General features: G+C 55.7%; 725 protein-coding genes, 19 tRNA genes, 7 pseudogenes and 3 riboswitches (2 of these 754 running past the window's edge). Of the genes and pseudogenes, 409 read left to right on the forward strand and 342 right to left on the reverse strand.

The features are described from left to right. The 14 genes from NQ495_RS05865 to NQ495_RS05930 all read left to right on the forward strand — a co-directional run. Positions 1-1,171, forward strand: the final stretch of a protein-coding gene (locus tag NQ495_RS05865; protein WP_009133884.1) for a glycosyltransferase family 117 protein. It extends 1,883 nt beyond the left edge of the window; 1,171 of the gene's 3,054 nt are visible here — the last part of the coding sequence; its start codon lies off the left edge, out of view; its stop codon occupies positions 1,169-1,171. Further along, positions 1,164-1,775, forward strand: coding sequence for a ribonuclease HII (locus NQ495_RS05870; RefSeq protein ID WP_009133883.1), 612 nt, complete (start codon positions 1,164-1,166; stop codon positions 1,773-1,775). Before NQ495_RS05865 ends, NQ495_RS05870 begins: the two co-directional genes overlap by 8 nt. Before the next feature lie 433 nt (positions 1,776-2,208). Next, a complete protein-coding gene (locus NQ495_RS05875) occupies positions 2,209-2,346 on the forward strand; it encodes a hypothetical protein (protein WP_157366542.1) in 138 nt (45 codons plus the stop codon). Between the two features lie 46 nt (positions 2,347-2,392). Beyond that, positions 2,393-3,250 carry a hypothetical protein gene (locus NQ495_RS05880; RefSeq protein ID WP_009133881.1) on the forward strand — a complete coding sequence of 286 codons (858 nt, stop codon included), beginning with the start codon at positions 2,393-2,395 and terminating at the stop codon, positions 3,248-3,250. 34 nt (positions 3,251-3,284) lie between these two features. After that, entirely contained in the window at positions 3,285-3,716 is a 432-nt protein-coding gene (locus NQ495_RS05885; RefSeq protein WP_009133880.1) for a hypothetical protein, read from the forward strand. A gap of 41 nt (positions 3,717-3,757) precedes the next feature. Next, positions 3,758-4,765, forward strand: a complete 1,008-nt coding sequence (locus NQ495_RS05890; RefSeq protein WP_009133879.1) for a hypothetical protein — start codon at positions 3,758-3,760, stop codon at positions 4,763-4,765. A gap of 74 nt (positions 4,766-4,839) precedes the next feature. After that, positions 4,840-7,248 carry a hypothetical protein gene (locus NQ495_RS05895; protein WP_009133878.1) on the forward strand — a complete coding sequence of 803 codons (2,409 nt, stop codon included), beginning with the start codon at positions 4,840-4,842 and terminating at the stop codon, positions 7,246-7,248. 4 nt (positions 7,249-7,252) lie between these two features. Next, positions 7,253-7,921, forward strand: a complete 669-nt coding sequence (locus NQ495_RS05900; RefSeq protein WP_009133877.1) for a hypothetical protein — start codon at positions 7,253-7,255, stop codon at positions 7,919-7,921. A gap of 54 nt (positions 7,922-7,975) precedes the next feature. After that, positions 7,976-8,245 (forward strand): hypothetical protein, encoded by a 270-nt coding sequence (locus NQ495_RS05905; RefSeq protein WP_009133876.1) that lies wholly within the window; start codon positions 7,976-7,978, stop codon positions 8,243-8,245. 19 nt (positions 8,246-8,264) lie between these two features. Further along, complete coding sequence (locus NQ495_RS05910; protein WP_009133875.1) at positions 8,265-9,296, forward strand: Clp protease ClpP; 1,032 nt, start codon at positions 8,265-8,267, stop codon at positions 9,294-9,296. Positions 9,297-9,357: 61 nt separating this feature from the next. Next, on the forward strand, positions 9,358-10,365 hold the full coding sequence (locus NQ495_RS05915; protein WP_009133874.1) for a hypothetical protein: 1,008 nt from the start codon (positions 9,358-9,360) through the stop codon (positions 10,363-10,365). A gap of 20 nt (positions 10,366-10,385) precedes the next feature. Next, the gene (locus NQ495_RS05920) at positions 10,386-10,910 is read left to right on the forward strand and encodes a hypothetical protein (RefSeq protein WP_009133873.1); all 525 of its coding nucleotides are present in this window, start codon (positions 10,386-10,388) and stop codon (positions 10,908-10,910) included. Positions 10,911-10,977: 67 nt separating this feature from the next. Further along, a complete protein-coding gene (locus NQ495_RS05925) occupies positions 10,978-12,213 on the forward strand; it encodes a phage portal family protein (protein ID WP_009133872.1) in 1,236 nt (411 codons plus the stop codon). 2 nt (positions 12,214-12,215) lie between these two features. Beyond that, entirely contained in the window at positions 12,216-12,680 is a 465-nt protein-coding gene (locus tag NQ495_RS05930) for a DUF6712 family protein (RefSeq protein ID WP_009133871.1), read from the forward strand. A gap of 345 nt (positions 12,681-13,025) precedes the next feature. Here NQ495_RS05930 and NQ495_RS05935 read toward each other — a convergent pair whose 3' ends face one another. Continuing rightward, a complete protein-coding gene (locus NQ495_RS05935) occupies positions 13,026-15,170 on the reverse strand; it encodes a hypothetical protein (protein WP_009133869.1) in 2,145 nt (714 codons plus the stop codon). A 315-nt stretch (positions 15,171-15,485) separates the two neighbouring features. Here NQ495_RS05935 and NQ495_RS05940 point away from each other — a divergent pair, with 315 nt between their 5' ends. From NQ495_RS05940 to NQ495_RS05955, 4 genes are all read left to right on the forward strand, one after another. Beyond that, positions 15,486-16,661, forward strand: a complete 1,176-nt coding sequence (locus tag NQ495_RS05940; protein WP_009133868.1) for a purple acid phosphatase family protein — start codon at positions 15,486-15,488, stop codon at positions 16,659-16,661. 29 nt (positions 16,662-16,690) lie between these two features. Then, on the forward strand, positions 16,691-18,892 hold the full coding sequence (locus NQ495_RS05945; protein ID WP_009133867.1) for an alpha-L-rhamnosidase-related protein: 2,202 nt from the start codon (positions 16,691-16,693) through the stop codon (positions 18,890-18,892). Between the two features lie 203 nt (positions 18,893-19,095). Further along, entirely contained in the window at positions 19,096-19,938 is an 843-nt protein-coding gene (locus NQ495_RS05950; protein WP_259801983.1) for an alpha/beta hydrolase, read from the forward strand. A 134-nt stretch (positions 19,939-20,072) separates the two neighbouring features. Next, positions 20,073-22,301 carry an alpha-L-rhamnosidase-related protein gene (locus NQ495_RS05955; RefSeq protein ID WP_009133865.1) on the forward strand — a complete coding sequence of 743 codons (2,229 nt, stop codon included), beginning with the start codon at positions 20,073-20,075 and terminating at the stop codon, positions 22,299-22,301. A gap of 242 nt (positions 22,302-22,543) precedes the next feature. Here the strand turns inward: NQ495_RS05955 and NQ495_RS05960 are convergent, their stop codons facing one another. From NQ495_RS05960 to NQ495_RS06020, 13 genes are all read right to left on the reverse strand, one after another. Beyond that, positions 22,544-23,830, reverse strand: a complete 1,287-nt coding sequence (locus tag NQ495_RS05960) for an acetylxylan esterase (RefSeq protein ID WP_040294194.1) — start codon at positions 23,828-23,830, stop codon at positions 22,544-22,546. Positions 23,831-24,153: 323 nt separating this feature from the next. Further along, on the reverse strand, positions 24,154-24,573 hold the full coding sequence (locus tag NQ495_RS05965) for an ExbD/TolR family protein (protein ID WP_009133863.1): 420 nt from the start codon (positions 24,571-24,573) through the stop codon (positions 24,154-24,156). 4 nt (positions 24,574-24,577) lie between these two features. Then, the gene (locus NQ495_RS05970) at positions 24,578-25,288 is read right to left on the reverse strand and encodes a MotA/TolQ/ExbB proton channel family protein (protein ID WP_009133862.1); all 711 of its coding nucleotides are present in this window, start codon (positions 25,286-25,288) and stop codon (positions 24,578-24,580) included. A 118-nt stretch (positions 25,289-25,406) separates the two neighbouring features. Then, the gene (locus tag NQ495_RS05975; protein ID WP_009133861.1) at positions 25,407-26,585 is read right to left on the reverse strand and encodes an AraC family transcriptional regulator; all 1,179 of its coding nucleotides are present in this window, start codon (positions 26,583-26,585) and stop codon (positions 25,407-25,409) included. Between the two features lie 7 nt (positions 26,586-26,592). Then, complete coding sequence (locus NQ495_RS05980; RefSeq protein WP_009133860.1) at positions 26,593-27,879, reverse strand: Gfo/Idh/MocA family protein; 1,287 nt, start codon at positions 27,877-27,879, stop codon at positions 26,593-26,595. Between the two features lie 83 nt (positions 27,880-27,962). After that, on the reverse strand, positions 27,963-28,829 hold the full coding sequence (locus NQ495_RS05985) for an FAD:protein FMN transferase (RefSeq protein ID WP_050807971.1): 867 nt from the start codon (positions 28,827-28,829) through the stop codon (positions 27,963-27,965). A 24-nt stretch (positions 28,830-28,853) separates the two neighbouring features. Then, entirely contained in the window at positions 28,854-29,126 is a 273-nt protein-coding gene (locus NQ495_RS05990) for a hypothetical protein (RefSeq protein WP_009133858.1), read from the reverse strand. Further along, positions 29,123-30,709, reverse strand: a complete 1,587-nt coding sequence (locus NQ495_RS05995; RefSeq protein WP_182654159.1) for a putative oxidoreductase C-terminal domain-containing protein — start codon at positions 30,707-30,709, stop codon at positions 29,123-29,125. The genes NQ495_RS05990 and NQ495_RS05995 overlap by 4 nt, the downstream gene beginning before the upstream one ends. A 123-nt stretch (positions 30,710-30,832) precedes the next feature. Beyond that, positions 30,833-31,837 carry a Gfo/Idh/MocA family protein gene (locus NQ495_RS06000; RefSeq protein WP_009133856.1) on the reverse strand — a complete coding sequence of 335 codons (1,005 nt, stop codon included), beginning with the start codon at positions 31,835-31,837 and terminating at the stop codon, positions 30,833-30,835. 191 nt (positions 31,838-32,028) lie between these two features. After that, positions 32,029-32,790 carry a glucosamine-6-phosphate deaminase gene (locus tag NQ495_RS06005; RefSeq protein WP_198004408.1) on the reverse strand — a complete coding sequence of 254 codons (762 nt, stop codon included), beginning with the start codon at positions 32,788-32,790 and terminating at the stop codon, positions 32,029-32,031. An 8-nt stretch (positions 32,791-32,798) separates the two neighbouring features. Further along, a complete protein-coding gene (nagA, locus tag NQ495_RS06010; protein WP_009133854.1) occupies positions 32,799-33,986 on the reverse strand; it encodes an N-acetylglucosamine-6-phosphate deacetylase in 1,188 nt (395 codons plus the stop codon). Between the two features lie 13 nt (positions 33,987-33,999). Then, positions 34,000-35,337, reverse strand: coding sequence for a sugar MFS transporter (locus NQ495_RS06015; protein ID WP_009133853.1), 1,338 nt, complete (start codon positions 35,335-35,337; stop codon positions 34,000-34,002). A 108-nt stretch (positions 35,338-35,445) separates the two neighbouring features. Continuing rightward, entirely contained in the window at positions 35,446-36,786 is a 1,341-nt protein-coding gene (locus NQ495_RS06020; RefSeq protein ID WP_009133852.1) for a Gfo/Idh/MocA family oxidoreductase, read from the reverse strand. A 211-nt stretch (positions 36,787-36,997) separates the two neighbouring features. Here NQ495_RS06020 and NQ495_RS06025 point away from each other — a divergent pair, with 211 nt between their 5' ends. After that, complete coding sequence (locus NQ495_RS06025) at positions 36,998-37,522, forward strand: hypothetical protein (RefSeq protein ID WP_009133851.1); 525 nt, start codon at positions 36,998-37,000, stop codon at positions 37,520-37,522. A gap of 23 nt (positions 37,523-37,545) precedes the next feature. Beyond that, on the forward strand, positions 37,546-39,039 hold the full coding sequence (locus tag NQ495_RS06030; protein WP_009133850.1) for an energy transducer TonB: 1,494 nt from the start codon (positions 37,546-37,548) through the stop codon (positions 39,037-39,039). Between the two features lie 248 nt (positions 39,040-39,287). Here NQ495_RS06030 and NQ495_RS06035 read toward each other — a convergent pair. Both NQ495_RS06035 and NQ495_RS06040 read right to left on the reverse strand, forming a co-directional pair. Next, positions 39,288-39,369: transfer RNA gene (locus tag NQ495_RS06035), tRNA-Leu, on the reverse strand. Between the two features lie 64 nt (positions 39,370-39,433). Next, positions 39,434-39,520, reverse strand: a tRNA-Leu gene (locus NQ495_RS06040). Positions 39,521-39,950: 430 nt separating this feature from the next. On the opposite strand from NQ495_RS06040, the gene NQ495_RS06045 reads away from it, so the two are divergent. From NQ495_RS06045 to NQ495_RS06110, 14 genes are all read left to right on the forward strand, one after another. Continuing rightward, positions 39,951-40,526, forward strand: coding sequence for a 50S ribosomal protein L25/general stress protein Ctc (locus tag NQ495_RS06045; protein ID WP_009133849.1), 576 nt, complete (start codon positions 39,951-39,953; stop codon positions 40,524-40,526). A 79-nt stretch (positions 40,527-40,605) separates the two neighbouring features. Next, positions 40,606-41,169, forward strand: coding sequence for an aminoacyl-tRNA hydrolase (gene pth, locus NQ495_RS06050; RefSeq protein ID WP_009133848.1), 564 nt, complete (start codon positions 40,606-40,608; stop codon positions 41,167-41,169). Between the two features lie 123 nt (positions 41,170-41,292). Then, positions 41,293-41,694, forward strand: coding sequence for an RNA-binding S4 domain-containing protein (locus tag NQ495_RS06055; RefSeq protein ID WP_009133847.1), 402 nt, complete (start codon positions 41,293-41,295; stop codon positions 41,692-41,694). Between the two features lie 298 nt (positions 41,695-41,992). Beyond that, a complete protein-coding gene (locus tag NQ495_RS06060) occupies positions 41,993-43,084 on the forward strand; it encodes a ComEA family DNA-binding protein (RefSeq protein WP_009133846.1) in 1,092 nt (363 codons plus the stop codon). Between the two features lie 60 nt (positions 43,085-43,144). Beyond that, a complete protein-coding gene (gene rpsU / locus NQ495_RS06065) occupies positions 43,145-43,336 on the forward strand; it encodes a 30S ribosomal protein S21 (protein ID WP_009133845.1) in 192 nt (63 codons plus the stop codon). A 99-nt stretch (positions 43,337-43,435) separates the two neighbouring features. Beyond that, the gene (locus NQ495_RS06070) at positions 43,436-44,392 is read left to right on the forward strand and encodes a tyrosine-type recombinase/integrase (protein ID WP_009133844.1); all 957 of its coding nucleotides are present in this window, start codon (positions 43,436-43,438) and stop codon (positions 44,390-44,392) included. Beyond that, the gene (gene hpf, locus NQ495_RS06075) at positions 44,389-44,682 is read left to right on the forward strand and encodes a ribosome hibernation-promoting factor, HPF/YfiA family (protein ID WP_009133843.1); all 294 of its coding nucleotides are present in this window, start codon (positions 44,389-44,391) and stop codon (positions 44,680-44,682) included. Before NQ495_RS06070 ends, hpf begins: the two co-directional genes overlap by 4 nt. A 105-nt stretch (positions 44,683-44,787) precedes the next feature. After that, positions 44,788-46,365 carry a DUF4832 domain-containing protein gene (locus NQ495_RS06080; protein ID WP_009133842.1) on the forward strand — a complete coding sequence of 526 codons (1,578 nt, stop codon included), beginning with the start codon at positions 44,788-44,790 and terminating at the stop codon, positions 46,363-46,365. A 47-nt stretch (positions 46,366-46,412) separates the two neighbouring features. After that, positions 46,413-48,638, forward strand: coding sequence for a glycosyl hydrolase (locus NQ495_RS06085; protein WP_009133841.1), 2,226 nt, complete (start codon positions 46,413-46,415; stop codon positions 48,636-48,638). A gap of 73 nt (positions 48,639-48,711) precedes the next feature. Continuing rightward, positions 48,712-48,966, forward strand: coding sequence for a hypothetical protein (locus NQ495_RS06090; RefSeq protein WP_259800898.1), 255 nt, complete (start codon positions 48,712-48,714; stop codon positions 48,964-48,966). Between the two features lie 60 nt (positions 48,967-49,026). Further along, the gene (gene metK, locus NQ495_RS06095; protein WP_009133840.1) at positions 49,027-50,319 is read left to right on the forward strand and encodes a methionine adenosyltransferase; all 1,293 of its coding nucleotides are present in this window, start codon (positions 49,027-49,029) and stop codon (positions 50,317-50,319) included. A 301-nt stretch (positions 50,320-50,620) separates the two neighbouring features. Further along, complete coding sequence (locus NQ495_RS06100; protein WP_009133839.1) at positions 50,621-52,114, forward strand: trypsin-like peptidase domain-containing protein; 1,494 nt, start codon at positions 50,621-50,623, stop codon at positions 52,112-52,114. Between the two features lie 80 nt (positions 52,115-52,194). After that, a complete protein-coding gene (locus NQ495_RS06105) occupies positions 52,195-53,055 on the forward strand; it encodes a sigma-70 family RNA polymerase sigma factor (protein WP_040294192.1) in 861 nt (286 codons plus the stop codon). Positions 53,056-53,190: 135 nt separating this feature from the next. Next, positions 53,191-53,640, forward strand: coding sequence for a GNAT family N-acetyltransferase (locus NQ495_RS06110; RefSeq protein ID WP_009133837.1), 450 nt, complete (start codon positions 53,191-53,193; stop codon positions 53,638-53,640). A gap of 113 nt (positions 53,641-53,753) precedes the next feature. Here the strand turns inward: NQ495_RS06110 and NQ495_RS06115 are convergent, their stop codons facing one another. From NQ495_RS06115 to NQ495_RS06125, 3 genes are all read right to left on the reverse strand, one after another. After that, complete coding sequence (locus tag NQ495_RS06115; protein ID WP_009133836.1) at positions 53,754-54,629, reverse strand: 4-hydroxy-3-methylbut-2-enyl diphosphate reductase; 876 nt, start codon at positions 54,627-54,629, stop codon at positions 53,754-53,756. A 108-nt stretch (positions 54,630-54,737) separates the two neighbouring features. Beyond that, the gene (gene cmk / locus NQ495_RS06120; RefSeq protein ID WP_009133835.1) at positions 54,738-55,445 is read right to left on the reverse strand and encodes a (d)CMP kinase; all 708 of its coding nucleotides are present in this window, start codon (positions 55,443-55,445) and stop codon (positions 54,738-54,740) included. Continuing rightward, entirely contained in the window at positions 55,423-56,085 is a 663-nt protein-coding gene (locus tag NQ495_RS06125; RefSeq protein WP_009133834.1) for a LysE family translocator, read from the reverse strand. Before NQ495_RS06125 ends, cmk begins: the two co-directional genes overlap by 23 nt. A gap of 100 nt (positions 56,086-56,185) precedes the next feature. Here NQ495_RS06125 and lnt point away from each other — a divergent pair, with 100 nt between their 5' ends. The 4 genes from lnt (at position 56,186) to asnA (ending at position 61,963) form a co-directional block, all read left to right on the forward strand. Continuing rightward, the gene (lnt, locus tag NQ495_RS06130; protein ID WP_009133833.1) at positions 56,186-57,889 is read left to right on the forward strand and encodes an apolipoprotein N-acyltransferase; all 1,704 of its coding nucleotides are present in this window, start codon (positions 56,186-56,188) and stop codon (positions 57,887-57,889) included. A 113-nt stretch (positions 57,890-58,002) separates the two neighbouring features. Further along, positions 58,003-59,385, forward strand: a complete 1,383-nt coding sequence (locus tag NQ495_RS06135) for a bifunctional folylpolyglutamate synthase/dihydrofolate synthase (RefSeq protein ID WP_009133832.1) — start codon at positions 58,003-58,005, stop codon at positions 59,383-59,385. A gap of 99 nt (positions 59,386-59,484) precedes the next feature. After that, positions 59,485-60,774 carry a tyrosine--tRNA ligase gene (tyrS, locus tag NQ495_RS06140; protein WP_009133831.1) on the forward strand — a complete coding sequence of 430 codons (1,290 nt, stop codon included), beginning with the start codon at positions 59,485-59,487 and terminating at the stop codon, positions 60,772-60,774. Between the two features lie 151 nt (positions 60,775-60,925). Beyond that, on the forward strand, positions 60,926-61,963 hold the full coding sequence (gene asnA / locus NQ495_RS06145; RefSeq protein ID WP_009133830.1) for an aspartate--ammonia ligase: 1,038 nt from the start codon (positions 60,926-60,928) through the stop codon (positions 61,961-61,963). 294 nt (positions 61,964-62,257) lie between these two features. Here the strand turns inward: asnA and NQ495_RS06150 are convergent, their stop codons facing one another. The 3 genes from NQ495_RS06150 to NQ495_RS06160 form a co-directional block, all read right to left on the reverse strand. Beyond that, positions 62,258-62,692: a thioredoxin family protein gene (locus tag NQ495_RS06150; RefSeq protein WP_259800908.1), complete on the reverse strand. Its 435-nt coding sequence runs from the start codon at positions 62,690-62,692 to the stop codon at positions 62,258-62,260. A 52-nt stretch (positions 62,693-62,744) separates the two neighbouring features. Then, positions 62,745-63,788: a 23S rRNA (adenine(2503)-C(2))-methyltransferase RlmN gene (rlmN, locus tag NQ495_RS06155; RefSeq protein ID WP_009133828.1), complete on the reverse strand. Its 1,044-nt coding sequence runs from the start codon at positions 63,786-63,788 to the stop codon at positions 62,745-62,747. Positions 63,789-63,900: 112 nt separating this feature from the next. Continuing rightward, positions 63,901-63,974, reverse strand: a tRNA-Ala gene (locus tag NQ495_RS06160). 170 nt (positions 63,975-64,144) lie between these two features. Here NQ495_RS06160 and hflX point away from each other — a divergent pair. Next, entirely contained in the window at positions 64,145-65,350 is a 1,206-nt protein-coding gene (hflX, locus tag NQ495_RS06165) for a GTPase HflX (RefSeq protein WP_009133827.1), read from the forward strand. Between the two features lie 62 nt (positions 65,351-65,412). Continuing rightward, on the forward strand, positions 65,413-66,066 hold the full coding sequence (gene upp, locus NQ495_RS06170) for a uracil phosphoribosyltransferase (RefSeq protein ID WP_009133826.1): 654 nt from the start codon (positions 65,413-65,415) through the stop codon (positions 66,064-66,066). 179 nt (positions 66,067-66,245) lie between these two features. Here upp and NQ495_RS06175 read toward each other — a convergent pair whose 3' ends face one another. From NQ495_RS06175 to dxs, 3 genes are read right to left on the reverse strand one after another with little or no spacing between them, the layout of a single operon-like run. Continuing rightward, positions 66,246-66,908: a DedA family protein gene (locus NQ495_RS06175; protein ID WP_198004411.1), complete on the reverse strand. Its 663-nt coding sequence runs from the start codon at positions 66,906-66,908 to the stop codon at positions 66,246-66,248. Positions 66,909-66,960: 52 nt separating this feature from the next. Continuing rightward, entirely contained in the window at positions 66,961-69,717 is a 2,757-nt protein-coding gene (gene leuS / locus NQ495_RS06180; RefSeq protein ID WP_009133824.1) for a leucine--tRNA ligase, read from the reverse strand. 4 nt (positions 69,718-69,721) lie between these two features. Continuing rightward, positions 69,722-71,743: a 1-deoxy-D-xylulose-5-phosphate synthase gene (dxs, locus tag NQ495_RS06185; protein WP_040294191.1), complete on the reverse strand. Its 2,022-nt coding sequence runs from the start codon at positions 71,741-71,743 to the stop codon at positions 69,722-69,724. Between the two features lie 104 nt (positions 71,744-71,847). Here dxs and NQ495_RS06190 point away from each other — a divergent pair, with 104 nt between their 5' ends. The 7 genes from NQ495_RS06190 (at position 71,848) to NQ495_RS06220 (ending at position 77,056) form a co-directional block, all read left to right on the forward strand. Beyond that, the gene (locus NQ495_RS06190) at positions 71,848-72,702 is read left to right on the forward strand and encodes an OmpA/MotB family protein (RefSeq protein WP_232208898.1); all 855 of its coding nucleotides are present in this window, start codon (positions 71,848-71,850) and stop codon (positions 72,700-72,702) included. A 156-nt stretch (positions 72,703-72,858) separates the two neighbouring features. Further along, positions 72,859-73,572, forward strand: coding sequence for a UMP kinase (gene pyrH / locus NQ495_RS06195; protein WP_009133821.1), 714 nt, complete (start codon positions 72,859-72,861; stop codon positions 73,570-73,572). A gap of 56 nt (positions 73,573-73,628) precedes the next feature. Next, the gene (locus NQ495_RS06200; protein ID WP_009133820.1) at positions 73,629-74,255 is read left to right on the forward strand and encodes a TlpA family protein disulfide reductase; all 627 of its coding nucleotides are present in this window, start codon (positions 73,629-73,631) and stop codon (positions 74,253-74,255) included. A 19-nt stretch (positions 74,256-74,274) separates the two neighbouring features. After that, complete coding sequence (gene frr, locus NQ495_RS06205) at positions 74,275-74,835, forward strand: ribosome recycling factor (protein ID WP_009133819.1); 561 nt, start codon at positions 74,275-74,277, stop codon at positions 74,833-74,835. A 366-nt stretch (positions 74,836-75,201) separates the two neighbouring features. Further along, a complete protein-coding gene (locus NQ495_RS06210; protein WP_009133818.1) occupies positions 75,202-75,750 on the forward strand; it encodes a nitroreductase family protein in 549 nt (182 codons plus the stop codon). A gap of 33 nt (positions 75,751-75,783) precedes the next feature. After that, on the forward strand, positions 75,784-76,356 hold the full coding sequence (locus NQ495_RS06215; RefSeq protein ID WP_009133817.1) for an NUDIX hydrolase: 573 nt from the start codon (positions 75,784-75,786) through the stop codon (positions 76,354-76,356). A gap of 151 nt (positions 76,357-76,507) precedes the next feature. Then, complete coding sequence (locus NQ495_RS06220; protein ID WP_009133816.1) at positions 76,508-77,056, forward strand: TlpA family protein disulfide reductase; 549 nt, start codon at positions 76,508-76,510, stop codon at positions 77,054-77,056. Between the two features lie 11 nt (positions 77,057-77,067). On the opposite strand, the gene folE is transcribed toward NQ495_RS06220, so the two are convergent. After that, a complete protein-coding gene (gene folE / locus NQ495_RS06225; RefSeq protein WP_040294459.1) occupies positions 77,068-77,664 on the reverse strand; it encodes a GTP cyclohydrolase I FolE in 597 nt (198 codons plus the stop codon). Between the two features lie 332 nt (positions 77,665-77,996). Here folE and NQ495_RS06230 point away from each other — a divergent pair, with 332 nt between their 5' ends. The 7 genes from NQ495_RS06230 (at position 77,997) to NQ495_RS06260 (ending at position 84,610) form a co-directional block, all read left to right on the forward strand. Further along, entirely contained in the window at positions 77,997-78,692 is a 696-nt protein-coding gene (locus NQ495_RS06230) for a 4Fe-4S dicluster domain-containing protein (RefSeq protein ID WP_009133814.1), read from the forward strand. Positions 78,693-78,789: 97 nt separating this feature from the next. Then, positions 78,790-79,848 (forward strand): heterodisulfide reductase-related iron-sulfur binding cluster, encoded by a 1,059-nt coding sequence (locus NQ495_RS06235; RefSeq protein WP_009133813.1) that lies wholly within the window; start codon positions 78,790-78,792, stop codon positions 79,846-79,848. Between the two features lie 26 nt (positions 79,849-79,874). After that, a complete protein-coding gene (locus NQ495_RS06240; RefSeq protein ID WP_009133812.1) occupies positions 79,875-80,888 on the forward strand; it encodes an FAD-dependent oxidoreductase in 1,014 nt (337 codons plus the stop codon). Positions 80,889-80,892: 4 nt separating this feature from the next. After that, a complete protein-coding gene (locus tag NQ495_RS06245; RefSeq protein WP_009133811.1) occupies positions 80,893-81,219 on the forward strand; it encodes a 4Fe-4S dicluster domain-containing protein in 327 nt (108 codons plus the stop codon). 114 nt (positions 81,220-81,333) lie between these two features. Beyond that, complete coding sequence (locus NQ495_RS06250) at positions 81,334-83,196, forward strand: (Fe-S)-binding protein (protein WP_009133810.1); 1,863 nt, start codon at positions 81,334-81,336, stop codon at positions 83,194-83,196. A 172-nt stretch (positions 83,197-83,368) separates the two neighbouring features. Continuing rightward, positions 83,369-84,232, forward strand: coding sequence for an endonuclease/exonuclease/phosphatase family protein (locus NQ495_RS06255; protein WP_009133809.1), 864 nt, complete (start codon positions 83,369-83,371; stop codon positions 84,230-84,232). Positions 84,233-84,537: 305 nt separating this feature from the next. After that, a tRNA-Met gene (locus tag NQ495_RS06260) sits at positions 84,538-84,610 on the forward strand. A gap of 60 nt (positions 84,611-84,670) precedes the next feature. Here NQ495_RS06260 and NQ495_RS06265 read toward each other — a convergent pair. The 3 genes from NQ495_RS06265 to NQ495_RS06275 form a co-directional block, all read right to left on the reverse strand. Next, a complete protein-coding gene (locus NQ495_RS06265) occupies positions 84,671-86,434 on the reverse strand; it encodes an SGNH/GDSL hydrolase family protein (protein ID WP_009133808.1) in 1,764 nt (587 codons plus the stop codon). Between the two features lie 50 nt (positions 86,435-86,484). Further along, the gene (locus NQ495_RS06270; protein ID WP_009133807.1) at positions 86,485-87,213 is read right to left on the reverse strand and encodes a hypothetical protein; all 729 of its coding nucleotides are present in this window, start codon (positions 87,211-87,213) and stop codon (positions 86,485-86,487) included. A gap of 152 nt (positions 87,214-87,365) precedes the next feature. Further along, positions 87,366-87,740 (reverse strand): VOC family protein, encoded by a 375-nt coding sequence (locus tag NQ495_RS06275; RefSeq protein ID WP_009133806.1) that lies wholly within the window; start codon positions 87,738-87,740, stop codon positions 87,366-87,368. A 135-nt stretch (positions 87,741-87,875) separates the two neighbouring features. Between NQ495_RS06275 and NQ495_RS06280 the strand changes: the two genes are divergently transcribed. The 4 genes from NQ495_RS06280 (at position 87,876) to NQ495_RS06295 (ending at position 93,153) form a co-directional block, all read left to right on the forward strand. After that, positions 87,876-88,658 (forward strand): glycerophosphodiester phosphodiesterase, encoded by a 783-nt coding sequence (locus NQ495_RS06280; RefSeq protein ID WP_083818331.1) that lies wholly within the window; start codon positions 87,876-87,878, stop codon positions 88,656-88,658. Positions 88,659-88,676: 18 nt separating this feature from the next. Next, entirely contained in the window at positions 88,677-89,423 is a 747-nt protein-coding gene (locus tag NQ495_RS06285) for an SGNH/GDSL hydrolase family protein (protein WP_009133804.1), read from the forward strand. A gap of 220 nt (positions 89,424-89,643) precedes the next feature. After that, positions 89,644-91,557, forward strand: a complete 1,914-nt coding sequence (locus NQ495_RS06290; RefSeq protein WP_040294457.1) for a glycoside hydrolase family 97 protein — start codon at positions 89,644-89,646, stop codon at positions 91,555-91,557. Positions 91,558-91,617: 60 nt separating this feature from the next. After that, positions 91,618-93,153 (forward strand): ATP-binding cassette domain-containing protein, encoded by a 1,536-nt coding sequence (locus tag NQ495_RS06295; protein ID WP_009133802.1) that lies wholly within the window; start codon positions 91,618-91,620, stop codon positions 93,151-93,153. Positions 93,154-93,321: 168 nt separating this feature from the next. On the opposite strand, the gene NQ495_RS06300 is transcribed toward NQ495_RS06295, so the two are convergent. Continuing rightward, positions 93,322-93,645 (reverse strand): L-rhamnose mutarotase, encoded by a 324-nt coding sequence (locus tag NQ495_RS06300; protein WP_040294190.1) that lies wholly within the window; start codon positions 93,643-93,645, stop codon positions 93,322-93,324. Positions 93,646-94,054: 409 nt separating this feature from the next. Here NQ495_RS06300 and NQ495_RS06305 point away from each other — a divergent pair, with 409 nt between their 5' ends. Then, a complete protein-coding gene (locus tag NQ495_RS06305; protein ID WP_009133800.1) occupies positions 94,055-96,397 on the forward strand; it encodes a glycosyl hydrolase in 2,343 nt (780 codons plus the stop codon). Positions 96,398-96,602: 205 nt separating this feature from the next. On the opposite strand, the gene NQ495_RS06310 is transcribed toward NQ495_RS06305, so the two are convergent. After that, positions 96,603-98,852, reverse strand: coding sequence for a glycoside hydrolase family 95 protein (locus tag NQ495_RS06310; RefSeq protein ID WP_187118321.1), 2,250 nt, complete (start codon positions 98,850-98,852; stop codon positions 96,603-96,605). 319 nt (positions 98,853-99,171) lie between these two features. Between NQ495_RS06310 and NQ495_RS06315 the strand changes: the two genes are divergently transcribed. After that, a complete protein-coding gene (locus NQ495_RS06315; RefSeq protein WP_009133798.1) occupies positions 99,172-99,765 on the forward strand; it encodes a peptidylprolyl isomerase in 594 nt (197 codons plus the stop codon). A gap of 146 nt (positions 99,766-99,911) precedes the next feature. Here NQ495_RS06315 and NQ495_RS06320 read toward each other — a convergent pair whose 3' ends face one another. Continuing rightward, positions 99,912-101,210: an alpha-L-fucosidase gene (locus tag NQ495_RS06320; RefSeq protein ID WP_009133797.1), complete on the reverse strand. Its 1,299-nt coding sequence runs from the start codon at positions 101,208-101,210 to the stop codon at positions 99,912-99,914. A 72-nt stretch (positions 101,211-101,282) separates the two neighbouring features. Next, the gene (locus NQ495_RS06325) at positions 101,283-102,596 is read right to left on the reverse strand and encodes an aspartate kinase (RefSeq protein WP_009133796.1); all 1,314 of its coding nucleotides are present in this window, start codon (positions 102,594-102,596) and stop codon (positions 101,283-101,285) included. Positions 102,597-102,997: 401 nt separating this feature from the next. Here NQ495_RS06325 and NQ495_RS06330 point away from each other — a divergent pair, with 401 nt between their 5' ends. From NQ495_RS06330 to NQ495_RS06340, 3 genes are all read left to right on the forward strand, one after another. Next, positions 102,998-105,337: a GH92 family glycosyl hydrolase gene (locus tag NQ495_RS06330; RefSeq protein WP_009133795.1), complete on the forward strand. Its 2,340-nt coding sequence runs from the start codon at positions 102,998-103,000 to the stop codon at positions 105,335-105,337. Between the two features lie 205 nt (positions 105,338-105,542). Further along, positions 105,543-106,943 (forward strand): Gfo/Idh/MocA family protein, encoded by a 1,401-nt coding sequence (locus tag NQ495_RS06335; protein WP_009133794.1) that lies wholly within the window; start codon positions 105,543-105,545, stop codon positions 106,941-106,943. 73 nt (positions 106,944-107,016) lie between these two features. Next, positions 107,017-108,099 (forward strand): phosphotransferase enzyme family protein, encoded by a 1,083-nt coding sequence (locus tag NQ495_RS06340; RefSeq protein ID WP_009133793.1) that lies wholly within the window; start codon positions 107,017-107,019, stop codon positions 108,097-108,099. A gap of 224 nt (positions 108,100-108,323) precedes the next feature. Here the strand turns inward: NQ495_RS06340 and NQ495_RS06345 are convergent, their stop codons facing one another. Continuing rightward, positions 108,324-110,267 carry a response regulator gene (locus NQ495_RS06345; protein WP_040294189.1) on the reverse strand — a complete coding sequence of 648 codons (1,944 nt, stop codon included), beginning with the start codon at positions 110,265-110,267 and terminating at the stop codon, positions 108,324-108,326. A gap of 344 nt (positions 110,268-110,611) precedes the next feature. Between NQ495_RS06345 and NQ495_RS06350 the strand changes: the two genes are divergently transcribed. Further along, positions 110,612-113,929 (forward strand): TonB-dependent receptor, encoded by a 3,318-nt coding sequence (locus NQ495_RS06350; RefSeq protein ID WP_009133791.1) that lies wholly within the window; start codon positions 110,612-110,614, stop codon positions 113,927-113,929. A gap of 166 nt (positions 113,930-114,095) precedes the next feature. Continuing rightward, positions 114,096-115,049 carry a glycosyltransferase gene (locus NQ495_RS06355; RefSeq protein WP_009133790.1) on the forward strand — a complete coding sequence of 318 codons (954 nt, stop codon included), beginning with the start codon at positions 114,096-114,098 and terminating at the stop codon, positions 115,047-115,049. 6 nt (positions 115,050-115,055) lie between these two features. Here the strand turns inward: NQ495_RS06355 and NQ495_RS06360 are convergent, their stop codons facing one another. The 5 genes from NQ495_RS06360 to trxB all read right to left on the reverse strand — a co-directional run bounded on the left by NQ495_RS06360 (position 115,056) and on the right by trxB (position 120,901). Next, positions 115,056-115,985 (reverse strand): glycosyltransferase family 2 protein, encoded by a 930-nt coding sequence (locus NQ495_RS06360; protein WP_009133789.1) that lies wholly within the window; start codon positions 115,983-115,985, stop codon positions 115,056-115,058. A gap of 155 nt (positions 115,986-116,140) precedes the next feature. Continuing rightward, a complete protein-coding gene (locus NQ495_RS06365; RefSeq protein WP_009133788.1) occupies positions 116,141-117,403 on the reverse strand; it encodes a polysaccharide pyruvyl transferase family protein in 1,263 nt (420 codons plus the stop codon). 160 nt (positions 117,404-117,563) lie between these two features. Continuing rightward, complete coding sequence (locus tag NQ495_RS06370) at positions 117,564-118,778, reverse strand: Coenzyme F420 hydrogenase/dehydrogenase, beta subunit C-terminal domain (RefSeq protein WP_040294187.1); 1,215 nt, start codon at positions 118,776-118,778, stop codon at positions 117,564-117,566. Between the two features lie 92 nt (positions 118,779-118,870). Further along, the gene (locus NQ495_RS06375; RefSeq protein WP_009133786.1) at positions 118,871-119,836 is read right to left on the reverse strand and encodes a long-chain-fatty-acid--protein ligase; all 966 of its coding nucleotides are present in this window, start codon (positions 119,834-119,836) and stop codon (positions 118,871-118,873) included. Positions 119,837-119,959: 123 nt separating this feature from the next. Continuing rightward, positions 119,960-120,901, reverse strand: a complete 942-nt coding sequence (trxB, locus tag NQ495_RS06380) for a thioredoxin-disulfide reductase (RefSeq protein WP_040294453.1) — start codon at positions 120,899-120,901, stop codon at positions 119,960-119,962. 205 nt (positions 120,902-121,106) lie between these two features. Between trxB and NQ495_RS06385 the strand changes: the two genes are divergently transcribed. Together NQ495_RS06385 and NQ495_RS06390 are read left to right on the forward strand one after the other, a co-directional pair. Further along, positions 121,107-122,165, forward strand: a complete 1,059-nt coding sequence (locus tag NQ495_RS06385) for a peptidoglycan DD-metalloendopeptidase family protein (RefSeq protein ID WP_050807966.1) — start codon at positions 121,107-121,109, stop codon at positions 122,163-122,165. A gap of 89 nt (positions 122,166-122,254) precedes the next feature. Then, positions 122,255-122,995: a LysE family translocator gene (locus NQ495_RS06390; RefSeq protein WP_009133783.1), complete on the forward strand. Its 741-nt coding sequence runs from the start codon at positions 122,255-122,257 to the stop codon at positions 122,993-122,995. Between the two features lie 103 nt (positions 122,996-123,098). On the opposite strand, the gene NQ495_RS06395 is transcribed toward NQ495_RS06390, so the two are convergent. Next, entirely contained in the window at positions 123,099-123,584 is a 486-nt protein-coding gene (locus tag NQ495_RS06395; protein WP_009133782.1) for a GtrA family protein, read from the reverse strand. Between the two features lie 50 nt (positions 123,585-123,634). Continuing rightward, positions 123,635-125,677 (reverse strand): excinuclease ABC subunit UvrB, encoded by a 2,043-nt coding sequence (gene uvrB / locus NQ495_RS06400; RefSeq protein ID WP_009133781.1) that lies wholly within the window; start codon positions 125,675-125,677, stop codon positions 123,635-123,637. Positions 125,678-125,768: 91 nt separating this feature from the next. Between uvrB and NQ495_RS06405 the strand changes: the two genes are divergently transcribed. The 3 genes from NQ495_RS06405 (at position 125,769) to NQ495_RS06415 (ending at position 129,179) form a co-directional block, all read left to right on the forward strand. Continuing rightward, entirely contained in the window at positions 125,769-126,356 is a 588-nt protein-coding gene (locus NQ495_RS06405; RefSeq protein ID WP_009133780.1) for a manganese efflux pump MntP, read from the forward strand. 204 nt (positions 126,357-126,560) lie between these two features. Beyond that, on the forward strand, positions 126,561-128,519 hold the full coding sequence (gene dnaG / locus NQ495_RS06410) for a DNA primase (protein ID WP_009133779.1): 1,959 nt from the start codon (positions 126,561-126,563) through the stop codon (positions 128,517-128,519). A 177-nt stretch (positions 128,520-128,696) separates the two neighbouring features. Continuing rightward, entirely contained in the window at positions 128,697-129,179 is a 483-nt protein-coding gene (locus NQ495_RS06415) for a DUF2059 domain-containing protein (protein ID WP_009133778.1), read from the forward strand. Positions 129,180-129,420: 241 nt separating this feature from the next. Here NQ495_RS06415 and galE read toward each other — a convergent pair whose 3' ends face one another. Continuing rightward, a complete protein-coding gene (gene galE, locus NQ495_RS06420) occupies positions 129,421-130,446 on the reverse strand; it encodes a UDP-glucose 4-epimerase GalE (RefSeq protein WP_009133777.1) in 1,026 nt (341 codons plus the stop codon). Between the two features lie 120 nt (positions 130,447-130,566). Between galE and NQ495_RS06425 the strand changes: the two genes are divergently transcribed. Then, complete coding sequence (locus tag NQ495_RS06425; RefSeq protein WP_009133776.1) at positions 130,567-131,535, forward strand: type I phosphomannose isomerase catalytic subunit; 969 nt, start codon at positions 130,567-130,569, stop codon at positions 131,533-131,535. A 149-nt stretch (positions 131,536-131,684) separates the two neighbouring features. Here the strand turns inward: NQ495_RS06425 and NQ495_RS06430 are convergent, their stop codons facing one another. Continuing rightward, entirely contained in the window at positions 131,685-132,263 is a 579-nt protein-coding gene (locus tag NQ495_RS06430) for a hypothetical protein (RefSeq protein ID WP_009133775.1), read from the reverse strand. Between the two features lie 234 nt (positions 132,264-132,497). On the opposite strand from NQ495_RS06430, the gene NQ495_RS06435 reads away from it, so the two are divergent. From NQ495_RS06435 to cysK, 6 genes are all read left to right on the forward strand, one after another. Further along, on the forward strand, positions 132,498-132,932 hold the full coding sequence (locus NQ495_RS06435; RefSeq protein WP_009133774.1) for a deoxycytidylate deaminase: 435 nt from the start codon (positions 132,498-132,500) through the stop codon (positions 132,930-132,932). 8 nt (positions 132,933-132,940) lie between these two features. Next, positions 132,941-133,942 (forward strand): DUF4435 domain-containing protein, encoded by a 1,002-nt coding sequence (locus tag NQ495_RS06440; protein WP_009133773.1) that lies wholly within the window; start codon positions 132,941-132,943, stop codon positions 133,940-133,942. A 26-nt stretch (positions 133,943-133,968) separates the two neighbouring features. After that, the gene (epsC, locus tag NQ495_RS06445) at positions 133,969-134,787 is read left to right on the forward strand and encodes a serine O-acetyltransferase EpsC (RefSeq protein WP_009133772.1); all 819 of its coding nucleotides are present in this window, start codon (positions 133,969-133,971) and stop codon (positions 134,785-134,787) included. 89 nt (positions 134,788-134,876) lie between these two features. Further along, on the forward strand, positions 134,877-136,853 hold the full coding sequence (locus tag NQ495_RS06450; RefSeq protein ID WP_050807965.1) for an LTA synthase family protein: 1,977 nt from the start codon (positions 134,877-134,879) through the stop codon (positions 136,851-136,853). A 101-nt stretch (positions 136,854-136,954) separates the two neighbouring features. Further along, the gene (locus tag NQ495_RS06455) at positions 136,955-138,826 is read left to right on the forward strand and encodes a DNA polymerase III subunit gamma/tau (protein WP_259800928.1); all 1,872 of its coding nucleotides are present in this window, start codon (positions 136,955-136,957) and stop codon (positions 138,824-138,826) included. Between the two features lie 109 nt (positions 138,827-138,935). Beyond that, positions 138,936-139,883 carry a cysteine synthase A gene (gene cysK, locus NQ495_RS06460; protein WP_009133768.1) on the forward strand — a complete coding sequence of 316 codons (948 nt, stop codon included), beginning with the start codon at positions 138,936-138,938 and terminating at the stop codon, positions 139,881-139,883. Between the two features lie 304 nt (positions 139,884-140,187). On the opposite strand, the gene NQ495_RS06465 is transcribed toward cysK, so the two are convergent. From NQ495_RS06465 to NQ495_RS06490, 6 genes are all read right to left on the reverse strand, one after another. Beyond that, entirely contained in the window at positions 140,188-140,892 is a 705-nt protein-coding gene (locus NQ495_RS06465) for a response regulator transcription factor (protein ID WP_009133767.1), read from the reverse strand. Between the two features lie 139 nt (positions 140,893-141,031). After that, positions 141,032-142,333, reverse strand: coding sequence for an O-acetylhomoserine aminocarboxypropyltransferase/cysteine synthase family protein (locus tag NQ495_RS06470; RefSeq protein WP_009133766.1), 1,302 nt, complete (start codon positions 142,331-142,333; stop codon positions 141,032-141,034). A 388-nt stretch (positions 142,334-142,721) separates the two neighbouring features. Further along, positions 142,722-143,198: a GNAT family N-acetyltransferase gene (locus tag NQ495_RS06475; RefSeq protein WP_009133765.1), complete on the reverse strand. Its 477-nt coding sequence runs from the start codon at positions 143,196-143,198 to the stop codon at positions 142,722-142,724. 247 nt (positions 143,199-143,445) lie between these two features. Beyond that, the gene (locus NQ495_RS06480; RefSeq protein ID WP_009133764.1) at positions 143,446-144,189 is read right to left on the reverse strand and encodes a succinate dehydrogenase/fumarate reductase iron-sulfur subunit; all 744 of its coding nucleotides are present in this window, start codon (positions 144,187-144,189) and stop codon (positions 143,446-143,448) included. 37 nt (positions 144,190-144,226) lie between these two features. Next, a complete protein-coding gene (locus tag NQ495_RS06485; protein WP_009133763.1) occupies positions 144,227-146,170 on the reverse strand; it encodes a fumarate reductase/succinate dehydrogenase flavoprotein subunit in 1,944 nt (647 codons plus the stop codon). A gap of 45 nt (positions 146,171-146,215) precedes the next feature. Beyond that, positions 146,216-146,917, reverse strand: coding sequence for a succinate dehydrogenase/fumarate reductase cytochrome b subunit (locus tag NQ495_RS06490; RefSeq protein WP_009133762.1), 702 nt, complete (start codon positions 146,915-146,917; stop codon positions 146,216-146,218). 307 nt (positions 146,918-147,224) lie between these two features. Here NQ495_RS06490 and NQ495_RS06495 point away from each other — a divergent pair, with 307 nt between their 5' ends. From NQ495_RS06495 to yidD, 9 genes are all read left to right on the forward strand, one after another. Further along, entirely contained in the window at positions 147,225-148,124 is a 900-nt protein-coding gene (locus tag NQ495_RS06495) for a carbohydrate kinase family protein (RefSeq protein WP_009133761.1), read from the forward strand. Between the two features lie 63 nt (positions 148,125-148,187). Then, a complete protein-coding gene (locus tag NQ495_RS06500; RefSeq protein WP_009133760.1) occupies positions 148,188-148,964 on the forward strand; it encodes a 5-formyltetrahydrofolate cyclo-ligase in 777 nt (258 codons plus the stop codon). A 45-nt stretch (positions 148,965-149,009) separates the two neighbouring features. Continuing rightward, entirely contained in the window at positions 149,010-149,477 is a 468-nt protein-coding gene (locus NQ495_RS06505) for a hypothetical protein (protein WP_009133759.1), read from the forward strand. A 105-nt stretch (positions 149,478-149,582) separates the two neighbouring features. Further along, on the forward strand, positions 149,583-151,259 hold the full coding sequence (locus tag NQ495_RS06510; RefSeq protein WP_009133758.1) for a S41 family peptidase: 1,677 nt from the start codon (positions 149,583-149,585) through the stop codon (positions 151,257-151,259). Between the two features lie 168 nt (positions 151,260-151,427). Next, a complete protein-coding gene (locus NQ495_RS06515; protein ID WP_009133757.1) occupies positions 151,428-152,591 on the forward strand; it encodes a sensor histidine kinase in 1,164 nt (387 codons plus the stop codon). A 16-nt stretch (positions 152,592-152,607) separates the two neighbouring features. Then, complete coding sequence (locus NQ495_RS06520; RefSeq protein WP_009133756.1) at positions 152,608-153,420, forward strand: DUF4271 domain-containing protein; 813 nt, start codon at positions 152,608-152,610, stop codon at positions 153,418-153,420. 70 nt (positions 153,421-153,490) lie between these two features. Next, a complete protein-coding gene (locus NQ495_RS06525) occupies positions 153,491-154,444 on the forward strand; it encodes a uroporphyrinogen-III synthase (RefSeq protein WP_009133755.1) in 954 nt (317 codons plus the stop codon). Between the two features lie 6 nt (positions 154,445-154,450). After that, a complete protein-coding gene (locus NQ495_RS06530) occupies positions 154,451-154,891 on the forward strand; it encodes a ribonuclease P protein component (protein ID WP_040294186.1) in 441 nt (146 codons plus the stop codon). Then, positions 154,848-155,108: a membrane protein insertion efficiency factor YidD gene (gene yidD / locus NQ495_RS06535; protein ID WP_009133753.1), complete on the forward strand. Its 261-nt coding sequence runs from the start codon at positions 154,848-154,850 to the stop codon at positions 155,106-155,108. Before NQ495_RS06530 ends, yidD begins: the two co-directional genes overlap by 44 nt. A gap of 71 nt (positions 155,109-155,179) precedes the next feature. On the opposite strand, the gene NQ495_RS06540 is transcribed toward yidD, so the two are convergent. The 3 genes from NQ495_RS06540 to dapF form a co-directional block, all read right to left on the reverse strand. Continuing rightward, positions 155,180-155,980: an alpha/beta fold hydrolase gene (locus NQ495_RS06540; protein WP_009133752.1), complete on the reverse strand. Its 801-nt coding sequence runs from the start codon at positions 155,978-155,980 to the stop codon at positions 155,180-155,182. A gap of 71 nt (positions 155,981-156,051) precedes the next feature. Next, the gene (locus tag NQ495_RS06545) at positions 156,052-156,375 is read right to left on the reverse strand and encodes a hypothetical protein (protein ID WP_009133751.1); all 324 of its coding nucleotides are present in this window, start codon (positions 156,373-156,375) and stop codon (positions 156,052-156,054) included. 115 nt (positions 156,376-156,490) lie between these two features. Continuing rightward, positions 156,491-157,294, reverse strand: coding sequence for a diaminopimelate epimerase (dapF, locus tag NQ495_RS06550; protein WP_009133750.1), 804 nt, complete (start codon positions 157,292-157,294; stop codon positions 156,491-156,493). A 236-nt stretch (positions 157,295-157,530) separates the two neighbouring features. Here dapF and NQ495_RS06555 point away from each other — a divergent pair, with 236 nt between their 5' ends. The 15 genes from NQ495_RS06555 to rpoC all read left to right on the forward strand — a co-directional run bounded on the left by NQ495_RS06555 (position 157,531) and on the right by rpoC (position 176,742). Next, positions 157,531-158,277 carry a nitroreductase family protein gene (locus tag NQ495_RS06555; RefSeq protein WP_009133749.1) on the forward strand — a complete coding sequence of 249 codons (747 nt, stop codon included), beginning with the start codon at positions 157,531-157,533 and terminating at the stop codon, positions 158,275-158,277. A gap of 58 nt (positions 158,278-158,335) precedes the next feature. After that, entirely contained in the window at positions 158,336-158,776 is a 441-nt protein-coding gene (locus tag NQ495_RS06560; protein ID WP_009133748.1) for an alanyl-tRNA editing protein, read from the forward strand. Between the two features lie 44 nt (positions 158,777-158,820). Continuing rightward, the gene (gene tamL, locus NQ495_RS06565) at positions 158,821-161,166 is read left to right on the forward strand and encodes a translocation and assembly module lipoprotein TamL (RefSeq protein WP_009133747.1); all 2,346 of its coding nucleotides are present in this window, start codon (positions 158,821-158,823) and stop codon (positions 161,164-161,166) included. A gap of 95 nt (positions 161,167-161,261) precedes the next feature. Further along, positions 161,262-163,475 carry a ribonuclease R gene (gene rnr / locus NQ495_RS06570; RefSeq protein WP_009133746.1) on the forward strand — a complete coding sequence of 738 codons (2,214 nt, stop codon included), beginning with the start codon at positions 161,262-161,264 and terminating at the stop codon, positions 163,473-163,475. 391 nt (positions 163,476-163,866) lie between these two features. Next, positions 163,867-163,948, forward strand: a tRNA-Tyr gene (locus NQ495_RS06575). A gap of 107 nt (positions 163,949-164,055) precedes the next feature. Next, on the forward strand, positions 164,056-165,243 hold the full coding sequence (gene tuf, locus NQ495_RS06580) for an elongation factor Tu (RefSeq protein ID WP_009133745.1): 1,188 nt from the start codon (positions 164,056-164,058) through the stop codon (positions 165,241-165,243). A 43-nt stretch (positions 165,244-165,286) separates the two neighbouring features. Next, positions 165,287-165,357: transfer RNA gene (locus tag NQ495_RS06585), tRNA-Trp, on the forward strand. Between the two features lie 19 nt (positions 165,358-165,376). Beyond that, complete coding sequence (secE, locus tag NQ495_RS06590) at positions 165,377-165,568, forward strand: preprotein translocase subunit SecE (protein WP_009133744.1); 192 nt, start codon at positions 165,377-165,379, stop codon at positions 165,566-165,568. A gap of 26 nt (positions 165,569-165,594) precedes the next feature. Next, complete coding sequence (gene nusG / locus NQ495_RS06595) at positions 165,595-166,152, forward strand: transcription termination/antitermination protein NusG (RefSeq protein ID WP_009133743.1); 558 nt, start codon at positions 165,595-165,597, stop codon at positions 166,150-166,152. Positions 166,153-166,169: 17 nt separating this feature from the next. Continuing rightward, entirely contained in the window at positions 166,170-166,610 is a 441-nt protein-coding gene (gene rplK, locus NQ495_RS06600; RefSeq protein ID WP_009133742.1) for a 50S ribosomal protein L11, read from the forward strand. Between the two features lie 19 nt (positions 166,611-166,629). Then, on the forward strand, positions 166,630-167,328 hold the full coding sequence (gene rplA, locus NQ495_RS06605; RefSeq protein ID WP_009133741.1) for a 50S ribosomal protein L1: 699 nt from the start codon (positions 166,630-166,632) through the stop codon (positions 167,326-167,328). An 11-nt stretch (positions 167,329-167,339) separates the two neighbouring features. Then, positions 167,340-167,861, forward strand: coding sequence for a 50S ribosomal protein L10 (gene rplJ, locus NQ495_RS06610; protein WP_009133740.1), 522 nt, complete (start codon positions 167,340-167,342; stop codon positions 167,859-167,861). Between the two features lie 39 nt (positions 167,862-167,900). Then, positions 167,901-168,278, forward strand: a complete 378-nt coding sequence (gene rplL, locus NQ495_RS06615; RefSeq protein ID WP_009133739.1) for a 50S ribosomal protein L7/L12 — start codon at positions 167,901-167,903, stop codon at positions 168,276-168,278. A 234-nt stretch (positions 168,279-168,512) separates the two neighbouring features. Beyond that, complete coding sequence (gene rpoB, locus NQ495_RS06620) at positions 168,513-172,331, forward strand: DNA-directed RNA polymerase subunit beta (RefSeq protein WP_040294183.1); 3,819 nt, start codon at positions 168,513-168,515, stop codon at positions 172,329-172,331. A 148-nt stretch (positions 172,332-172,479) separates the two neighbouring features. Beyond that, positions 172,480-176,742, forward strand: coding sequence for a DNA-directed RNA polymerase subunit beta' (gene rpoC, locus NQ495_RS06625; protein ID WP_009133737.1), 4,263 nt, complete (start codon positions 172,480-172,482; stop codon positions 176,740-176,742). A gap of 154 nt (positions 176,743-176,896) precedes the next feature. Here the strand turns inward: rpoC and NQ495_RS06630 are convergent, their stop codons facing one another. The 4 genes from NQ495_RS06630 to NQ495_RS06645 all read right to left on the reverse strand — a co-directional run bounded on the left by NQ495_RS06630 (position 176,897) and on the right by NQ495_RS06645 (position 182,993). After that, positions 176,897-179,353: an ABC transporter permease gene (locus NQ495_RS06630; protein ID WP_009133736.1), complete on the reverse strand. Its 2,457-nt coding sequence runs from the start codon at positions 179,351-179,353 to the stop codon at positions 176,897-176,899. 281 nt (positions 179,354-179,634) lie between these two features. Continuing rightward, positions 179,635-180,954 carry an MFS transporter gene (locus NQ495_RS06635; protein ID WP_009133735.1) on the reverse strand — a complete coding sequence of 440 codons (1,320 nt, stop codon included), beginning with the start codon at positions 180,952-180,954 and terminating at the stop codon, positions 179,635-179,637. A 32-nt stretch (positions 180,955-180,986) separates the two neighbouring features. Then, complete coding sequence (locus tag NQ495_RS06640) at positions 180,987-182,042, reverse strand: aldose epimerase family protein (RefSeq protein ID WP_009133734.1); 1,056 nt, start codon at positions 182,040-182,042, stop codon at positions 180,987-180,989. A gap of 36 nt (positions 182,043-182,078) precedes the next feature. Next, positions 182,079-182,993 (reverse strand): nucleotidyltransferase family protein, encoded by a 915-nt coding sequence (locus tag NQ495_RS06645; RefSeq protein ID WP_118061193.1) that lies wholly within the window; start codon positions 182,991-182,993, stop codon positions 182,079-182,081. 286 nt (positions 182,994-183,279) lie between these two features. On the opposite strand from NQ495_RS06645, the gene NQ495_RS06650 reads away from it, so the two are divergent. From NQ495_RS06650 to radA, 5 genes are all read left to right on the forward strand, one after another. Beyond that, on the forward strand, positions 183,280-184,161 hold the full coding sequence (locus tag NQ495_RS06650) for a murein hydrolase activator EnvC family protein (protein ID WP_009133732.1): 882 nt from the start codon (positions 183,280-183,282) through the stop codon (positions 184,159-184,161). Positions 184,162-184,164: 3 nt separating this feature from the next. Next, on the forward strand, positions 184,165-185,364 hold the full coding sequence (locus NQ495_RS06655; RefSeq protein ID WP_009133731.1) for a 1-deoxy-D-xylulose-5-phosphate reductoisomerase: 1,200 nt from the start codon (positions 184,165-184,167) through the stop codon (positions 185,362-185,364). Positions 185,365-185,394: 30 nt separating this feature from the next. Further along, positions 185,395-186,726 carry an RIP metalloprotease RseP gene (gene rseP, locus NQ495_RS06660; RefSeq protein WP_009133730.1) on the forward strand — a complete coding sequence of 444 codons (1,332 nt, stop codon included), beginning with the start codon at positions 185,395-185,397 and terminating at the stop codon, positions 186,724-186,726. 72 nt (positions 186,727-186,798) lie between these two features. After that, positions 186,799-187,827: a threonine aldolase family protein gene (locus NQ495_RS06665; protein ID WP_009133729.1), complete on the forward strand. Its 1,029-nt coding sequence runs from the start codon at positions 186,799-186,801 to the stop codon at positions 187,825-187,827. Beyond that, on the forward strand, positions 187,820-189,190 hold the full coding sequence (radA, locus tag NQ495_RS06670) for a DNA repair protein RadA (RefSeq protein ID WP_009133728.1): 1,371 nt from the start codon (positions 187,820-187,822) through the stop codon (positions 189,188-189,190). The genes NQ495_RS06665 and radA overlap by 8 nt, the downstream gene beginning before the upstream one ends. Positions 189,191-189,561: 371 nt before the next feature. Here radA and groL read toward each other — a convergent pair whose 3' ends face one another. Continuing rightward, a complete protein-coding gene (gene groL / locus NQ495_RS06675) occupies positions 189,562-191,196 on the reverse strand; it encodes a chaperonin GroEL (RefSeq protein WP_009133727.1) in 1,635 nt (544 codons plus the stop codon). A gap of 35 nt (positions 191,197-191,231) precedes the next feature. Further along, positions 191,232-191,501 carry a co-chaperone GroES gene (locus NQ495_RS06680; RefSeq protein WP_009133726.1) on the reverse strand — a complete coding sequence of 90 codons (270 nt, stop codon included), beginning with the start codon at positions 191,499-191,501 and terminating at the stop codon, positions 191,232-191,234. 324 nt (positions 191,502-191,825) lie between these two features. Between NQ495_RS06680 and NQ495_RS06685 the strand changes: the two genes are divergently transcribed. Next, positions 191,826-193,931: a M64 family metallopeptidase gene (locus NQ495_RS06685; protein ID WP_009133725.1), complete on the forward strand. Its 2,106-nt coding sequence runs from the start codon at positions 191,826-191,828 to the stop codon at positions 193,929-193,931. A gap of 193 nt (positions 193,932-194,124) precedes the next feature. Here NQ495_RS06685 and NQ495_RS06690 read toward each other — a convergent pair whose 3' ends face one another. The 9 genes from NQ495_RS06690 to NQ495_RS06730 all read right to left on the reverse strand — a co-directional run bounded on the left by NQ495_RS06690 (position 194,125) and on the right by NQ495_RS06730 (position 206,083). Then, a complete protein-coding gene (locus NQ495_RS06690; RefSeq protein ID WP_009133724.1) occupies positions 194,125-196,062 on the reverse strand; it encodes a DEAD/DEAH box helicase in 1,938 nt (645 codons plus the stop codon). A gap of 306 nt (positions 196,063-196,368) precedes the next feature. Beyond that, positions 196,369-196,444, reverse strand: a tRNA-His gene (locus NQ495_RS06695). A gap of 263 nt (positions 196,445-196,707) precedes the next feature. Continuing rightward, positions 196,708-198,231, reverse strand: a complete 1,524-nt coding sequence (locus NQ495_RS06700; RefSeq protein ID WP_009133723.1) for an MFS transporter — start codon at positions 198,229-198,231, stop codon at positions 196,708-196,710. A gap of 354 nt (positions 198,232-198,585) precedes the next feature. After that, on the reverse strand, positions 198,586-199,506 hold the full coding sequence (gene kduI / locus NQ495_RS06705) for a 5-dehydro-4-deoxy-D-glucuronate isomerase (RefSeq protein ID WP_009133722.1): 921 nt from the start codon (positions 199,504-199,506) through the stop codon (positions 198,586-198,588). Between the two features lie 23 nt (positions 199,507-199,529). Further along, entirely contained in the window at positions 199,530-200,957 is a 1,428-nt protein-coding gene (locus NQ495_RS06710; RefSeq protein ID WP_009133721.1) for a PTS galactitol transporter subunit IIC, read from the reverse strand. Positions 200,958-201,052: 95 nt separating this feature from the next. Next, the gene (locus tag NQ495_RS06715) at positions 201,053-201,724 is read right to left on the reverse strand and encodes a bifunctional 4-hydroxy-2-oxoglutarate aldolase/2-dehydro-3-deoxy-phosphogluconate aldolase (RefSeq protein WP_009133720.1); all 672 of its coding nucleotides are present in this window, start codon (positions 201,722-201,724) and stop codon (positions 201,053-201,055) included. Positions 201,725-201,894: 170 nt separating this feature from the next. Beyond that, positions 201,895-202,935, reverse strand: a complete 1,041-nt coding sequence (locus NQ495_RS06720; protein ID WP_009133719.1) for a sugar kinase — start codon at positions 202,933-202,935, stop codon at positions 201,895-201,897. 116 nt (positions 202,936-203,051) lie between these two features. Beyond that, a complete protein-coding gene (gene uxaC / locus NQ495_RS06725) occupies positions 203,052-204,455 on the reverse strand; it encodes a glucuronate isomerase (RefSeq protein ID WP_009133718.1) in 1,404 nt (467 codons plus the stop codon). A gap of 362 nt (positions 204,456-204,817) precedes the next feature. Continuing rightward, positions 204,818-206,083: an ATP-binding protein gene (locus NQ495_RS06730; RefSeq protein WP_009133717.1), complete on the reverse strand. Its 1,266-nt coding sequence runs from the start codon at positions 206,081-206,083 to the stop codon at positions 204,818-204,820. A 182-nt stretch (positions 206,084-206,265) separates the two neighbouring features. Between NQ495_RS06730 and NQ495_RS06735 the strand changes: the two genes are divergently transcribed. After that, on the forward strand, positions 206,266-207,774 hold the full coding sequence (locus tag NQ495_RS06735; protein WP_009133716.1) for a porin: 1,509 nt from the start codon (positions 206,266-206,268) through the stop codon (positions 207,772-207,774). Here NQ495_RS06735 and NQ495_RS06740 read toward each other — a convergent pair. After that, a complete protein-coding gene (locus NQ495_RS06740; protein WP_040294440.1) occupies positions 207,771-208,286 on the reverse strand; it encodes a DNA-deoxyinosine glycosylase in 516 nt (171 codons plus the stop codon). The two genes, NQ495_RS06735 and NQ495_RS06740, sit on opposite strands and share 4 nt — an antisense overlap. A 327-nt stretch (positions 208,287-208,613) precedes the next feature. Between NQ495_RS06740 and NQ495_RS06745 the strand changes: the two genes are divergently transcribed. The 3 genes from NQ495_RS06745 (at position 208,614) to NQ495_RS06755 (ending at position 213,902) form a co-directional block, all read left to right on the forward strand. Beyond that, entirely contained in the window at positions 208,614-211,337 is a 2,724-nt protein-coding gene (locus NQ495_RS06745) for a glycoside hydrolase family 2 (protein WP_009133714.1), read from the forward strand. A 94-nt stretch (positions 211,338-211,431) separates the two neighbouring features. Further along, the gene (locus tag NQ495_RS06750) at positions 211,432-212,808 is read left to right on the forward strand and encodes a Gfo/Idh/MocA family oxidoreductase (protein ID WP_009133713.1); all 1,377 of its coding nucleotides are present in this window, start codon (positions 211,432-211,434) and stop codon (positions 212,806-212,808) included. 56 nt (positions 212,809-212,864) lie between these two features. Next, the gene (locus tag NQ495_RS06755; RefSeq protein WP_009133712.1) at positions 212,865-213,902 is read left to right on the forward strand and encodes a sugar phosphate isomerase/epimerase family protein; all 1,038 of its coding nucleotides are present in this window, start codon (positions 212,865-212,867) and stop codon (positions 213,900-213,902) included. A gap of 84 nt (positions 213,903-213,986) precedes the next feature. Here NQ495_RS06755 and NQ495_RS06760 read toward each other — a convergent pair whose 3' ends face one another. Together NQ495_RS06760 and NQ495_RS06765 are read right to left on the reverse strand one after the other, a co-directional pair. After that, positions 213,987-214,556 (reverse strand): DUF4251 domain-containing protein, encoded by a 570-nt coding sequence (locus tag NQ495_RS06760; RefSeq protein ID WP_009133711.1) that lies wholly within the window; start codon positions 214,554-214,556, stop codon positions 213,987-213,989. A gap of 183 nt (positions 214,557-214,739) precedes the next feature. Further along, a complete protein-coding gene (locus tag NQ495_RS06765; protein WP_009133710.1) occupies positions 214,740-215,942 on the reverse strand; it encodes an MFS transporter in 1,203 nt (400 codons plus the stop codon). A 397-nt stretch (positions 215,943-216,339) separates the two neighbouring features. Between NQ495_RS06765 and NQ495_RS06770 the strand changes: the two genes are divergently transcribed. Continuing rightward, positions 216,340-217,155 (forward strand): PI-PLC domain-containing protein, encoded by an 816-nt coding sequence (locus NQ495_RS06770; protein ID WP_009133709.1) that lies wholly within the window; start codon positions 216,340-216,342, stop codon positions 217,153-217,155. A 294-nt stretch (positions 217,156-217,449) separates the two neighbouring features. On the opposite strand, the gene NQ495_RS06775 is transcribed toward NQ495_RS06770, so the two are convergent. From NQ495_RS06775 to NQ495_RS11815, 3 genes and pseudogenes are all read right to left on the reverse strand, one after another. Further along, entirely contained in the window at positions 217,450-218,529 is a 1,080-nt protein-coding gene (locus NQ495_RS06775; protein WP_009133708.1) for a linear amide C-N hydrolase, read from the reverse strand. Between the two features lie 339 nt (positions 218,530-218,868). Next, complete coding sequence (locus tag NQ495_RS06780; protein WP_009133707.1) at positions 218,869-219,312, reverse strand: hypothetical protein; 444 nt, start codon at positions 219,310-219,312, stop codon at positions 218,869-218,871. 116 nt (positions 219,313-219,428) lie between these two features. Next, positions 219,429-219,524: pseudogene (locus tag NQ495_RS11815) on the reverse strand (DUF6808 domain-containing protein); the annotation flags it as partial. A 301-nt stretch (positions 219,525-219,825) separates the two neighbouring features. On the opposite strand from NQ495_RS11815, the gene NQ495_RS06785 reads away from it, so the two are divergent. Continuing rightward, entirely contained in the window at positions 219,826-220,491 is a 666-nt protein-coding gene (locus tag NQ495_RS06785; protein ID WP_009133706.1) for a thiamine pyrophosphate-dependent enzyme, read from the forward strand. 366 nt (positions 220,492-220,857) lie between these two features. Here the strand turns inward: NQ495_RS06785 and NQ495_RS06790 are convergent, their stop codons facing one another. The 16 genes from NQ495_RS06790 to NQ495_RS06865 form a co-directional block, all read right to left on the reverse strand. Next, a complete protein-coding gene (locus tag NQ495_RS06790) occupies positions 220,858-221,412 on the reverse strand; it encodes a hypothetical protein (RefSeq protein WP_009133705.1) in 555 nt (184 codons plus the stop codon). Positions 221,413-221,528: 116 nt separating this feature from the next. Beyond that, positions 221,529-221,999, reverse strand: a complete 471-nt coding sequence (locus NQ495_RS06795; RefSeq protein WP_009133704.1) for a DUF6808 domain-containing protein — start codon at positions 221,997-221,999, stop codon at positions 221,529-221,531. Next, positions 221,996-222,412, reverse strand: a complete 417-nt coding sequence (locus NQ495_RS06800; RefSeq protein ID WP_009133703.1) for a hypothetical protein — start codon at positions 222,410-222,412, stop codon at positions 221,996-221,998. The genes NQ495_RS06795 and NQ495_RS06800 overlap by 4 nt, the downstream gene beginning before the upstream one ends. Beyond that, positions 222,405-222,866, reverse strand: coding sequence for a phage holin family protein (locus NQ495_RS06805; RefSeq protein WP_009133702.1), 462 nt, complete (start codon positions 222,864-222,866; stop codon positions 222,405-222,407). Before NQ495_RS06805 ends, NQ495_RS06800 begins: the two co-directional genes overlap by 8 nt. Before the next feature lie 63 nt (positions 222,867-222,929). Then, entirely contained in the window at positions 222,930-223,184 is a 255-nt protein-coding gene (locus NQ495_RS06810) for a hypothetical protein (protein WP_009133701.1), read from the reverse strand. Positions 223,185-223,205: 21 nt separating this feature from the next. Then, the gene (locus NQ495_RS06815; RefSeq protein WP_040294180.1) at positions 223,206-226,979 is read right to left on the reverse strand and encodes a BACON domain-containing protein; all 3,774 of its coding nucleotides are present in this window, start codon (positions 226,977-226,979) and stop codon (positions 223,206-223,208) included. Then, a complete protein-coding gene (locus tag NQ495_RS06820) occupies positions 226,979-228,370 on the reverse strand; it encodes a BACON domain-containing protein (RefSeq protein ID WP_009133699.1) in 1,392 nt (463 codons plus the stop codon). The genes NQ495_RS06815 and NQ495_RS06820 overlap by 1 nt, the downstream gene beginning before the upstream one ends. Beyond that, positions 228,360-229,229: a hypothetical protein gene (locus NQ495_RS06825; RefSeq protein WP_009133698.1), complete on the reverse strand. Its 870-nt coding sequence runs from the start codon at positions 229,227-229,229 to the stop codon at positions 228,360-228,362. Before NQ495_RS06825 ends, NQ495_RS06820 begins: the two co-directional genes overlap by 11 nt. A 229-nt stretch (positions 229,230-229,458) precedes the next feature. Further along, the gene (locus tag NQ495_RS06830; protein ID WP_009133697.1) at positions 229,459-229,773 is read right to left on the reverse strand and encodes a hypothetical protein; all 315 of its coding nucleotides are present in this window, start codon (positions 229,771-229,773) and stop codon (positions 229,459-229,461) included. Between the two features lie 147 nt (positions 229,774-229,920). Then, positions 229,921-230,346, reverse strand: a complete 426-nt coding sequence (locus NQ495_RS06835; protein WP_009133696.1) for a hypothetical protein — start codon at positions 230,344-230,346, stop codon at positions 229,921-229,923. A 56-nt stretch (positions 230,347-230,402) separates the two neighbouring features. After that, entirely contained in the window at positions 230,403-232,550 is a 2,148-nt protein-coding gene (locus NQ495_RS06840) for a hypothetical protein (protein WP_009133695.1), read from the reverse strand. Beyond that, positions 232,550-234,265, reverse strand: coding sequence for a hypothetical protein (locus tag NQ495_RS06845; RefSeq protein WP_009133694.1), 1,716 nt, complete (start codon positions 234,263-234,265; stop codon positions 232,550-232,552). The genes NQ495_RS06840 and NQ495_RS06845 overlap by 1 nt, the downstream gene beginning before the upstream one ends. Then, positions 234,246-234,884 (reverse strand): hypothetical protein, encoded by a 639-nt coding sequence (locus NQ495_RS06850; RefSeq protein WP_009133693.1) that lies wholly within the window; start codon positions 234,882-234,884, stop codon positions 234,246-234,248. The genes NQ495_RS06845 and NQ495_RS06850 overlap by 20 nt, the downstream gene beginning before the upstream one ends. A 454-nt stretch (positions 234,885-235,338) precedes the next feature. Beyond that, the gene (locus NQ495_RS06855) at positions 235,339-235,536 is read right to left on the reverse strand and encodes a hypothetical protein (RefSeq protein WP_009133691.1); all 198 of its coding nucleotides are present in this window, start codon (positions 235,534-235,536) and stop codon (positions 235,339-235,341) included. Continuing rightward, entirely contained in the window at positions 235,536-236,420 is an 885-nt protein-coding gene (locus NQ495_RS06860; protein WP_009133690.1) for a hypothetical protein, read from the reverse strand. Before NQ495_RS06860 ends, NQ495_RS06855 begins: the two co-directional genes overlap by 1 nt. A gap of 49 nt (positions 236,421-236,469) precedes the next feature. Beyond that, entirely contained in the window at positions 236,470-237,108 is a 639-nt protein-coding gene (locus NQ495_RS06865) for a hypothetical protein (protein ID WP_009133689.1), read from the reverse strand. 3 nt (positions 237,109-237,111) lie between these two features. On the opposite strand from NQ495_RS06865, the gene NQ495_RS06870 reads away from it, so the two are divergent. After that, the gene (locus NQ495_RS06870; protein WP_147513029.1) at positions 237,112-237,366 is read left to right on the forward strand and encodes a hypothetical protein; all 255 of its coding nucleotides are present in this window, start codon (positions 237,112-237,114) and stop codon (positions 237,364-237,366) included. A 62-nt stretch (positions 237,367-237,428) separates the two neighbouring features. Here NQ495_RS06870 and NQ495_RS06875 read toward each other — a convergent pair whose 3' ends face one another. The 5 genes from NQ495_RS06875 to NQ495_RS06895 form a co-directional block, all read right to left on the reverse strand. After that, on the reverse strand, positions 237,429-237,698 hold the full coding sequence (locus tag NQ495_RS06875) for a helix-turn-helix domain-containing protein (RefSeq protein WP_009133688.1): 270 nt from the start codon (positions 237,696-237,698) through the stop codon (positions 237,429-237,431). Positions 237,699-237,923: 225 nt separating this feature from the next. Further along, positions 237,924-238,223, reverse strand: a complete 300-nt coding sequence (locus tag NQ495_RS06880) for a hypothetical protein (RefSeq protein WP_009133686.1) — start codon at positions 238,221-238,223, stop codon at positions 237,924-237,926. A gap of 456 nt (positions 238,224-238,679) precedes the next feature. Then, positions 238,680-240,449 (reverse strand): toprim domain-containing protein, encoded by a 1,770-nt coding sequence (locus NQ495_RS06885; RefSeq protein ID WP_009133685.1) that lies wholly within the window; start codon positions 240,447-240,449, stop codon positions 238,680-238,682. 2 nt (positions 240,450-240,451) lie between these two features. Then, on the reverse strand, positions 240,452-241,279 hold the full coding sequence (locus tag NQ495_RS06890) for a DUF4373 domain-containing protein (protein ID WP_259800964.1): 828 nt from the start codon (positions 241,277-241,279) through the stop codon (positions 240,452-240,454). Between the two features lie 133 nt (positions 241,280-241,412). Next, on the reverse strand, positions 241,413-241,586 hold the full coding sequence (locus NQ495_RS06895; protein ID WP_009133683.1) for a hypothetical protein: 174 nt from the start codon (positions 241,584-241,586) through the stop codon (positions 241,413-241,415). 109 nt (positions 241,587-241,695) lie between these two features. Between NQ495_RS06895 and NQ495_RS06900 the strand changes: the two genes are divergently transcribed. Then, positions 241,696-242,370, forward strand: a complete 675-nt coding sequence (locus NQ495_RS06900; RefSeq protein WP_009133682.1) for an XRE family transcriptional regulator — start codon at positions 241,696-241,698, stop codon at positions 242,368-242,370. A 268-nt stretch (positions 242,371-242,638) separates the two neighbouring features. Here the strand turns inward: NQ495_RS06900 and NQ495_RS06905 are convergent. The 3 genes from NQ495_RS06905 to NQ495_RS06915 form a co-directional block, all read right to left on the reverse strand. Then, positions 242,639-242,712 (reverse strand) — tRNA-Arg (locus NQ495_RS06905). 293 nt (positions 242,713-243,005) lie between these two features. After that, positions 243,006-244,409 (reverse strand): DUF4468 domain-containing protein, encoded by a 1,404-nt coding sequence (locus tag NQ495_RS06910; protein ID WP_161988871.1) that lies wholly within the window; start codon positions 244,407-244,409, stop codon positions 243,006-243,008. A 149-nt stretch (positions 244,410-244,558) separates the two neighbouring features. Next, positions 244,559-247,120 (reverse strand): hypothetical protein, encoded by a 2,562-nt coding sequence (locus NQ495_RS06915; protein WP_009133680.1) that lies wholly within the window; start codon positions 247,118-247,120, stop codon positions 244,559-244,561. A gap of 172 nt (positions 247,121-247,292) precedes the next feature. On the opposite strand from NQ495_RS06915, the gene lipA reads away from it, so the two are divergent. The 3 genes from lipA to recJ are packed head-to-tail and all read left to right on the forward strand — an operon-like array spanning position 247,293 to position 250,721. Beyond that, positions 247,293-248,249 (forward strand): lipoyl synthase, encoded by a 957-nt coding sequence (gene lipA / locus NQ495_RS06920; protein ID WP_009133679.1) that lies wholly within the window; start codon positions 247,293-247,295, stop codon positions 248,247-248,249. 10 nt (positions 248,250-248,259) lie between these two features. Next, positions 248,260-248,934: a lipoyl(octanoyl) transferase LipB gene (gene lipB, locus NQ495_RS06925; protein ID WP_009133678.1), complete on the forward strand. Its 675-nt coding sequence runs from the start codon at positions 248,260-248,262 to the stop codon at positions 248,932-248,934. A gap of 8 nt (positions 248,935-248,942) precedes the next feature. Further along, positions 248,943-250,721: a single-stranded-DNA-specific exonuclease RecJ gene (gene recJ, locus NQ495_RS06930; RefSeq protein ID WP_009133677.1), complete on the forward strand. Its 1,779-nt coding sequence runs from the start codon at positions 248,943-248,945 to the stop codon at positions 250,719-250,721. A gap of 203 nt (positions 250,722-250,924) precedes the next feature. Here the strand turns inward: recJ and NQ495_RS06935 are convergent, their stop codons facing one another. Both NQ495_RS06935 and NQ495_RS06940 read right to left on the reverse strand, forming a co-directional pair. Beyond that, positions 250,925-251,338 (reverse strand): pyridoxamine 5'-phosphate oxidase family protein, encoded by a 414-nt coding sequence (locus NQ495_RS06935; RefSeq protein ID WP_040294177.1) that lies wholly within the window; start codon positions 251,336-251,338, stop codon positions 250,925-250,927. Between the two features lie 162 nt (positions 251,339-251,500). Next, positions 251,501-252,691, reverse strand: a complete 1,191-nt coding sequence (locus NQ495_RS06940) for a MalY/PatB family protein (protein ID WP_009133675.1) — start codon at positions 252,689-252,691, stop codon at positions 251,501-251,503. Between the two features lie 289 nt (positions 252,692-252,980). On the opposite strand from NQ495_RS06940, the gene NQ495_RS06945 reads away from it, so the two are divergent. Beyond that, entirely contained in the window at positions 252,981-254,387 is a 1,407-nt protein-coding gene (locus NQ495_RS06945; RefSeq protein WP_009133674.1) for a pseudouridine synthase, read from the forward strand. 206 nt (positions 254,388-254,593) lie between these two features. Next, positions 254,594-254,666: transfer RNA gene (locus tag NQ495_RS06950), tRNA-Lys, on the forward strand. 162 nt (positions 254,667-254,828) lie between these two features. Here NQ495_RS06950 and NQ495_RS06955 read toward each other — a convergent pair. Continuing rightward, the gene (locus NQ495_RS06955) at positions 254,829-255,674 is read right to left on the reverse strand and encodes a hypothetical protein (protein WP_009133673.1); all 846 of its coding nucleotides are present in this window, start codon (positions 255,672-255,674) and stop codon (positions 254,829-254,831) included. A 130-nt stretch (positions 255,675-255,804) separates the two neighbouring features. On the opposite strand from NQ495_RS06955, the gene NQ495_RS06960 reads away from it, so the two are divergent. The 3 genes from NQ495_RS06960 (at position 255,805) to NQ495_RS06970 (ending at position 258,321) form a co-directional block, all read left to right on the forward strand. After that, positions 255,805-256,695: a helix-turn-helix transcriptional regulator gene (locus NQ495_RS06960; protein ID WP_009133672.1), complete on the forward strand. Its 891-nt coding sequence runs from the start codon at positions 255,805-255,807 to the stop codon at positions 256,693-256,695. Between the two features lie 141 nt (positions 256,696-256,836). Further along, entirely contained in the window at positions 256,837-257,472 is a 636-nt protein-coding gene (locus NQ495_RS06965) for a DUF975 family protein (protein ID WP_009133671.1), read from the forward strand. Between the two features lie 42 nt (positions 257,473-257,514). After that, the gene (locus NQ495_RS06970; protein ID WP_009133670.1) at positions 257,515-258,321 is read left to right on the forward strand and encodes a M48 family metallopeptidase; all 807 of its coding nucleotides are present in this window, start codon (positions 257,515-257,517) and stop codon (positions 258,319-258,321) included. Positions 258,322-258,513: 192 nt separating this feature from the next. Here NQ495_RS06970 and NQ495_RS06975 read toward each other — a convergent pair whose 3' ends face one another. From NQ495_RS06975 to NQ495_RS06990, 4 genes are all read right to left on the reverse strand, one after another. Continuing rightward, positions 258,514-261,759, reverse strand: a complete 3,246-nt coding sequence (locus NQ495_RS06975) for a glycosyl hydrolase (RefSeq protein ID WP_009133669.1) — start codon at positions 261,757-261,759, stop codon at positions 258,514-258,516. Between the two features lie 98 nt (positions 261,760-261,857). Continuing rightward, positions 261,858-262,883, reverse strand: coding sequence for a glycoside hydrolase family 43 protein (locus tag NQ495_RS06980; protein WP_187118320.1), 1,026 nt, complete (start codon positions 262,881-262,883; stop codon positions 261,858-261,860). Between the two features lie 105 nt (positions 262,884-262,988). Then, positions 262,989-264,923: a menaquinone biosynthesis decarboxylase gene (locus NQ495_RS06985; protein WP_009133667.1), complete on the reverse strand. Its 1,935-nt coding sequence runs from the start codon at positions 264,921-264,923 to the stop codon at positions 262,989-262,991. Positions 264,924-265,119: 196 nt separating this feature from the next. Then, complete coding sequence (locus NQ495_RS06990) at positions 265,120-266,820, reverse strand: beta-N-acetylhexosaminidase (protein ID WP_009133666.1); 1,701 nt, start codon at positions 266,818-266,820, stop codon at positions 265,120-265,122. Positions 266,821-267,092: 272 nt separating this feature from the next. Between NQ495_RS06990 and NQ495_RS06995 the strand changes: the two genes are divergently transcribed. The 9 genes from NQ495_RS06995 to NQ495_RS07035 all read left to right on the forward strand — a co-directional run bounded on the left by NQ495_RS06995 (position 267,093) and on the right by NQ495_RS07035 (position 278,816). Next, entirely contained in the window at positions 267,093-268,982 is a 1,890-nt protein-coding gene (locus NQ495_RS06995) for a methylmalonyl-CoA mutase family protein (protein WP_009133665.1), read from the forward strand. A gap of 14 nt (positions 268,983-268,996) precedes the next feature. Beyond that, the gene (gene scpA / locus NQ495_RS07000) at positions 268,997-271,135 is read left to right on the forward strand and encodes a methylmalonyl-CoA mutase (RefSeq protein WP_009133664.1); all 2,139 of its coding nucleotides are present in this window, start codon (positions 268,997-268,999) and stop codon (positions 271,133-271,135) included. Between the two features lie 246 nt (positions 271,136-271,381). Beyond that, positions 271,382-271,463 (forward strand) — tRNA-Leu (locus NQ495_RS07005). A gap of 525 nt (positions 271,464-271,988) precedes the next feature. Beyond that, complete coding sequence (locus NQ495_RS07010; RefSeq protein WP_040294176.1) at positions 271,989-272,930, forward strand: Gfo/Idh/MocA family protein; 942 nt, start codon at positions 271,989-271,991, stop codon at positions 272,928-272,930. Between the two features lie 22 nt (positions 272,931-272,952). After that, positions 272,953-274,080, forward strand: a complete 1,128-nt coding sequence (locus NQ495_RS07015) for a DegT/DnrJ/EryC1/StrS family aminotransferase (RefSeq protein WP_009133661.1) — start codon at positions 272,953-272,955, stop codon at positions 274,078-274,080. A gap of 5 nt (positions 274,081-274,085) precedes the next feature. Further along, entirely contained in the window at positions 274,086-274,661 is a 576-nt protein-coding gene (locus NQ495_RS07020; RefSeq protein WP_009133660.1) for an acyltransferase, read from the forward strand. Further along, the gene (locus NQ495_RS07025; RefSeq protein ID WP_009133659.1) at positions 274,654-275,931 is read left to right on the forward strand and encodes a nucleotide sugar dehydrogenase; all 1,278 of its coding nucleotides are present in this window, start codon (positions 274,654-274,656) and stop codon (positions 275,929-275,931) included. Before NQ495_RS07020 ends, NQ495_RS07025 begins: the two co-directional genes overlap by 8 nt. A 16-nt stretch (positions 275,932-275,947) precedes the next feature. Then, a complete protein-coding gene (locus NQ495_RS07030; protein WP_009133658.1) occupies positions 275,948-277,456 on the forward strand; it encodes an oligosaccharide flippase family protein in 1,509 nt (502 codons plus the stop codon). A gap of 154 nt (positions 277,457-277,610) precedes the next feature. Next, positions 277,611-278,816, forward strand: a complete 1,206-nt coding sequence (locus NQ495_RS07035; RefSeq protein WP_009133656.1) for a glycosyltransferase — start codon at positions 277,611-277,613, stop codon at positions 278,814-278,816. An 819-nt stretch (positions 278,817-279,635) separates the two neighbouring features. Here NQ495_RS07035 and NQ495_RS07040 read toward each other — a convergent pair. After that, on the reverse strand, positions 279,636-280,361 hold the full coding sequence (locus NQ495_RS07040) for a helix-turn-helix domain-containing protein (RefSeq protein WP_040294173.1): 726 nt from the start codon (positions 280,359-280,361) through the stop codon (positions 279,636-279,638). Positions 280,362-280,714: 353 nt separating this feature from the next. On the opposite strand from NQ495_RS07040, the gene NQ495_RS07045 reads away from it, so the two are divergent. Next, positions 280,715-281,443, forward strand: coding sequence for an ABC transporter permease (locus NQ495_RS07045; RefSeq protein ID WP_009133654.1), 729 nt, complete (start codon positions 280,715-280,717; stop codon positions 281,441-281,443). Positions 281,444-281,518: 75 nt separating this feature from the next. Here NQ495_RS07045 and NQ495_RS07050 read toward each other — a convergent pair whose 3' ends face one another. Further along, positions 281,519-282,529 carry a LacI family DNA-binding transcriptional regulator gene (locus NQ495_RS07050; RefSeq protein ID WP_009133653.1) on the reverse strand — a complete coding sequence of 337 codons (1,011 nt, stop codon included), beginning with the start codon at positions 282,527-282,529 and terminating at the stop codon, positions 281,519-281,521. 178 nt (positions 282,530-282,707) lie between these two features. Between NQ495_RS07050 and rbsK the strand changes: the two genes are divergently transcribed. From rbsK to NQ495_RS07080, 6 genes are all read left to right on the forward strand, one after another. Further along, positions 282,708-283,637, forward strand: coding sequence for a ribokinase (rbsK, locus tag NQ495_RS07055; protein WP_009133652.1), 930 nt, complete (start codon positions 282,708-282,710; stop codon positions 283,635-283,637). Positions 283,638-283,665: 28 nt separating this feature from the next. Continuing rightward, positions 283,666-285,243, forward strand: a complete 1,578-nt coding sequence (locus tag NQ495_RS07060; RefSeq protein WP_009133651.1) for an ADP-ribosylglycohydrolase family protein — start codon at positions 283,666-283,668, stop codon at positions 285,241-285,243. A 133-nt stretch (positions 285,244-285,376) separates the two neighbouring features. Beyond that, entirely contained in the window at positions 285,377-286,279 is a 903-nt protein-coding gene (locus NQ495_RS07065; protein WP_009133650.1) for an alpha/beta hydrolase, read from the forward strand. Positions 286,280-286,417: 138 nt separating this feature from the next. After that, complete coding sequence (locus tag NQ495_RS07070) at positions 286,418-287,941, forward strand: ADP-ribosylglycohydrolase family protein (protein WP_009133649.1); 1,524 nt, start codon at positions 286,418-286,420, stop codon at positions 287,939-287,941. Between the two features lie 93 nt (positions 287,942-288,034). Next, positions 288,035-289,039 (forward strand): GRP family sugar transporter, encoded by a 1,005-nt coding sequence (locus NQ495_RS07075; protein WP_009133648.1) that lies wholly within the window; start codon positions 288,035-288,037, stop codon positions 289,037-289,039. Between the two features lie 57 nt (positions 289,040-289,096). After that, positions 289,097-290,206, forward strand: a complete 1,110-nt coding sequence (locus NQ495_RS07080; protein ID WP_009133647.1) for a metallophosphoesterase family protein — start codon at positions 289,097-289,099, stop codon at positions 290,204-290,206. A 96-nt stretch (positions 290,207-290,302) separates the two neighbouring features. On the opposite strand, the gene NQ495_RS07085 is transcribed toward NQ495_RS07080, so the two are convergent. Then, on the reverse strand, positions 290,303-291,472 hold the full coding sequence (locus NQ495_RS07085; protein WP_040294172.1) for a carboxymuconolactone decarboxylase family protein: 1,170 nt from the start codon (positions 291,470-291,472) through the stop codon (positions 290,303-290,305). A gap of 270 nt (positions 291,473-291,742) precedes the next feature. Further along, a riboswitch (Fluoride riboswitch) is annotated at positions 291,743-291,812 on the forward strand. Positions 291,813-291,852: 40 nt separating this feature from the next. Here NQ495_RS07085 and crcB point away from each other — a divergent pair. The 4 genes from crcB (at position 291,853) to NQ495_RS07105 (ending at position 296,532) form a co-directional block, all read left to right on the forward strand. Continuing rightward, the gene (gene crcB / locus NQ495_RS07090) at positions 291,853-292,230 is read left to right on the forward strand and encodes a fluoride efflux transporter CrcB (protein WP_009133645.1); all 378 of its coding nucleotides are present in this window, start codon (positions 291,853-291,855) and stop codon (positions 292,228-292,230) included. 61 nt (positions 292,231-292,291) lie between these two features. Further along, positions 292,292-292,984 (forward strand): iron-sulfur cluster assembly scaffold protein, encoded by a 693-nt coding sequence (locus NQ495_RS07095; RefSeq protein WP_009133644.1) that lies wholly within the window; start codon positions 292,292-292,294, stop codon positions 292,982-292,984. A gap of 33 nt (positions 292,985-293,017) precedes the next feature. Further along, a complete protein-coding gene (locus NQ495_RS07100) occupies positions 293,018-294,019 on the forward strand; it encodes a GGGtGRT protein (protein WP_009133643.1) in 1,002 nt (333 codons plus the stop codon). Between the two features lie 356 nt (positions 294,020-294,375). Then, the gene (locus NQ495_RS07105; protein WP_009133642.1) at positions 294,376-296,532 is read left to right on the forward strand and encodes an elongation factor G; all 2,157 of its coding nucleotides are present in this window, start codon (positions 294,376-294,378) and stop codon (positions 296,530-296,532) included. Positions 296,533-296,663: 131 nt separating this feature from the next. On the opposite strand, the gene NQ495_RS07110 is transcribed toward NQ495_RS07105, so the two are convergent. The 4 genes from NQ495_RS07110 to NQ495_RS11825 all read right to left on the reverse strand — a co-directional run bounded on the left by NQ495_RS07110 (position 296,664) and on the right by NQ495_RS11825 (position 300,887). Beyond that, complete coding sequence (locus NQ495_RS07110) at positions 296,664-297,977, reverse strand: aspartate kinase (RefSeq protein ID WP_009133641.1); 1,314 nt, start codon at positions 297,975-297,977, stop codon at positions 296,664-296,666. Between the two features lie 149 nt (positions 297,978-298,126). After that, a complete protein-coding gene (gene murA / locus NQ495_RS07115; RefSeq protein ID WP_009133640.1) occupies positions 298,127-299,440 on the reverse strand; it encodes a UDP-N-acetylglucosamine 1-carboxyvinyltransferase in 1,314 nt (437 codons plus the stop codon). A gap of 228 nt (positions 299,441-299,668) precedes the next feature. Continuing rightward, positions 299,669-300,367 carry a sigma-54 interaction domain-containing protein gene (locus NQ495_RS11820; protein WP_009133639.1) on the reverse strand — a complete coding sequence of 233 codons (699 nt, stop codon included), beginning with the start codon at positions 300,365-300,367 and terminating at the stop codon, positions 299,669-299,671. Continuing rightward, on the reverse strand, positions 300,315-300,887 hold the full coding sequence (locus NQ495_RS11825; RefSeq protein ID WP_009133638.1) for a response regulator: 573 nt from the start codon (positions 300,885-300,887) through the stop codon (positions 300,315-300,317). The genes NQ495_RS11820 and NQ495_RS11825 overlap by 53 nt, the downstream gene beginning before the upstream one ends. A 326-nt stretch (positions 300,888-301,213) precedes the next feature. Here NQ495_RS11825 and NQ495_RS07125 point away from each other — a divergent pair, with 326 nt between their 5' ends. The 8 genes from NQ495_RS07125 to NQ495_RS07160 all read left to right on the forward strand — a co-directional run bounded on the left by NQ495_RS07125 (position 301,214) and on the right by NQ495_RS07160 (position 309,462). Continuing rightward, positions 301,214-301,894 (forward strand): DUF4290 domain-containing protein, encoded by a 681-nt coding sequence (locus NQ495_RS07125; RefSeq protein ID WP_009133637.1) that lies wholly within the window; start codon positions 301,214-301,216, stop codon positions 301,892-301,894. 75 nt (positions 301,895-301,969) lie between these two features. Next, positions 301,970-302,425, forward strand: a complete 456-nt coding sequence (smpB, locus tag NQ495_RS07130; RefSeq protein WP_009133636.1) for an SsrA-binding protein — start codon at positions 301,970-301,972, stop codon at positions 302,423-302,425. A gap of 9 nt (positions 302,426-302,434) precedes the next feature. Continuing rightward, entirely contained in the window at positions 302,435-304,561 is a 2,127-nt protein-coding gene (locus NQ495_RS07135) for an Ig-like domain-containing protein (protein ID WP_009133635.1), read from the forward strand. Between the two features lie 5 nt (positions 304,562-304,566). Then, entirely contained in the window at positions 304,567-305,868 is a 1,302-nt protein-coding gene (locus tag NQ495_RS07140; protein WP_187118319.1) for a porin family protein, read from the forward strand. Positions 305,869-305,880: 12 nt separating this feature from the next. Next, positions 305,881-306,231, forward strand: coding sequence for a 30S ribosome-binding factor RbfA (rbfA, locus tag NQ495_RS07145; protein WP_009133633.1), 351 nt, complete (start codon positions 305,881-305,883; stop codon positions 306,229-306,231). Positions 306,232-306,234: 3 nt separating this feature from the next. Then, positions 306,235-307,455: an ABC transporter permease gene (locus NQ495_RS07150; RefSeq protein ID WP_009133632.1), complete on the forward strand. Its 1,221-nt coding sequence runs from the start codon at positions 306,235-306,237 to the stop codon at positions 307,453-307,455. A gap of 2 nt (positions 307,456-307,457) precedes the next feature. Continuing rightward, positions 307,458-308,411, forward strand: a complete 954-nt coding sequence (locus NQ495_RS07155) for a hypothetical protein (protein ID WP_009133631.1) — start codon at positions 307,458-307,460, stop codon at positions 308,409-308,411. Continuing rightward, positions 308,311-309,462: an amidohydrolase family protein gene (locus NQ495_RS07160; RefSeq protein WP_040294170.1), complete on the forward strand. Its 1,152-nt coding sequence runs from the start codon at positions 308,311-308,313 to the stop codon at positions 309,460-309,462. The genes NQ495_RS07155 and NQ495_RS07160 overlap by 101 nt, the downstream gene beginning before the upstream one ends. A 148-nt stretch (positions 309,463-309,610) precedes the next feature. On the opposite strand, the gene NQ495_RS07165 is transcribed toward NQ495_RS07160, so the two are convergent. The 14 genes from NQ495_RS07165 to NQ495_RS07230 form a co-directional block, all read right to left on the reverse strand. Continuing rightward, positions 309,611-310,195: a nucleotidyltransferase domain-containing protein gene (locus NQ495_RS07165; RefSeq protein ID WP_009133629.1), complete on the reverse strand. Its 585-nt coding sequence runs from the start codon at positions 310,193-310,195 to the stop codon at positions 309,611-309,613. A gap of 185 nt (positions 310,196-310,380) precedes the next feature. Continuing rightward, positions 310,381-310,929, reverse strand: coding sequence for a 2-amino-4-hydroxy-6-hydroxymethyldihydropteridine diphosphokinase (gene folK / locus NQ495_RS07170; RefSeq protein WP_009133628.1), 549 nt, complete (start codon positions 310,927-310,929; stop codon positions 310,381-310,383). Next, positions 310,929-312,077, reverse strand: a complete 1,149-nt coding sequence (holB, locus tag NQ495_RS07175; RefSeq protein ID WP_009133627.1) for a DNA polymerase III subunit delta' — start codon at positions 312,075-312,077, stop codon at positions 310,929-310,931. Before holB ends, folK begins: the two co-directional genes overlap by 1 nt. Before the next feature lie 112 nt (positions 312,078-312,189). Next, complete coding sequence (gene dut / locus NQ495_RS07180; protein ID WP_009133626.1) at positions 312,190-312,624, reverse strand: dUTP diphosphatase; 435 nt, start codon at positions 312,622-312,624, stop codon at positions 312,190-312,192. A 2-nt stretch (positions 312,625-312,626) separates the two neighbouring features. Then, entirely contained in the window at positions 312,627-314,108 is a 1,482-nt protein-coding gene (locus NQ495_RS07185; protein ID WP_009133625.1) for a lipopolysaccharide biosynthesis protein, read from the reverse strand. A gap of 106 nt (positions 314,109-314,214) precedes the next feature. Further along, positions 314,215-315,132, reverse strand: coding sequence for a sugar phosphate isomerase/epimerase family protein (locus NQ495_RS07190; RefSeq protein ID WP_009133624.1), 918 nt, complete (start codon positions 315,130-315,132; stop codon positions 314,215-314,217). 208 nt (positions 315,133-315,340) lie between these two features. Beyond that, entirely contained in the window at positions 315,341-315,811 is a 471-nt protein-coding gene (locus tag NQ495_RS07195) for a WbuC family cupin fold metalloprotein (RefSeq protein ID WP_009133623.1), read from the reverse strand. Between the two features lie 201 nt (positions 315,812-316,012). Beyond that, complete coding sequence (locus tag NQ495_RS07200; protein ID WP_009133622.1) at positions 316,013-317,398, reverse strand: Gfo/Idh/MocA family protein; 1,386 nt, start codon at positions 317,396-317,398, stop codon at positions 316,013-316,015. Positions 317,399-317,535: 137 nt separating this feature from the next. Beyond that, on the reverse strand, positions 317,536-319,098 hold the full coding sequence (locus tag NQ495_RS07205; RefSeq protein WP_009133621.1) for an SUMF1/EgtB/PvdO family nonheme iron enzyme: 1,563 nt from the start codon (positions 319,096-319,098) through the stop codon (positions 317,536-317,538). Between the two features lie 296 nt (positions 319,099-319,394). After that, a complete protein-coding gene (locus tag NQ495_RS07210; protein ID WP_050807988.1) occupies positions 319,395-321,713 on the reverse strand; it encodes a GH92 family glycosyl hydrolase in 2,319 nt (772 codons plus the stop codon). Between the two features lie 143 nt (positions 321,714-321,856). Then, positions 321,857-323,278 (reverse strand): cytochrome c peroxidase, encoded by a 1,422-nt coding sequence (locus tag NQ495_RS07215; protein WP_009133619.1) that lies wholly within the window; start codon positions 323,276-323,278, stop codon positions 321,857-321,859. A gap of 173 nt (positions 323,279-323,451) precedes the next feature. Beyond that, complete coding sequence (locus NQ495_RS07220) at positions 323,452-324,435, reverse strand: ROK family protein (RefSeq protein WP_009133618.1); 984 nt, start codon at positions 324,433-324,435, stop codon at positions 323,452-323,454. 129 nt (positions 324,436-324,564) lie between these two features. Continuing rightward, complete coding sequence (locus NQ495_RS07225) at positions 324,565-325,149, reverse strand: SIS domain-containing protein (protein ID WP_232208894.1); 585 nt, start codon at positions 325,147-325,149, stop codon at positions 324,565-324,567. A 60-nt stretch (positions 325,150-325,209) separates the two neighbouring features. Then, on the reverse strand, positions 325,210-326,373 hold the full coding sequence (locus tag NQ495_RS07230) for an MFS transporter (protein ID WP_009133616.1): 1,164 nt from the start codon (positions 326,371-326,373) through the stop codon (positions 325,210-325,212). 230 nt (positions 326,374-326,603) lie between these two features. Then, positions 326,604-326,805: riboswitch (cobalamin riboswitch) on the forward strand. 119 nt (positions 326,806-326,924) lie between these two features. Here NQ495_RS07230 and nrdD point away from each other — a divergent pair. The 4 genes from nrdD to NQ495_RS07250 all read left to right on the forward strand — a co-directional run bounded on the left by nrdD (position 326,925) and on the right by NQ495_RS07250 (position 332,447). Continuing rightward, a complete protein-coding gene (gene nrdD, locus NQ495_RS07235) occupies positions 326,925-329,012 on the forward strand; it encodes an anaerobic ribonucleoside-triphosphate reductase (protein ID WP_009133615.1) in 2,088 nt (695 codons plus the stop codon). Beyond that, positions 329,005-329,475, forward strand: coding sequence for an anaerobic ribonucleoside-triphosphate reductase activating protein (gene nrdG, locus NQ495_RS07240; RefSeq protein ID WP_009133614.1), 471 nt, complete (start codon positions 329,005-329,007; stop codon positions 329,473-329,475). The genes nrdD and nrdG overlap by 8 nt, the downstream gene beginning before the upstream one ends. Positions 329,476-329,668: 193 nt before the next feature. Then, on the forward strand, positions 329,669-331,171 hold the full coding sequence (locus NQ495_RS07245) for an alpha-L-fucosidase (protein ID WP_009133613.1): 1,503 nt from the start codon (positions 329,669-329,671) through the stop codon (positions 331,169-331,171). Between the two features lie 283 nt (positions 331,172-331,454). Next, entirely contained in the window at positions 331,455-332,447 is a 993-nt protein-coding gene (locus NQ495_RS07250; RefSeq protein ID WP_009133612.1) for a DMT family transporter, read from the forward strand. Positions 332,448-332,524: 77 nt separating this feature from the next. Here NQ495_RS07250 and NQ495_RS07255 read toward each other — a convergent pair whose 3' ends face one another. Beyond that, complete coding sequence (locus NQ495_RS07255; RefSeq protein WP_009133611.1) at positions 332,525-333,496, reverse strand: glycosyl transferase family 90; 972 nt, start codon at positions 333,494-333,496, stop codon at positions 332,525-332,527. 199 nt (positions 333,497-333,695) lie between these two features. Between NQ495_RS07255 and NQ495_RS07260 the strand changes: the two genes are divergently transcribed. Continuing rightward, entirely contained in the window at positions 333,696-336,083 is a 2,388-nt protein-coding gene (locus tag NQ495_RS07260) for an outer membrane beta-barrel family protein (protein ID WP_009133610.1), read from the forward strand. Positions 336,084-336,139: 56 nt separating this feature from the next. Here NQ495_RS07260 and NQ495_RS07265 read toward each other — a convergent pair. From NQ495_RS07265 to glf, 3 genes are all read right to left on the reverse strand, one after another. Further along, positions 336,140-336,214 (reverse strand) — tRNA-Pro (locus NQ495_RS07265). Between the two features lie 213 nt (positions 336,215-336,427). Continuing rightward, a complete protein-coding gene (locus NQ495_RS07270; RefSeq protein ID WP_009133609.1) occupies positions 336,428-337,252 on the reverse strand; it encodes a DUF4422 domain-containing protein in 825 nt (274 codons plus the stop codon). A gap of 17 nt (positions 337,253-337,269) precedes the next feature. After that, positions 337,270-338,364, reverse strand: a complete 1,095-nt coding sequence (glf, locus tag NQ495_RS07275; protein ID WP_009133608.1) for a UDP-galactopyranose mutase — start codon at positions 338,362-338,364, stop codon at positions 337,270-337,272. Between the two features lie 213 nt (positions 338,365-338,577). Between glf and NQ495_RS07280 the strand changes: the two genes are divergently transcribed. The 5 genes from NQ495_RS07280 to NQ495_RS07300 all read left to right on the forward strand — a co-directional run bounded on the left by NQ495_RS07280 (position 338,578) and on the right by NQ495_RS07300 (position 345,196). Then, on the forward strand, positions 338,578-339,954 hold the full coding sequence (locus tag NQ495_RS07280) for a DUF4861 family protein (RefSeq protein ID WP_009133607.1): 1,377 nt from the start codon (positions 338,578-338,580) through the stop codon (positions 339,952-339,954). A gap of 237 nt (positions 339,955-340,191) precedes the next feature. Then, a complete protein-coding gene (locus NQ495_RS07285) occupies positions 340,192-342,081 on the forward strand; it encodes a heparinase II/III domain-containing protein (RefSeq protein ID WP_009133606.1) in 1,890 nt (629 codons plus the stop codon). Between the two features lie 28 nt (positions 342,082-342,109). Next, the gene (locus NQ495_RS07290) at positions 342,110-343,345 is read left to right on the forward strand and encodes a glycoside hydrolase family 88 protein (protein ID WP_009133605.1); all 1,236 of its coding nucleotides are present in this window, start codon (positions 342,110-342,112) and stop codon (positions 343,343-343,345) included. Positions 343,346-343,879: 534 nt separating this feature from the next. Next, a complete protein-coding gene (locus tag NQ495_RS07295) occupies positions 343,880-344,497 on the forward strand; it encodes a hypothetical protein (RefSeq protein WP_009133604.1) in 618 nt (205 codons plus the stop codon). Between the two features lie 24 nt (positions 344,498-344,521). Continuing rightward, positions 344,522-345,196, forward strand: coding sequence for a hypothetical protein (locus tag NQ495_RS07300; RefSeq protein WP_009133603.1), 675 nt, complete (start codon positions 344,522-344,524; stop codon positions 345,194-345,196). Between the two features lie 86 nt (positions 345,197-345,282). Here NQ495_RS07300 and tsaE read toward each other — a convergent pair whose 3' ends face one another. Together tsaE and porX are read right to left on the reverse strand one after the other, a co-directional pair. Continuing rightward, on the reverse strand, positions 345,283-345,702 hold the full coding sequence (tsaE, locus tag NQ495_RS07305; RefSeq protein WP_040294412.1) for a tRNA (adenosine(37)-N6)-threonylcarbamoyltransferase complex ATPase subunit type 1 TsaE: 420 nt from the start codon (positions 345,700-345,702) through the stop codon (positions 345,283-345,285). A 162-nt stretch (positions 345,703-345,864) separates the two neighbouring features. Beyond that, entirely contained in the window at positions 345,865-347,421 is a 1,557-nt protein-coding gene (gene porX / locus NQ495_RS07310; protein ID WP_009133601.1) for a T9SS response regulator signal transducer PorX, read from the reverse strand. Positions 347,422-347,657: 236 nt separating this feature from the next. On the opposite strand from porX, the gene NQ495_RS07315 reads away from it, so the two are divergent. Both NQ495_RS07315 and NQ495_RS07320 read left to right on the forward strand, forming a co-directional pair. After that, positions 347,658-350,483: a TonB-dependent receptor gene (locus NQ495_RS07315; protein ID WP_009133600.1), complete on the forward strand. Its 2,826-nt coding sequence runs from the start codon at positions 347,658-347,660 to the stop codon at positions 350,481-350,483. Between the two features lie 96 nt (positions 350,484-350,579). Then, a complete protein-coding gene (locus NQ495_RS07320) occupies positions 350,580-352,196 on the forward strand; it encodes a hypothetical protein (protein ID WP_009133599.1) in 1,617 nt (538 codons plus the stop codon). 215 nt (positions 352,197-352,411) lie between these two features. Here the strand turns inward: NQ495_RS07320 and NQ495_RS07325 are convergent, their stop codons facing one another. Continuing rightward, positions 352,412-353,614, reverse strand: a complete 1,203-nt coding sequence (locus tag NQ495_RS07325) for a pyridoxal phosphate-dependent aminotransferase (RefSeq protein WP_009133598.1) — start codon at positions 353,612-353,614, stop codon at positions 352,412-352,414. Positions 353,615-353,757: 143 nt separating this feature from the next. Between NQ495_RS07325 and NQ495_RS07330 the strand changes: the two genes are divergently transcribed. The 8 genes from NQ495_RS07330 (at position 353,758) to NQ495_RS07365 (ending at position 361,394) form a co-directional block, all read left to right on the forward strand. Then, positions 353,758-354,084: a hypothetical protein gene (locus NQ495_RS07330; RefSeq protein ID WP_009133597.1), complete on the forward strand. Its 327-nt coding sequence runs from the start codon at positions 353,758-353,760 to the stop codon at positions 354,082-354,084. A gap of 136 nt (positions 354,085-354,220) precedes the next feature. Next, positions 354,221-355,255 (forward strand): ABC transporter substrate-binding protein, encoded by a 1,035-nt coding sequence (locus NQ495_RS07335; protein ID WP_050807955.1) that lies wholly within the window; start codon positions 354,221-354,223, stop codon positions 355,253-355,255. Positions 355,256-355,297: 42 nt separating this feature from the next. Beyond that, entirely contained in the window at positions 355,298-356,317 is a 1,020-nt protein-coding gene (locus NQ495_RS07340) for an iron ABC transporter permease (protein ID WP_009133595.1), read from the forward strand. Positions 356,318-356,327: 10 nt separating this feature from the next. Continuing rightward, a complete protein-coding gene (locus NQ495_RS07345) occupies positions 356,328-357,146 on the forward strand; it encodes an ABC transporter ATP-binding protein (protein WP_009133594.1) in 819 nt (272 codons plus the stop codon). A 175-nt stretch (positions 357,147-357,321) separates the two neighbouring features. Beyond that, positions 357,322-357,396 (forward strand) — tRNA-Glu (locus NQ495_RS07350). A gap of 31 nt (positions 357,397-357,427) precedes the next feature. Beyond that, complete coding sequence (gene rpsT / locus NQ495_RS07355) at positions 357,428-357,679, forward strand: 30S ribosomal protein S20 (protein ID WP_009133593.1); 252 nt, start codon at positions 357,428-357,430, stop codon at positions 357,677-357,679. A 335-nt stretch (positions 357,680-358,014) separates the two neighbouring features. After that, a complete protein-coding gene (clpB, locus tag NQ495_RS07360; RefSeq protein WP_009133592.1) occupies positions 358,015-360,606 on the forward strand; it encodes an ATP-dependent chaperone ClpB in 2,592 nt (863 codons plus the stop codon). 335 nt (positions 360,607-360,941) lie between these two features. Beyond that, the gene (locus tag NQ495_RS07365) at positions 360,942-361,394 is read left to right on the forward strand and encodes a YqaA family protein (protein WP_009133591.1); all 453 of its coding nucleotides are present in this window, start codon (positions 360,942-360,944) and stop codon (positions 361,392-361,394) included. A 331-nt stretch (positions 361,395-361,725) separates the two neighbouring features. On the opposite strand, the gene NQ495_RS07370 is transcribed toward NQ495_RS07365, so the two are convergent. The 5 genes from NQ495_RS07370 to uvrC form a co-directional block, all read right to left on the reverse strand. Then, complete coding sequence (locus NQ495_RS07370) at positions 361,726-364,284, reverse strand: adenosylcobalamin-dependent ribonucleoside-diphosphate reductase (protein WP_009133590.1); 2,559 nt, start codon at positions 364,282-364,284, stop codon at positions 361,726-361,728. 16 nt (positions 364,285-364,300) lie between these two features. Beyond that, on the reverse strand, positions 364,301-365,371 hold the full coding sequence (locus NQ495_RS07375) for a glycoside hydrolase family protein (protein ID WP_009133589.1): 1,071 nt from the start codon (positions 365,369-365,371) through the stop codon (positions 364,301-364,303). A 171-nt stretch (positions 365,372-365,542) separates the two neighbouring features. Then, positions 365,543-365,869 carry a dihydroneopterin aldolase gene (folB, locus tag NQ495_RS07380; protein ID WP_009133588.1) on the reverse strand — a complete coding sequence of 109 codons (327 nt, stop codon included), beginning with the start codon at positions 365,867-365,869 and terminating at the stop codon, positions 365,543-365,545. Between the two features lie 243 nt (positions 365,870-366,112). Beyond that, positions 366,113-366,943 carry a 4Fe-4S binding protein gene (locus NQ495_RS07385; protein ID WP_009133587.1) on the reverse strand — a complete coding sequence of 277 codons (831 nt, stop codon included), beginning with the start codon at positions 366,941-366,943 and terminating at the stop codon, positions 366,113-366,115. 82 nt (positions 366,944-367,025) lie between these two features. After that, positions 367,026-368,915 (reverse strand): excinuclease ABC subunit UvrC, encoded by a 1,890-nt coding sequence (uvrC, locus tag NQ495_RS07390; protein WP_009133586.1) that lies wholly within the window; start codon positions 368,913-368,915, stop codon positions 367,026-367,028. Between the two features lie 87 nt (positions 368,916-369,002). On the opposite strand from uvrC, the gene NQ495_RS07395 reads away from it, so the two are divergent. Continuing rightward, positions 369,003-370,874, forward strand: a complete 1,872-nt coding sequence (locus NQ495_RS07395) for a lysophospholipid acyltransferase family protein (RefSeq protein WP_009133585.1) — start codon at positions 369,003-369,005, stop codon at positions 370,872-370,874. 96 nt (positions 370,875-370,970) lie between these two features. Here the strand turns inward: NQ495_RS07395 and NQ495_RS07400 are convergent, their stop codons facing one another. The 4 genes from NQ495_RS07400 to NQ495_RS07415 all read right to left on the reverse strand — a co-directional run bounded on the left by NQ495_RS07400 (position 370,971) and on the right by NQ495_RS07415 (position 375,893). Then, the gene (locus NQ495_RS07400; RefSeq protein WP_009133584.1) at positions 370,971-371,558 is read right to left on the reverse strand and encodes a UbiX family flavin prenyltransferase; all 588 of its coding nucleotides are present in this window, start codon (positions 371,556-371,558) and stop codon (positions 370,971-370,973) included. Positions 371,559-371,708: 150 nt separating this feature from the next. After that, positions 371,709-372,317, reverse strand: coding sequence for a polysaccharide deacetylase family protein (locus NQ495_RS07405; protein WP_009133583.1), 609 nt, complete (start codon positions 372,315-372,317; stop codon positions 371,709-371,711). 6 nt (positions 372,318-372,323) lie between these two features. Next, positions 372,324-373,637 carry a UDP-glucose dehydrogenase family protein gene (locus NQ495_RS07410; RefSeq protein WP_009133582.1) on the reverse strand — a complete coding sequence of 438 codons (1,314 nt, stop codon included), beginning with the start codon at positions 373,635-373,637 and terminating at the stop codon, positions 372,324-372,326. A 111-nt stretch (positions 373,638-373,748) separates the two neighbouring features. Then, positions 373,749-375,893: a Tex family protein gene (locus tag NQ495_RS07415; RefSeq protein WP_009133581.1), complete on the reverse strand. Its 2,145-nt coding sequence runs from the start codon at positions 375,891-375,893 to the stop codon at positions 373,749-373,751. Positions 375,894-376,141: 248 nt separating this feature from the next. On the opposite strand from NQ495_RS07415, the gene NQ495_RS07420 reads away from it, so the two are divergent. After that, a complete protein-coding gene (locus NQ495_RS07420; protein WP_009133580.1) occupies positions 376,142-377,533 on the forward strand; it encodes an aminopeptidase P family protein in 1,392 nt (463 codons plus the stop codon). 809 nt (positions 377,534-378,342) lie between these two features. Here NQ495_RS07420 and NQ495_RS07425 read toward each other — a convergent pair. Then, positions 378,343-378,414: transfer RNA gene (locus NQ495_RS07425), tRNA-Arg, on the reverse strand. A gap of 162 nt (positions 378,415-378,576) precedes the next feature. Between NQ495_RS07425 and NQ495_RS07430 the strand changes: the two genes are divergently transcribed. The 5 genes from NQ495_RS07430 to NQ495_RS07450 all read left to right on the forward strand — a co-directional run bounded on the left by NQ495_RS07430 (position 378,577) and on the right by NQ495_RS07450 (position 383,009). Continuing rightward, positions 378,577-379,224, forward strand: coding sequence for a S24/S26 family peptidase (locus NQ495_RS07430; protein ID WP_009133579.1), 648 nt, complete (start codon positions 378,577-378,579; stop codon positions 379,222-379,224). 126 nt (positions 379,225-379,350) lie between these two features. Further along, positions 379,351-379,947, forward strand: coding sequence for a riboflavin synthase (locus NQ495_RS07435; protein ID WP_009133578.1), 597 nt, complete (start codon positions 379,351-379,353; stop codon positions 379,945-379,947). 15 nt (positions 379,948-379,962) lie between these two features. After that, positions 379,963-381,033, forward strand: coding sequence for a sensor histidine kinase (locus NQ495_RS07440; protein ID WP_009133577.1), 1,071 nt, complete (start codon positions 379,963-379,965; stop codon positions 381,031-381,033). Between the two features lie 109 nt (positions 381,034-381,142). Next, entirely contained in the window at positions 381,143-381,997 is an 855-nt protein-coding gene (gene lgt, locus NQ495_RS07445; RefSeq protein ID WP_009133576.1) for a prolipoprotein diacylglyceryl transferase, read from the forward strand. A 22-nt stretch (positions 381,998-382,019) separates the two neighbouring features. Continuing rightward, positions 382,020-383,009 (forward strand): SPOR domain-containing protein, encoded by a 990-nt coding sequence (locus NQ495_RS07450; RefSeq protein WP_009133575.1) that lies wholly within the window; start codon positions 382,020-382,022, stop codon positions 383,007-383,009. A 198-nt stretch (positions 383,010-383,207) separates the two neighbouring features. Here NQ495_RS07450 and NQ495_RS07455 read toward each other — a convergent pair whose 3' ends face one another. Together NQ495_RS07455 and NQ495_RS07460 are read right to left on the reverse strand one after the other, a co-directional pair. Continuing rightward, positions 383,208-384,218, reverse strand: a complete 1,011-nt coding sequence (locus tag NQ495_RS07455) for an aspartate-semialdehyde dehydrogenase (RefSeq protein WP_009133573.1) — start codon at positions 384,216-384,218, stop codon at positions 383,208-383,210. A 153-nt stretch (positions 384,219-384,371) separates the two neighbouring features. After that, complete coding sequence (locus NQ495_RS07460) at positions 384,372-386,729, reverse strand: transglycosylase domain-containing protein (protein WP_009133572.1); 2,358 nt, start codon at positions 386,727-386,729, stop codon at positions 384,372-384,374. 162 nt (positions 386,730-386,891) lie between these two features. On the opposite strand from NQ495_RS07460, the gene NQ495_RS07465 reads away from it, so the two are divergent. Both NQ495_RS07465 and NQ495_RS07470 read left to right on the forward strand, forming a co-directional pair. Next, complete coding sequence (locus tag NQ495_RS07465; RefSeq protein WP_009133571.1) at positions 386,892-388,253, forward strand: trehalase family glycosidase; 1,362 nt, start codon at positions 386,892-386,894, stop codon at positions 388,251-388,253. A gap of 17 nt (positions 388,254-388,270) precedes the next feature. Beyond that, positions 388,271-389,683 carry a trehalase family glycosidase gene (locus tag NQ495_RS07470; RefSeq protein ID WP_009133570.1) on the forward strand — a complete coding sequence of 471 codons (1,413 nt, stop codon included), beginning with the start codon at positions 388,271-388,273 and terminating at the stop codon, positions 389,681-389,683. Here the strand turns inward: NQ495_RS07470 and NQ495_RS07475 are convergent. The 6 genes from NQ495_RS07475 to sppA form a co-directional block, all read right to left on the reverse strand. Further along, entirely contained in the window at positions 389,661-392,516 is a 2,856-nt protein-coding gene (locus NQ495_RS07475) for a hypothetical protein (protein ID WP_009133569.1), read from the reverse strand. The genes NQ495_RS07470 and NQ495_RS07475 overlap by 23 nt on opposite strands. Before the next feature lie 2 nt (positions 392,517-392,518). Continuing rightward, on the reverse strand, positions 392,519-392,866 hold the full coding sequence (locus NQ495_RS07480; RefSeq protein WP_009133568.1) for a translation initiation factor: 348 nt from the start codon (positions 392,864-392,866) through the stop codon (positions 392,519-392,521). 29 nt (positions 392,867-392,895) lie between these two features. Further along, positions 392,896-393,363: a single-stranded DNA-binding protein gene (locus tag NQ495_RS07485; RefSeq protein WP_009133567.1), complete on the reverse strand. Its 468-nt coding sequence runs from the start codon at positions 393,361-393,363 to the stop codon at positions 392,896-392,898. Between the two features lie 175 nt (positions 393,364-393,538). Then, a complete protein-coding gene (locus tag NQ495_RS07490) occupies positions 393,539-394,342 on the reverse strand; it encodes a purine-nucleoside phosphorylase (protein WP_009133566.1) in 804 nt (267 codons plus the stop codon). Next, a complete protein-coding gene (gene lpxK / locus NQ495_RS07495; protein WP_009133565.1) occupies positions 394,299-395,372 on the reverse strand; it encodes a tetraacyldisaccharide 4'-kinase in 1,074 nt (357 codons plus the stop codon). The genes NQ495_RS07490 and lpxK overlap by 44 nt, the downstream gene beginning before the upstream one ends. Positions 395,373-395,488: 116 nt before the next feature. Then, positions 395,489-397,276, reverse strand: coding sequence for a signal peptide peptidase SppA (gene sppA / locus NQ495_RS07500; protein WP_040294406.1), 1,788 nt, complete (start codon positions 397,274-397,276; stop codon positions 395,489-395,491). 257 nt (positions 397,277-397,533) lie between these two features. Here sppA and NQ495_RS07505 point away from each other — a divergent pair, with 257 nt between their 5' ends. The 5 genes from NQ495_RS07505 (at position 397,534) to NQ495_RS07525 (ending at position 404,889) form a co-directional block, all read left to right on the forward strand. Then, positions 397,534-398,607 carry an Mrp/NBP35 family ATP-binding protein gene (locus tag NQ495_RS07505; protein WP_009133563.1) on the forward strand — a complete coding sequence of 358 codons (1,074 nt, stop codon included), beginning with the start codon at positions 397,534-397,536 and terminating at the stop codon, positions 398,605-398,607. A 494-nt stretch (positions 398,608-399,101) separates the two neighbouring features. Further along, a complete protein-coding gene (nadA, locus tag NQ495_RS07510) occupies positions 399,102-400,055 on the forward strand; it encodes a quinolinate synthase NadA (protein ID WP_009133562.1) in 954 nt (317 codons plus the stop codon). A gap of 74 nt (positions 400,056-400,129) precedes the next feature. Beyond that, the gene (locus NQ495_RS07515; protein WP_009133561.1) at positions 400,130-402,271 is read left to right on the forward strand and encodes a S46 family peptidase; all 2,142 of its coding nucleotides are present in this window, start codon (positions 400,130-400,132) and stop codon (positions 402,269-402,271) included. Positions 402,272-402,433: 162 nt separating this feature from the next. Beyond that, positions 402,434-404,122, forward strand: a complete 1,689-nt coding sequence (locus NQ495_RS07520; protein WP_009133560.1) for a glutamine--tRNA ligase/YqeY domain fusion protein — start codon at positions 402,434-402,436, stop codon at positions 404,120-404,122. A 98-nt stretch (positions 404,123-404,220) separates the two neighbouring features. Further along, on the forward strand, positions 404,221-404,889 hold the full coding sequence (locus NQ495_RS07525) for a hypothetical protein (RefSeq protein ID WP_009133559.1): 669 nt from the start codon (positions 404,221-404,223) through the stop codon (positions 404,887-404,889). Positions 404,890-405,098: 209 nt separating this feature from the next. Here the strand turns inward: NQ495_RS07525 and thiC are convergent, their stop codons facing one another. The 6 genes from thiC to pheS all read right to left on the reverse strand — a co-directional run bounded on the left by thiC (position 405,099) and on the right by pheS (position 413,286). After that, positions 405,099-406,625 carry a phosphomethylpyrimidine synthase ThiC gene (gene thiC / locus NQ495_RS07530; RefSeq protein ID WP_009133558.1) on the reverse strand — a complete coding sequence of 509 codons (1,527 nt, stop codon included), beginning with the start codon at positions 406,623-406,625 and terminating at the stop codon, positions 405,099-405,101. Positions 406,626-406,738: 113 nt separating this feature from the next. Further along, positions 406,739-408,610, reverse strand: a complete 1,872-nt coding sequence (gene mnmG / locus NQ495_RS07535; protein ID WP_009133557.1) for a tRNA uridine-5-carboxymethylaminomethyl(34) synthesis enzyme MnmG — start codon at positions 408,608-408,610, stop codon at positions 406,739-406,741. 151 nt (positions 408,611-408,761) lie between these two features. Beyond that, positions 408,762-409,202, reverse strand: coding sequence for an rRNA maturation RNase YbeY (ybeY, locus tag NQ495_RS07540; RefSeq protein WP_009133556.1), 441 nt, complete (start codon positions 409,200-409,202; stop codon positions 408,762-408,764). Positions 409,203-409,298: 96 nt separating this feature from the next. Beyond that, positions 409,299-410,495 carry a murein hydrolase activator EnvC family protein gene (locus tag NQ495_RS07545; RefSeq protein WP_009133555.1) on the reverse strand — a complete coding sequence of 399 codons (1,197 nt, stop codon included), beginning with the start codon at positions 410,493-410,495 and terminating at the stop codon, positions 409,299-409,301. After that, a complete protein-coding gene (locus NQ495_RS07550; RefSeq protein ID WP_009133554.1) occupies positions 410,492-412,234 on the reverse strand; it encodes a tetratricopeptide repeat protein in 1,743 nt (580 codons plus the stop codon). The genes NQ495_RS07545 and NQ495_RS07550 overlap by 4 nt, the downstream gene beginning before the upstream one ends. A 20-nt stretch (positions 412,235-412,254) precedes the next feature. Further along, positions 412,255-413,286 carry a phenylalanine--tRNA ligase subunit alpha gene (gene pheS, locus NQ495_RS07555; protein WP_009133553.1) on the reverse strand — a complete coding sequence of 344 codons (1,032 nt, stop codon included), beginning with the start codon at positions 413,284-413,286 and terminating at the stop codon, positions 412,255-412,257. 166 nt (positions 413,287-413,452) lie between these two features. Here pheS and NQ495_RS07560 point away from each other — a divergent pair, with 166 nt between their 5' ends. Both NQ495_RS07560 and efp read left to right on the forward strand, forming a co-directional pair. After that, the gene (locus NQ495_RS07560) at positions 413,453-415,750 is read left to right on the forward strand and encodes a patatin-like phospholipase family protein (protein WP_009133552.1); all 2,298 of its coding nucleotides are present in this window, start codon (positions 413,453-413,455) and stop codon (positions 415,748-415,750) included. 210 nt (positions 415,751-415,960) lie between these two features. Then, positions 415,961-416,527: an elongation factor P gene (gene efp, locus NQ495_RS07565; protein ID WP_009133551.1), complete on the forward strand. Its 567-nt coding sequence runs from the start codon at positions 415,961-415,963 to the stop codon at positions 416,525-416,527. Between the two features lie 143 nt (positions 416,528-416,670). Here efp and mtgA read toward each other — a convergent pair whose 3' ends face one another. Further along, on the reverse strand, positions 416,671-417,402 hold the full coding sequence (gene mtgA, locus NQ495_RS07570) for a monofunctional biosynthetic peptidoglycan transglycosylase (RefSeq protein ID WP_040294164.1): 732 nt from the start codon (positions 417,400-417,402) through the stop codon (positions 416,671-416,673). A 225-nt stretch (positions 417,403-417,627) separates the two neighbouring features. Between mtgA and nifJ the strand changes: the two genes are divergently transcribed. Beyond that, positions 417,628-421,197, forward strand: a complete 3,570-nt coding sequence (nifJ, locus tag NQ495_RS07575; protein WP_009133549.1) for a pyruvate:ferredoxin (flavodoxin) oxidoreductase — start codon at positions 417,628-417,630, stop codon at positions 421,195-421,197. A 267-nt stretch (positions 421,198-421,464) separates the two neighbouring features. Here nifJ and NQ495_RS07580 read toward each other — a convergent pair whose 3' ends face one another. Further along, a complete protein-coding gene (locus NQ495_RS07580; protein WP_009133548.1) occupies positions 421,465-421,767 on the reverse strand; it encodes a hypothetical protein in 303 nt (100 codons plus the stop codon). A gap of 196 nt (positions 421,768-421,963) precedes the next feature. On the opposite strand from NQ495_RS07580, the gene trkA reads away from it, so the two are divergent. The 9 genes from trkA to NQ495_RS07625 all read left to right on the forward strand — a co-directional run bounded on the left by trkA (position 421,964) and on the right by NQ495_RS07625 (position 434,170). After that, a complete protein-coding gene (gene trkA, locus NQ495_RS07585; protein WP_009133547.1) occupies positions 421,964-423,304 on the forward strand; it encodes a Trk system potassium transporter TrkA in 1,341 nt (446 codons plus the stop codon). A 78-nt stretch (positions 423,305-423,382) separates the two neighbouring features. Next, the gene (locus tag NQ495_RS07590) at positions 423,383-424,891 is read left to right on the forward strand and encodes a GH3 auxin-responsive promoter family protein (protein WP_009133546.1); all 1,509 of its coding nucleotides are present in this window, start codon (positions 423,383-423,385) and stop codon (positions 424,889-424,891) included. Positions 424,892-425,103: 212 nt separating this feature from the next. Then, positions 425,104-426,066 carry a D-2-hydroxyacid dehydrogenase gene (locus tag NQ495_RS07595; RefSeq protein WP_009133545.1) on the forward strand — a complete coding sequence of 321 codons (963 nt, stop codon included), beginning with the start codon at positions 425,104-425,106 and terminating at the stop codon, positions 426,064-426,066. A gap of 189 nt (positions 426,067-426,255) precedes the next feature. Beyond that, the gene (locus tag NQ495_RS07600) at positions 426,256-427,443 is read left to right on the forward strand and encodes a glycosyltransferase (RefSeq protein WP_009133544.1); all 1,188 of its coding nucleotides are present in this window, start codon (positions 426,256-426,258) and stop codon (positions 427,441-427,443) included. A gap of 123 nt (positions 427,444-427,566) precedes the next feature. Next, entirely contained in the window at positions 427,567-428,178 is a 612-nt protein-coding gene (locus NQ495_RS07605) for a deoxynucleoside kinase (protein WP_009133543.1), read from the forward strand. After that, positions 428,178-429,767 (forward strand): methyltransferase RsmF C-terminal domain-like protein, encoded by a 1,590-nt coding sequence (locus NQ495_RS07610; RefSeq protein WP_009133542.1) that lies wholly within the window; start codon positions 428,178-428,180, stop codon positions 429,765-429,767. Before NQ495_RS07605 ends, NQ495_RS07610 begins: the two co-directional genes overlap by 1 nt. A gap of 51 nt (positions 429,768-429,818) precedes the next feature. Continuing rightward, positions 429,819-430,823 (forward strand): Holliday junction branch migration DNA helicase RuvB, encoded by a 1,005-nt coding sequence (ruvB, locus tag NQ495_RS07615; protein ID WP_009133541.1) that lies wholly within the window; start codon positions 429,819-429,821, stop codon positions 430,821-430,823. A 68-nt stretch (positions 430,824-430,891) separates the two neighbouring features. Beyond that, complete coding sequence (locus tag NQ495_RS07620) at positions 430,892-433,699, forward strand: glycoside hydrolase family 78 protein (protein ID WP_009133540.1); 2,808 nt, start codon at positions 430,892-430,894, stop codon at positions 433,697-433,699. A 147-nt stretch (positions 433,700-433,846) separates the two neighbouring features. Continuing rightward, a complete protein-coding gene (locus tag NQ495_RS07625) occupies positions 433,847-434,170 on the forward strand; it encodes a DUF3467 domain-containing protein (protein WP_009133539.1) in 324 nt (107 codons plus the stop codon). 112 nt (positions 434,171-434,282) lie between these two features. Here NQ495_RS07625 and NQ495_RS07630 read toward each other — a convergent pair whose 3' ends face one another. After that, on the reverse strand, positions 434,283-434,915 hold the full coding sequence (locus tag NQ495_RS07630; protein ID WP_009133538.1) for a peroxiredoxin: 633 nt from the start codon (positions 434,913-434,915) through the stop codon (positions 434,283-434,285). 213 nt (positions 434,916-435,128) lie between these two features. On the opposite strand from NQ495_RS07630, the gene NQ495_RS07635 reads away from it, so the two are divergent. After that, positions 435,129-436,202: a winged helix DNA-binding domain-containing protein gene (locus tag NQ495_RS07635; protein ID WP_009133537.1), complete on the forward strand. Its 1,074-nt coding sequence runs from the start codon at positions 435,129-435,131 to the stop codon at positions 436,200-436,202. Between the two features lie 92 nt (positions 436,203-436,294). On the opposite strand, the gene NQ495_RS07640 is transcribed toward NQ495_RS07635, so the two are convergent. The 4 genes from NQ495_RS07640 to NQ495_RS07655 form a co-directional block, all read right to left on the reverse strand. Next, positions 436,295-436,381: transfer RNA gene (locus NQ495_RS07640), tRNA-Ser, on the reverse strand. 78 nt (positions 436,382-436,459) lie between these two features. After that, positions 436,460-436,732: a hypothetical protein gene (locus tag NQ495_RS07645; RefSeq protein ID WP_009133536.1), complete on the reverse strand. Its 273-nt coding sequence runs from the start codon at positions 436,730-436,732 to the stop codon at positions 436,460-436,462. Positions 436,733-437,015: 283 nt separating this feature from the next. Next, entirely contained in the window at positions 437,016-437,741 is a 726-nt protein-coding gene (locus tag NQ495_RS07650; protein ID WP_040294163.1) for a hypothetical protein, read from the reverse strand. After that, positions 437,734-438,357: a TetR/AcrR family transcriptional regulator gene (locus tag NQ495_RS07655; protein WP_009133534.1), complete on the reverse strand. Its 624-nt coding sequence runs from the start codon at positions 438,355-438,357 to the stop codon at positions 437,734-437,736. The genes NQ495_RS07650 and NQ495_RS07655 overlap by 8 nt, the downstream gene beginning before the upstream one ends. A gap of 202 nt (positions 438,358-438,559) precedes the next feature. Between NQ495_RS07655 and NQ495_RS07660 the strand changes: the two genes are divergently transcribed. The 3 genes from NQ495_RS07660 to NQ495_RS07670 all read left to right on the forward strand — a co-directional run bounded on the left by NQ495_RS07660 (position 438,560) and on the right by NQ495_RS07670 (position 443,060). Beyond that, positions 438,560-439,075, forward strand: coding sequence for a GNAT family N-acetyltransferase (locus NQ495_RS07660; protein WP_009133533.1), 516 nt, complete (start codon positions 438,560-438,562; stop codon positions 439,073-439,075). Between the two features lie 145 nt (positions 439,076-439,220). Further along, positions 439,221-442,448 (forward strand): glycosyl hydrolase, encoded by a 3,228-nt coding sequence (locus NQ495_RS07665; protein WP_009133532.1) that lies wholly within the window; start codon positions 439,221-439,223, stop codon positions 442,446-442,448. Between the two features lie 78 nt (positions 442,449-442,526). Then, positions 442,527-443,060 carry a GNAT family N-acetyltransferase gene (locus NQ495_RS07670; RefSeq protein WP_009133531.1) on the forward strand — a complete coding sequence of 178 codons (534 nt, stop codon included), beginning with the start codon at positions 442,527-442,529 and terminating at the stop codon, positions 443,058-443,060. Positions 443,061-443,319: 259 nt separating this feature from the next. Here the strand turns inward: NQ495_RS07670 and NQ495_RS07675 are convergent, their stop codons facing one another. The 7 genes from NQ495_RS07675 to NQ495_RS07705 are packed head-to-tail and all read right to left on the reverse strand — an operon-like array spanning position 443,320 to position 452,038. After that, positions 443,320-444,702 carry a sensor histidine kinase gene (locus tag NQ495_RS07675; protein WP_009133530.1) on the reverse strand — a complete coding sequence of 461 codons (1,383 nt, stop codon included), beginning with the start codon at positions 444,700-444,702 and terminating at the stop codon, positions 443,320-443,322. Between the two features lie 8 nt (positions 444,703-444,710). Continuing rightward, complete coding sequence (locus tag NQ495_RS07680; protein ID WP_009133529.1) at positions 444,711-446,072, reverse strand: sigma-54-dependent transcriptional regulator; 1,362 nt, start codon at positions 446,070-446,072, stop codon at positions 444,711-444,713. A gap of 57 nt (positions 446,073-446,129) precedes the next feature. Continuing rightward, positions 446,130-447,605 carry a TolC family protein gene (locus NQ495_RS07685; RefSeq protein ID WP_009133528.1) on the reverse strand — a complete coding sequence of 492 codons (1,476 nt, stop codon included), beginning with the start codon at positions 447,603-447,605 and terminating at the stop codon, positions 446,130-446,132. Between the two features lie 3 nt (positions 447,606-447,608). Further along, complete coding sequence (locus NQ495_RS07690) at positions 447,609-448,898, reverse strand: ABC transporter permease (protein ID WP_009133527.1); 1,290 nt, start codon at positions 448,896-448,898, stop codon at positions 447,609-447,611. Continuing rightward, positions 448,895-450,175: an ABC transporter permease gene (locus NQ495_RS07695; RefSeq protein WP_009133526.1), complete on the reverse strand. Its 1,281-nt coding sequence runs from the start codon at positions 450,173-450,175 to the stop codon at positions 448,895-448,897. The genes NQ495_RS07690 and NQ495_RS07695 overlap by 4 nt, the downstream gene beginning before the upstream one ends. An 18-nt stretch (positions 450,176-450,193) precedes the next feature. Beyond that, positions 450,194-450,862, reverse strand: coding sequence for an ABC transporter ATP-binding protein (locus tag NQ495_RS07700; protein WP_009133525.1), 669 nt, complete (start codon positions 450,860-450,862; stop codon positions 450,194-450,196). Between the two features lie 9 nt (positions 450,863-450,871). Further along, positions 450,872-452,038 carry an efflux RND transporter periplasmic adaptor subunit gene (locus tag NQ495_RS07705; protein ID WP_009133524.1) on the reverse strand — a complete coding sequence of 389 codons (1,167 nt, stop codon included), beginning with the start codon at positions 452,036-452,038 and terminating at the stop codon, positions 450,872-450,874. A 503-nt stretch (positions 452,039-452,541) separates the two neighbouring features. On the opposite strand from NQ495_RS07705, the gene NQ495_RS07710 reads away from it, so the two are divergent. The 12 genes and pseudogenes from NQ495_RS07710 (at position 452,542) to NQ495_RS07765 (ending at position 466,093) form a co-directional block, all read left to right on the forward strand. Next, the gene (locus tag NQ495_RS07710; protein ID WP_009133523.1) at positions 452,542-455,211 is read left to right on the forward strand and encodes a sensor histidine kinase; all 2,670 of its coding nucleotides are present in this window, start codon (positions 452,542-452,544) and stop codon (positions 455,209-455,211) included. A 1,176-nt stretch (positions 455,212-456,387) separates the two neighbouring features. After that, entirely contained in the window at positions 456,388-456,693 is a 306-nt protein-coding gene (locus NQ495_RS07715) for a helix-turn-helix domain-containing protein (protein ID WP_009133522.1), read from the forward strand. Positions 456,694-456,725: 32 nt separating this feature from the next. Then, positions 456,726-457,955 carry a type II toxin-antitoxin system HipA family toxin gene (locus tag NQ495_RS07720; RefSeq protein ID WP_147513026.1) on the forward strand — a complete coding sequence of 410 codons (1,230 nt, stop codon included), beginning with the start codon at positions 456,726-456,728 and terminating at the stop codon, positions 457,953-457,955. Between the two features lie 465 nt (positions 457,956-458,420). After that, positions 458,421-458,616, forward strand: a pseudogene (locus tag NQ495_RS07725) (helix-turn-helix transcriptional regulator). Positions 458,617-458,679: 63 nt separating this feature from the next. Next, positions 458,680-459,359: pseudogene (locus NQ495_RS07730) on the forward strand (DUF4007 family protein). A 117-nt stretch (positions 459,360-459,476) separates the two neighbouring features. Beyond that, entirely contained in the window at positions 459,477-459,881 is a 405-nt protein-coding gene (locus NQ495_RS07735) for a hypothetical protein (RefSeq protein WP_147513025.1), read from the forward strand. Positions 459,882-460,107: 226 nt separating this feature from the next. Further along, positions 460,108-461,667, forward strand: coding sequence for a hypothetical protein (locus NQ495_RS07740; RefSeq protein ID WP_147513024.1), 1,560 nt, complete (start codon positions 460,108-460,110; stop codon positions 461,665-461,667). Further along, positions 461,664-462,107, forward strand: a complete 444-nt coding sequence (locus NQ495_RS07745; RefSeq protein ID WP_050807952.1) for a hypothetical protein — start codon at positions 461,664-461,666, stop codon at positions 462,105-462,107. Before NQ495_RS07740 ends, NQ495_RS07745 begins: the two co-directional genes overlap by 4 nt. A gap of 569 nt (positions 462,108-462,676) precedes the next feature. Continuing rightward, complete coding sequence (locus NQ495_RS07750) at positions 462,677-463,783, forward strand: adenine nucleotide alpha hydrolase family protein (RefSeq protein ID WP_009133517.1); 1,107 nt, start codon at positions 462,677-462,679, stop codon at positions 463,781-463,783. Between the two features lie 19 nt (positions 463,784-463,802). After that, complete coding sequence (locus NQ495_RS07755; RefSeq protein WP_009133516.1) at positions 463,803-464,273, forward strand: DUF262 domain-containing protein; 471 nt, start codon at positions 463,803-463,805, stop codon at positions 464,271-464,273. A gap of 228 nt (positions 464,274-464,501) precedes the next feature. Next, on the forward strand, positions 464,502-465,044 hold the full coding sequence (locus tag NQ495_RS07760) for a DUF262 domain-containing protein (protein ID WP_232208891.1): 543 nt from the start codon (positions 464,502-464,504) through the stop codon (positions 465,042-465,044). 374 nt (positions 465,045-465,418) lie between these two features. Next, positions 465,419-466,093, forward strand: a complete 675-nt coding sequence (locus NQ495_RS07765; RefSeq protein WP_009133514.1) for an HNH endonuclease family protein — start codon at positions 465,419-465,421, stop codon at positions 466,091-466,093. Positions 466,094-466,201: 108 nt separating this feature from the next. Here the strand turns inward: NQ495_RS07765 and NQ495_RS07770 are convergent, their stop codons facing one another. The 3 genes from NQ495_RS07770 to NQ495_RS07780 all read right to left on the reverse strand — a co-directional run bounded on the left by NQ495_RS07770 (position 466,202) and on the right by NQ495_RS07780 (position 467,964). Next, positions 466,202-466,738 (reverse strand): site-specific integrase, encoded by a 537-nt coding sequence (locus tag NQ495_RS07770; protein ID WP_147513023.1) that lies wholly within the window; start codon positions 466,736-466,738, stop codon positions 466,202-466,204. Positions 466,739-466,815: 77 nt separating this feature from the next. Further along, positions 466,816-467,361, reverse strand: a complete 546-nt coding sequence (locus NQ495_RS07775; RefSeq protein WP_187118317.1) for a phage integrase SAM-like domain-containing protein — start codon at positions 467,359-467,361, stop codon at positions 466,816-466,818. Positions 467,362-467,879: 518 nt separating this feature from the next. After that, positions 467,880-467,964 (reverse strand) — tRNA-Ser (locus tag NQ495_RS07780). 199 nt (positions 467,965-468,163) lie between these two features. Here NQ495_RS07780 and NQ495_RS07785 point away from each other — a divergent pair. Both NQ495_RS07785 and NQ495_RS07790 read left to right on the forward strand, forming a co-directional pair. Then, positions 468,164-468,436, forward strand: coding sequence for an HU family DNA-binding protein (locus NQ495_RS07785; protein ID WP_009133511.1), 273 nt, complete (start codon positions 468,164-468,166; stop codon positions 468,434-468,436). A 104-nt stretch (positions 468,437-468,540) separates the two neighbouring features. Next, the gene (locus tag NQ495_RS07790; RefSeq protein ID WP_009133510.1) at positions 468,541-469,143 is read left to right on the forward strand and encodes a lipoprotein signal peptidase; all 603 of its coding nucleotides are present in this window, start codon (positions 468,541-468,543) and stop codon (positions 469,141-469,143) included. Positions 469,144-469,222: 79 nt separating this feature from the next. Here NQ495_RS07790 and NQ495_RS07795 read toward each other — a convergent pair whose 3' ends face one another. The 3 genes from NQ495_RS07795 to purN form a co-directional block, all read right to left on the reverse strand. Continuing rightward, positions 469,223-469,615, reverse strand: coding sequence for a YraN family protein (locus tag NQ495_RS07795; RefSeq protein ID WP_009133509.1), 393 nt, complete (start codon positions 469,613-469,615; stop codon positions 469,223-469,225). Then, entirely contained in the window at positions 469,612-470,334 is a 723-nt protein-coding gene (pepE, locus tag NQ495_RS07800; RefSeq protein WP_009133508.1) for a dipeptidase PepE, read from the reverse strand. Before pepE ends, NQ495_RS07795 begins: the two co-directional genes overlap by 4 nt. A 261-nt stretch (positions 470,335-470,595) precedes the next feature. After that, positions 470,596-471,165, reverse strand: a complete 570-nt coding sequence (gene purN, locus NQ495_RS07805; protein ID WP_009133507.1) for a phosphoribosylglycinamide formyltransferase — start codon at positions 471,163-471,165, stop codon at positions 470,596-470,598. 151 nt (positions 471,166-471,316) lie between these two features. On the opposite strand from purN, the gene NQ495_RS07810 reads away from it, so the two are divergent. The 4 genes from NQ495_RS07810 (at position 471,317) to radC (ending at position 474,542) form a co-directional block, all read left to right on the forward strand. Then, the gene (locus tag NQ495_RS07810) at positions 471,317-471,553 is read left to right on the forward strand and encodes an acyl carrier protein (RefSeq protein ID WP_009133506.1); all 237 of its coding nucleotides are present in this window, start codon (positions 471,317-471,319) and stop codon (positions 471,551-471,553) included. Positions 471,554-471,603: 50 nt separating this feature from the next. Beyond that, on the forward strand, positions 471,604-472,851 hold the full coding sequence (gene fabF / locus NQ495_RS07815) for a beta-ketoacyl-ACP synthase II (RefSeq protein ID WP_009133505.1): 1,248 nt from the start codon (positions 471,604-471,606) through the stop codon (positions 472,849-472,851). A 7-nt stretch (positions 472,852-472,858) separates the two neighbouring features. Further along, positions 472,859-473,638 (forward strand): ribonuclease III, encoded by a 780-nt coding sequence (gene rnc, locus NQ495_RS07820; protein WP_009133504.1) that lies wholly within the window; start codon positions 472,859-472,861, stop codon positions 473,636-473,638. Between the two features lie 232 nt (positions 473,639-473,870). Then, on the forward strand, positions 473,871-474,542 hold the full coding sequence (gene radC / locus NQ495_RS07825) for a RadC family protein (RefSeq protein ID WP_009133503.1): 672 nt from the start codon (positions 473,871-473,873) through the stop codon (positions 474,540-474,542). 27 nt (positions 474,543-474,569) lie between these two features. Here radC and NQ495_RS07830 read toward each other — a convergent pair whose 3' ends face one another. Beyond that, a complete protein-coding gene (locus tag NQ495_RS07830; RefSeq protein ID WP_009133502.1) occupies positions 474,570-475,052 on the reverse strand; it encodes a low molecular weight protein-tyrosine-phosphatase in 483 nt (160 codons plus the stop codon). A 112-nt stretch (positions 475,053-475,164) separates the two neighbouring features. Between NQ495_RS07830 and tsaB the strand changes: the two genes are divergently transcribed. Beyond that, the gene (gene tsaB, locus NQ495_RS07835; RefSeq protein ID WP_009133501.1) at positions 475,165-475,878 is read left to right on the forward strand and encodes a tRNA (adenosine(37)-N6)-threonylcarbamoyltransferase complex dimerization subunit type 1 TsaB; all 714 of its coding nucleotides are present in this window, start codon (positions 475,165-475,167) and stop codon (positions 475,876-475,878) included. Between the two features lie 35 nt (positions 475,879-475,913). Then, positions 475,914-475,984: transfer RNA gene (locus NQ495_RS07840), tRNA-Gln, on the forward strand. Positions 475,985-476,095: 111 nt separating this feature from the next. Here NQ495_RS07840 and NQ495_RS07845 read toward each other — a convergent pair. The 18 genes and pseudogenes from NQ495_RS07845 to NQ495_RS07930 all read right to left on the reverse strand — a co-directional run bounded on the left by NQ495_RS07845 (position 476,096) and on the right by NQ495_RS07930 (position 513,522). Then, complete coding sequence (locus NQ495_RS07845; RefSeq protein ID WP_009133500.1) at positions 476,096-477,208, reverse strand: ABC transporter permease; 1,113 nt, start codon at positions 477,206-477,208, stop codon at positions 476,096-476,098. Between the two features lie 2 nt (positions 477,209-477,210). Next, entirely contained in the window at positions 477,211-478,329 is a 1,119-nt protein-coding gene (locus NQ495_RS07850) for an ABC transporter permease (RefSeq protein WP_009133499.1), read from the reverse strand. A 79-nt stretch (positions 478,330-478,408) separates the two neighbouring features. Next, a complete protein-coding gene (locus NQ495_RS07855) occupies positions 478,409-479,197 on the reverse strand; it encodes an ABC transporter ATP-binding protein (protein WP_009133498.1) in 789 nt (262 codons plus the stop codon). 353 nt (positions 479,198-479,550) lie between these two features. Further along, a pseudogene (locus tag NQ495_RS07860) lies at positions 479,551-480,234 on the reverse strand (ABC transporter ATP-binding protein); the annotation flags it as partial. Next, entirely contained in the window at positions 480,234-481,127 is an 894-nt protein-coding gene (locus NQ495_RS07865) for an HlyD family secretion protein (RefSeq protein ID WP_009133496.1), read from the reverse strand. The pseudogene NQ495_RS07860 and the gene NQ495_RS07865, both read right to left, overlap by 1 nt. A 90-nt stretch (positions 481,128-481,217) precedes the next feature. Beyond that, complete coding sequence (locus tag NQ495_RS07870; RefSeq protein ID WP_009133495.1) at positions 481,218-482,603, reverse strand: TolC family protein; 1,386 nt, start codon at positions 482,601-482,603, stop codon at positions 481,218-481,220. 59 nt (positions 482,604-482,662) lie between these two features. Beyond that, positions 482,663-483,283 carry a TetR/AcrR family transcriptional regulator gene (locus NQ495_RS07875; RefSeq protein WP_009133494.1) on the reverse strand — a complete coding sequence of 207 codons (621 nt, stop codon included), beginning with the start codon at positions 483,281-483,283 and terminating at the stop codon, positions 482,663-482,665. Positions 483,284-483,471: 188 nt separating this feature from the next. Then, positions 483,472-486,402, reverse strand: a complete 2,931-nt coding sequence (locus NQ495_RS07880; RefSeq protein ID WP_009133493.1) for a glycosyl hydrolase — start codon at positions 486,400-486,402, stop codon at positions 483,472-483,474. Positions 486,403-486,407: 5 nt separating this feature from the next. Continuing rightward, positions 486,408-489,731 carry a DUF5107 domain-containing protein gene (locus tag NQ495_RS07885; protein WP_009133492.1) on the reverse strand — a complete coding sequence of 1,108 codons (3,324 nt, stop codon included), beginning with the start codon at positions 489,729-489,731 and terminating at the stop codon, positions 486,408-486,410. A gap of 186 nt (positions 489,732-489,917) precedes the next feature. Continuing rightward, on the reverse strand, positions 489,918-492,509 hold the full coding sequence (locus NQ495_RS07890; protein ID WP_009133491.1) for a glycoside hydrolase domain-containing protein: 2,592 nt from the start codon (positions 492,507-492,509) through the stop codon (positions 489,918-489,920). A gap of 167 nt (positions 492,510-492,676) precedes the next feature. Further along, on the reverse strand, positions 492,677-494,797 hold the full coding sequence (locus NQ495_RS07895; RefSeq protein ID WP_259801036.1) for a right-handed parallel beta-helix repeat-containing protein: 2,121 nt from the start codon (positions 494,795-494,797) through the stop codon (positions 492,677-492,679). Positions 494,798-494,919: 122 nt separating this feature from the next. Continuing rightward, positions 494,920-496,596, reverse strand: coding sequence for a glycoside hydrolase family 10 protein (locus NQ495_RS07900; protein ID WP_009133489.1), 1,677 nt, complete (start codon positions 496,594-496,596; stop codon positions 494,920-494,922). 164 nt (positions 496,597-496,760) lie between these two features. Beyond that, complete coding sequence (locus tag NQ495_RS07905) at positions 496,761-498,407, reverse strand: RagB/SusD family nutrient uptake outer membrane protein (protein ID WP_009133488.1); 1,647 nt, start codon at positions 498,405-498,407, stop codon at positions 496,761-496,763. Positions 498,408-498,420: 13 nt separating this feature from the next. After that, positions 498,421-501,855 (reverse strand): SusC/RagA family TonB-linked outer membrane protein, encoded by a 3,435-nt coding sequence (locus tag NQ495_RS07910; protein WP_232208890.1) that lies wholly within the window; start codon positions 501,853-501,855, stop codon positions 498,421-498,423. Positions 501,856-502,483: 628 nt separating this feature from the next. Next, positions 502,484-504,121, reverse strand: a complete 1,638-nt coding sequence (locus NQ495_RS07915) for a RagB/SusD family nutrient uptake outer membrane protein (protein ID WP_009133486.1) — start codon at positions 504,119-504,121, stop codon at positions 502,484-502,486. Between the two features lie 12 nt (positions 504,122-504,133). Continuing rightward, a complete protein-coding gene (locus tag NQ495_RS07920) occupies positions 504,134-507,628 on the reverse strand; it encodes a SusC/RagA family TonB-linked outer membrane protein (protein WP_232208889.1) in 3,495 nt (1,164 codons plus the stop codon). A 721-nt stretch (positions 507,629-508,349) separates the two neighbouring features. Beyond that, positions 508,350-509,987: a RagB/SusD family nutrient uptake outer membrane protein gene (locus NQ495_RS07925; protein ID WP_009133482.1), complete on the reverse strand. Its 1,638-nt coding sequence runs from the start codon at positions 509,985-509,987 to the stop codon at positions 508,350-508,352. A 13-nt stretch (positions 509,988-510,000) separates the two neighbouring features. Beyond that, the gene (locus NQ495_RS07930; protein WP_259801043.1) at positions 510,001-513,522 is read right to left on the reverse strand and encodes a SusC/RagA family TonB-linked outer membrane protein; all 3,522 of its coding nucleotides are present in this window, start codon (positions 513,520-513,522) and stop codon (positions 510,001-510,003) included. A 435-nt stretch (positions 513,523-513,957) separates the two neighbouring features. On the opposite strand from NQ495_RS07930, the gene NQ495_RS07935 reads away from it, so the two are divergent. From NQ495_RS07935 to NQ495_RS07950, 4 genes are all read left to right on the forward strand, one after another. Further along, the gene (locus NQ495_RS07935; protein WP_232208887.1) at positions 513,958-517,491 is read left to right on the forward strand and encodes a SusC/RagA family TonB-linked outer membrane protein; all 3,534 of its coding nucleotides are present in this window, start codon (positions 513,958-513,960) and stop codon (positions 517,489-517,491) included. Positions 517,492-517,503: 12 nt separating this feature from the next. After that, the gene (locus tag NQ495_RS07940; protein ID WP_009133479.1) at positions 517,504-519,099 is read left to right on the forward strand and encodes a RagB/SusD family nutrient uptake outer membrane protein; all 1,596 of its coding nucleotides are present in this window, start codon (positions 517,504-517,506) and stop codon (positions 519,097-519,099) included. A gap of 535 nt (positions 519,100-519,634) precedes the next feature. Next, positions 519,635-523,156: a SusC/RagA family TonB-linked outer membrane protein gene (locus tag NQ495_RS07945; RefSeq protein WP_232208886.1), complete on the forward strand. Its 3,522-nt coding sequence runs from the start codon at positions 519,635-519,637 to the stop codon at positions 523,154-523,156. Between the two features lie 12 nt (positions 523,157-523,168). Further along, entirely contained in the window at positions 523,169-524,812 is a 1,644-nt protein-coding gene (locus tag NQ495_RS07950) for a RagB/SusD family nutrient uptake outer membrane protein (RefSeq protein WP_009133477.1), read from the forward strand. 624 nt (positions 524,813-525,436) lie between these two features. On the opposite strand, the gene NQ495_RS07955 is transcribed toward NQ495_RS07950, so the two are convergent. Both NQ495_RS07955 and NQ495_RS07960 read right to left on the reverse strand, forming a co-directional pair. Further along, on the reverse strand, positions 525,437-527,053 hold the full coding sequence (locus tag NQ495_RS07955; RefSeq protein WP_009133476.1) for a RagB/SusD family nutrient uptake outer membrane protein: 1,617 nt from the start codon (positions 527,051-527,053) through the stop codon (positions 525,437-525,439). Positions 527,054-527,079: 26 nt separating this feature from the next. Beyond that, a complete protein-coding gene (locus NQ495_RS07960) occupies positions 527,080-530,577 on the reverse strand; it encodes a SusC/RagA family TonB-linked outer membrane protein (RefSeq protein WP_187118316.1) in 3,498 nt (1,165 codons plus the stop codon). 904 nt (positions 530,578-531,481) lie between these two features. Here NQ495_RS07960 and NQ495_RS07965 point away from each other — a divergent pair. Together NQ495_RS07965 and NQ495_RS07970 are read left to right on the forward strand one after the other, a co-directional pair. After that, positions 531,482-533,041 (forward strand): right-handed parallel beta-helix repeat-containing protein, encoded by a 1,560-nt coding sequence (locus NQ495_RS07965; protein ID WP_232208885.1) that lies wholly within the window; start codon positions 531,482-531,484, stop codon positions 533,039-533,041. A 138-nt stretch (positions 533,042-533,179) separates the two neighbouring features. Then, positions 533,180-535,318 (forward strand): heparinase II/III domain-containing protein, encoded by a 2,139-nt coding sequence (locus NQ495_RS07970; RefSeq protein ID WP_009133472.1) that lies wholly within the window; start codon positions 533,180-533,182, stop codon positions 535,316-535,318. Between the two features lie 75 nt (positions 535,319-535,393). On the opposite strand, the gene NQ495_RS07975 is transcribed toward NQ495_RS07970, so the two are convergent. The 3 genes from NQ495_RS07975 to NQ495_RS07985 all read right to left on the reverse strand — a co-directional run bounded on the left by NQ495_RS07975 (position 535,394) and on the right by NQ495_RS07985 (position 537,957). Continuing rightward, a complete protein-coding gene (locus NQ495_RS07975; protein ID WP_009133471.1) occupies positions 535,394-535,567 on the reverse strand; it encodes a histone H1 in 174 nt (57 codons plus the stop codon). Positions 535,568-535,811: 244 nt separating this feature from the next. Next, positions 535,812-536,543 carry a ComF family protein gene (locus tag NQ495_RS07980; protein ID WP_009133470.1) on the reverse strand — a complete coding sequence of 244 codons (732 nt, stop codon included), beginning with the start codon at positions 536,541-536,543 and terminating at the stop codon, positions 535,812-535,814. Between the two features lie 520 nt (positions 536,544-537,063). Then, the gene (locus NQ495_RS07985) at positions 537,064-537,957 is read right to left on the reverse strand and encodes a YitT family protein (RefSeq protein WP_009133469.1); all 894 of its coding nucleotides are present in this window, start codon (positions 537,955-537,957) and stop codon (positions 537,064-537,066) included. Between the two features lie 163 nt (positions 537,958-538,120). Here NQ495_RS07985 and priA point away from each other — a divergent pair, with 163 nt between their 5' ends. The 20 genes from priA (at position 538,121) to NQ495_RS08085 (ending at position 565,340) form a co-directional block, all read left to right on the forward strand. Then, on the forward strand, positions 538,121-540,514 hold the full coding sequence (priA, locus tag NQ495_RS07990) for a replication restart helicase PriA (RefSeq protein ID WP_040294389.1): 2,394 nt from the start codon (positions 538,121-538,123) through the stop codon (positions 540,512-540,514). A gap of 186 nt (positions 540,515-540,700) precedes the next feature. Next, positions 540,701-542,740 (forward strand): methionine--tRNA ligase, encoded by a 2,040-nt coding sequence (gene metG / locus NQ495_RS07995; protein ID WP_009133467.1) that lies wholly within the window; start codon positions 540,701-540,703, stop codon positions 542,738-542,740. A 159-nt stretch (positions 542,741-542,899) separates the two neighbouring features. Further along, a complete protein-coding gene (locus NQ495_RS08000; protein ID WP_009133466.1) occupies positions 542,900-543,925 on the forward strand; it encodes a branched-chain amino acid aminotransferase in 1,026 nt (341 codons plus the stop codon). Between the two features lie 268 nt (positions 543,926-544,193). Further along, positions 544,194-544,388: riboswitch (cobalamin riboswitch) on the forward strand. A 352-nt stretch (positions 544,389-544,740) separates the two neighbouring features. Then, positions 544,741-546,564, forward strand: a complete 1,824-nt coding sequence (locus NQ495_RS08005; RefSeq protein ID WP_009133465.1) for a FimB/Mfa2 family fimbrial subunit — start codon at positions 544,741-544,743, stop codon at positions 546,562-546,564. A 106-nt stretch (positions 546,565-546,670) separates the two neighbouring features. Continuing rightward, the gene (locus NQ495_RS08010; RefSeq protein ID WP_009133464.1) at positions 546,671-547,396 is read left to right on the forward strand and encodes a hypothetical protein; all 726 of its coding nucleotides are present in this window, start codon (positions 546,671-546,673) and stop codon (positions 547,394-547,396) included. A 122-nt stretch (positions 547,397-547,518) separates the two neighbouring features. Beyond that, positions 547,519-548,289 carry a hypothetical protein gene (locus NQ495_RS08015; protein WP_009133463.1) on the forward strand — a complete coding sequence of 257 codons (771 nt, stop codon included), beginning with the start codon at positions 547,519-547,521 and terminating at the stop codon, positions 548,287-548,289. Positions 548,290-548,327: 38 nt separating this feature from the next. After that, complete coding sequence (locus NQ495_RS08020; RefSeq protein WP_009133462.1) at positions 548,328-549,173, forward strand: HAD family hydrolase; 846 nt, start codon at positions 548,328-548,330, stop codon at positions 549,171-549,173. After that, the gene (gene rdgB, locus NQ495_RS08025; RefSeq protein WP_009133461.1) at positions 549,170-549,754 is read left to right on the forward strand and encodes an RdgB/HAM1 family non-canonical purine NTP pyrophosphatase; all 585 of its coding nucleotides are present in this window, start codon (positions 549,170-549,172) and stop codon (positions 549,752-549,754) included. Before NQ495_RS08020 ends, rdgB begins: the two co-directional genes overlap by 4 nt. A 3-nt stretch (positions 549,755-549,757) precedes the next feature. Beyond that, positions 549,758-550,489, forward strand: a complete 732-nt coding sequence (recO, locus tag NQ495_RS08030) for a DNA repair protein RecO (protein ID WP_009133460.1) — start codon at positions 549,758-549,760, stop codon at positions 550,487-550,489. 350 nt (positions 550,490-550,839) lie between these two features. After that, positions 550,840-551,124 carry an HU family DNA-binding protein gene (locus NQ495_RS08035; protein WP_009133459.1) on the forward strand — a complete coding sequence of 95 codons (285 nt, stop codon included), beginning with the start codon at positions 550,840-550,842 and terminating at the stop codon, positions 551,122-551,124. A 346-nt stretch (positions 551,125-551,470) separates the two neighbouring features. Beyond that, positions 551,471-553,015: an Rne/Rng family ribonuclease gene (locus NQ495_RS08040; RefSeq protein ID WP_009133457.1), complete on the forward strand. Its 1,545-nt coding sequence runs from the start codon at positions 551,471-551,473 to the stop codon at positions 553,013-553,015. Positions 553,016-553,075: 60 nt separating this feature from the next. Further along, positions 553,076-556,543, forward strand: a complete 3,468-nt coding sequence (mfd, locus tag NQ495_RS08045) for a transcription-repair coupling factor (RefSeq protein WP_009133456.1) — start codon at positions 553,076-553,078, stop codon at positions 556,541-556,543. Beyond that, positions 556,540-557,271 (forward strand): type III pantothenate kinase, encoded by a 732-nt coding sequence (locus NQ495_RS08050; RefSeq protein ID WP_009133455.1) that lies wholly within the window; start codon positions 556,540-556,542, stop codon positions 557,269-557,271. Before mfd ends, NQ495_RS08050 begins: the two co-directional genes overlap by 4 nt. Continuing rightward, positions 557,261-558,616 (forward strand): hypothetical protein, encoded by a 1,356-nt coding sequence (locus tag NQ495_RS08055; RefSeq protein ID WP_009133454.1) that lies wholly within the window; start codon positions 557,261-557,263, stop codon positions 558,614-558,616. Before NQ495_RS08050 ends, NQ495_RS08055 begins: the two co-directional genes overlap by 11 nt. Positions 558,617-558,629: 13 nt before the next feature. Then, positions 558,630-559,289: an LPS export ABC transporter periplasmic protein LptC gene (lptC, locus tag NQ495_RS08060; RefSeq protein WP_009133453.1), complete on the forward strand. Its 660-nt coding sequence runs from the start codon at positions 558,630-558,632 to the stop codon at positions 559,287-559,289. A gap of 70 nt (positions 559,290-559,359) precedes the next feature. Then, entirely contained in the window at positions 559,360-560,652 is a 1,293-nt protein-coding gene (locus tag NQ495_RS08065) for a hemolysin family protein (RefSeq protein ID WP_009133452.1), read from the forward strand. A 120-nt stretch (positions 560,653-560,772) separates the two neighbouring features. Next, entirely contained in the window at positions 560,773-562,839 is a 2,067-nt protein-coding gene (locus NQ495_RS08070; RefSeq protein WP_009133451.1) for a SurA N-terminal domain-containing protein, read from the forward strand. A 261-nt stretch (positions 562,840-563,100) separates the two neighbouring features. Next, positions 563,101-563,766 carry a Crp/Fnr family transcriptional regulator gene (locus NQ495_RS08075; RefSeq protein WP_009133450.1) on the forward strand — a complete coding sequence of 222 codons (666 nt, stop codon included), beginning with the start codon at positions 563,101-563,103 and terminating at the stop codon, positions 563,764-563,766. A 5-nt stretch (positions 563,767-563,771) separates the two neighbouring features. After that, entirely contained in the window at positions 563,772-565,100 is a 1,329-nt protein-coding gene (locus tag NQ495_RS08080) for a 3-deoxy-D-manno-octulosonic acid transferase (protein WP_009133449.1), read from the forward strand. A 169-nt stretch (positions 565,101-565,269) separates the two neighbouring features. Beyond that, positions 565,270-565,340, forward strand: a tRNA-Gln gene (locus NQ495_RS08085). 127 nt (positions 565,341-565,467) lie between these two features. Here the strand turns inward: NQ495_RS08085 and NQ495_RS08090 are convergent. The 6 genes and pseudogenes from NQ495_RS08090 to pyrE form a co-directional block, all read right to left on the reverse strand. Further along, positions 565,468-566,727: a serine hydrolase domain-containing protein gene (locus NQ495_RS08090; RefSeq protein ID WP_009133448.1), complete on the reverse strand. Its 1,260-nt coding sequence runs from the start codon at positions 566,725-566,727 to the stop codon at positions 565,468-565,470. A gap of 183 nt (positions 566,728-566,910) precedes the next feature. Further along, positions 566,911-567,366: a helix-turn-helix domain-containing protein gene (locus NQ495_RS08095; RefSeq protein ID WP_259801062.1), complete on the reverse strand. Its 456-nt coding sequence runs from the start codon at positions 567,364-567,366 to the stop codon at positions 566,911-566,913. A gap of 45 nt (positions 567,367-567,411) precedes the next feature. Further along, positions 567,412-567,783: pseudogene (locus NQ495_RS11830) on the reverse strand (AraC family ligand binding domain-containing protein); the annotation flags it as partial. Positions 567,784-567,890: 107 nt separating this feature from the next. Next, positions 567,891-568,163 (reverse strand): putative quinol monooxygenase, encoded by a 273-nt coding sequence (locus NQ495_RS08100; protein WP_009133446.1) that lies wholly within the window; start codon positions 568,161-568,163, stop codon positions 567,891-567,893. Positions 568,164-568,381: 218 nt separating this feature from the next. Continuing rightward, on the reverse strand, positions 568,382-568,810 hold the full coding sequence (locus NQ495_RS08105; protein WP_009133445.1) for a hypothetical protein: 429 nt from the start codon (positions 568,808-568,810) through the stop codon (positions 568,382-568,384). A 90-nt stretch (positions 568,811-568,900) separates the two neighbouring features. Further along, positions 568,901-569,533, reverse strand: a complete 633-nt coding sequence (gene pyrE / locus NQ495_RS08110) for an orotate phosphoribosyltransferase (RefSeq protein WP_009133444.1) — start codon at positions 569,531-569,533, stop codon at positions 568,901-568,903. Between the two features lie 9 nt (positions 569,534-569,542). Between pyrE and NQ495_RS08115 the strand changes: the two genes are divergently transcribed. Next, positions 569,543-570,148 carry an NUDIX hydrolase gene (locus NQ495_RS08115; protein WP_009133443.1) on the forward strand — a complete coding sequence of 202 codons (606 nt, stop codon included), beginning with the start codon at positions 569,543-569,545 and terminating at the stop codon, positions 570,146-570,148. 182 nt (positions 570,149-570,330) lie between these two features. Continuing rightward, positions 570,331-572,466: a S9 family peptidase gene (locus NQ495_RS08120; RefSeq protein WP_009133442.1), complete on the forward strand. Its 2,136-nt coding sequence runs from the start codon at positions 570,331-570,333 to the stop codon at positions 572,464-572,466. Between the two features lie 241 nt (positions 572,467-572,707). Here NQ495_RS08120 and NQ495_RS08125 read toward each other — a convergent pair whose 3' ends face one another. Next, the gene (locus NQ495_RS08125) at positions 572,708-573,706 is read right to left on the reverse strand and encodes a malate dehydrogenase (RefSeq protein ID WP_009133441.1); all 999 of its coding nucleotides are present in this window, start codon (positions 573,704-573,706) and stop codon (positions 572,708-572,710) included. A 213-nt stretch (positions 573,707-573,919) separates the two neighbouring features. Further along, on the reverse strand, positions 573,920-575,965 hold the full coding sequence (locus NQ495_RS08130; RefSeq protein ID WP_009133440.1) for a dipeptidyl-peptidase 3 family protein: 2,046 nt from the start codon (positions 575,963-575,965) through the stop codon (positions 573,920-573,922). 128 nt (positions 575,966-576,093) lie between these two features. Between NQ495_RS08130 and panC the strand changes: the two genes are divergently transcribed. The 4 genes from panC to NQ495_RS08150 all read left to right on the forward strand — a co-directional run bounded on the left by panC (position 576,094) and on the right by NQ495_RS08150 (position 581,047). Then, the gene (panC, locus tag NQ495_RS08135) at positions 576,094-576,942 is read left to right on the forward strand and encodes a pantoate--beta-alanine ligase (protein ID WP_009133439.1); all 849 of its coding nucleotides are present in this window, start codon (positions 576,094-576,096) and stop codon (positions 576,940-576,942) included. A gap of 16 nt (positions 576,943-576,958) precedes the next feature. Then, a complete protein-coding gene (gene panD, locus NQ495_RS08140) occupies positions 576,959-577,312 on the forward strand; it encodes an aspartate 1-decarboxylase (protein ID WP_009133438.1) in 354 nt (117 codons plus the stop codon). A gap of 271 nt (positions 577,313-577,583) precedes the next feature. After that, on the forward strand, positions 577,584-580,073 hold the full coding sequence (locus NQ495_RS08145) for a cation:proton antiporter (protein WP_009133437.1): 2,490 nt from the start codon (positions 577,584-577,586) through the stop codon (positions 580,071-580,073). A gap of 26 nt (positions 580,074-580,099) precedes the next feature. Beyond that, a complete protein-coding gene (locus tag NQ495_RS08150; protein WP_009133436.1) occupies positions 580,100-581,047 on the forward strand; it encodes a DUF5106 domain-containing protein in 948 nt (315 codons plus the stop codon). Positions 581,048-581,128: 81 nt separating this feature from the next. On the opposite strand, the gene NQ495_RS08155 is transcribed toward NQ495_RS08150, so the two are convergent. Then, the gene (locus NQ495_RS08155) at positions 581,129-581,785 is read right to left on the reverse strand and encodes a hypothetical protein (RefSeq protein WP_009133435.1); all 657 of its coding nucleotides are present in this window, start codon (positions 581,783-581,785) and stop codon (positions 581,129-581,131) included. A gap of 446 nt (positions 581,786-582,231) precedes the next feature. After that, positions 582,232-583,428 (reverse strand): MFS transporter, encoded by a 1,197-nt coding sequence (locus NQ495_RS08160; RefSeq protein ID WP_009133434.1) that lies wholly within the window; start codon positions 583,426-583,428, stop codon positions 582,232-582,234. Between the two features lie 287 nt (positions 583,429-583,715). On the opposite strand from NQ495_RS08160, the gene NQ495_RS08165 reads away from it, so the two are divergent. The 8 genes from NQ495_RS08165 to NQ495_RS08200 all read left to right on the forward strand — a co-directional run bounded on the left by NQ495_RS08165 (position 583,716) and on the right by NQ495_RS08200 (position 591,896). After that, the gene (locus tag NQ495_RS08165) at positions 583,716-584,084 is read left to right on the forward strand and encodes a helix-turn-helix domain-containing protein (protein ID WP_009133433.1); all 369 of its coding nucleotides are present in this window, start codon (positions 583,716-583,718) and stop codon (positions 584,082-584,084) included. 191 nt (positions 584,085-584,275) lie between these two features. Next, the gene (locus NQ495_RS08170) at positions 584,276-584,557 is read left to right on the forward strand and encodes a DUF6132 family protein (RefSeq protein ID WP_009133432.1); all 282 of its coding nucleotides are present in this window, start codon (positions 584,276-584,278) and stop codon (positions 584,555-584,557) included. Further along, complete coding sequence (locus NQ495_RS08175) at positions 584,541-584,771, forward strand: heavy-metal-associated domain-containing protein (protein ID WP_147337815.1); 231 nt, start codon at positions 584,541-584,543, stop codon at positions 584,769-584,771. Before NQ495_RS08170 ends, NQ495_RS08175 begins: the two co-directional genes overlap by 17 nt. Beyond that, on the forward strand, positions 584,768-585,235 hold the full coding sequence (gene trxA / locus NQ495_RS08180) for a thioredoxin (RefSeq protein WP_040294158.1): 468 nt from the start codon (positions 584,768-584,770) through the stop codon (positions 585,233-585,235). Before NQ495_RS08175 ends, trxA begins: the two co-directional genes overlap by 4 nt. A gap of 410 nt (positions 585,236-585,645) precedes the next feature. Beyond that, entirely contained in the window at positions 585,646-585,993 is a 348-nt protein-coding gene (locus tag NQ495_RS08185) for a hypothetical protein (protein WP_009133429.1), read from the forward strand. Between the two features lie 178 nt (positions 585,994-586,171). Then, positions 586,172-587,281 (forward strand): efflux RND transporter periplasmic adaptor subunit, encoded by a 1,110-nt coding sequence (locus tag NQ495_RS08190; protein ID WP_009133428.1) that lies wholly within the window; start codon positions 586,172-586,174, stop codon positions 587,279-587,281. 2 nt (positions 587,282-587,283) lie between these two features. Then, complete coding sequence (locus tag NQ495_RS08195; RefSeq protein WP_009133427.1) at positions 587,284-590,385, forward strand: efflux RND transporter permease subunit; 3,102 nt, start codon at positions 587,284-587,286, stop codon at positions 590,383-590,385. Further along, a complete protein-coding gene (locus tag NQ495_RS08200; protein ID WP_009133426.1) occupies positions 590,382-591,896 on the forward strand; it encodes a TolC family protein in 1,515 nt (504 codons plus the stop codon). Before NQ495_RS08195 ends, NQ495_RS08200 begins: the two co-directional genes overlap by 4 nt. 276 nt (positions 591,897-592,172) lie before the next feature. Here the strand turns inward: NQ495_RS08200 and NQ495_RS08205 are convergent, their stop codons facing one another. After that, positions 592,173-593,243: a uroporphyrinogen decarboxylase family protein gene (locus NQ495_RS08205; protein ID WP_009133425.1), complete on the reverse strand. Its 1,071-nt coding sequence runs from the start codon at positions 593,241-593,243 to the stop codon at positions 592,173-592,175. A gap of 225 nt (positions 593,244-593,468) precedes the next feature. Here NQ495_RS08205 and NQ495_RS08210 point away from each other — a divergent pair, with 225 nt between their 5' ends. Continuing rightward, on the forward strand, positions 593,469-593,903 hold the full coding sequence (locus tag NQ495_RS08210; protein WP_009133424.1) for a PepSY-like domain-containing protein: 435 nt from the start codon (positions 593,469-593,471) through the stop codon (positions 593,901-593,903). A gap of 281 nt (positions 593,904-594,184) precedes the next feature. Here NQ495_RS08210 and NQ495_RS08215 read toward each other — a convergent pair whose 3' ends face one another. From NQ495_RS08215 to NQ495_RS08250, 9 genes are all read right to left on the reverse strand, one after another. Further along, on the reverse strand, positions 594,185-595,849 hold the full coding sequence (locus tag NQ495_RS08215) for an ATP-binding protein (protein WP_009133423.1): 1,665 nt from the start codon (positions 595,847-595,849) through the stop codon (positions 594,185-594,187). A gap of 51 nt (positions 595,850-595,900) precedes the next feature. After that, a complete protein-coding gene (locus tag NQ495_RS08220; protein WP_009133422.1) occupies positions 595,901-597,022 on the reverse strand; it encodes a sensor protein KdpD in 1,122 nt (373 codons plus the stop codon). A gap of 120 nt (positions 597,023-597,142) precedes the next feature. After that, the gene (locus NQ495_RS08225; RefSeq protein WP_009133421.1) at positions 597,143-597,997 is read right to left on the reverse strand and encodes a hypothetical protein; all 855 of its coding nucleotides are present in this window, start codon (positions 597,995-597,997) and stop codon (positions 597,143-597,145) included. A gap of 123 nt (positions 597,998-598,120) precedes the next feature. Then, the gene (locus NQ495_RS08230) at positions 598,121-598,690 is read right to left on the reverse strand and encodes a K(+)-transporting ATPase subunit C (RefSeq protein WP_009133420.1); all 570 of its coding nucleotides are present in this window, start codon (positions 598,688-598,690) and stop codon (positions 598,121-598,123) included. Between the two features lie 117 nt (positions 598,691-598,807). Beyond that, positions 598,808-600,844 (reverse strand): potassium-transporting ATPase subunit KdpB, encoded by a 2,037-nt coding sequence (kdpB, locus tag NQ495_RS08235; protein ID WP_009133419.1) that lies wholly within the window; start codon positions 600,842-600,844, stop codon positions 598,808-598,810. A gap of 64 nt (positions 600,845-600,908) precedes the next feature. Then, positions 600,909-602,600: a potassium-transporting ATPase subunit KdpA gene (kdpA, locus tag NQ495_RS08240; RefSeq protein ID WP_009133418.1), complete on the reverse strand. Its 1,692-nt coding sequence runs from the start codon at positions 602,598-602,600 to the stop codon at positions 600,909-600,911. Positions 602,601-602,688: 88 nt separating this feature from the next. After that, complete coding sequence (gene kdpF, locus NQ495_RS11835) at positions 602,689-602,769, reverse strand: K(+)-transporting ATPase subunit F (protein WP_040294156.1); 81 nt, start codon at positions 602,767-602,769, stop codon at positions 602,689-602,691. 489 nt (positions 602,770-603,258) lie between these two features. Then, on the reverse strand, positions 603,259-603,822 hold the full coding sequence (locus tag NQ495_RS08245) for a cupin domain-containing protein (protein WP_009133416.1): 564 nt from the start codon (positions 603,820-603,822) through the stop codon (positions 603,259-603,261). Positions 603,823-604,040: 218 nt separating this feature from the next. Beyond that, the gene (locus NQ495_RS08250) at positions 604,041-605,378 is read right to left on the reverse strand and encodes a sigma-54-dependent transcriptional regulator (protein ID WP_009133415.1); all 1,338 of its coding nucleotides are present in this window, start codon (positions 605,376-605,378) and stop codon (positions 604,041-604,043) included. 363 nt (positions 605,379-605,741) lie between these two features. Here NQ495_RS08250 and NQ495_RS08255 point away from each other — a divergent pair, with 363 nt between their 5' ends. The 3 genes from NQ495_RS08255 (at position 605,742) to NQ495_RS08265 (ending at position 608,346) form a co-directional block, all read left to right on the forward strand. Further along, positions 605,742-606,320 carry a methylated-DNA--[protein]-cysteine S-methyltransferase gene (locus NQ495_RS08255; protein ID WP_232208884.1) on the forward strand — a complete coding sequence of 193 codons (579 nt, stop codon included), beginning with the start codon at positions 605,742-605,744 and terminating at the stop codon, positions 606,318-606,320. A 107-nt stretch (positions 606,321-606,427) separates the two neighbouring features. Beyond that, a complete protein-coding gene (locus tag NQ495_RS08260; RefSeq protein WP_009133413.1) occupies positions 606,428-607,018 on the forward strand; it encodes a lipocalin-like domain-containing protein in 591 nt (196 codons plus the stop codon). A 221-nt stretch (positions 607,019-607,239) separates the two neighbouring features. After that, positions 607,240-608,346: an endonuclease/exonuclease/phosphatase family protein gene (locus NQ495_RS08265; RefSeq protein ID WP_050807950.1), complete on the forward strand. Its 1,107-nt coding sequence runs from the start codon at positions 607,240-607,242 to the stop codon at positions 608,344-608,346. Positions 608,347-608,461: 115 nt separating this feature from the next. Here the strand turns inward: NQ495_RS08265 and NQ495_RS08270 are convergent, their stop codons facing one another. Both NQ495_RS08270 and NQ495_RS08275 read right to left on the reverse strand, forming a co-directional pair. Further along, on the reverse strand, positions 608,462-609,643 hold the full coding sequence (locus tag NQ495_RS08270) for a hybrid sensor histidine kinase/response regulator (RefSeq protein WP_009133411.1): 1,182 nt from the start codon (positions 609,641-609,643) through the stop codon (positions 608,462-608,464). A gap of 66 nt (positions 609,644-609,709) precedes the next feature. Further along, the gene (locus NQ495_RS08275; RefSeq protein ID WP_009133410.1) at positions 609,710-610,642 is read right to left on the reverse strand and encodes a UDP-glucuronic acid decarboxylase family protein; all 933 of its coding nucleotides are present in this window, start codon (positions 610,640-610,642) and stop codon (positions 609,710-609,712) included. 144 nt (positions 610,643-610,786) lie between these two features. Here NQ495_RS08275 and NQ495_RS08280 point away from each other — a divergent pair, with 144 nt between their 5' ends. Next, positions 610,787-614,020 carry an ATP-binding protein gene (locus NQ495_RS08280; RefSeq protein WP_009133409.1) on the forward strand — a complete coding sequence of 1,078 codons (3,234 nt, stop codon included), beginning with the start codon at positions 610,787-610,789 and terminating at the stop codon, positions 614,018-614,020. Between the two features lie 153 nt (positions 614,021-614,173). Here the strand turns inward: NQ495_RS08280 and NQ495_RS08285 are convergent, their stop codons facing one another. The 6 genes from NQ495_RS08285 to NQ495_RS08310 form a co-directional block, all read right to left on the reverse strand. Further along, complete coding sequence (locus NQ495_RS08285) at positions 614,174-615,358, reverse strand: glycosyltransferase family 2 protein (RefSeq protein ID WP_009133408.1); 1,185 nt, start codon at positions 615,356-615,358, stop codon at positions 614,174-614,176. Positions 615,359-615,492: 134 nt separating this feature from the next. After that, positions 615,493-616,623 (reverse strand): glycosyltransferase family protein, encoded by a 1,131-nt coding sequence (locus NQ495_RS08290; RefSeq protein WP_009133407.1) that lies wholly within the window; start codon positions 616,621-616,623, stop codon positions 615,493-615,495. Between the two features lie 21 nt (positions 616,624-616,644). Beyond that, the gene (locus NQ495_RS08295) at positions 616,645-617,727 is read right to left on the reverse strand and encodes an acyltransferase family protein (RefSeq protein ID WP_009133406.1); all 1,083 of its coding nucleotides are present in this window, start codon (positions 617,725-617,727) and stop codon (positions 616,645-616,647) included. Positions 617,728-617,731: 4 nt separating this feature from the next. After that, positions 617,732-619,264, reverse strand: coding sequence for a lipopolysaccharide biosynthesis protein (locus NQ495_RS08300; RefSeq protein WP_009133405.1), 1,533 nt, complete (start codon positions 619,262-619,264; stop codon positions 617,732-617,734). Next, positions 619,261-620,181, reverse strand: coding sequence for a glycosyltransferase family 2 protein (locus tag NQ495_RS08305; RefSeq protein ID WP_009133404.1), 921 nt, complete (start codon positions 620,179-620,181; stop codon positions 619,261-619,263). The genes NQ495_RS08300 and NQ495_RS08305 overlap by 4 nt, the downstream gene beginning before the upstream one ends. Before the next feature lie 13 nt (positions 620,182-620,194). Next, positions 620,195-620,878: an acyltransferase gene (locus tag NQ495_RS08310; protein ID WP_009133403.1), complete on the reverse strand. Its 684-nt coding sequence runs from the start codon at positions 620,876-620,878 to the stop codon at positions 620,195-620,197. 327 nt (positions 620,879-621,205) lie between these two features. Between NQ495_RS08310 and NQ495_RS08315 the strand changes: the two genes are divergently transcribed. Together NQ495_RS08315 and NQ495_RS08320 are read left to right on the forward strand one after the other, a co-directional pair. Further along, positions 621,206-623,200, forward strand: coding sequence for an LruC domain-containing protein (locus tag NQ495_RS08315; RefSeq protein WP_050807948.1), 1,995 nt, complete (start codon positions 621,206-621,208; stop codon positions 623,198-623,200). Positions 623,201-623,386: 186 nt separating this feature from the next. Continuing rightward, complete coding sequence (locus tag NQ495_RS08320) at positions 623,387-624,682, forward strand: LruC domain-containing protein (protein WP_009133401.1); 1,296 nt, start codon at positions 623,387-623,389, stop codon at positions 624,680-624,682. Positions 624,683-624,927: 245 nt separating this feature from the next. On the opposite strand, the gene NQ495_RS08325 is transcribed toward NQ495_RS08320, so the two are convergent. From NQ495_RS08325 to NQ495_RS08360, 8 genes are all read right to left on the reverse strand, one after another. Next, the gene (locus tag NQ495_RS08325) at positions 624,928-626,049 is read right to left on the reverse strand and encodes a glycosyltransferase family 4 protein (protein ID WP_009133400.1); all 1,122 of its coding nucleotides are present in this window, start codon (positions 626,047-626,049) and stop codon (positions 624,928-624,930) included. A 256-nt stretch (positions 626,050-626,305) separates the two neighbouring features. Next, positions 626,306-627,484, reverse strand: a complete 1,179-nt coding sequence (locus NQ495_RS08330) for a glycosyltransferase (RefSeq protein WP_009133399.1) — start codon at positions 627,482-627,484, stop codon at positions 626,306-626,308. 164 nt (positions 627,485-627,648) lie between these two features. Then, entirely contained in the window at positions 627,649-628,539 is an 891-nt protein-coding gene (locus NQ495_RS08335; protein WP_009133398.1) for a glycosyltransferase family 2 protein, read from the reverse strand. Then, positions 628,529-630,010 (reverse strand): O-antigen ligase family protein, encoded by a 1,482-nt coding sequence (locus NQ495_RS08340; RefSeq protein WP_009133397.1) that lies wholly within the window; start codon positions 630,008-630,010, stop codon positions 628,529-628,531. Before NQ495_RS08340 ends, NQ495_RS08335 begins: the two co-directional genes overlap by 11 nt. 211 nt (positions 630,011-630,221) lie before the next feature. Then, on the reverse strand, positions 630,222-632,447 hold the full coding sequence (locus NQ495_RS08345; protein ID WP_009133396.1) for an exopolysaccharide biosynthesis protein: 2,226 nt from the start codon (positions 632,445-632,447) through the stop codon (positions 630,222-630,224). Between the two features lie 9 nt (positions 632,448-632,456). Further along, on the reverse strand, positions 632,457-633,311 hold the full coding sequence (locus NQ495_RS08350) for a TolC family protein (RefSeq protein WP_009133395.1): 855 nt from the start codon (positions 633,309-633,311) through the stop codon (positions 632,457-632,459). A gap of 16 nt (positions 633,312-633,327) precedes the next feature. Further along, positions 633,328-634,479, reverse strand: a complete 1,152-nt coding sequence (locus tag NQ495_RS08355; RefSeq protein WP_009133394.1) for a sugar transferase — start codon at positions 634,477-634,479, stop codon at positions 633,328-633,330. Further along, on the reverse strand, positions 634,479-634,844 hold the full coding sequence (locus NQ495_RS08360; protein WP_009133393.1) for a response regulator: 366 nt from the start codon (positions 634,842-634,844) through the stop codon (positions 634,479-634,481). Before NQ495_RS08360 ends, NQ495_RS08355 begins: the two co-directional genes overlap by 1 nt. 500 nt (positions 634,845-635,344) lie before the next feature. On the opposite strand from NQ495_RS08360, the gene NQ495_RS08365 reads away from it, so the two are divergent. Both NQ495_RS08365 and NQ495_RS08370 read left to right on the forward strand, forming a co-directional pair. Further along, a complete protein-coding gene (locus tag NQ495_RS08365; RefSeq protein WP_009133392.1) occupies positions 635,345-637,270 on the forward strand; it encodes a sensor histidine kinase in 1,926 nt (641 codons plus the stop codon). Positions 637,271-637,438: 168 nt separating this feature from the next. Continuing rightward, the gene (locus NQ495_RS08370; protein ID WP_009133391.1) at positions 637,439-640,285 is read left to right on the forward strand and encodes a PAS domain-containing protein; all 2,847 of its coding nucleotides are present in this window, start codon (positions 637,439-637,441) and stop codon (positions 640,283-640,285) included. Positions 640,286-640,529: 244 nt separating this feature from the next. Here the strand turns inward: NQ495_RS08370 and NQ495_RS08375 are convergent, their stop codons facing one another. Continuing rightward, on the reverse strand, positions 640,530-643,691 hold the full coding sequence (locus NQ495_RS08375) for a hybrid sensor histidine kinase/response regulator (RefSeq protein WP_009133390.1): 3,162 nt from the start codon (positions 643,689-643,691) through the stop codon (positions 640,530-640,532). A 530-nt stretch (positions 643,692-644,221) separates the two neighbouring features. Here NQ495_RS08375 and NQ495_RS08380 point away from each other — a divergent pair. Then, on the forward strand, positions 644,222-644,605 hold the full coding sequence (locus tag NQ495_RS08380) for a hypothetical protein (RefSeq protein ID WP_009133389.1): 384 nt from the start codon (positions 644,222-644,224) through the stop codon (positions 644,603-644,605). A gap of 168 nt (positions 644,606-644,773) precedes the next feature. On the opposite strand, the gene NQ495_RS08385 is transcribed toward NQ495_RS08380, so the two are convergent. Further along, complete coding sequence (locus tag NQ495_RS08385) at positions 644,774-645,487, reverse strand: Dph6-related ATP pyrophosphatase (protein WP_009133388.1); 714 nt, start codon at positions 645,485-645,487, stop codon at positions 644,774-644,776. Beyond that, entirely contained in the window at positions 645,484-646,092 is a 609-nt protein-coding gene (locus tag NQ495_RS08390; RefSeq protein WP_009133387.1) for a DUF2284 domain-containing protein, read from the reverse strand. The genes NQ495_RS08385 and NQ495_RS08390 overlap by 4 nt, the downstream gene beginning before the upstream one ends. Before the next feature lie 246 nt (positions 646,093-646,338). Between NQ495_RS08390 and NQ495_RS08395 the strand changes: the two genes are divergently transcribed. Further along, entirely contained in the window at positions 646,339-646,866 is a 528-nt protein-coding gene (locus NQ495_RS08395) for a cob(I)yrinic acid a,c-diamide adenosyltransferase (protein ID WP_040294367.1), read from the forward strand. Positions 646,867-646,922: 56 nt separating this feature from the next. Here the strand turns inward: NQ495_RS08395 and NQ495_RS08400 are convergent, their stop codons facing one another. After that, a complete protein-coding gene (locus tag NQ495_RS08400; RefSeq protein WP_040294155.1) occupies positions 646,923-647,255 on the reverse strand; it encodes a hypothetical protein in 333 nt (110 codons plus the stop codon). 224 nt (positions 647,256-647,479) lie between these two features. Continuing rightward, positions 647,480-647,553 (reverse strand) — tRNA-Cys (locus NQ495_RS08405). Between the two features lie 523 nt (positions 647,554-648,076). Between NQ495_RS08405 and dprA the strand changes: the two genes are divergently transcribed. The 6 genes from dprA (at position 648,077) to NQ495_RS08435 (ending at position 653,627) form a co-directional block, all read left to right on the forward strand. Further along, on the forward strand, positions 648,077-649,276 hold the full coding sequence (gene dprA / locus NQ495_RS08410; RefSeq protein WP_009133384.1) for a DNA-processing protein DprA: 1,200 nt from the start codon (positions 648,077-648,079) through the stop codon (positions 649,274-649,276). Positions 649,277-649,351: 75 nt separating this feature from the next. After that, entirely contained in the window at positions 649,352-650,155 is an 804-nt protein-coding gene (locus NQ495_RS08415) for a TatD family hydrolase (RefSeq protein ID WP_009133383.1), read from the forward strand. Between the two features lie 55 nt (positions 650,156-650,210). Beyond that, positions 650,211-651,248 (forward strand): asparaginase, encoded by a 1,038-nt coding sequence (locus NQ495_RS08420; protein ID WP_040294154.1) that lies wholly within the window; start codon positions 650,211-650,213, stop codon positions 651,246-651,248. Between the two features lie 219 nt (positions 651,249-651,467). Then, a tRNA-Ser gene (locus NQ495_RS08425) sits at positions 651,468-651,555 on the forward strand. Between the two features lie 978 nt (positions 651,556-652,533). Continuing rightward, positions 652,534-652,779, forward strand: a complete 246-nt coding sequence (locus tag NQ495_RS08430) for a helix-turn-helix domain-containing protein (protein WP_040294153.1) — start codon at positions 652,534-652,536, stop codon at positions 652,777-652,779. A 29-nt stretch (positions 652,780-652,808) separates the two neighbouring features. Next, positions 652,809-653,627, forward strand: coding sequence for a BRO-N domain-containing protein (locus NQ495_RS08435; RefSeq protein WP_009133381.1), 819 nt, complete (start codon positions 652,809-652,811; stop codon positions 653,625-653,627). Positions 653,628-653,999: 372 nt separating this feature from the next. Here NQ495_RS08435 and NQ495_RS11840 read toward each other — a convergent pair whose 3' ends face one another. Beyond that, complete coding sequence (locus tag NQ495_RS11840; protein WP_390621735.1) at positions 654,000-654,314, reverse strand: hypothetical protein; 315 nt, start codon at positions 654,312-654,314, stop codon at positions 654,000-654,002. 894 nt (positions 654,315-655,208) lie between these two features. Here NQ495_RS11840 and NQ495_RS08440 point away from each other — a divergent pair. From NQ495_RS08440 to NQ495_RS08565, 27 genes and pseudogenes are all read left to right on the forward strand, one after another. After that, positions 655,209-655,712, forward strand: a complete 504-nt coding sequence (locus tag NQ495_RS08440) for a UpxY family transcription antiterminator (RefSeq protein ID WP_232208906.1) — start codon at positions 655,209-655,211, stop codon at positions 655,710-655,712. Positions 655,713-655,736: 24 nt separating this feature from the next. Beyond that, on the forward strand, positions 655,737-656,591 hold the full coding sequence (locus NQ495_RS08445; RefSeq protein WP_009133378.1) for a hypothetical protein: 855 nt from the start codon (positions 655,737-655,739) through the stop codon (positions 656,589-656,591). 77 nt (positions 656,592-656,668) lie between these two features. Then, on the forward strand, positions 656,669-657,562 hold the full coding sequence (rfbA, locus tag NQ495_RS08450) for a glucose-1-phosphate thymidylyltransferase RfbA (RefSeq protein ID WP_009135148.1): 894 nt from the start codon (positions 656,669-656,671) through the stop codon (positions 657,560-657,562). Positions 657,563-657,729: 167 nt separating this feature from the next. Next, positions 657,730-658,308, forward strand: coding sequence for a dTDP-4-dehydrorhamnose 3,5-epimerase (gene rfbC / locus NQ495_RS08455; protein ID WP_009135149.1), 579 nt, complete (start codon positions 657,730-657,732; stop codon positions 658,306-658,308). Between the two features lie 310 nt (positions 658,309-658,618). After that, on the forward strand, positions 658,619-659,536 hold the full coding sequence (gene rfbD, locus NQ495_RS08460) for a dTDP-4-dehydrorhamnose reductase (RefSeq protein ID WP_040294365.1): 918 nt from the start codon (positions 658,619-658,621) through the stop codon (positions 659,534-659,536). Between the two features lie 12 nt (positions 659,537-659,548). Continuing rightward, positions 659,549-660,664: a dTDP-glucose 4,6-dehydratase gene (rfbB, locus tag NQ495_RS08465; protein WP_009133376.1), complete on the forward strand. Its 1,116-nt coding sequence runs from the start codon at positions 659,549-659,551 to the stop codon at positions 660,662-660,664. 13 nt (positions 660,665-660,677) lie between these two features. Continuing rightward, positions 660,678-661,082, forward strand: a complete 405-nt coding sequence (locus tag NQ495_RS08470) for a sugar 3,4-ketoisomerase (protein WP_009133375.1) — start codon at positions 660,678-660,680, stop codon at positions 661,080-661,082. 831 nt (positions 661,083-661,913) lie between these two features. Further along, complete coding sequence (locus NQ495_RS08475; RefSeq protein WP_009133374.1) at positions 661,914-662,336, forward strand: sugar 3,4-ketoisomerase; 423 nt, start codon at positions 661,914-661,916, stop codon at positions 662,334-662,336. Then, positions 662,323-662,781, forward strand: coding sequence for a MaoC family dehydratase (locus tag NQ495_RS08480; RefSeq protein ID WP_009133373.1), 459 nt, complete (start codon positions 662,323-662,325; stop codon positions 662,779-662,781). Before NQ495_RS08475 ends, NQ495_RS08480 begins: the two co-directional genes overlap by 14 nt. Positions 662,782-662,783: 2 nt before the next feature. Further along, positions 662,784-663,674: an HpcH/HpaI aldolase/citrate lyase family protein gene (locus NQ495_RS08485; protein WP_009133372.1), complete on the forward strand. Its 891-nt coding sequence runs from the start codon at positions 662,784-662,786 to the stop codon at positions 663,672-663,674. 80 nt (positions 663,675-663,754) lie between these two features. Continuing rightward, positions 663,755-664,246: pseudogene (locus NQ495_RS11845) on the forward strand (coenzyme F420 hydrogenase/dehydrogenase beta subunit N-terminal domain-containing protein); the annotation flags it as partial. A 128-nt stretch (positions 664,247-664,374) separates the two neighbouring features. Then, positions 664,375-664,554, forward strand: a pseudogene (locus NQ495_RS11850) (hypothetical protein); the annotation flags it as partial. Between the two features lie 6 nt (positions 664,555-664,560). Further along, the gene (locus NQ495_RS08495) at positions 664,561-664,815 is read left to right on the forward strand and encodes a hypothetical protein (protein WP_009132808.1); all 255 of its coding nucleotides are present in this window, start codon (positions 664,561-664,563) and stop codon (positions 664,813-664,815) included. Beyond that, positions 664,812-665,474: an acetyltransferase gene (locus NQ495_RS08500; RefSeq protein ID WP_259801096.1), complete on the forward strand. Its 663-nt coding sequence runs from the start codon at positions 664,812-664,814 to the stop codon at positions 665,472-665,474. Before NQ495_RS08495 ends, NQ495_RS08500 begins: the two co-directional genes overlap by 4 nt. Before the next feature lie 12 nt (positions 665,475-665,486). Further along, entirely contained in the window at positions 665,487-666,584 is a 1,098-nt protein-coding gene (locus NQ495_RS08505; RefSeq protein WP_259801099.1) for a DegT/DnrJ/EryC1/StrS family aminotransferase, read from the forward strand. A 32-nt stretch (positions 666,585-666,616) separates the two neighbouring features. Further along, the gene (locus tag NQ495_RS08510) at positions 666,617-666,721 is read left to right on the forward strand and encodes a hypothetical protein (protein ID WP_009132811.1); all 105 of its coding nucleotides are present in this window, start codon (positions 666,617-666,619) and stop codon (positions 666,719-666,721) included. 9 nt (positions 666,722-666,730) lie between these two features. After that, positions 666,731-667,726 (forward strand): glycosyltransferase family 92 protein, encoded by a 996-nt coding sequence (locus NQ495_RS08515; protein WP_009132812.1) that lies wholly within the window; start codon positions 666,731-666,733, stop codon positions 667,724-667,726. Continuing rightward, complete coding sequence (locus NQ495_RS08520; protein WP_040294076.1) at positions 667,723-669,231, forward strand: oligosaccharide flippase family protein; 1,509 nt, start codon at positions 667,723-667,725, stop codon at positions 669,229-669,231. The genes NQ495_RS08515 and NQ495_RS08520 overlap by 4 nt, the downstream gene beginning before the upstream one ends. Positions 669,232-669,279: 48 nt before the next feature. After that, complete coding sequence (locus tag NQ495_RS08525; protein WP_009132814.1) at positions 669,280-670,785, forward strand: glycosyltransferase; 1,506 nt, start codon at positions 669,280-669,282, stop codon at positions 670,783-670,785. Then, the gene (locus NQ495_RS08530; RefSeq protein WP_009132815.1) at positions 670,782-671,456 is read left to right on the forward strand and encodes an acyltransferase; all 675 of its coding nucleotides are present in this window, start codon (positions 670,782-670,784) and stop codon (positions 671,454-671,456) included. The genes NQ495_RS08525 and NQ495_RS08530 overlap by 4 nt, the downstream gene beginning before the upstream one ends. Before the next feature lie 21 nt (positions 671,457-671,477). Beyond that, entirely contained in the window at positions 671,478-672,542 is a 1,065-nt protein-coding gene (locus NQ495_RS08535; protein WP_009132816.1) for a glycosyltransferase WbsX family protein, read from the forward strand. Then, positions 672,539-673,654: a glycosyltransferase gene (locus NQ495_RS08540; RefSeq protein ID WP_009132817.1), complete on the forward strand. Its 1,116-nt coding sequence runs from the start codon at positions 672,539-672,541 to the stop codon at positions 673,652-673,654. The genes NQ495_RS08535 and NQ495_RS08540 overlap by 4 nt, the downstream gene beginning before the upstream one ends. Next, a complete protein-coding gene (locus NQ495_RS08545; protein ID WP_009132818.1) occupies positions 673,648-674,697 on the forward strand; it encodes an EpsG family protein in 1,050 nt (349 codons plus the stop codon). The genes NQ495_RS08540 and NQ495_RS08545 overlap by 7 nt, the downstream gene beginning before the upstream one ends. Beyond that, complete coding sequence (locus tag NQ495_RS08550; protein ID WP_009132819.1) at positions 674,670-675,779, forward strand: glycosyltransferase family 4 protein; 1,110 nt, start codon at positions 674,670-674,672, stop codon at positions 675,777-675,779. The genes NQ495_RS08545 and NQ495_RS08550 overlap by 28 nt, the downstream gene beginning before the upstream one ends. Positions 675,780-675,976: 197 nt before the next feature. After that, the gene (locus NQ495_RS08555) at positions 675,977-676,795 is read left to right on the forward strand and encodes a glycosyltransferase (RefSeq protein WP_009132820.1); all 819 of its coding nucleotides are present in this window, start codon (positions 675,977-675,979) and stop codon (positions 676,793-676,795) included. A gap of 176 nt (positions 676,796-676,971) precedes the next feature. Then, positions 676,972-678,297, forward strand: coding sequence for a UDP-glucose dehydrogenase family protein (locus NQ495_RS08560; protein ID WP_009132821.1), 1,326 nt, complete (start codon positions 676,972-676,974; stop codon positions 678,295-678,297). Beyond that, positions 678,297-679,238 (forward strand): UDP-glucuronic acid decarboxylase family protein, encoded by a 942-nt coding sequence (locus NQ495_RS08565; protein WP_009132822.1) that lies wholly within the window; start codon positions 678,297-678,299, stop codon positions 679,236-679,238. The genes NQ495_RS08560 and NQ495_RS08565 overlap by 1 nt, the downstream gene beginning before the upstream one ends. Positions 679,239-679,342: 104 nt before the next feature. Here NQ495_RS08565 and NQ495_RS08570 read toward each other — a convergent pair whose 3' ends face one another. The 9 genes from NQ495_RS08570 to NQ495_RS08610 all read right to left on the reverse strand — a co-directional run bounded on the left by NQ495_RS08570 (position 679,343) and on the right by NQ495_RS08610 (position 686,470). Then, positions 679,343-679,492: a hypothetical protein gene (locus tag NQ495_RS08570; RefSeq protein ID WP_009132823.1), complete on the reverse strand. Its 150-nt coding sequence runs from the start codon at positions 679,490-679,492 to the stop codon at positions 679,343-679,345. A gap of 3 nt (positions 679,493-679,495) precedes the next feature. Next, the gene (locus NQ495_RS08575; protein ID WP_407650872.1) at positions 679,496-679,645 is read right to left on the reverse strand and encodes a helix-turn-helix domain-containing protein; all 150 of its coding nucleotides are present in this window, start codon (positions 679,643-679,645) and stop codon (positions 679,496-679,498) included. A gap of 15 nt (positions 679,646-679,660) precedes the next feature. Next, positions 679,661-679,783 (reverse strand): hypothetical protein, encoded by a 123-nt coding sequence (locus NQ495_RS08580; RefSeq protein ID WP_259801105.1) that lies wholly within the window; start codon positions 679,781-679,783, stop codon positions 679,661-679,663. Positions 679,784-680,723: 940 nt separating this feature from the next. Then, the gene (locus tag NQ495_RS08585) at positions 680,724-681,710 is read right to left on the reverse strand and encodes a DUF6371 domain-containing protein (protein ID WP_009132825.1); all 987 of its coding nucleotides are present in this window, start codon (positions 681,708-681,710) and stop codon (positions 680,724-680,726) included. 202 nt (positions 681,711-681,912) lie between these two features. Continuing rightward, positions 681,913-683,415 carry a DNA primase family protein gene (locus NQ495_RS08590; protein WP_009132826.1) on the reverse strand — a complete coding sequence of 501 codons (1,503 nt, stop codon included), beginning with the start codon at positions 683,413-683,415 and terminating at the stop codon, positions 681,913-681,915. Further along, complete coding sequence (locus NQ495_RS08595) at positions 683,408-683,800, reverse strand: hypothetical protein (protein ID WP_147512999.1); 393 nt, start codon at positions 683,798-683,800, stop codon at positions 683,408-683,410. Before NQ495_RS08595 ends, NQ495_RS08590 begins: the two co-directional genes overlap by 8 nt. A gap of 12 nt (positions 683,801-683,812) precedes the next feature. Then, positions 683,813-684,109: a DUF3853 family protein gene (locus NQ495_RS08600; RefSeq protein WP_009132828.1), complete on the reverse strand. Its 297-nt coding sequence runs from the start codon at positions 684,107-684,109 to the stop codon at positions 683,813-683,815. Between the two features lie 209 nt (positions 684,110-684,318). Next, complete coding sequence (locus NQ495_RS08605) at positions 684,319-685,191, reverse strand: hypothetical protein (protein WP_040294081.1); 873 nt, start codon at positions 685,189-685,191, stop codon at positions 684,319-684,321. After that, positions 685,163-686,470, reverse strand: coding sequence for a site-specific integrase (locus NQ495_RS08610; RefSeq protein ID WP_009132830.1), 1,308 nt, complete (start codon positions 686,468-686,470; stop codon positions 685,163-685,165). Before NQ495_RS08610 ends, NQ495_RS08605 begins: the two co-directional genes overlap by 29 nt. Before the next feature lie 785 nt (positions 686,471-687,255). Here NQ495_RS08610 and NQ495_RS08615 point away from each other — a divergent pair. Both NQ495_RS08615 and NQ495_RS08620 read left to right on the forward strand, forming a co-directional pair. Beyond that, positions 687,256-687,963, forward strand: coding sequence for a hypothetical protein (locus NQ495_RS08615; protein WP_009132831.1), 708 nt, complete (start codon positions 687,256-687,258; stop codon positions 687,961-687,963). Between the two features lie 443 nt (positions 687,964-688,406). Beyond that, positions 688,407-688,997 carry a hypothetical protein gene (locus NQ495_RS08620; RefSeq protein WP_040294083.1) on the forward strand — a complete coding sequence of 197 codons (591 nt, stop codon included), beginning with the start codon at positions 688,407-688,409 and terminating at the stop codon, positions 688,995-688,997. Positions 688,998-689,102: 105 nt separating this feature from the next. Here NQ495_RS08620 and NQ495_RS08625 read toward each other — a convergent pair whose 3' ends face one another. The 17 genes from NQ495_RS08625 to NQ495_RS08705 form a co-directional block, all read right to left on the reverse strand. Further along, positions 689,103-690,992 carry a GH39 family glycosyl hydrolase gene (locus NQ495_RS08625; protein WP_009132833.1) on the reverse strand — a complete coding sequence of 630 codons (1,890 nt, stop codon included), beginning with the start codon at positions 690,990-690,992 and terminating at the stop codon, positions 689,103-689,105. A gap of 11 nt (positions 690,993-691,003) precedes the next feature. Beyond that, complete coding sequence (locus NQ495_RS08630; RefSeq protein ID WP_009132834.1) at positions 691,004-691,723, reverse strand: methyltransferase family protein; 720 nt, start codon at positions 691,721-691,723, stop codon at positions 691,004-691,006. Then, positions 691,720-692,349 (reverse strand): phosphatase PAP2 family protein, encoded by a 630-nt coding sequence (locus NQ495_RS08635; RefSeq protein ID WP_009132835.1) that lies wholly within the window; start codon positions 692,347-692,349, stop codon positions 691,720-691,722. The genes NQ495_RS08630 and NQ495_RS08635 overlap by 4 nt, the downstream gene beginning before the upstream one ends. Before the next feature lie 283 nt (positions 692,350-692,632). After that, positions 692,633-693,745, reverse strand: a complete 1,113-nt coding sequence (locus NQ495_RS08640; RefSeq protein WP_050807926.1) for a PHP domain-containing protein — start codon at positions 693,743-693,745, stop codon at positions 692,633-692,635. Positions 693,746-693,927: 182 nt separating this feature from the next. Continuing rightward, positions 693,928-695,427 carry an MBOAT family O-acyltransferase gene (locus NQ495_RS08645; protein ID WP_009132837.1) on the reverse strand — a complete coding sequence of 500 codons (1,500 nt, stop codon included), beginning with the start codon at positions 695,425-695,427 and terminating at the stop codon, positions 693,928-693,930. A gap of 173 nt (positions 695,428-695,600) precedes the next feature. Further along, positions 695,601-696,950, reverse strand: coding sequence for a GDSL-type esterase/lipase family protein (locus NQ495_RS08650; RefSeq protein WP_009132838.1), 1,350 nt, complete (start codon positions 696,948-696,950; stop codon positions 695,601-695,603). Next, the gene (locus NQ495_RS08655) at positions 696,947-698,962 is read right to left on the reverse strand and encodes an SGNH/GDSL hydrolase family protein (RefSeq protein WP_009132839.1); all 2,016 of its coding nucleotides are present in this window, start codon (positions 698,960-698,962) and stop codon (positions 696,947-696,949) included. The genes NQ495_RS08650 and NQ495_RS08655 overlap by 4 nt, the downstream gene beginning before the upstream one ends. A 622-nt stretch (positions 698,963-699,584) precedes the next feature. Beyond that, entirely contained in the window at positions 699,585-700,928 is a 1,344-nt protein-coding gene (locus NQ495_RS08660) for a citrate/2-methylcitrate synthase (protein WP_009132840.1), read from the reverse strand. A gap of 489 nt (positions 700,929-701,417) precedes the next feature. Next, positions 701,418-702,680: an NADP-dependent isocitrate dehydrogenase gene (gene icd / locus NQ495_RS08665; RefSeq protein WP_009132841.1), complete on the reverse strand. Its 1,263-nt coding sequence runs from the start codon at positions 702,678-702,680 to the stop codon at positions 701,418-701,420. Between the two features lie 79 nt (positions 702,681-702,759). Next, positions 702,760-703,272, reverse strand: coding sequence for a hypothetical protein (locus tag NQ495_RS08670; RefSeq protein WP_009132842.1), 513 nt, complete (start codon positions 703,270-703,272; stop codon positions 702,760-702,762). Between the two features lie 51 nt (positions 703,273-703,323). Further along, complete coding sequence (gene deoC, locus NQ495_RS08675) at positions 703,324-704,202, reverse strand: deoxyribose-phosphate aldolase (protein ID WP_009132843.1); 879 nt, start codon at positions 704,200-704,202, stop codon at positions 703,324-703,326. 350 nt (positions 704,203-704,552) lie between these two features. Continuing rightward, positions 704,553-705,518, reverse strand: a complete 966-nt coding sequence (locus tag NQ495_RS08680; protein ID WP_009132844.1) for a porin family protein — start codon at positions 705,516-705,518, stop codon at positions 704,553-704,555. A 229-nt stretch (positions 705,519-705,747) separates the two neighbouring features. After that, a complete protein-coding gene (locus tag NQ495_RS08685) occupies positions 705,748-706,764 on the reverse strand; it encodes a hypothetical protein (RefSeq protein WP_009132845.1) in 1,017 nt (338 codons plus the stop codon). A gap of 11 nt (positions 706,765-706,775) precedes the next feature. After that, positions 706,776-707,261, reverse strand: a complete 486-nt coding sequence (locus tag NQ495_RS08690) for an RNA polymerase sigma factor (RefSeq protein ID WP_009132846.1) — start codon at positions 707,259-707,261, stop codon at positions 706,776-706,778. Positions 707,262-707,606: 345 nt separating this feature from the next. Further along, entirely contained in the window at positions 707,607-708,515 is a 909-nt protein-coding gene (locus tag NQ495_RS08695; RefSeq protein ID WP_009132848.1) for a biotin--[acetyl-CoA-carboxylase] ligase, read from the reverse strand. A gap of 135 nt (positions 708,516-708,650) precedes the next feature. Continuing rightward, positions 708,651-710,345, reverse strand: coding sequence for a Na/Pi cotransporter family protein (locus NQ495_RS08700; RefSeq protein ID WP_147513000.1), 1,695 nt, complete (start codon positions 710,343-710,345; stop codon positions 708,651-708,653). 469 nt (positions 710,346-710,814) lie between these two features. Continuing rightward, a complete protein-coding gene (locus NQ495_RS08705; RefSeq protein ID WP_009132850.1) occupies positions 710,815-711,636 on the reverse strand; it encodes a 2,3,4,5-tetrahydropyridine-2,6-dicarboxylate N-succinyltransferase in 822 nt (273 codons plus the stop codon). Between the two features lie 114 nt (positions 711,637-711,750). Here NQ495_RS08705 and NQ495_RS08710 point away from each other — a divergent pair, with 114 nt between their 5' ends. Further along, positions 711,751-713,925 carry a prolyl oligopeptidase family serine peptidase gene (locus NQ495_RS08710; RefSeq protein WP_040294087.1) on the forward strand — a complete coding sequence of 725 codons (2,175 nt, stop codon included), beginning with the start codon at positions 711,751-711,753 and terminating at the stop codon, positions 713,923-713,925. Positions 713,926-714,286: 361 nt separating this feature from the next. On the opposite strand, the gene NQ495_RS08715 is transcribed toward NQ495_RS08710, so the two are convergent. The 5 genes from NQ495_RS08715 to NQ495_RS08735 form a co-directional block, all read right to left on the reverse strand. Beyond that, positions 714,287-715,363: a LytTR family transcriptional regulator DNA-binding domain-containing protein gene (locus tag NQ495_RS08715; protein WP_009132852.1), complete on the reverse strand. Its 1,077-nt coding sequence runs from the start codon at positions 715,361-715,363 to the stop codon at positions 714,287-714,289. Positions 715,364-715,636: 273 nt separating this feature from the next. Then, on the reverse strand, positions 715,637-716,002 hold the full coding sequence (locus NQ495_RS08720) for a hypothetical protein (RefSeq protein ID WP_009132853.1): 366 nt from the start codon (positions 716,000-716,002) through the stop codon (positions 715,637-715,639). 279 nt (positions 716,003-716,281) lie between these two features. After that, a complete protein-coding gene (locus NQ495_RS08725; protein WP_009132854.1) occupies positions 716,282-717,466 on the reverse strand; it encodes an alpha/beta hydrolase in 1,185 nt (394 codons plus the stop codon). A gap of 18 nt (positions 717,467-717,484) precedes the next feature. Continuing rightward, positions 717,485-717,742 carry a DUF5652 family protein gene (locus tag NQ495_RS08730; RefSeq protein ID WP_147513001.1) on the reverse strand — a complete coding sequence of 86 codons (258 nt, stop codon included), beginning with the start codon at positions 717,740-717,742 and terminating at the stop codon, positions 717,485-717,487. A 73-nt stretch (positions 717,743-717,815) separates the two neighbouring features. Next, positions 717,816-718,712 (reverse strand): alpha/beta hydrolase, encoded by an 897-nt coding sequence (locus NQ495_RS08735; RefSeq protein ID WP_009132856.1) that lies wholly within the window; start codon positions 718,710-718,712, stop codon positions 717,816-717,818. Between the two features lie 384 nt (positions 718,713-719,096). Between NQ495_RS08735 and rpsL the strand changes: the two genes are divergently transcribed. The 38 genes from rpsL to NQ495_RS08925 all read left to right on the forward strand — a co-directional run bounded on the left by rpsL (position 719,097) and on the right by NQ495_RS08925 (position 744,489). Then, a complete protein-coding gene (gene rpsL, locus NQ495_RS08740) occupies positions 719,097-719,495 on the forward strand; it encodes a 30S ribosomal protein S12 (RefSeq protein WP_009132857.1) in 399 nt (132 codons plus the stop codon). Positions 719,496-719,544: 49 nt separating this feature from the next. Then, positions 719,545-720,021: a 30S ribosomal protein S7 gene (gene rpsG / locus NQ495_RS08745; protein ID WP_009132858.1), complete on the forward strand. Its 477-nt coding sequence runs from the start codon at positions 719,545-719,547 to the stop codon at positions 720,019-720,021. A gap of 21 nt (positions 720,022-720,042) precedes the next feature. Further along, complete coding sequence (gene fusA / locus NQ495_RS08750) at positions 720,043-722,160, forward strand: elongation factor G (protein ID WP_009132859.1); 2,118 nt, start codon at positions 720,043-720,045, stop codon at positions 722,158-722,160. An 8-nt stretch (positions 722,161-722,168) separates the two neighbouring features. Then, positions 722,169-722,474 carry a 30S ribosomal protein S10 gene (gene rpsJ, locus NQ495_RS08755; protein ID WP_009132860.1) on the forward strand — a complete coding sequence of 102 codons (306 nt, stop codon included), beginning with the start codon at positions 722,169-722,171 and terminating at the stop codon, positions 722,472-722,474. 237 nt (positions 722,475-722,711) lie between these two features. Next, positions 722,712-723,329, forward strand: a complete 618-nt coding sequence (gene rplC, locus NQ495_RS08760; RefSeq protein ID WP_040294088.1) for a 50S ribosomal protein L3 — start codon at positions 722,712-722,714, stop codon at positions 723,327-723,329. Position 723,330: 1 nt separating this feature from the next. Next, positions 723,331-723,960, forward strand: coding sequence for a 50S ribosomal protein L4 (gene rplD, locus NQ495_RS08765; RefSeq protein WP_009132862.1), 630 nt, complete (start codon positions 723,331-723,333; stop codon positions 723,958-723,960). Positions 723,961-723,973: 13 nt separating this feature from the next. Further along, positions 723,974-724,264 (forward strand): 50S ribosomal protein L23, encoded by a 291-nt coding sequence (rplW, locus tag NQ495_RS08770; RefSeq protein ID WP_040294089.1) that lies wholly within the window; start codon positions 723,974-723,976, stop codon positions 724,262-724,264. A 5-nt stretch (positions 724,265-724,269) separates the two neighbouring features. After that, complete coding sequence (gene rplB / locus NQ495_RS08775) at positions 724,270-725,094, forward strand: 50S ribosomal protein L2 (protein ID WP_040294090.1); 825 nt, start codon at positions 724,270-724,272, stop codon at positions 725,092-725,094. Between the two features lie 18 nt (positions 725,095-725,112). Further along, positions 725,113-725,382, forward strand: a complete 270-nt coding sequence (gene rpsS / locus NQ495_RS08780) for a 30S ribosomal protein S19 (protein ID WP_009132865.1) — start codon at positions 725,113-725,115, stop codon at positions 725,380-725,382. Positions 725,383-725,391: 9 nt separating this feature from the next. Further along, on the forward strand, positions 725,392-725,829 hold the full coding sequence (gene rplV, locus NQ495_RS08785) for a 50S ribosomal protein L22 (protein ID WP_009132866.1): 438 nt from the start codon (positions 725,392-725,394) through the stop codon (positions 725,827-725,829). Next, positions 725,813-726,580 carry a 30S ribosomal protein S3 gene (gene rpsC / locus NQ495_RS08790; RefSeq protein ID WP_009132867.1) on the forward strand — a complete coding sequence of 256 codons (768 nt, stop codon included), beginning with the start codon at positions 725,813-725,815 and terminating at the stop codon, positions 726,578-726,580. Before rplV ends, rpsC begins: the two co-directional genes overlap by 17 nt. Positions 726,581-726,602: 22 nt before the next feature. After that, positions 726,603-727,031: a 50S ribosomal protein L16 gene (rplP, locus tag NQ495_RS08795; RefSeq protein ID WP_040294091.1), complete on the forward strand. Its 429-nt coding sequence runs from the start codon at positions 726,603-726,605 to the stop codon at positions 727,029-727,031. A gap of 7 nt (positions 727,032-727,038) precedes the next feature. Next, positions 727,039-727,236, forward strand: a complete 198-nt coding sequence (gene rpmC / locus NQ495_RS08800; RefSeq protein WP_009132869.1) for a 50S ribosomal protein L29 — start codon at positions 727,039-727,041, stop codon at positions 727,234-727,236. A gap of 6 nt (positions 727,237-727,242) precedes the next feature. After that, the gene (rpsQ, locus tag NQ495_RS08805; RefSeq protein ID WP_009132870.1) at positions 727,243-727,497 is read left to right on the forward strand and encodes a 30S ribosomal protein S17; all 255 of its coding nucleotides are present in this window, start codon (positions 727,243-727,245) and stop codon (positions 727,495-727,497) included. A 3-nt stretch (positions 727,498-727,500) separates the two neighbouring features. Next, a complete protein-coding gene (gene rplN, locus NQ495_RS08810) occupies positions 727,501-727,866 on the forward strand; it encodes a 50S ribosomal protein L14 (RefSeq protein WP_009132871.1) in 366 nt (121 codons plus the stop codon). Between the two features lie 18 nt (positions 727,867-727,884). Next, on the forward strand, positions 727,885-728,208 hold the full coding sequence (gene rplX / locus NQ495_RS08815; RefSeq protein WP_009132872.1) for a 50S ribosomal protein L24: 324 nt from the start codon (positions 727,885-727,887) through the stop codon (positions 728,206-728,208). Then, complete coding sequence (rplE, locus tag NQ495_RS08820) at positions 728,208-728,768, forward strand: 50S ribosomal protein L5 (RefSeq protein WP_009132873.1); 561 nt, start codon at positions 728,208-728,210, stop codon at positions 728,766-728,768. The genes rplX and rplE overlap by 1 nt, the downstream gene beginning before the upstream one ends. A gap of 3 nt (positions 728,769-728,771) precedes the next feature. Beyond that, positions 728,772-729,041 carry a 30S ribosomal protein S14 gene (gene rpsN / locus NQ495_RS08825; RefSeq protein ID WP_040294092.1) on the forward strand — a complete coding sequence of 90 codons (270 nt, stop codon included), beginning with the start codon at positions 728,772-728,774 and terminating at the stop codon, positions 729,039-729,041. A gap of 296 nt (positions 729,042-729,337) precedes the next feature. Further along, the gene (gene rpsH / locus NQ495_RS08830) at positions 729,338-729,736 is read left to right on the forward strand and encodes a 30S ribosomal protein S8 (protein WP_009132875.1); all 399 of its coding nucleotides are present in this window, start codon (positions 729,338-729,340) and stop codon (positions 729,734-729,736) included. A gap of 21 nt (positions 729,737-729,757) precedes the next feature. Then, positions 729,758-730,315: a 50S ribosomal protein L6 gene (gene rplF, locus NQ495_RS08835; RefSeq protein WP_009132876.1), complete on the forward strand. Its 558-nt coding sequence runs from the start codon at positions 729,758-729,760 to the stop codon at positions 730,313-730,315. Positions 730,316-730,330: 15 nt separating this feature from the next. After that, a complete protein-coding gene (rplR, locus tag NQ495_RS08840; protein ID WP_009132877.1) occupies positions 730,331-730,693 on the forward strand; it encodes a 50S ribosomal protein L18 in 363 nt (120 codons plus the stop codon). A 5-nt stretch (positions 730,694-730,698) separates the two neighbouring features. Further along, positions 730,699-731,217 (forward strand): 30S ribosomal protein S5, encoded by a 519-nt coding sequence (gene rpsE / locus NQ495_RS08845; protein WP_009132878.1) that lies wholly within the window; start codon positions 730,699-730,701, stop codon positions 731,215-731,217. Between the two features lie 11 nt (positions 731,218-731,228). After that, complete coding sequence (gene rpmD / locus NQ495_RS08850) at positions 731,229-731,411, forward strand: 50S ribosomal protein L30 (RefSeq protein ID WP_009132879.1); 183 nt, start codon at positions 731,229-731,231, stop codon at positions 731,409-731,411. A gap of 70 nt (positions 731,412-731,481) precedes the next feature. Then, entirely contained in the window at positions 731,482-731,928 is a 447-nt protein-coding gene (gene rplO / locus NQ495_RS08855; protein WP_009132880.1) for a 50S ribosomal protein L15, read from the forward strand. 9 nt (positions 731,929-731,937) lie between these two features. Next, positions 731,938-733,263, forward strand: a complete 1,326-nt coding sequence (gene secY, locus NQ495_RS08860; protein WP_009132881.1) for a preprotein translocase subunit SecY — start codon at positions 731,938-731,940, stop codon at positions 733,261-733,263. Between the two features lie 15 nt (positions 733,264-733,278). Then, a complete protein-coding gene (map, locus tag NQ495_RS08865; RefSeq protein WP_009132882.1) occupies positions 733,279-734,055 on the forward strand; it encodes a type I methionyl aminopeptidase in 777 nt (258 codons plus the stop codon). A gap of 7 nt (positions 734,056-734,062) precedes the next feature. Beyond that, on the forward strand, positions 734,063-734,281 hold the full coding sequence (gene infA, locus NQ495_RS08870; RefSeq protein ID WP_009132883.1) for a translation initiation factor IF-1: 219 nt from the start codon (positions 734,063-734,065) through the stop codon (positions 734,279-734,281). Positions 734,282-734,369: 88 nt separating this feature from the next. Then, positions 734,370-734,486 carry a 50S ribosomal protein L36 gene (gene rpmJ, locus NQ495_RS08875; protein WP_009132884.1) on the forward strand — a complete coding sequence of 39 codons (117 nt, stop codon included), beginning with the start codon at positions 734,370-734,372 and terminating at the stop codon, positions 734,484-734,486. Positions 734,487-734,522: 36 nt separating this feature from the next. Continuing rightward, on the forward strand, positions 734,523-734,903 hold the full coding sequence (gene rpsM / locus NQ495_RS08880; RefSeq protein ID WP_009132885.1) for a 30S ribosomal protein S13: 381 nt from the start codon (positions 734,523-734,525) through the stop codon (positions 734,901-734,903). Positions 734,904-734,915: 12 nt separating this feature from the next. Then, positions 734,916-735,305: a 30S ribosomal protein S11 gene (gene rpsK / locus NQ495_RS08885; protein WP_009132886.1), complete on the forward strand. Its 390-nt coding sequence runs from the start codon at positions 734,916-734,918 to the stop codon at positions 735,303-735,305. Between the two features lie 225 nt (positions 735,306-735,530). Beyond that, complete coding sequence (gene rpsD, locus NQ495_RS08890; RefSeq protein WP_009132887.1) at positions 735,531-736,136, forward strand: 30S ribosomal protein S4; 606 nt, start codon at positions 735,531-735,533, stop codon at positions 736,134-736,136. Between the two features lie 23 nt (positions 736,137-736,159). Continuing rightward, positions 736,160-737,152, forward strand: coding sequence for a DNA-directed RNA polymerase subunit alpha (locus NQ495_RS08895; protein ID WP_040294093.1), 993 nt, complete (start codon positions 736,160-736,162; stop codon positions 737,150-737,152). A gap of 19 nt (positions 737,153-737,171) precedes the next feature. Further along, complete coding sequence (gene rplQ, locus NQ495_RS08900; RefSeq protein ID WP_009132889.1) at positions 737,172-737,771, forward strand: 50S ribosomal protein L17; 600 nt, start codon at positions 737,172-737,174, stop codon at positions 737,769-737,771. Positions 737,772-737,931: 160 nt separating this feature from the next. Next, the gene (locus tag NQ495_RS08905) at positions 737,932-738,210 is read left to right on the forward strand and encodes a hypothetical protein (protein ID WP_147513002.1); all 279 of its coding nucleotides are present in this window, start codon (positions 737,932-737,934) and stop codon (positions 738,208-738,210) included. Between the two features lie 14 nt (positions 738,211-738,224). Beyond that, positions 738,225-739,529 carry a phosphopyruvate hydratase gene (gene eno / locus NQ495_RS08910; protein ID WP_009132890.1) on the forward strand — a complete coding sequence of 435 codons (1,305 nt, stop codon included), beginning with the start codon at positions 738,225-738,227 and terminating at the stop codon, positions 739,527-739,529. A gap of 636 nt (positions 739,530-740,165) precedes the next feature. Next, a complete protein-coding gene (locus NQ495_RS08915; RefSeq protein WP_040294237.1) occupies positions 740,166-740,564 on the forward strand; it encodes a BlaI/MecI/CopY family transcriptional regulator in 399 nt (132 codons plus the stop codon). A gap of 221 nt (positions 740,565-740,785) precedes the next feature. Further along, positions 740,786-743,464: a GIN domain-containing protein gene (locus tag NQ495_RS08920; RefSeq protein WP_009132892.1), complete on the forward strand. Its 2,679-nt coding sequence runs from the start codon at positions 740,786-740,788 to the stop codon at positions 743,462-743,464. Positions 743,465-743,712: 248 nt separating this feature from the next. Beyond that, positions 743,713-744,489 (forward strand): GIN domain-containing protein, encoded by a 777-nt coding sequence (locus tag NQ495_RS08925; protein WP_009132893.1) that lies wholly within the window; start codon positions 743,713-743,715, stop codon positions 744,487-744,489. 70 nt (positions 744,490-744,559) lie between these two features. Here the strand turns inward: NQ495_RS08925 and prfB are convergent, their stop codons facing one another. The 3 genes from prfB to NQ495_RS08940 form a co-directional block, all read right to left on the reverse strand. Further along, positions 744,560-745,642: a peptide chain release factor 2 gene (gene prfB, locus NQ495_RS08930; RefSeq protein ID WP_009132894.1), complete on the reverse strand. Its 1,083-nt coding sequence runs from the start codon at positions 745,640-745,642 to the stop codon at positions 744,560-744,562. Between the two features lie 369 nt (positions 745,643-746,011). Then, complete coding sequence (locus NQ495_RS08935; RefSeq protein ID WP_009132895.1) at positions 746,012-746,833, reverse strand: radical SAM protein; 822 nt, start codon at positions 746,831-746,833, stop codon at positions 746,012-746,014. A 209-nt stretch (positions 746,834-747,042) separates the two neighbouring features. Next, the gene (locus NQ495_RS08940) at positions 747,043-748,872 is read right to left on the reverse strand and encodes an ABC transporter ATP-binding protein (protein ID WP_009132896.1); all 1,830 of its coding nucleotides are present in this window, start codon (positions 748,870-748,872) and stop codon (positions 747,043-747,045) included. 390 nt (positions 748,873-749,262) lie between these two features. Between NQ495_RS08940 and trpS the strand changes: the two genes are divergently transcribed. Together trpS and NQ495_RS08950 are read left to right on the forward strand one after the other, a co-directional pair. Then, positions 749,263-750,252, forward strand: coding sequence for a tryptophan--tRNA ligase (trpS, locus tag NQ495_RS08945; RefSeq protein WP_009132897.1), 990 nt, complete (start codon positions 749,263-749,265; stop codon positions 750,250-750,252). 392 nt (positions 750,253-750,644) lie between these two features. Then, positions 750,645-752,441, forward strand: coding sequence for a chloride channel protein (locus NQ495_RS08950; RefSeq protein ID WP_009132898.1), 1,797 nt, complete (start codon positions 750,645-750,647; stop codon positions 752,439-752,441). A 259-nt stretch (positions 752,442-752,700) separates the two neighbouring features. Here the strand turns inward: NQ495_RS08950 and NQ495_RS08955 are convergent, their stop codons facing one another. Next, on the reverse strand, positions 752,701-753,684 hold the full coding sequence (locus NQ495_RS08955) for a helix-turn-helix transcriptional regulator (RefSeq protein WP_009132899.1): 984 nt from the start codon (positions 753,682-753,684) through the stop codon (positions 752,701-752,703). Between the two features lie 505 nt (positions 753,685-754,189). Between NQ495_RS08955 and bioA the strand changes: the two genes are divergently transcribed. Then, positions 754,190-755,482: an adenosylmethionine--8-amino-7-oxononanoate transaminase gene (bioA, locus tag NQ495_RS08960; RefSeq protein ID WP_009132900.1), complete on the forward strand. Its 1,293-nt coding sequence runs from the start codon at positions 754,190-754,192 to the stop codon at positions 755,480-755,482. 374 nt (positions 755,483-755,856) lie between these two features. Here bioA and mnmA read toward each other — a convergent pair whose 3' ends face one another. Together mnmA and NQ495_RS08970 are read right to left on the reverse strand one after the other, a co-directional pair. Next, the gene (gene mnmA / locus NQ495_RS08965) at positions 755,857-757,092 is read right to left on the reverse strand and encodes a tRNA 2-thiouridine(34) synthase MnmA (protein ID WP_009132901.1); all 1,236 of its coding nucleotides are present in this window, start codon (positions 757,090-757,092) and stop codon (positions 755,857-755,859) included. A gap of 206 nt (positions 757,093-757,298) precedes the next feature. Further along, the gene (locus NQ495_RS08970; protein ID WP_009132902.1) at positions 757,299-758,189 is read right to left on the reverse strand and encodes an ROK family protein; all 891 of its coding nucleotides are present in this window, start codon (positions 758,187-758,189) and stop codon (positions 757,299-757,301) included. Positions 758,190-758,589: 400 nt separating this feature from the next. Here NQ495_RS08970 and NQ495_RS08975 point away from each other — a divergent pair, with 400 nt between their 5' ends. Continuing rightward, entirely contained in the window at positions 758,590-759,657 is a 1,068-nt protein-coding gene (locus tag NQ495_RS08975; protein ID WP_009132903.1) for a hypothetical protein, read from the forward strand. A 408-nt stretch (positions 759,658-760,065) separates the two neighbouring features. Here the strand turns inward: NQ495_RS08975 and lon are convergent, their stop codons facing one another. Further along, complete coding sequence (gene lon, locus NQ495_RS08980) at positions 760,066-762,492, reverse strand: endopeptidase La (protein ID WP_009132904.1); 2,427 nt, start codon at positions 762,490-762,492, stop codon at positions 760,066-760,068. 475 nt (positions 762,493-762,967) lie between these two features. Here lon and NQ495_RS08985 point away from each other — a divergent pair, with 475 nt between their 5' ends. After that, complete coding sequence (locus NQ495_RS08985) at positions 762,968-765,628, forward strand: valine--tRNA ligase (RefSeq protein WP_009132905.1); 2,661 nt, start codon at positions 762,968-762,970, stop codon at positions 765,626-765,628. 266 nt (positions 765,629-765,894) lie between these two features. Here the strand turns inward: NQ495_RS08985 and terL are convergent, their stop codons facing one another. Next, on the reverse strand, positions 765,895-767,274 hold the full coding sequence (gene terL / locus NQ495_RS08990) for a phage terminase large subunit (protein ID WP_232208876.1): 1,380 nt from the start codon (positions 767,272-767,274) through the stop codon (positions 765,895-765,897). 1,380 nt (positions 767,275-768,654) lie between these two features. Next, positions 768,655-768,927 (reverse strand): hypothetical protein, encoded by a 273-nt coding sequence (locus tag NQ495_RS08995; protein ID WP_009132907.1) that lies wholly within the window; start codon positions 768,925-768,927, stop codon positions 768,655-768,657. Between the two features lie 208 nt (positions 768,928-769,135). Between NQ495_RS08995 and NQ495_RS09000 the strand changes: the two genes are divergently transcribed. From NQ495_RS09000 to NQ495_RS09030, 7 genes are all read left to right on the forward strand, one after another. Next, a complete protein-coding gene (locus NQ495_RS09000; RefSeq protein ID WP_009132908.1) occupies positions 769,136-769,807 on the forward strand; it encodes an XRE family transcriptional regulator in 672 nt (223 codons plus the stop codon). 151 nt (positions 769,808-769,958) lie between these two features. Beyond that, positions 769,959-770,621 (forward strand): uracil-DNA glycosylase, encoded by a 663-nt coding sequence (gene ung / locus NQ495_RS09005; RefSeq protein WP_009132909.1) that lies wholly within the window; start codon positions 769,959-769,961, stop codon positions 770,619-770,621. Between the two features lie 443 nt (positions 770,622-771,064). After that, positions 771,065-772,576 carry a hypothetical protein gene (locus NQ495_RS09010; RefSeq protein ID WP_009132910.1) on the forward strand — a complete coding sequence of 504 codons (1,512 nt, stop codon included), beginning with the start codon at positions 771,065-771,067 and terminating at the stop codon, positions 772,574-772,576. Between the two features lie 11 nt (positions 772,577-772,587). Beyond that, positions 772,588-773,202, forward strand: coding sequence for a hypothetical protein (locus NQ495_RS09015; RefSeq protein ID WP_009132911.1), 615 nt, complete (start codon positions 772,588-772,590; stop codon positions 773,200-773,202). Positions 773,203-773,220: 18 nt separating this feature from the next. Next, positions 773,221-773,838 (forward strand): hypothetical protein, encoded by a 618-nt coding sequence (locus NQ495_RS09020; protein ID WP_009132912.1) that lies wholly within the window; start codon positions 773,221-773,223, stop codon positions 773,836-773,838. 19 nt (positions 773,839-773,857) lie between these two features. Next, entirely contained in the window at positions 773,858-774,472 is a 615-nt protein-coding gene (locus NQ495_RS09025; RefSeq protein WP_147513003.1) for a hypothetical protein, read from the forward strand. 18 nt (positions 774,473-774,490) lie between these two features. Then, entirely contained in the window at positions 774,491-775,108 is a 618-nt protein-coding gene (locus tag NQ495_RS09030; RefSeq protein WP_009132914.1) for a hypothetical protein, read from the forward strand. 311 nt (positions 775,109-775,419) lie between these two features. Here the strand turns inward: NQ495_RS09030 and NQ495_RS09035 are convergent, their stop codons facing one another. The 3 genes from NQ495_RS09035 to recG form a co-directional block, all read right to left on the reverse strand. Next, positions 775,420-776,376, reverse strand: a complete 957-nt coding sequence (locus NQ495_RS09035) for a hypothetical protein (RefSeq protein WP_009132915.1) — start codon at positions 776,374-776,376, stop codon at positions 775,420-775,422. 337 nt (positions 776,377-776,713) lie between these two features. Continuing rightward, on the reverse strand, positions 776,714-777,559 hold the full coding sequence (locus NQ495_RS09040) for a DUF3108 domain-containing protein (protein ID WP_040294242.1): 846 nt from the start codon (positions 777,557-777,559) through the stop codon (positions 776,714-776,716). 216 nt (positions 777,560-777,775) lie between these two features. Then, positions 777,776-779,884, reverse strand: coding sequence for an ATP-dependent DNA helicase RecG (gene recG, locus NQ495_RS09045; RefSeq protein WP_009132917.1), 2,109 nt, complete (start codon positions 779,882-779,884; stop codon positions 777,776-777,778). A 313-nt stretch (positions 779,885-780,197) separates the two neighbouring features. Between recG and ispG the strand changes: the two genes are divergently transcribed. Continuing rightward, positions 780,198-781,967, forward strand: a complete 1,770-nt coding sequence (gene ispG / locus NQ495_RS09050) for a (E)-4-hydroxy-3-methylbut-2-enyl-diphosphate synthase (RefSeq protein WP_009132918.1) — start codon at positions 780,198-780,200, stop codon at positions 781,965-781,967. 182 nt (positions 781,968-782,149) lie between these two features. Continuing rightward, positions 782,150-782,341 carry a hypothetical protein gene (locus NQ495_RS09055; RefSeq protein ID WP_009132919.1) on the forward strand — a complete coding sequence of 64 codons (192 nt, stop codon included), beginning with the start codon at positions 782,150-782,152 and terminating at the stop codon, positions 782,339-782,341. 403 nt (positions 782,342-782,744) lie between these two features. Here NQ495_RS09055 and NQ495_RS09060 read toward each other — a convergent pair whose 3' ends face one another. The 9 genes from NQ495_RS09060 to thiS form a co-directional block, all read right to left on the reverse strand. After that, entirely contained in the window at positions 782,745-783,281 is a 537-nt protein-coding gene (locus NQ495_RS09060; protein ID WP_009132920.1) for a hypothetical protein, read from the reverse strand. A 393-nt stretch (positions 783,282-783,674) separates the two neighbouring features. Then, entirely contained in the window at positions 783,675-783,989 is a 315-nt protein-coding gene (locus tag NQ495_RS09065) for a hypothetical protein (RefSeq protein WP_040294098.1), read from the reverse strand. A gap of 558 nt (positions 783,990-784,547) precedes the next feature. Next, positions 784,548-785,759: an aspartate aminotransferase family protein gene (locus NQ495_RS09070; protein WP_009132922.1), complete on the reverse strand. Its 1,212-nt coding sequence runs from the start codon at positions 785,757-785,759 to the stop codon at positions 784,548-784,550. 229 nt (positions 785,760-785,988) lie between these two features. After that, positions 785,989-786,321 carry a hypothetical protein gene (locus NQ495_RS09075; protein WP_118060923.1) on the reverse strand — a complete coding sequence of 111 codons (333 nt, stop codon included), beginning with the start codon at positions 786,319-786,321 and terminating at the stop codon, positions 785,989-785,991. A 124-nt stretch (positions 786,322-786,445) separates the two neighbouring features. After that, the gene (dtd, locus tag NQ495_RS09080; protein WP_009132924.1) at positions 786,446-786,898 is read right to left on the reverse strand and encodes a D-aminoacyl-tRNA deacylase; all 453 of its coding nucleotides are present in this window, start codon (positions 786,896-786,898) and stop codon (positions 786,446-786,448) included. Positions 786,899-786,963: 65 nt separating this feature from the next. Beyond that, positions 786,964-788,118 carry a 2-iminoacetate synthase ThiH gene (gene thiH, locus NQ495_RS09085; RefSeq protein ID WP_009132925.1) on the reverse strand — a complete coding sequence of 385 codons (1,155 nt, stop codon included), beginning with the start codon at positions 788,116-788,118 and terminating at the stop codon, positions 786,964-786,966. 294 nt (positions 788,119-788,412) lie between these two features. Next, positions 788,413-789,198 (reverse strand): thiazole synthase, encoded by a 786-nt coding sequence (locus NQ495_RS09090; RefSeq protein ID WP_009132926.1) that lies wholly within the window; start codon positions 789,196-789,198, stop codon positions 788,413-788,415. Positions 789,199-789,277: 79 nt separating this feature from the next. Then, positions 789,278-790,792 carry a thiamine phosphate synthase gene (locus tag NQ495_RS09095; RefSeq protein WP_009132927.1) on the reverse strand — a complete coding sequence of 505 codons (1,515 nt, stop codon included), beginning with the start codon at positions 790,790-790,792 and terminating at the stop codon, positions 789,278-789,280. 4 nt (positions 790,793-790,796) lie between these two features. Next, positions 790,797-790,994: a sulfur carrier protein ThiS gene (thiS, locus tag NQ495_RS09100; protein ID WP_009132928.1), complete on the reverse strand. Its 198-nt coding sequence runs from the start codon at positions 790,992-790,994 to the stop codon at positions 790,797-790,799. Between the two features lie 534 nt (positions 790,995-791,528). Here thiS and NQ495_RS09105 point away from each other — a divergent pair. Continuing rightward, complete coding sequence (locus tag NQ495_RS09105) at positions 791,529-792,545, forward strand: FAD:protein FMN transferase (protein WP_009132929.1); 1,017 nt, start codon at positions 791,529-791,531, stop codon at positions 792,543-792,545. Positions 792,546-792,629: 84 nt separating this feature from the next. Then, on the forward strand, positions 792,630-793,556 hold the full coding sequence (locus tag NQ495_RS09110) for a YegS/Rv2252/BmrU family lipid kinase (protein ID WP_009132930.1): 927 nt from the start codon (positions 792,630-792,632) through the stop codon (positions 793,554-793,556). A gap of 60 nt (positions 793,557-793,616) precedes the next feature. On the opposite strand, the gene NQ495_RS09115 is transcribed toward NQ495_RS09110, so the two are convergent. The 4 genes from NQ495_RS09115 to NQ495_RS09130 all read right to left on the reverse strand — a co-directional run bounded on the left by NQ495_RS09115 (position 793,617) and on the right by NQ495_RS09130 (position 799,511). Beyond that, on the reverse strand, positions 793,617-794,618 hold the full coding sequence (locus NQ495_RS09115; RefSeq protein WP_009132931.1) for a hypothetical protein: 1,002 nt from the start codon (positions 794,616-794,618) through the stop codon (positions 793,617-793,619). 81 nt (positions 794,619-794,699) lie between these two features. Beyond that, entirely contained in the window at positions 794,700-796,001 is a 1,302-nt protein-coding gene (gene purD / locus NQ495_RS09120; protein WP_009132932.1) for a phosphoribosylamine--glycine ligase, read from the reverse strand. A 171-nt stretch (positions 796,002-796,172) separates the two neighbouring features. Next, the gene (locus tag NQ495_RS09125; protein ID WP_009132933.1) at positions 796,173-797,210 is read right to left on the reverse strand and encodes a homoserine O-acetyltransferase family protein; all 1,038 of its coding nucleotides are present in this window, start codon (positions 797,208-797,210) and stop codon (positions 796,173-796,175) included. 264 nt (positions 797,211-797,474) lie between these two features. After that, on the reverse strand, positions 797,475-799,511 hold the full coding sequence (locus NQ495_RS09130) for a glycoside hydrolase family 2 protein (protein WP_147513040.1): 2,037 nt from the start codon (positions 799,509-799,511) through the stop codon (positions 797,475-797,477). A gap of 365 nt (positions 799,512-799,876) precedes the next feature. Between NQ495_RS09130 and NQ495_RS09135 the strand changes: the two genes are divergently transcribed. The 3 genes from NQ495_RS09135 (at position 799,877) to NQ495_RS09145 (ending at position 802,332) form a co-directional block, all read left to right on the forward strand. After that, positions 799,877-800,362: a CvpA family protein gene (locus NQ495_RS09135; RefSeq protein WP_009132935.1), complete on the forward strand. Its 486-nt coding sequence runs from the start codon at positions 799,877-799,879 to the stop codon at positions 800,360-800,362. A gap of 70 nt (positions 800,363-800,432) precedes the next feature. Beyond that, the gene (gene rsgA, locus NQ495_RS09140) at positions 800,433-801,611 is read left to right on the forward strand and encodes a ribosome small subunit-dependent GTPase A (protein WP_009132936.1); all 1,179 of its coding nucleotides are present in this window, start codon (positions 800,433-800,435) and stop codon (positions 801,609-801,611) included. Beyond that, positions 801,592-802,332 (forward strand): TrmH family RNA methyltransferase, encoded by a 741-nt coding sequence (locus tag NQ495_RS09145; protein WP_009132937.1) that lies wholly within the window; start codon positions 801,592-801,594, stop codon positions 802,330-802,332. Before rsgA ends, NQ495_RS09145 begins: the two co-directional genes overlap by 20 nt. A gap of 735 nt (positions 802,333-803,067) precedes the next feature. Here the strand turns inward: NQ495_RS09145 and NQ495_RS09150 are convergent. Beyond that, positions 803,068-804,669 carry an NfeD family protein gene (locus tag NQ495_RS09150; RefSeq protein ID WP_009132938.1) on the reverse strand — a complete coding sequence of 534 codons (1,602 nt, stop codon included), beginning with the start codon at positions 804,667-804,669 and terminating at the stop codon, positions 803,068-803,070. A 327-nt stretch (positions 804,670-804,996) separates the two neighbouring features. Here NQ495_RS09150 and NQ495_RS09155 point away from each other — a divergent pair, with 327 nt between their 5' ends. From NQ495_RS09155 to NQ495_RS09185, 7 genes are all read left to right on the forward strand, one after another. Then, a complete protein-coding gene (locus tag NQ495_RS09155; protein ID WP_009132939.1) occupies positions 804,997-805,854 on the forward strand; it encodes a menaquinone biosynthesis protein in 858 nt (285 codons plus the stop codon). 162 nt (positions 805,855-806,016) lie between these two features. Continuing rightward, on the forward strand, positions 806,017-806,967 hold the full coding sequence (locus tag NQ495_RS09160) for a magnesium transporter CorA family protein (RefSeq protein WP_009132940.1): 951 nt from the start codon (positions 806,017-806,019) through the stop codon (positions 806,965-806,967). A 323-nt stretch (positions 806,968-807,290) separates the two neighbouring features. After that, positions 807,291-807,563, forward strand: a complete 273-nt coding sequence (gene rpsO / locus NQ495_RS09165; protein ID WP_009132941.1) for a 30S ribosomal protein S15 — start codon at positions 807,291-807,293, stop codon at positions 807,561-807,563. A 271-nt stretch (positions 807,564-807,834) separates the two neighbouring features. After that, positions 807,835-810,039: a polyribonucleotide nucleotidyltransferase gene (locus NQ495_RS09170; protein WP_009132942.1), complete on the forward strand. Its 2,205-nt coding sequence runs from the start codon at positions 807,835-807,837 to the stop codon at positions 810,037-810,039. Positions 810,040-810,203: 164 nt separating this feature from the next. After that, positions 810,204-811,886, forward strand: coding sequence for a tetratricopeptide repeat protein (locus tag NQ495_RS09175; RefSeq protein ID WP_009132943.1), 1,683 nt, complete (start codon positions 810,204-810,206; stop codon positions 811,884-811,886). Positions 811,887-812,170: 284 nt separating this feature from the next. Further along, positions 812,171-812,851, forward strand: coding sequence for a DUF421 domain-containing protein (locus tag NQ495_RS09180; RefSeq protein WP_009132944.1), 681 nt, complete (start codon positions 812,171-812,173; stop codon positions 812,849-812,851). 180 nt (positions 812,852-813,031) lie between these two features. After that, positions 813,032-814,414 (forward strand): mechanosensitive ion channel family protein, encoded by a 1,383-nt coding sequence (locus NQ495_RS09185; protein ID WP_009132945.1) that lies wholly within the window; start codon positions 813,032-813,034, stop codon positions 814,412-814,414. A gap of 115 nt (positions 814,415-814,529) precedes the next feature. On the opposite strand, the gene NQ495_RS09190 is transcribed toward NQ495_RS09185, so the two are convergent. The 7 genes from NQ495_RS09190 to NQ495_RS09220 all read right to left on the reverse strand — a co-directional run bounded on the left by NQ495_RS09190 (position 814,530) and on the right by NQ495_RS09220 (position 823,658). Further along, complete coding sequence (locus tag NQ495_RS09190) at positions 814,530-816,788, reverse strand: aconitate hydratase (RefSeq protein ID WP_009132946.1); 2,259 nt, start codon at positions 816,786-816,788, stop codon at positions 814,530-814,532. Between the two features lie 5 nt (positions 816,789-816,793). Continuing rightward, on the reverse strand, positions 816,794-817,564 hold the full coding sequence (locus tag NQ495_RS09195; RefSeq protein WP_009132947.1) for a PH domain-containing protein: 771 nt from the start codon (positions 817,562-817,564) through the stop codon (positions 816,794-816,796). A gap of 184 nt (positions 817,565-817,748) precedes the next feature. Then, a complete protein-coding gene (locus tag NQ495_RS09200) occupies positions 817,749-818,831 on the reverse strand; it encodes a DHH family phosphoesterase (protein WP_009132948.1) in 1,083 nt (360 codons plus the stop codon). Between the two features lie 81 nt (positions 818,832-818,912). Then, a complete protein-coding gene (gene nth, locus NQ495_RS09205; protein WP_083818299.1) occupies positions 818,913-819,635 on the reverse strand; it encodes an endonuclease III in 723 nt (240 codons plus the stop codon). A gap of 144 nt (positions 819,636-819,779) precedes the next feature. After that, positions 819,780-820,469, reverse strand: coding sequence for an LrgB family protein (locus tag NQ495_RS09210; RefSeq protein ID WP_009132950.1), 690 nt, complete (start codon positions 820,467-820,469; stop codon positions 819,780-819,782). Beyond that, positions 820,462-820,959: a CidA/LrgA family protein gene (locus NQ495_RS09215; protein ID WP_009132951.1), complete on the reverse strand. Its 498-nt coding sequence runs from the start codon at positions 820,957-820,959 to the stop codon at positions 820,462-820,464. The genes NQ495_RS09210 and NQ495_RS09215 overlap by 8 nt, the downstream gene beginning before the upstream one ends. Positions 820,960-821,075: 116 nt before the next feature. Then, positions 821,076-823,658 carry an ATP-dependent helicase gene (locus tag NQ495_RS09220; RefSeq protein ID WP_009132952.1) on the reverse strand — a complete coding sequence of 861 codons (2,583 nt, stop codon included), beginning with the start codon at positions 823,656-823,658 and terminating at the stop codon, positions 821,076-821,078. Positions 823,659-824,090: 432 nt separating this feature from the next. Here NQ495_RS09220 and NQ495_RS09225 point away from each other — a divergent pair, with 432 nt between their 5' ends. The 7 genes from NQ495_RS09225 to NQ495_RS11855 all read left to right on the forward strand — a co-directional run bounded on the left by NQ495_RS09225 (position 824,091) and on the right by NQ495_RS11855 (position 831,073). Next, positions 824,091-825,092 carry an AAA family ATPase gene (locus NQ495_RS09225; RefSeq protein ID WP_009132953.1) on the forward strand — a complete coding sequence of 334 codons (1,002 nt, stop codon included), beginning with the start codon at positions 824,091-824,093 and terminating at the stop codon, positions 825,090-825,092. Between the two features lie 112 nt (positions 825,093-825,204). Then, on the forward strand, positions 825,205-826,092 hold the full coding sequence (locus NQ495_RS09230) for a DUF58 domain-containing protein (protein ID WP_009132954.1): 888 nt from the start codon (positions 825,205-825,207) through the stop codon (positions 826,090-826,092). After that, positions 826,089-827,390 (forward strand): hypothetical protein, encoded by a 1,302-nt coding sequence (locus NQ495_RS09235; RefSeq protein ID WP_009132955.1) that lies wholly within the window; start codon positions 826,089-826,091, stop codon positions 827,388-827,390. The genes NQ495_RS09230 and NQ495_RS09235 overlap by 4 nt, the downstream gene beginning before the upstream one ends. Positions 827,391-827,398: 8 nt before the next feature. Continuing rightward, the gene (locus tag NQ495_RS09240) at positions 827,399-828,193 is read left to right on the forward strand and encodes a tetratricopeptide repeat protein (RefSeq protein ID WP_050807929.1); all 795 of its coding nucleotides are present in this window, start codon (positions 827,399-827,401) and stop codon (positions 828,191-828,193) included. 219 nt (positions 828,194-828,412) lie between these two features. Further along, positions 828,413-829,378: a vWA domain-containing protein gene (locus tag NQ495_RS09245; RefSeq protein ID WP_040294100.1), complete on the forward strand. Its 966-nt coding sequence runs from the start codon at positions 828,413-828,415 to the stop codon at positions 829,376-829,378. Between the two features lie 154 nt (positions 829,379-829,532). Continuing rightward, positions 829,533-830,573: a VWA domain-containing protein gene (locus tag NQ495_RS09250; RefSeq protein ID WP_009132958.1), complete on the forward strand. Its 1,041-nt coding sequence runs from the start codon at positions 829,533-829,535 to the stop codon at positions 830,571-830,573. 362 nt (positions 830,574-830,935) lie between these two features. After that, positions 830,936-831,073 (forward strand): hypothetical protein, encoded by a 138-nt coding sequence (locus tag NQ495_RS11855; protein WP_083818300.1) that lies wholly within the window; start codon positions 830,936-830,938, stop codon positions 831,071-831,073. Positions 831,074-831,319: 246 nt separating this feature from the next. On the opposite strand, the gene NQ495_RS09255 is transcribed toward NQ495_RS11855, so the two are convergent. From NQ495_RS09255 to NQ495_RS09285, 7 genes are read right to left on the reverse strand one after another with little or no spacing between them, the layout of a single operon-like run. Beyond that, on the reverse strand, positions 831,320-832,957 hold the full coding sequence (locus NQ495_RS09255; protein ID WP_009132959.1) for a PCMD domain-containing protein: 1,638 nt from the start codon (positions 832,955-832,957) through the stop codon (positions 831,320-831,322). A 6-nt stretch (positions 832,958-832,963) separates the two neighbouring features. Further along, entirely contained in the window at positions 832,964-834,109 is a 1,146-nt protein-coding gene (locus tag NQ495_RS09260; RefSeq protein ID WP_009132960.1) for a hypothetical protein, read from the reverse strand. Positions 834,110-834,122: 13 nt separating this feature from the next. After that, a complete protein-coding gene (locus tag NQ495_RS09265) occupies positions 834,123-835,178 on the reverse strand; it encodes a hypothetical protein (RefSeq protein ID WP_009132961.1) in 1,056 nt (351 codons plus the stop codon). Positions 835,179-835,184: 6 nt separating this feature from the next. Next, the gene (locus NQ495_RS09270; RefSeq protein WP_187118307.1) at positions 835,185-837,356 is read right to left on the reverse strand and encodes a DUF4493 domain-containing protein; all 2,172 of its coding nucleotides are present in this window, start codon (positions 837,354-837,356) and stop codon (positions 835,185-835,187) included. A 4-nt stretch (positions 837,357-837,360) separates the two neighbouring features. Then, on the reverse strand, positions 837,361-839,232 hold the full coding sequence (locus NQ495_RS09275; protein WP_009132963.1) for a DUF4493 domain-containing protein: 1,872 nt from the start codon (positions 839,230-839,232) through the stop codon (positions 837,361-837,363). A 46-nt stretch (positions 839,233-839,278) separates the two neighbouring features. Beyond that, positions 839,279-840,085: a DUF4493 domain-containing protein gene (locus tag NQ495_RS09280; protein WP_009132964.1), complete on the reverse strand. Its 807-nt coding sequence runs from the start codon at positions 840,083-840,085 to the stop codon at positions 839,279-839,281. A 36-nt stretch (positions 840,086-840,121) separates the two neighbouring features. After that, positions 840,122-841,966 carry a hypothetical protein gene (locus NQ495_RS09285; RefSeq protein ID WP_147513006.1) on the reverse strand — a complete coding sequence of 615 codons (1,845 nt, stop codon included), beginning with the start codon at positions 841,964-841,966 and terminating at the stop codon, positions 840,122-840,124. An 896-nt stretch (positions 841,967-842,862) separates the two neighbouring features. On the opposite strand from NQ495_RS09285, the gene NQ495_RS09290 reads away from it, so the two are divergent. From NQ495_RS09290 to NQ495_RS09310, 5 genes are all read left to right on the forward strand, one after another. Continuing rightward, positions 842,863-844,221, forward strand: a complete 1,359-nt coding sequence (locus NQ495_RS09290; protein WP_009132966.1) for a TrpB-like pyridoxal phosphate-dependent enzyme — start codon at positions 842,863-842,865, stop codon at positions 844,219-844,221. 447 nt (positions 844,222-844,668) lie between these two features. Beyond that, positions 844,669-845,532 carry a sugar phosphate isomerase/epimerase family protein gene (locus NQ495_RS09295; protein WP_009132967.1) on the forward strand — a complete coding sequence of 288 codons (864 nt, stop codon included), beginning with the start codon at positions 844,669-844,671 and terminating at the stop codon, positions 845,530-845,532. Between the two features lie 125 nt (positions 845,533-845,657). Beyond that, complete coding sequence (locus NQ495_RS09300) at positions 845,658-847,139, forward strand: Gfo/Idh/MocA family oxidoreductase (protein ID WP_009132968.1); 1,482 nt, start codon at positions 845,658-845,660, stop codon at positions 847,137-847,139. A 176-nt stretch (positions 847,140-847,315) separates the two neighbouring features. Then, entirely contained in the window at positions 847,316-848,098 is a 783-nt protein-coding gene (locus NQ495_RS09305) for a 3-keto-disaccharide hydrolase (RefSeq protein ID WP_009132969.1), read from the forward strand. A 293-nt stretch (positions 848,099-848,391) separates the two neighbouring features. Continuing rightward, positions 848,392-849,006 carry a porin family protein gene (locus NQ495_RS09310; RefSeq protein WP_009132970.1) on the forward strand — a complete coding sequence of 205 codons (615 nt, stop codon included), beginning with the start codon at positions 848,392-848,394 and terminating at the stop codon, positions 849,004-849,006. Positions 849,007-849,430: 424 nt separating this feature from the next. Here NQ495_RS09310 and NQ495_RS09315 read toward each other — a convergent pair whose 3' ends face one another. Together NQ495_RS09315 and NQ495_RS09320 are read right to left on the reverse strand one after the other, a co-directional pair. Then, positions 849,431-850,777, reverse strand: a complete 1,347-nt coding sequence (locus tag NQ495_RS09315; protein WP_040294102.1) for an MFS transporter — start codon at positions 850,775-850,777, stop codon at positions 849,431-849,433. A 114-nt stretch (positions 850,778-850,891) separates the two neighbouring features. Then, entirely contained in the window at positions 850,892-852,184 is a 1,293-nt protein-coding gene (locus tag NQ495_RS09320; protein ID WP_009132972.1) for a DcaP family trimeric outer membrane transporter, read from the reverse strand. A gap of 660 nt (positions 852,185-852,844) precedes the next feature. Between NQ495_RS09320 and NQ495_RS09325 the strand changes: the two genes are divergently transcribed. The 6 genes from NQ495_RS09325 (at position 852,845) to NQ495_RS09350 (ending at position 861,880) form a co-directional block, all read left to right on the forward strand. Continuing rightward, the gene (locus NQ495_RS09325) at positions 852,845-855,214 is read left to right on the forward strand and encodes a polysaccharide lyase 8 family protein (RefSeq protein WP_009132974.1); all 2,370 of its coding nucleotides are present in this window, start codon (positions 852,845-852,847) and stop codon (positions 855,212-855,214) included. Between the two features lie 139 nt (positions 855,215-855,353). Then, entirely contained in the window at positions 855,354-857,762 is a 2,409-nt protein-coding gene (locus NQ495_RS09330; RefSeq protein ID WP_009132975.1) for a polysaccharide lyase 8 family protein, read from the forward strand. Positions 857,763-858,031: 269 nt separating this feature from the next. Then, on the forward strand, positions 858,032-858,598 hold the full coding sequence (locus NQ495_RS09335; protein WP_009132976.1) for a cupin domain-containing protein: 567 nt from the start codon (positions 858,032-858,034) through the stop codon (positions 858,596-858,598). A 194-nt stretch (positions 858,599-858,792) separates the two neighbouring features. Beyond that, complete coding sequence (gene kduI / locus NQ495_RS09340; RefSeq protein ID WP_009132977.1) at positions 858,793-859,635, forward strand: 5-dehydro-4-deoxy-D-glucuronate isomerase; 843 nt, start codon at positions 858,793-858,795, stop codon at positions 859,633-859,635. Positions 859,636-859,830: 195 nt separating this feature from the next. Further along, positions 859,831-860,619: a gluconate 5-dehydrogenase gene (locus NQ495_RS09345; RefSeq protein ID WP_009132978.1), complete on the forward strand. Its 789-nt coding sequence runs from the start codon at positions 859,831-859,833 to the stop codon at positions 860,617-860,619. A 136-nt stretch (positions 860,620-860,755) separates the two neighbouring features. Beyond that, positions 860,756-861,880, forward strand: a complete 1,125-nt coding sequence (locus NQ495_RS09350; protein ID WP_009132979.1) for a DUF4861 family protein — start codon at positions 860,756-860,758, stop codon at positions 861,878-861,880. A gap of 203 nt (positions 861,881-862,083) precedes the next feature. Here the strand turns inward: NQ495_RS09350 and NQ495_RS09355 are convergent, their stop codons facing one another. The 5 genes from NQ495_RS09355 to ricT form a co-directional block, all read right to left on the reverse strand. Continuing rightward, positions 862,084-863,697, reverse strand: coding sequence for a putative oxidoreductase C-terminal domain-containing protein (locus tag NQ495_RS09355; protein WP_187118308.1), 1,614 nt, complete (start codon positions 863,695-863,697; stop codon positions 862,084-862,086). Positions 863,698-863,791: 94 nt separating this feature from the next. Continuing rightward, on the reverse strand, positions 863,792-864,424 hold the full coding sequence (locus tag NQ495_RS09360; protein ID WP_009132981.1) for a hypothetical protein: 633 nt from the start codon (positions 864,422-864,424) through the stop codon (positions 863,792-863,794). Positions 864,425-864,557: 133 nt separating this feature from the next. Beyond that, the gene (gene trmB / locus NQ495_RS09365; RefSeq protein ID WP_009132982.1) at positions 864,558-865,286 is read right to left on the reverse strand and encodes a tRNA (guanosine(46)-N7)-methyltransferase TrmB; all 729 of its coding nucleotides are present in this window, start codon (positions 865,284-865,286) and stop codon (positions 864,558-864,560) included. Between the two features lie 213 nt (positions 865,287-865,499). Then, a complete protein-coding gene (locus NQ495_RS09370; RefSeq protein WP_161988849.1) occupies positions 865,500-865,919 on the reverse strand; it encodes a gliding motility lipoprotein GldH in 420 nt (139 codons plus the stop codon). Positions 865,920-866,039: 120 nt separating this feature from the next. Then, positions 866,040-867,758 (reverse strand): PSP1 domain-containing protein, encoded by a 1,719-nt coding sequence (gene ricT, locus NQ495_RS09375; RefSeq protein WP_009132984.1) that lies wholly within the window; start codon positions 867,756-867,758, stop codon positions 866,040-866,042. Positions 867,759-868,048: 290 nt separating this feature from the next. On the opposite strand from ricT, the gene gdhA reads away from it, so the two are divergent. From gdhA to NQ495_RS09390, 3 genes are all read left to right on the forward strand, one after another. Beyond that, positions 868,049-869,386: an NADP-specific glutamate dehydrogenase gene (gene gdhA, locus NQ495_RS09380; protein WP_009132985.1), complete on the forward strand. Its 1,338-nt coding sequence runs from the start codon at positions 868,049-868,051 to the stop codon at positions 869,384-869,386. Between the two features lie 141 nt (positions 869,387-869,527). Further along, positions 869,528-870,427, forward strand: a complete 900-nt coding sequence (locus tag NQ495_RS09385) for a dihydrodipicolinate synthase family protein (RefSeq protein ID WP_009132986.1) — start codon at positions 869,528-869,530, stop codon at positions 870,425-870,427. A 254-nt stretch (positions 870,428-870,681) separates the two neighbouring features. After that, positions 870,682-872,226, forward strand: a complete 1,545-nt coding sequence (locus NQ495_RS09390) for a sodium:solute symporter family transporter (RefSeq protein WP_009132987.1) — start codon at positions 870,682-870,684, stop codon at positions 872,224-872,226. Between the two features lie 350 nt (positions 872,227-872,576). On the opposite strand, the gene NQ495_RS09395 is transcribed toward NQ495_RS09390, so the two are convergent. The 8 genes from NQ495_RS09395 to NQ495_RS11785 all read right to left on the reverse strand — a co-directional run bounded on the left by NQ495_RS09395 (position 872,577) and on the right by NQ495_RS11785 (position 879,162). After that, positions 872,577-872,945, reverse strand: a complete 369-nt coding sequence (locus NQ495_RS09395; RefSeq protein ID WP_009132988.1) for a DUF3127 domain-containing protein — start codon at positions 872,943-872,945, stop codon at positions 872,577-872,579. 4 nt (positions 872,946-872,949) lie between these two features. Further along, a complete protein-coding gene (locus NQ495_RS09400; protein WP_009132989.1) occupies positions 872,950-873,390 on the reverse strand; it encodes a peptidylprolyl isomerase in 441 nt (146 codons plus the stop codon). Positions 873,391-873,564: 174 nt separating this feature from the next. Further along, positions 873,565-874,035, reverse strand: coding sequence for a putative signal transducing protein (locus NQ495_RS09405; RefSeq protein WP_009132990.1), 471 nt, complete (start codon positions 874,033-874,035; stop codon positions 873,565-873,567). 188 nt (positions 874,036-874,223) lie between these two features. Then, a complete protein-coding gene (locus tag NQ495_RS09410) occupies positions 874,224-875,567 on the reverse strand; it encodes a sodium-dependent transporter (protein ID WP_009132991.1) in 1,344 nt (447 codons plus the stop codon). Between the two features lie 295 nt (positions 875,568-875,862). Then, a complete protein-coding gene (locus tag NQ495_RS09415) occupies positions 875,863-876,753 on the reverse strand; it encodes an endonuclease/exonuclease/phosphatase family protein (protein WP_009132992.1) in 891 nt (296 codons plus the stop codon). A 7-nt stretch (positions 876,754-876,760) separates the two neighbouring features. Beyond that, entirely contained in the window at positions 876,761-876,931 is a 171-nt protein-coding gene (locus NQ495_RS09420) for a MarR family transcriptional regulator (RefSeq protein ID WP_009132993.1), read from the reverse strand. Between the two features lie 598 nt (positions 876,932-877,529). Then, positions 877,530-878,336 (reverse strand): WbqC family protein, encoded by an 807-nt coding sequence (locus NQ495_RS09425; RefSeq protein WP_009132994.1) that lies wholly within the window; start codon positions 878,334-878,336, stop codon positions 877,530-877,532. Positions 878,337-878,361: 25 nt separating this feature from the next. After that, a complete protein-coding gene (locus tag NQ495_RS11785; protein WP_009132995.1) occupies positions 878,362-879,162 on the reverse strand; it encodes a DUF4924 family protein in 801 nt (266 codons plus the stop codon). Between the two features lie 358 nt (positions 879,163-879,520). Between NQ495_RS11785 and NQ495_RS09435 the strand changes: the two genes are divergently transcribed. The 3 genes from NQ495_RS09435 (at position 879,521) to NQ495_RS09445 (ending at position 884,339) form a co-directional block, all read left to right on the forward strand. Continuing rightward, the gene (locus NQ495_RS09435; RefSeq protein ID WP_147513007.1) at positions 879,521-880,660 is read left to right on the forward strand and encodes a glycosyltransferase family 4 protein; all 1,140 of its coding nucleotides are present in this window, start codon (positions 879,521-879,523) and stop codon (positions 880,658-880,660) included. A 16-nt stretch (positions 880,661-880,676) separates the two neighbouring features. Further along, positions 880,677-883,181: an SLBB domain-containing protein gene (locus NQ495_RS09440; RefSeq protein WP_009132997.1), complete on the forward strand. Its 2,505-nt coding sequence runs from the start codon at positions 880,677-880,679 to the stop codon at positions 883,179-883,181. Positions 883,182-883,334: 153 nt separating this feature from the next. After that, positions 883,335-884,339, forward strand: coding sequence for a class II fructose-bisphosphate aldolase (locus NQ495_RS09445; protein ID WP_009132998.1), 1,005 nt, complete (start codon positions 883,335-883,337; stop codon positions 884,337-884,339). A gap of 234 nt (positions 884,340-884,573) precedes the next feature. On the opposite strand, the gene NQ495_RS09450 is transcribed toward NQ495_RS09445, so the two are convergent. After that, on the reverse strand, positions 884,574-885,833 hold the full coding sequence (locus tag NQ495_RS09450; protein WP_009133000.1) for a phosphoglycerate kinase: 1,260 nt from the start codon (positions 885,831-885,833) through the stop codon (positions 884,574-884,576). A gap of 387 nt (positions 885,834-886,220) precedes the next feature. On the opposite strand from NQ495_RS09450, the gene NQ495_RS09455 reads away from it, so the two are divergent. The 6 genes from NQ495_RS09455 (at position 886,221) to polA (ending at position 893,922) form a co-directional block, all read left to right on the forward strand. Next, complete coding sequence (locus NQ495_RS09455) at positions 886,221-887,339, forward strand: hypothetical protein (RefSeq protein WP_147513008.1); 1,119 nt, start codon at positions 886,221-886,223, stop codon at positions 887,337-887,339. A gap of 111 nt (positions 887,340-887,450) precedes the next feature. Further along, positions 887,451-888,641, forward strand: a complete 1,191-nt coding sequence (kbl, locus tag NQ495_RS09460; RefSeq protein ID WP_009133002.1) for a glycine C-acetyltransferase — start codon at positions 887,451-887,453, stop codon at positions 888,639-888,641. A gap of 69 nt (positions 888,642-888,710) precedes the next feature. After that, positions 888,711-889,184, forward strand: coding sequence for an Lrp/AsnC family transcriptional regulator (locus NQ495_RS09465; protein WP_009133003.1), 474 nt, complete (start codon positions 888,711-888,713; stop codon positions 889,182-889,184). 168 nt (positions 889,185-889,352) lie between these two features. Next, entirely contained in the window at positions 889,353-889,799 is a 447-nt protein-coding gene (locus tag NQ495_RS09470) for a 6-pyruvoyl trahydropterin synthase family protein (protein ID WP_009133004.1), read from the forward strand. Between the two features lie 87 nt (positions 889,800-889,886). Continuing rightward, positions 889,887-890,540: a pentapeptide repeat-containing protein gene (locus NQ495_RS09475; RefSeq protein ID WP_009133005.1), complete on the forward strand. Its 654-nt coding sequence runs from the start codon at positions 889,887-889,889 to the stop codon at positions 890,538-890,540. A 235-nt stretch (positions 890,541-890,775) separates the two neighbouring features. Further along, positions 890,776-893,922, forward strand: coding sequence for a DNA polymerase I (polA, locus tag NQ495_RS09480; protein WP_232208901.1), 3,147 nt, complete (start codon positions 890,776-890,778; stop codon positions 893,920-893,922). 116 nt (positions 893,923-894,038) lie between these two features. Here the strand turns inward: polA and NQ495_RS09485 are convergent, their stop codons facing one another. The 9 genes from NQ495_RS09485 to NQ495_RS09525 form a co-directional block, all read right to left on the reverse strand. After that, complete coding sequence (locus tag NQ495_RS09485) at positions 894,039-894,530, reverse strand: dihydrofolate reductase (protein ID WP_009133007.1); 492 nt, start codon at positions 894,528-894,530, stop codon at positions 894,039-894,041. A gap of 94 nt (positions 894,531-894,624) precedes the next feature. Then, positions 894,625-895,419, reverse strand: a complete 795-nt coding sequence (locus tag NQ495_RS09490) for a thymidylate synthase (RefSeq protein ID WP_009133008.1) — start codon at positions 895,417-895,419, stop codon at positions 894,625-894,627. A gap of 120 nt (positions 895,420-895,539) precedes the next feature. Then, positions 895,540-896,319 carry a UDP-2,3-diacylglucosamine diphosphatase gene (locus NQ495_RS09495; protein WP_009133009.1) on the reverse strand — a complete coding sequence of 260 codons (780 nt, stop codon included), beginning with the start codon at positions 896,317-896,319 and terminating at the stop codon, positions 895,540-895,542. Position 896,320: 1 nt separating this feature from the next. After that, positions 896,321-897,484, reverse strand: a complete 1,164-nt coding sequence (locus NQ495_RS09500) for a TlpA disulfide reductase family protein (RefSeq protein ID WP_009133010.1) — start codon at positions 897,482-897,484, stop codon at positions 896,321-896,323. 570 nt (positions 897,485-898,054) lie between these two features. Next, positions 898,055-899,275, reverse strand: coding sequence for a glycoside hydrolase family 57 protein (locus NQ495_RS09505; RefSeq protein WP_009133011.1), 1,221 nt, complete (start codon positions 899,273-899,275; stop codon positions 898,055-898,057). Between the two features lie 174 nt (positions 899,276-899,449). Continuing rightward, positions 899,450-900,736 (reverse strand): glycosyltransferase family 4 protein, encoded by a 1,287-nt coding sequence (locus NQ495_RS09510; RefSeq protein ID WP_009133012.1) that lies wholly within the window; start codon positions 900,734-900,736, stop codon positions 899,450-899,452. A gap of 120 nt (positions 900,737-900,856) precedes the next feature. After that, positions 900,857-902,812 carry an amylo-alpha-1,6-glucosidase gene (locus NQ495_RS09515; RefSeq protein WP_009133013.1) on the reverse strand — a complete coding sequence of 652 codons (1,956 nt, stop codon included), beginning with the start codon at positions 902,810-902,812 and terminating at the stop codon, positions 900,857-900,859. A gap of 730 nt (positions 902,813-903,542) precedes the next feature. Further along, complete coding sequence (gene glgP, locus NQ495_RS09520) at positions 903,543-907,811, reverse strand: alpha-glucan family phosphorylase (protein ID WP_009133014.1); 4,269 nt, start codon at positions 907,809-907,811, stop codon at positions 903,543-903,545. 188 nt (positions 907,812-907,999) lie between these two features. Then, a complete protein-coding gene (locus NQ495_RS09525; RefSeq protein ID WP_009133015.1) occupies positions 908,000-909,280 on the reverse strand; it encodes a coproporphyrinogen-III oxidase family protein in 1,281 nt (426 codons plus the stop codon). A gap of 335 nt (positions 909,281-909,615) precedes the next feature. On the opposite strand from NQ495_RS09525, the gene NQ495_RS09530 reads away from it, so the two are divergent. The 4 genes from NQ495_RS09530 to NQ495_RS09545 all read left to right on the forward strand — a co-directional run bounded on the left by NQ495_RS09530 (position 909,616) and on the right by NQ495_RS09545 (position 914,478). Further along, positions 909,616-910,002 carry a VanZ family protein gene (locus NQ495_RS09530; RefSeq protein ID WP_009133016.1) on the forward strand — a complete coding sequence of 129 codons (387 nt, stop codon included), beginning with the start codon at positions 909,616-909,618 and terminating at the stop codon, positions 910,000-910,002. Between the two features lie 316 nt (positions 910,003-910,318). After that, positions 910,319-911,923, forward strand: a complete 1,605-nt coding sequence (gene pckA / locus NQ495_RS09535) for a phosphoenolpyruvate carboxykinase (ATP) (RefSeq protein WP_009133017.1) — start codon at positions 910,319-910,321, stop codon at positions 911,921-911,923. 511 nt (positions 911,924-912,434) lie between these two features. Then, complete coding sequence (locus NQ495_RS09540) at positions 912,435-913,745, forward strand: C10 family peptidase (protein WP_187118309.1); 1,311 nt, start codon at positions 912,435-912,437, stop codon at positions 913,743-913,745. A 136-nt stretch (positions 913,746-913,881) separates the two neighbouring features. Next, entirely contained in the window at positions 913,882-914,478 is a 597-nt protein-coding gene (locus NQ495_RS09545; protein WP_040294108.1) for a hypothetical protein, read from the forward strand. A gap of 223 nt (positions 914,479-914,701) precedes the next feature. Here NQ495_RS09545 and NQ495_RS09550 read toward each other — a convergent pair whose 3' ends face one another. Beyond that, on the reverse strand, positions 914,702-915,958 hold the full coding sequence (locus tag NQ495_RS09550; protein WP_009133020.1) for a DUF4493 domain-containing protein: 1,257 nt from the start codon (positions 915,956-915,958) through the stop codon (positions 914,702-914,704). Between the two features lie 107 nt (positions 915,959-916,065). Then, positions 916,066-916,782, reverse strand: coding sequence for an SIMPL domain-containing protein (locus NQ495_RS09555; RefSeq protein WP_009133021.1), 717 nt, complete (start codon positions 916,780-916,782; stop codon positions 916,066-916,068). Positions 916,783-917,047: 265 nt separating this feature from the next. On the opposite strand from NQ495_RS09555, the gene NQ495_RS09560 reads away from it, so the two are divergent. The 3 genes from NQ495_RS09560 (at position 917,048) to NQ495_RS09570 (ending at position 919,377) form a co-directional block, all read left to right on the forward strand. Then, a complete protein-coding gene (locus NQ495_RS09560; RefSeq protein ID WP_009133022.1) occupies positions 917,048-917,638 on the forward strand; it encodes a DUF4251 domain-containing protein in 591 nt (196 codons plus the stop codon). Between the two features lie 226 nt (positions 917,639-917,864). Further along, positions 917,865-918,434, forward strand: a complete 570-nt coding sequence (locus tag NQ495_RS09565; protein ID WP_009133023.1) for a hypothetical protein — start codon at positions 917,865-917,867, stop codon at positions 918,432-918,434. Between the two features lie 313 nt (positions 918,435-918,747). After that, entirely contained in the window at positions 918,748-919,377 is a 630-nt protein-coding gene (locus NQ495_RS09570) for a DUF4251 domain-containing protein (RefSeq protein WP_161988854.1), read from the forward strand. A gap of 150 nt (positions 919,378-919,527) precedes the next feature. Here the strand turns inward: NQ495_RS09570 and fucI are convergent, their stop codons facing one another. Both fucI and NQ495_RS09580 read right to left on the reverse strand, forming a co-directional pair. After that, entirely contained in the window at positions 919,528-921,315 is a 1,788-nt protein-coding gene (gene fucI / locus NQ495_RS09575) for an L-fucose isomerase (RefSeq protein WP_009133025.1), read from the reverse strand. Between the two features lie 285 nt (positions 921,316-921,600). Further along, positions 921,601-922,746 carry the 3' portion of a cytochrome c biogenesis protein gene (locus NQ495_RS09580; RefSeq protein WP_187118310.1) on the reverse strand. It continues 657 nt past the right edge of the window, so the window shows 1,146 of its 1,803 coding nt (coding positions 658-1,803); its start codon lies off the right edge, out of view; its stop codon occupies positions 921,601-921,603.

Raw genomic sequence — 922,746 nt, forward strand, 5'->3', positions numbered from 1 at the left:
ACTCAATTACCTGACCGGACTGCTGCCGAATGCCATCATCATGAACTTCGGCGATAACGACACCTTCCCTTTGTGGTATGCACAAGAGGTGGAAGGTTACCGCAAGGATGTCCGTGTGATGAACATGAGCTACTTGGGCGGCGAATGGTACATCGACCAGATGAAGCTCAAAAGCAACGACTCGGAACCTGTGCCGTTCACACTACCGCGGAACAAGTACACCTACAATAACGAATTCCTGATCGTCAACGATCTGTTGAAGAAACCGGTGCCGATCAAAGAAGCGATTGATTTCGTCAAAAGCGAAGACCCGCGCACAAAAATGTCGATCGGCGGTAAAAACGCCGATTTCCTGCCGGCCAAACAACTCATCGTTCCGGTCAATAAGGAGAATGTGTTGAAAAGCGGAATCGTCAAGCCGGAAGATGCCGACCTGATCGAAGACAGCATCGTCGTCACGATCAAAAAAAGCACGATCGACCGGGGTGAAATGATGCTGCTCGACCTGTTGTCGAATTTCGACTGGAAGCGCCCGCTTTACTTCACCACTCCGAGCGGCATCGACGAATTGGGGCTCAGGGACTACCTGCAATTGGACGGTTTCTCGTACCGCTTGGTTCCGATCAAAACCGTTCCGCAATCGTCTTGGGAATCGGGCCGTATCGATTCCGAATTCCTGTACGATCAATTGATGAACAAATACCAATATGCGAATATCAAGGATCCGAAAGTTTATGCGGATTATTTCGTACAGACCAACTTCGGAGCCGTGCAGTCGCGTAACCTGTTCGCACGTCTGGCCAAGCAACTCGTAGCGGAAGGAGATACGACCAAAGCGATCGAAGTGCTCGACCGCGCGATCGAAGAGATGCCGTTCAACCAGATTCGTCACTCTTACGTACAGACGATCCCGTTGATCGAAGCTTACTACATGGCCGGGGCCGATGAAAAAGGAACCGCTGTGTTGGAAGACTATGCCAAAATACTAGAAGAGTACATCGACTACTACTTCCGGTTCAAAGGCAAACAGGCCGGATTGGTACAGACACAATTGCGGACTAACATTTCGCTTTTGTACGAGCTGTACACTTTGGCCCAGAAATATAACCAGACCGAAGAGGCTGGTAAAATCGAGAAATATTTTGTAGACAAAGGGCTGATGGATGCTTAAAGCGTGTTATCAACACGAATGGATCGAAGCCGGCTGCGACGAAGCGGGACGGGGCCCTTTGGCCGGTCCCGTGACCGCCGCAGCCGTCATTTTACCCCCCGGATGGTTCCATCCGCTGCTCAACGACTCGAAAAAAATGAGCGAGAAAAACCGCAACCTGCTCCGAACAGTCATCGAACAGGAAGCAGTCGCATGGGCAGTAGAAATAGTAATGCCCGAAGAAATCGACCGGATTAATATCCTCAACGCGTCGTTCGCCGCCATGTCACGCGCCGTAACGAAACTCGGAACGAAACCCCAATTGCTGCTGATAGACGGAAACCGGTTCCGCTCTTCCCTGGACATTCCTTATCGGTGCATCGTCAAAGGAGACGCCACCTACGCTCCGATCGCAGCAGCTTCGGTACTTGCCAAAACCTACCGCGACGAATATATGATGCGGATCGCGGCCGAATACCCGGTCTACAAGTGGGAACAAAACAAAGGTTATCCCACCCGCGAACACCGGGAAGCTGTCATGCGCCACGGTCTTTCACCGTACCATCGCCTCTCTTTTAACCATTCGTTTAAACAGCTCGAACTCTTTTCATTAGACGAAAAGTAAGTTAAAATATTTATCTTTTTTACAGTTTTTTTTCGTCCAAACACTTGACAAAGGGGGGGCGGTGTTGTATATTTGTTCCATCAGACGATAAACTGTTCCACGGGAAACTGACTTTCGTACATACTTCTATCCGTCATTATCCGTCTACTTTCTGACACTCGGTCTTTGGCCGGACGGGTTATCCACAACAACTTACCGGGTTATCACCTATCAAAAGATCACATTATCTTTCTTTCTCTCTCACGCATTCCGGGCCGACAAATATCGATCGGTTCCGACGGCATGAAATTTCCTAAACACATTCCTAAACTTCAGCGATATGACCACTTCAGACTGTGTATCCTCACAAAGCCGAACCACTTCCAAATCTGCAAAAAACATTAAATACCAGGAAGTTAAAATCAACAGATTGACCCGGCAATCCCTTATTCTTTTGCAACGAAGCACGGATAAGATTCACGAATTGACTCAGGCGCGCAATGCAGCCAAACTGTCGAGCAGCCGGGTGGCAAGCATCGGCAAAGAGCTCAAGGAACTGACGAAAGTATTGTCGCAATACTGCGAGAATTAACCCGATATACACAACTTATCCGCACAGTTTCCCCGGTTATCGACAGATGCTCCACATTGTTATCAACAAACAGCGCTACCCCCTGCCGGCTTCATGGCAGGAGCTCGACCTGCAACAGGCACGCTGCCTGATCCGATGTTCACAATTATTGAACACATCCCATCCGGATCGTTCCGATAACTGTCCGGAAAAGGATAAAGTTACAATCTCCTTGTTGGTTGAACTTTGCCGCATTCCCCGCCACATCGCCAGCCATACCCAGCCGCAAGAGCGCCTGATTTTCGCACGCAGGATCCTATATAAACTCGGCAATCCGGCAGGCTATACAACTGACCAAAATCAAGCCGATCACACGGACATCCTCTCCGGACAGACGGCGCATCCACCAAGATTCCACTGGCATGGCGAATGGCTGCGCTATCCGGAAACGGACAGGGATATCAACGGGGAGCCGATGCCCATGTATCGGATAACCGCGGGGGAGTTCTGCGAAGCAACGGACCTCTATCTGGCCGGCGCATGGGACTATGCACCCCTGATCACGGCCATCCTTTGCCGGCCCGCGGGAGAACGTTACGACGAGCAACGAGCCCGGCACAGGGCTGAAACGATGCAACGCCTTCCCTTGACCGTTATCCGGCATCTTTTCAGGTTGCTGAACCAAACCCATCGTTATTTGCAGCAAATGTTTCCTTGCTGCTATACGTTATCCAGACTTGCATCCGGAACGAAACAGCCGGGCCGGAAGCTGAAATGCACGCTGCCGACAACCTGGAACGACATGCTGTTCGAAGCGGCCGGATACCTGCCCTCTGAAATCACCACAACCCGCGAAATGCCTCTCTATCCTTTCATGCAACTGCTCCATGCCAAATGCAAGCGGCAGGCACGAGTTTCGCGGTAAACATATTCCACCTGCAACCTTATCCCCTATTCCCATGCTCAGAGAAACACTGACCGCCACGATCGAAAAGGCGGCCATCACCGAAGGCTATGCTTTTCATACCGGTTTTGCCTACCGCATCAACAACGGTATCGCCAAATTTCCGGCAGCATGGCTGCTCCCCGTACGGATCATCGCCGTAGAGGGACGCCGCGACGGATACCTGACCTATCAAATGACACTCTACCTGATGCATTTAGACAAAAAACCGCGACCGGAAAGCCGGGAGCGGCAATGGGCGGAGCTGGAGATCGCAGCCTTACGGATTCTCGACAACATCTACGCAGGCAGACAAATATTCGATATCGCGAAAATCGGTTGCACGCCGGCTGAAAACTCACTGACCAACTACGGCGAGACGGCACTCAAAATCGAATGCGAGGTACGGATGCGTTTCTGCCCCGCGGACAGCCCGCTCGAAGACTGATATGCCGCCTGACCGATTTACGTTCCGCTGAACTTTTTCCTATGCAAATCGTCAAATATCCCCCCATCTATTCCCCCGCTTTCGGAGAGGTCGTTTTCCAGATTTCGGCCGCGGCCGAAGAGCTGTTGGAACTCGATATACTGGCCAACGATCAAACGACCGTGATCGGCAAAAAGCGCTTCCGCGGCTCGACGCTCTACCGCGTCAACGTGGCCGGATACGGACGCAGGCAAATCGAAGTGACTCCCCAACGTCCGGCCGCCTTTTCATTCGCTTTTCCCGACAAACGGATAATCAACCTCACGCTCCGTTCTGGTAATGTCCGGGCGGCAACCGTCATGAGCGCGGGAACCAAGCAACTCGACAGCTACGCGAAACTGTCCGGCTCTCCCGATACGATACCGATCAGTGCGTCACAACAAGACGAGTTTACGATATTGGTAGATGACGGCATCCCGCTGAGCGCCGAAGCCCGGCTCACCGGTCCGGACCACAATACTACGCTAACGGCAATCGCATCCACAACGGCGGCCGGACTGACGAGTATCTGTCTCAACATGCCGCATCTCGATACGAAGTTACGGGCTTTGGGGAAAGGCTCGCTGAACGATTACGAAACCCTGGAGATCGGGGTGATGATCGAGACCGATCAACTGCTCTCGCAAAAATACCGGCTGGTCCCGGATTCCCCTGACCATATCCGGCTCTGCTGGTGGAATTCATTCGGACAGATCGATTATTACACCATGCTCCGCAGTGTATCGGACACCTTTAAGGTCGACAAGACCCGCATCTATACACAGGAAGGATACAAAACGATTCACACCCGGGGGGAAACCGCAATGCGTCTGATATCGGATTTCGTAACCGCGCAGACAATGACCTGGATCAGTGAAATAATCGCCTCGCCCCGGGTGTGGATCGACCACGGCAACCGGATCGAACCGGTGGAGATCGTTACCGACCGGATCATCACCTCTTCCGACAATCTATTACAATTGGAGATCGAACTGGTCAAAAGCGAGCGAACCGTCTATCCACACCTGTAACCGCTTGCAAATCCGCAACACATACATCCGCAATACCCACACTAACGCCAATATCAATACCAACCCAGCTACCGATGATCCGATGCTTTATCGACAATCAGGAAATCGATCTCGTATATGAAAGCCAGATCGCCATTTCGCTTTCGATCGCCTCTGTCACACAAGTGGAAACCGGACGGACAGGTTACAGCAAAACGATCCGCGTCCCGATGACGGTACGCAACAACTCCATCCTGGGCAATGCCGCCGAAATCCATTCGCCGGAAATGTTCAACCAGATGGCACACACGGCACGGATCGAAGCGGACGGATGCACGGTCATAGAGGGAATGCCGATGATTTCGCGCTGTGGACAGGACGCAGACGGCTCGGCATGGTACCTAATCAACATTCTAGGAGCAGGCAAAGAGTGGGTCCGGTTGGCCGCCGAACGTATGTTCAAAGAGATCGACATTCCTTTCGAAACGACTCTCAGCGCCTCCACCGTTTACCAAAGCTGGAGCTGGAATAAGCCGGTTCGTTTTTTCCCGGTACAACGCGACCGCTTCACACTGCCGTCCCCGACGATTCAGGAAGGAGTACGGATGCTGACTTTCCGGGACTACCACCCGTTCCTGCATGTCAGAACGCTGATGGAAAGCATCGCCGCACAAGCGGGTTACTCGATCCGATCCGATTTTATGGAAACCGATTTTGTCGGATCGCTCTACATCAGCGGCCGTTATCCGGAAAAGGAGACGAGCCTGCTGACCGACCGGATGGGGTTTCTCGCCAAACGATTCGCAACGGTTTCTGCCGTTGCCGACCGCTTCGGCCGCGTATACGCAGATCCTCTCACCCCTTTAAATTCGGTAGGCAATCTGATGGACAGCGCCGACCCGGAAGAGGTACAGGACGGACAAACGCTGTCCGGGGTCTATAACCACAACAACGTGTTCCGCAAAACGGACGCGCGCGCAGCATTCTGTCCCCCCGAAAAGGTTACGGCCGGATTCGAATACAACCTCAAATACCGATCGGATTATCTCATCGCAAACCGTACGGAACTCAAATGCTTCAACCGCATCTGCCTGGACGACGATATCGAACGGGTATTCAAGGTGACAAACCGTTATCCGGACCGCCGCAGCGAATACAAAGATAACTGGGGCTACCTGCTGGTTGTTTTCGACCACGTTTCCGGCAGCAGCTACAAATTCACGTACGACCGGATCATCAATCAGAATGCCGAGCCGGACAACTTGCAACCAGCGGACAACGAAACCCAAACGCTCAAAACATTCGACACGCGCACCACCGACATCCAGACACAACTCAACGCCAATATTACAAACCCGCGACTCTGGCTGCTCGGCACCGACGGCTCCTATACTCTTTATCAGGGCGATTGGGCCCTTTATGACGGATACGTCAGTGAAACGGGACAGATCAACATTACCGTCACGGTACAAAGCGGAGCCCGGGAGATCTTACCCTCGCAACCGCATTATTTCGACCTGGTCTATTTCGGCGGGGCCGACCCTGGCATGAAATTAACCCTGTCGAACGATATCAGCCTCAAACCGCTATTCAATCCACACCCGTGCGAAGGAACTACCGTCACGTTCGCCGAAGTCGCCGCACACGAAATCCGGCAAATAGAGTTCGTCAACGCGCTGAAGCAATTGTTCAATCTCCATTTTTATACCGATACGCTGTCGAAAACGATCTACATCGAACCCCGGGAACAATTCTACACGGCTCGCATCATGGACTGGAGCGACAAAATAGATATGAGTCGCCCGGTGACCGTCGCTGAGTTGGGCGCGGACCTGCCGCAACAATTCACACTGCGCTATCAACCCGGAGACGGTAGTATCGCGCGGTGGGATTCGGCCAACAAGGAGATTTTAGGGCGATGGAGCGCACCGATCCTGAACCGGTTCGCCAAAGAAGGGGAAAAGACCTACTACAACCCCCTGTTCACCCCATCGCTGAACCAAACCGGCACCTATCCCGACGCCCCGGACGCCACGCTCCTGCAAGCAGGGGACCGCGACCGCCAGGGAGGATTTCCGGACACGGAAAACCTGAATTTCCCTGCCAAAATTATCCGTTATACAGGTATTAAAACGCTTCCCGAGGGTCAGTACTGGGGATGGCCGCTCTATACGGCGGAATATCCACAGATCGCCTTTCACCATACCGGGACGGATCCTTTCACACTTTGTTTCGAAGATCGGGACGGTTTACCGGGTCTCCACACCTATTACGACAGCACCATCGAACTGTACAACAACGGCAAGAGGATCACGGCCTATCTGGATCTCACCGCTGAGGAAGTTGAACCGTTCATGCTGCCGCACAGCCTGATCCAAGACTTCCGGGCCCTTTTCAGACTCAGGATAAACGGGGAAAACGTCCTTTGCCGACTCGAAGAGATTGTCGATTACCAGCCGCAACACACAGGTCCCACCAAATGTATATTCGTCACAAATATCTGAATGTATGTCATCCCCCCTCTATCACATCCAGCTACCCGAAGAGTGGTTGCAGGAGCAAACCGAATATTCCGCTCCCCCGCCGGATCCGCAGGCACAGCGTGTTGTCCCGGCCGTAGATTTCCCTATTTCGGCCCCAACGGCCGAAACTTCCGGTCCGGATTCAGCAAAAGAACCCGGCAATATCTTGAGACCAGGCTTTGAGTCCGACATCCCTGATACCGGGCCCAACATGGAATCCTCACCATCAGGAATCGATCCTGAGCCGGCTTCCAACTCTCCACGATCAACAATCTCTGCAACTCATACAACTTCAGCCCCACTTAATTTTACATTCTCTCCGATACCTGCTATTCCTTCAATCGCTCCTGCCGATCCCCAAACCGGAATTCAGGTCCGGCTCTCCCAATCGCTATGGAAAATACCTGAGGCCAATGCCAATATGCGCCCCGTTAATCTCGCGTCATCTACAACTCTTGGAAATTCGGCCAATACGGACGATTCGTCCATCTATCCATCCGATGCTCCCGGCATTTCGACCGCCCCCGTCACCCGCAACGAAATCGAAGAACTCTTCGACCGCAAACTTTCTACCCTGAAGGTATATGTATTGGAGTCGGAGATTACCGAAGCACAACAGGCGGTAAAAAGCATCGTCGAACTTTCATCTTTCTAACGGTTCTCCTGCCGGAGCCCGATCTTTTCAGCACTATTTCTAAAACTTCTCCTTATGACAACCTACGAAAAAGAGCTTGCCGACCAATTGGCGCAACGCTATCCGGAACTGCCGCTACCGCAAATGATCGCCAAACTGACGGAGATCGGCGTGATCGATTATTCCCGTTGCAAAACCCTTTCGGTACGCGAATACGTCAACGCTTTGGTCCGTTCAGGATGCAAAAAGATGGATGCCATGTGGAAGGCCTCCGAAAAATTCGCCTGCTCTTACGAATACATCCGCAAGTGCATGTACTATTACAAGGATATCAACCTCTGCTAATCACCCCGTCCATCCACCCATGACAGGAAACATCATTATCGAAAATCATCAAGGCCGAGCCGTCGAGATACACATCGAAGGCATCATCGGCACGCCGGAACGGGATTCGTCACCCCGCACACATTCCAATGCCGCCACCTACGCCCGCTTCCGGCAACAACTCGAAAAGCTGCAGGCCGTACGGACTTCGGAACTGATCGTACACATCCGCTCAACGGGCGGGAATGTGAACGACGCCCTGCTGATCCACGACACATTGCGGAACCTCGATTGTGAAATCACCACGCGCTGTTACGGATACACCGCATCGGCCGCCACGCTGATCGCCCAGGCTGCATCGCCGGGCAAACGGGAAATGTCCGCCAACGGCCTCTATCTGATCCACCGGGCGGCCTGCAACTCCGAAGGAGATGCCGACACGCTCAGGGAAGCTTCCCGGATGCTGCACAAAACCGACGAACGAATCGCACGGATTTATGCCGAACGGTCCGGCATGCCGCAGCAGCATTTCACCGAACTCATGAACCGCAATCACGGCAACGGTCAATGGCTCACGCCCGAAGAGGCGAAAACCTCCGGATTGATCGATACGATTTTCACCGCGGACTCGGTGACAAACCGGACTGAAGTCCCCTCCCTTCATACCGACCTGTCCGAATTACCCCTAACCTTCAACCTAAACGATTCCACCATGACCATCAAACAACACTGGAACGCCATCCTCGATCTGCTCGGTCTCTCACCGGTCGGCAAGACTCACCCCACAACCGCACCTGCTGCGGCCGAGCCGGCCGGAACCGCCGCCCTGACAAGCTCTTTCGCAGAAGATACGATCGATGTAAGCGCTGTCACCGCTTTGCCCTCCCTGGAAAACTGCATACGGGAAATCGCATCGCTTAAAGCCCAGGTCGCATCGCTCGAACAGGAAAATGCCCGTCTGCAAGCGCAACCGACCCGCACGAAACCCCGGGAAGACCCGTCACCTACGGAATCGAGGATTTCCGGAAACGCGCTTTCCTACAACGAAGACATCCGCAGTTTCAAACAATAAAAACCATTCTGCCGAAATCAAATTTTCACTAACCAAACTTTCAAATCATTTTCAATCTGTTATGGCAAAAATCGAAAATCCGAAAAGCTACACGGGACGTGACCTCGAAACGATCTTCTTCCGACCGATGCTAACTGGTCCCGATGCGACATCGCTCGGCATCAAAATCATGTACAACATGCCGGTACCCACTACGTTGCAATTCTGGAAACGCGCGGGCGACATCCTGCAAAAATATACCGCCAGCGGCTGGAACGGCGGCAGTGCGGCCACAAAATACCAGAAATCGATCCAACTCTCGAAAGTGAAAGCTGAAGTTGGCTATTCGGCCGACGATTACTTCAACATGGTCTACGAACTGATCACCAACCGCTCGGACGTGAATCTCGACGACCTGTCAGGCACCGAACTCGAAGCGGCCGAAACCGCACTGTTCAAAGAAGCTATCGCCGAAAGCATCCGCGCAACGATGTGGCTCGGCGACACGTCCCGCAGCGACACACTCAACACCTTCGACGGTTTCCTCAAACGTCTGACCGCCGATATCGGATCGACCGACACCGACATCAAAAACACAACGATTCCCGCCTCTTTTACGGCTAACTCCGATCCCGACGCAGCCGAAAACCTGCTTAAACAGGTCTGGAACAATGCATCCGAATTGCTTAAAGCATTCAAACCGCAAGGCAACTTGGTTTATCTGGTCACCTCGGACATCTATGCCAAATACGAAGAAGAACTCGACAAGGTCGTACTGGAATCGGCCTACCTGGCTAAACAAAACGGCCGCGAAGGCATCTCATACCGGGGTATCCCGGTCGTAGACGTACAGGTTTCCGCCTACCTGAGTACGCTGACCGACTTGCCGCAATCGTTTATCGTGCTGACCGACCGGCGTAATCTGGCACTGGCCGTCAATACGGCCGATTTTCCCGGCACCGAAGTCCGCATGTGGTACAACCCCGACCAGATGGAGAACCGCCAGCGGGCCGTATTCATGGCCGGCTGCGACTACCTGCTCCCCGAGCTGGTATCGATGGCTACTACGACCGTTACTGCAGGCGCATAACCACATAATCGAATTACTTTATGGCACTAATCGGCTATCAGAGAAAATCAGAACGCAAAAACGGCGGTATCCGTACCGTGGGCCTGACGGAGGCAAGCAATATCGCCAGCATCGAATACAGTAAGGATGACCGGGCTTTTTTCGAAATTACGCTGGTCAACGGTCAGAAATTCACCAAATACGAATTCCGGGAAGATGAAGCGGAATACAAAGAAACTATTTCGCTGTCGAACCATTCCCCCATCGTAACACACGAACTGACGTTCATGCTGGACAAGATGGGCTACGAAGCCTCTGCATCGGTAGAGTCCATGCTCAACACGACGCTCGGAGGCCTTGTGGCACTCGTCCGCACCACAAACGACGAAATTTTTCTGGTCGGCTATTCGCTCCCGTTCGAAAAGGAGCGCCCGTTACGGATCGCATCGGTCACAGCCACCACCGGTAAGCAACTGCGGGACGAAACCACCGAAACCATCACACTGCGCAGCATCGACACCAACATGGCACTTCCTTTCGTGGGTGACATCGACGCGCTGTTCTAACCCCCACGATCCGGATGCCATATCGAGGAGCTACCCCTGTACTGCATCCGGATCACAACATTTGCCTATGAAAAAGAAAACAACAGATAAAGACTCGCCCGGCAAACTCTACCTGCCGCACAACCGGATCGATCCCTTTGTCGCACAAGGCAGCACCGAAGCGGGGGCGACGCACTACTGGCGGTGGGGGGACGACAACCTGTTTCCCAATGCCCTGGCCCTGATGGCACGCCGCTCCACGACCCACCGGAGGATTATCAACGACAAAGCAGACTATGTCTCCGGCAAAGGTTTCTCTTTCAATGAAGGGGATCCGGCCCTGGCCCGGTTCATCGGATCGGCCAACGGGACAGGCGAAACGTTGCGGCAGGTTTTCAACAAACTGGCCTTCGACAAAGCGCTTTTCGGCAATGCATTCCTCGAGATCGTCACGACCCCGGAACGTTCATTCCTGTCGTTTTACCACCAGGATGCATCGAAATGCCGGATCGCAAAAGAAAGCGATCATGTGCTACTGCACCATGACTGGCAACATTACACCCCTTCGGACGCCAAACGGTTGCCGCTCTACCCCCGTTTCGAACAAGCGTCCGACGGTACGTTACGCTCCATGTTTCATTACAAGGATTACGAACCGACATTCGAACATTACGGACTGCCGCCCTACATCGCCGGCATGAACGTATCGGCCATCGCTTACAAAACCGACAAATGGAACATCAGCCGGCTCGACAATTCGTTTCAACTCTCGGGTATTATGGTGCTCGACGGAAACGTAGACAACGAACAGGATGCCTATGAGATCATCCGGGCAGCCGAAAAGCGCTTTGCAGGACAACCCGGACAGGTCATGTTTATGGTCAAGAATGCCGAAGAGGCCGACAATTCGAAATTCGTCCCGATCAGCTCTTCCAACGAAGGAGACTGGAAATCGCTTCACGACCAGGCCGTGACCGATATCGTCGTGGCGCATTCGTGGTTCCGTTCGCTCAGCGGACTGGACTACCTGTCCGGATTCGACTCCGAACGCATTCTGCACGAATACGAAATCGCCCTCAATACGTTGATTCTCGGCGAACAGCAGGAACTGTTGGAACCGATCCGGATCGTGATCGGACAGGTTCTCGGGTGCGACACTTCGTCGATGCAAATCGTCAACAGGCCGCCCGCTCGATCCAAACCGCTCTACATGAAAGTCTGGGAGGCGCGCAAGGCCGACGGACTGGATTACGATCCGGACGATCCGACGCAGAATCTCTATGTCGCACAAATTACCAAATACGCTATGCGCAATATTGACTGATTATGGCACTGCTGATTACACCGGCCGAGGTGCTCGAAACCGCTTTCCCAGCCACCGAGCAATTTCGGGACGACCTGATTCGCCCGACGATGATCGAAGTCGCGCAATTGCAATACCTCCAACCCGTTTTCGGAGCTCTGTTCGACGCTTTAGAGGAAGAGCGTTATTCGGACTTTGTCTCTACCTACATCAAACCGCCGCTGGCTTATTACATACGTTGCATGGTAATCGACGAACTGACCGCTTCGGTCGGCACGCTGGGCATCCTGCAGGAGAAATCGGACTACGGTTCACCGGCTTCGATCCGCCTGCAGGAGCGCCTCAGAAGGCAGGCCAGGACAACTGCAGAGCGTTTATTGGATCGTGCTGTCGGAGTCATCGAAGCCAACCCCGAATCGTTCCCCGAATACGACCCGGAACAGAACCTGCGCCATTGTTTGCTTCTCAAGGGAGGTTTTATTCTTTAAAATATTTAATTACACCTGACACTCTCCACTCTTCAAACAATAAAGCGGATGATTCATTAAGAATCATCCGCTTTATTATATATTTTTAAAAACCAATTTTCCGTTTCAAAGGAAGAACAGCAGAACGAGACGCAAGTCTCTGTTCTACCGTTTTTTCCTTCTACTAACCTAAAACTACTAACCTAAATGAACCTAAACTTCACCAGCAAAGATAAGCAGAAAAATTCGAATTATCCAAATTTTTTAAATAATTTTAATAATTCTTTAACATTGCCGATACCGGCGACCAGTAAAAATTACGGAACAACCGTTTGATTATCTAACGGGTTCATTTCGGAAAGTATTTTATTGCATCGGTACAAAATTTTCATATTTGACTACCCAAGTCCCGTCTTTCGGGAAACCCGGAGCCTCGCCTTGCGATCCGTCCCAGCCCTCGGCCATCATCGCGACTGCCGTCAGCAATCCGCCGTTCGAAGGGAAGTAAGGCCACGGACCGCCGGTAGCCAGGCCGTGTTCGTCGAACTGGAATTGTTTCGAAGAATGGAGCAGCATATCGAGCGCCAGCTCTGGATTGCCGCTGCGCGCGGCGCCCATCGCCATCATCGGGAAATCCCAACCCCAAATCTTATCGGACTGCCATTCGCGATTTACTTTGTCGAGCGTACGCCGGAACGTAGTGGTATCGACCCCGTCCCCGGGCAGCATCCCTAACACTCCGGTCAATGCCGGATGCTCGAACGTGTATTTCGTCCACATATCGGGGATTCCTTCGTACGTCACATAGACACTGTCCTGAACCGGCAGCGGGGCAAGCTTACCCAGCACATCGTCCCATTGCTGCTCGCGCGGCAGTCCCAACCGTTCACGCCACTGCTGCGCCGTCCGCAAACCGTAGCGCCAATACCCCAACTCGAAGATCGGATTGACCGTCTTCAATGCATCGGTATTCTCCGAAACGATCACCACCGGAGGCCCCAGCACATAACGGTCGCCCGCCGAATCGTAATGGGCATAATCGGCCATATACTGCGCCGAAGCGAAAACCACGTCTTTCCATTTGTCCAGCGTCTCCTGAGTCGGGTGCAGCCGGTAATCCATCTCTGCGAAATAGATCGGGTGCGGTTGCTGCCAGATCAGGTAAGCGTGCGCACCACAGGGCCACTCGCGGTCGAAATCGGCCGTACACTTGGGCCATTTAGCACCACCGCGTCCCATGCCCTCGGCCCGCTGGATCGATGTAGGCAGGAAATCGGGAAATACGTGCAAGCTCTTATCGAACAGGTTCCAGCGGTTCCACAACCCGTAGTGCACGCCGTGCCACCAGATCATTTCGAAATGGAAACGTCCGTACCAGCCGTTATTGACCAGTCCGCTCTCCTGGGGAGGCAGTACACCTGCTTCGTTCACACGCATCACGTATTGCGAAAGCACGATACGGCGTTCCAACTCTTTCCAGCGGGGATCCGTACTTCCCGACAGGTCGATCGCTGCTCCCGACTTCCAAAAAGCTTCCCAGGCTTTGGTGCTGGCCTTATCGACCTGGTTGGCTGTCGGAAGCTTATCCGCGGCCATTTTTTCCGGTGAGAACGCACAGGTAAACGATAATTTGTCACCGCCGGTCGGCTGTAAAAGGAAACGGTGCGGCGAGCCGGAAGGCGTATCCTGTCCGAAAGTGGCGGGAGTCGTCCAGCGAAGCGCCGTGTAATACTCGGTACTATCCATCGTGCGGACGATCTCGGCGCTCTGTTTGCCTTCGGCTTCGAGAACCGAGCGGTGCTTGTCATAAGCGTGGTAATCGCCCAGATAGGTCTGAAACTGTTTGGTATGCGGATATGGAAAATCGAAAAAGACTCCGATACGCCCCTGCTTCACCAGCGGGGATTTTACGGTCACACCGATAGCATCCTGGTCGGGAGCACAAGCGGTGGTCACTTCGACCTTTTCACCGTCGAGTTTGAAAGAGCTGTAGATAATCCCTTTCCACAGGTCGATCTCCTGATGCGTCTCGGTCAGGTCATCGGCCTTTACGGCAGAACCGTCGGCCTTGGTCATCTGTAGCCCGATACGCCCAAGATTAAAGCGGTGGGGATTTTCAGCCAGCCATTGTGAAATTTCCGGTTTTCCCGGATCGAACAGGTTATAAGGAATCTTTTTGCCGTAAGTATCGACCAGCACACCGGTATAATCTTCCACCTTCACCCCATCGGGCAGCGGGAAGCTGTGCCAGCTCCAGTTCGACATGGTGTTGAACGGCACGAAAGTTTGCAGGCCGGTCACATCGACCCCGAATGCGAAATCACCGTTACCGACCTGTGCAGGACTGACCCGGTTCGTCGAATCGGTCACGACCCGATGGCGCTCGACAACGGCACGCCGGTCGATTTTGCCGGACTCTCCCTTTCCGCAGGAGGCGGCCACCAGCGATACAGCGGCCAGCCACACCAAGTGCTTCCGGCCCGAAAATTTGAAATTAAAACTGCAAAACATAGAAAAAAGTTTACGATTGGGGGATAATAATACTAAAAAAAAGCGGTTCCCCAAAATCGGATACCCTATCGATCTGTGCATAAACGCCATACACTTCCCATATCTTTTTGCGATGAACCGAGATTAAATTTAGTTTAAGCCTATCGGCACCAAACCGGACAAACAGCTAAAAATAAACAGTTTGATCCAGAATAATCTCGCAAAACAAACGTACAAAACGACAAAATCACAAAAATCCGGGAATAAAACAGTATCTTTGGTATCGTTGAAAAAATTCATGCCAATCCAATACTTTACCCATTCATAGAAGAAACCATGATCAGAAAAGCTCTTTTGCTGTTATCCGGCCTTGTCATGTGGTTCGGCGCAGCAGCGCAATCCGACGACTTCAAAATCACCGGGGGTCCATACCTGCAAATGCTGGGGGAGCACGAAGTAACCATCGTCTGGGCCACCAATCGAGATGCCGTTTCGTGGGTCGAGATCGCCCCCGACAACGACGAACATTTCTATGCCACCGAAAGACCCAAATTTTTCCAGACCGATATGGGACGTAAGGTCGTCGGAACCTTGCACCGGGTACATGTAACGGGCCTTGAAAAAGGGACCACTTACCGGTATCGCATCTATTCGAAAGAGGTTACCGCACAGACCGACTATTATGTTCAGTACGGCAAGACGGCCGCCAGCAATGTTTACGATGTCAAACCATTTTACTTCACCACCTTCGATAACGACAAGAAATCGGTATCGTTTACCGTGGTCAACGACATACACGGCAACAACGCGATGCTCGCCGCATTGACCGACAATGTCCGCAAAGACAAAAACGACTTCGTGCTATTCAACGGCGACATGGTGACCACCTTCGCTTCCGGCCAGCAAATTTTCGACGGGTTCCTCACTACCGCCGTCAAAAGTTTTGCCTCGGAAATTCCTTTCTTCTACGCCCGTGGCAACCACGAGACCCGGGGCTTGTTCTTCGCCCACTATCGCGACTATTTTCCTTCTCCCACCGGACAGACCTACTATTCGTTCCAGGCAGGTCCGGTCTTCTTTATCGTACTGGACGGCGGTGAAGACAAGCCCGACAGCGACATAGAATACAACGGTCTGGGCGGTTTCGACACGTACCGGGCCCAAGAGGCCGAGTGGCTCAAAGAGACGCTCAACAGCGACGCCTGCAAAAATGCGGCTTACCGTGTCGTAGTCATCCACATTCCGCCCGGATACTCCGCCTGGTACGGACCGATCGAATCCAAACGGCTGTTCGTCCCGCTGCTCAACGAAGCGAAGATCGACCTGATGCTGTGCGGTCACCTGCACAAACACCTTTATGTTCCCGCCGGGGAGAACGGCTGTAATTTTCCGGTACTGATCAATTCCAACGTCGAAGGAGCCTATATTCATGCAGGCGAAAAGGAGATGGAGGTCACCGTCAAGGACAAAGATCACAAAGTGCTGCACAACTGGAAATATCCGCGCAAATAGACAATTAACCCGAACCTATCGTAAACCTTATGAAAAAACTCTCTTTCTTCCTGCTATTGTTGATCCTGGGCTCCGGATTACGGGCCGAAACCCCTTGGAAAGGCGTCTGGATCAGCCACGAGACGAACCAGAGTAATCCCAACAGCTGGTATATGTACCGCACCACCGCCGACGTGCAAGATGTTCCCCGACAGGCCATCGCCCGCATCGCAGCGGACAGCAAATACTGGCTCTGGATCAACGGCGAACCGGCCGTTTTCGAAGGCTCCCTGAAGCGGGGTCCCGCTCCCGGAGACTCCTATTACGATGAAATAGACATCGCGCCCTTCCTGAAAAAAGGAGAGAACACGATTGCCGCATTGGTATGGTACTTCGGACGGAACGGTTTCAGCCATTCGAGCAGCGGCCATGCGGGTTTCTTATTCGACTGCCAGGCTCCCGGCGTCAAAATCGTAAGCGACAACAGCTGGAAATGCGATACTTACCAGGCTTACAGCGACGATACAGGAGAGCCCCGCCCCAACTACCGGCTTTCCGAAGGCAACATCCGTTTCGACGCCCGCAAAGCGATCGACGGCTGGTATCTGCCCGGAGAAGACAAAGTCCGGACTTCGGCGATGATGGTCGGCGATCCGAACCGGCCGCCGTTCGGCAAACTGGTGAAGCGCCCCATTCCGCAATGGAAAAACCACGGACTGCAAGATTATGTCAAGGTGGAAACCGTCGGCGACACGCTGTACTGCAAACTACCCTACAACGCACAGATCACCCCGTGGCTGGAAGTAGTTTCCGCAACCGGCGGCGACACGATCCGCATCCAAACGGACAACTACTATACCGGCAACGGCAGTGCCCCTTCGGTACGTTCCGAATACATCACACGCCCCGGCAACCAGCAATACGAAAGTCTCGGGTGGATGAGCGGCCATATCGTCAAATATGCGATTCCCCAAGGCGTGGAGGTCAAAGCCGTGAAGTTCCGCGAAACGGGCTACGATACCGAATTTGCCGGAACATTCGCATGTGACGACCCGTTTATGAACGAACTCTGGAAGCGTGCAGCCCGTACGCTGTACGTGAACATGCGCGACAACTACTTCGATTGTCCCGAGCGTGAACGGGCGCAATGGTGGGGCGATGCCGTAAACGAACTGGGACAAGCGTTTTACGCCTTCGATCCCCAGGCCCAAAAACTGGCGCTCAAAGCCATTTACGAACTAATGAACTGGCAGCGCGGCGACGGCGTCATCTTCTCGCCTGTTCCGGCGGGCAACTGGACACGCGAACTCCCGCTGCAAATGCTCGCCTCGGTAGGCTGGTACGGATTCTATACCCAATATTATTACAGCGGGGACAGCAGCTTCGTCGCACCGGTCTACGACAGGCTGCACCGTTACCTGCACGATGTGTGGAAACTCGACGCAGACGGTCTCGTCATTACCCGTGGCAGCGACTGGAACTGGGCCGACTGGGGTCCCAACCAGGATTTCGGGGTCCTGACCAACTGTTGGTACTACCTCGCACTAAAAGCTGAGAAAGAGTTCGCCCTGATGCTCGGAAAAACGGACGATGCCGCACAAATTACAGCGATCATGCAGGGTATCGAGCAGAATTTCGACAAACGCTTCTGGACCGGCACGGCTTACCGCGATCCGGACTACACCAAACCGACGGACGACCGCGCCCAAGCCATGGCCGTACTCGCAGGCCTCGCTTCGCCGGACAAATATCCCGCACTGACTGCGATTTTACAGAAAGAGATGTCCGCCGGACCCTACATGGAAAAATATGTACTCGAAGCCCTGTTTGAAATGGATCGGCCTGAGCTGGCGCTCGAACGCATCCGCACGCGCTATGCGAACATGATGAACCACGATTACACGACACTGTTCGAAGTATGGGACTTCATGGCGACTCCGACCGACGCCAACTCGAATAACCATGCCTGGGCAGGCGGTCCGCTCACACTGCTGAGCCAAAAAGTTTGCGGCATCACCCCTACCTCGCCGGGCTTCAAAACCTTCCGCGTCGCCCCGCAACTGGGAGACCTGACCCGGGCTGAGGCAACCGTCGCGAGTGTCAACGGGGAAATCCGGGCCAGTGTAACCCGGAAAGGCAAAAACCTGACTATCACTGCCACCGTACCCGAAGGCACCACGGCTGAAGCGGTTTTCCCTTCCGGCAAGACGATTCCGTTGGCAGCCGGCACACACACAGTCAAAGGAAAGTAGCCCTCCTTACATCCTGACACAACGCCGCAATTGCAAATTGCGGCGTTGCCGTTTTCAGGCCAAAGTTCCGGACCAAAGCCTTCCGGAATCTCTTTGCAATCCGGGAAAAATTCTCTATTTTGGAGCAAATTTTATCGTTCCTGACCATGTTTTACAAAAATCCACACTTCCCGAAAACAATTTTCCTTATTCTCTGTTTAGTTTTGTGCAACACCGTATCAAAGGCCCAACACGCGCCGTTCGAGGTCACGTTATGGCCTTCCACTCCTCCCGGCAACAGCGGTCTGACCGGTCCGGAGACCATCGACGAGCACGGATTCGTCCACAACGTTACCCTCCCTTCGCTACTTGTCTATCCGGCCGCACAGGAAAAAAACACAGGAATGGCTGTCCTCATCGCACCCGGCGGCGGGTACAGTTTCCTGGCCATCAATCACGAAGGCAAAGAGATCGCACAATGGCTGGCCGGAAACGGCATCACCGGCGTAGTCCTCAAATACAGGATCCCCAACGGGCACCATGCCATTCCGCTCGCCGACGCCCAACAGGGCATGCGCCTGATCCGGGAAAATTCGGCTAAATGGAAAATCGACCCGAATTCGGTCGGAGTCATGGGCTCTTCGGCCGGCGGACACCTCGCATCCACACTGCTCACTCATTTCGATGCAGCAACACGTCCCGACTTCGGGGTTCTTTTCTATCCGGTAATTACCTTTGCCGACAGCCTGACACACCGCGGATCGGTCCGGGGATTGGCCGGCGAAAACCTCACGTCGCAACTCCGGAATTACTATTCCAATGAAAAGCAAGTGACTGCACAAACCCCGCCGGTACTGCTCCTGCAGTCGGACGACGACCGTACCGTCCCGTCCCAAAACAGCATTATGTTCTACGAAGCCCTTAAAAGCTGGCAAATCCCGGCCGCACTGTATACTTTTCCTTCGGGAGGTCACGGCTGGGGATTCCGTCCCTCTTTCCGGTTCCACGACCAGATGAAACAACTGCTGCTCGACTGGCTGCAGAACGACGCCGGGCAATCCCGCTAAAAGACCGCCGACCGCGCTCGGGCAGGATCTTCTCAGCGTAGTCTCCCCCAGGCTTATTCCTGGGTATTGCCCTTATGGATAAAATAGGCTCTTACGTTAAACCCCGACAAACATTCCAAATAAAATTCCATTGTATGAACCGACTAATCCGAACAGGCATCCTCGCAGCTTTAGGTGCCTTGGCCTGCATCCAGTTGTACGCCCAACCCGCATCGTTCCAACGCGCCGTACCGGTTTGGGTAAACGGCCAACAGAACACGCCAAACCTGACCGCCAGTTTCCGCGTCTGCATCCCTTGGAACGGCCAATCACAGACACAGCTGCGCCTGGCCGCGCACAGCGATTACCGGGCCTATGTAAACGGCGTTTTCCTGGGCCACGGCCCCTGCGTAGCCGGCAAAGGTTTTTACCGCATCGACGAATACGACCTGAACCCGTACCTGAAATCCGGCGACAACCTAATCGCCCTCGAGGTAGCGGGCTATAATATCCCGAACTTTTACATCATGAACGCACCGTCGTTCCTGCAGGCCGAGATCACTTCCGACGGGACAGTAGTAGCCGCCACGACATCCGGATCCTGGAGCAAAGAGGGCAAACCGTTCGAAGGGGCCGTGCTGGGACAGCGTTTAGAAGAGGCACCCAAATTCAGCTACCAACGCACTCATCGTGAGCTTTACAAACTCACCCCGGATTACAATTCCTGGCTGACCGATCCCGCATCGCCATTGTTCAAGCCGGCCGCTTTGGAGCAGACCGACCACAAGAACCTGATCGCCCGGCGGGTGAAATACCCTGATTACACGATCCGCCGCTACACGGAAAGCCTTCCGAACAATGTCTACAAATTCGAATGCAACTCCACAGGCTTTATCGGGGCTAAATTCGATGTCCGCACCCCTTCGAAAATCGTTTTCCTGTGGGATGAACTGCTGACCAACGGGGGAATCAAACGGCGCATGTCGTTCGACGGACGGATGGAGTACGAACTGGCACCGGGCACATACGAACTCGAATCGTTCGAACCCTACACGCTCCAATACCTGCAAGTAATCGTCGAAAAAGGCGATTGCAAGGTGAGCGATTTTTACATCCGCCAGTATGTGAATTCGGATGTTGCGCGCGCCTCGTTCTCGTGCGACAACGGAGGAATCAACAAAATTTACAAAGCGGCCGTGGAGACTTACAAGCAAAATGCCTTGGACATTTTCATGGACTGTCCGTCCCGAGAGCGAGCCGGATGGCTGTGCGATAGTTATTTCACGGCGCGAGTCGCTTTCGATCTTTCGGGCAACCACTTGATCGAAACCAATTTCCTCGAGAATTACCTGCTTCCGGAGAAATTCATGAACATCCCGCAGGGAATGCTCCCGATGTGCTATCCTTCGGATCACGTCAACGGCAATTTCATCCCCAACTGGGCCATGTGGTTCGTGATCGAACTGGAAGAGTACCTCGCACGCAGCAACGACCGGCAAATGATCAAAGCACTCGAACCGAAGGTAAACGCACTGCTCGACTATTTCGCCCGATACGAGAACGAGGACGAGCTGCTCGAGAACCTGGAAAAGTGGGTTTTCGTCGAATGGTCGAAAGCGAACGATTTCGTCCAGGATGTCAACTATCCCACCAACATGCTCTATGCAAGAATGCTGGAAGTAGCCGGAAAACTCTACAACCGTCCCGATCTGCAGCAAAAAGCACAGCGAATCCATGAGACGATCCGCAAACAGGCTTTCGACGGCACCTTCTTCATCGACAACGCGGTCCGGGTCGACGGCGATCTGGTCCCGCAGCCGAAAAACCGTACCGAAACCTGCCAATACTATGCATTCTTCCTCGGCACGGCCTCTCCGGAACGTTATCCGAAGCTGTGGAATATCCTTTGCTCCGACTTTGGCCCGCAACGCAAACAAACCGGGGCATATTCCGAAATTTATCCGGCGAATGCTTTCATCGGCACTTATCTACGGATGGAGATACTCTCCCGTTACGGCTTGGTAAAGCAATTGCTCAACGAATCGGTCGACCAATACCTCTACATGGCCGACCAGACCGGTACGCTGTGGGAAAACCTGACGCCCACGGCCAGCTGCAACCACGGTTTTGCAGCGCACATCGCGCATGTATTCTACCGCGACCTGCTGGGTCTGGCCAAAATCGATCCGATCCACAAACGCCTGAATATCGTATTCAATGATTCGGACCTGAAACAATGCAGCGGCACCGTACCCGTCGGCGACGAGGAGATCTCCCTCTCCTGGGAAAAGAAAGGGAAACGGCTCTATTACACGCTCGACACACCGGCCGGATACGAAATATCCATAGAAAACAAAACCGCACTCAAACCCATTGCACAGTGACAGGGAAATAATCCGTCCGAGTTCAGGCTCGGACAGATTGTCCAATGATTATTCCTGCAATCCCTACAAATAGGAGCTAATAACGAAAAACGGGCTGCATCGGATGCATGCAGCCCGTTTTATTATTCCCTGGCCAAAGGTGACCTTCGGCAAAACACCAGGACGACTTTACAGATACGACGTTAGCCGATATTTTTAACCGCAAATTTTATCCCGGATACAAAACGGTCACATTGCGAATATTACCGGATTCCGCAATGTTCCTTCAGCCATTTGTTACTGGCTTTAGCCTGTTCGGGATAGATCCAGTGGCCGGAATCGAGGTAGAGATGCAACTCCTTCGGTGCGGGAATAACATTGTACGCGGCATACATCGAGGTCGGCGGACATACCACGTCGTTATATCCCCACGTAAACCAGCCCGGCACTTTCACGCGCTTTGCAAAATTAACCACGTCATAGTAAGAGAGCGCCTCAACCTCTCCGGGTTTAGGCTGCTTTTCACGGAAATAGTGCGGCCATCCGCCGGCGCGGTGGTTCAGATAACCGGCAAAGTCACACAATGCCGGATGGTTGAGGGCCATAAACCGAATCCGGGGATCGAGCGCAGTCGTTACGATCGACAGTGCCCCTCCCTGGCTGCCTCCGGTTACACCTATGGTCTTACCGTCGAACTCGGGCAGCGAACAGAGAAAATCCACCGCACGGACACATCCGGTATAAACCCGCTTGTAATAGTGTTCATCCCGGTCATTCATGCTATAACGCCAATATCCGCTCAGCGCCGCACTGCCCAGATCGCGGTACACTCCGTCAGGCATATCCACAGGTACGCCGTGAATCCCGATCTGCAAAGTAATGATGCTGTCCCCGAGATTGAAACCCTGGCGTCCGCGGACACCGGCACCCGGCACCCACAGTACGGCAGGATATTTCCCTTCTTTCTTCGGCATCATCAGGATGCCATAGATCCGCGAACCGGGACGTTCGTTCTGAAAACTGACCTGATAAACATTCTGAGTCGGCGTGCAACGCTCCGGCAATAATGTCACAATCGGATCGAGCGGAGTTTTACGGGCCTGAGCGAGTGCATCGGTCCAAAAAGCGTCGAAATCGGCAGGTTCGGGCGATGTCGGACGGATCTGATCTTCGCTGAACGCCACCGTCGCCAAACCCTCGTAGGTATAACCGTCTTTTTTTGCCACCACGCGGCAACGTGCGAATCCCGGCTCGGTCATCTTCGCCTTCAGCGTCATTTTGCCGTCTTTGAGCACGACTCCTTCTTTCTTAACAGTAGGAAAAAATTCAGGCCCCACTTCGTAATCCACCGTTATCCCTTTAACAGGATTGGCCGCTTCAAGCACCTGTACCGTAAAAACGGCTTCATCGCCCACTTTATACTTCCAATCGGGGCGGTCGGGCGATACCACCACGTTAACCAGTTTCTGCGACGGCTGGGCAACTGCGGGAATATTGATTCCCAACGCACACACCAACAGACACAGCGAACACAACAACACTTTTTTCATATTCATTCGTAGGTTTTGATTCGATCTTACGAAGTTACAAAAAAGAGCATGTTATTCGTACACCTGATATCAAAAATCCGATTTTGACCTTTGGCTGGAGGGTTTATAAAATGGAGTGGAGGCAATCAACCAGGCTTTCACCTTATCACAAATCTCCTCCGACCAGCCGATCGAGTAAAAGCTGTGATTCGCGTCAGACACCACAACATATTTAATAAAGTCCCCTCACAGAAATTTTCGTATTCCAAATCCCGGAACTCTCATATTTACAACAATATTTTATTGTATTTATATTGCAATAAATATAAACGAAAGTCCTTCCGTTAAGTTTTATCCACGAAAAGCAGGGTTTTTACATGCAATTTATTACCGATATCGACCAGATCGATCACATCCTGAACATTCAGGGACTTATCGGCCTGCAACAGTACGACATATTCGACGGCCTTGCCGTCCGGGGTCGTGTTGTTTTTAAGAATCGCCGAAAGCCGGGATTCGATCTCTCCGAATCCGACCTTCTGGTCATCGATATAATATTGCCGGTCGCCGGTAACGACCAGCATGATGTTTTTCTTGACAGCTACCTGTTCCGCCGTGCTCGAATGCGGCAGCAGCACCTTCAATGCCATCGGCGTGACCATCGTGGAGATGATCAGGAAAAACAGCAGCAGGAAAAACATGATGTCGTTGAGCGAAGCGGTATACACCTCCGCAATACCCGTTTTGCGCCTCTCGATTTTCATCGCCTTACGAGCTATAACCGTTGAACACCCCCGAACGGCTGACCGACCGGATAGCCTTCAATCCCTCGTTCACCGTCACATCCATCTGCAACACGACCTTGTCGATCCTGCCGTTCAGCAATGAATAGCCGCTGTAGGCAATAATACCTACCAGCAGGCCGGTCCCCGAGCAGATCATCTTCTCATACAATCCGTTCGAAATGGTCGAGATGTCCAACTGGCCGGAAAGCGAAATATCGTAAAAGATACGGATCACCCCGAAAATCGTCCCGAGGAATCCCAGCATCGGTGCTACCGACGCGGTAATCGCCAGGTAATTCAACCCCTTTTCGAGCCGGGCAATCTGCATGCGGGACTCCACCTGCATCGATTCTTCCACATCCTGCATCGACCCGTTATCGTCTTTCAGACCCGCCGCAATCACGTTGAAAGCGGGATTGTTCCTTTCACCGGCAAATTTCACGGCCTTATCCGTATCTCCTTCGTAAATCAGGCGCAACAGATAGGCCAGCGCCCGGTTATCGCTCTTGTCCAGTTTCCGGAGAAAATGCCACTTGTCGGCAATGAGGAATATGGCGAGCCCCGCCAACAAGAAAATCGGGATCAGGATCACGCCGCCTTTGGCCATCAGGCTGAAATAGCTTTCGCCGTGTGCGGCGACAGGATCGGTCCCAACCGCTGGGGCAGCTTGCAACAACATGGAGAACAACCACATAATCAGTAAAATTTCATAAAGTTTTGCAAACAGGCAAATCCGGCACTGCAACTGAATGTCGACAAAGTTAACTGTGCAACGGTCATTTATAATGCCATAACCAAAACTTCACGATAATTTAAAATTGCGTAGTATCCCCCCGGCGGTGCACACCGTACTTTCGCCTGTAGGCGGAAGGGGTCATCTGCTTAAACTTGCAGAAGACCCGCGAAAGGTTCTTGCAGTCGTCGAAACCGCAGGAAAAGGCGATATCCTTCACGGCGCGGCGCGTCGAAATCAACTGCCGTGCGAAATGGTCGATCCGGTAACGCTGGATGAATTGATACAGGGTCAGACCGGTATTTTGCTTGAAACGTTTTTCGAGAATGCGCCGCGAGAGCGGAATCCGCTCCAACAGGTCGTTCACAGACAAACGCGTAGCATAATTCTGTTCGATATAAGCCACTGTTTGCAAGATATAGGGATCCTCGATCACATACTTCTGCGTGGATTGGCGTTCGACCACCTGCAATGCTCCGACCGAAATGTTATAAGGAGCTTCGATCCGCTTGCGGATCAATTGATGGAGCGTATGTCCCGCCATGTAGCCCCCGTTTTCGACATCGAGCATGATCGAAGAGAGTTGCGGGGAAGCGATATTGCACAGCAGTTCGTCGTTATCGACCCCGAGAATCGACACCTCTTCGGGAACCCGGATGCTGAAAATCTGGCAGGTTTCGGAGACCTGCAGCGCAAATTGGTCGTCACAGGCAAACAAACCCACCGGTTTCGGCAACGAAAGCAGCCACTGTCCCAATGACTCGAGATCATAATTCCACGCCTCGCGCATCGGCGAACTTTCGAGGAACTGATAGGCCCTGTAACCGCGCTGCTCCAGTTCGAGCCGGAACCCTTCGCCGCGCTCCCGCGCCCAGACCGTATCCGTAATTCCGTAATAGGCAAAATTATAGTAACCCTTACGCAGAAAGAAATCGGCGGCAATGCGTCCCGTCCCGATATAATCGCCCGTCAGGTTGCAAACGCCGGAGATACGGTCCTGGTAGTTTTGCACGATGATGGGAATCTTCAGGTCCCTCAGCAACTTGATATCCACATCCCCGAGTTGCGCGACGATTGCGTCTGCACCCCATTTTTTCGCCCACTCGACCACGCCTTTGTCGCCATGCAGCATCCGGTAGGAAAGCGGCATGCGGTAAAAAGTCCAACCCCCGACCTGCTGCGAATAGCGGACAATGCCCCGAAGCAGGTTACGGCCATAGCCGCTCGAAAAATCAGTAAGGACCAGGACCCGGATCATCGGCTATCTACAAATAAGGAATGACATACTCTTGGGGGAATTCGACGATCCGGTGCTCCTCCATGGCCTGCAGGCCGAGCAGGGCCAGTACGGCTGCATAATAAGACTCTTCGACAAGGTTCGGCGCCTGCTTGCCGGTAATGACCGAACGGCAGTAGGCCGCGATCATTTCTTCCGACCCGTCCCCCGAAGCGCCGACCATGCTCGCCCCGTTATGCACTGCCGCAGACGAAACGATCGGTTCACCCGGATCATTCGAGCCGAGTTCGGGTGCCCAACTCGTCCCCGCAAAAACGGAATTGTCGAACACTCCCTGCTCGATCTGACCGATCAGTTGGCGGATCCCTGTTTTCGGACGGGGCTCCTCGTGATAGAGGCGGTCGCGGGAGAGTTCGAGCGTTCCTTTCGAGCCGAGCACCTGCTCGTCCATCCCGTAACGTTTGTTCGCAATCACCGAATCGAAACTCATCTTCACCCCGTTGGGATAATGGTAAATGGTCGACACGCTGTCGTATACGTCGCGGCCGTCCTTCCAATAGACGATATCGCCGCTGCCGGTAATGTAATCGGGCAGCGAACGCAGAATCCACGTGCCGTTCTGCAAGTGGTGGCATCCCAACTCGGTCATCAATCCGCACGACGTGTCGCGGTAGAGCCGCCAGTTGATCAGCCGCTCGAACTCAGGAGACGGAACCGGACGCCGCCAGTCGTTATTGCGGAACCAGAAGTTACGCAGCGCGACGATCTGGCCGATCTCGCCCGAATTGATCAACTCCACGGCCCGGATATATTTTTTATCGAACAGGCGCTGCTGGCCGATATAGAGCACCTTACCGGTCTCCTTCCAAACATCGTACATCTGCTTGCATTCGTCGACCGTATAGGCCATCGCCTTTTCGCAGAAAACATGCTTGCCGGCGCGCAGTCCCGCAATCGACAGCGGAGCATGCGACGACAACGGCACCGCGATCACGAGGCCCTGTACATTCGTATCTTTGAGCAGTTCGTCGAAATCGGAATAGCATTTGGCACCGGGGCAGAGCGCCGCGGCTTCAGCCAGGTGGGGCGGATAGATATCGCACAGCGCGACGATCTCGGCTTCCGGCGTGTTCAGCAGGTTCTGTATATGGTATTGGCCGCGCGAACCGGTACCGACAATGGCCAACCGCGCCTTTTCACCCGCCACCTCGCGGCGCGCTTCGTCGCTGCACGACTGCAACCACGGAAACATCGCCAGCAGCACGCCGCTACCGCCGACCAGCCCCAACTCTTTGAGAAACCCTCTTCTGTCCATAAATTTTTCTGACTGAAAATCTGTTACAGGCCGCCTCCCGCGCTGTGCGGTCACGGCCGTCTATACTCCGAACGGTTCGCTTATCATGTAATTTCCGTTACGGTAACCGTACCGTCACGATCGCACCCGATCCGCACGGCACGGTAATCCGTGTAATTCTCCATAATACCGCTCCATTTCGTTTCGGGAGCCGCGAACAGGGCTGTCGAAAGCACCTCGGCCACCAACGGCGAACGCCCCTGCACAGCGACGAAACCATCCCGCGCTACATACCCCCCGCTTCCCGGGTCAATAATGTGCCGCGGATGCTCGGGCGTATGTCCCGATATGGAAAGCGCCCCGTCCCGCAACTTAAAGCCATACGCCTCTTCACCATCCCGGAACGGATTTGCCAACCCGACCGGCCAATGGTCTCCGAACGGATGCACCCCCAGGGCCAGGACCGAACTGTTCCCAAAATTGACCAAAGCCGATCCGACCGTCTCTTTGACCAACAATTGTTTGATCCGTTCCAACGCATACCCTTTCGCAAAACCGCCGAAATCCAACGTCACGCCTGTTCCGGTAAATCGCACAGCATGACGCGAAGGCTGTAACAGATACGCTTCGCCGAAGGGACGTTCCTCCGACTGCACGGCGATATCGAAGCTGCCGCAGGTAGAACGGTTGAACACACGACACATCTCCAAAGCCCCGTAAAGTTCGTCATCGACAGTCGTTTCCCCGCAGGCAGCACTTCGATTCATCCTGCTCACCCCGCTCTGCGGATCGAAACGGTTAAATTTCGACTCCAGCACACCGGCCCGCTCATAAATCCTTCGGATCAGCTCCTCGGCCGCAGGACGTGCGATTCCAGCGATTAAAACTTCACAGAGCGTATGCATGGCCCGGAACGATCCGTACGCCACAGGCATATCGCGATTGGCCGTACTATATTCGAATGTCAGCACCCTGCCGCTTCCCTGTTTACGCTGTTACCTGGTATGACTACCTGTCATTTTAGCCGACCTGCACTTGCGGCAAGCCAACCTCTTCACGCCCCACACGACCAACCGCACTCCGGCGACAACGACATAAAGCAGGACCGATAAAACAACGACATAGCCGATCTGTGTGAACAATTCGACCCAATGGGTCCCGAACCAAAGAATCGCTCCGGCATTGACCAGTATCGCGGCGACAAAGCACACCGCCCATATTTTCAACTCCCGGCGCTTGAAAGCTGCCGTAATAACCGTATCGTTCATCTTTTTTGTTGCGCCATCGCATGCGCTTTGGTAGTGATGTAATATTTTGCCAATATGGCATCCCGTTCCCATTGGGGCATTCCCTGAACCAGATAATCGGTATAACAACGGAATACCGAGGCAAAATGGGCCTCATGTCCCGGATCGCTTCCCGCAGGCACGACAATCCGCATCCGGGCTGCGGAAGGTTGCCCTGCCAGGACCCGGACAGGTCGCAAAGCCGCTTTCCCGGCCGTTTTCGCCTCTTTACTCGACACAGTTGCGGATACAGGTTCGAGTACTGCCGTCAATCCCGGGTATTGCTGCGCGAGCCGCGCCACCGCCGCGGCCAGGTTTCGTTCGAACACGGCAGCATCCACGCCCGGAGCAGGTTCGGCATAAAGCATGGGCTTGTAACCCTGTTCCGTGTCCTGCAGAATCGAAAGCGTCGCCTTGGTTCCCCGGATCACCGAACGGGCAATATCCCCGCTGCCGGGCGGATTCTCGAACTTCCATTGTACATCGATCGCCACATGCACGCCTTTGAGCGTATAGAGAATCGTACCGTTGGCTTCGACATCGAGTATCGAATCATGTACGGCACCCGACAAATAAGCGGGAAACTCCGCACAACCCGTCGAGCGGGCATATTGACTCCGCGTCACCGGTGTGGGATAGTGCGTTGCGGAGAGTACCTCCACATCGTTGCGGTAATCGACCGGCTCCCCGGGAAAACATTTCCATGCCGCCAGGTCGATCAAATGTGTCGTCACATCGGCAATCCCCTCTCCCTGCTGCGTGACATCGTAATACCAGGCCGGACGCGTCAGCGGCTTGCCGGCCACCTCCTTATAGAAAGAGTGTATACTGGTCACCTCGACGGCCGGTTGCTGCGGCGTCCCTTTCACTATGGTTCCGAACAGCGCCGAGTCCCGCATCAGTTCCCGCTGCAGGATATTGAGCAAATCGTACCGTTCGGTCATAATATCGTAAACGAGCACGCCTTTCCCGCCTGCTTCGGAGAACACCCGCTCGAGCCGTGCAAATCCGGCGCTATCGATCACCAGCGGTTTATCTGCGAATACATTCAGTCCGGCCCCGACCGATCGTTCGATATAATCGATCTTGCGGCCGTTGTTACCGGCCAACAGAACGACGTTACCGCGCTGCTCGGCCAGCATCTTTTCAAGGTAATCTGCCCCGATATAGGTCTTCTCCTGCCAGTGAGTCGGATCTTTCTCCCGAGCGTTGAACGTTTCGATCAGATCGAGATAACCCTGCACTTCATCGCCGGCAGGCGCATACACCCAGACCGTGCTGTCGATACGCGGATTCGGATATTTCTGCACCAAAGCGGCATGGAAATGGCCCGGATCGAGACAGATCAGGCGCACCTCGCCGTCGGCTCCCGTGAAAGAGGCGGCCAGATGCGGTGTGCGGCATCCCACGACAGATGCGGCCAAAAGTAACGGTATCAACAGACGGTTTTTCATCACTATAAAATCATCAATCGGTTCGGAATCGTATACCCGGCACTTCACACAAACCCGGATTCCCTGCCGGTTCGCATCGGCTATTCGGCTCAGGTGCTTCCCTGTTTTCAAATATACGACCGTTGTCCTCAACCGATTCCCGGAACATACCGCCCCGGGAATCATACAATCGTGTCAACCCAAGACACATAACGGGCCGGAACCGGCCGGAAGCGAAATCAAGGTACGAAAATTCTAATACTTCTTCAATATCTCCTGTGCTTCGCGGCTGGCTTTCTCGTAAACCTCGCTCATCATCACCGGCACGCCACCGCGTGCCTTACTCACCGAAGCAGCTTCCATAAAGGTGAAGATTTCGATCGTCTCCTGCGGGGTTACCGGCACGACACCCGTATCGAAAAATCCGATAATCCGCTGCAACAACGCTTCATAAGGGATTTCAGAACCCATCTGAAACGCACCTTCCTTGGTAAACACCGTGCCGCCGAAGACATATTTGGCCTTCACGTTCGCCCGGAACGTACCGATCCGGTCGCCTTCCCAGATACCGGTAGCTACTTCGGTTCCCGGAACGGAAGCGCAGCTAACCTCTTTACAACCGGTACCCATCACCGCATAAAGCGCTTCGACCGCATGGATACCGTACCAGGTAAAGTCACCGTGCGAAGGTTCCGAATTATCGGGACCATAGCTGTCGGCACCGATTACTTCGCCGTACTTGCCGTTATGAATCTCCTGCGTAGCGGCCGTATAACGCAACGAAGAGGAACTGAACAGCGGTACGTTGTATTTTTTAGACAGTTCGAAAATCGCGATAGCTTCATTCAGGTGCCCGGCGATCGGTTTGTCGATAAACATCGGCTTGCCGGCTTTCATCACCTGTGCCGCCTGTTCGAGGTGCATGTTGCCGTCGTTGGTCTCGAGCAGCACATAATCCACCTGCTTAAGCAAGTCGTCGATCGAACCGACGATCTCGACGCCGTATTTCTTTACGCTGTCGGTGTAAGCGGGAATCCGTTCATAGCTCGACGGAATCGTGTACGATCCGTGCGGGTAGGCGGCTACGACCCGGTATTCTCCCAGTCCGGCGTGGGGCCCCGACTTATCATTGAACGATTTGACAAAAGCAATGCTGTGCGAGGTATCGAGACCGATCATCCCGATTTTCTTGACCTTTGCGGTCAGGCCGGTAGCTACCACCAGCGCCAACAGCGTCAAAAACAAACTCTTCGTTTTCATATTCTTTCCGGTTTTAACAGTTTTAGTAGATACTATCCAAATCAGGCCGACCGTTCGGGTTAAAAGATCGGCCCATGAGCCGGTCCTTACAAGCCTTTATTTACAAAATCCGTCTCTGCTATCCGTTTCAGCGGTCACAACACACAGCTCGCGGCAAACACGCAGGCCTCCGGAGCACAGAGCCGGTAGAACTACAGCAAAGCCCCGCTGTCGGGATCGAGGTAAAGCTTCGCACCGGTTTTCGTTCGCAGAATCGAAGCCGGACAGGCCGTGGTAATTTCGCCATAGACCGTATCGTGCACGGCGCGCGCCTTCGTCTGCGCCGGAACGATACAATACATACCGGGCGCAGCAGTCAGTGCAGGAATCGTCAGTGTCAACGCGTGCGTAGGCACCTGCCCCAACGAAGCGAAACAACCGTCGTGCACCTGCTGGCGGCGGCACTTGTCGTCCAGGTCGACTACTTTGACGCGCACCGGATCGTCGAACCGGGCCACATGCGGGTCGTTAAAGGCGATATGCCCGTTCTCGCCGATGCCCAGACAGACGATATCGGCCGGATATTCGGCCAACAACGCCGAATATCGTGCACACTCCGCCTGGGGATCAGCCGCCTGTCCGTCGAGGTAGAAAACCTGCCCGAACGGCAAACGGCCAAACAGCCGCCCACGCAGGAAATTGCCGAATCCCTGCGGTGCATCGGCTGCCAACCCGATGTATTCGTCCATATGGAACCCGTTGACACGGCGCCAATCGATGCCCGGCGCAGCGATCAACGCTTCGAGGAACTCATTCTGCGACGGTGCGGCGGCAAAAATGATATTGACCGACTCTTTCTCCCGTTGCAGTCCGGCGATTTTCGCGGCCACCTCTTTTGCTGCCGCCTCGCCCATAGCCTTGCGCGAAGCGTACTGCTCGACGGCAAGTTCATCCTGTTTCAAAAACATATCCATAATCAATCCTAATGAATCGTCAGACATTTACCGCCGATAATAGTGGTTTTGACATTGATTCCCTCGTCGAAAATCACGATATCGGCATCCTTGCCCACGGCGAGCGAACCTTTACAATCGTCGACCTTCATAATCCGTGCGGGCGTCAGCGTCATCATCTTCACCGCATCCGCAAGCTGCACCCCGGCCAGTGAAACGATCGTCCGCACCAAACGGTCGGCCGTCGCCACGCTGCCGGCAAATGCCGACCGGTCGGGGAGCTTGGCCACCCCGTCCTCGATGATTACGCGCTGGCCATCCTTCAGGCTGCCGAGAATGGTCTCGCCTTCGGGCATGCCGGCACCGCGCATCGAATCGGTCACCAAAGCGATCTTATCGGGCCCCTTGAACTTGCATACGTATTTCAGCAGGCTGGCGGGAAGGTGCACTCCGTCGGCAATGATTTCGACGGTCATATCGTCCATCATATAGGCCGCCTCCAACGCTCCCGCATAACGGTAGGCATTGCGGCGCGTAATGGTGGACATACACGAATAGAGATGCGTGACATGCGTATAACCGGCATGCCGATAAGCCTCTTCGACCTGTTCGTAAATCGCATCGGTATGCCCGATCGAAGGCAGGATACCCCGCTCGGCAAGCCTCCGCCCGAACTCCAGCGCACCGTCCAGTTCGGGGGCAACGCTCCAGCGTACGATATCGTCCGATGCCGCAAGGATCGTTTCGTACTCCTCCGGCCGGGGATTGCGCAGATATTTCGGATCCTGCGCACCGCGCTGGTTGTAGGAGAAATAGGGGCCCTCGAGATGGAGCCCCAGAAAGGCGGCCCCGCTGCGGTTCTGCGCTTTGGCCTCTTTGTACGTGGCGAAAGTATTCAACAACTCTTCGTTGGTGCTGGTCAGCGTCGTCGGCAGCAGCGCCGTCGTCCCGTGCCTGGCATGCATCTGCGCAGCCCCCAGGTACGCTTCGACCGTACCGTCCATAAAATCGTGACCGCCGGCTCCGTGGGTATGGATGTCGATAAAGCCCGGCGAAACATAATTGCCCTGCGCATTGATAATCGTACCGGTCGCCTGGCCGTTGTAAGGCCCCTCCTTCACCGCAGTAATCTTTCCGTCGGCAAACTCGACGCAACCGTCGGCAAGCACACCCTCAGGCAGTACGATCCGGCCGTTTATAATGATCGTTTTGTTCATGTTTCAATACTGTTTAGGATTTGCGGCCGCTCCACGAAGTAATCCGGTAGCCGCAGAAAGCATAGAACATCAAATACGCAAAACCGGGCAGCAGTATCCAGAAATAGGCGATGCGCAACGATGCCGTATCGGCGATATATCCGTAGATCAGCGGCACGACGGCATTACCGAAAAGCGCCATGATCAGCATCGACGAACCGGTTTTCGTGAAACGGCCGAGCCCGCGGATCGCCAACGGCCATATCCCACCGTAAACAAGCGAGTTAGCCAACCCTATACCGACCAGAAACCAGATCGAAATATTCGCGTGGTGGCCGAGGAAATCGACCTGGGTGTTGCCCCATACCACGCCCAGCGAGAGCAGGAAGCCCAGCGTACAGCAGATCTGGAATACACGGGTCTGCGAGATAATCTTCGGTATTAACAACACGCCCAGCACATTCCCCAGAATCACCAGTGACAACGTGTAAGAGGGAAAGGTTTTGGCCTCGAGTAGGTCCATTCCCATCGTCTGTGCATAACTGATGATCGTATCGATCGTCACCACCTGCGTACCGATATGCAGGAACATCGCCACGACGCCCAGGATCAGGTAAGGAAACTGGAAAACAGACGTTTTACCCTCGCCGCCCGGCGCCACCTCCTGCTTGTTCTTCTCTTCGAGGTTCAGTTCGGGCAGCATCGAAAAACGGATGAAGACCCCGATCACGATCAGGAAAGCGGCAAAAATGGCATAGGGCACCATCACCCGGTGTACCAAACTGTCGAGCATCGCCGAACGGGCCGCAGGATCGAGCGTAGCCGATTCCAACTGCACGAACAGGTCGCTGTCGGTCACCTTGAGCACCACGGCCGCGAAAATCAGCGGCGCCACCAGGCCGGCGAATTTGTTGCATATGCCCATGATCGCCATGCGCTTCACTGTGGTGTTGATCGGGCCGATCATCGTTACATAAGGATTGGCGGCCGCCTGCAGCATCGCCGAACCGGCGCCGATCACGAACGACCCGGCCAGAAACACCGGATAGGAGCGCCACCACGCTGCAGGGATGAAAATCAGCGCGCCGAGCGCCGTGCAGAAAAAGCCGTACATGATACCGCGCTTGAAACCTACCCGCTTGAGAATTGCCGACGACGGAATCGCCATAATCAGGTAAGCGCTGTAAAGCGCGAAAACAATCAGGTAGGACTGGAAATGGTTCAGTTCGCAGCCGATCTTGAAATAGGGTACGAGAATCGAGTTCACCCACGAGGTAAACCCGAAGATGAAAAACATCAGCCCGAGGATCGCCATCGCGGCGACGGAGGTTTTCCGCGCCGGAGCGGCCGCCGGAAGATTGCCGGTTGACATGATTATCCGTTTAGGTTAGTGAATTCCGGTTTAGTTCCGCCGGAACGGGCCCATGCCGCATTCCGCCGGAACATTTCTCCAAAGAACGAAGTTTTCGCAGGCCGACGATCAGACTTTCATCTCCCAGCCCTTCTCGTACTCGCGGCTCCAAAGCTTCTGGGCCTGCTTGTCGCCCCGGATATGACCGCTGAGCGGATCGATATTCAGCGTACGTCCGACCCGTTGGGCGATGTTGCCCAACTGCACGAGCAGTGTGCTCTTGTGCCCCGACACGATGTCGGCATTGAGCGGCGTACTCTTACGGATTGCATCGCACAGGTTGTCAATGTGATAAACATCGAGTGACTGGGTCGGATTAACCAGATTGTTCTGGTCGAACGTCGTACCGCTCATCTCCTCCTTAACCAAATTGTTTTTCAGGTCGTAAATCGTATAACCATTGCTGCCGGTAATCAGCAGACTGCCTTTTTCGCCGTAGAACATCGCACCCACTTCGGCACCCTCGACCGTACGGCCGTTGCAACTGCGGCCCTCCCAGGTCATCGACTTGCCGTCGGCGAAATTCATACTGATCACCTGCGTGTCGGGAGTCTCCCAGTCGTCCTGGTAACGGAAACGGCCGCCGACGGAGTTCACCGAGACAGGATAGTCCTCTTCCATACCCCAACGCAGGATATCGACCATGTGCGTCCCGTTGTTGAGCGCCTCGCCCGTACCCCAATGCCAGAACCAGTGCCAATTATAATGTACATAATTGTCGTGGAACGGCACCCGCGTAGCCGGACCCTGCCAAATGTCCCAATCGAGCCATTCGGGCACGTCCACCTCCTTGCCGGTACCGATCGGGCCGCGATTGCTGCAATACCACGCCTTGCCGAAATAGACACGGCCGATCGTGCCCTTTTTGACCTCTTCGATACCTTTTATTACATTCGGCCACGAACGGCGCTGGTTTCCCATCTGGAGCAAGCGGCGGTATTTCGCAGCTCCCTGGATCAGCATTTCTCCTTCGTGCGGCGCATAACTGCACGGTTTTTCGAGGTAGACATCCTTCCCCGCCTGCATGGCCATCAGCGCAGCCGGAGCATGCCAATGGTCGGGAGTAGCGATCAGCACGAGGTCCATCTCGGGAGATTCGAGCATTTTGCGTAAATCCCGGTCACGCCGCACCTTGTTATTCTGGATTTTTTCGACCGCATCGGCGCATTTGGCCAGTGCCCGCGAATCGACATCGCAAATATGCACCACTTCGCAGCCGGGCTGCATCGCGAAATTGGTCGCCAGCGCCATACCGCGCGAATTAACACCGATAGCGCCTACGCGGATTTTGTCGTTAGCGCCCAATACGCTTCCATAACTCTTGTTGCTGAGGCCGGGCATCAGGCCGCCCAAAGAGAGGGCCGCTGTACCGGTAAGGGCCTGTTTCAGAAATTCACGTCTCGTACTCATTTCAGGTATGTAGTTTTGGTTTGGTCGAAGTCCTTACGGAATTGTGGTCAAGGTAACCATTTCCCACCTCAAATCATACTCAAATTCCGAAATAAAATCCTCATTTTGCGTTTTCACACCCTAAATACAATCGATCGGCCTTTACAAATACCTTTCTTATATACCTTTGTATTTATAAATAAAACGACATTTACAATACGCAAAACTTTCGATGAAAACACCAAATCACCGCACACTGATCCTGGCCGGCGGCATACTCGCCTTCGCCGGATCGCTCCGGGCCGAAGACCTTCCTGTCAAACAACGGCTCGACAAGATCGAATATCATGCAGAGCTCCGCGGCAGCGGCCCGGACAGTTGCGAGGTGGGAATGGTAATCGACATCCCTTACGGGGCCATAAAACGGAACGAGACGATGGATATCACACTGGAACTGGCCAACGGGCCGCAAAACAGCTCGGTTTCGCTAGGCAGCCTGCTGTTGCAGACAGGCCGGGAAAGCAACCGTGAAACGCGCCGACTGCGCCGTCAGGGGATTGAGCCCAAAGCCCCGGAAGTCTGTTCGAAATACGGTAAAAAGCGCCCCATCCTGCTGAGTTACTCCTGCACCATCCCAAAAGAGAAGTGGATGTCATCCGCAACACATGTCGCCGTGAGTGAAAACCTTTCCAAAAAAGGAAAACCGCTCGGAAACCGCAAGTCGGAAATCCAGGTTTCAGACATCTACAACCTATAAATCCATAGACATTGCACCATATCATGAAAAACCTGCCACTCCTGCTGGGTACGGCGGCCTTGAGCCTCGCCTCGTTCTTTGCAGCCGTAAGCGCGGAACCGTCCGTTTATCGTTACAGTGCCCTGAAAAGAGACAAAACCGACTATGCCGCCATCGCAGCAGGTTGCCCCAACAAAGCGATTCCTTCCGATTACTACACGTACCTGCAAGCGACGACATACCGCGAACAAGATTTGCAACGCTCGGGCGACGCACTACGCCTGTTTCCGTGGGAAAACCCGATAATATTCGACCCGGTTGCCTCCGGCACACACCTCCGGCCGTTCATCGACAGCCTCTACATAAAAGAACCGATACCCGGAGACTCGACCCAATATTTCTCCCTCGAAAGTCATTTCTCGTGCCATACCAAGCCGGGCAGTTCATCGCTGACGATGCAGGGAGTACACCTCACTCCCATCCGCCCCGCCAATCCCAAAATATCGGGCGCCGTCAGTGATCCGATCGAAGGGCTGGGCAATGCACGAGTGCAGATACTTTATGCATTTCAGGATGAAAACGGCAGTGAACTGCTCCTGAATACCGACTCAGGTCTTAGCTACCGGAGCGACCTTACCGGCGGCGAACGGAAAGAAATCCTACAACTCCAACTCGAAACCGCCCCTTTCCGGGCAATCAGATTCGGCTATTTAGAGGTCAACCTGCTCCCTCCCTCCGGTTACGATCACGTTTGCATTACCTCCGATTCGGTTGGGAAAACGGTTTATCTGGGTGCTGTCCCGTTGCAGGTCCTGGCATTCGCTCCGGGGGTACTTCACCTGCAATGTCCTTTTCTTCAGCAAGAGCAAGCAATGAATGCCGAACTGACCTGCATCCGGGGCGGGATGTTACTCCGCAGCACCCATCGTTCCTCGCAGGCGATCGCCCGGAGTAAATACGACTGGTATCGCCGACATCCGGGACTGAAATATCAGAAATTCGAAAAGGCAAAAGCTTCCTGGTCGCTTTCGTCCGAAGGACGGGACCAATCGGTGTTGTTGTTCCAAACCGGTTGCGACGCCGAACAGGTACATCTATCGATCCGCAAACCGACATCGTTCGAAGATATTTTAGCGTCCCGAATATTCGTTTTCCATGCGGAGCCGTCCGGAGATTATTTGTTTTCACTCCTGCGCAAAAGCAGGGACGGCGTACTCCGGCCGCTCAAGGAAGATCCTGCTGAGACCCCACCCAAATATACCGGGGGCAATGAAGCGATGTTCCGCCAGCTCGCAAAAAATACGACCTATCCACAGAAGGCCGCTCAGGAGGGAATTGAAGGAACCGTGCTGGTTTCGGCCCATATCGACACCGACGGCACACTGACAACCGCCGAAGTCTACAAAAGCGTACATCCGCTACTCGACGAAGAGGCTCTACGGGTCGTGCGACTGCTCAAAAAGTGGGAACCGGCTTATGTTTCAGGGGTAGCTACCAAGATGAACCTCCTCATTCCCATTGTCTTCAAATTGCGATAATTCCTTTCAAAATATCAATAAGAACCGGATTCATAAAAAAAGAGGAAACACAAAAAGTCCGCCTGGCCAAAAGACGGGAATACACACTTTGGCAAATGGAGTATGGACAGTTGTCCCGAACAGGCCAACATCAAGAAAGCCGCAATATATTCATTAGATGTCCTTACCCAGGATACATCCAGATCTTATTGAGACGCGAGAACATAAAAGAAAAAGGTCCTTACAATCTTCAACTGTAAGGACCTTAGTGCCCAGGACAGGAATCGAACCTGCACGCCTTGCGGCACACGCACCTGAAACGTGCGCGTCTACCTATTCCGCCACCTGGGCATATCGTTAAATCAATAATTTCAGAACAATGGCAATTGCCGCACGGCGTACCGCCGCATAAACATGGTGCCCAGAACAAGACTCGAACTTGCACACCGTAACCGGCACTACCCCCTCAAAGTAGCGTGTCTACCAATTTCACCATCTGGGCCTGATATCTGTATGCAACAGGGAGTGAAGTCCGCAGGTTAAATTTCAAAGGAAAGACATCAGTCCGGGAACAATGCCCCGAGTCTGGAATGCCTTCCTTCTACTAACCTAAAACTAACTACTAACCTAAATGAACCTAAAACTTCGTTGCAAAGATAAGGCGTTAAAACATATTCTCCAAACAAATTAATAAAATAATTTAAATTCGTCATGGAGTGTAAAGAACCTGCTTTCCATAGCGGAAAGTGGTGCAAAGGTAGCCAAAATTGAGAAACCGCAAAATATTAGGGTGAAATTTTCGGGTATTTTTTCATTTTCCGGTTATTCGTCCTATCTTTGCCCACCGGAAACGGCCCGATGGGGAGGCAGGTTCAATCTCTTGTCCTGTTTCTGAGTAGCGCCGGAATGTAAATTTAAACGACTTTTAAACTATGGAAACAATCAAAATTGCCGGCGTGAAACGCGCTGATTTCGGCAAAAAAGAGAGCAAACACATCCGCAAAGAGGGGATGATTCCCTGCACGATCTACGGCCGTGGCGAAACGGTTCACTTCTCGGTGGACGCCAAAGCGGTAAAACCGCTGATCTATACGCCGCAGTCCTACCTGGTGGAGTTCGACATCGAAGGCCAGAAAGAGGTAGGCGTAATGCGCGAAGTGCAGTACCATCCCGTCAAAGATAACGTACTGCACATCGACTTCTACCACGTAGTTCCCGGCAAACCGATCTCGATCGACGTTCCGGTGCGCCTGACCGGCAACTCGGAAGGTGTAAAGCAGGGCGGTAAACTGATCCTCAGCAAGCGTAAAGTACGCATCAGCGCCACGATGGAGAACCTTCCCGACGAGATCGTCGTTGACGTAACGACCCTCGGCCTGGGCAAGAGCATCTTCGTAGGAGACCTCCAGTATGACAACATCACGTTGCTGACACCAGCCTCTACCGCTGTTTGCGCAGTCAAGATGACCCGTGCCGCAAGGGGTGCCGCCGCTGCCGCCGCCGAATAATCCGCAACAGGTTGTAACCACCCGTGAGCCTTCGGACATACGTCGAAACGTGAAGCGGGAAAATCAATAACCCTATGCAATGAAATATCTGATTGTTGGACTGGGAAATATCGGAGCCGAATACGCTGCGACCCGTCACAATATAGGTTTCAAGGTATTGGACGCTTTAGCAGAAGCGTCCAATACTGTTTTTAGCTCCCAGCGCTACGGCTCGGTAGCGGAACTGAAACACAAAGGACGGACATTCATCCTGCTCAAGCCGTCGACCTACATGAACCTGAGCGGGAAAGCCGTCAGTTACTGGATGCAGGCCGAGAAAATTCCGTTGGAAAACGTTTTCGTCATCGTCGACGACATCGCGCTGCCGTTCGGTACGATCCGCATCCGGGCCAAAGGAAGCGACGGGGGACATAACGGGCTTAAAAATATAGCCGAACTGCTCGGCACGAATGCATATGCCCGGCTGCGGTTCGGCATCGGGGGCGATTTTCCGAAAGGAATGCAGATCGACTACGTACTGGGCGAATGGACAAAAGAGGAGGCCACAGCACTGCCCGAGCGCACCAAAGTGGCTGCCGAGGCGATCAAAGCATTCGGCACGATCGGGCTTGAACGAACTATGAATCAGTTCAATAATAGCTGAGCTTCCCTGCTCCGCTAAATCCTCAAACAACGGCACGTTAATACATCTTAACACATTAACCAATCTCAATTAACAGACTAAACAACAGTTCTGGTTTCTTCCACCCCAAAACTTGATACCGTTATGGACGATTCGGTCAGGATAGACAAATGGCTTTGGGCCGTGCGCATCTTTAAGACGCGCAGCGACGCGGCCGAGGCCTGCCGTACCAACCGCGTGACGCTGAACGGCAGCTACACCAAGCCTTCGCGCGAGATCAAGCCCGGAGACACCGTGACCGTCCGCAAAACACTCGTCACCTACTCGTTTCGCGTCCTTGCCCTCGTATCGAGCCGCCAAGGCGCCAAAAACGTCCCGGAATACATGGAGGACATCACGCCTCCGGAAGAGCTAAATAAACTGAACGTGCCGCGTGAAACCATCTTCGTCCAGCGCGACCGTGGTATGGGGCGTCCCACCAAACGTGAACGGCGGGAGATCGATGCGCTGATGGGCGATCTCTCCTATTCGGACGAAGAGGAGTAATCCCTGCAACCCAACGTACCGTACCGCCCTCCTATAAAAATTCGATCCGCGAAAGGGAATAAGTCGCGGTTTCGCTATTTATTTACTTATATTTGTAATCCACATTCTTTACGACATAAATCCCATATCAAATCTTTCACCGCTTCATTGTGGTGACAAAATTGCCATGTCTTTACCTGAGCAGTGCGTCCCCCAAATGCACTGTTGTAATGACTGCATGATTTGATATGAGTAAAATCGTATTGAATGTGGAACTGGGTCAGATGCACTGTTCTTTATACCATAGAGCTGCAAACCCGTGTTACGCTCACGCATCCAAGACCTGCTTCGTTCCCTGTTCTCGTTTTCGCGCAGGGAACGAAAGCGGGTTTTGTTGTTATTACCCCTGCTCGTGGCACTTTGCCTGTTGTTCGCTCGCCTGGGAAAGCCCCGTTTCGAAAAGAGTTTCACGCTCTACAGCGACCGCGTACTCGATTCGGTGCAGGCAAACATACATACAGGAATTTCAGATAATTTCGCCGAAAAGTTTTTTTCATCCGGCAAATCGCCCCAATCCGGCAAAAGCCGGGAACCCCGGCGCGACTCGCTTTTCACTTTCGATCCCAACACGGCAACCCTGGAACAGCTCATCCGGCTCGGCTTCTCGCCAAAACAGGCCCGGGTAATTCTGAATTACCGCGATGCCGGCGCTGTTTTCCGCCACAAAGAGGATTTCGCGCGCTGCTACACCGTCTCCACCGAGAAATTCGCAGAACTGGCCCCGTACATACGCATCGATCAGACCTACTCTGCCGTCGAGCAGAATCCGCATACGGTTCGCGCCGGCAACAGGCAGGAAAACAAACCGGAAACAGACACCGCACCCGATACGAACCGGTCTTCGCCCCGGCCGGACACCGCTCCCGTACCGATACCGGCAGGCAGTAATCCAGATGCTTCACCAACGCCTCTCCGGGACAAGCGAGACGAACAATCCCGGCACGCAGGCCCGATAGAACTGAACAGCGCCGATTCCGCCGCTCTGGTCTCCATCCGCGGCATCGGTCCACTCACGGCCGGACGCATCATCCGCTACCGAAACGCACTGGGCGGATTCGCCTCGGTCAGCCAGTTACAGGAGGTTACGGGTATGACCGACCGGAACTACCAGATGATTTTGCAACAAATTTTCGTCGATTGTAGCAAAATTCAAAAAATTGATATTAACTTTGCGTCCCCGAAGCGGATGCAGGGTCACCCTTATTTACCGCCCAAGGCATTAAACAGAATCCTGAAGTTCAGGCAATTGAAAGGAGGTTGGAGCGACACCGGAGATTTGATAGAGCAACATATTTTATCAGCGGAAGAGGCCGAACGGCTGGAACCGTATCTCTGCTTCGGGACGCATTAGCCCCGAACGATCCATAGAAAACCGAATTTTAAACTGCCTTAGGCAAAAAATTTACAGACCATGATTATCATGCCGATCAAAGAGGGTGAAAACATCGAAAGAGCCCTCAAAAAATTCAAACGCAAATACGAGAAAACCGGTGTCCTGAAGGAACTGCGCCGCCGCCAGTACTTCACCAAACCCTCTGTCGTAAACCGTGTCAACAAGCTGCACGCGATTTACGTCGAGCAGTTGCAGCGCGAAGAAGAGTAGCCTCCCTTCTGAACTGCAAGGTTCCAAAGCCCCGCTTTGCGGGTCACGACACCGGCCTTAAGAGAGGTTCTCTTTAAAATAAAAGGCTATCTTTGAGTTATGATCGAGGGATTCCTGACATATCTGCGCTCAGAGAAACGATATTCCGAACTGACGGTACGCGCCTATGGCGACGACATCCGTCAGTTCGTTCTTTTTTGCTGTGGGGTTACCGCCCCCCCTACTCCCGAAGAGGAGGCGGACATCCTCCGCTCGTTCGACCCCACGCTCTCCGAGGGCAATGACCTGCGCGGCTGGATCATGCACCTGACCGGGACCAAAAATCTCAGCGCCCGGAGCGTAAACCGCAAAATCTCTTCGGTCAAATCTTTGTACCGCTACCTGCGCAAAAAAGGAATTGTCGCGGGTGACCCTTTCGTCCGGATCAGTGCCCTGAAAACCCCGCAAAGGCTTCCTTCGTTCGTCGAGGAGAGCCGCATGCAAGGCATCCTGCAATCGATCGTCGCCCCGACGGATGATTTTCTCACCGAACGCGATGCTCTGATCGTGCTGCTTTTTTATGCGACTGGCATACGTCTTGCAGAATTGATTAACATAAAGCTGGAAGATTTCTCGGACCGTTATTCGCTGCTGAAAGTGCGGGGCAAAGGGGACAAGGAACGGGTCGTGCCGGTCATCGAAGCTGTTTCGGCCAAAATTGTCCACTATTTGGAACTCTTACGGGCCGAAAACATTTGTGAAAGCGGGATAAATTACCTATTTTTATCTCAACAAGGAAACCCCATAAGCCGCAGCGAAGTGTACCGGATCGTCCACACGCTGCTGCGCGAAGCGGGGGTACAAGGCAAAAGCAGCCCGCACGTCCTGAGGCACACTTTCGCCACGCACCTGCTCAACAGCGGGGCCGACATCCGGACGATCCAGGAACTGCTGGGGCACTCGTCGTTGGGAGCAACGCAAATATACACACACAACAGTATAGAACAACTTAAACAAGTGTATAACAAGGCCCATCCCAGGGCCGGAAACATAAAAAATAAGGAGGACAAACTATGAACGTGAAAATCCAATCCGTAAAGTTCGACGCCGACCAGAAACTTGTCGATTTCATCCAACTCAAACTCTCGAAGATCGGGCGGTTCGCCGACAACATCCTCTCTGCTGACGTGACGCTGAAAATAGATAAGGACGACGAGGTGGGCAACAAGGTGGCTATCGTCAAATTGAACGTAGCCGGCGGCGAGTTGGTAGCCGATCGGCGCAGCAAGAGTTTTGAAGAGTCGGTAGACTTATGCATCGACGCTATCAAAAAGCAAATCGAAAAATTCAAGGAAAAGCGCAAATAGTATCCGTCACACATACTGTTTAATTTAATTGGAAAGCCGCCCCGCAAGGGCGGCTTTTTCCGCAAAAAGTATTACCTTAGCCCTCATCCCTAAACTCTACCCCACATGAAAAAATGTAACCGACGATCTTTCCTCGGTAAATTGGGCTGGATTACCGCAGGGCTCGTTTCAGCTCCATACCTTCGGGCAAATACTTTTGCTTCGCCCCTTTCGGAAACACCTTCAACCGATCCCGCAACCCATTCCGGGAACAGCACGAGTGCCGCTGTCACAGCTTCGGGGGAACGCCTGTACGCCGCGATGAGCGACCATGGACGTGCGCTCTGCAATCCGAATATGGGCTGGACGATGCACTTCTATTCGAACCAACTCGAAAATTACGGCTCCAAACTGGCCCCGTCCGATACGCTCGACGATTTCCCGGGCCTGGGCGGCGCTTACCTGCGCATTCCGTGGGCTTTCGTCGAGCCCGAAGAGGGACATTTCATCTGGGAAACCCTCGACACGCCCGCACAACGATGGATCGACAAGGGAATGCAGGTGTCGTTCCGCATTTCGGCGCTCGAGTCGTGGATGTACAAAGCCACCCCGCAATGGGTGTTCGATGCCGGGGCCAAAGGATACGATGCCGCGGGTTGGGCCTACGAACCCGATTACGACGATCCCGTTTTCCTGGAAAAAGTCGAAAACTTCGTGCGTGCAATGGCCGAGCGTTACAACGGCAATCCGAATGTCGCATTCGTAGACATCGGGCACATGGGGATGTGGGGCGAAGGCCATTCGGTCGCCACGACGCCCAAGCATGGACACTCCTGGAGCATCGAAACGCAGAAAAAGATGATCGATCTCTACTGCCGCCATTTCACGAAAACACAGCTTGCCATCTCCGACGACTATGCCGGGCCGTTCCTGCGCGGCAAACGGTTTCCGATCATGGACTACGCCTTTTCGAAGGGCGTCACGATGCGCGACGACAGTATCCTCGTCTCGAAAGCGCCGGAACAGTGGTACCACGACGAGATGGCACAACTTTTCTGGCCCGCGATGCCGGTCGTGCTCGAACACGAACATTACGGCCTGTCGAAAAAGCGCGGCAACTGGGATTCCGAACTGCTCGTCGAATCGGTCGAAGCCTACCACGCCTCCTACATGTCGATCCACTGGTGGCCGCGCGAAGAGTTGGCCGAATGCCGGGAGGCGATCGACCGGATCAACCGCCGCATCGGCTACCGGCTCCGGATGGACAATGCTTCCTGGCCGCAAAAAGTGGCGCTCGGAGAAGCGTTCACAATAGAATCGGCCTGGAGTAACGCCGGCGTAGCACCGTGTTACAAAGGGGGCTTCCCCTGTTTCACACTGAAAGACGCACGGGGCGGTATCGTTTCAGTGCTGGTCGACGACTCGCTCGATGTCGGCACTCTGCCGGTAGCAGCGCCCGAACAGGCCTCAACGCTGGCACTGGCTTCGACTTTCACGATCGCCCCCCGGTTTACGGAACGAGGCCACTGTTTCTTCCGCGCCTGCGCGCCGGGCACATACGACCTGTATGTATCGGTGGGCCGTCGCGACGGGACCCCGCTTTACGAACTGCCCTACGAAGGCTGCGACGGACACAAGCGCTACAAAATCGGACAAATAACGCTGGCCGGCGATGGCAACAACACTGAATCATTCCCTTATTGACTTAAACAGCTTTAATAAAATCTTTAATCGAACCTTCAACCTCTCCCATGAAACGTCTGTTCCCTTTTTTCGCCCTGATCCTGCTGCTGGGGACCGCAGCGAAACCCACTGACAAAGACGCGGCCGCCTTTCGCCGCCCGGCCAACGAATACCGGCCGATGCCGTTCTGGCACCTGAACGGCACGCTCACGCGCGACACGATCGTCAAGCAAATCAACCGGGCCAAACGCGAAGCCGGATTCGGAGGCATTGCCGTGCTGCCGGTCTCGGGTACACGGCCCGAGTACCTGACCGACGCCTATTTCGAGCGATACGACGATATGATCGAAACGATGCACCGCAACGGCATGGAATTGATCATTTACGACGACATCGATTTCCCGAGCGGTACAGCCGGCGGACGACTGCAGGCCCAATATCCGCGCGACACGCGCAAGCTCCTCGAGAAGGACGAATATGTCATTACCGGCCCCGCGACCTTCACGCAGATCCTGCCCGACAGCACGGAAAAACTGCTGATGGCTACCACGGCGATGAACATCAACACGTACGAGATGATCGATCTCAGGGACCATATCCGTGACGGAAAAGTAACGTGGGAGGTGCCGCCCGGCGCCTGGCGGGTCATGTTTTTCTGCTGCCGGTACAACGTCCGCCCGCAGGTCGACTACATGGACACGACGGCCGTCCGCAAGTTCATCCGGATGAATTACGACGAATACGGCAAACGCTACGGCAAATACATGGGCAATACCGTCAAGCGTGTCTTTTACGACGACATCGGGTTCAACGGCATGGAGAAGACCTGGACACCCGCGATTACCGAAATATTCGAGAAGAGCTATGGCAAGAATGCGGCGCTGTATTACCCCGCGCTCTTTTACGACATCGGCCCGGAAACCGAAGCGGCACGCGTGGCGTTCCATACGATCCGTTCGGAACTGATGGCCGAGGGCTATCCGCGCCTGGTGGCCGATTGGTGCGCCGATCATAATGTAAGCAGCATCGGCCACCCGCCCGGAAATTACACGAAAAACACGACCGAGCTGCACGGCGACATCCTCAAATTCTACCGTCATTCACAAATTCCGCTGGCCGATTACATCTTCTACTACGGTTACGGCCGGGACGGGCACAAGCAGATCAGCTCGGCCGCCGACCTCTACGACCGTCCGATGGTAGGCGCCGAGGTGAACGGTGCGTTCAAGGCCGACATGGATTCGCTGATGCTCTACCGGGTGGCGATGGACATGTTCTCGCGGGGAATCAACTTCCTGATTCCGCACGGCATGTGGTACGACAATCGTCCCGAAAAGGTCTACATTCCACCCGTAATCTCGTCCTACAACCCGGCTCTCGCTGCGACGCTGCCCCAATACAGCGATTTCGTGGCCCGCAGCTGCTACATGCTGCAAGGCGGCCGCCGCGTATCGAAGATCGCACTGCTCTACCCGATCACCTCGTTGCAGGGACACCACAAATTCGACATTGCCGTTTATCGTCCCTGGGGCGAATACGTCCCGGCCGAAGCTGACTTCCAGGCGGTAGGCTCGCTGCTGACGAACCGCCTGCACCGCGATTTCACCTTCATCCATCCCGAATCGCTGGTGGACGGACGGATTACCGGAAACAACGGAAATCTGGTATTGCACAACAGGGTCAACCACCAGGAGTACGACCTGCTGATCATTCCGGGCGGGAAAGTTCTTTCGGCCGAAACGCTGAAAAAGGTCAAAGCCTATTACGACGGAGGCGGAAAGATCCTCGCCACGACGGCGCTCCCCACCAAATCGGCCGAATTTGGCCGTGACGCCGAAATAGATAACCTGATCGCGGAAATTTTCGGACCGAAAAAGCAGCAGGACGACGGACAGCTGCGAACCAATGCGCGCGGCGGGATGGCCCTTTTTGTCCCCGATCCTAATGCGGGCACCCTCGCAAACGCTTTGGACAGGCTGGGTATCGCCCCGGATGTAAACATTGTCGACACGACATCCCATCACAGCGGGAACGGCGTATTCAACTACATCCACAAACAACGCGACGGCAAGGATATCTACTTCTTCTCGAACTCGACCGACGACAACTTAACCACCCCGGTCGAACTGGAGGGATGCCTGACACTCGAAGCCTGGAACCCCTATACCGGAAAGGTAGCGGCTGTTCCCGCAGAAACCGTCTCACGCGACGGCAAGGATTATACCCGGTTCGACCTGACGCTTCCGGCGGTCAAAAGCACTTTCATCGTCGGGCGGAAACCGCAACCGAAATAACTGAAAGTCTAACATACTAAATGAGGCAGGGAGGAAAAGGAGAACCTCCCTGTTTCATTTCCCCGGCAACGGCATGGAGCATGGAGTTTTCCACTCCGGATTTGAATATTTTTCAAAATATGCCGATTTTTTCGTACCTTTGTACAAACGATTTCCCGCAACGGAACGTTTAAGACAGTGTGGAAAGATTTGGCCGCTTGCAACCACTCGAAAAAATGCTAAAATTGTAATTCTAGTATTTGGTTTTCCCCAACAGCTAAGTTTTTCCCGTTTTATTGATTTTGCCGGCATGGCCGCCGGTACCGTATGCTTCCTGCCGAAAATATAGTTTCCGGCACGCCTTGCAGGACGTTAGTCGGCCGGCCGCAGGCAGTAAAAATTTATAAAAATGGGATATTTATTTACTTCTGAAGCGGTGTCCGAAGGACACCCCGACAAGGTGTCGGACCAGATTTCCGACGCCATTCTAGACGAATTCCTGCGCCACGACAACCAATCGAAAGTGGCCTGCGAAACGCTTTGCACGACGGGTTTGGTCGTCGTGGCCGGCGAAGTGCGCTCGGAAGCCTATGTCGATGTACAAGCCGTAGCGCGCCGTGTCATCCAGCGGATCGGCTACACCAAAAGCGACTACATGTTCGACGCGAATTCATGCGGCATCCTCTCGGCGATCCACGAACAGTCGCCCGACATCAACCAGGGCGTTGTGCGCGAGACCGAAGAGGAGCAGGGAGCGGGAGACCAGGGTATCATGTTCGGTTATGCCTGCTCCGAAACCAAAGAGTTCATGCCCGCCTCGCTGATCCTCGCACAGGTCATCCTAAAAGAACTGGCCGTCATCCGGCGCGAAGGCAAAGAGATGACCTATCTGCGTCCCGACTCGAAAAGCCAGGTGACGATCGAGTACGGCGACGACAAACAGCCCAAACGGGTCCACACGATCGTCGTTTCGACGCAGCACGACGAATTCATCCGGCCCGACGGCACCCGCAGCGAGAAAGAGGCGGAACTGGCCATGTGCGCGAAAATCCGAGAAGATGTCCGCACGATCCTGATTCCGCGCACGAAAGCACGTTTGGAACGGGCCGGCGACTGCCTCAGTAAACTGATCGGCGAAGATTATATCCTGCACGTGAACCCTACCGGAAAATTCGTGATCGGCGGTCCCCATGGCGACACGGGCGTAACGGGCCGCAAGATCATCGTCGATTCGTACGGCGGCCGGGGGGCACACGGAGGCGGGGCCTTCTCGGGCAAGGACAGTTCGAAAGTGGACCGCAGCGCCGCCTATGCAGCACGCCACATTGCCAAAAACCTCGTCGCCGCAGGCGTTGCCGACGAGATCCTCGTCCAGCTTTCGTATGCGATCGGCATTGCACAGCCGCTCAGCATCTATGTCGATACCTACGGCACGAACCACCTCGCGATCAGCGAAGGGGAGATCGCCGAACGGATCGGCAAGCTGTTCGACCTGCGCCCGGCCAAAATCGTCGAACGGTTCGGGCTTCGCAATCCGATTTTCGAGGCGACCGCTTCGTACGGTCACTTCGGCGGACGGCCCTACACCGAAGAGGTAACCGTATGGGAAAACGGCAGGGAGACGACCAAAGCCGTCGAATTCTTCAGTTGGGAAAAGCTCGATGCGGTCGATAAGATCCGGGCCGAGTTCGGACTGAAATAACCGAAGCGACCACAAAGTATAAGCAACCGAACATTTCCGGCAAAAGGGAACGAATACCCTTGCGCCCGGAACAAAATTCAATGAAAAGGATTTATCCCCGCCGCATACAATATTGAAATACGGAACTGCGTTTGAACTGAAAGCGTGCGGACCGGCGACAACAAAAGGTCCGGTCCGCACGTTTTTGACACAACCGGACTCCGGTTTTACAATTACGATTCACAGACTAACCAACATACGCGTGAAACAATTTCGACCCTTTTTATTTTATTAATTGCCAATTCTAACACAATTTCTAATTATGAAAAAGGTCACATTATTTGCAACGGTAGTGGCAGCCTCCATGCTGGCCGGAGGCGTGACGGCCTATACGATAGGCCAAGTAGCCAGCAACGATACCCGCACCTATACCCCCGCCGCATTCGGCGAGCAGGCAGGCAATCATTTCACCTCATACGAAGCGGACAAGTATCCCGACCTGACCTATGCGGCCGAGAACGCCGTCAAAGGCGTCGTGAACATCGAAGTAACCAAAGAGGTCAAATCGAGCCGTAACAGCCGTTTCGGCGGAGGAGGCGGATTTGATCCGTTCTTCGAATTCTTCGGCATCCCGCAGGGCAGTTTCGAACAACCCCAGCAACCGCAGCAGCAGCGGGGCGGCGGGTCGGGCGTCATCATCAGTCCCGACGGATACATCGTCACGAACAATCATGTGGTGGAAGACGCCTCCGAAGTAAAGGTAACGCTCAACGACAACCGTACCTTCACGGCCAAAGTGATCGGCACCGACCCGACCACGGACGTCGCGTTGGTGAAAATCGACGCGACCGACCTGCCGAATATTCCGTTCGGGGAATCGGATGCGCTGCGCCTCGGCGAATGGGTGCTTGCCATCGGCAGCCCCTATGGTTTGCAAAGCACCGTAACGGCAGGCATCATCAGCGCAAAAGCACGTAACCTGGATATTATCCCGAGCCAGTTCCGCATCGAATCGTTTATCCAGACCGACGCGGCAGTCAACCCCGGCAACAGCGGCGGCGCACTGGTCAACACCCGCGGAGAGCTGGTCGGTATCAACACCGTGATCAAATCGCCCACCGGCAGTTTTGCAGGCTACTCGTTCGCCGTACCCACCTCGATCGTCAAAAAAGTAGTCGTCGACCTGAAAGAGTACGGCGTCGTACAGCGGGCCATGCTGGGCGTAACGTTCCAGGAGATCAACGATGCGTTCATCGAACAGCGCGGTAAGGAGACCGGTATCAACGAGAAAGGGGGCGTCTACGTGGTGGAGGTCGATCCGGAAGGTGCAGCCCATGCAGCCGGCATCCGTAAAGGCGACGTCATCATCGGTATTCAGGAACTCTCCATCGACAATTCGTCGAAGCTGCTCGAAGAGATCGCCAAGCACCGTCCGAACGACAAAGTCACGGTAAAAATAAAAAGAGGTTCGGATGTGAAACAAATGGAGGTCGTCCTGCGTAATAAATCTGGTAACACAGGAATCGTCAAGAGCGACGTCGTCGCAGCAATCGATGCGCTGGGCGGACAATTCGCCGACATTTCAGACCGCGCACGCAAAGAGCTGAAGATTAACGGAGGCGTACAGGTGGTAGCCATCAGCGGCGACGGCGTGCTGGCACAAGCCCGCATCCGCACCGGCTATATCATCACCGCGATCAACGACCGTCCGGTACGCAGCATAACCGACCTGAACCGGATTACCTCGAAGATCGAATCGATCGACGGAATTTACCCCGACGGCCGTGCGGTCAGCTACTCGATCGTCGGCAAATAACCCGTTTTCCCGCAATGCTCCGGGGAGGCGGCCATCCTCCCCGGAGGCGGAAAACGAAACAGGTTAATCTACAAAATAACATGAGACAACTAAAAATCACCAAGTCGATTACCAACCGCGAAAGCGCTTCGCTGGACAAGTACCTGCAGGAGATCGGTAAAGAGGACTTGATCACCGTCGAGGAAGAGGTCGATTTGGCCCAACGCATCAAAAAAGGGGACAAAGAGGCACTCGAGAAACTGACCCGCGCGAACCTGCGCTTCGTCGTTTCGGTGGCCAAGCAGTACCAGAATCAGGGATTGTCGCTACCCGACCTGATCAACGAGGGAAACCTCGGTCTGATCAAAGCCGCGGAGAAATTCGACGAGACGAGGGGATTCAAATTCATCTCCTACGCCGTATGGTGGATTCGCCAATCGATCCTGCAGGCACTGGCCGAGCAGAGCCGTATCGTGCGGCTCCCGCTGAACCAGGTGGGATCACTCAACAAGATCAACAAAGCGTTCGCCCGCTTCGAACAGGAACACGAGCGCACGCCGTCACCCGAGGAACTGGCCAACGAACTGGATATTCCGAAGGAAAAAGTGACCGATACGCTGCGCGTTTCGGGCCGCCATGTCTCGGTAGACGCACCGTTCGCCGACGGCGAAGACAACTCGCTGCTCGACGTACTGGTCAACAACGACTCTCCGATCGCCGACCGAGGCCTGATCAACGAATCGTTGAGCACCGAGGTGGATCGCGCTTTATCGACGCTGACCGACCGTGAGCGCGACATCATCAAGTACTTCTTCGGTATCGGTTGCTCGGAAATGACCCTCGAGGAGATCGGCGAAAAGTTCGGCCTGACGCGTGAGCGTGTACGCCAGATCAAGGAAAAGGCAATCCGCCGCTTGCGCCACAGCACACGCAGCAAACTGCTGAAATCCTACCTGGGATAAGTTCCTGTACTTAATAAATAAAAAGAGCCGTCTTGGAGGACGGCTCTTTTTATTACCTTGCGCAAGTAACCTCGTACGAAAAGGGATCTTGCCCCACGAAACAATTGCCGACCTTACAAAGAAAAACATGCCCCAATGCCCCACGAGATCAGGATTATCCGCGAACGGAAAAAAGATTTTCTGGAACTGCTACTGCTGGCCGACGAACAGGAGAACATGATCGACCTTTACCTTGACCGGGGCGAACTGTTCGCACTGTACGACGGCGGTCTCAAAAGCGTCTGCGTGGTAACCGAAGAGACATCCGATACCTGCGAATTGAAGAACCTCGCCACACTGCCCGCATACCAGAGACAGGGATACGCACGGGCACTGATACGCCACATCTCGCAATACTACCGAGGACACTACCGGACCATGCTCGTCGGTACGGGCGAAACGCCCGGCACACTCTCCTTTTACGAATCGTGCGGATTCGTCCGCTCGCACCGTATACCGGATTTTTTCACCGACCATTACCACCATTCGATCGTCGAAGAGGGAATCACGCTTAAGGATATGGTCTATCTAAAAAAAGAGCTGTAAGAAGATACCGCCCGGCAAAAACAAAATAACGGGAACGGAGAAAATTCCCGGACTTCATAGTTTTGGTTGCAAACACTGAAAGAGCACTTTGACACACCTTTAAAGCAGACAGGTTATTCAGTAACCGATCCGGTCAGTCGTGCAATGTTTTCGGCGACACGTTGCATCAGCCATTTCGGGGTAGAGGTCGCACCGCAGATGCCGACCGACCGGCAATTGTCGAACCATGCGGGTTGTAATTCGGTCTCATCCTCGACAGTATAGCTGCGCGGATTGTGTGCAAGACAGGTCTGGTAAAGCACTTTTCCGTTCGAACTTTTCCTGCCGCAGACAAAGATGACCACATCGAACCGGCGTACGAACTCCTGAAGGTGAGGATTACGGTTCGACACCTGGCGGCAGATGGTATCGTGCACGGTTATTTTCGCAGGATCGGCCGCACGCCGGAGAATCTCCTCTTTCATCCGGTCGAACAGTTCGAGGCTCTGTGTCGTCTGCGAAAGCAGGTAAACCGGTCGGCTGAAATCGACCGTATCGAGGTCTTCCAACCGTTCGACCACCAGCGTATCGCCGGCCACCTGACCGGTCAAACCCACCACTTCGGCATGGCCCCGTTTGCCGAGGATCACCACCTGGCCGCCACACTCCTGCATCTTGCGGTGTGCCTCGACTACGACTTTCTGCAAATGTGCGACCACGGGACAGGTCGCATCGATCACTTTGAGCCGGTGCCGCTGTGCCAGTTCATAGGTCGAAGGCGGTTCCCCGTGCGCACGGATCAACACGGTCCGGCCGATGAGCTGCAGGAAATCGGCATGCGATACCGTCTCAAGCCCCAGGGATTCGAGGCGTTGCACCTCGACCCGGTTGTGCACGATATCGCCGAGCGAATAAACTTTCTCCCCGCTGGCAAGCGACTCTTCGGCCTTGGTGATCGCTTTCACCACACCGAAGCAAAAACCCGATTTATCGTCGATCTCGATTTTCATTTCATTGATTTGGGAAAATATGCAACACGATTTGCCCACCTGAATCCGGACAAACTTCCGGACAAAAGCAAACTTCCGACAGATGCGGTCTGCACCACCGGAGTAAAATCAGGCAGTCAGCTTACCGATCAGCTCCAGTGCCCATTCGAGCTCTTCTCCGATCGTCATAAAACTGTTGTCCAAGACAATAGCATCATCTGCCTTGCGCAACGGACTGATCGCGCGCGTCTGGTCGGCATGATCGCGTTCGAGCAGGTTCTGCATCACCTCTTCAAGCGTGACCTGCTCACCTTTGCCCGTCAGTTCGGCATAACGGCGCTGGGCACGGATCGCCGGATCGGCTGTCATAAAAATTTTCAGTTCGGCATTCGGAAATACCACTGTCCCGATATCGCGGCCATCCATCACGACACCCTTTTGCTTCCCCATCTGCTGTTGCAGATGCACGAGCTTCTCGCGTACGGCGCCGATGCTGCTGACACGGCTGACGCTATTGCTTACCTCGATGCCGCGAATCCGGCTTTCGACATTCTCACCGTCCAGGTAAATATCGCTGGCGCCCCGCCCCGGATTGAAACGGAACGATATATCGGCTTCGGACAACAAGTCTGTCAATGCTTTTTCATCCACTCCGTCCGGACCGATCGCACCGCGGCGAAGCCCCAACAGAGTGACGGCCCGGTACATCGCACCGGTATCGATAAAGATATAGCCGATACGTGCGGCTACTTCACGGGCAAACGTACTCTTGCCGCACGACGAGAATCCGTCGACCGCGATAATGATTTTCTTTTTATTGGGGGGGAAGGACTCCATGTACGGGAACTTGTATTTGTATAAAAATAGAGAGAATAGCCACCGCACCGAGCACGACGATCACAGCCCCCGTGACGCGGTTGATCCACAACAGGTGACGCGGACGGAATTTCTTGCGCAGCAGGCTGACGCAGAAAGTCAGTGTAAACCACCACAGCGACGCACCGCCCAACACGCCAAGGATCATAATCATGCCGTCAGTGAAACCGATACCGTCGTAACTGATCCCCCATGCGGCAAACAGAGCAACGAAAATCAGGATAAACGCGGGATTGGCCAACGTGATGAAAAACAGGGAAAGGTAATCGCTCCAAAGACTTCCCTTACCGGCCCGGTTACGGCGAATCTGCACAGCGGGGTTTTTCAGGAAAATCGCCATGCCGACGATGATCACCGAGATGCCGCCCAATGCCTTGATAATCGCAATATAATTTTCGATGAAAGACATCACCACAGTCAGCGAAAAGAGCGCTACAGTGGCGAAGAGCGAGTCGGCCGTGGCGGCCCCCAGCCCGGAGATGAACCCCGAACGGTGGCTTTTGCTCAGCGTACGCTGGATACACATCACGCCGATAGGTCCCAGCGGAATCGATGCGACCAGCCCGATGACAATACCCTTCAACAGTGCTATAAACTCCATACCGACAGAAAAAGAGTAACGGGATCGGCTCCCGGCCTCCCGTCATGCAGCACAAAAATAGTAAATATAATCTATCTTTGCCGAAAAGGAAAGCGTAAAAATGACAAAACGGATACTATATGCCCTTTGCAGCGCAGTTCTGCTCGCGCTTCCATGGCTCGGCGCCCCGGCCCTCACACTGCTCGTCGCTTTCGTGCCGCTGCTGATCCTGCAACAGGAGCTTGCCGATGCCGACGCAGGACAAACCGTCCAGGTATCCGGAACCGGACAGGATCCCAAGAAGGAAAAAGGCAAGAAGAAGAGTACAAAAGCCGCTGAAGCTTCCGCCCCGGCTGCCGGCCGCAGAACAAACAGCCGGGTGAAACCCTTAAGCCGAACTCCACGCCTGTGGCCTTACCTCACACTGACCTTCGCCCTGTGGTGGGGAGCGACCACATGGTGGGTAGGTGAAGCCGCCGTTATCGGAGCCGTATTGGCCGTTGTTTTCGGCACGGCACTGAACCTCACGGCATTCATGATCTATCACGCGGTCTGGCGCCGTGCCCCCCGCGCATTGGCCTACACATTACTGGTCGTCGGCTGGATTTCATACGAATACCTCTATATCTGCGGTGAAATCTCCTTCCCGTGGCTGACGCTCGGCAACGGATTCGCACACGACGTAAAGCTGGTGCAATGGTACGAATACACCGGCGTTTTGGGCGGCTCGCTCTGGGTATTGATCTGTAACCTGCTGGTTTTCGAGGCATGGAAACAGCGCCGCCATCTCCAAAGCTGGATCGCACCCGCTGTAGCCGTGCTCTTGCCTGTCATCGTATCGCTGGGAATCTATTACAGCTGCGAAGAACCAGACCAAAAGGTTTCGGTCGAAGTCATCCAACCCAATTTCGATCCTTACAACGTAAAATTCACGCTCGATCAATCCGAGCAGAACGCTGTCATGCTGGAGTTGATGTCGCGAGCTCCCCATAACGTCGATTTTATCGTCGCACCGGAAACAGCGATCGACGACACCCCTTGGGAACAACTCGTATCGCTTGCTCCTTCGGTACGACAGTTCCAAGAACTGATCCGCACATCCTATCCCGGCACTACGATTATCAGCGGCGCCACTACAGCACAACGCTACCCGGACTATGAACACGCATCGGCAACAGCCCGTACCGACGGTAAAATCTGGTATGACTTTTACAACAGCGCGCTGGCTATCGACTCCAGCAGCAACGTCCGGATCCACCACAAGTCGATCCTCGTAGCCGGGGTGGAGAAGATGCCCTATTACAACATCTTCAAACACCTCGACTTCCTGACCGTCGATCTGGGCGGCATCACCGGACAGTTGGGTGTCGATTCGGTACGCAAAGTATTTACCTCTCCGCAGGGCACCCGTTTCGGTGTGGCCATCTGCTACGAATCCATCTACGGCGAGTATTTCACCGAATTCATCCGCAACGGCGCCCAGTTGATGTTCGTCATCACCAACGACGGCTGGTGGGGCGACACGCCGGGCTACCGGCAACACTTCTCATATGCGCGCCTGCGGGCGATCGAAACGCGCCGCAGTATCGCCCGCAGTGCGAACACGGGCATTTCGGGTTTTATCAATGCCCGCGGCGATGTAGGTGAAACGCTCGGGTGGGATGTGCGGGGCGCACTCACTTCGCAGGTAGGCCTTCACGACCGGATGACTTTTTACACCCGCTACGGCGACGTGATCGGCCGCATCTCGTGGTACGTTTTTGCGCTCGGGCTGCTCTATTTCATGGCCTACCGGGTACGCAAACGCAGCCACCTGAACGATTGAAATCTGCCGGACAGAAGCAAGCCTTGCGGAATTAACCGCAATCATCTACCCGATCAATAAACACGACAGCGCTATTCCGCGCAATTGCGTTGCAAACCCGATTTACCCGAACAATGACTTACGCTGAAACACTCCATTTCCTCTACCATTCGCTTCCCGTTTTCCAGCACATCGGCGGCAACGCCTACAAACCCGGGTTCGGCAACATCACCGAACTCGAAAAAGAGCTGGGCGAACCGCACCGCCGTTTCCGGAGCGTCCATGTCGCAGGCACAAACGGCAAAGGCTCCGTCTCGCACATGACTGCCGCCGTCCTGCAAGCCGCCGGATACCGTACGGGATTATTCACGTCGCCGCACCTGAAAGATTTCCGCGAGCGCATTCGCGTCAACGGAGAGATGATCTCCGAAGAAGCGGTGGTGGCATTCGTCAGCAGCCACCGCAAAGCGATCGACCGGATCCGGCCGTCGTTTTTCGAAATTACGACCGCTATCGCATTCGACCACTTCGCCCGGAAAAGGGTAGACATTGCGGTGATCGAAGTGGGTATGGGCGGACGGCTCGACTCGACGAACGTTATCCGCCCGCTGGTCAGCGTCATCACGAATATCAGCTGGGATCATGCGCAATTCCTCGGCGACACGCTCGAAAAAATAGCCGGTGAAAAGGCCGGAATCATCAAGGAGATGACTCCGGTAGTGATCGGTGAGAGCCAGATCGAAAGCCAGCTCACGTTCATCGCCCGCGCCAAGGAGTGCAGTGCACCGATCCTGTTCGCCGATCAAACCTACCATATTGTAAATCAAGCGGACAATGGAGAGATGATGCCCATAACCGGGAGCCCGAAGACACTTGCGACCGGCAAGACGCTCCCGCAGGACTCCTGCGGACAAGTTGCTGCGACACCCCGTGCCCTGCAGCCATTCACCATCGAGAACCTGCTCGACGGTGAAACATTTACGCTCTGCACCGACCTGCTGGGAGACTACCAGCGTAAGAATATCCTCACGGCCCTTACGGTACTCGATGTCCTCAACGGCTCGGGCGGCCTGCAGATTCCGCGCGAAGCCGTGCAGAAAGGGATGGCCTCGGCCGCGGCTTCGACCGGCCTGCTGGGGCGCTGGCAAATCGTCGGCCATGCACCGCTCACCGTATGCGATACCGGCCACAATGAAGGCGGATTGCGTGAAATTGCGGCACAGATCGCCCGGCAACAGTTCCACAAGCTGTATATGGTGTTGGGATTCGTCGCCGATAAAGATCTGTCCAAAGTTCTGCCGTTGCTACCCAAAGAGGCGCACTATATCTTTACCCGGGCCGGAATCGAACGGGCGCTCGATGAGAACATCCTCGCCCGCCGGGCAGCCGAATACGGACTCCAGGGCGAAACAGCACCGACAGTAACCGCCGCAGTCGCCCGCGCCCGCGAATTGGCCCGAGCGGAAGACATGATCTATATCGGCGGCAGCACTTTCGTAGTCGCTGAATTTTTGTAAAATCACCGCCGTTTGGCGGAATTTGACTATTTTTGTGCGAATTGACGTGCGCCGGACCAAAATCGCTCCTGCGCCAACCATAACCAACCGAACCATTCGATGAATTTTGTAGAAGAACTCAAGTGGAGGGGCATGTTGCACGATATGATGCCCGGAACCGAAGAGCAACTCGCCAAAGAGATGACAACCGCCTATGTGGGCATCGACCCGACAGCCGACTCGCTACACATCGGCCATCTGGTCAGCATCATGATCCTGAAGCACTTCCAGCGCTGCGGACACAAACCGATCTTCCTGGTCGGCGGCGCCACGGGTATGATCGGCGATCCGTCGGGCAAATCGCTCGAGCGCAACCTGCTAGACGAAGAAACGCTGCACCGCAACCAGGAAGGAATCAAGAAGCAGCTGAGCCGCCTGGTGGATTTCTCTTCGGAAGCCCCGAATGCCGCGGAGATGGTCAACAACTACGACTGGATGAAAAACTTTACGTTCCTCGAATTCATCCGGGACATCGGCAAATGCATCACCGTCAACTACATGATGGCGAAAGACTCCGTCAAGAAGCGCTTCAACGGCGAAGGCGACGGCATGTCGTTCACCGAGTTCACCTACCAACTCGTGCAAGGCACAGACTTCCTGCACCTCTACCAGCACAAAAACTGCAAGCTGCAAATGGGCGGTTCGGACCAGTGGGGCAACATCACCACCGGTACAGAGTTGATCCGCCGCAAGACCGGCGGCGAAGCGTTCGGCCTTACCTGCCCGTTGATCAAAAAAGCCGACGGCACCAAATTCGGTAAAACCGAATCGGGCAACGTCTGGCTCGATCCGCGCTATACGTCTCCCTACAAATTCTACCAGTTCTGGCTCAATGTCAGCGACGAAGACGCCGAGCGCTACATCAAAATCTTCACGATGCTCGACAAAGAGACGATCGACTCGCTGATCGCCGCACACCGCGAAGCGCCGCACCTGCGCGAATTGCAGAAGCGGCTCGCCAAAGAGATTACCTGCATGATTCACTCCGAGGAGGAGTACGACAAGGCCGTCGAAGCATCGGGCATCCTCTTTGGAAACGCGACCGCCGACGCTTTGCGCAAGATCGACGAGCAGACTTTCCTCCAGGTTTTCGAGGGCGTTCCCCAATTCGAAGTTCCCGCAGCGGCACTCGCCGAAGGTATCGGCTTTATCAACCTCTGCACCGAGCAGGCTGCGATCTTCCCGTCGAAAGGCGAGGCCCGCAAACTGATTCAGGGCGGCGGTGTTTCGCTGAACAAAGAAAAAGTGACCTCCACCGATGCTGTCGTAACGAGCGGTGACCTGCTCTCGGGGAAATACCTGTTGGTACAAAAAGGCAAGAAAAATTACTTCCTGATTACGGTTAAATAACATCCCCGGAGACGACTCTTTCGAGTCGTCTCCGGATTTACCGCACCGCCCTGAGATTCCGAGCCATACTTTTCCTCCGTTTCCCCGGAGGAATCCGCCGGAGAGATATCAGCCGGCAACACCGTTTCCGCATCGCACAAACAACATCGAAATGACACTAATAAAACCCGCCGGATACCGCAACCTGCTCGGCAGCACGGAAAATACCGAAAAAGCGATCAAGCACGTCAAGGACATGTTCCAGGAAAACCTGTCAGCCCAACTGGCGCTGCTGCGCGTGACGGCGCCGATGGTCGTGCTCACCGGGACCGGCATCAACGACGACCTGAACGGTATCGAACGGCCCGTTGCATTCCCGATCAAGGACATGGACGAGCGCCGTGCGGAAGTAGTGCACTCGCTGGCCAAATGGAAACGCCTCAAGCTCGGAGAGATGAATATCAAGCCGGGCCGGGGAATCTACACGGATATGAACGCGCTGCGCCCGGACGAGGAGCTGGACAACATCCACTCGCTCTATGTAGACCAATGGGACTGGGAGAAGGTGATTACCCCGGAAGACCGCAACGTGGAGTTCCTGAAAAAAACCGTGCGCCGCATTTACGAGGCGATCAAGGTAACCGAGAACAAACTCTACGTCGAATTTCCGCAGATCGAACCTTTCCTGCCCGAAGAGATTCATTTCATCCACTCGCAGCAATTACTCGACCTACATCCGGACCTGAGCCCGAAAGAGCGTGAAAATGCCATTGCGAAGGAATACGGTGCGGTATTCGTAATCGGAATCGGCAGCGAACTGTCGAACGGCGAACCGCACGACGGCCGGGCAGCCGACTACGACGACTGGAGCACTCCGAACGAGGAAGGCTATAACGGCCTGAACGGAGACCTGTTACTGTGGAATCCGGTACTCGGCAATGCCTTCGAGATATCGAGTATGGGTATCCGCGTCGATGAAACGGCACTGCGGCGCCAGTTATCACTGCGCGGACAAGAGTACAAAAGCGAACTGTATTTTCACAGCAAACTGCTAGCAGGCGAACTGCCGCTCTCGATCGGCGGCGGTATCGGCCAATCCCGCCTGTGCATGTACCTGCTGCGCAAGGCCCACATCGGTGAAATCCAGAGCAGCATCTGGCCCGAAACGATGCGTACGGAATGCCGTGCCGCCGGCATCGACCTGGTGTAACCCCTGCAAACGGGAGTACAACCTGCATCGGCCGGGGTATTTTGGATTTGCATACCACCTTTCTCGCATGCTGCCGCTTTCTGCACACAAGACCCGCTCATCCCGACCAAAGAAAACATCATTATCAGGAATTATAGCAAATATTATATAGACGGACGACTATACAAATCCGCCATAAATTAAAGGGTTGCCCATGAATGGAGCAACCCTTTGTCAATAATACCGTCAGTTATCGATAAAGCTCGACGGAAACAGAGATACGGTGCTATGACCGCCGCGATAGCGGTATCCCGTTTACTTCCCGATATTTTCGAGTTCCGCTTTGACCCGGGCGATAAAATCTTCCGGTGTCTTGGCCCCGCCAAGAAGGCGTCCGACCTCTTCGCCCTTGCTGTTCAGGATCAGGAAGGTGGGATAAGCGGTCACCCGGTAGGTCTTAGCCACCGTTACACCTTCGCCCTTTTCGGCATCGTACTTCGCATTGACGAATGTTTTGTTGAAATAGTCGCCCGCCGCAGCCTGCGGAAACACCTGTGACGTCATGTATTTACACGGGCCGCACCAAGTCGCATAAACATCTACGAATGCATATTTGTTCGCCTTGCCCGCCTGGGCCAGGACGTCGGACAGCGGCTTATCCTCGATAAACTTCACTCCGTTATTCTGTGCCTTGAGCACTGTCGCCCCCATCAGCGCAAACAGTGCCACCATCAAAAACTTTTTCATCATTTTTCGGTTTTAAAGATATTTATATAACGTTTCAGCCGTACAACTATTATACCTATTCTGCCTGTTTCTCCTGTTCCCGTGTCGACAGCAGGCCGCAAGCCGCCTGGATATCTTCGCCCCGCGACGCGCGGATGGTCGTGATAATCCCTTTACGGGCCAGCGCATCGCGCATACGGATCATCGTCGCCTCGTCGGCACCCTGCATCGGGGCATCGGGAATAGCATGGAAACGAATCAGGTTGATGCGGCACTTCAACCCGGACAGCAACCGCACGAGAGCCGTAACATGCGCCGGGGAGTCGTTGATCCCGGCAAAAACGATATATTCGAAACTAACGCGCCGTTGGTGTGAAAAATCATGCCGTTTGAGCTCGGCCACCACCTGCCCGATCGGATATTTTCCTTCGACCGGCATCATCGCCAACCGTTCGGACGGGATCGGATCATGCAGGCTCACCGCCAGGTGTGCGGCGCTCCGGTTCAGGAATTCGCGCATGGCCGGGATTACACCGATCGTCGAAAGCGTAATCCGCGAAGGGCTCCAACCGTAACCCCACGGAGCGGTCAGTATCTCGATCGAGTTCAGCACGCTTTCCAGATTATCGAGCGGTTCGCCCATCCCCATATAGACGACGTTCGTCAGCTTTCCGCTCTCGGGAATCGTCCGAATCTGGTTCAGTATCTCCCCCGAAGTCAGGTTATGTGCAAATCCCTGCCGGGCCGTCATGCAGAAGCGGCAACCCATACGGCAGCCCGATTGCGACGAAACGCATAACGTCGCGCGGTCCTTATCGGGAATGTACGCCGATTCGATATAGCGTTGCTGCAGGGTCGGAAACAGGTACTTTTTTGTACCGTCGGACGACTGTTGCACATCCGCAACCGGCAACAATCCCACACAATAACGTTCGGAAAGCCGTTCGCGGTTGCGGAGCGAGAGATTGGTCATCGCTGCGATATCGGTCACTCTGCGGGCATATATCCACCCGGCAATCTGCCCGGCCGCAAAGCGGGGCATCCCCAATGCGGCAGCCACCGCCTCGAGCTCCGGAAGCGTTTTGCCGAAAAGCCACTCTTTTACTGCCGAAGAATCCAAAATCAATAAAGTTTGGTGTAAATATAAGAATTTTCCACCTGTACTTTCATCGCACGAAAATTAACGGAAAATAAAACAGGCTGTTCCGTTCCCGAAACAGCCTCAGACGAAGTGGAGAATACCAGGGTCGAACTGGTGACCTCTTGCATGCCATGCAAGCGCTCTAGCCAACTGAGCTAATCCCCCTTGATGCAGGACAAAGATAGGCAAAAAATCCAAAACCCAAAAATTTCGCCTCGTTTTCGCCAAATTTTACTACATTTGTCCTATACAGGAGTGTTCTGCCTCCTGTTCCGCCCGTAACGGGCAGATTTTTTGCAGGGTGCTTGACACAAGCGCCTTTTTTGTGAGCCTTTATGGGAGAGACCAAAACAACGAATACAACCGACGGCAGAGGACAAACTGCCGTACTGGTCGCCGTTATGAACGACCGGCAGGACGAAACGCAGGTGACCGAATACCTCGACGAACTGGAGTTTCTGGCCGAAACAGCCGGTGTGCGAACGCTCAAACGCTTCGTACAGCGGCTGGCCAACCCTAATTCACGAACCTTCGTGGGAGAAGGGAAACTGGCCGAAATCGCTGCCTATGTCGAAGAGAACGAAGTGGATTTCGTGATTTTCGACGATGAGTTGAGCCCTTCGCAGATCCGCAACCTCGATAAGGTTTTTTCCCGCAAGATATACGACCGCACCAGCCTGATCCTCGAAATTTTCGCACAACGGGCTACTACGGCCTATGCCAAAACACAGGTCGAACTGGCGCAATGCCAATACCTGCTGCCACGCCTGACCGGCATGTGGACACACCTCGAACGGCAGCGTGGCGGCACGGGAACCCGCGGCGGGGCCGGCGAGCGAGAAATCGAGACCGACCGCCGTATCGTGCGCGACCGCATCAGCCGCCTGAAAGAGCAGCTCAAGAAGATAGACAAGCAAATGGCCGTGCAGCGCAGCAACCGGGGCCAGTTGGTCCGCGTCGCACTGGTCGGCTACACGAACGTCGGCAAATCGACGATCATGAACCTAATCTCGAAAAGCGAGGTTTTCGCCGAAAACAAACTTTTTGCCACGCTCGATACGACGGTTCGCAAGGTGGTATTGGACAACCTGCCGTTTTTGCTTTCGGATACGGTCGGATTTATCCGCAAGCTGCCCCATCAGCTGGTCGAATCGTTCAAATCGACCCTCGACGAGGTCCGCGAAGCCGACCTGCTATTGCATGTGGTCGACATTTCGCACCCCAACTTCGAGGAACAGATCGCCGTGGTGAAGGAAACGTTGCAGGAGATCGGGGCCGGTGAAAAACCCGTTTTTCTGATTTTCAACAAAATCGACGCCTATTCGTTCATCCAAAAGGACGAAGACGACCTGACCCCGGCCACGAAGGAAAATATGACGCTCGACGAGTTGAAAAACAGCTGGATCGCCAAAGCGAATACGCCCTGCATTTTCATCTCGGCACGCGAACGGATCAATATCGACAAACTGCGCAAGGACCTTTACGGCATGGTGCGCGAGATACATGCGGGACGCTACCCGTTCAACAACTTTTTATACTAATCCCCTGCGGGAACGCGGGCAAGGAGAACGAAAACACAATTTTGGGAACAATGGCAGAACAGATGGTAACGGTACTGGACAGGGAGAACACGATCCTCAACCGCTTTATCGCACAAATGCGCGACGTGACGGTGCAAGGCGACAGCATGCGCTTCCGCCGGAACCTGGAACGGGCAGGCGAGATTATGGCCTACGAGATCAGCAAAACGCTCGAGTATCAACCCCGGTCGGTCGAAACGCCGCTGGGCGAAGCCGAAATCATGATGCCCGACGAGGAGATCGTGGTCGCCACGATCCTGCGGGCGGGACTGCCGTTTCACCAGGGATTCCTGAACTATTTCGACAATGCGCAGAACGCTTTCGTTTCGGCATACCGCAAATACAGCAAGGACAACAGCTTCAACATCAAGGTAGAGTACATCTCTACCTGCGAATTGACCGGCAAAACGCTGATTATCGCCGACCCGATGCTGGCTACCGGTTCGTCGCTCGTAATGACCTACAACGCGCTGGTCGAAAAAGCCGGGATGCCCAAGTTCACGCACGTAGCCACCGTCATCGGCAGTGAAGAGGGCGTGGAATATGCAAAAAAACACCTCTCGGCTAACAACTGTAAAATCTGGTGCGGTTCGCTCGATGCCGAAATGACCGTCAAGTCTTATATCGTGCCCGGAATGGGCGACGCAGGCGACCTGGCCTACGGAGAAAAACTCTGAGAAAGCACGGACATTACCCGTTCGATGCATCCCGGCACTTGCTGATTCTCGCTGGTCATCCGGGGGAAAGCGTTTCGACCGGCGGATCGGCAACTACCACAGCATTAAAAATGCAATAGAACAGAAGCGGCCTTTCCGGACCGCTTCTGTTTTATAAAATACACCGAACACATACCGGTTTATTCTCCCGCCTTCGCACCTGTTTTTTTCGCCTTGCGCTTGTTGCGCCAAATTTCGACCGCCATCGGAACGAGTGAAATAAAGATAATAAGAACGATCAGCAATTTCAGATTGCGCTGCACCACTTCCAATCCGCCGAACAGGTACCCCGCATACGAAAAAAGCGCCACCCACACTACGCCGCCGATGATGTTGTACGACGCGAAATGGCGGTAACTCATATGCCCCATTCCGGCAACGAACGGCGCAAACGTCCGCACGATCGGGACGAAACGGGCGAGAATGATCGTCTTGCCGCCGTGTTTCTCGTAAAAATGGTGCGTTTTCTCGAGGTAGCTTTGTTTGAATATTCTGGAGTTCGGGTTGCGAAACAAACGCTCTCCGAAGAAACGTCCGATCGTATAATTGGCCGCATCCCCCAGTATGGCGGCCGCCATCAGCATCAGGATCATCAGGTGCACGTTCACATGGTTGGTCGGCAACGACGCGAGCGCCCCGGCCACAAACAGCAGCGAATCGCCCGGCAGGAACGGCGTCACGACCAATCCCGTTTCGCAAAAGATAATCACAAACAGGATCGCATAAATCCACATCCCGTACTGCGCGACCAATTCGGCCATATGCACGTCGATGTGCAGTACGAAATCAATTGCATATTGCAGATACTCCATTATCCCGGAAATTACCGTAAAACATTAATCGGTTTTCGATGCGTTAAATCACTACATTGACGATCTTGCCCGGTACTACGATTACCTTCTTCGGCGTTTTGCCGTCGAGGTATTTCTCAGCGGCGGGATCGGCCAGTACGGCTGCTTCCACCTCTTTGGGCGAGAGGCCTGCCGGCAAAGCTTTCTTGTAACGCATCTTGCCGTTAAACGAAACCGGATACTCGATGCTCTCCTCGACCAGGTATTGCTCCTCATAGGCAGGGAAAGCGGCATCGCAAACTGACGTAGTGTGACCGAGACTCTCCCACAACTCTTCGGCAATATGCGGCGCAAACGGTGCAAGCAGCACCACGAGCGGCTCGAGGATCGCCCGTTTGTTGCACGGCCCCAATTCATTGAGGCAGATCATAAAGGCGCTTACCGACGTATTGAACGAAAAATTCTCGATATCCTCGCCCACCTTTTTAATCGTCTTGTGCAGGGTTTTCAGTTCGGCCGGGGTCGGCACTTCGTCGCTCACGATCAGCTTGCCGTCACGATCGAAAAACAACCGCCAGAAGCGGCGTAAAAATTTGTGCACGCCGTCGATACCGTTCGTATCCCACGGTTTGCTCTGCTCGAGCGGTCCGAGGAACATTTCGTACATCCGCAGCGTATCGGCACCGTAATCTTCAACGATATGATCGGGATTCACCACATTGAACATCGACTTCGACATCTTTTCGACCGCCCAGCCGCACAGGTATTTACCGTCCTCGAGAATAAATTCCGCATCGGCGAACTCGGGACGCCAGGCCCGGAACGCCTCCAGATCGAGCAGGTCGTTGCGCACGATGTTCACATCGACATGAATCTCCTGGGTATCGTACTGGTCTTTCAGCCCCAGCGACACGAATTTATTCGTACCGACGACACGGTATACGAAATTCGAGCGCCCCTGGATCATACCCTGATTCACGAGTTTCCTGAACGGTTCGCTTTCGCAAACATACCCCAGATCGTAAAGGAACATGTTCCAGAAACGCGAATACATCAGGTGCCCGGTGGCATGTTCGATCCCGCCGACATAAAGGTCGACACTGCGCCAGTATTCGTCCGCTTCGCGGCTTACGAGCGCATCGCCGTTGTGCGGATCCATATAACGCAGGTAATAAGCTGAAGAACCCGCGAAGCCGGGCATCGTGCTCAACTCATACGGATAGCCTTCCGGTGTCTGCCAGTTCGCAGCATGGGCCAGCGGCGGTTCGCCGTCGGCTGTCGGACCGAAGTTTTCGACCGGGGGAAGTTCCAGCGGCAGACACTCCTCTGACAGCGGGTAGGCGATATTATCTTTGTAATAGATCGGGAACGGCTCGCCCCAGTAGCGTTGACGGCTGAAAATCGCGTCGCGCAGGCGGTAATTGATCCGTTTTTTACCGAAGCCGCGTTTCTCGATTTCAGCGAACATCGCCCCGATCGCCTCTTTCACATCGAGACCGTCGAGGAATTCCGAATTGATCAGTTTCCCCTCTTTGGCGTCATAGGATTCCGTCTCGAGGTCGCCGCCTTCGACCACCGGAATAACCGGCAGTCCGAAATGACGGGCGAAAGCATAGTCGCGGCTGTCGTGCGCCGGAACGGCCATGATCGCACCGGTACCGTAACCGGCCAGCACGTAATCGCTGATATAGATCGGAATCTCCTTGCCGTTGAACGGGTTGACGGCATAGCCGCCTGTAAACTGTCCGCTCACGCGTTTGGTATCGGCCATACGCTCCCGCTCCGAACGTTTTTTTGTTTCGGCCAGGTATTCCTCTACGGCGGTTTTGTATTCGGGAGTCGTCAGTTTCTGCACCAATTCATGCTCGGGAGCCAGCACCATGAACGTGACGCCGAAGATGGTATCGGGACGCGTCGTAAAAACTTCCAACTGAGCGTCCAGTCCTTTCAGGCCGAAAAACACCTGGGCTCCTTCGCTCCGGCCGATCCAGTTGCGCTGTATCTCTTTGAGCGATTCACTCCACTCCAGGCTGTCGAGGCCGTCCAACATCCGCTGTGCATAAGCCGTCACACGCAGCAACCATTGCTTCATCAGCTTTTGTTCGACCGGAAAACCGCCGCGCACCGAAAGCCCGTCTTTCACCTCGTCATTGGCCAATACGGTTCCGAGCCCCGGACACCAGTTGACCAATGTGTCGGCCCGGAACGCCAACCGGTAGTTCTGCAACACGTTCTCCTTTTCGGCCTCGCCCATCGCATTCCATTCGGCAGCGGTGAAGGCGAGCTCCTTCGTGCAGGCAACGTTCAAGCCATCGGTACCGCCCTGTTCGAACGCAGCGACCAGTTCGGCAATGGGGCGCGCCTGCTGTTCGTCGTTGCAATAGTAACTATCGAACATTTTGAGGAATGCCCATTGCGTCCACTTGTAATATTCGGGATCGCAGGTACGCACCTCGCGGTCCCAATCGAAACTGAAGCCGATTTTATCGAGCTGTTCGCGGTAACGGTTGATATTCTTCTCCGTAGTTACGGCCGGATGCTGGCCGGTCTGGATCGCATACTGCTCGGCCGGCAACCCGAACGCATCGTAACCCATCGGATGCAGCACATTGAAACCCCGGAGCCGTTTGTAACGCGAATAGATGTCCGATGCGATGTAACCCAGCGGATGACCGACGTGCAGTCCCGCCCCCGACGGATAAGGGAACATGTCCAGCACATAATATTTCGGCCGGCTCTTATCCACTTCGACCCTGTAGGTTTTCTGCTCGGCCCAACGGCGCTGCCATTTTTGCTCTATAGCCCTGAAATCGTACTCCATATCGTTAATCTTGTTTTGTCTCATTACGTTCTTGTCCCGGTGATTTTATTCCGTTCCGGAACGGATACACAGCACAGTCCGTATCTGGTCCGTCGGCCGTATCCGCCTGTTCGGTCACCCTCCCGTCAATCGGGCTCGTCAGACGTTCTGCCCCTGCTTCCCGGATCGCCCGGAGAATCCCCGGTGCATCGTATCCGCACATCTCCTTAAGCTGGGCGACCGTTCCGTGTGCCACGAACCGGTCCTCCACACCCAACATCGTTATACGGCAAGGGTAGCCGTGACGGTTCATAAATGCCAGGACAGCCGCACCTACTCCACCGTTTACGACTCCGTCCTCTACAGTGATCACCCGGCGGAATTCCCGGCCGATGCGGTGCAGCAATCCTTCATCCAACGGTTTGGCAAAACGAAGATCGGCATGCAGCACCGAAATTCCTTCACCGGCCGCCTGCTCCGCCGCCCACGCCGCATCGTTGCCTGCAGGGCCGATGGTCAGCAATGCCAAGTCTTTACCCTCTCGCAATATACGGCCCCGGCCGAGAGGGAGGGTCTCCATCGGGCGGCGCCAATCCCGCGTCACACCGTTACCGCGCGGATAGCGGATCACAAAGGGACCTTCGCCGGAAGCGGCCGTAAACATCAGGTTACGCAGTTCGACCTCATCCATCGGCGAGGCGATAGTCAACCCCGGTACCGGGAGCATTGCCGCCAGATCGAAAACCCCGTGGTGCGTCGCACCGTCCTCGCCCACCAGTCCGGCCCGGTCCAGACACATCACCACATGCAACCCCTGCAGGGCCACGTCGTGAATCACATTGTCGTACGCGCGCTGCATGAACGACGAATAGATGTTGCAATACGGCACCAAACCCTGCGCCGCCAGTCCGGCCGAAAAGGTAACGGCATGCCCCTCGGCGATTCCCACGTCGAAACAGCGTTCGGGCATCTGCTCCATCATGATGCTGAGCGAACACCCCGTAGGCATCGCAGGGGTAATCCCTACGATCCGTTCATCCCTCCGGGCCAGTTCGAGCAGCGTCTCGCCGAACACATCCTGATAGCGCGGCGGGGCCCCGTTTCTCGTATGTCCGAGCCGTTCGCCCGTTTCGGGATTGAACAGCCCCGGAGCGTGCCAGGTGCGCTGATGCTCTTCGGCCGGCTGATACCCTTTGCCCTTCACCGTCAGTACGTGCAGCAGTTTCGGCCCGGGAATCTCTTTCAGATCCTTCAATACGCGGGTCAGTTGCTCGACGTTATGGCCGTCCACCGGCCCGAAATAGCGAAAATTGAGGCTTTCGAACAAATTGCTCTGTTGCAGGAAACCTCCCTTGAGGGCGTTGCCCATCTTCTGGATCGTTCGCCGCAATTTCGGGAACCGCTCCAAACGGGTCCATGTATGGTGCTTGGCCTGGTTATATCTTTTCGATGTCGTGATGTTGAGCAGGTACTCCTTCAGGGCGCCGACATTCGGATCAATCGACATGCGGTTGTCGTTGAGCACCACCAACAAGTTCGCATTCGACGCCCCCGCATTGTTCAATCCCTCGAAAGCGAGGCCCCCGGTCAGCGCTCCGTCGCCGATCACCGCCACCACTTCGCGCTTCTCCCCTCGACGGGCCGAAGCGATCGCAATACCCAATGCCGCCGAAATCGACGTCGATGAATGGCCTGCCCCGAACGCATCGTACAAACTTTCCCCCATCTTAGGGAAACCGCTCAGGCCGCCCAACTTGCGGTTCGTGCAGAAACGGTCCCGCCTACCCGTAATGATTTTGTGCGCATAGGCCTGATGCCCCACGTCCCATACCAATTTGTCATCCGGCGTATTCAGCACATAGTGCAGCGCCACAGTCAGTTCGACCACGCCCAAACTCGACCCCAGGTGCCCCGGGTTCGATGAAAGCTGCGCAATGATGAAGCGGCGCAATTCGGCACAGTACTGCGTCAGTTCGCCGGCACGCAACCTTTTCAGATCGTCCGGCGAATCCACTTTATCGAGGTATTTGTACTGGGTTTCCTGCATCGCGGTAAAACTAAGCAGCAAAGATAGTAATTTTTAAACGCACATTGGTACATTCTAAATTGTTTTGTATCTTCGTGGCAAATATGGATCTTATACCGATTGCGATGAGAAAAGCCGCATTGCTGTTACTTCTGGCGGGGGTTGCCTGCGCCTGCGTATCCAACAAAAAGTTCAATTCGATGAAGGCCGAGGCGTTGCGCCTGGACGGCGAATTGAATTCCGCAAACACCCGCATCGACGACCTGACGCGGCGCAACGACACGCTCACGGCCAAAAACCTGAGGCTCGTTTCCGATTCGACCCGGCTTTACATGAGTTACACCGCACTGCTGGAACGCTACCAGAAACTCCTGGCCGACGGGTCGGCCGAAACCGCCCGCATGCTCAAAGAACTCGAGACGAGCCAGATGGCCCTCAACGAGCGTTCGCGGCGCGTGAACGAACTCGAAGCTATGCTGCGCAACCGTGAAGAGGCGATCAATGCGATCCGGCGCAAAGTGACCGACGCTTTGACCGGCTTCGACGGCAAAGGCCTTTCCATTTCGATTAAAAACGGGAATGTCTACGTGTCGATGGACGATAAATTGCTGTTCCGCTCGGGCAGTTTCGAAATCGATCCCAACGGAGCCCGGGCCGTGCATGACCTGGCTACCGTACTGGCCCAGAACCCGGATATCAACGTGATGGTAGAGGGGCACACCGACGATGTGCCTTACCGGCCCAACGGCCAACTGCGCGACAACCTCGACCTGAGTGCCAAGCGTGCGACCACCGTAGTGCGCCTGCTGCTTGAAAACAAAGGGATCGCTCCGAGCCGCATCATCGCCGCCGGGCGCGGCGAATCGCTGCCGGTAGCTTCGGGCAAAACATCCGAGGCTCGCGCGAAAAACCGACGCACCGAAATCATCCTCACCCCGAAACTCGACGAACTGATGCAGCTGATGCAGGAGCAGAAATAACCGGTTGATATGGGTTAAATAAACCGGACACGGAAGAGAGGAAACCGGACCGAACGACGTAACATCCCATACGAACCAAAAATTCCGTCGACGGAGAACGACACACTTCCTGTAAACACGACTATTGTATTAGCAATAACTTACCAACTCAACGAAATGCCTGTCTACAAACGGATATTACTCAAACTCAGCGGCGAGTCGCTGATGGGAGCACAGAAATACGGCCTCGATACGGCCGTGCTGAACAGCTACGCCACACAAATCAAAGCGGTCGTCGACAGCGGCGTGCAGGTCGGAATCGTGATCGGCGGCGGAAACATTTTCCGTGGACTGAGCGGAGTAAAGAAAGGATTCGACCGCGTCAAAGGCGACCAGATGGGCATGCTTGCGACGGTAATCAATTCACTGGCTTTACAAACCGCACTGGAAGGCGAAGGAGCCAAAGCCAAAGTACTGACCTCGATCCGCATGGAACCGATAGGAGAGCTCTACTCGAAAGCCAAAGCATTGGAACTGATGGCCGGTGGCTGCGTGGTGATTATCGCCGGCGGTACGGGTAACCCTTATTTCACAACCGATACCGCTTCGGCGCTGCGCGGCGTGGAGATCGAGGCGGAGGTGCTGCTCAAAGGCACGCGCGTCGACGGCGTTTACACTGCCGATCCGGAAAAAGATCCGACCGCGACGAAATTCTCCACGATCACTTTCGACGAAGTATACGACCGTAAGCTCAAAGTGATGGACCTGACCGCCTTCACCATGTGCAAAGAGAACGATCTGCCCATCGTGGTGTTCGACATGGACACGCCGGGGAATTTGTGCAAAATCGTCGACGGGGAACCGATCGGCACCGTGGTGAAAAATGCGTAAAGCCGCAACCCGTTCGTATTGATAAATTTACGCCTAACCATCTACCGACAACCGCGATGAAACTTTCCGTACATATCATTTCCTCTCTTTTCTCTGCCCTGCTGGCGTTTGCGGCAACATCAGCATCCGGACAAACCGGCACGTTGACGGATAGCCCGGCCTTGGCGGCATCCGGCGAAAACGGGACTGGACCTCAGGCACAAACTGTTTCAACGCCCCAGACTCAAGCCGCAGTACCGGAAAGTAAAACGCTGGTAAAGGTCGGCGATCCCGTTCCCGATTTCACTGTAAAGATGTTCGACGGGAGTACGGTCGACATCGCATCGCTGAAAGGCAAGGTCGTACTGATCAACTTTTGGGCGACCTGGTGCCCGCCCTGCCGCGCCGAACTGAAACAGGTACAGAAACAGATCATCGACCGCTTCGCAGGCAGGGATTTCGTTTTCCTGCCGATTTCGCGCGGCGAAACGCGTGAAGCCGTCGAAAAATTCCGGGAGATGCAACGCTACACATTCCCGATGGGACTCGATCCGGAGCGCAAAATCTACTCGCTTTTCGCCACCGCAACGATTCCACGCAACTTCGTCATCGCCAAGGATGGAACCATCCTCGCCTGCGAGACCGGATATAGTCCGGGACAACTCACCGAACTGATCGAAAAGATAGAAAACGCATTGAAATAATCCTAAACGCATCACCACTATGACAGAACCCAAGACCATATTAGACCCCGCACAGGCCAAAATGGACAAAGCCATCGAGTTCCTGGTGGAAGCACTCGCCTCGGTACGCGCAGGCAAAGCGAGCACGAACCTGCTCAACGGCATCACCGTAGACTATTACGGCAATCCCACGCCCGTATCACAGGTGGCCAGCGTCACCGTCCCCGATGCACGTACGGTGCTGATCCAACCGTGGGAGAAGAACCTGATCGGCGCAATCGAAAAAGCCATTCTGGTGGCGAACATCGGACTGACCCCGTCGAACAACGGCGAGCACATCCGCCTGAACATTCCGCCGCTGACCGAAGAGCGCCGCAAAGAGCTGGTCAAGCAGATCAAAAGCGAAGCCGAAACGGCTCGCATCAGCATCCGCAATATACGCCGCGACGCGGTTGAGGCATTCAAGAAAGCCCAAAAAGAGGGCATGCCGGAAGATATGGCCAAAGACGGCGAAGACTCGTCCCAGAAACTCACGGACAAGTACATGAAAAAAGTGGACGAGCTGTTCGCGGCCAAAGAGGCCGAGATCATGACCGTCTGAATCCAGTATCTCGCCGCAGGCGCGAACCGAACACTCCGGAGCGATGCAATAACTCCGGCAATATGCCGTAGCGTTTCCGCAATTGGTTGCAAAGAACACGATACCGGCATCGCGCACTCCGGAAACTTTCATAAAATATTGCGCACAACATGTTCGCAAGACTTGTTCGCCCCTGAAAAATGACCCGTGTCGTACCTTTACTCTCTTCTCATTCGATTGTCGCAAAGAAAGAGGAGAAAAAGAGGACGTGAAACAAGAAGGGGAGAGACGCGCAGAACGACAAGCGCGGAACAACGAATCGCATTCCGCATGACCGGTCGGGTTTTGCGGAATGTTTTTTGCAGCGGACACATCCAAAATTCGCTTATGAAAACCAATCCCGTACTGGACGCGATCCGCAACCGCCGGAGCGTCCGCACTTATGATCCGCGGCCGCTGCCGGCCGATGTGCTGGCCACCATAGTAGAGGCCGGGACGCTTGCCCCCACAGGCATGAACGCGCAAACCTTCCACTTCACCGTCATCCAGGACGCCGAAAAACTCCACGAATTGAACCGGCTGATCCGCACGGCGCTGATCCGCTACGAAGGCCGCCAGCTCAATGAAGATTACTGCTGCTATTACGATGCCCCGGTGCTGGTGATCGCTTCGAACGAACCGACACGCACCGGCGGTATGGACTGCGCCTGCGCTTTGCAAAATATGTTTCTCGCAGCCCACTCGCTCGGAATCGCCTCCTGCTGGATCAATCAGCTCTCCTATACCTGTGACGCCCCCGAAGTACGCGCTTACCTCAAACGGCTCGGCGTGCCGACCGTACACAAAGTTTACGGTTGCGCCGCGCTCGGCTACAACGGCGGCAAAGAGCCCGCAGCGCACCCGCGCAAAGAGGGATTGGTTTCGTATGCCGAATAGGCATTGTCAGATCAAATCATAGCCCTTACTGCAATGCATCCGTTAGTCCTGTTCCGGTACTGTCCCCGCTGCGGTTCATCCCGCTTCGAAGAACACAACGAAAAAGCAAAAAAATGCCGTGACTGCGGCTTCGTCTATTATTTCAACTCCTGTTCCGCGACGGTGGCGCTGATTCTCAATTCCCGGAACGAACTGCTCGTCACACGCCGGGCCAAAGAGCCCGCGAAAGGCACCTTCGACCTTCCGGGCGGCTTTATCGACATGTATGAAACGGGGGAAGAGGGTGTGGCCCGGGAAGTTAAAGAAGAGACGGGATTTACGGTCCGGCAAAGCACCTATCTCTTTTCACTGCCGAATATTTATCCGTTCAGCGGCTTCGAAGTGCACACGCTCGATATGTTTTTCCTGTGCCGTGTAGAGGACACCTCCGCCCCCGAAGCACACGACGATGTGGCCGAAACGTTCTTCATCCCGATCGAAAAGATCGAGCCTCAAAAATTCGGACTGGGTTCGGTGCGTCGTGGTGTAGAACGATTTATCGAGATGAAACGGCAAAAAACGGCGCTTTTTGCAAAAAAGGAAACATCTCCTGGAATATCCGAATAGTTCGCTTTTTTATTATCTTTAGGTAAACTGCTTTTTCTCAGCCGCATGAGCAGCTGTAAAGCGTCCTGGCACAAACCTACGGAAGATTACTACAAACCATCGTCATACAGCCAAAGTAATTCCCGCTACCCGAACTTAAAATTCCCTAAAGATGAGAACCCTACTTGCTCTGTTGCTGTTATCCGCTTCGCCGTTGTTGTCCCTCGGGCAGCCCAAGGAGACGAACACATCAAAAATTGTACGACTGGATTATCCCGATTCCATGCGATCTCTGTTGCAAAACTTTTCCGGGAAAGTTGTCTATCTGGACATTTTTGCTTCCCAGTGCCAACCGTGCCGTGCCGAAATCACCCACTATCCGGCATTACAGGATTTTTTCACGGACAATGACATCGTTTGCCTCTTTGCTTCGGTAGACAGCGACAAAGCCGGCCGTGACCAGTGCGTGGAATTACTGAATGAGGCCGGATTACAGGGATATTTTGTCACTTATTTTGCTCCGGAAGGGCGCACAGCCGGACAATTCGCGAACGAACTGGGCGCATTATTCTGCGATACGGATCAGGCGGGTAAAATAGTCCGAATCTCCGTTCCCCGCTACATCATCTTCGACCGGCAGGGGAAAATCGCGGAGTGCCATGCAAAACGGCCGAGCAACGGTGAGGAGCTGAAAAAAGAGTTGAGCGGGTATCTCCGTTGATATCGTTTTTCCTATTTCCCGATCAGCTGGATAAACTCTTCACGCGTCTGCATCTGCGTCAGGAAAGCCCCGGTAAAGGCCGAGGTGGTAGTGCTGCAATTCTGTTTTTGCACGCCGCGCATCTGCATGCACATATGGCTCGCCTCGATGACCACCGCGACACCGAGCGGGTTGAGCGCCTGTTGGATACAATCCCGGATTTGCACCGTCAACCGTTCCTGCACCTGCAATCGCCGCGCAAACGCCTCGACCACGCGGGCGATCTTCGACAAGCCGGTGATATAGCCGTTCGGAATATAGGCAACATGCGCCTTACCGTAAAACGGAATCATGTGGTGCTCGCACATCGAATAGAGCTCGATATCCTTCACGATCACCATCTGCTTATACTCCTCTTTAAATTTGGCCGAGAGCAAGATCTCTTTCGGGTCCTGCCCGTACCCCTGCGTGAGAAAACTCATCGCTTTGGCGACCCGTTCGGGAGTTTTGAGCAATCCCTCGCGGGAAGCGTCCTCACCCAGCAACTCCAGAATCGCCTTATAATGTCCGGCCAGTGCGGCCACTTTTTCAGGGCTGAAAAGCTCCTCTTTTTCGTAATTGGACTCCATCGGAATGAATTTAACACCAGCGGACACAACCTCGTCCACGCCGGACACACAGACCATGCAACGGCCGAAAAGTGCCGGCAACCGGGTGCGGAATGCGCCGGTCCGGCAAAGATAGGGATAAATCCGCTGAATTGCTATTCGCCCGATTCCTCCGCGGTACCGTATCCGTTCCGACCCGTCAACCGTAACATCCGAAGAGACATCAGCAGTCTGATCGACCGGAGCATACGCATTTATACTTACCCCAAAATAGGTGTTACGCCCTATTTCCATGTTCGCCGGGAGCAGTAACTTTGTTATGCTGAAAATTGTATGTAAACCACACCGATACGATGGGCAAATATTTCGACATGTTGATGGAGGATGTACGCATGAAGGAGGGTCTCACCGCCTGCATGAACTGCGGCATCTGCACCGGCGTCTGTCCCGCCGCCGAGTTCTACGACTACGACCCGCGCCAGATCGTCAATACCGTCCAAACCAAGGACGACGATGCAATCGAGCAACTGCTCAAGAGCGAAACAATCTGGTATTGCGGCGAATGCATGTCTTGCCGTCCGCGTTGCCCGAGGGCCAATACGCCGGGCTATATCATCCAGGCGCTCCGCAGGCTCTCGCAAAAACTGGGATTTTTCACTTACTCGGAAAAAGGACGGCAGCAGTTGGCCATCAAACGCACGATCGGGCACAACATCCTCAAAACCGGTTACTGCATCAAGCCGAACCTGGTCGACCCGGAACTCCACCCCGAACAAGGCCCCGTCTGGAAGTGGATTTACGAACACGACCGCGACGTATTCGAACGCTTCGGCGACAACTACTGCAAAGTGGGCGTCGGCGCAATGCGCAAAATCGACGACAAGAGCATGGAGGAGATCCGTGCGATCTTCGACACGACCGGAGGCACCGATTTCTTCGAAAATATTGAAAAATATTCAGCCGAAAAAGCGACTGAAATGGGTTATGACGGCGCGGACGAACGTTATTTCCGCGACGTATTCACCGCCAACAGCGGGAGCCACCAATAATCCCGGACCGCAAACGCGACACGATACGCTCCCGGCAGGATTACGGAACCCGCGACAAACAATACGATACCAACCACCCTCAGCATATAAACGGACGATGAAAACCACCTGGAAAGATTACCAGAAAGATATTGCCGACGACCGCTATTATTATGCGCGCAGCTGCATCCGCCAGAATTTTTTCCCGGGTTCGGAGGCGGCTTTCCTGAACATCATCGGGAACGACCTGGGCCGGGATATCCGCGAAGACGCGCAGCACACTTCCTGTACCGGTATCGGCTACCACGGCGACATCGTACCGTTGGAAACGATCATGACGGTCGTGGCACGCCAATTCTCGCTGATGACCGAAGCGGGATACGAAAATTTCATCCCTTCGTGCATCACCTCTTTCGGCATCTACTCCGAAACGCTCGAAATGTGGCACGACTTCCCCGAAATGGAAGAGCAGGCGCGCGAATACCTCTACAAGGCGACCGGCCGCGAATTCAAGAAACCCAAAAGCCTCGCGCACACGTCGGATGTCATTTTCCACCACCGCGAAGAGATCGCGGCCAAAGCCAAACACCTGCTCGTCAACGCCGAGACGGGTAAACCGCTCAACGTAGTCGAACACATCGGCTGCCACTACGCGAAAATTTTCCCGAAAGCGGGCATCGGCGGGTCGGAATTTCCCTACGTGCTGGCCGGGATGATCGAATCGTGGGGCGGCAACGTGGTCGACTATCCCGAGCGGCGCCACTGCTGCGGCTTCGGGTTCCGCAACTACCTCGTGCAGGCGAACCGCGGCTACTCGGTAGCCAACTCGAAAAAGAAGCTCGAATCGATGGCCCCATACAAACCCGATTTTATCGTAGCGAACTGTCCGGGTTGCGCGATGTTCCTCGACAAATGGCAATACACGGTCTCCGAAATGAAAGGAACTACCTACGGACAGAACGGACAGGGCATTCCGGTGCTAACCTACGAAGAGATGGCCGGATTGGTGCTGGGCTACGATCCGTGGGACCTCGGCATGCAGATGCATCAGGTAGCCGTCGAACCGTTGCTCGAAAAAATGGGTGTTCCCTACGACCCGTCGACAAAATATCTCGGCAAAAACGGCAAATTCATCGGCCAGCCGGAACCGACGGCAATCGGTTGCTACCAAAAATAAAGATAACGCACAGAATATTGACCTATATGGGTAACAGAGTAATCATCATCGGCGGAGGCGTAGCCGGCATGCAGGCCGCCATCACGCTGGACGAACTGGGACTGCAACCGATCCTCATCGAGAAAGAGGCCGTTCTCGGAGGCAAGCTCAACAAATGGGACCGGCTCTTCCCCACGATGACCCCGGCAGAGGAGGTGCTTACCGAACTGACGAAAAAAGTACAGGCTTCGAACACCGAAGTACACACGTCAACGGCAGTCGGTGGCATCGACGACGCGGGGAAAAGCGTAACGCTCGCCGACGGTACGAAAATCGACGGCGATGCGGTAGTCGTGGCTTCGGGCTATGATATTTTCCCGGCCGAGATCAAGGAAGAGTATGGCTACGGCATCTACGACAACGTTTTTACGACGGTCGATATCGAACGGATGTTCAAGGAAGGAGGCATCCGCACCGCCGACGGCAAAGCCCCGAAATCGGTAGCGTTCCTGCATTGCGTGGGTTCGCGCGACGAAAAAGTGGGGCAGCGCCACTGTTCCCGGGTTTGCTGCATCACCGGGGTCAAGCAGGCCATCGAAGTGCGGCAGGCGCTCCCGGAAACCGAAGTGTACAGTTTCTACATGGACATGCGCATGTTCGGCCCCGGATACGAAGAGTTGTATAAAGAGGCGCAACAGACTTACGGGATCCATTTCGTACGCGGCCGCATCAGCGAGGCAGCCCCGACCATCGACAACCGCATCCAAATCAAAGCCGAAGACACATTGATCGGCCGGCCGCTGAAGATGACGGTCGATATGCTGGTGCTGATCGTCGGCATGAAAGCCGGTGCGAGCAACATGGCACTGAGCCGCAACCGGCACGTCGACCTATATCCGAGCGGTTTCGTCAAACCGGCCAACCAGTTTACCGGCAACGTGGCCTCCGATTGCAGCCGCATTTATTACGCCGGAGCGGTCACGGCACCGAAAAATATCGGTGAATCGATCAACGAAGGAATAGCCGCCGCCTACAAGGTGGCCGGCCAGTTAAAAGCGTAACGCGATGAATTTCGGATATTCGATCAACCAACCCCGTTCGATCAACCTCGACAAGAACGACTTGAGCTACTCGCGGCAACTGCTCCGCGAGCACCCCGAACTGGAGACCTGCATCGCCTGCGGCAACTGCACGGCCACCTGTACGGCCGGAAACCTCACATCGTTCAACCTACGTAAAGTACAGACCCTCGTGCGCCGGGGCGAATACGCCGGCGCTTACGAAGAGTTGTCGAAATGCATGCTCTGCGGCAAATGCAGGCTTGTCTGCCCTCGGGGCATCAACACGCGCGAAATCGTGCTCACGATCAAAAAACACCTCGCAGGCAAGTAGTCCCGGACATTTACCGCACGGGGTTTCCGAGGCATAATAAAAACAGCGGCAACCGCACGGAAAACCCGCCGGAAACATTAAAAAATAGCACAATTGTGCTTAACCACGCCACTCATGGAACATTTCAGACTATTCGTCTTACCGTTCTGGGTAGGAGCCGGCTTCCTGCTGGTCGTCCTGCTCTATAAATACATCTCCTGGTTTATCGGACTGGCACCCGCCGAACGCAAAATGTTCTGGCGGTCTCTGCCCACGCGCGCCACATGGAAATCGGTCTGCGAAATCGGCAGCGAATCGCTGCTTCACCGCAAGATATGGCGCACGAACCCGCTGCTGGGCTACATGCACACCAGTTTCGCACTGGGATGGTTTCTGCTGATCCTGACCGGCTGGATCGAGACACTGGTCTATTTCAAAGGACACAACGTACCGCTCTACGTCGATATCTTTTTCTCCTATTACGTTCATCCGATTTTCGAGCGCAACTTCAATTTTTCATTGATTAAAGACGCCCTGTTGCTGCTCATCCTGATCGGGATCGGCCTGGCCCTTTTCAAACGGATCCGCTCGCGGGCAATGGGCATGCGACGCACGACCAAGCATGTGCTCGGGGACCGCATCGCACTCACCGCCTTGTGGTTCATCTTCCCGGCCCGTTTGCTGGCCGAGAGTTTCACCAGCGGCGTACTGTGGAAATTCGGTGGCATCGGCTGGGCTTTGGGCGACCAGGTGCACATTATCCCGCCGGGAATCGGCGGCGGCAGTTTCCTGACCAACACGACCGGCGAACTGCTTGCCAATACGCTTCCCAACAGCCTGCTGATTCACGGCGAACTTCCGATGTGGTGGTTCTATTCCATTTCGCTCGGCGTCTTTTTCTTCGCGTTGCCGTTCTCGCGTTACATGCACATCTTTACCGAAATTCCGCTGATATTCCTGCGCAATGCAGGTATCCGCAGCGGCGTTCAGGAGAAAAGTTACGACCATTTCCAGATCGAAGCGTGCTCACGGTGCGGGATATGCATCGATCCGTGCCAGCTCCAAAGCGCTGCCGGGATCGACAACGTTCAGTCGGTCTATTTCTTGCGCGACCGCCGCTACGGACACCTGACCGATGCGGTAGCCGACAACTGCCTGCTTTGCGGACGGTGCGTCGTAGCCTGCCCGGTCGGTATCGAGCTCGGCACCCTCCGGCTGAACAGCCGGGCTAAAAACGCCGTCGCATGCGCCCCCGACCGCTACAATTACATCAAAGGCCTCGACCGTTCCGAGGGTGAAGGCAAGGTCGGTTACTTTGCCGGGTGCATGACGCTCCTTTCTCCGAAAATACTCCGCTCGATGGAGCAAATCTTCAAAGCTTCGGGCGAACAGGTATGGTGGGCCGACAAGGACGGCGGCGTCTGTTGCGGCCGTCCGCTGAAACTTTCCGGGGAAATTGAGGCGGCCCGCCGAATGATGGATTACAATACCGAATTGTTCCGCAAACACGGTATCCGCACACTCGTCACCTCGTGCCCGATCTGTCTTAAGGTATTCCGCGAAGATTACCGACTCGACGGCATCGAAGTGCTGCACCATTCGGAATATATCCAACGGCTGATCACCGCCGGCAAGTTAAAGCTGCACCCGGGCACGGAGGTGTTCACCTACCACGACCCCTGCGAATTGGGCCGCGGCAGCGGCATTTACGAAGCGCCGCGGGAAGTGATCGGAGTGATCGGAGAATTGCGCGAAGTAGCCGAAAACCGCGAGCATGCCCTCTGCTGTGGCTCGAGTCTCGGCAACATCGCGATCAGCGACGACGGCCAGCGCCGGATCGGCCAGAGCGTTGCCGACATGTTCGCCGCCACCGGAGCCGGTTCGGTCGTAACGGCCTGCCCGCTTTGTAAAAAAGCCATTGCCCGCAGCGGGACATTGCCCGTATACGACCTCGCGGAGATCGTTGCCCAAGCGCTGCCCGGCCGGCAGGCATCTTAAATCCGCAACACTCCATACACACAAGCCCCGTCTTTTAGACGGGGCTTTTATTTGTTTCTGTTGTTCCATGAATTCTGAAAGATATTTTTCATACTTCCCGTGTTCCAAGAACAGGAACAGATCGTCTCGTGTCTTAAAAAACATTAACTTTATAGATTTAAAAAACTAACCTATGATTCGCAATCTCGTACTCTGTGCAGCGGTAGTATCCGCGTGGTTCTCCCCTGCCTCCGCCCGACCGTCCAACGACGAACTCAAAGTAATGTCTTTCAACATCCGCATCGATACCAAGGCGGACGGTCCGAACCAATGGTCCAACCGGCGTGATTTCGCCGCAAACATGATCCGATTTTACGACATCGACATTTTCGGAGCACAGGAAGTTTTCGCCAACCAGATGACCGACCTGCAAGAACGCCTGCCCGAATACGGATCGATCGGCATCGGTCTGGAAGACGGTAAATCGAAAGGGCAGCACGACCCTATTTTCTGGAAAAAAGAGCGCTTCGAATTGCTGGATCACGGCTTTTTCTGGTTTGCCGAAGACATCAATGCAATCGGACAACGAGCCTGGGATGCAGCCAGTCCGCGCATGGGCTCCTGGGCCATCCTCAAAGACAAAATTTCGAAAAGGAAGCTCTTTTTCATGAATGTGCACATCGATCATATCGGTCAAGTGGCACGCAGGGAAAGCGCCAAACTGATTTTAGACAGACTCGGCGCCCTGGCCGGTGACCTGCCGGTAATCGTCACCGGCGATTTCAACGCCGAACCCGATTCCGAACCGATCCGGATCCTGCTCGATCCGGCCAACCCCGAACACCTGACCCATACGCGTTCCGTCGCACCGGTTCGTTACGGACCCGAATGGTCTTACCACAATTACGGCCGCCTGGCTAACAACATGTGGCTGGACTATATTTTCGTCCGGGGTGGTCTGGAAACCCTGCGGCACGGCTGTCTGGCAGAAAAGCTCGATGACCTGTATATTTCCGACCACTGTCCGGTAATGGCCGGGCTTCGTTTCACAAAATAGCCCCTTGAACCCGGACAAATCAACCGACGTATAATGATGTAAGTGGATCACACATGGAATCCACCGGAACAGTGAAGCTGAGATAGTCCAATAGCCCCACGAACGTCAATTCCATATCCCGAATTCCATATACAGTTGGTATATACTGCCCGGATGGGCAGTGATACTAAAATAAGGGCCGCAACCAACATCATCGTTCCGACTTGTGAACAAAGCACTTACCCTACTCGCTCGTCAAAAAACGAAAAATATTATCGCTCACTGTTTGCATTTGGCCGTTTTTTAGCTATCTTTGCATTCCACATCGCGGGGTGGAGCAGTTGGCAGCTCGTTGGGCTCATAACCCAAAGGTCACAGGTTCGAGTCCTGTCCCCGCTACTAAAGCGGATAACTCAGTCGAGTTATCCGCTTTTTTAATTTCGTATTTCGCCAACCGGATCATTCCATTCCCGCAATGATCGGAGCAATTCGTCCATACCCTTTTTCGTTGGGATGCAGGCCGTCCCGAAACAGAGATTCGTCAATCTTCCCCCCTTTCCCCAACAGGAGCGTGCCCGGATTACGGAACGTAAGATTCATCGAGCGGATTTTTTCTTCCAGCTTCGTGTTAACTCCGCTTACCCTATCTTCCATCCCCCGACGAGGCAACAAACCGATCACTTCCACCCCGGCCGAAGGCTGATGTCGTGCGATCACCGCAACCAGATGGGCAATTCCTCGGATAATCTCATCGTCCGTATTGCATGACAAATTGTTCGTACCGATCATAACAACGACCCGTTCCGCTTCATAGCCGTCCAATTCGCCGTGACAAACCCTCCAAAGCAAATTTTCGATCCGGTCGAATCCGCAACCCATATTACTGAATCCGGCAACAGACATAATCTGCTCCCAACTTTTCGCTCCATTCCTGTAATGACCTTTGTCCGCACCGCCCCAGAAATGCACGATCGAATTTCCCAACAGGACATTTTTCGGCGCTTCGATCCTATTTTTTGTCAAAATCGCCTCGTGCCGGTCGGACCACTCATAATACGGAGCATCCCGCCGTTGGCGCACCGGCCGGGTCGTGGAAAGATTTCCCTGCTCTTCCCCGAAAATTTCCCGGATCTTTCTTTCACAAGCCATCGCCTGCCGCATCATCCCGTAATCGGACGGATGAATGCCGTCCACCAAAGCGTCATCGGGTAATCCGATCTCCCGGCAGGACAAATAATAGAGCTCAGGCACCCCCTCCTCACGCAACTGTTCGTAACAGGCCCTCAACAATGCGTTTTTATGACAGGCAGCGCTATCCTCTCCATCCGCTTCGGCTTCGGCGTGCTCTACCAAAAGAATCGGTGTCCGATGATATTTGCGCAAAAGAGCGACCCCCTGCCGGAAGCGTGCCGTAACCGATGAATCGGCGATGCCCACCAGATTGGGCAGACAATCCACGATATACATCCGCGCATCTATTTTCCCCAGCTCGTCCAATACGACAGAATCCATGGTTCCATTTCCGGAAAATCCGAAATTCAACAACGGATAGTCCAGTTTCCGGGACAGGATGGTACTCCAGGCCATACCGGGGCGGGAAGCGCAAGCGCCCTGCATGATCGACGTACCGTAGGCCACGATCGGTTTTTCAGCACGCACCGGCAGAAACCTGAATTGGGCCGCGCTGTCCACCCCTATTTCCAGCTTAGACACTCCGTTATACAAAGGAAGGTACAGCCGAAACTCATATCCTTGCCGAGCAAAATGGCGATCCGGTTCCGGTTGGAACACGGCATAGACGGTATCCTGCTTCGTCCAGTCGAATTTACCCGGCACATAACGCTCCCATCCGTTCTGGTCAACCGCGTACAAATCGAGCCCCGACACTCCCGTTGCCGGCATATGGGGCATAGCCCGTTCATCGTTATGCGTCACCGCATAACGCACACGGATCGGTGCGGCATTGCTCCGAAACCAAATGGACAACCCGGCCGAATGGCAAGCCAAAGTCCAAACCATGGGTCTCACTTCCGAGCGCATGTTTTCCGGCAGCCTGCAGTAATTCCCGGTCATTTCCTGCGACCAAGCCTGCCCCTGTACCACGGGGAACCCGGCAGTCTGCGGATCAATCCATCGTATCGTTCCCGAACCGACGGGGAGGGACTGTCCCGACAACATCAAAAATTGCAGGCAGCAAACCAAACCGATACACAGTCGTTTCATAATCATTACTTCAAATTATATTAATAACATAAATTCAATACCGATCGTACCTAATCCCACCATTCCCGTTGCGGGATGGACTGGGCTCCGCTAATCACATTTTTCACCCGGACATAATCCGGCAGAATCGGTTCCCCCTTCAAAAACCGCGACCACTCTGCCTCGCCCGTCGCATACTCTTTAAGACTTTCGAGTTGTCCGTCGATAAACTTCCGCCATTTATCGTAAGCCCCTTCTTGCTTTTCGATATATACTTCCCGGGAGTATTGACCGACCAACATATCGCGCATCTTTTTGCAATTGTTCCTAATTGTCTCATACACGACAGCTTGGCTACCGGTAGCTCCGCCCATGCTATCCTGAAAGGACTGCAACTCCTTACGCATAAACCGGGATGTCCACTCATAAATATCGAATACCACCTGTTGCAGCTTCACGGCTAAAGTATCATCATTGATAATAAACGATCTCGTTTTCTCAAAAAGAGGAACGACATAAATATGCTCCTGGCGCTCGCCTCGGCGGATCAGTTTCTTATCCGGGATATCCACCACCGACCATATCCCGACCGAAGCGGATGCTCCAAGATCGAATTTCCGAAACAACTCCATTGCTTCCGGTGCAACTCGAGTACTATCGCCGAGAAAATCCTGTTCAGACAAAGGCCGGTCGGCGCTCCAGACAATATAAGTCGTATTTTCATACGGGCCGGTCTCCTGCCCCACGGCTGAACAAACCGCCAAAAGCTGGACAGCAAACAAGAATCCGAGTTTTTTCATACTGATCAAAACGATAAAATGAATCCGATTCCGGATAATTGAAGAAACGAATATACTCCTTATAGACTCGTACGGTTATTATACTTATCAGCCTTCCACAACACTTTGTCTCAAACTGACGGTTTTCAGCATCAGATCATTTCAGCTCCCTTTTATGATGAAAATTCGATCAATTCGATCGGGACTCCGTTGTGTTCGATCATCGCCACACGGACTCCTTCTGACGGGGGATTGGGTTTTGTCAGAATAGTGAACCCGCGTGTCGCCAACTCGAAATCCAAATCCTCAACGACAAAGGCGATATGCGGAACGGTTTGGATCAGTTCATGCATCCCGCACTCTTCGTCGAATCTCATCCATTCTGCCCCGAAAGGGCTGGAAGCGAAACCGGAAACGGAGAATTTCAGATGGGGCAAATAGGTTTCTCCCGGCCGTACCTGCCGGGTCGGAATGCCTACATGATGGTATCGCCATCCCCACTCCACCATGCATCGGGCCAGTTCATCGTCTTTCCGGTACTCTTCCATATTCCAAACAATTTACCGGCTACTAATTTACGATTATTTGGAAATAATCGTAAATTAGTAGCCGATTAAAATTCAGCTCTCATGTTCCTTTCCAAATCTTTTTATTTTGCACTTTTCACACTATCGGTCCCGGTAATGTCCAATTCACAGAACAATCCGGTCCAATCCGGCTGCACAGCACCAACCACACAAGTTATCGCCCACCGCGGATATTGGGATACACACGGATCGGCCCAAAATTCGCTCGCTTCCCTCGAAAAAGCGGACGAAATCGGCGCTTACGGTTCGGAATGCGACGTTTACCTCTGCCCGGACGGGGAACTGATGGTTTTCCACGATCCGCACGTCAATGTAAACGGCACGATGCGGGAGATCGAGCGAACCCCTTCGACCGTCCTGCGGCAAGCGGTGCTTGCCAACGGTGAAACGATGCCCACTTTCGCCGCCTACCTCGATAAATTCAAGCAATGTAAACAGACCAAACTGATCATCGAGCTGAAAGCCCAGAAAATAGACAAACGGGAAAGCGAAACGCTGGCCGCCAAGATTGTGGAAATGGTAAAGCGAACTGGCGTAGAAGAGCGGGTCGAATACATCACATTCAACCGCGACGCGATGCTGAAGTTGATCGAGCTGGATCCCGAAGCGAAAGTGGCCTACCTTACCGGCGACCTGTCTCCGGCAGAAGCCAAAGCGGTCGGTTGCACGGGAATCGACTACTCGTTGGACAAAATGAAACAGAACGAACATTGGTTCCGGGAAGCCCGGGAAGCAGGACTCGAAATCAACGTCTGGACCGTAAACAAAGCTGACGACATGCGTTATCTGATCGGTCAAGGTGTCGATTACATCACCACCGATGCGCCAGAACTGCTGCAAAGAATCTTGCGAAACTACCCCATGCAACCCAAACACTAACCGTAAAATCCGACCGATATGAACCTGAGAAAATCGCTTGTCGTCTTACTTTCCCTGTTGGTGTGGACCCTTCCGGAAACCCATGCAACCGGAAAAAAAATCCTTTATATCGGAGATTCCGTGACGGACGGCAACTGGGGCAAAGTGAGCGGCGGCCCGAACCGCAGCCTCACCGACATGAACCACATTTTCGGACACGGTTACATGTTCATCTGTGCCGCCCGCTATATGGCAGACTATCCCGAGGAGGACTACCGGTTCTACAACCGGGGCATCAGCGGCAACCGCGTGGCGGACCTGAAGGCCCGCTGGCAGCAGGATGCGCTGGAGATCGATCCCGACATCCTCTCGGTATTGGTAGGCGTTAACGACCTGCTGGACGTTTACAACAAGACGGACGGCCCGCAGGAAGTCGATACCGCCCGGTTCGAAGCAGACTACCGAGACATCCTCGACCGCTCCCGGGCTCAAAATCCCGAGGTACGGATCGTCCTGGCCGAGCCTTTCATCCTTCCCGTTGGTATGTGGCAGGAACATTATACCCATTGGCGCGCGCAGTGCGACCGCCTGGGCGCCGTCGTAAAAAAGCTGGCCAAAGAATACAACGCCGTATTCCTGCCCTATCAGGGATTATTCGACAAACTCGCACACGACGGCCGGACCCCGAAGTTATCGTACTGGATGTGGGACGGTACGCACCCCACGGCGGCAGGTCACGAAAAGATGGCCGAACTATGGATGCAGAGAGTAGGAAGCAAACTGTAACAATTTCTTCCCTCAGATTTTCAACCTGGGAACAATCTTTCCCGGATAAAATTTGCGGAGCGGGCGGAAAAATAAAACGCAGGGTTCCGGTAAAAAACCGTATCTTGGGAAACCCGTTCCATCCATATGGCTGGATCGTACAAACCGAAACGAAACACCGAACTCTCCCGATAAGCCGAATTTCCGATAAGTTAATTTAAGCTATATATCTATCATGACCATGAAATACCGCCTACGTCTCCTCTGTGCAGGACTTCTCTTTTGCAGCATGCAATCCGCCGCCGCGCAGGAAACCGTACAAACCCTCTCGCCGAACGGCAAACTGGCGATCACAGTTTCGTTGCAGGACGGGGCGCCCCGCTACGAGGTTACTTACCAAGGTAAGCCCGTCGTACTGGAATCGGCACTCGGGATCAACGGCAACGGCGACTGGAGCCGGGGCATGCGTATTGCAGGAGTTACGCGGTCGAGCCGCGACACGCTCTGGACTCCGGTTTACGGGGAGCGCAGCGAAATCCCGGACCGCTACAATCAAAGCGTTATCCGCTTCGCGCACGGTAAACGGGAACCGGGCCTCGAATTAGAGGTGCGCGCCTACGACGAGGGCGCGGCGTTCCGTTATCTGTTCCTCGAAGGAGGCGGTTACCTGCATATTACCGGCGAGGCGACAGAATTCACCCTGCCGGAAGGCACGATGGCCTATTTCGCCCCCTTTGCCCAAGCCGTGCACCAGAAATTGCCGCTGCACGACTGGCCCGGGGAAGCCGACCGTCCGCTGACGCTCGAACTGCCGGGCGGACTCTACGGAGCGCTTGCCGAAGCCGAAGTGGTCGATTACGTCCGCACGAAATTCAAACTTGCCGACGGGAAACCCAACACGCTGGCCTGCTCGATGTACGGCGCCGTCGACGAAATCGCGCCGTTCGCCACGCCGTGGCGGGTGGTAATGGTGGCCGAACAGCCGGGACAGCTGATCGAAAACAACTACCTGCTGCTGAACCTCAACCCGCCCTGTGCAATCGAAAATCCGTGGTGGATCAAGCCGGGCAAGGTGATGCGCGAAGTAACGCTCTCGACCAAAGGGGCCCGGGAGTTGGTTGACTTCGCGGTAAAACGCAACCTGCAATACATCGAATTCGACGCGGGATGGTACGGCCATGAATACGAAAAAATTTCGGATGCTTCTCGCGTGAATGTCGATCCGCGACGGAATCCGAATAACGACCTCGACCTGGAAGAAGTCGTACGTTATGCGAACGGCCGGGGAATCGGCGTATGGGTCTATGTGAACCAACGCGCATTGGCCGCACAGCTCGATACGATCTTGCCGCTTTACCACAAATGGGGCATCAAGGGGGTCAAGTTCGGCTTCGTGCAGGTCGGTTCGCAGATGTGGACGAAATGGATGCACGACGCTGTGAAGAAATGCGCCGAAAACCAACTGATGGTCGACATTCACGACGAATACCGCCCCACCGGCTTCTCGCGCACCTATCCGAACCTGCTCACACAGGAAGGCGTACGGGGCAACGAGGAGATGCCCGACGCGACGAACAACCTGATCCTGCCTTTCACCCGCTATGTAGCGGGACCGGCCGACTATACGATCAGTTACTACTTCCGCAATTTCGACGGCTATAACCCGCAAATGATCGATACGCTCGCGCCGAAAGCGCGGGCGATACATGCCACGTCGGGCCAGCAACTGGCTATGGCGGTGGTGTATTACAGCCCGTTGCAGTTCCTGTACTGGTACGACCGTCCCTCGGACAGCCGCGACGAACCGGAACTGGAATTTTTCGACCGCGTACCGACCGTTTGGGACGAGACGAAAGTGCTGCAAGGGAAGATCGGCGAATACATCACCACGGCCCGGCGCAAAGGAGACGAATGGTTCGTCGGCGTGATGAACGGCCTGCAGCCGCGCACGCTCGACATCCCGTTCAACTTTCTGCCCGCAGGGAAGAAGTACGTGGCGCACATCTACCGCGACGGCACGATGAAAACCCCGACCCGCACCAAAGTCGAAGTGGAGACCCGCACGGTCGATGCAAATACGGTACTTCCGGCGAAACTTTACGGATCGGGAGGACTCGCCATCCGGCTGGAACCGGCCGAACCGGGAAAGCGATAGCATACCCAACAAACATAACCGGCCCGATTTGCAACCAGCTGTACCAACTGCCCGGAATCCATGTCCCGACCCATCATTCGACTGAAAAACGCACTCGCGCGGGATCCCGCACGGCAATTGCACAGGCCCGCCGACTTTTCACTCGAACAAGGCGAACACATCGCACTGATCGGACTAAACGGCAGCGGCAAGACCACGCTGATCGAAATGCTGCTCGGCAGACTCTACCTGGGACAAGGGGAGGTGGCATACTGTTTCCAAGAAGAAGGGCGAGAAGGCACCGAAAGTTCAGAGAAAACAGCCCCAACCGATGCATCGCCAAACCCGGGGAGCATCTATGTTTCGGACAACATCCGTTACATCACCTTCCGCGATGCCTACGGGACGGCCGACAGTGGTTACTATTACCAGCAGCGCTGGAATGCTTCAGACCGCGACAGTGCGCCGTTGGCTTCGGAAATGCTGGGAGCGTCCGGCTGTAAGAGTGACGAACGGGACGCCCTGCTCAACCTGCTCGGAATAGGTCCGCTGCTCGACAAGCGGATCATCCTGCTCTCCAGCGGTGAGCTGCGGCGATTCCAGATCGCGAAAATGTTGCTTGCAGCGCCGAAAGTACTGATCATCGAAAGTCCGTTTATCGGACTGGACGCAACCACACGGAAAAAACTCACGGAACTGCTGGCAGACCTGGCCCGGAGCGGACAGGTACAAATTATCCTATCGGTTTCATCCCCGGACGACATTCCCGCGTTTATCACGCACGTATATTCCCTCGAGAAGGGCGTGTGCGGTCCGAAACAAACGCGAGACGAGTTTTTTGCCGCGGAGCCGTTTTCGACGCGGCGCCGGAAACTGGCCGAAAATTACAGGAATCAACCGCCCCGGCTCCCGGATGGCCGTACAGCCCCGATACCCTGCGAAGAGATGGTGCGGCTGCGAAACATCACGATCCGTTACGGCGGGCGGACCATCCTCAGCGGAGTGGACTGGACGATCCGCCGAGGTGAAAAATGGACGCTCACCGGCGCAAACGGATCGGGCAAATCGACGTTACTGAGCCTGATCTGCGCAGACAACCCGCAGGCTTATTCACAAGACATCGCACTGTTCGGACGGCGGCGCGGTTCGGGCGAAAGCATCTGGGACATCAAACGCCACATCGGCTATGTCTCTCCCGAAATGCACCGCGCCTACCTGAAAAACTTGCCGGCGATCGATATAGCCGCATCCGGCCTGTTCGACTCGATAGGCCTCTACCGAACCCCGAGTGATGAACAGCGGACATTATGCGCCGGATGGCTGGACGCATTCGGAATCGGGCATCTGGGAAACAGACCTTTCATCCGCCTCTCGTCCGGCGAACAACGGATGGTACTGCTTGCACGCGCCTTTGTCAAAGACCCGGACCTGTTGATCCTCGACGAACCGCTGCACGGGCTGGATTGCTGCAACAAAGAGTTGGCGCGGGCCGTAATCGAACATTTCTGCGAACGCCCCGGCAAAACGATGATCTATGTGACCCACTCCGAACACGAACTTCCCGCCTGCGTCACACACCGGATGGAACTGTCCCGGCACGACGCACCGGATTTGTAAGGCCGTCCCGCACATTCATTCTCCTACCGACTCCCTAACAACCGAGAAAAATTGAATCCCATCCATGCAGTACCACTGACATATTCCAGGACCTGCTGAGCCGATATACAAGAGATTTCCAAAAAAATCAAGCCGGACACTATAAAGCCGAAACTCGCTGACCGGTGTTCAGTCTTGGTGGAATACCTCTTCCATCGAGGCCCACCACTCGCCTTCGGCGCGAGTGTCGAGCGGTTGCTGGCACGGTTCGCAGACAGCCCACCAACGCTGTGTCTCGGGATCGGCAGCCATTTTTGCCATATCGGCCGCATAGTCGTCGCCGACATATTCGTAATAACTGAACAAAAATCCGTCTTTGTAATAGATACTGTAATTACGCAGGCCGCATTCGGCAATCATCCTGCGGACACCAGGCCACACCTCGGCATGCAGTTTCTTATACTCTTCCAACTTTTCGGGACGTACCCGGATCACACTGCCGTATCGTTTCATATCGCTATAGTTTTGAATCCCCCGCAACCGGATAGATATCATCGTCAAGCCGTTTTTTCAACTCCTTTACATCGGAAACACCCAAATAAGAAAAATAGACCGGGTAACGCCTCCGGGTCGGGAATGCCGAGCCATGACGCCGGACGGTCCGCCCGCCGCCACTCCAACGTAGCATAAAAAACACTCTATATAATTCATTCACATGAGTTTATCACACATATCGAAATCCGGATAACACCCACATTCCCGAATGTGTAAAAATACAATTTTTCCCGGGAATTCACAGTTCCCGCACCCGTATCTTTCCGCACAGGGGGCATTCATTCCTAAAAGATTGGAAGGTGCGGCAAAAAAATGTATCTTTATCGGGTTCACAAACCCGGACATACATACACGACAACGACCCGCCATGAAGATAAATCCGCGCAAAACCACCTTTTATGCAATCATTGCCGCAACGGTAGTCGCACTCGGAATCATCGTTTACGGACGCGACAGTTTCTATCGACGCGACAGCTGGAAAAACGACTTCGTCAATCCCCCTTCGCGCTTCCGGCCGCAACCTTTCTGGCACCTGAACGGGCACCTGACAACCGAAGGTATCCGCAAACAGGTGCAGGACGCTTACCGCAAAGACGGTTTCGGCGGAGTGGCCATTCTGCCCCTCTCGCCCGAAAAGAGCTGGACGAATGGCGAAATGACACCCGGCACAACGCCCGAATACATGACCGAAGGTTATTTCGAGCGATACGAGGACATTCTCGAATGTTCGGCGGAGCAGGGAACCGAAGTGATCCTGTACGACGACATCAATTTTCCGAGCGGCACGGCCTGGAACCGGATCCGCGATGAGTTTCCGCACCTGACCAAAAAGCAGCTCAGTATGCGCGAACGCGACTTCACGGGGCCTGCAACGGTCACCGAAACGATACCGGTACACGGACAGTTCATGGGAGTAGTGGCAATGAACGTCGAAACGGGCGAGCGCATCGACCTGACCGACCTGGTGCAGGACAGCACGTTGAGGTGGAACGTTCCGCAAGGCAAGTGGAAACTGATGGCTTTTACTCTCGAACTTGCCGGCAGCTCGAAAATCGACTACATGGACACGACGGCTGTGCGCACATTCATTTCACTGACTTACGACCGTTACGCCGAACGTTTCAGCGACTTCTTCGGCAATACCATTACCAAAACTTTTTTCGACGATGTGGGCTGTTATCCCAACCGATGCTGGAACATCGGTATGAGCGAGCTGTTCGAAAAGCGTTACGGCAAAAAAGCCGTGCTTTATTATCCGGCCCTCTGGTACGATATCGGACCGGAAACGCAAGCCGCCCGTGTCGCCTTTTTCGGCCTGCGCGCCGAGCTGATGGGTGAAGGCTTCCCCCGCATGGTGGCCCAGTGGTGCAACGCACACGGACTCGCCAGCATGGGACACCCGCCCGGCAATTACGAACCCACGGCCGTCGACATGTACGGCGACCCGTTCAAATTCTACCGCCACACCCAGGTCCCGCTGATGGATGCGATCCACGGCTATCCGTTCGGCCGGTCGGGTTTCAAACTGATCAGTTCGGCCGCCGAAGCATTCGACCGCCCGGTGACGGCGGCAGAGTGCTACGGCAACTACCCGGCCGATATGGATTCGTTGATGCTCTACCGCCTGGCGATGGAGCTGATGGCACGCGGCGTCAACTTTTTCGTCCCGCACGGGATGTGGTACGACACCGAGCAGGTAAAGATTCCGCCGCTGATCTCGCACGACAGCAAACTGCTGGGCCCGGCGCTGCACCGTTACAGCGACTACGTGGGCCGCTCGGTAGCGCTGCTGGACGGCGGGCGGCGCGTGACCGACATTGCACTGCTTTATCCGATCCATTCGCTCGAAGCCTGGCACGGCTTCATGCCGGGCCGTCCGGATACGGGCAAAGACGTCCCGCCAGAGAATAACTACAACACGCTCAGCGACTGGCTGACGGGAGAACTGCGGCAAGATTTCACGTTCGTACATCCGGAGCTGTTGCAGGGCAACCTCTATTCTGTCCACGACGGACGGCTGGTACTGAACACCCGGCAGACCCGGCAGGAGTACCGCCTGCTGATTTTACCCGCAGGCAAAGTCATCTCCGCCGAAACGCTGAAACGTATCAAAGAGTTTTACGACAAAGGGGGCCGAATATTGGCGACCGGCCAACTACCGGTACAATCGGCCGAATTCGGCCGGGACACCGAAATAACCGCATTGATCGGACAAATCTTCGGTATCGACCCGACCCGGCCGATGCCCGCAAAAGAGACGTCCGCCGCAAACAAACAGGGGGGCCGGGCAATATTCGTGCCTGCCGTTACACGTGAGACGTTGCGTACGGCAATCGCAAGATTAGTTCCGTCGCCCGATGTCCGCATTCCGCTTCTGGCCGATATGAAAGCTCCTGCGGACAGTCTCGGTGGGCCATTGGGCGTCCTTCGCGACCATCCGCTCACACCGGAGATGCTCGGCATGTTCTCCTACATCCACAAGCAAAAGGAGGGACGCGACATCTACCTGTTCGCAAACTCTACCAACCGGCCGGTGGATACCTGGGTCGAAGTGCGCGGCAAACACCGCCTCGACCGATGGGATCCTTACACGGGCGAAATCGTCCCGTGGCCGGAAACCGAAACCGTCACGAATGCCGCCGGGGAGAAATACACCCGCCTGCACCTGACGCTCGATCCGGTACGGTCGGTTTTTGCCGTAAGCAGATAAGACTGTGCCTGTTTCCTGAGACCGGAAATCAGCGTCCTCCAACTCGCTTTTGTCGCTACCAGAGTACGCTTTGCCTCTTTGGGTTGGATACTTTTGTCCGGTATCGGCAATATGCCTACGGCATACGGACAAATCCACGAAGCCGGGGACTACAGAAAAACCCTTCAACAAAAGACACCGGTTCCGGTGGCACCGTTTACCATTTCTATTTCGCCGCAACGGTTTTCAGCAGATAGCGCTCTCCTGCACGAGCCGGGAAGGTTGTCAGGTAATATCCATCCGAAACCGGAGTACTGACAGCCAACCCGGGAACAGTCCGGGAACGACCCGACGCAGCACCCTGCACCGACACCGGAAGGTCCGTCCGGATCGTACAGGTCCCGTCATGGGTAGCCAGCACCGTTGCTCCGGTCAATCTCCCGCCACTCCAATCCATATCGACCACATAGCCGCCACGGCCCCTCAGACCCTTGACTTCACCCGTACCCCACACCGAAGGCAGCGCGGGCAGCAGGTGCAACTCGCCGAGCTGGCTTTGCAACAGCATTTCGGCGACACCGGCCGTCGCACCGAAGTTGCCGTCGATCTGGAAAGGCGGATGGGCGTCGAACAGGTTCGCATAGATTCCGCTACCGCTGTTCTGATGCGTCTGGTAAGTCAGTCCGGTATTGTCGGTAAGCGTCATGGCATTTTTCAACAGCAAGTGCGCATGGTCTCCGTCGAGCAGGCGCGCCCAGAATGCGATCTTCCACGCCCGGCTCCAGCCGGTACCGAAATCCCCGCGTGCCGCAAGCGTGCGGCGGGCTGCATTCGCATAAAGCGTATCGAGCGCAGGTGAAATCGCACGGCCGGGATAGAGCCCGATCAGGTGCGACACATGGCGGTGCTGGTTTGCAGGGTCGTCTTCCAGGTGTTTCCACTCACGCAACTGCCCCCACGAACCGACTGTCAAACCGTTATCGAGCCGCTCCAACTTGCTTTCGAGCTGATCGACGAACGCCTGGTCCGTACCCAAAATGCGACCGGCCCGGACAGTGTTGTTGAACAGGTCCCAGATCAATTGTTGCGCATAAGGAATCCCCGACTCCCACGGTCCGTGTTCGGGCGACCATTCGTTCGGGGCCACCAACTTGCCGTCATCGTCGACGATCAGCCGGTCGAGCCAGAACCGGCAGGCCGACTTCATCACCGGATAGGCCTCCTGTTCAAGATAATCGCGTTGCGGATCGAACAGGTATTTATCCCAGACGTGCATGCAATACCACGCATTGGCCGGGCGGTTCCAGTTCCAGTCCGAATAACCGAAAATATTATTCTGCGTCTTGAGCGCCCAGCCCCCGCAGTCGAGCTCGCCTGCCATCTTTTTCCACGAATCGTGCAGCTGTGATTCATTGTAAATGTAGCGGGTAAACGGCTCGTGGCACTCGGCCAAATTAGTAGGTTCTGCAGGCCAGTAATTCATCTGCACGTTGATATTCGAGTGGATGTCGCTCTGCCAGGGCGGCGTGTTGCTGTCGTTCCACAACCCTTGCAGGTTCGACGGCAGGTCGAGTCCCGGCCGGGACGAAGCGATGGTCAGGTAACGTCCGTACTGGAAATAAAGCACATCGGCCGCCGGATCGTACTCCCCTTTGCTGTAACGAACGAAAAGCTCATCGGTCGGAAGTTCCGGAGTCGTATTGCCGACATTCAGGGAGAGCCGGTTATACAGTGCATGATAATCGTCCAAGTGCGCTTTCCGCAACGCGGCGTATCCTTTGGAACCGGCACGGGCCGCAACGGTACTCACCTTTCCTTTCCAGTCCGACCGTGTCAGGTAGTCCGGCGATTGGGGATCATAATCCGTCCCGGCGCTCAACAACAGCGTCGCGGCATCGGCTCCGGTCAGCGTCAGCGTAGAATCTCCGGCCTGTAGGGTCCCCCCTTCGTTGAGCACGGTCAATTGCGCTTTATACGACAACAGCGTCAGTTTACCTGAGATGGTAATGCTGTTGCCCGTAACCGTCCTCTGCCCGCCGGTATGGGCATCGTCCATCCGGACGGTAAAACCGATCTTACCTTTTTTGTTCGCGGTAAAACGCATCGCGATCACATCGTCCGGATAACTCGCCAGGTACTCGCGCGTATAAGTCACGCCATCCGCCTTATAAACGACCTTGGCCAACGCATCGTCAAGATCCAGCTCCCGGCGGTAATCGACAGGACCCCTGGGATTATTCCCTCCGGCAGCCCCGAAATCAATAAAAATATCGCCGAAATTCTGGTATGCGCCGCGTTCGGTGGTACTGCCGGTCCAGAGCGTTTTGTCGTTGAACTGAATCCGTTCGACGGGCAATCCGCCGAAAATCATCGCGCCGATGCGTCCGTTACCGACAGGCAACGCCTCGGTCATCCAGTTTGTCGCCGGACGGGTATACCACAGTACCTGTCTGACCGGCTGCGGTTTGGCGGCCATAACCGGTTCCGTCCATAACATTGCAGAACATAGGACCAGTGAGGCCCATACTGCCTTTTTTGCGATCGATTCCAATTGTCTCATATAATCTTGTCTGATAATAATTGCTTTTTACCAGCTTCACCGGACATCGTCCCGCACCCCTTCCAAAATACCGACAACAAGGATACCCCGGGCAGTCCGACCACATATTCCGGACACATATCCGGCTGTGAGGGGTGAAATTACGAATTTTTCCCGAAACGCCGCGACCGAACGGCTTTTAAATCCTCCGGCTTTGTCGTACCTTCGTAAACCTAAACCTGAAAAATCCCGAACCATGAGAAAAATTCTTTGGAGTTCACTGCTGTTTTTTTGCGGAACGCTGCTGAATGCCTGTCAGCCCGGCAACCGGCTTCCGGTCGTCGTCATCACCACTTCCGCCGGAGAGATCACCGCGACGATCGACACGGTCCGTGCCCCGATCTCGGGAGCGAATTTCATGAAGTTGGTCGATGCAGGAGCCTACGATACAGGCGCGACATTTTACCGGGTCGTGCGTCCCGACAACCAACCGGACAACGATGTCAAGATCGACGTTATCCAGGGCGGCCTGCGTAACGATTCGTCGGTAGGCAACCTCACACCGATCGCACACGAAACGACCGAAGCGACCGGCCTGAAACACCTGGACGGAACGCTGTCGATGGCACGCAGCGAACCGGGAAGCGCTTCGTCGGAGTTTTTCATCTGCATCGGCGACCAACCCGAACTGGATTTCAACGGCAAGCGCAACCCGGACGGACAGGGCTTCGCCGCATTCGGCCGGGTAACCGAAGGAATGGATGTCGTCCGGCGAATCCAACAGCTGCAGGATTCGATACAAATCCTCACCGAACCGGTCAAGATCGTTTCGATCCGGCGGGTACAATAAATCCGGGAGAATCCGATCCTGAAATTTAAGGAAATCCGGTTCTTAAAACAGAGATATCACAAGGGCGGCAGTGAAGCCGCCCTTGTGATATGCGTCTATCTTTTGATTTACTTTTGGGGAACCGGATCATTTAGAACCGGGCCGCCTTACATCTCCAACGTCACGACATAGTCGATATCGGTCGGAACTTCGCCCAGTCGCAACAGCACGCCGTCCTTATCCTGCGTGAACTTCACTGGAGCTCCGTCCACGAAGCGGGTCGCCTTCTTCACCTTTTTATCGGTAATCGGCAGGAAGAGGCCGTCGTCCTGCAGGTTCAGGATATGCACATAAAGTTTGTTGTCTTTTTGCGTGGTAACACCCCATTCGCGCTGCGGAATGATCCCGCCGCGGGTTCCGTAGACCGTTTCGCCGTAGACCTTCATCCAATCGCCGATCTCGCGGAAGCGCTCGAGTGCAAGCGCAGGTATCTCGCCGTTGGGTTGCGGGCCGATGTTCAGCAACAGGTTCGCGTTATTGCCGGCGGCTTTCACGAGATACTGAATCAACTCCTTGCCCGACTTGTAATTCTGGTCGTTGATCTTATAACCCCACATGCCGTTCATTGTCTGGCAGGTTTCGAGCGGCAGCGTACCGATCTCCGAATCGGGGGAATGTCCGGCGGTGTTCTGTCCGGGCAGGTCGCGCTCGAACATCTGGAAATCCTCGCCATCGAACGGTTTCTGGTGGTGATTGTTACCGATCAGGCAACCCGGCTGGATTTTGTGGATCACCGCATATTGCTTATCCAACTGCCAGTCCTTATCGAAAGGCTTGTCCCACCAGCCGTCGAACCAGATCGCTCCGATCGGGCCATAGTTGGTCAGCAGTTCGGAGAGTTGGTTGTTCATAAAATTCCAATAGTCGCTCCACTGGCCATGTTCGGTACGGCCCGTGTTATGGCCGCAGCGTCCCAGCGGATAATAGTCGGGACGAGTCCAATCCATGTGGGAATAGTAGAAATTAAGCGTAATTCCCTGTTTCTTACACTCGTCGGCCAGCTCTTTGATGATGTCGCGGCCGAAAGGCGTCGCTTTCACGATATTGTAATCCGAATACTTCGTATCGAACATCGAGAAACCGTCGTGATGACGCGACGTGATTGTAATGTATTTTGCGCCGGCATTTTTAATGGCCGACACCCAGGCAGCGGCATCGAATTTCGACGGATAGAATCCGGAAGCGAGTTTCGCATACTCTTTAGCGTCGAGTTTGTTCAGTTCGAGCGCCCATTCGCCGTCACCGAGCATACTGTAGATGCCCCAATGGATGAAGACGCCGAATTTGTCGTCCTGGAACTTTTCACGGTTGCGCAGGTTCTCCTCCGTAGGCACATACTTGTCCTGTGCGGAAGCCTGCAACGAGAAGGCCGCCAGTAGCAGCAACGATACAAAGATTTTTTTCATAACAGAATCGGTCAGTAAGTGATTTGCTCCCAAAGATAGCAAAAATCCGCTCACCTCCTATTTTTCCCCCATTTAAACAAAAACATACTCGTTTAGTGCCTGCAACGCCCGGCTCTTATCGCTGCTCCGCATCACGAGCGCAACGTTGCTGCTACTCTCCCCATAGGAGATCATCCGCACCGGAATATCACGGAGCGCACCGATAATCCTGGCTTCGAAACCGACATTGTGCCACTCCAAGTCTCCCACAACACAAACGATCACCATGTCTTTTTCAACCGTAACCTCTGCGTATTTGCCCAATTCCGCGACAATTTCCTGTAAGCGCTGCGGATCGTCGATCGATACCGAGATATTTACTTCGGAAGTGGTCACCAGATCGACCGGTGTTTTACAGCGTGCGAAAACGCCGAATACTTTGCTGATGAATTTGTAGGCCGGCAGCGACCGTGAAGCCCGGATTTTAATATAAGTGATATTGTCTTTGGCCGCTACGGCTTTAATTTTACCCTTTTCAGCACATTCGGTAATCAGCGTGCCGGGTGCCTCCGGCTGCATCGTATTGAGCAATCGGACCGGAATACGGTGTTTCTCGGCGGGCTGGATACAAAGCGGATGCAGGATTTTCGCGCCGAAATAGGCCAGCCGGGATGCCTCGTCGAAACTGAGCAACCGTACCGGAACCGTATTAGACACTATGCGCGGATCATTGTTGTGCAGTCCGTCGATATCGGTCCATATTTGAATTTCTTCCGCCCTTACTGCCGCTCCGATTAACGATGCCGTATAATCGCTGCCCCCGCGTTGCAGGTTATCGATCTCTCCGGCCGCATTGCGGCAAATATAGCCTTGCGTGATGAACAGGGAGCACTTGCGGTGCTGTCGCAAATATTTGCACAAATTGCGGCGGATGAACCGCCCATCGGGTTCGCCGTTACCGCCCAGCCGCATAAATTCCAATGCCGGCAGCACTACGGACTCTATATTCATCTCTTTCAGGCATAGGTGCATCAATAACGTGGAAAGTAACTCTCCCTGTGCCAATATCACTTTTTCATTCTCGGGTGTATAACCGGCCTGAGGCATTTTCCATAGAGTACGGAAACAATCCGTCATCCCATCCACAGCCAACCGGCGGCAACTCTCCGTACCAAACAGGTCATTGACTGTTTCCACATATTTGAACTCAAGTTGCCCGACCAGTTCACCAAACCGGAAACGGTCACCGTCTTTAAGTGTTCCGGCTATTTCCACCAAGGTGTTGGTTGTCCCCGACATAGCCGACAATACAACGATTTTAGGGGATTTATTCCCGATAAGCCCTGCGACTTTCCGAATCTGGACAGCGGATCCTACCGAAGTGCCGCCGAATTTCATCACTCTCATTTTATATTCTGATTTTAGTAAATTATTTTCCCTTATAACCTCACTTCATTCTTTTTACCCTTCCATTTTGGCAAGGATGATTTGTCAAAATGGGAAACCTCACGGTCCGGATGTGATTGCCCAAGCGGCCATTTCAGCGGAATAACCAATCGCAAAAGCAATATCCAACAGATTAATAATAAAATTATTACCATCTCATCATCGTTTTACAAACCCCATTTTCAGGCCCTATTCCATTGACCGGCATTCCCGGACTCGTTGTATATCACGACAAGCCGGATGCCGGGACTGGCGATTAAACTCCGGAGCTTTTTGCGCGAATTCCATACGCCTTTAGACGAAAATCCGGGTGAAATCGTTATCTTTGAAAGCACTTGTTAAATCCATACTGAAAACCAGACATGAATAAAACTCTCTGCTTATCTCTTTGTCTGCTGGCGGGCGCAGCCACCCTGTCGGCCCAGCAGCGCAGCGCGGTAGACCAGGTCAACCCGATCATCGGCACCAACAAAATGGGACACGTTTTCCCCGGTGCCTGCGTACCGCACGGAATCGTTGCGCTGAGTCCCGACACGGACACCATCCCGCACAACATCGACGGAGTCTACCAGCCGCGCGCATACGAATACTGTGCGGGATACCAGCACAAAGATTCGACGATCGTCGGCTTCAGCCACACCCACTTCAGCGGCACCGGCCACTCCGATCTGGGCGACATCCTGATCATGCCGACCACCGGAGCATTGAAGCTCAACCCGGGCACGGCGACCGATCCGGATGCGGGCTACCGTTCGCGGTTCTCGCATGATACCGAAATCGCCACGCCGGGCTATTACGAAGTGATGCTCGACGACTACGGCGTAAAAGCGCAGTTGACCGCTACCGAGCGCACGGGCGTGCATCGCTACACCTATCCGGCTGACGCCGATACGTCTCGCATCATCCTCGACATGAACCATGCGATCTACAACTACGACGGCAAGGTGCTGTGGGCGAGCGTACAGGTCGTGAACGACTCCACGCTGGTGGGTTACCGCATCACAAACGGCTGGGCACGGGCGAACTACACCTATTTTGCGATGAAGTTCTCGAAGCCTTTCAACAACTACGGCTACATCGACCACAAGAAACCCAAATACATGGGTCATCTGGCCAAATTCAAGCCGAACCGTAATTTCCCCGATATTCAGGGACGCCAGATCGTATGCTACTTCGATTTCGATTTGGGCAACGACCCGACGCTCGATATCAAAGTGGGACTGTCGGCCGTCAGCACCGAAGGGGCAATGAAGAACCTCGAAGCCGAAGCCGGCAACAAAACTTTCGAACAGATCGCCGCCGAAGCTCGTGCAAAATGGGCCAAGGAGCTGAACGTCATCGAAGCCGAAGGCAGCGACGACCAACTGGCGATGCTCTATACGTCGCTTTACCACACACTGATCAACCCGTCGGTTTACATGGACGTGGACGGCCAGTACCGCGGCCTCGACCAGAACATCCACAAGGCCGAAGGCTTTACCAATTACACCATCTTCTCGCTGTGGGATACGTACCGCGCCCTGATGCCCCTCTACAACATCATCAACCGCGAACGCAACACCGACATGGTCGAATCGATGCTGAAGCACTACGAGCAGAGCATCCACCACGCACTGCCGGTATGGTCGCACATGGGCAATGAAAACTTCTGCATGATCGGCTACCACGCCGTTCCTGTACTGGCCGACGCGATCACCAAAGGCATCAAGGTAGACAAGCCGCTCGCACTGGAAGCGATGGTCAGCAGTTCGACCATTCCTTACTACGGCAACCTGAAAGAGTATATGGAACTGGGCTACGTTCCGTTCGACAAAAATCCGACAGGAGCGTCGAACACGCTGGAATATGCATTCGACGACTGGACGATCTACAACACGGCCAAAAATATGGGCAAGACAGAGATCGCCGACACTTACAAAAAACGCGCGCTGAACTACCGCAACACTTTCGACAAGAATCTGGGTCTGGCCCGCGCACGTTACAGCGACGGTACGTGGAAAAAGGATTTCCACCCGCTGGGCACGCACGGCGAAGGCTTCCTCGAAGGTAACTCGTGGAACTATTCGTTCTATGTTCCGCAGGATGTGGAAGGATTGAAGGCCTACATGGGCGGAGACAAGAGGTTTATCCAGAAACTCGATTCGCTCTTTACCATGTATCTGCCCGACGAATTCTTCGCAGAGACCGAAGATGTAACCCGCGAGGGTATTCTGGGGAATTATGTGCACGGCAACGAAGTGAGCCAGCACATTCCGTACCTCTACGCCTGGACTTCTGAACCGTGGAAAACGCAATACTGGGTACGTGAGATCATGAATAAGATGTATCAGAACAACATCGACGGACTGTGCGGCAACGACGACTGCGGTCAAATGTCGGCCTGGTATATTTTCACTGCGATGGGCTTCTATCCCGTGGCCCCCGGCACCGACCAGTATGTAATCGGAGCGCCTTACCTGCCTTACATGAAGGTAAACCTCGGCGACGGCAAGAGCCTTACCATCCGCGCCGATAAAGTAAGCGATAAAAACCGTTATGTACAAAGCGTGACGCTGAACGGCGAGCCGATCAAAACGGCCTACCTGACGCACAACCAGATCATGGGTGGCGGGGAACTGAACTTCGTGATGGGTCCCAAACCGAACAAAAAGCGGACTTTCACGCCCGAACAGCGGCCTTACTCGCTGACACAGGGCGAATAAACGATCCGATTCGATCGGATTCCGCATCAGATCTAACTTCCCGAACCGCTGTCTGCCGGTACCCGAAAAGAGTACCGGCAGATACGGTTCCTGAACGGGAAGATTGTTTATGACGGCACCGGCAAACGGCCTTCCCCGCAAAAAGAAGCGCCCGTCGCAAGCAAACCCTCCTACAACCGAATTATTAACCCTAAAACAACACCCGATGAAAAGATTTTACACCTTAATGCTCGCGGTAGTGGCAATCGCCTCGACGGTCATGCTGAACGGTTGCTGTCAGCAAGAGCAAAAAAGCGCAATGATCGAATTTCCCGAGCCGGCGCGCCCGGCCGGTCAACAAGACGTCTTGGAGTTGAGATGCGATCCGATCGACACGGTACGTATCGCCGTGATCGGATTGGGTATGCGTGGTAGCGGAGCCGTTGAACGCCTGACGCATGTGGACGGCGCGAAGATCGTCGCCCTGTGCGACATCGTGCCGGGTAACGTAGCCAAAGCCCAGGCCACGCTGAATAAAGCCGGTTTCCCGAAAGCCGCAGAATTCAGCGGCGACACCTCTGTATGGAAACAAGCCTGCGAACTGAATAACGTCGATCTGGTCTACATCTGCACCGACTGGAAGATGCACACGCCGATCGCCGTTTATGCAATGGAGCAGGGCAAGCATGCCGTTTCGGAAGTGCCGGCGGCATTGACCCTCGACGAATGCTGGCAGTTGGTCAATACCTCGGAAAAAACCCGCAAGCACTTCATGATGCTCGAAAACTGCTGCTACGACTTCTTCGAGCTGGCTACGCTGAACATGGCCCAACAGGGACTTTTCGGCGAGGTCGTACACACCGAGGGAGCCTACAACCACGACCTGCGCGGGCTGTGCATGAACGATTCGACCGGCTACCACGACATGTGGCGCCTCGAATACAACGCCGCCCACGACGGCAATCCCTATCCGACGCACGGCCTCGGCCCGATCGCCCAGATCATGAACATCCACCGCGGCGACAAGATGGATTACCTCGTATCAATGTCTTCCGACCAGTTCGGGCTGACCGATGCCGCTATCACGAACCACGGCCCGGAGAGCAAATTCGCCAAACGCGACTACAAGCTCGGAGACGTCAACACCACCGTAATCCGTACGGCCAAAGGCAAGACGATCATGGTACAGCACGACGTATCGAATCCGCGTCCGTACAGCCGCATCCATCAAGTGGTAGGCACGAGGGGATTCGCCCAGAAATATCCCATCGAGCAGATCGGGCTCGACTCCGTGGAAGCAGAGGGTCTCGATGCAAAAGCCCTGGCCGACCTGCTGACCCGTTATGAGCACCCGATCTCGAAGGAGTACGGGGAAAAAGCCCGCGCGGTGGGCGGACACGGCGGAATGGATTTCATCATGGACTCGCGCCTGATTTACTGCCTTCGCAACGGCCTTCCGCTGGACCAGGACGTATACGATGCGGCCGAGTGGAGTTCGCTTGTCGCGCTGACCGAAGCTTCGGTTCAGAACGGAAGCGCACCGGTCAAAGTTCCCGATTTCACGCGCGGGGCCTGGGACAAAGTCAAAGGTTTCTCGTTCGCCTATGCGCCGGGAGATGCGAAATAGAAAGTAAAGCGGGAATGTCCATTCATTCCCGAAGCACGATGTGACTAACCCTTGTTTTTTGTACAATTCAAGTATGGAACAAAAACTGAAAATCGCCGGACAATTCGATATCGAGGGAACCGTCTCAGGGATCGCCCCGGTGGGCAACGGCCTGATCAACGACACCTACAGCGTAACGACCGCTGAGACGAACACGCCGGACTATATCCTGCAAAGGATCAACCACCACATTTTCAAAGATGTGGAACTACTCCAGCGCAATATCCAACGCGTGACCGACCATATCCGGGCCAAACTCGAAGCCTCGGGCGAAAGCGACATCGACCGCAAGGCGCTGAAGTTGGTACCGGCGAAAGACGGTAAACTCTACCATTTCGACGGCGAAAACTATTGGCGCATGACGGTGATGATTCCGCGTTCCGTGACCCACGAAACGATGACACCCGCTTTGGCCGAGCAGACCGGAATGGCGTTCGGCAACTTCCAGTCACAGCTTTCGGACCTGCCCGAAGGAGCATTGGGCGAAACGATCCCGAATTTCCACAACATCGAATTCCGGGTTGAGGGCTTCAAAGAGTCGATCGCCCGCGATAGTGCGGGGCGCCTGAAAGACGTGCAAAAACTCGTAGAAGAGATACTCGAACGCGCCGAGGTAATGTGCAAAGCACAGCAGCTTTACCGCGCAGGCAGACTTCCCAAACGGGTTACGCACTGCGACACGAAAGTCAATAATCTGCTCTTCGACGAACAGGGAAAGCCGCTGTGCGTGATCGACCTCGACACGACGATGCCAGGTTTCGTGCTCAGCGATTTCGGCGACTTCATCCGCACCGGAGCGAATACCGGGGCCGAAGACGATCCGGACCTTGACAACGTTTCGGTAAATATGGATATTTTCCGCGCCTTTTCGAAAGGTTATATCCGTAGTGCGGGAAGTTTCCTGACCCCGACCGAACGCGAACTGCTTCCTTTCGGGGCAAAGATGCTGACCTACATGCAGACGGTGCGTTTTCTGACCGATTACCTCGACGGGGACACCTATTACAAAATCAAATTTCCCGAGCATAACCTGCAACGCTCCTATGCCCAGTTCAAACTGTTGCAGAGCATCGAAGCCCACGAACAAGAGATGTCCGATTACATCGCATCCCTGTGATAACATCTGCCTATCCCCGACCAAACCTATCCTTATGGTTCGGTTCCTGGCGGGTATACAGTTTCAAAAACACAGAAAAGGTCGCCCAAACGGGCGACCTTTTTCATTTAGGCTTACGTTTACTTTTTTATACTCATTATACACCCCCGGAAGAAAGAATCATCCACCCCTGCCTCGCTGGATGATCACCGAAAGCCTCTCCGCCCGGTCTACGGTACGACGTCTCAGCTCACCGCGCTTTCCGGGACGGGATTAATCCATCTTTCTATAGCCTGCTTCAGGTCCGCGATCGCATAAGGCTTCGAGACGATCGCATTACAGCCCGCGGCCAATGCCTGCTCCTTATCGGTATAATACGCATGCGCCGTCACGGCGATAATCGGAATGTCCGGCGAAATACTGCGGATACGTTCGGTCGCTTCGATGCCGTTCATCTCCGGCATCTTGATATCCATCAGGATCAGGTCGGGCCGCTCGCGCACGAAACTGTGGAGCGCTTCGCGGCCGTTGGTCACCCAACGCAGCGTATACTCTTTTTTCAGCAGGGCCGCCAGCAGGCGGTAATTGGCTTCGACATCTTCCGCCACCAAGATCACCTTCCGCTTCCTGTCGGGATGCTTCTGAACCGACGCGGCAACCGGTTGCTGCAGTTCTGCAACCTCAAGTTCGGCATCGGCGCGATAAGGCAGACAGAACGAGAAAGTACTGCCTACACCCAACTGCGACTGGACATCGATATATCCCCCAAGGCGTTCGGCTATACTCTGGCAGATGGAGAGTCCCAGGCCGGTACCCTGCACAAAATCGTTCAGCTTCTCGAAACGATTGAAAATCAAAGGTATCTTATTCTCAGGCATGCCGCAGCCCGTGTCGCTGACAAACAGGTCGAGCCAACCGTCCCGTTGCACGGCACCCAGCGTAATACATCCATGCTGGGTATTCTTAATGGCATTGGACAAAAAATTGAACAACACCTGAGTCAACCGGTTGCGGTCAGTCAAAATCCAGACCGGCCGTGCAGGCGCAACGATTTTCAGTTCAACCCCGACCGTCATTTTCAAGCTGTGCACCTTGCCCACCTCGTCGAGCAGCCCGGTCACCTCGACCGGTTGGAAATGGTTCTCGGATTTGCCCGACTCGATCCGGGAAAGGTCGAGAATATCGTTGACCAGTTGCAATAACAGATTACTGTTGCTGCGAATGATTTCCTGATACTCCTCCTGTTCTTCCCCGCAATCGCCTGCGGCGATCAACTCCGAAAAACCGACGATCGCATTGAGCGGCGTACGGATCTCATGGCTCATCGTAGCCAAAAAGACAGATTTCATCCGGTCGGACTCCTCGGCGCGGGCCTTCGCTTCGATCAGCTCTTTCGACCACCGGACGCGGTCGCCGATATCATGGATCAGTGCCAGGACTTTGTTCTTCTCATACGGGGCGATACGCGCCTGAAAATAGTGCCGCCCGCTCTCGACATCGAGCGGATATTCGATCTCACGAATCTTCCCGTCCGCGAGACACTCCCGGATATTACGCACGAACAGGTCACTCACCTCGGCCGAATAGATCGTGCGACCGTCGGCACCGATCAACTCTTCCACAGGATGCAGCAACACCGTACCGGAAGCCATCAGTACATCGGTAATGAAAAACCGGTCGTCCATGATGAAGATAAACTCGGGCAGCGCTTCGATCACTTTGCGGTTACGCTCTTCGAGCGCACGGATACGGGCTTCTCCCTCGCACCGGGCCGTTATGTTACCGGTATAAGCGACCAGTTTCTGCGGGCGCCCTTCCTCATCAGACTGATAGGAGAAAAAATTATCTTCGAGCCAAATTACTTGTCCCTTGTTCCCGACACACCGCACCCGGATACAGGCATTTTTCGTATCGGACGCCAACATCCGGCCGAAAGCCTCGCGGTAGTTAGACACATCATCCGGATGTGCGAACCGATAGAAATCATCTATATCGGAAAACTCGACGCCTGCCTCGGTAAGGCCCAATATGCGAAAATAATCCTCATCGAAACTACAGACACCGGTCCGGATATCATATTCCCACAGGGCAACCTTGTGCGCAGCCAGTACGGAAACGATTTTCTGATGCCGGTCATCTATTCCCTGCTTGTTCTCCTGGGAGGGCACCGTGTCTGATTTGCCTTTCATCGATTGTAAATTGGATCGCAGTTTAAAGTAAAAGTACAAATATTCGGATTGCAAGGCACTTTTCCAACAACCATTTTTGTCACTTTTTTTAAAGAAGTGTCAAAAAAACCGTTATTTTCCATCTTTAAGTCTGCTTTACCGAGGTAACATTCCTCATTTTTATCCGCCTCCGCAAAACAGAAATCCTTATTCCGGTTGTATTTCAGCACCATAATACGAACTGTTCTGACAATCCGGCCGGAAAGTAATGTAAATTTATTAATCCCCGATTAACTTAAATCTCCATTTAAAGTCCTACTTTTGCGACATTATATAGAATGTTTAATCAACCAAACCAATCCCGTATGAAGCAATTCGTCTCTTTCATGCTTTGCCTGCTGGCATTCTCTGCCGCCTCGGCACAGGTCACCACCTCGAGCATGAGCGGACATGTGCAAGATGAACAGGGTGCCCCCGTAATCGGCGCACTGGTCCTGGCCACACACACTCCCTCAGGCACCGAGTATTCCGCCATTGTGGACGGTACCGGCAATTACCGCATTATGAACATGCGTTCGGGCGGTCCCTATTCGGTGAAAATTTCGATGCTCGGCTTCCAGACCGTACTCAATGAAGGTATCAATATCGCATTGGGTGACAACTATGTACTCGACGTCACGCTGCCCATCGAATCGACCGACCTGGACGAAGTGGTGGTCACCGGCACACGCAGTTCGATCCTCAATTCCGACCGTGCCGGCGTAGCGACGAACATCAACAACCGCCAGCTTAACGTGCTGCCGACCGTCAGCCGTTCGATTTCGGACTTTACGCGCCTGACGCCGCAGGCCGGAAACAGCGGTTCTTTCGGGGGCCGGGACACCCGTTACAACAACGTTTCGATCGACGGTGCGGCCTTCGCACAGCGCTTCGGCCTGAGTACGTCGAACAACTACCCGGGCGGCGACGCGCAACCGATTTCACTGGATGCTATCCAAGAAATTTCAGTCAACCTGACCCCGTTCGACATTCGCCAGTCGAATTTCACCGGTGCGAACATCAACGCCGTCACCAAATCGGGCGATAACTCATACCATGCAACGGCCTATACGTTCCAGCGCTTCAAATCGATGACCGGCGACCGGGTGCAGGATGCCACCGTCGCCAATGCCAAGACCACCTCACGCCAAACCTACGGTGCCAGCGTCGGCGGCCCGATTATCAAAAACAAGCTCTTCTTCTTCATCAACGGCGAGCTCGAATACAAATCGTTCCTCGGAAACCAATGGCAGCCGAGCACGGACGGTGTCGGAAGCGCCGAAAACAAGATATCACAGACCACCATCGCCGATCTGGAAAAGGTATCTGATTATCTACAAAAAACATACGGTTATAATCCCGGCGCATACCAGAATTTCGGCAACTCAGCTGCGGACAACTACAAAATCATGGCCCGCATCGACTGGAACATCAGCAAGAACCACAAGCTGATGGTGCGCTACAACGATGTCAAATCCCAGGACGACAACCTCGTGAGCGGAGCTTCCACCCCGGGCGGCGTCCGTCTGAACAACGCAGGCCGAAACAGCATCAACTCCATCTCGTTCGCCAATACCGGTTACAAGCAGGAAAACCGCGTGCGTTCGATCACGGCCGAGTTGAACAGCGTTTTCAGCCCGAAGGTCTCGAACAAGCTGCTCGCTTCGTTCACGAACATCAACGACACCCGTAAAACGGACGGAGACCTTTTTCCATTCGTCGACATCATGCGTCTGGGCAGCGACGGTAAAACCTATGAAGGTTACATGTCGTTCGGCACAGAAATCTTCTCGTTCAACAACGGCGTACTGAACAATACCTTCAACATCACCGACAATGTGACCATCGGTTTGGGACAGCACACGCTCACCGCCGGACTGTCTTACGAAAACCAACATTTCAGCAACGGTTACATGCGCGAGGGAACCACTTACTACGCCTACAATTCGGTGGACGACTTCATCAACAACGCGAAACCGGCCGCATTCGCCTACCAGCTCGGATACCCCGGCAATGAGGATGCGCGCACGAAACTCACCTTCGGGCTGGCCAGTGTTTACGTCCAAGACGAATGGAGGGTCAATCCTAAACTGCGCCTGACCGCGGGTCTGCGCCTCGAAGTTCCGATCTTCTACACGAAACTCCAGGGGCCGACTTCCACGTCGATTAACGGTGTACAAACTCCACTGAGCGAAATTCCTTTCGAGAACGGGCAAACCGTCAACCTGAGCCAATGGCCCAAGAGCAAACCGCTTTTCTCGCCGCGTGTAGGCTTCAACTGGGACATTACGGGCGACCGCTCGATCCAGCTGCGCGGAGGAACGGGCATCTTTACCGGGCTGCTGCCGTTCGTCTGGTTCACGAACCAACCGGGAAGCGCCGGATTCGTACAGAGCCCCGAAGTGGTACTCACCGGTGGCGGAGTGCCCAACGATCTGCGTTTCAACCCGAATTACCGCGACCAGGTATTCAACAATCCGGCTATTTTCCCGAATCCGCCCAAGGCGGGAGAAACACCCTCCGGCTCAAACTTCGCCAAAGTGAACGAGAATTTCAAACTCCCGCAATTGTGGCGCACGAGCGTCGCCGCAGATTTCCGCCTGCCATGGGAGATGGTGCTGACTCTCGAAGCGATGTACTCGAAGGATATCAACGCCGTAACGCAGCGAAACATCAACCTGCCCGATCCGGTCGGCAATTTCACCGGCGTAGACGACCGTCCCAGATGGAATTCGGGCAAACTGAACAAGGACGTCAGCTCGATGATGGTGCTGACCAATACGAACAAAGGACACCAGGCTTCGCTGACGGTACAGCTGACCAAGCAATTTTCGAACGGTCTGTCCGGTATGATCGCCTACACCTACAACAATGCGAAAGACCTCACTGCCAATCCGGGCAGTGTCGCCCTGTCGGCCTGGAGATCCAGCGCCTCGGTGGGCAGCCTGAACGATCCGGGAGTCAGCTATTCGGCCTTCTCAATGCCGCACCGTGTAAACGGCTATATCTCCTATTCGGTAGACTGGGCCAAGAACCACCTGCGTTCGACCTTCACGCTTTACTATAGCGGCACGAACCAGGGACGCCTGAGCTACGTTTTCTCGAACGACATGAACGGCGACACCTTCGGTCAGGACCTGATTTTCATTCCGCGTCCCGACCAGACCAACTTCGTCGATGTGAAAAACAAAGAGACCGGGAAAGTGACCTATTCCGCCGCCGAGCAACAGCGCGATTACGAAGCTTTCCTGAACGGCAATTCGTACCTGAAGAAGCGTCAGGGTCAATATGCCGAACGTTACGGAGACGTACAGCCCTGGATCAACCAGTTCGACTTCAAGTTCATGCAGGACATCGCCTCGAATTTCGGCTCGAACAACCGCTATTCGCTGCAGTTCAGCGTCGACATTCTCAACGTGGGCAACCTGCTGAACAAAAACTGGGGCGTTTACTACACCAACGGGATGCAGAGCTACGAAAATTTCCGACTCTTTACTTACACCGGACAAAATGCGGCCGGTGCCGCCCAATACACCCTCAATGCCAGCAACAGCGACAATTTCAAGAAAAACTCGAAATGGGTAGGCCAGAACTCCACAGCCAGCACGTGGGGCATTCTCTTCGGCCTGCGATTGAGCTTCTAACTGCCGCGGGACTTTCTCTCCGGACAAGAAACCCAATACCCTATGCACGAAGATCGTCGTGCTGTGCCATACAGAAAAACGGTTCTTTCGGGGAACCGTTTTTTTTTATACTTTTACACATGCACAAATGCCCGGATTCCAACTTGTCCGGCCAAAAACACGCGCCATGAGTGCCCCAACGATCACTACGCCAGGATCACGCTCCTCGGTCAGACTTTCGCTGATTATCGCCACCTACAACCGGGCCGACTATCTGCCCCGCACACTGAACAGCCTCACCAACCAAAGCCTCGGTTCCGAACTGTTCGAGATCATCGTGGTCAACAACAACTCGACGGACCACACTGCGGAAGTATGCCGCTCCTTTGCAGAAGCTCAGCCGGAACTCAACTTTACGATGGTAACCGAAATCCGCCAGGGACTTTCCCATGCCCGCAACTGCGGAATAAACCACGCGAAAGGGGACTATTTCGCCATCATCGACGACGATGAACTGGTCAACCGGGATTTCCTCAAAAGTTACTACGACTTTTTCGGGATGTATCCGACCGCAGCGGCCTGCGGCGGCGTGGTCACACCGCTGTACGAATTCCCGGTACCGGCATGGCTCAGCCGTTATGCCGAACGGCCGATCGCCGGAACATTCTATTATGGGGAAAAGATCGTTCCCTTTCCGAAACACACCTATCCCGGCGGCGGGAATATGGGTATCCGGCGCACGGCCATCGAACGTTACGGGATGTTCAATCCGGAACTGGGGCGGACAGGCAACTCTCCGATGGGCGGCGAGGAGAAGGACCTGTTCGCTCGGCTGCGGGCCGGAGGGGAAGAGATCTACTATGTGCCGGGTGCAATCATCTATCACATCATCCCGGAACAAAAGCTGACGCCCGAATATTTCGACCGGCTCACCCGCATGATCGGTAAAAGCGAACGGGTCCGCACCCGGAACCTCGGAACTGCCACCTACCTGAAACGGCTTTTCAGCGAAGGGATCAAATGGGGCGGAACATTCGTCCTCGCCCTCGGTTATACGGTGCAGGGCGAACCGATCAAGGGCCGTTACCTGATCAAAATGCGCTGGAATATCTCGCGGGGGCTGTTGGGCCTAATCCGGTAGTAGCGCCTACCCGAGCAACCCTTTTTTCGACACCAGCCAGGTCACCCGTTTGTAGGAATCGAGCAACGGGCGGCGCCACATCACCGGCAAGCGGTTCAGGATACGCAACTTCCACCATCCGAGCCGGTAATGTCGGTTATAACTGTACCTTCGTTCGACCTCAAGCGCAGCATCCGTATAACCGTATACACTGTGGACCAAAGCCTTGCCAATCTCGCAGCGTGCGATATACTCGTTGCAGTCCGGCGTCCCGGGATCGTAAAATTCCCAAAACGAATAAGGAGTCCGCTCCATCTTGTAGTTCTGCGCGGAACGGTTCTGCGCCATCAGGTTGAACTCCGAAAAGCGCTGCGGCGAATAGCAGACCGGATAGGTCCGTGCGATCTTCGTCCATACGTACTGATCCTCCCCCAATTTCATCCCTTCGGGAAAACCGCCGAGCCGTTCAAATACGGCGCGGGGAATCGTCACGCTGGAAGTCTGGGTCAGGTTGACCCGCATCGCCGTGCGGAAATAGTTACCGACTATCCCCTCCTGCATAACTGTCTCGTTCGGAAAAACGCCTTCCGGGCGGTGTACTTCGAAACCCATGCTGTACAATCCGCAGCCGGGATAACGTCCGATCAGCGCCGCTACCCGTTCCAGATATTCCGGCTTCCAGTAGTCGTCGGCATCGAGCAACGCGATGTAATCGCCCTTCGCCTCGGCAATGCCCCGGTTGCGGGCCGCCGATACGCCGCCGTTCGGTTGCCGGATCAGGCGCACGCCGGGCAGGTCCAACCCTTCGACCACCCGGGCGCTATCATCGGTCGAACCGTCATCCACCACGATCACTTCCAGCGGCGTATAGGTTTGCGCCGCAACGCCTCCGAGCGTGCGGGCAATTTCCCGCCCTTTATTATACAAGGGAATAACTACCGAAAATGTAATATCCATAACTGATCGTTTTCTTACGGATCAAGCGCTGAGGAGATCACTTGACCCAATGAATCTCCTCGATTGCCCTGACCGTATGCACTCCTACAACGGCATTCCCGGCATATCCGGGCAACTACGGATAATCCGCATTCGCATTTCTGCCGCCAGGCAAATCACTGTACCGGTTTCCGACCGGCAGGCCTCTCCGACGAAATCTCATCGAGCGTAACGGCCACTTGCCGTTGTAGCTCTTTGACCCGGCTACCGATCCGCTCGCAGCGTTCCCTGTATTCCGCAAGTACCTGATCTACCCGGTCGCATACCAGAGCGACGATCCGGCGACTGTGCCACAGAGCATTGTCGTCGGCTTCGATCACCAGATCGTCCTGTCCGAGACTGCCACCGATCACACCGCGGAATTTCGTACTGTACGAGAGGCAAACCGCCGGACGCCCCATCTGGAACGTAGAGACCGCCGCATGCATGCGTCCCGTCACGGTAAAAAGACCGTTTCCGAGCACGAACCGCGCCCGGGTTTGGAAAATCTTATCCATGACCGGCACCGTCCGCTCTTTCAACGCCCCCGGTAACCGGTCGTATAATTTTCGAACGTACTCCGTCTCATCACCGTAACGGCCGAACGTATGCGCCAACAGGACGATTTTTTTGTCCGCGAGCGCCTCCTTTTGTGCAAGAGAACCGATGATATCCCGATAGCAATCCAGGTAGTCCGCCGCATCTTGACAGTAGTACTTACCCCCGCGCTGTCCCGCCGATACGACCACCGTGAAATAACCGTCGCGTTCTAACCCATACCGCTCCAATACCGCGCTTTCGATCGTACGATCCCCCTGTAAAGGCAGGTCGGCAAAAGCGAGATCGGCACTCAGCGACGCATTCACCCGGAAATTGTCGCGCAGATAATCCACGCTGACCCGGTCGCGGGCATATACCTCAAGGCGCGGCATCAGGTAACGCACCGCCAACTGGTTATAGAGCGTCGAGAAAGGACCGAGTGTCTGTCCGAGCAGGATCACGCGGGTCAGGAACGAAGATTCCCACTTTTTGAACAGGTTGACGCAGGGGTCGATTTTCGAGTAATATTCCGAAATATCGTCCCCTCCCAATACGATCAGCCGGTCGAAGCCTCGCCCCTCCGGCGAAAAGAAAAGATGGAACAGGCGGTGCAAACGCCTTCCCCAGATATTCGTGATCGAAGCCGTATAGTAATCGGCCGGTTCATGGCGGTACAGCCGGACATCGCCCCGTAACTCGCGCCGGACAGCCTCGAGTGTCGCAGCATCGGCAAAATCGCAATGAAATTCCACCTCTGCGGTACCATAACGATCGGCAAGCGCCTGCACGGTCACCAGCCCCATCATACCGGTCCCGTAATTATCGAGACTTTGGAAATGTTCGATCAGAATGCGTTTCATAAAAAGCTGCTATATGTTTGAACACGATCACCGCAATCCGGCCCGGAGTGTGATGATCTGTTTTCATGCAATGCCGTTTCGTTGACGTAGCTCCCGGTACAAGGATTCCCACCTCAACTGTCGTCTACCTCTTCCGCCATCCTCCTCACGGCAGGTAAGTCTACCGCACCAATCCGATGCGACGTAACCCGCCCCGGAGTTTGCGGCGCATACGTTCGCGCAGCGTGCGCCGGGTCAGGCGGGAGATCAAGGCGGGCAGATCTTCCGCATGTTCGAACTCTGCAAAAAAACGGGCCCGGTTCCGGTGCGGCCTGACCGAACGCATCAGGCACGGATTGCCGGGCAATGCCTCTTGAAGCGGCGTTTCGATCGTTTTCAACGACACCGAAAGAGCGGCAAACGCCCTGCGCCCCCGATCGCTCAGCGGAATAACCAGGGACGTGCCCTTGTTGTCATTCATCTCCGGATGATGCTCCTCCACTCCCCAATAGTCGGCAATGGTCAAATCGCTCCCGGCCGCCAACCGGCGCGCCGGACATTCGTGACAAGACGGCCGAAGGTAGAGGTTATGCAAAAAACCGCGCATGAACATCTCATGGGTGAAGGGTACCGCCAATCGCAATTGCTGTGACTCGCCTCCGTTCGTACGGACATATTCCGACACGATGCAATAACGTCCCCAGCCGCGCTCCTCCTTGTTCCGAAATTCCAGGTGCGCAAGCCGGTAGGGTTCGGTCGCAGGTTGTGCTTCCGCATTGACGCGCCGGGTTTGCTGAGCGAAATACTGTGCGTACACTTTCGGCGAGGGAACGCCGTGGCACAGCACATCGACCGCCAGCAAATTCGCATACGGGCGCCCGAGGAACCGCTTCAACCCCGCAATTTGGCATGACGTGCCGACGAACAGCACCTCCCGTCCCGCTTTAAGCAGCGATTCCGCCCGGCGAAAACTGCCTTCGATCCGGCTCTGCGTATATTTCGATCCGCGTAAGGTCCCGAGCCCGGCAATCTCTTCGACACTATCGTGTACCACTGAAAAATCATGGTCGAACCGGGCGCCGAACACGACACCGCCTTTGTCGAGCACCTCCCCGGACAACAGCGAAAACACTCCGCCCGACGAGCTGGCCATCCGCACCGGTTCATCCCTGTTGCAACAGGCATAGGCCCGCACAGAAGCCGGTTCGGGTGCGCCGTAACGGTGCAGCACCGGACATACCTTCTCGCATAAGCCGCACTCGATGCAGAGGCTTGCATCCACTACCGGATAGAGAAACCCTTCGGCATCGGGCTGCATCGAAATACACCGTTTCGGACATTTTTCCGCGCAGGCCGTGCAGCCGCAACACTCCTCGGGTCGTTTGATCTGAATCATTTTACTCGACTGTTCATCATATTATGCCGCACAAACCGGCTGCAGAAACAAAGGCTATCCCGATCGTCTCCCCGGCTGTGCGGTTTACTCGGTCACTCCTGCACCAAAAGGTTACATCCCCGAATTTCGCTACCCGATATGCGCCCCTGAATACGAAAACTACCATCCGTATAAAGTGTCCCCAGATCCTGCGTCTGCACAAAGCTGCAGGAATAGAGGTTTGCCAGGTCGATCAGGTTCACGCCGCCCGTAGACCCGACAGGCAGGCGCCCGAACGGATCGTGCAGGTCCCGCACGATCACCTTCATCCACGGCGGCGTGCGAAAAAGCCCCTCCCCGGACGAATAGGCTTGCGACATCAGTTCTGCCATTCCGTATTCGGAATGCACCGAAGGCACGCTGAACGCATCGCACAGCAGGCGATGGAACTCTTCACGCGGCAACTCCTCCCGGTGTCCCTTCATTCCCCCGGTCTCCATGACAATCGTGCCGTACAACGGTCCCGGCCGTTCTTCGGCCAGATCCCACAACGCATAACTGACACCAAGCAGGATTTTCGGACCGGAATGCGCCGCCATATCCCGTAACAGTTCCTCGTGGTCATGAAGATAGAAACCACCCCCACCTTTGCGGATCAACGCATCGACCATGTAGACCAGCGATGAACCTTCACGCTCCAGATAATTCGGCAGTAACGCGAAGACCGCCGTCTTCTGGACCGGGCCGTAAAACAGTTCGAAGGCGCGGGTAAACGCCTCTTCATAAATAGCGAGGTCGGCGACATAATGCCGTGAAGGAATTTGCCCGGTCGTACTGCTGCTCGTAAACACTTGCTGCGGAGGCAAAGAACCACTGTATACACGATGGCTCTTGAACAGTTCGATCGGCAGGAACGGAATCTGCTCCACAGTTTCCACTCCGGCAGGGTCGATACCCAAAAGTTCGAGATATTCCCGATAGGGTGTACAGGCCTCGGCCTGAAAACGAAACACCTCCAGTGCGGCCTGATCGAAGTCCGCACCGGAGGCGATGGAAAATATCTTACGCGTATCAAACATGGCAATGGGTCAGCAGAGTATCCGGTCAAACAGCAATATTATACAAACAGGCATAAAAATGTGCGGGGCCCTCACTCTTTTTTATGATGCTATTTCACCATCCGTTCTGTTGCGACACAGATTCTATTGCAGGCACTGAATGTCCAGCAGATAACGTTCGCAGTCGAGCGCCGCCATACATCCCGATCCCGCAGCCGTAATGGCCTGGCGATACCGCGGATCCTGCACGTCTCCGGCTGCGAAAACCCCCTTTACGCTGGTCTGGGAACTACCCGGAACCGTCTTGATATATCCCTCTTTGTCCAGTTCCAGCTGGCCTTCGAAGAGCTGCGTATTGGGATGGTGCCCGATACCGAGAAAGAAACCGAATGCATCGATCACCTTCTCTTCACCGCCGGTGTGGCGCACCAACGCGCCGGTCACCCCGTTCTCGTCGCCGAGTACCTCGACGGTCGTATAGCCGAACAACACTTCGATATTGGGAGTCTTCATCACGCGTTCCTGCATCGCCTTCGAAGCACGCAGGTAGTCTTTGCGTACCACCATATACACTTTGTTGCACAGCGTCGCCAGATAGGTCGCCTCTTCACAGGCGGTATCGCCGCCGCCGACTACGATGACATCCTTTTTGCGGTAGAAAAAACCGTCGCAGGTCGCGCAGGCCGAAACACCCATGCCCTTGTAACGCTGTTCCGAAGCGAGACCGAGATACTTAGCCGTCGCACCGGTGGAGATAATCAGCGCATCGGTTTCGATCTCCCGCCTACCGTCGGCAACCACCTTAAACGGCCGTACCGAAAGATCCACGCTCGTGATAATGCCGAAACGCACATCGGCGCCGAAACGCTGGGCCTGCTTCTTCAGGTCTTCCATCATAGCCGTACCGCTGATCCCCTCCGGATAACCGGGAAAGTTCTCGATATCGGTAGTCGAGGTGAGCTGGCCTCCGGGTTCGGTCCCTTCGTATAGGATCGGGTTGAGGTTCGCGCGGGAAGCGTATATGGCGGCCGTATAGCCTGCGGGGCCGCTGCCGATAATCAGGCATCGGGTTTTTTCTGTATCCATAATCGATTGCATATTTAATCCTTACTTATTGAACAAAGATAGTTTTTATTTTCATATCCTCACAGTTCCCTGCACCGTCCGACACCACAAGAAAAGCGGGTGAACGGGCGTCTTTTCGCAAAAAATCGCTACTTTTAGCTGCCGAATCTAAAGTCAAAATACGATGCTGCCGTTGAGAACATTATCCTATACCTTAACAATACTTTTGCTGTCAAGCTGTTCCGTCACAAAATCCCTGTACAAGGACAAAGAGGTCAGCCGGTACAATCCGAACGTTTCTTCGGCCAGCAAGAACTATTCCAAGCCCGCAGGAGAAGACACGTCGGACAAAGAGGCCAAGGCCTCCGGAAAACAACAGCAGCCGGTTAGCGATTCGCTACCCGAGACCGAAACGCCCAAGAAGTTGCCTTATCGCTACCCGCTGCCCCGGATGACTTTCGGCGAAACGGAGAGCGCTAACGTCCGCATCCCGATGAGCCTGAACAATCCGTTCCCACCTTCCGGCGAACTGGAAATTCCGCTCGCAGAACTCGAAAGCGATTTCTGCTATCCCTATCCGGGTAAACAGATTTCCGGATTCGGCTACCGGGGCCGGTCGATGCACACCGGAGTGGACATCAAAGCCGTTCCGAACGATACGATCCGTGCCGCTTTCTCCGGTGTGGTACGAATGTCCAAACCGTACAGCGGGTATGGCAATATCATTGTGATTCGCCACTATAACGGCATGGAAACCGCCTATGCGCACAACTCGCGCAACCTCGTCACGGTCAACGATGTGGTGAAAGCGGGCGATCCGATCGCGCTGGCGGGCCGCACCGGGCGGGCTACCACCGAACACCTGCATTTCGAGTTCCGCGTGGCGAACCAGGCCCTGAACCCGAGCCTGCTGCTCGACACCGAAAACCAACGCCTGCACACGAACACGCTCTACCTCTACAACCGGGGCGGCAACGTCAAAGCGGCGACCCGGCCGTTGAGCACCTCCGATGCTCTTTCGGAAGAGACGGTGGCGGATGACGAATCGGCCCTCGTGGCGAACGGAGGCTCGACCGGCGACGTGTCCGATACCCAGCGCTCCGCTGCGACTTCAGGCTCTTCGTCTAACAACGGTTCAAAAGCGGTTTACCATACGATCAAAAGCGGCGATACGCTCTCGAAGCTGGCACGTACTTATTCCACTTCGGTGTCGAAAATCTGCCAATTGAACCACATCAAGCCAACCACGATCCTGCGGCTCAAACAGCGGCTCCGGGTCAAATAACCGCAACGGAGACCGGACTGCGATCGCACAGAACCGTTGAAACCAATAAAAAGGAAACGTCCGTCCCGAATCGCCCAAATCCTAACCGAATGAAGCTCGTCGAATTTATTATCGCCTCGTCGCTGCTGACGCTGATCCCGGGACCGGATATTTTGTTTGTGCTGACACAAAGCATTTTGCATGGGAAACGTGCCGGTATTTCAGTGGCACTCGGCCTCTGCTCCGGGCTCTTTTTCCACACCGCGGCGGCAGCGCTCGGACTCTCGCTGATTATCGCTTCGTCCCCGGCTCTGTTCGCAGGGATCAAATACGCGGGCATTTGCTATCTGCTGTGGATGGGTTACGCGTCGTTACGCGCCTACCGAAAAACGGCCCGGGGGAAAGTACCTTCACCGGGCAACATAGCTATCGAACAGCCGCAACCCTTTCCAGCAGCTTGTGCCGGGCAAACGGAAACCATTACGACCGACCCGGCGGCATCCGGCATTGCCCCTGCTCCGGACGGCGCTCCCCAGACGCCTGAGAATAATTCTTTTCGCCGGCTTTACCGGATCGGTATCACGATGAACCTGCTGAACCCGAAAGTGATCCTGTTTTTCCTCGCCTTCTTCCCGCAGTTCATCAGCCGGGAGAGTCTGACGCCGAAAACGGATACACTGCTGCTGGGCCTGACATTCGCTGCGGTGGCCGTCGTAATCTTCACCACGGTGGCATTGGTCGCCGACTACCTGGCCGCAAAATTTTCAATCGAACAGATCCCGCCACGCATACTCGCCTGGATCCAGGCAGCGGTCTACTGGCTGATCGCCGTGCTGTTCGTCTGCTCCTGAGGGTAGCACCGTCAACCTTCTATTCCACGACGTACCGGATATAACCTCATTTCGGAAATCGCTCCTCGGCACCTCCGGGCCAAAAGGCAAAACACGCTACGGATCAGCTTTCGCAGCCGCGGAAAGTAAAATATTTCTGCATCAGGTAGCTGTACCCGATAATCAGCAGGGAGGTAACCGCCTGAGACGGTGTCGGATACAGGTGCACCGCCTCGACAAAAAATTTCAGCAGCAGGTAATTCAGCAACACCGACCCCAGTACGCTGATCAGGTAACGGAACAGTTGCGTACGCCCCCGCAGCGGTGAATACTTGAACGCGATATGTTTCTGAAGCCAGAAACCGGTTACGAATGTAATCGGAAAGACGACCAGGAACGCCGCGATATAGGGAGAAATGGCGACAAAACCCAAACGAACGATCTCCTTGTCGAGTATGAAGTTATAGAGTACGGCATACAGCACCCAGTTCAGCCCCAGGTTGACTCCGCCGCAAATCGCGTAACGGAATGTCTGGAGCGGTATTACCGCCCGGACCGGACGGATATAAAAGAAGTCGACAATCTTCGTAAGGCGTTGGGCTGGTGTCATGCGGAAAATTCGTTCGGGTCGGAAATGTCTTCAGAATAGCTACTTGAAACTTATTTTTTCGGGCCGGGCCGTTTATCTGAAGCAGTGCCCTGCATCACTTTCTGCCGTTCCTGCAGCGCGTACATCTGGTCGCGATAACGGGCCGCAGCGGTAAAGTCGAGGTCGCGCGCCGCACTTTCCATCGCTTCGCGGGCCAAGCGGATCGCCACATCGATATCGCGGTCGGTCATATAGGCGGCCACCGGGTCGGCTGCGGCATCCAGACCCTGTACACCGAGAGTGTAATTGGCTCCTAACGATTCGCCCGACATAATTTTCGTACCGCTTTTGATCGCCTGCTTGGGCATCACGGCATGAGTCGCGTTGTAGTACAACTGTTTTTCGCGACGACGGTTCGTATCCTGGATCGACAGGCGCATCGAATCGGTAATCGTATCGGCATACATGATCACGCGACCGCCGACATTCCGGGCGGCACGGCCGGAAGTCTGCGTAAGCGACCGCGCACTCCGGAGGAAACCCTCTTTATCCGCATCCATAATCGCGACCAGCGACACTTCCGGCAGGTCGAGTCCCTCGCGCAGCAGGTTCACACCGATCAGCACGTCGAACAGCCCTGCACGCAGGTCGTCGAGAATTTGCACCCGCTCCAGCGTATCGACATCGGAATGGATGTAGCGGCAACGGATACCCATATGGTCGAAGTATTTATACAGCTCCTCGGCCATCCGTTTGGTCAGCGTCGTCACCAAAATCCGCTCGTCTACACGGGCGCGCTTATCGATCTCCTCGACCAAATCGTCGATCTGGTTGAAAGTCGGGCGAATTTCGACCGACGGATCGACCAAACCCGTCGGGCGTATAAACTGCTCGACCACTGCACCCTCCGATTTGATCAACTCATAATCGGCCGGGGTGGCGCTCACATAAATCACCTCGTTCTCGAGCGATTCGAACTCCTCGAAACGCAGCGGGCGGTTATCCACCGCCGCAGGCAACCGGTAACCGTATTCGACCAGGTTGTGCTTGCGCGAAGCATCGCCGCCGTACATCCCCCGGATTTGAGGTATCGTCACATGGCTCTCGTCGACAATCAGCAAAAAGTCCTTCGGGAAGTAATCGATCAGGCAAAACGGACGGCTGCCGGGCGCACGCCCGTCGAAATAGCGCGAATAGTTTTCGATGCCGGGACAGTACCCCAGCTCCTTGATCATCTCCAGATCGTACTCGACGCGCTGTTTGAGCCGGCGCGCCTCGACAGGACGGCCCACCGACTCGAAAAATTCGCACTGTTTGCCCAGGTCGAGCTGGATTTCGCGGATCGCACGCTCGATGCGTTCGCGCGTAGTGACGAACAGGTTGGCCGGATAGACCACGATCCGTTCCAGCGATTCGAGCCGCTGTCCCGTCATCGGGTCGACCGCATAAATCGCCTCGATCTCATTATCATAAAAAACGACCCGGTAACATTTGTCGCCATAAGCGATATAGATATCGACCGTATCGCCCTTCACACGGAACGTTCCCTGTTTGAACTCCGTTTCGCTGCGCGTGTAGAGCGCATCGACCAATCCGTACAGCAGTTTGTTGCGGCTGATGATATCGCCGACCTTCAGCGTGATCGAGGTGGCATGAAAATCTTCGGGATTACCGATACCGTAAATGCACGACACGCTCGACACGACAACGATGTCGTTACGCCCGCTCAGCAGGGACGAAGTCGTGCTCAGGCGCATCTTCTCGATCCCCTCGTTGATCGACAGGTCCTTTTCGATGTAGGTATCGGTCGTCGGCAAATAGGCTTCCGGTTGGTAATAGTCGTAATAGGAGACGAAATACTCGACGGCATTCTCAGGGAAAAAATTCTTGAATTCGCCGTACAGCTGTGCTGCAAGGGTCTTGTTATGGCTCAAGATCAGCGTCGGTTTGTTGAGCTGCGCAATGACGTTCGCCATCGTGAACGTTTTACCCGAACCGGTTACGCCCAGCAACGTGTTGTGGCGGCTGTGGCCGCGCAACGACGAAACGAGCTGTTCGATCGCTTCGGGCTGGTCGCCGGTAGGTTTATAATCCGATACCAATTTGAAATCCATGGTACAAAATTAGCTATTTTTAGAGAATTCTATGCGCGAAAAAGGGCTTTGTTCGGCGGGAAGTCGTACCTTTGCGGAAATTACCCGTTTTATGAATCTGGCCGCTATCCTGTTGCTCGGTATAGGTCTCAGTCTCGACACGTTCGCAGTCTCGCTGACGCTCGGCTTCGTCAGCGAACGCACTACACGACGCGAAAAAGTGCGTTTTCTGATCGTCATCGGACTGTTCCATTTTTTGATGATCCTTGCGGGTTGGCTGTTCGGCGCGAACGTCAGCCGCCTGATCGCCGATTACGACCATTGGATCGCCTTCTTCCTGCTCGCGTTCCTCGGCGCCAAGATGATTCGCGAAGGACTCTCCGCCGTCCAGGACGACGAGGTGGATTGCGACCTGCTTTCGCTGCGGAACACGCTGATGTTCGGCATCGCGCTGAGCATCGACGCACTGATCACAGGATTCAGCCTCGGCCTCGTGAAAGTACATCTCTATGACGGAAGTCCGTTGGGCAATATCTTGCTCGCCGCCGCGCTCATCGGCACGGCCGCCTTTTCGATTTCGGCCACAGGGATTCTCATCGGTAAACACGTCTCCTCGAAACTCGGCTCGAAAGCCGAAATTTTCGGAGGCGCGATCCTGATCCTGATCGGCTTGAAAGTCCTGTACGACCATTTGTTGTAAAAGTTTCCCGAAGCGCAAAACCCAAACAACAAGCCGGCACCTTCACCCGCCTTCCAATTTGCAATCCAAACCGACATTTCCACGCCGGTTATTCCCGTAATTTACACTCCCGCACCGCACTCTGTTTTTCCCGCTTCCGGTCCCGGCTATTCCCCGGCGGGTGTAACGGAAAAAAACGTATCTTTGGATCCGGAGAGACGCACCATGATCGATAAAGAGACAGTAGACCGCATTTTCGCCTCGGCAAATATCGTCGAGGTAATCAGCGATTTCGTGCAACTCAAAAAGAAAGGGGTCAATTACCAGGCATGCTGTCCGTTCCATAACGAAAAGACGCCTTCGTTTGTTGTCTCGCCGTCGAAAGGCCTTTTCAAATGTTTCGGCTGCGGGAAAGGCGGCAACGCCGTCACCTTCGTGATGGAGCACGAAAACATGACCTACCCCGAAGCGCTCAAATACGTGGCGAAAAAGTACGGCATCGAGGTGGCGGAACGGGAGCTCACCCCCGAGGAAGAGCGCCGCAACGACGACCGCGAAAGCATGATGGTCGTCTCGTCCTATGCCGCCGAATATTTCGCCAAAACACTGCATGAAACACCGGAGGGGCAAAACATCGGCATCGCCTATTTCCGCGAACGCGGCTTTTCCGACGCTACGATCCTTGCCTTCGGACTCGGTTACTGCCCCGGCGGCGGTGACACCTTCACACGGCAGGCGCTCAAAGAGGGCTACAAAGAGGAGTTCCTCGCCGCCACCGGACTGACCATCAAACGCGAAGACGGAACTTATTACGACCGGTTCAGCACACGTGTGATCTTCCCGATCCACGGCATCAGCGGTCGTGTCATCGCATTCGGCGGCCGTACGATGCGCACCGACAAGAAGGTAGCGAAATACCTCAACTCGCCCGAATCGGAAATCTACCACAAAAGCGACGTCCTTTACGGCCTTTATCAGGCCAAACGGGCCATTACGCAGGAGGATTGCTGCATCCTGGTCGAAGGTTACACAGACGTCATCTCGATGCACCAGTCGGGAATCGAGAATGTCGTCGCCTCATCCGGCACTTCGCTGACCGAAGGCCAAATCAGGCTGATCAGCCGGTTTACGAAAAACGTCACGGTGATTTACGACGGCGACAGCGCCGGGATCAAAGCGTCGTTACGGGGTATCGACATGATTCTGCGCGAAGGATTGAACGTACGGGTGGTACTGCTGCCCGACGGTGACGATCCCGACTCGTTCGCACGCAAGCACAACGCCACGGAGCTTCGTGATTTCATCCTGGGCCACGAAGAGGATTTCATCTCGTTCAAAACACGCCTGCTGCTCGACGAAGCGCAGGGCGACCCGCTGAAGAAAGCGGCGCTGATCTCCGACATCGTGCAGAGCATTTCGGTGATTCCCGATGCCATTACGCGCTCGGTCTATACGCGCGAATGCGCGAAACAGATGGAGATCGACGAACAGGTGTTGTTGCGTGAAATTGCACTCAAGCGCGTCGAACGTTCGGCCGGCAGCGAAGCGAAAGAGTTTGTCCGGCGGCAGGAGATCCTGCGCGGACGGGAATCGCCCCCGACCGCTCCGACGTTGCAAAAGCAGGTCATGCCTGGCAGCAGCACCGAAGAATTGGAACGCGAACTGATCAAATACCTCGTCAAATACGGCGACCAGTCGTTTGATTACAAAGAAGGGAAAGAGACCGTACAACTGAATGTGGCGGACGTGATCATCGGCGACCTCGAAAACAACGGCATCCGGCTGACCAATTCCGCCTACCGTACCATTTACGATGAGTACAAACAGCTATGGGAAGCGGGCGAACAAATCGAGATGCACCGTTTCATCAACCATGCCGACCCGACGGTCGCAACTGCGATCGTCGACCTGCTCACTTACGATGACAACTACACGGCCAGCAAGCTGTGGCAGAAACACGACATTATCGTCGAAAGCGAACAGGACCGCCTGCCGGTGGCCGTACCGCGCGTGGTCATCCTGTACAAATCGAAGGTGATCGAGACGATCATCGCCGAACTACAGCACAAGCTGTGCAACGAAGAGCTTTCGGAAGAGGAGCTCGGTACGGTGACACACCAAATTTCGGCACTGAACCAGGAGCGTATCCTGATCGCCAAAAAACTTTCCAGGCTGATTCTTTAGCACAAACGGACCGAAAAAAACAACTCGCTTACAACCAATATATTACCACACAACACCCACCTACCGAGCGGTCTCGGACTGGAAATCGGCCAACTCGAGATCACTCTTTCCTGCCCGTTACAACCGAATACAACAGCACCCCGTTCCGCACTGACTAATACACATAAAACTTTTATCATGAAAAAATTATTCCTGTTTACACTCGGGGCATTCCTCCTGTCCGGTTTTCAAGTCCACGCCCAATCGCCTGAATTCAATGCCAAGCTCAAACAGATGATGGAGATATCAGGCGCTAACGCAGTGCAACGGCAATTACCGGAACAGATGATACAAATGATGCAACAACAGATGCAACAAAATAGCAATCAGCTTTCGGAGAATACGATGCAGCAAATGAAAGTCCTATTCGACAATTCATTTACCCAGCTGATGGATCTGATGGTTCCTATTTACGCCAAGTACTATACGGAAGAGGATCTCGACAACATCATCCGTTTTTACGAAACTCCGTCTGGCCGGAGAATGGCGGATGCGCAACCCAAAATCGCTACCGATGCCATGGGGGTCGCCCAACAATGGGCAATGCAGTTCGCCCAAAAGATGGGGGAAATCTTCAAATCAGCCCAAGCCAGCGAACCGAGTTCTGTCCCCGGTAAATAAACGGCTACAAACCGGCCCCACGTCAAACACCCGATGGAGACCGTAGTACAAAAAAGAAACGGCTGCCCGCTGGGCAGCCGTTTCCCCCTATAAGTTACACCGAGTAAGATTGCTACGGGGCTTCGCTCTTTTAGGCCGTTGTTCTGCTTATATACACTGCCCGTAACACGGGTACTATCGACATTTCCATAAGCCAACCGGCAAATCATACCGATCCGTATTCAGAGCAATTGGGTCGGACTTACTTGATCCCGCGCAGCCGTTTTTCCCAATTCCATGCAGAAAGCAGCGTCTCACCCGTAGAACGCTGCGCCTTCCAACCCAGTTCCCGGTTTGCAAAGGAGGTATCGGCCCAGATTTTCTCGATGTCGCCGGCCCGGCGTCCGACAATCTTGTGGTTCACTTTGACACCGGTAGCCTTTTCGAACTCAGCAATCAGCTCCAGTACCGACAGGCCCTTGCCTGTTCCGACATTGAAGAATTCGTAATTGCCTTTGCTTTTACCGCCGGTCATCCGGTCGACCGCCACTACGTGCGCACGGGCCAGGTCGGTCACATCGATGTAATCGCGGACCGCCGAGCCGTCCGGGGTATCGTAATCGTCGCCGAAAACGCTCAGGCACTCGCGAAGCCCAGCAGCCGTCTGGGTAATGAAGGGCACCAGGTTCATCGGTACCCCCTTGGGCAATTCGCCGATCAAAGCCGACGGATGGGCGCCGATCGGGTTGAAATAACGCAGTGCGATTCCATAAATGGCCGGATAGGCATGTACCGTATCCCGCAGGATATCCTCGCAAATCTGCTTCGTATTGCCATAGGGCGACTGAGCGCTCTGGCGCGGCGTTTGCTCCGTAACCGGCAGCACCTCGGGCTGGCCGTATACCGTGCAGGAGGACGAGAAAACGATATTGCGAACACCTTTGTCACGCATCAGTTCGAGGATGGTGATAAGCGACTGGAGGTTATTCCGGTAGTAAAGCAACGGTTTGTCGACCGATTCACCCACCGCCTTCGACGCCGCGAAATGGATGATCGAATTGAACTTATACTTATCGAAGATACGGGCCATCGCCTCTTTGTCGGTGCAATCCACCTGTTCGAAGGGAACCTCTACGCCGGTAATCTTGCGAACACCCTCGACCGCACCGAATTCGGAGTTCGACAAGTTGTCGACGATCACCACATCGTATCCGGCCCCGATCAACTCGACGGTCGTGTGCGAACCGATATACCCGGCTCCACCTGTAACCAATACTGTCTCTTTCATCTTTTCCAGCTCTGTTAGATTTGTTATTTTCCCGTTATCAATGAGCTCCAAAGGTATGAATTATCGTGATAAAAGTGTACTTTTGCAACTACAAAATCGCACAATCAAAAACGTTAGAATATGCTCTACCCCCTGAAATTCAACCCCCTGTTCGAAGAACGAATCTGGGGTGGCGACCAGCTCCGCCGCAAAATGGACAAAAAGCTGCCCGAAGGCAAACTCATCGGCGAAAGCTGGGAACTTTCCGCCGTGCCGGGGAACGTTTCGGTCGTCGCCAACGGCAAACTAGCCGGAAACAGCCTCGAAGAGTTGATCGAAGTATACATGGGTGAACTGGTAGGCGACAAGATTTACAATAAATTCGGCCTGCTGTTTCCGTTGTTGATCAAGCTGATCGACGCACAGGACGCGCTTTCGATCCAGGTGCATCCGAACGACAAACTTGCACTGGAACGCCATAACTCGTACGGCAAAACCGAAATGTGGTACGTAATCGACAGCGAAAAAGACGCCGAATTGTGCCTCGGGTTCAACCGCCCAGTCACCAAAGAGGAGTACCTGCGCCACGTAGCCGACGGCACACTGGCCGACATCCTCGCACGCATGCCGGTCAAACCCGATAACGCCTATTTTATTCCGGCGGGTGCGATCCATGCAATCGGCAAAGGTATCCTGATCGCCGAAATCCAGCAGACTTCGGACATCACCTACCGCGTATTCGACTGGAACCGGGTGGACAAGAACGGCAAAGGTCGCGAACTGCATACCGACCTGGCTGCCGATGCGATCAACTTCGCTCCCGACCAACACTACGACGTCACGCACAAGCCCGAAATGAACAGGTCGGTCAACCTGGTCGAATGCCCTTATTTCACTACCAATGTGATTGAGGTCAAAGGCCAGCTCGTACGTTCTTACGAAGCGCTGGATTCATTCGTGATCTACATGATCCTCGAAGGAAACCTCACGTTGAAATGGAACGGCGGCAGCGAAACCGCCGTCAAAGGCGAAACCATCCTCATCCCGGCCTGCATCGAGCAGGTCACCCTCGAAGGAGAGGGGAAACTGCTGGAGATTTACATCGACTAGCCGTTACCATCGGGACCTGTCCGCAATCCGGATTTACGGCATATTATGAACGCAGGCGAAGTTTCGGACTTCGCCTGCGTTTTGCACTGTCATACCGTATCGTGCGAAAATATTTTACTGCCGCACATCCTACTCCGACGCTCGACAGACTATGACTTTTTCGTATTGTTGGCAATAGCGGCCAACGCACGGTAGACTTCTGCAACCACACGAGCAACGATCACGATCAGGAACCCGTAAATCGGGAAAAGGACGATTCCCATAAAGCTGAAATCGAGGAAACCGAAGCCGAGCGCACGGTTCATCAGGAACATATCGTCACCCAAAATCAAAGACAACAACAACGACAGCAAACCGCCCACAACGGCGATCCATGTTCCGGCCCACTCGCCGGCCGTCTGGATAAAATCCGAAAAGACGGGTATCGCGATAAAATCATCGCCTTGCTTCGACGATTGCATGATCCGGTTTTTGCGGTTCCACCAGATCTGGAAACTGATCCAGCCACCCAAAGCCAACACAAGAAAAGCAATGATAAAAGCAATAACCACCTTCCCGCCGGCATGGAACACCCCCAAACGGCAGGACTGCGCCAGAACGATCAGCGGAAACAACAGGTTCAGAACAGCCAATACACTATACAACCAACAGAACGGCTGGCGGAAAAAACGGCCCGAATCGATATAATCGAGATAGGGTCGGACGAAAGTAAAAAACTTGCTTTCCATAGGTCTTGAATTTTGGTTAGACAAAATTTCCGGGGGAGGCGAAACGCCCGTAAAGCAGTTAAATATACTAAAATAATATTGGAACATCCAACAACTGCACAACAATTAACCCGCTGATAAACAGCTATACCTGCCGCAAATGCACGAAGGCATTGGATAACGGATGAAAATCCATATATTTGTAAACGGGATTTTCACAGAGAGTCCCTCGATGCTCTTTTCAACACGATATTTATGGGATACAAGGAAGAGAAACAGCGCCAGCTCGATATCCGTTACATGAAAATGGCCCGTATCTGGGCCGAAAATTCATACTGCGTACGGCGTCAGGTCGGCGCGCTGATCGTCCGGGACAAGATGATCATTTCGGACGGCTATAACGGCACTCCGTCAGGCTTCGAGAACATTTGCGAGGACGAAGCGGGAAAAACGAAACCTTATGTCCTGCACGCCGAGGCGAACGCAATCACGAAGGTAGCCAAATCGAACAACAGCAGCGAGGGCGCAACGCTCTACGTCACCTCATCGCCTTGTATCGAATGTGCGAAACTGATCATCCAGAGCGGCATCCGCCGGGTAGTCTATGCCGACTCGTACCACAGTTCGGACGGCATCGAATTGCTGGAGCGCGTAGGAATCGAGGTGGTGTGCGTAGAACTGTCCGAATAAACCGACCGATGAAAAAACAGAAACGCTACTACCGCGAAGAACCACAACCCGCCACGCTTCCCATCGTTTCGCGTTATGCGAACGGAGATTACCGGCTGGTGAAGGTATTTGTCGAAGGATACGACGACGTGGCTTTCTGGCGCGGCATTTTCGACGACTACGAAACCGACCGGCTCAAATTCGAAATCAGCGTTCCTCCGCGGCAGGACCTGGCCAAAGGCAAGCGCGTATTGCTGGATATGATTCCCGAAAGCAGCCCCGACCTGCTGCTGTGCGTGGACAGCGATTTCGACTACCTGTTCGACGGCCACACCGAGCAGTCGCGGTTGGTGAACGAATCGCCCTACCTGTTCCACACCTACGCCTACGCAACGGAAAATTACCTGTGCCATCCTCCTTCGTTACACCGTATCTGTGCGAAAGCGACCAAAAACGATACGCTGATTTTCGACTTCGAAGCTTTCCTCAGGGAGTATTCGCGCATCATCTACCCGCTGTTTTTGTGGTACGCCTATTCGGCACGGCGCAAGAGTGAACGGGCTTTCTCGCTGATCGACTTCCGTACCAGCGTGAGGCTCAACTACCTCGACTTGCGCGACAACGGGCAACCCACGCTGGAATGGCTCCAGCGGCAGGCCGACAAACGGCTGCACGCACTGGAAGTACACAACCGGGACTGGACACACGAAGTGCGCCTCTTCGGCGAACAAATCGCCGAATACGGCGTCACGCCGTACAACGTCTACTACTTCATGCAGGGACACACGCTGTTGGACAACGTTATCATCACGCTGCTGCACGCCGTTTGCGACAAATTGCGCGACATCACCACACAGCGCATCAATATGGGCACGAAACAGGGCGTTGCGCTGAAAAACGAGATCAGCAACTACAACAACGCTCTGCGGAACGTACGCGAGGTACTGCTCGACAACGAGCATTACAAAGACTGCTTCCTTTACCACAAATTGCAAAACGATATCGAGCGCTACGTCGCCTCGCTGAAATAAACCGGAACAGAATTAGCATACCGCATATGGCCGACGCTATCAAAAATTTTCCCGCACGCCTCTACAAAATGACCGAAACTTTCTGCCACGAGGTTCCTTCGCAGGTAGCGGTACGCCGTTTTGTCGACGAACTGACCAATGTGATGTTCCCCGTGCGCGACGACAAGCACATCTCCGAAGTGCAGATCGCCGCCCGCTGGGAAAAACTCCAACAGGATTTTCTAAAAATCATTTGTCCTCTTTGCTCTTGCAAGCAAGTCGACTGCAAAGAACTGACTCAAAAGTTTTTCGGCGAGATACCGTTGGTTTACACCGGATTGGTGCGGGATGCGGAAATGTACAGCACCTGCGATCCCGCCTCTTACTGCATCGAAGAAGTTATCCTGTGCTACCCGGGATTCTACGCCATCATGGTTTACCGCATCGCCCACATCGCCTACCGCCTGCAGATCCCGGTACTGCCCAGGGTGATGACCGAGTACGCGCACAGCCAGACCGGAATCGACATCAACCCCGGCGCGCAGATCGGCCCCCATTTCTACATCGACCACGGCACCGGCATCGTGATCGGCGAAACGACGGTAATCGGCAAGAACGTATGCCTCTATCAAGGCGTTACCCTCGGAGCGACCTACGTGGACAAAGAGCTGCGCGGACAACAGCGCCATCCGACCATCGAGGACAATGTCATCATTTATGCCGGGAGCACGATCCTCGGCGGCAACACGGTAATCGGCCACGACACGGTGATCGGCGGCAACGTCTGGCTCACCGAATCGGTTCCCCCGCACTCGACCGTCTACCATAAACCCGAGATCCGCATCAAATCAAAGAAACAGACATAAGTTCTCCTCATCGACTACTTTAACCTGGTGCAAGCCATCCGTTCGGGGTACCGTTTCTTCGAAATAGCCGTTTTGAGATTTCCCATCCGATGAAAAACAGCACTAAAAACCTTTTACAAAGATTCTTGAAAAACGACGCGACTACGCTCCTGTTGCGATTGGCGCTGCTTTACATTCTGTGGTTTCTTTGCCGGATCGTTTTCTACCTGCAGAACGCCGGATTGGTCGGCCCGTTGGAGTGGAATGAAATACCGGGACTGTTGCGCGGTGCGGGCATGTTCGATACGGCTTCGATCCTGTACGTCAACGCGCTGTTCATCCTGCTGTCGCTGCTACCGTTCCGGTTCCGCGAAACAAGACGGTACCAGCGAATACTGTGCTGGCTCTACACCGTTACCAACGCGCTCGCGCTGATCGTCAACTCCGCCGACGGCATCTATTTCCATTACGCCCGCAAACGGTTCACCTCGGACGAACTCTCCTACCTGCATAATAACGACAACACCGGAACGGTCGTTCTCAAAGGTCTGGCCGAGAACTGGTATATCGTCCTGTGGTGCGCATTGCTGATTGCCGCGATGGTGTGGGTTTACCGCCGTATCAAAGCGATGCCCACGCGGATTGAAAACCGATGGGCCTATTTCGGCATTAACCTCGCCGTGCTGGCCGTTGCGATCGGACTGGTCATGGGCGGCATCCGCGGCGGGTTCAGCCGCCAGACACGGCCGATCACCCTCAGTAACGCGACCCTCTATACGGCCTCCAACCTGAAAGCGAACCTGATCCTGAGCAACCCGTTCTGCCTGATCCGGACGCTCGGCAACAAGGCGATCGTTTATGAGAAATTTTTCGACCAGGCTACGCTCGACTCGCTGTACGCCCCTTACCACCATCCCGACGGCGGGGCTCCCTCGCTGGGCAAGCGCAATATCGTTCTCTTCGTACTCGAAAGTTTCAGCGGTGAACATTCGGCACTGCTCAACCCGGACCTTTACCCGGACGGAAAAGGTTTTACCCCGTTTCTCGACTCGCTGATGCGCGAAGGATACTACTTCACCAATGCCTTCGCCAACGGTCACAAGTCGATCGAAGCACTGCCGTCGATCCTTTCGTCGATCCCGTCGTACGAAACGCCTTTCGTACTGCTGCCACAGGCGGTGGCCCCGATGGACGCACTGCCGAAAATCCTGCACGACGAGGGCTACGGGACCTCGTTCTTCAACGGCTCGGCGCGCGGATCGATGGGGTTCGGCGCTTACGCCTCGCAAGCCGGCATCCAGCACTATTACAGCCGCGAAGACTATGAACAGGCGCAGGGTACCGGCGATTTCGACGGCTACTGGGGTATTTGGGACGAACCGTTTCTGCAGTACATGGCCAGGCAACTGAATACGATGCCTCAACCCTTCTTCGCCTCGGTTTTCACCCTCACTTCACACCACCCGTTCGTCGTACCCGAACAATACCGGAACACGCTGCCGGCCGGCAAAACCAAAGTGCATAAAGGGGTAGCCTATACCGACCTCGCGATCCGCCGTTTCATGGAGACCGCCTCGCAAGAGTCCTGGTACGACCACACGATTTTCGTCTTCGTCGCCGACCATGTCTCGTCGGAAACCTTCGCGCCGAAAACGCTCACGCCCACCGGTAACAGTCACATCATCTGCTTGCTGTACACGCCCGACGGCGCGATCAAAGGTTCCGATGCGCGCGTCACGCAGCAGATAGACCTGATGCCGACGCTATTGGGCCTGACCGGCTATGCAAAGCCGTACTTCGCTTTCGGGCGCGACGTGCTGCGCGAAAACGACCGTGCAGCAATGGCCGTAAACATGACAGGAGAGAATTACCAGGCGATTACCGATTCGCTCGTGCTTTTCTTCGACGGACACAAAACCGTGTCGGCCTATGCCCGCACCGACACGCTGCAACGACACGATATCGCGTCCGAACGCACATCCTATCTGGAACAGGTTGAACGCGACCTGAAAGCGCGCCTGCAACAATATTACCAGCACGTCGAGAAGAGCGACTACCTCGTAAAAGAGGATTCCACGGGGCGGTAAACCGCCATTTTTTACTATCTTTGTTCGACGCCGGGCCGGAATCCGTTCATTACTCCGGGAGTCCTGGCGACACCGTAACGCCGGCAACGCCTTTTGATCCTATGGACAACTTCATTGTATCCGCACGCAAATACCGTCCCGCCGCTTTTGCTTCGGTGGTGGGCCAGTCGCATATCACCTCGACGCTAAAAAACGCGATCAGCCGCGGTCAGCTGGCACACGCCTACCTCTTCTGCGGACCGCGCGGCGTGGGCAAGACCACCTGCGCGCGTATCTTCGCCAAAGCGATCAACTGCCTCAACCCGACCGCAGATGCCGAAGCGTGCAACGAATGCGAATCGTGCAAAGCCTTCAACGAAAACCGCTCGTTCAACATCCACGAGCTCGACGCCGCGTCGAACAACTCGGTGGACGACATCCGCAACCTGATCGATCAGGTGCGCATCCCACCGCAGGTAGGCCGCTACAGCGTCTACATCATCGACGAGGTGCACATGCTCTCCCTGCAGGCGTTCAACGCATTCCTCAAAACGCTCGAAGAACCGCCCGCACACGCGGTATTCATCCTTGCGACGACCGAAAAGCACAAGATTATCCCGACGATCCTCTCGCGATGCCAGATTTACGATTTCAACCGCATCCGGGTCGAGGACGGGGTGGAGTATCTCAAATACATCGCTTCGCAGGAGGGCGTTACCTACGACGACGAATCGCTGCACATCATCGCCCAAAAGGCCGACGGAGGGATGCGCGACGCGCTGTCGATGTTCGACAAGGTGGTTTCGTTCTGCGGATCGAACCTCACGATCAAAGAGGTCGCCGGCACACTGAACGTACTCGATTACGACACTTATTTCACCATCACGCAACAGATTCTCGCGGGTAACTACACAGAAGCGCTGCTGCTGTTCGACGACGTACTGCGCAAAGGCTTCTCGGGCCAGACCTTCGTAGCGGGACTGAACAACCACTTCCGCGACCTGCTGATGTGCAAAAACCCGCAGACGCTGCCGCTGCTGGAGGTGACCGGCAGTGTAGCGGAACGCTACAAAACACAGGCGGCCGAATGCAGTGTCCCGTTACTGTTCGAAGGGATCAATCTCCTGACGGCGATAGACTCGGGATTGCGAACCGCGACAAACCAACGTCTGCACGTCGAACTGGGCCTGATGAAACTCTGCGGGCTCGGTCAAAAAAAAAACAGTGACGCCTTAACACCTTCGTTGCCCGTATTGGAACGGAGGGATACCCCCGGAATGCAACCGGCGGAACGGACTGCCGTACCCGAAACATCCCGGGCCACACCCCAGGTTACAGCTTCGCAACCCGTTACACCCGCCACAGTTCCTGCACCGCCGACTACGACTCCAGTGCCGTCCCCGCCAGTAACAACGGCGGCAACTCCGACATCCGGTGCAACTCCCCGGGCGGCAGCGCAACCTGCGATTCCGGCAACTCCCGTATCGTCCGCAGCTTCCACAAAAGCCAATACCGCAACGGGACTTCCGGGAGGCATATCGCTATCGGGACGCTCGATCAGCTCGATCCTGCAGGCTCCCGTGGCCGTTTCCGAAAACATGGAAGAAGAGGAGGGCGACGAAGAACCGATAGAGATCGACGAAGATACCGAAACGGCTCTGATTGCCGGATGCGCACGATTCTCGCAAGAGCTGATGCAGGAACGGCCGCGCATGGGGGTATTATTCCAGGATGCCCGGGTCAGCGGCAATTGCATCAACCTGACTGTTCCGAACGAATCTTCCTACGACGAACTGATGCACAGCCTCGCCGAAATGAAATACCGGCTCGGCGAACTAAGCGGACTGCGGGTCCCCATCGAGTTCAACGTCACGATCAAAGCCAACCCCAAAGGCCTTAAACCGATCAAGGTGGAGGACCGGTTACGCTACCTCACGGACAAAAATCCATTGCTGACCAAACTGCGCAAGGAGCTCGAACTGGACGTGGAATAACATATCCAGGCCGTATCGGGTAAAAATACCATATTCGTGGGATTGCCTCACCGCACTGCAAGGCATTATCTTTGTACCACAAGAGAAAAGCCAACTAAACATCGAAGCCATGTCAAAAATCGCAAAAAAACTGACCGACCTGATCGGCAATACCCCCCTGCTAGAACTTTCGAACTTCAATAAGAAATACGCGCCGAACGCTGCCATCATCGGCAAGCTGGAATATTTCAATCCGGGCGGCAGCGTCAAAGACCGCATCGCATTGGCAATGATCGAAGACGCTGAAAACAGAGGGTTGCTCAAACCGGGCAGCGAGATCATCGAGCCGACCAGCGGCAACACCGGAGTGGGCCTTGCGCTCGTCGCAGCGGCCAAAGGTTATAAACTGACGTTAACAATGCCTGACACGATGAGTATCGAACGGCGCAATTTGCTGAAAGCGCTCGGAGCGAATATCGTGCTGACGCCGGGTGCGGAAGGGATGAAAGGGGCTATCGCAAAGGCAGAAGCGCTACGCGACGAGCATCCGGGAGCGATCATCCTGCAACAATTCGAAAATCCGGCCAATCCGGCCGTACACAAACGCACGACCGCCGAAGAGATATGGCGCGACACCGACGGGAAAGTCGATATTTTCATAGCCGGCGTCGGTACCGGCGGTACCGTCAGCGGGGTCGGTGCACGGCTCAAAGAGTTAAACCCGAAAATCAGGATCGTTGCCGTCGAACCGGCCGATTCGCCCGTCCTTTCGGGGGGTAAACCGGGTCCGCACAAAATCCAGGGTATCGGCGCAGGATTCATTCCGAAAACATACAATGCGGCGGCGGTAGACCAGATCATCACGGTGTCGAATGACGACGCCATCCGCACTTCCCGCGAACTTGCCTGTACCGAAGGCCTGCTGGTCGGTATCTCGGCCGGCGCCGCGACCTATGCGGCTACGCAACTGGCGGCCGATCCAAAAAATAAAGGCAAAGAGATCGTCGTATTGCTGCCCGATACCGGCGAACGTTACCTGTCCACGGTATTGTACGCATTCGACGAATATCCTTTATAACGGAAGAACGGAAAGCGAGTACAACTGCTGTAAGAGCATCAGGGGATGAGGCAACCTCTGCTACGAGATATGACCGCTCATGCGGTCCTGCTCTTCAATAAAACAGGAACTTAACCTCAAAACCGTTTTTCACCTCAACCCTGCAAATGATAAATCCCTATTTATTCGCCCCGTACAGCATCCTGGCACGTGCTTGAACTACAATCCACTCCCCTGCCGCAGAAGAGTGCTCTCCCGGGTAAATTTACTTGATCACGCAAAAAAAATTTACTGGAAAATAAGCATCTAACAAAAAACATTCGGTTCAGATACAATATTCCGCCACGTCGATAATTCCCGCCCGCATGGCATACTTCGTCGCCTCATGCACGTTATTTACGCCGAGTTTGCGAAAGATATTCTTTCGGTGCGTGATAACGGTGTGGAACGAAACATAACGGTCAGCAGCAATTTCACGCGTCGTGCGCCCCAATGCGATTTCACGCAAAACAGCCTGTTCGGTCGGGGTCAGCGAATGTACGGAAGGCATCGAAACAACCGGATGCAGCATCCCGGACGATACGGTGTCCGCAGACATCCCACCCGTACCGGACTGTTCGGGGTACGCCGGCGTATCACGGATCGACTCACAGACGTACCCCCTGCCCTGCATTACGGCTTCAAACGCGGCCTCTATCTCATCCGAATCGCATCTTTTGAGTACCACGCCGAAAGGCCTCTCCCCACGCAAACTACAATGCAACAGTGAACCGACCAGGGTCTCCGAGAAGAGCATCCAACCGCTGCACGGATACCGATCGCGTAAAATGCAAAGTTCTTCGACCCGGTTGAAATCGAACCACGCGTAATCCAGAATGACGACTGCATCGGGAGCCAGTCGCAAATTCCGGATCAAATCACTCTTACTCCGGGCTTCGCAAACAGCACCCACAGCCGGGTTACGAGCAAACAATGCCCGCAATCCGGCCCGGGTAATATCCTGGTTATCGGCAATAATTAATGTCCTCATTCCTCAAAGCCGCTTTTCACCGGCGGCAGCACGGCAATTTAACGAGAAACGAACAATCCCGCAAACAAAGAGCCCTGTGATATGTCTTCCGGCCTGTTTCCGCACATCGGGAATGCCTTCTTTTGCGGCGCCTTTAACTTCACACACCCGTCAAGGCATCGTCCAGATCGATTTTCAGGTCCTCAATATCTTCGATACCGAGCGACAACCGCAATTGGTTCGGATAGACGCCCGCCCGGACAAGTTCGTCGGCCGGCAACTGCGAATGGGTTGTCGAAGCCGGATGGATAATCAGCGTTTTCGCATCGCCGACATTGGCCAGGTGGCTGATCAGCTCCAACCGGCCGATCACTTCGGCAGCCTGCCCGGCATCGCCTTTCACCCGGAACGACAAAACACCGCCGAAGCCGTGGCGCAGGTATTTCTTCGCCAAAACATGGTGCGGATTTTCTTCCAGCCCCGGATAATTCACACTTTCGATTTTAGGATGCTTCTGTAACCAACGGGCGAGCTCCAATGCGTTGTCCACACTTCTCTGTACCCGTAGCGACAGCGTTTCGAGCCCCTGCAGCAACTGGAATGCGTTGAACGGACTAAGCGTGGGCCCAAAATCGCGCAACCCTTCACCGCGCGTACGGATTGCAAACGCAATATTACCGAACGGACTGCCCGCACCGAATGTTTCCCAGATATTCAGGCCGTGATAACTATCCGACGGTTCACTCAGCGCAGGATAACGTCCGTTGCCCCAATCGAAATTACCCCCGTCGACGACGACTCCACCAAGACTCGTCCCATGGCCGCCGATCCACTTCGTCGCAGAGTGGGTCACCACATTCACTCCCCACTCCAGCGGCCGGCACAGATATCCGCCGGCGCCGAACGTGTTGTCGGTCACGACGGCAATGCCGTGCCTGCGGGCCACCTCCACGATCGGCTCGAAATCGGGAACGTTAAATTCCGGATTGCCGATCGTCTCCAGGTAAATCGCTTTGGTCTTGTCGTCGATCAGTGAAGCGACCGAAGCCGGATCGTCGCCATTTGCAAAACGGACCTCGATGCCCAGACGACGAAAGGCAACTTTGAACTGGTTATGGGTTCCACCGTAGATATAGGAGGTACTGACAATGTTATCGCCCGTTTCCGCCAGGTTACCGATGGCCAGAAATTGCGCAGCCAGTCCAGATGCGGCCGCTACAGCAGCCGTTCCGCCTTCGAGGGCGGCGACCCGCTCTTCGAAAACGGCGGTGGTCGGATTGGTCAGGCGGGTATAGATATTGCCGAACTTGCGCAGCGCAAAGCGGTCGGCACCATCCTGCGCATCGTCGAACACATAGGATGTAGTCTGGTAAATGGGTACGGCACGGGAACCGGTAACAGAATCGGGTACCTGTCCGGCGTGGACCTGCAACGTGTCAAAGCGGTAATTTTTCTTGCTCATGGTTTTATCGATTAAATGTTTTTATAAGATTTAACGGATTCGGTTCGATGTTATCGGGTCATCTCCATGTCGGGCCGGTATCCTGTCCGGGCACTTCTCCGCCGGAACCCCTCTTGCAGTAAACCCGGCTAAAACAAAAAAAGCCCGGCTTAACAGCCGGACTTCTATGGTGTCTACTCAATACGTAAAGGTTCGATCAAGGCAACAGCGGAAGTGTCCGGCATAAGCTGGAAGGCATACACATGGACATCATCATACGGCTGTTGTAATTCATCACTATTCGTATATCGTTCTTTGGCAAATATAGCGATTCCGGGCCAGGTTGAATCTTTTGCCTCCATTTTTTAACATAAAAATAACACGGTAAAAATGGAAACAACCGGACAATTCAGCTCAGCGTTTTGTACATCAAAAAGTTAGTCAACAAAACGCCGCCTCGATCGATTTGCTGTTCCCGATCCACCCGATAACCTTTTCGCTCAAAAAAGGGCCGGGCCGTCAAACTCACTTCGGAAGTGATCCGAACGGCACCCTGCATATGCGCATATGCTTCCGCCTGCTCCAACAATCCCGATCCGATGCCCCGGCTTTGGTATTCCGCATGCACGAACAGCGAATGTAGATACCCCCGATCGACTGCTGTAAAACCGAGTATCGCTCCATCCGTATCCCGTTCGGCAAGAATAAACCGGAGCGCTCCGGAGAAGAGCCCGTCCCACCGCTTCGGCGTTGCGCCTCCCGTCCAGGCTGCAATCTGTTCCGGTGAATAGTCCCGGCTGTTGATACGACAAACCGTCTCCCGAAACAGTTCAGCCAATACACCGATATCCTTTTTTGTTCCATTCCGAAAATGAATGGATTCCATAATCAGCTCCTTTTAATTTTGTGTAACACACTCCGATGAACGGTACCCTACACAGTATTTTCACACGTTTTAACAGCTTTCCCGATCACTCACGACCGGATTGCCGGGAAATTTACACAATGGCTACATCCGGCGACAAGATACAAAAACCGGGGCTTTGAAAATTCAAAGCCCCGGCAACAATCAACTTTATCGTTTAACCGGGCTCCGCCAGACAACAAGTTCAGGCGGGCACCCTGGCAACGGATTAGTCTTTCAGTTTCGCAGACAGGAATTCGCGGTTCAGGCGGGCGATGTGTGCGATCGAAATACCTTTGGGGCATTCGGCTTCACAGGCACCGGTATTCGTACAAGCGCCAAAACCGAGTTCGTCCATCTTGGCTACCATCGCCTTGGCACGGCGGGCACCCTCAACACGACCCTGCGGCAACTTGGCCAGCGACGATACGCGGGCAGCGACGAACAACATAGCCGAACCGTTCTTGCAGGTCGCTACGCACGCTCCGCAACCGATGCAGGCAGCCGCATCCATACTCTCGTCGGCATCCTTCTTCGGAATAGGAATCGCATTGGCATCCGGTACACCGCCCGTGTTGATCGAAATGAAACCGCCGGCCTGCAGAATCTTATCGAATGCACTGCGATCCACGGCCAGGTCCTTGATCACCGGGAAGGCGCTCGAACGCCACGGTTCGATCACGATAGTTTCACCGTCGTGGAACTTACGCATGTGCAGCTGGCACGTGGTAACATCCTCGTCGGGTCCGTGCGCATGGCCGTTGATGTGCAGCGAGCACATACCGCAAATGCCTTCACGGCAGTCGTGGTCGAACACGATCGGCTCTTCGCCTTTGTGGATCAGATCATTGTTCAGAATATCCAGCATTTCGAGGAACGACGTGTCGGGCGAAATATTCTCCACCGCGTACTCCACAAATTCCCCTTTGGCCTGGGCGTTCTTCTGACGCCATATCTTTAATTTCAAGTTCATCTTTTCAAATTTTAAAAATCCTACACCTTACCGGTCACTAGTCTTTGTAGTTACGCTGTGCCAAATGCACCGCTTCGAATACCAGCGGTTCCTTGATCAAAGTCGGTTCCTTATCGGGTCCGTTGTACTCCCAGACAGCCACATACGTGAAATGCTCATCATCCCGCAGCGCCTCTCCTTCCGGAGTCTGGTACTCAGTGCGGAAGTGCCCTCCGCAAGATTCGTTGCGGTTCAGACCGTCCCGGGCCATCAGCTCGCCCAGTTCGAGGAAATCGGCCAAACGGAGCGCCTTTTCGAGCTCCTGGTTGAAATCCTTGTCAGTTCCGACCACGCGTACATTTTTCCAGAAATCCTTACGAAGCGCCTGAATTTCGGCAATGGCTTTCTCAAGGCTCTCCTTGGTACGTGCCATACCGACGTTCTCCCACATGATGTGGCCCAGTTTCTTGTGGATATCATCCACAGACTCTTTCCCGTTGATCGAGAGTAGTTTGGCGATCTTCTCCTTAACACCTTTTTCCGCCTCCGCGAATTCGGGACGGTTCGTGTCGATCTTCGGAGTCTGAATCTCGTGAGACAGGTAATCGCCGATCGTGTAAGGAAGCACGAAGTAACCGTCGGCCAAGCCCTGCATCAGCGCCGAAGCACCGAGGCGGTTCGCACCGTGATCGGAGAAGTTGGCCTCGCCGATCGCGTACAGGCCGGGGATCGTCGTCATCAGGTTGTAATCGACCCAGATACCTCCCATCGTGTAGTGAACGGCCGGATAGATCATCATCGGTTCGTCATAAGGATTCACGTCGGTAATCTTCTCATACATCTGGAAAAGGTTGCCGTAACGGGCTTTGATGACGTCCTTGCCCAGGCGGGCGATCGCCGTCTTGAAATCCAGGAACACGGCCAGTCCGGTCTCGTTCACGCCGAAGCCTGCATCGCAGCGTTCTTTGGCGGCACGCGAAGCCACATCGCGCGGCACGAGGTTACCGAAAGCCGGATAACGGCGCTCCAGGTAGTAGTCGCGATCCTCCTCGGGGATATCCGAAGCTTTCTTCTTTTTCGCACGGATCGCCTCAACATCCTCTTTCTTTTTCGGCACCCAGATCCGGCCGTCGTTACGCAGCGACTCGGACATCAGCGTCAGTTTCGACTGCTGCGTACCGTGCACCGGGATACAGGTCGGGTGGATCTGCGTGAAGCAGGGATTCGCAAAGTCGGCGCCCTTCTTGTAGCACTGCCATGCGGCCGAACCGTTCGAATTCATCGCGTTGGTCGACAGGAAGAAAACGTTGCCGTAACCGCCCGATGCAATCACCACGGCGTGTGCACCGAAGCGCTCGATCTCACCAGTAATCAGGTTGCGGGCGATGATACCGCGCGCCTTGCCGTCGATCATCACGAGGTCCAGCATTTCGTGACGCGGATAACTCTTCACGTTGCCACGGGCAATACCGCGGTTCAGGGCTGCATAAGCGCCGAGCAACAACTGCTGGCCGGTCTGGCCGCGGGCGTAAAACGTACGGGATACCTGCGCGCCGCCGAACGAGCGGTTATCGAGCAGTCCGCCGTAGTCACGGGCGAAAGGCACGCCCTGTGCTACGCACTGGTCGATGATCGAGTTCGAGACTTCGGCCAGACGATACACGTTTGCCTCACGGGCACGGTAGTCGCCGCCCTTGATCGTATCGTAGAAGAGGCGGAACACCGAGTCGTTGTCGTTCTGGTAGTTTTTCGCAGCATTGATACCGCCCTGTGCGGCAATCGAATGCGCACGGCGGGGCGAGTCACTGATGCAGAACACCTTTACATTATATCCCAAATCGCCGAGCGAAGCGGCTGCAGATGCGCCGCCGAGACCGGTACCGATTACGATGATGTCGAGTTTTCTTTTGTTAGCCGGGCTGACCACCTTGATGTCAGCTTTGTGCTTGCTCCATTTCTCCGCCAACGGGCCGGCAGGAATCTTAGAATCTAACTTTGCCATAGTTTTTGTTTTATCTTATTTTTTATTTTTCAGCAGAAAAAGGGATTAGCATACACCGCAGGCACCGCCGCACAGGCTGCGCAGGTAAAAAGCCACAACCACCACGGCGAAACCGAGGAATACGACCGTAGCAAAAATATTCGCGATGCATTTGAGGCGTCCGAGCCAAATCTGGTTGTCCCAGCCGATCGTCTGGAACGCGCTCCAGAAACCGTGCGTAAGGTGGAACCAGATGGCCACGAACCACACCAGGTAGATGATGCAGTAAACCGGATTGCTGAACAAGTCGGCGATGTAAGCCGCGCCGTCCGTCGGGCCGAAAGCGCCGAGGTTGTGGTCGCCGATGATCTCGGCGAACTGCATCTTGTACCAGAAGTTGTACAGGTGCAGGATCAGCCCGAGCACTACGATAGCTCCCAGGATGTACATGTTCCGGGAAGCCCAGCTCACCCCTGCGGGCATTGCCGTCACCGCATAGCGCTTGTCGCCGCGGGCCGCGCGGTTACGCAGCGTCAGGATCGATGCATAGATGATGTGCACCAGGAAACCGGCGGCCAGCACCAGCGTTCCCACCAGTGCGTACCAGTTGGCACCCAGGAATTCACAGATCGCATTGTAAGCCTCGGTCGAGAAAACGGCCGCCAGGTTCATCGACATGTGAAACAACAGGAAAAGAACCAGAAAGAGACCTGAAATACTCATAATCAGTTTTCTTCCGATTGAGGATGTGAACAGACAATTGCCCATAAGAGAAAAAGGTTTGATTATTAATAATGTTGGTTATCAGCTTGAAGATAGCCCGTTAGGTGCTCACAACGGGCACACAAAGTTATTCGATTGTTTTCGAAATAACAATCTTTTGCCGGAGAAACTGCACAGATTGGGACAAAAAACAGAGGCGTTACCGCCGGAGTCAATCCCTCCGTTATGCAAAATAATATGAATCCCCGAACCGACCGGATGTCAAATCCGGACATCCGGCAAGATTTTCGGCCGTTTTCCCGGGGATTTTACCTATCTTTGAATAAAGACTGAACGTGCAAAAGCAAATGACATGAAAGATTATTCCATCGCAGGGATCGGCGAGGTGCTCTGGGACCTCTTTCCCGAATACAAAAGGCTCGGCGGGGGTACGGCGAACTTCGCGTACCACGTCTCGCAGTTCGGATTCGATGCAGCCGTAGCGAGCGCTTTAGGGCACGATCCGCTGGGCGACGAGGTAGTCCGTACGCTCGAAGACAATAAAGTGGGGTATCTTTTGCCGCAGGTAGACTTCCCGACGGGTACCGTACAGGTCGAGGTCAACAGCGACGGAGTTCCGCGCTACGACATCCGCGAACAGGTCGCATGGGACCATATTCCCTATACAGATTCACTCCGGGAGCTGGCCCGCAACTGCTGTGCAGTCTGTTTCGGCTCGCTCGCACAGCGCAGCGAAGTCTCGCGCACAACGATCAACCGTTTCCTCGACGATACTTCCGAGGAGAGCCTGCGTATTTTCGACATCAACCTGCGCCAGAATTTTTATACCAGCGAGACGATCCTCAGTTCGCTGCAAAAATGCAACATCCTGAAGCTAAACGAAGAGGAAGTAACCCTTCTCGCCCAGATGTTCGGGTACGACGAATTGAACCTGCGGGCCGTCTGCCGTTCGGTCGTGAAAGATTACGCACTGCAGGTGCTGATCCTCACCTGCGGTGCAAACGGCAGTTACGTCTTTACACCGGACGAAAGTTCATATTACGATACGCCGAAAGTGGAAGTCGCGGACACCGTCGGGGCAGGCGATTCGTTTACCGGAGCATTTTGCGCCGCATTGCTGCGCGGCAAGTCGATCCGTGTGGCGCACCGGCTGGCAGTCGACGTTTCGGCTTATGTCTGCACGCAGCAGGGCGGCATGCCCCCACTGCCCGAAAGCCTGACGCGCCGCCTCGATCCCGAGGAGGGAATATAATGCGCAGGACAATGTTCCACCGCATTTCCCCGTTAACCCAATAATACTTTCACACCCGAATTTATGTCCGGTTCCATCATTGGCTCCATATCCGACCGGCCGCTCCAAACACAGCAAGCGGCCAAAAGGAGGTTACGGCAAATTGTCCGCGAACGGTATGCCGCCGCGGACCGGGCGGGACTGAAAGTCGCCTCGGACCATGTGATGCAGGCCCTGGAGCAACTGCCCGAATTCATCGCCGCGCGGTGTGTCGCGCTCTACTGGTCCTTGCCCGGAGAGGTGGAGACGCATGCTTTTGCCGAAAAATGGCGCCACGAAAAGCAGGTATTGCTGCCGGTTATGCACGGCGACGGTTTGCTGTTGTATCCTTTTACCGGCAGGGAACACCTGGTACAACGGCGCTTCGGCGTATGGGAACCCGATCCGGAGGCCCCCTTTTCAGCGCTCCCCGGCACGCCGGTTCCGGACACGACTTCCGAACACACGCCCAACCGTAAATCACTCCTGGCTGCGCACACTACGCAGGTTCCCCGTACAAACCCTCCCCAGGCACAACCGACAGAGCCGGCAGAGTTGACCGGTCGGGACCCAGATCCCGACCTGATCGTCGTACCTGCCGTCGGATTCGACCCGCAAGGCAGCCGGCTCGGCCACGGCAAAGGCTTCTACGACAGGTTGCTCCCGGGCACACAGGCATTGAAAGTCGGTATCTGTTTCGATTTTCAGCTTTTCGAGCATATTCCGGCCGAAGAGCACGACGTCCCGATGGACCGGATCATCGCCGGCTCCCGGGACGGAAGCCTGCTCTACTTCTGTGACAAAAACGACGCGTACCGATAAACGAATTTACATTATCTTTGCACCGATTAAACCATCCGTAAACCGATGAAAACATACCTGATCCGCTCCATCAAATACCTGATCTGGCTGGCGCTGCTCTTTACACTGATTTTCGTACTGATGATCCGTACCAACACGGCGCGCGCCGGCGGCGAACAAATGCTCCACGAACTGTTCCACACCCAGCGCGGCTGGATGATGATCGGGATGCTGATGGTCCTTGCATTCCTCTATCCGCGTTTCGGATTCACCTCCCGAAGCCTGAAAGGCAGCGTTGCAACCAATCGGGACGACATTCTCAGGGTGGCGCACCGGGGCGGGTTCAGCCTGGTAAGCGAGACGCCCGGACAACTGGTTTTCCGCGCTTCGAGCCCGGCCAAAAAAGCCCTTTTGCTATGGGAGGACACAATCATCGTCACTCAGCAAGGAGATCAACTCGTGATCGACGGCATCCGCAAAGAGGTCGTTCGGATGGAATTCCGCCTGAAACCGGCACTCGCACAAGAGCAGTAACCTGCAGGATTCCCGACGCATTGCAAACGAATCGCAAAGCAAAAAGTTTTTAGCACCCTCCCCGTATATATTCCGTACATATAAAAGCATTTAGGAAGAATTTACATGAAAGCGAAAACGAAAAAAGGCATCAAATATACGCTGCTCTCCGCACTGGTCGCTTTGGTCGGTACGGTAACGATCGCGGCATCGAACCCGGATTTCGCGCTGGGCCGTAATATCCAGATACTGTTCAACATGTTCCGCGAACTGAACCTGCTCTACGTGGACCAGATCGATCCCGACGAAATGTTGTTGGACGCCGCCGACGGCATGACCTCCAAGCTCGATCCTTACACCGAACTGATTCCCGAAAAGGAGATGGCCGATTTCGAGATCATGACTACCGGCAAGTACGGCGGTATGGGCGCGATGATCCGGCAAAAGGACGACTACGTGATGATCGCCCAGCCGTATAAAAACTCTCCGGCCGACAAGGCCGGACTCGTGGTGGGCGACCTCCTGCTCGAAGTGAACGGAGAAAGCATCAAAGGCTACGAAGTGAGCAAGGTGAGTTCGATGTTGAAAGGCACGCCGGGCACCACGCTACACCTGAAGGTTCGCAAACTGCTGACCGGCCAGGAAGAAGAACTGACCTTCAAGCGGGAACGGATCGTCGTGTCGGGCATTCCTTATTGGAGCGTTATCGACGACAGCATCGGTTACATCGTACACAAAGATTTTTCCGAAGATTGCAGCAACGATATCCGCAACGCTGTCATGTCGATGAAAAAAGCGGGGATCAAAGGACTGATTATCGACCTGCGGGGGAACGGCGGCGGCATCCTGCAGGAGGCGGTCAAAATCCTCTCGATGTTCGTCCCCAAAGGTACCGAGGTAGTGTCGATGCGGGGACGCATGAAGGAGCTGGATGCCACCTTCGTTACCCAAAGCGAACCGATCGACACGCAAATTCCGGTCGCCGTGCTGATCAACAGCTCCTCGGCCTCGGCCGCAGAGATCGTAGCGGGAGCTTTCCAGGACCTCGACCGCGGCGTACTGCTCGGTCAGCGCTCGTTCGGCAAGGGGCTCGTACAGTCGACCCGCCCGGTCGGCTACAACGCCTACCTGAAACTCACCACTGCCAAATACTACACCCCCAGCGGACGCTGCATCCAGGCGATCGACTATTCGCATCGGGCCGAAGACGGCAGCGTAGGGACCGTACCCGATTCGCTGATCAAGGAGTATGCGACCAAAGCGGGCCGCAAAGTGTACGACGGCGGCGGCGTGATGCCCGACATTCGCATGCCCGACAATTATTACAGCCGTTTCACGAATGTCCTTTACGGAAAGGGCTATATCGAAGACTTCGCGAACCTGTATTATAAAAAACACCGGGAAGGTGTCGATGTAGACAACTTCGAGTTGAGCGATGCGGATTACAACGAGTTCGTCCGGTTCATGGCCGATAAACCTGTGGATTTCGAATCGGAAACACAACAAACGCTTTCCCAGTTACGCCAAAAAGCGGAGCGCGACAAATACCTCGACAGGATCGAAGGGGAGCTGAACGCGATCGAACAGAAAATCCGGGATGATAAACAGGCCGACCTGCAGGCATTCAAAAAGGAAATCAAAGAACTGATCGGGGATGAGATCGTGATGCGCTATCACTATATACAGGGCGTGGCACGCCACAACAGCCACTTGGATCCTGAAATCCTCGAAGCGATCAAAGTTTTGCAGGATCCGGCCCGTTACCACCAGATCATCACGTCGCAGGACACCCAACGCAAATAATTCCGAAAAAGTCCAACTACGAAGCAATGTCAATGAGCCGGCACATGCCATACTCCGAGAGCTGATATCCCGCGAGCCGGAGAGAAATGATCTTATCATTGTAGTTCAAACAGGTAATTCATAACGGTAACAGCCCGACCCCATCTTCAACAGCCAGCAGCCAAAGCCGTGAAAAAGAAATTTTCGACAAAAATCTTCTCATTCCGCAACAGGGTGGTCATCATCATCCTGGGTTTCATTATCGGCACTTCGTCGCTGTTGTTCACGAACAACATGGCCCGGCAGCTGCGCGAAAAAGAGCAGAACGAGGTGAAGTTATGGTCGTTCGCGATGAGCAAAATGGGTGAGATGGGGCCTGAGAACCAAGTACTGCGTCAAATTATCAACGCCAATACGAACATTCCGTTCGTCATCACCACCGGAACCCTGGATGTCGTCACGTCGCACCTTATTCCCGAGCGCATCCTCACCAATCCGGCGCTGCTGAGACAAAAATGCGTAGAGATGGCGGCAATCAACCAGTACTGGGAAATCAAAACCTGGTCGAACGACACCTATTACCTATTCTACGGCGAATCGAACCTGCTGCGCACATTGGTCTATTTCCCCTATATCCAATTGGCGATTATCTGCATTTTCGCGATGTTCGGCTACATCACTTTCCGTTCGTCGAAACAGGATGAACAAAACCGGGTCTGGATCGGACTGGCAAAAGAGACCGCCCACCAACTCGGCACGCCGACCTCGTCGCTGTTCGGCTGGATCGAATACCTGCGGACCCAACCCATCGACCAAACGGCCGTCGAAGAGATGAACAAGGATGTCGTCCGGCTGACGAAAGTGGTGGACCGCTTCTCGAAGATCGGGTCGACCACCTCGCTCAGCGAAGGCGTCATCAACGAAATCGTCGGAGGCAGCGTACTCTATTTCCGCACGCGCGTACCGCGCAACGTAACGATCAACTACAACGGACTGGCGATGGCGCAACTCAAGGCACTGGTCAATGAAGCGCTGTTCGAATGGGTAATTGAAAACCTGCTCAAAAACGCCCTCGATGCACTCTCGGGAGTGGGTTCGATCGACGTAAAACTCTCGTCGGACAACGATTGGATTTACATCGATGTCAAGGACACCGGTAAAGGAATGCCCAAAAGTAATTTCAAACGTATCTTCGAACCCGGTTTCACTACCAAAACGCGCGGTTGGGGATTGGGCCTGTCGCTGAGTAAACGAATTATCGAGGGCTATCACAACGGTCGTATTTTCGTGTTGAACTCGGAAATAGACCAAGGTACGACAATCCGCATCATGCTCAAAAAACTCTATTCATAAAAACCGTCCGGCACCGATGAGAGGATTCGTAACCGATTGCGACTGCTACCTGAGTGACATCGTCCCACTACATGTGCACGTTCCTTCCGAAGCGGACATTTTCGGGGTACACAGCAAGCTGGTAACGGGCGAAACGGGCATGCCGCAACCGATCGAGCAGCTCTCCTGGGTGGAAAATTACACCTATGAAGGACTGGTAATCGCCATTTTCATTCTCTTTTGCTACCTGCTGTACAATTTCCGCGGCGATATCCTGCAACTGCTCCGTTTCCTGGCGATGCACACCTCGTCGGAAAAAATTTATGCCGAGCAGAAACTCTTTTTCAAACGGTTCATCAACCTCTCTACCCTACTGGGAATCCTGCTGATCTGTGGCCTGAGCGTCAAATTATGCGACTACTTCGGCCTCGATGGAAGGCTGCCGGCAACCGGGATCCTGAACGTGAACCTGATTCCTGTGATTCTGTTGCTGATTCCGGGGATCATCCTGCTCTACCGGTATCTGGTGACGGGAATCGTAGGCGCAGTCACCCGGAACCAGGCCTTTTTCAAGAGCTACCGGTTCATGAGCCATCTTTCGGGATCGGTTTCATTTTTGATTTTGACTCCGTTTTTCCTGTTATTCGCCCTTGGCGACGGAAACAGCACAACCTTCTTCATTTATTTGACAATCACAATCGTAGCAGCACTGTACCTGCTTTACCTGGGAAAGAGTTACCGATTCTTTATCGAGCGGAATGTTTCAATTTTACAATGGATTTTGTACCTTTGTACCGTCGAATGGTTCCCCGTCAGTCTCTTGCTGTTAGAGGCCATGCGAATGGACTGAAGCAGTAACCGGATGACAGGATCGGAAGAATCCTTCGGAGGTCCGACTCTGAATTTAAAGGCTAAACGTTTTGAAGATTAAAAGCATCCTGGTGTCGCAGCCGGCTCCGGCAGCAATCGAAAAGTCCCCCTACAACGAGATCATTTCGAAACACCACCTCAATGTCAAGTTTCATCCCTTCATCAAGGTCGAGGGGATTTCCCTCAAGGAGTTTCGCAGCCAGCGGATCGAGATCCTCGACCATACGGCCGTGATCTTTACCAGTCGCACCACGATCGACAGTTTTTTCCGCATCTGCGAAGAGGCGCGCATCGCCGTTCCCGAAAGCATGAAATATTTTTGCAACACGGAGGCCGTTGCGCTCTACCTGCAAAAATATATCGTCTACCGCAAGCGTAAAATATTTTTCGCCGACGGCGCATTCGCAAACTTCATGGAATTGCTCAACAAGCACAAAGAAGAGAAGTACCTGCTGACCGTTTCGGAACCGCACAAACCCGAAATGCCGCTGGCCATGGAGAAACTGCGCCTCACATTCGACAAAGTGGTTCTCGCACGCACCGTCAGTGCAGATCTCTCGGGGATCAACGTGAACGACTACGACATGCTCGTATTCTATAGCCCATCCGAAATCGTATCGCTCGTCGGCACCTTCCCGGGCATCAACGGTCACCCGAAAATCGCCACTTTCGGACACGGCACGACCAATACTGCCATTGGAGAGGGACTGACCGTCAGCGTTATGGCGCCTTCGCCCGAAGCGCCTTCGATGACCCGGGCCATCGAACTGTACCTCAAAAAGATCAACGCCGGCGAAACGGTCGCTCCGGTAGTGCTCGACGGACAATCGCCGGACCGGGCTTACATCCTGGCGCAGGAGGCCAAACCCGCTAAACGCCGCCCGGCACCAAAAACCGCAGCGGCAACAACTAAAAACAGCACGACAAAAAACAGCGCATCCGCTTCAAAAGCTAAAACAGGAACTCCCGTCAAGAAGTCCGCTTCATCCACCCCGTCGAAATAGACTGCTTTGGAGACGCCCCGATATACTCTGCCGCCCGAACAGCGGCTGAAATCCCGAACACAGATCGATCTGTTGTTCGGGGAAGGGGAACGGGGCTTTGCGTTCCCGATTCGCTATCTGGTACGGGTCGAGCGGCTGGAACCTCTACCGGCAGCCGGGAGCACGCAGGCAGGTCGTAAAAAAGGACGATCCATTCCGCAGCCCGAAACGGTCGTTATGGTTTCTGTTCCCAAACGACTCCACAAACGGGCAAACGTCCGCAACCTGCTCAAACGGCGTATGCGGGAGGCATACCGACTGAACAAAGAGCCCTTACGTGAAATATGCATCCGTGAGAATATCCGGCTTTCGCTCGGTTTGCTCTATACTTCCGGTGAAATAGCCGATTACAAAACGATCGAGCATGCAGTCCGAAAAATCATCCAAACGGTTGTGGCACGCAGTTAAGTGGTTGTTGATCGCCCCGTTCGTGCTGTTGATCAAGATCTACCAGAACGGCATCTCCCCGTTTCTTCCCCCTTCGTGCCGCTATACCCCCACCTGTTCGCAGTACTGCCTCGAGGCATTACGCAAACACGGCCTGTTCAAAGGGGGTTATCTCGGTATCAAGCGGCTGCTGTCCTGTCATCCGTGGGGCGGCAGCGGCTATGACCCCGTGCCCTAACAAAGAGTATAACTCCGGAATGCGGGATATTCCAACATCCAGCCCGTCGCAAAACCATCCGCAACATTGTTTTACCGGTACCGGTCGATAAACCCGGTCAGGATTGCCAACGCCTGTTCCGGCTCCTCGACAAATCCCATATGGCCCGAATGGTCGAGCCATGCGATTTCGGCCTGGGGCTGTGCGGCGACAATCGCCTCGGCGGCCGCCACGGGAATAAACTCGTCTTCCCGACCGAAGATGAAGAGTTGCGGCACGTTCAGATTTCGCAGCATTTCGTTCTGATCGGCCCGCTGGATCAATCCGTTCAGGACGGCCACCACCCCGTCGCTGTCGCTCATCGAGATCAGTTCGGACAGTTGCTCGATCACTGCACGGAGCCGTTTGCGGTTTTCCGGTGCAAATCCTTTCGGAGCAAACAGCTCGGCGATCAGCTCTTTCTTATCCGCACGCACCAGTTCGATCTCCCGGCGGCGGTTCTCCCGCTTCTCTTCGGTATCGGGATTCGGTGTTGAATGAAACAGCACGAGTCCCTGCAACATCGAAGCGTATTTCGCGGCAAACGCCTCGGCCACATAGCCGCCCATCGAATGCCCCACGACAAAACAACGTTCAACGCCCTGCTTATCGAGCACGCCTTTCAGAACATCGGCCAGAAACTCCATCGTATGCACCTCGCCACGCACCTGGGAAATACCCATTCCCGGAATATCGATCGCAAGGATACGGTAATGCATCGCGAGTTCCTTCATAAAATCGCCCCAAATCTCCAGCGATTCCAGATAACCGTGCAACAATACGACGGTCGTACCGCCTTTCAGCGTGTCGCTGATCCTCAGCGCCGTCCCGGCCGCCATGATAAATTTTTCCATTTCACTTCCGCTTTTTACATCAGAATGGCTGCCTGTGGGCAGCCATTCGCATATAACGTCACCGGAACCTGTCAACGGTCCTCGGGTTCATCATCATCTTCTTCGAGGTCCTCTTCCCATTCTTCTTCCTCCTCGTCATCCTCGTACCCATCGTCGAGTTCTTCGTCATCAAACTCCTCTTCGGCGGATTCGTCATCGTCGAAATAATCGAGCACCGACTCCTTTTTACGCAGAGCTAGTAACTCCGCGTCGTCGTCCTCATCATCCAACTGACTGTAAATGGCGCGTTTCTCCTTACCGCTCTTTTTGATGGGCTCCAATTTGGCCGCCCGCTTCATCGAATCTTCCGAATCAAAAGACTGCTGTTTAATCCGGAAATCTTTGGTCGATTTCATGAGTCGTGAAACAGTGAATTAATTTGAATGGTTTTTAACGGTTTAACTTTCGGTCGTACGACCGTTTCGCGATTACAATGTTATGGATTTTTTCTGAAAAACCAACTTTACGGCCTTAAATTTTCAGGTCGATCTCCCCTTCGAATACCTTTTTCGCCGGCCCTGTCAGGACGACATGGCTAAAAGAGCTTCCGTCGGCCGATTCGAACGCAACGAAAAGGGTGCCCCCTTCGACGTCGACCCGGTACCGGCGTACCGGACTACCGCTGAGCAGCGCGGTCGCCAATGCCGATGCCGTAGCTCCCGTACCGCAGGCGAGCGTCTCGTCCTCGACGCCGCGCTCGAACGTGCGCACCCGGATATGCCCGTCACCGACTCGTTCGACAAAATTCACATTCGTCCCGCCACCGGCGGCGAACGGCTCGCCCCACCGGACAGCAGCGCCGCGACTGCAAACATCCACGCTGCGGACATCCTCGACGAACTCGACATAATGCGGCGACCCGGTGTTAAGGAAGCAATAACCGTCGTGCCGGTCTATTTCAGGCACATCGATCATGCCGAGCGCCACTTCACCCCGGTCGCCCTCCACCTCGAGCATCCGCGCCTCATGCACGCCGTCGATGCCCGTAAAGCGCTTGGTTGCACCGCCGATGCCGAGATGTTCGGCAAACAACGCGATACACCGGCCGCCATTCCCGCACATGGTGGACTCCCCGCCATCCGCATTGAAATAGCGCATCCGGAACTGCTGCTCGGGATCATGCCCGAGAATCATCAGCCCGTCGGCACCGATCCCGCGCCGACGGTCGCACAGGAATGCCACGCGTTCACGCCCAGGGATGAACCCTCCGGTACGTCCATCAATCACGACAAAGTCGTTACCCGCTCCTTCGTATTTATAAAACCGCTGTTTCATCGCATAACATTTGCAGCCCAAGGCCGACTCCGCAAATATGGTAATTTTTCCCGAAACCCTTTCGGCTTTGAAAAAAATAACGGATATTTGCGCATATTGTCTATCATTTACCGTATCGACCGACAACGGGCCTCCGTGCAGCGAGACAGGCAGCGTGACCAATCCTACCCGACTCCCTGTATCGCGTGGCGGAATATTCGTTACCCCAATGATGACCGGTCTAAGTTTTTAACCGTATGATTCCCGAGATTTTTTCACACCGTTCCATCCGCAGTTATCTGCCCGAGCCCGTTCCCGAAGAGGTGCTCCGGCGCATCCTAGAAGCGGGCGTACGCGCCTCTACGACAGGCAATATGCAACTATACAGCCTGGTGGTAACCACGTCGCCCGAAATCAAGGAACGGCTGGCGCCCTGCCATTTCAATCAGCCGATGGTCACACAGGCCCCGGTTGTAATCACCTTTTGCGCCGACATCCGCAGGTTCTCGCTCTGGTGCCGGCAACGGGGAGCCGAGCCGCAATACGACAATTTCGTCTGGTTCGTCAACAGCATGATCGATACGATTCTCGCCTCGCAAAATATCGTATTGCAAGCTGAAAACGAAGGTTTGGGCATTTGTTACCTCGGCACGACGACCTACAACGCGCAGGAGATCGCAGAGGTACTCGGCCTGCCGGAAGGGGTGATTCCGGTTACAACGCTCACGATGGGTTACCCCGACAAAATGCCGCCGCTGACCGACCGGTTACCGCTCGAAGGTGTCGTGCACCGGGAGCGTTACCACGACTATACGCCGGAACAGATCGAACGCATCTGGGCGGAACGCGAAGCTTCGGAAGAGACTGCCGGACTGCTCGAAGTCAACCAACTCTCGAATCTCGCCCGCATTTTTACCGAACGCCGCTACACCGGAAAAGACAACCTGCTTTTTTCGCGTAAATACTTCGACGCACTTAAGAAACAGGGGTTTTTCAACCAATAATATTTACGGAAGCTCCCCGTACCATTTTTAATCCGACACAACCCGCACGAAAGACGACATGGGAGAAAAAGATTACGATCCGGTGATGCACACAGCGGAGCATCTGGTCAACGGCACGATCGCCCGCATGCTGGGCTGCGGCCGCGCCTTCTCGACGCATATCGAAAAGAAAAAATCGAAATGTGATTTTCGTTTCCCCCGCAACCTGACCCCGGAAGAGCTGGAGCGGGTGGAACAAACCGTCAACTCGCAGATCGCCGCAAAACTCGGCGTGCGGGATGAGCTGCTGAGTCCTGACGAAGCCGGAGCCCGATACAGCCTCGAGCGGCTGCCGGAAGGGGCAGAATCGGTCCGTATCGTGCATATCGGCGATTACGACGCATGTCCGTGCATCGGCAGCCATGTAACCAACACGGCCGAAATACCTCCCGTATCCATCATTTCGAGCGACTGCACCGACGGGGTGCTGCGTGTCCGCTTTAAATTCCGTAAAAACTGAACACATCGGCCACATACCGGATCCGAAAAGGCGCCCTGCGGGCCTTGCTGCTGCTGGCCGCAGCGGCACTGGCCGCGTGCAATGCTACCAAACACCTCCCTTCGGGCGCATACCTGCTGACAAAAAACCAGGTGAAAATCGAGAAAGAACCCGAACTACCGAAAGAAGACCAGATTACAAAGCTCGAACTGGACAAATACATCCGACAACAGCCGAACAAGCGTTTTCTCGGGACCAACCTGCCGATCTGGATCTATTCGCAAGCCGATACTGCCAAAAACAACGGCTGGAACCGCTTCAAACGGCGGCTCGGGGCCGCTCCGGTGCTGCTCGACTCAGCCCAAACGGCACTCTCGGCCGGCGGTATGAAAATATACATGGACAGCAAGGGATTCCTCGACTCGGAAGTCATTCCCACAGTCGACACCGCCGACCGCAAAGCGCAGGTCACTTACCATGCCCGTCAGGGAGAGCCGTTCCGCATCGGGACGATCCGTTACGACTTCCGCGACCGGTTTGTCAAGGCGATCATCCTCAGCGACACCGCGAATACGCTGCTGCACACCGGCAACATTTTCGACGCGAACGTGCTGGACAACGAACGGGCGCGGATCACGAATTTCCTGAAAAACCAGGGTTACTACAACTTCTCGATCAACAACATCAGCTATGTCGCGGATTCGACCGTGGGCGGCCGGCGCATCGACCTGACCGTGCTTGTCAAGCAATACATGGCCGGATACGACACGAACGGAGAGGCCGTGCTCGACAACAACCGCATCTACCGCATCCGCGACATCAACGTTTTTCCGGACTACAACCCGACGGTAGCCACAACGGATTCGCTGTATAAAACACGGTTAGACACGGTCCGTTACCGCGGGCTGAACATCATCTACGACACAAAACAGCATGTTCGCTCGGAGATTCTGCGCCGCACGATCAGCCTGTACCCCAATGCACTTTACAGTGCCCAGGATGTCAAGCGCACGTACGACAACATCATGCGGCTGGGCTACTACAAAAGTGCCAGCATTCTCTTCACCGAAGTGGCCGACAGCACGCAAAAGGATAATTTCATCTCATTCGTCGGGACGGACTCTACCGGCTCCGACGAAGCCGACTACACCGCCGAGCATTACCTGTCCTGCGAGGTGCTTTGTACCCCGGCACTGCGGCAAAGTTACTCGGTGAACCTCGAAGGCACCACATCGGCCGACTACTTCGGCGTGATGGCCAAGGTAGGTTACCAGAACCGCAACCTGCTGCGGGGTGTCGAACTGTTCGAGGTCAATGTCCGGGGCGGATACGAATTCATGTACGCAGGCAGCAAGTACAAAAGCGACGCCTACGAATTCGGCGTCAGCACGTCGTTCTCGTTTCCGCGTCTGCTCACCCCCTTCCGCGTCAACCGCTACAACCACGCGCTGAACCCGCGTACCCGGATCGACCTGTCGTACAACACGCAGAAACGGCCGTACTACCACCGCGACCTGGCCAGTGCCGTTTGGGGATATTCGTGGGGCAAGGGGCGGAGTACTTTTGCGCTGCGGCCGATCGACCTCACGTTGGTTAACATGCGCTACGTACAGGATTCGTTCCTAAAAAACCTGGTCAACCCCTACCTGCAGAACAGTTACACGTCGCAGCTGATCGCCGGGCTTTCGGGTTCCTACCTTTATACGAATCAGCAGAAAAACGCCAACCGGGGCTCCATCGCGTTGCGCTTCAACTTCGAGACGAACGGCAACCTGCTCAACGCGCTGTACAGAATTGGTTTCCCCAACAAGGAAAAAGACGAATACTATACCCTGCTGGGTATTCGCTACGCCCAATATTTCCGTACCGACCTGAGTTTTGTCAAAAACTTTTGGCTCGGACAGAAAAGCGCGTTGGTCTACCGTTTCTTCGGAGGCTTCGGCTATGCGTACGGCAACTCTGCCGCACTGCCGTTCGAACGGCTTTTCTATTGCGGCGGCAGCAACAGCATGCGCGGATGGGCGGCCCGGACGCTCGGGCCCGGCATCGACGGACGCATCGCCTCCGATTACCCGAGCCAACTGGGCAACATGCGTCTGGAGATGAACCTGGAAGCCCGTTTCCCAGTATGGGGTTTCCTGCACGGCGCTGTTTTCTGCGACGTGGGCAATATCTGGTTCGCCGGACAAGGTACCACCCCGGAAAACCAGTTTCAACTCCGCAATTTCTACAAACGCGTCGGACTGAACACCGGAATCGGCGCCCGGCTCGACTTCAATTTCTTTATTTTCCGCCTCGACTGGGGTATTCAACTGCACGATCCGAACGTCAATCCCGGAGAACGCTGGGTCATCCGCAATTTCAGCTTAAAACACACGGCGCTCAGTTTCGGTGTGGGCTATCCTTTCTAATCCGCCACTCGCCCCGGCGTAACAATATTTTAACCGCTCCGTCCGTATTATCTCGGGTTATTTCCCTACCTTTGTACCGATTATATAGAAAGAGAATGACGAAAAACAAGAAAAAACCTTCAAAAGGGAAGGTGAAAACAAAAACATCGGGCAGCATCGCATCTTTGATTTCAGAGTTGTTCCGCACCCTGCCGGACAAGCGCTATTCCGTTAAGAACCTGATCACCGCCACCGGCGCAATGACACGCGATGAAAAAGACGAAGTGCGCAGCGTCGTCCGGTCCCTGCTCGATGAAAGGACGATCGAACTGGTCGCGGAAGGCAAATACCGCCTCAGCAACGCAAAACGCGAGACTTTCGAAGGGATCGTAGATATGACCTCTTCCGGGGCTTTCTATGTCAAAGTCGAAGGCTTGGACAAAGATATCTATGTAAACTCGCGGCACGCCGGCCATGTGCTGCACGGCGACCGCGTAAAGGTAGCGATCACCCGCAAGGCAAAAAAAGAGATGAACCCCGAAGGAGAGGTAATCGAGATACTCGAACATTCGGACAAAAAATACGTGGGCGTACTGGAACTGTCGGACAGTTTCGCATTCGTGAAAGTGGACAGCCGCAAGTTCCCTACCGACGTATTCATTCCGCTGCGCGACCTGAAGGGAGCAAAAGACGGTCAAAAAGTGCTGGTACGGGTCACCGAATGGCCCGACACGATGAAAAATCCCGCGGGTGAGATTGTCGACGTACTGGGTACTCCGGGTGACAACAACACCGAAATGCATGCGATCCTGGCCGAATACGACCTTCCCTATACCTATCCCAAAGAGGTGGAGCAGGAAGCCGACAAAATCCCGGCCGAGCTGTCCGCAGACGAAATCGCCGCCCGGCGGGATTTCCGCGGCATTACGACCCTCACGATCGACCCCGCCGACGCCAAGGATTTCGACGATGCGCTTTCGATGCGCCGTCTGCCCAACGGCAATATAGAAGTGGGCGTGCACATCGCCGATGTAACCTATTACGTCCATCCGGGCGACATCATCGATGCCGAGGCCGAAAACCGCGCCACATCGGTATATCTGGTGGACCGGACGATCCCGATGCTCCCCGAGCGCCTCTCGAACGGGCTGTGTTCACTGCGGCCCAACGAAGAGAAATTCTGCTTTTCAGCCGTATTCGAACTCAACGAAGAGGCCGAGGTACAGAACGAATGGTTCGGCCGTACGGTGATCCTTTCCGATCGCCGGTTCACCTACGACGAAGCGCAGCAGGTAATCGAATCCGGCCAGGGCGACCTTTCCGACGAGATTACGGCGCTCAATGCGCTGGCCCGCAAGCTGCGCGCCGCGCGTTTCCGTAACGGCTCAATCAGCTTCGAACGCGAAGAAGCGAAATTCGACCTCGACGAAAACGGCAAGCCGCTGCGCGTCTATTTCAAGGAGATGAAGGAAGCCAACCAGCTGATCGAAGAGTTTATGCTGCTGGCCAACCGCAAAGTAGCCGAGTTCGTGGGACGTAAACGCCAAGGGGTGCAGAACAGCGAACGCACGTTCGTCTACCGCGTGCACGACAAACCCAATTCCGACAAGCTCGCCCAACTACGCAGTTTCGTCATGCGCTTCGGCTACCAGATGAAAAGCGATGCCGTCGGCAAAGCGCTCGCCAAGGACATCAACAAGCTGATGACGAACGTTCACGGCAAACAGGAGGAGAACCTCATTTCGACACTTGCGATCCGGACGATGGCCAAAGCGACTTATACGACTACGAATATCGGACACTACGGGCTGGCCTTCGATTACTACACGCACTTCACCTCGCCGATCCGCCGGTACCCGGACATGATGGTGCACCGCCTGCTGGCGCACTACCTGGCCGGGGGTAAATCCGAAGACAAGGAATACTACGAAAGATTGTGCGAACACTCGTCGGCAATGGAGATCCGCGCCGCCGATGCCGAGCGCGCGTCGATCAAGTACAAAATGGTAGAGTTCATGCTCGACAAGCTCGACCAGGAGTTCGACGGGCACATCTCGGGCGTCACGGAGTGGGGAATCTACATCGAACTGGACGACACGAAGATCGAAGGGATGGTGTCGCTGCGCGACCTGACGGACGACTACTACACTTTCGACGAAGAGAACTACTGTCTCCGGGGCGAACGTACGGGACGTATTTTCACCCTCGGCGACGGCGTCCGCATTCGCGTCATGCGGGCCGACCTGGCACGCAAACAGCTCGATTTCGCGCTGACCGCCACATACGATTTCGATACGAAAAAGGCCACGCCGGTTCAAGAGACGCTGTAAACCGCCCTTTGATCACGCTTTGCCGGAACTGTATTGTAACAGGATGTTGCAAAGAACAGCACTTCGTGATTGTGGATAAATTGTTAGGAATTTATCCTCTCGCTAAGTTTTTGTCGCAAAAAATTTCCTTATTCAAAAAATAGATTGTACCTTTGAGGCCGATTTCGCCCTTTTGCAGACCTTTTCAGCCGGTGGAAGAGGGTAATTTTCTCCCGAAACGGCTGATTTTGGCAGGTAATGTTTGCGTATTTGCAAATAATGCGTAATTTTGTCGTCCTCAAAACCCTGCAAACTGACGGGTATCTCCCTGAAAACCGGAGTTTCAGGACTTTCAGAGGGGACCGAAACAGGAAAGAGGCGCAACACCCGGCGTAGCGATGCGCCGCCGTACGGGCGGATACCAGAGTGGCCAAATGGGGCAGACTGTAAATCTGCTGTCTTCGACTTCGGTGGTTCGAATCCATCTCCGCCCACACCGGACAGGACCGGCCGCAGGATACAGGCGGCGGAACGACGAACGGTTGAGAACACAGAGCAACAAACAATAGTTAGACAATTAATTCCTAAATAGATTTCAAACATGGCAAAAGAAAAATTTGACAGGTCCAAGCCGCACGTGAACGTCGGTACCATCGGACACGTAGACCACGGTAAAACCACTCTTACCGCCGCAATTACCACCGTACTTGCAAAAAAAGGTCTCTCTGAACTCCGTTCTTTCGACTCGATCGACAACGCTCCCGAGGAAAAAGAGCGCGGTATCACCATCAACACCTCTCACGTGGAGTACCAGACTGCCAATCGTCACTATGCCCACGTTGACTGCCCGGGCCACGCCGACTATGTGAAGAACATGGTTACCGGTGCCGCCCAGATGGACGGCGCGATCCTGGTGGTTGCCGCTACCGACGGTCCGATGCCCCAGACCAACGAGCACGTACTGCTCGCCCGTCAGGTGAACGTACCGCGTATCGTCGTGTTCCTGAACAAATGCGATATGGTGGACGATCCCGAGATGCTCGACCTGGTTGAGCTCGAGGTTCGCGACCTGTTGAGCAAATACGAATTCGACGGTGACAACACCCCCATCATCCGCGGTTCTGCCCTCGGCGGTCTGAACGGCGAAGCTCAGTGGGAAGACAAGATCATGGAGCTGATGGAAGCTGTCGATACTTACATTCCGCTGCCTCCGCGTGAGAATGAGAAACCGTTCCTGATGCCTGTCGAGGACGTATTCTCGATCACCGGCCGCGGTACCGTTGTTACGGGCCGTATCGAAACCGGTATTATCCACGTAGGTGACCCCGTAGAGATCACCGGTCTGCAGGAAAAATCGATGACTTCGACTTGTACCGGCGTCGAGATGTTCCGCAAGCTGCTCGATCAGGGCGAGGCCGGCGACAACGTAGGTCTGTTGCTGCGCGGTATCGATAAGAAGGATGTAAAACGCGGTATGGTCGTCGCCAAACCGGGTTCTATCACTCCGCACACCGAATTCGAGGCTGAGGTCTACATCCTGAAGAAGGAAGAGGGTGGCCGTCACACTCCGTTCCACCACAAATACCGTCCGCAGTTCTACCTGCGTACGATGGACATCACCGGCGAGGTCGAACTGCCCGAAGGTGTTGACATGGTGATGCCGGGTGACAACGTGACCATCAAGGTTACCCTGATCTACCCCGTCGCTTTGAACGTCGGTCTGCGTTTCGCTATCCGCGAAGGTGGCCGTACGGTAGGTGCCGGTCAGATTACCAAGATCATCAAATAATTTTTGATAATTCCGCAGTGCGGTCTCGGCCGCACTGCTCCTTACGAGTGTAGTTCAAGGGTAGAATAGCGGTCTCCAAAACCGTTGATGGGAGTTCGAATCTCTCCACTCGTGCGAAAAAAACAGTACAATTATGAAAATTGTAACTTACTTCAAAGAATCCTACACAGAGCTTGTTCAAAAAGTGACGTGGCCCTCTATTAACCAATTATCCCACTCCGCTGTAATCGTCATGGTTGCTTCCCTTTTACTCGCGTTGGTGGTACTGGCTATGGACCTCACCTTTGAGAACATCATGAAAGCTATATATAGCATTCTTTATTAATTTTCTTTACAAGCAGGTTAATAAAGATGAGTGAAAAAGAGCAGAAGCAATGGTACGTCGTGCGTGCCATCGGAGGTAAAGAAAAAAAGGTGAAGGAGTACATCGAAAACGAAGTGCGCCAGTCCCACCTGGAAAACTATATCTCCCAGGTTCTGATTCCTACTGAAAAGATTTACCAGATTCGCAACGGTAAAAAAGTCAGTAAGGAACGTGTGTCTTATCCGGGCTATGTATTAGTCGAAGCTGCCCTGGTAGGAGAAATCCCGTTTATTCTTCGCAACACTCCCAACGTTTTAGGCTTCCTCAACGACACCAAAGGCAACTCCATGGAGGCAACCCCTCTTCGCCCCCAGGAAGTGAGCCGTATCTTAGGCCGTGTCGATGAATTAAGTGAGAGTGAAGAGGAAAACGAAGTTCCTTTCTTCGTCGGAGAGACAGTCAAAGTAATCGACGGCCCGTTCTCAAGCTTCTCGGGCACGATCGAGGCTGTGGACAACGACCGGAAGAAACTTACGGTTTCCGTGAAGATTTTCGGGCGCAAGACTCCTATGGAGTTGAGCTTCATGCAAGTTGAAAAAGAATAATTAACCAAAGGAAAATTATGGCAAAAGAGGTTGCTGCATTTATTAAATTGCAGATCAAAGGTGGTGCCGCAAATCCTTCGCCTCCAGTAGGTCCTGCACTTGGCTCCAAGGGAGTCAACATCATGGACTTCTGCAAGCAGTTCAATGCGAGGACCCAGGACAAGGCGGGGAAAGTACTTCCTGTCATTATCACCGTATATGGCGACAAGTCGTTCGATTTCGTTGTCAAGCAGCCGCCCGTAGCCGTACAGCTCAAGGAGGCAGCAAAGCTTCAGAGTGGATCGGCCGAGCCGAACCGCAAAAAAGTGGGCCAGGTAACCTGGGATCAGGTCAAAGCGATCGCAGAGGATAAAATGCCTGACCTGAACTGCTTCACTCTTGAGTCAGCAATGCGGATGGTTGCCGGTACGGCCCGTAGTATGGGTATCAACGTAGTTGGTGAATTTCCTAGTTTGTAATTGACAAAAATTACTGAAAATGAGTAAGCTGACCAAAAACAGAAAAACGGCTCTTGCTAAGGTTGAAACCGGTAAAGTGTACAAGCTAGGCGAGGCGGCAGCTCTTCTAAAGGAGATCACCTTTACGAAATTCGATGCTTCCGTCGACCTGGACGTGCGCCTCGGGGTTGACCCGCGCAAATCCAACCAGATGGTGAGGGGTGTCGTTACCCTGCCTCATGGTACTGGAAAACAGGTGCGTGTTCTGGTGCTTTGCACTCCCGACAAGGAGAACGAGGCAAAAGAGGCCGGCGCTGATTATGTTGGACTGGACGAATACATCGAAAAGATCAAAGGCGGTTGGACTGATGTGGACGTCATTATCACGACCCCCAACGTAATGGCCAAGGTCGGAGCGCTCGGACGCATTCTGGGTCCGCGCGGTCTGATGCCGAACCCCAAAACAGGCACGGTTACCATGGAAGTGGGCAAAGCTGTAACGGAAGTGAAAGCCGGTAAAATCGACTTCAAAGTCGACAAATTCGGTATCGTTCACTCTTCGATCGGCAAAGTAAGCTTCACGGCCGACCAGATTATCGAGAACGCCAAGGAGTTTATGTCCATGATCAATAAGCTCAAACCCACGGCTGCCAAAGGTACTTACGTACAGAGCATATACTTGTCTTCTACGATGAGCCCCGGCTTAGCGGTAGACCCCAAATCGGTTGACATCAAATAAAACGGAAAACGATGAACAGGGAAGAAAAAACAGTTATCATTAACAGTTTAGCCGATAAGCTTCAACAGTACGCTCACTTCTATCTGACAGACACTTCCGAACTGAATGCAGAACAGACTGCCAAACTGCGCAGGATCTGCTTCGAGAAAGATGTGAAACTGGTAGTAGTCAAGAATACTCTCTTCATTAAGGCTCTGGAACAGGTATCCAAAGCGGATGCCGAGCTGATGCCCGCCCTCAAGGGCGAGACATCGGTCATGTTCTCCGACACGGGCAAAGCCCCTGCCAAGCTGATCAAAGAGTTCCGCAAGGAATCTCCCAAGCCGGTGCTCAAAGCTGCCGTGGTAGAGGGTTGCGTCTATCTGGGCGACGAGTCGATCGACGCTCTGGTGAACATCAAGTCTCGTGAAGAACTTATTGGCGACATCATCGGACTGCTGCAGTCTCCTGCAAAGAATGTTATTTCTGCGCTGCAGGCTTCAGCCGGTCAAAAAATCGCAGGTCTCGTGAAGAGCCTCGAAGAAAGAAATTAATCATTACTAATCGTCTAACATTTTTAAATTTTAAATACAATGGCCGATATCAAAAAATTAGCTGAGGAGTTGGTAAACTTGACAGTTAAGGAAGTAAACGAACTTGCTGGTATTCTGAAAGACGAATACGGAATTGAGCCCGCTGCTGCTGCTGTTGCTGTTGCCGCTGCTCCCGCTGAAGGTGGCGCTGCCGCTGCTGCTGAGAAGACCTCTTTCGACGTGGTTCTCGCCAACGCAGGCCAGGCTAAGCTGCAGGTAGTTAAAGCCGTTAAGGATATCACCGGCCTGGGTCTGAAAGAGGCCAAGGATCTGGTTGATGGCGCTCCCAAAACAGTTAAAGAGGGCGTTTCCAAAGAAGAAGCAGAACAGATCAAATCTCAGCTGGAAGAGGCTGGTGCTGAAGTTGAGCTTAAGTAACAATTACTTAATCGTCAACAACATATCAGGTGTAGAGTCTATGCAGATAGACTCTATACCTTTTCTCATTTAACATTACGGGCCTCTGTGAAGAGTCGCCCGTTTTCGGCCCGGAGAGTTCCCCTTTTTATTTTCATCGTGCCACGGATGGGACCATTCCCGCACGCGCTTCGGACCGCTAAGGGATAAGATGTACAGCAACAGTTCTAGTCTTCAAATTTAATATTGGATCCAATGTCCCAAAAAACAGATAATAAACGTATCAGCTTCTCTTCGGTCAAAAACAGGATGCCCTATCCCGATTTGCTGGAGGTGCAGCTCAAATCCTTTCAAGACTTTTTTCAACTGGACACCACTGCGGAGAACCGGAAGAACGAAGGCCTCTACAAGGTTTTCATGGAGAACTTCCCGATCACCGATACCCGCAACAACTTCGTGCTGGAATTCATCGACTACTACGTCGATCCGCCCCGTTACTCGATCGACGAGTGCCTGGAACGCGGCCTCACGTACAGTGTTCCGTTAAAAGCCAAACTGAAATTATACTGTACAGACCCTGAACACGAAGATTTCGACACGGTAGTCCAGGATGTCTATTTCGGGACGATCCCCTACATGACTCCCCGCGGCACGTTCGTTATCAACGGCGCCGAGCGCGTCATCGTATCCCAGTTGCACCGTTCGCCCGGCGTCTTCTTCGGACAGAGCACCCATACGAACGGGACGAAGCTTTATTCCGCCCGTATCATCCCCTTCAAGGGTTCCTGGATCGAGTTCGCGACAGACATCAACAACGTGATGTACGCTTACATCGACCGTAAAAAGAAACTGCCGGTCACCACCCTGCTCCGCGCCATCGGCTTCGAGAGCGACCGTCAGATTTTAGAGATATTCGACCTGGCCGAAGAGGTCAAGGTCACCAAGGCCAACCTTAAAAAAGTGGTGGGCCAGCGCCTTGCTGCCCGTGTGCTGAAGACATGGGTGGAAGATTTCGTCGACGAAGATACCGGCGAGGTGGTTTCGATCGAACGTAACGAAATCATCATCGACCGCGAAACGGTACTCGAAGAGCGCCACATCGAGGATATCGTCGAATCGGGCGCAAAGAGCATCCTGATCCACAAAGAGGCTCCGGGGAGTATCGACTTCTCGATCGTCTACAACACGCTGCAGAAGGACCCGTGCAACTCAGAAAAAGAGGCCGTGGTGTACATCTACCGCCAGTTGCGCAACTCCGAACCGCCCGATGAGGCGACCGCTCGCGACGTGATCGAGAAACTGTTCTTCTCCGACAAGCGGTACGACCTGGGCGACGTGGGCCGCTTCCGGATCAACAAGAAACTGAGTCTCGACATCTCCCCGGAGGTCAGGGTACTGACCCGCGAGGATATGATCGCGATCATCAAATACCTGATCTCGCTGATCAACTCGAAAACCGACGTGGACGACATCGACCACCTGAGCAACCGCCGTGTCCGCACGGTGGGCGAACAGCTGGCCAACCAGTTCAGCGTGGGTTTCGTGCGCATGGCGCGTACGATTCGCGAACGCATGAACGTCCGCGACAACGAAGTGTTCACCCCCGTAGACCTGATCAATGCGAAGACCCTTTCGTCGGTGATCAATTCGTTCTTCGGCACGAATCAGCTTTCGCAGTTCATGGACCAGACCAATCCGCTGGCCGAAATGACGCACAAACGCCGTCTGTCGGCCCTCGGTCCCGGTGGTCTGTCGCGCGAACGCGCCGGTTTCGAGGTGCGCGACGTACACTATACGCATTACGGCCGTCTCTGCCCGATCGAAACTCCGGAGGGACCGAACATCGGTCTGATTTCGTCGCTGTGCGTCTATGCGAAGATCAGCGACATGGGCTTCATCGAAACCCCCTACCGCAAGGTAGAGGACGGCGTCGTGGATCTCAAGAACAGCGATGTCGTTTACCTGAGCGCCGAAGAGGAGGAGGGTCTGGTCATCGCACAGGCGAATGCCCCGCTCGACGATAAAGGCCATTTCCTGAACGCGGATAAGATCAAGGCGCGTTACGAAGGCGACTTCCCGGTAGTAACCGATAAAGAGGTAAACCTGATGGACGTCGCGCCGAACCAGATCGCATCGATCGCGGCCAGCCTGATCCCGTTCCTCGAGCACGACGACGCGAACCGCGCGCTGATGGGTTCGAACATGATGCGTCAGGCCGTACCGTTGGTAATGCCCGAGGCACCGATCGTCGGTACCGGCCTGGAAGACGACATGATCGGGGACAGCCGCATTCAGATCGTTGCCGAAGGTAACGGCGAGGTTGTTTTCTCAGATGCTACCCAGATTCAGGTCAAATACGAACGTACCGACGAAGAGAAGCTCGTCAGCTTCGATCCCGAGGTAACGACTTATAACCTTCCGCGTTACCGCAAAACCAACCAGAATACGTCGATCACCCTCAAACCGATCGTCCGCAAGGGTGAGCAGGTAACCAAGGGCCAGATCCTGACCGAAGGCTATTCGACGCAGAAAGGCGAGTTGGCACTGGGACGCAACCTGAAAGTGGCTTTCATGCCGTGGAAGGGTTACAATTTCGAGGACGCCATCGTGATCTCCGAACGGATGATGCGCGACGACATCTTCACTTCGGTGCATGTCGACGAGTACATCATGGAGGTGCGCGACACGAAACGCGGCGTCGAGGAACTCACCTCGGATATCCCGAACGTGAGCGAAGACGCCACCAAGGATCTCGACGAAAACGGCATTATCCGCATCGGTGCGAACATCAAACCAGGCGATATCCTGATCGGTAAGATCACGCCGAAAGGCGAAAGCGATCCGTCTCCCGAGGAGAAACTGCTCCGTGCGATCTTCGGCGATAAAGCGGGCGATGTGAAGGATGCCTCGCTGAAAGCACAACCTTCGCTCTTCGGCGTTGTCGTGGACAAAAAACTGTTCAGCCGGGCCAACCGTGACGGCAAAAAGAGCAAAGCCGCAGAAAAGGCACAACTCGAAAAGCTCGACATGGCGTTCAACGAACAGGCCGAAGTCCTGCGCAGCCGCCTTCTCGAAAAACTGGCCGTCCTGCTCAAAGACAAGACGACCGCCGGTATCCGCGACTACTTCGGCGTGGAGATCGTTGCCAAAGGCACCCGTTTTACGCAGAAAATGCTCGGGGAGATCGACTTCCTGAACGTAGCGGCGGACAAATGGACGGGCGACGCCCATTTGGATTCGCTGGTGGAAAAGACGATCAACAACTATATCATCAAATACAAAGAGGCTGATGCCGTGCTCAAACGCGACAAGTACAACCTCACCAACGGTGACGAACTGCCCGCCGGCATCATCCAGCTTGCGAAAGTTTACATCGCGAAAAAGCGTAAACTCCGCGTGGGCGATAAAATGGCCGGCCGCCACGGTAACAAAGGTATCGTGGCCAAGGTGGTGCGCGACGAAGATATGCCGTTCCTCGAAGACGGTTCGATCGTCGACATCGTGCTGAACCCGTTGGGTGTGCCTTCGCGTATGAACCTCGGCCAGATTTACGAAACCGTGCTCGGTTGGGCCGGCCGTGAATTGGGACTGAAGTTCGCCACGCCGATTTTCGACGGGGCATCGCTCGAACAGATCAACGAGTACACCGCACAGGCAGGCGTACCGCGCAGCGGCCGCACCTACCTCTTCGACGGCGGTACGGGCGAACGTTTCGACCAGCCGGCGACAGTGGGCGTGATCTACATGCTCAAACTGGGCCACATGGTCGATGACAAGATGCACGCCCGCTCGATCGGTCCGTACTCGCTCATTACGCAGCAGCCCCTCGGCGGTAAAGCGCAGTTCGGCGGTCAGCGTTTCGGTGAGATGGAGGTGTGGGCGCTCGAGGCATTCGGAGCCGCCAACATCCTGCAGGAGATCCTGACTATCAAGTCCGACGACGTAATGGGCCGTGCCAAAGCTTACGAAGCGATCGTCAAAGGCGACAACCTGCCGCAAGCCGGTATTCCCGAATCGCTCAACGTGCTGCTGCACGAACTGCGGGGTCTGGCCATCAGCGTCAAGCTGGACTAAGGTGCTTAGCCGGAAGGCTGCAGCCGGAAGCAGAAACAAAAGCAAAAGGCACGGGGAGCGTTCATCGTCTCCCGAACCGGTTTCCTGCCCCGGAGTCGCACCGCACACGGCTGACGAAGTTTGATGAATAAATAAAAGGAGTAAAAATATGTCATTCAAGAAAGACAACAAGGCACAAAGCGGATTCTCGAAGATTTCGATTGGTCTGGCATCTCCCGAGGAGATTCTGGAAAATTCGAGCGGAGAGGTCCTCAAGCCTGAGACGATAAACTACCGTACGTACAAGCCGGAACGCGACGGCCTCTTTTGCGAGCGCATTTTCGGTCCGGTCAAAGACTACGAATGCCATTGCGGCAAGTACAAGCGTATCCGCTACAAAGGCATCGTCTGCGACCGTTGCGGCGTGGAAGTGACCGAGAAGAAGGTGCGCCGCGAACGTATGGGGCACATTTCGCTGGTCGTTCCGGTAGCGCATATCTGGTATTTCCGTTCACTGCCCTCGAAAATCGGCTACCTGTTGGGGATCCCGACCAAGAAACTCGAAGCGATCATTTACTACGAACGTTACGTAGTGGTTCAGCCGGGAGCCGCCGCTGTGAACGGCGTGGCCGAACTCGACCTGCTGGCAGAGAAAGAGTACCTCGATATCGTCAATGCTTTGCCCAAAGGCAACCAACAGCTCGACGACTCCGACCCGGACAAGTTCATCGCCATGATGGGCGCCGAAGCGATCTACACGCTGTTGCAGCGCGTGGACCTCGACGAGCTCTCCTATTCGCTGCGCCACAAGGCCAGCACGGAGACCTCGCAGCAGCGCAAGGCCGAAGCACTCAAGCGCCTGCACGTCGTGGAAGCATTCCGCGAATCGCGCGAAGTGAATAAACCCGAGTGGATGATCCTCAAGGTGATCCCCGTGATCCCGCCAGAACTGCGTCCCCTCGTTCCGCTGGACGGCGGCCGTTTCGCCACTTCCGACCTGAACGACCTGTACCGTCGCGTGATTATCCGTAACAACCGTCTGAAACGGTTGATCGAAATCAAAGCACCGGATGTCATCCTGCGCAACGAGAAACGCATGTTGCAGGAGGCCGTGGATTCCCTGTTCGACAACTCGCGCAAAAGCAATGCCGTGAAGACGGAATCGAACCGCCCGCTCAAATCGCTTTCGGATAGTCTGAAGGGTAAACAGGGACGTTTCCGCCAGAACCTGCTCGGTAAACGTGTCGACTATTCGGCCCGTTCGGTAATCGTCGTCGGCCCCGAGCTGAAGATGCACGAGATGGGTATTCCGAAAGACATGGCAGCCGAGCTGTACAAGCCTTTCGTCATCCGCAAGCTGATCGAACGCGGTATTGTCAAGACCGTTAAATCGGCCAAGAAGATTATCGACCGCAAAGACCCGGTGATCTGGGATATCCTCGAGAACGTGATCAAAGGCCACCCGGTACTGATGAACCGTGCACCGACCCTGCACCGGCTCGGTATCCAGGCTTTCCAGCCCAAACTGATCGAGGGCAAGGCCCTGCAATTGCACCCGCTGGCTTGTACCGCCTTCAACGCCGACTTCGACGGCGACCAGATGGCCGTGCACCTGCCGCTGGGCAATGCAGCCATTTTGGAGGCCCAGTTGCTGATGCTCGGTTCGCACAACATCCTGAACCCGGCCAACGGCGCGCCGATCACGGTGCCGTCGCAGGACATGGTACTCGGTCTGTATTATATCACCAAAGAGCGTGCTGGTTCGAAAGGCGAAGGACTCGCTTTCTACGGACCCGAAGAAGCGATCATCGCCTATAACGAAAACCGTGCAGGCCTGCATGCCAAAGTGAAGGTGATGGCCGACACGCTTGACGAGAACGACCAGCCGGTCAAGAAACTGATCGATACCACGATCGGACGTATCCTGTTCAATCAGGTGGTCCCCAAAGAGGTGGGATACCTCAACGAGGTATTGACCAAACGTTCACTGCGCGACATCATCGCACTGGTGATGAAGAAAGCCGGTGCCGACAAGGCTGCCGAGTTCCTCGACGCGATCAAGAACCTCGGTTATCAAATGGCGTTCAAGGGCGGCTTGTCGTTCAACCTCGACGCGGTCATCATCCCCGAAGAGAAAGACAAACTGGTACAGGAGGGCTACGAACGCGTGGACGAGGTGATGGAGAGCTACAACATGGGTCTTATCACCAACAACGAGCGTTACAACCAGATCATCGATATCTGGACCAATATCAACATGAAGCTGACCAAGACGGTGCTCGACCACCTCACCTCGGACATGCAGGGTTTCAATCCGGTCTATATGATGTTGGACTCGGGAGCCCGTGGTTCGAAAGAGCAGATTCGCCAGCTTTCCGGTATGCGCGGCCTGATGGCCAAACCGCAGAAATCGGGAGCAGAAGGCGGTCAGGTCATCGAAAACCCGATCCTTTCGAACTTCAAAGAGGGTTTGTCGGTACTGGAGTACTTCATCTCGACGCACGGTGCCCGTAAAGGTCTGGCCGATACCGCACTGAAGACGGCCGACGCCGGTTACCTGACGCGTCGTCTGGTCGACGTAGCGCAGGACGTGATCATCAGCGAAGAGGACTGCGGCACGCTTCGCGGCCTGACGGCTACGGCCATCAAGCGCAATGAAGACGTGGTGCAAACCCTCTACGAACGCATTATCGGACGTACCACCGTGCACGACGTGCACAACCCGCACACGGGCGAACTGATCGTCGCTGCCGGAGAAGAGATCACCGAAAATATCGCTGCGGCTATCGATGCCGCCGGTATCGAATCGGTCGATATCCGTTCGGTATTGACCTGCGAATCCCGCAAGGGCGTCTGTGCAAAGTGCTACGGCCGCAACCTGGCTACCGCACGCATGGTACAGAAAGGCGAAGTGGTCGGCGTAATCGCCGCGCAGTCCATCGGCGAGCCGGGTACCCAGCTGACGCTGCGTACCTTCCACGTCGGTGGTGTCGCCGGAGGTGTGGCAACCGACAACAGTGTCGTTTCCCGCTACGAAGGCCGCCTCGAGATCGACGATCTGCGCACCGTCAAGAGCAAGAACGAAGCAGGCAAAGAGGTCAATATGGTCATCAGCCGCCTCGCGGAGATGCGCATCGTCGATGTCAACACCGACATCGTACTCTATACGCACAACCTGCAATACGGCTCGACACTCTATATGAACGACGGCGACCTGGTGAAAAAGGGCGACCTGATCTGCGAATGGGATCCGTACAATGCGGTTATCATCTCGGAATACGACGGTAAGATCGCCTTCGAGAACGTCATCGAGAACGTCACCTACCGCGACGAGTTCGACGAACAGACGGGCTTCCGTGAAAAGGTGATCATCGAGTCGAAAGACAAGACGAAGAACCCGGTCATCAAGATTCTCGACAAGAAAGGCGACGAGCAGAAGCAATACAACCTGCCTGTCGGCGCTCACATCGTCGTGAAAGAGGATGCTACGATCAAAGCAGGCGAAATCCTGATCAAGATCCCGCGCGCCATCGGTAAGGCGGGTGATATCACCGGCGGTCTGCCGCGTGTTACCGAGCTCTTCGAGGCCCGTAACCCGTCGAATCCCGCCATCGTATCTGAAATCGACGGTGAGATTTCGTTCGGAAAGATCAAGCGGGGCAACCGCGAAATCGTCGTTACCTCGAAAATGGGCGACGTGAAGCGTTACCTCGTACCGCTGTCTCGTCAGATCCTCGTGCAGGAGAACGACTATGTCCGTGCCGGTACGCCGCTTTCGGACGGAGCGATCACTCCGGGCGATATTCTGGCCATCCAGGGCCCGACTAAGGTCCAGGAGTACATCGTCAACGAGGTACAGGAGGTATACCGCATGCAGGGTGTGAAGATCAACGACAAGCACTTCGAGGTGATCGTGCGCCAGATGATGAACAAGGTACAGATCGACGATCCGGGCGATACCCGTTTCCTGCCCGAGCAGATCGTCGACAAGTGGGAGTTCATGGAGGTCAACGACGAACTGTACGACAAGGTCGTCGTGACCGATCCGGGCGAGTCGCCTACGATGCGCGCCGGGATGATCATCACCGTGCGCAAATTGCGTGACGAGAACTCTGTACTCAAACGCAAAGACCAGAAACTGGTCGAGGTACGCGACGTCATCCCTGCCACCTCGAACCAGATCCTGCAGGGTATTACCCGTGCGGCACTGCAAACCAGCAGCTTCATGTCGGCAGCATCGTTCCAGGAGACGACCAAAGTGCTGAACGAAGCGGCCATACTCGGCAAGAGCGACCCGCTCGAGAAGCTGAAAGAGAACGTAATCTGCGGCCACCTGATTCCGGCCGGTACGGGCGAACCGAAGTACCAAAGCATTCTCGTCGGGTCGATGGACGATTACAATTCAATGGTAGGTACACAGTCGCAGGAATAGATAATTTCCTTGCATACATATTGTTAAGAAGGCGGGACCATGGATGGCCCTGCCTTCTTGCTTTGGATTCGGCCGGTCCTCCGAATCAGCCAAATCTGCTAATCTTCAGCAGACGTTTACCGGTATCGAACAAAACCGATAAGAACAGGATTACTTACCCTTTCAACGATTTCACCGCATTGGTCGTGGCAACCCGGTAGCTTTGGAAAGTCACTGTCAATACGGTCAGGATCAGTACCAGCAACAGCGGGACAACAAAAACCCAAATACGGATCGGTGCCCGGTACGCAAAACTCTCCAGCCATTTATGTATTCCGAACCAAGCCAGCGGAACCGACACGACGAAACAAATGAGAACGATTTTCACGAATCCCGAATTGAACAGCATCAACACTTCCGGAACGGTAGCACCGAACACGCGCCGTACGGCAATCTCCTTGCGTCTGCTTTGCGCTTCGAACATCACGAGGCCGAATACCCCCATAATTGCGAGCAGCACTGCAATCAGGCTGAATAAAATCACGATTGTCCCCTGATTCCGGGTCTTTTGGTACAAGGCGTCCATCGCTGCATCCAAGAAATCGATTTGGGGAGGATAGACCGGATCGAGTTCCTCTAACGTAACCCGGATGTGGTCAATGGCTGCCAGCGGGTTACCAGTGACCTTGACATACGAATAGCCATACGGTTTATCATACCGGTAGTGTCCCGGCGAAGCGACCCACAATCCGAGCGGCTCGATCGGGCGGTATAAAGATTCGAAATTGATATCCTTAAAGACCCCCGCAATGCGGACCGTCGTACGGTAATCCAAGAAAGTATCCCCGGCAATTTTCCGATAATCCGCACTTGTCTTTTCTCCTCGCTTCCCGGCCGAAACCGAAGCCAACTCTTTCGCAGCCGTTTCATTGACAATGCAGACGGCATGGCCCGCTACCGGCATTTCATCTCCAGGCCGGAAATCCCGGCCGGCTACGATAGGAATGCCCATCACGGCGGGGAAGTTATGTGAAACCCCGATCCAATACTGCGTTAACCGCTCGTTTTGATAATAATAGGCAATATGGGCTTTCCCCTCATCCCGGACAAATTCATCTTCGGCAAACGCCACATCGACAATTCCGGCATGTCGGATCAGCTTTTGGCGGAACAATTCACTCTTTGCGCCGGTTCCCGGCGAAAGCCTTACCTGCAGGATATGCTCCTTATCAAAACCGACATCGGTACGGCTCACATAACGGTGCTGGAGCTGTATCACGAAGGCGCAAATAATGAGCACGATAGACACCACGTATTGAAAACCGATCAATGCCTTCCGCAACATTTTGGCACGCCCGGTCGCCGCAAACGAGCCGTTGAGAAGCATGACCGGAGGGTATGCCGTCATATGCCACGCCGGATAGAGTCCGGCTATCGCTCCCACAATCAAAGCCAGCGCGAAAGTCATCCCCACCAACGGCAAATGGTCCGAAAGCGACAGCCCGTTACCAAGCAAACGGTTCAACAACCCGTGCCTGAAGACGACCGACGTGACCAGCAAGGCCAGCAGATAGGCCGTAACGGTCATCATAATCGCTTCCGAAACAATATTCCTGCGAATGGTACCGACGGAACATCCCAACACTTTTTGTGTATTGATGCCCCTGATGCGGGCAGGCGTCAGCGCAACCGAAAAATTGACATAGTTGACAACAGCCACCACCAGGATCAGCACAGCCACCACCAGGAGGATATCGGTCAGCTGTTTGTTCCCGCCGGGAGCGGTATCGCCCTTGGCTTTCTCGGCAAAATAGAGATCGGTCAACGGCCGGAACCGGATTTTATGGATAACTAGTCCGGAAAGCAACTCCCGGTTCTTTTCGGTCAGGGTTTCCGCCAAAGTTCCGGCCCGGGCAGGGTCTTCCAACAAAACATAGGCCCGGTATCCTCCGGTATACCACTCGTGCATCATCTCCTGCGGAGGAATACCCGAATAGATGACGTTCCGGATCCGGGAGTTTTCAGGAAAATTCCGATACACACCACCTACATACAACACCGCGTTTAGCTCCTGATTGGCCGATACTTTTATTTTACCTCCCGCACTCAATGCATCCAGCAAAACGATCGGCTTACCCACGGCGCTCTCTTTACCAAAAAATTTCCGGGCGACGCTCTCCGGAATCAATACCTGATCGGGGTCGGCAATCGCCTTCACATTCCCTTCCAGGATATCGAAATGGATTACATCCGTAAATCCGGGCGTAATGCGATCTACCTTCTCATAATACACCAATTCTCCGGGATGGGCGCCCGGAGACATCGGCACCCCCGGCCCAAATGCGTAATCCATGAAAATACCGTAAGCCCGGATTTGCGGGGATCCGGAAAAGAGGTGTTCGAACAATACCCGTGCATAACCATCCTCCCAGGTATTATTGTCCCGCAAAAACTCGACTTTAAAAATATGTTCCTTGTTCGGGTGGTAGTTATCATAGTTATACTCGTTCCAAGTATGCAGCACAATGACCAGAAAGGCCGTGAAAGCCAGCGCAAGCCCCAGTAAATTGAGGATAGCGGCCGTCTTGAAACGCTGCAATGCCTTCAACGAAATCTTAAAAAAACGGATCATGCGTAAACGTACTGTAGTTTCACTTCAAGTTTGTCGGCATTGATACGGTCAACAAACGAGCCATTCGCATATACATTTAACTTGCAACTCATTATCCAATAACAAGAAAAAACGGAAATGTAAATATTTTAGACACCAACGTAAAAATATCATACAATACGGACGACATGACAACAAAAGCGCCCCGGAGGTCCGGAGCGCTTTATCAAAATCCATTCGGTGAGCCCATCCCGTCCTGACCTGCACAAGAGCAAGCCGACAGGACCCGACTGCATCCGGTCTTAATCCACCGGAATATTCTTGTTGACGTTCTTGCAGCCGATCAATGCGTAGTAAAGCATGTAGATCAGGGCCGCGAAGACGACCCAATAGCTGGCCATATAACCGAACAGGTCGGCTACACCGCCCTGGATCAACGGCAGGATACCGCCGCCGCAAACCATCACCATGAAGATGCCGGATGCCATTGCGGTGTACTTGCCCAGCCCCTCAACCGCCAAGTTGAAGATGCCGCCCCACATGACCGAGGTGCAAAGACCGCACAGGATCAGGAACATGATACCGATGGGCACTTCAGCCAGACCGAACGAAATATCGGATTGGAACACCGGCATGTCGACCTTGATCGTTTCGGGCAGGAAAATAGCCAGTAATACGAACAACAGGCCCAACAGCGACACAAAGGTCAGCATCGCCTTGCTGGAGAATTTAGCGCCGAGGAAACCGCCGAACAGACGGCCGATCAGCATCAGGAACCAGTAAGTTCCGCAGATCGACCCGGCCAGGGCCGCTTCATACCCCAACCCCGGCACGCTGTCCACGGCATCGACAGGCGTCGACAGAAACAGGTTGACGAAGTTCGGAATACCGACTTCGACACCCACGTAAAGGAAAATGGCAACCGCACCCAGAATAAAGTGACGGAACGAAAGTGCGCTGTGCGGATCCTTAACACCTTCCGCAGACTCTTTTTGCGCTTCGATCTCCTGTGCCGGTTCGGGAATCTGCATAAAATAGAGCACGATAAACGCCAGTGCGAAGATGCCGATCGCAATGAAAAGCGCCGGATTCGCCTTGTTGATCGTGGCAGTGGCCACATTACCCATCAGGTAACCGACGAAAACCGGAACGATCGTAGCCGAAATCGAGTTCAGCGAGCCGCCGAACTGGATCAGCTGGTTGCCCCGCTTACCGCCGCCGCCGAGCGTGTTCAACATCGGGTTGACCACGGTGTTGAGCATACACATCGAGAAACCGGCCACAAAAGCCCCCGTCAGGTAGATGGCAAAGGCCATGTTCTCCGGCACGATACCCGAGAAGAACTGCGTGCCTACGCCGACGATACCGACGGCAATCGCAGCCAAAGCGGTCTTTTTGTAACCGATCCGCTTGAGCAGCATACCGGCCGGAATGCCCATGAAAGCATAGGCGATGAAATTGGCGGCATTGCCCAGCTGCGACATCCAGTTGGGTACGCCGAACTGGTTCTTGATGATTACGCCGAGCGGATTGGTCAATCCGGTCACGAACGAAATCATCGCGAACAGCGCGAACATCATCGCGATGGGCAGCGCATAATTCTTGTGTTTTGCAGATTCCATTTGCTAAGTTTTAGGTTAAATATTCCAAAGGGTTACTTGTCCGTTTCGAAACGGAAGACGATTTTCTCGTTGTACAATTCACCAGGACGCAACACGGTCGAAGGGAAATGTTCCCGGTTGGGGCTGTTCGGATAAGCCTGGCATTCGATCGCCACGCCGGCGCGGTTGGCGTACTCTCCGCCACTGATGCTCGTAGGACACCCCTGCAGGAAATTACCCGTATAGACATGTGCCGAAGGCTGCGTCGTCAGGATACGCATACGCCGACCGCTCTCCGGATCGTACAGCACACCCGCTTCGCTCAGCTTGCCCTTCTCGTAACCGTCGATCGCCCAACTCTGGTCATAGCCGTGCCCGATGCGCAACGGCTCGTAATCGGCATCGATATCGCGTGCGAGGGGTTTTGGCTCCGTGAAATCCATCGGAGTCCCCTTCACGTCGACCAACTCGCCGGTAGGGATGCAGTTCCGGTCGTACCAGAGGAATTTCGCCGCATTGAGCTGCAATTCCTGCTCCATCGCACGGCCCGCATGCTCACCCTTGAGGTTGAAATAGGCGTGGTTCGTGAGGTTGATGATCGTCGGGGCGTCGGTTCTGGCATAATAGGTAATCTCCAACTCGCAGGCATCGTTCCAGTCGTAGCACACCTCGGCGGTCACTTCGCCCGGATACTTGTCGTCCCCGTCGGGACTCACCAGCGAGAAGACCACCCGGTCGGTCTCGACCCGGCCGTCCCACACCTTATTGGCAAAACCTTTCAGGCCGCCGTGCAGATGCTGTCCACCGGAATTTTGTGCCAGCCGGTACTCCACTCCGTCGAGCGTAAAACGCCCCTCGCCGATCCGGTTCGCAAAGCGTCCCGGTGTTTTGCCCATATAAGGGCCATCGCCGAAATAACTTTCGAAACTGTTGTACCCGAGCGCCACATCGGCCAGGTTGCCGTTGCGGTCAGGCACATTGACGGCCACGATCCCGGCCCCGATATTGCTCAGTTGCACCGATGCGCCGGTGCCGTTGGTCATCGTATAGAGGATCACGGCTTCGCCGTCGGGCGTAAAGCCCCATATTTGCTGTTCAATACTGTTCATCGTATCCGGTTTTAGGGTTAGGCACGGTCCGGAACTCTATTTCCAGAGCTTTTCGGGATAGTTCCCCGCCGCGATCAATTTACGGATGCGCTCCACCACGGCCGGACGGTCTTCTTTATAGGTCACGCCGAACCATTGTGCAGGACAGTGCAGCACGCGCATCTGCGCCGTACCGTCGTTCACCAGTTTGTTGACCATCGTCGGAATGTAGAATTCCGATTTCGGATTGTCGATATTATCCTTCAGGTAAGAGCTGAAATACTTCTCAGAGTAGTCGAAATAGTCGGGCGTAAACCCGAACATGTTCATCGAAACGGGAGCCTTGCCATCCAACGGACGCATCTCGCCGTTCTCATCCTTGAACACGATCTTGCCATTGATCCGCTCGATGGAGGTCCGCTCGACCATCGAGGTCAGGTTGTTGTTGGCATCCACGCCGCATACTCCGCGCGACACGGCTCCGAAATCAGACAGCGTGTTCTGCACCTCGTAGCCGACCATGCAGTAGTGATTCTTCTGTCCGGCCACCGAACGCAGGTAGCGTCCGATCGTCTGGTAAGCCTCCTGACCGTAAAAATCGTCGGCATTGATTACGGCAAAAGGCTCTTCGCGGATCACACCGGCAGCCATCATCACGGCATGGTTCGTTCCCCAGGGTTTGACCCGCTCGGCAGGCACGGTAAATCCGGCGGGAAGTTTATCCAGCTCCTGAAATACAAAATCCACTTCGATCTGCCCGCCGAAACGCCCGGGAGTGAATATTTCACGGAATTCCTTTTCGAAAAGATGACGAATCACGAAGACGACCTTACCGAAACCGGCCCGGATCGCATCGTAAATCGAGTAGTCGATAATCGCTTCGCCGTTCGGGCCTACGCCGTCCATCTGTTTGAGCGAACCATAACGCGACCCCATCCCGGCCGCCAAAACCAAAAGTGTCGGTTTAACCATTTTTGTAAATATATGTGCTTTTATTTTTTACAAACCCGGGGAGGAAAGAATAATTCCGCTCCGGGACACGTTATTTCTCGTAAAGTCTACGCAAATTTACATTTTATAACTTACTTTCAAAGTTTTTTCGCCGGAAAATAATTCGCCGCCGCCGGGCGGGCATGGAATTAGCCGGAGGATTTTATTACCTTTGTACGAAACTGTTTGAAGTTAAAGTTTTCCGCCGTGTACCGCCTTACTCGACGAATGCGGGCCGGGCGGGCAGCACTGCGCCAAACCAACGACCGTGAAGACCAACTTTAAGAATAGCTACCGCTACTTCATACGCCACCTGCGGGAGAAGCACCGCTTCAGCATCCGTAACCAGCACACCGATACCGAAGTGTGGTATATCTACATCAGCCCGCTGAACGTGCTGGCCGGACTGTTGGCCCTGGTGCTGGTCCTGTTCATCATCGTTACCACGACGGTCGCCTACACGCCGATCCTGGACTTCATCCCCGGATATCCGGGCAACAAGTCCCGCACGATGCTCATCGAGAATATCATGCGCCTCGATTCACTCGAAAAAGAGATCAAGAACATGCAGATCTATAACGAGAACGTCGCGCTGATCATGGCCGGCAAAAATCCGGTCACGCGCAACGACATGCAGACCGCGGATTCGGCCTCCCGCAGCAAGAATCCGACGGTAGGCGCCATCATCGAAGACTCGATCCTGCGCAGCCAGATGGAGAATCCGGGAAGCGCTTACAGCATTAACAATCCCGACGCGGCCCGTAAAACGCTGCGCAGTGCGCTGGAGCTTTTCACCCCGGTCAAAGGAGTCGTCGCATCGAAGTTCGAGCCGAAAGAGGGAGCTTACGGCATCCGGGTAGTCACCACGGCCAACCAGCCGGTCATGGCTATCCTGGACGGGACTGTGATCTCCTCGTCGTGGACGCCTTCCGACGGCTATGTGCTGTTCATCCAGCACAGCAACAACCTGACGTCGGTTTACCGGCACAACAACGAAGTGATCCGCAAGGTCGGCGACCGTGTACGCAGCGGTGAGATCATCGGCTATACGGGCAGTACGCAGCCCGATGCCGCAAAGAAGAATTTGTTTGAAATCGAACTGTGGCACAACGGCACGCCCGTCGACCCGCAAAGTTATATCGTATTCTGACCCATGGAGCGTAAACAGCGACTGGCCGTCTTAGGCTCTACCGGTTCGATCGGCACCCAGACCCTCGACATCGTGCGGAATTACCCCGAACGGTTCGAGATCACCACACTCACCGCGCACAGCAATTGGGAAGCGCTCGCGGCACAGGCCGTCGAATTCGCCCCCGACAACGTCGTCATTGCAAACGAACGTTTTTATACCCCCCTGCGGGAAGCGCTCTCGTCGCAACCGATCAAAGTATACGCCGGCGAGCAGGCGCTCGAGCAGGTGGTACGCTCGGAAGCGGTCGACACGGTAGTCATGGCTTTGGTGGGCTACAGCGGGCTCTTCCCGACCGTCAGCGCCCTGTTGCACGGAAAAAAAGTAGCTCTTGCCAACAAAGAGTGCCTCGTCGTGGCGGGGGAAATCATCACCGCGCTCTCGGCCGAACACCGGGCGCCGATCCTGCCCGTAGATTCGGAACACTCTGCAATTTTCCAGTGTCTCGTGGGGGAGCCGAGTCCGGTCGAAAAGGTAATCCTGACCGCCTCCGGCGGTCCCTTCCTGCATAAAACGGCTGCGGAGCTCGAAAAAGTGTCCGTCGAAGATGCACTGAACCATCCCTGCTGGACAATGGGGGCCAAAGTGACGATCGACTCGGCATCGCTGATGAACAAAGGCTTCGAAGTGATCGAGGCCAAATGGCTGTTCGGACTGCGGCCCGACCAGATCGACGTATTGATCCATCCCCGCAGTGTGATCCATTCGATGGTACAGTTCGCCGACGGGGCAGTCAAAGCACAACTCGGCACACCCGATATGCACCTGCCGATCCAGTATGCGCTCTCGTTTCCGGAACGCATGCCGCTGGACGGTCCGCGCATCGATTTCGCAGAACTGGGATGCCTCGAATTTTTCAAGCCGGACACCGCCCGCTTCCCGAACCTCGGCCTCGCATTCGAATGCCTGCGCCGGGGTGGTAATGCGGGGGGAATCCTCAATGCTGCGAACGAAATTGCGGTAGCCGCTTTTCTGGACGGGCAAATCGGTTTCACCGATATCCCGCGTATCAACACCGAAACCCTCGCACGGGCCACCGCAATCGCACGCCCCACGCTGGACCAGTACCGGCAAACCGACGCCGAAGCCCGGGAGATCGCCCGGAGCCTGTTGCCCGCACAGGCCCGCAGCCGCAACTGCAAAGCACAATCACTCAACTCATAACTTTTCAACCGCTAATACCCTTCCAAACCCATGGATATCGTCATCAAAGTTCTTCAGTTCATTCTCAGTTTCTCGCTGCTGGTCATCATACACGAATTCGGACATTTCTTTTTCGCGCGCCTTTTCGGCACGCGGGTGGAAAAGTTCTACCTCTTCTTCAATCCGTGGTTCTCGCTGTTCAAATTCAAAAAGGGAGAAACCACTTACGGCGTAGGATGGATTCCTTTCGGCGGCTATGTGAAGATTGCCGGCATGATCGACGAGTCAATGGATACCGAGCAGATGAAACAACCCGTCCAACCGTGGGAGTTCCGCGCCAAACCGGCCTGGCAGCGGCTGCTGATCATGGTCGGCGGCGTCGTGATGAACATCGTACTGGCCGTCTGCATCTACATCGGCATCAGCTATACGTGGGGAGACAACTACATCGCCTCGAAGGATGTCAAATACGGTTATGTGTTCAACGATGTAGCCAAAGAGATCGGACTGCGCGACGGCGACAAAATCATCGACGTAGCCGGCGAACCGGTCGAAGATTGCGCCAGGATTCTCCAAACGATGATTTTCGACCAGGCCCCGTACGTCACCGTCGAACGCGACGGTACGGCCATGCGTATCGACATTCCCGAAACGGCTACGGCCAAGATACTGGATACCAAAAACTTCATGGATATCCGCGTACCCTTCGTAATCGCCCAGGCCGCGAAAGGCGGCGGCGCAGCGAAAGCAGGACTGCAGCCGGGCGACACGCTGATCGCTTTCAACGGTGTGGGTATGCGCTATTTCGACGAATACCAGCAAGCCTTCTCCGCACACAAAGGGGAGCAGGTCAACCTCGGGATCGCACGCGACTCGGGGGGAGTGACCAAAATCATCACCGTGCCCGTTGAGATTTCGAACGAAGGGTTGATCGAAGCGAAGCTCGTCCCGATCAACGAGCTGATCCCGATCAGCACCCACCGATACTCTTTCCTCGAGTCGATTCCGCATGGAATCAAGCTCACCGGCACCGAGATCAGCAGCTATGCAAAACAGATCAAACTGCTTTTCTCGCCCAAAACCGAAGCGTACAAGTCGCTCGGCGGGATCATGACGCTCGGCAGCGTATTCCCCACTTATTGGAGTTGGGAAGCGTTCTGGCACATCACCGCATTCTTCTCGATCGTACTGGCGATTATGAATATCCTGCCGATCCCGGGGCTCGACGGCGGCCATGTGCTGTTCCTGCTTGTGGAAGTAATTACGCGGCGCAAACCCAGCGATAAATTCATGGAGCGCGCGACCACGGTCGGCTTTATCCTGATCCTCGCACTACTGATCTTTGCGAACGGCAACGATATTTACAGGTTTTTCATCAAATAACACAAACCCGGCGTATAACGACCGTTCGGAAACTCTCTACGGCGTTAACGCTACACTGTTTACGAGATAGCGATGCGCAGTTTCGGAAGCGACAACCATTCGGGCATTCATCCGCAGATCCTCGCGGCCATCACGGCTGCAAACAGCGACCATGATTTCGCCTACGGCGACGATGCGGTTACGACCCGTGCGACGAAAGCGTTGCAGGCTCTTTTTGGCGGAGAGCCGGATGTTTATTTCGTATTCAACGGTACGGGAGCGAACCTGCTTGCGCTCAAAACGCTCACCCGATCGTTCAACGCCGTTGTCTGTGCGGGGACCGCACACATCTGTGTCGACGAATGCGGAGCACCGGAAGCGCTCGCGGGCTGCAAACTGCTGGCGATCGATACTCCGGACGGAAAACTGACCCCGGAACTGGTTCGTACGCGCCTGCACGGATTCGGGTTCCAACACCACGCCCAGCCCAAAGTGATCTCGATCTCTCAGCCGACCGAATTGGGCACGCTCTATACCGCCGGTGAAATCCGCGCCCTGGCCGATCTGGCACACGAACACGATATGTTCCTGCATGTGGACGGAGCGCGGTTCGCGAATGCCGTAGCCGCACTCGGCATCACGCCCAAAGCGATGATTGCGGATACGGGAGTGGACGTTCTCTCGTTCGGCGGAACGAAAAACGGCATGATGGTCGGCGAAGCGGTGATCTTTTTCCGGCCGGAATGCGCACGAGCAGCCATGTACGAACGCAAACAACTCACACAGCTCGCTTCGAAAATGCGCTTTATCGCCGCGCAATTCGAGGCTTATCTCCAAGATGATCTCTGGTTGCAACTGGCCGCTCATTCAAACGAAATGGCAAATTATATGGCCTCCGGGATCCGCAAACTCGACGGCGTCACCCTCACCTGCCAACCGCAGGCGAACGGCCTTTTCGCCGTCATGCCGCGCGAGGCGATCGAACGGTTGCGCAAGGAATACTTCTTCTACGACTGGGACGAGGAGCGAAACGAAGTACGTTGGATGTGTTCGTTCGACACGACGCGCGAGGATATCGACCGCTTCATCGCGGTCTTAAAACGCATCTTGAGCCATGGCTAAAGTCAAAAAGGCCTTTTTTTGCCGTAACTGCGGGTACGAGTCGGCCAAATGGGTCGGCAAGTGCCCCTCGTGCGGGGAATGGAATACCTTTGTCGAAGAAACGGTACAGAAAGAGCCGGCGCAGCCCTCTTTCACCCCTGCCGGTGAACGGAACCGCCCGCAGCCGGTACGCGAGATCCAACGGCAGGAGTATACCCGCACCGACCTGGGCAACGGCGAGATGAACCGCGTGTTGGGCGGCGGCCTCGTGCAGGGCTCGATGATCCTGCTGGGCGGCGAGCCGGGCATCGGTAAATCGACACTCAGCCTGCAGCTCGCACTGAAAGCGGGCGGGATCAAAACACTTTACGTCTCGGGCGAGGAGTCTCCTCATCAAATAAAAATGCGGGCCGAACGGATCGGGATCGGCAACGACGAATGTTACATTTACAGCGAAACGAACCTCGAGAACATCCTGCGCCAGGTGACCGACTACAAGCCCGACCTGGTCATCATCGACTCGATCCAGACGATCCACTCCGATTCGATCGATTCGTCGCCGGGAAGCGTTTCGCAGATCCGCGAGTGTGCTGCACTGCTGATGAAATACGCAAAGCAGACCAATACATCCGTCATCATCATCGGGCACATCACGAAAGACGGAATCATCGCCGGGCCGAAAATCCTCGAACACATCGTCGACGTGGTATTGCAGTTCGAAGGCGACAACAACAACATCTACCGCATCCTGCGCAGTATTAAAAACCGATTCGGAGCCACTTTCGAGATCGGCGTTTTCGAAATGCGCGGCGAAGGGCTGATCGAAGTGACGAACCCGTCGGAAATCCTGCTGTCGCACTACGATGAACCGCTCAGCGGCATTGCCGTCGGTGCAGCTGTAGACGGTGCGCGCGCCTACCTGATCGAAACGCAGGCGCTCGTCAGTACGGCCGCCTACGGAACACCGCAGCGCTCAGCCACCGGTTTCGACTCGCGACGGCTCAACATGCTGCTGGCCGTGCTCGAAAAACGGGTCGGCCTAAAGATGTATACGAAGGACGTTTTCCTGAATTTCGCAGGGGGATTCAAAATCAGCGATACGGGTCTCGATATGAGTGTCGTGGCCGCAATCCTCTCTTCCTACTTCGACCGTCCGCTGAACAACACCACCTGCTTCGCAGGCGAGATCGGACTTTCGGGAGAAATCCGACCGGCCCCCCGCAGCGAGCAGCGCATCAGCGAAGCGGCACGACTGGGCTTCGGGCGCATCATTGTCTCGGGTTACCTGCGCAAAAGCCTGCCGAAACCACCGAAAGGGATCGAGATCGTCTACATCAACAAAATCGAAGAATTAGCCCGAACACTGTTCGGTTCGGGAGAGTGAGACAGCAGGTCTCCGCAATGCAGCCCTCTCTCAGTTAATTTATTTTTTACCGTACAATATAGGGGGTTCCGGAAGCGAGAATTCCTGAGTCTCCTATCCATCTGTTTCCCTCTCGACATTCGTCGGGGGCGTAGGAAAACGAAGAATTCAATGTTGTCAATCCCGCCCCTTACGGTAGTTTCGCCCCCTATTTTATTCCGTGCAAGCCTGACTGACGGTTCCATGTAGCGATCCAATACGGTAATTATGTTGCTCAGATCAGGAAGATACAGCCCCGGCATAAGCAAACGATCCCGGTATAAAAAAACAGGCGCTTTCCTTTGTGGGAAAGCGCCTGTCTGATTATCGGAAATACCTCCGAAAGGAACGGACTACATCATGCCGCCCATTCCACCCATGCCCTGCGGCATGGCCGGAGCCGGATTCTCCTCTTTTTTGTCGACCAGCACGCACTCGGTGGTCAGGAACATCGCTGCAATTGAAGCGGCATTCTCCAGCGCCACGCGGGCTACCTTGGTCGGGTCGATGATACCGGCTTTGAACATATCCTCGTACTTGTCGGCACGGGCATTGTAACCGTACGCATCCTTACCTGCTTTCACATTGGCAACGACCACCGAACCTTCGCCGCCGGCATTGGCTACGATCTGGCGGAGCGGCTCCTCGATCGCACGTTTCACGATCTGGATACCCGTCGTCTCATCCTCGTTATCGCCTTTAAGCTTCTCAAGGGCTGCCACAGCACGGATGTAAGCTACGCCACCGCCGGGGATAATACCCTCTTCAACGGCAGCACGGGTAGCCGCCAAAGCATCGTCCACACGGTCTTTCTTCTCTTTCATCTCCACCTCGCTGGCGGCACCTACATAGAGTACTGCCACACCGCCGGCCAACTTAGCCAGACGTTCGGCGAGCTTCTCCTTGTCATAATCCGAAGTGGAAACCTCCATCTGTTTGCGGATCTGCGCTACACGGGCTTCGATATTTTTCTTGTCGCCAAGGCCGTTGACGATCGTCGTGTTCTCTTTGTTCACGATCACCTTCTCGGCGCTACCCAGCATTTCGAGGGTAGCCTGGTCGAGACGGATGCCGCGCTCCTCAGAGATTACCGTACCACCGGTCAGGATGGCAATATCTTCGAGCATCTCTTTGCGACGGTCACCGAAGCCCGGAGCCTTCACGGCAGCGATCTTCAGCGCACCGCGCAGTTTGTTGACCACCAAAGCCGCCAATGCCTCGCCGTCGACATCTTCGGCAATCACCAACAGCGAACGACCGTTCTGAGCGGCGGGTTCCAATACGCCCATCAGCTCCTTCATCGTCGATACCTTCTTGTCGGTGATCAGGATCAGCGGTTTCTCCAGCACCGCTTCCATCTTCTCGGCATCGGTCGTGAAGTACGGAGAGATGTAACCGCGGTCGAACTGCATACCTTCCACCACGTCCACATGGGTTTCGGTACCCTTGGCCTCTTCAACGGTGATCACACCTTCCTTGTTAACCTTGCCCATCGCCTCGGCGATCAGCTTACCGATGTTGTTATCGTTGTTGGCCGAAATGGTAGCGACCTGCTCGATCTTGTTGATGTCGCCGCCCACTTCCTGGCTCTGCTTGCGCAGGTTCTCGACTACCGTAGCGACGGCTTTGTCGATACCGCGTTTCAGGTCCATCGGATTGGCACCTGCGGTAACGTTTTTCACACCCACGCCTACAATGGCCTGAGCCAGTACAGTAGCGGTCGTCGTACCGTCGCCGGCATCGTCAGCAGTCTTGGAAGCGACCTCTTTGACCATCTGTGCACCCATGTTGGCAACCGGTTTCTCCAGTTCGATCTCTTTGGCTACGGTCACACCGTCCTTGGTCACCTGCGGTGCACCGAACTTCTTGTCGATTACCACATTGCGGCCTTTCGGACCGAGGGTTACCTTCACTGCATTGGCCAGCGCGTCCACACCTTCCTTGAGCTGTTCGCGGGCATCTACATTGTATAAAATCTCTTTTGCCATGATTTGTCAGACTTAAAAGTTAGGAAATTGAAAGATTAAATGATTGCGAGGATATCGCCCTGTTTCATGATCAGCAAATCCTTGCCGTCGATCGTAATTTCGGTGCCGGCGTATTTGCCGTAGAGCACCTGGTCGCCCACTTTCACTTCCATCTTCACGTCAGATGTTCCGGGGCCCACTGCGATGACTTTACCTGCGAGAGGTTTTTCCTTGGCGGTGTCGGGGATAAAAAGTCCGCCGGCTGTTTTTTCTTCTGCGGGATTCGGTTCGATCAGAACCCGGTCTGCTAACGGTTTTACTTTCATTTTTGTATGCTTTTAAGGTTAATCAATATTTCGCCCTCTTACGAGGTTCAGGGATATCAACATTTCTGCAACCGAATGCGACCTGCTTTCTCACACAATATGTGCCAAACCGGTTTTGGCACATTCTCCCCTTGATTTCCGCAAATTTCATGCGGAAAAAGTGACATAATATGCCGGAGTCGCTGTCAGATCCTGCCACTTTGTCACCCTCACCGGCCCGACCTGTGGAAATACGGACAAAACAGCCGGAATTTTTGGGTCGAAAATAAGAGATTCCCCGAATTTTTATTTAACTTCAAACATCACCCGCTAACCTAATCAATCATGCAAGCAGCCATCCGTTTTTGTTGTCTGGCCGGTCTGATCACACTTTTGGCCGGCTGTTCCAAAGACAACAGCAGCGACCCGGTCCTGACGCTTTCGACCCAGAATATCTCCCTGACCGGAACCATTCTCCGCGAGCAAATGGAAATCACGACCGATGCAGCCTGGTCGATTTCCCACGATGACGCGCCCTGGATCACCGTCGCGCCCGCCGAAGGTCCGGCGGGCCTTAGCGTCGTGGAGATCACGGCAACGGCTCCGGAAGATTACCTCCCGCGCACCGGCAGCCTGAGCGTCCGGTCGGCCAACGGCCTCTCCCGCAAGGTTTCCATCACACAGACAGGGGCCGAAGCCCCCGCAGGCAGCGAGCAGGCCGCCTTGATCGCCCTATACAACAGCCTGGGCGGTCCGAAATGGAGAGAACAGACGAACTGGCTGTCAAACAAACCGGTCGGAGAGTGGAAAGGTGTCCGCACCGACGCTGACGGGCATGTGGTTTCCCTCTATTTTTACGCCAATAACCTGATCGGCTGGTTGCCCGAACAGATCGGCGATTTTCCCTATCTCGAGCAACTCACCTTTTCACACGACCAGATATCAGGCTCTATTCCCGCCTCGATCGGCAAACTGACGCGGTTGCAGACCCTCGATTTCACCGTCAACAAACTCTCCGGAGAGATTCCGAACGATATCACACGCCTTACCGAACTGCGCACCCTCGCGCTGAACGATAACAAGCTGGGCGGTACGCTGCCTGCGGAACTCGGCAAACTCACCCGACTGGAATCCCTGACCCTTCACAACAATTCCATCCGGGGGGAGATCCCGGAAAGTATCACCCGGCTGGAAAATCTCAGGACGCTCAACCTCAGCCACAACGGTTCCCTGAACGGCAATCTGCCGGACGGTTTCGAACGATTGACCCGATTGACCTCGCTGTCGCTGCAGCACAATCAGCTTTCCGGGGGACTGCCGGAGGGTTTCGCCCGGTTGACACAGCTAACCGGTCTCGACGTGACATTCAACCGTTTCAGCGGTACCGTTCCGGAAGCCGTGACGCAACAGCCCAATTATGACAAATGGATTCTTTCGCCCCAAACGAGCGGGTATGGATTCAGCAACCTGGGCGACAACGTCGAAAGCGACGATTATTCGCAAGACGGACAGGTACTTACCTATGCGGGTTCACCGCAAAACAAAGGATTCCACCTGATTTTCATGGGTGACGGATTCACCAGCCAGGATATGGGTGAAAACGGTTTGTACGAACAAAAGATGAAACAGGCCATCGAAGCCCTGTTGCGTTATGAACCCTACGCCACTTACCGTAACTACCTGAATACATACATTGTTAAAGCGGTATCGAAACAGAACGGAGTAACCCAACCCGGGTACGCCCGCAATACGGCTTTATCGGTCGCTTACCGGGATGAATCGGGAAGCGCCATGACCGCCGCAAAAGAGAAGGTTTACGCCTACGCAGCCAAAGTCCCGGGGTACACAGGGATGCAAAACGTCGTTATTGCCATCATTGCGAATGCCAAACGGCATGCCGGTACAACCTACTGGCAATCGGACGGCAATCCGAACTATGCCATCGGCACCCTCGCTTCAACATTCGAAACGACCCTCGTCCATGAGTTGGGCGGCCATGCCATCGGACTGTTGGCTGACGAATATACGGGCGGAGCGACAATTCCGGCCGCACAGGCTACCGCACTGCGCAACGGACAGCAAAAAGGCTATTACCTGAACCTGGACCTGACCAATGACCTGTCTGCGATCCGCTGGCGCGAGTTCATCGGACAGCCCGGATACGACATGGTCGGGGCCTATGAAGGAGGTTATCAGTATGCGTACGGAGTCTGGCGACCCGAGCAGACCAGCATCATGAAACAGAGCAGCGCCCCCGGGGCAGCATTCAATGCACCGAGCCGGGCTCTGATCGTACAGCGGCTCTTGAAAGCCGCGGGAGAATCCTATTCCTTCAACGCCTTTTTGACCAAGGATGTCATCCCGCCGACCACGAAAGGAACCGCATATTTCGGTTCCGGGGAAGAGTCGCACACCCCGCCATTTCTCGACGGCCGCCCGACCGGTTGGTAGAGATACGGATCGCTCGGCCGGACGTACATCCCTGAAAGTCCACACAGGGCATTTAGCCCGGACAGGACGACTTAAACGGAAACAACTGAAGAGTACCCCTAACGGAACACGCCTGAATCAGGAGAACCGCACGGAACCGGTCATTGGGAAGCAGGTTATCGCGATCGGAAAAAAACCGGCTTCGGAAAAACAATTAACGGTTTCCGCGTTTTTTATCCTTGCGGGGAGCGGCTTTTTTGTCGAAGCCGCTCTTGCCGCCCCAACCGCCTTGTTCCTGCCGGGCAAAAAATTCGGTAAAATCGTTCTGCCAGTCCTCTCCCTTTTTCTTTTTGGAAGCGCGCGGAGCGTGTACAACCGCTTGTGCATCCCGCGCTCCCCGGGCGCCCGGCTTCGCCCCGCGAGTCGCCCCCGCTTTCCATCCTTCCCCGCTGTCTTTGCGGCTACCGGCGCCGTAGGAAGAGCCTTTGGCGTAACCGGCGGAATCCCGCTTGCCTTTATAGTCTTTTTTAAACCCTTCTTTTTTGTACGCTCCCCGCGCACCGCGGCCCTGGCCATCCTGTGCGATTTCTGCGATCGGACGGCCGCCGTTACTGATATCGTTCAGCCGGCGGATCGCCTCTTTCGCTTCGGAGAACGGCACGGTAACGAACGAAAAGCTGTCCAGAACCTTCACGTCGTCGATCTGGCTGTCGGTCAGCCCGCACTCGCGCTTAAGCAGCTGGAGCAACTTGCGCACGTCGTAACCGTCCATCTTGCCGATCGAAATGAACAGACGCGCCGTACCGCGGCGGTCGACGTGAATCGAGCGGATTTCGGGATAATTACTCTCCTCCAGCTCGTTCTTGAATGCCAACCGCAACACAGCCGCCATCGCAACCTCGGGCGACTGGTCCTTCAATAAATCGGCCGCCATTTCACCGTATTCGGTGTAATTTTCATTTTCGATGATCTCGGCCAATTCATCCTTAATGCGGTTTTTCTTGATCTCGACCACATTCTGCGCCGTGGGGATCGGCACCTTCTTGATATCGACCTTGATCTCACGCTGCATCATCACGAACTGGCGGTACTCCGAACTCGAAATAAAGGTAATAGCCGTACCCGTATTCCCGGCGCGGCCCGTACGGCCGATCCGGTGCACATACGACTCGGAATCCTGCGGCAGCGAATAGTTGATCACATGCGTCAGGTTGTTGATGTCGATCCCGCGGGCAGCCACGTCGGTAGCCGCAAGAATCGTCACCTGTTTGTTTTTGAACTTCTTGAGTATTTTTTCGCGCTGGGCCTGCGACACGTCGCCGTGCAGCCCCTCTGCGGCATAGCCCCGCTGGGTCAACCGCGTCACCAGTTCATCCACGGCCACCTTCGTGCGGCAGAAAACAATCCCGTAAAATTCGGGCTCGACGTCGATGATCCGGGTCAGCGCATCGAACTTGTCGCTGTCGCGCACCTCGAAATAGATCTGGTCGGTCAGGTCCGTGGTCATCTCCTGGCTCGGAACCCTAAGCACCTCGACATCTTTCATGTAACGCTTCGACAGTTCCACGATACGCGCAGGCATCGTAGCCGAAAAGAGCAGGATCCGGCGATAATCGTTCGACTCGGCCAGAATAGCCTCGACATCGTCGATAAACCCCATGTTCAGCATCTCGTCGGCCTCATCGAGGATCAGGTATTGCAGTTCCTTGAGATTCAAGGTTCCCCGGCGCAGGTGATCGAGGATACGCCCCGGCGTACCGACCACAATATCGACACCCTTGCCCAGACGCCGCAATTGCTCGGACATCGACGCACCGCCATAAATAGCCGTAATGACCAGCTTGCTGTATTTATTGAAAGAGAGCAACTCTTCGGTCACCTGCAACGCGAGCTCGCGAGTCGGCACGAGAATCAATCCCTGCACGGGTCCCTTCTTCGGGGTAAGTCGCTCCAGAACGGGCAGCCCGAATGCGGCCGTCTTGCCTGTTCCGGTCTGCGCCTGTGCGATAATATCGTTATGCTTATCCTCATCCAACAAGACCGGAATGGTCAGTTTCTGGATCGGGGAAGGAGTTTCAAAGCCTTTAGCCTTGATCGCCGGGAGGGTTTTTTCCCCCAGTCCCAGTGCGGTAAATTCATCCAATTGTGTCATAAAGTCTTTTTTCAGCCGCAAAAACGCATATTTCCCCGGAACTGTCCGGTTATGCAGCGTTGCAGCGGGATTGCCGACGTTTATTCTTAGCCGGCCGGTTCAAAATTCATATTCAAGCGGTGCTCTGGCCGGCCGATACGCCGACACTTCCGCTATCTATTTTGCCGGCCTGTCGCTCCGCTATTCCGTTCCGGACAGCGAACAATGGGATCATTCATGCACAACTAAACTGAAGCAATAGACCGCAAAACAATATCACAAAACACAAAAAGAGTCTCCCGCCTGGAGACTCTTTCCGAAAATTGCGGGTGGAAGATGGGTCTCGAACCCACGACCTACGGAACCACAATCCGTCGCTCTAACCTACTGAGCTACATCCACCATATCCGTCTCCTTCATTGGAAACAGCGTGCAAATTTAACACTCTTTTCGATTAATACAAAATTTCGCCCCTTTTTCGCCGCAAAAAAGATCCGGTTCACGGAGCCCACGAACATTTCCAGCCCCCTGAAAGTTTCTTATATTGTTACAATTTCATATCCTTACAGCATAACGTCATAAAACCACCGAAACCGCTATACGAACGCCGACGCAATATATTTATATTTTAAAAAAGGCTGCAGGAATACTCCCGCCACGACCTGCCTACGGCACGATCTGCCGGTAGCGCGGTACGAGCGATTTCATGATGGCCCAGGCCAACAGGTAGGCGATCGCACAATAGATGAAAGCGATCGTATACCCGGCTGGCTTGCCTTCGAACCCGAAGAACACAAGCCGCGTTTCATCGCTGTAAGTAAAGAGCATGCCCGCCCCCTTCTGGATAAAGACCGAGCCGAGTCCTCCGGCCATGCTGCCGATCCCGGTGATCGTCGCCACGGCCCCTTTGGGAAACATATCGCTGACAGTCGAGTAGATGTTGGCCGACCATGCCTGATGCGCCGAAGCCCCCACTGCAATCAGCAAAATGGGAACCCAGTAGCTGATGTACCCCAACGGTTGGGCCAGCAATACCGCCAGCGGGAAAAACGCAATAATCAGCATCGCCCGCATGCGGCCCGCATAGGGGTTCATCCCCCGGTTGATAAAGTAAGTGGGGAACTTGCCGCCGAAGACCGAACCGGCTACCGTGATCGTATAGAGCACGGCGATAGGCCACGCGACCTGTGTGCCGGTCATATCGTACTGCGCCTTGAGGTAGGCCGGAGTCCAGAACAGGAAAAACCACCAAACGCCGTCGGTCAGGAATTTTCCCACCGCAAAAGCCCAGGTCTGCCGGTAGTGCAGGCTTTGCCAAATCGTCATCTTATCTGCAACGGCCTCTTCAGCGGGCACCTCCGCCGTCATACCTGCCCCTTTATCTACCATCGGTACCCCCATTACGCCGACCGATGCACTACCGTTCGCCGTCTTGGCCGCTATCGTGCCCGTCCCGGCTTCCAATACCTGATCCTGTTCGATATAAGCGCGTTCGGCCGCATTCATCCGGGGGTTGTTTTCGGGGCTTTTATAGATGAACTGCCAGAAACCCAACCAAACGAAGCCGATCGCACCGACTACGAGGAATGCGGTCTCCCAACCCCACACCTCGGCCATTACCGGCACGGTCAACGGTGCGAGAATCGCACCTACATTAGCACCCGAATTGAAAATGCCGGTAGCGAAAGCCCGGTCTTTTTTGGGAAAATACTCGGCGGTCGCCTTGATTGCCGCCGGGAAATTACCCGCTTCGCCCAAAGCCAGCACGCAACGGCAAATGACGAAAGCCGTAATACTCACCATCGTGATCTGTGAGACAATGTCGGCCCCCTGTGCCATCCGCAAGGCAGAAGCATCGGGCAATCCGACGTAATGCTCGGTCACAATCCCGCAGAGAGCGTGCAGCGCCGCACCGAACGACCAGATGGCAATCGCCCAGGCATACCCTTTCTTCGTACCGACCCGGTCGACGAACCGACCGGCAAACAACAGAGAAATGGCATAAAACAGCGAAAAGACAGCCGTGATCGTTCCGTAATCGTTATCGGTCCAGTGGAACTGCTCTTCGAGGAGGGGTTGCAGCAATGAAAGCACCTGACGGTCGAGGTAATTGATCGTCGTGGCGAAAAAGAGCATCGAACAAATCACCCACCGGTAACGGGTGGGTTTCTGCGAGGAGACGGAACTCATGCGCGCATATTTTAAGTTATGGGGCCAGTGTTTCCTACAAATATACTTTTTTTACCGCGGATTACCGCGGATTTTTCTCGCCGATCCCCGATCCGGACATCCGGATGGAGATGAATTTGCGGAATAATATCCATATCAGGGAAAACCGGAAGCCTCATCCCGGAAACAAATGAATTCGGGATAGCCCGGAAATTTTCCCGTGGCATTAGCCGTTACCCCGGGATATCCTTTCCAAAACAGACCGGACAGGGTTTCCCGGCAACTCCCCCCCGCAAAAAGAATCCGGACGGCAAGTATGCCGTCCGGATTTTCATTTCCCCGCACGATTGCAGGGAGAAGTTTCACAACACGCCCTTAACGCATTTCGGTATATTTGATCTTGTCCATATCGCCATAGTCGAGGTTCTCGCCCGCCATACCCCAGATGAACATGTAGTTGCTGGTACCGGCAGCAGCGTGAATCGACCATTCGGGAGACATGATCGCCTGTTCGTTGGCCATCCATACCAGGCGCTCCTGCTGCGGCTCACCCATCAGGTGGCAAATCATGTTCCCTTCGGGCAGATTGAAATAGAAGTAAGCCTCGATACGCCGGCCGTGCACATGGGGCGGCATCGTGTTCCAAACACTGCCGGGCTTCAGTTCGGTAAGGCCCATTTGCAACTGGCAGGGTCCCTCTTTGAGCACATTTTTCACGATCAGCTGGTTGATTACGCGGTCGTTGCTCTCTTCCATCTTACCGGCGGGGAACGAGTTGGCCTTCAGCGAACCCTTCACCCCGTCGATGGTCACCAACTGTGTCGGATAGGATTTGTGCGCAGTAGCCGAGTTGATGTAGAATTTTGCAGGTTTCGAAGCATCCTTGCTCTTGAAAGTCACTTTCTGGTTCCCGCTGCCCACATAAAGAGCGTCGCGGAAACGCAGCGTGTACTCCTTGCCGTCCACGGTCACGACACCGTCGCCGCCGACATTGATCACGCCCAGCTCACGCGCAAAAAGGAAGTAAGGCGCTTTGAGCGGATCGATCGTCTCGAGCACCAGCTCCTTCGTCACGGGTACCGCACCGCCGAAAATAAAACGGTCGTACATCGAATAGGTAACGTTGATCTGGTCGGGAACCATCACCTTTTCCATCAGGAAACTGCTGCGCAGCCGTTCCGTGTCGTACGTTTTCACATCCTGCGGATTGCAGGCCGTCTGGATTTTGTAATTCACCTGGGCCGAAGCCGACAATGCAGCCACACCCGCGATCAATACTAAAAATAGCTTTCTCATATCTACTCTACGGTTTTTAATTGTTATTTCTCTTGATTATTCCCGGCTTCAGCCTCTTCGGCCGCTTCCAGTTCTGCCTCGGCCTCAGCCTGACGGTGCTGCCGCAGGATCGCGCGACGATTCACGAGCATCAGAGCAAGCGTGCACACTCCCAGAATGACAGGACCGATAATCTTGATGCTTGCGGTCAGGTGGTAGATCACCCACGTAAACGGACTCGACGCGAAGTCGATAGCGGCAGCCTCACTGAATCCGTCCGGAATCCGCACGGCGGTGTCCTGGGTCATTGCGTAAACGTCCTGGGCTGCCAACGTGAAGACCGGAGCGAGGTTCGTCACAATATAAACGCCCCCGACCAACAGGATCAACCCGATAATAAAAGTTTTGAATACGTTGCCCTTCGTGATCGGAAGAATCAGCGGGAATACATAGAACATCCCGGCCAATGACGCCAACGGAAGGAATTCGTTCCCCGGCAGGATAACCGCCAGCAGGATGATCACCGGAATCAGCAACAACGACACGACCAGCGTGGCCGGGTGGCCGATAACCAGTGCCGGACTCATACCGATATTCAGGCCGGCGCTTTTCTTGAATTTGCGGTCGATCAGCGATTTGGTCGCATTCGAAATGGGCAGCAAACCTTCGATGAAGAGTCCCGTAATGCGCGGGATCAACTCCATCACGGCACCCATCTGCACGCCGAGCATCAGCACCTTCGGCAGCTCATAGCGGGCAAAAGCACCGATCACGCAACCGATTACCACACCGAGGAAAAGCGGCTCGCCCATCAGGCCGAACTTCTGCTTCATCCCCTCCGAATCGATATTGATTTTATTGACACCGGGAACCTTGTCGAGTCCCTTGTTGATTACCCAGGCGAACGGCACGAAACCGGCACAGAAAGGCTGCGGAATCGAAATACCGTCCATATTCTTGTAGAATTTCTGGAATTTCTTTGCAGTGAAATCCGCGATAACCAGCGTAATGATGTAGCAAATTACAGCTGCGAAGAAGCCCCACAGCAAGCTGTGCGTAGCGAAGTAGGCCAACGCGCCGATAAAGGCGAAATGCCAGTAGTTCCACAGGTCGATATTGACCGTTTTGGTCGTCCGCGTCAACAGCATCAGCAAGTTAACGCCCAAACAAATCGGGATAATCAGCGCGCCTACCGAAGTATTGTAGGCTATACTGGCGGCCGCGGGCCATCCCATATCGAAAACCTTGAGCTGCAGATCATAAATATCGACAACGCTGTTCAGAGCAGGGCCGAGGGCGGTGGTCAGCAGAGCGGTCACGATGGAGAGGCCGACGAAACCGACGCCGACCAACAGTCCGCTTTTGAGGGCTTTCCCGAGCTTGATACCGATGCAGACCCCGAGGATCGTAAAAATGATCGGCATCATCACTGGTGCTCCCAATCCGACGATATAACCGAATACTTCTTTCATAGTGCTTTAATGGTTTAACGTTTGAAATAGGGGTTCGGGTATGCGGCGAATCAAAATTTCATCTCCCGCCGTCCCCGAATATCGTTCAGTCCGCGCTATTTGCGGTATTTGGCGATGATGGCGAGCGACTCCCGGCACTTATCGGAGACAGCGCCCCAGTTCTTGGCGGCGATCACATCCGACGGGAAAAGTTTCGAGCCCATGCCCACGCAAGTAACACCGGCCTTGACCCATGCCGAAAGATTCTCTTCGGTAGGTTCCACCGCACCGGTCACCATCAGCATCGACCACGGCATCGGGGCCATCATATTCTTGACAAACGACGGACCGCCGACATTGCCGGCCGGGAAGATTTTGCAAAGATCGCACCCGGCCTCCTGGGCAAAACCCACTTCCGTTACCGAACCGCAACCGGGGGTGTAAGGAATCAGGCGGCGGTTGCACACCTTCGCCACATCGGGATTGAACAGCGGACCTACAACGAAATTAGCTCCCAACTGAATGTAGAGCGATGCAGTGCCTGCGTCGACGACCGAACCGACACCGAGAATCATCTCGGGACACTCTTTGGCGGCGAACTTAATCAGATCGCAAAACACCTCGTGGGCCAGATCGCCGCGGTTCGTAAATTCGAAAGCCCGTACGCCGCCATCGTAGCACGCCTTGAGGACATTTTTCGAAATTTCGATATCCTTGTTATAAAACACGGGGACCATGCCCGTCGAGGCCATCGCCGAGATCACCTCTATTTTTGAAAACTTTGCCATTTTGCTTTTGCTCCGTTAATTTAATTGATTCTTAATTCTTCCTGCACCGTTGCTATATCGTCGGCCAGCGGATATTCCGAAGCCTTGACCGGAAATCGTATGCACAAACTCCGCAAACAGGCCAAGGCGTGTCGCTTACCGGAAACCGGCACGGTACCCTCACGACTTCATTAACGCGACACACGGCCCGAACCGTCGCCCTTCATCAGGTTCTCCACCTCGGCAACGGTAACCATATTGAAATCACCGTAAATCGTGTGCTTGAGGCACGAAGCGGCTACCGCGAAATTAAGCGCCTTCTGGTCGTCGCCCGTATAGGTGAGCAGACCGTAGATCAGGCCGCCCATAAACGAGTCGCCACCGCCCACACGGTCCACGATGTGCGTAATGTCATACGAAGGCGACTGGAAAAGCTGTTTGCCGTCCCAGAGCACACCCGCCCAGGTATTGTGGTTCGCGTTGATCGAACCGCGCAGCGTGATGATCACCTTTTTGGCACGCGGGAAACGCTGCATCAACTGCTTGCAGACCGATTCGAACTCGGCTGCCTGCACTTTACCACCCGTTGCGGTAACGTCGAACCCTTCGGGTTTGATACCGAACACCTTCTCGGCATCCTCTTCGTTGCCCAGAATGACATCGCAGCCTTCGACCAGCGCAGGCATTACCTCGGAGGCTGTTTTACCGTATTTCCACAGGTTCTTGCGGAAATTGAGGTCCGTCGATACGGTAATTCCCATCTTGTTGGCAGCCTTGATCGCCTCGAGGCAGACATCTGCGGCTCCCTGGCTCAATGCGGGCGTAATTCCGGTCCAGTGAAACCAGTCGGCCCCAGCGAGCACCTGTTCCCAGTCGATCATGCCCGGCTTGATTTCGGCAATAGCCGAATAGGCCCGGTCGTACACCACTTTACTCGGACGGGCCACTGCGCCTGTTTCGAGAAAATAGATGCCCAGACGGTCGCCGCCGTAGACCACATGCGAAGTCCCCACACCGTACTTGTGCAACTCCTTGAGGCAGCTCTCCGCAATGTCGTTCTTCGGCACGCGGGTGACGAATTCCGGTTTGAGTCCGTAATTGGCCAGCGATACGGCCACATTCGCCTCACCGCCGCCGAAAGTGGCGGTAAACTCTGTGGCCTGGCAAAAACGCAGGTAGTCCGGGGTTGCCAAACGCAACATGATCTCTCCGAAGGTTACAACTTTCTTCATTGCTCTTTTCTGTGTTTTATTTACTATATCGGTTCGTTATCTTTATTCATCATCCTCAGCGGTCGTTTGCCAAACGATCCGAACCGTTCGCGGTTCGTTTCGGTAAAACCCGTCCGTCAAAACCCGAAATAATTTTTCGCGTTGTGATACGAAATGTCCTCCACCATGCGGCCGATCCACGCCATTTCGCTGCGGGGCAGCCGTCCGCTTTCGACATCCCGCCCCAACAAGTTGCACAGGATACGGCGGAAATATTCGTGCCGCGGATAGGAGAGGAAGCTGCGCGAATCGGTCAGCATTCCTACGAAACGACCCAACAATCCCAACGACGAAAGCGCATTGAGCTGCTTGGTCATTCCGTCCTCCTGGTCGAGGAACCACCAGGCCGCACCGTACTGTACCTTTCCCACCGTGGGCCCTTCATTGAAATTTCCCGCCATCGTGATCAGCACTTCGGTATCTTTCGGGTGAAGGTTATACAAAATGGTTTTGGACAACTTGCCCGCACGCGCCAGGCGATCCAGGAACCTATTGCCGGCTGCCGCGCAAGGTTCTTCGCCGATCGAATCGTAACCGGCATCCGGTCCCAACCGGTCGAACATCCTGGAATTGTTATTGCGGATCGCTCCGACATGGTACTGCTGCGTCCATCCGCTCTCGTCGTCCATCAACGCGAGGTCGAACAACAGGCCGCTTTGGAATTTGGCCGTCTCCCCGGCTGTCAGCGCTGTTCCACCGCGTACTTTGGCAAAAATCTGCATCAGGTCGCTCTCCGTGTAATCGGCCGCTACGAAGCCCCCCAAACCGTGATCGGAGAGCCGGCAGCCCATCCGGTCGAAAAAGTCGTGACGGACATGCAGTGCATCGAGCAGTTCCTCGTAAGTACCGATGCTCATATCGGCAGCGGCTTCGAGCCTGTCCAGATAAGCGTTATAGGCTTCGGGGTCGGAAACCGCCGTTGCCTTGTCGGGCCGCCAGGCAGGCAGGACTTTGGTCCCGAAACTGCTTTCGGCGATACAGCGGTGATACTCGAGCGAATCGACCGGATCGTCGGTCGTACAGACCACCTCGACATTACAGCGCGTCATTAGCCCCTGTGCCCGGAATCCGGGTTCCGCAAGCCGGGCGTTGCACGCTTCGTAAATCTCCCGGGCCGTCCGGGGACTCAACACTTCATCGATGCCGAAAATCCGGGCCAGCTCGAGATGGGTCCAGTGATAAAGCGGATTGCGCATCGCATAAGGAAGCGTTCCGGCCCATTTCTCAAATTTCTCCCAATCGGATTTGTCACCGGTAATATAGGCCTCTTCGACGCCGTTGGCCCGCATTGCACGCCATTTGTAATGGTCGCCGCCGAGCCACGCCTCGGTAATGTTCCCGAAACGGCGATTCTCCGCGATCATTTGCGGCACGAGGTGGCAATGGTAATCGATGATCGGCATCCGGGCAGCATGTTCGTGATACAGCTCCCGCGCCGCATCGTTCTCCAGCATGAAATCCTCTCCGATGAACTTGCTCATGACGCACAAGGTTTAAGACCCCGATAAACCCGTATAAAACAGGCCCGAACTCCACCGAAAACGGACGGAAGGCAGCCTGTGCGGGCATTATCAAAAGTCAAAAATAGCGATTTTTTTGGACTTACCCCTTTTTGCAGAAGAATATCAGCCGATTTTCGTCCGCAGCCCCCTCGGGGAAGCAGCTTTGCCACCCAGACCAACTCGAAAAATAACATTGAAAACAAAAAACAGATCGACAGCAGACCGGCGGCAAACCGAAGCAGCCCCCACAAACCGGCAGGAATCCCGGCGACAGGCAGTGCCGATACTCCATTCCGGCGAACGGCTCCGCATCCTTGTGCGAACCGGGCGCCCAGGAATTTTCACTCACTGAGGAACGTATCCGCATCGATGATTTCGATTTCCCCTTCCTCCACCGGAATCCGTTCCGAACGGCCGAGCGTCACGATCAGCCCGCGGCGCTGCCCTCCCTGGCGCATCGCCTCGGAAAGCCCTTCGATCTTCATTTGCATCAGGTCGGGATCGTCTCCATCGTAACAAGCCTGTATGCAGCCTGCGATAAAGCCCTCTTCGGCCACGACAAAGTCACATCCTCCGCATTCGGGCGTATAAAAAATCGCATCGTATTTCCGGGCGAGGTGATTATGGATCATGGTCGCAAAAAGCCGTTCGCGGGAAAGAGATTCTTCGGGCGACAACGCCGCAGCAAGAGCCGTATCGACCGCATACACTTTGCGGGGATTGACGGCCTGCCGGCCCGGCGTCGTCCCGAGAATGGGGACGAACGCGACCAGACCGGCCCGTTCGAGATGCTCCATATGTTCGGTCACCGTACTGACCGATTTTACTTTCAACTGGTTGCGAACCGCATTGGCCGTTACCCCGCCGCCCGTAGCCGTGAGCAGGAAAAGGGCTATGCGACACAAGGTCACCCGGTCACGCACTCCTTTGGCTATCAGTACATCCCGGTTAACGATCAGGTCATACAGCGACAGCAGCGATGCCGTGCGTCCGGGCCTGCAACATTCCGGGAAGGCCCCCCGTAACAGATACTCTTCGACCGCCTCTTCGCCTCCCCGCCGATGCACGGCCTCCAAAAACTCAAGATAACCGAATAACCCGAGCCTGCGCGGGATAAACAACGAGGCGGATACGACAGCCTCCTGTGCTGCCGCAGAGCCGGCCAGCTGCAGGTCCGTCCCCTCCTGCCGCGCCTGCTGCACGGCCAACAGCGTATCGAGCGACACGGTCGCCACCACTTTGATCCCCTCGGCAAGTTTCGACCCGATAAACCGAGCCCATCCTTGGGCATAATCCACTTTGTCGAGCAGCAAAATACCCTTGCCCGACTCCGCAACCAAGGCGGAAAGTTTATCGAAATCACCACTGTCGAATCCGGCCAGCCGCGCATCCGAAAAATCGGTATACCACGCCTGCGGATAATCGTTTTGCAACATTTGCAGCAGCAACGTACTGCGACCGCTGCCGCGGACACCGCCGATCAGCAACGCCTGATCGGTCAGGTAAGGCATCGACGCAAGTATTGCGCGCGGCATTCCGGCAATTCGATCATCGAGGTTTTTACGCTGCCGGGCTACGATCCGGGCCAAGGTCGTCTTCGGTATCATCACAGAAAAGAATGGTTCTGTTGCAAAAATACAATTTTATAGTTTACAAACAAACATATTTATACTTTTACATCATCAACCCGTTTTAACACTCCCGTAACAGCCGTTTAACATTCCGGTAATATGGATTTAAGAATTTAATCATACATTTGCGCAAAATCTTTTCAAAAACAGATGCCGCAATGAAAAGGAATCTGCTGATCCTGTTGGCAAGCGCAGGGATAAGCGTTGCCGGACTAACCGAAGCGTCAGCCCAGAACGAGAACCCCACGCTCAGTCCCGACACCCTCCGGGGAATCGCCCTTTGGGGGAACAAATCACACCAGAACAATCAAGATTCAGGCTCAAATAAAGAGAACGAAACCTTTTTATCCGGGGCTGAAGGCATAAATTCGAAAAATCTCACCCTTCCTGCCCAAGAAAATTCCCCCGCAGGCAATCGAAACCCGGAGGAAGGTACACATGCGGGCGGAAGTCCGAGTGCGAATCGGGGTCAGGATATTCCGGCAGCAGCCACCGGCATGGAACCGGGCTGGAACCCGGGAACACCGGAAAGCGGCCCGCAAACGCCGACGACCAACGCATCTATTCCAGCGCAGCAGGCCAGCACAAAAAATGAAAGCGAGGTTTCTTATGTCCCTCGTGTAGACGGGGCGGTGAAAGCCAAGCTGGAAGTAAGCCTCAACGACGGCGAGTACCGGTTCAATGTCCGCAACACGCGATTCGGCGTTTCGGGCAATGTGAGCCGGAACATGTTCTACCGCATCCAGGTCGACTTCAACAACGAGGGCAAGCTCAGCATCCTCGACTCCTATGCCGGATACCGTACCGGCGGGCTCGATATCCGCCTCGGGCAGCAGCAGTACCACTTCAGTACAGACCTCGACCGCGGACCGACGGCCAGTCTCTTTGCGAACCGTTCGTTCATCGCCAAATACCTGACGAGCTACTACGGCAGCGAACTGTCCGGAGACAAAATCTCGCATTATGTCAAAACGCTCGGTTCGCGCGATCTCGGCATCATGGGTACCTATACATTCACGAAACAGGTTCCGCTCAAACTCTTTCTGGGCCTGTTCAACGGATCGGGAATCAACAATCCCTCGTGGAACAACAAGATCAACATAATCGGCCGCGTCGAATTCGGTCGCGCGGAAGGGTTCCGGGCCGCTGCGAGCTACTACAACGGCTCGGCCCCCCGGCATGCTTTCGTGGTCGAGCGAGACGGGGTATCCTCGCAGGAGGAACTGAACCAGAAAATGAACATGGTGGGAGCCGAACTTCATTACGTCACGGGGGGCTTCTTCATCGAAGGGGAGTATGCGCGGCGCTACCTCAAAACGAAGGTGGACAACGACGATATTCTGAACACCACCATGACGGCCGCACTCATCCACAGCTACTACCGGTTCGAAATGCCCCGCCGCTTCGTGATGAGCTACATCGCCCCGATGGTGCGCTGGGATCTGGGCAACAACATGGACTACCTCAACACCGCGAACACGGTGCGCGAAACCGTCGATGCGAACAGGATCACAGTCGGGATCAACTTCGGCTTCGGCAAAAAGCTCGTCAACTCGGAAATACGCCTCAATTACGAAAAATATTTCCTCAAGGAGCGGCCCGGCGACTTCAGCAAGAATAAACTGTTGCAGGATAAGTTCACGCTCGAAGTCGTAGCGGCATTTTAGTACCGGAGATACTCTTCCAGCGGCCGCCACCTTTCCAGCTTACGTTCGAAAGGCACGGCATGCGCCGGGCTGGTCGAAGGCAGATGCAGATATGGGTATCCGGGATGCCCTCGTTTGATACACCACGCCTTCAACTCTTTTTCGACGTGGCGTTTGAAAAGGCGGTAAGCGGGCTGGCCATTGAATGCAATCGCACGAATAGCCGGATGATGGGCCAGCAAGCCTACGATCTCATTGGGCTCCTCCCTGCAGATATTGCTGTCGAGACTCCCTTCGCGTTCACAGCACCGGCAGACGTCCCACAATGCGATTCCCGCGCGCAACAGCATCGCCTTGCGCAGCCCGTACTCCTCCGGCAGAGGTTCCCCCGCCAATGCCGCGACCAGACTCCAGAAGGCATTGCGCGGATGGCCGTAATACTGCTGTTTCTGCAGCGACATCACTCCCGGCATCGTTCCCAAAACCAACACCCGGCTACGGCTATCCGCCACCGGATCAAAACTTTGCAACATATCGGTTCCATCGTTAAATTCGACCCTGAATCCGGCAGCCTCCCGCTGACATGCCGAAGGCATACCCACGCCGTTGCAATCCTCTCCATAGCTGTCGGAAACCACCGCCCCAAACCGTGATGCCGGGGACGCTCCGCACAGGACCATAACGGCAACGGCGGAAAGCCTTTCCAAAAATACAAAAAATCCGAGAGCCCGCCCCTGCTCCCGTGGCACAGTTTGCAGTTCTCACCCGAAAACCCTATTTTTACAAATATATTTCGACACGACGCGTACAGAAACCGCGCCTGCAAGCGTTTATTCTACCAAACCCAAACCTGGAAACAGATGAAAAAATTCCGTATTTTCTGCTCTGCTCTGCTTTGCCTCAGCTTCGGCCTGGCAACGGCACAACCGGCCAATTATGCCTTCGACCCGAACCGCATTTACCTCGATTCGAAGGAAGGGCACGGCGGAACAGCTGCATGGGCGATGAAAAAAGCAGGCGACGTATCGCTTCCCGCCGAACAGCTTTCGATGCCCGGCAAAACAACGACGGACTGGATGCCGGCCATTGTCCCCGGAACAGTACTCAATTCACTCGTATTCAATAAAGTTTACCCCGAGCCTTACTACGGTGTAAACAATAAGCTCGACAGCAACCTGATCCCGGACCTGAGCAAAGCGGGCCGGGATTTTTACACCTATTGGTTCCGTACCGAATTTACGCTCCCGGAAAGTTACGCGGACAAACGGGTCTGGATGCAGCTCGACGGAATCAACTACCGCGCCGAGGTGTGGCTCAACGGCAACCTGCTCGCTACGATGGACGGCATGTTCAAGGATGAGCGGATCGACATTACGGATTTCGCGCAGCTGGGCAAGCCCAATGCACTGGCCGTCAAAGTTTACCCGGTAGACATGCCCGGTACGACACGGCAAAAACCCTGGGGAGCCGCAGGCGAGTTCTTTAACGGCGGGGACGGCAACATCGGCCTCAACACGACGATGCTGATGTGCGTGGGATGGGACTTTTCGTTCCTCGACGGTATCCGCGACCGCAACACCGGAATCTGGAAAAGCATCTCGATTTATACCACGGGCAACGTCGACATGCGTCACCCGTTCGTGAAATCGGAACTCAGCAAGCCAGGATACGACACCGCCCGCGAAGAGGTTTCGGTCGAGCTGGTCAATCCGACCCCCAAACCGGTCAAATGCCGTGTCGAAGGTGAAATTACCGGCACCGGAATCACTTTTGCCAAAGAGACCGAGCTTTTCCGGGGCGAGAACCAAAAGGTTACTTTCACCGCCGACGAGTTCCCGCAACTGGTCATCGACAACCCGCGGTTGTGGTGGCCGCGCTTCAAAGGCAATCCAGAACTTTACGAACTGAAAATGCGGGTACTGGTGGACGGCACAGTTTCCGATTCGGCCAAAACCCGCTTCGGCATCCGCGAAGTGACTTACACGAACGATACGCCTGACAGCTCGCGCACTTTTATTGTCAACGGACACAAAATCTTCATCCGCGGTACGAACTGGATTCCCGAAGGGATGCTCCGCACCTCGGACGAGCGCACCTACGCCGAACTGCGCTACACCCGGCAGTCGGGTATCAACCTCGTTCGCTTGTGGGGCGGCGGGATCGCCGAATCGGACTACTTCTACCAGCTTTGTGACGAAATGGGTTTACTGGTATGGCAGGAGTTCTGGATGACGGGCGACACGAAACACCCGCAGGACCAGGACCTCTACCTCGCCAATCTCGCGGCTACGATCAAACGGCTGCGCAACCATCCGTCGGTAGCCTATTATGTCTCTTCGAACGAGAGCACCGAGACTTCGGGCTCCCGCGAACTTATGACCGCCCTCGACGGCACGCGCGGCTACCAGATGCAGTCCGAATGCGACGGTGTGCACGACGGAAGCCCCTACAAGCAGGTCAACCCGATGCAGCACTACGACAATACCGCCTCGCCCCGCGGCAGCCGCATCGACGGATTCAATCCCGAATACGGTGCCCCGACCACCCCGACGATAGAGGTACTGCGCGAAATGATGGACGAAAAAGACCTCTGGCCGATCAATAAACCGGTGTGGGATTATTTGGACGGCGGCGGATTCCACCTCGTCGCATCGCTGTACAAAGACCTCGTGAACCAATACGGCGAAGCGCGCGACATCGAGGATTTCGCCGAGAAGGGACAGTTCGTCGGCGCAATGAACTCCAAGAGCATCTGGGAAAACTGGAACTACAACAAACTCGGCTACGGCGACCGCTACTGCTCGGGATTGCTGTTCTGGTACCACAACTGCCCGGTACGGCAGGTAGCCGCCCGGATGTGGGATTGGTCGCTCGAACCCACCGCATCGCTCTACCACACGCAGAACGCACTGCAACCGCTGCATGTGCAGTTCGACTACCTAAAAAACACCGTCTCGGCTTGCAACGACTACTACCGGGCTTTCCCCGGCTATAAGGTGACCGCCGAAGTATACGACCTGAACAGCAAAAAGGTATGGAGCCGCACGGCTGCGATCGACCTGCCCGAAGACGGCGTGGTGAACGATGTCTTCAAGATTGACTTCCCGGCCAATATCACCCCGGTGCATTTCATCAAACTGCGCCTGTACGACGAACGGGGCAAAGAGGTATCGGACAACTTTTATTGGCGCTCGACGAACCGTTACGAAGGCCCCGAAACACTCACCGGCCCCACGACCGCAGGGTTTGAAGCGATTTCCGACCTGAAACCGGCAAAGGTCAGCGCCCGTTATGCCCAGCGTACCGACGAACAGGGACACCGCTACATCGACGTAACATTGCGCAACGGCGGCCAAGCGCTCGCTTTCTTCACACAGCTGCAGCTGCTCGATGCCGGAGGCAAGCCCGTACGCCCCTCTTTTTACACGGACAACTTCTTTTCGTTGCTGCCGGGCGAAAGCAAAACGGTAACGATCGAAGCGCTGCCGGGTAAACTCCCCGACAACGGAAGTTCGCTCGTAATCAAGGGATGGAACCAGCCCCGCCAGCAGTTCGACCTGAAATGGGACGCAAAAAGACTTTAAATCGGAATGAGGTACATTCCAGGATTTCATCGACACCGGCCCAAGAACCGGTAACAGCAAGAATACAAAACCTAAAGCAGATAACAAACAATCCATGAAAACCAAAAACAGCAAGAACACCCTTTCCCGCCGGGATTTTCTGAAAAGTTCGGCTGTCGGCGCACTCGGCGCAGTTATAGCCCCTTCACTGATCACTACCGGATGCTCCTCTTCCGATGAGAAGAAATATCCGAAAGCCGTCGTTCCCGAATTGTTGCCGCAGGCGCCCGACGGACGGCCGCTGAAAGCGGGCCTGATCGGATGCGGCGGCCGGGGTACCGGTGCCGCCGTCAATTTCCGCGATGCCGGCAACGGCCTGACCGTCACAATGCTGGCTGACATTTTCCCCGACAAACTCGACGCCTGCCGCAAAACGCTCAAAGGGAAGGGGATCGAGGTAACCGACGAAAACTGTTTCCTCGGTTTCGATGCCTATAAAAAGGTGATCGATTCGGATGTGGACGTCGTTTTGCTCTGTACACCGCCTGCCTTCCGTGCCCAGGAGTTCGCCTATGCCGTCGAAAAAGGCAAACATGTTTTCCTCGAAAAGCCCTGTGCGGTCGATCCGGTCGGAGCCCGGTCGATTCTCAAAAGCGCCAAAATCGCAGAACAAAAAGGGCTGTCGGTAATCAGCGGCACGATCCGCCGCTCGCAGCGCGACTGCATCGAGACTTACCGCCGCGTAGCCGAAGGGGCTATCGGAGATATCGTTTCGGCACAGGTGATCCGCAACGGCGGTACGCTGTGGCACAAAAAGCGCCAACCGGAATGGAACGACATGGAGTACCTGATGCGCAACTGGCCGAACTTCTGCTGCGTATCGGGCGACATGCCGACCGAACAATTCATCCACGAGATCGATATGATGTCGTGGTTCCTCGGAGACAAAAAACCCCAGCGGGCAATCGGTTACGGCGGCCGGCAGAGGCGCGTATCGGGCGACGTATACGATTTCTTCAGCATCCAGTACATCTACGACAACGGGATGCGCACAAACTGCGCCTCGCGCCAGATCGACGGCTGCGACAACGAATTGAGCGTCATGGTATACGGCACGAAGGGATCGACCAACTGTTTCGATACGATCTACAATCCCGACGGCACGGTCGCATGGCAGTACCCCAAACCCGCACCGGAAGATCCCGATCAGACCTGGGCGGTCAAAGACCCCTACGTCCAGGAACATATCCGGCTGGTGACGGCCATCCGGAACAACGAGCCCCTGAACGATGCCGAAACGCACGTACAGTCGGTTCTGATGGCCATCATGGGCCGTATGGCCGCTTATACCGGCAAGAGCGTTACATGGGATGAGCTGATCGCTTCGGATCTGAAAATCACGCTCGATCAATACGAATTCGGCCCGATTCCCGGCGGGCTCAACGAGGTGGTTCCCAAGCCCGGGACCGACTCCGGCAACGAGCAGGCTTAAGGCGCAAAGGCTCCGGCAGCGCAAGCTGCCGCATAAACCATTAAAAACGACCGTGTATGAACCGCAGGGATTTTATCAAAAAAGGATTGCTGGCCGCCGGTGCGGCATCGCTCGTCCCGTTGGAAGGACTGGCGGCTTTTACCCCGGAAACGGCACCGGAAGGAGCATTCCACCCGGCAAAAGGCCCGACGAATGCGCCGCAGGATGGACGGATATCACCTCCGGAGGCAGAAGCGACCGTCCCTGCAGAAACTTCTCCGGCCGGAGAAAAAGCAACTCCGGGGAGTGCTGGCCGGAGATTCCTGAAGTCGATGATGTGGGGCATGATCGGGATGAGAGGAAGCAGCGTCCTCGAAAAATGCGAAGCCCTGAAAGCGGCCGGATTCACCGGAGTGGAGCCTTACAGCCATCAGGACCGGCAGGAGATGCTCGAAGCCATGCGCCAAACCGGACTGAAAGCCAGCAGTGTTTGCAACGCAAAACACTGGTCCTATCCGCTTTCGTCGCCTGACAGCGGCATCCGCAGGCAGGGCATCGACGCTCTCCATACCGCGATCGAAGACGCCCGTTTTTACGGTACCGACGCTGTACTGCTCGTGCCCGGGATCGTGAACGGCGAAGTAAGTTACGACCAATGCTGGACAAGGACAACCGAATGCCTGAAAGAGGTGCTCCCGGCCGCGGAGCACGCGGGAGTCCGGATCGGTATCGAAAACGTGTGGAACAATTTTCTGCTCAGTCCGCTCGAAACGGCACGCTACATCGACCAGTTCGACAGCCCCGCGATCGGGGCATATTTCGATGTCGGAAACGTAATGGCATGGGGGTGGCCGGAGCAATGGACCGATATTCTCGCGGGAAGGATCGTCCGCATCCACCTAAAAGATTTCAGCCGCAAACTGGCAGATGAAAAAGGGCGGGGCCGGGGATTCGACGTTCCGCTGGGAGAGGGGGAGGTCGATTGGCCGCGCGTAATGGCGTCCTTGCTCCGGAACTATGACGGCAACTGGCTTACCATAGAACACCAGGGAGGCGATACGCCGGAAGGGCTGGCCGAACTATCCCGCCGTTGGGACCGGATCACCGGAATTTGAAGCGAGCCGGAGAATCCGTCATCGCCCGGTATTTGCTTAACATGTCGAAACACGGACAGAACCAAAAAACGACAATCCGGGCGATCAATAAGGCGCCCCCTCGATGACGGCCGAACCATCATACGGAATCAACTTTCCTTCGAGCGTGACCCGGTTCATGTTGAAGTTGGGAAGTACGGTCACACTAGCGCTGTTGTTGCCGGGGAAAAGCGTAATCTCGACCGCTGCGGAGATACCGATCCCCACTACATTCATATCGAAAAAGACATATCCTTTTTTATCGGTCCGCATGGTGATATCCGAAGCCGTTCCCTGAACGGTAATGCCGCCCAAACCGTTCATTCCGGCCGACGCGGCATTGAAGCCCACCTGTACGGTGGCCGTTTCGCCGTTCAGCGAGACAAAATTCGTGGTAGGATCGACCAGAGCGACCTGTCCGCCCCGCAACATCATGCGGTCGGTTTGCATCATAAAAAAGCGTTTGTCGAGGGCCTGCACCGCTTCGTTGTGATAGAGCCGGTCGAGGGCCTGACGCTCCTGTTGGCGCTGTGCGCGTTCCGCTTTGCGGACCGCCTTGCGGTTATCGGCCGTTTGTGCCGTGACTCCTGTAAAGAACAAGCCCAACAGGCCGACCAGTATCATATTCCGTATCATATCGTCTGTGTTTTAAATTTGCGCATCGCATAGGCTATACACCGGACATCCGTACCAATTATCAGCGTACAGATCCCGTGTACGTATTTCGAACAATCGCCGTGCCGCAAATGCATGGCCAATACGCCTCCGCGACAAATTTCGCGGCGGCTGAGGCATAAATATTCACCACAAAGTCAGGCCCTAACGCGGAACCTTTTTCAGATCGGGCAGGAACCACGTCACCAGACCCAACAGCGGCATGTACGCACAGATATTATAGACCGCTTCGATTCCGTAATGGTCGGCCATGTCGCCGAGCACGGCCGACGCAATACCGGCAATACCGAATGCAAACCCGAAAAAGAGCCCGGAAATCAATCCCAACTTGTTAGGCAGCAACTCTTGGGCATAGAGCAGGATCGCCGGGAAAGCTGACGAGAGCATGAACCCGACACAGAAGCTCAGCACGACCGTCCACGCCAGCGAGACATGCGGCATCAGGATACTGAACGGCGCCGTCCCCAGAATCGACATCCAGATTACATATTTGCGGCCGATACGGTCGCCGATAGGCCCTCCCATCAGTGTGCCGGCCGCCGTAGCCAACAGAAAGACAAACAGAAAAATCTGAGATTGCTGTACACTGACGCCGAACTTGTGCATCAGGTAGAAAGTGTAATAGCTGCTCAGGCTGGCCATATAAATGTATTTCGAAAAGATAAGCGTCAACAGGATGGCGATCGCAAAAAATGTCCGCCCGTGAGGAAGCGGCATGGGGGCATGCCGGACAGCATTGGCAGGGCGCCATTTGACACGCCGCAAATAAGCCTTGTACCAACGGCAAACCGGGATCATCACCAGAATCGCGACAAACGCCACGATTGCAAAGTAGGCGATGTTGTGCCGCCCGTAAGGAGCGACCAGCAGCGCCATCAGTAACGGACCGAACGATCCGCCCAGATTGCCGCCCACCTGAAATACCGATTGGGCGAACCCGCGCCGGCCACCCGAAGCCAACGACGTGATCCGGGAAGCCTCGGGATGCAGTATCGAGGAGCCGACACCGATCAGGAAGACCGACACCAGTACCCAGTGCAGGTTCGATGCAAATGCGAGGTTAAGCAACCCGACCAGCGTAAAACACATCCCGGCAGGCAGCGACCAGACAAAAGGACGTTTATCGAAGAAAAGCCCCGCCAACGGCTGAAAAACCGATGCGGCCATCTGGTAAACCAGTGTAATCAAGCCGATTTGCCCGAAACTGAGGGCCAGATCCTCTTTGAAAAGCGGATACGAGGCTGCAAGCAGCGATTGGAGCAAGTCGTTGAGACAGTGAGACAAACTCAGTGCGATCAGCACAGGCAATGCGATCTCGGAAGAGGTAAATTGTGATCTGCGTATCATGGGTATATTTCCATCTGCGGTTACGATCGGGCCCGGAAAGCGGCACAGCGCAAAACACAAACGCGTTCGGTGCGGACGGAAAGCGCCGCAAAGGTACCCCGATATTTCTGATTTCAATACCGCCGACCCCCGAATTTTCAACTCATCCCGGCAGTCGGGAGCCCGGCAATTCTAACCGGAACGACCGGCCTGGACGAATCGCCGGATCAACCGGAAGCTTTCGGTGCCGAAATTCGGGGTTCAGAACGATGCGGCGTTTAGAATACAGTCTGAAATCAGAGGCCGTATACCGGAAATTTATTACTTTTGTATGTGATGCTTTCATTGTCACGGTTCAACTGTTTCTGAAAAATTTTACAACGCGAACCCGCATACATCCTACTTAAAAACGGCTCAAATGACTCGTATTTCTTTCATTTTCCACTCCTTTTCAGGCAGATTATGCCTGATGCTGCTGACAGCCCTGCTTTGTTCCTCCTATTCGGGAAGCAGAGGCGTCCAAATCCATTCCCACAACGATTACCAGAAAAACATTCCCTTCTACCGGGCTTATTCCCAACAGGTAAATACCATCGAAGCGGATATCTATACGGCTCCCGCTTCCGACGATTTGCTGGTGGCACACGATGTTCAGGAACTCGACACCGCACTTACACTGGACGAGATGTACCTCGACCCGCTGGTCTTCCTATTCAAGCAAAATCAAGGGCGCGCCTGGCGAGGTTCGGAACAGATACTCTCACTGATGATCGACCTGAAAACTCCGCTCCATCCGACTATCGACCGGCTGATCGCCAAACTGGAAAAGCATCCTGAGGTATTCGATCCCGCTGTCAATCCTTATGCCGTCCGAGTCGTGATCACAGGCAGCCGTCCCGATCCCTCTGCTTTCGGAGAGTTCCCGCACTTCATCTCCTTCGACGGTTTTATCGACGTGGAATACACGCCGGAACAACTCGAGAGGGTGGCTCTCATCAGTGAACCGTTCTGCCGATATGCAAAATGGAAAGGAGGCCCCGAGCCACTCCCTGCCCAAGAGAAGCAGGTGATCGAGCAACTGATTGCGAAATCCCACAAAGCGGGTAAACCTATCCGTTTCTGGTGCTCTCCGGATAACGCCGTTGCCTGGGAGACTTTCCGAAAACTGGGAATCGACATCATCAATACCGACCAACCGGAAGCCTGCACGCTCTATTTTCAGCAGAATCCTTAACTTAATATAATCTGCGAGAGTCGGATAGCATTAAGGATCAAGACCACGAACGCCCCTCAAAAGCACAAAAGCCTCTGATTGTTGTCAGAGGCTTTTTTATCGGGTGATCCCGGGGCGGTTCGAACGCCCGCCCACAGCATTAGAAGGTTTACCATAAACAAGCTATAATATACTAATTGGCATATACGTAGATCATTTATCTATTCCGTCAACAGTCCGTCAACTTCTGCGATCACCGTAAACCAACTTGTAATTATCCATCCTGCTTCACGTCACAATCCAGTCACATAAAATCTACCGTATCGTTAATGTCTCAACGGATTGATGTTTCGTTTCATCGAGTGGAACACTGCGGTACTTTACCCGACTAAAATCGATTTGCCGTAAATCGATACAACGGATCGCACTGTTGTACATAGTATTGTAATATATCTTTCTGTTCATCAGATCTGCCGCTGAGGTCCACTGTGTAGCACTAGGAATGTCCGTAGGGGGCTCTCCGGCAGAAAACTCAATACCGATAGGAATCTCGAAACTGCCCAAAATCCGGAAACATTGCAGGACGGTCTGTAAAGCCGAATCCTGTCGTGGGGCTGAACTTTGATAAAATGCTGCGCGGACGAAACGAGACGGAGGTGTAACATCGCCCGGAATACCGAGAAACCCGCTCCCGGCTCCGAAAGGCACAAGTTCGGTATCATGACCCAACCATTGCGCTGTTGTACTACCTGAACGGAGATTGACATAGTTATTCAGGTTCGTCATTTGCCAGTCGAATCCGGGGGAATTGGTCAGTACCCCCAACTTATTCTCGTAAAAACGGGGTTGACCGTTTATAATTTCCAATACAACCTGACGCCCCGATACGTCGGCAAACCGCCAATGAACGGTCGAAGCACGCGGGTCGATGGAAACTACACGTAATTCACGAACTGCAGCTTCCACCTCTTCGACCGTACGACAACGCCCCAATATCCAGGGAACCAGTTGTAGATCGGCAACAGTTGTAGATTTTTGTTGTGGATCATACTCCGGATATTGACCATAGCCGGGAAAATAGAACAATCCGGCCGAAAGTCCAGCCTCATTCATTCCTTCGGCAACGAATATTTCCTGTTCCACCGCAAAACCGACATAACCGTATTGCGCTGTAAACAATGTTCCCTGTTTTCCGCCTGGTAAAAGTATTGGTTGCGTATATCCTCTCGGCACAACCACATAACGGCTATTTAGATTACTTCCGCCCCATTCGATCGTACGGGCGAGAACACGAGCCCCGTCCTTGGAGACCAAAGTAATCCCCGTACAAGCCCCGGCCGGCTGGGACCAGCCAACGCACATTACCAGCAAAACAACAAATAAGCGTCTGATCATTGAGCTATGAGATTTAAAATTAATTGATATTACGTTAATCGTCAATTATATTGCCAAACTTTCACTTTCAAGCTCTGTACAGCTTATCAGAGTATGAAAACCTTTGCAGACTATTCCTTACTTAATCCGCATCCATCACGGCCTTGTTCGTATTTGCAATATTCGATACTTAATTATGCAATTATACATTGCATTTCAACTGATCAGCGGTTGAATCCGATTCGCGCATGTAGATTCCGGTCGCGGTTGTGATCGAAATCTGCCATCTACAGGCAAAAAATTAAGCCACTCTTTGAGTGGCTTAATGACAGAACGTTATAATCTATATAACGATCGTTATTACCGGGAAGCAATACCGCGAATGTTGAAATAGAAAATATAATTGGGATTTGTTGATGTCACCCGAATCATACTCCGGTCGACATAGCTGTCAGAAGTTAATGTACAAGCAGCTGGCTCTGAATAACCATTTCCTCCGTCAATCATTTGGACCCACACTGTAGCATTGTTCTCTGACGGTGTAGTTACATTATGAATGTATACATCGATTTGGTCAATGCCGTACTGCCAGGCATTGGGACAATGGAATTGGACGCAGTTTCCCTCGTAGCGATTTCCGTATTCATCGTAAGACACCCCAACAAAAGAAGAAAAAACGAGATCGAGGGTAACTACTTCCAATTGAGTGTCAGAAGATGCCGTTTTAATTTCCGAAACATCACTTGCGTTAACGAACGTAAAAGACAGAAGAGCACAAACAAATAAAAGAATCAGTTTTTTCATAATCGTTAAGTTTTAGGTTATCTATTGCAAGATAATATAACAAAACTTCAAATACAAGTACCTGAGCCATAGTAATTAAAATAAATATTTTTAAAAAATACAATTTAACATTGTATCTAAAGCACAATAAGGTCATACTGCACCCTTACCCCTATATACGGTTGTATGCCTTTCGATGTTAAAGCCGCCCCGGCACTCACGCCGATCCCCCAACCAACTGCTCAACAATGTTGGCGACCAGAACCGTGAACAATACCGTAGAGTATCGGTATCATGAAATCCATCAGGGCTATGCAAGCAAACCACCAGGCGATATTCTACTTTGGCATACAAAGCATTTGAACAAGATGATTTCATATCGAAGCGGGGAGAGTGCGAAGTGTCGTCATGGCGATGTTTTGCATTGAGTACTGTTCTGGAATAAAAAATGGCATATTCTTTGAAAATCGATCGATAACGGCGGGGCCGCCTGTCCGATAATACCAGAATCTATACTATATAAGGCACGCTATTATGAAACGAACTGATACCGATAAGGGAAATCCCCATGCAATCTCGTCGAATTATATCGCTCGGTGGGTCGACCGTAACGTCGAGCAGAGTTCCGTCATTATGGTCGATCGGAAAATCGTTACGGACTGCAGAATCCAAAGTTCACGAAAAAACGACAGGCGGGATATTATCGTATCCGAAGGGAATACGCTCGCCCAAGCGGTCGACTCGGCATTGGCCTGGCCGGAAAGGAGCATCGTGGTGTTATGCAGCCGTGCCGACACCTCTTCGTTCGGCCGGTATTTTTCCATTATCGTCCGGCACCGCCTTCCGATCAAGATCGTGGTTTTGAATTCCCTCTCCGGGGGATTATGGCGGTTGCTGGCTGAAATGGCCGGACGGGAAAAGTGGGAAGCCGACCTGTACGACACCGATTTCGGAGCTTTCGCCCAGGTAATGGGCATGGAGGGGTTCTCTCTGTCCGATCCGGCGAAAGCGGATGAAATGCTCCGACGCATGTTCGAAATGGAAGGACCGGCTTTGCTTGATATCAAAACCGTTTCCGCAGGTTCGAGTGCCCGAACCGACAGAAAGGAAGCAAACGTTTCCCGATTCACTCCTGCGGCGCTTCCTGCCCGGAAAGTATGGCGGAACCGGCACTTCGACGGAAAAAGAATCGGCCGGTGAGAGTGCTCTTCGCACCTTAGTTCTCCCTCTTCTTTCTTCAATTAATATATTTTCCACCGTTTCCCGGTTTCGGGGAACGGTTTTTTATGCAATTCGTCAGGGGAGTGATCCGCCTGGGGTAAAATACAAAATCGGCATTATTTTTCTCAGGTAACTATACGCAGAATCTTCCAGACCACCCATACCCACCACGGCACAGCCCTTTTCGCTTTTACAATGTCTGATGCCTGATTTTGCAATTCTACATTGCATTTCGCCCGATCGGCGGTCAAATCGATTCGTGTGCGTTAGTTTCACTCTTTACAGTAAAAAGGTCGGCTTTTGTAAGCCGACCTTTATTGTTTAACATCATCTCAGGGCACGGAATCAAAGAATGGTATCACCGGGAATGGGATCAATCGGAGGCTCTATGCCTCCCCCGCCGCCAGGGCCTGTTCCACCCCCGCCGGAACTGGTCCCTGTAGCGACACCTGTGACATTCAGGTTGACCGAAATATTTGAAGGTACCACTTTTACGCTATTCAAATCCAAATAAGTGTATGAAGTGGGGCTAGCCGGAATCGGTTCGCCATATTCCGACAGGTCTAAATCGAAATTCATATAGACAGTTTCGTTCGGATTTCCATTAAAATTAACGTTTTTCAATTCAAATGACAATCCTTTGATGCCATATTGTCGGCATTGTATCGGATTAACTGCCGAATAGATAGTATTGCTCCATCCACCTAACCCTAAACGTCCGCCCCATGACGTAGTTATTTCACGGAGACTTTCAAATACGACATACACATCCACCGTGGCAGAGGCTGTTGCTTTAGTCTGAATTGCGTTTTGCGCAACGGGGGTTTGTGTCTCTGTAACATTTTTTGTGCAGCCTACCAGGGTGAGTAAGCAAACTGCCAATGAAAGCAAATTCTTCATAATCGTCAGGTTTTAGTTCGCCTTACTAAATTAAGACAACTTTTACAATAACACAAGTATCTGACATACAATTATTAAAATAAATATTTTTAAAAAATGCAATTTAATATTTGAATCTAAAACGAAATCAAATTATACTGTACTCCTATCCCAATATAAGGTTGCACGCCTTGCCGCGTTAAAGCTGCCCCGGCGCTCACGCCGATCCCCCAGCGTTTCGGCCTGCCGGGAACCCCGACCCGCTGGATAACGGTTTGTGTAACCGTCCGGGGATAGACTTCGATACTGTTTGCCTGCACATTGTAGCCCTCTACCTCCATACGATAGGTCGAATCGTCGGTAAACAGGTAACGACCGATCGGAATGGGAAGGTGAATAGGTTTCCCGTCTGCAGTATCGTGGATGGTGTCATACCGAACGATATGCACGTATTTCGGTACCGGCACCGTATCTCTGATCGTGTCGAGACGCACGACTGGCGGCAAAGTATCGTACTGTACGATCTTAACCGGGTCGAAATTCTTTGTCCAGCGCCCCAGCAGGAATACGACGACCAGTACTGCAATTACGATCAAAGCATTTTTCATTTCTTGTGCTTTAAGAATCGTTCCCACGCCTGGTTATAGTCTGCGGCAGAAACATCCATCCCCGTCTCAACCCGGAGCATCGCGCGCACGATAGGCTCCATCACCGAACGATCGGTTGTCGTCAGGCGGCTGGTGCGCGGCACCCCGGAAAGGTTCGCCACCGTGGAAATGTAACTCTCCGTATCGTTCCCGTCTTCGGGAGGTGCCCACCGCCGGATCATCTTCTCGATAGTGTCACAACCGTACAGAAGGCGATAATTATTGAGCAGGTGGTAGATTGCACGAATGCCCCAGGCCATCGTCTCGAAGGTCTTGAAACTTTTATCCGGCCCGGCCACCTCTCCCCGCCACACCGATCCGTCTTTGCGGATATTGCCGGGATTGTTGTTGCGAATGCCTCTTGCGTTACTCATCGTTCGTTTCTTTCTCGGGTTTCTCTCTACCCAGTTCCTCCACCAGCTTTTTCAGATCGTCCTTGTTGGCGATGATCTTCCCGGCCAGCAGTGCCGATTCCGCGAACCTGGTCTTGTCCTCCGCCTTCTCGAAGATGCTTTTCAGCTCGATGAAGCAGAGGAACAGCGCCCCGATGATCGTCAGGTAAGGCAGGCACGGCAGAGAGCAAAAGCTGTGCGCTTGGGAGACGATCAGCAGCGCGTCCATAATCGAGACCACCAGCAGCATGTTGTAGTAGCGGGCGATCTTGTCTACCGTGCGTTTGTAGCCGTTACTCATGCGCAGTTCGTGCCGGCGGCGGGCTTTGCGCACCCCGCTCCACAAATCCATTACGATTGCACCGAACACACACAGGTAGATGAACGCGAAAAGGCTCAGGTTATCGGCGAGGGCTTGTAAATTCAAATGTTCCATATTCGTTATTTTACTGGCCGGGAAAGCCCGGAGGAATTTCCGCCGGGTTCTGCCGCCGAATAATTATCCGATCATTACGATGGCCCACATCACCAATGTCCCGGCCATCACGGATACAAAATCCTTCCAGAACTTCGGATCTGTGTAGTTACCGTTCTTGTCCTTGTATTCCTTGCCGGAAGTCTGTTTGATCCCGGCCCACGCAATCGCCACGATCAGCGCAGGAAAGAACGAGAACACGCCCATGTTCAGGGCCACTCCGCAGATTGCGGTCACCACCATCCCGGTGATGATCTGCCAAAGGTTCGGTTTTGTCATTGTCGATTTGCTTTTAGTCTATTACCAATAATAAATTGCATTTCCCGAATCATAAGGAGGAGTCAGGTTCAGATCTATTTCAAAGATTTCACAGTATGGATAACTCGGACCGCCGGCATAGCCTTGCGCCGATGTCGATCCGTTGTTCAGGGTGGTGAAAGTATCTCCGCCCCCTCCCATATCGTCGTGATAGGTTACCCCGATCCGCAAAGTATCCCTGACCGCCTCCGAGGCCGAAATGACAAACGTCCCCGCAGACTGGTTGTAGGATAAACTTAAAGTAATGGATGCTTTCTCCGGACCGGGACCGGGACCCGGATCATGCCCCGCCTCCTGTTGGGTGACAATACAAGTTCCCCTCACCATAGTTTCCCTGTCCGGCAACATGATAGACCTATTTCCAACCGCCGAAGATCGTGCAGTCTCTGTTGTGTTTGCTGAACTGGCCGTAACAGTTATTTCCACATATTCTGTACTTCCATAATTACCGTCCTCCATAATACGGGAAGGTGATATTGTACAGAATTTTGACGATCCTGTTACTATAGATTCATCCATTTTCACGGCGAACGGTAGGGTGAATATTTCCAATTCCCTATAAACAGTTCCGGTACCGTTCCATGTCCATCGTTTATTAGGCATATACAGTTTGAATTTTCCACTCGCACCCGAAGTTTTTGCCAGTGTCAAAGTCTCAGGAATAGCATACATTACAGGCTTCGCATCTTGGTACATCTTTGATCCGGCAGCTTGATTAATCGTGATGTCGCTCGTTTTACCGTCATACGTTGCCCGATAGACGCCCGTGACGATATTGGCCGTCGTATTGTTACCGAATGACACGGTAGAACCGCCAAGCGTACCGCCTCCGGACTGTTTCGAGTAAGTAGGTGTTATGGAAATAGTCTGGGTTTCCTGCTGGGTATCGGTTACTATACCGTTCCATTTTATGCTGACGGTTCGGGTTTGGGAGGCTTTCGTCGAAAGTGAAGATGAACCACCGGCCGCAGCTACATTCGTACTTGAAGCCGTGATTTGAACACTTTGAGTAATCCACGCACCACGTTCGATAGTCTGGGTACCTGCCGCCTGTGCTATCGTAGTATCGTCCGTTTTTCCCCCGTAAGTAGCACGATAAACCCCCGATTTGGCGGCATTCGTTGTGTTGTTGGGGAATGATACCGCTGCTGCACCACTCAAAGAACCGCCCCCGGAAACCTTTGCATAGGAAGCCGTCACTGATACGGTTTGCTTTTCTTGTTGGGTGTTATTTACAATGCCATTCCATTTCGTCGTCTTTGTTCGGTTCTGTGTGGCTTTTGTGGACATTTGGGAAGTGCCTCCGGCCGCGGCGACCGTGGTCGGTGATGCAAACATATCGATAGACGTGGTCGCCCAATCTGTATATTCTATGCTTTGAACTCCCGCCGCCTGGTTATAGGTAATATCTTTGGTCGCGGTCTTACCGTTCAGCGTCAAGGTGATCCGCACGACGAAACCGTTGCGGGCGCTTGTACTGGTGTTGTTGGTCACCGTCACGGTCGACCCAGAAAGACTGAATCCCGTCTTAGCCGTTTGAACGGCATAAGACAGCGAACCGCCCGAAGAGGCGGAAGCCGGAGAGCCCGAAGTGTACGATCCGCCCTGCGAATAAGTTAACCCCGAAGCCACGTTGTTGGTACCTCCCGCGGCTGCAATAGACACCGGCGTAGCCCGTGAAATGACCGGGTCGTTCCATGTCAACACATTTGCATCCTGATATAAAACCAGGTGATTAGAAGTAAGCCCGTCATAGGTCCAATAGATCGTTCCGCGTCTTCTCTCGCCAGCGGTTACCCCACGAGACATTACATGGTACCCGCCATTTCCCCAGGCTTCCATCCATCCACCGCCTTCATAAAGAACCATTCCTGACCTATCCCCATCAGCACCGTTCTTTTCTTCAATGGTTGAACCGGAAGTATATAAATAAGTTGTATATCTTCTAAAATTAATATAGCCTCCTCCGGCAGGGACCGCCCCCCAGTCCGCAGGTTGGACCCAGGTAGCATCAGCAGCATAAGCGGCAATTCTAATCGAACTGAGGTTCCTGGCATTCGCGGCCTGCCCTGTATTCCAGGAAACAGCCTTGCCACCATAAGAAGCTGTAAAATGATTATACCTGTTAGATCCTTCTACGGTACCTCTGGAAGGAATGATTGCCGTATTGCCATTTATGGTGATACCCGCATACTCCCCAAGACTTGTATAGGCCGTAGAACTCCTGACATCTTCCAACGACGTGGCTCCGGATGTATAGGAGTAATTGGCGTTGCAAAAGAAAGTGAATATCCCGCCAGCTGCACCCATCCAATCATGCTGCCGAATGTCCGGCGGCATATTGGAAGAAGATTCACACCCTGCGCTTAATCCGGAAAGGGCTCTGGCATTCGCCTCCTGCGTACAGGCGGCGGTTTTGGATGCGGATGTAGTTTTTGTCCCGGCGGCATTGTACGCCGCAGCCGGGGTCCACACCCCATCGACTTTCCGTGTGACGATTCCCGATGTACGGGCATTACCGATTTCGGTTCCCCGCGCGGTACCCGTCAGGGTGCCTGTAGACGCGTCTACCACCGTAAATCCGTTCTGCACCGATCCGAGCGAATAGGTTACACCGACACTGAAAATACCATAAACGGATGATGGGGCTTCGGAAGATGTGGCACCGCTGCTGAAAGTGAATGTCCATGCACCGTCGGCATTGACGGTCGGCGAAATGGAAGCCGCTCCGGCTCCGAGGGTACCGTAACTGAATGTGGATGCTTTCACGGCAAGCGAACTCACATAGTTCCCGGCCTGGTATACATCCGTGGCTTTGTACGTGTTTTTACTGCCCTCTCCGTAAGCACGCAATGCCAGACTGCCGATTTTCGTTCTGTTTTGAATCGTCGTTCCCAAGGAAGGGGCCGATACCGGATCGTCCCATACATACGTGACTGCACCGGGACGTGTCGCCCCGGAAGTATAACTGATTGTCTGTGTAAAGTCTGTAGCCAAAGTCCCCTCACTGATTGTTCCTCCGGAGGCCGGGATATCCGCAACCGTGATATTCTTTGGCGTTACATTTCCATAAGTAGCGCTGTTCGCCTCCTGGAATACTACGGCCTCTTTCGCTGCGGATTTTCCGTTAAGCGACACCGAAACCGTAGCTGTCGCAACGGTCGTCTGGCCCGACTCCGTCGTACCTTTCGTGGACGCGGACACCGTTCCGGTGGCAGCATCTACCCCGGAACCGGAATAGGCGACCGTGGCCCCGGAAGTAATCGTTCCCCCCGATCCGTTCACGCCGTTCCAAGTCCACGGTTGCGAGTACGCAAGCGTCGGCGATACCGTTCCGCCCCCGGCCGGAAGCACTCCATAGCCGTAAGCCCCGATGGAGATCTCCCCATAGGACTTCGCCCCGGCCGCCTGTGCCAACGCACACGTCGCGGTTAAATCCTCCGAAACGACTGTTAATGCACCGCTACGGGCAACAGTAGTCGTGTTGTTGTCAATCGTGAGCGTCAGTGTTGCGGTGCCTGTCCCGGACTGAGATGAAGCACTCCATCCCACCGGAACGGAGAGTGCCCACATCTGTCCCTCTTCGACCGCAACGGTCAACTCCTGCGATCCTCCTGCGGCGGCGAAGGCCAGGAGATCGGCAGACAGGGCCAACGACGCATTGGGATACACCTGCTGCGAGCCAAGGTAAGACGTGGCTACAGGGGTCGCACCCAGATACATTTTGGCTATCTTGTTATTCCCAAGTGTAATCATTACCAGGTATAGGTTGCATTATCCGTGTTTACAGGCTGAATCTCAGTATTATTTACTTTTTCAATGGTGACGCTACCCGAAGGAGTCAGGCCGCTAACTTCGACCTGCCCGCCCGAGTTTCCGGATTGAATATTGATATACTGAGGTCCCCACATGTTTGTTGAGTCAAGATAGCCCCGCACCTCCACTGTGATGTCGTCGAGACAGGCCTGACTCGCTTCCGCTTTGACGATGGGCGTCCCCAAAGCGGGGAAATCCATGGAGGCAGAGAGTGTGATCGTCGGTTTTTCCGGATCGGGCCCGGGATCGTGCCCTGCCTCTTGAAGATAGCTGCATGAAGCCGTCATCCCGCCACCCGAAACGGTGATCGTTCCCCGCACCGATGCCGGGGCCGGATTCTCCGGAGCCGCTATCGTTACCGTCGCCGGACCCGTTCCGGAAGCAGGAGAGGCGCTCCAACCCGAAGGCAGGCCGGTAACAGACCAATTCAACGAAGCATTACAATTAACTTGTAAAGTTTCGGATTCCCCTTCACCGGCAAAACTCAAGGACGAGGGGGTGACTGTGAGATAGTTCGCCCCGGTCTTGAGTACCACATACAGCGTATTGGCATCCCGGACACTCAACGCCGCGTACTCATCTTCCGTCCCGGTCCAGAGTTTTTTATATCCGCTGCCGTTGCTGTTCTGATCCGTGACCGGAGAATATGAGGCGGGTTTACCGAGCAGGCTCTCGAACGTAGTCCTGTGGGGGTTGCTTCCATCCCTGACCTGCGAATGGTCGTAGGCTGCTTTTCCCCGGTCGCCCCGGTAAGCGGTAGAAGAGGTTTCACCCAAAGCCAAAGATTTGGAGATTTCCACGTACCCCGTTCCGCTCCAGCGGTAAGTCAGGTTGGTGTCTTTCGTCACGTAGATCTTTCCTTCCTCACCTGTGGACGGGAAATCGCCCGGCGACGGATACTCCAGCACGTCGTCCACGTAGGAGGGCAGCTGTGAAGAGGGAACCAACCCGCCTGCGTCCAACGATGCCACTCCTCCGGCAGCACCTACTTTCGTCTTGTCTACCTTGTGGGTGTCTGCGTAATCTTTCGCGGACTGCAACGTTTCTGCATCGGCTGCGGCAAAGTCTGTTCGGATGGCTCCTTCGCGCCCATTTGTATACTCCCTGGCACTGGCCAGCGTTGCAGCGTCGGCCGCCGCAAAATCTTCGCGGATAACCACCTCCCGTTCATCCGTGTAGTCCCTGGCCTCCCCGAGCACCCGTTCGTCCTGGACCCTGGTCATGCCCACCATACTGTCGAGCAGGTCCTGCAGCACGACGGCCGTGATCTCCTGGTTGTAGTTGGTCTTGATCACTTCGGCAATAGCCGCTTTCAGTTCGCTATATGTCATATCGTACGGTATTGTAATCCTGATTGTAATCGAAATTGAAATCCCCGCCGTAACGGCCCTCGTACTGGAAGTGACGGTCCTTCTCCAGTTCGATCTTGTAGAGGTACATCGGGTAGTCGCCGTGGATCGAAGTCATCTCCGGCACGGCGCTCTCGCTGCGGGAATACTTCATCTCGTCGATCAGCACGAACGAGGTCGAGAAAATATAGTTGAGTTTGTCGGCAACCCAGTTGGGAACCCCGAACCCGCCGCCTACGCTGAAAATATCCTTGCGGTAAGGCAATGCCGAAAGCTGCTTGTAGCGGTCGCTCTGGTCGCGGAATCCTTCGCTGTCCACCGCAAACGAACTTTCGGAAGGCAGGAAACATCCCTCCACACGGAAATCGAACATCCGCTCCGGACTGAAAACGGTGTCGAATTCGTCCCGCCGGTGGTTGTAGGTGATGCGTACCGTTCCCTCCTCGCGCACGGGCACTACCCGGAACGAACTGCGGGCCATGAGCCTGTCGGAGGTCAGCGCAATGTAGATTCCGAAGGTGTAGCTGCCGGGCGCCAGTTCATTGAACATCACCTCGTAAACTTTTCCCTGCGTGCCCTGCTCGCTGTTTTCGAACGCCTTGAGTTCGGTCGGGTTCAGCACGGAGGTTTGACCCGTATCGTTATCGGTGATACAGGCTTTGAAGGAATAACGGTCGGTTGCGGCGTACTGGACACGAATCCGGTCCCACCGTACGAACTTCTGTTCGTAATGGCACGGAGTCTGGAAATCGCGCCGCCAATCGTGCTCGAAGTTGAGCGAGCTGAGCGGAGAGATTTGCAGGTCCGGCGCAAAGGGGTAGATGATTTTTCCTTGTTCCATAGATCGTTCTTGCTTTTAGCAAAAATACGATACCACAGACCGCAAACCTCGGCTTTCAGCCTCGGGTTTTAGACAGAAGAAGGATGAGTTTTAGACATAAGAAAGCCCTCGAAAGAGGGCTTAATGTAAATTTATACGAACGAGGAATTTAGCCTTTAATAATTTCCACGAAACCTTACGTTCAAAATATAACATCCAGGGTAACATCTACATGCATAACAACCATGAATTATAGCGATCGTAAAATAAATATCAGAGCTATGCAACCTATAACAATCCATACCAGCCAAATAATGTTTCCTTTCCAAGAGGAAGAATCTTCTTCCTCTTCATCCGTCGTAAATGGCTGGACATACGTTTGCTGCGGAGCAGGAGATACCTCTTTATGCATCGTATTGTCCGTTCTTTTCTGTAGAGCGTCATACAATAGATGATATATACGGTCGATGTTATCGGATGCACTTATAATTTTAACAATAAGTACGATCTGTACAACAAACATAATGATCCCTACAACAAGTAAACCGATCAATAAATCTTCCATGTGCGTTTTTTAGGGTTTGAATTATAAATATATTTTGTATTTCTGAAATTTCAAATTCAAATTTCCCTTCCGTCCCCCGGCGAATACAAACGAACCAGGCCCCCAAGGGGGCCTGTTCCATAAACGATAAAACTGTCCGTTCTGCACTCAATTCCGCTCGTAAGCATAGTCCGGATTTCCCACATACTTGTCTGGGTCGGAATTTTCCTGCCACCACATATACAACAAACCGTTATATTTACAAATGAATTCTTTTAGCCTATTGTCTAAGACCAAAGTATAGACCGTACCTTTGCTGCACTCCGGTCCCTTCTCGAAATGATACGGTTTACCATCATAATCATACATCAATTTATCTCCGCTTCCTAAAAACAAACGATAATTAACAAATTTGAAGTCTGAACGGAAACCGATATAGTCACACCGCGATGATGGGTGATCCACTTCTTGCCAGAGTCCGAGAAACTGGTTGTTGATGCGGGTTTGTTCGGCCATATCGAGCGGTTCGCCTTCGTTCTTGTCGCAGCCTGCGCACAGCAACAGCGCACTCAGCAGGAATATCAGTTTTCTCATAGCAAACAGGTTGGGTTTGAACAGTAAATATAAAGCGATTCCCCCGGAATTCCAAATCACTCAACCATCCACAGCTGCCATTCCGTTTCAGTTTCCAACGAGTAGTTTTTCATAATCTTTCGGATAAAACCCGCCCGCCGGACACCGTCGAACGTAAATTTTACAAGCCCGTTCCAGTTTTCAGGCGACGGCAGGTCCTTAAAGTTGCCCGTCGCGAAGCTGTACGTCACCGGCCTGAACAGTTGGTCCGACGTGGCAATCTCCACATCCCGGTAAATATTCTCGGAGCCGATCGAGGCATTCCGGTTCATGTCCGTACCGGCAAATCTCAGCCGAGTCGTCGTGATCCCCAGCAGACTCCTGTTGGCCTGCACCAGCCAATAGGGATTGAACGGGGCGTTGAACATACTGACTCCGGTATCTTTGTCGGTAATTTGCTGTGTCTTATAAGTGGCATAACTGTTCCCGTCATCGTTCAGCGCGACAAAGAAAATATCGTTATCGGCACTGTCGTCGGTCGATTTCGATTTATTGTCCGCCTCGCGGCACAGCAGCTCGATCCCGATGGAGTCGGCCCGGTAGGGGCTGATCAGCTCCAGGGTCTTCTCTTCGCGCCGCAGGAAACCTGTCGTGTACTCGAACGTCCCGTTCGCCTCGGCCCGGCCGTTGACGCTTTCGTAATCCTGTTTATCGTAGCCGATCTTGACGTTGGTGTAGGCGTAGGCGTCGGAGGCTTCGATTTCCAGCCCTTCCACTTCATCATCGGCCAGCTCCAATGCGGTCGTACCTTTTAGAAAATACTGGTCCCGGGGTTTGAACAAAATGTGATTCCCGGTGATGCCATACTCGTAACCCAACGTACGCATCCAGTCGACGAAATCGCTGAATTTACCGTGCAGGACGGCCTCCTCGAATCCCCGGAGACTTTCGGCGGCACTGATCCTGACCTGTGCCGGATACAATTCTCCCCAGTCGATTTCTCCTGTGTAAGTCCGGTGCGCGCTGTCTTGTTCTGTCATCAAATCAATAAACTTCTGCAATAACTGCTGCGGATCGATTACCCCTATATCCTTGAATTCATTGAGATTTTGTCCAAAAAATGACATCGTGACTTTCGGTTCGGGATCTTCGGCCGCCCAAAACCGCGCACTTGACCGATACCCAGCGATAGGGTGATCTATGTTATTTTTGTTGAGCACTGCAAAAGCCAGACAGTCTCCCGCATTCAGGTAGATGCCCGGAAATGCCGGATGGCCTTGGCCTTCGGCAACCTCATAATCCCCATCCGAGGTCCAGTCGATATTCCATGCACACCTCCACTCGCTGCTAATTACTGAATAAGAGGATTCATCCGGAGTCCACTCTTTAATCACTTTGTATCCGGTCCCGACGGACTTCCACAGCAATACACACCGTAAATGGGCCATATAATCCATGACGGTTGTTTTACAACTGGCGCAAATCTTGGTTTTAATGGTTACGGTGAACGGCCCGTATAATTTGCCCGCCTCGGCGGATTGAAAGAAAAAAGGAGCCAGGTCATTGTACTCGCCCCTGCCGTCGGCATCGCTGTGCTCCTGAGTTTGGAAAATATTCTCATAGCCGCCGGGAGTCATTTCGACTGCGTTGACATTCATAAGCAGGGTCGCAACGTCTCCCTCCAAAACCGTAATCGTATTGGCATCTTCACTTTTAGGATCTTCATCCCACGGAGAAATAGACCACGATCCAGTGTCCAGCAAACGCATCCGTTCGTAATGCCACTTCTTACTGTCGGCGATTTCGCTCACCTTGATGTCGTATTTCGTACTTTTCCGGGAGCTGATATACTCGGCCAGATCGTCGTTGATGCTCTCGATTTCGACCCCGTTCCGATCGGCCTTGTAGGTCGAAAAGTCCAGGCGCATCTCCCTGACCAGCGTATAATCGTCCGAAAAGTCCGCGCGTTTGTAAATCCGGAACAAGGCTTCGGCATAAAACCCGTTGGCCTCGAACAGTTTTTCCAGCAGCTCCTTCGCGGCAAAATGGAAGGTAATCGGGAACGACACCTCGGAGATTACCCCGGTAGTATCTTCCCGGCACTGTTCGATTTCGAGCTCTTTCCAACTGCCGACATCGTTGGTAACGTCGATCTCTGTGGCGCCGTCTACGACTACACCCTGTGTGTCGACCAGCGCAAATTTGGTTGTCGGTTTGGTAATCATCAGTTGAACGTTTTAGTGTGACGGAGGTTGGCCCGCAACGTATAGAACCGGCGGTTGGCGCGGTCGCGGTTCACCCCGAATAGGATCTGATTCAACACCCGCGTATTTTTCTCTTGGGTATTCACGATCCTGTCGACGTCGATATTGATTATCGTCCGGTTATCCGGCCTGCTATCGATTTTCGGCAGCGGGTCGAGCGAATCGATCGCATCGGCAACGGAAGGCACGAACAGGTCGAGGTTCTTCATCGCCTCCTCGACCGAAGGGAATACCACCGACCGGGCGGGCAGGTCGACCAGCGTATCGCTGGCCGGAGTGCGGAACAGTCCGCCCGACGGGGTCATCACCACCTCCGGCCGGCCGCCGTCGCCGACCACGGCCAGTCCGCCGGGGTGGTTCCGGGTACCGGCAGCGTATTCGGGCAGGGGCTGAGCTATTGCGATACCTAATTGCGCAGCTCCGGCGGCAGCAACGATTCCGGCCAAAATAAAATTAGGCAATGCCTCCACCACAGCCGTGGCAGTATTCAGGATAATTTCGAAAATAGTTTTTTTCTTTTGCATCGCCGCTTTCTGTCTAGCCAGTTCTTTTTCCCGTTGCTCTTCTTTCTGGGCGATAGCCGCTTTTCGGGCATCGGCCTGCTCTTTAGAGATCGCACCCGACATCTCCAGTTCATCGACCCGGCTACGCTGCTCATCAGCCGCTTCTTGGTTCGCTTTCGACTCTCGGTCAATCCGTTCAATAGCAGCATTAAACGCTGCATCACTCACCTTTGCCCCCTCTTTGAAAAAACCGATGAGATCTGCTTTTACCTTTGCTCTGATTTTCGCTTTCTCTTCTTCTGTTTTTTCGGTCTGTTTAACCTCTTGCGCTCCCGTTGTCTGCACGAGAGCAAGAACTTCTTTCCCAATCGTCTCTTTAATCTTCAAAGTCTCCTTTCCGGTCAACACATTGGCGGCAATCAACGTATTGGAAGTGCTTTTCATGAGAGCAATGCGTTGCCGATCTATCTTTTTTTCCGTCTCCACCGCAATTTCCCGACGAGCATTTTCGTCCTCAGTCATCGCCAACATGGTTTGACCACCCTCACTTTCTATTTTAAGTTGCTCTGTAATAGACCGTGTCTCAATAGCGGCAATCTCGAACGCCAACTCTTCGGCAATGCGCTGTCTCTCTTTCTGGTTGCCGGCATCCACCTTCTGCTCCTGCGCCCGCTGCTTGATCAGCATATCTATCTGGCTCTGGGCGCTCGCCTGCAAGGTTTGTTCTTCATAAAGCACATAATCGTCGAGAGCCTTTTTCCGCACATCGTACGACTGGGTCGGATCGTTCGCAATCGCTCTGTTTTCCCGGCTCTTTTGCCCGGCCTGTATGGCTGGGTCTTTCCGTAAAGCACTCTGGTCCCCTCTGTCCCGTTCCAGGTTCTGCCGAAGCTGGGTATCGAGCAGTTTTTTGAGCTCCGTCCGTTTCTGTTCGGCCGCAGCCCGGGCATGGAGCGCCTGGGCATACGCCTGTGTGGCGGCGTCTACCTCCTTTTCCGCCTTCGCCAGTTGTTTGAAGCCTGCCGGACCTTTACTCAGTTTGATTTGCAGCTTGTCCAGCGAGGCTAACATCTGGATCAGCTTCCGGTTATCCTTGTCTATTTGGTCGCCCAGCATCGCGAGTCCCTTGGCAACCGCTTTGTAAACCAGCGTATTATTTGCTACGTTTGTCATATCTCAATGTGTTTTTATAATCCTTTAAATAACCGGCATACTCGGCCAGCGAAATATCCGGCGTCAGACGAAATCCCGCATGTTTGCTGAGAGCCACCAACTGATCGTTGAACTCTCCCGGCGTGCAGCTCTCCCGGCCGTTCCCTTCGAGCAATGCTTCGTAACGGCGTTTTTCCTCACGGATTTTGATTTTCAGGGCCCGGATTTTCGCGTCGATCCTTCCGGCGAGCTTTCTCCATCCTGTTTCGTCTCCCGGCAGCACTTGCACCGGAAGACCGTTGCGGTTAAGAAAACGCAACACTGCCTGGGAAAGCGACAGCTCCTGCTCTTCCCTATCTTCCGACCGTCCCTCTCCGTCCGCCGCCGGTGCGTCCAGTTCATTTTCCCACGCCTCACGCCGGGTCAGCTCTGCCGCCAGCAATTGGGCGGCTATCGACAATCCTAGAATCCGCATCCGGCACAATTGCACTTCCCGTATCCGGTTGTTCAGCGAACGGCAAAGCGCATTTCCGGAGAGTTCGTGAAATTCTGCAACGAGCGCCATGCGGACCTCTTGCAGCACCTCTTCGGGCGGATTCCCCCCGATCACCAGCGCCCGCAGGTTATCGTTACACACCATCTCGATATAGGCCCTCAGCGGGCATTTGTTGCAGCTGTCATACAGCGTATATGAACTCCCGGACCCGTCCGGGCTTCCCGGCTTTGGTCCAGCACTCTTTGCGGTCGCAGTAGATTTTTCCATCCTGTTCGTAAATGACATAGTCCGTTTTTTCGAGACCGGCAAGACGTTCCGCCAGCCTCTTTGTTTTTGAATATTCGCTATCCTTGTGTTTGAAGCATCCGCAGGGCATAATCCGAATTTACAATACATCCAAATCCTCAATCCTTATCAATCATCTTCCGGAACGCCCCCGGAAGCAACCGCGTTCCCGACCGGAAACCTGTTTCAGCACTCAGTCGCAACATGCTGTTCGCCCAACCGTCTCACAGGCCTTTCGTCCAGCGGCGACATCGGGGAGCCAATGTGGCAAAGGGTGCGAGGCCCGAAAGCCGCCGCACCCTCCGGCTGTCATTTATGAAGAAGGTTGGATTTTCTTCCTGGGAGGTTTCACCGTCTCGTAAACTTCGGTGATCCGCTGCGTTAGGGTTTTCTCGTCGAGTCCGGTCCAGGCGAGGCTGCGGGCCGTGTCCCTGATGTAAGCCTCCTTTTTCGCCGTGCGAATGGCCTCCTCGTTGAAATCAATCGAGAACGTCCCGATTCTGACCTTCATTATGCGGACGCGCTGACGTCGGCGTACTCCCCGACGCCGTCAAGACCGAGGATGTCACCCGCCTCAAGGACGCTGGCGGATGCCACACGGTATTTGCCCGCAGGGGCGATCGACAGCAGTCCGGCAGCCGAGTCGAACGTCGCGGTGGTCGCCGCCGTGCCCGAATCGTTGATAAACATATTGGCTTTCCACTTGTCGCCGTACTCTGCGGTAATATCCTCGCCGCCGCAGGCGGTCACCACCGAAGCGGTCCCGGTCGCACCGGCCTTCAGCGCTACGCCGATCAGGCCGTCCGGCACGTTGGGCAGGCCCACCTCGAAGGCGTGCATGTTCTTCTCCTCCGACTCGTTGGAAGGCGTGTAATAGGCGTACAGCGAAAGGTTGTAGGCCGTCGAGCCGTCGGTCGGGGTCCGCACCGCGTAGAGCGTAGCCTCGAAACCGGCAAAGTAGTTCTTGCCGTCGCGCACCACTACGGTACCGTACACGAATCCTTCGTCGTCGACCCGCAGCACGCGCATTTTGCGTTTGTTGAACTTCGAAATCTCTTTGTAGAGGCAGTCGCCCGCATCGACCTGGTAGGCGATGTTCTTTGCCGTGAGGTTGGTCGGAACCGGCCCGCCGTAAGTACCCAGGTCCGGCGCATTGACCTCTCCGCCGTTGATGGTCATGCCGACCACGCCTTTGATGGGATACATCTTCAGCGCATCGGCCGTGGTGACATACCCCGACAGGCCCGACACGAAATCCTCCGACTCCATCGGATAGAGGGCGTTTTTGCCCGTAATGAGCAGCGCCGATACTTTGCCCTCTTTCTTGGGGCAGCTGCCGATACCCGTGTAGGGGGTTCCCATCGCGCCGCAGTTGCTTTTGATTGATCCTAACATAATAATTTGGTTTTAAGGAATGAATAAAATATTGATTTGGTGAAAAGGTTCAGACGGACAGGAGATCCGCAATATTCTCCGTCACCCGGTCGTTCTCCGTCGCGATCTGCTCCAGTTGGCGCTGACACAGTGGCTTGAGCACGAGCGAAAGGTTGTGCAGTTCGATCGCATCGACATGCTCGCCGTAGAGGTCTTTGATCTGCGCCGCATTGCCTCCCGTGGTGAACACCTCGTAATAGTCGTGCGGAGGCAGGCCGTAGTCCGTCAGGAAGTAACCCGACAAGGCCGCCTGCCGCATAAATTCGTCGTAGACCGGACGCAGCACCCTCTCGAAAAGTTCGGCCTCGCGCTCCCGGGTCGTCCACGTGCTTTTCACCGAACCCGCAATGGCGAGGTTGTAATTGAGCGTCACCGCATCGCCCTTCCTCTGCTGGCGGATCGACTGGAAATTCAGCACGGCGGGAAACTTCAGCATAGACCCGTTCACGGCCTCTCCCAGTTTAAGCAGTACCGCCGAAATTTCGGCCTGCGTGCCGGGAAAGTGCCAAAAACCGAACTTCCCGTCCACAAGACAGTTCGGGGCGTAGTAGTACCCGGCCAGTGCGTCCAGAAAGGCTGCGTTGCGGTTCAACGCTTCGCGGGTGCGCCAGACGAGCGACCCGATAATCGTATTCGGAGAAACAGTCATAGATTGAATGTATTGATTGGTAAGAACCGTTCCCGGCAGGTAAAGTATATGCTGTCGAGAAACATTATTTCGCTGCTTTGGCCGCGGTTATTTTTAGGCGCCGCCACCCGGTTCCGCCGCAGGAACTTTCAGCGCCGCAAAGCCGGGCGAATAGCCTTCACCGCTCCAGGTGAAAAACTACAGGCCGGCCGGAAAAACCTCGATCTGATCCAATTGGAGAAACCCGTTCGTGCGGTTGTTATCCATCAGCAAAAATAGGTCGCCCATAAGCGAAAAAATCAGAAAACAGCCTTGAGTTTTAGACAGTAGAGGGATGAGTTTTAGACATCGTCCATCCTCTTCTGGTATCCGAGCGCTTTGCGGTCCCCGATTTCAAGCAACCCCTCGGCACGCTGGATACCATGCACAATTACGCTATGCGAACGCCGGTTGAACAGCCGGGTCAGTTCTACACAGGAAGCATGCCGGTCGCGCAGCCTTTTCCAGATCAGTTGTCTCACAATCGACAAATCCGATCTGCGGCTACTTCCAATAATCTCCTCCAGGGAAAATCCACATGCCGCTGCATACCTTTCAACGATTTTTTGCATATTTCTTCTTTTAGGACAATTTATCTCAATTCGCACGTTTTAAAATCCACCGTCAACCGGTAAAATCCCAGCACATCCGATCCGATCAGTCCTCTTACGTGGCATAGACGAAGGGGACACGGTCGGAGACGATCTTGCCCGGCTTGTTCTTGTTGAGCTCACAGGCGGCAAGAATCACGGCTGCGAGTAAGGATAGGTAAAGTAACTTTTTCATGTGCCGGAACATTAAAAATTCACGTCTGTATAGTAGTACCAGTATTTTCGTATAGCTTCAAAAGAACACTTGAAATGCTCTGCGGCTTGCCACATGGTGTCGACTACTCCATTCGGGCGGCAAATTCCTTTCTTTGGCCTGCCGTGTATTAACACGGGATTCTGTTGCTTGATCCACTCCCTGACCGCAAGCGCCCGCATTCGTGTTTCATCCAAAATGCGGAGTTCGGCCAACCTGGCGAATAAATCTTCCGGGGTTTGTACGCTTTCCCGTATTTGTCGGAATAGCTCTTTTTCGTAGGTGGTCTCCATATTTCAGGTTTTTTGTTATTTTTGCATCGCCCTTGATTCCATAGTCGGGGGCAGGGTTAGTAGTAATAGGTTGGAGGGTGAGGCGGACACCCTCCGTTTTATTTTCCGCCTTGCGGCATCCCTGCCGCGCTCTGATGCGGTCTCGCGCCATCCGGGTCAGGCGGCTGAACGGTGTCGCCTTCATTTTCGCAGGCTTGTCTGTCGGGGAGATCGTCCGGTAATCGATCCGCTGCTCTTTGCACCGCGTTTCCCAAATCGACGCATCCCGGTTGACCGATCCGGCCCCCTGCAACTCCTCCCGCCCTGCATTGCCATACCACTTCCGCAACCGGGCATCCTCGATGCGGAGTTTGATTTCGTGCCCCGTCTCCAGGGCGATATTCCGGCAGATCAGCACCCGCTCCATCGCGCGGGTAGTAGTGAGTGGATGGCCTCGACAAGCTCCTTTTTATCGGTTTAAAACGGCAGGCCGCTGCCGGGTGTCCATGTTTCGTCATTGGGAAAATCGGCCTGCTGCTGCTGCTTCGGTTGCAGCCAGTCGGAGTTGTCGAGTAGGTTGATGCCCCCCGGCGGGACCTGATACCGGCCATTGCGCGGGTTGTACTGGAGCAGCACGCCCTCCGACACCGGATGCCCGAAGTTTTTGAAACGCACTTTCGTCGGAATCAGCTTTGTTCGGTGATTCACGAAATCACGGTACACCGTCAATCCGTAGTCGGCCTTGTTGTAAAAATTGGCCGATCCGCTGATATCGTACAGTGTCGGCGGCGGATATATGCCGCTGCTGAGCTTCTCCAGTTTTGTCGGGTGAGCGACCAGATGGACCAATACACCGTACCGTTTTGCAAATCGCGAGAGTTCGTCAAGAAACCGTCCAACATACTCCGATCCCGTTTCATTCCTGTCCCGTTTATGCTCCAGGCTGTTGAACGGGTCGATCACGAGCTGCTTGATTCCCCTGCGCTGTACGAACTGTTTTGCACGGCCCAAAATGTTTTCCAGGGTAGGTTCCTCGTAGGGATCGAGCCAAAAGAAATGATCTCCGATGTAGTCGAATACACGGTCGAACTCCTCGCGGCTCATGTCCGACTGTTTGAACGACTTTCCGATCAGCTTTTCCGCAATTTTCGCATAGTGGCTTTGGATGGGATAATTTTCGGGCGAAAAAAAGAGCGTTTTCCAGTCGTGGCAAACCGCCAGCAAAACTGTCACCATGTCGAGCATTTCGGACTTGCCGTGCGACGGAATGCCTGTCCACACAGCGAGTTGCGACACCTCCCAACGGATCACCTCATCGATCTCGGCAATGCCGGTCCGGTTCCCTTCCGGCAGCCCATGCCGATACATGGCAAAAATATCGTCATAACGCTCGGAAAGATTTATATATCCTTGGATCGGAATCTCCTGCGCCCCCTCAATCACTTCCCGGACCGCAAGCCCACCTTCGGCAATCAGCAGCTCGTTTGCGTCCTTGCGCCCTTTGTAGGTCACGATCAGGCATTTTTCCGAGCCCAGCCGACGCACCAACTCATTGCGCAGCTTCAGCCCCGCTTCGTCGAAGTCGGCGGCAATGTAGAACCGCTCGATGTGACCGAGATTATCGACGTAGTTGTCGAAGTACGTTAAATCTGTCGCCCCGGCACCGTTCGGAACTGAAACCACATTCTTGTACCCGGCCTCGATGAAACTGAGTGCATCCATTTCCCCCTCGCAGACAATCAATTCCTTCGACGCTGCGATACAATCGAAATTGTAAAAAATCAACTCTGCACCCTTAACCATCCGGAACGACTTCTGCGGCCCCCGGTACTTGATGTTGACGAGCCTGTCACCGACGAAATACGGAAAGCAAATCACTTTCGTATCCCTGCCGTACTGCGGCATCCACTCCTTGTCCGAATAGATCCGCATCTCCCGGAGTGTAGCCTGCGAAATCATCCGTCCCTCAAACCATTTCACGGCTCCATCCGTAAGCCCTGTTTTATTCTTCCACACCGGAACGGCGTAATCCTTCGACTGACGGGATGTAAGCTGCGTACGGGACGAAAAAGTGGCGTCACAGTGGCAGCAGTGACCGACCCCCTTGTCAGCATTCCACACGAAACACTTGTCGCGCTTCTTTTTGCGGGTTTCGGAGCACACCGGACAGGTCATATAGTTCTCACCGTGCGACCGTGCCGGGCTAATCTCGTATAGCTTCTGCGTTTTGGTTTCGACGATAATCATAGCTAAAGCGGAATTTTGTAATCCATAGCCGAGTTGTGGTGCGATTGATCCTTTTTACGCCTGTTTTCCCAGGTCCGAACCGCTGCCTGCCAGTCACTCATGCGGTTACGGCCCACCTTCCAGCCGACAGCGCTGTAATGGTCGATGAAAGATTGAGGGTCGATACCGTTTTGGCGTTTTTCGCAATAAACCGCAACCTCTCCAACGCTCGGAGGCATGAATCGATGACGGCGCGCACGCTTCACCACTGACGCACCAGCTTCACTTTGGACTGCATCCTCCGTGCGGTCGTCATGAATAGCACTGCCCGGTTCCTCTGGAAAAATACCCTTCCTACCTCCCCCGCAAGGGGGGACTATAGGGGGAATATTTCTTTTTTTCCTTTCATTTACTTTACTTTGGGGCGTTTCTGTCGACAATAACTCCGACTGTAAGGGGTTTCCGTCGACATCAACTACCAAATAGGGCATTTCCTCTGTTCCGGTGCGCCGTCTGGCAACGGACAGGTAGCGCTTCTGTATCCCCCGACTCGTTAGGACTCCCACCGAATCAAACAGGGCTTTATCAAAAAATTCCCACCTGACCAAGCGGTTTACTATTTTGTCGAGAAGATCCGGACTGACGCCCGGAAGATCGCGCAGGATTTTCAAGCGTAACATGTCACTCCACAAGATGAAATACCCGTTACGGTATATCGCACAAAGCAGCTTAACAGCTACAATTTCCCCTTTCAGTCCAAACTCGCCCGATATGGCCGCTATTTTCTCGTCCTCGAAAAAGTCGACATCAAAAGGGAAATAATCCAATCCTTTCTTTGTAGGTCTTGCCATTGTTATCAGCTATTCGCCTTCAAGTATTCTCTTCGCCCCGTGGCCACGCTGCATTGCATCGCTAAACTCGTCCAGCGCCCGGGTAAGATGCCGGTTCCATTCTGTTTTGCTTGAGGGTGAATAAGTCCATTGCTTAAGCTTTTAAAAAATCTCCGTTCACCCTGAATTTTTTGCCGGTGTCAATGGTTAACCCTCCGGCAGCGGATCGTATTCCGGGAACTTTGTATTCACTTTTAGGTACTACCAATGGCGCCCCACCTAATTCGAGCTTGTCGATTTCACCGCGTACATGGATACTCTTTTCCATTATTTTAGCTACATTTGTTTAGCAACTTATTTGTTATTGCAAATGTAAATACTAAATTTACATTTAGCAAATAAAAAGTGAATTATTTTTTCACAAAAACACGCAAGACATGCATGACGATACGATAGAGAGGTTTACGGCTGCAATAGACTGGCTTAAAAAGAACCGGATTATATTATCTCAGGTTGAATTCGCCGAAAGAGCACATTTTAATCCCAGCCAGATTTCCGAAATGCTTAATGGGAAACGCAAAATAAGTGAACGAACAATTCACAAAATATCCGCGGCTTTCCCTGAGATTAGTAACGCTTGGCTGCTCACCGGCGAAGGCGAAATGCTGAAGCATGAATCCCCTACAGAATTAAAGTCGAATACAAGCATCCCATTTTACGACATCGATGTGACTGCTTCCATTGCCGAAGCATTCCACGATACACCTGAAATACCGCAATACTATATTGACTTTCCTCCTTTGAATGACTGTACAGCAGCGTTTCCCGTATTCGGAGAAAGCATGGAGCCGGATTTTTTTGCAGGAGAAGTGGTGTTGGTGAAAGAGATCACCAATGTCGATTCCATGTTGTGGGGCGAACCTTATCTGGTGATTACCAATGCAAATTGCGATAATTTGCGTACGATCAAAAATGTTTATTTATCCGAGGATCGGCAATATTTCATTTTACGCGCTACAAACCCTCGTTATTCCGGAGATACGATCATATCGCGCAATGATGTACTCAAAATATTCCTCGTAAAAGGAAAAGTGAATAGAAGGCAGTTGTAGGACTAAATAGAAACACCAAATATATACGCCCAAGATAGAATGGTGAGTACCGCTGGTGTTCTATATCCTTACACTGCAATGTCAGCATTATTTTCAATGCTGAATGACGAGCGTTTTACACCCCAACTGCCCCCCCATATCACCCGGACGGCAAAATAATATCTCTACAAGGTTATCTGTTATATTTTCGGACATCGAAGATGAAACCGAAAGCGACAGCAACGAAAAACGCCTGTAGATCAATACCTACAGGCGTTTAATACAATCGTGATCCCGGGGCGGTTCGAACGCCCGACCCACAGCTTAGAAGGCTGTTGCTCTATCCAACTGAGCTACGGGACCCTACAGGCTTCGACTTCGAAGCGCCGCAAAATTAACGGTTTTATTCGGTTTCTCCAAAAGCGGTTCTCCGGTTCCCCGAAAATCAACACGGGAAAGACCCGCAACATCCTCCGCATTGGCAAACAGCGGTCCGCCGATCAGAGCATCGCCCAACGCAAATGCTGCGGTCGTAAGCAGACGGTCTCCTTTTTCAACTTTTGCCCCGAGCCGATTCCATCCGCTGCGGGGCGGCACGGGCCGCACTCCGGACGTCAAACCCCGGAATGCCATTCGGAACGCCTGTGCGCTATCTGTTATTTGATCCAGACATTTATGATTTCCCCGATAAACATCGTATTGAGCGGTTTCGTATTCCAGTTGGCACGTTCCGCCGAATCGACAATCGCACCGGGAGACAACGACTGCTGCATCAGTTTGCGGCATTCTACCACCATCCACGCCTCACCGAAAGCTTTGGCGCCCGACGGAGTCGTGACGGGAGTCAGTCCCGTCGCCCTTACCTTGTCGGTATCGCTGCCCGAAGTCGTCCCGCAAATCTGCAATGCATCCCGGTAGGCTTCGGTATAGAACGACAGCGTATAGGTATCCCCTTTATCGAGTAACTGCCAGGTATAACGCAGCGGCGAAACAAAGCAGAAAGCCACCGGCTTGCCGAACAACACGCCCAAACCGCCCCAGCTGGCCGTCATCATGTTGAACTTCGCGTCATTCCCTGCCGTCACCAACATCCAGTTATCGTTCAGCATCTTGATGATATTGCCGGGAATCTGCTGCGGGGCAATACGCTTATAACCGGGTAATGCCGTCCCTTCACCGGTTTGGGTGTCAGCGAGGCCGGCCGGTTCCGTCTGTGTTTCGGGCAAAGGCAGCGGCGTTTCGGCCACCCAATGCCCCTTTTCCTCGGGAACAGCGGGCGGAACGACTGCCGGAGCGGTTGCGACAGCCCCTTCAACCGGAGCAGGAGCGGGAACCGTTGCCGCAGGAGCGGCAGGAACCTGACCGGACTGTACCGGAGCCGTTTGCGAAGCGGGGAACATGACGCTCGGCGCCCCCGTCATCCCGGCTTGAACCGGAGTTTGTGCAAGCTGTAAAACCATGAACGATCCGGTTAGTCCGGCGAACAGTTCATCCACGCGATCCACCGTCTTAATACGCTGGCGGCGCACTCCGGGATAGACTTTGGTTTTATTTTTATCCAGCGCGTAATCGTCGGAAATCCACCCCTCCGCCATATGCGTCTCATTATCATAGACGTATTTGAGGCGTGAAACCTCCAGAACACATTTCCCCGGAGAGCAGATATAACGTTGCAGGAATGAAAAATCCGCCCGGTCGAGCGAAAGACCCCGATCGACAAAAACCAGATACTCCTGGTTCTGCACGTAGATCTCGCCTTTGGCTTTGTCTTCACGCACGATATTGCGATTCAGAATAATATCCTGATCCTGTTGCTCGGAACGGACGAGCCACTCTTTCACCTTATCGAAAATCTGGTCCTGCGACCACCCCGGCAACTCGAGTTCCCGGCGGAACACCACTTTACCGTTTACTTCCGGAACGGCTCCGGCCAGATAATAGTTCTCCGGCTGTTTTTGCGTGAAGGTCTGGCCCTCTTTTTTGTCATTGGCCCACCCGGCTTCGGAGAGCGCCAGCACACACAATGCCGCGCAACAAACCCATCGTAATACCCGCTTCATAAGCATCTCTTTTGTATTTTATCCTGCCCGCCAAGAACATACCTGCCTCTTGGCCTTATTATCCGAAACGCGGAAACGCCCGCTTTATTTTGGGTCCAGCGCTTCCCCAAAAACATTCTCCGGCTGTTCCGTTTGATTTCGCACCGCCGCTATTTGACCTTCGCCACGAAATCGACCGCTGCGCGGCCCGCCGCGATCCGGAAACCCGAACCATCCCGGAGCGGGACGCCGGCCGAACATTTGACGACCTTCATCCCATCGGGCAACAGGCAATGGACTACGGTTTGTACCGGTGCGCCGTCTGTCGGAAAATCGATCCGTCCGACGATTGCCCCCTTTTTTTTGTCGTAACGCATCCGGTACGAAAGATCCCCGAAACGGGTCGAAGCGCGCTCGATGCCCACTTCCTCCCCGCTGCCGAGCCAGCCCCGTGCAATACCACGCCCCAAATGTAACACATTATCCTGTTCCATCACCAACATATCGCGCATAAACCGCACCACAGCCTCGGGCGTCCACAAATGCTGAAGGTCCCCCGAAATCTGTTTTGCGCCCGGAAACTGCCCGCGCTCTTCGCACCACGAATAAAACGGGGTAGCGTGGTTCAGCACCGCATACAGGTAAGCGTTGGCCTGGTCCGGCTCATCGCGCATCAGGTGTACCTGGCCGAAATCGTTCAGCGTAATGGCTACCCACATGCCGTCGGCCATCCATCCCGTGTGAACCGGCAACCCGCCGGGACTTTCGCGTTTCTTATAGTGATTCATCGTATTCTCCATCAACGGATCGCGGGCCGGCAGCAATCCGGTCGGATAAACCGACGCCAACAGCCCCCAGCAACTTCCCGTTCCGGTCGCTTTGCCCGGTATCGAAGTGAGGTAACGGTTCCCGGCCGAATCCGTAACCGCCCCGAGTTCCATCGCCGTCAACAGGTCTCCGCGCGCTTCATCGTAAATCCGCTTCAGTTCGCGGGCATCGTCGGTTTTGTCCAGAATCAGCGCCGCGCGGTAAGCCAGCGAATCCGCATATACCGGCCAAATGTTGTGCGTATAGTAAATACCGTAGTGACTGCCGTCGTTCCGCAGCCCTCCGTCGCCCATCCCGCGCGGCATCAGGCCCCATGTCAGCGGGCGCGTGCCGTCGGGCTGCAATATCTTGGTCTTTTTGCGCTGTTCATGCTGCCAGCGCGAATTAGCCAGCAATTGCGGATAGCGCCGTTTCAGGAAAGCCGTATCGCGTGTATGGGCGAAATGTTCCATCAGCGACCAGGCCTTGTAACCCGCCCCGGCCCACATCAGGTGTCCCCATCCGCCCGGCTCGGTCCAATCGCCCTCGGGCGTCTGCAAATCCCAGTTCACCCGGTAACCGCTCTCGGCTTCGTCATGCAGTCCGGCCTGATCGAGAGCGATGGTGGCGATCGACGACTCGAACGCATTGGGGCCCGTGCGATAACCGTTCGTCCCGGGCACAATGGCGATATACCCCCGGCCGACCGGCTCGCGCATGATGAAAATATCGGACAATCCGGCATAATAGGCGTTCACGACCCTTTGATCGGGTACGATCACCCGACTCGCACGAGCAAGCAGCTCCTCCCACACGCCGACCGCCTTCTCATATTCGGCCGCCCAGTCGGTAGCACGCAATTTTTCGACATCCCCGTTTCGCACATAGCTGTCGTAAGGACGGATCAGCCAACCCGTGCGAGTCTGGCCGGGTGCGACCGTCCACTCCATGTTCACCTGCGTATTCATCACCGGATCGAGCGGGTAAGCATCGGCACCGAGTCCCAGCACCACCACCTTGTCCGCCGGAGCATCCCACCCCGCCAACAAATGATCGGTCGGCAGCGTCGGATCGATCCAACCGGGATTGTAGCCTTTGAAATTTTTGGGGCAGACGACCGGCAGCCGCACCTGTTGCGGCTGGTCGGTGCTGTTGCAGGCCGTCACTCGGATGATCCCTGCTTTTTCACCGCCCGCAGCCTCGAGCAGCACCGATACGCCATCCCGTTCATAACGGTTTTCCAGCACCGGCAGCCAGCCCATCGCCCGCGTCCAGGTGCTGTGACCGAACGGCCGGCCGTTCAACTGCGGCACGATCTCGATACGCCAGTTCGCTTTGATCTCACGCATCGAATCATAAGGGTAGAAGTCCAGGTTGTCATAGGTCCACGAAACGGTCAGCTTGCCGTCCTCGGCATCGAGCAGCGTTTTGTCGCTGCTGTCGGGCAACGCGACCGTCATGCGGTGCGGAGTCGTGAACGCATAGAAAAAGTTGACCGGCTCGGTCCGCCACACAAAACTGCCCGTTGCGGATTGACCGTCCCGGCCCGTAAATGTATAGTCGACCGTATAATCCCGATCGCCTTGCAGCACCGCATCGGTCGAAAAGATATTCCCGTCGCCCGGTTTCAGTTCAAACGGGACGGAACTCTCGTGGCAGGCTACTCCCTGCGGATCGCGCACGATTACCCGGACGGTTCCCGGGCGAATCGCAGTGCTTTTATTGTCGAAATGGATATTCAGCCGGACACGGCGTGCATCTTCGGGCACCGCCTTGGTCACCGAATAGTTCGCTTCGACAGCAGCTGGTGTACCGATAACTCCCGATTCGGCGGAAGTCTGTGCCGTAAGCGGATTTTGGGGATTTTGCGCCGCAAGCGGCTGGATAGCCAGCCCCAGGCAGGCCAATGTCAACAGTGTTCTCATAAAGTCAGTGGGAGAGGTTAGGGTTAATGCGGTTAAAAATAACGATATTCTGCGGGATAAACAACAGGAAAACCCGCTGTGAACCAATTTCCACACGATTCGGATACGGAGTTAAAATAATATCAAAAAAATCGTTACATTTGTACCAGTTGGAAAGTAAATAAAACCTAAAATGCCCATACAGCATGATGAGGTAACGAAACATAAAAAACCCGATTGGCTCAAGATAAGACTCCACAACAACGAGGGGTACAGCCAGGTAGCTCATATCGTCCGGGAGCATGGACTCCACACGATCTGCAGCAGCGGCAGGTGCCCCAATCAGGCGGAGTGCTGGAGTCGGCGTACGGCCACTTTCATGATTTTGGGAGAAATTTGCACCCGTTCGTGTAAGTTCTGTGCAACAGCCTCCGGGAAACCGTTACCACCCGACAGCGACGAGCCGCGCAAGCTCGCCCGTTCGGTCTCTTTGATGGGACTGAAGCATTGCGTAATTACCTCCGTGGACAGGGATGACCTGCCCGACGGGGGTGCCTCCCATTGGGCCGCTTCCGTGCGTTCCGTACGGGAATCCAACCCCGATACCACCATAGAGGTACTGATCCCCGATTTCGACGGCAAGGAAGAACTGATCGATATCGTTCTCGCCTCTGCGCCCGACATCGTGGGGCACAACATCGAGACGGTCGAACGCCTCACGCCGCAAGTACGTTCGCGCGCCAAATACGGGGTCAGCCTCAACGTACTGAAACACATCGCCGGCCGGGGTGCCACGGCCAAAAGCGGCCTGATGCTGGGCCTCGGCGAAAGCGAAGCGGAAGTCCTCGCGACGATGGACGACCTGCTGGAAAACGGCTGCCGGATTCTCACGATCGGCCAATACCTGCGCCCGACACTCAAACACCTGCCCGTAGCGCAGTACGTCACCCCCGAAAAATTCGCGTGGTATAAGGAAGAAGCGCTCCGGCGCGGTTTCACCTATGTCGAAAGCGGCCCGATGGTACGCTCTTCGTACATGGCCGAACGGGCCATGCAACGCTGCCGGGAAGAGAACAAAGCGGGTGCGGAACATTCATCCGACACGGTCGCGGGCGGCACATGCCGCGCAGCGGTCCGATCCGAACAATAACAAAACACCGATGGAGTACGTTAGCATAAAGAATCTGGGCCGCACGGAGTACTCCGAAGCGTGGGAGATACAGAAGCGGTTCTTCGGACAGCTCCTGCTGCAGAAACAGCAGGGATCGGCCGAAGAGCAATACCTGCTGCTGGTCGAACATCCCCACGTCTACACACTGGGCAAAAGCGGCCACGAGTCGAACCTGCTCGTCAACGGGCAGTTCCTGGCTAAAATCGGCGCTACCTACTTTCGTACCGACCGCGGCGGCGATGTTACCTACCACGGGCTGGGCCAGTTGGTAGGCTATCCGATTCTCGATCTGGAACGGATCGGGGTCAGCCTGCGCGACTACATTTTTTCGCTCGAGGAGAGCGTTATCCGCACCGTAGCCGATTACGGCATCACGGCCGGCCGGCTCGAAGGAGCCACCGGGGTCTGGATCGACCCGCATACGCCCCGTGCACGCAAAATCTGTGCGATCGGTGTAAAAGCATCGCATTTCGTGACGATGCACGGGTTCGCACTGAACGTCACGACCGACCTGAACTACTTTTCCCACATCAACCCCTGCGGTTTTACCGACAAGGGAGTGACCTCCATCGAGCGAGAAACCGGGCTGAAGCCGTCGCTCGAAGAGGTGGGGCAGCGCTTTACTGCGCACTTTGGCGAGATTTTAAAAATCGAATTAAAATAAATAAAGTTATGTCAGCAGAAAAAAGATGGGTTCTCAAGGAGCAGGGGGAACCGGCTAAAGTGGCCCGACTGGCCACCGCGCTGGAGATTCCTCCGGTCCTTGCCAACCTGCTTGTTCAGCGTGGCATCGAAACAGAAGAGGAAGCATGGCAATTCTTTAATCCCAAGCTCGAAAACCTGCACGACCCATTCCTGATGAAAGACATGCGGAAGGCGGTCGAACGGGTGGATCTGGCCCTCAGCCGGGGCGAGAGCATCATGGTTTACGGCGATTACGACGTAGACGGCACCACGGCTGTGGCCCTGGTCTATTCGTTTCTGCGCCGGCTCGGTCACAAAGCGTTGATGTTCTACATCCCCGACCGCTACACCGAAGGGTACGGCGTCTCGTACAAGGCGATCGACCATGCCCAACGCAAAGGCGTCGGGGTGATCATCACCCTCGATTGCGGAATCAAAGCGACCGAAAAAGTGGCTTACGCGAAGGAGCGGGGAATTGACATGATCATCTGCGACCACCACCTGCCGGGAGAAAAGATTCCCGAAGCGGTGGCGGTACTCGATCCCAAACGGGCCGACTGCCCCTATCCATTCAAGGAGTTGTCGGGTTGCGGGGTAGGATTCAAGATGTTGCAGGGATACTGCCTTTACAAAGGGCTGCCTTTCTCGGAAGTGGAATGTCTGTTGGACTTGGTGGTGGTGAGCATCGCCTCGGACATCGTCCCGTTGGTGGGCGAAAACCGGATTTTGGCCTATTACGGCCTCAAACGCCTGAACGAAAAGCCCGGCAAGGGGCTGCAGTCGATCATTAAGATTTGCGGACTGGAGAAGCATGCGATCACGATCGACGACATCGTCTTCAAGATCGGGCCGCGCATCAACGCCGCGGGCCGTATGGAGGTCGATGCGGAAGGTGAAAACGCGGCGCCTTCGGGTGGCCATTCGGCCGTCTATCTGATGGTGGCGCGCGACGAAGAGGTGGCCACCGAATACGGTGCCTTTATCGACCGCAGCAACCAGGATCGAAAAAACATCGACCGCAGCGTCACGCAGGAGGCGCACGATTTTATCGAGCACCATCCGCAAATGAAGGAGCTCAAAAGCACCGTGATCTACAACCCTCAGTGGATGAAAGGGATCGTGGGAATCGTCGCCTCGCGGCTGATCGAAACCTACTACCGCCCCACCGTCGTGCTGACGATGAGCAACGGATTCGTGACGGGTTCGGCCCGCAGCGTCCCGGGATTCGACCTTTACCAGGCCGTGGAATCATGCGCCGACCTGCTCGAAAATTTCGGCGGACACATGTATGCGGCAGGTATGACGATGAAGCCCGAAAACGTCGAGATGTTCACGAAGCGCTTCAACGACTATGTCGAGGAGCACATCGATCCGGAAATGCTTATCCCGCAGGTAGATATCGATTCGGAACTGCTCTTCAGCGATATCACGCCCCATTTCCGCGCGACGCTGGCCCGTTTCCAGCCTTTCGGCCCGGGCAATACCGCGCCGGTATTCGTCACACGGAATGTGAGCAACCGGGGCGATGCGCGGCTGGTCGGTGCCGAACGGGAACACCTCAAGATGGATCTGATTCAGGGACAAAAGCCCAATACGGTGATCCCGGCCATTGCGTTCCAGCAGCCGAAACTCTATGAATATGTCCGGACAGGCAGGAGTATCGACGTCTGCTATTCGGTGGTCGAGAATCACTACCGCGGCGCCGTTTTCGCCCAACTCCGGATCAAAGACATCAAAAAGAGTAATCCGACGGCAGCAAAGGACTGACAGTATACAGTATACGGGCTCACCATAATCCAAGCACCCGTTTACCCGTCCGAATGTGAATGTCCGCACTTTCACGAATAAATACCCCCGGCCGAATGGCCGGGGGTATTTATTGTTCTTGCAAGCCCGTTGCCGTACTATTGAAGTCTCTTGTGCTACGTCATGGTTTGGCCCGGAACATATCTGTTGTAACAAGGATAGGATTACAGGTCGTACGTCACGAATTCGCCGCCGATCCAGAACGTTCCGCACTGGGCCGTAAATTTCAACAGGCAATATTCGGGATCGTCCGCCCCCAGCGGGAAATGCTCCAGCATCCAATCCTGCCAGAAAGCACGTCGTGCAGGATCGGGCACCTCTTCGATAAACCCCGTCAGCACGACACTGTCTTGTCCGGCAAAAAAGCTCACTCCTGCTTTCGGATTGGCCCGGAACTGTGCAGTTTTACGTGAACCGGCCCCGGTTGCAAACCAAATCTGACCGCATCCTTCGGCCGCCAATTTCACCACAGGAACCGGACGCGGATAGCCTTTACCATCCACAGAAGCCACCGTAATCACCTCACACGCATCCAACAGTGTTCCTCCCTTACGGATCATTTCATTTTTTGCATCCATAAATTAATCCCCCTTATCAATTATCAATTGAGTACATGGTAACCGTTGCACCCGACCCTGGCAAGACTCCCGAAACGGCAATTTTCCGCGATCGCTCTTATTTTCTTATAATACTCTTAAGCCAAGCACACCCCCGATCACAGGAATTGTGCCGACAACCCACTACCGGGCTTTCCCTTCCGCCCGAAGTGTTTTCCAGGCTGCATAAAGCTGTTCCATCGCCCGCTCGATCACGCTGCGCTGCGTCGCGACATTCATGCGCATCCAACCCCGGCCCTCTTCACCGAACATCGAACCCTCGTTGACGCCCCAGCCGGCTTTATCGATCAGGAAACGGTACACCTCTTCATGCGTCATGCCCCACTCCCGGAAATCGAGCCACATCAGGTAAGTCCCTTCGGGCGGGGTACACCGTACCGACGGGATGCGTTCGTGCAGGAAATTGCAGACGAAATCGATATTGCCCTTCAAATAGACCCGGAGCTGATCGAGCCAATCGTCACCATACGTGTAAGCCGCCTCGAGTGCAACCGTACCGAAAATATTCCCCTGATCGGCATGGAGCTTATTGAATTCGTCGTGTAACCGCCGATAAAGCGTCGGGTTCGGCGTGATCACGACCGAAGTCGAAAGTCCCGCCAGATTAAAAGTCTTGCTCGGAGCGATAAAGGTCAGCGTACGGGCGGCAAACCGCTCGTCGAGTGCCGCGATACGCAGATGCCGGTGCGGGTCGAATACCAGATCGGAATGGATTTCATCGGATAAAATCAACACGTCGTGCTTCACGCACAACTCGCCGATGTGGATCAACTCCTCGCGCGTAAAAACACGGCCCGTAGGGTTGTGCGGATTCGACATCAGAAAGATTTTCGCACCGGAAAGTTTTCGGTCGAGATCTTCGAAATCGATCTCGAAGCGCCCCTGCACTTCACGCATCGGATTGTTCACCACCACTCGGTCATTGAGGCGTACCTGTCGCGCAAACGGATGGTAAACAGGCGGCTGGATCACGACCCCGTCCCCCGGAGAGGTGAAAGCACGCAATGCAAAAACAATCCCCGACACGACACCGGGTGTAAAGTCGAGCCACTCCCCCTTGATTTTCCATCCGCTGCGACGTTCGACCCAGCCGATGATGGAATTCCAATATTGATCGCTGCGATAGGAATAGCCCAGGATCGGATGTTCGGCCCGTTTACGGATCGCATTCAGGACTGCCGGCGGCGCAGCGAATTCCATATCGGCCACCCACAACGGAATGACATCGCCGCGCCCGTAAAGCCGCTCCCTCGCATCCAACTTCTCGCAATTCGTTCCCTCGCGGGAGATTACCTCGTCAAAATCGTATTTCATCGTACTCGAATTTTAAGTCGTTCGTTTCATACCATGCCGGCCTGCCCCCCCTGTCCGCTGAGACAGAACCGGATGCCGCGCCGACTACGTTCCCCGGCAAATTATACCACGGATAAAACGGAAAGATTATCAAAGGTATGGAATTTGCGAAAAATAGCGATACCTTTGAGCACTTTTACAGGCAAATTCGAACTTTCGGCGGGGCTTTTGCATCTCTTTAATCAATAAGGAGGACTTCCGCCGCTATGATTTCAGATTTCAACCCGTAAAGCCAACTGAGAAAACACCGATGAAAACATTCGATCCGAAAGAGAAAAAGGGACGTTTCTCCGGCGAAAGCCACAGTGAGAAACCCGCCCGCAAAAGCTTCCCCCGTCGCGATGACTCGGGCAGCCGCAACGATTACGACTCGCCTTCCGAGTTTATGAAAGACCAGCGCAAAGAGCGCCGCCCGCGTCTGGGCAACACGCCCCGCGAGGAAAATGAAACTCCGCGCCGTTCGTTCAACCCCAACTTCACACGCGACAACCGCCGCAAAGACGACGGTTCGGCTCGTTACAACGACCGTTTCCGCCGGGACGACGATCGTCCGGGACGAGATGACGACCGCCGTTCCGGCAAACCGTTCCGTAAAAACGACAAGCCTTACAGCAGTTATGGGGATGAAGAGCGGCCCTACCGCAATAACCGCAGCGAAAACGACCGCGGCGGGAACCGTTCCTATCACAAAGATTCCCGCGACGGAGAGCATTCTTTCCGTAAAGACGCTTACCGCAAGGACAACGCCCCGCGCAGAGACAGCCGCGACTCCCGTGACGGGGAACGCCCGTTCCGCAAAGACGACCGCAGGGGCTCCTACAGCGACCGCCGCAGCGGATATGGCGACCGTCGGGAAGGCGGCCAACGCGCATACGGGAATCACAAAGGCTTCAAGAAATACGACTCCACGAACTATCCGCGCTTCGAAGCACCCAAGCAATCCGGAGCCGTCCGTCTCAACCGCTTTATCGCAAACTCGGGCATCTGCTCGCGTCGCGAGGCCGACGACCTGATTACGGCCGGAGTGGTAAGCGTCAACGGCCAGGTCGTATCGGAACTGGGCACCAAGGTCTACCCCAGCGATGAAGTCCGCTTCAACGGCGAAGTGATCCACGGCGAGAAACACGTCTACATCCTGATGAACAAGCCCAAAGGATACGTCACTTCGCTCGAAGACCCCCACGCAGACAAAACCGTTATGGACTTGGTCCGAAACGCCTGCACCGAACGGGTCTACCCAGTAGGACGGCTCGACAAAAACAGCGTGGGCGTACTGTTGATTACCAACGACGGCGATTTGACGCGCCAATTGACCCATCCGAGTTACAAGAAAAGCAAAATCTACCAGGTTTCTCTCGACAAACCGCTTTCGGAAGAGGATATGCAGCGCATCGCCGACGGCATCGAGCTCGAAGACGGGATGATTTATGCCGACGAGGTGAGCTATGTAAGCGACTCCCGCAAAGAGATCGGAATCGAAATCCACTCGGGCCGCAACCGTATCGTGCGCCGCATTTTCGAAGCGCTCGGTTATTCGGTACAGAAGCTCGACCGGGTTTACTTCGCCGGATTGACCAAAAAGGGTTTGAAACGCGGTGCATGGCGTTTCCTCACCCCGCGTGAAGTTTCGATGCTCAAAAGCGGCGAATACGAATAGAGTAGGCGATGCCGCAATAATCGAACGGGACGGATTTTCATCCGTCCCGTTCGCTGTCTATCTGGCGCATTGCCAAAAGAGTGTCCGACCCGTCCGGCACGTAAGGGTGACCGCCAAGGAAGCCGGTGAAAATGAATTTTTCATAAATATTTTTTGCATAAAAAGGATTTTACCCTTATCTTTGCACCCACAATAACCGCAATGCTGGTTCTCTAGCTCAGTTGGTAGAGCACGACACTCTTAATGTTGGGGTCGTGGGTTCGAGCCCCACGGGGACCACAATAAGCCCGGTAATCTAAAATCTAGATTACCGGGCTTATTGCTTTAAATACCTTCCTCTGCCTGACCCTGAAAACACTCCCGGTCAGCATTGCCTATGCCCTGATGCCGAATCCGCTAAAGATAAAACGATTATCTGCCGGAAAATAGCGCCTGAGGATATCAATCGAAACGCAACCGGTCGTAGAAAGTTATCCTGTCCGTGCATTCGGCCGACACGACGAGCCGGACGGATTGCAAACGATCCAGGTATCCGGCTAATTCGGACACTCCCATCTCGAAACGCTGTCCGAAATAAGCCTGACGGTTGCACAACCTGTCCATCCGGCGCAGCAAACGCTTGTTCTCCGGCACCCCGATATCGAGTTCCCGGTTCAGCGCAGCCGAACGATGACGAAGGCAACAGAACAGTGCAGTCAGATTGTCCGCCCCCGGCAAAAACCCCAAATGCACCCAGGCCACAGCCATCAAAAACTGGCGCAACCCGTGAAACAGTCCGAACGCCGCCAACCGCAACTGTTGTGCATCGAGTTGCCGGTGCGCCTCGTTCAGAAATCCGCTGCCCAATCCGAGGCACCGCTCCGCATCGGAAACAGCCCTTTTGAACACGAGTGCAGGTTTGAACCGGACCTGTCGGGGAAACCGGCAAACCCCGTTATCATAAAGCAGCACCCCTTCCTGATACACCTTATAAAAGAAATAGCTGCGGGGCAGCAGGTCCGTAACCAAGCCGATCGCATGGCTTTGCACGGCAAGATACCGCTCGACACGCTGTTCACAGGGGAAAAATTCGCACAGAAAGCGCATCACCCCTTCGGTTGCGGCTGGAGGGTTCTTTGCGGTCAGCAACAACAATTCATAACCGCCCAAAGCGCTGGCCAACGTACCGCCCGCATAACGGCCGTAAAGAACGATCATATCGGGTGAAGCACACTGACGGATCAATCCCGTGATCCGTTTCAATTCCGACAAATTCGCATCGGGCAAATCAAACTGCAGGCTTCTCATTCTCGTTTTTTTACATGACTGACAGGGCCGGGCGACTGAAAATTTTCGTACATTTGTTCAGTCCCGGACACAAATATAATAGAATATTATCTACCTTCAAGCCTGTTTTTAGAATTTTTACTAATTTCGGATGATTTTAGAGCGACTGAAACAATATATCGACGCGAAAGGCATTACCATCGCCGCTTTCGAACGGGAAGCAGGAATGTCGAACGCCGCATTCGGCAAAGCGCTCAAGAACAACGGTGCGATCGGCACCGACAAATTAGAGAATATTCTATCCGCATATCCGGATATCAATCCCGTCTGGCTGCTCACCGGCAACGGCAACATGCTGACAAGCGGCAATCCGGCAGCCACCGCACCCGACGCTGGAAGGTCTGTTTCTCCAACGACCGTTCCGGCCGGCTACGGCAACCTCACCTATCGCGTCATCCGTGTAAATGACAACCGCCTGCTCTACGAAGGCACGCGCGACGGCGCCCTGCCTGACGAACTGCAGGTCGAAACGCTCGAAACTGCGGCAGAGAATTCCGAAAGGTCGGAGGATGCCCCGCGGAAACTACCGCCGATCCTGCGCCTTCCGGCCGGGGTGATCGGAGAGGGGCCGCACAAATGTATCCGGGTACGCGGAGAAGCCATGGCCCCGACACTTCGGGAGGGGGATTTCGTCGTAACGGCACAGGTCGGACGCAACGACTGGCCTGAGATTCGGGAGAGACAGCTCTACCTGGTCATCGATACCGGAGGGAATCCGCACCTGAGCCGAATCAAGAACCGGCTGGGCGACTACCAATTCATCGCCTGCACGTGCGACAATCCCGACAAAGGACAATATCCCGACCGCAATCTAATGGAACATGAAATCGCGGAAATATGGGAAGTCAAGTGCCTGTTGTCCGCAAATATCCCGGAGCGGCACGATGCCGTGAGCCGGGACATCGAACAACTCCGGCAAGAGATCAGCGAAATCCGGAAATTTCTGTCGAAACCGGCCGACAATCCCGGCGAACGCCGTTAACCCGGAATCCTTTATCTTTGCAGCACCATTCAGCACTGCGGACACGCGACACAAACATATTTTACCAATAGCCTCTGACTTTAAACTGCAAACGCCATATAACCTGAACACATATTCGATTCACCCAATACATTAAAGATTATGACCGAAAATTTCAGACCTACCGTTCTCCGGAACCAAGCCTACGAGGCCTTAAGAGGCAAATGGACACCCGCCGTGGTTACATCGCTCGTTTTTTGCATTCTGCTCGGCGTTGCCGTTTCTTTGTCACGGGTCAATGCACTGCTCTATCTGATCGCCTATCTGGGCGGAGCATCCATCGTCGCAATCGGCATGCTATACGCCTGTTGGGACCTCTTTACGAAAGGCACACTTCCCGAGGCAGGAGCACTCTTCGCTCCGTTCAAACAGTACGCACGTACGGTCGGAGCTGTCCTGCTCGTTTTCGTGTATACGCTGCTATGGACCTTGCTGCTGGTCATCCCCGGCATCATCAAGGCCTATTCCTATTCGATGACCTTCTACATCCTGCGCGAAAACCCGGAAATGACCGCCGGCGATGCAATCACCGCCAGCCAGAAAATGATGGACGGTCACAAAATGGACCTGTTCCTGCTGTCACTGAGCTTTATCGGCTGGGCTATTCTCGCCTCGATTACGTTCGGCATCGGTTACCTGTGGCTGATTCCCTATATATATACGGCGTACGCAGCATTCTACGAAACCCTGAAAAAAGAGACGTCCGTAACGCCTGCAACCTCTGTGTCAGCCGAATAAAATAAACACCTTTATTCAAATCCGCTAACCCAATTTCCAGAGATGAAACATATTTTTTTGTTCTCTGCAGCGCTGTTGCTGACGGCCCTGCATACCGATCTTTCCGCACAAATCCGCATCGGCGGCCGTAATATCAATGCCGCCAAAGCCATTCAGGCCGGCAGCGACGTAGTGAAAGCGATCACGCTTTCCGACGCCGATATCGCGCGGCTCAGCAAAGAGGCTGTGGATTGGATGGACGAAAACAATCCGGTTGCCGACGAGACGACCGAATACGGCGCACGGCTGAAAAAACTGACCGAGCACATCCAGGTGGACGGGCTGCCCCTCAACTTCAAAGTATACGATGTCATAGATGTCAACGCTTTTGCCTGCGGGGACGGCAGCATCCGGGTCTTCAGCTCGCTGATGGACCTGATGACCGACGATGAGCTGATGGCGATCATCGGCCACGAAATCGGCCATGTCGTACATACCGACGTGAAAGATGCGATGAAAAACGCTTATCTCGCCTCGGCCGCGCGCAACGCTGCCGGATCGGTAGAAGGAAGCACCGCCGCGAAACTCTCGAATTCCCAATTGGGGGAACTGACCACCGCTTTCACCAGCGCACAGTTCTCGCAAAAACAGGAGAGCCAGGCCGACGATTACGCTTTCGATTTCTGCATTGCGAACAACGTCGATCCCTATGCGATGTCGAATGCGCTGAACAAACTCGTGGAACTTTCCAAATCGGGGGGAGATAAGGCCAATGCGATCCAAAAGATGTTCGCGTCGCATCCCGACAGCGAAAAACGCGCGGTCCGCATGAAAGAAAAAGCCGACGCATACAAACAGCAAAACCAGTAACCGCAATATTCCGCTTCCGAAGATCGCTCCGGAGGCCCGTCATCCGGCAAGGATCTGCAGCGGAGAGTTTTCATCAATACAATCAGAAAAAGAGGAGCTCGTCATAATGAATGAGCTCCTCTTTTTCCATTAACATCCAAGTCAAGCGACCCGGATTACAAAACTATTGCAAACGGTCCGTCCCGTTTAGTTTTATTGCTCGTACGCCACGGCTGTCACCCGCACCGGCCCGAGCAAACCGGAAGTTTGCAGCGGCGAATCGGGACGCCACGGGTTGACCACAGTCCAGGTACGGCGCTGCGAAGCAGGCAGGCGGCTATCGCCGATCAGGCGGTTTACCCACGTGTTGACCACCTCAACACGCAGGTCGTTGCGCCCCTCTTTCACCCACTGCGTAATATCGAGCTCGTACGGGGTCGTCCATACGCCTCCGGCATATTGCCCGTTGACATAGACCTTACCCATCGCGGACAATTTACCCAGATCGAGCAATATCCGTTCGTTCGCCGGAAGTTTGACCAGATCGAACCCGGTGGTATATACCGCCGTCCCCGAATAATACTTAACCGAATCGTTAGGCATTTCGTTCCAAGGCTGCAAACGCGGCATCACGACCGGATTCACCGGGCCCCGCATCTTCTGGTCGAACGATACGTTCCACGGGCCGCTGATCTCGGTCAGCAACGCCGGGGACGGATAATTCGTCACGGATCCCACCTTAGGGGATTTACCCGCTTTGACAGGTTCGGCAAAAACGACGAACACGCTTTCATAACTGTCGAGGTTCAGCGGAACGGTCGTCGTTCCCTCTTGCTGCGTAAAATCGGGAAGCTTGCGCGTCGTACCGGTGGTCGGCAGCCACAGCTCCGGCTGCTTGCCGCCCACACGGAACACGGGTGCCACCTGCAACGGCTTGTCACTCTGGTTCGTAATGAAATAAATATCGATATCACCCGCCTGGCGGTGGCCGTACAGGACCGGAACACCCTCGGGCAACTGACAGTCCGGTGCACACTCGATCAGTCCGAACGCTTCCTGCATCGTCAGGCCATTGAGAATCATCCCCTTGCCGTATTTGGCCGATTTAACCTTCACACCGTCCACATCGCCCCACAGCTCGGCCGCCATCTCCGTTACGGCGGCATCGGCAGCAGGCTGGTTCTGCAAACTCGGCGAGTGGGTCGGCGGGGGACCGAGTACTACACCGCCGTCGGCAACCAGTTGTTTGATCTTTTTCAACAGCTCGGGCCGCATCGTTTCGAGCTTGGGCAATACCAGAATCCGGTATTGCGTGCCGTGCGGCAATGTCAGCAATCCATCCACGACCTTCATATCGCGCTCGATCACTTCGGCATTGATAAAGTCGTACTGATAACCTGCCGGAATCATGGGGTCGAGCACCCCGGCCATTTTCGGCGTATCTTCGCCGATGAAATAGGCCGCATCGGCAATGTTCAATCCCTGCTGCAGCATATAATTGCACCGCTTGAGATAGGTCGTGAAGAGGTCCATCTGCGAGAACCACGTATTCCCTCGGTTAAATTCGATCCCGAACCATGCATTGATACCCGGCAGCGAATCATAAGGCTGCGAAATGCAAACGTGCAGCAGGTTGTTGTTGATCCCTTCGGCGGCAAAACGGTCTCCGCGGTACTTAAACACCGCCGGATGGCGCTCAAACTCGTGCTGGAACGAAGTAAACGATTCGGCCGAAATTTTGTTTTTTCCGTAAATATGTCCGCACGAGATCGCCGCACGGTTCTCGATATTCCCCAGATCGCCCTCGGCCCAGAACTCGCCGCCGATTTCATCGGACTGGCCGCCGTACTGCAAAAACTCGCCGGGAAATCCCCAATGGCCGTAATTCTCGAGCCAGGTGGTCAGACCATACTTATGACTCTTCTCGCGCAGGCCCGCCACATAGTCGTAAGCGACCCGGTCGGCCACCAGACGGCGCACATCCCACAGGAAACGGTCCGATGCTTCGGGCGATTCCACCACATAACCGTAATAAGCCGGCAGGTAAGGCAGCGGATCATAGCCGTACCGCTTCCGGAACGATTCGAGGAAATCATCGGTAAAATTCTGGCCGCCGGTTTCGTAACTATCCTCGACCACCACCTTGAATGCCTTGCGGTCCTTCGCAGGGATACGCTCGAGAATCTGTCCGATAAAATTGTCGAAATGCGCCTCGATATGCGGCCTGCTCATCTTGTCGGTTTCATAGCCGGTCGCTTCGGGCGGCGCAGGGCTGTTCGTCGTTCCGGTAGGCGTCATGCCGGTGCGCAGGATCACCCACTCTCCTTCGGGAACGTTCCAGGTCAGCGTACCGTCCGAAGCCAGATACTGCGAAATATCCACGACCGAAGCGGGAGAAATCAGCAGCGCCGAATCTTCCACGGCCGGCTGGGCCGCCCACTGGTACTCCTGCCAATAGGGCAGCGGCGCGGGGTACATTTTGGCCAGCGTTTTTTCACTGTAACGTTCCACGCGCGGAGCAGCCGAAAGTTCGATTTCGTTCAATGCGCTCTCTTGGCCGGTGTTCTGCACAATCAGCCGGAAATCGGAAGCGGTCGTAGCCGGAATCGAAATCACGACAGGCGCGGCACGGTCGAAACCGACAGTCAGCGATTCGGAAGAACGGCGGTCGATCTTGAAATCGGATACCGTGCGATAGCCGTCACCCTCTTTTACCTGCAGCGAGCAGGCGGCTTCAAGGGGCTTAATCGTCGGACGTACGATCAGGGCGCGGGCGGTAAACGGTTCCGGAGGGGTCAGGTCGATCGTCAGCGTCCCGGCCGCAGGAAGTACGACCGAGGTAGTCGCATCGCCATCGGTCAGGTTTCCTATCCCGGCCACCTGCGGCTGCGACACGATTCGGGCGGCCATCTTTACCCCGGCGTCTTTAGGCGCCGGATAGGCGATCACCTTGACATCCTGAAACAGTTCGTTCGGCTGGGGCAGCTTCGCTACCAGCCGTTGGGGTCCCGTAACGTGGGTTTCGGACGAAGCCAGGTAACGCATCGCCTGTTCGGGTTTGACCCACGGGCCGCCCGACTGGCTCCAGCCGGGAGAATTGAAAATACCGATATCGATACCCAATTCCCCGGCGGTCTTCAACGCCGTGTGCAGGATATCCCACCACTCGTCGGAAAAGACTTTAACCGGCCCGTCGGGAATACGGCCATCCTTGATATTGCCGATGAACGCACGGTTGATTCCCGCTTTTTTCATCGCCTGTAAGTCCTTTACCACTCCTTCCTTGCTGAGGTTATTCGACATCCAGTACCAATAGACGCTGGTCTGGATCGAGTCGGGCGGCGTCACGAACCCTGCCTCGAGGGTTTGGCGCGTCAGCGGCTCTTTGGTCGGGCCGCAGGCGAAAAGTGCGGACCCCAAGAGCAGGCAAAACGCCGTGCGCAATAGCTGTTTCATCATTCAGATATCAGTTTTAGTCAGGTTTGATTCCCTTTTTCCCGGAAAGGACCGTTTTCACTATCGGTCATCCCATTCGCTCGTGCATGGCATATACTTCTTCACTCCGCACCCGAAGGCATCGGTTGCGGAGTCGAGGTAGGTCCCTGCACTTTCAACCGACCCTGCCGGTCGACAAAAATCCGGTCGATACAAACCACCCGGTCGAACGACGGTCTTGTCCCCTCGGGATCGGCATGGCGGTGATAAACGATGAACATCTCGCTGCCATCGGGAGACGCAACGATCGAATTGTGTCCTGGCGACGATACGCCTTTGGAAAGATCGGTGGTGAGGATCGGATTTTCATCGGCTTTCAGCCACGGACCCAGCGGATGTTTGGCAGTGGCATAACCGACGCCGTAATGGGAGTAGCCGGTATTGTTGGCCGAATAGGTCATGTAATAGCGTCCCTTGCGATAAAAGACGAACGGACCCTCATTGCCGCGGCAGTGGGCCCAGTCGACCATTTCCCACTCCTGGGAGGCCTGCGAGATCATCTGCGGCCTGCCGACGAATCCCGACAGGTCGGGCGTCAGCTGCACCACATAATTTTCACCCGAAGCGAAGCCGGGAATCGACGTGTTGCGGCTGAAAAAAAGGTAAGGCGTATGCGCCTTGTCGCGATCGACGAACAGGTGGCAGTCGATCGCGCTGTAACCGAAATCGAACCACGGAGCATACAGGTCTTTGTACGGACCCTCGGGCCGGTCGCTCACGGCCAACGACGAAAGCAATTTGCGGTTAACGGGATTGTAAGCGCTGTAAGTCAGGTAAAATTTACCGTTGTAATATTTCACCTCGGGAGCCCAGAACGACCCGGTACCGTAATGTCCGTCGGGCTTCGTGTAAGCGGCGCCTGCAAAAGTCCAATGCACCAGGTCAGGCGAAGTATAACAGTCGAACCCGTTGTGCTGACGGGTCGTACCGATCAGGTAGTAAACCCCGCCATGGCGGTAGACGAACGGGTCGGCCACCCGGACCATATCCCCGTTCGAATCGCGGACCGGATTGGTATAACCCTGCCGGGCAACAGCGGTTCCACTACAAAAAAACGCGAAATACGACACGACAGCCAACAACCGCATAGCAAACCGGCTCCTGCGTAGGAGTGAGGTCCTCAATCGGGGGGATTGGGATCGAGGGGGTAACGAGAGGATCAAGTCGTTCATGTCCTTTGAATAGTTATCAGTTTAACCCGACGGATTCTGTTTCGGATTCCGACAGGAACCGCCGCTCTCCGCATGGGTATCCTCTGTCGTTTTTCCAGGAAGCGGCCCACCGGCAGGTACCGCAGCTCCTTCTCCGTACTGCAGCCTGCTGTAATGCAGCGATGGGGATAGCATGAACTTCCCAAGGCCATATTCGTTCCAGCGACCGTCGACACGCGCGATCGTTTCGGGCGATGAGGCGACCACATTGGGCCACCGCCGCGAAAACCCGTTCACGCCGCCCGCTTTCGACCGACAGTCGAACAGCACGACGCCGTCCCGTATCGTCACATCACGCGACGGATCACAGTCCGATGAGGCGATCCACAACACATCCCCCGGTCGCGAAGTATCCACCTCCTCGTCGAGCAAAATCACATATTTGATTCCTTCGACCCGGTTTTTCTCCAGGAAAGCGAATACATCGGGCCGGACACCCCGGGGCGCGGACAGCAGCAATACCCTCCACGATTCGGAAAGCGCGTAATCGACCCGCACGATACCGTCCGAAAGTTCGAACGGGAACGGCAGCTGCACGGTCTCGAGCGGAGCGGCGGGATCGACACCCGTCGCATCGAACATCAGTTTGCCGCCGAGGCCTGTCTCGGGCGCAGCATGGTCGAGCACATCAAGCGGACCGCGTGAAAACATCAGGTCGTCAGGAATCCGTATCCGGCGCAGCAGATCGGCAAGTGCGGCCACGTCGCGTACCGGACGGCCGGAAGCCGTCACCACCATAAATTTATTGAACATCATTTGTCCCGCGCCCCACAGCGAACTGGCCGCTTTGAGCGCCTGCCCGGCATAATCGGTGCGGATATCGACCACTGCAATGTTGTGTGCAACGCCCGCTTCGGGCATCCACAGGTCGCGTACCTCGGGCAGCATCGCCGCCCGGATCGGTACCAGAAATATCTTTTCTGTCGCTTTCGCAATATAGGCATCTTCCTGCGGCGGCACACCGACGATCGTGGCCGGATAAACCGCTCCCCGCCGATGGGTAATCGCCGTTACATGGAACAACGGGTAGTAATCTTCGAGCGAATAGAAGCCGGTGTGATCGCCGAAAGGACCTTCGATCACCTTCTCCTCTGAAGGGTCGACATATCCCTCGATGACGATATCGCAGTCGGCCGGCACGCGCAGGTCATTGGTCACGCACTTTACCAGTTCGACGGGCCGCTCACGCAGGAAGCCCGCCAACAGGTATTCGTCCATATTGTCGGGCATGGGCGCGGTCGCCGCATACGTATAGGCCGGATCACCGCCCAGACAGACCGTCACGGGCATCCGCTTTCCGAGTCTCTGGTAAGCCCGGTAATGACGCTCGCCTGTCTTGTGCAGGTGCCAGTGCATTCCGGTCGTCTGCGGCGAAAAAAGCTGCATCCGGTACATGCCCACATTGCGCACTCCCGTATCCGGATCGAGCGTATGCACCAACGGCAGCGTCACGAAACGCCCTCCGTCCTGCGGCCAGCATTTCAGCACGGGCAACAGGTCCAACCGCGCGGCATCGCCTTGTAAAACGACCTGCTGGCACACCCCGCGGCCCTTGACTTCCCGGGGAAGCCAGCGTGACATGCGCCCCAGCAACGGCAGCATCCGTAACTTGTCGAACAGGTCGGGCCTCGGTGAAGTCAGCGCCGCAAAAAGCTCCTCGATACGGCCGGTCAGCAGATCCACGGACTCCACACCGAGCGCCATGGCAATACGACGGTCCGAACCCATCATATTGGTCAGCACCGGAAACGGAGTCCCGGTATTTTCGAACAACAGCGCACGCCCTCCGCCGGGACTCTTCGCTTCACGGTCGGTCAACTCGGCGATTTCCAATACGGGATCGACCGGAACATTGATCCGTACCAGCTCTCCCGCGCGTTCCAACGCCGCAATATATTCGCTTAACGTTTTATACATAACTTTTTATTAGCCCGTTTGCCGACAACCGCGGTTCGATTACATCGCGTGTTTATCCAGTCCGAAAATTTACCCGCCGCCGGTTCCGGACTGGCGCCCGTCGGCAGCTACGGCTTTCCGGCAACCTCAGTTAAAAACCGGTTGTTCCCGCTGCCGATCCAAAGTCGCAACGGGAACATTCCTGACCTGTTTGTAATTACTCTGCGATCCCGGTAGCCGAGCCTGTTGCGCCGGTGCCGCCGCCGGCGCTTTCGGGAACTTTCCCGGTCTCCGGAACAAACATATGCTTACCGTACTTATACCCTTCGGCATCGTATACTTTCGCCAGCGAATGCATCCGGTCGCTGAAGTCCGCATAATCCTTCCCGCCGTAAGTCCAACCGATCTCGGCAATCGCCGCCAGACGCGGCAGCGTCATATACTCGAGGTAATCGAGATCACGGATATATTCGGTCCAAAGGTTAGCCTGCACGCCGAGGATATATTTCTGTTCGGCAGGGGTCAGACCGGCATAAGGATCGAATTTATAAACACTGTCCACAGGCAGGCAGTTGCCGTAGGCGAGCGGTTCTCCGGCGGTGTCGGCCGTCTGGTAATAATCGAGGTAACAGTATGTATAAGGCGACATGACCACTTCGTTGCCGCGTTTGGCACCGGCGATTCCGCCCTGCGTGCCGCGCCACGACATAACAGCGGCATTACGGGAGAGGTCGCCACCCTCGAGAATCTCGTCCCATCCGATAATCCTGCGCCCTTTCGAGCTCATGAACTGGTCGATCCGGTGCACGAAATAGCTTTGCAGCTCTGTCTCGTTTTTCAAATGTTCGTCCCGGATCCGCTGCTGGCAGTGCGGGCACTCTTTCCAGCGGTTCTTCATACACTCATCGCCGCCGATATGGATATATTCGGACGGGAAAAGATCGATCACCTCGCTGAGTACATCCTCGAGGAAACCGAACGTGCTGTCTTTTCCGGCGCAAAACGCGTCTTCCTGAATGCCGTAAAGCGTCGTCACTTTATAATCTTTACCCACACAACCCAAATAAGGATATGCGGCGAGTGCGGCAGTGGCATGCCCCGGCATTTCGATTTCGGGGATAACGGTAATAAAACGGTCGGCGGCATACTTCACGATATCGCGGATCTGGTCCTGCGTATAGAAGCCGCCGTAAGGATTTTCGTCGAATTTACGCACAGTGTCGAGTACGTTCGTGAGCAAATCTTTCTCCCGTACCGAACCGACCGTAGTCAATTCGGGATATTTTTTGATCTCAATGCGCCAACCCTGATCATCGGTCAGATGCCAGTGGAAACGGTTGATCTTGTGCAATGCCAGTAGATCGAGGTACTCCTTAACCTCATCCGGCTTGAAGAAATGGCGGCAAGCATCGAGCATCGCACCGCGGTAAGCGAAATGAGGCTCGTCCCGAATTTCGACCGCAGGCAGTTCGATCACCCGGGCCCGTTCGCCCGCCAGGGCGGCTGCAGGCAGCAGCTGGCGCAGGCTCTGGAACGCATAAAATACCCCGGCAGGAGAGCCTCCGGCAATATCGATGCTATCGGGTGTGATTAAGAGCGTATAACCCTCGGAGGGAAGTGAATCGTCCAGCCGTACATTGATCGCATCTTTTTGCGCCTGTCCGCCTTGGGCGACATAAAGACCCTTGCCAAAGGCCTTTGATACCACGCCGTTAAAAAAGTCGGTCGAACGCAGCAGCGTCGAATCGTCGGCCAGCAACCGGATACGGGTGCGTTTGGTCAGGTCGAACGTGCTGTCCGAAAGCTGTTCGGAAACGGGTTTGGGAACAATCGCGACTGCATCGGACTTCGGAATCCGTTTGCCGCAGGAGGCAAACAGCATCAGCGCGCAGCACAAGGAGAGTAAGCCGGTCTTCATCTCTGTTTTGGTCTTTTTAGGTTTATACATAACAACACGATATCGTCCGGACAAACGTCCCGCACGACAGTCCATATAGTTCGGCCTGGAAGAGATAAATCTTCCGGCCGCAGACAAATTTACATTTTTTCTTCTGATAAAACCGGTTCCGACGGGCGCTTTTGCCAAAATAAACGCCCTTTTTCAACATTGTTAATAAAAAAACAGTAACTTTGGGGGTCTTTTCCGAATTTGGTACAACTCGATAACTTTTCAAATAACTCATTTTTATTATGGCAAATAATAAGGAAGAAAAGCTGTTTGGCCTGTTTCCTCCCGTCACCACCGAGCAGTGGGAGGCAGCGATCACAACAGACCTGAAAGGAGCCGACTACGAGCGCAAACTCGTATGGAGAACGGCCGAGGGCTTCAACGTGCGCCCGTATTACCGCGCCGAGAATCTCAAGGACGTAGCCTTCCTGGGCAGCAAGTGCGGGGAATTCCCCTACGTGCGCGGCACGAAAAAGGACAACAACTGGCAGATACACCAGACTATCGGCGTGGAATGCCCCAAAGAGGCGAATGCCGAAGCCACCCGCGCGCTGACCAAAGGCGCCGAGTCGATCGGTTTCTGCATTGCCAGCAAGGAGTTCTCGGCAGCCGACCTCGACACGCTACTCAAAGGAATTTCGCTGAAGACCACCGAACTCACCTTCTGTGGCTGCGGTGTGAAAACCGTTGCGGAACTGTTCGCCGACAAACTCAAGAACTCGGACTTGAATCCCGAAGAGGTGAAGGTGAATTTCGTGATCGATCCGATCATCAACAAACTCACGCTCAAAGGCAAACTGGGATGCAAAGAAGGTGCCCCCAAAGCTTTCTCCACAATTGCCGACCTGATTAAAAAGGTTCCGCAGTACAAACGCGTCCGCTTCGTCGGCGTCAACGGCCAGCAGTTCAACAACTGCGGTTCGACGATCGTCCAGGAACTGGCCTTCACGCTGGCCGTAGGCCACGAATATGTCGTAAAACTGATGGAGCAGGGGCTCACGATCGACCAAGCGGCTCCTTCGATCCGCTTTACGATGTCGGTCAGCTCGAATTATTTCATGGAGATCGCGAAGTTCCGCGCCGCACGTATGTTGTGGGCCAACATCATGGCCCAGTACAAACCGACCCGCGGTTGCGCGAGCAAAATGAAAATCCACGCTGTAACGTCGAAATGGAACATGACCGTTTACGACCCTTACGTCAACATGCTCCGCGGTACGACCGAAGCGATGAGCGCCGCCATCGCAGGCGTGCACTCGATCGAGGTACGCCCGTTCGACGAGGCTTACGAAAAACCGACCGACTTCTCGACCCGTATCGCCCGCAACGTGCAGTTGCTGCTGAAAGAGGAATCGCACTTCAACCAGGTGTGCGACGCCGCAGGCGGATCGTATTACATCGAGAACCTGACGGCTTCGATTGCCGAACAAGCCTGGAAATTGTTCAAAGAGGTCGAAGACAGAGGCGGTTATATCGCGGCTTTCGAAGCCGGATTTATCCAGGACCAGATCGAGGCTTCCGCCGCGACCAAAGATAAAAACATCGCGACCCGCCGGGAAACCCTGCTGGGGACCAACCAATTCCCGAACTTCCTCGAAGTAGCCGGGCAAGAGGTCACTGCCGAAACGGTTACTCCGGGCGACAAAGCCAAATGCTGCTGCTCGGGCAAACCGGTCGAAGGCGGCGTGCGCCCGCTGCGTCCATACCGCGGCGCCATGGCATTCGAACAGATGCGCTTGAGCGTCGACCGCAGCGGAAAAGAGCCCAAAGCGTTCATGCTCACCTGCGGCTCGTTGGCATTTGCCCGCGCCCGCGCGCAGTTCTCCTGCAACTTCTTCGCCTGCGCCGGCATCCGCGTACAGGACAACACTTACTTCAAGAGCCTCGAAGAGGGTGTTAAAGCGGCACTCGACGCCAAAGCCGACATCGTTGTGATCTGCGCCGCAGATGACGATTATGCGACACTCGCTCCCGAAGCAGCCAAAATGATCGGCGACAAGGCAATCTTCGTGGTGGCCGGCGCACCGGCCTGCATGGCCGACCTCGAGGCACAGGGGATCAAAAACTTCATCCACGTTAAGTCGAACGTGCTGGAGACACTGAAGTATTACCTTAAAGAGCTGGGCATCTAATCCCGAAGAGTATTATGAGAGCAAAATTTTCAGATTTGACATACGAAGGCACCACGGCTAAGAGCTGCTGCAGTGCCAAAGATTGCGGGGAGGCCCAGCCCTGGGTAACCCCCGAACAGATTACCGTCAAGGGCACCTACACGGCCGAAGACCTCGAGGGAATGGAGCACCTGAACTATGCGGCAGGTATCGCACCGTTCCTGCGCGGCCCTTACAGCACGATGTACGTGATGCGTCCGTGGACGATCCGCCAGTACGCCGGCTTCTCGACCGCCGCCGAATCCAACGCATTCTACCGCCGTAACCTCGCCTCGGGCCAGAAAGGCCTGTCGGTGGCGTTCGACCTCGCTACGCACCGCGGCTACGATGCCGACCATCCGCGCGTAGTGGGCGACGTCGGCAAAGCCGGCGTATCGATCTGCTCGGTAGAGGATATGAAAGTGCTGTTCGACGGCATTCCGCTGAACAAAATGTCCGTGTCGATGACCATGAACGGCGCCGTACTGCCGGTATTGGCCTTCTACATCGTGGCCGGCCTCGAGCAGGGCTGCACGCTCGACCAGCTCAGCGGCACGATCCAGAACGACATCCTCAAGGAGTTCATGGTGCGCAACACCTACATCTACCCGCCCGAATTCTCGATGAAGATCATCGCCGACATTTTCGAATACACGTCGAAGAACATGCCCAAATTCAACTCGATCTCGATTTCGGGTTACCACATGCAGGAAGCGGGCGCCACGGCCGATATCGAGCTGGCTTACACGCTGGCCGACGGTCTGGAGTACCTGCGCACCGGTGTAAACGCCGGCATGAGCGTGGACACGTTTGCACCACGCCTGTCGTTCTTCTGGGCCATCGGCATGAACCACTTCATGGAAATCGCCAAGATGCGCGCCGCACGTCTGCTGTGGGCGAAGATCGTCAAGCAGTTCGACCCGAAGAACCCCAAATCCCTCGCACTGCGTACCCACTCGCAGACTTCGGGCTGGTCGCTCACCGAACAGGATCCGTTCAACAACGTGGGCCGTACCGCGATCGAAGCCATGGCCGCCGCACTGGGACATACCCAATCACTGCATACCAATGCCCTCGACGAGGCGATCGCGCTGCCGACCGACTTTTCGGCCCGCATCGCACGTAACACACAGATCTACATCCAGGAAGAGACCAATATCTGCCGCGAGGTCGATCCCTGGGCCGGTTCTTACTACGTGGAGAGCCTCACCAACGAGATCGTACACAAGGCATGGAACCTGATTCAGGAAGTCGAGAAACTGGGCGGTATGGCCAAAGCCATCGAAACCGGCATTCCGAAGATGCGTATCGAGGAGGCAGCCGCGCGCAAGCAGGCACGCATCGACTCGGGCATCGACACGATCGTCGGCATCAACCGCTACCGTCTGGAGAAGGAAGATCCGATCGACATCCTCGACGTGGACAATACGGCCGTACGCGAGTCGCAGATCAAACGCCTGAACGAATTGCGCGCAAACCGCGACGAAGCGAAGGTAAAAGCTGCATTGGCCGCAATCACCGAGTGCGTGAAGACCAAGAAAGGCAATCTGCTCGAACTGGCCGTCGAAGCCGCCAAAGTCCGCGCATCATTGGGCGAGATCTCCGATGCCTGCGAAGAGGTCGTAGGCCGCTACAAAGCCGTTATCCGTTCCATTTCAGGTGTATATTCTGCAGAAGTGAAAAACGACGAAAGATTTGCCGAAGCCAAGGCTTTGGCCGAGAAGTTCGCGAAAAAGGAGGGCCGCCAACCCCGTATCATGGTGGCTAAACTGGGTCAGGACGGTCACGACCGCGGCGCCAAGGTAGTTGCAACCGGTTATGCAGACATCGGATTCGACGTCGACATGGGCCCGTTGTTCCAAACTCCGGCCGAAGCGGCAAAACAGGCTGTCGAGAACGACGTACACGTAGTCGGCGTATCTTCACTGGCTGCGGGTCACAAGACACTCGTACCGCAGATCGTCGGCGAACTGAAGAAGCTGGGCCGCGAAGACATCGTAGTAATCGTAGGCGGCGTGATTCCGCACCAAGATTACGACGCACTGTACAAAGCAGGTGCAGCGGCCATCTTCGGCCCCGGCACGCCGATTGCCACGGCTGCGATCAAAATCCTGGAAATCTTGTTGGACGAGTAGTCATCCCTCCAATAACAACCGAACATTCCATCCGTTCGGCCGAAACAGCCAAGGAGCACCCTTACTGGTGCTCCTTGGCTGTTTTTATTCCTAATCCCCTATTTAGATTTAGAGAGCTTCGTTTCCGCCTCCGCAGCGATAATCCGCCGAATTACAGTTCATGTATTGCGCTTCAATTTAGACTTTGCATTTGCAGATAATGAATTTATCGCTATCTTTGTTCGCTCAACGGTCGTAACCGTCTATGCCCGGATGGCGGAATCGGTAGACGCGTTGGTCTCAAACACCAATGGAGCAATCCGTGCCGGTTCGATCCCGGCTCCGGGTACTTTTTAAAACCTCAATGATTTGGTTTGCAAATCATTGAGGTTTTTATTTTGGGCAAAATTTGGGCGCTTTTTATTTGACATTTAAAACTATAAAAGATTTTTCTACTAACAATCCTGATTATTAGTTTTACTAATCATTGAGGCAAACAAAAGAAGCAACTTATAAACGAGTTACACCTGCATGACTTAATCTAAGTCAATGCAGATAATAATGATTTCGAATATATTTTATTTGTCTGATCAGAGCCAACGACCACTACTTTTCTCATCCATTTTTCTCCTGCATTCCACGCTTTTTGATTATTCTGGAAGAAACCCATATATAAATCCAACAGCCCGAACTTGAAATAGACATGTGCAGTATCATAAATAAACATCGTTTTTAAACGCAAATTCAAAGCCAGCCATCTGGAATCTCTCCACTTTTGAATAATATTTTTTGAAATTCCATTTTGTTGGTTTTTATATCTTAAATAAAACTATTATTCGATTTGTTATACTATTTTTGTGAACTTTTTAATAAAATGGTTAAAGTTGATTTTGGCATATCAAAATTTGCTATTGTAGGCATGGCCGGATATATAGCTCCGCGCCATCTCGATGCCATAAAGAATTCGGAGTGTGATCTGGTCGCGGCTCATGACGTAGCAGATAGCGTGGGAATTATGGACAGATATTTCCCTCATGCGGATTTTACCACCGATGCGGATAAATTCGCAGGTATACTCAAGCATGGGAACATCGATTACCTGACTGTATGTACTCCGAACTATCTTCATTGCCGACATTCCATTCTCGGACTGCGGAACGGAATGAACGTGATATGCGAAAAGCCGTTAGGCCTGCGTTCTGCGGATCTCGACACCATGGCTAGCATGGAGCGTACATCCAACCGCCGCATATATCCCATATTGCAGTTACGCTTACATCCCGAAATCCAGAGACTCAGACAATATGTGGACAGCACACCTGCAGATTTTACACATGATGTGGAATTAACCTATATAACGCCGCGAGGAAAATGGTATGCGGCGTCATGGAAAGGCGATGTCGCAAAAAGCGGTGGGGTCGTGTTCAACATCGGCATCCATTTTTTGGATATTCTGATTTGGATATTCGGCGATTTTCTGAATGCTGCCGTACATCATTCAGCAGCAGACTCCGTCTCAGGCGTAATAGAATTGCAAAAGGCACGAGTGAAATTCTTTCTGAGTGTCAATCCGGCGCACGCCTCATTGAAAAGCGTTGACGGGAAGATGACACCATGCAGATGTCTGACGATAAACGGTGTGGGCTTCAATTTTACCGACGGGTTTACGGACCTGCACACTTTGAGCTATCGGAGGATTCTCGAAGGCAAAGGCTTTTCAATTGAAGACGCGAGACCGTCAATATCGGCAGCCGAAAAAATATGCCACACACCTCTGTCGAAAGTACTGAATGACTGTCATCCGTTAATCAAGTAAGGAATCGCAAAATCTGTGTGCAATGATAAAAATGGTTGATTTGCATAAACAGGACGGGTGTATCCGCAATGACATCGATAAAGCCATAGCAGACGCGGTAGATGAATGTGCTTTTATCAAAGGGACTGAAGTCGGGACGTTCGAGGCGGAATTGGCCCACTATGTGAATGCGAAATATTGTATCAGTTGCGGCAATGGCACGGATGCGATTACATTGGCTTTAATGGCTGTCGGGCTACGGCCGGGTGACGAAGTGATTGTTCCCGCATTCTCGTTTGTGGCTGCGGCGGAAGCCGTGGCGCTGCTTGGCGGCAAGCCCGTGTTTGCAGATATAGATCCGCGTACTTTCAACATTGACTGCGAGAGTGTAGAGAGAGTCGTATCGAAACGGACAAAGGCCATCATCCCGGTTCATTTGTTCGGTCAGCCGTGCAATATGACCGGTTTAATGAAAATTGCATCGAACACGGGAATCGTATTGATCGAAGACAATGCCCAGTCGTTGGGTGCAAAATGTATCTTCCCGGATGGTTCAAAGCAATTTGCGGGCACAGTCGGAACAATAGGCTGCACTTCTTTTTTCCCGAGTAAAATTCTTGGTTGTTATGGCGACGGCGGTGCCGTGTTTACCGACAGCCGGGAGCTTGCCGAAAAGATCAAAGCTCTTGCAAGCCATGGACAGAGCATAAAATATCGTCATGAGTATATCGGTCTGAATTCCCGTCTCGACACTGTACAGGCGGCTGTTCTGCGCGTGAAATTGCCTCATGTCGACAAATGGATTTTCCATCGACGCCGGGCGGCAGCTAACTATAACGATATGCTCAGTGATTTGGAAATGATAGGTCTGCCGCATGAAGACAGCGTGGGAATACACGTATATCACCAATATACGCTGACCGTACCTGAAGATGACCGCGACAAGCTCAGGCGCAGACTGCTGGAAAACGGTATAGAATCGATGGTGTATTATTCGGAAGCGTTGCACACCCAGCCGGCATACAGCGGCGTATGCTCGTACGACAAAGAGATGCTGAATGCCGTAAGACTTCCGGCTTCCGTGCTCTCTCTGCCCATATACGGTAACATTTCGGACATAGATCAGGAAGTAATTGTTGACACCATAAGGAAATTTTACAAACATAACTGACGTATATGCATGACGTGTTTATACATCCGACAGCGATGATTGACGAAGGCGCCAAGATAGGAGCCAAGTGCACGATATGGCACTTCTCACATATCATGAGCGGTGCCAGCCTCGGCGATTCATGCAACATCGGCCAGAACGTGATGGTCGCCCCAAGGGTAATCATAGGCAACAATGTCAAGATACAGAACAATGTGTCGGTATACGAAGGAGTCGTATGCGAAGACGATGTTTTTCTGGGACCATCGTGCGTCTTCACCAACGTAAGGAATCCGAGGAGTGCAATATCACGGCGAGGAAAGTATGAACGCACGATTGTCCGCAAAGGAGTCACGATTGGTGCAAACGCTACTATCGTGTGTGGTGTCGAAATCGGCAAGTACGCCTTCATAGGGGCCGGGGCTGTTGTGACACGCAATGTAGCCGATTACGCGCTGGTCGTCGGTGTGCCGGGACGACAGATAGGATGGATGAGTAGACACGGATACAGGCTCAAATTCGATGACGACGGCAATGCCGTATGTCCCGAATCAGGAATCAGATATGTGAAGCGCGGTAATATGGTTCTTGAATATGAATGACAGATTTGCAATATACGAGAATCTTAAGACGCGACGAACTTCTGTTGCCGTCATCGGTCTAGGTTATGTGGGGCGGCCTGTTGCCGAAGCTTTCGCCCGCCATTTCGATGTCGTGGCCTATGATATTTCGCAAGAGCGTATCAATCATATAAAAAGCTCCTCTCCCGTCAAACATGATACAGTGCATTTCACAAGCGACGCCAACGACCTTGACAAAGCATCGCTATATATCATAACCGTCGGTACTCCGGTCGACGAACTCAAACGTCCCGACTTATCACAGTTGATATCAGTAACCAAAACTGTCGCAGGACATCTGCACCATGGCGACTACGTGGTGTATGAATCGACAGTGTATCCTGGATGCACGGATTCGATCTGTATACCGTTACTGGAGGAACTATCCGGCATTAAGTGCGGGGCCGATTTCAAGGTCGGATATTCTCCCGAGCGGATAAATCCCGTTGACACGGAACACACTTTCCGGAATACGGTGAAGATAGTGTCTGGAGTCGACCACGACACATCGACTATGCTTCAAAAGATATATCGGCATGTGATTCAAGCTGATGTGGTCTGTGCGTCAGGCATCAGAGTCGCCGAGGCCTCAAAAATCGTTGAAAATACGCAACGCTGCGTCAACATTGCACTGATGAATGAGATGTCGCGTTTGTTTTCGCAAATGGATATAAACTTCAGCGAAGTGTTGGACATGGCATCAACAAAATGGAATTTCGTCGATTATCGTCCCGGGCTGGTAGGCGGACATTGTATTCCGGTAGATCCGTATTATCTTATCGCAGAATCAGCAAGGTTAGGGCTGGATGCACCCTTGACGAAATCGAGTTGTTCGGTCAATGACGGAATGGCGGATTACATTGTCCGATCACTGCTTTCCATATTAAACAGCCGAACATCATGTGCGCCGCACAAGGTGCTTATCATGGGATTCACTTATAAGGCTAATTCCGACGACATTCGTAATCCGGCTGTCGCAGAGATGTATGCAATCTTTACGGCCGCAGGACTTTCGGTCGATATCATCGATCCACATGCCGATGTCGCATCCGTAAAGGGAACCTTCGGGATAGAGTTGTCGGCAGTTCCCAGTCCTCTATATGATTTGATTATCGTCACGATAGGACATGACGAATACCTCGAACTCGATGAAGATTATTTCATCGGAATTGCAAGGCGCGACGCAATATTGGCGGATATAAAGGGAATTTACCGGAACAGAATCTCAAAAATAGGATATTGGACGCTATAAGACGACGATTAGCGTTATGTACGGCACTGCAAAATATCAATTGCCTGCGGGCGGCAAAAGCCGTACATCCGAATCAATTTGGTTGGGATTGGCCCGTATGCTGTCGTTGGGAATGTCATTTGTGCTGGCGGCAATACTGAGCCGTTACATGACGGTTGACGGGTATGGAACATATCGTCAGGTTCTGTACGTATACACGACTCTGTTGACGTTTTTTGCTTTCGGGCTACCCCAGTGCTATTCGTATTTTCTTTCTGTCCGTCCTGTCAATGAAGGACGATCTATAATCAAAAAACTTAACTCGCTATTTATATTTATCGGCGCGTTATTTTCACTCCTGTTGTTTTTCGGGTCCGACCTGATTGCTGATATACTTAAAAACCGGCAACTGGCTGAATCCCTCAGATGGTTTGCTCCTACTCCGATGCTTATGATGCCCATTATCGGGATAGAGGGAATCCTCGTTGTTTACAAACAAGCTCACCTGGTTTTCATTTACGTATTGCTGAGTAAAATTTTCACCATATCCTGCGTATTGGCGGCAGTATATGTTTCAGGAGCATCTGCCGTCAATGCAATCATAGGACTGGTGTTAGCATACGCAATGACAAGCTTTGTTGGATTCAGACTGATGTACCGGCCATTCAAGGATATTGCAGTATTGCAAAGCTGCATCAGCATTAAAGATATTTTTTCGTATTCGATCCCCGTCTTCAATGCAAGTGTCTATGGGTTTATCATAGGGTCTGCAAGCCAGTTTTTTGTAAGCCGCTATTTTGGAGTGGCAGAGTTCGCGCAATTTGCCAATGGCTTTATGGAACTGCCTTTTGCCGGAGTGATTATCGCCGTGATAGCTTCGGTGATGCTACCGGAGTTTTCCAGGATGTATGCTGCCGGAACGGCGAAAGAAGAGTATATTTTACTATGGAACCGGACGGTATTTCAATCGGCATCGCTCATCTATCCCATCTCGATATTCTGTTTCATTTTCGCCGAAGATATTATTACCTGTCTGTATGGACCTAAATATGGTATTGCATCGGATTTATTCCGGATAATCACCATCATCAATATCGCTCGTATATTGCCGTACAGGCCTATCATGTTTGCACTTGGAAAGGGCAAATTGTTTGCCGATATTCATTTGTTCACTGCGGTTCTCGTTGTCGGTCTCGACATTGCCTGTGTCAATTTCTTTCCGTCTGTAACAGGCATTGCATTGATATCGACAGGAACAACCTTGTTATGTCTATACCTGTTGATGATGTCGGTGTCTAAAATGTTAGGCACCAATGTCGGCTCCCTCATGCCTTGGCGTAAATTGGGGATATTACTTGTGTGCTCGTTATGCTCAGGACTAGCATCCAAAACGGCAACGACAATTTTCGGCACGGCGACGCATGGGATGTCTTTAGGGTTGGGAGGTATCGTATTCATCCTTGGATATGGCTGCCTGTCCTATCTTGCAGGCATCAGGTATTCGCATTTCATCACGCAAATACTATCAATCTTGAAACTAAAATAAATGCTGATTATATGAATCATACTCATCTTGTATTGGTTGTTTTTAATAACTCGCCGCTATTTATCAACAATATCATCAATATACTAATATTCAGCGAATAACACATTACAGGTGACATTTTTTAATTAAATCTTAAACAGCTTCTAAAAAATATATGAAAAAAGGCGTTTTTATTTATGGTTTAACAGATGTAAAATCAATCTCAAAACCAACAGGTGTAGACAAGAAAGTACTGGCACAAATCCATGCGATTAATGCCGCAGGACTGAATTGTAAACATTTTTACACCAAAAGAGAATCATGGGTTTCCCCTACATTAAATAAGAAAGCTCCTTGGTGTAATTTTCCATCTTTTAGATGTTTTTCAAGAGTTCAAAAATTTTTTTTTAAAAACATCAAACGTGTTTTTTTTCGTCTTCCTTTTGGATATTCATTGGACGATCCTTTATCTCGATATCATAAAATGTTCGATGGCAATGATTTTTTCTACATTCGAAGGATGGGGATGTCTTTAAATCAACTACTTGTCATCCGAAAAATCAGGAAGCGGAATCCAAAAGCCAAAATTCTTTATGAAATCCCCACCTATCCATACAAAAAAGAATTAAAAAAACGATGGATAGATTATCCACTCTGGTGGAAAGAACGAACATATATGCCAATACTACATCGATATGTTGATCGGATAGTAACGATAAGCAAAGATGAAAGACTATTCGGAATGCCTACAATACCAATAATCAATGGGATCAATCTTGATACGATCCATCCTATAAAACCCGTACCCGAAGATGGCGCCATTCATATTGTAGCAGTAGCCATGTTTTGTTGGTGGCACGGTTATGACCGCCTTATACGGGGATTAGGGGAATATTATGCATCAGGAGGAGAACGCCCGATAGTACTTCATCTAATAGGAGGCGGACCTTTTACAACAGAGTTCACTATTTTAGCCAAACGTTATGGAGTATCAGACAAAGTAATCATACATGGCTATAAAACCGGAGCTGAACTTGATGAGATATATGATCTTTGTCACCTGGGAGTCATCTCTTTAGCAACAGAAGACAAAGATATTTATATCCACTCAACACTCAAAAGCCGAGAATACTTGGCAAAAGGACTTCCAACGATAGCAACCGGAACGACAGATGTATTTATTGGGACAGACTACCCGTACAACCTTGAACTGCCAACAGATACAAACAGTGTAAACATACAGTCCGTCATATCTTTTTATGACTCTATTTATTGTACAAAAACTCGTCAACAAGTAATTGCCGAAATCCGAGCTTTTGCTGAGCGCCACATCGATATGAATATAACAATGGAACCAGTTATACGTTATCTATCCTCCTAAATTAAAAACTTAGATTCAAATACAAAGGATTCAAAGTTTCATCGACAAGGCAGCCTCATCAAAACAATATTTTTAATAATTAAATAGCGGAGATGCATGATGAAATGTCAAATTTCCCATTCAAAAAGTCTTTGTGGAGAATGACAACAAAGATTTGCTGTATGGGAACGTGAAATTTTAAACAATGCAGATCTTGTCACAACAGTATCAAAATCTTAATACTTGATGATTTCCAGTCTCATTACTCATTAAGTAATCATGATCGCTTTCTTGAGATTAGAAATAATTCTTGTTAAATTCAAGGGTTTGTACTTTGACGATTTTAGCTGTTTCAATCCCGGCTACGGGTACGTTTTTGTCTTGTTTTCATGAGCTCACTACGACCGCAAATCCGTAGGTTCGTCGACCCAAGTGTTTTTCAAAAATCTTTCCACCAACTGTCCCGCACCTTGCTGACTCACTTGAATCGCCCATCAGTCGAAATATCCATCCGCATACAAACCTGAAATTCCTATTCCTCTGGTATTCTCCGTTGCGTACAACGAATAGAATTGGTTGGTTGGATGCGAATAGACGGTCGTTCCGTTGGCATTGGTAATCTGGTAGCCGGGCGGACAAACATTGGTACTCGAAGTCGTGGTCTCTGCCGGCCAGCCAACCGCTCCCACCGGCGAATACAAGGTCGTTGGGGTCGTCCATCGCTTGAAAAATCCGGCATGCGAAGGATAGCTCACAAACGAACCATCATGGATCCTACATTGTAGACGCTCCTTTGGGAGAAACAGCTATTACTCTTGTAAAATCGAATATTCCCGTGATTTATTGATCCGATTTGTCGGTGTAACGATTCCGGATCTGGAGCGGAGTGGCATTGAAATACTGCTTGCAATAGGCATTCAGGTGCGATTGATCGGTAAAACCGAATTCGGCTGCAATAGCCTTGATCGGCACCGTTTTATCTAAAAGGCGGTTCTTGATTTTAGCACTCTTTTGCTGCAGCATCCACCGGTAAGGCGGTACATCGAAGTGTTTGGTGAACAGTTTTTTGAAATTGGGGAGACTATAACCGCAAAGGTTGGCCAGTTCCTGTACCGTCTTGGCATGCTCATAGTTTCTCCGGACCAGGGTATCAAAAGCGAGGTCCTTATATAAAACCGGATAGAAGAACCGTGCCAATTCTTCTGCGGGATAAAACAACCTGTATATAACTGAAATTTCAATGGCTTTCGCATCATACAGGTGGTTACAGCACGCCCCCTGTTCCAGGTAATACATGACCGATTCCGCAAAACGACGCATGGCCGGTTTCATTTCCAACGTATTGAACTGATACTTTACAGACCGGATGCTCTTCCATACGTTCTCGGCTTGTATATCGTCGCATACATGATAATGGGTCGTGAAATTGATCACGAACAGTTTGACCTGGGTCAGCGCCATGACACGATACTCCCGGTTATAGCCGAGTAAAACCATTTCATCCTGCTTACCTATGTCAGTACCTTCCGCATGGACGATTTCGATCTCTCCGCCGATGATGAACAATAAATGTCCGGACTCAGAGTCAAAATCGATTTGCGCACCGGGCTGGAATACCTGGACCCAAAAGCGGCGGCGATTGCTTTGGCAACCGGCACGGCAAGTCTCACAGGCAGGCCTGATCGTTGTGTTTATTTCAGTCATAAACGTCCTGTGGCGGCATTAACGGTGATTTCAAATATAATCCGAAAGTTCGGTCAAAGAATATGCCAAGCATGAAAGATTAAAACGCTACGCCGCATTCCTGCAAAACTATTATATAAAATTTATAAAACCCGGCATACCCTTTCCCAAAACAGTTTGCAAATCCGAAATAATTAGCCGACGACCAGAAATCCACAAACCTGCAGGAAGAATACATGGTCAACCGGAAGGGACTTAAAGCGCTGGGATACGACTCTCCCGAGGAGATCATAGGCAAGACCCTGCGGATCGAACACGAAGCGGTCGGCTACATCCCGCAGGGAGTCGTCTGCGGCGTGACCAACGACTTCAACTACACCAGCATGCGCGAGGAATCGATCCCTATGATCATCATGCAACGTCCGCTGTTCCTGCACAACATCATGGTCCGGCTCAACCCCGACCAACCCAGGGCCCTGGAGACCTTCAACAACGTCTGGAAAGAGATTTTCCCCGATTACCCGGCCCGCTATGCGTTCATCGGCGACGTGTACGGCCAGATATTCCGCAACGAGCTGAACGCAGGGAAACTGGTCCGCATTTTCTCTTTGCTGTGCCTGCTGATCGCCAACCTCGGCCTGATTATCTACATGGCCTTCATCATCAAGCTCCGGACCAAGGAGATCGGCATCCGCAAAGTGAACGGCGCCCGATCGGGCGAAATCATCCTGAGGCTGAACCGCAGCTTTATATGGCTGATCGTATCGGCGTTCGCGGTCGCCACTCCGGCCGCCTATATCATCCTGCAACGATGGCTCCGGAATTTCGCTTACAAAACGAGCCTCGACTGGTGGATTTTCGCCGGTGCCGGGATAACCGTCCTGCTCCTGTCCGGGATCGCCGTCTCGTGGCAAAGCTGGCACGCGGCAACCGCCAATCCGGCGAACGCGATCCTGCAAGAATAAACCCGGGTGGATCGGTCAACGGCCCGCAGCATCCTGGCGGCAATACCGACTCGCCATACGATATCCGGGACATTCTCAAAGTCGTTTTACGGACTTCCCCTCTATAATCTGCGCCGGGAGTTTGATCTGCTGGGGTACCGATTGCTTATCGCTCAACCGTTCCATCAGGATCTTCACCGCGAGCTGGCTGATCTCTTTGGTCGGCTGCGAGATACGGGTGACGGCCGGATGCAGGAAATCCAGAAATAGGTTGTTGTCGAACGACAGGATCGAAACATCGTCCGGGATTCGCAGCGAAGATTCCCCGATCGCCCGGATCGCCCCGAGCATAATGGTATTGCTCAGCGCGAAGATCGCGGTGGGCCGGGCGGGGCTCCCGATAGCCAGCTTGGTCTCCAGATATCCGTTGGTAATGGAGTAGTCGTTGCCGGCGATACGGCTCCGGGTGTCGAAACCCGACTCCCTCAAAGCATCGATATATCCTTTGACCCGCTCTTTCGAGGGCATCGAATGGGGAACGCCGCGGATGCAAAGAATCTCTTTGTGGCCGTTTTCGATCAGCAGTTTGACCCCATCCAGGGCTCCCCGGTAATTATCCGTGCAGATATAAGAAAGCGAAGTATCCTCAAAATAGCGGTCGATCAGGACGATGGGGGTTTGTTCGTCGATCTTTTCGAGGCTCTCCGGCCTCTCGCCGCACGGAACGAGTATAATGCCGTCGATGCTGCGGGTCAGCAGCGTATTGATACACTCGCTTTCGTTACCTTCATCCTCAAGCGTATCGAGCAATATCACGGTGTAGCCGTACCGCTTGGCTTCAAAGACGATTTCACTGGCGATCGTAGCGAAATAAGGGTTGTCGATACTGGGGATCAGCAGCCCGATCGTGTAGGTTTTATTGGTGCGCAAACTTTGCGCAAGAATACTCGGCTTGTAATCGATGCGTTTGGCTTCGTCCATTACCCGCTTGACGGTTTTCGCGCTGATGCGATATTGTTCGTGCTTGCCGTTCAACACCCTCGAAACAGTCGAAATCGAAACTCCAGTGCGTCTGGCAATACTTTTCAGGTTATTCTCTGGACTCATAGCCGGATAAAATTTTACCGAAGATAAGAGAATTATTTGGAATTATAAATATTTTTCTTTACCCTTGTGAAGAAGCACAATCGTTTGAGCAAATAAACAGACCTATTTTAGCGCAACAAATTGCGCACGAGCTGGCGATTCATTCACAAAAAAGCGGAAACGAATAATTACGGGCAGGATGAAAAGCGAAAACAAACATATAGTCGTGGTCGGAAGCATTAACACCGACATGACCGTGAAATCCGGCAAACTGCCGCGTCCGGGCGAAACGGTGCTCGGCGGCGTATTTTTCAAAAATCAGGGGGGCAAGGGCGCAAACCAGGCGGTAGCCGCCGCACGGCTGGGCGCCTCCGTGAGGATGATCGCCAAAGTGGGGAAAGACGCTTTCGGAGAGGAATCCGTCGCTTCGCTGGCCCGCGAGGGAGTCGATACCGCCGGTATCCTGACCGATGCGGAGCACCCCTCGGGCATCGCGATGATTTTGGTAGACGACCGCGGGGAAAATATGATTTCGGTGGCTTCGGGAGCCAACCTCGCGCTGACGCCCGAAGAACTCGGCGCGGTCGAAGAGATCATCCGTTCGGCGGGCATCGTCCTCATGCAACTCGAAATTCCGATGCCGGTGATCGAATACGTCGCCCGGATGGCGAAACAGCACGGCGCGACGGTAATCCTCAACCCTGCCCCGGCTCCGAAACAGCAACTCCCGCCCGAACTGCTGGCCCATGTGGACATCCTCATTCCGAACCAGACGGAAGCCGAACTGATCTCGGGCACCGCCGTGAACGATTACGAAAGTGCGGCGGCGGCGGCCGGGAAAATCGGGCAAATGGGGGTCCGGACCGTAATCATCACCATGGGTGCCCACGGCGTGTTCGTTTACGACAGCGAGAGCGGAAATTCGGAAATAATCGTTGCGAAACGGGTCAAGGCGACCGACACCACAGCGGCCGGGGACTGCTTTTGCGGAGCGCTGTCCGTAGCGCTCAACGAGGGCCGGCCGTTGAATGAGGCACTGGACTTCGCCAACCGTGCAGCGGCGATTTCCGTCACGCGCCGGGGAGCGCAACCGTCACTGCCTTACCTGCACGAAATGTCAACGCGATAAAACATTAACCTAAAATAACAGAACCTTGATGAAACGTTTACTTGTTTTTGTACCGCTGCTGGCGGTTTTCCTGTCGTCCTGTAACCATTCCGGCAATTCCTCGCGGCTGCCCGAGAGTGTAACTATGTCGAAAGAGGTGCTTCTCGATAAAATCAAGGGAGGCTGGGCCGGCCAAACCATCGGATGTTCCTACGGAGGGCCCACCGAATTCGACTTCAAGGGCGGCATGATTACGAATTACACCCCGATCCCGTGGCCGGACGGTTATATCAAATGGTGGTACGAAACTTCCCCGAGTCTGTACGACGATGTGTATATGGACCTGACGTTCGTGGAGGTATTCGACCGTCTCGGCCTCGATGCCCCGGTGGATTCCATCGCGATGGCTTTCGCAACGGCCGAATACCGCCTGTGGCACGCAAACCAGGCGGCCCGCTATAACATCCTGAACGGGATTATGCCCCCCGAGTCGGGACACTGGCTCAACAACCCCCATGCAGACGACCTCGACTTCCAGATCGAAGCCGATTTCGCAGGACTGATGAATCCAGGAATGCCCAACAGCGCATCCGAAATTTCGGATAAGGTAGGACATATCATGTGCTACGGCGACGGTTGGTACGGCGGGGTTTATGTCGGGGCGATGTATGCGCTGGCTTTTGTCTCGGACGATATGGAGTTCGTGGTGACCGAGGCGCTGAAAACGATTCCCAAGGAGAGCAAATTCTACCAATGCATCAACGACGTGATCGGCTGGCACAAGCAATACCCCGACGACTGGCAGCAGACCTGGTTCGAAGCCACCCGGAAGTGGAACGAGGACGTGGGCTGTCCCAGCGGCGTATTCGGCTCTTTCAACATCGACGCCGTCATCAACAGCGCCTATATCGTAATCGGACTGCTGTACGGGGAAAAAGACTTCTTCAAAACGATGGATATCGCCACCCGCTGCGGCCAGGACTCGGACTGCAACCCGGCATCTGCGGCGGGCGTCCTGGGCACGATGATCGGATACAGCAACATCCCCGAATACTGGATGAAAAACCTGCGCGAGGTGGAAGATATGGATTTCGCCTTCACGCATACCTCCCTGAATAAAGTCTACAACACCGGCTTCCGCCACGCGCTGGAGATGATTCAGCGGAACGGGGGCACGGTTTCAGGCGACGAAGTGACCATCAAATGCCAGAATCCCGTCCCGGTACGCCTCGAACAATCTTTCGAAGGACATTATCCGGTAGAGGCCCGGGAGATGAATATACCGATGACGAAGTTGGACACGATCGAATTCGAAGGCACCGGTGCCGTGTTCCGCGGGAAATTGCAGTGCGAGGACCAGAATTACGTAGCCGAAGTGGATTTCTATCTCGACGGGCAGTTCGTCGAGCAGGCCAAGCTGCCGGTTGCATTCCATGACCGCCGCCAGGAGATCTGCTACAAGTACCAACTCCCGAAAGGCAAACATAAGGCGACGCTCAAATGGAAAAATCCCAGGCCGGATGCGACTTTCGATTTCACCTACCTTTTGGTCTATTCGGATGCCCCGCGCGTAGATGACCACGCCCGCCTGCAGGCGGAGAGCATGAACAAGCAACCCGTAAAATAGTAAAGCCAGACTGTACAGCCATTTCGGGAAGCGTTCCGGGAGATGCCAGCAAGACCTGGTCATGCACGCTGTAGCATCCGTCTCATGCAAACCGAACCGAACTTTCCGGGCTGCCAGATAAACGTCGCGTACCATGAAAAACAGCATCAGAACGGCAGTCATCATCTGTTTCGCGTTTCTGGGAGCCCTGCCCCTGCGGGGGCAGGAGCTTTCCCTGGAAATCCCGCTGTGGGCGACCCCGCCCACGGAGAACAACGGGCTGACGGGCCCCGAAACGAAGGTAGGATCGAAAGGGTTCACGGCAAATGTTAGTTATCCGGTACTGAAGGTCTACCGGGCAGATGCGGCCCGGAACACCGGGACAGCCGTATTGATCGCACCCGGCGGCGGATACGGTGCGCTCGCGATGCGGCAGGAGGGCGACCCGTTCGCCGCGTGGCTGGCCGGACAGGGCATCACCGGCGTGGTGCTGAAATACCGCATGCCCAACGGACACCACCGCATCCCGCTCGAAGATGCCAAACAGGGCATGAGGCTGATCCGGGAACACGCCCGGGAGTGGCAAATCGATACCGCCCGAATCGGCGTGATGGGTTTTTCGGCCGGCGGACACCTCGCCGCAACGCTGCTGACCCGCTATGAAGCGACCTCTCGCCCGGCTTTCGGCATCCTGTTCTATCCGGTCATATCGTTCGACGACCGGTGGGCCCACCGGGGATCAGTCCAAAACCTGCTGGGAGCCGACTCGACCGAAACAATGAAAACCTACTATTCAAACGAATTGCAAGTCACGCCGCAAACCCCGCCGACCCTGCTCCTGCTGTCGAATAACGACGGAACCGTAAAACCCCGGAACTCCATCATGTTTTATGAAGCCCTGCGGGAAAACCGGGTGCTTACCGCCCTGTATATCTTTCCTTCCGGCGGTCACGGTTGGGGCTTTCGGGATACTTTCGCCTACCACGAAATCATGAAGACACTGATACTGCAATGGATCGCCGAATTATGGCCCGAACAGGCCAGTGCGCCAAAATAAACCCGCTGCGGGTTCGCCCCATAGCGGACTCCGCCGCCGATACGCAGTCCCTTTCGGCGATGCATTGCGACATACCGTCACAGCCTCCCCGGACGAAATGAGAACTTTTCAAATCATTCACTTAAACAGAAAAGCTTGATGAAACGTTTACTTTTCCTCGTACCGTTACTGACGATTTATTTATCGTCCTGCCACCGTTCCGGTGGCAACGCTCAACTACCCGCAAATGTAACCCTGTCGAAAGAGGTGCTGCTCGACAAGATCAAGGGCGGCTGGGCCGGTCAGGCTATCGGTTGTACTTACGGAGGGCCGACCGAATTCAAGTACACGGGAAGCCTGATCCCGGAGTATGTACAAATCGACTGGAACGATACCATAATGAAATTGTGGTACGAAAAAGCCCCCTGGCTATATGACGACGTATACATGGATGCCACCTTCGTGAAGGTTTTCGACAGCCTGGGACTGGATGCCCCGGTGGACGCCTTCGCAGATGCCTTCGCGCATGCAGGATATTCGCTGTGGCATGCCAACCAGGCAGCCCGCTACAACCTGCTCAACGGCATCAAGGCGCCTGAATCGGGCCACTGGAAGAATAATTTCCATGCAAACGACATCGACTTTCAGATCGAAGCCGACTTCGCCGGGCTGATGGCCCCGGGCATGGTCAATTCGGCAGTCGGCGTGTGCGATAAGATCGGACACATCATGAACTACGGGGACGGCTATTACGGAGGCGTCTACGTCGCCGCCATGTATGCGCTGGCCTTCGTTTCGGACGATGTAGAATTCGTCGTGAACGAAGCCTTGAAAACCATCCCGGCAGAAAGCGAATTCCACAAGTGCATCTCCGATGTGCTCCGTTTCCACAAACAGTATCCCGACGATTGGAAACAGACCTGGTTCGAAATCGAGAAAAAATGGGAGGAACATCACTTCTGTTCCGCATTCGATGCCTATAACATCGAGGCGAAAATCAACTCCGCTTACATCGTGATCGGGCTGCTCTACGGACAGGGCGATTTCACCCGGACAATGGATATCTCGATGCGTTGCGGACAGGATTCGGACTGCAATCCGGCCAGCGCCGCAGGTATCCTGGGTACGATGTTCGGATACAGCAAAATCCCGCAGCAATATCTCTCGGCACTGCAGCCGGTGGAGCGACTCGACCTAAGCCATACCGACGCCTCGCTCGCAGACCTCTACGAGATGAGTTACCGCCAGGCCCAGGGAATGATCGAGCGGAATGGCGGCAGTGTAACGGGGGACAGTGTGACGATCGCGGTTCAGCAGCCGGTCGCCGCACCGCTGGAGGTCAGTTTCCCCGGTTTCTATCCGACCAAAATAATCGGTTGGAGAAAGATTCAGGAACAGAAAATCGAGAATCTCGCCTTTACCGGCAAGGGTATCCTCATCAACGGACATGTGAGCGGCCCGGGCGATTATGTCGCCGAAGTAGAATTGATCATCGACGGCCAGGTGGCCGAACGGGCGAAACTTCCGGTCGGATACCTGGAGCGCCGCAACGAACTAGCCTACACGTTCGACATTCCGAACGGGGAGCACACGGCGACCCTCAAATGGCTCAATCCGCAGAAGGATGCCAAGATGACCATCGGCAGCATCATTATCTACGGGGACGCCCCGCAAAAAAAATAAGCTCCCGGAATAGATCCGTAAAATTGCAAATGTGCGCCCCTTTCGCATGTCCGGCGGGGGACAAAAAGGAAAAACCAACTTATAAATACAGCTATGTACATCGTTCAGAGTTATCCGCTGGCCATCCTCTTCTGTTTTATCACGATGCTCTGTTGGGGATCGTGGGGCAATACACAAAAACTTGCAGGCAAGACATGGCGCTACGAGCTATTCTATTGGGATTATGTAATCGGCATCCTGCTCTTCTCACTGGTGTGGGCATTGACTGTCGGCAGTTGCGGTACAGAAGGGCGGAAGTTTCTGCCCGATCTGGCGCAGGCCAGCTGGGGCAATATCGGCAGTGCTTTTGTGGGAGGCGTCGTCTTCAATGCGGCGAATATCCTGCTTTCGGCCGCGATTGCCGTCGCAGGTATGGCCGTGGCCTTCCCGGTGGGAATCGGCCTTGCGCTCGTGCTGGGCGTACTGATCAACTACATCGGGTCGGCCAAAGGCGATCCGGTACTGCTGTTCGGAGGCGTAGCCCTGGTGATCGTGGCCATCGTACTCAACGGCATCGCTTACAAAATGATTTCCCGGGGCAACCGTTCGGCGGCATCGTCGCGGGGAATCGTCCTCGCATTGCTGGCCGGATTGCTGATGTCGTTCTTCTACCGCTTTGTAGCCGCCTCGATGGACCTGGACAATTTTGTAACTCCGGCCGCCGGTAAAATGACGCCTTATTCGGCAATGGTTGTTTTTGCAGTCGGAATCTTCCTCAGCACGTTCATTTTCAACAGTATCGCCATGAAACGTCCTGTAAGCGGAACTCCGGTTTCGATATCGGCTTACTTCAAAGGCGGATTCCCGATCCATCTGGTCGGGGTGCTGGGCGGAGTGATCTGGGGATTGGGCAACGCACTCAACCTGATTGCAGCCGGCAAAGCGGGTGCCGCCATCTCCTACGGTCTGGGGCAGGGTGCTACGTTGGTGGCGGCGCTATGGGGCGTTTTTGTCTGGAAGGAGTTCCGTGGCGGCGGCCGCAGAGTGGACTGGCTCCTGGGATGGATGTTCGCGCTCTTTGTCGCAGGCATCGGGTTGATTATCGCTGCAGGCAATTAACACGTACGACGGACGCCAAAATAATTACAGCCTCGAAATCCAAACGAATTGCGTACAATGACTAAAGATTCAAAATCCAAAACCGAAAATAGGACCATCCCTGTAAACGACAACATGGACCGCCGGACATTCCTCAAACGTTCGGCTTTGGCCGGAATGGCAGGCTTAGCGGCTTCTGTCGCGCCTGTGAATATTCTCGCAAATACAAACATGCCCGAAAAACAGGAGCAATTCCCCGATCTTAAATTCAATTCGAACGGAAAATTCAAAATACTGCAATTGACCGATACGCACTATGTATCGGGCGATCCGAGATCCGAACGGGCACTGAAAAACGTGGCGGAAATGCTCGATACCGAGCGGCCCGATTTAGTCATCCATACAGGAGACGTCATATTCGGCAAACCGGCGGAAGCCTCCCTGCGTGAAATACTGAGTCTGATTGCCGACCGGAAAATCCCGTTCGCCGTCACGCTGGGGAATCACGATGAGGAGTTCGGCAAGAACCGCCGGGAGGTGTTCGATATTATCAGAAGCATTCCCTGCAATATCAATACGCCGGTCAAAGAGATATACGGCGTATCGAACGACATCATCACCCTCTCGTCCACTACCGACGATACCGTAAAATGGGTGTTCTACCTGTTCGATTCCAACCGCCACTCCAAACTGCCCGGAATCAAAGGATACGACTACATCCATTTCGATCAGATCGCCTGGTACCGGAACCACAGCCAGGCTTTCACAAAACGCAACGGAGGCACACCTGTTCCTTCATTGGCATTTTTCCATATCCCGCTGCCCGAATACAACTATGCCACCCGGCTGGACACGCGCCGCGTGATGAAAGGCAACTTCGGAGAAGAACCCTATTCCCCGCATGTAAATTCGGGTCTGTTCGTATCCCTGAAAGAGATGGGGGACGTACAGGCTATCCTGTGCGGACATGACCACGACAACGATTATGCGATGCAGTGGAACGGCATGTTCCTGATGTTCGGCCGTTTCGGCGGTTGCGACACGGTATACAACGACCTGAAACCCAGCGGAGCCCGGGTCATCGAACTGACCGAAGGCGAACCAGGTTTCCGCTCGTGGATCCGGATTTACGGCGAAGGAATCACACAGGATTTAAACTATCCGGAAGATTTCAAAACCGTATTGTAACTACACGATTACCTGTACCGGTTATCCCGGCCCGGGGATTTTGCCATGCCTCGGACTCGGGATAACTGTTTTTTACAGACCTGTTGGCAAATACCGTCATTTGATTTTCAGGCCGGGAATCAACGACCGTGTATCGACCAGCGAGAGCGACTGCACCATATCGAGCGTACCCTGTTTGTATTTTCGAAAATGAGGTGTGGCAATATGCGTTTGATAAGCGGCTTCATCGGCATAAATTTCGAGAATGGTAATCTCATTCGGCCGTTCTTTGTCAGCTACGGCATAAAGAGCCAATACACCCGGTTCCAACCGCATCGAGGCCTCGATCTCCTCTTCGAGGTAAACGTTGTATTCGGCCAGCCGTTCCGGATCGACAGTGATCCGCGACAACCGGACTTTGTTGTCCCGGCTTGGAGACGCCTGCACCGGTTTGGGCAGTTGATCGGCCGATTTTAGCGCATCCAGCGCCTTTGCCGCGGGTGGCAGCCCTATATAAGGCATGCACTGTATAACTGCAGCAGCCAGTATCTCGGGAGTATTCCCGAGTTCCAGGTTGCCGGAAACATGCGAACGAAGCAGACCATCGGCCTCCAACGTGGTAAGCATACAGAACACCAGTAATTCACGCGTTTTCAAATCGAGGCCCTGCCGGGTATAAAAATCCCCGAAGCAGAACCCGGTCAGCAAACGCGCCACATCTCCACCCACGCCGCCCGGCACGTATGTTGTCTTTTGCCCGGCCTCATCGCCATAAAGCCGATGTTGGATGGTCGCCCCCCGCCGGTAACGATCCGCCTCGGTAACCGTCCCCTGTGCTTCCAACGGCAGAGAGATACCCCGCTCCCGGAATACTTCATTGACAACGCTGACGGCATTCAGTGTCTTCGGAAAACCGACAAACGGTGCGCACTGATAGACTGCCTCACGCAGTTCGACGGGCGTGACACCCACCGTGAGAGCTGCTGCTGCATGGGCTTTGAGCTGGGGCAGGGTCTGCATCACCGACAGCACCGTACAAGTAATCAGTTCGCGGGTCTTCAGGTCGAGATCGCCCACAGCGAAAACTTCCCCGAAAATGTATTTCTGGAGAATATCCATCAACTCCGGATCCGTCCCCGTTCCCGTAAGCGCCTCACCCCCGAACAGGGCGGTATAGTTTTTCCTGCAAAGCTCGATTCTGTCCATAGTATCCTCTTTTTGAACTTCCTGCGCGACAGCCGGCCAAGTAAAGACAGCCAGCAAAAACATAATCAATCCTCTTTTCATCGCTTCTCGATTTGATGCCTGACTATTCGACGACATTATTGAATAAACCTCTTTTCCCACTCCCGGGCAGGTTCTAATTCTTCTCCCGTACAAAAATAGAACATCCCGGTAAACGGATTTGTATATAAGTTACAGATAAATATACCCCAATTCAGGTTTGTACAGGCGTTTGCAGTTCCACCCGCCGGTGCGACCAACTATATCCGTCTCAAAATGCTTTCTTATAAGGGTCCTGAACCTTTTTCCAAAGAAAAACCCTATCTTTGCGCCGGAAGTACAGGCAATGGTATCTGCCTTGAACCGCCGCCCGGCCGGGTGCGCTGATGATACCTACAGGGCTTTGAGCCGTATTCTGTTGTAGGTTGAAACAAGCTAAGGATATGATCCGGACTTTAATCTTCATCGGCATGGGCAGTTGCCTGGGAGGCATCGCCCGTTACCTGCTGACCCGTTGGGTACAGGGAAGTACCTCTTCGTCGTTTCCGTACGGGACGTTGGCCGTCAACCTGCTCGGATGCCTCGCCATCGGAATGCTGTACGGACTTTTCGACCGGCACGGATGGATGGGGCCGGAGCTGAGGGCCTTTCTCGTGGTAGGATTTTGCGGCGGTTTCACCACTTTTTCTACCTTTGCACTGGAGAATTTTGCAATGCTGCGCGACGGGAACTGGGTGCCGGCAGCCCTGTATGCCGGGGCCAGTCTGGTGCTCGGTATCGGGGCGGTCTGGCTCGGCGCCGCAACCGTCCGAAGCCTATGAAAGGCTTTAAAGAAAACGACACAAACTACACCAACATATTAACGCATAATAAATCAACGTTATGATCTACACACATGAAGTGCAGCAGATGTGCTGCGTGAAGAAGGGTGCCAACCACCCGTCGGCCCCGATTCCCGAAGAGGGGAAATGGGTACGTTCCAAAGAGATCAAAGACATCTCGGGCCTGACGCACGGTGTGGGCTGGTGCGCCCCGCAGCAGGGAGCCTGCAAGCTGACCCTCAACATCAAAGACGGCATCATCCAGGAAGCGCTGATCGAGACGCTCGGCTGCTCGGGCATGACCCACTCGGCTGCGATGGCATCGGAGATCCTTCCGGGCAAAACGCTGCTCGAGGCACTCAACACCGACCTGGTGTGCGACGCGATCAACACCGCCATGCGCGAACTGTTCCTGCAGATCGTTTACGGCCGTACTCAATCGGCTTTCTCCGAAGGAGGACTTCCCATAGGCGCCTCGCTCGAGGACTTGGGCAAAGGACTTCGCAGCCAGGTCGGCACGATGTTCGGCACCGTGGCCAAAGGCACCCGCTACCTCGAAATGGCCGAAGGCTATTGCACCCGCATGGCCCTCGACGAGAACGACGAGGTGATCGGCTATGAGTTCATCCACCTGGGCAAGATGATGGACATGATCAAAAAGGGCGTGGATGCCAACGAAGCGCTTGAAAAAGCCAAAGGCAGCTACGGCCGTTTCGCCGAGGCCGCTAAATACATCGACCCGCGCAAAGAGTAACCGATTTCCCCGAACTTAAAAAACAAAAGTATAATGGCTAATTTATTTGAAAGTTACGAGCGCCGCATCGACCAGATCAACGCCGCGCTTGCCAAATACGGCATCAAAAACCTCGAAGAGGCTAAAGCCATCTGCGAGGCCAAGGGGATCGACCCTTACAAAATGTGCGAAGAGACACAGCCGATCTGCTTTGAAAACGCCAAATGGGCCTATGTGGCCGGTGCCGCGATCGCCATCAAAAAAGGCTGTAAAAACGCAGCCGACGCTGCCGAGGCCATCGGTGAAGGCCTGCAGGCCTTCTGCATCCCCGGCTCTGTAGCCGACGACCGCAAAGTGGGTATCGGCCACGGTAACCTGGCTGCCCGCCTGCTGCGCGAAGAGACGCAGTGTTTCGCATTCCTGGCCGGGCACGAATCGTTCGCCGCCGCCGAAGGCGCAATCAAGATCGCCGAAATGGCCAACAAAGTACGCAAGCAACCGCTGCGCGTGATCCTGAACGGTTTGGGCAAAGATGCGGCGATGATCATTTCGCGTATCAACGGTTTTACCTATGTCCAGACTGAATTCGACTACGCTACCGGCAAACTGAACATCGTCAAGGAAACGCCTTATTCGAAAGGTCTGCGTGCGAAAGTACGCTGCTACGGCGCGGATGACGTGCGCGAAGGCGTAGCCGTCATGCACAAAGAGGGTGTGGACGTATCGATCACCGGTAACTCGACCAACCCGACCCGTTTCCAGCATCCGGTAGCCGGCACCTATAAAAAGGAGTGCACCGAACTGGGTAAAAAATATTTCTCGGTCGCTTCGGGCGGCGGTACGGGCCGCACCCTGCATCCCGACAACATGGCTGCCGGTCCCGCTTCGTACGGTATGACCGACACGATGGGCCGCATGCACTCGGACGCTCAGTTCGCAGGCTCTTCGTCGGTTCCCGCACACGTAGAGATGATGGGTTTCCTCGGCATGGGCAACAACCCGATGGTCGGCGCTTCGGTAGCCGTAGCCGTGGCCGTAGAAGAGGCTATGAAATAAACCTCTGATTTTAACCGACACTATGAAAACCGGAAGCAGGAATCCTGCTTCCGGTTTTTTATCCCGCGTGTCGCATCTCGTACAGGTTCCGCTTACCGCAATCCGCACTTCCGGAACCAGCCCCGCGGTTGTGTATCCGCTGATATTTTTCCGGCCACCCCTGTTTTCCTGCCCGGTGAAAAAACAACGGTTTCACCCGTACAAAATGGATGGAGACTTTGCGATTTGTCGATATTTTATTTATATTTAGGGAGCTGTTTTTATCCGGGCGCCAACGCGACACTCCCGGTATCGTTTCGCCGGAGGCGCCTACGTTTCATCCAACATGCAACCGAAAACCCTAAAACGATAACCAGATGAAAACGTATCCTACCAACGAGATTAAAAACGTAGTCCTACTCGGCGCCTCGGGCTCGGGGAAGACCACCCTGGCCGAGGCGATGGCATTCGACGGCAAAGTAATCGACCGCAGGGGCTCGATCGAAACCGACAGCACGCTGTCGGACTACACCGACATCGAACACATCTACAAGCGGTCGATCTATCCGACGCTTCTGTTCGCCGAATACAACGGATACAAACTCAACATTATCGACACTCCGGGCGCTGACGACTTCTGCGGCGGCCTTTTCTCGGCTTTCAAGGTAGCCGACGTCGGCGTCATGCTGATCAATGCGCAGAACGGCTTCGAAGTGGGTTCCGAAATCCAGGCCCGCTATGCCCGCTCGCACGACAAACCGATCATCGCGGTAATCAACCAGCTCGACAGCGAGAAAGCTTCGTGGGAGGCTTCGCTCGATTCGATCCGCGCCGCATCGCAGGTAACGCCCGTCGTGGTGCAATATCCGGTAAACCCCGGCCCGGATTTCAACGCCTTTATCGACGTCCTGTTGATGAAGATGTATAAATTCAAAGGCGATACGGGCATCCGCGAAGAGCTCGATATTCCGGCCGAAGAGATGGAACGCGCGACGGAACTGAACCGCATCCTGACCGAAGCGGCCGCTGAGAATGACGAAGCGCTGATGGAGCTCTATTTTGAAAAAGGAGTGCTGACACAGGACGAACTTCGCTCCGGCCTGAAACTGGGCCTTGCCAAACGCGACCTGATTCCGGTATTCTGCGCGTCGGGCAAACGCGATATCGGTGCGAAGCGGCTGATGGAATTCATCATCAACGTAGCTCCCGGACCGCTCAAAGCGCCCAATTTCGTTACGGTGGACGGCCGCGAAATCGAGCCCGACAGCAACGGACCGACGGCATTGTTCGTCTTCAAAACCACCGTCGAACCCCACTTGGGCGAGGTGACCTATTTCCGGGTGGTTTCGGGCAAGGTGACCGAAGGTATGGAGCTGGTCAACTCGAAGACGGGCAACAAAGAGAAGATCTCGCAACTATTCGCCGTGGCAGGCAAAAACCGTGTAAAAGTGACTGAAATGATGGCCGGCGATATCGGCTGCACCGTCAAACTCAAAGGCACCCGCACGAACCAAACCCTTTCGACACCCGGTTCGAACATCGAAATCGATCCGATTCGCTTCCCGGAACCGCGTTACCGCGTAGCGGTCAAAGCCGTCAAAACGGGCGAAGACGAAAAACTGGGCGAACTGCTCAACCGCGCCAATTTCGAGGATCCGACCATCCTCGTGGAGTACTCCAAGGAGCTCAAACAGATCATCCTGCAGGGGCAGGGCGAACACCACCTCAACATCCTCAAATGGCAATTGGCCAACATCAATAAAATGGAGGTGGAGTACTTCGCACCGAAAATTCCGTTCCGCGAAACGATCACTAAAGTGGCCGCAGCCAATTACAGGCACAAAAAACAATCGGGCGGAGCCGGACAATTCGGCGAAGTATGGCTCGTAATCGAACCTTACCAGGAAGGGATGCCCGAACCATCGAAATTCAAGATCGACGGCAAAGAGTTGCAGGTAAATATCAAAAGCAAGGAAGAGGTCGCTCTCGACTGGGGCGGCAAACTGGTTTTCTACAGTGCTATTGTCGGCGGAGCGATCGACGCCCGCTTCCTGCCCGCGATCCTCAAAGGTATCATGGAAAAGATGGAGGAGGGGCCGCTGACGGGTTCGTATGCCCGCGATATCCGCGTTGTGGTATACGACGGTAAGATGCACCCGGTCGATTCAAACGAATTGTCCTTCAAACTGGCGGGCCGCAATGCGTTTAAAGAGGCCTTCAAAAAAGCCGGGGCGAAGATTATGGAACCGATCTACAGCGTCGAGATCCTCGTTCCGTCGGACAAAATGGGCGACGTGATGAGCGACCTGCAGAACCGCCGTGCGATGATCGAGGGCATGAGCAGCGACAAGGGATTCGAACGCCTCGTGGCACGCGTTCCGCTTTCGGAAATGTACCGCTACTCGACTACGCTGAATTCGCTGACCAATGGCCGCGCTACCTATTCGATGAAATTTTCTTCCTACGAACAGGTCCCGGCAGAAGTACAGGATAAACTGCTCAAGGCTTACGCCGATACAGACAAGGACGAATAACTCCCTTTGCCTCCAAACAAAAACCTGCAACTCCCCCCCGAGTTGCAGGTTTTTCATTAACCTTCAGCACCTTTGCCCAACAAGTCGCCCTTGAAATCCGGCAAGCTATAGAGCGGCAACCGAAAAAAATATCATTTTGCGACAACGGCGCTGACACCGGACAAACCGGCCAGCCGCACGACACGCATCGTCCGCCGGGTCTTCTGCACCAGGTAAACTCCTTCGGCACCGGCGAACCGGCGGTAAGACGCATCATCGTAACCCCTTACCGTCAGCAGCTCCATTCCTTTGTTATAAACGACCCTAAAGCCTGTCTGCAACGTATCGACCACCCGCTCCAGATAGCGCGAATCGTCGACACAGAGGCTCAGGTTGACTGCCGAACTCTGGATCAGGTTAATCTTCTGGCGGTATTGGTTAAAGACGCTGAAAATCTCGGGCAACGATTCGTCCAGCACGAAAGAGAAATCCTTGGGACGGATCGAAATCAACACCTGCCGCTGCTTGAGGATCAGGATCGGCACCCCGATGGGAGTGTCGATCCGGCCGCAAATAAGCGTCCCGGCGTGATCCGGTGCGAGGAACGGTTTGACATACAACGGAATCCCCTTATTTTGTAAAGGCTTAATCGTTTTGGGATGAATCACCTGCGCACCGCTGTAAGCCAATTCGATCGCATCGAGATACGTGAGCTGCGGAATGTGAACCGCATCGCTGAAAAGCCTCGGATCGGCGTTCAGTACCCCCTCGACATCTTTCCAGATCGTTACGCTGTCGGCACCGAGGATATAGCCTGCCATCGCGGCCGAATAATCCGAGCCCTCCCGCCCGAGCGTCGTCGGACAGCCGCCGGGCGTCGCACCGATAAATCCCTGCGCGACAAAGACCTGCTCGGGAAACGCATCAACCGCCTGGCGCAACAAAAGCGTCGAACGGTCGACATTGATATTGGCCTCGCGGTGACGGCTGTCGGTCACAAAACAACGGCGCATATCGAGCCAGCGATTCGGCACCCCCTGCGCCGCAAGATATCCGGATACGATCGTCGTCGAGATCAATTCGCCATAACTGACGATCCGGTCGTACCAACTGTCGTAATCATCCCGTTTAGAGGCTGCCGCAAGTAAACCTCCGAGTTCGGAAAACAATGCTCCCACCCGGTTCGTACCGGCACTGATCCCATCGGCTGAGAAATCCTCTCCCTGATGAAGCAGTCCTGCCATAATTTCCCGGTGATATTGCTCGATTTCATGCAATCGGTCCAGTGCCGACGCAGTATTGCCGCCGATAAAATCTTCGAGTACCAACTCCAACGCATTGGTCGTTTTGCCCATTGCCGACACGACAATGAACAGCGCTCCTTGCTCGCCTTTTACGATACGGCAAAGATTAGCCACCCCTTCCGCAGAGCGGACCGATGCGCCGCCGAACTTATATATTTTCATGCTTCTGTTGACACATTAAGCCGGAAAGATTCCGAACATTCTCACGCGAACCCGATCACTTCGTTCCCGCACCCAATCGCAGGCAGATCCATTCCTGATCGGAAAGTCGGAGCTCGGATACCGACATCAAAAGTAGAACGCCGCCAGGATCAGCAACCGTCCAGCCGTTTGATTTTTGCCCCCAACGCATTGAGGCGTCCGTCTATATTCTGATAACCCCGGTCGATCTGTTCGACATTCTGGATCACGGAACGGCCGTCTGCCGACATTGCAGCGATCAACAGCGCGACACCTGCCCGGATATCAGGCGAAGTCATCCGTGTCGCACGCAAACGTACTTTCCGGTCATGCCCGATGACCGTCGCACGGTGCGGATCGCACAGGATAATCTGCGCGCCCATGTCGATCAGTTTATCGACGAAAAAGAGACGGCTCTCGAACATCTTTTGGTGGATTAGCACCGAACCTTTAGCCTGGGTAGCCACCACGAGGAATACCGACAGCAGATCGGGCGTCAATCCCGGCCAGGTCGCATCGGCAATGGTCATAATCGATCCGTCAATGAAACTTTCGATCTCATAATGGTCTTGCCGGGGAATATAGATGTCATCGCCCCGCTGCTCGAACCGGATTCCCATCCGGGCGAACTGTGCCGGGATAATCCCCAGATTGTCGAACGAAACGTTCTTAATCGTAATCTCGCTCTGGGTCATCGCGGCCATGCCGATAAAACTGCCCACCTCGATCATATCGGGCAGCAGCGTATGCTCGGTACCGTGTAACTCCTTCACTCCCTCGATCGTAAGCAGGTTGGAGGCAATGCCCGAAATGCGCGCGCCCATCCGGTTCAGCATTCGGCAGAGCTGTTGCACATAAGGTTCGCACGCCGCGTTGTAAATCGTCGTCGTTCCTTCAGCCATCACGGCGGCCATCACAATATTGGCCGTACCGGTCACGGACGCCTCGTCGAGAAGCATATAGCAACCGCGCAGGGGTTTGCCCTCAACGCTGTAAAAACAGGTTCCCGTATCGAAGTCGAACCGTGCGCCCAATTTCTGGAATCCGATAAAATGGGTATCGAGACGGCGGCGGCCGATCTTGTCACCGCCCGGTTTGGGAATATACCCTTCGCCGAACCGTGCCAGCAGCGGCCCGATAATCATCACCGATCCGCGCAAGCGGGCCGCACGCTTCCGGTAATCTTCACTTTGCAGGTAGCCGAAATCGATCTCACGCGCCTCGAACGTATAGGTATCCTCGGCCGGGTGTCCGACTTTCACCCCCATCTTCTCAAGCAACTCGATCAGTTGCAGAACATCGACAATTGCGGGCACATTGCGCACCGTTACCTTCTCCGGGGTCAGCAACGTGGCACACAGAATTTGCAACGCTTCGTTTTTGGCCCCCTGAGGAGTAATTTCGCCGTGCAACGGCGCCCCGCCTTCTACTTCGAATGTAGCCATATGGAATTGTATCTGATTTTCTCCGTTTTGTTTTCAAAGATAAAAATTAATACACAATGTACAATGCTCCGGACTCCGTTTAGCCACCGCGAAAGTAATAACGAGAGCGGAGGCCTGTCCGGCCTCCGCTCTCGTTATTTCATATTTTAATAAACTACAAAAATAGATTTTGGTAACGTGCAATATTGTAAATGTCTCTGCAAACTGTCGTCCTGCTGATTTTACGGATTAAAAGGTCCCTACGGCATAAGTATTCACGTCTTCCAACGTAATGGTTTTATCACTGAGGATAATCAGCCGTTCGACCACGTTGCGCAGTTCGCGGATATTGCCCGGCCACTCCATACCGCAAAGCTCATCCAACGCCTTAGGTTCGATCTTTTTCTGTTCCATGCCGTATTCGGCACATATCTTTTGAATGAAGTAATCGGTCAGTGCGGGAATATCCTCGGCCCGTTCTTTCAGGGTCGGAACCCGTACGACGATCACACTCAACCGGTGATAGAGGTCTTCACGAAAATTACCCAACTCGATCTCGTGCCGCAGATTTTTGTTCGTTGCGGCGACTACCCGGACATTGACTTCGATATCCTTGTCGCTGCCGACCCGGCAAATCCGATTCTCCTGCAAAGCACGCAACACTTTGGCCTGGGCCGAAAGGCTCATATCGCCGATCTCGTCCAGGAAGAGCGTTCCGCCGTCAGCCTGCTCGAATTTCCCCTTGCGTTGCTTGATCGCCGAAGTAAACGCCCCCTTTTCATGCCCGAACAATTCGCTTTCGATCAGTTCGGAAGGAATAGCCGCACAATTGACCTCGATGAACGGGCCTCCTGCACGGCGACTCTGATCGTGCAGCGCATGCGCCACCAGCTCCTTACCGGTACCGTTCGCGCCGAGCACCAACACCCGTGCGTCCGAAAGCGCCACTCATACCTTTCGAGGTCCCGACCATGGCATCGCTCTGCGAAGGCTGTACCCTCTGGCGAACCGCCCGCTGAAATTGCGCATCGTCACCAGCAGCGACAGCGGGTTTATTCCCTGTATTTACCTCTGGTCCAGAAGATTGTTTTGTGGCACGATTTTGGCTTTTAACCTGTAAAGAATCGCGGATCGAATTGAGCAGTTTATTCAGATCGATCGGTTTTTCGATATAATCGTATGCACCGCGACGGATGCAATCGATGGCTACATCCAAACCTTTGAGTTTGGAGAGCATGATAACGGGCAAGTCGGGACAAGAATCATGTGCGACCGAAAGGAGGTCCAACGCATCTTTCTCCGGCAGAGAAATGTCGCAAAGCATGACGTCAAAAGCGCTGCGTTCGAGTTTGCCGGTCGCTTCAGAGCGTGACTGAGCAGTATCTACAACGTAACCTTCGTATTCCAATCTTTCCTTGAGCGTACTGCGTATAACGCGTTCCGCATCTACTATCAATACGTTTGTCATTTTTTTATAAGATATTAGATATACTTGAATATAAAATGTCGTTCCGAAAATCCGTTTGTTTGGCAATTCAAAAAATTGCTCTATATTTGCCTTTGAATACCCGGAATCATAATGCAATCCGGGTCTAATATACAAAACATTTCTACAATTTGCTAATTACCGTCGGTTTTCATTTCTGACACTCCGGCGCCGGCATCAACCCTAACAGACACACCAAACCGTCCTTTCGCAACAGAAACAGGCCTTTTTAAAGCATCGTTTGCCTGCCAGGGGCTTTTGCAGCACGTTTTTTCAATGCCGCAAAAAGCGGACCTTTACAATCCTTTATGGAAAAAAATTACAATTTTGAGCGCAAGAAGCTAATGCTTCCGGAATATGGGCGCCATATCCATCAGATGGTGGACTATCTTTGTACAATCGAAGACCGGACCGTGCGTAACGAACAAGCGCACGTCGTCGTCGAGGTAATGGGCAATATCAATCCCGTATTGCGGGATGCGGCCGATTTCAAGCATAAACTGTGGGACCATCTCTTCATCATGTCCGATTTCATGCTCGACGTCGACTCGCCTTATCCGATGCCCGACCGGCAAACGCTGCATCCCAAACCCGACAAAATCGAATACCCCAGCAAGCGGATCGTCCATAAACACTACGGTAAAAATATCGAGCGCATGCTCTCCGCACTGAAAGACATTCCCGACGAGCAGGCCCGTAAAGCGATCGCTTCGAATATCGCCAAATACATGCGGACCAAATCATTCGAATACAACCAAGAGTACCCCAACAATGACATTATCCTGAAAGACATACGAAAAATGTCCGAAGGAGCGGTCGAGTTGACCGAAGATAATATCAACAGAGGCCGAACGGAATACAAACAAGCCCAAACAAACAATCGAACCCGTAAGAGTTTTTCGCAGGGTAACCGCCCCAATATCAAAAACAACGGCAAGACCAACAAACAGGGGAGCAAGCGCTGGCAAAACCGGACCCAATATAAATAGCGGGGGTAGGCATTTCAATCTATTTTATTAATTTTGCGGAACGGCGTCCGTACACCGTCTTACCCCGGCTGATTCATGTCTGATTACCGCAACATATCGATTCGCAACAAACGCGCGACCTACGATTTCGAGATCCTCGACACTTACATCGCCGGAATCGTGCTTACCGGAACGGAGATCAAGTCGCTGCGCCTGGGCAAAGCATCGCTCACCGACTGCTATTGCTATTTTCATAACGGCGAGCTCTTCGTACGTGGCATGAACATCGCCGAATACCACTGGGGCACCTACAACAACCACATACCCAAACGCGACCGTAAGTTACTGCTCAACCGCAAGGAGCTCGTCAAACTGCAGCGTTCCCTGCAAGATAAAGGACTGAGTGTCGTCGGACTCAAGCTCTTCATCAACGAACGGGGGTTTGCCAAGCTGCAAATCGGTCTGGGAAAGGGCCGCAAAAGCTTTGACAAACGGGAGTACATCAAAGAGCGCGATTCCCGCAAAGAGATCGCCCAAGTGTTCCGCAAATAATCCCGCGCGATGAACCGAACCGAAATCAACCTTTGCAAAGGTTTTATCTATACCCTGCTGGCAGGCATGCTGGCCACCGCCGGATTATGGCGTTGCGCGCGGATTACACAGCCGCAGGGCGGCCCGAAAGACTCACTGCCGCCGGTTGTCATCACGATGACACCGGCATACGGCACTGTCGATTTCAAAGAGAAGAGGGTCTATATCGAATTCAACGAATACGTACAGCTCAAGGATCAGCAAAAGGAGTTTTACACCTCTCCTTTCATGAAAAAGACACCGCTCGTCTCGCTCAGGGGACGCGGCATCCAGGTCGACATCAAGGATACCTTGCTGCCGAACCAAACCTACTCGCTCAATTTCGGCCGCAGTGTGGCCGACAACAACGAAGGCAACCCCTACACGGGACTGCGTTATGTCTTTTCGACCGGTTCCGAAATAGATTCGTTGATGATGTCGGGCTATTCGGTGGATGCCTACACGAGCGATACGGTGGGCAACGTATTCCTTTTGTTTTACGACCCGAAAGCGGATTCGGTACCCGAACGGGACTCGACCGTATTCCAATCCAAGCCGCTGGCCGTCGGCCGGGCATTCCCCAACGGCATCTTCCTGGTCGAGAACCTCAAACCGATGGATTACCGCGTCTATGCGCTCGAAGACAACAACGGCAACCGGCAATACGAAGCGGGCGTCGACCGGATCGCATTTCTCGACAGCACCTACAATCCGGCCACGATGCCGGCTTTCGACATCTGGTACGATTCGTCGCGCATGTATTTGCAGGCCCAGCCGCAAATCCTGATGCGCATGTTCATGGACGAACCTTCGAAACGCCAAACCTATTCGAGTTCGGCCAGGCCGATGAAAAACAAGATACAGTTATACTTCACTGCACCACACCCAAAAATCGAAGAGCTTTCGTTCGACAGCATCGACCCGGGAGCCATCGTAACCGAATACCTCACGCCGAAACACGACAGCATGGAGCTGTGGTTCGACCTGTCGAAAATCGAGAAAATGCCCGATACGCTCAAAGGCAGGATCATCTACCACGGACACGATACGCTGAACAGGCTGAGGCTCGACACGGTACAGCTAAAGTTGGGCTGGAAAGCTCCGCCGGTCAAAGAGAGGAAAAAGCCCAAAGAGGGGGAACCCGAGGAAAAGTTACCGAATCCATTCTCGGTAAGTGTTACGCCGTCAGGTACGGTCAATCCGGAAAAGCACATCAAATTCGCTTTTTCGATGCCGTTGGCAATGGTGGACAGCAGTGCGATCGTACTGGAACAGATCCTGGACGACGAACCGGTCAAAGGAGCGAAACCACTGCCTCCTTCTTTAAAAAGGCCTTCCCAACCGGACGGACAGGATGGGAAGAATACACCCGCTAAGCCCCGTAAAACCAAACGGATTCCGCTCCATTTCACACAGGACACGCTGAAAATCCGCGAATGGACAATGAGCGCGGCATGGAAACCGGGCGCCAGATATTCGCTGTTGATCCCCGCAGAAACCTTCGTGAACGTCAACGGGGAAAAGAACGACACGATGCGAACCGAATTCAGTGTAGCCGACCCTGAAAAATTCGGGACTGTTCTGCTCAATATCCAGGGCAAAACTCCCGAAAGCGAATACATCGTGCAACTGCTCGACAATACGGGCAAAGTGACGCAGGAGCGGGCACACCTCACCACCGGCAAATATACTTTCCGGTACATCGATCCGGGAACGGTACGCATCAAAGTGATCGAAGACCTGAACGGAAACGGCAAATGGGATACCGGCTCCCTCACCGAACGGCGCCAGCCCGAACGGGTCGAACTCTTCGTCGGCCCCGACGGCAAAGAGGAGATCAATGCCAAGGAAAACTGGGAACTGGAGTTCGACGTCAACATGGACGAGTTATTTGCACCGATGACGATGGAACGCATGGATCAGCGCATCGGACGGCTCGAAGCGATTCGCCGCCAAAAGATGATGGAAGAGTGGGCCAAACGCAACCAGGACAAACAGCACAACCACTCCCACGGCAACACCAACACCGGAAATCAGGGCTACGGGAACCAGGGTTACGGCAATCAAGGCTACGGTACCCAGGGGTATGGGAATACCGGCTACAACAGCACTTATTGATGACGATGGGAACAATCTTGAAACGATACCGGCTTATTCTCTGCTGTGCCCTGCTGTTCATGTCGGGTGCAGGCAGCGCATCGGCACAACATTACATCGGCGTAATGGGCGGCTGGGGCGGTGGCTCGGCCCGTTTCAAGCCTGCTAAGGAGACCGGTTACGAATGGGGACTTTATTCCGGAGGTTTGTCTTACAAGTTTTACAGTGACACGAAATACGTCGGCGCAATCGAAATAGACCTGATGTTCACGCAAAAAGGATTCAATTACGACCTCGCATTCGAATCCGACGAGAGTTATCACCGCCAGATCAACGCCATCGAACTGCCGCTGATCTGGCAGCCGCATTTTTACCTGTTCCAGCGCCACGCAAGGTTTTTTATCAACCTCGGCATTCAGGTTTCGTACAACCTCAGTTCGACTTACAGCCGGGTATCGAAAACCACGGGCATACTCGAAAGCGGCAAGTATGCCATGCAACTCAACCGTGACAACCGTTTCGGTTACGGTCTCTGCGGGGGGGCCGGACTCGCTTTCCTGTTCGGGCAGCAACGCCGGTACGAATTCTCGGTCGAAGCGCGCTACGGGTTCGGCTACGGCGACATCTTGCGCAACGGGACCAAGTACAAGGGCAATCCCGACCGTTCACCGCTCGACAACATCAACGTATTCGCCGCATTCTACTACCGATTGGGTAAAGAGGGCATCCGTTCGGCCCCGAGCGCAGCGGCCCAGCAACGCATGGAACAGGAAGCCGCACGCCATACGCTGCGACGCCTGAACAAAATGCTCGACAAAGGCAAAATACCCGCCGACACCTTGTTGTTGCTGACACTGCCCCGCGACAGCGCCGGGAATATCCCGATCGATTCCACGACGATAGAAGCGGTACGCCTTTACCAGACTGCACCGTTCGTACCGGACACATTACAGGGCAAACCACAGTCCGACACACTCCAAACGCCCCAACCGACCGGCTCAAACAAAAGAAAATCACAACCAGGAAGCACGGCTCCGACCAACGGAACCGCTCCGGCGACCGGAAACGGGCAAGCCAATAATGCGATTCCGACAAACACCGCAACGGCGGGGAACGGGACCATGCAGCAAAACGGGGAAGCCGCGGGAACCGAAACTTCGGCAAAATCTTCGTCCCCGGCTACCACCGGGGCAAATTCAGCCGAAGAGATACAGCCATCGTCCTCTCCGCACAGCCTTTCCCCCGGGGAAAAGGCACCCCAACCCGCGGAACCTCCCCGATCGGGTTCTGACAATGGCATGGAAACTGCCGTTTTATCGGCATCTTAAAAACAAACGACCATGAACAACGAAATCGAATCGACCCGGCAACAGAAAATCGGCAGGCAAATCCTGCGCGACATGAGCGATATTTTCAGCAAAGAAGCCGCACCGCTGATAAAAGGCACGATGGTTTCCGTAACGCGTGTGCGGATGAGTCCCGATTTCTCACTGGCAAAGGTATACCTGAGCATTTTCCCGTTCGAACGGCACCCCGAAGTGATGAAGGTGCTCGAAGAGAATAATTGGATGATTCGCAAAGCACTCGGCATACGGGTTAAAAACCAACTGCGGATCGTCCCTGAACTGGCATTCTACCTCGACGACTCGCTCGAATACATCAGCGAAATAGACAAACTCCTCAAACAATAGCCCATGCCGCACCTCTCGCTGCTGTTCGCACGGAGATACCTGTTCTCGAAAAAATCACACTCGGTGATCAATGTCATTTCGGGGGTGAGTGCGGTGGCAGTTGCCGTTCCGGTCATGGCAATGGTGATCCTGCTGTCGGTGTTCAACGGCTTCGAGGGACTGATCCGCGACATGTATAAATCGTTCGACCCGGATATCCTCATAACGCCGTCGAGCGGCAAGGTATTCGACACCGATTCGGTACCTCAACAACGGCTCGCAGAGGTTCCCGGCGTCGAGGCATGGTCGTTCAGCCTCGAGGAAAACGCCCTGTTCGAATACCGCGACCGGCAATACATCGGAGTGATGCGCGGGGTGGACTCCCTCTTCGCAACCGTGGTTCCCATTGACAGTCTGCTTACCGAAGGACGCTACCGCCTGCGTTTCGGAGAATTGCCCGAAGCGTGCGTAGGGCAAGGCGTCGCTTACACGCTCGGCATCCGGACAAACTTCAACGACCCGATTTCGGTCTACGCCCCGCGCCGGGGACAGTTCTCGTCTTTACTGCCGCAAAGCATCTACCGCAAAGGCGAGCTCTTCCCGTCGGGCATCTTCGCACTCGAAGCGGAAGTAGACGATAAATACATGATCGTACCGCTGGATTGTGCCCAAAGGCTGCTCGACAACGAGGGTAAAGCGTCGTCGCTGGCGGTACGCCTGAGCGAAAATGCCGCACCGGAAACCGCCCGGACGGCTATTGCCGCACTGTTGGGCGACGGATTCAACGTGCAGACACGCTACCAGCAGAAAGCGGAATTTTACCGCATCATGATGTACGAGAAATGGGGTATTTATTTCATCATCCTACTCGTACTGATCGTCGCCTCGTTCTCACTGATCGGCTCGCTGGTCATGCTGATCATCGATAAACGCAAAGATATGCACACGCTGCTGACAATGGGAGCCGACATCCCGTTGCTCCGCAAAATCTTCGTTACAGAAGGCATGCTGGTCTACGGTATCGGTGCGGTCGGGGGCATGATCCTGGGCGTCGCACTCGCATTGGCCCAGCAGCACTGGGGATGGCTCAAACTCTCGGGACAGACATTCCTCATTGACGCTTACCCGGTGGAAGTGCACCTGAGCGACCTGCTGCTCGTCGCGATCTCCTTCACGGCGGTCAGCTACCTGATCTCGAAACTGACGGTGCTGTCGATGATCCCGCGCAGTGAAATAAGAAACTGACCATGACAACCTTATACGCCAAACCATTCCATAAGAAGATGAGACGGCTGTTCTGCCTGCTCGCGGCACTGCTGGTATTCGCGGCATGCGACAAACCCAAAAATATTCCGGACGATAAACTGACGGCCATCGTCGGCGACCTGTTTTTGGCAAACGCCTATTGGGACATCCACGGCGATTACCGGTTCATCCGCGACAGCATCGACATCTATTCGCCCATTTTTGAACAATACGGTTTCACCCCCAAGGATTTCATGTTTACCATCGAAAACCTTTCCAAACGCAAAAGCGTCAAATTCACCGACATACTGCAAGCTGCCCTCGACACACTGCAAGCAGGCGGAAGGCCCTGGTTCGACGCGATCGCACGCCGCGACAGCGTGAACAAGATCGCTGCGGAGCTTTTCAAAAAGCAGGTCTATTTCGATTCGCTGCCGCAACACTACACACGCCTGAGCCGGACCGAGGACAAACCGACCGTCAAACTGGCCGTCGAACCGGGAGAATACAGGATCGAATGGAGCTACGCGGTGGACACCTCAGACCGCAACCCGTACGTCCAATACATGCACCACCTCTCCGACAGCGCCGGACGCAAAAGTAATTATTCCTACCGCAGCTACACAAAGGGACAGCGCCGGAGAGAGACCGTCACCGTCAACGTAACGGGCAGTATCCCTTCCTGGCTTAACATCTACCCGGCCTACACGACCATCGCGGCCAATCAGGTCACGAACGTCACCATCGATTCGCTGCAGGTGACCCATTACATCCCGCAACAGCAGGCGATCGACTCCGTCACGCGCCGGATCATTTTCAAACCCGCCGTAGAAATCCCATCCACACCATCCGCACATGAGCCGTTTACGCAAAATATCGTCCCATTACGTCTGGACACCGCAGGGCTTTCTCTCCTCGGCGATTCTGTCGTTCGCTCCGGACGGAACGCTCGTTGAGATCGAAACTTCCGAACAGGTCGATTCGTGCGAGGGCGTGGAGTTCTTCAGCGGAGTGCTGATTCCGGGCTTTGTCAATGCACATTGCCATAGCGAACTCTCCTACCTGCGCGGGAAAATCGAACGCCGTCGCGGATTTGCGGGTTTCGCCGACAGTATCGCGCGGGTGCGCCACGAAGCGACACCCGAAGAACGGCTGGCCTCAGCCGCCTACTGGAACGCAAAAATGTATCAGGAGGGTATTACGGCGGTGGGGGACATCTGCAACGGGGCTTCGACCTTCCCGCTGAAGCAGAAGAGTCCGGTCTATTACCACAACTTTATCGAATATTTCGGATTGCAGACCACAGATTTCTCCCGGACGGATGCCGTCGCCGCAGAAGCCGCACAGCTGGGACTACCGCATTCGGCCACACCGCATTCGACCTATTCGTTGCAGGATAAACCCTTCCGCGAAATCGCACACCGCGACAATCCGCTCTCGATCCATTTTATGGAGAGCCCGGGCGAACAGGAGCTGTTCGAAGGCCGGGGGCGGTTGCATGCCCGAAACCTCGAATCAGGCATCGGGATCGATTTCACCGGTTACGGATCTCCGGCCAGCAGGATTGTCGCATCGGTTCCCCCGGATAAAAACATCCTGCTCATTCACAATACGTTTGTCGATGAAGAGGTGATTGACCGGATCGAGAGCCACTTCGAACCGGGCCGGGTCACCTGGGTACTCTGCCCGCGCTCGAATGATTTTATCGAAGGCGCGCATCCGCCGGCGACCCTGCTCCACAGAAAAGGGGTTCGTATAGCCATCGGTACGGACAGTCTCGCTTCCAACGAAACACTCTCCATGCCCGGCGAAATGAAACTGCTGCCCGAAATTTCGTTACACGACCGAATCCGCTGGGCAACCCTCACAGGAGCCGAAGCGCTCGGAATCGACTCCTGGGCGGGTAGTTTTACCCCCGGTAAACGTCCCGGAGCCATATTACTGACCGGAATCGATCTCGGGTCGATGACCCTGCGTACCGATGCAGCCAGCCGCAGAATTGTCTGAAAACGCACTTGGATTCAGTGACGACACCAAATGAAAACCGGGAACGCGCCGGCTCCTAATAATTCGGAGCAAATGGATAACCTTTTCTCCGGGAGGACATTCTCCCCCGGTTATTTCCTCGTTGTTCCCATCGAACGAATAGCCCCGGTCAGGGTATCCATTCGATAATCCGGTCCGCCGGTTGCTGCTTACGCCACTGCACGAAGGCGGGATAATCGGCGATCCCGTCCCGGATGACGGCCAGATAATACTCGATGCCCATGATCTTCTCATCGTCGGGGGTTTCGTATTTGAGCCGCAGGACCGTTTCCCGCTGCCGAGGCGTAATGACCGCTTCGATTCGTTCGGCCACTCGCTCGAAATAACCGTCGTAACGCGACCCCTTGACCAGGTGGATCATATCGACCTGCCACTCCTCACCCCCGTCGTCATACCAAAGGTGCCACTCGACACAAGCCTCCGGCGTATGCAACAGATTCGCCCCTTCAAACCTTTTCACGGCCGGATCGGCAACCAGCGCAGCCATCGCGGCAAAACTGTCGGAGAGCCTGAAAGGAGAGGAATAGATATGAAAATCGATGTCGCGGTGCTTCATCAACAAACCGGTTCTCAGCGAACCTACCAGATGCGCTTCGGCCCCAACGGCTTCCCAAGCCTCTACCACACGCAGTTTTGCAATAACTTCCCGGGCCTTACGCTGATTCGCTTCGGCCAGTGCGACAATATCCGTCATAATCGATTGTATTGATATAAAATAGATCGGTCAAACAGTCCGTGACGCAACGCCAGAAAACAAGCGTCGGTTCCAGAACAGGGCGGCAAAGGTAAAAAAGAAAACCGAATAACAGGCACGCAGCCGAAACGACATCCCGATTAACTCATAGATCGGAAGCGTTACCCACTCTGTGCGGCTCTACTTTATTCGGATAGTTCGTCGAGGAGTTGCCGTACGCTTTTGTGCAGCACGGGATGCATAAAACCGGGCAGCACTTCACAGAGGGGACGCAATACGAAACCGCGCTGCTGCATCAGCGGATGAGGAACCGTCAGCCGGGGCGTATCGATCACCCGGTCATCATAAAAAAGAATATCGATATCGAGGGTACGCGAACCGTACTGCCTGCCCATCGCTTCATGATCCGCCCCTGCGGTCTTATTACAACCGGCTCCGGCCTGGCATCCGGTTCCGGTTGCGATACCGTCTGCCGCTCGCGGACGGATCCGCCCCGCCTCCCGCTCGATCTGCTGGCAAATATCGAGCACATGTTCAGGTTCCAAAGCCGTCTCGAAGATCAAAACCTGATTGAGAAACTGTTCCGGCGCCTCGAATCCCCAAGGCGGGGACTCCCAAAGCGAAGAGGCAGCCGTTTCGGCTCCCACGCGCTCCGCAAGTTTGAGCCGGGCACCGGCCAGCGTCGCCCGCACGTCCCCCAGATTGCCCCCTGTCAACAAAATCACGCGCGCCATCACTTCAACGGGCCGATCAGTTTGCTTACCGTCAGTGCGAAATGCGGAAAGATAATCTTCGGGTTACCGTTCTGCCCCACCTGCCGGATCACCAATTCCATCTCCGAAACCAACCTTTCGATATTGGCATTGTTGACAAACGGTGCGAATTTCTTGCAGAACTCGTACTCGCGGCCGAACAGGAACGAAATTTCGGACATCCCGGCCGTCAGCATGTAGCTATCGCGCAGCAACCGGATCGAATTACTCATCAGCCGCTTCTGTTCTTCCCTTCCCAGCGAGGCGACCGTTTCGGCCCATTCCAGCAACTCCAGGTGACGGTCTTCATAACTGAGCCGCATCAGTTGTACAAACAGTTCGAACGATTCGTTACTCTCTCCGGAAGCCAACGCCTCCAGACAACGTTCGGCCTCCAGCAGATTTCCCCGCGAAAGGCGAGCGATTTTCTCCGCATCGGCCGGAGAGAGCTTTTTCCGCTCCACCAGCCAGCCGGTCATGTCGGCCTGGGTAACAGCCGGCACGGTTACGCCCTGCGTCCGTGAGATAATCGTCGGTAACAACCGGTCCGGCGCTTCGCTAACCATCAGGAAAAGCGTTTTTTCCCACGGTTCTTCCAGTATTTTGAGCAATTTGTTGGCCGCCTGCACATTCATCCGTTCCGGGAGCCAGATCAGCACGACCTTATATTCGGATTCGAACGCCTTAAACGACAAGGCACGGATAATTTCATCGGCCTCGAACGTGCTGATATTACCCTGCTTGTTATCGATCGCAATGGTCTCGTACCACATCTGTTCGTTGAAATAGCCGCCGGTAGAAGCGACCTGGTCACGCCACAAAGGCATGAACTGATTGCTCAGCGGCTTCTCGGACGAACTTTTTCCTTTAGGCGTATTGACCGGAAAAACGAAATGGAGGTCGGGGTGGGCCAATTGTCCGATCTGATGGCACGAGGGACAAACTCCGCACGAATCCCCGTCGTGACGGTGCGGACAGTTCAGGTATTGCGCATAAGCAATGGCCAACGGCAGGGCGCCGACCCCCTCGTCCCCCGTAAACAACTGGGCATGGCTGATCCGGCCCCGGCCGACACTGCCGACGAGCCGCTGCTTTACCTCCTGTTGCCCGATCACATCCTTGAACTGCATTTTATTGACTTGGCTTATTGCAGAAGAAACTCTATATTTTCATAAAAAACAAAGACATCCCCCGATAAATCCACAAAGAGGAGAGACGACCTTCGATCCGGAAGCGTCCCGGTTATTTTGTCCCGGTCGAACCGAATCCGCCCGCGCCGCGCTCCGTCTCGCCGAGCACCTCGACACTCTCCCATTCGACCCGCGTAAAGCGGGCTACCACCAATTGCGCCACCCGTTCACCGGGTTTCAGTTCATACGGGGTATTCGACAGGTTGACGAGGATCACCTTGATCTCACCGCGGTAATCGGGATCGACCGTACCCGGCGAATTGACCAGCGAAAGCCCGTGCTTGGCCGCCAGACCGCTGCGGGGCCGTACCTGCATCTCATAACCTTCGGGCAACTCCACATAAAGTCCGGTCGGCACCAATGCACGCTCCAGCGGACCGAGCGTAATGCTCTCTGTTATGTTCGCACGGACATCGAGGCCCGCAGCCTGTCCGGTTTCATACTGCGGCAAGCCGTATGCCGAACGGTTGATCACTTTCACCTTCATCGTTATCTCCTTTTTAGAACCGACCGAGCCAGCGATCTCACATCAATATGCTCCCACCGGACGGCCACCGCAGCAAATGCGGTCAACAGGCCCAAATTTAACAAATATTTCGCGGCCGCAGGCAACATCCCGGTAAAATAGGAAATCCCGTAGATCGCACCGCCCAGCAGGAAATAGGCCCCGATGCGCCGCACATTGTACGGGGTGGGGTAGTAACGGCTGTTGAGCCAGAAACTCAAAGCCAGCATCACCGTTTCACAACCGAGGCGTCCCCATGCGGCGCCGACATAGCCCAGCGCGGGTACCAGCCATACGTTCAGGACCACCGTAACGACCAGTCCCGTTCCGGTGATCCAGATCGCAAAACGCGTATCCCCCGTCTGTTTGTACCAGAAATTGAGGTTCAGCGTCATCCCCGAAAAGATGTTCGCGAGCAGGATCAGCGGCAGGATAAACATCCCCTGCCGGAATGCAGGCCCCACAAAAAGGGCGAACGCATCGGCGAAAAGCATGATGAGCAGGAAAATTGCGACCGACACGATGGCAAAATATTTCAATGCCTCGGCATTCGCCCGCAAAAAATCCTCCTTTTTGAAATTGGCGAGGAAAAACGGTTCCGCCGCATAACGGTACATTTGGATAAACAGCAACAGGATCACACCGAGTTTCGCTACGGCCCCGTAGATCCCCAGCGCGTCCATCGCCTCTCCCCGGGGCATCAGGTATTTGATCATCTGCCTGTCGATGAACTGGTTGGCCACACCGGCCACACCGCTCACGAGTAACGGGAACGAATAGATAAAGATCGTCCGGAGCAGTCTCCAGCGGATACGGGGCACACAATCGCGGTAGGCCGGGAACAGCAACAGCAGCGTCACGAAACTCGTAATCAGGTTCGCGACCAAGTAATACCCGGCTCCATACGAAGGATCGTACAGCGATGCCCACCAACCGCCGCCGACTGCCAGTCTCGGCAAGCCCTCATAAAGAAAGACGACCAAGACGACGTTCAGTACCACGGAAAAAGTCCGCAGGATTACAAACAATCTAGCTTTGTTCTCCTGCCGCAACCGCGCATAGGGAATTGCGGTGATAACATCCAGCGCGATTACTACCGCCACGATCCAGATATACGAAGGATGATCGGGATAATCCATCACGCGCGACAGTTCCGGGGTAAAAAGGATACCGAGCGCGGCGAACAGCACCGCTACGGCGCTCACGGCCCCCCAGGTCGTCGAAAAGACCTCCTGCCGCCCGTGCAATCCTTCCGCTTTGCCGGCGAAGCGGAAATAACCGGTCTCCATCCCCATCGTCAGCACCACCATCGCGAACGGAATCAGTGCGTACATATCGGTAATCACACCGTACTCGCCCGTGGTCATGATCCGGGTCAAGAACGGGGTCAACAGGTAGTTCAGCAACCGGGATACGATGCTGCTGATACCGTAAATGGCGGTCTGTCCGGCCAGTTGTCTGAGCATGCTGTGAAAAGGCTTCTATCGGATCATTGGTATTCGGTCTTGCGGCTTTCGATTTCCGGATGTCACCGCTGCTATTTAGACGTAAGCCCCCGACTGTTACGGGAGGTCAGGCCTTCGCCCACTGTTCACGGATCAGTTCCAATGCAGCCGGGACACTCACCGTACGGTCACCTGCACAGCCGCACTCGAAACTGACGTAATAAGGATAAGCCATCTCTTTAAGCGCACGGAAACCGTCCACATAATTGTCCTTGTCACCGTTCTCGCCCGGCATCTGGCGCGTACCGCGGCTGGCGATGTGGATGTGTCTCAGGTAGCGGCCCCCCGACCAAAGCGCCCCGTAATCGGAAGTCTCCTCGGCGGTCATGTGCCAGAAATCGCCCATGCAGCAGACTCCGCGACTGCCGGTATCACGGCAGATAGACGCCGCATCGGCCACCTGGCGCAAGTAGTGTGCCTCCTTGCGGTTCAGCGGTTCGAGAATCACAGTCGTACCCTGCTCGCGGGCATAGTCACCCAACTTGCGCAGCTGTTCAACCAGATAATCACGCGTCTGGGGAGTGTGCGGCATCACGGGAACCTGGTGGTTAAATGCAGGCACCATAATTACGCCTGTCGAACCGAGCTCTCCTGCCGCCGCAATGATTTCACGCATCGTACGGTCGAATTCGGCCCGCACCTCGGGTTGCTCCGAGAGGATAAATCCGGAAAACCCGGCACAAATGGCGCTGACACTGATGTTACGACCGCGAAGAGCCTGTTTCAGTTCACCCACGCGTGCCGACAGGTTCTTGCCGCCGGGTTCAAACCCCGTTACACCGTGTGCTTCCATATAGTCCAGCCGCTCGGCGAGCGTTTCGCCCGGCGCGGTATTCTCCTGAAACGACAACCTGAGCGGATTGCTCTCCCCGGGTTTACCCAAGCCTTCCCCCTGCGGGTACGGCCGTGCGAGAAGATTCCACGGCGCCGCTGCCGCCACAGCAGCCCCCACCAACGTTTTCTGTAAAAAATCCCGTCTGTCCATATCTTTTGTTTTTATCGTTTACTCTCTGTTCCCCGCAGCCATATACCGGATACTGCCGGACGAACACTTTTCGGAGCCCCAATTTCGCGAAACTACCCTACGATCCTTCCTGCACGCCTGCCGACCGTCCCGTGATAAAGCCGTTCCGAGAATTTCCGATTTTCCCCGCAAAACAGCCATGCCGCCGGGGAATCAAATATTCCAACCTTTATTCCAGCTCCGCTTCCAACCTTTCGAGAAACCGGGTAACCGCCCCTGCATCGTCCGGAGAAGGCGACCACGGAGCCACATTCCCGGGCGTCAACGGAGCAAAAGGCCCCTGCTTCACCTCGTAAACCACCGTACCGTCCTGAAGGACCAACAGGCCATGCCATTCTCCGGCCGGGATATGAAACCCATAAGTTCCCGCCTGCGGATCAATCACAGCCTTTTGGGTGACATTCCCTGCCTCATCGAAAACGAACGACGCGACACGGCCCCGCAAGACGACCACCATTTCATCCCGCTCGGGGGCGAGATGCCGGTGCGGCTGCACGAACGTCCCGCGTTGCAGACCGTTCAGCATCCAGTTGACCGGGTCACTTTCACTCTTATGAAAATTGTAGTTTTTCCGCAGCCGTGGACTCTCTTCGGCATTACGCGTCGTTGTATCCAGCAACGTTTCGTCGATCACTTTCATCTCCATACGGGTTTGGCCCGCCTCGTTTTATCAATTTTAACAGACGACGCCTGTCTCGCGGATCCCCAACTTCAACGAGTTCCGGGACAAAACGACACCTTGGTGAACTCATTAACCGGTTGAACTCGTCGACAAGGCTTTTATCCTTTGTTTCCGGATATCCCCGACGTCGTTCCCGACCTCAGCTGCGGGAATATCCGTTTATGCCTTTTTGGCTTCGCCCGGCACCGGAACAGTGTATTTGCCCATATCCATCGGGCCGAGTTCCAGTTTTTCAGGCATGTAATTCAACGAAGCGGCGCTGATTTCATCCCAAGTGACCGTCTTGCCCGTATAAGCGGACTCGCGGCCCATAATCGCAGCCAGGTTCGACACAGCCGTCTCCTCTGCCTGCATGATCGGCGTCCCCTGGCGAATGCAGCTGATCCAGTTCACGTGCTCCAGGACATACGGATTATTCTGCTGGTGCGCGGCCTTCTCGGCTTCGAGATCGTATTGCCAAAGCACATTACCGGCCAAATCCTTGATCACGCAGGCGCCCGAACCGCCGCCGCCGCTCTCCCAGGTTCCTTTGGTTCCCTGCAGGAATTCGCTCACATTGTTCGAACACCCGTCGATCTGGCGCGACATGCTGTGGAAATGCACGCCGTTGTCACAGACGAAATCGATGCTGAAGTTGTCATACTGATCCCCGGTAATCCTACGCTGGCGGCTGCCGAAACCGGTAGCCGAAACCGGTTTATAGCCCGAAAACCACAGGAAAACATCGATGTTGTGCACATGCTGTTCGACGATATGGTCGCCCGACATCGCTTTCCAGTTTACCCAGTCCCGAATCATCCACTCCATATCCGACCAACCCGGTTGGCGCGTTTTATACCACAGCATCGACTGGTTCCAGTAGACGTTACCGCCGGTAATCTCGCCGATCATGCCGTCAAGTACGATTTTCTTGAAAGATTCGACATAGGCACGCTGATGGTGCCGCTGCGTACCGGTCACAACGCACAATCCTTTGGCATTGGCTTGTTTGGCCGTCGCCATGATCATGCGGTAACCTTCCGGATCGACCGCAATGGGTTTCTCCAGAAAGCTATGCACGCCTTTCTCAGTTGCATACTTGAAATGCGTCGGCCGGAACAGCGGCGGCGTCGCGATAATCACGACATCCACACCCGAGTCGATCACCTTCTGGTAAGCATCGAATCCGACGAAACAATTTTCAGCGGCAATCTCGATATTATGTTTTTCTTTAAGCTCTTTACGCGCATTTTCGACCCGGTCCGGGAAGACATCGCCCAATGCCACGACCGTAACGTTGTCGGCGGCATTGAGAAAATCCTGTGCGGCACCGGTTCCGCGACCGCCGCAGCCAATAAGGCCCGCTTTCAGGGGTTTACCGTCCACAGCCTTGTCGGGCAATTCGGGAATATAAACCGAACCGGCGTCCCTCAGCGCGGCATTTTTACCGCCCTTATCATCGGAACAGGCACTCAGTAGCGGCGTAACGCCCAACGCACCGATAGCTCCGGCCATAGCCGAATAGGAGAGAAACTCGCGACGGCTGATTTTGTTCTTTTCGCTCATGGTTCAATCGTAATTTAAAGTTTATCGTTAGTAGGTTCAATCATTCTTATCGGTCAGCGCCTGGGGACCGGGACGGCTCCAGATAACGATTCGCATACGCTTGGTTCCGCACCGGGCCGTGAAACATAAAACCCAGATTACTTCAGCTCCGTCGTTCCGGCAGGATCGTCGTATTCACACACGACACGGAAACCGATCGCACGGATATCCGAATACCACCAGATACTCTGCGGCTGCTGCGGATCGGTTTTGAGCCACTCCTTGTGCCGGGTATGGCTCCGGGCCGCCGAGCGCAGTACCGAAGCATCGTCGGTAAAGGCGCCGCCGCGCACTACATGCTCCTCACCCCCGGCAGGCCCTTTCGGGTCGATCGCGCCATCGGGCATCTTACTGTAAGCGTCCGGAGCGTACCAGTCCGCGCAATATTCCATCACATTGCCGAGCGTATTTTTCAGTCCGAACGGATTAGGCTGTACAGCCGAGGGTTCTTCTGTACGATTCTTACTGTCGTTGACATAGACGACATAACGCGCGATTCCGGCCGTATCGGCTTTGAAAAGCTTGCGCCAAAAGCCCTCATTCGAGAATTTTTTCGGATCACCCGGGAAGAAATAGGGCGTTTCCGTGCCGCCACGGGTTGCATATTCCCACTCGGCCTCAGTCGGCAACCGGTATTTCTTGCCGGTTTTTTTCGACAACCACTGGCAGAACGTCTCTGCGGCATAATGCGTCATCGTAATGGCCGGTCGGTCGCCGCCACCCCAGCCCTGGTCGGGAATCCCGAAGGGGGGAGTCGGGCCGCTGATCGCATCTACATCCGGATCGGAATTGTTCGCATAAACCAGTTCGGGCGGCGTCCGTCCCTCAGACATCGTCTCGGCATAGAACGCCCAGTACATATCCCAGGTCACTTCAGCTTCGCCGATAAAAAAAGACGAAAGGGTCACATTGCGGACCGGCCCTTCATCCTCGCGGCGGAACGGCTCGTCGGGGGGGCTGCCCATACGGAACGAGCCACCGGGAATCGCTTTCATCCCGAACGATACAGTAGTGCCGGGAATCCGCTCGGTGAAATTCTCGAAAGCCGTCACTTCGGCCGGAGCGGTGAACGGGTCGCCTTTTGCTGCGGTCTGCGGCACCCCCTGCATCTTAGCATGTTTGTAGTTGGGATCGTAATGGCCCACATCAAGGTGGCAGCTGATACATTGCAACCCGAGTTTCTCCTCATTTTCCTCGTAATAGAGGTGAGCGGTTACCCCTTCGTCGGTCAGGCGTGCCGGGAACAACTGCCGGTGGCACTCCTTGCAGGATTCGTTGAAGACGATCTTCTGTGCATACTCGAGCTGTCCCTTGCTTTCCCAATCGATCTTCTCGGTATCTTTAAAGAAGTACGACCAGACATCTTTCGCTCCCGAACGCAATTTCGTAAAGAAATAGTTCGCACTGCCTTTAGGCGGCAGGTGGCACTCGGCGCAACCGGTGGTCACACCGCTTTTGGAATTGTGATGCACAGAGAGTTTCCAACTTTTGTCGGCGGCTTCGTGCACATGACAGGACATGCAGTATTCATCGGTCGAAGTCTTCATGTAGACCCGGTTCAGCGCAATCGTAACGCTGACCCCGACAGCCACGCCGAACAGGGTGAACAGAACTATTTTCCGTCTGTTTTTGCGGGGTTTCTTCGTTTGGGATGATGACATGGGATTCTAAAAAAACGTACTCAACCGCCGGAAATTCCACCCGGCAGTTAGGGAAGCGCCCCTTAAAGGCGCAAGGTTTACAAATTTAGGAAAAATAAACGGGAAAACGCAAGCCAGAACCCGAAAAGCCGCCCTCAGAGCTCGTCCAGGAGCTTTCCGGAAAACGAAAACGCCATAAAACTAAAACAATAAAGGCCGGCAAGAATATGATAATCCCACCGGCCTTTAACCCGTATCGGTTATGTCCCGCAAACCTTTTCGTCCGATCGGCGGTCCATAAAACCTTTACAGCGACGCTACTTGTTCCGATACCGGAGCGTCTCCCCCGTTTTCGAAAGCGACGGCGGCACGCTCCGGTCGGAAACGGCACGCTGCCTGTTCGGCTGGCCGCTCATTACGAAATGGATGTCCGCTCCGTCGCGGATATCGTCGTAAGTGATATACGACTTATCGTACTCTTTGCCGTTCAGTAGCATCTTCTTGACATAAACGTTCTGCTTCGACCAGTTCTCGGTAGTCACTTTCACCTGGTGCCCGTTGCCGAGGCGCATCGTGACGGCTTCAAGCGCAGGCGACCCGATGTTGTAGATATTGCTCGACGGGGCGGTCGGATAGAAGCCCATGCAGTTGAAAATGTACCAGGCCGACATCTGTCCGCAATCGTCGTTGCCGCTGAGCGACCCCGGCTCATTCCCGTAAAAATGGTCGATCACATACCGGATCCAGCGTTGGCAATCCCAGGGCCGGTTGAGGTAATTGTAAAGATAGATGATCTGGTGGCACGGTTCGTTACCGTGCCAGTACCCGCCGATACGGCCCCAAATGTCATGCGCACCGGGGATATTTTCGTCCATCTCGATCACGAAAAGCGAATCGAGCCGCGCTTCGAACAGGTCGCGCCCCGCTTCGTTGATATAACCCTGCACATCGTGCGGTACGTACCAGGTATATTGCAGCGTAAAACCTTCGGTGATATCTCCCCAGCCATTGACCGAACCGGGTCCCTGATAAGCGATCGGCGCGAACGGCGTACGCCAGCCGCCGTTGATATCCCGCCCACGCATGTATTTGGTCTCGGGATCGACGAGGTTCTGGTACGAAAGCGACCGGTTCAGGAAATATTCATAATCATCCGTCTTGCCGAGCTTTTTAGCCGCCTGTGCGATACAATAGTCGTCATAGGCATACTCCAGCGTCTTCGACACCGACTCCTTCTCCTTGTCGAACGGCACCCAGCCCAGCGAATCGTACTCCGGCAGGCAATCGTAATGCGGATTCATCGCAGTGGTCTTCATCGCCTCGAACGCACGTTCGTAATCGAAGCCCGGAACCTCTTTGACGATCATATCGGCCAACACCGACACGGAATGATACCCGATCATACACCATGTTTCGTTACCATAGAACGACCAGATCGGCAGCATCTTTTCAACGCTCTTGTCGTAATGGGCCAGCATCGAATTGGCCACATCGGCATTGACCTTCGGCTGTACGAGACAGAACAGGGGATGCAGCGCACGGTAGGTGTCCCACAGCGAGAAGGTAGTCAGGTTGGTGAATCCCTTCGCCTTTTCGATATTCTTGTCCAACCCGCGGAACCGGCCGTCGGCATCCTGGAAGATAAACGGATGCAGGAAAGCGTGGTATACCGACGTGTAGAAAGTCTCCTTATCAGCCTGCGAGGCCGTGACCTGAAACTTATTCAGCTCCTTGTTCCATTTCTCAACTCCTTTCCGGTGCAACGATTCGAATGTTTCGCCGTCGAGCTCCCTGAGGTTCTTCAATGCTCCGGCCGTGCTGACGCCCGACACGGCCGTCCGGACATAAATCGGCTCCCCTGCTGCGGTACTGAACGTCATCCAGGCCTTGATATCCTTTCCCCACGCTTCGAGGCTGCTGCGGAAACGCTTCGTATTGTAAAGCACCGGCACGCTGTCCTGCAGGAAGCCCATCGCCTTGAACGGTTTGGAGAAGGTCGCGGCAAAATAAACGTGCCGTTCGGGACCCCAGCCGTTGACGATTTTCGAACCGACGAGCGTCGAATCGTTTTCGAGCCGGATATTCGCCCACACACAGGGCCATTTGAGCGTGTGTTTCAGATCAAGCAGAATAAAGGCGCTATCGCTCTGCGGATAAGTGAATTTGAAGATTCCGCTGCGCACGCCGGAAGTCATTTCGGCCTTCGTGCCGTAATCGAGCAGATCGACCCCGTAATAGTTCGGCGAGGCCCATTCCCGGTCGTGAGAATAGCGCGACCGGTACCCCGCATCGGGATTTTCATGTGTCCCGGGATCGAACCGGATCTCACCCACCCCCGGCATAAAGAGGAAATCGCCCAGGTCGGGAATACCCGTACCGCTGAGATGCGTCAGGCTGAAACCGAGCAGCGTCGGATGGTCGTATTTATAGCCGGCAGCGACATCGTAATCATCGAAATCGGTATCGGGACTCATCTGGATACCGCCGAACGGGATTTGCGAACCGGGGTAAGTATTCCCGAAACCCGCGGTGCCCACCAACGGGCGGACATATTGGGTGAGTTCTTCCTGCGGCGCGTTCAGGTCGGGATGGTGCACGCAACCCGCCGCAGAAATAAGCGACACTCCGCACAGCATCGTGAGCGTTTGTCTGAACATGTTTGTCATCGTTTATCGGTTTGGATTAGTATCGGTTTCGAGTATCAGTCTCCCCGGGTACAGAAGTTCCCGGACAGCAGCGGCCATCCATCGGGGATAGCCGCACGGCGCATAGCTGCCGTTTATTGCTGTTGGTTTTCCGAGCGAACAACCCCCGCAACTGTCCCGGCATTGGGATTGGTCAGCTCCCGTCCCCGGAATTTCCCGGTCAGCGTACCGAGGAAAGCCACGATATCGTCACGGTCCTGTGCGCTGAGTTGCCTGCCGACCTGGAAGCGGGCCATATCGTCCACCGCTTCGGAAAGCGTCTCACGCGTTCCGTCGTGGTAATACGGAAAGGTCAGCGCCACGTTGCGCAGTCCCGGGACTTTGAACCGGTGGCGGTCGTAAGCTTTTTGCGTTTGTTTGAAACGGCCGTTGTCCTCTTCGGTCATCTCCTCCCCGCGCGCCGCAAAATAGTCCTGCGCCAACCCCATATATTCGAACGACTGTCCTCCCAACAGCGGCCCGACATGACAGGTCGCGCAGCGGTTCTCTTTGAACAGTTCGTATCCGTGCTGCTCCTGCGCGGTAATCGCCGTCGAATCGCCCTTTAGGTAGAGATCGAAACGGCTGTCCGGTGTGATGAGCGTTTTCTCGTACTCGCCGATCGCCTCGGTGATCGCTTCGCCGCTGTAGCCCCCGGGGTAAACCTTCAGGAACATTGCGGTAAACTTGGGATCGGCTTTGAGCTTTCCGATAATCTGTTCCCAGGAGGTGCTGGCCATTTCGACCGGATTGAGCGGGGGACCGCCGGCCTGATCGGCCAAAGTGTGCGCACGGCCGTCCCAGAATTGCTCGAAATTCAACGCCGCATTAAAAACGGTCGGTGCATTCACCCCTCCGAGCGAACCGTTCACGCCTTCGGAATAACGCCTGTTATCGACACCGCCCGTATGCAAGCCGTGGCACGAAGCGCAGGAAACCGTATTGTCGGACGACAGGCGCGGATCGTTGTAAAGCATCTCGCCGAGCGCCGCCTTGCGTGCGTCGGTCGGCAACGAATCGGGCAGCGGTTGCACGGGTTCACCTGCAAAACGCGGAGCGGTGGCCGGATTGCTGTAATTGGCAACGCGATGGTCATGAATCCACTGCAGCAACTTGGCCTTTTTCGCATCGGTAATCGATGAACCCCAGTGCACAAGGTAATATTTGGCAACCGGCATACTGCCGTCGCTGATCGCCTTTTCCATCTTGGCCAGGGAAACCTCATCGACAGGCCGTCCTTCGGCAAGCGCCGCAAACGCTGCACCCAAATCAGCCTGCCGATGCCCTTTTTCGACATCGCTGCGCACGATATTGCCCGCCACCGGCCACGAGGCATAGAACGGCAAGTCGGGATTTTCACTGTGGCAGCTGAGGCATCCTCCATCGTCGAGGATCTGCTGCACCTGCATCTCCGCAGTCTGGTCGGGCGACGGCAGACGGTTCGCCAGTTTGTAGGCTACCGTCCCTACGGCTCCGGCCGCTACCACGACAATCGCAATCTTTACACTGGTCTTCATTTTCGTTGGGGATATAAGTTAGTATGTTCGATCATTCTTCCTCTCTTCAATCATCCTCCCTTTCAGGACACCCGTGCGTCTTCACGACCGGTTGCTCCACTGCCTTTTTCCACAGGACATCATCTCCAAATAACACTTATGTCCGTTCCACAGAGGGGTCCGAAACAGGTTCCCTACCGCTGCGAAGCCGTATAGACTGCGACCGAAAGGGCGGCATAATCGCCGATCTGTTCGCCGAGTCCCGCCGGTACCACCCGGCACACCTCACGGGCATACGAAAGCGACTGCCGACGGATCACCGACTCGGCCGCAGGCCAAAGCAAGTCATGCGCCCGGGCGAAAATGCTGCCGATCACGATCGTTTCGGGATTCAGCACGTCGATCAGGATCGAAAGCCCCTCGCCGAGCAGTTCACCGCTGGTACGGTATACCTCCAACGCCGCAGGGTCGCCCTGCCGTGCCGCTTCGGCCACACTGCGGGCCGTAATGCCATCGAGCGAAGCCGGATCGGGACAATAGCCCACACCGCCGCCCATCTGCAATGCTTCCATCGCCCGGCTCCGTGCAAGTTGGGCAATACCGCCGCCGCTGCAAAAGCCCTCGAACGACCCGGCTTTGCCGTAGCCGACCGGTCCGAACGGACGCATCGCCATATGGCCGACTTCTCCCGCCATGTCGTTCGTGCCGCTGTATAACCGCCCGTCGAGGATCAATCCCGCTCCCATGCCGGTCCCGAACGTCAGGAAAATCATATTCTGCGCCCCGCACCCCGCACCGAACTGCCATTCGGCCAGCGCACAGGCATTCGCATCGTTCTGGACACCGGTTTTCACACCGAAACGCTCTTCGAACAGGCGCACGATCGGAACATCGTCCCAACCCGGCAGGTTCGGCGGAGACATGATGACCCCGCGCTTACTGTCGAGGGGACCGCCGCAACTGATGCCGAATGCGACCACTTGTGACACTTTCACGCCTTGTGCGGACAGTATCTCCTCTACGGTCGAAAAAAATTCGTCCAAAACTTCGGAATAGGGACGCCTCCCGGTCGGAAACGCCTTTTTATCCAAAATCGTTATCTCGCCGTTCCCGGCCCTACGACCCAGCACTACCGCGCATTTGGTCCCGCCGATGTCGATTCCCGCTACATACTCCATTGCTCGTGTATAATTGAGAGTCTGACTCTTATAATTAAATGGCTGTTTTCAACACCTTCTGCAACGCGCTGCTCCGACATTGCTTCGTGTACGCAACCAAAATCTGGTATTTTCCAATACCGGACAGCGCTAGGCAAGCCCCAGTTCCAGCTCGATATAATGAACCAGCGAGTGAATCACCTTCTCATGAATCTCCTGGGCCCGGTCTGCAAATTCGCTCTTCGGCGCGCGGATTTCCACGTCGCATTCCGACGCTATTTGTCCGCCGCCTTTGCCGGTCAGAGCGACTACCTTCATGCCGATCGAACGGGCCGATGCCACCGCTTCGAGCACATTGCGCGAATTACCGCTCGTGGTAATCCCGAGCAACAGGTCTCCGGGACGGCCGACCGCCTCGACTCCCTTCGAAAAAATATAGTCGTAACCGTAATCGTTCGCCACGCAGGTAATATGTGTCGGATCGCACAAAGCCACAGCCGCCAGCGCACGCCGGTTACCGCGGAAACGCCCGGTCAGCTCCTCGGCGAAATGCATGGCATCGCACATCGAACCGCCGTTACCGCACGTGATGATCTTTCCGCCGCCGCGCAGCGTCTCCACCATCAGCCGGCCGGCCTGTTCCAAGGCTTCCCATGCCGTCCGGTCGTTCGTAAATTGCTCCAACACCCGCGCCGCCTCGACAAAGCCGCTGCGGATCGTATCCATCGTACTCATAAATTATTTGGTCTTTTCAAGCCGGTCCGCATCCCGAAAAAGGATGCGCCATCGACTTCCCTATGCTTTCTGTTTCCTCAATATCGAGACAGCCACACCCAGAATATAGACCAGGCAGGCGAACGGTACCAACAGGCTGACCAGCTGGTCGGAATGGTCGGCGATCACACCCATTACCGGGGGCACCAGCGCCCCTCCCGCAACACCGGTAATCATCAGCGCCGAAATTTCATTGGCTTTGGCCGGATCGTGCTGCATCGCCAGCGAAAAGGCGATCGCGAATACGCTCGCCGCCGAGAGTCCTATCACGAACAATGCAGTATAGATAATCCAAGGCACCCCGGTCAGCAACAGCAAGGCATAACCTGCCACGGCAAAACACATCGTCATAGCGAAGAATCGCCGCGGGGCCACTTTGGCCAGGATGATCGTTCCTACGAACGTTCCGATTGTCCGGGCGGCAAAATAGAGGCTGCCGGCGAACGGGCCGCCCTCGTCGAGCGGAATCGCACAGCGTTCGGTCAGGTATTTCGGAATCGTGGTGAGCAACCCGACCTCATAGCCGACGATCAGCACGATCACCGAGAAGTAAACCAAAATCCGCCGGTCGCGGAGCATCGCAAAAATACGCCCCGCCGAACTGCTTTGCCCGGCACTCTCACGCTGCTCCGGAATCGGGATCAGCAGCAGCCACACGAACGACAGCACCGTCACGGCGGCATAAACCGGAAAGACCAGTTTCCAGTTACCGAAGCTCACCGACGCAACGCCGACGATAATCGGCCCGAGAAAAGAGCTGATCGCTTTGATGAACTGCCCGAGCGTCAGGCTGCTGGCTACTCGGTCGGCCGGGACAACATTCATCAGCAACGGATTGAGCGCGACCTGCAGGATCGTATTGCCGATCCCCAACAGTGCGAATGCGGTCAGTACCAGCGGGAAACTGTAATCGAGCAACGGCAGCAACATGGCAACGGTCGTAACGGCAGCACTCAGCAGTACTGTGTTCTTACGCCCGAAGCGGCCCATGAGGATACCCGTCGGCAACGAGATAACCGCAAACCAGAAAAAGACCAGCAGCGGAATCAGATTGGCCCACGTATCGTTCAGTGCAAAGTCCTGTTTGACGTAGTTGGTCGATATGTTGACGATATCGACGAAACCCATCACGAAAAAGCTGAAAAGCACGGGCGTCAGCTTGGCAAGGTTCAGTTTTTTGCTCATAAAAATCAGGTTAGCGAAACCGCAGCGGCCGGCTGTCAGCTTTACGGCAATTCAAAGTTATGGATTTTTCGGCAGGGATCGGCACATACCTATGAAAAAATACGGGAAAATCCCCTCCGCGACGCAATCCCGCACAGGCAAAAGGAATTGCGCAGGACAGCCCCGACTCCCCGTAAATAAGTTGTTGATAACTTCCTCCTCCGGAGCGGGCCCATCCCGGGAGATTGTTCTACTTTTATCCCAGCGTTAGGTTCCCGCTCCGTCCTCACGCGGAGCCCGGATTAAAAGGGAATCCTGTGAAAATCAGGAACTATCCCCGTAGCTGTAAGTTCCTTTCATGGACGGTACCTCTTGAGCCACTGCCGCTTATCGCGGCGGGAAGGCGTACCTTCCGGAACAAGTCAGAAGACCTGCCGGCGCTTCCATTCGTAGCTTTCGGGCGAAAGGCGACAGAATAGAGACCGTACCCTTCATTCTCTTCTTCTGTTCATCGCTTTATGCCGGCAGCTCCACTGGGTAAAACGGCCAAAAAACCACAAAAATATACCGCGATGAATACAGAAATCTACATTACCAAGCGCGACGGGAAGCGCGAAGCATTCTCGATCGACAAAATCAAAAGCGCCGTTGCCAAAGCTTTTCTTTCAGTAGGCAGTTTCGCCACGCAGGAGACGATGACCGGCGTCCTCTCGCGGCTCAACATCTCGAACGGCATGACCGTCGAGGAGATCCAGAACCAGGTCGAAGTGGCGTTGATGGCGGAACAGTATTTCAGCGTGGCCAAATCATTCATGATCTACCGCCAAAAACGTTTCGAAGACCGGGAAGTACGCGACAAGCTCCGTTTCCTGATCGACTACTGCAACGCGACGAACCCGGCTACCGGCAGCAAATACGACGCGAATGCGAACGTAGAGAACAAGAACATCGCCACGCTGATCGGCGAACTCCCCAAGTCGAACTTCATCCGCCTGAACCGCAAGCTGCTGACCGACAAAATCAAGCAAATGTACGGCAAAGAGGTGTCGGACAAGTACCTCGACCTGCTGAACCGTCATTTCATCTACAAAAACGACGAGACGAGCCTCGCAAACTACTGTGCGAGCATCACGATGTACCCGTGGCTGCTGAGCGGCACGCTGTCGATCGGCGGCAACTCGACACGCCCGACCAACCTCAAATCGTTCTGCGGCGGCTTCATCAACATGGTTTTCATGGTTTCGAGCATGCTCAGCGGCGCCTGCGCGACTCCGGAATTTTTAATGTACCTGAACTACTTCATCGGGAAGGAGTACGGAAACGACTATTTCCTGCGGGCCGACAAGGTGGTCGACCTCTCGAAAAAACAGCGTACGCTCGACAAGGTAATCACCGACTGTTTCGAACAGATCGTCTACTCGATCAACCAACCCACCGGCGCACGCAATTTCCAGGCGGTCTTCTGGAACATCGCCTATTACGACAAATACTATTTCGAAAGCCTGTTCGGCAATTTCGTTTTCCCGGACGGGGACAAACCCGACTGGGATTCGCTCGACTGGCTCCAGCAGCGCTTCATGCGGTGGTTCAACGCCGAGCGCACCAAAGCCGTGCTCACCTTCCCGGTCGAGACGATGGCGTTGCTGTCGAAAGACGGCGACGTACTGGACAAAGAATACGGAAACATCACCGCCAGAATGTATGCGGAAGGACATTCGTTCTTCACCTACATGAGCGACAACGCCGACTCGCTGAGCAGCTGCTGCCGCCTGCGAAACGAGATTCAAGACAACGGTTTCAGCTATACGCTCGGCGCCGGTGGCGTTTCGACCGGATCGAAAAGCGTGCTGACGATCAACCTCAACCGCTGTATCCAACATGCGGCCAACGCCGGCCTGCCGCACCTCTCGTTCCTCGAAGGGGTGGTGGACCTGGTACACAAGGTGCAAATGGCCTATAACGAAAACCTCAAAGATCTTTACAACAAAGGGATGCTGCCGCTGTTCAACGCAGGCTACATCAACATGGACCGCCAATACCTGACCATCGGCGTGAACGGACTGGTAGAGGCCGCCGAAGCGCTCGGCATCGAGATCAACGACAACCCGCGCTATACGGCTTTCGTACAGGAGGTACTCGGGCTGATCGAACGGTATAACAAGAAATACCGAAGCAAGGAGGTGATGTTCAACTGCGAAATGATCCCGGCCGAAAACGTCGGCGTGAAACATGCGAAATGGGATCGCGAAGACGGCTACGTCGTACCGCGCGACTGCTACAACAGCTATTTTTACCGCGTCGAAGATGCGTCGTTGAATGTAATCGACAAATTCCGGCTGCACGGCCGCAAATACATCGAACACCTGACCGGCGGTTCAGCGTTGCACATGAACCTCGAAGAGCACCTGAGCCAGGAGCAGTACCGCCAGTTGTTGCGCGTAGCCGCGCAGGAGGGCTGCAACTATTTCACCTTCAACATTCCCAATACGGTCTGCAACGACTGCGGCCATATCGACAAACGTTACCTCAAGGCATGCCCCGAATGCCAGAGCAAGAACGTCGATTACCTGACGCGCGTGATCGGCTATATGAAGCGGGTCAGCAATTTCTCGCAAAGCCGTCAGGTGGAGGCAGCCAAACGTTACTACGGCCATGCTTAAATACGCCGGTTACGACATCGTCTTCCAGGAGATTCCCGACGAGGTAACCCTCGCGATTTCGCTGACGAACTGTCCGAACCGCTGTCCGGGATGCCACAGTCCGCAGCTGAGGGACGACACCGGCGAGCCGCTCACCGAGGAGGTATTGGAAGCGCTGCTCGAGAAATACCGCGGTGCGGTCACCTGCGTCTGCCTGATGGGGGGCGACGGAGACCCGGCCGGTATAAAGCGCATCGCCAGGTTCCTGCATACGCAGCGGACAACGCCGGTCAAGGTCGGTTGGTATTCGGGCCGGAGCGAACTCCCCGAAGGCTTCTCCACCGAGGGCATCGAATACCTCAAGCTCGGTCCGTACATCGAAAAGCTCGGAGGCCTGCGCGCACCGACGACAAACCAACGGCTTTACAAAGTGGATCCCGGCGGAAGCTTGCGGGACATCACCCACCGCTTCCGAAGACAATGATCCCTCGCCGCTTTATAACCCGGCAGCAAAAAACCGTAACATCTGACTTTACACACGATTACACTGCGAGAATCTCCCGGGCCCGTAAAGTCCCGGGAGATTTTTACATATTATTTCCTTATATTCGCAAACGATGCTCCCCCGGTCATTTTTCGATATTCATTCATCCGAACTCAAACCTCTTTGACAGACCATGACAAAAAGATTCCTGCCATTGCTTGCATTTTTGGCTCTTGCGGGTTGCTCCGGGCCTAACAACAAAGCCGAAATCAAACTGGCTACCCCGTCGCCCCAACAGATCGATTTCATGAACAACGAAATCGGCGCATTTTTTCATTTTACGACCAACACCTTTACCGGAGCCGAGCACGGCGACGGTACGGCTACGCCGGCCGATTTCAACCCGACGAAACTGGATGTCGACCAGTGGATGGAAGCGGCCAAAAGCCTCGGTGCGAAATATGCCGTACTGACGGCACGCCACGAAGACGGTTTCTGCCTGTGGCCCACAAAGACCACTGAATACTGCGTACGCAACTCACCGTGGAAAAACGGCCGGGGCGACGTCGTCAAAGAGTTCGTCGAGGCGTGCCGCCGCCACGGGATCAAACCCGGACTCTATTTCTCCCCGAACTACAACGGACACGAAATATTCCAACCCAAGGACCGGCCAGTCGAGTGGGGGAAAGTGTGGGACAGTATCACGAATCTGCGCTGGCAGGATTCGGCATTCGTCCAAAAATACCGCCAGCTGGAAGTGGACCAGATCACCGAACTGCTGACCGACTACGGTCCCATCTACCAGATATGGATGGACCACTGGAGTGAAAAGAAAAACTGTCCGGCCGTTACCGCCGCGATCCGGAAATTACAGCCCGAATGCATCCTTACCGGCCCCGATGTCCGCTCACCGGGCAATGAAAAGGGCACGGTCGTTTATCCTTCCTGGAATCCTGTCTATACGATGGACAGCACGAACAATTCACGGGCTGCGGAACGGGTCGACGAACCCGAAGGCCCCAACGAATACGGTTTGCTGGAGACCTACAAGATCGTCGGTCACCCGAACGGCCAGTTCTGGCGTAGCCTGGAGGCTCCGACGGCCGACATGTTCAACCACGGCGGCTGGTTCTGGCACGGGCCGCAGCTCCCGATGCCGATGGACGACCGGATCGAAAATTACTACCGCTCGGTCGGCCTCGGCGCCAACCTGATCATCAACCTGCCCCCCGACAAGCAGGGACTGATTCCCGCCGAAACGGTAGCCGATGCGAAAGCATGGGGCGATACGATCCGCAAACTGTTCTACGGGCCTTTCATCGCCGAAACCGAAACCGCACAACCGGGCAGTGAAGTGGAACTCACCTGGGAAAAGCCGTGCAGGATCGACCATGTGATGCTGATGGAAAACATTGCCAACGGACAAAAAGTTGCCAATTACACGCTCGAAGCGTTCGTGGACGGCAAATGGCAGGCCGTTGTCCCGGCCAACCGGTTCAAATACTGCCCCGAGGGCTATAACGCCTCGCCCGGTTTCGAGACGATCGGACATAAAAAGATCGACCGGATCGTACCCGTCGTGACCGACAAACTGCGTTTCCGCTGTACGAAAGCCGCGGCAGAACCGGTCGAAATTGCCAAATTCGCCGTATGGAACGTAGGGGAAGCAAATCCCACCCAAACGGCAAACCGTTAAGAGGCAAAATGAACGCACACACGTACCCGTTTTTCGACACAACCGCTTCGACACGGCGATAACCGGTCGACAACCATTCGGTTCCATGCCAAAAGCAGCCCCCCTAAAAGGCTGCTTTTGCTTTTATTTCAGCAACCGATCCGGAGTCAGACACCCGAAGCGGAAAAACAGTACTTTTGCACAGGGATATGTACAAAAATGGGATTTCTCCGTACACCCGGAAAATTTTAAAAAATTCAGGGGATCAGAGGAATCCCAATTAAAGAATTTAAACAGATCGTCTATGCAGTCGAAAAGGATGTATACCGGCCATCTGGCCATGCTCGGGGCCAACCTGCTCTGGGGTGTCATGTCGCCCATGTCGAAAGCCGTATTGCAAAGCGGTCTGGTCGGTCCGCTGTCGCTCACCACTTTGCGGATGGTCGGCGCCGCGGCAGCGTTCTGGATCCTGTCGCTGTTTACCCGCCGCGAACATGTCACCCCGCATGACCTGGCCCTGCTCTTTTTCGCATCGTTGTTCGGGGTCACGCTGAACCAGGGGTTCTTTATCACCGGCGTGTCGCTGACCTCGCCGATCGACGCATCGGTCGTCACGACAACCACGCCGATCATTACGATGATCCTTGCCGCGCTCTACCTCAAAGAGCCCATCACCTCGAAAAAGGTGATGGGTATCTTCATGGGAGCCGTCGGCGCGCTGATCCTGATTCTCAGCGCCGATGCCGCCCACACAGGGGAGAATGCCGGCGGCATGACAGGCAATATCCTCTGCCTGATGGCCGAACTCTGTTTCGCGACCTATTGCGTCGTCTTCAAAGACCTGATCGGGCGCTATTCGCCCGTGACACTGATGAAATGGATGTTTACCTATGCGGCGATCTGCTGTATTCCCTTCTCGTACAACGGCCTCGCATCGATAAACTTCACGACTCTCCCGACAGCCGTTTACGCCGATCTGGCCTTTATCGTTTTCGGCGCGACCTTCCTCTCGTACCTGCTGGTACCCATCGGACAACACCGGCTTCGCCCGACGCTCGTCACGATGTATTGCTATTTGCAACCCATCGTCGCATCGATGCTCGCCGTACTGTGGGGAATGGACCGGTTCACGCCGACCAAGGGAGCGGCGATCCTGCTGGTTTTCGTGGGAGTCTACCTGGTCAACCGCAGTAAATCGCGGGCCCAGATGGAAGCCGAAGCGCTCGAAGCCGCACGCCGTACCGCTCCGGATGCGCCTGCTATGCCCGACGTTCCGGAAAGTTCCGGACGCTCCTGAAAAACGCCCGCCTCGAAAACGCCTGACAAACAATTGCAGTAACCGGATAAATATATCCGTGTCCGCCCGGAACCGGATTATGGCAATTGCCCCGTACAGCGGAAATATTTCTGCATAACCAACAACGAGATCAGCCGTTCCCGCTTTTTATCGCGGAACTGTGAAATGTATTCGTGGGCATGGCGGGCGATCGCCTCCGCTTCTTCCGGATGATCGATATAGTATTGCAGCCGCTGCGGCAGGTCCGAATAGTCGCTTTTGATCTCGATATAGTGGTAATTGGGGATCAGCGTCCCTTCCATAAACCAGGTTTCATAGGTCGGACGGGGCATTACCGCCACCGAATTGGTCGACATCACCCATTTGAGACTCGTCGACACGTCGATACCTTCCAGCGTAAGGATGAACTTATAAACGAGATGCTCGAACAGCGTAATCTTTCCCTTACTCCACTCTTTGGGAAATTCGGGCAACGCCGAGATAATGCCCACATCGCACATCGGATGGTCGAAATACTGTTCGACGAAACGGATCCGGTGCGGTTTATAATTGATGTCCAACCGGAAAATAGCCTTATCCATTTTGTCCCGGAACGGGATCCGGTCGGTAATGAAATTGAAATGCCGCACTTTTTCCATGTTCAGGATCACCGAATTGGTATTTTCTCCATGAATCGGACGGCTTTTGACGATCGAGGGTACTCCCGGAACCTGCGTCACATCCCCGAACACATAATTCCAGTACAGGGAATCGCTGAACCACCTTGTAAACTCATAACTATCGAAGAAATAAACCGATCCCGCATCCCCGAACTTGTGGTCCGCGAGCCTGTGGGACGAAACCGGATCGATCGGAACGATACCCTGCATCTTATTGTAATAATCGACACGGCGCAGGATATACTCCTTGTCAGGTCGCTTTTCCAACTCCGCCAAAACCTTCTGCAGCCGGTTGCGGAGCAATACTTTGGGAGTGATATACCGCACGAAATTCTTACTGTAATAGGCCAGCCTGTTATTCGTGCCCTTGTGCAAACGCGACAAAATCATTCTTTTATACAAATTAACGGATTGTGTCCCAAAGATACGAAAAAGCTCGTTTCTTCCGTTTGTTCAACAACTTCCCAGGGTAAAAAAGAATAATCCACACGAAGAATGTAAACCGACACAGGGGCGAACAATATTGGTTTCCCTTTTGTTTGTTCGAAAGGGAAACCAATATTGCACCATCACGCTAATATTTAAAATCATGGTTTTGAGCCGGCAATTCGCAGCGATTCTCTTCGTTTGGCCTCTTTTTGGGGAAGTTATCTATGCCCAGTCACATACTCTGAAAGGGAGTGTCGTGGATGAACTCCGCCGGCCCGTTACGGCCGTCTCGTGTGTGTTGCGGAGTTCTACGGACAGTCTGTTTGTTCAAAGTACACTGAGTGACGAAAACGGGGATTTTATCTTTGCCGATATCGGGAACGGAGCATATACGCTCTACTTGAACCACATGAGTTATAAGCTCCAAACCATATCGGTTGAAATTAACAATCAGGATCAAATATTCGAGCAACCGTATACGCTGCAACAGCAGGAGAACCTGATTGATGAAGTGGTCGTTACGGCTGAACGCCCGACAGTAAAACTGGTTGATCAAAAACTCGTTTATGACGTAACCGTTTTGAAAGACAATAAAATTATCTCCAATGCTTTTGATTTGCTCCGCCATATACCCAATCTGGTCGGCAGCGGGGACGATTTGAAACTGGTCGGATCCTCCAATTATGCAATCTTAATCGATGGTAAACCGTCCTCCCTGACGAAGGGACAAATGATCCAAACTCTCAAAACAATGTCCGCGTCCAGAGTCGCCGATGTCGAGATTATGTACAGCGCGCCACCCCAGTACAATGTCCAGGGGGCGGCAATCAATATCGTATTAAAGAACGACGCACAATCTCCCGAAACTCCGCCACTGCAAGGAGAAGTTGCGGCGGAATATACTCAGGGGCATTATCCGGGTTATGGGATACGGGCCAATCTTTTTTATAACAAATCCTCTTACAAAGTAGATTTAACAGTCGGAGCAAAAACATCAAAAGAATGGAACCGCAACAAAATGGACGCCGTACACCAATTGCAAGAGAATCGGTATGATATTTCGCTGGACGATGAACGGATCTATAAGTTTTCCGACCTTGACTTAAGATTAAATGTTCTCCGGACATTGAGCAGGGGAAGTACGTTGTCTTTGACTTATACGGGAAATCTGAATCGGAGAACCGGATACCAGGCTTCAAACTCCGTTTTCATTGAAAATTCGGATTTATACGAACATGTAAAATCACGGGTAGATAAAGAAATCGATACCGATTTTCACAATATACGGTTCGATTACTCCTCTTCCAAACGCCTTTCCCTCGGTGTTGAATATACGCTGTTTCACGACCCCACAAAAGAGCTTTATAAAGAATTTGACACGGAATATCAGAGCATAGTAACTGAGTACCGGACCAAAACGAAACAGAATATCAATAAGATATTGGTTTACCTGAATCACGAGCTGAGTTTGGGAAAGGATTGGAAACTGAATTATGGAATAAAGGCGAGTTACTCCGCGAATCGCAACAACTACGATTATTTCAAGGTTGTTTCAGCAACTTCCCCGGACTCAATCAGCCATATTAAACAACAAGAGGACAACTATTCAGCTTATGTCGGTTTTTCTAAAAAGATAAATGACAAGCTATCGGCCCAAGCTTCTCTTTCCGGAGGATTTTACCGGGGGACCATTGACTACGGAGATCGCGAACAGACCTTGTGGAGTGATTTTCAGCTATTCGTTAACGCCAATTTAGCATATGTCCCTTCGCCCAAACATACGCTGCAGCTCTCTTTTTCGTCAGAGATACAGTATCCGCCATATTGGGCCCTCAGCAACAACGGTTTCCGCTTAAATACCTATACGATCCTATTGGGGAATCCTTCCCTGAAGTTTGCCCGGAAATATAATGCCCAACTCGTGTATGTAATTAATCAAAAATATACACTGATGGCCTATAATAGTTATGTCCCCAATTACTTTACCCAGGTGCCTTATCAATCACAGGACGCTCTTCAAAATATCATTCAAATGGTCAACCTGGATTATCAAAATATCTACGGTATTGTCGGAATCGTTCCTTTCCGCGTAAAAAAATTCTTGGAAAGTCAGCTAACCGTCAACTTTTTCAGGCAGACTGACAAGGATAACGATTTCCACGGGTTACGATTCAGGAACTCCCACAATTCGTTCATAATTCAGCTGGATAACACCTTTAACATCTCTTCGAAGCCCGATATCAAGGGAGAACTTTCGGGATATTATATCTCGGGCGGCATCCAGGGAATTTATGATATTGAGCATTTTTACAGTATCGCAGCGGGGATAAAATGGCAAACGAACAATAAACGAATCGAGGTCGGAGCAAAGGTCGATGATATTTTCCGGACAACAAATGTCACCTTGAGAACCAATTATCAAAATCAGAATATAAAAATGCGGGATTATGCCGATACTCCATTTTTCAGGTTCAATGTCTCCTACCGTTTTGGAAATTATTCGGGCAAAGAAAAATCGACTGTCGACAAATCGAGATTCGGCAGATAATCGAATCCAGAAATAAAGCGGCTGACTCTAAGAGTCAGCCGCTTTATTTACGATAGTCGGGGTGACAAGATTCGAACTTGCGACCACTCGCCCCCCAGACGAGTACTCTAACCGGGCTGAGCTACACCCCGAGCGACTAAAGTGGTGCAAAGCTACACGTTTTATTTAAAATCTCAAAATTTCGAGCGGGATTATTTTGTTTTCGTCGACGGTTACGCCCTCAGCATCTGATTCGGCCGCAGAATCCGCGCCGTCCCTTTTCATCCGCTTCATAACCTTCCCGCATTTTGCGGCCGACCGGAGGAGAACCGATCGAGCAAACCGGTAAATCCTTATCAACAGAATCAACCTTCGTCTCCGGAAGGGGCGTGCTTGCGGAACGGGTAAGTCACGAAAAACAACAGGTTATTGACCCCAGCATGAAAAAGAAATTTCAGGGTCCCTTTGCGTTTGCGCTCATCGACCATAACCACAGGACGGTAACAGATGCGAAGACGGTTATGCTGCACGTAGACATTCAACAAACGCTCGCTCATATATCCCATTACACGGGCCTGCACCGGATCGTCGGATATCCGGATACGGCGCTCGACCTCTTCGAGCAGGTCGAACAACCACACCGAATAGGCGTCGAACCGCTCCCGCGGCATCACGAACATATTGAAATGCGACAGCCGGTTCCCGCGAAAAAAGAACCGATCGAAAGCGGGCAGGTAATCCGGGTACTTTTCGCCCAAAACCGTGCGCAACAGGTCCAGATCCTCGCGGATGTGCTGCCGGGAATAGTCGGTATAAAGGTTATACGGATAGTATTTCGGCCGGCCGAGAACGACGTCGTACCGGCGAAACACCCGGTCCATATCCGGGACCGGATGCGCCGAAGCAAAAAACTCGGCGGGAGTCCTGGTTTTGACATTGGCCAGCGACCGGCTGCCGAAATCGAAATAACGCCGGTAGTGACATAACCCGATATAATCGGCATCGGACCGGTTTTTCCAGGCCCAATACTGGGCCGTCAGTTCGCAATAGTTGCGATTCTTGGCGCTGATATTCTCTCCCGAATCGTCACCCGTATAACCCAAATCCTCGCGGGCGATCGCCCTGCCGACCTGCACGGGCAGGTAAGGAGGTTCCGCCAGGCAGGCGTCCCGTTTGTGGGCGCAAACCATTATTACCGTTTTACTCATCAGATTTCCGCATCGAGGACCCGGCGGATCACCTGGTCCATATCATAATATTTATACTCCGCCAACCGGCCGCCGAAAACAACGCCGGGGGTGGCTTCCGCCAAATCCGCGTATTTCCGGTACAGGCTGTTATTCCGCTGATCGTTCACCGGATAATAAGGTTCGCAACCTTCGCTCCACTGCTGCGGGTACTCCCGGGTGATTACTGTCTTGGGCTGCGTGCCGAATTCGAAATGCTTGTGCTCGATAATCCGGGTATAAGGGACAGCGGCCGACGTATAGTTTACCGCCGCTATACCCTGGTAATTCGGCATATCGAGCGTTTCCTGTTCGAACCGGAGGCTGCGGTATTCGAGCGGCCCGAAACAATACCCGAAATATTCGTCGATCGGTCCCGTAAACACGACGGTACCGGCCATCGCCTCGAGTTCGCTCCGGTGACGGAAGTAGTCCGTATTGCAGCGACATTCGATCCCTTCGAGCAATTTACCGATCAGCTTGTTGTACCCGCCCACGGGAATTCCCTGGTAAGGATCGTTGAAATAGTTGTTATCGTAAGTGAAGCGTACCGGCAGGCGGCGGATAATGAAAGCCGGCAACTCGACGGCCGGACGCCCCCACTGCTTTTCGGTGTAGCCTTTGATCAACAACTCGTAAATATCCTTGCCGACCAGCGAGATCGCCTGCTCTTCGAGGTTCCGGGGTTCTCCGACCGCCCCGGCCTCACGCTGCGAAGCGATTTTCGCCTGTGCTTCGGCGGGTGTCGCGGTTTTCCACAATTGGTAAAACGTGTTCATATTGAAGGGCAGGTTGAAAATCCTACCTTCGTAATTGGCCAGCGGCATGTAGGTAAACCGGTTGAATTCGGTCAGCGTACGGACAAAATCCCAAACCTCGCGGTCGGCAGTGTGGAAAATATGCGGACCGTATTTGTGCACGCGGATACCTTCGATCTCCTCGCAATAAAGGTTACCGCCCGGATGCGGACGGCGGTCGACCACCAGCGAGGATTTTCCCCGCTGACGGGCCCTATAGGCAAAAGCTGCCCCGTAAAGTCCGGCCCCGACAATCAAATAATCGTATTGCTTCACCATAATAGTTGACTGACAAATATATTTGCCCGCCTAAATGTACAGCTTTCCCGGCGAACGGCAAAACAGGGCACTACCCGGCGCATCCGCTAAATCGATTAAATAGAATATATCCCGCAATATTTTTTCTAAAAATCCGCTATCTTTGAAAAATACTACAACTACCCGAACACAGCCACATAGCTATCACCTTACACTCATAAAAGCCTGAAACAAATGAAAACCAAGCATTTGCTCTCCCTGTTGCTGGCCGGACTGTGCACCGGTACACTCAGTGCCCAGAATTACCCGTGGTACACGCAGGGAGATTTCGCTCCGCAAAAGCGCATCGAATTCAAAATCACCAATCCCACGAACTTGGAGGTCAAAGACGCTCCGGTAATTATCAAGCGCGAAGGGTTCCCGATGCCCGACCTGCACGAAATGATGATCACCATAGTCGACCCGCAGGGCACACCGCGTCCCGCCCCGTCGGATTCGGTCCTCAATGTTCAGGGCGGCCACCAACTGCGCGCCGAATCGAACGGCCGGATGCTGTTCCACCAACTCGACGACTTGGACAAAGACGGCATCTGGGACGAACTCTTCTTCCAGGTCGATTTGAAGCCCAAGGAGACGCGCACGATTTACATTTACCTCGGAGAAAACATCCGCGGCTGGAACAAGCACGGCACCCACGCCAACATCGCCAGCTACTGCCGCCACATCATGCCTTTCTGGGAGACCGGCGAGGTGGGTTGGAAGATCTGGTTCGCCAACAGCGTCGATGCTTACGGCAAACGCAAATCGCAGTTGGTATCCCCGGTTCTTTACGGAGAAAACGTCGACGGTTACGGCATTGCGAACATCAATCACGACTACGGATCGGACATTCAGGAGGTAGCCCCGTCGTTCGGAGCCAGCGCCATCTGCCTGTTCGAGAACCCCGACAAACCGGACTCGATCTCGATGCCGCGCAAAACCCCGACCAAACAGAAACTCGCCCCCGAGTCGCTGTGGAACGCCGGACAGATTTCCGACACCCGTTATGCGTATGACGTAATCGTGAACGGCCCGCTGCGCTCGATGATCAAGATCAAAGGCATGAACTGGAATACCGGCAACGGTTTCTATGAATACGAACAGTATTACACCGCCTATGCAAACCAGAATTACTGCCGGTCGAAAGTGCATTTCAACAAATTCTTTCCCACCCGTGACGGTGTGCTGATGGGCTGCGGCATGCGCAAGAAACCGCAGGAGGACAACTTCATCCAGAAGGGCGGCATCATCATCTCGTCGGGCCCGGAAGAGGTGCGCGACCCCGAAAAAATCGACCAGCGCGAGAATATCGTCGTGGATTTCATCGGCGGGGCGATCGTCGTGAAAGACCGCTATAAGCCACAATACCAATATATTCCATATTACGAAGGGAACCATACTTTCCGCGTAACGCCCGACGAGGACAACACGTTCGAATACATGGTCTGCACGGCCTGGAGTGAGGGAACGAAACTGAGAAACAAAACCGACTTCAACAAATACGTCGAAGAGCAGGCCGTCCAGTTCAACAACCCGATCACCTATAAATTCGTCAAGATCGAAGGCAAATAAGTCCCGGCAGAGCGGTTGCGGGACAATAAAATTCCCACCATTCGAGCTGCAAGACATTTTTGTCGATCCAGAGAGCCTCTTTTCAGGAGGCTCTTTTTTAGGACCCGGTCCAAATGCAGGCATGCAACCGGCTCGGCCCCGTCAGGCAAGGAACCAGGCAAAATGCCGAATGAAATTATTTTCGTATCTTCGGTCCCGGAGTTGGGCGGATCAACTCCGATAACGAATCTTCCTGAAATGAAACTTTTATTTACCTGTATCGCCGCATTGCTGACGCTCTCTGCAGGCAATGCATTAGCTCAGGCCGACCTGAGTCGGCTCGCGGATCACCCGCGCTTATTGTTGCCCAAAGGCACCGAAAAAAAGTTGCTCAAACAGATTAACCGCGATGCGGTCTGGAAGGAGATCCACACTGCGACACTGGGCGAAGCCGACCGGATCATCACCCTCCCGGTCAACGAACGGATCAAAACAGGCATGCGCCTGTTAGCGGTCTCGCGCGAAAACCTGCGCCGGATTTTCATCTTAAGCTACGCCTACCGGATGACCGGGCAGGAGAAATACCTCGTGCGGGCCGAGCAGGAAATGCTCAAAGCCGCTTCGTTTTCGGATTGGAATCCCAGCCATTTCCTCGATGTGGGAGAGATGACGATGGCCCTCGGCGTCGGTTACGACTGGCTCTACCCGGCCCTTTCGGAAGCTTCGCGCAGGACCATCCGCGAAGCGATTGTCGAAAAAGGGTTCAAGCCTTCATACGACACCGCTTACAACTGGTTCGTCGATGCCGAGCACAACTGGAATCAGGTCTGCAACGGAGGTCTGGCCTTCGGGGCGATCGCCGTCGCCGAGTCGGAGCCGGAATGGGCCCAAAAGATTATCGACCGCGCGATCGACAAAGTCCGGTTGCCGATGCGCCATTATGCCCCGGACGGAGCCTATCCCGAAGGGCCCGGCTACTGGGGCTACGGCACTCTGTTCAATGTATTGCTGATCGGCGGCCTCGAAAGCACATTCGGCACCGACTACGGTTTAAGCCAGATGCCGGGGTTCATGCAGACCGGAACCTACGAAATGCAAATGGTCAGCCCGCTCATCAAACATTTCAACTACATGGATAACAGCTACGAGCCCGAATCGTCATCGGCCCCGTTCTGGTTCTACAGCAAGACGCAGGACCCGTCGGTACTCTGCCAGCAGGTGTCTATTTTGCAGCGCGACACAGCGAAGAAATACCTGAAGGACCGCGTGCTTCCGGCCATGCTGATCTGGGGGGCAGGCGCACCGATGGAAAAAGCCGTCGCTCCGCAAGAGACGTTCTGGGCCGGACGCGGCAATACACCGGTGTGCGTCATGCGTTCGGGGTGGGGAGATCCGAACGCCCGGTTCGTCGGCGTGAAATTGGGTTCGCCAAGTATCAACCACGGACACATGGATGTGGGTAGCTTCGTGTTCGAAGCCGACGGCGTTCGCTGGGCTATCGACCTCGGCAGCGAAGATTACAACACGACCGAAACCCGCGGCGTCGACCTGTGGAACATGGCCCAGCAGTCGCAACGCTGGGATGTATTCCGGTACAACAACCGTTCGCACAACACGCTTACGTTCAATGATAAATTGCAACGGGTAAACGGCTCGGCACAAATCATCGAATCGGATTCCGCCACTGCACGCCGATTCGTCAAAACGGATCTGACACCGGTCTACGCCGGGCAGGTCGATAAAGTCGAGCGAACCATATCTCTGGTCGATAACGATTACCTTTTGATCGAAGACGAGATCACGGCCGGAAAAAACTATACGCGGATGCGCTGGACGTTAATGACCCGCGCCACTCCCAAAATTCTGTCCGACAACACCGTAATGCTCGAACAGGACGGCAAGAGATGCCTTCTGAAAATCGAGTCGGAAACACCGATCGTTTGGCGTTTCGAAAAAACTCCCACAGTCAACACATTCGACTCGCCGAATCCCGACGTGACCATGGTCGTGTTCGACACCGACCTGAAGCGCGGGGAGACCCAGTATGTGCGAGCACTGTTGACTCCCATGTCTTCGTTATCACGGGCGTTGGAAGGAAAAACGGGCTGCATCCAGACCAGCGGCCAAACGCCCGGTAACAACGAATAAATCTGATTTATCAAAGAAACATTGACCGATGAAAACTATTGTTTATACGGGCCTGGCCGCCCTCGCCCTTTGTGTAACCGCCGCTTTCTACGCCTGTTCCCCGAAAGAGAGCCCCGTCCAATCTGATTTCGATTTTGCCGGCTCGCAACTGCGCATTGCACTGCAGACGGCCGACAGTATCCGCTCCGCACAGGGCAAAACGCTCGCCGAACTCCCCTCGCCGCGCAACATCGAACCCGACGGTTCGATGCGGTTGGTAGACCCGACAGACTGGTGCAGCGGCTTTTTCCCCGGAGAACTGTGGTACATGTACGAATACACCGGCGACGATTTCTGGAAACAGCAGGCCGAAGCCTATACCGGAGCCCTCGAAAGCCAGCAAACGAACCGGGGTACGCACGATATCGGCTTTATGATGTACTGCAGTTACGGCAACGGGGAGCGTCTCGCGCCGAACGACCGCTACAAAGAGGTGCTGCTCGAAAGCGCCCGCTCGCTCGCTTCGCGCTTCAATCCCACCACCGGTTGCATTCGCTCGTGGGATAACTGGGGTCCGGACTTCCCGTGGCAGTATCCGGTCATCATCGACAATATGATGAACCTGGAGCTGCTCTTCTGGGCTGCACGCGAGAGCGGCGATTCGACCTTCTATAAAATCGCGGTCACGCATGCCGATACGACGATGAAAAACCATTTCCGTCCCGATTACAGTTCGTTCCATGTCGTGGATTACGACACCCTGTCCGGGAAGGTGCTGGGCCGGCAGACGCACCAGGGCTACGCCGATTCATCGGCATGGGCGCGCGGACAGGCATGGGGACTGTACGGCTATACGGTCTGCTACCGGGAGACGAAGGACCCGAAATACCTCACACAAGCCGAAAACATCGCCGGACTTATTTTTTCAAACAAGAATATGCCCGAAGACCTGATTCCTTATTGGGATTACGATGCACCGGGCATCCCCGACGAACCGCGCGACGTTTCGGCGGCCACGGTTGCCGCCTCGGCGCTCTACGAGCTCTCGACTTTTTCCGCCGACAGCGTGAAATACCGCGCATGGGCCGACCGGATCATCGACACCCTGTCAGCGAATTATCTCGTACTGCCCGGTACCATGCACGGCTTTTTGCTCCGGTCGAGCACCGGACACAAACCGGGGGGAACCGAGATCGACGTCCCGATCGTATATGCCGATTACTATTTCCTCGAGGCCTTGCTGCGCAAACAGCGCCTCGAAAGGGGGAAACCGGTCAACGGATAATCCCTCTACGGAAGCGGGATCTTACAACAAATAAGACCGGAGCCATTCACATACGGATCTACCGACAGCCTGGAGACAAGAATGTTTCCAGGCTGTCTTTATTCCCTCCTGTCGCCGATCACCCGGATCGTCTCTCAATCCATTTTCCGCTGCCGAAGCCAATGGGCTCCCGCAAACGCACGGCCATATGGCTTCAATGTATCATGAAGCAAACCGAACGGATATCGCTATCAGATAAGCGTTTCCCGCGTATCCTCCATGGACGAGAATGGATACAAAACCAGACCTCTGCACCAACGGTTGCATGAATGTTCGCTCTCAGTTTGACTGCCCACCGCAACAGTATTTTTTCCATAAGCAGGTTGGATTAATTATTACATTGTTTAATTATTTTTGTAATCATTTTGTAATTTATGTTAAACGATGCGCCCAACTGATCCCGGATTTACTACTTCAGATTTGTGCATACGGGATAAGCGGGAAAACGCTAATTCCTCCCACCTCAAAGGGGAAAAATCATAAGAAACAAATAAAATGAGATTATTGATTCTTGTCCTTTTCGGATTTGCCTCGACTGTGTCCCTACAGGCAGCCGAACTGGTAGAAGGAGTAATTTACCTGAAAAACGGAACCCGAATCGAATATACGGACCTGGACCGAATCGCATTACCGAAACAAAACGGTACCGTCAGGGCTTATCTGCATGCGTTCTCCAAACAAAAACAGAAATTCACGTACCAGCCTTCCGAAATCGACTCTGTCGTTTGCTGGCACCCACAGGCCTGGGAACATCCGAGAAGGTTTTATTATGCCCCGTCCGTAGGCTGGTGCTGGGTCTATTTCGAAACGCCCTATATCCGGGTTTGCGTCTATGCGAAGAAAGGTTACGGTATCGGAACTAACGGAGGCATACTCTGCTGGCAGAGACGCGGCACGTTCAGCTCCTCCCGCTTGGCCTATTATCTGCAAAAAAAAGGCGGGGAAACACTTCTGTTTATCGGAAGCGTCAACCGGCGCTCGAAAGATATTTTCCGCGAACGGATCGCCCGGTATATAAACGACGATCCGCTGCTGAGCGAGCAGATCCTTCGTTCGAACACCAACCGCAGCAAAACGGTGCTGATGCTCAAAGACTATAATCCTTCGAAGTAAACAAACACCCTTAACTGAAAATATATGAACCGATTTTTACTTGCTGTTGCCGCTATACTGGCAACAACCGGCACGATCAGGGAGGCCAATGCCCAGGACCAGGAATTTCGCCATGTGATCGTCACCCTGACATCGGGTGAAAAGGTGGACGGATACCTCAAACGCGGTTGGCATGCCGAAAGTTCAGTTTTTAAAAATCCCAACTATTCGTTCAAAATCACCAAAACCCCCGAAGACAAAGAGGTGATCAAATTCACGGCCGATTCGGTAATCTCCGTCGACTACACCGAAACTACCGAAGTCAACCCCGATGGCATCCGGTGGGAATCGCATGACATAGCCTCGCCGGGTCTCACCAACCGTAACCGTACGTTCCGCCGTCTGGTTTGCGTGAATAAAGTCGGCAACAACGCTTCTGTCTATTGGTGGAAAGGCTGGGAAACGAAACAAATCGGCAAAATCCAGCGCCGGGAACTGGTAACCTATTACGGAATCCTTTTCCACAACGATCCCGACAGTGTCGTCTATCCTTACATGCTGGTCAGTACCGTGATGATGGATAAACAACATCCCGGCCTGAAGGAATATTGCAAAAACTGGTTCAAAGGCGAGGAAGGGAAAATTCGCAAAAAGAAATACAAAGACGACGAGACATGGATCTTGGATATGTACGACACATACCTAACCGAGAAACAATAAGCAATCAGAATCGCCGTTTAGCTTCAAACTTTTCATCCAGACCGCATACCAACGACCGACCGCCTCAAGACACTCGCGCCTCGGGTCTAATCTATCCGCAGCACCCGGCTGTCGTCGCCCGTCACGTCGATCAGGACAGTCATGACACCCTCCGCAGGCATCAACTGCTCGATCTTCTCCGGCCATTCGACCAAGCACAGGTTACCACTGTAGAAATACTCCTCGTAACCGAAATCGAACGCCTCCTCGATCCGATTGATCCGGTAGAAGTCGAAATGATAAACCGGACGGTGACCGCGGTCTTTGTACTCGTTGATTATGGCGAACGTGGGACTGGTCACCATATCTGCGACACCCAAACGGTCGCAGATTTCGCGGATCAGCGTCGTTTTCCCCGCTCCCATCTCCCCGCGCAACGCAACGATCGTGCGGCCCTCCAGCGAATCGAGAATTTCTCCTGCCGCATCGTAAAGGTCTCCCAGTCCGTTTACCTTGATTGTCTTCATCATCGATTATTTATCGGCGTATTCCCCGGTTTTCCGACACCGGCTGCCGCTGAGCAGTACGCCGCTTCCGGCAACGACAAAACAGCACAGGGGCAAAAATACAAACTATTCCCGGTTTTCCATTCCACCTCCCGGTTTTCTTCATCTTCTGCCGGATAGTTCCTACCGCGGTTTCAGTACGATAAACGGAACGATCATCTCTTCCATCGAAATACCGCCGTGCTGGAACGTGTTGTCGTAATAACGCACGAACTGGTTCGTATTGGTCGGATAGACGAAAAAGTCACGGTTGTAGGCGAAGATATAGGTCGACGTGATATTGGATTTGGGCAGGTGAGCCTGTTCCGGCTTCGTAATAGCGAATACCTCCTTGGGATTGAAGGCCAGGTTTTTCCCGGTTTTGTAGCGCAGGTTCGGCGAAGTCTCCCGATCGCCGACCACCTTCACCGGATTGTCGACGCGGATCGTGCCGTGATCGGACGAGAGGATCACCGTGTGGCCGCGCTCGGCGAGCAGTTTGAGCAACAACAGCAGGTCGGAATGTTCGAACCACGAACGGGTAAGCGAGCGGAATGCCGCTTCGTCTTCGGCCAGGTCGCGGATAATCTGCGTCTCGGTGCGCGCATGCGACAGCATATCGAGAAAATTGTAAACGATCACTGCAAAATCGGCCTGGTGGACCTTTTCAATGTTGTCCAACAGCCGTTTACCGGCATCGGAACGGACGATTTTATCGAAATAGAGTTTGCCGCTCCGCCCCTGCGACTGCATCTGCCGCTTGAGGAAATCCTCTTCGTGGCGGTTCTTGCCCCCCGCCTCGTTGTCGTTGAGCCACAGGTTCGGCATAATTTTGTCGATAGCCAGCGGCGTCAGCCCGGCAAAAATCGCATTGCGGGCATATTGGGTGGCGGTAGGAAGAATACTGCAATAAAAATCCTCCTGTTCGACCTCGTAAATACTGTGCAGTACAGGATGAATCATCCTCCACTGGTCGTAACGGAAATTGTCGATCAGGATAAAGATCGTTTTGGGATTTTCGTCGGCCACCGGAAAAACCTTCGCTTTCATCAGATTGTGCGACAGCACGGGCGTATCGCCATCCCGGCTTGAGAACCAATCCAGGTAGTGGTTCCGTACAAATTTCGAAAACTCATTGTTCGCTTCGTTTTTCTGGAACGCCAGGATTTCGCGGATGCCCGGATCGGTCGATTCGGTCAGTTCGACCTCCCAACCGACCAGTCTTTTGTAAATGGCAGTCCAGTCGGCGAACGTGCGCGCCTGACCGAGAGCGGAAGCGATCTCCCCGAACTGGCTGCGGTAATCCGCCGTGCTCTGTTCGGTCACCAACTGCTGGCTGTGGACATTCTTTTTGATCGACAGCAACACTTGGTTCGGATTGACCGGTTTGATCAGGTAATCGGCGATTTTCGAGCCTACCGCCTTATCCATGATATTCTCCTCCTCGCTTTTGGTGACCATGATCACCGGCGTAGTGGGGCGGATTTCCTTGATCTTCGGTAAGGTTTCGAGTCCCGTCATACCCGGCATCATCTCGTCGAGGATAATCAGATCGAACGGATGGGAGGCGACCAGATCGATCGCGTCGTAGGCATTATTGGCGGTCTCGACATCGTAACCTTTTCCTTTGAGAAATAAAATGTGCGGCTTGAGCAGGTCGATTTCGTCGTCCACCCAAAGAATCCTTGCTCCGTTGCTCATGTTGTTCGTCTGTTTTTAACAAAAGTAAGTAAAACCGCTTACCTCTTCAAATATAATGCAAAAAGCGGGTCTTTATTGCCCGCCGAAAGGCTTTACGGCAATTTAAAATACTTAACACAGGCTTCATTTAAATTTAATGGATCGGTAGCGCCCGCTTAACATTCAGCCAACACGGGCCCGGTACTTTTGCGGCAGAAACGGACAGCAGATATTCCTGTCCTCCAAATGAAGCCGCAATGATAAAAAAGTTTATCCGTTCTTACCTGATCCTGAATCTCCTGCTGCTGGCCTCTGCCGCCGCGGCACAAACCCCAAGCGGCGTGATCCGCGGCACGGTGCTCGACGCCAAGAGCAAACAACCCGTTATCGGCGCAAGCGTCTCAGTCGACGGCACCGCGATGGGGACCGCCACCGACCTCGAAGGAAAATTCCTGCTCACAGGCGTTCCCGCAGGCCCCAGCTCCGTCCGCATCTCCTTCCTCTCTTACAAACCTTTCACCTCCGGCCCGCTCACGATCAAAGGCGGCGAATCGACCGAACTCAATGTCGAACTGGTCGAAGAGGTGAGCGAACTGGAAAATGTCGTCGTAGTCGCCACACGTAAAGTCAACTCAGACGCGGGACTGCTCTCGCAAATGCGCGAAATGTCACTGGTGGCCAGCGGCACTTCGGCCCAGGCGATCGCCAAAACGCAGGACCGAGACGCGGCAGAAGTAGTACGCCGCATTCCGGGTATTTCGATTCTCGACGACAAGTTCGTCGTGGTACGGGGCCTCGCGCAACGCTACAACAACGTCTGGATCAACGGCGGAGCCGTTCCGAGTTCCGAAGCCGACACCCGTTCGTTTTCGTTCGACATCCTGCCCAGCAGCCAGCTCGACAACATGATGATCGTCAAATCCCCGGCGCCTGAAATTCCGGGCGACTTCTCGGGCGGTTTCGTGCTGATCCGCACGAAAGTCCTGCCCGAAAAGAATTCGATCCAGCTCTCCTACACGACCGGATTCAATAACGTGACGAATTTCCACGATTTCAAATACAATCCCGGCAGCGCTGCCGACGCTTTCGGTTTCGGCAGTGCGAGCCGCAAGCTGCGCAGCGGCGTACCCGACCGCGTGGACGACAGCAACACCGAACAGGTGGATCGGGTTACCAAAAACGGCTTCCGCGAAGACTGGCGCGTCAAGAGCCGCCGTCCGTTGTGGGATCAGAAGTTCAATTTCGCGATCAACCGTAAGTTCGACCGTGAGAACGGCGACCGTTTCGGCCTGGTCGGCGCGCTGAACTACAGCAACACGAACAAAAGCTTCCTCAACATGGAGAACTCGCGCTACGGCATCTACAACGGCGACGAGGACACGAAAAACTACTCGTACAAATACACCGACAACCAATACACGAACGACGTGAAGCTCGGCGCAATGCTGAACCTCTCGTACCTGCCGGCCCCGAAAGACGAAAACCACATCAACAAATACGAATTCCGCAACCTGTTCAACCAACTGGGCCGCAACCGTTACACCGAACGCGAAGGCTTCCAGAACATCAGCGGTTACTACGACCAGCAAAAAGAGGAGTTTCTCTACGCCTCGCGCGGCAGCTACACCGGGCAGTTCGCCGGCGACCACCGCATCCGGCACACGCGCCTGGACTGGAATGCAGGTTACTCCTACGCGAACAAACGCCAGCCCGACCGCCGCATCGTCGAGCGGCAGAAAGACCCCGGCAACGGCATCGACCAGTACCAGATCGACCAGTCGTTCATCTCACGCGACTTCATCCGCCTCGACGAGCACATCGCCTCGGCAGCCGTCAACCTCAGCCAACCGCTGAACCCGTCGGCCGAACGCCCCATCGAACTGAAAGCCGGCCTGTACGGCGAATATAAGACCCGTACTTACAACACGCGCGCTTTCGAATACAAATGGGATATAGGCGCCGACCTGCCGCAGGGTTTCGCATCGCTGCCGATTTGGGAAATCATGCTCCCGTCGAACCTCGGGGCGGACAAGATCCATATCAACGACCAAAGCGAACGCTCGGACAATTACAAGGCGAACAACCACCTCGAAGCGGCTTATGCAGCGTTCAATATCCCGCTGGGCAAATTCAACATCTATGCCGGAGCACGGCTCGAGCTCTTCCGCACGGCGGTCACCACTTACGGCAACGTCAGCGACAAAAAGCGCACTTACGACTATACGAACCTGCTTCCGTCGCTCAACGCCACTTACAACTTCAACCGCAAATCGCTGCTGCGCCTCGCTTACGGTATGACGGTCAACCGCCCCGAATTCCGGGAACTTTCGCCTTCGACCTATGAGGATTTCGACATGTACAGCCTCGTAATGGGCAACCCCAACCTGAAGCAGGCCGTCGTCCAGAACCTCGACCTGCGCTACGAATGGTACCCGGCTTCGGGAGAAATCATCTCGCTGGGGGCCTTCTACAAGCGGTTCAAGAATCCGATCGAATGGACCTACACCGATGCGGGCGGATCGTACATCTATTCGTTCCAGAATGCCCTTTCGGCAGACCTGTACGGATTGGAACTGGAGGTCAAAAAAGACCTCGCCTTTATGGGCCTGCGCAATTTCAGCCTGGCATTCAACGCCTCATGGATCAAGAGCAACGTTCACTTCCCCTCGGACGGCATCGAGCACGACCGCCCGATGCAGGGACAGTCTCCCTACCTGGTCAACACCGGCCTGTTCTACCAGAACGATAAAATCGGGTTTTCGGCCGCCGTACTTTACAACCGCATCGGCAAACGGATCGTCGGCATCGGACGCACGGCCGACTCGCAAGGCAACACGCAGAACAATACGATTCCCGACATCTATGAAATGCCGCGCAACGCGGTGGACATCACCCTCTCGCAACGGCTCTCGAAGGTATTCGAGCTGAAACTGTCAGGCCGCGACCTGCTCGCCGAGAACATCGATTTCAAGCAATTCCCGACTTTCACAACGGCAAGCGGCACCGTCGAGCACCGGGAACAGGTCACGAAGAGCTACAACCCGGGCCGCTCGTTCTTCCTCACCGTCGTAGCGACCTTCTGATACGAAGCATGTATACTAAGGACCTAACCTATACAGAATACTGATAAGGGAGACCCAATCGTAAACCAACGATACTATCCATAAAACAGATCAAACATGAAAACGATGAAAAAAATTTCTCTCATGCTCATGGCGGCGCTGGCAATGCTGGCAGTCAGCTGCGACGACAAAAACGACGGCGGCGATAACGGCGGCGGCGGAAGCGGCAGTGGCAACGAAGAGGTTTACACGACGCTCGGCACCCAGCAGAGCAAGGACAATGCGGGCAATCTGCTGGCCAACACCTACGACCTGGGCAACGGCAACCAGGAGTACGCCTTCAAAGGGGACGTAACGCTCGATGCCTCGAAAAAATATTTGCTCCGAGGCTGGGTCTACATCACCGAAGGATCGTCGATCACGATTCCGGCCGGAACTGTTATTCTCGGCGACAAGGACACCAAAGCGGCGCTGATCATCGAGCGGGGCGGCAAAATCCATGCGACCGGAACTGCCGACAAACCCATCATTTTCACCTCGGAGCAGCCCGCAGGCTCGCGTAAACCGGGCGACTGGGGCGGCCTGATCATCTGCGGGAAAGCCAAAAACAACCTGAACGAAATGCAAATCGAGGGCGGCCCCCGCACGAAGCACGGCGGCAGCGACGATGCCGACAACTCGGGCGAATTGCAATACGTCCGCGTAGAATTCGCCGGTTATCCGTTCAAGACCGACCAGGAAATCAACGGCATCACATTCGGTTCGGTCGGCAGCGGTACGAAAATCGACCACCTGCAGGTGTCCTATTCGAACGACGACTCGTACGAATGGTTCGGCGGCACGGTAGACTGCAAATACCTGGTGGCTTACCACGGCTGGGACGATGATTTCGACACCGACAACGGTTTTTCAGGCAAAGTACAGTATGCCCTGGGCGTACGCCATCCGAAAATCGCGGACCAGTCGCTCTCGAACGGTTTCGAATCGGACAACAACGCCGATGCCAAAACCGTGGAACCTTACACGACAACCCGTTTCTGCAATGTAACGCTGGTCGGCCCGATGGCGCAGGACGGCGCTTTCTTCAATACTTCTTATGACGTGAGCAATCCCGGCACGGCCTATATCGACGGCGGCGGCCTCTTCCCGAACAATGGCTCCCGCCTGGGCCAGTACCAGGCCGGCGTACAGGTTCGCCGCAACTCGCGCCTTTCGCTGCAAAACGCCGTAATTGCCGGTTACCCGGTGGGCGTGATCATCGAGAACGACAAACTGGCCGGCACACAGGAGAATGCGACCAACACCGGCAGCACATTCAAAAATGTCTTCCTGGCCGGTTATCAGGACAACGCGGCCGATACGAAATTCGGCAATAAAACGGCACAGAGCTTCGGCATCCTCGGTAGTGATATCAACAAGAAGTGGCAGGATAGCCGCTCCTCGGACGGCAAAACGTTCACGGAAGGCCAGAAATCGTTTTCGCACGAGTACCTGCTCGCAGCTGGACGCGGCAACCAATTTTATGCCACGATCGACGACCTGATGCTCAATCAGCCCAACAGCCTGCTTTCGAATCCCAACTACGGCCCGAAATCCGGCAGTCCGCTGTTGTCGGTAGCCGCAGCCGACGGTTTCGCCGATTCGGGTTTCGCAGGAGCCTTCAAAAGCGATGCGGAAGCGGACAACTGGATGGCCGGCTGGACCAGCTTCACCCCGCAGACCAACGTCTACTAATCTTCAGGTGATCCCTCATTCCTAACAACCTTCAAAACTTCTTCCCCGGACATCCGGTGCCATTGCGGCCCGAAACCGTAAGAATCAATAAAGGCAGCTCCAAAAGAGCTGCCTTTATTGATTTTCCCTTTCCGATGTTATTATCCGCTGCATTTACTTTAAAGGGGATACCTATTTCGCAATCCGCATAGTTCGACAGCCTTCATACCAGATTCTTACCGGATCGTCCGCCCCGGATAAACCTTCAATGCCTCTTTCATGCATTCGGCGGCGGCCAGCAGATCCTCCCGCTTCAAAACATAGGCAATCCGCACTTCGTTGCGTCCCAGACCCGGTGTTCCGTAAAATCCGGCGGCCGGGGCCAGCATCACCGTCCGATCGTTGTAGCGGAACTCCTCGAGCAGCCAGCGGGCGAAACGTTCGCTGTCATCGACCGGCAGTCTGACGATCGAGTAGAACGCTCCGCGGGGGGTAGGGCAATAGACCCCTTCGATCTCGTTCAGGGCTTTTACGATACAGTCACGACGGGCCATATACTCATCGTGCACCTCCTCGAAATAGCTTTTCGGGGTATCGAGAGCGGCCAGCGCAGCCACCTGGGCCAGATAAGGCGGGCAAAGGCGCGCCTGTCCCATCCGGAGCACGGCATCGAGCACCTCTTCGTTCCGCGAGGCCAGCGTGCCGAGCCGGACACCGCACATGCTGTAACGCTTCGACACGGAATCGATCATAATCACATTCTGCTCCAATCCCGCCAGGTTCATCGCCGAAAAGTGTTTCGCCCCGTCGTAACAGAACTCGCGGTACACTTCGTCGCAAATCAGGAACAGGTCGTGTTTGAGGACGATGTCGCGGAGCTGTTCCAATTCCTGCTGTGAATATAGGTAACCGGTAGGATTGTTCGGATTGCAGATCAGGATCGCTTTGGTACGGGGGGTAATGTGACGGTCGAACTCCTCGATCGGCGGCAGCGCGAAATCGTTGTCGATCGACGCGGGAATCGTTTTGACCTTGATGCCCGCTTCGACAGCGAACCCGTTGTAATTGGCGTAAAAGGGCTCGGGAATCAGTACTTCGTCGCCTTCGCTGAGGCAGACCGACATCGCCATGAAGATGGCTTCGGATCCCCCGTCGGTAATCAGCAGGTTTTCATAACCCAGTTCGATCCCCACACTCTGGTAATACCCGACCAGCTTGCGCCGGTAAGTCTCCAGACCGGCCGAATGGCCATACGCAAAAATCTTATCGTGGATATTTTTGACCGCATCGATCGCCACCTGAGGGGTGGGAATGTCGGGTTGCCCGATATTCAAGTGATAGACTTTGACCCCATGGCGCGCAGCCTCTTCGGCATACGGTACCAGTTTGCGGATCGGAGACGGTGGCAGGGAAAGACCTTTGTCGGACAAGCGGGGCATATCGGTGAATTTTATTTTGACAAAGCTATAAAAAGATTTTTATTGTAACTTTGTCGTTCAATATTTTTTACCCCAACGTTCCGCTGTCGGAACGACAATCGGGCGGGGAACTCCACCCACTGCCGCCCCGGAAAGTTTCGGACATGAAAATAGCCTCCAAAACCCTGATTCAAATTATTGTGGTAGTGATCGTCGTAGGCGCGCTGCTGCACCATAATTATCCCATTGCGGGCCTGTCGGTCGCGTTGGCAGCAATCGGGCTTTACCTGTTGCGCAACCTTCGCACCTGCATCCGCGATATCCGCCGTTTCAAACAACTTACCCGCACCGCGAAAGTCCGGCTCGTCACGTTCACAGCGCTGCTTTACATCCTGATCCACGCACTGGTTACCGGCACGATCCCCTATTTCCTGTTGTTGATGATGCTCGGAATCGACTATCTTATTTACGATAACCAACCGCCGAAATAACACGAAACAAAAAAAATTTCCCATGCGTCAATGTTTTTCCATCGGTTTGTTTGCGCTACTGGTCCTATCGTTGCCAGGCTGTGGCGGTTTTCGCGACACAAAACCGCAACTGCCAGGCAATCTCGATACGCTTTGTATGCCGGATTACGCGTCGGGATTCGAAATGTACCGCTACGACAGCAGCACGCTGTTACGAATCGTCAATCCGTGGCAGGGAGCTGACAGCGTTTCGCAATGGGTATTCCTCTCGCGCGACGATGAAAAACCCCCGAAAGGTTTCGCCGGAGAAACGATTGACGTTCCGGTACGGCGCATCGTCTGCATGTCGTCCTCGTATGTAGCGTTTCTCGAAGCGCTCGGTGCAGACAGCACGATTTGCGCGATTTCGGGCACCGGCTATATCTGGTCGGACAAAGTGCGCAACCGCATCGCCGGGGGTGAAATCGCCGAAGCGGGATTCGACAACAGCCTGAACTTTGAAAAGCTCGTCGCACTGAAACCCGACGTCGTTTTCCTGTACGGGCTCACCGGTAAAAATGCTGTAACCGACAAATTGCACGAACTCGGGCTCAAAACGGTTTATATCGGCGATTATGTCGAAAACAACCCGCTCGGACGCGCCGAATGGATCACCGTATTCGGAGAATTTACCGGACGACGCGAATTGGCCCGCACGCTCTTTGACAGCATCAGCAACGAATACAACCGTGCGAAAGCACTCGTCTCGGGCGTCGAAAAACGTCCCGAAGTGATGCTCAATGCACCGTGGCAGGACTCGTGGTTCGTACCGGGCGACCGCAGTTACATGGTGCGCCTGCTCGAGGATGCGGGAGGAAATTATGCCTGCCGGGGCGTGGATTCGGACCAAAGCCGTCCGATCAGCACCGAAACGGCTTTCGTCGCCGCTTCACAATCCGATTTCTGGCTTAGTCCGGGTACCGCGACCTCATTGGCGGAACTGAACGCGATGAATCCCCGTTTCGGATCGATTCCGCCCGTCCGCAACGGAAATGTCTACAACAACAACGCCCGCACGACACCCGAGGGCGGCAGCGATTTCTGGGAGTCGGGTTCGGCTTACCCGGACCGTACGCTCAAAGACCTGATCCATATCCTGCATCCGGAGCTGTTACCGGATCGTACCCTCTACTATTTCCGGCATTTGCAATAGTCCCTTGTACAAATCATACCCAAGCTCATTCGCCTGCGCGCTATGAAAATCCGCCCGTCCGTCTGCTTCATCCTGCTCGGCCTGTTGCTCGTGCTGCTTTTCGCAGCCGACCTGCTGCTCGGATCGGTCAGCCTGGCGGCCGGCGAGGTAGTACGCGTCCTCACGGGGCACTCCTCCGATCCGCAAGCAACGACGCTCGTCACCCATTTCCGACTACCCAAAGCCGTCTCAGCTATTGTAGTGGGAGCCGCACTGTCGGCCAGCGGCCTGCAAATGCAGACCCTCTTCCGCAATCCTTTGGCCGGTCCTTACGTACTGGGGATCAGTTCCGGCGCCAGCCTCGGTGTTTCGTTATTCCTGCTCGGGGCACCGCTGCTGGGGATTTCGTTCGCCTCAGAGGCCCTGCGCAACGTAGGGATCGTCGGATCGGCCTGGATAGGGGGAGCGTTGATCCTGCTCGTCATCATGGCCGTATCGGCACGCCTCAAGGACATCATGGCGATCCTGATCCTCGGCATGATGTTCGGCAGCGCCGCATCGGCCGTCGTTCAGATCCTGCAATATTTAAGTACCGATTCCGCTCTAAAATCGTTCGTGATCTGGACTATGGGAAGCCTCGGCGGCGTTTCGCTCGCACAACTGGGCCTGATGAGCGGCATCGTGCTGGCTGGACTCATACTCTCCGTCTACCTGATCAAACCGTTGAACCTGCTGTTGCTGGGAGAAAACTATGCCCGCACCATGGGACTGAACGTACGTATCACACGCCTGCTGCTGTTCGTCAGTACGACGTTGCTGGCCGGAACAGTCACCGCATTTTGCGGTCCGATCGGTTTTATCGGCATTGCCGTGCCCCATGTCGCACGGATGCTGACCGGAAACGCCGACCACCGCATCCTGATGCCCGCCTCGATCCTATTGGGCAGCGTCACGATGCTGCTGTGCGACATTATCGCGCAACTTCCCGGCCGCGAAATGGTCCTGCCGGTCAACACGGTCACCGCCCTTTTGGGTATCCCGATCGTCGTGCTGGTGATTGTCCGCAACCGTAAAATCTTCTAACCCGAAAGCGATGTCCGAAGCCGAAAACGATACTATCCGCCTGCAGGGACTTGCGTTGGGCTATCCGGGCCGTACGCTGTTCGAAAATGTCGACCTCTCTTTCGGCCGCGGCGAACTGACTGCACTGATCGGCCGCAACGGTACGGGCAAAAGCACGCTGCTGCGCACGATTATGGGACTGCTACGTCCTTTGCGGGGCAGTATCCTGATCGGGCAGAAATCGGTGCACGAGCTTCCGCAGCGAATGATTGCCGCACAGATCAGTTTTGTATCGACCGACGACGTGCGCATGGGGCACCTGAAAGTTTACGATGTCGTGGGTCTGGGCCGTGCGCCCTATACCAACTGGATCGGACGGCTGACAGACGCCGACCGCGCGGCAGTGGAAGAGTCCCTGCGGCTGGTGGGAATGGAAACGTTCGGCGACAAGGGTATCGACACCCTCAGCGACGGTGAGCGGCAGCGGGTCATGATCGCCCGTTCGCTGGCCCAGGATACGCCGATGATCCTGCTCGACGAACCGACGGCGTTTCTCGATCTGCCGAACAAATACGAGATCGGGCTCCTGCTTCGCTCGCTTGCGCACAATCACGGCAAAACGATCCTTTTTTCGACGCACGACCTGAACATCACACTCGACCTTTGCGACCGTATCGTAATGATCGACCGCGGCAAATTCCTGCACGGCACGCCGGACGAAATGATCGCCAACGGCAGTATCGGACATCTTTTCGACGGCACGTCGATCCGCTTCGACAGGGAAAAAGGTGCAGTCAGCCTCACACCGGAGAAAAAGCCGGCATTCGGCCAGCATACTGTAAAATATTGATTATAAATACTATCTTGAGAATTTTATTCTTCTACAACCCTAGCATTTAAGTTTTTTCGTCCGGCAATAACAGTCTGTATTTCCCGAAACGGAAGGTTTTTTTGATAAAAAATTTGCAGGGAATTTCTTTTTAATTACCTTTGCACCGCTGATTTAGTCATCGGACGCCAGCTTTGGCCCATTCGTCTATCGGTTAGGACGCAAGATTTTCATTCTTGAAAGAGGAGTTCGATTCTCCTATGGGCTACCAGTAAAGCATTAAAAAGCAAAAATCTACAACAATGGCAAACCATCAGTCTTCGAAGAAAAGAATGCGCCAGACCGAGGTGAAAAACACCCGGAACAAGTATTACCATAAAACCGCCCGTAATGCGATGAAGGCATTGCGCAACACCTCTGAGAAAGAGGCAGCGCTCGTACTGCTCCCGAAGGTGACTGCCATGCTGGACAAATTGGCCAAGAATAACGTGATCCACAAGAACAAGGCCGCCAACCTCAAGAGCAGTATCCAACTGCACGTAAACGCGCTCTAGTCCGGGTCGGTCCGAACCAACTATACGGAAGCCGTCCGCAAGGTCGGCTTCTTTGTTATGCCCATGCCAACGCATGGGTTTTGGCATTATTGACCGGTGTCACGAACTTTTCCCGAGACCATTTCTCCAGACCGCCCGTCCGCGACATTTCGTCGCTTTTCCGGCCATTTCGTCACGAAAACCTCTTCCTTTTCTGCCCAAATTTCACAACTTGACATTAACTGTCAGGCAGTTATGCCATATTTTCATGATTACCCCTTGTGGCAGCAATTTTGCTGCTGTTCCAGCAAACACAACCAAACGAATAAAGGATAATCAATAAAAATATGAAAAATATGACGATTAACAATTTAACCATTCAGGCGCAAGAGGCATTGCAGAATGCGATGTCCCTTGCCACGAGCCACGGCCAGCAAGCCGTAGAGCCATTGCACATCCTGGACGCCATCGTCACCGAAGACGACAGCGTAGGCGTGTACCTGCTGCAAAAACTGGGAGTAAACATCAATGCATTGCGCTCGGTGCTGAAACAGGAACTGGACCGTCTTCCCAAAGTATCGGGCGGCGACCCCTATTTTTCGCGTGAAAGCTCCGAAGCCATCCAGAAAGCAGGTGATTTTACACGGGAGTTCAACGACAAATACGCATCGGTCGAACACCTGTTGCTGGGTATTCTTTCCGAAAAAGGCACTGCCGGAAGGCTACTGAAAGATGCCGGCGTAAAGGAAAAGGAGATGATCGCAGCGATTAAGGAGTTGCGCAAAGGTTCTACGATCGATTCGCAGACTAACGAACAAACTTTCGACGCGCTGGGCAAATATGCGATCAACCTGAACGAACAGGCCCGCAAAGGCAAACTCGATCCGGTGATCGGCCGTGACGAAGAGATCCGCCGGGTTTTGCAAATTCTTTCGCGGCGGACCAAGAACAACCCGATTCTGGTAGGTGAGCCGGGCGTGGGTAAAACCGCGATCGCCGAAGGTATCGCACACCGGATCATCGACGGCGACGTGCCCGACAACCTGCGCAGCAAACAGATTTTCTCGCTAGACATGGGCGCGCTGATCGCAGGCGCCAAATACAAAGGCGAATTCGAGGAACGACTCAAAGCGGTCGTAAAAGAGGTGATCTCTTCCGAAGGCGAGATCCTGCTCTTCATCGATGAAATCCATACGCTGGTGGGCGCCGGTAAAAGCGACGGCGCAATGGACGCCGCCAACATCCTTAAACCGGCACTGGCAAGGGGTGAGCTGCGGGCTATCGGCGCCACGACACTGGACGAGTTCCAGAAATATTTCGAGACGGACAAAGCGCTCGAACGCCGTTTCCAAAAGGTGATGGTCGACGAACCGTCCGTTGCAGACGCCGTATCGATCCTCCGGGGTCTGAAAGAGCGTTACGAGAGCCATCACAAAGTACGGATCAAAGACGAGGCGATCATCGCTTCGGTCGAGTTGTCGCACCGCTACATCACGTCGCGGTTCCTGCCCGACAAAGCGATCGACCTGGTCGATGAAGCAGCCGCCAAGTTACGCCTCGAAATGAATTCGGTGCCCGAAGAGATCGACGAACTGGACCGCAAAGTGCGCCAGATGGAGATTGAACGCGAGGCAATCCGCCGCGAGAACGACAAAGGGCGGATCGAAGAGTTGACCAAGGAGATCGACGACCTGAACGGTCAGCGTACAGCCCTGCGCGCCAAATGGCAGAGCGAACGCGACCTGCTCGAAAAAGTACAGAAAAACAAGCAGTTGATCGACGATTACAAATTGGAAGCCGCAGCGGCCGAACGCAGCGGCGACTACGGGAAAGTGGCCGAAATCCGTTACGGAAAGATTCAGGAAGCCGAGAACGAGATCAAGACGTTGCAGGCGGAGATCGAAAAGAACCACGCCGCCGGAGCGATGATCAAGGAAGAGATCGATGCCGAAGACATCGCGGAGGTGGTAGCCCGCTGGACCGGCATCCCGGTGAGCCGGATGCTGCAAAGCGAACGCGAGAAACTGCTGCAGATGGAAAGCGTATTGCACGAGCGGGTGATCGGACAGGACAAAGCCATCGAGGCTATCGCCAACGCCGTACGGCGCAGCCGTGCCGGATTGCAGGACGCGCGCCGTCCGATCGGCTCGTTCATCTTCCTGGGAACGACCGGCGTCGGGAAAACCGAACTGGCCAAGGCACTGGCCGAATACCTGTTCAACGACGATACGATGATGACGCGTATCGATATGAGCGAGTATCAGGAGCGCCACAGCGTATCACGGCTAATCGGAGCGCCTCCGGGATATGTCGGTTACGACGAAGGAGGCCAGCTCACCGAAGCGGTGCGGCGCAAACCTTATTCGGTCGTGCTGCTCGACGAGATCGAGAAAGCCCACCCGGATGTATTCAACATCCTGCTCCAGGTGCTCGACGACGGCCGTCTGACCGATAACAAAGGACGTACGGTTGATTTCCGCAACACGATCATCATCATGACCTCGAACATCGGTTCGCCGATCATCGTTGAGAACTTTTCGAAGTATCACAACGAAACGCCGCCCGACGACGTGATCGAAAAGACACGCGACGAGGTGTTCGACCTGATGAAACAGACGATACGGCTCGAGTTCCTGAACCGGATCGACGAAATCGTAATGTTCACCCCGCTCACGAAGGACGATGTCCGGCAGATCGTCGTGCTGCAGCTCGCCCAGATCAACAGGATGCTCGGCGAGAACGGAATGCGGCTGGAGACCACCGACAAGGCGATCGACTGGCTGGCCGACAAAGGTTACGACCCGCTGTTCGGAGCGCGGCCCATCAAGCGTACATTGCAAAAGTACCTGGTCAACGAACTCTCGAAAGAGATTCTGCAAGGCACGGTAACCCGTGACACGGTGATCCATGTCGATGCGAACAAAGACGGCCTCGTTTTTAAGAATTAAGAGACTGACATTCGTTTGCACAAAGATTCTCCATGCCTGCTCTAAAGCAGGATCAGAGAACTGCCAACGGAAATTTCGTTGGCCAGAGATTTTCAAATGATGATAAAGAGCAGGCCCTCGCCTCGGGCCTGCTCTTTATCATTTAAGGACAGTTGCTAAATGCTATCGTTGCACACCTTCTGACATATTATATCCTGCTGACAGTTTTTCGATCCCCTTTGTAATAAGAAAACCGAGCCTCGTTATACAAACAATCTGCGACACCCTTGGGTTTTCGCATAAAAAGAGGCATCTTTGTGCCTCATCTGCCTCAACGCTTAAAACTTCCCGCCTAAATGGAATGGTTGCTTAATTTGGGCTATTTCGGCCTTTTCCTCGGCTCTTTCGTAGCCGCTACGGTCGTGCCGTTCAGTTCGGACGTACAACTGGTGGCTATGCTCGCGGCCGGGGGAAACGTTTGGTTCTGCGTCGCAGTCGCCACATTGGGCAACTGGCTCGGCGGACTGACCTCCTATTGGCTCGGATGGCTCGGCAAATGGGAGTGGATCGAAAAATACATGCGGGTCAGGCACGAAACGCTTATCAAGCACAAAAGCAAAGTAGACCGGTACGGGGCATGGCTCGCCCTGCTGACCTGGCTTCCCTTTATCGGCGATATCTTTGCCATCGCGCTCGGCTTTTACCGGGTCGATTTTCGCAAGTCGGCGCTGTTGATGTTGATCGGCAAAGGTGCCCGCTTCATGATGTGGGCACTGCTCTTCCTTTGGGGCAAAGCGCACATCTTTTGACATCAACCGTTCCTGCCCTTTCTTTTGAACCCGTGCATGCACCGCAAAGGATCGTCCTGGGATAAAACTTCCGCCCGTATATCAACCATTCACTGAATCAAAACCGAGGTTGAATACCATTTGCCGACCACCGGTTAATCCAGTACCATTCTGCGGCATGAGGTCCCTTTCGGCATTTTTGAAAGGACTCAAAATCCCTACAAATCCCCTCGTTTTACGGATCCAAAACCGCAAACGAAAGGGGCATCGCTATACGGATGCCCCTTCCGGCGAAACATATATTGAGGTATTATGAAAAGGCTCTAAACCTTTTTGTGGGTGCGGAGTCGGATCAACCGCACTTCGAATGGCCGCAGCTCATGCAGACCGGACAGTTATTCTGGTAAACCAGCGTCTCCTGGCCGCAGTTCGGGCACTTCTCCTTCGCTTTGGTTCCGTCGGGAATATACTGTTTGAGCGCACGGGCCACACCGTTTTTCCAAGTATTGATACTCTCGGTGTTCAGGTGCAGCGACTCGATCAGCGTCACCACGTCCAGAATCGGCATTCCGTTGCGCAGCACGCCCGAAATCAGCTTTGCATAGTTCCAGAATTCCTCGTCGAACAGGCGGGAAATACCGCCGATGGTATTCGTATAGCCATACTTGTCGGTGTACTGGAAATCGTAACGCTTGTTGCCGTCGGCATCCTTAACCTTCAGGATAACTCCCTTGGTCACCTTTTTCGGAATGAACATCGCGTCCTCTTCGAGCTTACCGGTAAAAATCTCGTACGGACGATCGTTGTAGATTCCCACAAAGGCGATCCAGTTCTCTTCGCCGTTCTTGAACCGCACGATATCGGCGGTCAGTTCCACCGGACGTTTCAAAGGCGGCTTGTATTCCCCGCTGTTATCCTTACCGTCTTTTTTCTTCTCGACCAGCACTCCGGCACGCGACCCGTCCCGGTATACGGTAACACCCTTGCAACCGGACTCCCAGGCGGTCTGATACACCTGGCTCACCAGCTCTTCGGTCACGCTGTTGGGCAGGTTTACGGTCACCGAGATCGAGTGGTCGACCCATTTCTGGATCGCGCCCTGCATCTTCACCTTGCTCACCCAGTCGATATCGTTGGCCGTAGCTTTGTGATAGGGTGATTTGGCCACCAATGCATCGAGTTCCTCCTGCGGCATATTCTTCACCTTCGCCACGTCATAACCGTTGGCTTCGAGCCAAACCAAGAATTTATGGTGGAAAACGTTGTATTCTTCCCAGGAATCACCCACCTCGTCGACAAAAGTAACCTTCACATCCTTGTCGCTCGGGTTTACCTTGCGACGGCGCATATAGACGGGGCGGAACACCGGTTCGATACCCGAAGTGGTCTGCGACATCAGGCTCGTCGTTCCGGTCGGAGCGATGGTCAGCATCGCGATATTGCGGCGCCCGCTTTTGACCATTTCCTCATACAGTGCCGGGTCGGCCTCTTTGATTCGCCCGATCATCGGGTTGTTTTTTTCGCGCCCGGCATCGAAAATCGGGAATGCACCGCGCTCCTTGGCCAACTGTACCGATGCCCGGTAAGCCTCTACGGCAAGGGTTTTCTGCACCTCGACGGCAAAATCGATCGCCTCGTCCGAACCGTACTGCAACCCCAGCGCAGCCAGCATATCGCCCTCGGCAGTAATTCCGAGGCCTGTACGTCGCCCCTGTTGTGCTTTCGTGCGGATTTTCTCCCACAAGCTCACCTCGACGCTGCGAATATCCTCGTCTTCGGGGTCTTTCGAAATCTTCGCCAAAATCTGGTTCACCTTTTCGAGCTCCAGGTCAATGATGTCGTCCATCATCCGCATTGCCTGTGCGATATGTTTCTTGAAACGGTCGAAGTTGAACTTAGCATTTTTCGTAAACGGCTCGTCCACATAGCCGTACAGGTTGATCGCCATCAGGCGGCAACTGTCGTAAGGACAAAGCGGAATCTCGCCGCAGGGGTTCGTAGAAACGGTCCGGAACCCAAGGTCGGCATAGCAGTCGGGCACCGACTCGCGCAGGATCGTATCCCAAAACAGCACGCCGGGCTCCGCCGACTTCCATGCATTGTGGATAATCTTGTTCCAAAGAGACCGGGCATCGATATCCTTTTCGTACATCGGCTGATCGGAGTCGATCGGAAACTGCTGGTGGTATTTTTTACCCTCTTTGGCCGCACGCATAAACTCATCGTCCATCTTGATCGAGACGTTCGCGCCGGTCACTTTTCCGGTCTCGACTTTCGCATCGATGAAGTTCTCGGCATCGGGATGCTTGATCGAAAGCGACAGCATCAGCGCGCCGCGCCGCCCATCCTGCGCCACCTCGCGGGTCGAATTCGAATAGCGTTCCATAAAGGGCACGATACCGGTCGAGGTGAGGGCACTGTTGAGCACAGGACTGCCCGTAGGCCGAATATGCGAAAGGTCGTGTCCTACGCCCCCGCGCCGCTTCATCAACTGCACCTGCTCTTCGTCGATGCGGATGATACCGCCGTACGAGTCGGCCGGATTCTTGTGGCCGATCACAAAACAGTTCGACAGCGAAGCGATCTGCAGATTATTGCCAATACCGGTCATCGGGCCGCCCTGCGGAATCACATACTTGAAATCTTTCAGCAGGTGGTAAACCTCGGAAGCATCCATCGGGTTGGGATATTTTCCCTCAACCCGCGCGATCTCGTTGGCAATTCGCCAGTGCATCTGCTCGGGCGATTTTTCGTAAATTTTTCCGAACGAGTCTTTCAGCGCATACTTGCTCACCCACACGGTAGCGGCAAGGTCATCTCCGCCAAAATACTCCTTGGCGCCTTCGACGGCTTCCGCATAAGGGTACTCTTTGAGCCCGGCGGCGGGATTCGTTTCTTTTTCGTTGGACATAACTATAATTATATTATCATTCTGTCGGGGGAACCAATGGCAATTTCAACCAAGCCAGGCAAATACCGCGCCCCATATGGCCGAAATTCTCGCCCGGAGCACCGTCGTACAACATCGCCAGCCGGTCTCCGACCCGAATCACCGACGGCATGCCGATGGCGCCTTTCACCTCTTTTGCATTGTCGCGGTCGATCACGACCGCCTTATTTTCTTTGTTCCAGTTATCCAAATCTTTGGTCCAGTACACCCAGACCGCATCGGTGTATTCGCCATGCGCAGGATCGATCCCGATGTGGTTGGTGAACAGGAACCAAGTTCCATTGCTTTTTTCATAGTACAGCGACGTGTTTTCACACTGCTCGTCGGACGGAAAGATCGGCTGCGGATCGACTCTCCACGAACCGTTCAGGTCTTTCGTCCGCGCGATACCCATCGTACGGCCCAACTTGCCGGGAGCGGTAAAGGCCGCCGCCCCGAAAAACATCCTGAACTCGCCGTCCTGCTCCACCACATCGCCCGGACTGGCCGTATCGCTGTAATAGGTCCCCGCCTCATTGCTGAACGGGATGATATCATAGCGCTTCCTCCACGGGCCTGCCGGATGGTCGGCCTCGGCTTTCAGCGTTACATAAGGCGTCGACGGAATCCTGTCGGGTACCGGGGTGCAAAACTGCGTCCCCACATAAAACATGTGCCATTTATTCCCGTCCTGCACCAGCCAGGGCGAAGAGGCCGACCGGGAATCGGGCTGCCCTTCGGCGCCCAGCGTCAGTTGCAGTCCGTGTTTTTCCCAATGGCGCAGGTCTTTGCTGGTCGCCAGGCAGGAGAGCCATCCCGTTTTACCGGCTCCGTCGTAGTGCAGGTAATAGGTTCCGTCATACTCGACGACCACCGCTTCGCGGGCTCCGTATGTATCGCAACTGTCAGGTCCCGTCGCACAGGGCATTACCAACCCTTCGTCCTCGATCTCCATGCGCAGCACGGCTTGCGACCGGCCGTCCATATAACGCGATGCGACCCGGGAGTTTTCCTGAGCAGACAAGTGCCCCGCCCACAAAAGCAGGCACCCTATGAAAATCTTTCTCATCGTCTCATTTTTCGGGTTACATCGTCCGGGAACAACCTGCCGGGAAACCAAATTATCGGTAGACGGACAAGCCTTACAAGATTACGAACTGTACCAAAATTGTAAAAGAACCTTCGCTTAATCTTATCAATAACTTATCAACACACCCACCTGAAAATAGTGCATAAACCCTTATTCCACAAGGGTTACAGAAACTTTTTCGATTTTCCCCCCGAGTGGCGGAGCCATTTTCGATACCTTCACGCTTACCTTCCCGGCCTGCGGGAAACGGAGATGAATCGCATCGGCAATGCGCCGGGCTACATGCTCGAGAATATGTGAGGGAATATCCATCTGCTCGCGCACCGTTTCAAACACATTCAGGTAATTGATCGTATCGGCCACATTATCGCTTGCCGCCGCTTTCGACAGGTCGGCTTCGATTTTCACATCGACCAGAAAGCGGTTTCCCACTACCTGCTCCAACGGATAACAACCGTGGCAGGCATGAAATTCCATATTTTCTAACTCAATGATAATTAAAGACATAATCAATCTATAAACGAATGCAGTACAAAGAAAGAGAATCTTCCCCTGAAAAGCGAGCGGCTCCCGGCTAAGTTATCCACATTTTATTATTACCCGGGAAAGGGAAACTATCAGCCTGCTGATATTCAGCCTTTCGCAGCAACAAAGGCCGGTATTGAACCGGCCCTTCACACTTCATTAACTGCCATTGACTGACAATCAATAACTTGCAATTCACAACAGTACATGTGGCTGCTTGGGCCGTGCACAGCAGGCGGTGAGGATTTTTGCAAACGGGGTATCGAACGAACGGGCCATCCGGCGGCAACTCTTCACACAAGCGCAGCAGCGGATGCAACGCGAAGCATCCGTATGCAATTCGTTCCCGGCTGCTATCGCGCCGGTCGGGCAAACTATGGCGCAAACACCACATCCGTTACACTGTCCCGGATCGGTTACCGGTGCAACCGGCATCGGTTTCTTCGAAACTTTCAGTCCCAGTCCGTACCAGACAAACCGCAATTTATCCAACCACGAAAGCTCCGGACGCGGAATCCGGGCCACCTCGAGCCGCACGAAACGGCCCGGCTCGTACCCGGCCAGCTTATCGCGCACTTTCTCTCCGAATCTCCGGGCCAGCTGCAAATCGGCGACATCGGGCCGTCCGGCGGCAACCGGAGTCTGCGGTGTGCTGTACGAATGCTCGCCGACGAATGTCCCCGCCGCGACCGTCACGAAACCGCGTTCGGTCATGAACCGGTCCAAATCATCCAATGCATGCTCATAATCACGGTTCCCATAGACCGCCAGCAGCACGACAGGCGTTCCGTCCCCGTGAAGTCCCTGCAACCGTTCGAGCGCAAGCGGAGCGACACTTCCCCGGTAAACGGGTACGGCAACGACCGCCACGGAAGAAGAGGGCAGAATCGCATCATCCGCCGGCGTATGGGTCAGGTCGTTCTCTACCAGCCGGGCAGCCTGTAATCCGGCTGCGACCGCTTCTCCCACCCGTTTCGAGGTATGGGTGGGGGAGAAATAATAGAGTTGTGCTTCGGAAACATTCATGGCAGTAGTATTTGTAATATTAAGAGCGCCCCATGGGCTGTCTGAAACCGTTCCTTTGTCCCGGACCCGACCGGGCAGGGGTTTATTCGTTTTTCCGTTCCGGCCGTACCGCCGGCAACTCCTGCCGGGAAGAGAGGGCCCGGTCCTGCACCTGGTCGATCGCCGCAAAATACCGGATCACCTCGGCGGCGCGACGCGCACCGATCACTTCAGCCAATTCGTCGGCAGAGGCTTTGCGGATACGCGAAATCGTACGGAACTTCTGTAACAATTTCTCGACCGACCGGGCACCCAGCGTCGGAATCTGCTCCAATTCGCTTTTAATAAAGGCGAGCGACCGCTTCTGCCGGTGGAACGTGATGCCGAAACGGTGCGCTTCGTCGCGGATGTGCATCAGCACTTTGAGCGCCTCGCTGTTGCGGTCGATGTAATAAGGCATCGGATCGTGCGGAAAGTAGACCTCTTCGATCCGCTTGGCCAGCCCGACGATCGCAATCTTCTGCTCCAACCCCAATCGCTTCAGCGTTTCATAAGCAAACCGCAACTGTCCTTTTCCCCCGTCCACGACGATCAGTTGCGGCAGTTCGGCTCCCTCTTCCAGCAGGCGGCTGTAACGCCGCGTCACCACCTCTTCCATCGACGCGAAATCGTTGGCCCCGACCACCGTTTTGATGTTGAAATGACGGTATTCTTTACGCGAGGGTTTACCGTCGCGGAATACGACGCATGAAGCGACAGGGTTGGTCCCCTGCAGATTCGAGTTATCGAAACACTCGATATGGTGCGGCGGTTCGTTCAAGTGCAGCTCTTTTTGGAGCGCAGCCATAACCCGCGTAACATGCCGCGCCGGGTCCTTGATCTCGATCTGCTTGAGCTTTTCGAGGCGGTAAAGGCGGCAGTTGCGCTCCGAAAGTTCGAGCAAACGAAGCTTATCGCCACGCTGCGGCACACTGAACGCAGTTCCCTCGAACAACTCTTCAGCAGGCAGGAACGGCACCAGCACCTCGCGTTGCAAATGTCCCTGCAACCGGTCGCGGATACTGCCTACCGCATAAGAGAGCACGTCGCGCGGCTCGTCTTCGAGACCCGGTTTCAGTTCCACCGTAAACGAGTTGACCACGGCTCCCTGAACAATGCGCATGAAGTTACAGAAAGCCACTCCGTCGTCGATAATCAGCGAGAAGACATCCATGCTGCCGAGCGTGTTGCTGACGACCACCGATTTGCTTTGGTAACCCGCAAGCAGGTCCAAACGCTTTTTGTACCGTCCGGCATCCTCGAAACGCATCTCGGCGGCGGCCTCGTTCATCAGCCGTTGCAGGTAATCGCGCGTCGCCCGGGTATCCCCTTTGAGCAGCGAAGCGACCATTCCGATACTCTCGCGGTACTCTTCCTCGCTCTGCCGGCCGACGCAGGGACCTTTGCAGTTCCCGATATGGTATTCGAGACAGACGCTGTACCTCCCTTTGGCAATCGTTTCCGGAGAGAGATTCAGCGAGCAGGTACGCAACTGATAGATCCCGCGCAGGATTTCCAGAATCTCTTTCTGGATATAGACAGAAGCATAAGGACCGAAATACTGGGAACCGTCGCGCAGGAAACGCCGGGTCGACAGCACCCTCGGGAACGGTTCGTTGCGGATGACGATCCAGGGATAGGTTTTGTCGTCTTTGAGCAGGATGTTGTAGCGGGGTTGGATGCTCTTGATCATGTTGTTCTCCAGCAACAACGCTTCGCTCTCCGTAGCGACCACCGTATGCCGCAGGTCGGCGATCTTGCCGACCATCACACGCACTTTCGGGCTGTGGTCGGCCCGCGCAAGGAAATAAGACGACACGCGGCGCTTGAGGTTCTTGGCCTTCCCCACATAAATCACCTTGCCGTCATCGCCGAGAAACTGGTAAACCCCGGGCGAATCGGGCAACAGGGCCACTTTTTCCTTCAATTGCTGTATGCGCTGCGATGTAACCATTTTATTAAATACCCGTTTCAGCGAATAAATGTACCAAAAATTATCGTATTTTTGTTTTACCTACACACATCTGCTAACGCCGCATTTATGAAATTAGTCTCTCCCGAAGAGCTCCGTTTCGGCCATAAAGGTCTACTGGCTAACCTCCAGGCAGCACTAATTATGCGTTTGGCACGTCTTCATGGCATCAATCGGTTGTACAGCGATTCGCTTACCCGGGCAACGGCTGTCACAGCAGAACCCACAAATGAACCGGCGGGCAACCGGGACTCGAAAATACCCGGCAACGCTTTCGCAGCCGCAGCACTCGACGTCCTGCGCATCCGTTACGAAGCCGATCCGGGCGAACGACAGCACATCCCCGCCGGCGGGGGAGCCATCCTGATCGCCAACCATCCGACCGGAGCGCTCGACGGCATCCTGCTGATCGACCTGCTGACGCGTATCCGCCCCGACATCAAATTCATGGGTAATTTCCTACTGGACCGAATCGAGCCGTTAAAGCACTATTTCATCAATGTCGACCCGTTCGACCGCAAACAGCGGAACAATACCGGCGGAATGCGGCAGGCGCTGGCCCACCTGCAAAACGGAGGATTGCTGGTCATCTTCCCCGCCGGGGAAGTTTCCACATGGCAACACGGATTGCACGGGTGCAAGGACAAACCGTGGCCGCCTTCGATCCTTAGGTTTATCCGCAAAGCGGCCGTGCCGGTCATCCCGCTCTACATCCATGCCCGCAACAGCAGGCTTTTCCATCTCGCCGGCAAAATACATCCATTGTTGCGTACGGCTCTGCTGCCCAACGAACTGCTGAACAAACACGACCGGACGATCCGGCTGCGGATCGGTTCGCCGATCGTTTCCCACAAAACAGACGAACTTTCGCCCGAAGCATACGGTCGTTTCCTGCGGGCGAACGTCGAATACATGAAACCTTTGTACCACCGTCCGCGACGGGCTACACGGCGGGCGGCGCGCCGTCCGGCCGAAGCGGTGGCCCCGGGAATCGACCGGGCGCTGCTGCGTGACGATTTGCAAGCCATCCGGGATACGGACCTGCTCTTCTGCTACGGGGAGTACGAAGTCTATTTTGCATCGCCGGAACATATCCCGCACCTGATGCACGAGATCGGCCGGTTGCGCGAGATAACCTTCCGCGAAATCGGCGAGGGGACGAAAAACGACATCGACACAGACCGTTACGACCGCTACTACCGCCAGCTTTTCATCTGGGACGATGCGGCGGGACAGCTCGTCGGCGCCTATCGCCTGGGATTGGGCGACCAAATCATGGAGCAATACGGCATCAAGGGCTTCTACACCTATTCGTTGTTTCGCATGACCGCCGACATGGAACTGATCCTGCGCCAGACCATCGAACTGGGCCGTTCGTTCATCGTGAACGAGTACCAACGCAAACCGGTATCGCTGATGCTGCTGTGGAAAGGCATCCTCAACGTACTGCTGCGCCACGACGAATTCCGTTACCTGATGGGGCCTGTCACCATTTCGGGCGAATTTCAAAATAGCTCGAAACTGCTGATCGCCGCCTACCTGCGCAATCGACATCTCGACCGCGAAAATGCGCGACACATCCATCCCCGGACAGGTATCGCCGTGCCGGCACGGATTGACGGGACGCTGATCGAAGGAATCGATTCGATCGAGCTGATCAACAAGATCGTATGCGATATCGAACAGAATCGTTTCACGATCCCGATCCTGATCCGAAAATACCTGCAGGTAGGGGCGCGCGTACTCGGATTCAATACCGACCATGCTTTCTGCGACGGACTCGACGCGCTGATCCTGGTGGATCTGGCTCAAGTACCCGAAAAGACCATTCTGATGTTATCCAAAGAGATGACCGATATCGACGTGATCGGCCGGTTCAGCCGGTACCGGCCGACGATACCGGAATCTTCCCCTCCTGCCGAGCCTACGATTCCTGCATAATTTTCCGGCCGCTTTAGAAAAATTCATATTCGACCACGGGACAGCCGAATATCGAATTATGCCGGATAAGCGATCTGCCCCTAACATTAGGCTCGCCTATTGATGATCCGGTTCCGGATGAAAAGCTCCCCACTCATAGTGCGGAACCTCCACGTCCAACAAGGTCAGTACCCGTTCGACGATAGTGCCGCATAAGTCTTCGATATTCCGCGGGTGGGGATAAAACGACGGTGCTGCGGGGCAAATTACCGCTCCGCATTCGGAAAGCGTCGTCAAATTACGCAAGTGGATCGTACCCAGCGGAGCTTCGCGCGGGACAAGTATCAACCGGCGGCGTTCTTTGAGCATTACATCTGCGGCGCGGCTGGCCAGATCGTTCGAAACACCCGCCGCAATACGTCCGGCCATGCCCATCGAACAGGGAATCACCACCATCGCATCGAAAGATGACGATCCGGAAGCCGGAGCACCGAACAGGTCGTCGTTGTCATAGCGGGTAAACCGCGGATCGTCCATCCAGGCCGGATCATCCTCGTAAGCGCTTACGGCAAGACCGTTACGGGTCACGATCAGAGCGATCCGCCCGACACCGTTCGCTTCGGCCAGCCTGCGGCAAAGCAACCGGGCATAAAGCGACCCGCTCGCTCCGGTAACCGCTACGATGATATTGCGTTTTTTCTCCATATTTCCTGATTGAATACTGCTTTCCGGTTCCGTCCGCCGACCGCATTGGAAATATGGCCGAGCGTACCAAACCGGCCCGTTCAAAAATTTCAGAGTTCCAGAATTCAAGAACCGGACCGATCAGACTTTACAAAGCACTGCAATCCCTTATCACAGCTCTATTCCGACACATTTCAACCCCTTGTCCTGCAAAAATTCGAGCGTCCGGGGCAACGCATAGGACATATTGCGGTAACTTTTCAGCGAATCGTGGAAAACAACGATCGAACCGCCCTTAACATGTTTGGTCACGTTGCGCAGGCAAAGACGCGGCGATATCCGGCGGTTATAGTCCTGGGAAAGCACGTCCCACATGATCAGGTTATAGTGTTCGCTGAGACGCCGTGCCTGGGTGGGAGTAATCTGACCGTAGGGGGGGCGGAACAGGTCGGTGTGCAACAGGTTGTTCGCAAACTCTACATCCTCCAGGTAGCCTTCCAGACTCATGCGCCAGCCTTTCTGGTGGCTGTAAGTGTGGTTGCCGATCCGGTGCCCTTCCGCGACGATCCGCTGGAACAATTCGGGGTGCATTTCGGCATTTTTCCCGAGACAGAAAAAAGTCGCTTTTGCCCCGTATTTCGCCAATTGCTCGAGAATCATCTCGGTGACACCCGGTGTGGGACCGTCGTCGAAAGTAAGGTATACCTCCTCCGACGGGGGCATCTCCCACACCAGCGACGGGAAAATCCTGCGGACGAATTTCGGCGGTTTAATATACATGAACGGTTAACCTCCGATATAATAGTAGGTGAATCCCGCCTTGCGGACATCCGTACGGTCGTAGATATTGCGTCCGTCGAACAGCACCGGCGAGTGCATCGCTTTTTTAAGCGCCGTCCAATCGGGGATTCGGAATTCTTTCCATTCGGTCACGAGCAACAATGCATCGGCGTCTTTCGCCGCTTCGTACATATCGGCGGCGTACCGCACCCGATCGCCCACCGCGCGTCGGCACTCATCCATAGCCACCGGATCGTAAACGGTCACTACCGCACCGGCTTCGTTCAGCAGGCGGATCAGGACCAATGAGGTAGCCTCGCGCATATCGTCGGTCTCGGGCTTGAATGCAAGCCCCCAAAGCGCAATCCTGCGTCCTCGGAGATCTCCGCCGAAATGGCGTTTGAGCTTACCGAACAACACCTCTTTCTGCCGGCCGTTCACCTCCTCGACCGCCTGCAACACCCGCATCCGGTAGCCGTACTCCTCAGCCGTATGGATCAATGCCTTCACGTCTTTCGGGAAGCATGAACCTCCGTAGCCGCAGCCCGGATAGAGAAATTTGCTGCCGATACGCTCATCGGAACCGATACCGCGCCGCACCATATTCACATCGGCGCCGACCAACTCGCACAGGTTCGCAATGTCGTTCATAAAACTGATCCGCGTAGCAAGCATGCTGTTAGCTGCATATTTGGTCATTTCGGCCGACGGTACATCCATGAAAATCACCCGGAAATTATTGAGCAGGAAAGGACGGTAAAGCCGCATCATCAACTCCCGGGCCCGCTCGCTTTCCACGCCGACCACCACGCGGTCGGGGCTCATGAAATCCTGGATCGCGCTGCCTTCCTTGAGGAATTCGGGATTCGACGCCACGTCGAATTCCACTTCGACGCCCCGGCGCGCCAGTTCGGCGGCAACTACTTGGTGGATACGGGCCGCAGTACCCACAGGTACGGTACTCTTGGTTACCAACAGCGTGTATTTATTGATGGAAGCCCCGAATTCGCGCGCTACCTCGAGTACGTAATGCAGGTCGGCCGAACCGTCCTCCCCCGGGGGCGTCCCCACGGCGATGAACACCGCTTCGACATCGTTCAGGTGCGGAGCCAGTTCCGTCGCGAACGACAACCGCCCCGCCTGCACGTTTTTCTGCACCAGCGCATCCAGTCCCGGTTCGTAAATCGGAATCTCACCGCGTTGGAGACGTTCGATTTTCGCACGGTCGATATCCACGCACACCACTTCGATGCCCATCTCCGAAAAACAAGTGCCGGATACCAATCCGACGTATCCCGTTCCTACAATCGCTATTTTCATGTGTTACAAGCTGTTTTAATTCTATGTCCTCCCGGCGCACTTGCCGGCAACTTTCATCGCCCCACAGTGAAAGTCCACGCGGGCAAATGTATTACAAGATAATCAAAAAAACTATTCGTGGGACACTCCTTTCATCGAAAGGCTGATCCGGCCCCGCATACGGTCGATTCCGGTCACACGTACATGCACCTGTTGGTGCAATTTTACCACGTCCCCCGGCGACGAGACGTATCTGTCGGCCAGTTGCGAGATATGAACCAGCCCGTCCTGCTTAACACCTACATCGACGAATGCACCGAATGCGGTAATGTTCGTTACGATCCCCGGCAATTCCATCCCTTCACGCAGGTCGTCCAACGAATGGACGTCGGCGAACCGGAACGTCCGGATCGTACTGCGCGGATCGCGGCCCGGTTTGGCCAGCTCGGCAAGGATATCTGTCAGCGTAGGCAGTCCGATCGTATCGGTTACATACCGTTTCAAGTCTATTTTCGCACGTAATTCGGCGGAGGACAGCAATTCCTGCACCCGCACACCCAAATCTGCGGCCATCCGTTCCACTACCGGATAGGCTTCCGGATGGACGGCACTGTTGTCGAGCGGATGCTTCCCCTGCGGAATCCGCAGGAAACCCGCGCATTGCTCGAACGCTTTTGCCCCCAGCCGCGACACTTTGAGCAAATCGCGCCGGGAGGCGAAATCGCCGTTAGCCGCACGGTATTCGACAATATTCTGAGCCAGCGACGGTCCCAGTCCCGACACGTAGGTGAGCAGATGCTTCGATGCGGTGTTAAGATTCACGCCCACGCGGTTCACACAACTTTCGACCACGCTGTCGAGGCCGCCTCGTAATTTTTCCGGATTCACATCGTGCTGGTATTGGCCCACGCCGATCGACTTCGGGTCGATTTTAACCAGCTCCGCAAGCGGATCGATCAGGCGCCGCCCGATCGAAACGGCTCCGCGTACGGTCACGTCGTAATTCGGGAACTCTTCCCGCCCGGCAGCCGACGCAGAGTAAACCGACGCACCGTCCTCGCTGACCATGAATACCTGTACCTCGTGCCCGAAACGGACATTCCTCACCAGTTGCTCGGTTTCGCGGCCGGCCGTACCGTCCCCGACGGCCACCGCATCGATCCGGTACTCATCCACCAAAGAGGCAAGCCGCTGCATCGCCTCCGCATCCCGCTTTTGCGGCGGATGCGGGAAAATGGTCTCGTTGTGCAGCAGGTTGCCCTGTCCGTCAAGACATACCACCTTGCAACCGGTGCGGAATCCGGGATCGATCGCCAACACGCGTTTTTGTCCGAGCGGAGCGGCGAGCAACAACTGCCGCAGGTTCTCGGCGAACACCTTTATCGACTCCTCGTCGGCGCGGGCCTTGGCCTCGGTCAACGTTTCCCCCTCCATCGACGGTTTCAACAACCGTTTGTACCCGTCCCGAACGGCCGCTTCGACCAAAGGCCGGACAGGGGAGGGATTCCGTTTGATAAAAATACGCTCCAGCTGCTCCACCGCAGCAGATTCATCCGGCAACACCGACAGTTTGATAAATCCTTCCCGCTCAGCACGAACCATCGCCAGCAGACGGTGGGCCGCCACCCGGCGCAACGGTTCCGACCAGTCGAAATAGTCCGAATATTTGGCTCCTTCCTGTTCTTTGCCTTTGACCACGCGCGCAGAGATCACCCCCTCGCGGGTAAACAGGCGGCGCATGGCACTGCGGGCCGCTTCGCTTTCGCTGACCCATTCGGCGATAATATCGCAGGCACCATCCAAAGCCTCCTGCAAATCGTGAACCTCCCCGCCCACGAAACGTTCCGCGAGCCGGTCGGGTCGTGCACCGTCCTGGCGCATCAGCATCGCGGCCAACGGTTCGAGCCCCTTTTCCCGTGCTACCGTGGCACGGGTCCGGCGTTTGGGACGATAGGGAAGGTAAAGGTCTTCCAAGGGGGCGCCCTCGTAACACTGTTCGATCTTCATGCGCAATTCGGGCGTCAGTTTGCCCTGTTCGTCGATCGAAGCGAGAATCGTCTCCTTTCGCTTTTCCAGTTCGGAGAGCCGTTCGAACTGCTCTTTCACTGCACTTACCTGCACTTCGTCGAGTCCGCCGGTCCGTTCCTTGCGGTAGCGGCTGATAAAAGGAACCGTCGCCCCTTCCGCCAGCAGCTGCACCGTATGTTCGGCCTGCCGCACCGTAACGCCGCACCGGGAGGCGATCACCTGGATCAACGTTGTATCTATCGGGGTCATCTCTCGCTATTTTTGAGAGCAAAGATAACAAGATTGCCGCAAGTTTTTCGTACTTTTGGGCAAACGGCCTCCGGAAGCATCCCCATGACCGGGAAGATCGCCTGTTCATGGCCGGAAAAGAGTACCGGGTCGCACTTGGGGCACAACAAGGCAATCTCATCCGCAAGGCAGGCCGCCTACAAAACAAAAGCGGGAACGGCAATTTCACACCCGCAACCTTGTTCCTGAATTTTAGAAAATTATCCGATATGTTTGAAGCACAAACCTATACACGGCGCCGCAACGAGCTGCGCAAACGTCTCGGCGGAGGCCTCATCCTGCTGCCGGGTAACCACGAATCCTCTGCCAACTATCCGGGCAACACTTTCCCGTTCCGGCAGGACAGCACTTTTCTCTATTTTTTCGGACTGAACCATCCCGGTTATGCCGGAGTACTCGACGCAGACTCCGGCGAAGATATGCTTTTCGGAGAAGACTATACCATCGACGATATTATCTGGATGGGGCCGCAGCCTTCGCTCGCCGACCAAGCGCTTAAAGCGGGCGTGACCCGGACTGCCGGACTGAACGAGTTGGCCGAAACGATCCGTACGGCAATCGCCGCCGGACGCCGCATCCATTTCCTGCCGCCTTATCGTGGCGAAACGACACTGATGTTAAGCGATCTGCTCGGCATACGTCCCGACGCATTAGCGCAATACGTCTCGGTTCCGCTGGCTAAAACGGTCGTCGCACTGCGCGAAATCAAAGACGCGGAGGAAATCGCGGAGATCGAACGCGCCTGCACGATCGGCACCAAAATGCACCTGCAAGTAATGCAAATGTGCCGGCCGGGAGTCGTCGAACAAGAGATCGCCGGAGCTATCGACGGCATCGCGCTGCAATACGGCGCGGGCGTATCGTTCATGTCGATCGTAAGCCAGAACGGCGAAACGCTCCACAACCACTATCACGGGAATGTACTCGAAGGCGGGCGCCTGCTATTGGTCGACGCGGGCGCCGAAACCAACATGAACTATTGCAGCGACTTTACCCGTACGATCCCCGTCAACGGCAAATTCACCGTCCGGCAAAAAGACATATACGATATTGTATTGGCAGCCAATTCCCGCACGTTCGAACTGGCCCGGCCAGGCGCTTTTTACTGGCAAATGCACAATGCCGCCGCACGCATCATCGCCGACGGGCTCAAGGAGCTCGGACTGATGCAGGGCGACATGGAAGCGGCCGTAGCCTGCGGGGCGCAGGCCTTGTTTATGCCGCACGGGCTCGGGCACCAAATGGGACTCGACGTACACGACATGGAAAACATCGGTGAGAAATACGTCGGGTACGACGACGAAACGCTGCGCAGCGAGACGCCAGGATTATCATCGCTCCGCATGGGCAAGCGCCTCGCTCCAGGCATGGTAATGACCGTAGAACCGGGCATCTACTTCATCCCGGCGCTGGTCGAAAAATGGGAAAAGGAAGGTCTCGGCGGAGGCTTCATCAATTTTGCCAAAGTTCGCGAGTATTTCGGTTTCGGTGGAATACGCATCGAAGACGACATGCTGATTACCCCGGAAGGCAACCGCATGCTCGGCAACCGCCGGGCACCTGCGACCACAAATGACATCGAAGCATTTATGCATCTTTAATCCAAAGCAAGCGTCATTTCCCTGTATGCGCTTCCTATCGGCTACGGCCCGGCAAGTCTGCCGGGCCGTAAACATTAGATATCCGGATACCACTCACGAGCCATTCCGAAGGCCTGCTTGCAACCAAAAACCCGGAATACACATACTACAATCAGACGCATTTATCCTCTCTAAAGATCAATATACCGATCCGTAATCAGGCTAAAATTTGTTCCGTTTTACGAAACAGCTGTATAAAAAATCAGCAATTTTTAAAAGCTGCATAAACGGCATTCCTTCCATTTTGAATGCTTACAGAGCAATATAGACACATACCTGAAGAGCCCGCACAGTATCGCTTTCAGCCTATTCTTAAAAGAAAATACGACTGTATAATACGCCAAAAAGGCTCGCTATCCCGACTTAATTTGATATTTTTTTACTATTTTCGCCACAAAAGACGAAAAAATACGCTATTTAAGCCGGAATCGTAAAGAATTTTAAAGGATAAATATCGATTTTCGTTTGCCTTATGTACATCCGTGACAAAAAAAGACAGACACAAACACCCGATATTACACTATCAGGCCATTTGTATACGCTTTGTTACCGACTATCCGGACAATAAGGATACATCCCGGCATCACCTTTGACAGGAATCGTGAAGTTGCGGAAGTCTGTCCGACCACCGTGCTGCGGCGCACAACTGGAGAAATGGTATGATAATGATTAGGAAATTCCCCGAAAGAATCGGAGCCGGTTTCAACTCCGGGGATTACTTCATATCCGCAAAAGGTTGCAGAACACAGCCTTTCGAAATACTTGGCTAGTACCCCCGACGGGAATCGAACCCATATCAGCAGAACCGGAATCTGCCATTCTATCCATTGAACTACGGAGGCAAGAAAACTGTGGATGCAAAGGTGCAACTTTTTTACCGTTAATACAAATTTTCAATTGATTTTCCGGCGCACGATCCGGCTTGCCGATGTCCTCGGACGGCTTTATAACAACCGGTAGCGAATTTTACATTTTGTGAAACCTATTAACACTTCTATATCCGTATGTCAGACAACACCCTCAGGTCAGAAAAATGGCGTAGACTCGAACGGGTTATCAAATGGACAGGGCTGTCCATCAACTCGTTCGCGCTGACCATTGGGCTCAAACGGAGCGAAAACCTATACCAGATCAAAAAGGGCAACAACGGTATCAGCCGCGACCTGGCCGAACTGATTACAGCCAAATATCCAAGCGTCAGCAAGGGCTGGCTGCTCACCGGCGAAGGTGAAATGCTGATCGGCAACAAAGCGGTAACCGGATCGGGCAGCGGCATCCCCTATTACGGCATGGACGCGACCGTGGCAGTCGAGCAGCAGCTACCGCCGCCTCTTTTCTATATCAACGTGCCCATTTTCAACGATTGCGACCTGAGTGCCATGGCGCTCGGGACCGCCATGCAGCCAGACATACCGGCCGGCAGCATCGTGCTGCTGAAAAAATGGGATGTCAAAGCCGTCGTTCCCGGCGAATCTTACCTGATTATATCCGCTGCATTCAAAGGGTTCCGTATCATCCGCCGCTCGGAGCAGGCGGACGAACTGCTGCTATTGCCGCGAAACGCCGAAGAGTACGACCCCATCTCCATTAAACAAAGCTCCATCGAAAAATTGTTTATCGTCCGCGGGATTATTATCAAGAAAATTTTGTGATCTTTGTCTTCCGGGATGCCCGGCCGCTCCGGGACACCGAAGGAATTCCTCGTGATCCCGGGTCCTGACATTTGGGTAAAGGACCCGCGGACAACAAGTACAGTATCACATTAAAACCGCACAACCATGTTTTCAGGTATCGTCGAAGCTACCGGACGGGTCATTGCCGTCCGCGAAGAGCAGGGCAATAAACACTTCACGATCGAAGCTCCGTTTACACAGGAGTTGCGCATTGATCAAAGCATCGCGCACAACGGCGTCTGCCTCACGGTCGTCGAACTCGAAGCGCCGCATTACACCGTGACGGCTATCCGCGAAACCCTGATCAAATCCAATCTCGGAGAGCTCCGCGAAGGCGATCTGGTCAACCTGGAACGAAGCATGCGCCCCGACGCCCTGCTTGACGGACACATCGTCCAGGGCCATGTCGACCAGACGGCTCGCTGCACCGCAATTACCGAGGCTGACGGGAGTTGGTACTATACCTTCGAGTACGACTCCTCTGCCGGCAACATTACGGTGGAAAAAGGATCGGTAGCAGTCAACGGCGTCAGCCTGACCGTCGTGAATTCGCAGCCGGACTCCTTTCAGGTCGCGATCATTCCTTACACGCACGAGCACACCAATTTCCACACCTTCCGGGTGGGAACGACCGTAAACCTCGAGTTCGACATCGTCGGCAAGTACATCACCAAACTCATGCAGCTATACCGGGTGAAATAGAACCGGGAGAAACGTATGAAATTAAAAATCAGGACAACTGCGGGAGCGGCCCTCGGAGTCGCAGCAATGGCTGCGGCACTGAGTATCGGGTGCGGCACATTGCTCAACCTCGGGTTGCCGCGCATCCTGATTGTCACGGGAAGCGTGTTCACGGTCATGTATCTCACGGCCCGTTTCTGTTTCAACCTGTTCGTGCGTTACCGGATCAAACCGATCTATCAGGTGTTGCTCTCCAAAAATGTCAAAACGCACGAGCTGCCGCCTGCAGGCGATCTGGTCGAAGAGATCCAGGACGAACTGAACCTTTGGGCCGAAAAAAATGCACAGGAAATCGCCCGGCTCAAAGAGAACGAACGATACCGCAAAGAGTTCCTCGGCAATGTGTCGCACGAAATCAAAACCCCTATTTTTACGGTACAGGGCTACATCCTGACCCTGCTCGACGGCGGACTGGAGGACAAAAACATCAACCGCAAATACCTGGAACGCTCCGAAAAAAGCATAGACCGGCTGATCAATATCGTGCAGGACCTGGAAGAGATATCGAAACTCGAATCGGGCATGTTGGTCCTCGACCAGGAACGTTTCGATATCGTCGCCTTGGTGCACGAAATCGCCGATGCCGTAGAAATGGAGGCCACTGCACACCGCATCACCGTCAAAGTCGGCTCTGGCGTATCCCAGCCGCCCGTATATGTTTTCGCCGACCGGAGAAGAATCGGCCAGGTCGTAACCAACCTGCTGACCAATTCGATCAAATACGGCCGCGAAGGAGGTTGCACCACGATCAGTTTCATCGACATGTTCGACCGGGTAATGATCGAAGTGGCCGACAACGGGGTAGGTATTGCGGAAAAGAACATTCCGCGCGTTTTCGAGCGCTTTTTCCGCGTCGATAAAAGCCGTTCGCGGGAACAGGGCGGAACCGGACTGGGCCTCGCCATCGTAAAACATATCCTCGACGCACACGGCCAAGGAATCACGCTGCGCAGTAAACCCGGCGAAGGGAGCACGTTTTCATTCGCACTGGCCAAAGGGGCCATCCATCCGCAGCGTCCGGCCAATACCCCTGCTTCCGCAGGCTGACACCCTTCCCGACGTGCGGTCGTCCTTTCTCCTTCCTCCGTGAAAATTGAACCCCCTGAAAATTTGTCGGTGGGAGAAAATCACTATATTTGTTGAGATTTAATTGACTATGGAACATCTCCTGCCGCTTTTCGTTACCTGGGACGTAAATCCCGCATTGCTGCACATCGGCTCGTTCGAAATTCGCTATTACGGCCTGCTGTGGGCGATAGCGCTAGGGATAAGCGCTTACATTTTCCACAACATCATGCAGCGCGAAGGGCTGAGCGAAAAGGCATTCGACTCGATCTTCTGGTTCGGCGTAATTTCGACGGTCGTCGGCGCGCGGCTCGGACATTGCCTTTTCTATGACCCGGGCTACTACCTCACGCACCCGATCGAAATCCTCGACATCCGGCAGGGGGGGCTGGCCAGCCACGGCGCCGCTTTCGGTCTGCTGCTGGGATTGTGGCTCTTTTCGCGCAAGAATAAAATGCCTTATATCTGGTCGCTCGACCGCATCAGTATCGCCGTGGCGATCAGCGGGGTGGCCGTCCGGCTGGGAAACCTGATGAACTCCGAAATTTATGGTACCGTCACATCGCTGCCGTGGGGATTTATTTTCGTCCGCGACGGCGAAACACTGCCCAAGCACCCGACCCAGATTTACGAAGCGCTCTGCTACCTGGTGCTGTTCATTATCCTGTGGTGGATGTACTACAAAAAAGACACCGCCCGCCGGCGTCCCGGCCTGATGTTTGGATTCTTCCTGATCGTGCTGTTCGGGACACGGTTCCTGATCGAATTCATCAAGAATCCGCAGGAAGACTTCGAAGTGAATATGCTCCTGAATATGGGACAGCTGTTAAGTATTCCGTTTATCCTGACCGGTATCGTGATCCTCTGGTGCGCATTGCGCAAACCTCCGCTCGATCCCGCACCGCTGAAAAAGAGTTTTTCCGGCACCCCTGCGAAACGAAAATAGAACCCCCATAACAACAGAGACCATGGACCCAATCAGTATGCTCATATTCAATGCCCTGGTTCGCCGCCAGAGCATTAACCTGCCCGATATCGGCTCGCTGAAAGTCATTATGCGGGCACCCGTGATCGAGAAAAAGAGTGTGCTCACCCCACCAGTAAATCTGGTAATTTATGCAGAGTCTGAATTTCCCGAATTCACAAGCATCGTTACACTGATCGCACAGAGCAGCAACAAAGACGAAGCGCAAGCCTGGGAGATTTACGGCCGCTGGCTGGCCGCCGCACGTACCGACGGAGTCGTCCGGATCGACTCGGTGGGAGAGATTCGCGACGGACGTTTTTTAGCTGCCGCCGAACTCAACGAAATACTCAATCCGGTAAATCCCGCTCCCGTGAAGCTGCCGCGTCAGATGGAAATCCGCCAGATCCTACTGTGGGTCATCGGAGCCGTGGTAGCCGGAGGGGCGATTTCAATCGGAGCAATCACACTGCTGAACCACAGCACTTACCCTTATGAAGAAGAGGAGCAGATAACGGTTACGGAAGCAATCCCGGCAACCGCATCCGATTCCACGCCAAAAGACACGGCCATCGGCCCGGATGCGCCTTTCGACTCCCCTGTCGTTACACCGGAAACGCAACCGCAACCTGCCGAAAAGAGCGCGGGAAGTACAACTCCGGCTGCCACAAGGACTACAACGGCAGAGGCAGCTCCCAAGACAGCGTCGAAAACAGCCCCTACGGCCCCGTCAGCGAACTCAAGCGTTGCAGCGGGACAAACGGGTTATTACGTAGTTATCGGCACGTACAGCACCGATGAAAATGCGAACAAGTTTATCGGACAAGCAAAAAAAACCGACAACACGCTCACTTTCCACAAACTGCCGCTGGGTAACGGCAAAATCATGGTCTATACCTCACTGTCGGCTTCAGAGCAGGAGGCGAACAGGCTCAAACGGCAATGCTCCGCATCTTTCCCTGACGCATGGGTTTTCAAACGGAGAGTCCGGTAGTCTATCCGGAGCCGGTCCGATAAGCAGATTACCCGGAAAACCAGGCCAAAATCGGCCTGTACCTAATAACAAAACAGAGGCATCCGCATGGATGCCTCTGTTTTACTCTATTTAATCGATTATCAGTCCACCTGCGGCCGTAGCGCCGGGATTTTCTTTTCTTCCCTGAAACAGCTAAGAACTGCGCAATGGAACGCCTTATTTGACATGACCGTTAGCTACCAGGTATTCGGCTATCTGGACCGCGTTTAGTGCCGCTCCTTTACGGATTTGGTCGCTGACACACCAGAAGGCCAGTCCGTTCGGGTCGGTAATATCCTTGCGGATACGGCCCACATAGACCGGATCGCAGCCGGCCAGCAACAACGGCATCGGATATTTCTTCTGGTCGGGTTCATCCATCAGCACGATTCCCTCGGCACGGCAAAATGCTTTGCGGGCCTCTTCGACCGATACGGGACGCTCCGTTTCGAGCCATACCGCCTCGGAGTGCGCACGCATCACCGGTACCCGGATACAGGTCGCACTCACTTCGATATCGGAGTGCATAATCTTGCGGGTCTCGTTGTACATCTTCATCTCCTCCTTCGTATAACCGTTGCCGGTAAATACATCCACCTGAGGAATGACGTTATAGGCTAACTGAAAGGGAAATTTGCTGACTGTGGGTGCCTCTCCGCGCACGAGCTGGACATGCTGTTCGGCCAATTCGTCCATCGCCGCGGCCCCTGCCCCGCTGGCCGACTGGTAGGTCGCCACACGCACCCGGCGGATATGCGACAGTTTCTCGATCGCCTGCAGTGCCACAACCATCTGGATCGTCGTGCAATTGGGGTTGGCAATGATTCGCCGCGGGGGATTGACTCCGTCGCGGGGATTGACCTCCGGTACCACCAGGGGCACCTCGTCATCCATGCGGAAAGCACTCGAATTATCGATCATCAGCGTTCCGTGCTTGGTAATCGTCCCGGCAAATTCTTTGGAAGTACCTGCTCCCGCCGATACGAAAGCGATACTCACCCCTTTGAAATCGTCGTTATGGGCAAGCTGTTTCACGACTATCTCCTTACCGCGGAACTTGTAGGTTCGTCCGGCACTACGTTCCGAACCGAACAGCAACAACTCCCGGATGGGAAATTCACGTTGCTCCAACACCCGCAAGAACTCCTGGCCGACGGCCCCGCTTGCACCAACAATCGCCACTTTCATATGCTCTCTGAAATTATGTCCGGCGTACCGCGACGGTTACTTTTCCATGCATTGCCCATGGAATACACACGGCAAATATAGCACCGTTACATTAAAATAAAACTATTTGTTAAAATATTTTCTTTCCTGTTTTAAAACAAACGAATATTTACATCAATCGAAGAACTCGTCTTCTTCACGGGGAACCGCCGTAGCCGTTCCTTTCTCTTCATTGCATTGGTAGACCACCGCACCGACCGGCACCGGGAAAAGGTCGCTTTCACTCACGCCGAGCGAAGGATCGCCGTAAATTTTTTTCATGAATCCGGCAAAAATCGGCAATGCCACACGGGCACCGTCCCCGGCTCCGTTCAAGTGCACGCTGCGATCCTCACCGCCAACCCATGCGCCGGCTACGATCTTCGGCGTCACGCCCATGAACCAGGCGTCGGAATTCTTCTGCGAAGTTCCGGTCTTACCGGCCATATCGGCTTTGAAACCGTACATCCAACGCAAGCGTCCCGCGGTTCCGGACGTAACGACATTCTTCATCATACCGAGCATCGTGAAAGCGGTCTGTTCGCTGATCGCATCCTGCAGAGCCGGAGCGAACGTAGCCAGTACGTTACCGTTACGGTCCTCGATCCGGGTCACGAAAATAGGATCGGTAAATACGCCCCGGTTTGCAAATGTCCCGTAAGCGCCGACCAGTTCGAACAGGGAGAAATCGGGCGTCCCCAAACAGAGCGAATAGACCGGGTCGATATAGCTTTTGATACCCATTTTGTGAATATAGTCGGCCACCGCCTGCGGCTGCCGCGCCTGCTTCATGATCCAGGCCGAATAGTTGTTGCGGCTGTTGGCCAACCCCCACCAGAGCGGCTTCAGCTCACCGGTATACTCGACCCGGCCCGCCTCCTTGGGCTGCCAGATCGTCCCGTTATCGGTTTCGATCGTCACGGGCAGATTCGGCACCAGCGTGCAGGGATCGTATCCGAGGTGTGCGATGGCAAAGGTATAGATGAACGGCTTGATCGTCGAACCCACCTGGCGCTTGCCCTGCTTGGCCATGTCGTATTTGAAATAGCGGTAATTCGGACCGCCGACGTAAGCTTTCACATATCCCGTCGAAGGGTCGATCGCCATGAACGATGCCCGGAGAATCTGTTTGTGGTAGAGAATCGAATCGTACGGGGACATGGTTGTATCACGTTCGCCCTTGTACGAGAAGACCTTCATTTTGACAGGTTTTTTGAATTCGGACATAATCTCCTCGTCCGATGCCCCGTCGTTTTTGAGTGCGCGGTAACGGTCGGTCTGACGCATCGCATTGCGCATGATGCGGTCGATCTCATCCTTGCCTATGTCGTTGAACAGGCGTTTGGTCGCCCGTACCTGACGGTCCATCGTAGGCTGGATCTCCTTGCTCATGTGAGCCACAAGCGCATCCTCGGCGTACTCCTGCATCGTCGCGTTGATCGTCGTATAAATTTTCAGACCGTCCCGGTAGAGGTTGTAGGGCGTGCCGTCGGATTTGACGTTCTTGACGCACCAGCCATACAACGGATTGGTATCCCACTGTTTAACGGCCTGATCGTAATCCCATTCGTTCAGGAACTGGTTGCGCGTGGGGCGCTTTGCGGTCATCACCATGCGCAGCATCTCGCGGAAATAGGTAGCCGTACCCTCGTTGTGCGATACCGGATGGTAGTCCAGGTCGATAGGCAGGGCCTGCAACGAATCGCGCTGATGGCGGTCGATATATCCCTGCTGCTTCATCCGCGCAATTACCAGGTTGCGCCGTGCGAGGGCCCGGTCGGGATTTTGCACCGGACTGTAACGGGTGGGCTTGTTCACGACTCCGACCAGCATCGCCGACTCCTCTGCGTTGAGTTCCGAGGGGAGTTTATTGAAGAAAGTGCGGGCGGCGGATTTGATGCCGTACGCGTTGCTGCCGTACTCCACCGTATTGAGATACATCGCTATAATCTCCTCTTTGGTATAGTTCCGCTCGAGCATGACGGCTGTAATCCACTCTTTGAGCTTCGAAATCACCAACTTCGATCCTTTCGAGATCGGATTGTTGTATGCCGCGGTATCGCGCGGGTAGAGGTTCTTGGCCAACTGCTGCGAGATCGTACTGCCGCCGCCCTGTCCGAACTGGGCCAGTGCGATCGTACGTACGGCCACACGCGCCAGGGAGATGAAATCGATACCCGAATGGGAATAAAAACGCATGTCTTCGGTTGAGACCAATGCCGCAACAAGGCTCGGCGAAAGTTCGTCATAATCGCAGTAGGAGCGATTTTGCACGAAGAAACTGCCGATCATTTTACCGTCTTCCGAATAAATCTCGGTAGCCAGGTTACTTTTCGGGTTCTCCAGCTCCTCGAAAGTAGGCAACTTGCCGAACACGCCGATTCCGATCAACAACAGCAACAACAGGATCAGCGCCACAGGGGACGCGAGCAGGATCCAAAACCATTTTATCGCCTTGGGTGTCTGTAATTTGTCGATCAGTTTCTGGGCCATAACCGCATGTAAAGTTTTTCGGAGCAAAGTTACAATTTTAATCGGAATTACCGATAAAACGTGATTTGCTGCCGAGATATTTCATTCAACGGGCGCTACCCCTGTCCCGGAATTTGTTTATCTTTGTTCAATTCGTCAAAACCTCACCTAAACCAGACACCGATGAACCTTGCCAAACTCTCCCTGGCAGCGATTTTCTGCCTGTCAACCTTTACCGCCCGCCCGCAGACGCAAGAGGCTCCCAAGCCCGTCCATCCCGAGAAATGGAGCGATATTGAAAACTACATCCGTGACAACTGGAACGACTTTGTCGACACCATGCCGTCGCTGCCCAAACCTTATTGTTACGCACTGAACCCCGGAACGCTATACTATTGGGACCTCTATTTTATCAACGAAGGGCTGATGCGGCAGGGATTTTTCGAACAGGCCCGCAACAATGTCGACAACTTCATCTACGAGGTAGAGAAACTCGGTTTCATTCCCAACGCGAATGGGTGGGGCGAAGACCGCAGCATGACTCCCTATTTCGGCATGATGGTGAGCAGCTACTACGACAAAGCCCCGGAAAAGGACACCGCATGGCTGCGCCGCGCCTACAACGCCGTGCTGAAAGAATACGAGTTCTGGACCAATACGAACGGCAATACGATTGAAGACCATTCGACCCCGGTCGAAGGATTGCAACGCTACGGACACCATTCCGATTCGGCCACGCTGGTCAGCTTTTACGACAAAGTGTTGCAGAGACGCTTCCACCTCGAAAAAAATGTGCCTGCGAGCGAAAAGATCCGCATCGCGGGCCATCGGCTCGCCGAAGCCGAAACGATGGATTTCAACCCGCGTTTCGAAGGGCGGTGCATGGATTTCATTCCGGTAGACCTGAACTCGAACCTCTACCAATACGAGAAAGAGCTCGGCCGGCTCGAACGCGAACTGGGCATTTCCGACGGCCGCGCCTGGGAAAAACGCGCCGACAAACGTGCGGCGCTGATCCGCAAATACCTGTGGAGCGACCGGCGGGGACTTTACCTCGATTACGATTTTGTCAATAAGCGCCACAGTCCCATTGCCTCGGTCATCACCGTCATGCCGTTATACTGGGGTTTCGCATCGAAGCAGGAGGCAGCGCGGATCGTGGAAAACCTGCCGATGTTCGACTCCCCGGGCGGACTGGTCGTCTGCGAGCGTTCCGAGCAGCCGATCCTCTACCAGTGGGGCGACGGGGCGGTATGGGCCCCGGTACAGTTCCTCGCGATGGGTGCGCTCGAAAATTACGGTTATGACGCTGCCGCGCAACGCATAGCCCTCAAATGGCTCAACACCGTTACTTCGAATTTCCTGGATCCGCAACCGGCTACGCACCGGCCGTTCAAATACGGAGACGGCACGCGTCATCCGGGATTCCTCTACGAAAAATACACCCGCGACGGACAGATCAACGACAGCGAATACCCCTGCAGCATCATGATGGGGTGGACCGCCTCGACGTTCCTGCGGGCCCTGGATTTAGTTCGGCAATAATCCTCAACAATCCGACTATGAACTGTTTTCGTCCTCTGTGCGCATTTTGCACGGCATTATTCGCGTTGCCCCTGATCCTGAGCGCTGAGGTCCCTCTGCGCCCGGCTCCCGAACCGTACCGCCCCGAAAAATGGAATGAAATAGAAACTTACATCCGAAACAACTGGCACAATTTCGTCGAGAAAAATCCCGATTTCCCGGTAGCGTACCTGTACGGGCTGAATCCCGGGACACTCTATTACTGGGATCTCTATTTCCACAACGAGGGTTTGCTGCGCTGCGGCGAAACGGAATTGGCCCGCAACAACCTCGACTGCATGATCTGGCAGATCGATAAACTCGGTTTTATCCCGAATGCTTCGGGATGGGGCGAAGACCGCAGCCAGACTCCCTGCTTCTCGATGAGCGTACGGCGATACTGGGAACTTACACCCGGCAAAGACACCGCATGGCTGCACCGTGCGTACCGGGCGGTGCTGAAAGAGTACGAATTTTGGACCAATACGGACGGTAACACGATCGAAGACCATTCGACCCCGGTGAAAGGGCTGCAACGTTACGGACACCATTCCGATACGGCCGCTCTCGCCACCTTTTACGACCGCGTGCTGAAAGGGCGTTTCGGACTCGATCCCGGCGCCCCCCGTGAAACCAAAATACGAATGGCCGCCCACCGCATGGCCGAAGCCGAATGCATGGACTTTACGCCCCGGTTCGAAGGGCGATGCATGGACTATATCCCGGTAGACCTGAACAGCTACCTCTACGGCTACGAAAAAGACCTCGCCTATTATGAACGCGAACTGGACCTTTCCGACGGCCGGAAATGGGAACAAAAGGCAGAGAAACGTGCGCGGCTGATCGAAAAATATTGCTGGGACGAAATGCGCGGGCTGTACCTCGATTACGATTTCGTGAACCGCCGCCGTTCGCCGGTAGGATCCCTTGCCGCCCTGATGCCGCTGCATTTCGGTTTTGCCCCTGCCCGGCACGCCGAGCGGGTCCGTGAAAACCTGCCGTTGTTCGATTCGCCGGGCGGCCTGGTCGTCTGTGAAACCACTCCTCAAAAAATCGCCTACCAATGGGGACACAGCGCGGTTTGGGCGCCGATCCAGCAACTCGCGATCGAAGCGATGCTCCGTTACGGCTACCGGGAAGAGGCGCAGCATATAGCCCTGAAATGGCTCAATACGGTCACGCGCAACTACCTCGACCCGCAGCCGGCCACGCACCGGCCGTTCAAATACGGAGACGGCACGCGCCACCCTGGTTTTTTGTGGGAAAAATATACGCGCGACGGCAGGATCAACGACGATGAATATCCCTGCAGTTTTATGCTCGGCTGGACGGCTTCGGCCTACCTCGTCGCACTCGAAACGGTGCGGGGAGCCGAACGCCAAACCCGGTTTACAACGGTAGCGAAAGATTGACACCCGTCACGACGCCGTTACGATCGCTCGGTTTGTAGACGTACACGCCCAGCGACGTATCGTTCTTGGGCATGCGCACCAACCGCATATCGAACGTAACGATACCACCGTACGACCAAAGGGTGGTAGCCCGGCCGGAATGGGTCGCGGAGCCGGAAGAAATCCCGATGAAGCGGGCAAAATCATAATAGAGGTTCAGCCGGATACGGTTGAAATAGACGATGCTGTTGATACCGCCGTCCGGATAGCAGAGCGGCAATTGGTAATCGGCCGAGAAGGCGGCGTAACGCGTTGCCACCACGTCGTAATCGGCCCCGCGCGGATAGAGTTCCTTGTAATAGAAATTATACCGATCGACAGGTTGGTATTGCACATTCCCGCGCAGCGTCAGGCTGTGGTGGCGGGCCACACCCGGCGTGTAAACACGTCCGTAAAGCGAATAGATCGTTCCGAAATCGCTCCGGAACGGCGCCCCCACCGTCGTAAATTTGACCGCGTATCCCCACCGGGGCAGGAAATCGCGTGTCCCCATCCGTACGTTGTCGATAAAACTCAGTCCCGCCACACCCCTCGTCACCCCTTTTTCATAAGAGGTACTTTGCTGCTTGTAGAGCAGGGCGTTGAGGTAATAAAACTGGGCAAAAGGTGTCAGCGTACGGATATGATAGCCCGAGGCAAGCGTCATCGGCAACGAAACGTCCACCGTGAACTGAAAATGGTTGCTCAGCGAAACCGGAAGTGCCTCGGGTACCTTTTCGCCATAGATTAACTGCTTGCCGCCGCCATAATCGACCGCGAAATCGAATTTCGGGGCCAACCCGTAATAACCGAACGACCCGCGCACCCGATGCCCTTTCCCGCTATAACCGTACGAAAGATACGCTTCGGTGCTGGTCAGCAGGTTCTGCGACATGACCGTAGCCCCAAAGCCTATATCGAGCTTGTTCTCGTCGGCGATTTTCGACGGGTTGAAACTCCAGGGCGCCCAACTGTGCGGATTGAACAGGTGCAGCCCTTTGCGGTAACGCTTCACCCGGTGTGTCGAATCGATCGTCCGCGCAAGCCGAACCGTATCGAGGTTGACTACATCCCATTTCCGGCGCGGCGGATTGACAATGTTCTCCGGCAGACGGGAATAAGCGATACGCTGCATCGAATCGCCGTCCATACGCTGGTGCGAAAGACGGTAACCACCGAGCGTATACGTCGTCATGTACAGTTTATCACTGCCCGGTACGGGAGCAGAGGGCGAAACCGAACCGTAACGCGAGGTCGTCACCCGGAACTCCTCGCCTCGGGCCAGATCGTACACATGCACTTCGTCATAGCCCGACGCGATCGAATTGAAAGTTAACTTGCCCGCCCCGGCCCGCAGGTTGTAGATACTCGTATAGCCCGGCTGCGTAATCGGTGCAATCCGCCCGCTGCAGGTGTCGATCCGGCAGATCGACATGCCGGCGTCGCCGAGTGTAATAAAGGCCATTGTACCGGTCAGATCGTCGTAAGCCAACCCGTGCACCGAAAGCGTGTCTGGTACCTCAAACGAGCGGCCGCCGCCAAAATCTATGGAATAACGGCCGGTATAATCGTATCCCACGGAGGCAACTCGGCCATCCGGAAGCGGAGTCGGATAAAGGGCGTTTTCACGGTCGCGCAACAGGCGCTTCCGGCCGTTACGCAGGTCGTAGCTCACTGCGCGGGCATTGACGCGCTGATCCCAAAAAATACTGCTGCGGTACTCACTCCAATACAGCGTGCTGTCGCGCATAACAGGTGCCGTACCCACCCAACCGGTATAAAACAGCTTTTTCTCCCCTGCCGAACGGGGATCGACCTTTACGATCCGGCTAGGCCGGTCGAGATCGCGTTTGAGCGCCAGAATTGTAGTATCGTTGAGCGCTATCGGCGCGGTATAGACCGTATAGCTGGTGGTAGGGGTTGGAATCAGCGAAGCGCTGTTCGAACGGGGCGGCAGCGAATCCCAAAATGCCTTCAGGTCGCCGAAGGTATGCCACAACATCTTAGTCGGGCTGGTTTTGTAATACTTGCCCAACGCCCAATGCGTCGTAAGGATCGTATAAGGGTATTTAGAACTGTACCTCGCCACGCGGTCCCAGATATCGTCGCCGTAACGCTCGCGGGACCATGCGGTCATCTGATAACCCAACTGATAGTGATCGGGAATGTAATCCTTGTAAGACCCGCAGAACCATTTATCGGGCACATATCGTTTGGTGCCTTCGGCCATATAGGCGCGGTATCCGATCGTAAACGAGGGCTGCAACGCGCGCCCGAACGAAGCCATCTGCGTCTCGGCCTGTACGGCGTCGCCTTCGAGCAGCCACACCGGAATCAACGCCTGGCTGATCAGGCCCGACTGCTGGCCGATGAACCAGCCCAGCGGTTTCATAAAGGAGCGGTACAGATTGCCGTACTGGACGGTATGGCGCGACTCGTGCGCCACCAATTGCTTGAACCACGGCTGGGCATAGGGAGCCAGGTCCGGGATCAGTTCGAGCTCCATCCGCTTGGGCGCCCACATCACGATGCCGTTCGCATTGAAATTCTGGGTATGCAGTACCGCCGGGACCTTCAACGGTTTGTAGCTGAACCCGTAGGTCATCGTCGGCGTAATACCCTCCATCACCGAAAGCACCTGCGCAGCGCCCCCGCTGAAATAATCGGGATAAACGATCTTGCCTCGCGGCCCTTCGACCTGCATCCAGCGAATACCGGCCGGCGACCGGCCCCAGTCATAGTACTGCCCCCAGGCCGGAAGCGCCGCGCAGCATGCCCACAGGCAACACAAACGCAGGAGAAGTCGGCACACCATGCTCAGCTGCCCGCTTTTTTGACCCGGTATCCCTCCCGGAGCAGGATTTCGACTACGCGGTCACGGAAATCGCCCTGAATGACGATCTCGCCCTCTTTCGCCGTACCGCCCACACCGCATTTGCTTTTGAGCAGGCGTCCCAACTCTTTCAGGTCGTCGTCGCCGCCGACGAAACCTTTAACCAGAGTCACCTGTTTGCCTGCCCGCTGCTTGCGGTCGAGCCAAACCCGCAGGTTTTGCCGTGCGGGCGGCAATGTTTCGGCCGTCTCGGCCTGCTCCTGTTCGTATTGGAAATCGGGATTGGTCGAATAGACGACGTTGAGCCGGCTTTTCCAGTCGTTGTTACTCATGTTTCGGTACAGTTATTAACAAACAGGCGTCAGAACGGCAGATCGTCCACTTCCTGCGGAGCCGATGCGGCAATATCGCCGGACGGGGAAGGGGAGGACTGCGAAGATTGCGCTGCGCCGCCATAAGATCCTCCGTAAGAGTTGTCCGCCCCCGAGGCAGGTGCATCCCCGCGGCGCCCGAGCATCTTCAGGTCGTTGGCGACAATTTCGGTCGCATAGCGTTTATTGCCGTCTTTGTCCGTCCAGTCCCTCGTGCGGAGGCTTCCCTCGATATAGACCTGGCTTCCCTTGCGGATAAAGCGGTCGGCCACGTCGGCCAGGTTACGCCACAGCGTCACGTTATGCCATTCGGTATGCTCCTTGGTTTCCTGTGTCTGGCGGTTGTAGATCCGCTCGGTCGTTGCGATCCGCAGGCGCGCCACCTTGACACCGCCTTCGAGCGCTCTCACTTCGGGATCGGCTCCCACATTGCCGATCAAAATCACTTTGTTGATCATCGCTTTATACTTTTATTGACTAGTCCATACGCGGCCACGCCCTGTGGCTTTCGTTGCCTGCGCATCATTTCACTTCTTATTCCATTACCGGCATTCCACGTCCGACCGGCTTTCCTTCCGGTTACGGCCTCTGCCGGGATCGGCGGCCCCGTCAGAATCCCCTGCCGGGTTTCGGTTATAACGCTTCCAGCAGCGCAATAAAGAGCCGGGCCATTTTCTGCTGGGCCTTGCGGCCCTCCTGCTGCACCTCTTCGTGCGTGGATTTCAGACCGGACAGGCCGATGTTCGTAATGACCGATACGGCAAACACGGGCAGTCCCATATGCCGCGCGGCGATCACTTCGGGGGTAGTGGACATTCCCACCGAATCGGCCCCTGCAATGTGGAAAAAACGATATTCAGCCGGTGTCTCGTACGTCGGGCCCGTTCCACCCCAGTAGCAACCGTGTTGCAACGCAATTCCCTCACGTTCGGCTATCCCGTCAGCCAGCGCGATCAGCTCCCGGCTGTACGCTTCGCTCATATCGGGAAAACGGGGCCCCAGTTCTTCCGGATTAGGCCCGATCAACGGATTGGGAATCATATTGATGTGATCTGTGATTACCATCACGTCGCCGACATGGAAATCAGGATTGACTCCGCCGCCGGCATTCGACACGAACAGGTATTCGATCCCGAGCATTTTCAGCACGCGCACCGGGAAAACCACCTGCTGCGGTGTATAACCTTCATAATAATGGAACCGTCCCTGCATGGCCACGACACGCTTGCCGCCGAGCATCCCGAAAATCAACCGCCCGGCATGGCCGGCAACCGTCGAGACCGGAAAACCCGGAATATCTTTATAATCGAGTTGTGCAACGACCTGAATATTGTCCGCCAGGCCGCCTAGCCCGCTGCCCAGGATAATGCCCACCTGGGGTTTGAAATCGACCTTATTCCGGATGAAGGACGCTGTATTTTTGATTTGTTGTAACATACTGTTCGAGTTGGTGTAAGAACCTCTCCTCACGGTCTCCGATAAATTCCACGTGGATCGGTGCATAGTAGATTCTCCGCTGGATTTCCAACGGAATTTTCTTGCGGTTGGTCAGTTTAACCGCATCTTTTTCGGTCACGACGACGGCCGTATGTTCCGGGGACTCGGCGAGCATGCGTTTCAACCGCTCCATATCGCGCATGCGGTAAGTGTGATGATCGTCGAACAAAAGCTTGCCCACGATCTTATGATGCTGTGAAAGGGCACTTACAAGCGGTTTCGGATTCGCAATTCCGCTCATCACGATCACCGGATCATGAGGCTGAACCGCACGCCCGATCTGTTCGGGAAACAACGGCACCGGGTACCCCTGGGCCATCCGCGAAAAATAGAGCGACTGGTAAGGAAACAGTTCGAGCCGTTTCTTAACGATACGCATATCAAGCGGATTGATTGTTTCGGGACATTTGGTCACCAGCACGAAATTGGCCCGGTAAAGCTGGCTGCGGCTGTCGCGCAGCGTTCCCTGGGGCAGGAAAGAGTCGTGGTAGATCGGGTTGTTGTAATCCATCAACAGGATGTTGACCCACGATTCGACATAACGGTGCTGGAATGCATCATCCAGAATAATCAGGTTCACTTCGGGGTGCGCCTCCCTCAGGCGCCTGATCCCTTCGACCCTGCGCTCGCAGACGGCCACCGGAATCTCCGGATATTTCAGCTTGATCTGTTTGGGTTCGTCACCGATCGCCCGGAACGACGAGCGGACATCCGAAAGCACGAACCCGCGCGTTTTGCGTTTGTATCCGCGCGAAAGCACCGCTATGTTATAGCGCGATGCGAAATATTCGATCAGGTATTCCGTGACGGGAGTCTTGCCGGTACCGCCGACAGTGAGGTTTCCGACGCATACAATAGGGATATCGAACTCTTCGCTCCTGAGAATCTTCAGGTCGAAAAGCTTGTGCCTGATCCCGACGACCAGTCCGTATATCCAAGCCAGCGGAGCGGCCCAAAGCGTACGCAACATACCGAATCGTTCCAATCTTCAAAAGTAACTAAAAAAGACTGAATGTCAAATTTTTCACGGCAAATGCCGCGCAAAACCCCTCTCCGGCACCGGAACACTCAGTATTCGGCAGTCATTCAACGGATTTCCAACCGGTAGGGCATTACGGCCTGCACTCCCTGCCGTGAAAGGATCTTCTGTAATCCGGCATACTCCCGGTACAGTTCGCCCAGCCCGTTTTGCAAATGATCCACGCCGGCCCGGGCCGAAAGCAGCGTAAAGATGCGTGTGAACAGGTCGGGCGCCTGGCTCGGTACGCTGATGCTGAAATCGTCGCTGACCCCGGCCCGGTCGGCCGCGAGCGAAATCGCATCGGAAAGGCCGCCCCAGGCATCGATCAGCCCGTTGTCAAGCGCGCTGACGCCGGACCATACCCGGCCGCCGCCGATACTGTCCACCTGTGCTTCAGTCAGGTTGCGTCCTTCGGCTACATGCTTGACAAACCCTGCATAGACTCGCTCGACATTGTGTTGCAGATAATCCCGCTCGGCGGGGGATACCTCCCGGAACGGAAACCCTATATCGGCCGACGGATTGGTCTTGGCGACATCCACCGTAACGCCGAGTTTATCCTTCAATCCCTGCCCGGCATTGAACAGCAGCCCGAATACCCCGATCGACCCGGTGATCGTAGTGGGAGAGGCAAGGATCACATCAGCCGGACACGCGATATAATATCCCCCCGATGCGGCCACGTTACCCATCGAAACGACGACCGGCTTTTCCGCACGGAGCAGTTCCATCTCATGCCAGATCACCTCCGAAGCAAGCGCACTGCCCCCGGGCGAGTTGACCCGCAGCACCACGGCCTTGACCTCCTCATCCCGGCGCAAATCGGCCAGTTTCGCCGCAAGCGTCTCGCCGCCCACCTCACGTTCCGGAGCCTCTCCGTCCACAATATCGCCTTCGGCATAGAGCACGGCGATCCGGTTGCCGGATCCTTTACCGCCGCTGCTGCCGACCTGACCCTGCATCACATAATCTTCCAACGAAATGAACCGGGTCTCCTGCTGCCCTGTCATCCCGGCCAGCATTGCCTCCATATCAGCGCTGTAAGCGAGTGAATCGACCATTTTTTTCTCCACTGCAAGCGCAGCATCGCCGATGGCAAGGGTCGAGGCATACTGTTGCAGTGCCGCCGAGTCGAGCGACCGCGCACGAGCGATTCCCCCCACGACATGCGACCAGATCGTGCCGATCAACTCTTCGGTTTGCCGACGGTTCTCGGGACTCATCCGGTCCATAATAAACGGTTCCACGGCGGCTTTATAAGCACCGTGCCGGATCACTTCGGGCCGGACACCGAGCTTGTCGAGCAACCCTTTATAAAACATCACGTTCGACGAAAGCCCCTTCCACAGCAAAGTTCCCTGGGGATTGAGGTAAAGACGGTCGGCCACTGAACTGAGGTAATAAGTACCCTGGGTATAAAAATCGGAATAAGCTACCACGAACTTGCCCGAACGCTCCTTGAATTTGACCAATGCGTCGCGCAGCTCCTCCATCGTCGCCATCCCGAGCGGCATCACCGGCGACAGGTTCAGGTAAATACCATCGATATGCTTGTCGGATTCGGCCCGTTCGAGTGCGCCGAGCACATCGAGCAGGCCGAGCTCGCGGTTCATCCGCATCGTCACCCAATCGAGCGATGAGAGCGCTCCCTGCGAAGGGTTGTCCACGACCGGCGTCGCCAGGTCGATCTTCAGGACCGTATGCGCCGCGGGCGAGGAGACCGCTGCCGTACTGCCGGAGAGGGCACTCACGCCGATTCCGACCAGAACCATTACACCCAACACGGCGAAAAGAATGCCGCCGGCCACTACGGCAAGCAGCGAAGCGAAAAATGTTTTGAAAAATGCGTTCATCTTGTGATTGTTTAGGTACTCCGTACCGTTCGACTGCATTTGGTCCCTGTTTTGAAAGATTTCCAGTTCAGGACAAATCCCGTTCCGAAAACCGATGCCCGGTTTTTCCGGTCTGCAAGAGGACCGGCCACCGGCAAAACGTCCGGTGTAATCCGGCCTGGAGGAACTTTCGCAGGCTACCTGCACAAAAATAGTAACTTTTGGGAGATCCTGAGCAGTTTATTACCTTTGCGTACAACTATTAAACATCCGTCACAATGGACCAAAACGATATTCTGGAAGTCCTGCGCCGCGTGCAACACCCCGAAACAGGCACTGACCTCGTCTCGCAAGGTATGATTGAAAACCTGATCGTAACCGGAGACAAGATCCAGTTCACGCTCGCGTTTTCCCGCAGCCGCGACCCGTTCGCCGCATCGCTGAAAAAGGCGTGCGAAACCATCCTGTCCGAAACATTTCCGCAATATGCCGGTCATATTTCGGTCTTCATCAAAGAGGCACCCCCTAAAAAAATAGAACCCAAAAAACCGGAACCGGGAAGCTGGACGGGCGGGATCAAGCACATTATCGCGGTCAGTTCGGCCAAGGGAGGCGTAGGGAAAAGCACCGTCACGGCCAATCTGGCGGTCGCCCTGCAGCGAATGGGCTACAGAGTAGGCATTCTCGACGCCGATATTTACGGTCCCTCGATGCCGACGATGTTCGGCGTGGAAGGTTACCAACCCGCCGGCGATGAAGAGGAAGAGGGAACGCCGCGTATCTATCCGGCGCTCACCATGGGGGTTAAGGTAATGTCGATCGGGTTTTTCATCAACCCGAAAGACGCTTTGATCTGGCGGGGCCCTATGGCGACCAATGCACTGCGCCAGCTGACCCACCAGACCGATTGGGGAGAACTGGATTTCCTGCTGATCGACATGCCTCCCGGCACGGGCGATATCCACCTCTCGCTGATGCAGGACCTGAAAATTTCCGGGGCGATCATCGTCAGCACGCCGCAAAAGATCGCACTGGCCGACGTCCGGCGCGGCATCGGGATGTTCCGGGCCAAGCAGATCAATATTCCCGTATTGGGCATTGTGGAAAACATGGCCTGGTTCACACCGGCAGAACTGCCTGCAAACCGGTACTACATCTTCGGTAAAGGAGGAGCACAGGAGTTGGCTCGCAGTGAAAACATACCGTTGCTGGCTGAAATTCCGCTTATCCAGAGCGTCCGCGAAGCGGCCGATGCAGGAACGCCGGTCGCCACGCAGGAGAGCACCTCCGCCGCCTTTTACACCGGTTTGGCTAAAAACCTCGTAACGGAATTGGAAAAGACGGGACACTGACGATAACTTTTTCCACACTGTCTGTCAGTAAACTCGCTTCCAACTATTTATCACACCGAAGATCGTTTTAATAAATTGTTAACAGAACATTAAACCGGTGTGTATCGAAAATGAAAGTTTTCTCATCCGGGCTATTGTTTGTTCGATCGTTGAGTTGATATAGACGTTTTTAGCAGAGATGCAAACTTTTTTTGCTGTGATCTTTCAACACTCTCTTATCGGGTTTTCCACCGGTCCGGGACGCGGCCGATCGGATGTCGATATGTTGGCAACGCTTACCGACAACTGTCGATAACCGGATAAAAAAGGGGCATGGACACTTACCGAAGCAATATGATATGTTGATGGATTGTTTTTATTAACTTTACATTTTATCATCCAAAATAGTTCCTCGGAATTATCAACACGGCCAACGCCTCTTATTATTACTCTTTTCTTTTTAAATTTTAAAAAGGAAATAAAAATATAAAAAAGAACTGTTCACACTGCTGCCTATGAAATCCGAAAAATTTTCACCCGACCAACTTCGCCGGATCGAACAGCTCCGGCAATTGGCCAAAGAGAAAAACGCCGTAATTCTGGCTCACTACTATACACGTCCGGAAATTCAGGAAGCAGCCGATTTTACCGGCGATTCGCTCGCGCTTTCCGAAAAGGCCGCACAGACAGATGCGGATATCATCCTGTTTGCGGGCGTTCATTTCATGGCCGAGACGGCCAAAATACTTTCACCGGATAAGAAGGTACTGCTGCCCGATCCGGCGGCGGGTTGTTCGTTGGCCGATTCGTGCGAAGCATCGGCGTTCGCAAAGTTTCTGGAACGGTATCCCGGTTATACGGTGGTCTCCTATGTCAATACGTCAGTGGGGGTAAAGGCCCTGACTGATATCTGCTGTACGTCGAGCAACGCCGTCGAGATCGTGCGTTCATTGCCGGTGAACGCCAAGATCGTCTTTGCGCCGGACCGCAACCTGGGCAATTACATCCAGAGTGTTACCGGACGCGATATGGTGGTATGGGACGGTGCGTGCCATGTGCATGAGGAATTCTCCCTCGAGAAGATTATCGAATTGAAAAAACAATACCCCGAAGCCAAAGTGCTGGCACATCCGGAATGCAAAAAGCCCGTGTTGCTGGTCGCCGACTATGTCGGCAGTACGGCCGCGCTGCTCAACTATGCGACGCAGAGCGATGCCGACACGTTTATCGTCGTCACCGAACCGGGTATCCTGCACCAGATGGCCAAGGACAATCCGTCGAAACGTTTCATTCCGGCTCCCCCGTCCGATTCGACATGCGGATGCAACGACTGTTCGTACATGAAACTCGTTACGCTCGACAAAATGTACGCGGCATTGCGTGACGAAACGCCCGAGGTGGTCATCGAAGAGTCGATCCGCCGCCGGGCCGAGCGTTCCATCCGCAATATGCTTGCTGCCAAACGCTGATTATGATATATTTGCGTGACAAAGCGTTTTGCACATGCGAGAATTCGCGAATCCAAACTAAAACCAAACGATAAATGAAAAGATGGGGAATGGCCCTTTGCTGTCTGCTGCTGGCAGCCGTGCAAGTCCGGGCTGACGAAGGAATGTGGCTGCTGCCTTACCTGCAGAAGCTGAATATTAAGGATATGAAGGCCAAAGGGCTGAAGCTTTCGGCCGAGCAGATTTATAACCTCAACGGTACATCGCTGAAGGATGCGATTGTGATTTTCGGCGGCGGGTGCACCGGAGAGATCGTATCGCCCAACGGATTGGTCTTTACCAACCACCATTGCGGTTACGGTTCTATACAGCGGCTCAGCAGCGTCGAACACGACTATCTGCAAAACGGTTTTTGGGCGATGGATTACAAAGAGGAGTTGCCTTGTCCGGGCATGTCGGTTACCTTTATCCGCAGCATCGAGGATGTTTCGGATAGGATTCTGCCTTTTCTGAGTGATTCGATGAGCGAGCAGCAACGGCAGAAACAGGTTGACGAACTGTCCGATAAGATCGTAAAGGAAGCGTTGCCGGAAAAGAGTTCTAAAGAGGCGTTTGTCAAATCGTTTTTCGGCGGGAATCAATATCTGTTGTTCGTTGTGGAACAGTATACCGACCTGCGCCTGGTAGGAACCCCGCCCTCTTCGATCGGCAAATTCGGCGGAGATACCGACAATTGGATGTGGCCGCGCCATACGGGCGACTTTTCGGTTTTCCGGGTTTATGCCGATAAGGATGGTAAACCGGCACCGTATTCCAAAGACAATATACCTTATGCGACGCCGACCCATTTGAAAATATCGCTGAAAGGGGTAAAACCGGGCGATTATACGATGATCATGGGTTTTCCCGGATCGACCGAGCGTTACATGACCTCTTTCGAGATCGACCAGGTGCTGAACGTGGACAATCCGAACCGGATCTTTATTCGCGGCGAACGGCAGAAACTGATGATGGAGGATATGCAGGCCAGTGAGAAGGTACGCCTGCAGTATGCGAACAAATACGCCGGTTCTTCGAATTACTGGAAGAACTCGATCGGTGAGAGCCGCGGGTTGCGCAAATTGAATGTGAAGGGGCAGAAAGAGGCTTTGGAAGCACAATTTCAGGCCTGGGCGGCTGCCGATCCCGTCCGTCAGGCGAAGTACGGCGATGCGTTGAAACTGATTAAGGAGGCTGTCGCCGAGCGGATTCCGTATGAAAATTACCGGCAGTACATTTCCGAAGCGTTGTTGCGGGGAACTGAGATCATCGCAATGGCAGGAGTGGGGAACAGGCTGCTGAAAAAGGATTCCACGCGGTTGGATACGGTGGTGTTGGCAGCACTGGGTAAGGGACTGTCCGGCATGTATAAGGATTACAACCCGCCTACGGACCGGAAGATAGCCAAACGGATGATCCGGATCGTATACGACAGCCTGTCGAAAGAGGATCGTCCGGTCGAGCTGAATCGAATCGACAGCCTGTTTGCCGGAGATGTGGAACGATATGTGGATTTTCTGTACGATAATTCGATTTTCGCTTCCCGGCAACAGTTTGAGGCCTTCTTAAAGGATCCGGATATTGAAAAACTGAAAAACGATCCGGCTTACCGGCTCAATAAGTCGGTGATGCAGTCGTTCGGGCGGGATGCGAAAAAATTGTCGGAAATAGCCAAAAAATACCGCCGCGGGCACCGCCTTTTCATTGCCGGTCTGCTGGAAATGCAACCGGACAGGAAATTCTATCCCGATGCCAATTTCACTATGCGGCTTACTTACGGACAGGTACTTCCTTACCGGCCTGCGGACGGCGTTATTTACGATTATTATACTACCCTGGACGGTGTGATTGCCAAGGAGGATACGTCGAATCCGATGGAATTTACAGTTCCGGAAAAACTCAAGGAGCTGCACCGTGCCAAGGATTTCGGCCAATATGCCGAAGAAGGTACCGTGCGTGTGGGTTTCCTGAGCAATAACGACATTACCGGCGGTAATTCCGGCAGTCCCGTGCTTAACGGCAAAGGTGAGCTGGTAGGCCTTGCATTCGACGGTAACTGGGAGGCGATGAGCGGGGATATCGCGTTCGAACCCCGGTTGCAGCGTACGATCAGCGTCGATATCCGTTATGTTTTGTTCGTCATCGAAAAGTATGCCGGGGCGACCAGACTGATCGATGAATTGACGTTGGTACGTTAGGTAAAAAACGTGGCCCATTGAAAGGGGACTTCGGTATTCGCGAAGCGATTGCCGAAGTCCCCTTCTCATTTTATATGCAAACCGTTTTAAAATGTATCTTAAAGAGCGGTTTGTCCGCAAAATAACTTATTTTTGTAGCCAGAAGTCTATTAATCCGAAATTATGAGTACGGTCAACGAAGAGGCGGTTTCTAACGAGAGATCGCTTAATTTTCTGGAAGAAATTATAGAAAAGAGCCTTGCTGACGGCGCGGTAAAACAGATTCATACGCGTTTCCCGCCTGAACCCAACGGCTACCTGCATATCGGCCATGCCAAAAGTATCTGCCTTAATTTCGGTCTTGCCAAGCGTTACGGTGGCCTTTGCAACCTTCGCTTCGACGATACAAACCCGGTCAAGGAGGATGTCGAGTATGTCGATTCGATTAAAGAAGATGTCAATTGGCTCGGTTTCCAATGGGCCGAAGAGCACTATGCTTCCGACTATTTCGAACAACTGTATGATTGGGCTGTTGAGCTGATCCGCAAGGGAAAAGCCTATGTCGATGACCAGTCTCAGGAGGAGATACGCCTGAATCGGGGCACAGTAACGGTGCCGGGTAAGGAGAGTCCGTGGCGCAACCGCAGCGTGGAAGAAAACTTAGACCTGTTTGCCCGCATGCGGGCCGGGGAGTTTGCCGACGGCGAGAAAGTACTCCGTGCAAAGATCGATATGGCCCATCCCAACATGTTGTTGCGGGATCCGATTATGTATCGTATTCTTCATTCGGAACATCACCGTACGGGCGATAAATGGTGTATTTACCCGATGTACGACTATGCCCACGGGCAGTCCGACTCGATCGAAGGCATTACCCATTCGATCTGTACGCTCGAATTCGATGTGCACCGCCCGTTATACGACTGGTTCATTCAGCAGCTCGGTATTTTTGAAAGCCATCAATACGAGTTTGCCCGTTTGAACCTGACCTATACGATGATGAGCAAGCGTAAGCTGCTCCAGTGCGTGCAGGAAGGAATCGTCATGGGATGGGACGATCCCCGTATGCCGACGATTTGCGGGCTGCGCCGTAGGGGATATACCCCCGAGAGCATCCGGATGTTTGCCGACAAGGTGGGTGTGGCCAAGCGCGATAACGTGATCGACCTGGGACTGCTGGAATTCTGTGTCCGCGAGGACCTTAACAAACGCGCTGAACGCCGTATGGCAGTGCTGAATCCGATCAAGGTGGTGATTACCAATTACCCTGAGGGAGAGACCGAAATGATCAGTTGTGTCAATAATCCCGAAGATGAATCGGCCGGACATCGTGAAGTGCCTTTTTCGCGTGAAGTCTATATCGAACGGGACGATTTCATGGAAGTTCCCCCCAAAAAATATTTCCGCCTTTCACCCGGGAATGAAGTGCGTTTGCGGTATGCTTACCTGATCCGTTGCAATGAGGTAATTAAAAACGAACAGGGCGAAATCGTGGAGTTGCGCTGTACTTACGATCCGATGTCCAAGGGAGGTCAATCTTCCGATGGCCGGAAAGTGAAGGGGGTCATCCACTGGGTTTCGGCACCGCATGCCAAAGAGGCGGAAATACGCCTTTTCGACCGTTTATTTACACGCGAGAGCCTCGATGATATCGAGGAAGGCAAGACCTTTAAAGATTACTTAAATCCGGCTTCTTTGACCGTTATGAAGGGATATGTGGAGCCTTCGCTCGCCGGGACGGCTCCCGGGAGCAAATATCAGTTCGAACGGATCGGATATTTCTGTGCCGACAAGGATTCTTCCATTGAAAAACCCGTTTTCAACCGTACTGTTACCTTGAAAGACAGTTGGTCAAAAATGGCTGCGAAATAACCGGATCTGCCAATTCGTTTTACGTTGGGTACGATAGATTTTTAGCGATTGATTTTAAAAGTTTGGTTAACGGTTTGAATGACAATTAATTCGTAAAAATGTTCGCAAAATTCGGATTTTTTTTACTTCTTTTTACCGGACTGAGTCAATTATTATTTTCTCAAAATATTGATTATCAGATATATATAACTACACCGGGTTATACGTCGGTGCGCAGTTATAGCAAAGCGGATTTTGAGAAGGTCAAACACGATTTCCGGGTGATGAACGGACCGGTTACGATTACCGATTCCCTCTGTAACTCCGGAAAAACCGAAGTGCGGATGGTAATCGGATTACGGAAGTTCAGCTTTTTTGTCACACAAGAGACACCGATTATCCGGTTGGTGTACGACCGGAACAGGCGGATTTTCTCCGGGGCTGGATGCAATTTCGTAGAAAATGAGAATTTCAAATACACTCCGCCCTCTTTCAAAGGTAATTCGTTGGTGAAATTACCTGAAATTTTACTGGCCGATATCAATCGGACGATTGAAGACCGTTCTTTATTAAAGAAAGATAGTGCCACGGTTTTTGTGATCGAGGCGGATATTGACGAAAACGGTATGATCCATAGGATTGTACCGTTGAGCGATACGTTGCGGCAGTATTCGAAGGTGATTATCGACCAAATTTATGACAAGGCCGTTCGAGGTTGGCAACCTGCAATGCGAAACGGGATACCATACCGGGCTCTTGCACAAATGACGTTTGAATTGACGAAATAAATCGTTTATTTTAAATAGTAAAAAGCCGAAACTTTTAAAGTTTCGGCTTTTTGATTTCAATAATTTGCTTTTCAGAGATTTATTTGTTTGGAATTTTCTATGTTAATCGAAGTTCCGAATTCGACTTTCTGAGTATAATAAATTTTTTTGCTCAAAATTTTTTGTAAGGAAAGTCGTTTTCGTAAAAAATGAATTGAATAGGTATAGAATTAGATCGATTTCGTAATTTTCATGGCACAAAAATGCGGCCCACACATCGAACAATGATCGGCACCCGATCCGATCATTTCAAAATGCATTTTGCGTGCCCGCTCCGGATCGAGCGATAAATTGAACTGATCGTTCCAACGCATGTCGAAGCGCGCTTTACTCATTTGCAGGTCTCGTTCCGCTGCCCCCGGATGTCCTTTGGCGATATCCGCAGCATGGGCGGCAAGCTTGAAAGTTACTACTCCTTCCCGTACATCGTCGCGATTCGGCAATGCAAGATGCTCTTTGGTTGTTACGTAACAAAGCATTGATGTCCCCATCCAACCGATCATTGCGCCGCCTATGGCCGAAGTTATGTGGTCATATCCGGCTCCGATATCGCTTACAAGCGGTCCTAATGTGTAAAACGGGGCTTCGTCGCACCATTCTATCTGTTTCTCCATATTCTCGCGTATGAGGTGCATCGGTACGTGTCCGGGACCTTCAATAATGACCTGAACATCGTGTTTGCGTGAAATACGGGCCAGTTCTCCCAGTACTTTCAATTCACCGAACTGGGCTTCATCGTTGGCATCGGCGATACTACCCGGACGAAGTCCGTCTCCCAGAGAGAAAGCGATGTCGTACTTTTTCAGTAATTCGCAAATCTCTTCGAAATGCGTATACAGGAAATTTTCCTGATTGTTGTGGCTCATCCATTTGGCCATGATCGATCCACCGCGGGATACGATACCGGTCACACGCTTCAGTGCTGCCGGTATATGTTCTCTTAAAATGCCTGCATGGATAGTGAAATAATCTACTCCTTGTTCGGCTTGCTCGATCAGGGTTTGTTTGTATACATCCCAATTGAGGTCTTCTATTTTGCCTTTCACTTTTTCGAGAGCCTGGTACATAGGTACGGTACCCAGCGGGACTGGGGTGTTACGCAGGATCGCTTCGCGGGTTTGGTGTATGTCTTTTCCGGTCGAAAGATCCATTACGGTGTCGGCTCCCCATTTGACGGCCCAAAGCGCTTTTTCCACCTCTTCATCGATCGATGAACCCAAGGCCGAGTTTCCGATATTGGCATTGATTTTAACCAAAAATTTATTGCCGATGATCATCGGTTCCGCTTCGGGGTGACGATAGTTTGAGGGCAGGATGGCACGTCCGGCGACAATTTCATCCCGAACCATTTCGGGAGTAATTGCGTCTTTTTCCGGACAGCCCTGACTTTCCCGAATCGCGACGTACTCCATTTCGGGAGTAATAATTCCTTGTTTGGCATACCATAATTGCGTATGAAGTTCGCCGTCTTTTTCCAGCCGGTCTTTGATCCATGCTTCACGGACTTTCGGTAATCCTTTCCCTGTATCTATTTTATATCCGTTATCCGTATAGACACCTGTTGTATCATAAAGGATAACTTTAGTCCCGTTTTGGAGCGTCACTTGCCGCATCCCGACACGAATAGGATGCAATTTTCCTTTTATGTAAATTTTTTCTGCGTTGTTCGATGAGAGATCAAAGATATTGTTATCCATGGCTTAGGTGTTCCACGTGGAACAATATTAGTTGTTAGGTTTGTTTTGTAAGTTAATGTTCCACGTGGAACATTAACTGATTTTCACTTTTGTCTTGTTTGTGCAATTAAATTCTACCTTCCGAAATAGACCAATAGGACATTGATGTCGGCAGGGGAAACCCCCGGTATTCGGGATGCCTGTCCGATGGTCGACGGTTTAATTCGGGTCAGTTTCTGCCGTGCTTCGATTGAGAGCGCCTTCAATGAATTAAAATCGAAATCTGGCCGGATCGAAATATTTTCCAGTCGAACCATCTTGTCTGCGATGTGCCGTTCCCGTTCGATGTATCCATGATACTTGATTCGGATCTCCGCTTCTTCGACAATCTCCTCGGTGCACTGGTTTTGTGTCAGGTACTCCTGTAACCCCGGCAGATGATCGGCCAGCCCATTTAGGGTAACTTTATTGCGTAAGAGGATATCGTAGAGCTTCCGGCCTTGTGTCAGGGGGGTGGAATCGATCGTTTTAAAATACTCCGATAAATCGGCTGGCGTGACACTCTCCCGGCGAAGGAAGGAAATAAGCGATTCTACGGACGATTTTTTTTGCTCCATCGCCCGGTACCTTTTTTCGCTTACAAGGCCGATTTTGTGTCCGATCGGAGTCAGTCTCACGTCGGCATTGTCTTGCCGGAGTAAAATTCTGTATTCGGCTCGGCTCGTGAACATACGATAGGGTTCGTCCACGCCTTTGGTTACTAAATCGTCGATCAACACGCCGATATATGATTCGTCACGGCGGAGCACGAGCGGTTCTTCGTCACGCAGTTTCAATACGGCATTGATTCCTGCTATAAGTCCCTGTGCTCCAGCTTCTTCATATCCGGTTGTGCCGTTTACCTGTCCTGCAAAATAGAGCCCTGAAATCAGTTTTGTTTCGAGCGAGTGATAGAGTTGTGTCGGTGGAAAATAGTCATACTCAATGGCATAACCAGGCCGGTAGATGTGTACATGTTCCAGCCCTTTGATCTTTTGCAATGCGGCGACTTGTACTTGCCAGGGAAGTGAAGATGAAAAACCGTTCAGGTAATATTCGTTCGTGTGTTCGCCTTCCGGTTCGAGGAATAATTGGTGCTCGTTTTTTTCCGAAAAGGTGCGGAGTTTATCTTCGATGCTCGGGCAATATCGTGGACCGATTCCTTTGATCGTTCCATTGAAGAGTGGTGAGTCGGCAAAACCGCTCCGCAGCAAATCGTGCACTTCTTGAGACGTGTACACGAGAAAACAGGGTTTTTGCTTGTCAACTGCTTTTGTTTCAGGGCTGTATGAGAATTTGCCCGGGTTTTCGTCGCCCGGTTGTTCGTTGAGCTGTGAGAAATCTATTGTACGTGCGTCCAGGCGAGCCGGCGTACCGGTTTTCATGCGGCCGACTTCGAATCCGAGTGCGGCCAGTTGTTCGCTTAGACCGTGTGACGCCGCATCACCGGCGCGCCCTCCTTCGGCCTGCGAGCGGCCGATATGCATCAAGCCGCCCAGGAAGGTTCCGGCGGTAAGGATAACGGCTTTTGCGTTAAATTCGACCCCCATACGGGTCTTAATGCCACGAGCGTGCCCATTGGCGACTAACAGTTCATTTACGCTGTCCTGCCAAAGGTAAAGGTTCGGTATATTTTCGAGCGTTTCGCGCCACAATTCGCTGAAGCGCATCTTGTCGCACTGCGCGCGCGGACTCCACATGGCGGGGCCTTTCGAGCGGTTCAACATGCGGAATTGGATCGTGGAACGGTCGGTAATGATTCCCATGCGGCCGCCCAAGGCATCTATTTCACGGACGATCTGTCCCTTTGCGACTCCGCCTACGGCCGGATTACACGACATCTGTGCGAATTTGGTCATGTCCATCGTCACCAACAGCGTTTGGCAACCCATGGTTGCCGCCGCTGCCGCCGCTTCACATCCGGCATGCCCTCCTCCCACTACAATGATATCGTATTCGAATAACATGTTGTTGTTTATTTGCTATTTAAGCTGTATTGCCCTGAAACGGACGGATATTTTTGCTTAAACAAAATCCGGCCGAGACTTCCTTGTGTTGCCACTCTCGGCCTGCCCTTTTTTCTTTCTATATCAGTTACTGTTTTTCTTGCTTTCAATTTTACTCGCCTTCGTCGTGCGCTTCCCGGATCGCCAGGTATTTATCCTCGAGCGCATGCATGTGCGCCTCTTCTTCAGGCGTTTTGTCTCCATACCCCAACAGGTGCAGCACTCCGTGGATGATTACGCGTGCGAGCTCGTTTTCGAACGGTACGCCGAATGTCTGCGCATTGGCACGCACGGTATCGATGCTGATCATCAGGTCGCCCGAAATAATCTTTTTTTCCGTATCCGTGTAATCGAACGTGATGATGTCAGTATAATAATCGTGCGACAAGTATCGCCGGTTGATTTCCAACAGTGCCGTGTCCGAGCAGAAGACTACTGTAATATCTCCGGTGCGATGGCCCTCCGCCTTCGCTGTGCGGCGTATCCAGTCGGTCGTTTTTCTGCGTCCACTGAAGCGGAAAGAGCAATCCTGCGTCTGATATTGTACGGCCATTCCGGCGTAATTTTTATTAGTTTTTAATAAGCTATAATATTATACTTTATTAATGTATAATATCTGTCTTGTTGTTATTTTTTTGTAATCAGCCGGTTACCTTCTGAGCCATTGTTCCGGGTTCAGGTTTTCTGTTTCCTTCCAGATCTCGAAATGCAGCACGCAGTCATCGCTGTCGTCACTGTTCGAGAGGCGCCCGATCACTTGGTTCAAGGTCACTTTATCCCCCGTTTTCACATTTACGCTGGCCAGGTTCGAGTAAGTGGTCAGGTAGTTACCGTGGCGGATTATGACGGTATTGTTGAGTCCCTGCACGAAGACAATCTGGGTGATATCGCCCTCGAATACCGCACGTACTTCCGCGCCGCTTCCCGAAGCGATATTGACGCCCTTGTTGTTTACCATCAAACCTTTCTGTGTGGCGTGCGGATGGACGCCGTAGCGGTCTACGATCACGCCTCCGCGGACGGGATAGGGCAGCAGGCCTTTGTTTTGGTCGAACCGTCCCGACAGGTTCGCGATGTATTCCTCCTGCGCGGCCGATTTCGGAGTCGCGCGGTTTTTACGCGCCTCTTCGGCTATAATCGCCTGAATACGCTGTTGCAGTTTGTTGATCTGGCTCTGTTTTTTGCGGATTTCCGACGACAGTTTACCCGATTTCGTATTGATTTCGGACAGGGATGATTGGTACTGCTTTTCATCTTTGCCTAACGAGGAGACCTCTTGTGTACGCGTGTCGCGGACTTTGGTCAGTTCCGCTTTCCTGTTTTCGAGCTCTCCGATCTGTACGTGAAGCGAATCGGCTACGGATTTAATCTGTTCGGCTTTCTGCTGACGCATGCGGTTGTAGCGGCGCATGTAGGAGATACGTCGCGTGGCGTCGTTGAAATCCTTCGAAGCGAACAGAAAGACGAGAAAATTGTTCAGTTTGTAGTTCTTGTAGGCAGCATAAACCATATCCGCGTACTCTTTCCGCAATTGGGTCAATTCGTTCTGCATCGCGTGAACGGTGTCGTTTTTGGTGCCGATATCGCCGTTGATCACCTGGGTTTGTTTTTCGAGGTTCGCGATGATCTGCTTACGGTTGCGAATACGATTCTGGATCAGTTTGAGTTGGTTTTGGGTTACCTGCTTATCTTTTTTTGTTTTGGCCAGCAGTTCGTTTGTGGCGCGAATCTCCTCTTCGGCCCTGCGGATTTCGTCACGCAGCGCATTGAGACTTTGGTTTTGCGCCGCGAGGTTCAGTGCGCAAAAGAGCGCTGCGAGAATTAACAGCAAACGGGGTCGGTTCATTTTGTCTCTACCTGTTTAAGTCGTTTGTCTATCTCTTCTGAATCGTATCCCTTCTCCCGGGCCTTTTCCCAGTAAAAAACGGCCATGAAGTTATCTTTCAGCGCATAGAGGATGTCCCCGTAATGCAGGAACAATTCGTCGCTGCCGCTTTGGTCCAGAGCAAGGGCCTGCTGCATGAGCGTTTTGGCCTCTTCGTACCGCCCCAGCTTAAAAAGCACCCAGGCCCGCGTGTCGAGGTAGGTCGGGTTGTTTGGCGACAGTTCACAGGCTTTTTCAGACATTTTATCGGCCAGCGACAGTTTTTCGTCTTTTTCGCTCAGGTAATAGCTGTAATTGTTGAGAATCATAGAATTGTCCGGATCGTACTTCAGCCCCTTGCGGTAATAGCCGTAAGCGCCCGGACCGTCTTCCATTTTCTGCCTGTTGTCGCCCAATGTTCCGTAAATCACACTTCGCAGCGAATCGGTACGGGTCAGTTTCAATGCCTTGAGAAACTCCTTTTCCGCACCGGCATAATCTTCCATGAAGTAGAACATGCCGAATCCTTTGCGCAGGTAAAATTCGGGATCGGACGGAAATTTTTCGAGCGCCAGTGTGGTGTATTTGGCTACCGAATCAGGATGTTTGAGGTATGACTCCATGTCGAGAATCTCGGTAAATACCTCCCGTTGCGGTGCCGAGTCGGTGACATGGGATTTGTAGAGTTGCAGCGCACCTTCGAGATTGCCCGATGAAATCAGGTGGTTGCCGTACAGTTGCGTGATGCGAAAATCGTTCGGGTTTTTGATTGCCAGATCCGAGATCAGGTTGTTGATCTGGAAAAAATTGGCGCGGTAGAAATCTTTCGAAGAGGTGATCTCTTTGAAGAAATCTATCTTCGTCTCGAGCGGAATGTCGTTGGCTTCGAATAGCTGGCGGGCTGTCGAGAGGAAATTCACGTCGTCGCCCCGGCGTTTGTAAAATTCGTTCAGCGAGACCAATACCTGTGTATTGTTGGGGCTGAGCGTCCGGGCCTGCTTGTAGGCGTCCAGCGCCAGCGAGTCGCGTCCTATCGCCGCATAGGTTTCGGCCAGTGCGACGAAATTCGAGGCATCGTACGGGAAGTTTGCCGTCAGTTCCTTGGCTTCCCGGAGCGCTTTATCGTACAGTTTTACATTGATCAACAACTGCCGTTTGTAGCCTGACACTCCTTCGATGATCCCGAAACGGGTTTCGGCCGTGTCGAGTACCGAGATGGCCGAAAAAGGCTGTCCCTGCTGTTCGTACAAAGCTGCGAGGCGTACGTAGTTATCGGGATTGCCTGGTGCGAGTTTCAGCAGTTTGTTGTAAACCCGCAGCGCTGAATCGTAAGCTTTCGTTCCCAGATAGAGCTGTCCGAGTTGGGTGAGATACCACGTATTCGCCGAATCGAGCCGCAAAGCGTTGCGGCTGTAAGGAATTGCCTGTTGGGGTGTTTGGGCAAACAGGTTGGCCAACTCGTAATAGGTCGGTGCGTGCAGCGAATCCAGTTTGAGCACCTCGCCGAACAGTGCGGCGCTGCGACGGGGATCACCGTGCATCAGGCTGTTTTTGAGTCCTTCCGTATAGAGGAAAGTGGCCCGTTCCGGTGTCGGATAGTATTTGGCGGCACGCACGGTCGGATCTGCCGCAGCCCCCCGCGACCCTCCGTGCGAAACGACGGAGCAGGAGAGGAGAACGGTGGCCGTAACGGCGATATAGAACAAGTTGCTTCCCTTCATAGGCTTGGATCGGTGGGGGATTAGATCACCGAATCGAACTGGCGCAGGAACCTGACGTCGTTTTCAAAATAGAGGCGCAGGTCTTTCACTCCGAATTTCAGCATTGCGATCCGTTCAACTCCCATGCCGAATGCGAAGCCGGAATATTTTTCCGGATCGATACCCGATGCCTCGAGTACATTGGGGTCTACCATTCCACAGCCCATGATTTCGAGCCATCCGGTGTGCTTGCAGACGTTGCATCCCTTGCCCCCGCAGAGGTTGCAGGAGACGTCTACTTCGGCCGAAGGTTCGGTAAACGGGAAATAGGAGGGGCGCATACGGATCCGGCTCTTCTCGCCGAACATCTCTTTGGCAAAGTAGAGGATGCTCTGCTTCATGTCTGCGAACGAGACATTTTCGTCGACGTAGAGTCCTTCGACCTGATGGAAAATGCAGTGCGCGCGGTACGAGATAGCCTCGTTGCGGAACACGCGGCCCGGGCAAATCACGCGAATGGGCGGTTTCTGGTGCTCCATCGTGCGGACCTGAATCGAACTGGTGTGCGTGCGCAGCAGGATATCGGGGTTCTTTTCGATGAAGAAGGTATCCTGCATGTCGCGGGCCGGATGTTCGGGCGGAAAGTTCAGGGCCGAGAAAACATGCCAGTCGTCCTCGATTTCAGGGCCTTCGGCTACCGTGTAGCCCAGGCGCGCAAAAATGCTGACGATCTCGTTTTTGACCAATGAGATCGGATGGCGGCTGCCGATAGGATCGTTGCTGCCCGGGCGGCTCATGTCGATCCATGCACCGCTGTCGGCGGTGTTGTTCTCGCTGTTTTCGAGTTCGGTTTTCAGGGCATTGATCTTTTCGATCGCACGGGTCTTCAGCGTATTGATTTTCTGACCCAGTTCCCGTTTCATTTCGGGGGCCACGGTTTTGAATTCGTCCAGGATGTCGTTGAGCTGACCCTTACGGCCGAGCAGCCGCACGCGGAACTCTTCGATCTCCGCCGCAGCCTGCGGTTTGAACTCTTCAACCCGTTTGAGCAGGTCGTTTATTTTCTCAATCATCTTTATTGTTGGCTGTTTTTTCGCTATATTTACACGTTATAGTAAAAGAATTCCGATCTTTGAACGTTTTCAATAGACGGACACCCTTCAGGCCGGTGCGATACGGATCGTAAACCTTAACCGTTCGGGGTTATTTAACAGACAAAGTTAAGAATTTATTTTGAAGATGACCCACCTCAGAGGCATAATTACGCTGATCCTGCTGCTCTCGGCCACGCTGGCATCGGCCCAGCGCGTGGGACTCGTGCTGAGCGGCGGGGGCGCCAAAGGGCTTTACCACATCGGCGTGATCAAAGCTTTGGAAGAGAACGGCATTCCGATCGATTATGTGTCGGGTACCTCGATGGGTGCGATTATCGCGGGCCTGTATGCTATCGGTTATACTCCGGAGCAGATGGCGGAAATTTTCGAATCGAACCAGATCAAATACTGGATGTCCGGCAAGATCGAGGACAAATATATCTATTATTTCAAACAGCGCCGGCCCAATGCCGCAATGATTACGCTGCGGATCGATTTCCGCAATCCCCAGCGGATAGCGAAATTGCAGCTCCCGACGAGCTTGATTCAGTCGAACACACTCGATCTGGCTTTCGTCGAATTTTTCTCGGGACCCTCGGCCCAGTGCGGCGGTGACTTCGACAAGCTTTTCGTTCCGTTCCGCTGCATCGCTACCGACGCGGCCGCACGCAAAGAGGTGGTTTACCGCGGGGGGGATCTCGGCAAAGCGATCCGCGCGTCGATGACCATTCCGCTCGTATTCCGCCCGATCAAACAGGATTCCACGCTACTTTACGACGGCGGCATCTACAACAACTTCCCGTGGCAGGTGTTGCAGGAGGATTTCAAGCCGGATATCCTCATCGGCAGCAAATGTGTCGAAGGCAACTCCAAACCCAAGGAAGACAACCCGATGGAGCAGATCCTCGCGCTGACGATGATGCATACCGATTATGACCTTCCTTCGGACGAAGACATTCTGATAGACCATACGTTCGACGATGTGACGACGCTCGATTTCAGTAAAGCGGCTTATGTGATCGACCGGGGCTATCAGGACGCGATGGCTAAAATGCCGCAGATTCTCGAGCGTGTCGTGCGCCGGGCCGACACTACAGAATTGGACCTGCGCCGGGCGGCTTACCGCATGTCGTTGCCGAAACTGGTGTTCGACAAGTACGAAATCAGCGGGATGGGCAAGAAGCAGACGCAGTACATGAAGCGGATTTTGCAGCTCGACAAAAAACTCGAAGAGCAGAAGTTGTTCGATTTCGACCAGTTCCGTTCCGAATATTTCAAAATGCTATCCGAAGGCGAAATTGAGGGCGATTTCCCTGACGTCGCTTATAACGACACGACCAAATCGTTTCAGTTGGATCTGCACCTGCGCACCAAACCGAGCCTCAAGTTGATGTTCGGCGGTAATATCTCTTCCACGTCGATGAACCAGGCTTATGTGGGAGTAGAGTACCGGCGGCTCGGACGCAACATGCATACCTACAATTTCGACGGTTATTTCAGCGCGCTTTACTCTTCGGTCTTCGTCGGGGGACGGAACGACTTTTTCTGGAAAATTCCCTTTGCGGTCGATTACGGATTTTATTACAACTACTACAACTTTTTCAAGAGCGACTTCGGGATGCTCTCCAAGCATAACGACCTGAGTTTCGCCAAGCAGGGCGACCTGCACCTGACCGCCGGGCTGAGCATGCCGACCGACCGTTTCCAGGCTTTCTCGATGCGTTTCAACATTGGCCGGGAAAATTTCCGCTATTTCCAGAGCACCGGTCATTCGGACGACGATGTGATGGACCAGAGCCGGTTTCCGTTCCTGGGCGTCAAACTCGAACTGGCCCGCAACAATCTCAATTACCTGATGTATCCCACACGCGGACTCAGGCAGTCGATCTCGGCGATCTATGTCAGCGGATTGGAATACTATACCCCCGGCACGTTTGCACCTACGGCGGATCGCGTCGAGGAGAACCGCTACTGGTTCGGGGCCCGGTTTACACGCGAGCAGTACTTCCGCATTGCGAAGTGGTTTTCACTCGGCTACTTGGTCGACGGGGTGATTACGACCCATCCGTCGTTCTCGAACGAATATGCGACGAACATCTCTTCGCCCGCCTTCCAGCCGACGCCGCACAGCCGGCTGGTTTACCTGAAGGATTTCCGCAGCAAGTCGTTTATTGGCGGTGGAATCATCCCGACGTTCGAATTCGGACCGAGGTTCTATTTGAAAAACAGCGTTTATGCGTTTTTGCCGGAAGATGCGAACAAAAGTACGGCCGACGTGCGCAAGCGGTTACGCTACATTTTCAATTCATCGCTGGTGTACCAGACGCATATCGGCCCGATCAGCCTGACCCTGTCGAAATATGATGCGACGACGAGCCACAACTGGTTCCTTACCTTTAATTTCGGCTTTATGTTGTTCAACGGAAGCGGCCTATTCTATTGATCTGAAAAGGATCGGGAAAATGCGACCGATTTCCTAATCAATATCAAATTGGTTTCAAGGCGTGAAACACCTGTTCCGGAGGCAATTTTTATCTGGGGACTGTAGGATTTTCTGATGAAGGGATTCCTTGTGCGGATGGCTGTCGGGCGGTCCTGGTTTGTTATTTTGCGAAAAAAACGCTATTTTTGCACTCACAAAAAAATTACACAGATGGCAACAACAGCAGATATTAAAATCGGAATGTGCATCGAATTCAACGGTAAGACCATGCAGATCGTTGATTTCCAGCATGTAAAACCGGGCAAGGGGCCTGCATTCGTCCGTACGAAACTCAAGAACCTGGAAAACGGCCGTACGATCGACAATACCTTCACGGCAGGGGTTGCCATCGAACCGGTTCGCGTAGAACGCCGTCCTTACCAATACCTGTACGAAGACGATATGGGTTGCAATTTCATGCACACCGAGACGTTCGAACAGATTATAATCAACCGCGACCTGATTGATAACTCCGACCTGATGAAAGAGGGCCAGGTAGTGGAAGTGATGTTCCACACCGAAAAAGAGACCGTACTCTCTGCAGAGTTGCCGCCGATCATCGACATGGAGGTGACTTATACCGAACCGGGTGTCAAAGGCGATACCGCTTCGACCAACTCGCTGAAACCCGCTACGGTCGAGACCGGTGCTACGATCAAGGTTCCGCTGTTCATCCAGACCGGCGAGAAAATCCGCGTCGATACCCGCACGCGTGAATATTACGAGCGCATCAAATAATTACCTTTCATAAAATCTATACCGGAGCCGCTCCCCAAAGGGAGCGGCTTTTTTGTGTTGCCGTACAGCCCTATGGCGGGTATCTTTCCGGCGAGCGTACTATTTGTCTGTTGCCGGACGTTTTTAAACGGATCGGGGAGGGATTATTTGCGGCGGTCTCGAGCCGGGACAACCGGTTGGGGATCGTTGAAATCGACTGGGGGAAGCTTGCTCATCAGCGAGCGCACCTGTGCCGCACGGCGTACGACATAAGACGAAGGTGCGGCGATTTTCATCCGGATCGGATTGGGCAGCACCGAGGCGATCATCGATGCCTCGTGGCGGTTGAGGTGCTCGGCCGTTTTGCCGTAGACCTGCCGTGCGGGAGCTTCGACGCCGTACATGTTCTCACCCGTTTCGATCACATTAAGGTAGACTTCCATGATACGCCGCTTGTCCCAGAAAGTCTCGATCAGGAAGGTATAATAGGCTTCGACTGCTTTGCGCGTCCAGGTACGCGACGGGAGGCAAAAAACGTTCTTTGCGGTTTGTTGCGATATGGTGCTGCCTCCGCGGATGCGGCCCCCTTCGCGGTTCTCGTCGAGCGCCTTGTTGATGGCGTCCCAGTCGAAACCGCGGTGGGTGAGGAAATTGTTGTCTTCGGTGGCGATCACTGCCCGTACCATCGAGAGGTTGATGCGGTGCAGCGGCACCCAGTTCGATTGCACGGAGAGCCCCTTGTCCGGGAAGTTTTCTACCAGGCGGAGCACCTTGAGCGGAGTCACAGTGACGGGTATCACCCTGGCGATGAGCACAGAACTCACCGAGAGCGTGAAGAAGAAGATCGCCAAATATACAAGCAGCCGTCCGAGGTATCGCATTTGGGTATTTTTCATTTTACGGATCGCGCGGGTTTCTGGCCGGAGGCCCGGCGCTTCCGGTTACAAAAATAGCGGTAAAATGGATACGATAGCTTCTAAAATGGGTTTTCCGGGTAAAATTAATGCCGTTTATTTTGAGACGGTTTAAAATAATAGAAGTATATTTGCACGGATTATGCTTTCCGTAATCTGTTTTTTAACGCCGACAAAACACATATTGACATAATAGTTTATTGTAAGATGGCACAGAAAAAATTTATTACTTGTGACGGTAACTATGCAGCGGCACACATCGCGTATATGTTCAGCGAGGTGGCTGCTATTTACCCCATCACGCCGTCGTCGACGATGGCCGAATTGGTGGACGAATGGGCTGCACAAGGCCGTAAGAACATCTTCGGCGAAACGGTCAAAGTGGTCGAGATGCAGTCCGAGGCGGGCGCAGCCGGTGCAGTGCACGGTTCACTGCAGAGCGGCGCGCTGACTTCGACGTTCACCGCTTCGCAGGGGTTGCTGCTGATGATCCCCAACATGTACAAAATCGCCGGTGAACTGCTCCCGGGCGTGTTCCATGTTTCGGCCCGCGCCCTGGCTGCGCAGAGCCTTTCGATCTTCGGCGACCATCAGGACGTTATGGCAACCCGCCAGACGGGCTTTGCGATGCTGGCTACCAGCAGCGTGCAGGAGGTGATGGACCTGGCCGGACTGGCCCATATCCTGTCGATCAAATCCCGCGTGCCGTTCATGCATTTCTTCGACGGTTTCCGTACGTCGCACGAGATCCAGAAGATCGAGCTGATCGACGACGAGGCACTCAAAGGATTGCTCGACCAAAAGGCACTCGCCGAGTTCCGCCAGCGTGCGCTGAATCCCGAGCACCCCGTTACGCGCGGTACCGCCCAGAATCCCGACATCTATTTCCAGTCGCGTGAGGCCGCCAACCGTTTCTACGATGCGATTCCCGACATGACCGCCGAGGCGATGGTCCAGATCAGCAAAATTACCGGCCGCGAGTACAAGCCGTTCGTTTACTATGGCGATCCCGATGCCGAGAATATCATCATCGCGATGGGTTCGGTGACCGAGACGATCAAGGAGACGGTCGATTACCTGCGTGCCAAAGGCGAGAAAGTGGGCGTTATCACCGTACACCTGTACCGTCCCTTCTCGGCTAAATACCTGCTGAACGTGCTGCCGAAAAGCGTGAAACGTATCTGCGTGCTCGACCGCACGAAGGAACCGGGCGCGAACGGCGATCCGCTGTACCTCGACGTGAAAGATATTTTCTACGGTCAGCCCGGCGCCCCGATGATTATCGGCGGTCGCTACGGCCTCTCGTCGAAAGACACCACTCCGGCGCAAATGCTTGCCGTGTTCAACAACTTGAAAGCCAATGAACCGAAAAATCAGTTCACGGTCGGCATCGTCGATGATGTGACTTTCAAGTCGCTGCCTGTGGGCGAGGAGATCAGTCTGGCCAAACCGGGTACGTTCGAGGCGCTGTTCTTCGGATTGGGTGCTGACGGTACGGTGGGCGCAAACAAAAACTCGATCAAAATTATCGGCGGTTCGACCGATAAATATTGCCAGGCCTACTTCTCTTACGACTCAAAGAAATCAGGCGGTTACACTTCATCGCACCTGCGCTTCGGCGACAAACCGATCACGTCGCCTTACCTGGTCACTACCCCCGACTTCGTAGCCTGCCACGTACCTTCGTACGTCGATAAATACGATGTGCTCAAAGGACTGAAAAAAGGCGGTTCGTTCCTGCTCAACAGCATCCACGATGCCGAGACGACCAAGGAGACGCTGCCCGACCACATGAAGAAATACCTGGCCGAGAACCAGATCAACTTCTACATCATCAACGCGACGAAGATCGCGATGGACCTCGGACTGGGCAGCCGCACGAACACGATTATGCAGAGTGCCTTCTTCAAGATCGCGAACGTGATTCCGTTCGACAAAGCCGTCGAGGAGATGAAGAAAGCGATCTACAAGACTTACGGCAAAAAAGGCGAGGAGATCGTAAGCATGAACTACGCCGCTGTCGATAAGGGCGGTGCAGAAGTGCACAAGGTGGAAGTTCCTGCAGAATGGGCCGACATTACGGTCAAGGAGAACGGTGCCGCTGCCGACGATGTTCCCGAATTCATTTCGAAAGTCGTTCGTCCGATCAACGCCCTTAAGGGCGACGATCTGCCGGTGAGCGCATTCCTCGGCCGCGAAGACGGTACGTGGGATGCCGGGACCGCTGCTTACGAGAAGCGTGGTATCGCCGTGAACGTTCCGCAGTGGTTGAGCGAGAACTGTATCCAGTGTAATCAGTGCGCCTATGTCTGCCCGCACGCTGTGATCCGTCCGTTCCTGCTGACCGACGAAGAGGTTGCCGCCGCTCCCGAGGGCATGACGACCCTGCAGGGTGTCGGTGCGACGAAGGCTTACAAGTTCCGGATCCAGATCAGCCCGCTGGACTGCACCGGCTGCAGCAACTGCGCCGATGTCTGTCCGGCTCCGACCAAGGCTCTGGTGATGAAGCCGCTCGAATCGCAGCTCGACCAGGAGAAATACTGGGATTACCTGACCAAACACGTGGGTTACAAGGATACCGTGGTCGACAAGACCAAGACTGTGAAAAACAGCCAGTTCGCACAGCCGCTCTTCGAGTTCTCGGGTGCTTGTGCCGGTTGCGGCGAGACGCCTTACATCAAACTGATCACGCAGATGTTCGGAGACCGGATGATGGTTGCCAACGCTACGGGTTGTTCGTCGATCTACGGCGGTTCGGCACCTTCGACCCCTTACACGACCAACAGCAAGGGTCAGGGTCCGGCATGGGCCAATTCGCTGTTTGAGGACAATGCCGAGTTCGGCCTGGGTATGCACCTTGGTGTGGAGAAACTGCGCGAGCGCGTGGCCCTGAAGATGCAGGACGCCATCGCCAACTGCAGTTGCTGCTCGGCTGAGCTGAAGGCTGCGATGCAGGAGTGGATTGACGGCAAAGACAGCAGCGCGCTGAGTGCCGCAGCCAGCGAGAAACTCATTCCGATGATGGAGGCCTGCGGCTGCGATACCTGCAAGGAGATCCTCGAGTGGAAACAGTATTTCGTGAAAAAATCGCAGTGGATCATCGGCGGCGACGGTTGGGGTTACGATATCGGATTCGGCGGCGTGGACCATGTGCTCGCTTCGGGTGCCGATGTCAACATCCTGATCCTCGACACCGAGGTTTATTCGAATACGGGCGGACAGTCGTCGAAGGCCACCCCGGTGGGCGCCATCGCGAAATTCGCCTCTTCGGGCAAGCGTATCCGCAAAAAGGATATGGGAGCCATTGCGATGACCTACGGTTACATTTATGTGGCGCAGGTTTCGATCGGAGCCAACCAGAACCAGTATTTCCAGGCGATCAAGGAGGCCGAGGCTTATCCCGGTCCGTCGCTGATCATCGCTTACGCACCGTGTATCAACCACGGCATCAAGGGCGGTATGACCCGCACTCAGACCGTCGGCAAAGAAGCTGTAGCCTGCGGTTACTGGCAGCTGTGGCGTTACAACCCGATGCTCGAAGAGCAGGGCAAGAATCCGTTCTCGCTCGACTCGAAAGAGCCGGATTGGAGTAAATTCCGCGAGTTTATCCTCAAGGAGGTGCGCTATTCGTCGCTGACCAAACTTTTCCCGGCCGAGGCCGATGAGTTGTTTGCCGCTGCGGAAGAGAACGCCCAATGGCGCTACAATACCTACAAGCGTTATGCTGCGATGAATTTTGCGGATGAAAAAGGGGAGCCGGTGCTTCCGAAACAATAGTCCGCTGAGATAGCAAACGACCGGGGCCGCATTGTAAAATGCGGCCCCGGTTTTATTATTTGTGGATTCCGCGACAGGATCGGAACCAAGGTGCGGTGTACTGACAGTTAATTAATACGAACGGGTTGAAGGATTATCGGATAGGATATAGGTAGATGGATATACGAATGATGAACTGAAGGTCCAGAAAATATCCGCATCCCGTATTTATCCGCAGAAGGGTTGCAGGGCCGGGAGCATTTTTCCGCACAGGAACGAGCCGGAGGACTAGCGCTTCGTGGATGCCGCATCGCATGGCGACATACACGTACAGCAGTCGGCCGTTCCGTTCGTTTCCGGATTACAGACCACGCAACCGGTTTCGGTGGGATTTGTACCCTCGGATCGCTTGCTTTCTTCGCGCATAAATTCGCCCGCTGTGCACCGGATGCCGCGTTGCCGCATGTGACGGTTCGTGCCGATCTCGGAGTCGATCGGGTGCCCCTTGAATATCTGTGTGAGCGACAATCCGAGTACGAACAACGCCACCGCCCCGATGGCAATTACGAATATGATCCAATCAGTCATCATCGTTACGATTGCTTTGGAATTTATACCCCTTTTGGAAAGGGAATGATGCAAAGTCCGTACAAAATTATAAATTTGTAAAGATTTCCGGTTTTTTCTTTCCGGAACCCGGTCTCCGTCCGGTTGTTGGATGTTTCGGAAAACGCAAACGGACCGGAATTTGCGGAGAGTGGGACAATATTAATCTGAGATATCATTCATGAGGATAGTCATATCGGGAGTAGGGGAGGTGGGAACCCACCTGGCGAAAATGCTCAGCGGCGCTTCGCACGATATTACCGTGATCGACGACGACCCGAAACGGATCGAAGAGGTCGCGGGAATGGCCGACGTAGTTACCATCGAGGGTGACTGCACGACTTTTGCCGTACTGAAAAAAGCGTCGGTGCGCAAGGCCGATCTTTTCATCGCGGTGCGTCCCGAAGAGTCGATCAATATCATCTCGGCCGTGCTGGCCAAACAGCTTGGCGCCCGCAAGGCGATCGCGCGGATCGATAACAACGAATACCTCGAACCCAACAACAAGGAGATGTTCATCAACATGGGCATCGACTACCTGTTCTATCCCGAGAAAGTGGCTGCGCGCGAGGTGATCAATCTGCTGGGGCACACCAGTACGACCGAATATGTCGATTTCTCCGGAGGGAAACTTTCGCTGGTCGTCTTCAAGCTCGACAGTTCTTCTCCGCTGATCGGGCGGACGCTTATCGAAGTGACGGCCGACCGGGAAGCACTGCCGTACCGTACCGTGGCCATCTCCCGCGACGGCGATACGATTATTCCGCGCGGTAGCGACCAGTTCCAGGAGGGCGACACAGTCTATGTGATCGCTAACCAAAACGATGTCAAATCGCTGATGGTCTTTTCGGGCAAGCCCAATATCAAGGTCAACAACATCATGATTCTCGGCGGCAGCCGGATCGGCGTGCGAATCGCTACCGAACTGCAGGACGAAGCGAACGTCAAACTGGTCGAATACAATCCGGATAAGGCCTACAAGCTGACCGAGACGCTCGAAAAAACGCTGATTATCAGTGATGACGGCCGCAATATCGACTCGATGATCGAAGAGGGGTTGAGCAACATGGATGCTTTTGTCGCCGTGACGGGGCGTTCTGAGACGAATATCCTCGCTGCTATGGTGGCTAAGCGATTGGGAGTCAAGAAGGTAATTGCCGAAGTCGAGAACCTGAACTTCATCAACCTGGCCGAGAGCATGGGTATCGATACGATCATCAACAAAAAGCTGATTACGGCGAGCAACATCTTCCGCTTCACGATGAATACCGATGTACAGGCGATCAAGTGCCTGACCGGATGTGATGCCGAAGTGCTCGAATTCATTGCGAAACCCAACTCCCCGGCGACGAAGGGACAGATCCGCGAATTGGATTTTCCGCACGATGCGGTGATCGGCGGGATTGTGCGCGGCGACCGCAGCTATATCGCTACCGGCAGCATGGAGATCAATGCATTCGACCGGGTGGTGGTATTCGCCCTGCCGTCCGCCATTGCCAGAATCGGCCGTTTTTTTAGTTAGAGCGCTGAAAGAAATTCCGGATGCCGCCGGAGGAGAGTGCGTCTCTGTTGGTTTATAAATCAGAAAATAGCAAAGGATATGTCCCTGCTGACACAACTGGTCAATCTCTTTTTTTCGCAGCGGCGCGGCGAAATCGATTTTTTCATGCAGCATCCCGCCCGGGTGCAGCAGCAACAGCTCGAGCGGCTGCTTACCCAGGCCGGCGGTACCGTATTCGGCCGGGATCACGGTTTCGGTAAGATCCGGACTTCGGAGGCTTATGCCGCGGCTGTGCCGGTAGCCGACTACGACTCGTTCAGCGAATATATCGGGCGTACGCGGACCGGCGAGCAGAATGTGCTGTGGCCTACCGAAATCAAATGGTTCGCAAAATCGTCGGGTACCACCTCGGCCAAAAGCAAGTTCATTCCGGTGAGCGACGAAGGGCTCAGCGGTTGCCACCTGCGCGGACCGATGGATGTTATTTGCTTTTTTGCAGGGCTCTATCCCAAAAGCGGGGTGTTCGGGGGACGCACGCTGACCCTCGGCGGCAGCCATCGTTTGGAGAGTACGGGCGGCCGGGCTCAGGAGGGAGACCTTTCGGCGATCCTGATCGAGAACACGCCCAAATGGGCCTCGTGGCGCCGTACGCCGCGCCCCGAAACGGCGCTGATTCCCGATTTCGAAGAGAAGGTGCAGGCGATTTGCCGCGAGGCGGTGCCGCAGCGGGTCACGTCGTTTGCCGGCGTACCGTCGTGGAACCTCGTGCTGATGAACCGAGTGCTCGAATATACCGGCAAACAGAACATTCTCGAAGTGTGGCCCGAAATGGAGCTCTTCGTGCACGGCGGCATGAATTTCAACCCTTACCGCGAACAATACCGCCGCATTTTCCCGTCCGACACGATGAAGTACATGGAGACCTACAACGCTTCCGAGGGCTTTTTCGCTATTCAGGACGATCCTTCTCGTGACGACATGCTGCTGATGCTCGACTATGGCGTCTACTACGAATTCCTGCCCGTTTCCGATCTGGGCGATCCGTCGAAGGCGGTACCGCTGGAAGGGGTGAAACAGGGTGTCAATTACGCGATGATTATTTCGACGAGCAACGGGTTGTGGCGCTACCAGATCGGCGATACGGTCGAATTTACGTCGCTCGCACCCTACAAAATCAAGATTACGGGTCGTACGAAGCATTTTATCAATGCGTTCGGCGAGGAGTTGATTATCGACAATGCCGAAACGGCTTTGCAGGCCGCGTGCGCGGCGACCGGGGCGCTGGTCAGCGACTATACCGCCGGACCTATCTATATGGGGGATCGGAGCAAAGGTTCTCACCAATGGTTGATCGAGTTCAACCGTGCGCCGGAGGATATGGACCAATTCACGGACTGTTTGGACCGGGAGCTGCAACACGTCAATTCCGATTATGAGGCCAAACGTTTCCGCGATACGACCCTGATGCGTCCGACTGTTACGGTGCTTTCCGAGGGTGCTTTTTACCGCTGGATGAAGTCGCGGGGAAAGACCGGCGGACAGAACAAGGTGCCGCGCCTCTGTAACGACCGGACCTATATCGAGCAGTTGCTCGCGATAGAAAAATAGCCTGATAAGGATCATAGTAGTTCTGCCGTCGAAGGGTGAGGGGACTGTGTCGGGCCGCTTTTAGGCGTGGTTTATGGATCGGTGTTTGTCTGGTGTGGTAGCCCGAAGCGAGGGGATCACCTGCCAAGATAAATTGCTGGGAAATGCAGGAATGTTATTCGTGCTGATTCCTGCCTCGATAAACGCAACCGAAGTAAAAGAACAAGATAACGATGAAAAAAATAGTGGTTTTAGACGGCTATGCGATGAATCCGGGCGACCTGTCGTTCGACGGCATCGAGGCGTTGGGCGACTGTACGGTTTATGATTTTACGAAACCCGGCGAAGTGCTGGAGCGCGCCAAAGATGCCGAGATACTGTTGTCGAATAAGACGCGGCTGACGGCGGAGACGATAGCGGCGCTCCCGAAACTCGAATACATCGGCATCCTCGCCACCGGCTACAACAATGTCGACCTGGAGGCCGCCCGCAACCGCGGAATCGTCGTGGCGAACGTTCCCGCCTACAGTACCGCTTCGGTGGCGCAACTCGCCTTTGCACATATTCTGAACATCACGATGCAGGTGCAGTACCATTCCGAACAGGTACATGCCGGACGCTGGGTGCGCAACCGGGACTTTTGTTTCTGGGACAATACGCTTCTCGAACTTGCGGGCAAGACAATCGGGGTGGTAGGTTTCGGCCATACCGGAGCGGCGACTGCGGCCATTGCACTCGGTTTCGGGATGAAGGTGGCGGCCTATACTTCCAAACCTCAGTCGCAGCTTCCCGAAGGGGTGCGTTCCGTATCGCTCGACGAGCTGTTCCGGCAGAGCGATATCGTGAGCCTGCATTGTCCGCTGACGCCCGAAACGCGGGGAATGGTCAATGCGGCCCGCATCGCACAAATGAAACCGACGGCTATCCTGATCAATACCAGCCGCGGACCGGTGGTCGACGAGCAGGCGCTGGCCGATGCCCTTAATGCGGGGCGTATCTATGCCGCCGGGGTGGATGTACTTTCGTCCGAACCCCCGAAGCCGGACAATCCATTGCTGAGCGCGAAAAACTGCTGCATCACGCCGCACATGGCCTGGGCGACGAAAGAGGCCCGCCAGCGGCTGATGGCCGTCACGACCGATAACCTGCGCGCGTTTTTGGCAGGCCGTCCCGTCAACGATGTTACGCGCAGGTGATTTTACGGGGGTAGCCGCCTCGCGGTCCGGGGCGCCGGCAATCCGCAATGCCGTTGCCGTTTCACTCCCAACGGACCGCCGTCATGTTTTTGGGCCGACCCCCAGCCGGTTTTGCGTTTATACGCACCGAACGGAAACCGTACTTTTAAACTGAACCATACCCAACCGATCCAATCTCAACTGACCGAAATGGAGTCGCAGGAAAAACACACATTGAAATCCGTTGTCATACTCGGCCCGGCCTATCCTTTCCGGGGGGGGCTGGCGACCGTTAATCAGGCTTTGGCCCGCACATTTACCAAGATGGGCATTGCCTGCCGTATTTTTACCTTTACGACACAATATCCGTCGTTGCTGTTTCCCGGAACGACCCAGTTCAGCAGCGATTCCGCTCCCGAAGGAATCGATATCACGCGGGAGGTAAGCAGCGTTAATCCGCTGACGTGGATTCGCGCAGGGTGGAGGCTCCGCCGCGCAAAGCCCGATGCGGTGATCGTCCGCTACTGGATTCCGGTGATGGCTCCCGCTTTCGGTACGGTCTGCCGCATCGCACGGCGAGGCGGCGTGCGTACGATCGCCCTGTTGGACAATGTGATCCCACATGAAAAACGGCCGTTCGACAAATGGCTGACCCGCTATTTCCTGGGGTCGATCGATGGGTTTGTCTATATGTCCGAACAGGTGCACAGCGACTTGCGGCTCTTCACGAAGACGAAGCCGGCTGTTTTCTCTCCGCATCCGATGCTGGACGGTTACGGCGAGCCGTTGCCGCGCGGGGAAGCCTGTGCTGCCCTGGGACTCGACCCGGCATTGCGCTACACGATGTTTTTCGGTTATATCCGGGACTACAAAGGGCTCGACCTGTTGCTCGACGCGTGGGGCATGTTGAAACGTGAGGGCAAACTCGAAGGACACAAATTGATCGTGGCGGGTGAATATTACAGCGGTAAGGAGCGTTATGCCGAACAGATCGACGCTCTCGGGATCCGCGGCGATCTGGTGTTGATGGACCGTTATATCTCCGACGGTGATGTGGCGAAGCTCTTTTCCGCCGCCGATCTGGTGGTGCAGCCGTACCGCCACGCGACGCAGAGCGGCGTGACCCAAATCGCCTACTGGTTCGACGTGCCGATGGTGGTGACCGGGGTGGGAGGCTTGCGGGAGCTTGTTCCCGACGGTAAGGTCGGTTACGTGACCGAACCCGATGCGGCGGCGATTGCGGCGGAAATCGATCGGTTTTACCGGGAAGGGAAAGCGGCGGAGTTCCGTGCCAATATTCTCCGGTTCCGCGAACGGTTCACCTGGGAGCGGATGATCGGAAACTTTCGCAGTTTGTATGACCGGATAGCGGGAACGCAACCGGGACAAAAGCGTTAAAAGGCTTGCCGTGGTGTTGAAATAGGGATTCCGCGGAAAAAATATTATTTTTGTTGAGGACCGGGCTGTGACCGGCCGTAACCGTCGTAAAAAAGCGTCGGATAAAGCGTAAAGATTCAGATCATGTATATCGCCATTGCCGGAAATATCGGTTCGGGAAAGACTTCCCTGACCGGAATCCTCGCCGAACGGACCGGTGCGAGGGCCTATTACGAAGATAGCGACAATCCTTATATCGGGGATTTCTACGAGGATATGAACCGCTGGTCGTTCAATCTGCAGATCTATTTTCTCGGGCAGCGCATCCGCGAGGCGGCGGCGATCCTCTCCGAAGGGGCAGATTTGATTCAGGACCGTACGATCTACGAAGATGCTTATATTTTCGCGTCGAACCTGCACGGGCTGGGATTGATGTCTTCGCGCGATTTCGATACCTACATGAAAATTTTCGACCTTGCCACGGGATTGATCCGCAAACCCGACCTGTTGATTTATCTCAAAGCGAGCGTCCCGACCCTCGTCAAACAGATTAAGAAACGCGGACGTGCTTACGAGGCCAGCATTCAGGAGGGTTACCTCGAACAACTGAACCGGAAGTACGAAGAGTGGATCAACAATATTTACCAAGGCGAAGTGATGACGATTGATGTCGATACGGTCAATTTCATCGAGAATCCGTCGTTGCTCGACGGCGTCGTGGCGCGTATCGCCGAATTTAAAACACGAGGCCGCTGATGGTGAAGCGATCGTTGCCCCGTCGGCCGTCTTCCTTCTCGTCCAGGCGCGCGGCCGCGTTGCCGGGAGAGATCGAAACAACGGAAATCCAGCCGTTCCCGGTTGGGTTCTGCCGCAGCACCGAAGAGTTGCTCGGCGGTAGTGACGCACGCTCTCTTTTGGCTGCGCTCGATACCCCGTCGCCCGTTTCGGTGCGTTTCAATCCTTATAAAGTTCAGGGACCCTCCGGGCAACGGATATCCGGAAACGATCCTTCGGTAAATCCGACGGGTGAATCCGTTGTTGTTACCGGAGGAAATCCTATCGATTCAGCTCCCTTTTCGCAGGGGACGGATTCCGGAGGGACGCCGTTGATCCGTCCGGCCCGACTGGCCGGGAACGAAGTGCCTTGGTGCCGGTACGGGTACTACCTGCCGCAACGTCCTTCGTTTACGCTCGATCCGGCGTTTCATGCGGGAGCCTATTATGTGCAGGAGGCCGGGTCGATGTTTGTCGAGCGTATCTTCCGGCAATTGTTCGAACCGGATACCCCGTTGCGCATACTCGATCTCTGTGCCGCTCCGGGCGGTAAAACGACGTTGCTTTCGACCCTGGCCGGTGCGTCGGGGTTGGTTGTCGCCAACGAAGTGATCCGCCAACGGGCCGGGACGCTTGTCGATAACGTACGCAAATGGGGAATCGGGAATACCTTAGTGACGAACAACGATCCGTCGCATTTCGCGTCGCTGCGTCACTATTTCGACCTGGTGCTGGTCGATGCTCCGTGTTCGGGCGAGGGGATGTTCCGCAAAACGCCGGGAGCCCGCACCGAATGGAGCGAAGCCAATGTGAAACTTTGCGCTGCGCGCGGACGGCGCATCCTCGGCGATGTGTGGGAGGCGCTGCGTCCCGGCGGAATTCTCGTTTACAGTACCTGTACGTTCAACGTACAGGAGAACGAGGAGACGGTCGAGTGGCTTGCATCGGAGTACGATTGCGAACCGGTGGACGTTACGGCAGATCCGGCCTGGGGTATCGTACAGGGGGAGGCAGCCGGAATGGCGACCTTCCGTTTTTTCCCGCACCGCGTACAGTCCGAAGGGTTCTTTGCCGCCGTGCTGCGTAAAGGCGACGGTAGGGTCAGGGTGCAGGTTCCGAAACCCCGCAAAGCGATATTTGCACCGTTGGCGCGCCGTGAAGGCGAAGAGGCGGCCCGTTGGGTCGGCCAGCCGCAGCAGATGCTTTTCCAGCGGGTCGGCGAGAATATCCATGCCTATTACGCGCCGCAGTTTCAGGCTGTGCGGGAAATATCCGAGAGCCTTTCAGTACTTTGTTCGGGGGTGTTGTGCGGTCAGCTTTTCGGAGGAAAGCTGCGGCCGGAACATTCGCTCGCGCTGTTCCATGACGTTTCGCGCCGGCAGGTTCCGGTTGTGGAATTGTCGCCCGATGAAGCGGTCGCTTATCTGCGCAAGGCGGATATCTCCCCGGTCAGGTTGCAGGAGGGAATCAACCTCGTCACCTTCGACGGCCTGCCGTTGGGATGGATCAAACGCATCGGCGCACGCAGCAACAACATGTACCCGAAGGAGCTGCGGATCGTCAACCTGTAAAATTGGAACCGCCGTTTGTTTCACTCTCCATTCTCGCTATCTTTGCATCGTATGTCCAATATCCGCAACATAGAGACCGACCTCGAGTTCGAGAACAAAATCCGTCCGCAGGAGCTGACCTCGTTCAGCGGGCAGGATAAGATCGTCGACAACCTGACGGTCTTCATCCAGGCGGCCAAGATGCGCGACGAGGCGCTCGACCATGTGCTGCTGCACGGTCCTCCGGGACTCGGCAAGACGACGCTGGCCAATATCATCAGCCGCGAAATGGGGGCTTCGCTCAAGATGACCTCCGGTCCGGTGCTCGACAAGCCGGGCGATCTTGCGGGGTTGCTGACGAACCTCGAAGAGGGGGATATTCTCTTTATCGACGAAATCCACCGGCTCAGTCCGATCGTGGAGGAGTACCTCTATTCGGCGATGGAGGACTACAAGATCGACATCATGCTCGACAAAGGTCCCAGCGCCCGGTCGATCCAGATCGAACTGAATCCTTTTACCCTGGTAGGCGCCACCACGCGCAGCGGACTGCTGACCAGTCCGCTGAGGGCCCGTTTCGGTATCCAGTGCCATTTGGAGTATTACGACAGCAATGTGCTTTCCGGGATTATCCGCCGCTCGGCGTCGATTCTGGACGTGCCGATCGATGATCAGGCGGCCTGTGAAATCGCGATGCGCAGCCGGGGTACGCCCCGTATCGCCAATGCGCTGCTGCGCCGCGTGCGCGATTTTGCGATGGTTAAAGGAAAGGGGCATATCACGTTGGAAATTACCCGTTATGCGCTCGAGGCACTCAATATCGACTCGCGCGGTCTCGACCAGATGGACAATAAAATCCTCGGTACGATCATCCATAAGTTCGGCGGCGGCCCAGTGGGGCTCGGTACCGTAGCGACGGCCGTGAGCGAAGATGCCGGAACGATCGAGGAGGTGTACGAACCGTTCCTGATCAAGGAAGGTTTCCTTAAACGCACGCCCCGCGGCCGTGAAGCGACCGAACTCGCCTATTCCCACCTGGGCGTCGTTCGCCCCGATCGCCAGGAGACGTTGTTTTAATCCCGGTTGTATACCTCGCCGGGATTTACTATTTTTATCGGAAATTAACCTAAATCGAACCGTTTCCGATGAAAAAAACTCTCCCGGTCTTGTTACGGACCCTCCCCCTGTTATTCCTGTTGTATAGTGCCGGCGTTTTGCAAGCGCAGGTTTTCAGTGTCAGTGAACTGCGTTGCGAGCAGTCGCAGCGGCCGCTTGCCGTCGATCCCGCAGGGCCGCGGCTGAGTTGGCAGCTCAATGCCGACAGGCGTGGTTGCCTGCAAAGCGCTTATCGCATTCTCGTGGCCGATTCGCCCGTAGCGCTTGCCGACGACAACGGTAATGTCTGGGATAGCGGCAAAGTCTTCTCGGATCGGTCGGTGCTGGTACCTTATGGCGGTCCGGCTTTACAACCCGGCAAAGCGTATTGTTGGAAAGTGCAGGCATGGGATGCCGACGGGAATCTCTCGCCGTGGAGCCTGCCCGCCTCGTTCGGAACCGGATTAATGAGCATGCAGGATTGGAACGGGGCGAAATGGATCGCGATGGAGCCGGACGTCGATTCGCTCAAGTGCATCGAAGGCAATACAGGCAAATGGAAAGACGGCGGTCCGGTTTTTGACAAACCCGTGGCTCCGTACAAACTGCCCCAGTTGCGTCGTGAGTTTACCGCTACCAAGCCTGTCAAGCGTGCGATGGCCTATATCTGCGGGCTCGGGCAGTTCGAAATGTTTCTCAATGGAGAAAAGGTCGGCGATCACTTCCTGGATCCGGCCTGGACGAAATTCGACAAAGAGGCGCAATACGTGGCTTTCGATATTACCGGAGAGCTTCGTGACGGGAAAAATGCCGTCGGTGTGATGCTCGGTAACGGCTATTACCACACGCCGCACGGGCGTTACCTGAAATTACTCTTCTCTTATGGCGCGCCGAAAATGATCTGCAAGCTGCAGATCGAGTACGCTGACGGTACGGCACAGACCGTCGTTTCCGATGATAAATGGCGTGCGAGCGAAAGTCCGGTCACTTTTTCGAGTATTTACGGCGGTGAGGATTACGATGCATCAGCCGTGCAGCCAGGGTGGGCCGAACCCGGATTCGACGACCGGAAATGGAAGAAGGCCGTTCTGACGCAGGGCGCCGGAGTGAAGCTGATCCCGCAGATTTCGGAACCGCTCAAGGTGATGGAACGTATTCCGACCGTGCGCCGTTTCCGTGCGGCCAACGGCAATTGGGTCTATGATTTGGGCCAGAATGCGTCGGGTATCGTGCAATTGACGGTTCGTGCTGTAACTCCCCAGTCAATAAAATTGATTCCCGGAGAGCTGATCAACGACGACAGCACGGTCAACCAGCGTGCGTCGGGCGCTCCGTTCTACCATGTATATACGGCCAGGGGCGACGGTTCCTCCGAGACGTGGCATCCGCAGTTTACCTATTACGGATTCCGCTATGTCGAGGTAGAGGGGGCCGTTCCCGCCGGGGAATCCAATCCCGGGGCTTTGCCCGAGGTGATCGATATTACGGGGTTGCATACGCGCAATTCGGCGGCACAGGTCGGAACCTTTGCCTGTTCCGATCCGTTGTTCAACAAGATTCACACGCTCATCGACTGGGCGGTACGCAGCAATATGGCCAGCGTGCTGACCGACTGCCCGCACCGTGAGAAGCTCGGCTGGCTGGAGGTAACGCACCTGATGGGCGGCTCGATCCAGTACCGTTACGATATTTCCCGGCTCTATGCGAAACAGGTAAACGATATGCGTACCGCACAGCATGCCAACGGTATGGTGCCGACGATTGCCCCGCAGTACGTCACCTTCTCGCCTGATTTTATCGATACGCCCGAATGGGGAAGCGCCTTTGTCATCATTCCGTGGAACCTGTACGAATGGTACGGGGATTTGGCTCCGCTGCGCGACAATTACGAGCGGATGAAGCGGTACGTCGACTACCTTGGTTCGCGGGCCGATAACCATATCGTCGCCTACGGCCTGGGCGATTGGTACGACATCGGTCCCGACCGTCCCGGTTATGCGCAGCTGACCTCCAACGGCGTGACGGCTACGGCGATCTATTACCAGGATGTGAAAATACTCGAGCGAGCCGCCCGCCTGCTGGGCAAAGAGGCCGACGTCCGGAAGTACGCTGCATTGGCGTCCGACATCAAACGGGCGTTCAACGAGAAATTCTTCGATAAAAAAACGCTGAAATACGACCGGGACAGTCAGACGGCCAATTCGATCGCGTTGCATATGGATTTGGTCGAGCCGCAATACAAGGCAGTTGTACGGCAAAACCTGATCGACGATATCCGTCGCCGCGGCAATGCGCTGACCGCTGGTGACGTGGGTTACCGCTATGTGTTGCGGGCACTGGAAGAAAACGATGCGTCGGAAGTTATCTACGACATGAACAGTCGGTACGATGTGCCGGGCTATGGGTACCAGCTTGCGCACGGTGCAACCTGCCTGACCGAATCGTGGCAGGCCTACCGCGAGGTGTCGAACAACCATTGCATGCTGGGGCACCTGATGGAATGGCTTTACAGCGGTTTGGGCGGCATTCGCCAGAGTCCCGGTTCGGCGGGCTACAAAGAGATCGTGATCCGTCCGCAGGTGGTCGGAGATATTCATTCCGCGGCCGTGTCGTTCCGTTCGCCGTACGGGCTGATTCGCAGCGAATGGAGCGATTCACCGCAACAGTACCGGCAGCGTGTCGAAATTCCGGCCAATACGACGGCGCTCGTTTACCTGCCTGCCGTCGATCCGGCAGCCGTTTCCGAGAGCGGCGTTCCGCTCGGGGAGGTGCCGGGATTGTCGGTTCGCGAGCGCGGTAAGGATTACCTGGCGGTAGCCGTCGGATCGGGCATTTACGATTTCCGGGTGGCGCGATAGGCTTTGTCGCTGGCAGGGTGGAAGAGTCTGCATGCGTTGTGGCTTCACGATTGTTGATAAATTCGCAGTAACTTTTGGCAGAATGCAAATCACTGTTTGGATCGAATCCATAATTTTATACCCGTACAAACGCTAATACGAGCCAGCATGACGCAACTTACCGGAAAAGCCCCCGAACTGGATCTTGAGTTAGACAGCGAGATTGCAGACGGTATTTATTCGAACCTTGCGATTATTTCACACTCAGCATCCGAATTTGTCGTGGATTTCGCCACGATTCTGCCGGGTCTTGCCAAACCTAAAATACGCAGCCGTATCGTGCTGACACCCGAACATGCCAAGCGGCTGATGCTTTCGTTGCAGGACAATATTGCGCGTTATGAGGCGTCGAACGGCCTGATAGGCCTGACTCCCACGGCCGCAGAGGAGAGTACGATGCCGTTGGGGTTCTGTAATAAAGGCGAAGCCTGATCCCGCCCGCAGCTCCGACAAACCGGACTTGATCGGGTAGAAATAGAACGAAAGCGAGGGAAGCCATGTGGCTTCCCTCGCTCGTTGAAACTTCAAAACGACTGATTGTTAATTAATGTTTGCTCAGGTAATCGGCCACGCCTTTGCCTGAAGCTTCCATGGCATCTTTGCCTTTCGACCAGTTGGCCGGGCATACCTCGCCGAACTCTTCGAAGTGTTGCAGGGCGTCGACCATGCGCAGTACTTCGTCCACATTGCGGCCCAGCGGCAGGTCGTTGATTACGTAATGGCGGATGTTGCCTTCCTTGTCGATCAGGAAAAGGCCGCGGTAAGCCACGGCCGTACCGGTGCTGATCGCATTGCCATCGTCGTCGTAATCGTAGTCGGAGGCGAGCACGCCGTAATTTTCCGAGATCGTTTTCGACAGGTCGGAAATAATCGGGAAGGTTACCCCGTGGATACCGCCTTTGTTCTTATCGGTTTGCAGCCATGCGAAGTGCGAAAATTCGGAATCCACCGAACAGCCGACTACGGCTACATTGCGCTTTTCGAATTCGGCCAGCTTTTCCTGGAAGGCATGCAACTCGGTCGGGCAGACGAATGTGAAGTCGAGCGGATAGAAGAACAGCACGACGTACTTGTTGCCTACGTACTGGTCGAGTGAAAAGTGTTCGACGATCTGGTTTCCGTTTACCACTGCCGTAGCATCGATGTGCGGTGCTTTTTTACCAATCATTGCTTTCATATCGTATCGTTTTAATTATTGTTGGAATCTGTTTTTACAAAGCTAATCCCCGGCCCCGGCGAATCCAAATTTTTGCGATCGGTAGTTTTTATCGTATGATAGGCCTTTTTTATAGCTCGTACAATTTTTATTCCCTTGCACAAATCACGCCGAAAGGGAAGAGGTATGTGCGGATTTTGTTTATTTTTGCCGGTAACCGATCCGTAATAAATTATGATTCCGCACCTTCGGCTGCAAAGCCAGCAATTGGCCGATCCTGTATTTGACTCGCCCCGGGAGCTCGTTTCATGGATGGGAGCCGTACAGGCACAGGATTACCGGATGGCGAAATGGGCGCTTCATCTCCGACTGCGCGCGGCTCCTGCCGGTGCCGTCGACGAGGCGCTCCGCAGCGGAGAAATCGTGCGCACGCATATCATGCGGCCGACCTGGCATTTCGTCGCAGGCGAAGATATCCGTTGGATGCTGATGCTTTCCGGGAAACGGGTCCGTCTTGCCAACGAATCTTTCGGCCGTCGTTTCGGAATTTCCGAGGCGCAGTATTGCCGCTGCAACGACCTGATCGGAGATATGCTCCGGGGAGGCAAAAGTATGACCTGCCGGGAGATCGGTTCATCGCTCGAAAAAGCGGGTATTCCGGATGCTTCGCAACTGGTTCGCCGGTTCCTGCTCCGGGCTGAATCGGACGGGATCATTTGCAGCGGTCCCGACCGGGATCGTCAACCTACGTTCGCCCTGTTCGACGAACGGGTTCCCCGGGGTAAAGAACTTTCCCGGGACGAGGCACTGGCAACGCTCGCGACACGCTATTTCCGCAGTCACACTCCCGCCACCCTGCAGGATTTCGTTTGGTGGTCGGGCCTGTCGCTTTCCGAAGCCCGCCGGGCGGTGGGTTCGATCCATGCCGATCTGGAGACCGGCAGGTTCGGCGGAAGCGAACTTTTGGTGCACCGTTACTGGTGCGGATCGAGGGATCCCCGTACCGGCGGCCGGGCAGCAGGCGAGGTGCTGCATTTGCTGCCGCCCTACGATGAATACCTGATCAGTTACAAGGAACGCGGGGAGGTGCTTTCGGAGCGTTATCGCTCCAAGGCATTCAACCGTTGGGGCATTTTTTATCCGGTGATTCTGCACAACGGACACATCGTGGGCAATTGGAAACCGGCGACGGGTAAACGGAAAGGAATATGTGAAACCTCTTTTTTCGATCCGAAATATTATTTCGATCCGGTTCTTCTGGATCATGCCGTGAAAAGGTATGGGGAATTTACCGGAAAGAGAGGTTAGAATTTGTATGGCGCTTCATTTATTTCGGTGTGTCCCGGGAACCGACAGAAATAACAAAACGGTGCGAATGAAATTCGCACCGTTTCTTTCTGCGGAGAGATAGGGATTCGAACCCTAGGTACAGTTGCCCGTACACCGCATTTCGAGTGCGGCCCGATCGACCACTCCGGCATCTCTCCTTCGATCAGGTTGCAAAGATAATGATTCGTTCCGATTATCGATGCATTTCGGGGCAAAAAATGTTAGAAATCCTTCTTTCAGAACAGCACGCCAGCCCGTAGGACGATCGAATGGTGGTTCAGTCGTTCCCGGAATTCGACGGAAAAATGGTCGTCCGAATACCCTTTGAGCCGTTCCAATTCCTGGAATTCGTAACCTGCATTCAGTAATAGCTGCAGTTTTCCCCGCAGCGCGATTTCGGCGCCGATGGCCGGATTCAGCAACATTCCGCCGTTCGTGCAGCTCGCCAGAGCAAACGAATAGCCGGCTCCGCAGTTCAGGTAAGGCGTAATTTTGCGGGGGCGGGTCATCCGGAATCTCAGGCTTCCAGACAGTGGCAGCAGTGCTTTTTCATAGACGGAGATCCCGGTTCCGGCGCCGACGGCCCAGCGGCGGCTGAGGTTGTAGTAGCCGGATACCTGCCACAGCAGCGGAGTGCTTGCGGGACGGTCGAGTGCAACGGCGGTGCCCAGGGTCGTTTCCCATGAGAAGTGCGGGCAGGCAGCCTGTTCGGACGATGTGCCGGATTGTTCCGATGAGTCTGCGGGAGATAGTAGCTCAGCCCGGCACAGAGGAGTAGGTGCAGCAGCTTTTTCATGGCCGGGTGCGGATGACGATCCCCTTGACGATGTGTAATGCCGAGGTGAGCGTCGAGAGGTCCGGATCGACAGACCCGTCGCTTCCGTCGGGGCTGCTGTGCCCGATGAGTACCGCCGGGAATTCGTGTTGTCCCGAAGAGAGATCGACCGTAGCGGCATAGACGACTGCGGGCTGGCCGCTGCCCATTTTGCCGCCCGAGTAGTTGGTATCGCCTTCGCGGGCCGATGCGGGATAAAACTCGTTGAAATCGGTCGAATGGTTGATTTCGATCTTGACCACAAACCGTTTCAGTCCCTCTTTCGGGGTTATTTTTACGTCGAAATCCTCCCGGGGCGTGGCTCCGCTGACTCCGTCGGTCAGCGGTTCGGCTTTGGTCGGCAGGTAGAGTCCGTCGTCGTACCGTACGCCGCGGACGTGGCACCAGCAGGGAAGCGCCTCTTTGCGGCGGTTACCGCCCGATGCCGTCCAGGATTGCGTGGCGATTTTGTGTGTTACATAAATAGTCGAGAGGAAGTTTCCCTGCATATCTTCGGTCCACACGGCCATTTGCGGGGCATTTTTCTTCGAAATGCCGAGAAACAGCGGGAAATCGTGCAGGTATGCATCCCCCTTTTCGATGGAGATGCGCAAGTCGCCCTGTCCGTGCTCGATCAGCTCCTGCCGACAAGAGGTGCACAGCGCGGCTAACAGACAAATTCCGATACCGATCATGCTATTCATTGTTTTGGATGTTTTTAGGTTCGGCGGTCCAGAGGTCTACGAGCAGATCGATTCCTGCTTCGAGTTGTTTCCATCCCGCCTCTTCATCGAGGCGGATGCCGTTGTAGACCCGGCAATTCTCTTCGAGCAGGGCCAGGTAGCTGATCGAGGCGCTGATCAGGGTGGCGATCGCTGCGATTTCTTTTTGCGGCTGCCCGGAGAGCTTGCCTACCGTGTCGATCAGCCACAGCCCTTTGCTTTCACGGCTTTTACGCAACTCTTCCACCGGTTCGTTGTCGGTCGAGAGTTCCCAACGGCAAAGGCGCCGCAGGGTATAGTTGTTCCGTAGCGCGGCGATTTGCTGCCGGAACAGCTCCTTGATAAAATCCCCCAGCCGTTCGCGCCCCGGTAGCTCCGGGCGGACGTTGATCCAGAAATCGTATTGCCGGATATAGGCGGCGATCAAGCCGTTCAGGGATCCGAAGTAACGGTAAATAAGCATTTTGGAAACTCCGGCCTGTGCGGCTACGACGTTGATTCCTAACCCTTCGAATCCATCCTGTTCCACCAGCCTGTTCACGGCTTCCAACAGCAGCTGTTCGGTTGCCTGCCGGTTTTTGACATGCTCTTTTTCCATAACGGTCCATCGTGTTACCATATGGTCACAAAATTATGTTGCTTATCGGTAACATGCAGACAAAACAATATTGTTCGTGGAAAGGGCGGGAAATGACTATTTTTGGTGCCGGTATACTTTCCGGCAGGCAGGCCCGAGATTTCAGGTGATCGATGGAATTTTGTGTGGCGGATGGAAGCAGGCCGGATAATCATCGGAAGAAATGGATCGGAGCGCACAGGTTTTTTTCCGCAAAGCGGCGGTAACGGATATCGACCCTGTTTGGCGGATTATCCTGCAGGCCAAGGAGCAAATGCGCCTGTTGGGCAGCCGCCAGTGGCAGGACGGGTATCCCGCTTTGGACGATATCCGGCGGGATATTGCGGACGGTTGCGGGTATGTATTGGCTGCGGGAAACGTTCCGGTCGCCTATGGCGCCGTGCTGTTCGGCGGCGAACCGGCTTACGGCTCGATTGAAGGGGAATGGTTGTGTCAGCCGCCTTATGTGGTGGTGCACCGTCTTGCGGTGGCGCAGGAGATGAGGCGTTGCGGACTCGCCACCCGGTTTATGCGGGAAGTCGAAACATTCGCCCGTAATGCGGGGCTGCACAGTTTCCGGGTCGATACCAATTTCGATAACCGCTACATGCGGTCGCTTTTCAGCGCGCTCGGCTTTACCTACTGCGGTGAGATTTTCTATGCGCACGGAAGCCGCCGGGCTTATGAAAAACCGTTGTGAAACGCGGACGGTTTTTGTATGCCGGGGGTGTGCCGGGCTCATTTTTTCCTTACATTTGGATAAATCCGTTTTTACGGGACATTTCACCGGTTCCGCACCGGATACACCCGGCCAAAAATGAAAAATTGCCGTTAACTACATAACCATGACAAACAGACGTTTTTTCCGTTTCGTAGCCCTGTCCTGCGCGATAGCCGCCGCTGCGACTTACAGCTCCTGCAATACGCCTAAAGTACAGTCCGGTACTGTTTATGCCTCTTTCGAACAGCAGTTGTTCGAGCATCCCGATAACACGTTCCGGGCTGTGCCGTTCTATTCGCTCAACGACCGCCTCGACAGCGCCGAGCTGGTTCGCCAGATCTCTCTGATGAAACAGGCGGGTTACGGCGGTGCGTTTCTGCACAGCCGGATCGGCCTGCTGACCCCTTATCTCGGCGAGGAGTGGTTCCGGATGATGCAAATCGGCACGCAGGCATTGCAGGCTTTGGATATGGACGTGTGGTATTACGACGAGGACAAATGGCCCAGCGGCTTTGCCGGCGGCATCGTTCCGCGGCAGAACCCCGATTTCCGGGCCCGCTGCCTGATCCGGTTGCCGCTCGGAACGCCCGTTGAGGCGCCGGATTCGGTTCTGCTCCGTGACGATCATTACCTCTATGTTTGCCGGGTCAACCCGATGGGGCAGCCGCGTTATAACGGCACCTGCTGGGTCGACCTGATGAATCCGGGGACCGTACGGGCTTTCATCGAGAGCAGCTATACTCCTTATGTAGAGCGGTTCGGGGGACACCCCCGCGTTCGGGGCATGTTTACCGACGAGCCCAATGTGATCGTCCGTCCCGAAATGGCCCATCAGGGAGCCGTGAGCTATTCCCCCGTGCTGGATTCGCTTTTCCGGGCGCGGTGCGGCTATGAGCTTCAGCCGGTTATTCCGGCGCTGTTCGATACGGTAGGGGAGTGGCGCAGGATCAGGCTCGACTATTACCGGACGGTAGCCTATGCCCTCGAGCAGGCTTTCAGCAAGCCGATCGGCGACTACTGCGCCGGAAACGGCTGGATATGGACCGGACACTACAACGGGGAGGACACTCCCGGCCTGACGATGGCCAATACCGGAAACCTGATGCAGCAGCTGCGCCATATGCAACAGCCGGGGCTCGATGCGCTGGCGCTCAGGCTCAATACGATTTACAGTGCCAAAGGAGTGACTTCGGTGGCCAACCAATACGGACGGCAGCGCCGGTTGTGCGAATTATTCGGTATCGGAGGCCATAACCTCTCGTTCGAAGACCGCATGTGGATCACCTCGTGGAATACCATTATGGGGATCAACTTTATGTGTCCGCACCTCTATCAGTACAGCCTCAAAGGGGAACGCAAGCGCGATTATCCGCCCGCGATCAGCCATCAGCAGCCTTACTGGCCGTACAACGGCTTATTCGAGGACTTTTCCGCCCGGCTCTGTTATTTCGCGACGGCCGGAGTGAACGAGCCCGATATATGCGTGATCCATCCGCAGGAGTCGGCCTACCTGGAGACCCAGACCAGCCTGATTACACCCACCGGCGTGCAGGAGCCGGTATTGGCCGGGTTGATGCGTTCGCACCGGAATTTCGATTTCGGCGACGAACAGATTATCTCCGAGACGGGTCGTACCGATGCGGATCGCTTCGTGATCGGGGAGATGGCCTACCGCGGGGTGGTGCTTCCGGAACTGACGACGATCCGCCGCAGCACGCTCGATAAGTTGGTCGAATTTGCGGAAGCCGGAGGAACGGTCGTCGTTTGCGGCGATTATCCCCGTTTCGTCGACGGCGAACCTGCTCCCGAACAGCTCGTTCGTCTCGCGTCCAACTCGGTTCGTGTGCCGGTGGAGGGATTGGGGGATTTGCTCGCGGAAAAGTTGCCCCCGCCGTTCCGGCTCGAAGGGACGGGTTGCGATTCGGTCTGGACCCATTTGCGCCGGGTACGGAACGGAATGACCCTGCAGCTTTCGAATTTCTCGCGGAAAAACGAGGTAACCGCCGCCCTGCATTTCGAAGAACCGGATACCCGCGCGGTGCTTTGGAATCCGGTCAATGGCGAATGCCTGCGGCTTATGGCCGATTCGACGGGTACTTTCCGGCTGCGGTTTGCACCGGCCCAGACCTGGATTGTCTCTACCGGCCGCTCGGCCGAGACGGCCCGTTGTGCGGCCGATTACCGTTTGCCGGGCGAGCGGCGTACGGTCGCGACGCTCGGCGGTCCGTGGCGGCAGAACCGGCTCAGCCCCAATGCCCTGACACTCGACTATGCACAGTTTTCCAAGGATGGCGGCCGCACCTGGAGCGTTTCGGAACCGGTGCTCGCCTTTTCCGACAGGGCGGCGCAAAGCCAGCCCTATAACGGCCCGTTGCTGGTCCGGTACCCGTTCCGCGCCGAGGCATTGCCCCGGAACTGTTCGCTGGTGCTGGAGCAGCCCGAAATGTACGCTTCCATCCGGGTCAACGGTCGGGAGCTTCGTTTCGGTCAGGGTGAGGAAACTCCCGGGAAAAACACAGGAACAACCTCGAAGAAAACCCCGGGAGATGTTTCGGACGGTGAACCGGCGGGATTTTACCTGGATCGGGCTTTCCGGACGGCAGAGATCACGCCGCTGCTTAAAAAAGGAGATAACGAGATTGTGCTGGCCCTTGATTTCCGGAGCGCTGTGCCCAGCAGCTACGATGCCGATGAACGGTACGGTACCGAAATAGAGAGCGTCTATCTGACCGGCGATTTTGCAGTCCGGGGAAAAGAGGTTGCTCCCCCGCTGGCCGATTCATGGCGCAACCGCAGTCCCTACCTGCAACGGACCGCTCCGGTGAACCGCCTTACCGGTTTCGTGCTTACGGATGAACCCACACAGGTCGAAGGGGATATGACCCTCCAGGGGTATCCTTTCTTTGCCGGGAGCATGACGTTGGAGAAAGAGTTCGATCTGGAACGAACCGACAGTGCTGCAAGGTACTTCCTGACTTTCCCGGCATGCGAGGCGACGGTGATCGGGATCAATGTCAACGGTACCGACTTGTCCCCGCTGTTCGCCTCGCCGTGGGAGGCCGATGTGACCCCGTGGTTGCGGCCCGGCAGCAACAAGATATGCCTGACGCTGACCAACACATTGCGTAATCTGTTGGGGCCGCACCATCACAAAGGGGGTGAATTTACCGAAGTGCGTCCCGTCACGTTCCGGGCCGGGGAGGATGTTTCGAATACCATGACGGGCGAACCTGTGGGTGAACGCGATTGGTATGACGCGCGTCTGAAAGGTCGTGCGGCCCTGTGGCGCGACGCGTATCACATCATTCCGTCCGGTTTGCTCGCTGCCCCGGAGATTCGCCGGGAGCGTTAAGGCAGGGAGTGCCGCTGTCCGGGAGATGCGTGCGGGAGCGGCCCGGCAGCGGGATTTAATTTTAGGCGATCATTGATTGTGAGTATCATTATCAGGCAGGAAGAGCCACAAGACTTCGAAGCGGTATTCGGGCTGATCCGGCAGGCGTTCGAGGGTGAAGAACATAGCGACCATCGGGAGCAATTCTTGGTGGAGAGGCTGCGGAATTCGGACGCGTTCGTCCCCGAACTCTCTTTGGTCGCGGAAACCGGGGGCACCCTTGCGGGGCACATCTTGTTGACAAAGGTGAAAATCGTTTCGGATTGCGCTGAAGAGGCCGGATCGCTGGCGCTGGCCCCCGTTGCCGTGCTGCCGGCTTACCAGGGCAACGGGATAGGCGGCCGGTTGATTCGTGCGGCCCATGAAAAGGCCCGGGAGATGGGTTTCGGTTCCGTCATCCTGTTGGGACATCCGGCTTTTTACCCGAAATTCGGTTACCGGCCGCTGAAGGAGTTCGGGATTAAACTACCTTTTGATGTCCCGGACGAATGCTGCATGGCGATTGAACTGACCGAAGGAGCATTGTGCAATATAAGCGGGACGGTCCGGTATCCGGATCCGTTTTTCGAATAAACACCGTTCATTTCGGTCACCGGTTACATAATTGCCTTTCCGGGTTTTGTACTTTGGGTTTGACCGGCGTATTTCCATTATACAGTGCTCTGATATTCACGAAACGCCCGCATTCAATATGCGGGTGCTTCTTTTGAAAGTGAAGGATATGTGAAAGTGTTTGTAGGTTCGGACGGCTTACCCGGCCGGGGAACTCAAGCAAAACGCTGATGCAGGGATTGCGGTGTCTTTCGAAGCGGTTGGCCGGATTTCGAAACGGTCAGTCGGATAGTTTCGGGGTGGCGATGGAAGTTTCCGGTAATTTTTTGCGGGCCACCTGCCGGGTGTCGCGATGGTCCGGCTCTGCGAATGAAATGACGAACGAGGTCCAGCCCTGTTCCGAAGCGAGCCGGAATGTGAGGCCGTGGTTATTCAGCACCTCGCGGACAAACATCAGCCCGATGCCCTGACCGCCGGGTTTTGTCGTGAAAAACGGACTGAACAGTTTGCGCCCGGTCTCTTCCGGAATGCCGGGCCCGTTGTCTTCGACGATGATCTCTACCGGTTCTGAAGAGATCCTGATCCTGATCTCGCCGCCGTTGCCGATCGCTTCATACGAATTCTTTATGATATTGAGCAAAACCTGTTCGAACTGAATGCCGTCCACCCGGATCACGGTTTCCGGCGGGGCGGCCTCCAGGGTGAGCCGGATGTTGCGGTTCTGGCATTCGATCCGGGCAATCGCTTCGACTGACCGGAGCAGTTCGTTGAGGCGGACGTCCGACAGCATAGGTTCCGGAATCCGGACCATGTCCGCCAGTTTGTTGATGAACTGGGACATGTGATTGCAGCGGTCGTAGGAAGCCGCGACGGCCGGACGGAATTCTTCCCATTCGGGGCGTTCTTCCTGCCGGAGTGCATCCGATACCGCGCAGAGCGTAGAACCGATCGCCCCTACCGAGTTGTTGACCTCGTGGGCGATCATCCGGATGATCCGTTCGTACGACTCTTTCTCGAGTTTCATTACCTCCCGGGTCAGCTCTTCGACCAGCAGGAAAGGGTGCACGAAACCGCGGTCCATAAACGAGGATTTGATGCAGCGGTAGACGCGGCGGTCCGCTGTCCGGATCACCGTCTCGTCGTAGAGTTCCAACCCGGCCAGCTCGCGGGTCAATTCGCAGGGCGCTTCCGCCAGCGAAAGCCCTTTGACCTGTGAAAAATCCTCGATTTTCAATAATTTCAATCCCGCAGGATTGATCTCTGAAATCCGTTCGTCGAAATCGAGGATGATTACACCTTGCGGCGAGGCTTGGATCAACAGGTCGAGAAAATGGTTCTTTTCGCGCACTTCGGAACGCTCCTGCTTGAGTTGTGTGATCATCCGGTTGAATACTTCGATCAGCTGGTTCGCTTCGCGGTTGCGGATCGGGCGCAGGCGGCTCGCAAAATCCTGCTGCCTGAGCAGGTCGATTCCGCTGAAAAGCAGTTGATAAGGCCGTACGAGTTTTCGGTACAGCCCGATGAACAGCAGCAGTATAATCAGGGCCCCGGCTTCTGCACTCCAGAACAGCAGCGGCTTTTCGGGCAACGCAAGCACCCCGAGTGCGGCCGCCGCACCGGTTCCCGAGACTGCTAATATCCAGAAATATCCTTTCAGTTTCATGATCGAACCTATTCGGGTGGGCGTATCGCGTATTTTTCCAAACGGCGGTAGACCGCCTGACGGCTCAGCCCGAGGGCCGTCGCCACTTTCGAGAGGTTGCCGCCGTAGAGCTCCAGTGCCCGCAGGATCATTTGTTTCTCGATCTCTTCGAGCGAATGCACCGAAGTGTCGTGGACCCCTGTTTTGGCTGCAATTTCGACGTACTGATTTTTGAAGTCGACCTCCGTCAAGTGCGGTTGTTGGGAGACGAGGATGGTCCTTTCGACGAAGTTCTTCAATTCCCTGACGTTGCCGGGATAGGGCAGCCGGCTGAGGTACTCCATCGCTTCAGCCGAGATTTCGACCGGTTCCAGACCGTTCTGCCGGGCTTGCTGCCTGGCAAAATACTCCACCAGCAGCGGAATGTCTTCCCTTCGCTCGCGCAGTGCCGGCATTTGCACCGTGATGAGATTGATCCTGTAAAAGAGGTCTTCCCGGAACTCTCCCTGCTGTACCATCTGCGGCAGGTTGCGGTTGGTCGCACAGATAATCCGCGTATCGACCTGCTTCGGACGGCTGTCGCCCAACGATTCGAACGTGTGGTCCTGCAGTACGCGCAGCAGTTTCACCTGGCTGACCATGTCCAGGTCGCCGATCTCGTCCAGGAAGATACTTCCGCCGTCGGCCAGTTCGAAACGGCCCTTGCGGTCGTAATGCGCATCGGTGAAGGCGCCTTTTTTGTGTCCGAACATCTCGCTTTCGAACAGCGACAGTGAAATGCCGCCCAGATTGACCTTGATGAACGGTCGGTCTTTCCGTTCGCTGTTTTCATGGATGGCTTCGGCGATCAGCTCCTTGCCGGTGCCGCTTTCGCCGGTAATCAGCACGGGAGCATGGGTGGAGGCGATGCGCGATACCGTTTGCAGGACCCGCTCCAAGAGCGGGGACTTGCCGATGATCTTGTCCCGCCGGAACGGACTTTTCGGAGCGGCATCCGCTGCCGTGCTGCTCTCCTGTACCTGGATCGCGGTACGGATCGATTCCAACAGTGCGAGATTGTTCCACGGCTTGGTGATGAAATCGAACGCTCCGGCCCGGATTCCCTGTACGGCCAGATGGATCGAACCCCATGCGGTGATCAGGATTACCGGGACTTCCGGCGCCAGCACCTTGACTTTCGCCAGCAGCTCCAGTCCCTCTTCGCCGGTGGTCGAACGCGTATAGTTCATATCCATCAGGATCAGTCCGGGGATTGTAGTGCGGATTTGCGCCACGGCTTGTTCCGGCGTTTCCGCCGTCGCAATCCCGTAGCCGGCCCGCTTCAGCACCAGCGATAACGACGAGCGGACGGTCGGATCGTCATCGCATATCAATATAGTTTTCGAATCCATGCGGCAAGATAAGTATTGTAAAAATAAACAATCTCCGGCTTAAAAAAAACGGGTCGGTCAAATCGGATACTGTGCCTCCAGCGGTCGGTTCGCGATAAAGTCGAAGAGGGTCAGTCCGCGGATTTGATAATAGTAGGACCACAGCAGGTACATCTGCTCGATGTAATTGCGGCGGGCGCTGTCTTTCGAAGTTTGCGAGTCGTTCAGGTTCAGGATGTCCATTTTACCCTGTATGAATGCTTCGACCGTCGTGTTGTAACGCGACCGCGCGATCGAATCCACCTCTTTGGCCAGTTGCAGCTGCTTGGGTTGGTGGTTGAAATTCTGCACGCACAGGAAAATATTTTGCATGAAGTCGAGTTTTTCTTTTTCGATCTGGGAGTTGACCACTTGCTGGTTCGACTCCGCGACCCGCACTTTCCCCTTGCGTTTGCCCCAGTCCAGTATCGGGACACTGAGCCCTAGGCTGACGATTTGGTTGGGGCCCCAGTTGTGGTTATCGAATGCTTTCGCGAACTTATTGCCGTATCCTGCCCATCCGACCGATGCGAACAATTTGATGTCCCAGCGGTCGGCTTTGGCCTGGCTGACGTTTTCAGAAGCCTCCAGCATCCGCCGCTGGATGTTTTGGGTGAACGAATTGTTTTCGAGCGCCAAATCCAGCACCTGCTGGTAATTGAGCAAAGGCACCTCGTCGGCAATAAAATCGGGGATCGTCGGAACCAGAACCGTATTTTCCCCGAATCCCAGGAACGAACGAAGCTGAAACATTCTGGAATCCAGAGACATTTGTGCGTCGGTCAATGAGGATTCGGCAGTCAGCCGCGAATTCTGCATTTGCAGCAGGTCGACCCGCGACATCTGCCCGATTTTGAACCGGGCCTGGGCGATCTTATACAATTTGTCCGCATTCGCATAGTTTTGCCGGGCTATTTCCAGGTTGATCTGGCCGACCAGCAGGTTGAAGTAGTGCAGGATCGCCGTCGAAGCGACATCCTCCCGGTCGCTTACCAGTTTTTGCCGGGCCTCCTTATATTTTACCGGTTCGATTTTTTGCAGCCATTTGATCCGGTTGAACCCGAAAATCGGCTGCTCGAGCGTGATCGACACCGGAAGCGAACGGTAACGGGTAAAGGGATCCTCGCCGCCTTGGCGCAGGCGGTCCAGATTGCTCTCGACCGAAAGGGTTCCTCCCGTCCACGGGATGTTTTGGGTGATCGATAGCCCTGCGTCTATTTTGTAATAGTTGTTGTTCACGTAGTCGTAGCTGCCGTCCTCTTTCTGGTACATGGACGAAGAGTTCGAATAGTAGGGGGCCGTACCTTTGAACGTCACTTCCGGCAATAGTTCCGTCTTGTAGGTGCGGTAATCCCAGTAGGCTGAAATATACTCGTTTTTCGCCACCATCACGTCGACCGATCTCGAAATTCCCAGTTCGACGGCTTCCGTGAGCGTAATGCGGATCGTATCCTGCGCTTCGAGCCGGACTGCGGCAAAAAACAGAAACAGACTTATGTAATACCATCTTTTCATCTTTTATTCTTCGTGTAATGCTTCCGCCGGTTGCACCTTCACGGCCTGGCGGGCCGGATACCATACCGCGACGATCGAAATCACCGCGACGAAAACGAAGGTTACGGCGAAATTGATGACGTCCTGTTCCACTCCGATTCCCCACGCTGACCGGTCGGCAATGGCCGGGATTCCCAGACTTTGAATCAGGTCTGCGAATCGCAGGGCCATGCAAAGGATGGTGGCGACGATGCTCGCCAGGAAAAGCAGCAACAGGGTCTCGGTAAAAATCAGGCTGCGGATTTTCCGTTTCGAGGAACCCAGTGCGATACGCAGCCCGATCTCGCTGCGGCGGGACTGGGTCCGGAAATAGAAAGTGCCCAGGATGCCCAGCATGATGTTAATCACCAGGAAGATCGTTACGGAGTAGACGCCGTTGAGCTCTCCGTTCACCTCTTCGGCCTGTTTGGCTTTGTAGTCGCTGATCGGCTTCACCGAAGCGAGAAAGTAAGGGCCGAGTTTGAGCTGTTCGGACATCTCCTTGCGGAACCGCTGCGGGAAATCTTTGTCCGTGCCCGGTTTTACGCGCAGTGCGATTTCGTTGCGATACAGGCTCGTTTGTTCGCGTGACAAGGGATAGTAAATCGTGCTCATCGGTTTTCCCCAGTAAATGTCGTGAATTTGTTCTGTGGTTCCGATTGCTGTGATCACATTCTCGTCCCCGCCGGGGAGACATTGGGACAGTGTGCGTATTTTGTCGATCGGAAATCTTTCTTCCCCAATGCCGCAAACTCCCGGACCGATTGTCGAGATAATGACATTCTTGTTTTCACCGTCATCGGGCCACCGGAACATGCGTCCGGAACGGATCGGAATATTGAATACCCGGAAAAAATCGGGAGTAACCAATCTTTCCCGGAAACCGACTTCCGCAGAATCGGACAGAGTCCCTTTTTCGTCGTTGAGCATCCAGCCAGATGTGGCGACACTGCCGCTATACGGGATGGCATAACGTCCCAAAGCGACATACGCCACATCGGGATGTCGTTTGACCCGTTCCAGAAACGTCATGGTCAGGGCGAAACGATCATATTCCGGTTCGGGTTCGTCTGTGTTTTTAATGATTCTGTATCCCATTTCGATCCGGTATGTATCGCGGATATCGATGCCCGGATCGCTTTTGTAAGTGCGCAGGATCGCCGAACAGTAGTCGCAGCAGAACCAAAGCACGGAGAAGACCAGCGTATATTCGAGCAGGATCCAGAGGTTCGACCTGCGTTCGTTCCAGATGATTTTCAGTATGTGGCGTATCATGATCTTTGGTCGTTTTGGTAGAGTGAATCGACAATGGACATTTTCGCGGCCCGGTAAGCGGGAATGCCGGCCGAGAGCAGGTTAAGCAGGATGCAGACCAAGAAAGTCATCAGGAATACCGGTAACGGCAGCATGGTCCCGGCGGGAACTTCACCGCCCGGCGGGATGCCCAGCAGCCAATGGCGCAGCCAGAGTACCATCGGGTAAGAGAGAATCAGGCCCAATAGGCCGCCGATCAGCGAGGTGAGCATATTTTCATACAGTACCTGGAACAGGATGACGTGCCGTTTGGCTCCGAATGCTTTGCGAATGCCGATTTCGGACATTCTTTTCCGCATGCGGGAGAGGCTGAATCCGGTCAGGTTGACGGCCGGCACCAGCAGCAGGACCAGCAGAATTATTGCCGATTTGCGGTATTTTGTTCGGATGGCTTGCTGTCGTTCTTTTTCAGAGACATATCTGTCTACACCCATCGTATGGGTACGGTGCGAGTACGGTGCGTTCAGGGAGAGCGTCCAGGGCTTGTTCGCCAGGTTGAACCTGCGTTCCGCTTCGTCGATCTCCCGGAGCAGGGCCGGATAATCGTCTTTGTCCCGTAGCCGGAGCATTGCGATCAGCTGCTTTTCGGTGTAATCCTCCTGTGCGGTGATCGGTACCCAGACATCTCCCGCAGCTTCTTTGAATACGGGTGAAACGTCTTTTACTACACCCACAATCCGGAACGGAACGAATTTAAGGTCGACCGTTTTTCCTGTCGCATCCTCCCCCGGGAAGAGTTTTGTCGCCAGGCTTTGGGATATGACGGCAACCTGTTGGCCCGCGTCGTACTCCTCCTTGCTGAAAGGACGTCCCGACACAAATGAAAAATTCATCAGCTTCCAATAAGCGTCATTGGTCATGCGGGTCATCGCATCGAATGAATTGTCGGCTCCCTGTCTGTTGATAATGCAATAATCTCGGGAATCGTAGCGGGCTTCGTTTACAAACGTGACCAATTCTGGGGTTTTCAGGTTGAGGAGGTATTCTTTGACCAAGCTGTAAGGAAGGGTACCCATATGTAAAGCTCCGCGTGTGGTGTCCCGTTTAGCAAAAAATTCAATGTATAGAGTCCGGCTGCGGTTGCTTTCCGGCGCGGCGTCGGCGTTCTGGACCGTATCGGCCATGACGATCACCAGGATCATCATGATTGCCAGTGCGGTACCCAGAATCGCAATGATGCTGATGAACCGGTTTTGCATGAGCATCTGCCACGCCTGTTTGAGGTATATTTTATACATAACCGTGATTTTTAAAGGTTACTGTACCCTGCGGCCGTCGAAAAAGCGGACGATACGGCTGGTTTGTTTCGCGAGGTGTTCGTCGTGCGTCACCATGACGATCGTGGTGCCCTCCCGGTTGAGGCTGCAGAGAAGATCCATGATTTCGCCGCCCATTTTACTGTCGAGGTTTCCGGTCGGCTCGTCGGCCAGCAGAATCCTGGGTGCGCCCACCAAAGCCCGTGCGATGGCTACGCGCTGGCATTGTCCGCCGGAGAGCTGCGACGGATAGTGTTTTATCCGGTGGGAGAGGCCGACTCTTTCGAGTACGGACGTTGCCAGTTCGCGTCGCTCTTTTTCCGAGCATTTCCGGTACAGCAGCGGTAATTCCACGTTGTCGAGCACATTGAGCGAATGTACCAGGTGAAAACTCTGGAAGACGAATCCCAGCATCCGGTTGCGGAATTCGGCCATCGCGCCGTCATTCATCTGTTGGGTTTGCTGTTCGGAAATAATCACTTTCCCTTCGGTCGGGACATCGAGCAATCCCATAATGTTCAGCATCGTGCTTTTGCCGCAACCCGACGGGCCCATCACCGAGAGGAATTCTCCTTCGTGGACATCCAGGTTGACCCCTTCCAGGGCGACGGTCTCGATCTCCTTGGTGCGGTAGATTTTCGTAACTCCTTGCATACTGATCAGTTCCATGGCTTTCGTTTATTTGGTTCTTAATTCGGTTTTGTTTTTATAGCGCTCCATATCGGACATGATGATCTTTTCTCCGGGGGATAGCCCGTCGGCTACCTCTATGTAGTCGAAGCCGCTTTCTCCCAGTTTGACTTTTCTTTTGACGGCCCTGCTCCCGTCGACCACCCAAATTTCGTAAGTGCCCGGGCCGTAATATTTCAGCTGTGTGAACACCGGGATGCGCATGACCTCCGTTCTGCTGCCGTAGAGGACATATACGTCGGTTTTCAGGCCGCTGCGCAGGTTCGGATTGGAAGAGTCTTCCGGGACGACGATGAATGTGATTACTCCGTCGGTAATGGAGGGGGTGATCGAATAGATGGTTCCGGGCAGGTTGGCCTTTCCTGCGATGATGACCGCCCGGTTCCCCGGGGAGAGTTTGTCCCGGTGTCCGTCGGCAATCTCGCACTCCACTTTGTAGCGGCTCAGGTCTGAGACGATCGCCAACTGGTCGCCGGCCGAAACCTGCATGCCGATCTGGTTCTGGATGAATGTCAGCGTGGCTGTTTGGGGCGCCAGGATTTGCGCATTCTTCAGTTGGCGTGCCTTCTCTTCGAGTGTTTTGTCGAACATGCTAAGTTCCAGTTGTTGCGCCCGGATGCCGGCCGTCATGTTTTTCTGTTCGTTGATGATCTTTTGCTCCAGTTGTTCCAGGTTCAGTTTCGCTTCGGCGTAGTTCAGTTCTGCGCGGCGGACCTTGTCCGGCGTGCTGGCCCCGATGCTGTCCAGATACTTTTCACCCTGCAGGTCGGACCACAGTTGCTTCATCTGCATCTCTTTGACCTGCTGATCCATGCGCAATGCAGCCAAAGCGTTTTCCAACGTGATAACGGCCTGGATCTCTTTGCTCTTCATCATCTCCTTCTCGTCTATTTTTTGGCGGTATTCCGTTTCTACCGAAGCTAAATCCAATTTTAGCAGCGGTTCTCCTTCGTGTACCGTATCGCCCGGATTTTTGTATACTTCCAAGATCCGGCTGCCGACCGGCGATACGATGATCTCTTCGGAAAGCGGCACCAGTTTTCCGGTCGCGGCAATGGAAATTTCGATCGGTCCTTTGTCTACCGTTCCGATCGGCATGTTCTCGATCGGTATTTTCCCTTCGAGCCAGCGGGGCAGCAGCAAAAACAACAGCATGAGAACCGCAAGTGCCGTTGCGATGCGGATGATCCTGTTTTTCTTTCTTTTTTGGAGTTCTTGAACTGATATTTCCCGGTCCATACGATGGCGATTGAATTCAACGGCCTGTTATCAACCTGGATGCCATTTCGTCTGGAGACTGATAATCTGACGATTGATTAATATGAGGGGTGTCCGGAAACGGACAAAGGTGTCCGGCGCGTGTTTTAAAAAGACATATAAATATCGTGTCGGATTCCGTTAATATAGAAAAGCGTGTGAGCTATGAAAGGTGCAGGAAAAAGGAAACGGCTAAAAGTATTGTACTCGTTGGTGCCTGTCGGGTCGTTGAAGATGCTTTGCCGGGTTGGTTTGCAGAACTAGACCGGGAAATCCGAGGGTTTTGGATGGAGATTCGTTTCCCACTGTATTGTCCGTGTCGTAATTTTATTTACTTTTAACCTTTCGGGATTCGGAATTCGACACCGGTTCCCTTCGTCGGGTTGTCCCGGCCTGCAATTATGAGAAAGCGGCTGTATATCTTATTATTCCTCTTCGGATTGTTTCCATCGGTTTACGGCCAGCAGTCCGCTGACAACAATTATGTTTTGTTGCTGAACTCCGCTTCGTTCGGCGAAGCATGGTCCGATGTGCTTTATAAATCGTTGGTGGAAGATGTGCAGCAGCTGGGGGTACGCGTCGATACCGGGGAGCTGCTCGTCCCGATGATGAAAACGGCCGAGGATGCCCGGCTCAGGCGGGAAATGCTGTTGGAGAAATATCCCATGCCGCCCCGGGCGGTCATTTACATCGGAGATCCCGGCTGGCTCGTTTGCCGCCCGCTTTTTGACGAGGAGTGGAAAGAGGTCCCGACGCTAATCTGCTATTCGCGGGACTCGATGCCCGAGTCGATCGAGGACCTGCTCAGCGGGAACCTGGATAGCAATACGATGGTGCCCGCATCGGAGATGACCAAAGGGTACAACCTCACCATTCTCAAACAACCTTCCTTTATTCCGGAGACCATAGAGCTCATGCGCCAGTTGCAGCCGCAGATGAATACGGTCGCGATGATCTCGGATCACCGTTACATTAGCCTTCGCGTACGGGACGAGGTTCATCAGGCAGTCAACCAACACTTCCCGGATCTGGCGTTTCAATCGCTCAGTTCTCCTGAACTGACCACCGGACAACTGCTCGACACGCTTTCGGGGTTCGATGACAAAATCGGGATTATCTACTACTCTTGGTTCGTCACCCAGAACAGGCATGAATACCTCGACGATCATGTACAGCGGGTGATTTTCGGACTGGCGCATACCCCGATTTTCACCCTGACCGACCGGGACCACGAAGAGGGAAGTTTCGCAGGGGGATATTATATCCCCGCCATCTCGTTCAGCCGTGTGGCCAGCGCCACCATTCGGGAGATTCTCGGCGGCAAGCCGGCCCGAGATATTCCCTGGAAAGACGGCGGTGTTCCCGGTGCGTATCTCGATTATCACCATCTCGTGCACCAGGGAGTCGATCCGGCCCTTTTCCCAAAGGATGCCGTATACAGCCAGGCTCCTCCGGGTTTTTTCCAGAAGTACAAGTTTCATCTGGTTATTTTCGGGGCCTTACTTTTGTTGCTGGTTGCCGCTATCGTGATGAGAATGCGCTGGTTCGTACAGCGGCAACGGCAGCAGAACCGTGAAGTCCGATTGCTTTCCCAATACAGAATGCTGGTAAACAACATGCCGGTGATTTACCTGCGCAAACAGATTGTCGACGGACCCTCCGGACCTGCCTCAGACTTTCTGTTCCTCGATGTGAATCCCGCATTCGAACGGGTGTTCGGGTGTAAGCAGCAGCAAATCATCGGTAAGCGGCTGAGCGAGATGTTGTCCCGCTACGACAAACTCTCCTGTTTGGCCGGTACGGACCAGACGGTTCATTCATTCGTCATCGACGGTGAAAACGGGCAGCACTATTACGACAAATTGGTTTTCGGCAGCAGCGAGGAGAGCATTTGGGACGTTTTCTGTATCGATCGCACCGAAGAGCATCTGGCCCTTGTTCAGATGGACCGGCACCGGGCGGAGCAGGACGAGCTGAATGAAAAATATAAACTGGTGTTGCAGGCGACCGGACTGACCCCCTGGATTTGGGAAATCCCCGAAGGGCTGATCGACTGCGATCTCTCCTATACGCCGGGATTAGGGTCGGGTTCCGGATCACGGTTTATCGTTACGGAAGAGCAGTATTACTCCATGATCTATCCCGACGACCGGGAGCGTATCCGTGCCGCATATGCCGACCTGTTGGCGGGGCGGATCGATATCTTACAGGAGGAGTACCGGGTCATCTACGTACAGGGAGATTACCAGTGGGCGAAGAGTTTCGCCATCGTCAGAAAGAGGGATGCTTCCGGCAAACCGATACAATTGGTCGGCGCATCGCTGCAGATCGACATACAAAAACGGCTCGAACAGGACTTACGCGAGGCCAAAGAGAAAGCCGAAGAATCAAACCGGCTGAAATCGGCGTTTCTGGCCAACATGAGCCATGAAATCCGTACGCCGCTGAATGCCATTGTCGGATTTTCGAGCGTGTTGGCCGATACGGAAGGCGATGAAGAGAGACGGCAGTATATTACGATCATCGAAAATAACAACGAGCTGTTGCTTCAGTTGATCAATGACATTCTGGACCTGTCGAAGATCGAGGCCGGAACGCTCGAGTTTACCGAATCGGATGTGGATTTGAAAGAGATGTTTTTCCGGATCGAGCAAAGCATGAAACTGCGGATTCCGGAGGATCATCCGGTGGAGGTGGCGTTCGAAGATCCCGGCGGCGATTACCTTATTCACACCGATCCCAACCGGCTGATGCAGGTGGTAACCAACTTCATGACCAATGCGATAAAGTTCACGTCCGAAGGAAGCATCCGTTTCGGTTACCGGAATCGGAACGACGGCGAGTTATATTTCTATGTTTCGGATACTGGTTGCGGGATTCCGGCCGGAAAACAGCAGGAAGTCTTCGGACGTTTCGTCAAACTCAACACGTTTGCCCAGGGCACCGGGCTGGGGCTCTCCATTTGCGAAACGATCGTTTCGAAACTGGGTGGGCGGATCGGCGTGGCTTCCGAAGAGGGAAAAGGTTCAACGTTCTGGTTTACGCTGCCTTGGCGGCCTGTTACTCCATAATCTTATCTTTTCATTTTATGTTTTCTGGCTTTCGCTTATTATCTGACCGACACTTAGGCTGCTTGAAAAGGGCGTAAAATATCGGCGGAAACGGTCCTGCGCGATAATTCCGAATATGGCGGGAACCCTGATTTTTACAAAATCTGTGGATCGGTATCGCCTTCGAGGAACGGGATGTACGGTTGCAAAAAAATTATGGCTTCCTGCATGCGGTTGACGGAGAGGAGGCCGTTTCGGGAACTGGCGAACCGCCACCACCCGAATCCCGTCCGTCGGGTCGGAGTTCCCGGTATATCGGCGGTTATTGGAGCGATACAAGGAAACACCCGCACAATCAAAGATTGTGCGGGTGTTTGTGATTCTTTACGCATTACGCTGCGGAGAGATAGGAACATGAACCCAACTCTCCAAAATATCCTATAATCAGATACTTGCTATATTCTTTCTCTTGTCAGGTAACGATTTGGATACTAAGCTGTGTATTGCTGTCCGAAATCGTCTTTTAAGAACCTGCTAACGGCACAAATATACGTATTTTGTTGTGGATATGCAAAATCAAGAAACTTGTCTTCTCAAGGGTTATGTTTCCTTGTCTTGTAATTAGATGTACTTGGCTGGTAGAAACTTTTTATTTGGCGATAAAAGAGAATAGCTGAAAGGATTCGGTATAAAAATTCATTTTTCGACTTTTAACTTTTATGTTTTGGACATGGGTTATATATGTATATATACATATATAACCCATGTCACAACTTAAATCTTTTGATAACATCAAAAAAGGTGTGACTTTGTTTTGATGAAAAAGAACAAGGTTAGCCGTCTGGTTCAAGTCTGTGCATAAATAACTGATGAGAATTTCGACTGAAAGTATAATGGTCCAGTAGAAGTCATAGAAACATTAGGGCTAACGGGAAGGGACGATAGTAACTATGGGGCAGTGCGTTTGAGAAGACCGGAAAGGCCAGTCCGGATGATTCCTCCCCACGAATATTTGTCAGAATCGTAATCTCATAGCTTACTTTACGATAACATCGAAATATCGCTATGTCGGTCTTCGTTGTTGCTGGAACCTGTACGAGAAAGGTATTCGGGAGTAGTCTGTAAAATAAATCTGCATAATGCTGATTATTTTGAGCAATAATACTTATATTTGCACAGAATCGTTAATGTTATTGTATGAAACGGGCATTGTTGCCGAGCCAGCGGAAGACGCTTACGGCTCTGGGCGAAAATATAAAGTTGGCACGCCTGCGCCGGGAGTTATCTTCGGAGCAGGTGGCCGAGCGTGCCGGAATCTCCCGTAACACCCTGACCAAGATCGAGCGGGGTGAGGAGGGAGTTGCGATGGGATACTATTTCCGGGTGCTGGCTATCCTCGGACTGGAAAAAGATTTGCTGCTCGTGGCCAAAGACGACGAATTGGGGCGTGCCCTTCAGGATGCCAAACTCGTGGTCGGTGAAAGGGTTTCTAAAAAACGGTAAACATGGTAACGCAGCGCGATATATACGTATATATGGACTGGCCCGAGGATGCGGAGCCAGTCTATATGGGTGTGCTCCACAGCGAAACGATCCGGGGTAAAGAGGTCTTTTCCTATGAGAACGATCCCGCATGGCTGGCCCATCCACGTTTCCGGGCATTGGATCCCGACCTGTCGGCATTTACAGGGAAACAATACCAACCTTCGGATAAGAGCAATTTCGGATTGTTCCTCGACTCCGCACCGGATCGCTGGGGGCGTACGCTTATGCACAGGCGGGAAGCCATCAACGCCCGGCAGCAGGACCGAAAACCACGAACGCTTACCGAAGCGGATTACCTGATGGGCGTGTATGACGGCAATCGCATGGGGGCCCTGCGCTTCAAGTTCTCGAAAGAAGGGGATTTTATGGACAACGACCGGTCGCTGGCCACGCCACCCTGGGCATTGATCCGGGAACTGGAACACGCCAGTCTGCAAATAGAACGGGAAGATAATGCCGATACATCGGAGCATACGCGATGGATCGATATGCTCGTCGCACCCGGATCGTCATTGGGCGGGGCAAGGCCGAAAGCCAACGTAGTGGATGAGAACGGACGCTTATGGATCGTCAAGTTCCCGAGTGCCGGAGATACGAAAGATTCCGGAGCATGGGAGATGGTTACGGCCGAGATGGCCCGCTCGTGTGGTATCGAGATGTCCGAATGCCGGGCGCAGCGCTTCGGAAACCGGCACCACAGCTTTATGACCGAGCGTTTTGACCGGACCGATACGGGCCGGCGGATACACTTTGCCTCGGCCATGACATTGCTCGGTTATACGGACGGTACGAGCCATACGGAAGGAGCTAGCTACCTCGAACTGGCCGAATGGATCATCGCCAACTGCGACGATACGGACCGGAACCTGGAGCAGCTCTGGCGCAGGATTGTGTTCAATATCGCGGTTTCGAACTGCGACGACCACCTGCGGAACCACGGGTTTATACTTACGCCACAGGGCTGGCGATTATCACCGGCCTATGATATGAACCCTGACGAGTACGGCACTGGACTAAAGCTCAATATCTCGGAGAATGACAATTCACTGGATTTCGATCTGGCCCTGAGTGTCACGCCGTATTTCGGGCTGGAGCCCGCCCGTGCGGAATCGATACTCGCAGAGGTTAAGCGTGCTGTTTCAGGCTGGAGGAAACTCGCTACTAAATACGGTATTTCCAAGTCCGAGCAGGACGCTATGGAGAGGGTGTTTAGGTGTTAACGGTTGGATATATTCTAGGGAGAGTCCAAACTTATTCGTGTCCTGTGCATTCTTGCATACTCTCTGTTGATATTTTGGGCCCTTGTTATATTTATGCTCTATAACTTCTTTGATATATGTTTGAATACTGCTGTTTAATTCGAGTATATATCTGATTCCCTTCTGCAACTTTGTGTCGATAGTTGTTTGCTATGTTTCAGGCGTCTGATTTTACACAAGTGTTTTTGTAAAGTTTGCAAATCATTTATTTTCCTTATATCCTAAATAATAGCGCATGAAAGACCTTTCTGTGTTTTTTATGTCTTTATAGTTATTCTCAACAGAAAGAATATGGTAAATTAGCGGGTACTTGCATGAGATAAATTTACATTGCACGTAAGTTATCTTTCATTGTTTTTTTATGAAAATTTCCAATGGTGAATATTTTTCAATATCTAGCGTAAAATCAATGTGATTAGACTTGCTATGAAGGATGTTAATAGATTAAAAGTCGTATTGGTAGAACAAAAAAAGACTGGAAAATGGTTGGCGGAACAATTAGGGAAAGATCCTTCAACTATATCTAAATGGTGTTCTAATGTAACACAACCACAATTAGATAATATTAGTTAGTATATCTAAACTGTTGAATGTTGATATAAAAGATTTAATAAACGAATAATAGATGACTATGACAAGACCGCTATTCTCTGGACATGAGACTTTTGCATGTAAGTCGCATTGGATGAAACGGGGGTATGAGTTCGTGCTTGAGGGGCATAATTTTAATGATGATGAAGCTGTAGTTCATCTCGGTGTAGGTAAAAACATGGTCGCATCTATAAATTTTGGATGAAAGCATTCGGGCTTCTTAATCGAGATGGAATATTGTCTTCGATTGCTCATAAGTTATTAAATACTGACCGTGGTTATGATCCTTTTTTTGAGGATATTGGTAGTTTATGGCTAATGCATTTCAACATTGTCAATGAGAATTATGCTACCGCATATAGGACGACTTTTATTGATTATCATAGCCAGCGTAATGTAATTGATAAGCTGAAATTGCAAAATTTTATAAAGCACTTATGTTTTGATAATCCGAATTATCGCAGTCTATACAATGAAAATACAGTTCGAAAAGATCTAAATGTATTGATTCATAATTATTGTGCTAAATGGAACAGTGGAGTTGAGGATAGTAATACGATATTTGCTCCGCTTAATCTGATTAGAGAGACAGAGGATGGAACATATATGTTTAACTATGATTCTCGTAATATAGTCCCAGCGAATATATTCTTATATGCTCTGCTTGCTGTTTTCCCTGATAGTAAAAGTATTTCTTTTGAATCGATGCGGGAATTATCTCTCATATTCTGTTTAATGAATAATGATCATATTGACAATAATAAAGCAGCTTAGTGAAGAATACGTAGGAATACTAGTGTTCTCAGATGTTGCTGGTATTAAGGAGTTGCAGATAAAAGGTGAAATATCGACTGATAAAGCACTTGAGAATTACTATATCGGATGAATAATATGAAATATACTCCATCTATAAATATCGAGCAAAGTAGTTTTGAGCGGCAAAACTACATCGTTACGCAAAATGCGCTCGGTGTGGTTGGTAAAATTGTGAGTTCTTTTAATACTGGAATCCATTCATTTAATATTATTGGTTCGTATGGTACGGGTAAATCTAATTTCCTGCTGGCGTTAGAGCATAGCTTGGTCAACGAATCGCAGATACTTATATCGAACAATGGCCAGTTTAATGGATTTCATAAATTTCGTTTCTATAAGATTGTTGGTGACTATGCATCTCTGCATACTCTCTTGATGGATCATCTGCCTTTCACGCGAGCAACTAATAACCTTTTTGAAAACTTGGAGGAGTTGTTGGCTGCGGCGGAACTGGATGGGGAATTTGTGTTCATTGTATAGACGAGTTCGGTAAATTGTTAGAGTATGCTGCGAAGAACAATCCAGAGAAAGAATTATATCTATTTCAGAAGTTTACAGAATTCATTAATGATCAAAAACTAATGTAATACTTTTAACAACCCTCCATCAGAACTTTAATTCATATGCACATACTTTAACTGAGGTCCAGCGTCAGGAGTGGAATAAAGTAAAGGGGCGTTTTCAGGAGATAGTATTTAATGAACCAGTGGAACAACTGCTATATTTGGCCGCGAGACGAATTAAGCAAGCTCCTCGTAAGCGATTGAATAAGTATTTCAAAAAATTATATGAACTTGCTATAGATACTAAATTCGCAAGTCCATCTATTAATTTTGATACTGCTTCAAGTCTATATCCTATGGATTTGTTTGCCGCACAGGCATTAACCATGTCGATTCAGCGATATGGCCAAAATGAACGTACTCTATTCTCTTTTTTGGAGGCTACGGGGGACGGCTCGTTACAATCATTCGGAGAAACGCCATTCTCAACATTCAGTTTAGCTGATATTTATGATTATGATATATATAATTTCTATTCATATTTATCCGAGGTGAATGCGGATTCGGCGTTATGGACGGGAATTAAAGTCGCTATTGAACGCGTAGAAAGTTTGTTTGATGAAGATGAGGTAAAGAGTGCTGTTAAACTTGTTAAAACGATTGGAGTAATCAATCTTTTTGGTAATGCAGGTGTGCATTTTAGCAAGGCGGATTTATCATTGTATGCGAAACATGCTTTAGATATTGAGTCTCCGGAAATGTTGATTGATTTGTTGAATCGGCATAAAATAATTCGTTATGCAGAATACAAATCTCAATATATGCTTTTTGAGGGTACCGATGTTGATATCGAAGGTGAATTGTTGAAAGCATCAGGTGTGGTCCCTCGCTCCAGTGATGTTGTAGATAAACTTTTGGTGAATTTTAATTTGCCTATTGAATTTGCTAATGCCGCGTATTTCCAGAATGGTACTCCTCGATATTTTGAGTATGTCATATCAGAGCAACCCATTAAGCGGCAGCCTCAAAATGAAGTTGATGGATATATCAACCTTATTTTCAATGAAACTTTAACTCTGGATAAGCTAAAGTCGGCAACAGCCGATGTAGAGGAGGCTATAATATACGCATATTTCAAGCATGTAGATCAGATTATTGATCACGTATGGATGTTGGATAAGTTAGCTTATGTGCAAAATGTGATTGATAGTTCGGATAAAGTCGCACAGCGCGAGATCAAATCATTGATGCTGCATGAACGTAGCTTACTTAATGCTAACGTTTTGGATGTGTTGTATAATTATAATGAAGAAGTTGCTTGGATATATCGGGGACAGGAGGTTGTTGTTGCATCCAAAACAACTTTCAATAAATGGTTATCCCAAATATGTGAAGAGGTATACAGTGCGACGCCAATATTCATCAATGAGATGGTAAACAAGCACAAACCAAGCGGAACGATGTCTGCTGCGCGTGTCAATTTGTTATCCAGGCTATTGGAATATTCTTCGGATCCGAACCTTGGGTTTGAAGATAATAAGTTTCCGCCTGAGAAAACCATCTTCATGACTTTATTAAAAAATACGGGTATTCATAGGAAATATTTAGGAGCTTACGAATTAAGAGAGCCGCAAGATAGTTCTTTTAAGGCTTTGTGGGATAGCTGCGAGGCATTCTTGGAAAGTAGCAAAGAGAAACCTCGCAAACTGGGTGAACTATCCATATTTTTAAATCCAGACCGTTTAAGCTCAAGCAGGGCGTGATAGATTTGTGGTTGCCCATTTATTTAATTATTAAAAAGAATGAGTATTCGCTTTATAGCGATCAAGGTATATTCATACCTAATATTAACCGTGAGGTACTTGATATTTTGCAAAAGACTCCGTCGAATTATCAGATTAAAGCATTTAATGTCGAGGGTGTAAAACTTGATTTATTCAATAGGTATAGGGAGGCTTTGAGCCTTAGTCAGGACGACGAATTTACGACGGCATCACTTATAGAAACGATTCGGCCGTTTTTGGTCTTCTATAAAAAACTGAATAAGTATACCAAGCAAACTAAACGGTTAAAGAAGACGACATTGTTGTTTCGAGATGTATTGGCTGTAGCGAAAGATCCGGAAAAAACATTCTTTGAAGATTTGCCACATGCACTGGGCTTCAAAGATACAGACATTGCTAGTGACAGCGAGGTTTATTAAAAAGTTATGTCGAATTGTTACAAAATGCCATTCGTGATTTGCGAAGCTGTTATGTAAGCCTTATAAACCGCTTAGAAAATACGTTAATTTCTGCCCTCAAGCTCAAATCCATGGAATTTAGTACATACAAGCAAGAGCTTGAGGAACGCTATTCCTGTATTAAAACTACCTGCTAACCGAAAGACAAAAGGCAATATTGACTCGTATTATATCCAAGACGACTGATAGAACAACCTGGTATCAATCGCTGGCGTATATTATACTGGATAAGCAGTTGGAGAACCTGTTGGATGAGAGGAAGTTTATTTGATGGATAATCTAGTCCATTCTTTTAAAGAGTTGGACAAGTTCATTGATGTAAGCGGTCTGGATTTTAAGAGTGACGATGATTTTATGCGTTTTGAATTGATCTCCAATCAGGGTGCAATGACCACCACAAATTATACGTCTTGATCAGTCAAGGGCTGAAAAAGCGAAACGAATAGAGAAACGAATTGACGATCTGCTTTCGGGGGACAACGAAGTTGATGCGTATGCTTTATTAAGCATACTTAAAAAAAGACTGGGGGATGAATAATGTCAGACATGTGTTAGGTATATCGGGTGGAAAGGATAGTGCTGCGTTAGCTATCTATTTGAAACGACTGTATCCAAAGCTTCCGATAGAGTATTATAACTCCGATACTGGTTGTGAGTTGTCCGAAACAGAGAAACTTGTCAATAATCTGGAGTCTATGTTAGGACGAATCAAGCGGCTGAAAGCTGCAGAAGGTAGTCCTGAGCCGACCCCGTTTGATCATTTTCTTAAAGTAACTGGAGGTTACCTGCCTTCCCCTCAAGCTCGCTGGTGTACACAGAAAATGAAATTAGCCGAGTTCGAAAAATTCGTAGGGGATGACCCAGCAATTTCGTATGTCGGTATACGCGGTGATGAAAATAGAGAAGGTTATGTCTCAGCCAAACCCAATATTCAAGCGATATTTCCTTTCCGTAAGAACATTTGGAGCCTTGATGTTATACATAAGGTCCTGCATAATGATCATTTGGAGCAAATTACATCCCTATATAAAGATTGTGCTCCTAAAGAGATTCGAGATGAAGCTATTGCAATAACATCTACTTATATCGATAAATCTTTTTATTATAGTAGAAAATTGAATGCCTTGTTAGATTTAAGCATCAGGACTTTTAATAGGGTTGTTTTTGAATTTTTAAAGACGACGGACTATCCCGTAGGGAAGTTGGATGAATTTCCTCTTATCGACAATGAGGAGATATTAGTAAAAGATGATATCGTGAGGATATTGGATGAAAGTGGCGTTGGTGTACCTGCCTACTATAATCCTATCGAGTTTGAGGTAGATGGACAGAAAGGTACGTATTGCCGTAGTCGTTCGGGATGTTATTTCTGTTTCTTCCAGCAACGTATTGAGTGGATATGGCTTTTAGAGCAACATCCGGAACTTTACAAAAAGTCCATGGAGTATGAAAAAGATGGCTATACTTGGATTCAAGGTGAGACACTTGAGGAGTTGAGCCGTCCGGAACGCGTGCGCCAGATTAAACTCGATCATATTAAAAAACAAGAAAGTCTAAGCGGCAAGTCTTCTAGCGGACTGTTAGTAGATATGTTTGATGATGACGATGAAATACCTTGTGCTAACTGTTTTATATAAAGGCTAAAATTGAAAATGTATGGCGGTGCTGAATATTGAAAAGTCATTCTTGACTGAAAATAGAAGTGTTCTTGATTTTCTGAATCAATCTGGGCAAGGTTTGTATATTCCTTTGTATCAGCGTGATTATAGCTGGGATAGTGACAATATTGAACAGTTGCTTGAGGATTTGACCCGGGGAGTACAGAGAATTGCTTCAGGCGAAGTTAGTGATGATAGTAAAGAAATCCGCTTCTTAGGTACAATCATTACGGTTATTGAACCAATAGAAAATAATATATATCCTGTCGATGTGCAGGCGATACCTGCGCGAATCGAAAAGTTAATTGATGGACAGCAACGCGTTTCGACTATTGCACTAATGGCGATGTTGCTTACGAAAAGGTTAACGGAGATTAAAAATAAGGTAAAACCAGACAATGTTATATATGAGCAAATAAATGAAATCTGCAATATTTGGATCGATCAGAAACTTTACGTCTGTATTTAGCTTTGATTTGGGACGCGGAACGCCACGGTTGAAACCCAAGATCATTCGTGGCGCCAAGGATTATTGGACAAAGAGCGAAGAGGTTGATACTGCGTACAAATCCGAACTCTCCAATTATATCGGGCATTTTATTAGGGCCTACTCAGACGGTACACAATTACATTATGTTTGTCTAAAAAGTATGGAAACACCTTACTCTATCAAAATGGTCGAAGGATCGAATCATGGTTGAAAAAAGTTGTTGCAATTGCTCATGAAGGACAAAATGAAGATGAATTTGCCGCGGCTGAAGATATTTTGAATCATATATCTCAAGATTTATTATGGGAGTTTGAGCGTAAAGATTTAGTCGAGATTATCCAAGAAAGAGACTTTTCACACAAGAAAACTAATTCATATATCCTTTGTGAACTTGTGCAAACGCTCTCTGTGTGTCATTATTTACTTGATAGATGTTGCTTTACAATCATTCAGCCTACAGATGACGATTGGGCTTTCGATATGTTTCAGTCGCTCAATGCAACAGGGACACCGTTGACTGCTATTGAGACCTTCAAACCTACGGTAGTCAATACGGTGGATAATGAACCAGGGTGCCAGTTTAAAGAGTCCGAGAGCGATAATTCATTTAAAAAAGTTGAAGATTTTTTATCAGATGCGACAACGGCTCAACAGAAGAACAGGCGTACGAATGATTATTTAACTTCATTTTTGTTGCGTATGACGGTAGGACTATATCTACGCATTTTAGCTATCAACGCAAAGTGCTGAACGATGTATATGAATCGTTAGTATCTTTAAAGGATAAGGAGGACTTTGTTACAAAAATGGGTAATTATGCTGAATTTTATCAAAGATGGATAAAATATGACGGTAAAGACAGCTCTATTTCCCGAATATTGGAACTTCTGCGGATGCCGATCTGTCTTCTATGCTCATTTTGTTTTTAAAAGCATCTAATCATAAAATGGCTATTACGATGCTCGGTAGTATGTATGATGCTGTGATAACCCAATCTTTGGGATCAATAGATGCTTTTATTAATGTTGTGAAAGCGGTTGCTGCATATTATTTCTTGTGGCGTTCTACTTATTCCAATTCTGGATTGGATTCGACATACCGGGATTTTTTTAAAAGGAAAAGCAATGTTACAGTATGAAACCATTAAAAATCATTTTACAGAGATATTAAAAAACAAGGGTATTAATACAAAGACTCAATGGAAAGAGAAGGCCCAAAATTATTTGAAATACGATTCGACGGGCAAAGACATTATTCGTCTAGCCCTGTTAATAGCCTCCCATGATACGATTCCTGATACTACGAATAAAGGAATTGTGAAACTGGGCCGTCATGGATGCTCAAAATATCTTTGCTTAGAAAAGTGGCTTTCTAATGATTTGAAGACTATAGAACATATTGCTCCGCAGACTAATAAGGATAATATGTGGGATGAAGCTCTATATGATATCAATATTGAAACTTATCAGGCGATTGGCAATCTAACTCTGTTACCGCAAGATTTGAACTCGTCGGCAGGAAATAAAGGTTGGAAAGAGAAATTGCTTTATTATCAAAGTGTCGCGGAAAAAGACCCTGCAAAGATAGACGATATTAAACGTCGGGCTGCCGCATTAGAAATAGATCTCAATCCAGACACGATACAGCTTTTGAAAGGCTCTCATTTTATAAATGAGCATTTATCGTCTGTTTCATCCATGTCTGCTGACGATGTCTGGAATAAAGAGTTGGTTGATAATAGAACAGATGCAATTTTGGATATAATTTGGAATAAGGTCTCCACATGGATATTTAATTGATGCATGTGTTGCCAAATATTAATACGGAAATAATCATGTGACTAATCCCCGTAATTATATAAGACAACACTGGATTAACCAGTGTTGTCTTGTTTATAGCCCTTTAATTTAACTTGAGTTCTTGTTATCTAGTTTGTGAGAAAGCTCTTCCATATCCTGATTCAATTTATGGTCTGTGATTTTTGCATAGATTTGTGTGGTCTTGATATTCGAATGTCCCAGCATTTTTGCCAGGCTCTCCACCGGCATCCCGTGTGACAATGCAATAGTGGTAGCAAATGTATGGCGGGCTACGTGGAAAGTAATGTTTTTATGGATTTTGCAAATGTCTGCTATCTCTTTTAAATAAGCGTTTGTTTTCTGATTACTTGGAACAGGAAATAGATTCTCCAATGTAGGATTATCATATTTTTCCAGCAAAAGTTTAGGTATATCCAACAACCGAATGGTGGACATCTCTTTACTTTTCTGCCTATTGATCCGAATCCACAACTGTCCGTCTATAGTGTATAGATGTTGGCGCCGCAAATTCTTTAAATCAATATAAGCGAGTCCGGTCCAACACGAAAACACAAACAAATCTCGGATGAGTTCAAGGCGGCGAACCGTAAATTTAGCTTGCATGATAATTATCAGTTCTTCCATTGTCAGAAATTCACGGTCGACCTGCTGAAGCCTGATCTGGTATTGAGAAAACGGATTTTTGGTAATATAATTATTGTTTAGGGCCAGAAAACTATCCGTTTAAAAAACTGCATGAATTTGGCAGTTGTATTGGCTCCGCAGGTAGCAACAGTCCTCAGGTACAATTCGAAATCGCAGATAAATTGATGGTCTATTTTGTCTAAAGCAATATCTTCTTTTGAAAAAGTCCGAGATATAAAATTAGCCAGGTGCTTTCTCGTTACTTCATATTTCAGATAAGTGGCTTTGGATTTACAGATACCTACTTGCTGTTTTACATTATCATTATGCATAGCCATTAATGCCAGCAGATAATGATGCTTGTTTTTTGTTCCCGTTAATGTTTCTTTGATTTGATTGGCTGTCGTGATTTGTCCATATAATGTTTGTTGGTAATACAATTGATTGATCTTTGTTCTGATTCCTGCAAGAGCCTTGTTTTTCTCTTTAATTTCATGCGTTCGACCAATTATAGAGTGATGGACAGTATCCCAATCTCCTAAATAGCACTTGACGCCTGTGTTAATTTCTGCCGATTTCCCGTTAATCGTAATACGGGCCATGACAGATTGCATCTCTTCCATCCGGTTGGCATTTTTTCGTTGGAAGAATAAAACTGAAATTGTGTTTCTCATAGTAAGCATGTAATTATTAATGATTAAAGATTTGAATAAAAAAATCAAAGTTAGATAATTACAAGCTGCTGATAATAAATATAATATTTTCTAAATCGTGATGATTCCGGGTTCGATCGTACTATCACGATTTAGTCATGACTTGGTTGGAATTGGAAAACATCAAGATGCTTCGGAATTGTCAGATATTAAATTGAATACAGCCTTATTGCTTGATTTCCAAAGTAATAAAGAAGGCGGTGCTCCAAGGGTTCGAGACCATGGGGCGCGTCGAGTAATGCTTAATAATGCGCTTGATTATCAGTGTGTTGCAAATTGACAGAAGATGCAATTTAGCGACTGAGCTTTGTCGTCTTTTGGCTTGTGTATTGTCGTTAATGGCTGATTATCATGCAATAAAAAATCCCGACAATTAAATTTTGTCGGGATTTGGTTGTCTTTTGTCCAGTTGTGTCTGGTTTTGTCAGCGGAGAGATAGGGATTCGAACCCCAGGAGCCTTTCAGCTCAACGGTTTTCAAGACCGCCGCAATCGACCACTCTGCCATCTCTCCGGGGACAAAAGTAGAACGGAAAATCTTTTTTTCCAAATGATGCGTTCGAAACGGTTAATATTTTGATTCTAAACACCTCGTGCTCAGGCGCAGTATTTTATGTTTTTTGCCGGTTTTTTTGTTTTTTTCAAAATAATAATTTTATATTTGTATAAGACCGACTGACCTAAAAGCCAATTACCTTAAACTTTATTGCATTATGAACAAATCTCAACTTGTGGATGCCATCGCCAAAGAGGCCGCCATTACCAAAGTGGAGGCGAAGAAAGCGCTTGACGCTTTTATCGCTGTGACTGGAACAGCCCTTAAATCAGGGGATAAAATTGCCCTGGTTGGTTTCGGTTCTTTCTCGGTAGCTAAGAAACCGGGTCGTACGGGCCGTAACCCGCGCACGGGTGCTGCGATCAAGATCGCCCCGAAGAAGGTGGTAAAATTCAAAGCGGGTGCAGAACTGAGTTCTCTGGTAAAATAACCGCCCGGAAGAGGAAAAGAGAGAGGCGCCCCTGCGGCAGCCTCTTTTTTTATTTGCCGTTTCCGAAAAAACGGGTAATCTTTGTAGCCGGAAATCCTAAGCCTATGTCCAGGAAAAGAATCGTACTGCTGCTGATCGTGTTGTTGTTGGTCGTAGATCAGGTCGTCAAAATATGGGTCAAAACGAACATGGCCCTCGACCAGAGTTTTACGGTTTTCCCGAATTGGTTTTTTATCCGCTTTATCGAAAATCCCGGGGCCGCGTTCGGATTTCAGCTCGGAGGGAGTTACGGTAAGTTGATCCTGAGCGTATTTCGCCTGGCAGCTATCGCTGCATTGGGGTATTATCTCGCAGTACTGCTGCGCAAAAAAGCACCCACGGGCGTGCTCGTCGGTTTTACACTGATTTTTGCCGGGGCGGTGGGTAATGTGATCGACAGTGCGTTTTACGGGCTGCTCTTTTCGGAGTCGACCTTTACCGGCGTCGCGACTTTTCTTCCCGAAGGAGGCGGATATGCCGGTTTCCTGCACGGCAAGGTGGTTGACATGCTTTATTTCCCGCTTTTTAGCGGTGTGTACCCCAGTTGGCTGCCTTGGGTGGGCGGTGAACCGTTCCTCTTTTTCAGTCCGATCTTTAACTTGGCCGACAGCTATATTTCCGTCGGAATTATCTACATGCTGCTGTTCCAGCGCAAATTTTTCAAATAAATTTCCCGCTCGCAAAGCAAATTTCCAAAAGGGGGGGATCCGGGTTGTTAAAGGCTTCCCGAAAGCTCCCGCGCATAATTTACCACCGCGGTGCCATCGCATCCGGTAGGTAGCGCAGCGTGTGAGTGCCGTCGGCGTCGAATTCAACGCCGATGAAGTCGAACTGCACGTCCATATCTAGCCCATAGGTGGCGATGTAACCGCGTGCCGCCTTGCAAAGCGACCGGAATTTCGCGGCTGTCATCGCCTCTTCCGGCGCAGTCAGGCCGTCAGCTGCCCGGCTTTTCACTTCGATAATGTGCAGGACGCCGTCGCGCCGGGCGACAAGGTCGATTTCACAGCGACCGTTCCGCCAGTTGCGGTGGAGCAGGTCGAATCCCTCTTTAAGCAGGTATTCCGCCGCGAGGCGTTCCCCCTCGGCTCCGGTGCTGAGCGCGTCGAGACGCTCTTGATAGGCCGTTGTGCGGATCATCCTTCGAGCGGTTGTTGCAACAGGAATCCGAGATCGTCACCGGGATTTACTTCACGGGGCAGTTCTCCCCAGCGGAATATACGCATCGGGCGGGGACCGATCAGCGACAGCCTGTCGCCTTCGAGCCGCAGCATGCATCCTTCGCGCAGTCCTGCTACGTATACGTTGGTGTTGACGGTAATGTACTCTTCGATACGCTGCTCGCGCGTTTCTCCCGCATGGCCCTGCGGGTGTGCGTCGAGGTAGTGGGGGTTGATCTGGAACGGGATCAGTCCGGCGGCATGGAAAGTGGCGGGCTCGATGATCGGCATGTCGTTCGTGGTGCCGATGGTCGGGCAGGCCATGTTGCTGCCCGCGCTCCAACCCGCATAAGGAATCCCTTCGTCGGTCACTCTTAGTCGGATCGCTTCGACCAGCCCTTCGCGTTGCATCATTTGTGCGAGACGGAACGTGTTGCCTCCGCCTACGACAATCCCCTTTGCGGACATGATGGCCAGTGCCGGATTGGCTTCGCGGTGTACCGAACGGACACGGATGCCGAGTTCTGAGAAGCGAGCCTGTACCTTTTCCAGGTAGGCATCGTAGGTGAAAGTCACTGCGGCGTACGGGACGAACATCACTTCGTCGATGCCCTTGAAAAAATCGCCGAGCTCTTTTTTCGGATAATCGAGGTAAGCCTCGCCGGCATTGGTCGAATTGCTGATCAACAGGAGTCTCATGGTATGCTGGTTTAGGGGAGGGACCGCTTGAGAGAAGCGTCCCTGCCGGTCTGTTATATGCTATCGTTTATATTATATATAAGTATAGACGTAATAGCTGCATCAGTGGGACCACGGAAAAACCCGGGCGTTGGCTGTTCGTACTGTTTTTATCCGTCGGTGCGTTTGCTCCTTTTGTCGCCTTCGGTGCGTGCGATCGATACGTCGTTTCCCGTTTCCGCGACTGTGATGCGCCAATGATTTTCCCTTGCAAAAACCGCACTACAATTTGGCGAGCTCTGCTTCGACGGCTTGCGGGTAGTATTCGTATTCGAGCGCATGCACTTTTGCAGCCACCTCTTGCGGCGTGTCGTCCGGTGCGAGGGGCACCCGGTGCTGTGCGATAATGTCGCCGCTGTCATACTGGCTGTTCACACGGTGGATCGTAATACCCGATTCTTTTTCCCCGGCTTCCACGACCGCCTGGTGCACACGGTCGCCGTACATTCCTTTGCCGCCGTATTTGGGCAGCAGCGCCGGATGGATATTGACGATGCGGTCGGGATAGGCGGCGATCAGGTAGTCCGGGACGAGCCACAGGAATCCGGCCAGCACGACGAAATCGATCCGTTCCTGCCGCAGCCGGGCGAGCACCTGTTCGCTATTGTAGAAAATATCGCGGTCGAATACCATGCTTTCCACACCCAATCGGGCGGCACGTTCGATCGCGCCGGCCTCCGCTTTGTTCGACAGCACCAGCCTTACAGTGCCCTGAGGATGGGCTGAGAAGTAACGGATCAGGTTTTCGGCATTGGAGCCCGAACCCGACGCGAATATGGCTATATTTTTCATAATTAGTTTTTTACGGGTGAAATCCCGGTGAAAAAACGCAAAAAAACGTTCGGGATATCAAATGTAAGGGAAAAAGTGTTACTTTTGCAAAAAATTGGCTTTGAATTACGAAGTTATTTTGGAATAATGTTAAACCTAAATCATTAGTATCATGTCAGACATTTCATCAAAAGTAGTGGACATTATCGTGGACAAACTGGGCGTTGACGCAGCAGAGGTTGTTCCTACCGCCAGCTTCACCAACGACCTGGGTGCCGATTCTCTGGACACCGTTGAGTTGATCATGGAATTCGAGAAAGAGTTCGAGATCTCGATTCCTGATGAAGATGCCGAGAAGATCACCACCGTCGGCGACGCCATTACTTACATTTCTGCCAAGAAAAACTAAAAGGCCTTAAATTGGACAGGCAATTTTTGTTTAACGAACGAAATTTCTTTATGAAACAACGAAGAGTTGTAGTAACCGGGATCGGAACCCTTAACCCGCTGGGAAACAATATCGAGGAATATTTCACGAACCTTACACAGGGCGTGAGCGGCGCAGGACCCATTACTCATTTCGACCCTTCCAACTTCAAGACAAAATTTGCCTGCGAACTCAAAGGCTACGATCCCAATAACTTTTTCGACCGTAAAGAGGTCCGCAAGTACGACCTCTATACGCAGTATGCCCTTATCGCAGCCGAACAGGCCATCAAGGACTCGGGACTCGATCTCGAGACGATCGATAAGGATATGGCCGGAGTTATCTGGGCTTCAGGCATAGGTGGACTGGAGACATTCTACCAAGAGGTAAAGAGCTATGTCAAGGGAGGCGAAATCCCCCGATATAGCCCTTTCTTCATCCCCAAGATGATCGCGGATATGGGCGCCGGCCAGATTTCGATGAAATACGGTTTCCGGGGGCCGAACTATTGTACGGTTTCCGCATGCGCGTCGTCGAACAACGCGATGATCGATGCGATGACCTACATCCGTCTGGGACGTGCCGACATCATTATGACCGGTGGCTCGGAAGCCGCTATCAACCCTCCCGGAGTAGGGGGATTCAACTCCATGCAGGCCCTTTCGACCCGCAATGACGATCCGACGCGCGCATCGCGTCCGTTCGACGCGGACCGCGACGGGTTCGTGATCGGTGAAGGTGCCGGTGCGCTGATCCTCGAAGAGTATGAGCACGCCAAGGCACGCGGGGCCAAGATTTATGCCGAAGTAGCCGGCGGCGGCATGAGCGCCGACGCTTACCACCTGACCGCACCGCATCCCGAAGGGCTCGGTGCACGCAAGTCGATGAGCGATGCGATCAACGATGCGGGCCTCAAACCCGAGGATATCGATCTGGTCAATACGCACGGCACTTCGACGCCGGTGGGCGACGTGGCTGAGCTGAACGGCATCAAGGCCACCTTCGGCGACCATGTGTACAAGATGAACATCAACGCTACGAAATCGATGACCGGCCACCTGTTGGGCGCTGCCGGTGCGATCGAGGCTCTGGCTTGCATCCTGGCGCTGACCAAAGGCATCGTTGCCCCGACCATCAACAACGAGAACCTCGATCCCCAGATCGATCCGAAGCTCAACCTGACGCTTAACAAAGCGCAGCAGCGCGATGTGAAATGCGCATTGAGCAATACGTTCGGTTTTGGCGGACACAACTCCACGGTGATCCTCAAAAAAATCTAAGCGCGCTGTGGCGGGTTCGATACTGCTTGCTCTGAAGCTCCGCTGGAGCCGGGACAGGGAGTATTACAAAATCGTGAAACACCTTTTCGGCTTCCTGCCGAACAACATAGAACTCTACAAGCTGGCCTTGATACACAGGTCAGCTTCGTTGTTTTTGGAGGATGGCACGCCGATTAACAACGAACGCCTTGAATTCCTGGGCGATGCAGTGATCGAGGCAATTGTGTCGGACTGCCTTTTCATCGAATTTCCGGAACGGGACGAAGGATTCCTGACCCAGTTGCGTTCCAAGATCGTGAGTCGCAGTACGCTCAACGCGCTGGGCTTGCGGTTAGGCCTCGATCGCCATATCATCGTGCAGGGCGGCGGTAATTTTGCACAGAAACACCTGTATGGCGATGCGCTTGAGGCGATGGTCGGCGCGATGTATCTCGATAAGGGATACGAATTCGTCAATAGGTTGTTTATCAATGAAATCCTCCGTCGGTATATCAACCTCAGCAGCATGACCCGCACTGAGACAGATTTCAAAAGCCGGTTGATCGAGTGGGGGCAAAAGAATAAACGGAGGATAACGTTCAGCACCGTCAACGGCGAGGCATTCACTTCACAGCACCCCACATTCCGTTCGGCAGTGTTGCTGGACGGTGCCGAGATCGGAACGGGTGAGGGCGGTTCGAAAAAGGAAGCCGAGCAGAGGGCTGCGATGCATGCTGCCGAGAGGCTGCGTGAAACCGCACCGGAAGGGGCTTTCGGCCATATTGAAATCGATATCGAAACCATTTGATTCTATCCTTGCCGGTCACGACATAGGTTTGCCGGGTACATGGCATACGTCGGATCTTAGGGGCACCCGTGCGGAGTTTAAGTTTCCCTTCCGGTGTCTCTACGGGAAGGTGCCGTTGCAAATTTGTGGTGAAAATCGGAATCAGGCGTTGCCGTTACGCATAGAAATCCTTATCTTGCCGTAACCGGGCGGCGTATTCGAAGGCCCGTATAAACTACCCAAACCCAACGTTATGCTGACGGACAAGCAGGTGCGCGGGAAACTCGTGAACCAAGGCGTGCGGTCGCTCTCCGACGCCGAATTACTCTCTATATTGTTGCAGAAAGGCGAGGCGGGCGGCTCGGCGCTTGAGTTGGCCGAACGATTATTGGAAGCCTACGATCACAATTTGATGCGCATTGCACTCGACGGTCCGGGCAAACTTCGTTCGGTGGCGCAACTCGGAATCGCCCGGGCTGCGCTGGTCAGTGCAGCACTCGAAATCGGGCGCCGGGGCCGTGCCGCGGAAAACAGCATGCGTGACCAGATTATGAGCGACCGGGATGTGATAGAACTTTTCCAGCCCGAATTGGCGATCTTGCCGCATGAGGAGTTTTGGGTCCTTTACCTGAACGCATCGAACAAAATTCTCGACCGGGTCCGCATCAGTCAGGGCGGCGTAACGGGAACCGTGGTCGATTACAAACTGATCGTCAAACGTGCCGTCGAGCGCCTGGCACAAGGGATCCTGCTCGTGCACAATCACCCTTCGGGCAATCCTTTGCCCAGCGACGCGGACACGCTGATCACCGAAAAACTGGTGCGTGCCGCATCGTTGTTCGAGATCACAGTGGCAGACCATGTCATTATCACGTCCGGCGAGTGTTACAGTTTTCGGAGCCACGGCTTTTTCGACCGGTTGTAAACCAAGGGGGATACGTACTTATTCCGTTTATTCCTGTTTTACCAGATCTTCCAACAGGCCTTCACAGGCATCTTCGAGCAGATCGAGTACCAGTTCGAACCCCTCGTGCCCTTCGTAATAAGGGTCTGGAACGTAGGTGGCGTCGGAACGGCGGCAGAAGGCCACCATCCGGTAGATTTTCGCTGCGGCTTCCGTCGACGGGGCAAGGCGGTGTACACGTTCGTAATTGCTGTCGTCCATCACCACGATCCGGTCGAATGTTTCGAAGTCGTCGGGCGTGATCTTCCGCGAGCGGCTCGTGAGCGCATAGCCGCGTTTGGATGCGGCCTGCCGCATCCGGTGGTCGGCGGGCTCTCCGGCATGGCCGCCATAGGTTCCGGCCGAATCGATTACAAAGTTATCGTGCAGGCCAGCCCGGTCGACGAGCTGCTGCATGACTGCTTCGGCGGCCGGGGAACGGCAGATGTTTCCGAGACAGACGAATAGAATTTTATGCGGTTTCTGTTTCATGGCATATCCGGGTCAAACGATTCCAAAGATACGCTTTTCACAGAAAAACGGCCGTCCGCTCCCGAATTTTCTCGTTTTTATGTATCTTGCAACGTCAAATCCGAAGTATTTTATGGCGTTACTGTTGTGTATCGAGGCGGGCACCGACATCGGTTCCGTCGCATTGGCTAAAAACGACCGTCTGCTTTCCCTGCGTGAGAGTTGCGAAAGCCGTCAGCACGCCCAGAACCTGGCTGTCTATGTCGAGGAAATTTTGCGCGAGAACGACCTCGACGCAAAAGACCTTGATGCCGTAGCGGTCGGAATGGGCCCCGGTTCCTACACCGGTTTGCGGATCTGCGTGTCACTGGCCAAAGGAATTTGCTACGGGGCCGGGATTCCGCTGATCGCGGTGGGAAGCCTCGAAGCCCTGACTCGGGTGGCGTTGGAAGATTATGAGGCGGGGATTCTCAATGTGGACGACATCAGCGATGCCATTCTCCTGCCGATGATCGACGCGCGGCGCATGGAGGTCTACTGCCAGCAGTTCGATGCCCAGGCTCACCCTTTATCCGGGGTCGAAGCGAAGGTTGTCACGGCCGAAAGTTTTCTCGATGAACGCCGTGCGGGGCGGACGATGGTGTTGTTCGGCAGCGGGGCAGGCAAATGCAAAGAGCTTTTTCCCGAGGATAACGTGCGGCTGGTGGAGGTCACTCCGTCGGCCCGGGGGTTGGTTAAACCGGCCTATGAAGCGTTCCGGCACAAGAAATTCGAAGATATTGCCTACTTCGAGCCCTTTTATCTGAAAGATTTTGTCGTTACTCCTTCGTCGAAAAAAATATTTTGATTATATTTGCACCCACAAACCGAAAGGTTGGACATTGACCTATGGTGTAATGGCAACACTACAGATTCTGGATCTGTCGTTCTTGGTTCGAATCCAGGTAGGTCAACAAAAGCCCGCATTGCAAGATGCGGGCTTTTTGTGTATTGAGGCTTTTTATGTTTTGGAGATTGAAGTGGATGCACTTCGCATCCTGATCGGGCTGCCGACAATCATCGGACTATGAATTTTTCCGGTAGCTCAGTACCGCCCACAGGTTCAGGACAACGGCGAAGATGGCCAGCGCTGCGAACTGTACTGTAAGTTGTGAGAAGGGACTCCCTTTGAGGTAGACCAGCCGCATCACCTGCATCAGGTATTTCAGGGGGTTGAGGATCGTAATATCCTGCGCCCACTGCGGCATACTGCTGATTGGAGTGAACAGACCGCTGAGCAGAATCAGGATCACCATGAAAAACATCATCACGAAGGTCGCCTGCTGCATCGTGTCGGAATGGTTCGAAATCATGAGGCCGAAGCCCGAGATGGTCAGTACGAAAAGCCCGGCAGCCGCGTAAATAGTGACGATGCTTCCGGCCGGTGCCAGTCCGTAGAAAAGCCGGGCGAGGCCGAAGCAGAGTGTCAGGACGAAGAATCCGATCGACCAGTAGGGGATCAGTTTCGCGAGGATGAAGGTAAATTTGCCTACCGGCGTGACGTTGATCTGTTCGATGGTCCCCGCCTCTTTCTCTGCGACGATATTCAGCGCGGGCATGAAACCGCATAGCATCGTCAGGAGCATCACCATCAGCGCCGGGACCATGAATACTTTGTAGTCCATGTGCGGGTTGAACTTGTTTTGCGGAATTACCTCGACGACGGGAATATCGGTCGCAGTGGCGTATGCGCGGTTCTCTTCCGCGATTTCCGTTGCGAAATCCATGGCTACCGACGATGCGTAAATGCTGCCGAGGCTTCCTTTCATTCCGTTTACGGCGTTGGCCGAAATCATGACGGGCGCCATGCCGTCTCGCGTGATATCGCGTTCGAAATGTTCGGGAATTTCGAGAATCAGGTCGGCCGAACCGCGTTCGATCCGGTGCATTGCTGCCCCGTAACTCTCAGCGGCGGATTCGAGGTGCAGGTAGCGCGAGGCATCCACTTTCCCGGTCAGCCGCGACGAATAGCTGCTGTGATCGTTGTCCACGACCGTCACGTTGATGTTGCGCATCTCCATATTGGCCGCCCAAGGGAAGAGCCCCATCATCATCAGCGGCATCATGATCAGGATGCCCGGTAACATCCCGCCGCGCAGGAGCTGTTTGAACTCTTTTTCCAATAAAAATTTCAGCATGGCTACTCCAATCGGTATTTAAACAATTTGAGGCTTATGGTTACCAAAACCACGGCCATTATGCCCAGAACGATGAACTCTTGCAGTGCGAAGAGCGGCGAAACGCCCTCGATCATGATTTTCCGCACGGCCATGATGTACCATTTGGCCGGGACGAAGTTCGACAAGAGACGCAGAATGCCGGGCATGTTTTCGACCGGAAACATCATGCCTGAAAGGAGCATCACCGGCATCATCAGTCCCATGCCCGAAATAAGCATCGCCGCCATTTGTGTCTTGGCGAGCGTCGAAATCAGCATACCAAGCGACAGTGCGACGAAGATAAACAGCATCGACAGCGCCGTGAGCCAGAAGAGGCTTCCGGCGACCGGGACATGCAGCACGAAGACCGACAGTAACAGGATCGTGATGAGGTTTACGCACGAAAGGGTGAAGTAGGGGACGGTTTTCGCGAGGATGATCCAGATCGGTTTCATCGGCGAGACCAGCAGCACTTCCATTGTACCGCGCTCCTTTTCGCGTACGATTGAAATGGCTGTCATCATCGCGCAGATCAGAATCAGGATCAGTCCCATCACGCCCGGGACGAAGTTGTACGATCCTTCCATTTGCGGGTTATAGAGCAGTTTCACGGTCGGGACGATTACCGGTGAGACGGCTCCGCCGCCTGTTTGTTCCGCAAGCAGTTCCTGCGAGGCGGCCGTGATCACGCTCGTTGCATAGTTCGTCGCGGTGGTAGCCGTATTGGGGTCGGTGCCGTCGGCGATTACCTGCACATCCGCTTTACCGGTATGCAGCAGCGTTTCATTGAACCGTTCCGGGAAAACGATCCCCAGGTCGATCGAATTGCTCTGGAATCCCTTTTCGATATCTTCTGCGGTCGTTGCGTTGCCGACGACGGTGAAGTAGCGGTTGGCGCCGAAGTGCGAAACGATACGTTGCGTGGCGACGTCTTTCGAAGGGTCGAGGATGGTTACGCGCACGTTTTTCACCTCGGTCGAGATCGCGAAGCCGAACAGGATGATTTCGACGATGGGGATACCCAGTACGATCAGCATCGTCCGCCGGTCGCGCAGGATGTGGTAAAATTCTTTTTTTACGAATGCAAAAAACTGTTTCATGCCTGTTGGTTGTGTTGCGGGCCGTCCCGCAGGTTGTCCGGCTTCCGGCAGCCTGCCTGTCGTGTCGGTCCGGAGTGTTTTATTCCCCGCGTTTGGCGGTGCGGGCGAGGTAATGGAACACGCCTTCCATATCTTCCGTATGGAACTGTTTTTTCAGTTCGGCGGGCGTGTCCAGCGCCTCGATGCGGCCGTCCACCATGATCGAGACTCGGTTGCAGTATTCCGCTTCGTCCATATAGTGTGTGGTGACGAAGACCGTGATCCCGCGGTCGGCAGCGTCGTAGATCAGTTCCCAAAACTGCCGTCGTGTGGAGGGGTCGACTCCTCCGGTCGGCTCGTCGAGGAAAACGATCTTCGGCTCGTGGAAAATCGCCACCGAAAAGGCCAATTTCTGTTTCCATCCCAACGGCAGGGAGCGTACCAGTGCGTCACGTTCCTGTTCGAAGCCGAGCGTATGGAGCAGCGAGTCGGTTTTGGCGGCGATTTCGTCCGTTTTCATGCCGTAAATACCGCCGAACAGACGGATATTCTCCCACACCTTCAGGTCTTCGTAAAGCGAGAATTTCTGGCTCATATAGCCGATGTTGCGCTTGACCTGTTCGCTTTCGCGCGCGATGTCGTAGCCGGCCACGAGCCCTTTGCCCGAGGTAGGTTTGCTCAGGCCGCAAAGCATCCGCATCGCGGTGGTCTTGCCGGCTCCGTTAGCGCCGAGAAATCCGAAGATTTCACCCGGGGCCACGCTGAAGCTGATGCCGTCGACTGCCGTAAAACTGCCGAAACGTTTGGTCAGTTTCTCAGTCCGGATGACGGCTTCGTGGCCGGATGCGAATTGCGAGCACGGCCGGAAATTGTCTTTTGTCGTGTCCATATTGCGTTGTATCTGTTCGCGGGTTGCGGATCGTGTTTTCCAGGAGGATCGTGTGTCCCTGAAATGTAGCGGGTGTCCCTTGCCCGGGAAGGTATATCTGGTTTTCCTGGGAATATGCCTTACCGGTGTTCGCGCGCGAGTTTCATGTAACAATCCTCGATTCCGGCCCGGATCGTCTCGATTTCGACATCGTGGTGGCCCAGTCCGGAAAGATAATCGCGCAGTTCCTGTTCGGTCGGTTTCCCATCGGTGGTGACATGGTGGCGGGCGCCGAAGGTAAAGGCTGAAGTGACGTGCGGGTTTGCGCGCAGGTCGCGTAAAAGTTTCGACATATTGTCGCTGCCGACGGCCCAAAGCGGTTCGCCGAAGTTGTCGGCAATGTGCTGCGGCGTATCGATGCCGATGAACCGACCGTCGAGGATTAGTGCGATCCGGTCGCAAAGCGACGCTTCGTCCATGTAAGGCGTCGAGACGAGGATCGTGATTCCCTGCTGTTTAAGTTGCCGTAGCATCTCCCACAACTCCTTGCGCGAGACGGGATCGACCCCTGTGGTCGGCTCGTCGAGGAACAGCACCGAAGGTTTGTGGATCAGTGCGCAGCTCAAGGCCAGTTTCTGTTTCATCCCGCCGGAAAGGGCTCCGGCCTTGCGGTCTTTGAACGGCTCGATCTGGCTGTATATGTCCTTGATGAGGTGGTAGTTTTCCCGGATCGTCGTGCCGAACACCGTGGCAAAAAAAGTGAGGTTCTCTTCGACTGTCATGTCCTGGTAGAGGGAGAAGCGTCCCGGCATATAGCCCACGCAGTTGCGGATCGCTTTGTAGTCGCGCACGATGTCGAGTCCGTCCACGCTGGCCGTACCGCTGTCGGGCAGGATCAGCGTTGTGAGGATCCGGAAGAGCGACGTTTTGCCTGCTCCGTCAGGGCCGATGATCCCGAAGATCTCACCGTGCCCGGCCTCGAAGCTGACGCCGTGCAGCGCCTGCACGGCGCCTTTCCGGTAGCTTTTGACAATGTCGTGTACTTCGACTGCAGCCATTATTTCCCGAATTTTACATCTGCGTACATGCCGATCTTGAGCAGGCCGTCGTTCGGGACGGCGATTTTCACAGCATAGACCAGGTTGGCGCGTTCGTCGCGCGTCTGGATTGTTTTGGGCGTGAATTCGGCCTTGTCGGCGATCCAGATTACCCGTCCTTCGTATTGGCGGCTCTCCTTGTCCCCCGCATCCGCGAACACGCGTGCCGGGTCGCCCAGCTTCAGTTCGGTGAGTTGGCCCGAACTGATGTAGGCCCGCAGCTTCATGCTGTCCGTATCGGCGATCTTGAACAGCGGTTTGCCCTGTGCAGTCACTTCGCCCCGTTCGGCGTATTTCGTCAGTACGGTCCCCGATATCGGGCTTTTGATCCGGCATTTGCCGAGCTGGTCTTCGACTTGCGCAATCTGTATTTCAAGCCCCGAGCTCTCCTCGCTCACGCCCCGGTTGTTGTTCTCGAGCGTCGAACGCTGCGCGGCAAGCTGCTTTTCGAGTACTGCGAGTTGCGAGTTGATGTCGTCGAGCTGCTTGGTGTTCGCCGCATTCGACCGGATCAGGTTCTGCACGCGGCGCTGTTCGAGTTTCTGCTTGTCGATCTGTTCGAGGGTTGCGGCGATCTGCTTGGCAATGTCCTGACGGCGGCTCTGCGTCGCACCGATGCTCTTTTCGAGCTGCAGTTTCTTGAGGTAAAGCTGAATGCTGTCGATCGATCCTACTACCTCGCCTGCGGTGAGGCGCTGGCCCTCTTCGACGTCGAACCGTTCGATCCGGCCGTTGCCCTCGGCCGAAACGATCACTTCGGTCGCTTCGAACGTCCCCGATGCGTCGTAATCCCCGTTGCGGTTCGAACAGGCTGCCGCCAGCAGTGCCAGCGCAATGAGTGCGGTTGTTTTCATCTTTTTATCGGTATTTTATTATTATTCCGGTCGCTTATTGCCGGTTGCCGCTGTTGGCGGCCGGCGTGTTGTTTGATTTGTCGCGGGGTTTCAGTTGTTGGTCAGGTTTTTCAGGTTGTAAAGGCTCATCAGCAACTGCATGCGGTGCAAAGCTTGGTTCTGGCGTGCCGTTTCGGCTGCCGTCACGTCGTCCATGTAATCCGTGACGCTCATCGTCCCTTCCGCCACTTTCGCCTCCGAAGCGCGCTTGATGTTGTCGCGCAGGGTGATGATTTCGCCGTCGTCGGCCAGCGTGCGGCGGTATTTTTCGATCTCGCCGTTCCCGGAGCTGATCTGCTGGCGCGTGTTGAACAGGAAGGTTTCACGCTGTACGGCGATGTTGTCCCGGTTTACGTCGATTTGGCGCAGGTCGTTCCGTTTGGTATAGAAATTCCCGAAATTCCACGACAGCCGGATACCCCCGATCGCGTAGGCTTTGAAGCCGCTTTGCAGCATATTGAGCCCCGGATTGCCGTAAGCACCCTGGATAAATGCGCTCAGGCGGGGCATATTTTTCGCGGTGACGGCTTTGGCCTGTGCGTCGAGCAGGCTGTTCTGCGCGTTGAACAAATGCAGTTCGGGGCGCCGGATTTCTGGAAGCGGCTGTTTGTCCGCTGCTATCGGTTGAATCAGCTCGGTGTGGGCCAGATCCGTTCCGGTGAAAGCCCCTAACATTTGCCGATAGGCCTTGCAGGTCGCTTCCAGTTCGGCGCGTCGCTGGCGGTTCGAGAGTTGTTCGACTTTTACGGCATCGAGATCGGCTGCATTCGCTACGCCGTTGGCGATAAAACTTTGGACCTTCTGGTAATTGCGGGTTAGCTCCTCGTCATAGAGCGTGTTCAGTTTCAACTGTTCTTCCAGTAACAATGTGCCGAAGAACAGCGAGTTGATCCGTTCACGGATCGCATACATATCGACTTGCTGCTGCTGGCGGTCTACTTCCGTCGAAGCGTTGATGTTGCGCTTTTGCGAACGGATCGTGCCGCCGTCCCAGATCACCTGATCCAGTTCGACGAGCGCCTGGTACTGGTCTTTGTTCAGCGTTGGGATATCGACGCCGGGAATCGACACCGGAATCTTGGTTACGTCGGTCTGGTAAGTCGCTTTGGCCGAGAGGGAAAACTGCGGCAGGTATCCCTTGTTCGCATTGCTCAGGCTGTACTGTTCGGATTGCTGGATCAGCCCGTATCGGCTTACCAGCGGATAATTCGTCCCGGCCTTTGCATAGCACTCTTCGAGCGTAAGGCTGGAAGGCGTTTCGACCGGATGGGCCGCGATTGCGGTGGGGGCTGTCGTCATGGCCGGATTCTCCACGACAGATGCCTTTTCCCCGGGCGAGGATACGATGCCGGGCGTGACTGCTGTCGAAGAAAGCGGCCCCAGCGTAATCAGCGAGAGTAGCAGTACGGCATTTCGGATGATTTGCATGCTTTTCATGGCATTTGGTTTCAGCGGTGTCATATTTCAGGTGCGAAAGGTCGGTTTTTTTGTACACACTAAGGTCTGAGGCTGTTGATTATTAGTTTTACGTTCTCTTCCTTGCGCCGGGCGATCAGTTTTTGTACCTCTTCGGGAGGCAGTGGCATCACCTCTTCGAGAATGGGGCGCAGCAGTTGCGGCAGCACGTTCAGCGACAGTACTGTAAGAATCAAGTCTAGGACGGTGATCGGCCGTACTTCGCCTTGGGCGATCGCTTCCTCCAGTTCTTCGTTTACTTTACGGATGATGCTTGCCGGATATTCGCCGATGCTTTTGTGCAGGGCTTTGATTCGCTGCGGATTCGTAGTGATTTCGTTGATGATCAGGAACGGAATCTTCGGGTTTTGGGCAATGATATCGAAATGCGCTTCAATCTTTCGTGTGAGTTTTTCGAGGAAAGTTCCCGGTTTTTCGTCGATGCTGAAGAAAGCACCGGCGAAAATTTTGATCTTTTCCTCGAAAATACGGATGAACAATTGCTCTTTGGTGCGGAAGTAATAGTGCACGAGAGCCTGGTTACAGCCGGCTTCACGTGCGATTTCGGTGGTCGAGGTGAGTGCGAATCCTTTGTCGAGAAAGAGCCTTTCGGCCGTTTCGAGGATGATGCTTTCCATCGATTGTTCCCGTGTCTGTTCCATATTTGTCCCCCATTTTTGGATTAATAGGTATGTTTAATAAGTCTATTAATACACCGCAAATGTAACGAATATTTTTAAACTGCAAAATATTTGCAGGGAAATATGGAAAAATTAAAAAATCCCGGACCTCATATCGAGGGTCCGGGATTTTGCATCATTCTTTATCTGTTCGTATCCGCACATAACGGTCAGAACAACCGTACCGGGCCGCCGAGTCCGAGCGGCAGGTAAGGTTGCCGTTGGGTCCATTGTTGTGCCGTAGCATTGTCCTTCAACGATTTGCAGTAGTTGCCGAGTACAGTCGTGACACGTACGGTAACGGTGTTTTTACCCGGAAGCAGTTTGCCGCCGATGTCGAATATCCGTTCGCCGTACCATTTGATGCCGGCCGACTGTCCATTTATAAGCAGTTCCGTAACGCCGTTGTACGTATTTCCGGCATCGAGTCGTGTCATTTGTTGCGGATCGTCGATGTTTACCGCGATCGTGTAATCGATCACTCCGGCGAAGTGGCGTAGTTCGGGCATCGGCAGCGTATTGAAATCGACCAGGCTGTCGAGCGTGAGCGTACTCTTCTCCCCGGTTACGGCATGCGTCATCGTGACATTCCAGAGTCCGTCGAGCGTCTTTACCGGTGTACCGCTGCACGGGCCCGGGGCCGAAACATCTATGGTTTCCGCATTCGGATCATCGATCCGTACCTCTTCGAACACCAGCAGTTTGGATTCCTCGGGACCGAAGCGCATCGTCAGCTCCTTGCCGTTCCATCCGGCGATCCGGCTGCGGGTTCCAGTCTCCGGATCCCAGAGCCAGGCGGTTTTGTTTTGCAGTTCCGGGAGCGCAAAATCCAGTCGCAGCGTCCGTTCGTTCCGGGCATCGTAATTGACCAGGAAAAAGATATCCCGGTTGCCGTGTTTGTAATAGTTCTGGCTGAACAGTTGCGACGGGCGGTCGATTCCAACATAGGGGGTGATTCGTTGCTGCCGTTGCAGGTTCCGGTACCAGTCGAGCACGGATGCCGTGCTGTCGGGGGCCGCGACGGTGGTGAACCGTTGCGGATAACGCGCCTTGATCCGGGCGACGGTGGCCTGTACGCGGCGGTCGTTCGCTGCCGCATTTTGCAGGCCGACGCTTTGGTGCGGTTCCGTTCCGATACAGATCGCCTTGCCGCCGGCAGCGACAAACTTTTCCAGCGCTTCGGCCGCTTCGGGCCGGATACTCTCAACATCCATCAACAGGATCGTCTTGTAGGCGCGCGGGCCGTAGCGCAGTTCGCCGTTACGCGACCGGCCTTCGGTAAGGATTTTTTCGCTGATGTAGTCGCAGCCGTGTCCGTTCTGGTGCACCGCTTCCCACATCGTATTGGCGTACGTGGGGTAGGTGAGCTGCGGGAACGGATCGCGTTGCGAACCGAATTTCGACCACATATCTTCGACCGGCGGCAGGATCGCCACGTCGGCCTGCTGTTCGCTGTTCTGCAGCACGACCGAGAGGCGCGCCTTGTAGTCCATCCAGTGGCGTAGGTACGGCCACCACGGGTTGCGCTCGCTGAAATAGGTGCCGTAGCGCAGCCAGCCGGGGAACGGCGCCTCCTTGGGCGAGTAATTGAAGCCGTGGAAGATCGAGTGATTTACACCCGACAGGTTGCTCAGATCGCCCGTCAGTTTCAGTTTTTCGAGCGTCGCGTTGAAAACCCATCCGGTATTGGTGATCTCCTCGCAGCTCACGTTCGGATTGCCTGCGAGGTGGGCGGCCGACGATACGAACTTGTTGACCATCGTGTAACCGCGGCCCGCCATCGAATTGTCGGGAAAACTGGTGCCGTGGTGGTGCCCGAACCAGGTTTCGCATTCCGGGATGTCGATGTACATGCTCGATTCGAGCGTGTGCAACCCGCGGCCGTAAGCCTGTACGCGGGAGAGCATGCCGTTGCGGTGGCACCATTTGTTATAGGGGATGGTAAATGCTTCGTGGAACAATTCGCGTTGGGTCAGGTCGAAGTCGTTGCGGACCCGGTTAATCACCTCCTCCTGTACTTCGGGCGAAAATTCAGAGCCGTACTTTTCCTTGACCGGATTGCCCATTTCACCTACCTTGAAAATCAGGTAGGGCAGGTAAGGTTCGAGCGAGTAGCCCCGCCGGCGCTTGAATTCGGCGAGCATGTTTTTGTCCCAGTTGGCCCCTTCGAGTTCGAAGCTGTCGGTGAAGGCGGCCCGCAGGTTGCTGCCGCCCATCCTGCCCAGCTTCGTGTTCATCCGGTCGGACATCCGGTTCAGGAACTGTTCGACGGCTACGCGGTCGAAGTGGTTCAATACGGGGCCTTTGGCGCCCGGAGCACCGAGGATTACACTCATATAGCCGGTCAGTTTGACGAAACAATAAAGCACATGGTCGCCCGGCGGGACGTCGATCGTGATGGAGTGGCGTCCGGTCAGCGAATCGTAACGGATTCCTTCGGTGAAAGCGTCGATCTTTTTGGGCATCAGCCGCAGGTAGAGCAGCTCTTTTTGAGAGTCGCCGTATACCGAATGTATTTTGGGATTGACCCGCCGCAGGATTTCATCCCGGTCGATCGTGAATCTTTCTCCGCCTTTGAGGTCGATCGTCTCGATGGTGAGCATCTGCAACTGCTGGTCGCGCGTGAGGAACTCCGCTCCGTAAGGCCAACCCGACCCGACGATGATATCGGCTACCATACCGCGTTTGTGGCACCCTTCGATCGCGGTTTGCACCATGTCGAGCCACGGATCGCTGAGCCACGGCAATGCCGGGCAGCCGAGCGTATCGCCGCCCGGGAATGCGATGGTGTTGATCTCGACGCCGCCGATGCCCGCCTTATACATCAGGTCGAGTTCGCGTTCGATTTCGGCTTTGGTCTGGCGTCCCCCGTTCCACCACCACCGGACATAAGGCCGGTATTTGGTCTCCGGGTTTTTAAAGATTTCGTACAAGCCGGGCTGTGAAGTGGCTTTTCCTTTTGGGGATGCGGTTGTCCCGGCAGTTTTTGATTTTGTGCTTCCGGCAGTCTTTGCCGTGGCGGTGCCGGCAACGCCGGTGCCTGCAAGCAGTCCGGTACAGCAAAACAGTACAGTGAGGGAGCGTGACAGTCTGTTTTTCATTTCGGTCAGGGTTTTGTTTCGGGTTTCAGTAGGTTTTGGTGTCGCATCAACAATAGAAAGTCGCGGTCGTCGAAAAGGATTTCGTAAGGCAGCGGATTCAGTACCTCGTTCGGTTCCTGCTCGATGCGTTCGGCGGCGTTCCAATCGCCCCGGTATACGGCGTCGCACCAACGGGCTGATTTCTTGTCCGGAGCGCTGTGCAACCATTCGGCCATCAGCCGGTCACCTTTTTCGACCTGTCCCGCTTCACGCAGCATCAGTGCCGACAGCAGGTCTGCGGCCCGGTAGGGTTTATAGCCGGGTGTTTCGATCCGTGCCGCGATCCGGCTGGCAGCCGCCTCACCGTTGCGGTGCATTTGTAGCAGGCAGTACCGTTCGAGGAAATCCTCGACCCGTTCGTCGACCAGGTCGTCGTACGGTTTGCCGACGCCCATGTTCTCGGGCCAGAGGCGCGCCTGGGCAATGGCGTCGAGGGCCTTGCGGAATTGTTTCGCTCCGATCAGCGCGCAGGCGTAATCGAGGTTCGTTTCCCGCCACAGGTTGCGTCCTTCCTGCGCTCCTTCGTTCGGCAGCACGTCCAGGCTGCGCATCAGCGCTATGCTTTGCTGAAAAGCGCCTTGTGCGGCAAGGACTTTCGCCAGTTTCATGCCGGCGGTGTAGTCGCTCTTATCCACGGACAGCCGCCGGGTCAGGTATTTTTGTGCTTCGGCCCATTGGTTGCGGCCCGTATAGTGGTCGGCCAGCAACCATGTGGTGTGCGGATCGTCGGGCGCGATCCGGAAAGCCTCGAGCAGATCCGATTCGGCTCGGGAGGAGTCACTTTGCAGCGAGGCCCGCAGGGCGAAATAGGGATAAAAATCGATTTTCGCAGAATCGCCTTTGGGATGGTTCAGCAATTCGAGCGCCTCGTCGCGGTGACCGTCCTGCATTTTACAAAGCGCGAGGTAGTAGTTACCCTGCCACGACGGGAGCGTGTCGGCCAGCCAAGAGAACAGGTCGTATTCCGATCTGCGGAACGGAAAAACGAGAGAGGGGCGGGTCGCGGCAATCTTCGTCAGCAGCCGTTCGACTTCATCGTTGTGTCCGTTAAAATTCTGGAGGCACATCCAAAGCCACGCTTGCCAGCAGAGGATTTTAGGATGTTCCGGCGCGGCGGCCAGCAGGGTCAGCGCATCCCGCCAGCGGCCGGCCCGGTAGTAGAAGTCGGCGATGTGCAGGTAGCTCTCTGCAGCGAACGAGTTGCGGATTCCGTCGGTGAAAGCCTTTTTGTCCGCCTCGCGTCCGCTCAGCAGGTAGCGTTCCCACGCGGCGAAGTGGTTCAGCGGGTCGATCTGTTGCAGGCGGTCGAGCGAGGTTTGCGGAGCGGTTCCGGACGGGGCGGATGTACGGGATATGGAGGTCGTATCGGTTGTTGACGCATTCGCTACGGAGCGCTCCCTTTCGATCCGGTCCAGCAGCACTTCGAGTTGCAACGCCGTCAGGTTGCGGGGATTGTATTCGAGGGCGCGCCGGGCGTAGTGGCGTGCTTTCGGATAAACCTGCTGTTCGCTGATCCACAGCCGTGCCATTTCGGTGCAGGCTGCCTCGCGGTATTCGGTCGATTGCGAGGCCAGCGCGAAACCTTCCATGGCGTTGGCGGGATCGAACTCTTCAGCGGCCCGCAGGCCCCACAGGTAGTTCGCCGCACCATCGTAAGTGTCGATCGCCAGCGCCCGGGCACACAGTTCGAGGGCTTCGCCCGATTCGTGCCGTTGGAAACAAATGCCTGCAAGGCGCACCAGCGCCGGCTGGTAATTCGGATCTTTGGCAAGCGCTTCGCGGTATTTGTCTGCTGCGGCGGAGAGGAAAAACTGCCGTTCGAACTCACGGCCTTGCAGATAAAGCCCGTAGACCGACCCGTGGTCGAAGTTTTCGGGCAGCCGTTGCGGCCGCATCAGCGGCGTGTCGTGGAGTTCGAAACAGTAGAGGTTGCGTCCGTCGAGGTATAAATCGAGAAAATCCGGAACCTCCTGCACACCGAGTGGCAGCGAAAGGGTATCGGTGGGATCCAGCTCCAGCTGGCTGCGCAAGATCTCTTTGTTTCCGTCCGATGTCACCAGCAGTTCGCCGCTGACGGGAGCGATCGCATAGATTTTCAGCGTTTGCTGGCCGTTTCCCGGTACGATGTTGAATGCCAGTTCATCGGTCGCATAGAGAATACCGTCCGTGCCTCGTACCGGAAACCACCGTTCGCTCCACGCGTTCGTGACATAGGGCGACAGTGCGCCGTGTTTGAACGGCGTGCGGTAACTGGTGCCGATACTCTGGTTCAGCAGGCGTCCCGACTGTACCTCGGAGTACTGTCCGTCGGAATCGGTGAGCAGCTTCTCCCAGATCATGCCGTAGGGGGAGAGTCCCCATATCCATATTTTCTTGCCCGGCTTATCGGCGTATTCCGCCGTGTGGCCGAATCCGAACCCGTCGTCGTGCCAGTAGCCGCCCCAGAAGTCCGTGTATTCGCCCGTGACATGGTATGATTTATAGTGGCCGTGGTTGTTTTCTTCGTAACGGTTTAACCGGTAATCGGGATAACCCGTCGGCCAATGGCGGCTCGTGCCGTCGTGTTCGAGGTAGCGGACGCCCGGAAAGGAGTATTCGAGGTTGCCGGCCGTCTTGATTCCGGCGTTCATCCACTGGTAGGCCGGGCGGTCCCATCCCGATCCATTGAACCACAGCACGTCGGTCTCGAAGAGAGCCTTGTCGGGCGGCAGCGTTATGCGAACGCGCCAGTCGGTGCCCAATGCAAGGTCGGTTCCTCCAACCGTGCAACTGACGCTGCCGTCGGCATTTTCCGCAATTGCGTAATCGACCCGGTCCGAGCACCACGGCGAGTGGCCGATGATGCCGAAATTCATCTCGATTCCGCCCGAAGTCCACGGCCCGCGCATTGCCACGTCGCGAAACTTCACCACATGGTTGAAGTAGATGAATTCGCGTCCGGTCCGCTTGTCTACGGCACCCCATATCTTGCCCCCCACACCGGGCATGATCCACAGTTTGATGTAGTCGTTCTCCATTTCGACCATCTCCCATTTCTGCATGCGGCCTTCGGCCGTGTAACCGTCGTAACGGTGGTACGGGTAAATGCGTCCGAAATCGGGAACCTCCTTGGGGGCGGAGTAGGGGTAGGTGAGCATTTCTCGTTCGACCACCCGGACCGACGAACGGCCGGGTGCCGGAGTCGTCGTATTTCGGCCGGGTGTTTGTCCGTTGCCGGTTGTGCCGTGGCAAAGCGGCGCACAGAGGCAGAGTGAAGCGCCGAACAAAGGTAAAAGAAGAGATCTGGACATGGTGGAGCGGATATATGTAGTGAGCGGATGTTTAACGGTTGCAGCATCAGAGCCGGGCGGTTCGTAAACCCGTAATCCCGGAAAATAGGAAGTCCGTTTTGCCGGATTTTTTATCGTCAAGTTGGCGGGTTCCCTATCATAAAAAAGTCCCGGAGCAGGGAGGCTCCGGGACTGGGTTTAGGTTTTCTATTTCAGGATGACAATATGCCCTTTGGTCGCCGGAATCTCGATCTCCCCGTTCAGGTCGATCTCTCCGGCCGGTTGCAACTCGTCGATCTCCGGCAGGTAGACCTGCGTCGGACGGAACCCGAGTTTCTTCTCATCGATGCGGATGCGGCACTTTTGCGCATTGTCGTTGTCCCAATTGGCCATCGACAGCATGGCCGAATGACCGGGCCGCAGGTAGGTCGTTACCGGGATCAGTTCGTTGTCGCTGCGGACCGGATTGCGGTCGTCCCAGTAGCCGTACATCTTCGCCTGGTCGATCCCGAAAGCGTCGAGCGCGCGCCACATCGGAACCGGGTTGCCGCTCCAGGGCAGGCGCGGCAGCATGCCGAACACCATGCCGCGGAAAACGTTGTGCGCGTCGAGCATCTCGCTCATCAGCCCGAACGGAATCCCGGACATTTCGACAAGCCAGAAATCACGCTTGTTGTAGTCGCGGAACAGTTCGCCGATCCAGAGCCGGTCGACGTAGGGCAGGCGGTCCAACGAGAGGTTGATGGAGTTCGCATAGCCGCCGTAAGGGTTCATGTGGTTCCATGTGTGCTGGTCTACCAGGCGGCGTTTGCCGTCCGCGTCGAAAATACGGCGTGCCCGGCGCATCGTCTCCCCGTCGAACGAACTGTCGTCGATGTAGACACCGTCGATGCCCATGTTTTTGATCATCCAGTTCAGTCCTTCGAGGTAATAGTTGTTCCAGCGCGACTCGGGATCGGTGATGACCGCGACATCGAGCTGACCCTTGTATTTGCCCTGTTCGAAGCCCGCATACCAGGCCGGAATATAGTTCTTGCGCATGTTATGGATGAGCCATGGTCTCGGACCGTTCGGATAGACGATCGTTCGGGTATCGTTACCGGGCCCGTCTTTGATGATCTCGTGGCCAAGGCTGCGGAGCATCCAGAATTCGGGGGTTTTGACCGTCAGCTCACGGCAGGTGTAATAGAGGCGTACTTTCAGGTCGTTCGCATGCGCTTTCGCGATGAAGGCTTTCATATCGGGCACGACCTCGTCTACCATCGGATAGTTGATGTAGGGATAGATGTCCGCTTTGTGGTGTACGTTGATCCATTTCGCTCCGGCTTTCAGCGCCCGGGGAATGAATCCGCCGCTCGTGTCGGCGTTCAGGTGGTAGGGACGGTCGGCGAAATGAGCTTTCAGGTCGATCGGTTTGACCGGCGTTACGAGCAGGTCGAAATCGAAATCGAGCTTTTCGCCCGTTTTGAGCGTTCTCTCTCCGCTGTATGCGTTCACCTGTGTGGCATTTGCCTGTTCGGTGATATTGATTCCTCCTTTATTGTCGTTACCCCACGAATGCGGGTACCGGATGCGTCCGAACTCGTAATAGATATTCACGAGCGGGCGTTTGTAGTTGCTGTCCTTGAAAACGACCTGCATACCCGCGTTGACATTACCCAGCCAGATGCGGTCCTGCTGTTTGATCGTATCCCATTTCCAGTCGATCGTCGAATCGGGGCGTGCGCCGCCTTTCACACCGAGGCCCATGATGTATTTCGATGCGTAGTGCGTATAATCGAATACCGTACGGATATCTTTGACCTGGACATCGCGCAGTGCGGTCACTTTCAACTGGTAGTTGATCGTTCCGTCGAACAGCATTTTTGCAAGGCATTCCGCTTCTACGTCCGAACCTTTGAGCAGAACTTTCCACTCCAGTGTGGCCGGGGTCTGTTTGAGGAACTCGATTTTTGACGGCTTCAGTTTCTCGGTTCCCTTCGAAGTTTCGACCACGAAAGCAACCGGCTTGGCGAGCACTTCGTTCGAGATGCTGCGGTCGAGTTGGTTCGCCTGGTCGTAATTCGTCACGATGCTGGCGGGGAGTCCATCGGCCGAGAGCTTTACGGTACCGCCGAGATAGCTGATTGTCTCTCCGTCGCGTTTAAGCGGAGTATAGGGTGCCGTAGGTGTTTCGGCGAAACCGATCGTCGAGTTGAGCCAGGTCATACGGCTTTTGCGCCAGCTTTCGTCGCGGCCGCCGTTCTCGAGCACCGGTCCTCCTACGTTGAGCGTGATGTCGATCATCGTCGGTTCGGCGCCGTCCACTTCCAGCACCGCCTTGCCGCGGTAGGTTCCCGATGCGGTTTTCGGAATGTCGATCCCGCTCCAGAGTACCTGGATAAGGCCTTTGGGGATGTTGATCGTGTTCGTGAACGGTTTCCCGTGTTGATTGATGCCGCCCATGTTGAAGCATTGCATCGCCGCCGCACTGATCTTATCGCCTGCCGCATTGGTCAGGTCGCCGAAAACTAACCGTATGTTGTCGAGCTTCTTGTAAGGCGCATAGACGCCCAGCTGCCACGGATAGTATTCTCCCGGTTGTGCCGAAGCTACCAGTACGTTGCGTTGTGAAACGGGGCGCTCGGCCCAGATTACCGGTAGCGAATCGTATTGGCGGATCTCCTTGTCACGCAGCTCGGCAAAGCAGAAATAACCTGCGGCGGGCTTCTCCTTGAGCAGTTTTTCCAACTGTACCGGGGTTACCAGCGTCAATTCGGTCGAGTCGATAAATTTTGCGTCCCGGTGCAGCTCGGCCATCGGGTCGACACGCAACTCCTGATCCTGAGGGGGGGGCGCCGATAACCGGGACAGCCATTGCCGGAGCGAGGCAAAGGCCCAGTACGAAAATGAAAAATGGTTTGATCTTCATAAGGTTAATTTCTTATTGATGGGTTCTTACCGGGAAAGTCTTGTTACAGTGTTATCTATTGTTTGGGTTGCACTTTTCCGTCGCAGCACGGCCGTGGCCCGACCTGTGACAGGTCGATCTGGCGGAAGCCCAGCTTCAGTGCCGGCGAACCCGGTTTCAGCCGGAAATCGAACCTGCCGGGATCGACGAACATCGGGTCGGCATAGATCGAGTGGTGGTCCTTGCCTTCGGCGAGCCACTGCTCCCATGTGCGGCCGCTGAAATCGACCGCCGCGCGGGGCTTGTCCGGATTGTAGAAAATATTCCAGTCGCTTACGAATGTAACGCTCGTATCGCGCGGTTGCGTATAGGGATTCACATATATTTTGTACGGTTCGTCCTGCCACTTGTATTCGTCGGCCAGCAACCGGCCCTGGGTCCAGTAGATGATATTTCCCTCGAAATAGACGGTCGTGTGCGGATCCCGCTTCGAGCGCGAAAGTTGCTGGAGCCGTCCCAAGGCAAATATGTTGTTGCGCACGACGAGGTCTTTCGCGTAGTGGATGTTGAACGTGCCGAACTTGGTATGGTAGACGATGTTGTTCTCGATCAGGATCGAAGTCGATCCCTCGTCGGTGTAGATGCCCCAACCTCCGTAACGGTTCGCGTTCACGTCGTGCACGAGGTTGTTGCTGATCACGGTACCGGGTGAGAGGCCCAGCGTGTAGATGCCGCCCATGTCCGAAAGCAGGTTGTTGTACCCGATATCGTGGATGTGGTTCTGCTCGATCCGGTTGCCGCGTGCCGCGCTGCGCAGGTAGCTCCACGACCAACCCACCGAAATGCCCGTGTAATCGCCGTGGTGGATCAGGTTGTGTGCAACCGTGTTGCAGTCGCTGTGCATCACCAGGACGCCGACGGCCGACGGATAGGTCAGGCCGTAGTAGCCGATCGTGTTGTCGCTGATCGTGTTGTTGCCGGTGCGCAGGGCCGGGTTGCCGCCCGGTTCCACGCCGCGCAGCCGGAAACCTCCCGCTGCGATCTGTTCGAGCGTGTTGCAGGTGAACCGGTTGAACGTGCAGCCGTCGAACAGTTCGAAACCGAACGTTCCGAGGTTGCGCAGCGAGCAGCGGTCGAACGAGCAGTTGCGTGCGCCTGAAAGGTTCACACAGGCGCTGACGCTTGCGCTGCCCTGTGCATTGTTGCAGTCTCCCCACGGCAGGTTGAAATTCGAATAGGCGAGTCCGAGTCCTTCGAAATTGAGGTATTCGACGAATTTCCCGTTCAACGGGTCTCCTTTGATCGAGATCAGTTCTTCGGTCGCCGGGGCGATTACTTCGGCGGAAGCCATATCTTCTCCGGAGAGCGGCATGTAGAACAGCCGCCCCGTGGAGCGTTCGAGCACCCATTCTCCGGGCAGGTCGAGCGCTTCGTAGATATTTTCGACCACATAGCGCGCTAGGTCGCCCTCGAAACCGTCGCGGAACACCTTACCCGACGGGTAGCCGAACGAGATGACGTTGCGTTTGCCGTCGATAGCCTTGATCGGCAGGTGGGTATCGGTCCAATAGTGGTAGATGATCGCTTCTCCGTTTTCGGGATGCTTCCATTTCGGATCCAGGTCGCCGGTATTGAATACGAACGAATCGCTCGCGACTTGATAGCTGCGCTGGCTGGTGGTGGTATCGGTCGTCGCTTTGATTTCGAACACTCCCTGGTTCGGGGTACGGGCCCGGCCCCGAAGATTCCCGTTCACGTAAAGCTGGCGGAACCACCATTCTCCCGCTTGCACTTCCGGCAGCGTGGCTACCCAGATGTTGCCTTTGTAACGTTTCCATCCCGTAACCTTTCGGCCGCCGCTCAGCAGGGCTTTCTCACCTTGTGCGGCTTTGTAGGTGATCGGACAGGTTTCGGTACCCGAATCTTCCGGCGTAAATTTCAGCGCTTCGCTGATCGGATAGACTCCTTCGCTCAGGTATACGGTGACCGGTTCGGTCAGCGGTCCGCGCTGTTTGAGTTCGCGGACAGCTTGCTGTGCACGCTGGACGGTCAAAAAAGGCTGTGCAGGCGAGGTCCCGTTCTGGGCATCGCTGCCGGAAGGAGCCACATAGAAACGGATTTCGGCGCGGGCTACCGGACTTGCCAGCATGAGCAGCAAAGCTGCGGTGATCAGGGCAAATTTGGAGTTGGATCGCATGTTCGGGTCAAAATACATTTAATTCGGTATGCCGCGAGCGGCATGCCTGATTGTATTATTTTTATGGAATTACGGCTTGTCCGGTTCGGAAAATTGAACGCAGACAAGCCGTATTTAAAGAATTAAAAGTAGCCGTTCGTTTCGACATCCCCGTATTTGAGCGCCACTTCGACGCGCTGAACGACGAAATAGTTGTCGAGGGTTTTATCGACCATCCGGATCATATTGTCTCCTTTGCGGATCGATCCGGCGGGAAGAATGAACGCATACATCTGTTCGCCGTCGCGCATCCCGCGGTCGCGGTTATACAGCTTCACGTACTCCGGTTTCTGTTCGGTCACTTCGATACCGTTCACTTCGAGCCAGAATTTAGCCGGTCGGTCGGTGCGCAGGAACAGGATCATCTCCTGCGGTACGATTTCCTGGGTGTCGTCGGCAATAAAGAGGGGCAATACGGTCTCGCGGCCGTTGCTTACCGCTGCGGGCAGCGGAGCGATGCCCAGCGCACGGTATGCATCGGTTACACCGTCCGACATGCAGTAGATCTTGTTGCGTCCTTTGAGCGTTTCGAGCGAACCGAGTTCGTTGAGCAGCTCCGGAGTCCGTGCGCGCGTTACCTGGCCGCCCTCTTCCAACAACGGGATGCCGGCTATTTTTCTGTCGCTGATTTCGCCGAAATAGTAATTGAAGAGGTATACGCCGTCCGCGCCTTGTCCGAGGATGTGCGAAGCCATACCGCGGTACATGCCGTCCGAGTAGAATTCACGCGGCAGGTATCCGCCGTCGTCGATCGATGCGTAGAGCGGAATGTCGTCGTATCCGAAATCCTTGCGGAATTTCGCCACCGGAATACCCGTGTCTCCGCGCCAGTGTACGCCGATGGTGATAAAATCGATCAGTCCCTCTTTGGCCCACTGCTTCACGTCGAGACCCTTTCCCAGCGCGCCTTCTACCGTAACGGGGACACGTACCGCCAGCAGGATCTTGTGACCGCGAACTTCGGAGAGCGAGTCGATCGTCCGTTTCACTTCACGCACCATGTCGGTGATCAGCGGGGCTTTCTCTTTGCCTTCGCCGCTTTTGAACAGCACGATAAAGCGCATGAAATCGAGCTCGTAACCGTCGATCATGTCGTATTTTTCGAGTTGCTCCTTAATCAGGTTCAGCTTGTGCTGCCGTACTTCCGGATAACTGAAATCGAGAGCCTGTGCACTGTGCCATCCCTGGGTCGAATCACCGGTCCAGTATTCGGGATGTTCGATCCAGAAATCGGGGAACGTAGCCGGATTGCCCGATGACGAATCGGCAAAGTGCAGGTCATTGACGCGGTAAGTGATAAACGCCTCCATACCGTGCATTTTCGCGCGCTCGAGCGAAGCCTTGATCACGTCGGTTCCCTCGGCCTCGAGATTGCGGACGCTCTGTCCGCCCAGTTGCCACACTTTTTTCGTCGCACTGTCGGCATAAGGCATCGTGCCGTTCTTGTCGTCCCCGAAGTAACGGCCGTATTTGGAAGAGGGGTAGTAGATGAAATCGCTGCCGGAACACATCATAAATGTGGTCACTTGTGTGCGGCCTTTCGATGTTTCGGCGACCATATCCACATAGCGGTCGATGTCGGCTTTGTGGGCCGGATGTCCTCCGAACCAACGGTTCAGCAGCGCGTCGCTGCCGTCGTTGTTGTGGATGAACCGGTGGCGGGAAGGTTGATCTTTTGCTGTTTTGTTGCAACTGGTCACGGTCAGTGCCAACATCCCGCACAGCGGGAACAGCAGACGGCTTGCGAAGTCTCTTTTCATATTCAGATGTTTGGATGCGATTGGAGTTAGTTTGGCAAACAAAGTTAGTAAAACATTTGAAATATCAGCGAAACATGCTGCAAAGGCCGTTTGGGACGGATATAAAAAATCAGGGCAGAACCGCAAGTTTCTGCCCTGAAGGAAAGTTAGATTAATCAGCGAGATCAAGGATTCTGTACAACCAGCGGGTTGTAGTTGATCTCGTTTTCCGGAATCTTACAAACCATCCCGCTGACAGGGAAGGTAAGCGTAGTTGCGTTCGGATGGTAATCCTTGTTGCGGTTGATCGGAATGTTCCAACGCTTGTTGTTGTAGAACTCACGGCCTTCGCCCCACATCTCGATGCGGTACTGCAGTTTGATCATCTCCCACAGGTCGCCGCCGCCGTTGTAGTTGGAAGCATCTTTCGCACCGTCGGTACGGGCGCTGATCAGTTTGTTCAGCGTGGTTGCCGCATCGCCGGTGGCTCCGCTGCGGTACTGGGCCTCGGCGAGCATCAGGTAAGCTTCCGAAGCGCGCATCACATACTGGCCGACCTGGTCTACCGTGCTGCTGCTGAGCGCTTCGCCTGCTTTGCCGGCAATGCCGTAAGTGTTGGCCCATTTGAAGTTCACCCAGGCAGGTACGTTTGCACGCGTTCCGTTGGGCGGATAGGCGTAGCTGCCGTAAGCGGTCGTTGCGAACAGGTTTTTGCGGTAATCGTCGTCGTCCATCTTGTTGTAGAGGGACTGGTCGATGGCGCTGAACAGTCCGCCGCCGCCTTTACCGAACGGGTTCATCCAGATACAGGTCGGTTCGATGTTGCTGCTACCCACGCTCTGAACAGCAGCCTGGGCATAAGGCCAGCCCATGATTACCTCCGGGTTGTTGGTTACATCGAGGAAGTAGTTGCCGGATGCCGGAATGCTGATCGGATTCTGCAGGTTGCCGGTCTTGCTTCCCTGCCAGCCGTAGTTGGCTTTCGGGATGAATTTCGTGTACTGCGCTACGAGTTCGTTGCCGGCGGTAATGGCGGTCGTCCAATCGCCTGCGCACAGCGCTACCCGCAGCAGGTTGAAGTTGCAGACGCCCAGGTCGATATCGGTGATATCGTTGGTATAGCCTACCTCTGCCTCCTTCATCAGCGTTACGGCCTCCTTCGACCATTTCAGGATCGAATCGTAGGTTTCCGCTGCCGAAGCGCGGGCCTTGTACGGTTGCTGGGGATCGAAAGAGGTGTAGAGCATCATACCCAGTTTGTTGTCGTAGTTGGCCTGTCCGTCGAGCATGTAGGCCTGCTGGAAGTTCTCCATCAGGTAGTTGTAGAAATACGCCCGCGTAACCAGACCCATTGCCCGGTACTGTTTCAGCTTTTTGTTGTCGCCTACGGTCGACATGGGGAGGTTGTCCAGCAATTTGTTCGCTGCGGTGATGTTGTCCCAGCACAGGTACCAGTAGGGAGGAACTTTGTCGTCATGTTCGCCGAATACGGTGATGAGGTTGTATTCCGCCATCCCCCAGACACTGCCGCTGAGGTCCGTACCCATCGCAGCGATGTCGTTGGCTTCGAGGTTACGCATGCAGGCGACATCGGCATAGTTGTAGTAACGCGTGTCGGCACTACCCATGTCGCGGATGTCCTTTTCGTGGAACAGGGGCACCATACCGGCGGCGACACTGCTCATGATCGCTTCCGCCTTTTCCGGATCGCTTTTCAGCAGCTCCTGGATCTGGTCGTTCGTAATCCGGTTGGGGGGCGCGATATTCAGTTTTTCATAACACGAAGTGGTCGCGAATCCCACCAACGCAAGCGCTATTAAATACTTTTTCATACTGTTTGAGGTTTTAGAAAGTTACGTTAACACCCAGGGACATGGTACGCATGTAGGGATAGGCATAGGCACCTACTTCGTAACCGCCGACCAGCGACATGCGCGGGTCGATGCCGGCATGCTGGGTCCACATCCACACGTTGTCGGCCGAAGCGTAAACGCGGATGCCGCCGATGCCGATCTTGTCCATCCATTTCTGCGGCAGGTTGTAGCCGAGGGTCAGGTTCTTCACGTTCAGATACGAGGCGCTGAACAGCGACATGTCGGTATACATCCAGCTGCCGATTTCGGCACCGTTGGTGTAAGTGGTTCCGTACATCTGCATCGGGAATTTGGCTCCGGTGTTGTCCGGGGTCCAGGTATTGCCTTTCATTTCAGCGGAAAGTGCGCCGGCTAGTTTCTGGTTGTTATAAAGGTTGAGTGCGTATTCGTTGCTGAAGAACTTACCGCCGCACTGGAATGCGAACGTAGCCGCGAAGTCGAGGTCTTTCCAACGGAACGAGGTGCTGAAGCCGCCGATGAACTTCGGAGTGGCCGAGCCGAACTCCTGGCGGGTAGCCAGCGAGTAGTCGGTCGTATAGACTACATTGCCCTCCTTGATGTCACCGTAAACGTGCGACGCCTTTTGCAGCTTGTCGATGTTGGACGAAGAGACGGTGGAAGCGAACAGCGGAAGACCGGAAGCCTGGTCTACGCCGCCGTATTTGAACAGGTACATGTTGTACAGGTCCTTGCCTTTGCCGCGCAGGTAGACGATGTTTCCAACAGCTCCGCCGCCGCCTTTACTCCAGGCATCGACTCCTGCCGTCCAACCCCCGTTCAAAGCTTCGGTTCCGATTCCTTCGGGGACACCGATGATTTTGTTGGTGTAGTGCGTGCCGTTTACAGAGAACGACCAGAGGATATCCGGGGTCTTGATGATGTCTACGCCCAATTCGATTTCGATACCCTGGTTGCGCATCTTCGCGTTGTTGCGGTCGATCGAAGGCTGGCCGAGACTGATGGCGATCGGTTGAGCCCAGATCATGTCGTCGACGGTGATGTTGTAGTAGTCGATCGTACCGTAGAAGCGATCCCACAGGCGGAAGTCGAGGCCGATGTCGAAGGTCTTTTTCTTCTCCCAGGTCAGGCCGGAGTTTACGTAGTTGCCGAGACCCAACGTGATGTTGGCCGGAACGACGTTGGTCCCGCTGTAAGTATATCCGTTGGCCCCGTAGCTCCAGGTCTGATAGCCCGAGTAGCGGTCCACACCATTCTGGTTACCCATTATACCGTAGTCGGCGCGCAGTTTCAAGTCTGTCAGCCAGGTCGCATCGGCCAGCCAGGATTCGCCCGAAAGACGCCATGCGCCGCCTACGGACCAGAAGGTGCCCCAGCGGGTGTCGTTGTACCGGAATTTCGAAGAACCGTCGGTACGAACCGATGCCGTTACGTAGTATTTGTTATCGTAGTTGTAGTTCGCCCGCATGAAGTAGCCTTCGAGAGCTTCCTCATCGATACCGCCTCCGATGCCGCTGAAAGTGGCGCCGCCGTTCAGTGCGAGGAAGTTCGTGAATGCCTGGAAGTCGGGAATGATCGAACTTTGCGTCTTGTAGTTCAGGCTGTAACCGCGGTTCCAGTTGAACTCGTGCCCGATCATGGCGTCCACGTGGTGCTTGCCGTAATCGTGGGCCCAGTTCAGGGTCTGCTGCGTGTTGATGTTGTTGTATTCGTTGTAGTTCTGGCCCCATGCGCCGCCGGTCGATACGGCACTGCCGGTTACGGGGTTCCAGTAGCGGCTGCGCATCGCAAAGGTCTGGTCGGTCGAAAGGTTGGCCTGGAATGTGAAGTCTTTGAGGAACTTGGCTTCCACATAACCGCGGATGTTGATGTCGTTCGAGATCGTCTCGTCCTTGTCGTGGTTCAGGATGTAATCCAGATTTGCGGTCGAGGTGGGACCGCCGGTCGGACCGACTACCGATCCGTTCTGTTCCGCTGCAGAGGTGTATTGTTTGTTGCCTGCGGCATCCAGGATGTAGGAGCCGTCGGCGTTGCGTTGGAAGAGCGGAATCAGGGCGCTCTGACCGTTCACCCACCGGAATACGTTGGCGACGGCGCTGCCCGGGTTACGGCCGTAGCGCGTTGCCGGGGACTGTACGGCCCGGCGGCTGTAAGCCATGTTGATACCGGCCTTCAGCCATTTGGTGATCTGCGAGTTGATGTTGCTGCGGACGTTGTAGCGGTTGAACTGCGATCCCTGAATGTAAGAGGGGTCTTCCAGGTAACCGGCCGAGATGAAATAGTCGGTCTTGTCGGTGGCGCCGCTGACAGAAACGTTGTACTCCTGGCGGAAACGGTTCTGCAGGAAATGGCCGTCCCAGGGATCCCAGTAAAGCAATTCAGCGTTCGGGTTGAGTTTGCCGGTCATCGGATCGATCAGGTAAGCACCCGTCATCGTCGAACTGGCCGACGAACCGCTGCCGGTAGAGATGTATTTTGCCCCCGGAACGTTGTAGAGCATATAGTTGCCCAAAGAGTTTTGTGCAAACCCTGAGGTTTTGCCCAGAGCCGGTGCGTCGAACAGGTGCTGGCTGGCGAAGAGGGCCGCCTCTTCGTGGCTCATGTTCGGGTTCTTTACGTTGGTCGTGAAGTCCTTGCCGCCGTAAAAACGGGCCGTGTTGTAGATCGACTGCCATGCCCATTCGTACAGACTGGCCGGATCGTCGATCTTTTCATACGTGAACGGTCCCTGCTGGTTGATGCCCCAGCGGCCTTCGAAAGTCACTTTGGCGCGCCCCTGCTGGCCTTTCTTGGTCGTTACCATCACGACGCCGTTGGCGCCGCGCGAACCCCACAGGGCGGTCGAAGCGGCATCTTTCAATACCGTGATCGATTCGATATCTTTCGGGTTCAACGAGGAAAGCGCGTTCGAGTTCGTGTTAGGCACACCGTCGATCACGATCAGTGCGTCCGAGTTGTTCTGGGTCCCGGAACCGATACCGCGGACACGGATACCCATGTCGACACCGGGCTGTCCGTCGATCGAAGCCACCTGCAAACCGGGGATTGCGCCCTCGAGTGCACGCGACAGCGTCGAGTTGGATTGTGAGCTGATCAGTTTCGAGTCGATCGAGCTGACGGCACCGGTCAGGTCTTTTTTCTTGGCGGTACCGAAAGCCTGTACAACGACTTCGTCCAATGCCGTGGCATCGTCCTCGAGGGTGACGTTGATGGTGGAGCTGGTACTCGCGGTAGCCGTCACGGACTTCGTACCCAGGAAAGAGAATTTGATTTTGCTTCCTTGGTTGGCTTTGATGGTGTAGTCACCGTCCAAGCCCGTCGAAGTACCTACGGTGGTACCCACCACTTCCACGCTGGCGCCGATGATCGGTTGCCCGTCACTGCCCTTCACCACGCCGGAGTAAGTCCGCTCCTGCGCCTGAACCAGCGTCATGCTTAACACTGCCATACACAGCGTTAAAAACAATCGTAGAGTTCCTTTCATAATTAATTGTTTAAGGTTAATAAAAAGGTATACGCCGAGAAACTGCATGACGAACAGCCTTGTAAAGACCGTTTTAGCAGTTTTAATCGTTCGTTTGAAGCACGCCTTTTCGGCACGCCTAAACAGCGTATTTAAAGACCTAAAAACAACATTATGAAGTGTCTTAAAAAGTCCAGATAATAATTTATTTAGGTGTAGTGAAAAGCCGGAGGGTAGTGGCAGTAATCGCCACTACCCTCCGGCTGATTTGGCGGAATATGCAGATTCGTTAAATCGGGCGGAGTGATCAAACAAAAACCAGGGCGGAACTTGCGGTTCCGCCCTGGCCAGCTGTGAGACTGATTAATCTAACCTATTAATTATTTGAGAAGTAAAAAAGGTTAGGCAAAATGAAAGTAGAATGAAAGTTGTTAAATTATTTAAGTTTGTTGATGTGTTAAGGTTGGTTGACTTTAAGCAGAATTGCGACAGAACTGGGTTCGACAAATGAATAATGATATGCTCTCCTCTGCTCTTTCTCGTTCCCAATTCTGTCGCAGACCTTAAAACTTACGATTTGTTGACGCGTTGATTGATTTTAAAGGTCAACTTATTAGTTATCCTGTACAATCAGATCATTATAATTCGTCGATTCTTCCGGAATCTGCAAAGCCATATTTGGAACGGTCAGGGTCGTGGCTTTAATCCAGTGTACATTGGATCCGTTACGATCTACTGGCTTATTCCAACGTTTGTTGTTGTAATATTCCAGACCGTTTTCACCCCACATTTCGATGCGGGTCTGAAGTTGAACCATTTCCAATGCAGACAGGCCTTTCATTTCCGTGTAGGAATCGCAGGTTAATGGCGTGGCTCTTTCTTTGGTACGAGCTGCCAATAGGATATTCAACGTAGCTTTTGCATCCCCTGTGCCGCTCTGCGCTTCCGCTTCCGCTTTCATGAGGTAAACCTCCGAAAGACGCATCAGAATAACGTCTGTAAAAAATGAGGTCGCTTTCGCCTGAGACGGATCGGTCCCGCCGCCTGTTCCCACGGTGCAGGCGAACTTCAGGTTCGAGTACGGAAGGATTTTGGTAGAAGTTCCGTTAGCATATTCATAATCTGTATCAGGTAAACCGGTTACCCAGAAATTCTGTTTGCGGTAGTCATTCTCGTTGATCTTGTCATAGAGGCGATCGTCGATACGGGCATAATTGCCGCCCGAACCGCCGCTGCAACATCCGTAAGTATTGAAAAAATAAACCAGGTAAGCTTTGTCTTTGGTCTGGGCAAGAGGCCATCCTAAAATACATTCGGGATTCTGTGCCAGTGACAGAAAACCTGAATTAACGGCATAGTATTGGGCTTTCCCTGTCGCATCCGGAATATTCTGGGCCACATACTGTCCCTGCGACATAAATTGAGCCCCATATACGGCGATGATCTGGTCGCATGCATGAATAGCCGTACTCCACTGGCCTGTAGCCAGCGCTACTTTAGCTTTCAGGAAGTAGGCTACACCGGCATCGAGATCGTCTTTAGCCTCGGTAAAACCGTTCGACCCGTCGGCCGTGAACCCGGCAATCGCTTTGTCCAGATCTTTGTTGATCGAATCGTAGCAGTTTTGCAGAGAAGCACGAGCCTGATAGGGCTGAGCAGGATTGTAGTAAGAATAGTACGGAACGCCGAGTTTGTCTTTGCCTCCAGCCATATATGCTTGCTGATAGTTATCCACCAACCAGTTATAGGCATAAGCCCGGATTAGATAAGCCCAAGCTTGGTACTTCTTCATCGTCGCATTGTTACCTACTGTCTTGTCATCAACGACATTGAGCACTTTGTTGGCATCAGTTACCCAAACCCAACCTTGTTCCCAGTAAGGATAGTTTCTGGTTGAATTGGCAGTTCGGAAATCCGTCAAAGCATACTCGTCGCGGCCAAACCCGCTTGCGGTCGCTTGTTGTCCGAACACGACATCATTACCTTCGAAGCTACGCATGGGCAACATTCCGAAATACGAGCCATAACGATATTCCAAAGCTCCACCCTTGGAATTGTTTTTGAGTATCTCTGTAGGCAGTCCGCCAGCGACTCCGCCCAAAATGACTTCGATCGTTTCATCATCCGCGGTGGCAAGTAACTCCTTTACCTGTTCGTCGGTGATGGCGTTGGGAGGAGCAATATTCAGCTTTTCGTAGCATGAAGAGGTGACTAACCCCACCAATGAAAGTGCTATTAAGTATTTTTTCATAATTGTGTTGTTTTAGAAAGTTACGTTAACACCCAGCGAGCAGGTCTTCATGTAAGGATAAGTTCCTCGACCGACAGCCCAACCTCCGGTGATATCCATACGCGGGTCAATGCCGGACTGACTGGTAATCAGCCACATGTTGTCGAGCGATGCGTAGACGCGGATGCCGCCGATGCCGATCTTGTCCATCCACCGTTGCGGGAAATTATAGCCTACCGTAATGTTCTTGACGCTCAAGTATGAGGCATTGAACAACGACATATCGGTATATTGCCATGAGCTACCCCATGCGATACCGCTGGCAGGCCAGCTGGCACCGTTCGGATTGGCATAAATCTGCATCGGGAATTTGGCGCCCGTATTCGTGTAGGTGGCATTGGCATTGGCACCGGCCGGCGACCAAGTGTTATTCTTCATATCTGCCGAAACGGGTTTACCTATCTTTTGGTTATTATACCAGCCATCATAACCGTAATCGGCACTGAAGAATTTACCTCCGATCTGGAATGCAAATGTTGCGGCAATATCGAAGTTTTTGTAAGTAAAGCTAGTACTGAAGCCGCCGATAAAGTCAGGAGTAGCATCGCCCAGTTCGACCCGGTCGGCAATCGAGTAGTTGGTCGTTCCAACCAAATCACCCTCTTTAGCGGAGCCGAAAGTCCCGGCAGTCGCTTCTGCTGCAGTTACGTAATGCGAATAAAGGGGCAAACCCGTTGTTTGGTCAACACCCATGTATCTTACCTGATAAATGTTGTAGTAGGGTTTGCCTTCCCCGCGCAAATAAATGATACCGGCACCACCGCCCACGCCGGACATGCTCCATGCGTCCGAAGTTGCAGTCCAACAGTTATTCAGTTTCGGATCGCCTACGCCTTCAGGGGTATTGGCCATCGTGCTTTTATAATGTCCGCCATTTACGGAGAACGACCAAAGGATATCCGGAGTCTTGATGATATCCACGCCCAAATCGAACTCAATACCCCATGTTTTCATTTTAGCGGAGTTTGCAGCGATCGTGGTCTGTCCTTTTTCGATAGACATCGGAACATTCCACAGCATGTCATCGGTCATGCTGCGATACCAGTCGATCGTACCGTAGAAACGGTCCCACAGACGGAAATCCAGACCTACATCCCATGTCTTTTTCGTCTCCCAGGTCAGCGATGAGTTGGCCATGGCATTCTGAGTCAGTTTCCAACCCGAAGGCATCGACGCACCTGAATTCAGCCAGCCTGTTGCAGCGTATCCCCATGTCGTATAGCCGGCATAATTTCCAATGCCGCTCTGGTTACCGGTAGTGCCATAATCAGCACGTAATTTCAGGTCGGTCAGCCAGGATGCATCTTTGATCCATTCTTCATTCGAGATACGCCAGGCACCTCCCAATGACCAGAACCATCCCCAACGGTCCGATACGTTTTTGAATTTCGAAGACCCGTCGGTACGGACACTGGCGCTTATAAAATAGCGGCTATCATAGTTGTAATTTGCACGCAGGAAATAACCCTCCAGAGCGATCTGGTCCTCACCGCCACCGTTGCTACCCAGTGAAGCCTGGGCCGCAGCCGAAGTATTCAATGCGATGAAGTTGGCGAATGTATTGAAGTTAGGAATCAAACTCATTGAACTTACATAGTTCAATGAAGAGCTGCGGGTCCAGTTAAATTCATGACCGAGCAAGGCATCTACATGATGTTTCCCGTAATCATGACTCCAGTTCAAAGTCTGGAGAGCGTTGATATTCATGTAATCCCAGTAGTTGCGGGCGAAACCTCCGCCAGATGTGCGGTAACGCCCCGTCTCTTTGTTGAAATAGCGAGATTTCATCATATAAGTCTCGTCAACAGCCAAAGAGGTGCGGAAAGTGAAATCTTTCAAGAATTTGGCCTCCAGATAACCGTTCATGTTAATATCGTTGTAAATGCTCTCGTTGATATTATCATGAGCGATTTTAATCGGGTCGTACTGGTTGGCCATCGGCGGAGCCGTTTGACCCAGCGGAGAATATACCACTCCGGTACGGTCGTTGACCAGCTTATTTCCGGCATCATCGCGCAATACCTCGCCGTTTTCATTGTATCGCCAAATGGGAGCCAGCATATTGTCATCGTTGAACCAGATAAAAATATTCTCGTTCGTATCACCCGGGTTGCGTCCCCAACGGGTACCCGGCGACTGCATTGCGCGGCGGCTGTACGACATGTTGATACCGGCTCTCAACCATTTTGTGACCTGCGTGTTGATATTACTACGAATATTGTAGCGGTTAAATTTTGATCCCATGATGTACGAGGGATCTTCGAGGTAACCGCCTGAAATGTAATAATCCGTTTTATCGGTTGCACCGCTGACCGAGATGTTGTACTCCTGACGGAATTTATTTTGCAGAAAGTAGTCACGCCAATTGTCATAATAAAGCAATTGAGCGTTCGGGTTCAGTTTACCGTCTGTACCTACCAGGAACGTATTATTCATTGTAGAGCTTGCCGCTGTGCCCGTACCCGTGGTAGTCAGATTACCGGCATCGGTCAATCCTGGCACTTTGTACAACAGATAGTTGTCCAAATCGTTCTTACTGCTGAAATCCGTAGTGCTTCCCGTATAGTTGAACAGGTGCTGGCTGGCGAACTTGGCCGCTTCTTCGTGCGACATATTCGGATTCTGCACATTAGTTGTGTACAGGTCGTTGCTAGCATAACGGGCGGAGTTGTAAATTGAGCGCCAAGCCCACTCATAGATACTCTGCGGATCATCAATCAAATCGGGGTATCCCGACTGCCCGCACATGTTAATGCCCCATTTGCCTTCAAATGTGATTTTAGCTTTACCCTGCTGACCTTTTTTAGTGGTTACGACCACGACGCCATTGGCACCACGCGAACCGTATAGAGAGGTCGATGCCGCATCTTTTAAGACTGATATCGATTCCACATCTTTCGGGTTGATCGTCGAAAGGATATTTTTGTTTTGGTCGCTGTAGGGTACACCGTCGACTACAATCAACGGATTCGAGTTATTCTGGTTGGCAGTACCGATACCGCGGATACGGATAGCCATATCCTGCCCCGGCTGACCATCTACAGAAGATACCTGAATACCAGGGATTGAGCCTTCAAGTGCTTTAGACAACGTTGAATTGGCTTGTGAACTGATAAGTTTCGAATCAATGGAACTAATCGAACCGGTTAGATCCTTTTTCTTCGCAGTTCCGTACGCAACAACAACTACATCTTCAAGAGATTGTGCGTCATCTTCCAATGTGACGTTAATAGTCGTGCTGGCTCCCGCGGTAGCCGTCACGGATTTCGTACCCAGGAAAGAGAATTTGATTTTGCTCCCTTGGTTGGCTTTGATGGTGTAGTCACCGTCTAGGCCCGTCGAAGTGCCTACCGTGGTACCCACCACTTCCACGCTGGCGCCGATGATCGGTTGCCCGTCACTGCCCTTCACCACGCCGGAGTAAGTCCGCTCCTGCGCCTGAACCAGCGTCATGCTTAACACTGCCATACACAGCGTTAAAAACAATCGTAGAGTTCCTTTCATAATTAATTGTTTAAGGTTAATAACAAATACGCCGATAAATTCATGATTAACAGCATTGTACATTTGTTATCATCGAATTAATCGTTCGTTTGAAGCACGCCTTTCTTACATGTCTAAACAGCGTATTTAAAGACCTAAAAACAACATTATTATATAGGTTAAAAAGTCCGGATTGTATTGTATTTAGACGCATTAAACAAACCGAAGGTTAGTAACTGGAAAAGCTACTAACCTTCGGCTTGAATCTTCCGGCTTTTGTCGGAGTGTCGTATTGTGGAGACACCCGGATGTATCAAACAAAAACCAGGGCGGAACTTGCGGTTCCGCCCTGGCCAGCTGTGAGACTGATTAATCTAACCTATTAATTATTGAGAAGTAAAAAAGGTTAGGCAAAAATGAATTTTAATAAAGAGTACTACAATGTCCTATACTTGTTGTTTGCGATACTTGTAAGAATTGCAGCAGGATCGTGTCGAGAAAGATTAACCCTAATTTATTTAGTGGCTCCCTACAACCTTCCTTTCATGATCCTGCCACAATTCTGTGAGAGTTTAGGAATTCCGTACACCTGATGGAAAATGAATATTGTAAATAGAACCAGTTCCGCAAAGGTTAACACTTTGTTTAGATTAAGTGTTACTCTCCCTCCTTTCATTACTAGTCCTATTTACAATATTCTTTCATTTTAATTTTGTACAATCAAAGGATTCGTCTGAGTCTCCTGGTCCGGCAGAGGCAGGGTCATACCCGATACAGGATAAGTGAGTCCCGGATTGTGATGATCCAACGATCCGGAGCGATTGACCGGAATATTCCAACGGCGGTTGTTGTACCATTCCAGACCGCGTTCACCCCACATTTCGATACGGGTTTGCAGTTGTACCATCTCCAATGCGGTCATTCCGGCCATAGAGGAGTAATTATCGCACGTCAACAGAGCTCCGGCTTTGGCACGTTTGGCTAACAACAGATTCAATACTTCCTTAGCCGGTCCATCCTGTCCCTGCTGAGCCAATGCCTCTGCTTTCATCAGGTAGGCTTCTGCCACTCGGAACATGGAGTAATCGATAATGCTAGGATCTGATACGGTGGTATTGCCGATTGCCATCCCCACGCCCACATTCGCAGCGAACTTTACATTGAGGTAACTGCTAAGAGTGAGTTGATTTCCTTCTGTAAAACCAGTCGATGAAGGCGCGCCGTATTCCATGCCGTCAAAGTCCTGGAAGTTAGCCCGCCGATAGTCATTCGCATCGATCAGATCGTACAACCGGTTGTCGATACGCATCTGGTAACTGCCCAGCATCACGTTGAACAGCGAGTTCTGAGAACCGTAGGCTTTGTTCGAATTGGTATATCCGAAAATATTTTCAGGATTCGCATTCAGGCACGTAAAACCGCTATTACTTGCGTAATAGACGAAAGGATAACCGGTATCGTCGTTTTTATTCTGTGCGACATACTGATCCTCAGTCATCAGGTTAGGATAGTTCTTGATCAGTTCATCGCAAGCCGAAACGGCTACATCCCATTTATGGGCACACAATGCGGCACGGGCCTGAATGAAGTAGGCAAAACCGAGGTTGATCTTTCCTTCGCCGTTCTGGGTAAAGTTATTTCCCTGATCAACAGCCCCCTCTTTCATGTAAGCGATACCTTTATCCAGCCATTTGAAAATGGAATCGTAGACTTCGGTCTGAGGCGCACGTGCTTTCAGCGGCTGGGCATCGGAATATACGGTGTAAATGGGTACGCCCAACTGCGACGCATTGCTCGGATCGTAGGGATAGGCGAAGTTCTCCATCAGCCAGAGATACCCGTAAGCGCGAGTGATATAACCCCACCCCGCATACGATTTCAGGGCTTTACTCGGACTGTTGTCCACCATCTCTTCGGTCAAAATGTTGAATACCTTATTGGCCGCATGGACCAGCGCGTAACCGCGTTTCCAATAGCCCAGAAGGTCGTCGCCCGCAGGATTGGTCAAGTTAGTGCAGCTGTACAGGTTACCAATATCGCCGCCTGGCGTGGTACGTCCCAGGACGACGTCGTTTCCGCTCACTTCACGGATAGTTCCCTGCGATTGGTAGTTGTATGCATAATACGGTTGATTGAAGGTAACGTATCCGCCCCCTTTGATCTGGGCGGGCAGAGCTTCCGCCAATGCACCCATGATGCTTGTGACGGTCTCGTCGTTACCCGTCCGGAGCAATTCCATCACTTGCTCGTTGGTGATGGAGTTGGGGGGAGCGATGTTCAACTTCTCATAACATGAGGTCGAAACGAGGCCCACCAACGAAAGTGCTATCAAGTATTTTTTCATAATTTATCGATTTTTAGAAAGTTACATTAACACCTAAAGAGCAGGTACGCATATACGGATAAGCCATAGCACCGACATCCATACCACCAACCAACGACATGCGCGGATCGATGCCTTTATGAGTCGTAAGCATCCAGAAGTTATCGAACGAAGCATACACGCGGATACCGCCGATACCGATCTTGTCCATCCATTTCTGCGGGAAGTTGTAACCGAGGGTGAGGTTCTTCACGTTCAGGTACGAAGCGCTGTAAAGGGCCATATCGGTATATGCCCAGCTGCCGATGGTAGAGCCTCCCGTATAACCGTTACTGTTGGGGTTGTTCAAGATGACCATCGGATACCTTGCGCCGGTGTTGGAAGCTGTGAAGGTATTGCCTTTCAGGTCGGCAGACATGTGATAGTAACCGGTCTGATCACTGCGATAGTAGTGGTTCGCATCGGCGACAGACAGGAATTTACCGCCGATCTGGAATGCGAACTGAGCCGAGAAATCGAGGTTTTTCCATTTGAGAGAAGTTCCGAAACCGCCGATGAAATCGGGAGTTGCATCGCCGAATTCCTGGCGGGTAGCCAGCGTATAGTCGGTCGTGTAAACCGTGTTGCCTTCTACGATATCCCCGTATACGTTCCCCGACGTTTTCTTCAGGTTGTCGATATTGTCTTTCGATACGGTCGAAGCAATCAACGGAAGGCCGGAAGCCGGGTCTACGCCGCCGTATTTGTAGATGTACATGTTGTAATACGGTTTGCCGATACCGCGCAAATAGGTAATATTATTGCTGGTACCACCTGTGCCGGCGATGCTCCAAGCATCCGCCGGTGCCGTCCAGCAACCATTCAGTTGGGCAGAACCGGTTCCTTCCGGAACTTCGAGTATCGTAGTATAGTAGGTCGAACCGTTCACGTTGAACGACCACAATGTATTCGGAGTTTTGATGATGTCGACGCCCAACTCCAACTCGAAACCGCGGGTGCGCATTCTGGCACTATTAGCAGCAAGAGTCGTTTGACCCGACATTGCATAAGAGATGGGAGCGTTCCATGCTACGTCATCCGTATTGGTCTGGTACCAGTCCATCGTACCGTAGAAGCGGTCCCACAGACGGAAGTCAAGACCTACGTCGACAGTTTTTTTCTTTTCCCAGGTCAACGGGGTCGTGAAGCCATTTTGAGAGAGTTTCCAGCCTGCCGGGCTGTAGCTGCCCGGAGTGGTATAACCGGTTGCAGAGTAACTCCATGTTTGGTAGCCCGAATAGCGGCCGATGCCGTTCTGGTTGCCGATCACACCGTAGTCGGCACGCAGTTTCAGGTCGGTCAGCCAGGTAGCATCCGCGGCCCAAGGTTCGGCAGAGATACGCCAAGCGCCGCCTACGCTCCAGAATACGCCCCAACGGTCGTCGTTGTAACGGAATTTCGAAGAACCGTCGGCACGAACGGAGCCTGTTACATAATACTTGTTGTCGTAGTTGTAGTTCGCACGCAGGAAATAACCCTCCAATGCTTCCTGATCTTCACCTCCACCAATACCGGAGAAAGTTCCTCCCGAGTTGGGGAAAATATAGTTGGCGAACGTATCGAAGCCCTCGATCAAGCTGTAAGCGGCCTTGTAGTTCAGCGAAGAGGTACGCATCCAGTTGAACTCATGGCCGATCAGGGCATCTACGTGGTGTTTGCCGTAATCGTGCGCCCAGTTCAGCGTCTGCTGGCTGTTGATGTTCTGGTAATCGCTGTACGACCGTCCAAAAGCGCCTTTTTCGCGGACACCGGCACCGTGCAGTTTGCTGATGTAGCGGTAACGCATCGCCCAGGTGTTGTCGACGGCCAGGTTGGCCTGGAATGTGAAGTCTTTGAGGAACTTGGCTTCCACATATCCGCGCATGTTCAGGTCGTTGTAGATCGTTTCGTCCTTATCGTTTTCCAACTGGTATTTCAGGTCGTATGCTGAAGTACGGCTAGTTACGGGATAACGGCCCAGGACGGCGCTACCGTCTGGATTCAGCGGTGAAGGCTGCACGCCGGGACCATCGACAACAATTTTATTCCCATTGTCGTCGTACATGAAATTACCTTTGAGATCCCGCGCATAATACGAAGCGAGCGGCATGTACAGGTTGACCCACTGGAACACGTTCTGTACGGTGGTACCCGGGTTACGGCCGTAACGCGTTGCAGGAGACTGCGTGGCACGGCGGCTGTACGCTACGTTGACGCCGGCTTTCAGCCATTTGGTGACTTGCGTGTTGATGTTGGTGCGCAGGTTGTAACGGTTGAAGATCGATCCTTCGACATACGACGGGTCATCCAGCCAACCGGCGGAAATGTAATAATCGGTTTTGTCCGTGGCGCCGCTAACGGTTGCCGTATATTCCTGACGGAACTGATTGTTGTATGCGATGTCTTCCCAGTCGTCGACATTCCATAGTTTCCTGGCATTGGCATTGATCTTGCCGGTGGTCGGATCGATCAGGTAGGCGTCCAGCATCGTAGCCGAAGCGGAAGTACCTGAACCGGTAAATTCGTATTTAGCCCCCGGCACGTCATAGTACATCCAGTTTGTCAAATTGTTTGCACTGTTGAAAGTTGTCGTGCTACCCGTGTAGTTGAACAGGTGCTGGCTGGCGAACAGGGCCGCCTCCTTATGGCTCATGTTCGGATTCTGATAATTGGTCTGGTAGTTTTTCTTGCTTCCGTAACGAACCGAGTTGTAAATGCCCTCCCAGGTCATTTCATAGTAATCGGCCGGATCGCGGAGCAAATCGGGTTTACCGTTGCTGCCGATCATGTTGATGCCCCATTTAGCGTCAAACGTGACTTTGGCTTTGCCCTGCTGGCCTTTCTTGGTCGTTACCATCACGACGCCGTTGGCGCCGCGCGAACCCCACAGGGCGGTCGAAGCGGCATCTTTCAATACCGTGATCGATTCCACATCCCGCGGGTTCATCATGGTCAAGGCATTGGAGTTCGTGTTCGGTACCCCGTCGATTACGATCAGCGCATTGGCGTTGTTCTGGCTGGATGTGCCAATACCACGAACACGGATACCCATGTCGACACCGGGTTGACCGTCGACAGAAGATACCTGCAAGCCCGGGATGGCTCCCTCTAACGCTTTGGATAGCGTCGAGTTCGATTGAGAACTGATCAGTTTCGAGTCGATCGAACTGATTGAACCCGTCAGGTCCTTCTTCTTAACGGTACCGAAAGCCTGTACCACGACTTCGTCCAATGCCGTGGCATCGTCTTCGAGGGTGACGTTAATGGTCGTGCTGGCTCCCGCGGTAACCGTCACGGACTTCGTACCCAGGAAAGAGTACTTGATTTTGCTTCCCTGTTTGGCTTTGATGGTGTAGTCTCCGTCAAGGCCCGTCGAAGTGCCTACCGTGGTACCCACCACTTCCACGCTGGCGCCGATGACCGGTTGCCCGTCACTGCCCTTCACCACGCCGGAGTAAGTCCGCTCCTGCGCCTGAACCAGCGTCATGCTTAATGCTGTGATACACAGCACTAAAAACAATCGTAGAGTTCCTTTCATAATTAATTGTTTAAGGTTAATAACAAATACGCCGATAAATTCATGATTAACAGCATTATAATGCTTTCGACATCGAATTAATCGTTCGATTTATCTGGATAGGGGCTTCGGCTGGTTTTTAGGCAGGATTTCAGGCTGAGAAAATCGGGGGAAAAGTGTGCTGTTTTTGGGTAGGCCAATTCCTTTCGAAAAATTTGTTGTCACTTCGAATGACAAATAGGATTTTTAATGCCAGGAGAAACTTTTCAGATGTCAAAAACAAAAGGGTCGAGACAAAAATGAAAGGAATATTTTAGGGCTAAAGTGTTGTTATAAAAAAAAACTTTTATATTTGTAATTAGAAAACGAACGATTAAAACTGCTAAAACGGTCTTTACAAGGCTGTTTGTCATGCAGTTTTTCGGCGTATTTGTTATTAACCTTAAACAATTAATTATGAAAGGAACTCTACGATTGTTTTTAGTGCTGTGTATCACAGCATTAAGCATGACGCTGGTTCAGGCGCAGGAGCGGACTTACTCCGGCGTGGTGAAAGGCAGTGACGGGCAACCGGTCATCGGCGCCAGCGTGGAAGTGGTGGGTACTACCGTAGGCACTTCGACGGGCTTGGACGGTGACTACACCATCAAAGCCAAACAGGGAAGCAAGATCAAATACTCCTTCCTGGGCACGAAATCCGTAACGGTTACCGCAGGTGGTAGTACCACCATTAACGTTACCCTAGAGGATGATGCGCAGGCACTTGACGATGTGGTTGTGGTTGCTTTCGGTTCTACCAAAAAGAAAGACCTGACGGGTTCGATTAGCACGATCGATTCGAAGCTGATCAGTTCGCAGGCCAATTCAACGCTGTCCAAAGCTCTGGAGGGTGCCATTCCGGGCTTACAGGTATCCTCTGTCGACGGTCAACCCGGTCTGGATATGGGTATCCGTATCCGTGGTATCGGTACTGCCAGCCAGAACAACTCGAATGCATTGGTTGTAATCGACGGGGTACCGAATACGAACTCCAGTGTATTAGCAACACTAAACCCGAAAGATGTCGAATCGATCACGGTTCTGAAAGATGCCGCTTCGACCGCCCTGTGGGGTTCGCGCGGTGCCAACGGTGTTATCATGGTAACCACCAAGCGCGGCCAGCAGGGTAAAGCCAAAGTAACTTTCGAAGGTAAATGGGGTATCAACATGATCAGCAACAACGGTTCTCCCGATCTGATGCGCGATCCGGCTGATTACTACGAAATGGCTTGGCAAGGCATTTATAACTCGGTTCGCTACGGAGCTCAGGATCAGTATACAACTAATCTGAAAAGTCCGAATATGAGCCACGAAGAGGCGGCCCTGTTCGCCAGTCAACACCTGTTCAACTACACGGGAAGTACGACTGATTTTACAGGTCGCAACGGACTATACAATTGGATGTACTATGATGTTCCGGGAGCGACGTATGAAAGTACCGGCTCAGGCGTCAACAGGTCGGCAACGATGACAGGTGCTTATCTAATCGATCCCGCTACGGGAAAAATCAGTGCAGACGCCCGCCGCCTCTACGACCCCGACGATTGGGAGGATATGTTATATAAAAAAGCTTTCCGTCAGGAATACAACGTTTCCGTCAGCGGTGCGACTGACAAGACCGATTACTATATCTCTGCCGGATACCTACAGGATCCGTCGTACATCGAAGGTTCGCATTTTGACCGTTACAACGTACGCAGCAACATCAATACCCAGGTCACCAAATGGTTGAAAGCAGGTATCAATATGGGTTACAGCCGCCGTTCGATCCAATCTCCCGCAACGCGTTACGGCCGCAACTCAGGTGCTGCCGTACAGAATGTGTTCTTGTGGGCGAACGGTTATTCGCCGATGGCATCGATGTATGCACGCGACAAAAACGGGAACTATGTCCTCGATGAAAAAACCGGAGACAAGGTCGTTGTTGACGGTCCTGGCGTACAATATTCTCCACTCGATCCTACAGGAGGAAGCGTCTTAGGACGTTATCCCGTCACTTCGCGTGCTAATGCATATGATGTTCTGTATCAGTTGGAAAATGACAAGGATCAAACGATCTATAACGACCTGAACATGCGAGGTTATGTTGAAGCTAAATTCCTGAAAGATTTTACGTTTAACGCCAATTTGGCTGTCGACGAATCGTTTTCCGTCCGCGATCGCTACAACAATAAACTTCACGGTGCAGGTGTCAGCGAGAGGGGTTCTATGGGACGTATCTATGGCGACTACATGAACATCAACAGCCAGCAAACTCTGAACTGGGCGCACGACTATGGAAAACATCACGTGGATGCCCTGATCGGCCACGAATTCAACTGGATGCGCACATCCAGTATGAATTACAAAGCCTCCTATTCGCTGATCGATGGCTTCAACACCTTTGCCAACTTCATCAATATCAATGGTTCCACCAGCCCGCTTTCCGGTGTCGGTGGCGGTGAAGACAAAGAAGCCCTTGAAGGCTACTTCGCCCGTGCGAACTACGTATACGATAATAAGTATTATGCAACGGCCAGCCTCCGTTTCGACGGTTCTTCAAAGTTCCGGAATGTAAGCGATCAGTGGGGAACTTTCTGGAGCGTCGGAGGTGCATGGCGCATTTCCGCTGAGAATTGGATGCAGGACGCCACATGGCTGACCGACCTGAAAATCCGTGCCGATTACGGTGTAATCGGCAACCAGAACGGTATCGGCCGTTACGCAGGCTACCAAACGTGGACATATGCCGCAACCGGTTATACCACACCTGGCTCTTATACTCCCTCAGGCTGGAAATTGACGCAGGGTGCTTTTGCTAATGAGAATCTGACATGGGAAAAGAAAAAGACCGTCGATGTAGGCCTTGATTTCCGTCTGTGGGACCGTTTCTATGGCACACTCGATTGGTATCAGACGATTACCGACGACGCGATCTGGGATGCGCCTGTCTCTTACGCAATGACCGGACAAAGAACACTGCCGATGAACTCGGCCCGGATGCGCAACCGCGGTTTCGAATTGGAACTGGGTGTGGATATCATCAAAACCCCGGACATTCTTTGGTCGTTCGGCGTAAACGGAGGTACGTACAGCACTACGGTGCTTGAAGTCCCCGAAGGCACCGGCTCGGACGCATACGGTGGAAACTGGACCGCGTCCATCGACAAATGGGATGTTCAAGGAGCATATCTGAACGGATCTCCAGTCATCTATCTTCGTGGAATTGGCAAACCCTATTACAACCTGTACATGTACAAATACGGTGGCGTAGATTCGAATACAGGTCTGCCTTTGTACGCCTCCACCGTATCGAAGGATAATATAAGCGCCCTGCAACAGGCAAAACATGTGTACGGAGAAATTAGGGAAGGCAATACGGTCTATACGACAGACTATACACTCGCAACACGTCAGGAATTCGGCGATGTGACTCCGGATTTCGTCGGCGGCTTCAACACATCGTTCCGCTATAAGAATTTCGATCTCGCGGCGACTTTCGCATTCCAGATCGGTGGTTATTTCTATAGTAACAACTACTCCGACTGGTGGTACAATCCCCAGAACAATGATGGTATCGGCAGCTCGCACTTGTCGAAAGAGTTGAAAGGCAATACCTGGACCCCCGACAATACCGGCGCGAAATTCCCGATGGTATTCGCCTATTCTACGACTGACAAAGTGCACGGCGCAAATATCGGCAGCGATGAGAGCATGAAGACAGACCTCGCTCTGTTCAAAGCTTCGTACCTGAATGTCAAGAATATCACCGTAGGTTACAATTTCCCGCAGAAATGGATGGACAAGATCGGTATCGGCGGCATCCGTGTATACGCTTCGCTGGATAACTTCTGGATGATTTGCAAGAACGGTATCGACCCGCGCATGTCGCTAACCGGCGGTCTCGATGTGGGAGCCATGTCCTATCCGTACATGCGTACCTGCTCGCTGGGTGTTAACGTAACTTTCTAAAATTAACGAATTATGAAAAAATACTTGATAGCACTTTCGCTGGTGGGACTGGTCACCACCTCATGCTACGAAAAGCTAAACATCACTCCTCCCAATGCAATTACGAATGAACAGGTGTTGGAGTTGCTGAAAAACGGCAATGACGAAACCGTAACGACCATTATGGGAGCTCTGGCGGACGGTTTGAATGCCGAGTTCAAGCATACCGGTTCTTTGAACGGTTGGAGCAATGAATATTACACTTATGCCCAGGCGCTCGATGTCAATCGCAGTTTTGCGGGTAACGATATGGTATTGTCCGCTCAACCGCCCACTGGGGATGATCTGGCCATGTATAATTTTACCGGCCTTCGGACTTCCGATAATGTTACTAATGAGCCGTTTTGGATCCGGGGTTATGATTTGGTCCAAGCCGCAAATAAGGTTTTCAACCTATTGACCGACGAACTGGTAGCTGCAAACGGCAATGTCAAACTGAAGGAATATCAAGGCCGTGCTTACCTTACGCGTGCCTATGGCTATCTCTTCCTGATGGAGAACTATGGAACCGATGAATTGGGTGTTCCCATTTATACACGTTACACCCTGGCCCAGGAAGTTCAGGCTCGTGCTTCAGCTGCCGCGACATTCGATTCCATTATCCTTTGGACGAAAAAAGCCGTATCATTGTTCGAAGCGGCCGGGATCGGATACACTCAAAACGTTAACGGCGATCTGAACCTGGGTGTTGCAAATTACGTGCTGGCACGCGCTGCGCTCTGGAAACAGGATTGGGCAACCGCAATCACTGCTTGCGACAAACTGATCGCCAATTACTCCCTGATGAACGAGCAGCAGTATGTAGCCCGCAACGAACCAGGGGAAAGCGGAGAAAAGTATGTCTATTATGCAGAGAGCCGGGGATTCACGAACCTAAAGGCTAATCCGGAATGTATTATGGGTTGGGACAATGCCAATAAAGGCAGGGAGTCCGCCAACTACTGGCTGAATTTCATGGCCAACGGTAAACAAGCCCGTATCGACAACCGACTTTATGAGAAGATTGCTGATCAAGACTATCGCAAAGCGAACTTCCAGAAAGCAGCTTTCGGAAAATTCATTGCACCGAGCACAAATGGTTTTGCAACCGACGGTAGCGAATATGACATCGGATCGTACATCAATCTCAAATTCGCAGCCAATGTAGGTATCGGCGGGAAAATCGGAAATACCACTGTATCGCAACCCGGTATTATCGATTACAGCCTCTTCCGTGTTTCGGAAGCCTATCTAATGAAGGCTGAAGCTCAGGCTCAGAGCGGTCAGGGGGATCCGAAAGCCACGCTGAACATCCTGATCAGTGCCCGCACCAACGGTGCTCTGGACTGCGACAGCTATCCGAGCATGAGCGGTATGAGTGCACTGGATATGGTAAAATTACAAACCCGTATCGAAATGTGGGGTGAGCATTCGTTGGAATTTTACAACAACCGGCGTTGGAAAGTCAATGTAGATCGCAGCGGTTCGACCGTTCACCATACTGCAGGACAAATTCCATATGCACAGTTAGTATTGCAAATCCCACAGCAAGAGATCAATACCAACAATTTGATCGTACAAAATCCGTAATTCTTACAGACTGTGGTAGGATCGTGAAAAGAGAGGTTGGGGAGAGGCAACTGTTGTTGTTAACCTCTCCGGACACGGTCCTGCTACAGAATCTGTATTAACAAGATCAACACCAATTTACACCCTTAACACCTTTTACAACAAATTTTGCCTAACCTTTTTTACTTCTCAAATAATTAATAGGTTAGATTAATCAGTTTCACAGCTGGCCAGGGCGGAACCGCAAGTTCCGCCCTGGTTTTTGTTTGATCACTCCGCCCGATTTAACGAATCTGCATATCCCGCCAAATCAGCCGGAGGGTAGTGGCGATTACGGCCACTACCCTCCGGCTTTTCAATACACCTAAATAAATTATTATCTGGACTTTTTAAGACATTTCATAATGTTGTTTTTAGGTCTTTAAATGCGCTGTTTAGGCATGCCAAAAAGGCGTGCTTCAAACGAACGATTAAAACACACAAGACACTGTATAACAGCTTGTTACATAGTGGTTTAATCGGCGTATACCTTTTTATTAACCTTAAACAATTAATTATGAAAGGAACTCTACGATTGTTTTTAGTGCTGTGTATCACAGCATTAAGCATGACGCTGGTTCAGGCGCAGGAGCGGACTTACTCCGGCGTGGTGAAGGGCAGTGACGGGCAACCGATCATCGGCGCCAGCGTGGAAGTGGTGGGTACCACCGTAGGTACTTCGACGGGCCTTGACGGTGACTACACCATCAAAGCCAACCAAGGGAGCAAGATCAAATACTCCTTCCTGGGCACGAAGTCCGTGACGGTTACCGCAGGTGGCAGCACTACCATTAACGTCACCCTCGAAGACGATGCCACGGCATTGGACGAGGTTGTAGTACAGGCTTTCGGTACGATTAAGAAAAAAGACCTGACGGGCTCCATCAGTACGATCGACTCGAAGCTGATCAGCTCGCAGTCTAACTCGACGCTGTCCAATGCATTGGAGGGAGCCATCCCGGGTATCCAAGTATCTTCTGTCGACGGTCAGCCGGGTTTGGATATGGGTATCCGTGTCCGCGGTATCGGTTCCGCCAGCCAGAGCAATGCGAACGCCTTGATCGTTGTGGACGGTGTGCCTTATGCTAATACTTACGGGTACGGCAAGAACGTCCTCTCAACGATGAACCCGAAAGATGTGGAATCGATCACGGTTCTGAAAGATGCCGCTTCGACCGCCCTGTGGGGTTCGCGTGGTGCCAACGGTGTGATTATGGTAACCACCAAGCGCGGCCAGCAGGGCAAAGCGAAGATCACCTTCGAAGGCAAATGGGGTATCAACATGATCGCAGACAACCAGCCGAACCTGATCCGCGGCGTGGAAGACAACTACGAGATGATGTGGGAAGGTATCTACAACTCGGTACGTTACGGCAGCAAGGAGTTGTACACGACCAACTTCAGCAATCCGAACATGAGCCATGAGGATGCGGCCCTGTTCGCCAGCCAGCACCTGTTCGACTATAACGGCAGTACGACTTTATTCGCCAGGAATACCCTCGGCAACTGGATGTATTACGATGTCCCGGGCGCCAACTACGTGACCACCGGTACGGGCACCAACACCTCGGCCACCATGATGGACGCCTACCTGATCGATCCGGCCACCGGCAGGATCAATGCCAATGCCAGGAAACTGTGGAATGTCGACGACTGGCGCGACCTCGTCTACAAGCGGCAGTTCCGCCAGGAGTACACGGTGACCGCCAGCGGTGCCACGGACAAAACCGACTACTTCCTTTCGGCCGGTTATATGTCGGACCCCTCCTACATCGACAACTCGCACTTCAACCGCTACAGTGTCCGCTCAAACATCAATACACAGGTGACCAAATGGTTGAAAGCCGGACTGAACATGTCTTACAGCCGCCGGTCGACCCAGATGCAGAACGGCCGCTACAGCTCCCGTAACCCGGGCGCCATGGTGCAGAACGTATTTACCTGGACCAATATCTACAATCCGCTGGCATCGATCTACCAGCGCGACGCGCAGGGTAACATGATGTACGATGAGGAAGGAAACAAACAGGTGATCCACTATTACGATCAGCAGTACTCTCCGGTAGGTCCCGTCGTGCCGAAATGGGGCGGTACTTCTAAAACCACCGGTTATGACCTGCAGTACCAGATGGATAACTCCAAAACGGAGTACATTCAGAACGACATCTCGACGATCGGTTACGTGGAGGCCAAATTCCTCAAGGACTTCACCTTCAATGCCCGCATGTCCTACGATCAATCCTACGGCATGCGCTACATCTACCTGCCCAAGAAATGGGGAGAGTCGGCCGGCACCGAACAGGGTATGATGGGACGTAACTATCATCAAACAAACACAATCAACGCGCAGCAGACCCTGAATTGGGGCCACGACTACGGTAAACACCACGTAGACGCCATCATCGGTCATGAATTCGACTGGATGAATTCCCAGAATTTGAACTACAAGAGCTCTTTGTCCCTGATCGACGGCTTCGACACGTTCGCCAACTTCATCTACCTGAACAACGGCGGTACCTTCTCGGGCGTCGGCGGCGGCGAGGATCAGGAGGCCCTGGAAGGTTACTTCGGCCGCGCCAACTACATCTACGACAACAAATACTACCTGACCGCTTCGCTCCGTACCGACGGTTCCTCGAAGTTCAAAGAGATGGACAAACGCTGGGGCGTCTTCTGGAGCGTCGGCGGTGCATGGCGTATCTCGGCCGAAAACTGGATGCAGAGCGCTTCCAGCTGGCTGACCGACCTGAAGATCCGTGCCGACTACGGCGTGATCGGCAACCAGAGCGGTATCGGACGATACGGCGGCTACCAGACCTGGTCTTACGGTGCGACGGGTTACACCACACCGGGTTCTTACGCTCCGAAAGGTTGGAAATTGACCCAGAATGCCGCTCCCAACACGGCCCTGACCTGGGAGAAGAGGAAAACGGTCGATGTCGGACTCGACTTCCGCCTGTGGGACCGCTTCTACGGTACGTTGGACTGGTACCAGACCAACACGACCGACTTGCTGCTGGCTGCTCCGATCTCGTATGCCATGTCGGGACAGAACTCGCTGCTGCAAAACGTCGGTGAACTGCGTACCCGCGGTTTCGAGTTCGACCTGGGCGTAGACATCATCAAAACGCCGGACATCCTCTGGTCGTTTGCAGTAAACGGTGCGCATTACAAAGTCAAGATGATGAAGGCGCCCGAATCGATGATTAACCAGGAGGACGCGCTGCACTCGCAGAAATGGTGGTATGCGACCGCCGATGCGTGGAACGCTACCGGCGGTACCGGTTCGGGTTCTGCGGCCGCTTACCGCCGCTGGATCGGAGGCGATTACTACAATATCATCGCCGCCAAATACATGGGCGTGGACAAAACGACCGGTCTGCCGCTGTTCGGCGCGCTGGTGACCGAGTCGAACCAAAGCAAATTCCCCAACGCCAAAGTGGGTGAGGTCGTCGCTACGACCGACTATTCGGAGGCTTACATGTTCGATCTGGGCGATGCCACTCCCGACCTGATGGGCGGTTTCAGCACCTCGTTCCGCTGGAAAGACCTCGACTTCTCGGCCCAGTTCGCCTTCCAGATCGGAGGCAAGTTCTTTAGCCACCTGTACGGCGACTATGCATACGACGTATCGGGTATGGGTAACCGAAACCTTTCACAGGAATTGCTCGGCAATACCTTCAATGCGGAGAACACCAACGCCAAATTCCCGATGCTGATGAAATATTCGCCTAACGGCAGTAATACCTATTTGGGCGGTAACCGTGTTAGTAGCGGAAACACCTATACAGATCTGGCGGTCTTCAGCGCTTCTTACCTGAGTGTGAAGAACATTACCGTGGGATACAGTTTCCCGCAGAAATGGATGGACAAGATCGGTATCGGCGGCATCCGCGTATACGCTTCGCTGGACAACATGTGGCTGTTCTGCAAAAACGGTATCGATCCGCGCAACTCGATCACCGGCGGTTTCGACATCGGACCGATGGTTTATCCGATGATGCGCTCCTGCTCACTGGGTGTTAACGTAACTTTCTAAATTTTACGAATTATGAAAAAATACTTGATAGCACTTTCCGCGCTGGCCTTCGCGACCACGTCGTGTTATGAGAAACTGAATATCGCTCCGCCCAACGCCATCTCCAACGAACAGGTGCAGGAGTTGCTGAAAACGGCGGACGATGAAACGATCGAAACCATCCTGGGGGCGATCGCCAACACGCTGAAACCCGAGATGTACGGCAGCGGATACAATTTCCGCTACTCCGGTAACCTCGACGGAACCTGGAGCGGACAGTTCATCGCCCGCCTCAGTTGCGGTAACGATATCGTAAAAGGTAACTGGCAAAACCCTGGGGATGACTATTACAACGGTGAAAACATCACTGGAGAAACCAATGCCAACAACCCGAGTTGGTGGCACCGGGCTTTCAGAATGACCACGACCGCCAACAAAGCGGCCACCATGATCAACGAAGAGCTGATTGCGGAAAACCCGAGCAATCTGTTAAAAAAGTACCTGGGAGGGATCTATGTTATCCGTGCATTCGGGTATCTCTATGCCCAGGAGACCTTCGGGACCAACAGCCTGGGTATGCCGATCTATACGAAATACGATATCAGTCAGCCGGCAGTGGCCCGTGCTTCGGCCAAAGAGACCCTCGACTCGGTAATCCGGTGGGCTACCCGCGCGGATGCACTCTTCGAAGCTGCCGGAGTCGGTTTCAAAGCGACGCCGGCCAGTGACCTGACCCGCGGCCTGACCAATTACGTCATCGCCCGTGCCGCGCTGCTGGCTGTCGAGGCCGAAGGGGCGAATGCAAGCACCTATTTCGCAACGGCATCGGCCGCCTGCGACAAGATGTTGGGTGCAGGAGCGTCTCTGATGACCGAAGAGCAATATGTACAAAAGCAGTCCGGCGTTACGACGATCGAAGGGGCCGACTATCCTGTCTGGAAAGCTGCGACCAGCGGTTTCATGAACTTCGAGCTGAACCCTGAAGCGCTTTACGGTTTCGGCTGGCAGTACGGCGGCGGCGGGCAGATCGTTACCTATGCCAATACATGGGGTGGTTCGTACCGTATTGACGACCGGCTTTACAACAAGATCGATCCGAACGACTACCGCAAGGATAACTTCCATCCGCAGATTCCGGCCGACTTCCCGACGATCTCTTATGCAGGTGCCAGCTCGTTTATCGACGGAGGTACCAGTGAAGTTCCGACTTACTGGACTTCGAAATTCACGAACAACGTAGGTCTCGGCGGAGAAGTCGGCAACTCGAATGTAACCGTACGCAACCGTGTTGACTACGCTTTTATCCGTTTGTCCGAGATTTACCTGATGAAGGCTGAAATTCAAGCCCGTACCGGAGATGAAGGAGGGGCGAAAAATACGCTGAACACGTTGCTGAACGCCCGTACCAAAGCCGGAGCTACTCCGCTGACCTGCGACAACTATCAGGGCATGAGTGGACTGAGCGCTCTGCAGATGGTGCAGCTCCAGTCCCGCATCGAACTGTGGGGTGAAGGTGGCCTCGAGTGGTTCAACAACCGCCGCTGGAACATTCCGGTGAACCGTCAGGGTTCTACGGTACACTGGAATCCTGCGATGACCTATCCGGTTTCACAGATGACCATGAAGATTCCTTCGGAGGAGATTTCATCGAACCCGAACTGTCAGCAAAATCCTTGATCCGTTTACAGAACTGTAGCGGGATCGTGAAAGGAGGGGTGTGGGAGAGCCAACAGTTTGTTGTTGACCTCTCCGGACACGGTCCTGCCACAGATCTGTATTAACGAGATCAACTCCAATTTACACCCTTAACACTTTTTACAACAAATTTTGCCTAACCTTTTTTACTTCTCAAATAATTAATAGGTTAGATTAATCAGTTTCACAGCTGGCCAGGGCAGAACCGCAAGTTCCGCCCTGGTTTTGTATTATAACCCTAAGCTATGTCAGCAGGCATATCTAATACAAATTCACTGATTATTAAATTAATGTATACTTTGCTATTCTCGTTTAAAAACGAGGAGATGATAAAATTTTAAATTTCCTACAAACCGGGAACAGATATCGAGTGCAGGTAAAACAACAATACAAAAACCAAGGCGGAACTTGCGGTTCCGCCCTGGCCAGCTGTGAAACTGATTAATCTAACCTATTAATTATTTGAGAAGTAAAAAAGGTTAGGCAAAATTTGTTGTAAAAGGTGTTACTGTTTTAAGTCCTGTAGCAGGATCGTGCAGGAGACGTTAACAACAACTGTTGGCTCTCCCACGCCCTCCTTGCACGATCCCAGCCACAGTCCTTTGATTAATCCAGTACAAGATTAGGATTGGTATTGATTTCCTGCATCGGAATGCTCATGGTCATTTGCGATACGGAGAACTGCATGGCAGGATTCCAATGGTTCGCAGAACCCTGGCGGTTCACCGGAATGTTCCAGCGGTGGTTGTTGAACCACTCGAGGCCACTCTCACCCCACATCTCGATACGGGTCTGCAACTGAACCTTCTGCAATTCCGTCGTCACGTCCGACGGATAAGGATAGGTGGCAGCCGTATACCTTCCGTTCGTACGCTCCTGAATCAGCGGATCCAAAGCGGCATTCGCACTGCCACCCTGTTGTGCCAAAGCTTCGGCTTTCATCAGGATCACCTCCGATACGCGGAACATGCAGTAGTCGATGTTCAAGGAGGTGCTCGACGCGGTTTCGACCGTCTGGCCGATACCGACGTTGGCCGCGAATTTCACGTTCATATACGGTCCCATCTGATACGTCGTACCGTCGTTGATCTTATTCAGGGGAGTGGTATACGATCCCCAAACATCCTTGTGGAAATTATCCTTACGGTAGTCTCCTTCGGCAATCTTGTCATACAACCGGGTGTCGATGCTGGCGATATTCGGAGTTGCCAGGTTGTTCGTCCAGTAGCTTGCCGAGCCGTAAGCTTTGTTGTTGTAAGGATAACCCAGAATTACTTCGGGGTTCTGCTGCAGGCAGGTAAATCCTTTGTGCTCGGCAAAGTAAGCAACGTAATCGGCGCCAGATGGAGCTTCGTTGACACCCACGTACTGCGACTCATTCATCAGCGTCGGGTAAGCGGCCAGAATCTCGTCGCAGGCACTGATCACGGTCGCCCAATCACCGGCGCACAGGGCCGCACGTGCCAGTACGAAATTGGCAACGCCCAGGTCGATATCGGTCGGATCGTCTTTGGTGTAACCCACCTGCGCGTCCTTAAGCAGCTTAACGCCGTCTTTCGCCCAGGTCAGGATCGAATCGTAAGTTTCCTTGGCCGAAGAACGCGCCACCGGAGGATTGTTGATGCTGTACTTGGTATAGATGGACAACCCGAGTTTCGAACTGCCACCGTTGGTGTACGAGTCAACATAACACTCCATCAGGTAGTTGTATGCATACGCCCGCATCACCTGGCCCCAGCCTTTGTACTTGCGGAGCGTAAGCGAAGCATTTTCATTCAACAGCTCGTCGGTCAGGTAATTCATAACCTTGTTCGTGCTGGTAATGAGGCTGTAGCCGCGAGTCCAGTAAGCTGAAGAGACTTCCTCGGAAGCACCGTTCAGGTTGATACCCGCATAGAGGTTACCGTGGTCACCGCTCGGAGCCGTATAATCGGAAGCGCTCGTTACCAAGTCGTTACCGGTTATATTGCGGCAAAGGAGCTGTGCCTGGTAGTTGTAGAAATATTGGTTGTTGAACGTGGTATAACCGCCGCCTTTGAAGAGGGTCGGGATGTTATCGGCCATACCTCCCAATATCGTCACCACAGTCGCTTCGTCCGCTGTTTTCAGCAGTGCCTGTACCTGTTCATCGGTAATGGCGTTGGGGGGAGCGATATTCAGTTTTTCGTAACACGAGGTCGTGGCAAGGCCTACCAACGAAAGTGCTATCAGATATTTTTTCATAATTCTCTCGTTTTTATCACTCTATTTTAGAAAGTTATGTTAACACCCAGCGAGCAGGTGCGCATCTGAGGATAACCCATAGCGCCAACCTCCATACCACCGACCAAAGACTGACGAGGATCGATACCTGACTTGCTGGTAATCAGCCACATATTATCCAACGAGGCGTATACGCGGATACCGCCGATACCGATTTTGTCCATCCATTTCTGCGGGAAGTTATAGCCCACGGTAATGTTTTTCACACTCAGGTAAGAAGCATCGAACAGCGACATGTCGGTGTAAGCCCAGCTGCCGATCGATGCGCCGTAAGTATAGCTGTCACCGTTCGGATTGGCATACATCATCATCGGGTATTTCGCACTGGTATTGGTCGCGGTCCAGGTATTGTTTCTCAAATCTTCCGAAACCAAATAGCCGGGGGTCGTATCATCGTAGTAATACAGCGCATAGCTATTGCTGAAGAATTTACCGCCGATCTGGAATGCGAAAGTAGCCGAGAAGTCGAGGTCTTTCCAACGGAAAGAGGTATTGAAACCGCCGATAAGTTTCGGAGTAGCGTCGCCGATCTCCTGCCGGGTGGCCAGCGAGTGGTTCGTGGTGTATACCATATTGCCCTCTTTCAGTTCCCCCACATAGTGCGATGCGCGCAGTGCCTCGATATTCTCCGAAGTTACCGTCGAAGAGATCAGCGGCAGACCGGTAGCCTGGTCAACGCCGCCGTACAGATACTGGTAGACGTTGTAATAGGGTTTACCCACGCCGCGCAGGTAGAACGCACCGTTACTGATCGTACCGGTACCGGCTGCAGTCCAGCCGTCGGGATTGGCTTCCCACATACCGTTCAGTTTGTCCGAACCGGTGCCTTCGGGCACTTTCGTCAGGATCGTCTTATAGTGCGCCCCGTTTACACCGAACGACCAAAGGATGTCCGGTGTTTTGATGATATCCACACCCAGTTCGAATTCGAAACCGCGCGTGCGCAACTCGGCCGAGTTCGCAGCGATCGAAGACTGACCGGTAGCGGCATAGTTCGTCGGTGCGTTCCAGATCATATCGGTGGTATTGGTCTGATACCAGTCCAAAGTACCGTAGAAACGGTCCCACAGACGGAAATCCAAACCTACGTCGACGGTCTTTTTCTTCTCCCAGGTCAGAGCGGCAGCCGCACTACCCTGCGAGATTTTCCAACCGTCGGGTTTAAAACTGCCCGGGGTGCTGTTACCCGTTGAGCCGTAGCTCCAGGTCAGGTAGCCTGCATAACGGCCGATACCGTTCTGGTTGCCGATCACACCGTAGTCGGCACGAAGTTTCAGGTCGGTCAGCCAGGTAGCATCTGCGAGCCAAGATTCCGAAGAGAGACGCCATGCGCCGCCCACGCTCCAGAACACGCCCCAACGGTCGTCGTTGTAGCGGAATTTCGAAGAACCGTCGGCACGAATGGAAGCCGTTACATAGTACTTGTTATCGAAGTTGTAATTTGCGCGGGCGAAGTAACCCTCGAGGGCCTCTTGGTCCTCGCCGCCGCCACCACCTGAGAAGGGGCTATCGCCACCGTTGAGCCACAGGAAGTTGGCAAACGTGTCAAACCCGTTGATCAGTGAATACGCGCTTTTGAAGTTCAGCGAAGAAGAGCGGTTCCAGTTGAACTCGTGACCGATCAGGGCGTCTACGTGGTGTTTTCCGTAATCGTGTGCCCAAGTCAGCAATTGCTGGCTGTTGATGTTCATGTAGTCGCTGTAGTTACGACCCATCGTACCGCCGTAAGACTTGGAAGCTCCGGTTTCCTTGTTGGCATAGCGTTCGCGCATCGCAAAAGTTTCATCCACGGCGATATTAGCACGGAACGTGAAATCTTTCAGGAATTTGGCTTCTACATAACCGCTCATGTTCAAGTCGTTGTAGATCGTTTGATCCTTATCGTCCTGAAGCTGCTGGATCAGGTTGTAACCGTTGGCCGGATAACGCGCATTGACGTATCCCAGCGGAGAGTACTGTTGCCCGTTGTTTCCGACAAAGATTTTTTCGCCGGTCTTTTCATCGTACATCAACGCACCGTTCTCGTCGCGCTGCCACATCTGGGCCAAGGCGTTCCGGGCATAGAGCCAATAAAAGACGTTCTGTACGGTCGTACCCGGGTTACGTCCCCAACGGGTAGCCATCGATTGCTGGGCACGACGGCTGTAAGCAATATTTACACCGGCTTTCAACCATTTATTAATCTGCGTATTGACATTGGAACGCAAGTTATAGCGGTTGAATTTAGACGAAACGAAATAAGAGGGATCGGACAGGTAGCCGGCTGAAATGAAATAGTCGGTTTTGTCGGTCGCACCGCTGACGGTAACGTTATACTCCTGGCGGAAAGATTTTTGGAAAACGGCGTCTTCCCAGTCGTCATTATACATCAGGGTGGCGTTCGGATTGAGCTTGCCATCGGTTCCTACCAGGAAAATATTCTTCAAAGTAGAGCTGGCATTGGATCCGGAGCCGGTTTTGATCAGGTTCTCTTCTGCGGTCAGGCCCGGAACGTTGTACAGCAACCAGTTGCTCATCGGGTTTTTGCCGTCAAACTTCGTTGTGCTTCCGGTGTAGTTGAACAGGTGCTGGCTGGCGAAGAGGGCTGCCTCTTCGTGAGTCATGTTCGGATTCTGCACATTGGTCGTGTAGTTCTGATTGCTGCCATAGCGAGCCGAATTGTAAATCGCCTGCCAGGCATTCTCATAAATATCAGCAGGGCTGTCCATCAGTTCTGCCTGATTGCTGCCGATCATGTTCATACCCCACTTACCTTCGAAAGTAACCCGGGCTTTGCCCTGCTGGCCGCGCTTGGTCGTTACCATCACGACGCCGTTGGCGCCGCGCGAACCCCACAGGGCTGTCGAAGCGGCATCCTTCAGAACGGTGATCGATTCCACATCCTTCGGGTTCAGGGTTGCCAGTACATTGGAGTTTGTATTGGGCACCCCATCGATTACGATCAACGCATTCGCATTGTTCTGGCTGGCAGTACCGATACCGCGGATACGGATACCCATATCGGTACCAGGCTGGCCGTCGACCGAAGATACCTGCAGACCCGGGATAGAGCCTTCCAGGGCTTTGGACAGCGTCGAGTTAGACTGTGAGCTGATCAGTTTCGAGTCGATCGAGCTGACTGAACCCGTCAGGTCTTTTTTCTTCGCGGTACCGAAAGCCTGAACAACGACTTCCTCCAAGCCCATCGCATCGTCTTCGAGGGTGACGTTAATGGTAGTGCTGCCACCTGCGGTAACCGTCACGGACTTCGTGCCCAGGAAGGAGTATTTGATCTTGCTCCCTTGGTTGGCTTTGATGGTGTAGTCACCGTCAAGGCCCGTCGAAGTACCTACGGTGGTACCCACCACTTCCACGCTGGCGCCGATGATCGGTTGCCCGTCACTGCCCTTCACCACGCCGGAGTAAGTCCGCTCCTGCGCCTGAACCAGCGTCATGCTTAATGCTGTGATACACAGCACTAAAAACAATCGTAGAGTTCCTTTCATAATTAATTGTTTAAGGTTAATAAAAAGGTATACGCCGATTAAACCACTATGTAACAAGCTGTTATACAGTGTCTTGTGTGTTTTAATCGTTCGTTTAAAACGGTCTGTTTTTGGCGTGACTAAAAGTGTTATTATTCGGGCTTAAAATGCTATTTTTAAAAAAGGTTTTTATGGCCGATCCCATCTCTTTCGGAATCTATTTTTGATACTGAAGGATGATGGCTATTTCCGGTTCGGCCGGATGGTTTGGAGGGTGTTTTTTGGAGCGGGTAGGGAGGTGGTTTCAGGAATTGGTGTATCTTTGTCTGCAAAACCTGAAATTGACAGTGATGATGCGATTGTTGACTTTTTTTCTCTGCTGCTGGATCAGCAGTAGCGTTTGGGCGGCCGACCGGGTGGTATGTGTAACCCGTGACCGGGCCGAGGCACCTCAAGGCGCCGTAATTGCCTCTACGTTGCAAAAGGGAATTGTGTTGGCCGGGAAGTACAAGCAGAAAGGCGACGATGTAACGTTGCTTGTGGCTGGAGGTACTTATCGGCTTGACAAAACGCTGGAGATGACAGCCAGGGAGTTGGGGTTGACCGCCGGCAGTTTGGTTGTGCGTCCGTTGGACGGCGCGAAAGTGATTTTTTACGGAGGGGTGGAGATTCCTGTGCAATATATCGAACAGGCTCCCGCTTCGGAAAGCCGCATCCGTCCCGAGATGCGTGGTAAAATCGTCAAAGTGGATCTGCGCAAGGCGGGAATCACTGCGCTCGGCGAGTTGCGGAATTCCGGTTTTTCGCGCCCGGCAGTCCCGGCGTGGACCGAAGTGTTTGTGAACGATCAGGTCCAGAAACTTTCCCGATGGCCCAACGATACGATGGCCCTGATGGGGGAAGTCGTTGAGACCGGCTCGGTGAAATGGATAATAGGGGCGGTACATTCCGGTATTTCGGCGACCGGCCTTCGCAATGGAAGAGCGGGGATCCGAAATGGATTGCGGGTTATTTCGCATGGGGCTATGCCGACGACATGGTGCGTATAGCCCAGATCGATACGACCGATAAGACCATTAAACTCGACGAAGCGGTGATGTACGGCCTGATCTCCGGCGCCGATTACAATCGCTGGTATGTAGTGAACCTGCTCGAAGAGGTGGATGTGCCGGGCGAGTATTACATCGACTATCCGAACATGACTCTTTGGTTGTATCCGTCCGAGAAGATCGAAAAATTGTCGTTGTCGCTGCTGGCCGAACCGATGCTGGCGTTGGAAGGGGTGAAAAATGTCGAGGTGCAGCATATCGACTTCGAGTGCTCGCGGGGCATGGGTGTCTATATGGAGCGTACCGAGAATGTCATATTGCGCGGTTGCCGTTTCCATAATCTCGGTGCGACAGCCGTTTGTATCGGCAAAGGGGTCAAACCTTACGACCAGTATGCCCATACCGGCGAGACGAACATTCCGGTTTCACGGATGATCGGCAACCTGGCCCAATATATTTATAAGAATCCGGTATTCGACCGGGAGGCAGGCCGTAACAATGGCATCGTGGATTGTGTGATCGAAGAGGTCGGTGCAGGCGGCATCAACATGGGCGGCGGTAACCGGATTACACTGGAACCCGGGGGCAATTACGTGCAGAACTGTCGGATTTCACGCTACAACCGCGTTGAAAAATCATACCGTCCGGCAATCCAGTTGACAGGTGCGGGCAATCGGGTGTCGAATTGTGAAATTTTCGATGCGCCGTCGTCGGCTATCCTCATCCAGGGTAATGACCACCTGGTCGAATATTGCGATATCCATAACGTCTGCAACGAGATCGATGACCTCGGGGCGGTGTATTACGGCCGTGACCAAAGTGAGCAGGGCAACAAGTTGATGTTTAACTATGTGCATGACCTGAGTGCCAAACACCGCGTGACCGGGTTCTACCATGACGATGGGGCGTGCGGGATGTATGTCTACGGGAATATCCTTTACAAAGCCGGTTTACAGCCGGTATTATTGGGGGGAGGCTCGGACAACCATTATAAAAATAATATCTTTATTGGTACGCCTTACGGCCTCTATGTCGATAACCGTCTGGAGAACTGGGCGAAAGGGACGATTGATATTATCAAGGAGCGGCTGGAGATGGTTAACTACGAGAGCGGTCCGTTCAAAGAAAAGTATCCGTGGGCAGCGAACTATGTCAGCGAAGGGATTGCCACTCCGAAGCGCAACGTAGCGGAGCGCAACCTTTTCTACGATATTTCGAAACTGCTGATTTGTCCCGGCGAACGGCCCTACGAGCGTGCGTACATGGAGATGTACGACAACTGGATTACCTGGAGCGGCAAGGGTTTCGACGAACCCGGATTCGTGGATGAAAAAAACGGAAACTGGAACCTGAAGCCCGATGCGGCCATCTTCAAATATATTCCCGGTTTCGAGGCGATTCCGGTCGACAAGATCGGATGTACGTTGCCCAAATAGAACGATGGAGTAGCGAGGGGACTTGAAGGGGCGCGCGGACAATTTTCGTGCGCCTCTTTCGGCAGGGGATGCCGTTACCCGGATGCTGCGCTGTTGATGGTGTTGAATTCCTAAACTTTAAATAACTAACTGGAAACGATGAAGAAAAAACTATGGACCTGGGCGGCCGCCGTCCTGATGCTTCCGCTGGTTGTGGACGGTTCCACGAATCATTCTGTGAATTATGCCGGAGAGGCAGCCGGAAATATCGCCGGAAACGGCGTCAGTCGTGCAGCTGGCAAACGTACCGCCGGTCCGGTATCCGTTCAGCCCGATTATCTGGAAATCTGCCGGGGAATCTTACAGCAGAAGCTGGAGCATCCCTACCTGGTCTTTACCAACGAGAGCAAGAAAGAGATTCTCGAACGGGTCAGGACCGATCCGTTCGCTGCCGAAGTGATGGCGTTGCTCAAGCATTACGGGGAGCGTTCTATGCTGACGACCGTCGAGCCGGAGCTGACGATCAACGATCCGGCGGCGCGTTACACCGAGACCAATCCCTACCTCGATTACCAGATGTTCTACCTGAACGGAGCCTACAACCTCGCATTCCTGTACCAGATGACCGGGGAGCAGGCGTATGCCGACCGGGCGTTCTATTTCGTCAACAAGCTTTGCGCGATGGATACCTGGGTACAGAGCGCACACTATTTCGAAATCATCTATCCGAGGGTGTGGCCTTACGGGGTCCCCGACGATCAGGTGTCGTTCTCTTACGATATTTCCGTAGCCGACTGCGCCTATGTCGTGGGCCTGGTTTACGACTGGCTCTACCCGGCGCTCGCCAAACCGCAGCGTGACCGTATCCGCGGTGCCCTGCTCGAAAAGGCGATCACGCGCGTCAGGGGGAACTACGAGTACCAGTGGTGGGCGACGGCCTATAAATGCAACTGGTCGGGGATCTGTCATTCGGGTGTGGGTATGGCGGCCCTGGCGCTGCTGACCGAAGAGCCGCGCCTGATCGATGTACTGGCCCGCAGTTGCGAAGGGGTCGCCGGGATGTTTGCGCATCTGGGTGCCGACAACGGCTGGGGCGAGGGCCGTGGGTATGCCGGGTACGGATTGGGGCAGTCGATCTATTTCATGGATGCGATTAAAAAGGTGTCGGGCGGGAAGATCGACCTGTTCGACACCGAAGGATTGAAGCATCCGGCCGATTTCGCGCTGTTCGGACTGACCGGCAGTTTCAACGACGGCGAGGCGGCCGGCCCGATCGGAACGTCGTACCATTATAATAAACTGGTAGAAGAGTCGCAGGATCCGACCGCGATGTACTACCTCGAGACCTATCTGAACGGAGATCGCCGCGCTAAAAATATGTGGGAACTGATCTGGCCGCGTCCTACCGATATCCCTGCCGTGAAGCCCGGCGAGGCTTCGAAATATTTTCCCAGCATCGACTGGGCTTTTATGCGCCGCGATTTTTCGGACAGCTGTATGCAGGTGGCGGCGAAATGCGCTCTGGCCGACGACCCGCACCATGGACACCTCGATGCCGGGTCCGTCAACCTGACCTGGATGGGAGACACGTTCGTCGGCGAAGTGCCCCAGCGCTACTACGACCAATATTTTTTCAACGAAATGCGCTGGGATTACCTCTATGTCAAGAGCTCGGGGCACAATACGGTAATTGTCGACGGCGAGGAGCAGGTTTCGGGCAAGCATAAGGACCAACCCTGGCAGCCTGGCGTGGGCGGCCGGATCGAGAAGTTCGTCACCGGACCCGCATTCGACTATGTGGTGATGGATGCGACGAAGGCCTATCCGGGTGAGAAACTCAAATCGTGGAAGCGTACCGTGATCCTTGACAAACAGACCGACGCGGTGTTGGTGCTCGACCGGGTGGGATGTGCCAAAGGGGCGAAGATCGAGGTGCTGTTTCATCCGCTGGTCGATGCAACCGTTCACGACGGGGAATCAGTTACGCTGACTGGGAAACATGCGTCCGTCGACATGCAGACGCTTAGCGAAGCCCCTTACTGGACGACGCTCGAGAAGCAGATGAGCTTCCGTATCGTGAAGAACGATCCGGTTCAGTATCATCCCTGTCTGTACACGACGCTAACGGCTCCCTCGGAGATGAATGTGATCGGGACGGTCTTTTATCCGTCGGCCCGGAAAGCTGCGGGGGCCGTCTATACCCTGGAGCGCAGCGGCAAGGTACCGGTGATCGCCTGCACGGCCGGAGGGGTTACTACGCGTTATGCGGTTGCGGAAGACGGCGTGACCCGTTTATAAAAGAAGACTCCGCGCAAAAGTAAAAGCCGACCCGTAAGGGCCGGCTTTTTTGGGAGGAAATATCGGATGAAACGATTATTTCGAAGCCTCTACAGATGCCTTTCTGAAATCCTTCATCAGCTTGCTCAACTCCAGAGCGGCCTTGCGTGCGCGGGTACCTGCGGCTTTGTTATTTTTTTCTACCTGGGCTTTAGCATTTTCAGTAAACAGGGCGATCTGCTCGTTGATCTGTTCGATTAATTTCTGCATGGTATTAAGTATTAAGGATTAATAATTCTGGGCTAAAAGTACGTCGCTTTAGCTGAATCTCCAAATTAATTAGCTTTTTTTTACGCTAAGACACGCATTTTATCTGCTTCTGGAGCTTATTGAGCCGGATAGTATACTTCGTTTTTTGTCATTTCGGGATGCCGGCATAATAGCGGAGTTTTTACGCTAAGTACCGCGTCGGGAGATCCCGCCCCGGGTCGTAGGATGCGGCGGAATGCCCGGTTCAGAGTCCGCCCCCGCTGTGACGGCCGAACAGCTCGTGAGCCGATACGGCCAACGTACAGACGCTGATACGGCAGGAAGGGCATGCGTGTAGGATGGTTTCCGCGCACGAGATCAGCGTAGCGCCCGTCGTCAGCACATCGTCGACCAGCAGGATGTGGCGTCCGTCCAACGCTTCGGGGTGCCTGACGGAAAAGATGTTTTTTACGTTATCCCAACGTTCGTCGCGTACGCGGGTCGAAGCTTGCGAACGGTTGTGGCGGCTGCGTACCACATTTCCCGTGCAGAGCGGTTTGCCCAATCCGCATGCGATTCCCTCGGCGAGGTATTCCGCCTGGTTGTAGCCGCGCCTCAGCCGCCGCATGGAGTGCAACGGTACGGGAACAACCGCATCCACGCTGTCGTACAGGCCGCTTTCATGCAATGCGTCGCCCATGAGCGAACCCAATTTCCGGCTGATTTCCCATTGGCCCCGGTACTTGAACGAGTGGATCATGTCGCGGTAACGGCTGTGGGAGACGAAGAAAAGCCACGAAGAGGCTTCGGCGACGGGAAGCAGGCCGCCGAACTTGCGGTATACGGGATTGTCGTGCACGCCGCAATAGCCCGTCAGCGGCATGTCCCACCGGCAGTGCGGACAAAGCAGGTACGACCCGTCGGGCAGTACGTTGCCGCAGGCGGCACACCGTTCGGGAAAGAACAGCCGGAAAATTTCAGTGAAGTAACCGGGCACGGTAGGATAAGGTTGTTTGGATTGCCGGATATAATAATAAGAATAACGATGCACTCCACCCGTTCTGCGAAGAGAATTTTACTTTCAAAGTTCCATACAGCAGGCCATTTTGCAACGATACACCCCAGGCGGGGGCATCGTTGAGATGAGCAGTATAGGGTACACCAATACAATACCCGTTCTAAGCGGTGTACGTATTGCCTTGATGAATAAAACTCTCTTCGCTGAAACAAAGATAGGAAAAGATTCCCTGATTCTGCCGGATGGCGGGAATTTTGCCGCTACCGTGCGCCCGCATCATGCCGGTTCGTGTGGACGCTTGCAAAACCTGCGGGTACCCCCAACGGATCGTAATACCGAAATATCCGACCGGATGTCCAACCGAAAGGCATTCCCGGCTGAACTGTCTATGTTATAAATGATTACCCGGCAAAAAACGGTAGCCAGGCCCCCAAAACAGGTAGGATGCTTCGGATCCGAACCGGCCCGGGAACGCTATCCCGCGACATTTCTCCGGAGGCTATTTTTTCAACGCCTCGAAGCCCAGCCCGTATACCCCCATCACGCTGCCGAAGGTCATAAATGCGTTGGGATCGACCTCTTTGATGACTTGGAAAAGGATGTTCGATTCGTTTTTGCGGCAGACCACCATTACCAATTTTAAAGGTTTTTTGCTGTACCAGCCCTGTCCGTCGATCAGCGTCACGCCGCGGTGCATCGCGTCGTAGATGCGCGAGGCGATCTCTTCCCATTTCTGCGAGACGATCAGGATTTGCGTGGACTGGCGGTTGCCGGCCATCACCGCATCGATCGTATAACCGAAGGTGGCGACCATCACGAAACCGTAGATTGCGGCCGAAACTTCACCGAGGACGAAAATCGAACAGCCGATGGTGATCATGTCGATCGTCATCAGGATCCGGCCGTAGCTGATCGTCTTGTATTTATTGATGATCATCGCGATAATGTCCATGCCGCCCGAGTTGCCGCCCTGCATGAAACAGATGCTGACTCCTGCGCCGGCCACTGCGCCGCCGAGGATTGCCGAAAGCATCTTATCGTTAGCCAGGCCGAGCAGGTCGCTGGGCAGCACGCCCTGCAGGAAGCCGAGCGAAGCCGAAAGGAACAGGATCGCATAAACCGTTTTGGCTCCGACCCGCAGGCTGATCAGCAGCGAACCGAGCAGTACGAACAGGCCGTTGATTACCAGGAATGTGATACCCAGCGGTACGCCGCCGTTCGGGCCTCCGGTCCCGTAGTAGATCAGCAGTCCCACCCCGTTCACGCCGCCGCCCATCACTTCGGCGGGCATCAGGATGCATATCCAGGCGAAGGCGTACATCAGCAGTCCCACCGAGATGAGGAAATACTCTTTGAAAGTTCTCAGAACGGACTGTCTATCCAGTTGTTTCATAACGTAAAAGCCGATTCGGTTTGCGGGGACAAATATCAGCAAGATTTTTCAAAACGGCAATGGTTTGTAACAGAATTTAACAGCCGGGATTGATAAAAAATGGGCTATCTTTGTCCGATCCGGGCAGGAAACTGTCCCGTGCCGTTTTTTGACGTTGAAGCTCATGCGATATGCCGATGTAATACTTCCGCTGGCCACCCCGCCGATGACGTTCGCGGTGGACGAAGCGATGCGTCCCGGCCTGAGGACGGGCATGCGGGTGATGGTACAGCTCGGTGCGCGGAAGTTTTACGCCGGAATCGTCAGCCGGTTGCATGACGAACCGCCGGCGTACAAAACTATTAAACCCATCGTCCGGATCGTCGATGAGCGCGAAGCGGCCACGCCCGAACAGCTGCGGCTGTGGGAGTGGATCAGCTCTTATTATATGTGTCCCCCGGGAATGGTGATGCGTGCGGCGCTGCCGGCCAAACTCAAACTCGACGGTTACTCCGAGGACGAGACGCTGCGCAGTGGCTACCGGGCGCCTCTCGTGCCGTACATCGGCCTGCATCCGGCTGTCGGCAGCGAGGAGCAGTTGCATGTCGCGCTCGATTCGCTGTCGCGTGCGCGTACCCAGCATCGTGCGGTAGTGGAATACCTGGCCCGCGCGGGATTTTTGCCCGGGGAAGAGGATGATTCTCGATCCCCTGAGGCGTCTCCGGCAGCGCAATACCCCGCAGGAGATCTTCCGGACGGGGAGATTCCGGTTGGAACGCCGGGGAAAGGCGGATTCGCTTTCGGCGAGGCTCCGCTGGTTCCCCGGGCGGCGCTGGGTGTTTCGTCCGCTGTGATCCGGGCGCTGGTCGAACGCGGGATTTTCCGGCAGGTCGATCTGGAGCGGCAGCCGGGCGGGGAGGATTCTTTTGCCGTAGAGGGTGCCGTGATCGCTCCGCTGCCGGTGCTGACCGACTCCCAGCAGCAGGCGTATGAGGCGATCCGCAGCGGATTTGCCGGGAAGGAGGTGGTGTTGCTGCACGGGGTGACGGGCAGCGGCAAGACGGAAATTTATATTCATTTGATGGCCGAAAGGCTCGCCGCAGGCGGCAATGTCCTTTACATGCTTCCCGAGATTGCGCTGACGGCCCAGTTGATCGAGCGGATGCGCGGTTATTTCGGCGATAGGGTGGTCGTTTATCATTCGCGTCTCAGCGACAACCGCCGGGCCGAAGTCTACCGCGAACTGCTCGCTTCGCAGGGCGGGCGGCTGGTCGTCGGCGTGCGCTCGTCGGTCTTGCTGCCGTTGCCGCACCTGTCGCTGGTTGTCGTGGATGAGGAGCATGAGAACAGCTTCAAGCAGGCCGACAGCGCGCCGCGCTATCAGGCCCGCGATACGGCGGTCGTGCTGGCGGGACTCTGCGGAGCCAAAACATTGCTCGGCAGTGCGACGCCGTCGATGGAGTCTTACTACAATGCGCTTTGCGGCAAATATGTATTGGTGGCGCTCACGGAACGTTACAGCGGCGTATCGCTGCCGCAGGTGCTGCTGTCCGATACCTTGCGGGCTGCCCGGCGCGGCGAGAAACGCTCCCATTTCAATAAACTGCTGCTCGACCGCATAGAGGAGGCCCTCGTGCGGGGGCGGCAGGTGATGCTGTTCCAGAACCGGCGCGGGTTTTCCCCGTTCGTCGAGTGCGGAAACTGCGGCTGGACCGCCTCGTGTCCCGATTGTAACGTGACGCTGACCTACCACAAAAGCGACGGTTCTCTGCGCTGTCACTACTGCGGCTACCACACGCCGCTGCCGCCGCGCTGTCCCTCCTGCGGAGCCGACGACCTGCAACCGCGCGGGTTCGGCACCGAAAAGATCGAAGAGGCGCTCGCAGAAATCTTCCCGGATGCGGTGATCGACCGGCTCGATGCCGACACTTCGCGCACGGCGCATGGCTACCGGCGCATTATTTCGGCTTTTGAACGCGGCCAAACCGATATCCTGATCGGCACCCAGATGATTACCAAGGGTTTTGATTTCGGGAATGTGTCTCTGGTCGGGATCCTCAATGCCGATAATCTGCTGAACTATCCCGACTTCCGGGCGGGAGAGCGTGCTTTCCAACTGATGATGCAGGTCGGGGGGCGAGCCGGGCGGCGCAGCGAGCAGGGTACCGTCGTGATCCAGACCGGGCAGCCGTCGCATCCGGTGCTCGCGCAGGTGTGCAGCGGGGATTACGAGGCGATGGCCCGCATGCAGCTCGCCGAGCGGCAGTCGTTCCTCTATCCCCCCTATTGCAGACTGATCTCGCTGACGTTGCGGCACCGCGATAGGACTTTGCTTTGGGAAGCGGCAAACCGGTTCGGCGACAGCCTTCGCCGCGTGTTCGGCCGCCGCCTGCTCGGGCCCGAGGCGCCTCCTGTAGATCGTATCCGTGGACAATACCTCGTCCGTTTCCTGCTCAAAATCGAAAAACAGAGTTCGGCGGCCGAAGCGAAACGACTGCTTGCAGGACTGTTCGATACGCTGCACCGCGACAAGGCTTACCGGGCCGTCGAGCTGATTCCCGATGTCGATCCGCAGTGATGCGGATTGTCCTTTGCATTTTGGGCATTGTAGAAATTTCGGGGTGGTTTATTGTGTTTTCCCGCTGAAAAACGTACCTTCGCAAGGTTAACTTCGCCCGTTCTAACCGGGCGCCCGAGCTTGTTCCTTATGTGCCCGCAGGAGAGGGTAAAGCGGCAGGCTCCAATATTTTAGCTGATCCTTACGATGAAGAAATTCAAACGCTACCTGGTTACTTCGGCGCTTCCGTACGCCAACGGTCCCGTACATATCGGCCACCTGGCCGGAGTCTATATTCCTTCGGACATCTATACGCGTTACCTGCGCCTGCGGGGCGAGGATGTCATTTCGGTTTGCGGATCGGACGAACACGGCGTACCCATTACGATAAAGGCCCGCCAGGAGGGGGTTTCCCCGCAGGATATCGTCGACAAGTACCACGGCATTATCAAGGAGTCGTTCCGCCGTTTGGGCATGTCGTTCGACATCTATTCGCGCACCACGTCCCCCACGCACCACAAGACCGCATCGGACTTTTTCCGGAAGCTTTACGACGACGGTAAATTTATCGAGCAGACTTCGCAGCAATATTACGATGAGGAGGCGGGACAGTTCCTCGCCGACCGCTATATCGTCGGCACCTGCCCGCATTGCCAGAACGAACGCGCCTACGGCGACCAGTGTGAAAAGTGCGGCAGTACGCTCAACGCCACCGACCTGATCGGTCCCAAAAGCGCGATCACCGGGTCGACGCCCGTGCTGCGCGAAACGAAGCACTGGTTCTTGCCGCTGGACCGGTACGAAGAGTTCCTGCGCAAATGGATTCTCGATGGCCATAAGGAGTGGAAGAGTAACGTATACGGCCAGTGTAAGAGTTGGCTCGATCTGGGCCTGCAGCCGCGGGCGGTGAGCCGCGACCTGGATTGGGGGATTCCGGTTCCGGTCGAAGGGGCCGACGGCAAGGTGCTGTATGTCTGGTTCGATGCGCCGATCGGATATATCTCGGCTACGAAAGAGCTGACTCCCGACTGGGAAAAGTACTGGAAGGACGAGGATACGAAGATGGTACACTTCATCGGCAAGGACAACATTGTATTCCACTGCATCGTCTTCCCGTCGATGCTGCGTGCGCACGGGGGGTACATCCTGCCCGAAAACGTTCCAGCCAACGAGTTCCTGAACCTCGAGGGCGACAAGATTTCGACTTCGCGCAACTGGGCCGTCTGGCTCCACGAATACCTAGAAGAGTTCCCCGGCAAGGAGGACGTGTTGCGCTACGTGCTTTGCGCCAATGCTCCCGAGACGAAAGACAACGACTTCACGTGGAAGGATTTCCAGGCCCGCAACAACAACGAACTGGTGGCCGTGCTGGGCAACTTCGTGAACCGTGCGTTGGTGTTGACACAGAAATATTACGGCGGGGCCGTTCCCCCTGCAGGCGAACTGACCGCTTACGACCGGGAGACGGTCGCCGAAATTCCGGTTATCAAAAAATCGCTCGAAGAGAATATCGAGAACTACCGTTTCCGCGAAGCGCTCAAGGATGCGATGAACCTCGCGCGTCTCGGCAACAAGTACCTCGCCGACAGCGAACCGTGGAAACTGGTCAAGACCGATCCCGAACGTGTGAAGACGATCCTGAACGTCGCGTTGCAGATCACGGCGAACATTGCCGTTGCCATCGAGCCGTTTATGCCGTTCACTGCGGAAAAAGTGCTGAAACTGCTCCAAATCGGCAAGCCGGGTTGGGATGAACTCGGCAGTACCGCACTGCTTGAGGCAGGGCATGTGATTGGGACGCCTGAGTTGCTGTTCGAAAAGATCGAAGACAGCGTGATCGAGGCGCAGCTCGAAAAGCTGGCCACTACCAAACAGGCCAACCTTGCCGCCGAAATGGGCAAGGAGGTGACGCCGCAGAAAGAGGTCGTCTCGTTCGACGATTTCGGCAAGATGGATATCCGCGTGGTGACGATCAAAGAGGCCGAGAAGATCGCGAAGACCAAGAAGCTGTTGAAGCTGACGATCGATACCGGTATCGATACCCGGACGATCGTGTCCGGCATTGCTGAATATTACACGCCCGAGGAGCTGGTGGGACGGCAGGTGCTCGTATTGGTCAACCTCGAACCGCGCGAACTGAAAGGCGTCCTTTCGCAGGGTATGATCCTGATGGGGCAGGACGCCACCGGCAAGCTGGTATTGCTCTCGCCGACCGACAAAGTGGGCAGCGGAACGATCGTGGGCTGATTTTCTGTCGTGTTTCGTAGGAATGTGTATAACGTTCTTTGGTTTAAGATATGGGAAGCATCGTTGAGATGCAGAATAGCCGGTGCATGGGTTATGACGGTATGTACGACGGATATTCTTCGCAAGATCATTTTTCGCGTTTTGTAAAACAATGATATTATGGCAACAACTGTAGACTTGGATTGGAAAAATCTCTCCTTCGGTTATCTGAAGACCGATTACAACATACGCAGCTACTTCCGTAACGGCGCATGGACGACCCCCGAAATGACCTCGGACGAGACGGTAAACCTGCACATGGCCGCTACCGGCCTGCATTACGGGCAGGAGGCGTTCGAAGGGCTTAAGGCTTTCCGCGGCGTGGACGGCCAGGTGCGCATCTTCCGTGCCGACGAGAACGGCAAACGCCTTGCGTCTTCGGCCGAATACCTGCGCATGGCGGTGCCCCCGCTCGAACTGTTCATCGATATGGTCAAGCAGGTGGTGAAGGCCAACGAGCGCTTTATCCCGCCTTACGGCACGGGCGCATCGCTGTACATCCGTCCGGTGCTTTTCGGCAGTGGGCCGCAGGTGGGTGTGAAGCCGGCGGACGAGTACCTGTTGATTATTTTCGTTACGCCGGTGGGCCCTTACTACAAAGAGGGCTTCAACCCGATCCGGGTGATCATCGACCGCGACCACGACCGTGCCGCACCGCTGGGGACGGGACATATCAAAGCGGGCGGTAATTACGGCGCGAGCCTCATTTCGTCGGAAGAGGCGCACGACAAAGGTTATCCGAGCGTGCTGTACCTCGACGCGAAGGAGAAAAAACACATCGATGAGTGCGGGGCTGCGAATTTCTTCGGTATCCGTGACGGTCGTTACATTACGCCCAAATCCCATTCGGTACTGCCGTCGATTACGAACATGAGCCTGATGACGCTGGCGGCCGATCTGGGTCTGAAGGTGGAGTCACGTCCCGTTGAGGCCGAAGAGCTTTCGACTTTCAGCGAAGCGGGTGCCTGCGGTACCGCCGCCGTTATTTCGCCGATCGGCAGTATTTACGATCCCGAGACGAACCACACTTACACTTACAACAACGGCGAACCGGGCGAGTGGAGCAAGAAGCTTTACCACAAGCTGCGTGCGATCCAGTACGGCGAGGAGCCCGACACGCACGGCTGGAACCTGGTTCTGGAATAGTCCGGATCTTTTTCCCGCATCGTCCCGGCAAGGGGTGCGGAGCAGGAGGAATCCGAAAACAGATATGTTGCGGCGCACCGGAAAGGTGCGCCGTTTTTTTTGTCCGTTGCGACGAGAAGCGGGAGCGGTTTCGGGTGTTATTTTTGCCGTTGCCTTGGCCAGGACCTGCGGGGCGATACCGCACGCGGGTTGCGAATGGCATGTTCGCTTTTACGCTCCCGTTGGAATTCTCCCCGGGGAAAGCTATCTTTGTTTTTGTAAAGTTCTTTCTGTTTTGTACCGTTGCAGTTTCCACTTGTTGGAATTAATAGGGAACCGTGTGAAATTCACGGGCTGTTGCGCAACTGTAAGCACATCGAAGGCGTTTGTCATTTATCTCCACTGTCCGCAGGGCTGTTTCGGGGACGGGAAGGAGGACAGGCGCTGTGCGAGCCAGGAGACCTGCTGTAACGGAGTGACAACGCTTTCGCATTAAAAGGTTGTGTCAATCCGTCTGCCGCCGCCCGTCGGGAGACGGGCCTGCTACATTTCCCTTAATGGTGAGTGTTGTGACGTTTGAGAAAGGCTTTTAACTTAATTGTCAAACTATTCAAGTTAAAAGTATGCAAACACACAACCGGAGCGATCCTCCAACTATCCCCGTCGTGCCGTTACATGACGGGCCGTCTTGTCCGTATCCGTACCGGCGTTTTTGCGCTTTCGGCGGCGGGTACGTTTCCGTTTCCCGTCTGGCTCCTGCCGGTATCCCGTCCGGTTTTATTGGCCGGGTTTCGCCTTTGTTTTATTACAACTTACTCACTTAAATCAGATTGAAGATGAAACAGATTTTTCGATATTTCCTGCTGGGGCTCGGTGCCGCAGTCGGCCTGTCCGCCTGCAACAAAGAGGGCGGCGCGGCACCCGATGCCACGTCGTTGCACGTGGATTTCCACGTCATGACCGACCTGAACGTCGTGAAGTCGGCGGCGCTCTCCGACGAAAATAAGGTGACTGCGATCGACCTTTTTGCATTCGATGCCGCGAGCGGACTGCTGGAGGTAATGCAACGCGACATTCCCGCGACGGCTCCGTCGGACGCCGGTGTGGCTGGAGAGAAAAAAGTGGGCGACGTGTCGCTCTCTTTCGGTAAGGGGGGAGCAAAAAAAATCCTGGCTATCGCCAACACTGCCGCCAACCGCGTCGAACTACCCGCTTCGCTCGAGGCGGGTGTCACTACTTATGCGCAGATGCTCGAATCGGTCGTCAGGCTGCCCGAGGGCAACGGAGCGCCCTCTTCTCCGTTCGTGATGACGGGTTATGCGAACGATGTGCAGACCGGGACGGGTTCCGTAACGGTTTCGCTCTGCCGCAAAGTGGCCCGGTTCGACATCGTCAACCAGACGCCGGGAGACGCGTCCGAAGGATTGGTCGTTTCGAAGCTGCAATTGCAGAGCGTGCCTGCGCACGCTTACCTGTTCAAAGATGGCTACAATGCATCCGAAGCTGATGCACGGGTCGATTATCCGGCCGCGATTCCTTCGACGCCGGGCATTGATGCCACCTATTATGTGTTACCTGTGCCCGAAGCCGAAAAGATGCAGCTTTTGGTGGAGGGAACGCTGCACGGCGAAGCATTCGCCCAAACGCTCGACATCCAGCCGCAGGATGTTTCGGGTACTCCCCAGGGGGTCAAGCCCAACTACCGCTACACCGTCAAGCTCGACGGCAAGAGCAAGGAGGTTCAGCTGTCCGTTACGGTGAGCACCGTCGAGGAGTGGACGCCGGGCGGCGATATCTCCGGAACGATTACCGGGGGCGGTTCCACGGGAGGCGATATAACCTTTAACGGCCTGAAGTGGATGGACCGCAACCTGGGTGCGACGACGGCCGATTTCCGGACCGACTGGGACGGCGGTATCGGCAGTTTTTACCAATGGGGACGCAATACCGCTTTCGCGGCCACCGGATTTACCACCGTGTCGGGGCCGCTCTCGGGCCTCGACGAGGCGAACAGCGATGTCAACAAAGATAAGTTTATCGCGGGAGGTTTTAAGGACTGGCTTTCGTCTTCGGATAACGGCTTGTGGCAGACCCCTGAATCGCAGCCTTGTCCCGAGGGGTACCGCATGCCGACGAATGCGGAACTGCAGGGCATTTTCCCGGCTTCTGGCGTGCTTTTCAATATGCGTTCGATGACCGTCAAAACGGGTGAGGCCGTTGCCGGAGGTAGTATGACGGCACATTATTGGGGCGACAATGGCGCGAAAACCCTTTACGGTATCAAAAATCAAGGTACGGCTTCGGCCTGTTATATGAAATGGGAGTACCTGACTACCGGAGCCGGCAAGTCTTACCTGCGCATCAGTCGCTGGCCGGCCGATGCGGCGGCGACCTTTACCGATAAAGATCTGAACACGGTAAAAGGGGAGTTCGCGGCGATGCCTGCGGCGACCGAAGTGTTCGAACTTCCTGGTGCGGGCTATATTACCGGCAGCAACGGAACTTACAGCAATCCGCCTACCGGGGGTTTTTACTGGTCTTCATCGCTGGATGGTAGTGGTAAAGTGTACCGTGCGGAGATTCAAGAGGGACATGTGAATATGACCGAGCCGTATGCGAGCCGGGCCAGCGGCCATTCGATCCGCTGTGTGCGCCAGTAAACGCGATTCTTCAACGGGCGACCGGCAGGCTGTGAAAGTCTGCCGGTTTTTTTGCGGACAATCCGGCCGATCCGTCTATCTTTGTATAAAGGTAGCATCATCGGGTATGGACTCTATTGATCAGTATATCGAAAAACCGGAAGGGGAAAGCGACCTCGGCCCGAATGCCGACGGTATGGGCGTCATCTCTTCGGTGCCGTTTGCCGAGGAAGCGTTCGTGCGCAAGGTCGGGAAGCGGGATAGGAAAAAGCCGGCGATCTTTGACGGCGGGGGAGGTGATGGCGGAACGGCCGGGGATTTCCGGGTTTTGTTGGCTGCACCGCTGGAGAAGGGTTTTTCCGGCCGGTTGTGCGAATGGGTGCTCGGGCACGACGGCTGGCGGGCGGCGCTGCAGCTGGCGCACGATCCCGATCCGCGTGTGGCGTTCCGTGCCTCGGCTGCGCTCGAGTATGCCTATTTTGCCAATCCGGACGGGTTGCGACCCTATCAGGAACAGTTCCTTGCCAACTTCCTGACGGCGGCGAGTACGAGCGCGCAGCGCCATTATGCGAAGGTGCTCGAAAACCTGATACGCTCCGGCCGGATTACGCTTTCGTCCGCCCAGATGCAGCAGGTCGCCGAGGCCGCCTTCGACCGGATGATCGATTCCCGTGCGCGGCCCGCGGTCAAAGTGTGGTCGATGGAGATTTTATTCCTCCTTGCCCCTGCGTTGCCGTGGGTCGACGAGCAGCTCGAGGAGAGCGTGCGCATGCTGATGGATGCAGGCTCCCCGGCCCTCGACGCACACGGTGCCCGCCTTTGCCGGAAGATCGGCAAACGGCGGGGACGGTGAAATTTCGCGGCGGGCGCCCTTGCATCATTGCGTCAGGTTTTGTTTCTTTGTACATGCATTCTCCCGGGAGGGGCGCCCTCCGACGACGGTAGTAAACAATGGTTAAATGTAAGTTGTTAAAGATGAAATCGTATCTGTTTTTGACGGGATGTTTCGTTATGCTGCTGATGATGGGTTCCTGTTCACGGCAGGAGAGTCTGAAGATCGGCAGGAACAACAGAATCTTCGGGAAAATTCCGGCTCTCTGCGCCGCTGAGGCCGGTGCGAGGACACGGTTGATCGCCGCTGACAAAGAGACGCTCGATCCGGACAAGCGGGTCAGGTATGCGGCTACCCGAATTTCAATCGCGCAGAGCGTCGAGAAACGGCTGGCCGAAGAGATGGAAAAGGTAGAAGGGCGCCAAGTGCCTTGTGAGGCGCTTCCGCAGGCCGGGTATGAGGTTGCGGGGGCGACGGTAGCCGGCTGGGATTATCCTTCCCGTACGCTCCGCATTGCGCTCCGGGTAACGCCCGCCTCGGGTGCGGTGACGGCGGCCGATACCGTTTGCTACCTGAAAAGCGTGGACGGCGACGGTGCGATGCTGGATTTCGGTGCGGTCAGGCTGGCGGCGGCCGAGGAGCAGTTTGCAGAGGCGCTTCTCGAAGGGGATTACGGATGCATGCTCGCAGATTCGACACGCAGCGACAACCCCGATTTTACCGCTTTTTCCAAACTCGTGGTGATCCCTGCGGATGAATACCGGCGCCTCGAGTCCGAACGGCTCGCTGCCCGGGAAGCTGAGGAGGCCCGTAAACAGGCTGAACTCGAACACGCCGCGAAAGCATACAATGTACTTCCGGATACCCCGGTCAAACCCGGTGAGATTCCGGGGCTGCCGTTCAAGACCAAATAATTTGGGATAGCGCCCGGTTCATCGTTAAAATTACCGTTATGGCACAACACGAGCAACGGCCCATCGTGGCACTCATTTACGATTTCGACGGCACCCTGTCGCCGGGCAATATGCAGGAGTACGACTTCATCCCTGCGGTGGGCAAGAGCAACCGCGAGTTCTGGGAGGAGAGCAACGAGACCGCGCGCGAGCAGGACGGCGATCCGATTCTCGCTTATATGTACCGCATGCTGCACGAGGCGAAAAGTTCCGGCAAGTCGCTGCGCTACGAAGCTTTCGTGCAGTCGGGCGCGCGTATTGGGCTGTACGACGGAGTGCGCGAATGGTTTTCGCGGATCAATGCCTACGGTGCATCGAAAGGGCTTGAAATCCATCATTTTATCAACTCGTCCGGCCTGCGCGAAATGATCGAAGGCACCCCGATCGCGCACGAATTCCGTAAGATTTACGCCTGCTCGTTCCTTTACGATGTGGATGGGGTGGCCTACTGGCCTGCCGTCGCGGTCAACTATACGAATAAAACCCAGTTTATTTTCAAGATCAACAAGGGGATCGAGAGCGTTTACGACAGCCACCGCATCAACGAGTATATCGAGGAGGAGGAGCGGCCCGTGCCGTTCCGTCGTATGATCTATTTCGGCGACGGAACCACCGACATTCCCTGTATGCGGCTGGTCAAGCAGCAGGGAGGACACTCGATCGCCGTTTACAATCCCTCTTCGGAGCGCAACCGCCAGACGAGCGAGCGGCTGTTGCACGACCAGCGGGTCAATTACGTCTGCCCGGCCGACTACCGGGTGGACCGCCCGATCGACCGCCTCGTGCACGCGATTATCGACCGGATCGCCTCCGATGAGAACCTACGTAAATTCTATATGAAATGAAGATAGTTTTCGCCACTCACAACCGGCACAAGGTTGAGGAGGTGCAGGCCGTGCTGGGGCCTTCTTTCCAGCTCGTGACCGCTGCCGAGGCGGGGATTACCGCAGAGATTCCCGAGACGCAGCCCACCATCGAGGGCAATGCGTCGCAAAAAGCGCGTTATGTCTATGAACATACCGGACTGAACTGCTTCGCCGACGATACGGGCCTCGAAGTCGAGGCGCTGGACGGTGCCCCGGGTGTCTATTCGGCACGCTATGCGGGCGAGCATGTCAGTTACGGTGACAACAATGCGCTGTTGCTCAAGAATCTAGATGGTAAATCCAATCGCCGGGCCCGTTTCCGTACGGTGATTTCACTGATTGTCGACGGGCGGGAGCACCTGTTCGAAGGGACGGTCGAAGGGGTAATCGCCGCCGAACCGCACGGCGACGGCGGTTTCGGTTACGACCCGCTTTTCATTCCCGACGGTTATACGACCACCTTCGCGGAGATGTCTCCCGGGGCGAAAAACGGGATCAGCCACCGCGGCCGTGCCGTAGCGAAGCTGGCCGCTTTCCTGCGCGGGGAGGAGGCCCGTTAGCGGATGGCCGGGAGCTATAAGGCGCGCGGAATCGTGCTGCACACGGTCAAGTATGGCGAAAGCTCATTGGTGGCTTATCTTTTTACCGACGTTGGCGGACGGCAGACTTACATGATCCAGGGGGTCCGTTCGTCACGCGGGCGCGGCAACAAGGCCGCGCTGTTCCAGCCGATGTTCCTGCTCGAGTTCGAAGGGGTCGAACAACCGCACGCGGAGATGCACCGCATGAAGGAGGTGCGCAACCTGGTGCCGCTCTCGAGCGTCCCGTTCGATGTACGCAAAAGTACCGTTTCGCTCTTCATGGCCGAGGTCCTTTACCGGTTGATCCGGGAGGTCGAGGCCAACGAACCGCTTTTCGATTTTCTCTGTTCCGCCGTGCAGCAGCTCGACCGGATGGAACAGGGGGTGGCCAATTTCCATCTTTGGTTCCTGGTGCGCCTGTCGGCTTATCTGGGGTTCTATCCCGGCAACGAGTACCGCGACGGGGGATGGTTCGACATCCGCAGCGGACTGTTTTGCGACGCCATGCCGCAGCACCGCACCTGTATGGGGCCGGCCTCGGCGAGGCTGCTGGGCGGGCTGATGGAGCGCGAAGCCGCCGAATTGGACTCTCTGAGGCTCGGACGCGGTGAGCGCCTCGAATTTATGGAGGCGATGCTGATTTTTTTCGGCTACCATTTCGATGCGATTCACTCGGTACAGTCGCTGCGTATCCTGCGAGAGGTATTTTGCTGAGCGACGGAGGTTGGCCGGTTTTTTGTTAGATAATAAAACGATACATCCCGACGTTTGTTAAACGAGTTGCAGAAGAGCGGCTTAATATGCGTGCTGGAATTGTAAAATACAGTATATCAGGGTGTTTATTTTTAAATAAAACGTGTGAAAATTTTGGGCCGGTTTTTGCTGAGGCTCTTTCCGGCGTAGGAACAAGATAAAATTGAAAGAGTTAGCCCGGGATTTTCTTTAAAAAAATATTACTTTTGTGCCAGTTTATAAAAAATAATAGTATATATTTGCAATTCCTCCCACTTGGCACGATGGAGAGGCGGCGCAAAAAGGATCAAATAATTTAAAATATTTCAATCATGACAAAGGCGGATATTGTTAACGAAATTTCGAAAAGCACAGGCGTGGAGAAAGCCCAGGTGCAGCAGATCGTGGAATCTTTCATGGAATCCATCAAGGATTCGCTCACGGCCAACAAGAACGTTTACCTGCGCGGTTTCGGTTCTTTCATCGTAAAGCGCCGCGCCGAGAAAGTGGCCCGCAACATCTCGAAGAATACCACGATTACGATTCCTGCTCACAACATCCCGGCGTTCAAACCGGCCAAGAGCTTTGCAGGCAAGGTGAAAACTCACACTAAATAATTATTCGGTTTACTAAAACAAAATTGCTATGCCAAGCGGTAAGAAAAGAAAACGGCATAAGATGGCTACCCACAAGCGTAAAAAACGCCTGCGCAAGAACAGACACAAAAAGAACAAGTAGGTAGCTCACTTATGTAAGACAGTCATAAACCTAAAGTGCCGCTTTCGGGGCTTTAGGTTTATTTGCATTACGCATGAGGCCCATGCCACTGCAACGCAGGCCCGTCGGAGCCCGGATTCCGGGCCGCGGCTTGCCGGACGCCAGTGAAGAACCCCGGAAGAGGTTCGTTCCCGGCGGGGATGACCTTCCGCAGCGGCCGTGCTGCTGATAGTACAAAACGAAACAATGAATAAAGAGTTAATAATCAATGTAACTGCCAGTGAAATAACCATTGCGCTGTTCGAAGACAAACAGCTGGTCGAGCTGACCAAGGAGCAGTCCCGTTCGGGCTATGCGGTGGGCGACATTTACATGGGCAAGGTCAAGAAGATCATGCCCGGGTTGAATGCCGCCTTCGTCAATGTCGGTCACGAGAAGGATGGTTTCATTCATTACCTCGACCTGGGGCCCCAGTTCACCTCGCTGCAGAAGATGGTGAATATCCTCACCAATAACAAGCGGTCGATCAATTTCGAAGGGCTCAAACTCGAAAAACCGCTCGGCAAGTCGGGCAAAATAGCGAGCCATATCGCCAGCGGGCAGACGATCCTCGTACAGGTGGCCAAGGAGGCCATTTCGACCAAGGGGCCGCGCCTCACTTCCGACATCTCGCTCGCCGGTCGCAACGTGGTACTGATCCCGTTCTCCGGCAAAATTTCGATATCGCAGAAAATCCGCTCGAACGAAGAGCGCAACCGGCTCAAGAAGATCGCTTCGGGTGTGCTGCCGAATAATTACGGCGTGATTATCCGTACCGCCGCCGCAGGCCATCCGGCCGAAGATGTCGAACAGGATATCCTCGCACTCGTCCACAAGTGGGAGAAGGCGATGGAGAACCTCAAGCAGCAGAATGCGCCTTCGCTCGTGCTCGGTGAGATGAACCGCACGACGACGATGATCCGCGACCTGCTCAACGGTTCGTTCAGCAATATTTATATCGACGACCAGGCCACTTATGAAGAGGTCCGCGACTATATCCGCACGATCGTTCCCGAAAAGGAGAAGATCGTAAAACTATACAAGGGCAACGTTCCTATTTTCGACAACTTCGACGTGTCGAAGCAGATCATGTCCCTCTTTGCGAAGTATGTATCGCTGCGCAAGGGTGCCTACCTGATCATCGAGCGCACCGAAGCGCTCCACGTCGTGGATGTCAACAGCGGCAACCGTGCGAAGGTCGACGACGACCAGGAGCGCACGGCGATGGACGTGAACCTCGCGGCGGCGGCCGAGATCGCGCGCCAGTTGCGGCTGAGGGACATGGGGGGGATTATCGTGATCGACTTTATCGACCTGCACAAGAGTGAAAACCGCAATGCGTTGGTCGAGGAGATGCGCAAGCTGATGGCTGCCGACCGCGCCAAGCATACGATCCTGCCGCTGTCGAAGTTCGGCCTGATGCAGATTACGCGCCAGCGGGTGCGGCCCGAGACGCAGGTCGATATGCGTGAGGTCTGTCCGGCCTGCCACGGTACCGGTACGGTGACTCCCGCGGCGTTGCTCGACGAACAGATCGAGAACCAGATCGCCTATTTCGCACAGGATCGCGGGGAGCGCTATATCCGCGTGAGGGTGAATCCCGTGGTTGCGGCTTTCCTGAAAAAAGGACTCTTCTCGCTGCGCCTGCGCTGGATGATGCGTTACAAATGCTTTATCCGCGTCGTCGCAAACAGCCATACCGGAATTATCGAAACCAAATTCTTCGACCGGCGGAACAAGGAGCTCGTCTGAAAATTTTTTCGGCTCTGCGCTGGGTTTTGCCGCCCGATTATTTGTCGCCAGATTGATTGAATGACCGCTCAGCAGTTACAGGAACTGTTCCTGTCGCAGCCATCCTACCGGGAGTTGCTGCGGCAGTTGGAGAACCGGGGAACGACCGTCGGGTTGGATTCGCTGGTCGGTTCCTCATATTCGCTCGTGGCTGCCGGTGCCGTGCGCGAGCGGGGCGGCGTCCATGTGTTCGTGATGGAGGACCGCGATGCGGCGGGTTACCTGTACAACGACCTTTCCCCTTTTCTGGACGAAGAGCGGCTGCTCTTTTTCCCGACCGCCTACAAACGTTCGATCCAATTCGGGCAGGAAGATCCTTCGGGCATCGTGCAGCGCACCGCTGCCCTCAATGCGGTAAAGAACTTTACGGACGGTTACCTGGCGATTTGTACCTACCCCGAGGCGCTGGTCGAGAAGGTGGTGGGCATGCAACGCCTGCGGGAGAGCATTCTCACGATCCGTGTAGGCGATACGCTGTCGACTTCGACGATCGAGGAGATTCTCGCCGATAACGGTTTCGAGCGCGTCGAGTTCGTTTATGAACCGGGGCAGTATTCGGTGCGCGGCGGAATTGTCGACATCTTTTCTTTTTCCGATAACAAGCCCTACCGAATCGACCTGTTCGGCGACGAAGTCGATTCGATCCGCCATTTCGACCTCTCTTCGCAGTTGTCGGTAGACCGCCTGCAGCAGATCGAGGTCGTGCCCAACCTCAAGGATGCCGTTTCGGGCCGGGAGCGGGTTTCGTTTCCGGCTTTTGCCGCAGGGGCGACCTATTGGCTCGACGACGGCGAGTATACGTTGAAGCGTTTCCAGGATATCCGGACCAAACTGCTCGGTGAGCTGGATGATCCGGCGCAGATCGATACGTTGGTAACGGGCCGTAAGGGATTCCTAGCCGATACGGCCGGTGCAACGATGGTACTGCTCAAGGATAACTGCCAGGAGCGCGCCGCCGATGCGACGATCTCATTCCATACCTCGCCGCAGCCGCAGTTCAACAAGAAGTTCGAACTGCTGGCCGACGACATCCGCGACAACCGCGAAAAGGGCTATACCACCTGCCTGCTTACCGAGAACAAGGCGCAGATCGAGCGCCTGCGTAACATTTTCAACTCGATGGGCGAGCGCGACGTGCCGTTCGAGGCGGTCGGCGTTACGCTGCACGCCGGTTTTATCGACCACGCCTCGCGGTATTGTTTCTATACCGACCACCAGCTTTTCGACCGGTACCACCGCTACCAGATTCGCGGCGGGATCGACCGCAGCGAAAGCCTCACGATCCAGGAACTTAATGAGTTGAAAGTTGGCGACTATGTCGTGCATATCGACCATGGGGTGGGACGTTTCGGCGGCCTGACGCGTACGGTCGAGAACGGCAAGGTTCATGAGGCGATCAAACTGGTCTACCGCGACAACGACGTGCTGCTGGTCAACGTCCATGCGCTGCACCGCATCAGCAAGTATAAAGATAAGGACAGCGAGCCGCCGAAGATTTACAAACTGGGTTCGGGCGCATGGCAGCGCATGAAGCAGAACACCAAGAAGGCGGTCAAGGACATTGCCCGCGAACTGATCGCGCTTTATGCCCGGCGCAAGGCGAGCGACGGCTTTGCGTTTTCGCCGGATAGCTTTCTGCAATACGAGCTGGAAGCGTCGTTCATTTACGAGGACACGCCCGACCAGCAGGCTGCGACGCAGGCTGTGAAAGCCGATATGGAGGCGCGCACGCCGATGGACCGGCTCGTGTGCGGCGATGTGGGCTTCGGCAAGACCGAAGTGGCGATCCGCGCCGCTTTCAAGGCCGTCACCGATTCCAAACAGGTGGCCGTGCTGGTGCCTACGACGATCCTTGCATTGCAGCATTACCGTACTTTCAGCGAGCGGCTCAAGGAGTTCCCGGTGCGCATCGAGCACCTGAGCCGCGCGAAGAGTACCGCAGAGGTCAACCAGATATTGAAGGATGTGGCCGACGGCCGGATCGACATCCTGATCGGCACGCACAAGATTCTGGGCAAGAATGTCGGGTTCAAGGACCTCGGATTGCTGATTATCGACGAAGAGCAAAAGTTCGGGGTGGCGGCCAAGGAGAAGCTGCGCCAATTGAGGGCCGACGTGGACACGCTGACGATGACCGCTACGCCGATTCCGCGTACGCTGCAGTTTTCGCTGATGGGTTCGCGCGACCTGTCGGTCATCTCGACCCCGCCGCCCAACCGACAGCCGGTCTCAACCGAGAGCCATCTGTTCGACGAGGAGCTGATTCGCGAGGCGGTCGATTACGAACTCCAGCGCGGCGGGCAGGTCTATTTCGTGCACAACAAGGTCGAGACGATCGACAACGTCCGCCGCATGGTCGGGCAACTTTGCCCGAAGGCGCGCGTGGCGGTGGGACACGGGCAGATGCCGGCCCAGCAACTCGAAAAGCTGATGATGGACTTTATCTACGGCGAGTTCGACGTGCTGGTGGCCACGACGATCGTCGAGTCGGGCGTCGACGTGCCCAATGCCAATACGATCATCATCAACAACGCGCAGAACTTCGGACTGAGCGATCTGCACCAACTCCGGGGCCGTGTGGGGCGGTCGAACCGCAAGGCTTTCTGTTACTTGCTCACGCCCCCCGAGGAGATGCTTTCGAGCGACGCACGGCGGAGGCTGCGGGCCATCGAGGAGTTTTCCGACCTGGGGGCCGGCTTCAATATTGCGATGCAGGACCTCGATATCCGTGGGGCGGGCAATCTGTTGGGTGGTGAGCAGAGCGGATTTATCGCCGATATCGGCTTTGAGACCTACCAGAAAATCCTCTCGGAAGCGATGGCCGAACTGCGCGAAGAGGAGTTTGCCAAAGCGGCCGAGGCCGGCCGGACGATTGCTTCCGGCGACGTTGCATTGCAGGGCGGATCTGTGCATTCGGTTCCGGGCGGTTCCATAGCCGGGCAGGCGGACATGAACGGTTCGGCATTCCCTGGCGTGACATCCCCGCAAGATGGGGGGGGGACCGTCGCCTATATTTCCGACTGTCAGATCGAGACCGATCGCGAGGCGGTGATTCCCGACAGTTATGTGAGCAGTGCCGGCGAGAAGCTGCGGCTCTACCGCGAGTTGGACAGTATTACCGATGAGGAGCGCCTTGCCCGGTTCGAATCGCAGTTGACCGACCGTTTCGGCGACATTCCCACTGCGACGCACGAGCTGTTCGACATCGTGAGGCTCAGGTGGATCTGTATCCGGCTCGGATTCGAGAAGGCGATCGTTAAAAACGGCATCATGATTCTGCAATTCGTTCACAACCAGAAATCTGCCTATTATAAAAGTGAACTTTTCGGGCGAATCCTGCGGGTTTCGACGCGGCCGGGCAGTAAATTTATTTTCCGCCAGAACAATAATAAGCTCTCTGTGGTAGTTAGAAGTATTAAAGATATCGCAGCGGCCGCCGCGACGCTCCGGGAACTGGAGACCGAGGCCGCAAAACAGCCGACCGCATGAATCTAGCCATCGACATCGGAAACACATGCGCCAAACTGGCCGTTATCGAAAACGGGCAGGTGGTCGATTTCTTCAAAACCGACACGTTGTCGGAAGTCTACCTCGAGCAACTGCTCGAGAATTTTCCCGATATTACCGGGGCGATCCTCATTTCGGTGCACGAAGATTCCGATGCGCCCATCGAGGCGTTGCTCCGGCGCCGTTTGGGGCGTTTCATTCGTTTCGGTCACGGTGTTCCCGTCCCGATCCGCAACGGTTATGCGACGCCCGATACGCTCGGTGCCGACCGTCTGGCCGCCGCCGTCGGGGCGGCTACGCTCTATCCGGGTAACAACGTGCTGATCGTCGATTTCGGAACGGCGATCACGTTCGATTTCGTCTCGGCGGAAGGGGAATTTCTCGGTGGCAATATCTCGCCCGGGGCGGCAACGCGTTTCAGAGCGCTGCACCACTTCACACGCAAACTGCCGCTGTGCGAACTGATTGACCGGGAAGTGTTCATGGGCCGCGACACGGTGAGCGCTATCGAAGGCGGCGTCGTGAACGGCATTGTCTATGAGGTCGAAGGCTATATCCGCGACTTGGAGCGGAAATATGACGGCCTGCGTATAATTTTTACCGGAGGCGACAGTAATTTTTTTGCCAAACGGGTAAAAAAACCGATATTTGCAACTTATGATCTGGTCGCTTACGGCCTGAACCGAATATTAGAGTACAATGCGAAATAGAAATCGTTTACTGGGCGCGATCGGGGCGCTGCTGCTGATCCTTCCCGCATCCGCATTCGCCCAGGGCAGTAGTTTGAGCGCATTTTCTCCGTACACGTTCTACGGATTAGGCGATTTTTCGGTGCAGGGCCCGGCATTTCTCCGCTCGATGGGCGGTATCGGCGTCGCGTATGCCAACGGCCGACGGATGAATTACCTGAACCCGGCTTCCTATTCGGCGGTCAATCCCCGTTCGGTGCTGTTCAATGTCGGTGGCGAGATGTACAATATCTATGCGAAAACGGCCGATTCGAAGACCAGCTATAACACTTTTAATGTCCGGGATGTCAGCATGCAGATTCCGCTGGCCAAACGGCTCGGCTTCGGTTTCAGCATGACGCCGCTGAGCGATGTGGGTTACCGTGTCAAGATGACCGAAATGGATCCGTTCATGCTTGCCAACGTTGGTAATATCGTTTACGACTATGAAGGCGAAGGCAATACGACGCAGTTCAAATTCGGGTTGGGATGGTCGCCGTTCAAGAGATTCTCTTTCGGTGCCGACGTAATTTATTATCACGGTGTGATCACGCGCAATTTCAATACGATTATCTCGCCGATGATCGAGGAGAAGCCCCAGCGCAGTATGCTCGGCACCCAGCGTGAAACCTATTCGCAGGCCGGTGTGACTTTGGGCATTCAGTACGATTTCATACTGAATGACAACCGGTCGTTTACCTTCGGTGCGACTTTCCGGCCGCGCGTCAATCTCCGGCCCGAAACGACCCGGACGATCGTGGCCAAGGACGTCTTTATCGACACGGTCGATTACAAGATCTCCCGTTCCGATTATTACCTGCCCTCTACGTTCACGGCGGGTCTGTATTACCAGACACGCAAGGTCGGCATGGGGCTCGACTATACGTTCGAAAAGTGGAAGGGCATTAACCAGTCCGACCTGATCGACGGTATCCGTTACCGCAACAACAACTTTATCAAGGTGGGTATGCAGTTTACGCCGAACGCGCAGGATGTGCGGCGGTATTTCAACCGTTGTACCTACCGCGTCGGTTTCCGGTACAACAGCTACTACATGAATATCAACGACCACAATATCGACGATAAAGCGATCACGCTCGGTTTCGGTTTCCCGATCCGCCAGGGGCTGTCATGCATCAATGTCGGTTTCGATTTCGGGCAGCGGGGCATGACCGCTTCCGGAATTTACACGGTACCGCCTTCGGAACCCGGCGGGCTTACCAGCCAGCGGGCCTACCAGATGGTGCGCGAGCGTTATTTCCGTGTTTCGGTCGAGCTGACGCTCTTCGGCGAAGACTATTGGTTCCTCAAACAGAAGTATCAGTAAACGCATTTGCCGGGTGAAACGCCGCGACCCCATACGCCTTTCGGTAGCACTCCTCTTTTTAGCGGGTGCTATCTTGCTTTTTGGCTGCAAAGGAAAAAAGAGCGCCAAAGAGGAGGACGTGCAGAACATGATGACCCAGCAGAGCGAGAACCTGCGGCTGGTCTATTCGCAGAACGGCAACCTGTCGTACCGTTTTGAAACGCCGCTGCTGGAGCGCTACGAATTGGCGCGGGAACCCTACATGGAGTTCCGCAAAGGGGTCAAAGTCGAGACGTATAACGATACCACACACCTCGTCGAATCGACGCTGACGGCCAATTATGCGATTTTCCTTGAAAACCAGCAATTGTGGGAGGCCAAGGGAAACGTAGTGGCGACCAATGCACAGGGTCAGAAGCTCGAGACCGAGCAGCTTTTCTGGAATCAGAAGAGCAAACGCATTTATTCGAACGTCGATTCAAAGGTGACCCAGAAGGACGGTGTGATCCTCGGCGAGGGTTTCGAGTCCGACGAACAATTCCAGGATTTCATTTTCCGCCGTCCGAAAGGCAAGGTGGCCGTCGATACGGCCCCGAAGGAGCGGGCCGATTCGACCGGTTCGGGGCAGGCTGCCGCCGGGTCGTCGCTGCCGGTGATCCGCGAGGGGGAGGCGGTGGCCAAGCCGAAATCCTGATCAACGATGCACGGGCCTTTGACGGCCGGATGCCTGTTTAACCTTTGCGATCTGGGGTCGCATCGATAATATGATTCTCTCTACCGTTATAGTCGTATTGCTCGCGTTGCTTTTCTCCGCATTTTTCTCGGGGATGGAGATTGCGTTCCTGGCGTCGAACAAACTCAAACTCGAGATCGAGAAGAGCCGCAGCCATGCGTTCGCTTACATCGCCGGACTTTTTTCACGTCATCCGGGGCAGTACATTACGACGATTCTCGTCGGCAACAACATCGCACTGGTGATCTATTCGCTGCAGATGAGCCTGCTGATCCAGACGCTGCTTTCGCTCACGGGGTGGGGGCTGCTTTCCGGCGGGTCGTTCCTGCTTGAGACGGTCCTTTCGACGATTATCATCATTTTTGCCGCGGAGTACATCCCCAAAGCCGTCGTGCGGCTCAATCCCAATCTGTACTACCGTACCTTCGCCGTGCCGGTTTTCCTGTTTTACCTGCTGTTTTATCCGCTGGCGCGTATCACCACTTTCATTTCGACGCTGATCCTGCGTATTTTCGGGTTGCCGGTCAATACGCGGCGGGGGGCGCAAACCTTCGACCGGATCGATCTGGCACACCTGATCGACGAGGCATCCGAGGGCGACGAACAGTACGATAACGAGAAAGATATCCGCCTGTTCCAGAATGCGCTCGACTTTTCCGGGTTGCTCGTGCGCGACTGCATGGTGCCTCGGGTCGATATCGAAGCGATCGACCGGACCGATTCGATCCGGGAGCTCACCTCGCGCTTTATCGATACGCATTTCTCTCGGTTGCCGGTTTATGAGGAGAACATCGACCGGATCATCGGTTACGTAAACACCAAAAGCCTTTTCAGGCAGCCTGCGACGATCGACGAAATCCTTCAGCAGATCGACTATGTGCCCGAGAGTATGCCGGTGCAGAAACTGCTCACCGCATTCATCAAAAAGCGTCATTCGGTGGCGGTGGTGATCGACGAGTTCGGCGGGACGGCGGGCATGATCACGATCGAGGATATCCTCGAAGAAATTTTCGGTGAAATCGAGGACGAACACGACGATCCGGGATTGGTAGAGAAACAGATGGGAGACGGCGAGTTCATCTTTTCGGGACGGCTCGAGGTCGAATACATCAACGGAAAATATCATCTGGACATCCCCGAATCGGACGAATACGATACGTTGGCCGGTTATGTGATCGACCGTTACCAGGGTATTCCTTCCGCGGGCGAGACGATTCTCGACGGCGGCCGCAAGATTCGCGTGCTGCGCACCGAGTCGTCGAAAATCGAGCTGCTGCGTATCACGCTGGTCGGGACTTCGTCCCAAAAGAGCGTTCAGGCTTAAATTTTTAGCCTCCCGTGTAATGTGTAACGGGGAATTTTATTATCTTTGGACCTTATTACGGGCTCCTGCGCTGGCGGCGGGGCTCTGGGAAGAGAATCAAAAACAAATCGCTTTTCAAATATGGCAACACTCAACACATTAAGGACGCGGGGCGGCGTGATCGTTTCGATCGTGATCGGTATCGCGTTGCTGGCTTTCCTTTTGGGCGACCTCTCCTCTGCGGGTAACATGATGAATGCGCGCAAGATGCGGGTGGGCGAGATCGACGGCAACAAGATCGGTTATCTGGAGTACACCGAGCAGGTCGATTACCTGACCGGCATCCAGCAGACGATGACCGGCAAGGACGCACTCAGCAGCGAAGAGCAGATGCAGGTGCAGAACTTCGCGTGGGACAACCTGCTCAACAAGTACGTGCTTGCACCCGGATTCGAGGATGCGGGTATTCTCGTGTCGGAGAACGAGCAGGTCGACATGGTCGACGGCAACTACATTTCGCCGGTGATCACGGGCACATTCGTCAATCCCAATACGGGGGTCTACGATCCCGCGATGCTGCGCAATTTCGTTTCGAACATGGATCAGGATCCTACCGGTAAAGCGGGTATGATCTGGAACTATATGAAGAACCAGATGGTCAAGCAGCGCCTCTTCACCAAATATGTGGGCCTGGTGAGCAAAGGCATCTATGTGACCGATTTGGAAGTGGAACAGGGCGTGAACAATGCCAACAGCCTCAGCAACATCGCTTACATCCTCAAGGAATACAGCCAGATTCCCGATTCGACGGTGACTGTGCCCGAGTCCGATGTGCGCAAATATTACAAGGAGCATGAACGCATGTTCCGCCAGAGCGCTTCGCGCGATATCGAATACGTGGTCTTTGACGTGCTGCCTTCGCAGGACGATTATGCGGCTGTAGAGAAAACGGTGAACGAGATGGCCGCCGAGTTCGCTGCGGCTGAGAATCCGTTCCAGTTCGCAACGCTCAATTCGCAGATCCCCCCGGTAAAACGTTACCTGACCGAAAATCAGCTGCCCGCTCCGTTGGCAGGCTATGCATTCGGTCCCGACAGCAAGCAGATGTACGGTCCGGTACTCGATAACGACGTTTATACGATGGCCCGCGTTGCCGATGTGAAGATGCTGCCCGATTCGATCGGCGCACGCCACATCCTCCTTCCGGCCGACAAGAAAGCACAGGCCGACAGCATCCTGACCGCGCTGAAAGGCGGCGCTTCGTTCGCCGAGCTTTCGGAAAAATATTCGATCGACCCCCAGGCCAAACTCCGGGGCGGCGATCTGGGCGTCTTCTCTCCCGACCAGATGGTCGAAGAGTTCTCGCAGGCGGCGCTCGATACCAAACAGGGAGACTTTTTCGAAACGACGACCCGTTTCGGTATCCATATCGGTCAGGTAACCTCCAAGAGCAAGCCGGTCAAAAAGGTGCAGCTCGCGGTGATCACCGACAAAGTAGAACCGAGCGAAGCGACGCAGCAGGCTGTTTACGGCAAGGTGAGCCAGTTTATCGCGGCAGCCAACGGTTCGGCCGAAAACTTTGCGAAAGCGGTGTCCGACAATGCGCTCTCGAAACGTGTGGCCCGCATCCACAACACCGAACGCAATATCAGCGGCATGGACAACTCGCGTGAAATCGTGCGCTGGGCTTTCAATGCGGAACAGGGCGACGTATCGCCCGTCACCGAAGTCGACGGCAACTATGTGGTTGCACTGCTGACCGGCGTCAGCGAGGACGGAATCGCACCCCTGACTGCGGTTTCGCAGAACATCGCCACCATCCTGCGCCAGCAGATCAAAGGCAAGATGCTTTCCGACAGCCTGTCGGGCGGTACTTTGCTGCAGGCTGTGGCCACCAAGGTGGGAGCTGAGGTCAAAGAGGCCGGCGACGTCGATTTCAATTCGTTCTATGTAAATGGCGTCGGTGTCGAACCGGCCCTGATCGGTGCGGTGAGCGCGGTACAACCCGGCGCGCTTTCGAAACCGGTGGTCGGAATGGCCGGCGTCTACCTGTTCGACGTAACGGGCCGCCAGAATACCGACAACGTGACACCCGAAAGCGAGCGTGCACGTCTTGAGTCGATGGGCCTGTCGTACCTTTCCGAGCGCGTTTCGCAGGTGCTCGTCGAAGCTGCAAATGTGAAAGACAACCGCGTGAAATTCTTCTGATCGTGCGTTCCGATAAGTGCAGGGGCTATCCATTCGGATAGCCCTTCTCTTTTGTCTGCCGGTTTGCCAGCCAGCCGGTTTGTTCAGGTAAGTGGAATGGGGAAGAGGGAAACCGGGGAACGGCGAGGCCCGTCTTTCGGATGCAGGTGTTTTGTCCCTGTCGGTTGCTGCCGGGTCGGTATGCTTTCCGGACTTGGTTAATTGCCGGAAAAAAACTATCTTTACCTAAAGGAAAACTATGTAATATCAATATACGGGCTTATGTATGCGATACTGAAAGAGTGTCCGCTGTTCAGGGGACTGACGGTGGCACAGATAGAGGATATTCTCGCCGACAAGGGTAAATACGCCCTGAGCGAGTATCGTGACGGCGATCTGATCGCACAACGCGACACGGCCTACTCGGGGCTCATGATTATCATCAAGGGGAAAGTACACGGCAAAATGACCTATGCATCGGGGCGCAGTGCGGACATCGAACCGATCGAAGCGCCGCAACTGATTGCACCGGCCTTTCTTTTCGGCGGCTACAACAAACTGCCGATCGATGTGATCGCCGACGGCGATGTGACGATCATGACCATCCACCGCGGCTATATCTTCGAATTGATGCAGAACAATGTGGTCATCATGTCCAATTTCGTCGACATTCTTTCGAACCGTGCCAATGTATGGTCGAAGAAGATTTACTACCTCTCGTTCCGGTCGCTCCGGGAGAAGGTGGCGAATTACCTGCTCGACCATACCCATGCGGACAATTCCGCGCTGCTGATGCCCGACATTGCCGAAACCGCCTCTTATTTCGATGCTACGCGAAGCGCTTTGCAAACCGTGCTGGACGAAATGGCGAAGAAGCGCCTCGTGCGCCGTGACGGGGACAGCGTGGTCGTGCTGAACCCGCAGGGGTTGCGGGATATTCTTAAATAACCGGCATGCGTCTGTTTTACAATACGGGGATTTATCTGCTCGATGCCGGGTTGCATGCGGCGGGGATGTTTAACGATAAGGCGCGGTTGTGGTGCCGTGGCCGCCGTCGTATTTTCTCCCGGATGGCGGAGGCGGTTGCGGGCTGGAGCGGGGCGGACGGGTGTCCGGATACGCTTCCCGTATGTGGTGCCGAGGCCAAAGAACGTACAAGAACGGGGGACGGTTCGGATCATTGCACGGCCGGAACCGACCTGATCTGGTTCCACTGTGCATCGCTTGGTGAATTCGAGCAGGGACGTCCCGTGATCGAAGCGTTCCGGGCCGCGCATCCCGGCTGGAAGATACTGTTGACCTTTTTCTCTCCGTCCGGATACGAAGTTCGCAAAAATTATGCGGGAGCCGACTACATTTTTTACCTGCCGGCCGATACGCCGCGCAATGCCCGGCGGTTCGTTTCGATTTTCCGTCCGAAGATCGCCGTATTCGTCAAATACGAGTTTTGGGCCAACTACCTGTTCGCATTGCAGCGCAGCGGTGCGCGGGCTTACCTGATCTCCGGGATTTTCCGGCCCGGGCAGTCGTTTTTTAAACCGTGGGGGGGGCTGTTCCGCCGGGTGCTGGGTACGTTCGACCGGTTGTTCGTACAGAACGAAGAGTCGCTGAAGTTGCTCCAAGGGATCGGTGCGGTAAATGCCGAAGTGGCCGGCGACACCCGTTTCGATCGCGTTTATGCCATTGCACAGGGGGCAAAAGCGCTTCCGGAGGTAGAGCGTTTCGCCGAGGGTGCTGAAGTCTTCGTGGCCGGGAGTACCTGGCCGCCGGATGAACAATTGTTACTGGCGTTGATCAATGCGAATCCGGATGTCAAGTTTATTCTGGCGCCGCACGAGGTAGATCCGGCCCGTATCGAACGAATGATCGCGCAGATCGATCGACCTTGTCTGCGTTATACGCAGTTGACGCCGCAGAGCGACCTGGCCGGTGGGGGAGTGCTGTTTATCGATACGATCGGCATCCTCTCGTCGGTATACCGTTACGGCAAATGGGGTTATATCGGCGGCGGATTCGGCGTGGGTATCCACAATACCCTCGAGGCGGCGACGTTCGGCCTGCCGCTTGCCTTCGGGCCCAATTATGAAAAGTTTCAGGAGGCGCGCGACCTGATCGGGGTCGGGGGCGCCCGCAGTATTTCAGACTACACGCAATTGGCCGACTGGTTCGGTATTTTGCACGGTGATGCGGCGGAATATCAGAGGAGCAGCAGTGCCTGCGCCGAGTATGTCCGTTCGCACAAGGGGGCGACCGGGCAAATTATTGCAGGAATCCGGGTATGACGGTAGGTTCGGCATCGTGTGACGACAAACGATGGAGCCTGAAATGGGGCGGTAGGTTCTCAGGAATTGAAATATCGGGCCGGACTGCTGTGAAAAGCTGAAACCACGCCGTTGCAGATCAAAAAATATTCTTTATCTTTGCAGTCCTGTTCCCCGTGAACAGCGTGCTTGACCCATGGTGTAATGGTAACACTGCAGATTTTGGTTCTGTCATTCCAGGTTCGAATCCTGGTGGGTCAACAAGACGACACTTTAAACGTGCAACCTACTTTGATTAATCGTTTTGCAGGTAATGATATCGGATGAATTGTAATCGGGTTATTTGACGTTGTGATGATTTTGTCATTTGTGTTGCTCCAGAGAATTGCTATTCGAGTGACTGGTAAACAGTGTTGACATATCGGCTCCACAGATCGAAAAGGTCCTCTATTCTGTGATTCATGAAAAGCAGAATAATCAGATCTTCTTTCGGGTCGATCAAAAAATAGGTCCCTAGCCAACCGAGCCAAAAAAGGGATCCTTCAGAAACCATTGGAGGCATCAGTATTTTCGAATTGGCAAAAATCCGGTTGCCGGGACTGATTTCGAATCCGAGGCCGAACAAGGAGTATTGCGGGACATCCGCTCCTTCGGGTATCTGGTTTTGGGACATGAGTTCGATTGTTTTGCGTCCCAGAATGCGATGACCGTTGAATGTTCCGCCGTTGAGGATCATCTGACAAAATCGGGCATAATCCTCAATTGGACCGTTCAGACCGGTTGCTTCCGGAATGTACCGGTGATCTTGGCTGAAAAGATTGAGAGGGTATTGATTGTTCCGCGGGATAATTTTTCCCTCTTTTTTTTCATATACAACGGGAAGCCGTTGTTGATCGGCGGGATCAAGGAAAAAAGCAGTTTGAGTCATTCCTAAAGGTTCCAGGATCGTTTTTGAAAGGTACTGCTCTAGCGGTTGTCCAGAAAAATGTTCGATCAGGTAAGCCGCCACTTCCATTGAAATATTCTCATAGTTCCAGTTTGTTCCCGGATCATATTTCAACGGAGCTTGCAATTGATCCCGGATATATTCTTCCCGGCTTTTATAAACCGGTACGACTTGACCGGGTGTCGCCGGCCATCCGACTAGACCGCCCGTGTGGGAGAGCAGGTGAGAGATGGTGAGTGATGTGGTCGCTTCCCGGGTACTGAAATTTTTCCTGTTCTTCCATTTCACCAATATTCTGTCGCTGGTTTCAGGGATGTATGCCGAAACCGGATCCTCCAGTTGGAATTTCCCCTGTTCATAAAGTGTCATTAGGGCTACTGTGATGACGGGTTTAGTGAGTGAAGCCATTTGAAAAATGTCATTCTTTTTCAAATAGATACTATCTTCAGGTACTCTCCATCCCCATGCAGCATGGTGGATTATCTCGCCTTTGCGCGCCACGAAAGTGACCGCATGCGGTAGCCCTTTTTCCTCAATATAGTGTTTGAGCAGACTGTCGATCCTCGTCAACCGGGTTCCGTTAACCCCTAAGGTCAAGTAGTCCCGGTTATATGAAAATTGTTGGGGAGAGTATCCCATCAGGGAGCAATATGTCAGCAAGATAACGGCGACTAACACGACTTTATGTTGAATATTATGCATAAATACCTTTTTTGATTAGAGATGAATAGTTGACATCCAACCATAATGGAATCCACCGGTCAGTCCAGAAAGGGCATAACCGAGCCGGTCACTTTCAGATTACCTGTCTGGCACAAAAATAGGAGATACTGTTTAGTGTGGCATATGACAAAGAGTGTTGGGAATGTCATTTTTCGGGAATGATTATGGCTTTACGCGTTTGCGATATTGGCCCGGAGTGCTTCCTGTGTGTTTCCGGAATAAACGGATGAAATAGGAGGAGTTATCGAAATGCAGCCGGTTGGCGATTTCGGCTTCGGAAAGAGTCGTATAATCCAGCAGTCGTTCGGCTTCGTGGATCACTTTAGTCAGAATGAAGGATTTAGCGCTCGAACCCAAAATCCCATGGACGATCTTGTTCAGATAATTGGAAGAAATACATAGCTTGTCTGCGTAGTACTGGGTATTGCGATGGAATGTGCATTCAGCGTCTACCATACGTACGAACGGATCGATATACCGGACGATTTTTATGTTGTCTTTCCTGTTGTCCGATTCTCCGGCGGGGCAGGCACGATTCAGCAACATCAGCGTTTCATAGAGCATGGCCCTCAAAATATGGTGATCCTGTTCGCTCTGATCGTTAATTTCAGTTTTCATTTCCGCGAGTAGTCGTTTGACGCGGTTGAACAGTTCATTCGGCAGTTTGAGAAATGGGGAACTTCTTTCCGCTTGTAAGTAGCGAAAATTGCGCAGGAAAGCGCGGTCATTGAAAAATGAAAGAAGGAATTTCTCTTCGAATAAAAGAAAATAACCGTTCAGGTTGGCATGCGAATGCCAATGCCAAACCTCTCCGGGAATTGCACAGATAATATGATTGGTTCCGAGGTGGCAACTGCAATCATTGATGGCGACTTCCCCGTCGCCTGCTGTTATCAGGATAATGCTATAAAAATTAAATCGGTGGACAGGACTCCGTCTGACGCCTTCCCGTATCTCTTCCAACCCGATGACGTCGACCAACAGTTCATTGCCGTATTTCTTTGTGTAGAATTTCCGTAAAGGTATGGAATCCACTTTCAAAGTGCTTTGTACTTAAAAAAGTTCTCGCTGGGATAATCTCCCCTCCGTCCGGGAACGAGTCGGTATTCGTGTATGTTGGCAGCGCTAAAGCGGTTCGGGAATTAAAACTTGTCGATATCGACCGACGAGGCCAGGTCGCCGATTTGCGGCAGCAGTGTGGTGAAGTGTTTGGTCGCTTCGTGCGCAGCCAGTACGGCGGCGTTTTCCCACCGTTCGCAGATTACGATCTGGGCCGGGTCGGTCGGGTGCAGGTAATACTGGTAGCGGAGGTTGCCGTTCTCTTTCTGAGAGGCCGCCGTCAGTTCGGCGAGCAGTTCCAGCATTTTGGCGCGTTTGTCGGCCGTTACGTTGATCGTTACGAAGATGTTGATCATGGTTTTATCGTGTTTGCGGCGGTAGGGAATGCGACGCAGCGGAGATTTCCCGTACCCGCCTGTTTTTGTCCGGTAGCTGAGTGCGCGCGGGCCGCCGTCGGATCCAGCTGGGGCCGATCTTCCGAAGTCCGCTTCTATTCAGGCGCGTTTGGCTACATCCGGCCCCGTCCGGCCGCTTGGTCGCGGTAACTGTGGACGGGATTATCCTGAAATGAGTTTTATTTCGGTATCGTTGTGCCCGCAGGGAAACTGTTGAACCCTTCGGCGATCTTTTCGGCAATCTGGTCTACGGCGCCCGCCAGTTTTTTGCCGACCATCATTTTCATCATCATCGGCAGCTCGACGTCGAGTACGATTCGCATGCGCGTATCGGTTTCGGCCGCACTCACCAGCTGGAGCCAAAAGGTAAAGTCCATCGGCGAGCCGTCGGCGCCCGTCACCTTGATCAGTTTGTGCTCGACCTTCTCAATCATCTGCAGGTTGACCGTAAATCCCTGCACCTTGAACGAGCAGGTGTCCTCGGTGGCGCACCATCCTTCGACCTTGTCGCCCACCACGGGCGTCAGGTGGTTGAAATCGGCCAACACGCCGTATACCGCCCGGGCGGGATGCAGGATTTGTACGTGTTTGCTTTCGTATCTTTCCATTGTTTGGGGTAAAGTTAAGTAAGTTGGTACCGGGACCGTGCTACTGCGCAAAACGGACCGGACAACGGACAAACGGCTGCGGGATGCGGATTATTTTTTCCACGAAGCCGGATCGCGCCTCCACTCTTTGAGTGTTTCCAGCTCGTCGGCGTGTACATAACCTTGTTCGATAGCCATTTCGATCATCGTGTTGTAGTTGCTCAGCGTATCGAGCCGCACGCCCGCCTCGGCGAAATTCTTCTCGGCGGCGGGGAAGCCGTAAGTGAAAATCGCCACCATGCCGAGCACTTCGCAGCCGGCTTTCTGTAACGCTTCGACGGCGCTAAGGCTGCTGCCCCCGGTCGAGACGAGGTCCTCGATCACGACTACCTTCGCACCGGGCTTCACCTCGCCTTCGACCTGATTGGTCAGGCCGTGCGATTTGGGTGCGCTGCGCACATAGATAAAAGGTTTGCCCATCTTCTCGGCTACCAGCGCCCCGTGGGCGATCGCTCCGGTCGCGACGCCGGCCAGTACCTCGGCCTGCGGGTATTTTTCGGCGATCAGCGCGGCGAATGCCTCGTATACCTGTTTGCGCACGGCGGGGTAGGAGAGTATCTTGCGGTTGTCGCAGTAGATCGGCGAGTACCAGCCTGAGGCCCACGTAAAATGATTTGTCGGATTTAATTTAATTGCCTTAATTTGCAACAGGCTTCCGGCGATCTGTTTGGCGGAATCGTTCATTTTCGTGCTATGTATAAAGTTTATATCGAAGACAACGTTGTGGTTTTCTCGGTACGGCCGGTTGGGGATCCTTCGTTCGTCACCTTCCGGCCCGCTGCGGGTGAGCCGCTTTCAGTGACAAAGTTGTTGCAAAAAGTTCAGAATAGCAAACGCCTTGCGGTGGTTTCGGACGATATCGAACAAGTTTTCGCCGATTTCCGCGCCTCGCAGCGCTTTATCGAGGCGGGCGGCGGCGTGACGGCCGATCCGCAGGGTAACCTGCTGCTGATCTTTCGTAACGGACGTTGGGACCTGCCCAAAGGCAAACTCGAACCGGGCGAACGGATCGAGGATTGCGCCGTGCGCGAGGTGGGCGAGGAGTGCGGCCTGTCGGGCCTGCAGCTCGGGGCTTTCGTTGCGCACACCTACCATTGTTACCGGATGCATGGCGAGTGGGTGCTCAAGCGTACGTCGTGGTACCGCATGCGTTACGGCGGTTCGCAGCGTCCGCAGCCGCAGACGGTCGAGGGAATTACCGAAGCGGTATGGGTGCCGCAGGCGGAACTGACTCCGAAACTGGAGAACACCTATTTCACGATCCGGGACGTATTGACTGCCGCCGGATACGTGAAATAAAACCGGACACGGTCCTCAGACCGCATGTTCGGTGATGAGAACAGCCGGACGGAGATACCGAAAGAACGTTCCTTTTTTACTCCCTATGCGATCCTTTTCGTTGCTATAAAGGCAATAGAGCTTTTGAAGGTTGCGTTTAAGGGGTACGAAACATAACCGAACCGAATAAAACCTCATAACAGATGAAGAAAACGACAACCCTGCTGCTGGCGGGAGCCGTTGCGGCGCTTACGGTCGCGTGCGGCGACGGCGCAGGCAAAAAATCAGCCCCGATGAAGATTGACAACTCGTTGACCGAAGCCGAAAAGAGCGCCGGTATCCTTACTCCCGAAGTGATGTGGAAGATGGGGCGCGTGGGCGGTTCCGTGGTGTCGCCCGACGGCGAAACCGTCCTCTATACGGTGAGCGATTACAGCATGAAAGACGATAAGAGCAGTACGCACATCTGGTCGGTGCCGACCGCCGGCGGGGAAGCCGTGCAGATCACCGACGGTGCGGGCAAAGAGTCGTCGATCCAGTGGGGCGACGACGGCAGCCGCATCTACTTCCTTTCGACGCGAAGCGGCGAGGCGCAGCTGTGGAGCGCCGCTCCCGACGGCAGCGACCTGCGCCAGCTTTCGGCCATCGAGGGCGGTATCGAAGGGTACGGCCTTTCGCCCAAAGGCGACAAAGTGTATTACATCAAGCGTGTCCAGGTCGAAAAACGCAAGTCGTCGGAGGTCTTCCCCGACCTGCCCGACTCGAAGGCGCTGATCTACGACGACCTGATGGCGCGTCACTGGGATTACTGGGACGACGGCAGTTACCTGCACCTGTTCGTTGCCGAGATGAAAGACGGCCGGATGGCCGAGGGGGTGGACATCATGCCGGGCGAGCCGTGGGATGCGCCGATGGCGCCCTATTTCGACGCGGCCGAGATCGCGTGGAACAACGCGGGCACGCAGTTGGCCTACACCTGCAAGAAGATGAAGGGCAAGCAGTACGCGCTCAGCACTAATTCCGACATTTATATTTACGACCTCGCTGCGGGGACGACCGTCAATATCACGGAAGGGATGATGGGTTACGACAAATATCCCCGTTTTTCCCCGGATGACAGCATGGTGGCTTTTACCAGCATGGAGCGCGACGGTAACGAGTCGGACAAAGACCGCCTGTTCATCGCCGTGCTCGCCACGGGAGAGAAAAAATACCTGACCGAGAATTTCGATTACAATGCGGGCAACGTCACCTGGGACGGCAACGACAAACTTTGGTTCCTCTCGCCGATGCGGGCGACCTACCAGCTTTGCAAAGTGGGGACCGACGGTTCGCCGGTGGAGGTGGTCACCAGCGGCGCGCACGACCTGAACGCCTTTACGATGGGCGGGGGCAAACTCGTGGCCGAACTGACGACGCTCAGCACGCCTTCCGAACTGTTCGCCGTGAACCTGACCGACGGTATGCTTTCACAGCTGACCAATACGAACAAGGAGATTTACGACAATATCCGGATGGGCGAAGTGCGCGAGCGCTGGGTCAAGACCACCGACGGCAAACAGATGCTGACGTGGGTAATCCTGCCCCCCGATTTCGATTCGACCAAAACCTATCCTGTGCTGCTTTACTGCCAGGGCGGTCCGCAGAGTGTGGTGAGCCAGCGCTGGAGTTTCCGCTGGAATTTCCAGCTGATGGCTGCGCAGGGCTATATCGTCGTGGCGCCGAACCGGCGCGGGCTGCCGTCGTTCGGGCAGGAGTGGCTCGACCAGATCTCGGGTGATTACAGCGGCCAGAACATTCGCGATTACCTCAGTGCGATCGACGACGTGGCGCGCGAACCGTGGGCCGACGAGACCCGGATGGGCTGCGTGGGCGCCAGCTACGGCGGCTATTCGGTCTACTTCCTGGCCGGCAACCACCAGAAACGTTTCAAAGCGTTCATCGCGCACTGCGGCATGTTCAACTTCGAAAGCATGTATTGCGGTACCGAGGAACTGTGGTTCCCGAACAACGACCTCGGCGGTTCGTACTGGAGCGACAGTCCGGTGGCGAAACGTTCGTATGCCAACTCTCCGCACAAGTTCGTGAAGAACTGGGACACGCCGATACTGATCTTCTCCGGGCTCAACGATTTCCGGATTCCGTACACCGAAAATCTGCAGGCGTATACGGCTGCGCAATTGATGGGTGTCCCGGCGCGGCTCGTCGCATTCGAAAACGAGGCGCACCAGGTGTTCAAACCGCAGAACTCGCTGGTTTGGCAGCGCGAATTTTTCGGCTGGCTCGACAAGTATGTAAAGAATTCGCAGCAGGAGACCGCATCGGCGGCAAAACAATAGCCGCGGCAATATCGTCGGTTCCGGAAGTGCTCCGCTCTGGGGCGCGGCAGTTCTGCGGATAGATGCAAATGAAACGAGGAGGGAAATCATTACGATTTCCCTCCTCGTTTTGTTCCGGTTGTACGTTTTAAGCTGTTGCACGGTGTTGCCGTGCTTCAGGAACAGGGTGTAGGCCGGTCTGTTCCGTATCCGAACTTCGTTTGCGTTCCTGTCTTGGACAGAACCAGGGCCGGATGCCGCGTTAGTCGATATTCGGGTTCAGCGCATGCCACTCCTTGACGGGGGGCAGTACGCCCATTGCGATCACTTCGTCGCGCAACTGGCAGAGGTGTTTGTAGCTCTCCTCGAGTGTTTTCATCTCCTCTGCCGAGCCTTTGACAGCGTTGTAATGTACGCCGTCTTTGGTGATCGAAGTCTCCATGGCCATCATGATGTGGTTGAACCCTTCGGAGTGGACATAAACTCCGGCAGGCCAGCGGAACGCCTCTCCGCCCATGGCTGCTGCGATCATTTCGATCGAGAGGTAGGCCGGGCTCTGGAACGACGAGCGGCCGCGTAGGTCGATGATATGCTTGCCGCCCTGTATCACCCGCTGGCGCAGCGCTTCCCAGTCGCCGGCGGGAATCTGCGTACCGATCAGCTCGGAGAGCTTCTTGCCGTGGAGTTCGGTCGTCGAGGCGAAGACGGCCATCTGTTCCCCGTGGCCTCCATAGGTACGGCAGTTCTTGATTTCCGAGGCGGGCATGCTGAAATATTTGGCCAGCTCGCTTCTCAGGCGCGTGCTGTCGAGTGCCGCGAGCGTCGAAACCTGCGTCGGCTTGAGGCCCGAATAGAGCAGCGTAATAAGGCCTGTGATGTCGGCCGGGTTGAAGATCACCACCACATGCTTTACGTCGGGGCAGTAGGTTTTGATGTCCTTGCCGAGCTGCTCTGCGATCTGTGCATTGCCCTTGAGCAGGTCTTCGCGCGTCATGCCGGCCTTGCGGGCTGCACCGCCCGACGAGACGATGTATTTCGCATCCTTGAACGCTTCTGCGATATCCGAGGTGAAGGTGAGGTTCACATTTTCGAAGCCGCAGTGGAACAGCTCTTCGGCGACGCCTTCGAGGGCCGGTGCGAACGGGTCGTAGAGACAGATGTTCGGGGTGAGGCGCATCATCATTGCGGTCTGCGCCATGTTCGAACCGATCATGCCGGCGGCGCCCACGATGGTCAGTTTTTCTTCGGTCAGGAATTTCATGTTGGTTCTGTTATTTTGATTAAACGATTTGTCTGTCTGTTTCCGGCAGCGAAGATAGCGACCCGCAGGCCGCCGCGTTTATCAGAAATGGTAATCTGCGATAAAGCGCGGTTATACCCTTGTGCTTTCCCGCCTCCGGGAGGCCCGGGCGAAACCACTGTCCCGGACATTTTCCGTTTACGCCGGGTGCCGCTGCCGGTACGATGCGAACCGTTAATTCACCGACGGCAGGAACGAATAGTTTTTCGAATAGCGCATCATCTGGTCCGGATAGTCTTCGGTGTATTCGACCGTGACGTCGACGATCTCGCCGTTCTCCATAACCGGTTTGTAGACCGGATTGACGAATCCGCTGAACGGTTCGATATGCAGTTTTCCGTAGCGTGCGAGTACTTCGTCGTGCAGTTTTTGATCCACTTTCACGCCGTAATTCTCGACGAGCGCCTTGCCGGCGGCATAGTCGCCTTCGCTCTTGATGCGCTGGATTTCATGCAACATATCGCCGAACAGGCCGCGCAACTTTTCGTAGTCGGTAATCTCGATGTAGGTCTTGCCGTCGCGCTCCACCTTTTTGATGACGGCTTCGCCGCCGCCCTGCTGCCCTTTTTCATAGCACCACATCGCGATCAGCATCCGGTTGCGCATATGCGCCTCTTCGACGTCCTTGCCCGGTTGGATGCGGGCCAGTTGCGTCATCATACCGTTGAGGATATAACGCAAATACTGTGCCTTGGCTACGTCGAACGACGGGACGAGTCCGAGCTCGGCCAGCTTCGGGTCGCCGAGGTAGTAGAGGGCGAAAAGGTCTGCGCGGGCCTCTTCGAGCGTCGAGCCGTAATTTTTCAGTGCATCGGTCTTCACGCCCGGAGCCAGCTGGCCCGAACCGTGGCCGAGGCATTCGTGCAGGTCGGTATGCAGATCGTCGCCCAGCGAACCGTATTTTTTCTGGAGCTCGATGTCGGCCGGGTCGGGGATGAACTCTTCGAGGAAGCCGTTGCCTTTGGCCGCCTCGGTGTAAGCGTGCGTAATGTTCTGGATCGTCACCGATTTGGAACCGTAGTCTTTGCGGATCCAGTCGGCATTGGGCAGGTTGATGCCGATCGGGGTAGCCGGGAAGCAATCGCCGCCGAGCATCGTGGCGGTGATGACCTTCGCGGATACGCCCTTCACCTTCTCTTTGCGGTATTTCGGGTCGATCGGCGAGTGGTCCTCGAACCATTGCGCCTCGGCGCTGATCGTTTCGGTGCGTCGCGTCGCCTCCTCGTCGCGGAAGTTCACGAGGCTTTCCCACGAGGCGCGGTAGCCCAGCGGGTCTCCGTACGTTTCGATGAAGCCGTTGACGAAATCGACTTTCGAGAGGGTGTCCTGCACCCAGGAGATACTATAGGTGTCGAATTGCGAAAGGTCGCCCGAACGGTAATAGCCGATCAGCTCGTCGATCGTCCGTTTCTGTGCTCCTTTAGCCACTCCGGAGGCCTGCTCGAGCCAGTAAACGATCTTCTCGATCGCGGACGAGTACATGCCGTCCACTTTCCACACTTTTTCCACCAGCTTGCCGTCCTCTTTGACCAGCTTGCTGTTCAGGCCGTATGAAATGGGGGTGCTGTCGCGGTGGTCGATCAGTTTGCCATAATAGGCTTCCACCTCTTTTTGCGTCACGCCTTCGTAATAGTTGTTGGCCGAGGTGGCGATCATATCCTCTCCGGCAGCCTGGTTCGTCCGTTTGGGGAAGAGCTCCGGGTCGAACATCACCGGCTTGATCTCGGTCACGACGGCCGCAACGGACGGTGTGAAGTCCTGCGGAAAATATTCGGCGGGTGTGCCGGCGACCAGTTCGTCGAAGTAGCTTTCGGAAAATTCGGGCAGGAACTTGTCGAGCGAATAGTGGTGGTGTATGCCGTTGGCGAACCACACTTTCTTCAGGTATTTTTCGAATTTCCCGAAATCCTCGCTCGTGCGGTCGCCCGTGTAGCCCTGCTCGATCGCTTCGAGCGTGCGGCGGATGCGCAGGTTGTAGCGGCCGTTTTGGTCGAAAAAGATATCGCGTCCGCAGAGTGCGGCTTGGTTCAGGTAATAGATCAGCTTTTTCTCCTCCAACGAGAGGGTGTCGAAGCCCGGTACCTGGTAGCGCAGCACTTTGATGTCGTCGAAACGGTCCACTACCCAGTTGAACTTCTCTTCGGCCCGGGGCTTGGTTTTGCAGGCGTTCATGCCTGCCGCGAGGGTTATCATCATGGTCAGAATAACGGTATTTTTCATCGGATTCACAGGTTCGGTTGTTCACAAAGGTATTATTTTTGGGCGAAAAATGTTGGATAAATCTAAATCTAATTTCTACCTTTGCGGAACCCTTTCGGGGGCTATTAAAAACTAAAGCGATCGATCCGATGCAGGTTTTCAACAGGGGTGCCGAACTCTCCGCCGCCTTGGGTAATGAAAAGGTACTCACCGGCTTCGTTCCTACGATGGGCGCGCTGCACGAGGGGCACGTTTCGTTGGTCGAACGCTGCCGCCGCGAGTGCCGTCGGGTGGTGGTGAGCGTCTTCGTCAATCCCACGCAATTTAATGATCCGGCCGATTTGCGCAGTTATCCGCGCAATCTGGAAGCCGACCTGAAGCTGCTCGAGGCAGCCGGCGCCGACTTCGTTTATGCCCCTTCGGTCGAGGATGTCTATCCCGAGCCCGATACGCGGCAGTTCGATTTCGGACAGACCGACAAGGTGATGGAGGGCGCGCACCGTCCGGGCCATTTCAACGGTGTGGCGCAGGTGGTGAGCCGCCTGTTCGCGATCGTGCAGCCCGATAAGGCTTATTTCGGCGAGAAGGATTTTCAGCAGATCGCGGTGATCCGGGCCATGGTACGCCAGTTGCAGATTCCGGTTCAGATCGTGCCGTGCCCGATCGTACGGGGGGCGGACGGTCTGGCGCTCAGTTCGCGCAATGCGCTGTTGACGGCGGAACACCGTGCTGCGGCACCGCAGATTTATGCGGCCCTGAAAGCGGGTGTCGAATTTTCGCGTACGGCGACGGTGGCCCAGACCGAGAGGTTCGTTACCGAGCGGATCGACAGCGATCCGCTGCTGAAAGTGGAATATTTCCAGATCGTCGATGCCGATACATTGCTGCCGCTGGACCAGTGGCGGGAGGGTGTCGCGACGCGGGGCTGTGCGGCCGTGCAGGCCGGTGCCGTGAGGCTGATCGATAATGTGGGCGGTTACGGCCCCTACGATAAATAATCGAAATTTTGCAGACATGCAGATAGAGGTATTGAAATCGAAAATTCATCGGGTGACCATCACGCAGGCCAACTTGGACTATGTGGGGAGCATCACGATCGATGAAGACCTGCTCGACGCGGCGAATATGATCGCGGGCGAAAAGGTGCAGATCGTCAACGTCAACAACGGCGAACGTCTCGAGACTTATATCATTAAGGGGGAGCGCGGCAGCGGCGCGGTTTGCCTGAACGGTCCCGCCGCGCGCAGGTGCGTGGTGGGTGACGTGGTGATTATCATTTCGTACGCGCTGCTCGGCTTCGAGGAGGCCAAGGGCTTCAAACCCTGGGTGGTCTTTCCCGATACGGCGACCAACAAACTGGTGCGGTAATTCGTTCCGGTGTGGTCCGCAGGGTTTTCTTGCCAGAGGACGGACAGCAACGGGCGAAACGAGGTCCGGACGGCCCGGAAACGGCAACCGTCGAAATACGAAACAGGAGCGCTCCCGGGAGGGAGCGCTTTTTTGTTTGATATTCCTGCGGCAGCCGTTCGTCCCGGCGATGGTCGTGGTTTTCCGGAGTAAAGGGGATGATTCTGCCGGGAAAGTGATGTCCATTCGGAAATAAATCTTATTTTTGTTCAACACCTCCCTTCGATAGCTTATGAAAACTGGCGCCAAGCGCAACTACACCTTTTATGTTCTGATGCTCCTGATCTTCGGGGGACTCTTCTGGATGGTGATCCGGGAAGGTAAGTTATGGGATCGGGCTTTTGATAAAACGCACCGGGAAGCCGTGGAGATGGTTTCGGGCCATGTTGCGGTGCACCAGGCACCCGCCTCCTGTCCCGCGCCGCTCGAACTCTTCACGCAGTCGCTGCACGAAGGGGTGCACCATCCGGTAGCCATGCTGCTGTTGCAGATCATTTCGATCCTGGTCGCCGTGCGGATTTTTTCGTGGCTGTTCAAGTACCTTGGCCAACCGGGCGTGATCGGCGAGATCGTCGCGGGCATCGTGCTCGGCCCGTCGCTGCTGGGCCACTTTTTCCCTGAAACGTTCGGATTCCTCTTTGCGCCCGATTCGCTCGAATCGCTCAACATTTTGAGCCAGATCGGCCTGATCCTTTTTATGTTTATCATCGGTATGGAGCTCGACCTGGGTATCCTGCGCAAAAAAGGGAGTCAGACGCTCGTCATCAGCCATGCGAGCATCATCGTGCCGTTTTTCCTCGGGACGGTATTGGCCTGGCAGGTCTATCCCGAATTCGGGTTCGGGCATACTACCTTCGTACCGTTCGCGCTTTTTATCGGCATCTCGGTCAGCATTACGGCCTTTCCGGTGCTCGCGCGCATCATTCAGGAGCGCAACCTGGGCAAAACGCCGATGGGCATGCTGGCGATCGCCAGCGCGGCGAACAACGATATTACCGCATGGTGCCTGCTGGCCGCGATCATTGCGATCGCAAAGGCGGGCAGCGTTGCCAGCGCAGGCTATACGTTGCTGTGCGTGATCCTGTATGTGCTGTTCATGTTCGGGCTCGTGAGGCCCTTCATGCGCAAGCTCGGTAATATTTACAACAGTCAGGAGATCATCAGTAAACCGCTGGTGGCGTTCATTTTCCTGGTGCTGATCCTTTCGTCCTACATTACCGAAGTGCTGGGCGTGCATGCGCTTTTCGGCGCGTTCGTGGCGGGAGTGATCATGCCTGCGAACCTCAGTTTCCGGCGCATCATGACCGAAAAGGTGGAAGACGTCGCGCTGGTGCTGTTCCTGCCGCTGTTTTTCGTTTTTACCGGCCTGCGGACCGAGATCGGCGCACTCAATACCGCCCACTTGTGGGTCGTCTGCGCTCTTTTTGTCGCCGTATCGATCGTCGGCAAACTGGCGGGTGCCGCGCTTTCGGCCCGCTTTGTCGGGGAGTCGTGGAAGGACAGCCTCTCGATCGGCGTGTTGATGAACACGCGCGGACTGATGGAGCTGATCGTGCTGAACATCGGCTACGAGATGGGCGTGCTGCCCTCGTCGATCTACGTGATCTTCGTAATTATGGCCCTGTTCACCACTTTCATGGCCACCCCGTCGCTCGTGCTGATCGACAAACTTTTCGCTCGCCGCAGGCCCGAACGGCGGCACTCGGCGAAAGCCCGTATCTTGATTTCGTTCGCGCGTCCTTCCAGTGCGCCGGTTTTCCTGAAACTCGTAAAAGTGTTGTGCGGCCGGTTGATCGACAAACTGCACATTACGGCTGTGCACTATACGATCGGTACCGAGACCAGTCCGATGAACGCCTACGGCTATTCGTCCGAGAGTTTTGTGCCGCTGCGTGACGAGGCGCGGGAGCTGGGGATGCAGATCGAAACGCGCTACCGCGTGACCGACCACTACCTGAAAGACCTGATCGAACTGATCCGCCGCGAGTCGTACGATTTCGTGCTGTTGGGCGGAGGGCCGGAGTTCATTAACGATTATGTCGCGCCCCGGCGCAGCAGCCTGTTGCTGGCCGACGAACTGAACCGCATCCGCCGGCAGATTCGCAAAAAGATGTATTTCCCGGGGGAATCGACCCGCGATAAGGCCCGGCGGTTGTTTGCCAATGTCTCTTGTTCGGTGGGCGTATTCGTGAACCGTAATTTCCGCGGTGCGGACCGTATCGGAGTGCTGATGCTCGATGAACGCGACCGTGCGATGCTGGATGAGATCGACGCCATTCTCGGGGGGGTGAAGGTGACGCTTCGTGTGGCCGATGCGGGTTTTGCCGCGCAATTGCAACGAGAGGTGCGGCACCTGGACGGCGGCCCGGCCCTGGCGGTCAGTCCGCCTTCGGTTCCGTTCAGCGAGTTTATAGCCGGGCAGCAGATGCTGATCGTCAGCTACAACAGCTGGCTGCACATTACCCGCAGCCGTTCCGCGCTGATTCCGTCGTTCCCGTCGTTTATGGTGGTCAAGCCTGCGCGGGCACAAGTGCCCGGACAAAAGCCGGACGATTATCCGGACCGTGCGGCCGGCCAGGCGGATGCGGTCACGTTCGACGGTTCCGTCCAGTCCGTATCGGCTGACCCGGGTATCCGTGCGGCAGCGGACGTGACGGCAACCGGTTCCGCCGTGGGAGTATCCCGTCCCCAGGGCTCTTCGGGCGGTACTGGGAAACAGTAGATTTTGAACCGTTTATTATCGGAATAATGAGACAGACTTATCGCATTTTTTGCCTGTTGGCCTGTGTGCCTATCGTGCTGGCCTCCTGCCGCGGCAGTAACCGGAACGGAACTGCCGCTTCGGACCAACATATTCCGGACCGTTTCCCGATGATCGAAGTGCCCGCGATGCTCTCCACGCCCGAAGAAAGGGCGCAATATGTGGCGGCGCATTATTGGGATAAGTTCGATTTTACGGACACGGCGGCCTATCTCGATAAGCCGGCTGTGACCGAACAGGGTATGGCCGATTTCCTGAATATCCTGCGCCAGTATGTTGCACCGTCCGATGCGGCCGCCTCGCTGGACAGACTCCTCGCGGGAGCTTCGGCCGATACGGCGATGTTTCGTTACCTGACGGGTTTGCTGGAGAAGTACCTGTACGATCCCAATTCACCGATGCGCAGCGAGGAGCTCTACATTCCGGTTCTGCGTTACCTGGTGGCGTCTCCGCAGCTCGATTCGCTTGCGAAGCTGCGTCCGCGGGCCCGGTTGGAGATGGCGTTGAAGAACCGCCCCGGCGACACGGCGGCCGATTTTGCCTACGTCGACCTGAAAGGATGCAGCGGTCGGATGCACGGTCTGCGCTCGGAGTATACGGTTCTCTTCTTCAACAATCCGGGTTGTCCCGCCTGCCGGGATATCGCCGGGCAGATGGTCGCCTCACCGGAGATAACGCAGCGGGTTCGCGACGGACGGCTCACGGTATTGGCCGTGTATCCGGACGAGGACTTGAAGGCGTGGCAGGAACACGGCGCGGACTTCCCGGAGAGCTGGGGCTATGTGCGCGGCAGGGACGGGGCGCTGTCGGAGGCGAACTTGTACGACCTGAAGGCTATCCCGACGCTTTACCTGCTGGACCGTAACAAAAAAGTGCTGCTCAAGGATGCGACTTTCGAGCAGTTGAATGGTTATCTCTCCGCGCAACAGCCGTGAATGTGAATATCCCCTGCGTATCCGGGGAAAACCTTGTGCGGAGCGGGGGATATTTATAGTGCGTTGATAGAGTCGAAGTTTCTAAGGGCGTTGCTGTCCCGACCTGAAATCCGGCCGGAACCGTTCGTGGAACGCTTTGCCTGCGCGCTCCGATTCCATCTTGAGCCATTCGGCGTACTGACGGCCGGATAGGATTTTCCTGAACTGTTTTTCCCGTTTTGCTTGGTCTTGCTCGGAAAGTCCTGCGAATGAAATTCCGTGCGGCCGTTTCTCCTTCATCTGCGATTTGTCGCCCATCGGAGGCCGTCCTGCTCCGGGACCGCCGGGTCTGTCCTTCCCGCCGGGACGGGGCATGCCGTCCCGATGTCCCATTCCACCCGGACCACCGGAGCCGTGCGGCCCGCCCATCCTGCCGCCGAAACCCTCCGGCCTGTCCGGAGAGGTTTTCCATCCGGTTGCGGAGTCTTCGAGTTTTTTCAGGTATTTCAGGTTCAGTTTATAAACCTTTGCATACTGCTTGTTGTCGAGTACCAAACGACGTTGCATCTGCCGGCTGATCCTTTCGGCTTGTTGTTCTACTGTAGGAGGTTGTCGCCGGATTGCCCGGGCGGAATCTTCCGGCAGGATTGCCGGATGGACGGCTCCGGCTGTTTCACCGGTGGATTGGGTATACCCCGGCATGTAGCCCCCGGCCAGTGCGGCGGCCATCAGGAAGGGGAAAAGAGATTTACGAGCCATAGTTATATTGTTTTAAGGGTGAATTCGATGGACGAAAATGATTCGTTCCGAAAAGGAAACGCCCTTGTTTTGCAGTATATTATGTTGATTGTCAGGTTTTCGAATCAACGCTGGACGCAATGCTGGATTTTATCGTCCGGCTGGCGGTTTTTGCCGATGAACAGAAAAGTACATCGGCCGGATGTTCCGGGCGGTGCGGGGAAGCATATCACAGGGCCGGAAAGCGCCTGTACTTTTTTCGGTGCCGGTTCCAACATATCGATACCCGGTTTCGGAACAGTGCCGTTGTGGGAAGGCCGTCGTGCAACGAGGGGTTGTCCGAGAAGGAATTGTCCGGAAGGGATCGGTTGAAATCAGTTCCGTGGGATCGGGAAGGTGGGTTTTGGCGGTCGTGTTTTGCAGATGGCTCTTTTCACGCATCTTGCGGGAGCCGTCTTCAAAGGGATTTACCTCAGTTTGTTCTTTTCGAAATGCGGTCCCACTTTGATCCGGAAATAGATTGCCGAAACGACTGTCAGGCAGGCTCCGAAAAGGTAGGCCCGGTCCAGTGTGGTGATTTCGCCGAGGTAACCGCCCAGCAGCAGCCCTGCCCCGATGCCGACGTCCCACGAAGTGAGGTAGGTCGAGGTGGCCGTACCCCGTTGGTTGTGCGGTGCCAGGTTGACGAAGAGCGTGTTGAAGGCCGGGAACATCGTCCCGAAACCGATCCCCAGGAAGAGGGCGATCCCGAAAAAGATATAAGGGGTCAATACCGGATTCCAACTCATCAGTGTTTCGCAGGCCGAGAGCACGAAAAAGCAGCCGCAGGCGAGGTACATGCCCAGTGCGATTACCTGGGTGATGCGTCCTTTGTCCACCTGTCTTCCGGAAAAGATGCGCGAAATGGCCATGCCGGCGGCCATCAGCGTAAAAAAGATGCCCGTGCCTTTCTGGATACCCATTTCTTTCGCGTACATCGCCACGTAAGTCGTGGTCATGCCGTAGGGAATAGACAGCAGCAGCAGGTCGATCCCGGCCGGGATGCCTTTGATCAGGATGAAGCGGTCGAGCGAGACAGGTGCCCGCTTGACCGGCTCCTTCGGCGGCGTCCGGACGAGCGAAGCCATGATCCAGCCCAGCGAACATGACGTGAGCGCCGAAAGGAAGATGACCGGGAATGAATAGAAATCGTGCAGGAACAACCCGACCATCGGGCCGATCGCCATCGCCGTGTTGTTCGTCAGGCCGTAGTATCCGATTCCTTCGCCGCGCCGCGATGAGGGCATGATGTCGATTACCACGGTATTGCCCGATACGGTGACCGTACCGAACGCAAAGCCGTGGACGATCCGCAGGATGATGAAAAGCGTCAGCGACCCGGCGAACAGGTAGCCTGCAAAAATCGTCGTAAAAATGAAAAACGAGATCAGGTAGAGCGGCTTGCGCGCGAGCGTGTCGAGCAGATAACCCGAAAAGGGACGGATCGTCAGGGCGGCTACCGTATAGCAGGAGAGCGCGATGCCGACCATCGTGTTGCCCGTGTGGAACACTTCGGTGAGGTAAAACGGCAGTACCGGCATCAGCAGGTAAAAGCCGAAGTAGAGCAGGAAGTTGGCTGCCAGGATACAACAGTAGCTCGGTGTGACGAGGCGGTCCTTGGCCATGGGCGGATCGGAATTGGTCGGTGCAAAGTTAGCGGCTTTTGACGATAATTGTTCCTCCGAAAGAGTTTTTCATTGTCTCGTATGCCGTCTATCCGGTTGTAGCGGAATGGTTGCGCGGATCCGTTGAAGAAACGTACGGTTCGGCCTAAATCTGCTTTCGTCGGCACCCTGTTGAGGATTCCCGGTAAAGGAAACGGATGGTTGAATTTATTTTCCATCGGAAATTTGTTTTATTGGAAAATAAATTACACCTTTGCAACGTTAGTTGAATAAAGAAATAATTTATTATGGAAACTATATGCCTGATGCGCGACATTTACCGGGCGATCCAGACCTTCGAAGCCGACTTCCAGAAAGTGCATCGTGTTTGCATGAATGAGGCGATGCTGCTCTGTTCGCTTTCGGGGGGCAAACGTTCTGCGGCCGAAATTGCGGCAATCAATGCGATGAGCCCGTCGCACACGTCGAAGGTAATCCGTTCGGTCGAGGAGAAGGGGTTCGTCAAGCGCGTACTCGGAGAGCAGGACAAGCGCAAAATGTATTTCGAACTGACGGCGGCCGGAAAGAAATGCCTTGCGGGGATGAAGTGCGGCAGCGTGGCGGTGCCCGAGATCCTGCTACCGGTGTTCCGGGCCCGGTGCGACGACCGGGAATAAGGCGGGTCTGAACCGTATAACATCCGGAATACCCGTCAGCGCGGAAACGGGCCGGATGGCACGAATGCGGGAAACGGATACGGAAAGCGGTGACTGCCGGTCCCGGACAATGCGTAAAGCGTGTAACGGGTAAATGTGGACCAGGGGCCGATGAAATTGACGGAATAAAAGAAACTATAAATAATAGGACTATGGAATGCAATTCATGTAAAATCAAAGGATTCGTGCAGCGGAACTTGCTGACGCTGATCGGCGTAGCGGCGGGTATGGTCGGGGGGTACCTTTACTGGCGGTTCGTAGGCTGCAGCAGCGGAAGCTGTCCGATTACCTCTTCGCCGGTGATTACGGCGCTTTGGGGCGCGGTGTTCGGTGGCTTGCTGCTGAGTATGTTCAAGGTACGGCGGAACGAGTTGCCGGAGTGCAAGGCGGCTCCCGGAGAAAAGACACCTGGAAAAGATGAAAACAACGGTTAAATTACAAAACGTGATGAGCTGCGGTTGCCGCAATTCGATTCACAAAGGTTTGGGTGAACTGAACGGGGTATTCGGCGTACGGGTCGAGCCGCAGTACGACCGGATCGTGATCGACCATACCGACGAGGTGAGCCGTGCGGAGTTGCTTTCCCGACTGGAAAAACTGGGCTATGAGCTCCTCGAAGAAGAAAACTTACAAAATCGAACCAAATGAGAACAATTTTTGCGGGTGTACTGTCGGCCCTTCTTCTGACGGCTTGCGGCGCTTCTGGAGCGAAGAGCGGAGAAAATAACAATCAAAAAATAGAAAAAGCTATGAAAACGATTCATTTGACAAAAGCGGAATTTCTGGACAAAGTGGTCAATTACGAAGCCAATCCGAACGAGTGGAAATACCTCGGGGACAAACCGGCGATCGTCGACTTTTACGCCTCGTGGTGCGGGCCCTGCAAAATGGTGGCTCCGATCCTCGACGAGCTGGCCCAGGAGTATGACGGTAAGATTTATGTCTACAAGATAGATACCGAGAAGGAGCAGGAGCTTGCGGCGGCCTTCGGCATCCGTTCGATTCCCACGCTGCTGTTCGTGCCGATGGACGGCAAGCCGCAGATGGTGCAGGGGGCTATCGGCAAGGACGATTTCGAAAAGGTGATTAACGACGTGCTGCTGAAAAAATAGCGAATCCGGTTTAGGTCCGGCCCTCGCAGCGTGAAACATGCCGTGCGGTCGGATTCCGAGGACACCGGAACGTAAATTTATCGGGGCGGTTTGACAATAGCTGACCGTTTGCCGATCGGATTCAACCGACTTAGGAACATGCCCGGATACTTGTATCCGGGCATGTTTTGTTCCCGGCAGGGTATATTTTAGGTAAAGTTCAGGCCTTTGGGCTGCTTGTATCGTGAAAAAACCTATCTTTGTTCCCTGCAAGACAGGTTACCGGGTTCCGCACCCTTTGTGCCGGTCGTTGATCGTGCTGATTGCCGGTGTGTTTTTGACCGGAGTATATTTCCAGGCTTTCACGTTAGTATTACGGTTTTTGGAGTGTTTCGGCGACTTCCGCCACGACATGCAAACTCCCGCCTCGGATGAAAAAAAAGGTATTGAAAATAGCGAAATTGTTGTTGGTGGTGCTGTTCGTCAGCTACTACTGCGAATCGTCGCTGTTCTACCATACCCACTATTTCTCGTGGGGTGTCGTCACCCACTCGCACCCTTATTTGCCTGCCGGTAGCGGCACCCCGGGCCATAACCATACGCCCGTCCAGTGCGACACGATCGCACAGCTCTCGATGCTGTTGTTCGTTGCAGGCATCTCTTTGGTTTCGTTTTTCGTCCCCGGCGTTGAGGTTAGATTCAGGCCTCCCGTACGGCACGGCCGCGAGTCTTCTTCCGTACCGCTCCCGCAGTTGAGGGCGCCTCCCGCGTTGGTTTGATTTCCGGGCGATCTGTCCCGGTGCCGCCTGTTCCCGTGCAGCGCGGCCTTTCTTATTTATCAAGCCTTACAGCAGTTTTGTGCGATTGATCTGCGAAAGGCCGGAGTCGTTTTAGACGCTGATGATCCGGCCCGATTCCGAGGCTCGTGCGCCTGCTGAAACTTAGCCAAGAAACCTTATGAAACGAATTGTAATCCTCCTGTTGGCGGGTGCGGTGTGCGCATGTGCACGCTCCTCCAAATCGGGAGAGACGACCACACCGCAGGTGCGCGTCGACAACGATATTATCGCCGTGGCGCCCGGCTCCCCCGTTCTGGAGCGCCTCACCACCGGTAAAGTGACTGCCACGCCCTACCGCGCGACGTTCACCACTTCGGGCATGGTGCAGGCGATCCCGGCCCGCTATGCCGAAATCGCGACGCCGTTCGCCGGACGTATCGTCAAGTCTTTCGTTCGCCTCGGACAGAAAGTCGTGCAGGGCAGTCCCATTTTCGAAATCAGCTCGCCGTCGTTCTTCGACACGGGCAAGGCCTATTACCAGGCCAAGCAGGAGATGGAGCTCGCGCTCAAAAGCCTGAACCGTGAAAAAGACCTGCTGAAGAACCACGTCGGCGTGGAGAAGGAGGTCGAGGAGGCCGAGGTCAACTACGAGCTGAAAAAGAAAGATTATGAAAATGCCGTTGCGGCGCTGAAAGTGTACCAGATCGACCCCGGGACGATGGTGCTCGGCCAGCCGTTGGTGGTGCGTTCGCCGATTGCGGGCGAGGTCGTGAAGGACAATATCGTGCTGGGCCAGTATATCAAAGAGGACGCCGGTCCGCTGGCCCTGGTCGCCGACCTGAGCAAGGTGTGGGTCGTCGCGCATGTCAAGGAGAAGGATATCCGGCTGATCCAGCGACTTTCGGAGGTCGAGGTACGCCTGACGGCGATGCCCGACGTTCCGGTCAAAGGAACGGTTTACCACATCAGCGAACTGCTCGATCCCGAGACGCGCTCGGTCGAGGTGCTGATCGAGTGCGACAACCGTGACCATAGGATGAAACCTTATATGTACGGCACGGTGCAGCTGACCGATGCGGCTACCGAAGCGATGTTGGTTCCGACTTCCGCGATTCTGCAACAGGAAGAGAGTTGTTATGTGTTGGTCTGCGAAGGTGCAAACCGTTTCCGCAAGGCCGAAGTGACCACAGCGTCGACCGACGGGGACCGGACGGTCGTGCTTTCGGGCGTTCGTCCCGGCGAAGAGATCGTCACCGGGGGGGCCTTTTACCTGCTTGACGCCCGCTGACCATGAAAAAACTGATTCATGCGGCGATACATCGGCGGGCGCTGATGTTCGTACTGTTCGGCATGCTGGGCGTGCTGGGTTATCTTTCGTGGCGGGGACTGGCCATCGACGCCTATCCCGACATTGCCGACGTGACCGTGCAGGTCGTTACGCAGGTTCCGGGTCTGGCTGCCGAGGAGATCGAGCAGCAGATCAGCATCCCGATCGAACGCGCGATGAACGGCCTGCCGGGATTGAACGTGATGCGGAGCAAGAACACGTTCGGCCTTTCGACGGTCGTGCTGGTGTTTCACGACGGCGTGGACGATTACTGGGCCCGGCAACGGGTGCAGGAGCGCCTTGCCGATGTCGAACTGCCGTACCATGCCGTTCCGGGACTCAATCCGCTCACGTCGCCGACCGGTGAAATTTTCAGGTATGTCCTCGAGAGTAAGACGCACGACCTGCGCGAGCTGACCGACCTGCACAAATGGGTGGTGATCCCGCGCCTGAAACAGGTAACCGGCGTCGCGGACGTGAGCAATTACGGCGGCATCACCACACAATACCAGATCGAAATCGATCCGCGCAAGATGGAGCAATACGGCATCTCGTTGGCGGACATCTCCGAGAAGGTCGAAAAGAACAATATCAACGCCGGCGGCAGTATCGTCTCGCGCGGCGATCTGGGTTACGTGATCCGGGGCATCGGGCTGATCAAGGGGCTCGAGGACCTCGGCAATATCGTCGTAAAGACGGTCGACGGTGTGCCGGTCTACCTCAATGACATCGGTAAGCTCAAATACGGCAATCTGGAGCGCAAAGGCGTGCTCGGATTCACCGACGAGCAGCGCGACTATTCGGACGGTGTCGAGGGCATCGTGCAGATGCTGCGCGGACAGAACCCGTCGGAAGTGCTGAAGGATGTGCACAAGGCGGTCGACGAGCTGAACGGCGACGTGCTGCCCGAAGGTGTCTCGATCCACCCGTTCATGGACCGTACCGATCTGGTAGGCACCACGCTGCACACCGTTTCCCGCACGCTGCTCGAAGGGATGCTGCTCGTGCTGCTGGTGCTGATCCTGTTCCTCGGAAGCTGGCGCGGTGCATTGCTGGTGGCCCTTACGATCCCGCTGTCGCTGCTGGTAGCTTTTATCCTGATGAAGGTGACCGATATTCCGGCCAACCTGCTTTCGTTGGGGGCGATCGATTTCGGTATTTTGGTCGACGGTGCGATCGTGATGATGGAGACGATCCTCAAGAAACGCGAAAGCCGTCCCGAAGCCGAACTGACCAAAGAGGGGGTAATCCGCCGGGCGACGCAGGTGGCATGGCCGATCTTCTTTTCGACGGTCATTATCATTACCGCTTACCTGCCGCTTTTTGCATTCGAGCACATCGAGAAGAAGCTCTTCACGCCGCTGGCCTATACGGTCGGTTATGCGTTGCTGGGGGCGCTCGCGGTGGCGTTGCTGCTGATTCCGGGGCTTGCGTTCCTGGCCTACCGCAAACCGCGCAAAACCTACCGGAACCGTTGGCTCGAAAAGCTGACCAATGGATATAACAACCAGATCAAGCGGCTGATGGAACGCCCGAAGGTGATCTTTGCCCCGCTGGCCGCGATTCTCGTGGGCGCGGGCGTGCTGTCGATGACGGTGGGAAAAGATTTCCTGCCGCCGCTCGACGAGGGATCGATTTGGATTCAGGTGCAGTTGCCGCCCGGCATTTCGATCGAACGGTCGAAGGAGATGGGCGCCGAGTTGCGCCGGACGCTGGGGAAGTTCGACGAGGTGTCGTACGTGATGACGCAGGTGGGCCGCGACGACGAGGGGGCCGAGGCTTTCTCGCTCTCGCACGTGGAGGTCGGCGTCGGGCTGAAACCCTACAATACTTGGGAGAGCGGCCGTACGAAGGCCGAGCTGATCGATGCGATGTCGGCCGAGTTGGCGAAGATGCCGGGTTATTCGGTCGGTTTTTCGCAGCCGATCATCGATATGGTGATGGACCAGATCGCCGGGGCGCACAGCGACTTGGCTGTGAAAATTTACGGCGAAGATCTGCGGGAGACGCGCCTTATCGCCGAAAAGGTCGAGCATGTGCTCAAGCGGGTGCCCGGTGCGGTGGACGTGGCGGTCGACCAGGAACCGCCGCTGCCGCAGTTGCAGATCATCGCCGACCGCGACCGCATCGCACAGTACGGACTCAATGTCTCGGACGTGGCCGAACTAATCGAGGTGGCGATCGGGGGTACCTCTATTTCGCAAATCTTTGTCGGTAGCAAGGTTTACGACGTAACCTGCCGTCTGAACGAGGAGTACCGCAATACGCCTGAAAAGATCGGATCGCTGATGCTGACGACCGGCGCGGGGACCAAGATCCCGCTTTCGCAGGTGGCCGAAGTAAAGATGACCACCGGTGCGAGCACGATCACCCGCGAAATGAACCGCCGCCACCTGACCGTACGCGTCAACCTGCGCGGGGTCGACCTGAGTACCTTCCTGCGCAGTGCCGACCGGCTGATCGACAAAGAGGTGAAGTACGACCACGAGGATGTCCACCTGCAGTGGGCCGGACAGTTCGAGAACCAGAACCGCGCTTATGCCCGGCTCGGTTTCGTCGTGCCGCTGGCCCTCTGTATCATGCTGCTGCTGCTGATCGCCGCTATGGGTAAATTCCGGCAGGCCGCCGTGCTGATGTGCGTCGTGCCGCTGGCGCTGTTCGGCGGTATGCTGGCGCTCAACGTGCGCGGCATGACATTGAACGTTTCGTCGGCCGTCGGTTTTATCGCGCTGTTCGGCGTCGCGATCCAGAACGGCGTGATTATGATTTCACACATCAACATGCTGCGCAGGCAGGAGGGCGAAGATCTGAAGCAGGCCGTGATCGACGGCACGCGTCACCGGTTCCGGCCGATCCTGATGACGGCGACGGTGGCGGTGCTCGGACTGCTGCCCGCCTCGCTTTCGGCCGGTATCGGTTCCGACGTGCAGCGCCCGCTGGCGACGGTGATCGTCTATGGGTTGCTGTTCGCTACGGTCATCACATTGTATGCGCTTCCGGTGCTCTACTACCTGGTAGAGCGTCGTCATCTGGCGCGTAAAAAACCTGAACCCGAAGAGGTATGAAAAAGCATTTGGTATTGATTGGTATAGGTGCTGCGGTATCGTTGGCCCTGCACCGGCAGGCCGTCGCAGATGCGGTTACTGCCCCCGCTGCAAGTTTTGTTACGGATGCCGTCCCGGATACCCTCTCAAGGGGTAATGCGGACACTGTCCGGACGGCCTTCCCGGCGGCCACAGCTTCCGTTGCGGCATCCGCTCCGGTTTCCTTCCCTGTTTCTTTTCCCGTTTCAGCCGGAGTTTCCCGGCCGGAAGGTTCTGCTGGCCTCTCCGGGGCAGCCCTGCCGCTGGCGGGAATGATTCCGGCCTATGGGGCGGTCGAGCGTCCGGTCGGATACGCCGGATACATGGAACAGGTGGCCCGGCGAAACCTCTCCTATGCGGCAGAAAAACTCAACATGAACATTGCCGAAGCCGGGGTGCGTGCGGCCAGGCTGTTCAACGATCCGCAGCTTTCGGTCGAATACGGCAACAACCAGGACTGGAACATGCAGATGGGGCAGGGCATTTCGGGCGAACTGAGCAAAACGTTCTCACCGGGTAAGCGCAGCGCCAACATCCATTTGGCCGGCAGCGAAAAAGAGCTGACGCAGGCGCTTCTGGACGACTATTTCCGCAACCTGCGCTGCGAGGCGACCCTGGCTTACCTCGATGCGCTGAAACAAGCCGAACTGTTCCGTGTCAAGCAGAACGCTTACGACAACATGCGGCGGTTGGCCGAGGGAGACAGCGTCAAATTCGCATTGGGCAAGATCACCGAGGTCGATGCGACGCAAAGCCGCGTCGAGGCCGGCGTGATGCGCAACGATTTGCTGCAGGCCGAGGCGGAATTGCACAATGCCTTCCTGTCGCTGGGGATGATGCTCGGTAGCGCGACCGATACGCTTTACCTGCCGCAGGGATCGCTTCGCTTGGCCGAACGCGCTTTCCCTGCCGGTATGCTGGTCGCTTCGGCGCTCGAAAACCGGGCAGACCTGGTCGCTGCGATGCGTAACGTCGATGTCGCACAGCGGGCCGTAACCGTGGCGCGGCGCGAACGTAACATGGATTTCGACCTGGCCCTCGGCGTGAACCACAATGGCACCGTTCGCAACGAAATTGCTCCGGCCCCGCGTTTTACCGGTTTTACGGTCGGTCTTTCGGTACCGCTCAAGTTCTCGAATTTCAACAAGGGAACGGTCGAGGCGGCGCGTTACCGCGAACAACAGGCGCAGACGGCCTATGAGCAGGCACGGTTGCAGGTGCAGACCGAGGTGATGCAGAATTACCGCCGTTACACGTCGCTGATCGGACAGGTGCGCCATTACGACAACGGACTGCTGGAAAATGCCGCATCGGTGGTCAAAGGCAAAATTTACAGTTATGACCGCGGCGAAACCTCGCTGCTGGAAGTGCTCAATGCCCAGCGGACTTACGATGAGGTGCGCACACTCTATATCGAGACGCTGTACAACTATGCCGCGTCGCTGGTCGAACTGGAGACGAGCGCCGGAATCTGGGATATCGCTGTCGAGTAGGAGAGCTGCCTCTTTTCCCGGCGGGGGAATGTCGGTAGGAGACCCTGTCGGGGTGCCGCCGGATGAACTGCCATATGTTTTGGGAAAGGGTTTGGTTTGGATGAAGGGGCGCCGCTGCCAAACAGCGGCGCCCCTTTCGTATCGGTTATACCGGCTCCGTTCTCCGGGCTGTCCTCATCGGCGCTGCGATGCCGGGTGGTCTTTGCCGTCCGATTGACCAGACGGCCTGACCGACGCCGACCGGAGCAAACCGACACAACCCTTTGACGGATTGTCTTATCGCTGTTCTTTGACCGTTTCGATAAACGCTTCGATATTCTCCCACGGGATCGCCGGGTCGAGGATATGTGCCGGCGCCACCAGGAATCCGTTCTCGGGACCGAGGGTCGCGATCGTCTTGCGTGTGGCGGCGCGTACTTCGTCGGGCGTGCCGTGCGGCAGTACCGACTGTACTCCTACGCCGCCCCAGAACGACAGCCGGTCGCCGTAGGTGCGCTTGATCGCCTGTTGGTCGTTGCATTCGGGTTGTACGGGATTCAGCACTTCGACGCCTGCGTCGATCAGTTCGTCGATCATTCCTTCGATCTTCCCGCAGCTGTGCATGAAAATGATGATGTCGGGATTCACCTCTTTGGCCGCTGCGACGATCCGTTTGATCCGGGGCTTGAAGTAGGTATTGTAGAGCTCTTTCGAGAACATGAGTCCCTGCTGGCTTACGATGTCGTCGCCCAGGCGCAGGATATCCACGCCCGCGAGTGCGTATTGCCGCGCCTGCCCCACGCGGATTTGCGCGATCCGCTCGCAGATGGCGTGGGTTAGCTCCTCGTTGAGCATCATGTCCATCAGGAAGGCCTGCATGTCGCGCATCAGCCATGCCGTTTCGAACAGGGTTTGGTACATCTCGCCGCAGACGGCATAGCCGCGCTTGTGGAAAGTTGCGACCTGCGTCCTGACCCCTTCGTAGCGGTAGGGGGCATCGAAATCGGGCCACGGATAGGCGTCGATTTCAGCGACTGTTGTGGCAGTTCCGAGCGGATGGTATTTGAAATCGGGAATTTCGTACAGGGTCGGCACCGATCCGATGCCCCATTCGTCGAACGACGCTTCGGGTTCGACCCCGTCGGGAAAGAAACGCGTAAAATCGGTTTTGAGCCGGGTGGGGCCCGGAAAGACCGAACGCGTGTCGAAATCGAAATACTCTTCGGGCGGCAGCTCCGAGCCGGTCTTTTCGCGGTAGGTTTTCATGAGCAGCGGCGTGAATGCGCCCCAGCTGATTTCAAACGGCGTCCGGTCGGGTGTGCCGTTGCGCTTCAGGGCCGTGAGGACCCTCTCTCTGGGTGAAGTCATGGTGGTCGAAAGGTTCAAAAAATTCAAGTGGTTAACAAATATAGCGATTCGCTGCCGTTCTTCCGGGTCAAAGTGCGCTTTTCTTACGTCAAATTTGTTATATTTGAAACAAAAGTCACCGGGACCAGGGCCGGCCGGGTGAAATTTTCGTTTTTCGGTCGGATTAGGCCCCGATTTTGTGTAACCGGGACAGAGAATAGCATAAATCCTTAAACGAAGAAGAGTATGAAAAAGTTATTTGCTTTGTTTATTGGCCTCGCAGCTTTGCAAACCGTGGCGTGTGCCGACGACAAACCCATCGCACTGAAGGATCTTCCCGCCGCTGCGCAGCAATTCCTCAAACAGTATTTCCCCGATGTCAAGGCGACCTATGCCAAGGTCGATAACGACCTGTGGGGCAAAAATTATGATGTTCTGATGGCCGACGGCAGCAGTGTCGAATTCGACAAGAACGGCAACTGGACCGATGTCAGCTGCAAAGCTTCACAAGTGCCCGCCGCGGTAATTCCGCAGGCGATCCGCAACCACGTTGCTCAGCAACATCCCGATCAGCGGATCGTATCGATCGACCGCGATTCGAAGGATTATGAGGTGAAGCTCAGTAACGGCGTCGAACTGAAATTCGATTTGAAATTCAACCTGATCGGTTTCGACGATTAGGCGGAGTTCCTGCCTGCGGTTTGTGGTTTGCAGCCGTTTGGGCGATTCGCGTCAATTGTGACGAGAGGGCTGTGCGTTTATCGCACAGCCCTCTTGCCTGATTATCTCACGAGTTGTTTTGACAGGCCCGGTTTTCCCCTCGTTACTTTCCTCCTCCCTCCGTGTTCCCGCGTATGGCGCGGCGCAGGAATTTGGCAAGGATAGACCCTTGCTGCGGTACGGCAGGATTTTCATTCTCCAAATTGCCGGACTTTCGACAGCATGTGGCATCGTGCCGCCGGTCAGACCGGCAGCGTGACCGTAAAGCGGCTGCCTTTGCCTACTTCGCTTTCAATGCCGATCGTACCGCCGTGCGCTTCGACGAACTCTTTCGAGATCGCGAGGCCCAGCCCGCTGCCCTGTACCTTCGTGCCGGGCACGCGGAAGTAGCGGTCGAAGATACTCTTGTGGTAGCGCGGGTCGATGCCCCGGCCGAAGTCCTGCACGTAAATGTCCACCGTTTTGTCGTGTTCCGCAGCGCCTACGATGATGCGCGATCCTTCGGGCGAATGGTGGATCGCGTTGCTGAGCAGGTTCGTGATGACCCATGCGATCTTTTCGCTGTCGACGAACAGTTTCGAAATCTTTTCCGGGTACTCCACTTCGACGAAGCAGCCGAAGCGCTCGGCCAGTACGCGCGTCGCACCTACCGCGTATTCGATCAGTTCGATCGGTTTGGTCACTTTCGGCATCAGTTGCAGTTTCCCGGTTTCGAGCTGGGTCATGTTGAGCAGTTCGCCGGTGATTTTCAGCAACCGGTCCGAGCTTTCCCGGATGCTCTGCGAGAGGGCTTTCTGTTCGTCGTTCAGCGCCCCGAGGCGGCTGTCCTCAAGCAGCTGCAGGCTCATCAGGATCGACGATATGGGGGTCTTCATTTCGTGCGAAACGGTCGAGATGAAATTCGTTTTGGCCGAGTCGAGCTCTTTGTACTTGGTGATGTTGTTGAGGATGATTACATTCCCGATGAAGTTCTGCTCTTTCTCTCCGATCGGGCTGATGTAGAGCGGGATATTCTCCATCTGGAAATAACTCTCTTTGTTATCCGCATAAATTTTGAGCGGCTCGTCGTCCTTTTCGGACGAATAGAGACCGCGGATCAGCCTACGCAGCAGGTCGTTGCCGAGGGCCACTTCCGCCGCATTTTTGCCGATCACGTCGATCGGTTTGAGGTTCAGGATCGTAAAAGCCTCGTTGTTCATAAAGAGAATCTTCTTGTCGGGGTCGAGCCCGATGATCGGTTCGTGCAGGCTGTTGACGATCGCTTCGATCCTTTTTTTGTTCGTCATCAGGTCCTCGACCGTGCTGCGCCGGTACTCCGACAGTTTTTCGGCCATCTTGTTGAACGATTCGGCAACGGTTTTGAACTCTTTGTTGTGTTTAAAGTCCAGCCGCTTATCGTAGTTGAAATTCGCGATTTCGAGAATTCCCTCTTTCAGCATTGTAATCGGCTTGACCACGCCGCGCGGGAAGCGTATCAGGAAAACGAATGCGATCAGCACGCAGAGCACCGCGGTGATCGCCAGCCACCACATCGCCTCTTCGGACGCATCGCTCAACAGGCGGCTTTTGGCCTGGATTGCGGCCATGTTCAACTCCATGATGCGGTAGAGGTCGCTGCGGACTAACTGGATCGTGCGAGGTGTGACGGTGTCCTGCAACATCGCGATTCTCTGTTGGAGCGCACCGGTAGCCTGGAATTCGTCGGCTTCGGTGATGTTCTTCTGCTGCAGCGCGAGGGTTTCCAGCAGTGGCAGCATGGCCGCCGAGTCGTATTCGATGCTGTCCAGCGAGGTCATCATGTCGCTTGCGTAGCGCAGCGAATTGTAATTGTCGGCGATGATGTTTACCGATGCCTTCGACAGGTCGCGGATATAACCCACCGACTGGATGCCCAGCAGCAGGATCATTGCGAACAGGACGCCGATGCCCAGTGTGAGTCTTTTTTTGTATCTGCATGGTCAGGAGAGGATAATCAGGTCAATGTTCATGTGCGAAAGTCTGTTGATCAGCCGTTTGAGCGAGAGGGCCGTATAGAGTAACGAAAGTAACGTAAATTTCGGTTTGCAGATGCACACCGTACTGATTTTTTGTTTGACGCAGGTGTCGATGATCGCTTCGATCGGATGGTTCGAATGTATCTGCAGTACTTCGCCGCCGAGTTCCGAGGCGAGCTTGAAGTTGTTGATCAGGTATCGCTGGTTGGCGAGCGGAATCCGGTCCGAGCTCTCGCGGTCGGTCTGCACGTAGAGGACCGCGAAGTGCGCATTGAAACGGGTGGCCAGCCGGGCGGTCTTGCGGATCACGCGGCGCGGGCTTTTTTCGCTGCTGTCGATCACGGCGAGGAATTTTTCGTGGCGCAGGCCGGGGGATTCGGTTACCTCGTTTTCGACCTTTTTCTCGACGCGCAGCGCTACCTCTTTGAGCGCCAATTCGCGCAGTTGCAGGATGTTCTCCTGCCGGAAAAAATTGTCGAGCGCCGTCTGCACTTTTTCGGGTTTGTAAATTTTACCCGCCTTGAGCCGTGTGATGAGCTCCTCGGCCGTCAGGTCGATGTTGACCACCTCGTCCGCCAGCGCCAGCACGTTGTCCGGCACCCGTTCGCGGACTTCGATCCGGGCGATTTCCTGTACCTCTTCGTTGAGGCTTTCGATGTGCTGGATGTTGACGGCGCTGATCACGCTGATTCCCGCATCGAGGATCTGCAGCACGTCCTGCCACCGTTTCCCGTGTTCACTGCCTTCGATGTTGGTGTGCGCCAACTCGTCGACGATCACGATTTCGGGATGGGCGTTGATGATGGCCGCGACGTCCATCTCTTCGAGCTCCTTGCCTTTGTAAAAGAGTTTGCGTCGCGGAATGACGGGCAGTCCTGCTACCAGCGCTTCGGTTTCGGGACGTCCGTGCGTTTCGATGTAGCCGATCTTTACGTCCACGCCCACTTCGAGCAGCTGGTGTGCCTCCTGCAGCATGCGGTAGCTCTTGCCCACACCGGCGATCATGCCGATGTAGATTTTAAACTTTCCCCGGTGCGATCGTTTGATCAGGTCGAGGAAGTGTTGTACGCTCTGTTTCTGGTCCATGTCTTGTGTCCGGTCCGGCGGTGGTTTTCGGCCGGTCTTTTTTCGGGTTTACGGGCTGGTTGGGAACAGGCCAATCCGCCCCGGGAAGGGAGCGGATTGCCGGAAGTGTTGCGGCTCTCCTTAGAGCATGATAGACAGGCCGCCCACGAAGTGCACGTCGTCCATCGCCGGGTTCCAGATCAGCCGGGTGAAAACCGGCAGCTGGAACCGGTCGGAAAAACGGATAGCCTTGGTTGCCGAAAGCGCTACGTTGCAAACGGCGAATTCGTCGGTTCCGTACGTGCCGGAAGTTTCCCACGGCGTGAATCCGACGCAGGCGCCCATATCCACGCTGCCGACGCTGAACGGGTAGGACACCTCGGCGTAGGTCGAGTAACATTGGTCGCCGTTGCTCTTTTTATCGGCGCCGAAGAGCATCGTATACCACGCTATGGTCAGCGGGAAACGCTCTCCGAAACAGTAGGCTGCACCCAATTCGACCCGATGGGGGGTGTCCGAACCGAACCGAAAGTAGTTCCGGCTCGGTACAGGGCTGTCCGGGGTTACGGCCATCGGCGATCCGGTCCAATAGTAATCGGTCAGCGATACGGTCAGGCCGCCTATCGTGTAAGCCGCAGTCAGGTCGGCCTCTTTGTAGCTCGACGAGGCGAAGTCGACCGAACCCCATGCCGTCAGCGCGAAGCCGCCCGCTTTCATGCCCAGCGTCGGCTGGATGCTGGCTCCGGCGTTGTAGAAGCCGCGCCAGATGTAGCTGCTCACCAGGTCGCTGCCGAAAACGATCCGGACGCCGCGGCTTTTTTCTGCCGGTGCGGATGTCGTCGCGGCAGTTGTCGGTGCATCATACCGGTTGTCGATATTTTCAGGAGCCTGCTCGCCCGGTTCCCCGGCGAAAAGTGTATCTGCGATCAGCAGGCAACCCAGCGTACTCAAAAGTACGATAAAATTCTTTTTAATCGAGTTAGTCGTTTTTTTCATGATCGTAAATTTTACAGGGATGTTGCCGCAGCCGTTGTCTCCGTATTTGCGGGATGGGCTGTGTGAGCGGTTGTTCGGGTCGTATCGGTTTCAATCGAAACGGATTTCGGCCCTTTCGTAGGTTTATTTGGATTGCTTCGCGTCAAGCGCAAGGTTCAGTTTCAGAACGTTGACCTTCTGCGTGCCGAACAGGCCGAGCCAGGGTTGCTGCACCTGTTCTTCGACGATCGTCCGGACGGTCTCTTCCGACAGTCCCCTTGCGTCGGCGACCCGTTTCACCTGTACGTAGGCTGCTGCGGGCGAGATGTCGGGGTCGAGTCCGCTGCCGCTGGCTGTGACGATCTCGGAGGGAACGTCCTTGCGGGTGAGATAGGGGTGTGCCGCGAGGAAGGTGTCGATCCGCGCCTCGATTTCAGCCAGGTATTCGGGATTGGTCGTAGCCTTATTGCTGCCGCCAGAGCCGCCGCCGTTGTAATCGACGGCCGACGGACGTCCCCAGAAATATTTGGCCTCAGTGAAGGACTGGCCGACATTGGCGGCTCCGACCGTACGACCTTCGGCCACCACGATGTCGGCTTCGCCCCGGTTCGGACCGGCTGCCTGTGCGAAAATCCACAGGATGAGTATATATCCCATCGACAGCAGGATGCAGAATGCAACGGTGATTTTAAACGATTTCCAAAAGGTTTTCATGGCTTTGTTTTTTATGTGTTCCGCTCGTTTCATGTATTTCGGCGGGCTTGCTCCCACGGGGCGGAACGGCTTTTTTGTTTTTCGGTGTTTGTCCGTCTTGCGTTGGCCGGACCGACTTTAGCAGAATAAACTGATGAACATGTCGATCAATTTGATGCCGATGAACGGGACGATCACGCCGCCCAGGCCGTAGATGAACAGGTTGCGGCGCAGCAGGGCCGAGGCTCCGATCGGTTTGTACTTCACGCCGCGCAGGGCCAGCGGGATCAGCAGCGGGATGATAATCGCATTGAAGATTACCGCTGATAGGATCGCGCTTTCGGGCGAATGCAGGTGCATCAGGTTCAGCGCTTCCAGGGAAGGGATCGCCGCGATGAACAGCGCCGGGACGATAGCGAAATATTTGGCTACGTCGTTGGCGATCGAGAAGGTGGTCAGCGTTCCGCGCGTCATCAGCAGCTGTTTGCCGATCTCGACGATCTCGATCAGTTTGGTCGGATCGTTGTCCAGGTCGACCATGTTGCCGGCCTCTTTGGCGGCCTGCGTGCCGCTGTTCATCGCCACGCCGACGTCGGCCTGCGCGAGTGCCGGGGCGTCGTTCGTGCCGTCGCCCATCATCGCGACGAGTTTGCCGCTTTGCTGTTCGCGTTTGATGTACTCCATCTTGTCTTCCGGTTTGGCTTCGGCGATGAAGTCGTCTACGCCGGCTTTCTCGGCGATGTATTTTGCCGTCAGCGGATTGTCGCCCGTGACCATCACCGTTTTGACGCCCATCCTGCGCAGGCGGTCGAACCGTTCGCGGATGCCCGGTTTGATGATGTCCTGCAATTCGATCACACCGGTCACTTTCTCGTTCTCGCAGACTACCAGCGGCGTGCCTCCGTTTTCGGAAATTTTCTTTACGGTCCGTTCCACCTCTGTGTCGAACGGGTGTCCCGCCTGTTCGACGATCCTGCGGATCGCCTCGAAGGCTCCTTTGCGGATCCGGCGTCCGTCCGCCAGGTCGGCGCCCGAGCATTTGGTCTCGGCCGTGAATTTGATCATACGAGCACCGGCTATTTCCATGTCGTTGATCGTCACATTCTGCGAGCGGCCCAGTTCGAGGATAGATTTGCCTTCGGGCGTCTCGTCCGAAACCGAAGAGAGCATGCAGGTCCGGATCAGCTGCGCCGGGTCCGTGCCGGCTATCGGATGGAACCGGGTGGCCTTGCGGTTGCCGATGGTGATCGTACCGGTTTTGTCCAGCAGCAGCGTGTCGACGTCGCCTGCGGTTTCGACGGCGCGGCCCGATTGGGTAATTACGTTGGCCTGCAGCGCACGGTCCATACCGGCGATGCCGATGGCCGAGAGCAGTCCCCCGATCGTTGTCGGGATCAGGCAGACGAACAGCGAGATCAGTGCGGCGATCGTCAGGTTCGCTCCCACGTAGTCCGCGAACGGTTTGAGCGTGGCGCAGACGATTACGAATACCAGCGTGAATCCGGCCAGCAGGATCGTCAGTGCGATTTCGTTCGGGGTTTTCTGGCGCGAAGCGCCTTCGACCAGTGCGATCATTTTGTCGAGGAAGCTCTCGCCGGGCTGTGCGGTGACTTTGGCGCGGATACGGTCCGACAGCACCTTCGTACCGCCCGTCACCGAACTTTTGTCGCCGCCCGCTTCGCGGATCACCGGTGCGCTTTCGCCCGTGATCGCGCTTTCGTCGATCGAAGCCAATCCTTCGATGATCTCGCCGTCGGCGGGGATCGTGTCTCCGGCGACGCATTCGAAAATATCGTTTTTCTTCAGAGCGGAACTGCTGATGATCTGTACGGAACCTCCCGCAACCAGTTTGGCGGGAGTCTCCTCGCGGGTTTTGCGCAGCGAGTCGGCCTGCGCTTTGCCGCGCGCTTCTGCGATCGCCTCGGCGAAGTTTGCGAAGAGGAGTGTTGCGAGCAGCACAAGGAAGATGACGAGGTTGTAGCCGAACGTACCCTGCGACGTGTCGCCCGATAAGAGGATGTAGAACAGCATCGTCAGCATCATCGCCGTCACGATCTCCACGGTGAACATGATCGGGTTTTTGATCATGGTGCGCGGGGCGAGCTTGCGCACCGAGGCGCGGAGGCTTTCGCGGAGCAGCTGTTTGTCGAACAGTTTGTTATTTTTTGTTTTCATGTCGTTGTCTGTATTATATTTCAACGGTAGTTTGCTTGTGCGGTCCGGTCGGTGCCGGGCTGCATCAGAAACCGAGGTAATCGGCGATCGGACCGAGCGTGAGTGCCGGGAAGAACGAAAGTGCGGCGACGATCACGATTACGGCGAAAGTCATCACGGCGAAGGTCATCGTGTCGGTCTTCAGCGTGCCGGCGCTTTCGGGAATGAATTTCTTGTTTGCCAGTAGTCCTGCGATGGCGACCTGTCCGACGATCGGGAAATAGCGGCCCAGGATCAGCACGATGCCGCACGAAATGTTCCAGAAGGGGGTGTTGTCGCCCAGGCCCTCGAAGCCCGAACCGTTGTTGGCCGCCGACGAGGTGTACTCGTAGAGCATTTCGCTCAGGCCGTGGTACGACGGGTTGTTGAGCCAGCCCAACGACGGGTTGTGCGCGATGAGTCCTGCCGCGAGTGCGGTACCCACCAGGATGATGAAGGGATGCAGCAACACGACGAGCGTCGCGATTTTCATCTCCCGCGCCTCGATCTTTTTTCCGAGGAATTCCGGCGTGCGTCCGACCATCAGCCCGCTGATGAAGACGGCGATAATCAGAAAGGCATAGTAGTTCATAAAGCCGACGCCCACGCCGCCGAACCAGCAGTTGATTTGCATGTTCAGCATCTGGAGCATACCGCTGAGCGGGGTCTGGCTGTCGTGCATGCTGTTGACCGAGCCGTTCGAAGTGACGGTGGTGGTCATGCCCCACATGGCCGATGCGGCCGAACCGATACGTACCTCTTTGCCTTCCATGCTGCCCATATCTTGCGAAATGCCCATCCCGGCAATTTGCGGATTTCCTCCCATTTCCTGATTGACAGAGACGGTTATTCCGACCAGGTAGGCGAAGAGCATGACGCCGTAAATGGTCCAGGCCAGTTTGCGCCGTTTGAGGTAGAAGCCCAACGCGAAGACCATCGCCATCGGCAGAATCAGGATCGACCAGCATTCGAGCATGTTGGTGAAGGCGTTGGGGTTCTCCAGCGGATGGGAAGAGTTGACGCCGAAATAGCCGCCGCCGTTGGTGCCGAGCTGCTTGATCGGTACGATTGCCGCGGTGGGTCCTTGTGAGATTACCTGTTCGGTACCTTCGAGCGTGGTGAGGTGCTGCTGTCCTTTGAAGGTCATCGGCGTGCCGTTGATGATCAGCAGGATACCGACCAGCAGGGAGAGCGGCATCAGGATACGGGTCGTGCTTTTGACCAGGTAAACCCAGAAGTTGCCGATCGTCTGGGTCGTTTTAGCGGCCATGGCCTTAAAGACGCCGGCCAGTGCCGCCATGCCGCAGGCTGCCGTGATGAATTGGAACAGCATGATGACGAACAGCTGCGTAAAATAGCTCAGGCCCGTTTCCCCGCTGTAGTGTTGCAGGTTGCAGTTGACCATGAAGCTGATGCAGGTGTTGAACGCCAGATCGGGACTCTGGCCCGGATTACCGTCGGGATTCAACGGCAGGATACCCTGTGAAACGAGCAGGATCATTCCCCAGAAGAACCAGAAGAGATTGACGATGAGCAATGCCTTGAGGAACTGTTTCCAGTTCATCTCCTCTTCGGGGTTGATTCCCGAGAATTTGTAGATCCAACGCTCTATGGGAGCCATGAAGTCCGACCAGGTCTTCTCTCCCTTGTACACTTTTGCGATGTAGCGTCCCAGCGGATAGCTCAGCCCCACGAGGCAGACCAGTTGCAGGATGACGCCCAGGATTTCGGTATTCATTTATTCGTTTTGTTTTGTCGTGCCGGATTTGCGGTGTCATACCGTTCCGGCATTTACGGGTTAACGGAATTTTTCGGTGGCGCGGCCGTCAGAATTTTTCGGGCCTTACCAGTACATACATCAGATAGATGAAGATCAGGATGCTGATAATTAGTAAAATCGTATACATTTCGGGTCTCCTTCCTTAGATTTTGCCGAACCAGTCGACGCATTTGAAAAAGAACCAGTAGCAAAGGGCTCCCAGTCCGCATAAGAGTAAAAACATCAGTAATCCATTCATATCGTATTCGCATTTGAGTTTGTTTCGCGGCAGGGTGCTGCCAAACGGATGCCAGATGCAATGATTAGAGTGTATAGTATTGTTAATCAGTTATTTGATTTGGAGGAGTGTGTTGTTCGGAAAATAAAAAACCCTACCATTTTGGTAGGGTCAGCTTTCCGGAATGGAAAGGATCGTTCGATAGCAAGAATCGTTATTATGTGCATGGGCCGCTTTACACTTCGGTCGTTCCATGCCTCGGCAGTTCCGAGTCCGTATACGGTCCTCCCGGACAATCCGTATCGGGGTATCCGGAACCTTGCGTATTGATTGTTTCTGATACGGATTCTCCGGAGTATCGTGCGTCCGGAGGAGCGTGGTGCCGATAACAGGCGGGTATTATTCCGAATCGTTTCGGACGAAAGTCATCCCTCGCAGCGCATCGTCCGAATAGACGTGCAGCGAATGGGCCGTGGCACTCAGGCAGGTAATGCGGTGAATGTGGTTGTCGAAACGGCCCGGGTGGCCGATGGCGGCGAAACCCTCCTGTCCGTTCACGCGCACGACGTTCGCGAGCTTCAGCGCGGTGGGGCCGGCCTGTTCGAAAATCTCGACCTGGAACTCGCCGTCTGCGAAATAGTACCCGGCGAATTGCGGATGGGCGTGGATCGAGGTGCGGTTGCCCGCTTTCCAGCTCATCACGATGGCTTCCCAGTGGGTGCGGGGGCACCGTCCGAGGTAGGTGCGCAGGTACGATTCGTCCGAAAAGCGGTCGAAGGCATCGAGGGGGTGGGTGGCGAGCCACCCCTGGACATAGGTTTTGATCCGGGCGGCAAGCGCCTCGTCGATCGTGGCGTCTGCACAGAAACCGAGTAATCCGGTGAAAAACGGTTCATACCCCTCGGTTATTCGGGGTTGCAACGGGTAGCTGTCGGCCAGCACGGGAGTCTTGATAGCTTGCATAGCGGCGGGATTTATCCTTTTTGCAAAGCTAATCGCGGATCGGGCCGTTTCCATACGCTTAAATACCCAATTCGGGGGAGTTGAAATACTGAAAGTATTATGTAAAAAGGGGCAGGAGCGTTTCGCCCGGAGAAACTCCCGGGATACCGGTACCGTGATGGGAGCGCATCTCCGGTAACCGGAACAATGCCCGGTTCCGGCGTTGGTAACGGGTCGGCCTACAAACCGTACTCCTCGATTTTGCGGTAGAGGGTGGTCAGGCCGATGCCCAGCAGGCGTGCCGCTTCGGTTTTGTTGCCGCCCGTGTGGCCCAGCATCCGGGCGATGTGCTGCTTTTCGATCGCCCGCAGCGAGAGCGGCAGTGTGCTGTCGTCCGACGCGGGAGCGCCGTGTTGCAGTTCGACGGGCAGGTCTTCGGCCCGGAGTACACCGTCCGAAGCCATAATCATGCTGCGTTCGACCACGTTGCGCAGCTCACGGATGTTGCCGCGCCACGGATGGCGCCGCAGGAGCTCCAGGTAGCCGGGCTCGATCGTTTCGACGGGCTTGTCCATCTTCGCGGCAAAGACGTTCGTGAAATGGCGGGCATACTCGTCGATATCGGACGGACGTTCGCCGAGCGAAGGCAGTTTGATCTGGAAAACGGAGAGCCGGTAATAGAGGTCTTCGCGGAAGTTGCCCGCTGCGATCTCTGCGGGCAGGTCGCGGTTGGTCGCGGCGATAACGCGCATGTTGACTTTCGTGGGTTTCGTTTCGCCTACTTTGATGAATTCTCCGCTTTCGAGCACCCGCAGCAGTTTTGCCTGCAGGTCGACCGGCATTTCACCGATCTCATCGAGGAAGAGCGTCCCGCCGTCGGCCTCTTCCATCAATCCCTTTTTATTTTTTGCCGCTCCGGTAAACGCTCCTGCCGTGTGTCCGAACAGTTCGCTTTCGAGCAGGTCTTTCGCAAATGCCGAGCAGTTGACCGCTACGAATGTCCGGTCCTTTCGTTTGCCGGCCCGGTGGATCGCCTGTGCGAAAACCTCTTTGCCGGTGCCCGTTTCGCCCGTAAGTAAAACCGAGGTATCGGTACCGGCCACCTTACGGGCCAGCTCGACTGCCGCGCGCATCGGCTTGGATGAGCCGATAATCGCATCGAAGCCTTGTCCCGTACTCCCGGCGGCCGTTGCGGCGTTGCGGCGGCGGTTCGTCCGGGCCTTGTCGACCGCGCGGCTCAACAGCGGAATGATCTTGTTGTTGTCATCCCCTTTGGTGATGTAGTCGAATGCGCCGTTCTTGATCGCCTGTACGCCGTCGGGGATATTGCCGTAGGCGGTCAGCAGGATCACCTCGCAGTCGGGTTCGGCCTGTTTGATCCGGGTTACCATCTCGACTCCGTTGCCGTCGGGCAGTTTTACGTCGCACAGTACGACTTCCGGGTGCGTACGTTCGAGTTGGCGCAGGCCCGTCGTACAGTTTTCCGCCTGGATCACCTCGTAGCCTTCGAGGCCGATGATGCGGGAGAGCAGTCCGCGAAGCTGGGTTTCGTCGTCGATAATCAGGATTTTAGCCATCTGTTTTACGCCGGAGAAAAGGATCGGTTCGGAGCAAAGATAGAAAAAACGGACGTATTTTGCAGGAAAATGGCCCGTGAGGGTGTGAACGAAGCGAATTGCGGCTATCTTTATCCCTGAGCCGTCCTTGGCTGCTGACCTGGATCTGCACAACCTGTCGCTTGTGTCCTGTGTGACCGGTGACCCGGAAGTTGCCCCTATACGTCATACATCGGCCGGGAACGGATCGGAAACTGATTGAAAACAGGTCGGGATCGGTCCGGAACAGGTTGGAATACCGGACAACGAACGGCGATGGATTGCAGGGAATGAGCCAGGCTTTGGAAATGAATAGAAGTAAATGAATTAGTAATCGGGACGGTTATGGATGAAATGAGAATGAAGCAGCGGCAGGAACCGGAAGTCTTTTATTATGACTATGCCACTCCGCTCGGCATGTTACGGATCGAAGAGAACGGTCGCGGCCTTACTGCCGTTTCGCCGGTGAAACCGGAGTGTGCCTTGTGTCACACCGGGGCCGAGTCGTTATCCGGGAATGGAAACGGTGCGGATATAGCACGGTGCCGTATGGACGAGACGCCGCTGATTCGTCGTGCCGCGGCGCAGTTGCAGGAGTATTTCGCCGGTAAACGGAAAGTATTCGACTTGCCTCTGGCCCCCGAAGGGACCCCGTTCCAGCACCGGGTTTGGGCCGTGTTGCGTTCGATTCCGTACGGACAAACGCTCACTTACGGCGAAGTGGCTGCACGGGCGGGCAATCCGAAAGCCTCGCGGGCCGTGGGTATGGCCAATAACCGCAATCCGCTGATGATTATCGTGCCGTGCCACCGGGTGATTGGCGCTGGAGGAAAATTGGTCGGGTATGCCTGCGGACTGGATAAAAAGGAGTTTCTGCTGAACCTCGAACGCGGACATTCGGAACTGTCGGGCAGGCTTTTGTGAAAAAACAGGGAAAAAAGCGGCGGGAAGCCTAACGGCAGTAAATTATTCTATCTTTGTCCTTGAAACAGAGCCGGTCAAAGAGATTCCCGGCTGAAAAACCGAAGAAAATGAAAAGGGACAATTGTGTACGCATGTTTTTGGCAGCGGCGCTTGCGGTCGGACTGGTGTCGTGCGGTGGGGCCGCAGGTCCGCAGACCGTTACCGGAGTTGTGGTGGACGCTTCGATGAACAACATCATGGTCCGGACCGATGCGGGGGATACGGTGGACATCAGCACGATGGATACCGATCCGGCAAAGGTGCCGGGTGTGCTGATCGACGATTCGGTGCGCGTGGTATGCGCCGGCAAAGACGTGGACGGAGTGAAGGTGCTGACGGCGCAGGAGCTGACCGTGACCGTCCATTCCCCCTATTATTACATTCAAGGGACATGGTTCGAACCCAATCCGATCAAAGCCTCGGAGATGCAGGGCGTTACGCTCGAGGCCGACGGTTCGGCCGTATCGGTGGGTATGGCTACGTTGCAGTTCAAAAATTGGAGCCTTGCCGACGGGAAAGTGATGCTGACCGCCGAGAGTATCGGTAACGGCGTAAACGCTGAAACGACCGATACGCTGCAGGTGGTCAAACTCGATGCCGACTCGCTCGTACTGGCGCAGAACGGCCAGGTGGTGTGGCGTTTCGGGCGGAAAAAGTAAGTTTCTCACCGGATTAGGATTAATTCAAAGACAGGACAACCGGTCTGTAACGGATGGGTTGCCCTGTCTTTTTGTTGGGGTTTGGCACATCGCCGGCTCGCGAAGAATATTTCGGCGGCGGTGCGAATATTTGCCGGGAAAGGTTATTTTTGTGTCACGGTATCGTCCGGGGCATCCGGACAGGACCGGATAATATAAACGCGGATAATACGAATGACGTTATGGGAAAAAAGGCAGTAGGTTACCTGTTGTATAATTTCCTGATTCTCGCAACGATCGGGATTTTCCTGCTTGCGGTGGGCGGTTGGCGTGCGCCGCAGGTCGATCCTGCCCGGTCGGGATTCTATGTATTCCTCGGACTGGCGTTGCCGGTGGTGTTGTTCGCCAATCTGTCGCTGCTCGTCTATTGGTGCGTGCGGCGCAAGGTGTGGTTGCTTTTCCCTCTGGCCGCGTTATTGCTCAATACGGGTTACTTTACCGCCATGTACCAGTGGCCGGGCGGCGGGGACGAGTCCCGCCCGGCCGATCTGAAGGTGGCTTCTTACAACGTGCATGCGTTCCGGGAGCAGGGCGCCGATATCCGCCAGACGGTCCGTCAGATGGCTTATCTGTTTCGGGAAGAGGGCGCCGACGTGGTCTGCCTGGAGGAGTTCGTCCCGGCGCCGCGTTTCGGATTGGACAGTATCATCAGCCGGTTCCACGACTGGCCGCATGTGGCGGCCGGCGTTGCGATCACGATTTTCAGCAAATATCCGATCCTCGATGCCGAGGTGATTCCCTTTCCCGATACGGACAATAGTGCGTTGTGGGTAGACCTGCTGATCAGCGGACAAAAAGTCCGCGTACTGGCCGTGCACTTGCAGACGACCGGTGTCGACCGTGCCCAGCGGAACCTCAGTTACCAGAGCCGCAACCTGAGTGTCGAAGGAAGTTCCGAAGCGATGGAGCAAATGCAGGCGAGCTATCGTGCCAATGCCGTTGTCCGTGCGCAGCAGGTGGCGCGGCTCCGGCAGATGGTCGATACGCTGCGCATGCCGTTGATTGTTTGCGGCGACTTTAACGACATGCCCTCATCCTATACCTATCGGGCGATGAAGGGAGATTTACACGATGGATTCAAGGATTGCGGCAGCGGCTACGGCGGTACGTTCCGCCATTTCAAAGGGCTGTTGCGGATCGATTACATGTTCTATAACGATGCTTTTTCGGGAGAGCGCTATTATACGCTGGACGTGCCTTACAGCGACCACAAACCTGTCCTGATGGATTTTTCTTTCCGTTCAGGGGAGACCGATCACGGTTCCGGGAAAACAGGTTCGGAGCGATGAGCCGCCTGCAATGCCCGCAATAAACCGGTGACAAGCAGACAAGCCAATCCCCCCCGACCGGTCGATGACAGGCCGCGTGCCGGTTCGGCACTGACTCCGGGGTGTTATGAATTATTTATAAACTGGCCGGTGCGTTCGCGCTGTCGGCCGAAGCGTTCATCGCGGCGGCCCCGGTCCGGGTGGGAACGGAAAAACTGAAAGTTGATCCTTCGCCCGCTTTCGAAGAGAACCACAAATCTCCGTTGTTCTTGTGGGCGAAGTCCTTGCACAGCAGCAAGCCGAGCCCGGATCCCTCCTCGTTGTGCGTGCCGTAGGTGGTGAAATGGGTGTCCGAATGGAACAGCTTGGGCTGGTCTTCCTCCGGAATTCCCTTACCGAAATCGCGTACGTTCACCACGGCTTTTTCGCCCAGGTCTTCCACCGTGACTATAATTTCGCTGCCCTCGGGACTGTATTTGACGGCATTGCTCAACAGGTTGCGCATGATCGTCTTGATCATATCCACATCCACCCGGACATCGACATGATCGGGCCACTCCGTCCTGATTTTGATATTCTTCAGCGAAGCGACCGGAGAGAAGAGCGTGACGGCATCGCCGATCACTTCCATCATGTCGATCTCCTGGTATACGGTTTTGAGGCGCCCGATCTGCGATTTGGTCCATTTGAGCAGGTTGTCCAGCAGGGAAAAAGTCTCTTCTGCCGTGTGGTTGGCCATCGAAAGCATGTCGTACATTTCGGGGCCGATCTTCTCGGGCGGAAGCTGCGCCATCAGCAGGTTGAAGATCATCTTGAGCGAACCCATCGGCGAGCGCAGGTCGTGCGCGATGACCGAATAGAGCCGGTCGCGGCCGCGGATCGTACTTTGCAGTTCTTTCATCTGGCTGGCGATCAAACGCTTGGCTGCGATTAGTGAAATCTGGTGCGTGACGCGGATCAGCAGTTCCTCCTTGTTGAACGGTTTGGAGATGTAGTCCGACGCGCCGGTCTTGAACCCTTTGACGATGTCGTTGGTAGAGTTCAGTGCCGTGAGGAAGATGATCGGAATCTCCTGCGTTTGCGGATCGGCTTTCAGTTTCTCGGCCACTTCGTAACCGTTCATGCCGGGCATCATGATGTCGAGCAGGATCAGGTCCGGGGACTCTTTTTCGACGGCCTGCAACGCTTCCATACCGTTACCCGCGGTAACGATCCTGTATTTCTGGTTTCCGATCAACACTTTTAACAGCAGGACATTCGCTATAGTATCGTCGACGATCAGCACCGTATATTCCGAAGGATTGATTTCTACTTGCATCGCTTGCGCGGTTTGGGTTCGGGTTGTGCGGCCGCGGGCCGCGGTTAACGGAAACGAATGTTTGGATTAGTTCAGCGAGCGGAAATATTCGATGGTGTGTTTGAGGCCCTCTTCGAGTTGCGTCGAAGGATCGTAGTCCAGTTTCTCGCGGGCCAGCGTAATGTCCGGTTGGCGTTGGCGCGGGTCGTCGTGCGGCAACTCCCTGAAAGCGATTTTCGAACGGGAACCGGTCAGGCGGATCACTTTTTCAGCCAGTTCGAGGATCGTAAATTCATGCGGGTTGCCCAGGTTGACCGGGCCGAGGAAATCGGCCGGGGACGCCATCATGCGGACCATGCCTTCGATCAGGTCGTCCACATACTGGAAGCTGCGCGTCTGCTGGCCGTCGCCGTAGATGGTCAGGTCGTTGCCCTGCAGCGCCTGCACGATGAAGTTCGACACTACGCGGCCGTCGTTGGGCAGCATGCCCGGGCCGTACGTGTTGAAAATGCGGATGATCTTTATCTCGATGCCGTGTTGCCGGTGGTAGTCCATGCAAAGCGATTCGGCGCAGCGCTTTCCTTCGTCGTAGCACGACCGGATGCCGATCGGGTTGACATGCCCCCAGTAACTTTCGGTCTGCGGGTGCACGATCGGGTCTCCGTACACCTCGCTGGTCGAGGCCTGCAACAGGCGCGCCTTGGTCTCTTTGGCCAGTCCCAGCATGTTGAGGGCGCCCATTACCGAAGTCTTCGTCGTTTTGATCGGGTCGAACTGGTAGTGGACCGGGGAAGCCGGGCATGCGAGGTTGTAGATTTCGTCCACCTCGGCGAAGTAAGGGTTGATCACGTTATGGCGCACCAGCTCGAAGTTGGGCCGGCCGATCAGGTGCCATACGTTTTTTTTGCTGCCGGTAAAATAGTTGTCCAGGCAGATTACGTCGTGCCCGTCGTTGACCAGGCGTGCGCACAAATGCGAACCGATGAAGCCTGCGCCTCCCGTCACTAATATCCTTTTCATTCGGTATGTAATGATGTTTTTTAAATGCTATGACAAATATAGCTTAATTTACTTATTTTTCACATAAAACTCGCCTTTCGTGTTGTGCAGAGTGGGGGGTGGTGATATTTTTGTATTTTTGTGTAAACTTCCAATGTTTCGTTTATGAGTAAGGCTACCGTTTCGGAGCAAGAGCTTGAGTCTTTGCGTCGTGATGCGGAAAGGTTCCGCAACCTTCAGCAGGTGGCGCATGTCGGGTGGTGGAAAGCCGATTTCACAGCCCGGGAAGCCTGTTTTTCGGAGATATTGGCCGATATTCTGCAAGTCGGGCCGGAACCCGTACCGTTCGAGCGATGTGCGGAGTTGATCCACCCAGATTACCGGGAACGGGTCATGCACAGCCTGGATATGTTCCCCGAGGTCGATTTTTACGACGAATCTTTTCCGGTGCGCTCTAAGGTCGGTGATATCTGGATGCATTCGCAGCTCGCTTCCAAAGAGACGGGACCCGACGGGCACCTGTTCGCACAGGGGTTTATGCGGTACCTGTCCGTCCAGGAGGCCCAGCATACGCGGGAGAGTGCGTCCCACATGCAGCTTAAAGAGCTGCTGACGCGGCAGAATAATCTTTCGCAGTCGCTGCTGATGCTGCTCAAGCATTCCGACGAACAGGATGTGATTACCGGTTTGCTCGAAAACCTGCTGCACCAGTTCGATGGCGACCGGACTTATATTTTCGAATACGATTGGGCGAAACAGACCCACAGCTGCCGCTATGAAGTGGTGCGCGACGGGGTTACCCCCGAGATCGACAGCCTGCAGGATATTCCGATCGATTTGACGCTGTGGTGGTCGGAGCGGTTGAAGGAGAACCTGCCGATCATCCTGAGCGACTTGGATGAGCTTCCGCCCGAGGCGGACGGCGTAAAGGCTGTACTCGCTCCCCAGGGGATCAAGTCGCTGATGGTCGTTCCGCTGATCAACCGGGAAGGAACCTGGGGCTATATAGGGGTCGACATCGTCGGCCAGTACCGTATTTGGAACGAGGCCGACCGGCAATGGTTCCTGTCGCTGGCCAACATCATCAGCGTCTGCATCGAGCTCAAACGCTCCGAAGCGACTATCCGGAAAGAAAAGGAGTATTTCCGCAATATTTATATGCACATGCCGCTGGGTTATGCCAAAATGCGTGTGGCTTACGACCCGCAGGGGAAGCCGGCGGATTACCTGCTCGAGGAGTACAATCCCGCCGTCGAGCAAATCTTGCACGTACAGCTTACCGGCATGGTGGGGCGCAGCATCCGGGAACCGGGCTTCCTCATTTCCGAGGAGATATGGACGGACCTGTACGAGACGGTAACCAGGCGGACAGTCGTTTCGAATAAGTTGTATAAGGTTCGTAACAACCGCTATTTCAACGCGATCGTTTTTTCGACCGACCGCGACCACTGCACGGCGCTCTTTTCGGACGTTACCGAGTCGATCCGGGCGCAGAAAGAGTCGCAACGCAACGAGGCGAAATTGCAAAACCTTTACAAGACCATTCCGGTCGGCATCGAGATTTATGATAAGGATGGGGTGCTGCTCGACCTCAACGACGAAGATATGCGTATTTTCGGGATCGAACGGAAAGAGGATGCGCTTGGGGTCAGCCTGTTCGACAATCCGAACGTCTCGCCCGAAGAGCGTGAAGCGATGCGCAGGGGGCAGCACATTGAGTTTTCGATGGATTACGACTTCGGGAAAATTCTTTCGGGCGGATACTACAAAAGCACTCACACCGAAGTCCGGAACCTGCTCGCGCGGTGTACTCCGTTGCGTGATGCGGACGGCAATATCGACCAGTATGTGATCATCGTGGTGGACAACACCGAATCGAACCGCACGTACCACCGGTTGCGCGACATCGAATACCGGTTCGACTATATGGCCGAAATGGCCCAGATCGGCCTTTGCAAGTGGATTCCGCGCCTGAACAGTTTCACGGCGTCCGAGCAGTGGTACAGCAATGTGAATACCCGCGGTCCGATCGCCGATATCAAGGATGCTTACGTCAAGACGCACCCCGACGATTTCGCCAAGCTCAAGCAGTTTTTCGACGATGCCGTCGCCGGTCGGGCGCAGGGGTTCCGGGATGTGCTGCGCGTGCGCAACGGCAATGCCTGGAAATGGATCCGTTGCACGTACCGGGTCAAATGCGAGGAGGGGAATGACGATATCGAGGTGATCGGCTTGAACGTCGATATCACCGAATTGAAACAGACCGAGCTGCGGCTGCAGGAAGCCAAGCTCAAGGCCGAAGAGTCGGATCGCATGAAATCGGCTTTCCTGGCCAATATGAGCCACGAGATCCGCACGCCGCTCAATGCGATCGTGGGTTTTTCGAACCTGCTGATCGAAACCGAAGACCCTGCCGACAAAAAAGAGTACGTCGATATCATCCAGCGCAATAACGAGCAGTTGCTGCAACTGATCTCCGATATCCTCGACCTGTCGAAAATCGAGGCGGGGATGGTCGAACTCTCCTACACCAAGATCGAACTGAACCTGCTTTGCCAGGAGGTCGTCAGCTCTTACATGGCCGATACCGAGCGGGAGGTGCCCATCGTTTTTGCCGGCGGATGCGACGATTGTTACATCATCAGCGACCGCAGCAAGTTGGTCCAGGTGCTTTCGAACCTGATCAACAACGCGATCAAATTCACGCAGCAGGGGTGTATTACGGTGGGGTTCCGCAAGCTTCAGAAGGGGATCGAGTTTTATGTACAGGATACCGGTATCGGCATTGTTGCCGAAAATATACAGTTGATATTCAATCGGTTTGAGAAACTCAACCACTTTGCCCACGGGACGGGTCTCGGTCTGACCATCTGCCGCAATTTGGTGGAGAAGCTGGACGGTACGATAGGTGTCGAATCGGAGCCGGGAATCGGATCCCGTTTCTGGTTTACGGTACCGTATGAGCCCGCCGGTTTGCATCGGGCAGAGGATGCGTTGCTGCCGCCTTCGCACGGTCTTTCCCAGATTTCTCCCGGTAAACCGGTTATTCTGGTGGCCGAGGATACCGACAGCAATTTCCAGGTGCTTTCGGCGATCCTGCGCAACGATTATGAGCTGTTGAGGGCCCGCGACGGCGACGAGGCGGTGCGGCTGGTCGAGCAATACCGTTTCGTGGCGGTGCTGATGGATATGAAAATGCCGGTTATGGACGGTTTGGAAGCGACGCGCAAGATTAAGGCCGTGAATCCGACGCTGCCGGTGATCGCGGTGACCGCCTATGCCTACGATCATGACCGGGAGAAGGCGCTTCAGGCCGGTTGCAACGATTACATGACCAAGCCGATGGATGTGACCGAATTGAAACAAAAGTTGTCGGAGTTCGTCAAGGACAAGCATTGACCGGATTTCCGGCACGGGCGCGAGTCCGCTTCGCAGGGTTATCCGCCCAGGACACGCCGTTGTTTCCGGAATATATGATGTTTCTTGTGCCAGTAGTTCCCTGGACATCCGGTATGTCTGAATATCTTTGTGCCCGGCCGATCCGATCGAAGTTCAGGCAGCCCGCTTCGCTTTTTCCCAGGCGCCTGTCTGCTGGCCGCGTCGCCGGCGCAGATAGGCGATGCCGCGCAGCACGTTCAGGTTCATAAAGAGGAAATAGTAGGGGACGAACAGCAACTTATTCTTGATTTTGCGTTGTGAGAGGCGGTAACCTTGCAGTGCGCAGCCGTAAAAAACCGCTTGCAGCAGCAGGATCGTACCGTAGAAAATCCGGTGCGGGCCGCCGGCGACCAGCGCGATATTCAGCGGCACGAGTGCGAACAGCAGGATCGGTGTCACCGACCAGCGCAGTACGCGGTGCGAGAGGTATTGCCACCAGAGTATGCCGTAGCGCAATGGGTTGAGCAGCGGCGCGAGCCTGCCGATGGATTGCAGCCCTCCGGCCGCGATACGCACTTTGCGCTTGCCCTCTTCGGTCATGTCGGCCGAGGCCTCTTCGAGCGCGTAAGCGTTTTTGCAGTAAGCGATCCGGTAGCCCTGCATCGCGATGCGCATCGAGAGGATGAAATCGTCGAGCAGCGTATCGTCCGGCATCGCTACGAACAGTTCGCGGCGGATCGCGAACAGCTCTCCGGCGGCTCCGACGGCCGTATAGAGGCGGTCGTCCCACTCTTTGAGCTTCGATTCGTATTTCCAGTAGATACCTTCGGTCGATGCGGCCGCTTGTTCACGGCTCTGTACGATCCTCTTTTCGCCTGCCACGCAGCCGACCTTCGAATCGCCGAAGGGCCGGATGATTTCGCGGATCGCTTCCGGGCCCAGCATCGTGTTCGCATCGGTGAAAACGACCAGGGGTGTCGTGACCAGTGGAACTCCCCGGTTCAGTGCGGCTGTTTTGCCGCGCCGTTCGGGAGCAAACAGCACCGTGACTTCCGGATATCCGGTCAGCAATTCGTTCGTGCGGTCGTTCGAACCGTCCGTCACCCAGACGATTTTCAGCCGGCCGGCCGGGTAGTCGAGCGCCCGGCAGTTCCGCATCTTGTCGGCGATGATCGCCTCTTCGTTGTACGCGGCGATAAGCAGTGTCACTTCGGGCAGCTCTTCGGGCAGTTCGATGCGTGTTCTTTTGCACAGCGCCTCTTTGACCCGTACCAGCAAGTAGAGGAAAATGCCGTAGCCTGCATAAGTATAAAAGACGATCGCCAGGGCAATCCAAAAGAGAATCTCAATGGTTTTCATCATGCGTACGTTTGAGGGGTTCGGGGTTGTGTAATGGGGGGCCGGGCGGCTTGTGCCGGGAGGTTTGTCGCAGTTTTCATAAGTTTATAGCGGTAGTTATCACGTTATATGAGGTCAACTTGTTGCCGGGCCGTTTATTCCAGCCTCTCGATCTGGTCGAGTACCTTGCGCATCTGCACGTCCCACGAGAGGGTATCCTCGATACTTGCGCGGATATGGGCCGGGTCGCGGTCCACGCCGTCGAGGAAATGTAGCAAGGCATCTATGTCGATCGGGGATTCGTCGGCCGGGGCTTTCAGCACGTAAGGCATTGCATCGAAATCGCTGTCGTTCTCGGAGTAGACGAACGGAATGCCCCGTGCTGCGTATTCGCGGTTTTTCAGTGTTTTGATGTGTGTAATCCCGTTGCGGTGCCGCCCGAGGCTGGCTATGCCGAGGTCGGCCTCCTCGAAGGCGCGGTCGAGCGCTTCGCCCCAGAGCGGGCCGTGGAGAACCACCCGTTCTTCCATACCCTGTTCGCGGACCTGTTCGCGCAGTTCGGGCACGGTGAACCGGCTCCCGCCGCCGACGATGTGGAAGATCACCTCCTTTTCGTGCGGACGGCGGTAATAATCCGCCAGCCCGGCTACCACGCGGTCGAAGCCGTGCCAGAAATGGATGTCGGCGACGCCGAGCAGGTGCACCGTGTTCGAGGTGTCGTTCACGTTCGTTTTGAGCGGGATGTGTGCGAAGTCGATCCCGTTCGAGATGCGGATGGTCGGACGTCCGAAAATCGTATCGTACTGCGAGAAGGTGACGATCCGGTCGACCTGGCGTGCGAGCGCATTGCGGAAACATTTGTCCACCGAGAGCACCAGCTTGGTTTTGCGCGATGCGCGTGCGTATTCGGGGTCGTACGGGAAAGTGGGAATTTCCATCACGATCCGCACACCGAGTTTTTTCAGGTGCGCGAACCACCGGATCAGCGCCGGATTCGCATTGTGGTCGAAGCGCACGTACAGGAACCGGACTCCTTCCCGGCGGATGTAGTCGGTCACCGAGCGGTAGCTGAACCGTTTTTTGAGCTTGGCGCGGAGCCCGTGCCCGAAGTTTTCGAGCGTTTCTCCGTCGAGTATCCGCCTGTGGCTGCCGTCCGCCCCCACTTCGAGCGAACAGAGGCGCAGTTCGGCGCCGCAGCGCCGCAGTGCGTCGCACTGGTAGAAAATCTTTTTACTGATGCCGTTGTGGGCGGCGAATCCGTGGAAGACGATGAAAAGTCCTTTCATGGCGGTCGGTATTTCAGGCTGCTAGCGGCCGGTCAGGGTTTTCAGCAGCGATGGAGTATGGCGGTTGAGCAGGCGGTACAGGCCCACGGCGATTGCAATGACCACCAACGGGATAAGGATGTAGATGACGGTCAGCGAGAAGTCGGAGGGTGTGCCGGAGAGTTTCATCGCGATGCGCTTGAGCAGCGTGAGCATCGGATCGTGCAGTGCGAACAGGAAAAACCCCATCCCCCGCAGTCCCGGGTAGTTCCGGGCGCGGATGCTGTGGGGCGTTTCCCGTCGTTCCCTGGCCGTTACGAAACGTACCGACAGGTTCGTGCCGACGATGATTCCGAGCGTGAATACGACCCTGTCGAGCGGAACGAGCCCGTTGTCCCGGAAAATCATGTGTACGGTCATCAAGGCGATGTAAAGCAGCAGTGTCGTTGTCGCAAAACGGCTGAACATCGACAGAAAATCCGTGTGGCGGAGACTGAAGCATGCTCCTGCGGTGAAGAAAGCGAGGCTTTCGATCAGGAAAGCCTGTCCGGGTGTGGCGAGCCACACTCCCCACAGCGCTGCGGCTCCCCACCAGCCGAATCCGCGCACGAACAGCCTGATCGCGGGGGAGAGCAACGCCAGCAGGATCAGGTTGCGGATGTACCAGAACTGGTGCAGGATCGGTGTGCCGTTGCCGCCTCTCCACTCTCCGCTGTCCCAGAATGCCTGAAGGAAATTGACGAACGAATATTCGCTGACGGGGGGATTCACGCCCGAAAAATATTTGCTCAGCGCGGGGATTTGTTCCACCCCGAAATAGAGGGCCAGGATGAGCGCATTCCAAAGCAGGTAAGGGACGATGAGCCGTTTGGAGGTTTTGCGGAGTTTCGTCTTGTAAGGTTTCGGGTGCAGGAAAAAGAGGAAGCCCGAAATGAAAAAGAGCGCCGGTACGGCTGTTTGGGCGATCTCCAGCGAGCAGACGAAACTCACCAGTCGGTAGACCGGGAAGTCGCCCGCGCTGAAATCGCTGCGCGTCGAAGTGTAGGCGTGCAACACGACGACCAGCAGGATCATCGCAAAACGCATCACATCGATGCTGCGGGATTGTAGACCGTTCACCCGCATGGCCTCAACGCTTGAAAAATTTGCCCGACAAGGCCGAGAGCCTGCCGAGGATATTGAATTCTTCGGTCAGCTGCAGGTAGCCGCCCCAGATTACCAGGGACAGGACGCCTTTGGCGATCAGCGTGAAGAACAGTTCCCGGGCGGGTAATATCCGGTCGAATCCCCACAGGATACTCCACAGCAGGACCCCGAGCAGCAGCGGTGAAGCGAGTTTCCGCCAGAACGGACCCCAGGGCAGGCGGAACGTGCGGTAATACATCAGCCAGTAGGCCTGCACGAAATTGACCGAGAATGAAATGCAAATGCACCAGGCTACTGCGTCGAGCGAACGGAATCCGAAAATACCGAGGCAAATCCCGCCTGCGTTGAGCAGCGCCGAAAGCAATCCGCTCAGGAACAGGATATGTGTCGATCCCGCCGCCTGGAAGATCGACCCGGAGGTGGACATCACCACCTGTACGCCTACCGACAGTGCGAGGATGCGGAATACCGGCACCGACGCTTCCCACTGCGAACCGAAAATCAGCAGGATCAGCTCCGGGGCCGTGAAGTAGAGGACGGCCGCCAGCGGAAAGCCGATCCAGGCCAGCACGCGCACCACTTTGAGGTAGGATTCCGAAAGCTTGCGCAGGTCGTGCTGGAAGTCGGAGAAAATGGGGTGCATCACCGGCGAAATAATGTTGGTGATGTTTTGCAGCGGCAGCATCATCAGCCGGTACGATTTTTCGTAGAAGCCCAGCGGACTCATGCCCATGTATTTGCCTATCAGTAGTTTGTCCAGGTTCCGCGTGAAGTAGTTGATCACGTTGAACGAGAACTGGTAGGCCGAGAAGGCGAAGATCGTGCGCAACGGTTGCAGGCCTGCCGTCCAGCGTACCCGTAGCGGATGTTCCCGCAGGTTGACGATGAATAGCACGATACTCGATACGATCGGGTTGATCAGCAGTGCGTAGATACCGGCGCCCGAAAGGGCCGCAATCACTGCGATGGTTCCGACCGATCCTTGGACACAGAGGTTGCGCATTGCGATGAATCTGAACCGTTTCTGTTTGTAAAGCAATGCGTTGGGGACGATGTTCATCGCTGCGAAAAGCAGGTTGACCGACAGAAACTGGCAGATGCGTACCAGCTGGGGCGAGTCGTAATAGGAGGCGATCAGCCACGAACTGCCGAAAAAGAGCAGCGATACGGCCAATCCCGACCAAATCGTGAACGAAAAGATGCCGTTGAGCTCCTCGCCGGTCAGTTTCTTGTATTGAATGATCGCCGGGGCGATGCCCAGGTCGCTGAAGATGCTGAAAAAGGTGATGATAACGGTAGCCACCGCGACGATACCGAAATCCGAAGGCGACAGCAGGCGCGCCAGCACACCGGAGACCGCCAGCGAGATGACGATACCCGCGTATTTGGCGATCGCGATGTAAAAGACGCCCGACGTGAGTTGTTTGCGGACGGTATGTTGGTCCGGGCTCTTCGGTTGGGGCGTTTGATCGTGCGGTTCGGGAGGCACAGGGGCCGGTTGTTGTGCTGTTGTCATAGCCAGTGTGCCCCTCGCGAGGCATTCGTGTGTTTGCTTTTAAGAATTTCGTTGCGGCGGCGCAGCAGGGTCCGGTAAGCCTTCAGGATTTCCGATGCGCTTTTCCCGTCACCCCTCAGCAGGTAATAGGGAACGCGCGCGAGCGTTGCCGCTTGCCGGCGCAGTGTCCGGCGCGTCGCCTGCCACGGCGAGAAGCGCGGGTCGGCGTAGGTGATCAGCAGGTAGCGTCCGACCCACGCGTTGCGGAGCGGCCGGGCCGCCGATTTGCGGTCGTGGCAGACGAGGGCCTGCGGTACGACGCGGATCGTGAGCGATTGGTGGAGTACCCGCTGGCAGTAGTTGTTATCTTCGCCGTAGTGGAGGAATAGCGGATCGAATCCGCCGACCACCTCGATCGTCCGCAGCGGCAGGAGCCATGCGGCGGCGTTGATGAAGCGCGCTTCGCGCGGGGAGGTCAGTCCCCCGAGCAGCAGCCCGTCGTCCCGTGTCGCCGCAGCGTCGCCGAACAGGTAGCGTTTGAACGCTTCGTCCATGCGTTCGGCCGAGCCGTCGAGGTGGACGGGGCTCAGGATGCCCGAACGGTCGTCTTCGGCCCCGAGCAGGCGTTCGACGGTATCGGGGTAGATCCAGGCATCCTGGTTGAGCAGGAAAAAATGGGTCGCACCCTGCCCGAGGGCATAACGGATCCCGGCGTTGTTGCCGCGTCCGAACCCGAGGTTCTCGTCGCTGCGGATCAGGTGCACTTCGGGAAAACGTTCCGCGATTCGCTGCGGCGTTCCGTCCGTGGAGCCGTTGTCGACGACCACCGTATGCAGCGGTACGGTCGATCCGCGCAGCGAACCGAAGCATGCGTCCGCCCACCGCATTCCGTTGTAGGTGACAATGATGGTATAAATGTTCACGTTCGGGGAAATCACAGCCGGAATGGATTTATGGTTCGGTTGCGCCGCTGTTACAGCTGTTATCGTTGTCGTCCTGCCGCCGGATGCCTTCCTGCGGATTCCGGGTTTTGACCCATACCCCCAGCGCATCGTCGTAGCGTTTGATGACTCGGGCCGGATTGCCCACCGCCACGCTGAAAGAGGGAATATCCTTGGTGACGACGCTGCCTGCGCCCACCTGCACGCGCTCGCCGATATGCACGCCGGCCACGACAACCGAGTTCGCCCCGATGTGCGATTCGTTGCCGATTACCACCTCTTTCAGGTCGAGCGGCTGTTCGTTAGAATCCCGGGTGCCGTCGCTATATCCGTGGTTGAAGCCCGAGATGAAGACGTGCTGGCCCAATCCCACGCGGTCGCCCAGCCGGACGGGGCCGATCACTACCGAGCCGATACCGATGCGCGCGCCGTCGCCGATCAGTACGTCGCCCGCGCCGTTGTTGACCGTGGTAAAATCTTCGATCAGCGCATCGCGGCCTACTTCGAAACGGCGCCACGGAAAAACATCGATGCGCGAGCGCCGCCGCCGGATGATCGCACCCCGTCCGCGTTTGTGTACGAACGGGTTGACGAACCATTTGACCCACAGACGGGGTCGAGGATTCTTGTGCGAAGTAATCAGGCCGATGATAAATCGTTTCAGGGCAGGATTTCCTTTGATTTTGTCGATCATGTGCGGTTACTGACAGGGAGGATTATTGCTATACCGGATGTGCCGGATCGAGACGATAAATATTTTTTATTTTACACAAATATAGACAAGTTTCGCTATCCCGGCAATTTGTTTTCGGAAATATCATATCATATTGATCTTATGTTGTTTCTTTTTCCGGAAAACATCTGTTCTTTTGTATTTAGTGTCATGATTTTGTGATTAAATGTAGTATTTTTGTCGCAAAGCGGATTCCGCTCGGCGTGTGACTGTACGGCTCTAAGCGTTTGGAAAACGAAGCCGGAACACGGAACGGATCGGCCGCTTCCCGAACTTAATAGAATCAGGATGATGAAAGAGATTGATATAGACAGGATCCACACCGTTTTGACGCGGTTGTTCCTGGTGGTTTGCTGCGGAGTGCTGGCGACCGCCTGTGTGAAGGATCCGCAAAAAGGCGAGGATACGCCGGATGGCGGTGAATCGGCCTCGAAATACTTCAGTTATGCCACCACGCGTGAATATACGGTTGCAATCGACTATGGCTTCAGCGATTACCAGGTGCTGTTCGAAATCTATGGCGGGAATCCGCTGGCTGAGGTGGACGGCGGTTTGGTCAAGACCTCCGAAGAGCCGCTGTATCGGGCTGCGACGGACAAAAAAGGATGCTTTTCGGGTACCGTCACTTTGCCGGCCGACCTGACGGAGGTGTACCTCTATTCGGACTATCCCGGTACGGTCAGTCCGGTGAAGCTGACCGTGGGTGAAAACGGAGCTATTGCATACGATCAAAAGCAGGTGCGCTCCCGGGCCGGCAACCCGCTGACGCGCGCACTGATCACCACCCCGACCGGCACGGCCTATCCCGACCGCTACAAGGTGCTCGGCAACTGGAGTAAGAACGGGCGTCCCGATTACCTGCTCGACCCGGCCGACCTGACCGCTCAGCAATATTACGATGTAAAAAGCATGTTCAGCCTCTGGGGCGGCCAGCATATCAAGGATTTCCCGCAAAGGGAGCTGATCGCGGACAATGTCAACATCAAACTCAATATCACCAAGGCTACGACCATCAAACTGATCTTCATCAAGACAACAGCGACGATGCGTAACGTCTTCGGTTATTATACCTATCCCACCGGGCAGGAGCCGAAAAGCGTAAGCGATATCCAGCCGATCATCGCTTTCCCGTTCATTTCTACGTTCAATTGCAATATCGACAATGCCGACGCGGTTTTTACCGGCGACCAGGTGCAACTCAAATACTGGAATGCCAGGACGCAGCGGTTCGAAGACGAATTCCCGGCCGGAGTCAGTATCGGGTGGTTCCTCGACGCCTATTCGTTCGATCCTACGACCGGGACGGTACTGGAGGACAATACTCCTGTCTATTATGCTTCACGCGCGTTGAACCCGAACAACATGCACCGTTCGATCGCGCTGGGAGACCAGCAGAGCGGACGTATGCTGGCGATAGGTTTCGAGGACAGCGGTATCACCGAGGCGGGTGAGGGCAATTTTTGCGATGCCGTCTTCATGCTGGACTACGGCGATAAGGACGCTGCCACGTCCGAAGGTACGGGCGTGATGCCCGAAGTGCCGGGCGTCACCGACGAGGACAATTACCATGTGGTGAACGGAACGCTCGCGTTCGAAGACCTTTGGCCGAGCCAAGGCGACTACGATATGAACGATGTGGTGGTGACCTACAAAAGCACCGTCTACAAGAACGTGCTTTCGAACCGTGCGACGAAGGTGGTCGACCGCTTTACGCTGGCGCATGTGGGCGGTACGCTGCCCTGCGGATTCGGCTACCAGTTCGACAAGCTCGACAAGGCGGCGATCGGGAGCGTCGAGGTGATTTCCGACAAAACCGGGGCGACCTCTTCCTTTATGCAGGGGCAGATGCTCGAACCGAACCAGAGCAAACCGAACGTAATCCTGTTCGATAACTCCCGGACGAACGAAGGAGCGACCTTTACCGTGACGACCCAGTTCGCCTATCCGGTCGTCGGCGACCTGGTGCAGCCGCCCTATAATCCCTATATCGTCATTTCGTCGGACAAGGGGCGCGGCCGTGAGCTGCACCTGGCGAAGGGCGTGCCGACCGATTTGGCGGATGCGGCCTATTTCGGCCAGAGCTCCGACATTTCGGATCCGGCACAGAAACTCTACTATGTGTCGAAAGATAATTTTCCCTTTGCGATCAATATTCCGACCGACGCTTTCAGCTATCCCGATGAAAAGGTGCGCATAGACAAGGCTTATCCGAGTTTCCCGGGTTGGGTGTCGTCCAACGGCGTGTTGCAGCGCGACTGGTATAAAAAACCTGCGAAGAAATAATAGGCGGCCGGGGACTGCTTACAATTAGGGCCGTTGTACTGGAAATCGGGCGCGCGGACAGCCAAGGTCGCAGATAAATATGTGCCGGGGTTGCTGGGAGCAACGGGAATAAGTAGATAAAGGAGACAAAAAAAGGCCATTATAGGTCCGTTACTATAAGCTACCACCACAAAAAATACCATTCCCATGAAAATCAAATTACTGATCCTGCCGCTTGTAGCGATCGTTGTCGCAGCGGGTTCGTGCGTGAAGAATCCGGAGACGCCTCAGCCGGACGGTCCGCGATCCGGTTCCGGTACGGTGAAGGAGATGGCCGTTCCGGCCGGTTTCGATTGGAAGATGTCGCGCGGCATCACCTGTAACTTCGCTTCTGCACATCTGACCCGTGTCTATGTTGCGTCTGCTGCCGATGCCGAGCCATTTGCCGTTGTATTCGCAGGAGACGGTGCCGAACCGGTTACATTGAATGTCCCCGTACCGGTGAAGTCGCTTTATGTAAAATATGAAAAGGCCGACGGTACATTCGTTACGAAAGAACTTCCTGTTATGGGAGCAACCCTCGCGTATACCGTTCCTGCCGACAGCAAAGAGTTTGTGGACGTGGCCGCCGGGGCCGCGAAAGCAACGGAATCGACCACGCGCGCCGGTTATGCCGGTTCCAACAGGGGGCATATCCTCTATCCTGCTGCCGGCTGGGGTACGCTGATGTTCGAGGACCTGTGGCCCTCTTACGGCGACTATGATTTTAACGATTTAGTCGTGAATTACCAGGTCGACCTGATGATGCAGAACAAGAACCAGGCGCGCGAAATGTTCATTGCCCTATGTGTTCGGGCGATCGGCGGTAAGCTTCCATATGACCTATATCTCAGTCTTAGAGGCGTGCGGCCGGACCAGATCGCCGATATTAAAATGGATGATTTGCAGAACGGTGTGCAGAGTTGTGATCTGGTTAAAGTCAATAGCGGCAACTCCAGACCGGCCATCCTCAAATTCGTGGACATCAAACAGAACCTTAATAAACCCGGCGGAACGACTTTCCTGAACGTTAGACCGGGCGAGGAGATGAAAACCGGCGATCTGACCGTAGTATCGTTCAATGTGACTTTCCGCAATGCGATTTCGACCCGGGACCTGGCGTTCGATACCTTTGATTTCTTTATCGCGCGCGACGACCAACAGCAGGAAATACACCTGGCCGGGTTCGAGCCGGTGCTCTTTGGTGCTGACCGCTATCGGGCATTGCGCACGCAGCCGACTTCGAATGCGAACACGCAGTCTGAATATTACTATTCGAACGATAACCTGGTGTGGGGGATTTGTATTCCTGCCGAAATACCGCATGCCTATGAGACGCGGGATTTCCTGACGGCCTATCCCAATTTTGCGAAATGGGCCCAGTCGGGCGGTGTCAGCAATACGGATTGGTATACCGATGCGCCGGGAAACCGAAATCCGGAAAATCTGGTACGGATGAAATAGTCCGTGCCGCCCGTACTCCTGTCGGAGCCTGCCCTTTCCCATCGCGGAACAGCAGCAGGAACGGAGTGGAAAAGGATGGGTACGGCGGAATGGCAATATGGATAAAAGCACGGAACCGAGTTCCGTGCTTTTATCGATTCTACATTTGTTTTGTAGCTCTCCTATTTTTGTCGTGTCTTTGAGGAGCACAGGGGATGCGCCTTTCGGCGGTTTGGGGGTGCGGTTTCCTGCTTCGCGATAGGCGTTTATTGCGCTGCGACGCTGCGGTAGAGGTCGAGCAGCTTGCGGGCCGTTGCCTCCCAGGTGAATTGCGGGGCACGCGCGAGGCCGTAGGCCGCCTGATCTGCGCGGACCTGCCGGTCGGTTTCGAGGCGGAGCAGCTGGGCCGCGATCGCCTCTTCGTCGAGCGGATCGACCAAGATGGCGCCTTCGCCGGCAATCTCGGGGATCGCCGACGTGTTCGAAGTGACCACCGGGGTTCCGCAGGCCATCGCCTCTAGGATCGGTATGCCGAAACTCTCCCGCAGTGAAGTGTACAGGAATGTTTCGGCCCTGCTGTAAATCGCAGGCAGGTCTGTGTTGGGAATGTATCCCGGAAGACGCAGTGCCGGACGGATCCCCTCGATCCCGTGTTCGCGCAGAAGCGCGTCGGCGGCTTCGGGTTTCAGGTCGGCGACCAGCAGCGGCAACGGGTGCTGTGACAGTTCGCGGTAACGGGCATAGCCCCGCAGCGTGCGCGGGGTGTTTTTTTTCGGGTCGGTATTGCCCAGGAAGAACAGGAAACGATCTTCGGGCAGGTATTTGCGGGTGACGGCACCCGGATCGGCCACCGGGCGAAAATGCGGGCTCACGCCGTTATGGATCGTTGTCAGTACCCCTTCGGGCAGCTGCAGCGCCTGCTGGATGCGCTGCTGCTCGAAACGGGATACCGTGATGACTTTGCGGCAGTGCGGCAGGATGCGCGGAACCACCAGCCGGCGGTAATGCCAGCCGAGGTTCTGGTACATCGAACGGTTCTGGGCGGCGCGCTTTTCCAGGAAAATAATGTCGTGCAGGGTCAGTACCAGCGGTGCGGAACAGCGCACCGGGGCCGTGTTGCTCGTGCAGTGCAGCAGGTCGGGGCGGATTTTGCGCACGGCGCGCGGCAGTGCGACCTGCTCCCAGAGCGGATAGGTGGGGCAACTGATCTCGACGATATGGAAATTCGCACTCTCGCTGAGGCAACGGTCTTCTCCCGGGCTCACGAGGATGTAATACTCGTTCTCGGGGTCGAGTTGCTGCAGTCGCCGGATGGTTTCGAGCGCAACGAAGTCCATGCCGTGCTTGTTGGTGCGGAAGATGCGCTGTGCTTCGATGGCTATTTTCATGGCTTGCGGGTTTGGTTCCGGGTTATGGGGGCGAAAATTTGTCTTGTGGCTGATGGTTCCTTGTTTCTGTCTGACGCGGGGTGAACCCTGCCCCTGGCAGAGCTGGAGGTTCTTGTGCCGGTTGAAGTTTGGGAGCTAGATATTATTTTCTACTTGTTTCCGTCTGCCGGCTCTTCCGGTCGTTCATTTATCTGTCTGGCTGTCTGGCTGTCTGGCTGCCTTGCCGGTTTGTGCTTCGTCTTGGAAGGCTTGTGTGTTAAGCTTTTTCAGTGGAACCGTGTTCGGTATGGAAAAATTTGTCGCGGGTGCCGCGCAACCGGAGCAGGTTCAGCGTCATGAGCAGCATCAGCAGCGGGATTTTACGGATCGCCCGTTTGAGCGGTTTATCCACGAGGTAGTCCGGGATTGCGAAACAGAGCGCGAAGAGCAGTGCTGCAAGCAGCAGCCACCATTTTGCGGAAGAGGCCGGATCGACGAACGTTATCACGAGGGCCGCGAGCGGTATGAGGCCCAGCAGCAGGACGCGCGGGGGCATCATCCACTGTACCAGCTTGTCGCAGTAGTCGAGATTTCCTTCCAGGACCGCGCCCGGCAGGTCGCGGACGGCGGCCTTCAGCGAGTACCACTGCGCGGCGAGCCAGCGCCGCCGCTGGTTGTAGAACGCGCGGCTCCCGGCGGTCTTTTCGTCCAGTACCTCCACGTCGTCGAGGTATTCGATGAAGATGCCCTGCTTGAGCAGCAGTACTTCCAGTTCCTTGTCTTCGCCGGCCGACGAGACTTGCGTGATGTTGTTGCAGAACCAATTGTAGTCGAATGCCATGCCGGAACCGATCAATGCCGAAGAGACTCCCAGCGCGACGTGCCCTTTGCGGAAGATCGAGTTGTTGATCTCTTCGCTCACGGCATCGAGCAGGGCCGTATCGGTATGCAGGTTCTTGGCGCGGCGGTGTGCCTGAATAGCCTGTGCCCCGCTGTGGTATCCGTCGTTCAACCGCGAAAGGAAGTCGGGAGCGACGGTGTTGTCCGCATCGAGAATCACGGCCATATCGAAGGTTTCACCCGCAGCGGCGAGCTGTGCGACGGCATAATTGAGCGCTTTGGCTTTCGAACTGTTTTCGAATTCGACCTCCAGCAGGCGGATCGGCAGTTGTCCGAGCCGTTCCAGCGTGGCGGGTGCGCAGTGGTCGGCGATCACGACCGCTTCATACCGTTCGCGCGGGTATTGTTGCGCGAGTATCGCCTCCACCGACTGGTCGATTACGCGGTCTTCGCGGTAGGCCGGAATCAGCACGGCCATGCGGTGCTCTATTCTGGCCGCGGGAAACCTGTCGCGGCGCCGGCGCATCGAGGCGAGCGCGAAGATGAAAAGGTAGGCGGTGGCAAAGCCCAGCAGTGCGAAGAGCACCCAGTCGGTTATGGTCAGGATCGTTTGCATCGTCGGGGAAATGCTAGAGGTCAGAATATCGTGTTATTTTCAAAGTCCGAAACTGTGCAGGCGGCGTAAAAACATGCCTGTGCCCGGTGCGGTTTCCGGGGCGTGTGCCGTTGCCGATCGACCTCAACAGGCCGGATACTGTGAGGTTGCACCGGGGGCCGCATCTAGTCCGTTTTGTTTTTCATCGTAAAAAAAGCGCCGATGCCCCGTACCGTTGCGCGGGCGAGGTCTCCCCGACCGCGGAGCAGGGCGGTCGCCGCATTTTTCGGCGCCGCTACGCCGCATTGGTAGAGCACCGTCAGCAAGCGTGCCGCACCGCGCCGGTTGCGCCAGCCGAACAGCAACCGGTTGCGGGTGAGGTAGTAGGTCCGCAGCGGGCTTTCCCGGCCGGTCGTGCGGCTCTCTTTGTGGAATACCGTACAGCGGGGTTCGTAGCCGATGTCCCAGCCGCTGCGGGTGATCCGCTCCGACCAGTCGAGCTCCTCGTAGTAAAGGAAATAGAGCTCCGGCATCTCCCCGGCCTGCTCGATCGTCTCGCGGCGGACCATCATCGCGGCGCCGTGCGCATAGGGCGTTTCGTGCGGCGTGTCGTAACTGCCGTCGTCTTCCCGGTTGAAACCGACCAACCCGTTGCGCAGGGTGATTTTCGACAGCGGCGTGTAGCCGGCGAACTGGATCGGTCGCGGCGGATCGGCGAAGCGGATTTTCGGTGACACGGCACCCCAGCGCGGATGGTTTTCCAGCGCGTCGCAGAGGTAGTGCAGCGAATCGTCCCCGACTTCCGTGTCGTTGTTCAGCAGCAACAGGTAGCGCCCCCGTGCGGCACGCAGTCCGAGGTTGTTGCCTCCGGCAAAACCCAGGTTGCGCTCGCTGCGGATCGCAACGATACCGGGAAAGCGTTCCGCGAGCAGGTGCGCTTCGTCGCGCAGCGATCCGTTGTCGACGACGATAGTCTCTATGGGCGTCGATACGTACTGTCGCAGCGATGCGATCATTGCGGCGGTCAGTTCCAGGCCGTTGTAATTGACGGTTATGACGGATATATCAGGCTTCATCGAGGTATTCGTGTTCGTGTTCGATCCGTTTTTCACGCGCCTCTGCCAGTTCCCGGTCGAAGCGCGGAGCGAGGAAGATAAAGGCCTGGCTCATGTACATGATGATGCCGGTGGGAAACTGGCCGAAAATCTCGTTGCTGTACGAGCAAACGGCGATGCCGAATACGCCGGCGGTCAATCCGGCGGTCAGTCCCCGCAACTGTTTGTCCCGCAGCCGGAACATCACCTGGTAACAGCCGTATCCCAGAATATAGAAAAGCACCCCCAGGTGTACGATCAGCCCGACGATACCCGTTTCGACCCATATCATCACGAACCACGAGTCGGTCGGGATTTGCGACAGGTAGGCGTTCGGTGCGTAAGTTTTCGCTTTGCCGCCGCCGAGCCCGATGCCCACTCCGAAAGGCTTGTCCTTCATGTAGGCCCGCATCAGTTCCTGGTTTTTCAACCGGACCTGGAAAGAGGCGTCGTTCAGGTCGAAGGCACTGCGTGCGCGGCGGATCAGCGCGTTGCTGTGTCCGATGTGCGTGTAATTCAGGAAGATGAATACCCCGGCAAGCATGATGGCCCCGGCGGCGATCATTTTGATCTGTTTGGAAAGGATGATGAAAAGCGTGAAACCGGCGAACGGTACGGCCAGTGCGCTGCGCGTGCCCGAAATCATCATGCCGTAGCAGGCCGCGGCGGCTACGGCAATGTAGTAGAGTCGGATCCACCGGTTTTTGTAATAGAGCGAAGCGATGCCGAATACGACCATCGAGAGGCCCATTGACGAGCCGAAGTTCGCTGCGTCGCTGAAGAACGAGAAGTAGCGCACTCCGGTCCGGATGATGTGCGTGGTATGTCCGCGTTCGACAAAAAGCCAGTATTGCTCGGCCTGGTCGAAACCGATGTTGCGCTGGATCCAGCTTTTGAGCACGGCCAGCAACGTCAGCACGGACCAGATGAATAGGATACGTTTCAGGTCTTTGTAGCGGTAGAAGATGATCGGCGTGAGGATGGCGATCGCGACGAAGTAGAGGGCGTAGCCCCGGATCAGCGCGACCCAGGCGGTCGCCGAGACAGTTTGCGGATTGAACAGTTCCAGGAAACAGTAGGTTAACCACACCAGCGATGCGACGGTCAGCCCGTTGCGCGCCCGCTCCCAGCCGACATGCTTGTAACACGAACGGATCAGCAGCGTGAACAGGTTGAACATGATCAGGCAGTCCATCACGATGCCTGCGGGCAGGCCGGGGATGTAGCGCGTCAGTCCCAGGACGAAGTAGTTCGCGATAAAAAGCCAGGTGTAGGCCCAGTAAGGTTTTTTAATTGCGAACAGGATGATGTAGAGCAGGATCGGCAGACAGCCCAGCGCGGCGCCCGCCATATAACCGACGCGGATAACGGCCAGGGCCACCGCCCCGATCCCGAGCGTCAGTCCGAGGTAAGGAAGCAATCCTTTGCCCGATATGATTCCGTGTCGTTCCATGCGTTTGCTCTGCTGGCTTTTGGGGTGGTCTTCGAGATCGCACACTCGCCGTTGCCGGAATTCTTCCCGTCCGGATTTCGCGTAGCGGAGGGATGCTCCGGGACGGTTGTCCGGTTGTCGTTACTGCGATAAATGACGGGAACGCCATTCTGTCGCGAATCCGAATTGCGGACCTGAGTGTGCGTATTTTTCCGGCGGTTTTTCCTGATTGTTATTTTCCGCTGGAGGTGAGTCCGAACTGGTAGAACCGGAAGAGCCGTTTGCGCAGCGGGGTATATGGCGGCAGCATACCGGTGAAACTTTCGACCACCTCGCGGCGTGCCATGTTCAGGTAGAGCATGACCGGGGTCTCCCCGGCCTGCTCCCGGACCTTGTCGAAGAGGATTTGGTCGGTATCCTTCCACACCTGGTTGGCCCGGGCGACGACGATGTTGACCGACGCCTCCTGCAGCAGCGCTTTGGAAACCGTGCAGGTGCTTAGCGACGGATGCTCGATGATGACGACGTCTTCGCGGCCGGTTTCAGGTTCGCCGTCCGGCTTCCGGTCCCAAACAGGAATGAAGTCTTTGTGGCTCTGCGCGAGCAGGTAGTTTTTCCGCTCGACGGTGAAATCCTGATGATAGGTGACCAGCCGGACGTTTAGCCCGATCTCTTCGAAGTAGGTTTTGAGTTGTTCGCCGAGGAAACTTTTGCCGGTGCCGGTGTCGGTGCTTAGCAGGTTGATGACGTTGGGCTTCCCGGGTTTGAAATAGTTGAGTACCGCATTGCCCAGATATTGCGAGGCCACCTGTCTGCATGCTTTCGTGTAGCTTCGGAACCGGAATTTTCCGGGTGCGGGGAAGGCGCCCAGCACGCGTCCGCCGGTAATCCGTTCGGTGCGTACCCGGTCGCGCAGCGTCCGGTCGAGCAGTTCGAGCAGGATGAAGTAGCCGAGGATGAAGATCATCGTGCCGAAGAATGCGGCCAGTACCATCACCTTGCGCTTGGTGGGCATCGCTGCGATCGGGAACGAGGGCGGGTTGATCACCTTCAGGGTCGCCGAGGTGATCTGCAGGCTCTTTTGCTTGAGCCGGGCCATGTTCAGGCCGTGCAGGATCGACAGGTAAGATTGTTCGGTGAAATTGATCTCCCGTTGTTTGCGTTTGATCGTCGTACCGACCGGTGCGTAAAAAACGTACCGGTCATCGAGCCTGTCCTTCCACTCCTGGAGCACTTTCATCTCGGCCTTTGCCTTTTCGTTGCGGATCAGCACGTCGAGCCATTGGTCGACGAGCGTGGAGGTCGACAGCCCCTCCTTGGTGTAGTATTGGGTGCCCAAAGCGTGAGTCAGTTCCGTCAGTTCGCCCTGCGCCTTGGCCAGTTGTCGCTTCAAACTGCTGATCGAAGTCGTTGACGATCCGGCCGGACGTGCGGTAAGGGGCTGGTCGAGGGCCTGGGCGAGCGTGTCGTTTTGGAACGATTCGAGCGTAGTGATGCGCGCCGTCAGGTTCGAGATCGTCCGGAGCTTGTCCACGAATAGCGTGTTGTTGCGCAATTGCTTGACGTGCTCGTCGATCCGGTCGTCCATCACTTCCATCAGCCGCTGCGTGTTGGCCAGTTCGATGCGGGTGTCTTCGTAACGCAGTTCGAAGTCGCGGCTCAGTACGGCGACGTGCTTGGTCTGTTCGTCGTAGTTGATGACACGCTTCTCGACGTTGTAGTCGCGCAGCGAGTCTTCGGCTTCGGTCAGCACTTTGCGCGTGCGTTCCAGCTCCTGCTCGAAATATTTGATGACGTTGTTCGTCTCGCCGAAACGCAGGTCCTTGTATTGTTTGACGAACTCTTCGTTGAGCAGGACGAGCGTATTGTAGGCGATGCCCGGGTCGTCCGATTCGTAGGATACCTGGATCATGTCGCTGTTGCCCAGCCGCTTGACCACGATCTTGCTCAGCGCCTGGTAGCTGTAATGGCGGTGCGTGTAATGGAACAGCCCGTAGACGTAATTGTCGGGGCTGGCCTTTTCATAATCTTCGAGGTTGGCGAGGGTGTTTTCTTCCGAGTTCTTGTCTATCAGCGCGACCACCTCTTTGGGCACATGCCGCATCAGGGTGCGGTAGTTGGCCGCCGAAATGTAATTGGTGTTTTTATCCGGGCTGCCGTACATCATGGCTTGTGCGAACAGGCGCAGCGAGACGTTGCGGAGCGTACTTTGCGACACGATGATGTTGACCAGGTTGTCCATCGTATTGTTGGTCGAGGCCCAGTCCTGTTTGCCGCTGTCGTCCGGGTCGATGCTGTAACCGGAGACCGCGCCCGTGTAAATGGTCGTGCGGGTCTGGTACGTATGCGACATTTTCTGCGTCTTGTAGATGACGAACAGTGCAGCCAGCGCCGGACCGATCAGCAGCCACCAGCGGATGCGGTAGATGAACCTGAACAGGTAGATCAGAGAGTTCATGGGCTCGTGTTATTTAGTGATGATTTTGGTGTGGGACATAATCTCGAGCCGCAACAGGGCGTTGTTCAGCGATGCGCGGGTCTGCTCGTACTCCCGGACGGTGGCCGATTGGATGTTTTTCTGGCGGCTCAGCGTGACGGCGTCGATTTTTCCGTTCATAAAATCGGCTTCGGTGATTTTATACTGTGCGATGGCCAGCGTGACCGCTTCGGCCTGCGTCTTGATCATCGACAGGTTTTGCAGTACGGTGGTATAAGCGTCGATAATCTTCAGGCTCAACTCGTCCTGCCAGCGCTCCACGTTCTGCTCGGCCGCTTCGACGGCCAGTTTTTTATTTTTCACCCGGTTGCGCCTGTCGAAAAGGTCGTTCAGGGGAATGGAGACGACTCCGCCCACGTTCCAGTAACTCTGCTCCTTGCCCTGGTAGGTGGGTACCACCGGCAGCGGGTCGGTGGCGTCGCTGCCCGAGAGGGTCGAGAGCCAGTTCATCTGGCCGTACTGGTAGTTGCCCGTAGCCCGGAAATATTTCAACCAGTTGCGCCGCTCGGTTTTCAGGTCGGTTTTGGCTTCGTCGATGGCCGTGTTGTAATATTGCATCTGCGCGGTTTGGCGCGAATTGTCGATCAGTACGCCCAGCGGCGGCAATTCCATTGCGAGGTAATCTTCGGCCGTCATGTGCGCCATGTCGGAGGGGTCGGATGCGATTTCCTGCATCGGATTGTCGTTCGGCGGAGCCTGTCCGGGCAGAGGTGCCGGTGAAAGTTCCTGCAAAGCGGGTTGGGGGAGCAGCGAATTGGAGGTCTGCTGCGCATATGCTCCTGCGGCGAAAGCCAGCAGTGTTACGAATGAAACAGTTAATTTCATGGGAATCGGGGTTACGTTATACGTCCTCTTTTTGGACGAATGCCAAAAAGGTTTTCAAAATGATCCGCAGGTCCATCCACGGCGAATAGTGTTTCGCATACTCGATGTCGAGCTGTTTGCGCTCCTCGGCCGAGAGTTTGCCTGCGCCGCCGCGCTTTTCGACCTGCCACAGCCCGGTGAGTCCGGCCGGGCCCATAAAACGGTCGATATATTCGTCGCCGGTGAGGCGTTCCGCCTCGTAGAGCGGCAGCGGCCGGTTGCCTACCACCGACATGTCGCCGCGCAGGATGTTGAACAGCTGAGGCAGTTCGTCGATACTGTATTTGCGGATAAAGCGGCCGACGCGCGTTACGCGGGGGTCGTTTTCCAATTTGACGAAAGCATTCTTTTTCTCGCTTGTCGCCTGCGAGATAAAAGCGTTCTCGGAGATGACGCAGTCGTCGGAAATCAGCATCGCGCTGTCGATGTGCGCCGATCCTTGGTTTCGCTGCGGCGCGGTGAAGCTGTTCGCGAGTTCCGCTTCCCGGTATTGGTTCAGGACCTTCAGGTCTTTGAGCGCCAGGTCCGCTTCGGAGTACATCGAGCGGAACTTGAAAAAGTCGAATACCCGGTAGTTGCTGCCCACCCGTTTGGAGCGGTAGATGACCGCCCCCCGGCTTTCGATGCGGATGGCCGCGGCGGTAATCAACAACAACGGGGAAAGCAATAGCAGTCCCATGCCCGAAGCTGCAATGTCGAACAACCGCTTGCCGGGCGGGATCCGGTAGTTCCCGGCCGTTTGCGCCGGTTCCCCGGGTTGTACGTCCGTCCGGCCCTGCAGGAACGTGTTGGCGAGCATGCGGGTGATTCCTTCGAGACTTTCCCGGTCGGTGTCCGGTGCCAAGGCGGCAGTCGCACCTGCATGTAAATATGCGGCCCGCTCTTTGGATGAGAGCGCGCCTGCGACCAGGATCAGTTGCAGCTGGCTGTTTTCTTTCTTCAGCCGTTCGATGGCATCGAGATCGTCGTCTGGAGAGTGTCCCTCCCACAGTGCGATTACGGGGCCTTTACTGTTATTGCCCAACGCATCCTCCACATCGGGAAAGACATGCAACTCGGCGTGCAACAGTGAGCCGAAATGTCTGGCACAATGACCGTCCGTGCCGATATACCAGAATTCAAGGGGCATCAATCGAGTATTTTTTTGATGCGGATCTTAAGTTCCATGGGGTTGAACGGCTTGATGATGAAATCCTCGGCGCCTTCCTGCAGCAGCCGGATGCGCTCGGTACTGCTGTCTTCGCCCGAAAGGATTACCACCGGAACCGATGCGAACATGAGGTCTTTTTTCAGGTAAGCGAGGAATTCGTCCCCGCGCATTTCGGGCATGCGGATGTCCGAGATAATCAGGTCGGGGATATTCCCCTGGCGCATCCAGTCGAGGCCTTTGAGCGGATTGTCGAACCATGTGCAGTCGTACTCTGTGGCCAGGTACATCATCAATACTTTGCCGATCGTCTCTTTGTCGTCGAGAATCAGAATCCGTTTCTTCATTATTTTAGTTCAGTGCAGTATGGGGTGTGAATGAAAAGCTGCTATTAATACGTATATGTAAAGGTAAACAAAATTCTAAATTACAGATGACAAAAGCGTTGAAAATCCATGCCTCCCGGTTTTTTTAACCGCGTTTCCGACGGGGTTTGCCGGAGGTGTCGGTTGTAAGGAATTTAGAATTAAATTTTTGTGATAAACGGATTTGTTGCGGATGTATGCGGCAAATATAGATAATAAATTATTGTTGGTGCTTTAATTTGACACGATAGCACATCATTTTGTCATAATAAGACGCTTTTTTTGTGTAGGCAATAAATATTTTCCGCGGAAAGTTTTTTATCTTTGTCGGTAATCGCCAGCTATTTGTTATGCAAAGTGCTAGCGTTGCGCCGGCCTGCATATTGCGCCGGCACCACTGTGTTTAGAGGTTCGATTGGCCTATGTCGGTATTCCGTATTGTTGCATCCCGTCCGATCCGAAAAATAACAGCTGCCGCGGCAGTGCTTTTCTTCCTGCTGTTGGCGCTCATTCCCGGTACCCTTCGGGCACAGATCGATTCCAGGGAGGGCATCATTTTGGTCGTCGCCTCTTACAATCCCGACACGCGGCGCATGTCCGGGTTTATTTCCGATTTCGAACAGGCGATCGTCCAGAAAAAGGTGCCTTATGAGATTGTCGTCGAGGACATGGGGTGCAAGGGCCTTTCCGAAGCGCCGCAATGGCAGGAACGGATGCGGGACATTTTGGATCGTTACCGGAAGAATAAGCAGCTCAAGGCAGTGGTGTTGTTGGGGCAGGAGGCGTGGGCCTCTTTTCTCGCCCAGGGAGATTTTCCCGATGATATCCCCTTTTTCGGCTGCTACGCGAGTGTGAACGGGATTGCGCTCTCTTCGCTCAATGTGCCGCAGCGCGACTGGAGCTATTCGGTCGATATGGCCGCACTGGCCGATTCGATCGGGACTGCCGGCGGCTGCCTGAACCGCTACGATGTGGACAAGAATGTCGACCTGATCCGCTCGCTCTATCCCGATGTGCGTAATATCGCTTTCGTGTCGGACAACACGTACGGCGGCGTTTCGCTCCAGGCGCTGATGAGGCGCGAAATGCTCCGCTATGACGATCTGCGGCTGATCCAGATCGATTCGCGCGAGGGGAGCGATTCCGTCGTTTCGCGGATTACGCGCCTGCCGCAGCATTCGGCTCTGCTGATCGGGACGTGGCGTGTAGGCGATGACGGCCAGTACCTGATGTACAGCGCGATGAACGACCTGATCGCCGAGAATCCCACGGTGCCGGTTTTCACGTTGTCCGGGGCCGGGCTGGTGAGCGTGGCTATCGGCGGTTACAATCCCAAATACAAAAGCGGCGCAGGCGAGATCGCCGGGCAGATTGCCGGTTATTACCACGGTAAGCCGGGTGCGGTACATTTCGAACTGTCCGACGGGGAGTACCGTTTCAATGCCAATAAACTCAAAGAGTTCGATATCGCCGAGTACAAACTTCCGGCCGGGAGTGTCGTGGTGGATAATACCGAGGCCCAGTTGCGCAAGTACCGTTCGGTGATCTATTCCAGCGTGGCTGCGCTGATCCTGCTGTCGCTGATTGCCGTGTTCATCTATTTCCTTTACTACAAGAACAAGCGGCTGCGCAATGTACTGGAAAACCGCGAGGCGGAACTGATCGAAGCCAAGGAGAAGGCCGAGGAGTCCGACCTGCTCAAGAGTGCGTTTCTGGCCAATATGAGCCATGAGATCCGTACGCCGCTCAACGCGATCGTCGGTTTCTCGTCGTTGCTGACTTCCGCTGAAATTTCGCCTGAAGAGCGCGAGGAGTACAGCGCGATCATTTCGACCAACTCGGAGCTGATGCTGACCCTGATCAACGATATCCTCGATATTTCGCGGCTCGAAACGGGCAAGATCCATTTCGCCTATGAAGATATCGATATCCCGTCGCTGTGCCAGCAGGTGATTATGACGACCACCCATAACCGCAGGGAGGGCGTCGAATGCGTATTCGAGTCGTCGTACGAGACTTATACCCTCCGGACGGACGTACAGAGGCTCTCGCAGGTGCTGATCAACCTGCTGACCAATGCGAATAAATTTACCGAGCAGGGCCGGATTACCCTTTCGTTCGAGGTGTTGGAGAAAGAGGGAATGGTGCGTTTTGCGGTGGCCGATACCGGTTGCGGCATTCCGCCCGAAAAGCAGGCCAAAGTTTTCGACCGTTTTGAAAAGCTCGATGAATTCAAGCAGGGCACGGGGCTCGGGTTGGCCATCTGCCGCCAGATCGTGATGAAGGTGGGCGGCAAGATATGGGTCGATGGGACCTATACGTCCGGGAGCCGCTTTGTCTTTACGCATCCGATCCGTCCCCTTGAGGACGGTGACGCTGTGGTCTCTGTCGGTTCGGGCATGGCCTGAGCGGCGGACAGTCGTCCGGTCAAAGGGTTTTTGTATCAATAAAAGCGTCTTTCCGTGCCGTAAAACAGAGATTTTTACCTATCTTGCCTTATCCTACCGGGGTGTTTGCCGGCGGGACAGGTGGTAATCGGGGAAAAGGAAGCCCGTTTTTTATTCAACATTAAGGTTATGAGCGAGTACGACGATTGTTCACGGGAGGAATTGATCGAACAGATCGAGCGGCTGAAACGGGAGAATGCTGCATTGTCTTCCGGGCAAAAGGCTTCCCGCGGCGGTGCCAGACGGATGCTTGCCGACTCTCCCGGAGGTTTCCGGGATAAATATGCCGCGCAGATACTCGAGTCGCTGCCCGATATGCTGACCGTTCTCGATCATTCGGGGCAGCTTGTCGATCTGGTCTCCTCGGAAGAGACCAACCATGTCGGCGCGCCCAGCGATTCGCTTATCGGGCGGGATATCTGTACGCTGCTCTCCCCCGAGGCGTATCACAATGTGAAGGAGAACCTCGATTACGTGGTCCGGAACAAGATAGGTTCGACTTCCCATCACGACATTACCCTGGACAACCATACCCGCCATTACGAAAACAGGATTTTCCCACTGGACGACGAGCACGCGCTCTGTATGTGCCGTGACGTGATCGACCAGGTGATCGTCCAGCAGGAGCTCGAACAGGCCAACCTGCGCATGGTGGCGGCCGAGGATATCGCGTTGTTGAGCCACTGGTATTATTACGAGGATATCAAGGAGTTCGAGGCGCCGAAGATTATTCCGTGGCTGGTCGGCGGCGGCGACGGCAAGCTGAAACGCTGCCGCAAGGAGCTGTTCCTGTCGCATGTCCATCCGGCCGACCGTGACGCACTGCTCAACCAGCTTCGTTACGGGCAGGCGGGCGACGGATATGTCGAGTACCGCATTTCGGTGCAGGGGCAGACCCGCTATTACCACAGCCGCATTCTCCGGATAATCAGGAAGGAAGACGGAAGCCGCATTATCGAGGGTTATGCGCAGGATATGACCTATGTGGTCAAGCGCCTGCACGATTTCGAGGCGGTAAAATATGCCCTGAACAATGCGGTCGAGGAGATTTATTCCTGCGACCTGGAGGGTACGCTCGAGTTTGCCAACCAGCGTTTCATCGAACGCCACAACCTCAGCGGGGATATTTCCAATTATAAGCTCTATGAGTTGGAGAGCCCGCAGGGTATTCTGCTCGAATCGTCCCAGAATCTTTACCGCCAGTGGCAGGAAAAGGTGTCGAAGGTACGTGCGAACGACGGGTCGTACAGTTATACGGCCAAATCCAAAAATCCCCGTACCGGCAGGATCGAGGCGCAGGAGGTGGTCATTTATGTGGTATACGACCATGCCAAGGAGCATGAAGTGCTGTGGTTCTTCTCGCGGGATGTCACGACCCGTCTCGAACACGAGAACCGGGTGCGCGAACTCAACTACGTGATGGACGCGATCCTGAACAATATCCCCGTGTACCTGTTCGTCAAGGACCCGAGCAACGAGTTCCGTTATGTCTATTGGAACAAGGCTTTCGAGGAATATTCCCACATTCCGGCTTCGCGGGCCCTGGGGCATACCGATTTCGAAATTTTCCCGCGCCTGTCCGACGCCGAGAAGTTCCGGCGCGACGACCTGGAGTTGCTGCGTACCGGTCAGCGGCTGGAGATGGTCGAAGAGTATACGGCCGCGTCGGGCGAAACGCGTGTGGTGACGACTTCCAAGACGCTGGTGCCGTCGGAGGACCGTCTGCCGCTGATTATCGGCATTTCGTGGGATATCACCGAACAGAAGAACGCCGAGCGTGAACTGATCGCCGCGCGGATCAAAGCCGAGGAATCAGACCGCCTGAAAAGCGCGTTCCTCGCGAACATGAGCCATGAAATCCGTACGCCGCTCAATGCGATCGTCGGTTTTTCGAAGCTGATTTCAAGCGCTGAAAACGCCGAAGAGGTGCAGCAGTATACCGATATCATAGACAGCAATTCCGATCTGCTGTTGCAATTGATCAACGATATCCTTGACCTGTCGAAGATCGAGGCCGGCACCCTCGAGTTCCATTTTGCAGACATGAGCCTCAACAGCCTGTGCCGTGAGGAGTATGAAATTCATAAAGGGCGTGTTCATGACGGAGTGGAACTGGTCTTCGACGGTCGCGACGAAGATGTCGAGATCAAGTGCGACCATAACCGCCTGGCCCAAGTGGTCACGAACCTGCTCAGCAACGCAATTAAATTTACGCACAACGGCGAAATCCGCTTTGGATACGATATGATGGGAGATACGATAGAGTTTTATGTTGCGGATACCGGCATCGGAATGTCCGCACAGGCTAAGGAGCGGATCTTCGACCGCTTTATCAAATTGAACAGCTTCGCTTCCGGTACCGGTTTGGGACTGGCTATTTCGAAGATGATCGTCGAGAAGATCGGCGGCCGGATCTGGGTCGAATCCGAAGAGGGCGAGGGCACCACATTCCGTTTTACCATTCCGTATCGTTCCGAAAAAAAGGCTGCGGCGGATGCGTTGGATGAACCGTCCGCAGCACAGGAAACAGGGAGCCTGATGTCGGAGCCTGATGCCGGCGCTTCGGCGCAGGGCGGCGCTTTGGCGGAGCTGGCTTCGGAAGGTGTGGGAGGGCGTACCGGCAAACGTATTCTCATCGCGGAGGACATCGAAAGCAATTACATGCTGATGAAAGCCTTTATCGGCAAGCGCTATGAGGTGATCCGCGCCCACGACGGGCAGGAGGCTATCGACCTGTTCCCAAAAGTGCGGCCCGATCTGGTCTTCATGGATATCAAAATGCCGGTCGTAGACGGCTATGAAGCGACCCGTGCGATCCGGAAAATTTCCAAAGAGGTGCCGATCCTGGCGATTACCGCGTTTGCGTTTGAGAGCGACCGCGAGAAAGCTTTGGAGGCGGGCTGTACCGACTACCTCACCAAGCCGATCTCACGCGACTTGCTGAACCAGAAGCTGATCCTGTATCTGGGAGAGTAGCAGGAGTGGATTTTGCCGGGATTTTCCTGTCCCGATGTTCTGCCCCGGGGAACGTAAATACGGTCCCTGTAACGGTCTCGGCCGCGGAGCCGGTCAAAGGATCGAACGACGCTCCTGCATGGGGATAAACGGCCGTGTCCTGTTTAGGCAATAGAGACGATTTTATTTTTTATATTATTTAGGTAAAGCAGGGGGAGAATGAAAATTCTCCCCCTGCTTTTCTGTGGTTATCCGTTTTGTCCGGTCAAATGAAAACCAGCCGTTTTTTCAGAAGTTCGACGATCTTGCTTCGCATGATACTGGCGTTGAGTGGTTTGGGTACATACGCGTCGAAGCCGCTGTTCATGATGCGCTCTTCGTCCGACGCATAGGCATAAGCCGTTACGGCGATGATCGGTACCCGTTCCGAAAGTTTGCGGATTTCTGCCGTCGCTTCGTAGCCGTTCAGTACCGGCATGTTGATGTCCATCAGTACCAGATGGGGCTGGTGGGTTTTGAACAGTTCCACGGCTTCCCGGCCGTCCCACGCATGCAGGATCGTGTAGTCTTTTTTCAGGATTGTTTCGAATAGTTTAAAGTTGTCCGCACTGTCCTCGGCTACCAGGATGGTCAGTTTGTCGCGTTCGACCGGTATCGGCTCGATCTGTTTGTCCTGCGGTTTTCTGTTCTTTTGATCCGAGACGGGACGGTAAGGGATCGTGAACCAGAAGTTCGATCCTTTCCCCTCTTCGGATTCGACGCCGATCCGGCCCCCAACATGTTCGACGATCGTTTGGCAGATCGAGAGTCCAAGGCCGGTTCCCTGTGAGAAACTGTTCAGTTTTACGAAACGTTCGAATACCGATTTTTGTTTGTCGGTCGGGATACCGCAGCCGGTGTCGCTGACGTGGAAGTACAGGAATTTGCCGTCGGGTTCTAACCTGTAGCCGATTCGGATGCTCCCTCGCTGTGTGAATTTGAGTGCATTGGTGGTCAGGTTCGTCAGCACCTGCGTGAGCCGGTTCCGGTCTACCCGGGCAATACAGCCGGGGACGGTTTCGGCCAATACGACATCCATTTGATCGGACGTATTGCGCATTTGCGCTGCGTGCACGATCTCTTCGAGCAGCCGGTTCAGGTCGGTTTCGGTATACGTGAAGTTGAGCGTGCCGGCCTCGATTTTCGACAGGTCGAGGATATCGTTGATCAACTGCAACAGCAGGTTGTTGTTGTTCTCGATGATGCTGACATACTCCTGTTTCTCCTCTTCTGCATCGGTGGTGGCGAGAATGTTCGAGAACCCGACGATTGCGTTGAGCGGGGTACGGATCTCGTGGCTCATGTTTGCGAGGAACGCGCTTTTCAGGCGACTGGACTCTTCGGCTTTCTCCTTGGCCGAAATCAGTTCCTGCTCCATTTGTTTGCGGATCGAGATCACCAGCGACGAGCCGATCAGTGTCAGCGGTTTGCCGGCAGCGTCGCGGGCATCCACGGCAGCCTGTACTTCCACCCAGTCGAAGTGCGAACGGCCGGGGTCGGCCACGCGGTACTCTTCGCGGATTTTCGGGACTTTCCCCTCAATCAGGTCCCGGTAGGCCTGTTTGATGCGTTCGCGGTCCTCTTTGTGTATTTTGGCGAAATAGGCCGTTTCGGGCACCGCAAGTCTGTTCTCGTCGATATTCTCGCCACCCATCAGTTCCACCGAACGGTTTACGTCGCATAGGATCGTATCCGTTTCCAGATCCCATTTCCACGGGGTAATGTTCGAAATCTCCAGAGCCATTGCGAGTTTGTGGTTCATCGTGCGCAGCAGTTGTTGTGCGCGGACCAACGCCGTGTTGTCGGTGTAGAAGACATCGATGAAGTTAGGCTCTTTCGATGGGGCGAGGATCACTGTGTAATGCGTATCGGTTTGTTTGAAATAGTAGGATACGCTCACGGCGCGTTTTTCACCGAGAACAGTGCGGGCGAGGTTCAGTGTATTGTCCCGTTGTGTGTGTTGTCCGGTGACACGCCGGCCGACCACCCAGTTGTGCGAATAAAATGCTTTTTCGAACGCAGGGTTGACGTCACGGACGATCAGGTCGTGCGATCGGCCGTTCTGGTCGAAGAGCATTTCCATCTGCAGGTACGGAATAGGCATGTTTTCGAACAGGTTGCGGTATTGGGCCATGTATGTCAGGACTTTTCGCTGTTGGGTCCGGCTGCGGGAAAGGAAGTAAATGATCAGCAGCAGAACCGCGACGATAAGTGCGCCTCCGCCCAGCAGGTAACGGTATTGGTGGAAAAAATTGTCGGGTTTCCAGTAAATGTGGGTATTGCTGGGCAGCAGGTCGGGGGATATGCCTTTGCGGATAAGTGTCAGGTAGTCGATTACCGGTTGCGCGGGTTCCACCGTCTGGAACGAACCCGGCTGGCCGGCAAGCGTTTTCTCAAGTGCCAGGCGGACATGGTGTGAAACGGCGGCCCGGGTCGGGAAGTAGCCGCCGAGGACATCGCTGTCCGTATTGACCTCATTGTCGTTTAGTACGAACAGCGGTTGCCGGGCCGATTTGCTGATGATGATCCGGAAATGGGAGTCGTTGACGAACGAATCTCCCACTTGGCTCTGCTTGAGCCAGGAGAAGAAGAGTACGCCGGTTTCCTGTCCGTAATGCTGCAGCGAATCGAGCAAATCCAACGTCGACATGTCTGCCGAAATCAGGTATCGTACTTTCAGCTCCGGAAAATCGGTCTTGGTGATGGCGGCCATGTCCGCTCGCATTTGTGCGCTGATCCAGCGGGTGTCGGAAATGAAGCACAGCTCGGTCATCGGCGGCGTCAGCTGATGCATCAGCGCGAGGCTTTGCCGCAGGTAAATAGGCATATAGACGACGCTAAGCGCACCTTCGTACTCCTTGACAATCTTGTCGTACGGGATGCGGAGGGCAGGTGCGATCGGTGTTTTCCGGAGTAGATTGGTTATAGGACCGGTATAATCGATGTCGGAGAAGATGATAGAAGGTACTTTCCCCCATTTCTTTTCGATGGTTTCGTGCAGGAACGGCCAACTGGTGGAACCGATGTAGATAATCATCCGGGGTTTGTCGTGGTAGGAGACATCCACCTGTTGTCGCAGTTGTGCAAGCGCTTTTTCGTCCCGGAGCAGTCCTGAATTCAGGTTCTGGGTCACCGTCATGGTTTGCGGGGAAAGCTTGATCAGGTCCATTACCGTCGAGTCAACGAGGCTGCGGCACCAGGGAGCCGATTCGCTGTACGAGTTGAAAATCAGTACGTAATCTGAATCTATGCCCTGCGTTTTTTGTGCGATGTAACCCGATTCTGTGGGCTTATGTTGCCGGGCGGATACGGAATAGTATATTAGCAAGCATCCGCACAACAGGATCATGTGCTGGAAAGAACGGGAAACCTTGTTTGCGTTCTTCATTGTTGATTTGGTAAAGTTTAGGTCGAATTTGTGGAGGGGGCAAAAAATCCCGCCACGTCGCGCAAAAATAACCATTTTATTTTAATGATATTAGCTAAAATGTTTGATTCGTACCATTAAACCGGTTTATAGGTTTCCTGTCATAAAAACGGATTGTCTTTCGGACGGTTTATATTTTATTGGTTTGTCGGGTTTTCATGATGTGTTAACCGTCGAGAGGACGAAAAAAGCTCCTGTAAAATTGCAAAAAACGATTTTTATGATTATATTTGACAAAATGGCAATAAAATTGCCCGCTTGATAAAGCGTTAATGTTTGCGGGTTTTCCGGTTTTCTGAGACGCATAAACCGGGGTTGTGCGGGGCATTCCCGCATTTTTTGGCCCGATCTTCTCCCTGTACCGTGTATGAAGCCGATTTCCCGGCGCTGTGGAAACCCGTCCGGGATTGAATATCCTTCGTGTATAAATTATACGGGATATCAACACGGGACCGATACCTGAATGGTTTCCATCTAACACACGATATATTATGACATACAACGACTTTTTGGCGAACCGCGTGCGCAAGGCGTTCGCGAACAAAAACGCCGCCTATACCGAAACGGTCAGTTTCGGGCAGTTGAATTTTCTGGTGAACGATTGCTTTTGCGCCGGTGTGAACGGTGAAGAACTGGAGATACACATCTCTCCGGATAAGGTGGCCCGCGGCCTGCACGGCCGCAAATTCCGCCGGCTCGATGAATCGGGGCGGCACCTCAGGGGCTTTATCGCGCTGGGCGCGGATGAACTGGCCTGCGATGAACGGCTCGAAGAGTGGATCTCGCTCGCCCTCGATTACAACCGCTACGTCCTGGCGCACGAAAGAAGCGAACCGCGGCGTGTCAAGGGGTGCCGCACGCGCCTTCCTTTGTAGATTTCCAGTATTTGTCCGGGTCGGTGTTTCCTGTTTTGCCGGGGCGCTCCGGATTGCTCCCGTGCTTTTCCCGATTGTTTTCCGGTTGTCTCCTGGCATTCCCGGGCCGTTCCCTCATTTTTCCTGTTTGTTCTCCGGATATGTCTGATGCTTTGCAGGTTCCGGGATTCACGCGTTCAGGTCGGCGAACCAGTAGGTATAGAAACGTTCCGTACCGTCGTCGAGCCTGACCGGATAACTTTGCTGCATCGGAGCCCCGAGCGTGAAAGGCACTCTCGTGCGGAACATTCCCCCGCCGTAACAAAACGTATGGTATTCGCCGTTTTCCCCGCAGGGATCGACTCCTTCGGGCAGGTCGGCGACCAGTTTCGCGTCGATCCGGCGCCCGATGAACTCTCTGCCCAGCACGTCGGCCGTCGTGGTGACGATGACCGTTTCCAGTCCCGAAGCCAGGAACTCTTCCATGATCTGCCCCGAGGTGCGGCCCCACAGCGGTTCGATCACCTCGATTCCGTAGGGGGCAAGCTGTTTTTCCCGGTATGTGCGCACGTCGTGCAGGAAAATATCGCCGAAAATGAACCGGCCGGCTCCGATCGCTTTAAAATGCTCCACGGCGCCGCGCATCGCCGTTTCGTAATCTTCCATGTTCCCTTTGGGCGTCAGGTCGACGACATAAAGCGGAATCCCGATGCTGTCGGCCTGCCGTTGCAGCAGCTCCGTCGGGATGCCGTGCATCGACGACCGCCGGGTGCTGCGGTTGACTGTCGTGAGCAGTGCGACGATCTCGTAACGATCCTCTTGCAGGACTTGGTGGAGGGCGAGGGCGGAATCTTTGCCGCCGCTCCAGTTGAAAACCGCTTTCGAGCGGATGTGGTGCGTCATGGTATCGGGTTTTGTGCCGTTAGCGTGAATGTTCCCGTGTCTCCGGATTCGGCACAGAACAGCGCGCTGACCAGTGTAAAGTACTCGGGAAGCTGTCCGTCACGGCTCCATTTCAATTCGTTGTGAAGCAATTCCGAGCTGATGGCGCCGATGTCGAAGCCGAACGCTTCGAGCGAAGGCCGCACCCGGTCCGGGTGGCGGCACGGAATACCCTTGTGCCGGGTGCAGGTGCCTTCCGGGCAAGCGAAACAGGTTCCGGCGAAAAAGGCGCGGCTGCCGGGATGCTTCCGTTCGATCGCCAGCAGTTGCGGGTCGACCGCCGCGCGTACCCGGGCCAGCATCTCCCGTCCCGCTTCGGTCGCTTCCTCTGGGGTGGCGAGGCGATTGCGTAGAGCCTCGTCCGGAATGATCCGGATGCCCGCGATCCACGCCACGGTATAACCGGCGAGCACTTCCGAAGGGTCGAACTCGTAGGGCGGGCAGGCCCAGCAATGGCCGTAACGGCCGCATTCGCGGCAGTAGGCGATAAATTTCTCGGGATTGCGGAAGCGGCGGGTCAGTTCCGCCAGCGGCAGCGTTTCGGTGAGCGTTTCGGTCCGGTACATATTTTCAGGGCAACGGTACAAAAATATTCGTTATTTTTGTAAAAACAACTCCGCATGAACCCTCCTGAGAAAACAGTTGCCGGTAAAAATATGACGAAATCCGTACACGAAATGTCCGCTTCGGCCCGTCAGGTCGAAACAGTCGATGGCACAGGCGTGCCAGCCGTCCCGAATGTCCTTGGCACTCCTGACTCCCGGTTTTCCGGGCGCGAGCGTTCTGTCGATCCCGCCAATGCCGGGAAGCAGGTGCGCCCGGCCGGTTCCTGCGGATACCTGCACGTGTATACCGGCGACGGCAAGGGCAAAACCACCGCGGCTTTCGGGCTGGCCGTGCGTGCATTGTGTGCCGGGCAAAGCGTCTACATCGGCCAGTTCGTCAAGAGCATGCGCTACAACGAGACGAAAATAGAAGGCATTTTCGACCGGATGCGGATCGAGCAACTCGGGCGCGGCTGTTTTATCGGCCACGATCCGGAGCCCGCCGATGTAGGGATGGCCCGCGAAGGATTGGCCCGGTGCAGGGCGTTGCTTGTGTCGGGGGAGTACGACCTGGTGATTCTCGACGAACTGACCATTGCGCTCTATTACCGGTTGCTGACGGTGGGCGAGGTGCTCGATGCGCTGCGGGCGCGGCATCCTTCCGTCGAAGTGGTCGTTACGGGGCGTTATGCGCCGCAGGAGCTGGTCGACGAAGCCGACCTGGTGACCGAAATGCGGGAAGTGAAGCACTATTATACGCAGGGAGTACTTTCACGCGAGGGGATCGACCGCTGAGGGAGCGAAGCTAAAAAGGCAACATTCCCGGACAGTTGGCAGGTACGGCACAACGGTTATGTCCGGCGAAACGTGCCAATATCGGCGATCTCCTGCGCTGTACAAAGCAAACTTTCTTTCGGGCTACCGGAAAGAGGGGAGATCAAATACTGGCGGTTGGCACGGAAAAAGGTCGGGGTCGAGGCTTTCTGCCAATTCATCGAGCGTAAAGGACGTATCCGGCTTTCCGCGGCGCTCTGCGCGGCACGCGCGATTGCGTCGGCACTGTAGAGATACTGCACTTGTTCGACCGGCAACGGCAGCATCGCGTAAATGCCGCCCGTCAGCATTTTGTACTCCGACCCTGTCGGTTTTCGCGCCAGCTCAAAACTGGCGCGTTTTTCACACATGCATGGACAATCGTCGCGGAGCTATTCTCGGTCGCATCGTCCGCTACTCGCCATGCGTGGAACTATACGGGGTTTTATTGAAGAGAAGTTCGTGAGGAAATCGAAGTGTTGTGCGAAATTGCAGCCGAATGCAAATTGAAATCGATGGAAATAGGATAATTCATCATTTCCTACATCAATGAAAGAAAAATGCCACTTAATGAATAATTAAGTGGCATTTTCAATGGAGGTCTGAAGCGGACTCGAACCGCTGTAGCAGCTTTTGCAGAGCTGTGCCTAACCGCTCGGCCATCAGACCCTGTCGAACGGACTGCAAATATACGTCATTTTTTTGAATTCCCAAATTACTCACTGTGAAAAAGCCCCTTGCCAGGGCGGATGCGGCAAGGGGCTCACGATTCGCCGCCGGGATCCCGGCGGCGGGTGTGTTGCGGCGGCACAGCGGGGTCGCTGCCCGCGACCCTGGTCCGAAAGTAAATATAATAAATTTAGCACATCATTGCAATCGATCTGGGAGGAATTTGCATGCCGGTTGACGATGTGGCAGAATCCGATAGCCTTGTGCCCGTTTTCTGGAAATCATTCCGGCGTATTGTGCGGTGCCGGGTTTTCGAAGAACCGGTATCTCCCCGGGTCCGCTTATTCATCCGACTGCAGGTATTTGCCGGGATTTTGTTACCTTTACTTGTACGTATCGGATATTATCGGGGGAGTGTGCGTTATCCCGTCGCAGTAGCGCTTCGTTGCAGCGTTGCCTGCGGTTTGGAAGTTTCGTCCGGGTTGCGGAAACTCCTTTGACCGGAAATGTTAAACTATAACCCATGACGATCGATGATCTCGCATTGACGCTGCATCCCGAGTTGGGGTGCCGTACGGCGATCCATCTGCTGGAGTGTTTCGGTTCGGCGGAGGCGGTTTTCGCCGCATCTGCCGGCGAACTGGTCCGGAGGGCCGAGTTGAAGCCGGCGCTGGCCCGCAGTCTGTGCCGCCGCGAGTACCATCAGGCGGCCGAACGGGAGCTGGCGTTTTGCGAACGCAACCGCATCCGGCCCGTTGCGGCAGGCGATGAGTCGTATCCGAGGCGGTTGCTCGAGTGTGCCGATTATCCGCATGTAATTTACCTCAAAGGCGGCCCGGAACTCAGCGGAGGCCATTGGTTGTCGGTCGTCGGTACGCGCAAGGCGACTCCTTACGGGCAGAAGATGTGCGACCGGCTGATCGGTGAGCTTTCGGCACTGTTTCCCGATCTGGTCGTGGTCAGCGGCCTGGCATACGGGATCGATGTGGCGGCGCACCGTGCCGCGATGCAGCACGGGGTGCGTACCGTCGCCGTGCTGGGGCATCCGCTGACGCACATCTATCCGCAGGCCCATACCGAAACCGCCCGGCGGATCGTGTCGCTCGGCGGAACCCTAATCAGCGAGTATCCTTCCACGGCCCGGCCCGATAAGGCGGGTTTCGTGCAGCGCAACCGCCTCATCGCGGGACTGAGCGACGGGACGGTGATCGTCGAATCGGCTGTCCGGGGCGGCTCGCTCATTACCGCCGACATGGCCGGCGGTTACCACCGCGAGGTGATGGCGGTACCGGGGCGTGTAGGCGACCGCTGTGCCGAGGGAACCAATGCGCTGATTCGCTCGCTGAAGGCGCAGATGGTGTGCAGCGGCGCGGATATTGCCGAGATATTGGGGTGGGAAGCGCCCGCTCCGTCCGGGAAGGCCGTCGGACAGTCGTTGTTTGCGGAAACCGGCCCGCTTGCTCCGTCCGTCGGAAACGAATCTGCCGGAGCGACCGGGGCGGCATATCGGGAAGCGGTTTTGCCGGATTCGGTCGCCGCTTCTGCAGCCGGAGACGGTCGCGTCGCTTCGTTGCGTGGATTGCTGGGCGACGATCCCGTTTCGCTCGATGAGCTGAGCATCCGCAGCGGTATTGCCGTGGCGGAGCTGCCGGCCCTGCTGCTCGAGTTGGAGCTTGCGGGACGGATCTGCGCACTGCCCGGGAACTTATATATGAAAAATTGAGTGTGACGGCCGGCGGCCGGAACAGCGTTTACGTCTATCCATACACAGAACATACTATATAATAGCAATACACCGATGTCTTTGCAACTGATCGATACCCATTCGCATATTTACGATCCGCAATTCGATGCCGACCGCGACGAGGCGGTTGCCCGGGCCCGCGCCGCTGGGGTAGGGAGGATTCTGCTCCCGGCTGTGGATGCCGAGTCCTACGGGGCGATGTTCGCTCTGGCGCGGCAGTACCCGGAACTGTGCCGCCCGATGATGGGGCTGCACCCCACCTCGGTCAACGACAATCCCCGCTGGCGGGAGGATTTGGAGCAGGTGGCGCGTTATTTGGCCGCTCCGCCCGAAGGGATTCGTTTTTGCGGGGTGGGAGAGGTGGGGCTCGACCTCTACTGGAGCCGGGATTTTCTCTCCCAGCAGCAACAGGCGCTTCGGTTCCAGGTGGAGCTGTCGTTGCAGTACGGCCTGCCGCTGGTGATCCATACGCGCGATGCATGGGACGAGATGTGTGCATTGCTCGATGCGTTTCGGGGGCGTGGCGTGCGCGGTATCTTGCACAGCTTTTGCGGCACGGCCGACCACTACCGGGCGCTGAAAGCGGCGGGCGGGTTCCTGTTCGGGATCGGCGGTCCGGTCACCTACAAAAAGTCGTCGCTTCCCGATACGTTGCGCGAAATTCCGTTGTCCGATCTGGTGCTCGAGACCGATTCGCCCTACCTGCCGCCGGTGCCTTACCGGGGCAAGCGTAACGAAAGCGCTTACGTCGGACTGGTCGCCTGCCGGCTGGCCGAAATATACGGGACGACGCCCGAAGAGGTCGCTGCGGTGACGACCCGCAATGCGCGGGCTTTGTTCGGTGAAAGAATTTCGTAATTTTGTACCCGTTGCCCGGCATGTAGCCGGGGTGGATAAATTTAGAATCTAACGCATGGAACCACGTGCCAAATCATCCGTATTGCTGATCTACACGGGCGGCACGATCGGCATGAAGCCCGATCCGGAAACGGGCGTACTGGCGCCGTTCGACTTCAGTACCATTTACGACGAGTTTCCCTACCTGGGAAAACTCGATGTCGAATTGGAGGTGATCAACCTCACGCCGATCGACTCGTCGAATGTGACGCCGGAACTGTGGTGCGAACTGGCGCGGCTGATCCGTGACAACTACGACGCTTACGACGGCTTTGTCGTGCTGCACGGTACCGACACGATGTCCTATTCCGCCTCCGCGCTCAGTTTTATGCTGGTGAACCTCGCCAAACCCGTCATTTTTACCGGCAGCCAGATCCCGATCGGCGTGCTGCGTACCGACGGGCGCGAAAACCTGATTACCGCGGTCGAGATCGCTGCGGCGCGCGAAGGCGGCCGCGCTGTGGTGCCGGAGGTGTGCATCTGTTTTCAAAACAAGCTCTTCCGTGCGAACCGCACGACCAAGCACAGCGCCGAGCAGCTCAATGCGTTCCGTTCCGACAACTATCCGATTCTCGCCGAGGTGGGCGTCAGCATCCATTACAACCGTCCCTTTATCCGGCGGCCTGCCCCCGATCCCGGGCCGCTGCGGATCGTCACGCGGCTCGATACGCGTATCGCTGTGGTGCGGCTGTTCCCCGGCATGAGCGCCGAGACGTTCACGGCGATGCTCGGCATTCCGGGGCTGCGCGGGGTAGTACTCGAAACGTACGGTGCGGGCAACGCCCCCACGGCCGACTGGTTCATCGATGCGGTGTCCGCAGCCGTCGCACGCGGCGTCGTGGTGCTGAACGTCACGCAATGTTTGGGCGGCAGCGTTTCGATGGAGATGTACGAAACGGGCAAACGGCTCGGGCAGACCGGCGTGATCAGCGGGCGTGACATCACTACCGAGAGCGCCGTGACCAAGATGATGGTCGTGCTCGGTGCTTCGGACGATCCGCAGGAGGTGCGCCGCGGGCTTGAGGCCGACCGGTGCGGCGAGATTTCCGATTGATCCGTTCCGTCTGTGGAGTGGGCGCATGTTGGTACGCAGCGGAGCGTTACTTTGGCGGTTTGTGGCGCTGTCGGAGACGGGATCGGAGAGAAAATCGACGGCGATTTTTCGGAACCAAAATAATTTTGTATCTTGCAGCGCTTTCCGGCCGGGATCCGTTCGATGCGGCCCTGCGACCGGGCTTGTCACCGGGGGATCGGGTGTGGGAAGCGACGTTTTGGAGAAATGTCCGAGTGGTTTAAGGAGCGCGCCTGGAAAGTGCGTATACCCCAAAAGGGTATCGTGGGTTCGAATCCCGCTTTCTCCGCAGTATGCTCTGACAATCAGTGTGTTGTCAGAGTAAGGGACTAAATTAGGGACTACTTTAAGTAGTTCCTATTCTTTTTTATGGGTAAACGGGCCCCTCTGGATAGGTTATTAAGCGGAGTATCTATTGGTCTACTTTGGCCGTTATGCCTCGTTAGAATTTTCGTTTTTACCTCCCCGTAACCGCCCCGTTCTTTGTTGGCTAAAGTTCGCGCGTGCGCGTATGTGATAGGGGAAAATTATTTTGTGGCTCATTCCTAACCTTCAAACCCTACATTTACTACACTATAAAAAAGGATCGGTAATTTACCGATCCCTGATTGTTGAGGTTCAAAGTCTGTCAGTAGGAATTAATGCGTTTATTTTCGCTTTCCACTCTTTTACACGCTTGGATAATAACTTGTGTAGTTGCTTTTCCTCGGTTTCCGTTATTCCGTGCGGTGGTACCTCGTAAACAGTTCACCCACAGCGACCGGACACGTCTATTACTGCATTTGGAAAAAGTTTGTTTGTAATAGTCACTTCCGTCACACGATTAGTCTTTGAGGTACTGACCTGACGGGACGTTGCTGTAATAGGCGATCGCTCCGGTAGTCCAATAGGTATCTGCATTGCTGGTCCGTACAGCCTTTGCCGCTGCGTTTTTAGCTTTGATAGCGGCCCGTTTGGTTTCCTGCTTATGTTGCTTGCTTACCCTCCCAAGCCTGGCGCAAAGCAGCAGAAAAGCTGTAAGAATACGGGTGTTGCCTTTGTAGATATTTCAAGCTCTTTTCATAATCTGCGTTTGTTGTATTTGCTCGTGGATTTCATAGTTGTAGTGGTTTGTATTTCTTTTTTATCATAAATGCAATATTTGTCGAACGTATAAGCCAAGTATTTTAGTAGCGATCTTAATGATTTATATTACTTTTGATCTGAATATGTATGGTTTTAAGTTTATTTACCACCTTTGTGAAAGTAATATTTACTACTACATGACATGAATTTGAGGATAAAAGAAGTTTGTAAAGAGAAAGGGGTAACCTTGCAACACGTCGCGGAAGTTATAGGTGTAAATAGGGTGAGCTTGTCTAACTCTATCAACGGTAATCCAACGATCCAAACATTGGAAAAAATTGCTAGCGCTTTGGGTGTGGTTGTGTCGGAACTAATAGACGAACCAAAAACAAATACGATCACCTGTCCTCATTGCGGTAAACAGATCAAATTTGAGAAGGGGAAATAATTTTATAGCTTTGCTAAAAGGCTAGGACGATGACAAAGAAAGATGCTGTAAAGTTATTTGAGGATAGACAGGTGCGCTCTGTTTGGGATTCGGATGCCGAAAAGTGGTATGTCTCGGTGATTGATGTGATCGAGGTATTGACCGATAGTGCCAATCCTCGCCGGTATTGGAGTGACTTAAAACGCAAATTGAATGCAGAGGGAAGTCAGTTGTACGAAAATATCGTACAACTCAAAATGAAATCTGCAGATGGAAAGAGCTACAATACCGATGTGGCTGATGTGGAACAACTATTTAGACTTATCCAGTCCATCCCATCCCCAAAGGCGGAACCTTTCAAGCAATGGTTAGCGCAATTAGGCCGGGAACGACTGGAGGAAATAGACGATCCGGAACAAGGTATTGAACGCCTGATGGAGTATTACCACCGCAAAGGATATTCGGCCAACTGGATTAATCAACGGCTTAAATCTATCGAGGTGCGCAAAGAGCTTACCGATGAATGGGAGCGGCGGGGAATTCAAAAAGGCCAGCAATACGCTATCCTTACCGACGTCATCACTCAAAGCTGGTCGGGGTTTACCACCAAGCAATACAAGCAGTATAAAGGGCTTAAAACCGAGAGTTTGCGGGATAATATGACTAACCTCGAATTAGTCCTTAATATGCTCGCAGAAGCCTCCACAACTGAGATTTCTCAAAATGAAGAACCCGAAACCTTTGCACACAGCAAACAGATCGCACAACGAGGCGGTAGGGTTGCCGGTGCTGCCCGTAAAGAACTGGAAACACAAACCGGTCAAAAGGTCGTTAGCCCGTTGAGTGTTAAAAAGGCTATCAAAAAATAACCACCTGATACACGTAGGGGTCTCGAAACTGTGATTTTAAAAGAACAGTCACCCGTTGAGGTGGCTGTTTATTTTTAGAATATTTCCGCGATCATCTTTCCGTAATTTGTGGTAGGATCAACGAGTAGCAAGGAAAAATAACGAGATTCCGTTCTTTCTATCTGAAGGTGGTAAACTTCCATAGTGATCAAAGGCGATAATGTTATATGAGGGCATCCGGTAATTTCGAACCTCCTACCAATCCCAACGAAGAGCGGCTGTAGCCCGAAGTCGAGATTCCGACCCAGCAATAATCCAGTAAGTTAGCGAATTAAAGACAAATATTTACTGTTTTACCCTTTGGGTGACCTTTGGGTTGTTCGACATATTATATCAGCTTTTACCCTTGATGTAGCCTTGCTGTTCTTCTTCCTCCGGGTGGTTGTGGAAATACTTTTGGGGGATATAAAGGTATCCGCAATCCCGTCCCACGTCAAGGAATAGATACCCGTCTGTTGTGGTATTGATATACCGGACAAACATCCGTTTACGGTGACAGGCAGGACATTCGTACCGGCTCCGTATTTCCTGTATTTTTCCAATTCGTAGCGGTGTGCCATTGCTCCGTTTTTTATCGAAGTCAGAAAAGGTTTTTCTTGCTACATTTCCTACATTACGTACACGAGTGAATTTACTATGATCTGACATTCAGCATATTGAATGATGTGGGGGATTCATTGGCTCCATACTTTCCTATATTACCTATACCTGTAAAAATTCATGTGCGATGTGATCTTCGTTTTTACCTCACCGTAACCTCACCGTTCTTTGTTGGCTAAAGTTCGCGTGCGCGTTAATGATGTCAAAATAGGTTTACTCTTTATGTATTGTATGCGCGCGGTGATGACCGAATAGGCTTGCAGGCCGACACTAATACCCTCTTACACGCGCGTATGTGATAAGGGGAAATTATTTTTGCGCAAATTCCGCATATAAAAAAAGGGCCGGAGTAACAATCCCCTAATTGTTGAAGTTCGAAGCTTGTCTATAGGAATGAATTAAATGATAAACATAGTCTAACCGATAAATATCCAGACAAGACCGACGTAAAGAAACCCACTCTTTTAAAACCTTTCCTCTTTCTTGATAAGAAACGGGACTTTTACAATTCAAATATCCGAATTATATTTTTAACAACCAAACTATCTTAATCTTTTAGAAGACTTTTTTGTACAACTAATACATTGTTTTTCATTATTATACAATATAGAAAGTTGGACAAATTCAGGTACTTATATGGTCGGTAGGTTTATAATCCGGCTCTCATCACTTATCTCAATACTATAAATACAGATCGTATGTTGCGTACTCATTCAACCTTTCAATTAATTCAATATGCTGATATACATTGATTTATAATACAAAATTATTTCTTATCAAGAGATAGGGCCTTTTTGCGAGAGATATGTATTTATGGTTCGACTGTAATTATCTGATATTATTGCATTTGCAATAGTTTCGGAGTCCATAGAGACATCCCTTTTCTAAAATATGGATGAAAAACAAGCCCCGGAAAAGACACAATGGTACGCCCTTCGGAGTATGCGTCGGTCCATATTGGGATGTAAATCGATATTAACGGACTTACATATCGAACACTTCATTCCAATGGTTAAAATCAAGACCCGGACACCATCAGGCCGTTTCAGGTGGAATGAACAACCATTGGCATTTAACTATGTATTCGTTCATTCCACGGCTGCCGCACTCAATGACCTGAAACAAACACGCCTTCCAAACCTGTGCTACCTGATGCGTCCGAATGAAAAAGGTTTCGACGCAAAAGTCATCGTTCCGGACGAACAGATGCGCAATTTCATCGCTATCGCAGGAACGAGCGAGGAACGTATACTCTATTTACCCTATTCGGAAGTGGATTTAGCTCATGGAGACCGCGTACGCATAACCGGGGGCACATTCGAGGGGGTGGAGGGCATCTACCAAAGAATCAAAGGTGTACGAGACAAGCAGGTCGTAGTCTGTATCGAAGGTCTCGTGGCTGTTGCTACTGCTACCGTTCCCGCCTATTTGGTCGAAAAAATATAACCTGCAAAAGGGATCCCCCTGAATATGAATCCAGAAAAACTGAAGAACCTTCTTCCGTTTCTGTATAATCATCGTGTCCGCGCGCAAAGCGCATGCCGGATGGATGCGCTCTCACGGATGTATCTCGCCGTTAACGATCTGATATGCGTGTCGGCCATCGACGATTATGAAAACAGGAAGAAGATCACCCATAAAATCAATGCGCTTTACAGGGTTATTGACCGAACCTCTGCAAGCGGTTTAAGACGGATGTATCGCCTGACCAAAGAGAGTACGTTAACCGTCTATGGAATAAAAGACACAGAGTGCAGCAGGTTGTATAATGATCTCTTAGCCGGTTATGTGAAAAATCCCGATCCTGCACAGGAACTGGACATCATGGCATGTATTGTCTATGAACTGGGCAGCATTGCGGATGACGTCACGGGACTGGACTATTATCCATTTTTCCAAACCAAATGCAGGCAATGGATCAATGAACTGGATACGGATGGTCGTTGGGAAGGAATTTCACAAGAAACAGCCGTACGCCGACTGGCCCTGCTACAAGACAACAGTTGCATATTCAGGGATGACCGTTTCGATGATACGCTTTTGCAGGCATACAATTATTACAGCGAACAGCTCACCCTGCCTATGAAAATAACTGCCGACCAACTTCCTTTGTTCGGTGCATGGTATGACCTGTTGCGGATTCCTGGCATATTCCCATATGTTCCCAAGAGACTGAAACAAGTCGCCCGATTGATGGAACAGTTTGCATCGCAAGTGAAACCCCGTTCCGATGCATGGTACCTCGCTATCAGTTATGCCGTGGTACAATGTTGTTCCGATCTGATGGACGACTTGCAGCAAGAGGCGATTCAGGAGGCAGGGTAGGATAGCAGGAAGCGGGACGGGAGCACGGAACGAATAGCATTTCTAACGATATACAAGTTCATACCAAATAAGACTCTATGAAAGGCATTGTATTGGCTGGGGGGTCTGGTACGCGGTTGTACCCGATCACGAAGGGAGTTTCCAAGCAGTTGCTCCCGATCTACGACAAGCCGATGATCTACTATCCGCTGTCGGTTTTGATGCTGGCCGGAATCCGGGAGATCCTGGTGATCTCCACCCCCTGTGACCTGCCCTCTTTCCGGCGGCTGCTGGGCGACGGATCCGATTATGGGGTACATCTCTCTTATGCCGAACAGCCGTCGCCCGACGGGCTCGCGCAGGCGTTCCTGATCGGCGAGGAATTTATCGGCGACGATGCCGTATGCCTCGTACTCGGGGACAACATCTTCCAGGGGGCCGGATTCTCCGAGCTGCTGGCAGGGGCAGTACGCACCGCCGAAGCGGAAAAAAAGGCAACCGTATTCGGATACTGGGTCGACGATCCCCAGCGGTACGGCGTGGCGGAGTTCGACCGCCGGGGAAACTGCCTCTCCATCGAGGAGAAGCCCGCAGAGCCGAAGTCGAACTATGCCGTGGTCGGGCTATACTTCTACCCGAACGAGGTGGTCTCCGTGGCCAAATCGATTAAACCCTCCGCACGCGGAGAGCTGGAGATCACCTCGGTGAACCAGCGGTTCCTCGCCGAGGGTGCGCTCAAGGTGCAGACCCTCGGACGCGGCTTCGCCTGGCTCGACACCGGAACGCACGATTCGCTCTCGGAGGCATCCATCTTCGTCGAGGTGCTCGAAAAGCGGCAGGGGCTCAAGATCGCATGCCTCGAGGGTATCGCCTACCGCAACGGCTGGATCTCCGAAGGGAAACTGCGCGAGGCGGCCGAACCCATGCTCAAAAACCAGTACGGACAATACCTGCTCAAAGTGATCGCAGAGGTCGCCCGCGACGGGCGCTGACCGGGAAACGGGATCAAGACGCATCTCCGCCCTGCCATCGTCCGTCCGTCGCAGCCCGGTCTTGTCGGGCTGCGAAGCGATCCGGCAGGAGCCCCGGGCGAATCCGGAACATCTGCCAAACACTCTTCTACACCAAAACCCAAAATATAAACGAGGGGTTCGTCTTTATGAAAGTTATCGAAACTGCGCTCGAAGGGGTCGTGATCCTCGAGCCCGAACTGCACCGCGATGCGCGGGGATACTTTTTTGAAAGCTACTCACGGCAATTGTTCGACAAATCGGTCCGGCCGGTCCGCTTCGTACAGGACAACGAATCGCGATCCTCATACGGCGTGCTGCGGGGGCTCCATTTCCAGCGCGGAGAACATGCACAGGGGAAATTGGTGCGCGTCGTGGAAGGTGCCGTACTGGACGTGGCCGTGGACATCCGCCGCGGATCCCCCACATTCGGACGGTACGTGGCCGTCGAGCTTTCGGGAGAGAACCACCGCCAGCTGTTCATCCCCCGCGGCTTCGCGCACGGCTTCGCCGTACTGAGCCCCCGCGCGCTTTTCCAGTACAAGTGCGATGCGCCTTACGCGCCGCAGAGCGAAGGGGCGATCGCCTGGAACGACCCGCAGATCGGTATCGACTGGCGGCTCGACCCCGCAGACGTGCTCCTCTCGGAAAAGGACAGCCGCCATCCGCGACTGGATGAGGCGCCCGAACTGTTCGACTATAACACGGATTACTATGCCCAACGATAAAACGGCGGCGGCACAGGCCCCCGCAACGGCGGAGAAAACCGCAGGCGCAGCGCCGGACACAGCGGCAACTGCTGCAAAAACAGCCCCGGCGACAACGCCCCCCACAGCTACGGCGGGAAGCGCAACGCTCCCCGGAACCGGCAGGCGCACCGCAGCCATAACCGTGCTCGTCACAGGAGCCAACGGGCAGCTGGGCAACGAAATGCGCAGGATCGCGGCGACAGATGCGACAACAGCCCCGGCGACAACGCCCCCCACAGCTACGGCGGGAAGCGCAACGCTCCCCGGAACCGGCAGGCGCACCGCAGCCATAACCGTGCTCGTCACAGGAGCCAACGGGCAGCTGGGCAACGAAATGCGCAGGATCGCGGCGACAGATGCGACAACAGCCCCGGCGGCAGCAACCGCTCCGGGCAACGTCCGCTACCTGTTCACCGACGTCGCCGAGCTGGACATCACCGATCCCCAAGCCGTGCGGCGCACGATGCGCGAGAACGACGTGGAGGTGATCGTCAACTGCGCCGCATACACCAACGTCAACAAAGCCGAAGAGGACGAAGCCACGGCGGACCTGCTCAACCACCGCGCAGTGGCGAACCTCGCTGCCGCAGCCCGGGAACGGGGAGCCACGCTGATCCACATCTCCACCGATTACGTCTTCGGAGGGGACGGAAACGTCCCCCGCCGCGAGGACGATCCCGTAAGGCCGCTGGGCGTATACGGACGCACGAAGCTCGCCGGGGAGAAGGCCATCGCCGAAGCCGGCTGTGCCGCACTGATCCTGCGTACCGCATGGCTCTACTCCGAGTTCGGAAACAACTTCGTCAAGACCATGCTCCGGCTAACGGCCCAGACGCCCCGGGTAAAAGTGGTCTTCGACCAGGCGGGAACGCCCACGTACGCCGCAGACCTCGCCGGGGCCATACACCGCATGATCTCCTCGGGGGCATACCGGGGAAACGAAGGGACTTACCACTTTTCCAACGAAGGGGTATGCTCCTGGTACGACTTCGCTCACGAAATCGCGGTACTGGCAGGGCTCGACCCCGCACGGGTGATACCCTGCCACTCCGAAGAGTTCCCCTCCCCTGTCGAAAGGCCCCGCTATTCCGTGCTCGACAAAACCAAAATCAAAGAGACTTTCAACCTAACGATACCCTACTGGCGCGATGCGCTCGAGCGATGTCTCGAACGCCTGGGGGCGCAAACGGCCGGCACGGCAATCTAACTCTCCTTGCATATGACCTTCCAACGCAATTTACTCGTCACCGGCGGAGCCGGTTTTATCGGCAGCCATGTAGTACGGCTGCTGGTCAACAAATATCCCCAATACCGAATCGTCAACCTCGACAAACTGACCTATGCCGGAAACCTCGCAAACCTGGCGGACATCGAGAACGCGCCGAACTACACCTTCGTAAAGGCGGACATCTGCGACTTCGAGAAGATGCTGGAAACCTTCCGGACATACCGAATCGACGGGGTCATACACCTCGCAGCGGAAAGCCATGTCGACCGGTCGATCAAGGATCCTTTCACCTTCGCACGGACAAATGTAATGGGAACCCTCTCCCTGCTCCAGGCGGCAAAAGAGTTCTGGAACGGAGATTACCAGGGAAAGCGATTTTACCACATATCCACCGACGAAGTCTACGGGGCACTCGAGCTCACAAAACCCCACGGTGAACCCGACGGAAACGAATGCGGAGGCGGACCCTACGGCGAGGAGTTCTTCACCGAAACGACAAAATACGACCCGCACAGCCCGTATTCGGCCAGCAAAGCCTCTTCGGACCACTTCGTCAGGGCATTCCACGACACGTACGGAATGCCCACCCTCGTCACCAACTGCTCGAACAACTACGGGCCGTTCCAGTTTCCCGAAAAGCTGATCCCGCTGTTCATCAACAACATCCGGCACAACAAGCCCCTGCCCGTATACGGTAAAGGTGAAAACGTACGCGACTGGCTGTATGTCGAGGACCACGCAAGGGCCATAGACCTCATTTTCCACGAAGGTAAAATTGCCGGTACATACAACATCGGAGGCTTCAACGAATGGAAGAACATCGACCTGATAAAGGTCGTCATCAAAACCGTCGACCGACTCCTGGGCAGGCCGGAAGGGACCAGCGAAAAACTGATTACCTACGTCACAGACAGGGCCGGACACGACCTGCGATACGCTATAGACTCCTCCAAACTCAAAAACGAACTCGGATGGGAACCGACACTCCAGTTCGAAGAAGGCATCGAAAAAACCGTCCGTTGGTACCTCGATAACCAAAAATGGATCGATAACGTTACATCCGGTCAATACCAAAAATATTACTCCGAAATGTACGAAAACCGGTGAAACAATTTGAATTATGACCCACGCAGCGAAGATCATCAACCTGCCGAAAATACTTGACAAACGCGGAAACCTCTCTTTCATTGAAGAGAAGCGCCATGTGCCTTTCGAAATTCACAGAACATACTGGATTTACGATGTCCCGGGAGGCGAAGTCCGAGGCGGACATGCATATCGTGAAAACGAGGAACTGGTCATTGCCCTCAGCGGAAGTTTCGACGTTGTCCTGCACGACGGCAAGCAGGAACAGCGATTCAGTCTGAACCGTTCGTATTATGGACTTTATATTCCAAAAATGACGTGGCGCATGCTCGAAAATTTTTCGACCAATGCACTGGCACTCATTCTCTCATCGACTACCTACGACTCTAAAGATTATATCCGCGACTTCGATCAATTCATAATTGAAGGATGCCGATGATCCGCTCATTGACCGGATGGCGATACGTTTTCGCTGTCGTGATTTTTTTTTGCACCATTATCTGATCGACGGTAAATCGGCCTTGCAGGCAGGAGGTGTGATCGGAGTAACGTTTTTTTTCATACTGAGCTGGCTTCTACTCGCTTACGACTATAAAAAAACGTTTGCTGACCCGGGAAATGACAACATGTGATTTTTGGAAAGCCAGAGTGGTCAAGCTATATCCGCTTCATCTTTTGTGTTTCGCTGCAATATTTCTGCTAGGTATTCGCTCTTTTGCCATGACAGACCTACCCAAAGCGGCTCTGAACCTGCTCCTTTTGCAAAGCTGGGTTCCGCTGTCCGACTACTATATGTCATACAATGCCGTATCATGGTTTTGATCGGACGAATTGTTTTTCTACCTGATGTTCCCGTTCGTCCTACCCGTTTTGTTAAACAGCTATACATGTTCACAATTAGTTCGTTATAAGTAATTTACACTCCACCAAACACCACCTGCATCACGAGAAACGCATTGCGTATTACCCAAATCAACGGGAGCCCCGCAAACGGCGTAAGCCGCTACAAAACCGGACGGGAGGCATCTTCTCACAAGGGTTGTCCTGTCGTGCCGTACAATTGTTCAGGAAAGCCAGTTTTTGTTTTTATCTAATTCATTAACAAGCCATTCTGGTCGGACGTACCTTTGCCGCCAAAGCCAGTCTCGACACGGACAACCTACCGGCCCTACTCGTTTTTCTCGTGCTTACCACGCTAGCAGTGTGGCTTGCCTGAAATGGATCGAACGCCCCATAACCCGATGGTTAAAACGCAAACTTACATAATATCATGCTGAAATCTGTGTATGATTGTTCGGTGATCGAACTGCCGCGCATAGAGAACGCAAAAGGGAACATTACACCAGTACACAGTGGGATTAACCTGCCGTTCGAGATCGCCCGGATTTTCTATTTGTACGACATCCCTGGAGGTGAGGCTCGCGGAGCGCATGCCCATCGCGAATGCCATCAGTTCCTGGTTGCGGCGAGCGGTAGCTTCGAGGTCGTGCTCGATGACGGGTACAACAAACGGACCGTCACGCTTAATCGGCCTTACTTCGGTTTGCACATCCCGCCGGGTATCTGGGCTGCCGAGCAAGGCTTTTCTTCGGGTTCGATCTGCCTGGTACTAACCTCGCACATTTACGACGAGGCCGACTATATCCGTGATTATGCATCATTCATCAATTACACCCGCCATGAAACCAAGTAAACTCGGACTCTACTTCGACGAATTCGTCGTCGGTGAGACCGTCGAGCATGCTCTTTCCAAAACCGTTTTCGAAAGCGATAACAATTTCTTCAGCCTGCTCACGATGAACCACCATCCGGTACACACCAATCTGGACTATGCACGCAAGAACCAGCATGGCCAGCTCCTAGTCGTCGGTACACTGGTCTTTTCACTTGTTGTCGGCATGACTGTTCCCGATATCAGCGGTAAAGCGATTGCCAATCTGGGATATGAAGATATCAAACATCTCAGACCGGTATTTATCAACGATACACTGTACGCAAAAACCATCGTCCTCGATAAACGAGAATCGAAGTCTAAACCCGACCGGGGAATCGTTCATGTCGAAACCGTAGGCTATAACCAACATGATGAAGCAGTGATCAGTTTCCGCCGTCACGTTCTCGTCAAAAAACAAGCATAATCATGGACCATTTATTCCGAAGCCTGATGTTCGTCCCGGCCCATAACGATCGGTTGATGAACAGTGCGGCACGCGTCAACGCCGACGTGCTGCTGCTCGACATCGAAGACTCGGTTCAGCCGGCCTCAAACAAACAGGTAGCCCGCGACAACATTCTGCGATACATTGCCGACGGCACGTTCCGCGGGCGCGTACTCTATCCCCGCGTCAACGACCGAGAAAGCGGCGAGCTGCTGCGCGACGTATACCAACTGACCGTCGAGGGGATCACCGGATTCATGTACCCCAAAAGCAAGAAAGGAGAAGACATTTATTTCTTCGGCAAGCTGCTCGAAACGATCGAGTATGAAAAGGGTTTCCCGATCGGGACCTTCAAGATCATTCCACTGATCGAAACAACGGGCGCAGTCATGAACATCCAGGAGATCTGCAACGCCTGCCCGAACCGTGTTACGGCAGTCGCTTTCGGCTGCGAAGATTTCGTCACCGACCTCGGCGGCAAACACGATCCCGAGGGACAGAGCATTTTCACGGCCCGGGCCCAGATCGCTATGGGTGCTAAAGCGTGCGGGGTGGTTCCGATTGACACGGTACATATCCATGTTCATGATCTCGAAGACCTTGAACATAATCTAGTTCTTTCTAAAAAACTCGGATTTGAAGGAATGCTCGTCCTCAATCCCAAAGAGTTACCGCTCTGCCATCGTTACTACTCGCCCGGCGAGGACGAGGTAGCTTGGGCCGAAGAGATGCTCGCGCTGGCCGAGGAAGCCGAGCGTGAAGGCAAAGGAGTGGCGCTCAAAGACAACAAGTTTATCGGTCCGCCGATGGTCAAGATGGCGCAAACCATTCTTAGCAAACACCGTATGATCCAAGCCAAATGCAAAATGTAAACAACGTCACCCTGATCAGGAAAGAGGCATGCTGCGGTTGCAGTGCATGTGCTTCATGTTGTCCTGTCGGAGCGATCGGCATGCGCGCCGATTTCGAGGGTTACCTTTATCCGCAGATTGATCCGGAACGCTGCACTAACTGCGGGCTCTGCCTTCGCACCTGCCGCAGTTTGCCGTTCTATACGGCTCCGCAGACCGTTTATGCCTGCCGATCGCGGGATACGGGGCTTCGGGCACGCAGTTCGTCGGGCGGCGCTTTCACCGCATTGGCCCGGCAAGTAATCGCTCGCGGCGGTTATGTCTGTGGCGCCGGCTATGTAGACGGGTGTGGTGAGGTCCGGCACCTGCTTGCTCGCGATGAGACCGCTTTGGATAACCTGAGGCGATCGAAGTTCGTGCAAAGTACAAAGTATGACATATACAAAACCATCAAGACCTTGCTTGATCAGGGTGCAGAGGTACTTTTTACTGGTACCCCCTGCGAGGCAAGCGGTCTCCGACAATATCTGCGTAGGGAGTACGCTGGCCTCACTACCTGCGACTTGATCTGCGGATGCGTTTCATCGCCTAAGGTATACCTCCGCTATATCGAGTATCTCAGCGAAAAATATGACGGAACCGTCATCGCTGTCAATTTCAAGGACAAACGCGAGGGCTGGCGCGCCAAGTCGATCGCTATTGCTTTCGACAACGGAAAAGAATATTACAACTCCATTCTCGACGACGACTATGTCGTTTCGTTCACAGTCGGTACAATATTCGTCCGTCTTGCTTTCACTGCAAATACCGTAGTCTGCGCCGAGTCGCCGACATTACGCTCGGCGATTTCTGGGCTATCGAGAAATACGATCCGTTTTTTGACGACGATAAGGGGACCTCGTGGGTCATGACCAATACGACGAAAGGCGAGCGGATGGTCAACGGCATGAAGGATATGGACATTGCTGCAATCCCATTGGATATAAATGACTATGCTACCCGGTATAACCTGCGTCTGCATTTGGACCCCGAGGAACCCGACCGCTCGTGTCGGGCCGCGTTCTATCGCGATCTCGATCTCATGGCGTTCGATGTTTTAGCGGTTAAGCATCTGGCAGCCATAAAAGAAGAGCGTAAAAAAAGAAAATTACAGCATCAATGAGTAAGAAAGTAATCATTATCGGCGGCGAAGGCAACGGAGGCGTGATCGCTGCCTGTATCGAAGACAACCGCAAACGGTTCGGCGACCTCGAGTGGGAGGTGACCGGCTTCGTCAACGACTACGAAACACAGGTCTGCGGCTATCCCGTGCTCGGCGGGACGGACGACGTGCAGGAACTGCTCAAAAATCCGGACTACCACTTCATGTGGGGCATCCACATGATCGGCCGCAACATACTGACCGAAAAAACCTTTCGCAAAGTGAACATTCCGCGCGAGCGATTCGCCACGATCGTCCACAAAACCGCATTCGTGGCCGACAGCGCCGTACTCGAACCGGGCGTCTTCGTCATGTCGAACTGCTACGTCGGGGCCCAGGCGCGGCTCGGCCAGTGTTCGCTGATGATGGCCAACTCGTTGGTAGGACACAACACGACAGTCGGACCGCTTTGCCATTTCTCGGTCGGCTCGATCACCAGCTCGTACATCACTATCGGTCTTTGCTCCGATGTTACACTCGGTGCCAAAGTGATCGAAAAAGTCAAAATCGGCGACTTCGCCGTGGCCGGAGCTGGAAGTCTAGTCACGCACAATATTCCAGACTACGAAATTCACGTCGGGACACCCGCCAAATTTATGAAACGCGTCCGCGAAGATTAACACAAATAAGCGATGATCAAATTTCTCGATTTACAGAAAGTAACCGAAAGCCATGGCGCGGATATCCGTGAGGCTGTGGAGCGTGTCATTCGTTCTGGCTGGTACCTTCAGGGAACAGAGAACGCGCAGTTTGAAGCCAACTACGCCCGCTACATCGGGACGCGTCACGCGATCGGCGTTGCCAACGGGCTCGATGCACTAGTCTGGATCTTCCGCGCCTACCTCGAAATGGGTGTACTCCAACCCGGCGACGAAGTAATTGTCCCAGCGAACACCTACATCGCCTCTATCCTCGCGATCACTGAGAACGGACTCGTCCCGGTACTTGTCGAACCAGACTTACAGACTTACCAGATCGATGATACACGCATCGAAGCCGCCATCACTCCCCGTACCCGGGCTATTCTGATAGTCCACCTTTACGGGCAGTGCGCTTACACGGACAGAATCGGCCAACTGTGCCGGAAATACGGGCTGAAACTGGTCGAAGACAACGCACAGGCGCACGGCTGCCTCTACCGCGGCCGGCGAACCGGATCGCTCGGCGCCGCCGCCGGGCACAGCTTCTACCCGGGCAAGAACCTCGGAGCACTGGGCGATGCCGGAGGAGTAACCACGGACGACGACGAACTGGCCGCCACAGTGCGCGCACTGGCCAATTACGGCTCAACACAAAAATATGTTTTCCGGTACACCGGCCGCAACAGTCGACTCGATGAAATCGAAGCCGCCATACTCGACGCGAAACTCTACCATCTGGACGCAGACAACACGCACCGTCGGACCATCGCAAATTATTACCTGTCGCATATCAATAATCCGAAAATCGTACTGCCGAACGTACCGGACTCCGACGCACACGTATTCCATATCTTCCCGATCCGTTGCGCTGATAGGGACGAGTTGCAGCGGTATCTGACCGAAAATGGAGTTCAAACCATCATTCACTATCCCATTCCACCCCACAAGCAAGAATGTTACCGTGCATGGAACGACCGTTCCTATCCGATTACCGAGCGGATTCATCGCGAGGAGCTTAGCTTACCAATCAGCCCGGTTATGGAGCGGACCGAGGCGGAGGTAGTCGTGCGGCTGCTCAATAATTTTTAAATCGGTAAATTAGATCAGAAATATCGATCGTTATGCCTGTGTACAACACCGAGCCGTTCCTCGATGAGACGATCCGCTCGGTAGCGGAACAATCGTTCGGGGTTCTTCCCGGCACTTCATTTTTAACAATCGTATAAATAGCGATCATGGTACACCATAAAGTCTTCATCAGCACTCCTCATGGCCGATATAACAAGTTTTCCCTCGGTATAAAAAAAGTTTTATCTCCTTGTTTAGACTTACTGTATAGACAGATCATCCGACATAAAAAACAGGATACGGCCGATAAGCCTTATTATCTGTCGGTTTGTGCTATCTTCAAGAACGAGGGGTCGATTCTCAGAGAGTGGATTGAATACCATTTGCTGGTCGGTGTCGATCACTTTTTCCTGTACAACAACTTCAGCGATGACAACTACCGCGAAATTCTGGCCCCATATATCGAACGAGGAGTCGTCGACCTGATCGATTGGCCCGTTCCCCAAGGACAGTTTCCTGCCTACGAGGACTGCTGGCAAAAATTTCGTGAGACGACTCGCTGGATTGCGCTGATCGATCTCGACGAGTTTCTATGCCCTGTCTACGAAACCTCGGTCGGGACATGGCTCGAAAAGTACGAAAAATATCCCTCGGTAATCGTCTATTGGAAAATGTTCGGGACCTCGGGAAGGATCGAACATGATCCCGAACAGTTGACTATCGAACAATACACGGTCTGCTGGGACAAAATGTATAACGAAGGAAAAGTAATCATCAATACAGGTTGGTCTTTTTCGAAAATATATCATCATATCATTTATGCCAATTACAAAATCGGTCCCTTTCATTTTCATTTATGGATACCTCCGGTCAATGAGTTCGGTAAATTCATTCGTTGGGAGCAGATACATCGAACCCGGCGAAATGCTACAGTCGACAATATATCCTTCCAACTTAACCATTATTGGAGCCGGGCTTACATGATGCACTACCGAAAGAAAGAGAAAGGTTCCATGTGCGAAAATTATCGGCATTCGATGCGGCAGTTCTTCAACAGTGAGCACCGCAACCGGGCAGTCGATTATAAAATATTCCGCTTTCTGATCGAGCTTAAGCTGGCCTTGGGAATGGGCCCCAAAGACATGTCATGCAACAGGGAATGACAGAAAACACGTCCGGCGCAGACACCTCGTACGAGCAGGCACTCAAGTCGACCGGAATCGTCGGGGGCGCGCAGTTTCTCACGATCCTGATTACGGTCGTCAAGACCAAGATCGTCGCCCTGCTGCTGGGGCCTGCCGGCGTCGGCGTGCTCGGCTTGTTGCAGGGTATTGTCGACATGGTCCGCAATGCGACGGGACTGGGCATACATTTCAGCGCGGTCAAAGACGTTGCGGCGGCGAATGCGTCGCGCGACGGACAGCGGATAGGGCGGACCATCCGGATTCTCCGGCGGTGGGTCTGGGGTACCGGTCTGCTGGGCATGACGGTCGCCATCGCGTTGAGTATCCCGCTTAGTCGGTTCTCGTTCGGGAGTGCGGAATATGCCGTACCGATTGTTCTGGTTTCGGTAGTTCTGCTGCTGACCAGTTTGCAAGAGGGGCAGCTCGCCCTGCTACAAGGCCTGCGCATGATCGGCAAGATGGCGAAAGCGAAAGTCGCAGGAGCCGTAGCCGGATTCGTTCTCACCGTACCGATGTACTGGTGGCTGGGTGTGAAGGGAATCGTCCCCGCCATGATCCTGACGGCGGCGGCGATGCTTGCCATTTCATGGTGGTTTGTCCGAGGCATCCGGGTCGAACCTGCCAAGCTTACGCCGAAGGAAACGTTTCGGGGCGGTCTGTCGATCGCCAAGCTGGGTTTTTTCATCGTTGTTACCACTTTTGCGTCGACGGCTACTATGTATATCGTCCGTTCATTCGTCTCGCAAAAGATGGGAACGGATGGCGTCGGAATGTTTCAGGCTGCATGGAACATTTCAAATGTATACGTAGGATTGATTACGAGTGCTATGCTGGCCGATTTCTTCCCGCGCCTGAGCGAAAGGAGCAACGACCACGCCGCCATGGCCCGGCTTACTAATGAGCAGGGGGAGATCGCTCTGATTATCGGTGCGCCGATGGTCGCCGGCATTCTGCTGTTCATTCCTGCCGTACTGAACATTCTTTACTCGTCGCAATTCATGGCCGCTACGGCTATTCTGCAATGGCAAATGGCGGGAGCCTTCACCGGATTCCTTGCATGGCCGCTCGGCGTAATTTTTCTGGCAAAAGGGAAGGGACACTACTGTATCCTTACCGACGGAGTATGGTGTGCGGCATATCTCAGTATCGTTTTTGCCGGATGGAACCGGTTCGGGCTCGAAATTCTCGGTATCGCGGCCATTTGCAGCAGTTTTGCCAAGCTCGTGCTGGTATATGTCCTTGTCCGGACGCAGTTCCGGTTCCGTTGGTCCCGGCGCAATCTCAGGCTGATCGGCCTGTACGGCGGACTGATCGCCGGAGCGCTGCTTACGGTGCTTCTCGCCTCGGGATGGGTCAAATATGCGATAGGCGGAGCGATCGTACTTATCGTATGCTGCATTTCGTACAGGCACCTGAACGAGGTCGTTGCCGTATCGTCGCTAATAACTCAGATACGGCGAAGAATCGGCGGGAAGCGTTCGTAAATCCATTCCGGCCGGGTAGCCCGGTCAGAAAGTTTCATCTCGAAAAATATGAAACCGACTATCCGCGACATCCGGCGTTGCTACTCGAAAATCAAGCAACTGGCCCGAACCGCTATATCTGAAAGGGACTACAACCGGGCCGCCGGGGAACTGGCCTTGTCAGCCCGGATCGCCTATCTGTTCAACTGGATATATAGCGATCCCGAAACGGACGACATGATCCGCACGATCGGCCGGGCGCTTTTCGTCGAAAAGCCTCCCGAGTCGCGACAGACCGCCAGATACGCCATGTACAATTCGTTCGGCCGAGAAAACAGGGGACTCACCCAGCAGTACATCCGGGCATTGCGGGCGTTGCAGGTCGAGTTTCTTTACATCTTTGAGGACCGTTCCAAGGCGATGGCGGGCGTCGAGAGCGATCTGGCCGCTTGCGGCGACCGAGTCGAAATTTTCGAGATAACCCCGTCGCTCCCCACGACGGAGCAGGCGAAACAGTTGCACCGGAAACTGCGCGAGTATGCCCCGCAGGTCCTTCTGATACAGGTAGCGCCTTGGTCGGTCACGCCGCTTATCGCTTTTTCCGCTTTGCCGGAAATCACGAAATACAACATAAATCTCACCGACCACGCTTTCTGGTTGGGTAGCGGTATCTTCGACCGTAACATCGAGTTCAGGGATTTCGGCTGGACGATCTCGTTGGAAAAACGCAGGTTCGCCACGTCGCAACTTTTCATGCTGCCTTATTATCCCATTCTCAACGAAGCCCCGTTTGAAGGATTTCCTGCCGAAGTCCCGGTCGGTAGCGTCAAAATCTTTTCGGGGGGGAGCTATTATAAGATTTATGGCGGAAAGGGACTCTATTTCGATCTTGTCAAGCGGACGCTGGACGAGAATCCCGATGCCGTGCTGCTGTATGCCGGCGACGGCGATGCGCGCATCTTCCGGGAGTTCATTCGTAGCAACGGTTTCCAGCGACGGGTGTTCCTGCTCGGAAGCCGACGCGACATCAATGCCGTTTTTCGCGCATGCGACATTTACATGGGAACTTACCCGATCGGCGGGGGGCTCATGTCGCAGTATGCGGCCGTGAACGGCAAACCGGTTCTCGCCTACGCCTCGGAGAAATGCCCATCGGCTTTCGTCGAAACAGTCGTCTGTCACAAGGCGCGCTTGAAAATCACGCATACCGATGTCGAATCTTTTGCCCGTCATGCCCGGGCGCTGTGCTCCGACCCTGCGCTGCGAGCCGAAGAAGGGAGTAGGCTGAAGCAGTGCATCACCTCGCCGGACGAGTTCGCCGAGGGTCTGCGCAATCTGTTGGCCGGATACGCTCGTCCGCATAGCGGGAGCCGGGTCGGCATTGACTACCGAAAGCGGCTCGACTTTTACTACGAGGCCGAAAATAGCAATCGTTGGAGTGAATTCGCCATGCTGCTTCTCAGCCAGTACGGAATCTGGGCGTTTCGCTATTTCCCGTTGGCGGCGCTCAAGACGGTACCTGGAACGCTGTACCGCTACGGCATAGAACAGTTCAAAAAATATCTGAAACGATGATCGATACAATCAAGACCTTACTGAGAGGGATCGGCAGAGCCGGATCTTACCTCGTTCCCTATCGGAGCGGCGGACGCCTGAGCACGCTCGGGGACTATCTGTACACGGCTTGGCTGGCACGCCATTTCAAACACATAGGCGCCAATGTCTATATCCGGCGGCCCGTATCGCTGAAAGGCGGAAAGTACATATCGATCGGAAGCCATAGCGTGATTCAGAAAGGATGCATACTCAACGCGTGGGATCGATACGGCGACCAGTCTTTCACGCCGGAGATTGCGATCGGCGAACATGTTTCGATCGGCGAATGGAGTCACTTGTCGGCTATCCGGGCGATCCGCATCGGAAATTACGTGCTCACGGGCCGTCGGGTTACGATCGTCGACAACTCGCACGGCCGAGGTACTTCAGAGGAGCTGGGAATGCACCCGGAGGACCAGCCCCTTTATTCGAAAGGTGTCGTAACGATCGGAAACAACGTGTGGATTGCCGATAAGGTGACGATCCTGTCCGGCGTTACTATCGGAGACAACTCCATGATCGGAGCCAATGCCGTAGTTACGCACGACATTCCGGCAGGGGTAATCGCCGCCGGAGTGCCGGCCCGCGTCATCCGTCAGATCAGCCAGTCGCAAAATAACTCTGAGAAACAGGGTTCCCTCGATTCATAAACCCTCAACCGAAATACCGCTGTGAAAGCAAGAATCATTGCATTTTACCTGCCTCAGTACCACCCGATTCCGGAAAATGACGCGTGGTGGGGCAAAGGGTTCACCGAATGGACCAATGTGGGCAAGGCGAAGCCCTTGTATCGCGGACATTATCAGCCTCGGGTGCCGGCCGACCTGGGATACTACGATCTGAGGGTCCCCGAAACCAGACAGGCGCAGGCCGATATGGCGCGATCCTATGGCGTCGAAGGCTTTATGTACTGGCACTATTGGTTCGGCGGCGGCAAGCGCCTGCTGGAGCGTCCGTTCAACGAAGTTCTCGCCAGAGGCGAGCCGGATTTTCCTTTCGCTCTCGCGTGGGCCAACGAGACATGGAAAGGCTTTGCTCACGGTCTCACTAACCGCAACACGCTGATCGAACAGCGTTATTTGGGCGAGCAAGATTACATTGACCATTTCCATGCCGTGCTGCCCGCTTTCCGGGACAGGCGGTACATTACCGTGGACGGGAAGCCTTTGTTCATGGTCTACAAGCCGCTTCAGCATCCCGACATGCCGGCTTTTGTCGGGCTATGGCAGCGGCTTGCCCGGGAGAACGGGCTGCCGGGAATCTATTTTGTCGGGCAGGCAGACGTAGGACAAGAACAGAAAATACTCCGTTTGGGTATGGATGCTGCCTGCATTTTCCGAATGATGGAATGCGTCAATCGTCGGCCGTTTTTCAAAAAAGCCGTTCAACGCATCAAGATCAATCTTTTCAAGCATCCTCGCGTATTTCGGTATGCCGAAGCGGCCCGATGGTTTGTCGGACCCGAAGATGCGCGCGACGACATCATCCCCACGATTTACTCAGGTTGGGACCATACTCCCCGAAGCGGGTGTGAAGGAACGGTTTTCAGTCATTATACGCCTGATGTATTCGAGCGACATGTCGAGCAGGTGCTTCGTGCCGTAGAGAATAAGCCCGCTTCGCTGAAAATCGTTTTTGTCAAATCGTGGAACGAGTGGGGAGAAGGCAATTATATGGAACCAGACCGAAGATATGGGCTGCAATTTCTTGAACGGCTCAAAAAATGCGTGGAATGACAATGGCGAGAATACTTTTTATTTCATCGAACTTAGCCTCGTCGCTCCACGGCGGATGGCAATGTGCGAGCCGCAACCTCGAGTCGATGAAGCGGATAGCGGGAGAAGGAGCGGTTGACTGCGAGATACTGCCTCCGTTCACGGTCAATAGTAGGGCGAACCCGGTGAAACGGCTGTGGCATGCTCTCAGCGCCTTGACGCGCGTAATATTTACGTTCAGAATAAACGGTTCGTCTTTAGGCAGGGAGCGGCGGATCATCGAAAAGCTCAAGCAGCAAAGTTACACTCATATTTTTGTCGACTCGTCGCTGAACGGCTTGCTGATACGGAAAATAAAAAAACGGACGGACGTTCGGGTGATCGTGTTTTTCCATAATTGTGAGTTTTCTTTTATCAGACGCCATCTGCAGTCGGGAAATGTCGGATCGGTATTCAGACTGCTACCCGCCTTCGTCAACGAGAAGTTAAGTGTCCGCTATGCTGACTGTACCGTCGCATTGAACCGTCGTGACGGAAAGTTGATAGAAAAACTGTACGGTATTCCGCACGCATTGCGCATCATCCCCATCTCGCTGCACGATCGTTTCAGGCATTTCCACCGATTGACGCAAGACGGAGATACTGCGACAGAAAAAGTGCGTACGGCTCTTTTCATCGGAAGTAATTTCTACGCCAACCGATCGGGAATCGAATGGTTTATAGCCCACGTATTGCCCTTGGTTGACATCCGGCTGGTCATCGCAGGCAAAGGCATGGACCAGCTTCCTGTCGGAACTCATCCCCAGATAGAGCTGCATGGTAGCGCTCCCTCATTGGAGGCGTTCTATGCGCGAGCCGATTTTGTGATCGCTCCGATTTTTACAGGAGGGGGCATGAAGGTCAAGATCGCAGAAGCCTTGATGTACGACAAGCCTATCATTGGCACCGCGGAAGCACTCGAGGGCTATGAACGTGCGGATTCGATCGTAGTTTGCAATACGGCGAGCGAATTCGTCTCGGCAATCCGAACATTTGCTACATCTCCTGCGCTCACGGGTTCGCGGCGGCTTTTTCTCGATCGGTATTCATTCGACGCCACGCTTCCTCTGTTCAAGACCTTGCTCGAATGTTAGTTTATCTATCGGTATTCACTACTGCTCTGGGATTGCTTTGCATAGGTAACCGGCGCAATATCCCGGTCGCCGTATGGATGAGCTTGGGCCTGCTGATCGTGTTCTCGGGTCTTCGATATGGCGTCGGAATCGATTTTCCAGCTTATTGGGACCTTTATCGAGGAAATGAATATTCGCAGTCGGAGGCTGGCTTCAGATTACTTTGCGGCATCCTCACTAGGCTGGGTTTTGGTCCGCAAACGATGTTTTTGGCTACGAGCGCTATCGTAGTCGTCTTTGTCTACAAAGCGGCAGTCTATTATGATAAGACTCACGTCTGTTTCGCCTTTTTTGTTTTCCTATTCGCCGGTACGTTCCTCGAAAGTTTGAATCTGGTCAGACAGTATGTAGCTATCGCCCTTTTTTTCTGGGGATCGCGATATATCGTCGGCCGGTCGCCGACAAAATACATGCTCGTCGTGCTGGCCGCGTCTTTATTTCATATTTCAGCGCTCGTATTGCTCCCTTTCTACTGGTTGCTCCGCATACGTTTTCCGGGTTGGCTGCTGTTCGGGATCCTTGGCTTTTCGCTCGTATTGAGCTTCATCTTTCCTCTCAAGGGGCTGATAAGTATGATTCCTCGCTACGGCCAGTACCTGACTCTTTACAGCGAGGCCAATCAAACCACAGCGCTTGGACTCGGCTATTTCTCGAAGCTGCTGATAGCATTTGCGGTCATTCTGTTCAGGAAAAAGTTGCTTGGCGTAGAGGCGGTCAAATATACCGTCGTCATGAATGGTTTTATCTTCTATGTGGCGCTGATGACCCTGTTTAACGATTTCATGGTATTTCTGCGTATTTCGTACTACTTCCATATTTTCATCATTCTGTTGCTTCCGAGGCTCGCCATGCCGTTTACATACCGCTCGCGCCCGATCGTTCTCGGCATAGCGTCGGCCTACTGTCTGCTTTTGTGCTTCCTGTCGCTTAAGGCGTCGGATGCGTACATGATTCCTTATCGGACCAATCTCGATTTATGGACGACAGCTACACCTTTGCGATGAATATACTTTTTATCATTCCTTCGGTCAAAACGGGAGGCGGCAACCGCGTCTTTATCGAGCTCGCCAGCCGTCTGTCCCGAGATCATGAAATCACGATGCTCTATCCCAATAACTCGACGGACAAACATACGTTTGCTGTCAGCGGGAATGTGCGATTCGTTTCGGTCGGGAAGACTGCCTCAGGCAAAATCGGCAAACTGATTAACCTTTGGCGGACGATTCGTTACGCCAACCGCCGTTATGCGGATTGGACGACCGTCTATAGCGATCCTTTGTTCGCCCTGTTTGCCGGATGGCTGAAGGCCAAACGAAAGTGGCGTTTCGTGCAGGCGGATGACTATCGAATCTTCGACGACGGGATGCTTTTGCACGGCGTATTCCTCAAAATATACAAATGGCTGTGCAAGCGCTCGTTCCGTTCGAGCCGGGTCCGGTTCATTTTCAACTCGCGTTTCGTACATGAACGGTTCTGCCGGGATGCGGGCCGAACTGACGTAGCGTTGCGATTGGTTCATCCGGCTATCGAACAACGCATCTTTACGGCAACGGGAAGATCCGGTGTCGATACGGGCATCTGTCTGATTGCCCGGAAGCACCCGGGGAAAGGCTTGGTCACGTTTCTCGACGTATACCGCCGGCTGCCTGAAGCAGTCCGAGACCGGGTCGGTCCGGTCACGTTCGTTAGCCACGATGACCTCTCAGCCTTCGATCTTACGGGTATCGAGATTGTCCGGCCGAAAAATGATATGGAGATAGCCGATGCCTATCGTAAGGCAGGGATATTCATCTCCACTTCATGGCGGGAAGGCTTCGGACTTCCTCCGCTTGAAGCCATGGCTTGCGGCTGTGCCTGCATCGTTAGCGAATCGGGCGGAGTAGACGAGTACGTCCGGGCCGGTGAGAACTGCTTGACTTTTCCTCCCCGGGATGAGAAAGCCCTCGAGGACCGGCTTCTCGTTTTGCTGAACGACAATGTATTGCGAGAAACCTTGGCAAAAGCGGGCACAGCTACGGCTCTGCGGTTCTCTTGGGAGCGTTCGGCCGGACAGTTTTTGGCAATCGTTCGGGACGAGCAGTGCTGATTTATTCGTGCATAAACGGCCTTATTGGCATCGCGAATCAGTTGAAACGCCATGTGAGGGCGACACTTATATCGCGAAACTCGCTCGTTTGCACAAGAGAGAGAAACTCGCTTCGTATTTTCTGATTCTTTGGTATATGCTACCTCCGAGGCAGAATCAATCAAAATCCTTTTAATAATACTAATGCGTTTACAGTCGTGATTACCGCATCGGTCGTCGCTTACCATCATTCTTATTCCGAGATCGGGAAAGTGCTGGACTGCCTATTGAAAAGTCCGGTCGCGAAAATATACGTCGTCGATAACTCGTCGAATGACGCGCTGCGTCTTTTGGGAAAAATATCGGAACGTATTCGTTATATCCACAGCGCTAACATCGGGTACGGCGGAGCTCATAACATCGCGATGCGCGAGGCCGTCGAGGCGGGAGCCGCCTATCATGTGATCGTTAATCCGGACATTTGGTTCGGCGAGGGCGTGATCGAAATCCTCGCCGGCTATATGGATCGGCATCCAGACGCCGGCCTGGTCACCCCCAAGATCGTGTATCCCGACGGCGAGACGCAGTATCTGTGCAAGCTGTTGCCCACACCTTTCGATCTGATCCTACGGAGATTCTTGCCCGCCGACTTCTTTAAGGCGAGCAGGGAACGGTTTGAACTGCGCTTTACCGGTTACGACCGCGAGATGAACGTACCCTTTCTTTCAGGTTGCTTTATGTTCTTGAGAATCGGGACGCTGAAAGAAACGGGGCTTTTTGACGAGCGCTATTTCATGTACGCCGAGGATATCGATTTTTCGCGTCGTATCCACCGCGTTACCCGTACCGTGTACTGTCCCGATGCGGTCGTCGTACATGTCCACGAGGCCGCTTCGCGTAAAAATAGGAAAATGCTGCTGATCCACATCGGCAGCATTGTCAAGTATTTCAATAAATGGGGATGGGTCATAGATCGTGAGCGAAGGCGTGCCAACAGGGCCTGCATCGAAGCATTGAAAGGACAGGGCCGAGGATAGTCGAAGCCGCCTGCCCGCCGAAGACCCTGCGCAAGCCGTTAACGGATCATGTGGGAGTATGGACCGGGACGGCCCGCTGGGGCCGGCTTGGCGGGAAACGTTCGCTGTAGCGCGGAGAGGGAACTTTTGGGCATGCGTGGACCATTCACAGACGAGCATCAAATAAATCAATTAATATGAATATCGCAATCGTTGGAACCGGGTATGTCGGCCTGGTTACAGGAACTTGTTTCGCCGAAATGGGTACGAATGTGACCTGTGTGGATATTGACACGAAAAAGATCGATAAGCTCAACAACGGTATCATGCCGATTTATGAGCCTGGACTCGAGGAACTTGTCAAAAAAAACATCCGTGAGGGACGTCTCCATTTCACGACCGATCTTACCTCGGTTCTCGATAAAGTTGAAATCGTTTTCAGCGCCGTGGGAACTCCGCCGGACGAGGACGGCAGCGCCGACCTGCATTACGTGTTGGATGTAGCGCGAACGTTCGGACAGAAAATCAACCGCTACACCCTGCTGGTAACCAAAAGCACCGTACCCGTCGGCACGGCACAGAAAGTAAAAGCCGCCATCCGGGAAGAATTGGAGAAACGCGGCGTAAACATACCTTTCGACGTAGCCTCGAATCCTGAATTTCTCAAGGAAGGTGCGGCCATCAAGGATTTCATGAACCCCGACCGGGTGGTAGTCGGAGTGGATACCCAACAGGCCCGCACTTTGATGGAGCGCCTTTATAAGCCGTTTTTACTCAACGGCTTTCCAATCCTGTTTATGGACGTATCGTCGGCCGAAATGACCAAATACGCCGCTAATGCAATGCTTGCCACCCGCATCAGTTTCATGAACGACATCGCCAACCTGTGCGAGCGTATCGGTGCGAATGTCGACATGGTACGCAAAGGCATGGGAACCGATGACCGTATCGGCAGCCGTTTCCTCTACGCCGGATGCGGTTACGGCGGATCGTGCTTCCCGAAAGATGTCAAGGCGCTTTGCCACACCGGACGGAAGAACGGATATCCCATGCGGGTAATCGAAGCCGTCGAGGCGGTCAACGAAAACCAGAAAGAGATCGTGGCGGATAAACTCAAAGAGGCACTGGGAGCTGACCTGAACGGAAAAGTGATTGCCCTGTGGGGACTCGCATTCAAACCCGAAACCGACGATATGCGCGAAGCACCGGCACTGGTCATTATCGATAAACTGCTCGAAGCCGGGGCAACAGTCCGGGCTTTCGACCCGATCGCCATGGACGAAGCCAGAAGAAAGATCGGCAACAAAATCATGTATTGCAATAACATCTACGAAGCCGCAGAAGGAGCCGACGCCATCGCACTGGCCACGGAATGGAAGCAATTCCGGCTCCCCGACTGGAACACCGTCCGAAAAACCATGCGCGGAAACCTGATCGTCGACGGACGAAATATTTACGACCAAAACGAACTTGCCGACAAAGGATTCCGCTATACCAGAATCGGGAAAAAACTGGCTGAATAATGAAACGAATACTCGTAACCGGAGGAGCCGGATTTATAGGCTCGCATCTCTGTGAAAGACTGTTAAGCGAAGGACACGACGTCATTTGCATGGACAACTATTTCACCGGCAGTAAAAACAACATCCGCCACCTGCTGGAAAACGACCATTTCGAACTGGTGCGCCACGATATCATCGAACCGTACCATGCCGAAGTCGATGAAATATACAACCTCGCCTGCCCCGCATCGCCCGTACACTACCAGTACAACCCGATCAAAACCCTGAAGACCTCCGTGATGGGAGCCATCAATATGCTCGGGCTCGCCAAACGCACCAAGGCCAAAATCCTGCAGGCCTCGACCAGCGAAGTATACGGAGACCCGTTCGTCCATCCGCAGGTGGAAACCTACTGGGGGAACGTAAACCCCATCGGACTGAGATCGTGCTATGACGAGGGAAAGCGCTGCGCCGAAACTTTCTTTATGGACTATCATCGCCAGAACGGGGTACGGATCAAGATCATCCGAATATTCAACACCTACGGGCCCAGAATGAATCCCAACGACGGACGGGTCGTCTCGAATTTCATCGTTCAGGCGCTTCGCGGAGAGAACATTACCATATACGGCGACGGCACCCAGACCCGAAGCTTCCAGTACGTAGACGACCTGATCGAAGCGATGATACGCATGATGGACACCGAAGACGATTTTACCGGTCCTGTGAATACCGGAAATCCGGACGAATTTACCATGCTCGAACTTGCTGAAAAAGTCATTCAGATGACCGGATCGAAGTCCAAAATCACTTTTGAACCCCTGCCAAGCGACGACCCGAAACAGCGGAAACCGAACATTGCCCTCGCAACCCAGCGGCTCGGCGGCTGGAGCCCTTCCGTCGGACTCGAACGAGGCCTGCAAAAGACGATCGAGTATTTCAAGGAGACACTGGGTAATTGATTCGACATGCGACAGAGATTCGTTTCGTCCGCCGATAACGGTAAAAGGTATTGTCGTGTGTCGCGCAGGTTCTGTAACGGGCGGGGCGAGATATGTAGATATTCTCACACCTCGTCCCCGGTCAAGTTGCGTTCACTCATAACCGAGGGGTGGTAGTTGTCGAAGGCTTTCTGCAAAGCCTTCTCCGTTTCACTGATCTGCGAAAAAACTTTCTTAACCTCTTCGCTTCCGCTGTTCAAAAAATCCCAAGACATGACTTACTTACTTTTAATGGTTTTATTTTTCAGATATTCGGCAACGTCGCTCTCCCGGTAGAAGAACTTGCCTCCTACCGAAGTATAAGGCAACAGCTTCTTGTCCCGGTAAGTTTGAAGTGTACGCTTGGTGACGTTCAGCAGCAAGCACACATCCTGACTATCCAATCATCCCTCCAATATCTGCGGGTCGAATTTCTGCCGGACTTCTCCGGAGAGGTTCGATAATTCTTTCAGTCGGGCGAGGAATCTTAAACATATTCGCTCCTTGACGTAAATGATTTTATCCATACTTGTTCAGTGTTAAATCTTACATGGTAATCTGTTCCCTTTTGGGCCCCTTGCGAAAGCCGGTTATGGTTTATTGTTCGTGTTTTCTTTATTGTATCATGTGATGAGACTGTCTCATTAGTCTCGGATATGGTGCGCTCGGTTTTCATTGGTCGTTCGCATTTTATAGCTACTCGATAAAAGTGGGCTGATGATGGTTTTGACCGCAATATATAACCGTTTAAGGTTTCCTGAACTGCTGTTCCTAAGAGTCTTGGGTAGCTCGAAAACGTCTGAGACGGAGGATTGACATACATACCATTGCTGGGCAATTCGCATGTAGTTTTAGCTGGCAACAAATCCATATTGCTTCCGGACCGAGATTGTGTCTGTTACGAAATGTGGCACAAGAGCATCTGCATATTTTGTGTCGTTTATACTTACCATTCTGCATCCATATCCATCGAGCTCCTCGTCAGACGTGCGTCGATCTCCTTGGGCATGATCGTAAATTGTTCTGCCGATATATCCGGCTCCAGGGTTTCGGCGTAATACTTTGATATAATGATCTTTTACTTCTCACATTCGCCCTCTTTATTATAAAATCAACTCGAACTGTTTTCATGTACGCGCGGTGATGCCGAAATATTAGGCCTAATTCACCCTCCCGTGTCGCTTTAGTGTTGCCCTCTTACCTTCCGCTCGCACCCAACGCGGCGCGGAGTGCCCGATTACGGCCTCCATGTGTTCGACGGAGTTGTACCCGCCAGCCACGGCAAACGCAGTATCTACCTGTATCAGAATATCCCCGGAATCCAGCATTTGCCGTAAGGTTATGGGGATTTCTTGTTTAATAGTCAGTACAACGAGTTCGATGTAATCCGGGGTCTTGTGTTCCCAGATAATTTCTCCGTCCAAATGAAGATGCCCACCGTTAACAGTCTTTGTAAATTCCATAATTTCAATTTTTTGTTTTAATTGTCTTTATCATGTAATCCGCTATATCGAGACCATCCCGCCGATCCTCCACGGTAGCGATCCGCTCCAACGTATCGGATACGGAAAGAGTAAACCCCACCCGCCGGGCTATCGTCTCTCCTTTTTCTTTCCAAACATCAAAGGCTCCGAGGTCAGGGAAAAGGATTACGTTGCGGCCTTTGAGACATTCGCATTTTTCAGCCTTTAGATTGCATTTCCCTCCGGTGGCTAACCAGATACACCCCGGCATTACTCCGCTGCCTATAACGGCGCTCTTTTCGCTCTCCACGAGGCAAACCGTATCCTCCGGTCTCCTCTTTAGCAGGTGTTCCCCGAACAGGCATTGCGACAACTCCCATTCATCGGACAAAACCTTATCGCGTTTTAGCCTGGCGTGCATCCAGTCGATCGCGTTACAACCGTTTTTCAACCGTTTTCCGGTCTCGGAGTTATACCGCATCACTTTGCCCGTCCTTACCCGTTTCTGTCCGTCTATTTGCCAGTAAATAACCGCTCCTGTGTCCGTACAGCCCAGGCAGTATTCACCTGTCAGCCGTTGGATAATCGGGCCTGTTTCCGGTTCGTTGAATAATCCCCGCAGGAAATAGACGAAATCAGATCGGGTACCCAGATACTTCGGTATATATTCTTGGGAAATGCAGTCTATACGTTGAGGTTGCGAAGTTTTCCCCCTTGGTGTAACCTTGGTGTCATACCCTGTCCTGTCTTTCCCGAAATTATCCCGCCGCATCTCGCTAGAATCATTCTCCGGATGATCATGGAAATACTCTTTGGGGGTGTAGTGGTACCCGCAATTATCCTCCCGGTTGCAACGCCCCACATCAGGGGAAAGGCACTTCCCCGTCCGGGTATCGACATACCGGGTAAATACCCGTTTACGGTGGCAGGCCGGGCACTCGTATCGGCTCCGTATCCCCTTGTATTTTTCCAATTCGTATCGGTGCGTCATAACTCCGTTTTTATGCCGTGCCCTGAAAAAAGTTTTTTCTTGCTACATTTCCTACATTACGTACATGATGCGAGACGGTGTGCTATGTAGCAATGTATTTCACATATTGATTAATGTTTTGGTAATCAGTGTATAGTAATTTATCGATGTACGTAGTGTAGCAAGAAAAAACTTTTCTCGGGGGGAATCGGCTTGCATTTATCTACATGCTTTCTACACTTTTTCCTATATAAACCGTATAGCCAGGTGCTCGGCGTTCTGTTTTATACCCGGCATTTTTAAGCCGTTTCGATACTGTTTTCAGCGAGCAGGGGGTATACCCGTTCTCATAGCAGAACGACCGGTAGTCGTAAAACAAATCCTTTAACAGCATACTGGACTGTGGATCGGGTTTATATCCCCCTTCGTCGAGAAACATCGCCACGTTGTCGGATTCACGCCTGAAATCCTCGACCTGCTCCCGGATCATTGCCGAACGTGTAAATTTGCGTTGTTGGAGCAACCGCCTCAACCCTTCCAGCATCCAGTTGAAAACGCCGCTTAACTCGTCCCGGATGATCTTTGCCGCCAGTTCCGGGTCTTGTTCGCTCTCCGGTATGGTTTGCCCGAAAGGAATAATCAGGAATCGGCGGAAAAAAGCGTTGGTATTCTCCACCTCTTTGGGCAGATCGTTGCAATTGAACATCAGTTTGCCGTATTCCCGCATCACGAAAGGGCGCCCGTATATCTGCCGGGCCTCTACCGGTTCTCCGCTTACGAGCTGCTTGAATATCGACGCCTCCAGTTTACCGTTGATCTCCGAAGCGTAATTGAGCAGTTTATTGGATAGCTCCGCCCGCTGGTAGCCTTCGTATTTGGTCAGGTTCTGCAAGGAATAGGAACAGATATTATCCGGCCCGATAAGCGCGTTTACGACCTCGAAGAATACGCTTTTGCCGTTCGCCCCGCTGCCGTACAGGATGGCCGCTTTCTCCAGTTTCAGTCCGGTTGTGAAGATATAGCCCATGTATTCGGCCAGCACTTTGCGGCAATCCGTGTCCGGCAATACCCGTTGCAGGTACTTCTCGAAAAGAGGACACCGGGCCGAAGGGTCGTACTCGAACGGCAATTGATATTTCAGGAAGTCCTCCCGGCGCTGCTCCCGGAGTGTCTGCCCGTTCCCGGAGATCTCAAAGGTTCCGTTTTGCAGGTTTATCAGCGTAATTCCTGCCACTCGTTCCGGGGTCGGCATATTCGCCTCGGATACGAACTGCTTGTAGATCTCCTCCTTGAATTGGTGGTATTTGGCCTCGAGGGGTGCCACTCCCATTTTGAGGGCCGCCTCGGCCAGAAAGGGTTTAAACTCTTCTGCGTTGATAGGCTGCCAGTACTTGCCGTTATACAGGTAGATAAAATCGTTCTTGACGCAAAGTCCCCAGTTGTTGGCGGTGGCTTTGCTTATGATCTCCTCCACGGCAATCACGACAAAGATTTTCCGGGTCAGTTTTGCGTCCTCGTCCAATCCGGCGCGCTCCCGAAAATCCAGTTCGTCGAACTGTTCCAACAGCTCGGATAAAACCCTCCGGCAGCTTTTGCCGTTCAAATCCTCGATCCGCTTACGGGCGTTATTTTCTTCCATCTGTTGCTCCCGGTGCTGTATATCCGACCGGAGCAGGCCGATAAAATCTCCGGTAAAGGGACGGACGGGCGGTTGTCGGCTATCCATGTATCGCCTCCTTTCCGGTCAGTTGCAGCATCTCTACGGTAATCCCGCTACGGGGATTACGATCCTTACCGGTTATGCGGATAAATCCGGCATCGAGCAGGTCGTACACAATCCGCGTAATGTGGTTTATCGGCTGTTCCAATACCTCAACGAGATCAACGCGGGAGTAGGTACGGGTAGGGTGTTCAAGAAAGAATTTGCGGGCTTTCCGCATTTCGATTTCGTGCAGCCTGTGAATAGCTGCAAATGCCTGGGACTGGGTGTCGGAAAAATGAATTTTCCGCTTGCTTTTTCCTGATCTGTGATTATATTTGCAGTAAGAAATTTGTTCACCTGCCAAGATATTGCCGCTTCTTGTGGGAGTGGCTTTTCTTTTGTCTTTCATCGCCGAGTCCTCCTATCCTTTAGCGTGTTCATCGAACAGTTCGAGGGCTTTTGCTACGTCAACGACGATCTTACGGCCATTCTGACGGATAGCCGGTTTTAGGAACGTGTCTTTGTAACGCTGGGCGGTGGCGTGGGATACGCCGAAGAGTTTGCTGATGCCTTTGAGCCCGTACGCATAACCTTGCGTATAATCACGGGCCGGGGCGATAGGTGCTGCCGGCGCCGATTTATGCTTATCCAGCAGATCGATAAGCTGAGAAACAGTCAGAGCCGCAATAGGCGTTTCCCCTGTAATATTCGCATACATTGCAGTATCATTTTTTGATTCAACATAGGTTGCGGTTAGCTATTCCGCTAAATCAAATTTGATAATGCAAAGAGATGAATAATAGTAGTGTAGGACTAAATGTCGGACGTCCTAAATTTACATAAATCTAATTATCAATCATTTGCAAGGGGCGCAAAAACGAAAACGCACGGACTTTGCCGTGCGTTTAGTATTTTATAGTATGTTTTTTACTCTATTCCTATCGTTTTCAGTAGCTCGGATGCTGCGTCAATTGCTTTTTGTTCGGGTTTCTTGTACGATACGGAATCTTTCGGGTTTGCGTTGATATTCCCGCCTGTTACAGCTTCGACGAATGCGGCCTTTTTAGTCCGATCTATGTTTTTGCAAAGCCCGGATTTGTCGATTAGTGCCATAACAGCAGCCCGGCGATGTGTGGAGGGCATGGTATCATATACTACGCGTCCTGTTCGCATTTCTTTTAAACGCGCAGACCCAATTTTCGCCGGGACTGCAGCGAGTATATCTTCTGCTAGTTCTATGCCGTATCTGCTACACATTTCAGTAAAATGGGTGACGAAATATTTAGCATTCTCCGCTAAATCATGTGCCAATGATTTAAAAGAAGCATCGAACCTGTACCCCCATTGTTTTTCTACATCGTAGATACAACCACGCCCCCCGTTAAAAAAATCGTATTCGCTTATTAACTCTCCACAAAAATCTGTTATACCCATGATAAACGGGATTCTGTTTTCTTTATCTAGGTTAGCTACCAGGCATTCTATCTCGGTGAAACAAAAATGAGTAGCGTGATAAAGGCTGCAAATGCGCGTTCCGTCTTTCACGGGTATAAATGTGCACATATTAGCGTATGAATTGCCAATCCATTCAATCGCATCGCCAATCTCTTTATTTGGCGGTTGAATTTCGTTACTATACAAGCAAACGATTTCATTAATTGCAATACTGTATTCGACTAACCACTGCTCTATGTCATAAAGCGTTAACCCTGTATTCATCTTGTACGCGTATTTGTATTTGTAATATTTGATCAATCGTTCGAGGTTTTCACTACTTGCTAACTGTAATTGTCTTTTCATCAAACAATTTCATTGCTTCGACCTTTGCGGAATCAGCAATATCTATATAGGGTTTCATCGCTTTATAGTCGCTGTGCCCCGTCCATTTCATCACGACCTGCGGAGCTATACCCATCATCAGGGCGTTGCAGATAAACGTCCTGCGGCCGGCATGGGTTCCCAGCAGTTCGTATTTGGGATAAACCTCGTCGATACGTTCGTTTCCCCGGTAATACGTGATTGTTACCGCCTGATCGATCCCGCAGATTTTTCCAACCTCTTTGAGGTAATCGTTCATCTTCTGGTTGCTGATTACCGGCAGGGCTAAATTGCCTGGGTACTGCTGATCCGCATATTTGTCGAGGATCGCACGGGAATACTTGTTTAACTCGATCTTAATGCTGTCGGCGGTTTTAATCGTCGTAAGGGAAATATAGCTGTCGAACACATCCGACCGTTTCAGGTTCGCCACATCGGAATACCTCAACGACGTAAAGCAGCAGAAGCAAAATACATCCCGTACCCGTTCGAGGGTCTTCTGCTTATCGGTAAACGGATAATTGTAGACGGTCATTAGTTCCGGCCAGTCCAGGAAAATAATCTTTTTCTCGCTTGTCTTTAGCTTCGGTTTGAAATTGATGTAGTCGAGCGTCTGACAATACCCCTTTGTGGTTGCCCAGCGCAAAAACCATTTTAGGAATCCGAGTTGTTTAGTTATGGTCGTATTCCGCATTCCCTTAACTTCTCTCAGGTAGTTGACATATTGAGTTAATCCGAACTCTGTCAGATCGGCAAATTGCAAAGAGGCATTAAAGGTTTCAAGGTGGTGGCGAACGGCGGCGAATTTTGCATAGGTTGCTGATGTCCAACTGTTGATATTCCCCATTTCGCGGGTAAAATCATCGAAATAGTCGAACAGCGTTTTGTCCGTTTGTACTTCTGTATTGTTTGTCCGGCCCGATAAAAGGTTAAATTTCGCCCTAACCTGATCCGGTGTAGGTGATATTCCCTCCAGCTCGAAAGAGGTAAAAACGCTGTCTATTGTTGTTTCAAAAGCTTGTATCACCCCGTTAATCAGGGTGGCGGATTGCTTTTGCAGATTGGTAGTCTTTACCCGGCAGCGCTGGGTTGGTGTGTCCCATTGGCTTAGTTTCACTCGGTACCCTACATTGAAATCGACTTTATGACCCGACCAACGAACACGCAACCGGAGTTTTGCGTCCGGCTTGTATCCGTCGCCCTCTTTCTCCTTGTCGGGAAAGAATAGATAACTGCGTTTGATGTTTAGGTTTGCTACCATTATCCCTATCTTCGTATGAGTATTTCAGAGGGGCACAACGAGCGGGTGAGAAGTTGGTCCCTCCCCTACAAAAGTAGGGACCATTTTTGATATATCATAATAAATTTTACTGGATTTTATAAAATAGTTATATTTGCAAGTATCTTTAAAATAGTATATTGCGAAATTGTGATAAACCGAACAATATATAAGTTCGAGAGCCGCTTTCTCCGCCAAATTTTTCTTTTTGTCCATGCCGTTCCCCGCACGTAAGTGCGGGGATTTTTTGTTTGTAGATGGGATAATTTCAGTTCTGATTCCAGTTTCGATTCAGGCCTTGGTTCCGATTCTGATGCCCGTTTTGATGCTGACGTTCCGGCCCCGGAAGTTTTCGGCAACTATCTTTCTCGGTTCGATCGCAGGTCCGGATTATGCCTGCCTGGTGCGCGTTTTTCCGCCAGATGATTCTTGCCGGGCGGCGCTCTTCGGATAAAGTCCCATCCCTTCTCGCCCATTCTGCGGGCACCCGAAAACAGAAGCGGCCGTTCGGATTGAACAGCCGCTTTTTTATGGGGGAAAAATGTACGTTTTTAACATATACTGTTGTTGCCGTATACATCACCCGGAAAGATGCGGGGCGGGGCTCCGGCAAAAAATTGACGCTGATCTTTTTAACAAGCCGATGGAATTATACGGGGAAATTCGTATATTAGTAGCTGTCAATCAAAGATTAAACGTACGTTTTAGCCATAATATATATATGTAAAATGCATGTAATAAGTTTAATACGATAAAACTTGCTGGTTATGGAACGGAATAATCGGCCCGGGTCACCGGCGCTCCGCAAACCGGTCGGGGCGGTACATCGGCAAGAAACCGTGTCGGGTCGAAATGGGTTTGTTAAGTATCACGTCCATGCGGAGATGATTCGCGGGGACATCGACAGGCTTTGTGCTGCCGGTGTCCCGCTCGGACGGATCACGGTGGGTGCGGATTGTATGACGGTCGTGGAGCGGTTGCGTGCCGGCGAGCGGTTGGAGGTCTGTTCGCTCGGGGATGTTTGTACGAGTGTGTCCGGGTTGCTGCGGGTACTTCATGCAGTAGCTTCGCGCGGGGCTTCGCTGCATTCGCAGTCCGACCCGTGGCTCGATATGGAGGCGAAAGGGTGCAATTGGACGGATCTGGTCGGCGGATTACTCGAATTTATGTCCCGGTCGACTTCCGAGCGTACGAAAGAGGCGCTTCGCCAATGCAAACTTTCGGGGCAGTCGGTAGGGCGCCCCAAAGGCATCCCGCCCGAGCGGCTCAAGCGCTACCGGGCCGGAGTGATGCTCTACCGGAGTTCCGGCATGAGCGTGCGCGATATCTGCGCGGTAAGCGGTCTTGAGGTGCGCAGTTTCTACCGCTATATGAAAAGCGAAGGGATTCCGCTTAAGCGCCGGCAGGGGGAAGACGCTCGCTCCGAAACCGAACCTGCGCAGGTAGTGGAGTCGGTACCGGCGCAGGGACGGTGATTCCTGCCGGGCTGCCAGGTGAAGGCTATGTCTACGCTGCGGCTTCCTAAAAAACGGGTTCCCGCCTCCCCCAAAAACGGCACTTCTTGTGTAGGGCAAAAACGTATATTTTTGTCCCGTTTGATTTTTATGACAGAAATTCCTGACAAAGAACAAGGAAGAAATCGTGATGGAACGCTAATATTGATATTTTTAATAATTCGATGGAATTGTACAGTTAATTTAGTATATTAAATACTAAAGAAGGAAGGTTAAACGTATTATTTAACCAGATGGTGCATATGTAAAATGCACATAATTAGTGTAGTAAATACTACTTGTAGGCTATGGAACGGAATGATCACTCCGCCCCGTCGGCCCCCCGGAAACGAGTCGGGGCAGTACATCGGCAAGGAGAAGTATCGGGACGGAAAGGGTTTGTTAAATATCATATCAATGCAGAGATGATTCGCAAGGACATCGACAAGCTTTGTGCTGCCGGTGTCCCGCTCGGACGGATCACGGTGGGTGCGGATTGTATGACGGTCGTGGAGCGGTTGCGTGCCGGCGAGCGGTTGGAGGTCTGTTCACTCGGGGATGTTTGTACGAGTGTATCCGGATTGCTGCGGGTACTTTATGCAGTAGCTTCGCGCGGGGCTTCGCTGCGCTCGCAGTCCGATCCGTGGCTCGATATGGAGGCGAAAGGATGCAATTGGATGGATTTGATCGGCGGATTACTCGAATTTATGTCCCGGTCGACTTCGGAGCGCACGAAAGAGGCGCTTCGCCAGCGCAAACTTTCGGGGCAGTCGGTAGGGCGCCCCAAAGGCAGCCCGCCCGAGCGGCTCAAGCGCTACCGGGCCGGAGTGATGCTCTACCGGAGTTCCGGCATGAGCGTGCGCGAAATCTGCGCGGTAAGCGGTCTCGAGGTGCGCAGTTTCTACCGCTATATGAAGAGCGAAGGAATTGAGCTTAAGCGCCGCAACGAGGTGAACGGGCAATCCGAAACAGAGTCGGCGCCGGCACCGGACCCGACGTCGGGTCCGGAACTGTAATTCCTGCCGGAACGCCTGCCCGGGTGCGGAATATGCGTTTGGACTCTTCCGGTCCGCCGTTTCCTGTGCCGTTTTGTTTGTCGTTCCCGTTGCTGGATTGCGCTGTTACTTCGACCGGTCGCCCATGGCCTTGTCCCAGATGCGGAATTCCGCGTCGTCGATACGGCTGCGGCCGTAGCCCGATGCGCGCGGCGTAATCTCGAAGAAAGCCACTTCGCCCGGTGCGAGGCAGCAATTCAGCGACAAGCCCCCCGGTCCTGCCGTGTAGTCCTGTACGAGGCTGTATTCCGGTACTGAGGCCGCTTCGAGCAATTTCTGCTGTACCGGCGTCAGGTTCAGCGGGCGTCCCATTGCGACCCAGGTTTCCCACGGACTTCCGTCGCCCTCTTTGATCGTGGCGCGCGTAATGATGTAAGCGGTGTCTTTCAATGTCGGCAGGGTAATGGCGGCGTTGAAGGGGACGGCTTTATTCAGCTCGACGAAATTCTGGTTCCAGGCCAATACCCGGACGATGTCGCCCTCTTCGGTGGCCGTGATGCCTTTGCCCGGTTGTATGGCTTCGGGAGAGGCGACCTGCATCAGGTCGCCTTCCATGCGTCGCATCAGTGCGAAGGCGTTGTAGCTTGCCTTGCGGATGCCGTGGATCGTCATCAGCCCGTAGGTGCATGAAAACGGTGCGTCGGGAATGGATCCCTCGTCGAAGATGTCGCTGAGCACCCAGTAGGCCATCGTCTGTGCATCGGCGTCGGTCTCGACGCAGTTGCGCACGATCGTCGCGGCGGCGTGCAGGTCGTCCACGTACCGGTTGTCCCCCCACGTAACCTTGTCCGCCGACGGAGCTTGCTGCGTGTTCCATTCGGTCCAGTGGATCTCCAGGTCGGGGCACTTCGAGTTCGCGACGATCTCCTTCACGCTTTTGATCTTCGCGGGGAAATACTCGCCTACGCCGTAAGGGCTGCCTTTGCGGTCGGGGTAGTCGACCTGTTCGTCCTGCGGGTAGAGGTGCGTCGAAATGAAGTCCAGCGGTACGCCGTTGTCGGTGCAGTAGTCGATCATGTCCTGGATCCAGTTGGCCTTCGACGAGGCGGGGCCGCCGATGCGCAGGCCCCTGTCCACCGATTTGAGCCCGTCTGCACTCGCTTTGTAGAGTTTGAAATACTCGTCTTTCGTACCCGACCAGAATCCCGACAGGTTCGGTTCGTTCCACACTTCGAAATACCATTTGCGCACTTCGTCGAGTCCGTAGCGCCGCACCAGGTGCTTCGCGAACTCGTGCACGAGCAGTTCCCATTCGCGGTAATCCTGCGGCGGGGTGACGTTGGCCTTGTACCAGAAGAGCTGTTGCGTGCCGGAAGCCAGCGCGTCGGGCATCGGGTTCAGTTCGACGAACGGGCGGATGCCCATCGCCAGCAGCGCGTCGTAGATCTTGTCGATCTGGTGCCACTTGAAGGTCAGCGAGCCGTCTTTCGCCCGTTCGACTACATCCATGTCGCGGTCGAACAGCGCGTGGAAGCGGCAGTAGCGGTAGCCCAGCTCTTTTTGCGCCGCGGCGAACTGTTCGAGCAGGTCGGCCCGCAGCAGCAGGTAGGCCCTTCCCACGGCGACGCAGTTGCGCCACGGCATCCGCAGTTGCCCGGGTGCCGGAGAGGGGGTGATCGTGAACGGTTGCGCCGTCGCCCACGGAGGAACGGCCGGACCCGGATGCATGCCCCGGGAGGAGTGCAGCCCCCGTTGCGGTTTGGAACTGTCCGGCTGCCGGGTGTTTTGTTGCGGAGCGTTCTGCTGCGGGGTGTTCCGTGGTCGGCTGTCTGGTCGCTGGATGCCGTTTGCCTGTGCGGCAGCTGCCGCGTCTATCCTTGCCTGATTCGCAGTCCGGGGGGGGGTTACAGTTGCAGCACCGGACCTTGTTCCGGTTCCGGAGCCGGCATGCCCGGCCGACGGCGCGAAACCCAGTAAACCGGCCGCGAGGGTTGCTGTGAGTAGAACTCTTGTCATGGAGAGAGGGCTTATTTGTTGATCAGTTTGATGATGACGCGGATGAAGATCGTGAACAGCAACGTGATGGCTCCCACCGTACTCCACAGCGGCGAGAGGCCCCATGTGAATTCGATCACGCGGTTCCGGATCAGGTTGATCGTTACGAAAGCGAGCACGAGGCAGAAGAAACCGACGTATTCGCGGCGGATGACCTGCATCAGCGAAAAGCGGTAGCGGTTGCTGACCCACAGCTTGCGGTTCGGGATCAGCGCGTTCGTGTACCGGGCCCAGTCGGTGTAGCGCTCGCCGAAGCGCTGTTTGAGCTCCTCTTCCTCGCTCATCAGCACCAGGTAGGTGAACAGCGTATAGAGCATCGCGGCCCCGATGATGAACCACGTTACGCCCACGTAGAGGATGATGCCGTACCAGGCCAGCAGGTTGCCCAGCGCAATGGGATGGCGGACGGTCGAGTACATGCCCTGGGTGATGAGCGTCGTGCTGTGGACGCCGCTTTCGACCTCTTCTTCGCTTTTTCGGGGGAGGTAGCCGACCGTCAGTACGCGCACCGCCACGCCCGAGAGCGAAATCACCGCACAGAGCAGCGTAAAAACGAACGAGTCGGGAATGATGTTGAACGGCCGTGCGATGAGCAGCGCCAGCAGTGCGGCTGGGTAGAGCAGCAGCGGCAGCCAGTGCCGGTTATCGTAAAGACGCCTGCGCAGTGCGGCGGATTGTTCGGAGAGGGTCATGCGTTTGGATCGTTAAGGCTTTTCGGCGTTTCCCGGGAGGAGGCCGGTGCGTTTCCATCCCCTTTTTCCGGCCGGGGGGCCGTCGCTTTGCGGTATGTCCGGTAAGCCGCCGCTCCGAGCAGCAACCCGAGTGTGGTACCGAACAGGATGTCCATCGGGTAGTGGAGGCCCGCATAGATACGGCTGTAACAAACCAGCGCCGCCCACAGCATGATCGTCCAGGTGTACCAGCTCCGAGAGAAGAGCCGTGCGCTGAACATCGCGATCGTGAAGCTCACCGCCGCGTGGGCCGATACGGTGCCGTACAGGCCGCCGCGGTAGCCGTGCAGCGTGTGCACGAACTGTTCGATCGCGGGGGTGTGCGACGGGCGCAGCTTCGGGGTATAGTGCTTGAAAAAGTTGCAGATCTGGTCGGCTGCGATTACCGCCACGCCGAGGCAGACGAGCATCCAAAGCAGGTTACGCGTCCCGATCTTGCGCCATGCGAAGTAGAGGATCGCCGCGTAGAGCGGAATCCACGTCAGGCGCGCCGTGACGATATAAAAGCACGTATCCCAGAAACCGCCCCAACTTCCGTTCAGGGCCAGTAACAGTTGCTGGTCGATATGCAGGATTTGCTGCCACATGGCTGATGGTTGTTTGTTGCGGTGCCTCCGGGCGGACGTTGTCCGCCGTTGCCGGAGGCAAAAGCAATCCAAATATACGAAATAAAAGCGAAAGGGTTACTCTGAGAGCGAAATCCCTGCCGCTAGCCGGCAGGGATTCGTACTCCGGAGCGGGGCCCGGTAAAACCGTTGGCACACTCTTGGATGTAATACCCCAGGCATGTGAAGATGGCTTTTTGTGCGGTTACTGTTTGACCTGTTTCCCGGAGGCAGGCGTGCTGTCCCTGTGTTGCCTGGCGCGGGTTTACTGGATACGGGCTTCCGGCAGTTGCGCTTCAAGCGTTTCATCGGCCGTGATCAGGCAGTTCAGTACCGGTGTGGTGCGCTGGGCGTCGGGAATCCTGATACGCGTGATGGAGTTGGCCCGCAGGATCACCGGCAATTCGTCGATAACCACCTTGTAGGAGATATCCGAATTGTTCGTTACGTCGTACGTGGTGGTTTTATTTTTGTCGTCACGTGCAAAACGGCGGTAGTCGAGCGACGCGTCCATCAGCGCGCGGAGCAGGTCGGCGGGACCGATCAGCAGGTCGTGGAACATCACCGCGCTGCGGCGGGCGAACAGGGCCTCTTTGATCCCCCCGACCGAACGCTCTTTGGCAAAGACGAGCGTCATCGGGCGCGGCATGCGCGAAAGGCCGTACTTGCCGGTGATGAGCTGGTGTGCGTCCGAGCCGCACATGTAAGCGAGGCGGTTCTCTTTGCACCATGCGATCGCTTTGGGATGGTATTCGGGCCCGTTGATCAGTTCGATCCCGTGTATTTTGCCTTCGTCGATCAGCTTGCGGTGCACGTCGTACATCGTGACCTGCCTGTCGGGCCAGCCGGGGTGGTTCCACATGATGAACGCTCCCTGTTTCACGGCGTTTTCCACCGCCTGTACCGGATCGTCCGTGTCGAGCGCGTTGGCGTCGGTCAGGAAAAAGGCGTTCATGTGGCCGAAGGGTTTTTGGCGCGTGATCTCGGCTCCGGGTACCACCAGGATGCCCATCCGTTCGCCCGCTTCGGCGGCGATCTTGTAGGATTGGTTCTGGTCGCCGCAGACTAGCCCTTCCTTTACCCGGGGACGGTATTCGATATGTTCGGTGATCGCGATGGCGTCGAGTCCTTCGTTCCACGCCTCGTTGACCCGCACGTCGGGCCACACGCTGCCGTCGGAATAGGCCGAATGGATGTGGAAGTCGCATTTTAACGTCGTGTACCCCGGAATGTCGGGGACGCGGATCAGGTCGCGCGTATGGGTATAGAAGTGGTCGGTGAATTCGGGCGTTTCGTTGCCGGGACGCACTTCGGGCTGGGCCTGTAGCGCGACCGCACAGCAGAGAAACAGCGGGATGAGCAGTTTTTTCATTTTCATGGCTTTGCAGGTTATCTTGGTTAATAACAGATAATTACCCAAAGATAACAAATATTTCCGGAACTTTCCCCTCCCAGGGGCCGGATATAAGCATTTGTTAACCTACTGTTAACCGGAAGTTTAAATGAGGGGGTACAGTTGCTTGCTGTCGCGTACGGGGGCGGTTTTCGGCGTCTCCGCGATCAGAATTGGAAATAGATAAACGGCTGGATCTCGGCCGACTTGATCAGCATCACGGCCCAGACCAGTACCGCGATCGTCACCACCTTCACCGGCAGCGGAGACTCGGTCACGGTGCGCTGAGCCCACAGTTCGCTCCGCACCGGCATCAGGTGCAGCAGGTAACCCACGGCCATCAGTCCCATTACGGCGGCGTATCCCGAGACGACCTGCGGGATCAGTTCCGGCTTGAAGTCGGTAAAGATTTGCGACAGCATATTCCGGGCGGTCTGCAGGTCGCTGGCGCGGAACATGATCCAGCCGAAGCAGACGACGTGGAACGTCACGACGATGCCGATGATCCGCCGCCAGCGCGGCATGTCGGCACCCTGCGCCTTGAAGCCCGGCACATGGGCCATGAACCATTTGTGCACCGCGAGCGAGGCGCCGTGCCAGCCGCCCCACAACACGAAGCGCCATGCCGCGCCGTGCCACAGGCCGCCCAGTAGCATCGTGACGATCAGGTTCAGGTAGGTCCGCAGGTGTCCTTTGCGGTTGCCGCCCAGTGAGATATAGAGGTAGTCCTTGAGCCAGCTCGACAGCGAGATGTGCCACCGCCGCCAGAATTCGGTGATCGTCGCCGACTTGTAGGGCGAGTCGAAGTTCTTGTTGAAGTGGAAGCCGAGCAGCAGCGCGATGCCGATGGCCATGTCCGAATAACCGGAGAAGTCGCAGTAGATCTGCAGCGCGTAGCCGTAAAGGCCCATCAGGTTCTCGAAGCCGCTGTACAGCAGCGGGTCGTCGAACACGCGGTCGACGAAATTGAGGCTGATGTAGTCCGAAATGATCGCCTTTTTGAAAAGGCCCGACAGGATCAGGAAGATACCCGTACCGAACATTTCGCGCGTGACCGTCAGCGGATTCTGGCGGATTTGCGGAATGAAGTCGCGCGCCCGTACGATCGGGCCCGCCACCAGCTGCGGGAAGAACGACAGGAAAAAGATGTAGTCGATCCACATGCCCAGCGGCTCGATGCGCCGGCGGTAGATGTCGGCCGTGTAGCTGATCGACTGGAAGACGAAGAACGAGATGCCCACCGGCAGGAAGATGTTCTGGAAGTCGAGCCAGTGGTGTCCGCTCAGTCCGTTTACGATGCCGATAAAGAAGTTCGTGTATTTGAAGTAGATCAGCAGGCCGATGTCGAGCGCGACGCTCAGCGCGAGCAACCCTTTGCGCAGGCCCTGCCTGTCGCTTCGTGCGATTCCTTTGCCGATCAGGAAGTCCGAGACCGATACGGCTATCAGCAGCAGGAAGAAAAAGCCGCTGGTCTTGTAGTAGAAGTAGAGCGAGAAGAGCGTGACGTAGACGATGCGCAGCATCACCTCGCGGCGCATGAACTGGTAGAAGAAGGTGAACCCGCCGAAGAGGAACAGGAAAAGCCCGCTGCTGAAAATCAGCGGCGAGACCGGGTCGTACTGCAACAGCTGTACGATTTTATCCGTTATTTCACCCAGTTCGTTCATCGCTCGTTATCCGTTCAATCGTTTTAGTGATCCGTGTCTTTACCGTTTGGCCGTATCTCCTGCGCCCCGGTTTCTTCGGGCTTCGTCTCTTGCCGTTCATCTTTGGGGGAGCTTCCTGCTGCCCGTCCGGCTTGCAGGATTTTCTGTCCCGGAGGCCGGATATGTCGTTTCCCCTATTTCTTTTCTGCGGCATCCGTTGCCGCCGTACGCGTTCCGATCTTTTTCAGTTGAAGGTCGCCCGCGACAGTACCGGTCGTTCCGTGCAGTTCCTTGTAGCCGTTGTAGGCTTTCACCAGCGCGTCGCAGAGCAGGTCGCCCTGCAGGCGGTAACCGTCGTGCGAAAGGTGTATCCGGTCGGCCCCGGCCAGTCCGGCCCGGTACCACCGCTCCATCGCTCCGTCGCCCCCGGCCACCGCATAGAAATCCCACACGGGCAGTCCGTGCCGCCCGGCGGCCTGTACGATTTGGTCGCGCACCCGCTCCGCATTCGGGTTCGGCTTGCGCACGTAGCGTCCTTTCACCCGCACGCGGCTCCAGCACTCCATCGGCGTGGTGAGCAACAGCGGGCAAAGCGGGAAATATTCTTTCAGCAGGCCGATCAGTTTTTCGACCTGTGCGCCTACGGCCGCTTCGTCGAAGTTACGTCCGTACGAATCGTTCGTCCCCAGCGAGAGGATGATCAGTTCCGGTTGCAACGGAACGGCCTGCCGGACGATCTGCGGGTTGCGGTTCATCGCCGTGAAGGTGTTGCCGTTGATCCCCATGCTGTGGAAGAGGATGCCCCGGTTGCCGTTTTCGAGCGAGAAGCCGTAGTAAACCTGCCGGGCATAGGCGGTATCGGTCGTCGCAGAACGGAGCGTGACCGAGGTGACGGTCTCCCGCAGCGGAATCATCGTGCTCTCTTCGGTATCGCCCAGCGGGCACAGGATGTCGTCGGTGAGCGAGTCTGGGGCTTTCAGCAGCGGCGCTTCGCGGTGGTGGAATGCGCGGAGGCGGTCGAACGGAGAATCCTTCGCCGTGATCGTGAATTCGGCCGTACGCCCGTTGCCGGAGAGCGCCATCCCCGTTACGCCGGGCATTTCGTCCGGGCTGACTTGTGTGCAGCGCGAGGTGGTCCATTTCCCGGACGAGGCGATTGCGTAGTCGGGCGGTTCGTTGGTGCCCGAGAGCCTCAACGGTGCGATCAGCCCGCGTCCCGCATCGCCGAAAAGCATTTGCAGGCGGCTCCGTACGCGGTTCGGGAAGAATCCGGCTTGCACGTGCGAATCGCCCAGCTGCAGGATCGCTACGGGCAGTTGCTTCTCGCCGCGCTCAAGCCGGGCGAACTCGCCGAACAGGCCTTCGAGTGCCTGCACGTTACCCGTGATCCGGTTGCACGACGTATCGGCGATACCCGGCGCCGGCATCTGCTCGATCTCGAACGGCGTCAGCGCCGGCACGGCGGGAGCCTCGTCCGTTCCCCGGACGAAACCGCGCGCCAGCACGGTGATCAGCAGTAGGATTATGACCGGGATATACCTCATCGCGTTTCGCTGAAATTGTCGTTACCGTCGTTGCGGTTATGACGATTGTTGCCGGAGTCGTCGTTATTGTTGCCGTTGCTGCCATTGCCGCTGTTGCTTCCGGGCTGTTTGCCGGGCTGGATTTCACTCGGCCGTGTCCCATTTGGTCGGGTGTCATGCTCCCTTTTGCCGTTCCGTACGCTGTCAGCTTGGATCCTTGTCGTATCGCGCATGCCGGAGGCAGCCGGGCTGGCCGGGGTGACTCCCGCCCCGGCATTTGTACCCGCAGTTACACCTGTTCCGGTTATCGTTCCGGTACCTGTACCCGTTTCTGCCCCGGCTTCAGTTCCGGTTCCGGTCCGTTGCCCGTTACCGTTCCTTGCCGTGTTTTGATCCGTTTGGCCGCGTTCCCGGTCCGTTGCTGCGGTTCCTGCCTCCGTTTCTGTGCCGCTTTCGGCCGGATTCTGTTCCGTCCCTTCGTGTTCCCATCCGGCCGGGAAGGCGTTTTTGCCCGTATCTGCCGCGGGGCTGTGGTAGAGCGGCATCGGCTCGTCGCCGTCGCCGGGGTGTTGCTGCGCGTCGTATACGAGCGCGGTAGCAAAACGCTGCGCGATATATTTGCCGCCCGGATAACGGATATGCGTATGGTCTTGCGCGGCCCACTTCTTTTGTACGAAGTTCACCATGCTGTTCTCGCCGCCCATCGCGTCGAACGTATTCCAGAAAGCGACTCCCGCCGCCTCTGCCGCCTTGCGCTGCGCGTCGATCATGCCCTTCACGGCGGGCATCGTCACGAACTGTCCGTCGCGCAGCGTGCTGCGGTCGCCGACGCCCATCACGAGGATGCTCGCACCGGGGAAGCACTGCTGTACATAGCGGATGATCCGCGTGAAGGTCTTCGAATAGGAGTCGTATTTGAGCACGTCGGGCGACATGACGTTCAGGCCGTACTGCAGCACGATCAGGTCGTAGCCGAGCATCTGTCCGATCTGCTGGTTCACGAAGCTGTTGGTTTCGAACAGCGCCATGCCGCTGTTGCCGCGGATCGAGTAGTTGTCCACGCTAACGCCGCCCGCGTCCTCGAGCACGATCCCGTAGCCGGTGAATCCGTCGGTCCGGTTCAGCGTCACGCTGATGCTGTGTACCGGTGCGTTGATGACGATCTGTTGTACGTGTTCGCTCGGTTCGGGTGCGAAGAGGCGGCTTACCGAATCGTTGATCACGACGTTGAGCCGCGTATTGTTGCGGTTGGTAAAGACGAGTCGCGCGGTACCCGCCTGGTTGATGTGCTTGCGGAAAGTGACGCCCTGCAGCCGGGTAGTGGCGCCTTCCTGCGGAATGCAGACGAAGCCCGAGACGAAAAAGCGGTCTTTGATTGCGGCGGGAATTTGCGCGCGGTCGCGAATGTTGTAGATGTCCCAGTTCGAGAACGAGTGCAGTACCGTGCCGCGGAACTTGGCCAGCGGCGAAGCGAACGGCACGAAGCCCACGCCCCGGCCCCCGCAGAGGTTTTGCAGCTGTTCGCGCAGGTCGGCGGTGATGATGTCTCCCTCGATAAACGAGTCGCCGAGTACGGCGATACGCACGGGCCGTCCTGCTGCGCCGCGGGTCAGCGCCCGGTTGAAACGCATCATCGCATCGGGGCTGAACAGTTCGATCGGCACGACGTTCTGGTCCGCTCCGGCGGGCTTGGTGAGCAGGATCGGTGCGGCGGCGGGCGTATCGGTCGCGATGTTCCACTCTTCGAGCTTCGCTTCGGGCAGCGAGAGGGTGTCGCGCTCCGCGCTGCGGGTCGCCGAGTCGATCACTTTCATCGCGGCGGCTTCGTTGAGGAAGGTCGTGTCGAAATATTGGTCCGCTTCGAGCAGTTCGGGCGACTCTTCCTGCTTGATGATGTCCGCGAGGATATTCGTACGCTTGAAGGTCAGCGATCCCAGCTTGAATCTGGGCAGCTGCGACAGCCCGGCCATCGCCGCGATCACGAGGATGGTGGTGAGAAACGAATATGATGTGTAATCCCGCTGTGAGGACATTTGTTAAGGGTTTGCAGGCCGCTTGTCCGGGATGTGCTCCCTTGTCGAGCTGTGCCGTTTCGGAAAATGCCGTACCGTGCGGTGTCCCGGTTGCCGTCGTGTTTCGGTCCCTGGTGTATCCGGGGCTGTCGCCGGGGTCAGCTGTCGCCGCGTTCCGGGTTGTCGTCGCAGCGGGGCTCGCGGCCGGTAAATCCTGCCAGGACTGGTTGCGTTTCGACTGCCGGGATGTCCCGGAGCTCGCTGCAGCCCGTTCCCGGGCGGCTGTTCCGTTTGCCGGATCGAACGGATAAACCGGTGCGAAGTTAGTCATTCGCACTGACATTGCGGACTGTTTCGGTTGAAAAAAATGCACCGGGATTTTTTATCCGGGTGTTTTTGTGCAGGCGGGTCGCGGAAGACGGCGACGCAAAGCGGCACCGGCGTTTGGGGTTGTGTGCGTTCTGCCCGGAATACGGTTGCGGCGGCAAACGGGAATACGACAGAACAGCCCCCTGTCGGGAACCGTTCTGTCGTGTCCGTTTCAGTATGCCTGCATGCGGTTCCGGGTTGTATGCGGTATTCCGGATGCCGTCGTTTACCGTGGTTTTATGTGGCATGGTTCCGCCCGTTCGGCGGCGATCGCCTACCGCTGTTTCAAAGGTACGAACTTGCGTTCGGCGGCGACGTTCTTGTAGGCCGGACGGATGATTCGCTTGCTGTCGAAGTTCAGCTCTTCGATGCGGTGCGCGGTCCAGCCCGTGATGCGGCTCATCGCGAAGAGCGGCGTGAAGACCTCCTGCGGCAGGCCGATCATGTCGTAGACGAAGCCCGAGTAGAAGTCGACGTTCGCGCAGACGCGCTTGTTGACCTTCGTTCCCTTGAAATTCATGAAGTTTTCGATCGCGCGCTCCTCGAGCAGTTCGAGGAATGCGTACTCCTCTTCACGCTCCTTCTCTTTGGCCAGGTCCCGGGCCATCTCCTTGAGCAGCAGTGCGCGCGGGTCGGAAATCGTATAGACCGCATGGCCGATGCCGTAGATCAGCCCGGTGTGGTCGTAGGCCTCTTTGCGCAGCATCTTGTTCAGGTACTGGTCGATTTCGGTTACCTTGTCCCAGTGCCGGATGTTCTCCTTGAGGTGGTCGAACATCTTCATTACCGCGAGGTTCGCGCCGCCGTGCAGCGGGCCTTTGAGCGAACCGATCGCTGCGGCGATCGACGAGTAGGTGTCGGTGCCCGACGAACTGGTCACGCGTACCGTGAAGGTCGAGTTGTTACCGCCGCCGTGTTCGGCATGCAGCACCAGTGCGCGGTCGAGGGTTTTCGCTTCCAGTTCGGAGAACTCGCCTTTGAGCATGTAAAGGAAATTTTCGGCAATTGAGTACTCTTCCTTCGGGTGACGGATGTGCAGCGTCTTGCCGTGGCTGTGGCGCATGATGTTGTAGGCGTAGGCGATGATCGTCGGGAACTTCGAGATCAGGTCGATCGACTGGCGCATCAGGTTGTCGCGCGAGGTGTCGTCGGGGTTTTCGTCGAAGGTGTACATCTCCAGTACGCAGCGCGCGAGGATGTTCATCACGTTCGATCCTTCCAGGTCGAGGATGTTCATCTTGGTCTTCTGGCCCAGCGGCATGAAGGCGTGAATCAGGCTCTGGAACGATTCGAGCTCTTCGCGGTTGGGCAGGTAGCCCGACAGCAGCAGGAAGGCCGCTTCTTCGAACCCGAAGCGATTCTCCCCGTGGATGCCTTTCACCAGGTCGTTCACGTCGATGCCGCGGTAAAGCAGCCGGCCGGGGATCGCCTTGAGGCCTTCGGGCAGGCGTTCATAGCCGACCACGTCGCCGATCTGCGTCAGTCCCACCAGCACGCCCGAATGGTCTTCGTTGCGCAGCCCCCGCTTGACGTTGTATTTCGTGAAGAGTTCGTTGTCGATGCGGCTCGTGCTTTTGATCGACTCCGAAAGCTTGTAGATGATGTACTCCTTTTTCATAAGCCTCAGTTGATTTGCGTTTGTTCTCTGTGATATTTCTTTTTACCTCTGCCTTCGCCTCGTCTTTTAGGGTAGCCCCCTTTATTCGTACGGTCCGCCCATCCGGGAGCGGCAATCCTGTTTTCGGGCACGCCTGTTCCCGGAGAGTCCTGTTTTCGGGTCGTTCCGCCTTCGGATGGATTATTCCCGGGCAGGTTCCTTTTCTGGCGACAGAAGCGACTCCCCGGCATATTTGCCGTCGTTTCAGGGGCAAGGTACGAAAAACACGGAAAAAAGGAATAGGTGTATCCGAATTTATCCGATTTTCGGCAAAATTTTACAAATTTTCCGTCAACCGTGTTTATTTTAGGGGGTGTAGCCTGGAATTTCCGATAATTTTATCTCGTAACAGGTTTTTTGTTCCCCCGTGTACCGCTTTTATGTTGCTCTCCTGCCCATCGCTTTTTTGCCGGGCAGTCGTGCATCTGCGGGAACTCGGATGTTTTGCGGTTACAGCCTGCCGAGCAACTCTTCGCCGAATGCCGACGTGGAGAGCGCCGTACCGCCGGGCATGAAGCGCGCGAGGTCTCCGGTGGCGCGTCCCGCTTCGAACGAACTTTCCATTGCGCCGGTGATGAGCAGTGCCGCTTCCTTCCAGCCGAGGTATTCGAGCATCATCACCGCCGAAAGCAACAGCGAAGAGGGATTGACCGTATCCTTGCCCGCAATGTTCGGTGCGGTGCCGTGCGTCGCTTCGAAGATCGCGTGGCCCGTGAGGTAGTTGATATTTGCGCCGGGGGCGATGCCGATGCCGCCCACCATTGCCGCGAGCTGGTCCGAAATGTAGTCGCCGTTGAGGTTCAGCGTCGCGATCACCGAATACTCTTCGGGAATCAGCAGCGTGTTTTGCAGGAACGCGTCGGCGATCACGTCCTTGACGATCACTTTTCCCGCCGTTTTGGCCGCTTCCATCGCGCGGTCGGCCGCTTCGGCGCCCTGTTCCTTTTTGATCGCATCATACTGACGCGTGGTAAAGGTCTGTTCCGCGAACTCCGCCTCGGCTACGTCGTAACCCCAGTTTTTGAAGCCGCCTTCGGTGAATTTCATGATGTTGCCTTTGTGGACGAGCGTGACAGACGGTAATTTGCGGGTTGCCGCGTATTCGAGCGCCGAGCGCACGAGTCGCTGCGAACCCTCGCGCGAGACGGGCTTCACGCCGAACGATGAACTTTGCGGGAAACGCACCTTCTTCACGCCCATTTCGTCGGTGAGGAATTTCAGGAATTTCTCCGCTTCGGGCGTTCCGGCCTGCCATTCGATCCCGGCGTAGATGTCTTCGGTGTTCTCGCGGAAAATGTGCATATCGACCTTCTGCGGTTCTTTCACGGGCGACACCACGCCGCGGAACCACCGTACCGGCCTCAGGCAGACGTACAGGTCCAGTTCCTGGCGCAGCGCCACGTTCAGCGAACGGATACCGCCGCCCACGGGGGTCGTCAGCGGACCCTTGATGCCCACCTTATAATCGCGGAAGGCCTGCATCGTCTCGTCGGGCAGCCAGCTGCCCGTCTGTTCGAACGATTTGCCGCCCGCGAGCACCTCTTTCCACAGGATGCGGCGCTCCCCGCCATAGGCTTTCGTCACGGCCGCATCCACGACCTTTTGCGTTACGGCCGTGATTTCGGGGCCGACGCCGTCCCCCTCGATGAAAGGTATCTCCACTTGTTGCGGGACCTGCAGTTTTCCCGCGGCGCTGATCGTAATCTTGCTCATGTGTTTGCTGTATTTGCAGTCGTTGGATGCGACAGGAAAAGGCGCTTCCGTCGTATCCGACTACCATTCTGTTTGATGTCTATTTTATGATTTTGACGAGTTTTCCGGATACTTCGGAGCCGTTTAGAAACCACTTTTCTTTGATCTCAGGGTCTCCGTTGGCTTTCCACCTGAAGTCCCTGTTGAAGCTTATCTGGTCGGAGGAGCCGTCGGGCCAGATGATTGTTACCGATTCGTTCGTGTAGCTTTGTGCTCCTTCGAGTTCCCCGAAGCGAAGCAGACAAATCCCGAGGGCGCTTTTTTCCGTCTTCAGGCCGTAAAAGCGGGGCAGGACCGCCTTGCTTGCCGCCAGCTTTTCGTCGCACGCATATTCCTCTCCTTTGTAGAGGGCTTTTATTTTGCCTACTTCCAGGGCGCCGGGGGTCTGCGGATTCAGCAAGTCGTTTCCTTGGGCATCGGTTGCCGTAACAGATACTGTAACAGGGTTGATGTCCCAAATCTTCGTCGTTCCGCCATTTGTTCCGCCATCTTTTTTACAACCCGATAGCATGGTAACATGTATCGCCAACAGCAGAAAAGCGATGCGTTTCATAGGCTATGGATTTTAGGGTTCGTTACCGTAGCGTTGCGGGAATCTTTCCCCTTAGAAGTATTTGATCTCGCGTCCTTCGATCTCGCTGAGGAGGTTGTTGGCCAGCGAACTGGCGCCGATGCGGAAGCGCTCGGGCGTGAGCCACTCTTCGCCGAGGATCTCTTCGACGATGCTGTAATAGAGTGCCGCGCTTTCGGCCGTAGAGATACCTCCGGCCGCTTTGAAACCCACTTTACGGCCTGTTTTTTCGGCGAACTGGCGGATCGCGAGGCACATGGCCACGGCAGCCTCGGGCGTCGCGGCGATGCCGTTTTTGCCGGTCGAGGTCTTGATGAAGTCCGCGCCCGCCTCCATGGCAATCGTCGCCGCCTTGTGGATCAGTTCCGGATCGGAGAGCGTACCCGATTCGAGGATCACTTTGAGGATCGCATCGTCGCCGATTTCTGCGCGCAGCGTTTCGATTTCGTTGCCCGCCAGGTCGTATTCGCCGTCGAGCATCTCGCCGATGCTGATGACGATGTCGATCTCGTCGGCGCCGTTTTCGATGGCCATCGCCGTTTCGAGCATTTTCACCTCCAGGTAGGTCTGCGAGGAAGGAAATCCGCCCGACACGCTGGTGATCGCCATTTTGGAATCGCCGGCGGCCAGTCCGACGGTCTCGACGAAAACCGGATAGACGCAGATCGACGCCACGCTGCCTGCTTCCGGGAAATGCCGAGGCAGCTCGATCGCCTTGCGCGTGAATTCACCGATCGAGCGTCGCGAATCCGTAGCGCCCAACGAGGTGAGGTCGATACAGCCGAAGCACCGTTTGTACACTTCTGTCCGGCAGTTACGCCGGGCCTGCGGCCCGATCTTTTCGAGCAGCGCGCTCACTTCGTCCGCCGTCGGGGCGGGACCGAAATTGCGAAGGGTAGGGGTGTATTCCATAGCAGTCGGAATTTGTGCGGGTGGGGTCGGGAGCATTCCTGCTTTTCCGGGGCCTGTGCGGTCGCGTGTCGGCGGCCGGTGCCGGAAGGGAGCGAATATCCTTGTTACAAAGATAGTGATTTTGCACGATAAAATGGCAGGGACGCTCCGAAGAGCGCCCCTGCCCGGGAAATTATTTGGAATAATGGTTTTGTATCGCCTGCGGACCCTTTGCAGCCCTGCTTGTAAACGGTGCCCCCTGTAGCTTTCCGGAATGTGTGTGCGTTTTGCTTTTCTTTCTACTTTCTCTCTACCTCCCGCCGGATCGCGACGTCCCGTACTCCCGATGGAATTTGTTCCCGGTCTCCGGATCAGAGCACCAGCGAGATGCCCACGTTGATCTGGCGCACCTGTGGGCCCGCGCCTTCGCGCCACAGCGGCGAATGGTAGTAGGTGACGTTGAAGCCGATGTTCGAGTAACCGAAGTTCAGGGTGTATCCGTAGTGGAAATTACGCAGCCCGAAACTGCTGTGGTCCTTCGCCGTGCCTCCGACCAGCGGGCCGTCGCCCTTGATTTTCGTATGCGCGCCGATACGCAGTCCGCCCACGAGGCCCGCGTTGATGAAAAAGTTGTGGTTACGGCCCGTCTGGAACTCGACCAGCAGCGGAATGTTCATATAGGCGGTGAAAAGTTTCGATTTGGAGAGTTTGATCCCCTGTTCGATGTATTGGTAGTCGGGAACGGTTACGCCCTTTTCGTACTTGAGTGCGATGTCCTGGTCGAAGCGGAAGTTGTTCAGTTCGAAGCCCAGGCCCGTCATCAGGTGGATTTTACGGTTGCCCAGCAGGATGAAGTCGATGGGATTGATGGTTACGCCGATTGATTTGGAACTTTGCGAGAGGTATTTCGCATCGTCCGGCAGCGAGAAGTTGCCGAGGTTCGTGACCAGCCCGTTGTAGTGGATGCCGACTCCGGCCCAGCGGCCGTCGCGCCACAGGACGCGGCGCGTCTGCTCCTTGCCTTCCGGTTTTTTGAACAGCATGACCTTGTAGCTTTGGATAAAACGGCCGTCCCGTTTATTCCTTTCCCCTCGTTTGTCCGTTCCCCCGGTTCCGGCGGTCTGGCCGGCGGCAGGGGCTGTTGCGGGGAGTGCCTCCTCTCCCGCCTGGGCCTTTTGCTGAGCGCTCTGCGGCGGTTGCGCCTTGGGTTTGCGCGGCTCGCCGGAAGGCGAATCCGTTGCACTGAAGGTCGTTGCAGTGAAGAGCCGGGCCGTTTCCTGCGCCGTCGCTCCGGAAGCGATCAGCAGTATGGCGGCCAAGATCAGGAGGTTTCTCATGTCGGTTGCGTTAGGCTCTTGCGAGCGGATATATCGGTACGGGTTTGTTCTTGTTCAGGAAATATACGTTTTTTCTCTCTGTTTTACACGATGGCCCCGGTTTTTTCGGTTCTTTTCCCACGAAGTTCCTGCTTCTCGTGTTTTCCCCGCGTGCAGGGCTTTCGGCTGTTCCGCTCCGAGGTGCCCTCCTGTCCGGGTATGGGGTGACTCCGGACAGGGATATTTCCGGTTAATTACTGCTTTTCCGTTTGCTGATGTGGATGAACGACGCGATGGTCACGCCGCTCTCCTCGGTGGTGTTGTAGCGCGATACCGGGCTCAGGTCGTTCAGCGTCGAGAGCAGCGAACCCAGCGACGAGCGGATGCTGCCGTCGTCCTGCGAGGCATTCCGGGCGGTTGCCGTCCGGGTTGTTTCGATACGGTGCGCAATCAGCGACTGGGGCTCCGGGGTGCGGACCGGCAGGGTGGCTACCGGTACGGCGGTCAGGGCAGGTTCCGGCAGGTAGAGTTCGGCAGGCTGCGACAGCGAACCCAACACACTTTCCGTCGGCAGCGAATTTTCGAAAATACCTGTTTCGGCAGCCGTTCCCGAGGTCGGAGCCGCATCCGTACGTTTGATAAACGAAGGGGCAGAGGAGCTGTTTCCCGTCCGGGCGGGTCCGGCCGCAGTGCCCTGGCCGTTGGCCGCTGTGCGGTCGCCGGTGTTTCCGTAATGTGCGGCGAGGGCTGCCGGAGCGTGCGTGGCGTCCGTTGCCGGAACGGCGGCGGCGATGCTGTTGCGGGTGCCGGCGTTTCCTGTTCCGGCGGTCGTCGCGTCATGCCCCGTGTCGGTTGCCTCCTGTCGGTCGAACCGTGCGGCGAGCGCTTCGGCGCCTTCGGGGTAAGCTTCTGCCGCTTCTGCCGCAATCCGCTCGGGCCCTTTGGTGCCTTCGCCGGGGTGGAAAAAGAGCAGTCCGCCGAAAAGGACGGCCGCGGCGGCGGCTCCCGAAGCCATCGCCCCGAAGCGTTGCAGCCGATCCTGCCTGCGGGCCAGCGAAATCGTCCGTCCGCGCAGCAGTCCCGTTTTGTCGGGGTAAACCACCGTCTCGGGCGGCAGTACCGGCAGGTCGCTTTGCAGCGGGCCGATCTGCGCCGCGATAGCCGGATGGCCTGCGAGGAATGCGTCGAAAGCCCGCCGCTGTTCGGCTCCGAGCGTCCCTTCGATGTAGTCCATCGCCCACTGTTCGTAATTGTGTTCGTCGATCATCGTCGTAATCGTTATAGTAAGTTCCGGATCGTTCCGATCTGTTGTTTGAGCGCCATACGCGCCCGGAAGATGTAGACTTTCACCTGCGCCACGCTCAGCGAGGTCATGTCGGCCATCTCCTGGTACGAATAGCCTTCGTAATCGCGCAGCAGGATCAGCGTCCGCTGTATCTCCGGCAGTTGGTCGAGGTAGCGTTGCACCACTTCGCCCGCTCCGCTGTAACCCCGGTTTCCCTCGTCGGGGCGGTGTTGCAGCGTATCGTCGGTCGTATAGCGCCGGATGTGGCGTACCTGGTCGATGATGAGCCGGTAAGCGATCGTGAACAGGTATGACTTCTCCTTCCCGTCGAGTACGGCCTCCCGGTTCTCCCAAAGTCTCAGGAAACTCTCCTGCACGATATCCTTCGCCTGGTCTTCGTCGCGCAGCGACTTGAGGGCGAATCGGTAGAGGTTGTCGGAGAGCGTTTGCACACACTTTTCGTACTCCGCAACGGTCATTGATCTCCCATGGTTAAAATTACAACGGTGAGACTGCTACAAAGTTACACCTTTTTTAAACTTTCCCGGGCTCTCTTTCGCTCAGCCCGCGCCCGTGCTGGGGTTGCGAATAAATTGCGTGCCCCGGACCGCATGCCCGATCCGGGCTTTCCCTGTCTGCGCTTTCAGCATAGGGATTTCACAAGTTGTGCCGTTTTGCCGGCCGGCCGCAAAAGTTTTCAGGGCTTTTGCCCGATACCGTTGGCACGCTTTATTCCCTCCGCTTCCGGAACTTCCGCAAAGCTATCACAAAGTTTCGGATGACGCCGCCGATTTGTATAAATCTTTCGGGCGCTTTTGGGAATTTCACGGTTCTGGGGTGCCGATCACGTATTCGATCTCTTTGAACAGGTACTTTCTTAGCTGGCCGTCGGCGCTGTGGCGCACTTCCAGTTCGCCTCCGGGCTGCACGCCCGTGATCGTGCCGAGGAATTGCTGCCGTGTGCGTCCGTCGGTGTACAGGTGCTCCTGTCCGAGTCGGTAGAGCAGCCGCAGGTAGTCCGAGTCGAGTGTCGATGGGCAGTCGTATCCTGTCGGGGGCTGCGTGTAGCCGTCGGCCATGCCGCCTGTTTCGTCCGGCCTGTCCGTTTGGTTGGCCGCCTGTGTCCGGACCGGGCCGGTTTTTCCAGTCTTCCCCGTTTCCCCCGTTTCTTCCCCGGCCAGCGTCCGGTAGCGCTCGGCCAGGTGGCGGTAAAAACTGATGAATACCTCCGCCCGGTCGAACGGGTGTCCCGCTTCGGCCGCCAGTGAAGTTGGATTCGGCAGCGCGGGATCGAAGCGCGTCTGGTTTACGTTCAGGCCGATGCCGATTACCGACCGGGAAAGGTAGGGGCCCATCAGGTCGTTTTCGATCAGGATCCCGGTCACTTTCCTGTCGCCGATGTAGATGTCGTTGGGCCATTTGATCGCGGGGCGGAGTCCCGCTTCGGCGATCGTGTCGGCCACTGCCAGCGCGACGGCTTTCGAAATGCGGAATTGCCGTTCGGCCGGCAGGAAGTCGGGACGGAGTACGACCGAAAACGTGAGGTTCTCACCCGGCGTGCTGCTCCACGAGTTGCCGCGCTGGCCGCGCCCGGCCTCCTGCCTTTCGGCGATCACCACGTCCCCGGCGCCGTAACGGCTCTCTGCGGCACGGTTGTTCGTCGAGTCGGTCTGTTCGAGTATGTCGATCGTTACGCCCGCCTGTCGGGCGAATTGTGCGAGGATTTCTTTCATGTCCGGGGTAAAATGGGAAATCAATCGGGTTTTGTTCGGCTTGGGTTTTGCCCTGCCGTTTTTTCGTCGCGGGATGGCGTCGTTTCTGGTGGGGGCTGGGCTGTTTCCCGGAGGGGCGGTAAATCCGCCTGCGGGTTACTGGTGGTCCTGTTCGAGCTGGGCGGTGCCTTCGGCGATCTTGAGCACGCACATGGCGAGCCGTCCGATGCACGAGGTCAGTTCGGCGAAGATCACGGCCGCCTGGTAGTGGGTCTCTTGTTCGTCGTCCGGGTTGAGGTATTTCTCTTCGAGCGATACGGAGAATTCCTCGAGGAAGGCCTGCATCCGGATGCGGCGATCTTCGCGCTGCGGCAGCCCTTCGCGGTCGCTGGTCAGGTTGTTGTGCGTGATGAAATAGGCTTCCTGGATGATCGAGAAGTAGACGCCCAGGTCTTCCCGCATCGGTTGTGTGAACCAGATGTTGCGCTCTTTTTTGCGCCGGATCACCTGCGCTGCCGTGACGCTGAGCCATGTGGCGGCCCGCAGTTGCGTGAGCAACTGGTTCATCGCCTGCACGAGCAGGCGCCCCTCCTGGCTCAGCTCCTGCTGCGTGAGCCGTGCGAGCTGTTGTTCGAGTTGCTTGTATGCGGTTTGTTCCTCGTCCGAGCGTTGGCGGACCAGCAGGAACAGTTCCTGTGCGTTGTCCGCATTGACTTCTCCGAAGTAAGTCTTCACGCGCGCTGTCAGTTCGCCTCCGCGTTTCATGCAGAGCGCCAGGTTTTCCCGTGCCTGGTAAAGGCCCATTTCGCTGGTCGAGACGAGTGCCGAACCTTCCAGCGGGCTCGTCCGTTTCGCATGCCGGTCGCCGGGAATCAGCCTGTCGAGCGCGTGTGCCGCCTGCGGGATGAAGCCTGCCAGCAGCAATGTGTTGACGACATTGAACAGGGTGTGGAACAGCGCGAGGGCCACCGCCTGTGAAGGCGAGCCGTTGAGCAACGGCGAAACACCGCCGAAAGCGGCCACCAGCGAGGCGATTCCCCGGGCGAGAACTGCCAGCAGCGGGAGCGCCCACAGTACGCCGACCAGGTTGAAGAGCAGGTGTGAAAGGGCTGCCCGTTTGCCGTCGGTATTCGTCATGGTGGCGGCGATATTGGCTGTCAGCGTCGTTCCGACGTTGTCGCCGAGGATCAGCGCCATGGCGCATTTGAACGGGATTACTCCGGTGCTGCACAGGATGATGGCGAGTGCCGTGGTAGCACTCGAGGATTGCAGCACTGCGGTCATCGCGGCGCCCGCCAGCACGAACAGCAGCGGCGACCAGTGGCCGTGCCCCCGGAGCAGTGTGATGTAGTTCTCGAAAGAGGACAGGGTAGAGAAATGCGTGACCGCATCGCGTAGGATGTGGATCGCCAGCAGCATCAGGGCCAGTCCGATCAGCGTGTTGCCGAGGTTGCGGAGCCGTTCGCTACGCAGTAACAACAGCGGTGCGGCGAATGCGATCAGCGGCACGGCGGCCAAGTCGATGTCGAAACTGATTCCGAACAGCACGACGAGCCATGCCGTGACGGTCGTTCCGATGTTCGCGCCCATCACCATGGCGATCGCCTGGGTCAGGTGCAGCATGCCCGCATTGACGAAACTGACGATCATCACCGTAACGGCGCTGGAGGATTGCACCAGCGCGGTGATGGCCGTCGAGGCCACGATGCCGCGCACCGGCGACCCGGCCATGGTTGTGAGCATGTTCCTGAGTCGGTGCCCCGAAAGCTTCTGCAACGCCTCGCTCATCGTCTTCATCCCGAAGAGGAAGAGTCCGACGGCGCCCAGCAGAATGAGTATTTGTACGATCACGCCTATAAAGTTGCCGGCAGGCGGGCACAATACCTGTCCTTTCCGCAGTTGTGGCCCGTACCGGGCCCGGGGAGAGGGCGGATGCGCGCGTTTTGCCGAGAATTACCGGAAACGGGAACCTCCCCTGTCCTCTGCGGTAGGGTACGGCACTCGTTTCCTTATTTGCTTTTCCGGTTATGGTTCCGGCTGTGCTGTTTCTGTTGTGCTTTTCCGGTTGAGTTTTGCCGTTGACACTTTTTTATGGGAGGCGTCCGGCCTCTCAGCGCTCCGTTGTTTGCTGGCGCCCCGGCCGTTTTTTGCCGTTACGCCGCTTCCTGTCCGTTACGCTGTTTTCTGCCCGTCCGCTCTGCGGAACGCCGGCGGTTCGTCCGGTGGGTTTCGGTTACTTGTCCGTTTCCCGGCCGTCCAGGGGCGCGGGACGGTACCCGTTCCCCGGGCGATAGTCGCTTCCCGTACCGGATATTCAGGGTTAAATCATCACGTCGTACGTGCGCAGCGCGTCGTTGAGCGTGGTTTTCGCGTCGGTCGAGGCCTTGCGCTTGCCGATAATCAGCGCGCACGGCACGTCGTACTGCCCGGCGGGGAATTTTTTGGGCAGCGTGCCGGGAATCACCACCGAGCGTTCGGGCACTTCGCCGCGGTACTCGACGGGTTCCGGGCCCGATACGTCGATAATTTTGGTCGATCCGGTGATCACCACACCAGCGCCCAGCACGGCTCCTTTGCGGATGTGAGCCCCTTCGACCACGATGCAGCGGCTGCCGATGAAGCATTCGTCCTCGATGATTACGGGCGAGCCCTGGATCGGTTCCAGTACGCCGCCGATGCCCACGCCGCCGCTCAGGTGGACGTTTTTGCCGATCTGCGCGCACGATCCGACCGTGGCCCATGTGTCCACGAGCGAACCGGTGTCGACATAGGCGCCGATGTTCACGTAACAGGGCATCAGGATCGATCCCGGCGCCAGGTATGCGCCGTAACGGGCCACTGCGGGGGGAACGACGCGCACGCCGAGGCGGTCGAATCCGTTTTTGAGCGGAATTTTATCGTTGTACTCCATCGGTCCGGCCGTTTGGGTCTCGACCCGCTGGATCGGAAAATAGAGCAGAATAGCCTTTTTCACCCACTCGTTGACACTCCATGAGCCATCCTCGTTCGGATTCGCAACGCGTATCTGGCCTTCATCGAGCAGGCGCACCGTTTCGCGGATTGCGATTTTGGCCTGGTCGTCACGGATGTGGTCGTGGTCCTCCCACACCAGCTCTACCTCTTTTTTCAGATTTTCGTACATATCTCTTTGTGTTTTTGATTGCTGTCCGTACAACAAATATATGAATTTTCTATGAATATCGCTACCTTTGTTTCCGGCCGGTTGTTCCGAACCGCGCACAAATATGCCAGAAGGATGAAAAAAATATTTTACGCCGCAGCGTTGCCGGTTTTGATGCTGGCCCTGGCGGCATGCCGCAGCGAAATGAAAAAGATTACCGTGAAAGATTATCCCGTCGCACGGATGGATTCCACCGTAGACGACTATTTCGGCACCCGGGTGGAGGATCCCTACCGCTGGATGGAGGATGACAACGCTTCCGAAACCGCGGCGTGGGTGCGTGCCGAGAACGAGGTGACGCAGCACTACCTCGCACAGATTCCTTACCGGGACAAAATCCGGGGCCGTCTCACCGAGCTGTGGAACTACCCCAAGTACGACGTTCCGCGCAAAGTGGGCGGATACTACTTCTTTTTCGAGAACGACGGCCTGCGCAACCAGAGCGTGCTCTACCGCCAGCAGGGCCTCAGCGGCAAACCGGAACCCTTCCTCGATCCCAATACGCTCAGCGATCAGGGTACCGTTGCGCTGATCGACGTCTCCTTTTCGAAGGACGACCGCTACCTGGCCTATGCCGCCGCGTCGGCCGGCTCCGACTGGGTCGAGATCCGCGTGATGGAGACCGCTACGGGCCGCACGCTGCCCGACGTGATCCGCTGGGTCAAGTTTTCCGGTGCGGTGTGGAGCGGCGAGGGGTTTTATTACAGCGGCTACGACGAACCCGACCGGGCACAGCTGCTCTCGGGCCAGAACCGCGACCAGAAGGTCTATTACCACCGGCTCGGCACGCCGCAGGATGCCGATGAACTGGTGTACAGCGATCCGCAGCATCCGCTGCGGTATCTCTCCGCGTCGGTGAGCCGCGACGGACGGATGCTTTTCATTACCGCTACCGAAGGTACCAGCGGTACCGAAATCCTGTATAAAAAGCTCGATCCGGCTTCCGCTGCCCCGGCCCGCGCCTCTGTTTCCAAAGTAACCACGCCCGGATACGGCTTCAAAGTGCTCTTCCCCGGTTTCGCATACGACTATTCGCTCGTCTACGGCCGTGACGGCAAGGCGGTGTTCTACACGAACGACGGCGCATCGAACGGGCGGTTGTTGCAGGCCGACCTCTCCGGTGTGACACCCGTCGTTACGACGCTCGTTCCCGAAGGAGACTGCCTGATGGAGGGAGCTGTCACCGCGGGCGGCAATCTGATGGTTTTCTGGCTCGACAAGGCGCAGAGCCGCGTGAGCCAGTATACGCTCTCGGGCGAGAAAGTGCGCGACGTGGAGCTGCCGGGTATCGGCACCGTCACCGGCATGGAGGGCGACTCTTCGGCCCGGGAGACTTTTTATGCTTATTCGAGCTTTACGATGCCCACCGAAATCTACCGTTACGACCTTTCGTCGGGTGCTTCCGAACCGTTCAAAACGCCGTCCGTGACGTTCGATCCCGGCGAGTTCGTCGCCGAGCAGGTCTTCTATCCGAGTAAGGACGGCACGCAGGTGTCGATGTTCCTCGTGCACCGCAAAGACCTCAGGCGCGACGGCTCCAATCCGGTCTACCTGTACGGTTACGGCGGTTTCAACATCAACCGCACGCCCGGTTTCGCGCCGCAGCACATCCTGCTGATGGAGCAGGGCGGCATTTATGCGCTGGCGAACCTGCGCGGCGGCGGCGAGTACGGCGAGGCGTGGCACAAGGCGGGCATGCTCGCCAACAAGCAGAACGTGTTCGACGACTTTATCGCCGCCGGGGAGTACCTGATCCGCGAGGGCTATACGTCGCCTGAAAAACTGGCGATCGCCGGCGGGTCGAACGGCGGCCTGCTCGTGGGCGCCTGCATGACCCAGCGGCCCGACCTGTTCGCTGTCGCACTGCCTGCCGTGGGGGTGATGGATATGCTGCGTTACCAGTATTTCACCTGCGGCTGGGGCTGGGCCGTCGAGTACGGCAGCAGCGACAATGCGGAGCAGTTCCCCTACCTGTACGCCTATTCGCCGTTGCACAACATCCGCAAGGGAACCTGCTATCCGGCCACGCTGATCACCACCGCCGACCACGACGACCGGGTGGTTCCGGCCCATTCGTTCAAGTTTGCGGCGACGCTGCAGGCCGCACAGGGGTGCGACCGCCCGGCGCTGATCCGCATCGACACCGATGCGGGCCATGGGGCGGGCAAGCCCACCTCGAAGAAGATCGACGAGCTGACCGACACCTATTCGTTCCTGTTCTGGAATACCGGGGTGCGTAAGATTCGTTAGGGAGGCGGCAGGCCCGGTTCCGGCTCCGGTTTGGTCTCGGTTCCGGGTTTTAAGATCGCCGGTGCATCGTCCACTCCGGCTGCGGAGGATTACGATCCGGTACGGTAACGGCCTGGAATTGGAACGAGCGGCGCAGATAACATCTGCGCCGCTCGTTGTTTTGTTTATGTAGGGGTTCTCTCTCTCTCTCTCTCTTTATTATTTATTCACACACTTTCTTCCGACCGCCTCCGGTCGGCTCTTGTTTTGTTTCCGGTTTACCCGTGCTTTGTCCCCGCTTTTTTATCTTCGACCTTTTCCCGGGCTGCTTGTGTCCTTTTTCGGCTTTGCTTTTTCTCGTTTTTCCTGATTTTTTGCCGAATCAGATTTCCAATTTCTGCCTCAGTTCCTGGTAGCCGGTCGTGCTGGTACGCAGCGCCGTACCGTTTTTGAGGATCACGTAGTAGCTCTCTTTGCCCCGGCAGTCGACCGAGGCGATCTCGGCGAGGCTGACGATGTAGGAGCGGTGGATGCGGACGAAACGTGCCGGGGGCAGTGTCTGCTGGAAATATTTCATCGTCTGCTCCTTGAGGAAATTTCCCTGTGCGGTGCAGAGCGTCACGTAGTCCCCGTCGGCCTGGATGTAGAACAGTTCGTCGAGCGGGATGATGTGCACGCGGTTGTTGTGCTTCACGGAGATGGTTTCCGGTTTCTCTTCGGTGCTTTCGTCTGCGGAGACGGCTTCGCCCGCGCTTTCGAGTTCGATCGAACCGAAGGCGTTCGCTCCGCGGACGATCAGTCGCCGGTCGCCGGCCGGAGCCTTTTCTGTCCGCCGGTCTTTGATATCGCCCATGAACGAGCCGACCGTGACCTGTACGCACCACGAAGCCGGTACGGTGATCTTCGTCGTTGCAAAGGCGTTGTTGACTTCCAGGAAGGAGTCCCCCTCGGGCAGGTTCGTGTGCGTCAGGTTGAGGCGGGTTTCGCCGAAAGCGGTAGAGGCTACCGCGCCTCGGAACGGTTTTTCGATAATGGCGTGGTCGATCTGTCCGAAGGCGCAGGAAATTTGCGGCACGCCTTTTTTCCCGGTTTTCACTTCGAGGAATTTTTTATCCGAGGCGTGCCATTTGCGTCCCGCTTTTAGCATTTCAAGCCCCGCCGCTAAGAACAGTGCGGCGAAAAAGAGGGTCGTGAGCAGGCTCTTCTCGAAAGGCATCGGCATGCCCAGCACCCGGTAAACGTGCGGGATCATGAAGTAGGCTCCCGTGCAGAGGACGGCGCACCCGAATCCGTCGCGCCGTGTCAGCAGCAGGTGTACCCCGAGCAGTACGAACAGCGCCTGCCACGAGACGATCATGCGCATCGCCCAGCCGGGGACGATTCCCGTGACCGAGAGGATCAGTACCGTTGCCGCGAGCAGCAGCAGCCATCCGAAAGTTTTGCCGGGATTGAATTTCATAGCTTTCCTGATTTGGGTTTCGGCGCAAAAGTAGACTGCCTCCGGCTCCCGTCCAAGCGGTTTTCGGTGAACGGCGACCCTTTCCCGGCGAACAGCCGCCGCTTCCCGGTAAACGGGACGGACTGATAAACTGGCGGCCCGATTAACGTAGGGCCGATAGACGGTCGGCCCTGTTTCCTGTGTTCGTATAGAGCATACTTTCCGGTTTCTCCAGGGCTGCGTCTTAGTCTGTATTGCCGGGTCGGCATCCGGCGTTTGTACTGTTTCGTATTGTTATTTGTACCGCTTCCCGATCAGCTGGTCGCCGCCGAACTGGTTGACCCGGCGTTCGAGCGTGTCGATCACCGTGCCGTCGCGCAGTACGCGCAGGGTCAGTTTCAGCGGCGGCGAATCCGAGACTCGGTCCGATTCGGGCAGCCCGCACGGAACCACATAGAGGCAGACGGCCGTTTCGGCGGCCGGGACGGGAGTCGTGACGCTCAGTTTCGTTCCGGTGTGGTCGTTGCCGTTGTCGGCGCTAGCGACGCCGCAGGGATTCCCTTCCGCGTCGAACGAGTAGAGGTGCAGGTGCACGTTCATCTGCCGCCAGATGCGCTCGTCGCCTTCGGCTTCGAGCGTGAAGGTATGCTGTTTGTCCATGGTGTCGTTGTTTTTTGTCGCAGGTCGTTTGGATCGGTGTCGATGTTCGGGATCGGCCGGAACCGCGTGTGGCTCCCGCCGGTGCTTCCGTCCTGCCGTGCCGGCTGCATGCGTTCGCTTGCCCTTGTTCCGTTCCTGTCGCTGTTTCGGGTCTTCGGTCTGCCTCTCTTCCTGCCTGCCTTTTTGTTCGCGCCTTTGTCTCTGCTTTTGTTTTTTGTATTTCCGCCCTCGGCTTTTTCCTGTTCCTGCCCCGGTATTTATTTTCCGGGGGCTCCTGCGTTACTGGGGCTGTATTTCCCGGGCGAAAAAATCGCGGAAAAAGAGCAGGTGGTACTCCACGGCATGGCGCCAATAGTCGTGCGTGTGCCGTCCGGGACGCACGATGAATTCATGCGGGACGTTGCGGTAGAGCAGTTCTTCATGCAGGCGCAGGTTTACCGCGTAAAAGTAATCCTCGGTGCCGCAGTCGATAAAGATCGCCAGCTGTCCCGGCTGCAGTTCCGACGAGGGATCCTGCGCGGGAAGGCCCGCCACTTCCCGGCTGCGGTCGTTGAACGGAACGGCCCGCCAGAGCTGTCCCATCACCGAATACTCTTCCCACCGCTGCGGATTGTCGCGGTAGGGGCCGAGGCGCTTTTCGATGTCCCAGTTTTTCGGGAAGGGGCACAGCTCCACACCGCCGCTCATCGACCCGCAGGCCCCGAAGGTCTCCGGGTGCCGCAGCGCGAGGTACAGCGCGCCGTGTCCGCCCATGCTGTAACCGGTGATCGCCCGTCCCCCGCGTCCGTTCCGGGTGCGGTAAAGGCTGTCGATCGCCGAGACCAACTCTTCCGCGACATAGGTTTCATAACGCATCGACGGGTCTGTGGGGCTGTCCCAGTACCAACTGCTGTAACCCCCGTCGGGGCAGACGATGACCTCACCCGTGCGCGAGGCCGCTTCGGGCAGCCCGGGCTGCGTCTTGCCGATCCAGGTGTCGTAACGTCCGCGGAAACCGTGCAGCAGGTAGACCACCGGCCAGCGCCGCGCAGTGTCCTGTCCGTAATCGGCGGGCAGGATCACCACATTTTTTACCGGTTTGTGCATCGCCGTGCTCCAGACGGTAAGCGTATCGACCCGGGGCGTTCGGCTTGCCGCAGCCCCCGCGCCGGTAGTTGGAGGCGGCTGGGGGGATGTTTCGGCCGGGTTCCTTGTCGGGGCCGTTGCCGCCACGATGGAGCCGATCTCCTCTGCGGGCGATGCGTTCCCTGTGGCTGTCACGGCTTCCGTTGCAAAGATATGGCTGCTCCCCGGCGTATTTTCGGTACCCCGTGCCGACAGCGGTGCAACCAGCATGGCCGCCGCCGTTACGAGCAGCAACCCCGACAGCGCGATTCTTTCGCTGCAGGTTCCGGTGTAAACCGTACAGCTCCATCTGTTTTTCCCGGGCATGCGTTCCGACGTGCGAAAATTGTACCTGAGCATCGTGCAGAGAGTTGTCGTTTAGTTTTCCGGAGCCGGACCGGAGGCATCGTCGTGCCGGTCGCCGGGCTTGCTGGCCGGCTCGCTGCGGTGCGTCAGGATGTAGATAACCGGCAGGATGCCCACGGTGTTGAGCAGGGCCAATCCGATGAACCAGGCCAGGTGGCCGTTACGGGCCGCTTTCCAGCAGCCGGCCATTTTCCATGCGGCGTCCCAGACGGCCAAGGGCCAGACCCACCAGGGAATCGTTTGCATCCATGCATCCATTGCGTTATTCATGCTGATAACAGTATTGTGCCGGCTTTCTCCGGCCTTACACCGGGTCCCGGCATGCGCTCTCCCGGTTTAGTGGCTATTGCGGCTGCGCTTCCCGGTCGAAATAGTTGTGGAAGAAGAGCAGCTGGTATTCCAGTGCGTTGCGCCAGTAGTCGTGGTTGTGCGACCCGGGGCGCACGATGAACGTGTGCGCGATGTTGTTGTGCAGCATCGCTTCGTGCAGCGCCAGGTTGACCCCGTAGAAAAAGTCGTCCGTACCGCAGTCGATGATGATCGCCGGACGGCGCACCTCCGATTTCCCGAGCCAGTCGTTGCTGCGGCCTCCCAGTACGTGCGGTTCGGGACGCAGGCGGTAGAGTTGTGTTGCGACCGTGTAGTCGTCCCACACTTTCGGATGGTCGGCGTATTCGCCGAGCCAGCGTTTCATGCCCCACTGGTCGGGAAAGGGGCGGATGTCCACGCCGCCGCTCATCGAGCCGCAGGCCCCGAAGGTCTCCGGGTGGCGGAACGCGAGCCACAGCGCGCCGTGGCCCCCCATGCTGAAACCGGTGATCGCACGCCCGGTGCGGTCGGCTTTCGTCCGGTAATGCTTGTCGATGTATTTGACCAATTCGGAAGCGACGAATGTTTCGTAGCGGTTTTTCGGGTCGGCGGGGCTGTCCCAGTACCAGCTGTCCCTGCCGCCGTCGGGGCAGACCGCGATGAATTCCATATTCGAGGCGTCCTGCGGGAGTTGGGGCCGTGTCTGGTTTACGTAGGCGGCGTAGTTGCCGCCGTGCCCGTGCAGCAGATAAACGACCGGATACCGCTTCTCCGGCGATTGGTCGTAGCTGGCGGGCAGTACCACGACGCTTTTGACGGTTTTGTGCATCGACGGGCTCAGTACGGCTACCGTATCTACCCGCTGGGCGAAGGTTGTGCCCGTGCAAAGCAGCAGCGCGAGCGACAGGTTTAGGAAAAACTGTTTTTTCATACTGTTTTCGGTGGTTTCCCGGCGACGGGCGCGCGTCCTTCGTACGTGGGCCTTCAGCCGGGCGGTTCCTTTCGCAAAGATAATCGAAAACGGTGAACTTTTCAGGCCTCTTTTTGTTCTGTTTGTAATTGTTTGATTGTCAGAGCTTAATGCAGTGGTATTTGTTTTTCTGATGAAAATTGTGGAATCATTTGTAAAAACGATATATGAAACGGTGTGAAAATATGGAATAACCGCCTAAAACAGCGGATTATCAGCGAAAAAAGCATGCGGGAATTTGCAGGTTTGGAAAAAAGCGGTATCTTTGCAGTCCGTTTTGTATAAATGTAAGGGGATTTTATGCCCTTGAGTAAAGGATAAAGTAATTAAAGTAAAGGATTTGAAATGCCAACGATTCAACAGTTAGTACGGAAAGGAAGATTGACGCCCAGCTTTACCAGTAAGGCTCCGGCGTTGGATGCGTGTCCGCAGCGTCGTGGCGTTTGTGTGCGTGTGTACACGACGACCCCGAAGAAGCCGAACTCGGCGATGCGGAAGGTGGCCAGGGTTCGCCTGACCAACGGCAAGGAAGTGAACGCCTACATTCCGGGCGAAGGTCACAACCTGCAGGAGCACTCGATCGTGCTGGTGCGCGGCGGCCGTGTGAAGGACCTCCCCGGCGTGCGTTACCACCTGGTGCGCGGCGCCCTGGACTCGGCCGGTGTGGACGGACGCCGTCAGCGCCGCTCGAAATACGGTGCCAAACGGCCCAAAGAGGGTGCGGCAGCCGCAAAGAAGAAGTAATGCAAAGAACGAAATTGAAACCCCAAAGATTTTTAACAATTTTTAAGTAATGAGAAAAGCGAAGCCTAAAAAGCGAATTCTACTTCCAGATCCCAAGTTCGGAGACGTGCTTGTGACGAGGTTCGTCAACAACCTTATGCTGGATGGTAAGAAGAGTATTGCCTACAACATTTTCTACGATGCCGTAGAGATCGTGGGCGAGAAGATGAAGGATGCAGACAAGGCTCCCCTCGATATCTGGAAAAAGGCCCTGGAGAATATCACTCCCCAGGTCGAAGTGAAGTCCCGCCGTGTCGGCGGCGCTACGTTCCAGGTGCCGACGGAGGTGAGACCCGAGCGCAAAGTTTCTTTGGCAATGAGAAACCTTATCCTTTACTCTCGCAAGCGCGCGGGCCACTCCATGGCTGAAAAACTGGCCGCCGAGATCCAGGCGGCTTACAACGAAGAAGGTGCCGCCTTCAAACGCAAGGAGGAGATGCACCGCATGGCAGAGGCCAACAAGGCATTTGCACACTTTAGATTTTAATCGGTAGAGGAAAGAGAATTTATGGCGACAAGAGATTTAAGATTTACGAGGAATATCGGGATCATGGCTCACATCGATGCCGGTAAAACCACTACCTCCGAGCGTATCCTTTTCTACACCGGTAAGACCCACAAGATCGGCGAGGTTCACGAAGGCGCTGCGACGATGGACTGGATGGTTCAGGAGCAGGAGCGCGGTATCACCATCACTTCGGCTGCTACCACCGCCTTCTGGCACTACAAGGACCAGACCTACCAGATCAACGTGATCGACACCCCGGGCCACGTGGACTTCACCGCCGAGGTGGAGCGTTCGCTTCGTGTGCTGGACGGCGCCGTTGCGACGTTCTGCGCCGTGGGCGGCGTTGAGCCCCAGTCCGAGACCGTATGGCGTCAGGCCGACAAGTACCGCGTACCCCGCTTGGGTTACGTCAACAAGATGGACCGTACCGGAGCCGACTTCCTGGCTGTCTGCGCTCAGATCAAGGAGCGCCTCGGCGCCACCGCGATGCCCGTCGTACTGCCCATCGGCGCGGAAGACAAATTTTCCGGCCTGGTAGACCTTATATATAATAGGGCTATCATTTACGACGATGCGAAAAAAGCCGAACTGGTCAATTATACCTACGAGGAGATTCCCGAGAACATGAAAGCCGAGGCTGCCGAGTGGCGTGCGAAGCTGATCGAAGAGGTCGCTGCGACGGACGACGCGCTGATGGAGAAATTCTTCGAGGATCCCGATTCGATCACTGCCGACGAGTTGCTCGCCGCGATCCGCAAGGCCACTATCGGCATGCAGATCGTTCCGATGCTCTGCGGTTCGTCGTTCAAGAACAAGGGCGTCCAGCTGCTGCTCGACTACGTGATGGCGTTCCTGCCCTCTCCGCTGGATATCGACGCAGTGGTCGGAACCGACCCGCGCACCGGCGAAGAGACTTCGCGCAAGCCGACCGAGAGCGACCCGTTCTGCGGGCTGGCCTTCAAGATCGCCACCGATCCGTTTGTAGGCCGTCTGGCTTTTGTCCGTGTTTACTCCGGTAAACTCGAGGCCGGTTCGTATGTGCACAACAGCCGCAGCGGCAAGAAGGAGCGTATCAGCCGCCTCTACCAGATGCACGCCAACAAGCAGAACCCGATGGAAATCGTGGGCGCCGGCGACATCTGCGCTGCCGTCGGTTTCAAGGATATCCGCACCGGCGATACGCTCTGCGACGAGAACCATCCGATCGTACTCGAGTCGATCACCTTCCCCGAACCGGTGATCGGTCTGGCTATCGAGCCCAAGACGCAGAAAGACCTTGACAAGCTCGGCATCGCGCTGGGCAAGCTCTCCGAGGAAGACCCGACCTTCACGGTGAAGACCGACGAGGACAGCGGCCAGACCGTCATCAGCGGTATGGGCGAGCTTCACCTCGAGATCATCGTGGACCGTCTCAAACGCGAATTCGGCGTGGAGATCAGCCAGGGCGCCCCGCAGGTGAACTACAAGGAGTCGCTCAAATCGAAGGTTCAGCACCGTGAGGTGTTCAAGAAGCAGACCGGCGGCCGCGGTAAGTTCGCCGACATTATCTTCGAGATCGGTCCTTCCGAGGAAGGCAAGGTCGGCCTGCAGTTCGAGGATGTTGTCAAGGGCGGTAACATTCCCAAGGAGTATATTCCTGCGATCCAGAAAGGCTTCGAGTCTTCGATGACCAACGGTCCGCTGGCAGGCTTCCCGCTCGACAGCATGAAGGTTACGGTGATCGACGGATCGTTCCACCCGGTCGACTCCGACGCGCTTTCTTTCGAAATCTGCGCCCGCAACGGTTTCCGTGAAGCCGCTCGCAAGGCATCCCCCGTTATTCTCGAACCGATCATGTCGGTCGAGGTGGTGACCCCCGAAGAGAACATGGGTGACATCATCGGCGACCTGAACAAGCGTCGCGGACAGATCAACGGCATGGAGAGCAAAGGCACCGCTCGCGTGGTGAACGCGAAGGTTCCCCTCTCTGAGATGTTCGGTTATGTGACCGTATTGCGTACGATCTCTTCGGGCCGCGCGACCTCTTCGATGGAGTTCTCGCACTTCGACGAAGTACCCGCAGGCCTGGCCAAGGAGATCATCGAGAAATCAAGTGGTAAAAAAGGATCCGTAGAATAATCAAGATTATGAGCCAGAAAATAAGAATCAAACTGAAAGCATACGATCACAACCTGGTCGACAAGTCGGCAGAGAAGATCGTAAAGACCGTCAAGGGCACCGGCGCCGTGGTCAGCGGACCCATTCCGCTGCCGACGCAGAAGAAGATCTTCACGGTGAACCGCTCGACCTTCGTGAACAAGAAGGCCCGCGAGCAGTTCGAGCTTTCCACCTGCAAACGTATCCTCGACATCTACAGCTCGACGCCCAAAACGATCGACGCGCTGATGAAACTCGAGCTGCCCAGCGGTGTGGAGGTTGAGATCAAGGTGTGATAGGACGGGGCGGGGTGCTCCGACCTTCGGACGACGTGACGGCTGCCGGCTTCCGGCCGGCCCGGTCGCGTCTCCCGCAGGAGCAGGGACCCACCCGGTTGTTCAGATCGGAATTTTTCAACACGATAGCAACACTTTTACAAAGGGCGAAGGCTCGGGAAGGTTGCCCGGCGACGTTCGGCAGCAATGGACGTTCCGAGTGGACGCGCTCTCAAACAATCAAACCAAACGACAAAAATGTCAGGACTAATTGGAAAGAAAATCGGAATGACCTCGGTGTTCAACGAAGAGGGTAAGAACATTCCGTGCACGGTCATCGAGGCCGGTCCGTGTGTGGTTACGCAAGTGAAAACAGTCGAGAAGGATGGCTACTCGGCGGTTCAGATTGCCTATGACGACAAAGCGGAGAAAAACACGAACAAATGCCTGCTGGGCCACTTCAAGAAGGCCGGTGTCGCTCCCAAGCGCAAGATGGCCGAGTTCGGCAGCTTCGAAGGCGAGCTGAACCTGGGCGACGTGCTCACGGTAGACGTTTTCGAGGACAACGACTGGGTCGACGTGACCGGTATTTCAAAGGGAAAAGGTTTCCAGGGCGTTGTGAAACGCCACGGCTTCGCCGGTGTCGGCGGCCAGACCCACGGCCAGCACAACCGTCAGCGCAAACCCGGTTCGCTGGGTGCGTCGTCTTACCCCTCGCGCGTGTTCAAGGGCAAGCGCCTGCCGGGCCAGACGGGCGGCGACCAGGTCAAGGTGCTCAACCTGCGTATCCTCAAGAAGCTTCCCGAGAACAACCTGCTTCTGGTGAAAGGCTCCATTCCCGGCGCCAAAGGTTCATACTTATTAATCGAAGACTAAGATGGAAGTAGCAATTTATAATATTTCAGGCGCAGAGACCGGCAAGAAGGCCACCCTGAACGATGAGATTTTCGGTATCGAACCTAACAACCATGCGATTTATCTCGATGTGAAGCAGTATCTGGCCAACAAACGCCAGGGCACGCACAAATCGAAGCAGCGTAATGAAGTGATGGGTTCGACCCGCAAGCTGAAGAAGCAGAAAGGTACCGGCGGCGCACGCAGCGGCAGCATTCTTTCTCCGTTGTTCCCGGGCGGCGGCCGCGTATTCGGTCCGGTTCCCCGCGACTACAGCTTCAAGCTGAACAAGAAACTCAAGCAGCTCGCCCGTAAGAGCGCGCTGACCTACAAGGCCAAGGATAATGCGATTACCGTGGTGGAAGACTTCGCTATGGAGGCTCCCAAAACCAAGGAGTTCATCGCCATTACCAAAAACCTCAAGCTCGACGGCAAGAAGATCCTGGTGGTGCTCCCCGAGACCAACCCGGTAGTCTCCCTGTCCGCACGCAACCTTCAGAACGTGAAGGTGATTCCGGCTTCGAACCTGAACACTTACGACGTGATGAACGCAGCGGGCATCGTGCTGGCCGAGACTTCGGTAGAGGCCGTTAACCAAATGTTCGGATTGTAATCATTCAAGAGAAATGGATATTTTAATTAAGCCAATTTTAACCGAGAGAATGACGGCTCAGGGCGATAAGCTGAACCGTTACGGTTTCATCGTGGATCCGAGGGCCAATAAGCTGGAAATCAAGGCGGCCGTCGAAGCGATGTACGGGGTGGTCGTGACCGAGGTCAACACCGCCAACTACATGGGCAAGGCCAAAAGCCGCTACACGCGCGCCGGTCTGCTGAGCGGCCGTGCGAACAACTTCAAGAAGGCGTTCGTAACGCTCAAGGACGGCGACAAGATTGATTTTTACAGTAATATCTAAGAGAGATGGCAGTAAGAAAATTCAAACCCATGACCCCGGGTACCCGCCACAAAGTGATCGGTACCTTCGACGATATTACTTCGTCCACACCCGAGAAGTCGCTGTTGGCTCCGCTGAAGAACTCCGGCGGCCGTAACAACAGCGGTAAGATGACCGTCCGTTACATCGGCGGCGGCCACAAGAAGATGTACCGCGTCATCGACTTCAAACGCGATAAGGATACCATGGCCGCTACGGTCAAGACCATCGAATACGACCCGAACCGTTCGGCACGCATCGCGTTGCTGGCTTACCCCGACGGCGAGAAGCGCTATATGCTGGCTCCCAACGGGCTGAAGGTCGGCCAAGTAGTCTCTACGGGCGCCGGTGCGGCTCCCGAAGTGGGCAACACGCTGTTCCTCGCGGACATTCCGCTGGGTACGGTGGTACACAACATTGAACTCTACCCCGGCCAGGGCGCCGCGATGGCGCGCAGTGCCGGTACCTACGCACAGCTTCTGGCTCGTGAAGGTAAATTCGCTATTATCAAACTTCCTTCGGGCGAGACTCGCATGGTACTCGTTACCTGCCGCGCTACGATCGGAGCCGTGTCGAACCCCGACCACAGCCTCGAATCGCACGGTAAGGCCGGCCGCCGCCGCTGGCTGGGCCGCCGTCCGCGCAACCGCGGTGTGACGATGAACCCGGTGGATCACCCGATGGGTGGTGGTGAAGGACGCAGCTCGGGAGGCCATCCCCGCTCGCGCAAAGGTCTTCTGGCCAAGGGCTACAAAACCCGGAACCCGAAGAAAACCACTTCTAAGTTCATTGTATCAGGAAGGAAAAAATAAATTTAAAATAGTAGCGTAATGAGCCGTTCATTAAAAAAAGGACCGTATATCGAACCCAAGTTGGAGTCGCGGGTGATCGCGCAGAACGAGGGGGGGAAGAAGAGCGTCATCAAGACGTGGTCGCGTGCGAGCATGATCTCGCCCGATTTCGTCGGCCAGACGATCGCCGTCCACAACGGGAACAAGTTTATCCCGGTCTATGTAACAGAGAACATGGTGGGTCACAAGCTGGGCGAATTCGCCCCGACTCGTACCTTCCGTGGCCATTCAGGTAACAAGAAAAAATAGTAGGTAAAGATGGGTTCAAGAAAACACATAATGGCCGAACAGTACAAAGCCGAAAAGAAGCAGAAGGCGATCGCGATCCTGAACGATTGTCCTACCTCGCCTCTGAAGATGCGCATCGTGGCCGACACGATCCGCGGCGTTGAGATCAACCGGGCTTTGGGTATGCTTCGCTTCAGCAAGAAGGCGGCCTCGATCAAATTGGAAAAACTGCTTCGTTCGGCCATCGCCAACTGGGAGCAGAAGAACGAGGGTCAGCGCCTCGAGGACAACAAGCTCTGCGTAAGCGAGATTTTTGTCAACGGCGGCACGATGCTCAAACGTATCCAGGCTGCGCCCCAGGGTCGCGCCCACCGCATCCGCAAGCGCTCGAACAGCGTGACGATCGTGGTGGACAAAATGGTAGTTAAAGAAGATAAAAAAAGCAAAGCAGATGGGACAGAAAGTTAATCCGATAGCAAACAGACTCGGTATCGTACGCGGTTGGGATTCCAACTGGTACGGCGGCAAGGATTTTTCGAGCAAGCTGGTCGAAGACTCCAAGATTCGTAAATACCTGGGCGCCCGTCTGGCCAAAGCAAGCATCTCGAAGATCATCATCGAGCGTACGCTGAAACTGGTGACCGTCACCATCTCGACGGCCCGTCCCGGCATCATCATCGGCAAAGGCGGCCAGGAGGTCGACAAGCTGAAGGAAGAGCTGCGCAAACTCACCGGCAAGGAGGTTCAGATCAATATCTTCGAGGTAAAACGTCCCGAACTGGACGCCGTGATCGTCGGCAACAACATCGCCCGCCAGCTCGAAGGCCGTATCTCTTACCGCCGCGCCGTGAAGACCGCCATCGCTTCGACGATGCGCATGGGCGCCGAAGGCGTGAAGATCCAGATCTCGGGCCGCGTGGGCGGCGCCGAAATGGCCCGCAGCGAGACCTTCAAAGAGGGCCGTATTCCGCTGCACACGTTCCGCGCCGACATCGACTACGCGCTGTGCGAGGCACTCACGAAGGTGGGTATCCTCGGCGTGAAAGTGTGGATTTGCAACGGTGAGGTATATGCCAAACGCGACCTGTTCGAAATCACCGGCGCTGCGCCTTCTCAGGGCGGTGACCGCGGAGGTTTCCGCGGTGAACGTGGCGATCGCGGCGACCGTCGCGGCCGTGGCGACCGTCGCGGCGGCAGGGACAGAAAATCGAATAAGTAGGACTTCTTAAAGCGATACAACAATGTTACAGCCAAAAAGAACGAAATTCAGAAGGATGCAGAAGGGGCGCATGAAAGGCAACGCCCAGCGCGGAGCCCAGCTTGCGTTCGGTTCCTTCGGCATCAAGGCTATGGAGTCCACCTGGATTACCGGCCGTCAGATCGAGGCCGCACGTCAGGCTATCGTGCGCTATATGAAACGTGAAGGTCAGCTTTGGATCCGGATCTTCCCGGACAAGCCGATCACGAAGAAACCCGCTGAGGTGCGTATGGGTAAAGGTAAGGGTGCTCCCGAAGGATTCGTGGCCCCCGTTACCCCCGGCCGCATCCTCTTCGAAGCCGAAGGCGTGCCCCTGGCCATTGCGCAGGAAGCGCTCCGCCTGGGTGCCCAGAAGCTTCCGATTACCACCAAGTTCATTGTGAGACGAGACTATACCGAAACATCAATCTAAGAGAGACATGAAAACTTCAGAAATCAGAGAACTTTCCGCAGCGGAACTCGCAGAGCGGATCGAGGCAGAGAAGGCCAACCTTCTTCGCATGAAGGTCAACCATGCCGTCTCACCGGTAGAGAATCCCACCCTGATCAGAAAGGCCCGCAGGGATATCGCTCGCATGCTGACGATTCTGGGCCAGAAAGAAACTGTAAAAGCGTAATTACCCATGGAAAGAAATCTCAGAAAAGAAAGAATCGGGGTGGTTGTCAGCAACAAGATGGATAAATCCATTACGGTTGCCATCAAGCGTAAGGAGAAACATCCGATCTACGGCAAGTTCGTGAACAAGACCAAGAAATTTGTCGCACACGACGACGCCAACAGCTGCAACGCAGGGGATACGGTCCGCATCGCCGAGACCCGCCCCCTGAGCAAGACCAAGCGTTGGAGATTAGTAGAAATCATTGAAAGAGCGAAGTAAGCCATGATACAACAAGAAAGCAGACTGTCAGTAGCCGACAACAGCGGGGCCAAAGAGGTTCTCTGTATCCGCGTACTGGGTGGCACGGGCAAGCGCTATGCCACCATCGGCGATAAAATTGTGGTGACCGTGAAGAGCGCCACCCCGTCGGGCGACGTTAAGAAGGGTACCGTTTCGAAGGCCGTGGTGGTACGTACCGCCAAGGAGATCCGCCGCACGAACGGCTCGTACATCCGTTTCGACGACAACGCCGTGGTGCTTCTCAACAACCAGGGCGAGATGCGCGGCACGCGTATCTTCGGGCCGGTAGCCCGCGAGCTGCGCGACTCGTACATGAAGATCATCTCATTGGCGCCGGAAGTATTGTAATCTTAAACAGGTTAAAAGATGTCAGTTAAATTACATATCAAAAAAGGGGACACGGTAATCGTGAACGCCGGCGACAGCAAGGGCCAGACGGGCAAAGTGCTCAAGGTCCTGGTCGAAAAGGAGCGTGCGATCGTCGAAGGCGTGAACATGGTGTCTAAACACACCAAGCCCAACGCGAAGAATCCCCAGGGTGGTATCGTGAAGCAGGAGGCCTCGATCCACATCTCGAACCTGCAGCCTGTAGACGCGAAAAGCGGCAAGGCGACCCGTGTGGGCCGCAAGGAGGGTGCAGACGGCAAATTAGTACGTTATTCAAAAAAGTCAGGGGAGGAGATTAAATAATGGCTTACGTTCCTACGCTTAAGAAAATGTACAAGGAGCAGGTAGTCCCGGCCCTTGTCAAGGAATTCAACTACAGCAGCGTGATGCAGGTCCCCGTCCTCGAGAAGATCGTGATCAACCAGGGTCTGGGCCAGGCCATCGGCGACAAGAAGATTCTGGAGACCGCCATCGAAGAGCTGACGAAGATCACCGGCCAGAGGGCTGTGACCACCCGTTCTAAGAAGGATATCTCGAACTTCAAACTCCGCAAGGGGATGCCGATCGGCGCCCGCGTGACGCTCCGCCAGAACAAGATGTACGAGTTCCTCGAAAGGCTCGTTGCCGTTGCCCTGCCGCGTATCCGCGACTTCAAGGGGATCAACGACAAGTTCGACGGCCAGGGCAACTACACCCTGGGCATTACCGAGCAGATCATCTTCCCGGAGATCGACATCGACAAGATCAACAAGATCCTGGGTATGGAGATCACTTTCGTGACTACGGCCAAAACTGACGAAGAGGCCTACGCGCTTCTCAAGCAGTTCGGCTTACCGTTTAAAAACGCAAAAAAGAACGCATAAGACATGGCAAAAGAATCGATGAAGGCCCGTGAGGTGAAACGCCTCAAGCTGGTGGAACGCTACGCTGCCAAACGCGCCGCTCTGAAAGAAGCCGGCGACCAGGAAGGTCTGGCCAAGCTGCCGCGCAACTCGAACCCGATCCGCCTGCACAACCGCTGCAAGCTGACGGGCCGTCCGAAAGGATACATGCGCCAGTTCGGCATCAGCCGTATCCAGTTCCGCGAAATGGCTTCGCAGGGACTGATCCCGGGCGTGAAGAAAGCCAGCTGGTAGCCTGCGGGGCGCCATGTGCCGCGAGGCCCGGGCGCCGGAGGACGAAGGGTGTGCCGCCGCCGGACGAAAACCGGACCGGGCGGTTTCCCGGAAGCCTTTTGACGGTACGATTTTTTTTTCTTACCTTTACCGCCTGATTTTTACGGATCTGCCGCGGAGGGGGGACACCCCCTGCCGCGTCGTCCCGTAAAACAAGTCCGGAGTTTGTCTCCGGGGACGCAACGAATTCAACCCGAAGGCCGGGCGCTTTGCCCGCAAAGTGCTGAAGGCCGGTATTAATTTTATTTTAAAACACAATGACTGATCCTATTGCGGATTTCCTGACGCGAGTCAGGAACGCGGTGAAAGCCAACCACAAGGTGGTTGAAGCTCCCGCATCGAAACTGAAGCTCGAGATCACCCGTGTTCTCTTCGAACAGGGTTACATCCTGGCCTACAAGGAGGATACGAACGAGCAGGGTAAGCCGGTCATCAAGATCGCGCTGAAGTACCACCCCGAAACCAAGACCAACGCCATCAAGGGCCTCAAACGTGTGAGCCGTCCGGGTCTGCGCCGCTATTGCAGCGCCGCCGATATGCCGCGCGTACTGAACGGTCTGGGTATCGCCGTGGTTTCCACCTCTAAGGGTATTATGACCGACAAGAAGGCCCGCCAGGAAAATGTGGGCGGCGAGGTGATGTGCTATGTTTATTAATGTTTTTTTAAGACAAGAATCATGTCAAGAATTGGAAAATTACCTGTAAACCTGCCCGCCGGGGTGACCGTCACGGTTAGTCCCGACAACGTGGTAAGCGTGAAAGGACCTCTCGGGACGCTGAGCCAGAAGGTGGACTCGGATATTACCGTCACCGTCGAGGGAAATGAGGTGCACGTCACCCGTCCGACCGATCAGCCCCGCCACCGTTCGATGCACGGCCTGTACCGTTCGTTGATCCATAACATGGTCGTAGGCGTATCCGAAGGCTACCAGATCCAGCAGGAGCTGGTGGGTGTCGGTTACAAGGCCGAAATGCAGGGCAGCGTCCTGCAGATGAGCCTCGGTTACTCTCACGATATCTACTTCGAGATGCCCAAGGAGATCACCGCTACGGCCGTGACCGAAAAGAAGAGCAACCCGATCGTCACCCTCAAGAGCATCGACAAGCAGCTCATCGGACAGGTGGCTGCCAAGATCCGCTCGCTGCGCAAGCCGGAACCCTACAAGGGCAAGGGTATCAAGTTCGTGGGCGAACAGCTCCGCCGCAAGGCCGGTAAATCTGCTAATGCCAAATAGTAAAATCGTATAGCTATGTCATTGACTAAGATAGAGAGAAGAGAGAGGATCAAGATGCGTATCCGCAAGATCGTCAGCGGAACGGCCCAGATGCCTCGTATGACTGTGTACAGGAGTAACAAGCAGATTTATGTTCAGTTCGTGGACGACCTGAACGGAGTGACGCTGGCTTCGGCTTCGTCGCTGGACAAGGAAGTTGCCGAGAAGGCTGCGGGCCTGAACAAAACCCAGGTCGCTGCGTTGGTAGGCAAGCTGGCCGCCGAGCGCGGTATTGCGAAGGGCATCAGCACGGTCGCTTTCGACCGCAACGGTTACCTGTACCACGGAAGAGTGAAAATGTTGGCGGACGCAGCCCGCGAAGGCGGACTTAAATTCTAAGAGATATGTCAAATACGAACATAAAGAAAGTCAGAACAAGCGATCTGGAGCTTAAGGACCGTCTGGTTAGCATCCAGCGCGTTACGAAGGTGACCAAGGGCGGCCGCACCTTTACGTTCTCGGCCATCGTCGTGGTGGGCAACGAGAACGGCGTGGTGGGCTACGGCCTGGGCAAGGCCAGCGAGGTTACCTCGGCCATCGCCAAGGGCGTGGAGGACGCCAAGAAGAACCTGGTGAAGATTCCGGTGCTGCACGGTACGATCCCTCACAAGCAGGAGGCGCGTTACAGCGGCTCGCTGGTGATGATCCGCCCGGCCGCTCCCGGTACCGGCGTAATCGCTGGCGGTGCCATGCGTGCCGTGCTGGAGAGCGTGGGCGTACGCAACGTGTTGGCCAAGAGCAAGGGTTCGTCGAACCCCCACAACCTGGTGAAGGCTACCATCGCCGCTCTGCTGGAGCTGCGTGACGCGCACAGCGTCGCACAGGTGCGTGGGGTCTCCCTCGATACAGTGTTTAACGGATAACAGCGACGAAAATGGCTAGATTGAAAATCACGCAGACCAAAAGCCGCATCGGCGCGACCGCTCAGCAGAAGAAGAACCTCGACGCGTTGGGCCTTCGCAAGATGAACGCTACGGTCGAGCACGACGCTTCGGCGATCATCCTCGGCATGGTGACCAAGGTGAAACACCTGGTCAAGGTAGAGGAGGTGAAATAGTCCTGCGGGACTGTTTCTTCCGGATGCCCTTTAGGGGGTACTATTGGGAAATAATAAAAAAATACGCATAATGAATCTCAGTAATTTAAAACCAGCAGCAGGGTCGACCAAAAGCGATAAGCGTATCGGCCGCGGTCAGGGTTCCGGCCGGGGCGGCACTTCGACGCGCGGTCACAAAGGAGCGCAGTCGCGTTCGGGCTACTCTTCCAAACTCGGTTTCGAAGGCGGTCAGATGCCTCTTCAGAGACGTTTGCCCAAATTCGGTTTCACGAATCTCAAAAGGGTAGAGTACAAGGGTATCAACCTGCTTGTCCTGGAGGAACTGGCTCAGAAGTCGTCGCTGAAGAGCATTTCGGTTGACACGCTGATCGAGGCCGGCCTCGTAAACAAGAATGCACGGGTGAAGATCCTCGGCAACGGTACGCTCAGCGTAGCGCTCGAGGTGACGGCCCACGCATTTTCCAAATCGGCTGCGGCCGCTATCGAAGCCCAGGGAGGCAAGGTGACCAAACTTTAATTTTCAGCGATGAAAAAGTTAATCGAAACCATCAAAAATATATTCAAGATCGAGGAGCTGCGCAAGAGGATCCTCTTTACGCTCGCCTTGATCCTGGTATATCGGTTCGGTAGTTTTGTGGTGATTCCGGGCATCAACCCCGAGTCGCTTTCGGCCCTGCAGCAGCAGGTCGAGGGCAACGGGCTGATGGGCCTGCTGAACATCTTCTCCGGAGGAGCCTTCAGCAACGCGTCCATCTTCGCACTGGGTATCATGCCCTATATCTCGGCCTCGATCGTCATCCAGCTGATGGGGATCGTGGTTCCCTACTTCCAGAAGTTGCAGAAGGAGGGCGAGAGCGGGCGCCGCAAAATCAACCAATGGACCCGTTACCTGACCATCATCGTGCTGCTGTTGCAGGGTCCGGCTTACCTGGCCAACCTGCACGCCCAGCTGCCCGATGCGGCGTTCGTACTGGGCCGTGGCAGCGTGCTGTTCACCATCGGGGCGACGATCGTGCTGATCGCCGGTACGATGTTCGTGATGTGGCTCGGCGAGAAGATCACCGACAAAGGTATCGGCAACGGCGTTTCGCTCATCATCATGGTGGGTATCATCGCCCGCCTGCCGCATGCGCTGATGGCCGAGCTGAACACGCGTTTCACCGAAGCCACCGGCGGTCTGGTGATGCTGGTTGTCGAGCTGGTGCTGCTGTTCCTCGTGTTCTGCGCCGTGATCGCGCTGGTGCAGGCCACCCGCAAGATCCCCGTGCAGTATGCCAAGCGGATCGTGGGTAACAAGCAGTACGGCGGTGTGCGCCAGTACATCCCGCTGAAGATCAACGCAGCAGGCGTTATGCCGATCATCTTCGCCCAGGCGCTGATGTTCATCCCGATGTTCTTCACCCGCTTCGAGGCTACCCGCGGATTCGCGGCCGCTTTCGCGGACTACACCGGGTTCTGGTATAACTTAGTGTTCGCGCTGCTGGTGATCGCCTTCACCTATTTCTACACGGCGATTACCGTGAACCCCAACATGATGGCCGAGGACATGAAACGCAACGGAGGCTTTATCCCGGGCGTGAAACCGGGTAAGAAGACCGTCGAATACCTCGACACCATCATGACGCGGATCACCCTTCCGGGCTCCATCTTCCTGGCGATCGTGGCTATCCTGCCGACCTTCGCGATGAAGCTGGGCATCAACAACCAGTTCGCGCTGTTCTACGGCGGTACCTCGTTGCTGATCCTGGTGGGCGTCGTCCTCGACACTCTGCAGCAGATCGAAAGCTACCTGTTGCTGCGCCATTACGACGGACTGATGAAGACGGGCCGTATCAAAGGGCGCGTCGGTTAATACGAGTTCTGAAAAATGATATACTTAAAGACAGCGGAAGAGATCGAGCTGCTGCGCGAGAACAACCTTCTGGTCAGCGCGACGCTGGCGGAAGTCGGCAGACATGTCCGGCCGGGCGTTTCGACGCTCGAGCTGGACAAGCTCGCCGAGGAGTTTATCCGTTCTCACGGCGCGGAACCCGGGTTTCTGGGTTACGGCGGCTTTCCGAATACGCTGTGCATGTCCGTCAACGAAGAGGTCGTGCACGGGATACCTTCCGCAAAGCGCATTCTGAAGGAGGGCGATGTCCTCTCGGTGGACTGCGGCACGCTTATGAAGGGGTTTTACGGTGATTCTGCATACACGTTTGCAGTAGGCGAGATCGCGCCGGAAGTGGCCGATCTGCTGAGGGTCACCAAAGAGGCTCTTTATAAAGGTGTCGCACAGGCTAAGGCCGGCAATCGCGTAGGCGATGTGGCCAGCGCTGTGCAGGAGCACGCCGAGCGGCACGGATACTCCGTGGTGCGGGAACTGGTCGGGCACGGACTGGGTCGCAAGATGCACGAAGAGCCCGAGGTTCCGAACTACGGCGCCCGGGGCAGGGGGCCTCTTCTCAAAGAGGGGATGGTCATCTGCATCGAACCCATGATCAACATGGGGGCACGTTATGTGGTTTTCGAGCGCGACGGCTGGACCGTACGCACCAGGGACCGCAAACCGTCGGCTCACTTCGAGTTCGCGGTGGCGGTCGGGAAAGAGGGCCCGGACGTACTGACCGACTTCGGTGTAATCGAACAAGCAATAAATTCGTAAGACTCCTATGGCCAAACAAGCTGCTATTGAGAAGGACGGGACGATTATCGAGGCGTTGTCCAACGCGATGTTCAGGGTTGAACTCGACAACGGCCACGTAATCACCGCCCACATTTCGGGTAAGATGCGGATGCACTACATCAAGATCCTGCCCGGCGACAAGGTAAAAGTTGAGATGTCCCCGTACGACCTGAGTAAGGGACGGATTTCGTTCAGGTACAAATAGAACAGAACCCGGGACCGGTTCGTTGGCGTGAAGCGGAGGCCGTGAGGCCCGCGATGCGCGGAGGACGTCCCACAAAGATTTCTGAAAAATGAAAGTTAGAACATCCATCAAGAAGAGAAGCGAGGATTGCAAGATCGTGAAACGCAAGGGGCGCCTCTACGTGATCTGCAAGAAGAATCCCAAGCTGAAAATGCGTCAGGGATAGTCAACGGAATCAAACAAAAAAGCATAATTCAAATTTATGGCACGTATAGTAGGTGTAGATTTACCGAGAAATAAAAGAGGGTATATAGGGCTGACCTATATCTACGGGGTCGGTCGCAGCACCGCCCTGACGATCCTCGAAAAGGCCAACGTGGATCCCGAACTGAAGGTTCAGGAGTGGAGCGACGACCAGATCGCCGCGATCCGTAACACCATCGCCGAGGAGGGATTCAAGGTCGAAGGCGAGCTCCGCTCGTCCGTTCAGCTGAACATCAAGCGACTGATGGACATCGGTTGCTACCGCGGCATCCGCCACCGTATCGGTCTTCCGGTCCGCGGTCAGAGCACGAAGAACAATGCCCGTACGCGCAAGGGTCGCAAGAAGACCGTTGCCAACAAGAAAAAAGCAACGAAGTAATCATAGAGAGTTATGGCAAAGAAAACAGGAACAGTTAAGAAGAGAGTTGTTAAAGTGGGTACCGAGGGAAAGGTATTCGTACACTCTACTTTCAATAACGTGATCATCACGATTGCGAATGCCGACGGCCAGGTTATCAGCTGGAGTTCAGCGGGTAAGATGGGTTTCCGTGGTTCCAAGAAGAATACTCCCTATGCTGCTCAGACCGCTGCTACGGACTGCGCGAAGGTAGCCTACGACCTGGGTCTGCGCAAGGTCAAGGTTTACGTGAAGGGTCCCGGCGCCGGCCGCGAATCGGCGATCCGCACCGTTCACGGCGCCGGTATCGAAGTGACCGAGATCGTCGACGTTACTCCGCTGCCGCACAACGGCTGCCGTCCGCCCAACCGCCGCCGCGTCTAATTTCCGGTCCGACGCCACCGGAGCGGTCCGTCGACGGCCACACTGGCGGGGTTTCGGGGAGTGGGGTTTTCCTTTCGGGAGGCTTCCTGCCCGGTTACAGCCCGGCCGCGGCGACAGGCGGATTGGCCGCATTCCCAACCTTGCAGGCGGAATGTCGGCGTCACTCCAAAACGGAGGCCCGCCCTTCGTTAAAACAGATTTAAAACAGTAAAGCAAACTTCTATTATGGGAAGATACATAGGACCTAAGTCAAAAATCGCCAGGAAATTCGGCGAAGCCATTTTCGGAACGGACAAATCGCTCGAGAAGAAGAACTATCCCCCGGGACAGCACGGGCTGATGCGCAAGCGCAAGAAGGTGTCGGAGTACGGCACCCAGCTGCTCGAGAAGCAGAAGGCCAAAGCTATCTACGGCATACAGGAGAAGCAGTTCCGCCGCACCTTTGAGGAGGCTGCCCGCGTGGGCGGCATCACCGGCGAGAACCTGCTCCGTATCCTGGAGTGCCGCCTGGACAACGTGGTATACCGCCTGGGCATCGCCCCGACGCGTGCCGCTGCCCGCCAGCTGGTTTCTCACCGCCACATCACCGTGAACGGCGCCGTGGTGAACATCCCTTCGTACCAGCTCCGTTCGGGCGACGTCGTGGGCGTTCGCGAGAAATCGAAGTCGCTGGAGGTGATCCAGGAGTCCCTGAGCGGCGGCCGCAGCCGTTACTCGTGGCTCGAGTGGGAAGGCAGCCAGATGAGCGGCAAGTTCCTGCAGAAGCCCGACCGGGCCGATATTCCCGAAAATATCAAAGAGCAGCTTATCGTCGAGTTGTATTCTAAGTAATCATTAATCGAGGAGCAATCATTATGGCAATATTAGCATTTCAAAAGCCTGAAAAGGTAATAATGCTCGAATCCACCTCTTCGTTCGGACGTTTTGAATTCCGTCCGCTCGAGCCCGGATTTGGCATGACCGTCGGCAATGCGTTGCGGCGCATCCTGCTCTCTTCTCTGGAGGGCTATGCGATCACAACGGTGAAGGTTGCCGGTGTCGATCATGAGTTTGCTGCTATCCCCGGTGTTATGGAAGGAATGCTTGAGATCGTTTTGAACCTCAAGCAAGTGCGTTTCATCAAGACCGTCGAGAGTGTCGAGGGTGAGAAGGTGACGGTCAACGTGGCCGGTCAGAGCGAACTCACCGCCGGTTATATCTCGAACTTCTTGACCAACTTCAAGGTGTTGAACCCCGAGCTGGTGATCTGCCGCCTCGATCCCGAGGTGAAACTCCAGATCGAGCTGACGGTCGCCAAGGGCCGCGGTTACGTTCCGGCCGAGGAGAACCGTCCCGCCGATGCGGAGTTCGGTGTGCTGCCGATCGACTCGATCCACACGCCGATCAAGAACGTGAAGTATTCGGTCGAGAACTACCGCGTGGAGCAGAAAACCGACTACGAGAAACTGAATCTGGAGATCACGACCGACGGAAGCATTCATCCGAAGGACGCGCTCAAGGAGGCGGCCAAAATATTGATTCATCACTTCATGCTCTTCTCCGATGAAAAGATTACGCTGAACCTTGAGGAAAGCAGTGCGACCGAGGAGTTCGACGAGGATGTGCTCCACATGCGCCAGTTGCTGAAGACGAAGCTTTCGGAGCAGGATCTTTCGGTTCGCGCGCTGAACTGCCTGAAGGCGGCCGAGGTGGAGACGGTCGGGGACCTGGTTCGTTTCAACCGCAACGACCTGCTGAAGTTCCGCAATTTCGGCAAGAAGTCGCTTTCGGAGTTGGACGAGCTGCTCACGACGCTCAACCTGCACTTCGGAATGGACGTATCCATTTACAAACTTGACAAGGATTAACACGAACGATTAAGTAACCATGAGACATAACAAGAAAATCAATCACCTCGGCCGCCAGGCCGGTCACCGCAAGGCGCTGATGGCGAATCTGGCGAGTTCGCTGCTCATGCACAAGAGGATCAACACGACTCTGGCGAAGGCCAAGGCTCTGAGGATGTACGTCGAGCCGCTGATCACCAAGTCGAAAGAGGACACCACCCATTCGCGCCGTACGGTGTTCAGCTACCTGAAGGACAAAGAGGCTACCGCCGAGCTGTTCCGCACGATCGCTCCGAAGATCGCCGACCGTCCGGGCGGTTACTGCCGCATCCTGAAGACGGGTTTCCGTCTGGGCGATGCTGCCGAGATGTGCTTCATCGAGCTGGTTGACTTCGACGCCGCTTACACCAGCGATGCCGCTCCGAAGGCCGCTGCAGCCCCCAAGACCCGCCGCAGCCGCAGCGGGGCCAAGAAGGCCGCCGCCCCCGCCGCAGAGGCAGTAGCTGCCGATGCGCCGGATACCGCAGCCGAGGCTGCTCCCGCCAAAAAGGCAGCAGCGAAGAAACCCGCTGCCGCCAAGAAGCCCGCAGCTGCCAAGAAACCCGCGGCGAAGAAGGCTGACGAGGCCGCTGCCGAGTAACGGTTTCCCGCCGCCGGGTGCTGTCGGCGACTCGCGGTCTTACCGGCCGGTCGCCGCACACATCCCCGGCAACAGTAACATAGATGGTTTTAAACGGAGTCCCGGTTTTGCCGGGATTCCGTTTTTTGTGCGGGTTTTATTTTGGTTTACACTATACGTTTTGATTTCTGCTTCTTTCTGCTTCTTGCTGCTGTTCTTGCTGCGAGCTTTCCCCGGTCCGGATATTTCCCCTGGATGTGCCGCACCCCATCCTTTTTCGTCCTTGCTCCGGCCTTTTGCCTCCTTTCCGGCTTTTGCGCTGTTCCCGTCGCAGCCCGTTCCTGAGCCGTTGCAGCAGAAATTAATGATTTTACAACCTCCGCGTGCACGATTTTTGCAAGAAAATCGTTTATTTTACAGCACCGAATGGTTTATTGGCCGTCTAAATGTTAAACATTAAAAAATAGTAGTGAAATGAGTCAGATTGTAAGTGTTCATGCCAGAGAGATCCTGGATTCCCGCGGGAATCCGACCATCGAAGTCGAAGTAACCACCGCCAGCGGCGCTTTCGGCCGTGCGGCCGTGCCTTCGGGAGCATCGACGGGCGAAAACGAGGCGCTCGAACTGCGTGACGGCGATAAGGGCCGTTACGGCGGCAAGGGAGTACTGAAAGCCGTGCAGAATGTCAACGAGGTGATTGCGAAGGAGATTCTCGGTATGCCCGTAACCGACCAGGTCGGCATCGACAAAACGATGATCGCGTTGGACGGCACCCCCACGAAGAGCAACCTCGGTGCGAACGCCATCCTTGGCGTGTCGCTGGCCTGTGCCCATGCGGCTGCGAACTACGTCGGCGTGCCCCTGTGGCGCTACATCGGCGGCACGAACGCGAAAACGCTGCCCGTCCCGATGATGAACATCATCAACGGCGGCTCGCACTCCGATGCCCCGATCGCGTTCCAGGAGTTCATGATCCGTCCCGTCGGCGCGAAGAGCTTCCGCGAAGGACTGCGCATGGGCGCCGAGGTATTCCACGCGCTGAAAAAGGTGCTGCACGACCGCGGCCTGAGCACGGCGGTCGGTGACGAGGGCGGTTTCGCCCCGGCGCTGAAAGGGACCGAGGATGCGCTCGAGTCGATTATCGAGGCGGTTAAGAAGGCCGGTTACAAACCGGGCCGCAAATGCGAAGGCGGCGACGTTTCGATCGGCATGGACTGCGCCTCGTCCGAGTTCTACAAGGACGGCGTGTACGATTACACGAAGTTCGAAGGCCCTTCGGGAGCCAAACGCACCTCGTCCGAGCAGGTGGCTTACCTCGAAGAGCTCGTGGCTAAATACCCGATCGATTCGATCGAGGACGGCATGAGCGAGAACGACTGGGACGGCTGGAAAGCGTTGACCGACAAACTGGGCGGCAAATGCCAGCTGGTGGGCGACGACCTCTTCGTGACCAATGTCGAGTTCCTGAAGAAGGGTATCGAGATGGGCTGCGCGAATTCGATCCTGATCAAGGTGAACCAGATCGGCTCGCTGACCGAGACGCTCGACGCGATCGAGATGGCGCACCGCGCCGGCTACACGTCGGTCACTTCACACCGCAGCGGCGAGACCGAAGACTCGACGATCGCCGACATCGCCGTGGCGACCAACTCGGGCCAGATCAAGACCGGTTCGATGAGCCGTTCCGACCGCATGGCCAAGTACAACCAGCTGCTCCGCATCGAGGAGGAGCTGGGCGACGAAGCCGTTTACGGTTATACGAAGATTTACCGCAAATAGTAGAGGAAGGACTCGCAGCGTTCCGCTGCGCAAATCAGCCCCGCCCCAGGGCGCCTTCCCGCAAGGAACGTTGCCGAAGCGATCGTGCTGCAAGTGGCGCTGCCGCGGCGCGATTAACCCGCGTCCGGTTCAGCCGCTGCGGCGGCAAACGCCCCGCAGCCCGCAACGGCGGGAATCCCGCAGCCTGTAAGGGCGTGGGCCCGGTACTCCGGTTTCGCGGTATCGCTTCCGGCTTTACGCCCCGGAATTTCAGCAAAGGCATCCCCGAAAGGGATGCCTTTCGTTTATTCAGCCGTTCCGCTGCGCGCCCGGCAGCCGGGAATTTCAAAACCCCGAAAGTTTGCCGCAGCTTTTCATATCGTTTCCCGGACTGCTTGTATCTCCCGGCCCTTTTGTCGTCTCCTTATGTCCGATATGTCAAAAAAATGGACAAAATAGCGTCCGGTTCCTTCAATGTCGATTTGATGTAATGTCTTTTGTATTAGCAATATAATTGCAGGAGCGAATTTTTGTTTGCAAAAACTAATGTTTTAGTTGGTAAAACTAAAAATATAGTTTATATTTGTATTGACAGTAGGCCGGAACCTCCGGCCGCACAATCAGAAACTCCGCCTGCGGGCGGTAAGCGATTTTACCATGAGCAAAAAAGAGATCCGGGAGCTGACCAAAGCCGAGCTCGAAGTGATGCAGATCCTTTGGGACAAGGGCGAGGCGTTCGTCAGCGAGTTGCTCGAGGCGATGCCCGAGCCGCGTCCGGCCTACAACACGGTTTCGACGATCGTACGCATCCTCGAAAAGAAAGGGGTGGTCGGCTACACGCCCGTCGGCAAGAGCCACCGCTACCGGCCGCTGGTGGCCAAGGAGGCGTACACGCGCAGCTTTATGAACTCGGTGATGAGCAACTTTTTCGACAATTCGCTTTCGCAGATGGTTTCGTTCTTCTGCGAGAAGGAGGACCTTTCGGTGCGCGAAACCGAGCGTATCCTGGCGATCGCCCGCGAGGCGATCGAGAAGAAAAAAGGGGTAGGGCGGTAGCCGCCCGTATGGCCGCTTCCCGCTCCGGCCCTGCGGTTTCCCGCACCCTGCTCGCGTACTTGTTGCACCGTACAGCGGTTTCCTTTGTTCCGGCACGTTTCACCGGCCTGTATTTTCTGCACCTGCATCTCTGCAAACATATATTTACAAACACTACCTCACTTTTTAACCTGTCTTCCGATACTCCCGACAGACCCCCGTAACCTTAAAATTCCCCCGCTATGTGGAGTACATTACCTTACCTCGTCAAAGTCCAGATCTGCTTCGCGCTGTTATGGATCGTCTACAGGTTTTTCTTGCAGCGTGACGGTCGGTTTGCCCGTTCGCGCGCCTATCTGTTGTTGTCCGTACCGGTGTCGTTCCTGATTCCGCTGCTGTCGATCCCTGTGTTGCCGGCCTCACAGCCTGCGCCCGTTCCGGCTGTTCCGGTCGCCGCGGTCGCCGAAGCCCCCGTTCGGGCGCAGCCTGTTTCCGCTGCGGAGGATGCCTCGCTTTTCGCTGAGGCGGCTCCGGCGGCCCTTTCCGCATCCCCGGCGCCATCCCCGGCTTCCGGCGCCGCTTCTGCCATGACTGCCGTGACTGTTGCCTCTCCCGGTGCGCAGGCTTCGGCATTCTTCCGGGAGGCGGCCGCTTCGGCCTTCGCCGCGCTGGTTCCGGCCGGCTGGTCCGGGCTGATGTACGCCTGGCTGCTTTGGTGCGGCATTGCCGGCTCGCTATTGCTGCTGCTGTATTATTTGGGGCACACGCTGCGTTGGGTCAGGCTGATGCGCGAGGGCAACGTTTCCCGGATGCTCGATGACGTGCGTGTCGTCTACAGCCCGGCTGTGTCGAGCCCCTGCTCGCTGTTCAACTGCATTTTCATCAACCGCCGGGATTTGGGCGAAAACGAATTTCGCGAACTGATGGCGCACGAGCTTTGCCACATCCGGCTGCGCCACAGCTGGGACCGGCTGCTGGCCGTCGTGGTGACGCTTTTCTGCTGGTGGAATCCCTTCGTCTGGTTGTGGCACCGTTCGCTGTGCGAGGTGCATGAATACCAGGCCGACGACGCCGTGTTGCAGTGCGGGTTCGATGCGGAACAATACATCATGTTGATGGTCAGTTCCGTTGCCGGTGCCCGTACGACGCTCGCGAGCGGTTTCAGTTACTCGCTGGTGCGTAAACGCCTGCAAATGCTCTCCCGTGGGGCTTCGCGCAGGGCCGGGCTGCGCATGCTGCTGGTGGTGCCCGCCCTTGCGGTGTTGCTCGCGCTCTTCTCGTTCACCGAGCGGCCGGTCGCAGCCGGCAGCCCGGAACAAGTTCCTGCCGAACTCTCCGACCAACTGCTTTCCGCGTTCGGTTATTCCGCCGATGCGGTTCCGGCCGCCGTGCAGGCCCAAACGGCCGCGGAGGAAGGGCCGATACTCTTTTCCGGGGACGATGCCGTCCCGTCGGATGATGCCGAACCGACCGCTGCGGTACAGCCCGGTGCGGCTTTCGCGGACGCATCCGGTGTTTCCGGATACGGTGCTCCGGTTTCGGGGGAGTCTCCTGCCGTACAGCGCGTCTCGTCAAAGGGCGATGATGTCGTGATTATGGTCGACGGCAAAGTCGATCCTCGCGGGGTGCAGGCGCTCAATGAGCTCGATCCGTCGGATGTCGAACGGATTACCGTGGGGACCAAAGACTCTCCGGTGGTGATGGTGACGACCAAACGCTACTTGCGTGACTACCCGGAGGAGGCCGCCGCGATCCGCAAGCGCGAGGGTGATTTCGGCGTCAGGGAGTTTCTGAACGCTTCGGCCGAAGATCCGCAGGCGAGTGCTGGATCCCGTGCCGGAGGTTCCGTTCCGGTGAAGGCCGATGGTTGGGACGAGGCGATCGAGGCTGCCGCTGCGGCCATCGAGCAGAGTGCGCTGAAGCTGGCCTCCTCGACGTTGGACCTGACGGCGAATGCGCTCGGTGCCGCTTCTTCCGGGAGCGCTGTTTCATCCCGGGGTAGAATCTCCGCCTCCGGCGACGTTTCGCGGGCAAAGCCGGAGGCCGCGCGGGTCGAAGAGGATATTGCAAAAGCCAAAGCTGACATCGAACGTGCCAAAACCGAAGTTGTGGCCGAGGCCGCCCGGCTCCGCAAGCAGTTGGACGACGACACCTCTCGTTGGGCCGGGACCTTCGCCGGACAATATGCCGGCGACAGCAGGGAGACCTCCAAAAGCCACGTGCAGGACAATATGGTCCGCCTGACCCGTTTCGCGGGACAGACGATCACCGGTGTTTCGGCCTCGTCCGGTTTCAGTGTCGAGGTGCGCAAATCGAACAGCACTTCCGTTGAGATCGTGATGCCTGCCGAATGGCAGCAGTACCTGACCTGCGAGCTGACCCCGGACGGGGTGGTGCAGCTGGGCCTCGACACCAAGAGGCTTTCCGGTTCCAGGGGACTGCGCATCAACAAGGGACAGCTTACGGCCGTGGTAAGCCTGCCGAAGCTTAGCCTGCTGAAGTGTTCCAGCGGTGCCGTGATCCGTTGTACCGGTATTTTCAAGGGCGGTACCGTGCAGTTGCGGGCCTCTTCCGGCGGCATGGTCGACGGTTTGAGCCTGAAGGCCTCCGAGGCGCTTATCGACGCCTCTTCGGGCGGTGGGATCCGGAATGTGGCCGTTACCGCTCCGAAAGCAGGTGTGGAAATCTCTTCCGGGGCCGTGGTCAAAGGGGTGTCGCTCGATGTCACGGCACTCACGTGCCAAGCCTCTTCCGGCGCCGTCGCCACCCTCGAACACACCGGAAACAACTCGATGCTGAATACCTCTTCGGGCGGTGTGATCCGGATTACCGGTTCGACTCGGATCCTGACGGTCAACAAGTCCCGTTCCGGCGGAAACATCAATACCGACGGCTACACAGTGTCTTATCGCGTGCAATAGTTTTTACCGGGGGCGTCTCTCTTTCAGCCTCCTGTCCTATACAGTTCCTCCCTATAGAGTCGGTTCCGGGGCTCCGGTCATTCCGGGTCCGGACCCGCCGTCTCCTTACGTCCCGTTTTTTATCCGTTCCCGTGACCTCCCGATCCTGTAAAATCCCGGCTTCCGTGAGCCCGGTTCCCCGAAAAGCCGTTCCCGGAATCCCGGACCTTTTCTTAAAACACCTACAAATTTTCCTAAAACCCGATAGTATGAAAAAACTGATTCTTCTTTTCTCGGTGGTTGCCGCAGCGGCAATGACCGGCTTTTATGCCCAGGGGCGTCCCGATGCTGGGGCGATTTCCGCTGCGGGCGACCGGCAGATGTACCGTGTGACCCGTTTCGAGGGGCAGCCGATTACCGGCGTCTCCGCATCGGTGGGATTCCGTGTCGAGGTGAATGAGTCGGCCCGCACTTCGGTTCGGGTCGAGATTCCGGCCGAATGGCAGGATCGCCTGATTTGCGAAATTTCGCCCGAAGGGGTGGTGCGCCTGGGGATCGACACCGAGGGCCTTCGGAATTTCCGCGGCCACGACCTGACGGCGGTGGTCAATCTCGGCAAAGTCGATGTGATGAAAGCCTCCACCGGGGCGAAAATCACCTGCAACGGCAGTTTTACGGGCGGCAATGCGGAGATCAGCGCCTCCACGGGCGGCATGGTCAGCGGCCTGACGCTGACTGCATCCGGCGTGGGGATCAAAGTGTCTACCGGCGCTTCGGTCAAAGATTTGCATATCGTAGCCGGGCAGGTGACTGCCGAAGGCTCGACGGGCGCTTCGCTGAGCGGTGCCGTGTTCGACGCTTCGGCGCTGTCGTGCAAAGCGGGCACCGGGGCTTCCCTCTCGATGTCGCATACGGGACAGTCGGCCGCTTTAGCCTCCAACACGGGTGGCAGCATCCGGATTTCCGGTTCGACGGGCAGCCTCACGGTCAACAAATCCCGTACCGGCGGCCGAGTCGACACCGGCAATTACAAAGTGGATAAATAGATTTACCGAAAATGCCGGTCCGGCATTTTTCCGCTTGCCCGCCGGGCGCGGCGGCGTGTACCGTTCGGAGCTATTGGTAGTCGCCCATCAGGTAGGCTTTGATGAAGTCGCCGATCTCGCCGTCCATCACCCTTTGTACGTCCGAGGTCTGGTGCCCGGTGCGGTGGTCCTTCACGCGGCGGTCGTCGAACACGTAGCTGCGGATTTGCGACCCCCATTCGATCTTCTTTTTTTGTCCTTCCAGCTCGTTTTGCAGTTCGCGGCGTTTGTCCAGCTCGATCTGGTAGAGCTTCGAACGCAGGATGCGCATCGCATTTTCCTTGTTCATGATCTGCGAGCGCGTTTCGGTGTTCTCGACCATAATCCCCGAGGGCAGGTGGCGCAGGCGTACGCCGGTTTCGACCTTGTTGACGTTCTGGCCGCCCTTGCCGCCGCTGCGGTATGTGTCCCATTCGATGTCGGCGGGGTTGATCGTGATCTCGATCGTGTCGTCCACCGCAGGCGATACGAACACCGAAGCGAAGGTGGTCTGGCGCTTGTTGTTCGCGTTGAACGGGGAGGGGCGCACGAGGCGGTGCACGCCGCTCTCGCTTTTGAGGTAGCCGTAGGCGAACTCGCCGACGAATTCGAGAGTCGCCGACTTGATTCCGACCTCCTCGCCGTCCTGCACGTCGACCACCTTGACCTGGTAACCGTTCGCTTCGCCCCAGCGCATGTACATGCGCATCAGCATCGAAGCCCAGTCGAGGCTTTCGGTGCCGCCCGCGCCGGAGTTGATTTCCATGATCGCGCCGAGCCGGTCCTCTTCGCCGCCCAGCATGTTGCGCATTTCGAGCGCCTCGATCATCTCCAGTACCCGGCCGTATTGCGCGTCGAGCTCCTCGGGGGCCGATACCCCCTCGCGGATGAATTCGGGCAGCAGGTGCAGCTCTTCCATCGCCGAGGCGATCGCATCGTAGGCGGTGATCCAGTATTTGATCCCGGCCACCTTTTTCAGCTGCTCCTCGGCCTTGGCCGGATCGTCCCAGAAGTCCGGCGCATGGGTCAGCGACTCCTGTTCGTCGAGTTCGAGCCGCCGGTCGTCGATATGCAAGTGGGTATGGAGCGCCGTTTGCCGCTCCTCGAGCGCTTTGATCTGTTCGGTGGTAACCATCTTTCGTGTCGTTTATGGCTGTTCGGTTCGTCCGGTCAGTTTGTCCGGTTTTGTTCATCCGGTTCAGTTTGTCCGGCCGTTCGTCCGGTTCGTTGTATCGTTTTTTATTTCTCGCAGTAGGCGTCCCTTGCATCTTTCCCCGCCCTGCTTTTTCCCGCACCTCCGGTCGCTGGCCGCGGCATGTGCCGCCCTGCCGTTTCCGTCCTCGCGTTGCCCCGGGGGGCTATCTGCCGCGTGCCGGTGCCTCCTGCAGGCGGACCTCTTGGCCTGAGGTCGTTTGACCAGCCTCCGCCGGTACTTTCGCGGGGTCCTTCCGGCTTGTTGGGGGACCGGCTGGGGTGCGCCGTGCAGTGCCGCTCCGCTGCCCGGTTACTCTTCCGGATTCGGTTTGCTGTCGGGTGTCGAGGGATGGTCCGTCGCTCCCGAAACCGAACAGGGAATGCCCAGTGCCTCGACCCGCGCCCCGATCCTCATCAGCTCTCCGAGCGGAATCTTCTCCAGTCCGTGCGCCGGGGTCTCGCGGTCGATCGTGTAGATCATCACCTGCTGCGGGGCCACCTCACGGATCAGCTCCAGCCAGGTGGACACCTCCGCTTCGGTGGTGTTGTCCACCCTGCGGCCGTCGTACATGCCGCGCAGGAACATCGTCTGCACGATCAGCCGTCCCCCGAAGAGCTTCATCAGCCGTACCGTTTCTGCCACGCCGGCGCGTCCCCGGGGCTGGTCGATCAGGCGCACCGTTTCGTCCAGCGCCGAATCGAGCTTGAGGATGTTGTTGTCCACCTTCAGCAGTGCGCGGCGCACATTGTCACGGCCGATCATCGTCGCGTTGCTCAGCACCGACACCTTTGCCGACGGACACAGCTCGTCGCGTACGGCGATCGTGTCGGAGATGATCTCCTCGAACTGTGGGTGCATCGTCGGTTCTCCGTTGCCCGCGAAGGTAATCACGTCGGGCGGCGTTCCTGCGGCGGCCATCTCCCGCAGTTTCGCGCGCAGCAGCGTCCGCACCTCTTCGCGCGTGTTGAAACGGGGCTTGAAGCCATGTTTGCCCCAGCCGCATTCGCAGTAGATGCAGTCGAAGTTGCAAAGCTTGTTGTCGGTGGGCAGCAGGTTCACCCCGAGCGACAGTCCGAGTCGGCGGCTGTGCACGGGACCGAAGATGACGCGGTCGAAAAGAATGGTGCTCATGGTTACGGGTAGGGTTGTTTGTCTGTCGCGCGGCATACGGGCCCGGCTCGTTGCGGCCCGTTCGGTTCCTGTGGGATACTTCCGTCCGGTACCTGTCCCGTTGCAGGGCGCCCCTCAAAGATACAAAAAAGTTGCCGGAAAGCGCAGGGAGTCGGTATTGCTGTTTGCTCCGGAAGGATTTGTTCCCGCCTCCGGGGCTCCGGAGGGTTTTACGCGAGTTGCTGCATTTCGATCAGGTGTGCGTAGATGCCGCCGCGCTCCATCAATTCGTGGTGCGTACCCTGTTCGGCGATGCGGCCGTGCTCGATCACGATGATCTTGTCGGCGCCCACGATCGTGCTCAGGCGGTGCGCGATTACCAGCGACGTGCGCCCCTTGAGCAGCGAACCGAGGGCCTCCTGCACGAGCTTTTCCGATTCGGTATCGAGTGCCGAAGTGGCCTCGTCGAGGATCAGGATGTCGGGGTTTTTGAGCACCGCGCGCGCGATGCTGAGGCGCTGGCGCTGCCCGCCGGAGAGCTTCATGCCCCGGTCGCCGACGTTCGTGTCGTAGCCGTGCTCGGTCTCGCGGATAAAACCGTCCGCGTTGGCCACCCGTGCGGCGGCTTCCACTTCGGCGTCCGTCGCGTCGCGCTTGCCGAGGCGGATGTTGCCCGCGATCGTGTCGTTGAACAGGATCGTCTCCTGCGTGACGATGCCCATGTGGCTGCGCAGGCTGTCCAGCTGGTATTCGCGCAGGTCGATCCCGTCCACGAAGATCGCACCCGAGGTAACGTCGTAGAAGCGCGGGATCAGGTCCGAAAGCGTCGATTTGCCGCCGCCCGAGGGCCCTACGAGCGCCACGGTCTCGCCCTTGCGGATCGTGAAGCTGACTGAGTCGATCACCTTGCGCGAATCGTCGTACGAGAACGACACGTCGCGGAACTCGATACTGTCGCGGAACTGTTCCAGCCGGACGGCTCCCGTCGCTTCGGGGATGCGGCTCTTCTCGTCGAGCAGTCCCAGCACGCGGTCGCCCGCGGCGATGCCCTGGTTGATGTTGCTGAAGGCGTCGGTGAACGAGCGCACCGGGCGCGTAATCTGTGTGAAGATGGCGAGGTAGGCGATGAACCCGGCCGCTTCGAGCCGTCCGTCCAGCACGAGGCTGCCGCCGTAGAGCAGCAGCACGGCCGCGGCCGAAATGCCGAGGAATTCGCTCATCGGCGAAGCGAGCTGCTGGCGCCGCGCCATCGAGCGCGTGATGCGCGAGTAAATATCGTTGATTTTGCGGAATTTACCGGTAATGTACCCCGTCGCGTTGTAGCCCTTGACCACTTTGACGCCGGTGAGCGCCTCGTCCAGCAGGCTGGTCATGTCGCCGAAGTTCTCCTGCGCCTGTTTGGCCGACTTGCGCAGCCGTTTGACGATCGAACCGATGAGCAGTGCCGTGAGCGGCAGGAAGATCGCCGAGAAGATCGTCAGTTCCCACGAGATTTTGACCAGCGCGATCATGTAGCCGATAATCAGGAACGGTTCGCGGAAGGCGACCTGCAGCGTGTTGGTGATGCAGAACTGCACGACGGTGACGTCCGAAGTGATCTTCGAGATGATGTCGCCCTTGCGTTCGTTGCTGAAGTAGCCCACGTGCAGGCCCATCACGTTGTCGAACACCGCGTTGCGCAGGCGGCGCAGCGTGTGGATCTTCATGTTTTCGATGGTCCACTGGCCCAGGTAGCGGAACATGTTGCTCAGCAGGGCCGACGAGACGATGAAGATGCTCAGGAAGAGCATCACGTTCATCACCGAGTAGTCGGGGCCGTAGATTTTGTAGAGCAGGAAGTTGACCAGCCGGTCGAAGTAGTCCATGTTCAGCGCGAAGGCGGGCATCGAGGTGACCTGTGCGATCTGCTTCGCGGGGTCGAACAGCGAGTTGAGGATCGGGATGATCATCACGAAATTGAACGTGTTGAACAGCGAGTAGAAGAGCGTGTAAAAGAAGTAGGGTATCGCGTATTTTTCGATCGGTTTGGCGAATCCGAGCAGTCTCCAGTAGGTGTTCATCGGCGGGTGTTTATCGGTTTGTCAGTTCTGTTTTCGTATGTTGTGTTTTGCTCCGGACGCTGCCTGTACTTTGTCGTTTCGTCCGTATTTTCCCGGTCGTTCCGGGCTTCCGTGCCTTTTTTGCTCTTGTTCCCGGCCTGCTGCCGTCATGCGAGCTCCCGGTCTTTGCGGTTGTTTTCGGGCCCGGCTTCACGTTCGCCCCGGCCCGCGGCACACCGCCCCGCACCATCGCCGCCGTCCTGCCGGGGGGAGAGACGCTCCGGGACACTCAGTCGCAAAAGTAATCCAAAATCGGGATAACCCCCGAGAATTTCGGACGAAAGGAGCCGTTTTCCCTCGATTTTGTTAATTTTGTGGAACAAAATACCAATCAGACTCTTTTTCACCACTATGGAAACAGTACTAAGCGGCATCCGTTCGACCGGCCGGCTGCACCTGGGCAACTACTTCGGGGCCCTGCGCAATTTCGTCAAGATGCAGCACACCGACCGGTGTTTCTTTTTCATTGCCGACTACCACTCGCTGACCACCCATCCCGATCCCAAAGCGCTGCACGGCAACGTGAAGAACGTGCTGGCGGAGTACCTCGCCGCCGGCCTCGATCCCGAGGTGGCGACGATCTATATCCAGAGCGACGTGCCGCAGGTGGCCGAGCTGTCGCTGCTGCTGAGCATGCACGCCTACATCGGCGAGCTGGAGCGCACCGCTTCGTTCAAGGATAAAATCCGCAAACAGCCCGAAAACGTCAACGCGGGGCTGTTGTGCTACCCGGTGCTGATGGCCGCCGACATCCTGCTGCACCGCGCCACGCGCGTACCGGTGGGCAAGGACCAGGAGCAGCACCTCGAACTGACGCGCCGCTTCGCGCGCCGCTTCAACCAGATTTACGGCACCGAGTTCTTCCCCGAGAGCCAGCCTTACAACTTCGGCGAGGCGTCGGTCAAGATTCCGGGCCTCGACGGCACCGGCAAGATGGGCAAGTCCGAGGGTAACGGCATCTTCCTCTCCGATCCGGACGAGGTGATCCGCAAGAAGGTGATGAAGGCGGTGACCGACAGCGGCCCGACGGCTCCCGACAGTCCGATGCCGGAGGTGATCGCGAACCTGTTCACGATCATGAAGGCCGTTTCGACCCCCGATACCGTCGAGCACTTTACAGGGCTTTGGAACCGCTGCGAAATCCGTTACGGCGACCTGAAGAAGCAGTTGGCCGAAGATATTATCAAGACCGTGGCGCCGATCCGCGCGAACATCGGCGACATTCTCGCCGACGACGCTTACCTGCACAAGGTGGCTTCGATGGGGGCGGAGAGGGCGCGCGCGAGTGCCGACCGGACCGTTTCGCAGGTGCGCGAGATCATGGGCATTACGCGGTTTTAGCGGCTCCTGATCCTTCGGATTCGTGCTTCGCGGTCGAAAGGACAGCGGGCGGTAACGGACAGCCCTGCTTCGGCGTTGCGGTCCTCCGGCTGCGAAACCGGTTTACCTGCCGAGGCTTTGCTTTCACTGCACGCCCGGAATTACAGTTCCGGTTCGTGCGGACGTTCGGCAAACCCGAGCAGGTGCCAAACCTTGTTTCTAACGCCGGAGGACCGCAATGCCGAAGCTGATACGAATTCCCGCCTGTACCGGGCCGCCACCCCGAAGGAGGCACACCCGAAAGGCAGATCTGCACCCGGCAACCAAGCGCACCCGGAAGAGAGGCCTGCGCCACGGATTGGGATAAGAAATGTACCGCGCAAGACGCGCCGGTGCAAGATGCAACAGTAGAGATGAGTTATTCCACCAGAGGGACATACCGGCGGCTCGGGCTGCTGTACCGCTACCTGATCGTGGCGACGAAGCGGCTCTCGCAGAAGCAGCTGATGATTCTGCTGGCCGTCGTCGTCGGGCTCGCCGCAGGCTTCGCGACCTACCTTTTCGAAGGGTTGCTGGTGTTGGTGCGCACCGGGCTGACCAGTTGGCTGGCGATCGACACGGCCAGCCCGCTCTACCTGGTCTACCCGATCATCGGCGTGATCCTCGCGACGCTTTTCGTGCGCTACTGGGTGCGCGACGACATCTCCGAAGGGGTGACGCGCGTACTCTATGCGATGAGCAAAAAGGGCTCCCGCATCAAGCCGCACAACTGCTATACGTCGGTGGTGGCCAGCGCGACGACTATCGGTTTCGGCGGTTCGGTCGGCCCCGAGGCGCCGATCGTGCTGACCGGTTCGGCCATCGGCTCGAACATCGGCCAGTTCATGCGGCTCAACTACCGGGACATCACGCTGCTGCTCTGCTGCGGTGCGGCGGGCGCCCTTTCGGCCGTGTTCAAGGCGCCGATCACGGGCGTCGTCTTCGTGCTCGAAATCCTGATGCTCGACATTACGGTGAGCTCGATCATCCCGCTGCTCATTTCGACGGTCACGGCCACCTCGCTGATGTTTTTCCTCAACGGCTTCGAGCCTGTTTTCAGCATCGAGATCAAGACCTTCAGCCTGCACAACATCCCGTTCTACGTCGTCCTGGGCACGCTGTGCGGGTTCATGTCGTACTACTTCACACGCATCAATACGGCTATCGGCGGCGCGTTTGCCCGCCTCAGGACTCTGGGGCGCAAATGGCTCGTGGGCGGCGTGGTGATCGGCCTGCTGATCTTTATTTTCCCGCCCCTTTACGGCGAAGGGTACGAGGCGATGGTCGACCTGATGCACGGCAACATCGATGCGCTGTTCGACAATTCGATGTTCTTCTCCTACCGCCACATCGGGTGGCTCGTGGCGCTCTACCTGGTCGCGACGCTCTTCTTCAAGGTGGTGGCGATGGCCGCCACGACCGCCGCCGGCGGGGTGGGGGGCACCTTCGCGCCGTCGCTCTTCGTCGGCGCGTTCACCGGCGCTTCGGCCGCCTTTATCCTCGACACCTATTTCGGTTTCGATGTCCCGATCGTCTCGTTCACGCTGGTGGGCATGGCGGGGGTGATGTCCGGCGTGATGAAGGCTCCGCTCACGTCGATCTTCCTGATCGCCGAACTGACCAACGGCTACTCGCTTTTCGTTCCGCTGATGCTCACGTCGGCCGTTTCGTTCGGTATCAGCTACTATTTCGAACCCTATTCGATCTATACGAAAAAACTCTACCAGAGCGGCGAGCTGCTCACGCACAACAAAGACCGTTCGGTGCTGGTCTTCCTCGACCTGAAGCGGCTGATGGAGACCGATTTCCACCCGGTGACGATGGACACGACCCTGGGCGACGTGGTGCGTCTCATCTCGTCGGTGCGTCGCAATATCTTCCCGGTGGTGAGCCGCGACGGGGTGCTGCTGGGGGTCGTCCAGCTCGACGACCTGCGGGCGGATATGTTCGACCCGGCCAAGTACGATACGAAGATCGACGCCTACATGATCCCGCCGCCCGACGTGGTCTATCCCAACGAGCAGATGGGCAGCGTACTCGATGCGTTCGAGCAGTCGAAGGCGTGGATGCTTCCGGTGATCGACAGCGACCGGCACTACCTCGGCTTTATCTCCAAGTCGCGCATCCTGGCGGCCTACCGCGACCAGCTGGTCGCGATCAGCGAAGAGTAACCGCGCGTTTGTCGTCGCGTTCCCGTATCCTTCTTGGCTTGTCGTTGCCCCTCTCTCGCTTGCCTTGTATCGTCCTGCCGCCGTGCATCCGGTCGTTCCGCCCTCAATAAAAAACCGGCTCCCGAAGGAGCCGGCATACAAACAAGGCGGTTACTCTGAACAATCAGACAGAGTAAATATAGCCCGGAAATTCCGGTTTTGCAAGTCCGGGAAGCATTTTTCCGGAACTAACCCGCGCGGCACAGCATCCCGCCCGGGGTTATACGTCTGCCGGGAAGGTTTTTTTGTCGTGCGCCTGGGCCCGGATTTCCGCATCCGGCTCGCCGTCGCGTTCCGCCGGAATGTCCCGTGGCCCGGCGCCGTCTTCGGCTATGCTCTGCTGGTGGCGGTTCCGGTAGGCGGCGGGCGTCATGCCGTACTCCTTTTTGAAAAGTTTGATGAAGTGCGACGTGTTCGGGAAGTTGCACGCGAGGCCGATCTCCGAGATCGACTTGTTGGTCGAGATCAGTAGCAGGCGCGAGTGCATCAGCCGCTGGCGGATGAACCATTTGTGCGGCGGCTCGAAAAAGTGCTTGCGGAACTCCTTCTTGAACGAGGTGAGGCTCCGGTTGCATTTGGCCGCCAGTTCCTCGATCGAAATATCCGTGAAGATGCTGTTGTGCACGATCTGTTCGAAGTTCTCCTTGGTCAGGTCCATGTTGCTCAGGATTTTGCTTTTGAGGCAGCACTCGCCCTGCGACAGGATCAGGTAGACCAGTTCGGTGAGCTTCAGGTGGACGGCCGTGTCGTCGTCGGCGAACAGGTTGTCGCGCAGTCCGGCATTGATCGTGGAGAAGAAGTTTTTCAGCGCGGGCCATCCCGGGGCCACGACGTGCGACTGCTTTTCGCATTCGGGACAGCTGTGGTCGTTGGTGATCGCCAACTGGTAGGTCAGGCTCAGGTTGTTGAGGATCCTGGCGAGTTGTTCCGAGGTGTAGTAGAAGACCACCTGCTCGAAATTCCTGCTGCCGGTGGGAACGTCCTCGGTGTAGTGGGTTCCGGCACTGAGGTAGAAGACCTCGCCCGCGCCTACCGCATGGCGCACGTCGCCGTAGTAGATGTATTTGGTGCCGCGCCGTACATAGCCTATGCAGTGCCTTGTCAGCGTGTGCGACTGGATTCCGATGCGCGAAGGCTGGACATACTTGACCACCGTCGGCTGCTGCGGGACCGGGGGAATGGATTTGGGGAGGTGCTTTGGCATATTCTCGAACTTTTTATTTTACGACGTGGGAGCGACTGCTTTGACCGGAACCCGGGGAGAAACCGGGCAGCAACAGGGTGTACGGCAAATATACAATGCAAGATTTGAAATTACAATATAATATTTATATATTTTAATATTCTATTTAAACCCCGGAACTGTCAAAAACGATGCAAAATCCATTGTCTATAGTTTCTATTTACGTAAAGTGCGTATCCGAAAAATGTTTTCCGGGACACTTCCGGCAATGGGATCCGGCACGTTTGCGGTATCTCGGGAAAATGGCTACTTTTGCCGTTGTCGCGCTGTGTTTATCGTGGCTGTAAAGCCCTGCCGCTGCCGCCCTGCCGCAGGCTCCGGTCCTTTCGGCCTCCCGTACCGCCGCCGGCGTCCGCGCATTCCCTGCTTTTTTGCGCCCCGGTCCGGAAATTCCGTCGCTCCGGCGCCACTAATATAACAAAACGTTCGTACAATACCATAAAACGTTCAAACAACCCAAGCCGATATGGAACCCGAAACCCTTTCCGAACTGCTCTCGTTCGACCGCGAACACCTGTGGCATCCTTATACCTCGATGGCCGATCCGCTGCCGGTCTATCCCGTGGCGCGCGCCGAAGGGGTGTGGATCGAGCTCGGTGACGGCCGCCGGCTGATCGACGGCATGTCGTCGTGGTGGTCGGCCGTGCACGGCTATAATCATCCGGCGCTCAACGCTGCCGCACAAGCCCAGCTGCGGGAGATGTCGCACGTGATGTTCGGCGGCTTCACGCACCGTCCCGCCGTCGACCTGGCCCGCCGCCTGCTGCGGCTGGCGCCCGCGGGGCTCGAAAAGATCTTCTACTGCGATTCGGGCTCGGTAGCCGTCGAGGTGGCCGTCAAAATGGCGATGCAGTACATGTACGCGCAGGGCACGCCGCAGAAGAACACGCTCGCCACGATACGCAGCGGCTACCACGGTGATACGTGGCACGCGATGTCGGTGTGCGATCCGGTCACCGGCATGCACTCGCTCTTTTCGGGCCGCCTGCCGATCCAGCACTTCGTGCCGCGTCCGGAGGTGCGTTTCGGCGCGGAGTGGGACGAACGGGACTTCGCCCCGATGGCCGAACTGCTCGAGCGCCACCACGACACGCTGGCGGCCGTGATCCTCGAACCCGTCGTGCAGGGTGCGGGCGGCATGTGGTTTTACCACCCGGAGTACCTGCGCCGCCTGCGCGAGGCGTGCGACCGTTACGGCGTCCTGCTGATCGCCGACGAAATCGCGACCGGGTTCGGCCGCACGGGCCGCATGTTCGCCTGCGAGTGGGCCGGCATCACGCCCGACATCCTGTGCGTAGGCAAGGCGCTGACGGGCGGTTACCTCTCCTTCGCCGCCGTGCTGGCTACGGATCGTGTGGCGCAGACCATTTCGGCGGGCGATCCGTCCGAGTTCATGCACGGGCCCACCTTCATGGGCAACCCGCTCGCCTGCGCGGTGGCCGGCGCGTCGCTGCGGCTGCTGGAAGAGAACTCCCCGCTGCCGCGCATCGCCGAAATCGAGGCGCTGCTCGGCCGGCTGCTCGCTCCTGCGCGCCAGTGGCCGCAGGTGGCCGACGTGCGTGTGCTGGGCGCGATCGGTGTCGTCGAGATGCGTCGCCCGGTGGATATGGCGACATTGCAGCGGCGCTTCGTCGAAGAGGGTATCTGGGTGCGCCCGTTCGGGCGGCTGGTTTACCTGATGCCTCCCTTCGTCATCCGGGACAACGAACTGGAAGCACTCGCCCGCGGCCTGCTGAAGGTGATTTCGGAAGTGGAATAACTCCAGGGTAGATCTTCCGTCCTCCGTTGCAGGGGGGCTTTTCGGAACCCCGGCGCATGCGCCGGGGTTCTCTGTTGCCGTATGTCGTATTTTCGTGTGCCTGTACGCGTTTGCGTTTGGTCCTGTTCCGGTATCTTGTCCTGTGTTTTGCGGGGGGCACCCCTCTTTCCATGTGCCGTTTCCGTGCCGCAGTGTGCGGTACCGGTATTTCGGCGTCCCGTCCTGTATTGCTGCGCGCAGCTTTTGCGTGGCGGGATGCCGTCCTTTTACGCTCCCGTGTTTCGGGTTCGGGTGTCCGGGTGGCTGTTCGTATGTTTTTGTACGCCGTATCCGGCGCGCCCCTTTCCGTCTTTTGGATGGCTTTCGGTCCGGTCTTACCGGTGGATTACCCCGGAGCCGACCAGCTCGTCGCCGTCGTACCACGCGGCGAACTGCCCTGCGGTGACGCCGCGCTGCGGCCGGTCGAAGACGATGTAACCGCCCTGCTCCGTGACGTGCAGCACGCCGCCCTGCAACGGCTGCCGGTAGCGGATGCGCATCGAGAAGCGGGCGCTGCCGCCCGGCTGTAACGCGCGGTCGGGCCGGATCCAGTGCATCTCTTCGGGCAGGATCCGCAGCGCACGCCGGTAGAGTCCCGGATGCTCCTGGCCCATGCCCACGTAGAGTACGTTGTGTTCCACGTCGCTCGCGATCACGAACAACGGTTCCGCGTAGCCGCCCACGCCGAGGCCTTTGCGCTGGCCGATGGTGAAAAAGTGGGCGCCGCGGTGCGTGCCCGCCTGCCTGCCCGCTTCCGGCGTATACCGGTAGGGTTCCGCCAGCGCGTCGAGCTGCTCCTGCGAGAACGGCCCGTCGGCCGGAATCTCCCAAGCTGTACTGCGCTCCCCCGGTGCCGCAATCCGCCCGCGCAGCGCATACCCCGGCCACGAGGCCGGAATCTCGACGATCGCACCCTCGCGCGCCTTGAGCTGCTGCTGCAGGAATACCGGTAGGTCCACCTTGCCGACGAAGCAGATGCCCTGCGAATCCTTGCGCTGCGCGGTGGCGAGGTGCTGTTCGGCCGCGATGCGCCGTACTTCGGGTTTGAGCAGGTGCCCGATCGGGAAGAGCGCGCGCGAAAGCTGCTCCTGCGTAAGCTGGCAGAGGAAATAGCTCTGGTCTTTGTTCGGGTCGCTGCCCGCGAGCAGGCGGTAGACCGGCCCTTCGGCCGTTTCGGTCACTTCGCGGCGGCAGTAGTGCCCCGTGGCGACGTAGTCGGCGCCCAGCTTCAGCGCCGCTTGGAGGAACGCGTCGAACTTGATCTCGCGGTTGCACAGCACGTCGGGGTTCGGCGTGCGGCCGCGCCCGTATTCGGCGAACATGTAGTCCACCACGCGGCGGCGGTATTCGTCGCTCAGGTCGATGAAATGGAACGGGATGTCGAGCCGTTTGGCGGTCAGCTCGGCGAACATCTGGTCGTCGTACCACGGGCAGTCGCCTTCGAGCGTGCCGGTGGTGTCGTGCCAGTTGCGCATGAACAGTCCCACCACGTCGTAGCCCTGCTCCTTGAGCAGGTAAGCCGCGACGCTCGAATCCACGCCTCCCGAGAGGCCTACTACGACCCGTTTCACCGTTGTATGTCTTTTTGTTTTTGCATTTGTCGATCGGGATACTTTCCGGAGCCCCGGGGCGGGATTGCAATCGGAAGAGGGATCAGGAGCTGTACTCGAGAACCGGGATCAGGGACTGCGATCCAAGGGTTAAGTGCGGCAACCGGAACCATAACCATACCCCCCGGAGGTTATCCGGACGGTAACCGGAAACTTGCCCGGTGCGGTTATTTACACAGCGCGGCCGCCCCGGCGATGATCGCGGTGGTCGTGTCGGCCATCGCCACCACCGGGATCTGCACGCCCTTCTGTTCGAAAGCGGCGCGCAGCTGCGGGAAGAAAAACTCCTCGGCGCGCACCATGCCGCCGCCCACCACCAGCGTGTCGGCGCCGAAGCGCTGCACGAACGGCAGCATGATCTCGGCGAACGTGCGGGCGAATTCGTCGAAGATGGCGCGCACCTCGGCGGTGTACTTGTCCGCGTGGTAGTAGTCGATCATCGGTTTGACGCCGGTGATGGCCACGCCGGTGATCTGGCGGAACTTCTCTTCGAACCAGCGCGTCGAGACGAAATCCTCGGCGATCCGGCCCCGGAACGGGTAGTCCCACAGCTCGCCGCCGATGGGTACGCCGGGGCCGTAGGTGGCGTAGCAGCCGTCGACGATGAAGCAGGCGCCGAATCCGGTGCCCAGCGTCACGCCGATCAGGTGGCGCGCGTTGCCGCCGCCGAGGCTCCAGGCCCCCATGCCGAAGCCCGCCGCGTCGTTGGTGAACAGGATACGCGACGGGTCGATGCCGGTGAGGCGGTGCAGTTCGGCGCGGACGTTCATGCCTTTGATCGATGCGAATTTGTGTTCGGCCATCGCGATTCCCTTGATGAAGTCGAACGGCGAGGGCATCGCTACGCCGAGGCCCGTGATGGCGCGCGCGCCGGCTTTCTGCATGCAGGCTCCCAGCGCGCTGTCCCACGCGGCGAGAATCTTCTGCGCCGACTCGTTTTCGGCGATTTTGACTTCGGTGTAGGTCTCCCCGACGGGTCTGCTGCTGCCGAGCTCGACCACCTGGCAGGCGATGTGCGACCCGCCGATATCGACGCCGAGGGCGTATTTTTCGTTCATGGCTGTTGGTTTATCTTGTTTGTATTCGGTATTCGCCTTTGTTTCGCTTTGTCGGGGCAGGCGGCACGCCCGTGCGGATTCCCGGGACCGGATCGCTTCGCCCGCTCGCCCCCATGTTGTTGAACGCCGGACGTTTTCTTTCCGGTCCCGCGCGGTCTCTCCCGGCGCCCTGCGAAATATCGCATCCAAAGATACAAAAATAACCGGAACCGCCGCTATCCCTCCGTTCGCGCAGGTAGTTCAGTGATAAAAATGCAATGTTTTTTAACAGCTTTTCCGGTGGTATTTGTGCGCTTTCCGGGGAATTTTTTCATCTGTTGCAGCCGGGAAATATGTTATTTATCTTGTTTGCTGTCAGGATTGTCTGTAACTTTGAACCGTGAATAAAAATAGACCTATAATGTACAGATCAATTCTGGCTGTCGCATGTGCGGTGCTTGCCGTATCGTGCGTGAAAAATCCCGGATCGGAGACTCCCGGTCCCGGCACGGACACTCCGGACGTGAGCCATTTCCAGACAGCGGAGCAGTACGCGGTGCCGACCAAAGCGGGGCAGATTACCACGGTGAAGATGAACGGCGTGACGCTGGCCGAAGCGTCGAGTCCGATGAAAATCTGGATTCCGCGCTACGCCCGGACAAAGGCGGCTGCCGCTCCCGAGGTGATTTACACGCCCGCGGACGAGTATCCGAACGGGTTTGCCGGGAACAAAGCGCAGCTGTTCCAGGTGGTCTGTTTCGAGGATTCCCGCTCGGGCGACTACGACTACAACGACCTGGTGATCCATGTCAAGTACCAGTGGAACGGCACGCGTTTCGGGTTCGGCGTGCACCCGATCGCGCTCGGCTCGACCAAGGAGGTTCGTCTCGGAGCCGTGGTGTATAAAGGATCCACGCGCATCTTCAAAGGGCTGCTCGCACCCGGGAATGCGGATGCCCGGACCCAGTATTTCCAGTCGCAGGCCGGCTTTATCAATACCGGCACCGACCGGCAGATCAACCAGCGGATCGACGGGCGGGTGACCGGCTGGAACCAGTACCTCGGCTCGACCTGCCGTTGCTGGGATCTCTCGAAGATCGCGGACGACGGTGCGGTACGCGTCGAGTGGTACATCCAGGTGGACGGAGACGTCGAGCTGTATGCCCTCTCGACCGCCTACCTCAACCAGTCGTTCGATAAACAGGGCCGTCCCTATGGACTTGTGATCACGCAGACAGGCTCCTCGTATACCGAGGACGGTAAAGGCGTGGTCGGGCTCGACTGGTTTAACTATCCGTGTGAAAATACGCCGATTTCGGAAGTCTATCCCGAGTTGTGGAACTGGCTGACGGGCTCTGCCTCGTATGATTTTTCGGAAATTTACGACCGGGACGCCGTCCCGGCAAACGCCTTCCCGGCAGCCGACCTGGGGCTTTTCAGGACCAAGAGCGACGTGAACGTAACCGACGGCAAGTATTTGCAGAACTGACCCGGCACTCCTGGCGCCCCGGCTTTCGTGGTTCCCGCAGTCCCCGTGGCTCCCGTGGAAGGGTTCCGGCGCCTGGGGCGGAGTCGTGACGTTCCGTTCGGGCCGCTTTGTGCGGCTCTCCCGTTTTCCGGTTTTCCGGTGTCTGTCCGCCGATTGCGGAATGTTCGGAATCCGGCCGTCCGGTACCGGGTTGGCCGGTCCTCCGGATGATCGGTTCACTTTCGGACCCTTGAGGGGGGATGTGAAGCGAAATAGGGACTGTGAAAGCAAAAAGAGAACGCCCTGCTCGATGAGCGGGGCGTTCCTGTTGATGGGAGTTGTGCCGGTTGAATGGTCGGATCGGTTTGTCCGGTTGCCCGCGTCCGGCGGGGCGTACCGGGAACCGGGGCCGGCCCCGGACGGTAGCGGCTATTCGGCCATCACGAGCTTCAGCACGTCGTCGTTGGTCTTCACGTAGTGGAACGTGAGCCCTTCGAGGTATTCCGGCTTGATCTCGCTGATGTCCTTGCGGTTCTCTTCCGAGAGGACGATCTCCCTGATCCCCGCGCGTTTCGCGGCGAGGATCTTCTCCTTGATGCCGCCTACGGGCAGCACCCGTCCGCGCAGCGTCGTCTCGCCCGTCATCGCGATGTAGTCCTTTACGCGGCGGCCCGAGAGGGTCGAAACCAGCGAAGTCATCATCGTGATGCCGGCGCTCGGGCCGTCCTTGGGAATCGCCCCTTCCGGCACGTGGATGTGGATGTCGTTCTTTTCGAACTTTTCGCGGGCGATGCCCAGTTCGTCGGCGTGCGCCTTGACCCACTGCAGCGCGATGGTGGCCGACTCCTTCATCACGTCGCCCAGGTTGCCGGTCATCGTGAGGGCGCCCTTGCCCGGGGTGAGGATCGACTCGATGTAGAGGATGTCGCCGCCCACTTCGGTCCAGGCGAGGCCCGTGACGATGCCCACCATGCCCTGGATGTCGTAGATGTCGTTGGTGAAGCGCGGCACGCCGAGGATCTTCTCGACGTCGGCGGGCGACACCTCCGGCTTGAACTCCTCGCCGAAGCCGATATTTTTCGCCCGCGTGCGGACGATCTTCGCGATCTGCTTGTCGAGCGACCGGACGCCCGATTCGCGCGTGTAGTCGGCGATCACCTTCTCGATCACCTTCGGGGCGATCTTCAGGTCCTTGGCCGGTACGCCGTGCGCCTTGAGCTGCTTGGGCACGAGGTGTTTGCGGGCGATCTGCACCTTGTCCTCGAGGATGTAGCCCGGGATGTTGATCATCTCCATGCGGTCCCTCAGCGCCGGGTTGATGTTGGCGATGTTGTTGGCCGTCGCGATGAACAGCACCTTCGAGAGGTCGTACTCGGTGTCGAGGTAGTTGTCGTGGAACGTGGTGTTCTGTTCCGGGTCGAGCACCTCGAGCAGCGCCGACGACGGATCGCCGTGGTTGGAGACGGTCACCTTGTCGATCTCGTCGAGGATGATCACCGGATTCGACGATCCGGCCCGCTTGATGGTCTGGATGATCCGGCCCGGCATCGCACCGATGTAGGTGCGGCGGTGTCCGCGGATCTCGGCTTCGTCGTGCAGCCCGCCCAGCGAAATGCGGCCGAACTTGCGCTTGAGCGCGGCGGCCACCGATTTGCCCAGCGAGGTCTTGCCCACGCCCGGGGGGCCGTACAGGCAGAGGATCGGCGATTTCAGATCGCCTTTGAGCTTGATCACGGCCAGGTGTTCGAGGATGCGGTCCTTCACCTCCTCGAGGCCGAAATGGTCGCTGTCGAGCCGCTTCTTCGCGCGGTTCAGGTCGAGGTTGTCGGTGGTGCAGTGCTCCCAGGGCAGTTCGGCCATCAGCTGCAGGTAGTTCAGCTGCACGGAGTATTCGGCTACGGCCGGATTCATCCGTTCCAGCTTGCCCAGCTCCTTGAAGAAGAGCTCTTTGGTCTCATCCTTCCACTGCTTCTTTTCGGCTTTCTTGCGCAGTTCGTCGATGTCCTTGTCGGCCGGGTCTCCGCCCAGCTCGTCCTGGATCGTGCGCATCTGCTGCTGCAGGAAGTAGTCGCGCTGCTGCTGGTCGATATCCTGCTTTACCTTGGTCTGTATCTCGTTCTTGAGTTCGACCAGTTGCTGCTCGCGGATCAGGATTTCGAGCAGGCGGCGTGCGCGCGCCAGCAGGCCCGGGGCCTCCAGCAACCGCTGGCGGTCGGCGTCGGGCAGGTCGATGTTCGAGCAGATGAAGTTGATGATGCCGCGCTTGCTGTCGATGTTCTTGATCGCGAAGGCGGCCTCCTTGGGCATGTTCGGCGAGATGTTGATGATCCCGAGGGCCACGTCCTTGATCGAATCCACCAGTGCGTCGAACTCGATGTTGCTGCGTTCGGGCACGCTGTCTTTCAGCGGGGCGACGCTCGCTTTGAAATAGGGTTCCGCGGTGAGGTACTCCTTGATCTCGACCTTCTCGAGGCCGTGCAGGATCACCGTCAGGTTGCCGTTGGGCATCTCGAGGATCTTGAGGATACGCGCGGCGGTGCCGACACGGTACAGGTCGTCCGGGCCGGGCTGCTCCACTTCGGGCTCCTTCTGCAATACGGCGCCCATCAGGCCGCCGGCGGCTTCCACGTCGCGGATCAGCTTCATCGAGCGCTGGCGCCCCACGGTGATCGGCGTGATCGAGCCGGGGAACAGCACCGAGCTGCGAAGGGTCAGGATCGGCAGCGTGTCGGGGACTTCCGTGTTTTCGGCCTCCTCCTCGTCCTCGTTCGAGACGATCGGAATCACGTGGTGCTTACCTTCGAGCATGTCCGAAATGCCGGAAAAATCCTCTTCGTTATACTGTTTCTTACTCATTGTTTTCCTCCTTGATAATCTGCAAATATAGTTTTTTTTGTCCAAACCCCTGCATCGGGGCGGTGTTGCTGCCGTTCTGTCCGCTTCCCGACGCGAAGGCAGGTCGGAGCCTGCCATCCTGTCAGGTTTGCGGCGCGGAACCGGGGGTGTCCCGGGGGCTCTCCGCCGGCTGCGGAAACGGCCTGCGATGGCCGCCGCGTTGCCTTTTCGTCCCGGAATGCTTTTCGTTCCGGATGTTGTTTGCTGAGAACTAATGCCTTGCAGCGCTCCGGCCTCCTGCGTCCGGGGCGTTGGCCTGCCTGCTAAAAATTAAACGTTCGGGGCATTTTATTATTGTAAAACACTATCTTTGCAAATTGGATGCAAATCCTGCGCCGCAGCTGCATTTGGCGGAAAATAGCGGGGGGGGGACCGCCCCGCCGGCCGGAACATGACAAAGAAAAAAGATCAAAACATAACAGAAAGAGAGACGACTATGGAAATCGCAGCGAAATACGCTCCGCAGCAGATCGAACAGAAGTGGTACGACTACTGGATGGAGCACGGCTTCTTCCACTCGGTTCCCGACGCGCGGGAGCCCTATACGATCGTAATTCCGCCCCCCAACGTGACAGGCGTGCTGCACATGGGCCACATGCTCAACGAGACGATCCAGGACGTGCTGGTGCGCCGCGCGCGGATGCAGGGTAAGAACGCCTGCTGGGTGCCGGGCACCGACCACGCGTCGATCGCCACCGAGGCGAAAGTCGTGGCCAAGCTCAAAGCCGAGGGGATCGACAAGGGTTCGCTCACGCGCGAGGAGTTTTTGAAGCATGCGTGGGAGTGGAAGGAGAAGCACGGCGGCATCATCCTGAGCCAGTTGCGCCGCCTCGGTGCGTCGTGCGACTGGGAGCGGACGAAGTTCACGATGGATCCGGCGCTGAGCCGGAGCGTCATCAAGGTTTTCGTAGACCTCTATAACAAAGGGAAGATTTACCGCGGCGTGCGGATGGTCAACTGGGACCCCGCCGCGCTGACGGCCCTCTCGGACGAAGAGGTGATCCACCGCGAGTCGCAGGGCAAGCTCTACTACCTGCGCTATATGATCGAGGGGACGGCGGACTACCTGGTCGTGGCCACGACGCGGCCCGAGACGATCCTCGGGGACACGGCGCTGTGCGTGAACCCGAACGACCCGCGCTACCGGCACCTGCCCGCGGACGCCCGTGTGATCGTGCCGCTGGTGAACCGTTCCGTGCCGGTGATCCGCGACGAGTACGTCGATATCGAGTTCGGTACCGGCGCGCTGAAGGTGACCCCGGCGCACGACGTGAACGACTACATGCTCGGTGAGAAATACGGCCTCGAGACGATCGACATCTTCAACGACGACGGCACGCTCAACGCTCATGGCGCGCAGTATGCGGGCATGGACCGCTTCGATGTGCGCAGGCAGATCGAGATCGACCTTGCGGAGGCCGGGCTGCTCGAAAAGGTGGAGCCCTACACGAACCAGGTGGGCTACTCGGAGCGTACCAACGTGCCCATCGAACCGAAGCTCTCGATGCAGTGGTTCCTGAAGATGGAGGAGCTCGCCCGGCCCGCGCTGAAGGCGGTGATGGAGGATACGGTACGGCTCGTTCCGGCCAAGTTCAAGAATACCTACCGCTACTGGATGGAAAACGTCAAGGACTGGTGCATTTCGCGCCAGTTGTGGTGGGGGCAGCAGATTCCGGCCTACTACCTGCCCGAGGGCGGTTACGTGGTGGCCGAGACGCCCGAAGAGGCGCTGGAGGTGGCCCGCGAAAAGACCGGCAACCCGTCGCTCTCGCCCGCGGACCTGCGGCAGGATCCCGATGTGCTCGACACGTGGTTCTCGTCGTGGCTCTGGCCGATTTCGGTTTTCGACGGCATCAACAACCCCGAAAACGACGAGATCAAATACTATTATCCGACCAACGACCTGGTGACCGGGCCCGACATCCTCTTCTTCTGGGTGGCGCGCATGATTATCGCCGGGTACGAATACCGCGGCGAGAAACCGTTCGGCAGCGTCTACCTGACCGGAATCGTGCGCGACAAACTGCGCCGCAAGATGAGCAAGTCGCTCGGCAACTCGCCCGACCCGATCGAACTGATCGATCGCTACGGCGCCGACGGCGTGCGCGTGGCGATGCTGCTCTGCTCGGCCGCCGGCAGCGACCTGCTGTTCGACGAATCGCTCTGCGAACAGGGACGCAATTTCGGGAATAAGATCTGGAACGCCTACCGCCTCGTACAGGGCTGGCAGGTGGATGAACGGCTGGTCCAGTGCGAAGGCAACCGCCTGGCGGTGGAGTGGTTCGACGCGATACTGGACCGCACGCTCGCATCGGTCGAGGCCGATTTTGCCGCGTACCGCATCTCCGAGGCGCTGATGCAGCTGTATAAGCTCTTCTGGGACGAATTTTCGGGCTGGTACCTCGAAATGGTGAAGCCCGCCTACCAGCAGCCGATCGACCGCGCGACGCTCGATGCGACGCTCGGTTTCTTCGACAAGCTGTTGCGCGTGCTGCACCCGTTCATGCCCTTCCTGACCGAGGAGCTGTGGCAGAACATCGCCCCGCGGGAGGATGGCGAGAGCCTGATGATGAGCCGCCTGCCGGAGGTGAAATGCGCGTGCGGCGAGGCTTCCGGTTCCCGGGATGCCGGGGCGGAAGGATTGCTCGCCGGGGCGGAACTGCTCAAAGAGGCGGTTTCGGGCGTGCGCAATATCCGCAAGGAACACAACCTGCCGAACAAGGAGGCTCTGGAGCTGTGCGTGATCGCCGACGAGAACTACCCGGCGGCTTTCGCCCCGCTGCTGGAGAAGATGGCGAACCTCTCCGCCGTGCGCACGGTGGGGGAGAAGCTGCCCGATGCGGCGGCGTTCGTGGTCAAGACGACGCAGTATTTCGTGCCGCTGCCGGGGAAGATCGACGCGGCCGAAGAGCTGCCGAAGCTCGAAGCCGAACTGGAATACCTCGAAGGGTTCCTCGCTTCGGTAAACAAAAAGCTCTCGAACGAACGTTTCGTGCAGAGCGCCCCGGAGAAAGTGGTCGCCAACGAGCGGGCCAAGCAGGCCGATGCCGAGGCGAAGATCGCGGCGCTGCGCGAACGGATCGCGGCGCTGAAATAGCCGCAGGACGGGTGCGTCCGGCAGGGTGCGGTTCAGGTACTGTCGATACGGGGCGCGTTGCCGGGACGGGATGTAATTGCGCTATGCCGCTGCTTTACGGAAAAAGAGCGCAGGAGATGAAAGCGAGCCACGGGCATCTGCCCGTGGCTCGCTTTGTTCAGGTGCGGCTCCGATGGATGCGGACGCGAATGATGCTGCTTTTCCCGGTGCGGCGGTAGCGGTCGGGCCGATTCCTCGAAATGTGTGGCGAATGTACCCGGAAGGTCTTATCTCTCAGGCGAACGGAAACCCACCGCGCGGATCGTGCGGCGCGAACGGTCGAGTTCGGTCTCGACCACCCCGGTCAGCGCGTCCGGAGCGTCGTGGCGGCGGTTGGCCCGGTAGAGGCGGCGGTAACCGAGCAGGTCGCGCGCGAGTTCCGGCCAGCGTGCCTCCCAGCCCCGCGGCCAGCGTGCGAGGCGCTGCACCGTGGCCGAATTGGAGAGGATGCGCGCCTCCTTGTTGCGCGACTGGTGCGTCCACGCGATGCGCACCTCCGGCACCAGGCGCCCCACCGCCCGCGCGAAGCCGCGTCCGCCGTTGTTGCTTTCGAAAAGCGCTTCGCGTACGTCCGCGCGGCGCAGCATCGCGGCCGCCTGCGGTTCGGTCGCCTCCATCGGCTCCGGCGTGTAGAGCGCGTCGGTCAGGTAGATCATGCCGTCGCCGCCCACCGCGTAGCAGAGCGAGCAGAGGTAGTCGTCGCCCGTATCGGCGGTGTCGGTGTAGTTGCCGCGTTTGACCACCGTCGCGGGCAGTTCGTCGTAGGTGGCGAACCCTTCGCCGTAAAGCAATCCCTCTTTTGAGGCCGGGCGCCCCTGGTAGAGCGCTTCGAACAGGTGCGGGTCGAGTCTGCGCCGCGCGTCGAGCAGCGCGCGCGAATGGCGTGCGGGCCACAGCGCCTCGCCCTTGTCGCGCGGATCGGCCGGAGTGGGCGGCGACTCTTTGATCGCTTCGAAATTCAGCATCAGCCAGCAGTCGGGCGGCAGCGTGCCGAGCTGAGAAAAGTCGGTCAGCCCGACGACCCGTTCGTGCGCGGCGATGCGTCCGGGCAGGTCCTCTTCGTGCCAGCGGGTGCCGACGATCAGCTCCTGCGAGCCGTTGTGCAGGCGCGTGCGCGCTACCGCGTTGTACCACTCCCACGCGTTGTCGCGCACCAGCGGAGAATTGGCCTCCAGCGCGTCCTTGAACAGGTCGTCGAGGATCAGCAGGTCCACCGTGTTGCCGGTGAGCGATCCTTCGCGCCCGACCGCGAGCAGGCCGCCGCTTTGCCCGGCGAGGTCGAACTCCTCGGCGGTGCGGACCAGATTTCCGGCCCCGGCGGCGGAAGGGGCGGCAGCCTCTTTTTTGTTTCCGGTACCTCCGTGCAGCGGTTTGAGCCGGGTGTCCGGGAAAAGTTCTGCGTAGGGAGCGCTGTCGATCAGCTGCTGGATGCGGCGGTTAAAGCGCGACGCGAGCCGCAGGTTGTACGACGCGAGCGCGATGCGCAGGCCGGGGCGGATGCCCAGCGCATAGGCGGGCAACAACACCGAAGAGCCGAGCGACTTGCCGTGCTGCGGCGGTACCGAGACGATCAGCCGCCTGACGAGCCCTTTGGCAAAGGCGTCCAAGGTACGGTAATAGGCGGTGTGGAAAGGTGTCGGGCAGAAGCCGGGAACGCACCGTCGCGCGAAGTCCGGCAGGCTGCGCCGCGCCAGTTCGCTCTGGACTGCCCGGCGCGTGATTGTCAGCCGGGGCCGGGGATCGGGAACGGAATGCAAGTTTATAGCGGCGGCCGGACTGGTGCTCGGGGTCGGAGTTCGGCCCGGGGCGGTATCCGGGAAGGTCTCGCCGGAGCCGGGTGGCTGCGGGGTGTTTGCGGGAAAGGTTTCGTTCATCGTGCGGGTCGGGGCTGGGGTTGAGGCCGGCTTCGGTTTGAGGTTTGGTTTCGGCTGCGGGCATCGCGGCGCGCCATTCGGGCAGTGCGGAGAGTTCGGCCAGCGCGGCATCGGAGAGCGTCGAGAGGTCGACCGGCGTATCGCCGCCGGGCGCGCCGTCGTCCGGCGGTGCGCCCGGGGTGCGGGGAGTGTTCGCGCCGCTGCGTTCCGGGCTGGTTTTGCCTGCTGCGTTTTTCACGGCTGGGCCCGGAACGGGCTTCGCCTGCCACCGGTCCGGGTTCAGGTTCGTCAGTGCGAAGAGGATCGCGTCGAGGTCGGGTGCGACCGTGCGGCGCGTCACCACCTCGCTCTTGAGCCGCCGCCCGCCCTCCGGATCGGGTTCGTACGTGCGTTTGACCTCCTGCATCGTATAGCCCCTGACACAGCGGGCCAGTCCTTGCAGCGCCTTCTTTTCGAGCGCACAGCGCTGCGCCTCGCCGGGCGGGTACCCCGTTTCGGTTTTGACGGTTGCTGTTTCCGGTACGGCTGTTTTCGGAACTTTTGCATTCGGGTTTCCCGAACCGGGAAACCCTTCGCACGGGAGCGCCTGTCCCGGAGCGCCGGTTCCGGCGGAGGGAGGGCCGGGCGATTCCGCTCTGTCGGCAAGGACCCTGTTTTCGGTCAGCTGCCACCCTTCAGGCAGCTCCAGGTTCCAGAGGCCTGCCACGCAGGGATTTACAAGATTTGATTGCATTTCGATCGGGTTGTTTGGACGGAGCGGCAGGAGTCCAACCTGCCGGACGGAAGATCGTCCGCGGTTCCGGCCCTGACGGGCGTCCCCGTGCCGAAGGGGGCCGGAAGGTCGAGAGGCGGGGCGTCCCCCGGTGGGCGGGTGTCTCTCGCGGCGTCGCCTGACGCATGCGCTCCGTGATGCGGATACCCGAAGAAATTTCCGGGTCCGGGCTTGGATTTTCCGTGGAAAATCCGTTTATTGAAGATGTTTTCTGAACGTTCTTTGCTTGTGCTCCGGCTGTTTCCTGCTATGCGGGCGGGCTGCCCGGCATTGCCGGGCAGCGTATTCTGCCGGCGGAGCAAGCAAGGAACGCGCAGGGTGAAGAAGTAGTCGGTCGTGCGTTAGGCTTCGAGAAAACGGCTCAGCTCGCTCCAGCTGAAATCGGTGAGCACTTCGCCGTCGCGTTGGTGCAGGTGGTATTCCCACCACACGGGCGTGGCCGATGCGAGGCGTCCCGTGTCGGGGTCGTTGCGCAGGATCAGCGTGCAGGTGAGCGTGGAGTAGAACTCTTCGGTGTCGTATTCGAGCTGGCCGTTGAAGAACTCCTTCCCGGTGAGTTCGTCGCGCAGCTGTGCGGCAATGGCCTGGTAAGTTTGGTCGTCGATGGAAATCATGGTCGTGTCGTTTTTTACAAAAGTAGCCTGCCGGGAGATTGGCTGATTATACAATTCTTGAATTTCCGGACGTGAAACAAAAGAATTGACTGCCACTGTATTTGGTTAATAAAATAAAACCTCTTAACTTTGTCTTACAAATATAAGTTCAAATTTTGGATTTTGTACTCTTTTTGCAAGAAATAATTGCAAAAAAAATCTTTTCGATATGAGGGAGCGATTGAGGTTGATACGCAAAGAGTTGGGGTTGACGCAAGAGGCGCTTGCCCAAAAATTGGGCATCGGGAAGAGTGCGCTGTCGATGATCGAGACCGGCCGCGCATCGCTTTCGGAACGAAATAAAAATATTATTGTTCAGGAATTGAACGTTAATCCCGAGTGGCTCGAAACCGGACAGGGGCAGATGTTTTTCGAACAGCGGCCCGAGGCGGTCTTCACGAACCGCACCGACCGCAGACTGCCCACGCAGAGCGTACCCCTCTATAATATAGAGGGAACCGCCGGGCTGGTGCCGCTTTTCCTGGACCGGGAGTCGGTGCGCCCGGTCGACTACATCCACATTCCGAACCTGCCCCGCTGCGACGGTGCGATCTACGTGGTGGGCGACAGCATGTATCCGCTGCTCAAGAGCGGCGACATCGTGCTCTACAAGCAGGTAAGCGGCATCGAGAACATCTTCTGGGGGGACATGTACCTGCTCTCGATCGATATCGACGGCGAGGAGTACGTGACGGTCAAGTATATCCAGAAGTCCGAAAACGAGGGGTGCGTGAAGCTCGTGAGCCAGAACCCGCACCATGCCGACAAGGAGGTACCGGTCGAGCGGATCCGTGCGCTGGCGTTCGTCAAGGCGAGCATCCGCATGAACTCGATCCGGTAGCGCGCGGCGGGGTGGCGCAGGAATCCGCCCGATTGAATCCGGGGGCGGCGGCACGGATACAATAGAGGTGTAATAGATATGGACAAGAAAATGTTTCGGGTACGGGCCGAAGTCCGGCACTCCCGGAGCGTGACAAAATAACCCAACCGATATGGACGTAAAGATATCGCCCCGCTGGAAAGAGCTGCTCGGGGCCGAGTTTGAAAAACCCTATTTTGCCGAGCTGGTGCGGTTTGTCAAACAGGAGTATGCCACGCGGCGCGTTTTTCCCGCCGGGCGCAACATTTTCCATGCGTTCGACATGTGCGACCCGGACGACATCAAAGTGGTCGTGATCGGGCAGGATCCTTACCACGGCGAGGGGCAGGCGCACGGGCTCTGTTTCTCGGTGAACGACGGCGTGCCGTTTCCGCCGTCGCTGGTCAATATATTCCAGGAGGTGCGCGACGATACCGGGGCCGCCGTGCCCGCGAGCGGCAACCTCGACCGCTGGGCGTCGCAGGGCGTGCTGCTGCTCAACGCGGTGCTGACCGTGCGCGCACACGAGCCCGCCTCGCATGCCGGCAGGGGCTGGGAACAGTTCACCGATGCGGTGGTGCGTGCGATCGCCGCGCACCGCGACCGGGTCGTCTACATGTTGTGGGGCTCTTACGCGCAGCGCAAGGGCGCGATCGTCGATCCGGCGCGCAACTGTATCCTCAAGGCGGTGCATCCGTCGCCGCTGTCGGCGTACCGGGGCTTTTTCGGCTGCCGCCACTTCTCGCAGGCGAACGCCTACCTCGAGGCCAACGGCCGCACGCCGGTCGTGTGGTAAAGCCGCCGGGAGCGCCGGTTCCGCAGGAAAAGAGGGGATTACCTGCCGCATAGACCGGACTGCGGGATAAACGGCGACGATAGAATGTACGGCCGGAACGGGGATAGGTGCAACCGTCCGGGAAATTTCCCGTGCCGGGACGGGGGGAAGATTATAGTCGCATGCAACAAGCCACAGTCTTGACTGTGGCTTGTTGCATCGGGTGGATGCATGGATGGCCGTGAGGTAATTTATGTCGTATTGTTGCTTTCTCGCATTTGCGTGCCGGGCAGCCTGCCGAACCGGCCTGAATCATTTTGTCTGAGCCGATTTTGATATCCTGCGATATTTCATTTGCAGTTCTCGTAAAAATAGCTTATATTTCAAGTAATTGGAAGACGCTGAACCCCGATCCGACATCTGACCGTTCGATTACTACCTTTTCACCCGATAATGTTTTGATCATGAAAAAAACTTTTATCGTAATCGCGGTAGTGAGCGTATTGCTTACCGTCTTTGCCGCCTGTGTGAAGGAACAGTATCCGCAACCGGATGATATTTCCGCGGTACCGGAGGGCATGATTACGGTCGACGAAGCCAAAATCTATTTCTTCCGGCATTCCGACGGTTCGGTTTCGGCCTTGAACCGGGATCGATTGTATCTGCAAAATGCGTTCTTTGCTGTGTCCGGTGGCGATACTGCGGGCGTTCTCACGAAAACTTTTGCGACCTCATCCCGCTCCGGGCTGCCCCTTTGGGAAGAGGCTGTGGTGATCGTCAACCCAAAATATTCCACGTTGCGGGTGCCCTTGTCCGAGAATGTGTCCGGAATTTCGCGGATAGGTTTCGGAGACGATAAAAACCGGATCGAATATCGCGAGGCCCGCACCCGGTCCAGCCTGATTGTGCAAATGCTGCATGAAGACGGCCGTATAAGGCAGTATGTCGAAACCGTTATCCGGTCGGATCGCAGTCTGACCGGGGATTCTTACGTGCTGATTACCGATGTTGCGGGCGAATTCCTGTGGTGCGACCGATGGAAAAACGGGAAACGGACGGATATGGCGCTGGTGGGTAGCAGTTTGCCATCTTCTGCATCTGCCGACAGCCAGAAATTGCTCTTGTACGGCATATCGCTGAGGTCTATCTGGGACACCAACGAATTGGGCGAGGTGGGTGTTCCGGCACGTCCGTGTCCGAGTTGCCGTCACGACCCCTGCACCTGTTGTTACCGTTGCGGGCACGATCCCTGCGTCTGCTGCACGACGTGCAACAAATATCCGTGCGAGTGCTGGATCTGTCCGCATTGCGGCAGCAAGTTCTGCGATGGAAAGCAGTGTCAGGCGCCTCCGGATAAACCCGACCCCGGCGATCCCGGCGGCAGCGGTTCAGACCGTCCGGAATCGCCCGGTTTTCCGCTGGTCAATATGAAAATGGATACGGCCACGCAAAAGAAACTCAATAAATTACTCAAAAAAATCCATGAGGACTGCATGGGGCAAAAGTTGCTGGCCGCGTTGAATTATAATTTCAATAGAGAACTTACGATCAAGTACAATCCGGATATTATGGTAACCGCACGCGTCAACGGCGTCTATACTCAATCCACGCATACGATTACCATAGGCACGGAATCCCTGTCTACGTTTACCGAAGAGCTTTTTCACGCCTACCAGGGGTACGATCCTGCAAAACCCTATACTACCGACGCCAAGCTTAATTACGAGGTGGAAGCGAAAGTAGCGGCAACGCAAATTAAACAGCGTGCTGGTGAGTTTGCAAAAGGAGGTTCTTTAGAAAGAGAATACGAGAAAATGTTTTTAAGCTATGCTAGAACTCCTTCTGCCACACAATACACCCATATCGTTTATATTTTACGCAAAATTGGCTACAAAACACAGGAATATCCCGAAAACTCTGCTTACCGGAGTATCGATGCCCTGAAAAGTCTGTCCGTCGATTGCAATCACGATTAAAACCGCATATCATGAAACTTTTTTTAGCTTTTTTCCTACTTTGCCTCATGGGGTTTTCCGCCGTTCCGGTTCTCGGTCAGGTCGGGATGCCGTCCCATTCGATTGTCAACCCCGATTCGGTGAGCCATAACTTTTACGAACGGGAAACCGTCAAGGGGAATACGATTACCTACAAAGTCGATTATTCCTATCCGATGCTTTACTGTATTGGTAATGCCTGCAATACCCGGCTCGGTGAACTGATGTCCTTGAAGGACGGTTCGACTCCCACGGAGCCTGTTGATAGGGGAGGGGATTTGGAAATCACGTCTTTGAATCCCGTTTATCAGGCTTTCCTGGAGACTTTCACCCCCGAAGAGATTCGTGTGTTGGCTCAGAATGACGAAGTTTTGTTTGTCGGTTATGCGCTGGACGAAACCGGATCGGTACTAGAGATTGATTTTACGATAGAGTCCGACCGTCCTCATCTCTATAACATTCCCCCGCAATACCTGGAGCAGCTAGAAACCAAGCTCAAATCTACGGTATCGTATGTGATTCCTCCGGATATGGCCTATCTGCGGGAGTATAAGTTTATCACCGTTTCCCAGGTTTGTCCGTTTAAAGGCCTTTTGGATAAGCTTTGATTTTAATAGGTATCCAGCATGAAACAATACGGGTTCGTTATTCTTTTGTTTTGTCTCGTTGGTTTTTCCTTCGTTCCGGTTTGTGGCCAGATCGGGATGCCGTCCCATTCGATTGTGAATCCCGATTCGGTGAGCCATAACTTTTACGAACGGGAAATTGTCAAAGGGAATACGATTACCTATAAAGTCGATTATTCTTTAGGTTCGCTGTATCAGATTTCCAACATCAACAACACCCGCGTCGGTGAACTGATGTCTTTGAAGGACGGTTCTATACCCACCAAACCGTTAGGCATAGGTGATGAATTGGACATTGCATCTTGGGTGCCGGTTTATTGTGCTTTTCTGGAAACTTTCACGCCGGAGGAAATTCGGGCGCTAGCACGAAATAATGCCTCCCTTAATGTAGGTTATGCTATAAACGAGAATGGAACGGTATTAGAAGTCCGCTTTACGATGTTGCGAGACCGTCCACATTTGTATAATATTCCTCCGCAATACTTGGAGAAACTCGAAATCCAACTCAAATCTACGGTATCATTTATTATTCCGTCGCATATGCAATATCTGCGTGAATATAAATTTATAACGGTGTCTCAGGATATTTCTTTTTCATGGCTTGAAAGTAAATTGTGATTCGAATATGACGTGTAAGATGAAATCTCGGTTCGTCGCTCTTTCGCTTTGTCTCATGGGTTTTTCCTTCGTTCCGGTTCTCGGCCAGATCGGGATACCGTCCCATTCGATTGTCAACCCCGATTCGGTGAGCCATAACTTTTACGAACGGGAAACCGTCAAGGGGAATACCATTACTTATAAGATAGATCATTCTTATCCTATGCTTTACCGTATTGGTAATGCCTCTAATACCCGGCTCGGTGAACTGATGTCCTTGAAGGACGGCTCGACTCCCACGGAGCCTGTCGATAGGGGAGGTGGTTTGGATGTGGTTTTTTTAAAGCCTGTCTATCAGGCTTTCTTGGAGACTTTCACCCCCGAAGAGATGCGAGTGTTGGCACAGAATAATGATGTTATACGTATCCGTTATGCTTTAAACGAGAATGGGGTTGTTTTGGAAGTTGGTTTTACGATAGAGTCCGATCGTCCTCATCTGTATAATATACCCCCGCAATACTTGGAGAAGTTAGAAACCAAACTCAAATCTACGGTATCGTATATTATCCCTCCGCATATGGCATACCTGCGGGAGTATAAGTTTATCACCGTTTCTCAAGTTTTCCCATTTAAAAGTCTTTTGGATAAGCTTTGATTTTAATAGGTATCCAGTATGAAAAAATACGGATTCGTTATTCTTTTGCTTTGTCTCGTTGGTTTTTCCTTCGTTCCGGTTTTCGGCCAGATCGGGATGCCGTCCCATTTGATTGTGAACCCCGATTCGGTGAGCCATAACTTTTACGAACGGGAAATTGTCAAAGGGAATACGATTACCTATAAAGTCGATTATTCTTTAGGTTTGCTGTATCAGATTTCCAACATCAACAACACCCGCGTCGGTCAATTGATGTCCTTGAAGGACGGCTCGACTCCCACGGAGCCTGTTGATAGGGGAGGGGATTTGGAAATCACGTCTTTGAATCCCGTTTATCAGGCTTTTCTGGAAACTTTCACCCCCGAAGAGATTCGTGTGTTGGCTCAGAATAACGAAGTTTTGCGTATCGGTTATGCGCTGAACGAAACCGGAGCGGTCCTAGAAGTGCGTTTTACGATGTTGCGTGACCGTCCTCATCTGTATAATATTCCCCCGCAATACCTGGAGAAGTTAGAAACTAAACTCAAATCTACGGTATCGTATTTTATCCCTCCGCATATGGCCTATCTGCGGGAGTATAAGTTTATCACAGTTTCCCAAGATTGTTCGTTTAAAAGCTTTTTGGATAAGCTTTGATTTTAATAGGTATCCAGCATGAAACAATACGGATTCGTTATTCTTTTGCTCTGTCTCGTCGGTTTTTCCTTCGTTCCGGTTTATGGCCAGATCGGGATGCCGTCCCATTCGATTGTCAACCCCGATTCGGTGAGCCATAACTTTTACGAACGGGAAACCGTCAAGGGAGTAAGTAGGGTTATGTGTCTTCGGCATTTATCGGATATCGAAAGTGATGTTACCCGTCTTTTGGAATGAGACAAAAAGCAATGCTCATCAAAAGGTTTTTGACTTTTGATGAGCATTGCTTTTGATTTTGTAGCGAATAGTCGTTAGCGCAGGATGATCTCGTTGGAGCCGATCAGGTGGCCGTCGATGTAGATCATCACCTGGTACTTGCCGCCCGTGATGCCTGTGCCGTTGTAGAAGAGGCTGACGCTCAGGTCTTCGTTCTGGTAGTCCACCTGGCGCGTGGCCGAGTAGGTGATCATGTCGCCCTCGTAGTTGAACGCGGCGTTGCTCCGGTTGGCCAGCACGTAGCCGTCCGGGCCGATGATGCGGGCATAAACGTTGCGTTCGCCCGGCTGCGAGAGTTCGTTGCCCACCAGCACAAAGTCCACGCGGAGCCGTTCGGCCCTCGCTGCGCGGCTCACCACCTTGTCGCTTCGGTTCAGGGCCACCAGCGCGATGTCGCGCGCACGGATGACGGCCCCCTTCTGCACTTTGGTCGAGAGCTCCTGCGCCTTTTCCTCGGCTTTGTCGGCCCGCAGGCGCGCTGAGGTAATCTGCTTGCGGTAAGTGATATTTTCGTTGACAAGTTTCTGGTTCAGCGTGTTGAGCGAGTCGATCTGGTGGATGTACCCCTCCATCACGGTGCGCATGTAGCCGAGCCGTTTCTCGTAATCCTTGATTTTGCGGCGCGTGAGGACGCGTTCGTTCTTCAGCGTTTCGAGCAGCGAGTCGGCCTTGAAGCGCTCGGTGGTCAGGTGCTGCGCGAGCGTGTCGTTCTCGGTGCTGAGCGTGTCGTAGTTGGCCAGCATCATCGTCAGGCGGGCCGTCAGCGTGTCGCGCGCTTCGGCGTAGTCGGCCTGCATCTGTTTGACCTGCGTGAAATAGAGTACCGACAGCGCACCGAGGATCACGGCCAGGATCACGATCATGATCTTGAGCCCTTTGATCGACTTTTGCGGCGGGGTCTGCTGCGGCGGGTAGCCGCCGTATCCCGGGTCGTACCCCTGGTTATAGCCCTGATTGTAATCCTGCTGGTAGTTGTTGTTGTAGTTGTCCATCTCTCAAAGCTTTCGGAAAGTGTACGAAGACAAAAAGACTACGGTAAATTATGGTGCAAAGATAACAGAATGCGGTTAAATTGCTGCCTTTTGCGGCGGTTTTGTGTGACTTTTCCCGTTCCGGTGCCGTTATTCCGCTTCGGTTCGTCCCTTTTTTGCCGTTCGTCCGGGTGTCCGGGTCCGCTACCCGCAAAATCCGTGCATTTTTGCCGGGCTGTCCCGTTTGCGGGGGCGGACTTCGTTCCCGGCGCCGCTTCTCTGCAGACGGCCCGTTGCCTGGCCGGGAAGGAGGGCCCGTTACCGTTACAGGGAAGACCGTACCGTCCGGCTGAACCGCCTATTTGATTTTGCTCGTCAGCGGGTATTTCAGGTTCGACGCGTCGAGCAGCCGCACGCGCACGGACCCGATGCGGATCGGCGATTCGAGGTAGAGCGGAATCTTGTTCAGGTCGTCCGATATCCAGAGGTAGAACTCCGAACCGTCCTTGAACGATTCGCCCGAGGAGGTGGCCAGCTCGCAGACGAACTTCAGCGTGCGGAACTTGCCCACGCCTTTGATGTTGCGCACCTCGCGCCCCGCGAGGCGGTAGTTGATGCGGCGGATCGTGTCTTCGAGCACCATTTCGAGCGTATGCTTCTCGCCGGGGCGGAACTTTGCGGCATCTTCGCAGCGCAGGTTGAAAAAGAGTGCGACCGCGTCAAAACTCCCTTCGGTGAGCGGCATCGTCTTGAGCGTCGCGGTGGGGTTCTTGTGGTTGCGGAACGAGGTGTGCACCTGTTTCGCGTCCCAGTCGTAGGTGTATTTGCTCAAGGTGCGGTACTTGCCCTCGCGGATTTCGGCGCGCAGTTCGAGCGGACGCAGCGTCCGGTAGTCGAGGCTGCTGTAATAGGAGTCGTTCAGGTCGAAAAACCAGCGGAAGAAGGGGTAAACGCGGCCGTTCGCGTCGATCTGGTAGACTTTGGTTCCGTCGAGCCATCCTTCCCGCGTGACGAAGGTCACTTCGGCCACGTCGGTATTGATACCCGCCTTGTAGCTGACCACGTAGGTGAGTTTCTCCCCGTGCGTGAAGGCCGGGTTTTTGGATTGGGCGGCGTCCGCCGGGGTGCCGGAAGTCTGCCCGCAGAGCGGCGTCCCGAACAGGCAGGCGGCGAGCAGGTATAAGGTCGTAAACAATTTGTTCATGCGCATCTTTCAGTCTGTTTGTAGGTCTGCGGGGTGTTTCTTCCCTTAATTTTCACCTGTGCGGCCCGGCGTGCTGCGAAGCCGGCCTTCCCGCTGGAACGGCCGGCCTGTAAGGCGGCCTGGTTCGCTTCGCGGCGGCCGGGGCCGACGGCATTTCCGGGAGGACCGGGATTTCCCGAACCTCATTTTCAATACAACGCAAAATCCGGCCCAAAGTTATGAAATCATGCTGAAATCCATCACTTTTTGCGGACGGTACCTTTCGGCCAGTTCGCGCAGCTGCCGGTTTTCCGGCTTCGAAAGTCCCGGATCGTCGTCGAGAACCTTTTCGGCCGCCTCCCGCGCGAGGGTGAGTATCTGTCCGTCCTTGCCCAGGCTCGCGATCTTCAGGTCGAACGCCAGCCCGCTCTGCTGCGTACCGGTCATGTCTCCCGGGCCGCGTAGCTGCAGGTCCAGTTCGGCCAGCTCGAAACCGTCGGAAGTCGACACCATCGCGCCGAGCCGCTTGCGCGATTCCGCCGAGAGCTTGTCGCCGCTCATCAGGATGCAGTAGGACTGTTCCCCGCCGCGCCCCACGCGGCCGCGGAGCTGGTGCAGCTGCGAGAGGCCGAAACGCTCGGCGCTTTCGATCACCATGATCGACGCGTTGGGCACGTCGACGCCTACCTCGATCACCGAGGTGGCCACCATGATCTGCGCCGTGCCGCTCTTGAAGAGGTTCATGCCGTACTCCTTGTCGGCGGGCTTCATCTTGCCGTGTACCACGACCGTCACGTACTCCGGCGGCGGGAAGGCCTGCGTGATGCCCGCATAGCCGTCTTCGAGGTCTTTGTAGTCCATCTTTTCGGACTCCTTGATCAGCGGATAGACGATGTAGACCTGCCGGCCCTTTTTGATTTCGTCGCGGATGAAGCCGAACACCCGCAGGCGGTGCGAGTCGTGGTAGTGCACCGTGCGCACCGGTTTGCGGCCCGGCGGCAGTTCGTCAATCACCGAGACGTCCAGGTCGCCGTAGAGGGTCATCGCCAGCGTGCGCGGGATCGGCGTCGCGGTCATTACCAGCACGTGCGGCGGCGAGTCGTTTTTGAGCCACAGCTTCGCGCGCTGCTCGACCCCGAAGCGGTGCTGCTCGTCGATCACCACGAAGCCGAGGTTCCGGAACTGAACGCCCTCTTCGATCAGCGCGTGCGTGCCGATGAGGATGTCGCATGTGCCGCCGAGCAATTCCGAGGCGATCTCCGTGCGCTCTTTCTTGCGTGTCGAGCCGGTCAGCAGGCGTACCGAAGCGATCCCTTCGGTCAGCCGCGAAATGGTGGCGAAGTGTTGTGCGGCGAGGATTTCGGTCGGGGCCATCAGGCAGGCCTGGAAGCCGTTGTCGACCGCGATCAGCATGCTCATCAGCGCGACGAGCGTCTTGCCGCTGCCCACGTCCCCTTGCAGCAGGCGGTTCATCTGGTGGCCGGTGGCGGTGTCCTGCCGGATTTCGCGAATCACGCGCTTCTGCGCGCCGGTGAGCGGGAAGGGGAGCCGCTCGCTGTAAAAGCGGTTGAACTTTTCGCCGACAGTGGTGAAGAGAAAACCGTTGTTCTTGCCTACGCGCTGCTGCCGGTCGGCGAGGATCACGAGCTGCACGCCGAAGAGTTCCTCGAACTTGAGCCGCAGTTCGGCGGCTTTGAGCCTCTGGTCGTTTTCGGGAAAGTGGATGTCGTGCAGCGCGTCGCGCAGCGACGGGAGCCGGTACTCTTCGAGGATGCGCTGCGGCAGCGTCTCGGCGATCCGCTCCCCGGCGAGCGCCCACGCGTTGCAGACGAGGTTGTAGATCGCTTTGGTGCCGAGGCGTTTGTTGTTGAGCTTTTCGGTGGTGCTGTAGACGCCCTGCACGCCTGCGGCGGGCCGGTTCTGCTGCGCGAGGGTCGATTCGACCTCGGGGTGCACGAGGCTGAGCGAGCCGTTGAAGAAGGCTGGGCGGCCGAAAATGATGTATTCACGGCCCATTTCGAGCTGCTTTTCGATCCAGCCGATTCCTTTGAACCAGACCAGTTCGGCTGTGCCGGAACCGTCGCTCACGGTGGCGACGAAACGTTTTTTCGCGCCGCCTCCCGCGTGCTGGAAGCCGGTGATGCGCGCCCGGAGCTGGATGTAGGAAAGCGAATCGTCGCGGATTTCGCCGATGCGGTAGAAGCGGGTGCGGTCGATGTAGCGGTACGGGTAGTGGCGCAGCAGGTCGCCCACGGTGCGGATGCCCAGCTCCGTGCGCAGCAGGTTCGCGCGCGCCTCGCCGACGCCCGTGAGGAACTTGATATCGTTGTCGAGTGGCTGGCTCATGTCGTCGTGTTTCGCTCTCTTCGCCGGTGCGGCGGTAAATCCGCTCCTGTTGTGTAAAGATACGCGAATTTATTAAATTTGCGAGGTGCCCGGTCCGTTTTCGGCGACGGGGCACAGCTTCCGGGCTGTCCGGACGAATTTCAGGCCGTGGCCGGAATCCGGTGGCCCGGCGGGTTTTAGGCCCGATTGTCCGGTTGGTTGCCGGGGCCGGTTTTCCGGAAGCGCCGGGGAAGCGGGGAAGGGAGAGGGTTCCGGGCGAACGTTTGGCCGAAGGGGAGCCGCTAATGAATGAAGATTCGATAAAAAGAGCACCATGAGAAAATATTGCGATTCGCTTACCGCTTATGCGCGTGCGGCCACCCGTCCGGTGGCGGTGGGAAGCGTGGTGATCGGCGGGGGGAATCCCGTGCGGATCCAGTCGATGACCAACACCGACACGAACGATACCGAGGCCTCTGCGGCGCAGGTACGGCGCATTGCCGGGGCGGGCGGCGAGATCGTGCGGCTCACCGCGCAGGGACGCCGCGAGGCGGCGAACCTCGCCGCGATCCGCGCCCGGCTGCGGGAGGAGGGATGCTCCGTGCCGTTGGTGGCCGATATCCATTTCGTGCCGGAGGCGGCCCTCGTGGCGGCTGAAAATGTAGAGAAGGTGCGCATCAACCCCGGTAATTTCAACGACCGGGGCGGCCAGTTCGACCGCCTGGTCGCCCTCTGCCGCGAGCACGGCACGGCGCTGCGCATCGGCGTGAACCACGGTTCGCTGTCGGCCGCCGTGATGGAGCGCTACGGCGATACGCCCGAGGGGATGGTCGCTTCGGCGGTCGAGTACCTCGCCCTCTGCCGCGAGCGCGGGTTCGATCCGGTGGTGGTGTCGCTCAAGTCGAGCAACGTGCGCGTGATGGTGCAGGCTTACCGGCTGCTGGCCGCCGAGATGCGCGAACGGGGCTGGGACTACCCGCTCCACCTGGGCGTCACCGAGGCGGGCGACGACATGGAGGGGCGCATCAAGTCGGCGGTGGGCATCGGCGCGCTGCTGGCCGACGGTCTCGGCGACACGATCCGCGTCTCGCTGACCGAGGCGCCCGAGCGCGAAATTCCCGTCGCACGGCAGCTGGCCGATTACTTTGCCGCCCGCGAGGGACACGCGCCGATTCCGGCCGTGGACGAATCGTTTTACTCGCCGTACGAATACCGCCGCCGCCGCTCGGAGCCGGTGGAGGGCGTCGGAGGCGACCGGCCCCCGGTAATCTGGAGCGAGCTGCCCGAGGCGCTGCGCGGGAAGGTCTTTTACGCCGATATACATTCCGTCGGGGAGGTGCCCGACGGGCGTATCGTGGTGCTCACTACCGCGAACGGCAACGGCGTGGCCGAGCAGCGCGCCTTTTTCCTGCGCATGGAGCAGGCGGGCAAACGCAACCCGGTCATTGTCAAACGCAGTTACCGCGAACGCTCGCTGGAGGCGTTGCAGGTGAAGGCCGCCGCCGACACGGGCATGTTGTTTTTGGACGGTTACGGCGACGGGCTTTGGATCGAAAACGAAACGCCTGCAGGAGACGGACCCTCTGCCGCAGGCGGCCTGAGTGGTGCCGCAACGATATCCGCCGCTGGCGAAGCGCGGGTCGGGGATGCGATGTCCGCTGCGGGCGGATGCAGTGGAAAAGAGCAGGCCGCGCAGATGGCGGGTCCCGGAACGCCGGTTCCCGGGGCGGACGATACGATTACCCCGGAGCGGATCGACGCGCTGAGCCTCGCGATCCTGCAGGCAGCCCGCGTGCGCATCTCGAAGGCCGAATACATCGCCTGCCCGAGCTGCGGACGGACGCTCTACGACCTGCAGGAGACGCTCGCGGCGATCAAGGCGCGCACGGCGCACCTGGTCGGGGTGAAAATCGGCGTGATGGGCTGCATCGTCAACGGTCCCGGTGAAATGGCCGATGCGGATTACGGTTACGTGGGCGCAGGCCCCGGACGCATTACGCTCTACCGCGGCCGCGAGGTGGTGCGGCGGGGTATCCCGCAGGCCGAAGCGCTCGACGAGCTGGTCGCGCTGCTGCGCGCCGACGGCAAGTGGCGCGAACCGTAGCCGGAGTTTCCCTCTGTCTGTGTTTCGATTCCGGCATGCTTCCCGGTTCGGCACGGCACGTGCAGGGTACACGAAAAATACATAGTTATGCGTTTTGGATGCGGTTTCCTGCAGACAGGACAGAGTGGAAACGGTCCGGTGATGCCGGGTAGTCCCGTTTCGGAACGATTAAAAAAGAGAAGATGAAAAACCTGAAGAACCGTTTTTGGCTGGGAGCCTGCATACTGGCGCTCGCTCTGGGGTCTTGTTCCGTGCGCGTGCGTACCGGCCGGCCGCTTCCTCCGGGACAGGAAAAACCGCTTCCTCCGGGACAGGCCAAGAAGATTACCGGCAGCCAGTCGGCCGCTCCTTATGCGCCCGGGCATAACAAATAAACCGCTGGGAGGCCGCTTTGCGGAGCGCATCCCGGTCGGGGCGTGACCCGATTCCGAAGACCGAAGCCGGTTCGACCGAAGGCCGGATTATCCAAGGGAACCGGCCTTCGGTCCGAATTTGTTTCGGTTGTCCCTGATGTACTCAGGTGCCCCGTTTGTGATTCCGATGCTCCCCGATGCGTCCCGGTGTTCTGATCTACCTCGATGTACAGGGAGTTACAGGTAGGGTAAATAAGTATCACGATCCCTGTCGCGCTGCCGGCAGGGATTTTTTGTTAAGGGCTGTCCGTTGCCGCCGTAAGGAGGTTCTTATTCGATCTGTTCCGGGGGCCTCGGTGTTGCGGGATTGCTAAAGGTCGGGCAAGTGGCGCGGACTGCAGTCCGCAGACGCGGGCGCGGGGACTTACCGGTCCGGGTTGTCCGGGGCTAGCGAGCCGAGCCACGAGGTATAGTCGGCATCGAGCTCTTCGAGCCGGGCGAGCGTGCGGGACATCGCGTCGCGTGCGGCGCAGCCCGTGCGGTAGCTTGCATGGGAACGGGACGTCGCGAGGATGCCGTTCAGTTCGTCGAGTAGTTTGCGGCAGGTGGCGATCCGCTCCCGGCATTCGGCCTGGGCCCGGCGCATCAGTGCGCCCGTTTGGGCGGGGAGCGCTTCGGCGGCCGGGGCCGTTGCGAAAGCCTGCGCCGGGACTGCGGACCTCGCGGGGACCGGGTCGGCCGTAGGAGTTTGCGCTGCCGGGGCTTGCGCCGTTGCTCCGGTTTCATCCCGCAGTGCGGACCGGTCGAGCTTGCCGCTGTCGGGACGGACAACTTCCGCTTGACAGGGATCGGCCGGCGGGGTCGGATGCGGGAAGTCGGGCGGACTGGACGATACCGGAAGACCGGGGGAGGTCGGCCGGAGGGCAGCCTTCGATCCGGATTTGGAAGAGTGCCGGGTCATGAGGGGTCGGTGTTGTCCCGTCCGGTCCCGTGACGGAGATGCATGAAAAAAAGCGTGAGACCGTTGCCACTTACCCTGTCCTGAAGGCCTACGACAGCCCTGTCATGAATAAGCGCAACGGCTCACGCCGATGGCATGAACCTGTACGGGCATAACTCATGCCGGACGTGAGCCCGGCCAAGCACGTTGCACTCATTGCTCCATGACGTTCGAAAGGTCGTAGTTTTCAGAACGAAGCAATATGACAAACGCTTTCTGACCGTTTGTCATAACAAAAGTAATGAAAAAATGCGGAAATGCAACCTGCCTTTGTTCAGGACGTTCGCATTGTGCGCAGCGGCGGGACGCTACCCGGTTCCGGCCGGGATTTCCGCGTCCGGACAGGCTGGAAAATTACTCCTTGGTCTGGCGCGTTTCGCGTGCGATGATGCACGAAAGGTAGTAGCCGTTCAGCGATTCGAGCTTTTCGAGCACCTCGGTCAGCTCGGTGATCATGCGGCGGTAGTTGTTGATACGCTCCTGGCAGCTCATCAGCGCCTGCACCACGGCGGTGTAGGTTTCGAAATCGGGGGCTGTTTCGGCGGCCGCAGGATGTCCTGTTTCGGCGGATGCGGCTTGTTCGGCGGCCGGATGGCGTGCCGGGGCGCTGGCGTCGGACGGTGCGCGCTCGGCCGCGATCATGTCAAAGGCGGTTTTGGAGGTGGACATTGCGGTAGGTGTTGTCCGGCCCGGTCCCTGCGGCGGGAGAATGAAGAAAAAAGCGTGAGACCGTTGTCACTTACCCCCATGAAGGCCTGCGACAGCCCTGTCCTGAATAAACGCAACGGCTCACGCCGTAGGCATGAACCCATACAACATAACTCATGCCGGGACGTGAGCCCGGCCATCAGCACGTTGCGTTCATTGCTCCAGGAACATGAAAGGTCGCAGTTTTCAAGGGGAGCAATATGACAAACGCTTTCTGACCATTTGTCAGGTCAAAGGTAGTCAAAAAAAAGTGAAACGCAATGTTGCCCGGTTCTGTCAGAGGGGGCCGTATGCCGCTTCCTGCGGTGCGGCCCGGACGGACGATTTTCCGGTCACCGCGGGTCGGCTTTCCTCGTCGTCCGGGGCGTTTCCCCGGTTTTCGGGCCGGAAGGATAGCAGGAGTGTGGTCGGGGAGATAAGGCGGCCTTCGGGGGCCCGAGGAGGGATAAGGGGCGGTATTGGCGGGTGCCGGGTGCCGAAAAAAGCTCCGCTCGGGAGTTGGGGAGAACGGTATATGCTTTACCTGCCACCTGCCCGTGCTACGGCATGGTCGATCGCATCGAGCAGGATGCGGCACGAGGCGTCGATCTCGTCGTCGGTGATCGTCAGCGGCGGTGCGATGCGCAGCGCCGTGGGCCAGAAGAGGAACCATTCGGTGAGCAGGCCCGTCTCCACGGCGCGCTGTACGACCCGCTCGCAGAGCGCCGCGTCGCCGAATTCGACGGCCATCAGCAGTCCGGCGCGGCGCACCTCTTTTACGGCCGGGTGCGCGCGCATCGCCTGTTCATAGCGGGCTCCTTTCGCATCGGCCTGCTGCATCAGTCCTTCGCCGAGCAGGTATTCGAGCGCCGCGAGTCCCGCCGCGCAGCAGACCGGGTGTCCGCCGAAGGTGGTGATGTGCCCCAGCACCGGGTTGGTCTTGAGCGTAGACATGATCCCGTCCGACGAGATGAATGCGCCCAGCGGCATGCCGCCGCCGAAGGATTTTGCGGTGCAGAGGATGTCCGGGGTGACTCCCGCCTGCTGGAAGTAGTAGAGCGTGCCGGTGCGGCCCGTGCCGGTCTGGATTTCGTCGAAGATCAACAGGGCTCCGGTTTCGTCGCAGCGGCGCCGCAGCGCTTCGAGGAAACCGGGTGCGGGCAGCTGGATACCCCCTTCGCCCTGCACCGGCTCGACGATGACGCAGGCCGTGCGGGCGGTGATTTGTTCCAGGTCTTCGGGACGGTTGAACCTCAGCTGCTGCACGTCGGGCAGCAGCGGACGGTACGAATTGCGGTACTCCTCCCCGCCCATTACGCTCAGCGAGCCGTGCGTGCTGCCGTGGTAGGCGTTTTTAAACGAGACCAGTTCGGTGCGGCCCGTGTAGCGTTTGGCCAGCTTGAGCGCCCCTTCGACCGCTTCGCTGCCCGAATTGACGAAGTAGACCGATTGCAGTCGGGGCGGCAGCAGTTCGGCGATGCGGGCGGCATAGCGAACCTGAGGCGACTGGATCACCTCGCCGTAGACCATCAGGTGCAGGTAGTCGCGCGCCTGCGAGCAGACCGCTTCGACGACCGCCGGGTTGTTGTGGCCGACGTTGCTGACCGAGACGCCCGAGATCAGGTCGATCCACTTTTTGCCGTTCGGGCCGAGCAGCCACACGCCTTCGGCGCGCTCGACCTCGAGGCCCATCGGGAAATCGGAAGTCTGTCCGACGTGTTCGAAAAAGAGTTGTCTGAGGTTCGGTTTCATCGTATCGGGAGGTTGTATCGACGTGTCGTGTCGGGGTGTCGTAATCGGTTGTAATCGGTTGTCGTGTTTTTTTGCGTTGCCCGGGGGCGTGCGGAGCGGGCGCATCCCGGGGTGTGTTCGGGCTGCCGGTGTGCCCGGCGACGGAGCTTTCGGGGGGGCCGGAGAGGCCGCAAGAACAAACGTGTTCGGAATGTACGGGGGGTATGTCCTGGGGTGTCCGGCACTGCGGTTATCGTCCGCGTGCGGTGTTGAGCCGGGCGAGCGTTTCGGTCAGCGCGACGGTCAGGTCCACCTGCTGCCGGTTCGCCTCGGCGAGCAGTTCCCAGAAACGGCGGCCCAGTACTGCGGCGGCCTGTGGGTCGGGGGGGGCGATCCGTGCCGGTGCGGCAGCCGTAACCGGCTCGGGTGCCTGCGTCGCGGCGGGGGATGTGCCCGGGCTGGCAGGGGTTGCCGCAGTTGCCCGTACCGGGGAGCCGTCCCCTTCGTTGCCGCAGGTGCAGCGTTCGACGGGATGCTTCGCATTCCACACCTCTACCAGTTGTTGTGCCTCTTCGATCGTCATCGCTGTTCGGTTAAGTCAGTTTTGTGCCCGCCGCTTGCGGCGTGCGGCGTGCGGTTTTCGTGCGGGTGCCGTCCGTTGGCCTTCCGGTGCGGCTGGGCGGTGCGGTGCGGTGCCCTGTCGCGGGTTATTCCCGGTTCTGCGAATCGATCCAGATCGTAACGGGGCCGTCGTTGACCAGCGCGACCTGCATGTCGGCGCCGAAAACGCCTGTCTCCACGCGGCCCGTGGCGCCTTGGCGCACGGCGGCCACGAACGACTCGTAGAGCGGCACCGCCTTTTCGGGCCTCGCGGCGCGGATGTACGACGGCCGGTTGCCTTTGCGCGTCGAGGCGTGCAGCGTGAACTGGCTCACGATCAGGATGTCGGCTCCGATCTCTTCCGCCGAACGGTTCATCACTCCCGCTTCGTCGTCAAAGATACGAAGTTTCAGTAATTTTCCGCACAGCCACTCCACGTCCGTGTCCGTGTCGGCCTCCTCGATGCCCGTGAGCACGAGCATGCCCGCGCCGATGGCGCTGTGCCGTTCGCCGCCGATGTCGACGGACGCTTCGCGCACCCGCTGGATCAGTATTCTCATGGTTGGGTCGGTTTTTACGTCGGTAACATGTATATTCAGGGGCCGTCCGGGGCCGCAACGTCTTTTTATGCGCTGTGGGTCAGCAGGGCGGGCGTTTCGACCTCCTCCTGCATAAAGAACGACCAGTCCTTCCACACCGGGTCGAGCCCTTTGGCCCGGACGGCCGCTTCCACTTCGCGCGGGGTGCGGTTGTCGTTGATCGACCACTGTTCCAGTTCCCGGTTCGGGTGCGCGTAGCCGCCGGGGGTGGTTTTCGACCCGGCGCTGATGACCGTCACGCCGAAAGGCATCACCCGGTCGCGGAAGTCGGCGCTTTCGCGCGTGGAGATCGACAGCTCGACATCTTCGCTCAGCAGGCGGTAGGCGCAGATCAACTGGAATAGGTTGCGCTCCGAGGCGGGATGTTCCGGGTTGAAGCCGTCCTCGCCCACATAGGGCCGCAGCCGCGGGAAGGCGACCGAATACTTCGTGCGCCAGTAGCGGTTTTCCAGGTAGCGCAGGTGCAGCGCCGTGAAGTAGGCCTCCGTGCGCCAGTCCTCGAGCCCGATCAAGTTCCCCAGGCCCACCTTGTGCACGCCCGCTTCGCAGAGGCGGTCGGGCGTCTCGAGGCGGTAGCGGTAGTTCGTCTTCTTGCCGCGCAGGTGGTAGACCGGGTAGCGGTCGCGGTTGTAGGTCTCCTGGTAGACGTAGACTGCGTGCAGGCCGTAGTCTTTCAGCAGGCGGTATTCGTCGGTGTCGAGCGGCTGCACCTCGATCGAAATCTGCTCGAAGTACCGCTGCATGATCTTCATCGAATCGGCCAGGTATTGTACGCTCGAACTGCGCGGTGCCTCGCCCGTCACGAGCAGGATGTGCTGGAACGGGTCGCGCTTGATCGCCTGGGCTTCGGCGTGGATCTCTTCCGGGGTGAGGATCGCGCGGTGGATCTTGTTCGTGCAGTTGAAACCGCAGTAGACGCAGTGGTTCTGGCAGATGTTCGCGAGGTAGAGCGGCACGTAGAGCTGCATCACGTTGCCGAAGCGGCGGCGCGTGGTGGCGTAGCTTTTCGAGGCCATTTCGCCGAGGTATTTGTCGGCGGCGGGCGAAACCAGCGCCGCGAAGTCGTCCATCGTCGGTCGTTCGGCGGCGAGCGCCCGTTCGACGTCGGCGTCGTTCTTCGCATAGATCGCCCGGCGCGTCGTCTCCCAGTCGTAGCGGAGGATCGTATCGTAGTAACTCATTATATGCTTGATTTTGTTGGTGTTCGGTGTTTTGCGGGGCCGTTCCGTATAACCGCGGTACGCGGCGCGGGGAAGGGAACCGGTGCCGTTGCGTCCGGAGGAAGTTCGGCTGTCTGTTGCGGGACAGCTCGTGCACGGGTTTATTCGTTCACGGGACTGCCTTTATTCGGGCCTGCCTGTTCGCGGGGGGGCGCCCGGCGAAGCGGATGCGCCAATCGGGTAACCGGTTGCGCCGGAGGCCGAGGGGGGTACGCAGGCATGCTTATACGGGCAAGTTCCTCCGGCTATTTCCGGCTATTTCAAACTCAGCACGTCGTCCAGCAGCGGCTGGATCGGGCTGGTGGCGTGTGCGGCGCTGCTGACCGGAGCGAGTTTCGCTTCGAATGCGGTACGGCCCGCCTCGACGGCCAGGCGGAAGGCGCGGGCCATCGCCACGGGGTCCTGCGCCACGGCGATCGCGGTGTTGACCAGCACGGCGTCGGCGCCCATTTCGAGCGCTTCGGCGGCATGCGACGGCGCGCCGATTCCGGCATCGACCACCACCGGCACGTTGCTCTGTTCGATGATGATGCGCAGGAAGTCGCGCGAGGCCAGCCCTTTGTTCGACCCGATCGGCGCGCCCAGCGGCATCACGCACGCTGCGCCCGCCTCCTCGAGCCGTTTGCAGAGCACCGGGTCGGCGTGGATGTAGGGCATGATGACGAAGCCGTCTTTGGCGAGCTCTTCGGTTGCCTTGAGCACCTCGATCGGGTCGGGCATCAGGTAGCGCGGGTCGGGGTGTATCTCGAGCTTGAGCCAGTTCGTGCCGAGCGCCTCGCGCGCGAGCTGCGCGGCGAAAACGGCCTCCTTCGCGTTGCGTACGCCCGAGGTATTGGGCAGCAGGCTTACCTTCTGCGTGTCGATGTGGCTGAGGATGTCGTCCTGCGGGTTGTTCATCTCGACGCGTTTGAGCGCTACGGTCACCATCGCGGTGCCGCTTTCGGCGATCGCCGCGCTCATCAGCGCGCTCGAAGCGAATTTCCCGGTTCCGAGCAGAAGCCTCGACGGGAAGCTCTTGCCTGCAATTACTAAATCTTTCATTTTCCAGTTTCTATTATTTCTGTAAATCATTTTCGTTTTTGCCGCGCTGCCGGTGCCTGCGGATTTCTGCTGTTTCGGTTCAGGGCGTCACGATGGTGCGGTGGGCGGCGACCAGCTCCGTGAAGCGTGCCGTTGCCGCGGCGATCTCCCCGGCCCGGGAGATCGCGCCGCTCAGCGCGATGCCGTTCACGCCGCAGGCCATCACCTGCGGCACGTCCTCTTCGGTGATGCCGCCGATGGCCGCCACCGGGAGCCGGATACCCGCGCGGGCCATCTGCCGCAGGATGCGCCGGTAGCCCTCTTCGCCGAGGATCGGCGAGAGGTTCTTCTTCGTGGTCGTATAGCGGAACGGCCCGAGGCCGATGTAGTCGGCCGAACTTTGCGCGATGCGTGCGATGTGGGCGAACGTGTTGGCCGTGCAGCCGATAATGGCCTGCCTGCCCAGTATGATGCGCGCCTCGTCGGGCGGCGTGTCGTTCTGCCCGAGGTGTACGCCGTCGGCGCCGATCGCCTTGGCCAGCCGCGGGTCGTCGTTGACGATCAGCAGCGCGTCGTAGCGGCGGCAGAGCGCGAGTATCTCGCGGCCGCGCGCGATGATCCCCTCGGCGGGGGTATCTTTCATGCGCAGCTGCACCCAGCGTCCTCCGCCCTGCAGGAAGGCCTCTGCGGCGGCCGGATCGCCGTCCGAAATGAATTGCAGCGTGCCTCCGGCGGCCTGCCAGCGGCGTGTGAGCCGTTGGTAGTTGCTCAGCGTGGCCGTGAGGTCGATGCGGGAGATGTCGTGGGACGGAGTGCCGGCGGGGGGGCGGTTTCCGGGGGATGGCGTCCGGTCGGAATTTTTGGGGTCGGGCTGCGGGCCGGTACCGAGCCATTCGGTCGTCCAGACCGCGCCGATCACGGCGGCCCCGTCGAATGCCGCGGCCCGGGCGACGGAGATATTATCCGGGGTGATGCCGCCCAGTGCGATGATCCGGCTCCCGGAGCCGGAAACGGGTAACTCTGCCGGAATGGCGGCGGGGATTGGCTTCGCGGTTTCGTCCGTCCGGCGCCGTAGCCTCCGGCACGCGTCGGCGGGGTCGATTCCGGCGAGGTAACCGGGCTTCGACACCGAATCGAACAGCGGGCTGAGCGTTACGTAATCGCACAGCGGAGCGAGCCGTGCGGCCTCTTCCCACGAGTGGGCCGGGGCGCTCAGGCGCGGCGTATACGTGTCGTTCCCCTGCTGGGTCTGTTGGGTTTGTGTTTTTTGAACGTCCGGTGCGGATGCTCCCTGCGCTGTCGCGTGCCGTTTGTCCGGATGCTGCCGCAGCCACTCGCGCAGGGCCCCTTCGCGCAGGTGGATGCCGCCGAGGCCGTAACGCCGGGCGAGGGCGGCATCGTGGTGCAGCGTCAGGCGCGTCATGTCGGCGCCCGCATCGCGCAGTTGGCGCAGCAGCGCTTCAACTTGTGCGGCCGGGGCGTCGGGTTTGCGGATATGGATGACGGGTGCGCCCGCGTCGAGCAGCGCGCAAAGGGCCTCGGCCTCGCCGTCGTAACAGCGCGGCAGCGTGATCGCAACGGGCTTGCCCAAGGGAAAGTGTAAGGGGGTGTCCATCGCGCTATCCTCCTTGTGTGGCGCGGATTACCGTGACCGACGCACCGTCGTGCAGCGGCGCTGCATTCCACTCCGTGCGGCGGACCACCTTTCCGTCTACGGCGACGGCGGTGCCGGGCGTGGCTATGCCCTGCTCTTCGAGCAGTTCGGCGAGGGTGGCGGCCTGTGTGTGGGTCGGGGTGCCGTTGAACATGATTTCCATAACGTTCTGCGTTTTGGGAAAGCGACGGCGGCGGGTGCGAGATGGTGCGGAAAAACTCCCTCCGACGGTACGAGCCGTATCAGGTGCTGGGGTCTGATCTCAGCCGCTTGCCTCCTTCGCCTGCCGCGCGGGGAGTTTCCTGCCCGGCTTTTCCGTCCTTTCGGCGGACGGTCCGGAGCGCGGGGTCATCTTCCCAGCGGCGGGGCGGCCTGCGGCACCCCCGTCTTCCTTCCTGTGTTGAAATTGCAAAGTAATAAAAAAATATCGGAAGTTGTCCGTTTTGGGGCCGGAAGTTTGCGTACGGGTTACTGTGGGCGCAATTTTCTCACACTATTTTAGTATATTTGTATAATATTTAAAATGCGGTCCGGCAATCTTTGCGTGCGAGCCCGCGCCATTGCACGCGCCTTCACTGTTTGCCGCGGGGCCGCCCCGGGTGTGACCCGGCCGTTTGGGGCCGGGTGCGTTCCGGCGGCAAGGAGGGGGGAAGCCGCGGGAGAGACGAAATCCGGACAAGCGATAAAACGGGAAACGATGGGAAAAGCGAAAAAACATGCAGGACTGGCCGTACTGCTGGCCGTACTGCTGGCCGGCTGCCAGTCCGGGCCGCAGCGGCGTCCGCAGACGGTGATCGACGGTTTTGCGCAGGGAGGAACCTACCACATCGTGCTGGTGGGGGACAGTACCTCGGGAGGCCTCAAAGGACAGCTCGACTCGCTGCTGTGGCGGGTGGACAATTCGATGTCGCTCTACAATCCGACCTCGCGCCTGAGCCGTATCAACCGCGGCGAAACCGATACGCTCGACCGCTTTATCGCCAACTGCATCCGGACGGCCGACACGATCAGCCGCGAGAGCGGCGGCCGTTACGACATCACGATCAAGCCCCTGACGGCCGCCTACGGCTTTACCGGCGACCGTCCCGTGCAACAGCCCAACGTCGATTCGTTGTTGCAGTTCATCGGGTATGATAAAATCCGCATCGACGGCTGCCGGCTGGTGAAAAAGCACCCTTCGGTGCAGATCGACCTCAATTCCATCGCGCAGGGCGCGACGGCCGACTACGTCGCCCGCTGGCTCGATTCGCTGGGGTGGAAGGATTACCTGGTCGAGGTGGGCGGCGAGATCTTCGCGCGCGGGCACAACGCGAAGGGCGGCCTGTGGCGCGTGGGTATCGACAAACCCATCGAAGGCAACGTGATTCCCGGCGCGCAGCTCCAAGTGCGCATCGGCATCAGCAACCGCGGGCTGGCCACTTCGGGCAATTACCGCAAATTTTACACCGACAGCCTGGGCCGCAAGATCGTCCATACGTTCGATGCGCGTACCGGGGCGCCGGTAATCAGCAACCTGCTCTCGGCCACGGTCGTCGCGCGCACCGCGGCACAGGCCGACGCCTACGGCACGCTCTGTATGGTGATGGGCCTGAACGAAAGCATCCGTTTCCTCGAAAGCCGTCCCGACCTGGAGGCCTACCTCGTCTGGTCGGACGACCGGGGCAATTACCGTACTTACATGACTCCGGGCATGGAGTCGCTGGTGCTTCAATAAAAATTCCGGTCCGGCGGATGCGTATCCGCGGCCAACGGCCGCAGACGGGACGCCCCGGGCCATCACGCGAACAGAAAAGCTATTATGCAACCGGTTTGTTTTCTCTATAATCCTACGGCGGGCGAGACCGTCATTACCGAGTGGCTCGACACGATCATTTCGATCTACCAGCGGCGCGGCTGCACCATCGTACCCTACCGGCTCGGGTTCCGCGCCGGCGAGCCGGAACTCATCGCCGACCTGCTCGGACACGGTTACCGCCATGTGCTGGTCGCCGGCGGCGACGGCACCGTGAATTACGTGGTGGGGATCATGAAACACCACGGCATCGACCTGCCGGTGGCGGTGCTGCCGACCGGTACGGCTAACGATTTCGCCGGCATGCTCGGCGTGCCGGGCGACATTTCGCGCGCGTGCCGCGCGATCCTCGACGGCGAGGAGCAGCGTGTCGACCTGGGTGTCGCGGGTGGCGAGCGGTTCGTCAACGTCTTCAGTTGCGGCCTTTTCACCGATGTGTCGCAAAAGACGCCCACCGTGCTGAAGAACAATTTCGGCAAACTGGCTTACTATTTCGGCGGCCTGGGAGAGTTGCCGAACTTCCGCAAGATGCACATTACGATCCGTTCCGAAGAGGTCGATTACGACGGGACGTCGCTGATATTCTTCGTGTTCAACGGCCGGACGGCGGGCAAGATGCGCTTCGCGTACAGCGCCGAGATCGACGACGGGCTGCTCGACGTGATCGTCGTCAAGGGCGACGGCCCGATCGGGACGCTCCGCGCACTGTTCCATTTTATCCGGCAGAATGCGGGATTGCGCCGCCTTGATCCGGGCGATTATCCGGAGGGGGTGCTACACTTCAAGAGCCGCGATTTCGTCGTCGATTCGCCGATGCGCCGCAACGAAGTGACGGACATCGACGGACAACCCGGCCCGCGTTTCCCGGTGCGCATCACCTGCGAGGCCGGCGCGCTGCGCGTGATCCGCCCGGCCCACCACCGTAAAGATTAGCGGGAGGTTCTCGCAATCCTTTGTAAATCGTGTGCTTGTTCGTGCGCCGGTCCGTCCGGGTTACAGCGAAACCGGGAAGAGGTTGTAGGCGATCATACTGACCAGCAGCAGCAGGTAGGCGATGCCCAGCCAGGTGCTTTCGCGGCGGTTGAAGCAGGTGGGGATAATCACTGCGAGCGGGACGGCCAGCAGCATCAGCTCTCCGACCGACCGGCCCGGCGGGATCAGCGGCAGCGCTGAGAAGAACAGTATCCAGATAAAATAGAGGTAGGATTTGTACGGGCGCGTGCGCATCGAGTGTGCCTGGCGGACGAAGATCACGAGCGACCAGACGGTGAGCACGGCGATCATCGCCCAGAGCAGCAACAGCAGCGGATTGAGCCAGTGCACGAGGAACGCCGGGGCGTACCACGTATCGCAGAGCGCCTCCCACAGCCGTACCGGAACTTCCGTCAGCGGCCGTCCCAGCGCCCACCAGACGTACGAGCAGATGGCCGTGGGCAGGACGAGGCCGGCCAGCGCGACGATCCATTCGCGCCACCGCTTGCGGAAAAGCACCAGCGCCACCGGAAGCAGCGGAATGTAGACCGCGGCGGGGGCGTACGTCAGCAGTGCGATGCCCAGCAGCAGCGACGCATTGAAGATGTGCGTGTAGACCACCTCGCGGCGGAACGAGCCGATCGTGCGGTCGAACGAACCGATCATCAGCAGCGTTGCGGCGAAAAGGTCGAGTGCCGCCGGGTCGTACCAGCTTCCGCATCCGACGATGAGGAAGATGATTGCGGGCATATAGGTGCGTTCGAGCAGGATCATGTTGCGCGCGATGAGCCGTGTGATCCAGATTCCCCCGATGAACAGCATCCCGAGCGCGGCCAGGTTGCGCAACGGGCCGGGCAGCGCTTCGCCCCAGCCGCGGAGCAGGCCGCCCAGCGGCATCCTGAGGGCCGTACCGGGCAGCGCCTCTATCGGCGCGGCGGCGTAGCGGTGCCACAGCACCAGGCACAGTGCCGCGAAAAGCAGCAGCGTGGAAGCGAGGTTCTGGCGCGTGATGTCGACTTTCATAACTATCGTAAGCAAAGCCCGGGCACCCGCTCGTACAGAGCGGACGTCCGGGCGGCATGTATCCGGGTGAGGCGGTCGCGCCTATTTCAGCAGTCCGATCAGGTCCTGCCCGATGTCGCGCCGGAAATTCTTGCCTTCGTAGGCGATTCCCCCGATGGTGTCGTAGGAGGCGTGCAGCGCTTCGGCGATCGAGCCGCCCAGCGAGGTGACCGCCAGTACGCGGCCGCCCGCGGTGTAGGTCTTGTCCCCTTTGGCTGTGGTGCCGGCGTGGAATACGATGCTTTGCGTCGGGGTGTCCAGGCCGCTGATTTCCATTCCTTTGGCGTAGTCGCCGGGGTAGCCGCCCGAGACGCAGACTACCGTAACGGCCGTCTGCGGGGAGACTTCGAGCACGTAGCGGTCGAGCCGCCCGTAGGCGATTCCCTCGAACATCGCGATCAGGTCGGAAGTGATCCGGGGCAGTACCACTTCGGTTTCGGGGTCGCCCATGCGGACGTTGTATTCGATCACGTACGGGTCGCCCGCGACGTTCATCAGCCCGATGAACAGGAAGCCTTTGTAGGCGATTCCGTCCTGCTGCAACCCTTCGACGGTCGGGCGCACGATGCGCTCCTCGACCTTCTTCATGAACGCCTCGTCCGCGAACGGAACCGGGGAGACGGCGCCCATGCCGCCGGTGTTCGGGCCGGTGTCGCCCTCGCCGATGCGCTTGTAGTCTTTTGCGACCGGGAGTATCTTGTAGTTCTTGCCGTCGGTGGCGACGAAGACCGAGCATTCGATGCCGCTGAGGAACTCCTCGATCACCACCGTGTTGCCGGCCTGTCCGAATTTGCCGGAGAACATCTCGGCGAGCTCGGCTTTGGCCGCCGCAGCGTCGTCGAGGATCACCACGCCTTTGCCTGCGGCCAGCCCGTCGGCTTTCAGCACGTAGGGAGCCGCGAGCGAGTCGATGAAGGCCTCGGCTTCGGGGAGCTTGCCTTTGGTAAAACTCTGGTACCGGGCTGTAGGTACGCCGTGGCGTGCCATGAAGGCCTTGGCGAAATCCTTGCTTCCTTCCAGGCGCGCGCCTTCCAGCGACGGGCCGATCACCGGGATGTTGCTGATCTGGCTGTCCTCGCAGAAGAAGTCGTAGATGCCGCGCACAAGAGGTTCTTCGGGGCCGACCACCACCAGGTTGATGTTGTTCGAAAGCACGAACTGCTTGACCGAACCGAAATTATTGGGGTTGATATCGACGTTGGTGCCGCATTGTGCGGTACCTGCGTTACCCGGTGCAATGAACAACTTGGCTACGCTGGGGCTTTCGGCGATCTTGCGGGCGAAAGCGTGCTCGCGGCCGCCCGAGCCCAGCAGGAGGACATTTAACGAGTTGGAGAATTTCATCGGTTTTCTTCTGTCTTATTGTAGGTGTGCGTTCCCGTGGAGGGAAACGGCACGGATGGTATTGCGGATTCGGTTGTGGATTCCGTGCCTGCGGCCTGAATACGGGCGGACAAGGATGCGTAAAGGTATTAAAAATCGGGGGAATAAAAATGTGCTGCCGTGCGAAAATTATCAACTTTCGATGAACGGCCCCAAAATGGCGTCCAGTTTGGCATGTTCGACCAGGAAGCCGTCGTGTCCGAAATCCGAAACGATCAGTTCCATGCGGCAGTGCGGGATGTGCCGCCAGAGGGCTAGCTGTTCGCCCACGGGCAGGATGATGTCCGAAGTGATCCCCACCACCAGCGTGTCGGCCCCGATAGTGCCCAGCGCGCGCTCCACGCCGCCGCGGCCGCGCCCGACGTTGTGCGAGTCGAATGCCTCGGTGATGCGCCGGTAAGAGTAGGCGTCGAAACGGCGGCTCAGCTTTTCGCCCTGGTGCCGTTGGTAGGAGCAGGCGCGGAATCCCCGCGTCTTGTCCGGGTCGTCGTGTTCCTGCTGCGTCGCGTTGTAGGCCGACGAGCCGCGGTAGGTCAGCAGACCGATCGCGCGTGCGGCTTCTATGCCCCGGCGCCCGGCGTCCGGAGAGTCGGTGCCGAACGTGGTGTCGGCCTCGAGGGCCATGCGCTGCGCTTCGTCCGCAGCGATGGTCCACGGCTGGGCGCGGGCCGCCGTGGCGATCAGGATCAGCTTCCGGGCGAAACCGGGCCGTTCGAGCGCCATCTCGAGCGCCTGGAAGCCGCCGATCGAACTGCCGATCACAGCGCGGGCGTGCGCGATGCCGAGGTGGTCTGCCAACAGCAGGTTTGCCCGCGCCATGTCGCGGACGGTTACCGGCGGGAAGGCGCCGTAATAGGGCTTTCCCGTGGCGGGGTCGGGGCTCGCGGGTCCCGTGGTGCCGTAGCACGAGCCGACGATGTTCGCGCAGACCGTGAACCAGCGCGCCGGGTCGAGGAACTTGCCCGCTTCGACCGTGTGCGGCCACCAGTCGGCTACCTCGGAGTTGGCCGTCAGCGCGTGGCAGACCCACAGGGCGTTGTCGCCCGTGAAGGTACCGTAGGTGTGGTAGGCGATCCTCAGCGGAATCGCCGCGCCGCATTCGAGCCGGAACGGCCCGGCGGGGGTGAAGTACCGCACGTCGGCGGGAAGGGGTATGGTCTGTTCGGGCATTGTTTCCGGGTCGGTTGTTTCGGGTTGGTCGGATATTGCGTTGTGCGGGCGTGCGGTCGGTTCCCCGGGACGGCTCTCCTTTCGGGACCGGCGGCGGAACGTTTGTCGGACCCGCATAATTCCTCCCCTAACCGCAGGGGAGGATTCGGGAGGGACGGTCGGAGCCGGAGAGCCGGCGGATGTGCCGGCCTTCGGTTATCGGCGGCGTATCATGGTCGGGTCATGGTCGGGCACTTTACCCGGTGCTGAGACGTGTCTCTCCGGCTAATTGATCCCGTGGTGGATTTTGTCCTCGGCGATTTCGATCCGCGTGTGGTCGATGCCCGAGTCGCTGCGGGCTTCCAGGTCGTTCATCCCTTCGGCCATCGTCACGTTCTCCCAGGTAAAGACCCCGTTCACGCCGGAGCGCTTGCCGAGCGAAACGCCGTTCAGCAGCATTTCGACTTCCGGTGCGTTGGAGTAGACCTTCAGCGTCTGCGTGCGTTTTACGCGGCGGTCCCAGCGGCGTTCGGCGATGTAGACGAACGGTTCGTCGGGGTTCCAGTTGGCCTTGTAGAAATAGAAGGCGTCCTTGCGGTATTTGCGGTCGAAGGTGACCAGTCCGCGGTCGTCTACGCCGGTGCCGTCGCCCCATTCGCGGCCTGCCGCGCCGTAGTCGAACATGTTCGCGATGAAGACGCCCCAGAGGAACGGCGCATTTTTCGCGAACGAATAGTATTGTTCATGCAGGTAGCTCTGCCACCGCTCGGGATGCCAGTTACCCAGGTAGTCGGGCCGGTAGAGCGAGTCGTCCTGGTGGTAGATGCTTGCGCCCGCGCCGTAGCTGAGTCCCGAGTTGAGGTTGCTCCAGTTGGCCTGCAGCTGTTTCAGCCATACTGAAATATCGGAGGGAAGGCCCTCTTTCCAGCCGAAGATGTGGTCCCAGACGACCAGCTTCGTGATGAAGTTCATCTGTCCGTCCTGGTTGCTCGCGCCGACGGTCATGCGCGTGGGATCCTCCTCCCGGGCCACCGTGTTCAGCTCCTTGATGTACGGGGTGGGGTCGTCGCCGCGCATGCTCTGGTTGCTGAACAGCCCCCACATCGCGATCGAGGGGTGGTTGTAGTATTGCGAGATCATCTCGCGGAGTTGCTGCACGCCGTTGGCGCGGAACGACTCGGTGCCGATGTAGCCGCGGTCGGTCAGATAGGACGGGCCCACGAAGGGCAGGTCGCTCCAGACGATCAGCCCGCGGCGGTCGCATTCGTCGTAAAACTCCTGCGAGTGCGGTCCCGGAGAGGTGCGTACCGCGTTGACGCCCATCTCGACCATGTAGTCGAGGTCTTCGCGGATCTGGTATTCGGTCAGCGCCGGGCCCACGCTCGCACGGTCTTCGTAATAAAACACGCCGTGCAGCTGCAGCGGCCGTCCGTTGAGCGCGAAGCCCGTTTTCGGGTCGACCGAGAAGTAACGCAGTCCCAGCGGCACTGCGAGCGAGTCGCAGGTGACGTTCTGGTCGGTCACTTTGACGATGACGTTATAGAGGTAGGGGTTTTCCACGCCGTTCCACAGCGTCGGGGACTCCAGTTCGATCGGGATCGTCACCGTGCCGATGCCCGAGGCCGGCACGCGGAAGCGCGAGGCTTGGAAGAAGATCGTATCGCGGCGCGGCGTGGTGACCGCGAGGTTCACCAGCAGGTTGCGGTCTCGCTGCCCGTCGATACGGATGACCGCATCCACTGCGGCCCGTTCCGAGGAGACAGCTTTCTGCACGAGGCGGATGCCGCCTTCGGAGGCGCGGATGACCGACTGCTCGGTGACGATCAGCTCGACGTCGCGGTAGAGGCCGCCGTAGACGTTGTGGTCGCCCGCGGTGGGCAGTACGTCCATCTGCGGCGAGTTGTTGACGATCACCCAGATCGAGTTCGTCTCGCCGAAGCGCAGGTAGGGCGTCAGCTCGAAGGTGAAGCCGGTGAAGCCGCCCCGGTGCTCGCCCACATGGCGGCCGTTCACGGCGAGGTTCGCCACGTCGCCCGCCGCGCCGAAGCGGATGAAGACCCGCTTGCCGCGCCATTCGGCCGGAACCTTGATATCCTTGATGTAGTTGCCGATGCCGCGGTAGTAGTCGTTGTGGCCGCCGAGCGCGTCGCGGTTCCAGGTGTGCGGCAGGTTCACCATCGTGGCGTTGTCGCTGGTGTGGCTGTTGCTGAAAAAGCGCCAGTTGCGGTTGATGTTGATCACTTCGCGCGCCCGGGCCTGCAGGGCGCTCCCTGCAAGCAGCGTACCCAGCAGCAGGGTGAGGATCAGGGCTCTGTTTTTCATCGGAAATCTCATCGGGAAAGGTATTTTAATATGCCCGCCGCGGGTTTCGTTCCGCAGTTCGGTGGCACGGGTCGTTCGTTCCTGTACGCGGGGCGTTCCCCGGGATATTCAGCCCGGTGGATTGGTCCCGCCGGCTGCCTGCGGAGGAGCGTGCGATCTGCATACCGCAGCACCCCGCCCGGTCCGCAGGCGGCCCGGATGGCATGCATGCCGTCGTATCGGCCTCCTGCGCGAGCTTTCGGGCACGGCCGGCCGATTCGTGTACAAAAATAGCGAAAAGAAAATAAATCGCTATATTCGTATCAAAAATTGCACCGGGATCGACCGGGGCCGGGGCGTACGTGTCCCAAAGACTTAAAAGGGAAATGACCGTTTTCGATATCGTATGCGGGCTGTTGCTGGCCGTGGGGGCGTGGAAAGGATGGCGCGACGGGATCATCGTGCAGCTTTCGGGCATCCTGGGGCTGCTGGTGGGGGTCTACCTGGCCTACCGTTACAGCATTCCCGCAAGCCGCTGGCTCGGTTCGGAAGGAATGACCGGACAGGCGGCGGGGTTCCTGCTCGTTTTCGGTTTGGTGCTTGTGGCCCTTGCGTTGCTGGGACGCCTGATGCGCGGCTTGTTCAAATTCGCGGGCCTCGGGCTGTTCGACCAGCTGGGGGGCGCCGCGCTCGGGATTGTGAAAGTGGCGCTGCTGGTGAGCGTACTGCTCGGCGCCTACGAGTCGATCAACCTCACCCGCCACTGGACCGACGGCGAAAAAACGGAGCGGTCGTGGCTCTACCGCCCGGTGAAAGAGGCCGGGGAGCTCGCATTTCCCTACCTGAGATCGCTGAAAGAGCAGTTTCTTTAAGGTTGCCCGGAGTCGTTCCGGGGGGATGCGAAGGCTCGCTTCGGTTTTTATATATTACAACAGTTTGCCCATGGAAACCATACGTACCGCAGTTGTCGTCAAGGCGACAGGCAGCCGCTACATGCTGCACGACCTCGCCTCGCAGGCCACCGTCGAGGGGCGCCTCAGGGGGCGCCTGCGCCTGAGCGGCAGCCGCTCGACCAGCCCTGTGGTGGTGGGCGATATCGTGGATTACGAACCCGAACTGCCGGCCGGGATTGAAACGGCCGGAGACGGAACGGGGCGTACCGCGCCCGGGACGGAGGGGGATGGAACCGGCGGCCGTGCGGCGGGCGGTGCCGGGGCGGCCGGCGTACCGGGAAAATCCTGTACGTCCGGAACGGTCGTGGCGCTGCACCCGAGGCGCAACTACATCATCCGCCGCGCGTCGAACCTCTCGAAGGAGTCACACATCATCGCGGCGAACATCGACCAGGCTTTGCTGGTGGTGTCGCTCGTCCGTCCGGCTACGAACAGCGAGTTTATCGACCGTTTCCTGGTGACGGCCGGGGCGTACCACATTCCGGCGGCGATCCTGCTCAACAAGAGCGATCTCTATACGACCGGGGAGCTGCAGCAGGAGCGGGCCCGGTTTATCGAAACCTATACCCGTGCGGGCTACGACGTGGTCGAACTGTCGGCTTCGCGCGGCGAAGTATTGCGCATCAATCCCGCGCGCGCGCGGCGGCAGGAAACCCGGACGGAAGCTACGTCCGGCCTCGGCGGCGATGCGGATTCCGGGAGCGGCGCGGGAACGTCCGTGATGTCCGGCATGGGGACGGAACCGTTGCTGGAGCGGCTCCGCGACCGCGTGACGCTGCTCTCGGGCAATTCGGGCGTGGGCAAGTCCACGCTGATCCGCGCGATCGATCCGTCGCTGGAGGTGAGGGTCGGCGAGGTTTCCGACGCGCACCACAAAGGCCGCCATACGACCACTTTTTCGGAGATGTACCCGCTCGCGGAGGGGGGCTGGCTGATCGATACGCCGGGGATCAAGGGGTTCGGGCTGATCGACCTCGACGGGGCGGAGATCGCCCGTTATTTCCCCGAACTGTTCCGCCTCGCACCGGGCTGTTCCTATTACAACTGCACGCATACGCACGAGCCCGGCTGCGCGGTCAAAGAGGCGCTCTCGCGAGGAGAGGTGAGCCTCTCGCGTTATGAAAGCTACCTCAAACTGCTGGACGACGATGAAAAATATAGAAGATAGCGCCGGATTTCCGGACGAACTGCTCGCCCGCAGGATCGAATACCTGTCGGGTTTTATGACCGCGGAGCGTTACGCGACGCTGTGTCGCGCCGTGGATATGCGGACGCGTTATATGACCGTCTGTATGGAGAATACGTTCCATCCGCAGAATGCGAGCGCGCTGGTGCGTAACTGCGAGGCATTCGGCGTGCAGGAGCTGCATGCGGTGGAAGAGTTGTGCCGTTTTTCGCCGAACGTGCAGATCGTGCGCGGCACCGACAAATGGATCGAAATCCGCAAGCATCCGACGACGGCGGAGCTGATCGGCTCGCTGCGCGGTCGGGGTTACCGGATCGTCGCCACGACGCCGCACCTGGACGACGCCACCCCCGAAACGTTCGACGTGGCGGCGGGACCGTTCGCGCTTTTCTTCGGCACCGAGCACGCCGGTATCAGCGACGAGGTGAAGGCCGGGGCGGACGAATTCCTGCGCATCCCGATGTGCGGGATGGTCGAAAGCCTCAATGTGTCGGCCTCGGCGGCGATCCTGCTCTACTCGCTTTCGACCCGCGTCCGCGCGATGGACATTCCGGCCGGTACGGGCGTCGTGTGCACTGCGGACGCTCCGGCCCGGGCGGTGTGGCAGCTTTCGCGTCGCGACCGCGACGAGGTGCTCTACCGCTGGATGCAGCAGACCGTGCGCGATCCGGCCGGGGTGCTGAGCCGCTTCAGGGGGGAGTAGGTATGTGCCGGAACGCCCGGCAGTCCGTTTCACTCAGGTAGTATGCAGCCGCGCCGCGTCCCGGAGCGCCCTCCCCGGTCGAACTTTCTGGCAGCACGTTTTTGCCGCGCACCTTGGGCCGCAGCCGGAATATTTTGACCCGGAACGCAGACGCAACCGCCGCAGGAGTCCGGAAAGTCCGCTACGTACCGCCTGCGCCGCCCAAACTGTGCCGGTGAGCGTTGCCGGGCCCACCGGTTTCAAAATCAGGCACAGAAACGGCTCCCCATTCGAAGCTTTTCCGGTATTCCTGCCGACGGTTGCGCTACGCCCTGCGGATGCCGGAGCCATGCCCCTTGCCGCATCCGATCGCGTTATATCGGTACCGTCGCGTCCTGCCGCGCCGTATCCCTGGACACCGCACCCGTTTTCCCGCACTGCGCCACAAAAAAAGGACGCAGATACAACTGTGAACAGTAGGCCTTAGGGAGCCTGAAACCGGCAGCTGCACTGCGCCCAAGCTATACCCGGCAGGATCTGCCGCCGGGGTATAGCGAGGACTAGCAACTTTTATTCCCGGTTCAACAACCTTCCGAAGAAGGCTCCCTAAGTTGACTGTTTAGGATAAAAATTGTGTCTCTGATATATTTACGGCTTACGCCGTGTATGTATCTGATACGAAGATAGTATAAAATTCTTATTCCCGTATCCGGACGTCCTGTTTTTTTCGCCGCATAGTGATGACGGCGCGGGTTTTTACTCCGTTTTGCGCTCCTGCGGGGTGCAGTAGAGCACGCCGCCCTCGATGCGGGTGACGGTCACCGTGCGGCCGCGCGCGACGAACAGGCCGTCCTCGGCCGCCGCGTCGTAATACCGCCCGTCGACCATCACGCGGCCCGAGGGTCGCAGCACCGCCATCACCAGCGCGGTGCGACCCACCAGTTCCGGTTCGATCTGCGGGTGGCTCACGTAACCCTCTTCGGGCTTCATTTCTGCGGTCAGCACCACCTTTTTTTGCAGCGGCGAACGGCCCGTGAGAAAGCGGCGTCCCAGGACGATACCCCCGACCAGCGCTGCCGAAGCGGCGATGATCACCACCAGCACCGGCCTCAGCAGCCACGCGAGCGTCAGTTCGCCCGTGGAGAGGTGGCGCAGCAGGTCGTTGTCGATCGCCGCGAACGAGAGGCCGGTCACCACCGCGATAATCCCCGCGACGCCCGCGATGCCGAAGCCCGGCAGCACGAAAATCTCGACGGCCAACAGCGCCAGCCCTATGATAAAGAGGATCAGCTCCCAGTTTTGCGCGACACCCTCGATGTAGAGCGGCGCGAAATAGAGCACCGCCCCGAGGATCGCCACCACCAGCGCGAAGCCGATGCCGGGGGTTTGCAGCTCGAAATAGATGCCGCCGACGATCATCATCACGAAAATGCCCTGCACCACCGGGTTCATCAGCCAGCCCAGCAGGCGGTCGAGCCGCGTGGGGGTGTATTCGTGCAGCGTGTACTGCTGTACGCCGCCCTGTGCAAGCACTTCGTCCACGGTGGAGGCCGTCCCTTCGCTGTAATGGTGTTCCGACGCTTCCGACGCGGTGAAGGCGAGCACCCCGGCGGTCGTGCTGTCGCCCACCGTGCGCCCGACCATCGCCTCGGCGACCTGCGGGTCGCGCCGCCAGCGCCAGAGGGTGTCGTCGCCGTCGATGCGTTCGATCACCTTGCCGTGCGCTTCGGCCGTCGCGCGCATCGTCGCGCGCATGAAGCTCTGGAACTTGTCGGGCATCGGCTTGCCGTTCTGGTCCACGACCGAGGCTGCGCCGATACTGCCGCCCGGACGCATGTAGATACGCTCGGCCGCGATCGCGATGAGCGCCCCGGCCGAAGCGGCCTGGTTGTCGATAAAGACCCAGACCGGTACCGGCGAGTTGAGGATCATCGTGCGGATCGAGTCGGCGGCGTTGACCAGTCCGCCGTAGGTGTTGAGCCGGATCAGCACCAGTTCGGCGCCGCCGGAGCGGGCGTCGGCGAGGCATTTGGCCACCAGCCGCTGCTGCGCGGGCATGATGTCGCCGTCGATCGGGAAGGTATAGACGACCGTGGGCTTTCCCTGTGTTCCGGCTGCGGTGGCGTTCTGTGCTCCGGGAGTGCCGGATTGCGCGGCCCCGCGCGATCCCGGGACGACGTACTTCTCGCCCGATGCGCCGGCCACCGCGTCGATTCCGGTATCGTCGCCGTCCTGCCCGGCGGGCTCTTTGTGCAACGAAGAGAGGGTGGCGGGGAAGGCCTGCGAAGCCGCAGCCGGAAGGATGCTCCCGCTGAGCAGCAGTGCGGTCAGTAAACAGAACGTAGCGATAGGTCTCATCGGATTCGGGTTCAATCAAGTCTTATAGCTGTCGGAGCCATGCGCCGGGGTATTTTTGTTGCGGCTCCGGAGGCGGACAGGCAGTCGTAACAAAGATAGCTTTTTTGTCGCATTCCCGCACTCATTCAGGAAGGTTCGTTTTGCTTTTCGTCGGGCGGCAAGCCGTCCGAGGGTTGAAGAAAAAATGCGGAAGGCGGGCGGAAGTGCCGTTTTTTTCGTTACCTTCGCATTGCGGAAGAGCGCCCGGATGAGGGCGCGCGTCCTGCCAGGCAGCCCGGAAGGCCTGCGGGCCCCCGGAGAGTATCCACCAATTTTGACGCTGTATGGATGATGACGCGAACCCGGATAGTCGCCGTTTCTTACCTCAATACGATACCTTATATATACGGTATTACCCGTGCGGGCGGCAGCCTGCGCGAAGGGTTGTTGCTGTGTCCGCCCAGGCTCTGCGCGGAGGCGCTGCGCACCGGGGAGGCCAATGTGGGACTGATCCCGGTGGCCGCCATTCCTGAAATTCCCGACCTGCAAATCATTACCCCCTTCTGCATCGGCGCCAGCGGCCCGGTGCGTACCGTCGTGCTCGCGTCCGACTATCCCGTTGAGGAGCTCGACACGATCTGGCTCGACAGCCATTCGCGCACATCGGTGCGGCTGGCCCGCATCCTCGCGGCCGAAAAGTGGGGTATCGCCCCGCAGTGGCGCCCACTGACCGACTATTCGTTCGGAACCGGTGCAGCGGCCGGCACACACGGAACAATCCCCGCGGCGGAAGCAACCGGGACAGGCGGTGCGGCCGGAACTGGAACTGGAACTGAGTCCGGCACCGGCAAGTCCGGCTATATCCTGATCGGCGACAAGGTGTTCGACCACGAGGCGCGGTTCCGCTACCTGTACGACCTCTCCGACGAGTGGCGCGCGATGACGGGGCTGCCTTTCGCGTTCGCCGCGTGGGTGGCGCGCGGGGAGGTGCCGCAGGAACGGGTTTCGCAGCTCGAAGAGGCCCTTCGTTACGGAACGGCGCACATCCCCGAAGCGGTGGCGTGGTCCGGGTATGCCGCGCGGCCTTACGCCTGTGATTACCTGATCCGAAATATCGACTTTGTGCTCGACGCGCCGAAGCGCCGGGCGATGGAACTATACTGGCAACTCGGACGGCGGTACGACCCCCCGTCCACCCCCGGCTGAGGCGCCTTGGGGCGCTGAGGCCGTTTCCCGGCAGATCTGGCGTACTGGATGCCGGAGCGGGGAACGGTAGCCGCCGAAGGAAGCACCCCGGACGGCGCGGAAACCGCCCGGGAGGCGGGTGCGGCGGGGAGCCGCAGAGTACAACCGTAAAGAGCCGAAGCCATGATTACCATCTACCTCAAGCAATTCAACAAGATCGTCCGCAACGCCGACGTCAAGCTGTTCGACGAACTGGGTTACGACGACATTCTGTGGATCGACCTGCTCACCCCTTCGATCAAGGAGCAGAAGGCGGTCGAAAACTTCATGGAGATCAACCTCCAGACCCAGCAGCAGGTCGAGGAGATCGAGAGTTCGTCGAAATACTCCGAAACCGAGAATGCGATCATCTGCAACTCGAACTTCTTCATGCCCTATACAGAGACCTTCGCCATCGAACCGGTCTCGTTCATCATCGCCGAGGGGGTGCTCGTCTCGGTGCGCAACGCCGAGTTCCGGACCTTCACCGAGGCGGCCAAGCGCCTGCAGATGAACTACCGCGCCTATGCCACCGGCTACCATGTGCTGGTGTCGATCCTCGAGGTGCGCATCGACTACGACGCCGACCTGGTCGAAGCGCTGGCCAAGAACATCGCCGCGCTGAGCAAGGAGGTGAACATCAGCGAACAGATCGGCCGCGAAACCCTCCAGCGCATCAGCCACCTGCAGGAGAATACGATGCTGATCCGCGAGAACATCTTCGACCGGCAGCGGGTGCTGTCGGGCATCCAGCGCAGCGAACGCTTCCCGAACGACGTCTATCCCCGCCTGACGCTGATGATCAAGGACGTTAATTCGCTGATCAGCCACGCCGACTTCAGTTCCGAACGCCTCGATTACCTGCAGGACACGGCGCTCGGTCTGATCAACATCGAGCAGAGCAACGTGACGAAGATCTTTACCGTCGCGGCGCTGTTCTTCATGCCGCCGACCATGATCGCGAGTATCTACGGCATGAACTTCGCCTACATCCAGGAGCTGCACTGGAAGTACGGTTATCCGTTCGCGCTGGGGCTGATGGTGGTCGTCTCCGCGCTCACGTACCTGTTCTTCCGCTGGAAAAAGTGGCTGTAAGCCCTCCGCCGCGGGAATTTGCTCCTTGGACAATGAATGTCTGCGGGTACCCGCAAAGGTCCCGCGTGTCGGCCGGTACTGGCCGGGCCGGTGTTGCGGATCCCTCCTCGGCAGGATGCCGACTCCGGAATGTTCCCGGCCGGCCGGAGACTATTTGTCCTCCGAAAGCCGGGATTTGTGGTCTGGGGGCCGAAAAAATGAGGATTCTTCGGGGATTAGTTGCTTGGTTTTGAAAAAAATATTAGTTTTGCAATCGCTTTGAGAAGACTTTCTTCTGAGGGGGGAAGTAGCCAAGGCGAAAAAAACCAAATAAATTACACGAAATGGGTTATTTAGAATCAGACAAAAAGCAGGAGCTTTTTGCAAACTACGGGAAGTCTAACACCGACACCGGCTCGGCAGAGAGCCAGATCGCGCTGTTTTCCTACCGTATCAGCCACCTCACCGAACACATGAAACAAAACAAGCACGACTACGGCACGCAGCGTTCGCTGCTCCGCCTGGTGGGTAAGCGCCGCCGTCTGCTTGACTATCTGAAGAAGGTGGATATCGAGCGGTACCGGGCCATCATCAAGGCTCTGAACCTGAGAAAATAGCCGCGCACCGTATGCGCAACGAGATGAATGGGGCTGTCCTTACCGGGGACAGCTTTATTCTCTTTTAAAAAAGCCGTCCGGACCGCTCGGAAAGGGCCGGAATCGCCCGGGCTTTCCGGTTGGGCCGGAGCAGGCGGGCAGCGCGCTCCGGACGATTCCGGGGCGGATAGGCCCGGGAAGCTGTGAGAGTGCCGGGACTGAAGGCGCGCAGACGGAAAAATGGACGAAGCAGAGACAAGAGACAGAAAACAAATAATTAACAGGACAAAGGATGTTGTATAATGCCACACAGAAGGTGATTCAGCTCAGCGGAGGCCGCGAGATCGTCATCGAAACAGGAAAATTAGCGAAGCAGGCCGACGGGTCGGTCGTTGTGAAACAGGGGAACACGATGCTGCTGGCCACCGTAGTTGCCGCCAAGGAGCCCAAACCCGACTGCGATTTCATGCCGCTGTCGGTCGAATACAAAGAGAAATACGCCGCTGCGGGCCGTTTCCCCGGAGGCTTCCTCAAGCGTGAGGCCCGCCCTTCGGATTACGAAATCCTGGTTTCGCGACTGATCGACCGCGCGTTGCGCCCGCTGTTCCCTTCGGATTTCCACGCCGAGGTATTCGTACAGGTCAACCTCATTTCGGCCGACAAGGACATTATGCCCGACGCGCTGGCCGGACTGGCCGCTTCGGCGGCGCTGGCCGTATCGGACGTGCCGTTCGCCGGCCCGATCTCCGAGGTGCGCGTTGCCCGCATTAACGGCGAGCTGGTGATCAATCCCACCTTCACGCAGAATGCCGACGCCGACCTGGACATCATGGTAGGCGCCACCTACGACAACATCCTGATGGTCGAAGGCGAAATGAAAGAGGTTTCGGAAGCCGAGATGCTTGAAGCGATCAAGTTTGCGCACGCCGAAATCAAAAAGCACTGCCAGGCCCAGATGGAATTGAGCAAGGAGCTGGGCAAAGACGTGAAGCGCACCTATTGCCACGAGACCAACGACGAGGCCCTTCGCGAGAAGGTGATCGCCGAAACCTACGACAAGGCTTACGCCATTGCCCGCGAACGTTCGGCCAAGCACGAGCGCAGCGACAAGTTCGATGCGCTGGAGGAGGAGTTCTGCGCACAGTTCTCCGAAGAGGAGCTTGCCGAGAAGCGCCCGCTCATCAAGCGTTACTTCCACGACGACGTATTGAAGAAAGCGATGCGCAACATGATCCTCGACGAGGGGATCCGCCTCGACGGCCGCTCGACCACCGAGATTCGCCCGATCTGGTGCGAAGTGGGTTACCTGCCCTGCGCGCACGGTTCGGCCATCTTCACCCGCGGCGAGACGCAGTCGCTGACGACCGTTACGCTCGGTACGAAGCTCGACGAAAAGCAGATCGACGACGTGTTGTTCAAAGGTTCGGAGCAATTCGTACTGCACTACAACTTCCCGCCGTTCTCCACCGGCGAGGCCCGTCCCGCACGCGGCCTCTCGCGCCGCGAGATCGGCCACGGCAACCTCGCCTGGCGCGCCCTCAAACCGATGGTTCCCGTCGGAGAGGAGAATCCCTACGCCGTACGCGTGGTGTCGGATATCCTCGAGTCGAACGGCTCGTCGTCGATGGCTACCGTCTGCGCCGGTACGCTCGCGCTGATGGATGCCGGCGTCAAGATCAAAAAACCGGTTTCGGGTATCGCGATGGGTCTGATCACCGACACGAAATCAGGAAAATATGCCGTGTTGTCGGACATCCTCGGCGATGAGGACCACCTCGGCGATATGGACTTCAAAGTGACTGGTACTAAGGACGGTATCACTGCCACCCAGATGGATATCAAGGTCGACGGCCTCTCGTACGAGGTGATGGCCAACGCATTGGAGCAGGCCAAACAGGGCCGCATGCACATTCTCGGCAAGATTCTTGAAGCTATGCCTGCACCGAGGGAGGACTACAAACCTTTCGTGCCGCGTATCGTCCAGATCACTATCCCGCAGGAGTTTATCGGCGCCGTGATCGGCCCGGGCGGCAAGGTGATCCAGGAAATCCAGAAGACCACCGGAACGACCATCACGATCACCGAGAAGGACAGCAAGGGTTTCGTGGACATCTTCGGCGAGAACAAGGAGGCGCTCGATGCTGCGCTCGACCGCATCAAGGGTATCGTAGCGATTCCGGAAGTAGGCGAAATTTATACGGGGAAAATCCGTTCGATCGTCGCTTTCGGCGCGTTTGTTGAGATCATGCCCGGTAAGGACGGCCTGCTGCACATCTCCGAGATCGGCAACAAGCGTTACGAGACGATGGAGGAGACCGGACTCAAGGAAGGCGACACGATCGAGGTGAAACTCATCGGGTTGGATCCCAAGAACGGCAAACTCAAACTCTCCCGCAAAGTGCTGCTTCCGGGCGGCGAAAAGTCCGAGGAGAAGGGCGAAGGCCGTCCTGAACGCCGCGAAGGCCACCACGCTCACCGCAGGGAGGAACGCAAATAGGGATAAACGATAGATTGTGAACCGAAAGCGCTGCAGCGCGCACACCGAAAAAAAATCGGAAAAGCTTGAGGTTTTCCAAAATATATTTCTATTTTTGTGGCTACCAATGCGATTAGTGCAAAACGAAAGAGAATACATATTTAATTAACTTTAAAACACTGATTATGAAAAGGTTTGTAAAAGTAAGCTTGATGCTCGCTTCTGCAGCGGTCCTGCTCTCCAGCTGTAACTGCTACAAGAAAATGGCAAAAAACGCTGACGATGTGAACATCACCTGCACGCCGACCGTGCTGTCGCTGAAGGGTAATACCGTTTCAGCCGATATCACCGTTACCTACCCCGCCGCCTACTTCAACAAGAAGGCGGTCCTGAAGGTGACCCCCGTTCTGGTATTCGAAGGCGGTGAAATCACCGGTACTCCGAAGTACGTTCAGGGCGAAAAGGTGAAAGACAACTACACCGTTATTGCCAAAAAACAGGGCGGCTCTTACACTCAGACCGTGACTTTCCCGTACGATTCTCGCGCTGACCTCTGCACGATGGAGCTTCGCGTGGAAGGCAAATGCGCCAAGGGCAAGCACAGCGAATTCACCCCGATCGCCGCTATTCCGGTGGCTCAGGGCATCAGCACCATCCAGAAGCTGGCTGACAACGCTGCCGGCCTGGCCATCATGCCGGACAACTTCAAACGCGTGACGACCATCTCTCAGGGTGCCGAGATCATGTACCTGATCAACCGTGCGAACGTTCGCAAGGGCGAGCTGACCAAAGAGCAGATCAAAATGTTCGAGGATTTCGTGAAAGAGTATTCGAACAAAGACCGCGCAACGCTGGGCAACATCTACGCCAAGGGTTACGCTTCTCCCGACGGCCCGCTGGCTTTCAACGACAAACTGTCGAAAGAGCGTAGCCAGACCGGCCAGAAGGCCATCAGCGAGCAGCTGAAAGACGTGAAAAACGCCAAGTACGACATCGCCGCTTACGGTGAGGACTGGGAAGGTTTCAAGGAACTGGTTTCCGCATCGGACATCAAGGACAAGGATCTGATCCTGCAGGTTCTGGCCATGTACGACAACCCCGTGAAACGTGACGAAGAGATCCGCAACATGTCGTCGGTATTCGACGTACTGGCTAAGGAGATCCTGCCGCAGCTGCGCCGCACGAAACTCTCTGCCGACGTGGACATCGAAGGCCGTACCGACGCTGAGATCCTGGCTGCCGTTTCCGGCAACATCGACGTGCTGAACGAAGAGGAGATGCTTTACGGTGCAACGCTGACCGGCGATGCTGCCCTGAAGATCAAAGCTTACAAGGCTGCCGCTACCAAATTCAACAGCGCCCGCGGTTACAACAACATGGGTGTGGTTCTGGGTCAGACCGGCAAAGCCGGCGAGGCTAAGAGCGCTATCGAGAAGGCCGCTACGTTGAGCAACGACCCGATCATCAGCAACAACCTGGGTGTTCTGGCCCTGATGAACGGCGACGTGGCCAAGGCTAAGAGCTACCTCTCCGCACTGAGCATCCCGCAGGCTCGCAAGAGCATGGGTCTGGTGAACCTGGCTGAAGGCAACTACGCTGAGGCTGCCCGCGCACTGGACGGCTACAACCTGGCTGTCGCAGAGGTGCTGAACGGCAACCTGGCAAAAGCTAAATCGGTTCTGAGCGGCGACAACTCCGCACAGGCTGACTACCTGAAAGCCATCATCGCTATGCGTGAAGGCAACAGCAGCTCGGCTATCGCCAACCTGAAGAGCGCCATTTCGAAGAACAGCGCTTACAAGGCTAAAGCTGCCAAAGACGTAGAGTTCGCGAAACTGTTCGGTACCACCGAATTCCTCGCCCTCTAATCTTTAGCGAAGGACTGCGCCCGTCCGGAAGGAGAACGCAGGATGAAACGAGCAGGCCGCCCATCGGGCGGCCTGCTTCATTTTTTGTTTTACAGGGCCGCTGTCGGACCCGTGAAAACCGTATTGTATGTGGGGTCGGACCGGGAGCGGTACGCAAGTGGTGAAACCGGCGCAGTCCTGCGGTCGTACGGGAATCCGGATCGGTTGCAGCGGAAGTAGGGAATGGCGGCCATTTCCGGCACGGTTTTTTCAGCATCGAAAGTGTTGATTAAAAAGCGTGTGCAATGGTTGAAAGTATTGTGGTCAAAGTCCTGGTCGGAATGCTGGGGGTCCTCTTTTTCCTGCGGATTTCGGGGAAAACGCAGATGGCGCAGCTCACGCCGCTCGATTCGGTCAATGCATTCGTACTCGGGGCATTGGTCGGCGGCGTGGTGTACAATCCGGACCTCTCGGCCTGGTACATGGTCCTCGCGCTCGGCGTCTGGACCGTGTTCAACCTGTTGATCCGCTTCCTGCTGCGCTTCAAGCACCTGCGCAGGCTGATCAAGGGCGATACGGTGATGATCGTGCAGGGCGGCAAGATCAACCTGAAGGAGTTCCGTCGCAACGGCCTCGAGATGGAGCAGTTTCGTACTATGCTGCGTGAAAACGGTATTTTTTCGATGTTCGAAGTGGATGAAGTGCGCTTCGAGACGAACGGCCGGCTGACGGTTTCACGGCGCGGCGACCGTTTGCAGTCTTACCTGCTGGTGAACAACGGCGCCGTGCTGGAGAGTTCGCTGCGCAGCGCCGGACAGACCGCGGAGTGGCTCGCCGAAAATCTCCGTAAATTGGGGTACGACACGCCTTCGGACCTGTTTTGTGTCGAGTGGACGCCTTCGCAGGGGTTTTACATACAGCCCAAAAACGAACCGGATGCTGCGACGGGAGCCGTGTCCGATCCGGTAGAGACGGTTTGTAACTGATTGTCCCGTCCTTTCCGGATTCTTGCCGGTGAAAAGGATCGGAAGGCTTTGCGGCAGGATATCCCATGCCCTGTGCCGCCGCGAATATCGGCAGGGGGGCGATGGGAATCCGCTCGGAAGCAGCAGGCTGCTTCCGGGTGAATGCCTCTATATATTGAACATTAATGCAGAAGAACGATTATGAATACAAGTGAATTCGCTCAAACTTTGTTGCATTGGATCAAAGAATTTCTCTCGTGGATAGGTATTCCGAGGCACATGCTCGATCAGCTGGACGAGGCGCTGTTCCTGGTCCTGATCGTCGTGATAGCCTTCGCCTTTGCCGCTATCGTTCATACCTTGGCCGTGCGTTTTACCCGGAGGATATTGGAACGTAAGAATGTCAGCTTCCTCGGTTCGTTGGCCAAATATAACGTATTGCGGAAACTGACGGCCATTATCCCGCCCCTGATGATTTCGGCCCTGCTGCCTTTCGCTTTCGACAGCAAATCCGAGTGGTACGTCGTCAGTGAGAAAGTTACGTGGATCTATTTTTTCATAGCATTGATCTTCTCCGTCAATGCGATATTGAATACGGTGGGGGATGCGCTGAAAAGCGAGCAGCAGCTGCAGAACCGCCCGATGAAAGGCTTTATCCAGATCTTCCAGGTGATTTTTTCCTGTATCGCCGTGATCGTCATCGTCTCCATCCTGATCAACAAATCGCCGTTCAACCTGATTACGGGACTGGGCGCTTTTGCCGCCGTCCTGATGCTGGTCTTCAAGGATACCATTCTGGGTTTCGTCGCGGGAGTGCTGATTTCGCAGAACGACATGGTCCGTATCGGCGACTGGATAGAGATGCCGCAAAACAATGTGAACGGGGTTGTGACCGATATCTCCCTGAATGTCGTCAAAGTCCGGAATTTCGATAATACGATCGTTACCGTTCCCCCCTATTCGCTGGTATCGGGCTCTTTTATCAACTGGCGGGGCATGAGCGACTCCGGCGGTCGCCGCATCATGCGCGAATATGCGCTGAAACTCGATTACATAAAACCTTGTACGCCGGAATTCCTGGAGAAGATGAAGGCTTTCGACGACGAGCTGGCGCAGTTCATCACCGGCAAGCAGCAACAGGCCGCCGAAGGCCGGGTCGCCAACACGGATAACCCCGCCGGGTTGGTGAACGGTACCATCGATACCAATGTCGGTTTGTTACGGGCTTATATGGCCCTGTATCTGAGGCGCCATCCCTTTATCAACAAGGATCTGGACCTGATGGTGCGCACGCTGGCCCCGACCGGGAACGGACTGCCCGTGCAGATTTACTGCTTTTCCTCCAACAAGAACTGGCCGAGCTACGAGTCCATTCAGGCCGAGATCATGGAACATTTCGTATCCGTATTACCGGTGTTTGAATTGTATGCGTTCCAGAGCGCCGATGCGCGTGATACGATCATCAGCGGTTTGATCGAGTCCGGGAAAGTCGATTTGTCGGCTGTCGGGGGGATCCCCTGGCTCAGCGTGCTGCCGACAGGAGGCCAGGAGTCACCCGGGAAGCCGGGAGCGACAAAAAATTAGATCGTCCCTTCTTTATGTGCCCGTACCTTCGCATGGGGCTTGGGTACACTTTGGGTACACGGTGCGGGATCCGGTCGGTTCTCCTTTGTGCGTCAGCTCGGTCTCGCTTCGCGTGTCAGCTGTTCAGCGCGGAACCCGCCCTGAACCAGCCGATCTGCTGCTCGTTGTAGGTGTGCAGCGCTTCGAAGCTCTCCGAGGTGCCGTCGCTGTGCAGCAGCGTGATCGTCATGCGGCTGCCGGGTGCGAACGTTTTGAGTCCGGTAACCGAGATGCGGTCGTCCTCGCGGATGCGGTCGTAGTCGGCTCCGTCGGCGAAGGTGAGCGCCAGCATGCCCTGTTTTTTGAGGTTCGTCTCGTGGATGCGCGCGAAAGATTTGACCAGTACGACCTTCGCGTTCAGGAAGCGCGGTTCGAGCGCCGCGTGCTCGCGCGACGACCCTTCGCCGTAGTTCTCCTCTGCGACGATGATCGAGCCGATGCCCTGCGCCTTGAGCTGTTTGGCTACGGCCGAAACGCCCTCGTATGCGCCCGTGAGCGGGTTCAGGACGCTGTTCGTCTGGCCGTTGAAACGGTTTACGGCTCCCATCAGCAGGTTGTCCGAGATATTCTCCAGGTGGCCCCGGAAGCGCAGCCAGGGACCTGCCATCGAGATGTGGTCGGTCGTGCATTTGCCTGCGGCCTGGATCAACAGGCGCAGCTCCGTGAAGTCGCCCCCGTCCCACGGCGCGAACGGTTCGAGCCGTTGCAGCCGTTTCGACTGCGGGTCGATCGCCACCTCGCCGCGGTTCGCGGTGTCGGGCGCAATGTAGCCGTTATCCTTCACGCCGAAGCCCTGACGCGGCAGCTCGTCGCCCTGCGGCGGGTCGAGGCGCACGGGTTCGCCCTTTTCGTTCGTGAGCGTGTCGGTGAGCGGGTTGAAAGTCAGGTCGCCCGCGATCGTAAGTGCCGTCACCAGTTCGGGCGACGCGACGAAGGCGTGCGTGTTGGGGTTGCCGTCGGCGCGTTTTGCGAAGTTGCGGTTGAACGACGTGACGATCGAGTTCGGGCGCGTCGGGTCGTCGGTGTGGCGGGCCCACTGCCCGATGCAGGGGCCGCATGCGTTGGCCATGATCACGCCGCCGATGGCGGTCAGGTCCCCCAGGATGCCGTCGCGCTCGGCCGTGTAACGAACCTGCTCCGAGCCCGGGTTGATGATGAACTCCGCTTTCACTTTCAAATCTTTGGTTTTGGCCTGGCGCGCCACCGAAGCGGCGCGGCCCATGTCCTGGTACGAGGAGTTCGTGCAGGAACCCACCAGGCCGACCTCCATCTGCTGCGGGATACCCTTTTCGCGGACGAAGGCGCCGAATTCGGAGATCGTGTGCGCGGCGTCGGGCGTGAACGGACCGTTGATATAGGGTTCGAGCGCCGAAAGGTCGATCTCGATTACGCGGTCGTAATACTTTCCGGGATCGGCGGCTACCTCGGCGTCGGCCCGCAGGTTGTCGCCGAGCGCGTTCGCACCGTCGGCCACTTCGGTGCGGCCCGTCGCCCGCAGGTAACGTTCCATCGCCTCGTCGTAGGGGAAGAGCGAACAGGTGGCGCCCACTTCGGCGCCCATGTTGCAGATCGTGGCTTTGCCGGTGGCCGAGAGCGCCGCCGCACCGTCGCCGAAGTATTCGATCACGGCGTTGGTGCCTCCCTTGACGGTGAGGATGCCGGCCAGTTTCAGGATCACATCTTTCGGCGAAGCCCATCCGCCCAGTTTTCCGGTGAGCTTCACGCCGATGATCTTCGGCATCTTCAGCTCCCAGGGGATGCCCGCCATCACGTCGACGGCATCCGCGCCGCCCACGCCGATCGCGATCATGCCCAGGCCCCCGGCGTTGGGGGTGTGCGAGTCGGTGCCGACCATCATGCCGCCCGGGAACGCATAGTTCTCCAGCACGACCTGGTGGATGATCCCGGCGCCGGGCTTCCAGAAGCCGATGCCGTAGCGGTTCGACACGCTGCTGAGGAAGCCGTACACTTCGCGATTCGCACTGTTGGCCGTGGGCAGGTCTTTGTCCGCGCCCATGTCGGCCTGGATCAGGTGGTCGCAGTGCACCGAGGCGGGGACGGCCGAACGGTCGCGTCCGGCGTTCATGAATTGCAGCAGCGCCATCTGCGCCGTCGCGTCCTGCATCGCCACGCGGTCGGGACGGAAATTGACGTAGTCCGTGCCGCGGACGTAGGCGTGCCCGATGGGCAGTTTCGTCCCGTCGGCGTCGAACAGGTGCGCGTAAAGGATTTTCTCGGTGAGTGTCAGCGGCGTGCCGGCGGCCTTGCGGGCGGCATCGACGCGGTTGGCGAAGGTTCCGTAAACGGTACGGATCAAATCGAGGTCGAACAGCATCTTTTCTATCGTTTGTCGTTTGTGTTTTGTGTCGGTTCTTTGGCGGGTAATCCGGCTCCATCCGCAGGCGGGGTGCCCTTCCCGCCGGACGGCTCCTCTTGGAACGGTTCCTTTTGAGATGGCGGTGCCTCCCGGGTGCCGGCGGCTTCTGTGCCGGGGGATGTCGTGCCGGCGGCTTTGGCCCGTGTGTTTCCTGGTGCAGTGCTTTCCGGTAGGATGCTTTCGGGGGAGAGTTTGCCTGCGGCGAGCGCATGGCGGTAAATCTCTTCCCGTTTCCGGTCGCGGGCCACAGTGCAGAGCGTCACCAGCAGGTCCGGATCCGGGCAGCTGACGATGTAGATATCTTCGTAGATGTCCTCGATCAGCACCAGCTGCTTGCGTTCGGTCGTGTACAGCTTGCAGATCGTCCAGTCGCTGAGGTGGAACCAGTAGCCGAAGTAGCCGCCGAAACCGTAACTGCCCAGCAGCGGGATCATTCGCCGGAAATGGCTGCGGTCGATGCGCCGGACCGTCTCGATCTCCTCGACGTGGATGCGCGTCAGTTCGACGATGCAGTGGATCTGGAGCGTGTCGTCGTCGATGGTGAGGTAGCGCGGGAACGACAGCACGAACAGCGTGATGATACAGAGCAGCAGCAGCAGGAACCAGGCCGGAAGGTAGGCGCCTCCCCAGATGAAGTGGAACCCGACGAAAAGTGCGGCGATCGCGGCGAAGGTCCCCCACGTGATGCGGCGGCTGCGGCGGTCGAGGCGGTATTTGAATTTCGTAGCGGTCATCTTCCGGTAGGGCAGTCCGTTTAAGAAACGTTTGTGTGCTGAATTTGTTGCGGCCTGTTGCGGCTCGTGTCCCGGCGTTGGGTCCGGAAAGTTCCCGCCCGGCTTTTGGGCACCGGGTCTTTTCAGCGCCGGATGGGGCTCTTCCCGGGCCACTCGTTTCCGGAGAGCTTCCGGGGCTTATGTTTTACTCTACCTGAGAGGGGTTTCCGTTGTCCGTGTCGCCGTTGTCCGTCGCGGGCGGGGGAAGTTCGCCGAAGTATTCGCGCACCGAGCGTTCGAAGTGGCGGATCGTCTCCTCCATCGTGACGAAAGACTTGCCCCCCGCAGCGTTGCGGTGGCCGCCGCCGCCGAAGTAGCGGCGTGCGAAGACGTTGACGTCCACGTCGCCGCGCGAACGCAGCGAGACGCGGATGTCGCGGTGCGTCTCGATGAACATCGCCGAAAGGTTGATTCCCCGGATCGAAAGCGGGTAGTTGACGAATCCCTCCGAGTCGCCCTGCTTGAAATTGAACCGGCGCATCTCCTCCTCGGTCAGCCCCACGTAGGCGGTGCCGTGCTCCCACAGCAGCTTCATCTTGTCGTTGAGCACATAGCCCAGCAAACGCATGCGTCCCTCCGAGAAATTGTTGTACACGGCGCTGTAGATGTGCGGCACGTTGATGCCGCGGTCGATCAGCACGGCTACCGCGCGGAACAGGTCGGCATCGAGGATGCTGTAAGCGAAGTTGCCCGTGTCGGTCATGATGCCCACGTAGAGCGATTCGGCCATCGGCCGGGTGATCGCCTCCTCGCCGGCCAGCGCCATGATGAGCCGGTAGACGATGTATGAAGTCGAGCACGCCTTCACGTCCGAAAAGGAGAGCGCGTATTCGTCCAGCGGCGGGTGCAGGTGGTGGTCGATCAGCACGCGGGTGGCCGTCGTGTTGGCCTGTACGGTTTCGGTCAGGCGGTCGAGCCGTCCGATCTGGTTGAAGTCCATGCTGAAGATGATGTCGGCCTCGGCGACGAAACGCGCGAGGGCGCCGTCGCTGTCCTCCTTGAAAACGCCGATCTGCGCGATATCGCTCATCCACTCCAGGAAGTAGGGGTATCGGTTCGGTGCGATGCAGCAGGTCGTGTGGCCGAGCCGCTCGAGGTAGGCGCGCCAGGCCAGCGCCGCGCCGATCGTGTCGCCGTCGGGGTTCGTGTGGCAGAGCAGCGCGATCTTGCGGGGGGCTCCCCCGATCAGTTCGCGCAGGCGGTTCAGTTTGTCGGCTGAAAGCATCATCTTCGTGGCGGTATCAATGGTTCTTGACTGAATCTCCAAAGGTACGCAACTGCTGGCGAAAATCAAAACGCGGCCCGGCGGTTATTTCTTGCGGGGAGCGGCGGCGGCCCGTTTCCGTGCGTGCCGGATAGGGGGTTCGGCGGGGGCGTTCCCCTGGGGCGCTGTTTTCTGCTGCGTGGCGTAATACCGGCACCAGGGGGTGAGGCCGCAGGCTTCGCAGTGCGGTTTGCGGGCCGTGCAGACGTAGCGCCCGTGCAGGATCAGCCAGTGGTGTGCGAGGGGGAGCACTTCGGGCGGGAAACCTTCGGTGAGCTGCATTTCGGTTTGCAGCGGGGTTTTGGCTCCGGTGGACAACCCGAGGCGGTCGGCCACGCGAAAAACGTGCGTGTCGACCGGCATCGCCCTCTTGCCGAAGGCTACGATGCCCACGACGTTGGCCGTTTTGCGTCCCACGCCCGGCAGCCGCTGCAACTGTTCGATATCTTCAGGAACGGCGCCCCCGAACTCTTCGCAGAGCATCCGCGCCATGCCCGAGAGGTTTTTGGCCTTGTTGTTCGGGTAGGAGATGCTCCTGATATAGGGGTAAATCTCTTCGGGATCGGCGTCGGCCATCGCCTGCGGAGTAGGGAACCGGTCGAAGAGCGCCGGGGTGGTCATGTTCACGCGTTTGTCGGTGCACTGCGCCGAGAGGATTACCGAAACGAGCAGCTGGTACGGATTCTGGTACTGCAACTCGCTCTCCGCAACCGGCATGTTTTGCTGGAACCAGTCGGTGATGCCGCGGAAGCGCTGTCGGGTCGTCATGGGCATTGGGTATTAAGGCTTTTTGCAAATTTAGCAAGAAGTTCCGGTTTGCGGGTCCCGCGGCGGGAATTTTTTGCACGGCAGCGCGTTTTGCGGCCGGGTACGGAAAACGGACCGCCCGGGGCTCTCGGCGACAGGAGTTTTTTACAACAGCCGCGCGATGATCGGGACGAGGATCGCGGTGGCGATGCCCATCAGCCCGATCGCCAATCCGCTGATCGCGCCTTCTACCGCGCCGAGCTGCATCGCCCGGGCGGTGCCCATCGCATGTGCGGCGGCCCCCATCGCGAGCCCTTTGGCGATCTTGCTTTCGACGCCGATCTTTTTGAGGATGAACGGCCCTGCCACGCCGCCGAAGATGCCGACGAGGATCACGACGACGGCCGTGAGGGCCGGGATGCCGCCCGATTGTGCCGAGACGTTCAGCGCAATGGCGGTGGTGACCGATTTGGGTTCGAGCGATGCGATGACGGCCTGTTCGGCGCCCATTGCGCGGGCGATCAGCGCGACGCTCAGGATGCCCACCGCGCTGCCTGTGACGATTGCCGTGACGATCGCGATCACATTGCCCTTAATCTGTGAAATCTGTTCGTGGAGCAGGTAGCCGAGCGCGACGACCGAAAGCCCCAGCATGAAGTCGATGATCTGGATCTGCTTCATGAACAGGTCGTAGGGGATACCCGAGAGTTTCAGGAAGAGGATCAGCACCCCCATCGAGACGATCAGCGGGTGCAGCAGTGCGAAACGCACCTTTTTATAGAGCCACATCGAGCCGAGGTAGACGGCCAGCGTCAGTGTGAGCAGGAAGGTCTGCGACGAAAGGATTTCATTCATGGCGGCCGGGATTGGATGGCGTTGCGGTTTCGGGGGCTCGGGCAGCGGTGGGTTCGGCTCCGGTGGATTCGATCCCTGGGGGGGCGACCGGAGCCGGCATCGCCGATGCCGCGGGGTTCGGGCGTGCGGAGTTTTCCGGCGTGTGGGAATCCTCCCGGCGCTTGCCTTCGAGCTTTTGTTCGATCATGCCGACGACGACGATCACCAGTACCGTGCTGACGATCGATGCGACGAGGATCGCCGCGAGGTATTTGCTCACCAGCGAGTACGAGGCGATCAGCCCTACGCCCACCGGGATGAAGAAGAGCATCATGTTGTCGAGCAGGAAACCCGCGGCCCGCTTCATGCGCCACGGGCGGAGCCACCCTGCCGACAGCGCGCCGAAGAGCAGCAGCATGCCCACGACGCTGCCGGGGATGAAGTTGCCTGTCAGCGCCGAGACGACGCAGCCGAGCAGGTAGAAAAACAAAATCCAGACGATTCCTTGCATATCGGTCGGAAAATTGGTTGTTGCGGTTTATCGTGCCGGCCCGAATGCGGGGGAGTGCGCGGGGCCGGGTGCCGGGAGAGCGGGTCTCCGCCGGCGTGTGGCGGTTAGCCGGCGGATCAGAGGATTTGCAGTTTGGCGAACTTCTTTAGGAGCACTTTCCTGCCGGCCGCGCCGAAATCCACCGTCAGCTTTACGTCGCTGGTCCACTCTTCGATCGCGACGATCTCTCCCACGCCGAACTTGGCGTGCTCGACCCGTGTGCCGACGGCCATTTCGCCGGAACCCTGCGAGGAGGATGCGCCGGGAGGGTCGGAGCCGTTCGTGGCGCCTGTAACATGTGGGGAGGCGGATGTCGCACCGCCGATAGGCCGGGGCGGATATCCTGCGGGGGGACCGGAAGGTCGGGCAGCCGGGCGGCCGGTTCCCGGGGCTGAGAATCTCGATGCTGGCGATCCTGTTGCCGGAGAGCCCTGCGTGGCGCCCCGGGCGCTGAGGCTGCGGAAACGTGCGCCGGGCGAGGGCGTGTCGGTGCGTCGCAGCGCGCCTGTATCCGGTGCACCCGCTCTTTTCCTGTAGCCGCCCTGTCCGTAATCCTGCGAAGAGCCCGTACCGGGGCGTCCGTAGCGCGAAGGGCCGCCCGGCCGGCCGTACCGCGGCGCGGAGTTCGCCTCCTCGTCGCTGTCGCGGGAATCGCCCAGTTCGAACTGCAGGTCGAGGTACTGCGGGTCGATCTCGCTGAGGAAGCGGCTCGGCCGCCCGAAGGTCATCTCGCCCCACTTGAAGCGCGATTCGGCGAACGACAGCACCGCTGCGCGCTTGGCCCGCGTGAGGGCCACGTAGAAGAGGCGGCGTTCCTCTTCGAGTCCCTCCGGGGTGCCCATGCTCATCATGCTCGGGAAGAGGTTCTCCTCCAGTCCCGCCACGTAAACGTATTCGAATTCGAGCCCCTTGGCCGAGTGGACGGTCATCAGCGTCACCTTGTTGCGCTCTTCGGGATTCTCGTTGTCCATGTCCGTGAGCAGCGCGACGTTTTGCAGCCACTCGTCGATCTGGACCAGCGCCTGCGGGGCGGATTCTCCTTCGGTCGCGGTGTCGGCGGCCATCCGCTCCTGCTCTTCGGTATAGACGCGGATCGAGTTGAGCAGCTCCTCGATGTTCTCCAGCGCGCTGATCGACTCGGGCGTCTGCTGCATCTTGTAGGTGCCGATCAGGCCCGAACGCGTCGCGATCTCCAGGCCGAGCGTGTAGGCTTCGGTCGTGGAGCGCATTTCGGACAGCTCGCCGATCATTTTGGCGAACTGCGCGACCTTGTTTCCGGCGGCCCCGGCGAGGCCGATCGTGGCGGGGTCGAGCCTGCTGACCGCTTCCCACATGCTCAGGCCGTTTGCGGCTGCCGCGCCGGCGATGCGGCCGATCGTCACGTCGCCGATGCCGCGCGCGGGGGTGTTGATGATGCGGCGCAGCGCCTCGTCGTCGCGCGGGTTCACGACCAGCCGAACGTAGGCGAGCATATCCTTGATCTCCTTGCGCTGGTAGAACGACATGCCGCCGTATATCTTATAAGGGATGTTGCGGCTGCGCAGCGCCTCTTCCAGCGCGCGCGACTGCGCGTTGGTGCGGTAGAGTACGGCCACGTCGCTGTACTGTACCCCTCGGGTGCGGACGGTCGTGTAGATGTCCGACGCGAGCAGCGCCGACTCCTCTTTGTCGGTGTAGGCCTTGATCACACGGATCGGGTCGCCCTCGTCGGCGGCCGAGAAGGATTTTTTGCGGATCTGGCGCTGGTTCTTCTCGATCACGCAGTTCGCGGCGTTGACGATCGTCTGTGTCGAACGGTAGTTCTGTTCCAGTTTGAAAAGCTTTGCGCCGGGAAAGTCCTGCTGGAAGCGCAGGATATTCTCGATCTTCGCGCCGCGGAACGAGTAGATGCTCTGCGCGTCGTCGCCCACCACGCAGACGTTGCCGTGCAACTCGCCGAGCCGCCGGATGATGACGTACTGCGCGAAGTTGGTGTCCTGGTACTCGTCCACGAGAATGTAGCGGAACTGGTTCTGGTACTTCGTGAGTACCTCCGGGAAGTCACGCATCAGGATATTCGTGTTCAGCAGCAGGTCGTCGAAGTCCATCGCGCCGTTCTCGCGGCATTTGCGCGCGTACAGTTTGTAAATGTCGAGGAACTGCGGAATCCGCTGCTCGCGGTCTTCGGCCTGCAGCGAACTGTTCGCCTCGTAGGCCTGCGGCGTGACCAGGTTGTTTTTCGCCTTCGAGATTCGGGCCGCGACGACGTTCGGCTTGTAGGTCTCGTCCGAGAGGTTCAGCTCCTTGATCGCGAGCTTCACGAGGTTTTTCGCGTCGGCCGAATCGTAGATCGTGAACGACGACGGGTAGCCCAGCTTGTCGGATTCGGCGCGCAGGATGCGGGCGAAAACCGAGTGGAAGGTGCCCATCCACAGGCTGCGGCTCATACCGCCCGGAACGAGCGTCGCGATGCGTTCGCGCATCTCCTTGGCGGCCTTGTTCGTAAACGTGAGCGCGAGGACGGTGTGCGCCTGCACGCCCTGCGAGAGCATGTAGGCGATCCGGCAGGTGAGCACGCGCGTCTTGCCCGAGCCGGCCCCGGCGATGATCAGCGAGGCCCCCTGGTAATTCACCGCAGCGTCGCGCTGGGTGGGGTTGAGGTTTTGGATGTATTCCGACATTTTTATTGGGCGGGGAAAGCAACGTGCTGTTAACCGTTCCTTTGCGGGCGAGGCGCGCAGCTTTCCCAATCGTTTTTTATTCGGGCGGCGAAAGAGATACGCTTCTCTCCGGCGGTATTGCGGAAGGACGGTCTTCTCTTCCCGGGCGTTTGATCCGGGCAGGGAAAGGTGCGTCTCCGTCTCCCCTGTTTCCGGGGCAAAGTTACTTAAACCCGCGCTGCTTAACAACCGCTAAAAAACTTTTTGCCGCAGGCGATTTCGAAAATTTTATAATAAATTTGCAGGTCAGCCGTTTAAAAAGTATCTTTATACAACGTGCCGCGCTTTGTGCGGGCAGGGGTTGCCGGAAGCGGGCGCGGACCTCCCGCCCCGGGGGGGCGCTCCGGGCAGCGAGGCGGCGAATTTCGGACAACACATAAACGACAATATAGAATGAGTGAGGTTATCAACATCAAGGAGCTCAACGAACGCATCGAACGCGAGAGCGTGTTCGTCGATACGCTGAACATGGAGATGGGCAAGGTGATCGTGGGCCAGAAGCACCTGGTCGACACGCTGCTCATCGGACTGCTCTCGAACGGGCACATCCTGCTCGAAGGCGTGCCGGGCCTGGCCAAAACGCTGGCCATCACGACGCTCGCGCAGGCCGTCGACGCGAAGTTCAGCCGCATCCAGTTTACGCCCGACCTGCTGCCCGCCGACCTGCTCGGTACGCTGATCTACTCGCAGAAGAAGGAGGAGTTCGCCGTGCGCAAGGGACCGATCTTCGCGAATTTTATCCTCGCCGACGAGATCAACCGCTCGCCCGCCAAGGTGCAGAGCGCGCTGCTCGAGGCGATGCAGGAGCGGCAGGTGACCATCGGAGACGAGACCTACAAGCTGCCCGAGCCGTTCCTCGTGCTCGCGACGCAGAACCCGCTGGAGCAGGAGGGGACTTACCCGCTGCCCGAGGCGCAGGTCGACCGATTCATGCTCAAGGCGCGGATTACCTATCCCAAGAAACAGGAGGAGCGCGACATCATGCGCCTGAACCTGCTCGGGAGCGGCTTCCCGAAACCGAACCGCGTGATCGAGCCGGAGGATATCGTCAAGGCGCGGGCCGTGGTGAGCGACGTCTACATGGACGAGAAGATCGAAAAGTATGTCGTCGACATCATTTTCGCCACGCGCGAGCCGTCGCAGTACAACAACCTTCAGCAACTCGCCTCGCTGATCGCCTACGGCGGTTCGCCGCGCGCGTCCATTTCGCTGGCCAAGGCAGCCAAGAGCTATGCTTTCATCAAGCGGAGGGGATACGTGATTCCGGAGGATGTGCGCGCCGTCTGCCACGACGTGCTGCGCCACCGCATCGGGCTCACCTACGAGGCCGAGGCCGAAAACGTCACCTCCGAGGAGATCATCACCCAGATACTCAATAACGTCGAGGTGCCTTAGGCGCGATGCCTGTTATTTTTCCTTCGGATGGGGAAAGCCGCGGGAAGAAACGCCTGCGGAGGAATCTTACCGGGACGACAATATGGCCGCCTGTGGGCGGAGCGGATAAATCATGAGCGAAAACAGCAACGACATACTCCGGCAGGTCCGCAAGATCGAGATCAAGACGCGCGGACTGAGCAACGATATCTTCGCGGGGCAGTACCACAGTGCCTTTAAAGGGCGCGGTATGGCCTTCAGCGAGGTACGCGAGTACCGGGTGGGCGACGACGTGCGCGACATCGACTGGAACGTCACCGCGCGCAGCCGTTCGCCGCATGTGAAAGTTTACGAAGAGGAGCGCGAACTGACGATGATGCTGCTCGTGGACGTCAGCGGCTCGCGGATGTTCGGTTCGACGACCAAGCTCAAGAAGAACCTGATTACCGAGATTGCCGCAGTGCTCGCCTTTTCGGCCACCGAGAACAACGACAAGGTGGGCTGTATCTTTTTCAGCGACCGTGTCGAAAAGTTCATCCCGCCCAAAAAGGGGCGTTCGCACATCCTGATGATTATCCGCGAGTTGATCGAATTCACGCCCGCTGACCGCGGCACCGACGTCGGCGAGGCGCTGCGTTACCTGACCAACGTGCTCAAAAAGCGCTCGACAGCCTTCGTGCTGTCGGACTTCATGGATTGCGACGGCGTGGAACGGGCCCGGTTCGAAGACCCGCTGAAAATCGCATCGGGCAAGCACGACCTGGTGGGGATCCGTATTTACGACCGCCGCGAGGAGGCGCTGCCCGACGTGGGCATCCTCGAACTGCAGGACGCCGAAACCGGCGAGAACGTGTGGGTCGATACTTCGTCGGCTTCGACGCGCGGCGCGTACGCCGACCACTGGCAGCGTACTAACGCGTTGATCGACCGCACGCTGAGCCGATGTCGGGTCGACAACGTGCGGATCGCGACGGATGAGGATTATGTCAAATCGCTGATGAAACTCTTTAAGCGGAGATGATGCAGGGAATTTTCTGGAAATATATCAGGCGTTGCGCCGTCGCACTGCTGCTGGCGGCGGGAATATTCGCGGTGGGACTGCTTTCCGCGAAGAGGACCCACGGGGCGGCCGTGCAACGAACCGCGGCGCTGCATGGCGTGGAGCCGGTCTCGGGGCGCAGTGCCGCGCCCGCTGCGGGGGCTTCCGGCCCGGCGGCGGACGACTCGACCCGGGGCACCGCTGCGGCGGACAAGGCTGCGGGCCGTAACCAGCCGCAGGTGCGCGCGGAGCTGAGTGCCGACACTGTGCTGATCGGGCACCGGTTCAAACTGCGCGTCGAGGTGACCAAGGACGTGATGCAGATGGTCGCCTTCCCGGAGTTCGAGAACGGGCGGCTGACCGATTCGCTCGAAATCCTGCTGGAGGGCCCGGTCGATACCGTCAGCCGCGAGGGGCGCACCGAAGTGCTCGCGCGCGAGTACCTGCTCACCTGTTTTTCACCTGCCGACTATCGGCTCGGGCGCTTCCCGGCGCTCTATGCCGACAAAAACCTCGTCGATACGATCTGGTCGCCCGATTCGCTGCGGGTGATCGTGACGGCCCCGCCCGTCGATACGGCTTCGCATACGATCTATGACATCAAAGCTCCGCTGAAGGTGCCGCTGCGTTTCGGCGAGGTGAGCGGTTACCTGCTCTTCGGGCTGATCGCGGCGCTGCTGATCGCAGTGGCCGTCTATGTCCTGCTGCTGAAGCGCGGACGCGGGCTGCTCGCGGCGTTGCGCGGCCCCGCCGACCCGCCGCATGTGGCGGCCATCAAGCAGCTCGAAAAACTGCATACGCAAAAACTGTGGCAGAGCGGCAAATCGAAACAGTATTACACCGGCCTGACCGATATCCTGCGCGAATACCTCGCCGGACGTTACAACTTCCAGGCGATGGAGATGACCTCGGCCGAGATCATCGCGCGAATCCGCGAACTGTCCGTCGAAGAGCGCGCGTCGAAACGGCTCGGCAGCCTGCTCGAAGTGGCCGATTTCGTGAAGTTCGCGAAGTACGAGCCCGATGCGGTGCAGAACGAGGATGCCTATCAGGATGCCTACTATTTCGTCGAGGAGACCAAGCAACTGCCGCCGGAACTGCAACCGCAGCAGGCCGGAAACGATACCCCGCAGGGGAACGTTCCCGGACCGACGGGGACTTCAGGCGGATTGAAACCTTCGGGTGTTCCCGGAGCGCCGGATATTCCGGATACCCCGGGCGGCGCAGCCGCAGGAGGAACCTCGGACGAAGCCGGGGAAGGAAAGGAGGTGCGGTCGTGAGCAGGACGATGATACGGAACCTGGTGCTGGGTTTGGTACTGGCGGCATCTGCGGGCGTGCAGGGCCTTTATGCGCAGCGTTATCCCGAACGGCGCGTGCTGCGTGCCGGCAATGCGCTCTACGAGCAGGAAAACTATCCCGAGGCGGAGATCCGTTACCGCAAGGCGCAGGAGCAGAGCCCGACGTACGAAGGGCTCTTCAACCTGGCCGACGCGCTCTACAAGCAGAAACGTTACGACGAGGTGCTCAATATCCTCAAGCAGATTTCGCGCGACGAAGTGGCGGGACCCCATGCCCCGGATGCCTATTACAATCTGGGCAATACCTACTTCCAGCAGAAGAAGCTGCCCGAGGCCGCCGAAGCGTACAAGAACGCGCTGCGGCGCAATCCGCTGGACGATGAGGCGCGCTACAACCTGGCTTATGTGCTGGAACTGATGAAACAGAACCAGGACGACAAGAACGACCAGAACCAGGACAACCGGCAGAACCAGGACCAGAACAAAGACAACCGGGATAATCAGGACGACAAAGATAACAAGGACCGGAAGCAGCCCCCGAAGAAGGATCAGGACGGCCAAGGCGACAAGCCCGACAAGCAGGATCCCGACCAAGGCGACGGCGGTGAGAATCCGCAGGACCAGAAACCCGACCAGGGGAAAGGCGGGGCCCAGCAGGAACGCATGAGCCGCGAGGAGGCCGAGAGGATGCTCGACGCCGTACAGGGCAGCGAGGACAACACCAAGAAGAAGGTGGATGGCCGCAAAGCGCGCGCGGTGGGCCGTTCGGGCAAGAACTGGTAGGTGCGATACGGCCCCGCGCATGCGCAGTAAATGTACGCGGGACAAGGGGTGGCGCATGAGACGTACGACCTGCGTGTGGAGCGGTGCATGGCACAGGAGAAATAGTGCGTGCGCGGTGGGAGGTAATGTACGGAAGGCCTGAATACGCGTGAAGGAAGTGGTGCAAACAAATAAAGTCAAAGGAACGTTGTGGATATCGTAAGATTTGTCAATCCGGATATGTTGTGGCTCTCGGCGCTGATCGTGCCGATGGTCGCCTATTACGTCTACCGGATGCGCCAGGGCGGCGCGACGATGCGCATTTCGACGATCGACGGGGTGCGCCGTGTGCCGCGTACGGCCAAATATTACCTGCGCCACCTGCCGCTGGTGCTCTGTTGCCTCGCCGTGGCGCTGCTTTCGGTGGCGCTGGCCCGTCCCCAGAGCGCCGAGCACAATTCGAACAGCACCACCGAAGGAATCGATATCGTATTGTCGCTCGACGTGTCGGGCAGTATGCTGGCCCGCGATTTTACCCCCGACCGCCTCGGCGCGGCCAAAGAGGTGGCCTCGAATTTTATCGTGGACCGTCCCAACGACCGTATCGGGTTGGTGGTGTTCGCGGGAGAGAGTTTCACCCAGTGTCCGCTGACGACCGATAAGCGGTCGCTGCTGAACCTGCTGGGCGGTGTGCGCAGCGGCATGATCGACGACGGGACGGCCATCGGCAACGGACTGGCGACGGCCGTGAACCGCCTCAGGGAGAGCAGTGCGAAAAGCAAGGTGGTGATCCTGCTCACCGACGGCGTGAACAACAGCGGCCAGATCGCGCCGCTGACCGCGGCCGAAATCGCTAAGTCGTACGGCATCCGCGTCTATACGGTGGGCGTCGGCACGATGGGAATGGCGCCTTATCCCGCTATCGATATGTGGGGCAACCTGACCTTCCAGCCGATGAAGGTCGAGATCGATGAAAAGATGCTGACCGAAATCGCACAGATGACCGGCGGCCAGTATTTCCGTGCCACCGATAACCGCAAGCTCCGCGAGATTTACGACCAGATCAACGACCTCGAACGCAGCCGCGTCGAGGTGGAGAACTTCACCCGTTACGACGAGTGCTTCGCACCTTTCGCGCTGTTGGCGGTGCTGCTGGCGGTGGCCGGGTTCCTGCTGCGGCAGACCTGGCTGAGGCGGTTGCCGTAGGCGGCCGGAGGACGCAGTAGGGGAAAGTCCCGAAGCGCCAGTGGCCGTGGCGCTCGCTTAACCCCTGGCAGGTCGTTACAGCCTGCTTTAAAAGTGGCCCGGTGAACGCATGCCGGTCCGGTTAAAAATAAGAAGACTTTAAAAGTCAATCATAATGTTCAGATTCGCGACTCCCGGATACCTCTATTTGCTGTTGCTGCTGCCGTTGCTGGCGGGGCTTTACGTCTATGCGGTGCGTTCGCGCCGCCGTGCGCTGGAGCGATTTGCCGACGAGGCAGTGCTGCCGGGGCTGATGCCCGAGGCTTCGCCCGTGCGCCTGCGGCTCAAATTCGTGTTGCTGTGCCTGGGACTCGGGTTTATCATCCTGGCGCTCGCACGGCCGCAGTTCGGTTCGAAGCTTCGCGAGGTGACGCGCCAGGGCGTTGAGATCATGCTGGCGGTCGATGTGTCGAACAGCATGCTGGCGCAGGATTTCGAACCGAGCCGCCTGGAGCGGACCAAGTTCGCGATCGACCGCCTGGCCGAAAAACTGCACGAGGACCGTATCGGGTTGATCGTTTTCGCCGGGGACGCCTACGTCCAGCTTCCGATCACTTCGGACTACGTTACTGCGCGCAATTTCGCGCGCAATATTTCACCCGACATGGTTTCGCGGCAGGGAACGGCCCTCGGTGCCGCGATAGAACTCGCGTCCGGCTCGTTTTCTTCGGGCAGCGAGGGGAGCCGCGTTATTATCCTGATCTCGGACGGTGAAAACCACGAGGACGATGCGATGGCCGCCGCCGAAGCCGCCGCAAGGCAGGGGATCAAAATCTATACGATCGGCATCGGTACGCCCGAAGGGGCTCCGATCCGCATCGGCGGCGACTTCATCAAGGACGAGGAGGGCAAGATGGTGGTTTCGAAGCTCGACGAACAGACCCTCGAGCAGATAGCCCTCACCACCGGCGGCGGGTATATCCGCGCGACGAACCGCAGTTTGGGGTTGGATGAGATCGTGCAAAAGATCGGCGAGGTGGAGAAAAAGCAGCTCACCGAGTCGATTTTCGAGGATTTCAGCGAACAGTACCAGTATCCGCTCGCGGTCGGACTGGCGTTGCTGCTGCTCGATTTCCTGATCCCGGAACGCCGGAGCCGCCTGCTCGACCGGCTCAATATTTTCCGCAAGAAAAACGATTCGGGCGATCCGGTGTAGCCTGCCGCACCGCCGCGCATTTTGCGGCTTCATGCGACAAAACTGCCGGGCTGCCGGGCCTGTTGCGTGCCTTTCCGGCGTCTATGTTGCAGAAATAGCGTATTTCATTTTATAGCGCACGCCTTCGAATAGGTCGGCTTGTGCAATTGTTTGTTTTGTGACTTCCCTGTTGGTTCAAGGGGGACTGTGCGCTCAAAGAATTTATTTATACACAAACCGGTTTATTTGGAATAATTTAATATATAAACAAACGATTACGACATATTTTAAGTGTCTTGTTTGTAGAATATGCAACATGACATTCGGACTGAGTTTGTTTTGTAAAAGGCTTTGATTCTGAACGGGGCTATGAGTATCGAGTGATGGTCAATAAAATACATGTCAGAGAACCGATGCAGGATGCCTCCTCTATCGAATATCATTTGTTGTGTGTCATCTCCAAAACGCTGAAAGATTCCGAGAACTTACCGCCGATTCGTTGGGAATATCCGAGGCCGTAGGTGATCGTAATTATACGTCCGTTGCCACCCGGAACCTCATCCTGCCGATTCAGTCCCGAAGCCTGTCCCGATTTTGCTACAATCGGGAAATCCAATTGAAAAGAGCCGGGGAAGTTTTTTTGACTTTACAGTGTCGCGGCGTTACAGAGCCGTATTACCGCAAAACTGCGGAGTCGTAGGGCTGCGGTGCGGGTCTTCGGCTGGTGTTCGGACGGGCACCGGAGTCCCCGGTGCCCGCCGGGGCGCCTATTCGTCGTACACCAACTCGAAGTCGTCCACCCACATCTTGCTGTCGCGGCTGCCGATGTAGTAGTCGCCGTAGCGCGAGGCGGAGCATACCAGTACGATATGGGTCGGGACCCGGTTCGTTGCGTTGTAGGCGAGCTTGATCGTGAACTGCTGCCATTCGGATACCGATTTGTCGAAGACCAGCTCCCCGTAGGCGATCACCGCCGCGCTCTTCGGGTTGAAGAAGGTGTTTTTGTCGCGCGTGTCGACGCAGATCGGCACCTCGGCCGTTCCCAGCATCTTGTTGTCGGTCTCCTTCTCGCAGACGCCGTACTCTTCGGGTGTCCAGGTCCCCAGTGCGACGTAGATGATGCCGTTGTCCGGGTCTCCCTTCGCGATGGTGACGCCCGTGGGCTGCGTCGTGCCGACGTCGGTGATCTTGCCGCAGTTGTATTTGGCCCACCCGCGCAGCGCTACCGGCCGCCGGGTGAAAGGCCGCCCGAAGCCGACGATGCCGTTGGTGCCGCGTGTGCCGACGTACTGCCCGATGAAGAGGTTGCCCGCGGCCAGCTTACCGATGCCCGCGATGCCGGCCAGTTTGGATTCCAGCTGCGCGGCGTACTGGCCGGTGCTGCCGGGCCGGGTGTCGGTCACTTTGTTGGTCAGTGTGGTATTGGCCACGGCCGCCCCCGTGTTGCCTGTGCCCCAGTAGGCTGCATCCCGCGTCGGGCCCGGGTAGACGATGTCCTTCTCGGTGCACCACTCTTCGAAGCCACCGTTGGTCAGCGGGGTCTCGGGTTCGGTGGTCACGGTCTCTACCGGGGACTCGTCCTCGCCCGAATAGGCGACCAGTTCGTAAGCCGTTTCGGGTTCGAGGCCGGTGAGGCAGGTTTTGAACGCGCCGCCCGATACTTCGACCTTGTCGCCGGGAACGGTAATCCACGGCGTGTCGCCCTGCTTGCGGTAGCGGAAGCCGAGGTCGGTGCCGCTGCGGCCTTCGCCGTAGAGCCAGATCAGGCGCGTCCACGCGTCGACCTGCTTGAACTCGGCCGTCACGTCGGTCGGAACCACGTACAGCGACCACCGCTCTTCGAAGTCGTGGTAGCGGATGTCGATCGTGCGGTAGGTTTCGAACGACGTTAATTGGCTCGGGTCGGGCGTCATCGTCGTGATTCCCGCCGGGCCGAGTTTCAGCTCCTTGATCGTGATATGCTGCATGTCGGTCCCCGTCGGGACGTGGACGGTGGCGGTGTGTTTCTCTTCGTCGAACTCGGCCGCACCGATCTGCGATTCGACGGTGAAGATGCGTTCGATCTGCTGCTCGGCCTTCAGCGTCCATTCGTAGTCCTGATAGAGCGACAGCGTGACGGGCAGGTCGCTGCGCAGGTCGAATTCGCCGGAAAGGGGGACCGATGCGCTGCCGCCTTCGGTGATGACGATCTCGGTGATCGGCACGCGGCTGATGTCGGTCGTTTCGTCGAGGTGCAGCGTGACCGTGCGCAGTTTGGCGTCGATGTCGGAGGCGGTGCAGGTGAAGCCCTCGCCCTTGATTTCGAGGATGTCGATGGCGATCACCGGATACGGGATGTCGTTCTGGATGCAGGAGGCCAGCGCGAGCATCGGGACATAGAGGAGCAGGCGGCGGATCTTGTTCATGGCGTTTTACAAAAGGATGTTGAGGCCGATGCGGATATTGGCCAGGTTCAGGCGGAACAGCATCTTCGAGGCTTCGCGGGTGCCGATCACCTTGCCTTCGCTGTCGGTCTGCGTCACTTTCGTGTATTGCACGCCGCCGAGCCCGAAGGAGAGGGTGGTGCATACGTTCGGGAAGACGAAGACCGCACAGCCGGGGTTGAACGAAAATTTAAACTGCCGGTTGTTGCTGTGGGTATATTTGATCTCTTCGTTCGATTTGTAGGAGAAAACCGATTTCCCGGTTTTGTACGACGCTTCCAGTTCGGCGAACAGCCCGAAGTGCCCTTTCGCGTCGATGCCGGCGTAGGAGCGCATGAAGATGCCGAACGACGAAGAGGTGCTGTTGAGGTTGATGTCCGAAAAGGAGATGTTCATGTCGTTGGCTTCCCCGAGGTCCAGTGCGGCGTTGTCGATATGCCCGTCCGTCTTCGAGTAGCCGAAGCGGGCGCCGAAACTGAGGTTGTCCTTGACGAAATAGCTGAACGAGGGGTTGATCGTGAAGATGCTCCCGCTGAAATTCAGGTCGTCGAGGATCAGCATGTAGTCGGTGTCGTCGCTGGTGATCGTCCCGTACGAGACGGTCAGCCCGATGGCCACTTCCCGCTTGAATATAAAACGGATACGGTTGATCTCGCGGTCGATCCGCCTGCGTGTGGGCAGGAAGCGTTTCCGGTCGGCGGGGGTGCCTGCCGAGTCGCCGGGCGCTGTATGGGCGAGGGCGAGCGTGTCCGGGAGCTGGCCGGAAAGAAGCGTGCCGCCGCCCGCCAGCAGCGAATCCATGACAGGCGTGTCTATCGCGGCGGCCCGGTGTCCGGTGAAATCGCCCGTAAGGACCGCGGAGTCGGTCGGGGGGGGCTGCGGTGTATCGGTTTGTAATGTCTCTGTCCGTGAAGTGTCGGTTTGCGATGTGTTCGCCGCCGATGTTGCCGCCGATATATCCGGCGACGATATGCCGGTCAGCGGAGTGCCGGCCTGTTGCGGGACGGCTGCCGCCGGAACCGGTTGCTCGTGGCGGGCTTCGTGCTGTCTCCGCGGCGTGGATGCGGCCGCAGACGCAGACGAAAGTGCGGTAACGGTCAGCAGTATAAGGAGTGGGTATATCCGTGTTTTCATCGTGTCTGCCGGGTTAGAGATAGAATGCGACGCCTAAGCCGATGGAGAAGATGTTGACTTTGAAGTTCATCATGCTGGAGCTCCGGGTGCCGACGCTCACCTGGTTGTGCACCTGCCGCACTTTGTTGTAGGTGAAGCCCATCACGCCGACGTTCAGTTCGATGGCCATGTTGTTGGTTGCGAAGGCGACCAGTCCGGGGGTCAGCCCGAGCGAAATGTGCTTCCCGGTTTCGTAGGTGCCCCGTACCGGGGTGTCCGCGGCGAATTTGGCCTGCGAACTGCCCATGCCCAGCTGCATCTCGTTGAACAGCGCGAAGCGTTTGTTCTGCCCCAGCGGGATGTATTGCCGCCAGATCAGCGCCGCCTCGTAGGTGTGCTTGAGCGAGTAGTACGAATCCACTTTCAGGTCGACACCCGTGTCGTCGTCCCCGAGCTGGATGCTGCCGCTGTCGATGCGCAGGTAGGTGCGCGAGTAGGTGAACCGCGCGCCGATGACCATGTTGTTGCGGAAGGCGTAGGCCAGGATCGGCGCGACCTTCAGCGTATGGCCTTCGGAGTTGATCCCTTCGATCACGACGAACGTGTAGTCGTTGTTCGAGTGAGTCGAGAAAGAGGCGTTGATGCCCGCGACCCATTGGCCCTGCGGTACGAAGATGTTGGAGAAACTGGTCAGGCCCCGCTGCTTTTTGAGCGTGCGGACCGAATCGGCCGACAGTTCCGGAAGCGTCTGCTTGTCTTTCTTCTTTTTCTCGCGCAGTTTGGGCGATGTGCCGGAAGAGAGCACTCCGCTCCGGGGCCGGGCGGCCGGTGTTGCCAATGCCGTTGCCGGAGTTGCGGTCGTGGCAGGCGGCATGGTTGTTCCCGTTCCAAGAGCTCCGGCCGTTGCGGTCGTCGCTGCGGCGGGGACGTCGTCGTCGATGTCCGCCGGGACGGGATATTGTCCGGGGACGGAACCCGCCGCCTGCCGCGGCGCGAGGGCTGCGGCAGGCGGGGTATCCTGAGCCCGGGTACCTCCCGGCAGGCATAGGTATAAAAATAGTGCTACAAAGACAATCCCTTTTTTCATCATGCGGGTTTATTCGTAGATGAACTCGATGTCGTCGAGGTAAAGGTTGCTGTCCGTGCTGCCTTCGAAGTAGTCGCCCCTGTAGCTGGCCGATGCCGTCAGGATCAGCACGTTGGGCTTTTCTGAGGCATACTTGTCCCGGTAACGGATCGGGATGTCTACCTGCGTCCACGACGATTGGGACTGCTCGATCAGCAGGTCTCCGTAGCCGATAATATGTCCTTCGAGGGTCGATGGGTCGTTCAGGTTCGTGTAGAGGAACTCCTGGGTGGGGTCGAGAACAGTCTTGTCGATCTCGCTGCTTTTGGTGTTGACCGTATGGTAGGTGCAGCCCGGTTTGGTCATGTTGGTCAGGCAGACGAAAATGCGCGCCTTGTCGCCGCTGCCGACGTTGCCCTTGTACCAGACGCGCAGCGCGGTGGGTTTGGCGTTGAAAGCGAACGCCCGGCCCATATAGACCGTACCGGCGGTACCCAGAACTTCGCCGAACGATCCGACGAAAATGTTTCCGGCGGCTTTCTTGATGACGACATTGGTGGTTTGCAGCTTCGCGCAGTACTGTCCGGACGAGCCGGGACGGGGATCGTTTTGCCGGGTGGTGATGTTGTAGCTCGCCCCGATCGAGGTGGAACCGGGGTTGCCCGTTCCCCAGAACTCCTCTCCGCCCTGGGCGTACGGATACCACGGGTTGCCCGACTGGTGCCACTCTTCGAAGCCGGCGTTCGGAACCTGGACACCGGCGGCGGTCGCGGCCGTCTTGACCGTACCGCTCTCAGAATCGTTTTCGAGCAGTTGGCATTCGTACGTCTTACCCGGTTTGAAATCCGTGGCCCGGGCCGTGTAGGTATAGCCGTCGCTGCCTTTCTGCGCGGCGATCGTGGTCCATGACGAGGTGCCCTGGAGGCGGTACCGGACGCCCACCGAAGTGGTGGCGGGGTTCGTCACGATCGCGCTCATGTCGGCAATCCCGAACCACAGGTCCTGCGCGGCAATCTCCACCGGTTTGGCGACGGCTACGCGGGCGGAGGCTTTGCCCGTGTTGTTGTCGTTGTCGGTGACCTCGAAGTCGAGCGTGTTGATGCCTCCCTCCAGTTGCTCGAAGAAGAGCGGCGTCAGGGCCAGCGAGCCGTTCGCGTTGTCGATGACCGTGTAGGTGATCCCGTTGGCGGCCGCTTCGGGCAGCAACTGCCCGTCGTGCAGCACTTCGTAGGTCGTGTTGGTACTCTTCGCCGTGAATTTCAGCGACGAGAGCGGGTTGATCGACGCGACGTTGAATTTGACCGGATCGGAGTAGTAGCCGGTCACGCCGCCGATGCCGAAACCGTCGCCCATCACGCTGGGTTCGGGGCTGAAGATGAACGAATCGTCGAAGACGTTCACGTACTCCTGCACCTTGACCACGACGGTCAGGTAGCCGTCCGGGGTTTTCGAGTACTTGAAGTTGAGCGTGTACTGCATGCCGCCCTGGGGCAGCTCGATCTTGCCCGTCTTCGTGTTGTTCTTGTTGACGTCCGGATCGGAGCTTTCGCCCGAGAAGCACCAGCTCAGGTTCGAGGTGCCTTCCGGCAGCAGGAAGAACCCGGTCGAATCCTTGGGGTAGAGCAGCGTGGGAACCAGTCCGTTTTCCGCATCGGTCTGCGAGAAGTTGTCCGAAGCGCAGACGTAGGCATGGTAGCCCTTGTCGAACTTCTGCGCGACGGTTGCGTCGAACTGCACGCGGACGGCGACGTTCGTGATCTTGCATTCGATCGGGACGATCTTCGTTTCGTGCGCGTCCAGGTCGAAGACCGCCTCGCCCGCATAGGTTTTGTTCGTGTAGGTGGCTTCGCTCCGGTCGCCCGCCTCGATAATCACCTTGTAGCGGCCCGAAACCAGGTAGAGGTTGTCGGGAACGCTCGTCGCGGGTTTGTATTTGCGGATCAGCTCCTGGACAGTGCCGCCCGCGCCGTCCGATTCGACTTTGTAGATCCACAGCGTGCTGATATCGAGTGGATTGTAGTCTCCTGCCGCTTTCGAGTGCAGCGGAATGACCTTGCCGGCGACCGTGAGGTTCAGTTGCAGCGTACCGGTCGGTTCCGCCCTCCCGGAGTCGTCTTTGGTACAGGCCCCCAGCAGGAGCAGCAGGCCGCTCAGGCAGACGAGGGGGATATGTCGGGTGATGAGGGTTCTCATGGATTTCATCTTTTTACGGAACATAGAGTTGGATGGTCTTGGATACCGATCCCGAGGCGTCGATCACGGTCAGCTTGAAGTCGCTGTTGCCCGGGCCGAGGACGGTGAGCATCGGCATGAACGACGAGATGTCGAAAGTCAGCGACTTCTTGCCCGCCACGGCGCTGCCCGTCGGGAAGCCGAGGTTGGTCAGCGGGCCTTCGAAGCTGCCCGGGTTGACCAGGTCCATGTGGGTCGAGAGGCCGAGGCCCTGCAGCTCTTCGGGGGTCAGCGTGGTGCTGTTGATGTCCACGCTGAAGCCGACGATACCGGTTTGCGACGTGACGGTGATCTTCACTTCCGGATCCGCTTCCGAGTCGGAGAGCTTCGTGATCTTATAGCGTGTGCCGAAGTCGTACGAGACAGTCCCGGCCTTGTTCGTCCACTTGACTTCCGGACCGGTGCCGACCGATCCGCCTTCCGTGACCTTGACGGTCAGGTTCGTGTAGGAGGTGCGGCCCTTCGTGTCGGTGACGACGAATTTCACCTTGTGCGTGCCCTTGTATCCGAACAGGCCCGACATGCCCGCGTCCTTGACCGTTCCGGCCAGGATGTGGGTCGAGGCGGCCTCTTTCATCACCAGGTAGGCGAGCAGGTCGTCGTTTTGCGGCCATACCGGTATCGTCCCGTTGACGTATCCGGCGCCGTCCAGCGCGGCGAGCAGCTCGGCGTTATCCGAACTGAAGACCAGTTTCGCGGTGCGTACCGAGGCGTCTGCCTGCGGGGTGATGACCGCCTTGAGGTTTTCGCTCCATTTGCCGAGCTCTTCGTCGAACATGCTTTTGCTGATCGTGTAGCCCTGCGCGATGTCGCGGCCGTCGAGCGTCACCACGGGCGAGTTCGGGTCGGACAGGTCCTCGTCGGGAATCGTCTCCTCGCCGGCGAAGGCGAACAGCTGCATCACGTCCACGTCGATCTTCTGGTCGTACACCCAGTTTTCGACTGTCATCTGGAACTGGATGTTGCCCTGGGTCGCGTTCAGGATCTTGATCGAAATCTTGCGCCACTGGCCGGCTTTGCAGTCGGTGATTTCGCGCGTCCACTTGACGGGGACGTAAACCGGTGCGGCGTCGCCGGGCGACTTGTTGTAGGAACCTTCGAGCTCCACTTTGATCGTATTGGACGCTTCGACGGCCTTGAAGTATCCGCGCGCCTCGTTATTCGATTCGGCCCGGTTGAAGACCAGCTTGTTCTCCCCGACCGACAGCGTCACCTTGAGGGCCGGAAGCGCCTCGGTGGCCTGTGCGTCGGGAAGGAACATGCTCTGCAGGTCGGCAGAGAGGATGACCGTGGTTTTGATGTTGGCCAGCGAACAGACCAGGTCGTTGACCGTGGTTTCGGTCTTTTTGACGATGGTTTTGGTGACCGATCCTGCGAAAACGGGACTCTCCCATGCGGCGTAGTTCGCCCCGGCCATGTAGGCCGCGTAATCCGGGGATTCTGCGGCGATGGTGTAGGAGCCCGGCGCGAGGGGGATCTTCTGGTTTTCCGTCTTTTTCAGGTCGCCGTACGTGTAGTTCAGCGTCTCGGAAGTTTTCACGTTGCGGATCGTGACCTTGTAGTCGTCGCCGGCATCCGCGAGCGGCGACGAGGCGCGGGTGGTCTCCTGCGCTTTGGCCGTCCGGTCCGCCGGTTTTGCAGGCTGGGAGACGGATCCTCCGGTGGTCGTGGAGATCACCTCGTCGTCGGCGACCGAAACGGTCAGTCCCGAAGTGACCAGGTAGCCCATCTCCGTGTCGTCGGGCGTAGGATCGTCGCCCCCTCCGTTGTATCCGGGAGTCTCGTTCTTACACCCCGCCAGGAACAGCAGCAGGGCCATGCAGGTTATTTGGAAAAACTCTTTCATATGGAGTCGTATTTGGGGATTGCGGTGGATGTTCGGTGTCGTGTCGTTAGGCTTCGGGGTTCAGTTCGATCTCCCGGGTCTCGACCGTGGTAGGGGTGTCGTCGAAACGCAGGTCGAGGCTCGCCTGTCCGGCCGATCCTGCGTCGATCTCGATGCTGTGCCAGGTTCGTGCGGCGGTGACGCCGATCTCGGTCTTCGGGAATTCGACCTCTACGCCGTTGGTCTTGGTGGCCTTGCCGCTGAGGTAGAGTTTGGTGTTCGGCCGTACGAAAATCGGCGTGGGGTTTGTATCCGGAACCAGCGTGTGTCCGCTCTGGTAGCCCGATTCGGTAGAGACGGTCAGGTTGTAAGAGGTGTAGTAGTTCTTGAACCAGTCGGAGAGGTGGAGCGTGTAGAGCGCATTGGCCAGCGTATGCGATACCTGTTGGGTAATGGTCTTGCGCGCGACGATCGTGCAGGTCGTCGAACCCACGAAATAGGCGGCGTCGGGTCCCTCTTCAGCAGGGTCGCCGTACGAGAATCCGGCGGTGTAGCTGCCCGGGTCGAGCAGCGGCTGGTCGTAGTCCACCATCGATTCGTAGGTCATCTCGAACGTTTTGTCCGGGTCGACCAGCTTGAGCTTCAGCTTCATCTGCTCGGGGGCGGGAAGGCATGAGGCGGGCAGTGTGCGCGTCGCCCCGGCTTTGGTGCCGTCCGCCACGACCGCAACCTCCGGGGAAACGGTGCAGTCGAACGCGATCGCACCCTTCTGCGGATCGTCCGGGGCGGGCGACGGGCTTTTCGAGCATCCCCCACCCAGCAGGAGTGCGAAAAGGCTTGCGGCCGGCAGGAGTATATGTCTGTTTATATTCATATTATATAAAGTGTGTGGTGGTTGTTCCGTATGCGGTTATCTGATCGAAACGCGTATGTTGTCGAGGTAGAAGTAGAAAGTTTTGGCCGTTACGGTAGTTCCTGTTCGGGTGTAGTCTATGAACCAGGTCAGCCGGGTGGTTGATGTGCATCCGCTCAGGTCGTTCGTATGGTCTTTGACGGTCATGTTGGTCGGGGAGCCGCCCGCGGCCGGGTTGTAGGTTTCGAGCAGGGGGCTCGGGGGGGATCCCGGGTAGCCGTAGCCGCCGGCGATAGCCCCGGTTTGCGTGGTGGTTGCGAATTTGCAGGTGGTCGTACCACTTGAGGCGTCGGTGGTACTGCCAGCATCGTAAAACAGTTTCAGGTTCAGTGTTTTGCCCGGTTTGATTCCGTTGAGCGGCGGAGAGTCGACGCGCCCGTAGCGGTTGTCCTGCCTGCCGATGATCGTACTCGAACCGATGTAAGTCCGGACTTCCAGCGATGTGTTGGCGGCGGTTTTCCACCTCGACCCGGTCCAGCCGGGCAGTCCGGCGGCGTCCATGCCGTAGGCCGAGTCGCCCTTGTCGTCCGCATGCGAATCGTTGCCCGAAACGTTCGCGAAATCCTCGAAATAGAGGTAAGGCACGGTCAGCCCGACGGCCACGGAACCCTCCTCGGTAAAGGCGACCTGCCGCGTTTCGGAGACGATGGCATTGTCGGAATCGTAGGTGAAGGTCAGTCCGCCTGTGCGGATCAGCTCGCTGTGGTTGACTCCGTTGGTCTGGTTGTAGAAGCTCACGGCGTAGTTGTTGCCGGCATTGACCGTGAAGTTTTGCGTGTTCGATCCGTCGCTGAACAGCGCGCCGTCCGGGGCCTTGACGGTGAAGGTGTTGGGTGTTTCGCCGAGGTTGTTGCCGGCGATCGAGAAGGTGAGGCGGGTAATCGACAGCGAGCCGGGGATCGTGAGGTTGACCGGCGTGATGCGTCCTGCTTCCAGCTTTCGGTTGATTTGCTGCGAAATGGAGGTGATCCGGTTGCCGTCCTCGTCGTAGGCGATGAAGCGCACGGTGCCGTTGACCGTCCCGGGGCAGAGGAACAGCCAGACGTACTTGCCGTCGGAGGCGTCTTCGGCCGATTCGTCGAACGATTGGCGCAGTTCGGCGGTCACCGTATTGCTGCCGTCCGAAAGCGAAGGGGCGGCGGTCGGGGCGGTCAGGTCCATCGTCATGCGGCCCACCACGGGGGAGGGGAACTCGACGCGCAGCTTGCGGATCGGGCGGCCCCACCGGTTGCGTCCGGTCGGTACCTGGATGCGCATGACGTGGCACTGGTGGATGAAATTCATCGTCATCGCGTTGTCCGACGCGAGGCCGGGGCGGCCCGTGAGGGGCTCGGCCAGCATGTAATCGAGGTTGCCCGTATAGGGCGCGGAATAGCTTTGACCGCTGCGCATATCGTAGGTGCCGTCCTGCAAGGCGGGCAGGTCGTAGGAGACCTGTGTCCCGCTTACGGCCGCGGGCCGCGGGAATGCGGCGTAGTAGTCATAGCTGCCCGGAGCCATGACATCCATCTGCGTGGCGAATGTCGAGACGGAAGGGGAGTACTGGTAGCAATGGAACCGTTGGCCGCTGTTGAGTGCGTCGGTGCTGCCGGATGCCCGCCAGTAAACCGAGATCGTGTCGCGCTCCGACCAGAAAACCTTGTCGAGCCGGTCGCCGCCGATGATGGTTTTGGTTCCGGGAGCCAACGATGCGGCCGGCTCCTGTTGCGCGGTGGCGTTGAGGAATACCTCGACCGGCGCGGTACTTTTGGAGGTATCCTGTTTGGCGGAACATCCCACGCAAAAATATACCGCAGTTCCAACCATGCCCAGAATGATCGACTGTCGGACGGTGTTTTTCATTTTCATTAAGTCGGCGGGACGCGCCTGAATGCATGGTGCAAAAGGCGTGGCGCGGAACCCTTTTTTTCTCCCGCACTCGTGTGGCCCGGGGGTAAAGATCGGGAAATAAATTGTATTTGTAATACTTATACAACGGAGATGCGGTGGAAAGGTTACAAAAAAAACGGCCCCGGAATGGTTCCTGACGCACGGAAGCCAGTCTCCGTAAGGGAATCGGGAGATGTCGGGCGGATGGATTTTTTTGACATAATTTGACATAAAATGATGTCCGCAGGAGTTGGAACCCGTCCGCCCGGTAAAATATGCCTTCCGGCGGCGGCCGGTGAAATGCGCCCGGTGGTGGGGAGCCGTGTGGTGTGGTGTGGTGTGGTGTGCATTCGGGGCATAGAGTGCATTATTGAAAATAAATTTCTTATCTTTGTAACCTGCTTGGGTAATACTATTTATGGATAAGCAATATGCCGGGTTTTTACCATGTCTTCGACTGGTGGTGGCGTTCGCGGGGCAAGTCGTGAGCGCACCGGATGTATGCGGAACCCGGAACGGTTTGCAAGCATAATGAAGGCTGTCGGCTCGCGACGGCCTTTTCTTTTGGAGGGGCCTCCCCGGCTTTCCCGGAGAGGGCTTTCGAAAGAGGTGTTCCCGGCTTTTGGAGGAGTGTTGACGCGGGTGGACGGCCCTGCGGAACCGCGTTGTGCGGGTCGTAATGGCAGGCCGGGCCCGGGCTCCGGGACGGGTTGTGCCGTATTATGCATATAATATATATGTATGTATAGCTGGATATACCATATATCGGATGCACGATAACATGCAGGTTTGGCAAAGGGAACCGTTCCGGTTTATATCGCCTGCATAGAGAAGCGAACAAACATAAAAACAGATAAAAATAATTGAGCATGACAACGAAAACCAAACGATTCTTCCTGCCGGAGAGCGAAATCCCGACCCAGTGGTACAACATACAGGCCGACATGGTCAATAAACCGATGCCGCCGCTGAATCCCGCCACACGCGAGCCGCTGAAACCCTCGGACCTTTATCCGATCTTCGCGAAGGCGCTGGCCGATCAGGAGCTGAACCAGACAGACGCATGGATCGACATCCCGGAGGCGGTACGCGAGCAGTATAAGAATTACCGTTCGACGCCGCTGGTACGCGCTTACGGCCTCGAAAAGGCGCTCGGCACTCCGGCGCACATCTATTTCAAAAACGAGAGTGTGAGTCCGGTCGGGTCGCACAAGCTGAACTCGGCCGTCGCGCAGGCTTATTACTGCAAACAGGAGGGTGTGACCAACATAACCACCGAGACCGGCGCGGGCCAGTGGGGGGCAGCGCTCTCTTACGCAGCGAAGGCGTTCGGGCTCGAACTGGCCGTCTACATGGTTAAGATCAGCTATGAGCAGAAACCCTACCGTCGTTCGATCATGCAGACGTTCGGCGCACAGGTGACCGCCTCGCCGTCGATGTCCACCAAAGCGGGGCGCAAGATACTGACCGAGCATCCGAACTACCAGGGGTCGCTGGGGACCGCCATCTCCGAGGCGATCGAGCTGGCGATGAGCACCCCGAACTGCAAATATACGCTGGGCTCGGTCCTGAGCCACGTGACGCTGCACCAGACGGTGATCGGCCTCGAGGCCGAGAAACAGATGCAGATGGCCGGCGAGTATCCCGACATCGTGATCGGCTGCTTCGGCGGCGGGTCGAATTTCGGGGGTATCTCGTTCCCGTTCATGCGCCACAACATCCTCGAAGGGAAGAAAACGCGCTTTATCGCCGCCGAGCCGTCGTCGTGCCCGAAGCTGACGCGCGGACAATTCCGTTACGACTTCGGCGACGAGGCGGGCTACACGCCGCTGCTGCCGATGTTCACCCTCGGCCACAACTTCGCCCCGGCCCACATCCATGCGGGGGGGCTGCGCTACCACGGTGCCGGCGTGATCGTGTCGCAGCTGCTGAAGGATAAACTGATGGAGGCCGTCGACATTGACCAGCTCGAGAGTTTCGACGCGGGAACCCTCTTCGCACAGGCCGAGGGCATCATCCCGGCTCCCGAGTCGTGCCATGCGATTGCCGCGGCGATCAAAGAGGCCAACAAATGCAAGGAGACCGGCGAGGAGAAGGTGATCCTGTTCAACCTCTCGGGCCACGGCCTGATCGACATGGCCGCCTATGATAAATACCTTTCCGGCGACCTGCAAAACTATGCGCTCTCGGACGAAGAGATCGCGAAGAACCTCGCCGAACTGGAATAATCCGGCCGTATCCGCCACGGCCTTAGTTGGCAGCCGTTGCTGCTGTTGCAGTCGTTGCGGCTTGTCGCTGCCGGGCCCGGGGATAACTTTACCGTCGCCGGAATTGTTCCGGGACGCATCGGACCGCCCGCCTCATAACGAGGCGGGCGGCCTGTTTTCCGGCGACAGGAATTTTTGCCGGAAAATCGCGCCGACGGCTGCCCGGGGGCCCCGGAGGGCCGAAAGAGGGGATTTTTCTTTGGGAAAAACGGTTTTTTTTATTTAATTTTGTCTATAGTGTATGCTTTGTTATGACACTCAGCGCAATGCGCGGGTACCGGAAAGTGCGGCTCCCGGAGGGGCCGGTGCCGAAGCCGGGGGCGGGATTCGCCCGTGGAATCCGCAAACCTTGCGCGCAAGCCGGGCATATCTACCAAACCTAAAAATAACGAACAGCTAACGCCAATTATGGACAGAAGAGAATTTTTGAAGAGATCCGTGTTGCTGACCGCCGGTGCCGTGGTCGGAAGTCGGCTGCTGGCCGAGGGAACTTTCAGCAAGACCCCGCACAAAATCGTCGGCCTGCAGCTCTACTCGCTGCGCGACGCAATGAAAAAGGACGTGCCGGGCACGTTGAAAAAAACCGCCAAAATGGGTTACCAGACCCTCGAAACCGCCGGTTACGGCGACGGCAAACTCTACGGTTACGCTCCCGCCGAATTCCGCAAAATGTGCGAGGACCTCGGGATGCAGGTGATGGGCGCGCATCTGGGCCGCAGTTATACCAAAGAGACCGACGCCGAGGTGATGGATTGGTGGAAACAGGCGCTCGACGCGCAGGCCGAGGCCGGGTGCTCCTATGCCGTGCAGGCTTCGTACCCGATCGGCGAAAAACTCGACGACATCAAACTCTACTGCGATTACTTCAACCAGGTGGGCGCCGAGGCCAAGAAACGCGGGCTGCGTTTCGGTTTCCATAATCACGCCAAAGAGTTCGAAAAGCGCGAAGGAGAGGTGATCTACGACTATATGGTGGCCAACACCGATCCCACGAACGTGATGTTCGAACTGGACGTTTACTGGGCGCAGAAGGGCGGCGTGAATCCCGTCGACTATATCCGGAAATATGCCGGCCGTATTCCGCTGCTGCACATCAAGGACGAACAGGCTATCGGCGAAAGCGGCACGATGGACTTCAAGTCGATCTTCGACGCGGCGTACGACAGCGGGCTGGAGTCTTATTTCGTCGAAGTGGAGCGTTACGGCCGCACCCCGGAGAAAGACGTGGCTGCCAGCTACAACTTCCTCGCTGCGGCGCCTTACGTGAAATAAGGCGTGCATCACGCAGGGCGCAACACGGGAGAAGTCGGGCGGCGTTTGCGGCCGCACGGCCGGTTCCGCCGGATGACCCCTTGTCAATAAAAACCTGAATTTAAATAAAAACCGAACCTAAAGTTATGGCAAACAAAATTTCAAGACGCGATTTCCTGCGCAAAGGCGGGATCGGGCTGGCCGCCGCGACGGTGGTGCCCAACGTAGTGCTCGGAAAATCGCACGGACATACCGCTCCCAGTGACAAACTCAACATCGCGGGCGTGGGCGTCGGCGGCCGCGGGGCCAGCGTGCTCAAGGGCTGCGAGAGCCAGAATATCGTCGCACTGTGCGATACCGACTGGAATTATGCGAAAAAGACCTTCAACCGCTATCCCAATGCGCGCCGTTTCTGGGACTACCGGACGATGCTCGACCAGGTGGGCAATACCATCGACGCGGTTGTCGTGGGCACCGCCGACCATACCCACTGCCTCGTGGCATCGGATGCGATCACGATGGGCAAACACGTCTATTGCGAAAAACCGCTGACGCACAGCGTATACGAGTCGCGCCTGCTGACCAAACTCGCCGACAAGTACGGCGTGGCGACGCAGATGGGCAACCAGGGTTCGTCGGGCGACGGCGTGCGCAAGGTGTGCGACTGGATCTGGAACGGCGAGATCGGCGAGGTGACCCGCGTGGATTGTTTCACCGACCGCCCCATTTGGCCGCAGGGGCTGATGCGCCCCCAGCAGGTGGACGCCATTCCCAACACGCTGAACTGGGACCTGTTCATCGGCCCGGCGCCGATGCGCCCGTACAACCATATTTACCAGCCGTGGAACTGGCGCGGATGGTGGGACTTCGGTACCGGAGCCCTCGGCGATATGGCCTGCCACATCATGCATCCGATCTTCAAGGGACTGAAGCTCGGCTACCCGACCCATGCCGAAGGCAGTTCTACCTCGCTGCTGACCGACTGCGCGCCCAATGCGCAGATCGTGAAGTACACCTTCCCCGAACGCGGACAGATCGGTAAGATCAACCTGCCGGAAGTGACCGTGACCTGGTACGACGGCGGCCTCAAACCGGAGATTCCGGCCGGCGTGCCTGCAGGCAAAGACCTCAATGATTCGGGTGGCGGTGCGATCTTCTACGGGACGAAGGATACGCTGATCTGCGGTTGCTACGGCCGTAACCCGTGGCTCGTGTCGGGCCGCGTGCCCAACGCGCCGGAGATGACGCGCAAGATCGAAAACGCCGAGGCGGGCCACCAGATGGACTGGGTGCGCGCCTGCAAGGAGGACAAGGCCAACCGCGTGAAGAGCGCGTCGGACTTCAGCGAAGCCGGCCCGTTCAACGAGATCGTCGTGATGGGCGTGCTGGCCGTAAGGCTCCAGGGGCTCAACCGTGTACTCGACTGGGACGGGGAGAACATGCGCTTTACGAACATCGGCCCGGACGAGACGCTAAAAATTATGGTCGAAGACGGTTTCTCGATCAAGGACGGCCATCCGACCTTCAACAAACGCTACACCGATCCGATCAACGCGCAGCAGTTCGCGCAGGAGATGATCAAGCACAACTACCGCGACGGCTGGAAACTCGTCGACATGCCTAAGTAAGCCCCAGGCATGCGCTTGCGTGTTTCGGATTCCCGTGAAACGACCCTCTCTGCCGCCCCGAGCGGAGCTTCCGGCTCCGTGCGGGTGCGGGGGAGATGAAGCCTGAATCCGGCCCCATTTACATCAGATACGTCAGACTAACCAATTAACTGAAACAATTAATCCGAATAACGACGATGAAAGGACTTTTTTATGCAACGAGCATGGTGGCGATGGCCGCGGTGATCACCTCGTGCGGCAACGGCGGCGCAAAAAAAGCGGCTGCCGACAGTACCGCTATGGCAGCGGATTCGAATGTGGTGGTGCTCTTCGACGGCACCAGCCTCGACGGATGGCGCGGCTATAACAAGGACACGGTTCCTTCGGCATGGACCCTGGAGGACGGCTGCATCAAAATCAACGGCTCCGGGGCCGGTGAAGCCGGTGCCCGCAACGGCGGCGACCTGATCTTCGGGGCCGAGAAGTTCGGCAACTTCGAGCTTTCGTTCGAATGGAAGGTGGCCAAAGGCAGCAACAGCGGCGTCTTCTACATGATCCAGGAGGTACCCGATACCCCGTCTTACTACTCGGCTCCCGAGTACCAGATCCTCGACAACGAGAACCACCCCGACGCGAAGCTGGGTGTGGACGGCAACCGCAAGTCGGCGTCGCTTTACGATATGATCCCGGCCAAGCCGCAGAATTCCAAACCGTTCGGCGAATGGAACACCGGTAAGATCATGGTTTACAAGGGTACCGTCGTGCACTACCAGAACGGAGAGAACGTGCTGGAGTACCACCTCTGGACGCCCGAGTGGCAGGCTATGCTCGACAAGAGCAAGTTCAGCAAGGATAAGAACGAGAAAGCCTACAACCTGCTGCTGAACTGCGGCGGCGACCAAAAAGAGGGCTACATCGGCCTGCAGGACCACGGCGACGACGTGTGGTACCGCAACATCACGGTCAAGAAACTCGACTAACGTTCCGCACGGTCCGGACACTTTACACCGCATGGGGGATCGAATTTTCGTTCCCCCATTGCTTTGTTCGAATCTGTTGCTATTTTTGCAGTTAGCGAGGTGACCCCCTGCGGGGTCCGGTGCGTTAACGGAATGCGTGCGGGCCGGATGCAGGCGAAATGCCTGCGGGAGCGCGCCGGCGGACTGCCGGGGACCCTGGCAGCCAGGATGGGGCTTTTCCGCACGGTGTCGCCGTTTGCTTCCTTGCGGGCATGGCGCCGTCATCGCCCAAACCCACGAATAAAAACCAGAAAATGAAAAAAATCATGCTTTTGGCCGCCGTACTGCTGGCGGCGACTGTCGCCCGTGCGCAGGATGACTACAATCCCAACCGTGCCCACGAAGGGTGGTATTACGGAGTAACCGTGGGGTTGAATGTGGCCAACATGGCCAAAGAAGAGGGCGGCGATGCGCTGGTGCGCACCAACGGCGGCGTCTTCGGAGGCTACCGGGTGGGGAGATTCCTCGCCGTGCAGGCCGAACTGCTCTACTCGGGTTCGGGAACGAGCATGTATATCGACGAAGTGGACGATATATCGTTTGACGATGTCGTGCATTTGAACATGACCTACCTCAATATCCCGATTACAGCTAAAATCTATCTCGTCAAGGGGCTGAATGTGCATGTGGGTGTGCAGCCGGGTTTCCTTGTGCGCAAGCGGCTCAACTACCGCGGCGATAAGTATGAGTTCGATGATGAGGGGGATTGCAATACATACGATTTTTGCGTACCGCTCGGTATCGGCTACGATTTCGGGCACCTCACTTTCGATGTCCGTTACCAGCAGGGGACGGTCGATATAATGAAGGGCGATGGTGAAAAGACGCTTAATACGCTGCTCTGTTTCAATTTCGGCTATAAGTTTTAAAACCGGCGGTTCCCGGTCGCGGAGCCGTCGGAGGCCTCGGACCGGTGGAGCGGCCGTGCGATCGGTCGCGGCGGGTGAAATAACCGCAGGTGCAATCGCAGGGCAGGGGGTTGCCCGGCCGGTCGGGGGCAACCTGCGCGGCATCACGATCGTTACGTAGTCGTCGCATAATAACGAGGTGCGCCCAAGATAGGGCGCACCTTTTGTTGTGTTACTGCCTGTTATTTGGCCGTCTGTGGGCGGAGGCGTTTCTTCCGTTGTCCGGCGGCCTTTGCCGTATCGGCGTCTTGGTCGCGGCGGCATGCGGTCCGGGTCGTTCGGATTGGCCCTTCGCTCCTGTCAGGGGCGGGACCGGAAAGGTGCGGAAGGCCGGATGCGCCGTCTCAGCGCGGAACGGAGGCATTGCGCACGGGGAAGCAGGGCGTTATTTCAGTTTCGACGGATCGACCCCGAACGTGAACGTATGGCGGTAGCGGTAGCCGGCCACGGCGACGAGCAGTGTCAGTATGCCGTTCACCAGGAACGGGAAGCTGGCCGATGTGTCGTCGAATATGCCTTGGAAGAAGGCCATGATAAATGGGTAGACGACGATCGCCAGGTAACTGGCGGCCATCGTGAGCGACAGTGCGAAGATCGCCTTGTCGGGCCGTGCGATGATGACGGTCTTGTCGTAGGCGATGGGTTGCAGGATGCCGTATCCGGCCCCGACCAGGAAGCTGCCCAGTGCGATGACGGGTTCCCGGTGCAGCAACAGGATCAGCGCGAGGCCCGCCGTGATCATGCCGAACGAGATGAAGACCGAGTTGCGGCCGAGGCGGTCGAGGATTTGCGTGATGAAGAAGCCCGGGAGCATGATCGCGAGGAAGAAGATCGAGATCATCATGCCGCTGGCCGAGCTGCTCATGCCGTAGTGCTGCATCAGGAAAGGCAGGTTGAAAGCCACCGCGAGCACCGTGTAGGTGGCGAAAAAGTAGACGGCCATCACCGCGTTGAGTTTCGGTGCGTCGATACCCTTGCCGTAGAGCGGCTTGCGGGAACGCTCCGCTTCTCCGCCGGTCGTGGCGGGGGCAGGCGGCCGCGTTGCCTGTGGGGATATGGTTTCCGGACGGAGTGCCGTTGCGGATTGCGGCGACGTTCCGGTCCGGGACGGTGTGGGGGCAGAATGCGGAGTTGGGACGGCCGCTTTTTCGGGTTGCGGGGTGTGTCGCAGCCGCAGCGTCAGCAGCAGCGCGATGCCGGGAATTGCGTAGACCAGGAACGGCAGGTGCCAGTCGACCATCGCGAGCCAGCCCGCCAATGCGGTGGTCAGTACGAGCGTGAGGTTGCTGATGGACGAACTGATACCCAGCTGCCGGGTGCGGTAGCGTCCGTCGAAGTAGTCGGCCACGAGCCCCGTCGTGAGCGGGATCACCAGCCCGGCCCCGATACCCAGCAGGCAGTTGAACAGGATCAGCAGCCACATGCTCTTCGCCACGAGGCAGAGCATGCCGCTGGCGAAGAAAATTCCGAGTCCCGCATAGAGTATTTTCAGCTTGTTGCGGTTCTCGGAGAGCTTGCCCGCGAGCAGTACGCATGGGATGATCAGCAGCGAGGGCAGCGACGAGAGCATCTGGATCTCGAGGTGCGAGGTGTGCGGGAAAATCTTGTCCAGGTCGCCGAGGATCGGCGAGATGGCCAGTCCGGGCAGCGATTTGACCGACGAGACCGACCAGATGGCTACCAGTGTCGCCAGCGAAATCATTCCGCGGCCGGTTTGGATCGTTTTTTTCATAAACGTAAGGTTCGAAAGTTAACGGTGAGCGGTCCGGCAACTCTTTGCCGCCCGCTGTGCGGGACGAGCCGGTTGTCCGGGAGTGTCCCTGTTCGGGGCCGGGGCGTGATTCCGTTAGAAATTATACTGTACGAGCGCCTGGATGCGGTTGGCATGCCCCAGCTGCCCGTCGAGGTTTTTGCGTGAACCGTACATGTACGAAAGGCCCGCCTGGAAACTGTCGGTGATGTTGTAGAACACGTTGGTCGAGACGTAGTGCGCGAGGTTGTAGAGGTCGGCCTGGTAGTAATCTTTCGGCGCGGCTACCTTGACGCCGCTGTAAGCCGCCGTGGCCGTCCACTTCTTGTTGAATACGTATTGCAGGCCGCCGATCCAGCTTCCTGCCTCTACGGCCTGGAGCTTGCCGGGATCGCCCGTGACCGGAACCAGGTCGAGCCCCGTCCCGGCGATGTCCTGGATGTAACCTGCGACGCCTTTGCCGTAAATTCCCTGCCAGTAAGCCGTCCATTTGCGGCCCAGCTGCCATTCGCCGCTGACCTGCACGCCGTAGCCGAACTGCGATTCGCGGCTGTCCAACCGTTCGTTGTAGTAGTCCAGGTCGCGGAACAGGGCCGATGCCCGGACGTGGCTCATGCCTTTGTTCCAGCTATACTGCGCATAGACGGGAAAGTCGGGCATGCGCTGGGTGGTGGTGCCTGTCGCTGCGGAGGTGGTGATGCTCGCATCGGGCATTTCGGCCGCCACGGCGATCTGCCAGTGGGCGTTGAACGTGTGCGTGTAGCGGATCATCGTGTTGAAAAGCGTCGTATAGCCGTTGGGTCCTTCGAAATCGACGGTGGTAGGTACCGCTGTCAGGTCGCAGAAGGTCGTGAAGCGCCGTCCGACGGTGAATCCCGCTACCGTAATGTAAGCGTCGCGCAGCGAGAATCCGGTGGTTTGGTAACCCCGGAAGTTGGCCGAAATGTAGCCGACGATCGGTCCCAGCTTACCGGCGTGCGCGATCGCTTTGAAGAACAGGCCCGACGTCGAGGGGTCGAGCTGGAACTGCTGGTTGTAGCGCTCGGTGTTCGGCACCGGAATGTCTGCGGTAATGAAGTCGAGGTTGTCGGCGATGCCGCCGAAGTCGTAAGAGGCACGCAGGCTCACGTTGCCGCCGATACCCAAAATCATTTTCTGGTCTTTGCCCGAGATGATGAACCGCGGCAGCCCGCTTTGCTGGAAACCGCGCTCGATGGTGTTGTAATAGGCCGCGATTACCTGCTCGGTTGCTGCCGAATCGAGCTTTTCACCCCCGGTATTGACGAAGATGACGTGGGATTTGGCGTGGTTTTGCAGGATTTGCGCATGCGCCGCGCCGCCCAGCAGCGCGAAGCATGCTGCCAAAGAAAGGAGTCGAAAGTATTTCATAATCAATTGGTATTTGATGAATAATCGGTTCGCGTTCGTGCGTGGGCCTGCACCCTTTCGGGGCGGATCGTCGTGCCGTTTCCCGTGTGCAGGGAGCCAGGGCAATCTATAAGGTGGGTTTTCGTCGGGAGGCGCCCGGGAGCGCTGAAGCGCGGAAAATGTCCGGGTGAGGCGCAGTCACCGCTGTCGTCCGTTTATGCAACGGTGCCCAGGGGGAGTGTCGCAAGGCAACCGCTCCGTCGCAGGATGCTATCTCAATTTCTGTGCCGGGCCGTAGTACGGTGGAATGAACCGTTGCCGATTGCAGCCGGAGATGCGCGCCGGGGGCGGTCATGGGGGTGTGTCGGTGCCGTGCCGGCATCATCCGGGAGTATCGGGGAAGTGGGGAGTGGAATGGCCCGGAAAAAGCGGGGATGCCGTGCAACGGGACCGGAGGGGAGGGGCTACGGAGTGCATATCCCGGCAGTATGCCTGCGGTGTATCTTCGGAGTGTCCGTGGTTTTTCTTCGGCGTGCCTGCGGAAATACGGGACGGGGACCTGTACGGTGCCAGCGAAGGTCGTCGTAAATTGCCCGTGGGGTGCCTGCAGGGCAGAAAGGCGCGGTTGCATAGTCGAAAAAAAATCGTAAATTTGCTACTCATTCGAAAACCGACCGAAAAATGGCCCACACGATCTCCCGCCGGGCACTCTCCGTGCTTGCATCGCTATTACTTCTCGGCGGACTGTTCGCCTCCTGTGCGAAACAATCCCCGCTCTCGTTCGACCAGATGCGCGAACGTTACTACCTGACGCTGGTTCCGGACGCCGACCTGTCCGATACGCTCGTGCAGCGGCGCATCAATGCGCTGGACGATGCCGCCGGGCCTCTTTGGGAGAGCCTGAACAAAGCCCCCGACCGCGGGTGGCTGTGGGAAGAGAACAAGGATACCACCGTTTCGATGATGATGGGCGGCAACTTCGCCAAACTCAATACGCTGGCCGCCGCTTACCGGACCAAAGGGTCGCGCTATTACGGGAACCCGGAGATGAAGGCCGATATCCTCGCCGGCTTGGACTGGGCGATCGCCAGCCGCTACAACCCGTCGGTCGAGTGGTACGATAACTGGTGGGACTGGGTGATCGGCGTTCCGATGACGCTGAACAACACGCTCGTGCTGATGTACGACGACCTGTCGCCCGAGCAGCTCCGCGCTGCGCTCGGTGCGATGGACCATTTCGCGCCGGATGTGACCTACGAAGGCGCTGCGACCGGGGCGAACAAGATCTGGCAGTGCGGCATCATGGCCGTGCGCGGCATCCTGGGGCAGAATCCGGACCAGCTGAAGATGGCCGTGGACGGGCTCGGGACCGAATTCAAATACGTTACCGGCAAAGACGGTTTCTACGAGGACGGTTCGTTCGTGCAGCACCAGTGGCACCCCTATACCGGCGGTTACGGCCGGTCGATGCTGAGCCAGATGGCCGACCTGATCGCACTGCTCTCCGGCACCCCGTGGGCCGTGCCGCAGCCGTACGAAGCGATGCTCTACGAGTGGATCCACAACGGTTACGAGCCGCTGGTCTACCGCGGCGCGATGATGGACATGGTGCGCGGCCGCGAGATTTCACGCCCGGGCTGTACCGACCGCTGGGCCGGGCACAGCATCCTCGTGTCGATGCTCCGGCTGAGCGAAGTGGCCCCTGCGGCGGAGAAGGAGCGCCTGCAGGCTTTCGTGAAGGCGAACGTGCTCTCGGACGATAACCGCGACTTCATGCAGGACGTGCCCACCTACCTGCTGGCCTCGGCGCGTGCGCTGATGGCCGACGGCGAGGTGAAGCCCGAAGCGCCGCAGACGCTCAACAAGGTATTCGGGGCGATGGACCGCGCAGTGCACAAACGTCCCGGATTCGCGCTGGGTATCGCAATGTCGTCGAACCGGATCGAGAACTACGAGACGATCAACGGCGAGAACCTCTGCGCTTGGTATACCGGCGACGGGATGACCTACCTGTATGACAACGACCTGGCCCAATACTCCGATAGTTTCTGGCCGACGGTGAACCCGTACCGCATGGCGGGCACCACCGAGGATACGCGTGTCCGTGAGGCGAAGACCCTGCCGTTCGGGCCGGGCCTGCTCTACGCCGACGGCTACAAGAGCCCGCAGCACTGGGTTGGCGGTTCGTCGATCGAGGGCCGTTACGGCATGGCCGGGATGTGGTACGACGCGCAGGACTGCACGCTCGAGGCGAAAAAAAGCTGGCTGATGGCCGGCGACGAGATCGTTGCGCTCGGTGCCGGAATCAGCAGTACCGACGGCCGTACGATCGAAACGACCGTCGAGAACCGCAAGATGAATCCGGGTGCGGACTACCGCCTGACGCTCGACGGCGAGGCGGTGCTCGCTGCGGACGGCGTGCTGAACGCACCCTCGGCGCACTGGGCGCACTTTGCCGGGGTGGACGAACATACGAACGTGGGTTATTGGTTCCCGCAGCCGGCGACGGTGAACCTCCAGCGCGAGGCCCGTACCGGATCGTGGTACGCGATCAGCCAGCCCTACAATCCGAAAGAACCGATTACGCGCAGTTACTTCACGCTGTGGCTCGACCACGGCAAAAGCCCCAAGGACGCGACGTATGCCTACGTGCTGCTGCCGGGCCGCGACGCCGCGGCGACGGCTGCTTTCGCCGCAGCGCCGGGTGTCGAAATTCTGGCCAATACCCCGCAGGTGCAGGCCGCACGCAATACGAAAGAGGGCGTTACGGGTTTCAGTTTCTGGGAGGCTGCCGGCCCGGTGGCCGGGGTGAGCGCCGATGCGCCCGCGTCGGTGATCGTGCACGAGACGCCCGAAACGATTACCGTCGGCGTGAGCGATCCGACGCACCTGAATACGGGTGCGGTTCGTGTGACGCTCTCCGAGGCGAAGGCCGCAAAGGTGGCGGAGGAGCATCCCGAAGTGAAGGTGGTGTCGCTCTCGCCCGTCGTGCTCGAAGTGGGTATGGACGGTTCTCTGGGCCGCACCCGCAGCGTTACGCTCCGGAAATAGGCGGCTGCCCGCTCCGATACATGGGAAGGAGAGAGTCCGCAGCCGAAAGCGACTGCCGTTCCTGCCGGGCGTGAGCGAATGAAAGCGGGTGCCGTAGCGGTATGGTAAATACGAATCAACTAACTACCAAAACAATACGATGAAAAGCAAATTTGGAATTTTCGGCATCGCGGGACGGGCTGTCCTCGTCGTTGCCCTGGCGGGGCTGGCACTGGCCTGCTCGCGGCAGAAACTTTCGTTCGACGACCTGCGCCAGCGCTACATGGACCAGGCGACCGGCGGCGCGAGCGTCGACCTGACCGACTCGATTATCCTGAAACGCTTCGCCGCGCAGGACGAGGGCGTGCAGAAGGAGTGGGAGACGATGAACAAGGCCGCTGACCGCACCTACCTGTGGAACGACCGCAGTTGTATCGACGACAGCCTCTCGCCGTGGCGTCCCACCTCGGTGACCACGCCGATCGGGCGGCTCGCGCACATGGCCCAGGCTTACGCGACGCCCGCATCCAAATTTTATAAAAACGACTCGTTGAAGAAGGACGTGATCGACGGCATGGAGTGGATGTACGCGAACAAGTACAGCCCCGAGCACCCGGCCTACGGCAACTGGTGGGACTGGATCATCGGCATGCCCTATTCGATGAACCGGATCATCGCGTCGCTCTACGACGAACTGACCCCCGAACAGCGGGCCAAGTATATCGAGGCGATCGACTTCTATGCTCCCGGCGTCGAATATGAAGGAGCCGCCACCGGCGCGAACAAGGTTTGGCAGTGCTATTCGATGATCGTGCGCGGTATCCTGGCCCAGGACGAGGCGAAGATCAAGATGGGCGTGGACGGCCTCGGCACCGAATTCAAATACGTCGATACGGGCGACGGCTTCTACGAAGACGGCTCGTTCGTACAGCACGGCTGGATTCCCTACACCGGCGGCTACGGCAACGGCATGCTCGCCGACCTGACGACGATCTCCTCGCTGCTGCACGGCTCGCAGTGGCAACTGCCCGAACAGTATTCGGACATGCTCGGCAGCTGGGTGGAGAATGCTTACCTGCCGCTGGTCTACAAAGGAGCGTTTATGGATATGGCCCGTGGCCGCGAGATTACGCGCGTGACCGACCACAGCACCGGCCGCAGCATCCTGATGAGCGCCTACAAGGTGGCGAAAATCGCGAAACCCGAGGTGCGCGACCGCGTGATGGGCATTGTCAAATACAACATCCTCGCCGACACGCTGTGCGATTTCGTAGCTACCGCCGTGCCGACCGAGCTGATTCCCGAAGTGCGTGCATTCCTGGCCGATTCGACCATCGCGGCGGTCGACCCGGCTCCCTACTACAAACAGTTCGCGATGATGGACCGCGAGGTGTTCGCCGCTCCGCGTTTCGCGCTGGGGCTGGCCCTCTCGTCGAGCCGCATCCAGAATTACGAGACGCTCGACAGCGAGAACAAGGGCGCTTGGCACACCGGCGACGGCATGACTTATATCTATAACGGCGACCTGGCGCAGTACGGCGACGACTACTGGTACACCGTCAACCGCTACCGCCTGCCGGGCATCACCGTCGATGCGCAGCAGACGCACAAGGTGCAGAACTACGAGTTCGGCAAAGGCGTGCTCTATGTGGACGGTTACAAGAGCCCGCACGCCTGGGTCGGCGGTGCGTCGCTCGCGGATTGCGGTATGGCCGGGATGTGGTTCAAGGACGAGCTGAGTACGCTCGAAGCCAAGAAGAGCTGGCTGATGGCCGGTGAGGAGGTCGTGGCGCTCGGCGCCGGGATCAATAGCTCCGACAACCGCACGATCGAAACGATCGTCGATACCCGCAAACTGAGCCCCGGCAAGCCTTACAGCGTTCTGGTCGAAGGCCGGGAAGTGCTCGCCGCCTGCGGCGAGACTGCTCCGGTAGTCGCGTCGTGGGCCTATTTGCAGGGGCCGGACGCGTCCTATTCGGTGGGTTACTACTTCCCCGACAAAGCTCCGGTGAAACTGTTGCGCGAGACCCGCAAAGGCCGTTCGATCGAGGTGACCAAGTACGGCGACGAGGCCGAACGCGTGCGCGACTACGTGAGCGTGTGGTTCGACCACGGTAAGAACCCGAAGAATGCGACTTATTGCTATGTGCTGCTGCCCGGCGCGACGGCCGAACAGACCCGTGCGTATGCCGAGAAGAACAGTGTGACCGTGCTGGCCAACACCCCGCAAGCCCAGGCAGCGACGATTCCCGGGGTGGGCGTGACCGGCGTGAACTTCTGGGAGGCGGGCCAGGTGCCTGCGCTCCAGGGTGATGCCGGACAGGGTACGATCTCTTCGAGCGCCCCCGCTTCGGTGATCGTCCGCAGCAAAGGCGGCGAACTGGAGGTAGGCGTGAGCGACCCGACGCAGTTGCAGAAAGAGCCCGTTACGGTCGGCTTGCCGATGTCGGTGAGCGCCGTGAGCGTCGGGAATCCCGATGTTGAGGTCGTGTCGATGAGCCCGCTGACCCTCAAGGTGAAGGTCGACGGCGGCATGGGCCGGACCCGCGTCGTGAAGTTCAAACAGTAACGGAGGTTGCCGGGCGCCCGGGAGGAGTTCCTGCGCGCCCGTGCGCTTCCGCAGCCCGGCAGCGGGCCGGTTTGTTGGCCTGCCGTTTGCATCTGAGCGCGGAATTGCATACCTTTGTTAAGTTGGCTTGTTTCCCCGGATCAGGCGCGAAGTTCCGGCCCGGTGCGGTGAAGGTACGCATAACCCGATGAGGGGGAGTGGCCCATGTTCGGGGACAGCTACCTGCCACATAGTGAGTAAAAGCAATCACATATCAAAACGATAACTGTATGAAAAAGACCATGAAATCGACCCTGAGGCTGGCAGCGCTGGCCCTGGTGGCCGCTTACGGCATTTCGTGCTGCGGCGGCGCGAAAAAAGCCTGCAACACCGCTTGCGGTGCGGATTGTGCCTGCGGCGACAGCTGCGCTTGCACGGCCGCGTGCGCCGTGGACAGCGCCAAACTGGCCCTGCAGGTGTATGATCCGAATCAACCCCTTAATCTTCAGGACATGAACCTGTTTTTGGAATACGACAAGACCGACACGATCAAGGTGAGCGAAACCGTCACCCGGAAGTTCATCTACCTGAACGACCTGATGACCGTGATCGTCGATTTCGACAACGGCCCGATGGCGCAGCCCGATCCTCCCCATTCGCATCCTGCCGAGCAGATCAGCTACGTGGCGATCGGCGAGTGCGACGTCTACATCGGCGACCGTCCGGTACAGCACCTCAAGACCGGCGATATTTTCGCCGTGCCGAGCAATGTGCCGCACACTGTGAAGTCGACGACCAAGCAATTGCGCCTGGTGGACAGCTTTACCCCGATCCGCGCGGATTTTATCAGGAAATAACCCCCGATTACGGCGAGTGTGGCGGGGCTCCGCTTCGGCAGGAGCCCCGCCGGTTCGCTTGAAGCATCCGGACCCGCGGCCCATCCGGCACAGGGAGGCCCTGTGCCGGAAAATTTACCGTGACCCCTTTCCCGGATCAATCCGGTTATCGCCGGAGCGGGCACTATTCGACACCACCACAAAAAAGACCAGAAGTGAAAACCAATTTCAGCCTGCGTTACGCGTCGAACCCGCGTGATGCGAAAAATTACGATACGGCACGCCTGCGCGAGGAGTTCCTCGTCGAGCGGCTGATGGCTCCCGATGAGATCAACCTCACCTATTCGATGTACGACCGCCTGATCGTGGGCGGTGCGATGCCGGTGGACGAGGCGCTCAGGCTCGAGCCGGTGGACATCTTGCGGGCCGACTACTTTACCGAGCGCCGCGAGGTGGGAATCATCAACGTCGGGGGCGCTGGAACCGTCACCGTCGAAGGAGAGACCTACGCGATCGGTTTCAAGGAGGCCCTCTACATCGGCCGCGGCAACCGGGAGGTGGTCTTCCGCAGCGACGACAAAGCGGCTCCCGCGAAATTCTACTTCAACTCGGCCCCGGCGCATACCGCCTACCCGACTACGAAAGTGACGCGTGAAAAGGCCGTTATCCTCGAACTCGGCTCGCTCGAGGAGAGCAACCACCGTGTGATTAACCGGATGATCGTGCAGGAGGTACTGCCCACCTGCCAGCTGCAGATGGGGATGACCGAACTGAAGCCGGGCAGCGTCTGGAATACGATGCCGCCCCATACCCACGACCGCCGCATGGAGGCTTATTTCTATTTCGACCTGCCCGAGACGCAGGCCGTCTGCCACTTCATGGGGCAAACCGACGAGACGCGCCACATCTGGATGAAAAAAGACCAGGCCGTGATTTCGCCGTCGTGGTCGATCCACTCGGCCTGCGCGACGATGAACTACACGTTCATCTGGGGTATGGCGGGCGAGAACCTCAATTACAACGACATGGACGGCGCGGCCGCCACGGACCTCCGTTAACGGGGTCCGGTCCGGCGGGATGCCTCCGGCCGGAGTCCTTTACGGGCGACTGCAGCGGGAAGGACGGCCTCAATCCGGCTGATGTCCCTGTTGCGGAGTCCGGACACAGGAGTCTCCCGCAGTTCTTTCGCAATGAAACGATAAGCAAGTACCAATAAATTTAATGTTATAACTGTTATGGAAAAAGTAAATGCAATGTTCTCGCTGGAGGGCAAGGTAGCCCTCGTAACGGGCGCCTCTTACGGCATCGGATTCGCACTGGCAACGGCTTTTGCCCGCGCAGGCGCGAAAATCGCGTTCAACGACATCAAACAGGAGCTCGTGGACAAAGGGCTCGCTGCATACAAGGAGGAAGGTATCGACGCCAAAGGCTACGTCTGCGACGTGACCAACGAGGAGCAGGTGAATGAGCTGGTGGCCAAGATCGAGAAGGAACTGGGTTCGGTGGATATCCTGGTGAACAACGCCGGTATCATCAAGCGCATCCCGATGGTGGATATGAGCGCCGCTGAATTCCGCCAGGTGATCGACGTCGACCTGAATGCTCCGTTCATCGTATCGAAAGCCGTGATCCCCGGTATGATCAAGAAGGGCGCGGGCAAGATCATCAACATCTGCTCGATGATGAGCGAACTGGGCCGCGAAACCGTTTCGGCCTATGCTGCGGCCAAAGGCGGCCTGAAGATGCTGACCCGCAACATCGCGTCGGAGTACGGCGAGTACAACATCCAGTGCAACGGCATCGGCCCGGGTTACATCGCTACCCCGCAGACCGCGCCGCTGCGCGAACGCCAGGCGGACGGCTCGCGCCATCCGTTCGATTCGTTCATCATCGCGAAGACTCCGGCCGCACGCTGGGGTACCCCCGAAGACCTGATGGGCCCGGCGCTGTTCCTCGCCAGCAAGGCTTCGGACTTCGTGAACGGCCATGTGCTGTATGTGGACGGCGGTATCCTCGCCTACATCGGCAAGCAGCCCAAATAATTCGTCGCCCGGCGGTTGCGGTGCCGTGAGGATTCGGTGCGCCGCAGTTGCGGGTAACTAAAAACAGATCGCGATACGGGTGCGGCGGTGGAGACTGTCGCACCCGGATCGATTGATAAAAACAACCGATACAGAGATGAAAAGTCTGATCATTGTATTGGCCGCGCTGCTGGCGGCCTGTACGGGCGGGCGGCAGGCGACCGTCACCGTCGAGAACGACCTGGCCGTTTCCCGTGAGAACGAAACCGTCGAACTGTCGTGGAAGACGCTCAATACGAAAATCGCGGAGCTGACGGCTGAGAATGTGATCGTCACCAACGCCAAGGGCGAGCAGATTCCTTCGCAGGTGATCTATGCGGGCGAAGCGGCGCCGCAGGCGCTGATCTTCCAGGCCAGCGTCGATGCCGAAGGATCGAGTGTCTATACCGTGACCAAGGGCGTGCGCGGCGAGTTCAAGTCCCGTGCCTACGGCCGTTTCGTACCCGAGCGCATGGACGACTACGCATGGGAGAACAACCTCGCGGCGTTCCGGCTCTACGGTCCCGCGCTGGAGAAGATCATGGTCAGCAACGGTATCGACTACTGGGCCAAATCGACTCCGAACCTGGTGATCGACGACTGGTACAAGAAAGACCTCGGCGGCGAGGGCAGCTACCACCTCGACACGGGCGAGGGCTGCGACTGCTACAACGTGGGCCAGACCCTCGGGATGGGCGCTTCGGCTCCGTATGCGGGCGGCAAATTGTGGTACAGCCGCAACTTCAGAGAGGCCGAGACGCTTGACAACGGGCCGATCCGCACTACGGCGAAAATCACATACGCCCCGTTCGACGTGGACGGTCGGCAGGTGTCGCTGGTGAAGATCATTTCGCTGGATGCGAATACGCACTTCAACCGGATTGCCGATATCTATTCGGGCGGTCCGGATACGCTCTCCATTGCTGCGGGGATCGTGATCCATGCAGGAGCCGAACTGTTTCCCGGAGAGTCTTACTACGCGCTCTATGAACCGGCTTCCGATTCGCACAGCGGCAATGACGGCCCGTTGGGAGGTTCCGTGGTGATGCCCGGCGGCAAGCCCGAACGTATCGGCGATATTGCCGCCTGCGTCGGGACGGCCCGCAGCGGACAGCCGCTCATGTACTACATGGGTGCCGGCACGAGCAAGCAGGATATTTCGGCCGAGCAGTGGGTGCTGATGACTACCCGGGAGCAGATGCTGTTGCAGCATCCGCTGAAAGTGACCCTCTCCGGCGAATAGTCTTCCCGGATGTGCAGGCCTTCGGACGATAAAGTCGCTCCGGTCGGCACGATTGGACGGGTCGGTCGATCCGAAGGGCATAGCCGATCCCGTTCGAAGGAAACAATCGGATAAAAGGACATGCAAAAAGGACGCGTTGAGCGTCCTTTTTTTGTTGCGGGAGGGGTACGATTTTTACGATCCGTTGCCGGTTCTGTGAACCGTTACTGTTGCTGCGATTCGTCGAACGGACGGATCAGCGTGTAGTATTTGGCCAGCATCTGGTCTACTTCCCAGAACGGGGGATAGCCTTGTACGAGGTAGTCGAGGTATTGCGAAGCGGCTTTTTCGATGCGTTGCGGCAATGCAGTGCGTGCTTCGGCGGGAATGACCACGCGGAAAGCCGTTCCGGCAGGTTCGATCCCCAGGCCCGGACACAGCGGGGCGAGTTGCCCGAGCGCCGCCAGCAACGACTGAGCGAAGCGGGTCGAATCGGTGCCCGGCGCCGGTACGATGTACAGTTGGGGAAGTGCGCCGCCTCGTTCCACGAGCGTCAGGGTCGCTTTCTCCCCTTGCAGCGCCAGTTTCCGGTAGGGAGCCGGAAGCGCCTGCGGGATGCCGGTCGTCCCGACTGTCATTCCTGCCGTCGTCCCGGCATCTGCGTGCGATGCCGCCTTATCCTCCGGAGCGGTGGCGGCAGTTGCCGGGGATTCGCGTTGGGCCGGGGCCGTCCCGCTGCCGGGCAGGTAGTGGCGAATGCTCACGCCCGTGTGCACCCCGTTGAGAACGTAGCGTAACTCCCCGTTGCCGGGCAGTCGCAGCGTGTCGCCGGAGCGGTAGGGTTGTAATGCGGGCGGAAGGGCGGCCGAACCGCTGGCGCGGAGGTATTCGCGTTCGGGAACTGCAGCGGGGTATTGCCGGGCCGAGGTGAACTGGATCTGGCGGTTGTATTTGATCCGTTCCCGGCCGAAGACGGCCAGTTGGATCAGGTCGATGCGCGGTGCGGCGGCGAGCAAGAAGGCGTTTTGCAGTCCGAGGCTGTCGGCGGGGTAGCTCCAGTCGTCGTAATCGGCCGGGGCGGTTTCGAAAGCGGAATTATCCCGGCTTTCACCTTTCGCATTAGCCGTTTTGTCGTTTGCGGGCGACCCGGTTATCCCGGGACGTAAGGCCGTGGAACTTCCCGTACCCTCCATGCGCGCGGTGAAAAGCGGCAGGACGCTTTCCGATACGATGGCCGGGGCTTCGGGCGAACCGCAAAGCTGGATGCCGAAGAAGTCGGCGTTGCGGGCGAGGGCCTGTTGCAGCAGGGCTGCGATCTCGTATCGTTCGGGCATCAGTTCGTAGAGCACCAGTCCTTTTTCGTCCGCGAGGCCCAGCGAGCGTTCCAGTTCGCGGAACTCCGGCGTGCCGGAGGCCAGCGGTGCGGTCGAGAGCACGTTCAGGCCTGCGCCGATGCAGGCGGCCGAATAACCTGCCGCCGTTGCGGTGCGTCCCGAAAGCAGCGCGACGTTGCCGGGCTTTTCTCCGAGCATCCGCGCGAGGAAATCCCCCTCGTTGCTGACCACTTCGTTCCACGAGGTGGCCGAGTCGGGGCGGCTGTTGAAGGCGTTGATCCGTGCGAGGTAACTTTGCAGTCCTTCGCCCTCGGGGGCGAAGACGTGTACGGTACGGTTGATCTGCGGGTTCATGCGGGATTGTACCTGAGCGAGCTGTTCGTCGGCAGGGTGCAGCACGATCAGTTCCGCTTCGCCCCGCGCTCCGGTGAAGGCGCTCCGGTTCGGCGTGCCGCAGCCGCAAAACAGGGTTGTGCATGCCAAAAGGATAATGGATCTTTTCATATCGATGGGATTAATGAACGGCCGTGTGATGGCGGTTGGACGGCCGGACATCTGGTTACGGCGGGTTGTGTGTGGATTGTGTGCCGGTTGCGGTTCAACGGTGCGGGCCCGGGCGGATGTCGGCGGCGGCGCCCGCTACGGGACTTCCCGACAGTCCGCCTGTGATGACGGTTAGCCCGAAGATACCTTTCGTTAGCATCAGTTTTTTGGTTCCTCCCTGTCGGGTCCGGTTGTAGACCGCCTGCGATACGGGAACGGTTTTTTCCTGTCCGTTTGCGAAAGCCAGACGCAGGAAATACGACCGTCTTACGCCATTGGCAACGTATCTGTATTTGCCGGCCCGGCGGGTCATTTGCCGCTCTTTGGTGTGTTTCGACACGACCGATGCCTGCTCCCGGCGGGTAGCTTCCGGGCCAGAGGGCAGGTAATAGTTGCCGTCGAGGACAAAGGCCGTGCAGAAAGTCGTTACGAGGAACAAATGACAGGCTGTGCGGAGAATGCCGTTGTCCGGAACGACCAGCCATTTCCAGCTGTTCCGCAGCGGCAGCGTAACGATTGCGACCGACAAAGCCGCAGCCAGCAAAATCCATCCGTTGACGACCGTCTTTTCGTAAATGCAGTAGGCTTGTACGGCTACGGTTACGGCGACCACCAGGTAGCACAGCCGCAGGAAGTGGCGAAGTTTCCCTTTTGTTAAGTCGGCGTTGTTCGTCTGTGGTGCTGTCATGCCTGTCGTTTTCGTAGTCCGCGCCTCGCTTTTTTAAAGCGTGGGTTGTTCCGAGGCGGTTTCGTTCGTACGGTTCCGGTGCTTTCCTGTTCCTTCTCTTCCTGTGCGATGTATGGTAGCCCGATCGTGCGGCTTATCTCTGCAACAGCTCGTCCGGGGCGAATTCGACCGGAGCGAACTCCGTGTGGCCGTCCAGCGAGAAGCGGATGTAGGTGATCGGTACGCCCTGGGCGAGGAATCGCTTTTCATAAGTGGTCTTGATCGACAGCAGGTCGTCCGCAAATCCGGTGCCGTAAATGTCGGTGTTGCAAGCCTCTATGGGTAAGGCGTTGCCTTCGGCCACCGTACGCGTGTAGTCGTGCAGGTGCCGGCAGTCGCTTTTGAGGTGGATCGGTCCGCCCGGGCGCAGGAAGCGGGCGTAGCGGGTAAGGAATTCCGGTGCGGTGAGGCGTTTCTTCACACGCCCCTTGCGCAGCTGCGGGTCGGGGAACGTGATCCAGATTTCGTCCACTTCGCCCGGTGCGAAACAGGAGTCGATGAACTCGATGCGCGTGCGCAGGAAGCCCGCGTTGCGCATCTCCTGTTCGGTCGCGGTTTTTGCGCCGCGCCACATCCGAGCGCCCTTGATGTCTACGCCGATGAAGTTTTTGTCGGGGTAGCGTTCGGCCAGCGAAACGGTGTATTCGCCGCGCCCGCAGCCCAGTTCGAGTACGACCGGGTTCGGATTGCCGAAAAAGTCTTCGCGCCAACGGCCTTTGAGCCTGAAATCGGTGCGGAATACCTCTTCGAATTCGGGCTGTACCATGCAGCGGAAAGTGAGGTTCTCGGCGAAACGCCTCAGTTTGTCTTTTCCTCGGGCCATATATCGGTTCGGATTGAAATCGGGTTGTGTTCAGGTATTGGTTGTTAGTGTGTTTGCTGTTCGTATAGCGGCGCTTGCGGGTGCGTGCGGGTCCGGCTGTTTCTGCGGCGCTACGGTTTTTCCGCTTTGCGGTTCGGGCCGCAACGGCGTGTGCCGGGAAAGCGCGCGTTGCCGGTTTCAGGCCGGGGCGGGGTTACGGGCCGGGATGCGGTTTTACCGGATGTCGATGCCCACGGCGGCCACTCCTTCGATGCTTCCGCCGGGCATTACCGGTGAAAAGGTGAACAGGTAGCGTCCCGGGCGGGCGAACGTCGTGCGCGTGCGCACCAGCTGTTCTCGGTCGAAAAAGAGGCCCGCTTCGGGAACCCCGTCGAACGCCCGGATGCTGACCGTGTCGCGCCACTTGTAACCATCTGGCGTCGTGGTCGTGACGGCGAGCGTGAGCCGGTCGTAGCCGAAATTATTCCGGAGGCGCGCCGTGACATAGAGCGTGCGCTCGGAGAGCGTGTCGCGGTTGTCGTACGCGACCGTCGCCGGGCTCCCCCAGCCGCCGGGGTCGGTCTCCGCGACCCGGATCTCGAGCGGCGAGAGACAGCCGGTCGCTAGGACGGTGCAGCCCGCCGCACAGGCCATCGCCGCCCGGCGAAGGCGGGACGGGTAACGGTTGGCTGCCTGTCCGGTTCGGCGGACGTAAGCTGTGTCTCGGAAAGGGGGTGTGCGCCGGGCCATGGTTCAGTCGCAGGGGTGCGGGTCTTATTCCGCCGGGGAGTTTCCTCCGTTGCGGTCGTTACCGTTGTTGTTGCCACCGTTTGTGCGCGGGCCGTTCCCGGCGTTGTCGCCGCCGTCCGCAGGGGTGCCGTTTCGATTGCCGTTATTGTTCCCGGTATTCGCTGGAACCCGGTTCGGCCTGTTGCCGCCGTTCGGATTAATGTTGTTGTCGTTCGGGTTCGGGCCGTCGGGCCTGCGTCCCCGTCCCCGGCTGCGCCGTTGTTGCTCTTCGCCGCGCGGGGTCTGTCCGTCCGGTTGGGTGGGCCGGGGCTGCCGCCGCTGCTGCGGCCCACCCGGTTGTCCGTTGTTACGGGTGTTCGGCCGCTCTTCTCTGGAAGCGGAGCCCTGCGGCCGGTCTGGGCGGTTGTCGCCGCGTCCGCGCCGGTTGCTGTTCGGACGACCGGCGCCGCCGGCCTGCGGATTTTCACTGCCGGAACGCCTCGGGGCGTCGCCGGAGCGGCCTGCGGTGCGGGCTTCACGGCCTTCCTCGCTGCGGGAACCGCTGCGGGCGTTCTCTCCGCCGTTGTCGCGGTCGGACCGTTTCCGGTCGCGTCCTTTGCGGCGCTTGGCCCCCTGCTTGTCGAAGCGGGTGAGGCTCTCCTCGCCCACGCCGTCCGAGAAGGTCGGTTCGTTGGTGACGGCCGACAGGTCCACGTCGCTCAGGCGGTCGGGCTTGACGCCCTGCCGGTTGAGGCGGATGATCTCCTTGACGCGCTCGACGCTCAGCGGCTGCATGCCGCCCAATGCGTGCGGATCGCTGCTGAACCACATCGTGCGGCTCAGGATGTCGGTCTTGACCAGGTAGTATTCGCCGTCGAGTATCTGCAGCGGTTCGCGCACGCGCGGAAAATCCTTGCGGGCGTCGAGGTAGGTGTCCAGTTCGTACACGAGGCAGCACTTCAGTTTGCCGCACTGCCCGGCCAGTTTCTGCGGGTTGAGCGAAATCTCCTGGTGGCGTGCCGCGTTGGTCGTTACCGAGACGAAGCTCGAAATCCACGATGCACAGCACAGTTCGCGGCCGCACGACCCCAGCCCGCCGATGCGTCCGGCCTCCTGGCGCGCGCCGATCTGCTTCATCTCGATGCGGATACGGAACTGCTCGGCGAAAATTTTGATCAGTTCGCGGAAATCCACGCGCTCGTCGGCGATGTAGTAAAAAATAGCCTTGATTTTGTCGCCCTGGTATTCGACGTCGCCGATCTTCATGTTGAGTCCCAGTTCGGCCGCAATCTGCCGCGAGCGGATCATCGTCGTGTGCTCGAGCGCGATGGCCTCCTGCCACTTCTCGATGTCGCCCGGCTTCGCCTTGCGGTAGATCTTTTTGAACTCGCCGTTGAGCGGGTTGAAGCCGACGCGCTTCATCTGGCGCGCGACCAGGTCGCCCGTGAGCGAGACGATGCCGATGTCGTGGCCCGGGGAGGCCTCCACCGCCACGATGTCGCCCGTTTTGAGCGGCAGGTTGTTTACGTTGCGGTAGAAACTTTTGCGCGTATTTTTGAAGCGTACCTCGAAAATGTCGTCGGGGAATACTTCCGGCATGCCTTCGAGCCAGTTGGTCGAGCCGAGCTTGTAGCAGCCCGTGCAAACTTCGGCCGACGTCTCGCCGCCACGGCGGCAGAACGAGCAGCCGCGTCCCACGTCGAGACTGCAGTCGCAGTCGCCTTCGGGGCGGGGGAAAGTATGGTTGTCGTGTTTCGGATCCATGTGTTTTTCCGGTCGGCAGGGGGGTCCCTGCGGGTTTCTATTCTATGTTGGCCGTCAGTGCATTGGACGGGGCCGTGCCGGGCCGTCGTGCGGGCATAATGACGCTTTGCAAAGATAATAAAAAAAACGGGATTGCCGCGGGGGGCGCATTGCGGTGTGCGGGTCCGCGTTTCGGCAGCGGCCGGACGCGGGAATAAAATGCCGGGCCGGGCTGAAAAACTGCCGGGACGGTAAGGAAACGTTGCGAAAATATGTTATTTTTGACAAAACAAATCTAAAACCTACGCGCTATGGAGGTCAAGAAACTGATGGACGAACTCGCAATGCGTCACCCCGGCGAGAGCGAGTACCTGCAGGCGGTACACGAAGTGCTGCTTTCGATCGAGGAGGTTTACAACAGTCATCCGGAATTCGAGGCGAACCGCATCGCCGAACGGATCGTGGAACCGGACCGTATTTTCACATTCAAAGTGCCTTGGGTGGACGACCGGGGTGCGGTGCATGTGAATATCGGTTACCGCGTGCAGTTCAACAATGCGATCGGCCCTTACAAGGGCGGGCTGCGGTTCCATCCGAGCGTGAACCTGAGTATCCTGAAGTTCCTCGGATTCGAGCAGATATTCAAGAATGCGCTCACTACGCTCCCGATGGGCGGTGCGAAGGGCGGTTCGGATTTCGATCCGAAGGGGAAGTCCGACGCGGAGGTGATGCGCTTCTGCCAGGCGTTCATGACCGAATTGTGGCGCTATATCGGTCCGGAGACGGACGTGCCGGCGGGCGACATCGGCGTCGGCGGCCGCGAAGTGGGGTATTTGTACGGCATGTACCGCAAGTTGGCCCGCGAGAATACCGGCGTATTGACCGGTAAGGGAATGACCTTCGGCGGCTCGTTGATCCGTCCCGAAGCGACCGGTTTCGGAGCGGTCTATTTTGTCAGGCAGATGCTCGAAACGGCCGGTGATTCGCTGCGGGGCAAGGTGATCGCGTTGTCGGGTTTCGGCAACGTAACCTGGGGCGTGGCGCTCAAAGCCGTGCAGGAGGGCGCGAAAGTGGTGACCGTGTCGGGCCCGGACGGCTATGTCTGCGACGAGGCGGGGTTGGACGGCGAGAAGATCGGCTACCTGCTGGAGCTGCGCGCATCGAACAACGATGTGGTGGCGCCCTATGCCGACCGTTTCCCGGGCGCGAAGTTCGTTCCGGGGCGCAAGCCGTGGGAAGTGAAGGCGGATATCGCGATGCCCTGTGCGACACAGAACGAGCTCGACGGCAGGGATGCCGAAGCGCTGGTCGCAAACGGGGTGAAATATGTGGCCGAGGTGTCCAACATGGGGTGTACGCCCGAAGCCGCAGACCTCTTTATCGCCCGGGAAATTCCGTTCGGGCCGGGTAAGGCGGTCAATGCCGGCGGTGTGGCCACTTCGGGCCTGGAGATGTCGCAGAACGCGATGAAGATGAGCTGGAGCGCGGCCGAAGTGGACCGGCGGCTGCAGGAGATCATGACTTCGATCCACGACGTTTGCGTCCGGTACGGCACCGGCCCGGACGGCTACGTCAATTATATGAAGGGCGCGAACATCGCCGGGTTTATGAAGGTGGCCCGCAGCATGGTCGAACAGGGGGTCCTGTAACGGCGCCGGTCCGGGGCGGGCCCCGGGCGGACGGCGTGCGGCGGAGGTTTCGATTCCGCATGCGGGAGGAACCGATAGCCGCAAAGGGACAGGGAGACAGAAATCTTATTTTCCTCATACAAACAACCGAATCGAAAGGAAATGACAAGCGAAAAGATCAAAGGGCTGGTAGCCGCTACGGTGACCCCGATGAAAGCGAACGGGGAGGTGAACCTGCCTGCGCTGGACAGCTATGTGAAGCATCTCGAGAAGCAGGGGTTGGCGGGCGTATTCGTCAACGGCACCACCGGCGAGGGATTGCTGATGACCTCCGACGAGCGCAAGGCGGTGGCCGAGGCGTGGATGGCCTATAAAGATAAGTTCAAAGTGATGGTGCATGTAGGCGGCACGAGTTATGCGGCCGCCGTCGACTTGGCGCGCCATGCCGAAAAGATCGGCGCCGATGCGATTTCGGCGATGGGTCCCTGTTTCCTGCCCCCGTCGCGGGCCGAGGAGCTGGTGGCGTTCAACAAGATCGTCGCGGCGGCGGCCCCCGGCACTCCGTTTTACTATTACCACATTCCGGGCACGTCGCACGTCAACGTCAGCATGCTCGATTTCCTGAAACTCGGTGAAAAGGAGATTCCGACGCTGCGCGGCATCAAGTACACCACCTACGATTCGATGACGATGCAAGAGTGCATCGCCTACCGAGGCGGCTACTACGACATCCTGCACGGCCACGACGAAACGATCCTCACCGGGCTGATGCTCGGCGCGACGGGCGGTGTGGGTACTTCGTACAGCGTGACGGGCGAGCTTTACAATAAACTGCTCGACACCTTCTGGGCCGGAGACCTGGCCGGGGCGGTGAAACTCCAGGAGAAGGCCGTCGAGTTTATCCGCGTGCTGATCAAGTACGAAAATTCGGTGGTCGGCATCAAGGCCATCCTGCAGGTTATGGGCGTCGACTGTGGCCCGGTGCGGCTGCCGATGCGCAACCTGACCCCCGACCGGATGAAAGCGCTCGAAGCGGACTTGCGCGCGATCGGCTGGATTTGAGCGCCGCCCGTCCGGACGGTTTCCGTGTTTAAACGCTGTTGTACCGTTGCCCGTTGCGTTGCCGTTGAGGTGCCTGCCGGGCTGTTGAATTGTCGCGCCCGGGCGGTTATGCCGTCTCTGTTGTGCAGTTGGACGGCCGTTGTCTTCCTGCGGCAGGCTGCAGCGTGTCGCACTGTCCGTACGTCCGTATGCCTGTGGAAGTCCGGAGTCCGCGAGGGAATACCGTATTAACCTAAACCTGAAAACCTGAACGAATGAACCTTCTTGCTGCAACACCTTCTTCCGACGGTATGATCGCGGGCGCGGCGACCGGCTTCCGGCCGCTCGACTGGGCGGTCGTGGTGCTTTTCCTGCTCTGGATGCTCTGGATCGGCTATCGCTCGGGGCGCCGCAACCGCACGGCCGAGGATTATGTGCTGGGCGGCCGCACGATGAACCCCGTGATGGTCGGTATTTCGCTCTTCGCGACGCTGCTCAGCACGCTGAGCTACCTGTCGTATCCGGGCGAAATGGTCAAGTACGGGCCGGTGGTCTTTATCGGGCTGGCGGCGTTTCCGGTCGCGTACTACATCGTGAGCCGGCTGATGATTCCGCGTTACATGAAGATGAACGTCACCAGCGCTTACGAGATTCTTGAGATCAAGCTGGGGCGCGGCGTGCGTTCTTTGGCGACGGTCTTTTTCCTGTCGCTGCGCTTCCTGTGGATGGCGACGATCATCTATGCGACGGTCGATGTCGCGCTGATTCCCGTGTTCGGCCTCGATCCGGGCTGGGTGCCTCCCGTCAGCGTCGTGCTGGTCGTTATTACCGTGATATACACTACGATGGGAGGCCTGAAGGCCGTAGTGACGACCGACGTGATCCAAACCGTCGTGATGTTTGCGGGCGTGCTGCTCACCATCGGCATCATCGGTTGGAAAGTGGGTTCGTTCGGAGCCTTCTTCGAGCCGCAGCTTTTCGAACACTGGCCCCCGGTGGACTGGGGTTTCGATATGTCGAAGCGGATGACCGTCGGCAATATCCTGCTGATGACTCTCGTATGGCAGGTCTGCACGGCCGGGTCGGACCAGATGGCGATCCAGCGTTACCTCTCCACGCCCGACGTGGCAACGGCCAAACGCTCCTACCGCATCTCGCTGGTCACCTCCTGCACGATCCAGTTGTTGCTGGCCGTGGTGGGGCTCGTCGTAATGACTTATTTCCTCCGCTATCCGCAGATGCTCGCGCCGGGCACCTCCGTGGTGGGCGATGCCGACACGCTTTTCCCCCGTTTTATCCTGATCGGGCTGCCGGCGGGGATTACCGGGCTGATCGCCGCCGGAATCATGTCGGCCGCGATGTCGAGCCTCTCGTCGGGGCTCAATTCGTCTGCCACGGTGATCTATGAGGACATCATCAACCGCAACCGCAAGGAGAGCAATACCTCGTCGAAAAGCCTGCACCACATCAAACTGATCGCCGTAGCGCTCGGGGTAGTGGTCGCTTTGTCGAGCTTTCTGGTCGCCTATGTGAGCGGCAACCTGCTCGATGTGGTGATCAAGGTGGTGAACCTGGTGGTAGCGCCGTTGTTCGTGCTCTTTTTCATGGCGCTGTTCGTGCCGTGGGCCACTTCGCGCGGGACGGTGGCGGGCGGATTGTTCGCGATGCTCGTGGCGGTGCTGATCGCCTTTGTCGGGATCTTCGGCATTACGGCGCTGTGGATTATGCCGGTCGCACTGGTTTCGGGGGTGCTTTCGAGTATGCTCTTCAGCCTGCTCGACCGCTGGCTGATCGGCCGGGGCCTGCTCCCCGGAAAGTAGCGAATGGCGGAGAGGCCCGTCGGGAGCACTCCTGCGAGCGGGATCCGTAAGGGGGCGTTTGGGCCGCCGATACCGCTTGCGGCCTGGTCCCTGCGGTCAAAAATGCCGGCGACTGAGTAAATGCGGACGGCTCTCCTGTAAACGTTCGGCTGGCGCTTCCGTGTAGGCGGGAAAGCCGGTATAGGTAAATCGGGAGCGGTGAACCGGGGAGCCGGTATAAATAAACAAGGCCGTCAGAGATTTCTGACGGCCTTTTGGGTCTCTGCGACTTGCGTTCGTACCTGTTTGACTTGGCGTTTTTCGCTCTGTTTGCTGCCTGCGGATTTCCGGGGCGGAAGCCGTTTGCCGGATCAGAACGGCAAGTCGTCCACCTCTTTCGACGCGGCGGGCTCTTCCGGTGCGAAGGCGTCCAGCGGGGGCAGCGCACCCGGGCCCGGGGCCGTTTCTCCGGCCGCCTTGCGGGTCATGCGCCATGCGCGTACCTCGGTATACCAACGGCCGTTGTACTCGCGCGACTCGACGTTGGCCGAGACGGCGACCACTTCGCCCGGACGCAGCGTACCCGCCTCCTGGGCCTTGTCGCCCCAGAAGCCTACGCACACCTTGCGGTTGAATTCGCCCGGCTGATCGAAAATTACCTCCTGTTTCATCCACTCTCCGCGTGCGCTCGTTCCCTTGACGACCGGCAGCACGCTCACTACGGTTCCTTCAAATTCCATGGTTCTATGCTTCTTCTATGATGTCGATTCCGGTAATCAGGTCGCCCGGACGGATCTGGTCGATCACCTCCAGCCCTTCGACCACGCGGCCGAAACAGGTGTGTACGCCGTCGAGGTGCGCGGTATTCGTGCGGTTGTGGCAGATGAAGAACTGCGAGCCGCCGGTGTCTTTGCCGCGGTGCGCCATCGACAGTACGCCGCGGTCGTGGTACTGTTTGCCACCCGAGGTTTCGCACTTGATCGTGTAGCCGGGGCCGCCCGCGCCGGTGCCGAGCGGACAGCCGCCCTGGATCACGAAGTCCGGGATTACCCGGTGGAACGTCAGCCCGTCGTAAAAACCGCTTTTCGCCAGTTTGCAGAAGTTGGCCACCGTGCCCGGTGCCTCCTGGTCGTAGAACTCGACGGTCATGTCGCCTTTCTCGGTATGAATGATTCCTTTGGTCATGTCTCTTGGGGTTTTGGATAACCGTTCTTCATGAACGGGACGATAAAGATACGTCTTTTTTCGTTTCCGGCCAATCGGGCGGGAAATAAAATCGGCTCAGCGGTACAGGCCGGTTTCCGTGGCGGAGCCGGCAGGGGATCCCGTGGCCGTGGCGGTCTCCGTGGCGGAACCGATTCATTGTTCCGCCTCCGGATTCGTGTCCGGGGGAGTGCCTGTGATGCGGTCTCCGGGAGTTTGTCCGGGAGATGGAGCCGGTTTGCTGAAATCCTCCCCGCAACGGCGGCAGCGGTAGGAAGTCTTGATATTGCCGAGCGGCGTCCAGGCCAGTAGCGAAAGGAACGCAAAAAATGCCTTGAGTCCGCGGCGGCGCCCCAGCGATGTCCCGATGTCGGTCGAGCCGCAATAGGGGCAGCACGGCTGTCCGGAAGCGGGCGACAGCGTATTTAACAGCTGCCGGGCCCGGTCGTAATCCTTCGCCAGCACTACGACCGTGACGCCCATCCCCATCATGCCGCACAGGTTGGGTAGTGTCGATGCGGTGTATTCGTTGGTCAGGACGGACTCGATGCCCGCGTTGGCCAGCGCTCCCTGCAGCAGGTGGGCTTCGGCGGCGTTGTCGCAGGTGGTCAGGGTAACGGTTTGCATGGTATTTCGGGTTCCGGCGTTTGCCGGTTTGTGTGGGTCCTCCAAGGTACGGTTTTTTCCGGGATTCTGGCGTCCAGGCATACGCATTTGGGCATCGAGATACCCGCATTCGGGTATCGGGGGCCGGGCTTCCCGCCGGAAAGGGTTCCGAAAGCCTGTTTATGTGCAGGGCGTTTTCAGGGAGCGGCTCAGATCACGCCGATCTGGCTGAGGAAAAGCAGTACGATCACCACTGGCGCGACGAAGCGCACGATGACGCGGTAGTAGGGGAAGAGTGCGTTGCCGTAGCGTCCGCGCGAGGTGACCTCCTCCTGCAGCGTGCGCCCGCGCAGCACCCATCCGGCGAAAAGCACCGAGAGCAGGCCTCCCAGCGGCAGCATGTAGAGCGAGGTGGCGTTGTTGAACAGGTCGAAGATGTTTTGCCCGGCCACCCGCAGCGATGAATCGGGAGCCTGCGACCAGAGGCACAGCGCGCTGAGCCCGGCGACGGTTCCCACGGCGATCAGCGTGGCGGTACGGCGGCGCAGGTGCATCTCCTCGGAGATATAGAGTGTCGCCACCTCGAGCAGCGATACCGACGACGAGATCGACGCGGTGAAAAGCAGGAAGAAAAAGGCGATGCCGAGCAGGTAGCCTCCGGTCATGTTGCCGAATACGTTGGGCAGCGTGATGAAGACCAGTTCCGGGCCGGACGTCGGGCTGATGCCGTACGAAAAGACGGCCGGGAAGATCGCCAGTCCGGCGAGGATCGCGACGCAGGTGTCGGTGACGGCCACCGTACCGGCCAGCCGGAACATGTTTTCATTTTTGGGGATGTACGATCCGTAGGTGATCATCGTGCCCATGCCGAGGCTCAATGAAAAAAAGGCCTGGCCCAATGCCTGCAGGATCACATGGCTGTTGATTTTGCTGAAGTCGGGACGCAGCAGGAAGGAGATGCCCTCTTTCGCGCCGTCGAGCGTCAGCGAGTTGATGACCAGTCCGATCAGCAGCAGGATCATGAACGGCATCACGATCTTGCCGAACTTTTCGATCCCTTTTTCGACGCCCCGCACCACGATGAAAGCGATGAAGGCGATGAAGGCGAAGGTCCAGAACATGGGACCCCAGCCGTGGTCGATGTACTGTTGGAAAACCGTCCGGATCTCCTCGGAACTCTGCCGGTGGAATCCGTTTACGAGGGCGACCTGCAAGAATTTGAGCGCCCAGCCCGCGATCACCGCATAGAACGACAGGATGATCGTCGAGGTGGCGATACCCAGGTAGCCCGCGCCGTTCCAGTATCCCCTGGGCGAAAGCCGCCGGAATGCCCTCAGGGCATTGGATCGCGTGTGGCGCCCGAGACTGAACTCGGTGAGCATGATCGGGATGCAGATCAGTGCGCTGATCGCGATGTAAACCAGGATGAAGGCGCCGCCGCCGTTTTCACCCGCGATATAGGGGAACCGCCAGATGTTGCCCAACCCCACCACCGAGCCGCCGACGACGGCTACGGCGCCGAAGCGGCTGCCGAATGAACTGCGTTGTTTCATGTATTTGATCGTTTTGGGAGGCACAAATTCGCCCGAAACGGGGCCGGCATGCGTCGGAGCCGGGTCAAAGGTAGTAAATATGTCGGATTTCTAACAAAAAGATAAAAAATACATCGAGGCTGCGCGGCATATAATTCAAGAACCTATCAACTCAAAAATAAGGTAATCGAATATTTTTTGCACAAAACGGCAGGGGGGCGTCAGGGATATAAAAAATGCAACCGATTGAATATCGACCGGTTGCATTTTGTGTGGACTGCGGATCCGGTGCCGGATCCCGTCCGATGGGCAGGGGCTACTTGAGCGTTGCGCGAACAAGGATCGGAATGTGGTCCGACGGGTAGTTGATCCCGTCCGAATCGCGCAGCAGTCCGTATTTGAGCACATCGACACGGCCGTTGACGAAGACGTGGTCGATCGCCTGCCGTCCGCGCTGGGCTTCGGGGATCGTGACGGTCATCGCACCGACCGGGACGCCCGTCCAGCTCACCTCGCTGCCCTGGTCGTAGGGCGGGGTTTGCGATACGTCGCGGGCCGAGGCGAGGTGCTGCAGCATGACCTTAATGGGCTCGTCCTTCGGTTCTGCATTGAAGTCGCCGGTGCAGAAGACCGGATATTTGTCGCCGGCCAGCGAGGCGATCCGCCTGCAGATCAGCTCTGCGCCCTCGTGGCGTGCCACAGGGCCCATGTGGTCGAGGTGCGTGTTGAAATAGAAGAACTCTTTTTTGCTCTGCCTGTCGCGCAGTTTGACCCACGAACAGATGCGGTTGTAATCGGCATCCCAGCCTCGTGAAACCTTTTCGGGGGTTTCCGACAGCCAGAAGGTGCCGCTGTCGAGCAGCGCGAAACGGTCGGTCCGGAAGAATACCGGCGAGTGCTCGCCCTGGTTGATTCCTTCGCGGCCCGTGCCGACGGCGGTGAACTCGGGCAGCGCCGTACGCAGGTCGGCCATCTGTTCCGGGCGGACCTCCTGCATGCCGATGATGTCGTAGTCGTGGAATCGGATCAGTGCGGCGATCCGCTGGCAGCGGACTTTCCAAGGCAGCGGGCCGTCGTCGTGTACGCCGCACCAGATGTTATACGTGCCGACATTCATCGTGGCGGGAGCGGCGGCCCGGGCGGCCGTGAACGAACTTCCTGCGACCAGCAGCAGGGCAATGGCCGCGATCCATAGATTTCTTTTCATGGCGGTGCTATTTCTTGATGTCGTAGAAACAGCGTTTGGGGGAGTAAATTTTACCCTCTTTGGCCAGTTGTTTGATCACTTTGCCGGCTTCGTCCTTGTCGATGCCCGCTGCCGTGGCGATGTCGCCGGGACGCATGGCGCCTTTTTCGGCGAGTACTTTCAGAATTTTCTCTTCCATGGTTGTATGATTTATGGGTTTATAATAAATAAATGTCGTTGCGCGGGGGCGTTAGTGGTTTGATCGTGGTTCTTACCTGATTTTTACATGGTTTCACCGTGATTCTCATCGCGCGGCGGGAGAGGTGTTCGAGCAGCCGGATTGCCGTCTGTGCGGCCGATCAGGCCGGATGCGGCGTCCTCTGGCGCGGACGAAAGCCGCTGCGGTGGAATTTGATATAAAGGTAAGCAATCCGGGCCGGTTGTGCAAATTGTTTTTGGTTATCGGTCTATCGGCCGGGCTTATGCTATGCGTATTTTCCGGTACGGGGTTCCGGTGTCTGATCCGCTTCGGGCTCCTGCTCTCCTCACGCGAGCGGATGCCCAAAGCGGCATATGCCTGAGCGAAGCGAATTATGCCGTTCAGCGTCCGAACGCTTTAGCGGGTAAAGCAGGGATTGTAAGCAAGGAAATCCGTACCGGGGGGCCGGGGCACGAACCTGTTTCGGGAATGCGGTCGTGTTGCCGGTGCGGTTGTCGCGGTGGTTAACGGGCAGGGACGTAAGGCCGGATGTTCGGCGTCGTGCCCGGAAAATAGGTTATGGGGAGCGTAAGTTCGGTTATTTCAGATGGGCGGCCCGGAGGATGTCCGCGGCGGCCGGGCCCTCGCAGAACAACAGGTCGATTACCGAAAGGTTCCCTGCAAACGGCAGGCGGTCGGAAAAAACCTGGTAGTACTGCGGTGCGGCGAAGGTCGGGTCGGGACGGCTCAATCGGGGTTTGGGCGAGAGCGACAGGCGGAAGTCGGCGTAGCGGGCGGGCTCTGCTGTGCAAGGTGTGTCGAATGTTGCAGATGCGGTGCCGGCCGGGTTTTCGGCATGGGGTTCCGTGCCCGGGCGGGACGGGGCGGCGGTTTGCATCTCCGGCCCCGTGTGCGGGGAGAGGTGTCCGGGCGTATGTCCCTGTCCCTGCGGATCGGATGGTACGGAGGGGGAGACGTAACGGTCGGTATAGCCGATCCGGGCGGCCGCCCCGCCCGAAGGGTCGAGCAGGTGCAGGACGGTTCGCTGCAGCGTGTCGTTGAGTTCGGTCAGCAGGTCGAACCGCTGCCGGTAGAGCGGGGCGAAATGTTCTTCGTAATGCGCGAAGTAGGGCGAACCGCGATAGGCCGAGACGATCGCCTGCCAGTGGCGGTGCTGCCACCGCTTCGAATAATCGATGCGGATTTCGCGCGTGGGCGTGCCCACTCCCCCCGTGTGGTACACCGGGACGGTAAGCGACATTACGCCGCCTGCCGAGAGGATGTCGCAGCGGTTGCGGTAGCTCTGCTTGAGGTAATGCTCGTGCAGGTCGATGCAGGCCTCTCCGCTCAGCAGTTTCGAATAGTATTGCAGGTTGCCCAGGTAGGCCGTCGGAAGCAGGATCATCGTTCGTTGCGGAATTTGACCGGGGTCAGGATGCGGAACCGGTTCCGGAATTGCGGGAATTTTTTCCTTCCGGGGCAACAGCGGCCGGCCGGGGACCGTCTTGTGCTCCGGAAGAGGCTTGGGTCCCCTGTTCTGGGGCGGCCGCAGCATGCCGGTCACCGTTCGGGGCGTTGCCGAACAGGTCGACCTCGCCGCGCTCGACCTTGCGGAACACGGTAGCCAGTTCGGCCACTACCGGGGAGATGAGCGTCAGTACGTCGTCGATGTATTTTTGCCGCGACTTGCCGCTGTCGGCGATGCTGTCCGGTGCGGCTGAAACGTCCGTATCCTTATCGGCTGCGGCTTGGGGATTGGTGCCGCAGCCTTTGCCGGCATCGCCGTGTTTTCCCGCTTCCTGGATGCGCAGCAGCACGACCGAGTAGAGCGCGCGGAAAAAGAGTTCGACGTCGCTGATCTCCGGGTCTTTGAGTTTTGCCTTGAGCGCCGGGAGTTCGGGCGCCACCCGCGCGTAGAGCCGGCGGTATTCGGCTCCCACCGGCAGGACCGTCAGCTGGTTGTGCAGGTTGTTCAGGTCGGCGATCAGGTGCAGCGTGTGTTCGAGGTGGCCCTGCTGTTCCTTGCCCTCCTCGCGCAGCAGGTTCACGATATCCATATACCAGAGGAAAACTTCCTGTTTCTGCTCTTCGGGAAGTCCGAGCGGCTTCACGAGTTTCGCATAAATCGCTTCGGGGCTGAATTGCAGTGCGCGCAGCAGGTCTTCCAGCTGCCAGAGGTAGAGGATGTATTCGGCGATATTCTCTTTGCGGGTCTTTTGTGCGGTATACATGGCGGTTTGCGTTTAATAAGGTGCGGTCCGGCCGGGAACGTTTCCTGTCCCGGATGCGGGATGCCGGCCGGCGGTGCGGTGAAAGGGCAATGGCGTTAAAACGGTAACGGGATAAACGAATAGTACAAAGGTAGTTTTTTCTGCGGATTTTCCTTCAAAAAGCGGGCCCGGAAGCGCTCCTGCTGCCGGAAACGCTCCGGTGCGGTGCCGTTCAGGCCTGTTTGCGGGTAAAATGGATGCAGGGTCGAACCGATAAAGTTCAGAAAGAGTAATTTATATGTTGGAGTGTTCGGTATCGGTTATTTTTGTACCTTTGCCGACAGACACTACTCCAGTTAAAAACGACCACCGCCACGAAATGGAATTGACTTTACTTGTCATCGCCACTTTTTTGCTGTCCGCCGCTGCGGGATGGCTCACCATTCCCCGCATCGTGATGATCTCGAAAAAGAAAAAACTGTTCGACGAGCTCAGTGCCCGCAAATCGCACACCGGCGCGGTTCCCCGGTTGGGCGGCGTGTCGTTCCTGCCGGCATTCCTTTTCTCTTTCTCCCTCGCGGTAGGCTTGCGGTATATGCTCGGCCTGGACGTGGCGGCCCCGCATGAGATGGCGATTCCGCGCGAATTCATGTTCCTGGTTTCCGGAGCGACCGTGCTCTTCTGCGTGGGGCTGGCCGACGACCTGGCCGGGGTGGGTTACCGCATCAAGTTCCTCGCCCAGTTGCTCAGCGCGGCATTGCTGCTCTGCTCGGGCGTCTGGATCGACAACCTCGACGGCCTGTTCGGGCTGCACCATGTGCCGACGGCTGTGGGCGCGCTGCTGACGGTGCTGGTGGTCGTTCTGCTGACCAATGCGTACAACCTGATCGACGGCATCGACGGGCTTTGCTCCGGGCTCTCGATTCTCGCGCTGTTCACGTTCGGGGTCTGGTTCCTCACCCACCACATCTATGTGTATGCGATGATGTCGATGGCAATGGGGGGCGTGGTGACCATCTTCTTTTTCTATAACGTGATGGGGCACCGGATGAAAATTTTTATGGGCGATACCGGCTCGCTGCTGCTGGGTTTCGTAATCGCGTTCCTCGGGCTGAAGTTCTATGACCTGAACATCAACGGCGAATTTTACCGGATCGACGCGGCGCCGGCCGTCTTCCTGGGAATCGTTTTCATCCCGGCGTTCGACACGGTGCGCGTTTTCTGCGTGCGGATGGCCGCGGGCCTTTCGCCCTTTTATCCCGACCGCAGGCATATCCATCACAAACTGCTGCGCATCGGCCTGACCCACCTGCAGGGCACGCTGGTGATCGTCGTGTTGCAGGCCTGCTTTATTCTGCTCAATTTCCTGCTGCGTAACGTGAACATCAACCTGCTGTTCGGCATCAACCTCGTTCTCGGCGTGCTGCTGATCCAGGGACTCAATGCGCTGGGCGGCCGGATCGACGTTTCTTCACAACATATCGCGCAAAACCGCGTTCAAAATAATAGTGAAAAATAAAGACAGTCTATTTTATATGCTTATCAGACGTAAAGTTCAGACAGCTCTGGCGGCCGTGCTGCTGTCGGCGGCGGTGCCGGGCTACGTTTCGGCCCAACTCCCGGGCGTGACGCCCGATGTAATCCAGAAAGCGCGCCAGTCGGGCGCCACCGAAGAACAGATTCAGCAGGCGCTCGGCGGCATGTCGGTTCCGGGAACGCCCCAATCCGGGACGAATGCGGGGGCCGGCAAGAGCGCAACCGGAAGCGCTGACCGCAAAGCTTTGGACCAGAAGGTGCTCCGGGATTTGAATCCGACCAAAGTCACCGGAGTGGATACCCTTACCTGGAACCAGGTGCTGAGCAACGACTGGCAGCTGCAACAGCAGCAGCAGCGCATCCTGCAGTCGATGACGACCCCGTACCAGGACCCGGAGTTCGAGGTGCTGTGGGAAGACGGCAAGTTTGTCCGCCGGCCGATCCCGAAGGTGTTCGGCCGCGAAATATTCCAGAACAAGAACCTCACTTTCGCCCCCAATTACAACATGGCCACGCCGCCCTCGTACGTGCTGGGCGCGGGCGACGAGATCGTCGTCGAGGTGTGGGGACCGTCGGAGCTTTACGACAAGCAGAAAATTACCCCCGACGGGACGATCAATATCCAGGGCGTCGGCCCGATCAGCCTGAACGGCCTGACGATCGCCGAGGCGCAGAAGCGGATCGCTTCGAAGCTGAGCGGCGTGATGGGCGGCGCCAACGTCAAGGTGTCGCTGGGCCAGATCCGCAGTATCAAGGTCAATATCGCGGGCGAGGTGATGGTGCCGGGCACCTATACGCTGCCTTCGCTGGCTACCGTTTTCAATGCGATCTACTCGGCCGGGGGGGTCAACAAGATCGGTTCGCTGCGTGCGATCAAGGTGTTCCGCGACGGCAAGGAGGTCGCGACGCTCGACGTGTACGATTACCTGATCAATGGCAAGTACGATACGAACATCCGCATCGAGGACAACGACATGATTATCGTCCAGCCTTACGACAGCTACGTGGCTGTGACCGGTAAGGTGAAACGTCCGCGGATTTACGAAATGAAAAAAGGAGAGACGCTGGCCAAGGCGTTCGAGTATGCGGGCGGATTCACGGGCGATGCCTATAACGATAACGTGAACGTGAAGCGCAAGACCGGACGGCAGTATAGCATCCTGACGGTCGAGAAGCCCGATTTCGATGCGTTCGCGGTGGCCGACGGCGACAGCGTGTCGGTGGGCCGGATTTTCAACGAGTATGCTAACCGTTTGGTAATTACCGGGGCCGTATGGCGTCCGGGCAACTACGAATTAACCGATAATACGGCGACCCTTTCGAAGCTGATTGCAAAAGCCGAAGGCCTCAAGGGGAACGAATTCGCCTCGCGCGGGCAGGTTACGCGCCGCAAGAGCGACTATACCTACGAGGTGATTCCGTTCAACGTGCGCGAGGCTGCCGCAGGTGTCAACGATATTCCGCTCATGCGCGAAGATTCCGTCTATATCCCGAATATCCTGGAACTGCGGGAGGAGTATGTCATCGGTGTCCGGGGCGAGGTGAACCGCCCCGATACGCTGCCGTTCCGCGACGGAATGACCGTCGAAGATGCGATCCTGCGCAGCGGGGGGCTCAAGGAGTCGGCCTCTTATGCCAAAATAGAGGTGGCGCGCCGGATCAAGGACCCCAATTCGACCTCTTATACGAACAAAACGGCCGACCTGTATACGTTCAACATCGATAAGGACCTGAGCATCGCACCCGAGGCGAGCCGCTTCGTGCTGCAGCCGTTCGACGAGGTGTACGTGCGCCGGTCGCCGGGATACAGCGAGCAGCAGCGCGTCGCGGTTACGGGCGAAGTGCTCTACGGCGGCGAGTATGTGCTGGCCACGGCGGGCGAGCGGATTTCGGACGTAATTAAAAAAGCGGGCGGTTTCACGCCGGAAGCCTACGTCAAAGGAGTCAGCGTGAAACGCAAACTGACCGGAGATGAACTCGCACAGGTCGAATCGATGCTGAAGATGGCGCGCGACAGCCGCAATACCACCGGGCGCGACTCGATGGCGTTCGAGAATCTCGAAGTGCAGGACTTTTATGCGGTGGGCGTCGACGTGGCGGCCGCGATTCAGAATCCCGGCGGCAACGACGACATTATCCTGCGTGACGGGGATCAGATACTCGTTCCGAAATACACCGGAACCGTGAAGATTTCGGGGGCGGTGAATTATCCCAATTCGGTGGCTTACGACAAAAAGAACGTGAAAAGCTATATCGCGCAGGCCGGTTGGTACAAGCAGAGCGCGCGCCGCCGTCCGTTCGTGATCTACATGAACGGCAAGGTGGCTTCGACCCGCACGGGTTTCTTCTCTAGGCGTTATCCGAAGGTGGAGCCGGGCTGCGAGATCGTCGTGCCGCAGAAGATGGAGCGCAACGGCAGGGGCCTGCAGAACGTGATGGGCATGATGACCTCGACCGCTTCGCTCGCCGCGATGGTCGCTTCGGTGATCAACCTGGCGAAATAATCCCGGGAAGCGGGGTGGAAATGCTCCTATCGCACAGGGATGCCCGCGATTAACGGCGGGCATCCTTTGCTTTTTTCAAAGATTTTTCGTACTCTTGTACCGGATTTTTCGATTCGCAGACAAATCGTTTCAAACATAAAAACTCAAAGTACAATGATTAATTACAAAGATCTTGGCCTTGTCAACACGCGCGACATGTTTGCACGGGCCATGAAGGGCGGTTATGCCATCCCGGCATTCAACTTCAACAACATGGAACAGTTGCAGGCCATTATCCAGGCTTGCGCCGAGACCAAATCGCCGGTGATCCTGCAGGTGTCGAAGGGTGCCCGCCAGTATGCCAACCAGACCCTGCTGCGCTACATGGCCGAAGGCGCCGTGGAGTATGCCAAGGAACTCGGCCTGAAGCACCCCGAAATCGTGCTGCACCTCGACCACGGCGACTCTTTCGAGACCTGCAAGTCGTGCATCGACATGGGTTTCTCGTCGGTGATGATCGACGGTTCGCACCTGCCTTACGACGAGAATGTGGCGCTGACGAAGAAGGTCGTTGACTATGCCCACCAGTTCGACGTGACCGTCGAAGGCGAACTGGGCGTGCTGGCCGGCGTGGAGGATGAAGTTTCGTCCGACCACCACACCTATACCCGCCCCGAAGAGGTGGTGGATTTCGTTACGAAGACCGGCTGCGACAGCCTCGCCATTTCGATCGGCACTTCGCACGGCGCCAATAAATTCAAACCCGAGCAGTGCACCCGCGACGCGAACGGCGTTCTCGTTCCGCCCCCCCTGGCTTTCGATGTGCTGGACGGTGTGATGAAGGAACTTCCCGGTTTCCCGATCGTGCTGCACGGTTCGTCGTCGGTGCCCCAGGAAGAGGTCGCTACGATCAACAAGTACGGCGGAGCGCTGAAAGACGCGATCGGCATTCCCGAAGAGGAGCTGCGCAAGGCCGCCGCTTCGGCCGTCTGCAAGATCAACATCGATTCGGACAGTCGTCTGGCGATGACCGCAGCGATCCGCAAGGTGTTCGTTGAGAAACCCGCCGAATTCGATCCGCGCAAGTACCTCGGCCCGGCCCGCGACAACATGAAGAAACTCTACGAGCACAAGATCGTCAGCGTGCTCGGTTCTGCCGGCAAACTGGCTGAGGAATAGTATTGTCTACCGGTCGGTTTTCGACCGTTCGGAAGCGGGGATGCGTGTGCGTCCCCGCTTTTTGTTGTCGGCGGAACTGTTGACGGCTTTTGAACGCATGAAACTGCTGCTGTGAAAGACAATAAAAGCCCGAAGCATTGCGCTTCGGGCTTTCTTCATTTGTGCGTATCCGTATCCCTGCCGGGAGGAGGCATATCCGTTTGTACTTCCCTTTTGCCGAGAAGGTTCGGCGGGTTACTTGCGGATCGCGGCCACGCCGGGCAGCTCGATGCCTTCCATGTATTCGAGCAGCGCGCCGCCGCCGGTGGAGACGTAGCTGACCTGGTCGGCCATGCCGAACTTGTTGATGCAGGCTACCGAGTCGCCGCCGCCGATCAGCGAGAAGGCTCCGTTCTTCGTAGCTTTCACGATCGCTTCAGCAATAGCTTTCGAGCCCTTGGCGAATTTGTCGATCTCGAATACGCCCACCGGGCCGTTCCACAGGATCGTCTTCGACTCTGCGATTACCTTTGCGAACTCGGCTTCGGCTTTCGGGCCGATGTCGAGGCCTTCCCAGCCGTCGGGAATCGCGTTGGCCGGAACGATCTGCGTATTGGCGTCGGCGCTGAATGCGTCGGCGGCCACGGCATCTTCGGCCAGGTAGATGTTCACGCCCAGCTCTTTGGCTTTTGCGAGGATGTCTTTCGCGGTCTGGAACTGGTCGGGCTCGCAGATGCTGTCGCCCACCTTGCCGCCGAGGGCGGCCTTGAACGTGTAGGTCATGCCGCCGCCGAGGATCAGGTTGTTCACCAGTTTGAGCAGGTTTTCGATCACGCTGATCTTGGTCGAAACTTTCGACCCGCCGAGGATAGCGGTGAACGGACGTGCCGGATCTTTCAGCACTTTGTCGATCGCTTTCAGTTCGCCTTCCATCACGTAGCCGAACATCTTGTCGCTCGGGAAATATTCGGCGATCAGCGCCGTCGACGCGTGTGCGCGGTGCGCGGTGCCGAACGCGTCGTTGATGTAGCAGTCGGCGTACGAAGCGAGGCGCTTCACGAACTCTTTCTGCGAGGCTTTCACGGCCTTCTTCGCAGCGGCTTTTTCGTCGTCGGTGGCGTCTTCGGCCAGTCCGCGGGGCTTACCCTCTTCTTCGGCGTAGAAACGCAGGTTTTCGAGCAGCAGTACCTGGCCCGGTTTCAGTGCGGCGGCCTTGTCGGCGGCCTCCTGGCCCTGGCAGTCCCCGGCGAAGTCCACCTTCACGCCGAGGCGCTTCTCGATGGCGGGGATGATGTGCTTGAGCGAGAATTTGTCTTCCGGCCCTTTTTTCGGACGGCCCAGGTGCGACATCAGGATCACCGATCCTCCTTTTTCGAGTACCTTTTTGATGGTGGGGATCGCCGCACGGATGCGGGTGTCGTCGGTTACCTCCAACTTGTCGTTCAGGGGCACGTTGAAATCGACGCGGATAATCGCGCGTTTTCCTTTGAAATCATACGTTTCGATCGATTGCATGGCTGATATGTTTTAAAGTTGTCTGAATCTCCGTCTACCGGAACTTTCGCGGGGCTTCCAGTGGGCTTTCCTGCCGCGGGCGGCACGCTCTTTCAGGGAATTGCCCCTTTGAGAAGGCTAATTTAATAAAAATATTTAAAAACATCTCAAAGTTAAGCATTGTTTCCAATTTTCGCAATTTACAGCAATTTTTGCGCAAAACATTTTATTTGCGGAAGATATGTCGCCCTGAGGGGGTGAATCAGGCGCCGGGCGGTGCATGGAATTGAAAATCTTTTTTTACTTTTGTCTTAACGATTCGGCCCCGGCTGAAATGCGTCTCCCGATGAACGAAGGCGGTTTTCTTCCATGCGGGTCGGTCGGAGAGGCCGATTCGTCGGATTGGAAATGACGAGATTTCACCAACCCTTGCGGGCGGTTGCCCGCTTTGCCTGCATCGCGGCGTTGCTATGCTGTTGCGGATTCGTGCCGCGTGGAAAACATGCCGGGCAGACTCAAGCGAATGAACTCGAAGGGGTGTATGTGGTCGGGACGCTGTATAAACGCGGGCATAATGTCGTTGTGGTATGGGAAAACGGCGTGCCGAAGCAGTTGACCGACAAAAAGGGATACGCTTTGGCTGAGGCGGTTTCGGTTTGCGGCGGTGATGTTTATGTCGTAGGGAATGTGTATGATGCCGATCGACGTCACAGTAAAGCCACTGTATGGAAAAACGGTGTGCCGCAGGTGCTGGAAACCGGTGAAGCCGCAAGTTCGCGGGCTACGGCGATGGTTGTTTCGAATGGCGATGTGTATGTGGTAGGCACTGTGTTGCAAACCAGATTTAAACCTCGGGCTGCACTATGGAAAAACGGTGTGTTGACATGGTTGACCGACGAAAACACTCCCGCCGAAGCGAAAGCGGTGGCTGTTTCGGATGCCGATGTATATGTGGCCGGTCTGGTGTACGGAGATACGACGATGGCCACACTCTGGAAGAACGGCGTGCCGCAATCGTTGCCCGATGGTGAGGATGGGAGTGTGGATGCGATTGCCGTATCGGACGGTACGGTTTATGTCACCGGAACGGCTTTCCGGGACGGAACCGGCACTTCGGCGATGTTGTGGTGCAACGGCATGCCGACTGATTTGGGGAATGAATGGTACCCCGACGGAATCAACGTAGACGGTGCGAATGTGCATAATGAATGTTTCCCTGATGGAATAAGTGTGGATGGTGCGGATGTGTATATTACGGGGTGGTTTTTGAAGTATGATTATGATAAGGGTGCGGACGGTCATGCTGTGTTGTGGAAAGCCGGCGAGTTCAGAGAGCTCAGTTTATTGCCCGGGATATCGTATTTTTTCGGGCCTGTTATGATTGTGTCGGACGGCCATGTGTATGCGGCCGGGCAGATGGATTGGCGAACCGCGATGGTTTGGAAGGACGGAAAAACGATTCCGCTGTCGCGGCCGGCAGGGCTCACTCGTTACGTACCGCAGTTCTTCGATATTTTTGTGAAGTGAATCCCTGTGCGGTCGGCTCCTGCGGCAGTGCGGCGGGAATGCACCGAAGCGGCCGCGGTATGCGGCCGGCAGGTAAATGAAAAGGATACAGACTTAATTTAATATAACACCATGTACGGAAAAATGAAAGAGCACCTCTCGGCCGAGCTCAAGGCGATCGAAGAGGCTGGATTGTACAAACAAGAACGTATTATCACTTCGCCGCAGAAGGCCGACATCACGGTCGAAGGCGGTAAAGAAGTGCTCAACTTTTGCGCGAACAACTACCTCGGGCTGTCGAACAACCCCCGGCTGATCGATGCGGCGAAACGGGCGATGGATACGCACGGCTACGGTATGTCGTCGGTGCGTTTTATCTGCGGCACGCAGGACATCCACAAGCAACTCGAAAAAGCGATCGCCGACTATTTCGGCACCGAAGATACGATTCTTTACGCCGCCTGCTTCGATGCGAACGGCGGTGTGTTCGAACCCCTCTTCACCGATGAGGACGCGATTATCTCCGACTCGCTGAACCATGCGTCGATCATCGACGGCGTGCGCTTGTGCAAGGCGGTGCGCTACCGTTATGCGAACGCCGATATGGCCGACTTGGAGAAGCAATTGCAGGCCGCCCAGGCGCAGCGCTTCCGCATTATCGCCACCGACGGTGTTTTCTCAATGGACGGCAACGTCGCCCCGATGGACAAGATTTGCGAATTGGCCGAGAAGTACGACGCGCTGGTGATGGTGGACGAGTGCCACTCGGCCGGCGTGGTGGGCAAGACGGGCCGCGGCGTGACCGAACAGTTCGATGTGCGCGGAAAGGTCGATATCATCACCGGTACGCTGGGCAAGGCGTTCGGCGGTGCCGTAGGCGGGTTCACGACCGGCCGTAAGGAGATCATCGCGTTGCTGCGCCAGCGGTCGCGTCCGTACCTTTTCTCGAACTCGCTGCCTCCCGCAGTGGTGGGCGCCGGGCTCGAACTGTTCAAGATGCTGGGCGAGAGCGATGCGATCCACGACAAGTTGGTCGAGAATGTGGAGTACTTCCGCACGAAGATGCTCGCCGCCGGATTCGACATCAAGCCGACCCAGTCAGCCATCTGCGCAGTGATGCTGTACGATGCGAAGCTGTCGCAGGACATGGCCGCGAAGCTGCTCGACGAGGGAATTTACGTGACCGGGTTCTACTATCCGGTAGTGCCGAAAGGACAGGCGCGTATCCGCGTGCAGGTCTCTGCAGGCCACGAAAAATCGCACCTGGACAAGTGCGTGGCGGCCTTTACGAAGGTGGGCCGCGAACTGGGAGTGATTAAATAGTGTGGATGATCGCTGCGAGAGGGGAAGTCTAAACGTCTCGGGTACAGGCGGTCTGAAAACAATTGAATTATGGGAAAAGCGACCATTGACGCCACCGACCGCAAGATTCTCAGCCTGTTGATCCGCAATGCGCGCATGCCTTTTCTGGAGATCGCGCGCGAGTGCGGTATTTCGGGCGCGGCGATCCACCAGCGGGTGAAGAAGATGGAGGAATCGGGCGTGATCCGGGGCTTCCGCCTCGAAGTCGATCCTACGGCACTGGGGTACAACGTCAGTGCGATGATCGGTATCCGCATCAACGATCCGTCGATGAATTTCGAGATTGTCGACGGTTTGAGGCGGATTCCCGAGGTGGTCGAATGCCACTTCGTCACCGGTAAATACAACATCTGGACGCGCGTTTACTGCGTGGATCACGAGCACTTGATGCACACGATCCTCGACCATATTCTGCGTGTGCCGGGCGTTTCCGAAACCGAGACCTTCATTTCGCTCTCCGATTCGTTCGGGCGGCAGGTGAGTGTCCGCGATCTGGACCAATAGGGTTGAGGGCGGTAGCTTGTCCGGAGTCTTGAGCCTGCCGCCGGGTAATCCGGCGGCAGGTGTGTTTCAGGAGAAGATGGGCATGGGCGTACGCGCCCTGCCCGGTAATGCGCTCCGTCCGGGATGATGTTTGGCCCTTGCCGGGCAATGATTAATTACAGAAAACTTATGATACGGCTGACCAAGGAATTTTCGTTCGAAATGGCGCATACCCTCGCCGGGTATGACGGACCTTGCCGTGAAATACACGGCCATTCGTACCGCCTGTTCGTTACGGTACGCGGTGTGCCGGTGAGGGATCCGCAAAGTCCGAAATACGGCATGGTGATGGATTTCGGTGACCTGAAACACATCGTTGGCCGGTTGATCGTCGAGCGTTACGACCATGCGCTCGTACTGCGCGAAACGCCTGAGAACCATGCGGCGCTGGAAGCGATGCGCGGTACTTACACGAAGATCATCGTTACTCCGTACCAACCCACCTGCGAGAATATGGTGGAGGATTTCGCCCGTGCGATCGCGGCCGAACTGCCTGCGGGCGTGGAGTTGTTCAGCGTGAAACTGCACGAGACGGCCACCTCGTTCGCTGAGTGGTATGCCTCGGATAACCTTTGATCCTGATACGTCCCGCGGTGCAGGCGGGAACGGAGAGCGGGGCTAAGCGAGGAGACGATACAGGATAAACCGGACACAGGCAAAGGTATGGGCAGGGGTAAAAGCACGGACAGCGGTACGGGAGCACCGGCGGCGCAGCAACCGCAGCGGCCGGAGGCCGCCGATGTCGTCCGGGGCGGGCTCTATGCCGACCGGACCTTTACGCGCCTCGACGGCGCGGTACGGGATTTCGTGCAAGCCGAGTTCGAGCACTGTACTTTTACCGGGTGCGATTTTTCATATGCCGACCTGTCGCACGCCTTCTTTTCGGAGTGCCTGTTCCGCGAATGCCGCATGGTGGTACCCGGACTCAGTGCGGTACACCTGCGCAAAGCCGTTTTCGACGGCTGCCTGCTTTCGGGGCTCGATTTCGGACAGTGCGTGAAGGCGGGCTTCGGGGTATCGTTTGTCCGCTCGCGGCTCGATAACAGCTCGTTCTACGAACTGAAAATGCCCGGAACCCGTTTCGACGATTGCGAACTGACGGGATGCCTGTTCGCGGAGAGCGACCTGACCGGTGCTTCGTTCGACGGATGCAAACTGTCTGCAACCGAATTCGACCGTTGCCGGCTCGAAAGAGCCGATTTCCGCACGGCGACGGAGTTCGCGATCGATCCGGGCCGCAATATGTTGCGGCGGGCGAAGTTTTCCCCTTACAACCTTGCGGGGTTGCTTGCCGTGTACGGGATTGAAATCGGGTAACCGGTACGTCGGAAATGCCGGTTGCGACAGACTTGAGGGAATAGCCCCGTGTGTGCACGGGATTTTGTTGAAACAAACGGAGAACGCATGTCCCGGTGTGGCGCACTGCGGTTTGTGCCGGGCGGTGCCCGGCTGCCCGCTGGAGTCGGACCGGCAGTCGCCCGGTGCCGGATCGCCACGGGCCGACATCGGTCCGCATCGCGCCACTCCGTTCAAAGCCAATACCGAACTGCTGATGGAGAGATTGTTCCTGATCGATGCCTACGCGCTGATTTTCCGCGCTTATTATGCTTTTATCGGCCGCCCGATGCGCAATTCCGAAGGGTTGAATACTTCGGCGATTTTCGGGTTCGTCAAATTCCTGCGGGATCTGATCCGCCGCGAGGAGCCGCGCCTGTTGGGCGTCGCGTTCGACCCCAAGGGCGGTAATTTCCGCCATGAAATTTATCCCCAGTACAAGGCGAACCGGGAGGCTACTCCGGAGGACATCATTGCGGCGGTGCCCTACATCAAGCGGGTGCTCGAGGCGATGCGTATTCCGGTGATCGAGGTTCCCGGCTACGAGGCCGACGATGTGATCGGCACGCTGTCGATGAAGGCTGCCGGGGCCGGGTATGAAGTTTACATGGTGACGCCTGATAAGGATTACGGGCAGCTGATCCGTCCGACCGTGCGCATTTATAAGCAGCGCAAGGGAGGAGACGGAATCGAGGTCATTGGCTGCGAACAGATCCGCGAGCATTACGGTATCGACGACCCGTGCCGGGTGATCGACATCCTCGCGCTGTGGGGCGATGCGTCGGATAATATTCCGGGTGTGCCGGGCATCGGCGAGAAGAGTGCGATCAAACTGGTGTGCGAGTTCGGTACCGTGGAGAACCTGCTCGAAAATACCGATAAGCTCAAAGGAAAGCAGCGCGAGAACATCGAGGCGCTGCGCGAACAGATACTGTTGGCCAAACGGCTGGCGACCATCGAGCTGAATGTGCCGGTCGAGTTCGATCCGGCGGGACTTACGATGGTGAACCCCGATCTCGAGATGCTGGCCGATGTCTACCGGGAGCTGGGGTTCCGTTCGTTCCTCAATGAATTGCAGGGCAATCCGTTCGTTACGGCGGCGGGCGTTGCCGGCACCGCATCCGGTGCCGGACGGGGAAGTGCGGGTCAGGTGGGCGCACACGCTTCGGGCATTACGGATACAGGCGGAATTGCCGGTGGGGCCGGGACAACCGAAATGCCGGGAGCTTCGGATGGCCGGAGAGCGGGCGTTGCAGGCAGCCGGGCGTCGGGAAATGCCGTGCAGGATGCATCGCAGGGTTCGCTGTTCGATGCGTTCGGGCAGGTTCCGGATGCCGGGGCCGCGTTTCCCGGGGCAGGTGATTTGACACCTTCCGATAGCGTTTCGGAGCCTTACGCGGGGAACTCCCCGGCGGGACAGCGAGACCTGTTTGCGGGACCGGGAGAGGTTTCCGGGGTTGGCGGAATGGTGCAGCATGACCCCAATCGGGATACTGCGAATGCGGGCGCGGCGGGAGACCGGGTAACGTCCGCAGGCGGCCTTTTCGGGCAGCAGTACCAGACGATCGACACGGTGCCGCATACTTACCATACCGTGACCGAACCTGCCGAACTGGAGGCGCTCGCGGCCCGGCTGGCCGCCTGCGAAGCGTTCTGCTTCGACACCGAGACGACCGGATTCGACGTGTTCGGAGACCGCCTGGTCGGAATTTCGGTCGCGATCGAACCGCACGAGGCATGGTATATCCCGTGCAACAGGGAGAACACGGACCGTGTGGTCGCGGCATTGCGTCCGGTCTTTGCCGACGAGAAGATCGCGAAAATCGGCCAGAACATCAAATTCGACCTGATGGTGCTGCGCAGTGCCGGCATCGAGGTGTGGGGCCGGCTCTACGATACGATGATCATCCATTACCTGCTCGACCCCGAGTCGCGGCACGGCATGGACCATCTCTCCCGCACGTTCCTCGGGTACGATCCTGTGCCGATCGAGGCGCTGATCGGTAAGGGGGCCAAGCAGAAAACGATGGATATGGTGCCGGTGGCGACGGTGGCCGCCTATGCCGCCGAGGATGCCGACGTGACGCTGCGGCTTTACCGTGTGCTGTGGCCGCTGCTGATGCAGGCGGGACTGACCGAACTCTATGCGAAGATCGAGGAGCCGCTGATTCCGGTGCTCGCCGACATCGAAATGACCGGCGTGAAGATCGACACTGCTGCGCTGGCCTCCTTTGGGCAGGAGCTGACCGGGGAGCTGGCGGCCCTCGAGGAGCGTATCCGTGAAACGACGGGCGATCCGTCGCTGAACGTCAATTCGGCCAAACAGCTGGGCGAGGCGCTTTTCGGCCGCATGAAGATCGACCCGAAACCGAAAATGACCAAAACCAAACAGTACCGTACCGACGAGGAGTACCTGCAGATGCTTTCCGACCGCCATCCGGTGATCGGGATGATCCTGGAATATCGCGGGTTGCGCAAGCTGCTTTCGACCTATGTCGATGCGCTGCCGCAGCTGGTCAATCCGCTGACGGGGCGGATCCATACCTCGTTCAACCAAGCGGTAACGGCTACCGGACGGCTCAGTTCGACGAATCCGAACCTGCAAAATATTCCGATCCGCGACGACCGCGGGCGCGAAATCCGCAAGGCGTTCATCCCGTCGTCGGACGACCGCGTGCTGCTGTCAGCCGACTATTCGCAGGTCGAACTGCGGCTGATGGCGCACCTGAGCGGCGACCGGGCGATGATCGAAGCGTTCGGGCACGGCGAGGATATCCATACCGCGACGGCGGCCCTGCTGTTCCATGCGGCCAAAGAGGATGTGACGCGCGAACAGCGGCGCCGGGCCAAAACGGCCAATTTCGGAATCATCTACGGCATTTCGGCGTTCGGACTGGCCCAACGGTTGAACATTCCTCGTACGGAAGCCAAGGAGATCATCGACGGGTATTTCCAGTCGTACCCCGATATCCGGCAGTACATGGAGCGTGTGATCGACCAGGCGCGCGAAAACGGGTACGTCGAGACGCTCTTCGGGCGCAAGCGGATGCTGCCCGATATCCGTTCGGGCAATGCGGTGGTGCGCGGCCTTTCGGAGCGCAATGCGATCAATGCTCCGATCCAGGGCGGCGCGGCCGATATCATGAAGCTGGCGATGATTGCCGTGCACGGCGAGCTGCGCCGCAAAGGGCTGCAATCGAAGATTATCCTGCAGGTGCATGACGAATTGGTGCTCGACGTCCTGCTCAGCGAGCAGGAACAGGTGCGTGAAATCGTTATCCGCTGCATGGAGGGAGCCGCCGAGTTGAAAGTAAAGCTGGTCGCCGAGTGCGGTGTGGGCCGCAACTGGCTCGAAGCGCATTGATGGACGGGGAAGATTTCGGAAAACCGCTTGCCCGGAACCCGGTTGCGGAGAATTTTTCGGTCGTATGGAACCCGGGGCGGGCTGTCGCCGTAGGGGAGAGAGGATAGACGTCCGGATTACCGGGCAGGCTTCCGTGCGTAGGTCAGGAACGTAAAAGGGGATGGAAACTTCTCGCCGTGCGGATGGTGTTCCTGCTCCGTGAGGAGCCATTGCGACCGGTCCCAGTCGGGGAAACGGGTATCGCCTTCGTAATCCGCGTCCACTTCGGTCAGGTAGAAGCGTTGGGCGCGCGGCAATGCCTGCGCATAGATCTCGCCGCCGCCGATAACGAAGACCTCTTCGCTCTCCGGAAACAGTGCGAGGGCTTCTTCGAGCGAGTGGACGACCGTGCATCCTTCGGCCAGGAAACTGCTTTGCCGCGTGATAACGACGTTCGTGCGCCCCGGCAGCGCCCGGCCGATCGACTCGAACGTTTTACGGCCCATCACCACCGGATGGCCCGAGGTGATCGCCTTGAAGCGGCGCAGGTCTTCGCTGATGTGCCAGATCAGGCTGTTGCCCGACCCGATGATCCCGTTGCGGGCGATGGCGACGATAATCGAAAGCATTTTGTCTGTTTGTTTGTATCGTATGGTCCGGTAAGGTTGCCGGCTCTTCCGGGGCGTCCGGGCAGCCTGCGCCCGGAGTGCCGTGGGGCGCTGGTTATACTGCAATCGGGGCTTTGATCGCCGGATAGGGATCGTAGCCTTCGAGCGAGAAATCTTCGTAGCGGAAGTCGAAAATCGATTCGATGTCCGGATTCAGCTTCATCACGGGCAGCGGCCGGGGCGTGCGTGTCAACTGCTCCGCGACCTGTTCACGGTGGTTGAGGTAGATGTGCGCGTCGCCGAGCGTATGCACGAAATCCCCCGGCATAAGTCCCGTGACCTGTGCCATCATCATCGTCAGCAGGGCGTACGAGGCGATGTTGAACGGCACGCCGAGGAAAACGTCGGCACTGCGCTGGTACAGCTGGCACGAGAGCTTGCCGCCGGCCACGTAGAACTGGAACAGGGCGTGGCAGGGCGGCAGCGCCATTTGGTCGATCTCGGCCACGTTCCATGCGCTGACGATGTGCCGGCGCGAGTCGGGATTCGTACGGATCGACTCGACCACTTGTGCGATCTGGTCGATGTGGCGTCCGTCCGGCGCGGGCCAGCTGCGCCACTGGTACCCGTAGACGTGGCCCAGATCGCCGTTCGCATCGGCCCATTCGTCCCAGATGGTCACTTTGTTATCGTGCAGGTATCGGATGTTCGTGTCGCCCTTCAGGAACCACAACAGTTCGTGAATAATCGAGCGCAGGTGCAGTTTTTTTGTCGTGAGCAGCGGAAACCCTTCGCTCAGGTTGAAGCGCATCTGGTAACCGAACGTACTGGTCGTTCCGGTTCCGGTGCGGTCGCCTTTGGGGGTGCCGTGGGTCTGGATGTGACGGAGCAGGTCGAGGTAAGCTTGCATATATCGTTTGAAGTTTTGCGGATGCCGGGGCAGTCCGTTGTACGCTGGCACGGCACCGTCGGGTTTTCGGCGCCTGTTTCGTGGATTCCGGTCCGGGAGCGCCGCCGTGGCCGCAGGGTGTTATTGCCTTGTGGTGCCGGACTTCCCGATTACGGCTCTGTCCGGATAGCCTTTCAGTTCAAATCCGCCGGGGCCCAGCACGCCGTACAGGGGATTGTCGATCCATTCGCCGAGGAAAGCTACTGCGCCGCCTTCTGGCAGCGGATACACTTCGGCGCAGTGGGTGTGGCCGCAAATGAACAGGTCGGCCGGGGCCGACGGGTGCGTCCGTTGGTATTCGTGCGCAAACCCGATGATCGGTTCCTCTTCGCCGCGGAAAATGTGCGCGACCGGCCGTGAAGTGCGGTTCGAACGGCTCCACCCCTTGCCGAGCATCATGGCCCAGTAGGGATGCAGCATTGAGAAGAGCCATTGCAGCAGCCTGCTGCGGAAAATGGCGGAGAGTATTCGTTGCCCCGCCGGACGCGGGCCCAGCATATCGCCGTGGCCGACAATCACTTTCCGGCCGTCCAGTTCGAATTCGGTGTACGGGCTGTGGTACAGTGTGACGCCGCATTCGTCGTGCAGGTACCGGTAGGTCCAGATGTCGTGGTTGCCGCCGAAAAAGTGTACGGGAATTCCGCGGTCGGTCAGCTCCGAGAGCTTGCCCAGCAGCCGCGTGAAACCTTTGGGTACCACGTAGCGGTATTCGTACCAGAAATCGAAAATGTCGCCGACCAGGAAGATCGCGTCGGCATCTTTCGATACCTCGTCGAGCCATTGTACCAACAGCCGCTCCCGGTTCTCCGGATCGGAGCCTATTTGCAGGCCCAGGTGGATGTCCGAGGCGAAATAGTACATATTAGCGCGTCAGTTCGGCTACGCGGGTGCGCAATGCGGCGCCCTGCAGGTTGCGGCCCGTGATGTTGCCCCGGCGGTTGATCAGGAAGTTGACCGGTGTGGCGGCGACGTTGTAGCTCATGGCGGGAAGGCCCGTGAAACCGTTGGGGTCGATCACGTTCGTCCACGGCAGTTTCTGGGCCTGTACGGCCAATATCCACGAGGCCTTGTCGCTGTCGAGCGACACCTGATAAATGTCGAAACCCTTACCGGAAAACTCTTTGTAGAGCTCTTTCATCTCGTTGTTCATGGCCGGTCCTTTCGGGTCCGTTACCGACCAGAAGGTGAGCAGGATCGCCTTGTTTTTCAATTCGGAGAGCTTATGGTCCTTGCCGAACATATCCTGCAGCGTGATTTCGGGATGGTTCAGCCCTGCCGTTTCGGCCTGTTGGCGGCTAACCTGTTGTGCGAGCGCTGCGGCATCGTCCTGCGTCTTGACGTCCCGCAGCAGTGCGATTACATGCGGTGAGGCCGGGTATTTGTCCGCGAGAGAGTCGGCTACCATCCGGTAGTAGACGCGGTCGTCGTTCGCATTGAAGAGCGCTTCGTCGTTGGGCAGGCGCTGGTAGAGCGCATAAACGGCGGCCATGGACGACGCGTTTTTGACGATAAAGGCGATGTGTTCGCGTTTGATTTTTACATAGCGCTGCGTGTATTCGCGCAACAGTGCCGTGCGCCGCGCGTCGTTGTCGGGCGTGGGGCGCGTTTCCGAATAGAGGTTCGCCAGCGAGTCGAGCGAGCGGACGCCATTGGAATACATCGTATTGAATTCCTTGAGCAGTTTCGAGTCATCGGAGCCCTCGACGGTGTAGTTGCGGCCGAGGTCGCACAGCGAATTGACCTTCACCTTTTCGCCCGGGGAGACGATCACCGGGATGCTGCTCTGTTTGTAGACGATGTTGTAGAAAGTGGGGGCTGCCACGGGGGTGCTCACCGTGAAGCGGTAGTTCCCCTGCTGGTTGGTAACGGTCGAATCGACGACGGTACGTCCTTTGGTCGTGAGCATCTCCAGATAGATCGTGTCTTTGCTGATTCCGGAGAAGGTTCCCGAGATATGGGCTTTGTTCTTTTGTCCGCAGGAGAAGGCCACCAGGGCCGTTGCCGACAGTAACAGCAGTTTTTTCATTTCGGATATTTGGGTTCTACGGGTCAAAAATACAACAATTTTTCAACAATCGGCATCCCGCGCGGCTTTTCCTTGCGGTGGAGCCATCCGGTCAACCGGGGGTGGATCGGTATGCGTTGGCTGATGCGCGGCCACCGGCGTTGATTAACCGCCCGGATGAGCCGGAGCGCGGCTTGGTGTACGCGGGCCGGGGCTTAACCGGCGCATGCAAACGGTGTATGCGGCCTCAGGGGATTGGTTCGCATCCACCGGCCGGGAGCGGCGGATCGTACGGTCTCCGGGTACGGGGAACGATCGTCGTTCGCCGTTTGCCGTTTGTCATAGGGGGGCGCCGTGGACGGGCATCCTCCTTGACAGGGTCGTTGCCGCAGGGGCCGCTTAAAACAACCCGTTCAAAACAGGGTCTCCGACGGATGGCCGGAGACCGGAATAAACCTGTTTGCGGGGGCGTGGTCCCGGAGTCCCGTTTTTCGAAAGCCCCGTATCCGGGGACCCCCTTTCGGGAAAATGCGTACGGGCGACGGCCGGACGGGTGGCGTTCGAAAACGGCAGCCGGATGATGCGCGGAGATCAGGCCGGAACGCTTTGTGCGCTGCGGTAGGCTTCCAGCCTCCGCTCGATCTGGATTTCGAAGTCGCTCAGCACGTTCATGTAGTTGACGAACGCCTCGTAGGGCGAGCCGTACGGGTTGAAGTAGCTGTGTACGTCGCCGTCCGAGAACCATTTGGTCGCCATGTAGTAGAAGTGATCGGAGCTCTGCATGAAGCGCCAGACGTAGTTCAGGTCGGGGCTGTCCAGTTCGTGTATTTTGTCGTACAGCGCGTACAGTTTCGAGAAAGCCTCGTTCTGCAGTTCGTTGCCGAGCCATGCGGTTACGTCGCGTTCTTCGTCGGCCCACGAAATCGGGTAGGGCGAATGCAGGATCGCGACGGGCTGGTGTGCCTCGGCCACTTCGGCCGGCGTGGCGAACTTGAGCTTGCCGTCGGCGATCACCGCACCGGGCAGGTACTTCATGAATTCGAAAATACCCGATTCGGCCCACTGGTGTTCGCCGAAGGTTTCGTAATCCATGAACAGGTTGACCGTGTCGCCGCCCATATCCGGGTCGGTGAGCCAACCGACGTATTTTTCGACGGTCAGCGGCCATTCGCTCCAACTCCGGTTCGAGAAGCGGAACGCGATGTCGTCGCTGAGTTTGAAGTTGCGCAGCAGCAGCCTGAGTTTCTGGTTCAGCGCGTTGGCGTAGATGAAATTGGGGCTTTTCCAGCCGAGGATGTGCTTGGCGCCTTCGGTGAGCATCGAACTGAACCCCATATCGGCGACCATTTCGCCGATCGTGTCCGAGTAGATCAGTTCCGTGTTGCGGAACGTGCGCGGCCGCGTGCCGAACTCCTGCATGATCGCGTCGGAGTGCATCTGAACCTGCTCGGCGAACTCGTCACGGTTGATCAGCGAGGCGAGCGAGTGCGCGTAGGTTTCGCCGAGGAACTCGACGCAGCCCGTCTTGGCCAGCGCACGGAAACTGTCGAGGACTTCGGGGGCATAGATGCGGAACTGCTCGATGGCGAGTCCCGACATCGAGAAACTGACGCGGAATTTGCCCTTGTGCGCCTTGATCTGCTCGAGCAGCAGCGTATTCATCGGCAGGTAGCATTTGTGGGCTACCTTCTGCAGGATCGTCCGGTTGGTCAGGTCGTCCAGGTAGTTGTGGTCCTTGCCCATGTTGAAGAAGCGGTACTTCTTCAGCCGCAGCGGTTGGTGGACCTGGAAATAGAAGCAGACGGTCTTCATATGCGTCGTGTTTTTGATTTCGTATCGTAGCGCCGGGCCGGTGTGGTCCGTGCCTGTTCATTTTGTATGTTCGGCGGCCTGTACCTCTAACGGCCGGGAGTTCCGGGAAAGCGGCGCGTTTTGTCCGGGCCGGTCTTTCCCTTGCTGTTAAAATGTCCGAAGCGGCGCCGGGGCTCAGAGTACCGATTCGTACACGTTGATAATCTCGGTGGCGGCGTCTTCCCAACGCAGGTTTGTCGCCTCGTGCCGTCCTTTTTTCGACGACATCTCGGCCAGCGCGGGATATTTGACCAGTCCGTAGATCGCATCGGCCAGCGCATCGACGTCCCAGTAGTCCACTTTGATCGCATAGTCGAGCACTTCGGCGACGCCCGACTGCTTGGAGATGATCACCGGGACGTTCGACTTCATCGCCTCGAGCGGCGAGATGCCGAACGGTTCCGAAACCGAAGGCATCACGTATACGTCGCTCAGCGCGAACATCCGCTGCACCTCGTCCCCTTTGAGGAATCCGGTGAAGTGGAAGCGGTCGGCGATGCCGAGTTTCGCCACGCGGCGGATGACGTGGTTGAGCATGTCGCCGCTGCCGGCCATCACGAAGCGGACGTTCTTGAGCCGTTTGAGCACCTTGGCGGCGGCCTCGACGAAGTAGTCGGGCCCTTTCTGGTAGGTGATCCGTCCGAGGAAGGTCACGATCTTGTCGTCCACGCCCCGTTCTTCGGCTTCGAGTTCCTGCGAGGCGAAACGCACCGCGTTGTGCACGGCCACTACCCGGTCGGGGGCGATGCCGTACTTGTTGATCACGATGTTGCGCGTGAGGTTGCTCACCGCGATTACGCGGTCGGCAGCCGCCATGCCTGCGCGCTCGATGTTGTAGACCTGCTGGTTGACATTTTCACCGCTGCGGTCGAACTCCGTCGCATGCATGTGCACCACCAGCGGTTTGCCCGAAACGCGCTTGGCCGCGATGCCGGCATAGTAAGTGAGCCAGTCGTGCGCATGGATGACGTCGAATTGTCCGGCGAGGTCTTTGGCCAGTTGGGCCGCCACCATCGCGTAGCGTGCGATCTCTTCCATCAGGTTCGCCCCGTAAGTGCCGGAGAAGCTGTAACGCTCCTTCCACAGGTCGCCCCCTACGGGAACCGTACCTCCGTTACGTACCTGCTCGGAGTAGTCGGCGAACTCTTCCGGCGAGATATAGGGCACCATGTTCGAGTTGATGTGGATGAAGGTCATCTTTTCCCAGATGTCTTTCTGCTTCGGGTCGCCGTAGAGCGTTTCCACGTCGGAAGCGTTGACCACGCGCACGAACTGCTGGTCTTCGTCGCCGTATGCTTTCGGCATCACGAAGATCACCTTTACGCCGTGCTGGGCCAGTCCGCGCGTCATGCCGTAGCAGGCGGTGCCCAGTCCTCCGGCGATATGCGGGGGGAATTCCCATCCGAACATCAGTACTCTCATCTGTTTCGTTTTTATCGTGATTACTGTTCTGTTAATTATTGTTTTAGCGGTTGCGTTTGCCGTTCGGTCTGTCTGGCGGAGCAAAACAGACGATCGGGCTTCGTTTACTTCCGGCTGGGGTTACAGGTTGTCCCAATAGCTGCTTTTGCAGCCGCCGTACTCCTCGATCATCTCGTTGATGCGCAGGATCGCCCCGACGCTCCATGCCTGCGAGATGGTGCCGCGTGCGTTGTAAGGCGGATCGCCGTCGTAAATCTCCGAGATCGACGCCAGTCCGTTGTCGCTGATGTCCTCTTCGAAGTTCTTGACGATCTCGACCGCCTCGTTGCAGAACTCTTTCCCCTTGATGTCGAAGCAAGCCTTCACGTAGTGTTCGAGCAGCCACGGCCACACGGTTCCCTGGTGGTAAGCCCGGTCGCGGGTGGGCTGGTCGCCTTCGCACCGTCCTTCGTAGAGCGGGTTGCGCGGCGAGAGCGTCCTGAGCCCCTTGGGGGTCAGCAGGTGGCGCCGTACGACCGAGATTACGCTCAGTTTCCGGTCGTCGCTCAGCATGCCGTAAGGAAGCGAGCAGGCGATGATCTGGTTCGGGCGGATGAAGGTGTTCTGCCCGCGCTCGTCCACATAGTCGGCGAGATACTCCTCTTGCGGATACCAGAACAGTTCGTTGAATGCCTCTTTGATCCGGTCGGGAGCCTCCTTCCATTCGTGGACGAAGGCATTGTCGCGGTGTTTGCGCGCCAATTCTAGCGTGTAGCAAATGGCGTTGTACCACAGCGCGTTGATTTCGACCTGGTAACCGTCGCGCCCCGTCACGGGTTTGCCGTCCACCACCGCGTCCATCCAGGTCATCGCCAGGTGCGGGTTCGACGCCCAGATCAGCATGTTGTCGTGTACGCGGATGTGGTCGCCGATGCCGCGGCGGAAAGCTGCGAGCACGTCTTTCATCGCGTGGCCGTAGCTTTTCCATATCTCGTCGGCGCCGACGTGTTTCTCAAGCGCCTGCAGCGTCCAGAAGAACCAGAGCGGAGCATCGACCGAATTGTAGGCGCTGCCCATGTTCGGGAATAGCCCGTCGTGCATCTCGCGCACCATCGTGTCGATCACCTCGCGGCAGGATTCAAGTCCGCCCTGTGTGAGCGTTACGCCCGGCAGCGCGATGAACGTGTCGCGTCCCCAGCGTCCGAACCACGGGTAGCCGGCCACCAGTTCGGTGCGGTTGCCGTGCCGGACGATGAATTGCCGCCCCGAATGGCGCAGGCAGGAGAGGAAGTCGATCTTGTTCGACCGCCGCGATAATTCTTCTGCAAAAACCGTGTCGAAATTTGCCGGGTCGGCCTCTTCGGTGGAGCAGGAAAAGATAACGCTTTGGCCTTTGGCGATATTCATCTCGAAATATCCGGTCGTCAGCAGGTCTTCGTGCGCGGGGTAGCCGCGGCGCGCCTCCTCGGCGTACTCGAAGTTATAGAACCAGTCGGGTGCGGCGACGAACTCGGAAGCCGTACCGGTCTGCAGGTAGAGCCACGGAAAGCCTTCGTAGAGGCGGTTGCGCACGCCCCCCGGGACGGGGTAACTGTGCGTGTCGGCCGCCATGTTCGCGTGGGTGAGCGTATGGCTGCAACGGAATGCGAGGAACGGCCTGAGCCGGAGCCAGGTTTCCGAGCGCGCCTCGAGCAGCGTGTAACGGATCAGCAGTTGCGTGCGGCTGTGGATCCAAAGCAGCTCCTTTTTCAGCGTGACGCCGCCTACGCGGTAGGTGATCGTGGGGGTCGGCGTGTAGTCGAAGTCGATGATGTATTTGTGACCGCGCGGCTCATAAACGCCCGGGAAACGGTGAATCGCGAGGTTGAAGCTCTGGTCGTGCTGGACAATCGTTTCGTCGACCGACGAAAGGAGCACGTAATTTTCCTCCTCCTCGTCGTTGCGCGGGCAGACTACCAGTCCATGGTACTTGCGCGTGTTGCAGCATACCATCGTGGTGCTCATGTACCCTCCGGCGCGGTTGGTGCTCAGCATTTCGCGCCGCAGCGAGTATTCGAGGTTGCCCAGTTCGTTTTTGTCAAAATGTAAAACGCTCATACGGGTTTGTTTTTCTTTACTTGTAAATATATAAAAAAATAATTAAAAAAGGAACCGTCTTCGGCAAAATATAGCGATAAGGTAACAGCGGAATGAAACCGTCCTGTAAATGCCTGTGGGGCGGTTCGGGGCGATAATGTCCTGTTGTTTGCGTGCCTTATTTGTGTCCCGGTGCCGTGGATCGCTTGCTGAGAAACCGGTTTGCCGGCTACGGCATTCGGTTTGCTGGTCGGCGCAACTTCTTTCGCTCGGACACGCTTCGTTAGACAGGCTCCTTGCGGACGCTTACCTTCTGCAACGGGCGGCCAGAGCTCGTCTCTGACGCCGCGCTCGTCCGCAATACCGGTTGTTTTTTAGTCGATATGTCTTCTTGTGGGGCGGATGCCTTCCGGAATGATAGTACGGGGCGGGTATCGCGCGGTGCGCGGTGCCGGCATTACGTGGAACCGGCGTATGTGGACCTGCATAACGAAAGGCAGCATGCGGGCGCCGGGACGGGCGTTGCTGCTGTTTGTGCAAAACGGAAGCCCGGGCCACTGAAGATCCCGGGCTTCCACGGTTCATACAGATGAGGTCACTTTTAATTACATGGGAAGCGATCTGCTTATCCGGTAGTGTTTTTGGCGTATGCCTCTTTCCAATCTCGGCATTCCGCCGGTTTGTGTGCGTCGTTTGGCTCCCGTTTGCCTTCAGGGGCGTTCGGGGCCGTTTTGGACGCGCGCCCGGAGGGTTATGCCCATTTCACCAGCGCGAAGTCCATGCGGTGCGGCAGTTTCGCGTTCTTCGGGAAGACCCGGATCGCGATGTCGAACGACCCGGTCGTGTCGGGCGTCGAAGCGATGCGGTAGAAGGCCAGCGAGCCCTCCTGACGTTCGAGCTTCAGTTCGCGCTTGGCGACCACCTTGACGTTGTTGCCGTCGTCGATCTGGTCGGCCATGATCATTTCCACGCCGATGTCGTCCGCTTTCAGCCCGTCGATGTCGACCACCACCTCGACGTTGTAGGAGTGCCCGATGAGGATCGCCTCTTTGCCCATGTCGATGCGCTGTGCGCTGACGATGCGCACCTTGTCCCACGCGTTGCTCACCTTGCGTTTCCAGGCCGCGATTTCGCGCGCCATGCGGAAGTCGTCGGCACGCATGTGCGTGTTGCGTTCGTAAAGTTTGCCGTAGAAACGTTCCTGGTAGTCGGTGAGCATGCGGTTCGTGGTGAAGTTCGGCGCGATATCGGCGAGGCAGACCTTGATCGCCTCGACCCACTCGTGCGGAACGTTGTCCGTGCCGCGGTTGTAATATTTCGGTACGATATCGTTTTCGATGGTCGTGTAGATCAGTTCGGCGTCCAGTTCGTTCTGGAAGTTCTGGTCTTCGAACGTGCGCTCCATCGGCAGCTTCCAGCCGCCGCCCTCGTGGTAGCCTTCGACCCACCAGCCGTCGAGCACGCTGAAGTGCATCGTGCCGTTCATCACGGCCTTCTCGCCGCTGGTTCCCGAAGCTTCGAGCGGGCGCGTGGGGGTGTTGAGCCAGATGTCGACGCCCTGCACCATGCGGCGTGCGAGCTCCATGTCGTAATTCTGCAGGAAGATCACCTTGCCCGCGAAACGCGGCATGGCCGCCACTTCGACGATGCGTTTGATCAGGTCCTGTCCCGGTTTGTCGTTCGGGTGCGCCTTACCGGCGAAGAGGAACTGCACGGGGCGCTCCGGGTTGTTGACGATCGCGTCGAGGCGGTCGAGGTTCGTGAAGAGCAGGTGTGCCCGCTTGTAGGTCGCGAAGCGGCGGGCGAAGCCGATGGTCAGCACGTCGGGCTTGAGCGACTCGTGGATGCGGATCAGTTGCACGGGGGAGTCGAAACGGAAATGGGCCGGGTCGCTCACGCGTTTCTTGACGTGTGCGATCAGCTTGTTTTTCAGTACGAGGCGTTCGGCCCACAGTTCGCTGTCCGGAATTTCATGCACCTTCTGCCAAGCCGGGATCGAGTAGTCCGGCAGGGAGAACCCTTCCGGGAAATATTTGGCGTAAAGCCGTTGCAGGTTGGCCGCGCACCAGGTGAAGAAGTGCACGCCGTTGGTCACGTAGCCGATGTGCAGCTCGTCCTTGAAATATCCGGGCCACATGCCGCCGAGGATGTCCTTGCTCACTTCGCCGTGCAGCCAGCTCACGCCGTTGACCTCCTGCGAGAGGTTGCAGGCCAGGAAGCTCATCGAGAACTTTTCGTTCGGATCGTTCGGATTCGTCTTGCCCAGGTTGATGAACTGCTCCCAGGTGATGCCGAGCCGGTCGGGGTAGTGGCCCATGTACTGGCGGATCATCGATTCGGGGAATGCGTCGTGCCCCGCCGGGACGGGCGTGTGCGTCGTGAAGAGCGCCGAGGAGCGCACCACTTCGAGCGCTTCGCTGAACGAAAGCTTGCGTTTCTCGATCAGGTCGTGGATGCGTTCGATGCCGATAAAGGCTGCATGGCCCTCGTTGCAATGGTAGACGTTCTGGTGCGCGCCGATCGCGTGCATCAGCCGGATGCCGCCGATGCCGAGCAGCATCTCCTGTTTGAGGCGGTTTTCCCAGTCCCCTCCGTAGAGGTGGTAGGTGATCGAGCGGTCCTCTTCGCGGTTCAGGTCGTGGTCGGTGTCGAGCAGGTAGAGCTCGGTGCGTCCCACGTCGCAGCGCCAGATGCGCCCGGTGACGATACGGCCCGGCAGGCCGAGCTGGACCGAAAGCCAGTTGCCGTGCTGGTCGCGGACGGGCGAGATCGGTAGTTTTGCGAAGTTCTGCGGCTCATAGCCCGCCTCTTGGTCGCCTGCGGCCGAGAGGCGCTGCGTGAAGTAGCCGTACCGGTAAAGCAGCCCCACGGCGATCATCGGTACGTTTTTGTCGCTGGCCTCCTTGAGGTAGTCGCCCGCGAGGATGCCGAGGCCGCCGGAATAGATTTTCAGCGAGCTGTGGATGCCGTATTCCATGCTGAAATAGCCGATCTTCGGCCCTTTCGCATCTTTTTTCTGGGCCATGTAGGTTTTGAACTTCTCGTAGGTGGCGTCCATCTTCGAAAGGAAAACCTCGTCTTTCTCGAGCTCCAGCAGGCGCGAATAGTGCAGCTTGTCGAGGAAGTCGATCGGGTTCTTTTCGCAGGCTACCCACAGGTCGTAATTGATGTACTCCCACACTTCGTAGGCCTCGGAGTTCCACGACCACCAGAGGTTTTTCGACAGCTCTTCGAGCGGGTGCAGCCGTTTGGGCAGCGTCCGTTCGACCATCAGCCGAGTCCAGGTCGGGCGGTTGCTGACGAGTTGCTGGCGGACGAAGTTGATCTGTTCGTTCTGGTCGCCTCCGCCCTCGTATTTGAATCCGGAACTACGCTCGGTCATCCTGGCGAGCGCGACGTCGTAGGCGTGCGCGTAATAGGCGTACAGGTTCTCCCAGAGCGCGATTTCGGAGGTTTTGAGCGCCGATTCCTGGTACGAGGCGTACTCTTTTGCGCTCATGTTGCAGAACTTCTCGATCGATGAGGCGATTTCGGTGACTACCTCCGAGTCGTTGGCGTCGTTGCGGTCTATCACCTCGACGCCTTTGTGTTCCTTGCAGTGCTCAGCCACCCAGAGGCCGAATCCCGCCAGCGAGGTGGTGATCGTCGGTACGCTGAACGCGACGCTTTCGAGGGGGGTGTAGCCCCACGGTTCGTAGTAGGAAGGGAATACGGTGACGTCCATGCCGCAGAGCAGTTCGTAGTAGTCCTTGTCGAAGATCCCGTCCACGCCGTTGAGGTACGAAGGGACGAACATCACCTGCACCGGGCTGGTGGGATCCATCAGCTTCGTGTTTTTGATCTTGCCGATGATGGGATCCCACTCGGGGGCCGACAGGTAGTGCGTGATGTTGCGTATCACCGACGGATCCATCTGCGCGTTCGGATCCTTGAGGCGTGCCTGGAGGTCCTTGCGCGGACCGACGTTGCCGGCCGGCACGGTGATGTAAGCCAGCACCGGGCGCTTGAGCGCCGCGGCGGGGCCGTCGGCCAACTGGATCAGCGAATCGACGAAGACGTCGAGTCCCTTATTCTTGAATTCGTAGCGGCCGCTGGTGCCGACGATCAGCGGATCGGTGTCGTAGTGGATGCCGAGGCAGATTTCCGCCACGGCGATCATCTGCTCGCGGGCGGCCTTGCGTTTTTGTTTCAAAACGTCGTCGGCCCAGACGAAGTCGTCTTCGAAACCGTTGGGCGTGACCAGATCGACGTCTTTGTGGAGCAGGTATTTGCATTCGCGCGCGGTCAGGTCGCTCACCGTCGTGAAGCAGTCGTACTGTTCCGCCGCGGTCTTTTCGAGCGAGTGTTTGGCCACGACGCCGAATTTGCGCGCCAGCTCGTCGGCATTGAGTTTGGTCAGGTCGCCGTACAGCGGCATGCCGTTGCCGGCGATCGAGCGGCCCATCACCGTCGCGTGCGTCGTGAAGACGGTGGCGATGTTCGGGTCGTGCTTCATCAGGTAGAGGCCGCCGCTCGAGGTCATCCATTCGTGGAAGTGAGCTGCGATCTTGTCGGTTGGCGAGCAGAAGTTCTGCACGTAGCTTTCGATCACTTTCGCGGCCGCGAACCCGAACAGTACCGGCTCGATGTAATCCCACTGGCCGCTGAGCGAATCCACGCGGTAGCTTTCCCACAGCCGTTTGAGCACTTCGTCCTTGTGTGAGAAATATTCGGTGAAGTCCACCAGTACCGCTACCGGGCGCCCTTCGATTTTCCAGTGTCCGATACGGACGCGCACGCCGCTGCTGTACAGCGTTTCGCGCCAGTCGGCCAGCAGCGAGGGATCCTCCTCGAATTCGAGGTTGCCCTCCTCGCGGTGGATGTCGGGACCGATCAGGATATAGTGGTCGCCCAGTTTCTCTTCGACGGTCAGCGCCTTCGTGGCGATCACGGTGTGGATGCCTCCCACCTTGTTGCAGACCTCCCAGCTTACCTCGAACAGGTAGTCGGGAGCCAAATGGAATTCGTGCGTGTTTGACATATTTTTGATATCGCTTGTTGGTTTCGGTTGTTCATTGTTGGACGTGTTGCCGGTTACTCCGGGACTGGAAATCCTCCCGTTTTGGCTGCGAATACCCTTGTTTCGGGGTCGGAAATCCTCCCGTTCCGGTTGGCGGGGCTTGTCGCCGTCCCTTACAAATATACGTTTTTTGCGGTTTGGCGCACCCCTTAAGCGAGAAAAAGATCAGAAATGACGCTGTCCGAGATAAACCAATGTGCGGGAGGGATATAGTAGCGTCCGGATTCGACCTGCAGCGTTCCTGCGGCGGTGAATTTTTGCGCCTGCCGCAGGAAATACTGCAATTTGCGTGCCCCGAACCGGACGGCCAGGTCGCCGGTGCGCAGCCCGTCGGCCGTGCGCAGCCGGGTCATCACGTATTCGTTGTATTGCATGTCGGGCGTCAGCGCTTCGGTTTCGCACTGCGCGCCCTGCGGCAGAAGTTCGAGGTAGCGGCTCAGGTTGGCGATGTTCCATTGGCGGCGCTCCCCGTCGAAGGAGTGCGCCGACGGGCCGATGCCGAGGTACGGGGTGCCGTCCCAATAGTGGCTGTTGTGCCGGGCGCGGCGTTCCGGCAGCGCGAAGTTCGAAACTTCGTAATGTTCGTAACCCGCCCCGCAGAGCATCTCGCGCAGCAATGCGAACTGGGCGCGGCTCGTCTCCGGATCGGCTTCGCGGAGCGTGCCCCGGCGCGCCTGTCGTCCGAACGGGGTTTGCGGTTCGATGGTGAGGTGATAGGCCGAAATGTGTTCCGGCTGCAATTCGAGGGCCTGTTCGAGGTTGTAGCGCCACTCTTCGCGCGTCATTTGCGGCACTCCGTAAATCAGGTCGATGCTCAGGTTGCCGAACCCGGCCCGGCGTGCGGCCTTCACCGTTTCGACCGCCGTGCGGGCGTCGTGGCGGCGGTGCATCCACTGCAGGTCGCGGTCGAGGAACGACTGGATGCCTATGCTGAGGCGGTTGGCCCCTTCGCGGCGCAGGGCTGCGAGGTAGGATAGGGAGAGGTCGTCGGGGTTCGCCTCGACGGTCACCTCTTCCAGTGGCGCATCGGGCCACTGTTCCCGCACCTGCCGGATAAAGTCCCCCAATTCATGCGGCGTGAGCAGGCTCGGCGTGCCGCCGCCGAAGTAGAGCGTCTCGATCCGGTTTGCGGCGGAGAGGGTTATGACGCCCGGACCTTTTGCCGGAGTGGTTTGGGAAACCGGGGCCTGGTCCGTTCGGGAGGTCGTGGTCGGGGCTGTTCGGGAGGCTGCAGCCGGGTCTGTTCGGGGATTCGCCGGGCACAGGGGTTCTCCGGCCGGGAACGGCCCCGCTGTACCTGCCCTTAGTTCCAGTTCGGCGTGCAGCGCCGCGAGAAGTTCCCTGCGGCGCTCGAGCGATGTGCCGGAGAAAAAGTCGCAGTAATGGCAGCGACTTTTGCAAAAAGGGATATGGATGTAGACGCCTGCCATGTTTTTCGGAATGGATTTTCGGTGCCGGTCGCTGTCTTTATCGCAACTGCAACGGCCTTTTCATCGTTGCCGGGCCAGGTACCCGTTTGTTTTTCGCGGGCCTTTCCTGCGGTCGTCGCAATCCGGGGCATCGCTTTTGCAGGAAAAAACCTACTTTTGCGGGGCAGTATCCGTGCGCAGGATCCGGTTTCGCATGTGCGGGATGCGGTTACGGGTTGTCCGCCTGCCGGTCTCCGGTTGGGGCGGTTTCCCACCGGCGGCAGGTTCGGCCTGGAGTCTGGCTCAAAGCCGCAGCCCGGAATGGCTCCTCTGCCGAGCTTCAAAGATAGTGAATTATGCACAAGCCACACTATAAATTCGTCTTAACCCTGCTGCTGGTCCTCTGGACGGCGGGAGTGCTCTACGGTTCGCTCGCGCCGGGCGACGACCTGCCCCCGGCCGGGTGGCTGGCGATGATTCCCTATTTCGATAAAGTGGTGCATTTCGGCTTCTATTTCGGGGAAACGCTGCTCGTGCTGCTACTTTTCGAACCCCGCGGCTGGCGCCGCTGGACTGCGGTCGCCGCGGTGATCCTCTGTTCGGGTGCGGTCGAACTCGTGCAGGGTGCACTGGGCTACCGCTCCAAGGATTTCTGGGATTTCGTGGCCAACAGCTCCGGAGCGCTGGTCGCGGTGGCTGTAGCGCCGTTGCTGCAACGGTTCGTAAAACGGTCGCTACGCTGATTTTTATCACACGGGCAAGTATTCGTTTGTTTTATAACAATCTGATTGTTAGATCAAACTGCTGATTAGCTGTAATTTTAAGAAATTTTAATATTTTAACACTGTTATTTTTGTAACAATCTAAAAAGTTACTATCTTTGTCCCGGTTTCAAAGGCGTTTGCAGCCGCCTTGCGCGGCGGAAAACCGCCCGGCCGGTGCGGAGGAGTCTTCCCGGCGGGAAAAGCTCCCGGAGTGCGGGACCTCGGCGACGGAGCCGCTGTCCGATACCGGAAGAGCCGCATTCAGAAGGATGTATTAACTAAAAAATAAAAAACTATGGCAATTGATTTGAGCAAGTACGGCATCACGGGTGTGACCGAGATCGTACACAATCCCTCTTACGACGAGCTGTTCAAGGAAGAGACCAAACCGGGCCTGGAAGGTTTCGAGAAGGGCACCGTTACCGACATGGGCGCCGTGAACGTGATGACCGGCGTTTATACCGGCCGTTCGCCCAAAGATAAATTCTTCGTGCTGGACGATACCACCAAAGATACGATCTGGTGGACTTCGGACGAGTACAAGAACGACAACAAGCCCATTAGCGAGAAGAGCTGGAAGGCGCTCAAGGAGCTGGCCGACAAGGAACTGTCGAACAAGCGCCTGTTCGTCGTGGATACCTTTTGCGGAGCTAATGAGAACTCGCGTCTGAAAATCCGCTTCATTATGGAAGTGGCTTGGCAGGCTCATTTCGTGACCAACATGTTCATCCGTCCGACCGCCGAAGAGCTGAAAAACTACGGGGAACCCGATTTCGTAGTGCTGAACGCATCGAAAGCGAAGGTGGAGAACTACAAGGAACTGGGCCTGAATTCGGAGACCGCGGTCGTGTTCAACCTGACCGAAAAGATGCAGATTATCCTCAATACCTGGTATGGAGGCGAAATGAAGAAGGGTATGTTCTCGTACATGAACTACCTCCTGCCGCTGAAGGGGATGGCTTCGATGCACTGCTCGGCCAACACCGACAAACAGGGTAAAAACACCGCCGTATTTTTCGGACTGTCGGGCACCGGCAAGACGACCCTGTCGACCGACCCGAAGCGCCTGCTGATCGGCGACGATGAGCACGGCTGGGACGACGAAGGCGTTTTCAATTTCGAAGGCGGCTGCTACGCCAAAGTGATCAACCTCGACAAGGAGAGCGAACCCGATATCTGGAACGCAATCAAACGCGATGCACTGCTGGAGAACGTAACTGTTCGCGAGGACGGTTCGGTCGATTTCGCCGACAAGTCGGTAACTGAAAATACCCGCGTCTCGTACCCGATCTATCACATCACCAACATTGTGAAACCGGTTTCGAAGGCAGGTCCCGCTGAGAAGGTGATCTTCCTGTCGGCCGACGCATTCGGCGTACTGCCCCCGGTGTCGATCCTGACTCCCGAGCAGACTCAGTACTACTTCCTCTCCGGTTTCACCGCCAAACTGGCCGGTACCGAGCGCGGTATCACCGAACCGACCCCGACCTTCTCGGCCTGCTTCGGCGCAGCCTTCCTGTCGCTGCATCCGACCAAGTACGGCGAAGAGCTGGTGAAGAAGATGAAGAAATCGGGCGCTACCGCTTACCTGGTGAACACCGGTTGGAACGGTACCGGCAAGCGTATCTCGATCAAGGATACCCGCGGAATCATCGACGCGATCCTCGACGGTTCGATCGACAAGGCTCCGACCAAAACGATGCCTTATTTCGACTTCAAGGTTCCGACCGCTCTGCCGGGCGTAGATCCGAAGATCCTCGATCCGCGCGATACTTATGCGAACGCTGCCGATTGGGATGTGAAAGCCAAAGACCTGGCTGAACGCTTCATCAAGAATTTCGCCAAATTCACCGGCAACGAGGCTGGCAAGAAACTGGTCGCTGCCGGTCCGAAATTGTAATTCATCATAGTAAAAGCTTCATAGTAGGGCGGGGCTGTCGTTGCAAACGACAGCCCCGCTTCTTTTGTGCAGGGAGCGGTTCTTTGTTCGGGCTGGAGTACTTCCGGTATTCTTTCTGTGAAAATTTTCGGGGCGAAGTCGCTGAAGCCGAATCTCCACTTTTTATTTTGCTGCGGGGACTCTCTCGGACAGATGAAAACAGACCGCATCTGCCAGAAGTGAAATTCCGAAAAGTGCCGCTGAGGGGGATAACTTGGAGAACCTGTGATATCCGACTGAACGGAGCGCACAGATTGCGATATGACATTAATGCGCGACCAAACGGAATATTTTATTCAATAAACTTACTGTCAGTAAATTATTAAAAATATTTAATTGAACTTAATTTGTGTGTTTCTTATCAATAACAATTGTATTTGTATATATTTACCTAATATTGGCTTACGAAGAACCCAACTTAATAAATTAACAAAGCCTGATGATGAAAAAACAACTGTTATTTCTTACTTGCATGGCTGTGTTATTCGGCTGTGCGAAAGAAAACCTCCCGCAGCGCCCGGACGCCGCCATAGCGGTCGGGCAGGCTAAGTCGCGTTTTCTGACGCTGGACTCTATTCAACAGTTGGCCGCCGAATTGCCGGAGTGTTTCGGAGAGGGTGCGCTGACGCGCTCCGGATACACGAAATCCGTGGCCGACCTCTTTCCGTTGAACGATATACTTCGTTCCTCCGCCACTAAATCGGGAGAAACAGACGACGCAGAAGTCACTAAAAATATTTACGTGGTCAATTACGCCGACGACGGAGGCTTCGCGATTCTTGCCGCCGACACCCTGATGGAGACGATTCTGGCCTACTCCGATCAGGGTAATATCACCGATACGATGGACAACCCCGGCGTGCGGATGTTTATGGAGATGATACCGGGATATGCCGCCGCGCAGCTTGCGCATGATCCGGGTTGGGATTCCATGAGCATGGAAGACAAATACCCGGCGCAATCGGAGATTCTTTTGAGGCGGGAGTATACACAGGTCGGGCCGTTCGTTCCGGTACGGTGGAGCCAGTGGACACCTTTTAATAACGCTTTATACTTCGGACCTATTTTAACTTGTGATAATCACAATCCCCCGGCCGGCTGCGTGGCAATCGCTATGTTGCAAATTATGGCGGCCAACAGTTACCCGGCTTCTTTTCAGACATGGAATAACCACTTCTCCTGCGATTGGGATAAATGGCGGAAGTATCTGATGGGAATAAGCATACCTAAGAATTCTTACGACGAGCAAGCTATAGCCGCATTGGTGAAAGAGATCGGTTCGGCAGTGGATATGTCTTACGGATGTACGGGAAGCAGTTCCACTATCAAGAAAGCGGATGCAGCTTTCCGGAACCGGTTCAATTATCTGACGGATGGTATTTACAGTTTTAATGCCGACCGGGTTAGCATGGAATTGTATTATAAACGGGCGGTATTCGTGAGCGGTTTTGCAACCGACAACTGGATCGGTCATTCCGACGGCCATGCGTGGGTAATTGACGGACGCAAGGATGTTTACCGGGTATGGGGCGTTTACAACAATTTCTACGATGAAAACTGGAATTTAATCCGCCAGGAACCGGCCGGGGAACGCAAAGAACAAGAGACCCGCTGGTTGCACTGCAATTATGGCTGGGAAGGAGCAGGTAACGGTTACTATTATGTCGGCGTATTCAATACCGAGTTTCCCGTCGAATTAGATCCGGGTTGTGTCAAACCGAATAAGTTTTATTATTACCGTTTCAAACTTGAGATCATAAAAAACATAAGACCTAACATTTAAACTGTGATTGACCATGAAACTACGACTGTTTATGTGCGTTGGATTTTTGTGTGCGGGATTGTACGGTTGTAACACTCGGTATACCATTTTTCCTCCCTCGGACCACTACATTCTTCGTTATCAGAATCCGGTGTCGATGTGTGCGGAAATAAAAGGCACGGCAAATACTCCCCCGGAGGGAAGCTCGCCGGCGGAGATTACTTATAGTCAAATCACCATCAATACCCGTCCTTATTGGAGTACGGCTCAGAGCGAATCGCAGGATTTGGTCGATGAGGCGACATTCGAGGCATTGGCCAAACGGTTCAACGACACCGATTTTGCCGGCACGACCGAACGATGTATGACCCTACCGATGATGTATGTGCAGACCGAAAGTTTGAATATCGTCTCGGACAACGACTATGACGCGGCCCATCCGGCGGGTACGTCGCTAAACGATCTATTCCTTGTGAAATACGTTTGTGTCGACGATATTCTCAAACCGCCGTATAATTTTAAGGGAACGGATGAACAAAACGAATCAGGTTTTCCCGCATGGATGTTTAAGGACGAGGTATCGGCGTTCAATCTCAGGAAGCCCACCTTAATCCAGTTCAATTTCACGTTTTATCCGAAGGTTCAGCCGGACCAAAACGGTATTCACCGTTTTACGATCACCTATACGAATATCGAGGGTAAAGTGCTGAATGCGACAACCGGGGCGCTGAACCTCGCCGGAAGGCAGAGTTGAGAGATCCTTACGACTGACATACAACCGGTATGCGCCTGCTTACAGGCACATACCGGTTGTATCGTTTTCCCTCTTCCCATTACTGAAATCCCATCCGTCAACCGTCACAGGATGAACCCGTTTCTGAAAAGTTCCTAGCCGTATCAAAAATTTCATCCATCATATATACAGAATCCTAACTAAAAAAACAAACACTCTCTGAACCCGATAAAATCACTCTCCGCTATTTTTCACCGGTGAGTTTGAAGTCGTCGAGTCGGAAGGAGGCCTGCGAGACGATCCGGATGCGGAGGTTGTCGCCGGAGGGGATGCCCGTGCTGACCGTGCACAGCATCCACTCCCCATTGGATTCGTAGGTGTAGCTGAGTGCGGGGCCGTCGTCGGCCGCATCGGCGCTGTTGACGTAGACTTCCAGTTGGGCGGGGTCGAACCCTGCGGTCGCACAGGCAAGGCCGAACGTAAAGACGGGGGAACTGTATCCCGTGGTGCTGAGGCCCGAGATGTTGAACTTGTTGCCGGCCGAGAGGGTGAGGTAGTTTCCTCCGGACGCGCCGGAATAGGAGGCCGATTGGAGCGCGGACTGGCTGTCGATCCTGCCGCTTCCCGAATAGGAGATGCCCGATCCGGTTTGGTTCTGCCAACCCTTGAAACTTAACACCAACGCGGAGCTAGTGACGTCTGTACTTCCGATATTCTCCCCGTAGATCGTTTGCCGGGTGCCGCCGTCACCGCCGGTGTTTCCTCCGTTTGCGGGGAAGGTGATCTCGACATTCTCGTTGGTCACGTCGGTGGAGACGCTGATCGAGATGTTCGCATGGCCCGAAGTGACAGGCACGTTGGCATCCTTGACCGTGATGGTGTAAAGCCTGCGGGCTTTCAGTTGGATCGCCTGCGTATACTCCTTGCCGTCGGCGGTGACGATCAAATCCACGTACCCGGTGGGGAAGTATCCGGTACGGCCGGCGTCGCTGCCCGAAAAGTCGAGCGTGCCGGTACTGTGCGCAATGCGGGTGGAGTAGGAGGTGTGCTGCGCCTTGAAATCGTCCGAATAGTTGATTTTCACACCGGCATTAGTTTGCGTACACTCCAGTGCGACGTCCTTCGTCCCCCCGGCCATGATCGTCAGCAGTTGGGACGCGCCGTAGACCGGCGTGTCGAAAGCCGGTGCGGCGAACGGCTGCGAATAGGCGCTGACGGTATAGTCTCCCGCTTCGAGCGTCAGGCTCGGCGATGTGTTGGCGCCGAGGGTCGGAATCTTGTGTACTACGGTTTCATCCTGCGTGACTTCGAGCGTAAAGGCGCCCAGGTCGGGAGCCGCTTTGGTGTTGCAGGCCTGTGTCGCGACCAGGTCGATCCGGTCGTCCATCTCCAGGCGGATGTTCAGCGTGCCGTTGCCCCGAGGCTCGTTGCGGTCTTTGCTGCAACCCGAAGCCAATAAAAGCAACGGCAGTACTGCGGATACGGCGGTCAAGCTTTTCATAGAACGGTAAGTTTTGGGTTAGTGACAGGTTCTGCCGAGGAATTTCCTCCGCAGAACCTGTTCCGGCACGGTGGGTAGGGCAGGCCGGTGTGTTGTGGCGTCGAAGGTTAATCCTTCAGGTAATACTCTACGGTCGTGACTACGCGGACCGATTTAATATAAGGGGTATTTTCATCGCGGTCTTCGATCGAGAACTGTCCCTGGGTAGCCGAGCGGATTTTGCCGAGTTTGCTTTTCGAATCGTGGGCGAATTTCTCGGCTGCCGTGCGTGCGTTTGCTGTCGCCTCCTCGATCATGCCGGGCTTGATCGTGTTGAGTCCCGTGTAAAGGAACTGCGTCCGGTACTGGTAGTCGCCTCCGGTGACCGCTACGCCCTGCTTGAGCAGGTCTCCCTGCCGCTGCATCAGCGAGCGCACCAGGTCCACCTTGTCGGTTACGACCGTCAGTACGGTCGTAACGCTGTATCGGTAGCGCGGCGCATTTGGGTTGTACAGTTCGGCGGCCATATCAACCAGTTGCGACGGGGCGATGGTGATCTCCTTTTCATCCACGCCGTTGCTGCGGAGGAAGGCGATGATCGTGCCGTTCGTCTTTTCGATGTTGTTGTACAGCACCGTCAGGTCGTCGCCCACCTGCTTGTACATCAGCGGCCAGATCACCCGGTCGGCCTTCACCTCCTGTTCGGAGAGCCCCTTGACGGTAACCACGCGTTCGCTGTCCTTGAAGTGTACGATGCCGCTGCGGAGCGTCCAGCCCAGCAATACGAGCCCTGCCGCGATCAGCGCAGCGCTCCAAAGCATAACCCGGGAATTGTTTGTTTCCATGTCGGTTCGGTTTTAGAGTTTGAAAGATAAAATTTATATTCCGATAATCCAAACGGAAGTTTTTATAATTCATTCGGACTTTTCGGGGTGAATGTAAGGGTCGATATGTGCGAGAATATGTGAGAATAAAGGTGGAAAGGAAAAATTTTGAGAAATCTAACAATAAATCAGAAAATTGTGAAAGAATTTTGTATATTTGGTTAGTAATTTGCATGTGGGGCTATACAATTAACCCTTTAAACATCAATATTAATACCACATGCATATGAAAAGGATCGCAATTTTGGGCGTATTCCTGCTTTTGGGAGCCGCCACACTGACTCAGGCACAAGACCGCAAAGCCGCCCGCGAGGCGCGCCGCCAGCAGCAACAACAGCAACAGCAGGTGCAGAACGCGGGTAATTTCCAGACGGCGATGCAGGCACTCAAGGACAGTTCTTTCGTTATTGAAGTCAACCAGATACAAGGACAGTACGGCAAGGTCGTTTATGTCACCGCCAACGACAACTTCGTGGCTTTGAACAAGAACACTTCGACCGTGCAGCTCGCGTTCAACAACGGCGTGCCGGGACTCAACGGTGCGGGCGGCGTGACGCTGTCGGGTACCATTTCGGACCTGAAAATCCGCACCGACAAGCATGGTAACGTCACTTACCAGTACCAGCTGCAAGGTAATTCGATCTCGTCTACGGTCATCATCACCCTGTTCAACGGGGATAATAAGGTATCGGTCGTGCTGAATTCGACTTACAGCAATTCGCGGCTTACCTTCTTCGGAAGGCTGTATCCCGCTTCGCAGTCGGATGTTTACAAAGCACAGCCGAATATTTTAATTCCCTGGGGATTGGTTAATTAATTCCGGTCCGGAGCATGCCGCGCGGCGCATGCTCCGGGGTGTGGAACAAAAAAAGGTGATGTAACTGCACGGGCATGCAGCATACACCGCCTTTTTTGTATCTATCTATATATACCTGTTTCCCGGATAGCTCCCCCGGCGGATGCGGATACCGTAAATTACACCTGTATATGCTTCAATTTACCTACAACTCTGACACTCAATTTATGTTAAAAACCAACCGACTATGAAAAAAATCGCATTGTGGAGCATGCTCTTTTGCCTGTGTGCCACCTCCGGTTATGCGCAGAGAGCAGATGTCGCCAAAAGCACAAAAGAACAGAAACAGGAGGCGAAGGCCGTTCAGGGGGATATTCTTTTCAAAACGGCCGTCGAAGCGATCAAGGCCCGAAATTTCGTGTGGGAGTTCTATAATCCCCGGAGCACCGACAAGTCGAAAGTGTGCTACAATTTCATGACGATCGAGGGCGACTCGATCTATTTCCAGGCTGCATGGTCTACCCAGGGCAGGATGCAGGAAGGATTCCGCCAGAGCGTCGGCAAGATCGAACAGCTGACGATGACCCCCGACAAGAAAGGCAACATGAAAGTTTACATGAAGGCCGATATGACCGATGTGCAGAGTTCGTGGCGTACGACATGGACGCTGACCAGCTCGTTCAAACTTTTCAAGGGAAGCAATGCCGCACCCTGGATGGGGGGCTGGGAAGGCTACATCGTCCTGCCCTCGCAGGCCAATGTCACTCGGCTCAGCGGGTCGATGCCGCTCAATATTCCGCAGGGATTTATCAAATAAAACGGGTTAACGGTTCAACATAAGCACCCGGTATCGTCCGATGCCGGGTGTCCGTGCATATCGGGCGGAGTGCCTCTGGTTTTGAGGAATTCCAAAAGCCTGGAGGCGCTTTGAATACGCTCGAAGCGCTTCATGATAAATTATGGCGTTAGTAATGAATCCGGAAGCCGTCCGATGCGGGCATAACACGATACAGGGATAAAAGGTCCGCATGCGATTTCATGTTCGGTTGCGGGTACATTGTTTTTGCTTGATATGAATTAAATACTTAGATAAAATGAAGAAATCTATTTTTTGCAAAATGCTGGTTGCGATGGCATTTGGAGTAATTCCTGCAACGGCGCAGACCGGATCCGGAACCGGTTCCCCGGCTTTACCCGCCACGCAGCCCGTCGTGCAAGACCCTGCTGCGGCAGGCGGCGCGAATGCTGTGGATACTGCCGACGGGGAGGCGCTTTCACGCAAGCAGAAGCGGAAGGTGCAGCAGCAGGCCGAAGGTGAGTTGAAGTTCTCCCTGGCCAAACATGCGCTCGAGAGCCGTAATTGTGTGATCGCGATCTATGATTCGCGCAGTACCTCCAAGACCCGGGCGAGTTACAACTATATCGAAATTCAGGGTGACAGCATCGTCATGCAGGCCGCCTGGCCGGGCAGTCCCGCTGCTGCATACCGGAGCGGCGGCGGGTATGCGCGTTCGGAGGGTACGATCTCCCGCTTCGAGATGACTCCCGATAAAAAAGGAAATATCGACGTGAAGATCGATGCTGCGATGCGTGTGGTGAGTTTCGGCATCTCTTACGGAGGTTGGCCGCTGCACATGCGTTTCAAACTTTTCCAGGGATCGAACCTGGTTCCGCTGATCGCCGGTCTGCAAGGGTACGTTATGCTCCCTTCGCAAGTGAACAAAATGCAGCTGAACGGGCCGTCGTTCCGGTTTTATTAGTCGTGCGCGTCGGTCGGCTCGTGAGGCGGCGCTCCGGTACATAGCGGTAGGGTATGAAAACGTCCCGAGAATCGTACGATTCTCGGGACGTTTCCGGATTTGGGGAATCGCGGAGAGCCCGCACCGCAATGGCGCTCTCCGATTCCGGTTCTATTTGTACAGGCCGCCGTAGTTTTTGCAGGCGCGGTAGTCCGACCCTTCGGGATCCATGCCGAATGCGGCCCATGCGCTCGGACGGAAAATCTTGTCGTCTTCGACGTTATGCATGCAAACGGGGATGCGCAGCATCGACGCGAGCGTGATCAGGTCGGCGCCGATGTGCCCGTAGCTGAACGCGCCGTGGTTCGCGCCCCAGTTGTTCATCACCGAGTAGACGTCCTTGAACGCCCCTTTGCCCGTCAGGCGCGGTGCGAACCAGGTAGTCGGCCAGCAGCGGTCGGTACGTTCGTCGAGAGCCTTATGCACATCGGCATCCAGCTCTACGGTGTAGCCTTCGGCGATCTGCAGTACGGGGCCGAGTCCTTTGACCAGGTTCAGGCGCACCATCGTCACCGGCATACCCTCTTTGGAAACGAAATGCGACGAGAAGCCGCCGCCGCGGAAATAGTCGCGGTTGGCCGGATACCAGGTCGTTGCCTTCAGGCACTTTTCGGCTTCCGCCTCGGTGATCTCCCAGAAGGGCTTCATCGCCGGTTTGCCGTCCTTGGTCTGTTCGCCGCTGCCGTCGAGACTCGCCGCACCGGAGTTGATCAGGTGGATAAAACCGTTCGCGGCCGCACCGGTCGGGCGCTTGCCCGTCACGCGTTCCACAGCCTCGGGGCTCCAGTAGGTGCGCACGTCGGCGAATACCTGTGCGCTGCCGGTGAGCAGTTTGCTGAAGAGCATCGCCACGCCGTTGAGCGAATCGTTCTCGGTAGCCATCACGAAAGCTTCGCGGATGCCGTTCCAGTCGAACGACGAATTGAGCATCGCTTCGGCGAAGTCGCCGTTGGGCAGGTGGTCGGTCCACTGGCGCTGGCCCTGGAAGCCCGCGGCGATCGCGTTGTGGCCCAATGCCTCCTCCTTGAATCCCAATTCGCGCAACTTCGGATTGCCGCACATCAAATCGCGCATAATGATCATCATCTTGACGATATACTCCCAGTCGGCGTCTTTCTGGGCGCGGCTTTTCTGCTTGTCTGCGGGGTTGAAGTCGTGGCCTTCGTTGGTTTTGCAGTATTTTTCGGTCCAGGCCATCGCCTTTTTGAACTCCTCCTTGTCGTAGATACCCTCTTCGATGCGGCGGATAATCTCCACTTCGTCGACCGATTCGTTGCGCATGCCCAGGTAGGTCTGGAAGAAGTCTGTATCGACGATCGATCCGGCGATACCCATCGTCACCGAGCCGATCGAAAGGTAGCTCTTGCCGCGCATCTGCGCTACGGCGATGCCTGCGCGCGTGAAGCGGAGCAGTTTCTCTTTCACGTCGTCGGGAATGGTCTGTGTGTCGGCATCCTGCACGTCGTGGCCGTAAATGCCGAATGCGGGCATTCCTTTCTGGTTGTGGCCGGCCAGTGCTGCGGCGAGGTAAACCGCGCCGGGGCGCTCGGTGCCGTTAAAACCCCAAATAGCCTTGGGCATGCGGTCGTCGTAGTCGATCGTTTCGCTGCCGTAGCACCAGCACGGGGTAACGGAGATAGTGAGCCCTACGCCCTCCTTGCGGAACTTCTCGGCACAGGCGGCAGCCTCGGGCACGCGTCCGATCGTGGAATCGGCGATTACGCATTGTACCGGCGTGCCGTCGGTGTATTTGAGCGTCGAGGTGATCAGTTCGGCCACGCGCCCAGCCATGTTCATCGTCTGTTCTTCGAGCGACTCGCGTACGCCGCCCTGGCGTCCGTCGATCACGGGACGGATACCCACTTTGGGGTTCTCTCCGATAAATCTTTTTGTCTGCATGTTAACGGGTTTATTTTTCGTGTTTTAGTTCCGGTTGCCGGGGAGATCGGGGCCCTCTCAAGGGCAGGCAATCATACAAATATAACAAGAAAAACGATAGGTTTGCCGGGCGCACGGCTAAATATTTACGGCTGCGGCCGGCCGGTTTGTCCGGAATATTGGTGAAATAAGCGACTGTAATTTCCGTGAGACGGAGTCTGGAAAAGGCATGCATGCAGCCGGAAAGAGATGCGGAAAGCGTATATGCCGCGGACCGGAGAATGGTCAGGACAGGGGGGAGGGCGTTCAGCGCTGCAGGCGGCGATAGCGGATTCCGGCCCAGAGGATCAGTACGGCCGCTATTGCCGTGCCTGCGGCGGCCGGTGCGAAGGCTACTTCGCCGCTGCCGCCGTAGGAGTGCAGTCCCGACAGGTAGTAGTTCACGCCGAAGAAGGTCATCAGTACCGAGGCGATCGCGGCGAGCGACATCGCGCTGAACGCGAAGTCGTTGCTCAGGCGTGGGATGTGGCGCGAGTGCGTGACGAAAGTGTAGACCAACAGCGTGATCAGCGCCCAGGTCTCCTTCGGGTCCCAACCCCAGTAACGCCCCCACGATTCATTGGCCCATACCGCCCCGAGGAAGATCCCCGCCGCTAACAGCACCAGCCCGATCAGCATCGACAGTTCGCCGATGATCCGCAGGTCGTGCCGCGGGCGTCCGGCGATCATCGCAATCAGCGACGCGAGTCCCGTGACGGCTGCGATGCCGAAAAAGCCGTAGCTGGCGGTGATGACCGAGACGTGGATCATCAGCCAGTAGGATTTGAGCACCGGTACGAGCGGGGTGATTTGCGGGTCGAGCCAGTTGAGGTTCGAGACGAAGAGGATCACTCCGCCCATCAGTGTGGCCAATGCGAGTGCGAGCTGTGAACGGCGGGCGAAGATCAGCCCGGCCAGGACGGTCGTCCAGCCGACGTAGACCATCGATTCGTAGGCGTTCGTCCACGGTGCGCGCCCGGAAATGTACCAACGGAGCCCCAGCCCGGCGCATTGCCAGAGGAATACCGCGACGATCAGCACGGTAAGCAGGCGCGGAAGCCAGCGTCGGCGCTTACTCGTGGTTTGCAAGAGCGCTTTTTTGCGTCGGGTGTTGCTGTTTGTCGCGACGACCAGCAACAGGAAACCGAGGAGCAGGTAGGCCCGGAATGCGGTACGGAAAATATCCGCCCGGTTGTAGAAGATTTCGGCGCTGATGCGGGCGGGGGAGGGCAGCATGCCGGCCCCGCGCGCCTGTTGGAAGGTTTCGATCATGCCGAGCAGTTCGGCACGCTCGCCGGGAGGGGTGCCGCCGGCGAGCGCGGCGGAGTAGGCCGGCAGGATTTTGGCGATCAGCAACGAATCTTCCCGTGCGAGCCCGCTCAGGTCGTCCCCCGGCGAGTACCAACGCAACGG

Origin of the sequence: Alistipes indistinctus YIT 12060 (assembly GCF_025144995.1) — a bacterium.
Classification (GTDB): domain Bacteria; phylum Bacteroidota; class Bacteroidia; order Bacteroidales; family Rikenellaceae; genus Alistipes_A; species Alistipes_A indistinctus.

Bases quoted from the DNA above. Each gene is read 5' to 3' on its own strand.
- NQ495_RS05870 (WP_009133883.1), top strand. From the start codon at position 1,164: ATGCTTAAAGCGTGTTATCAACACGAATGGATCGAAGCCGGCTGCGAC.
- NQ495_RS05880 (WP_009133881.1), top strand. From the start codon at position 2,393: ATGCTCCACATTGTTATCAACAAACAGCGCTACCCCCTGCCGGCTTCA.
- NQ495_RS05885 (WP_009133880.1), top strand. From the start codon at position 3,285: ATGCTCAGAGAAACACTGACCGCCACGATCGAAAAGGCGGCCATCACC.
- NQ495_RS05890 (WP_009133879.1), top strand. From the start codon at position 3,758: ATGCAAATCGTCAAATATCCCCCCATCTATTCCCCCGCTTTCGGAGAG.
- NQ495_RS05895 (WP_009133878.1), top strand. From the start codon at position 4,840: ATGATCCGATGCTTTATCGACAATCAGGAAATCGATCTCGTATATGAA.
- NQ495_RS05900 (WP_009133877.1), top strand. From the start codon at position 7,253: ATGTCATCCCCCCTCTATCACATCCAGCTACCCGAAGAGTGGTTGCAG.
- NQ495_RS05905 (WP_009133876.1), top strand. From the start codon at position 7,976: ATGACAACCTACGAAAAAGAGCTTGCCGACCAATTGGCGCAACGCTAT.
- NQ495_RS05910 (WP_009133875.1), top strand. From the start codon at position 8,265: ATGACAGGAAACATCATTATCGAAAATCATCAAGGCCGAGCCGTCGAG.
- NQ495_RS05915 (WP_009133874.1), top strand. From the start codon at position 9,358: ATGGCAAAAATCGAAAATCCGAAAAGCTACACGGGACGTGACCTCGAA.
- NQ495_RS05920 (WP_009133873.1), top strand. From the start codon at position 10,386: ATGGCACTAATCGGCTATCAGAGAAAATCAGAACGCAAAAACGGCGGT.
- NQ495_RS05925 (WP_009133872.1), top strand. From the start codon at position 10,978: ATGAAAAAGAAAACAACAGATAAAGACTCGCCCGGCAAACTCTACCTG.
- NQ495_RS05930 (WP_009133871.1), top strand. From the start codon at position 12,216: ATGGCACTGCTGATTACACCGGCCGAGGTGCTCGAAACCGCTTTCCCA.
- NQ495_RS05935 (WP_009133869.1), bottom strand. From the start codon at position 15,170: ATGTTTTGCAGTTTTAATTTCAAATTTTCGGGCCGGAAGCACTTGGTG.
- NQ495_RS05940 (WP_009133868.1), top strand. From the start codon at position 15,486: ATGATCAGAAAAGCTCTTTTGCTGTTATCCGGCCTTGTCATGTGGTTC.
- NQ495_RS05945 (WP_009133867.1), top strand. From the start codon at position 16,691: ATGAAAAAACTCTCTTTCTTCCTGCTATTGTTGATCCTGGGCTCCGGA.
- NQ495_RS05955 (WP_009133865.1), top strand. From the start codon at position 20,073: ATGAACCGACTAATCCGAACAGGCATCCTCGCAGCTTTAGGTGCCTTG.
- NQ495_RS05960 (WP_040294194.1), bottom strand. From the start codon at position 23,830: ATGAAAAAAGTGTTGTTGTGTTCGCTGTGTCTGTTGGTGTGTGCGTTG.
- NQ495_RS05965 (WP_009133863.1), bottom strand. From the start codon at position 24,573: ATGAAAATCGAGAGGCGCAAAACGGGTATTGCGGAGGTGTATACCGCT.
- NQ495_RS05970 (WP_009133862.1), bottom strand. From the start codon at position 25,288: ATGTGGTTGTTCTCCATGTTGTTGCAAGCTGCCCCAGCGGTTGGGACC.
- NQ495_RS05975 (WP_009133861.1), bottom strand. From the start codon at position 26,585: ATGATCCGGGTCCTGGTCCTTACTGATTTTTCGAGCGGCTATGGCCGT.
- NQ495_RS05980 (WP_009133860.1), bottom strand. From the start codon at position 27,879: ATGGACAGAAGAGGGTTTCTCAAAGAGTTGGGGCTGGTCGGCGGTAGC.
- NQ495_RS05990 (WP_009133858.1), bottom strand. From the start codon at position 29,126: ATGAACGATACGGTTATTACGGCAGCTTTCAAGCGCCGGGAGTTGAAA.
- NQ495_RS06000 (WP_009133856.1), bottom strand. From the start codon at position 31,837: ATGAAAACGAAGAGTTTGTTTTTGACGCTGTTGGCGCTGGTGGTAGCT.
- NQ495_RS06005 (WP_198004408.1), bottom strand. From the start codon at position 32,790: ATGGATATGTTTTTGAAACAGGATGAACTTGCCGTCGAGCAGTACGCT.
- nagA (WP_009133854.1), bottom strand. From the start codon at position 33,986: ATGAACAAAACGATCATTATAAACGGCCGGATCGTACTGCCTGAGGGT.
- NQ495_RS06015 (WP_009133853.1), bottom strand. From the start codon at position 35,337: ATGTCAACCGGCAATCTTCCGGCGGCCGCTCCGGCGCGGAAAACCTCC.
- NQ495_RS06020 (WP_009133852.1), bottom strand. From the start codon at position 36,786: ATGAGTACGAGACGTGAATTTCTGAAACAGGCCCTTACCGGTACAGCG.
- NQ495_RS06025 (WP_009133851.1), top strand. From the start codon at position 36,998: ATGAAAACACCAAATCACCGCACACTGATCCTGGCCGGCGGCATACTC.
- NQ495_RS06030 (WP_009133850.1), top strand. From the start codon at position 37,546: ATGAAAAACCTGCCACTCCTGCTGGGTACGGCGGCCTTGAGCCTCGCC.
- NQ495_RS06045 (WP_009133849.1), top strand. From the start codon at position 39,951: ATGGAAACAATCAAAATTGCCGGCGTGAAACGCGCTGATTTCGGCAAA.
- pth (WP_009133848.1), top strand. From the start codon at position 40,606: ATGAAATATCTGATTGTTGGACTGGGAAATATCGGAGCCGAATACGCT.
- NQ495_RS06055 (WP_009133847.1), top strand. From the start codon at position 41,293: ATGGACGATTCGGTCAGGATAGACAAATGGCTTTGGGCCGTGCGCATC.
- rpsU (WP_009133845.1), top strand. From the start codon at position 43,145: ATGATTATCATGCCGATCAAAGAGGGTGAAAACATCGAAAGAGCCCTC.
- NQ495_RS06070 (WP_009133844.1), top strand. From the start codon at position 43,436: ATGATCGAGGGATTCCTGACATATCTGCGCTCAGAGAAACGATATTCC.
- hpf (WP_009133843.1), top strand. From the start codon at position 44,389: ATGAACGTGAAAATCCAATCCGTAAAGTTCGACGCCGACCAGAAACTT.
- NQ495_RS06080 (WP_009133842.1), top strand. From the start codon at position 44,788: ATGAAAAAATGTAACCGACGATCTTTCCTCGGTAAATTGGGCTGGATT.
- NQ495_RS06085 (WP_009133841.1), top strand. From the start codon at position 46,413: ATGAAACGTCTGTTCCCTTTTTTCGCCCTGATCCTGCTGCTGGGGACC.
- NQ495_RS06090 (WP_259800898.1), top strand. From the start codon at position 48,712: ATGGAGCATGGAGTTTTCCACTCCGGATTTGAATATTTTTCAAAATAT.
- metK (WP_009133840.1), top strand. From the start codon at position 49,027: ATGGGATATTTATTTACTTCTGAAGCGGTGTCCGAAGGACACCCCGAC.
- NQ495_RS06100 (WP_009133839.1), top strand. From the start codon at position 50,621: ATGAAAAAGGTCACATTATTTGCAACGGTAGTGGCAGCCTCCATGCTG.
- NQ495_RS06105 (WP_040294192.1), top strand. From the start codon at position 52,195: ATGAGACAACTAAAAATCACCAAGTCGATTACCAACCGCGAAAGCGCT.
- NQ495_RS06110 (WP_009133837.1), top strand. From the start codon at position 53,191: ATGCCCCACGAGATCAGGATTATCCGCGAACGGAAAAAAGATTTTCTG.
- NQ495_RS06115 (WP_009133836.1), bottom strand. From the start codon at position 54,629: ATGAAAATCGAGATCGACGATAAATCGGGTTTTTGCTTCGGTGTGGTG.
- cmk (WP_009133835.1), bottom strand. From the start codon at position 55,445: ATGGAGTCCTTCCCCCCCAATAAAAAGAAAATCATTATCGCGGTCGAC.
- NQ495_RS06125 (WP_009133834.1), bottom strand. From the start codon at position 56,085: ATGGAGTTTATAGCACTGTTGAAGGGTATTGTCATCGGGCTGGTCGCA.
- lnt (WP_009133833.1), top strand. From the start codon at position 56,186: ATGACAAAACGGATACTATATGCCCTTTGCAGCGCAGTTCTGCTCGCG.
- NQ495_RS06135 (WP_009133832.1), top strand. From the start codon at position 58,003: ATGACTTACGCTGAAACACTCCATTTCCTCTACCATTCGCTTCCCGTT.
- tyrS (WP_009133831.1), top strand. From the start codon at position 59,485: ATGAATTTTGTAGAAGAACTCAAGTGGAGGGGCATGTTGCACGATATG.
- asnA (WP_009133830.1), top strand. From the start codon at position 60,926: ATGACACTAATAAAACCCGCCGGATACCGCAACCTGCTCGGCAGCACG.
- NQ495_RS06150 (WP_259800908.1), bottom strand. From the start codon at position 62,692: ATGATGAAAAAGTTTTTGATGGTGGCACTGTTTGCGCTGATGGGGGCG.
- hflX (WP_009133827.1), top strand. From the start codon at position 64,145: ATGGGAGAGACCAAAACAACGAATACAACCGACGGCAGAGGACAAACT.
- upp (WP_009133826.1), top strand. From the start codon at position 65,413: ATGGTAACGGTACTGGACAGGGAGAACACGATCCTCAACCGCTTTATC.
- leuS (WP_009133824.1), bottom strand. From the start codon at position 69,717: ATGGAGTACGATTTCAGGGCTATAGAGCAAAAATGGCAGCGCCGTTGG.
- dxs (WP_040294191.1), bottom strand. From the start codon at position 71,743: ATGCAGGAAACCCAGTACAAATACCTCGATAAAGTGGATTCGCCGGAC.
- NQ495_RS06190 (WP_232208898.1), top strand. From the start codon at position 71,848: ATGAGAAAAGCCGCATTGCTGTTACTTCTGGCGGGGGTTGCCTGCGCC.
- pyrH (WP_009133821.1), top strand. From the start codon at position 72,859: ATGCCTGTCTACAAACGGATATTACTCAAACTCAGCGGCGAGTCGCTG.
- NQ495_RS06200 (WP_009133820.1), top strand. From the start codon at position 73,629: ATGAAACTTTCCGTACATATCATTTCCTCTCTTTTCTCTGCCCTGCTG.
- frr (WP_009133819.1), top strand. From the start codon at position 74,275: ATGACAGAACCCAAGACCATATTAGACCCCGCACAGGCCAAAATGGAC.
- NQ495_RS06210 (WP_009133818.1), top strand. From the start codon at position 75,202: ATGAAAACCAATCCCGTACTGGACGCGATCCGCAACCGCCGGAGCGTC.
- NQ495_RS06215 (WP_009133817.1), top strand. From the start codon at position 75,784: ATGCATCCGTTAGTCCTGTTCCGGTACTGTCCCCGCTGCGGTTCATCC.
- NQ495_RS06220 (WP_009133816.1), top strand. From the start codon at position 76,508: ATGAGAACCCTACTTGCTCTGTTGCTGTTATCCGCTTCGCCGTTGTTG.
- folE (WP_040294459.1), bottom strand. From the start codon at position 77,664: ATGGAGTCCAATTACGAAAAAGAGGAGCTTTTCAGCCCTGAAAAAGTG.
- NQ495_RS06230 (WP_009133814.1), top strand. From the start codon at position 77,997: ATGGGCAAATATTTCGACATGTTGATGGAGGATGTACGCATGAAGGAG.
- NQ495_RS06235 (WP_009133813.1), top strand. From the start codon at position 78,790: ATGAAAACCACCTGGAAAGATTACCAGAAAGATATTGCCGACGACCGC.
- NQ495_RS06240 (WP_009133812.1), top strand. From the start codon at position 79,875: ATGGGTAACAGAGTAATCATCATCGGCGGAGGCGTAGCCGGCATGCAG.
- NQ495_RS06245 (WP_009133811.1), top strand. From the start codon at position 80,893: ATGAATTTCGGATATTCGATCAACCAACCCCGTTCGATCAACCTCGAC.
- NQ495_RS06250 (WP_009133810.1), top strand. From the start codon at position 81,334: ATGGAACATTTCAGACTATTCGTCTTACCGTTCTGGGTAGGAGCCGGC.
- NQ495_RS06255 (WP_009133809.1), top strand. From the start codon at position 83,369: ATGATTCGCAATCTCGTACTCTGTGCAGCGGTAGTATCCGCGTGGTTC.
- NQ495_RS06265 (WP_009133808.1), bottom strand. From the start codon at position 86,434: ATGAAACGACTGTGTATCGGTTTGGTTTGCTGCCTGCAATTTTTGATG.
- NQ495_RS06270 (WP_009133807.1), bottom strand. From the start codon at position 87,213: ATGAAAAAACTCGGATTCTTGTTTGCTGTCCAGCTTTTGGCGGTTTGT.
- NQ495_RS06275 (WP_009133806.1), bottom strand. From the start codon at position 87,740: ATGGAAGAGTACCGGAAAGACGATGAACTGGCCCGATGCATGGTGGAG.
- NQ495_RS06280 (WP_083818331.1), top strand. From the start codon at position 87,876: ATGTCCAATTCACAGAACAATCCGGTCCAATCCGGCTGCACAGCACCA.
- NQ495_RS06285 (WP_009133804.1), top strand. From the start codon at position 88,677: ATGAACCTGAGAAAATCGCTTGTCGTCTTACTTTCCCTGTTGGTGTGG.
- NQ495_RS06290 (WP_040294457.1), top strand. From the start codon at position 89,644: ATGAAATACCGCCTACGTCTCCTCTGTGCAGGACTTCTCTTTTGCAGC.
- NQ495_RS06295 (WP_009133802.1), top strand. From the start codon at position 91,618: ATGTCCCGACCCATCATTCGACTGAAAAACGCACTCGCGCGGGATCCC.
- NQ495_RS06300 (WP_040294190.1), bottom strand. From the start codon at position 93,645: ATGAAACGATACGGCAGTGTGATCCGGGTACGTCCCGAAAAGTTGGAA.
- NQ495_RS06305 (WP_009133800.1), top strand. From the start codon at position 94,055: ATGAAGATAAATCCGCGCAAAACCACCTTTTATGCAATCATTGCCGCA.
- NQ495_RS06310 (WP_187118321.1), bottom strand. From the start codon at position 98,852: ATGGCCGCCAAACCGCAGCCGGTCAGACAGGTACTGTGGTATACCCGT.
- NQ495_RS06315 (WP_009133798.1), top strand. From the start codon at position 99,172: ATGAGAAAAATTCTTTGGAGTTCACTGCTGTTTTTTTGCGGAACGCTG.
- NQ495_RS06320 (WP_009133797.1), bottom strand. From the start codon at position 101,210: ATGAAAAAAATCTTTGTATCGTTGCTGCTACTGGCGGCCTTCTCGTTG.
- NQ495_RS06325 (WP_009133796.1), bottom strand. From the start codon at position 102,596: ATGAGAGTGATGAAATTCGGCGGCACTTCGGTAGGATCCGCTGTCCAG.
- NQ495_RS06330 (WP_009133795.1), top strand. From the start codon at position 102,998: ATGAATAAAACTCTCTGCTTATCTCTTTGTCTGCTGGCGGGCGCAGCC.
- NQ495_RS06335 (WP_009133794.1), top strand. From the start codon at position 105,543: ATGAAAAGATTTTACACCTTAATGCTCGCGGTAGTGGCAATCGCCTCG.
- NQ495_RS06340 (WP_009133793.1), top strand. From the start codon at position 107,017: ATGGAACAAAAACTGAAAATCGCCGGACAATTCGATATCGAGGGAACC.
- NQ495_RS06345 (WP_040294189.1), bottom strand. From the start codon at position 110,267: ATGAAAGGCAAATCAGACACGGTGCCCTCCCAGGAGAACAAGCAGGGA.
- NQ495_RS06350 (WP_009133791.1), top strand. From the start codon at position 110,612: ATGAAGCAATTCGTCTCTTTCATGCTTTGCCTGCTGGCATTCTCTGCC.
- NQ495_RS06355 (WP_009133790.1), top strand. From the start codon at position 114,096: ATGAGTGCCCCAACGATCACTACGCCAGGATCACGCTCCTCGGTCAGA.
- NQ495_RS06360 (WP_009133789.1), bottom strand. From the start codon at position 115,985: ATGGATATTACATTTTCGGTAGTTATTCCCTTGTATAATAAAGGGCGG.
- NQ495_RS06365 (WP_009133788.1), bottom strand. From the start codon at position 117,403: ATGAAACGCATTCTGATCGAACATTTCCAAAGTCTCGATAATTACGGG.
- NQ495_RS06370 (WP_040294187.1), bottom strand. From the start codon at position 118,778: ATGATTCAGATCAAACGACCCGAGGAGTGTTGCGGCTGCACGGCCTGC.
- NQ495_RS06375 (WP_009133786.1), bottom strand. From the start codon at position 119,836: ATGTTTGATACGCGTAAGATATTTTCCATCGCCTCCGGTGCGGACTTC.
- trxB (WP_040294453.1), bottom strand. From the start codon at position 120,901: ATGGATACAGAAAAAACCCGATGCCTGATTATCGGCAGCGGCCCCGCA.
- NQ495_RS06390 (WP_009133783.1), top strand. From the start codon at position 122,255: ATGAAGCTCGTCGAATTTATTATCGCCTCGTCGCTGCTGACGCTGATC.
- NQ495_RS06395 (WP_009133782.1), bottom strand. From the start codon at position 123,584: ATGACACCAGCCCAACGCCTTACGAAGATTGTCGACTTCTTTTATATC.
- uvrB (WP_009133781.1), bottom strand. From the start codon at position 125,677: ATGGATTTCAAATTGGTATCGGATTATAAACCTACCGGCGACCAGCCC.
- NQ495_RS06405 (WP_009133780.1), top strand. From the start codon at position 125,769: ATGAATCTGGCCGCTATCCTGTTGCTCGGTATAGGTCTCAGTCTCGAC.
- dnaG (WP_009133779.1), top strand. From the start codon at position 126,561: ATGATCGATAAAGAGACAGTAGACCGCATTTTCGCCTCGGCAAATATC.
- NQ495_RS06415 (WP_009133778.1), top strand. From the start codon at position 128,697: ATGAAAAAATTATTCCTGTTTACACTCGGGGCATTCCTCCTGTCCGGT.
- galE (WP_009133777.1), bottom strand. From the start codon at position 130,446: ATGAAAGAGACAGTATTGGTTACAGGTGGAGCCGGGTATATCGGTTCG.
- NQ495_RS06425 (WP_009133776.1), top strand. From the start codon at position 130,567: ATGCTCTACCCCCTGAAATTCAACCCCCTGTTCGAAGAACGAATCTGG.
- NQ495_RS06430 (WP_009133775.1), bottom strand. From the start codon at position 132,263: ATGGAAAGCAAGTTTTTTACTTTCGTCCGACCCTATCTCGATTATATC.
- NQ495_RS06435 (WP_009133774.1), top strand. From the start codon at position 132,498: ATGGGATACAAGGAAGAGAAACAGCGCCAGCTCGATATCCGTTACATG.
- NQ495_RS06440 (WP_009133773.1), top strand. From the start codon at position 132,941: ATGAAAAAACAGAAACGCTACTACCGCGAAGAACCACAACCCGCCACG.
- epsC (WP_009133772.1), top strand. From the start codon at position 133,969: ATGGCCGACGCTATCAAAAATTTTCCCGCACGCCTCTACAAAATGACC.
- NQ495_RS06450 (WP_050807965.1), top strand. From the start codon at position 134,877: ATGAAAAACAGCACTAAAAACCTTTTACAAAGATTCTTGAAAAACGAC.
- NQ495_RS06455 (WP_259800928.1), top strand. From the start codon at position 136,955: ATGGACAACTTCATTGTATCCGCACGCAAATACCGTCCCGCCGCTTTT.
- cysK (WP_009133768.1), top strand. From the start codon at position 138,936: ATGTCAAAAATCGCAAAAAAACTGACCGACCTGATCGGCAATACCCCC.
- NQ495_RS06465 (WP_009133767.1), bottom strand. From the start codon at position 140,892: ATGAGGACATTAATTATTGCCGATAACCAGGATATTACCCGGGCCGGA.
- NQ495_RS06470 (WP_009133766.1), bottom strand. From the start codon at position 142,333: ATGAGCAAGAAAAATTACCGCTTTGACACGTTGCAGGTCCACGCCGGA.
- NQ495_RS06475 (WP_009133765.1), bottom strand. From the start codon at position 143,198: ATGGAATCCATTCATTTTCGGAATGGAACAAAAAAGGATATCGGTGTA.
- NQ495_RS06480 (WP_009133764.1), bottom strand. From the start codon at position 144,189: ATGAACTTGAAATTAAAGATATGGCGTCAGAAGAACGCCCAGGCCAAA.
- NQ495_RS06485 (WP_009133763.1), bottom strand. From the start codon at position 146,170: ATGGCAAAGTTAGATTCTAAGATTCCTGCCGGCCCGTTGGCGGAGAAA.
- NQ495_RS06490 (WP_009133762.1), bottom strand. From the start codon at position 146,917: ATGGGCAATTGTCTGTTCACATCCTCAATCGGAAGAAAACTGATTATG.
- NQ495_RS06495 (WP_009133761.1), top strand. From the start codon at position 147,225: ATGAAAGATTATTCCATCGCAGGGATCGGCGAGGTGCTCTGGGACCTC.
- NQ495_RS06500 (WP_009133760.1), top strand. From the start codon at position 148,188: ATGTCCGGTTCCATCATTGGCTCCATATCCGACCGGCCGCTCCAAACA.
- NQ495_RS06505 (WP_009133759.1), top strand. From the start codon at position 149,010: ATGAAAACATACCTGATCCGCTCCATCAAATACCTGATCTGGCTGGCG.
- NQ495_RS06510 (WP_009133758.1), top strand. From the start codon at position 149,583: ATGAAAGCGAAAACGAAAAAAGGCATCAAATATACGCTGCTCTCCGCA.
- NQ495_RS06520 (WP_009133756.1), top strand. From the start codon at position 152,608: ATGAGAGGATTCGTAACCGATTGCGACTGCTACCTGAGTGACATCGTC.
- yidD (WP_009133753.1), top strand. From the start codon at position 154,848: ATGCAGTCCGAAAAATCATCCAAACGGTTGTGGCACGCAGTTAAGTGG.
- NQ495_RS06540 (WP_009133752.1), bottom strand. From the start codon at position 155,980: ATGGAAAAATTTATCATGGCGGCCGGGACGGCGCTGAGGATCAGCGAC.
- NQ495_RS06545 (WP_009133751.1), bottom strand. From the start codon at position 156,375: ATGAAATCGACCAAAGATTTCCGGATTAAACAGCAGTCTTTTGATTCG.
- dapF (WP_009133750.1), bottom strand. From the start codon at position 157,294: ATGAAACAGCGGTTTTATAAATACGAAGGAGCGGGTAACGACTTTGTC.
- NQ495_RS06555 (WP_009133749.1), top strand. From the start codon at position 157,531: ATGATTCCCGAGATTTTTTCACACCGTTCCATCCGCAGTTATCTGCCC.
- NQ495_RS06560 (WP_009133748.1), top strand. From the start codon at position 158,336: ATGGGAGAAAAAGATTACGATCCGGTGATGCACACAGCGGAGCATCTG.
- rnr (WP_009133746.1), top strand. From the start codon at position 161,262: ATGACGAAAAACAAGAAAAAACCTTCAAAAGGGAAGGTGAAAACAAAA.
- tuf (WP_009133745.1), top strand. From the start codon at position 164,056: ATGGCAAAAGAAAAATTTGACAGGTCCAAGCCGCACGTGAACGTCGGT.
- secE (WP_009133744.1), top strand. From the start codon at position 165,377: ATGAAAATTGTAACTTACTTCAAAGAATCCTACACAGAGCTTGTTCAA.
- nusG (WP_009133743.1), top strand. From the start codon at position 165,595: ATGAGTGAAAAAGAGCAGAAGCAATGGTACGTCGTGCGTGCCATCGGA.
- rplK (WP_009133742.1), top strand. From the start codon at position 166,170: ATGGCAAAAGAGGTTGCTGCATTTATTAAATTGCAGATCAAAGGTGGT.
- rplA (WP_009133741.1), top strand. From the start codon at position 166,630: ATGAGTAAGCTGACCAAAAACAGAAAAACGGCTCTTGCTAAGGTTGAA.
- rplJ (WP_009133740.1), top strand. From the start codon at position 167,340: ATGAACAGGGAAGAAAAAACAGTTATCATTAACAGTTTAGCCGATAAG.
- rplL (WP_009133739.1), top strand. From the start codon at position 167,901: ATGGCCGATATCAAAAAATTAGCTGAGGAGTTGGTAAACTTGACAGTT.
- rpoB (WP_040294183.1), top strand. From the start codon at position 168,513: ATGTCCCAAAAAACAGATAATAAACGTATCAGCTTCTCTTCGGTCAAA.
- rpoC (WP_009133737.1), top strand. From the start codon at position 172,480: ATGTCATTCAAGAAAGACAACAAGGCACAAAGCGGATTCTCGAAGATT.
- NQ495_RS06630 (WP_009133736.1), bottom strand. From the start codon at position 179,353: ATGATCCGTTTTTTTAAGATTTCGTTGAAGGCATTGCAGCGTTTCAAG.
- NQ495_RS06635 (WP_009133735.1), bottom strand. From the start codon at position 180,954: ATGGAATCTGCAAAACACAAGAATTATGCGCTGCCCATCGCGATGATG.
- NQ495_RS06640 (WP_009133734.1), bottom strand. From the start codon at position 182,042: ATGAACAGTATTGAACAGCAAATATGGGGCTTTACGCCCGACGGCGAA.
- NQ495_RS06645 (WP_118061193.1), bottom strand. From the start codon at position 182,993: ATGGTTAAACCGACACTTTTGGTTTTGGCGGCCGGGATGGGGTCGCGT.
- NQ495_RS06655 (WP_009133731.1), top strand. From the start codon at position 184,165: ATGGAGCGTAAACAGCGACTGGCCGTCTTAGGCTCTACCGGTTCGATC.
- rseP (WP_009133730.1), top strand. From the start codon at position 185,395: ATGGATATCGTCATCAAAGTTCTTCAGTTCATTCTCAGTTTCTCGCTG.
- NQ495_RS06665 (WP_009133729.1), top strand. From the start codon at position 186,799: ATGCGCAGTTTCGGAAGCGACAACCATTCGGGCATTCATCCGCAGATC.
- radA (WP_009133728.1), top strand. From the start codon at position 187,820: ATGGCTAAAGTCAAAAAGGCCTTTTTTTGCCGTAACTGCGGGTACGAG.
- groL (WP_009133727.1), bottom strand. From the start codon at position 191,196: ATGGCAAAAGAGATTTTATACAATGTAGATGCCCGCGAACAGCTCAAG.
- NQ495_RS06680 (WP_009133726.1), bottom strand. From the start codon at position 191,501: ATGAAAGTAAAACCGTTAGCAGACCGGGTTCTGATCGAACCGAATCCC.
- NQ495_RS06685 (WP_009133725.1), top strand. From the start codon at position 191,826: ATGCAAGCAGCCATCCGTTTTTGTTGTCTGGCCGGTCTGATCACACTT.
- NQ495_RS06690 (WP_009133724.1), bottom strand. From the start codon at position 196,062: ATGACACAATTGGATGAATTTACCGCACTGGGACTGGGGGAAAAAACC.
- NQ495_RS06700 (WP_009133723.1), bottom strand. From the start codon at position 198,231: ATGAGTTCCGTCTCCTCGCAGAAACCCACCCGTTACCGGTGGGTGATT.
- kduI (WP_009133722.1), bottom strand. From the start codon at position 199,506: ATGAGAAAGCTATTTTTAGTATTGATCGCGGGTGTGGCTGCATTGTCG.
- NQ495_RS06710 (WP_009133721.1), bottom strand. From the start codon at position 200,957: ATGAAAGAAGTATTCGGTTATATCGTCGGATTGGGAGCACCAGTGATG.
- NQ495_RS06715 (WP_009133720.1), bottom strand. From the start codon at position 201,724: ATGGCAAAGTTTTCAAAAATAGAGGTGATCTCGGCGATGGCCTCGACG.
- NQ495_RS06720 (WP_009133719.1), bottom strand. From the start codon at position 202,935: ATGAAGAAAGTTGTAACCTTCGGAGAGATCATGTTGCGTTTGGCAACC.
- uxaC (WP_009133718.1), bottom strand. From the start codon at position 204,455: ATGAGCAAGTTCATCGGAGAGGATTTCATGCTGGAGAACGATGCGGCG.
- NQ495_RS06730 (WP_009133717.1), bottom strand. From the start codon at position 206,083: ATGATACCGAAGACGACCTTGGCCCGGATCGTAGCCCGGCAGCGTAAA.
- NQ495_RS06735 (WP_009133716.1), top strand. From the start codon at position 206,266: ATGAAAAGGAATCTGCTGATCCTGTTGGCAAGCGCAGGGATAAGCGTT.
- NQ495_RS06740 (WP_040294440.1), bottom strand. From the start codon at position 208,286: ATGTTGCAAAGTTTTGATCCGGTGGCGGATAGCCGTAGCCGGGTGTTG.
- NQ495_RS06745 (WP_009133714.1), top strand. From the start codon at position 208,614: ATGAAAAAATTCCGTATTTTCTGCTCTGCTCTGCTTTGCCTCAGCTTC.
- NQ495_RS06750 (WP_009133713.1), top strand. From the start codon at position 211,432: ATGAAAACCAAAAACAGCAAGAACACCCTTTCCCGCCGGGATTTTCTG.
- NQ495_RS06755 (WP_009133712.1), top strand. From the start codon at position 212,865: ATGAACCGCAGGGATTTTATCAAAAAAGGATTGCTGGCCGCCGGTGCG.
- NQ495_RS06760 (WP_009133711.1), bottom strand. From the start codon at position 214,556: ATGATACGGAATATGATACTGGTCGGCCTGTTGGGCTTGTTCTTTACA.
- NQ495_RS06765 (WP_009133710.1), bottom strand. From the start codon at position 215,942: ATGATACGCAGATCACAATTTACCTCTTCCGAGATCGCATTGCCTGTG.
- NQ495_RS06770 (WP_009133709.1), top strand. From the start codon at position 216,340: ATGACTCGTATTTCTTTCATTTTCCACTCCTTTTCAGGCAGATTATGC.
- NQ495_RS06775 (WP_009133708.1), bottom strand. From the start codon at position 218,529: ATGATCAGACGCTTATTTGTTGTTTTGCTGGTAATGTGCGTTGGCTGG.
- NQ495_RS06780 (WP_009133707.1), bottom strand. From the start codon at position 219,312: ATGAAAAAACTGATTCTTTTATTTGTTTGTGCTCTTCTGTCTTTTACG.
- NQ495_RS06785 (WP_009133706.1), top strand. From the start codon at position 219,826: ATGAAACGAACTGATACCGATAAGGGAAATCCCCATGCAATCTCGTCG.
- NQ495_RS06790 (WP_009133705.1), bottom strand. From the start codon at position 221,412: ATGAAGAATTTGCTTTCATTGGCAGTTTGCTTACTCACCCTGGTAGGC.
- NQ495_RS06795 (WP_009133704.1), bottom strand. From the start codon at position 221,999: ATGAAAAATGCTTTGATCGTAATTGCAGTACTGGTCGTCGTATTCCTG.
- NQ495_RS06800 (WP_009133703.1), bottom strand. From the start codon at position 222,412: ATGAGTAACGCAAGAGGCATTCGCAACAACAATCCCGGCAATATCCGC.
- NQ495_RS06805 (WP_009133702.1), bottom strand. From the start codon at position 222,866: ATGGAACATTTGAATTTACAAGCCCTCGCCGATAACCTGAGCCTTTTC.
- NQ495_RS06810 (WP_009133701.1), bottom strand. From the start codon at position 223,184: ATGACAAAACCGAACCTTTGGCAGATCATCACCGGGATGGTGGTGACC.
- NQ495_RS06815 (WP_040294180.1), bottom strand. From the start codon at position 226,979: ATGATTACACTTGGGAATAACAAGATAGCCAAAATGTATCTGGGTGCG.
- NQ495_RS06820 (WP_009133699.1), bottom strand. From the start codon at position 228,370: ATGACATATAGCGAACTGAAAGCGGCTATTGCCGAAGTGATCAAGACC.
- NQ495_RS06825 (WP_009133698.1), bottom strand. From the start codon at position 229,229: ATGGAACAAGGAAAAATCATCTACCCCTTTGCGCCGGACCTGCAAATC.
- NQ495_RS06830 (WP_009133697.1), bottom strand. From the start codon at position 229,773: ATGGAAGATTTATTGATCGGTTTACTTGTTGTAGGGATCATTATGTTT.
- NQ495_RS06835 (WP_009133696.1), bottom strand. From the start codon at position 230,346: ATGAGAAAACTGATATTCCTGCTGAGTGCGCTGTTGCTGTGCGCAGGC.
- NQ495_RS06840 (WP_009133695.1), bottom strand. From the start codon at position 232,550: ATGATTACCAAACCGACAACCAAATTTGCGCTGGTCGACACACAGGGT.
- NQ495_RS06845 (WP_009133694.1), bottom strand. From the start codon at position 234,265: ATGACAAACGTAGCAAATAATACGCTGGTTTACAAAGCGGTTGCCAAG.
- NQ495_RS06850 (WP_009133693.1), bottom strand. From the start codon at position 234,884: ATGGTGTGTAACGATAACCTGCGGGCGCTGGTGATCGGGGGGAATCCG.
- NQ495_RS06855 (WP_009133691.1), bottom strand. From the start codon at position 235,536: ATGAAGGTCAGAATCGGGACGTTCTCGATTGATTTCAACGAGGAGGCC.
- NQ495_RS06860 (WP_009133690.1), bottom strand. From the start codon at position 236,420: ATGTTAGGATCAATCAAAAGCAACTGCGGCGCGATGGGAACCCCCTAC.
- NQ495_RS06865 (WP_009133689.1), bottom strand. From the start codon at position 237,108: ATGACTGTTTCTCCGAATACGATTATCGGGTCGCTCGTCTGGCGCACC.
- NQ495_RS06875 (WP_009133688.1), bottom strand. From the start codon at position 237,698: ATGCAAAAAATCGTTGAAAGGTATGCAGCGGCATGTGGATTTTCCCTG.
- NQ495_RS06880 (WP_009133686.1), bottom strand. From the start codon at position 238,223: ATGGAGACCACCTACGAAAAAGAGCTATTCCGACAAATACGGGAAAGC.
- NQ495_RS06885 (WP_009133685.1), bottom strand. From the start codon at position 240,449: ATGATTATCGTCGAAACCAAAACGCAGAAGCTATACGAGATTAGCCCG.
- NQ495_RS06890 (WP_259800964.1), bottom strand. From the start codon at position 241,279: ATGGCAAGACCTACAAAGAAAGGATTGGATTATTTCCCTTTTGATGTC.
- NQ495_RS06895 (WP_009133683.1), bottom strand. From the start codon at position 241,586: ATGGAAAAGAGTATCCATGTACGCGGTGAAATCGACAAGCTCGAATTA.
- NQ495_RS06900 (WP_009133682.1), top strand. From the start codon at position 241,696: ATGCATGACGATACGATAGAGAGGTTTACGGCTGCAATAGACTGGCTT.
- NQ495_RS06910 (WP_161988871.1), bottom strand. From the start codon at position 244,409: ATGAAGCGGGTATTACGATGGGTTTGTTGCGCGGCATTGTGTGTGCTG.
- NQ495_RS06915 (WP_009133680.1), bottom strand. From the start codon at position 247,120: ATGAGAACACTGTTGACATTGGCCTGCCTGGGGCTGGCTATCCAGCCG.
- lipA (WP_009133679.1), top strand. From the start codon at position 247,293: ATGCCCATACAGCATGATGAGGTAACGAAACATAAAAAACCCGATTGG.
- lipB (WP_009133678.1), top strand. From the start codon at position 248,260: ATGGAGTACGTTAGCATAAAGAATCTGGGCCGCACGGAGTACTCCGAA.
- recJ (WP_009133677.1), top strand. From the start codon at position 248,943: ATGTCAGCAGAAAAAAGATGGGTTCTCAAGGAGCAGGGGGAACCGGCT.
- NQ495_RS06935 (WP_040294177.1), bottom strand. From the start codon at position 251,338: ATGGATGCAAAAAATGAAATGATCCGTAAGGGAGGAACACTGTTGGAT.
- NQ495_RS06940 (WP_009133675.1), bottom strand. From the start codon at position 252,691: ATGAAATACGATTTTGACGAGGTAATCTCCCGCGAGGGAACGAATTGC.
- NQ495_RS06945 (WP_009133674.1), top strand. From the start codon at position 252,981: ATGAAAACATTCGATCCGAAAGAGAAAAAGGGACGTTTCTCCGGCGAA.
- NQ495_RS06955 (WP_009133673.1), bottom strand. From the start codon at position 255,674: ATGAGAAGCCTGCAGTTTGATTTGCCCGATGCGAATTTGTCGGAATTG.
- NQ495_RS06960 (WP_009133672.1), top strand. From the start codon at position 255,805: ATGATTTTAGAGCGACTGAAACAATATATCGACGCGAAAGGCATTACC.
- NQ495_RS06965 (WP_009133671.1), top strand. From the start codon at position 256,837: ATGACCGAAAATTTCAGACCTACCGTTCTCCGGAACCAAGCCTACGAG.
- NQ495_RS06970 (WP_009133670.1), top strand. From the start codon at position 257,515: ATGAAACATATTTTTTTGTTCTCTGCAGCGCTGTTGCTGACGGCCCTG.
- NQ495_RS06975 (WP_009133669.1), bottom strand. From the start codon at position 261,759: ATGATGAAACAGCTATTGCGCACGGCGTTTTGCCTGCTCTTGGGGTCC.
- NQ495_RS06980 (WP_187118320.1), bottom strand. From the start codon at position 262,883: ATGCGGTTGTTGGCTGTCGTGTCGTATTTCGCGTTTTTTTGTAGTGGA.
- NQ495_RS06985 (WP_009133667.1), bottom strand. From the start codon at position 264,923: ATGTATAAAACGTTAAGCGAATATATTGCGGCGTTGGAACGCGCGGGA.
- NQ495_RS06990 (WP_009133666.1), bottom strand. From the start codon at position 266,820: ATGAAGACCGGCTTACTCTCCTTGTGCTGCGCGCTGATGCTGTTTGCC.
- NQ495_RS06995 (WP_009133665.1), top strand. From the start codon at position 267,093: ATGGCAAATAATAAGGAAGAAAAGCTGTTTGGCCTGTTTCCTCCCGTC.
- scpA (WP_009133664.1), top strand. From the start codon at position 268,997: ATGAGAGCAAAATTTTCAGATTTGACATACGAAGGCACCACGGCTAAG.
- NQ495_RS07010 (WP_040294176.1), top strand. From the start codon at position 271,989: ATGGTTAAAGTTGATTTTGGCATATCAAAATTTGCTATTGTAGGCATG.
- NQ495_RS07015 (WP_009133661.1), top strand. From the start codon at position 272,953: ATGATAAAAATGGTTGATTTGCATAAACAGGACGGGTGTATCCGCAAT.
- NQ495_RS07020 (WP_009133660.1), top strand. From the start codon at position 274,086: ATGCATGACGTGTTTATACATCCGACAGCGATGATTGACGAAGGCGCC.
- NQ495_RS07025 (WP_009133659.1), top strand. From the start codon at position 274,654: ATGAATGACAGATTTGCAATATACGAGAATCTTAAGACGCGACGAACT.
- NQ495_RS07030 (WP_009133658.1), top strand. From the start codon at position 275,948: ATGTACGGCACTGCAAAATATCAATTGCCTGCGGGCGGCAAAAGCCGT.
- NQ495_RS07035 (WP_009133656.1), top strand. From the start codon at position 277,611: ATGAAAAAAGGCGTTTTTATTTATGGTTTAACAGATGTAAAATCAATC.
- NQ495_RS07045 (WP_009133654.1), top strand. From the start codon at position 280,715: ATGGTCAACCGGAAGGGACTTAAAGCGCTGGGATACGACTCTCCCGAG.
- NQ495_RS07050 (WP_009133653.1), bottom strand. From the start codon at position 282,529: ATGAGTCCAGAGAATAACCTGAAAAGTATTGCCAGACGCACTGGAGTT.
- rbsK (WP_009133652.1), top strand. From the start codon at position 282,708: ATGAAAAGCGAAAACAAACATATAGTCGTGGTCGGAAGCATTAACACC.
- NQ495_RS07060 (WP_009133651.1), top strand. From the start codon at position 283,666: ATGAAACGTTTACTTGTTTTTGTACCGCTGCTGGCGGTTTTCCTGTCG.
- NQ495_RS07065 (WP_009133650.1), top strand. From the start codon at position 285,377: ATGAAAAACAGCATCAGAACGGCAGTCATCATCTGTTTCGCGTTTCTG.
- NQ495_RS07070 (WP_009133649.1), top strand. From the start codon at position 286,418: ATGAAACGTTTACTTTTCCTCGTACCGTTACTGACGATTTATTTATCG.
- NQ495_RS07075 (WP_009133648.1), top strand. From the start codon at position 288,035: ATGTACATCGTTCAGAGTTATCCGCTGGCCATCCTCTTCTGTTTTATC.
- NQ495_RS07080 (WP_009133647.1), top strand. From the start codon at position 289,097: ATGACTAAAGATTCAAAATCCAAAACCGAAAATAGGACCATCCCTGTA.
- NQ495_RS07085 (WP_040294172.1), bottom strand. From the start codon at position 291,472: ATGAAAAGAGGATTGATTATGTTTTTGCTGGCTGTCTTTACTTGGCCG.
- crcB (WP_009133645.1), top strand. From the start codon at position 291,853: ATGATCCGGACTTTAATCTTCATCGGCATGGGCAGTTGCCTGGGAGGC.
- NQ495_RS07095 (WP_009133644.1), top strand. From the start codon at position 292,292: ATGATCTACACACATGAAGTGCAGCAGATGTGCTGCGTGAAGAAGGGT.
- NQ495_RS07100 (WP_009133643.1), top strand. From the start codon at position 293,018: ATGGCTAATTTATTTGAAAGTTACGAGCGCCGCATCGACCAGATCAAC.
- NQ495_RS07105 (WP_009133642.1), top strand. From the start codon at position 294,376: ATGAAAACGTATCCTACCAACGAGATTAAAAACGTAGTCCTACTCGGC.
- NQ495_RS07110 (WP_009133641.1), bottom strand. From the start codon at position 297,977: ATGAAAATATATAAGTTCGGCGGCGCATCGGTCCGCTCTGCGGAAGGG.
- murA (WP_009133640.1), bottom strand. From the start codon at position 299,440: ATGGCTACATTCGAAGTAGAAGGCGGGGCGCCGTTGCACGGCGAAATT.
- NQ495_RS11825 (WP_009133638.1), bottom strand. From the start codon at position 300,887: ATGACAAACGTATTGATAGTAGATGCGGAACGCGTTATACGCAGTACG.
- NQ495_RS07125 (WP_009133637.1), top strand. From the start codon at position 301,214: ATGGAAAAAAATTACAATTTTGAGCGCAAGAAGCTAATGCTTCCGGAA.
- smpB (WP_009133636.1), top strand. From the start codon at position 301,970: ATGTCTGATTACCGCAACATATCGATTCGCAACAAACGCGCGACCTAC.
- NQ495_RS07135 (WP_009133635.1), top strand. From the start codon at position 302,435: ATGAACCGAACCGAAATCAACCTTTGCAAAGGTTTTATCTATACCCTG.
- NQ495_RS07140 (WP_187118319.1), top strand. From the start codon at position 304,567: ATGGGAACAATCTTGAAACGATACCGGCTTATTCTCTGCTGTGCCCTG.
- rbfA (WP_009133633.1), top strand. From the start codon at position 305,881: ATGAACAACGAAATCGAATCGACCCGGCAACAGAAAATCGGCAGGCAA.
- NQ495_RS07150 (WP_009133632.1), top strand. From the start codon at position 306,235: ATGCCGCACCTCTCGCTGCTGTTCGCACGGAGATACCTGTTCTCGAAA.
- NQ495_RS07155 (WP_009133631.1), top strand. From the start codon at position 307,458: ATGACAACCTTATACGCCAAACCATTCCATAAGAAGATGAGACGGCTG.
- NQ495_RS07160 (WP_040294170.1), top strand. From the start codon at position 308,311: ATGAGCCGTTTACGCAAAATATCGTCCCATTACGTCTGGACACCGCAG.
- NQ495_RS07165 (WP_009133629.1), bottom strand. From the start codon at position 310,195: ATGACGGATATTGTCGCACTGGCCGAAGCGAATCAGCGTAAGGCCCGG.
- folK (WP_009133628.1), bottom strand. From the start codon at position 310,929: ATGGCGCGCGTGATTTTGTTGACAGGGGGCAATCTGGGGGACGTGCGG.
- holB (WP_009133627.1), bottom strand. From the start codon at position 312,077: ATGCAGTTCAAGGATGTGATCGGGCAACAGGAGGTAAAGCAGCGGCTC.
- dut (WP_009133626.1), bottom strand. From the start codon at position 312,624: ATGAAGGTGAAAGTGATCAACCGTTCGGCATACGGCTTGCCGCAGTAT.
- NQ495_RS07185 (WP_009133625.1), bottom strand. From the start codon at position 314,108: ATGCTCAGACAACTGGCCGGACAGACCGCCATTTACGGTATCAGCAGC.
- NQ495_RS07190 (WP_009133624.1), bottom strand. From the start codon at position 315,132: ATGGACAGACGGGATTTTTTACAGAAAACGTTGGTGGGGGCTGCTGTG.
- NQ495_RS07195 (WP_009133623.1), bottom strand. From the start codon at position 315,811: ATGAAAGTGATCGACGAAACGTTGCTGGATACAACGACGCGTAATGCC.
- NQ495_RS07200 (WP_009133622.1), bottom strand. From the start codon at position 317,398: ATGAGCGAAAAGAACAAAATCAGCCGTCGCGAGTTTCTCTCCTATTCG.
- NQ495_RS07205 (WP_009133621.1), bottom strand. From the start codon at position 319,098: ATGTCATCATCCCAAACGAAGAAACCCCGCAAAAACAGACGGAAAATA.
- NQ495_RS07210 (WP_050807988.1), bottom strand. From the start codon at position 321,713: ATGCTGTGCGGAGTGTCGCTTATTTCTGCGGCGGGTTGCGTGCACCAT.
- NQ495_RS07215 (WP_009133619.1), bottom strand. From the start codon at position 323,278: ATGAAGACCAGTGTAAAGATTGCGATTGTCGTGGTAGCGGCCGGAGCC.
- NQ495_RS07220 (WP_009133618.1), bottom strand. From the start codon at position 324,435: ATGGAGTATGTAGCGGGAATCGACATCGGCGGGACCAAATGCGCGGTA.
- NQ495_RS07225 (WP_232208894.1), bottom strand. From the start codon at position 325,149: ATGAGTACGATGGATACGATCCGCAGCGGCTTTGTCGAGGCGGCGCGG.
- NQ495_RS07230 (WP_009133616.1), bottom strand. From the start codon at position 326,373: ATGAGCAAAAAACTGAACCTTGCCAAGCTGACGCCCGTGCTTTTCAGC.
- nrdD (WP_009133615.1), top strand. From the start codon at position 326,925: ATGAATACAGAAATCTACATTACCAAGCGCGACGGGAAGCGCGAAGCA.
- nrdG (WP_009133614.1), top strand. From the start codon at position 329,005: ATGCTTAAATACGCCGGTTACGACATCGTCTTCCAGGAGATTCCCGAC.
- NQ495_RS07245 (WP_009133613.1), top strand. From the start codon at position 329,669: ATGACAAAAAGATTCCTGCCATTGCTTGCATTTTTGGCTCTTGCGGGT.
- NQ495_RS07250 (WP_009133612.1), top strand. From the start codon at position 331,455: ATGCAGTCGAAAAGGATGTATACCGGCCATCTGGCCATGCTCGGGGCC.
- NQ495_RS07255 (WP_009133611.1), bottom strand. From the start codon at position 333,496: ATGATTTTGTCGCGTTTGCACAAGGGCACGAATAACAGGCTGGCCTAT.
- NQ495_RS07260 (WP_009133610.1), top strand. From the start codon at position 333,696: ATGGTTTTGAGCCGGCAATTCGCAGCGATTCTCTTCGTTTGGCCTCTT.
- NQ495_RS07270 (WP_009133609.1), bottom strand. From the start codon at position 337,252: ATGGTTTGCGCCCACAAACGGGACGCCTGCCTGGCGGAACCTCCTTAC.
- glf (WP_009133608.1), bottom strand. From the start codon at position 338,364: ATGGTGAAGCAATACGATTATTTGATTGTCGGGGCCGGACTTTACGGG.
- NQ495_RS07280 (WP_009133607.1), top strand. From the start codon at position 338,578: ATGAAAACCAAGCATTTGCTCTCCCTGTTGCTGGCCGGACTGTGCACC.
- NQ495_RS07285 (WP_009133606.1), top strand. From the start codon at position 340,192: ATGAAACTTTTATTTACCTGTATCGCCGCATTGCTGACGCTCTCTGCA.
- NQ495_RS07290 (WP_009133605.1), top strand. From the start codon at position 342,110: ATGAAAACTATTGTTTATACGGGCCTGGCCGCCCTCGCCCTTTGTGTA.
- NQ495_RS07295 (WP_009133604.1), top strand. From the start codon at position 343,880: ATGAGATTATTGATTCTTGTCCTTTTCGGATTTGCCTCGACTGTGTCC.
- NQ495_RS07300 (WP_009133603.1), top strand. From the start codon at position 344,522: ATGAACCGATTTTTACTTGCTGTTGCCGCTATACTGGCAACAACCGGC.
- tsaE (WP_040294412.1), bottom strand. From the start codon at position 345,702: ATGAAGACAATCAAGGTAAACGGACTGGGAGACCTTTACGATGCGGCA.
- porX (WP_009133601.1), bottom strand. From the start codon at position 347,421: ATGAGCAACGGAGCAAGGATTCTTTGGGTGGACGACGAAATCGACCTG.
- NQ495_RS07315 (WP_009133600.1), top strand. From the start codon at position 347,658: ATGATAAAAAAGTTTATCCGTTCTTACCTGATCCTGAATCTCCTGCTG.
- NQ495_RS07320 (WP_009133599.1), top strand. From the start codon at position 350,580: ATGAAAACGATGAAAAAAATTTCTCTCATGCTCATGGCGGCGCTGGCA.
- NQ495_RS07325 (WP_009133598.1), bottom strand. From the start codon at position 353,614: ATGCCCCGCTTGTCCGACAAAGGTCTTTCCCTGCCACCGTCTCCGATC.
- NQ495_RS07330 (WP_009133597.1), top strand. From the start codon at position 353,758: ATGAAAATAGCCTCCAAAACCCTGATTCAAATTATTGTGGTAGTGATC.
- NQ495_RS07335 (WP_050807955.1), top strand. From the start codon at position 354,221: ATGCCGGATTACGCGTCGGGATTCGAAATGTACCGCTACGACAGCAGC.
- NQ495_RS07340 (WP_009133595.1), top strand. From the start codon at position 355,298: ATGAAAATCCGCCCGTCCGTCTGCTTCATCCTGCTCGGCCTGTTGCTC.
- NQ495_RS07345 (WP_009133594.1), top strand. From the start codon at position 356,328: ATGTCCGAAGCCGAAAACGATACTATCCGCCTGCAGGGACTTGCGTTG.
- rpsT (WP_009133593.1), top strand. From the start codon at position 357,428: ATGGCAAACCATCAGTCTTCGAAGAAAAGAATGCGCCAGACCGAGGTG.
- clpB (WP_009133592.1), top strand. From the start codon at position 358,015: ATGACGATTAACAATTTAACCATTCAGGCGCAAGAGGCATTGCAGAAT.
- NQ495_RS07365 (WP_009133591.1), top strand. From the start codon at position 360,942: ATGGAATGGTTGCTTAATTTGGGCTATTTCGGCCTTTTCCTCGGCTCT.
- NQ495_RS07370 (WP_009133590.1), bottom strand. From the start codon at position 364,284: ATGTCCAACGAAAAAGAAACGAATCCCGCCGCCGGGCTCAAAGAGTAC.
- NQ495_RS07375 (WP_009133589.1), bottom strand. From the start codon at position 365,371: ATGAGAAAGATTTTCATAGGGTGCCTGCTTTTGTGGGCGGGGCACTTG.
- folB (WP_009133588.1), bottom strand. From the start codon at position 365,869: ATGGAATTTCATGCCTGCCACGGTTGTTATCCGTTGGAGCAGGTAGTG.
- NQ495_RS07385 (WP_009133587.1), bottom strand. From the start codon at position 366,943: ATGAATGTTTCCGAAGCACAACTCTATTATTTCTCCCCCACCCATACC.
- uvrC (WP_009133586.1), bottom strand. From the start codon at position 368,915: ATGGTTACATCGCAGCGCATACAGCAATTGAAGGAAAAAGTGGCCCTG.
- NQ495_RS07395 (WP_009133585.1), top strand. From the start codon at position 369,003: ATGAAATTAGTCTCTCCCGAAGAGCTCCGTTTCGGCCATAAAGGTCTA.
- NQ495_RS07400 (WP_009133584.1), bottom strand. From the start codon at position 371,558: ATGGAGAAAAAACGCAATATCATCGTAGCGGTTACCGGAGCGAGCGGG.
- NQ495_RS07405 (WP_009133583.1), bottom strand. From the start codon at position 372,317: ATGTATATTAAACCGCCGAAATTCGTCCGCAGGATTTTCCCGTCGCTG.
- NQ495_RS07410 (WP_009133582.1), bottom strand. From the start codon at position 373,637: ATGAAAATAGCGATTGTAGGAACGGGATACGTCGGATTGGTATCCGGC.
- NQ495_RS07415 (WP_009133581.1), bottom strand. From the start codon at position 375,893: ATGACCCCGATAGATACAACGTTGATCCAGGTGATCGCCTCCCGGTGC.
- NQ495_RS07420 (WP_009133580.1), top strand. From the start codon at position 376,142: ATGTTTGAAGCACAAACCTATACACGGCGCCGCAACGAGCTGCGCAAA.
- NQ495_RS07430 (WP_009133579.1), top strand. From the start codon at position 378,577: ATGTCAGACAACACCCTCAGGTCAGAAAAATGGCGTAGACTCGAACGG.
- NQ495_RS07435 (WP_009133578.1), top strand. From the start codon at position 379,351: ATGTTTTCAGGTATCGTCGAAGCTACCGGACGGGTCATTGCCGTCCGC.
- NQ495_RS07440 (WP_009133577.1), top strand. From the start codon at position 379,963: ATGAAATTAAAAATCAGGACAACTGCGGGAGCGGCCCTCGGAGTCGCA.
- lgt (WP_009133576.1), top strand. From the start codon at position 381,143: ATGGAACATCTCCTGCCGCTTTTCGTTACCTGGGACGTAAATCCCGCA.
- NQ495_RS07450 (WP_009133575.1), top strand. From the start codon at position 382,020: ATGGACCCAATCAGTATGCTCATATTCAATGCCCTGGTTCGCCGCCAG.
- NQ495_RS07455 (WP_009133573.1), bottom strand. From the start codon at position 384,218: ATGAAAGTGGCGATTGTTGGTGCAAGCGGGGCCGTCGGCCAGGAGTTC.
- NQ495_RS07460 (WP_009133572.1), bottom strand. From the start codon at position 386,729: ATGGCCCAGAAACTGATCGACAAATTACAGACACCCAAGGCGATAAAA.
- NQ495_RS07465 (WP_009133571.1), top strand. From the start codon at position 386,892: ATGAACCTTGCCAAACTCTCCCTGGCAGCGATTTTCTGCCTGTCAACC.
- NQ495_RS07470 (WP_009133570.1), top strand. From the start codon at position 388,271: ATGAACTGTTTTCGTCCTCTGTGCGCATTTTGCACGGCATTATTCGCG.
- NQ495_RS07475 (WP_009133569.1), bottom strand. From the start codon at position 392,516: ATGGTGTGCCGACTTCTCCTGCGTTTGTGTTGCCTGTGGGCATGCTGC.
- NQ495_RS07480 (WP_009133568.1), bottom strand. From the start codon at position 392,866: ATGAGTAACAACGACTGGAAAAGCCGGCTCAACGTCGTCTATTCGACC.
- NQ495_RS07485 (WP_009133567.1), bottom strand. From the start codon at position 393,363: ATGATCAACAAAGTGATTTTGATCGGCAATGTGGGAGCCGATCCCGAA.
- NQ495_RS07490 (WP_009133566.1), bottom strand. From the start codon at position 394,342: ATGTTACAACAAATCAAAAATACAGCGTCCTTCATCCGGAATAAGGTC.
- lpxK (WP_009133565.1), bottom strand. From the start codon at position 395,372: ATGTTGCGTACGCTTTGGGCCGCTCCGCTGGCTTGGATATACGGACTG.
- sppA (WP_040294406.1), bottom strand. From the start codon at position 397,276: ATGAACGCATTTTTCAAAACATTTTTCGCTTCGCTGCTTGCCGTAGTG.
- NQ495_RS07505 (WP_009133563.1), top strand. From the start codon at position 397,534: ATGGACCAAAACGATATTCTGGAAGTCCTGCGCCGCGTGCAACACCCC.
- nadA (WP_009133562.1), top strand. From the start codon at position 399,102: ATGAAATCCGAAAAATTTTCACCCGACCAACTTCGCCGGATCGAACAG.
- NQ495_RS07515 (WP_009133561.1), top strand. From the start codon at position 400,130: ATGAAAAGATGGGGAATGGCCCTTTGCTGTCTGCTGCTGGCAGCCGTG.
- NQ495_RS07520 (WP_009133560.1), top strand. From the start codon at position 402,434: ATGAGTACGGTCAACGAAGAGGCGGTTTCTAACGAGAGATCGCTTAAT.
- NQ495_RS07525 (WP_009133559.1), top strand. From the start codon at position 404,221: ATGTTCGCAAAATTCGGATTTTTTTTACTTCTTTTTACCGGACTGAGT.
- thiC (WP_009133558.1), bottom strand. From the start codon at position 406,625: ATGGATAACAATATCTTTGATCTCTCATCGAACAACGCAGAAAAAATT.
- mnmG (WP_009133557.1), bottom strand. From the start codon at position 408,610: ATGTTATTCGAATACGATATCATTGTAGTGGGAGGAGGGCATGCCGGA.
- ybeY (WP_009133556.1), bottom strand. From the start codon at position 409,202: ATGGCCGTACAATATCAGACGCAGGATTGCTCTTTCCGCTTCAGTGGA.
- NQ495_RS07545 (WP_009133555.1), bottom strand. From the start codon at position 410,495: ATGAACCGACCCCGTTTGCTGTTAATTCTCGCAGCGCTCTTTTGCGCA.
- NQ495_RS07550 (WP_009133554.1), bottom strand. From the start codon at position 412,234: ATGAAGGGAAGCAACTTGTTCTATATCGCCGTTACGGCCACCGTTCTC.
- pheS (WP_009133553.1), bottom strand. From the start codon at position 413,286: ATGATTGAGAAAATAAACGACCTGCTCAAACGGGTTGAAGAGTTCAAA.
- NQ495_RS07560 (WP_009133552.1), top strand. From the start codon at position 413,453: ATGACCCACCTCAGAGGCATAATTACGCTGATCCTGCTGCTCTCGGCC.
- efp (WP_009133551.1), top strand. From the start codon at position 415,961: ATGGCAACAACAGCAGATATTAAAATCGGAATGTGCATCGAATTCAAC.
- mtgA (WP_040294164.1), bottom strand. From the start codon at position 417,402: ATGAAAAATACCCAAATGCGATACCTCGGACGGCTGCTTGTATATTTG.
- nifJ (WP_009133549.1), top strand. From the start codon at position 417,628: ATGGCACAGAAAAAATTTATTACTTGTGACGGTAACTATGCAGCGGCA.
- NQ495_RS07580 (WP_009133548.1), bottom strand. From the start codon at position 421,767: ATGATGACTGATTGGATCATATTCGTAATTGCCATCGGGGCGGTGGCG.
- trkA (WP_009133547.1), top strand. From the start codon at position 421,964: ATGAGGATAGTCATATCGGGAGTAGGGGAGGTGGGAACCCACCTGGCG.
- NQ495_RS07590 (WP_009133546.1), top strand. From the start codon at position 423,383: ATGTCCCTGCTGACACAACTGGTCAATCTCTTTTTTTCGCAGCGGCGC.
- NQ495_RS07595 (WP_009133545.1), top strand. From the start codon at position 425,104: ATGAAAAAAATAGTGGTTTTAGACGGCTATGCGATGAATCCGGGCGAC.
- NQ495_RS07600 (WP_009133544.1), top strand. From the start codon at position 426,256: ATGGAGTCGCAGGAAAAACACACATTGAAATCCGTTGTCATACTCGGC.
- NQ495_RS07605 (WP_009133543.1), top strand. From the start codon at position 427,567: ATGTATATCGCCATTGCCGGAAATATCGGTTCGGGAAAGACTTCCCTG.
- NQ495_RS07610 (WP_009133542.1), top strand. From the start codon at position 428,178: ATGGTGAAGCGATCGTTGCCCCGTCGGCCGTCTTCCTTCTCGTCCAGG.
- ruvB (WP_009133541.1), top strand. From the start codon at position 429,819: ATGTCCAATATCCGCAACATAGAGACCGACCTCGAGTTCGAGAACAAA.
- NQ495_RS07620 (WP_009133540.1), top strand. From the start codon at position 430,892: ATGAAAAAAACTCTCCCGGTCTTGTTACGGACCCTCCCCCTGTTATTC.
- NQ495_RS07625 (WP_009133539.1), top strand. From the start codon at position 433,847: ATGACGCAACTTACCGGAAAAGCCCCCGAACTGGATCTTGAGTTAGAC.
- NQ495_RS07630 (WP_009133538.1), bottom strand. From the start codon at position 434,915: ATGAAAGCAATGATTGGTAAAAAAGCACCGCACATCGATGCTACGGCA.
- NQ495_RS07635 (WP_009133537.1), top strand. From the start codon at position 435,129: ATGATTCCGCACCTTCGGCTGCAAAGCCAGCAATTGGCCGATCCTGTA.
- NQ495_RS07645 (WP_009133536.1), bottom strand. From the start codon at position 436,732: ATGACCCGCCCCCGCAAAATTACGCCTTACCTGAACTGCGGAGCCGGC.
- NQ495_RS07650 (WP_040294163.1), bottom strand. From the start codon at position 437,741: ATGAATAGCATGATCGGTATCGGAATTTGTCTGTTAGCCGCGCTGTGC.
- NQ495_RS07655 (WP_009133534.1), bottom strand. From the start codon at position 438,357: ATGGAAAAAGAGCATGTCAAAAACCGGCAGGCAACCGAACAGCTGCTG.
- NQ495_RS07660 (WP_009133533.1), top strand. From the start codon at position 438,560: ATGGATCGGAGCGCACAGGTTTTTTTCCGCAAAGCGGCGGTAACGGAT.
- NQ495_RS07665 (WP_009133532.1), top strand. From the start codon at position 439,221: ATGACAAACAGACGTTTTTTCCGTTTCGTAGCCCTGTCCTGCGCGATA.
- NQ495_RS07675 (WP_009133530.1), bottom strand. From the start codon at position 444,702: ATGAAACTGAAAGGATATTTCTGGATATTAGCAGTCTCGGGAACCGGT.
- NQ495_RS07680 (WP_009133529.1), bottom strand. From the start codon at position 446,072: ATGGATTCGAAAACTATATTGATATGCGATGACGATCCGACCGTCCGC.
- NQ495_RS07685 (WP_009133528.1), bottom strand. From the start codon at position 447,605: ATGAAAAGATGGTATTACATAAGTCTGTTTCTGTTTTTTGCCGCAGTC.
- NQ495_RS07690 (WP_009133527.1), bottom strand. From the start codon at position 448,898: ATGATACGCCACATACTGAAAATCATCTGGAACGAACGCAGGTCGAAC.
- NQ495_RS07695 (WP_009133526.1), bottom strand. From the start codon at position 450,175: ATGTATAAAATATACCTCAAACAGGCGTGGCAGATGCTCATGCAAAAC.
- NQ495_RS07700 (WP_009133525.1), bottom strand. From the start codon at position 450,862: ATGGAACTGATCAGTATGCAAGGAGTTACGAAAATCTACCGCACCAAG.
- NQ495_RS07705 (WP_009133524.1), bottom strand. From the start codon at position 452,038: ATGCTGTTGTTTTTGCTGCTGCCCCGCTGGCTCGAAGGGAAAATACCG.
- NQ495_RS07710 (WP_009133523.1), top strand. From the start codon at position 452,542: ATGAGAAAGCGGCTGTATATCTTATTATTCCTCTTCGGATTGTTTCCA.
- NQ495_RS07715 (WP_009133522.1), top strand. From the start codon at position 456,388: ATGAAACGGGCATTGTTGCCGAGCCAGCGGAAGACGCTTACGGCTCTG.
- NQ495_RS07720 (WP_147513026.1), top strand. From the start codon at position 456,726: ATGGACTGGCCCGAGGATGCGGAGCCAGTCTATATGGGTGTGCTCCAC.
- NQ495_RS07735 (WP_147513025.1), top strand. From the start codon at position 459,477: ATGAAATATACTCCATCTATAAATATCGAGCAAAGTAGTTTTGAGCGG.
- NQ495_RS07750 (WP_009133517.1), top strand. From the start codon at position 462,677: ATGAATAATGTCAGACATGTGTTAGGTATATCGGGTGGAAAGGATAGT.
- NQ495_RS07755 (WP_009133516.1), top strand. From the start codon at position 463,803: ATGGCGGTGCTGAATATTGAAAAGTCATTCTTGACTGAAAATAGAAGT.
- NQ495_RS07765 (WP_009133514.1), top strand. From the start codon at position 465,419: ATGTTACAGTATGAAACCATTAAAAATCATTTTACAGAGATATTAAAA.
- NQ495_RS07770 (WP_147513023.1), bottom strand. From the start codon at position 466,738: ATGGAAGAACTGATAATTATCATGCAAGCTAAATTTACGGTTCGCCGC.
- NQ495_RS07775 (WP_187118317.1), bottom strand. From the start codon at position 467,361: ATGGAAGAGATGCAATCTGTCATGGCCCGTATTACGATTAACGGGAAA.
- NQ495_RS07785 (WP_009133511.1), top strand. From the start codon at position 468,164: ATGAACAAATCTCAACTTGTGGATGCCATCGCCAAAGAGGCCGCCATT.
- NQ495_RS07790 (WP_009133510.1), top strand. From the start codon at position 468,541: ATGTCCAGGAAAAGAATCGTACTGCTGCTGATCGTGTTGTTGTTGGTC.
- NQ495_RS07795 (WP_009133509.1), bottom strand. From the start codon at position 469,615: ATGATCCGCACAACGGCCTATCAAGAGCGTCTCGACGCGCTCAGCACC.
- pepE (WP_009133508.1), bottom strand. From the start codon at position 470,334: ATGAGACTCCTGTTGATCAGCAATTCGACCAATGCCGGCGAGGCTTAC.
- purN (WP_009133507.1), bottom strand. From the start codon at position 471,165: ATGAAAAATATAGCCATATTCGCGTCGGGTTCGGGCTCCAATGCCGAA.
- NQ495_RS07810 (WP_009133506.1), top strand. From the start codon at position 471,317: ATGTCAGACATTTCATCAAAAGTAGTGGACATTATCGTGGACAAACTG.
- fabF (WP_009133505.1), top strand. From the start codon at position 471,604: ATGAAACAACGAAGAGTTGTAGTAACCGGGATCGGAACCCTTAACCCG.
- radC (WP_009133503.1), top strand. From the start codon at position 473,871: ATGCTGACGGACAAGCAGGTGCGCGGGAAACTCGTGAACCAAGGCGTG.
- NQ495_RS07830 (WP_009133502.1), bottom strand. From the start codon at position 475,052: ATGAAACAGAAACCGCATAAAATTCTATTCGTCTGTCTCGGAAACATC.
- tsaB (WP_009133501.1), top strand. From the start codon at position 475,165: ATGGCGTTACTGTTGTGTATCGAGGCGGGCACCGACATCGGTTCCGTC.
- NQ495_RS07845 (WP_009133500.1), bottom strand. From the start codon at position 477,208: ATGCTGAAATTTTTATTGGAAAAAGAGTTCAAACAGCTCCTGCGCGGC.
- NQ495_RS07850 (WP_009133499.1), bottom strand. From the start codon at position 478,329: ATGAAACAGTTTTTTGCATTCGTAAAAAAAGAATTTTACCACATCCTG.
- NQ495_RS07855 (WP_009133498.1), bottom strand. From the start codon at position 479,197: ATGGACACGACAAAAGACAATTTCCGGCCGTGCTCGCAATTCGCATCC.
- NQ495_RS07865 (WP_009133496.1), bottom strand. From the start codon at position 481,127: ATGAAAACAACCGCACTCATTGCGCTGGCACTGCTGGCGGCAGCCTGT.
- NQ495_RS07870 (WP_009133495.1), bottom strand. From the start codon at position 482,603: ATGAAAAGCATGCAAATCATCCGAAATGCCGTACTGCTACTCTCGCTG.
- NQ495_RS07875 (WP_009133494.1), bottom strand. From the start codon at position 483,283: ATGGAACAGACACGGGAACAATCGATGGAAAGCATCATCCTCGAAACG.
- NQ495_RS07880 (WP_009133493.1), bottom strand. From the start codon at position 486,402: ATGAAAAACAGACTGTCACGCTCCCTCACTGTACTGTTTTGCTGTACC.
- NQ495_RS07885 (WP_009133492.1), bottom strand. From the start codon at position 489,731: ATGTCCAGATCTCTTCTTTTACCTTTGTTCGGCGCTTCACTCTGCCTC.
- NQ495_RS07890 (WP_009133491.1), bottom strand. From the start codon at position 492,509: ATGGCCGAGCTGCACCGGGACGCAAAATTTATCGACTCGACCGAATTG.
- NQ495_RS07895 (WP_259801036.1), bottom strand. From the start codon at position 494,797: ATGCGATCCAACTCCAAATTTGCCCTGATCACCGCAGCTTTGCTGCTC.
- NQ495_RS07900 (WP_009133489.1), bottom strand. From the start codon at position 496,596: ATGAAAAGAGACTTCGCAAGCCGTCTGCTGTTCCCGCTGTGCGGGATG.
- NQ495_RS07905 (WP_009133488.1), bottom strand. From the start codon at position 498,407: ATGAAAAAGTATTTAATAGCGCTTGCGTTGGTGGGATTCGCGACCACT.
- NQ495_RS07910 (WP_232208890.1), bottom strand. From the start codon at position 501,855: ATGGCAGTGTTAAGCATGACGCTGGTTCAGGCGCAGGAGCGGACTTAC.
- NQ495_RS07915 (WP_009133486.1), bottom strand. From the start codon at position 504,121: ATGAAAAAATACTTAATAGCACTTTCATTGGTGGGGTTAGTCACCTCT.
- NQ495_RS07920 (WP_232208889.1), bottom strand. From the start codon at position 507,628: ATGGCAGTGTTAAGCATGACGCTGGTTCAGGCGCAGGAGCGGACTTAC.
- NQ495_RS07925 (WP_009133482.1), bottom strand. From the start codon at position 509,987: ATGAAAAAATACTTGATAGCACTTTCGTTGGTGGGCCTCGTTTCGACC.
- NQ495_RS07930 (WP_259801043.1), bottom strand. From the start codon at position 513,522: ATGAAAGGAACTCTACGATTGTTTTTAGTGCTGTGTATCACAGCATTA.
- NQ495_RS07935 (WP_232208887.1), top strand. From the start codon at position 513,958: ATGAAAGGAACTCTACGATTGTTTTTAGTGCTGTGTATCACAGCATTA.
- NQ495_RS07940 (WP_009133479.1), top strand. From the start codon at position 517,504: ATGAAAAAATACTTGATAGCACTTTCGCTGGTGGGACTGGTCACCACC.
- NQ495_RS07945 (WP_232208886.1), top strand. From the start codon at position 519,635: ATGAAAGGAACTCTACGATTGTTTTTAGTGCTGTGTATCACAGCATTA.
- NQ495_RS07950 (WP_009133477.1), top strand. From the start codon at position 523,169: ATGAAAAAATACTTGATAGCACTTTCCGCGCTGGCCTTCGCGACCACG.
- NQ495_RS07955 (WP_009133476.1), bottom strand. From the start codon at position 527,053: ATGAAAAAATATCTGATAGCACTTTCGTTGGTAGGCCTTGCCACGACC.
- NQ495_RS07960 (WP_187118316.1), bottom strand. From the start codon at position 530,577: ATGAAAGGAACTCTACGATTGTTTTTAGTGCTGTGTATCACAGCATTA.
- NQ495_RS07965 (WP_232208885.1), top strand. From the start codon at position 531,482: ATGGATAATAGGGGCGGTACATTCCGGTATTTCGGCGACCGGCCTTCG.
- NQ495_RS07970 (WP_009133472.1), top strand. From the start codon at position 533,180: ATGAAGAAAAAACTATGGACCTGGGCGGCCGCCGTCCTGATGCTTCCG.
- NQ495_RS07975 (WP_009133471.1), bottom strand. From the start codon at position 535,567: ATGCAGAAATTAATCGAACAGATCAACGAGCAGATCGCCCTGTTTACT.
- NQ495_RS07985 (WP_009133469.1), bottom strand. From the start codon at position 537,957: ATGAAACAACTGGATAGACAGTCCGTTCTGAGAACTTTCAAAGAGTAT.
- priA (WP_040294389.1), top strand. From the start codon at position 538,121: ATGCGATATGCCGATGTAATACTTCCGCTGGCCACCCCGCCGATGACG.
- metG (WP_009133467.1), top strand. From the start codon at position 540,701: ATGAAGAAATTCAAACGCTACCTGGTTACTTCGGCGCTTCCGTACGCC.
- NQ495_RS08000 (WP_009133466.1), top strand. From the start codon at position 542,900: ATGGCAACAACTGTAGACTTGGATTGGAAAAATCTCTCCTTCGGTTAT.
- NQ495_RS08005 (WP_009133465.1), top strand. From the start codon at position 544,741: ATGAAACAGATTTTTCGATATTTCCTGCTGGGGCTCGGTGCCGCAGTC.
- NQ495_RS08010 (WP_009133464.1), top strand. From the start codon at position 546,671: ATGGACTCTATTGATCAGTATATCGAAAAACCGGAAGGGGAAAGCGAC.
- NQ495_RS08015 (WP_009133463.1), top strand. From the start codon at position 547,519: ATGAAATCGTATCTGTTTTTGACGGGATGTTTCGTTATGCTGCTGATG.
- NQ495_RS08020 (WP_009133462.1), top strand. From the start codon at position 548,328: ATGGCACAACACGAGCAACGGCCCATCGTGGCACTCATTTACGATTTC.
- rdgB (WP_009133461.1), top strand. From the start codon at position 549,170: ATGAAGATAGTTTTCGCCACTCACAACCGGCACAAGGTTGAGGAGGTG.
- recO (WP_009133460.1), top strand. From the start codon at position 549,758: ATGGCCGGGAGCTATAAGGCGCGCGGAATCGTGCTGCACACGGTCAAG.
- NQ495_RS08035 (WP_009133459.1), top strand. From the start codon at position 550,840: ATGACAAAGGCGGATATTGTTAACGAAATTTCGAAAAGCACAGGCGTG.
- NQ495_RS08040 (WP_009133457.1), top strand. From the start codon at position 551,471: ATGAATAAAGAGTTAATAATCAATGTAACTGCCAGTGAAATAACCATT.
- mfd (WP_009133456.1), top strand. From the start codon at position 553,076: ATGACCGCTCAGCAGTTACAGGAACTGTTCCTGTCGCAGCCATCCTAC.
- NQ495_RS08050 (WP_009133455.1), top strand. From the start codon at position 556,540: ATGAATCTAGCCATCGACATCGGAAACACATGCGCCAAACTGGCCGTT.
- NQ495_RS08055 (WP_009133454.1), top strand. From the start codon at position 557,261: ATGCGAAATAGAAATCGTTTACTGGGCGCGATCGGGGCGCTGCTGCTG.
- NQ495_RS08065 (WP_009133452.1), top strand. From the start codon at position 559,360: ATGATTCTCTCTACCGTTATAGTCGTATTGCTCGCGTTGCTTTTCTCC.
- NQ495_RS08070 (WP_009133451.1), top strand. From the start codon at position 560,773: ATGGCAACACTCAACACATTAAGGACGCGGGGCGGCGTGATCGTTTCG.
- NQ495_RS08075 (WP_009133450.1), top strand. From the start codon at position 563,101: ATGTATGCGATACTGAAAGAGTGTCCGCTGTTCAGGGGACTGACGGTG.
- NQ495_RS08080 (WP_009133449.1), top strand. From the start codon at position 563,772: ATGCGTCTGTTTTACAATACGGGGATTTATCTGCTCGATGCCGGGTTG.
- NQ495_RS08090 (WP_009133448.1), bottom strand. From the start codon at position 566,727: ATGCATAATATTCAACATAAAGTCGTGTTAGTCGCCGTTATCTTGCTG.
- NQ495_RS08095 (WP_259801062.1), bottom strand. From the start codon at position 567,366: ATGAAAACTGAAATTAACGATCAGAGCGAACAGGATCACCATATTTTG.
- NQ495_RS08100 (WP_009133446.1), bottom strand. From the start codon at position 568,163: ATGATCAACATCTTCGTAACGATCAACGTAACGGCCGACAAACGCGCC.
- NQ495_RS08105 (WP_009133445.1), bottom strand. From the start codon at position 568,810: ATGGAAAGATACGAAAGCAAACACGTACAAATCCTGCATCCCGCCCGG.
- pyrE (WP_009133444.1), bottom strand. From the start codon at position 569,533: ATGAACGATTCCGCCAAACAGATCGCCGGAAGCCTGTTGCAAATTAAG.
- NQ495_RS08115 (WP_009133443.1), top strand. From the start codon at position 569,543: ATGTATAAAGTTTATATCGAAGACAACGTTGTGGTTTTCTCGGTACGG.
- NQ495_RS08120 (WP_009133442.1), top strand. From the start codon at position 570,331: ATGAAGAAAACGACAACCCTGCTGCTGGCGGGAGCCGTTGCGGCGCTT.
- NQ495_RS08125 (WP_009133441.1), bottom strand. From the start codon at position 573,706: ATGAAATTCCTGACCGAAGAAAAACTGACCATCGTGGGCGCCGCCGGC.
- NQ495_RS08130 (WP_009133440.1), bottom strand. From the start codon at position 575,965: ATGAAAAATACCGTTATTCTGACCATGATGATAACCCTCGCGGCAGGC.
- panC (WP_009133439.1), top strand. From the start codon at position 576,094: ATGCAGGTTTTCAACAGGGGTGCCGAACTCTCCGCCGCCTTGGGTAAT.
- panD (WP_009133438.1), top strand. From the start codon at position 576,959: ATGCAGATAGAGGTATTGAAATCGAAAATTCATCGGGTGACCATCACG.
- NQ495_RS08145 (WP_009133437.1), top strand. From the start codon at position 577,584: ATGAAAACTGGCGCCAAGCGCAACTACACCTTTTATGTTCTGATGCTC.
- NQ495_RS08150 (WP_009133436.1), top strand. From the start codon at position 580,100: ATGAGACAGACTTATCGCATTTTTTGCCTGTTGGCCTGTGTGCCTATC.
- NQ495_RS08155 (WP_009133435.1), bottom strand. From the start codon at position 581,785: ATGGCTCGTAAATCTCTTTTCCCCTTCCTGATGGCCGCCGCACTGGCC.
- NQ495_RS08160 (WP_009133434.1), bottom strand. From the start codon at position 583,428: ATGGCCAAGGACCGCCTCGTCACACCGAGCTACTGTTGTATCCTGGCA.
- NQ495_RS08165 (WP_009133433.1), top strand. From the start codon at position 583,716: ATGGAAACTATATGCCTGATGCGCGACATTTACCGGGCGATCCAGACC.
- NQ495_RS08170 (WP_009133432.1), top strand. From the start codon at position 584,276: ATGGAATGCAATTCATGTAAAATCAAAGGATTCGTGCAGCGGAACTTG.
- NQ495_RS08175 (WP_147337815.1), top strand. From the start codon at position 584,541: ATGAAAACAACGGTTAAATTACAAAACGTGATGAGCTGCGGTTGCCGC.
- trxA (WP_040294158.1), top strand. From the start codon at position 584,768: ATGAGAACAATTTTTGCGGGTGTACTGTCGGCCCTTCTTCTGACGGCT.
- NQ495_RS08185 (WP_009133429.1), top strand. From the start codon at position 585,646: ATGAAAAAAAAGGTATTGAAAATAGCGAAATTGTTGTTGGTGGTGCTG.
- NQ495_RS08190 (WP_009133428.1), top strand. From the start codon at position 586,172: ATGAAACGAATTGTAATCCTCCTGTTGGCGGGTGCGGTGTGCGCATGT.
- NQ495_RS08195 (WP_009133427.1), top strand. From the start codon at position 587,284: ATGAAAAAACTGATTCATGCGGCGATACATCGGCGGGCGCTGATGTTC.
- NQ495_RS08200 (WP_009133426.1), top strand. From the start codon at position 590,382: ATGAAAAAGCATTTGGTATTGATTGGTATAGGTGCTGCGGTATCGTTG.
- NQ495_RS08205 (WP_009133425.1), bottom strand. From the start codon at position 593,243: ATGACTTCACCCAGAGAGAGGGTCCTCACGGCCCTGAAGCGCAACGGC.
- NQ495_RS08210 (WP_009133424.1), top strand. From the start codon at position 593,469: ATGAAAAAGTTATTTGCTTTGTTTATTGGCCTCGCAGCTTTGCAAACC.
- NQ495_RS08215 (WP_009133423.1), bottom strand. From the start codon at position 595,849: ATGATCCTGCTGCTGGGCATCCAGTCGGTGGGTTATATCCGCGACCTG.
- NQ495_RS08220 (WP_009133422.1), bottom strand. From the start codon at position 597,022: ATGGACCAGAAACAGAGCGTACAACACTTCCTCGACCTGATCAAACGA.
- NQ495_RS08225 (WP_009133421.1), bottom strand. From the start codon at position 597,997: ATGAAAAAAACGACTAACTCGATTAAAAAGAATTTTATCGTACTTTTG.
- NQ495_RS08230 (WP_009133420.1), bottom strand. From the start codon at position 598,690: ATGAAAACCTTTTGGAAATCGTTTAAAATCACCGTTGCATTCTGCATC.
- kdpB (WP_009133419.1), bottom strand. From the start codon at position 600,844: ATGAAAACAAAAAATAACAAACTGTTCGACAAACAGCTGCTCCGCGAA.
- kdpA (WP_009133418.1), bottom strand. From the start codon at position 602,600: ATGAATACCGAAATCCTGGGCGTCATCCTGCAACTGGTCTGCCTCGTG.
- kdpF (WP_040294156.1), bottom strand. From the start codon at position 602,769: ATGTATACGATTTTACTAATTATCAGCATCCTGATCTTCATCTATCTG.
- NQ495_RS08245 (WP_009133416.1), bottom strand. From the start codon at position 603,822: ATGCAAGCTATCAAGACTCCCGTGCTGGCCGACAGCTACCCGTTGCAA.
- NQ495_RS08250 (WP_009133415.1), bottom strand. From the start codon at position 605,378: ATGGCTAAAATCCTGATTATCGACGACGAAACCCAGCTTCGCGGACTG.
- NQ495_RS08255 (WP_232208884.1), top strand. From the start codon at position 605,742: ATGGATGAAATGAGAATGAAGCAGCGGCAGGAACCGGAAGTCTTTTAT.
- NQ495_RS08260 (WP_009133413.1), top strand. From the start codon at position 606,428: ATGAAAAGGGACAATTGTGTACGCATGTTTTTGGCAGCGGCGCTTGCG.
- NQ495_RS08265 (WP_050807950.1), top strand. From the start codon at position 607,240: ATGGGAAAAAAGGCAGTAGGTTACCTGTTGTATAATTTCCTGATTCTC.
- NQ495_RS08270 (WP_009133411.1), bottom strand. From the start codon at position 609,643: ATGCAAGTAGAAATCAATCCTTCGGAATATACGGTGCTGATCGTCGAC.
- NQ495_RS08275 (WP_009133410.1), bottom strand. From the start codon at position 610,642: ATGAAAAGGATATTAGTGACGGGAGGCGCAGGCTTCATCGGTTCGCAT.
- NQ495_RS08280 (WP_009133409.1), top strand. From the start codon at position 610,787: ATGAGTAAGGCTACCGTTTCGGAGCAAGAGCTTGAGTCTTTGCGTCGT.
- NQ495_RS08285 (WP_009133408.1), bottom strand. From the start codon at position 615,358: ATGAAAACCATTGAGATTCTCTTTTGGATTGCCCTGGCGATCGTCTTT.
- NQ495_RS08290 (WP_009133407.1), bottom strand. From the start codon at position 616,623: ATGAAAGGACTTTTCATCGTCTTCCACGGATTCGCCGCCCACAACGGC.
- NQ495_RS08295 (WP_009133406.1), bottom strand. From the start codon at position 617,727: ATGCGGGTGAACGGTCTACAATCCCGCAGCATCGATGTGATGCGTTTT.
- NQ495_RS08300 (WP_009133405.1), bottom strand. From the start codon at position 619,264: ATGACAACAGCACAACAACCGGCCCCTGTGCCTCCCGAACCGCACGAT.
- NQ495_RS08310 (WP_009133403.1), bottom strand. From the start codon at position 620,878: ATGATCGACAAAATCAAAGGAAATCCTGCCCTGAAACGATTTATCATC.
- NQ495_RS08315 (WP_050807948.1), top strand. From the start codon at position 621,206: ATGATGAAAGAGATTGATATAGACAGGATCCACACCGTTTTGACGCGG.
- NQ495_RS08320 (WP_009133401.1), top strand. From the start codon at position 623,387: ATGAAAATCAAATTACTGATCCTGCCGCTTGTAGCGATCGTTGTCGCA.
- NQ495_RS08325 (WP_009133400.1), bottom strand. From the start codon at position 626,049: ATGAAAATAGCCATCGAAGCACAGCGCATCTTCCGCACCAACAAGCAC.
- NQ495_RS08330 (WP_009133399.1), bottom strand. From the start codon at position 627,484: ATGCAAACGATCCTGACCATAACCGACTGGGTGCTCTTCGCACTGCTG.
- NQ495_RS08335 (WP_009133398.1), bottom strand. From the start codon at position 628,539: ATGAAGCCTGATATATCCGTCATAACCGTCAATTACAACGGCCTGGAA.
- NQ495_RS08340 (WP_009133397.1), bottom strand. From the start codon at position 630,010: ATGGAACGACACGGAATCATATCGGGCAAAGGATTGCTTCCTTACCTC.
- NQ495_RS08345 (WP_009133396.1), bottom strand. From the start codon at position 632,447: ATGAACTCTCTGATCTACCTGTTCAGGTTCATCTACCGCATCCGCTGG.
- NQ495_RS08350 (WP_009133395.1), bottom strand. From the start codon at position 633,311: ATGAAATTAACTGTTTCATTCGTAACACTGCTGGCTTTCGCCGCAGGA.
- NQ495_RS08355 (WP_009133394.1), bottom strand. From the start codon at position 634,479: ATGCCCCTTGAATTCTGGTATATCGGCACGGACGGTCATTGTGCCAGA.
- NQ495_RS08360 (WP_009133393.1), bottom strand. From the start codon at position 634,844: ATGAAGAAACGGATTCTGATTCTCGACGACAAAGAGACGATCGGCAAA.
- NQ495_RS08370 (WP_009133391.1), top strand. From the start codon at position 637,439: ATGAGCGAGTACGACGATTGTTCACGGGAGGAATTGATCGAACAGATC.
- NQ495_RS08375 (WP_009133390.1), bottom strand. From the start codon at position 643,691: ATGAAGAACGCAAACAAGGTTTCCCGTTCTTTCCAGCACATGATCCTG.
- NQ495_RS08380 (WP_009133389.1), top strand. From the start codon at position 644,222: ATGACATACAACGACTTTTTGGCGAACCGCGTGCGCAAGGCGTTCGCG.
- NQ495_RS08385 (WP_009133388.1), bottom strand. From the start codon at position 645,487: ATGACGCACCACATCCGCTCGAAAGCGGTTTTCAACTGGAGCGGCGGC.
- NQ495_RS08390 (WP_009133387.1), bottom strand. From the start codon at position 646,092: ATGTACCGGACCGAAACGCTCACCGAAACGCTGCCGCTGGCGGAACTG.
- NQ495_RS08400 (WP_040294155.1), bottom strand. From the start codon at position 647,255: ATGTGTGAAAAACGCGCCAGTTTTGAGCTGGCGCGAAAACCGACAGGG.
- dprA (WP_009133384.1), top strand. From the start codon at position 648,077: ATGACGATCGATGATCTCGCATTGACGCTGCATCCCGAGTTGGGGTGC.
- NQ495_RS08415 (WP_009133383.1), top strand. From the start codon at position 649,352: ATGTCTTTGCAACTGATCGATACCCATTCGCATATTTACGATCCGCAA.
- NQ495_RS08420 (WP_040294154.1), top strand. From the start codon at position 650,211: ATGGAACCACGTGCCAAATCATCCGTATTGCTGATCTACACGGGCGGC.
- NQ495_RS08430 (WP_040294153.1), top strand. From the start codon at position 652,534: ATGAATTTGAGGATAAAAGAAGTTTGTAAAGAGAAAGGGGTAACCTTG.
- NQ495_RS08435 (WP_009133381.1), top strand. From the start codon at position 652,809: ATGACAAAGAAAGATGCTGTAAAGTTATTTGAGGATAGACAGGTGCGC.
- NQ495_RS11840 (WP_390621735.1), bottom strand. From the start codon at position 654,314: ATGTCAGATCATAGTAAATTCACTCGTGTACGTAATGTAGGAAATGTA.
- NQ495_RS08440 (WP_232208906.1), top strand. From the start codon at position 655,209: ATGCGTCGGTCCATATTGGGATGTAAATCGATATTAACGGACTTACAT.
- NQ495_RS08445 (WP_009133378.1), top strand. From the start codon at position 655,737: ATGAATCCAGAAAAACTGAAGAACCTTCTTCCGTTTCTGTATAATCAT.
- rfbA (WP_009135148.1), top strand. From the start codon at position 656,669: ATGAAAGGCATTGTATTGGCTGGGGGGTCTGGTACGCGGTTGTACCCG.
- rfbC (WP_009135149.1), top strand. From the start codon at position 657,730: ATGAAAGTTATCGAAACTGCGCTCGAAGGGGTCGTGATCCTCGAGCCC.
- rfbB (WP_009133376.1), top strand. From the start codon at position 659,549: ATGACCTTCCAACGCAATTTACTCGTCACCGGCGGAGCCGGTTTTATC.
- NQ495_RS08470 (WP_009133375.1), top strand. From the start codon at position 660,678: ATGACCCACGCAGCGAAGATCATCAACCTGCCGAAAATACTTGACAAA.
- NQ495_RS08475 (WP_009133374.1), top strand. From the start codon at position 661,914: ATGCTGAAATCTGTGTATGATTGTTCGGTGATCGAACTGCCGCGCATA.
- NQ495_RS08480 (WP_009133373.1), top strand. From the start codon at position 662,323: ATGAAACCAAGTAAACTCGGACTCTACTTCGACGAATTCGTCGTCGGT.
- NQ495_RS08485 (WP_009133372.1), top strand. From the start codon at position 662,784: ATGGACCATTTATTCCGAAGCCTGATGTTCGTCCCGGCCCATAACGAT.
- NQ495_RS08495 (WP_009132808.1), top strand. From the start codon at position 664,561: ATGACCAATACGACGAAAGGCGAGCGGATGGTCAACGGCATGAAGGAT.
- NQ495_RS08500 (WP_259801096.1), top strand. From the start codon at position 664,812: ATGAGTAAGAAAGTAATCATTATCGGCGGCGAAGGCAACGGAGGCGTG.
- NQ495_RS08505 (WP_259801099.1), top strand. From the start codon at position 665,487: ATGATCAAATTTCTCGATTTACAGAAAGTAACCGAAAGCCATGGCGCG.
- NQ495_RS08510 (WP_009132811.1), top strand. From the start codon at position 666,617: ATGCCTGTGTACAACACCGAGCCGTTCCTCGATGAGACGATCCGCTCG.
- NQ495_RS08515 (WP_009132812.1), top strand. From the start codon at position 666,731: ATGGTACACCATAAAGTCTTCATCAGCACTCCTCATGGCCGATATAAC.
- NQ495_RS08520 (WP_040294076.1), top strand. From the start codon at position 667,723: ATGACAGAAAACACGTCCGGCGCAGACACCTCGTACGAGCAGGCACTC.
- NQ495_RS08525 (WP_009132814.1), top strand. From the start codon at position 669,280: ATGAAACCGACTATCCGCGACATCCGGCGTTGCTACTCGAAAATCAAG.
- NQ495_RS08530 (WP_009132815.1), top strand. From the start codon at position 670,782: ATGATCGATACAATCAAGACCTTACTGAGAGGGATCGGCAGAGCCGGA.
- NQ495_RS08540 (WP_009132817.1), top strand. From the start codon at position 672,539: ATGACAATGGCGAGAATACTTTTTATTTCATCGAACTTAGCCTCGTCG.
- NQ495_RS08545 (WP_009132818.1), top strand. From the start codon at position 673,648: ATGTTAGTTTATCTATCGGTATTCACTACTGCTCTGGGATTGCTTTGC.
- NQ495_RS08550 (WP_009132819.1), top strand. From the start codon at position 674,670: ATGGACGACAGCTACACCTTTGCGATGAATATACTTTTTATCATTCCT.
- NQ495_RS08560 (WP_009132821.1), top strand. From the start codon at position 676,972: ATGAATATCGCAATCGTTGGAACCGGGTATGTCGGCCTGGTTACAGGA.
- NQ495_RS08565 (WP_009132822.1), top strand. From the start codon at position 678,297: ATGAAACGAATACTCGTAACCGGAGGAGCCGGATTTATAGGCTCGCAT.
- NQ495_RS08570 (WP_009132823.1), bottom strand. From the start codon at position 679,492: ATGTCTTGGGATTTTTTGAACAGCGGAAGCGAAGAGGTTAAGAAAGTT.
- NQ495_RS08580 (WP_259801105.1), bottom strand. From the start codon at position 679,783: ATGGATAAAATCATTTACGTCAAGGAGCGAATATGTTTAAGATTCCTC.
- NQ495_RS08585 (WP_009132825.1), bottom strand. From the start codon at position 681,710: ATGACGCACCGATACGAATTGGAAAAATACAAGGGGATACGGAGCCGA.
- NQ495_RS08590 (WP_009132826.1), bottom strand. From the start codon at position 683,415: ATGGATAGCCGACAACCGCCCGTCCGTCCCTTTACCGGAGATTTTATC.
- NQ495_RS08595 (WP_147512999.1), bottom strand. From the start codon at position 683,800: ATGAAAGACAAAAGAAAAGCCACTCCCACAAGAAGCGGCAATATCTTG.
- NQ495_RS08600 (WP_009132828.1), bottom strand. From the start codon at position 684,109: ATGTATGCGAATATTACAGGGGAAACGCCTATTGCGGCTCTGACTGTT.
- NQ495_RS08605 (WP_040294081.1), bottom strand. From the start codon at position 685,191: ATGAAAAGACAATTACAGTTAGCAAGTAGTGAAAACCTCGAACGATTG.
- NQ495_RS08610 (WP_009132830.1), bottom strand. From the start codon at position 686,470: ATGGTAGCAAACCTAAACATCAAACGCAGTTATCTATTCTTTCCCGAC.
- NQ495_RS08615 (WP_009132831.1), top strand. From the start codon at position 687,256: ATGGAACGGAATAATCGGCCCGGGTCACCGGCGCTCCGCAAACCGGTC.
- NQ495_RS08620 (WP_040294083.1), top strand. From the start codon at position 688,407: ATGATTCGCAAGGACATCGACAAGCTTTGTGCTGCCGGTGTCCCGCTC.
- NQ495_RS08625 (WP_009132833.1), bottom strand. From the start codon at position 690,992: ATGACAAGAGTTCTACTCACAGCAACCCTCGCGGCCGGTTTACTGGGT.
- NQ495_RS08630 (WP_009132834.1), bottom strand. From the start codon at position 691,723: ATGACCCTCTCCGAACAATCCGCCGCACTGCGCAGGCGTCTTTACGAT.
- NQ495_RS08635 (WP_009132835.1), bottom strand. From the start codon at position 692,349: ATGTGGCAGCAAATCCTGCATATCGACCAGCAACTGTTACTGGCCCTG.
- NQ495_RS08640 (WP_050807926.1), bottom strand. From the start codon at position 693,745: ATGAAAATGAAAAAACTGCTCATCCCGCTGTTTCTCTGCTGTGCGGTC.
- NQ495_RS08645 (WP_009132837.1), bottom strand. From the start codon at position 695,427: ATGAACGAACTGGGTGAAATAACGGATAAAATCGTACAGCTGTTGCAG.
- NQ495_RS08650 (WP_009132838.1), bottom strand. From the start codon at position 696,950: ATGAGGTATATCCCGGTCATAATCCTACTGCTGATCACCGTGCTGGCG.
- NQ495_RS08655 (WP_009132839.1), bottom strand. From the start codon at position 698,962: ATGTCCTCACAGCGGGATTACACATCATATTCGTTTCTCACCACCATC.
- NQ495_RS08660 (WP_009132840.1), bottom strand. From the start codon at position 700,928: ATGAAAAAGGAGTACATCATCTACAAGCTTTCGGAGTCGATCAAAAGC.
- icd (WP_009132841.1), bottom strand. From the start codon at position 702,680: ATGAGCAAGATTACGATCAGCGCCGCGGGAAAACTGCAGGTCCCGCAA.
- NQ495_RS08670 (WP_009132842.1), bottom strand. From the start codon at position 703,272: ATGAAACGCATCGCTTTTCTGCTGTTGGCGATACATGTTACCATGCTA.
- deoC (WP_009132843.1), bottom strand. From the start codon at position 704,202: ATGGAATACACCCCTACCCTTCGCAATTTCGGTCCCGCCCCGACGGCG.
- NQ495_RS08680 (WP_009132844.1), bottom strand. From the start codon at position 705,518: ATGAGAAACCTCCTGATCTTGGCCGCCATACTGCTGATCGCTTCCGGA.
- NQ495_RS08685 (WP_009132845.1), bottom strand. From the start codon at position 706,764: ATGATCGACGAACACAATTACGAACAGTGGGCGATGGACTACATCGAA.
- NQ495_RS08690 (WP_009132846.1), bottom strand. From the start codon at position 707,261: ATGACCGTTGCGGAGTACGAAAAGTGTGTGCAAACGCTCTCCGACAAC.
- NQ495_RS08695 (WP_009132848.1), bottom strand. From the start codon at position 708,515: ATGAAAGAAATCCTCGCACAATTCGCCCGACAGGCGGGCGTAACGATC.
- NQ495_RS08705 (WP_009132850.1), bottom strand. From the start codon at position 711,636: ATGTACGAAAATCTGAAAAAAGAGGTAGAGCTGGTGTGGGAGGACCAC.
- NQ495_RS08710 (WP_040294087.1), top strand. From the start codon at position 711,751: ATGAAAAAAATATTTTACGCCGCAGCGTTGCCGGTTTTGATGCTGGCC.
- NQ495_RS08715 (WP_009132852.1), bottom strand. From the start codon at position 715,363: ATGAAATTCAATCCCGGCAAAACTTTCGGATGGCTGCTGCTGCTCGCG.
- NQ495_RS08720 (WP_009132853.1), bottom strand. From the start codon at position 716,002: ATGGACAAACAGCATACCTTCACGCTCGAAGCCGAAGGCGACGAGCGC.
- NQ495_RS08725 (WP_009132854.1), bottom strand. From the start codon at position 717,466: ATGCTCAGGTACAATTTTCGCACGTCGGAACGCATGCCCGGGAAAAAC.
- NQ495_RS08730 (WP_147513001.1), bottom strand. From the start codon at position 717,742: ATGAATAACGCAATGGATGCATGGATGCAAACGATTCCCTGGTGGGTC.
- NQ495_RS08735 (WP_009132856.1), bottom strand. From the start codon at position 718,712: ATGAAAAAACAGTTTTTCCTAAACCTGTCGCTCGCGCTGCTGCTTTGC.
- rpsL (WP_009132857.1), top strand. From the start codon at position 719,097: ATGCCAACGATTCAACAGTTAGTACGGAAAGGAAGATTGACGCCCAGC.
- rpsG (WP_009132858.1), top strand. From the start codon at position 719,545: ATGAGAAAAGCGAAGCCTAAAAAGCGAATTCTACTTCCAGATCCCAAG.
- fusA (WP_009132859.1), top strand. From the start codon at position 720,043: ATGGCGACAAGAGATTTAAGATTTACGAGGAATATCGGGATCATGGCT.
- rpsJ (WP_009132860.1), top strand. From the start codon at position 722,169: ATGAGCCAGAAAATAAGAATCAAACTGAAAGCATACGATCACAACCTG.
- rplC (WP_040294088.1), top strand. From the start codon at position 722,712: ATGTCAGGACTAATTGGAAAGAAAATCGGAATGACCTCGGTGTTCAAC.
- rplD (WP_009132862.1), top strand. From the start codon at position 723,331: ATGGAAGTAGCAATTTATAATATTTCAGGCGCAGAGACCGGCAAGAAG.
- rplW (WP_040294089.1), top strand. From the start codon at position 723,974: ATGGATATTTTAATTAAGCCAATTTTAACCGAGAGAATGACGGCTCAG.
- rplB (WP_040294090.1), top strand. From the start codon at position 724,270: ATGGCAGTAAGAAAATTCAAACCCATGACCCCGGGTACCCGCCACAAA.
- rpsS (WP_009132865.1), top strand. From the start codon at position 725,113: ATGAGCCGTTCATTAAAAAAAGGACCGTATATCGAACCCAAGTTGGAG.
- rplV (WP_009132866.1), top strand. From the start codon at position 725,392: ATGGGTTCAAGAAAACACATAATGGCCGAACAGTACAAAGCCGAAAAG.
- rpsC (WP_009132867.1), top strand. From the start codon at position 725,813: ATGGGACAGAAAGTTAATCCGATAGCAAACAGACTCGGTATCGTACGC.
- rplP (WP_040294091.1), top strand. From the start codon at position 726,603: ATGTTACAGCCAAAAAGAACGAAATTCAGAAGGATGCAGAAGGGGCGC.
- rpmC (WP_009132869.1), top strand. From the start codon at position 727,039: ATGAAAACTTCAGAAATCAGAGAACTTTCCGCAGCGGAACTCGCAGAG.
- rpsQ (WP_009132870.1), top strand. From the start codon at position 727,243: ATGGAAAGAAATCTCAGAAAAGAAAGAATCGGGGTGGTTGTCAGCAAC.
- rplN (WP_009132871.1), top strand. From the start codon at position 727,501: ATGATACAACAAGAAAGCAGACTGTCAGTAGCCGACAACAGCGGGGCC.
- rplX (WP_009132872.1), top strand. From the start codon at position 727,885: ATGTCAGTTAAATTACATATCAAAAAAGGGGACACGGTAATCGTGAAC.
- rplE (WP_009132873.1), top strand. From the start codon at position 728,208: ATGGCTTACGTTCCTACGCTTAAGAAAATGTACAAGGAGCAGGTAGTC.
- rpsN (WP_040294092.1), top strand. From the start codon at position 728,772: ATGGCAAAAGAATCGATGAAGGCCCGTGAGGTGAAACGCCTCAAGCTG.
- rpsH (WP_009132875.1), top strand. From the start codon at position 729,338: ATGACTGATCCTATTGCGGATTTCCTGACGCGAGTCAGGAACGCGGTG.
- rplF (WP_009132876.1), top strand. From the start codon at position 729,758: ATGTCAAGAATTGGAAAATTACCTGTAAACCTGCCCGCCGGGGTGACC.
- rplR (WP_009132877.1), top strand. From the start codon at position 730,331: ATGTCATTGACTAAGATAGAGAGAAGAGAGAGGATCAAGATGCGTATC.
- rpsE (WP_009132878.1), top strand. From the start codon at position 730,699: ATGTCAAATACGAACATAAAGAAAGTCAGAACAAGCGATCTGGAGCTT.
- rpmD (WP_009132879.1), top strand. From the start codon at position 731,229: ATGGCTAGATTGAAAATCACGCAGACCAAAAGCCGCATCGGCGCGACC.
- rplO (WP_009132880.1), top strand. From the start codon at position 731,482: ATGAATCTCAGTAATTTAAAACCAGCAGCAGGGTCGACCAAAAGCGAT.
- secY (WP_009132881.1), top strand. From the start codon at position 731,938: ATGAAAAAGTTAATCGAAACCATCAAAAATATATTCAAGATCGAGGAG.
- map (WP_009132882.1), top strand. From the start codon at position 733,279: ATGATATACTTAAAGACAGCGGAAGAGATCGAGCTGCTGCGCGAGAAC.
- infA (WP_009132883.1), top strand. From the start codon at position 734,063: ATGGCCAAACAAGCTGCTATTGAGAAGGACGGGACGATTATCGAGGCG.
- rpmJ (WP_009132884.1), top strand. From the start codon at position 734,370: ATGAAAGTTAGAACATCCATCAAGAAGAGAAGCGAGGATTGCAAGATC.
- rpsM (WP_009132885.1), top strand. From the start codon at position 734,523: ATGGCACGTATAGTAGGTGTAGATTTACCGAGAAATAAAAGAGGGTAT.
- rpsK (WP_009132886.1), top strand. From the start codon at position 734,916: ATGGCAAAGAAAACAGGAACAGTTAAGAAGAGAGTTGTTAAAGTGGGT.
- rpsD (WP_009132887.1), top strand. From the start codon at position 735,531: ATGGGAAGATACATAGGACCTAAGTCAAAAATCGCCAGGAAATTCGGC.
- NQ495_RS08895 (WP_040294093.1), top strand. From the start codon at position 736,160: ATGGCAATATTAGCATTTCAAAAGCCTGAAAAGGTAATAATGCTCGAA.
- rplQ (WP_009132889.1), top strand. From the start codon at position 737,172: ATGAGACATAACAAGAAAATCAATCACCTCGGCCGCCAGGCCGGTCAC.
- eno (WP_009132890.1), top strand. From the start codon at position 738,225: ATGAGTCAGATTGTAAGTGTTCATGCCAGAGAGATCCTGGATTCCCGC.
- NQ495_RS08915 (WP_040294237.1), top strand. From the start codon at position 740,166: ATGAGCAAAAAAGAGATCCGGGAGCTGACCAAAGCCGAGCTCGAAGTG.
- NQ495_RS08920 (WP_009132892.1), top strand. From the start codon at position 740,786: ATGTGGAGTACATTACCTTACCTCGTCAAAGTCCAGATCTGCTTCGCG.
- NQ495_RS08925 (WP_009132893.1), top strand. From the start codon at position 743,713: ATGAAAAAACTGATTCTTCTTTTCTCGGTGGTTGCCGCAGCGGCAATG.
- prfB (WP_009132894.1), bottom strand. From the start codon at position 745,642: ATGGTTACCACCGAACAGATCAAAGCGCTCGAGGAGCGGCAAACGGCG.
- NQ495_RS08935 (WP_009132895.1), bottom strand. From the start codon at position 746,833: ATGAGCACCATTCTTTTCGACCGCGTCATCTTCGGTCCCGTGCACAGC.
- NQ495_RS08940 (WP_009132896.1), bottom strand. From the start codon at position 748,872: ATGAACACCTACTGGAGACTGCTCGGATTCGCCAAACCGATCGAAAAA.
- trpS (WP_009132897.1), top strand. From the start codon at position 749,263: ATGGAAACAGTACTAAGCGGCATCCGTTCGACCGGCCGGCTGCACCTG.
- NQ495_RS08950 (WP_009132898.1), top strand. From the start codon at position 750,645: ATGAGTTATTCCACCAGAGGGACATACCGGCGGCTCGGGCTGCTGTAC.
- NQ495_RS08955 (WP_009132899.1), bottom strand. From the start codon at position 753,684: ATGCCAAAGCACCTCCCCAAATCCATTCCCCCGGTCCCGCAGCAGCCG.
- bioA (WP_009132900.1), top strand. From the start codon at position 754,190: ATGGAACCCGAAACCCTTTCCGAACTGCTCTCGTTCGACCGCGAACAC.
- NQ495_RS08970 (WP_009132902.1), bottom strand. From the start codon at position 758,189: ATGAACGAAAAATACGCCCTCGGCGTCGATATCGGCGGGTCGCACATC.
- NQ495_RS08975 (WP_009132903.1), top strand. From the start codon at position 758,590: ATGTACAGATCAATTCTGGCTGTCGCATGTGCGGTGCTTGCCGTATCG.
- lon (WP_009132904.1), bottom strand. From the start codon at position 762,492: ATGAGTAAGAAACAGTATAACGAAGAGGATTTTTCCGGCATTTCGGAC.
- NQ495_RS08985 (WP_009132905.1), top strand. From the start codon at position 762,968: ATGGAAATCGCAGCGAAATACGCTCCGCAGCAGATCGAACAGAAGTGG.
- NQ495_RS08995 (WP_009132907.1), bottom strand. From the start codon at position 768,927: ATGATTTCCATCGACGACCAAACTTACCAGGCCATTGCCGCACAGCTG.
- NQ495_RS09000 (WP_009132908.1), top strand. From the start codon at position 769,136: ATGAGGGAGCGATTGAGGTTGATACGCAAAGAGTTGGGGTTGACGCAA.
- ung (WP_009132909.1), top strand. From the start codon at position 769,959: ATGGACGTAAAGATATCGCCCCGCTGGAAAGAGCTGCTCGGGGCCGAG.
- NQ495_RS09010 (WP_009132910.1), top strand. From the start codon at position 771,065: ATGAAAAAAACTTTTATCGTAATCGCGGTAGTGAGCGTATTGCTTACC.
- NQ495_RS09015 (WP_009132911.1), top strand. From the start codon at position 772,588: ATGAAACTTTTTTTAGCTTTTTTCCTACTTTGCCTCATGGGGTTTTCC.
- NQ495_RS09020 (WP_009132912.1), top strand. From the start codon at position 773,221: ATGAAACAATACGGGTTCGTTATTCTTTTGTTTTGTCTCGTTGGTTTT.
- NQ495_RS09025 (WP_147513003.1), top strand. From the start codon at position 773,858: ATGAAATCTCGGTTCGTCGCTCTTTCGCTTTGTCTCATGGGTTTTTCC.
- NQ495_RS09030 (WP_009132914.1), top strand. From the start codon at position 774,491: ATGAAAAAATACGGATTCGTTATTCTTTTGCTTTGTCTCGTTGGTTTT.
- NQ495_RS09035 (WP_009132915.1), bottom strand. From the start codon at position 776,376: ATGGACAACTACAACAACAACTACCAGCAGGATTACAATCAGGGCTAT.
- NQ495_RS09040 (WP_040294242.1), bottom strand. From the start codon at position 777,559: ATGAACAAATTGTTTACGACCTTATACCTGCTCGCCGCCTGCCTGTTC.
- recG (WP_009132917.1), bottom strand. From the start codon at position 779,884: ATGAGCCAGCCACTCGACAACGATATCAAGTTCCTCACGGGCGTCGGC.
- ispG (WP_009132918.1), top strand. From the start codon at position 780,198: ATGAGAAAATATTGCGATTCGCTTACCGCTTATGCGCGTGCGGCCACC.
- NQ495_RS09055 (WP_009132919.1), top strand. From the start codon at position 782,150: ATGAAAAACCTGAAGAACCGTTTTTGGCTGGGAGCCTGCATACTGGCG.
- NQ495_RS09060 (WP_009132920.1), bottom strand. From the start codon at position 783,281: ATGACCCGGCACTCTTCCAAATCCGGATCGAAGGCTGCCCTCCGGCCG.
- NQ495_RS09065 (WP_040294098.1), bottom strand. From the start codon at position 783,989: ATGTCCACCTCCAAAACCGCCTTTGACATGATCGCGGCCGAGCGCGCA.
- NQ495_RS09070 (WP_009132922.1), bottom strand. From the start codon at position 785,759: ATGAAACCGAACCTCAGACAACTCTTTTTCGAACACGTCGGACAGACT.
- NQ495_RS09075 (WP_118060923.1), bottom strand. From the start codon at position 786,321: ATGACGATCGAAGAGGCACAACAACTGGTAGAGGTGTGGAATGCGAAG.
- dtd (WP_009132924.1), bottom strand. From the start codon at position 786,898: ATGAGAATACTGATCCAGCGGGTGCGCGAAGCGTCCGTCGACATCGGC.
- thiH (WP_009132925.1), bottom strand. From the start codon at position 788,118: ATGAGTTACTACGATACGATCCTCCGCTACGACTGGGAGACGACGCGC.
- NQ495_RS09090 (WP_009132926.1), bottom strand. From the start codon at position 789,198: ATGAAAGATTTAGTAATTGCAGGCAAGAGCTTCCCGTCGAGGCTTCTG.
- NQ495_RS09095 (WP_009132927.1), bottom strand. From the start codon at position 790,792: ATGGACACCCCCTTACACTTTCCCTTGGGCAAGCCCGTTGCGATCACG.
- thiS (WP_009132928.1), bottom strand. From the start codon at position 790,994: ATGGAAATCATGTTCAACGGCACCCCGACCCACACACAGGCCGCCACC.
- NQ495_RS09105 (WP_009132929.1), top strand. From the start codon at position 791,529: ATGGGAAAAGCGAAAAAACATGCAGGACTGGCCGTACTGCTGGCCGTA.
- NQ495_RS09110 (WP_009132930.1), top strand. From the start codon at position 792,630: ATGCAACCGGTTTGTTTTCTCTATAATCCTACGGCGGGCGAGACCGTC.
- NQ495_RS09115 (WP_009132931.1), bottom strand. From the start codon at position 794,618: ATGAAAGTCGACATCACGCGCCAGAACCTCGCTTCCACGCTGCTGCTT.
- purD (WP_009132932.1), bottom strand. From the start codon at position 796,001: ATGAAATTCTCCAACTCGTTAAATGTCCTCCTGCTGGGCTCGGGCGGC.
- NQ495_RS09125 (WP_009132933.1), bottom strand. From the start codon at position 797,210: ATGCCCGAACAGACCATACCCCTTCCCGCCGACGTGCGGTACTTCACC.
- NQ495_RS09130 (WP_147513040.1), bottom strand. From the start codon at position 799,511: ATGAAAAACAGAGCCCTGATCCTCACCCTGCTGCTGGGTACGCTGCTT.
- NQ495_RS09135 (WP_009132935.1), top strand. From the start codon at position 799,877: ATGACCGTTTTCGATATCGTATGCGGGCTGTTGCTGGCCGTGGGGGCG.
- rsgA (WP_009132936.1), top strand. From the start codon at position 800,433: ATGGAAACCATACGTACCGCAGTTGTCGTCAAGGCGACAGGCAGCCGC.
- NQ495_RS09145 (WP_009132937.1), top strand. From the start codon at position 801,592: ATGAAAAATATAGAAGATAGCGCCGGATTTCCGGACGAACTGCTCGCC.
- NQ495_RS09150 (WP_009132938.1), bottom strand. From the start codon at position 804,669: ATGAGACCTATCGCTACGTTCTGTTTACTGACCGCACTGCTGCTCAGC.
- NQ495_RS09155 (WP_009132939.1), top strand. From the start codon at position 804,997: ATGATGACGCGAACCCGGATAGTCGCCGTTTCTTACCTCAATACGATA.
- NQ495_RS09160 (WP_009132940.1), top strand. From the start codon at position 806,017: ATGATTACCATCTACCTCAAGCAATTCAACAAGATCGTCCGCAACGCC.
- rpsO (WP_009132941.1), top strand. From the start codon at position 807,291: ATGGGTTATTTAGAATCAGACAAAAAGCAGGAGCTTTTTGCAAACTAC.
- NQ495_RS09170 (WP_009132942.1), top strand. From the start codon at position 807,835: ATGTTGTATAATGCCACACAGAAGGTGATTCAGCTCAGCGGAGGCCGC.
- NQ495_RS09175 (WP_009132943.1), top strand. From the start codon at position 810,204: ATGAAAAGGTTTGTAAAAGTAAGCTTGATGCTCGCTTCTGCAGCGGTC.
- NQ495_RS09180 (WP_009132944.1), top strand. From the start codon at position 812,171: ATGGTTGAAAGTATTGTGGTCAAAGTCCTGGTCGGAATGCTGGGGGTC.
- NQ495_RS09185 (WP_009132945.1), top strand. From the start codon at position 813,032: ATGAATACAAGTGAATTCGCTCAAACTTTGTTGCATTGGATCAAAGAA.
- NQ495_RS09190 (WP_009132946.1), bottom strand. From the start codon at position 816,788: ATGCTGTTCGACCTCGATTTGATCCGTACCGTTTACGGAACCTTCGCC.
- NQ495_RS09195 (WP_009132947.1), bottom strand. From the start codon at position 817,564: ATGACCGCTACGAAATTCAAATACCGCCTCGACCGCCGCAGCCGCCGC.
- NQ495_RS09200 (WP_009132948.1), bottom strand. From the start codon at position 818,831: ATGATGCTTTCAGCCGACAAACTGAACCGCCTGCGCGAACTGATCGGG.
- nth (WP_083818299.1), bottom strand. From the start codon at position 819,635: ATGACGACCCGACAGCGCTTCCGCGGCATCACCGACTGGTTCCAGCAA.
- NQ495_RS09210 (WP_009132950.1), bottom strand. From the start codon at position 820,469: ATGAATGAAATCCTTTCGTCGCAGACCTTCCTGCTCACACTGACGCTG.
- NQ495_RS09215 (WP_009132951.1), bottom strand. From the start codon at position 820,959: ATGCAAGGAATCGTCTGGATTTTGTTTTTCTACCTGCTCGGCTGCGTC.
- NQ495_RS09220 (WP_009132952.1), bottom strand. From the start codon at position 823,658: ATGTCGGAATACATCCAAAACCTCAACCCCACCCAGCGCGACGCTGCG.
- NQ495_RS09225 (WP_009132953.1), top strand. From the start codon at position 824,091: ATGAGTGAGGTTATCAACATCAAGGAGCTCAACGAACGCATCGAACGC.
- NQ495_RS09230 (WP_009132954.1), top strand. From the start codon at position 825,205: ATGAGCGAAAACAGCAACGACATACTCCGGCAGGTCCGCAAGATCGAG.
- NQ495_RS09235 (WP_009132955.1), top strand. From the start codon at position 826,089: ATGATGCAGGGAATTTTCTGGAAATATATCAGGCGTTGCGCCGTCGCA.
- NQ495_RS09240 (WP_050807929.1), top strand. From the start codon at position 827,399: ATGATACGGAACCTGGTGCTGGGTTTGGTACTGGCGGCATCTGCGGGC.
- NQ495_RS09245 (WP_040294100.1), top strand. From the start codon at position 828,413: ATGTTGTGGCTCTCGGCGCTGATCGTGCCGATGGTCGCCTATTACGTC.
- NQ495_RS09250 (WP_009132958.1), top strand. From the start codon at position 829,533: ATGTTCAGATTCGCGACTCCCGGATACCTCTATTTGCTGTTGCTGCTG.
- NQ495_RS11855 (WP_083818300.1), top strand. From the start codon at position 830,936: ATGGTCAATAAAATACATGTCAGAGAACCGATGCAGGATGCCTCCTCT.
- NQ495_RS09255 (WP_009132959.1), bottom strand. From the start codon at position 832,957: ATGAACAAGATCCGCCGCCTGCTCCTCTATGTCCCGATGCTCGCGCTG.
- NQ495_RS09260 (WP_009132960.1), bottom strand. From the start codon at position 834,109: ATGAAAACACGGATATACCCACTCCTTATACTGCTGACCGTTACCGCA.
- NQ495_RS09265 (WP_009132961.1), bottom strand. From the start codon at position 835,178: ATGATGAAAAAAGGGATTGTCTTTGTAGCACTATTTTTATACCTATGC.
- NQ495_RS09270 (WP_187118307.1), bottom strand. From the start codon at position 837,356: ATGAAATCCATGAGAACCCTCATCACCCGACATATCCCCCTCGTCTGC.
- NQ495_RS09275 (WP_009132963.1), bottom strand. From the start codon at position 839,232: ATGAAAGAGTTTTTCCAAATAACCTGCATGGCCCTGCTGCTGTTCCTG.
- NQ495_RS09280 (WP_009132964.1), bottom strand. From the start codon at position 840,085: ATGAATATAAACAGACATATACTCCTGCCGGCCGCAAGCCTTTTCGCA.
- NQ495_RS09285 (WP_147513006.1), bottom strand. From the start codon at position 841,966: ATGAAAAACACCGTCCGACAGTCGATCATTCTGGGCATGGTTGGAACT.
- NQ495_RS09290 (WP_009132966.1), top strand. From the start codon at position 842,863: ATGACAACGAAAACCAAACGATTCTTCCTGCCGGAGAGCGAAATCCCG.
- NQ495_RS09295 (WP_009132967.1), top strand. From the start codon at position 844,669: ATGGACAGAAGAGAATTTTTGAAGAGATCCGTGTTGCTGACCGCCGGT.
- NQ495_RS09300 (WP_009132968.1), top strand. From the start codon at position 845,658: ATGGCAAACAAAATTTCAAGACGCGATTTCCTGCGCAAAGGCGGGATC.
- NQ495_RS09305 (WP_009132969.1), top strand. From the start codon at position 847,316: ATGAAAGGACTTTTTTATGCAACGAGCATGGTGGCGATGGCCGCGGTG.
- NQ495_RS09310 (WP_009132970.1), top strand. From the start codon at position 848,392: ATGAAAAAAATCATGCTTTTGGCCGCCGTACTGCTGGCGGCGACTGTC.
- NQ495_RS09315 (WP_040294102.1), bottom strand. From the start codon at position 850,777: ATGAAAAAAACGATCCAAACCGGCCGCGGAATGATTTCGCTGGCGACA.
- NQ495_RS09320 (WP_009132972.1), bottom strand. From the start codon at position 852,184: ATGAAATACTTTCGACTCCTTTCTTTGGCAGCATGCTTCGCGCTGCTG.
- NQ495_RS09325 (WP_009132974.1), top strand. From the start codon at position 852,845: ATGGCCCACACGATCTCCCGCCGGGCACTCTCCGTGCTTGCATCGCTA.
- NQ495_RS09330 (WP_009132975.1), top strand. From the start codon at position 855,354: ATGAAAAGCAAATTTGGAATTTTCGGCATCGCGGGACGGGCTGTCCTC.
- NQ495_RS09335 (WP_009132976.1), top strand. From the start codon at position 858,032: ATGAAAAAGACCATGAAATCGACCCTGAGGCTGGCAGCGCTGGCCCTG.
- NQ495_RS09345 (WP_009132978.1), top strand. From the start codon at position 859,831: ATGTTCTCGCTGGAGGGCAAGGTAGCCCTCGTAACGGGCGCCTCTTAC.
- NQ495_RS09350 (WP_009132979.1), top strand. From the start codon at position 860,756: ATGAAAAGTCTGATCATTGTATTGGCCGCGCTGCTGGCGGCCTGTACG.
- NQ495_RS09355 (WP_187118308.1), bottom strand. From the start codon at position 863,697: ATGAAAAGATCCATTATCCTTTTGGCATGCACAACCCTGTTTTGCGGC.
- NQ495_RS09360 (WP_009132981.1), bottom strand. From the start codon at position 864,424: ATGACAGCACCACAGACGAACAACGCCGACTTAACAAAAGGGAAACTT.
- trmB (WP_009132982.1), bottom strand. From the start codon at position 865,286: ATGGCCCGAGGAAAAGACAAACTGAGGCGTTTCGCCGAGAACCTCACT.
- NQ495_RS09370 (WP_161988849.1), bottom strand. From the start codon at position 865,919: ATGGCCTGTGCGGCGGGCTGCACCGTCCTAGCGACCGGCTGTCTCTCG.
- ricT (WP_009132984.1), bottom strand. From the start codon at position 867,758: ATGGATCCGAAACACGACAACCATACTTTCCCCCGCCCCGAAGGCGAC.
- gdhA (WP_009132985.1), top strand. From the start codon at position 868,049: ATGGAGGTCAAGAAACTGATGGACGAACTCGCAATGCGTCACCCCGGC.
- NQ495_RS09385 (WP_009132986.1), top strand. From the start codon at position 869,528: ATGACAAGCGAAAAGATCAAAGGGCTGGTAGCCGCTACGGTGACCCCG.
- NQ495_RS09390 (WP_009132987.1), top strand. From the start codon at position 870,682: ATGAACCTTCTTGCTGCAACACCTTCTTCCGACGGTATGATCGCGGGC.
- NQ495_RS09395 (WP_009132988.1), bottom strand. From the start codon at position 872,945: ATGGAATTTGAAGGAACCGTAGTGAGCGTGCTGCCGGTCGTCAAGGGA.
- NQ495_RS09400 (WP_009132989.1), bottom strand. From the start codon at position 873,390: ATGACCAAAGGAATCATTCATACCGAGAAAGGCGACATGACCGTCGAG.
- NQ495_RS09405 (WP_009132990.1), bottom strand. From the start codon at position 874,035: ATGCAAACCGTTACCCTGACCACCTGCGACAACGCCGCCGAAGCCCAC.
- NQ495_RS09410 (WP_009132991.1), bottom strand. From the start codon at position 875,567: ATGAAACAACGCAGTTCATTCGGCAGCCGCTTCGGCGCCGTAGCCGTC.
- NQ495_RS09415 (WP_009132992.1), bottom strand. From the start codon at position 876,753: ATGAAAAGAAATCTATGGATCGCGGCCATTGCCCTGCTGCTGGTCGCA.
- NQ495_RS09420 (WP_009132993.1), bottom strand. From the start codon at position 876,931: ATGGAAGAGAAAATTCTGAAAGTACTCGCCGAAAAAGGCGCCATGCGT.
- NQ495_RS09425 (WP_009132994.1), bottom strand. From the start codon at position 878,336: ATGATCCTGCTTCCGACGGCCTACCTGGGCAACCTGCAATACTATTCG.
- NQ495_RS11785 (WP_009132995.1), bottom strand. From the start codon at position 879,162: ATGTATACCGCACAAAAGACCCGCAAAGAGAATATCGCCGAATACATC.
- NQ495_RS09435 (WP_147513007.1), top strand. From the start codon at position 879,521: ATGGAATTGACTTTACTTGTCATCGCCACTTTTTTGCTGTCCGCCGCT.
- NQ495_RS09440 (WP_009132997.1), top strand. From the start codon at position 880,677: ATGCTTATCAGACGTAAAGTTCAGACAGCTCTGGCGGCCGTGCTGCTG.
- NQ495_RS09445 (WP_009132998.1), top strand. From the start codon at position 883,335: ATGATTAATTACAAAGATCTTGGCCTTGTCAACACGCGCGACATGTTT.
- NQ495_RS09450 (WP_009133000.1), bottom strand. From the start codon at position 885,833: ATGCAATCGATCGAAACGTATGATTTCAAAGGAAAACGCGCGATTATC.
- NQ495_RS09455 (WP_147513008.1), top strand. From the start codon at position 886,221: ATGACGAGATTTCACCAACCCTTGCGGGCGGTTGCCCGCTTTGCCTGC.
- kbl (WP_009133002.1), top strand. From the start codon at position 887,451: ATGTACGGAAAAATGAAAGAGCACCTCTCGGCCGAGCTCAAGGCGATC.
- NQ495_RS09465 (WP_009133003.1), top strand. From the start codon at position 888,711: ATGGGAAAAGCGACCATTGACGCCACCGACCGCAAGATTCTCAGCCTG.
- NQ495_RS09470 (WP_009133004.1), top strand. From the start codon at position 889,353: ATGATACGGCTGACCAAGGAATTTTCGTTCGAAATGGCGCATACCCTC.
- NQ495_RS09475 (WP_009133005.1), top strand. From the start codon at position 889,887: ATGGGCAGGGGTAAAAGCACGGACAGCGGTACGGGAGCACCGGCGGCG.
- polA (WP_232208901.1), top strand. From the start codon at position 890,776: ATGGAGAGATTGTTCCTGATCGATGCCTACGCGCTGATTTTCCGCGCT.
- NQ495_RS09485 (WP_009133007.1), bottom strand. From the start codon at position 894,530: ATGCTTTCGATTATCGTCGCCATCGCCCGCAACGGGATCATCGGGTCG.
- NQ495_RS09490 (WP_009133008.1), bottom strand. From the start codon at position 895,419: ATGCAAGCTTACCTCGACCTGCTCCGTCACATCCAGACCCACGGCACC.
- NQ495_RS09495 (WP_009133009.1), bottom strand. From the start codon at position 896,319: ATGTACTATTTCGCCTCGGACATCCACCTGGGCCTGCAAATAGGCTCC.
- NQ495_RS09500 (WP_009133010.1), bottom strand. From the start codon at position 897,484: ATGAAAAAACTGCTGTTACTGTCGGCAACGGCCCTGGTGGCCTTCTCC.
- NQ495_RS09505 (WP_009133011.1), bottom strand. From the start codon at position 899,275: ATGAAGACCGTCTGCTTCTATTTCCAGGTCCACCAACCGCTGCGGCTG.
- NQ495_RS09510 (WP_009133012.1), bottom strand. From the start codon at position 900,736: ATGAGAGTACTGATGTTCGGATGGGAATTCCCCCCGCATATCGCCGGA.
- NQ495_RS09515 (WP_009133013.1), bottom strand. From the start codon at position 902,812: ATGAGCGTTTTACATTTTGACAAAAACGAACTGGGCAACCTCGAATAC.
- glgP (WP_009133014.1), bottom strand. From the start codon at position 907,811: ATGTCAAACACGCACGAATTCCATTTGGCTCCCGACTACCTGTTCGAG.
- NQ495_RS09525 (WP_009133015.1), bottom strand. From the start codon at position 909,280: ATGGCAGGCGTCTACATCCATATCCCTTTTTGCAAAAGTCGCTGCCAT.
- NQ495_RS09530 (WP_009133016.1), top strand. From the start codon at position 909,616: ATGCACAAGCCACACTATAAATTCGTCTTAACCCTGCTGCTGGTCCTC.
- pckA (WP_009133017.1), top strand. From the start codon at position 910,319: ATGGCAATTGATTTGAGCAAGTACGGCATCACGGGTGTGACCGAGATC.
- NQ495_RS09540 (WP_187118309.1), top strand. From the start codon at position 912,435: ATGGCTGTGTTATTCGGCTGTGCGAAAGAAAACCTCCCGCAGCGCCCG.
- NQ495_RS09545 (WP_040294108.1), top strand. From the start codon at position 913,882: ATGTGTGCGGAAATAAAAGGCACGGCAAATACTCCCCCGGAGGGAAGC.
- NQ495_RS09550 (WP_009133020.1), bottom strand. From the start codon at position 915,958: ATGAAAAGCTTGACCGCCGTATCCGCAGTACTGCCGTTGCTTTTATTG.
- NQ495_RS09555 (WP_009133021.1), bottom strand. From the start codon at position 916,782: ATGGAAACAAACAATTCCCGGGTTATGCTTTGGAGCGCTGCGCTGATC.
- NQ495_RS09560 (WP_009133022.1), top strand. From the start codon at position 917,048: ATGAAAAGGATCGCAATTTTGGGCGTATTCCTGCTTTTGGGAGCCGCC.
- NQ495_RS09565 (WP_009133023.1), top strand. From the start codon at position 917,865: ATGAAAAAAATCGCATTGTGGAGCATGCTCTTTTGCCTGTGTGCCACC.
- NQ495_RS09570 (WP_161988854.1), top strand. From the start codon at position 918,748: ATGGCATTTGGAGTAATTCCTGCAACGGCGCAGACCGGATCCGGAACC.
- fucI (WP_009133025.1), bottom strand. From the start codon at position 921,315: ATGCAGACAAAAAGATTTATCGGAGAGAACCCCAAAGTGGGTATCCGT.